The organism is Streptomyces sp. CA-243310, from assembly GCF_050936775.1.
Taxonomy (GTDB): Bacteria; Actinomycetota; Actinomycetes; order Streptomycetales; family Streptomycetaceae; genus Streptomyces.
In genome coordinates this window covers 2,154,030-3,073,819 of sequence record NZ_JBNJMF010000001.1, presented here as the reverse complement: position 1 = coordinate 3,073,819, position 919,790 = coordinate 2,154,030, and the positions used below count along the sequence as shown (strand labels likewise).

General features: G+C 72.6%; 760 protein-coding genes, 5 tRNA genes, 7 pseudogenes and 4 riboswitches (2 of these 776 cut by a window edge). Of the genes and pseudogenes, 376 read left to right on the top strand and 396 right to left on the bottom strand.

The features are described from left to right. Positions 1-1,035, bottom strand: the 5' portion of a protein-coding gene (locus ACQEVM_RS13745) for an ABC transporter permease/substrate binding protein (RefSeq protein WP_433078384.1). 762 nt of this gene lie to the left of the window's left edge; the window shows 1,035 of its 1,797 coding nt (coding positions 1-1,035); its start codon is at positions 1,033-1,035; its stop codon lies off the left edge, out of view. After that, positions 1,035-2,096, bottom strand: coding sequence for a quaternary amine ABC transporter ATP-binding protein (locus ACQEVM_RS13740; protein WP_433078382.1), 1,062 nt, complete (start codon positions 2,094-2,096; stop codon positions 1,035-1,037). The genes ACQEVM_RS13745 and ACQEVM_RS13740 overlap by 1 nt, the downstream gene beginning before the upstream one ends. Positions 2,097-2,393: 297 nt before the next feature. Between ACQEVM_RS13740 and ACQEVM_RS13735 the strand changes: the two genes are divergently transcribed. After that, the gene (locus ACQEVM_RS13735; protein ID WP_433078380.1) at positions 2,394-3,008 is read left to right on the top strand and encodes a VanZ family protein; all 615 of its coding nucleotides are present in this window, start codon (positions 2,394-2,396) and stop codon (positions 3,006-3,008) included. Between the two features lie 59 nt (positions 3,009-3,067). Here the strand turns inward: ACQEVM_RS13735 and ACQEVM_RS13730 are convergent, their stop codons facing one another. After that, positions 3,068-3,994: an RNA polymerase sigma factor SigF gene (locus tag ACQEVM_RS13730; RefSeq protein WP_433078378.1), complete on the bottom strand. Its 927-nt coding sequence runs from the start codon at positions 3,992-3,994 to the stop codon at positions 3,068-3,070. Between the two features lie 200 nt (positions 3,995-4,194). On the opposite strand from ACQEVM_RS13730, the gene ACQEVM_RS13725 reads away from it, so the two are divergent. After that, complete coding sequence (locus tag ACQEVM_RS13725) at positions 4,195-4,569, top strand: helix-turn-helix transcriptional regulator (protein WP_433078376.1); 375 nt, start codon at positions 4,195-4,197, stop codon at positions 4,567-4,569. Positions 4,570-4,647: 78 nt separating this feature from the next. Here the strand turns inward: ACQEVM_RS13725 and ACQEVM_RS13720 are convergent, their stop codons facing one another. Both ACQEVM_RS13720 and ACQEVM_RS13715 read right to left on the bottom strand, forming a co-directional pair. Beyond that, positions 4,648-5,388: a GntR family transcriptional regulator gene (locus ACQEVM_RS13720; protein ID WP_433078374.1), complete on the bottom strand. Its 741-nt coding sequence runs from the start codon at positions 5,386-5,388 to the stop codon at positions 4,648-4,650. 129 nt (positions 5,389-5,517) lie between these two features. Continuing rightward, positions 5,518-7,062, bottom strand: coding sequence for an IucA/IucC family protein (locus ACQEVM_RS13715; RefSeq protein WP_433078372.1), 1,545 nt, complete (start codon positions 7,060-7,062; stop codon positions 5,518-5,520). 134 nt (positions 7,063-7,196) lie between these two features. On the opposite strand from ACQEVM_RS13715, the gene ACQEVM_RS13710 reads away from it, so the two are divergent. From ACQEVM_RS13710 to ACQEVM_RS13695, 4 genes are all read left to right on the top strand, one after another. Next, positions 7,197-8,657: an IucA/IucC family protein gene (locus ACQEVM_RS13710; protein WP_433078371.1), complete on the top strand. Its 1,461-nt coding sequence runs from the start codon at positions 7,197-7,199 to the stop codon at positions 8,655-8,657. 33 nt (positions 8,658-8,690) lie between these two features. Beyond that, on the top strand, positions 8,691-9,368 hold the full coding sequence (locus ACQEVM_RS13705; protein ID WP_433078369.1) for a class I SAM-dependent DNA methyltransferase: 678 nt from the start codon (positions 8,691-8,693) through the stop codon (positions 9,366-9,368). Between the two features lie 123 nt (positions 9,369-9,491). Beyond that, a complete protein-coding gene (locus tag ACQEVM_RS13700) occupies positions 9,492-11,045 on the top strand; it encodes an FAD-binding oxidoreductase (protein WP_433078368.1) in 1,554 nt (517 codons plus the stop codon). 10 nt (positions 11,046-11,055) lie between these two features. Beyond that, the gene (locus ACQEVM_RS13695) at positions 11,056-12,090 is read left to right on the top strand and encodes a trypsin-like serine protease (protein WP_433078366.1); all 1,035 of its coding nucleotides are present in this window, start codon (positions 11,056-11,058) and stop codon (positions 12,088-12,090) included. Here the strand turns inward: ACQEVM_RS13695 and ACQEVM_RS13690 are convergent. From ACQEVM_RS13690 to ACQEVM_RS13680, 3 genes are read right to left on the bottom strand one after another with little or no spacing between them, the layout of a single operon-like run. Next, positions 12,027-12,440, bottom strand: coding sequence for a hypothetical protein (locus ACQEVM_RS13690; RefSeq protein WP_433078364.1), 414 nt, complete (start codon positions 12,438-12,440; stop codon positions 12,027-12,029). The two genes, ACQEVM_RS13695 and ACQEVM_RS13690, sit on opposite strands and share 64 nt — an antisense overlap. Continuing rightward, positions 12,400-13,032, bottom strand: coding sequence for an HXXEE domain-containing protein (locus ACQEVM_RS13685; protein WP_433078362.1), 633 nt, complete (start codon positions 13,030-13,032; stop codon positions 12,400-12,402). The genes ACQEVM_RS13690 and ACQEVM_RS13685 overlap by 41 nt, the downstream gene beginning before the upstream one ends. After that, a complete protein-coding gene (locus ACQEVM_RS13680) occupies positions 13,029-13,994 on the bottom strand; it encodes an AEC family transporter (protein ID WP_433078360.1) in 966 nt (321 codons plus the stop codon). Before ACQEVM_RS13680 ends, ACQEVM_RS13685 begins: the two co-directional genes overlap by 4 nt. A 125-nt stretch (positions 13,995-14,119) precedes the next feature. On the opposite strand from ACQEVM_RS13680, the gene ACQEVM_RS13675 reads away from it, so the two are divergent. The 6 genes from ACQEVM_RS13675 to ACQEVM_RS13650 all read left to right on the top strand — a co-directional run bounded on the left by ACQEVM_RS13675 (position 14,120) and on the right by ACQEVM_RS13650 (position 20,052). Beyond that, entirely contained in the window at positions 14,120-14,662 is a 543-nt protein-coding gene (locus ACQEVM_RS13675) for a hypothetical protein (RefSeq protein WP_433078358.1), read from the top strand. A 252-nt stretch (positions 14,663-14,914) separates the two neighbouring features. Beyond that, entirely contained in the window at positions 14,915-16,234 is a 1,320-nt protein-coding gene (locus ACQEVM_RS13670; protein ID WP_433078356.1) for a sensor histidine kinase, read from the top strand. Continuing rightward, positions 16,231-16,911 carry a response regulator gene (locus ACQEVM_RS13665; RefSeq protein WP_433078354.1) on the top strand — a complete coding sequence of 227 codons (681 nt, stop codon included), beginning with the start codon at positions 16,231-16,233 and terminating at the stop codon, positions 16,909-16,911. Before ACQEVM_RS13670 ends, ACQEVM_RS13665 begins: the two co-directional genes overlap by 4 nt. Before the next feature lie 124 nt (positions 16,912-17,035). After that, positions 17,036-18,079 (top strand): alpha/beta hydrolase, encoded by a 1,044-nt coding sequence (locus tag ACQEVM_RS13660; RefSeq protein ID WP_433078352.1) that lies wholly within the window; start codon positions 17,036-17,038, stop codon positions 18,077-18,079. Then, positions 18,076-19,287 (top strand): acyltransferase family protein, encoded by a 1,212-nt coding sequence (locus ACQEVM_RS13655; protein ID WP_433078350.1) that lies wholly within the window; start codon positions 18,076-18,078, stop codon positions 19,285-19,287. The genes ACQEVM_RS13660 and ACQEVM_RS13655 overlap by 4 nt, the downstream gene beginning before the upstream one ends. A gap of 129 nt (positions 19,288-19,416) precedes the next feature. After that, positions 19,417-20,052: a hypothetical protein gene (locus tag ACQEVM_RS13650; RefSeq protein ID WP_433078348.1), complete on the top strand. Its 636-nt coding sequence runs from the start codon at positions 19,417-19,419 to the stop codon at positions 20,050-20,052. A 58-nt stretch (positions 20,053-20,110) separates the two neighbouring features. Here the strand turns inward: ACQEVM_RS13650 and ACQEVM_RS13645 are convergent, their stop codons facing one another. After that, complete coding sequence (locus tag ACQEVM_RS13645; RefSeq protein ID WP_266953118.1) at positions 20,111-20,533, bottom strand: DUF350 domain-containing protein; 423 nt, start codon at positions 20,531-20,533, stop codon at positions 20,111-20,113. A gap of 104 nt (positions 20,534-20,637) precedes the next feature. Between ACQEVM_RS13645 and ACQEVM_RS13640 the strand changes: the two genes are divergently transcribed. Beyond that, a complete protein-coding gene (locus tag ACQEVM_RS13640; protein ID WP_433078345.1) occupies positions 20,638-22,521 on the top strand; it encodes a GNAT family N-acetyltransferase in 1,884 nt (627 codons plus the stop codon). Here the strand turns inward: ACQEVM_RS13640 and ACQEVM_RS13635 are convergent. After that, a complete protein-coding gene (locus ACQEVM_RS13635) occupies positions 22,481-24,520 on the bottom strand; it encodes an AMP-binding protein (RefSeq protein ID WP_433078343.1) in 2,040 nt (679 codons plus the stop codon). The two genes, ACQEVM_RS13640 and ACQEVM_RS13635, sit on opposite strands and share 41 nt — an antisense overlap. A gap of 140 nt (positions 24,521-24,660) precedes the next feature. Here ACQEVM_RS13635 and ACQEVM_RS13630 point away from each other — a divergent pair, with 140 nt between their 5' ends. The 3 genes from ACQEVM_RS13630 (at position 24,661) to ACQEVM_RS13620 (ending at position 28,245) form a co-directional block, all read left to right on the top strand. Continuing rightward, entirely contained in the window at positions 24,661-26,631 is a 1,971-nt protein-coding gene (locus ACQEVM_RS13630) for an ABC transporter ATP-binding protein (RefSeq protein ID WP_433078341.1), read from the top strand. A 48-nt stretch (positions 26,632-26,679) separates the two neighbouring features. Next, positions 26,680-27,057, top strand: coding sequence for a VOC family protein (locus ACQEVM_RS13625; protein ID WP_433078339.1), 378 nt, complete (start codon positions 26,680-26,682; stop codon positions 27,055-27,057). Positions 27,058-27,135: 78 nt separating this feature from the next. Next, positions 27,136-28,245, top strand: coding sequence for a MerR family transcriptional regulator (locus ACQEVM_RS13620; protein ID WP_433078337.1), 1,110 nt, complete (start codon positions 27,136-27,138; stop codon positions 28,243-28,245). A 94-nt stretch (positions 28,246-28,339) separates the two neighbouring features. Here ACQEVM_RS13620 and ACQEVM_RS13615 read toward each other — a convergent pair whose 3' ends face one another. Together ACQEVM_RS13615 and ACQEVM_RS13610 are read right to left on the bottom strand one after the other, a co-directional pair. Further along, the gene (locus ACQEVM_RS13615) at positions 28,340-30,427 is read right to left on the bottom strand and encodes an ATP-binding protein (RefSeq protein ID WP_433078335.1); all 2,088 of its coding nucleotides are present in this window, start codon (positions 30,425-30,427) and stop codon (positions 28,340-28,342) included. Positions 30,428-30,521: 94 nt separating this feature from the next. Further along, the gene (locus ACQEVM_RS13610) at positions 30,522-31,232 is read right to left on the bottom strand and encodes a FadR/GntR family transcriptional regulator (RefSeq protein WP_433078333.1); all 711 of its coding nucleotides are present in this window, start codon (positions 31,230-31,232) and stop codon (positions 30,522-30,524) included. 159 nt (positions 31,233-31,391) lie between these two features. Between ACQEVM_RS13610 and ACQEVM_RS13605 the strand changes: the two genes are divergently transcribed. Together ACQEVM_RS13605 and ACQEVM_RS13600 are read left to right on the top strand one after the other, a co-directional pair. Then, the gene (locus tag ACQEVM_RS13605) at positions 31,392-31,871 is read left to right on the top strand and encodes a gluconokinase (RefSeq protein ID WP_433079989.1); all 480 of its coding nucleotides are present in this window, start codon (positions 31,392-31,394) and stop codon (positions 31,869-31,871) included. 175 nt (positions 31,872-32,046) lie between these two features. Then, positions 32,047-33,444, top strand: a complete 1,398-nt coding sequence (locus ACQEVM_RS13600; protein WP_433078331.1) for a gluconate:H+ symporter — start codon at positions 32,047-32,049, stop codon at positions 33,442-33,444. Between the two features lie 27 nt (positions 33,445-33,471). Here ACQEVM_RS13600 and ACQEVM_RS13595 read toward each other — a convergent pair whose 3' ends face one another. The 5 genes from ACQEVM_RS13595 to ACQEVM_RS13575 form a co-directional block, all read right to left on the bottom strand. Further along, positions 33,472-33,681 carry a hypothetical protein gene (locus ACQEVM_RS13595; protein WP_433078329.1) on the bottom strand — a complete coding sequence of 70 codons (210 nt, stop codon included), beginning with the start codon at positions 33,679-33,681 and terminating at the stop codon, positions 33,472-33,474. Then, the gene (locus ACQEVM_RS13590; RefSeq protein WP_433078327.1) at positions 33,678-34,913 is read right to left on the bottom strand and encodes a hypothetical protein; all 1,236 of its coding nucleotides are present in this window, start codon (positions 34,911-34,913) and stop codon (positions 33,678-33,680) included. The genes ACQEVM_RS13595 and ACQEVM_RS13590 overlap by 4 nt, the downstream gene beginning before the upstream one ends. A gap of 115 nt (positions 34,914-35,028) precedes the next feature. Continuing rightward, positions 35,029-36,396, bottom strand: coding sequence for a cytochrome P450 (locus ACQEVM_RS13585; RefSeq protein WP_433078325.1), 1,368 nt, complete (start codon positions 36,394-36,396; stop codon positions 35,029-35,031). Between the two features lie 234 nt (positions 36,397-36,630). Next, a complete protein-coding gene (locus ACQEVM_RS13580) occupies positions 36,631-37,353 on the bottom strand; it encodes a hypothetical protein (protein ID WP_433078323.1) in 723 nt (240 codons plus the stop codon). A 224-nt stretch (positions 37,354-37,577) separates the two neighbouring features. After that, complete coding sequence (locus ACQEVM_RS13575; RefSeq protein WP_433078321.1) at positions 37,578-41,141, bottom strand: S8 family serine peptidase; 3,564 nt, start codon at positions 41,139-41,141, stop codon at positions 37,578-37,580. A gap of 186 nt (positions 41,142-41,327) precedes the next feature. Here ACQEVM_RS13575 and ACQEVM_RS13570 point away from each other — a divergent pair, with 186 nt between their 5' ends. After that, positions 41,328-42,824, top strand: coding sequence for an MFS transporter (locus ACQEVM_RS13570; protein WP_433078319.1), 1,497 nt, complete (start codon positions 41,328-41,330; stop codon positions 42,822-42,824). Positions 42,825-43,035: 211 nt separating this feature from the next. Next, entirely contained in the window at positions 43,036-44,166 is a 1,131-nt protein-coding gene (locus tag ACQEVM_RS13565; RefSeq protein ID WP_433078317.1) for an agmatine deiminase family protein, read from the top strand. Positions 44,167-44,317: 151 nt separating this feature from the next. Here ACQEVM_RS13565 and ACQEVM_RS13560 read toward each other — a convergent pair whose 3' ends face one another. The 3 genes from ACQEVM_RS13560 to ACQEVM_RS13550 form a co-directional block, all read right to left on the bottom strand. Then, positions 44,318-44,596: a DUF6126 family protein gene (locus tag ACQEVM_RS13560; protein ID WP_433078315.1), complete on the bottom strand. Its 279-nt coding sequence runs from the start codon at positions 44,594-44,596 to the stop codon at positions 44,318-44,320. 15 nt (positions 44,597-44,611) lie between these two features. Next, on the bottom strand, positions 44,612-45,256 hold the full coding sequence (locus tag ACQEVM_RS13555; protein ID WP_433078313.1) for a helix-turn-helix domain-containing protein: 645 nt from the start codon (positions 45,254-45,256) through the stop codon (positions 44,612-44,614). A gap of 72 nt (positions 45,257-45,328) precedes the next feature. Next, positions 45,329-46,867: an ATP-dependent DNA ligase gene (locus ACQEVM_RS13550; RefSeq protein WP_433078311.1), complete on the bottom strand. Its 1,539-nt coding sequence runs from the start codon at positions 46,865-46,867 to the stop codon at positions 45,329-45,331. A gap of 164 nt (positions 46,868-47,031) precedes the next feature. On the opposite strand from ACQEVM_RS13550, the gene ACQEVM_RS13545 reads away from it, so the two are divergent. Continuing rightward, complete coding sequence (locus ACQEVM_RS13545) at positions 47,032-49,794, top strand: alpha/beta fold hydrolase (protein ID WP_433078309.1); 2,763 nt, start codon at positions 47,032-47,034, stop codon at positions 49,792-49,794. After that, the gene (locus ACQEVM_RS13540) at positions 49,791-50,669 is read left to right on the top strand and encodes an ABC transporter permease (RefSeq protein ID WP_433078307.1); all 879 of its coding nucleotides are present in this window, start codon (positions 49,791-49,793) and stop codon (positions 50,667-50,669) included. The genes ACQEVM_RS13545 and ACQEVM_RS13540 overlap by 4 nt, the downstream gene beginning before the upstream one ends. 93 nt (positions 50,670-50,762) lie before the next feature. Here the strand turns inward: ACQEVM_RS13540 and ACQEVM_RS13535 are convergent, their stop codons facing one another. Together ACQEVM_RS13535 and ACQEVM_RS13530 are read right to left on the bottom strand one after the other, a co-directional pair. Beyond that, positions 50,763-51,731, bottom strand: a complete 969-nt coding sequence (locus ACQEVM_RS13535) for a D-2-hydroxyacid dehydrogenase family protein (protein ID WP_433078305.1) — start codon at positions 51,729-51,731, stop codon at positions 50,763-50,765. Continuing rightward, positions 51,728-52,693 carry an aldo/keto reductase gene (locus ACQEVM_RS13530; protein WP_433078303.1) on the bottom strand — a complete coding sequence of 322 codons (966 nt, stop codon included), beginning with the start codon at positions 52,691-52,693 and terminating at the stop codon, positions 51,728-51,730. The genes ACQEVM_RS13535 and ACQEVM_RS13530 overlap by 4 nt, the downstream gene beginning before the upstream one ends. Positions 52,694-52,995: 302 nt before the next feature. On the opposite strand from ACQEVM_RS13530, the gene ACQEVM_RS13525 reads away from it, so the two are divergent. Then, positions 52,996-54,633, top strand: coding sequence for a N,N-dimethylformamidase beta subunit family domain-containing protein (locus ACQEVM_RS13525; protein WP_433078301.1), 1,638 nt, complete (start codon positions 52,996-52,998; stop codon positions 54,631-54,633). A gap of 206 nt (positions 54,634-54,839) precedes the next feature. Beyond that, on the top strand, positions 54,840-55,229 hold the full coding sequence (locus tag ACQEVM_RS13520; protein WP_433078299.1) for a VOC family protein: 390 nt from the start codon (positions 54,840-54,842) through the stop codon (positions 55,227-55,229). A gap of 78 nt (positions 55,230-55,307) precedes the next feature. On the opposite strand, the gene ACQEVM_RS13515 is transcribed toward ACQEVM_RS13520, so the two are convergent. Genes ACQEVM_RS13515 through ACQEVM_RS13505 form a run of 3 tightly spaced genes read right to left on the bottom strand, consistent with a single transcriptional unit; the run spans position 55,308 to position 58,194 of the window. After that, positions 55,308-56,138 carry an ABC transporter ATP-binding protein gene (locus tag ACQEVM_RS13515; RefSeq protein ID WP_433078297.1) on the bottom strand — a complete coding sequence of 277 codons (831 nt, stop codon included), beginning with the start codon at positions 56,136-56,138 and terminating at the stop codon, positions 55,308-55,310. Continuing rightward, positions 56,135-57,202, bottom strand: a complete 1,068-nt coding sequence (locus ACQEVM_RS13510) for a FecCD family ABC transporter permease (protein WP_433078295.1) — start codon at positions 57,200-57,202, stop codon at positions 56,135-56,137. Before ACQEVM_RS13510 ends, ACQEVM_RS13515 begins: the two co-directional genes overlap by 4 nt. Further along, positions 57,199-58,194: an ABC transporter substrate-binding protein gene (locus tag ACQEVM_RS13505; protein WP_433078293.1), complete on the bottom strand. Its 996-nt coding sequence runs from the start codon at positions 58,192-58,194 to the stop codon at positions 57,199-57,201. The genes ACQEVM_RS13510 and ACQEVM_RS13505 overlap by 4 nt, the downstream gene beginning before the upstream one ends. A 35-nt stretch (positions 58,195-58,229) precedes the next feature. Then, positions 58,230-58,368, bottom strand: a riboswitch (cobalamin riboswitch). 65 nt (positions 58,369-58,433) lie between these two features. Here ACQEVM_RS13505 and ACQEVM_RS13500 point away from each other — a divergent pair. The 3 genes from ACQEVM_RS13500 (at position 58,434) to ACQEVM_RS13490 (ending at position 60,855) form a co-directional block, all read left to right on the top strand. Then, positions 58,434-58,844: a hypothetical protein gene (locus ACQEVM_RS13500; protein WP_433078291.1), complete on the top strand. Its 411-nt coding sequence runs from the start codon at positions 58,434-58,436 to the stop codon at positions 58,842-58,844. A 242-nt stretch (positions 58,845-59,086) separates the two neighbouring features. Next, positions 59,087-59,872: a tRNA(His) guanylyltransferase Thg1 family protein gene (locus tag ACQEVM_RS13495; protein ID WP_433078289.1), complete on the top strand. Its 786-nt coding sequence runs from the start codon at positions 59,087-59,089 to the stop codon at positions 59,870-59,872. A gap of 617 nt (positions 59,873-60,489) precedes the next feature. Continuing rightward, the gene (locus ACQEVM_RS13490) at positions 60,490-60,855 is read left to right on the top strand and encodes a restriction endonuclease (RefSeq protein WP_433078287.1); all 366 of its coding nucleotides are present in this window, start codon (positions 60,490-60,492) and stop codon (positions 60,853-60,855) included. A gap of 692 nt (positions 60,856-61,547) precedes the next feature. Here ACQEVM_RS13490 and ACQEVM_RS13485 read toward each other — a convergent pair. The 3 genes from ACQEVM_RS13485 to ACQEVM_RS13475 are packed head-to-tail and all read right to left on the bottom strand — an operon-like array spanning position 61,548 to position 63,187. After that, positions 61,548-62,405, bottom strand: a complete 858-nt coding sequence (locus ACQEVM_RS13485; RefSeq protein WP_433078285.1) for a helix-turn-helix domain-containing protein — start codon at positions 62,403-62,405, stop codon at positions 61,548-61,550. A gap of 22 nt (positions 62,406-62,427) precedes the next feature. Beyond that, complete coding sequence (locus ACQEVM_RS13480; RefSeq protein ID WP_433078283.1) at positions 62,428-62,955, bottom strand: DUF6879 family protein; 528 nt, start codon at positions 62,953-62,955, stop codon at positions 62,428-62,430. Next, on the bottom strand, positions 62,927-63,187 hold the full coding sequence (locus ACQEVM_RS13475) for a hypothetical protein (protein ID WP_433078281.1): 261 nt from the start codon (positions 63,185-63,187) through the stop codon (positions 62,927-62,929). The genes ACQEVM_RS13480 and ACQEVM_RS13475 overlap by 29 nt, the downstream gene beginning before the upstream one ends. Before the next feature lie 195 nt (positions 63,188-63,382). On the opposite strand from ACQEVM_RS13475, the gene ACQEVM_RS13470 reads away from it, so the two are divergent. From ACQEVM_RS13470 to ACQEVM_RS13460, 3 genes are all read left to right on the top strand, one after another. Next, positions 63,383-63,613, top strand: a complete 231-nt coding sequence (locus ACQEVM_RS13470; protein WP_433078279.1) for a hypothetical protein — start codon at positions 63,383-63,385, stop codon at positions 63,611-63,613. 25 nt (positions 63,614-63,638) lie between these two features. Continuing rightward, the gene (locus ACQEVM_RS13465; protein ID WP_433078277.1) at positions 63,639-63,854 is read left to right on the top strand and encodes a hypothetical protein; all 216 of its coding nucleotides are present in this window, start codon (positions 63,639-63,641) and stop codon (positions 63,852-63,854) included. Between the two features lie 71 nt (positions 63,855-63,925). Further along, complete coding sequence (locus ACQEVM_RS13460) at positions 63,926-64,231, top strand: hypothetical protein (RefSeq protein WP_433078275.1); 306 nt, start codon at positions 63,926-63,928, stop codon at positions 64,229-64,231. A gap of 148 nt (positions 64,232-64,379) precedes the next feature. Here ACQEVM_RS13460 and ACQEVM_RS13455 read toward each other — a convergent pair. Beyond that, positions 64,380-64,453 (bottom strand) — tRNA-Trp (locus ACQEVM_RS13455). Positions 64,454-64,681: 228 nt separating this feature from the next. On the opposite strand from ACQEVM_RS13455, the gene ACQEVM_RS13450 reads away from it, so the two are divergent. Next, positions 64,682-66,325: a GMC oxidoreductase gene (locus tag ACQEVM_RS13450; RefSeq protein WP_433078273.1), complete on the top strand. Its 1,644-nt coding sequence runs from the start codon at positions 64,682-64,684 to the stop codon at positions 66,323-66,325. Between the two features lie 58 nt (positions 66,326-66,383). Here ACQEVM_RS13450 and ACQEVM_RS13445 read toward each other — a convergent pair whose 3' ends face one another. Next, positions 66,384-66,863, bottom strand: a complete 480-nt coding sequence (locus tag ACQEVM_RS13445) for a carboxymuconolactone decarboxylase family protein (RefSeq protein WP_266952560.1) — start codon at positions 66,861-66,863, stop codon at positions 66,384-66,386. Then, positions 66,860-67,939: an NAD(P)H-dependent amine dehydrogenase family protein gene (locus tag ACQEVM_RS13440; protein WP_433078271.1), complete on the bottom strand. Its 1,080-nt coding sequence runs from the start codon at positions 67,937-67,939 to the stop codon at positions 66,860-66,862. Before ACQEVM_RS13440 ends, ACQEVM_RS13445 begins: the two co-directional genes overlap by 4 nt. 184 nt (positions 67,940-68,123) lie before the next feature. On the opposite strand from ACQEVM_RS13440, the gene ACQEVM_RS13435 reads away from it, so the two are divergent. Further along, positions 68,124-69,452, top strand: a complete 1,329-nt coding sequence (locus ACQEVM_RS13435) for a glycoside hydrolase family 18 protein (protein WP_433078269.1) — start codon at positions 68,124-68,126, stop codon at positions 69,450-69,452. Positions 69,453-69,606: 154 nt separating this feature from the next. Beyond that, a complete protein-coding gene (locus tag ACQEVM_RS13430; RefSeq protein ID WP_433078267.1) occupies positions 69,607-70,491 on the top strand; it encodes an aldo/keto reductase in 885 nt (294 codons plus the stop codon). 44 nt (positions 70,492-70,535) lie between these two features. Here the strand turns inward: ACQEVM_RS13430 and ACQEVM_RS13425 are convergent, their stop codons facing one another. Then, a complete protein-coding gene (locus tag ACQEVM_RS13425; protein WP_433078265.1) occupies positions 70,536-71,525 on the bottom strand; it encodes a PfkB family carbohydrate kinase in 990 nt (329 codons plus the stop codon). Between the two features lie 2 nt (positions 71,526-71,527). Next, a complete protein-coding gene (locus tag ACQEVM_RS13420; protein ID WP_433078263.1) occupies positions 71,528-72,220 on the bottom strand; it encodes a bifunctional 4-hydroxy-2-oxoglutarate aldolase/2-dehydro-3-deoxy-phosphogluconate aldolase in 693 nt (230 codons plus the stop codon). Between the two features lie 36 nt (positions 72,221-72,256). On the opposite strand from ACQEVM_RS13420, the gene ACQEVM_RS13415 reads away from it, so the two are divergent. Together ACQEVM_RS13415 and ACQEVM_RS13410 are read left to right on the top strand one after the other, a co-directional pair. Further along, positions 72,257-73,048 (top strand): IclR family transcriptional regulator, encoded by a 792-nt coding sequence (locus ACQEVM_RS13415; protein WP_433078261.1) that lies wholly within the window; start codon positions 72,257-72,259, stop codon positions 73,046-73,048. Between the two features lie 149 nt (positions 73,049-73,197). Beyond that, on the top strand, positions 73,198-75,006 hold the full coding sequence (locus ACQEVM_RS13410; protein ID WP_433078259.1) for a sigma-70 family RNA polymerase sigma factor: 1,809 nt from the start codon (positions 73,198-73,200) through the stop codon (positions 75,004-75,006). A 55-nt stretch (positions 75,007-75,061) separates the two neighbouring features. Here ACQEVM_RS13410 and ACQEVM_RS13405 read toward each other — a convergent pair whose 3' ends face one another. Then, on the bottom strand, positions 75,062-76,453 hold the full coding sequence (locus tag ACQEVM_RS13405) for a glutamate decarboxylase (protein WP_433078257.1): 1,392 nt from the start codon (positions 76,451-76,453) through the stop codon (positions 75,062-75,064). A 292-nt stretch (positions 76,454-76,745) separates the two neighbouring features. Between ACQEVM_RS13405 and melC1 the strand changes: the two genes are divergently transcribed. Together melC1 and melC2 are read left to right on the top strand one after the other, a co-directional pair. Beyond that, the gene (gene melC1 / locus ACQEVM_RS13400) at positions 76,746-77,126 is read left to right on the top strand and encodes an apotyrosinase chaperone MelC1 (RefSeq protein ID WP_433078255.1); all 381 of its coding nucleotides are present in this window, start codon (positions 76,746-76,748) and stop codon (positions 77,124-77,126) included. After that, positions 77,126-77,971, top strand: a complete 846-nt coding sequence (gene melC2 / locus ACQEVM_RS13395) for a tyrosinase MelC2 (protein ID WP_433078253.1) — start codon at positions 77,126-77,128, stop codon at positions 77,969-77,971. The genes melC1 and melC2 overlap by 1 nt, the downstream gene beginning before the upstream one ends. On the opposite strand, the gene ACQEVM_RS13390 is transcribed toward melC2, so the two are convergent. Both ACQEVM_RS13390 and ACQEVM_RS13385 read right to left on the bottom strand, forming a co-directional pair. Beyond that, positions 77,929-78,630, bottom strand: coding sequence for a response regulator (locus tag ACQEVM_RS13390; protein WP_433078251.1), 702 nt, complete (start codon positions 78,628-78,630; stop codon positions 77,929-77,931). The two genes, melC2 and ACQEVM_RS13390, sit on opposite strands and share 43 nt — an antisense overlap. Further along, positions 78,627-80,231: a sensor histidine kinase gene (locus tag ACQEVM_RS13385; protein ID WP_433078249.1), complete on the bottom strand. Its 1,605-nt coding sequence runs from the start codon at positions 80,229-80,231 to the stop codon at positions 78,627-78,629. Before ACQEVM_RS13385 ends, ACQEVM_RS13390 begins: the two co-directional genes overlap by 4 nt. A 104-nt stretch (positions 80,232-80,335) precedes the next feature. Here ACQEVM_RS13385 and ACQEVM_RS13380 point away from each other — a divergent pair, with 104 nt between their 5' ends. Beyond that, the gene (locus ACQEVM_RS13380) at positions 80,336-81,703 is read left to right on the top strand and encodes a cation:dicarboxylate symporter family transporter (protein WP_433078247.1); all 1,368 of its coding nucleotides are present in this window, start codon (positions 80,336-80,338) and stop codon (positions 81,701-81,703) included. 544 nt (positions 81,704-82,247) lie between these two features. Further along, the gene (locus ACQEVM_RS13375) at positions 82,248-84,014 is read left to right on the top strand and encodes a S8 family serine peptidase (protein ID WP_433079987.1); all 1,767 of its coding nucleotides are present in this window, start codon (positions 82,248-82,250) and stop codon (positions 84,012-84,014) included. Positions 84,015-84,088: 74 nt separating this feature from the next. Here the strand turns inward: ACQEVM_RS13375 and ACQEVM_RS13370 are convergent, their stop codons facing one another. Both ACQEVM_RS13370 and ACQEVM_RS13365 read right to left on the bottom strand, forming a co-directional pair. Next, positions 84,089-84,793, bottom strand: a complete 705-nt coding sequence (locus tag ACQEVM_RS13370; protein ID WP_433078245.1) for a (2Fe-2S)-binding protein — start codon at positions 84,791-84,793, stop codon at positions 84,089-84,091. Between the two features lie 42 nt (positions 84,794-84,835). Further along, positions 84,836-85,243: a VOC family protein gene (locus ACQEVM_RS13365; protein ID WP_433078243.1), complete on the bottom strand. Its 408-nt coding sequence runs from the start codon at positions 85,241-85,243 to the stop codon at positions 84,836-84,838. A gap of 628 nt (positions 85,244-85,871) precedes the next feature. Between ACQEVM_RS13365 and ACQEVM_RS13360 the strand changes: the two genes are divergently transcribed. Continuing rightward, positions 85,872-86,558 carry a GNAT family N-acetyltransferase gene (locus ACQEVM_RS13360; RefSeq protein ID WP_433078241.1) on the top strand — a complete coding sequence of 229 codons (687 nt, stop codon included), beginning with the start codon at positions 85,872-85,874 and terminating at the stop codon, positions 86,556-86,558. 73 nt (positions 86,559-86,631) lie between these two features. On the opposite strand, the gene ACQEVM_RS13355 is transcribed toward ACQEVM_RS13360, so the two are convergent. The 3 genes from ACQEVM_RS13355 to ACQEVM_RS13345 are packed head-to-tail and all read right to left on the bottom strand — an operon-like array spanning position 86,632 to position 89,832. Continuing rightward, positions 86,632-87,660 (bottom strand): TolB family protein, encoded by a 1,029-nt coding sequence (locus ACQEVM_RS13355; RefSeq protein WP_433078239.1) that lies wholly within the window; start codon positions 87,658-87,660, stop codon positions 86,632-86,634. A gap of 25 nt (positions 87,661-87,685) precedes the next feature. Next, on the bottom strand, positions 87,686-88,948 hold the full coding sequence (locus ACQEVM_RS13350; protein ID WP_433078237.1) for an MFS transporter: 1,263 nt from the start codon (positions 88,946-88,948) through the stop codon (positions 87,686-87,688). 2 nt (positions 88,949-88,950) lie between these two features. Continuing rightward, the gene (locus ACQEVM_RS13345; RefSeq protein ID WP_433078235.1) at positions 88,951-89,832 is read right to left on the bottom strand and encodes an alkaline phosphatase family protein; all 882 of its coding nucleotides are present in this window, start codon (positions 89,830-89,832) and stop codon (positions 88,951-88,953) included. A gap of 262 nt (positions 89,833-90,094) precedes the next feature. On the opposite strand from ACQEVM_RS13345, the gene ACQEVM_RS13340 reads away from it, so the two are divergent. Continuing rightward, complete coding sequence (locus ACQEVM_RS13340) at positions 90,095-91,504, top strand: alpha/beta hydrolase-fold protein (RefSeq protein ID WP_433078233.1); 1,410 nt, start codon at positions 90,095-90,097, stop codon at positions 91,502-91,504. 8 nt (positions 91,505-91,512) lie between these two features. Here the strand turns inward: ACQEVM_RS13340 and ACQEVM_RS13335 are convergent, their stop codons facing one another. Continuing rightward, positions 91,513-92,958 carry a carboxylesterase/lipase family protein gene (locus ACQEVM_RS13335; protein ID WP_433078231.1) on the bottom strand — a complete coding sequence of 482 codons (1,446 nt, stop codon included), beginning with the start codon at positions 92,956-92,958 and terminating at the stop codon, positions 91,513-91,515. Positions 92,959-93,311: 353 nt separating this feature from the next. Between ACQEVM_RS13335 and ACQEVM_RS13330 the strand changes: the two genes are divergently transcribed. Continuing rightward, complete coding sequence (locus ACQEVM_RS13330) at positions 93,312-93,599, top strand: chaplin (protein WP_433078229.1); 288 nt, start codon at positions 93,312-93,314, stop codon at positions 93,597-93,599. Between the two features lie 75 nt (positions 93,600-93,674). Here the strand turns inward: ACQEVM_RS13330 and ACQEVM_RS13325 are convergent, their stop codons facing one another. The 6 genes from ACQEVM_RS13325 to ACQEVM_RS13300 all read right to left on the bottom strand — a co-directional run bounded on the left by ACQEVM_RS13325 (position 93,675) and on the right by ACQEVM_RS13300 (position 98,654). Beyond that, a complete protein-coding gene (locus ACQEVM_RS13325) occupies positions 93,675-94,538 on the bottom strand; it encodes a tyrosinase family protein (RefSeq protein WP_433078227.1) in 864 nt (287 codons plus the stop codon). A 16-nt stretch (positions 94,539-94,554) separates the two neighbouring features. Continuing rightward, the gene (locus ACQEVM_RS13320; RefSeq protein WP_266952512.1) at positions 94,555-94,917 is read right to left on the bottom strand and encodes a tyrosinase family oxidase copper chaperone; all 363 of its coding nucleotides are present in this window, start codon (positions 94,915-94,917) and stop codon (positions 94,555-94,557) included. A 61-nt stretch (positions 94,918-94,978) separates the two neighbouring features. After that, a complete protein-coding gene (locus ACQEVM_RS13315; RefSeq protein ID WP_433078225.1) occupies positions 94,979-95,314 on the bottom strand; it encodes a hypothetical protein in 336 nt (111 codons plus the stop codon). 21 nt (positions 95,315-95,335) lie between these two features. After that, positions 95,336-96,496 carry an acyl-CoA dehydrogenase family protein gene (locus ACQEVM_RS13310; protein WP_433078223.1) on the bottom strand — a complete coding sequence of 387 codons (1,161 nt, stop codon included), beginning with the start codon at positions 96,494-96,496 and terminating at the stop codon, positions 95,336-95,338. Next, the gene (locus tag ACQEVM_RS13305; protein WP_433078221.1) at positions 96,493-97,680 is read right to left on the bottom strand and encodes an acyl-CoA dehydrogenase family protein; all 1,188 of its coding nucleotides are present in this window, start codon (positions 97,678-97,680) and stop codon (positions 96,493-96,495) included. The genes ACQEVM_RS13310 and ACQEVM_RS13305 overlap by 4 nt, the downstream gene beginning before the upstream one ends. Then, a complete protein-coding gene (locus tag ACQEVM_RS13300) occupies positions 97,677-98,654 on the bottom strand; it encodes an NADPH:quinone oxidoreductase family protein (RefSeq protein WP_433078219.1) in 978 nt (325 codons plus the stop codon). The genes ACQEVM_RS13305 and ACQEVM_RS13300 overlap by 4 nt, the downstream gene beginning before the upstream one ends. Before the next feature lie 264 nt (positions 98,655-98,918). Here ACQEVM_RS13300 and ACQEVM_RS13295 point away from each other — a divergent pair, with 264 nt between their 5' ends. Both ACQEVM_RS13295 and ACQEVM_RS13290 read left to right on the top strand, forming a co-directional pair. Beyond that, positions 98,919-100,052: a hypothetical protein gene (locus ACQEVM_RS13295; protein ID WP_433078217.1), complete on the top strand. Its 1,134-nt coding sequence runs from the start codon at positions 98,919-98,921 to the stop codon at positions 100,050-100,052. A 50-nt stretch (positions 100,053-100,102) separates the two neighbouring features. After that, positions 100,103-100,999, top strand: coding sequence for an SDR family oxidoreductase (locus ACQEVM_RS13290; RefSeq protein ID WP_433078215.1), 897 nt, complete (start codon positions 100,103-100,105; stop codon positions 100,997-100,999). Positions 101,000-101,066: 67 nt separating this feature from the next. Here the strand turns inward: ACQEVM_RS13290 and ACQEVM_RS13285 are convergent, their stop codons facing one another. From ACQEVM_RS13285 to ACQEVM_RS13270, 4 genes are all read right to left on the bottom strand, one after another. Then, positions 101,067-101,900 carry an enoyl-CoA hydratase/isomerase family protein gene (locus ACQEVM_RS13285; RefSeq protein WP_433078213.1) on the bottom strand — a complete coding sequence of 278 codons (834 nt, stop codon included), beginning with the start codon at positions 101,898-101,900 and terminating at the stop codon, positions 101,067-101,069. 47 nt (positions 101,901-101,947) lie between these two features. Continuing rightward, positions 101,948-102,712, bottom strand: a complete 765-nt coding sequence (locus tag ACQEVM_RS13280; RefSeq protein WP_433078211.1) for a PIG-L deacetylase family protein — start codon at positions 102,710-102,712, stop codon at positions 101,948-101,950. A 387-nt stretch (positions 102,713-103,099) separates the two neighbouring features. Then, a complete protein-coding gene (locus tag ACQEVM_RS13275; RefSeq protein WP_266952492.1) occupies positions 103,100-104,185 on the bottom strand; it encodes an S-(hydroxymethyl)mycothiol dehydrogenase in 1,086 nt (361 codons plus the stop codon). 73 nt (positions 104,186-104,258) lie between these two features. Next, positions 104,259-105,200, bottom strand: a complete 942-nt coding sequence (locus ACQEVM_RS13270) for a LysR family transcriptional regulator (protein WP_433078208.1) — start codon at positions 105,198-105,200, stop codon at positions 104,259-104,261. Positions 105,201-105,271: 71 nt separating this feature from the next. Here ACQEVM_RS13270 and ACQEVM_RS13265 point away from each other — a divergent pair, with 71 nt between their 5' ends. Together ACQEVM_RS13265 and ACQEVM_RS13260 are read left to right on the top strand one after the other, a co-directional pair. Beyond that, the gene (locus ACQEVM_RS13265) at positions 105,272-106,255 is read left to right on the top strand and encodes a dihydrodipicolinate synthase family protein (protein ID WP_433078206.1); all 984 of its coding nucleotides are present in this window, start codon (positions 105,272-105,274) and stop codon (positions 106,253-106,255) included. A 437-nt stretch (positions 106,256-106,692) separates the two neighbouring features. Further along, entirely contained in the window at positions 106,693-107,352 is a 660-nt protein-coding gene (locus ACQEVM_RS13260; protein WP_433078204.1) for a transglycosylase SLT domain-containing protein, read from the top strand. A gap of 175 nt (positions 107,353-107,527) precedes the next feature. Here the strand turns inward: ACQEVM_RS13260 and ACQEVM_RS13255 are convergent, their stop codons facing one another. The 8 genes from ACQEVM_RS13255 to ACQEVM_RS13220 form a co-directional block, all read right to left on the bottom strand. Continuing rightward, positions 107,528-108,436 carry a phytoene/squalene synthase family protein gene (locus ACQEVM_RS13255; RefSeq protein ID WP_433078202.1) on the bottom strand — a complete coding sequence of 303 codons (909 nt, stop codon included), beginning with the start codon at positions 108,434-108,436 and terminating at the stop codon, positions 107,528-107,530. A gap of 66 nt (positions 108,437-108,502) precedes the next feature. After that, the gene (locus tag ACQEVM_RS13250) at positions 108,503-110,200 is read right to left on the bottom strand and encodes a serine/threonine-protein kinase (protein WP_433078200.1); all 1,698 of its coding nucleotides are present in this window, start codon (positions 110,198-110,200) and stop codon (positions 108,503-108,505) included. Positions 110,201-110,227: 27 nt separating this feature from the next. Further along, positions 110,228-111,889: a peptide-N4-asparagine amidase gene (locus ACQEVM_RS13245; RefSeq protein ID WP_433078198.1), complete on the bottom strand. Its 1,662-nt coding sequence runs from the start codon at positions 111,887-111,889 to the stop codon at positions 110,228-110,230. 107 nt (positions 111,890-111,996) lie between these two features. Continuing rightward, a complete protein-coding gene (gene rraA / locus ACQEVM_RS13240; protein WP_433078196.1) occupies positions 111,997-112,491 on the bottom strand; it encodes a ribonuclease E activity regulator RraA in 495 nt (164 codons plus the stop codon). A gap of 72 nt (positions 112,492-112,563) precedes the next feature. Next, positions 112,564-112,830 (bottom strand): GlsB/YeaQ/YmgE family stress response membrane protein, encoded by a 267-nt coding sequence (locus ACQEVM_RS13235; protein ID WP_351377628.1) that lies wholly within the window; start codon positions 112,828-112,830, stop codon positions 112,564-112,566. A 92-nt stretch (positions 112,831-112,922) separates the two neighbouring features. After that, positions 112,923-113,252 carry a hypothetical protein gene (locus ACQEVM_RS13230; protein ID WP_433078194.1) on the bottom strand — a complete coding sequence of 110 codons (330 nt, stop codon included), beginning with the start codon at positions 113,250-113,252 and terminating at the stop codon, positions 112,923-112,925. Continuing rightward, positions 113,249-114,118: a hypothetical protein gene (locus tag ACQEVM_RS13225; protein ID WP_433078192.1), complete on the bottom strand. Its 870-nt coding sequence runs from the start codon at positions 114,116-114,118 to the stop codon at positions 113,249-113,251. Before ACQEVM_RS13225 ends, ACQEVM_RS13230 begins: the two co-directional genes overlap by 4 nt. Further along, positions 114,115-115,032 (bottom strand): phosphatase PAP2 family protein, encoded by a 918-nt coding sequence (locus ACQEVM_RS13220; RefSeq protein ID WP_433078191.1) that lies wholly within the window; start codon positions 115,030-115,032, stop codon positions 114,115-114,117. Before ACQEVM_RS13220 ends, ACQEVM_RS13225 begins: the two co-directional genes overlap by 4 nt. Before the next feature lie 213 nt (positions 115,033-115,245). On the opposite strand from ACQEVM_RS13220, the gene ACQEVM_RS13215 reads away from it, so the two are divergent. Next, complete coding sequence (locus ACQEVM_RS13215; protein WP_433078189.1) at positions 115,246-115,878, top strand: TetR/AcrR family transcriptional regulator; 633 nt, start codon at positions 115,246-115,248, stop codon at positions 115,876-115,878. Positions 115,879-116,021: 143 nt separating this feature from the next. Here ACQEVM_RS13215 and ACQEVM_RS13210 read toward each other — a convergent pair whose 3' ends face one another. Both ACQEVM_RS13210 and ACQEVM_RS13205 read right to left on the bottom strand, forming a co-directional pair. Beyond that, positions 116,022-116,564: a TerD family protein gene (locus ACQEVM_RS13210; protein WP_433078187.1), complete on the bottom strand. Its 543-nt coding sequence runs from the start codon at positions 116,562-116,564 to the stop codon at positions 116,022-116,024. Between the two features lie 153 nt (positions 116,565-116,717). After that, positions 116,718-117,770, bottom strand: a complete 1,053-nt coding sequence (locus ACQEVM_RS13205) for a hypothetical protein (RefSeq protein WP_433078185.1) — start codon at positions 117,768-117,770, stop codon at positions 116,718-116,720. 273 nt (positions 117,771-118,043) lie between these two features. Between ACQEVM_RS13205 and ACQEVM_RS13200 the strand changes: the two genes are divergently transcribed. Next, positions 118,044-118,856, top strand: a complete 813-nt coding sequence (locus tag ACQEVM_RS13200) for a glutamate ABC transporter substrate-binding protein (protein ID WP_433078183.1) — start codon at positions 118,044-118,046, stop codon at positions 118,854-118,856. Positions 118,857-118,992: 136 nt separating this feature from the next. Here the strand turns inward: ACQEVM_RS13200 and ACQEVM_RS13195 are convergent, their stop codons facing one another. Beyond that, entirely contained in the window at positions 118,993-119,559 is a 567-nt protein-coding gene (locus ACQEVM_RS13195) for a DJ-1/PfpI family protein (protein ID WP_433078181.1), read from the bottom strand. Positions 119,560-119,763: 204 nt separating this feature from the next. On the opposite strand from ACQEVM_RS13195, the gene ACQEVM_RS13190 reads away from it, so the two are divergent. Then, positions 119,764-120,591 carry an endonuclease I family protein gene (locus tag ACQEVM_RS13190; protein WP_433078179.1) on the top strand — a complete coding sequence of 276 codons (828 nt, stop codon included), beginning with the start codon at positions 119,764-119,766 and terminating at the stop codon, positions 120,589-120,591. 114 nt (positions 120,592-120,705) lie between these two features. Then, positions 120,706-121,050 (top strand): DUF3040 domain-containing protein, encoded by a 345-nt coding sequence (locus ACQEVM_RS13185; protein WP_433078177.1) that lies wholly within the window; start codon positions 120,706-120,708, stop codon positions 121,048-121,050. 41 nt (positions 121,051-121,091) lie between these two features. On the opposite strand, the gene ACQEVM_RS13180 is transcribed toward ACQEVM_RS13185, so the two are convergent. The 4 genes from ACQEVM_RS13180 to ACQEVM_RS13165 form a co-directional block, all read right to left on the bottom strand. Then, the gene (locus tag ACQEVM_RS13180) at positions 121,092-121,544 is read right to left on the bottom strand and encodes a GNAT family N-acetyltransferase (protein ID WP_433078175.1); all 453 of its coding nucleotides are present in this window, start codon (positions 121,542-121,544) and stop codon (positions 121,092-121,094) included. Positions 121,545-121,585: 41 nt separating this feature from the next. After that, positions 121,586-123,223 (bottom strand): beta-N-acetylhexosaminidase, encoded by a 1,638-nt coding sequence (locus ACQEVM_RS13175; RefSeq protein WP_433078173.1) that lies wholly within the window; start codon positions 123,221-123,223, stop codon positions 121,586-121,588. Between the two features lie 61 nt (positions 123,224-123,284). Then, positions 123,285-123,731: a GlcG/HbpS family heme-binding protein gene (locus ACQEVM_RS13170; protein WP_351381589.1), complete on the bottom strand. Its 447-nt coding sequence runs from the start codon at positions 123,729-123,731 to the stop codon at positions 123,285-123,287. Positions 123,732-123,811: 80 nt separating this feature from the next. Beyond that, positions 123,812-125,026: an MFS transporter gene (locus ACQEVM_RS13165; RefSeq protein WP_433078170.1), complete on the bottom strand. Its 1,215-nt coding sequence runs from the start codon at positions 125,024-125,026 to the stop codon at positions 123,812-123,814. A 162-nt stretch (positions 125,027-125,188) separates the two neighbouring features. Here ACQEVM_RS13165 and ACQEVM_RS13160 point away from each other — a divergent pair, with 162 nt between their 5' ends. Beyond that, positions 125,189-125,650: a MarR family winged helix-turn-helix transcriptional regulator gene (locus tag ACQEVM_RS13160; RefSeq protein ID WP_267829014.1), complete on the top strand. Its 462-nt coding sequence runs from the start codon at positions 125,189-125,191 to the stop codon at positions 125,648-125,650. 68 nt (positions 125,651-125,718) lie between these two features. On the opposite strand, the gene ACQEVM_RS13155 is transcribed toward ACQEVM_RS13160, so the two are convergent. The 5 genes from ACQEVM_RS13155 to ACQEVM_RS13135 form a co-directional block, all read right to left on the bottom strand. Continuing rightward, positions 125,719-126,261, bottom strand: a complete 543-nt coding sequence (locus ACQEVM_RS13155; protein ID WP_433078167.1) for a hypothetical protein — start codon at positions 126,259-126,261, stop codon at positions 125,719-125,721. Next, positions 126,258-126,914 carry an RNA polymerase sigma factor gene (locus ACQEVM_RS13150; protein ID WP_433078165.1) on the bottom strand — a complete coding sequence of 219 codons (657 nt, stop codon included), beginning with the start codon at positions 126,912-126,914 and terminating at the stop codon, positions 126,258-126,260. The genes ACQEVM_RS13155 and ACQEVM_RS13150 overlap by 4 nt, the downstream gene beginning before the upstream one ends. Positions 126,915-126,922: 8 nt before the next feature. Next, a complete protein-coding gene (locus tag ACQEVM_RS13145; protein WP_433078163.1) occupies positions 126,923-127,420 on the bottom strand; it encodes an LPXTG cell wall anchor domain-containing protein in 498 nt (165 codons plus the stop codon). 158 nt (positions 127,421-127,578) lie between these two features. Further along, positions 127,579-128,493 (bottom strand): nitroreductase/quinone reductase family protein, encoded by a 915-nt coding sequence (locus ACQEVM_RS13140; RefSeq protein WP_433078161.1) that lies wholly within the window; start codon positions 128,491-128,493, stop codon positions 127,579-127,581. A gap of 381 nt (positions 128,494-128,874) precedes the next feature. Then, the gene (locus ACQEVM_RS13135) at positions 128,875-129,246 is read right to left on the bottom strand and encodes a YbjQ family protein (RefSeq protein ID WP_267826701.1); all 372 of its coding nucleotides are present in this window, start codon (positions 129,244-129,246) and stop codon (positions 128,875-128,877) included. A gap of 588 nt (positions 129,247-129,834) precedes the next feature. On the opposite strand from ACQEVM_RS13135, the gene ACQEVM_RS13130 reads away from it, so the two are divergent. Further along, positions 129,835-130,320 (top strand): hypothetical protein, encoded by a 486-nt coding sequence (locus tag ACQEVM_RS13130; protein WP_433078159.1) that lies wholly within the window; start codon positions 129,835-129,837, stop codon positions 130,318-130,320. Between the two features lie 85 nt (positions 130,321-130,405). On the opposite strand, the gene ACQEVM_RS13125 is transcribed toward ACQEVM_RS13130, so the two are convergent. The 3 genes from ACQEVM_RS13125 to ACQEVM_RS13115 form a co-directional block, all read right to left on the bottom strand. Continuing rightward, positions 130,406-130,765, bottom strand: coding sequence for an NTP pyrophosphohydrolase (locus tag ACQEVM_RS13125; protein ID WP_433078157.1), 360 nt, complete (start codon positions 130,763-130,765; stop codon positions 130,406-130,408). A gap of 71 nt (positions 130,766-130,836) precedes the next feature. Further along, positions 130,837-133,218: an AAA family ATPase gene (locus tag ACQEVM_RS13120; protein WP_433078155.1), complete on the bottom strand. Its 2,382-nt coding sequence runs from the start codon at positions 133,216-133,218 to the stop codon at positions 130,837-130,839. 119 nt (positions 133,219-133,337) lie between these two features. Further along, the gene (locus ACQEVM_RS13115) at positions 133,338-133,769 is read right to left on the bottom strand and encodes a VOC family protein (RefSeq protein WP_433078153.1); all 432 of its coding nucleotides are present in this window, start codon (positions 133,767-133,769) and stop codon (positions 133,338-133,340) included. Positions 133,770-133,923: 154 nt separating this feature from the next. Here ACQEVM_RS13115 and ACQEVM_RS13110 point away from each other — a divergent pair, with 154 nt between their 5' ends. Continuing rightward, positions 133,924-134,661: a DUF1275 family protein gene (locus ACQEVM_RS13110; RefSeq protein WP_433078151.1), complete on the top strand. Its 738-nt coding sequence runs from the start codon at positions 133,924-133,926 to the stop codon at positions 134,659-134,661. A gap of 31 nt (positions 134,662-134,692) precedes the next feature. On the opposite strand, the gene ACQEVM_RS13105 is transcribed toward ACQEVM_RS13110, so the two are convergent. Continuing rightward, complete coding sequence (locus tag ACQEVM_RS13105; protein ID WP_433078149.1) at positions 134,693-135,664, bottom strand: tellurite resistance/C4-dicarboxylate transporter family protein; 972 nt, start codon at positions 135,662-135,664, stop codon at positions 134,693-134,695. 161 nt (positions 135,665-135,825) lie between these two features. On the opposite strand from ACQEVM_RS13105, the gene ACQEVM_RS13100 reads away from it, so the two are divergent. Next, complete coding sequence (locus ACQEVM_RS13100) at positions 135,826-136,500, top strand: hypothetical protein (RefSeq protein WP_433078147.1); 675 nt, start codon at positions 135,826-135,828, stop codon at positions 136,498-136,500. Positions 136,501-136,558: 58 nt separating this feature from the next. Here the strand turns inward: ACQEVM_RS13100 and ACQEVM_RS13095 are convergent, their stop codons facing one another. Next, the gene (locus ACQEVM_RS13095; RefSeq protein ID WP_433078145.1) at positions 136,559-137,185 is read right to left on the bottom strand and encodes an alpha-ketoglutarate-dependent dioxygenase AlkB; all 627 of its coding nucleotides are present in this window, start codon (positions 137,183-137,185) and stop codon (positions 136,559-136,561) included. Positions 137,186-137,341: 156 nt separating this feature from the next. Here ACQEVM_RS13095 and ACQEVM_RS13090 point away from each other — a divergent pair, with 156 nt between their 5' ends. Further along, positions 137,342-138,262 (top strand): cobalamin-binding protein, encoded by a 921-nt coding sequence (locus tag ACQEVM_RS13090; RefSeq protein ID WP_433078143.1) that lies wholly within the window; start codon positions 137,342-137,344, stop codon positions 138,260-138,262. 99 nt (positions 138,263-138,361) lie between these two features. On the opposite strand, the gene ACQEVM_RS13085 is transcribed toward ACQEVM_RS13090, so the two are convergent. Both ACQEVM_RS13085 and ACQEVM_RS13080 read right to left on the bottom strand, forming a co-directional pair. After that, a complete protein-coding gene (locus ACQEVM_RS13085) occupies positions 138,362-138,694 on the bottom strand; it encodes a YnfA family protein (protein WP_266952418.1) in 333 nt (110 codons plus the stop codon). 14 nt (positions 138,695-138,708) lie between these two features. Then, positions 138,709-139,491: a LysR family substrate-binding domain-containing protein gene (locus tag ACQEVM_RS13080; RefSeq protein WP_433078140.1), complete on the bottom strand. Its 783-nt coding sequence runs from the start codon at positions 139,489-139,491 to the stop codon at positions 138,709-138,711. 58 nt (positions 139,492-139,549) lie between these two features. Between ACQEVM_RS13080 and ACQEVM_RS13075 the strand changes: the two genes are divergently transcribed. Together ACQEVM_RS13075 and ACQEVM_RS13070 are read left to right on the top strand one after the other, a co-directional pair. Then, positions 139,550-139,954: a DUF5997 family protein gene (locus ACQEVM_RS13075; RefSeq protein ID WP_433078138.1), complete on the top strand. Its 405-nt coding sequence runs from the start codon at positions 139,550-139,552 to the stop codon at positions 139,952-139,954. A 216-nt stretch (positions 139,955-140,170) separates the two neighbouring features. Continuing rightward, on the top strand, positions 140,171-140,404 hold the full coding sequence (locus ACQEVM_RS13070; RefSeq protein ID WP_053678698.1) for a DUF6296 family protein: 234 nt from the start codon (positions 140,171-140,173) through the stop codon (positions 140,402-140,404). Between the two features lie 89 nt (positions 140,405-140,493). Here ACQEVM_RS13070 and ACQEVM_RS13065 read toward each other — a convergent pair whose 3' ends face one another. Both ACQEVM_RS13065 and ACQEVM_RS13060 read right to left on the bottom strand, forming a co-directional pair. Continuing rightward, a complete protein-coding gene (locus ACQEVM_RS13065; protein WP_433078136.1) occupies positions 140,494-140,853 on the bottom strand; it encodes a PRC-barrel domain-containing protein in 360 nt (119 codons plus the stop codon). Positions 140,854-140,976: 123 nt separating this feature from the next. Further along, complete coding sequence (locus tag ACQEVM_RS13060; RefSeq protein WP_433078134.1) at positions 140,977-143,058, bottom strand: SpoIIE family protein phosphatase; 2,082 nt, start codon at positions 143,056-143,058, stop codon at positions 140,977-140,979. Between the two features lie 227 nt (positions 143,059-143,285). Here ACQEVM_RS13060 and ACQEVM_RS13055 point away from each other — a divergent pair, with 227 nt between their 5' ends. Continuing rightward, the gene (locus ACQEVM_RS13055) at positions 143,286-144,026 is read left to right on the top strand and encodes an IclR family transcriptional regulator (protein WP_433078132.1); all 741 of its coding nucleotides are present in this window, start codon (positions 143,286-143,288) and stop codon (positions 144,024-144,026) included. A gap of 130 nt (positions 144,027-144,156) precedes the next feature. Beyond that, positions 144,157-144,483, top strand: a complete 327-nt coding sequence (locus ACQEVM_RS13050) for a putative quinol monooxygenase (RefSeq protein WP_433078130.1) — start codon at positions 144,157-144,159, stop codon at positions 144,481-144,483. A gap of 173 nt (positions 144,484-144,656) precedes the next feature. Here ACQEVM_RS13050 and ACQEVM_RS13045 read toward each other — a convergent pair whose 3' ends face one another. The 4 genes from ACQEVM_RS13045 to ACQEVM_RS13030 all read right to left on the bottom strand — a co-directional run bounded on the left by ACQEVM_RS13045 (position 144,657) and on the right by ACQEVM_RS13030 (position 148,541). Next, the gene (locus ACQEVM_RS13045; protein ID WP_433078128.1) at positions 144,657-145,361 is read right to left on the bottom strand and encodes a M24 family metallopeptidase; all 705 of its coding nucleotides are present in this window, start codon (positions 145,359-145,361) and stop codon (positions 144,657-144,659) included. Continuing rightward, positions 145,348-146,169, bottom strand: coding sequence for a class I SAM-dependent methyltransferase (locus tag ACQEVM_RS13040; RefSeq protein ID WP_433078126.1), 822 nt, complete (start codon positions 146,167-146,169; stop codon positions 145,348-145,350). The genes ACQEVM_RS13045 and ACQEVM_RS13040 overlap by 14 nt, the downstream gene beginning before the upstream one ends. A 142-nt stretch (positions 146,170-146,311) precedes the next feature. Continuing rightward, the gene (locus tag ACQEVM_RS13035) at positions 146,312-147,424 is read right to left on the bottom strand and encodes a MarR family transcriptional regulator (RefSeq protein ID WP_433078124.1); all 1,113 of its coding nucleotides are present in this window, start codon (positions 147,422-147,424) and stop codon (positions 146,312-146,314) included. A 169-nt stretch (positions 147,425-147,593) separates the two neighbouring features. Beyond that, positions 147,594-148,541 carry a methionyl-tRNA formyltransferase gene (locus tag ACQEVM_RS13030; protein WP_433078122.1) on the bottom strand — a complete coding sequence of 316 codons (948 nt, stop codon included), beginning with the start codon at positions 148,539-148,541 and terminating at the stop codon, positions 147,594-147,596. A gap of 247 nt (positions 148,542-148,788) precedes the next feature. On the opposite strand from ACQEVM_RS13030, the gene ACQEVM_RS13025 reads away from it, so the two are divergent. From ACQEVM_RS13025 to ACQEVM_RS13010, 4 genes are all read left to right on the top strand, one after another. Continuing rightward, the gene (locus ACQEVM_RS13025; protein WP_433078120.1) at positions 148,789-150,138 is read left to right on the top strand and encodes a lysine N(6)-hydroxylase/L-ornithine N(5)-oxygenase family protein; all 1,350 of its coding nucleotides are present in this window, start codon (positions 148,789-148,791) and stop codon (positions 150,136-150,138) included. A gap of 172 nt (positions 150,139-150,310) precedes the next feature. Next, the gene (locus ACQEVM_RS13020) at positions 150,311-151,351 is read left to right on the top strand and encodes an iron-siderophore ABC transporter substrate-binding protein (RefSeq protein WP_433078118.1); all 1,041 of its coding nucleotides are present in this window, start codon (positions 150,311-150,313) and stop codon (positions 151,349-151,351) included. Positions 151,352-151,397: 46 nt separating this feature from the next. After that, positions 151,398-167,015: an amino acid adenylation domain-containing protein gene (locus ACQEVM_RS13015; RefSeq protein ID WP_433078116.1), complete on the top strand. Its 15,618-nt coding sequence runs from the start codon at positions 151,398-151,400 to the stop codon at positions 167,013-167,015. Further along, positions 167,012-167,218: an MbtH family protein gene (locus ACQEVM_RS13010; RefSeq protein ID WP_433078113.1), complete on the top strand. Its 207-nt coding sequence runs from the start codon at positions 167,012-167,014 to the stop codon at positions 167,216-167,218. Before ACQEVM_RS13015 ends, ACQEVM_RS13010 begins: the two co-directional genes overlap by 4 nt. Before the next feature lie 108 nt (positions 167,219-167,326). Here ACQEVM_RS13010 and ACQEVM_RS13005 read toward each other — a convergent pair whose 3' ends face one another. Both ACQEVM_RS13005 and ACQEVM_RS13000 read right to left on the bottom strand, forming a co-directional pair. Next, positions 167,327-169,225 (bottom strand): ABC transporter ATP-binding protein, encoded by a 1,899-nt coding sequence (locus ACQEVM_RS13005; RefSeq protein WP_433078111.1) that lies wholly within the window; start codon positions 169,223-169,225, stop codon positions 167,327-167,329. Then, the gene (locus tag ACQEVM_RS13000) at positions 169,222-170,919 is read right to left on the bottom strand and encodes an ABC transporter ATP-binding protein (RefSeq protein ID WP_433078109.1); all 1,698 of its coding nucleotides are present in this window, start codon (positions 170,917-170,919) and stop codon (positions 169,222-169,224) included. The genes ACQEVM_RS13005 and ACQEVM_RS13000 overlap by 4 nt, the downstream gene beginning before the upstream one ends. A gap of 194 nt (positions 170,920-171,113) precedes the next feature. On the opposite strand from ACQEVM_RS13000, the gene ACQEVM_RS12995 reads away from it, so the two are divergent. The 5 genes from ACQEVM_RS12995 (at position 171,114) to ACQEVM_RS12975 (ending at position 178,008) form a co-directional block, all read left to right on the top strand. Further along, on the top strand, positions 171,114-172,184 hold the full coding sequence (locus ACQEVM_RS12995; RefSeq protein ID WP_433078107.1) for a FecCD family ABC transporter permease: 1,071 nt from the start codon (positions 171,114-171,116) through the stop codon (positions 172,182-172,184). 71 nt (positions 172,185-172,255) lie between these two features. Then, positions 172,256-173,296 (top strand): FecCD family ABC transporter permease, encoded by a 1,041-nt coding sequence (locus tag ACQEVM_RS12990; protein ID WP_433078105.1) that lies wholly within the window; start codon positions 172,256-172,258, stop codon positions 173,294-173,296. Further along, positions 173,293-174,150, top strand: a complete 858-nt coding sequence (locus ACQEVM_RS12985) for an ABC transporter ATP-binding protein (protein WP_433078103.1) — start codon at positions 173,293-173,295, stop codon at positions 174,148-174,150. The genes ACQEVM_RS12990 and ACQEVM_RS12985 overlap by 4 nt, the downstream gene beginning before the upstream one ends. 12 nt (positions 174,151-174,162) lie before the next feature. After that, on the top strand, positions 174,163-175,734 hold the full coding sequence (locus ACQEVM_RS12980; RefSeq protein ID WP_433078101.1) for an amidohydrolase: 1,572 nt from the start codon (positions 174,163-174,165) through the stop codon (positions 175,732-175,734). Positions 175,735-175,833: 99 nt separating this feature from the next. Continuing rightward, positions 175,834-178,008 (top strand): penicillin acylase family protein, encoded by a 2,175-nt coding sequence (locus ACQEVM_RS12975; protein ID WP_433078099.1) that lies wholly within the window; start codon positions 175,834-175,836, stop codon positions 178,006-178,008. Between the two features lie 47 nt (positions 178,009-178,055). On the opposite strand, the gene ACQEVM_RS12970 is transcribed toward ACQEVM_RS12975, so the two are convergent. The 3 genes from ACQEVM_RS12970 to ACQEVM_RS12960 all read right to left on the bottom strand — a co-directional run bounded on the left by ACQEVM_RS12970 (position 178,056) and on the right by ACQEVM_RS12960 (position 180,099). Continuing rightward, the gene (locus ACQEVM_RS12970; RefSeq protein WP_433078097.1) at positions 178,056-178,226 is read right to left on the bottom strand and encodes an MbtH family protein; all 171 of its coding nucleotides are present in this window, start codon (positions 178,224-178,226) and stop codon (positions 178,056-178,058) included. A gap of 80 nt (positions 178,227-178,306) precedes the next feature. Beyond that, a complete protein-coding gene (locus ACQEVM_RS12965) occupies positions 178,307-179,140 on the bottom strand; it encodes an ABC transporter permease (RefSeq protein WP_433078095.1) in 834 nt (277 codons plus the stop codon). Positions 179,141-179,187: 47 nt separating this feature from the next. Continuing rightward, positions 179,188-180,099, bottom strand: a complete 912-nt coding sequence (locus ACQEVM_RS12960; RefSeq protein WP_433078094.1) for an ABC transporter ATP-binding protein — start codon at positions 180,097-180,099, stop codon at positions 179,188-179,190. A gap of 432 nt (positions 180,100-180,531) precedes the next feature. On the opposite strand from ACQEVM_RS12960, the gene ACQEVM_RS12955 reads away from it, so the two are divergent. From ACQEVM_RS12955 to ACQEVM_RS12945, 3 genes are all read left to right on the top strand, one after another. Continuing rightward, positions 180,532-182,604, top strand: a complete 2,073-nt coding sequence (locus ACQEVM_RS12955) for a M20/M25/M40 family metallo-hydrolase (RefSeq protein ID WP_433078092.1) — start codon at positions 180,532-180,534, stop codon at positions 182,602-182,604. Positions 182,605-182,659: 55 nt separating this feature from the next. After that, positions 182,660-183,154, top strand: coding sequence for an N-acetyltransferase family protein (locus ACQEVM_RS12950; RefSeq protein WP_433078090.1), 495 nt, complete (start codon positions 182,660-182,662; stop codon positions 183,152-183,154). 71 nt (positions 183,155-183,225) lie between these two features. Next, on the top strand, positions 183,226-190,605 hold the full coding sequence (locus ACQEVM_RS12945; protein WP_433078088.1) for an amino acid adenylation domain-containing protein: 7,380 nt from the start codon (positions 183,226-183,228) through the stop codon (positions 190,603-190,605). Between the two features lie 155 nt (positions 190,606-190,760). On the opposite strand, the gene ACQEVM_RS12940 is transcribed toward ACQEVM_RS12945, so the two are convergent. Next, on the bottom strand, positions 190,761-191,567 hold the full coding sequence (locus ACQEVM_RS12940) for a thioesterase II family protein (protein WP_433078086.1): 807 nt from the start codon (positions 191,565-191,567) through the stop codon (positions 190,761-190,763). A gap of 273 nt (positions 191,568-191,840) precedes the next feature. On the opposite strand from ACQEVM_RS12940, the gene asnB reads away from it, so the two are divergent. The 12 genes from asnB to ACQEVM_RS12880 all read left to right on the top strand — a co-directional run bounded on the left by asnB (position 191,841) and on the right by ACQEVM_RS12880 (position 230,319). Further along, positions 191,841-193,724, top strand: a complete 1,884-nt coding sequence (asnB, locus tag ACQEVM_RS12935; protein ID WP_433078084.1) for an asparagine synthase (glutamine-hydrolyzing) — start codon at positions 191,841-191,843, stop codon at positions 193,722-193,724. After that, on the top strand, positions 193,721-194,479 hold the full coding sequence (locus ACQEVM_RS12930; RefSeq protein WP_433078082.1) for an aspartate/glutamate racemase family protein: 759 nt from the start codon (positions 193,721-193,723) through the stop codon (positions 194,477-194,479). The genes asnB and ACQEVM_RS12930 overlap by 4 nt, the downstream gene beginning before the upstream one ends. After that, on the top strand, positions 194,476-196,254 hold the full coding sequence (locus tag ACQEVM_RS12925) for a non-ribosomal peptide synthetase (protein ID WP_433078080.1): 1,779 nt from the start codon (positions 194,476-194,478) through the stop codon (positions 196,252-196,254). Before ACQEVM_RS12930 ends, ACQEVM_RS12925 begins: the two co-directional genes overlap by 4 nt. Beyond that, on the top strand, positions 196,251-202,739 hold the full coding sequence (locus ACQEVM_RS12920) for an amino acid adenylation domain-containing protein (RefSeq protein ID WP_433078078.1): 6,489 nt from the start codon (positions 196,251-196,253) through the stop codon (positions 202,737-202,739). Before ACQEVM_RS12925 ends, ACQEVM_RS12920 begins: the two co-directional genes overlap by 4 nt. 58 nt (positions 202,740-202,797) lie before the next feature. Beyond that, positions 202,798-203,535, top strand: a complete 738-nt coding sequence (locus ACQEVM_RS12915) for an aspartyl/asparaginyl beta-hydroxylase domain-containing protein (RefSeq protein ID WP_433078076.1) — start codon at positions 202,798-202,800, stop codon at positions 203,533-203,535. Positions 203,536-203,610: 75 nt separating this feature from the next. Next, positions 203,611-208,179, top strand: a complete 4,569-nt coding sequence (locus ACQEVM_RS12910; RefSeq protein WP_433078074.1) for an SDR family NAD(P)-dependent oxidoreductase — start codon at positions 203,611-203,613, stop codon at positions 208,177-208,179. Further along, the gene (locus ACQEVM_RS12905) at positions 208,176-216,971 is read left to right on the top strand and encodes an amino acid adenylation domain-containing protein (protein WP_433078072.1); all 8,796 of its coding nucleotides are present in this window, start codon (positions 208,176-208,178) and stop codon (positions 216,969-216,971) included. Before ACQEVM_RS12910 ends, ACQEVM_RS12905 begins: the two co-directional genes overlap by 4 nt. A gap of 66 nt (positions 216,972-217,037) precedes the next feature. Next, positions 217,038-222,725 (top strand): SDR family NAD(P)-dependent oxidoreductase, encoded by a 5,688-nt coding sequence (locus ACQEVM_RS12900; RefSeq protein WP_433078069.1) that lies wholly within the window; start codon positions 217,038-217,040, stop codon positions 222,723-222,725. Beyond that, a complete protein-coding gene (locus ACQEVM_RS12895) occupies positions 222,722-225,871 on the top strand; it encodes a non-ribosomal peptide synthetase (protein WP_433078067.1) in 3,150 nt (1,049 codons plus the stop codon). Before ACQEVM_RS12900 ends, ACQEVM_RS12895 begins: the two co-directional genes overlap by 4 nt. 82 nt (positions 225,872-225,953) lie before the next feature. Further along, positions 225,954-227,762: a non-ribosomal peptide synthetase gene (locus tag ACQEVM_RS12890; protein WP_433078065.1), complete on the top strand. Its 1,809-nt coding sequence runs from the start codon at positions 225,954-225,956 to the stop codon at positions 227,760-227,762. After that, positions 227,759-228,982 carry an argininosuccinate synthase-related protein gene (locus ACQEVM_RS12885; protein ID WP_433078063.1) on the top strand — a complete coding sequence of 408 codons (1,224 nt, stop codon included), beginning with the start codon at positions 227,759-227,761 and terminating at the stop codon, positions 228,980-228,982. The genes ACQEVM_RS12890 and ACQEVM_RS12885 overlap by 4 nt, the downstream gene beginning before the upstream one ends. After that, the gene (locus ACQEVM_RS12880) at positions 228,979-230,319 is read left to right on the top strand and encodes an ATP-grasp domain-containing protein (RefSeq protein ID WP_433078061.1); all 1,341 of its coding nucleotides are present in this window, start codon (positions 228,979-228,981) and stop codon (positions 230,317-230,319) included. Before ACQEVM_RS12885 ends, ACQEVM_RS12880 begins: the two co-directional genes overlap by 4 nt. 84 nt (positions 230,320-230,403) lie before the next feature. Here the strand turns inward: ACQEVM_RS12880 and ACQEVM_RS12875 are convergent, their stop codons facing one another. Further along, complete coding sequence (locus ACQEVM_RS12875; RefSeq protein ID WP_433078059.1) at positions 230,404-231,579, bottom strand: PP2C family protein-serine/threonine phosphatase; 1,176 nt, start codon at positions 231,577-231,579, stop codon at positions 230,404-230,406. A 221-nt stretch (positions 231,580-231,800) separates the two neighbouring features. Between ACQEVM_RS12875 and ACQEVM_RS12870 the strand changes: the two genes are divergently transcribed. From ACQEVM_RS12870 to ACQEVM_RS12830, 9 genes are all read left to right on the top strand, one after another. Continuing rightward, a complete protein-coding gene (locus tag ACQEVM_RS12870; protein ID WP_433078057.1) occupies positions 231,801-232,382 on the top strand; it encodes a MarR family winged helix-turn-helix transcriptional regulator in 582 nt (193 codons plus the stop codon). Positions 232,383-232,545: 163 nt separating this feature from the next. Further along, the gene (locus ACQEVM_RS12865) at positions 232,546-233,838 is read left to right on the top strand and encodes a PP2C family protein-serine/threonine phosphatase (protein ID WP_433078055.1); all 1,293 of its coding nucleotides are present in this window, start codon (positions 232,546-232,548) and stop codon (positions 233,836-233,838) included. Positions 233,839-233,918: 80 nt separating this feature from the next. Continuing rightward, on the top strand, positions 233,919-235,532 hold the full coding sequence (locus ACQEVM_RS12860) for a sensor histidine kinase (protein ID WP_433078053.1): 1,614 nt from the start codon (positions 233,919-233,921) through the stop codon (positions 235,530-235,532). After that, complete coding sequence (locus tag ACQEVM_RS12855) at positions 235,529-235,987, top strand: response regulator (protein ID WP_433078051.1); 459 nt, start codon at positions 235,529-235,531, stop codon at positions 235,985-235,987. Before ACQEVM_RS12860 ends, ACQEVM_RS12855 begins: the two co-directional genes overlap by 4 nt. Before the next feature lie 73 nt (positions 235,988-236,060). Beyond that, complete coding sequence (locus ACQEVM_RS12850; protein WP_433078049.1) at positions 236,061-236,441, top strand: STAS domain-containing protein; 381 nt, start codon at positions 236,061-236,063, stop codon at positions 236,439-236,441. Between the two features lie 98 nt (positions 236,442-236,539). Next, the gene (locus ACQEVM_RS12845) at positions 236,540-237,091 is read left to right on the top strand and encodes an ATP-binding protein (protein WP_433078047.1); all 552 of its coding nucleotides are present in this window, start codon (positions 236,540-236,542) and stop codon (positions 237,089-237,091) included. A gap of 392 nt (positions 237,092-237,483) precedes the next feature. After that, complete coding sequence (locus ACQEVM_RS12840; RefSeq protein WP_433078045.1) at positions 237,484-237,858, top strand: hypothetical protein; 375 nt, start codon at positions 237,484-237,486, stop codon at positions 237,856-237,858. A gap of 42 nt (positions 237,859-237,900) precedes the next feature. Further along, positions 237,901-238,731, top strand: a complete 831-nt coding sequence (gene nadE, locus ACQEVM_RS12835) for an ammonia-dependent NAD(+) synthetase (protein WP_433078043.1) — start codon at positions 237,901-237,903, stop codon at positions 238,729-238,731. A gap of 222 nt (positions 238,732-238,953) precedes the next feature. Beyond that, positions 238,954-239,304, top strand: a complete 351-nt coding sequence (locus ACQEVM_RS12830) for a hypothetical protein (protein WP_433078041.1) — start codon at positions 238,954-238,956, stop codon at positions 239,302-239,304. 42 nt (positions 239,305-239,346) lie between these two features. On the opposite strand, the gene ACQEVM_RS12825 is transcribed toward ACQEVM_RS12830, so the two are convergent. The 4 genes from ACQEVM_RS12825 to ACQEVM_RS12810 form a co-directional block, all read right to left on the bottom strand. Next, a complete protein-coding gene (locus ACQEVM_RS12825; RefSeq protein ID WP_433078039.1) occupies positions 239,347-239,907 on the bottom strand; it encodes a universal stress protein in 561 nt (186 codons plus the stop codon). Positions 239,908-240,265: 358 nt separating this feature from the next. Continuing rightward, positions 240,266-240,580: a GNAT family N-acetyltransferase gene (locus ACQEVM_RS12820; RefSeq protein WP_433078037.1), complete on the bottom strand. Its 315-nt coding sequence runs from the start codon at positions 240,578-240,580 to the stop codon at positions 240,266-240,268. A 181-nt stretch (positions 240,581-240,761) separates the two neighbouring features. After that, a complete protein-coding gene (locus ACQEVM_RS12815; RefSeq protein ID WP_433078035.1) occupies positions 240,762-241,871 on the bottom strand; it encodes a sensor histidine kinase in 1,110 nt (369 codons plus the stop codon). Next, the gene (locus ACQEVM_RS12810) at positions 241,864-242,709 is read right to left on the bottom strand and encodes a response regulator transcription factor (protein ID WP_433078033.1); all 846 of its coding nucleotides are present in this window, start codon (positions 242,707-242,709) and stop codon (positions 241,864-241,866) included. The genes ACQEVM_RS12815 and ACQEVM_RS12810 overlap by 8 nt, the downstream gene beginning before the upstream one ends. 123 nt (positions 242,710-242,832) lie before the next feature. Between ACQEVM_RS12810 and ACQEVM_RS12805 the strand changes: the two genes are divergently transcribed. The 3 genes from ACQEVM_RS12805 to ACQEVM_RS12795 are packed head-to-tail and all read left to right on the top strand — an operon-like array spanning position 242,833 to position 244,819. After that, positions 242,833-243,549 (top strand): glycosyltransferase family 2 protein, encoded by a 717-nt coding sequence (locus ACQEVM_RS12805; RefSeq protein WP_433078031.1) that lies wholly within the window; start codon positions 242,833-242,835, stop codon positions 243,547-243,549. Then, positions 243,546-244,166 (top strand): TIGR04282 family arsenosugar biosynthesis glycosyltransferase, encoded by a 621-nt coding sequence (locus ACQEVM_RS12800; protein WP_433078029.1) that lies wholly within the window; start codon positions 243,546-243,548, stop codon positions 244,164-244,166. Before ACQEVM_RS12805 ends, ACQEVM_RS12800 begins: the two co-directional genes overlap by 4 nt. Next, a complete protein-coding gene (locus tag ACQEVM_RS12795) occupies positions 244,163-244,819 on the top strand; it encodes a class I SAM-dependent methyltransferase (protein WP_433078027.1) in 657 nt (218 codons plus the stop codon). The genes ACQEVM_RS12800 and ACQEVM_RS12795 overlap by 4 nt, the downstream gene beginning before the upstream one ends. Before the next feature lie 67 nt (positions 244,820-244,886). Here the strand turns inward: ACQEVM_RS12795 and ACQEVM_RS12790 are convergent, their stop codons facing one another. Both ACQEVM_RS12790 and ACQEVM_RS12785 read right to left on the bottom strand, forming a co-directional pair. Then, a complete protein-coding gene (locus tag ACQEVM_RS12790; RefSeq protein ID WP_433078025.1) occupies positions 244,887-245,291 on the bottom strand; it encodes a hypothetical protein in 405 nt (134 codons plus the stop codon). Further along, a complete protein-coding gene (locus ACQEVM_RS12785) occupies positions 245,291-246,433 on the bottom strand; it encodes a molybdopterin-dependent oxidoreductase (protein ID WP_433078023.1) in 1,143 nt (380 codons plus the stop codon). Before ACQEVM_RS12785 ends, ACQEVM_RS12790 begins: the two co-directional genes overlap by 1 nt. 115 nt (positions 246,434-246,548) lie before the next feature. On the opposite strand from ACQEVM_RS12785, the gene ACQEVM_RS12780 reads away from it, so the two are divergent. The 8 genes from ACQEVM_RS12780 to ACQEVM_RS12745 all read left to right on the top strand — a co-directional run bounded on the left by ACQEVM_RS12780 (position 246,549) and on the right by ACQEVM_RS12745 (position 254,051). After that, entirely contained in the window at positions 246,549-247,973 is a 1,425-nt protein-coding gene (locus ACQEVM_RS12780; protein WP_433078021.1) for a glycosyltransferase 87 family protein, read from the top strand. A gap of 74 nt (positions 247,974-248,047) precedes the next feature. Beyond that, on the top strand, positions 248,048-248,308 hold the full coding sequence (locus tag ACQEVM_RS12775; RefSeq protein WP_433078019.1) for a hypothetical protein: 261 nt from the start codon (positions 248,048-248,050) through the stop codon (positions 248,306-248,308). Positions 248,309-248,777: 469 nt separating this feature from the next. Continuing rightward, complete coding sequence (locus ACQEVM_RS12770) at positions 248,778-249,959, top strand: ATP-binding protein (protein ID WP_433078017.1); 1,182 nt, start codon at positions 248,778-248,780, stop codon at positions 249,957-249,959. Beyond that, on the top strand, positions 249,956-250,357 hold the full coding sequence (locus ACQEVM_RS12765; protein ID WP_433078015.1) for a roadblock/LC7 domain-containing protein: 402 nt from the start codon (positions 249,956-249,958) through the stop codon (positions 250,355-250,357). Before ACQEVM_RS12770 ends, ACQEVM_RS12765 begins: the two co-directional genes overlap by 4 nt. Then, entirely contained in the window at positions 250,354-250,731 is a 378-nt protein-coding gene (locus tag ACQEVM_RS12760) for a DUF742 domain-containing protein (protein ID WP_433078013.1), read from the top strand. Before ACQEVM_RS12765 ends, ACQEVM_RS12760 begins: the two co-directional genes overlap by 4 nt. Beyond that, on the top strand, positions 250,706-251,299 hold the full coding sequence (locus tag ACQEVM_RS12755) for a GTP-binding protein (protein ID WP_433078011.1): 594 nt from the start codon (positions 250,706-250,708) through the stop codon (positions 251,297-251,299). The genes ACQEVM_RS12760 and ACQEVM_RS12755 overlap by 26 nt, the downstream gene beginning before the upstream one ends. A gap of 8 nt (positions 251,300-251,307) precedes the next feature. Then, positions 251,308-252,657, top strand: a complete 1,350-nt coding sequence (locus ACQEVM_RS12750) for a cytochrome P450 (RefSeq protein ID WP_433078009.1) — start codon at positions 251,308-251,310, stop codon at positions 252,655-252,657. A 323-nt stretch (positions 252,658-252,980) separates the two neighbouring features. Continuing rightward, positions 252,981-254,051 carry a tryptophan dimethylallyltransferase family protein gene (locus ACQEVM_RS12745; protein ID WP_433078007.1) on the top strand — a complete coding sequence of 357 codons (1,071 nt, stop codon included), beginning with the start codon at positions 252,981-252,983 and terminating at the stop codon, positions 254,049-254,051. Positions 254,052-254,213: 162 nt separating this feature from the next. Here ACQEVM_RS12745 and ACQEVM_RS12740 read toward each other — a convergent pair whose 3' ends face one another. Then, positions 254,214-255,563, bottom strand: a complete 1,350-nt coding sequence (locus ACQEVM_RS12740) for a flavin-containing monooxygenase (RefSeq protein ID WP_433078005.1) — start codon at positions 255,561-255,563, stop codon at positions 254,214-254,216. A gap of 397 nt (positions 255,564-255,960) precedes the next feature. On the opposite strand from ACQEVM_RS12740, the gene ACQEVM_RS12735 reads away from it, so the two are divergent. Together ACQEVM_RS12735 and ACQEVM_RS12730 are read left to right on the top strand one after the other, a co-directional pair. Next, positions 255,961-256,299 (top strand): SAV_915 family protein, encoded by a 339-nt coding sequence (locus ACQEVM_RS12735; protein WP_433078003.1) that lies wholly within the window; start codon positions 255,961-255,963, stop codon positions 256,297-256,299. Positions 256,300-256,304: 5 nt separating this feature from the next. Further along, a pseudogene (locus ACQEVM_RS12730) lies at positions 256,305-256,521 on the top strand (diaminopimelate decarboxylase); the annotation flags it as partial. Positions 256,522-256,691: 170 nt separating this feature from the next. Here ACQEVM_RS12730 and ACQEVM_RS12725 read toward each other — a convergent pair. The 3 genes from ACQEVM_RS12725 to ACQEVM_RS12715 all read right to left on the bottom strand — a co-directional run bounded on the left by ACQEVM_RS12725 (position 256,692) and on the right by ACQEVM_RS12715 (position 258,852). Next, positions 256,692-257,150, bottom strand: coding sequence for an SRPBCC family protein (locus ACQEVM_RS12725; protein ID WP_433078001.1), 459 nt, complete (start codon positions 257,148-257,150; stop codon positions 256,692-256,694). 175 nt (positions 257,151-257,325) lie between these two features. Beyond that, positions 257,326-257,967, bottom strand: a complete 642-nt coding sequence (locus ACQEVM_RS12720) for a HemK2/MTQ2 family protein methyltransferase (protein ID WP_433079985.1) — start codon at positions 257,965-257,967, stop codon at positions 257,326-257,328. Positions 257,968-258,585: 618 nt separating this feature from the next. Further along, the gene (locus ACQEVM_RS12715) at positions 258,586-258,852 is read right to left on the bottom strand and encodes a DUF4235 domain-containing protein (RefSeq protein ID WP_433077999.1); all 267 of its coding nucleotides are present in this window, start codon (positions 258,850-258,852) and stop codon (positions 258,586-258,588) included. A gap of 796 nt (positions 258,853-259,648) precedes the next feature. On the opposite strand from ACQEVM_RS12715, the gene ACQEVM_RS12710 reads away from it, so the two are divergent. From ACQEVM_RS12710 to ACQEVM_RS12690, 5 genes are read left to right on the top strand one after another with little or no spacing between them, the layout of a single operon-like run. Further along, positions 259,649-260,503, top strand: coding sequence for an STAS domain-containing protein (locus ACQEVM_RS12710; protein WP_433077997.1), 855 nt, complete (start codon positions 259,649-259,651; stop codon positions 260,501-260,503). Next, complete coding sequence (locus ACQEVM_RS12705) at positions 260,500-260,940, top strand: STAS domain-containing protein (RefSeq protein ID WP_433077995.1); 441 nt, start codon at positions 260,500-260,502, stop codon at positions 260,938-260,940. The genes ACQEVM_RS12710 and ACQEVM_RS12705 overlap by 4 nt, the downstream gene beginning before the upstream one ends. Continuing rightward, positions 260,937-261,350, top strand: coding sequence for an anti-sigma regulatory factor (locus tag ACQEVM_RS12700; protein WP_433077993.1), 414 nt, complete (start codon positions 260,937-260,939; stop codon positions 261,348-261,350). Before ACQEVM_RS12705 ends, ACQEVM_RS12700 begins: the two co-directional genes overlap by 4 nt. Further along, complete coding sequence (locus ACQEVM_RS12695) at positions 261,338-262,579, top strand: ATP-binding protein (RefSeq protein ID WP_433077991.1); 1,242 nt, start codon at positions 261,338-261,340, stop codon at positions 262,577-262,579. The genes ACQEVM_RS12700 and ACQEVM_RS12695 overlap by 13 nt, the downstream gene beginning before the upstream one ends. After that, positions 262,576-263,937, top strand: a complete 1,362-nt coding sequence (locus tag ACQEVM_RS12690; RefSeq protein WP_433077989.1) for a PP2C family protein-serine/threonine phosphatase — start codon at positions 262,576-262,578, stop codon at positions 263,935-263,937. The genes ACQEVM_RS12695 and ACQEVM_RS12690 overlap by 4 nt, the downstream gene beginning before the upstream one ends. Before the next feature lie 159 nt (positions 263,938-264,096). Here the strand turns inward: ACQEVM_RS12690 and ACQEVM_RS12685 are convergent, their stop codons facing one another. Further along, positions 264,097-265,377, bottom strand: coding sequence for a peptide ligase PGM1-related protein (locus ACQEVM_RS12685; protein WP_433077987.1), 1,281 nt, complete (start codon positions 265,375-265,377; stop codon positions 264,097-264,099). Positions 265,378-266,120: 743 nt separating this feature from the next. Between ACQEVM_RS12685 and ACQEVM_RS12680 the strand changes: the two genes are divergently transcribed. The 5 genes from ACQEVM_RS12680 to ACQEVM_RS12660 all read left to right on the top strand — a co-directional run bounded on the left by ACQEVM_RS12680 (position 266,121) and on the right by ACQEVM_RS12660 (position 270,370). Then, positions 266,121-267,323 (top strand): acyl-CoA dehydrogenase, encoded by a 1,203-nt coding sequence (locus ACQEVM_RS12680; protein WP_433077985.1) that lies wholly within the window; start codon positions 266,121-266,123, stop codon positions 267,321-267,323. 163 nt (positions 267,324-267,486) lie between these two features. After that, on the top strand, positions 267,487-267,945 hold the full coding sequence (locus ACQEVM_RS12675) for an RrF2 family transcriptional regulator (protein ID WP_433077983.1): 459 nt from the start codon (positions 267,487-267,489) through the stop codon (positions 267,943-267,945). A gap of 49 nt (positions 267,946-267,994) precedes the next feature. Next, complete coding sequence (locus ACQEVM_RS12670) at positions 267,995-268,180, top strand: putative leader peptide (RefSeq protein ID WP_433077981.1); 186 nt, start codon at positions 267,995-267,997, stop codon at positions 268,178-268,180. Positions 268,181-268,528: 348 nt separating this feature from the next. Then, the gene (locus ACQEVM_RS12665) at positions 268,529-269,644 is read left to right on the top strand and encodes an aliphatic sulfonate ABC transporter substrate-binding protein (protein ID WP_433077979.1); all 1,116 of its coding nucleotides are present in this window, start codon (positions 268,529-268,531) and stop codon (positions 269,642-269,644) included. Positions 269,645-269,797: 153 nt separating this feature from the next. Beyond that, entirely contained in the window at positions 269,798-270,370 is a 573-nt protein-coding gene (locus ACQEVM_RS12660) for a TetR/AcrR family transcriptional regulator (RefSeq protein ID WP_433077977.1), read from the top strand. Here the strand turns inward: ACQEVM_RS12660 and ACQEVM_RS12655 are convergent. Continuing rightward, a complete protein-coding gene (locus ACQEVM_RS12655; protein WP_433077975.1) occupies positions 270,348-272,279 on the bottom strand; it encodes a PAS domain S-box protein in 1,932 nt (643 codons plus the stop codon). The genes ACQEVM_RS12660 and ACQEVM_RS12655 overlap by 23 nt on opposite strands. Before the next feature lie 816 nt (positions 272,280-273,095). On the opposite strand from ACQEVM_RS12655, the gene ACQEVM_RS12650 reads away from it, so the two are divergent. The 3 genes from ACQEVM_RS12650 to xdhC are packed head-to-tail and all read left to right on the top strand — an operon-like array spanning position 273,096 to position 277,859. Then, positions 273,096-274,583, top strand: coding sequence for a xanthine dehydrogenase small subunit (locus tag ACQEVM_RS12650; protein WP_433077973.1), 1,488 nt, complete (start codon positions 273,096-273,098; stop codon positions 274,581-274,583). Next, positions 274,580-276,979, top strand: a complete 2,400-nt coding sequence (gene xdhB, locus ACQEVM_RS12645; RefSeq protein WP_433077971.1) for a xanthine dehydrogenase molybdopterin binding subunit — start codon at positions 274,580-274,582, stop codon at positions 276,977-276,979. The genes ACQEVM_RS12650 and xdhB overlap by 4 nt, the downstream gene beginning before the upstream one ends. A gap of 1 nt (position 276,980) precedes the next feature. Continuing rightward, the gene (xdhC, locus tag ACQEVM_RS12640) at positions 276,981-277,859 is read left to right on the top strand and encodes a xanthine dehydrogenase accessory protein XdhC (protein WP_433079983.1); all 879 of its coding nucleotides are present in this window, start codon (positions 276,981-276,983) and stop codon (positions 277,857-277,859) included. A gap of 10 nt (positions 277,860-277,869) precedes the next feature. Here the strand turns inward: xdhC and ACQEVM_RS12635 are convergent, their stop codons facing one another. The 7 genes from ACQEVM_RS12635 to ACQEVM_RS12605 all read right to left on the bottom strand — a co-directional run bounded on the left by ACQEVM_RS12635 (position 277,870) and on the right by ACQEVM_RS12605 (position 286,828). Further along, complete coding sequence (locus ACQEVM_RS12635; RefSeq protein WP_433079981.1) at positions 277,870-280,686, bottom strand: NHLP bacteriocin export ABC transporter permease/ATPase subunit; 2,817 nt, start codon at positions 280,684-280,686, stop codon at positions 277,870-277,872. A 100-nt stretch (positions 280,687-280,786) separates the two neighbouring features. Next, positions 280,787-282,904: an NHLP family bacteriocin export ABC transporter peptidase/permease/ATPase subunit gene (locus tag ACQEVM_RS12630; RefSeq protein ID WP_433079979.1), complete on the bottom strand. Its 2,118-nt coding sequence runs from the start codon at positions 282,902-282,904 to the stop codon at positions 280,787-280,789. 148 nt (positions 282,905-283,052) lie between these two features. After that, a complete protein-coding gene (locus ACQEVM_RS12625; protein ID WP_433077969.1) occupies positions 283,053-283,859 on the bottom strand; it encodes an HlyD family efflux transporter periplasmic adaptor subunit in 807 nt (268 codons plus the stop codon). 162 nt (positions 283,860-284,021) lie between these two features. Next, the gene (locus ACQEVM_RS12620; protein WP_053680387.1) at positions 284,022-284,252 is read right to left on the bottom strand and encodes a hypothetical protein; all 231 of its coding nucleotides are present in this window, start codon (positions 284,250-284,252) and stop codon (positions 284,022-284,024) included. Between the two features lie 590 nt (positions 284,253-284,842). Beyond that, on the bottom strand, positions 284,843-285,418 hold the full coding sequence (locus tag ACQEVM_RS12615) for a TetR/AcrR family transcriptional regulator (RefSeq protein WP_433077967.1): 576 nt from the start codon (positions 285,416-285,418) through the stop codon (positions 284,843-284,845). A 148-nt stretch (positions 285,419-285,566) separates the two neighbouring features. Further along, positions 285,567-286,406 (bottom strand): NAD(P)H-binding protein, encoded by an 840-nt coding sequence (locus ACQEVM_RS12610; protein ID WP_433077965.1) that lies wholly within the window; start codon positions 286,404-286,406, stop codon positions 285,567-285,569. Beyond that, on the bottom strand, positions 286,403-286,828 hold the full coding sequence (locus ACQEVM_RS12605; protein ID WP_433077963.1) for a nuclear transport factor 2 family protein: 426 nt from the start codon (positions 286,826-286,828) through the stop codon (positions 286,403-286,405). The genes ACQEVM_RS12610 and ACQEVM_RS12605 overlap by 4 nt, the downstream gene beginning before the upstream one ends. A 328-nt stretch (positions 286,829-287,156) precedes the next feature. Between ACQEVM_RS12605 and ACQEVM_RS12600 the strand changes: the two genes are divergently transcribed. Then, a complete protein-coding gene (locus tag ACQEVM_RS12600; RefSeq protein WP_433077961.1) occupies positions 287,157-288,470 on the top strand; it encodes a PP2C family protein-serine/threonine phosphatase in 1,314 nt (437 codons plus the stop codon). Between the two features lie 162 nt (positions 288,471-288,632). On the opposite strand, the gene ACQEVM_RS12595 is transcribed toward ACQEVM_RS12600, so the two are convergent. Continuing rightward, positions 288,633-289,973 (bottom strand): diacylglycerol/lipid kinase family protein, encoded by a 1,341-nt coding sequence (locus ACQEVM_RS12595; protein WP_433077959.1) that lies wholly within the window; start codon positions 289,971-289,973, stop codon positions 288,633-288,635. Positions 289,974-290,369: 396 nt separating this feature from the next. Here ACQEVM_RS12595 and kdpF point away from each other — a divergent pair, with 396 nt between their 5' ends. From kdpF to ACQEVM_RS12575, 4 genes are read left to right on the top strand one after another with little or no spacing between them, the layout of a single operon-like run. Continuing rightward, positions 290,370-290,459, top strand: a complete 90-nt coding sequence (kdpF, locus tag ACQEVM_RS12590; protein ID WP_037860493.1) for a K(+)-transporting ATPase subunit F — start codon at positions 290,370-290,372, stop codon at positions 290,457-290,459. 6 nt (positions 290,460-290,465) lie between these two features. After that, entirely contained in the window at positions 290,466-292,130 is a 1,665-nt protein-coding gene (kdpA, locus tag ACQEVM_RS12585) for a potassium-transporting ATPase subunit KdpA (protein WP_433077956.1), read from the top strand. Then, positions 292,127-294,226 carry a potassium-transporting ATPase subunit KdpB gene (kdpB, locus tag ACQEVM_RS12580; protein WP_433077954.1) on the top strand — a complete coding sequence of 700 codons (2,100 nt, stop codon included), beginning with the start codon at positions 292,127-292,129 and terminating at the stop codon, positions 294,224-294,226. Before kdpA ends, kdpB begins: the two co-directional genes overlap by 4 nt. Before the next feature lie 22 nt (positions 294,227-294,248). Next, positions 294,249-294,965, top strand: a complete 717-nt coding sequence (locus ACQEVM_RS12575) for a potassium-transporting ATPase subunit C (RefSeq protein WP_433077952.1) — start codon at positions 294,249-294,251, stop codon at positions 294,963-294,965. On the opposite strand, the gene ACQEVM_RS12570 is transcribed toward ACQEVM_RS12575, so the two are convergent. Next, entirely contained in the window at positions 294,943-295,296 is a 354-nt protein-coding gene (locus ACQEVM_RS12570; protein WP_433077950.1) for a hypothetical protein, read from the bottom strand. The genes ACQEVM_RS12575 and ACQEVM_RS12570 overlap by 23 nt on opposite strands. A gap of 320 nt (positions 295,297-295,616) precedes the next feature. Between ACQEVM_RS12570 and ACQEVM_RS12565 the strand changes: the two genes are divergently transcribed. Continuing rightward, the gene (locus tag ACQEVM_RS12565) at positions 295,617-297,125 is read left to right on the top strand and encodes a hypothetical protein (RefSeq protein ID WP_433077948.1); all 1,509 of its coding nucleotides are present in this window, start codon (positions 295,617-295,619) and stop codon (positions 297,123-297,125) included. 189 nt (positions 297,126-297,314) lie between these two features. Further along, positions 297,315-298,727: a hypothetical protein gene (locus ACQEVM_RS12560; protein ID WP_433077946.1), complete on the top strand. Its 1,413-nt coding sequence runs from the start codon at positions 297,315-297,317 to the stop codon at positions 298,725-298,727. Positions 298,728-298,800: 73 nt separating this feature from the next. Here ACQEVM_RS12560 and ACQEVM_RS12555 read toward each other — a convergent pair whose 3' ends face one another. From ACQEVM_RS12555 to ACQEVM_RS12545, 3 genes are all read right to left on the bottom strand, one after another. Then, positions 298,801-299,910: a hypothetical protein gene (locus ACQEVM_RS12555; protein WP_433077944.1), complete on the bottom strand. Its 1,110-nt coding sequence runs from the start codon at positions 299,908-299,910 to the stop codon at positions 298,801-298,803. Between the two features lie 41 nt (positions 299,911-299,951). Further along, the gene (locus ACQEVM_RS12550) at positions 299,952-300,152 is read right to left on the bottom strand and encodes a hypothetical protein (RefSeq protein WP_433077942.1); all 201 of its coding nucleotides are present in this window, start codon (positions 300,150-300,152) and stop codon (positions 299,952-299,954) included. Between the two features lie 718 nt (positions 300,153-300,870). Then, positions 300,871-301,488 (bottom strand): hypothetical protein, encoded by a 618-nt coding sequence (locus ACQEVM_RS12545; RefSeq protein WP_433077940.1) that lies wholly within the window; start codon positions 301,486-301,488, stop codon positions 300,871-300,873. A 393-nt stretch (positions 301,489-301,881) separates the two neighbouring features. On the opposite strand from ACQEVM_RS12545, the pseudogene ACQEVM_RS12540 reads away from it, so the two are divergent. From ACQEVM_RS12540 to ACQEVM_RS12520, 5 genes and pseudogenes are all read left to right on the top strand, one after another. Further along, a pseudogene (locus ACQEVM_RS12540) lies at positions 301,882-302,433 on the top strand (lanthionine synthetase LanC family protein); the annotation flags it as partial. 297 nt (positions 302,434-302,730) lie between these two features. After that, positions 302,731-304,158 (top strand): DUF7405 family protein, encoded by a 1,428-nt coding sequence (locus tag ACQEVM_RS12535; RefSeq protein ID WP_433077938.1) that lies wholly within the window; start codon positions 302,731-302,733, stop codon positions 304,156-304,158. A gap of 742 nt (positions 304,159-304,900) precedes the next feature. After that, the gene (locus ACQEVM_RS12530) at positions 304,901-305,350 is read left to right on the top strand and encodes a hypothetical protein (protein WP_433077936.1); all 450 of its coding nucleotides are present in this window, start codon (positions 304,901-304,903) and stop codon (positions 305,348-305,350) included. Positions 305,351-305,555: 205 nt separating this feature from the next. Continuing rightward, the gene (locus ACQEVM_RS12525; RefSeq protein ID WP_433077934.1) at positions 305,556-306,431 is read left to right on the top strand and encodes a glycine-rich protein; all 876 of its coding nucleotides are present in this window, start codon (positions 305,556-305,558) and stop codon (positions 306,429-306,431) included. 672 nt (positions 306,432-307,103) lie between these two features. Beyond that, positions 307,104-308,342 (top strand): cytochrome P450, encoded by a 1,239-nt coding sequence (locus ACQEVM_RS12520; RefSeq protein ID WP_433077932.1) that lies wholly within the window; start codon positions 307,104-307,106, stop codon positions 308,340-308,342. 922 nt (positions 308,343-309,264) lie between these two features. Here ACQEVM_RS12520 and ACQEVM_RS12515 read toward each other — a convergent pair. After that, positions 309,265-310,230: a pirin family protein gene (locus ACQEVM_RS12515; protein ID WP_433077930.1), complete on the bottom strand. Its 966-nt coding sequence runs from the start codon at positions 310,228-310,230 to the stop codon at positions 309,265-309,267. A gap of 106 nt (positions 310,231-310,336) precedes the next feature. On the opposite strand from ACQEVM_RS12515, the gene ACQEVM_RS12510 reads away from it, so the two are divergent. The 7 genes from ACQEVM_RS12510 (at position 310,337) to ACQEVM_RS12480 (ending at position 315,194) form a co-directional block, all read left to right on the top strand. Continuing rightward, the gene (locus ACQEVM_RS12510; RefSeq protein ID WP_433077928.1) at positions 310,337-310,687 is read left to right on the top strand and encodes a tetratricopeptide repeat protein; all 351 of its coding nucleotides are present in this window, start codon (positions 310,337-310,339) and stop codon (positions 310,685-310,687) included. Between the two features lie 61 nt (positions 310,688-310,748). Beyond that, positions 310,749-311,954: a methyltransferase gene (locus ACQEVM_RS12505; RefSeq protein WP_329440876.1), complete on the top strand. Its 1,206-nt coding sequence runs from the start codon at positions 310,749-310,751 to the stop codon at positions 311,952-311,954. A 39-nt stretch (positions 311,955-311,993) separates the two neighbouring features. Next, the gene (locus ACQEVM_RS12500; RefSeq protein ID WP_433077926.1) at positions 311,994-312,749 is read left to right on the top strand and encodes a MerR family transcriptional regulator; all 756 of its coding nucleotides are present in this window, start codon (positions 311,994-311,996) and stop codon (positions 312,747-312,749) included. 223 nt (positions 312,750-312,972) lie between these two features. After that, positions 312,973-313,530 carry a DUF6230 family protein gene (locus ACQEVM_RS12495; protein WP_433079977.1) on the top strand — a complete coding sequence of 186 codons (558 nt, stop codon included), beginning with the start codon at positions 312,973-312,975 and terminating at the stop codon, positions 313,528-313,530. Further along, on the top strand, positions 313,521-314,018 hold the full coding sequence (locus ACQEVM_RS12490; protein WP_433077924.1) for a DUF6114 domain-containing protein: 498 nt from the start codon (positions 313,521-313,523) through the stop codon (positions 314,016-314,018). The genes ACQEVM_RS12495 and ACQEVM_RS12490 overlap by 10 nt, the downstream gene beginning before the upstream one ends. After that, positions 314,015-314,665 carry a hypothetical protein gene (locus ACQEVM_RS12485; protein ID WP_433077922.1) on the top strand — a complete coding sequence of 217 codons (651 nt, stop codon included), beginning with the start codon at positions 314,015-314,017 and terminating at the stop codon, positions 314,663-314,665. Before ACQEVM_RS12490 ends, ACQEVM_RS12485 begins: the two co-directional genes overlap by 4 nt. Positions 314,666-314,882: 217 nt before the next feature. Next, the gene (locus ACQEVM_RS12480) at positions 314,883-315,194 is read left to right on the top strand and encodes a DUF2087 domain-containing protein (protein WP_433077920.1); all 312 of its coding nucleotides are present in this window, start codon (positions 314,883-314,885) and stop codon (positions 315,192-315,194) included. Here ACQEVM_RS12480 and ACQEVM_RS12475 read toward each other — a convergent pair. The 8 genes from ACQEVM_RS12475 to ACQEVM_RS12440 form a co-directional block, all read right to left on the bottom strand. Continuing rightward, positions 315,167-315,931 (bottom strand): metallophosphoesterase, encoded by a 765-nt coding sequence (locus ACQEVM_RS12475; protein WP_433077918.1) that lies wholly within the window; start codon positions 315,929-315,931, stop codon positions 315,167-315,169. The two genes, ACQEVM_RS12480 and ACQEVM_RS12475, sit on opposite strands and share 28 nt — an antisense overlap. Positions 315,932-315,988: 57 nt before the next feature. Further along, positions 315,989-317,482, bottom strand: a complete 1,494-nt coding sequence (locus ACQEVM_RS12470; RefSeq protein WP_433077916.1) for a hypothetical protein — start codon at positions 317,480-317,482, stop codon at positions 315,989-315,991. A 46-nt stretch (positions 317,483-317,528) separates the two neighbouring features. After that, on the bottom strand, positions 317,529-318,083 hold the full coding sequence (locus ACQEVM_RS12465) for a hypothetical protein (RefSeq protein ID WP_433077914.1): 555 nt from the start codon (positions 318,081-318,083) through the stop codon (positions 317,529-317,531). A gap of 181 nt (positions 318,084-318,264) precedes the next feature. Then, on the bottom strand, positions 318,265-319,695 hold the full coding sequence (locus ACQEVM_RS12460; RefSeq protein WP_433077912.1) for a dihydrolipoyl dehydrogenase family protein: 1,431 nt from the start codon (positions 319,693-319,695) through the stop codon (positions 318,265-318,267). Between the two features lie 42 nt (positions 319,696-319,737). Next, positions 319,738-320,133 (bottom strand): thioredoxin family protein, encoded by a 396-nt coding sequence (locus ACQEVM_RS12455; protein ID WP_433077910.1) that lies wholly within the window; start codon positions 320,131-320,133, stop codon positions 319,738-319,740. Between the two features lie 159 nt (positions 320,134-320,292). Beyond that, positions 320,293-321,732 carry an aldehyde dehydrogenase family protein gene (locus ACQEVM_RS12450; protein ID WP_433077908.1) on the bottom strand — a complete coding sequence of 480 codons (1,440 nt, stop codon included), beginning with the start codon at positions 321,730-321,732 and terminating at the stop codon, positions 320,293-320,295. Positions 321,733-321,978: 246 nt separating this feature from the next. Then, positions 321,979-323,178 carry a thiolase family protein gene (locus ACQEVM_RS12445; RefSeq protein ID WP_433077906.1) on the bottom strand — a complete coding sequence of 400 codons (1,200 nt, stop codon included), beginning with the start codon at positions 323,176-323,178 and terminating at the stop codon, positions 321,979-321,981. Positions 323,179-323,491: 313 nt separating this feature from the next. Beyond that, positions 323,492-324,469, bottom strand: a complete 978-nt coding sequence (locus tag ACQEVM_RS12440; RefSeq protein ID WP_433077904.1) for a LacI family DNA-binding transcriptional regulator — start codon at positions 324,467-324,469, stop codon at positions 323,492-323,494. Between the two features lie 387 nt (positions 324,470-324,856). On the opposite strand from ACQEVM_RS12440, the gene ACQEVM_RS12435 reads away from it, so the two are divergent. From ACQEVM_RS12435 to ACQEVM_RS12420, 4 genes are all read left to right on the top strand, one after another. After that, complete coding sequence (locus ACQEVM_RS12435; protein ID WP_433077902.1) at positions 324,857-325,099, top strand: hypothetical protein; 243 nt, start codon at positions 324,857-324,859, stop codon at positions 325,097-325,099. Continuing rightward, positions 325,096-325,956 carry an MFS transporter gene (locus ACQEVM_RS12430; protein ID WP_433077900.1) on the top strand — a complete coding sequence of 287 codons (861 nt, stop codon included), beginning with the start codon at positions 325,096-325,098 and terminating at the stop codon, positions 325,954-325,956. The genes ACQEVM_RS12435 and ACQEVM_RS12430 overlap by 4 nt, the downstream gene beginning before the upstream one ends. A 132-nt stretch (positions 325,957-326,088) precedes the next feature. Further along, a complete protein-coding gene (locus tag ACQEVM_RS12425; protein ID WP_433077898.1) occupies positions 326,089-327,531 on the top strand; it encodes an amidase in 1,443 nt (480 codons plus the stop codon). Beyond that, positions 327,528-328,004: a type II toxin-antitoxin system PemK/MazF family toxin gene (locus ACQEVM_RS12420; RefSeq protein ID WP_433077896.1), complete on the top strand. Its 477-nt coding sequence runs from the start codon at positions 327,528-327,530 to the stop codon at positions 328,002-328,004. The genes ACQEVM_RS12425 and ACQEVM_RS12420 overlap by 4 nt, the downstream gene beginning before the upstream one ends. A gap of 70 nt (positions 328,005-328,074) precedes the next feature. Here the strand turns inward: ACQEVM_RS12420 and ACQEVM_RS12415 are convergent, their stop codons facing one another. Then, on the bottom strand, positions 328,075-328,935 hold the full coding sequence (locus tag ACQEVM_RS12415; RefSeq protein ID WP_433077894.1) for a TIGR02452 family protein: 861 nt from the start codon (positions 328,933-328,935) through the stop codon (positions 328,075-328,077). A gap of 123 nt (positions 328,936-329,058) precedes the next feature. Between ACQEVM_RS12415 and egtA the strand changes: the two genes are divergently transcribed. From egtA to egtD, 4 genes are read left to right on the top strand one after another with little or no spacing between them, the layout of a single operon-like run. After that, on the top strand, positions 329,059-330,363 hold the full coding sequence (gene egtA, locus ACQEVM_RS12410) for an ergothioneine biosynthesis glutamate--cysteine ligase EgtA (protein WP_433077892.1): 1,305 nt from the start codon (positions 329,059-329,061) through the stop codon (positions 330,361-330,363). Next, the gene (gene egtB, locus ACQEVM_RS12405; protein ID WP_433077890.1) at positions 330,360-331,673 is read left to right on the top strand and encodes an ergothioneine biosynthesis protein EgtB; all 1,314 of its coding nucleotides are present in this window, start codon (positions 330,360-330,362) and stop codon (positions 331,671-331,673) included. The genes egtA and egtB overlap by 4 nt, the downstream gene beginning before the upstream one ends. Then, on the top strand, positions 331,673-332,431 hold the full coding sequence (gene egtC, locus ACQEVM_RS12400; RefSeq protein ID WP_433077888.1) for an ergothioneine biosynthesis protein EgtC: 759 nt from the start codon (positions 331,673-331,675) through the stop codon (positions 332,429-332,431). The genes egtB and egtC overlap by 1 nt, the downstream gene beginning before the upstream one ends. Beyond that, positions 332,428-333,402 (top strand): L-histidine N(alpha)-methyltransferase, encoded by a 975-nt coding sequence (egtD, locus tag ACQEVM_RS12395; RefSeq protein ID WP_433077886.1) that lies wholly within the window; start codon positions 332,428-332,430, stop codon positions 333,400-333,402. The genes egtC and egtD overlap by 4 nt, the downstream gene beginning before the upstream one ends. Here the strand turns inward: egtD and ACQEVM_RS12390 are convergent. The 3 genes from ACQEVM_RS12390 to ACQEVM_RS12380 form a co-directional block, all read right to left on the bottom strand. Further along, a complete protein-coding gene (locus ACQEVM_RS12390; protein WP_433077884.1) occupies positions 333,285-334,307 on the bottom strand; it encodes a lysophospholipid acyltransferase family protein in 1,023 nt (340 codons plus the stop codon). The two genes, egtD and ACQEVM_RS12390, sit on opposite strands and share 118 nt — an antisense overlap. Beyond that, the gene (locus ACQEVM_RS12385) at positions 334,304-335,131 is read right to left on the bottom strand and encodes a GNAT family N-acetyltransferase (RefSeq protein WP_433077882.1); all 828 of its coding nucleotides are present in this window, start codon (positions 335,129-335,131) and stop codon (positions 334,304-334,306) included. The genes ACQEVM_RS12390 and ACQEVM_RS12385 overlap by 4 nt, the downstream gene beginning before the upstream one ends. Positions 335,132-335,307: 176 nt before the next feature. Further along, positions 335,308-336,570: an extracellular solute-binding protein gene (locus ACQEVM_RS12380; protein WP_433077880.1), complete on the bottom strand. Its 1,263-nt coding sequence runs from the start codon at positions 336,568-336,570 to the stop codon at positions 335,308-335,310. Positions 336,571-336,732: 162 nt separating this feature from the next. Between ACQEVM_RS12380 and ACQEVM_RS12375 the strand changes: the two genes are divergently transcribed. Then, the gene (locus ACQEVM_RS12375) at positions 336,733-336,948 is read left to right on the top strand and encodes a dodecin (RefSeq protein WP_433077878.1); all 216 of its coding nucleotides are present in this window, start codon (positions 336,733-336,735) and stop codon (positions 336,946-336,948) included. 80 nt (positions 336,949-337,028) lie between these two features. Here ACQEVM_RS12375 and ACQEVM_RS12370 read toward each other — a convergent pair whose 3' ends face one another. Then, entirely contained in the window at positions 337,029-337,526 is a 498-nt protein-coding gene (locus tag ACQEVM_RS12370) for an LNS2 domain-containing protein (RefSeq protein ID WP_433077876.1), read from the bottom strand. Positions 337,527-337,721: 195 nt separating this feature from the next. Here ACQEVM_RS12370 and ACQEVM_RS12365 point away from each other — a divergent pair, with 195 nt between their 5' ends. Further along, positions 337,722-338,711: an LLM class flavin-dependent oxidoreductase gene (locus ACQEVM_RS12365; RefSeq protein ID WP_433077873.1), complete on the top strand. Its 990-nt coding sequence runs from the start codon at positions 337,722-337,724 to the stop codon at positions 338,709-338,711. Between the two features lie 80 nt (positions 338,712-338,791). After that, the gene (locus ACQEVM_RS12360) at positions 338,792-341,212 is read left to right on the top strand and encodes an ATP-binding cassette domain-containing protein (RefSeq protein ID WP_433077871.1); all 2,421 of its coding nucleotides are present in this window, start codon (positions 338,792-338,794) and stop codon (positions 341,210-341,212) included. A 31-nt stretch (positions 341,213-341,243) separates the two neighbouring features. On the opposite strand, the gene ACQEVM_RS12355 is transcribed toward ACQEVM_RS12360, so the two are convergent. From ACQEVM_RS12355 to ACQEVM_RS12340, 4 genes are all read right to left on the bottom strand, one after another. Next, a complete protein-coding gene (locus tag ACQEVM_RS12355) occupies positions 341,244-341,891 on the bottom strand; it encodes a histidine phosphatase family protein (protein ID WP_433077869.1) in 648 nt (215 codons plus the stop codon). A 227-nt stretch (positions 341,892-342,118) separates the two neighbouring features. Then, a complete protein-coding gene (locus tag ACQEVM_RS12350) occupies positions 342,119-342,859 on the bottom strand; it encodes a succinate dehydrogenase/fumarate reductase iron-sulfur subunit (protein ID WP_351913236.1) in 741 nt (246 codons plus the stop codon). Then, entirely contained in the window at positions 342,856-344,817 is a 1,962-nt protein-coding gene (locus tag ACQEVM_RS12345) for a fumarate reductase/succinate dehydrogenase flavoprotein subunit (protein WP_433077866.1), read from the bottom strand. Before ACQEVM_RS12345 ends, ACQEVM_RS12350 begins: the two co-directional genes overlap by 4 nt. Before the next feature lie 2 nt (positions 344,818-344,819). After that, positions 344,820-345,524, bottom strand: a complete 705-nt coding sequence (locus ACQEVM_RS12340) for a succinate dehydrogenase (RefSeq protein ID WP_433077864.1) — start codon at positions 345,522-345,524, stop codon at positions 344,820-344,822. 94 nt (positions 345,525-345,618) lie between these two features. Here ACQEVM_RS12340 and ACQEVM_RS12335 point away from each other — a divergent pair, with 94 nt between their 5' ends. After that, the gene (locus ACQEVM_RS12335) at positions 345,619-346,497 is read left to right on the top strand and encodes a LysR family transcriptional regulator (RefSeq protein WP_433077862.1); all 879 of its coding nucleotides are present in this window, start codon (positions 345,619-345,621) and stop codon (positions 346,495-346,497) included. A 505-nt stretch (positions 346,498-347,002) separates the two neighbouring features. On the opposite strand, the gene ACQEVM_RS12330 is transcribed toward ACQEVM_RS12335, so the two are convergent. Then, the gene (locus tag ACQEVM_RS12330) at positions 347,003-347,644 is read right to left on the bottom strand and encodes a TetR/AcrR family transcriptional regulator (protein WP_433077860.1); all 642 of its coding nucleotides are present in this window, start codon (positions 347,642-347,644) and stop codon (positions 347,003-347,005) included. A 116-nt stretch (positions 347,645-347,760) separates the two neighbouring features. On the opposite strand from ACQEVM_RS12330, the gene ACQEVM_RS12325 reads away from it, so the two are divergent. Beyond that, a complete protein-coding gene (locus ACQEVM_RS12325) occupies positions 347,761-348,837 on the top strand; it encodes an FAD-dependent monooxygenase (protein WP_433077858.1) in 1,077 nt (358 codons plus the stop codon). 277 nt (positions 348,838-349,114) lie between these two features. Here ACQEVM_RS12325 and ACQEVM_RS12320 read toward each other — a convergent pair whose 3' ends face one another. Further along, positions 349,115-351,265 carry a putative bifunctional diguanylate cyclase/phosphodiesterase gene (locus ACQEVM_RS12320; RefSeq protein WP_053676985.1) on the bottom strand — a complete coding sequence of 717 codons (2,151 nt, stop codon included), beginning with the start codon at positions 351,263-351,265 and terminating at the stop codon, positions 349,115-349,117. A 134-nt stretch (positions 351,266-351,399) separates the two neighbouring features. Next, a complete protein-coding gene (locus ACQEVM_RS12315) occupies positions 351,400-352,230 on the bottom strand; it encodes an SAM-dependent methyltransferase (RefSeq protein ID WP_433079975.1) in 831 nt (276 codons plus the stop codon). 865 nt (positions 352,231-353,095) lie between these two features. On the opposite strand from ACQEVM_RS12315, the gene ACQEVM_RS12310 reads away from it, so the two are divergent. The 3 genes from ACQEVM_RS12310 to ACQEVM_RS12300 all read left to right on the top strand — a co-directional run bounded on the left by ACQEVM_RS12310 (position 353,096) and on the right by ACQEVM_RS12300 (position 355,029). Then, positions 353,096-353,353 carry a hypothetical protein gene (locus tag ACQEVM_RS12310; RefSeq protein WP_433077856.1) on the top strand — a complete coding sequence of 86 codons (258 nt, stop codon included), beginning with the start codon at positions 353,096-353,098 and terminating at the stop codon, positions 353,351-353,353. Between the two features lie 42 nt (positions 353,354-353,395). Continuing rightward, positions 353,396-354,166: a DUF4239 domain-containing protein gene (locus tag ACQEVM_RS12305; protein ID WP_433077854.1), complete on the top strand. Its 771-nt coding sequence runs from the start codon at positions 353,396-353,398 to the stop codon at positions 354,164-354,166. A gap of 200 nt (positions 354,167-354,366) precedes the next feature. After that, positions 354,367-355,029, top strand: a complete 663-nt coding sequence (locus tag ACQEVM_RS12300) for a hypothetical protein (RefSeq protein WP_433077852.1) — start codon at positions 354,367-354,369, stop codon at positions 355,027-355,029. A 161-nt stretch (positions 355,030-355,190) separates the two neighbouring features. On the opposite strand, the gene ACQEVM_RS12295 is transcribed toward ACQEVM_RS12300, so the two are convergent. Then, a complete protein-coding gene (locus tag ACQEVM_RS12295; protein WP_351386199.1) occupies positions 355,191-355,703 on the bottom strand; it encodes a hypothetical protein in 513 nt (170 codons plus the stop codon). Between the two features lie 352 nt (positions 355,704-356,055). Between ACQEVM_RS12295 and ACQEVM_RS12290 the strand changes: the two genes are divergently transcribed. Continuing rightward, a complete protein-coding gene (locus tag ACQEVM_RS12290) occupies positions 356,056-356,721 on the top strand; it encodes a class F sortase (RefSeq protein ID WP_433077850.1) in 666 nt (221 codons plus the stop codon). Positions 356,722-356,764: 43 nt separating this feature from the next. Here ACQEVM_RS12290 and ACQEVM_RS12285 read toward each other — a convergent pair whose 3' ends face one another. Both ACQEVM_RS12285 and lysX read right to left on the bottom strand, forming a co-directional pair. After that, the gene (locus ACQEVM_RS12285) at positions 356,765-357,652 is read right to left on the bottom strand and encodes a polysaccharide deacetylase family protein (protein ID WP_433077848.1); all 888 of its coding nucleotides are present in this window, start codon (positions 357,650-357,652) and stop codon (positions 356,765-356,767) included. A 113-nt stretch (positions 357,653-357,765) separates the two neighbouring features. Next, a complete protein-coding gene (gene lysX, locus ACQEVM_RS12280; RefSeq protein ID WP_433077846.1) occupies positions 357,766-361,068 on the bottom strand; it encodes a bifunctional lysylphosphatidylglycerol synthetase/lysine--tRNA ligase LysX in 3,303 nt (1,100 codons plus the stop codon). A gap of 60 nt (positions 361,069-361,128) precedes the next feature. Here lysX and ACQEVM_RS12275 point away from each other — a divergent pair, with 60 nt between their 5' ends. Further along, entirely contained in the window at positions 361,129-361,590 is a 462-nt protein-coding gene (locus tag ACQEVM_RS12275) for a universal stress protein (RefSeq protein WP_053682435.1), read from the top strand. A gap of 68 nt (positions 361,591-361,658) precedes the next feature. Here ACQEVM_RS12275 and ACQEVM_RS12270 read toward each other — a convergent pair whose 3' ends face one another. Further along, a complete protein-coding gene (locus ACQEVM_RS12270) occupies positions 361,659-362,879 on the bottom strand; it encodes a CapA family protein (protein WP_433077843.1) in 1,221 nt (406 codons plus the stop codon). A gap of 288 nt (positions 362,880-363,167) precedes the next feature. Between ACQEVM_RS12270 and ACQEVM_RS12265 the strand changes: the two genes are divergently transcribed. Then, the gene (locus tag ACQEVM_RS12265; protein WP_433077841.1) at positions 363,168-363,701 is read left to right on the top strand and encodes a sigma-70 family RNA polymerase sigma factor; all 534 of its coding nucleotides are present in this window, start codon (positions 363,168-363,170) and stop codon (positions 363,699-363,701) included. 246 nt (positions 363,702-363,947) lie between these two features. Next, a complete protein-coding gene (locus tag ACQEVM_RS12260; protein ID WP_433077839.1) occupies positions 363,948-364,412 on the top strand; it encodes a hypothetical protein in 465 nt (154 codons plus the stop codon). Between the two features lie 29 nt (positions 364,413-364,441). Here ACQEVM_RS12260 and ACQEVM_RS12255 read toward each other — a convergent pair whose 3' ends face one another. The 4 genes from ACQEVM_RS12255 to ACQEVM_RS12240 form a co-directional block, all read right to left on the bottom strand. Further along, entirely contained in the window at positions 364,442-364,837 is a 396-nt protein-coding gene (locus ACQEVM_RS12255) for a hypothetical protein (RefSeq protein WP_433077837.1), read from the bottom strand. A gap of 39 nt (positions 364,838-364,876) precedes the next feature. Beyond that, positions 364,877-365,737, bottom strand: coding sequence for an Fpg/Nei family DNA glycosylase (locus tag ACQEVM_RS12250; RefSeq protein ID WP_433077835.1), 861 nt, complete (start codon positions 365,735-365,737; stop codon positions 364,877-364,879). A 61-nt stretch (positions 365,738-365,798) separates the two neighbouring features. Beyond that, positions 365,799-367,862 (bottom strand): SpoIIE family protein phosphatase, encoded by a 2,064-nt coding sequence (locus ACQEVM_RS12245; protein WP_433077833.1) that lies wholly within the window; start codon positions 367,860-367,862, stop codon positions 365,799-365,801. 7 nt (positions 367,863-367,869) lie between these two features. Continuing rightward, on the bottom strand, positions 367,870-369,114 hold the full coding sequence (locus ACQEVM_RS12240) for a DUF6777 domain-containing protein (RefSeq protein ID WP_433077831.1): 1,245 nt from the start codon (positions 369,112-369,114) through the stop codon (positions 367,870-367,872). Between the two features lie 166 nt (positions 369,115-369,280). On the opposite strand from ACQEVM_RS12240, the gene ACQEVM_RS12235 reads away from it, so the two are divergent. Then, on the top strand, positions 369,281-370,720 hold the full coding sequence (locus tag ACQEVM_RS12235) for a lipase maturation factor family protein (protein WP_433077829.1): 1,440 nt from the start codon (positions 369,281-369,283) through the stop codon (positions 370,718-370,720). Here ACQEVM_RS12235 and ACQEVM_RS12230 read toward each other — a convergent pair. The 3 genes from ACQEVM_RS12230 to ACQEVM_RS12220 all read right to left on the bottom strand — a co-directional run bounded on the left by ACQEVM_RS12230 (position 370,706) and on the right by ACQEVM_RS12220 (position 374,244). Beyond that, positions 370,706-371,689 (bottom strand): NAD-dependent epimerase/dehydratase family protein, encoded by a 984-nt coding sequence (locus ACQEVM_RS12230; RefSeq protein WP_433077827.1) that lies wholly within the window; start codon positions 371,687-371,689, stop codon positions 370,706-370,708. The genes ACQEVM_RS12235 and ACQEVM_RS12230 overlap by 15 nt on opposite strands. 234 nt (positions 371,690-371,923) lie before the next feature. Continuing rightward, positions 371,924-372,100, bottom strand: a complete 177-nt coding sequence (locus ACQEVM_RS12225) for a hypothetical protein (protein WP_159041562.1) — start codon at positions 372,098-372,100, stop codon at positions 371,924-371,926. A 680-nt stretch (positions 372,101-372,780) separates the two neighbouring features. Then, on the bottom strand, positions 372,781-374,244 hold the full coding sequence (locus ACQEVM_RS12220) for an SDR family NAD(P)-dependent oxidoreductase (RefSeq protein WP_433077824.1): 1,464 nt from the start codon (positions 374,242-374,244) through the stop codon (positions 372,781-372,783). 292 nt (positions 374,245-374,536) lie between these two features. On the opposite strand from ACQEVM_RS12220, the pseudogene ACQEVM_RS12215 reads away from it, so the two are divergent. Further along, positions 374,537-375,268 (top strand): annotated as a pseudogene (locus ACQEVM_RS12215) (DMT family transporter); the annotation flags it as partial. Positions 375,269-375,373: 105 nt separating this feature from the next. Here the strand turns inward: ACQEVM_RS12215 and ACQEVM_RS12210 are convergent. Next, the gene (locus ACQEVM_RS12210; protein WP_433077822.1) at positions 375,374-376,675 is read right to left on the bottom strand and encodes a transglycosylase family protein; all 1,302 of its coding nucleotides are present in this window, start codon (positions 376,673-376,675) and stop codon (positions 375,374-375,376) included. 183 nt (positions 376,676-376,858) lie between these two features. On the opposite strand from ACQEVM_RS12210, the gene gndA reads away from it, so the two are divergent. Next, the gene (gene gndA / locus ACQEVM_RS12205) at positions 376,859-378,304 is read left to right on the top strand and encodes an NADP-dependent phosphogluconate dehydrogenase (protein ID WP_433077820.1); all 1,446 of its coding nucleotides are present in this window, start codon (positions 376,859-376,861) and stop codon (positions 378,302-378,304) included. A gap of 425 nt (positions 378,305-378,729) precedes the next feature. Here gndA and ACQEVM_RS12200 read toward each other — a convergent pair. From ACQEVM_RS12200 to ACQEVM_RS12180, 5 genes and pseudogenes are all read right to left on the bottom strand, one after another. Beyond that, a pseudogene (locus tag ACQEVM_RS12200) lies at positions 378,730-379,332 on the bottom strand (arylsulfatase); the annotation flags it as partial. A 23-nt stretch (positions 379,333-379,355) separates the two neighbouring features. Continuing rightward, the gene (locus ACQEVM_RS12195; protein WP_433077818.1) at positions 379,356-379,709 is read right to left on the bottom strand and encodes a GNAT family N-acetyltransferase; all 354 of its coding nucleotides are present in this window, start codon (positions 379,707-379,709) and stop codon (positions 379,356-379,358) included. A 20-nt stretch (positions 379,710-379,729) separates the two neighbouring features. After that, positions 379,730-380,149, bottom strand: a complete 420-nt coding sequence (gene panD, locus ACQEVM_RS12190; protein WP_030870250.1) for an aspartate 1-decarboxylase — start codon at positions 380,147-380,149, stop codon at positions 379,730-379,732. Positions 380,150-380,698: 549 nt separating this feature from the next. Beyond that, positions 380,699-381,154 carry a hypothetical protein gene (locus ACQEVM_RS12185; protein WP_433077815.1) on the bottom strand — a complete coding sequence of 152 codons (456 nt, stop codon included), beginning with the start codon at positions 381,152-381,154 and terminating at the stop codon, positions 380,699-380,701. Between the two features lie 304 nt (positions 381,155-381,458). Next, complete coding sequence (locus ACQEVM_RS12180) at positions 381,459-381,836, bottom strand: YybH family protein (protein WP_433077813.1); 378 nt, start codon at positions 381,834-381,836, stop codon at positions 381,459-381,461. Between the two features lie 162 nt (positions 381,837-381,998). On the opposite strand from ACQEVM_RS12180, the gene ACQEVM_RS12175 reads away from it, so the two are divergent. Next, a complete protein-coding gene (locus ACQEVM_RS12175; protein WP_433077811.1) occupies positions 381,999-382,919 on the top strand; it encodes a LysR family transcriptional regulator in 921 nt (306 codons plus the stop codon). Positions 382,920-383,317: 398 nt separating this feature from the next. Here ACQEVM_RS12175 and ACQEVM_RS12170 read toward each other — a convergent pair whose 3' ends face one another. The 6 genes from ACQEVM_RS12170 to ACQEVM_RS12145 form a co-directional block, all read right to left on the bottom strand. Further along, complete coding sequence (locus ACQEVM_RS12170; RefSeq protein WP_433077808.1) at positions 383,318-383,950, bottom strand: uridine kinase family protein; 633 nt, start codon at positions 383,948-383,950, stop codon at positions 383,318-383,320. After that, positions 383,947-384,735, bottom strand: coding sequence for a metallophosphoesterase family protein (locus tag ACQEVM_RS12165; RefSeq protein WP_433077806.1), 789 nt, complete (start codon positions 384,733-384,735; stop codon positions 383,947-383,949). The genes ACQEVM_RS12170 and ACQEVM_RS12165 overlap by 4 nt, the downstream gene beginning before the upstream one ends. 235 nt (positions 384,736-384,970) lie before the next feature. Beyond that, positions 384,971-385,567, bottom strand: a complete 597-nt coding sequence (locus tag ACQEVM_RS12160) for a hypothetical protein (protein ID WP_433077804.1) — start codon at positions 385,565-385,567, stop codon at positions 384,971-384,973. Between the two features lie 64 nt (positions 385,568-385,631). Next, a complete protein-coding gene (locus ACQEVM_RS12155) occupies positions 385,632-386,708 on the bottom strand; it encodes an SCO0930 family lipoprotein (protein ID WP_433077802.1) in 1,077 nt (358 codons plus the stop codon). Positions 386,709-386,853: 145 nt separating this feature from the next. Further along, positions 386,854-388,263: an NADH-ubiquinone oxidoreductase-F iron-sulfur binding region domain-containing protein gene (locus ACQEVM_RS12150; protein WP_433077800.1), complete on the bottom strand. Its 1,410-nt coding sequence runs from the start codon at positions 388,261-388,263 to the stop codon at positions 386,854-386,856. A 35-nt stretch (positions 388,264-388,298) separates the two neighbouring features. Further along, a complete protein-coding gene (locus ACQEVM_RS12145) occupies positions 388,299-389,570 on the bottom strand; it encodes a hypothetical protein (RefSeq protein WP_433077798.1) in 1,272 nt (423 codons plus the stop codon). A 460-nt stretch (positions 389,571-390,030) separates the two neighbouring features. Here ACQEVM_RS12145 and ACQEVM_RS12140 point away from each other — a divergent pair, with 460 nt between their 5' ends. Then, on the top strand, positions 390,031-391,212 hold the full coding sequence (locus tag ACQEVM_RS12140; protein WP_433077796.1) for a PucR family transcriptional regulator: 1,182 nt from the start codon (positions 390,031-390,033) through the stop codon (positions 391,210-391,212). A 140-nt stretch (positions 391,213-391,352) separates the two neighbouring features. Here ACQEVM_RS12140 and ACQEVM_RS12135 read toward each other — a convergent pair whose 3' ends face one another. From ACQEVM_RS12135 to ACQEVM_RS12125, 3 genes are all read right to left on the bottom strand, one after another. Continuing rightward, positions 391,353-392,177, bottom strand: a complete 825-nt coding sequence (locus ACQEVM_RS12135; protein ID WP_433077794.1) for an RNA polymerase sigma factor — start codon at positions 392,175-392,177, stop codon at positions 391,353-391,355. Positions 392,178-392,318: 141 nt separating this feature from the next. Continuing rightward, positions 392,319-393,713, bottom strand: a complete 1,395-nt coding sequence (locus ACQEVM_RS12130; RefSeq protein ID WP_433077792.1) for a DUF1996 domain-containing protein — start codon at positions 393,711-393,713, stop codon at positions 392,319-392,321. A 9-nt stretch (positions 393,714-393,722) separates the two neighbouring features. Next, positions 393,723-394,391, bottom strand: coding sequence for a DUF4142 domain-containing protein (locus ACQEVM_RS12125; protein WP_433077790.1), 669 nt, complete (start codon positions 394,389-394,391; stop codon positions 393,723-393,725). Between the two features lie 422 nt (positions 394,392-394,813). Between ACQEVM_RS12125 and ACQEVM_RS12120 the strand changes: the two genes are divergently transcribed. Next, positions 394,814-396,376 carry an alpha/beta hydrolase gene (locus ACQEVM_RS12120; RefSeq protein WP_433077788.1) on the top strand — a complete coding sequence of 521 codons (1,563 nt, stop codon included), beginning with the start codon at positions 394,814-394,816 and terminating at the stop codon, positions 396,374-396,376. Positions 396,377-396,440: 64 nt separating this feature from the next. On the opposite strand, the gene ACQEVM_RS12115 is transcribed toward ACQEVM_RS12120, so the two are convergent. From ACQEVM_RS12115 to ACQEVM_RS12075, 9 genes are all read right to left on the bottom strand, one after another. After that, positions 396,441-396,893, bottom strand: coding sequence for an SRPBCC family protein (locus ACQEVM_RS12115; RefSeq protein WP_053682407.1), 453 nt, complete (start codon positions 396,891-396,893; stop codon positions 396,441-396,443). 75 nt (positions 396,894-396,968) lie between these two features. Then, positions 396,969-398,318 (bottom strand): MFS transporter, encoded by a 1,350-nt coding sequence (locus ACQEVM_RS12110; protein ID WP_433077785.1) that lies wholly within the window; start codon positions 398,316-398,318, stop codon positions 396,969-396,971. Then, on the bottom strand, positions 398,315-398,728 hold the full coding sequence (locus tag ACQEVM_RS12105; protein WP_433077783.1) for a PaaI family thioesterase: 414 nt from the start codon (positions 398,726-398,728) through the stop codon (positions 398,315-398,317). The genes ACQEVM_RS12110 and ACQEVM_RS12105 overlap by 4 nt, the downstream gene beginning before the upstream one ends. Positions 398,729-398,807: 79 nt before the next feature. After that, on the bottom strand, positions 398,808-400,841 hold the full coding sequence (locus ACQEVM_RS12100; RefSeq protein WP_433077781.1) for an FAD-dependent oxidoreductase: 2,034 nt from the start codon (positions 400,839-400,841) through the stop codon (positions 398,808-398,810). A gap of 210 nt (positions 400,842-401,051) precedes the next feature. Then, entirely contained in the window at positions 401,052-404,075 is a 3,024-nt protein-coding gene (locus tag ACQEVM_RS12095; protein ID WP_433077779.1) for an alpha-mannosidase, read from the bottom strand. A 48-nt stretch (positions 404,076-404,123) separates the two neighbouring features. After that, positions 404,124-405,005, bottom strand: a complete 882-nt coding sequence (locus ACQEVM_RS12090; RefSeq protein WP_433077777.1) for a carbohydrate ABC transporter permease — start codon at positions 405,003-405,005, stop codon at positions 404,124-404,126. Continuing rightward, complete coding sequence (locus ACQEVM_RS12085) at positions 405,002-405,823, bottom strand: carbohydrate ABC transporter permease (RefSeq protein ID WP_433079973.1); 822 nt, start codon at positions 405,821-405,823, stop codon at positions 405,002-405,004. Before ACQEVM_RS12085 ends, ACQEVM_RS12090 begins: the two co-directional genes overlap by 4 nt. An 80-nt stretch (positions 405,824-405,903) precedes the next feature. Beyond that, positions 405,904-407,238 carry an ABC transporter substrate-binding protein gene (locus ACQEVM_RS12080; protein ID WP_433077775.1) on the bottom strand — a complete coding sequence of 445 codons (1,335 nt, stop codon included), beginning with the start codon at positions 407,236-407,238 and terminating at the stop codon, positions 405,904-405,906. 314 nt (positions 407,239-407,552) lie between these two features. Continuing rightward, positions 407,553-407,912 (bottom strand): hypothetical protein, encoded by a 360-nt coding sequence (locus ACQEVM_RS12075; RefSeq protein WP_433077773.1) that lies wholly within the window; start codon positions 407,910-407,912, stop codon positions 407,553-407,555. 188 nt (positions 407,913-408,100) lie between these two features. Between ACQEVM_RS12075 and ACQEVM_RS12070 the strand changes: the two genes are divergently transcribed. Further along, complete coding sequence (locus tag ACQEVM_RS12070; protein ID WP_433077771.1) at positions 408,101-408,550, top strand: universal stress protein; 450 nt, start codon at positions 408,101-408,103, stop codon at positions 408,548-408,550. Positions 408,551-408,580: 30 nt separating this feature from the next. Here the strand turns inward: ACQEVM_RS12070 and ACQEVM_RS12065 are convergent, their stop codons facing one another. Continuing rightward, positions 408,581-409,534, bottom strand: a complete 954-nt coding sequence (locus ACQEVM_RS12065) for a serine/threonine dehydratase (RefSeq protein ID WP_433077769.1) — start codon at positions 409,532-409,534, stop codon at positions 408,581-408,583. Between the two features lie 46 nt (positions 409,535-409,580). Beyond that, positions 409,581-410,240, bottom strand: a complete 660-nt coding sequence (locus tag ACQEVM_RS12060) for a TetR/AcrR family transcriptional regulator (RefSeq protein WP_433077767.1) — start codon at positions 410,238-410,240, stop codon at positions 409,581-409,583. Positions 410,241-410,479: 239 nt separating this feature from the next. On the opposite strand from ACQEVM_RS12060, the gene ACQEVM_RS12055 reads away from it, so the two are divergent. From ACQEVM_RS12055 to ACQEVM_RS12030, 6 genes are all read left to right on the top strand, one after another. Beyond that, a complete protein-coding gene (locus ACQEVM_RS12055) occupies positions 410,480-412,162 on the top strand; it encodes a ricin-type beta-trefoil lectin domain protein (protein WP_433077765.1) in 1,683 nt (560 codons plus the stop codon). Positions 412,163-412,236: 74 nt separating this feature from the next. Then, positions 412,237-414,528 (top strand): alpha-N-acetylglucosaminidase, encoded by a 2,292-nt coding sequence (locus ACQEVM_RS12050; RefSeq protein WP_433077763.1) that lies wholly within the window; start codon positions 412,237-412,239, stop codon positions 414,526-414,528. A 206-nt stretch (positions 414,529-414,734) separates the two neighbouring features. Beyond that, positions 414,735-414,950 (top strand): hypothetical protein, encoded by a 216-nt coding sequence (locus tag ACQEVM_RS12045; RefSeq protein ID WP_433077761.1) that lies wholly within the window; start codon positions 414,735-414,737, stop codon positions 414,948-414,950. Between the two features lie 121 nt (positions 414,951-415,071). Next, positions 415,072-415,653, top strand: a complete 582-nt coding sequence (gene sigK / locus ACQEVM_RS12040; protein ID WP_266952095.1) for an ECF RNA polymerase sigma factor SigK — start codon at positions 415,072-415,074, stop codon at positions 415,651-415,653. After that, a complete protein-coding gene (locus ACQEVM_RS12035) occupies positions 415,650-416,435 on the top strand; it encodes an anti-sigma factor (RefSeq protein ID WP_433077758.1) in 786 nt (261 codons plus the stop codon). The genes sigK (ACQEVM_RS12040) and ACQEVM_RS12035 overlap by 4 nt, the downstream gene beginning before the upstream one ends. Before the next feature lie 174 nt (positions 416,436-416,609). Next, the gene (locus ACQEVM_RS12030; protein ID WP_433077756.1) at positions 416,610-417,197 is read left to right on the top strand and encodes a fasciclin domain-containing protein; all 588 of its coding nucleotides are present in this window, start codon (positions 416,610-416,612) and stop codon (positions 417,195-417,197) included. An 89-nt stretch (positions 417,198-417,286) separates the two neighbouring features. On the opposite strand, the gene ACQEVM_RS12025 is transcribed toward ACQEVM_RS12030, so the two are convergent. Next, a complete protein-coding gene (locus tag ACQEVM_RS12025; RefSeq protein WP_433077754.1) occupies positions 417,287-418,522 on the bottom strand; it encodes a cytochrome P450 family protein in 1,236 nt (411 codons plus the stop codon). Positions 418,523-420,299: 1,777 nt separating this feature from the next. Between ACQEVM_RS12025 and ACQEVM_RS12020 the strand changes: the two genes are divergently transcribed. The 8 genes from ACQEVM_RS12020 (at position 420,300) to ACQEVM_RS11985 (ending at position 438,608) form a co-directional block, all read left to right on the top strand. Beyond that, positions 420,300-427,619, top strand: coding sequence for an SDR family NAD(P)-dependent oxidoreductase (locus ACQEVM_RS12020; RefSeq protein WP_433077752.1), 7,320 nt, complete (start codon positions 420,300-420,302; stop codon positions 427,617-427,619). Next, a complete protein-coding gene (locus ACQEVM_RS12015) occupies positions 427,612-432,204 on the top strand; it encodes a beta-ketoacyl synthase N-terminal-like domain-containing protein (protein WP_433077750.1) in 4,593 nt (1,530 codons plus the stop codon). Before ACQEVM_RS12020 ends, ACQEVM_RS12015 begins: the two co-directional genes overlap by 8 nt. Further along, positions 432,194-432,517 carry an acyl carrier protein gene (locus ACQEVM_RS12010; RefSeq protein ID WP_433077748.1) on the top strand — a complete coding sequence of 108 codons (324 nt, stop codon included), beginning with the start codon at positions 432,194-432,196 and terminating at the stop codon, positions 432,515-432,517. The genes ACQEVM_RS12015 and ACQEVM_RS12010 overlap by 11 nt, the downstream gene beginning before the upstream one ends. A 6-nt stretch (positions 432,518-432,523) precedes the next feature. Next, positions 432,524-433,348 carry an alpha/beta fold hydrolase gene (locus ACQEVM_RS12005; protein ID WP_433077746.1) on the top strand — a complete coding sequence of 275 codons (825 nt, stop codon included), beginning with the start codon at positions 432,524-432,526 and terminating at the stop codon, positions 433,346-433,348. Next, positions 433,345-434,511, top strand: a complete 1,167-nt coding sequence (locus ACQEVM_RS12000) for a glycosyltransferase (protein ID WP_433077744.1) — start codon at positions 433,345-433,347, stop codon at positions 434,509-434,511. Before ACQEVM_RS12005 ends, ACQEVM_RS12000 begins: the two co-directional genes overlap by 4 nt. Continuing rightward, the gene (locus ACQEVM_RS11995; RefSeq protein ID WP_433077742.1) at positions 434,508-436,442 is read left to right on the top strand and encodes a methyltransferase domain-containing protein; all 1,935 of its coding nucleotides are present in this window, start codon (positions 434,508-434,510) and stop codon (positions 436,440-436,442) included. Before ACQEVM_RS12000 ends, ACQEVM_RS11995 begins: the two co-directional genes overlap by 4 nt. Beyond that, positions 436,439-437,392, top strand: a complete 954-nt coding sequence (locus tag ACQEVM_RS11990) for a galactokinase (RefSeq protein ID WP_433077740.1) — start codon at positions 436,439-436,441, stop codon at positions 437,390-437,392. Before ACQEVM_RS11995 ends, ACQEVM_RS11990 begins: the two co-directional genes overlap by 4 nt. Positions 437,393-437,684: 292 nt before the next feature. Then, on the top strand, positions 437,685-438,608 hold the full coding sequence (locus ACQEVM_RS11985; RefSeq protein ID WP_433077738.1) for an SDR family oxidoreductase: 924 nt from the start codon (positions 437,685-437,687) through the stop codon (positions 438,606-438,608). 13 nt (positions 438,609-438,621) lie between these two features. On the opposite strand, the gene ACQEVM_RS11980 is transcribed toward ACQEVM_RS11985, so the two are convergent. Beyond that, the gene (locus ACQEVM_RS11980) at positions 438,622-439,386 is read right to left on the bottom strand and encodes a TetR/AcrR family transcriptional regulator (RefSeq protein ID WP_433077736.1); all 765 of its coding nucleotides are present in this window, start codon (positions 439,384-439,386) and stop codon (positions 438,622-438,624) included. Between the two features lie 94 nt (positions 439,387-439,480). On the opposite strand from ACQEVM_RS11980, the gene ACQEVM_RS11975 reads away from it, so the two are divergent. Both ACQEVM_RS11975 and ACQEVM_RS11970 read left to right on the top strand, forming a co-directional pair. Next, on the top strand, positions 439,481-439,891 hold the full coding sequence (locus tag ACQEVM_RS11975; RefSeq protein WP_433077734.1) for a VOC family protein: 411 nt from the start codon (positions 439,481-439,483) through the stop codon (positions 439,889-439,891). Positions 439,892-439,900: 9 nt separating this feature from the next. Then, positions 439,901-442,174 carry an ATP-binding cassette domain-containing protein gene (locus ACQEVM_RS11970; protein WP_433077732.1) on the top strand — a complete coding sequence of 758 codons (2,274 nt, stop codon included), beginning with the start codon at positions 439,901-439,903 and terminating at the stop codon, positions 442,172-442,174. Between the two features lie 102 nt (positions 442,175-442,276). Here ACQEVM_RS11970 and ACQEVM_RS11965 read toward each other — a convergent pair. After that, a pseudogene (locus ACQEVM_RS11965) lies at positions 442,277-443,338 on the bottom strand (enoyl-CoA hydratase/isomerase family protein); the annotation flags it as partial. Between the two features lie 120 nt (positions 443,339-443,458). Between ACQEVM_RS11965 and ACQEVM_RS11960 the strand changes: the two are divergent. Then, complete coding sequence (locus ACQEVM_RS11960) at positions 443,459-444,112, top strand: ATP-binding protein (RefSeq protein WP_433077730.1); 654 nt, start codon at positions 443,459-443,461, stop codon at positions 444,110-444,112. A gap of 54 nt (positions 444,113-444,166) precedes the next feature. On the opposite strand, the pseudogene ACQEVM_RS11955 reads toward ACQEVM_RS11960, so the two are convergent. After that, positions 444,167-444,268 (bottom strand): annotated as a pseudogene (locus ACQEVM_RS11955) (AraC family transcriptional regulator); the annotation flags it as partial. A 14-nt stretch (positions 444,269-444,282) separates the two neighbouring features. On the opposite strand from ACQEVM_RS11955, the gene ACQEVM_RS11950 reads away from it, so the two are divergent. Genes ACQEVM_RS11950 through ACQEVM_RS11940 form a run of 3 tightly spaced genes read left to right on the top strand, consistent with a single transcriptional unit; the run spans position 444,283 to position 445,837 of the window. Next, positions 444,283-444,681 (top strand): hypothetical protein, encoded by a 399-nt coding sequence (locus ACQEVM_RS11950; protein ID WP_433077728.1) that lies wholly within the window; start codon positions 444,283-444,285, stop codon positions 444,679-444,681. Positions 444,682-444,704: 23 nt separating this feature from the next. Beyond that, complete coding sequence (locus ACQEVM_RS11945) at positions 444,705-445,166, top strand: MarR family winged helix-turn-helix transcriptional regulator (RefSeq protein ID WP_433077726.1); 462 nt, start codon at positions 444,705-444,707, stop codon at positions 445,164-445,166. A gap of 29 nt (positions 445,167-445,195) precedes the next feature. After that, positions 445,196-445,837 carry a hydrolase gene (locus tag ACQEVM_RS11940; RefSeq protein WP_433077724.1) on the top strand — a complete coding sequence of 214 codons (642 nt, stop codon included), beginning with the start codon at positions 445,196-445,198 and terminating at the stop codon, positions 445,835-445,837. Here the strand turns inward: ACQEVM_RS11940 and ACQEVM_RS11935 are convergent. The 3 genes from ACQEVM_RS11935 to ACQEVM_RS11925 form a co-directional block, all read right to left on the bottom strand. Further along, the gene (locus ACQEVM_RS11935; protein ID WP_433077722.1) at positions 445,821-446,264 is read right to left on the bottom strand and encodes an ATP-binding protein; all 444 of its coding nucleotides are present in this window, start codon (positions 446,262-446,264) and stop codon (positions 445,821-445,823) included. The genes ACQEVM_RS11940 and ACQEVM_RS11935 overlap by 17 nt on opposite strands. An 88-nt stretch (positions 446,265-446,352) precedes the next feature. Next, positions 446,353-446,718, bottom strand: coding sequence for an STAS domain-containing protein (locus tag ACQEVM_RS11930; RefSeq protein WP_433077720.1), 366 nt, complete (start codon positions 446,716-446,718; stop codon positions 446,353-446,355). Positions 446,719-447,053: 335 nt separating this feature from the next. Then, a tRNA-Pro gene (locus ACQEVM_RS11925) sits at positions 447,054-447,127 on the bottom strand. Between the two features lie 115 nt (positions 447,128-447,242). Between ACQEVM_RS11925 and ACQEVM_RS11920 the strand changes: the two genes are divergently transcribed. Then, complete coding sequence (locus ACQEVM_RS11920) at positions 447,243-447,731, top strand: DUF309 domain-containing protein (protein WP_433077718.1); 489 nt, start codon at positions 447,243-447,245, stop codon at positions 447,729-447,731. Between the two features lie 18 nt (positions 447,732-447,749). On the opposite strand, the gene ACQEVM_RS11915 is transcribed toward ACQEVM_RS11920, so the two are convergent. From ACQEVM_RS11915 to ACQEVM_RS11900, 4 genes are read right to left on the bottom strand one after another with little or no spacing between them, the layout of a single operon-like run. Continuing rightward, complete coding sequence (locus ACQEVM_RS11915) at positions 447,750-448,139, bottom strand: VOC family protein (protein WP_433077716.1); 390 nt, start codon at positions 448,137-448,139, stop codon at positions 447,750-447,752. A 5-nt stretch (positions 448,140-448,144) separates the two neighbouring features. Further along, a complete protein-coding gene (locus ACQEVM_RS11910) occupies positions 448,145-448,777 on the bottom strand; it encodes a LutC/YkgG family protein (protein WP_433077714.1) in 633 nt (210 codons plus the stop codon). Further along, a complete protein-coding gene (locus tag ACQEVM_RS11905) occupies positions 448,774-450,255 on the bottom strand; it encodes a lactate utilization protein B (protein WP_433077712.1) in 1,482 nt (493 codons plus the stop codon). The genes ACQEVM_RS11910 and ACQEVM_RS11905 overlap by 4 nt, the downstream gene beginning before the upstream one ends. After that, positions 450,252-451,007, bottom strand: coding sequence for a (Fe-S)-binding protein (locus ACQEVM_RS11900; RefSeq protein ID WP_433077710.1), 756 nt, complete (start codon positions 451,005-451,007; stop codon positions 450,252-450,254). Before ACQEVM_RS11900 ends, ACQEVM_RS11905 begins: the two co-directional genes overlap by 4 nt. 18 nt (positions 451,008-451,025) lie before the next feature. Between ACQEVM_RS11900 and cobF the strand changes: the two genes are divergently transcribed. Beyond that, positions 451,026-451,778: a precorrin-6A synthase (deacetylating) gene (gene cobF, locus ACQEVM_RS11895; protein ID WP_433077708.1), complete on the top strand. Its 753-nt coding sequence runs from the start codon at positions 451,026-451,028 to the stop codon at positions 451,776-451,778. Here cobF and ACQEVM_RS11890 read toward each other — a convergent pair. Continuing rightward, a complete protein-coding gene (locus tag ACQEVM_RS11890) occupies positions 451,765-452,913 on the bottom strand; it encodes an aminotransferase class V-fold PLP-dependent enzyme (protein WP_433077706.1) in 1,149 nt (382 codons plus the stop codon). The two genes, cobF and ACQEVM_RS11890, sit on opposite strands and share 14 nt — an antisense overlap. Before the next feature lie 122 nt (positions 452,914-453,035). Continuing rightward, complete coding sequence (locus tag ACQEVM_RS11885) at positions 453,036-454,739, bottom strand: glycoside hydrolase family 71 protein (RefSeq protein ID WP_433077704.1); 1,704 nt, start codon at positions 454,737-454,739, stop codon at positions 453,036-453,038. Positions 454,740-455,349: 610 nt separating this feature from the next. Here ACQEVM_RS11885 and ACQEVM_RS11880 point away from each other — a divergent pair. Both ACQEVM_RS11880 and ACQEVM_RS11875 read left to right on the top strand, forming a co-directional pair. Beyond that, positions 455,350-455,769, top strand: a complete 420-nt coding sequence (locus ACQEVM_RS11880) for a hypothetical protein (RefSeq protein WP_433077702.1) — start codon at positions 455,350-455,352, stop codon at positions 455,767-455,769. Between the two features lie 59 nt (positions 455,770-455,828). After that, positions 455,829-456,062, top strand: a complete 234-nt coding sequence (locus ACQEVM_RS11875) for an SUMF1/EgtB/PvdO family nonheme iron enzyme (protein ID WP_433077700.1) — start codon at positions 455,829-455,831, stop codon at positions 456,060-456,062. Here the strand turns inward: ACQEVM_RS11875 and ACQEVM_RS11870 are convergent. From ACQEVM_RS11870 to ACQEVM_RS11855, 4 genes are all read right to left on the bottom strand, one after another. Then, positions 456,030-456,836, bottom strand: a complete 807-nt coding sequence (locus ACQEVM_RS11870; RefSeq protein ID WP_433077698.1) for a hypothetical protein — start codon at positions 456,834-456,836, stop codon at positions 456,030-456,032. The genes ACQEVM_RS11875 and ACQEVM_RS11870 overlap by 33 nt on opposite strands. Positions 456,837-456,898: 62 nt before the next feature. After that, positions 456,899-457,447 carry a GNAT family N-acetyltransferase gene (locus ACQEVM_RS11865; RefSeq protein WP_433077696.1) on the bottom strand — a complete coding sequence of 183 codons (549 nt, stop codon included), beginning with the start codon at positions 457,445-457,447 and terminating at the stop codon, positions 456,899-456,901. Positions 457,448-457,559: 112 nt separating this feature from the next. Next, positions 457,560-459,779, bottom strand: a complete 2,220-nt coding sequence (locus ACQEVM_RS11860; protein WP_433077694.1) for an NADP-dependent isocitrate dehydrogenase — start codon at positions 459,777-459,779, stop codon at positions 457,560-457,562. Positions 459,780-460,004: 225 nt separating this feature from the next. Further along, positions 460,005-460,850 (bottom strand): chitosanase, encoded by an 846-nt coding sequence (locus ACQEVM_RS11855; protein WP_433077692.1) that lies wholly within the window; start codon positions 460,848-460,850, stop codon positions 460,005-460,007. 303 nt (positions 460,851-461,153) lie between these two features. On the opposite strand from ACQEVM_RS11855, the gene sigK (ACQEVM_RS11850) reads away from it, so the two are divergent. Further along, complete coding sequence (gene sigK, locus ACQEVM_RS11850) at positions 461,154-461,678, top strand: ECF RNA polymerase sigma factor SigK (RefSeq protein WP_433079971.1); 525 nt, start codon at positions 461,154-461,156, stop codon at positions 461,676-461,678. Continuing rightward, positions 461,675-462,394: an anti-sigma factor gene (locus tag ACQEVM_RS11845; RefSeq protein WP_433077690.1), complete on the top strand. Its 720-nt coding sequence runs from the start codon at positions 461,675-461,677 to the stop codon at positions 462,392-462,394. Before sigK (ACQEVM_RS11850) ends, ACQEVM_RS11845 begins: the two co-directional genes overlap by 4 nt. 278 nt (positions 462,395-462,672) lie before the next feature. On the opposite strand, the gene corA is transcribed toward ACQEVM_RS11845, so the two are convergent. Continuing rightward, on the bottom strand, positions 462,673-463,755 hold the full coding sequence (gene corA / locus ACQEVM_RS11840) for a magnesium/cobalt transporter CorA (protein WP_433079969.1): 1,083 nt from the start codon (positions 463,753-463,755) through the stop codon (positions 462,673-462,675). A gap of 254 nt (positions 463,756-464,009) precedes the next feature. Between corA and ACQEVM_RS11835 the strand changes: the two genes are divergently transcribed. Together ACQEVM_RS11835 and ACQEVM_RS11830 are read left to right on the top strand one after the other, a co-directional pair. Beyond that, positions 464,010-464,444, top strand: coding sequence for a BlaI/MecI/CopY family transcriptional regulator (locus tag ACQEVM_RS11835; protein WP_433077688.1), 435 nt, complete (start codon positions 464,010-464,012; stop codon positions 464,442-464,444). A 15-nt stretch (positions 464,445-464,459) separates the two neighbouring features. Beyond that, complete coding sequence (locus ACQEVM_RS11830) at positions 464,460-465,392, top strand: M56 family metallopeptidase (RefSeq protein ID WP_433077686.1); 933 nt, start codon at positions 464,460-464,462, stop codon at positions 465,390-465,392. 46 nt (positions 465,393-465,438) lie between these two features. Here the strand turns inward: ACQEVM_RS11830 and ACQEVM_RS11825 are convergent, their stop codons facing one another. From ACQEVM_RS11825 to ACQEVM_RS11815, 3 genes are all read right to left on the bottom strand, one after another. Continuing rightward, entirely contained in the window at positions 465,439-465,894 is a 456-nt protein-coding gene (locus ACQEVM_RS11825) for a tellurite resistance TerB family protein (RefSeq protein ID WP_351754776.1), read from the bottom strand. Positions 465,895-466,018: 124 nt separating this feature from the next. Further along, positions 466,019-466,408, bottom strand: coding sequence for a TOBE domain-containing protein (locus tag ACQEVM_RS11820; protein ID WP_433077684.1), 390 nt, complete (start codon positions 466,406-466,408; stop codon positions 466,019-466,021). Between the two features lie 26 nt (positions 466,409-466,434). Beyond that, positions 466,435-467,355, bottom strand: coding sequence for a LysR family transcriptional regulator ArgP (locus ACQEVM_RS11815; protein WP_433079967.1), 921 nt, complete (start codon positions 467,353-467,355; stop codon positions 466,435-466,437). 69 nt (positions 467,356-467,424) lie between these two features. Here ACQEVM_RS11815 and ACQEVM_RS11810 point away from each other — a divergent pair, with 69 nt between their 5' ends. Both ACQEVM_RS11810 and ACQEVM_RS11805 read left to right on the top strand, forming a co-directional pair. Further along, positions 467,425-468,048, top strand: a complete 624-nt coding sequence (locus tag ACQEVM_RS11810) for a LysE/ArgO family amino acid transporter (protein ID WP_433077682.1) — start codon at positions 467,425-467,427, stop codon at positions 468,046-468,048. Between the two features lie 110 nt (positions 468,049-468,158). Further along, positions 468,159-469,091, top strand: a complete 933-nt coding sequence (locus ACQEVM_RS11805; protein ID WP_433077680.1) for an ADP-ribosylglycohydrolase family protein — start codon at positions 468,159-468,161, stop codon at positions 469,089-469,091. Positions 469,092-469,164: 73 nt separating this feature from the next. Here the strand turns inward: ACQEVM_RS11805 and ACQEVM_RS11800 are convergent, their stop codons facing one another. Next, positions 469,165-470,481, bottom strand: a complete 1,317-nt coding sequence (locus ACQEVM_RS11800) for a DUF5933 domain-containing protein (RefSeq protein WP_433079965.1) — start codon at positions 470,479-470,481, stop codon at positions 469,165-469,167. Between the two features lie 628 nt (positions 470,482-471,109). Here ACQEVM_RS11800 and ACQEVM_RS11795 point away from each other — a divergent pair. Next, on the top strand, positions 471,110-471,802 hold the full coding sequence (locus ACQEVM_RS11795; protein ID WP_433077678.1) for a pentapeptide repeat-containing protein: 693 nt from the start codon (positions 471,110-471,112) through the stop codon (positions 471,800-471,802). 639 nt (positions 471,803-472,441) lie between these two features. On the opposite strand, the gene ACQEVM_RS11790 is transcribed toward ACQEVM_RS11795, so the two are convergent. Then, positions 472,442-472,515: transfer RNA gene (locus ACQEVM_RS11790), tRNA-Pro, on the bottom strand. Positions 472,516-472,719: 204 nt separating this feature from the next. On the opposite strand from ACQEVM_RS11790, the gene ACQEVM_RS11785 reads away from it, so the two are divergent. Together ACQEVM_RS11785 and ACQEVM_RS11780 are read left to right on the top strand one after the other, a co-directional pair. After that, positions 472,720-473,421 (top strand): thiamine pyrophosphate-dependent enzyme, encoded by a 702-nt coding sequence (locus ACQEVM_RS11785; RefSeq protein WP_351383328.1) that lies wholly within the window; start codon positions 472,720-472,722, stop codon positions 473,419-473,421. A 102-nt stretch (positions 473,422-473,523) separates the two neighbouring features. Continuing rightward, positions 473,524-474,429 carry a transketolase family protein gene (locus tag ACQEVM_RS11780; protein ID WP_433077676.1) on the top strand — a complete coding sequence of 302 codons (906 nt, stop codon included), beginning with the start codon at positions 473,524-473,526 and terminating at the stop codon, positions 474,427-474,429. A gap of 5 nt (positions 474,430-474,434) precedes the next feature. Here ACQEVM_RS11780 and ACQEVM_RS11775 read toward each other — a convergent pair whose 3' ends face one another. The 7 genes from ACQEVM_RS11775 to ACQEVM_RS11745 all read right to left on the bottom strand — a co-directional run bounded on the left by ACQEVM_RS11775 (position 474,435) and on the right by ACQEVM_RS11745 (position 481,412). Continuing rightward, positions 474,435-474,986, bottom strand: coding sequence for a GAF domain-containing protein (locus tag ACQEVM_RS11775; protein WP_433077674.1), 552 nt, complete (start codon positions 474,984-474,986; stop codon positions 474,435-474,437). 112 nt (positions 474,987-475,098) lie between these two features. After that, positions 475,099-475,518, bottom strand: a complete 420-nt coding sequence (locus ACQEVM_RS11770; protein ID WP_433077672.1) for a DUF742 domain-containing protein — start codon at positions 475,516-475,518, stop codon at positions 475,099-475,101. Continuing rightward, a complete protein-coding gene (locus tag ACQEVM_RS11765; RefSeq protein WP_433079963.1) occupies positions 475,515-475,949 on the bottom strand; it encodes a roadblock/LC7 domain-containing protein in 435 nt (144 codons plus the stop codon). The genes ACQEVM_RS11770 and ACQEVM_RS11765 overlap by 4 nt, the downstream gene beginning before the upstream one ends. A gap of 59 nt (positions 475,950-476,008) precedes the next feature. Beyond that, positions 476,009-477,706: an ATP-binding protein gene (locus tag ACQEVM_RS11760; protein ID WP_433077670.1), complete on the bottom strand. Its 1,698-nt coding sequence runs from the start codon at positions 477,704-477,706 to the stop codon at positions 476,009-476,011. Positions 477,707-478,002: 296 nt separating this feature from the next. Then, positions 478,003-479,217, bottom strand: coding sequence for an MBL fold metallo-hydrolase (locus ACQEVM_RS11755; RefSeq protein WP_433077668.1), 1,215 nt, complete (start codon positions 479,215-479,217; stop codon positions 478,003-478,005). Positions 479,218-479,416: 199 nt separating this feature from the next. Next, the gene (locus tag ACQEVM_RS11750) at positions 479,417-480,202 is read right to left on the bottom strand and encodes an SGNH/GDSL hydrolase family protein (protein ID WP_053677224.1); all 786 of its coding nucleotides are present in this window, start codon (positions 480,200-480,202) and stop codon (positions 479,417-479,419) included. Between the two features lie 163 nt (positions 480,203-480,365). Then, positions 480,366-481,412: a M23 family metallopeptidase gene (locus tag ACQEVM_RS11745; protein ID WP_433077665.1), complete on the bottom strand. Its 1,047-nt coding sequence runs from the start codon at positions 481,410-481,412 to the stop codon at positions 480,366-480,368. A gap of 4 nt (positions 481,413-481,416) precedes the next feature. Continuing rightward, positions 481,417-481,603: riboswitch (cyclic di-AMP (ydaO/yuaA leader) on the bottom strand. A 311-nt stretch (positions 481,604-481,914) separates the two neighbouring features. Between ACQEVM_RS11745 and ACQEVM_RS11740 the strand changes: the two genes are divergently transcribed. Beyond that, on the top strand, positions 481,915-482,730 hold the full coding sequence (locus ACQEVM_RS11740) for a tyrosine-protein phosphatase (protein WP_433077663.1): 816 nt from the start codon (positions 481,915-481,917) through the stop codon (positions 482,728-482,730). 39 nt (positions 482,731-482,769) lie between these two features. Here ACQEVM_RS11740 and ACQEVM_RS11735 read toward each other — a convergent pair whose 3' ends face one another. From ACQEVM_RS11735 to ACQEVM_RS11665, 15 genes are all read right to left on the bottom strand, one after another. Next, complete coding sequence (locus tag ACQEVM_RS11735) at positions 482,770-484,185, bottom strand: aspartate aminotransferase family protein (protein WP_433077661.1); 1,416 nt, start codon at positions 484,183-484,185, stop codon at positions 482,770-482,772. Then, positions 484,182-485,213, bottom strand: a complete 1,032-nt coding sequence (hpnH, locus tag ACQEVM_RS11730) for an adenosyl-hopene transferase HpnH (protein ID WP_433077659.1) — start codon at positions 485,211-485,213, stop codon at positions 484,182-484,184. Before hpnH ends, ACQEVM_RS11735 begins: the two co-directional genes overlap by 4 nt. Positions 485,214-485,218: 5 nt before the next feature. After that, entirely contained in the window at positions 485,219-485,887 is a 669-nt protein-coding gene (locus tag ACQEVM_RS11725) for a 1-hydroxy-2-methyl-2-butenyl 4-diphosphate reductase (protein WP_433077657.1), read from the bottom strand. Further along, positions 485,884-488,031, bottom strand: a complete 2,148-nt coding sequence (gene shc, locus ACQEVM_RS11720; protein WP_433077655.1) for a squalene--hopene cyclase — start codon at positions 488,029-488,031, stop codon at positions 485,884-485,886. Before shc ends, ACQEVM_RS11725 begins: the two co-directional genes overlap by 4 nt. 133 nt (positions 488,032-488,164) lie before the next feature. Further along, positions 488,165-489,259 (bottom strand): polyprenyl synthetase family protein, encoded by a 1,095-nt coding sequence (locus ACQEVM_RS11715; protein ID WP_371591480.1) that lies wholly within the window; start codon positions 489,257-489,259, stop codon positions 488,165-488,167. 65 nt (positions 489,260-489,324) lie between these two features. After that, complete coding sequence (hpnE, locus tag ACQEVM_RS11710; RefSeq protein WP_433077652.1) at positions 489,325-490,698, bottom strand: hydroxysqualene dehydroxylase HpnE; 1,374 nt, start codon at positions 490,696-490,698, stop codon at positions 489,325-489,327. A gap of 124 nt (positions 490,699-490,822) precedes the next feature. Beyond that, complete coding sequence (gene hpnD, locus ACQEVM_RS11705; protein ID WP_433077650.1) at positions 490,823-491,782, bottom strand: presqualene diphosphate synthase HpnD; 960 nt, start codon at positions 491,780-491,782, stop codon at positions 490,823-490,825. Continuing rightward, positions 491,779-492,708, bottom strand: a complete 930-nt coding sequence (gene hpnC / locus ACQEVM_RS11700; protein WP_433079961.1) for a squalene synthase HpnC — start codon at positions 492,706-492,708, stop codon at positions 491,779-491,781. The genes hpnD and hpnC overlap by 4 nt, the downstream gene beginning before the upstream one ends. A gap of 371 nt (positions 492,709-493,079) precedes the next feature. Continuing rightward, the gene (locus ACQEVM_RS11695) at positions 493,080-493,862 is read right to left on the bottom strand and encodes an ABC transporter ATP-binding protein (RefSeq protein ID WP_433077648.1); all 783 of its coding nucleotides are present in this window, start codon (positions 493,860-493,862) and stop codon (positions 493,080-493,082) included. Next, on the bottom strand, positions 493,855-494,784 hold the full coding sequence (locus ACQEVM_RS11690) for an ABC transporter permease (protein ID WP_433077646.1): 930 nt from the start codon (positions 494,782-494,784) through the stop codon (positions 493,855-493,857). The genes ACQEVM_RS11695 and ACQEVM_RS11690 overlap by 8 nt, the downstream gene beginning before the upstream one ends. A 98-nt stretch (positions 494,785-494,882) precedes the next feature. Continuing rightward, complete coding sequence (locus ACQEVM_RS11685; RefSeq protein WP_433079959.1) at positions 494,883-495,755, bottom strand: glycosyltransferase family 2 protein; 873 nt, start codon at positions 495,753-495,755, stop codon at positions 494,883-494,885. A gap of 8 nt (positions 495,756-495,763) precedes the next feature. Continuing rightward, positions 495,764-496,543, bottom strand: a complete 780-nt coding sequence (locus ACQEVM_RS11680; RefSeq protein WP_433077644.1) for a CDP-alcohol phosphatidyltransferase family protein — start codon at positions 496,541-496,543, stop codon at positions 495,764-495,766. Further along, positions 496,521-497,582 carry an iron-containing alcohol dehydrogenase family protein gene (locus ACQEVM_RS11675; RefSeq protein ID WP_053677248.1) on the bottom strand — a complete coding sequence of 354 codons (1,062 nt, stop codon included), beginning with the start codon at positions 497,580-497,582 and terminating at the stop codon, positions 496,521-496,523. Before ACQEVM_RS11675 ends, ACQEVM_RS11680 begins: the two co-directional genes overlap by 23 nt. Next, a complete protein-coding gene (locus ACQEVM_RS11670) occupies positions 497,570-498,322 on the bottom strand; it encodes a sugar phosphate nucleotidyltransferase (protein WP_433077641.1) in 753 nt (250 codons plus the stop codon). Before ACQEVM_RS11670 ends, ACQEVM_RS11675 begins: the two co-directional genes overlap by 13 nt. Then, positions 498,319-500,100, bottom strand: a complete 1,782-nt coding sequence (locus tag ACQEVM_RS11665; RefSeq protein ID WP_433079957.1) for a DUF5941 domain-containing protein — start codon at positions 500,098-500,100, stop codon at positions 498,319-498,321. The genes ACQEVM_RS11670 and ACQEVM_RS11665 overlap by 4 nt, the downstream gene beginning before the upstream one ends. A 506-nt stretch (positions 500,101-500,606) precedes the next feature. Between ACQEVM_RS11665 and ACQEVM_RS11660 the strand changes: the two genes are divergently transcribed. Both ACQEVM_RS11660 and idi read left to right on the top strand, forming a co-directional pair. Continuing rightward, the gene (locus tag ACQEVM_RS11660; RefSeq protein WP_433079955.1) at positions 500,607-501,821 is read left to right on the top strand and encodes a bifunctional class I SAM-dependent methyltransferase/N-acetyltransferase; all 1,215 of its coding nucleotides are present in this window, start codon (positions 500,607-500,609) and stop codon (positions 501,819-501,821) included. Between the two features lie 157 nt (positions 501,822-501,978). Then, complete coding sequence (gene idi / locus ACQEVM_RS11655) at positions 501,979-502,578, top strand: isopentenyl-diphosphate Delta-isomerase (RefSeq protein WP_351383287.1); 600 nt, start codon at positions 501,979-501,981, stop codon at positions 502,576-502,578. Positions 502,579-502,617: 39 nt separating this feature from the next. Here the strand turns inward: idi and ACQEVM_RS11650 are convergent, their stop codons facing one another. Then, a complete protein-coding gene (locus ACQEVM_RS11650) occupies positions 502,618-503,130 on the bottom strand; it encodes an ATP-binding protein (RefSeq protein WP_433079953.1) in 513 nt (170 codons plus the stop codon). Positions 503,131-503,428: 298 nt separating this feature from the next. On the opposite strand from ACQEVM_RS11650, the gene ACQEVM_RS11645 reads away from it, so the two are divergent. Continuing rightward, a complete protein-coding gene (locus ACQEVM_RS11645; protein WP_433077639.1) occupies positions 503,429-504,178 on the top strand; it encodes an enoyl-CoA hydratase/isomerase family protein in 750 nt (249 codons plus the stop codon). Here the strand turns inward: ACQEVM_RS11645 and ACQEVM_RS11640 are convergent. Beyond that, entirely contained in the window at positions 504,153-504,791 is a 639-nt protein-coding gene (locus ACQEVM_RS11640) for a DJ-1/PfpI family protein (protein ID WP_433077637.1), read from the bottom strand. The genes ACQEVM_RS11645 and ACQEVM_RS11640 overlap by 26 nt on opposite strands. Positions 504,792-504,869: 78 nt before the next feature. Then, a complete protein-coding gene (locus ACQEVM_RS11635) occupies positions 504,870-505,835 on the bottom strand; it encodes a GlxA family transcriptional regulator (RefSeq protein ID WP_433077635.1) in 966 nt (321 codons plus the stop codon). Between the two features lie 195 nt (positions 505,836-506,030). Here ACQEVM_RS11635 and ACQEVM_RS11630 point away from each other — a divergent pair, with 195 nt between their 5' ends. Next, positions 506,031-507,293: an ArsB/NhaD family transporter gene (locus ACQEVM_RS11630; RefSeq protein ID WP_433079951.1), complete on the top strand. Its 1,263-nt coding sequence runs from the start codon at positions 506,031-506,033 to the stop codon at positions 507,291-507,293. A 57-nt stretch (positions 507,294-507,350) separates the two neighbouring features. Beyond that, the gene (locus ACQEVM_RS11625) at positions 507,351-508,988 is read left to right on the top strand and encodes an ABC-F family ATP-binding cassette domain-containing protein (RefSeq protein ID WP_433077633.1); all 1,638 of its coding nucleotides are present in this window, start codon (positions 507,351-507,353) and stop codon (positions 508,986-508,988) included. A 66-nt stretch (positions 508,989-509,054) separates the two neighbouring features. On the opposite strand, the gene ACQEVM_RS11620 is transcribed toward ACQEVM_RS11625, so the two are convergent. The 5 genes from ACQEVM_RS11620 to ACQEVM_RS11600 all read right to left on the bottom strand — a co-directional run bounded on the left by ACQEVM_RS11620 (position 509,055) and on the right by ACQEVM_RS11600 (position 515,282). Further along, entirely contained in the window at positions 509,055-509,837 is a 783-nt protein-coding gene (locus tag ACQEVM_RS11620; protein ID WP_433077631.1) for an SDR family NAD(P)-dependent oxidoreductase, read from the bottom strand. A gap of 45 nt (positions 509,838-509,882) precedes the next feature. Then, positions 509,883-511,067, bottom strand: coding sequence for an MAB_1171c family putative transporter (locus ACQEVM_RS11615; protein WP_433077629.1), 1,185 nt, complete (start codon positions 511,065-511,067; stop codon positions 509,883-509,885). Beyond that, positions 511,057-511,560: a hypothetical protein gene (locus tag ACQEVM_RS11610; protein WP_433077627.1), complete on the bottom strand. Its 504-nt coding sequence runs from the start codon at positions 511,558-511,560 to the stop codon at positions 511,057-511,059. Before ACQEVM_RS11610 ends, ACQEVM_RS11615 begins: the two co-directional genes overlap by 11 nt. 244 nt (positions 511,561-511,804) lie before the next feature. Beyond that, a complete protein-coding gene (locus ACQEVM_RS11605) occupies positions 511,805-514,300 on the bottom strand; it encodes a Tex family protein (RefSeq protein ID WP_433079949.1) in 2,496 nt (831 codons plus the stop codon). A gap of 118 nt (positions 514,301-514,418) precedes the next feature. Further along, the gene (locus tag ACQEVM_RS11600; protein ID WP_433077625.1) at positions 514,419-515,282 is read right to left on the bottom strand and encodes an SCO6745 family protein; all 864 of its coding nucleotides are present in this window, start codon (positions 515,280-515,282) and stop codon (positions 514,419-514,421) included. A gap of 442 nt (positions 515,283-515,724) precedes the next feature. On the opposite strand from ACQEVM_RS11600, the gene ACQEVM_RS11595 reads away from it, so the two are divergent. After that, the gene (locus ACQEVM_RS11595; RefSeq protein ID WP_433077623.1) at positions 515,725-517,230 is read left to right on the top strand and encodes a M1 family metallopeptidase; all 1,506 of its coding nucleotides are present in this window, start codon (positions 515,725-515,727) and stop codon (positions 517,228-517,230) included. A gap of 202 nt (positions 517,231-517,432) precedes the next feature. On the opposite strand, the gene ACQEVM_RS11590 is transcribed toward ACQEVM_RS11595, so the two are convergent. Further along, positions 517,433-518,344 (bottom strand): oxygenase MpaB family protein, encoded by a 912-nt coding sequence (locus tag ACQEVM_RS11590; protein ID WP_433077621.1) that lies wholly within the window; start codon positions 518,342-518,344, stop codon positions 517,433-517,435. 130 nt (positions 518,345-518,474) lie between these two features. Between ACQEVM_RS11590 and sph the strand changes: the two genes are divergently transcribed. The 4 genes from sph to ACQEVM_RS11570 all read left to right on the top strand — a co-directional run bounded on the left by sph (position 518,475) and on the right by ACQEVM_RS11570 (position 522,703). After that, the gene (sph, locus tag ACQEVM_RS11585) at positions 518,475-519,464 is read left to right on the top strand and encodes a sphingomyelin phosphodiesterase (protein WP_433077619.1); all 990 of its coding nucleotides are present in this window, start codon (positions 518,475-518,477) and stop codon (positions 519,462-519,464) included. A 188-nt stretch (positions 519,465-519,652) separates the two neighbouring features. Then, positions 519,653-520,897, top strand: a complete 1,245-nt coding sequence (locus ACQEVM_RS11580; RefSeq protein WP_433077617.1) for a helix-turn-helix domain-containing protein — start codon at positions 519,653-519,655, stop codon at positions 520,895-520,897. An 88-nt stretch (positions 520,898-520,985) separates the two neighbouring features. Further along, positions 520,986-521,318: a hypothetical protein gene (locus tag ACQEVM_RS11575; RefSeq protein ID WP_433077615.1), complete on the top strand. Its 333-nt coding sequence runs from the start codon at positions 520,986-520,988 to the stop codon at positions 521,316-521,318. Between the two features lie 170 nt (positions 521,319-521,488). Beyond that, on the top strand, positions 521,489-522,703 hold the full coding sequence (locus ACQEVM_RS11570; RefSeq protein WP_433077613.1) for a protein-L-isoaspartate O-methyltransferase family protein: 1,215 nt from the start codon (positions 521,489-521,491) through the stop codon (positions 522,701-522,703). A 176-nt stretch (positions 522,704-522,879) separates the two neighbouring features. Here the strand turns inward: ACQEVM_RS11570 and ACQEVM_RS11565 are convergent, their stop codons facing one another. Then, positions 522,880-524,712 (bottom strand): AMP-dependent synthetase/ligase, encoded by a 1,833-nt coding sequence (locus ACQEVM_RS11565; protein WP_433077611.1) that lies wholly within the window; start codon positions 524,710-524,712, stop codon positions 522,880-522,882. Between the two features lie 143 nt (positions 524,713-524,855). Here ACQEVM_RS11565 and ACQEVM_RS11560 point away from each other — a divergent pair, with 143 nt between their 5' ends. Both ACQEVM_RS11560 and ACQEVM_RS11555 read left to right on the top strand, forming a co-directional pair. After that, positions 524,856-525,581 carry a MerR family transcriptional regulator gene (locus ACQEVM_RS11560; protein ID WP_433077609.1) on the top strand — a complete coding sequence of 242 codons (726 nt, stop codon included), beginning with the start codon at positions 524,856-524,858 and terminating at the stop codon, positions 525,579-525,581. Positions 525,582-525,591: 10 nt separating this feature from the next. Continuing rightward, positions 525,592-526,305: a maltokinase N-terminal cap-like domain-containing protein gene (locus ACQEVM_RS11555; protein ID WP_433077607.1), complete on the top strand. Its 714-nt coding sequence runs from the start codon at positions 525,592-525,594 to the stop codon at positions 526,303-526,305. Between the two features lie 95 nt (positions 526,306-526,400). Here the strand turns inward: ACQEVM_RS11555 and ACQEVM_RS11550 are convergent, their stop codons facing one another. The 6 genes from ACQEVM_RS11550 to ACQEVM_RS11525 form a co-directional block, all read right to left on the bottom strand. After that, the gene (locus ACQEVM_RS11550) at positions 526,401-528,572 is read right to left on the bottom strand and encodes a 3-hydroxyacyl-CoA dehydrogenase NAD-binding domain-containing protein (protein WP_433077605.1); all 2,172 of its coding nucleotides are present in this window, start codon (positions 528,570-528,572) and stop codon (positions 526,401-526,403) included. A 56-nt stretch (positions 528,573-528,628) separates the two neighbouring features. Continuing rightward, the gene (locus ACQEVM_RS11545) at positions 528,629-529,843 is read right to left on the bottom strand and encodes an acetyl-CoA C-acetyltransferase (RefSeq protein WP_433077603.1); all 1,215 of its coding nucleotides are present in this window, start codon (positions 529,841-529,843) and stop codon (positions 528,629-528,631) included. Between the two features lie 59 nt (positions 529,844-529,902). Continuing rightward, positions 529,903-531,045, bottom strand: a complete 1,143-nt coding sequence (locus ACQEVM_RS11540; RefSeq protein ID WP_433077601.1) for an acyl-CoA dehydrogenase family protein — start codon at positions 531,043-531,045, stop codon at positions 529,903-529,905. Positions 531,046-531,056: 11 nt separating this feature from the next. Then, a complete protein-coding gene (locus ACQEVM_RS11535; protein ID WP_433077599.1) occupies positions 531,057-532,082 on the bottom strand; it encodes an LLM class F420-dependent oxidoreductase in 1,026 nt (341 codons plus the stop codon). After that, a complete protein-coding gene (locus ACQEVM_RS11530) occupies positions 532,082-533,254 on the bottom strand; it encodes a CaiB/BaiF CoA transferase family protein (protein WP_433077597.1) in 1,173 nt (390 codons plus the stop codon). The genes ACQEVM_RS11535 and ACQEVM_RS11530 overlap by 1 nt, the downstream gene beginning before the upstream one ends. Before the next feature lie 92 nt (positions 533,255-533,346). Next, entirely contained in the window at positions 533,347-533,745 is a 399-nt protein-coding gene (locus tag ACQEVM_RS11525) for an MmcQ/YjbR family DNA-binding protein (RefSeq protein WP_053677298.1), read from the bottom strand. A gap of 114 nt (positions 533,746-533,859) precedes the next feature. Between ACQEVM_RS11525 and ACQEVM_RS11520 the strand changes: the two genes are divergently transcribed. Next, positions 533,860-535,059 carry a saccharopine dehydrogenase family protein gene (locus ACQEVM_RS11520; protein WP_433077594.1) on the top strand — a complete coding sequence of 400 codons (1,200 nt, stop codon included), beginning with the start codon at positions 533,860-533,862 and terminating at the stop codon, positions 535,057-535,059. A gap of 97 nt (positions 535,060-535,156) precedes the next feature. Here the strand turns inward: ACQEVM_RS11520 and ACQEVM_RS11515 are convergent, their stop codons facing one another. Then, the gene (locus ACQEVM_RS11515) at positions 535,157-535,840 is read right to left on the bottom strand and encodes an endonuclease V (RefSeq protein WP_433077592.1); all 684 of its coding nucleotides are present in this window, start codon (positions 535,838-535,840) and stop codon (positions 535,157-535,159) included. 26 nt (positions 535,841-535,866) lie between these two features. Here ACQEVM_RS11515 and ACQEVM_RS11510 point away from each other — a divergent pair, with 26 nt between their 5' ends. Both ACQEVM_RS11510 and ACQEVM_RS11505 read left to right on the top strand, forming a co-directional pair. Further along, positions 535,867-536,166 (top strand): YciI family protein, encoded by a 300-nt coding sequence (locus ACQEVM_RS11510; RefSeq protein ID WP_433077590.1) that lies wholly within the window; start codon positions 535,867-535,869, stop codon positions 536,164-536,166. 249 nt (positions 536,167-536,415) lie between these two features. After that, positions 536,416-537,078, top strand: a complete 663-nt coding sequence (locus tag ACQEVM_RS11505; protein WP_433077588.1) for an O-methyltransferase — start codon at positions 536,416-536,418, stop codon at positions 537,076-537,078. 114 nt (positions 537,079-537,192) lie between these two features. Here ACQEVM_RS11505 and ACQEVM_RS11500 read toward each other — a convergent pair whose 3' ends face one another. Continuing rightward, on the bottom strand, positions 537,193-538,236 hold the full coding sequence (locus tag ACQEVM_RS11500) for a WD40/YVTN/BNR-like repeat-containing protein (RefSeq protein ID WP_433077586.1): 1,044 nt from the start codon (positions 538,234-538,236) through the stop codon (positions 537,193-537,195). A gap of 494 nt (positions 538,237-538,730) precedes the next feature. On the opposite strand from ACQEVM_RS11500, the gene ACQEVM_RS11495 reads away from it, so the two are divergent. The 7 genes from ACQEVM_RS11495 (at position 538,731) to ACQEVM_RS11465 (ending at position 545,652) form a co-directional block, all read left to right on the top strand. Continuing rightward, positions 538,731-539,147: an SsgA family sporulation/cell division regulator gene (locus tag ACQEVM_RS11495; protein ID WP_433077584.1), complete on the top strand. Its 417-nt coding sequence runs from the start codon at positions 538,731-538,733 to the stop codon at positions 539,145-539,147. Positions 539,148-539,484: 337 nt separating this feature from the next. After that, positions 539,485-541,131 (top strand): ABC-F family ATP-binding cassette domain-containing protein, encoded by a 1,647-nt coding sequence (locus ACQEVM_RS11490; protein WP_433077582.1) that lies wholly within the window; start codon positions 539,485-539,487, stop codon positions 541,129-541,131. A gap of 877 nt (positions 541,132-542,008) precedes the next feature. Next, positions 542,009-542,980: an acyl-ACP desaturase gene (locus ACQEVM_RS11485; RefSeq protein WP_433077580.1), complete on the top strand. Its 972-nt coding sequence runs from the start codon at positions 542,009-542,011 to the stop codon at positions 542,978-542,980. A 72-nt stretch (positions 542,981-543,052) separates the two neighbouring features. After that, positions 543,053-543,352, top strand: a complete 300-nt coding sequence (locus ACQEVM_RS11480) for a hypothetical protein (protein WP_433077578.1) — start codon at positions 543,053-543,055, stop codon at positions 543,350-543,352. Further along, positions 543,345-544,478 (top strand): putative T7SS-secreted protein, encoded by a 1,134-nt coding sequence (locus tag ACQEVM_RS11475; protein ID WP_433077576.1) that lies wholly within the window; start codon positions 543,345-543,347, stop codon positions 544,476-544,478. Before ACQEVM_RS11480 ends, ACQEVM_RS11475 begins: the two co-directional genes overlap by 8 nt. Beyond that, positions 544,454-545,092 (top strand): hypothetical protein, encoded by a 639-nt coding sequence (locus ACQEVM_RS11470; RefSeq protein WP_433077574.1) that lies wholly within the window; start codon positions 544,454-544,456, stop codon positions 545,090-545,092. Before ACQEVM_RS11475 ends, ACQEVM_RS11470 begins: the two co-directional genes overlap by 25 nt. A 92-nt stretch (positions 545,093-545,184) precedes the next feature. Further along, positions 545,185-545,652: a hypothetical protein gene (locus tag ACQEVM_RS11465; protein ID WP_433077572.1), complete on the top strand. Its 468-nt coding sequence runs from the start codon at positions 545,185-545,187 to the stop codon at positions 545,650-545,652. Here the strand turns inward: ACQEVM_RS11465 and ACQEVM_RS11460 are convergent, their stop codons facing one another. The 3 genes from ACQEVM_RS11460 to ligD all read right to left on the bottom strand — a co-directional run bounded on the left by ACQEVM_RS11460 (position 545,653) and on the right by ligD (position 547,659). After that, positions 545,653-545,910 carry a WhiB family transcriptional regulator gene (locus ACQEVM_RS11460; RefSeq protein WP_433077570.1) on the bottom strand — a complete coding sequence of 86 codons (258 nt, stop codon included), beginning with the start codon at positions 545,908-545,910 and terminating at the stop codon, positions 545,653-545,655. Between the two features lie 71 nt (positions 545,911-545,981). Next, positions 545,982-546,509, bottom strand: a complete 528-nt coding sequence (locus ACQEVM_RS11455) for an HAD domain-containing protein (RefSeq protein ID WP_433077568.1) — start codon at positions 546,507-546,509, stop codon at positions 545,982-545,984. Positions 546,510-546,633: 124 nt separating this feature from the next. Beyond that, entirely contained in the window at positions 546,634-547,659 is a 1,026-nt protein-coding gene (ligD, locus tag ACQEVM_RS11450) for a non-homologous end-joining DNA ligase (RefSeq protein WP_433077566.1), read from the bottom strand. Between the two features lie 75 nt (positions 547,660-547,734). On the opposite strand from ligD, the gene ACQEVM_RS11445 reads away from it, so the two are divergent. Further along, complete coding sequence (locus ACQEVM_RS11445; RefSeq protein ID WP_433077564.1) at positions 547,735-548,925, top strand: ATP-dependent DNA ligase; 1,191 nt, start codon at positions 547,735-547,737, stop codon at positions 548,923-548,925. A 17-nt stretch (positions 548,926-548,942) separates the two neighbouring features. Here ACQEVM_RS11445 and ACQEVM_RS11440 read toward each other — a convergent pair whose 3' ends face one another. Together ACQEVM_RS11440 and ACQEVM_RS11435 are read right to left on the bottom strand one after the other, a co-directional pair. Further along, positions 548,943-550,334: an NAD(P)/FAD-dependent oxidoreductase gene (locus ACQEVM_RS11440; RefSeq protein ID WP_433077562.1), complete on the bottom strand. Its 1,392-nt coding sequence runs from the start codon at positions 550,332-550,334 to the stop codon at positions 548,943-548,945. Between the two features lie 208 nt (positions 550,335-550,542). Next, positions 550,543-551,631 carry an NAD(P)/FAD-dependent oxidoreductase gene (locus ACQEVM_RS11435; RefSeq protein ID WP_433077560.1) on the bottom strand — a complete coding sequence of 363 codons (1,089 nt, stop codon included), beginning with the start codon at positions 551,629-551,631 and terminating at the stop codon, positions 550,543-550,545. Positions 551,632-551,769: 138 nt separating this feature from the next. Between ACQEVM_RS11435 and ACQEVM_RS11430 the strand changes: the two genes are divergently transcribed. Beyond that, entirely contained in the window at positions 551,770-552,318 is a 549-nt protein-coding gene (locus ACQEVM_RS11430; RefSeq protein WP_433077558.1) for a nucleotide triphosphate diphosphatase NUDT15, read from the top strand. Positions 552,319-552,461: 143 nt separating this feature from the next. Here the strand turns inward: ACQEVM_RS11430 and ACQEVM_RS11425 are convergent, their stop codons facing one another. The 3 genes from ACQEVM_RS11425 to ACQEVM_RS11415 form a co-directional block, all read right to left on the bottom strand. After that, positions 552,462-554,570, bottom strand: a complete 2,109-nt coding sequence (locus ACQEVM_RS11425) for an MDR family MFS transporter (RefSeq protein ID WP_433079947.1) — start codon at positions 554,568-554,570, stop codon at positions 552,462-552,464. Between the two features lie 72 nt (positions 554,571-554,642). Then, positions 554,643-555,992 (bottom strand): 6-phospho-beta-glucosidase, encoded by a 1,350-nt coding sequence (locus ACQEVM_RS11420; protein WP_433079944.1) that lies wholly within the window; start codon positions 555,990-555,992, stop codon positions 554,643-554,645. A gap of 138 nt (positions 555,993-556,130) precedes the next feature. Continuing rightward, positions 556,131-557,030 (bottom strand): helix-turn-helix domain-containing protein, encoded by a 900-nt coding sequence (locus ACQEVM_RS11415; RefSeq protein WP_433079942.1) that lies wholly within the window; start codon positions 557,028-557,030, stop codon positions 556,131-556,133. A gap of 310 nt (positions 557,031-557,340) precedes the next feature. On the opposite strand from ACQEVM_RS11415, the gene ACQEVM_RS11410 reads away from it, so the two are divergent. From ACQEVM_RS11410 to ACQEVM_RS11400, 3 genes are all read left to right on the top strand, one after another. After that, on the top strand, positions 557,341-558,009 hold the full coding sequence (locus ACQEVM_RS11410) for a helix-turn-helix domain-containing protein (RefSeq protein WP_433077556.1): 669 nt from the start codon (positions 557,341-557,343) through the stop codon (positions 558,007-558,009). Between the two features lie 64 nt (positions 558,010-558,073). Further along, entirely contained in the window at positions 558,074-558,631 is a 558-nt protein-coding gene (locus ACQEVM_RS11405; RefSeq protein ID WP_433077554.1) for a toxin-antitoxin system, toxin component, read from the top strand. Next, positions 558,628-559,806 carry an MAB_1171c family putative transporter gene (locus tag ACQEVM_RS11400; RefSeq protein WP_433077552.1) on the top strand — a complete coding sequence of 393 codons (1,179 nt, stop codon included), beginning with the start codon at positions 558,628-558,630 and terminating at the stop codon, positions 559,804-559,806. The genes ACQEVM_RS11405 and ACQEVM_RS11400 overlap by 4 nt, the downstream gene beginning before the upstream one ends. A 50-nt stretch (positions 559,807-559,856) precedes the next feature. Here the strand turns inward: ACQEVM_RS11400 and ACQEVM_RS11395 are convergent, their stop codons facing one another. Both ACQEVM_RS11395 and ACQEVM_RS11390 read right to left on the bottom strand, forming a co-directional pair. Then, a complete protein-coding gene (locus ACQEVM_RS11395; protein WP_433077550.1) occupies positions 559,857-560,633 on the bottom strand; it encodes a hypothetical protein in 777 nt (258 codons plus the stop codon). 55 nt (positions 560,634-560,688) lie between these two features. Beyond that, a complete protein-coding gene (locus ACQEVM_RS11390; protein ID WP_433077548.1) occupies positions 560,689-561,300 on the bottom strand; it encodes a hypothetical protein in 612 nt (203 codons plus the stop codon). Between the two features lie 303 nt (positions 561,301-561,603). Between ACQEVM_RS11390 and ACQEVM_RS11385 the strand changes: the two genes are divergently transcribed. Both ACQEVM_RS11385 and ACQEVM_RS11380 read left to right on the top strand, forming a co-directional pair. Next, positions 561,604-562,914: a sensor domain-containing protein gene (locus ACQEVM_RS11385; RefSeq protein WP_433077546.1), complete on the top strand. Its 1,311-nt coding sequence runs from the start codon at positions 561,604-561,606 to the stop codon at positions 562,912-562,914. Beyond that, positions 562,902-563,570 (top strand): response regulator transcription factor, encoded by a 669-nt coding sequence (locus ACQEVM_RS11380; protein ID WP_433077544.1) that lies wholly within the window; start codon positions 562,902-562,904, stop codon positions 563,568-563,570. The genes ACQEVM_RS11385 and ACQEVM_RS11380 overlap by 13 nt, the downstream gene beginning before the upstream one ends. Here the strand turns inward: ACQEVM_RS11380 and ACQEVM_RS11375 are convergent. The 3 genes from ACQEVM_RS11375 to ACQEVM_RS11365 form a co-directional block, all read right to left on the bottom strand. Further along, positions 563,488-564,786 carry a glycosyltransferase 87 family protein gene (locus ACQEVM_RS11375; protein ID WP_433077542.1) on the bottom strand — a complete coding sequence of 433 codons (1,299 nt, stop codon included), beginning with the start codon at positions 564,784-564,786 and terminating at the stop codon, positions 563,488-563,490. The genes ACQEVM_RS11380 and ACQEVM_RS11375 overlap by 83 nt on opposite strands. A 152-nt stretch (positions 564,787-564,938) precedes the next feature. Beyond that, positions 564,939-566,654 carry a methionine--tRNA ligase gene (gene metG / locus ACQEVM_RS11370; RefSeq protein ID WP_433077540.1) on the bottom strand — a complete coding sequence of 572 codons (1,716 nt, stop codon included), beginning with the start codon at positions 566,652-566,654 and terminating at the stop codon, positions 564,939-564,941. 285 nt (positions 566,655-566,939) lie between these two features. After that, positions 566,940-568,913 carry a hypothetical protein gene (locus tag ACQEVM_RS11365; protein ID WP_433077538.1) on the bottom strand — a complete coding sequence of 658 codons (1,974 nt, stop codon included), beginning with the start codon at positions 568,911-568,913 and terminating at the stop codon, positions 566,940-566,942. Positions 568,914-569,239: 326 nt separating this feature from the next. Between ACQEVM_RS11365 and ACQEVM_RS11360 the strand changes: the two genes are divergently transcribed. Both ACQEVM_RS11360 and ACQEVM_RS11355 read left to right on the top strand, forming a co-directional pair. Continuing rightward, positions 569,240-569,761: a sigma-70 family RNA polymerase sigma factor gene (locus tag ACQEVM_RS11360; protein ID WP_433077536.1), complete on the top strand. Its 522-nt coding sequence runs from the start codon at positions 569,240-569,242 to the stop codon at positions 569,759-569,761. Further along, positions 569,758-571,578: a hypothetical protein gene (locus tag ACQEVM_RS11355; protein WP_433077534.1), complete on the top strand. Its 1,821-nt coding sequence runs from the start codon at positions 569,758-569,760 to the stop codon at positions 571,576-571,578. The genes ACQEVM_RS11360 and ACQEVM_RS11355 overlap by 4 nt, the downstream gene beginning before the upstream one ends. Before the next feature lie 6 nt (positions 571,579-571,584). Here ACQEVM_RS11355 and ACQEVM_RS11350 read toward each other — a convergent pair whose 3' ends face one another. From ACQEVM_RS11350 to ACQEVM_RS11340, 3 genes are all read right to left on the bottom strand, one after another. After that, complete coding sequence (locus ACQEVM_RS11350) at positions 571,585-573,141, bottom strand: protein kinase domain-containing protein (protein WP_433079940.1); 1,557 nt, start codon at positions 573,139-573,141, stop codon at positions 571,585-571,587. Positions 573,142-573,294: 153 nt separating this feature from the next. After that, positions 573,295-573,382, bottom strand: a tRNA-Leu gene (locus ACQEVM_RS11345). 208 nt (positions 573,383-573,590) lie between these two features. Then, on the bottom strand, positions 573,591-574,532 hold the full coding sequence (locus ACQEVM_RS11340; RefSeq protein WP_433077532.1) for a beta-ketoacyl-ACP synthase III: 942 nt from the start codon (positions 574,530-574,532) through the stop codon (positions 573,591-573,593). Positions 574,533-574,734: 202 nt separating this feature from the next. Between ACQEVM_RS11340 and fdhD the strand changes: the two genes are divergently transcribed. Beyond that, complete coding sequence (gene fdhD / locus ACQEVM_RS11335; protein ID WP_433077530.1) at positions 574,735-575,562, top strand: formate dehydrogenase accessory sulfurtransferase FdhD; 828 nt, start codon at positions 574,735-574,737, stop codon at positions 575,560-575,562. A gap of 89 nt (positions 575,563-575,651) precedes the next feature. Here fdhD and ACQEVM_RS11330 read toward each other — a convergent pair whose 3' ends face one another. Further along, positions 575,652-576,080 (bottom strand): (2Fe-2S) ferredoxin domain-containing protein, encoded by a 429-nt coding sequence (locus tag ACQEVM_RS11330; RefSeq protein ID WP_433077528.1) that lies wholly within the window; start codon positions 576,078-576,080, stop codon positions 575,652-575,654. A gap of 9 nt (positions 576,081-576,089) precedes the next feature. Next, complete coding sequence (locus ACQEVM_RS11325; protein ID WP_433077526.1) at positions 576,090-577,130, bottom strand: bile acid:sodium symporter family protein; 1,041 nt, start codon at positions 577,128-577,130, stop codon at positions 576,090-576,092. A 190-nt stretch (positions 577,131-577,320) separates the two neighbouring features. On the opposite strand from ACQEVM_RS11325, the gene ACQEVM_RS11320 reads away from it, so the two are divergent. The 7 genes from ACQEVM_RS11320 to ACQEVM_RS11290 all read left to right on the top strand — a co-directional run bounded on the left by ACQEVM_RS11320 (position 577,321) and on the right by ACQEVM_RS11290 (position 586,573). Continuing rightward, entirely contained in the window at positions 577,321-578,172 is an 852-nt protein-coding gene (locus ACQEVM_RS11320) for a LysR family transcriptional regulator (protein ID WP_433079938.1), read from the top strand. A 262-nt stretch (positions 578,173-578,434) separates the two neighbouring features. Continuing rightward, positions 578,435-580,258: an AMP-dependent synthetase/ligase gene (locus ACQEVM_RS11315; RefSeq protein ID WP_433077524.1), complete on the top strand. Its 1,824-nt coding sequence runs from the start codon at positions 578,435-578,437 to the stop codon at positions 580,256-580,258. A gap of 122 nt (positions 580,259-580,380) precedes the next feature. Continuing rightward, positions 580,381-581,649, top strand: a complete 1,269-nt coding sequence (locus tag ACQEVM_RS11310; protein WP_433077522.1) for an ABC transporter substrate-binding protein — start codon at positions 580,381-580,383, stop codon at positions 581,647-581,649. A gap of 9 nt (positions 581,650-581,658) precedes the next feature. After that, the gene (locus ACQEVM_RS11305) at positions 581,659-584,388 is read left to right on the top strand and encodes an ABC transporter permease subunit (protein WP_433077520.1); all 2,730 of its coding nucleotides are present in this window, start codon (positions 581,659-581,661) and stop codon (positions 584,386-584,388) included. Beyond that, complete coding sequence (locus tag ACQEVM_RS11300; protein WP_433077518.1) at positions 584,385-585,161, top strand: ABC transporter ATP-binding protein; 777 nt, start codon at positions 584,385-584,387, stop codon at positions 585,159-585,161. Before ACQEVM_RS11305 ends, ACQEVM_RS11300 begins: the two co-directional genes overlap by 4 nt. 118 nt (positions 585,162-585,279) lie before the next feature. After that, complete coding sequence (locus ACQEVM_RS11295; RefSeq protein WP_433077516.1) at positions 585,280-586,128, top strand: aldo/keto reductase; 849 nt, start codon at positions 585,280-585,282, stop codon at positions 586,126-586,128. 19 nt (positions 586,129-586,147) lie between these two features. Next, a complete protein-coding gene (locus ACQEVM_RS11290) occupies positions 586,148-586,573 on the top strand; it encodes an RICIN domain-containing protein (RefSeq protein ID WP_433077514.1) in 426 nt (141 codons plus the stop codon). A gap of 43 nt (positions 586,574-586,616) precedes the next feature. Here the strand turns inward: ACQEVM_RS11290 and ACQEVM_RS11285 are convergent, their stop codons facing one another. Further along, positions 586,617-587,369 (bottom strand): class I SAM-dependent methyltransferase, encoded by a 753-nt coding sequence (locus ACQEVM_RS11285; protein ID WP_433077512.1) that lies wholly within the window; start codon positions 587,367-587,369, stop codon positions 586,617-586,619. Beyond that, positions 587,369-587,674 carry a 4a-hydroxytetrahydrobiopterin dehydratase gene (locus ACQEVM_RS11280; RefSeq protein ID WP_433077510.1) on the bottom strand — a complete coding sequence of 102 codons (306 nt, stop codon included), beginning with the start codon at positions 587,672-587,674 and terminating at the stop codon, positions 587,369-587,371. The genes ACQEVM_RS11285 and ACQEVM_RS11280 overlap by 1 nt, the downstream gene beginning before the upstream one ends. Before the next feature lie 176 nt (positions 587,675-587,850). Between ACQEVM_RS11280 and ACQEVM_RS11275 the strand changes: the two genes are divergently transcribed. Further along, the gene (locus ACQEVM_RS11275) at positions 587,851-588,639 is read left to right on the top strand and encodes a helix-turn-helix domain-containing protein (protein WP_433077508.1); all 789 of its coding nucleotides are present in this window, start codon (positions 587,851-587,853) and stop codon (positions 588,637-588,639) included. On the opposite strand, the gene ACQEVM_RS11270 is transcribed toward ACQEVM_RS11275, so the two are convergent. From ACQEVM_RS11270 to ACQEVM_RS11260, 3 genes are all read right to left on the bottom strand, one after another. Further along, entirely contained in the window at positions 588,625-589,050 is a 426-nt protein-coding gene (locus ACQEVM_RS11270) for a hypothetical protein (RefSeq protein WP_433077504.1), read from the bottom strand. The two genes, ACQEVM_RS11275 and ACQEVM_RS11270, sit on opposite strands and share 15 nt — an antisense overlap. A 398-nt stretch (positions 589,051-589,448) precedes the next feature. Beyond that, a complete protein-coding gene (locus ACQEVM_RS11265; protein WP_433077502.1) occupies positions 589,449-591,080 on the bottom strand; it encodes an ATP-binding protein in 1,632 nt (543 codons plus the stop codon). A 3-nt stretch (positions 591,081-591,083) separates the two neighbouring features. After that, a complete protein-coding gene (locus tag ACQEVM_RS11260) occupies positions 591,084-592,109 on the bottom strand; it encodes a hypothetical protein (RefSeq protein ID WP_433077500.1) in 1,026 nt (341 codons plus the stop codon). A gap of 274 nt (positions 592,110-592,383) precedes the next feature. On the opposite strand from ACQEVM_RS11260, the gene ACQEVM_RS11255 reads away from it, so the two are divergent. From ACQEVM_RS11255 to ACQEVM_RS11240, 4 genes are all read left to right on the top strand, one after another. Next, positions 592,384-592,881 (top strand): GntR family transcriptional regulator, encoded by a 498-nt coding sequence (locus tag ACQEVM_RS11255; protein ID WP_433077498.1) that lies wholly within the window; start codon positions 592,384-592,386, stop codon positions 592,879-592,881. 33 nt (positions 592,882-592,914) lie between these two features. Beyond that, positions 592,915-593,550: a tyrosine-type recombinase/integrase gene (locus tag ACQEVM_RS11250; protein WP_433077496.1), complete on the top strand. Its 636-nt coding sequence runs from the start codon at positions 592,915-592,917 to the stop codon at positions 593,548-593,550. 292 nt (positions 593,551-593,842) lie between these two features. Beyond that, positions 593,843-594,874 carry a hypothetical protein gene (locus ACQEVM_RS11245; RefSeq protein WP_433077494.1) on the top strand — a complete coding sequence of 344 codons (1,032 nt, stop codon included), beginning with the start codon at positions 593,843-593,845 and terminating at the stop codon, positions 594,872-594,874. 342 nt (positions 594,875-595,216) lie between these two features. Then, on the top strand, positions 595,217-596,689 hold the full coding sequence (locus ACQEVM_RS11240) for an NAD(P)/FAD-dependent oxidoreductase (RefSeq protein ID WP_433077492.1): 1,473 nt from the start codon (positions 595,217-595,219) through the stop codon (positions 596,687-596,689). Between the two features lie 131 nt (positions 596,690-596,820). On the opposite strand, the gene ACQEVM_RS11235 is transcribed toward ACQEVM_RS11240, so the two are convergent. Continuing rightward, positions 596,821-597,693, bottom strand: coding sequence for a bifunctional 5,10-methylenetetrahydrofolate dehydrogenase/5,10-methenyltetrahydrofolate cyclohydrolase (locus tag ACQEVM_RS11235; RefSeq protein WP_433077490.1), 873 nt, complete (start codon positions 597,691-597,693; stop codon positions 596,821-596,823). A 28-nt stretch (positions 597,694-597,721) separates the two neighbouring features. After that, positions 597,722-597,817: riboswitch (ZMP/ZTP riboswitch) on the bottom strand. 79 nt (positions 597,818-597,896) lie between these two features. On the opposite strand from ACQEVM_RS11235, the gene ACQEVM_RS11230 reads away from it, so the two are divergent. Both ACQEVM_RS11230 and ACQEVM_RS11225 read left to right on the top strand, forming a co-directional pair. Next, positions 597,897-598,658 carry a methyltransferase domain-containing protein gene (locus tag ACQEVM_RS11230; protein ID WP_433077488.1) on the top strand — a complete coding sequence of 254 codons (762 nt, stop codon included), beginning with the start codon at positions 597,897-597,899 and terminating at the stop codon, positions 598,656-598,658. 226 nt (positions 598,659-598,884) lie between these two features. Next, positions 598,885-600,459, top strand: coding sequence for an RNA polymerase sigma factor (locus ACQEVM_RS11225; protein WP_433077486.1), 1,575 nt, complete (start codon positions 598,885-598,887; stop codon positions 600,457-600,459). A gap of 98 nt (positions 600,460-600,557) precedes the next feature. Here ACQEVM_RS11225 and ACQEVM_RS11220 read toward each other — a convergent pair whose 3' ends face one another. The 3 genes from ACQEVM_RS11220 to ACQEVM_RS11210 all read right to left on the bottom strand — a co-directional run bounded on the left by ACQEVM_RS11220 (position 600,558) and on the right by ACQEVM_RS11210 (position 604,631). After that, positions 600,558-601,925 carry an amino acid permease gene (locus tag ACQEVM_RS11220; RefSeq protein WP_433077484.1) on the bottom strand — a complete coding sequence of 456 codons (1,368 nt, stop codon included), beginning with the start codon at positions 601,923-601,925 and terminating at the stop codon, positions 600,558-600,560. 74 nt (positions 601,926-601,999) lie between these two features. Then, the gene (locus tag ACQEVM_RS11215; protein WP_433079936.1) at positions 602,000-604,120 is read right to left on the bottom strand and encodes a phage holin family protein; all 2,121 of its coding nucleotides are present in this window, start codon (positions 604,118-604,120) and stop codon (positions 602,000-602,002) included. A 106-nt stretch (positions 604,121-604,226) separates the two neighbouring features. Further along, positions 604,227-604,631: a hypothetical protein gene (locus tag ACQEVM_RS11210; RefSeq protein ID WP_433077482.1), complete on the bottom strand. Its 405-nt coding sequence runs from the start codon at positions 604,629-604,631 to the stop codon at positions 604,227-604,229. A gap of 119 nt (positions 604,632-604,750) precedes the next feature. On the opposite strand from ACQEVM_RS11210, the gene ACQEVM_RS11205 reads away from it, so the two are divergent. After that, positions 604,751-605,527, top strand: a complete 777-nt coding sequence (locus ACQEVM_RS11205) for an MBL fold metallo-hydrolase (RefSeq protein WP_433077480.1) — start codon at positions 604,751-604,753, stop codon at positions 605,525-605,527. Beyond that, positions 605,524-606,159, top strand: a complete 636-nt coding sequence (locus ACQEVM_RS11200; RefSeq protein ID WP_433077478.1) for a DedA family protein — start codon at positions 605,524-605,526, stop codon at positions 606,157-606,159. Before ACQEVM_RS11205 ends, ACQEVM_RS11200 begins: the two co-directional genes overlap by 4 nt. Positions 606,160-606,204: 45 nt before the next feature. Here the strand turns inward: ACQEVM_RS11200 and ACQEVM_RS11195 are convergent, their stop codons facing one another. Together ACQEVM_RS11195 and ACQEVM_RS11190 are read right to left on the bottom strand one after the other, a co-directional pair. Continuing rightward, the gene (locus ACQEVM_RS11195) at positions 606,205-607,284 is read right to left on the bottom strand and encodes an MBL fold metallo-hydrolase (RefSeq protein WP_433077476.1); all 1,080 of its coding nucleotides are present in this window, start codon (positions 607,282-607,284) and stop codon (positions 606,205-606,207) included. 28 nt (positions 607,285-607,312) lie between these two features. Next, complete coding sequence (locus tag ACQEVM_RS11190; RefSeq protein WP_433077474.1) at positions 607,313-608,551, bottom strand: aminotransferase class I/II-fold pyridoxal phosphate-dependent enzyme; 1,239 nt, start codon at positions 608,549-608,551, stop codon at positions 607,313-607,315. A gap of 290 nt (positions 608,552-608,841) precedes the next feature. Between ACQEVM_RS11190 and ACQEVM_RS11185 the strand changes: the two genes are divergently transcribed. Continuing rightward, positions 608,842-609,654, top strand: a complete 813-nt coding sequence (locus ACQEVM_RS11185) for a methyltransferase domain-containing protein (protein WP_433079934.1) — start codon at positions 608,842-608,844, stop codon at positions 609,652-609,654. A 132-nt stretch (positions 609,655-609,786) separates the two neighbouring features. After that, positions 609,787-610,983: a serine hydrolase domain-containing protein gene (locus tag ACQEVM_RS11180; protein ID WP_433077472.1), complete on the top strand. Its 1,197-nt coding sequence runs from the start codon at positions 609,787-609,789 to the stop codon at positions 610,981-610,983. Between the two features lie 45 nt (positions 610,984-611,028). Here the strand turns inward: ACQEVM_RS11180 and ACQEVM_RS11175 are convergent, their stop codons facing one another. From ACQEVM_RS11175 to ACQEVM_RS11145, 7 genes are all read right to left on the bottom strand, one after another. Beyond that, positions 611,029-613,005: a DUF5107 domain-containing protein gene (locus ACQEVM_RS11175; protein ID WP_433077470.1), complete on the bottom strand. Its 1,977-nt coding sequence runs from the start codon at positions 613,003-613,005 to the stop codon at positions 611,029-611,031. Between the two features lie 102 nt (positions 613,006-613,107). Then, a complete protein-coding gene (locus ACQEVM_RS11170; RefSeq protein WP_433077468.1) occupies positions 613,108-614,007 on the bottom strand; it encodes an arginase family protein in 900 nt (299 codons plus the stop codon). 4 nt (positions 614,008-614,011) lie between these two features. Beyond that, positions 614,012-614,587, bottom strand: a complete 576-nt coding sequence (locus ACQEVM_RS11165) for a GNAT family N-acetyltransferase (protein WP_433077466.1) — start codon at positions 614,585-614,587, stop codon at positions 614,012-614,014. A 34-nt stretch (positions 614,588-614,621) separates the two neighbouring features. Further along, complete coding sequence (locus tag ACQEVM_RS11160; RefSeq protein WP_433077464.1) at positions 614,622-616,613, bottom strand: prolyl oligopeptidase family serine peptidase; 1,992 nt, start codon at positions 616,611-616,613, stop codon at positions 614,622-614,624. Between the two features lie 13 nt (positions 616,614-616,626). Beyond that, positions 616,627-617,982 carry a M20/M25/M40 family metallo-hydrolase gene (locus ACQEVM_RS11155; protein WP_433077462.1) on the bottom strand — a complete coding sequence of 452 codons (1,356 nt, stop codon included), beginning with the start codon at positions 617,980-617,982 and terminating at the stop codon, positions 616,627-616,629. Next, a complete protein-coding gene (locus tag ACQEVM_RS11150) occupies positions 617,975-618,808 on the bottom strand; it encodes a M55 family metallopeptidase (RefSeq protein ID WP_433077460.1) in 834 nt (277 codons plus the stop codon). Before ACQEVM_RS11150 ends, ACQEVM_RS11155 begins: the two co-directional genes overlap by 8 nt. 178 nt (positions 618,809-618,986) lie before the next feature. After that, positions 618,987-619,430, bottom strand: coding sequence for an SRPBCC family protein (locus ACQEVM_RS11145; RefSeq protein ID WP_433077458.1), 444 nt, complete (start codon positions 619,428-619,430; stop codon positions 618,987-618,989). 333 nt (positions 619,431-619,763) lie between these two features. Here ACQEVM_RS11145 and ACQEVM_RS11140 point away from each other — a divergent pair, with 333 nt between their 5' ends. Further along, the gene (locus tag ACQEVM_RS11140; RefSeq protein ID WP_433077456.1) at positions 619,764-621,347 is read left to right on the top strand and encodes an alpha/beta hydrolase; all 1,584 of its coding nucleotides are present in this window, start codon (positions 619,764-619,766) and stop codon (positions 621,345-621,347) included. A 23-nt stretch (positions 621,348-621,370) separates the two neighbouring features. Continuing rightward, positions 621,371-621,784, top strand: coding sequence for a RidA family protein (locus tag ACQEVM_RS11135; RefSeq protein ID WP_433077454.1), 414 nt, complete (start codon positions 621,371-621,373; stop codon positions 621,782-621,784). Positions 621,785-621,945: 161 nt separating this feature from the next. Here ACQEVM_RS11135 and ACQEVM_RS11130 read toward each other — a convergent pair whose 3' ends face one another. Then, positions 621,946-622,527, bottom strand: coding sequence for a HEAT repeat domain-containing protein (locus ACQEVM_RS11130; RefSeq protein WP_433077452.1), 582 nt, complete (start codon positions 622,525-622,527; stop codon positions 621,946-621,948). Positions 622,528-622,901: 374 nt separating this feature from the next. On the opposite strand from ACQEVM_RS11130, the gene ACQEVM_RS11125 reads away from it, so the two are divergent. The 11 genes from ACQEVM_RS11125 (at position 622,902) to ACQEVM_RS11075 (ending at position 636,265) form a co-directional block, all read left to right on the top strand. Further along, positions 622,902-624,704, top strand: a complete 1,803-nt coding sequence (locus ACQEVM_RS11125) for a 3-hydroxyacyl-CoA dehydrogenase family protein (RefSeq protein WP_433077450.1) — start codon at positions 622,902-622,904, stop codon at positions 624,702-624,704. Between the two features lie 187 nt (positions 624,705-624,891). Further along, complete coding sequence (locus ACQEVM_RS11120) at positions 624,892-625,725, top strand: TetR family transcriptional regulator (protein WP_433077448.1); 834 nt, start codon at positions 624,892-624,894, stop codon at positions 625,723-625,725. Between the two features lie 400 nt (positions 625,726-626,125). Continuing rightward, positions 626,126-627,463 carry a crotonyl-CoA carboxylase/reductase gene (gene ccrA, locus ACQEVM_RS11115; protein WP_053681712.1) on the top strand — a complete coding sequence of 446 codons (1,338 nt, stop codon included), beginning with the start codon at positions 626,126-626,128 and terminating at the stop codon, positions 627,461-627,463. Positions 627,464-627,494: 31 nt separating this feature from the next. Beyond that, complete coding sequence (locus ACQEVM_RS11110) at positions 627,495-629,591, top strand: protein meaA (protein WP_433077446.1); 2,097 nt, start codon at positions 627,495-627,497, stop codon at positions 629,589-629,591. After that, the gene (locus ACQEVM_RS11105) at positions 629,588-630,562 is read left to right on the top strand and encodes an HpcH/HpaI aldolase/citrate lyase family protein (RefSeq protein WP_433077444.1); all 975 of its coding nucleotides are present in this window, start codon (positions 629,588-629,590) and stop codon (positions 630,560-630,562) included. The genes ACQEVM_RS11110 and ACQEVM_RS11105 overlap by 4 nt, the downstream gene beginning before the upstream one ends. A gap of 5 nt (positions 630,563-630,567) precedes the next feature. Further along, positions 630,568-631,080 carry a MaoC family dehydratase gene (locus tag ACQEVM_RS11100; protein ID WP_053681718.1) on the top strand — a complete coding sequence of 171 codons (513 nt, stop codon included), beginning with the start codon at positions 630,568-630,570 and terminating at the stop codon, positions 631,078-631,080. A gap of 4 nt (positions 631,081-631,084) precedes the next feature. Beyond that, entirely contained in the window at positions 631,085-632,290 is a 1,206-nt protein-coding gene (locus ACQEVM_RS11095) for an acyl-CoA dehydrogenase family protein (RefSeq protein ID WP_267796086.1), read from the top strand. Between the two features lie 186 nt (positions 632,291-632,476). Continuing rightward, complete coding sequence (locus tag ACQEVM_RS11090) at positions 632,477-633,133, top strand: phosphatidylserine decarboxylase (RefSeq protein ID WP_053681721.1); 657 nt, start codon at positions 632,477-632,479, stop codon at positions 633,131-633,133. A 61-nt stretch (positions 633,134-633,194) separates the two neighbouring features. Then, positions 633,195-633,977, top strand: a complete 783-nt coding sequence (gene pssA / locus ACQEVM_RS11085) for a CDP-diacylglycerol--serine O-phosphatidyltransferase (protein ID WP_371591609.1) — start codon at positions 633,195-633,197, stop codon at positions 633,975-633,977. A 281-nt stretch (positions 633,978-634,258) separates the two neighbouring features. Continuing rightward, a complete protein-coding gene (locus ACQEVM_RS11080; RefSeq protein WP_433077441.1) occupies positions 634,259-635,740 on the top strand; it encodes an AlkA N-terminal domain-containing protein in 1,482 nt (493 codons plus the stop codon). Positions 635,741-635,755: 15 nt separating this feature from the next. Continuing rightward, on the top strand, positions 635,756-636,265 hold the full coding sequence (locus ACQEVM_RS11075) for a methylated-DNA--[protein]-cysteine S-methyltransferase (RefSeq protein WP_433077439.1): 510 nt from the start codon (positions 635,756-635,758) through the stop codon (positions 636,263-636,265). 78 nt (positions 636,266-636,343) lie between these two features. Here the strand turns inward: ACQEVM_RS11075 and ACQEVM_RS11070 are convergent, their stop codons facing one another. Genes ACQEVM_RS11070 through ACQEVM_RS11060 form a run of 3 tightly spaced genes read right to left on the bottom strand, consistent with a single transcriptional unit; the run spans position 636,344 to position 639,080 of the window. Further along, positions 636,344-636,772, bottom strand: coding sequence for a hypothetical protein (locus ACQEVM_RS11070; RefSeq protein ID WP_433077437.1), 429 nt, complete (start codon positions 636,770-636,772; stop codon positions 636,344-636,346). Positions 636,773-636,817: 45 nt separating this feature from the next. Next, positions 636,818-637,318: an NUDIX domain-containing protein gene (locus ACQEVM_RS11065; protein ID WP_433077435.1), complete on the bottom strand. Its 501-nt coding sequence runs from the start codon at positions 637,316-637,318 to the stop codon at positions 636,818-636,820. Between the two features lie 37 nt (positions 637,319-637,355). Continuing rightward, a complete protein-coding gene (locus ACQEVM_RS11060) occupies positions 637,356-639,080 on the bottom strand; it encodes a BCCT family transporter (protein ID WP_433077433.1) in 1,725 nt (574 codons plus the stop codon). Between the two features lie 143 nt (positions 639,081-639,223). Between ACQEVM_RS11060 and ACQEVM_RS11055 the strand changes: the two genes are divergently transcribed. Both ACQEVM_RS11055 and ACQEVM_RS11050 read left to right on the top strand, forming a co-directional pair. Beyond that, positions 639,224-640,372 (top strand): glycerate kinase, encoded by a 1,149-nt coding sequence (locus ACQEVM_RS11055; RefSeq protein ID WP_433077431.1) that lies wholly within the window; start codon positions 639,224-639,226, stop codon positions 640,370-640,372. A gap of 124 nt (positions 640,373-640,496) precedes the next feature. Then, positions 640,497-640,859 carry a GNAT family N-acetyltransferase gene (locus ACQEVM_RS11050; protein WP_433077429.1) on the top strand — a complete coding sequence of 121 codons (363 nt, stop codon included), beginning with the start codon at positions 640,497-640,499 and terminating at the stop codon, positions 640,857-640,859. A 109-nt stretch (positions 640,860-640,968) separates the two neighbouring features. On the opposite strand, the gene ACQEVM_RS11045 is transcribed toward ACQEVM_RS11050, so the two are convergent. Further along, positions 640,969-641,598, bottom strand: a complete 630-nt coding sequence (locus tag ACQEVM_RS11045; protein ID WP_433077427.1) for an isochorismatase family protein — start codon at positions 641,596-641,598, stop codon at positions 640,969-640,971. Between the two features lie 73 nt (positions 641,599-641,671). On the opposite strand from ACQEVM_RS11045, the gene ACQEVM_RS11040 reads away from it, so the two are divergent. Both ACQEVM_RS11040 and ACQEVM_RS11035 read left to right on the top strand, forming a co-directional pair. Continuing rightward, positions 641,672-642,655 carry a GlxA family transcriptional regulator gene (locus ACQEVM_RS11040; protein WP_433077425.1) on the top strand — a complete coding sequence of 328 codons (984 nt, stop codon included), beginning with the start codon at positions 641,672-641,674 and terminating at the stop codon, positions 642,653-642,655. A gap of 9 nt (positions 642,656-642,664) precedes the next feature. Beyond that, a complete protein-coding gene (locus ACQEVM_RS11035; RefSeq protein ID WP_433077423.1) occupies positions 642,665-645,457 on the top strand; it encodes a SpoIIE family protein phosphatase in 2,793 nt (930 codons plus the stop codon). Between the two features lie 42 nt (positions 645,458-645,499). On the opposite strand, the gene ACQEVM_RS11030 is transcribed toward ACQEVM_RS11035, so the two are convergent. From ACQEVM_RS11030 to ACQEVM_RS10985, 10 genes are all read right to left on the bottom strand, one after another. Beyond that, complete coding sequence (locus tag ACQEVM_RS11030) at positions 645,500-647,569, bottom strand: SpoIIE family protein phosphatase (protein WP_433077421.1); 2,070 nt, start codon at positions 647,567-647,569, stop codon at positions 645,500-645,502. A 178-nt stretch (positions 647,570-647,747) separates the two neighbouring features. After that, positions 647,748-648,233 (bottom strand): DUF3574 domain-containing protein, encoded by a 486-nt coding sequence (locus ACQEVM_RS11025; RefSeq protein ID WP_433077419.1) that lies wholly within the window; start codon positions 648,231-648,233, stop codon positions 647,748-647,750. 71 nt (positions 648,234-648,304) lie between these two features. Continuing rightward, a complete protein-coding gene (locus ACQEVM_RS11020; RefSeq protein ID WP_433077417.1) occupies positions 648,305-649,234 on the bottom strand; it encodes a DNA-binding protein in 930 nt (309 codons plus the stop codon). Then, positions 649,204-650,418 carry an MAB_1171c family putative transporter gene (locus ACQEVM_RS11015; RefSeq protein WP_433077415.1) on the bottom strand — a complete coding sequence of 405 codons (1,215 nt, stop codon included), beginning with the start codon at positions 650,416-650,418 and terminating at the stop codon, positions 649,204-649,206. The genes ACQEVM_RS11020 and ACQEVM_RS11015 overlap by 31 nt, the downstream gene beginning before the upstream one ends. Then, on the bottom strand, positions 650,415-650,984 hold the full coding sequence (locus tag ACQEVM_RS11010; protein WP_433077413.1) for a toxin: 570 nt from the start codon (positions 650,982-650,984) through the stop codon (positions 650,415-650,417). Before ACQEVM_RS11010 ends, ACQEVM_RS11015 begins: the two co-directional genes overlap by 4 nt. A gap of 266 nt (positions 650,985-651,250) precedes the next feature. Further along, positions 651,251-653,308, bottom strand: coding sequence for a DNA helicase RecQ (gene recQ, locus ACQEVM_RS11005; protein ID WP_433077411.1), 2,058 nt, complete (start codon positions 653,306-653,308; stop codon positions 651,251-651,253). Between the two features lie 61 nt (positions 653,309-653,369). Continuing rightward, complete coding sequence (locus ACQEVM_RS11000) at positions 653,370-653,879, bottom strand: O-acetyl-ADP-ribose deacetylase (protein ID WP_433077409.1); 510 nt, start codon at positions 653,877-653,879, stop codon at positions 653,370-653,372. Then, positions 653,879-655,303 carry a phytoene desaturase family protein gene (locus ACQEVM_RS10995; protein ID WP_433079931.1) on the bottom strand — a complete coding sequence of 475 codons (1,425 nt, stop codon included), beginning with the start codon at positions 655,301-655,303 and terminating at the stop codon, positions 653,879-653,881. Before ACQEVM_RS10995 ends, ACQEVM_RS11000 begins: the two co-directional genes overlap by 1 nt. A 93-nt stretch (positions 655,304-655,396) precedes the next feature. Then, positions 655,397-656,221 carry an inositol monophosphatase family protein gene (locus ACQEVM_RS10990; protein ID WP_433077407.1) on the bottom strand — a complete coding sequence of 275 codons (825 nt, stop codon included), beginning with the start codon at positions 656,219-656,221 and terminating at the stop codon, positions 655,397-655,399. A gap of 266 nt (positions 656,222-656,487) precedes the next feature. After that, entirely contained in the window at positions 656,488-656,895 is a 408-nt protein-coding gene (locus tag ACQEVM_RS10985; RefSeq protein WP_433077405.1) for a hypothetical protein, read from the bottom strand. 134 nt (positions 656,896-657,029) lie between these two features. On the opposite strand from ACQEVM_RS10985, the gene ACQEVM_RS10980 reads away from it, so the two are divergent. Both ACQEVM_RS10980 and ACQEVM_RS10975 read left to right on the top strand, forming a co-directional pair. Beyond that, positions 657,030-658,052: a hypothetical protein gene (locus ACQEVM_RS10980; RefSeq protein WP_433077403.1), complete on the top strand. Its 1,023-nt coding sequence runs from the start codon at positions 657,030-657,032 to the stop codon at positions 658,050-658,052. 15 nt (positions 658,053-658,067) lie between these two features. Beyond that, positions 658,068-658,724 carry a hypothetical protein gene (locus tag ACQEVM_RS10975; RefSeq protein WP_433077401.1) on the top strand — a complete coding sequence of 219 codons (657 nt, stop codon included), beginning with the start codon at positions 658,068-658,070 and terminating at the stop codon, positions 658,722-658,724. Between the two features lie 144 nt (positions 658,725-658,868). Here ACQEVM_RS10975 and ACQEVM_RS10970 read toward each other — a convergent pair whose 3' ends face one another. The 8 genes from ACQEVM_RS10970 to ACQEVM_RS10935 all read right to left on the bottom strand — a co-directional run bounded on the left by ACQEVM_RS10970 (position 658,869) and on the right by ACQEVM_RS10935 (position 666,380). Continuing rightward, on the bottom strand, positions 658,869-659,870 hold the full coding sequence (locus ACQEVM_RS10970; protein WP_351758929.1) for a TIGR03842 family LLM class F420-dependent oxidoreductase: 1,002 nt from the start codon (positions 659,868-659,870) through the stop codon (positions 658,869-658,871). Positions 659,871-659,881: 11 nt separating this feature from the next. Then, a complete protein-coding gene (hydA, locus tag ACQEVM_RS10965; protein ID WP_433077398.1) occupies positions 659,882-661,300 on the bottom strand; it encodes a dihydropyrimidinase in 1,419 nt (472 codons plus the stop codon). A 19-nt stretch (positions 661,301-661,319) separates the two neighbouring features. Then, positions 661,320-662,573 (bottom strand): aspartate aminotransferase family protein, encoded by a 1,254-nt coding sequence (locus ACQEVM_RS10960; RefSeq protein WP_433079929.1) that lies wholly within the window; start codon positions 662,571-662,573, stop codon positions 661,320-661,322. A 38-nt stretch (positions 662,574-662,611) separates the two neighbouring features. After that, positions 662,612-663,454, bottom strand: a complete 843-nt coding sequence (locus ACQEVM_RS10955; RefSeq protein ID WP_433077396.1) for a nitrilase-related carbon-nitrogen hydrolase — start codon at positions 663,452-663,454, stop codon at positions 662,612-662,614. A gap of 183 nt (positions 663,455-663,637) precedes the next feature. Beyond that, positions 663,638-665,266 carry a hypothetical protein gene (locus tag ACQEVM_RS10950; protein ID WP_433077394.1) on the bottom strand — a complete coding sequence of 543 codons (1,629 nt, stop codon included), beginning with the start codon at positions 665,264-665,266 and terminating at the stop codon, positions 663,638-663,640. A gap of 45 nt (positions 665,267-665,311) precedes the next feature. After that, the gene (locus tag ACQEVM_RS10945) at positions 665,312-665,692 is read right to left on the bottom strand and encodes a PPOX class F420-dependent oxidoreductase (RefSeq protein ID WP_433077392.1); all 381 of its coding nucleotides are present in this window, start codon (positions 665,690-665,692) and stop codon (positions 665,312-665,314) included. 10 nt (positions 665,693-665,702) lie between these two features. Further along, positions 665,703-665,906 carry a hypothetical protein gene (locus tag ACQEVM_RS10940; RefSeq protein WP_433077390.1) on the bottom strand — a complete coding sequence of 68 codons (204 nt, stop codon included), beginning with the start codon at positions 665,904-665,906 and terminating at the stop codon, positions 665,703-665,705. Positions 665,907-666,128: 222 nt separating this feature from the next. Continuing rightward, positions 666,129-666,380 carry a helix-turn-helix domain-containing protein gene (locus ACQEVM_RS10935; RefSeq protein ID WP_053676826.1) on the bottom strand — a complete coding sequence of 84 codons (252 nt, stop codon included), beginning with the start codon at positions 666,378-666,380 and terminating at the stop codon, positions 666,129-666,131. 64 nt (positions 666,381-666,444) lie between these two features. Here ACQEVM_RS10935 and map point away from each other — a divergent pair, with 64 nt between their 5' ends. Then, positions 666,445-667,212 (top strand): type I methionyl aminopeptidase, encoded by a 768-nt coding sequence (map, locus tag ACQEVM_RS10930; RefSeq protein WP_351919807.1) that lies wholly within the window; start codon positions 666,445-666,447, stop codon positions 667,210-667,212. Positions 667,213-667,286: 74 nt separating this feature from the next. Here the strand turns inward: map and ggt are convergent, their stop codons facing one another. Continuing rightward, positions 667,287-669,092, bottom strand: a complete 1,806-nt coding sequence (ggt, locus tag ACQEVM_RS10925; protein ID WP_433077387.1) for a gamma-glutamyltransferase — start codon at positions 669,090-669,092, stop codon at positions 667,287-667,289. A 113-nt stretch (positions 669,093-669,205) separates the two neighbouring features. Between ggt and ACQEVM_RS10920 the strand changes: the two genes are divergently transcribed. Then, positions 669,206-669,931: a hypothetical protein gene (locus ACQEVM_RS10920; protein WP_433077385.1), complete on the top strand. Its 726-nt coding sequence runs from the start codon at positions 669,206-669,208 to the stop codon at positions 669,929-669,931. Here the strand turns inward: ACQEVM_RS10920 and ACQEVM_RS10915 are convergent. From ACQEVM_RS10915 to murJ, 5 genes are all read right to left on the bottom strand, one after another. Then, positions 669,891-671,165, bottom strand: a complete 1,275-nt coding sequence (locus tag ACQEVM_RS10915) for a cytochrome P450 (protein ID WP_433077383.1) — start codon at positions 671,163-671,165, stop codon at positions 669,891-669,893. The genes ACQEVM_RS10920 and ACQEVM_RS10915 overlap by 41 nt on opposite strands. 153 nt (positions 671,166-671,318) lie before the next feature. Then, the gene (locus tag ACQEVM_RS10910) at positions 671,319-671,825 is read right to left on the bottom strand and encodes a hypothetical protein (protein ID WP_433077381.1); all 507 of its coding nucleotides are present in this window, start codon (positions 671,823-671,825) and stop codon (positions 671,319-671,321) included. Then, the gene (locus tag ACQEVM_RS10905; RefSeq protein WP_433077379.1) at positions 671,822-673,273 is read right to left on the bottom strand and encodes an ATP-binding protein; all 1,452 of its coding nucleotides are present in this window, start codon (positions 673,271-673,273) and stop codon (positions 671,822-671,824) included. The genes ACQEVM_RS10910 and ACQEVM_RS10905 overlap by 4 nt, the downstream gene beginning before the upstream one ends. A gap of 8 nt (positions 673,274-673,281) precedes the next feature. Further along, positions 673,282-673,965 carry a response regulator gene (locus ACQEVM_RS10900; protein WP_433077377.1) on the bottom strand — a complete coding sequence of 228 codons (684 nt, stop codon included), beginning with the start codon at positions 673,963-673,965 and terminating at the stop codon, positions 673,282-673,284. Between the two features lie 39 nt (positions 673,966-674,004). Then, a complete protein-coding gene (gene murJ, locus ACQEVM_RS10895; protein ID WP_433077375.1) occupies positions 674,005-675,675 on the bottom strand; it encodes a murein biosynthesis integral membrane protein MurJ in 1,671 nt (556 codons plus the stop codon). A gap of 476 nt (positions 675,676-676,151) precedes the next feature. Between murJ and ACQEVM_RS10890 the strand changes: the two genes are divergently transcribed. Both ACQEVM_RS10890 and ACQEVM_RS10885 read left to right on the top strand, forming a co-directional pair. Beyond that, positions 676,152-677,396, top strand: coding sequence for an Ig-like domain-containing protein (locus ACQEVM_RS10890; protein ID WP_433077373.1), 1,245 nt, complete (start codon positions 676,152-676,154; stop codon positions 677,394-677,396). A gap of 144 nt (positions 677,397-677,540) precedes the next feature. Further along, positions 677,541-679,139 (top strand): CocE/NonD family hydrolase, encoded by a 1,599-nt coding sequence (locus ACQEVM_RS10885; protein ID WP_433077371.1) that lies wholly within the window; start codon positions 677,541-677,543, stop codon positions 679,137-679,139. 45 nt (positions 679,140-679,184) lie between these two features. Here the strand turns inward: ACQEVM_RS10885 and ACQEVM_RS10880 are convergent, their stop codons facing one another. The 12 genes from ACQEVM_RS10880 to ACQEVM_RS10825 form a co-directional block, all read right to left on the bottom strand. Further along, positions 679,185-680,069, bottom strand: coding sequence for an amino acid ABC transporter permease (locus ACQEVM_RS10880; protein ID WP_433077369.1), 885 nt, complete (start codon positions 680,067-680,069; stop codon positions 679,185-679,187). After that, positions 680,066-680,710, bottom strand: coding sequence for an amino acid ABC transporter permease (locus ACQEVM_RS10875; protein WP_351379135.1), 645 nt, complete (start codon positions 680,708-680,710; stop codon positions 680,066-680,068). The genes ACQEVM_RS10880 and ACQEVM_RS10875 overlap by 4 nt, the downstream gene beginning before the upstream one ends. 19 nt (positions 680,711-680,729) lie before the next feature. Continuing rightward, positions 680,730-681,647 (bottom strand): glutamate ABC transporter substrate-binding protein, encoded by a 918-nt coding sequence (locus tag ACQEVM_RS10870; RefSeq protein ID WP_433077367.1) that lies wholly within the window; start codon positions 681,645-681,647, stop codon positions 680,730-680,732. 13 nt (positions 681,648-681,660) lie between these two features. Further along, on the bottom strand, positions 681,661-682,404 hold the full coding sequence (locus ACQEVM_RS10865) for an amino acid ABC transporter ATP-binding protein (protein ID WP_433077365.1): 744 nt from the start codon (positions 682,402-682,404) through the stop codon (positions 681,661-681,663). 107 nt (positions 682,405-682,511) lie between these two features. After that, positions 682,512-682,952 carry a DUF6278 family protein gene (locus ACQEVM_RS10860; RefSeq protein WP_053676813.1) on the bottom strand — a complete coding sequence of 147 codons (441 nt, stop codon included), beginning with the start codon at positions 682,950-682,952 and terminating at the stop codon, positions 682,512-682,514. 51 nt (positions 682,953-683,003) lie between these two features. Then, positions 683,004-683,783, bottom strand: a complete 780-nt coding sequence (locus tag ACQEVM_RS10855) for an exodeoxyribonuclease III (protein WP_266969179.1) — start codon at positions 683,781-683,783, stop codon at positions 683,004-683,006. Between the two features lie 30 nt (positions 683,784-683,813). Continuing rightward, positions 683,814-684,446 carry an MBL fold metallo-hydrolase gene (locus ACQEVM_RS10850; protein WP_433077362.1) on the bottom strand — a complete coding sequence of 211 codons (633 nt, stop codon included), beginning with the start codon at positions 684,444-684,446 and terminating at the stop codon, positions 683,814-683,816. Between the two features lie 51 nt (positions 684,447-684,497). Next, positions 684,498-685,088, bottom strand: coding sequence for a hypothetical protein (locus ACQEVM_RS10845; protein ID WP_433077360.1), 591 nt, complete (start codon positions 685,086-685,088; stop codon positions 684,498-684,500). Then, on the bottom strand, positions 685,085-686,251 hold the full coding sequence (locus ACQEVM_RS10840; protein ID WP_433077358.1) for an ROK family glucokinase: 1,167 nt from the start codon (positions 686,249-686,251) through the stop codon (positions 685,085-685,087). Before ACQEVM_RS10840 ends, ACQEVM_RS10845 begins: the two co-directional genes overlap by 4 nt. Next, positions 686,248-687,144: an ATP-binding cassette domain-containing protein gene (locus tag ACQEVM_RS10835; RefSeq protein WP_433077356.1), complete on the bottom strand. Its 897-nt coding sequence runs from the start codon at positions 687,142-687,144 to the stop codon at positions 686,248-686,250. Before ACQEVM_RS10835 ends, ACQEVM_RS10840 begins: the two co-directional genes overlap by 4 nt. Then, complete coding sequence (locus ACQEVM_RS10830; protein WP_433077354.1) at positions 687,144-688,181, bottom strand: ABC transporter permease; 1,038 nt, start codon at positions 688,179-688,181, stop codon at positions 687,144-687,146. The genes ACQEVM_RS10835 and ACQEVM_RS10830 overlap by 1 nt, the downstream gene beginning before the upstream one ends. Then, positions 688,178-689,167, bottom strand: a complete 990-nt coding sequence (locus ACQEVM_RS10825) for a sugar ABC transporter substrate-binding protein (RefSeq protein WP_433077352.1) — start codon at positions 689,165-689,167, stop codon at positions 688,178-688,180. The genes ACQEVM_RS10830 and ACQEVM_RS10825 overlap by 4 nt, the downstream gene beginning before the upstream one ends. 201 nt (positions 689,168-689,368) lie before the next feature. Here ACQEVM_RS10825 and ACQEVM_RS10820 point away from each other — a divergent pair, with 201 nt between their 5' ends. Next, positions 689,369-690,373: a Gfo/Idh/MocA family protein gene (locus ACQEVM_RS10820; protein WP_433077350.1), complete on the top strand. Its 1,005-nt coding sequence runs from the start codon at positions 689,369-689,371 to the stop codon at positions 690,371-690,373. A gap of 29 nt (positions 690,374-690,402) precedes the next feature. Here ACQEVM_RS10820 and ACQEVM_RS10815 read toward each other — a convergent pair whose 3' ends face one another. From ACQEVM_RS10815 to ACQEVM_RS10805, 3 genes are all read right to left on the bottom strand, one after another. Continuing rightward, positions 690,403-691,590, bottom strand: a complete 1,188-nt coding sequence (locus tag ACQEVM_RS10815) for a cytochrome P450 family protein (RefSeq protein WP_433077348.1) — start codon at positions 691,588-691,590, stop codon at positions 690,403-690,405. 54 nt (positions 691,591-691,644) lie between these two features. Continuing rightward, complete coding sequence (locus ACQEVM_RS10810) at positions 691,645-692,559, bottom strand: DMT family transporter (RefSeq protein ID WP_433077346.1); 915 nt, start codon at positions 692,557-692,559, stop codon at positions 691,645-691,647. A 178-nt stretch (positions 692,560-692,737) separates the two neighbouring features. Further along, entirely contained in the window at positions 692,738-693,352 is a 615-nt protein-coding gene (locus ACQEVM_RS10805; protein ID WP_433077344.1) for a dihydrofolate reductase family protein, read from the bottom strand. A 225-nt stretch (positions 693,353-693,577) separates the two neighbouring features. On the opposite strand from ACQEVM_RS10805, the gene ACQEVM_RS10800 reads away from it, so the two are divergent. Next, positions 693,578-694,309, top strand: a complete 732-nt coding sequence (locus tag ACQEVM_RS10800; RefSeq protein ID WP_433077342.1) for an SDR family oxidoreductase — start codon at positions 693,578-693,580, stop codon at positions 694,307-694,309. A gap of 118 nt (positions 694,310-694,427) precedes the next feature. On the opposite strand, the gene alc is transcribed toward ACQEVM_RS10800, so the two are convergent. Together alc and allB are read right to left on the bottom strand one after the other, a co-directional pair. Next, positions 694,428-695,555, bottom strand: a complete 1,128-nt coding sequence (gene alc, locus ACQEVM_RS10795) for an allantoicase (protein WP_433077340.1) — start codon at positions 695,553-695,555, stop codon at positions 694,428-694,430. Between the two features lie 2 nt (positions 695,556-695,557). After that, positions 695,558-696,901: an allantoinase AllB gene (gene allB, locus ACQEVM_RS10790; protein WP_433077338.1), complete on the bottom strand. Its 1,344-nt coding sequence runs from the start codon at positions 696,899-696,901 to the stop codon at positions 695,558-695,560. Positions 696,902-697,228: 327 nt separating this feature from the next. On the opposite strand from allB, the gene ACQEVM_RS10785 reads away from it, so the two are divergent. Further along, complete coding sequence (locus ACQEVM_RS10785) at positions 697,229-698,032, top strand: IclR family transcriptional regulator (RefSeq protein ID WP_433077336.1); 804 nt, start codon at positions 697,229-697,231, stop codon at positions 698,030-698,032. A 134-nt stretch (positions 698,033-698,166) separates the two neighbouring features. Here ACQEVM_RS10785 and ACQEVM_RS10780 read toward each other — a convergent pair whose 3' ends face one another. Together ACQEVM_RS10780 and ACQEVM_RS10775 are read right to left on the bottom strand one after the other, a co-directional pair. After that, positions 698,167-698,850: an ABC transporter ATP-binding protein gene (locus ACQEVM_RS10780; RefSeq protein ID WP_433077334.1), complete on the bottom strand. Its 684-nt coding sequence runs from the start codon at positions 698,848-698,850 to the stop codon at positions 698,167-698,169. Beyond that, positions 698,847-699,932 carry an ABC transporter permease gene (locus ACQEVM_RS10775; protein ID WP_433077332.1) on the bottom strand — a complete coding sequence of 362 codons (1,086 nt, stop codon included), beginning with the start codon at positions 699,930-699,932 and terminating at the stop codon, positions 698,847-698,849. Before ACQEVM_RS10775 ends, ACQEVM_RS10780 begins: the two co-directional genes overlap by 4 nt. 134 nt (positions 699,933-700,066) lie before the next feature. Here ACQEVM_RS10775 and ACQEVM_RS10770 point away from each other — a divergent pair, with 134 nt between their 5' ends. The 3 genes from ACQEVM_RS10770 (at position 700,067) to ACQEVM_RS10760 (ending at position 702,505) form a co-directional block, all read left to right on the top strand. Next, complete coding sequence (locus ACQEVM_RS10770; RefSeq protein WP_433077330.1) at positions 700,067-701,251, top strand: sensor histidine kinase; 1,185 nt, start codon at positions 700,067-700,069, stop codon at positions 701,249-701,251. Then, positions 701,248-701,877: a response regulator gene (locus ACQEVM_RS10765; protein WP_433077328.1), complete on the top strand. Its 630-nt coding sequence runs from the start codon at positions 701,248-701,250 to the stop codon at positions 701,875-701,877. The genes ACQEVM_RS10770 and ACQEVM_RS10765 overlap by 4 nt, the downstream gene beginning before the upstream one ends. 154 nt (positions 701,878-702,031) lie before the next feature. Beyond that, positions 702,032-702,505 carry a hypothetical protein gene (locus tag ACQEVM_RS10760; protein ID WP_433077326.1) on the top strand — a complete coding sequence of 158 codons (474 nt, stop codon included), beginning with the start codon at positions 702,032-702,034 and terminating at the stop codon, positions 702,503-702,505. A gap of 24 nt (positions 702,506-702,529) precedes the next feature. Here ACQEVM_RS10760 and ACQEVM_RS10755 read toward each other — a convergent pair whose 3' ends face one another. Further along, a complete protein-coding gene (locus ACQEVM_RS10755; RefSeq protein WP_433077324.1) occupies positions 702,530-704,017 on the bottom strand; it encodes a PLP-dependent aminotransferase family protein in 1,488 nt (495 codons plus the stop codon). Positions 704,018-704,308: 291 nt separating this feature from the next. Here ACQEVM_RS10755 and ACQEVM_RS10750 point away from each other — a divergent pair, with 291 nt between their 5' ends. The 3 genes from ACQEVM_RS10750 (at position 704,309) to ACQEVM_RS10740 (ending at position 708,326) form a co-directional block, all read left to right on the top strand. Continuing rightward, positions 704,309-704,926 (top strand): nucleotidyltransferase family protein, encoded by a 618-nt coding sequence (locus ACQEVM_RS10750; protein ID WP_433077322.1) that lies wholly within the window; start codon positions 704,309-704,311, stop codon positions 704,924-704,926. A gap of 274 nt (positions 704,927-705,200) precedes the next feature. Continuing rightward, positions 705,201-706,820 (top strand): malate synthase A, encoded by a 1,620-nt coding sequence (gene aceB / locus ACQEVM_RS10745; RefSeq protein ID WP_433077320.1) that lies wholly within the window; start codon positions 705,201-705,203, stop codon positions 706,818-706,820. 315 nt (positions 706,821-707,135) lie between these two features. Then, the gene (locus tag ACQEVM_RS10740; RefSeq protein WP_433077318.1) at positions 707,136-708,326 is read left to right on the top strand and encodes a GDSL-type esterase/lipase family protein; all 1,191 of its coding nucleotides are present in this window, start codon (positions 707,136-707,138) and stop codon (positions 708,324-708,326) included. Positions 708,327-708,420: 94 nt separating this feature from the next. Here the strand turns inward: ACQEVM_RS10740 and ACQEVM_RS10735 are convergent, their stop codons facing one another. Further along, positions 708,421-708,954, bottom strand: coding sequence for a hypothetical protein (locus ACQEVM_RS10735; protein ID WP_433077316.1), 534 nt, complete (start codon positions 708,952-708,954; stop codon positions 708,421-708,423). A gap of 314 nt (positions 708,955-709,268) precedes the next feature. On the opposite strand from ACQEVM_RS10735, the gene ACQEVM_RS10730 reads away from it, so the two are divergent. After that, the gene (locus ACQEVM_RS10730) at positions 709,269-709,805 is read left to right on the top strand and encodes a hypothetical protein (RefSeq protein WP_433077314.1); all 537 of its coding nucleotides are present in this window, start codon (positions 709,269-709,271) and stop codon (positions 709,803-709,805) included. A gap of 47 nt (positions 709,806-709,852) precedes the next feature. Here the strand turns inward: ACQEVM_RS10730 and ACQEVM_RS10725 are convergent, their stop codons facing one another. Together ACQEVM_RS10725 and ACQEVM_RS10720 are read right to left on the bottom strand one after the other, a co-directional pair. Continuing rightward, positions 709,853-710,974 carry a saccharopine dehydrogenase gene (locus tag ACQEVM_RS10725; RefSeq protein ID WP_433077312.1) on the bottom strand — a complete coding sequence of 374 codons (1,122 nt, stop codon included), beginning with the start codon at positions 710,972-710,974 and terminating at the stop codon, positions 709,853-709,855. 121 nt (positions 710,975-711,095) lie between these two features. Beyond that, positions 711,096-713,117 carry an ATP-binding protein gene (locus tag ACQEVM_RS10720; RefSeq protein WP_433077310.1) on the bottom strand — a complete coding sequence of 674 codons (2,022 nt, stop codon included), beginning with the start codon at positions 713,115-713,117 and terminating at the stop codon, positions 711,096-711,098. Between the two features lie 128 nt (positions 713,118-713,245). Between ACQEVM_RS10720 and ACQEVM_RS10715 the strand changes: the two genes are divergently transcribed. Further along, complete coding sequence (locus ACQEVM_RS10715; RefSeq protein WP_433077308.1) at positions 713,246-714,301, top strand: Lrp/AsnC family transcriptional regulator; 1,056 nt, start codon at positions 713,246-713,248, stop codon at positions 714,299-714,301. A gap of 168 nt (positions 714,302-714,469) precedes the next feature. On the opposite strand, the gene ACQEVM_RS10710 is transcribed toward ACQEVM_RS10715, so the two are convergent. The 7 genes from ACQEVM_RS10710 to ACQEVM_RS10680 all read right to left on the bottom strand — a co-directional run bounded on the left by ACQEVM_RS10710 (position 714,470) and on the right by ACQEVM_RS10680 (position 720,464). Further along, the gene (locus ACQEVM_RS10710; protein ID WP_433077306.1) at positions 714,470-715,864 is read right to left on the bottom strand and encodes a nucleobase:cation symporter-2 family protein; all 1,395 of its coding nucleotides are present in this window, start codon (positions 715,862-715,864) and stop codon (positions 714,470-714,472) included. 372 nt (positions 715,865-716,236) lie between these two features. Beyond that, positions 716,237-717,640: an 8-oxoguanine deaminase gene (locus ACQEVM_RS10705; RefSeq protein WP_351919747.1), complete on the bottom strand. Its 1,404-nt coding sequence runs from the start codon at positions 717,638-717,640 to the stop codon at positions 716,237-716,239. Between the two features lie 191 nt (positions 717,641-717,831). Further along, positions 717,832-718,755, bottom strand: coding sequence for a factor-independent urate hydroxylase (gene pucL, locus ACQEVM_RS10700; RefSeq protein WP_433077303.1), 924 nt, complete (start codon positions 718,753-718,755; stop codon positions 717,832-717,834). A 5-nt stretch (positions 718,756-718,760) separates the two neighbouring features. After that, positions 718,761-719,165 carry a hydroxyisourate hydrolase gene (gene uraH / locus ACQEVM_RS10695; RefSeq protein WP_433077301.1) on the bottom strand — a complete coding sequence of 135 codons (405 nt, stop codon included), beginning with the start codon at positions 719,163-719,165 and terminating at the stop codon, positions 718,761-718,763. Positions 719,166-719,172: 7 nt separating this feature from the next. Next, on the bottom strand, positions 719,173-719,679 hold the full coding sequence (gene uraD, locus ACQEVM_RS10690; RefSeq protein WP_433077299.1) for a 2-oxo-4-hydroxy-4-carboxy-5-ureidoimidazoline decarboxylase: 507 nt from the start codon (positions 719,677-719,679) through the stop codon (positions 719,173-719,175). A 153-nt stretch (positions 719,680-719,832) separates the two neighbouring features. Next, positions 719,833-720,216, bottom strand: coding sequence for a helix-turn-helix domain-containing protein (locus ACQEVM_RS10685; RefSeq protein WP_329441366.1), 384 nt, complete (start codon positions 720,214-720,216; stop codon positions 719,833-719,835). Then, entirely contained in the window at positions 720,213-720,464 is a 252-nt protein-coding gene (locus ACQEVM_RS10680; protein WP_267796019.1) for a hypothetical protein, read from the bottom strand. Before ACQEVM_RS10680 ends, ACQEVM_RS10685 begins: the two co-directional genes overlap by 4 nt. A gap of 125 nt (positions 720,465-720,589) precedes the next feature. On the opposite strand from ACQEVM_RS10680, the gene ACQEVM_RS10675 reads away from it, so the two are divergent. The 3 genes from ACQEVM_RS10675 to ACQEVM_RS10665 all read left to right on the top strand — a co-directional run bounded on the left by ACQEVM_RS10675 (position 720,590) and on the right by ACQEVM_RS10665 (position 724,076). Further along, positions 720,590-721,423 carry a TIM barrel protein gene (locus tag ACQEVM_RS10675; RefSeq protein WP_433077297.1) on the top strand — a complete coding sequence of 278 codons (834 nt, stop codon included), beginning with the start codon at positions 720,590-720,592 and terminating at the stop codon, positions 721,421-721,423. Between the two features lie 75 nt (positions 721,424-721,498). Next, positions 721,499-722,398, top strand: coding sequence for a 2-hydroxy-3-oxopropionate reductase (locus ACQEVM_RS10670; RefSeq protein ID WP_433077295.1), 900 nt, complete (start codon positions 721,499-721,501; stop codon positions 722,396-722,398). A 220-nt stretch (positions 722,399-722,618) separates the two neighbouring features. After that, positions 722,619-724,076 carry a catalase gene (locus ACQEVM_RS10665; protein WP_433079927.1) on the top strand — a complete coding sequence of 486 codons (1,458 nt, stop codon included), beginning with the start codon at positions 722,619-722,621 and terminating at the stop codon, positions 724,074-724,076. Positions 724,077-724,514: 438 nt separating this feature from the next. Here the strand turns inward: ACQEVM_RS10665 and ACQEVM_RS10660 are convergent, their stop codons facing one another. From ACQEVM_RS10660 to ACQEVM_RS10630, 7 genes are read right to left on the bottom strand one after another with little or no spacing between them, the layout of a single operon-like run. Continuing rightward, positions 724,515-725,315 carry an ABC transporter ATP-binding protein gene (locus tag ACQEVM_RS10660; RefSeq protein WP_433077293.1) on the bottom strand — a complete coding sequence of 267 codons (801 nt, stop codon included), beginning with the start codon at positions 725,313-725,315 and terminating at the stop codon, positions 724,515-724,517. Next, positions 725,312-726,244, bottom strand: coding sequence for an ABC transporter ATP-binding protein (locus tag ACQEVM_RS10655; protein ID WP_433077291.1), 933 nt, complete (start codon positions 726,242-726,244; stop codon positions 725,312-725,314). The genes ACQEVM_RS10660 and ACQEVM_RS10655 overlap by 4 nt, the downstream gene beginning before the upstream one ends. Beyond that, entirely contained in the window at positions 726,241-727,104 is an 864-nt protein-coding gene (locus tag ACQEVM_RS10650; protein ID WP_433077289.1) for an ABC transporter permease, read from the bottom strand. Before ACQEVM_RS10650 ends, ACQEVM_RS10655 begins: the two co-directional genes overlap by 4 nt. Then, a complete protein-coding gene (locus ACQEVM_RS10645) occupies positions 727,101-728,066 on the bottom strand; it encodes an ABC transporter permease (protein ID WP_433077287.1) in 966 nt (321 codons plus the stop codon). The genes ACQEVM_RS10650 and ACQEVM_RS10645 overlap by 4 nt, the downstream gene beginning before the upstream one ends. Beyond that, the gene (locus ACQEVM_RS10640; protein WP_433077285.1) at positions 728,066-729,694 is read right to left on the bottom strand and encodes an ABC transporter substrate-binding protein; all 1,629 of its coding nucleotides are present in this window, start codon (positions 729,692-729,694) and stop codon (positions 728,066-728,068) included. Before ACQEVM_RS10640 ends, ACQEVM_RS10645 begins: the two co-directional genes overlap by 1 nt. 42 nt (positions 729,695-729,736) lie before the next feature. Continuing rightward, positions 729,737-730,720: a nitrilase-related carbon-nitrogen hydrolase gene (locus tag ACQEVM_RS10635; RefSeq protein ID WP_433077283.1), complete on the bottom strand. Its 984-nt coding sequence runs from the start codon at positions 730,718-730,720 to the stop codon at positions 729,737-729,739. After that, positions 730,717-731,748 carry an agmatine deiminase family protein gene (locus ACQEVM_RS10630; RefSeq protein ID WP_433077281.1) on the bottom strand — a complete coding sequence of 344 codons (1,032 nt, stop codon included), beginning with the start codon at positions 731,746-731,748 and terminating at the stop codon, positions 730,717-730,719. The genes ACQEVM_RS10635 and ACQEVM_RS10630 overlap by 4 nt, the downstream gene beginning before the upstream one ends. A gap of 227 nt (positions 731,749-731,975) precedes the next feature. Here ACQEVM_RS10630 and ACQEVM_RS10625 point away from each other — a divergent pair, with 227 nt between their 5' ends. After that, entirely contained in the window at positions 731,976-732,560 is a 585-nt protein-coding gene (locus ACQEVM_RS10625; RefSeq protein ID WP_433077279.1) for a TetR/AcrR family transcriptional regulator, read from the top strand. 261 nt (positions 732,561-732,821) lie between these two features. On the opposite strand, the gene gcl is transcribed toward ACQEVM_RS10625, so the two are convergent. Then, positions 732,822-734,609 (bottom strand): glyoxylate carboligase, encoded by a 1,788-nt coding sequence (gene gcl, locus ACQEVM_RS10620; RefSeq protein ID WP_433077277.1) that lies wholly within the window; start codon positions 734,607-734,609, stop codon positions 732,822-732,824. A 256-nt stretch (positions 734,610-734,865) separates the two neighbouring features. Between gcl and ACQEVM_RS10615 the strand changes: the two genes are divergently transcribed. Both ACQEVM_RS10615 and ACQEVM_RS10610 read left to right on the top strand, forming a co-directional pair. Continuing rightward, complete coding sequence (locus ACQEVM_RS10615) at positions 734,866-735,729, top strand: hypothetical protein (protein WP_433077275.1); 864 nt, start codon at positions 734,866-734,868, stop codon at positions 735,727-735,729. Positions 735,730-735,873: 144 nt separating this feature from the next. Beyond that, entirely contained in the window at positions 735,874-736,362 is a 489-nt protein-coding gene (locus tag ACQEVM_RS10610) for a glutathione peroxidase (protein WP_433077273.1), read from the top strand. A 112-nt stretch (positions 736,363-736,474) separates the two neighbouring features. On the opposite strand, the gene ACQEVM_RS10605 is transcribed toward ACQEVM_RS10610, so the two are convergent. Continuing rightward, positions 736,475-738,217: an AMP-binding protein gene (locus ACQEVM_RS10605; protein ID WP_433077271.1), complete on the bottom strand. Its 1,743-nt coding sequence runs from the start codon at positions 738,215-738,217 to the stop codon at positions 736,475-736,477. Positions 738,218-738,262: 45 nt separating this feature from the next. Beyond that, positions 738,263-739,465, bottom strand: coding sequence for a winged helix DNA-binding domain-containing protein (locus ACQEVM_RS10600; protein ID WP_433077269.1), 1,203 nt, complete (start codon positions 739,463-739,465; stop codon positions 738,263-738,265). Positions 739,466-739,585: 120 nt separating this feature from the next. Here ACQEVM_RS10600 and ACQEVM_RS10595 point away from each other — a divergent pair, with 120 nt between their 5' ends. The 3 genes from ACQEVM_RS10595 (at position 739,586) to ACQEVM_RS10585 (ending at position 742,757) form a co-directional block, all read left to right on the top strand. Further along, positions 739,586-740,857 (top strand): magnesium and cobalt transport protein CorA, encoded by a 1,272-nt coding sequence (locus tag ACQEVM_RS10595; protein ID WP_433077267.1) that lies wholly within the window; start codon positions 739,586-739,588, stop codon positions 740,855-740,857. Positions 740,858-741,143: 286 nt separating this feature from the next. Next, entirely contained in the window at positions 741,144-741,626 is a 483-nt protein-coding gene (locus tag ACQEVM_RS10590) for an SMI1/KNR4 family protein (protein ID WP_433079925.1), read from the top strand. 381 nt (positions 741,627-742,007) lie between these two features. Continuing rightward, positions 742,008-742,757 carry an alpha/beta hydrolase gene (locus ACQEVM_RS10585; RefSeq protein WP_433077265.1) on the top strand — a complete coding sequence of 250 codons (750 nt, stop codon included), beginning with the start codon at positions 742,008-742,010 and terminating at the stop codon, positions 742,755-742,757. A 94-nt stretch (positions 742,758-742,851) separates the two neighbouring features. Here the strand turns inward: ACQEVM_RS10585 and ACQEVM_RS10580 are convergent, their stop codons facing one another. Together ACQEVM_RS10580 and ACQEVM_RS10575 are read right to left on the bottom strand one after the other, a co-directional pair. Further along, a complete protein-coding gene (locus ACQEVM_RS10580) occupies positions 742,852-743,640 on the bottom strand; it encodes a tyrosine-protein phosphatase (protein ID WP_433077263.1) in 789 nt (262 codons plus the stop codon). A 159-nt stretch (positions 743,641-743,799) separates the two neighbouring features. Continuing rightward, the gene (locus ACQEVM_RS10575; protein WP_433077261.1) at positions 743,800-744,153 is read right to left on the bottom strand and encodes a nuclear transport factor 2 family protein; all 354 of its coding nucleotides are present in this window, start codon (positions 744,151-744,153) and stop codon (positions 743,800-743,802) included. Between the two features lie 196 nt (positions 744,154-744,349). Between ACQEVM_RS10575 and ACQEVM_RS10570 the strand changes: the two genes are divergently transcribed. Next, positions 744,350-747,817, top strand: coding sequence for an AfsR/SARP family transcriptional regulator (locus ACQEVM_RS10570; protein ID WP_433077259.1), 3,468 nt, complete (start codon positions 744,350-744,352; stop codon positions 747,815-747,817). Between the two features lie 28 nt (positions 747,818-747,845). Here ACQEVM_RS10570 and ACQEVM_RS10565 read toward each other — a convergent pair whose 3' ends face one another. Beyond that, a complete protein-coding gene (locus ACQEVM_RS10565) occupies positions 747,846-748,028 on the bottom strand; it encodes a hypothetical protein (protein ID WP_433077257.1) in 183 nt (60 codons plus the stop codon). A 270-nt stretch (positions 748,029-748,298) separates the two neighbouring features. On the opposite strand from ACQEVM_RS10565, the gene ACQEVM_RS10560 reads away from it, so the two are divergent. The 16 genes from ACQEVM_RS10560 to ACQEVM_RS10485 all read left to right on the top strand — a co-directional run bounded on the left by ACQEVM_RS10560 (position 748,299) and on the right by ACQEVM_RS10485 (position 780,016). Next, entirely contained in the window at positions 748,299-749,882 is a 1,584-nt protein-coding gene (locus ACQEVM_RS10560; RefSeq protein ID WP_433077255.1) for a helix-turn-helix domain-containing protein, read from the top strand. 220 nt (positions 749,883-750,102) lie between these two features. Next, positions 750,103-753,066, top strand: a complete 2,964-nt coding sequence (locus tag ACQEVM_RS10555; protein ID WP_433077253.1) for an amino acid adenylation domain-containing protein — start codon at positions 750,103-750,105, stop codon at positions 753,064-753,066. Positions 753,067-753,089: 23 nt separating this feature from the next. Then, positions 753,090-756,494: an amino acid adenylation domain-containing protein gene (locus ACQEVM_RS10550; protein ID WP_433077251.1), complete on the top strand. Its 3,405-nt coding sequence runs from the start codon at positions 753,090-753,092 to the stop codon at positions 756,492-756,494. Positions 756,495-756,526: 32 nt separating this feature from the next. After that, positions 756,527-757,336 carry a thioesterase II family protein gene (locus tag ACQEVM_RS10545; RefSeq protein ID WP_433079923.1) on the top strand — a complete coding sequence of 270 codons (810 nt, stop codon included), beginning with the start codon at positions 756,527-756,529 and terminating at the stop codon, positions 757,334-757,336. Positions 757,337-757,434: 98 nt separating this feature from the next. Beyond that, on the top strand, positions 757,435-758,490 hold the full coding sequence (locus tag ACQEVM_RS10540) for a TauD/TfdA family dioxygenase (protein WP_433077249.1): 1,056 nt from the start codon (positions 757,435-757,437) through the stop codon (positions 758,488-758,490). A 5-nt stretch (positions 758,491-758,495) separates the two neighbouring features. Beyond that, positions 758,496-760,325 (top strand): non-ribosomal peptide synthetase, encoded by a 1,830-nt coding sequence (locus tag ACQEVM_RS10535; RefSeq protein ID WP_433077247.1) that lies wholly within the window; start codon positions 758,496-758,498, stop codon positions 760,323-760,325. 4 nt (positions 760,326-760,329) lie between these two features. Beyond that, a complete protein-coding gene (locus ACQEVM_RS10530; RefSeq protein WP_433077245.1) occupies positions 760,330-765,612 on the top strand; it encodes a condensation domain-containing protein in 5,283 nt (1,760 codons plus the stop codon). A gap of 181 nt (positions 765,613-765,793) precedes the next feature. Next, the gene (locus ACQEVM_RS10525) at positions 765,794-772,918 is read left to right on the top strand and encodes an amino acid adenylation domain-containing protein (protein ID WP_433077243.1); all 7,125 of its coding nucleotides are present in this window, start codon (positions 765,794-765,796) and stop codon (positions 772,916-772,918) included. After that, the gene (locus ACQEVM_RS10520; protein WP_433077241.1) at positions 772,915-773,121 is read left to right on the top strand and encodes an MbtH family protein; all 207 of its coding nucleotides are present in this window, start codon (positions 772,915-772,917) and stop codon (positions 773,119-773,121) included. Before ACQEVM_RS10525 ends, ACQEVM_RS10520 begins: the two co-directional genes overlap by 4 nt. A 189-nt stretch (positions 773,122-773,310) precedes the next feature. Next, a complete protein-coding gene (locus tag ACQEVM_RS10515; RefSeq protein ID WP_433077239.1) occupies positions 773,311-773,754 on the top strand; it encodes a cobalamin B12-binding domain-containing protein in 444 nt (147 codons plus the stop codon). After that, positions 773,751-775,073 (top strand): methylaspartate mutase, encoded by a 1,323-nt coding sequence (locus tag ACQEVM_RS10510; RefSeq protein WP_433077237.1) that lies wholly within the window; start codon positions 773,751-773,753, stop codon positions 775,071-775,073. Before ACQEVM_RS10515 ends, ACQEVM_RS10510 begins: the two co-directional genes overlap by 4 nt. A 75-nt stretch (positions 775,074-775,148) precedes the next feature. Further along, complete coding sequence (locus tag ACQEVM_RS10505; RefSeq protein ID WP_433077235.1) at positions 775,149-776,210, top strand: asparagine synthetase A; 1,062 nt, start codon at positions 775,149-775,151, stop codon at positions 776,208-776,210. Next, the gene (locus ACQEVM_RS10500; RefSeq protein WP_433077233.1) at positions 776,207-777,517 is read left to right on the top strand and encodes a glutamate synthase-related protein; all 1,311 of its coding nucleotides are present in this window, start codon (positions 776,207-776,209) and stop codon (positions 777,515-777,517) included. Before ACQEVM_RS10505 ends, ACQEVM_RS10500 begins: the two co-directional genes overlap by 4 nt. Positions 777,518-777,621: 104 nt before the next feature. Next, a complete protein-coding gene (locus tag ACQEVM_RS10495) occupies positions 777,622-777,804 on the top strand; it encodes a hypothetical protein (RefSeq protein ID WP_433077231.1) in 183 nt (60 codons plus the stop codon). Between the two features lie 88 nt (positions 777,805-777,892). Beyond that, positions 777,893-779,164, top strand: a complete 1,272-nt coding sequence (locus tag ACQEVM_RS10490; RefSeq protein WP_433077229.1) for an MFS transporter — start codon at positions 777,893-777,895, stop codon at positions 779,162-779,164. 9 nt (positions 779,165-779,173) lie between these two features. Beyond that, positions 779,174-780,016 (top strand): 4'-phosphopantetheinyl transferase family protein, encoded by an 843-nt coding sequence (locus tag ACQEVM_RS10485; protein ID WP_433077227.1) that lies wholly within the window; start codon positions 779,174-779,176, stop codon positions 780,014-780,016. Here ACQEVM_RS10485 and tsaD read toward each other — a convergent pair. Beyond that, the gene (tsaD, locus tag ACQEVM_RS10480; protein ID WP_433077226.1) at positions 779,985-781,061 is read right to left on the bottom strand and encodes a tRNA (adenosine(37)-N6)-threonylcarbamoyltransferase complex transferase subunit TsaD; all 1,077 of its coding nucleotides are present in this window, start codon (positions 781,059-781,061) and stop codon (positions 779,985-779,987) included. The two genes, ACQEVM_RS10485 and tsaD, sit on opposite strands and share 32 nt — an antisense overlap. A 173-nt stretch (positions 781,062-781,234) precedes the next feature. Between tsaD and ACQEVM_RS10475 the strand changes: the two genes are divergently transcribed. Continuing rightward, positions 781,235-782,215 carry a trypsin-like serine peptidase gene (locus ACQEVM_RS10475; RefSeq protein ID WP_433077224.1) on the top strand — a complete coding sequence of 327 codons (981 nt, stop codon included), beginning with the start codon at positions 781,235-781,237 and terminating at the stop codon, positions 782,213-782,215. Between the two features lie 256 nt (positions 782,216-782,471). Here ACQEVM_RS10475 and ACQEVM_RS10470 read toward each other — a convergent pair whose 3' ends face one another. Further along, positions 782,472-783,428, bottom strand: coding sequence for an oxidoreductase (locus ACQEVM_RS10470; protein ID WP_433077222.1), 957 nt, complete (start codon positions 783,426-783,428; stop codon positions 782,472-782,474). A gap of 162 nt (positions 783,429-783,590) precedes the next feature. Between ACQEVM_RS10470 and cbiE the strand changes: the two genes are divergently transcribed. Genes cbiE through ACQEVM_RS10455 form a run of 3 tightly spaced genes read left to right on the top strand, consistent with a single transcriptional unit; the run spans position 783,591 to position 786,371 of the window. After that, positions 783,591-784,877 (top strand): precorrin-6y C5,15-methyltransferase (decarboxylating) subunit CbiE, encoded by a 1,287-nt coding sequence (cbiE, locus tag ACQEVM_RS10465; RefSeq protein WP_433077220.1) that lies wholly within the window; start codon positions 783,591-783,593, stop codon positions 784,875-784,877. Further along, entirely contained in the window at positions 784,874-785,623 is a 750-nt protein-coding gene (gene cobM, locus ACQEVM_RS10460; RefSeq protein WP_433077218.1) for a precorrin-4 C(11)-methyltransferase, read from the top strand. Before cbiE ends, cobM begins: the two co-directional genes overlap by 4 nt. Further along, a complete protein-coding gene (locus ACQEVM_RS10455; RefSeq protein WP_433077216.1) occupies positions 785,613-786,371 on the top strand; it encodes a cobalt-precorrin-6A reductase in 759 nt (252 codons plus the stop codon). The genes cobM and ACQEVM_RS10455 overlap by 11 nt, the downstream gene beginning before the upstream one ends. Positions 786,372-786,476: 105 nt before the next feature. On the opposite strand, the gene ACQEVM_RS10450 is transcribed toward ACQEVM_RS10455, so the two are convergent. Genes ACQEVM_RS10450 through ACQEVM_RS10440 form a run of 3 tightly spaced genes read right to left on the bottom strand, consistent with a single transcriptional unit; the run spans position 786,477 to position 789,945 of the window. Beyond that, positions 786,477-787,979, bottom strand: a complete 1,503-nt coding sequence (locus tag ACQEVM_RS10450; protein WP_433077214.1) for a precorrin-2 C(20)-methyltransferase — start codon at positions 787,977-787,979, stop codon at positions 786,477-786,479. After that, positions 787,976-788,623 carry a precorrin-8X methylmutase gene (locus ACQEVM_RS10445; protein WP_267795996.1) on the bottom strand — a complete coding sequence of 216 codons (648 nt, stop codon included), beginning with the start codon at positions 788,621-788,623 and terminating at the stop codon, positions 787,976-787,978. Before ACQEVM_RS10445 ends, ACQEVM_RS10450 begins: the two co-directional genes overlap by 4 nt. After that, the gene (locus ACQEVM_RS10440) at positions 788,620-789,945 is read right to left on the bottom strand and encodes a cobalamin biosynthesis protein CobG (RefSeq protein WP_433077211.1); all 1,326 of its coding nucleotides are present in this window, start codon (positions 789,943-789,945) and stop codon (positions 788,620-788,622) included. The genes ACQEVM_RS10445 and ACQEVM_RS10440 overlap by 4 nt, the downstream gene beginning before the upstream one ends. Positions 789,946-790,167: 222 nt before the next feature. Further along, positions 790,168-790,267: riboswitch (cobalamin riboswitch) on the top strand. A gap of 52 nt (positions 790,268-790,319) precedes the next feature. Between ACQEVM_RS10440 and cobN the strand changes: the two genes are divergently transcribed. After that, a complete protein-coding gene (cobN, locus tag ACQEVM_RS10435) occupies positions 790,320-793,928 on the top strand; it encodes a cobaltochelatase subunit CobN (protein WP_433077209.1) in 3,609 nt (1,202 codons plus the stop codon). 152 nt (positions 793,929-794,080) lie between these two features. Here cobN and ACQEVM_RS10430 read toward each other — a convergent pair whose 3' ends face one another. Continuing rightward, entirely contained in the window at positions 794,081-794,302 is a 222-nt protein-coding gene (locus ACQEVM_RS10430; RefSeq protein ID WP_433077207.1) for a hypothetical protein, read from the bottom strand. A gap of 254 nt (positions 794,303-794,556) precedes the next feature. Between ACQEVM_RS10430 and ACQEVM_RS10425 the strand changes: the two genes are divergently transcribed. After that, positions 794,557-796,773, top strand: a complete 2,217-nt coding sequence (locus ACQEVM_RS10425; protein WP_433077205.1) for a terpene synthase family protein — start codon at positions 794,557-794,559, stop codon at positions 796,771-796,773. A gap of 56 nt (positions 796,774-796,829) precedes the next feature. Here ACQEVM_RS10425 and ACQEVM_RS10420 read toward each other — a convergent pair whose 3' ends face one another. The 6 genes from ACQEVM_RS10420 to ACQEVM_RS10395 form a co-directional block, all read right to left on the bottom strand. Beyond that, positions 796,830-798,068: a GNAT family N-acetyltransferase gene (locus ACQEVM_RS10420; protein WP_433077203.1), complete on the bottom strand. Its 1,239-nt coding sequence runs from the start codon at positions 798,066-798,068 to the stop codon at positions 796,830-796,832. A 128-nt stretch (positions 798,069-798,196) separates the two neighbouring features. Next, entirely contained in the window at positions 798,197-799,360 is a 1,164-nt protein-coding gene (locus ACQEVM_RS10415) for an XdhC family protein (RefSeq protein WP_433077201.1), read from the bottom strand. An 80-nt stretch (positions 799,361-799,440) separates the two neighbouring features. Continuing rightward, positions 799,441-800,904 (bottom strand): NCS2 family permease, encoded by a 1,464-nt coding sequence (locus ACQEVM_RS10410; RefSeq protein ID WP_351760723.1) that lies wholly within the window; start codon positions 800,902-800,904, stop codon positions 799,441-799,443. A 359-nt stretch (positions 800,905-801,263) separates the two neighbouring features. Further along, complete coding sequence (locus ACQEVM_RS10405; protein ID WP_433077198.1) at positions 801,264-803,669, bottom strand: xanthine dehydrogenase family protein molybdopterin-binding subunit; 2,406 nt, start codon at positions 803,667-803,669, stop codon at positions 801,264-801,266. Between the two features lie 2 nt (positions 803,670-803,671). Continuing rightward, a complete protein-coding gene (locus ACQEVM_RS10400; RefSeq protein WP_433077196.1) occupies positions 803,672-804,280 on the bottom strand; it encodes a (2Fe-2S)-binding protein in 609 nt (202 codons plus the stop codon). A gap of 2 nt (positions 804,281-804,282) precedes the next feature. Then, entirely contained in the window at positions 804,283-805,179 is an 897-nt protein-coding gene (locus tag ACQEVM_RS10395) for an FAD binding domain-containing protein (RefSeq protein WP_433077194.1), read from the bottom strand. Between the two features lie 253 nt (positions 805,180-805,432). On the opposite strand from ACQEVM_RS10395, the gene ACQEVM_RS10390 reads away from it, so the two are divergent. Both ACQEVM_RS10390 and ACQEVM_RS10385 read left to right on the top strand, forming a co-directional pair. Further along, entirely contained in the window at positions 805,433-807,109 is a 1,677-nt protein-coding gene (locus ACQEVM_RS10390) for a PucR family transcriptional regulator (RefSeq protein ID WP_433077192.1), read from the top strand. 154 nt (positions 807,110-807,263) lie between these two features. Beyond that, entirely contained in the window at positions 807,264-808,040 is a 777-nt protein-coding gene (locus tag ACQEVM_RS10385; RefSeq protein ID WP_433077190.1) for a hypothetical protein, read from the top strand. Between the two features lie 88 nt (positions 808,041-808,128). On the opposite strand, the gene ACQEVM_RS10380 is transcribed toward ACQEVM_RS10385, so the two are convergent. Then, positions 808,129-808,806 carry a GntR family transcriptional regulator gene (locus ACQEVM_RS10380; protein WP_433077188.1) on the bottom strand — a complete coding sequence of 226 codons (678 nt, stop codon included), beginning with the start codon at positions 808,804-808,806 and terminating at the stop codon, positions 808,129-808,131. 131 nt (positions 808,807-808,937) lie between these two features. Here ACQEVM_RS10380 and ACQEVM_RS10375 point away from each other — a divergent pair, with 131 nt between their 5' ends. Beyond that, entirely contained in the window at positions 808,938-809,804 is an 867-nt protein-coding gene (locus ACQEVM_RS10375) for a (2Fe-2S)-binding protein (RefSeq protein WP_433077186.1), read from the top strand. Positions 809,805-809,996: 192 nt separating this feature from the next. After that, a complete protein-coding gene (locus ACQEVM_RS10370) occupies positions 809,997-811,055 on the top strand; it encodes a DUF2637 domain-containing protein (RefSeq protein WP_433077184.1) in 1,059 nt (352 codons plus the stop codon). 51 nt (positions 811,056-811,106) lie between these two features. Here ACQEVM_RS10370 and ACQEVM_RS10365 read toward each other — a convergent pair whose 3' ends face one another. The 3 genes from ACQEVM_RS10365 to ACQEVM_RS10355 all read right to left on the bottom strand — a co-directional run bounded on the left by ACQEVM_RS10365 (position 811,107) and on the right by ACQEVM_RS10355 (position 815,036). Next, positions 811,107-811,409 carry an ATP-binding protein gene (locus tag ACQEVM_RS10365; protein ID WP_433079921.1) on the bottom strand — a complete coding sequence of 101 codons (303 nt, stop codon included), beginning with the start codon at positions 811,407-811,409 and terminating at the stop codon, positions 811,107-811,109. 252 nt (positions 811,410-811,661) lie between these two features. Next, positions 811,662-813,404 (bottom strand): pyruvate dehydrogenase, encoded by a 1,743-nt coding sequence (locus ACQEVM_RS10360; protein WP_433077182.1) that lies wholly within the window; start codon positions 813,402-813,404, stop codon positions 811,662-811,664. Between the two features lie 66 nt (positions 813,405-813,470). Then, positions 813,471-815,036 carry a protein phosphatase 2C domain-containing protein gene (locus ACQEVM_RS10355; protein WP_433077180.1) on the bottom strand — a complete coding sequence of 522 codons (1,566 nt, stop codon included), beginning with the start codon at positions 815,034-815,036 and terminating at the stop codon, positions 813,471-813,473. 528 nt (positions 815,037-815,564) lie between these two features. Here ACQEVM_RS10355 and ACQEVM_RS10350 point away from each other — a divergent pair. The 3 genes from ACQEVM_RS10350 to ACQEVM_RS10340 all read left to right on the top strand — a co-directional run bounded on the left by ACQEVM_RS10350 (position 815,565) and on the right by ACQEVM_RS10340 (position 817,556). Then, on the top strand, positions 815,565-816,542 hold the full coding sequence (locus tag ACQEVM_RS10350; RefSeq protein ID WP_433079919.1) for a helix-turn-helix domain-containing protein: 978 nt from the start codon (positions 815,565-815,567) through the stop codon (positions 816,540-816,542). A gap of 24 nt (positions 816,543-816,566) precedes the next feature. Then, positions 816,567-817,049, top strand: a complete 483-nt coding sequence (locus ACQEVM_RS10345; protein WP_433077178.1) for a DUF456 domain-containing protein — start codon at positions 816,567-816,569, stop codon at positions 817,047-817,049. Positions 817,050-817,178: 129 nt separating this feature from the next. After that, positions 817,179-817,556 (top strand): PPOX class F420-dependent oxidoreductase, encoded by a 378-nt coding sequence (locus tag ACQEVM_RS10340; protein WP_433077176.1) that lies wholly within the window; start codon positions 817,179-817,181, stop codon positions 817,554-817,556. Between the two features lie 108 nt (positions 817,557-817,664). Here the strand turns inward: ACQEVM_RS10340 and rsgA are convergent, their stop codons facing one another. Continuing rightward, complete coding sequence (gene rsgA, locus ACQEVM_RS10335) at positions 817,665-818,786, bottom strand: ribosome small subunit-dependent GTPase A (protein ID WP_433077174.1); 1,122 nt, start codon at positions 818,784-818,786, stop codon at positions 817,665-817,667. Positions 818,787-819,288: 502 nt separating this feature from the next. On the opposite strand from rsgA, the gene ACQEVM_RS10330 reads away from it, so the two are divergent. After that, entirely contained in the window at positions 819,289-820,908 is a 1,620-nt protein-coding gene (locus ACQEVM_RS10330) for a sulfatase-like hydrolase/transferase (protein WP_433077172.1), read from the top strand. A 69-nt stretch (positions 820,909-820,977) separates the two neighbouring features. On the opposite strand, the gene ACQEVM_RS10325 is transcribed toward ACQEVM_RS10330, so the two are convergent. The 3 genes from ACQEVM_RS10325 to ACQEVM_RS10315 form a co-directional block, all read right to left on the bottom strand. Continuing rightward, positions 820,978-825,819, bottom strand: a complete 4,842-nt coding sequence (locus ACQEVM_RS10325; protein ID WP_433077170.1) for a DNA repair ATPase — start codon at positions 825,817-825,819, stop codon at positions 820,978-820,980. 108 nt (positions 825,820-825,927) lie between these two features. Further along, positions 825,928-828,021, bottom strand: a complete 2,094-nt coding sequence (locus tag ACQEVM_RS10320; protein WP_433077168.1) for a flotillin family protein — start codon at positions 828,019-828,021, stop codon at positions 825,928-825,930. A gap of 45 nt (positions 828,022-828,066) precedes the next feature. Beyond that, a complete protein-coding gene (locus ACQEVM_RS10315) occupies positions 828,067-828,663 on the bottom strand; it encodes a hypothetical protein (RefSeq protein WP_433077166.1) in 597 nt (198 codons plus the stop codon). A 207-nt stretch (positions 828,664-828,870) separates the two neighbouring features. On the opposite strand from ACQEVM_RS10315, the gene ACQEVM_RS10310 reads away from it, so the two are divergent. Further along, a complete protein-coding gene (locus ACQEVM_RS10310) occupies positions 828,871-829,284 on the top strand; it encodes a VOC family protein (RefSeq protein WP_433077164.1) in 414 nt (137 codons plus the stop codon). Here the strand turns inward: ACQEVM_RS10310 and ACQEVM_RS10305 are convergent. Together ACQEVM_RS10305 and ACQEVM_RS10300 are read right to left on the bottom strand one after the other, a co-directional pair. Next, the gene (locus tag ACQEVM_RS10305) at positions 829,203-829,997 is read right to left on the bottom strand and encodes a helix-turn-helix domain-containing protein (RefSeq protein ID WP_433077162.1); all 795 of its coding nucleotides are present in this window, start codon (positions 829,995-829,997) and stop codon (positions 829,203-829,205) included. The genes ACQEVM_RS10310 and ACQEVM_RS10305 overlap by 82 nt on opposite strands. A 71-nt stretch (positions 829,998-830,068) precedes the next feature. Next, the gene (locus tag ACQEVM_RS10300) at positions 830,069-831,184 is read right to left on the bottom strand and encodes a YihY/virulence factor BrkB family protein (RefSeq protein ID WP_433077160.1); all 1,116 of its coding nucleotides are present in this window, start codon (positions 831,182-831,184) and stop codon (positions 830,069-830,071) included. A gap of 17 nt (positions 831,185-831,201) precedes the next feature. On the opposite strand from ACQEVM_RS10300, the gene ACQEVM_RS10295 reads away from it, so the two are divergent. From ACQEVM_RS10295 to ACQEVM_RS10215, 17 genes are all read left to right on the top strand, one after another. After that, positions 831,202-832,845 (top strand): acyl-CoA dehydrogenase family protein, encoded by a 1,644-nt coding sequence (locus tag ACQEVM_RS10295; protein WP_433077158.1) that lies wholly within the window; start codon positions 831,202-831,204, stop codon positions 832,843-832,845. Positions 832,846-833,202: 357 nt separating this feature from the next. Further along, positions 833,203-834,495 (top strand): GAF domain-containing protein, encoded by a 1,293-nt coding sequence (locus ACQEVM_RS10290; protein WP_433079917.1) that lies wholly within the window; start codon positions 833,203-833,205, stop codon positions 834,493-834,495. Positions 834,496-834,500: 5 nt separating this feature from the next. Further along, positions 834,501-835,064 carry a GNAT family N-acetyltransferase gene (locus tag ACQEVM_RS10285; protein ID WP_433077156.1) on the top strand — a complete coding sequence of 188 codons (564 nt, stop codon included), beginning with the start codon at positions 834,501-834,503 and terminating at the stop codon, positions 835,062-835,064. Between the two features lie 151 nt (positions 835,065-835,215). Beyond that, positions 835,216-835,299, top strand: coding sequence for a putative leader peptide (locus tag ACQEVM_RS10280; protein ID WP_323178918.1), 84 nt, complete (start codon positions 835,216-835,218; stop codon positions 835,297-835,299). Between the two features lie 228 nt (positions 835,300-835,527). Next, a complete protein-coding gene (locus ACQEVM_RS10275; protein WP_433077154.1) occupies positions 835,528-837,240 on the top strand; it encodes a nitrite/sulfite reductase in 1,713 nt (570 codons plus the stop codon). Next, positions 837,237-837,416, top strand: coding sequence for a hypothetical protein (locus ACQEVM_RS10270; protein WP_433077152.1), 180 nt, complete (start codon positions 837,237-837,239; stop codon positions 837,414-837,416). The genes ACQEVM_RS10275 and ACQEVM_RS10270 overlap by 4 nt, the downstream gene beginning before the upstream one ends. Then, on the top strand, positions 837,413-838,114 hold the full coding sequence (locus tag ACQEVM_RS10265) for a phosphoadenylyl-sulfate reductase (protein WP_433077150.1): 702 nt from the start codon (positions 837,413-837,415) through the stop codon (positions 838,112-838,114). The genes ACQEVM_RS10270 and ACQEVM_RS10265 overlap by 4 nt, the downstream gene beginning before the upstream one ends. 44 nt (positions 838,115-838,158) lie before the next feature. Continuing rightward, a complete protein-coding gene (gene cysC / locus ACQEVM_RS10260) occupies positions 838,159-838,704 on the top strand; it encodes an adenylyl-sulfate kinase (RefSeq protein ID WP_053684816.1) in 546 nt (181 codons plus the stop codon). Then, positions 838,701-839,639, top strand: a complete 939-nt coding sequence (gene cysD, locus ACQEVM_RS10255) for a sulfate adenylyltransferase subunit CysD (protein ID WP_433077147.1) — start codon at positions 838,701-838,703, stop codon at positions 839,637-839,639. Before cysC ends, cysD begins: the two co-directional genes overlap by 4 nt. A gap of 2 nt (positions 839,640-839,641) precedes the next feature. Further along, on the top strand, positions 839,642-840,982 hold the full coding sequence (locus ACQEVM_RS10250; protein ID WP_433077145.1) for a sulfate adenylyltransferase subunit 1: 1,341 nt from the start codon (positions 839,642-839,644) through the stop codon (positions 840,980-840,982). 208 nt (positions 840,983-841,190) lie between these two features. Further along, positions 841,191-842,321 carry an aliphatic sulfonate ABC transporter substrate-binding protein gene (locus ACQEVM_RS10245; RefSeq protein ID WP_433077143.1) on the top strand — a complete coding sequence of 377 codons (1,131 nt, stop codon included), beginning with the start codon at positions 841,191-841,193 and terminating at the stop codon, positions 842,319-842,321. A gap of 37 nt (positions 842,322-842,358) precedes the next feature. Beyond that, positions 842,359-843,150 (top strand): ABC transporter ATP-binding protein, encoded by a 792-nt coding sequence (locus ACQEVM_RS10240; RefSeq protein WP_433077141.1) that lies wholly within the window; start codon positions 842,359-842,361, stop codon positions 843,148-843,150. Next, positions 843,137-844,036, top strand: a complete 900-nt coding sequence (locus ACQEVM_RS10235) for an ABC transporter permease (RefSeq protein ID WP_433077139.1) — start codon at positions 843,137-843,139, stop codon at positions 844,034-844,036. The genes ACQEVM_RS10240 and ACQEVM_RS10235 overlap by 14 nt, the downstream gene beginning before the upstream one ends. A gap of 5 nt (positions 844,037-844,041) precedes the next feature. Next, on the top strand, positions 844,042-844,803 hold the full coding sequence (locus ACQEVM_RS10230; protein WP_433077137.1) for a sirohydrochlorin chelatase: 762 nt from the start codon (positions 844,042-844,044) through the stop codon (positions 844,801-844,803). A gap of 251 nt (positions 844,804-845,054) precedes the next feature. Beyond that, a complete protein-coding gene (locus tag ACQEVM_RS10225) occupies positions 845,055-845,222 on the top strand; it encodes a hypothetical protein (protein ID WP_433077135.1) in 168 nt (55 codons plus the stop codon). Between the two features lie 180 nt (positions 845,223-845,402). Further along, positions 845,403-845,681, top strand: a complete 279-nt coding sequence (locus tag ACQEVM_RS10220) for a hypothetical protein (RefSeq protein WP_433077133.1) — start codon at positions 845,403-845,405, stop codon at positions 845,679-845,681. Positions 845,682-845,779: 98 nt separating this feature from the next. Beyond that, positions 845,780-846,712 (top strand): Crystal protein ET79, encoded by a 933-nt coding sequence (locus ACQEVM_RS10215; protein ID WP_433077131.1) that lies wholly within the window; start codon positions 845,780-845,782, stop codon positions 846,710-846,712. 146 nt (positions 846,713-846,858) lie between these two features. Here ACQEVM_RS10215 and ACQEVM_RS10210 read toward each other — a convergent pair whose 3' ends face one another. Further along, complete coding sequence (locus ACQEVM_RS10210; RefSeq protein ID WP_433077129.1) at positions 846,859-849,609, bottom strand: LuxR C-terminal-related transcriptional regulator; 2,751 nt, start codon at positions 849,607-849,609, stop codon at positions 846,859-846,861. Between the two features lie 360 nt (positions 849,610-849,969). On the opposite strand from ACQEVM_RS10210, the gene ACQEVM_RS10205 reads away from it, so the two are divergent. Next, positions 849,970-850,968, top strand: coding sequence for an alpha/beta fold hydrolase (locus ACQEVM_RS10205; protein WP_433077127.1), 999 nt, complete (start codon positions 849,970-849,972; stop codon positions 850,966-850,968). Positions 850,969-851,111: 143 nt separating this feature from the next. Here the strand turns inward: ACQEVM_RS10205 and ACQEVM_RS10200 are convergent, their stop codons facing one another. Then, complete coding sequence (locus ACQEVM_RS10200; protein WP_433077125.1) at positions 851,112-852,113, bottom strand: ketopantoate reductase family protein; 1,002 nt, start codon at positions 852,111-852,113, stop codon at positions 851,112-851,114. Positions 852,114-852,182: 69 nt separating this feature from the next. Between ACQEVM_RS10200 and ACQEVM_RS10195 the strand changes: the two genes are divergently transcribed. Then, a complete protein-coding gene (locus ACQEVM_RS10195) occupies positions 852,183-852,614 on the top strand; it encodes a hypothetical protein (protein WP_433077123.1) in 432 nt (143 codons plus the stop codon). On the opposite strand, the gene ACQEVM_RS10190 is transcribed toward ACQEVM_RS10195, so the two are convergent. Together ACQEVM_RS10190 and mgt are read right to left on the bottom strand one after the other, a co-directional pair. Then, positions 852,601-853,152 carry a DUF1697 domain-containing protein gene (locus tag ACQEVM_RS10190; protein ID WP_433077121.1) on the bottom strand — a complete coding sequence of 184 codons (552 nt, stop codon included), beginning with the start codon at positions 853,150-853,152 and terminating at the stop codon, positions 852,601-852,603. The two genes, ACQEVM_RS10195 and ACQEVM_RS10190, sit on opposite strands and share 14 nt — an antisense overlap. Continuing rightward, positions 853,149-854,410: pseudogene (gene mgt / locus ACQEVM_RS10185) on the bottom strand (macrolide-inactivating glycosyltransferase). Before mgt ends, ACQEVM_RS10190 begins: the two are co-directional and overlap by 4 nt. A gap of 151 nt (positions 854,411-854,561) precedes the next feature. On the opposite strand from mgt, the gene ACQEVM_RS10180 reads away from it, so the two are divergent. Further along, on the top strand, positions 854,562-855,416 hold the full coding sequence (locus tag ACQEVM_RS10180) for a phosphotransferase enzyme family protein (RefSeq protein WP_433077119.1): 855 nt from the start codon (positions 854,562-854,564) through the stop codon (positions 855,414-855,416). A gap of 90 nt (positions 855,417-855,506) precedes the next feature. Here the strand turns inward: ACQEVM_RS10180 and ACQEVM_RS10175 are convergent, their stop codons facing one another. The 3 genes from ACQEVM_RS10175 to ACQEVM_RS10165 form a co-directional block, all read right to left on the bottom strand. Next, the gene (locus ACQEVM_RS10175) at positions 855,507-856,220 is read right to left on the bottom strand and encodes a 3'-5' exonuclease (RefSeq protein ID WP_433077117.1); all 714 of its coding nucleotides are present in this window, start codon (positions 856,218-856,220) and stop codon (positions 855,507-855,509) included. Further along, positions 856,220-856,378 carry a hypothetical protein gene (locus ACQEVM_RS10170; RefSeq protein WP_433077115.1) on the bottom strand — a complete coding sequence of 53 codons (159 nt, stop codon included), beginning with the start codon at positions 856,376-856,378 and terminating at the stop codon, positions 856,220-856,222. Before ACQEVM_RS10170 ends, ACQEVM_RS10175 begins: the two co-directional genes overlap by 1 nt. Positions 856,379-856,482: 104 nt before the next feature. Further along, positions 856,483-857,742, bottom strand: a complete 1,260-nt coding sequence (locus ACQEVM_RS10165) for an SAV2148 family HEPN domain-containing protein (RefSeq protein WP_433077113.1) — start codon at positions 857,740-857,742, stop codon at positions 856,483-856,485. Positions 857,743-858,027: 285 nt separating this feature from the next. Between ACQEVM_RS10165 and glgX the strand changes: the two genes are divergently transcribed. Then, positions 858,028-860,142 carry a glycogen debranching protein GlgX gene (gene glgX, locus ACQEVM_RS10160; RefSeq protein ID WP_433077111.1) on the top strand — a complete coding sequence of 705 codons (2,115 nt, stop codon included), beginning with the start codon at positions 858,028-858,030 and terminating at the stop codon, positions 860,140-860,142. On the opposite strand, the gene ACQEVM_RS10155 is transcribed toward glgX, so the two are convergent. After that, positions 860,127-861,434, bottom strand: a complete 1,308-nt coding sequence (locus ACQEVM_RS10155) for an MFS transporter (protein ID WP_433077109.1) — start codon at positions 861,432-861,434, stop codon at positions 860,127-860,129. The genes glgX and ACQEVM_RS10155 overlap by 16 nt on opposite strands. Positions 861,435-861,516: 82 nt before the next feature. Here ACQEVM_RS10155 and treY point away from each other — a divergent pair, with 82 nt between their 5' ends. The 4 genes from treY (at position 861,517) to ACQEVM_RS10135 (ending at position 866,944) form a co-directional block, all read left to right on the top strand. Continuing rightward, positions 861,517-863,796 carry a malto-oligosyltrehalose synthase gene (gene treY, locus ACQEVM_RS10150; RefSeq protein WP_433077107.1) on the top strand — a complete coding sequence of 760 codons (2,280 nt, stop codon included), beginning with the start codon at positions 861,517-861,519 and terminating at the stop codon, positions 863,794-863,796. 184 nt (positions 863,797-863,980) lie between these two features. Then, on the top strand, positions 863,981-864,697 hold the full coding sequence (locus tag ACQEVM_RS10145; RefSeq protein ID WP_433077105.1) for an LppU/SCO3897 family protein: 717 nt from the start codon (positions 863,981-863,983) through the stop codon (positions 864,695-864,697). A 111-nt stretch (positions 864,698-864,808) separates the two neighbouring features. Then, the gene (locus ACQEVM_RS10140) at positions 864,809-866,080 is read left to right on the top strand and encodes a M14 family zinc carboxypeptidase (RefSeq protein ID WP_433077103.1); all 1,272 of its coding nucleotides are present in this window, start codon (positions 864,809-864,811) and stop codon (positions 866,078-866,080) included. Between the two features lie 351 nt (positions 866,081-866,431). Continuing rightward, positions 866,432-866,944, top strand: a complete 513-nt coding sequence (locus ACQEVM_RS10135; protein ID WP_433077101.1) for a hypothetical protein — start codon at positions 866,432-866,434, stop codon at positions 866,942-866,944. A 93-nt stretch (positions 866,945-867,037) separates the two neighbouring features. Here ACQEVM_RS10135 and ACQEVM_RS10130 read toward each other — a convergent pair whose 3' ends face one another. Both ACQEVM_RS10130 and ACQEVM_RS10125 read right to left on the bottom strand, forming a co-directional pair. Then, on the bottom strand, positions 867,038-867,409 hold the full coding sequence (locus ACQEVM_RS10130; protein WP_433077099.1) for a hypothetical protein: 372 nt from the start codon (positions 867,407-867,409) through the stop codon (positions 867,038-867,040). A 181-nt stretch (positions 867,410-867,590) separates the two neighbouring features. Then, a complete protein-coding gene (locus ACQEVM_RS10125) occupies positions 867,591-867,800 on the bottom strand; it encodes a hypothetical protein (RefSeq protein WP_433077097.1) in 210 nt (69 codons plus the stop codon). Positions 867,801-867,906: 106 nt separating this feature from the next. On the opposite strand from ACQEVM_RS10125, the gene ACQEVM_RS10120 reads away from it, so the two are divergent. Both ACQEVM_RS10120 and ACQEVM_RS10115 read left to right on the top strand, forming a co-directional pair. After that, on the top strand, positions 867,907-868,743 hold the full coding sequence (locus ACQEVM_RS10120) for a helix-turn-helix domain-containing protein (protein WP_433077095.1): 837 nt from the start codon (positions 867,907-867,909) through the stop codon (positions 868,741-868,743). After that, a complete protein-coding gene (locus tag ACQEVM_RS10115; protein ID WP_433077093.1) occupies positions 868,740-868,934 on the top strand; it encodes a DUF397 domain-containing protein in 195 nt (64 codons plus the stop codon). Before ACQEVM_RS10120 ends, ACQEVM_RS10115 begins: the two co-directional genes overlap by 4 nt. Positions 868,935-868,977: 43 nt before the next feature. Here the strand turns inward: ACQEVM_RS10115 and ACQEVM_RS10110 are convergent, their stop codons facing one another. After that, complete coding sequence (locus tag ACQEVM_RS10110) at positions 868,978-869,541, bottom strand: FHA domain-containing protein (protein WP_433077091.1); 564 nt, start codon at positions 869,539-869,541, stop codon at positions 868,978-868,980. Between the two features lie 110 nt (positions 869,542-869,651). Between ACQEVM_RS10110 and treZ the strand changes: the two genes are divergently transcribed. Beyond that, the gene (treZ, locus tag ACQEVM_RS10105) at positions 869,652-871,403 is read left to right on the top strand and encodes a malto-oligosyltrehalose trehalohydrolase (RefSeq protein WP_433077089.1); all 1,752 of its coding nucleotides are present in this window, start codon (positions 869,652-869,654) and stop codon (positions 871,401-871,403) included. Positions 871,404-871,427: 24 nt separating this feature from the next. Here the strand turns inward: treZ and ACQEVM_RS10100 are convergent, their stop codons facing one another. After that, complete coding sequence (locus ACQEVM_RS10100) at positions 871,428-872,564, bottom strand: M24 family metallopeptidase (protein ID WP_433077087.1); 1,137 nt, start codon at positions 872,562-872,564, stop codon at positions 871,428-871,430. 183 nt (positions 872,565-872,747) lie between these two features. Here ACQEVM_RS10100 and ACQEVM_RS10095 point away from each other — a divergent pair. After that, a tRNA-His gene (locus ACQEVM_RS10095) sits at positions 872,748-872,820 on the top strand. Positions 872,821-872,906: 86 nt separating this feature from the next. On the opposite strand, the gene ACQEVM_RS10090 is transcribed toward ACQEVM_RS10095, so the two are convergent. Further along, entirely contained in the window at positions 872,907-873,662 is a 756-nt protein-coding gene (locus ACQEVM_RS10090; RefSeq protein WP_433077085.1) for an alpha/beta fold hydrolase, read from the bottom strand. 141 nt (positions 873,663-873,803) lie between these two features. Continuing rightward, the gene (locus ACQEVM_RS10085) at positions 873,804-875,864 is read right to left on the bottom strand and encodes a phosphocholine-specific phospholipase C (protein ID WP_433077083.1); all 2,061 of its coding nucleotides are present in this window, start codon (positions 875,862-875,864) and stop codon (positions 873,804-873,806) included. A 158-nt stretch (positions 875,865-876,022) separates the two neighbouring features. Between ACQEVM_RS10085 and ACQEVM_RS10080 the strand changes: the two genes are divergently transcribed. Continuing rightward, positions 876,023-876,325: a hypothetical protein gene (locus ACQEVM_RS10080; protein WP_433077081.1), complete on the top strand. Its 303-nt coding sequence runs from the start codon at positions 876,023-876,025 to the stop codon at positions 876,323-876,325. Continuing rightward, entirely contained in the window at positions 876,322-878,853 is a 2,532-nt protein-coding gene (locus tag ACQEVM_RS10075) for a GTPase-associated protein 1-related protein (protein ID WP_433077079.1), read from the top strand. Before ACQEVM_RS10080 ends, ACQEVM_RS10075 begins: the two co-directional genes overlap by 4 nt. Positions 878,854-878,932: 79 nt before the next feature. On the opposite strand, the gene msrB is transcribed toward ACQEVM_RS10075, so the two are convergent. The 4 genes from msrB to ACQEVM_RS10055 form a co-directional block, all read right to left on the bottom strand. Then, positions 878,933-879,340 carry a peptide-methionine (R)-S-oxide reductase MsrB gene (msrB, locus tag ACQEVM_RS10070; protein ID WP_433077077.1) on the bottom strand — a complete coding sequence of 136 codons (408 nt, stop codon included), beginning with the start codon at positions 879,338-879,340 and terminating at the stop codon, positions 878,933-878,935. Positions 879,341-879,355: 15 nt separating this feature from the next. Further along, complete coding sequence (gene murC, locus ACQEVM_RS10065; protein WP_433077075.1) at positions 879,356-880,750, bottom strand: UDP-N-acetylmuramate--L-alanine ligase; 1,395 nt, start codon at positions 880,748-880,750, stop codon at positions 879,356-879,358. A gap of 46 nt (positions 880,751-880,796) precedes the next feature. After that, on the bottom strand, positions 880,797-881,264 hold the full coding sequence (locus ACQEVM_RS10060) for an indole-3-glycerol phosphate synthase (RefSeq protein WP_267796884.1): 468 nt from the start codon (positions 881,262-881,264) through the stop codon (positions 880,797-880,799). Between the two features lie 134 nt (positions 881,265-881,398). Further along, positions 881,399-882,172 (bottom strand): pyrimidine reductase family protein, encoded by a 774-nt coding sequence (locus ACQEVM_RS10055; RefSeq protein ID WP_433077073.1) that lies wholly within the window; start codon positions 882,170-882,172, stop codon positions 881,399-881,401. A 36-nt stretch (positions 882,173-882,208) separates the two neighbouring features. Between ACQEVM_RS10055 and zapE the strand changes: the two genes are divergently transcribed. The 5 genes from zapE to ACQEVM_RS10030 all read left to right on the top strand — a co-directional run bounded on the left by zapE (position 882,209) and on the right by ACQEVM_RS10030 (position 887,393). Then, the gene (zapE, locus tag ACQEVM_RS10050; protein ID WP_351373635.1) at positions 882,209-883,318 is read left to right on the top strand and encodes a cell division protein ZapE; all 1,110 of its coding nucleotides are present in this window, start codon (positions 882,209-882,211) and stop codon (positions 883,316-883,318) included. A 92-nt stretch (positions 883,319-883,410) separates the two neighbouring features. Continuing rightward, positions 883,411-883,836 carry an OsmC family protein gene (locus tag ACQEVM_RS10045; protein ID WP_267796881.1) on the top strand — a complete coding sequence of 142 codons (426 nt, stop codon included), beginning with the start codon at positions 883,411-883,413 and terminating at the stop codon, positions 883,834-883,836. A 227-nt stretch (positions 883,837-884,063) separates the two neighbouring features. Next, complete coding sequence (locus ACQEVM_RS10040) at positions 884,064-885,416, top strand: alkaline phosphatase PhoX (protein ID WP_433077070.1); 1,353 nt, start codon at positions 884,064-884,066, stop codon at positions 885,414-885,416. 223 nt (positions 885,417-885,639) lie between these two features. Beyond that, positions 885,640-886,470, top strand: a complete 831-nt coding sequence (locus ACQEVM_RS10035) for a PPK2 family polyphosphate kinase (protein ID WP_433079915.1) — start codon at positions 885,640-885,642, stop codon at positions 886,468-886,470. A 23-nt stretch (positions 886,471-886,493) separates the two neighbouring features. After that, positions 886,494-887,393, top strand: a complete 900-nt coding sequence (locus ACQEVM_RS10030; RefSeq protein WP_433079913.1) for a polysaccharide deacetylase family protein — start codon at positions 886,494-886,496, stop codon at positions 887,391-887,393. A 55-nt stretch (positions 887,394-887,448) separates the two neighbouring features. Here ACQEVM_RS10030 and ACQEVM_RS10025 read toward each other — a convergent pair whose 3' ends face one another. The 4 genes from ACQEVM_RS10025 to ACQEVM_RS10010 are packed head-to-tail and all read right to left on the bottom strand — an operon-like array spanning position 887,449 to position 889,785. Beyond that, positions 887,449-887,646: a hypothetical protein gene (locus tag ACQEVM_RS10025; RefSeq protein WP_433077068.1), complete on the bottom strand. Its 198-nt coding sequence runs from the start codon at positions 887,644-887,646 to the stop codon at positions 887,449-887,451. Positions 887,647-887,660: 14 nt separating this feature from the next. Beyond that, entirely contained in the window at positions 887,661-888,299 is a 639-nt protein-coding gene (locus ACQEVM_RS10020; RefSeq protein ID WP_433077066.1) for an ABC transporter, read from the bottom strand. Continuing rightward, the gene (locus tag ACQEVM_RS10015) at positions 888,296-889,114 is read right to left on the bottom strand and encodes an ATP-binding cassette domain-containing protein (protein WP_433077064.1); all 819 of its coding nucleotides are present in this window, start codon (positions 889,112-889,114) and stop codon (positions 888,296-888,298) included. The genes ACQEVM_RS10020 and ACQEVM_RS10015 overlap by 4 nt, the downstream gene beginning before the upstream one ends. After that, a complete protein-coding gene (locus ACQEVM_RS10010; protein ID WP_433077062.1) occupies positions 889,111-889,785 on the bottom strand; it encodes an AIM24 family protein in 675 nt (224 codons plus the stop codon). Before ACQEVM_RS10010 ends, ACQEVM_RS10015 begins: the two co-directional genes overlap by 4 nt. Positions 889,786-889,856: 71 nt before the next feature. Between ACQEVM_RS10010 and ACQEVM_RS10005 the strand changes: the two genes are divergently transcribed. From ACQEVM_RS10005 to ACQEVM_RS09995, 3 genes are all read left to right on the top strand, one after another. Next, the gene (locus ACQEVM_RS10005; protein WP_433077060.1) at positions 889,857-890,690 is read left to right on the top strand and encodes a peptidyl-tRNA hydrolase; all 834 of its coding nucleotides are present in this window, start codon (positions 889,857-889,859) and stop codon (positions 890,688-890,690) included. Between the two features lie 158 nt (positions 890,691-890,848). Continuing rightward, positions 890,849-892,144, top strand: a complete 1,296-nt coding sequence (locus ACQEVM_RS10000; RefSeq protein WP_433079911.1) for a DUF692 domain-containing protein — start codon at positions 890,849-890,851, stop codon at positions 892,142-892,144. Further along, positions 892,141-893,232 carry a TIGR04222 domain-containing membrane protein gene (locus ACQEVM_RS09995; RefSeq protein ID WP_433077058.1) on the top strand — a complete coding sequence of 364 codons (1,092 nt, stop codon included), beginning with the start codon at positions 892,141-892,143 and terminating at the stop codon, positions 893,230-893,232. The genes ACQEVM_RS10000 and ACQEVM_RS09995 overlap by 4 nt, the downstream gene beginning before the upstream one ends. An 805-nt stretch (positions 893,233-894,037) precedes the next feature. On the opposite strand, the gene hemQ is transcribed toward ACQEVM_RS09995, so the two are convergent. Both hemQ and hemG read right to left on the bottom strand, forming a co-directional pair. Further along, positions 894,038-894,751, bottom strand: coding sequence for a hydrogen peroxide-dependent heme synthase (gene hemQ, locus ACQEVM_RS09990; RefSeq protein WP_053684732.1), 714 nt, complete (start codon positions 894,749-894,751; stop codon positions 894,038-894,040). A gap of 4 nt (positions 894,752-894,755) precedes the next feature. Then, on the bottom strand, positions 894,756-896,234 hold the full coding sequence (gene hemG, locus ACQEVM_RS09985; protein ID WP_433077055.1) for a protoporphyrinogen oxidase: 1,479 nt from the start codon (positions 896,232-896,234) through the stop codon (positions 894,756-894,758). A gap of 138 nt (positions 896,235-896,372) precedes the next feature. Between hemG and ACQEVM_RS09980 the strand changes: the two genes are divergently transcribed. Next, positions 896,373-897,404, top strand: coding sequence for a DUF4349 domain-containing protein (locus ACQEVM_RS09980; protein WP_433077053.1), 1,032 nt, complete (start codon positions 896,373-896,375; stop codon positions 897,402-897,404). Positions 897,405-897,477: 73 nt separating this feature from the next. Further along, positions 897,478-898,860 carry an FAD-dependent oxidoreductase gene (locus tag ACQEVM_RS09975; protein WP_433077051.1) on the top strand — a complete coding sequence of 461 codons (1,383 nt, stop codon included), beginning with the start codon at positions 897,478-897,480 and terminating at the stop codon, positions 898,858-898,860. Positions 898,861-898,945: 85 nt separating this feature from the next. Here ACQEVM_RS09975 and hemE read toward each other — a convergent pair whose 3' ends face one another. Continuing rightward, positions 898,946-900,010 carry a uroporphyrinogen decarboxylase gene (hemE, locus tag ACQEVM_RS09970; protein ID WP_053684724.1) on the bottom strand — a complete coding sequence of 355 codons (1,065 nt, stop codon included), beginning with the start codon at positions 900,008-900,010 and terminating at the stop codon, positions 898,946-898,948. Positions 900,011-900,101: 91 nt separating this feature from the next. Between hemE and ACQEVM_RS09965 the strand changes: the two genes are divergently transcribed. The 11 genes from ACQEVM_RS09965 (at position 900,102) to ACQEVM_RS09915 (ending at position 914,991) form a co-directional block, all read left to right on the top strand. Continuing rightward, complete coding sequence (locus tag ACQEVM_RS09965) at positions 900,102-900,758, top strand: DUF3000 domain-containing protein (RefSeq protein WP_433077049.1); 657 nt, start codon at positions 900,102-900,104, stop codon at positions 900,756-900,758. 299 nt (positions 900,759-901,057) lie between these two features. Further along, complete coding sequence (locus ACQEVM_RS09960) at positions 901,058-901,720, top strand: helix-turn-helix transcriptional regulator (RefSeq protein WP_007267191.1); 663 nt, start codon at positions 901,058-901,060, stop codon at positions 901,718-901,720. Between the two features lie 183 nt (positions 901,721-901,903). Further along, positions 901,904-903,184: an HRDC domain-containing protein gene (locus ACQEVM_RS09955; protein WP_433077044.1), complete on the top strand. Its 1,281-nt coding sequence runs from the start codon at positions 901,904-901,906 to the stop codon at positions 903,182-903,184. Positions 903,185-903,412: 228 nt separating this feature from the next. Next, the gene (locus ACQEVM_RS09950; protein ID WP_433077041.1) at positions 903,413-904,639 is read left to right on the top strand and encodes a thiolase family protein; all 1,227 of its coding nucleotides are present in this window, start codon (positions 903,413-903,415) and stop codon (positions 904,637-904,639) included. Next, positions 904,636-906,774 carry a 3-hydroxyacyl-CoA dehydrogenase NAD-binding domain-containing protein gene (locus ACQEVM_RS09945; protein ID WP_433077039.1) on the top strand — a complete coding sequence of 713 codons (2,139 nt, stop codon included), beginning with the start codon at positions 904,636-904,638 and terminating at the stop codon, positions 906,772-906,774. The genes ACQEVM_RS09950 and ACQEVM_RS09945 overlap by 4 nt, the downstream gene beginning before the upstream one ends. Before the next feature lie 165 nt (positions 906,775-906,939). Further along, entirely contained in the window at positions 906,940-907,995 is a 1,056-nt protein-coding gene (locus ACQEVM_RS09940; RefSeq protein ID WP_433077037.1) for a signaling protein, read from the top strand. A gap of 159 nt (positions 907,996-908,154) precedes the next feature. Continuing rightward, complete coding sequence (locus tag ACQEVM_RS09935; protein ID WP_433077035.1) at positions 908,155-910,149, top strand: hypothetical protein; 1,995 nt, start codon at positions 908,155-908,157, stop codon at positions 910,147-910,149. A 76-nt stretch (positions 910,150-910,225) separates the two neighbouring features. Then, positions 910,226-911,731, top strand: a complete 1,506-nt coding sequence (locus ACQEVM_RS09930; RefSeq protein WP_433077033.1) for an SDR family NAD(P)-dependent oxidoreductase — start codon at positions 910,226-910,228, stop codon at positions 911,729-911,731. 2 nt (positions 911,732-911,733) lie between these two features. Continuing rightward, complete coding sequence (locus tag ACQEVM_RS09925) at positions 911,734-912,576, top strand: rhamnogalacturonan acetylesterase (protein WP_433077030.1); 843 nt, start codon at positions 911,734-911,736, stop codon at positions 912,574-912,576. Beyond that, entirely contained in the window at positions 912,573-913,385 is an 813-nt protein-coding gene (locus ACQEVM_RS09920; RefSeq protein ID WP_433077028.1) for an Ig-like domain-containing protein, read from the top strand. Before ACQEVM_RS09925 ends, ACQEVM_RS09920 begins: the two co-directional genes overlap by 4 nt. A 16-nt stretch (positions 913,386-913,401) precedes the next feature. Beyond that, positions 913,402-914,991 carry a glycosyltransferase family 2 protein gene (locus tag ACQEVM_RS09915; RefSeq protein WP_433077026.1) on the top strand — a complete coding sequence of 530 codons (1,590 nt, stop codon included), beginning with the start codon at positions 913,402-913,404 and terminating at the stop codon, positions 914,989-914,991. Here the strand turns inward: ACQEVM_RS09915 and ACQEVM_RS09910 are convergent. Next, positions 914,961-916,136: a hypothetical protein gene (locus ACQEVM_RS09910; protein WP_433077024.1), complete on the bottom strand. Its 1,176-nt coding sequence runs from the start codon at positions 916,134-916,136 to the stop codon at positions 914,961-914,963. The genes ACQEVM_RS09915 and ACQEVM_RS09910 overlap by 31 nt on opposite strands. A gap of 130 nt (positions 916,137-916,266) precedes the next feature. Between ACQEVM_RS09910 and ACQEVM_RS09905 the strand changes: the two genes are divergently transcribed. Next, a complete protein-coding gene (locus tag ACQEVM_RS09905) occupies positions 916,267-917,358 on the top strand; it encodes an LCP family protein (RefSeq protein WP_433077022.1) in 1,092 nt (363 codons plus the stop codon). A 71-nt stretch (positions 917,359-917,429) separates the two neighbouring features. Here ACQEVM_RS09905 and ACQEVM_RS09900 read toward each other — a convergent pair whose 3' ends face one another. The 3 genes from ACQEVM_RS09900 to dxs form a co-directional block, all read right to left on the bottom strand. Continuing rightward, positions 917,430-917,927 carry a GNAT family N-acetyltransferase gene (locus tag ACQEVM_RS09900; RefSeq protein WP_433077020.1) on the bottom strand — a complete coding sequence of 166 codons (498 nt, stop codon included), beginning with the start codon at positions 917,925-917,927 and terminating at the stop codon, positions 917,430-917,432. Between the two features lie 161 nt (positions 917,928-918,088). Beyond that, the gene (locus ACQEVM_RS09895; RefSeq protein ID WP_433077018.1) at positions 918,089-919,603 is read right to left on the bottom strand and encodes an amino acid permease; all 1,515 of its coding nucleotides are present in this window, start codon (positions 919,601-919,603) and stop codon (positions 918,089-918,091) included. Positions 919,604-919,717: 114 nt separating this feature from the next. After that, a protein-coding gene (dxs, locus tag ACQEVM_RS09890) for a 1-deoxy-D-xylulose-5-phosphate synthase (protein WP_433077015.1) crosses the window boundary here: on the bottom strand, positions 919,718-919,790 show its end. Its footprint extends 1,844 nt past the window's final position; only the last 73 of its 1,917 coding nucleotides appear in the window; its start codon lies off the right edge, out of view; it ends in the stop codon at positions 919,718-919,720.

The following is a 919,790-nucleotide window of genomic DNA, read 5'->3' as shown; positions in this document are numbered from 1 at the left end:
GAGGTTGATCTTGCGGCCCTTGCCGACGTTCTCGGCGCCGCTCGCCGTGGTCTTCGGCTGGTCCGAGCCGCCGAAGGCGCCGAGGCCACCCGCCACGAGGGCGAGGATCACGGCACCGGTGACCGCGTACGCGGGCTGGGGCCGGTGGTTCCACAGCTTGGCGGCGCCGCGCGCGGCGGCCTGGGTCTTGGCCAGGGCGCGCCGGCCGAGCGGGGAGACCTGGCGGCCGAGGGCCCCGGTCATCCGGTCCAGGTACATGGCGAGGATGACGATGGAGATGCCGGCCTCGAAGCCGAGGCCGATGTCGACGTTGCCGATGGCGCGGTAGACGGCTCCGCCGAGTCCGCCGCCGCCGACCATGCCGGCGATGACGACCATGGACAGGCCGAGCATGATGACCTGGTTGATGCCGGCCATGATGGTGGGCAGGGCCAGCGGGAGCTGGACCCGTACCAGGGTGTCGCGCGGAGTGGTGCCGAAGGCGTCGGCCGCCTCGACCAGTTCGCCGTCGACCTGCCGGATGCCGAGTTCGGTCATCCTGACGCCGGGCGGCAGCGAGAAGATGATCGTGGCGATGATGCCGGGCACCACTCCCACGCCGAAGAAGATGATGCCGGGGATCAGGTAGACCATGGCCGGCATGGTCTGCATGAAGTCCAGGACGGGCCGCAGGACGGCGCTGACCCGGTCGGAGCGGGAGGCCCAGATGCCCAGCGGGACCGCGAAGAACAGCGTGACCAGGGTGGCGACCAGCACGAGGGAGAGCGTGGACATGGCCTCGGACCACAGGCCGACGGAGTCGACGAGTGCGAAGCCGACGAAGGCCAGGAGCGCGGCGAGCAGGCCGCGCAACCACCAGGCGGCGACGGCGAGGATGCCGGCGAACAGCAGGGGCGCGGGGGCGTTCAGGACGGCGTCGATGCCGTCGTAGAGTCCGGTGACCACCGTGCTGATGGCGTCGAACAGCCAGGACAGGTGGCGCTGGAGGAAGTCGACACCGCTGTCGACCCAGGCGCCGAGGTGCAGGCGGGGCATCAGGCTGCCACCCCCGCGCAGTGCATCGGGGGCCGTTGTTCGTCGCCGATGAAGGCGATGAGACGGTCCTGCGGCACGGAGCCGACCACGGCGCCCTCCTTGTCGGTGACGGCGACCGGGTGCGGGACCCGGGCGCTGACGGCGCACAGTTCGGCGAGCGGGGTGTCGGTGCCGACCGTCGGACAGGCGCAGGCATCGGCGTCCGGGAGCGGGACGTCCATGACGGCGTCGGCCGTCAGGACGCGGGAACGGTCGACGTCCTGGATGAAGGAGGCCACGTAGTCGTCGGCCGGCCGCATCAGGATGTCCTCGGCGGTGCCCGACTGGACGATCCGGCCGTCGCGCATGACGGCGATGCCGTCGCCGAGGCGCATGGCCTCGTTGAGGTCGTGGGTGATGAAGACGATGGTCTTCTTCAGGCGCCGCTGGAGTTCGAGCAGCTGGTCCTGCATGTCGCGGCGGATCAGCGGGTCGAGGGCGCTGAAGGACTCGTCCATCAGCAACAGGTCGGCGTCGGTGGCGAGGGCGCGGGCGAGGCCCACGCGCTGCTGCATGCCGCCGGACAGCTCGTCGGGCCAGGAGTTCTCCCAACCGCCGAGCCCGCACAGCTCCAACGCCTCGGCGGCGCGCCGTTCGCGCTCGGCCCGGGGGACGCCCTGGACCTCCAGTCCGTACGCGGCGTTCGCCAGGACGTCGCGGTGCGGAAACAGCGCGAAGTGCTGGAACACCATGCTGATCTTGGTGGAGCGGACACGGCGCAGCTCGCGCGCGGTGAGCGCGGTGAGGTCCTCGCCGTCGAAGAGGATGCGTCCCGAGGTGGGCTCCAGCAGTCCGTTGAGCATGCGCAGCAGCGTGGACTTGCCGGATCCGGACAGCCCCATGACGACGAAGATCTGGCCGGGTTCGACGCTGAAGGACGCGTCGATCACGGCGGCCGTCGTTCCGTCGGCGCGGAGTTCGTCGCGGTCGGCGCCGCGTTCGAGAGCGCGGACGGCGTCGGCGGCGCCATCGGGGTGTCTGCCGAACACCTTGTAGACGTGCTCGGCCTGGAGCGTGGACACATACACCTCGCGGGTCGTGACGGGTACGGCGCACCGATGGGGTCGGCGGGCCGTGGAGCGATGCGGGATCCGCCCGCCCTCGCGCGCGCCGCGTCGACGGCAAGCGGAAGGTTCCGTTCCAGGGGCCCGGGTGCCCTCCCTCAACCACCGCAAACGCCAAGGTGATCCACCTCACGCCGGCGCGAGCGGCAACGTGATCCCCCTCACCCGCACCGGCGTTCGTCGACCCCGGAACACGGCAGGCGATCGGCCGGTTTTACCACGGGTCGGGCCGCGATGGCTGGGCATACGGTGCCCATGACTCCGATACGGCACAGGAATCCGGTACCCGGGACGGGGGCGCATCCGGCGCTGCGGGCACTCGCGATGGCGGCGGCGCTGGGCGCGACGGTGGCCTTCAGCGTGGTGCTCGCCCGACTGACGCTGGAGCCTTCCCCGGCGTCGGAGGCCCTGACCTACAGCAACGTCCACCCGGGGCAGTCGATCCGTGCCTACGTCAATCACGGCACGGCCCGCGAGGCCGCGCGTCAGATCGGCGGGAACCTGCTGCTGGGGGTGCCGTTCGGGGTGCTGCTGCCGGTGCTGGTGCCGCAGGTCCGCGGTCTCGCGCGGGTCGTGCTGTGCACGACGGTCGTGATGACCCTCGTCGAACTCGTCCAGGGGGCCCTGGTCACGGGGCGGGCCTTCGACGTCGACGACGTGATCCTGAACACGACGGGCGCCCTGCTCGGCTACCTGCTGTTGGGGCGGCGACTGGGGCGGGCCGTGCATCCGCGGCGTACGCACTGGTGGCACCGCTTCACCCGGCGACAGCCCGAGGCCGAGGTCGAGGTCGTGAAGCCGCGGCCCGCGCGCCCGTGGCACCGCTTCACCCGGCGGCACCCCGAGAGTGAGGGGGGTGCGGCCGGGTGAGGCGGCCCTGGCCGCGCGACGCGGGCCGGGCCGGGAGGTCGGGCGTGCCGGGCCGAAGGTCAGGCGGCGTGCGCGGCCGATCCACCGGTGTGGTCCGCGTCGGCCAGCATGGAGTCGCGCAGGTGGGCCAGGAGCCGGGTCAGCAGACGCGAGACCTGCATCTGGGAGATGCCGAGCGCGGCGCCGATCTGGGCCTGGGTCAGCTCCTCGCCGAAACGCATCTGGAGCATCCGGCGCTCACGGTCGGTGAGCTGCTCGAGGAGCGGGGCCAGGGACTGGATGTCCTCGACGAGCTCCATCGCTGGCTCGTCCTCGCCCATGACGTCGGCGAGGGTGTGGCCCTCGGTCGGGCCGTCGCTGTGCTCGGTGTGCGGGGCGTCGAGCGAGCCGGAGGTGTGGCCGTTGGCGGCCACCAGGCCCTCGACGACCTCGTCGGCGCTGAGGTCGAGGTGCTCGGCGAGATCGGCGACGGTCGGGGAGCGGTCCAGGCGGACGGTCAGCTCCTCCTTGGCCTTCGCGATCTCGATGCGCAGCTCCTGGAGCCGGCGCGGCACGTGCACGGCCCAGCTGGTGTCACGGAAGTGCCGCTTGATCTCGCCGGTGATGTACGGCATCGCGAGGGTGGAGAACTCGTTCTCGCGACTCGGGTCGAACCGGTCGATGGCCTTGATCAGGCCGATCGTGCCGACCTGGACGATGTCCTCCATGTCGCCGCCCTCGCCGCGGGTGCGGAAGCGGCGGACGGCGTACTGGACGAGTGAGGCGTTCATCTCGATCAGCGTGTTGCGGACGTACTGGTACTCCGCAGTGCCCTCGGTGAGCTCACGGAGCCGCTTGAAGAAGACCCGCGACAGTTCGCGGGCGTCCGCAGGGGCCATCTCCCGGGGGTCGTCGATCCGCGGCAGACCGGCGGCGGTGCTCCGGCGGGGCCGCGGGACGGCGGCGGTGGCGGTGTCGATCTGGGAGGACGGGGCAGGGACCGGCATGGGGGTTCGCTCCTTGGGCTGGTCGGCTTGCGGCGCGTGACCTTGACTGCCGTAGATGCTGGACCTCTTCGGCTCATACGTCAAGAATTACAGGAAATCGCTTTCACGTATTGCATCACCTGAATCAAGTAACGCATCATGAGCATATGGGGACCGCGTCTCAGCGACACAATTGGACTTTCCTCACGAACCACGCACGCGTGCTCGTGACCATCGCCCGGGACCCCGCCGTCCGCCTGCGCGACGTGGCCGCCACCTGCGGACTCACCGAGCGCACCGTGCAGACGATCGTCACCGACCTGGAGGCCGACGGATACCTCCAGCGCGTGCGTGACGGACGTCGCAATCGGTACGAGATCTCCGTGGGCGCCGTCTTCCGACACCCCGCCGAGGCGGGCGTGCAGGTGGCCGGGCTCCTCGCACTCCTCACCGGCGCCCCGGCCGCCCCCGACCGCCGCGCGACCGGGCACGAGACGGCTCGCGCGACCGACGACGGCGCCGCCCCGCCGGCCGACTCGCCGGCCGACCGGACGACACCGGAGCGGCCGACCTCGGAGCACTCGCGTCCCGAATGACGACCGCCCGCTCCGGGCGCCGGCCCACCCGCCGAGGTGGGATGTGTCACACGCCCCCGCCCCGCGGCGCCGCCGTCGTCAGCTGACGCGGAACCCGCCCGCGGCCCGGTCCCGGTGGAGGGTCAGCCGGTCCCAGGTCGGGAAGGCCAGGTCGGTGACGGCGAGCAGTCGGCCGGAGCCGTCGTGCAGGGTGCGGCGGACGCTCAGCCCGCAGGCGCCCGAGGAGGTCGACGGGTGGCTGGTGCGGGTCATGGTGATGGTCTCGGCGACCCGGCCGGTCGCCGTCGCGTGGTCGAGCCAGCGGTGCAGCGGCCCCAGGTCCTCGTCCCGGACCGCGGTGTGGTGACACAGCGCGGACAGTTCGGGGGTGGCGGCCACCACGACGGGGCTGAGGTAGGTGACCGCGTGCTGGACGGGCTCGCCCGCGGAGTGCCGTTCGCGGCGGTGGTGCACGAGGGTGCGCTCACCGGCCCTCATGCCGAGCAGTGCGGCGTGGGTCGGCGCCAGACTGACGAACGCGACCCAACACCGGACGGGCACGGAACCGACCGCCGGCGCCGAGGCCGGGACGGGCGCGGGCGCCGCGACGGGCCGGGTGCCGCGCCGGCCGGTGACGATCAGCCCGTCCGCCCGCAGGTGTTGGAGGGCGGCTCGAATGGTCTGCCGGTTGACCTGGTAGCGGGCGGCGAGGCTGCGCTCGGAGGGCAGTCTCGCGCCGGGGGTCTGCGCGGTGTGGTCGAGTTCCTGCCGCAGCGCTGCGGCGATCCGCTGGTACTTGGGCATGGCGGCCGGGGCGCCGCCCCGCGAAGGGGAGGGCATGGCTACTCCTCTGACGGGTGGTCAAGGACTGCGCGGTCTGCCCGACCAACGTAGCATTGGTCTATACCTTTCAGTACCGGGGGAAGGGTCGCCCGGCACCACCTTGGCCGGAATGCCACGCCCGGTCCGCTACCCCCTCAGCGGGTTCGGCAGCGGCAGGTAGCGCGCGTCCGCGCCGTCCGCCCCGGTCCACCTCAACAGCAGGTTCGTCTTGGCCGGCAGCGACGGGGCGGTCAGGAGTTCGTCGATCTCCGCGAGCCCGGTCGCGGCCCGGAGGCGCAGGAACTCCTCCCGGACGGCGGGCCACACCTGGCCGACCACGGCCGGGTGCGCCTCGGCCAGTGCCCCGCCGACCTCGGCCAGGTGGTTGACCACCAGGCAGTACAGAAGCCGCTGCCGGCCGGCCTCCGGCGACAGGTCGCCCGGGAGTTTCACGCCCTCCGCGTCGCGGAAGAGGGCCTGTACCGGCATGCCCCGGCCGTCGACCGCGACCAGGCAGTTCTGGAGGTGGGCCTCCAGGACGATCCCCCGCCGGGCGAACAACTCCAGCACGGGGGGCACGACATGGCGCAGATACGCCCGCCACCACCCGGCCGGGTCGGGCGTGGCGGCCAACGGGCTGCCCGGGAAGCCCTCCGCGAGCGCGGCGGCCAGCAGCGGATCGGTCCCCGGCAGGCCCTGTCCGCGCAGTCCGTCGCGGACCAGGACGGCCAGTTCCTCGAAGGCGAACCCGGCGGTGCGGTACCCCCGGTCGGCCAGCCAGACGGCCCGCGAGCCCTCGCGGCGCAGTTCGGCGAACCCCGCCTCGACGGCGGAGTCCGTGCGCCTCAGCCTCAGCAGGTCGTGCTTCCACAGTCGGCGGACGTCGTTGGTGACGCGGACGTCGAGGCTGAACTTGACGAACAGGTCGGCGCTCGGATCGGGCGCGTACAGGGTCCGGATCGAGGCGGTCGGCCAAACCGGGCGCCGGGTCGGTCCGAGGCGCAGCAGCCGCCCGTCGGCGAAGGCCTCGCGCACCGCGGGGAGGCCTCCGACCAGGTCCAGCTGCCAGGGGTGCGCCGGCAGCAGCCGGTACCCGGCGGGCGGGCGCGGGCCGTCGAGGAGGTCGGCGAGCGAGTCGATGGCCTCGGAGGCGGCCGGCGGGCCCTCCTCGACCACCTGGTCCTCCCGCAGGCCGAGCAGGACCAGCGGGAATCGGGCGTGGGCCTCGGGCGCGTACGGCAGCCAGCTCGCGGCGGGCGCGCCGCCCCGCGACTTGGGGGCCGGGTGGTGCGGATGGCCCATCACCAGTGCCTGTTCGGACCGGAGGTAGGGGTCCTGCGGGGCCGGGGCCGCGGCCCGGGCTGCCAGCAGCGCGGCGACGGCGTCCCGGCTGTCGGTGATCTCCGTCGGCAGTTCGTCGTTGGAGACGCCCGTGTAGAGGCGCAGCTCGTCCGAGGTGAGCTTGACCAGTTCCGCGAGGCCGAGCGGATGCCGGCCGTTCCCGAGGAGGAGTTCCGGCCGCTCGGGCCGGCGTCCGCCCGTCACCCGCAGCAGTCGCCCGCTGCCGCGCAGCCGGTGGAGGCCCTCCTCACCTGTGGGATCGGCGGCCTCCCGCAGCAGGCAGTTCAGCAGCGGAGCGGCTGCGAGGGCGTCGGCTGCGGCGTTGAGGTCCACTGGTTCCATTCGATCCATTCGGTGATCATCACCGATCATCAGGTGAACCCAATTATGAGAGGACCAGGACCCTGGACCGCAGCACGCACGTCCCCGTCCCCCCGGCCGAGGAGACCGTCGCCGCCGAGCTGGCCGACGTACGGCCCGACCTCGTGGCCGCGTACGCCGCCGAGCTGGAAGGAGCGCGGGCGGCCGTGCTGACCCGGCTCTGGCGGGCGCTGGCCTTCGAACCGCTGCCCTGGGTGGTGCGGCGGGAGTCCGGGCCGGACTCGCTGGTGCTCGTCACCGCCTCGGGTGGGCGGCTGGAGGGGCCGCTGTCCGACCCCTACGCCACCGGGTCCCACGTCACCGAGGTCCGGCTCGACGGCCGGGCGTACCGACACGCCGCACGTCTGGTGTCGGCGCTCGACGTGCCGCACGGGGCCGCGTTCGCCGCCGAGCTGGACGACAGCACGGCCTCGCTGGCGCTGTCCCGGGCGGGGCAGCCCGACCCCGCGACGGACGCCGCCCCGCGAGCGGGCTGGGAGTGGGAACAGCGCGTGGTCGACGGCCACCCCTACCACCCCAACTGTCGCTCCCGTCCCGGCTTCTCGGTGGCGGAGCAGCTGGCGTACGCACCCGAGCACCGGCCGCTCGTACCGCTCGGGACGGTCTCCGTCCGGGCCGAGGAGTGCCTGGTCACCGGGGACTGGCCGGCCGAGCTGCGGGACGGGGGGCACGTGCTGCTCCCGGTGCACCCGTGGCAGGCGGAGCACGTCCTGAAGCAGGGCGGCGGGCGCAGCGGGGGCGGCGGGGGCGGCCCCTTCCCGACCGCGCATCCGCTGATGTCGCTGCGGACCCTCGCCCCGGTCGGGGGCGGGCCCCACGTGAAGACCTCGCTGAGCACCCGGCTCACCTCCTCGGTGCGGGACATCTCCGGCTATTCGATCGAGACGGCCGCCGCCGTCTCCGCGTTCGCGCACTCCCTGTCGGAGCGGCTCGGCGGGCGCCTCCACGTCACCCGCACCCTGGCCGCCGCGACCGCGCACAGCCCGGACCTGGCGACGGTCTTCCGCGAACCCCCGGAGGCGTACGCGGGCCCCGGTGAGCGGGTCGTTCCGGTGGCGGCCCTCGCGGGCACCCCGCTCGCCGCCTCGCCGGCCTGGCGGGCGGACTTCGCCGGGCTGGCCCTGTCGGTGTGCCTGGAGGTGTTGGACCTCGGGGTGGCCCTGGAGGCCCACGGCCAGAACCTGCTGGTCGTCCTCTCCCCCACTGGGTCGCCGCTGCGGCTGGTCTACCGCGACCTCGCCGACATCCGGATCAGCCCGGCCCGGTTGGCCCGGCACGGGCTGGCGGTGCCGCCGGTGTCGGGACGGCTGGTCACCGACGACGAGACGGTGCTGCGGCGCAAGCTCTTCGGCTCTCTGGCGGCCGGGGCCCTCGCCGCCACGGCCGGGTCGGCGCCGGCCCTGGGCGAGGCCCTGGGGCGATCGGCGGACCTCCCCGCCACGGCGGACACCGAGGCCCTGCGGTCCGGGCCGCTCCCGGTCAAGGCACTCACGCTGATGCGGCTCAGCCCCGGCACGCCGGGCGACCAGTGGGCCGACCTTCCCAATCCGCTGTCCGGGGGGTGAGTCCGGCCTCCGCGCGGGCTACTGTGCAGGGGCATGAACGCCACCTCGAACCTGCATTCCGTGCGGGTGTCCTATGACGCCGTCGCCGTCGACTACGCCCGGCTCATGGAGTCGGAGCTGGCCCGCAGGCCGCTGGACCGCGCGATGTTGGCCGCCTTCGCCGAATGCGTGCGGGGCGGGGACGGCGGCCCGGGGCGCGCCGTCGCGGACCTCGGTTGCGGCCCCGGCCGGGTGACGGCGCACCTGAGCGGTCTCGGCGTGCGGGCCTTCGGCGTGGACCTGTCGCCCGCGATGGTGGCGGTGGCCCGTCGGTCCCATCCGGGACTGCGGTTCGAGGTGGGTTCCATGGCGGCCCTGGACGTGGCCGACGGGGTGCTGGGCGGGGTGGTGCTCTGGTACTCCACCGTGCACACCCCGCCGCAGGACCTGCCGCCGGTGTTCACGGAGTGCGCGCGGGTGCTCGCGCCGGGCGGCCACCTGCTGATCGCGTTCAAGGCCGGCGAGTACCGGACCCGGCTGGAGCGGGCGTACGGGCACCCCGTCGACCTCGACGTGTACGGGGTCCCGCCGGAGCGCGTGGCCGCGCTGCTGACCGGCGCCGGCCTGACCGAGGTGGCGCGCCTGGTCCGCGAACCCGACGACGGGGAACGGTCCCCCCAGGGCTTCCTGCTGGCCCGCACACCCGATCCGGACGCGCCCGGTTCCCCGTGATCCGGTGCGTCCGGCCGGGCGGGGGAACGGGGAGGAGCGGGTTCCTGGGCCGTTCGGGGGGCAACTCGGCCTTTGTGGTCCCGCCTTCGCCCCGAACCGGCCCGCCGATGGCAGGAAGGGGGCATGAGCCCGCATCGCCGTCAGGTCCTCACGAGCGCGGCCGCCGCAGTCCTGGCCACGGTCGGGGCGACCGCGCGGGGTCCCGCCGACCCCGTGCGCCGTCCCTCCCGGCGCCCTGCACGCGGCCCCGACTTCGCCGCGCTCGCCCGCTCCGTGGACGGGCGGATCGTCGTGCCGGGCGACCCGGACTACCCCGAGGCACGCCGGCTCTTCCAGCCCCGCTACGACACCCTCGCGCCGGTCGCGGTGGCGTATCCGGCGCACGCCTCGGACGTGGCCGTCTGTCTGGACTTCGCGCGTCGCTCCGCGGTGCCGGTGGTGCCGCGCGGTGGCGGCCACGGCTACGCGGGCTGGTCCGGCGGCGACGGCGGGCTCGTGGTCGACGTCGGGGCGATGGCCGAGGTGGCGGTCGAGGGGGACGGGGCACGGATCGGAGCCGGTGCCCGCCTCGGCGAGGTCAACGCCACGCTCGCCGCACGCGGTCGGGGCATCCCGACCGGGCTGTGTCCCTCGGTCGGGATCGCCGGGCTCACGCTCGGCGGGGGCATGGGGCTGGGCTCGCGGGTGCACGGCACCACCTCGGACGCGTTGACCGGCGCCCGGGTGGTCACTCCCGACGGCGTCGTCCGCGAGGTCGACGCGGGACACGATCCCGACCTCTTCTGGGCGCTGCGCGGCGGTGGGGGCGGCAACTTCGGCGTGGTGACGGAGTTCCGGTTCCGCACCCACCCGGTCGGGGACGTGGCCTTCGCCGAACTGCACTGGTCGGGCGCGGAGTCCGCGGCGGTGCTGAGCGGCTGGCAGCGCTGGTCGGGCGGGCTGCCGGACCCCTTCTGGAGCCACGTGGAGTTCGTGATCGAGTCCGGTCCGGAGCCCGTGCCGTCCGTCAAGGTGCTGTGCTTCGACGGGCGGGACGAGCTGGAACGGCAGTTGACCCGGCTGTCCGACCTGGTCGGCCGGGAACCGCGGGACCGTCACCTCGTCGTACGGGGGTACGCGGACACCCTGCGGGCCATGGCCGGCTGCGAGGAGCGGGCCGCCGCCCGGTGCCGCCTGCCGGGCGTCCTGCCCGGCCACGACCCGCGCGGGGTGATCGGCCGGTCCTCCTACGCGGCCCGCTCGGACTTCTGGACCGGCGCCGGGCTGCCGGAGGCGGCCGTCCGGGCGGTGTTGGCCGCCGTGCGCGGCTACGCGCGGGCGGCGCCGGCCGGTGGGCGGGGCGTGGTCCAGTTCCTCGGGGAGTGCGGCGGGGCCATGAACCGGCCGGCCCCCTCCGACACCGCCTTCGTCCACCGCGACAGCGCGTTCCTGTCCCAGTACCTCGCCTACTGGCCCGAGTCCGCGTCGGCCGACGAGGTGGCCCGGCACCAGGGCTGGCTCGACGGGCTCTGGCAGGACCTGCGCCCCTGGGCGAGCGGTCGCGCGTACCAGAACTACGTCGATCCGAAGCTCGTCGACTGGCGCACGGCCTACTACGGGGCGAACCTCGCCCGCCTCCAGGAGGTCCGACGCGCCCATGACCCGAACCGGTTGTTCCGCTTCCCCCAAGCGATCTAGGGAGCCCCGCATGAGACGCACCTTGACCATGGCGGCGGCAGCGACCGCGCTGGCGCTGCTCGGCGGCCCGCTGCCGGTCGCCGAGGCCGGCACCGCACGGGCCGTCGGCCGATGGTCGGTCCGGGAGGCACAGTCCTTCTGGACCGCCGAACGGATGGCCTCCGCGGCCCCGGCCCCGGCGCCACGCGCACCGGTCGCCGCCCCCGGCTCGGCCGCCGGCCCGGCCGTCACCCCGGTGACCGCGCCCGCGTCCACCACCGCGGCCGAACCGTCCGCCGAGTCCGACCGGGCCGGGGACACCATCGGCGCCGCTCTGGCGGGCCCCGGCATCGGCGCGAACTTCGACGGCATCCCGGTCGTCGGCAGGATGTTCGTCATGAAGGGCGCCGGCGCGTACTTCTGCACGGCGAGCGTGGTCGCCTCGCCCGGCCGCAACCTGGTGCTCAGCGCCGCGCACTGCCTGCTCGGCTCCGACACCCGGAAGGTGGCCTTCGTACCGCGCTACACGGCCCGGAACCCCCGGCCCCACGGCCTGTTCCCCGTGCTGCGCGACGCCAAGGGCCGCTCGAAGGTGTGGGTCCACCCGCGCTACCGCAGCCAGGGCGCCAACCGGGCGGCCACCCTCGACGTGGCCTTCGCGCAGGTCGGGCCGGGCCCCAAGGGGCGCCGGGTACAGGACGTGGTCGGCGGGAACCGGCTGCTCACCGGTGGCCCGTACGCACACCCCCGGGTCACGCTGATCGGCCATCCGTCGTCGGCCGCCCGCCCCCGGGTGTGCGTCAACCGGACCACGAAGTTCACCAGCAAGGACACGCGCATCCCCGGCTCCTTCCTGCGCATCGCCTGCACCGGATACCCCGGTGGGACCAGCGGCGGCCCGTTCCTGGCGCGTTACGACGCGAAGACCAGGACCGGGGACGTGATCGGGGTGATCGGCGGCTGGAAGACGGGCGGGGACACGCCCGACGTCTCGTACAGCTCCTACTTCGGCAAGGAGGTCAGGGCCCTGTTCGACACCGCCGTCGCCGGCGCCCGCGTCGGGTGAGGCACCCGCGCCCAGCGGGTCCGGCGCGGGTTGCCGACCGTACGCGGTGTGGCCGGAACCCCCTCGGCGGTCAACGGGTCGGGGGGCGACAGCTCCAGCCGGCGGCGCAGTTCCGCGAGGGCCGTGTGCACCGGCGCCAGGACGACGTCGGCGCCCGGACGGATGAACGCGAGGGCGTGTGCGGTGGTTTCGATGGCTTCCGCGGCGTCCTCGGCCGCGGTCCGGCTCCACCCGCCCGGTTCGCCGGCGCCCCGGGGCGCGACGGCGTCGTAGAGGTGGCAGGCGGCATCGGCCGCGGCGTCGGCGCGTTCAGCGACGCCCGGCGCCGCGGTGGTCGGCAGGGGCTCCATGCGGGGTGAACGAGCGGTACCCGCCCGGGGGAACGAGCGCGGGACGCCGGATCAGCCGGGCCGCGGCGTGCGCGGTGGCGGTGGCCGCGGCGGCCAGACCGAGGCCGAGCACCGCGTCGCGCGCCCGGGTCGGCCTGAGCACGCCGGCGCGACGCAGCCGGCCGCGGGCCCAGAGGGTGAAGGGGATCACGATCAGCGGGGAGGTGACGACGCCGGGGGTGTAGCCGCGGGTGGCGGCGGACTGGGCGAGGTGGACCAGCCCGTGCAGACCGAATCCGTCCAGGGCGGCCTGGTGGAAGGCGGAGCGCCCGCCGGTGCGCAGACCGTCCGCGGCCGCCGCCGCGACGATCAGGCCCATGAGGCCGACGGCCGTGGCGAACTCGCGCCCGTCCACGTCCGTCACGCTCCGCCACAGCCGTTCGGGCACCCGGGGGTGGCGTTCGCGCAGGACGGGCACCCGGGTGCGGGACCACCGGGCCATGGTGGCGACCTCTTCCAGGTCGTGCGCGACCCAGGCGGCCAACAGCCCGAGGGTGACCGATGCCGGCGCGGACCCCGTCGTGTTCGCGGCGTTCGCACGTTGTTCGATCATGAGACGACAGTCTGCAACCACAGGGGCAGCAGCAGGAGGGAAACCACCGAACTCTTGATCACGAGCGAGGCGGAGAGGTCGACACCCACGTCGTAGCGCTGCGCGAAGATGAACAGGTTCTGCGGGGTCGGCATCGCCGCGATCAGGACGAGGTACGCCAGCCAGTCGCCCCGTACGCCGAACAGCCACCCGCACACCGCCCAGGCCAGCAGCGGGAACGCCAGACACTTGAACCCGATCAGCAGCAGTTCCTCGCGCGTGGTGCCGCGGACGTCCAGCCCCGCTCCCCCGAGGTGCAGACCCAGCGCGAACAGGGCGACCGGGGAGGCGCTGTCGCCGACGAAGGCGGCCCCCTCCAACACCACTCCCGGCACCCGCACCGACAGCAGGTTCAAGACGATTCCGGCGTTGCAGGCCAGCACCAACGGGGTGGCGAGCGAGGCCGCGACGGCGCGCGCGAGCTTCGTCCCGGGACCGCCGGACCCCGATCCGGATCGGCCGAGTTCCATCGTGGCGATGACGACGAGGGACAGCACGCAGACCTGGAAGAGCAGTACCGGGAAGATCGGCGCCGCGGTCCCGAACACGGTGATGAAGACGGGCACCGCGAAGTACGCGGTGTTGACCTGGACGCCGGCCATCACACGCAGCGCCACCGCGCGCGGCTCGCGCGTCCCGCGGGCGACGGCGACGAGGGCCACGACCGCGACGGCGAGGGCGGCGGTGGCCGCGTAGCCGCCGATGGCACGCCAGTCGAACAGCGCACCGAGGTCGCTCGCGTAGATGTTGCCGAAGAGGTAGCAGGGCACCGCGAAGAGGAAGGCGTAGTCCGCGAAGGCCTTGGAGGCCTCCGCCGGGACGGTCTTGCGCCGGGCGAGGAACACCCCGCCACCGAAGGCGAGGAGCACCGGCAGCAGTTTCTCCCACGCGGCCGCGGCCCCCATGCGTACCGACTCCCCCATGCCGATGATCATCTGATCGGCGCCAGTCTATGCCGACCCCCAAGCGGCCCGAGGGGCCGGAACCGGCCGGTGTTCCCGGGGCCGGGCGTGGGCATCATGGCGCTACACGCGACAGGGGGGTGGGCATGAACGTACCCGCGGGGGGACGACCGTACGAGATCCACGAGGACGGCCGGGGGAGCATGATCCTCGCCTCGCTCCTCGCCGGGGCCTTGGGGGTGGGGACGTTCTGGGCCTGGCCGCCGTGGGAGATGGAGTCCCTCTTCGCCACCGTCTTCTTCTGGGGCTGGGCGATCCTGTGCCTGCTGTTCGGCGCGGTGGGTCTGGTGTTCAGCGTGCGCGCCGTGTTCGTTCCGGCCTTCCGCGCGGACGGCGAGGGGGTTGGCTTCGGCCGGTTCCGGGCGTCCTGGCCCGAGATCCGGGAGATCGTGGTGGGGACCGTGACCATCCACGTGACCAACTGGGAGGACATGCGCAAGTCCGGGGACAAACAGCGGCGGGTGGTGTGGGTGGTCCTGAACACGGATCTCCAGTACGAGTTCCAGCACCCGATGACCGACGAGCAGCCCGCCCTGGACGACATGCGCCGCGCGCTGGCCGCGCACGCCGGCGACACGCCCGTCTCCCGCTCGGACACCGTGGTGCGGCGCACGACCTGGCAGCGCTGAGGGCGCGATGCCCGGACGCGGCGGGCCTGCCCCCGGCGTGCGGGTCGGGGGTCGGCGTCGGCGCACCCGTGCGGAGGGCGCCTTCCGCGCGCCGCGACGCGCGAGCCGTCGGGAAACCGGCTCACTGCCCTCGACGCCCGACTCGACCGCCTCGCCCGCCTCCCTGGGCGGCTCGCACGTCGCGCCGGCGCCGGGACGCGGGCGGCCCGGGCTCCGGGGGCCCGGTGTCCTGACCCGTAGGGTGGGGCGATCATGAGCGAGACGACGCCCGGGGCGACGGCCCCCGAACCGGTCCCCGCCCCGTCCGGCCGCGCGGTGCCCCGATTCGCGGTGGTGTTGCGGACGCCCGCCCACGCGGGCGAACCGCTGTTCGCGCGGGCCCCCAAGGCCTGGCAGCGGATACTGCCCTTCGCCGTCGTGGCCGTCTTCGTGCTGACGTTGCTGCCGGTGACGATCGCCGTGTCGACCAACGTCTACGGGGCCGGCGGCGGCTGGGCCGGCGCCCTGGGCGTCGCGCAGACCGTGCCGCTGCTGCTCGCCGTGACCCGGCCGTTGGCCGCCTGGGGCATCGTGTTGACCGCCGACGTCGTGGGCGCGGTGGTGCTGGCCCATGCCGACGGGGTGACCGGGCACAGTTGGCCGTGGCCGCCGATGGTGATCGTCGGCTACCTCGTGGCCATGGTCTGTCTGGGGCTGCGCGAGTCGGTCCGCAACCTGGTCGCGGTGTGGCTGGTGACGGGTGCGGCCGGAGGGGCGCTCGAATTCCTGCGGCCCGACGGGGTGACCACCACCACCGCGCTCCTGTTCATCCTCGCCGGTGCCTTCCTCGCGCTGACGGGTGCCCTGCGTGGTCTCGGCGACGCGCAGCAGCGCATCGCCGAACAGCAGGGCATCAGCGAGGCCGAACGTGCGCGCCGCACCCTGCTGGAGGAACGGGCCCGGATCGCGCGGGAGTTGCACGACGTGGTGGCCCACCACATGTCGGTGATCACCGTGCAGGCCGACTCCGCCCCGTACCGGCTGCCCGGCATGGCCGATCCGGTGCGCGAGGAGTTCGAGATGATCGCGGCGAGCGCCCGCGAGTCGCTGGGCGAGATGCGCCGGCTGCTGACGGTGTTGCGGGGGAACGGCGACGGACCGGGCGGGGAGCGTGCCCCACAGCCCGGTATCGACCGGCTCCAGCAGTTGGTGGAGGCGACCGTGCGCGCCGGGCAGCCGGTGCGGTTGTCCCTGGCCGCCGGGGCCGCGGCGGCGGCGCCCGCGGCGGTGGACCTGTCGGCGTACCGGATCGTGCAGGAGGCGCTGGCGAACGTGGTGCGGCACGCTCCGGGCGCGCGGACGCACGTCTCGCTGACGCTCCACTCCGACGAGTTGCTCGTCCTGGTGGTCAACGGGCCGGCCCCCGACGCCGCACCGCCCCTGGAGACCTCGGGCACGGGGCACGGCCTGGTGGGGATGCGGGAGCGCGTACGGTTGACGGGCGGCACTCTGGACACCGGTCCGCTCCCGGACGGTGGCTTCCGGGTCGCCGCCCGTCTGCCCCTGAACGAAACAGCCGAGGAACCGAGTTGACCATCCGCGTGATCATCGTCGACGACCAGGCCATGGTGCGGGCGGGGTTCGCCGCGCTGCTCTCGGCGCAGGCCGACATCGACGTGGTGGGCGAGGCTCCCGACGGCCGGGAGGGGGTGCGCGTCTCCCGCACGACGCACCCCGACGTGGTGCTGATGGACGTGCGGATGCCGGAGATGGACGGATTGACGGCCGCCCGCGAGCTCCTCGATCCCCCGAGGGGCGTGGTGCACCGCCCGAAGGTGCTGATGCTGACCACCTTCGACATCGACGACTACGTGTACGAGGCGCTGCGCGCCGGCGCGTCCGGGTTCCTGTTGAAGGACGCTCCGCCGGCCGACCTGATCGCGGCGGTCCGGGTGGTCGCCTCGGGCGAGGCGCTGCTGGCGCCGTCGGTGACGCGGCGGCTGATCGCCGACTTCGTCCGGCAGCGGCCGGCGCCGCGCAGGGACCCGGCGCTGCGGCTGAAGGGGCTGACCCCGCGCGAGACCGAGGTGTTGGAGCTCATCGCGCGCGGGCTCTCGAACCAGGAGATCGCCGGGCATCTGGTGCTCGCCGAGCAGACGGTGAAGACGCACATCGGCAAGGTGTTGGCCAAATTGGACCTGCGGGACCGGGCCCAGGCGGTGATCTTCGCCTATGAGGCGGGGCTGGTGCGTCCCGGCGACGGCGCCTGATCCCGGGTACCGCTCTCCTCCACCCCCTACCGGGGTATGACATCGGGGTTGGCTCCCCGGTGGGACGTGCCGGCCGGTACCCCCTTCCTACCTTCCTCCTCGTCACGAGGAGAGGAGAAGGGGCATGCGCCGCTTCGGAAGGACACTGGTCACCGCCGCCGTCGCGGTGGCCGTGGTCGCGGGGACCGCGGGATGGGCTTCGGTTGACAGCCGGCGGGCGGTCACCGGCCCGCCGCCGGGCGCCGACGCCTGGCGGGCCGACAGCGTGTCCGGCCGGAGGCTGCCGGATCCGGAGAGCGCGCCGCCCCGGGAGGTCGCGGCGTTCTTCGCCGGGCTGGACGAGTCCGGGCGGCGCCGGCTGCTGCTCCGTCATCCCCTCGTGGTGGGCAATCTGGACGGGGCTCCGCTCCCTCTGAGGTACGAGGCCAACCGGCTGGCGGTCCTCGCGACGGGCGACGCCCGGTTCGATTCCCTCGCGGCCCCCGGTCGCCGGATCCTGGCCTTCGATCCGCGCGACGGGGGTCAGGTCGCGGAGGTGTTCGGGGATCCGGAGCGCGCGGCGCACGTCTCGGTGATCGTGCCCGGTTCCGACAACGACGCGAGCACCCACGACGCGCGGCGCACGCCGTACACCGGTCCCGCCGGGATGGCTCGGGCGCTGTGGTCGGCGACGTCGGGGGACACGGCCGTCGTGGCGTGGACCGGGTACACCACCCCGGTGGGGGTGGGGTTGGACGCGGCCGACGGGCGGCTGGCGCAGGCCGGGGCGGTCCGGCTGGCCCGGTTCACCGCGGGGTTGGACGCGGTGGGGGCGCCGGACCCGGTGTTGTTCTGCCACAGCTACGGCTCGGTGGTCTGTGGACTCGCGGCCCGGCACACGGACGCGAGCGACATCGTCGTGTTCGGTTCCCCGGGGATGCGGACGAGGACCGCCGCCGGTCTGGGCACGGCGGCGCGGGTGTGGGCGGCGCGTGGTCCCTCCGACTGGATCGCGGACGTACCGAACGTCGAGGTCGCGGGCATCGGGCACGGCGCCGATCCCACGTCCCCGGCGTTCGGTGCCCGCCGGATCCCCGCCGACGACGTACGGGGGCACACCGGCTACTTCGCACCGGGTACGCGGTCGTTGGCGGCCTTCGCCTCGATTGCGGACGGGGCGGCCCGATGAGCATGACGACCTCGCTGCGGGCAACGGCCGAGCGGATCGAGACGCGGACCCCCGCCCACCGTGACCGGGCGATCGACGGGCTGCGCGCCCTGGCCCTGCTCGCCGTGCCGATCGGGCACTGGATGTTGGGCGGTCTCACCCTCGACGACGAGGGCGCGCTGCACAACGCGAGCCCGCTGGCGTCGTTCGGCGGCCTGGCCCCGGCCAGTTGGGTGCTGCAGATGCTCGGCGTGTTCTTCCTGGTGGGCGGGTACGCGTCGGTGCTGTCCTTCCGCCGTCGTGACGGCTCGACGGCGGCGTGGCTGAGGGGCCGGATCGTCCGGCTGGGGCGGCCGGTGCTCGGGGTCACCGCGGTGTGGGCGCTGGCCGCGCCGGTGGCGTACGCGGCCGGGGTGCCGGAGACGACCCTGCGGACCGGGGCGACGTTGGTGATCCAGCCGCTGTGGTTCGTGGGGGTGTACGTGGTGGTCACGGCGCTGACCCCGTACTGCGTGCGGGCGGCGGGCCGGCTCGGAGGCTGGGCGGCGGCCCCGTTGCTCGGGTCGGTGGCGGTGGTGGACTTCCTGCGGTACGGGCCGTTCTCGGACTCGGTGCCGTCCTGGGTGGCCCTGCTGAACATCCTGCCGGGCTGGCTGTTCGCGTACCAGCTGGGTGTGTCCTGGGGGGAGCGGCGCGTCGACCGGCGCGGGGCGTGGCTGCTGCTCGTCGGCGGGTCCGTGTTGTTCGCGGCGCTGCTGACGGTGTTCCACTACCCGGCGTCGATGGTGGGCGTACCGGGCGAGGCGCGGACCAACTCGCACCCGCCGTCGCTGCTCGTGCTCGCCCTGGCGGCGGCCCAGTCGGGGGCGGCGATCCTGCTGCGGGACCGGCTGGCGCGGCTCCTCGCCCGGCCGGCGCTGTGGGCCCCGGTGGTCGTCGTCAACCTGTGTGCCATGACGGTCCTGTGCTGGCACCAGACGGCGATGCTGGCGGTGGCCGTGCCCGGATCCCTCCTCGGCGGGGCCGCCGGCCTGACGACCGCCCCGGACAGTGTGGGGTGGCTCCTGGCCCGGGCGGCGTGGCTGCCGGTCTTCGGGGCGCTGTTGGTGGGGATCGCCCGTTACGCCCGACGGTTCGAGGAGCCGTGGACCGGGGCGACGGCGGTGCGGCGGGCCGCGGCGGGACTGCTGGCGGCGGGCTTCGCGGTGTTCGCGTTGGGCCTTGCCTGAGGGCCCGCCGGGACCGCGAGGTCCGGCGCGGTCCCGGCGGGCCGGCGGGAGGGAACCGGTTCCGCACCCGGCACGTCCCTGTCGTGCCCGTCGTACCGACCGGCATCGTGACGCGAGGGGGACCCTGTGATGCGCCGGAGAGACACCGCCCGGTTCGCCCACGTCGGCGTGGTGGCGGTGAGCGTCGCCGCGCTGCTCACCGGGTGCGGCGCCACCGAACCTGCGGCGCCGGGAGCGCTGCCCGCCGCCGGCGGTGGGAAGTCCTGTCCCGCGCCGGGCCGGGACGAGCCCGAGGCCCCGCCCACGTCGATCGGGGGGACCCCGGCCAACACCCCCGAGGGTCTGCGCCTCTCACGGGCGGTCGGCGAACAGGGGCGGGGCGCCTTCGCGGACGTCTACGCGACGCACATCACCGACCTGCCCCCGGGTCGGGTGGCGCTGTGCGTCACGGACCTGGCCCGGGGCCGCCTGTTGGTGGAGGCGGCCCACCGGACGGATCCCGGCCTCGATCCGGGCCGGGTCGACCTCTACCCGAGTCCGTACAGTGGGCGGGCGCTCGGCGCGGTGAGCGGGGAGCTCTGCCGGATCGAGGACACGTTCCCGCTCTACGCGTGCGCCGCCGCACCGGGGGCGACCGGGGTGGAGGTGGACTCGGACGCCGCGGGCGCCGCCTCCGCCGAGTTCAGGGCGCGGCTGTCGAAGGCCGCGGGAGGCATCCCCGTGACGGTCCGGGAGGGCCGGCAGGCGCTGCCGGACGTCGGATAGCCGGGCGGCCCGGCCCGTGGGGCCGGGCCGGGCGTGTGCGCGTGCGTGCGCTTGTGCGTCAGGCGATCGAGGCGGCGACGATCGCGGCCACCGCGAGGTTGCAGGAGGCCGTGACCCAGACGGCCGGGTGCGGCTCGGGGTCGACGACGATGGCGCCGAGCTTGCCCGGGGTCACCAGGTCCAGCACCAGGAAGGCCACGGCCATCAGGACCAGCCCGAGGAGGCCGAACGCGGCGGTGGACAGCAGGCCCTTGCCGAAGTCGTCGTACGTCGTCCAGATCGAGGTGAAGACGATTCCGCCGATCCCGAGCAGCGCGGAGCTGAGCAGGAGCGCGGCGTTGCGGTTGCGCTCCTCCCAGATCTGCTTGGGGAGCTTCCCGGGCGTCAGCACGTCCACCAGGACGATGCCGAGGATCAGCAGGACCAGGCCGAGGGCGCCGAACGCACTGGTGCGACCAAGTCCATTGATGATGTCGCTCATTGAGAAGCCTGTCTCCGGTTGGGTAGGAAGGGGAGGGCGTGTCCGCCGTGTGGGTGGCCGAATCTATCGCACGGTCTTGCGGCGGACCATGGGGAGGTCAGGAAATGGCAAAGCTCAGGGCCGCGCGGGCCGACGAGGCCGGGGAGCTGTCCGCGCTGGTGCTGCGGTCCAAGGCGCACTGGGGGTACGACGAGCGGTTCCTGGCCGGCTGCGCCGAGGAACTGCGGGTGCGGGCGGACGAGGTCGCGGCCCGGCGGATCGTCGTCGCCGAGGACGCGGACGGGACGGTGCGGGGCCTCGCCTCGCTGGAGGGGGAACCCGCCGGATCCGCGGCGACGCTCGGCCTGCTCTTCGTGGACCCGGTGGCCATCGGGTCGGGCCTCGGGCGGCTGTTGTACCGGGACGTGCTGCGCCGGGCCGTCGGGCTGGGGGTGCGTCGGCTGCTGATCGACGCCGATCCGCACGCGGCGGGGTTCTACCGGGCGATGGGCGCGGTGGCCGGGCGGGGTGCCCCGGAGGGGCTGGTCCGCTTCGAGGTGGCGCCCGTCCCGCTCGCGGACTGGGCGCGGGCGTGGACCGGTGGCGGGCCTTCGGTCCACGTGGGCAATGTCGCCGAGTTCAACGCGCAGTTCGACGACCCGTCGCTGGACCGGGAACAGCGGGCCGCGCACCACTACGCCTGCCTGGCCGCCTTCTACGGTCCGGAGCCGGCCGCGCTGGTGCTGCCCCTCGCGGTGTCGCCGGGCTGGACGCGCCTGGTCGCCCGGCAGCTGGAATGGGGGGAGGTGGAGGTGTACGACGGGCTCGTGGTGGGGGGTCCCGGCCTGTCGGACGCCGTACGGTCCCGGCCGGCGCTGGCCGCGCGGCTGACGCAGGGCGCGCCGGCCCTCGTCCCGTGGGGGCTGACGGAACCCTTCGGGCGGCTGTCGGGGCGGCCGTGGCGAGCGCGCGACCTGCGCTACGAGTCCAAGTCCGCCGCGCACGCCCTGTTCGGCCGGATCCTGGCGGGCGGGGCCCATCCGGGGATCAGGTTGCCGGGGCAGTGGCGGGCGGCGGGCCGCCGGCAGGCGGTGCGGCTGCTGTCCGCCCGGGTGGCGCGCGGTGAGAGCAGCGTCCTGAAGTCGGAGCACGGGGTCGGGGGTTCGGGTACCACGCACGCGTCCGCGGAGCGGGTTCGGGCCGCCGGCGGGGCCCGCGCGCTGGTCCGGGGTCTGCCCCGCGGCCCGCTGCTGGTGGAGGAGTACGTGTCCGGTCCGGCGGGGGCCGGCGGCCCGGGTGATCTGACGTACGACGGGTTCGTGGACGGCTCGGGGCGGGTCCACACGGTCGGCGGGGCGGTGATGGACGTCGTCGACGGGGGCTACCGGGGCGCGACGGTCGGCCCCGGGGTGGTGCCCGCCGCGGCCGAGGGGCCCCTGTCGCGCTTCGGGGCGGCGGTGGGGCGGGAGTTGGCCGCGTCCGGCTATCGGGGCTGGTTCGACGTGGACTTCGTCGTCGACGGGGCGGGGCTCCTGGCGCCGACCGAGACGAACCTGCGGCTGACCGGGCCGTCGAGCGCCTTCATGGTGGCGGCCCGGCTCGACGCGCTGCGCGGCGCCGGACACCTGGTACGGATCGTGGACCGGGTGGAGTTGGGGGCGAGGCTGCCGCCGGCCCGGGTGGACGAGTGGTGCGCGGACCTGGCGCGGGAATGCGCCGGACTCGGGGCGGTCTTCGTTCCGGCGATCACGACCGGGGCCGACGATCCGTCGCCGTGGCTGGGCGTGTTGGTGGCGGCGCGCGACCGGGAGGTGTTGGACGGCGCGGAGGCCCTGGTACGGGCCGGGGCCCTCGGGGTGGGCGTCGCGCTGGGGTTCGACACTCCGGACGAGCCGCCGACGGGGCCCGGACGGGCGGCCGACGCGGACGCGGAGCAGTCCGGGCCGGCCGGACCGGTGGATCGGTGGATCAGTCGTCGAAGTCGAAGGCCGAGGCCGGTTTCCGGATGACGTAGGCGGCCACGACGGCGCCGGCGATCATCAGGGGGATGTTGAAGGCGTAGACCAGGGCGGCCTGGCGGGGCCAGTCGTGTTTGGCGGCCAGACGGTAGAGGTTGTCCTGGGGCCACCAGGCGACGAGCAGGTAGACCACGGCCAGGTGCGTGGCCGCGGTGAGGGCCGCACCGCGCCCCTGTTCCCGCATCCTCGGGCGGCCGGTGAACAGGAACATCAGGCCCGTGCCGAAGGCCAGGCACTCGCAGAGGTAGAGGACGAAGAACAGGGGCGCCCAGGGGGCCGGTATGCCCGCGAGTTCGGTCGAACCGGGCCAGAGCACGTCGGTGAAGATCAGCGCCATGAACCCGAAGACGATCGATCCGCAGCCGGTGGCGCAGCCGGTCGGGAACTCGGTGGCGCCTGCCGAGGCCGTGTACTTGCCGTACTTGCCGCCCGTCCTGCGGACCGGCGTCGCCGGATCGGTCAGCCGGGGCGGTCGTGGCAGGGCGGCCCGGTCCTCCTGGCCGGCCGGGTTGCGCGGCAGGGCCCGCAGCCTGACCACCGTGCGCGGGAGTCGTTCCTCGGGCACCTTCCCCCGCAGGTGGTCGCGGAGTTGGTCGGAGCCCGGCAGGTCATCGCCCGGGAGCCAGGTGCCCCCGCCGCCGGGCGGGGGGCAGATGTACGCGACGAGTCGTCGCGCGCCTCGGCCGACCTCGATCTCGGCGACGAGGGCGGCGCCGATGTGTTCGTGGGAGCGGATCAGGGCTTCCAGGGGGTGGGGGTCGAAGGGGTGGCCGTCGAGGGGGATGCGGTCCCGGATCCGGCCGCCGAACTCCCACAGCCCGTCGGGGCGTTTGCGGGCGAGGTCGCCGGTGGGGATCGCGTCGCCGCCGTCGGGCGGACCGAGGTACAGCTGCCCGTCCCGGAGTTCCGCCCGGCAGCCGGGGAACGGGGTGCCGATCAGGGAGAGTTCCTCGGGGGCGTCGAGCGGTCCGGGCAGTTGGGACAGTTCGAACCAGGTGCCGACGCCGGCGGTCTCGGTGGATCCGTAGACGTTGAGCACCCGAGCGCCGGTGCGCAACCGGGCTTGCAGGGCGGCCTGTTGGTCGAGGTGGAGCCGGTCGCCGGTGATGTGGAGGAGGCGCACCGACCGCACCGCGTCGTCGCCCTGCCGCGGAACCGGTGCTCCGGGACGGGCGTCGAGGGGGGTGTCGCGTTCGGGTACGAGCAGGCCGGCCGCACCGGCCGGGTCGGTGTGCACCACGGTGACCCGTTCGGCCCCGACGGCCGCGCGGAGGGTGTCGGGCGTCCACGGGCCCCGGTCGGGGAGGACGAGGGTGCCGCCCGAGCACAGGGCCCGGGTCCAGCCGGTGGTGAAGGCGGTGACGTCGGACCCGGCGGTGATCAGGTGCCGATCCTCGGGGGTCGGCCCGGCCACCGCCTCCCAGGCCTCGAGGGCGGCGAGCAGCAGGGCGTGGGTGACGGCCACGGCGCGGGGCTCCGCCGCCCCGGTGAACTGGAACAGCGCGTCCCGGGCGGCGGCGCGGGCGGGGGGCTGCGCGGGCCGTTCGCCGATCGCGCCGGTTTCCGCTCCGAGGCGCATGAACCGCAGGTCGCGGCCGTCGTCGAGACGGGCCTGGTGGGCGGCGTGGGTGAGGACGGCGAAGGGTTCCAGGGTGGCGAGCCGGCGCGGCCCGGAGCCCGAGGTCTCGACGTCGAGGACGACGTACGCGCCGCCGGCCTTCAGGGTCGCGAGCACCGCGACGACGATCTCGGCCTGCCGGGCCGTCCCGATGGCCACGAGCCCGCCGGGAGGGAGGCCGGCGGCCAGCAGGTGGTGGGCCAACCGGTTGGCCCGTACGTCGAGTTCCCCGTAGGTGAGACTGCCGGGGGCGGCGGTGACGGCGCGGGCCTTCGGGGTGTCCCGGGCCCATCGTTCGAAGCGGTCGAGGACGCTGTCTGCTGCCGGGCGGGAGGAGGGGGCGGACGGAACGGACTCTGATCCCTGCGTCATCCCCCGATGATGCCACCGGGTTCCGACATTGCACGAGAGTCCCCAATGTCCCTCGTGCGAGCGGGGGTTGGCAGCCATCCAGGGCATGTGAAGGCCGATGCCTTGACCTAAAGTTTGGTTGAGGTCCTACTGTCCGGTTCATGGACATGGAAGTCACCGCCTGGACCTCGCTCCACAGCGCGATCAACGCACAGCAGGATCGTCGCCCGCTTTCCCGGGCGAGCCTGCGGCGGGTCGCCGCCTTCGCCCTCCCGCACCGCCGCGGGCTGGCCCTCTTCCTGCTGCTCAGTGTCGTCACGGCGCTGCTCGCGGTCGCCACTCCCCTGCTCGCCAGTCGGGTCGTGGACACGATCGTCGGCGGCGGGGACGGTGCCCGCGTCACCCGGCTCGCCCTGTTGATCGCGGTGATCGCGGTCGTCGAGGCGGGGCTCGGGCTGTTGACCCGCAAGTTGTCGTCCACCCTGGGCGAGGGGTTGATCCTGGACCTGCGGACGGCGGTCTTCGACCACGTGCAGCGCATGCCGGTCGCCTTCTTCACCCGCACGCGGACCGGAGCCCTGGTCAGCCGCCTCAACAACGACGTGATCGGGGCCCAGCGGGCCTTCAGCAACACCCTCTCCGGCGTGGTCTCCAACACCGTCACCCTGCTGCTGACCCTCGTCGTGATGCTGAGCATCTCCTGGCAGATCACCCTGCTGGCGCTGGTGCTGCTGCCGGTGTTCGTACTGCCGGCGCGCCGGATGGGCACACGGATGGCGGCCATGCAGCGGGAGGCGTCGACGCTGAACGCCGCGATGGGCACACAGATGACGGAACGGTTCTCCGCCCCCGGTGCCACCCTCGTCAAACTGTTCGGCCGGCCCGCCGACGAATCCGCCGAGTTCGCCGCCCGCGCGGCCCGGGTGCGGGACATCGGCATCCGCACGGCGATGGCGCAGTCCGCCTTCATCACCGCCCTCACCCTGGTCTCCGCCCTGGCTCTCGCGCTGGTGTACGGGCTCGGCGGGTACTACGCGCTGCGCGGGACCCTGGAGGCCGGCTCCGTCGTCGCCCTCGCCCTGCTGCTCACCCGTCTCTACTCCCCGCTGACGGCGCTGGCCGGCGCCCGCGTCGAGGTGATGAGCGCCATGGTCAGCTTCGAGCGGGTCTTCGAGATCCTCGACCTGAAGCCCCTCATCGACGAGAAGCCGGACGCCGCGGTCGTGCCGGAGGGCCCGGTCGCGGTGGAGTTCGACCGGGTGTCCTTCGGGTACCCCTCCGCCGAGCGGGTCTCCCTGGCCTCCCTGGAGGAGGTCGCCACGCTGGATCCCCGGGGTGGCACCGAGGTGCTGCACGAGGTGTCCTTCCGGGCCGAGCCCGGGCAGATGATCGCCCTCGTCGGTTCCTCCGGCGCCGGCAAGTCGACCATCGCCCAGTTGCTGCCCCGGCTGTACGACGCCGACGCGGGCGCCGTGCGGATCGCCGGAATCGACGTACGGGACCTCACGGCCGACTCGATCCGCGCGACGCTCGGCATGGTCACCCAGGACGGCCACCTCTTCCACGAGTCGGTACGGGCCAACCTGCTGCTGGCCCGGCCCGAGGCCACCGAGGAGGAGATCTGGGAGGCGCTGCGCCGCTCCCGACTGGACGGGCTCGTCGCCTCGCTGCCCGACGGTCTCGACACCGTCGTCGGCGAACGCGGCTACCGGCTCTCGGGCGGCGAACGGCAGCGGCTGACGATCGCCCGGCTGCTGCTGGCCCGTCAACGGGTGGTGATCCTGGACGAGGCCACCGCCCATCTGGACTCCACCTCGGAGGCGGCGGTCCAGGAGGCCCTGGCCGAGGCCTTGGCCGGTCGGACCGCCGTGGTGATCGCGCACCGGCTGTCGACCGTGCAGGCCGCCGATCGGATCCTGGTCGTGGAGGAGGGCCGGATCGTGGAGCGGGGGACGCACGCCGAGCTGCTGGCGGTGGGCGGCCGGTACGAGGAGCTGTACCGGACCCAGTTCGCCTCCGAGGACGCCGGGCACGCCTCGGACACCGGGTCCGGCGAGCCCGGTGCGGCGGTCGGGGCCGACGTGGCGGTCGCGGTCGTGCCGGGCGGCGGGACGGGCGCCCCGGGCGCATGATGCCGAAAGGCCCGTACTCCGGGGCCGCTGCCGATCGTGGAGGTCGTGATGGACATCAAACTGGAGCTGGTCGCCGTCCCCGTCACCGATGTCGACCGGGCCAAGGCCTTCTACGAGAAGATCGGCTTCCACGCCGACCACGACGTCACGGTCAGCGAGGAGATCCGCTTCGTCCAGTTGACCCCGCCCGGATCGGCCTGCTCGATCGCACTGGGCAGGGGACTCACCCGAATGGCCCCCGGGTCGTTGGACAACATGCAGGTCGTGGTCACCGACATCGAGGCGGCCCACGCCGATCTTCGGGGGCGGGGCGTGGAGGTCACCGAGGTCCAGGACATGCCCTGGGGTTCCTTCGTGTACTTCTCGGACCCCGACGGGAACGGCTGGGCCGTCCAGCAGACGAAGCCCCGCCCGGCCGCGTCCTGACCGCTCCGCGACTCCCCCGGGCGCCGGCGCGTCGGATGAGTTGACCTTCAAGTGGGATGAACGTCGATGATCGCGGTCATGGACGACAGCACCTCCGATCTGATGGGCATCGGCGCGTTCGGCCGCCGTGTCGGGCTCGCGCCGAGCGCCCTGCGCTTCTACGACGACTGCCGCGTATTGCTCCCCGCCCACGTCGACCCGGTCACCGGCTACCGCTCCTACTCCCCCGACCAGCAGCCGCGCGCCACGCTCCTGCGCGGGTTGCGGGAGGCGGGGTTGGCGTTGACCGACGTGGTCGCCGTACTCGACGGGACGCCCGAGGAGGCACGGGCGGTGCTCGAACGCCACCACGTGGCCGTGCGGGAGGCCCGGCGCGCCACCGACGCCGCGCTCGGGGCGGCGCTGGAAGGGCTGCCGCCCGGACCGGGCGGCACCGAGTTCACCCTGGGCGGGGCCGAGCTGGCGAGCGCCGCCCGGCAGGTGGCCCCGGCCGCCGGGCGGGATCCGGCCCACCCCGTGCTCGGCCGCGTGCTCGTGGAGTTCGACCGGGACGAGGTCCGCTTCGTGGCCACCGACCGCTACCGGATCTCGCTGCGCACCCTGCGGCCCCGCGCGGCGACCGGGCCGCCGGGGCGGCTGCTGATCGACGCCGACACGCTGGTCGCACTCGGGACGTGGACCGCCCGGGCCGCCGAGGTGACCTTGGTGGCGCGACCCGGCGGCGCGACCCTGACCGTCCGCCATCCGGGCGGGACGCGCGAGGTGCCGGTGGCCGGGGGCACCTTCCCCGCCTATCGGGACGTGCTCGCGGGCCTCCCCGCCCCCGCGCACCGGGTGGTCGTGGAGCGGGTCCGGCTGATCGCGGCGCTCGACGCGTGCGGGGACTCCTCGGCCGTCGCCCTGGAACTCGGCCGCGACCGTCTCCTCGTCGCCCTGCCCGACGGGACCCCGGCGCCGATCGAGCCGGCGGCCGTACGGGAGGACCGGGAGCCGGTGCGGATCGGCTTCGACCCCGCCGTGCTGGGCGCGGCCCTGGAGGCCGGCGTGGGGCCCGACGTACTGCTGGAGTTCTCCGAGGTCACCGGTCCGGTCCTGGTGCGATCCGCCGACCAGGGCAGTTTCACCACCCTGGTGATGCCGGTCGCCCTCCCGCCCGGCCACCCGACACCGCCGAGGACGTCCGCGTGAACCCGGGGAACCCCGTCGTACGGCTCGGCGTCCACCGGATCCGTTCGCAGGGGGGCCGGATCCGATTTCGAGGGGGATCGGGCGCCGCGCGGTGTCAGCCGTCGTACGGGTGCGGCCGGGTCCGCAGGGCGTGCCCGTGGCGTACACCTTCCCGGAAGGCGGCCTCGTAGGCCTGGTCCCCCAGCGCGCTGCGGGCGGTGCGCTCGCATTCCTCGCGTACGGGGCCCAGTTCGGGGGTGCCGCGCTGCGGGTGGCCGACCGCCTGCCAGTACGCGTGGCCCGCGCCGTACGCGTGCGCCGCGCCCGCCTCGTCGCCCGAGGCGGCCCGGGCCGCCGCGAGCAGGTCCAGGCCGAGGGCGGTGCCGAAGCTGTCGCCCAGTTCCCGCTTGCTCTCCAGCATGGCGCGGGCGTGGCCCGCCGATTCGTCCGGCCGTCTCTCGAACAGGCAGATCAGGGCGAGTTGGTACTCGGCGTACGCCCGCGTCCAGTGCTCGTCGCGGGTGACACAGCCGGACCGCAGCCGCTCGGCTTCCGCGCGGGCGTCCGCGAACAGGCCCAGCCCGGTGAGGGCGAACACCCGTACCAGGTGGCAGCGCAGTCGTGGCGCCGAGTCGAAGGGCCGGCCGGGGATGGTCTCCAGGACGTTGTCGGAGACGATGCGCGCGGCCAGCGGCCTGCCGGCCAACAGGTGGCTCAGGCCCAGCAGGTAGGCGGCGTCCAGGGCGGGTCCGGGCGTGTGCTCGAACTCGCCGGCCAACGCCTCGCAGGCGAGCGCGAGTTGGTGCGCCTGCTCCTTCTCGCCCTGGAGCAACAGGGTGACCCCGAGGGCCCACAGGGAGCGGACCCGCCCCTCAGCGGGCACGTCTTGGGGTCGCGCGGTGGACAGCGCGCGCTCCAGGTAGCCGCGGGCCGCGTGCAGGTAGCCGCTACAGGCCCAGAAGAAGCCGACGCGCCCGGCCAGTTCCAGGGCCTGCTCGGGGGTGGTCGCCAGCGTGTGGTCGAGGGCGGCGCACACGTCGCCGTGCGCGAGGGCGATCCGCCGGTAGGCGTCGCGCTGGCCCGGCCCGAGCCAGTCCCGCTCGGCGGCGCGCACCAGTTCCAGGAAGTACCCCGCGTGCCGGGTCCGCAGGGCTTCGCGCTCCCCGACGGCGTCCAGCCACATGGCTCCGTACTCGCGGATCGTGTCGAGCATCCGGTACGTGGCACCTTCGGCGTCCGGGTCGACCGCGCCGTCGTCGGTTCGGCGTACGACGGACTTGGCAACCAGCGCCGCCAGCAGCGGCCCGGTGTCGGCCTCGGTGAGCGGGGCGGCGGAGCAGACGGCGCGCACGGCCGTCGCGTCGAAGGAGCCGCCGAACACGGACAGCCGCAGCCACAGCAGCCGTTCGCGTGGCTCGCACCATTCGTGGCTCCAACCGATGGCGGTGCGCAGGGCGCGGTGGCGGGCCGGCAGGGCGGATCCGTCGCCGGCGAGCGGGCCGATCCGACGGGCGAGCCGCTCGGCGAGTTCCTCGACGGTGTGGTCCGTCAACTGCGCGGCGGCGAGTTCCAGCGCGAGGGGGACTCCTTCGAGGCGGGTGCAGATGGCCCGGGCGGCCTCGGTCCGTTCCTCTCCCCAGGGCGGGGCCTGCGTGGGGTCGGCCTCGCCGGCGCGGTCGGTGAACAGGGCCAGCGCCTCCACGGCGTTCGCGTCGTGGGGCAACGATCCCAGTTCCAGGACGCGTTCCCGGTCCGATCCCAGTGATTGACGGCTGGTCAGGAGGATCACCAGGTGCGGGGCGGCGTCCAGGAGGTCCCGTACGAGGGAGCGCACGGCGACGATCAGGTGTTCGCAACAGTCCAACACGAGGAGGAGTCGACGCTCCCCGATCCACTGCCGGACCGCCTCACCCAGGGTGCGGGGGGTGTGGTCGGCGAGGTCGAGGGCGTCGGCGACGATGTCCACCAGCAGCCGGTCGTCGGGCAGGGGCGAGAGGTCCGCCCAGTGGATCCCGTCGGGGAAGGAGTCACCGGCTCCCGTCTCCAGCGCCTGCCGGACCAGGCGGCTCTTCCCGACGCCCCCCGGCCCGGTGAGGGTGATCAGTCGGCTCCCGGCCAAGGCCGCTTCCAGCGCGGCCAGTTCGCCGTCCCGCCCCACGAAGGAGGCGGGTCCGCCGTCACTTCTCTCGGTATGTCCCCACACGCGCCCAGTGTGGCGCACGGTGCGCGCTTCTCGGGCCCGTCGGGGAAAAACGGCCGGGACCTCGCGGGTGGCCGGCGGACGTCCGGCGGGTCGGTCAGGGGGCGAGCACGTCGAGTTCCTCCAGGGCGCCCACCGCGATCTGCCGGGTCAGTGCCTCGGCGCGGGCCGCGTCCCCCTCCCGAACCGCTTCCGCGACCCTCACGTGCAGGGTGACCGCGGCCGGGTCGGGGTCGTGGAACATCACCGCGTGCTCGGTGCGGCCGGTCAGCACCTCGGCGACGACGTCGCCCAGTCGGGCGAACATCTCGTTGCCGGAGGCGTTGAGGACGATCCGGTGGAAGGCGATGTCGTGCCGCAGGTATCCCTCCAACTGGTGACCGCGGGAGGTGCGGACCATGCCCAGGGCGGCCTCGGTGAGCCGGGCGCACTGTTCCGGGGTGGCCAGCGCCGCCGCAAGTCCGGCGGCGGCCGGTTCGACGGCCGAGCGCAGCACGGTGAGGGAGCGCAGTTGGCGGGGTCGGTCGGTGCCGGCGAGCCGCCAGCGGATGACGCGCGGGTCGTAGACGTTCCACTGGTCCGCCGGGCGCACGGTGACGCCGACCCTGCGACGCGACTCGACGAGTTGCATCGACTCCAGGACTCGGACGACCTCGCGGACGACGGTGCGGGAGGCGTCGAAGCGGTCGGCGATCTCGTCGGTGCGCAGGACGCTGCCGGGCGGGGATTCGCCGGCCGTGATCGCGAGACCGAGAGCGTCCAGGACACGGGAGTGAAGCCCCTGCACAGGACTGCCTTCAGTGGTCATGGCGTAAGCGTACGGTGACCGCCGATCGAACAATAGATGTGATGTATCCCCCCACCCTCTTGAATAAGTACTACTTAATGGGCTTCAGTGGTGCCGCACGAACCGATGTCGACGAGGACAGCGAGGTAGGACGTGAGCTCCCAGCGCGTCATTGTGGTGATGGGTGTGGCCGGCACGGGCAAGACGACCGTGGGCCGACTGCTCGCGGAGGCCCTCCGTGTCCCCTACGCCGAGGGCGACGTCTTCCATCCGGAAGCCAACGTCGCCAAGATGTCGGCGGGCACCCCGCTGGACGACGCGGACCGATGGCCCTGGCTGGACGCCATCGGCGAGTGGATCCGTCGCGGCGCGGACCTGGAGGGCGGGGTCGTCGCGGCCTCGTCCCTCAAGCGCTCCTACCGCGATCGGTTGCGGAGCTTCGCCCCCGGGGTGGTCTTCGTCCACCTCACCGGCGAACGCCCCCTGATCGAGCGACGGATGGCGGAGCGCAAGGGACATTTCATGCCCACCACCCTGCTCGACTCGCAGTTCGCCACGCTCGAACCCCTACAGCCGGACGAAGCCGGTGTCGCCGTCGACGTCCGCGGCACTCCCGAGGAGATCACCCACCGGGCACTGGAATCCCTGCGCCGGCTCTGATCCGCGAGGGATCCCGGAGCCACCGCACGGCCGGCCCGGGGCCCCGCACGCCCTCCCCCGGGCCGTCGCCTGCCCGCGAGCCGGCCACACGGCGCCCCGGGCCGCCCCGCCGTACCCGACATCACGCAACACCACTCACCGCCACCGAAGAGCCACGAGTTAAGGAACCGTCACCGTGACCGGTCTCAGCGTCGAGACGTTGGCAGCGGCCGCCCCCGGACCCATCACCTCGGCCGGGCACGCCCAGCTGGGCGTGGCCGTCCTCGCGGGCATCGCCGTCATCGTCCTGCTCATCACCCGCTTCAAGCTGCACGCCTTCCTCGCCCTCACCGTGGGCTCGCTCGCCCTCGGTTCGTTCGCGGGCGCACCGCCGGCGAAGACCATCGCGAGCTTCACCGCCGGCCTCGGCGCCACGGTCGCCGGTGTCGGCGTACTCATCGCGCTCGGCGCGATCCTCGGGAAACTGCTCGCCGACTCGGGCGGCGCCGACGAGATCGTGGACACGATCCTGGCCCGCGCCAAGGGCCGGGCGATGCCCTGGGCCATGGTGCTGATCGCCTCCGTGATCGGGCTTCCGCTCTTCTTCGAGGTCGGGATCGTGCTCCTGATCCCCGTGGTGCTGCTGGTCGCCAAGCGCGGCAACTACTCCCTGATGCGGATCGGCATCCCCGCCCTCGCCGGACTGTCCGTGATGCACGGGCTGATACCCCCGCACCCGGGCCCGCTCGTCGCCATCGACGCACTCCACGCGAACCTGGGCGTCACCCTCGCCCTCGGAGTGGTCGTCGCCATCCCGACAGTGATCATCGCCGGGCCGCTGTTCTCCCGGTACGCCGCCCGCTGGGTGGACATCCCCGCGCCGGAACACATGGTCCCGCAGCGCCAGTCGGCCGAGTTGGAACACCGCCCGCGGTTCGGGGCGACCGTGTTCACCGTGCTCCTCCCCGTGGCCCTGATGCTGGTCAAGGCGCTCGTCGACATCGTGGTCAACGACCCCGACAACGGTGTCCAGCGCGTCACGGACGTGGCCGGCTCACCGCTGATCGCACTCCTCGCGGCCGTGCTGGTCGGCATGTTCACCCTCGGCAGGGCGGCCGGGTTCACCAAGGAGCGACTCTCGTCCACGGTGGAGAAGTCCCTCGCCCCGATCGCGGGCATCCTGCTGATCGTGGGCGCGGGGGGCGGCTTCAAGCAGACGCTCATCGACGCCGGGGTCGGCCAGATGATCCTGGAACTCTCCGAGAGCTGGGCCGTGCCCACGCTGCTCCTGGCCTGGCTCATCGCGGTGATCATCCGCCTCGCCACCGGCTCGGCGACGGTGGCCACGATCTCCGCGGCCGGCCTGGTGGCCCCGATCGCCGCGGGCTCGTCGACCACGGAGACCGCCCTGCTGGTGCTGGCGATCGGGGCGGGCTCGCTGTTCTTCAGCCATGTCAACGACGCCGGGTTCTGGTTGGTCAAGGAGTACTTCGGGATGACCGTCGGGCAGACCGTCAAGACCTGGTCGGTGATGGAGACCATCATCTCGGTGGTCGGCCTGGGCTTCGTCCTGCTGCTGTCCCTCGTCCTCTGAACCGGGCGGGCGGTGGTCCCGTCCGGTTCAGGCGTGGGGTCGGCCGTCGAGCTGTGCGGCGGCCAGGGCGAATCCGCCCGCGGCGGTGGCACAGCGCTCCGCGAGGGCGGCGACCTCGGCGCGGAAGGCCTCGGCCGCCGGGCCCTGGTCGCGCAGGTCCTCGGCGGCGGCCCGCAACCGACGCGCGTGTGCGCGCAGAACCGCGCAGTGCGTGCGCAGGGTGGTGGTGTCGGTCATCGGGACCACTCCTCGCCGTCGTGGATCCGGATCAGGCGGCTGTCCGTGATCCGGGTCCGGAAACGGGTCGGTGCGGCGTACGCGGGGCGTCGTGAGCGCTGTCCGTACGCGCCGGTCAGCCGGAACACCCGGGTCCGGGGGTCCGCGGGGCGTCGTGCGGCGCCCCGGGAGTCCACGGCGAAGACGTGCGTGACCGGGTAGACGGTGGTGAAGTCCCGGCTCCCGGCGAGGTGCAGGGCGGTGCTCCCGCCCAGGCCCCTTCCGAACAGGGCGAGTTCGGTGCCGGAGGGCACGAGGGCGCGGACGGCTCGGGCGACCGCGTGCGCGTACGAGATCTCCGGTCCGTCGGCCACCGCGTGCGCATCCACACCGGCGGGCGTCGCGCCCGCCCCGGGCGTCCCCGGTGGTTCGGCGAGGTGGATGACGTACCGGAGGGCTCCGTCCGGGCCGACCACCTGCTGGACGAGGAGGGTTCCGTCGGCGCCGAGCGAGGCGAGGTTGCGCACGCATCCGGCGACGGTGCCGCTGGTGTCGAGCCGGTCGAGGAGCCCGTCGGGGCGCTCGGGCCCCCCGGCGGGGCGGGGGCTCCGGGCGAAGAGGGCGCGGGCGGCGGCGCCGAGACCGAGCAGGGGTTCGGCGGGCATCGCCCGTCCGATGGCGATCTGCCAACCGGCGTGGTCGTTGAAGGGGTTCTCGTCGGTCAGCGCGTGCCAGGCGAGGAGGTCCGCGAAGGACGGGGAGAGCAGCGTGAAGGCGCGTTCGGCGCCCTGGACCCGCATCAGCTCGCGGAACAGTCGGACGGCCTCCGCCTGCCGGCCCTCCTCGACCGCCTTGAGGATCCCCGCCGCGTCCGGATCCGTGAGCAGCTCCGGCCGGCCCGCGCCGGCCGCCCGGATGCGGGCCTTGAGACCGCAGACGGCGAGGCTGACGGCGAGGTTCTCCCGGCCGGTGAGGATCCCGGCGAGCCACCCGGCCCGGGCGACGCCCCGGCCGCGCGGCGCCCAGCCGAGTCCCGCCGGGTCGGTCAGGGTGCGCAGCAGGGTGCGCCAGCCGAGCCGGCGGGGGCCGGACCGGCCGAGCGCACTGACCGGCAGGCGCCCGCCGAGGGCCAGTTCGGAGGCGTGGCGGGCGGCTTCACCGACGGCGTCGGCGGCCTCCGCCAGCGCGCGGCACACGGCGTGGAGCAGCTCGGGATCCGGGTCGGTGGACGCGGTGGTCGCGGCGTCGGACATGGGTTCCTCGTGGGGTCGGTACGGCGGGCGGGCGAAGGGGCCGGGCGACCGCGGCACGGGTGGGCGTCGGCCGGGCGGGTCGGCTGCGGAGCAGGTGCCTGGGGCGCGGTCGGGGTCAGCGGCGGGTGATCGTGAGCCGGATCCGCCTCGGATCCAGCGCGGCGGGCAGCGGACCCACCGGATGCAGGGCCGGTCTGCCGTCCCGGACGCGGTGCCCGCGCAGCAGTTCGGCGCAGAACGCGGACACGACGAGCAGGCCCAGCCGGTCTCCGGGGCAGCGGCCGGCTCCGTGGCCGAAGGGGGCCATCCGGAGGTCCGCGCGGGATCCCGGGGAGGTCCATCTCCCGGGCACGAAGACGTCCGCGGCCGGCACGTGCTCGGGGTCGCGCTGGTGGAACAGCGCGGGCAGGAGCACGGGGGTGCCCGCCGGATGACGCACGCCCCGCCACTCGGTCTCGGTCCGGGTGACCCGGACCAGGTCCGGCACCACCGGGTAGAGGCGCAGCGTTTCCTGTACGCAGGCCCGCAGCCGGGGCAGTTCGCCCTTGGCGGCGTCGCCGGACCGTGCCTCGGTGGAGGCCGCCTCGTGTTCGGCCGGGTGGGCGGCGAGCAGCAGCAGGGTGCGCAGCAGGGTCGCGGGGACGGTGTCCAGGGCCCGCAGCCAGTGGAGGGCCTGGCCGATGGGGTCGAGGGTGCCGGCGGGGTCGGGGTGCCGGCGGGCCCGTCCGACGAGGGTGAAGGGCTCGGCGGCGGCGGCGTACCGGGCGATGCGCGCGGACGCCTTCTCGTGGAGGGTCTCGGCGGCGCGGTTCTTGCGGTGCGCCCCGCGGTCACCGCCGGCGTCGAGTCGGTCGAGCCAGCCGGCGAGTTCCTCGTCCCCGGCGGCCGTGTCGCCCAGCACCATGCGGCGGGCGGCCCGGGTCACGATGTGCCGGGCGCGGGCGAGTCCGAGCGTGGGGGAAGCGCCCAGCCGGCCCGCCTCGTCGGCGATGACGGCGAGGAACGGGCCGCAGGAGGGGTGTACGGGGCTGCCCGAGGCCAGCACGATCTCGTTGACCTCGCGGCGGTGTTCGCGGAGGTCGTCGTGGTCCTCGGGGCGGGTGGGACGGCCGGCCGCGGGCGCGCCGGGTGCCCGGCACTTGTCCGGCGGGCACGTCGCGAGTTCGCTCGGGGGCGCTTCGTGGAACCGGGGCAGGTCGAGTGGGTCCAGGAGGACCAGCGTGGGGCCGGTCGGGCCGCGCAGCAGGACGGGTGCGCCGCCGTGTCGGGCCCGCAGGGCGCGCAGGGTGGCGGCGGGCCAGCGGGGCCGGCCGGCGCCGGGCGCGGGGCGGAGCAGTCGCGCGGGCGGGCCCACCAGATCGCGTACGAGCACGGGCAGGGTGTGGGTCGCGGCGAAGCGTACGGCCTCGACCCGGCCGGCCCGTGCGGGGCGGCCACCCTCGGTCGGGGCCGCCTGGCCTCGGGTCGTGGTCGACTGGGTCATGCCGGGACCACCTTGCCTGGGTTGGACAGGCGCTTCGGGTGGGGAAAGCCGCCGAGGGGCGGGCGGCTCGCCGTACCTCCGCACAGCCGGAAAGCAACGGTCGGTGACGTCGGGATCACCGTACGTCGAGCACGGGGGGTGCGCGCTCCGAGTGCTCTGCGGGAGTGGACCGAGGGACCGGCGGCGGGTGCGCGGCCGTGCGGGTCGCGTTCATCCGGCCAGGCCGGCGCCGCCTCACTTCGCGGTGGGAGCGGTGGGCGCGGTGAACACGGCGTCCCGGAAGGCGGTGCGCAGTGGTCCCGTGCCGTGTGCGGGGAGGAGGGCGGCCCAGCGGTGGTGGCGGGGCGAGACCCAGACGGACGGTCCGTCGCCGTGGGCCCAGACCCCGCCCGCGACGGGGTGCCAGAGCAGGCCCCGGGCGGGGGTGAGTTCCCCGGTGCGGATGCGGAGGGACTCCGCGGTCCAGGAGCGGCTGACGGGGTGGTCGGCGGTGGAGAGCAGGTGGCCGAGGAAGCGGCCGAGGTCGCCCAGGGGTGCGTGCAGGGAGCCGCCGGCGAAGCGGGTCCGGCTCATGTGCAGGGGTTGCCAGACCCGGGCGGTGGCGCATTCGGCGAGCGGTTCGCCGCAGAGGTGTTCGGCGAGCCGGGTCAGTGCGGGCACCCCGTCGGGGTGGGTGAGCAGCTGGTGTGCGGTGGTCTTGCCGGAGGTTCCCGCGGCGGCCGGGCCGTAGGCGGCGAGCGGGGTGTGCAGGGCGAGTTCCCCTGCCGTGACGAGACTTCCGATGACGGGCCACAGCGCCAGCACGGCGGCGAGCCGGCCGACGTCGGACGGGGCGTCCCCGTCCCCGCCCGCGGCGTGGGTGCCGTCCGGGCCGCCGACCGCCCAACGGGCCTCGGGGTCGCCGACCCGTACGAGTTCGTGGATCCGCTGTTGCGTCTGGTCGTCCGGCACCGTCATGGTCGCCCACGCTAACGGCGCCGGCCCCCGGCCCTCCGTGCCCGCTCCGGCGCGGCCGTCGTCCGCCACCCGGATGCCGGTACGACAATCCGTGCGCGACGTCGCCGCGGGCGCGAAAGGGGGCGGGACACCCGTGGGTGTCCCGCCCCTTCGCGTGTCCGGCCGGCGAGGTGCGGGCCGTTCGGGTCGGGCCCGGGCCCGACCATCGGACCCGGGCCGGCCCGTCAGGTCCGGTCGGGCCGGTCCGTGACGCGCAGGGTGTTGAGCAGGGGCTTCCCGTAGCCGTTGTGCGTGATGAAGCGGACGTTGAGCACGCCGTCCGTGACCGTCACCGTGTAGGAACGGGTCAGGGCCGTGTAGGTGCCGGCCTCCAGGGAGACGTCCAGGGACGGCAGGACCTGGGTGCCCTCGGCGATGACGTCGAAGACGCGCTTGTTCGGCTTGGTGTTGGAGAGCTCCGCGAAGCCCAGCTCCACCGTGTAGGTGCCGTTCGGGACGTTGTCGAAGCGGTACTCGTACATGCCCTCGCGGGCGTTGCGGTACAGCCTCTGGTCGTCCGTTCCGGCGATGGTGCGGCCGGTGGACTGGACGGTGGCGTTGCCCTGGTAGCCGTACGACCCGGAGGTGTACTTGCGGTCGGGCGACCAGCTGTCACCGATGGCGTCCGTGCCCGCGTAGTCGGATCCCGCGTCCAGGGCGACCTGGTAGCGGGGGACGACGACCTTGACCGGGACGGTCAGGACCGGTGCCCGGCCGCTGGCCGACGTGATCTTGAGGTCCGCGGTGAGGACCGTCCCCGCCGTCAGGCCGGCCGTGTCCACCGTGAGGGTGAGCGGTGCCTTGCCGCCGGTGGGCAGGGTGCCCGCACCGGGAGTGGCGGTCAGCCAGGGCGCGTCCTCGGTCACCGTGAACGCGGTGCCCAGGCCCGGGTTGGTCAGGTCGAGTGTGCGGGTCCGCTTCTGGTTCGCGGGGAGCACGACCTCCACCGCCGACTTGGCGGCGGTGACCTTGCCGGTGCGCAGGGACTGGGTGACGGAGGTGACGTCGGCCGGCTTGACGTCGACCGTGGCGGTGGCGGACTCGTACGAAGGGGCCGACAGCGCGACGGTCCGTGCGCCCGAGGGGGTCTGGACGACGTAGCCGCCGTCCGCCGCCGTGGTGGCGGAGACCGCCGTGTCGCCGGTGCCGACGGTGACGGTGGCGCCCGCGACGCCGTTGCCGTCGTTGGCGTCGAGCACCCGACCGGCGACGACACCGCTCTTGGTGGTGCGGAAGGCGATGGACAGGCCGTCCGAGACGACCGCGGTGTTGAACGAGTACGTGAAGGCGTCGGTGCCGGTGGCGTTCTCCACGCCGATCGTGGCGGTGGAGCCGCCCTTGATGCCGGTGCCGCCCGTCCCCTTGTAGGCGTAGGAGACGGTGCCGTCCTCGCCGATGGAGGCCGAGAACGAGAACGTGTCGGCCTGGGCCGACCAGTGCGACACATTGCGCCACTCGATGACGTAGGTCCGGTGCGGAGCCGTGCCGGTCACGGCGGTGAAGACACCGGATCCGCTGCCGGCGGCGCCGACGACCAGGTCGTCCCAGAACGGGTAGAGGGCCGCGTTCGGGGTGGCCGTGCTCGGGAGGTCGCCGTTGATGTCGCCGGTGTTGTTGCCGCCGAAGCTGACGGTGCCGTTGGTGCCGATCCACGCCTGGCCGTACGTCTTGCCGTACAGCGGCAGCGGGAAGGGCAGGTCGACGCGCTCGGTGGTGTTGTCACCGGTCAGCGCGAGCTGTCGGTCCCCGGCCGCGTAGGGGCGACCGCTCGTGGTGGCGCAGGCGTAGCCGTAGGCGTCGGTCCGCTCGGGGAGGTCCACCGCGACGGTGGTGTCCCCGGCGACGGTGACGTGCGCGCTGCCACCGGTGACGCAGCGGGAGGCGTGGGTGGCGTTCACGTCGTACGTGCCGTGCGGCAGGGTGACCTCGAAGCGGCCCTGCGCGTCGGTGGTCGCGGTGACCGGGGTCTCGGCGACGGTGACGACGGCGCCCGCGACCGGACCGCCGGCGGCGGAGACCGTGCCGGCGAGCTTGGCGGAGGCGGCCTGGGTGAGGGTGAAGTCACCGGTGGCGGTGGCGTTCTCGGTCACGGTGGCCGTCGCGGTCTGTTGTCCGTAGCCGAACTTCGACGCGGTCAGGGTGTACGCGCCCACCGAGAGGGAGCCGAAGTTGTAGGTTCCGTCGGCGGCGGTGGTCGTCGTGCGGTCGATCGGACCGTCGGCGGTGATCTTCACGCCGGCGACGGGCGCGTCACCGGAGCGGACGGTGCCGCCGAGTGCGCCGATCGCTCCGCGCGGGGCGCCGTTGACCGCGGCGAGGGCGTCCAGCCTGCCTTCGCCGAAGACGTTGTTGTCGGCGGCGGTGCCACCGCACTGGCTGCTGTCGGTGTCCGCGGCGGTGCCGTCCAGCAGGGCCTCGGTCTGCGCGATGTCCCCTTCGAGGGCGGGCGCGGCGGACCAGAGGAGGGCCACGGTGGCCGCGGTGTGCGGGGAGGCCATCGAGGTGCCGGAGAAGGCCTCGTACCCGCCGCCGGGCACGGAGGAGCGCACGTTCACGCCGGGGGCCGCGATGTTGGGCTTGACGATGCCGCCGGGGCCCGCGCCGCGCGAGGAGAAGGAGGCGATGGCGCCGTTGATGTCGAAGGCGCCGGAGCTGTAGGAGCTCGCGTAGTCGCCGGGCGATCCGCTGGTGGCGCAGCTCGGGCCGGAGTTCCCGTTGGAGAAGGCCGGGAAGATGCCGGCGGCCCGCCAGGTGTCGACGATCTGCTGGTACCAGTCGTCGTGGGCGGCGCTGCCCCAGGAGTTGTTGACGACGTGCGGGGCCAGGTCCGGCCGCGGGTTCTGACCGTTCAGGTCGGTCGGCGCGACGATCCACTGGCCGGAGGCGAGCAGGGAGGCCTCGGAGCAGGAGTTGGTCTCGCAGCCCTTGGCGGCGATCCACTTGGCGCCGGGGGCGACGCCGATCTTGTTGGCGCCGCCGTCGTCGCCGACCATGGTGCCCATGGTGTGGGTGCCGTGGTCGTTGTTGTCGCAGGGCGCGGCGCCGGCGCAGACGCCGGCCGGGTCGAACCAGTTGTGGTTGTGGTCGTACGACCCGTCGGCGTTCTTGCCGCGGTACTGGTTGTTGACGGCCGGGTGGGTGTAGTCCACGCCGCTGTCGATGTTGGCGACGACGATGCCTTCGCCGCGCACGCCGAGCTGGTCCCAGACCTGGGGGGCCTTGATCCGGTCGATGTTCCATTCGACGGCGTCGGCTGCGGTCTTCTCCCGGCTGCCCTCGGCGGGCTTGGGGAGGGACACCTTGTCGTCGGCGTCGATCCGGGCGACCTCGGGGCGCTGCGCCAGGGTTCCGGCGAGCTTCTCGCTGCCGACGACCCGGACGGCGTTGACGATCCAGAACGAGGTGTACTCCGCCTTCGCGCCGTCCAGGGCCTTGATCACGGCGGCCTGGCTGCGCGCGGCATGGTCCTTCTTCACCCGCAGAACCGTTTCTGCCTTGGCGGCGCGGGTCTTCTGCTTTCCTGCGGCGGTGAGGTCGGCGGCGCTGTCGAGATACACCCAGAAGACGGCCTTCGCGGAGCCGTCGAGCTGGGTGCGGAGCTTGGGTTCGATCTTGCGCTCGGCGGCCCCGGGGGCGGGGCCGGGCTCCGGCGCGGCCGCGGCCACCCCGGCGCCGATGGGTAGGAGCAGGATCGAGGCGAGAGCGGCGAGCGCCGCGCGCAAGGATCGTCGTCTGTCGCGTTGTGCCACGTGTGGTCTCCTCGGACGCCGTGTGCAGGTTGTGCGGAAAGGGCGTGCGTGGTGCGGGGAAAAGGCGTGCGTGATGTGCGCGGGTCATGTTGATCGAGGGGTCATGTGCATTACAAGAGGGCCTATTGAGCCGAGTCGCGGGCCGGCCGGGTGGCCCATGTCGGTCGACCGCGCCAGCCTGGGGACATGACCACACCCGACCGACCGTCACCCGAGCCGCCCCGACCCGACGTCCCGCTCGCCTCGACCCGGGGCAGGTGGATCCTGCTGACCACCGTCCTCGGATCGGGCATGGCCCTGCTCGACTCGACCGTGGTCAACGTGGCCCTCCCCGCCATCGGGCGGGATCTGGACGCGGACCTCGCGGTGCTCCAGTGGACGGTCAACGCCTACCTGCTGACCCTGGCCGGCCTGATCCTGGTCGGCGGGGCGCTCGGCGACCGGTTCGGACGGCGCCGGATCTTCGTCGTCGGCGTGGTGTGGTTCGCGCTGGGCTCACTGCTCTGCGGCATCGCGCCGAACGCCGGCGTGCTCATCGCCGCCCGCGCCCTCCAGGGCGTCGGCGGCGCGTTGCTGACGCCCGGTTCGCTCGCTCTGATCCAGGGGTCGATCCACGCCGACGACCGGGCCCGGGCGGTCGGCCTGTGGTCGGGGTTCGGCGGAGTGGGCGCGGCCGTGGGCCCGTTCCTCGGCGGCTGGCTGGTGGACGGGCCGGGATGGCGCTGGGTGTTCCTCATCAACATCCCGGTGGCCGCGCTGTGCGTGCCGGTGGCCCTGCGGCACGTACCGGAATCCCGGGACCCACACGCGCACGGCACGTTCGACGTGGCCGGCGCCGCGCTCGGCGCCGGCTCGCTCGCCCTGGTCACCTACGCGCTGATCGAGGCCCGCAACGGCGGCGCGCTCGTCATCGCGGCGGCCGTCGGCGGAGTGCTGCTGGCCGGCGTGTTCGTGTACGTGGAACGACGGCGGGCCGACCCGATGCTGCCGCCGGACATCTTCGCCTCCCGACAGTTCACGGCGGTCAACCTGGTCACCCTGTGCGTGTACGCGGCCTTCGGCGGCTTCTTCTTCCTGGCCGTGCTCCAGCTCCAGGTGGTGGCCGGCTACTCCGCGCTGGCCGCCGGGGCCGCCCTGCTGCCCACCACCGTGCTGATGCTGCTGCTCTCCGCCCGGTCGGGGGCGTTGGCCGAACGGATCGGGCCGCGGATCCCGCTGACGGTGGGGCCGCTGCTCTGCGCGGCCGGAATGCTCATGATGCTGCGGGTCGGGCCGCACGCCTCGTACGTACAGGACGTGCTGCCCGCCCTGATCGTGATGGGGATGGGGATGGTGGCCCTGGTGGCCCCGCTGACGGCGACGGTACTGGCCTCGGTGGACCCGGGCCGGGCGGGCCTGGCCAGCGGCATCAACAACGCCGCCGCCCGCGTCGCCGGACTCCTCGCGGTGGCGGCGCTGCCGCTGCTGGCGGGGATGGGGCCCGACGCCTATCTCTCCGCCGACCTCTTCGACGCGGCGTTCGACCGCGCCATGCCCTGGTGCGCCGGGATCCTCGTCGTCGGCGCGGTTCTGGCGTGGGCGACCGTGCGCAAGCCCGCGCCCGACGCCCTCCAGCCGCAGTGTCGCACCCAGTGCGGGGTCACCGCCCCGGCGCTCGAATCACCGCGGGCGACGCGGGGATGACACCCCACCGGGGCGCCGCCGGAGGTCCGGCGGCGCCGCTGTCGTCACGACCCGGGCCGGTCAGGCCGAACTCGATCCGACTGCGGGGAAGTTGAAGGAACCGCGGTCGTCGACCCGGGACCAGGTGGACGCGTACCCAACTCCTTGACTGAAATTTCAGTTAGTGCCACAGTGCGGCTACCCCTCATCCCCCCTCCTCCGGAGGTTCGAAATGAATCCAAGCCGTAGAACCCTGTTGCGCTCGGCGGGAGTCGGCGCCGTCGGACTGGCCCTCGGCGGCCTCGTCCAGCAGTCCGCGCAGGCGGGCCAGACAGTCCGGGCCGGGGCCGCCGCCGGCCGGATGACCGTCCCGCTCGACGACGTCCGACACCTGCGCACCTGGATGGCCTGGCCCTCCAACCGCTCCATCTGGGGCTCCGACCTCGCCGGCGTACAACAGGACATCGCCCTCATCGCCCGCACCGTCGCCCGCTTCGAGCCCGTCGTGATGTGCGCGGCGGACGCGAGCGCGGCGGCGACCGCCCGCTCCCGCTGCGGTTCCACCGTCACCGTCATCTCCACCATCCCGGTCGACGACCTCTGGATGCGCGACACCGGCGCCGTCTTCCGCCGCGACGGCGCCGGCGCCGTGGACGCGATCGGCCTGGGCTTCAACGGGTGGGGCAACAAGCAGACCCATCGCAAGGACGAGAACGTGGCCCGGCTGATCGCCTCCCGCGAGTCACTGCCGTTCGCCGCGGCGACGTTCGTCGGCGAGGGCGGCTCCGTCGAGACCGACGGCGACGGCACCCTCATGGCGACCGAGAGCAGCCTCGTCAACAAGAACCGCAACCCGGGACTCAGCCGGGCCCAGGTGGAGGCCAAGGTCCTCGCCGCCTACGGCGCGGACAGGATGCTCTGGGTCCCGGGGATCAAGGGGCAGGACATCACGGACGACCACATCGACGTCACCTCCCGGTTCGTCCGACCCGGCGTCGTGATGGTCCAGGTACCGCCCGCCGACCGCACCGACATCTGGGCCAAGGACGCCCGGCAGCAATTCGCGATCCTGTCCGCCGCCACCGACGCCAAGGGCCGCCGGCTCCAGGTGATCAAGGTCGACGGCCCGGACACCCTGCGCTCCGACAACCCCGACTTCGTCGACTCCTACCTGAACTTCCACGTGGCCAACGGCGCGGTGATCACGTCGCAGTTCGGGGACCGGGCCAAGGACGCGGGCGCCCGCCAGGCGCTCGCGGCGGCCTTCCCCGGACGTGAGGTCGTCCAGCTCGACGTGGACCGGCTGATGGGCGGCGGCGGGGGCATCCACTGCTCCACGATGCAGCAACCCGCCGCGGGCTGAGCCCCGCGGCGGGACGGCGGTTCCGACGGCGGGCGTGCGCGCCGCCCCCGTCGGAACCGTGTGCGACGGGTGTGCGACGGGCCCGCGAACCGCCTCGCGCCCTCCCCCGGGGCCGCGGGCCCTACCGGTTCTCGTCCTACCGGTTCTCGTCCTACTGGTTCTCGGCGCCCAGCACGAAGAGCAGGTAGACGAAGAAGGCGAAGAGGTGGCCGACGAAGAGGTAGGCGATCAGGCGGATGATCAGGCCGCGCGGGAACTTGGACTCGAAACGCTTCAGCAGGGCGCCCGGCGCCGAGTCGGTCTCCTGCGAGTCGGCCGGGCCGCTCCGACCTGCCGGGCCGCTCTGATCGGCGGGACCGGCCGGGACGTCGTTCGCGGGAACACCGGGCGCCTCGTTCGCGGTGGCGGTCACGTTCTCTCCCTGGGTCATGGTGCGGCTCCTCGACTAGTGGTGGTGCTGGGTCGCGCCGCCGAGACACACCCCGGCGAGGCCGCTCTGCAGCAGCGTGTGGACGAACAGCAGGTCCGCGCCGGAGGCGTCGGCCGCGCCGATCCGGTGGGGCGTGAGCGAGTCGAAGTGCGCGCTGTCCCCCGGGTCGAGCAGGTGCTCGGCCTCCCCCAGGTGCAGCCGCAGCCGCCCGGTGAGGACGTACAGCCACTCCTCGCCGGGGTGGACCCTGACCAGTTCGCCCTTGACCTGGCCCTGCGGAACGTGCACGCGCAGGGCCTGCATCCCCCGTCCCGAACCACCGGCCGGCCAGTAGGTCCAGCCGTCGGCCTCGCGGGCCCCGGGTCCGCCGCCCCGTACGATGGGGTCGGCCGCGGCCGAGGTCTCGCCGAGCAGTTCGGAGACCGTCGTCCCATAGGTGCGGGCGAGTCCGAGCAGCAGCGGCAGCGAGGGTGTGCGGCGGCCCGTCTCCAGGCGCGACAGGTGGGCGGGCGACAGTCGGGCGCGTGCGGCGGCCGCCTCCAGGGTGAGCCCGGCACGGCGGCGCAGATCGCGCAGGCGCGGGGCCACGGTGGGGAGTTCCCCCGACGGATCGTCGGGGTCGGCCGCTTCTTCGGGGCCGGGGGCAGGACCGGTTGTCATACCTCGATTGAGCCAGATTCTTACCCCACTGGCAAACACTCTTGCCTCTGAGGCAAAGAAGCCGGTCCTCGCCTACGCGGGGCGTTCGCCCAGCACCCTCTCCACGGTATCCGCCTGTCCGGCCTCCTTGTCCGGGCGGTACCGCAGCACCCGCGCGAAACGCAGCGCGACCCCGGCCGGGTAGCGCGAGGAGCGTTGCAGACCGTCGTAGGCGATCTCCACCACCAGCTCCGGTCGGACCCGGACCGTGAAGCCGTCGTCCTCCACCGCCAGCTCCAACAGCCGCTCGGTCTGCCAACGCAGCATCACGTCGGTGAGGCCCTTGAAGGTCTTGCCGAGCATGGCGTGGGTGCCGTCGGCGGCGCGGGCTCCCAGATGCAGGTTCGACAGGAGGCCGGTGCGTCTCCCGTGCCCCCACTCGGCGGCCAGCACCACCAGGTCGAGGGTGTGCACGGGCTTGACCTTGAGCCAGTGCGTGCCGCGCCGGCCGGCCGCGTAGAGCGAGTCGAGGCCCTTGATCACCACCCCCTCGTGGCCCCGGCGCAGGGACTCGGCGGCGAACTCCTCGGCGGCGGCCGTCGCGCCCTCGGCCTCCGGGTCCTCCACCGCCAGCCTCCGTACGCGGGCGGACTCCGGGACCAGCCGGGCGAGCGCCGCGTACCTCTCGCGCACGGGCAGGTCGAGCAGTGCCTCCTCCCCCGCGGCCAGGACGTCGAAGAAGTGGACGCGGACGGGAAGGGCCTGCCGGGCGGCCGCCACGTCCACCCGGGAGCCCACCCGACTCGCGATCTCCTGGAAGGGGACCGGCCGGCCGTCGGGGCCCTGCCCGACGACCTCGCCGTCGAGGATGAACCGCTCGCCGGGCAGCGTCAGGGCCAGTTCGGCGACCTCCGGCAGCCGGTCGGTGATCTCGTCCAGGGAGCGCGTGTAGATCCGTACGTCCGGCCCGTCGCGGTGGACCTGGACGCGGATCCCGTCCAGCTTCTCCTCCACCGCGCAGGGCCCGAGCGCGGCCAGCGCCTGCGTCACCGATGCGGCGGTGCCGGCGAGCATCGGCTGAACCGGCCGACCGACCCGCAGGGTCACCCCCTCCAGTGCCTGCGCGCCGTCGGCCAGCACCGCCGCGGCCACCCGGGGCAGGGACCCGTCCACCATCACGGCGCGGCGCAGCGCAGCGGCCGGCACCCCGGTGGCCGCGGCCACCGCGTCCAGCGCGACGGCGTCGAGCGCGCCCTGGCGCACCTCTCCGAAGAGCAGACCGCGCAGGAAGCGTTGCTCGGCCTCGGTGGCCGCGCCGAACAGGGCGTCCACGATCCGGTGCCGCTCGACGCGGGAACCGGGGCCCGCGACGGCGGCGAGTTCGGTCACGGCCGCGTCGACCTCGCCGACGGTGAGGGTCGGCCCGGGCGCGGGGTCGATCTCCCGGCCGAGGGTGCGCCATCCGATGCCGGGGCGGCCCTGGGGCAGCCGCCCGGCGAGGTAGGAGACGACGACTGCGGCCTCCTCGGCGGGCGCGGAGGCGAACACCTCGGCGAGCAGGGCGGTCTTCGCGGAGCGGGCGGAGGTCTCGGAGACCTCCCGGGACACGCGCGCGACCTCGGCGAGCAGCATGCGGACCATCCTGCCGCCGCTCGCGCCCGCGCGCAGGTCGACCGCGCGCAGGAGCCGTGTACGGCAGGCGCGGTACGGGGGGCCGCCCGGGTAGTCCTTGAGAAGGTGCCGGGCTCACCCTGCGGGCTCTCCGGCGGCGGCCCCGGGACGTCTAGGCTTCCTGTATGAAGCTCCGACTGCCCCGGCGTCGCCGGGACCGCCTGTTGGCCGGCGGCGCCGCGCTGGTCGTCCTGGCGGGGGCCGGTACGTTGACGGCCACCGCCGCGGCGTCCGACCCGCCCGGCGTGCAACGCCAGGACCACGTATTGCAGATGCCCGACGCCGGGATCGACATCTCGTACTTCACGGCCGGCGAGGGCGGGGAGGCGACGCGGAAACGGCCCGCCGTGCTGCTCGGGCACGGCTTCGGCGGCAGCAAGGACGACGTCCGCGCGCAGGCGGAACGGCTTGCCCGGGACGGGTACGCGGTGCTGACCTGGTCGGCGCGCGGCTTCGGCCGCTCGGGCGGCCGGATCGGGCTGAACGATCCCGGGCTGGAGGGCAAGGACGTCTCCCGGCTCGTCGACTGGCTCGCGACCCGGCCCGAGGTGCGGCTCGACGCGCCCGGCGATCCGCGCGTGGGCGTGGCCGGGGCCTCGTACGGCGGTGCGGCGGCGCTCCTCGCGGCCGGGTACGACCACCGGGTGGACGCCATCGCCCCGCAGATCACGTACTGGAACCTCGCCGACTCGCTCTTCCCGAACGACGTGTTCAAGAAGCTGTGGACCGGCATCTTCTTCACCACCGGCGCGGCCGGCGGCGGTGCGACCGGTGGCGGCGCGGGGGGCGGCGCGACCGGCGGCGGCGCGGCTGCCCTCCAGCCGTCGGCGCCGTCCGCCGACCCCGCGGCCGTGCCCGGCTGCGGACGGTTCCAGCCGGAGCTGTGCGCGATGTACGAGAGGGTCGCGGTCGCCGGGAAGCCCGACGCCGAGGCACGTGCGCTGCTGGCCGCGCGCAGCCCCTCGGCGGTGGGCGACAAGATCAAGGTGCCCACCCTGATCGTGCAGGGCCAGGACGACTCGCTCTTCCCGCTGGACCAGGCCGACGCCATGGCCAGGGCCATCGCGGCGAACGGCGCGCCCGTGTCCGTGGACTGGGCGAGCGGCGGCCACGACGGCGGGATGCGCGAGGCCGGCCGGGTCGAGGCTCGGGTGACGGCCTGGTTCGACCGCTACCTCAAGGGCGACGAGCAGGTGGACACGGGTCCCGTGTTCCGGGTCTCGCGCACCGGCGGGATCGATTCCACGAACGGCACCGTGCAGGTCCGCGGCGCGAGTGACGACCGCTATCCCGGGCTCACGTCGACGCCCCGGGAGTTCGCGCTCACCGGCCGCGAGCAGACGTTCGCCAATCCGGCGGGCGGCACTCCGCCGTCGCTGTCCTCGCTGCCCGGGATCGGCGGCGGGCTCGCCGCCTTCGGGGCCGGGATCTCGCTGGACTTCCCCGGGCAGAACGCCCGCTTCGAATCGCGGCCGATGACCGAGGAGGTGCGGATCACCGGCACCCCGACCGTCACCCTGAACGTGAGGTCGACGGCTACCGACGGTTCGGCCGTGTTGTTCGGCAAGGTGTACGACGTCGGGCCCGACGGACGCGGGCAGGTGCTGCCCGGGCAACTGGTCGCCCCGATCCGGGTCACGGACGCCGGACAGGGCCGTGCCGTCCGGGTGAGGCTGCCGGCCGTCGACCACGCCGTCGAGGCCGGCCACCGGCTGCGCCTGGTGATGGCGGCCACCGATCTCGGGTACGCGTCGCCCGCCGCGCCCGCCACGTACACCGTCTCGGCGCGGGGACCGCTGTCGGTGCCCGTCGTCCCGGGGGTGCGCACCGCGGCCGCGAGCATGCCCGGCTGGACGTGGGGGCTGCCCCTGGGCGCCCTGGCCCTGGCCGCCGCGCTGTTGGGGATCCGGCGGAACGGCAGGGGCCGCGCCGGGGAACGGTCCGGGGCGACCCGGCCCGATCCCGCCTTGGCCGACGTGCCGCTGGAGATCACCGGGCTGACGAAGCGCTACGCGAAGGCCCGGGACCGCTACGCCGTACGGGACCTGTCGTTCCGGGTGGAGAAGGGGCAGGTGCTGGGTCTGCTCGGCCCCAACGGCGCGGGCAAGACCACCACGCTGCGGATGTTGATGGGGCTGATCTCGCCGGACGCCGGCGAGATCAGGGTGTTCGGGCACGCGGTACGGGCCGGGTCGCCGGTGCTGTCGCGGGTCGGTGCCTTCGTGGAGGGCGCGGGCTTCCTCCCGCACCTGACGGGCCGGGCGAACCTGGAGCTGTACTGGCAGGCCACGGGCCGTCCGGCGGCGGACTCCCACATGGCGGAGGCCCTGGAGATCGCCGGACTGGGCGACGCGCTGGAACGCGCCGTGCGGACCTACTCCCAGGGCATGCGGCAGCGGCTCGCCATCGCACAGGCCATGCTCGGCATGCCGGACCTGCTGATCCTGGACGAGCCGACGAACGGCCTGGACCCGCCACAGATCCGGGAGATGCGCGACGTCATGATCCGGTACGCGGCGGCCGGGCGGACGGTCATCGTCTCCAGCCACCTCCTCTCCGAGGTGGAGCAGACGTGCACGCACCTGGTCGTCATGGACCGCGGCCGGCTCGTGCAGGCGGGCGAGGTCGCGGAGATCACCGGCGGCGGGGACACCCTGCTGGTGACCCTGGCCGGGGCGGTGGACGAACTCCTCGTCGAGAAGGTGGCGGCGCTGGAGGGAGTCGGTTCGGTGGTGACCGCCGACGACGGACTGCTCGTACGGCTCGAAGGCGCGACGGCCGCCGAGCTGATCGCGGAACTCGTACGGCTGGAGGTGCCGGTCTCCGCCGTGGGACCGCACCGCCGGCTGGAGGACGCGTTCCTCACCCTGATCGGAGGTTCGGCGTGAGTGCCGTGACAGAGGTGGCCGTGACGGAGGTGGCCGACGGCTACCGCGCCGGCCGTACGCTGCCGTTGCGCGTGGAGGCGCTGCGCCAGTGGCGACGGCGGCGGACCCTGGTGATGGGCGGGATCCTCGCGGCGCTCCCCCTCGTCATGATCATTGCTTTCGCGGTGGGTGGCACGCCCGACGAACGCGGCGGCGGCAACGGCCGGATCACCCTGATCGACACGGCGACGGCCTCGGGTGCGAACTTCGCGGCCACCTGCCTGTTCGTGTCGGCCGGTTTCCTGCTGGTGGTGCCGGTCGCGCTGTTCTGCGGGGACACCGTCGCCTCGGAGGCGAGCTGGTCCTCGCTCCGCTACCTGCTGGCCTCGCCGGTGCCCCGGGCCCGGTTGCTGTGGAGCAAGCTGGTGGTGGCCCTCGGGTTCAGTCTCGCCGCGATGGTGCTGCTGCCGGTGGTGGCGTTGGCGGCGGGCACGGTCGCGTACGGCTGGGGGCCGCTGAAGCTGCCCACCGGCGGGACGTTGGCGGCCGGTGACACCCTGCCGAGGCTCGCGATCGCCGTCGCGTTCGTCTTCGTGTCGCAGTTGGTCACGGCCGGACTGGCGTTCTGGCTGTCGACGCGGACGGACGCGCCGCTCGGCGCGGTCGGCGGCGCGGTCGGGCTGACCATCGTCGGGAACGTCCTGGATGCGGTGACCGCGCTCGGATCGTGGCGCGAGTTCCTGCCCGCGCACTGGCAGTTCGCGTGGGCGGACGCCCTCCAGCCCCACCTGGAGTGGGGCGGGATGATCAAGGGCACGGTGGTGTCGGTGTCGTACGCGGTGGTGCTGTTCGCGCTCGCGTTCCGGGGCTTCTCCCGCAAGGACATCGTGTCCTGAACCTGCCGCCGTCCGGACGGACGGATCGAACGGCCCGGGCGGGCCCGCTCCTCGCGGGCCCGCCCGGGCCGTTCGCACGTGCCGGCGCAGGACCTAGCCGAGCACCCGGACGGGCGCGCCGTCGAGGTAGGCGCGGATGTCCTCGACGGCCTCTCCGTAGTACGTCGCGTAGTTGTCCCGCGTGACGTAGCCCAGGTGGGGCGTGGCCAACAGGTTCGGCGTCGTGCGCAGGGGATGGTCGCGCGGCAGCGGCTCGACGTCGAAGACGTCGAGACCGGCGCCCGCGATCCGCCCCTCGCGCAGGGCCTCGATCAGCGCGTCCTGGTCGACGATGGCCGCCCGCGAGGTGTTGACGAGGTACGCGGACGGGCGCATCAGTGCCAGTTCCGGCGCCCCGATCAGGCCGCGGGTGCGGTCGCCCAGCGCGAGGTGGACGGACACGAAGTCGCTCTCCGAGAGGAGTTCCTCCCGGGACGCGGCCAGGGTCACCCCCACCTCGTCGGCGCGTTCCCTGGTGAGGTTCCGGCTCCAGGCCGTGACCTCCATGCCGAAGGCGAGACCGATCCGGGCCACCCGACCGCCGATCTTCCCGAGGCCGAGCAGGCCGAGCCGGCGTCCGTGCAGATCGGCGCCGATGGTCTGCTGCCAGGGCCCTCCGGTGCGCAGGGCGGTGTTCTCGGGGACGATGCCGCGCGCCAGGGCCAGGAGGAGGGCCCAGGTGAGTTCGACGGGCGGGGTGGAGGAGCTGCCCGTGCCGCACACGGTCACGCCGCCTCGCGCGGCGGCGGCGTGGTCGATGACGGAGTTGCGCATGCCGCTCGCGACGAGCAGGGCGAGGCGGGGCAGCCGGTCGAGCAACGAGGCCGGGAAGCGGACGCGTTCGCGCAGGGTGACGACGATGTCGAAGTCGGCCAGGCGGGCCGCGAGCCGGTCCTCGTCGTCCAGGTGGTCGGAGTAGGTGACCACCTCCACCCGGTCCGCGATCGGGGACCAGTCGGCGGAGGTCGTCGCCGCGTTCTGGTGGTCGTCGAGAACGGCGCAGCGCAGCGCGGTCGCGGTCATCGCGCCCCCGCAGCGGCGCCGCCGATGGCCTCGATGGCGTCGATCTCGGCGAGCAGCGCGGCCTCCAGGGGCCGGTCGGCGACGGCCGCGTTGGCCCGCACCTGTTCGGCGGAGGTGGCGCCCGCGATGACGGAGGCGCAGCCCGGCTGTGCGGAGAGCCAGCCGATGGCGAGTTCCAGGACCGTGCGGTCGTACTTCTCGGCGAGGCCGGCCAGTGCCTCGACCGCGTCCAGGCGCTCGTCGGTGAGGTAGCCGTCACGGCCTTCGAGACGCGAACCGGGCGGGACGGGCGCGCCGCGTCGGATCTTGCCGGTGAGCAGGCCGTTGGCCAGGGGGAAGTACGGGAGCACGCCCACACCGTGGTGCAGCGCGGCCGGGACGAGTTCCCGTTCGGCGGAACGCTGGAGCAGCGACCATTCGTTCTGCGCCGACACGAAGGGCGCGGCGCCGATCTCCCGGGCGACGTGGGCGGCTTCGGTGAGCTGCCAACCGCTGAGGTTGGAGTGTCCGATGTAGCGGACCTTGCCCTCGGTGACGAGTTCGGTGAGCGCGGCGAGGGTTTCGGCGATGGGGACGTCCGGGTCGGGACTGTGCAACTGGTACAGGTCGATGTGGTCGGTCTCCAGCCGGCGCAGGGACTCCTCGACGGCGCGGCGGACGTAGGCGCGCCCGCCGCGGGACCCGGCCGCGGGTCCGAAGCCCATGTCGACGCCGTCGTAGCCGAACTTGGTGGCGAGGACGACCTGGTCGCGGCGGCCCTTGAGGGCCTGGCCGAGGTGGCTCTCGGAGCCGCCCCGGCCTCCGTAGATGTCCGCGGTGTCGAGGAGGGTGATGCCCGCGTCGAGGGCGGCGTCGACGACGGCGCGGGTGGCGCGGGCGTCGAGGCGGCCGCCGAAGTTGTTGCAGCCGAGGCCGACCGCGGAGACCCGCAGACCTGAACTGCCCAGGGAGACGTGACGCATGGATCCTTCTCCGCTCTCGCGATTGCACGTGATCCGAAGGAAGTTACCCCAGGAGCACCTTGCCGGGCAGTTGTGCTGAGGCGGGCCTGCCCGATGTCTGATCCGACGGGCGGCTCCCGTTCCGCCGTGCCCCGAGCCTCGGTGGACGGCCCTACGCCGTAGCGCACTTGCGCGGGGTCGCCTGAGACCCGGAGCGGGGCCGCGCGGGACAGGACCGACGGCACGGCCACGATCCGTGTGGCGGTCCGAGTCGGTCCGACCCGGCGAAAGGAGAGGGCGGAGCGTGTCATAGCGTGCCCTTCATGGATCAGGAACAGAGGGCCGGGGGGACCGGTTCCGCGGGCAGGCGGCGGTTCATCGCCATCGCGGCGACGGGAGCGGTCACGGCTGTCGGGATCGGTGCCGCCGCCGGCTGCGGGGGCGGCGACGCCGAGGAGGCCGGTGCGGGCGGGGATCCGAAGTCGGCAGGCTCCCCGTCGGGAGCACCGAACGCGTCCGAGTCCTCTCCCGGGGCCGGGTCCCGGGAGTTCGACGTCAAGGCCGAGAACGCCCGACCCGGAAACGCCGACTGGCACGTCACCAAGGCTGGACCCGCCCGCGCCATCGAGGGTTTCGCCGACCGGGTCAGTGTCCTTCCCGGTGAGTCGTTCGGACTGCACGTGTCCACGGCGGCGCCCCGGTTCACGGTCTCCGCGTACCGCATGGGGTGGTACGGCGGCGCGCGGGCCCGGCTGGTGTGGCGTTCGCAGGCGCTGCCCGGGGTCCGGCAGCCCGAGCACACGGTGGACGCGGGAACCAGGATGGTCCGCACCCGGTGGTCCCGTACCACCACGGTCGACACCGGTGGCTGGCCGGAGGGTTGCTACCTGCTCCGGCTCGACGCGCAGGGCGCCGAGGGGCAGCGTTTCGTCCCGCTCACCGTCCGCTCGGCGTCCACGAAGGGACGGACCGTCATCGTGAACGCGGTGGCGACCTGGCAGGCGTACAACAGGTGGGGCGGCTACGGCAGCTACGACGGACCCACCGGCGGATACGCCTCGCGTTCACTCGCCGTGACCTTCGACCGGCCGTACGAGTACGACGACGGGGCGGGCCTGTTCCTGGTGTACGAGGCACCGCTGATCGCCCTTGCCGAGCGGCTCGGCATACCGTCGGCGTACACGACGACCACCGACGTGGCACGGGAGAAGCGACTGCTGGAGGGGGCGGTCGCCGTACTCTCCTTGGGGCACGACGAGTACTGGTCCCCGGAGCAGCGGGCGCATGTCACCGCGGCCAGGGACGCCGGCACCAACATCGCGATACTCGGCGCGAACTGCTGTTACCGCCGGATCCGGCTGGAGCCGTCGGACCTGGGGCCGGACCGCACGGTGGTCTGTTACAAGTCGTCCTACGCCCAGGACCCGGGGTTCAAGAGGGGCCACCCCGCGACGGTCGACTTCCGCTCGGCTCCCGCCGCCGACCCGGAGAGTTCCCTGCTCGGTGTCATCTACGACGGCTACCCGGTGGACGCCCCCTACGTGGTGGCGCGGCCCGGGCACTGGCTGTTCGAGGGCACGGGGGTGAAGGCAGGCGACGGGTTCGCGCACCTGGTCGGCGTCGAGTACGACAAGGTGGACACCGGATTCCCGACACCCCGCCCGATCGAGATCATCGCCCACTCCCCCGTGGTCTGCGAGGGCAGGCCCAGCCATCAGGACACGGCCTATTACACCGTGGCGAGCGGCGCCGGGGTGTTTGCCACGGGGACGATGCGCTGGGTCGAGGCACTCGACGCGACGGGCGACGGGCGAGGCGGCGGCAATCACGGTCTGGACGCGCGTTCCGGGGCGCTGACCACACGGGTGACGGAGAACCTGCTGCGGGTCTTCGCCGCCGGGCCGGCAGGGCGGACGCGTCCCGCGCGGGACAACGTCGATTCGGTGTACGGACGTTCCTGATCGGGCGGACGTTCCCGACGGGGTCGTCGGCACCGTTCCCGACACCACCGTCCCCGGCACCCCGCTCCGCGGCGCCTCATTCGACCGAATACCGATGGACCCGGCCCGATCCGTGTGCTTAGGCTCGTGCGGACGGCGTCGCGTGTCGGTCACCGACCGGGTGAGGCATGGAGGCGCCGTGACATGCCTTTCGGAGGCATCCACCCATGTCAGTAGAGCTGAACCACACGATCGTCCACAGCCGTGACAACCGATGGTCCGCCGAGTACCTCGCCGACATCCTGGGTCTGGAGGTCGGGACCGAGTGGGGTCCCTTCATCCCCGTCGAGACCGGAAACGGCGTCACCCTGGACTTCGCGACCGCCGCCCCCGGCGAGTCCATCACTCCCCAGCACTACGCGTTCCTCGTCTCCCAGGACGTGTTCGACGCGGCCTACGAGAAGATCAAGGCGGCGGGAACCGAGTACTACGCAGATCCGCATCGCAGGCACCCGGGCGAGATCAACCACAACGACGGGGGCAGCGGCGTCTACTTCCCCGACCCGTCCGGCCACTGGTTGGAACTGATCACCCGCCCGTACGGCTTCCAGGGCTGAGCCAGGAAGGGCCGGGCGGTCGGTCGGGCAGGGCGGATCGGTCGGGGACACCCGCGTCCCCCGACCGGGCGCCTGCCGTCAGCGACGGCCGGCCGGCCGGCCGTCGCAGGTGCCGCGGGCGTCCGGCGGCAGGTACAGGATGCTCGGGCCGCCCGTCGTCGGGTGCGGTCCGACCCGGGTCCGTACCCCGTACACCCGTGCCAGCAGATCCTCGGTGAGCACCTCGCCCGGGGTCCCCGAGGCGACCACCCGGCCGGCTTCCAGCACGTACAGCCGGTCGCAGAAGGACGCGGCCAGGTTGAGGTCGTGCAGGACCAGCAGGCCGGTCGCCGGCAGGGCGCGGACCAGGGTCAGGATCTCCAACTGGTGTCGGATGTCCAGGTGGTTGGTCGGTTCGTCGAGGGCCAGCAGGCCGGGATCCTGGACGAGCGCGCGGGCCACCAGGGCGCGTTGGCGTTCGCCGCCGGAGAGTTCGTCGAACCGGCGGGCGGCGAAGCCGGCCGCCCCGACGGCCTCCAGGGCCTCCGCGACACGTCGGACGTCGTCGGGGCCGTCCTGCTCCCAGAACCGCTTGTGGGGGCTGCGCCCCATGGCGACGACCTCACGGACCGTCAACCCGAACGTTCCGGAGGCTTCCTGTGGCACCACCGCCACCCGTCGGGCCCGTTCCTTCACGCCCATGGACCCCGCGTCGGCGCCGTCCAGCAACACCCGGCCGGAGGTGGGCCGCAGGGCGCCGTGGACGCAGCGCAGCAGTGTGGTCTTGCCACTTCCGTTGGGGCCGACCACGCCGACGGTCTCGCCGGGGCGGGCGGTGAGGTCCACTCCGTGCAGCAGGGTCCGGCCGTGGATCTCGTAGCCCACGTCCTCGACGGCGAGTTCCACCGGTCGTCCTGTCGACGGGTTCATCCGGCCACCCCCTCGGTCCGGGTGGACCTGCGGAGCATCCACAGGAAGAACGGCCCGCCGACCAGCGCGGTGACCACGCCGACCGGTATCTCCTCGGGCGCCGCCGCGGTCCGCGCGACCAGGTCCGCCAGGGTCAGGAACACGGCCCCGCCCAGCGCGGCCACCGGCAGCAGCGCCCGGTGTCCGGCGCCCACCACCATGCGGGCGGCGTGCGGCACCATCAGGCCGACGAAGCCTATGGCCCCGCTGTAGGCGACCAGCACCCCGATGACGAGCGAGGCGAGGACGAAGACCGCCGCCCGGAACCGAGCGGTGTCCAGGCCCAGGGTGTGCGCGCCCTCCTCCCCCGCGAGCAGGAGGTCCAGGGGGCGTGCGAGGGCGATCAGCAGGCCGGTACCGAGGAGCAGCGCGACCGAGGGCAGGGCCAGTTCGTCCCAGCGGGCCCCGCCGAGACCGCCGAGGGTCCAGAAGAGGACGCTACGGATCTGGTCGGGGTGTGCGGCCAGGACCAGGACCAGGCTGGTGAGGGCGGACAGGACGTATTGGACGGCGACCCCGGCCAGGATCAGCCGGCCGGTGGTCATGGTGCCGCCCCGCCGGGCCATCGCGTAGACGGCGACGAGCGCGCCCATGGATCCCGCGAACGCGGCGACGGGTACCGCCGCCCCGCCCGCGGAGTCGAGGACTCCGGCGCCGAGGACGATGACCAGTACGGCTCCCGCCGACGCTCCGGAGGACGCGCCGAGCAGGAAGGGGTCGGCGAGTGGGTTGCGCACGAGGGCCTGCAACACGGTTCCGGCCACGGCGAGTCCGGCGCCGACGACGGCGCCGAGGAGGAGGCGGGGCATCCGTACGTCCCACACGATGGCACCGGCGGCTCCACCGCCGGCTCCCGCTCCGGGTCCTGGTCCTGGTCCTGGTCCTGGTCCTGGTCCTGCGAGGAGGACGTCGATCACCTGGCCCGGGGCCATCCGTACCGCGCCCAGCGCGAGGCCCGCGAGGGCGGAGACCACCAGGGCGGCGGCGAGCAGGACGAGGACGACCGGGGTACGGCGCGGGCTCACGCGGCGTCGGGGTGCAGTTGGCGCCCCAGGGACTCGGTGGCGTCGGCGACGCGCACGCCGAGGACGGCCGTGGACAGCGGGAGCACCACGAACCGCTTGTTCCTGATCGCGGGAACCTGCGCGAGAGCCGGGTCGTTCAACAGGCGCTGCTTCTTGGCCTCGACGGTGGTCCCCGCGTAGTCATAGATCAGGATGACCTCGGGCTTGCGTTCGATGACCTTCTCCCAGGACACGTCGCCGAAGGTGTCGTCGAGGTCGGCGAACACGTTCGTCCCGCCGGCCAGGGAGACGATCTCGTTGCCGATGCCGGTGCCCCCCGAGGTCGAGGCGGAGGCCTCGCCCGAGTCGTAGGCGAAGACGGCCGGCTCGGACTTGTCCTTGACGCGTGCGGTGACGGCGGCGATGCGCCGCTGCTGATCCTCGATCAGCGCCGCACCGCGCTCCGGCACTCCGAAGGTGCGTGCCACTTCGGTGATCTCGGTCTTGAGCTGCTCCAGTCCCACCGGACCGGTGCCGCAGTACTCCACGTTGAGACGGGAGTCGATGCCCGAGGCGGCCAGTCCCCCGCGGTCGCGTCCCTGCGCCTTGTCGAAGGCGCTGGAGTAGCCGCCGTACACGAAGTCGGGGTCGGCGTTGAGGAGGACCTCCTTGGAGGGGTACTCCTTGGCCAGCACCTTGATCCGGTCGTAGGCGGGTCGGTAGGCGGGCAGGATCGCGTCGTCCAGGTAGGCGGTGCCGACGATCCTCTGCTCCAGCCCCAGCGCCAGCATGATCTCGGTGGCGTGCTGGTTCATGGTGACCGCGCGACGGGGCGGAGCCTGATAGGTGGTGCTCACACCACAGTTGGTGACGGTGTACGGGAACCCGGGCGCCGTGCCGGAGGCCGCGTCCGACCCCGAGCCCTTCCCGCCCGGCGAGCCCCCGCAGGCGGCCAGGGGCGCCAGCAGCGCGAGGGGTATGAGGGAGCGCAGAACGGTGCGCGAGCGCGACATGGCGAAGCCTCTCCGGGGGATCCGCGTCCCCGGTCGAAGTGAAGAGGCGGTGCGTCAGTGTCTGACTCCCGGATCCCGCGGACGGGCTCCGGTCACAGTGGCGGGACCGCACCGGATTCGCACCGGTTTCCTGTCCTGCACCGCCTGGGAGAACGCTGCCCAGTCTGCCAGACACCCGGCGGCGAACCGGCCCGCGAGAACCCCTCACCCGCCGTCCCCGCACGGGCTACCCTCCCCGGATGGAGCGCGCGGAAATCATGAAGCGAGTCATCGGGATCCTCACGGAGTCCCAGGAAGTCCGCAGGTCTCACGAGGCCGGCGGCGAGGCCGGTCCCCCCTCGGAGCCGGGTGTCGTCACCCTGTTGCTGAGCGAGATGATGCCGCACTTCAGCGTGCCGGCCGACGCGACTCCCCTCCAGGTGGGTCGCATCGTCGGGGAGACGCTGGCTCCCGCCATGCACACGATCGTCGGATCCTTCGCCGCGGCGTTCAGTGCGCTGGCGGCGGTCCACGACTCCGGCCGGACGGACGTCAGCTCGATGGACGTACTGCGCGAGCTGGCGCTGCGCGTCGAGGCGGGAGCCTACGACCACGGCCTCGGCCACGACCTGCCCGACGAGGGTCTCGACGAGGGTGGCTCCGACGCCTAGGCCCCGTCGCCGCCATCCGGAATTCCCCTTGTCATATGCCTACCCGCGCCCGTACACGCGGGCATACGGTGTGCTCCCGGACCATCCCGGGCGCGCGTCCCTCCCGCTCTCCCCACGGGAGGGCCGCCGCGCGCCCGCGCGGACGAGGGGGCCGGCCACGGGGCCCGGTCGTCCCGATCGTCGTATTCCGGACCCGCGAGCCCGTGCGTGCCAGACTGGGGCAACACGGACGAAGGGACGACATGGCGGACGGCACGGCATTGGGTGACCGGATGAAGCGGTACGAGGCGGCGCACCGTGCGGTCCTGCCACGTCGCACCTACACATTGCTCCGGGTCGACGGCCGCGCGTTCCGCACCTACACACGGGGAGCGACCCGCCCCTTCGACGAGGCCTTCATGGCCGACATGGACGCGGTCGCCGAGGCCCTGTGCGCGGAGATCGCGGGGGCCCGGTTCTCGTACACGCAGTCCGACGAGATCAGTGTCCTGTACACCGACTTCGGCAGTGCGGGCACCGAGCCGTGGTTCGGCGGCGTGGTCGCGAAGCAGTTGTCCGTCGCGGCCTCGCTGGCCACGGCGGTGCTCAACGAGCGACGTCCGGGCGGGCGGGCCCTGTTCGACGCCCGCCTGTTCACCCTCTCCGACCCCGTCGAGGTCGCCCACTACTTCCGGTGGCGGCAGCGGGACGCGGTGCGCAACAGCATCGGCAGGGCCGCGCAGAACCATTTCCCCCACGAGCGGCTGCACGGCGTTTCGTCCGGCGGCATGCGCGAGTTGCTGCGGTCGGAGGCCGGGGTCGACTGGAACGACTACCCCGACGGCTGCAAACGAGGACGGATCGCGGTACGCAGGAGCGGTGAACGGGAAACGACCCACGTGGACCCGCGGACCGGGGCGGAGCACGTGACCGCGGCGGTCCGCTCCTGGTGGGAAACCGTGCCCGCTCCGCACTTCACCGCCGACATCGACGGTTGGCCGGTCGGCACGATCCCGGCGATGCCGGGCCTCGGCGACCGTCCCGCCTGACCGCTGCCGCCCGCCCGCCCGGCCGTTGTCAGTGACCGGCCCTAGGCTGGCCTGACACATTCGAGCGATTGACCGCGGGCTGCGGTGCTACTCGGATGCCGCCCGTCGGACCCCTCGGGGACAGCGACCGACGGGCGGACCCATGTCCGCCCGACATCGGCAGAACGCCTGTCTCCACGACCGTTCCCGTGGATCGACCACACGACTGTGAATTGCGAGATCCACGGCTGGTGAGGCCGGCCCCACACCCACTGAAGTCGACATCAACGGACCGTTCACTGATCACGCACGACGCAACTCGATCAACAGCGGGCTACCTACTCCAACAGCGGTTGCGGATCGATAGCCTCACCGAACCTCGACCGCCCGCCCCTCCCTGACGCACGGAGATCAGCTCCCACATGACATTAAAAGGATGCGCCGGCGCCACCCTCGTCGGACTGTCCGCCGTCGTAGCGCTCCTCATGTGGGCCGACGGACGCGTTGCAGCTGCGGCAGTCTTCCTCCTGCTACCTATCGCAGCGTGGATCAGCTCCATCAGGAGGCGACGGCGACGCGCCGCCGAGTACCGGCGAGTACGCGAGATCCAATCGACTGAGATCGTCCGCTACCACGCAATGAGCCCCCGCCAGTTCGAGCACGCCATAGCCTTCCTCTGCGAACGCGACGGCTGCCAAGGCGCCGGAGTCGTCGGCGGCGCGAACGACCTCGGGGCCGACGTAGTCGCCAACTGCCCCCAAGGCAGGCGCATCGTCATCCAGTGCAAGCGGTACGGGCCCACCACCAAGGTCGGCTCACCAGACATGCAGCGCTTCGGCGGTACCTGCTTCAGCATCCACGGCGCCGATGTCGCCGCAGTTGTCACCACATCAGCGTTCACCAAGCCCGCACGGGACTACGCACTCCGACAAGGCATCCGGATCTTCGACGAGAACGACCTCGCCGCCTGGGCGACGCGTACCGGGCCGGCTCCCTGGATGTAGCGGACATCATGAACACATGCCCGCACGGCTCCTCGTCGACCTGCACGCCGCCCACGCCGCCACCGGCCTCCCCGCCGAACCCAAGGGCACCGCACGAACAGACTTCCTCGCCGGCCTGAACGCCATCGACAGGGACATCGTCCACGGCAAGGACGACAAGGCCATCAGCTGTGGCATCGACACCTGCGGGCTGGTCAAGCGATTCCCCACGACCAGACCAAGCAGGTCGACCAGACCAACAAGCGGTGGATCAGCGCCACGCACCCGGATGGCCACGGCCTCACCAAGGCCGCCAAGATCGTTGAGGTGGCGCACAAGAACATCTGCCCCGACTTCTGACCCGCTCAGGGCCCGGTCAGGCACCCGCGCGGCCGGGCTCCGGCAGCCCGGGCGCAGGGCGGACCAACACCGATGCCACGTTTCGCGCGGCAGCCGCCGCGGCTGGTATCCCCTTCATCTCGGCTCCCAGCAGCTCGTGTCACGGCGCTGCCGGCACGCTCGTCGCCACGCATGGGCCGTTCATCACGGCCCCCCTGGTCGCCACGTACATCGGCGGCGACTCGGTCCACCCGACCGACGCGGGTCACGTCTACCTCGCCTGCCGGATCACCGCCGCGATCCGCGGGCTCATGCCCGCCTGATACCCACAGCGCCCCTTCTCGCCCGTGGGCGGAGGGGGCGATTTCGTGCGTTCAGGATCCGTCGAGCGCATTGATGGCCTTGAGGACCAAGGCTCGGGCCTCCGCGCCGTACACGGCTGATGAGCGCAACTGCTCGAAGGCCTTGAGGTATTGAGCGATCTCCGAGGGTTGTGTGATCTTGACCTGGGCTGAGAGGAGTTCCACTGAAACGAGCTTGTCGTCGTACACATGAAACGTCTCCACAGGCCATACAGCCCGGGCTTTCGTGCTTGATGGGATCACGCCCAGGGACACGCCGGGTAGTGCGCCGGCCGTCAGCAGGTAGCCGAGCTGGGCGGCCATCGCTTCCGCGTCCCCCATTCGGTAGTGCAGGGCCGCCTCCTCGACGATCAGGACTGCGCGCCTTCCCGGGTCGTGAATGACCTGGGACCGGCTCACGCGAGCCCGGGCTGCTTCCAGTCCGCCGCCGGGGACCTCACGGAAGCGCGCGACGACATCAAGGAGGCCGGCCGCGTACCCCTCGGTCTGCAGAAGTCCGGGGACGAGGGTGGAGGAGTAGATCCGGAACAGGCAGGTCTCTTGGAAGAACTGCACCCACGATTCCTGTAGCCGCTTCAAGCCGCCCTGCACCTGGTGGCGCCACTCGTTGTACATGGTCTCGGCATTGCGGGACTGCGCGAGAAGGTCAGCCGTTTCGGCCGCCGCGTCGCAGGCCCTGCACCAGCGGCGGATGTCGTCCGGTGACGGTGGCGTGCGCCCGTTCTCGATGCGGGAGGACTTCGAGTGTGTCCAACCGCAGCGCCGGGCCAGCTCGCTCCCGGTGATGCCCGCATCGGCGCGCAAGGCGCGCAGCCGGTCGGCTACGCGTTGACGCGCGGCCTGTGCCGACGAGGACGGGGAAGCGGGCATGAGCTGGCCTGTACGCCTTTGACTAGTAGATCTTGAACGACTCGTGGGGGTACGCTCTGGCCCACACTTCACGGAACGCCTCCGCGCACAGCAGGGCTGCGGCCGGGTCCTCGCTGACCTCTCCTGGTCCGGACGCGCCCTCGCCGGTGAAGTGGTTCCACCGGATCAGGCGATCGTCGAAGAGCCAGAAGTCGTTGCCAGGCAGCGGGATGTCCGACGCCTCGCGGCGGGGCAGCCAGCGGACTTCCTCGCCGGCCGCCACGTTGATGCCGGCCGCCTCGTGCTCGTAGCGGATGTAGTCGCTGGCCGGCATGGAGATGATGCGAGCCCGCTGGACACTCACGCCCCGCTGGACCGTGCGTCGGACGAGGTCGACCCATGGCCGCCAGTATGGCGAGTTCGGGTCCATGTCCCTCTCGCCGGTCGTCCGCCAGGTCGCGAAGTCGCCCGATTCCGAGGCCACTCCGTAGCTGTCGCGCATCTCCAGGTGCACGGCCGTGTGGACCGTCGTGTCGAAGAGCTCAGGAAACGTTGGCACGCTCTGCCGCATCGCAGGCCTCCCTCAGCATCGGCGCCATGCGGGCCGGGATTCGAATGACCGCCTCGTTCGGCGGGATGCCCTGGGCGTGGCCAGGTACCTGGAACGCGGCGCACCACGCTTGCAGTTCCGGGCCTGGCTTCCATCCCTGGATCACGAGTTCGCGTGTCTCCTCATCCACCCAGACGGTCGGACTCTCGGCGGTGCCCGTGTCGGGGTCGATACCGATGAACCGTAAGTTCATTGCGGCCTCCAGCGCTTCCGGTGTGCACGGATGTACAGCACGGTGCTGCGTCCGAGGGCCGCCGTCAAGGGTGCGTTGAGATCTTCACCTTGGGCAATGAGTCACCCTGAACATCGGTGCACATTGGTGGCGTTCATGCACAGCCGATCGTCACGCTCAGGGGCACCACCCGCTGACGACGGTAGGGAGGCGGACATGGAGGTCCGCGAGCACAGACCTGACGGCGCGTTCGGGCACGTCGATCACCCGCTGCTGTTCAAACAGGTCCGCGACACGAAGAGCGACCGCACGGGCCGGCTTCGCGCGGTGGTCCGGGAGTCGGCGGGCACCGTGGCCGGGCGGCCGACGTACACGCGGACCGCGTACATCCGGGCCGCAGACGGCCGCGAATTCACAGCGGCGCCCGACCGGCTGGAGCAGGCGTGAGCGCGGCCGGGCATATCTGCTGCCGGTGCGACCGCGTCATCCGGGCGGGCGGGCACGAGATCCCCCGGGACTCGACGTCCGGGGCCCGCCCGCCGAGCTGGGCGCACGACATCCGCGATCCGTCCTGTCGGCCCGTCACCGTCGGGGATCAGCGGTGAGCGACGAGCGCGCACGCCAACTCGCCTACGTCCTGGTCGTCCTCGGGATCCTCGCCGCGATCGTCATCGGCGCCGCCCACTGATCCCCCGCCCCGCGTCGCCTTGTCGCCCCCTGTCGGGCGGCCGGGGCGGGTCTACCCCGATCGGAAACCGTGTGATCACCACCGAGTTCGTGGCGACCGCCACCGACGTGACCACCTGCGAGGCCTGCTGGAAGCAGCCGGTCGAAGCGGCCCGCGTCGGTCAAGGCGTCCGAGATCTGCTGTGCCTGGACTGCGCGGTAGCCGGCTACCCCGCCCGCACCGACTTGTTCCCGCCGCTTGGCATCCGCGGCCTGACCCGCGCCAAGGTGGACATGGGCAAGCACAAGGCACCCGGACCGCCGAAGATGCCGCCGGACCCCGGGCCGCCACTCCCCAACCCGAAGCCCACACCGACGCCGAACAAGCCGCCCGTGTAGGCGTGCGGTCCCTGGCCCGAGTCGGCCGGCGCCTCGGGCCGGCAAGGGGCCGGCAGAACATGATCCAAACAGCAGAGCCCCGCCGGACCTCCGGCGGGGCTCTCACCTTTTCCCAGCACAGCAGGGCTATACCCTCCGTGCGGTCGTGCAGGGGCGGCAGGACTTGAACCTGCAGCCTACGGTTTTGGAGACCGTTGCTCTGGCCAGTTGAGCTACGCCCCTTCGGCAGGACCAACCATGGCACGGCGCGGCCGGAAGGGGCCATCGAATTTCGGTGGTCGACCGCACGGCGGCGGTCGGCGTGCTGGACGCGTCCGTCGACCGCGCGCCTCCCGCGTCCTGGGGCCATCAATGCGGAACCAGCCACAAATTACCTCGGCGTATGTAGTGACTTACCACGCCGACGACAGTAGAACTTGTTCTCACTCCATCGAGAGTGAGGAACGTCACATGAGCGACAAGTCCCTGCACAGCAAGGTTTCCAAGGGTGTCTCGCGCCGTGGTTTCATCGCTGGAACTGGTTCCATTCTGGGAGCCATGACCCTATCGGTCAACGCCGTTCCGGCTCATGCGAAAGCCGCCGCCGCGGCAGCGCCCATCGACAACGGGGCCCACGTCGCGGCCCTCGTCATCGGCACCGGGTACGGCGGCTCGGTCGCCGCGCTGCGCCTCGCCCAGGCCGGTGTCGACGTACACATGATCGAGATGGGCATGGCCTGGGACACCCCGGGGCCGGACGGGAAGATCTTCTGCAACACGCTCAACCCGGACAAGCGCTCGTACTGGCTGCGCACCCGGACGAAAGCACCGCTGAACTACTTCCTCGGCTTCCCCATCGACAAGGACATCCCCAAGTACACCGGCATCCTGGACGCCGAGGACTTCGCGGGGATCACCGTCTACCAGGGGCGCGGTGTCGGCGGCGGTTCCCTCGTCAACGGCGGCATGGCCGTCACGCCGAGGCGGGAGAACTTCAGCGCGATCCTGCCCACGGTGAACGCCGACGAGATGTACGACACCTACTATCCGCGCGCCAACTCCGGCCTCGGGGTGGGCCTCATCGACCCGGCCTGGTTCGACACGGTGAGCTGCTACCAGTTCGCCCGCGTGGGTCGCAAGCACGCGCAGCGCTCCAACTTCCCCTTCGTCTTCGTGCCGGACGTGTACGACTGGGACTACATGAAGCAGGAGGCGGCCGGCACGGCCACCAAGTCGGCGCTGGACGGCGAGATCCTCTACGGCAACAACAACGGCAAGAAGTCGCTCCAGAAGACCTACCTCGCGGCCGCCAGGGCGACCGGGAGGGTGAGCATCTCGCCGCTGCACAAGGTCACCACGGTCACCCCCACGACCGGCGGCGGCTACACGGTGGTCATCGAGCAGCTCAACACGACCGGTGACGCGGTGGCCACCAAGACCGTCACGGCCGACAAGGTGTTCTTCGCGGCCGGCAGCGTCGGCACGAGCAAGCTGCTCGTGCGGCTGAAGGCGACGGGCGCCCTGCCCGCCCTGAACGGCGAGATCGGCAAGGGCTGGGGGGACAACGGCAACGTCATGTGCGGGCGGGCCAACCACATGTGGGACCCCACGGGCAAGCTCCAGGCGACGATCCCCTGCGGTGGCATCGACAACTGGAACGCGGGCGGGGCCTTCGCCGAGGTGGCACCGCTGCCGACCGGGATCGAGACGTACGCGTCGTTCTACCTGTCGATCACCAAGAACCCCCACCGCGCCGAGTTCACCTGGAACGCAGCGACGGGGAAGGTCGACCTGAACTGGCAGACGGCCTGGAAGCAGCCGGCCATCGACATGGCCAAGACCATCTTCGACAAGATCAACTCGAAGGAGGGGACGATCTACCGCACCGACCTCTTCGGGACGTACAAGATCTGGGGCGACCACCTCACCTACCACCCTCTGGGCGGCGCGATCCTGGACAAGGCCACCGACAATCACGGCCGACTGCACGGGTACTCGGGCCTGTACGTGATCGACGGGGCCCTGATCCCCGGCAACGTCAGCGTCAATCCGTTCGTCACCATCACGGCGCTCGCGGAGCGCAACATAGAGAGGATCATCGCGACCGACCTGTAGCGGTGACGATGACCGAGGCCCGGGGCCGATCGGATCCTCCGACCGGCCCCGGACCATGTCAACTCCCCGGCAGCATGCAGACGCTGTCGAGGCCGAGCACGTGATTGAGCCGGCCGAACGCCAGCCAGGAGCCGATGCTCATGCTCAACTCCACGATCTCGACCTGGCTGTAGAGCGCGGTCATCCGCTCCCAGAACTCCTCGTCGAGGCCGTGGTGGTCCAGGGCGTACCGCTCGGCGTACTCGGCGGCGATCCGTGTGCGGTCGTCGAAGGCCTTCGTGGTCCGCCACTCGGTGACCGCGTCGGCGAACTCGTCCTCGACCTTCTCCCCGTCGCGGTCGGTGCGCCAGTCGAGGCAGAAGACGCACCCGTTGATCTGCGCGATGCGCAGCCGGGCGGCCTCGAACTCGCGCAGACCCAGGGTGGTGTGGGCGTACACGGACAGGGAGAAGTTCGCCGCCGCCATCCCGATGCCGGGGACCATGTCGCCCCAGACGTACTCGATGGGGTGTTGGCCCTCGGGGATGTCGATTCTCATGGCTGCTTCCTTCCGAGTTTGCCGACTGCGGGTCGCAGCGGGACGTCGAGCGCGTCGTAGATTCCCGGTTCGGCGGCCACGAGCCAGTCGATGGCGCCCACCAGCCGGCCGACCGCGGTGGCGTTGCCGCCCGCGGAGCGGTTCTCGCCCTCGTCGGTGGCCTCGATCGTGACCTCGATGCGGGGGCGGCCCTCGATGATCACCCGGTGGGCGCCTGCCCCGTCGGGCGGTGTCGGCCAGTCGGGGGCGCAGGAGGGGTGGATGCGGGTGACGTGTTCGATGACGATGCGGGGTTCGCCCTCGACGACGCCCTGGACCTCGAACCTGATGGCGCCCTGGGTGCCGGCCTCGAACTCGCCCATGGTGCGGGTGGTCACCGTGCTGTCGAGGGCGCGGCGCTCGGAGGTCTCGCGGATCTCGTCGAGTTCGACGCCCAGGGCCCGTGCCATCAAGCGGATCTGCCCGCCCCACACCATGGTGGGGACGGAGGGCATCAGCATCATCGGTGCGTGGTCCATGGGCTGTCCCATGCCGACCAGGAGGCGGACCGAGTCCGGTTGGTCGTAGGTGGAGTAGTCGAAGATCTCCTGGCAGCGGATCACGTCCACGGTCGTGCCGAGGCCGCTGATCAGGAGGGGGAGCACGTCGTTGCCCCAGCCCGGGTCGACGCCGGAGGCGAACAGCGAGCCGCCGCCCTCGGCTATCGCGGCCGACACCGGGTCGATGAACTCGGGTGGGGCGTTGCGGGGGTCGTAGAGCGGGTACAGGGCGGGGCTGACCACAGCCGCTCCGGCGGTGATCGCCCGGGTGATGTCGGCGAGGGCGTCGTCGGGTCGGATGTCGCCGGAGGCCGCGTAGACGAGGGCGGCGGGCCGGTCGGCCAGCACCGCGTCGATGTCGTCGGTCGCGGAGACCCCCAACACCCTGTCGAGTCCGGCCAGTTCGCCGGCGTCGCGGCCGACCTTCGCCGGGTCGTGGACGATCACTGCCGTGAGTGCGAGCGCCGGGTGGGCCTCGACGGCGCGGATCGCCGCGCGGCCGACGTTGCCGGTACCCCAGACCACCGTGGGAATCATGCGCGGAGGGTAGCGACGGCGCGCGAAGGTGCCCAGTGCCGTGAAGGATGTTTTTTCGGACGGGCCGGTGACGGCGGAGAACCCGAGGTGGACGCCCCCTTGACCGAGATGGTCCAGACCAATAGTTTCCGAGGTGCACAGCACAGCGCACGCGAATCCGCTCCCGCATCCGCAAAGGAAGCCCATGCGCTTCAGCACGCTCGGCAGGCTGACCGTCGCCGCCTGCTCCCTCTCCCTGCTGGCCGCCTTCGCGCCGTCCGCCGCCGCGCAGGCCGATGGCGGCGACCACGACCGCTCGTACCGGAAGGTCGGGTACTTCACCCAATGGGGCGTCTACGGGCGGGACTTCCAGGTCCAGGACCTTGAGGCCAACGGCACGGCCGGCAAGCTCACCCACATCAACTACGCCTTCGGCAACATCAGTCCCGAGGGCAAGTGCTTCACGGGCAACGTGCCCGGCGAGGCCGACGCGTGGGCCGACTACGCGCGCCCGCTCGACGCCGCGAACTCCGTCGACGGGGTGGCCGACGACGACCGCCAGCCGCTGGCCGGCAACTTCAACCAGCTGCGCGAGTTGAAGGCCCGGCACCCGGGACTCAAGGTGCTGATCTCCCTGGGTGGTTGGAGCTGGTCGACGAACTTCTCGGACGCCGCGCTCACCCCGGCCTCGCGCAGGGAGCTCGTCCGGTCCTGCATCGACCTCTACATCAAGGGGAACCTGCCGCAGGACGGCGTCCGAGGCGGCCAGGGCGCGGCCTCCGGGGTCTTCGACGGGATCGACCTCGACTGGGAGTGGCCCGGCTCGGCCGGTGACACCGACACGAAGTACCGGCCGCAGGACAAGCGCAACTTCACCGAACTGGTCAAGGAGTTCCGCACCCAGCTCGACGCGTACGGCCGGGGGCAGAAGCAGAAGCGGACGTACGAGCTGACGGCCTTCGTCCCGACCGCACCCGCCAAGATCGACGCGGGCTTCGACGTCCCCCGGATCATGCGCGACCTCGACTTCGTCACCCTCCAGGGCTACGACTTCCACGTGTCGGGCGAGAAGAACACCGCCCAGCAGTCCGCGCTGTACGCGCGGAACGACTTCAGCGTGGACGGCACCGTGGACGCCTGGCTGCGCCGCGGCGCGCCCGCGCGGAAGCTCGTGATGGGGATGCCGTTCTACGGGCAGGGCTGGACCGGCGTCAGCGGCGGCGGCGACGGCATGGGGCAGCCGGCGACGGGCCCCGCGCCGGCCGCCTGGGCGGCGGGATACGCGGACTACAAGGAACTGCGACAGCTGGCCGGCTCGGGGACGTACCGGCTCCACCGCGACCGACGCGGCGGCCACGCCTGGCTGTTCGACGGCACCACCCTGTGGACGTACGACGACCCGCAGGTGCTGCGCACCAAGTCGCGGTACGTACGGGACAACGGCCTGGGCGGCGCGATGTTCTGGTCACTGGACGCCGACACCGCCGACGGCGAGCTGATCACGGCCGTCGACCGGGGTCTGCGCGGCCGCTGACCACGGCTCCGACAGCCCCCTCCTGACCGGCGCCGCCGGGCCGCGAGACGACCCGGCCCGGCGGCGCCTCCATGCGCGACGCGGCGCGGTGTGAGTGCGCCGGGAGCGGCGCACCGCAGGTGGGAGGCCTGCGAGGGATGTGCGAGAGTGCCGCATGACCTCTGAAACGATCAATGCCGCCGCAGCCGGAACCTGGCGGCTGGGCGATCTGACCGTCAACCGGATCGGCTTCGGCGCGATGCGCCTCACCCACCTCGCCGACGGTTCCCCGAGCGACCGCGACCGGGTCACGGGCGTACTGCGCGAGGCCGTGCGGCTCGGGGTGAACCACATCGACACGGCGGCCTTCTACTTCTCCCCGCTGCGTTCCGCGAACGAGCTCATCAACCGGGCGCTCGCCCCGTACGGCGACGAGCTGGTCATCACCACCAAGGTCGGCCCCGGCCGCGACAGCGCCGGCAACTGGTGGTGGGCGGAGCCCGACCAGTTGCGCGGCCAGGTCGAGGAGAACCTGCGCCAGTTGGGCCGCGACCACCTCGACGTGGTCAATCTGCGGGTGCCCCGGCGCGAGAGCACCGGTTCGATCGCCGAGCACTTCGGGGCACTCGCCGAACTCCGCACGGCCGGGCTGATCCGTCACCTCGGGATCTCCAACGCGCGCCCCGACCACCTCGCGCAGGCGCGGGCCATCGCTCCCGTGGTCTGCGTACAGAACCCGTACGGGATCGGCTCCCCGGCCGAGGACCACGCCTTTCTCGACGCGTGCGGCGAGCAGGGGGTGGCCTTCGTGCCCTTCTTCGCCATCGCCGGCGCGGGCCGGGAGGCGGGGGTCGTCGAGACGGACGGGCCTCGGGTGCTCGCGCTCGCCGCGGAGCACGGGGTGTCCACGGCCCAGCTCCGCCTGGCCTGGACGCTGAGCCGGGGCCCGCACGTACTGGCGATCCCGGGTACGGGGAACCCGGATCACCTGGCCGAGAACGTCGCCGTCGGGTCGCTGCGCCTGTCGCCGGCTGAGATCGCCCTGCTCGAAGCACCGTAGCGGGCGCCGGCGACCGGACGTCCGGGTCCGCCGCCGGTCGGTGGTCAGTCGGAGCGGGCCCTCCCCCGGTGGGCCGCGGCCAGGGCCGCCGTCTCGGCGAAGGTCGGGACGCGGCCGGTGCCGCCGCGGCCGGACACGGACAGGGAGGCGGCGGCCAGCCCGTGGGACACGGCGTCCGCGAGGGTGTCGCCCAGCGCGAGCCGGGCGGTGACGGTACCGGTGAAGCAGTCGCCCGCGCCCGTCGCGTCGACGGGCGCGGCGTTGACGGGCACCGGGTGGAACACCGGCCCCGACCCGTCGTCCAGCAGCAGCCGGTCGGCGCCCCCGGTGACGGCGACGGCGCGGGCGCCGAGTGCGCGGTGGCGGGCGGCCGCGAGGAGCGGTTCGTCGGTGTCCACCAGCGCGAGCGCGTCGGCCGGGCAGGAGGTCTTGAGCAGCCCGGTCAGCGGGGCGATCAGGGCCAGCAGGGAGCGCGCCTCGTCCCGACCGGTCAGACGGGGGCGGTGGTTGGGGTCGTACGAGAGGTGTCCGCCGGCCTCGTGCACGATCCGGGCGGCGGCCACCACCGCCTCACGGCTGCTCGGTGACAGGGCGCCGGTGATGCCACTGGTGATCAGGGTCGGGGATCCGCTCAGCAGTCCCCGCCAGGAGGCGACGTGCCGGGGCGAGAGGGTGGAGCCGGCGCTGCCGGTGCGCCAGTAGACGAACTCCCGGTCGCCCTCGGTGTCCGCGGAGAGCAGGTAGGCGCCGTTGGGGCGCGGGGCGCGACGCACGTGGGAGACGTCCACGCCGAGGGCGGTGGCGCGGGCCAGCAGCGGCACGCTCAGCTCGTCCTCGCCGACCACGGCCAGCAGCGCGGTTCGGGCTCCGGCCGCCGCCGCCGCGGCGGCGGCGTTGAGTGCGTCGCCCGAGTAGGAGAGGCGGGCGGGGGTTCCGTCGGCGGCCTCGCGGAGGGCGGCGTCGGCGTGGATCTCGACGAGGACCTCGCCGAGGACGAGTACGTCGTAGTCGGTGGGGTGCGGCCGTCCGGGCACGGTCAGCGCTCCGGGGTGCAGCGCGGGCAGCACGGCCGGGCCAGTTCGGCGAAGACGGCGGCCAGTTCGCCGGGGTCGGCCGGGAGCCCGTCGCCGATCCCGACGGCGCCCGCCCCGGCGGCGAGCCAGTCGCGCACCTCGCCCGGCCGGATGCCGCCGGTCGGGATGATCAGGGCCTCGGGGAGGACGGCCTTGAGGGAGCGGACGAACCGGGGGCCGCCCACGTGGGCGGGGAAGACCTTCGCGGCGCCCGCGGCCCGGGCGGCCCCGGCGATCTCGCCGGGGGTGAACCCGCCTTCGATGAAGACCGCCCGGTGTCGACCGGCGAACTCGCGGACCTCGGGCGCCGGGTAGGGGGAGATCAGGAACCCGGCGCCGGCGTCGAGGGCCTGTTCGGCCTGGGCGGTGGTGGTGACGGTGCCGACGCCGATCAGCGCGGAGCGGCCGGTGGCGTCGGTGAGCGGCGCGGTGCGGGCCACGGCTTCGGCCCAACCGGGGGTGGAGGTGGTCAGTTCCACGGCACGGCAGCCCGCGGCGAGGAGGGCGGTGGTCCGGAGGACGGCCTCGTCGGCGTGGGCGTCGCGCAGCACGGGCAGCAGGCGCTGCGCCGCGATGACCGCGTAGGGATGACAGTTCGACAAGGAAGGAACCCCCAGTTGTTCCGCGTAGTGGAACGACGTATCGTGTACCGGCACTTGCTGTTTCGGACCCTACCCACGCCTGGAGCCCTCGTGTCAACGGACGCAGCACCCGGAGCCGACGGCGTCACGCGCGGCGGGCGGGCCTCGGCGGCGGGTTCCGCGTTGGAGAAGTCGCTGCGGATCCTGGAGGCGGTGGCCGCCCCGGGCGGCCCGCACCGACTGGCCGACCTGACGATCGCGGCGGCCGTGCCCAAGTCGAGCACCTTTCGGATCCTGGCCTCGCTGATCGAGCAGGGCTTCGTACGCCCCGAGGAGGGGAGCCGCTACGGCGTGGGGCCCCGGTTGCGGGGGCTGTCGGCGCTGGTCCGCGGCGGGGAGCCGGCGAGCGTCGAGGAGATCCTGCGCGAGCTGCGGCGGGCCACGGGCCAAACGGTGCATCTCGCCCTGCACAGCGGGGAGACGATCACCTACATCCGGAAGTTGGAGAGCGACCAGCCCTTCCGGACGGCGTCCCGGGTGGGCATGCGGATGCCGTTGCACACCACGGCGATCGGCAAGAGCGTCCTGGCCGGCCTGACGACCGAAGAGGTACGGGAGCTGATCGCCGCCACGGGACTGCCGGGGCGCACTCCCGGGTCCCTGACCACCGAGCGGGCGCTGCTGACGGAGCTGGACCTCGTCCGCGCCCGGGGGTTCGCGGTGGACGACGAGGAGAACGAGCCGACCATCCGCTGCGTCGGCGCGGCGATCGAGGGCCCGGACGGTCGCCCGATCGGCGGGGTCTCGGTCACCACCGTCACCTTCCTCGTGTCCCGCGAGGAGATCGAGGCGTACGCGCCCGCCCTGCGCGCGGCGACGGCGGCGCTGTCCCCGCTGTTGTGAGGGCCGCGCCGACCCGCCCGGGTGGCCGATGACACGGCCGCCGGGGGTGGCGGCGGATTCGTCTTCCGGATAAGTGTTATCGGGGCCCCTCTCGACGGTCTCCCAGGTATTGGGCATCACCGACCGCCGGTACGGACAGGGAACATCACATGAGTACAGAGCACACGGCAGCGCTGGTGGCAGCGGCCCGCGCGGGCGATCCCCGCGCGCAGGACGAGCTCGTCAGCACCTACTTGCCGCTCGTCTACAACATCGTCGGCCGGGCCCTGAACGGGTCCTGTGACGTGGACGACGTGGTGCAGGACACCATGCTGCGGGCGCTGGACGGGCTGGGCGGGCTGCGGACGGACGACAGCTTCCGGTCCTGGCTGGTCGCGATCACGATGAACCGGATACGGGCCCACTGGGCGGCCCGGCAGAACGGCCCGGGCGAAAGCGGCCTGGACGCCGCCTGGGACGTCGCGGACCCCGGCGCCGACTTCGTGGACCTGACCGTCGTACGGCTCAACCTGGAGGGGCAGCGTCGGGAGACGGCACGGGCGACGCGCTGGCTGGAGCCCGACGACCGGGCGTTGCTGTCGCTGTGGTGGCTGGAGTGCGCCGGTGAGCTGACGCGCGGCGAGATGGCGGCCGCCCTGGAGCTCTCCCCCCAGCACACGGCGGTCCGGGTCCAGCGGATGAAGGCCCAGTTGGAATCGGCCCGTGTGGTCGAGCGGGCACTGGACGCCCAACCTCCGTGCGAGGGGCTGCGGACGCTCGCGGCGGGCTGGGACGGGCTCCCCTCGACGCTGTGGCGCAAGCGAATAGCCCGGCACGCGCGGGAGTGCGTGCGCTGTTCGGGGCTGTGGAGCGGCCTGGTCCCGGCGGAGGGCCTGTTGGCCGGGCTGGCACTGGTGCCGGTCGGTGCGGCGCTGCTGGCCGGCGTCCGGTCGGCCGCGGCGGGTGCGGGCGGCATGGCCCCGGTGGGCGCGGCCTTCGCCGACTCCGGTCCCGCGTACGACGCGGGCGCCCCGTACGGCTCGGACGCCTCGTTCGGCTCGGTCGCCCCGCACGGCTCGGGGTCCTCGTACGATGCGGGCACCTCGTTCGCCGACGCGGCGACGCAGTTGTCCCCGGTGGTGTCCGGCCCGGGCCGGGCGGCCCGCCGCAAGGCGACCGAACAGGGCGAGGGCGCCGATGGACACGGCGCCGACGCCGCCGGACGCGGCGCGTTGCGCAGGCGGCGCCAGAACCGCCGCCGGGCGATCGGCGGCGCGGTCATCGCCGCGTGTGTCGCGGGCGGCGGCCTGGTGTACCTCGGCTCGCTTCCCGGCTCCGGTGAACCCGAGGCCTCCGGCAGCGCCTCCGCGTCCCCGCTGGCGGCGCTGTCCGCACCCGACGCGAGCACGGCCTCCCCGTCGACCTCCGCATCGCCTTCGCCGTCCCCGTCCGCGTCCGCCTCGCCCTCTCCCTCCGCGTCGGCCTCCGCCTCCCCTTCGCCGAGCCAGACCCCGAAGCCGAAGCCGACCCCGAAGCGGACCAAGAGCGACCCGCCGGCCCCGCGCCCGTCCGCGCCGGCGCCGGCGCCCGCCCCGCCGCAGGGTGTGGCCGCCCAGGTGGTGGCACTGGTCAACTCGGAGCGTGCGAAGGCAGGGTGTGGACCGCTCAAGGAGGACTCGCAACTGCGGTCGGCCGCCCAGGGGCACTCGGACGACATGGCCCGGCGTGACTTCTTCGCGCACACCAACCCCGACGGCGCGGACCCGGGCAAGCGGACCACCGCGGCCGGCTACGACTGGTCGACGTACGGGGAGAACATCGCGAGGGGGCAGCAATCGGCCCAGTCCGTGATGGACTCCTGGATGAAGAGCCCGGGCCACCGCGCCAACATCCTCAACTGCTCCTTCAAGGACATCGGCGTGGGGATCCACAACGGCTCCGGCGGCCCCTGGTGGACGCAGAACTTCGGAGCCCGCTGATCGACACCGGCCCCGGGCGTGGCCGCCGCGCGCGAGGTCGCGACGGCCTCCGCCGTCAGTGGTGGAACCCGGACCGGGGTTCGGTGGTGGGAACGGGCTGCGGGTGCCTGACCAGGTGGTCGACGGCCGCCTTCAGGTCGGTGACCAACAGGGCGATCTGATCCCGCGTCACCCCGTGCCGGATCAGCACGCGTTGGATCACGGTGTCGTCGCGGTCGGCGGGCAGCGGGTACGAGGGCACCTGCCAGCCGCGCATCCGCAGCCGGTCGGAGAGGTCGTAGAGGGTGAAGCCCGCGCCGGCCGGGTCGGCGAGGGTGTAGGAGACGGCGGGCAGCGCGCCGTGCCCGTCGTAGAGCAGCGTGAAGGGGCCCATTCCGGCGATCTCGCCGGCCAGGTACCGGGCGGTGTCGGCGCAGGCCTGTTGGACGCGCCGGTAGCCGCCCTTGCCCAGGCGCAGGAACAGGTAGTACTGGGCGATGATCTCGCCGCCCGGGCGGGAGAAGTTGAGGGCGAAGGTCGGCATGTCGCCGCCGAGGTAGTCCACGTCGAAGACGAGGTCGGCGGGAAGAAGGTCGGCGGTGCGCCAGACGATCCAGCCGACGCCGAGGGGCGCGAGCCCGTACTTGTGGCCCGAGGTGTTGATCGAGGCCACGCGCGGCAGCCTGAAGTCCCACACGACGTCGGGGTGGAGGAAGGGCGCGACGAAGCCGCCGCTGGCGGCGTCCACGTGGATGGGGATGTCCCAGCCGCTGGTCTGCAGGATCCGGTCGAGTTCGGCGGCGATCCCGGCGACGGGTTCGTAGTCGCAGGTGTAGGTGACGCCGAGGATGGCGACGACTCCGATGGTGTTCTCGTCGACGTGGTCGGCGAGCTGATGCGGCCGCAGGCCGGTGGCACCCGGCTCCAGGGGGATCTGGCGGAGTTCGACGTCGAAGTAGCGGGCGAACTTGTCCCAGCAGACCTGCACGGGTCCGCACACCAGGTTGGGTCGGTCGGCGGGCAGTCCGGCGGCCTTGCGGGCGGCGCGCCACCGCCACTTGAGGGCGAGTCCGCCGAGCATCGCGGCCTCGCTGGAGCCTGTGGTGGAGCAGCCGGTGCCGGTGGTCCCCTCCGGGGCGTTCCACAGGTCGGCGAGGATGTTGACGCAGCGGGCCTCGATCTCGGCCGTCTGCGGGTACTCGTCCTTGTCGATCATGTTCTTGTCGAGGCACTGGTTCATCAGGCGGTGGACGCCGTCGTCGGACCAGGTGGTGCAGAAGGTGGCCAGGTTCTGGGCCGCGTTGCCGTCGAGGAGCAGCTCGTTGCTGATCAGCTCGTAGACCACTTCGGTGGGTGAGTGGTCCTCGGGCATCCGGTACTTGGGGAGAACCTGCCCGCTCAGGACGGACGCGAACACGTCCGTGTCGGAGTCGGTGGCGGATGCGTCCTTCGTCTCATGCAGGGCCATGTCGGAACTATAGGTCGATATCGGTCATTTACCCCCCAAGGCGGCTTCGGACGAAGCGGAGGGCGGCGTTTCGCCGCACCTTCCGGCCGACTCTCCGATGTGATCCCGCTCATGGGAACCGCGTGACACCGAAAGAATTACTGGCTAGTAGACTTACTGACGCAGATCTTCCCGTACAGACCGTCGAACTCGACCAGAACGGGAAGATCGCCCCAATCGTTCGATGTGAAACTTATCCTTCGATGTCCGGATAACGGTCAACTGGCCCCGCCCGCCTGATAGTTCTTCGGCCATGAACAAGATCACCCGCAGGCAGGCCTTGGGCACCACTGCCGGCGCACTCTCCGTCATCGGCCTCGCGGGCGCCACCGCGTACGCGGCCGGCACCGACTCCCGCGCCGCGATACCCGCCGGCACGGTCGACGAGGTCTACCTGGGACGCCGCATACAGATCACCGCCGCCACCGGCGGCGGTCACCACGGCGGTCACCACTCACCCGGCCTGCCCACGGTCCGCATAGACGGCAGCGAACTCCACGTGATGCAGAACGCCGACGGCAGCTGGATCAGCGTGGTCAACCACTACGAGACCTTCGCCACCCCGATCTCGCTCGCCCGCGCCGCCGTGCGCGAGCTCCAGGGCGCGACCCTCGTCCCGATGGGCGGCATGTGATGACCGTGCGCAAGAACCAGGCCTCGCTCACCTCCGAGGAGAAGCGCGCCTTCACCAACGCGCTGCTCGAACTGAAGCGCACCGGCCGCTACGACCGCTTCGTGACCACGCACAACGGCTTCATCATGAGCGACACCGACTCCGGCGACCGGGTCGGCCACCGGTCCCCGTCCTTCCTCCCTTGGCACCGCCGGTTTCTCCTGGAGTTCGAAGCGGCTCTCCAGACCGTGGACAAGAACGTCACCCTCCCCTACTGGGACTGGACGACGGACCGCACCACCCGCTCCTCCCTCTGGGCCGCCGACTTCCTCGGCGGCACCGGTCGGGCCCGCGACGGTCAGGTCCTCGACGGGCCGTTCGCGTACGCGACGGGCAAGTGGAACGTAGACGTCCGAGTGGACGGCCGCTCCTACCTGCGGCGCGCCCTGGGCACCGGTGTCGCCGAGCTGCCCACCAAGGCCGAGGTGGAAGCCGTACTGGCCATGCCGGTGTACGACATGGCTCCCTGGAACAGCGCCTCGAACGGCTTCCGCAACAACCTGGAGGGCTGGCGCGGCGCCAACCTCCACAACCGGGTGCACGTGTGGGTCGGCGGGCAGATGGCCACCGGCGTCTCCCCGAACGACCCGGTGTTCTGGATGCACCACGCGTACATCGACAAGCTGTGGGCCGACTGGCAGGCCAGGCACCCGCAGTCCACGTACCTGCCGGTCGCCGGCACCACCAACGTCGTTGACCTCAACGACACGATGCGACCGTGGAACGACGTGACCCCGGCCGACATGCTGGACCACCGGAAGTTCTACACCTTCGACACCGAGCCGGTCTCCGCGAGCCAGCGGTAACGCAGTTCGGGGCGGCCCACCTGGCCGTACCGGGGTGTCCGGTCCGCGCGACCGGTGTCCACCAGGTGCTCCAGATAGCGGCGGGCGGTGATTCGGGAGATCCCGGCCGCCTCGGCCGCCCCGGCGGCGGTCAGCCCGTCGCCCGCCGTACGCAGCAGCGCCGCGACCCTGTCCAGGGTCGGGGCGCTGAGGCCTTTGGGGAGCTCCGCCGGGCGGGGCGCGCGCAAGGCGGCCATCGCCCGATCGACGTCGTCCTGGCCGGCGGCCTCCCCCGCCGTCGCACGGAACTCGGCGTAGCGCAGCAGGCGTTCGCGCAGGGTCGGGAACGCGAAGGGTTTCAGCACGTACTGCACGACACCCAGCGAGACGCTCTCGCGGACCACGGCCAGGTCCCGCGCCGAGGTCACCACGATCACGTCCACGGGGTGCCCCGCCGCCCGCAGGCCGCGCGCGAAGCGAAGGCCGTGGCCGTCGGGCAGGGTCAGGTCGAGCAGCAGCAGGTCGATCCGGGTCCGTTCCAGGACGCGGGTGGCCTCGGCCAGTGAGTGGACGGCGGCCACGGCGGTGAAGCCGGGCACCCGGTCGACGTAGAGCGCGTGCGCGTCGGCGGCCACCGGGTCGTCCTCGACCACCAGGACCCGCACCCCGGGGGCGCTCATGCCCGCACCGCTCGGCGCACGGGCAGCCGTACGGTGAACTCCGCGCCGCCGTCCTCGCCTCGGGCGGCGTCCGCGCTGCCCCCGTGCCGGTGGGCGACCTGACGGACCAGCGCGAGGCCGAGCCCGCGCCCCTCCCCCTTGCCGGACCAGCCGCGTCGGAAGACGTCGGCGCCGGCGCCCTCGGGCAGGCCGGGGCCGTTGTCCGCCACGCGGATGAGGATCCGGTCGCCGTCGGGCCGGACCGTGACGGCGACCCGCCCGCCCGGGGTGCCCGTGAGCGCCTCGACGGCGTTGTCGACGAGGTTGCCGAGCACCGTGACGAGGTCCCGCGCGGGCGGCGTCCCGGGGCCCGTGTCGACGGCGCTGCTGTCCCGGGTGACGATCAGCTCGACCCCGCGTTCGTGTGCCTGCGCGGCCTTGCCGAGCAGCAGGGCCACCAACACCGGTTCGCCGACGGCGGTGACCACCTCGTCGGTGAGGGCCTGGGCCAGTTCCAGTTCGGCGGTGGCGAACTCCACCGCCTCGTCCGCGCGCCCGAGTTCGATGAGGGAGACCACGGTGTGCAGCCGGTTGGCCGCCTCGTGGGCCTGCGAGCGCAGGGCCTCGGTGAACCCCCGCTCGTTGTCCAACTCTCCTGCCAGTGACTGGAGTTCGGTGTGGTCCCGCAGGGTGACCACGGTACCCCGGCGGCCACCGCCCGCCACGGGAGAGCTGTTGACCACCAGGACCCGGTCGGCGGTCAGGTGCACCTCGTCCACCCGGGGCCGGTCCGCGAGCAGGGCGCCGGTGAGGGGCGCGGGCAGCGCGAGGTCGGCGACACCGGTTCCCCTGACCTCACCGGACAGGCCGAGCAGTTCGCGGCCCGCGTCGTTGATGAGGGTGATCCGGCGCCGGCCGTCGAGCATCAGCAGGCCCTCCCGCACGCCGTGCAGGGCCGCCTGGTGGTAGTCGTACACACGACTCAGTTCGGCGGCGTTCATGCCGTGGGTGTGCCGGCGCAGTCGGGCGTTGACGACGTACGTGCCCACGCCGCCGAGGGCGAGGGCGCCGGCCGCGACCCAGACGAGGGCCGAGAGCTGCCCGGCCAGCCGGTCGCTGATCGCGCGGACCGTGATCCCCGCACTGACCATGCCCACGACGCGCCCGCCGTCCAGCAGCGGGGTGACCACGCGGATCGAGGGGCCGAGGGTGCCGGTGTAGGTCTCGCCGAAGGTCTCGCCCCGCAGTGCCGGGGCGGTGTTCCCGAGGAAGGGTTCGCCGATGCGGCGCGGGTCGCGGTGGGTCCAGCGCCGCCCCTCCGGGGACATGATCGTCACGAAGTCCACGCCCGAGTCGACCCGAACCCGTTCCGCGTAGGGCTGGAGCGCCGCCGACGGGTCGGTCCCGCGTCCGGCGCCCCGGACCGCCTCGACCACCGAGGGCGAGTCGGCGACCGCGCGGGCGACGGCCCCGGCCTGGAGGCGGGCGGCCTCCTCGGCCTGGCCGCGGGCGGTCGCGTAGGCGAAGACCGCGCACCCGGCGAGGACGACGGCGACCAGCAGCACCTGCATGGCGAAGAGCTGGCCGGCGAGGCTGCGCGGCGGTCGGGGGAAGCGGAACATGGCGCTCAGTCTGCACCCGGCCGTGAACTCAATGAACGCAAGGGTGACCGGGGTCACAGGGTGGGCGATGGTCTCCCGGAACGCAATCACCACCAGGAGGCATCGTGGCCGCCAGGCGCGACAAGACCCACTATCTCTACATCGCGGTGATCGCCGCGGTGCTGCTCGGCATCGCCGTGGGCTTCGCCGCCCCCGGCGTGGCCGTCGAGCTGAAGCCGCTGGGCACCGGCTTCGTCAACCTCATCAAGATGATGATCTCGCCCGTGATCTTCTGCACGATCGTGCTGGGCATCGGCTCGGTGCGCAAGGCCGCGAAGGTGGGCGCGGTCGGCGGTCTTGCCCTCGGCTACTTCATGGTCATGTCCACGGTGGCGCTGGCCATCGGCCTGCTGGTGGGGAACCTGCTGGAGCCGGGCAGCGGACTGCACCTGACCGAGGCGGCGCGCAGCGCCGGCGAGGCGCAGGCGAAAGCGGGCGGGGCGGAGAGCACCCAGGAGTTCCTGCTGGGGATCATCCCGACCACGATGGTGTCCGCCTTCACCGGGGGTGAGGTGCTCCAGACGCTGCTGGTGGCACTGCTCTGCGGTTTCGCCCTCCAGGCCATGGGGCGCTCGGGCGAGCCGGTGCTGCGCGGCATCGGGTACATCCAGAAGTTGGTCTTCCGGGTGCTGGCGATGATCATGTGGGCGGCCCCGGTGGGTGCCTTCGGGGCCATCGCGGCGGTGGTCGGCGCCACCGGCATCGACGCGCTGAAGTCCCTGGCCGTGATCATGATCGGCTTCTACACGACCTGTCTGCTGTTCGTGTTCGTGGTGCTGGGCACGCTGCTGCGGGTGTGTACGGGGATCAACGTGTTCTCCCTGCTGCGCTATCTGGGTCGGGAGTTCCTGCTGATCCTGTCGACGTCCTCGTCCGAGTCGGCGCTGCCGCGGCTGATCGCGAAGATGGAGCACGTCGGGGTGTCGCGACCGGTGGTCGGCATCACGGTGCCGACGGGCTACTCCTTCAATCTGGACGGGACGGCGATCTATCTGACGATGTCCTCGCTGTTCGTCGCGGAGGCGATGGGCAAGCCCCTCGCGCTGGGCGAGCAGATCTCGCTGCTGCTGTTCATGATCATCGCCTCGAAGGGCGCGGCCGGGGTGACCGGCGCGGGTCTGGCGACCCTGGCCGGCGGCCTCCAGTCCCACCGCCCCGAGCTGGTGGACGGTGTCGGACTGATCGTGGGCATCGACCGGTTCATGAGCGAGGCGCGGGCACTCACCAACTTCGCGGGCAACGCCGTCGCGACGGTGTTGATCGGGACGTGGACCAAGGAGTTCGACCGTGAGCGCGCGACCGAAGTCCTCGCGGGTCGCCTCCCCTTCGACGAGACCACGCTGGTCGACGACGTGCGCGCAACGGATCCCGACGGGGAACCGACCGCCGTGCCCGTCCAGTCGGCCGGCGACAAGGACGGCGTCCCGGTCTGACCGGAACGCCCGTGAGGGGGTGGGCCCGGCGCGACGCCGCCCCCTCCCCGGGGCCGGCCGGGCGGGGCTCGCCCCCACGGTGCCCGGCCCGGCCGGCCCGCATCCCCGACCGGACCCGCTGGTGTGCAGGGGCGAACCCCCGGCCCCGTTGACCGGATCCACCGACCTGCCGGCGCGTCCGCGCGGGGCTCGCCCCGACGAGCGGGGAGACCCACGAGGGGGCCGTACCGAAAGGGGGCGCGGGGCCACCGACCGGCAGGTCGCCGGCGCGGCCCGCACGCCGGGCAGGGCGAGATCCGGCCGCTCGCGAAGGAGTTCGCGGTTCGCTCCCGCACCGGACGACGAAATCCGGTACGGTACGGCGATTTTCAGCCACAAGATCATCAACTTGCCTGCGGTAAAAGGTACTTCCCTACCGGGCCAGGCGTCTGACATCTTGCGTCCACCACTCGTTTCGTACGACCCGGTAGGTGCCACCCGCACCACCGGGTCATCGGAGGACGCATTGATACCCCACATATCCAGCCGACCTCGACGTGCCTTGGTGCTGGCGGCCGCCCTCGGCGCCGCTCTCACCTTCGGGGCCCCCGCCGCGCTCGCCGGCACCGCCCCCGTCTCTCCGTCCGCCCCGGCCGCCAAGGCCGTGGCCCCGGCGGCGGCGCCGACTTCCCAGAGTGCGACCTGGGTTGCCGGCACCCGCGCCTACCTCGTGATCACCGCTCCCGGTGACACCTCGGCGGTCCGGTCGGCCGTCGCCTCCAACGGCGGCACGGTCTTCCAGTCCTACGACGCCATCGGCGTGATCGTCGCCCACTCCGCGTCCGGCACCTTCGCCTCGACGATGCGCGGCGTGAGCGGGGTCCAGCAGGTCGGCGCCACCCGCACGTCCGACGTGCCGGCCGACGCCTACAACCCGGCGCTGCCCGCCAACCCGGCGCAGTCCACGACCCCGGCGGGCGAGCCGGTCCGCGCGGACATGACGCAGATCAAGGCCGACCAGGCCTGGGCCGTCACCACCGGCTCCGCCTCGGTCAAGGTCGGCATCCTGGACACCGGTGTGGACGACCAGCACCAGGACCTGGCGCCGAACTTCAACGCGGCGGACTCCGCCTCCTGCGCCTACGGCAAGCCGGACACCCGTACCGGGGCCTGGCGCGACGTCGGCACCCACGGCACGCACGTGGCGGGCACCGTCGCGGCGGCCAAGAACGGCAAGGGTGTCATCGGTGTGGCCCCGGGAGTGAAGATCTCCTCGGTGCGCATCGCCGAGCCCGGCTCCTCGCTGTTCTTCGCCGAGAACACCGTCTGCGGGTTCATGTGGGCCGGTGACCACGGCTTCAAGGTCACCAACAACAGCTACTACACGGACCCCTGGCAGTTCAACTGCCCGGACAACGCCGACCAGGCCGCGATCATCGAGGGCGTCAAGCGCGCCCAGGAGTACGCGGAGGGCAAGGGTTCGCTCCAGGTCGCGGCCGCGGGCAACTCCAACATCGACCTGGCCAACAAGAAGACCGACACCGAGAGCCCGAACGACTCGACGCCGGTCACCCGCACCATCACCAACGCCTGCCTGGACATCCCGACCGAACTCCCCGGCGTGGTCACCGTGTCGGCGATGGGCACCACCGCGAAGGCCTCGTACTCCAACTACGGCCTGAACGTCATCGACGTCACGGCCCCGGGCGGCGACGCCACCGGCATCTACAGCACCCAGCCGGGCGGCAAGTACGGCACCATGAGCGGCACCTCGATGGCCTCCCCGCACGTCACGGGTGTGGCCGCGCTCATCGCGAGCGCCAACCCGGGCATCACCCCGGCGCAGATCCGCGACAAGCTGGCCACCCAGGCCAACGACGTCGCCTGCCCCTCGGACAGCCGCTGCACCGGCACCACCGCCAGGAACGGCTTCTTCGGCGAGGGTCAGGTCGACGCGCTGAAGGCGGTCGGCGGCTCCACTCCGCCCGCCGGCAAGTACTTCGAGAACCAGGCCGACTTCACGATCGCCGACAACGCGACCGTCGAGAGCCCGATCACCGTCAGCGGGGTCACGGGCAACGCCCCGGCCACCCTCAAGGTGGGCGTGGACGTCAAGCACACCTACATCGGTGACCTCAAGGTCGACCTGATCGCCCCGGACGGCACGGTCTACACCGTGCACAACCGGGCCGGCGGCAGCGCCGACAACATCGCGCAGACCTACACCGTCAACGCCTCCTCCGAGGTCGCGAACGGCACCTGGAAGCTGCGCGTGAACGACAACGCCGGGGGCGACACCGGCAAGATCGACGCCTGGAACCTGACCTTCTAGTCGGACTCCGCGTGACCGGCGCCGGTCACACACGGCCGGCGCGGTGTCGCCGGGGCCATCGGGGAGCGGTACGTCTACTCCCCGGTGGCCCCGGTGCGTTTCGGGCCGCGCGAGCGCAGCACGCAGTCCCCGCAGAGGCCCCCGCCGGGCACCTTGTAGTAGAGGCAGCAACTGCGGCGCAGGAAGGCCGGCCCGAGCCCCTCCTCGTACACGAAGGTGCCCGTTCCGCCGAGCGCCCCGTCCTCGGACAGCAGCTCGTCGACCAGGGCCACGGCCGGGCCGCCGGGCACCCGGTCGAGCAACACCCTCAGCGCCCCGACCAGCCCGGAGGCGGTGTTGCCCCGCAGCACCCTGGCGGACACCCCGAACCGGGCGCGCAGCGGGGCGTCCAGTGCCGCCAGGTTCCCGAGCACGGTGTCGCCGAGTCGCTCGGCGGGCCGGGCGCCCTCCCCGGGGCGGGGCAGCCACAGTTCCAGCGAGCCGCCCTCGGGCAGCCGCCACCAGACCCGGTCGGGGGCCAGGTCCGGCACCCGACCGGCCAGGGCGGCGCAGCCGAGGCCGAGCGACCAGAGCCGGGAGGCGATCCCGAACTGCGCGGTGGAGGCCGCCACCCGGCCGGGCCCGCTGCGGACGCGTCGCCCCACCTCGTTCACGTACGGGTCGAGGTGGTCCGTGTACAACGCGTCGACCGGGCGGAAACCGGGGCCGGGCGGCTCCGTCCCGAACGGCACGGTGAAGAAGGGGCCGACGGAGGCCAGCCGCCGCAGTACGTCGTCCATGCCCCGATGATCTCAGGCGGCGGTGCCGCCGCGCGAAGGGCCTCAGGCGGGCTCCGAGCCCTCGGTGATCTCCACGTAGTGCGGGTTGTACATGACGCCAAGCACGTTGCCGAAGGGGTCGATCACCGAGGCGGTCGCGAAGCCGGCCTCGCCCCACTCCGTGACCGGCTGGTACTCCGTGGCCCCCAGCTCCAGGAGCCTGCGGCGGGCCGCCGGCAGATCGTCCACGTGCCAGTACGCGACGACCCCGGAGGGGGTCCCGATGACCGCGCCGGGCGGGGCGTGCCGGGCATCGATGATCCCCAGTTCGTCCTGCCGGTCACCGATCCGGAACTCCACGTAGCCGGGGCGCTCGAAGTACGGCTCGATCCCCAGCAGCTCGGTGTACCAGCGCTTCGCGGCGTCCAGGTCGTGCGCCCAGAAACTGAGTGTGGCGAGACCTCGCAGCATGGGGTCCTCCCGATCTCCGACAGCGGTTCCCCCTGACGTTACGACGGCCCGCGCGGGCCCGCTCCCCTTCGCCCGGACGCGCTCGCCCGGTGACCACTCACCTCGCCGAGGCGCGCGTCCGAGGGGAGCGCGGGGCCTGATCGGGCCCGCCCGCGACCCGGGTGGCGCAACGCGTCGCCGCCGCGATGCGCGCGCCCGGGGACGCTCCGCCCACGACCGCCTGTTCGATGCCCTGAGGTGTCGGGGCGCGCGGCGTGATCGTCTGTGGGACAGGCCGTGTGAGCCTTCCCCGAGTGCGCCGAACCATCCCGGCGTCTTCGCAGCTCAGAGGCCCTGTCGCGGCCTCGGTTCGAGGCCGGTCCGGCCGTCTGTGCGGTCCGTGTCGGGCGGTGGAACGGTTGTCCGTGGATCAGGATTGCGGGCCCCGGACCCCGGGGACGGAAGTGATCGAAAAACATGGTCGCGACGTTGCCATTCAGGGGGTTCATGAGAGGACTTCGAGGGGCTACATTGAGCCACTCGCGTTCACCTGACAGCCCGTTGCCTTTCACTCGCGTTTTGCGCGGGGGGTGACGTCAGGAGCGCAGACTGTGCAACCACCCCACCGCCCAGAAGGACCGAAGGCTCCGTGCCCGTACCCGTACTCCTCGCCGGCCGCAGCGTGCGGCTTGAGCCCCTCGCCCCCCACCACACCGAGGCCTTGGCCATGGCCGGGGCCGAGGATCGTACGACTTACGCCTTCACTCCCGTACCGCACGGGTTGCAGGCGTCCCACGAGTACATCGACCGTGCCCTCGCCGATCAGGCGGCGGGTCGATCCCTCCCGTTCGCCGTGGTCAGAGCCGCGGACGGGCGGGTGGTCGGTTCGACCCGGTTCCTGGAACTCGACTACTGGCAGGGGCCGCTCGTGTGGCCCGCGGTGCCCGGGGTCCCGTTCGGCGACCCGGCGACGGCGATCCCCGACGCCGCCGAGATCGGCAACACCTGGCTGTCGCCGGGCGCCCAGGGCACCGGCATCAACACCGAGGCGAAGCTGCTCATGCTCCGCCACGCCTTCGAGACCTGGGGCGTGCGCCGCATCTCCCTGCGCGCGGACGCCCGCAACGGCCGCTCGCGGGCCGCGATGGAACGCCTCGGATTCACCTCGGAGGGGGTCCGACGGGCCCACTCACGGGGCCTCGACGGCGCGGTGCGCAGTACGGCCTTCTACTCGATCCTCGACGAGGAGTGGCCGGCCGTGCGGTCGATCATCGAGCTGAAGGTCTCGGGCGCGGCGCCCCGCAAGCGGCGCCGCAAGACGCTGATCCCGGCGTAGCGCCCCCGCGTTCGCTCCCGGCCCGGTCTCCCGCGCCTCCCCCCGGCCCCTCGTTCCCGACCCGTCCCGACCTTCAGTCGAGGAAGGCCGGGGCGAGGGCCGAGGCCATGAGGCGGGCCGGGGCCCCGGTGCCGTCGGCCGGCACCGTGTAGAGGTCGGCTCCGAAGTCCCCGGGCAGGGAGTAGACGACGGTCCGCCCGTCGCGCCACACCACCTGGTCGTCCACGCTGCGGTCCTCGGCGAGCGGGGTCTCCCGCATGGACGCGAGATCCAGGGAGTACAGCCGCCAGGGCGCGTCGGCCGACAGGCCGGGCACCCGCTTCTTGAACACGAGCCGGGTCCCGTCGGGCGACAGGGACGGGCATTCCGCGTTCTCCCGGAGCGTGGTCACGGTCCGCTCGGCCAGGTCCCCGCGGACCAGGTGGGTTCGTCCGCCCGTCGCGAGCGTCGCGTAGAAGGTCCGTTCGTCGGCGGCGAAGGTGACGCCCCAGAAATTGACGTCGGCGTTCCGGTAGGCCTTCCCGTCCTTGCGGATGGCGAAGTCCTCCAACGAGGCGTCGAACCGGCCGGTGCGCAGGTCGAGCAGCGAGGTCCGGGTGGAGAAGTTCGTACCGGCGTACGAGTCACCGCCGACGAAGACCGTCCAGGCGGCGAACCGGCCGCCGGGCGAGACCCGGGCCCGAGTGGGAATGCCCGCCAGTGGGCGGGCGGACACCTCGTGGAGTCGGGCGTCGAGGACGACGGCCCGGTAGGTGTCCTGGACCCCGCCCTTGACGGCCTGGAGGCAGATTCCGGTGCCCGCCGCGGAGTGGAAGCGCAGGCAGCTCACGCCGGACGCGGTGCGGGGGCCGTCGGGCGCGCCGGCGGCGGTGGTGGCGAGCTCGTCGCGGTGCGGGCCCCAGGCCATGTTCCGAAAGACGATCCGCGCCCCGCCCCGGCCCCGGTCGAGCGAAACCTCCCCCCGGTCGACCGGGGGGCCGCCCGCCTGCGTCCGGTTCTTCTCCTCGGCGCGCGAGGAGGCCCGTACGACGGCGAGCGCGCCCACGGCGGCGAGGAGCACGACGGCGCAGACGAGGATCAGGAGCCGGCGCTGGAGGGTCATGGGGGGCCTTTCGGGGGTGGGGGGATCAGCTGTTCGCCGGCCGCAGTCGGACGCAGCCGACGACGACCGCGGTCAGCAGGGCGGCCGCGACGAGGAGCGCCGGGCGGGCGCCCCACACGGTCCAGGCCGCGCCGAAGCCGAGCGAGGCGGCGAACCGGGCGAGTGCCTGTCCGGTCTGGACGAGGGCGAGCCCGCCGCCGCGGTGTTCCTCGGGGACCGCGTCGGCGGCGGCAGCCATCAGCACGCCGTCGGTCGCGGCGTAGAAGCCGCCGTGCAGCAGGAGCACCGCGTAGGGCAGGGCGGGGTGTCCGCCGCCGGTCAGCAGGAGCCCGTACACGGCGAGGAGCGCGAGGTGACCGCCGAGGAAGACGCGCCGGCGGCCGATGCGGTCGGCGAGTCGGCCGAGCGGCAGCGCCAGCAGGAAGAAGGCGGCCGCGGTGCCGAGCGGCAGCAGCGCGAACCAGCGGTCCGCGAGGCCGGTGGCCCGCTGGAGCAACAGGAACACGAAGGCGTCACTGACCGTGCACAGTCCGAGGAGCAGGGCGCAGAGGCCGATGCGGCGCAGGTCGCGGCGGCGCAGCAGTCCGAGGGCGGCGCGCAGCGAGACGGGTTCGGCGGCCGGGATCGGGACGGTGCGCCGGCCGGGCACGAAGAGCACCAGGACGAGCACGCCGAGCGCGGCCACGCAGGCGCTGACGGTGAACACGGCGTCGTAGCCCTCGGCGGCGCCACGCAGGACGAGGAAGGCGAGGATCGGTCCGATCAGCGCCCCGGCGGTGTCCATGGCCCGGTGGACACCGAAGGCCCGGCCGCGTTCCCCGGGCGCCGCGGAGAGGGAGATCAACGCGTCGCGCGGGGCGGTGCGCAGGCCCTTGCCGGTCCGGTCGACGGCGAGCACGGCGCCGATGGCCGGCAGGGTGTGCGCGAGCAGCAGCAGCGGTTTGCAGAGGGCGGAGAGACCGTAGCCGAGCCCGGCGAGGAGCTTGTGCCGGCCGAAGCGGTCGCCGAGGTGGCCCCCGGCGAGCCGGACCAGGGCGCTGACGCCGTTGTAGAGGCCGTCGAGCAGTCCGAAGCCGAGCGGGGAGAGGCCGAGTCCGGCGACGAGGTAGAGCGGCAGGACGGCCGTGACCATCTCGGAGGAGACGTCGGTGATCAGACTGACCGTGCCGAGGGCGAGCACCGTGGGGGCGAGCGCGGCGCGCCGCCCCGGGCGGGTGCCCGGGGCGGCGGCCGGTGACTCGGGGGGCACGGCGGGCGCGGGGGTTCCGCGACTGTCCGCGACGTACATGGTCAGGAGGCCCAGATCCCGGTGATGTCCTGGGCGCCGGCGGCGTTCCCGGCGTGGGTGGTCAGTCCGGCCAGGCCCTCCAGGGTCCGCAGCATGTCGTAGTGGTTGTGGGTGGTGGCGGAGGTGCTGCCCGGGGTGACGGGCTGGCCGTAGAGCACGGTCGGGATCTTGTTTCCGGCGAGCCTGTTGTCCTCGTCGAAGGTGACGACGAGGAGGCTGTTGTGGGTCTTGGCCCAGTCCGCGTAGGGCTTGAGCTTGTTCTTGAGCCAGGTGTCGCCGGTGCCGACGGAGCAGTCGTGCATGTCGTTGCAGAGGTTCGGGACGACGAAGGACACCTTGGGCAGGGTGGTGAAGTCCGTCGGGAACTGGGTCATGGTCTTGGCGGTGCCGGTCGGCACGTTGGAGAACGCGAACCAGGGGTTGTGCTTGCGGGCGTAGTCGCCGCTGCTGCACGTGGTGGAGCCCTGGGCGGGGAGGGTCTCGTTGTAGCTGGCCCAGCTCTTGCCGGCGGCGATCAGTTCGGAGGCCAGGTTGGGTGCGGAACTGAAGCCGGGGGTGTAGCAGCTGTCGCCGGTGACTCCCTGGTTCGAGCCCGAGAAGAGCTGGAGGTAGTTCGGTTGGCTGGGGTGCGTGATGCCGTAGGACTGGGTGAGGTTGGCGCCTCCTGTCTTCAGCGCGTTGATGTAGGGGGCGCTGGAACTGCCGATGACCTGGTTGTAGGCGTGGTTCTCGAAGACCACGACGACGACGTGGTCGGGGGCGGGGAGGGCGGCCGCGTGCGCGGGCTGGGCGGCTGCGATGCCCGCCCACGCGGCGGCGCCCGCGACGGTCACGCCGAAGGCGGAGGCCAGGGCGGTCTTGCGGCGAGGACGTGAAAGGGACATGCCAAACACGAGACATACCTCCGGACATGGGGGGCTGACGGCGGCGCGGACGCACCATACCCAGCGGCATGTGCATGGGCCAGGGATGGCCGGCGAACAGAACGGGAACTCCGCGCACCTTCCTGGAGAAGGGCAATGAGCGTCCCTACCGAGGGTCAAGAGAAGTAAAAATGCGGAACCTCGGAGCACTTTCGTTCATCATTCGAACGGAAGCAGTCAAACTTGCCCCGACGGGGCAGTAGCAGCCGGAGAGCCACCGCAGATGTCGTACGCACCCGACGGGCCGCAGTACCAGCCGCCGTATCGGCCTGAAGGGCAGCAGCCCCGGCCGTCCCGCGGCCAGCAGCAGGGCGGCGGTCCCGGCCGGCAGCCGCAGTACGGGCAGCCGTACGGGCAGCCGCAGTACGACGCCCAGGGCCGGCCTCAGGGCGGGCAGGGCGGCCCCTACGGCGGCCAGGGTGGCCCGTACGGTCAGCAGGGCGGCCCCTACGGCGACCAGGGCGGCGCTCCGCACCACGGTCAGTACGGTGCGCAGCAGCCTCCCTACGGCGGACCCGATCCGCAGTACGGGCAGCAGTACGGGGAGCAGTACGACGAGCCCCCGTACGACGAGCCGCCCCGGCGCAAATCCAAGGTCAAGCGCTGGCTGATCGCGGGGACCACGGTCCTCGCACTCGGCGGCGTCGCGGCGCTCGTGATGAGTCACTTCGACATACCGCCCTTCAGCGACAAGGGCAAGGACGTCTCCTTCGGAGGCGCTCCCGACGGCAAGAACGAGGAAGCCGCCAAGCCGCCGGCGACCTCGAAGATGTCCATGCCCACGGGCCCGAAGGCGCAGTTCAAGAACTCGATGACGCTGGCCGACGGCACGCACGTGGCCGTCACCACGCTGGACGGCAAGAAGTCCGGCTTCAAGGGCAAGGTGTGGGTCTGGGCTCCGAAGGAGTACAACGACCCCAAGTTCGCCAAGAGCGGCTTCCCCGTCATGATCGCCCTGCCCGGCGGCGCCGGCTACCCGACCAACTACTGGATGGGCACCGACCTCGGCCTCCAGAACAGCATCAGCAAGTGGTACAGCGAGGGGAAGAGCAAGCCCTTCATCCTCGCCATGCCCGTGCTGAACCCGGGTCCCGACGACAAGGGCATCTACTGGGACGGGTCGGACATCCCCGCCCAGCCCAAGATGGGCACCTGGCTCACCGACGACGTCCCGGACCTGATGCGGGAGAACTTCCGCACCGTCAAGTCGAGGGACGGCTGGGCCTACATGGGCTCCTCCACCGGCGGCTTCGCCAGCCTCAAGGCCGTGCTGAAGTACCCGGAGAAGTTCAAGGCCGCGATCTGCTCCGGCCCGGACATCGTTCCCGACTCCTCGCTGTGGAGGGGCCACGAGAAGGAGAAGGCGGAGAACAACCCGGAGCTGCTCGCCAAGCAGCTCATCGAGAAGAAGGGCCCGGACGTCTACCTGGCGTTCCAGGTCGGCGACAACGAGAACAACAAGAAGACCCTGCCGGACGTGAAGAAGTTCATCGCCACCTACGGCAAGGGTCCCGTCCACACCAGCCTGAGGGTCATCCCCAACGGTCAGCACAACGCCAAGACGTACGTCCCGAACATGGGCGAGGGACCGATCCAGTTCATCAGCAAGGTGATGGAGGGACCGGTCGAGTAACGACCTTCCTAGGGAGTGACGCCCACGGCACGCTCCGAGGCCCGCTCCTCGCGCTCCGGCCCGCCGAACACCTTCGGCGGGCCTTCGCCGTCCCACGGGGCCCAGCCCGGATCGCCCGTGACGGCGAAGCGGACCCAGGCCGCGTGCATCTCGTCCGCGAGGGCCTGGGGCGCGTCGGGCCCGGCCAGCCAGGAGGACTCCGGCTTGTGGAGGGTGTCGAACACGAAGCCCAGCTCCAGGGCGTGGCAGGCGCCGAGCCCGGGGACGCCACTGGGCCACCGGAACTCGTAGAGGTGGCTCGGGGCCTTCCGGCGGGATCCGGCGAGGCGCCGCAGCGGGTCCCGCAGGAGCCGGTCCGTGAGCAGGTGCCCGGCGAGGTCGGCGGGGCCGGCGTCGGGGCGTTCCGCGCGCAGGGCCCGTACCGCGTCCCGGCCCTTGCCGGCGCGGACGCGCGCCAGTTCCACGGCGAGCGGACCCATCCGCTCCAGGGCCCGCATGGCCCCGGTGGGCGCCAGCCAGAGCCGGTGCTCCTCCGCGGTCCAGCCCAACAGCAGCGGCACGTCGGGGGAAACGGCGGCCAGGGGGTCCTCGGGGAGCGTGTCCGGGTCGGCGACGAGCCCGAAGGCGGGGCCGCCGGTGACCGGGCTCGACCGGCGCGAGACCGCCTCCTGGGCGGCGAGCAGGTCGGGCAGGGCGACGTCGGTGAAGGCGCGCGCGGTGGCGGGCACCTTCAGCAGCGAGGCCATTCTGCGGACCATCGGACGTACCCGGTCCCGGGACATCGCCTCGGGTGCGCCGCTCTGCAGGACGGCCCGGGCGAACAGCCCCGCCGCCCGGGGCGCGGCGAGCAGGGCTCCGATGCTGATCGCCCCGGCGGACTCGCCGAACACCGTGACCCGGTCGGGGTCCCCGCCGAAGGCCGCGATGTTGTCCCGGACCCAGGTCAGGGCGGCGATCTGGTCGAGCAGGCCGCGGTTGGCGGGGGCGTCGGGGAAGAGCCCGTACCCGAGGACCCCGAGCCGGTAGTTGACCGAGACGAGCACGACGCCGTCCCGGGCGAAGGCCGCGCCGTCGTAGACGGGTACGGCGGTCGATCCCCGGGTGAGGGCGCCGCCGTGGATCCACACCATGACCGGCAGTCGGGCGCCGGCCGTCGGCTCGGGGGTCCACACGTTGAGGTTCAGGCAGTCGTCGCCGGGGACGTCCGGGTCGGGCAGCAGGACCGCGAACCGCTCCGGGTAGGGGACCTTCGGCGCGGTGGGTCCGAACGCGCCCGCGTCGCGGACGCCGGGCCGGCCGGCCGGGGGCGCGGGCGCCGCGAAGCGCAGGGCTCCCACCGGCGGCGCGGCATACGGGATGCCCCGGAAGACGGCGGTCCCGTCGGTCTCCGCACGGCCTTCGAGCACACCGCTCCCGATCGTGACCCGGGGTCGGGCACCGCCCGCTGAGCTCATCGTGTCCTCCTGGGGTGACGTGCGCACCGGCCACCTGCATCCGTTCTCCGGGGCACGGTCGCACAGCCTCGCGACGGGTGACAAGGCGTGACCCGGCCGGCACGGCCGGGCTCCACCGGCCGGCCGAACGGCTGCGCGCGCGGGGAGTGCGCGGGCGGCCGCGCGGGCGTGCGGACCGGGGCGCGGCCGGGGTCGGTTCGCCCCGGCGGCGAAGGGCCCGCACGGGTGCATCCGTGCGATGTTCGGCCACCGGGTGGGTGTCACGCCCGTGACCCCGCGGCCCTCTCCGCGTTGTACGCCATGTCAAAGGCCACGGATTCCGTGGCACCCCCATTTCCCACGAGGAGATCTTGATGTCGCGTATCGCGAAGGCATTCGCCATCACCGCTGTCGCCGGTAGCACCATCGCCGCCGGTGCGGGTCTGGCAGTCGCCGATGCCGGAGCGCAGGGTGCGGCTGTCGGCTCCCCCGGTGTCCTGTCGGGCAACCTGGTCCAGGTCCCGGTGCACGTCCCCGTCAACGTCTGCGGCAACACGATCAACGTGATCGGTCTGCTGAACCCGGCGTTCGGCAACACCTGCATCAACCAGTCGGGTGGCGGCGCCACCACCCAGCACCACACCGCGGGCTACGGCGGCTGATCGCCTGCCCTGACGGCCGAGTGACGAAGGGCCCCCGCCGTGTGGCGGGGGCCCTTCCCCGTGGGGCCGGGCGGGTCATTCGTAGCGGTACAGGCCCTGGTGGCCGAGCATCTCGCGCGGGGTGACGTCCCACGGGGGCATCGGCTCGTCCAGGGCGATCACCCGGCCGCGTTGGAGGTCGCCCAGGGCGAGCGGGGTGGCGGGCAGGTAGCCGGAGTTCGGGTGCCGCTGCTGCCAGCGGTCCCAGATGAGGTCCACGAAGGCGTGGTGGAGCCAGAACGCCGGATCGTTGGGGGCCGTGCCGCCGGTCATGTGGCCGCCGATCCACTGGTGGACCTTGTTGTGGTTGCGCCAGCGTTCGCTCTTCGGGGCGGCCCAGCCCTCCAGCTTGTTGCGGAAGCCGCCCGCGCTCGCCGTGGAGTCCCAGGGCGAGGTGTCGTAGGTGGGGTCGTCGATCGCCCACCGGAGTTCGGCGGGGGTGGGCAGGGCGATCGGGTTCTGCGGGCGTCCGAGGTTGCGGGTGAGGTAGGCGGCCTCGGTGATGCCGACGGTGACCGTCCAGTTCCCCTTGGCGTGGGCGAAGGGGCCGGTCATCACCTGCCGGTCGCCCTCGCGTCCGGTACCGCCGAGGAAGTCGTCGGCCCAGAGGGAGGACACGGGGCTCGAGTCGGTGGTCCAGTCCCAGTACGGGACGGACACGCCCGGGTCGACGGACCGCAGCTGTCGCTCGAATTCGAGGAGGTAGCGGCGGTGCCAGGGGAAGAACGACGGGGACATGTGGCCGACGCGGAGCTTTCGATCCCGGTCGGGCACGAAGTACGTCTCGTGGGTCCGTACGAACTGGTCGTAGGTGCCGTTGCGCTTGAGTTCCAGGACGGCCGCCGTGAACCGCTTCTTCTGGGCGCTGGTCAGGTTCTTCTGGTTCTGCCGGGTGTACAACGCGGGGCTCCTGCCGTCAGCCGTGGTGGGGGGCGGCCATCGCCAGCTGATTGGTGCCCAGTTCGTCGACGGCCGCGCGGGCCAGTTCCATGGGGGTCCCGTACGACTGGAAGTGGTTGACGCCGCTCAGGTAGCTGCCGTCCGCGCGGCGCATGACGTGGAGCGGGCGCCCGTCGATGCGGACGCCTGCGAGGTCCACGGCGATGTGCCGGCCCCGGTAGGTCTCCTCGGCGAGCGGGGCCGGGGTCACCGTCTGGCGGGGACGCCGGGCACGCAGTACGGGGGCCAGGGCCGCGGCGGTGCCGGCGAGCACGGCCGCGGTGAAGGCCGAGCGCAGGAGCGCGCGCCGGGTGAGTGGTGCGGGCGGTACGGCGTACATACGGTCTCCCTCGCTCGGTGGTCCCGCGGCTACGGGGACTAACGCGGCCCGAGGGGCGAGGTCACCCCTGTGGGTGCTTGCAGAAGAGGGTGGGGGGTGGAACCGGCCGTGCGGGTCGGTGGCGTGGTCGGGGATCGTGCCGACCTCGGTCCTTCGACTCCCGGTACCAGCCGACCGTGCCGTCGACGGGGCCGTCGGCGCCGTCGCGGAAGATCCACCGTGCGAGGGGGCCGTCCTCGACGGCGGGCAGCAGCCCGTCCCACCAGGCGGCGGCCCCGGCGCGGTCGCGTCCGGCGAGGAAGCCGAGGGAGGGTCCCCCGGCGACGACCGCGACGAGCGGATCGGCGAGCTCGTCGCGGTACGCGGCCGGGTCGGCGGGGGTGAGGGCGGCGGTCATGCCCCGAGGACGGTGATCACCTCACGGGGTCGCGCCGGCGACCGCCGTCCCGGGGCGGGGGCCGGGAGCCGGGAGTTCCGCGAACTCCGCGACCAGGCCGCGGTGGTGGCCCGCCGTGCCCAGGGCCAGGGAGTCCGCCTTGGCCCGCTTGAGGTAGAGGTGCGCGGGGTGCTCCCAGGTCATGCCGATGCCGCCGTGCAGTTGTACGCACTCCTCGGCCGCCCGGACGGCGACGCCCGAGCAGTACGCCTGGGCGACGGCCACGGTGAGCGGTGCGTCCGGGGCGCCCGTGGCGAGGGCGTCGGCGGCGGCGCGGGCCGCGGCGCGGGCGGAGGCCACGTCGAGCCAGAGGCGGGCGAGGCGGTGTTTGAGGGCCTGGAAGGACCCGATGGGACGGTTGAACTGGTGTCGGCCGCGGACGTGGGCGACGGTCTCCGTCAGGCACCATTCCGCGAGGCCGAGTTGCTCGGAGGCCAGCAGTCCGGCGCCGGCGAGCAGGGCGCCCGCGACGGCGGCCCGCGCGGTGGCGGCGTCGGCCAGGCGGGTGCCGGCGGCCCCGTCGAGGGTGATGCCGGCGAGCGGGCGGGTCAGGTCGAGCGGGACCAGCGGGGTCAGCGCGACCTCGGAGGCGGGGACGGCGTACAGCCCGGTGTCGGCGAGGACGAGCAGCACGTCGGCGGCGGCCGCGTCGGCGACGGAGGTCACGGAGCCGGTCAGGGTGCCCGCGCCGGTGTCACGCACACCGGTGGGCAGGGGCGCGCCGGGGGCCAGGGTCAGCGGCACGGCGGGGACGCAGAGCCGCTCGCCGGAGGCCACCTGGCGCAGCAGTTCGGCCACCTCGGCGGAGGAGGGGTCGCAGCCGAGCAGGATCTCCGCGGCCAGGACCCCGGCGGTCAGATAGGGGACGGGGGCGACGGCCCGGCCGAGTTCCTCCAGGACCACGGCCGCCTCGCGGTGGCTCGCGCCCTGACCGCCGAGTTTCTCCGGCACCAGCAGTCCGGCCGCGCCGATCCCGGCGGCGAGGGTCTGCCAGGTCCGCGGGTCGTGGGGGTGGTCCGTCTCGACGCGCGCGAGGATGCTCGCGGGGGCGCAGCGGTCGGCGAGCAGGGAGCGTACGGCGGACCTCAGCTCTTCCTCGGTCTCGGAGTAGAGCAGGTCGAAGGGGGCGCGCGGGCTGGTCATCGGGCCAGGTCCTTCCAGGCGAGGTCCTTGTCGTCGCGCGGTTCGGCGGGCAGGCCGAGGACGCGTTCGGCGACGATGTTGAGGAGGATTTCGCTGGTGCCGCCCTCGATGCTGTTGCCCTTGGCGCGCAGGTAGCGGTATCCGGCGTCACGGCCGGTGAAGTCGACGATCTCGGGCCGGCGCATGGTCCAGTCCTCGTACAACAGGCCTTCCTCGCCGAGGAGTTCCACTTCCAGGGCGCTGATCTCCTGGTTGAGGCGGGCGAAGGTGAGCTTCATGCCGCTGCCCTCGGGGCCCGGTTGGCCGGCGACGAGTTGTTGGCGCAGCCGCTCGCCGGTGAGGCGGGCGACCTCGGCCTCGACCCACAGCTCCAGGAGCCGCTGGTGGAGGTCGTGGGTGCGCAGGTCGGGACGTTCGCGCCAGGTGGCGGCGACCGGGGCGATCATGCCGCCCTCGCGCGGGATCCGCATGCCGCCGATGGAGACGCGTTCGTTCATGAGGGTGGTGCGGGCGACGGCCCATCCCTGGCCGACGGCGCCGAGGCGGTGGCCGTCGGGGATGCGGACGCCGGTCAGGAACACCTCGTTGAACTCGGCCTCGCCGGTGATCTGGCGCAGGGGGCGGACCTCGACGCCCGGGGCGTGCATGTCGCAGAGGAAGTAGGTGATGCCCTGGTGCTTGGGCAGGTCGGGGTCGGTGCGGGCGATCAGGATGGCCCAACGGGCGGTGTGGGCGCTGGAGGTCCACACCTTCTGGCCGTCGACCACCCATTCGCCGGCGGCCTCGTCGAGGACCGCCCGGGTCCCGAGCGCGGCGAGGTCGGAGCCGGCGCCGGGTTCGCTGAAGAGCTGGCACCAGACCTCCTCGCCCACCCACAGGGGGCGCAGGAAGCGGTCTTTCTGCTCCTCGGTGCCGTACGCGAGGATCGTGGGGGCGGCCATGCCGAGGCCGATGCCGATCCGGCGCGGGTCGTTGTCGGGGGCTCCGGCGGCTTCGAGTTCGTTGTCCACGAGCACTTGGAGGGAGCGGGCAGCTCCGAGGCCGCCGAGGCCCTCGGGGTAGTGGACCCAGGCCAGCCCGGCGTCGAAGCGGGCGCGCAGGAAGTCGGCCCGGGGGGTGTCCGCGGGCGGGTGGGCGGCGAGCAGATCGGCCACGCGTGCGCGCAGTTCGTCGGCGGTGGTCATCGGGAGGTCCCTCCGTCCAGGGCGGGCAGCACGACGATGCGACCGGTGGTGGCGCCGTCGGCGAGGCGTTGCACGGCGTCGGCGGCGTCGGCGAGCGGGACGCGTTCGCTGACGAGCGGGGCGATGGCGCCCTCGGCGGCCAGCCGGGTGAGTTCGGTGTGGCAGGCGAGGATGGAGGCGGGTTCCTTGATGGCGTAGAGCCCCCAGTGCAGGCCGAGGACCGCGTAGTTCTTCACCAGGGCGTGGTTGAGGGCGGGGGTGGGGATCGTGCCGCTCGCGAAGCCGACGACGACGATCCGGCCCTCGAAGGCCACGCACTTGGCGGAGGCGGTGTACGCGTCCCCGCCGACCGGGTCGTAGACGACGTCGGCGCCGCGCCCGCCGGTGAACTCCTTGACGCGGGAGACGAGGTCCTCGGCCGTGCGGTCGATCACGAGGTCGCAGCCCAGTTCCTCGGCGGTGCGGACCTTCGCCTTGCCGCCGACCACGCCGATGACGGTGGCCCCGGCGGCCTTGCCGAGTTGTACGGCGGCGCTGCCGACGCCGCCGGCGGCCGCGTGGACGAGCAGGGTCTCCCCCGCCTGGAGGCGGGCCCTGCGGTGCAGGCCGAACCAGCCGGTCTGGTAGCCGATGTGCAGGGCGGCGGCCTCGGCGTCGTCGAGCGTGTCCGGGGCGGGCAGCAGGGCGCGGGCGGGCGCGGTGACGTACTCGGCGAAGCCGCCGTGGGGCAGGCTCGGGTTGGCGATGACGCGGCGCCCGTCCTCGGTCTCGCCGCAGATCTCCACGCCCGGGGTGAAGGGCAGCGGCGGTGTGATCTGGTACTGCCCGCGGACGAGCAGGGCGTCGGGGAAGTTGACGTTGGCGGCGAGCACCCTGAGGCGCACCTCGCCCTCGCCGGGAATCGGTTCGGGAACCTCTTCGAGGCGCATGGCCTCGCGGGGCTCGCCGGGGGTATGTACTCGCCATGCCTGCATCCGGGGCCTCCAGCCGCCGTCGAGGAACCACGCTCCGCGGGCATACTAAGCGGTCGCTTCTGGATCTGGGAACCACTTCCGCCGGACTCTCCGCCGGGACCCGGGTCCCGTGCGGTCCGCGTCCCCGGATCCGTGCGCGCGAGGTCAGCCGGTGAACAGGCTCTCGGGGATAACATCAACAAGCAGGTGTCACAGGGGACATGACACCTGTCGCCGCCGTGTGCGCGGCGGCGCCACACCGTCATCACCAGGGGGATTCCACCGATGGACAACGTGCGCATCAGACGAGGTGCGGCGGCGGCAGCGGCGGCCATGGTCGTGGCCGGCCTCGTGACGGCCGCCGGACCGGCCGCCGCCGCCCCGTGCACGCCGAAGATCCGGGTCCTGGGCGCGCTGACGCCCGACACCTACTACCCGGACTCCGTTCAGACGCAGGGGGTGCTGGACTTCGGCGCGGGGAACCTCAGCGTCGGCGTGTCCGGTGGCAAGCCCGTGTACTGGACGGGCACCACCCTGCACAAGGTGCCGCTCGCCGACCCGAACGCCGACGGACGGGTGCTCGCCGTCAACCGGCACGGCCTGATGGTGGGCGTGCTCCACGACGCCGCGGGAACCTCGCTGTTCTCGTACCGGAAGGGTGCCGCGGCGGTCACCACGCTGCCCGGCGGCTACGGGTACGACATGGAGGCCGACGTCAACGACGCCGGGTACATCGTCTCGCGGGGCACGCCGGGTGGCGTCGTCTGGAAGGACGGCGTGAAGGTGCGGGACCTTCCCGTGCCGGCGGACGCGGGCCCGGGCACGCGCATCGAGATGGTCACCGGCATCAACGGCCGCGGGGACGTCCTCGGGATGTCCGAGCAGGACTACGAGGTGCCCGAGACCGGGCAGCACCTCCAGGGAAGCCACCCCGTGCTGTGGCCGGGGGACGGGAGCCCGGCGCGCACGCTGGCGCCCAGCGGCGGCGGCACGCCGGAGTCGAGCCACGTCCAGGACATCGACGAGAGCGGTCGGATCGTCGGCTACGACTGGCGGGGGCCCTGGCACGAGTACAGGCCGTTCGTCTGGACGCCCCCGCACACCGGTCCCGGTTCCTCCCCCGGCGTCCTGAGCACGCACCCGTACGGCACCTTCGAGGCGATCAGTGCGACGACGAACGTGAGCGTCGGCACGGCCAAGTTCCACCCGGAGTCGATGACCCTCCAGGACCAGGCGCAGTGGTGGCCCGGCTCCGGCCCGGTCCTCGCGCTGCCCCGGCTCGCCAAGGGCGCGCCGAGCACGGCCGACGCGGTCACCGACGACGACCGGGTCGGCGGAGCGGCCGTGAACGCGAAGGGCAGGCTCAAGCCGGTCATCTGGACCTGCGCGAGCAGGCAGGCGTACGCGCCCGGCCGGTAGGCCTGCCCCGGGCATGGCGATCTGGGCGTCCACACGCTATCGATGGGCGCATGGAGAACCCTCTGCGCGGTCTACCCGCGCCGCCGCCGCTCGGCGCCACCGCCCTGCCCCCCGGAACCTACGCGGGGCAGGTGGTCCTGGTGACCGGCGGCGGCACCGGGCTGGGCAAGGCCATCGCCGCCGAGTTCGCCCGGCTCGGCGCGGACGTGGTGATCGCCGGCCGGCGCGCCGCACCACTCGACTCGGCCTGCAAGGAGTTGGCGGCCGTCCCGGGTGCGGGCCGGGTGGCGGCCGCCGTCTGCGACATCCGGGACCCGGAGCGGGTCTCGGACGTCTTCGACGCGGCCGAGGCCGCGTTCGGTCCGCCGGACGTCCTGGTCAACAACGCCGCCGCCAACTTCCCCTGCCCGGCGGAGGACCTGTCGCCGAACGCGTGGCGGGCGGTGGTCGACATCACCCTGACGGGCACCTGGTTCATGACCCGCGAGTTCGGGCGCCGCCACCTGGCGGCGGGCACTCCCGGCTCGATCGTGAACATCGGCGCCTCGTACGCGTGGACCGGCGGCCCGGGCTTCGCCCACAGCGCCGCCGCCAAGGCAGGTGTGAAGAACCTCGTGGAGACGCTCGCCGTCGAGTGGGGTCCGTACGGCATCCAGATCAACGGGCTGGTCCCCGGGCTGTTCCCGCACGCGGACATGACCGAGGACATCCGGGGCGGCCAGGACACTGCCGCTCCGGACGACAGGGACGGCCGGCAGCCCGCGCTGCGGGTCGGCGCGCCGCGCGAGCTGGGCTGGGCGGCGACCTTCCTGGCCTCGCCCTACGCCCGCTTCGTCACCGGGCACACGCTGGTGGTCGACGGTGCGAACTGGCAGCGGCGCTCGCTGGTGAACCCCGAAGTGGCGCCGATCCGCACCCAGTTGGGGCGCGGGCCGTTCAGGCCGTGAACCGATCGGTTCACGACGGTCCCGGCGGCCGGTCGGGGCGCCGGGGCTCGCCGGCGGTGCCCACCCGTCACCCACCGGTGAAGTGCGGCGGGCGTCGGGCAGCCTTGGCCGCGTACCCCTCCCGGGCGTCCTCCGAGGTGAGGGTGAGTGCGGCGGTCATCGCGACACCGTCGAGGGCGGCCGGGAGGGCGGCGTCCGCATAGGCGTCGATCCCGCGCTTGATGCCCTGGACGGCGAGTGGCGCGTTGGCGGCGATCTCGGCCGCCAACGCGCGGGCGGATGCCGCCAACTCGTCCATAGGCAGCACTTGTTGGACCAGGTTGAGGCGTTCCGCCGTACGGGCGTCGATCCGCCGCCCGGTCAGGGCCAGGTACTTCGCCCAGCCGGCACCGGCCTCGCGGGCGATGCGCAGGTCCCCGCCGGCGTCCACCGCCACGCCCAGCCGGGCTTCCGGCAGGGCGAAGACGGCGTCCTCGGCCGCCAACCGCACGTCCGCCATCAGCGCGAGTTCGAAGCCGAAGCCGAGGCAGTATCCCTGGACGGCGGCCACGACGGGTTGTGGGAGCCGGGCGAGGACCGCGAAGCGCTCGTGCACCCAGCGGATGCCCTCGTGGTAGTTCCGGGTCCGCTCGGCGGGGGTGCGTCCGGTGATCGCGCCACCGGGGGCCGTGACGTCGATCCCGGCGCAGAAGGCGCGCCCGTCGGCCCTCAGCAGGACCACCCGCACCGCCGGGTCGAAGCGGATCCGGTCGGCCAGCAGACCCAGTTGGCGGGTGGACTCCCAACTCCAACCGTTGAGTCGGTCCGGACGACAGAGGGTGAGGAACGCGATCCCGTCCTCGACTTCGAGGCGGATGCGCTCCTCCCCCTCCTCGATCTCCGTGGTGATGGTGTCGATCACCCGATGCCCCCTCGCCACTGACGGATCGTCAGTTTAGGGGGGTCCGATCAGCGCGGGAAGAGCTCGAACGCAATCGCCGGGCGACCCCCGAAGCGTGCCGAGGCCTGCTGGGCGTTGCCGGTGAGGAAGGTCCGCACGTACTCCTCGGGGTCCTGGTCGGTGAGCACCTCGATGTAGGCCTTGTGCTCCAGCAGGGACGCGATGGACCGCTCCAGACCGGCGGTGGCGTCGACGGCGTGCGTCGGAGTGGCGGAACCGGCCACCGCGACCCAGCGCACCCCGTTCCAGGGCTCCAGGCCCTGCACGGAGATCAGCTCGGGGAAGATCCAACGGTTGCCCGCGTCGCCGGCCGCGTCCAGCACGGCGCGTCCGACGGCCTTGTGGTCGGGGGTGTTCCAGAAGCCGCCGCCGTCCGCGCCGCCCCAGGTGTCCCGGTGGTTGAGAGTGACGATCAGCTCGGGGCGGTGCCTGCGGATGGCGGCGGCGATGTCCCGGCGCAGGTCGAGGCCGTACTCGACGACCCCGTCTCGATGGTCGAGGAACTCCACCTCGGACACCCCGACGACGGCCGCGCTCGCGCGCTGCTCCGCCTCCCGCAGCGGTGCGCACTCGGCGGGGGCGAGGGTGTCGATGCCCGCCTCGCCGCGCGTCGCCAGCACGTAGACGACCTCCCGGTCACCGTCGGTCCATTCCGCGATGGCGGCGGCGCAGCCGTACTCCAGGTCGTCGGGGTGGGCGACCACCGCGAGGGCGCGCCGCCAATCGGTGGGCATCGGCTGCAACGGGGCGGGCTGTGCCTGTTGTTCGGTCATGCCTGGCACCCTAAGGGCTGTCGTCGAAGTGACGCCGGTACGGCCCGCGGGTGTCCGGGGGCGGGTGCCCGGAGTTCGTCGCGGACGAGGGCCGGCAGCCGGGCCGGGGCCCGCCCGCGGTCAGCCCGGGACGGATGGCCTCGCAGTCGGGGCTGACGGTGGCCGCGGTGCGGTCGCCCTGGCCGGATCGCGGTCGTGGGACGGGAGGATCGGTTTCCCGAACCCAAGCAGCGCCCATCGGGCCCCCCGGGCCGGGTGGCGGCGCGGCGGTACGGGTGCGGCCGGCGGGGCCCGGACGGGCCCGCCTCCCGCGCCCGTCCCGCCGCGTACCCGCGCCCGATCACCCCGTGTGGTCCGGGGCGTCGGGGCGCGGGAGGCGGAGCGGGATCAGAACTCGACCACCGACCGCAGCACCTCGCCGCGCTCCATGCGACCGAAGGCCTCCTCGACCCCGTCGAGCGCGATGGTCTCCGAGACGAAGGCGTCCAGGTCCAACCGGCCCTGGAGGTAGAGGTCGACGAGCAGCGGGAAGTCGCGTTCGGGCAGGCAGTCCCCGTACCAGGAGGACTTGAGGGCGCCGCCGCGTCCGAACACGTCGATGAGCGGGAGTTCCAGCTTCATGTCCGGCGTCGGCACGCCGACCAGGACGACCGTCCCGGCCAGGTCGCGGGCGTAGAAGGCCTGCCGATACGTCTCGGGCCGGCCGACGGCCTCGATGACCACGTCCGCGCCGTTGCCGTCGGTCAGCGCCCGGATGGCCTCGACCACGTCGTCCTTGCCCCCGTTGACGGTGTGGGTGGCGCCCAGGCCCCGCGCCCACTCCAGCTTCCGGTCGTCCAGGTCCACGGCGATGATCTTCGAGGCGCCGGCCAACCGGGCGCCCGCGACGGCCGCGTTGCCCACTCCCCCGCAGCCGATGACCGCGACGGAGTCCCCCCGTCCGACGTTGCCCGTGTTCAGGGCCGCGCCGAGGCCGGCCATCACGCCGCAGCCCAGCAGGCCGGCGGCGGCGGGCGAGGCGGCCGGGTCCACCTTCGTGCACTGGCCGGCGGCGACCAGCGTCTTCTCGGCGAACGCGCCGATGCCCAGGGCCGGGGAGAGCGGCGTGCCGTCCTCCAGGGTCATGGGCTGGGTGGCGTTGTGCGTGGCGAAGCAGTACCAGGGACGGCCGCGCTTGCAGGCCCGACAGGTCCCGCACACCGCACGCCAGTTGAGGACGACGAAGTCACCGGGCGCGACGGACGTCACGTCCGGTCCGACCGATTCGACGACGCCCGCCGCCTCGTGGCCGAGGAGGAAGGGGAACTCGTCGTTGATGCCGCCCTCGCGGTAGTGCAGGTCGGTGTGGCAGACCCCGCAGGCCTGGACCTTGACCAGGGCCTCGCCGGGCCCCGGGTCGGGCACGAGGATCGTCGTCGTCTCCACCGGTGCGCCCTTGCTCCGGGCGATGACCCCTCGTACGCGATGTGTCACGTCGTACCCCGCTCTGATCGGATCCGTCTGGATCATCGAACGTACACGGGCGGCACGCGGTGCGGGAGCCGTGTCACCCTTCGGCGCGCGGACTGGCCAGTTCCGGTGGACTGGCCAGTTCCGGTGGCACGGCGGCCCGCAGCGCCGCGCCGAACGCGGCCACCGCGGGGTGCCCGGCCGCACCGTCCCGGAAGGCGATCTCGGTTCGGCGCTGCATGAGGAGCCGGGTGAGGGAGACCCCCGGTTCGGCGCCGCGGATCCCGAGCTGGGGCACGACGGCCACTCCCTGTCCCGCCGCGACCAGGGCGAGGACGGTGGCGAACTCGTCCACCTGGTGCCGCACCCGGGGGGTGAACCCGGCCGCCTGGCAGGCGCGCACCGTCATGGCGTGGCAGAGGGTGCCCGGCGTGGCGGTGATCCAGGGGGCGTCGGCCCTCGTCCGCAGGACCGCGCCCTGGTCGGGCCCGGCCTCCACCTCGGCGCCCTCGGGGACGGCCAGGTACATCACCTCACCGAACAGGGGCTCGGTGGTGAGGCCGGGTTCCTCGGGCGTGGGAACGAAGTCGTACGCGTGGACCAGCGCCACGTCCAGGTCACCGGCGCGCAGTGCGTGCGCGACCGCCGCCGGGTCGGTCTCGGAGACCATCGGCTCCAGGCGCGGGTGGAGGCGGGCGAGGGCGACCAGGGCGGCCGGGACGATGGCGCGGGTCGCGGTGGGGAAGGACCCGACGCGCAGGACGCCGGCGAGGCCGCCGCGCGCCTCGGCGAGGTCGGCTTCGGCCCGCTCCAGCCGCTCCAGGACGGCCTCGGCGTGGCGGACGAGATCCTCGCCGGCGGGGGTGAGGCGAACCCGGCGGCCGGTCCGCTCCAGCAGGGGCAGGCCCGCCTCGCGTTCCAGGACGCCGAGCTGTTGGGAGACCGCCGAAGGGCTGAAGGCGAGGGCTTCCGCCACGGCGGCGATGGTGCCGCGGCGGGCCAGTTCGCGCAGCAGGCGCAGGCGTCGTACATCGAGCATCGGCTCAGCTTACGCTTCGAGTAAGAAATGCGAACTGGATTCGACGATCGGGGCGGGGCAGGCTGGTCGGCATGACACAGAACGCCTCGCAGGACACGGCGACGCCGCCGAACGCGGCTCAGAGCCGGGACCGGGACGCGCGCCCCTTCCCGGGCGGGATCCACGTCCCTCTCGTCACCCCCTTCACCGCTGCCGGGGAGGTCGCGGTCGACGCCCTGGAGGCCCTCGCCCACGAGGTGCTCGACGCGGGCGCCCGCGGGATCGTCGCCCTCGGCACCACCGGGGAGAGCTCCGGCCTCGACGCGGCGGAGCGCGATCTGGTCACCGACGTCTGCGCCCGGGTCTGTCGCGAGCGCGGGGCGCCGCTCACCGTCGGCGCGGGGGCGAGCGGGACCCGGGCGAGCGAGGCCGCACTGGCCCGGCTCGCGCGTCGGCAGCCGGTACGGGCGGCTCTGGTGACCGTCCCTTCGTTCGTGAGGCCCTCGGCGGCGGGGGTGCTGGCGCACTTCGAGCGCCTGGCCGAGGTGAGCCCCGTACCGCTGGTCGTCTATCACGTCCCCTACCGCACGGGGCAGCCCCTGGACGCCGCCGCGCTCCGCGGGCTCGGGGAGCTGCCCGGGGTGGTCGGGGTGAAGTACGCGGCCGGCGGCATCGACCAGGACGTCGTGGCGCTGCTCGGTGACCGGCCGGAGGGTTTCGCGGTGTTGGCGGGCGACGACGCCTACGTGTCACCCCTGTTGGCGGTCGGCGCGCAGGGAGCGATCCTCGCCTCGGCCCACCTGGCGACGGAGCGCTTCGTGGAGCTGGCGGCGGCCTGGGAGGCGGGCGAGGTGTCGCGCGCGCGGGCGCTGGGCCACGCGCTGGCCCGACTCTCGGCGGCGGTCTTCGCGGAGCCGAACCCGGCGGTGGTCAAGGGGGCGCTGCACGCCCTCGGCCGGATCCCGACCCCCGACGTACGGCTCCCCCTGCTGCCCGCGTCCGCGAGGTCGGTGGCCGTCGCCCTGGAGGCGTTGACGGAACTCGCGACCGACCCGGTGGGGGCCGGCGGGACGTGACCCGGGGGCACGCTCCGGGGAGCGGCTCCGCCTCGGCGGCGCCGGCGCCGGCCGGGCAGGAATTCACGCCGGAAAGGAACCTTGATGGGCGATTCGCCACCAACGGGTGGCTCGCCCGAATCCGGTAGACAGAAGGGCGACTTGCCCTGTTTTCCGCACGAGGCCGCCCGCCCGTGATGTGAGTCACTCGGGGCCCTTCAACATCAATTCCGCGAAAGAGTCGGATCCCCTTTCCCCGGAAAGGAAATCGACATTCCCCGCTTCCCATTCCCAAGGTCATTAACCGGAACGAATGCGGGATGTCGATCACCCGACGCAATTCCAGGCTTGTTCGGCCCCCACAGGCTGTCTTACGGTCACCTCGTTCCCGGTGGCCCGGCGTTCGATCCCCTCACCGCCAGGGACGCTCCCCGCACCCCCACGTGAGGAATTCCGCCATGCCCGCAAAGGGAAAGCACCGCCGCCCGAAGCAGCACTCGATCGTCCGCAGGCTGGCCATCGCCGGGACGGGCGGTGTCGCCCTGGCCCTCCCGCTGATCGGTGCGGGCACCGCCGGCGCGGCCGAGAGCATCGCTCCCACCACGTACTCGGTGGTCGCGGGCGACACGCTGTCCACGATCGCGGCCAAGCACGCGCTGAGCGGCGGATGGGCGCAGCTCTACGAGGCGAACCGCGGGGTCGTCGGCGCCGACCCGGCGGTCATCCGGCCCGGGCTGACGCTGTCCCTCGGCACGGCGGCGAAGACCGCGGCGGCGGCGAGACCGGCGACCGCGTACACGAACAACCTGGACGGCTGGATACGCGAGTCGCTGGACGTGATGGCCCTCCACGGAATTCCCGGAACCTACGAGGGAATTCACCGCAATGTGATGCGGGAGTCCTCGGGCAATCCGTTGGCGATCAACAACTGGGACTCCAACGCCGCCGCCGGCATTCCCTCCAAGGGTCTGCTCCAGGTCATCGATCCGACCTTCCGCGCCTACCACGTGCCGGGCACGTCCGAGGACTCCTACGACCCGGTCGCGAACATCACCGCCGCCTGCAACTACGCGGCCGCCCGCTACGGTTCGATCGACAACGTCAACGGGGCCTACTGAGCGGGCCGCCCGCCACCCGGGCACCGGCACCGGTCCGCGGTGCCGCCCGGTTCACGGCGGGCCCTGGCCGCGGGCCCGGAGGGTGACGCGGAGGGGTGGGCGCGGCGCCGGGAGCGCCCGGAGCGGGTGGACGGCGGGGCCGCCGCCGCCCACTGCGCCCGACGCCCGTCCCCGATCAGGCACGCGTACGCGCTCCGCGGGCTCGGAGCAGGGTGCGCAGCGGGGCAACGAGACCGTACCCGGTGTCCTCGCGCAGAGCCTTGACGCCGGCCCGCTCCACCGCGGCGAGTTGGTGTGCCATCAACTCGGCCATCGTGGCGATCATCGGGCGCAGGCCGGGAACCGCGAGGTCGACGAGTCCGTCGGTGGCGTCGAGGGCGGTGCGGGCGAGGCCGCGTTCCGCGTCGAGGAGCGCCCGTACCGCCGGGGTGTCGCGGGCCTGTTCGAGGTCGGCCCGGGTCACGCCGTGTTCGGCGAGGCGGGCACGCGGGATGCAGAGCCGGCCCTCGGCGAGGTCCGAGGCAAGGTCGGCCAGGAAGTCCACGCGCTGCGCCGCTTCGACGAACCTCCGCCAGCCGGCGGCCTGTTCCTCGTCCGGGCCGCCCTGGTACTGGAGGCCGACGAAGGCCAGTACCGCGGGCCAGGCGTACGCGTCGAGGTAGTCCTGGAAGTCCTCCTCGGCGGCGAAGCCGTCGAAGGCGGCCTCGAAGGTGACCGCGCCCTCGATGAAGCGGGACACCCAACGGACCGGCATGCCCCGGGTGTTCACGGCGTGGGCGTAGGCACGCACCAGCGGATCGGCGCCGGCGCCGGTCCGCACGGCGACCTCGAAGTCCTCCGCCAGCGCGGCGAGACCGGCGGTGCGCCGCCGCGCGGTTCCGGTCTCGGCCACGTCGTCGACCCGGTTCATGAAGGCGAGACCCGCCGCCAGCCAGGGCTGGAGCGGCGGCGCGGCGAGCAGGCGCAGCGCCGCGTAGGGGGCCGGTTCGCGGCGTGCCACCCGCCGGGCCGCGTGGGTGAAGTCGGCTCGTTGCCGGGATCCGGAGATCCCCGCCGCCGTGAGTGTGGTGCGCCAGCCGGGCATGGTGGGGCGGACCCTTCTCCGTGGTCGGCGCGCGCTGCCGCGCCCGCGCCTGCGGAGTACAGCATGTCAGCCGCCGACCACCTTCTTGATCATGCCGTCGACGCCCGCCAGGACGTAGCCGCCCTGGCCGTAGGGATCGCTGATGTAGGGGCGGATGGCCGGGGTGCCGTCCGACCACACGTCGAGGATGAGGTAGCGCTGGCTGGGCACGGCGACCGCGAGGCGTTCCCTGGACTCTTTCAGGAGGGTCGGCAGCACGTCCCACTTCACCGTCGACATGTCCATCAGCTGCCCACCGGCGGGGACGGTCCCGCCCGGGGCGAGGCGCCGTGCGGTGCCGTCACGGTACTGCCAGTTGTCGTACGTCTTCGCCCCGGGCGCGGTGGGGACGCCCGCCAGCATGTACTCCGGGTAGACCACCAGCCTCACGAACGTCGTGGTTCCGGCGCCCTGCTTCAGGGCCTCCAGACCGGCGCGGGCGCCGTCGGGGGTGAGCAGGTCGGCGCGGGAGGCGGCGGGCGGAGCGGAGTTGGTGCGTCCGGCGGGGGTGGAGGCGGACGGCTTGCCGGTGGCGGGCTTCGCGCCCGCCGGGCTCGCGGCGGGCGAGGGATCGACGGAACGGGAGGCCGCCGGGGCTCCCTTCGCGTCGTCGCGGGTGGCGTCGTCGCCGTCGCCCAGCAGGTTCACGGCCAGGGTCGCGCCACCCGCGAGGAGCAGCGCGACCAGCGCGGCGAGCAGTGCGGGCCGGCGGCGCGCCGTCCGGGCGGCGGGCACGGGGGTGGTCACCGCGTACGGGTTGCCGCCCGGCGGGCCGAAGGGCGCCCCGGGGGAGTTCACGGCCGTGGGAGGCGGGCCGTAGGGCCCGAATCCGGGCGAGGGCGACGGTGCGGGGGCCGGTGGGGGCGGCGTTCCCCGGAGAGCGCTGCTCGCGTCGCGGAGCAGTCGTTCCAACTGCTCGGCGTCGGGCCGCGCGGCCGGATCCCGCACCAACAGCCGTTCCAGTACGGGCCCCAGCGGTCCGGAACGCGTCGGCGCCGGGATCGGGTCCTCCAGCGTGGCGACCATGGTGGCCATGGTCGTGGCGCGGCGCAGCGGGTGGACCCCTTCGGAGGCCACGTACAGCGTCATGCCGAGCGACCACAGGTCGGAGGCGGCCAGGCCCTCCGCGCCGCGCACCCGCTCGGGCGCGATGTACTCGGGCGAGCCGATCAACGCGCCCGTCGAGGTGAGCGCGGTCGATCCGTGCAGCGCGGCGATGCCGAAGTCGGTGAGCACGGCCGAGCCCTCCGGCCGCAGGAGGACGTTGGCCGGTTTCACGTCACGGTGGAGCACCCCTTCGGCGTGCGCGGCCCGCAACGCCGACAGCACGTCGAGCCCGATGCGCAGGACGTCCGCGACGGGCATCGGGCCGGACTCCAGCCGGTCGTGCAGTGAGCCGCCCTTGACCAGCTCCATCACGATCCACGGATGCCCCTCGCCGTCCGGCGCGGGCTCCACGATGTGGTGGATCGTCACCACGTTCGGGTGGGTGAGCCGGGCGAGTGCCCGGGCCTCGCGCACGGCCCGTTCGCGCAGCTGGACGACGAGTCCGGGCTGCGCGGCGGCGGTCGCCGGGTCCGGCGGGCGCACCTCTTTCAGGGCGACGTCGCGGTGCAACGCGATGTCGCGGGCGCGCCACACCGTGCCCATGCCTCCGGCGCCCAGGGGGCCGATCAGTTCGAAGCGGCCGTCGACCAGCTGTCTGCCGGCCTCACTCGTGTCCATGGGCGGTCATCGTAGGCGGCGCCGCTGTCAGCAGCCCCGCCGGTCCACCGTCAGCACGCCCTGCACGGTCGTGAGGGTGCGGTCGTAGCACCCTCCCGGCTGCTGCGATCCGTGGAGCCGGTACCGCGCCGTGGTGGTGGCCACCGCGTGGCGCTGCTCGCGCGGGACGTTCGCCGTGTAGCTCGCGTCCCCTGTGTACCGGTCGTCGAGCCGTGAGCGGTCGATCTCCCGGCCGCCGCGCAGGACGACGGTGTCGGCGCGGTCGCCGAGGGAGAGGACGGTGCGCAGCCGGTCCCCGGCACCCAGGGTGGTCTCGCCGTCCATCGTGTACGTGCGTGACGTGCGGGTGGTCGTCGGGCCTCGGGTCACGCTCTCCCGGTCGGTCCACTCGGCGGTGAGGGCGTCACGGCTCTCCCCCTCGGTCCAGCGGTGCGTGGAGGCGTGCCGGACGGTGCGGGTGACGGTGGTGACGACCCGGCCGTGGGAGGTGTCGAGGTGCCCGGCGATGGTCAGGCCGTGGCCGCCGTCGGTGTCCAGGCGGTGTTCGGCGCCGGGGGTCCAGCGGGAGGAGCCCGTGGGTGCGACCTCCTCGTGCCGGGTGAGGGCGCCGGTGACGACGGCACGGCCGGCGTCCTGCCAGAGCAGCAGGTTGGTGGGGGTGCTCCAGCCGGCCTGCCCGGCCGGGACGCCCGCCACGGACACCTCGATCCGGTGCGGGCGACCGTCGTTGAGGAGCGCCGCGTAGGGCGTCAGGTCGTAGCGGATCGGCTGCACGTCGAAGGCGCGGGGGCCGGGGATCACGTACCAGAGGAAGGGGTTGGACCAGCCGCCGGTCCAGACGGTCGGGAAGGGGGCCGCGAGACCGGCGAGCTGTCCGTCGACGAGGACGCGGACCTCGCGGTGGGGGCCGCCGGCGGCCTTGCAGGAGTAGGGGGCCGCGTCCGGGACGGTCAGGTACCAGTACTCCTCGCAGCCCCCGCCCGAGCCGGTCGCGTACACCTCCGCCAGCAGGCGTTCGGTGTTGCGCGGGGTGGTGACCGCGGGGGTGGTGAGCGGGAGGACGCGGTCCGGGGTGTCGGGGGCGGGTCGGGTGCGGCCGTCGGAGGCGTGGAAGGTGAGGGTGACCTCGACGTCGATGACGCCGGTGTAGGTGTCGTCGACGACGTTGCCGATCAGCATCTCGACGGGCTGCGGACGGCTGAGGGTGTCCCGGTAGTGGGTGACGTCCTTCTCCACGGACCAGGTGATGCCGTCGGGCGAGGGTTCGGGGGTGGAGGTGCGCAGGATCTCCACCCCGCCGACGGTGAGGTTGCCCAGGCGGTCGTACTGGCGGCCCTTGACCTTGCCGTCGAGGCGGAGCACCACCTTGGCCCAGTCGCCGCGGCCACAGCCGCTCGGGGGTGCGTAGTCGCCCCGGTAGGGGGTGAAGTCGACGAACCGGGCCTGTGCCAGGGTCACCCGGCAGGACCGGGTCGGCGGCCGGGTCACGGGCGGGCCGGGGGTGAGCGGGTCGTGCCAGTCGGTCCCGAACTCGGCGGGGGGCTCGGCCCCCGCGGGTACGGGCGTGGAGGCGGGTGCGGCAAGGGGCGCGGGCGGGGCCGATGCCGCCGCCGGGACACCGGCGGCGGCCAGGGTGGCCGCCGCGAGCGCGAACGCGCCGAGCAGGCCCGTGATCCTGTGTCGTCTCATGGGCCCGAAGTGAAGCCCGGCCCGACCGGGCGCCGCCAGGGCCTCCGGCCCGACGGTGGCCGATTCTCGCCGCTGCCCCGCACGGCTCGGGAGCGGTCCGGGTGCGGTCAGGCCTCGTGCGGGCCGGCGGCCAGGAGGACCACGCCGTCGTCGTCGGCGTGGACGAGGTCGCCGGGGCGGAAGGTGACCCCGCCGATGACGACGGGCTCGTCGACGGCGCCCGCGCCCGTCTTGCCGCTCTTGCGCGGGACCGTGCCCAGCGCGAGGATCCCGAGGTCCAACCCGCCGAGCGCCACGCTGTCGCGCACGGCGCCGTTGACGATCATCCCGGCCCAGCCGTTGGCGTGCGCCGCTCCGGCGATGAGGTCGCCGGTGAGGGCGGTGCGCAGTGATCCGCCGCCGTCCACGACGAGGACCGCACCGTCGCCGGGCGTGTCGACCAGTTCGCGCACGAGGGCGTTGTCCTCGTGGCAGGTGACCGTGCGCACCGGCCCGGCGAAGAGCCCACGGCCGCCGAACCGGCGGAACTGCGTGGCACAGACGGCGAGGAACTCGCCGTGCTCGTCGTACAGGTCGGAGGTGGGGACGGGGGTGACGCTCATGTCGCTCTGGACTCCTCGCGGGTCGTACGTCGCGCCGTGCGGGGCCCAGCGTAGGCGGCGGCCGGAGGGGCGTCAGCGCCGGGAGTGCCCGAAGAGGATCCGGTAGGCGACGAGCAGCACGAACGAGCCCGCGATGGCGGAGCCCCAGGTGGCCGCGTCGAAGAACTCGTTCTGGATCGGCCGGTCAAGGAACCTCGCGGAGAGCCAGCCGCCGGTGAAGGCGCCCGCGATGCCGATGAGGGTGGTGATGACGAGGCCGCCGGGGTCGCGTCCTGGCAGCAGCAGCTTGGCGATGCCTCCGGCGAGCAGCCCCAGGATGATCCAGCCGACGATGCCCATGGTCGTTCACTCCGCTCCGGTCGCGCGATGACGCGTGTGTACGCGTTCTCACGAGGGAGGACGCCCCGCAGCCCGAAACGGTTCTCCGCGGGTCAGCCGCGCCGCACCCGGGCCGCGCACGCGACGGTGACGACGGCGGCCGCCATGGCGCCCAGCGTCATGAGGCCGCCGCGGGAGCGGTAGGAGAGGACGGAGAAGGTCGAGCACGCGGAGAGCGCCGATCCGGCGCTGAGCCAGGATCCCGACGAGCCCAGTGACAGGGCCGAGCCGATCGACGCGGCCGAGAGCGCCGAGCCGATCGAGGCGACCGACAGCACGCTGCCGACGGAGCCGATGGAGAGCACCGAGTTCACCGAACCGATGGACAGCACCGAGTCCTTGGACCACAGGGAGAGGAACGACCGCTCGATCATGCCGGTCATGCTGCCACATGCCGGCTCGGCAGGGCGGTGGGCGCGGAAGCCTGATCGCCCGGCGTCGTCCTGGTGAGCAGCATCACCCCGCGGCCCGCCGCGAAGGCGCCGGCCACGGCGAGGACGATGCCCGCGGCTCCGCCGTGGAGGCGCTCGCCGAGCAGGACCATGCCGATCGCGGCGGCCGCGAGCGGGTTGGCGAGGTTGACCACGGCCAGGGGCGCCCCGAGCCCGCCCCGGTAGGCGCGTTGGGACAGCAGCATCCCGCCGACCGCGAACACCACGACGAGCAGGGCGACCGCGATCACCCGGACGCTGAACAGGGCTCCCCCGCGGCCTCCCGCGACGGTGACCGTCTGGGTCAGGGCCGAGGCGGCTGCGGAGGCCAGCCCGGACGCCGTCGCGTGCCGCAGGCCCGAGCGCACGTCGCCGCGGACCGTCAGGAGCATGATCACGGCGGCGGTGGCGCCCGATACGGCCAGTGCCTCGGTCAGGGTGAGGGTGTCGTCGGGGGCCGGTCCGGAGGCCGGGAGGAGCAGCAGGCCGAGTCCCGCGACGGTGGCGAGGGTGCCCCGCCATTCGGTGGCCGCGACCCGCCGGCCGGCGCCGCGCGCCCCGAGCGGTACGGCGGCGACGAGGGTGAGGGCGCCGAGCGGCTGGACGAGGGTCAGCGGCCCGTACCGCAGCGCGGCGGCGTGCAGCAGCGCCGCGGCGGCGTTGAGTCCGGCCGACCACCACCAGGCGCCGTTGCCGAGGAGCGCGCCGGCGCTGCGGGCGACGGCGGCGCGGGCGAGGCGTTCCTGGGCGACCGCGGCCGCCGCGTAGGTCACGGCGGAGGCCAGGCAGAGCGCGACGGCGAGGGCGGTGGCGTTCATCGCCCGGCTCCCGCGGTCGCGGGGACGTTCACGGCCGGGTCCCCGTCCGCGCGGGCGGGGAGGTCCGGGCCGGCGGCTGCCCGGACTCCCGCCGCGGGGCTCCGGACGGGTCGCGGTACCGACGGGCCCACCGACGGCGGGGCCGCTTCCGGCGCCGGCTCCCTCTCGGCCCGGGCGTGCGGCTCGGGGACCGGTCGCGGGACGACCAGCAGCGCGGCCCCCAGCAGCAGGGTGGCGACGATCGCGTCGAGCCAGTAGTGGTTGGCCGTCCCGACGACCACGAGCAGGGTGGCCAGGGGGTGCAACAGCCACAGGATCCGCCACCGCGACCGGGTGGCGGCGATCATCCCGAGGGCGAGCATCAGCGCCCAGCCGAAGTGCAGTGAGGGCATGGCCGCGAACTGGTTGGCCATGGTGTCGGCGGCGGGCGCGGCCCGGTAGACGGTGGGCCCGTACACCTGCCCGGTGTCCACGAGGTGCGCGGCGTCGAGCATCCGCGGCGGCGCCAACGGGAAGCTCAGGTGGATCGCGAGGGCGGCCCCGGTGAGGACCGCGAGCACTCGGCGGGTCCACAGGTAGTGGCCGGGGCGGCGGAGGTAGAGCCAGCCGAGGAAGAGCGCGGTCGCCGGGAAGTGCACGGCGGCGTAGTAGGTGTTCGCGACGTGTATCAGGGATTCGCCGTGCAGGAGCAGCCGCTGTATCGCGCCCTCGCCGGGCAGGTGCAGGGCGCGTTCGGCGTCCCAGATCCACGTGGCGTTGCGGAAGGCCTCGTCCGTGCGGCCCGTCGAGAGCGTCCGGCCCGCCTTGTAGACGGCGAAGAGGCCCGCGACGAGCAGCAGCTCGCGTACGAGTCGGCGTCGTGCCGCTCTCGGACCTGCCGGTGGTGGGTCCGCGGGTGTGGTGTGGGAGGTCATCCCCCGGTCTCGCTTCCTGTCCTCGGCGCACGGCTGGGTTCGGGGCTCGTCCGGTCGGGGCCTCGCCGTACATCGACACGCCAGTGTATCGATACATTCGCGTATCGATACGCCGGTGTACCGATACGCCCGCGTAGCCGTACACTCGAACCACGCCGGACGGCAGAGCGAGCCGCCTGGGCCCGCAGCACGCCGCCGAGGAGGGCCGCATCCATGACGTCGACCCCGTCGACCACCGCGCGTCGTTCCAAGATCAGCCCGGAGCGGGTGCAGGAGTTCTACGACGCCGTGCTGGAGCAGTTGCGCGAGCACGGATACGAGGCCCTGACCATGGAGGGCGTCGCCGCGCGGGCCTGCTGTGGGAAGTCCACGCTCTACCGGCAGTGGAAGACCAAGCCGCGGCTCGTCGCCGCCGCGCTGCGCGCGAACCGGCAGGGCACCCTGGCGGCCGTGGACACCGGGACCCTCGCGGGCGACCTGCGCGAGGCCGCCCGGATCGCGGCCGGCACCTCCGGCCGGGACACCAGGCTCTCCCAGGCGCTCGGCCACGCCGTGCTCGGCGACGAGGAACTCCAGGCCGCGCTGCGCGAGGCCCTGGTGGAACCCGAACTCGCTGCGTTCGACGCGATGGTGGCGCGGGCGGTGGCGCGGGGCGAGGTCACCGCGAACCATCCGGCCGTGGAATTCCTGCCGGCGCAGCTGATGGGCGTCTTGCGGATCCGGCCGGTGCTGGAGGGGCGGTACGCCGACGCGGACTATCTGGTGCGCTTCGTGGACGCGTCCCTGCTGCCCGCGCTCGGCATCACCCCCGCCGACATGGCGACCGCGCCCGGCACCACCCCCTGAGACAGGCGGGCCGCCGTCCCCGATGACCGGGCGGCGACCCGCCCGCGCTGCCACGTGGGGACGGCGGCAGCGCGCCGGCCGGACCGGGCGGCGGGCACTCGCACGACGAGTGACCGCCGCCCGGTCTGAACGGCCGCGTCACGTCAGGAGCCGGCAGCGCCCATGATGCGGGTGTACTCCTCCGGCTCGGTGTCGAACCCCCGCTCCCGCGCGTTCAGCGACCAGCCGCCCGAGGCGTCCCGGACGAACTCCGCGACCGTGGCCGCGGTGGATCCGGCGACACCCTCGAAGTCGGACTCGGCGAGATCCGTGTAGCCCTCGCGGATCCGCAGTCCGGTACCGGCCACGGAGGCGAAGGTCTTCGTGCGGGCGCCCTGCGGGCCGGGGTCCTGGATCACCACCCCGACCACCACCCGGACCAACTCCGTCGACATGCGGTTCAGTTCGACGGTCATCACCTCGTCGAAGCCGAAGCCCTGCCCGGTCTCGCTGTCCCGGTCGAGGGTGATGGTGCCGTCGGGTGCGCGGCTGCCGAAGTGGACGAGGTAGACGGGGTCGCCGTACGGAGCCGCCGCCCCGTAGACCGCGGCCAGTATGTCGAGGTCGTGCGCGGGCGCACCGGTCGGGCTGGGGTCCCACCGCAACGCGATCTCCACCTTGGCCAGGCTCTTGCGTATTCCGCTCATCGAACTCCCCCTCCGCGCACCGGGCATTGCCCGGCCATGCTGTCACGCGACCGCGATCACCGTGTCGACGACCGAACGTTCCAGGCCAGTCGGGATCCGCCGCCACCGGGCGGTCGGGGCGGCCGGTCGGCCCCCGCCGCCCGTGCCGGCTCGCTACCAGTCCCCGTCCTGTACCGGCTTGCCCGGGCGGGGGGCGTTGCCCAGGGGACGGGTCTGGGACGGGGTCGGGGCAACCCACGGGGTGTGGTCGTCGCCGATCCAGTCGCCGACGGGCCTGACCGCGCCGAGGGCGTCGGTGGCCGGGAGGTCGGTGCCGCTCTCGTCGTAGTAGTCGAACCACGGCAGCCCGGCCCTGGTGTAGGCGGCCCGGTCGACCGGCGAGGGCGGGGCGGGCTCCCCGGTGATGCGCCGCCACTCGGGCGGGGTCACCAGGTGGACGAAGACGCGCGCGGCCGGCTCCTCGGCCCAGTCCGACAGGGGCCGCGTGTCCTCGTACACCTCCTGGCGCATGGAACCGCCCACCCCCAGGCCCATCGCGGGCGCCGACCGCGCCGGGGCCGCGGCGCGGGCGGCCATGGGCGCGCTTCCCGGGGCCGCCGGCGCGCCCGGAGCGCCCGCGTACCCGCCGAAGGAGGGCGGCATCGGCGGCGGAACGAGCCGGGCCCGCTCCTGCTCGCGCCAGCGCCGCAACGGATCGGGGCGGAGCGGGAACGCCTGGAGCTGCACACCGCCCGTGGTCTCCTCGCCGGTGACCTGCCCCTCGACCGTGGCGCCGAGGCCGAGCGGCACGGCGACGAACTGACGCACCGCCCCCTTGCCCGAGTTGATCCCGTCCAGCCACGGCTGGCGCGGGAGCAGGACGTAGTTCTGCGGGCGGCGCGCGAGCCGTCCCGTCCAGCGCTCGCCCGAGACGGCGCAGACCTTGCCGACGCCGACCTGGAGCGCCGCGGGCTCCCGGGTTCCCGCGAAGCTCAGCCACATCGCCTCGCGCAGGTGGACGGGCAGCATCACGCCGCCCTTGGCAAGCCACTCGGGCGGAACCGTGTCCGGGTGATCCTCGACCCGTCGCAGCGGGAACTCGCCGAGGCCCGGGGGGAGCCCGTGGGTACCCGACTCCGGGAGGCGCAGGGTTCGGATGAACCTGATCTGAGCGCCGTCGCCGAGCTGCAGCGCGTTCCCGTTGATCCTTGCCGAACCGTTCGCCACGCCGATCCCCCTTGTCCGGCTACGCCCCGGATCGACCGGTAAATCTTTGGCCGAACCGGATTGTTACCCTCAAGTTTTCCTCAGATGTAGTGACGGTGTGCCCGCCACCTTCCTAGCTTCCTCATACACGTGCGCGACGACCCCGCGGTTCCGCGCGTGCCCGGACCCTTACCGGCTCCGCTCCCCCCACCACCCCGTACCGACCCGGTACTCCGCACGACACATTTCGCCCCCGTTCCCGCGTGATCCGCGTTCCCGAGGAAAGAGTGCAGCATGAAGGTTCCCAAGGCCGGTGCGGTCGCCGCAGTGATCGCCCTCGCCGTCACCGCCTCCGGGTGTGGCGGTGACGACCCCAAGGAGCCCATCGGGATCGGGATCAAGTTCGACCAGCCCGGGATCGGCATGCGCGAGCCCGACGGCACCTTCACCGGTTTCGACGTCGACGTCGCCACGTACATAGCGAAGGAGCTCGGCTACAAGCCGAGCGAGATCGAGTTCAAGCAGGTCTTCAGCTCCGACCGGGAACTGCTGATCCAGTACAACGAGGTCCAGTTCGTCGCCGCGAGCTACTCGATCAGCGACAAGCGCAAGGAGAAGGTCGACTTCGCCGGCCCGTACTTCATCGCGCACCAGGACCTGATGGTCCGGGCCGACGACAACAGCATCACCAAGGCCGAGGACCTGAACTCCAAGAAGCTCTGTTCGGTCAGCGGCTCGACCTCCGCCGAGAACGTCAAGAAGAACCTCGCCCCGAAGGCGAGCCTGCTGGAACTCGGCAGCTACTCGGAGTGCGTCGTCGCCCTCCAGGCGCGCGAGGCCGACGCCATGACCACCGACAACTCCATCCTGGCCGGGTACGGGGCCCGGAAGGAGTACGCGGGCAAGTTCAAGCTGATCGGGTTGAACCTCAGCAACGAGAACTACGGCATCGGTATCAAGAAGGGCAACGCGGACCTCCAGCGCAAGATCAACAGCGCGCTGACGAAGATGGTCTCGGACGGCTCCTGGGACGCGGCCGTGAAGAAGAACTTCGGCCCCGCGAACTACAAGAACGAGCCCGCACCGCGGGTCACCTCGGGCAACTGACACGCGTCGGCGCCGGGCGGGACCCCGGCGCCGAAGCGCGTGGCCGACGCGGGGCCGGGCCGGCCCGAGCCGCCCCCGGCGGGCCGGGAACCGGGGGACGGCGCTCCCGCGCGTCGGGGCCGGGCGCTCCCGTGCCTCAGACCACCGGGGCCTTGCCGCGCAGCACGGTCAGGAACTCCCTCATCCAGGCCGAGTGGTCCGGCCAGGCGCGGGCCGACACCAGGGTGCCGTCCACCACCGCCTCGGAGTCCTCGAAGTGCGCGCCCGCCGCCTTCATGTCGATTTCCAGGGCCGGGTACGCGGTGACCCGGCGGCCCTCCAGGGTCCCGGCGGCGGCGGTGATCAGGGGGCCGTGGCAGATCTGCGCGATCGGCTTGTCCGCCTCGGCGAAGGCGGCCAGGATCCGTCGCACCTCGGGATCGTTGCGCAGGTACTCGGGCGCCCGCCCGCCCGGGACGACGACGGCCTCGTAGTCCTCCGTCACCACGTCGGCGAAGGCGATGTCGGCGGGCCAGGTGTAGCCGGGCTTCTCGGTGTAGGTGTCGAACCCGTCCTCGAAGTCGTGCACCACGAAACGGAGTTTCTTGACCTCCGGGGCCGCGATGTGGACCTCGTAGCCCTCCTCGCGCAGTCGCTGGTACGGGTAGAGGACCTCCAGCGACTCCGCGGCGTCGCCGGTGACGATGAGGATCTTCGTTGGCATGGGCTGCTCCCGGTGGGGATTTCGCACGGTTCGGGCCCTCGCTACCGTGCCCCTGCCCCACCGCGGACAAACACAGGATCCGCACGCCGGACACATCCTTTTTACCTGTTGGGCGCATGACAATGTCAGCCTCGCTCTGCCACCTGACACCCCGCCAACCGCCTTGGCGGGGACGGTGCGTGATGGAGAGGCATCCCCCACGTCATGAGAATCTCCCGACTCGCCCCCTGTGCGGCCGGCCTCGCGGCCGCCTCGCTGGTCCTCATACCGGCCACCGCTTCGGCCGGCTCGCAGCGGACGGCGGCCCCCCACGCCGACGCGCCCGCCGCGGTCGGCGCCGCCGCGGCCTACGACGACTACTACGCCCCGGCGCAGGGCAAGACCGGCGCCGCGCTGAAGACCGCGCTCCACGGCATCATCAAGACCCAGACCAAGGTGTCGTACGACGGTGTGTGGAACGCCCTGAAGGTCACCGACCAGGACCCCGCCAACCCGAACAACGTCATCCTCGTCTACTCGGGCCGCTCGCAGTCCAAGACCTCCAACGGGGGCGGCGCCAACGACTGGAACCGCGAGCACGTCTGGGCCAAGAGCCACGGCGATTTCGGCACCGCGACCGGCCCCGGCACGGACCTGCACCACCTGCGTCCCGAGGACGTGACGGTCAACAGCACCCGCGGCAACAAGGACTTCGACAAGGGGGGCAGCCCGGTCTCCGAGGCCTCCGGCAGCTTCACGGACTCCGACTCCTTCGAGCCGCGCGACGCGGTCAAGGGCGACGTGGCCCGGATGCTGCTCTACATGGCCGTGCGCTACGACGGCGAGGACGGCTTCGCGAACCTCGAACTCAACGACAAGGTCAACAACGGCTCCGCCCCGTCGATGGGCCGGATCAGCGTGCTGAAGGAGTGGAGCCGGCTCGACCCGCCGGACGCCTTCGAGCAGCGCCGCAACCAGGTCATCTTCGACACGTACCAGCACAACCGGAACCCGTTCATCGACCACCCGGAGTGGGTCGACTCCATCTGGTGACCGATCCCGGCAACCATGACGCCCTCCGGGGGTTGACGCCCGTCAGGCCGGGTATTCGCAGGCCACAGGCTGCGTTCCGCGCCCGACGGCGGCAGCCGACGGAGGTACGTCGTCATGAGTGGAGCCGGACTTTCCGATCACGAACAGCGCGCCCTCTCCGAGATCGAGGCCCAACTCAAGGGTGATCGGTCGCTGAACCGTCGACTGCGCTCCGCGAGCCTGAGGCAGCGGATCGTGGCCGCCTGCGGGCTGGGCGCGCTGACCGTGGCCCTCCTCGTCGCGGCGGCCATCACCGTGGCACAGCCGCTGATCTGGTCCTTCGCGGCCGCCTGGATACTCACCGTGGTCATGTCGCTGCCGCTGATCGGCCAGTGGGCCCGGCGGCGGTGGCAGCTGCGCGACCACTCGCCCCGGCGCGAGCCCCAGGACCCGCAGAGCCGCTCGGGCCCGGTCCACTGACCACCGGGTTCACTGACCGCCGGGTCCACCGACCGCCGGGTTCACTGGCTGCCGAGGGCCATCCACTTCTCCGGGTGGTCCAGGGGCGCGAAGCCGACCTTCGCGTAGACCTCGTGGGCATCCGCCGTGGCCAGCAGGATCCGCCGCAGGCCGTACGGCTCCAGGTGGTCCCGGACCGCGGCGGCCAGGGCGGTGCCCAGGCCCTTGCCCCGGGCGTCCGGGGCGATGTAGACGTCGCACAGCCAGCCGAAGGTGGCCCGGTCGGTGACCACGCGCGCGTAGCCGAGCTGAGCGTCCGAGGCGCTGTCGTACACGCCGAAGTTGAGTGAGCCGGCGATGGCCGCGTCGTGCTTCTCGCGGCTGCGGCCGAGCGCCCAGTAGGAGTCCTCGGACAGCCAGCGGTGGATGAGCGCGGCGTCGAGCCGGGCCGGGTCGGTGGATATCTCGAAGCCGCTCGCGAGCGCGTGGGTCGTGGTCCGGAGTTCGTCGTTCATGGACCGATCCAATCAACGCGGACCGGCGTTGGCCAACGGGTTCAGCGCAGCCCGTCGGCGAGCGAGCGGAACGCGGCCCAGTCGAGGCCCGGGGTCCGGGAGTCCCAGAGCTTCTGCGACACGGCGGCCAGCGGGAGCCGGATGCCGTCGGCCACCTGTGCCTGGGTCTGGGACCCGGCCAGGTCGGCCCAGACGGCGAGCCGGCCGCCGAGGATCTGGTCGTCGTACGAGGCGGGGACGGGCGTCGTGCCGCGCAGGACCAGCGGGGTCCACTGTTCGTAGATCCGCCGGCCGGTGGGGTAGGCGAAGTCGTTCGGCTGGCCCAGGACGTAGTACAGGTACTCGTCGTTGAGGTTGACGACCTTGCGGCCCTCCCGGAGGTACGCGAGGGGAGGTCGGGCGCCGAGCTCCTTGCCCGTCCAGTACTCGACCTGGAGGTCCTTGGCCGCGGGTACCACTCCCCCGGCGAAGAAGCCGTCGTTCCAGGCCTTGAGCGTCTTGCCCGAGGGGCGTACGACGGCGGCCCGGTCGTTGAGCCAGCCCGCGGCCAGGTCCTGCACCCGCGCGGACGGCCCGTACCGCTGACGGGCGGCGGCGGCGAGCTGGGGGAAGGAGGCCTGCGGGTCCTTGACCACGAGGGCCTGGTACTCGTCGGCGCCCAGGTGCCAGGCGCCGCCGGGGAAGAGGGGGATGTACTCGCGCAGGAGCTCGTCCACGAGCTTCGCCGACGCCGGGTTCGATATGTCCACGGCGCCCTTGACCGGGCGGCCCCGCACGTCGCGCAGCTGAAGGTCCGGGTGGGCGCGCAGTACGGCGCCGAGGTGTCCGGGCGAGTCGATCTCGGGGACGACGGTGATGTGCAGGCGGGCGGCGAGCGCGGTGATCCGGCGTACGTCGGCCTTCGTGAGGTGCGGGGTGGACACGATCTCCGGGTGGGATGTCGACTCGATCCGGAAGGCCTGGTCGTCGGAGAAGTGCAGACCGAGTTGGTTGAGCTTGAGGTCTCCCATCTCGCGCAGCCGGTCCTCGATCCAGTCGGGGGTGAAGTTCTTGCGCGCGATGTCGAGGTTGAGGCCGCGCTGCGGCTTGGCGGGGGCGTCGCGCACCGTGCCCTCGGGGGCCTTGCCGGCCGTGCGTATCTCCTGTTTCAGGGTGCGCGTGCCGTAGAAGACGCCGGCCTCGTCGGGCCCGGTGATGCGTACCCGGCCGTCCCCGACGGTGAGGGTGTACGACTCGGGCGCTCCGGAGTTCTTCGCGCCCAGCGCGAGTTCCACGTCGCCGGGGCGCGGGGCGGCCGTCTGCGCGAAGCCCATCTTGAGTTCGCCGGCGAGCAGCCGGCCCTCGTCGGACAGGGCCGCCGCGTCGGCGGGCGGTACGACGACCCGGGCGGCCGGCGCGGGCTTCCAGCCGGGGCCGCGGGCGGGCGCGTGTTCCCGGACCGCGGGGATGGTGCGGGGTGCCGTGGACAGCGGGTACGACGGCGTGGGGCTCGGTTCGGGGGCGGGTGGCGCCGACGGGGGCGGGGCGCCGGGTGTGGTGCCGGTGACCGGTGGGGTCTGCGCCCCGCGGGCGCTGTCGGAGCCGGCCGAGCATCCGGGCAGGACCAGCGAGACCACGGCGGCGACCGTTGCCGTCGCGATGGCCCGACCTTTCCTGTGCCTCGTCGTTTGACTCATCATGCGCTCGTGTCCCCCGTACCCAACCTGGCACGGGGGACACGGGCTCGCGACCCGGGAGGGCTCAGACCAGCGCGGCGAGGGTTTCCAGCGCGGCGACGGCGAAGCCGTGGTCCTGCTCGGGGGCCCCGCCGCCGACGCCGATGGCGCCGATCAGCCGGCCGTCGCGGTGGACCGGCAGGCCTCCCGCGATGAACAGCAGCGGCCGGTCGAGTGCGGTCGGCAGGGTGTGGAAGGGGGCACCGGGCCGGACGGCCTCGACGAGGTCGGCGGTCGGGGCGTTCAGTTGGAGGGCGGTGTACGCCTTGCGGGTGCTGGTCTCGCCGGAGATCAGGACGGCCCGGTCGTCGCGGCGGAAGGCCAGCGGGTGCCCGCCGGCGTCGAGAACGGTGACGCTGACGGTGACCCCGGCCTCCTCGGCCGCGGCGCGGGCGGCGCCGAGCAGCAGTTCGGCGTCCTCGGTGGTCAGCGGGGCGACGGCGGTACGGGTGGCGGTGGTGGTGCCGGACATGGGGTGCTCCCGGGTTGTCGGTGATCGGTGGGTGTCGGTGATCGGTGTGTGGGGACTCGGGGTGTCGGGGGAAGGGCGGGTCAGTGGTGTGCGGGGACGGCCGTCCCGGGGGTCGCGGTGGCGACGACCCGGCTGCCGGCCGCGCGGGCGGTCGTACGGCGTTCCAGCGCGCCGGAGACGACGGCGAGGACGAGCGCGGAGGCGGCGAGGGTGGCGCCGACCCAGTTCGGGGCGGTCCAGCCGAGGCCGGCGGCGAGGACGAGCCCGCCGAGCCAGGCGGCGAGGGCGTTGCCGAGGTTGAAGGCGCCGATGTTGACGGCGGAGGCCAGGGTGGGGGCGCCGGCGGCCTGGTCGAGGACGCGCTTTTGCAGCGGGGGCACGGTGGCGAAGCCGAGGGCGCCGATCAGGACGATGGTGACGGCGGCGCCGAACCTGTTGTGGGCGGTGACGGTGAACACGGCCAGCACCACGGCGAGCGCGCCCAGGGACACGTACAGCATCGGCATGAGGGCCCGGTCGGCGAACTTTCCGCCGATGAGGTTGCCCGCGACCATGCCGAGGCCGAAGAGGACGAGCAGCCAGGTCACGGAGGTGTCGGCGAATCCGGCGACGTTGGTCATCATCGGGGTGATGTAGGTGATGGCGGCGAAGACCCCGCCGAAGCCGAGCACGGTCATGGCCATCGCCAGGAGCACCTGCACGTTGCGGAAGGCGGCCAGCTCGTGGCGGATCCGGACGCCCTCGGGGCGGGGCAGTTCGGGGACCAGTTTGGCGATGCCGAGCAGACCGAGCACGCCGAGGCCGGCGACGAGCAGGAAGGTGACGCGCCAGCCGAGGGTCTGGCCGACGAGGGTGCCGAGCGGCACGCCGACCACGTTGGCGACGGTGAGGCCGGTGAACATCATGGCGATGGCGCCGGCCTTCTTCTCCGGGGCGACGAGACCGGCGGCGACCACCGAGCCGATCCCGAAGAAGGCGCCGTGGGCGAGTGAGGCGACGACGCGGCCGGCGAGCATGACGCCGAAGGCCGGGGCGAGGGCGGAGATGACGTTGCCGACGACGAACAGGCCCATGAGCAGCATCAGCATGCGCTTGCGGGGGATGCGGGTGCCGAGGATGGTCATCAGCGGGGCGCCGAGGACGACACCGAGCGCGTAGCCGGTGACCAGGAAGCCCGCGGTGGGGATCGAGACGCCGTAGTCGCCGGCGACCTCGGGGAGCAGGCCCATGATCACGAATTCGGTGGTGCCGATCCCGAAGGCGCCGATGGCGAGTGCCAGGAGTGCGAGAGGCATGAGGGGGTGCCCTTCAGGGGGAGGTTGCCTGTACTGCCGCTTCACTTGCTGTCGCGGCTTACGTGCGTCCACATTAATTGCAGACGCGGGATATTTGCAAGCGCGGGCTATTGCAGCCGTGTCCTATCCTGGGGGGATACGCTTCGAAGGAGGAGCCCGCCCATGACCGCAACGGACAGCGCACTCACCGCCCTCTCCCAGGGCTGGTGCGCCCTCTCCCTCCTCCACGGCCGGATCGAGGCCCACATCGAACGCGCCCTCCAGGCGGGCCACGAACTGAGCGTGCGGGAGTACTCGCTGCTGGACGTGCTCAGCCGCCAGCACAGCGGTCCGGGCGGACACCTGCGGATGCACCAGGTGGCCGACTCGGTCGTGCTCAGCCAGAGCGCGACGACCCGGCTGGTCAGCCGGCTGGAGGACCGCGGACTGCTGAACCGCTACATCTGCGACACCGACCGCCGGGGCATCTACACCGACGTGAGCGAAGCCGGCCTGAGCCTGCTGACGGCGGCCCGACCGACGAACGACACCGCCCTGCGTGAGGCCCTCGACGAGGCCGCGCGCAACCCGGAACTCGCCCCGCTGGTCGCGGCGGTGGAGAACATCCGCACGGTCTCCGCGTAACGCCCGGACGTGACAAGACCCGGGAGAGACGGCCCATGCCGTCTCTCCCGGGTCTTGTCGTTCAGGGCCTAGCCGCCCCGGTTCGGGCTGGCCGAGGGGAAGGGGGCGGACGGGGACGGGGCGGACGGGGACGCGGACGGCCGGGGCGCCGAGGCCGAACGGGACGGGGGCCTCGGGGACCCCGTCGGGCTGCTCGGTTTCGCCCTGGGGGCTCCCGACCGGCTCGCGGCGGGGGACGGGGGTCGCGACGCGGGGGGCTCCACGGTGCCGCCGGCGGGATCGGGCGTCCGGGGCGGGGCGGGGCTGGGCGAGTGCTGCGACGGGGACGGGGACGGGGTGAACTCGGGCGGCGCGGCCGGCGGGACCGGGCGCGGCGGCGCGGTGTCGGGGGTGAGCAGGACGTACGCGGTCACCGCCGCTGCGGCTGCCGCCAGGCCGGCCAGGGACCACGACAGCCGTCGCAGCCACAGCGCGGTCGGCGCGAGCCGTCGCAGGTGGGGGCCCGGAGGGGCGGCGGGGCTCAGTGCCACGACGGTCACCTCGTCCGCCCGCGCGGCCAGGGCCTGCCGCAGCCGCCGCTCGACCTGGCGTTCGTCGGCGTCGTACGTCATACCCGTCCCTCCAGAATCCGTTCCAGCGCGTCCAGGGCGCGGCTCGCGTTCGATTTGACTGCGCCCCGGCTGATCCCGAGGGTGCCGGCGATCTCCGCCTCGCTGAGGTCCTCCCAGTAGCGCAGTACCAGGACCTGCCGCCGCCGTGGGGTCAACCGCCCGAGTGCGGCCAGTACCTCGCGGTGCGACTCGTCGAGGACGACGGCCGCCTCTGCGGACGGCATGTCGGCCGTCACGGGTGGGTTCCAGGCGCGGGCGGTGCGTCGGCGGCGCAGTACGGAGCGGGAGGTGTTCACGACGGCGGTGCGCAGGTAACCGAGCGCGTTGTCCACCTCCTTGATCTCCTCCCCGTGCCGCCGGTAGAGGGCGGTGAAGGCGTCCTGCACCACGTCCTCGGCGGTGGCCAGGTCGTCGACGAGGAGCACCGCGAGGCGGACCATGCGCAGCCGGTGCGCGTGGTACAGCTCGCTGACGGTCGGCGGGTTCGGGGCGTCGCCGTACCCGGTGGTGTCCCGGGCGTCGGTGTACGCGTACCCGCGCCCGGGCGCCTCGGGGGCGGGCCGGTCGCGGCGGAGCAACAACGCCCACAGGCCCCGCCACGCCCGGCCGAAGCCGGGCGTGAGGGGGCCGACGGTTGGTGCGAGGTGGAGCACGGAGGTCCTCAGTTGGCGGCGCGGCGCCGTACGGCGTACAGGGCGCCGGCTCCGGCGGCCATGAGGCCGACGGCCCCGGCGCCCAGCGCCACGTTGGTCGAAGAGGAGCCAGTATGCGCGAGTTCGGCCCCGTCGGGCGAGGTCGAGGAACCGGGGGCGGCCGGGGCGGCGCTCGGCGTGGCGGTGGGCGGGGTCCCGCCCGGGCTCGCCGGGCGGGAGCTCGGCTTGGCGCTCGACGGAACGGAGGGCGAGACGGAGGGCTGCGGGGCACCCGGGACGGACGGCGACGCGCTCGGGGCGGTGCTGGGCCGGACGGTGGGCCGGGCGCTCGTCGAGGGGGTCGGCGACGCGGACGGTATCGCGCTGGCGGACGGTGCCGGGGCGGCGCTCGACCCGCCCTGAGCGGCGAAGGCCGGCCCGCCCAGGGCGATGGCCACCCCGGCGGCGACCGCGGTGACGGTCGCCGCCCGGCGGGCGGACAGGGTGACGCGCTTCAGGTTCTTCACGGTGGTACTCCACGCTCGTGCGGTCGGGACGAGGACGTGGAACCACGCCCTTCACCCCCGCACGACGCGCGACCGACCCGGAGGTTGCCGCCGTTTCCGAGAAACTTTTCCGCGTGCGCCGTGAGGTGTTCGCCGTCCGCCGGTTCCGGGGCCCGCCGTCAGGCTCCGCCGGGCGGTCCCGGAGGCCAGGGGACGTCGGCCAACAGCGGCAGCAGCACCTCCTCTTCGTGGTCGAGGTGCGCGTTCAGCGCGTCCGACATGTTCCGCAGCTCGCCGCGGAACCGCTCCGGTTCGGCGACGCCGAGATCGCCCAACAGGGCGACCAGCGCGCCCTGGAGAAGCGCGACCGTACGGTGCTCCGCGCGGAGCCGGTCGAACACGTCGGACAGGGCGGGATGGTGGACGGCCATCCCGGGGAAGAGGTGCGCGTCCTCGGCGGTGTGGTGGAACTCCAGGGACCGGCAGAAGGCCAGGCAGCGCTGTCGGATCTGGAGCCCGAGCGACGGCGGCGGCGGATCCCCGGGACCCGAGTGCGCGGCCCGTGCCTCGAAGTGGGCCTCGACCTCGGCGCCGACGTGCCGGAGCTGCGCCCGCAGCCAGGTGTGCGTCTCCAGCAGTTTGTCGGCCAGGGTGGCGATCTCGCGCGGCGCCGCCCAGCCGTCGGGTTCGGGGCGCCGCAGCTCGACGACGGGCAGGATCCGGGTGGTGCGGGCCTGGTAGTCGGCGTACCCGGGGGACCTGCTCTCCACGTACGCGAACAGTTCCGCGCGCCGGGGCTCTTCGGCGGGGACGGCGAGGGCCTCGAAGGTCTCGGTCCCGAGCTCCACACGGACCACGGGGTGGGCGAGCAGGTTGTGGTACCAGTCGGGGTGGCGGGGGCCGCCCAGGTCGGAGGCGACGAGCAACAGGGCGTCGTCGTGGCGGACGTATCCGAGCGGGGTGGTCCGCGCCGTCCCGGTGCGGGCGCCGGTGGTGGTCAGCAGCAGCAGGTCCGCCCCTTCGAAGGGGCCACCGACCTTGCCGTGGCGGGCGCGGAACTCCTCGATGACGGATCGGTTGAACGGTGTGGGCATGCGGTGTCTGTCTCCGGAACGTGGTGGAGGCGCGCACGGCGACGCGGGAGGAGCGTGAGCGGTGCGCGGCGCGTACGGCGTGAAGTGCGTGGCGGGAGGCCGGCCACGTGGTGCGGCTCGCGGGGCGGGACGCGAGGGAGGAACGACCGCCTCGGGCTGCTCGGCGTCAGATGCGGAGCGCGGAGTGCGAACTCATGGAGTGTCCCCTGAGTGAAGGGTGTTCGCCCGACTGCCGGCCGGCCCACTGCTCTTGGCCGGCGTCACGCGACACCGGCCCCCATTACACGCACGCGGCGCGCGTCTGTCAACGCCGAAGATCGTTTCCGAAAGCCACGCTCGCCGGGTTCGGCGCAGTGCCTCGACCCGAGGGGCGACGCCGGTTCAGCCGGCGGGTACCAGGACGACGGCCGTGCCGTACGCGCACACCTCGGTGCCGACGTCGGCGGCCTCGGTCACGTCGAACCGCATCATCAGGACCGCGTTGCCGCCCCGCGCCTTCGCCTGTTCGATGAGCCGCTCCATCGCCTGGTTCCGGGTCTCCACCAGGGTCTTGGTCAGCCCCTTCAGCTCGCCCCCGATCATGGACTTCAGGCCCGCGCCGATCTGGCTGCCCAGGTGTCGGGAGCGCACCGTGAGGCCGAAGACCTCGCCGATGACCCGCTCCACCCGGTAACCGGGGACGTCGTTGGTCGTCACCACCATGACACCGGTCTGCTCGGCGCCGGGGCCGCCGCCGTAGTCTTCGATTCCCATGCGTCCCACTCTGGATCCGCGGGCCGTGCCGCGCATCCCGGCGGCCGTCGGGCGGGCCGGCGCGTCCAGCGGTCGCCCGGCAGCGGAAACCTTCCCGAGGCGACCCCGTGGAAGGACAGTCCCTCCCCCGTGGACGTGCCGTTCGCGGGGGCTCGATGGCGTGCGTCTTCGACACGCCCTGGTACGTGGTCGTGCGCACCGCGGGCAGCAGATGGACCGCGTCGTGGGCCTCGGTCGCGTAGTGGGGCGGCCCGCGTCAGGCGTCGGGCCTGTTCGGCGTTGTGCGGGACGCGGGCCGGGCCGGATCCGGGGGGAAGGCGTAGGCCGTCGGCAGGGCGCCGGGGCCCGTGCCGGACGTGAAGGAGATCGTGCGGTGGGCGCGGGCGCGGGGTCGCGCCCGTACACGTCTCGCCGCCGGTGGGCACTCCGACGCGGCCCGGACGACACATTGGGCATTTCGGGCTAAACGGCGGTGCGCCGCCGGAGCCCGGGGGCGCCGCGTGGTCATAGTCGTCCCTGGCAGCCGCCAGGTTGCCGCCCGGTCCGCCCGTCGCGGTCGGGCGGATGTCTTTGCAGAGGAGCCGGCTCATGCTGAAGCCCACCAGGACCATCCTCGCTCTCGCCACCGGAGGCCTGGTGCTCGGCCTGGTCGGCGCGGGCACCGCCATCGCCGACGAGGGCCCGATGGACGACATGTCGGGACACGAGAAGGTCATCCTCGACGGTCACGACGACTACGACGACGGTGACTACGACCGGCCGCGCCACGCCTGGGGCAAGGTCGTCTCGCACGGCCCGCTGAAGGTCCGCAGCAAGCCGAGCACCCGCGCGTACGTCCTGGGCAAGGTCCAGCCGCACCAGAAGCTCGCCCTGGAGTGCAAGACCCGCGGCGAGCGGGTCGACGGCAACAACATCTGGTACCTGCTGGCCGAGCGGGACCGTGAGAACGGCAACGACGGCATGAACGGGGACGAGGACCGCACGGAGCGCATGAACCACAAGGACCGCAAGGACCGTTGGGTCTCCGCCCGCTACGTCGACAACCTCTCCCCCGTGAAGTGGTGCCGCAACTGATCGGTGACGTCCACGTCCTGACGGCCGAGGGTCCGGCCCCTGCTCACGGGGGCCGGACCCTCGGCCGTCGTACGGGCGGTCGCGGTCAGTCCGCCGGGCGCACGCTGCGCGGTCCCGCGCAGCGCGCGCCGTACGCCTCGACGCGCGAGCGCAGTTCCCGGTCGGCCGTGACCACGACGCGGTCGCGCCCCGCGTGGGCCGCGACGAGTTCCACGATCCGGTCGTCGCCGCTCCCGGGCGCGGAGTCCACGCGCACCCCGGACACGGACCCGACGCCCCGGGCGGCGCCTTCGACGACCAGGACGATCTCCTCGCCGGCGTCCCGTTGCGCGAGCCGGTCCCGCAGCCGCTCGGCGGCGCCCCGGCGGTCGCGCCACCAGCCGTCGGGGACGGACCCGACGACGTTCGCGCCGTCGACGATCAACAAGGTCCCGGTCGGGTTCACGATGGCGACCCTCCTTTGGGCTCTGTCGTCAAAGTTTCGCCTGGCCCGCGGCGCCACTTCGACGCCAGGGCCTAGAAGTCGCCGTAGTTGACCTGCCAGGTGGGCAGGCCCATCCGACGCCAGACCGCGACCACCCGGTCCCGGTCGTCCAGCGAGACGCGTACCGCGTAGCGGTGGCGCACGTGCGCGTCGAACAGCTCGGCCTTCACGACGTCGTCGCGGCGTGTGTCGCCCGCCGCGCGCATCCACAGCTCGTCGTACGGCACCTGGTGACGCCGCAGCCAGGACTCCGTCTGCGGGCGGTGTTCCTCGCCGCGTCCGGACAGCAGCACGATGACGTCCCCGTGGGCCCGCCGGAAGGCGTCGAGGGCGCCCCGCACGGAGTCGTTGAGCCGGTCGAGTTCGCAGCGCGTGAAGTCGTAGGGCCCCCGATCACCGATCAGGGCGAGCGTGCCGTCTATGTCGCACATCACCGCGGAGGGCAGCTCCGGGTCGGCCACGTACGGCTCGACGGGAGGCTGGTCGTTGAGCCACTCGGCGGTGAGCCTCCAGCCGCCCTTGCGGGACTTGGCGTGCTTGTCGGCCAGGATCCGGATGATCTCCTCGCCGACCTGCCGCTCGCGGGCCGCGTCCCGACGCAGGCACTCCTCCAGTGGCACGTCGGTGAAGTCGTGCACGACGAAGGTGGCACGGCCCCCGACGGCGGCCTTGAGGCGCTTGGGGATGTTCGGCGTGAGGTGGGTGTTGTCCACGACCACGTCGAAGCCCCCCTCGACCGCCGCGCGAAGCGCCGCGTCCTGGATCTCCAGGACGGTCTGCTCGTGCTTGTACGAGTGGCCGCGGCCGTGGTCGTGCCCGTCGAGCATGCCCCGGAGGTCGTCCAGGTTGACGCGTCGCATCCGGCCACCGGACTCCGCTTGCAGGGCGCGCGCGGCGGTGGTCTTGCCGGAGGCGGGCAGTCCCGTCATGACGTGGACGACGGGCAGGGGACGCAGGGGCGGCGCGTCGGCGGCCGGGGGTTCGCTCACCGCCGTGCCGGACCCGACGTCCGACGGCACACCGGCCGAGGGCCGGTTGGCCGGGGGCCCGGTGACGGAGGGACGCGCGGCCGACGAAGGGGTCGCCGACGACGCGGTGGCCGCACGCGCGGCGACCGGGGTGACCGGCTTGCCCGCCGCGGCCGACCTGGCCTGCGCGGGTACGGTCACCGCGGGCACGGCCCGCGCTCCGTCGCCGGGCCGGGGTGCGCTCTCCTCGTCCGTCAGGAAGGGAACGGAGGTGTCCGGGCGCAGGGAACGCCAGGTGACGAGTTCCGTCGACCTCCCGTCGAGCCGCAGGAACATGGTGGAGCGCAGGATGCCGGCCGGCAGTTGCTTGGCGGCGCGCGCGAAGGCGCCCCGGTCGGCCGTCAGGTGGGCGAGGCTCGCGAAGGCCTCGTCGATGGAACGCTCGCGCTCGGCGGCGGCCTCCTCCAGCCGGTCGATCACCTTGCGGACCCAGGCGTCGAACTCGTCCGGGACCTGCGCGAGCAGCGCGTCGAGCGGCTTCCCGCCCCAGGCCTGGAGGTCCGCGACGGTGCACTGCAGTCCCTGGGCCAGCTCCTTCGCGGACAGGCCGGCGAAGCGCTGGACGCCGTGGCTGCGCCAGATGTCCCGCTCGTTGACACCGGTGAGCACCCTGTGGAGGCGCACGTACTCGGCGATCTTGGCCTTGGCCCGGATGCCCGACGCGAAGCGCAGCACGTATCCCTCGGCGTCGGTGCCGGTGGACGTGCCGCCTCCGAGCAGCGTGTTGGCCTCGGTCAGTGCGACGAGTTCGGCGAGGGGCATGGCGGGCCACACCTTGACGACGGCGCCGACGGTCCCCCAGTGCGCCTTGGCCTCGGCGAGGGGCACCTCGGTGCCGTCCGCGCCGAACGCGGCGAGGAGCACGAGGTCGCGGCGCTCGCCGTAGTCGACGACGATCCGGTTCTGCGGGTACAGGATCTCGGCGAGGTAGGTCACGCCCGGCACGAGCGCCGAGGTGTCCAGGCCGTCGAGCCGGCGCTGCGCCCAGGTCGCCTGGTTGCTGATGAAGGAACCCTTGGACGCGACCCGCCAGCGGTCTGCGTAGTGGAAGACCACGGCCAGGCTGCCGTCGACCTTGTCGTAGACCTCGAACGGCTCGTCGGGCAGCGCGGGGGCGTACGGTTGGCCGGACTCGTGCTCGCCGACGTTGAAGAACTTCGGCAGCGGCAGGGCGACGATCCGCCCGGTGGTGTCGTCGACGACGAGACCGCGGCAACGCCTGGTGACCTGGTTCCAGACCTGCTCGTACTGCGCGGTGCGCGTGTACGTGTAGATGGACAGCGGCAGTTCGGGGTGCGACTTGCGCGTCACGTACCCGGCGTCGATGGCCGCCGCGAGATCCTGGGCGGGCAGCAGTGCGTGAAGAGTCAGGTGGTCCTGGCTCATGGGGTTCCTCCCGGTTCGAGATGCCGCATTCTCTCGCGCCGGGTACCTGCGCGGTAGTCAATTACGGCCGGATACCGGGGCTGATCAGGGATTCCCCGGTGGCGGGCCGGTTCCGCCCGCTATCGCGAGATGCAGAGTTCGTTGCCCTGCGGGTCGAGGAGGGTGGTCCAGACGCTCGGCCCCTGGCGGCCTTCGTGGAGGCGCTTGGCGCCCTTGGCGACGAGACGCTCGACCACGGCCTCGTGGTCGGGTCCGGTGCGCACGTCCAGGTGGACGCGGTTCTTGACCGTCTTGGCCTCGGGTACGCGCTGGAAGAGGATCCGGGGTGCGACCTCCAGCCCGTCCGGGTGGCGGATCCCGGCCCCCGCCTTCCAGACGAGGACGCCGCGGTGGGTGGTGGTGTCGTCGTCGGTGGCGTGTCCGGCCTCGATCATGCTGCGGATGAACGCCTCGTCGCTGGGCTCCACTTCCCATCCGAGGGCGTCGGCCCACCAGTCGGCGAGCGGGTGCGGGTCGGTCGAGTCGACGGTCACCTGGAACGTGTAGGCCATGCAGGGACCCTACTGAGCGGCGCGCGGGCGCGCCACAGGAACGTGACCCGCGTCGTTTCGCCTCGGCCGCCCCGGCGATCGGTACCGTTTCCGGCACGTGTTCGGGCTTCGTCCGCCGGACGTCATCGGCCACTGCGCCTCATGGGGGCATCGGATGGGATCCGACCACGCGGGGAACGACCGGGGCGGGATCCTGCGGGCGCTCGCCGACCGGCTGTTCCCGCCGACGGGCGGCGGGGCCGTCCGGCCGCACGGGCTGGTGCCGCCGCTGCTCGTCGTGCTGACCTTCGTGAGCGGTCTGGTGGACGCCGTGAGCTACCTCGGCCTCGACCACGTGTTCGTCGCCAACATGACGGGGAACGTGGCCCTGCTCGGTTTCGCCCTGGCCGGTGACCGGGAGCTGTCCGGCGCCGCGTCGATCCTGGCCCTCGCCGCGTTCCTGCTGGGAGCGTGGGCCGCCGGCCGGTTGCGCCGGTCCGGGGCCGGGAGCGGTAAGGGACTGTTCGGTCCGCTGGTGGCGGTACAGGCGGTGTTGGTGGCGGGGGCGCTGGCCGTGTCGGTGACCGGCGGTGGGCAACTGCCGCTGGTCGGACTGCTCGCGCTCGGCATGGGCCTGCAGAACGCCGTCGTCCACCGGCTGGCCGTCCCCGATCTCACCACCACGGTGGTCACCCGCACGCTGACCGGGCTGGCGGTCGACCCCTGGGGGCCGCCGTCGGTGCGGCGGGTGGTCTCGGTGGTGGCGTTGCTCTGCGGGGCGCTGTGCGGCGGGCTGCTCACCTTGAACCACGGCTCGCGGTGGGCGCTGCTGGCGGCGCTCGTCCTGCTGGCGTGGGTGGCCGCGCTGGGCCTGCGCGGCGCCGGTCCCGGTCCGGAGCCCGCCGGGCCGTAGCCGCGCGGACCGGCCGCCGCCGGCGCGTACGTCAGCCTCGGGGCGCCGGCGCGCCGGCGGTGCGCCGATCCAGGACGAACGCCGCACAGGTCATCACGCAGGCGGCCATGGCGATCCACAGCAGCGCCTCCCCCACCGGGCGCAGCCAGGCGACGCCCGTCGGGTCGGCGGCCGACAGGCAGGCGGTGGCCGTCATGCCGAGGGGGAAGACGGTGGACCAGCGCCGGATGTCGTAGCGGGGGCGCGGGCGGCGCAGCTCGGCGGTGAGCAGGACGACGTACCAGGCCAGTGAGAGGCCGAGGGCGACGAGGGTGGCCGTGCGCAGAGTCGTGTGCACCGCACTCGTCCAGACCGGCGCGGCGGTGAGCTTGGCGCCCGCGAGGGCGGTGATGGACAGCGCGCCGCCCGCCACCCAGTGGTCCCCCGCCCCGCAGCTCACCTCGTGGAGGTCGAAGCGGGCCAGGGCCAGGCCGTACAGGAGCACGCCCAGGCAGAAGCAGGCGAGTCCCGCCCGGGCGAGCCAGTCCTGGTGGAGGCCGACGCACAGCGTCGCCGCGAGGACGGCCAGGCCCTGGGTGGCCACGCAGACCAGGAAGACCGCTCCGGGCATCCGCCGCTTCCAGTGCCGCAGGACCTGGTACAGCAGCAACGGCCAGAGCGCCGCGGCGAGGGCGAGCAGGGCGGCGGCGACGGCCTCCAGTCCGGCCTGGGCGAGCCGGGCGCCGAGCACGCTGGTGGCGGCGACGGCCGTCAGGGCGGACGGGGTGTAGGCCTCGGACCGGAAGCGGCCCCGGTCGGTCACCATGCGGAGGCCGAAGTCGGCGGCCAGGACGCACCACAGCGCCCCGGCGACGGCGAGCGCGGCCAGCGACAGGATGTCGTGGCCGATCAGCTCCAGGCCGATGGAGAGGATCCCGGCGGCCATGACGGCGGAGCCGGCGGCGGGCGGGAGTCCGGTCCACCAGCGGTCTGCGCGCACGAGGCGCCCGGGGAGGAGGCTCACCCCTCCAGCGGACACCCGTCGGCGGCGAGCCGCCAGCCCACGTCCGTGCTCCCGCCGCGAGGCGCCGCCGGCGCGTCCTCGGCCGGGGAATGCGCCGGAGTGCCGTACCCGGGGCCGGGCGGGGTGCCAGGGTGGGAGGACCACAACCTTGGGGGCCGGCCATGGAACGTGAGGAACGACAGCGGGCACAGCACACCGGGCACGAGGTCCGACCTTCCGCGTCGGCGGGTGGGCACGGGTCGTACGGACCGCCCGCGCGGGGTCGGGCGATCCGGACCGCGACGTTCGCCCCGCACGACGAGGAGCGGCAGCGGCAGGAGTTCCTCACCGGGACCGTCCCGGCGGCGGGCGCGTGCGTGATCCTCCCGGTGGGCGTCGCGCCGGAGGCGGACGCGTTGCCCTCGTTGCTCGTCATCACCGTCCACGAGGACGAACGGACCTACGGGCCGGCGCCGGCGCTGCGCGAGGCGTTCGCGCTGCTCGACGCGCGGGGGGCGGTGGAGACGAGCCGGGGGCTGGACGTCGGGTGCGCGTGGTCCGGCTTCGGCGGGGTCAGACCGGTGGTCAAGCTGCGGCTGGACTTCCGGGTGCCGCGGACGGCCCCGACCCGGTCGTCGGTGTCGATCGTGGTGCCGGCGGATCCGTACGCCGAGGTCTGGCACCACGTCCTCGAGGGTGGCCTCCTCGGCATCAGCACGAAGGCGCGGCTGGACCGGGTCACGAGCCTGCCCCGCTCGTCGTTCGCCGCCGGACTGGAGGCCTGTCTGTTGCTCGGCACGGGGCCCTCGCCGGTGTTGGAGCGGCTGATCACGACGTACGAGTGGCCGCGCGGCTGAGTCGGGCGGCCGACCGGGCGACCGGGCCGGGGCCCCACCGGGCTGCGGGGCCCCGGCGTCAACTGACGCCGCGGGTACGGAACTGGACGCTGACGCGGGGGCCGACGGCGCGGGTGGACTTGGGCACCGCGTGCTCCATGGTGCGCTGGCAGGAACCGCCCATGACCACCAGGTCGCCGTGCCCCAGCGGCAGCCGCAGCAGGGTCGGGCCGCCGTCGCGCGGGCGCAGCACCAGGTCGCGGGGGTCTCCCACGGAGACGATGGCGACCATGGTGTCCTCGGTCGCGGAGCGGCCTGTCCGGTCGCCGTGCCAGGCGACGCTGTCCTTGCCGTCCCGGTAGAGGCACAGCCCGGCCGTCACGAACGGTTCCCCCAGTTCGGGGGTGTAGTGGCCGGTCAGCGCGGTGCGGGCGCCGGTGAGCGCGGGGTGCGGGAGTGGATCGCCGGGCCCGTAGAAGGCGAGCAGCCGGGGTACGTCCACGTCCCGTTCGTACATCCGGCGCCGCTCGGCGCGCCAGGGGACGTCGGCGGCGAGTCGCTCGAACAGCGCGTCGGAGCCGGACAGCCAGCCGGGCAGGTGATCGACCCAGGCGCCGGCCCCCAGCTCCGTGCGGCGCAGTTCCGTGAGCGGGCCGATCCGGATGTCGTCGGCCTGGTCGAAGAGGGAGCCCTGGAGCGCGTGCATGGTTCCCAGCGTACCCCCATAACCGAACATCTGCTCGAATAACCGCGTCGGTTGCGCAGCAGGGGTCGATCCACACCGCCTCCACGGCGGCGAGGTGCGCGAGGCCGCGGTCCGGTGCGTGGCGAGGCTCTCCCGGAGACGGCCTACGCTCGGCGGATGCGCATCGTTTCCCTGCTGCCCGCCGCCACCGACATCGTGGCCGAACTCGGACTGCTCGCCGATCTGGTGGGCCGTACCCACGAGTGCGACTGGCCGGCGGCGGTGGCCGGCGTGCCGGTGGTGACCTCTGCCGCGTTCTCGTCCGACGAACTCTCCAGTCGGGAGATCTCCGAGGCCGTCGGGGGCGCGGCGCACAGCGGCTCCTCGCTCTACGGCCTGGACGTGGAGGCGCTGGGCGCGCTCGCACCCGAGGTGGTCCTCACCCAGGACCTGTGCGACGTGTGCGCGGTGTCCTACGCGGGCGTGAGCCGGGCGGTGCGCGTGCTCGACGGAGGGCCGAGGGTGCTCAGTCTGGAGCCGCGCACCCTCGACGACGTGCTGGACTGTCTGGTCCGTGTGGGTGAGCTGCTGGGCGTACCCGAGGTGGGACGGGCCCGCCGGGCGCAGGCGCAGGCCCGGTTGGAGGCGGTGCGCGCCGCCGTGGCGGGCCGTCCCCGGCCCCGGGTGGTGGCCATCGAATGGCTGGATCCGCTCTGGCCCGCCGGGCACTGGGTGCCCGAGCAGATCACCGCGGCGGGCGGGGAACCGTTGATCGCGGCCCCGGGCGAGCACACCCGGCCGATGGACTGGGACACGGTGCGGGCCGCCCGACCGGACGTCCTGCTCCTGCTGCCGTGCGGGTTCAGCCCGGTGCGCACGCTGCGCGAGCGCGGGGCGCTCACCGCGCTGCCGGGTTGGTCGGAGCTGCCGGCGGTGCGGTCCGGCGAGGTGTGGGTGCTGGACGGTCCCGCGTACTTCAACCGGCCGGGCCCGCGGGTGGTGCGGGGCGCGGAGGTCTTGGCGCGGGTGCTGCACGGGGTCCGGATCGGTGACCCGGTGACGGAGGCGGAGGCCTTCCGGCTGCCCGGCCCCGCCTGACGTGGGCCGGCACCGGGCAGGCGCACCGTGACCGGACCGGGCGCGGCAGGCCGCACGGGGCCGTCGGCCCGCGTGGCGGCGAGCCGGCACCGATGCGGGTCAGCCCCGGGGGGCGTACATGATCACGGCGACGCCGGCGAGGCAGAGGCAGGCGCCGATCAGGTCCGCCCGGTCCGGCCGGTAGCCGTCGAGCACCATGCCCCAGATCAGCGAGCCGGCGACGAAGACCCCGCCGTACGCGGCGAGGATCCTGCCGAAGTTGGCGTCCTCCTGGAGGGTGGCGACGAAGCCGTAGACGCCGAGGGCGATGACGCCCGCGCCGATCCACGCCCAGCCCCGGTGCTCCCGGACGCCCTGCCACACCAGCCAGGCTCCGCCGATCTCGAAGAGGGCCGCCGCGAGGAACAGGCCGACCGAGCGGGCGACGAGCACGTCGACGTCCGTCTCTAGCGGCCGCGCGGCTTGCCGCGCTTGCCGCCGCCCTTGCCGCCCTTGGGGGCGCCGGCGCCCCCGCGCGGGTTCTTGCCGGCCGTCTTGCCGCCGGTGGGCTTGCGCGCTCCGCCGGGCGCCGGCCGCTTGCCCTTCGGCTGCGCCGGCGCGGGCGCGGGGGCCGCCAGGGAACGACCGCGGGAGCTGTTCACGGTCCGCCCGCGGACGATGCCGATGAACTCCTCCACCAGGTCGGTGGTCTCCTCCTCGAGCCAGGAGAGCGCCACCCGCGACTCCGGGGCGCCCGTCAGCGGCCGGTAGGTGAGGTCCTTGCGGTGGTAAAGGCGGGCGAGGGACTGCGGGACGACCAGTACGCCGATGCCCGCGGCCACCAGTTCGACGGCGTCCTCCGTCGTGGCGGGTCGCTCGATCGCGGGCCGCCCCGGCAGGGCGTCCCAGTCGAGGGTGTCGTCGAGGGGGTGCAGCACGATCTCGTCGGCCAGGTCCTCGGTGGACACCTCCTCGGCCGTCGCCACCAGGTGGTCCTTGGGGATCACGACGACCGTGGTCTCGGTGTAGAGCGGGATGGCGCTGAGGTCCGTGCGGTCGATCGGCAGCCGGACGAATCCGGCGTCCGCCTCGCCGGCGCGCAGCGCGTCGGCGGCTTCGGCGGGGGCGACCGCGACGAGGGTCAGCGGGATGCCGGGCAGGCGTTCGTTCCAGATCCGCACCCACTTGGTGGGTGTCACCCCCGGAACGTAGGCGAGCCGGAACGAGGGAGGTACTTCCGAGCCTGTCACCGGGCCAGGTTACCGGCCGTGGTCAGAGGTGGTGCACACGCTCGATACTCTTGACTCCATGACGTCGCACAAGACCGCCCAGACCATGAAGCCCGCGACCGCGGCGAAGAAGCTGGGTGTGTACCTCGAAGCCACCCCCGCCGAGTTCCAGGAGGGTGTCGTTTCGCGCAGCGAGTTGGGTGCCCTGCAGACCGATCCGCCCGAGTGGCTCCAGGAGCTGCGCCGCAACGGCCCGCACCCCCGGCCGGTGGTCGCGGCCAAGCTGGGCATCTCCATCGCCGGTCTCGCCCGGGGCGGGGTCACCGAGCCCCTCACCACGGAGCAGATCGAGGCGCTGAAGAACGAGGCCCCCGAGTGGCTCCAGAAGGAGCGTGCCACGCAGGCCGACGTCCGCAAGGAGACGGTCCGCATCAAGGAGAAGAACGCGCAGAAGCAGGCGCAGCAGGAGCAGCAGGAGGGCTGAGAGCCCCCGCACTGCTCGGCACCGCCTCGAACGGCCCCGGACCCCGGTCCGGGGCTGTTTCCGTGTCCGGACCGGTTCCGCGACCGGAGCCCCGGTCGCTACCCGGTCGGTGGGGGCGTCCCTCTGGGCCAATCGCCGCAGTGAAATGGACGCGACGGGGGCGAGGACTTCCCATGGAGGGACGGCCGACGGCGGCGGCACGGATCGGGAGGTGCGGTGGACGAGGACCGGTACGAGCTGGTGTTCCGGAGCGGCGAGGACGGGGGGCGGGCGCAGGACAAGGTCCTCGTCTCGCGGACCTCGCAGGCGGGACCGGGTGGTCATCCCGTGTACGCCGACGAGACCGGGATCATCCGCGCGGAGATCAGCGATCAGGGCGAGGTCAGGATGCTCGCCTCGGGCGGTCAGCAGGACCCCGAGTACCCCGTGGTGGCCCGCCGACCGGAGTGAGGGGCCGAGCCGGGCCCCGGTGAGGAGCCGTGCGGCCCGATTGAGGCTCCGTGCGGCCCGGGTGGGCGGCGGTGTGCCGCGCCGGCGGGTCAGGCCCGGTGTTCCGGGCCGCCGATGTAGTAGGCGCCGACCTGGCGGTGGTACTCCGCGTCGGTGAGGTGTCGTTCGCCGGCGAACTCGGGCGCGTCCTTGATCTGCGCCTTGGTGCGGTCCACGTGGATCCGCTGTTCCTCCTGGTCGATCCGCGTGACCGTGCCGGCGGGCAGCAGGACCTCCTTGCCGAAGATCCAGTGGCCGGTGTCGACGACGAGGTACGACGCGCCCACCACGTCGGAGTGCTTGTCGACCTTGCCGATGTGGCCGTCGGTCGCCTCGACCTTGAAGCCCGTGAGGTCGATGTCCCGCACCCGACCCGACGTCTCGCGGTATCCCCATACGTCGCCCGACATGGAAACCACTCCTTCGCTGTCGGTTTCGGTCCTCAGGCTGGCACCTGCCCGGTCCCGCGCGGCTCAAGCGGCGATACTCGCGCGATGAGGGCGCCTGCGCGCCGAGGCGGGGCGGGGAAGGGGTCAGCGCGGGCGGGTGCGGGCGATGAGGAGGGCCACGTCGTCGCGGTCGTCGGGGTGGCGCAGGGCGCCCAGGAGCACGTCGCAGGTCTCTTCGAGGGGGCGCTCCGGGTCGGCGAGGAGGGCCGTGAGGGCCCGCAGGCGCACGTCGATGTCCTCGTCGCGGGTCTCGACCAGCCCGTCGGTGTAGAAGACCAGCTCGTCGCCGACGCCCAGTTCGAACGTGGTGGCCTCGAACTGCACGCCGCCGACGCCCAGTGGCGCCCCGGTGGGCAGGTCGAGCAGTTCGGGCTCGCGGCCGGGGCGGACCAGGACGGGCGGCAGGTGACCGGCGGTGGCGATCCGGCAGCGGCTGGCGTGCGGGTCGTAGACCGCGAAGACGCAGGTGGCCATGGTGTGCCCGAGGCCGGTCGTGGTGTGGTCGAGTCGGGTCAGCACGGCGGCGGGGTCGAGGTCCAGCTCGGCCAGCGTCCGGGCCGCGGTGCGCAGCTGCCCCATGGTCGCGGCCGCGTTGATGCCGCTGCCCATGACGTCCCCGACCACGAGAGCGGTCTTGTCGTCGGGCAACGGGATGACGTCGAACCAGTCCCCGCCGACCTCGCCGACGGCCGCCGCGGGCTGGTAGCGGTAGGCGATCTCCAGGCCCGGGGTGACGGTGGGTTCCTGGGGCAGCAGGTGGCGCTGGAGCGTGAGGGCGGCCCGGCGCTGGCGCTGGTACCAGCGGGCGTTGTCGATGCACACGGCGGCCCGCGCGGCCAGTTCGGCGGCGAGCAGGACGTCGTCGTGGTCGAAGGGCATCGGATTGCTCGTGCGCTGGAGGCCGAGGACGCCGATGACCTCCCCGCGGGCGGTCAGGGGCACCGCCAGGTAGGAGTGCAGCCCGGCCTCGACGAGCAGGGCCGCGGCCTCGGGGTTCCGGGCGATCCCGACCAGTTCCTGGTCGGTGACCTGCCGCACGAGGATGGCCCGGCCGGTGAGCACGCACTGGGTGACCAGGCGGGTGGCGTCGTAACGGGCGAGTTCGCCGACCGGGTCGACGGCCAGTGTGGCCGGGCCGGGACGGGCGGCGGTGACGGCGAGGGCGCGGAACTGCACGGTGTCGGCGTGTGGGTCCTCCGGGGGTTTGTCGGTCCTGAGGATGCTGTCGAGCACGTCGACGGTGGCGAGGTCCGCGAGTTCCGGGACGGCGACGTCGCCCAGTTCGCGGGCCGTCACGTCGAGGTCGAGGGTGGTGCCGATGCGTACGGACGCGTCGGCGATCAGGGCGAGGCGTTGCCGGGCCAGGGCGACGGCCCGGGAGGTGCGGTGCTGCTCGGTGACGTCCACGACGGAGGCGGCCACCCCGATCGCCCTGCCCACCGAGTCGCCCAGCCGGTAGAGCGAGACCGACCAGGCGCGCTCGTCGCCGGGGTCGGCCGGGGTGTGGCCGGTGGTGAGCCGGTTGAGCTGGGGGATGCCGTCGTCGAGGACCTCGCGCATGGCCGCCTCCAGGGGGCCCGAGTCCAGGAGCGGGAGGGCCTCGTGGAGGTACCGGCCGAGGTGTTCCTCGGCCGGGATCCCGTTGATCCGCGCGAGCGCCGGGTTGACCAGGACGTAGCGCAGGTCCGTGTCCATGACGGCGAGGCCTATCGGGGACTGCTCGACCAGCCCCAGGGACAGCGCCAGACTGCGCTCCACGCGCCGCAGCACGGTCCGGTCGGAGGCGATGCCCAGGGCGTACGTCTTGCCCCGGGCGTCTTCCAGCCGCATGTTGCGGAACTCCGCCAACCGGGTGCTGCCGTCCTTGTGCGACACCGGGAACACACCGGCCCACGGGCCGCCGCCCGCCATCACCGCCGCGAACAGGGCCACGACGTGGTCGCGCTGTTCCTTGCCGACGAGCATCTGCGCGGCGAAGCGGCCCAGGGCCTCCTGGGCCGTGTAACCGAACAGTTCCTCGGCCTGTGGGCTCCACAGCGCGATGCGCCCGATGTCGTCGAGCAGGACCGCCGCGACGCCGAGGTCGTCCAGGAGCCCGCCCGGTTCCGCGAAGAACGCGTCGCCGGATTCGTCGGAACCGGGGGGAACGGCATCAGCACTGCTCATGCCGGCCGCTCCTTCCCACCACCTGGCCCGGAGGTCAGCGGTTGGGCCCGCTCCCTTCCCACGCACGCGTGCCGGGTGGGTTCCATCCTCCCTCCACCACGCGGAACCGGCAGCCGCTGGTCCGCCGATCCGGTGGCCGGGCACCCGACGGGGCGACGGGGGCGCGGACCCGCCGGCGTAGGGTCGGGAGGTCCCGTACGTCTCCATTCGCCCCCGGGGAACCCGTCATGCCGCAGCTCGGTCCGCAGTCCGTCGATCGGGCGCTGGCCCTCCTCGACGCGGTGGCCGACGCGGACGGGCCGGTCAGCGCCAAGGCACTGGCCCGCCGGACGGGCTGCTCCCTCTCCACCGTCTACCACCTCCTGGCGCCGCTCACGGAGCGCGGTCACCTCGTGCGGACGGCGCGGGGGTACGCGCTGGGGCCGCTGATTCCCCGGCTGCACCGCAGCTACCTGCGGCACCTGGAGCCGGCGCCGGGCGTCGGCGACGTGTTGGCGCGACTGCGCCGGGCCACCGGCGCGGAGGCGTACTACACCGCGTACCGCGGCGGGCTGATCACCGTGGTCGACACGACGGCTCCCGTGACGGACACCGAGAACCCCTTCGCGCCGGGGCGGGAGACGCGTGCGCACGCCACCGCGCACGGCAAGGCGCTGCTCGCCGAGATCCCCCGTCCGCTGCGCCGGCGCTACCTCGCGGAGCACGGCATGGCGCGCCTGACATCGGCCACCATCACCAGCGCGGAGTCCCTGGAGGCGGAGCTGTCCCGGGTGCGGGGGCAGGGGTACGCCGTCTCGGTCGGCGAGGCCGACCCGGCGTACACCTGTGTGGCCGTCGCCCTGCCGGCGGAGCGGCCCCGGGGTGACGACGCGGTGCACGCGCTGTCGGTGTCGCTGGCGACCCGGGAGTACCGGCGACGCCCCGAGGAGGTCCGCGGCGCGCTCGCCCACGCGGCGGGCCTGCTCTGAGGCTGCCGGGCGGGTCACGGGCGGCGCCGGGGTCTCGTTCCGCGGCCGTCGGGGCGCCGCTTTCCGAGCCTGTCGGAAAGCGGGCCGGTCCCGGGTGCGGTGGCGGGCATCGGGTGCCAGGCTGGTGCCCATGATCTTCATAGCCGTCAGGTTCGACGTCCGTCCGGAGCACAGCGACAACTGGCTCACGCTCGTCGACGACTTCACCCGAGCCACCCGCGCGGAGCCGGGCAATCTGTTCTACGACTGGTCGCGCAGCGTCGACGACCCCCACAAGTACACCCTGCTGGAGGCCTTCGCCGATGCCGAGGCGGGGGCCGCGCACGTGGCGTCGGAGCACTTCAAGGCCGGGATGGAGACGTTGGCCGGTGCCATCGCCTCGACCCCGGAGATCATCAACGTCGAGGTGCCCGGCCGGGGCTGGAGCGCCATGGCCGAACTCTCCCCGCGTCCCTGAGACCCCGGCTCGTCGCCGTGGACGGGACTCTGACCGTCAAGGGGTCGTGGCCGCCTCGACGTGGGCGACCATCCTGCGCGGCACCTTGAGCCCGGTCGGTGGCGGTACCCGTCCAGGGTTTCAGGATCACGACGCCACCCCGCCCGAGCCGGGCGGACACCGCGGGAGGGGGCCTACGCGAGGTCGAGGAGTTGTTCGTGGAAGCCTCCGAAGCCGCCCGGCCCGTGCACGAGGTGAACCTCCAGGATCCAGTGGCAGCGCCACCCGGCCCGGTCGGTGCGGCGCAGCGGATGGTCGTTGTCCGGGGTGACGTAGGACTCCACCTTGGCGCCGTCGATCAGCTCGTGCGGGAACTCCCCCACCAGGTGTCCCGCGTGCCAGCCGCCGAGCGTCCAGCCGGCCTCGGACGCCGAGTGCTCGACGGCCGCGTACAACTGCTTGCCGGTGATGTGGGGATCCTCGCGGAAGGCCTGCCGCCCCTCCGCGAACACCCGGGCGAGGTCGTCCCGGAGCCGGTGCTTGACCGGGTCGTCGCCGAAGACGAAGGTGCGGCCGAAGTCGGCCTCGTACTCCTCGAAGATCGGGCCGAAGTCCGCGAAGGCGATGTCGTCCTCCCCGATGATCCGGTCGGGCGGGTTCTCCCGGTAGGGGAACATCGTGTGCGGGCCGGAGCGGACGATCCGCTTGTGCCAGTGCTTCGTGGTTCCGAACATCTCGTTGGCCAGGTCCCGGATGCCGTCGCTGACCTCGCGTTCACCGGCGCCGGGCACGACCAGGCCTCGCGCCTCGACCTCCGCGAACAGATCCACCGCCTTGCGTTGCGCCTCCACCAGGCCCAGGGCGCGCAGTTGCTCGTCCATCCGATCAGGTACCGCCATGGAGCTGTTCCTCTTCCGCTTCCGGTGTCGCGCGCACGAGCACGAGCGATCCCTCGTAGAACGACCGATGCCGCAGATGACCGAACCGTTCGTCCCACACCCCCGAGTCCAGATCCGCCCGCAACCGTGTCGTGAAGCGTTCGCGCACCCCGTCGTCCACGAAGCTCCACGCCGAACACGCCTGCCGTGCCGCCGGGTCCAACAGCATCTCCGGACGCCCGAAGTACGCCTCGTTGAACCCGTCCGTGCAATCCAACGGAATCGGCACCGCCCGCACACTCCCACAACCGCCCAGAGCCGCGGCCATCATTCCGATGGAGGGATACCGGTGCGCCTCCGTGTCGAGGACCTCGGGCGCGTACTCGTACAACCAGAAGTCCCGCACCCGTTCCGGATCACAGGTCAGCACCACGACCGGGCCCCGGGTGACCCGCCGCATCTCGCGCAGACCCGCCCCCACGTCCGACCACTGGTGGACGCTGAACAGCGTCATCGCCCCGTCGAACTCCCCGTCGGCGAAGGGCAGGTGCTCGGCGACCGCGTCCACCGCCCGCGGCAGGCCCGCGGCGCGGCGTGCCCGCATCGACCGCGAGGGCTCGACCGGCGTCACGGTCGGCGCCGCCGACTCGTACGAACCGGCCCCCGCACCGACGTTGACCACCCTGCGCGCACCGCCGAGGGCGTCGGCCACGAAGTGCGCGATCCTCGGGTCCGGGCGCCGGTGAGGCGCGTGGCCCGCACCGATGTCGCCGCGGTCCACGTCCCCCGCACCGCCCTGCACGTCACGGACGTTCACCGCCACCGCCACCGCCTCCTCCTGTACCGGGAACCACGCCTCCCTTCATACTGCATGTGCAACCCTGCTTCGTACATCACGCCGCATATGCTTGTCGAAACAGCCAAGAGTCGCGCAGATGTGAACCTGTAGGTGCCTCCTGGTCCGGTGGGGTTCAACTCTCGGTCGTCAGTCCACCCGGCAGCGGATCGAAGTACTGGCTCGCCGACATCTCGGTGCCGTCCTCGGTCCGGACCCGCCGCAGCGCCAGCCCCCGCCCCGGCGCGGACCGCCCCTCCGATCCCGCCACGATCACCGGACCGTCGGAGGTCGAGCGCACCACGCGGCCGGGCGCGCCGTCGTACCGGTCCGGCGTCACGGTGGCGGACAGGATCTCCAGTCGGCGCCCGCCGTGGTGCGTGTAGGCGGCCGTGGAGGAGCGGGACTGGGCCCGGACGAGATCGCCGATCTCCTCGGCCGACCGGTTCCAGTCGATGCGCAGGGCCTCCACGGACCGGACGCCGGCCCGGTGCGGCGGCGCGGGGGGCGCGACCGGGCCGCCGGACTCCTCGTGGACGGTGTGGGACGGGGTGGTGTCGAAGTGCCGGTGCACGCGGCGCAGCAGGGAGCCGAGTTGGGCGCGCTCGGGAGCGCTCAAGGGGCTCAGGAACTCCTCGTCGGCGGACGCGATGTCCGCGTTGAGGCGACTCAGCGCGGCGCGGCCGTTCTCCGTGAGGTCCACGACGACCCGGCGGCGGTCCTCGGTGTCGCGGGTGCAGTCGACGTGACCGGCACGGCTCAGGTCGTTCACGATCTTGACGAGATCGCTGGCGTTCATGTCGAGACGGGTCGCGAGGGTGCCCTTGGACTGCGGGCCGAGGTCGGACAGCAGTGCCAGCACGGTCAGGTGCCACAGGCGCAGCCCGTGTTCGGTCAGTTTGGCCGTCAGTCTGCGTCGGGCGGCCTTGCCGATGGCGTAGACGAGGTAGGCGTTCAGGTCGAGGACGCTGGGCGGGGTCGCGCTCTTGGGTTCCGGCGCCGCGGTCGGTCTCCCGCAGTGTTCGGCCCCACCGGCGGCGGGTGCCGGGTTCGGCTCCGGTGCGGGTCTCTCCGGCGTGGCCCCCGGTGCCGCGGCCCCCGGCGCCGGTGGGGCGCCGATGGTCGGATCGGCGTTGGTGAGGGCGCCGAGCACCCGCGCCCAGTCCGCCCGGGTGTTCCCCACTCCGATGATGACGAACGGGGACCCGGCGGGGTCCCCGTTCGTACCGGTGGTCGTTTGTCGCTCCATCAGCTTTCCCTCATTCCCCGTTCATTCGGTGCCGAGTGCGTCGCCGACGGAATGACGTCGCCGCCCCACGGATCCGGTGATCCGCGCGGCGGCGAGGGGTCGGGTCGGCGCCCCGTGGTCGGTGCGGGGGGCCGTCCGGTCGATCGGTGGCGGCTTCGGCGTGCGGCCCTCAGGGCCGACTGGTCAGATATCCACCCATGGAGGTGAAGTACTCCGTCGCGGTCAGTTCCCGGCCGTCCTCGGTGCGGACCCGGGTGACGGCGAGTCCGCGGTTGCGGCCGGTGCGCGCGTCGGCGCCGGCCACGATGACGACCCCGTCGCCCTCGCGGTAGAAGATCCGGCCGGGGGTACCCCCGTACCTGGCCTCGGACACCACGGCGGCCAGGATCTCCAGGCGCTTGCCCCGGTGGTGGGTGAAGGCGCTCGGGTAGGGGTCGGACTGGGCCCGGACCAGGCGCGCGAGGTCTTCGGCGGGCCAGTTCCAGTCGATCCGGACGTCTTCCTCGGCGCGCTTGTGGAAGAAGCTCGCGAGCGAGCGGTCCTGCTTGGTGAACTCGGTCCGACCGGAGGCGATCAGGTCGAGCGCGCCCACGGTGACCGGGGCGATCAGGTCGACCGTCTTGTGGAACAGGTCGGTCGCGGTGTCGGTCGGTCCGACCGGGACCGCCTGCTGGAGCACGATGTCCCCGGCGTCGAGTTCCTCGTCCATCAGGTGGGCGGTGACGCCCACTTCGGACTCGTTGTTGATGAGGGCCCAGATCAGCGGGGAGAAGCCCGCGTACTTGGGGAGCAGCGAGTCGTGGACGTTCAGGGTGCCGTGGCGCGGCAGTTCGTAGATGCGCGGGGGGATCCAGGTGCGCCAGTTGTTGGCGACGATGATGTCCGGATCCGCTTCCTTGAGGCGGACGAACAGTTCCTCGTCGTCCGGGCGGTTGCGGATCTCGACGGGCACCGCGTGCTCGGCCGCGAGGTCGGCGACCGAATCGCTCCAGATCTTCTCGTAGGCGTGCTCGCTCTTGGGGTGCGTGACGACCAGCACCACGTCGTGCTCGGAGTCCAACAGCGCCTGCAGAGTGCGATGTCCCCAGGTCTGGTAACCGAACATGACGACCCGCATGCGGTCCTCCTCAGAAGAATGATGGATTGGCTCCAGTAAAGCAAGGCTTACCTAACTACGCAACGCCCCTATATCCTGGGTTGGTTGAACGTGAAATTCCCCGAGAAGGGGGCCCGTCGCCCCATCGACAGGGGGTTGAGGATCAGGTTAGGCTAACCTAAGTTCCACTGGCAGTCGCACGTCGGCATGCCTTGCTTCCGCTGTTCCCCTCACACCTGGCAAGCGGCCGCCCCCCGATGGGAGTGACATGTCACGAGCTCTTCCTGACGATGCGCCATTGATCCACGACCTGATTGGAATCGGCTTCGGACCGTCCAATGTGGCGATGGCCATCGCACTGAGCGAGCACAACGCGAGCGTCGGCAGGGAGGGGGCGGTCACGGCCCACTTCTTCGAGCAGCAGCCCCGCTTCGGCTGGCACCGCGGCATGCTGATCGACGACGCGACCATGCAGGTCTCCTTCCTGAAGGACCTGGTGACGCTGCGCAATCCGACGAGCGAGTTCAGCTTCCTCTGCTACCTGCAGAGCCGGGGGCGGCTGATCGACTTCGTCAACCACAAGAACCTCTTCCCGCTGCGCGTGGAGTTCCACGACTACTTCGAGTGGGCGGCGGCCAAGGTCGACGACATGGTGTCGTACGGCCACGAGGTCATCGCCGTACGACCCGTCGTGATCGACGGCGTGGTGCGGTACGTGGACGTGATCGCGCGTTCCGGCGCGGAACCGGTGGTCCACCGTGCCCGCAACCTCGTGATCGGCACCGGACTGCGACCGCAGATGCCGGAGGGCGTCGAGCGCACGGACCGCGTCTGGCACACCTCCGACCTGCTGACGCGGGTGGACGCGCTCAAGGACACCGCCCCGTCCCGGTTCGTCGTGGTCGGCGCCGGCCAGAGCGCCGCCGAGAACGTGGCCTTCCTGCACCGCACCTTCCCCGAGGCCGAGGTCTGCGCGGTCTTCTCCCGGTACGGCTACAGCCCCGCCGACGACAGCGGGTTCGCCAACCGGATCTTCGACCCGGACGCGGTCGACGAGTACTTCAAGGCGCCCGAGGACGTCAAGCGCAAGCTGATCGAGTACCACGCCAACACCAACTACTCCGTGGTGGACATCGACCTCATCGACGATCTCTACCGTCAGCAGTACCAGGAGAAGGTCCTGGGCACCGAACGGTTGCGCTTCCTGAAGGTCTCCCGCCTCACCGACGTGGTCGAGACGCCCCACAAGGTGCTCACCACGGTCGAGTCGCTGGTCACCGGCGAGCGGACCCATCTGGACGCCGACGTGCTGATCTACGCCACCGGCTACCGTTCGGCCGACGCGCTCGGCCTGCTCGGCGAGATCGGCCGGTACTGCCTGCTGGACGAGCAGGGTCGGGTCAGGGTCGAGCGGGACTACCGCCTGACCACCGACCCCGAACTGCGCTGCGGCATATACCTCCAGGGCGGCACCGAGCACACCCACGGCATCACCTCGTCCCTGCTGTCGAACACGGCGGTCCGGGTCGGGGACATCCTGCGGTCGATCGTGGACCGCGGCCCGGAGCCCGCCGGCGGACCCCGCCGCGCCGCCGACGAGATCGGCTCCCCGCTCTAATCGGCTCCCCGCTCTAGGCCCTGTCGTCGAAGTCTCGCCCGGCCCGCGGCGCCACTTCGACGACAGGACCCAGGCCCTGTCGTCACAGTCCCGCCCGGCGCGTGCACCACGCGCCGGGCCGGTGCGACGTACACCCGCCCGCAGTCCCGCAGTCCCGTGAAAGGAAACACCCGTGCCACTCGGTACCCGCTCCGCGTCCACGAGATTCGCCCGCCTCCTCCCCCGCGCGGCCGTGGCCGCGACGGCGGCACTCACGCTCGCCGCCTGCGGCGGCGGTGACTCCGACAAGACGGACACCGCCAAGTCCGGCGAGACCGGTGCGGCGGCCGGGGCCTTCCCCGTGACGCTGGAGCACAAGTACGGCAGCACGACGATCGCCGAGCAGCCGAAGAAGGTCGTCACGCTCGGCCTGTCCGACCAGGACGCCGTCCTGGCCCTCGGCGTGAAGCCCGTCGGCGCGGTCGACTGGTTCAAGGAGCAGCCGTACGGCAAGTGGCCCTGGGCCAAGGACCTGTGGGGCTCCACTCCCCCGCAGGTCGTCGGCGAGCGCGACGAGTACAACATGGAGAAGATCGCGGCGCTCAAGCCCGACCTGATCATCGCCCAGTACTCGGGCATGAAGAAGGAGCAGTACGACACCCTGTCCAAGATCGCCAAGGTGGTGGCCCAACCCAAGGGCGCCGAGGACTACCAGGCGACCTGGCAGGTCATGACGAAGCAGATCGGCAAGGCGCTGGGCAAGGACGCCGAGACCGGGAAGCTGATCGCGGGCATCGACGCGCGATTCAAGGCCGTCCGGGACAAGCACCCCGAGTGGAAGGGCAAGACCGTCTCGGTCGGGGAGCCCTACGAGCCCGGCAAGTTCTCGGCCTTCTCCCCGAAGGACCCGAAGGTCATCTTCCTGAGCGAGATGGGCTTCACCACCTCCGAGGCCTACCGCACGGCCCTCGGCAAGGAGAACGTCGCCGACCTCAGTTCCGAGCGCCTCGACGTCATGGAGGCCGACCGGACGGTCTGGCTGGGCACCGCGGAGACCGAGGCCGCGATGAAGGCGGACCCGCTCTACCAGAAGACCAGGGTCCACCAGGAGAAGCGCGACCTGTTCCTGCCGTACGACAGCCCGGACATCGGCGCCGCGCTGTCCTTCAACACGGTCCTGAGCATCCCGTACGCCATCGATCAGGTCGTACCGAAGCTCGAGGCCGTCAAGTAACGCAGGTCCCCGTCCCGCGCGAACCAGGGAAAGGCTGAACGAAACGATGTCTGACGCCGCCGAGCCGGACGACCCGGCATCCGACTCCGCAATACCCGTCACCGGCGGGCAGGCCGGGATCTGGCCGGCCCAGCGGATCGAGCCCGACAGCTCGGCCTACAACGTCACGTTCACCCTGGAGTTGCGCGGGCCGGTCGACCTCGACCGCCTGGGCGCCGCCGTGCGGCAGGTGGTCGAGGAGGCCGAGTGCCTCCACGTACGGTTCACGGCGGACGCCGACGGGCAACCCCGCCAGCACGCCGCGCGGTTCCCGGCGCACGTCCCCCTCGTCGACCTGCGGGACGCGCCGGACGCGGAGTTCGCGGCCTGGGACTGGATGGAGGCCGACCGCGCGCGGCCCTTGGACCTCGCGCGGGGCCCCCTCTTCCGGCACGCCCTGGTCCTGCTCGCCGACGATCACGTCCTGTGGTACCAGCTCTACCACCACATCGTCATCGACGGCCTGAGCGTGGGACTGCTCTCGCGGCGGGCCGGCGAACTCTACGGCGACGCGGGACCGGTCGGCGGGATCGACTGGACGTTCACCCGCCTCACGGACTCCGAGGCCGCCTACCGGGCCTCCGCGCGCTTCGCGGAGGATCGCGCCCACTGGCTGGAGCGGCTCGCGGACCGGCCCGAACCCGTGCGCCTCGTGCGGCGCGGGCCCGCCGTGATCGCCCGCCGGGTGCGCTGCACCGACGAGTACTCGGTGGAGGACACCACGCGCCTGCACGCCGGCGCCGAGCGGTCGGGCGTACGGCTCTCCCGACTGCTCGTCGCGGCCGTGGCCGCGCTCCTCCACCGGGTCACCGGCGCGCAGGACCTCGTCCTCGGGCTGCCCGTCACCACCCGGGTGGACCCGGGGACGCGGGAGGTCCCCGGCATGGTCTCCAACATCGTCCCGCTGCGGCTGGGCGTACGGCCGGACATGACCGGCACGGAGTTGCTGGCCGAGGTCGACCGGCGCGTCACCGAGGCCGTGGCACACGGCCGTTACCGCGCCGAGGAGCTGGCCAAGGACCTCGGGCTCGTGGAGGGCGTGGCCGAACTCGTCGGGCCCACCGTCAACGTGCTGCCCGGCACGGGTTGGCTGCGCTTCGGCGAGCACCCCGGCGACCTGCGCCCCCAGTGGATGGGCCCCGTCAGCGACCTGGCCGTCACGGTGGGCGAATCGCAGCGCGGCGCCGTCCGCTTCCACTTCGACGCCGACGCGGACGTGAGCGACGACGAGGAGGTGGGCGGCCACGCCCGGCGGCTGCGCAGGGTGCTCGATGCCCTCGTCGACAGGCCGGAACTCCCCCTCGGTCGCATCGAGTTGCTCGCGGACTCCGAGCGGGACCACCTGCTGGACTCGCTCGCCGTCAGCGCCCACCCCACCGAGGAGGTGTCCTGGCCGGCCGCCTTCGAGCGCCGGGTACGACTCTCCCCGGACCGCACGGCCCTCGTGTACGAGGACCGCACCCTGACCTACGGAGAGCTGAACTCCGCCGCCAACCGGCTGGCCCGGCTGCTCCTGGCCGACGGGGTGGGCGCCGAGGACATCGTCGCCGTGGCCGTTCCGCGCTCCCCCGAACTCGTGGTCGCCCTGCTCGCGGTGATGAAGGCCGGCGCGGCGTACCTGCCGCTGGACGCCGACCACCCCGGCGAGCGGATCGCGTACATGCTCGCCGACTCCGGCGCGCGGACCGTCGTCACCACCCGGGAGGCCGCCGACGGGCTCCCCGAGGACACGGCCGCCGGCCGGCTGGTGCTCGACGAGCCGGCGACCGTCGCGGAGCTGGCGGCGGCCGATCCCTCGGACCCCGGGATTCCGGTCGTCCTGGACCAGGCCGCGTACGTCATCTACACCTCCGGGTCCACCGGGCGCCCGAAGGGCGTGGTGGTCTCCCACGACGGCATCGGCAGCCTGATCGCCACCGCCACCGAGCGGATCGGCATCGACGAGGACAGCCGCGTCGTGCAGTTCGCCTCGGTCGGCTTCGACGTGACCGTCTGGGACCTGGTCATGTCGCTGTGCGTCGGCGGCCGGGTCGTTCTCGTGCCCGTCGAGCGGCGGGTCGCGGGCCCGGCCCTCACCGACTACATCCGCGCGCACGGCGCCACCCACATGATCCTGCCGCCGTCGCTGGTCTCGGCGCTCCCCCGGGAGTGCGAACTGCCCGAGGGCTCGGTGCTCGTCGTCGGCACGGAGGCCGTGCCGGGCGAGCTGATCGCCCGCTGGGCCGGGCGGGTCCGCGTCGTCGTCGCCTACGGGCTGACCGAGGCGACCGTCAACTCCACGCTGTGGTCGGCGGATCCCTCGCGTCCGGGGCCCGCGCCGATCGGCCGCCCCGACCCCAACACGCGCACGTACGTGCTCGACTCCGCGCTCCGCCCCGTCCCGGTGGGGGTGGAGGGCGAACTGTACGTCGCGGGTCGGGGTCTGGCCCGGGGCTACCTCGGCCGGGCCGCGCCGACCTCGGAGCGGTTCGTCGCGGACCCGTACGGGGACCCGGGTACGCGTATGTACCGCACGGGCGACCGGGTCCGCTGGGGCGCCGACGGGAACCTGGAGTTCCTGGGGCGGGCGGACGGTCAGGTCAAGATCCGGGGCCACCGGATCGAACCGGGCGAGATCGAGAGCGCGTTCATGGCCTGCCCGGGCATCGCGCAGGCCGCCGTCCTCGCCGTCAAGGACCACCGGGGAGCCGGGCGCCTGGTCGCCTACCTGGTCACCGGGTCCGGGGCGGACGGGGCGGATGGGGCGCACGCGGCCTCTGACGATCGCGGGGGCGACGGGCGCACCGCGGAAGGGCCCGCGGCGGACGCCGTCGTACGGGCCGCGCGGGCCCGGGTGACCGAGGTGTTGCCGGAGCACATGGTGCCGTCCGCGGTGCTGCGCCTGGACGGCCCCCTGCCGCTGACGCCCAACGGGAAGCTCGACGCGCGGGCGCTGCCCGCACCGCGCTGGACGGAACTCGCCGGGGACGCGGAGCCGACCACACCGGCCGAGGCACTGTACGCCGGACTGTTCGCGGAGGTGCTCGGACTGCCCTCGGTGGGCGTCCACGACAGCTTCTTCGAACTCGGCGGGGACAGCATCGTGGTGATCCGACTGGTCACCCGGGCCCGGGAGGCCGGTGTCGAGGTCGGCCCGCGCGAGGTGTTCCGGCTGCGCACCCCGGCCGCGCTCGCGCGGGCCACCGGCGCCGCGGCCCCCGGCGCACGGCCGGCCGGCCCGCTGCCCGAGCCGTTCTCGCTCGTCGCGTCGACGGCCGCCGAGCGCGCCGACTTCGTGGCCGCCGTCCCCGATCTGGTGGACATCGTGCCGGCCACGCCTCTCCAGGAAGGTTTCTTCTTCCACGCGCAGATGGACGGCGCCGAGGCCGACGGGTACGCCGTACAGGACACCCTCGACCTCGCGGGCGACGTGGACGCGGACGCGCTGCGCGTCTGTGTCCAGCACCTGCTGGACCGTCATCCGCTGTTGCGCGCGGCCTTCGTCCAGCAGCACGACGGCCGGATCCTCCAGCTCGTCGGCGAGCACGTCGAGCTGCCCTGGACCCGGGCGGACCTCTCGGGCCTGGCCCCGGACCGGCGGGACGCGGCGGTGGAGGAGGCGGCCGCGGCGGAACGGGCCGCCGGCTTCGACCCGGGACGGCCGCCGCTGCTGCGGGCGGCCCTGCTCAGGCTCGGCGCGGACCGGTCACTGCTGGTCCTGACCCTGCACCACATCATCGCCGACGGCTGGTCGATGTCCCTCCTGCTGCGTGACCTGCTGGCCGGGTACCGGCCCGGCGAGGCGCCGCCGCGCCCGGCGCCCGATCCGGGCTACCGGGCCTACGCGGGCTGGCTCGCGGGCCTGGACCGGGAACGGGCGCGCGCCGCGTGGCGCGGGGCGCTGGCCGGGCTCGACGCACCGGCCGCGCTGCCCGTGCGGCCGGTGGAAGCGGGAGCCGGCGGGCACGGTCGGATCACGCTGGACCTCACGGAGCGGGAGACGGCCGCGCTGACGGCGCGCGCCCGCGCACTCGGGCTGACCCTGGGCACGGTCACGCAGGGCGCCTTCGCCCTGGCCCTCGCGGACGTGCTCGACTCGTACGACCTGGTCGTCGGGGTCACGGTCTCGGGGCGGCAGGCCCCGGTCCCGGGGGTCGACACCCTGGTCGGCCTGCTGATCAACACCGTTCCGGCCCGGCTGGCCTGGCGTCCGGAGCAGCCGCTGGGCGAGGTTCTGGCCCGGTTCCAGGAGAGTCAGGCGGAGCTGCTGGACCATCAGCACCTCGGGCTGGCGGAGATCCGGCGGGCCGTGGGCCGGGGCGAGCTGTTCGACGCGCTGGTGGTGGTCGAGAACCTGCCGGACGGCGGGGAGCGCGGCGATCCCGCGGGACTGATCCGGATCACGGGCTCCCACGTCCGGGACTCCGTGCACTATCCGCTCGCGTTGACCGTCCTGCCGGGCGCGCGGCTGCGCCTCCGGCTCGACCACGACCGTTCCCGGCTGGACGACCGGGCCGCCGAGCTGTTCACCCGGCGACTGCGCGCACTGTGCGCGCAGTTGGTCGCCGATCCGGCCCTGCCGGTGGCCCGTGTCGGCCGCGGGGCCGCCGCGGGCGCCCTGGCCGGGGCGGTGCGTCCGCTGCCCGGCGCCACCGTGCACGCGGCGTTCGGCGTCCAGGCCCGTCGAACGCCGGACGCGACGGCTCTGCGGCACGACGGCCACGGCACCCGATACGCCGAACTGGAGTCTTTGGCACAGGCGTTGGCGCACCGGCTCGCCGCCGAGGGCGCGGGTCCCGAGGCCGTGGTCGCGGTCGCGGTGCCCCGTTCGGCCGGCGAGGTGGTCGCATGGCTCGGTGTGCTCAAGGCGGGCGCCGTGTGCCTGCCCGTCGATCCGGGGGCACCGGCCGAACGGGTCCGGCACATGCTGGCCGACTCGGGCGCGCGGATCCTGGTCACCACCGGGGAGACGCGGGACGCGCTGCCCGCCGCGGCCGGGGTGCGCACGGTGCTGGTCGACGTGGACGGCGCCGTCGTCGGGGCCCGCGTGCACGGTCCGCGCGCGCTGCCGGACTCGGATCCGGACTCCGCCGCCTACCTGATGTACACCTCGGGGTCCACGGGCCGGCCGAAGGGCGTGGTGGTGACGCACCGCGCGCTGGCCGGGCAGCTCGCCTGGACGGCCGAGCGGTTCGGCTTCGGTCCGGACGATCGGGTGCTGCACCAGTACGCGGCCGGCTTCGACCCGTCGCTCCAGGAGGTGTTCGTCCCGCTGCTGACCGGGGGGACGGTCGTGATCGCCCGGCCCGACGGGCACCGCGATCCGGCGTACCTGATCTCCCTGATCCGCTCCGAACGGGTCACGACCCTCGACCTGGTGCCCTCGCTGTACACGGCGTTGCTGGCCGAGGAGGTGACGCCGGGCGGCGACGGGCCCTGGTGGTCGGGCCTGCGCCGGGCGTTCAGCGGCGGCGACGCCCTGACGGTCCCGTCGGCCCGGCGCTGGCGCGAGCGCACCGGCGTCCCGCTGTTCAACGTGTACGGGCCGACCGAGGCGGTCATCCAGGTCACCGGCTGGGAGGTCGGCCCGGATCCGCTGCCCGACGGGGGCACGGCGGCCACGGTGCCCATCGGCCGTCCGGTGTGGAACACCCGGCTGTACGTCCTCGACCGGCACCTGCGGCACGTGGCCGCGGGTGAGGTGGGAGAGCTGTACATCGCCGGTGCCCAGCTCGCCCGCGGCTATCACGCGCGCCCCGCCCTCACGGCGGAGCGGTTCGTCGCCGATCCGTTCGGCGCTCCGGGCGAGCGGATGTACCGCACCGGGGACCTCGTGCGGTCCACGGCGGACGGTGTGCTCACCTGTCTGGGGCGCACCGACCACCAGGTCAAGATCAGGGGCAACCGGGTGGAACTCGGGGAAATCGAGGCACGCCTGCGTGCCGAGAACACGGTCGGCGAGGCGGTCGTGGTCGCCCGCGCCGACGAGCGCGGGGTCACCCGGCTGGTGGCCTACCTGGTCCCCGCCCGCGCGGACGTGGTGCCCGACCCGGAGGAGCTCCGCCGGTCCCTGGCCGAGGCGCTCCCCGAGCCCATGGTGCCGAGCCGCTTCGTCGTCCTCGACGCGCTGCCGTTGACCGCGGGCGGCAAGACCGATCAGGCTGCGCTGCCCGCGCCCGAGGTGCGGCGCGGCGCCCGACCGGCCCCGGCCGACTCACCGGGGGATCGCGAGCAGCGGTTGCGTGAGGTGTTCGCGCAGGTGCTGGGCCTCGACGAGGTCGGCGGCGACGAGGACTTCTTCGTGCTCGGCGGGGACAGCATCCTGTCCATGTCGGTGGCGGCGCGGGCCCGCAAGGCGGGGCTGACCGTCACCCCCCGGGCGGTGTTCGAGCACCGTACGCCCGCCGCGCTGGCGGCGGCGGTCACGCCCACCGGGGCGGCGCAGGACGGTCCGCGGGCCGCCGCCGACTCCGACGGGGTCGGCAACCTGCCGTTGCTGCCGATCGTCCACCAGCTGCGGGAGGACGGCGGTCCGATCGGCCGCTTCAACCTGTCGATGCTACTCCGGTCCCCCGCCGGGGCCGACCTCGCCTCCCTGGCCGGTGCGCTGCAGGCCGTGGTGGACCACCACGACGGCCTGCGCCCGGTGCTGTCCCGGATGGACCTGGGGCCGGCCCTGCCGGCGCTGTGGTCTGTCGTGATCCGGCCGCCCGGCGCGGTGGACGCGGCGGGCCTGTCGCGGCGCGTCGACGCCCGCGGTCTCGACGGGTCCGCGCTGCGGGCTCTGATCGCCGAGGAGTCCGACGCGGCGGCTTCGCGACTGGACCCCGACGCGGGGATCGTCGTGCAGGCCGTCTGGTTCGACGCGGGCGCGGGGACGCCGGGTCGGCTGCTGCTCGTCGTGCACCACCTGGCCGTCGACGGGGTGTCCTGGCGGGTGCTGCTCGATGACCTGGCGGTCGCGTGGGAGGCGGTGTCGCGCGGCGGGCGGCCCGTGCTGGAACCGGTGCCGACCTCGCTGCGGCGGTTCGCGCGGGAGGTCGTCGAGCAGGCGACCTCGCCGCGCCGGCAGGCCGAACTGCCCTACTGGGCGGGGGTGCTGGCCCCCGGTGCGGAGTTGCTGCCGGGCGCGGGTCGGACCGGTACCGTCGGGGCGGCGCGTGAGCACGAGGTCCGGTTGACGGGCGAGGAGACCAGGGCGCTGTTGACGGTCGTGCCCGCCGCGGCCGGGGCCGATGTGACCGAGGTGCTGCTCGCGGCGCTGCGGGTGGCGGTGGCCCGGCGCGGCGGCAAGCCCGAGGGCGACCTGCTGGTGGACCTGGAGCGGCACGGGCGCGAGGGCTTCGGGGACGGGCTGGACCTGTCCCGTACCGTCGGCTGGTTCACGGGGCTGCATCCGGTGCGGCTGCCGGCGGCGGGCGATCCGCGGGATGTTCTCGGGCGGGTGCGGGAGGCGGTGCGTTCGGCTCCGGACGCGGGCGCCGGGTACGGCATGCTGCGGTACCTCAATCCGCAGCTCGCCCCGGTCTTCGCCCGGCTCTCCGGTGCCCAGTTGCTGTTCAACTACTTCGGTCGGCTGCCTGCGGACCAGGATCGGGACTGGGCACCCGCCCTTGAGGCGGACGCGTTGCGCGTGGAGCCCGACGCCGGGCTGGCGATGCCCTACGCGCTCCAGGTCAACGCCGTCTGCGCGGACACCCCGGACGGTCCCGAGCTGCGTGCCACGTGGACCTGGCCGCAGGGCGAGGGCGGGGCGCTGACCGGGCAGGACGTGAGCGAACTCGCCGACGCCTGGACGGCGGCCCTGCGCGAGTTGATCGCCGGCGCCGGTACGGACGGCACGCGCGGGCTCCGGCCGGCGGACCTGTCGTTGGTGGACCTCGACCAGGGGGGCATCGACGTGGTGGAGCGGGCCGCCCCGGCGCCCGTCGCCGACGTGTGGCCGCTGTCGCCGCTCCAGGAGGGCATCCACTTCCACGCCAGTTACGACGCCTCCGCGCTGGACGTCTACACCGCCCAGGACTGCTTCGACTTCGACCGTCGCCTCGACGTCGACCGGTTGCGCGCGGCCTGCGCCACGCTGCTCGCCCGCCATCCGGCGCTGCGCACCGGCATCGTCGGCGACGGTCTGCCCGGCCCGGTGCAGTTCGTCTGTGCGCCGGACACGATCACGGCGCCGTTGGTCGAGACCGACCTGACGGGGCTCGACGAGGCGGGGCGGGAGGTACGGCTGGCGGAGATCTCCGAGGCGGACCGGTTGCTGCGGTTCGACCTGACGTCGCCTCCGTTGTTCCGGCTCCGGTTGATCCGGCTGACCCCGCACACCGACCGGCTGATGCTCAGCCATCACCTGGTGGCCTGGGACGGCTGGTCGCAGTCCCTCTTCCTGGAGGAGCTCCTCGGCCTGTACGAGTCGGCCGGCGACGCCGCGGGGAGGGGGACGCCGGGAAGCTACCGCGACTACCTGGCCTGGCTCGCCGGGCAGGACGTCGACGCGGCGCGGGAGGCCTGGCGCCGTGCCCTGTCCGGGCTCGCGGAACCCACACTCGTGGCGCGGGAGCGCGGCGGCGAGCCGACGATCCCGCGCCGTCGCTCCCTCGACCTCGGCGCGCAGTTGAGCGAGCGGCTGCGCCGGTGCGCCCGGGAGCAGGGGTTGACCGTCAACGCGGTGCTGTCCGCGGCGTGGGCCCTGGTGCTGTCGGCGGCGGTGGGTCGCGACGACGTGGTGTTCGGGGCCACGGTGGCGGGTCGCCCTGCGGAGGTGCCGGGCGTCGAGTCGGCGATCGGCATGTTCTTGAACACCGTGCCGCTGCGGGTGCGGCTGCGGCCCGAGGAGAGCGTCCTGGAGCTGCTGCACCGGGTGCGTTCGGAGCGGGTCGAGGTGATGGACCACGAGTACCTGGGGTTGGCGGAGCTCCAGCGGGCGGGCGGTCACGGGGTCCTGTTCGACACCCTGTACGTCTTGCAGAACTTCGCGGACGAGGACGGTTTCCGTCGGCTCACCGAACGGCACGGCATCACCGGTGTCGACAGTGTGGACGCCACCCACTATCCGATGACGCTGATCGTCAATCCGGCCTCGGTCGTCGGCGTGAAGCTGGAGTACCGCTGCGATCTGATCGACGACGAGCGGGCGGCGGCCACCCTGGAGCGCTTCCGGCTCGTGGTGGGCCGGCTGGTCGACGGCCTCGCGGAGCGGGTCGCGGCGCTCGATCTGCTGCTGCCCGCGGAACGGGCCGCCCTGGCCCGCGCGTCGGCGGCCGACCTGCCGGTGCCGAACGAGACGGTCGCCGACATGCTGGCGGACCAGGTCGGCCGTACTCCCGACGCGGTCGCGCTGGTCTTCGGCGCGCGGGAACTCACGTACGCGGAACTGGACGACCGGATCAACCGGTTGGCCCGGCTGCTGCTGGCGCGGGGCGCCGGACCCGAGCGGGTCGTCGCCCTGGCGCTGCCGCGTTCGATCGAGATGGTGGTGGCCCTCTTCGCGGTGCTGCGCACGGGGGCCGCGTACCTGCCGCTCGACCTCGACCATCCCGCCGACCGGCTGCGGCTGATGATCGAGGACACCGGACCGCTGTGCGTGGTGTCCACGGAGGCCGTCGCGCCGACCCTGCGCGGGAAGGCGGGTCCGCTCGCCGTCGAGCTGGCGTTGGACGATCCGGGGGTCGCGGCCGAGCTGGCCGCGCTGTCCGGCGGGGTGGTCACGGACGCCGAACGGCCGGCGTTCGCCCACACGGTCGCGGACCGGTTGGAGCACCCGGCGTACGTCATCTACACCTCCGGTTCCACCGGTCGTCCCAAGGGCGTCGTCACCCCGTACCGCGGGTTGACGAACATGCAGCTCAACCACCAGGTGGAGATCTTCGATCCGGCCATCGCCTCGGCGGGCGGGCGGCGGTTGCGGATCGCGCACACCGTCTCCTTCGCCTTCGACATGTCCTGGGAGGAGCTCCTCTGGCTCGTCGAGGGCCACGAGGTGCACGTGTGCGACGAGGAGCTGCGGCGCGACGCCGCGGCCCTGGTGGACTACTGCGACCGGCACCGGGTGGACGTGGTGAACGTGACCCCGACGTACGCGCAACTCCTCATCGAGGAAGGGTTGTTGGAGCGTGACGAGGCGGCGGGCAGACATCGTCCCGCGCTGGTCCTGCTCGGTGGCGAGGCCGTGTCCGACACGGTGTGGGACCGGCTGGCCCGTACGGAGGAGACGTACGGCTACAACCTGTACGGTCCGACCGAGTACACGATCAACACGCTCGGGGGGTCCACCGCCGAGAGTGCCCACCCGACCGTGGGCCGGCCGATCCGCAACACCCGAGGGCACGTGCTGGACGCGATGCTGCGGCCGGTCCCGCCGGGCAGCCCGGGTGAGTTGTACATCTCCGGCACCGGTCTGGCGCGGGGCTACCACGACCGGCCGGGGCTGACGGCGGAGCGGTTCGTGGCCGATCCGTTCGGGGCTCCGGGGTCGCGCATGTACCGGACGGGCGACCTGGTGCGACAGCGTCCCGACGGGTTGATCGACTTCCTCGGTCGGACCGACGACCAGGTCAAGATCCGCGGCTACCGGGTCGAGTTGGGCGAGATCGGGACGGCCCTGTCCGAGCATCCGCTGATCGCCCACGCGGCCGTCGTGGTGACGGAACACGCGGGGAACAAGCGGCTGGTCGGGTACGTGGTGCCCGAACCGGCGGCGGCCGGCGGCGACACGCTCCTCACGGAGGTCCGCGAGCACCTCAAGGCGGTCCTGCCCGGCTACATGGTCCCGGCCGCCCTGGTGGCCGTGGAGACCCTGCCGTTGACGGTGAACGGCAAGCTCGACGTACAGGCCCTGCCCGCACCCGACCTGGGAGGTTCCGGCATCCGCCGGCCGCCGCGCACCGCCCGGGAGGAGGTGCTCCGGGCACTGTTCGCGGAAGTGCTCGGGCTCCCGGAGACGGCCGTCGGGATCGACGACTCCTTCTTCGACCTCGGCGGCCACTCCCTGCTGGCGACCAGGCTCGTCGGCAGGGCGCGCACCGCCCTCGCGGTCGAGCTGGCGATCAGGGACCTGTTCGAGGCCCCGACCGTGGCCGAACTGGCCGGGCGCGCCGAAGGCGGCGGGTCGGCGGGTCGGCCCGCGCTGACGGCGGGTGAGCGTCCGGCGGAACTGCCGCTGTCGCACGCCCAGCAGCGCCTGTGGGTGATCCGGCAGATCGAGCCGGCGTCGGCCGCCTACAACTTCCCGCTCGTGATGCGGCTGCGCGGCCGGCTCGACGTGTCTGCCTGGCGGGCGGCGCTGGCCGACGTCACGGCCCGCCACGAGGCACTGCGCACGGTCTTCGTCACCCGGGAGGGCCTGGCCTTCCAGCGGGTGCTGCCCGAGGACGAGGCCCTGCCGGTGGTGGAGGTCGTCCCGGCGACCGAGGAGGAACTGCCCGCCCTGATCGACACGGCGGTGCGCCGCCCGTTCGACCTCGCGGGGGAACTGCCGCTGCGCGCGACGGTGCTCACGGTCGGCACCGAGGACCACGTGGTCGTCCTGCTGCTGCACCACATCACCACGGACGAGTGGTCGGACCGGCCCTTCCTGCGCGATCTGGGCACCGCCTACGCCGCCCGGCTGGGCGGGACGGCGCCGCACTGGGAGCCGTTGCCCGTGCAGTACGCGGACTACGCGCTGTGGCAGCGGGAACTGCTCGGTGACGCCGCCGATCCCGGCAGCCTCGCCGCGCGGCAGCTGGAGTTCTGGCGCGGCGCCCTGGAGGGGGCGCCGGAGGAGATCGAGCTGCCCGCCGACCGGCCCCGGCCCGCCCGGCCCGTCTTCACGGGTGGTGAGTTGGACGTCTCGTTCGACGCGCGGGCGCACCGGGGGCTGCGCCGGCTCGCGAAGGAGCACAACGCGAGCATGTTCATGGTGGTGCACGCGGCCGTCGCGGCGCTGTTGCACCGGATGGGCGCGGGAGCGGACCTGCCGATCGGCTCGCCCATCGCGGGGCGCGGCGACGAGGCCCTGGACGACCTGGTGGGCTTCTTCGTCAACACGCTGGTGCTCCGGACCGACCTGGGCGGGGACCCCGCCTTCGGTGAGCTGGTGGAGCGGGTGCGCGACACCGCGCTGGCGGCGTTCTCGCACGCCGACGTGCCGTTCGAGGCGGTGGTGGAGGAACTCAATCCGACCCGTTCGCTCGCCCGCAACCCGCTCTTCCAGGTCATGGTCGGCTACCACCAGCGCACCGGGGAGGACGCGGCCCTGCCCGGATTGGCGGTGGAGTACGTGCCGTTCCGGATCAGCTCGGCCAAGTTCGACCTCGTGTTCAGCTTCACCGAGCGCACGGGCTCCGACGATCCGGGTGCGGACGGTCTCGACTGCCGGCTGGAGTTCGCCACCGAGTTGTTCGACCGCGAGAGCGTGGAGCGACTGGGCGAGCGGCTGCGCCGGCTCGTCTCGGCCGTGGCCGCCGACCCGGCCCTTGCGGTGTCCCGCCTGGAGATCATGGACGCCGGGGAGCTGCGTCTGGTGCGGGAGGAGTTCAACGCCACCGACCGGGTGGTGGACGAGCTGTCCCTGCCCGCGCTGTTCGCGGCGCGGGTCGCGGAGCGGCCCGACGCCCCGGCGGTGGTCGAGCGGACCACGACACTGGGCTACGCGGCTCTCGCTGCCCGGTCCGACCGGATCGCCCGGCTGCTGGCCGCGCGCGGGGTGGGCGTCGAGAGCGTGGTCGGGGTGGCCGTGCCGCGCTCGACCGACATGGTCGCGACGGTCCTGGCGGTACTCAGGCTGGGTGCGGCGTTCCTGCCGCTCGACCTCGTCCATCCCGCCGACCGGCTCGCCTACATGGTCGAGGACTCGCGTGCCGTCCTGGTCGTCGGAACCGAGTCCGTCGCGGGGAAGATCCCCGCGGTCGAGGGGGTCTCGGTGGTCCTGCTGGACGCCCCGGGCACGGCGGCCGAGCTCGACGGACTGCCCGGCGGCGCCCCGGACCTGCCGGACGTGCCCCTGGACGGGGCCGCGTACGTGATCTACACATCGGGTTCGACGGGCCGTCCCAAGGGCGTGGTCGTCCCGCACGAGGGCATCTCCAGCCTGGTCGCCACCGCCGTGGACCGGATGGGGTTGCGCAGCGACAGCCGGGTCCTCCAGTTCGCGTCGATCGGCTTCGACGTGGCCGTGTTCGAGCTGGCGATGGCCCTGTGCCACGGCGGCCGGCTGGTGCTCGTCCCCGACGAGGCGCGGGTGGCGGGATCGGCGCTCACCGAGTTCCTCGCGGAACAGGGCGTCACGCACATGATCCTGCCGCCCTCGCTGGTCTCGGCGCTGCCGGCCGGCTGTGAGCTGCCGGAGGGCTCGACGATCCTGGTCGGCACCGAGACGGTGCCCCCGGACCTGTTCGAGCGCTGGGGCGCCACGGTGAACCTCATCGCGGCGTACGGACTGACCGAGGCCACCGTGAACTCGACGCTGTGGCCCGCGCGTCAGGCCGGCGGGCGTCCCGGTGGTCGGGTGCCGATCGGCCGTCCCGACCCCAACACCCGCTGTCACGTGCTGGACGCGACCCTCTCCCCCGTCCCGCCCGGGGTGACCGGCGAACTGTACGTCGCGGGTCGGGGTCTGGCCCGCGGCTACCTGGGCAGGCCGGGGCTGACCGCCGAGCGGTTCGTCGCCGACCCGTTCGGGGCGCCCGGCGACCGGATGTACCGCACCGGGGACCGGGCCCGTTGGCGGCGGGACGGCAATCTGGACTTCCTGGGCCGCGTCGACACGCAGGTGAAGATCCGCGGCTTCCGCATCGAGCTGGGCGAGATCGAGTCGGCCCTGGCCGCGCATCCCGACGTGGCGCAGGCCGCGGTGGTGGCCGAACGGGACGGTGACATCGTGCGTCTGGTGGGGTACGCCGTGGCGGAGCGCGGGGAACTCGACCCGCGGGCCCTGCGCGCGCACGCGGCCGGGCTGCTCCCCGAGTACATGGTGCCCGCCCTGGTGGTGCCGCTGGACGGGCCGCTGCCGCTCACCCCCAACGGGAAGCTGGACCACAAGGCGCTGCCCGCGCCCGACTGGTCGGGGATGACGGGCGACGCCCGCCCGGCCGATGCCACCGAGACGCGGTTGGCGCGGTTGTTCGGCGAGATCCTCAAGCTGGACGAGGTCGGTGTCCACGACGACTTCTTCGCCCTGGGCGGCCATTCCATGGCCTCCATGCGGCTGCTGGGCCTGATCAGGGCCGAGTTCGGGGTGGAGCTGGGCATCCGGGACGTCTTCGACGCCCTCACGGTCAGTGGCATCGCGGAGCGGCTGGCCGGCGCGCGGGCGGCCCGGCCGGCCCTGCGGGCGGGCGCCGGATCGGGGAGGCGGGAGCTTCCCGCAGCGCCGGTTCAGGGCGCGCAGTGGCGGGCGTACGGACCGCGGCCCGGCTTCGACAGCGCACTCGCGCTGCGCTCGCCGGGCGGGCTCGACCCCCGGGCGCTGGCCGACGCGCTGGCCGACGTGGTGGACCGGCACGCCCCGCTGCGCACCTCCTTCGGCGAGGAGGCGGGGGAGCTGCGGCTGCGTCCCGCCGTCGAACCACCGGTGCTGGCCGTCGAGGAGTGCGCGGACCTGGAGTCCCGCCTCGCCGAACTCGCGGGCGACACGGCGGACCTGACCTCGCAGGCGCCGCTGCGGGCACGGCTGCTGACGGCTCCCGACGGGGCCCAGGCCCTGTTGCTGGCCTCGCACCACCTGGCGGTGGACGAGTGGTCGGTGGTGCCGCTGTTCCGGGACCTGACGACGGCGTACGCGGCCCGGGTCGGCGGCGCCGCGCCCGACTGGGAGCCGTTGCCGGTGTCCTACGCGGACTACGCGCTCTGGGCGCGCGAGGTGCTCGGCGACCTCGACGACCCGGGCAGCGCGGGTGGGCGGCAGCTCGCCTACTGGCGCCGGACGCTGCGGGAGGCGCCGCGCGCCCTGGCCCTTCCGACGGACCGTCCGCGGCCCGCGGACGCCGGCCGGGCGGGGTACACGGCCGGACACGTGCCGTTCGTCCTCGACGAGGGCTTGCACGCCCGGGTGGACGCCCTGGCCCGGGCGAGCGGGACCAGCATGTTCATGGTGCTGCACGCGGCGCTGTCGGCACTGCTGACGGCGCACGGCGCGGGCACCGACCTGCCGATCGCGACGATGGTCGCGGGCCGGTCGGACGAGCGGCTCGCCCCGCTGGTCGGTTGCTTCCTCAACACGGTGGTGTTGCGTACCGACACCGGCGGCGACCCGACCTTCCTGGAGCTGTTGACGCGGGTGCGGGAGACGACGCTGAGCGCGCTGGAGCACCAGGAGGTGCCGTTCGACGCGGTGCTCCGCGCCTCGGGGTTGCCGGCGCGGGGGCCGCAGGTGACGGTGGTCCACCACGAGCAGGCGGACCTGGACGAGTTGGAGGGCGGCATGGGCACCTTCCAGGCCGTTCCCGTCGCCCGGACCACCGCGGAGCTGACGCTCGGGTTCTACGAACCGCGCGGCGAGGGACCGGTGTACGGCGAGCTGATCCACGCGATCGAGCTGCTGGGCCCTGCCAAGGCCCGGCGGCTCGCCGAGGAACTCCACGTGCTGATCGGGCACGTGGCCGACGACCCGCGGCAGCCGCTCTCGGAGCTGTTCGCGATCATGTCCACAAGGAGTGGGAGCGCATGACGACCAACCCGTTCGAGGACCCTCGGGGACGCTTCCTGGTCCTGGCCGACGACGAGGACCGACACTCGTTGTGGCCCGCCTTCGCCGAGGTGCCCGCCGGATGGCGGATCGTGTTCGGGGAGGACACCCGGGACGCCTGCCTGACGTACGTCGAGACCCACTGGACGGACCTGCGGCCCAAGAGCCTGGTCGGACGGGACTGACCCTCCGGGTCCCCCGAGGACGGGCAGAGCCCCGGACGTCGCTGCCGCGGCGTCCGGGGCTCTCGCGTGCGTGCCGGGGTCCGACCGGGCGGGGTCGTCCCGGGGTGCTCAGGCCTCGCGGGGCCGGGGCAGGGGCAGGGTGGCGTCCGTCGGACCGGAGCGCCGACTGTCGGACCAGGCCGCCCAGAGGCCGGCGTAGCGGCCGCCCGCGGCGACCAGTTCCGCGTGGGTGCCGCTCTCCACGACCCGGCCCCGGTCGAGGACGACGATCCGGTCCGCGCTCGCCGCCTGCGGCAGCCGGTGGGCGACCATGAGTCCGGTCCGGCCCTCCAGGGCGCGCAGCGCGGCGGCTTCCAGGGTGCGGGCGCCGGCGCTCCCGGCATCGGCGGTGGCCTCGTCGAGGATCGCCACGGGCGGATCGGCGAGCACGAGCCGGGCCAGGGCCAGTTGCTGGGCCTGCGTCACCGTCAGCCGGTGTCCGCCCTCCCCCACGACGGTGGCCACGCCCTCGGGCAGGGCCTCCACCCAGGTCAGGGCATCGACGCGGGCCAGCGCGGCGGTGATCTCCGCGTCGGTCGCCGCGGGCCGGGCCAGCCGCAGGTCGTCCGCGAGCGGTCCGGCGAAGACGTGCACCTCCTGGCTGATCAGGGTCACGGCGGCGCGTACGCCCGCCGGGCCGAGTTCGCGGGTGTCGGCGCCGCCGAGTTCGATCGAGCCGGAGGTCGGTCGGTGGACGCCGGCGATCAGCTTGGCGAGGGTGGTCTTGCCGGCGCCGCTGGCGCCGACGAGCGCCACGCGTTCCCCGGCCCGGACCTCCAGCTCCACCTCGGTCAGGACCGGGTGGCCGGCCTCGTACGCATGGCCGAGCGCCCGGACCCGTACGGAACCGTCGGCCGGTCGGGCCGCCCCCGCGGGCCCCTCCTCGGCCGGCAGGGAGGCGACGCCGACGAGCCGGGCGAGGCTCGCGCCGGCGGACTGGGCGTCGTCGATGAGGAACAGGGCCGTGTTGACGGGGTTGAACAGGCCGTGGAAGTAGAGCGCCGCGGCGGTGGCGGTGCCGATGCTCACGGAGCCGTTGCCGACCAGCAGGTAGCCGGTGACCAGTACGGCGGCGAGTCCGATGAACTCGGCGAGGTTGAGCCGGGAGAAGAAGCCGGAGACGAGCCTGATCCCGCGCAGGGCCAGGTCGACGGCCTCCCGCGAGCGCGCGTCCAGCAGTCGGGCGTGCTGCCCGGTCAGGCGGAACGCCCGTACCGTGCGCACGCCGCCCACACTGTCGAGGAGCTGGTGCTGGAGGGCGCCGTTGGCGACGCGGTGGGCGGCGTACACGGGGACCGCGCGCGGGATGTACCAGCGGACGGTCAGGACGTGGACCGGGACGGCGAGCAGTACGGCGAGCGGGAACCGCCAGTCGAGCACGGCGAGTCCGGCCAGGGTCAGCACGATGGTCAGGAGGGCGGTGGTGAACTCGGGGAGGGCTTGGCGCACGACCCGGGTGATGAGGGTGACGTCGCCGGTCACCCGTGAGGTGAGGTCGCCCGAGCCGGCCTGTTCGACGCGTTCCAGTGGGAGGTTCAGGGCCCGTTCGATGAACCGTTCGCGCACCCCGGCGAGGACGGTTTCGCCGAGCCGGGCGACGAGGGAGCTGCCGAGGGCGGTGGCGGCGCCCCGGCCGACGGCCACGGCGAGCAGGAGGATCATCGGGACGGTCAGCGAGCCGGTGCCCCGGTACGCGGCCACCAGGTCGACCATGCGGCCGAGGATCGGGGCGGTGAGCAGGCCGATGCCGGTGCCGAGGGTCAGGACGGTCGCGGCGGTGAGGGCCTGGAGGCGGCGTCCGCGCAGCAGTTCGGCGACGGCTGTGAGGGTCTGTTTGCTGGTGGCCACGGGCAGGATGGCGCGTGCGGCGGCGCTCGTCCCGCCCGGCGGCGGTGCGTCGGTCGACCCGGTCGACCCGGTCGGCTCGTTCCGCCCGGTCGGCTCTTCGGGCGTGTCGTCGGAACTCATACGAGCACCACCGATCGGTAGGACGCGTCGTCGGTCACGAGTTCCGGATGGCGGCCGTCGGCGGTGACGGCGCCGTCGCGGATGACCACGACGCGGTCGGTGACGGACAGCAGCGCGGGGCTGGTGGTGACGAGGAGCGTGGTGCGGCCCTTGCGCAGGTCGCGCAGGCGCGCCGCGATCAGCGACTCGGTGACGGTGTCCACGGCGGTGGTCGGGTCGTGGACGACCAGGACGTGCGGGTCGGCGGCCAGGGCCCGGGCCAGTGCGACCCGTTGGCGTTGGCCGCCGGACAGCGACCTGCCGCGTTCGCCGAGCGGGGTGTGCACGCCCCGGGGAAGCGCACGGGCGACGTCGTCGGTGGTGGAGGCGTTGAGCACCGGGGCGAGGTCGGCCACGGAGGTGTCGGACCCCGCCCGGATGTTGTCGAGCAGGCTGGCCTCGAAGAGGTCGGCGTCGTGGTGGGCGACGAGGACGGCGCGGCGTACGGCGTCGGGGTCGAGGGAGGACAGGGCGATCCCGCCCAGTTCGACCGTGCCGCGCTCCGGGTCGAACTCACGTCCGAGGCACAGCAGCAGGTCGGTGGCGGCGGCCGGGTCGGGGCAGACGACGCCGACCAGGCTGCCCTCCGCGATGTCCAGGTCGATGTCGCGCAGCGCCCCGTACGAGACTCCGCGCAGCCGCAGTCCGCCCGTGAACGGGTCGGGCGGGGTGGCGGTTCCGGCGGGCACGGCGTGCGAGGAGTCGAGCACCTCGCCGATCCGGGCGGCGGAGGCACGGCCCTGCGCGAACTCGGCGCTGACGTAGGTGAGGAGTTGGAAGGGGCCGAGGAGGAACTGCGCGAGGCCCACGGCCGCGACGAGTTCACCGACGCTGAGCGAGCCGTTCATGGCGAGGCGGGCTCCGACCAGCCCGATGACGGCGATGAAGACGCCGGTCAGGGAGAGGATCGCCCCGTCGTGCCAGGAGCGGCTGCGGGCGGCGCGCAGGGCTGCCGCGAGGGAGTCCCGGCTGGTGCGGCGGTACCGGTCCACTGCCGCGGGTTCGGCGCCGATGCCCTTGAGCACGCGCAGGCCGGCGACCAGGTCGGCGGCGACTCCGGAGGCGTGCGCGGCCTGTTCCTGTTCGGCCTCGCTGCGCCGTTCGAGGGGGCGGCTGATGAGGTGTCCGAGCCACAGCAGGGGCGGCACCCCGAGCAGGATGAGCAGGCCGAGGGGTACCGATACGCGCAGCAGGGCCACGGCGCTGACGGCGAGCCCGGCGACGGCGGCGATCCCGTACGGCAGGGCGGCGACCACGGCGCCCACCCGGGCCGCGTCGCCGGTGGCCATGGCGGTGAGCGCGCCGGGCAGCCGGCCGGAGTCGGCGCCGCCGCGCGGGTCGAGGACCCGGATGCCGAGTTCGGTGCGGATGCGGTGCGCGGCCAGTTCGCCGGAGCCGTCGGTGATGCGGGCCGCGGTGCGGTAGCAGGTGGACAACACGAGGAAGAGCACGGCGAGGACGAGCAGCCAGCGCAGGAGTGCCGCTCCGGATCCGGTGGCGACGGCCCGGTCGATGATGACGCCGATGACGACGGGGACCATGGCCTCGCAGGCCTGGTGGGTGGTTCCGAGGAGCGAGGCGGCGGCGACCCGGCGCCGCTGCGCGGTGATCGCGCGCCGGAGGACAGAGCCTCCGGGTGGGCTGCCGTCGAGCATGCGGGACCTCCGGAGGTCTCGGGTTAGGTGAGGCTACTCTAATGTTCGACCCTCCCCATCGGGTGCGAATTCCCGCGCCCGATGGACTGCCTTGCGGTACAAGCGCGTTGACCCCTCCGAGAACATTCGGTTAGCCTCACCTAAGTTGAACGTGCTTGGTCGCAGTGTGCGACCGGTCGCCGAGGGGAGCCGTGTTGTCGGTCGAGACCCGGGCGAAGGTCGGACGTGATGCCGAGGAGCTGCCGCCCCCTCGGGGACGCGGAGCCGCGATGGCCGCCGTGCGGAGCGTGGGGTTGCTGGTCGCGCTCGCCGCGCTCGTGGTGGTCTCCCTGCTGAGCGTGTGGTCGGGCACCCGCGACATCCCCTTCACCTCGACGTGGGGCGTGCTGTGGAACCCCGACGACTCGCAGACCTCCGTGATCATCCACAGCTACCGGATCCCCCGGACCGTGCTCGGGCTGCTGGTGGGCGTCGCCCTCGGGCTGTCCGGTGCCCTGATGCAGGCCCTCACCCGCAACCCGCTGGCCGACCCCGGCCTCCTCGGGGTGAGCCTGGGGGCCTCGACGGGGGTGGTGGTGGCCATCGCCTTCCTGGGCATCGGTTCGGCCCTCGGCTACGTCTGGTTCGCCTTCGTGGGAGCCGCCGTCGCCTCGGTCGTGGTCTTCCTGCTCGGCTCGGCCGGGCGGAGCCTGGCCACCCCGGACCGGCTGGTGGTGGCCGGTGCCTCCGTCACCGCCGTGTTGTACGCCTTCAACTCCGCGATCCTGCTGCTGAACCCGCGCGCCTTCAACCAGTTCCGCCACTGGACGGTGGGTGCGCTCGCCGGCCGCCGGATGGACGTGGTCTGGGTGATCCTGCCCTTCGTCGTCGCCGGACTGGTCCTCGCCCTGCTGCTGGCCCCCTCCCTCAACGCCCTCGCCATGGGCGACCAACTCGGCCGCGCCCTGGGGGTGAACGTCGGCCGCACCCGGATCCTCGGGGTGATCGCGGTGATGCTGTTGTGCGGGGCCGCGACCGCCGCCGCCGGCCCGATCGGGTTCGTCGGCCTGGTGGTCCCGCACGTGGCCCGCTTCCTGGTCGGCCCCGACCAGCGTTGGGTGATGGCCTATTCGGTGCTGCTGGCACCGATCCTGCTCGTCGGGTCCGACGTCCTGGGCCGGGTGGTCGGCGCGCCCGGCGAGATCCAGGTGGGCATTGTCACCGCGTTCGTCGGGGCGCCGCTCTTCCTCGTCCTCTGCCGCCGCCGAAAGCTGGTCATGCTGTGAGCCCCGCCCGGGGAACGGGGGCGCCCGCCGCGGCCGACCGCCCGAAGCCCCGTCCCACCGCCCCTTCGCGGGTGATCACCGGCCGGGTGGTGCGCGGGCGTCGAGGGGGCGTCTCGCTGCGCTTCCACGGCCGTACGCTCCTCGTCGGCGTCACGCTGGCCGTCGTGCTCGTCGCCGTCATGCTGGTCACCCTGGCGACCGGCGACTTCACCCTGTCCGTGCCCGAGGTCCTCCGGGCCCTCACGGGCCAGGGCTCCGGAGCGGCCGACTTCATCGTCAACACGCTGCGCATGCCCCGTCTGGTGACCGCCCTGTGCGTGGGCGCCGCCCTGTCGGTGAGCGGCGCCATCCTGCAGAGCCTGACCCGCAACGCCCTGGGCAGCCCCGACATCATCGGCTTCACCAACGGTTCGGCGACCGGGGCGCTGGTCGTGATCGTCACCCTGCACGGCAGCATGACCCAGATCGTGTTCGGCGCCCTGATCGGCGGGCTGGCCACGGCCCTCGCCGTGTACCTGCTGGTGTTCAGCGGGGGCGTGCAGGGGTTCCGTCTCGTCGTCGTCGGCATCGGGGTCAGCGCACTGCTGCTCGCCGTCAACGCGTACCTGATCACCCGCGCCAGTTGGCAGGAGGCGCTGGAGGCGCAGGCCTGGCTCGTCGGCACCCTCGGCAACCGGACCTGGGACCACGCGGCGGCCGTCGGGATCGCGGTGGCCGTCCTGCTGCCGCTCGCGTTCCTCCTCGGCGGCCGGCTGACCATGGTGGAGATGGGCGACGACACCGCGATGGCGCTCGGGGTGAACGTGGCGCGCACCCGGACGGCCCTGCTGATCGTCAGTGTCTCGCTGGCCGCCTTCGCCACGGCGGTCACGGGCCCGATCGTGTTCATCGCGCTGGCCGCGCCCCAGTTGGCCCGCAAGTTGATCCGCTCCTCGGGTTCCGGCCTGGTCCCGGCCGCCCTGATGGGCGCCGTCCTGCTGGCCGTGAGCGACCTCGCGGTCCAGCGCCTGTTCACCCACGCCCTCCTTCCGGTGGGCACCGCCACGGGAGTCATCGGCGGTCTCTACCTCATCTGGCTGCTGGTCACCGAGTCGCGAAAGAGCCGCGCATGACACGTACGAGCGCTCCGGACACCGTCCCGTCGGCCCGGCTGCGGGCCGAGGGCCTGACCCTCCGCTACGAGCAACGGACCGTGGCCACCGACCTCGGGGTGGTCGTCCCCGACCACTCCTTCACCGTGATCATCGGCCCCAACGCCTGCGGGAAGTCCACCCTGCTGAAGGCGCTCGCCCGGATGCTCAAGCCCGCGGCGGGCGAGGTCTACCTGGACGGGGCCGCCATCGCCTCGTACCGTTCGCGCGAGGTGGCCCGCCGACTCGGTCTGCTCCCGCAGTCCTCGACCGCCCCGGGCGGGATCACCGTCGGCGACCTGGTGGCCCGGGGGCGCTACCCGCACCAGCGGATGCTCAGGCAGTGGACCCCGGAGGACGAGGACGCGGTGGTCGAGGCGATGCGCCAGACCGGGGTGCTGGAGCTCTCCGACCGGCCGGTGGACGACCTCTCGGGCGGGCAGCGCCAACGCGTCTGGCTGTCCATGGTGCTCGCCCAGCAGACGTCGATCCTGCTGCTCGACGAGCCGACCACCTACCTCGACATCGCCCACCAGGTGGAGGTGCTGAACCTCTGCGCCGACCTGCACGAGCACAAGGGCCACACCATCGTCGCCGTGCTCCACGACCTCAACCAGGCCTGCCGGTACGCCAGTCACCTGGTGGTCATGAGGCCCGGCGGCACGATCGCCGCCGAGGGCGACCCTTCGACGGTGATGACGGCCGAACTGGTGCAGGACGTCTTCGGCCTGCCCTGCCGGATCATCGAGGACCCGGAGACCGGCACCCCGCTGATGGTCCCCACCGCCCGTACCCGCCACCCCCTGACGCCGGAACCGGTGGCTCCCACTTCCTGAGGACCGATGCCCATGCTCAGTACGCGGCTGACCAACGCGCACGTCGTCACCATGGACCCGGCGCATCCCGTCGCCCACGACATCGGGATCTGGCGCGGCCGGATCGTCGGCCTCGACGAGGCGGTGACGGGGCTGCCCGCCCGCGAGGTGGTGGACCTCCAGGGCGCCACCGTGCTGCCGGGGTTCATCGACAGCCACGTCCACCTGGCCTGGACGGGTCTGAAGGCCGCCACGCCGAGCGTGGCGCCGTGCGAGCGGGTCGAGGACGTGTTGGCGGTGGTGGCGCGGGCCGTCGCGGACAAGCCGGTCGGGGCCTGGGTGGACATCGTCGGATACGACCAGCGGGCCCTGGGGCGGCACCTGACGGCCGTCGAACTGGACAAGGTGAGTGCCGGCCGCAAGGTGTTCATGCTGCACGACTCCGGGCACGGCTGCGTGGTCGACAGCGCGGTCCTGGACCTGCTGCCCGCCTCGGCCGCGGCCGGCGGGGGCTTCCTCGCCGAGAGCGCCATGACCGCCGCCAGGCGATTGCGCCTTCCCTACTCCCAGGAGGAGTTGGCCGACGCCGTCGAACGCGCCGGCCGGCAGTGCCTGCGCGAGGGCATCACCGCGTGCGCGGAGGCCGGGATCGGTGGCGGGCTCCTCGGCCACAGCCCGGTCGAGGCCGGCGCCTACCAGTTGCTGCGCGACCGCGGTCGGCTCCCGCTGCGGGTCCAGTTGATGGCGGCCGGGGACACCCTGCATCCCGTCGCGGCCCATGCGGACGACGGCTTCCCGCGCGCGCTCGACCTGGGGCTGCGGACGGGGTTCGGGGACGACTGGCTGTCCGTCGGCGCGCTCAAGATCTACACCGACGGCGGCATGATGGCCCGTACGGCCGCGCTGACCGGCCCGTACGTCGGGACGGACGGCATCGGTGAACTCCAGGACTCCCCCGAGGCGATCACCGATTCGATCGTGGACGGCCACCTCGCCGGCTGGCAGCTCGCGGTGCACGCCATCGGCGACCGAGCCGCCGACCTCGCCCTGGACGCGCTGGAGCGGGCCCAGGCCCTGCGGCCCCGGCCGGACGCCCGGCACCGGATCGAACACGCCGGGCTGATCCGCCCGGACCAGTTGCCGCGGTTCGCCGCGCTGGGTCTCAGCGCGGTGGTCCAGCCGAACTTCCTGCGGTACTTCGGGGACGACTACGCGGCCGTCATGGGTCCCGAGCGGGCTCCGTGGATGTACCGGGGTCGCGGGTTCCTCGACCACGGGGTGAACCTGGTGGGCAGCTCCGACCGGCCCGTGACGGACGGTTCCCCCCTGCGGGGCGTCCAGTTCATGGTCGAGCGGACCTCGCTGTCGGGGCGCGCGATCGGCCCGGACGAGGCGATCGGGGTCCGGGAGGCCCTGTACGCGTACACGGTCGGCGGCGCCCACGCCTGCCGCCGGGAGGACCGCGCGGGCAGTCTGGCGCCGGGAAAGTGGGCCGATCTGGTGGTGCTCGCCGACGATCCCACGCGGGTCGAGACCTCGCGCATCGGCGACATCGAGGTGCTCGACACGTACGTGGACGGCGCGCCCACGGCGGGCCGGGTGTGACCGCGCCCGCCCGCTCGACACCCGAAGGTCCCGGACCGGAGCCAGTCGACTTAGGGTAGCCTAAGTTCGATCGCTGTCGGGTGGGAAGGTCGCAGACGAATGACGGTCAGCACGTACCGGGACGCGTGGGGCATCCCCCATCTGCAAGCGTCCGACCACCTCCGACTCGCCTACGGGCAAGGGGAGAACGCCGCACGGGACCGGGCCTGGCAGATCGAGGTCGAGCGGCATCGCTCGCAGGGCACCACGGCCTCGTTCCTCGGCCCGGAGGCCGTGGCCTGGGACCGGTTCGCCCGTCAGGCGCGGCTGGACGACACCGCGCGGCGCTGCTTCGCCGGTCTCGACGAGGAGACGGCCGCGTGGGTGGGCGCGTACGTCGACGGGGTCAACGCGGTCCTGGCCGACGGCGCGGCCGCGGCTCCCGAGTTCGCCGCGGTCGGTCTCGCACCCGGACGCTGGCAGCCGTGGACCCCGCTCGGGATCTGGCTGGCCCACCACATCCTGTTCGCGGGGTTCCCCACCAAGCTGTGGCGCGAGGAGGTGATCCGCCGGCTGGGCGAGGAGGCCGCCGAACTGTTCGCGACCGACGATCCGGGCACGGCGGGCTCCAACGGCTGGATGGTGTCGGGCGACCGGACCGCCACCGGCGCCCCGATCATCGCGGGAGACCCCCACCGCTTCATCCAGGATCCGGGCTTCTACCAGCAGGTCCACCTGTCGTGCCCCGAGTACGACGTCGTCGGCTTCGCCGTCGCCGGCGTGCCCGGCATCGCGCACTTCGGTCACACCGGCTCGGTGGCCTGGGCCATCACGAACGCGATGTCCGACTACCACGACCTCTACCGGGAACGGCTGCGCCCGGTGTCACCGACGGGGGACGACGGCGGGTTCGAGGCGCTCGGGCCGGACGGTTGGCGGCCGGCCCGTCATCACCGGGAGGTCGTCGAGGTCGCGGACGGCGCTCCCGTCGAGATCGACGTGATCGAGACGGACCGCGGCCCGATCGTCATCGGCGGGCGGGTTCCGGGCGGTCCGCGGGAGCCCGAGCCGACCGAAGGACCCGGCCGGGTCAGCCTGCGGTACCCGCCCAGGGTCACCGGGGACCTGGGCTTCGCGACCATCCCGGCCCTCATGCGGGCGCGTACCGTCGAGGACGTGGACCGGGCGCTCGACGGCTGGATCGAACCGGTCAACGTGGTCCACGCCGCCGACACGGCCGGGGGGCTGCTGCACCGGGTCGCGGGCTACGTGCCCGATCGCCATCGTGACAACGGGCTGCGGATCGTGCCGGCCTGGCACGCGGGGCACGACTGGCGGGGGCCGCTCGCGACGCCGCGGGAGGACGCCGGGGCGGAGGGCCTCGCCGTGATGGCCAACGCCCGCGGGATCGCGACCCCGCTCGGGGTGGAGTTCGCCCCGCCGTACCGGGCGCGGCGGATCGAGGCGCTGTTGCGGGAGTCCCGGGAGTGGACGGCACCGGCCATGTCCACCGTCCACATGGACACCCTGCTGGAGGCGGCCCGACCGCTGTTGGCGGCCGTCGGGCGCCTGAACGGTCTGGGCTCCGGGGCCGAACGGCTGCGTGAGCGGCTGCTGGCGTGGGACCTGCGCATGGACGCGGACAGTCGGACCGCCGGCGACTACGCGCGGCTGCGTTCGGCCGTCACCCGCCGGATCGCGTCCTCCCCGCAACTGAGGCCGCTGGCCGCGACCCTGCCGTATCCGTCGGTGTTCCGGCCGTGGCTGACGCTCACCGCGAAGGTCGCCTTCGCCCTGGAGAACCTGCTCACGACGGACCTGCTGCCCGGACTGCCGCTGACCGGCATTCTGCGGGCGTCCCTGGAGGAGGTCGCGCGGGAGGAGTCCCTCGCCTGGGGCGCGTCGCACCGACTGGCCCCGCTCCGCGCACTGCCGTCGGGCGGCCTGTCCGGGGACACGTCCGGGGACACCTTCGGGGAGGGAGGGGCAGGGCCCGGGCTGAGCGGCGACCACGACTGCGTCCTGGCGACCTCCAGCACCCCGGGTGTCACCGATCTCAGCTCGCGCGGTCCGTCCGCCCGTTACGTGTGGGACCTGTCCGACCGGGACCGCAGCCTCTGGGTGGTACCGCTGGGCGCCACGGGCTTTGCGGCCGGCGGACACCACCGCGACCAGCTGCCCCGATGGCTGCGCGGCGAACTCGTGCCCGTGCTGACGGACTTCGCCAGCCTCGTCCACGAGCGCACCAGTGCGCCGCGGACCCTGCCGGCGGCGGAAGCGGTCCGCTCCCGCTGAGGCGGGGGCCGGTATCGGACGGGGCGGGGCCGCCACCGGGCGGCTCCTCAGCGCCAGTTGTCCTCGATCCAGCTCTGACAGGCGGTGCGCGAGGCCTCGCCGTGGACGACCTGCCAGCCGGCGGGAACCTCGATGCCGTCCGGCCAGAGCGAGTGTTCGCCGCCGGTGTTGCGCAGCACGCGGAAGAGGCGGTCCGGATCGTCGAACGGGTTGGTCATGACGACCTCCCTTTCAGTCACATTAATGGAAGAATATACCGATACATGTATGTTCAAACATGTACTCGTGGTATCGGAAATCAGTCGATGAGGCGGCGGGTCATCCCGCGCAATGCCAGGAACCAACTGAGGGCCGTGAATCCGATCAGGACGAGCGCGTGGACGAGGTCGCCCATTCCCAGAGTCCCGAACGCCGAGTGACGCACCAATTCCATACAGTGGTAGATCGGATTCACGGTTGCGATGCCTCCGATCCACCCGGGCAGGCCGTCCAACGGGAAGAACACCCCCGCCGCCATGACCATCGGCGTGAGGACGCCCGACACCACCAACCGCAGCCAGTCGATCGCCGGCACCAGGCAGGAGACCCACATGCCGCACAGGGCGAAGCCGAACCCGGAGAAGAGCGCGATGAACGGCACCAGCAGCAGTCCGGGAGTCGCGGGCAGGCCCGCGGCGAGCGTGATGAGCAGCGGGGCGGAGCTGTAGATCGACGACTTGACCGCGATCCAGGAGGCCTCGGCCGTGATCAGTTCCCAGACGTCGACCGGCCGGCTGAGCATGTCGTCGTAGAGCTTCTGGTAGCACCGGCGGTTGAAGGTCTCGAACATCCCGGCGAACGCCGAGGCGAAGAGGACCGACGTGACCACCATGCCGGTGCCGATGAACTGGATGTAGGGGCGCCCCTCCGCCGTGCTGATCAACCGGCTGAACCCCAGCCCGAATCCAGCCATGTACACCAGCGGCTCCACCAGGGAACCGAAGGTCACGGCGGGCCAGTAGCGGCGGAAGAGCAGGAGTTCCCGCAGCCAGACGGCCCGCAGGGTGGGCCAGAGCACCGGGGTCGCCCTCCGCGAGTCCTCCGGGGCGCGTACCCGCGTCTGCGCGGGGCGTGCGGGAGCTGCCCTCGTCATGGGAAGGGTCCTTTCTGGAACGGCGGAGCCGTCGCGGGCGGGGCGAGTCAGCTGAAGAGTGCCCCGGTCAGGACGACGAAGACGTCCTCCAACGTGGTGGGGCGCAGGACGTCCGGTGCGCCCAGGAGTTCGTGGACCGAGGCCGTCATGGTCTCGGCGCGCAGCACGGAGACGGAGAGTCCGGTCCGTCGGCTGGGCAGGCCCGCCTCGGTCGCGACCCGCTCCACGCGGGCGCGGCGCGCCGCGTCGCCCCGGTACTCGGCGGCCTGCGCCCCGGCATGCGCGCGCAGCAGTTCCGCAGGGGTGTCCTGGGCGACGAGCCTGCCGCCGAAGACCACGGCCACGCTGTCGGCGAGGCGCTCGGCCTCCTCGATGTAGTGGGTGGACATCACCACGGTGGTGCCGCCCGCCCGCAGTTCCTCGATGACGTCCCAGAGGTCCTGGCGGATCTGCGGATCGAGGCCGACGGTGGGTTCGTCGAGCAGCAGCAGCCGGGGGGACAGCAGGGTCCCCCGGGCCAGGAGCAGTCGTCTGCGCATGCCGCCGGAGAGGGCGTCGACGCGGTGGCCGGCTCGATCGGTGAGGCGTGCGTCGGCCAGTGCCCGGTCCACCCGGGCCCGGCATTCGCGCGCGGGCACGGCGCCCAGCCGGGCGAAGACGTCGAGGTTCTGTCGGACCGACAGCTCGGAGTCGAGGTTGTCGTGCTGCGGCACGACCCCGATCAGGGACCGGACGCGACGGGACTCCTCGGGCAGTCGGTGCCCGAAGACCTCGACGGTACCGCTGTCCGCCCTGCTCTGCCCGGTGAGCATGCGCATGGTGGTGGACTTGCCCGCTCCGTTCGGACCGAGCAGGCCGAGGAACATCCCGGCCGGCACCTCCAGGTCCAATCCGTCGACGGCCCTGGTCGACCCGTAGCTCTTGACCGCGCCGCTCATGCGGACAGCGGGGACGTTCACCCTTGAATCCCCCTCAAAGCCGTTGACATCGCGGGGCAACTGGTCATGGCCGTCCTGCGGCTGCCCATCCAAACACCATGGGGCCGGACCCGGCAAGATCTATCAACGATTGCCCGGTGCTGTTACGTTGCTTCGGTGAACGAACCCGCCTGGTGGTTCGCCAAGTGCCGGGGGACACGAATGAGAACGCGCATGCCTGCGCTGTCGGCGGTCGCGCTGCTCGCCCTGACGGCGGCCTTCTGCGGATTGTCGGTGCAGTCAACTTCCTTGCCTATGGGCAAAGATGAGGCGCCGAGTTCCTTTTCCGCAGGGCGTGCGAAAGAGCACATCGAGCAGATCGCGACCACCCCCCATCCCTCCGGATCTGCGGCGTCGGACCGGGTGCGCGGCTACGTGGAAGGCCAGTTGCGGAAACTTGGCCTGAATCCATCGGTGCAGGAGGCGACGGAGGTGCTTCCCGGCTCCTCCGCCTCACACTTGGCGGGGCGGGTCCACAACATCACGGCGACCGTCCCCGGACGTTCGTCGACCGGAAGGATCCTGCTCGTCGCCCACACCGACTCCACGTCCTCCGGTCCCGGCGCGTCCGACGACGGACTCGGCGTGGGCGCGGTGTTGGAGATCGCCCGCGTCCTCAAGGCCGGGGAGCGCACGCGCAACGACGTCGTCCTGCTCTTCACCGACGCGGAGGAGATCGGGCAGCTCGGGGCCCGGGCGTACGTGCGGAACACGCCGTCCCTCGACCCGCGACGGGACGTCGTGATCAACTTCGATGCCCGCGGCACCACGGGGCCGGCCGTCATGTTCCAGACGGGCGAGCGCAGCGCGGGCGTGGTCGGTGCGTTGGGCGACCGACCGCCGGTCACCACCTCCCTGGCCGACGAGGTCTACCGGCTGCTCCCCAACGAGACCGACTTCACGCACTTTCGCGACGCGGGCCTGACCGGTCTGAACTTCGCCGTGATCGGTGGCAGTTCGCGCTACCACTCCACCGAGGACGACATCGAGCACGTCGACTCCGGCAGCCTCCAGGACCTGGGCGCCACCGCGCTCTCCGCCACCCGGAGCCTCGCGGGCGCGAACCTGGAGCGGATCGCCGGGGCTTCGGACGCGACCTGGTTCAACGTGGGCCCGGTACTGGTGCGTTACCCGGCCGGAGCGGTGCTGCCCCTGGCGGGAGCGGCTCTTCTCGCCGCCGTCGCGGCCGGCTGGTACGCCCGCCGGCGGCGGGCGTTGCGCCTGCGGAGGGTGGCGGTGGCGGCGGCCGCGTTCCCGGTGGTCCTGGTGGCGGCGGGGGCGGTCGGCTGGGCTTCCTGGCAGGCCCTCCTGCTGGTCAAGCCCGCCTACGGCCGGTTCACGCACGGGGATCCGTACCGGACGGAACTCATCGTCGCCGGGCTGGTGTTGCTCGTCGTGGCGGTCGCCTGGGGTTGGACGCGGTGGGGCCGCACCCGTACGACGCAGCCGGAGTCCCTGGCGGCGGTGCTGGCGTGGCTGGTGGCGCTCGCCCTGGCCACCGCCCTGGCGTTGCCCGGCGCGTGCTACCTGTTCACGTGGACCGCGCTCGCGGGCGCGGCGGCGTTGGCCCTGACGGCGCGGCTCGCCGAGGAGTCGCCCTGGCGTCCCGTGGCCCTCGCCCTGCCGGGCCTGCCGGCCGCGGTCCTGATCGTCCCGCTGGTCGTCCTGCTGTTCCCGGCGGTCCAACTCGGCGCGGCGGCGGCTCCCTTGGTTTTCGTGGCGCTGGTCGCGGTGTTGCTGCTGCTGCCGTCGGCCCACCTCGCGGGTCGGCCGCGCGCCGGGCTCGCCGGTGGTCTCGCCCTCGCCCTGTCGGGAGTCACCCTACTGGGCGTCGGCGCGGCGGTCGACGGCACGGACCGCGGCCACCCGCTGCCCGTGAGCCTGATGTACGCCCGGGACCTGGACCGCGCACGCGCGTACTGGGTGTCGGAGAACGCCGACCCGGACTCGTGGGTGGCCCACTACACCGACGGGGAACGCACATCGGAGCTGGAGAACAGCATCCCGGCCCTGCCGGCGCCTCCCGGCGGTCACCTCGTCGGTGACGCCCCGGCGGTGGCGGTCGCGGAACCGGTGGTGAGAACCGTCTCCGACGAACGCGTCGCGGAAGGACGCCGGTTGACCCTGTCCGTGTCCGCCGAGCGGGGCCGCTCCGTCCTGACCGCGCTCTACGTGGACACCTCGTCCACCGAGGTGGTCAAGGCGAACCTGGCCGGCGCCCCCGGCGGTTCGGGCGAGATGCCCGGCGGGGAGAACCGCTCGTACACCGCGACCCCCTGGAAGTGGGGGTTCGTCCACGCCGCGCCGCCGGCGGAGGGGTTCACGCTCACCCTGACCGTGCGGGGCGACGGTCCGGTGCGACTGCTCGCCATGACCGAGGAGGCGGGGCTGCCCGCCTCCGCCCTGGACCGACCGCTCCCCGGGGACCGGGCGTACTTCGCCGACGAGGCGGGCCTGTCCCTGGCGAGCCGCACCTACACCTTCTGACCACGGGTCGTGCCCGCCGGGCGGGCACGACCACACCGACAGCTTGGAGAGACGGATGACAGTGAACGAGCCCGCCCAGCAGGGACAGGACCGGGGCACGGTGCGACTGCGCGACGCCACGGCCGAGGACGCGCAGGCCGTCACGGGGGTCTTCCTGGCCTCGCGCGCCGCCGCGATGCCCTACCTCCCCCGGGTCCACAGCGACGAGGACACCCTCGCCTGGATCACGCACGTCGTCCTCCCCGACAGCACCGTCTGGGTCGCCGAGGACGAGCACGGCGAGCTGCTGGGCTTCGCCTCGCTGGAGGGCACCGAACTCGACCACCTCTACCTGCGGCCCGACGCCCTGCGCCGCGGCATCGGCTCGCGGCTGCTGGAGCTGGTCCGCGGGGCGAGCCCCGCGGAGCTGACGCTGCACGTGTTCCAGCGCAACACCGGCGCCCGCGCCTTCTACGAGCGACACGGATTCGTCGCCGTGGACTTCAACGACGGCAGCCGCAACGAGGAGAAGGAGCCGGACGCCACGTACCGCTGGACCGCCGGGGACTGACCATCCCCCGGCTTCGACGGGTAGTTGTCGCGATTCGGACCACAGGTCCACACGGGGAAGAAGGAAGACACGTGCAGGGTGAAGCCGACCGGTCGACGGAGATTCCGCTGTCGTACGCACAGTTGGCCCTCTGGTTCAACGACCGGCTGCAGGACGGCGACGCGTCGTACCACATGCCGGTGGCCATGCGACTCACCGGAATCGTCGACGTCGACGCCCTCCGGGCGGCGCTGGACGACGTGATCGGACGCCATGCCGCGCTGCGCACGGTCTTCCCCGAGCGGGACGGGACCCCGTACCAGCACGTGCTGGATCCGGCCGAGGTGGCCACGCCGCTCACGGTGGCCGAGGCGAGCGAGGAAGAGCTGCCGGGGTTGATCGCCGCCGCCTGCCGGGTCCTCTTCGACCTGACGGCGGACCCGCTGCTGCGCCTGCACGTCTTCGTGCTCGGTCCCCGGGAGCACGTGGTGCTGATGGTGCAGCACCACATCGCGGGTGACGGATGGTCCATGGCTCCGCTGGCCCGCGACCTGAGCGCCGCGTATCTCGCCCGGAGTCAGGGCCGGGAGCCGATCTGGGCCCCGCTCCAGGCGAGTTACGCCGACTACGCCCTCGAACAGCGCGAGTCGCTCGGCGACCTGGAGGACCCCGACAGCGGGATCAGCGGCCGGCTCGGCTACTGGAGCAAGGCCCTGGACGGCATCCCGGACTGCCTCGAACTGCCCACCGACCACCCCCGGCCGGCGGTCAAGACCTTCGAGGGCGACTACTTCCCCTGGGAGATCTCCGCCGAGCTGCACCGTGAACTGCTGGCGCTGACGCGCACGTGTCGGGTGAGCCTGTTCATGCTGGTCCAGGCCGCGCTCGCCACGGTGCTGACCCGTTCCGGATCCGGGACGGACATCCCGATCGCGAGTCCCACCGCCGGGCGGATGGACGAGCGCTTCGACGACGTCGTCGGGTACTTCGTGAACCCGCTCGTGCTGCGTGTGGACACCTCGGGCGATCCGACCTTCCGGGAGCTGCTCAAGCGGGTCCGGCGGGTCGATCTCCAGGGCTTCTCCCACCAGGAGATGCCCATCGAGCGTTTGATCACCGCGCTCAACCCGCCGCGTTCGCTCGGCTGGCATCCCCTGTTCCAGGTGATGCTCGCCTTCCAGAACCTGCCCAAGGCCGAACTCGTCTTCCCCGGAGTGGACATCGAGTTCGTGGAGGCCGACCCGGGCGGCGCCCGGTTCGACCTGTCGTTCAACGTCATGGAACGCCGTGACGACGACGGCGGACCGGGCGGGCTGACCTGTTTCGTCGAGTACAGCAGCGACCTCTTCGACCTGGCGGGCGCCGAGGCCCTGATGAGCCGGCTCACCCTGCTGCTGGAGGCGGTGGCCGATGACCCCGATCAGCGCATCGGCTCCATCGACCTGTTGACCCCCGAGGACCGGGCGGCCCTGCCCGCCGCCTGGGACGGCCCCGCGCTCCCCTCGGGTGCGGGGGCTCCCTCGGACGTCACCTTCCACCGTGCCTTCGAGGAGCGCGCGGCGGCCGACCCCGACCGGATCGCGGTGGTCGCCGGCGCGACCCGGTCGACCTTCGCCGAGGTCAACGCGCGGGCGAACCGGCTGGCCCGGGAACTCGTGCGGCGCGGCGCCGGCCCCGAGCGGTACGTGGTGGTCATGGCGACCCGGGACGCCGATGTCCTCGTGAGCCTCCTCGCCGTCCTGAAGTCCGGGGCCGCCTACGTGCCCGTCGCGGTGGACACGCCGGGGGAACGGCTCGCCGGGCTCCTCGACACCGTCCGGCCCGTGTGCGTGATCGTGTCCGGGGCGGCCGTCGAGGGACCGTTCGATCATCCGGCGGCCTGCGTGATCGACGACCCGCTGGTGACGGCCGCGGTCGCCGCGCACCCGTCGCACGACCTGACGGACGCCGACCGCACCGGGCCCACGGGTCCCGGCGACGCCGCCTACGTCATCCACACCTCGGGCTCGACCGGCACCCCCAAGGGCGTCGTCGTCGAGCACCGGTCCCTGACCAACCTGATGCGGCACCACCGGGCCCGTCTGGTGCGCCCGGGGACCCCGGACGGCCTGGACGTCGCCCTGGTGGCCTCCCTGACCTTCGACACCTCGTGGGAGCCGCTGTTCTGGATGCTGGAGGGCCACCGGCTGCACCTGCTCTCCGACGAGGTCCGGCTCGACCCGGCGGCGCTGGTGGCGTACGTACGGCGCGAGCGGGTGGCCTTCCTCGACCTCACCCCCACCTACGTGGCGCCGCTGATCGCCGCCGGGCTGCTGGACGAGGACGCGCACCGGCCCGAGGTCCTGATGCTCGGCGGCGAGGCCGTGGGGCCCGACCTGTGGACCCGGCTCGCGGCCGTGCCGGACGTGGCCGTGCACAACTACTACGGGCCGACGGAGACCACCGTCGACGCGCTGTCGTGCGCGCTGGGCGACAGCGCCACCCCGGTCATCGGCCGGCCCATCGACGGCGTGCGCGCCTACGTGCTGGACGGGTTCCTGCGCCCGGCCCCCGTCGGCGTCCGCGGCGAGCTGTACCTCGCCGGGGTGCAGGTGGCCCGCGGCTACCTCGGCCGTGCCGCGCTCACCGCGGAGCGGTTCGTGGCCGACCCGTACGGTCCGCCCGGTTCCCGGATGTACCGCACCGGGGACCTGGCGCGGTTGCGTCGCGACGGCCGGGTCGAGTACCTCGGTCGCGCGGACGAGCAGGTGAAGATCCGCGGCTTCCGGATCGAGCCGGGCGAGATCGAGGCGGTCCTGGAGCAGTACCCGGGCATCGTCCAGGCCGCCGTCGTGGTCCGGGGCGACTCCCCCGACGACCGGTTCCTGGCCGGCTACCTCGCGCTCGCGCCCGGCGCCGCCCCCGACCCGGCGGAGCTGCGCGCGCACCTCGCGCGGCGACTGCCCGACTACATGATCCCCGCGGCGTACTCCCACCTCGACGCGCTGCCGCTCACCAGCAGCGGCAAGCTGGACCGGGCGGCGCTGCCCGAACCGGAGGTACGGATCTCCGAGGGTCCCGGGCGCGCGCCCGAGGGCCCCGCGGAGACCGCCCTGTGCGCGCTGTTCGCCGAGGTGCTGAGGATGCCCGAGGTCGGGCCCGACCAGGACTTCTTCACCCTGGGCGGCCACTCGCTGCTCGCGATGCGGCTGATCAGTCGCATCCGCACGGAGACCGGGGCCGACCTCACGGTCCGGTCCGTGTTCGAGGCCCGTACCCCGGCCGGCCTGGCCCGGCTCGTGGGGGCCGACGGGGTGGGGGGCGGTGAGCGTCCCCGTCCCGCGCTGCTGCCGGCGGAGCGCCCCGACCGGATCCCCCTGTCGTACGCGCAGCGCAGGCTCTGGTTCCTCCAGCGCCTGGACCGGGAGAGCCCGGCCTATCACATCCCGCTCCCCCTGCGGCTCGACGGGCCGATCGACATCGGGGCCCTGGCGGCCGCCCTCGGAGACGTCGTCGAACGGCACGAGTCGTTGCGCACGGTCTTCCCCGACGACGGCGGTGCGCCCCGTCAGCTGGTCCTCGATCCGCGCCGGCTGCCGGCGCTGCTCGACGTGCTGCCGCTGGACCCGGACGACGCCGACGGCGCCGCGCTCGACGCGGTACTGGCGGCGGCCGCCTCGGAGCCCTTCGACCTGGCCCACCGACCGCCCGTCCGGGCAAGGGTGTTCAGGATCGCGCCCGAGCGACACGTGCTGCTGTTGACCATCCATCACATCGCCTGCGACGCCTGGTCCCTGGGGCCGCTCGCCCGCGACCTGGGCGCCGCGTACCGGGCCCGGTTGGCCGGTCGGGAGCCCGACCGCGGCGCGCCGCTCGCGGTGCAGTACGCCGACTACACCCTCTGGCAGCACGCCCTGCTCGGGGACGACCGGGATCCGCGCTCCCTGGCCGCCGAGCAGTGGGCCCACTGGAGCGAGGCCCTGCGGGGGCTGCCGGAGGAGATCGCGCTGCCGGTGGACCGGCGTCGTAGCGCCGCGACGGGACACGCGGGCGGGGTCGTGCCGCTGCGGGTCGACGCCTCGGTGCACCGCGCCCTGGTGCAGCTCGCGGGCGGCGAGGGCGCGAGCCTCTTCATGGCCGTCCAGGCGGGCCTCGCGGGCCTGTTGACCCGGCTGGGAGCCGGTACCGACATCCCGCTGGGCACGCCGGTGGCCGGGCGGCTCGACGAGGGGCTGGGCGAGCTCGTCGGCTTCTTCGTGAACACCCTGGTCCTGCGCACCCGGACCGAGGGCAACCCGACGTTCCGGGAGTTGCTGCGGCGCGTGCGGGAGACCGACCTCGCCGCGTACGCGCACCAGGACCTGCCCTTCGAGCGGCTGGTGGACCTCGTCAACCCGGCCCGCTCGCCCGGCCGTCATCCGCTCTTCCAGGTCGCTCTGGTGATGAACCAGGCGGTGGAGACCTCCCTCGACATTCCCGGCGTCTCCACGCGGGGCATGCAAGTGGGTCTCGCCCCGGCCAAGTTCGACCTGACGTTCACGCTCGGCGCGGAGTCGGCCACGGACGGCGCGACGGGCGCGCTGGTCGGTTCCGTCGAGTACCGGGCCGACCTCTTCGACGAGTCCACGGCCGCCGCCCTCGCCGACCGGCTGGCCCGGCTGCTCACCGCCGTCGCGGCCGATCCGGACCTGCCGCTGAGCCGGGTCGGGCTGCTCGCCGACGACGAGCGGACCCGGATCCTGGAGGAGTGGAACGACACCCGGCGGGACCTGCCGCCGACCACCCTCGCCGACGCGGTCGCCGAGCAGATCGCCCGGACCCCCGAGGCCACCGCCGTGGTCTTCGAGGGCGCCGCGGTGAGCTACGCCGAACTGGACGGCAGGGTGGAGGCGCTCGCCCGGCGGCTGACGGCCGCCGGGGTCGGCCCCGGGAGCCGGGTCGCGGTGGCGTTGCCGCGCTCGGTCGAACTGGTCGCCGCCCTGTGCGCCGTCCACCGGGCGGGCGGCGCGCACGTGCCGCTCGACCCGGACTACCCGGCGGAGCGGCTGGCGTTCATGCTGGCCGACGCCCGGCCGGCCGCGCTCGTCGCGGCGGGGCGGACCGCCGACGCCCTGGGGGTGCCCGAGGGCCTCACCGTGGTGGACCCGTGGGCCGGGGCGACGGACCAGCCGTCCGGCGACGGGGCCGCCGCACTCGAACCGGTCGGCCCGTCCCCCTCCGATCCCGCGTACGTGATCTACACCTCCGGCTCCACCGGGCGCCCCAAGGGGGTCGTCGTCCCGCACGAGGGCGTCGCCAACCGGCTGCGTTGGGGGCAGGAGGAGTACCGGCTGACGGCCGCCGACCGGGTGTTGCAGAAGACACCGTCCAGCTTCGACGTGTCGGTCTGGGAGTTCTTCTGGCCGCTGACCACGGGTGCCACGCTGGTCGTCGCCAAGCCCGAGGGGCACCGTGATCCCGCCTACCTGTCCCGGCTGATCCGCGAGGAGCGGATCACCGTGGCTCAGTTCGTCCCCTCCATGCTGGACGCCTTCCTCCGGGATCCCGACGCCGGTCGCTGCCGGTCGCTGCGCCTGGTCGTCGCCAGTGGCGAGGCGCTGGGGTCGGCGACCGCGCGCCGGTTCCGCGAGGTGCTGCCCGACGTGCTGCTGGTGGACCTGTACGGCCCGACCGAGGCATCGATCGAGGTGACCGCGTGGGCCTGCGGCCCGCAGGACGATCCGAGCCGGCCCGTTCCGATCGGGCGGCCGGTGTGGAACACCCGTGTGTACGTCCTGGACGCCGAACTCCAGCCGGTGCCGCCGGGGGTCACCGGTGACCTCTACCTGGCGGGCGTGCAGTTGGCCCGCGGCTACCTGGACCGGCCCGCGTTGACCGCCGAGCGGTTCGTCGCGGACCCGCACGGCGCCCCCGGCACCCGCATGTACCGCACCGGTGACCTCGCGCGGCTGCGGGCCGACGGTGTCATCGAGTATCAGGGGCGGGTCGACGGACAGGTCAAGGTCCGGGGCTTCCGGATCGAGTTGGGGGAGATCGAGGCCGTGCTCCGCGAGCACCCGGCGGTCGGCTCCTGCGCCGTGGTCGTGCGCGAGGACCCGCGCGCCGCGTCCCGGATCGTCGCCTACCTCGTGCCCGCCCCGGGCGGCGCGGCACCGGGCGCCGAGGAGCTGCGCACGCATCTGCGGGGCCGGTTGCCCGAGCACATGGTGCCGACGGCGTACGTGCCCCTGGACGCGATCCCGGTGACGGCCAACGGCAAGCTGGACCGGGCCGCGCTGCCCGATCCGGCGGTGGTCGTCGGGGACTCGGCCGCCCAGGAGCCGCGGACCCCGTTGGAGAAGACCCTCACCACGCTCTTCGCCGATCTGCTCGACGTGCCCGCGGTCCGGCCGGACGACGACTTCTTCCTGCTGGGCGGACACTCGTTGCTGATGGTGCGGTTGGCGGAGGGGATCCGGGCCGAGCTGGGCGTGGACCTGCCGATCCGGGCCCTGTTCGACTGTCCCACCCCCCGGTTGATAGCCGAGCGGCTGTCGGGGGCGACCGGCCCCTCGACCGGCCCGGCGTCCACGGCGCCCGCAGCGATCGAACCGGTGCCGGGGCCGCCGCTGCCCGCCGATGCGCCGTCGGCCGACCGGGAGGTGGCGCTCCCGGTGTGGGAGCCGCTGCTGGCACTGCGGGCGCAGGGTTCGCGGCCCCCGCTGTTCTGCGTGCATCCGGTGGTGGGTGACGGGTTCGGGTACGCGGGGTTGCTGCGCGGCCTCGGCCCCGATCAGCCCGTGTACGCGTTGCAGGGCATCGGCCCGGCGGGCGGCGGGGAACGTCCGGCCGACCTGGGCGCGCTCGCGGCGGAGTACGCGCGGCGCATCCGCGAGGTGCGGCCCCACGGCCCGTACCGGTTGCTGGGATGGTCGTTCGGCGGGGTGCTCGTGCACGAGATCGCGGTCCAGCTGAAGGAGAGCGGCGAGACGGTCGACCTGGTCGCGCTGATGGACAGCACGGCCCCCACGGCGGCCGATGTGCGGCAGGGAACCGTCACCGAGGGCGAGGTCCTGCTGCGGCTCCTCGACGCGGTGCGTGCCCCTCGGGAGCGCATGGAGGCGGCGGCCGACGGGAGTTGGACCCCGGACGCGGAGGAGTTGCTGAGGCTGCTGGCACCCGCGCTGGGCGCGTCGGCACCGCGCGACGCGGCCCAGTTGGCGGTGATGCTGGACACCTGCCGCTACCACGGCGAGTTGATGGCCCGCTGGTTCCCGAGGGTGCTCGACGGCGGGCTGTTGACGTTCACCGCCACCGCCGAGTTCGCCTACGACGGCCCCGGGGCGGGTGCGGGGCAGTCCGTGGCGGGTCCGCAGAGCTGGGTGAACCACGTCGTGGGACGCATCGAGGACCATCCGATCGACGCCCGGCACCTGGAGCTGGCCGATCCCGGCCCGATCGACGAGATCGGGCGGATCCTCGCCGCCGCGCTGGACCGGAGGGAGAGCCGATGAGCACGATCTCGGGAGCGGTGTTCGCCCCGGGGCAGGCACGGTGCACGGCCGTCCGCGAGGGCTGCCGGCCCGCGGACCGGCCGTCCGGGTACCCGGAAGGGGTCCGGACGGCCGGTGGCCGGAACTCGACCGCGCCTTCCCGCGGTGGGCGACGGTCAGCCGTGGCCCGGGGCGTCCCGGTCGGCGGCCTCGGCGGCCAGTTCGGCCATCACCTCGGCGCGGTGCGTGTGCAGGAAGAAGTGGTCGCCGGGCAGGATCCGGTGGCGGAAGCGGGCGGCCGTCGTCGAACGCCAGCCGCTGATCCACTCCGGGCCGGCCAGTTTGTCGTCCGCACCACCCAGCGCCACGACCGGGCAGGGCAGGACGGTGGGGCGCACCCGCGTCGTGTAGTCGGCGAGCAGTGTCAGATCGGCGCGGATCACCGGCAGGAGCAGGTCCACCAGGTCTTGGTGCTCCAACACCTCGGCCGGTGTGCCGCCGAGTTCGACGATCCCCTTCATCAGCCGGTCGTCGCCGAGGTCGTGGAGCGTCGCCACGGCCGGCGCGCCCGGGGGCCTGCCGCCGGAGACGATCACGGAGAGCGGCATGGGCAGTTCCTCGGAGGCGAGTCGGCGGGCCGTCTCGTAGGCGATCTGCGAACCCATGCTGTGGCCGAAGAGCATGAACCGCTCGTCCGCCGGCCGGTGGGCGAGTACGTCGAGCAGTCCGTCGACGACCCGGTCCATGGAGCGCAACGGTTCCTCGGCGAGTCGGGTGCCTCGGCCGGGCAGCTCCACCGGAACGAACCGTAGGCCGGGCTGGTGTTGACCACGTGCCCACGGCAGGTAGGAGCCGGCCGAACCTCCCGCGTGGGGCAGACAGTAGACGCGGACGGGTCCGGCGGCGCCGTCCGGATCCGGCGCGGAGTCCCACGGCGTCCATCGGCTCCGGTCGGACCTGGGGGCGTTCAGATGGCCGATCACGGCGCACCGTCCTTCATGTTCGAGGTGATGTCGACAGGCTTGACGGCCCGTCTTCCGAGCTTATTGCCGGATGAGTTGGCAGGCCAGTGAGTGCGTTCTCACAATTTGCAAAGAAGATGCCTGGTGGTCTTGCGGAGGGATGGTGCTCCCCTGGTAGCGTGCGGGTCGGGGAATAAGGTTTCATGAAATTTCATTCATGGACCAAGCTCATCTGGCAAAACAGCTTGACCTGCCGTTTTGTTGACTGGGCAGGTGTGAACGGGGACTATCGAAGTGTGTGGAATCGCGGGTATATTTTGCCTGGATCGGGCGAAAGCAGCCAGCGGGCAAATCGTTGGCGACATGGCCGCATGCCTGACTCACCGCGGTCCGGATGACTCCGGATTTCACGTCCGTGACGGAATTGCGCTCGGCTTTCGCAGACTGGCGCTGAACGACCTCGAACGAGGCAATCAGCCACATTCATCGGAAGACGGGAACATCGTTTCCGTCTGCAATGGCGAAATCTACAATCACCGCGCATTGCGCTCCGTGCTGCACGCCCGCGGGCACCGCTTCCGCTCCGAGTGCGACACCGAGGTCCTGGTCCACCTGTACCGCGAGTACGGGGACGATCTGACCGCCCACCTCGACGGGCAGTTCGCGTTCGCGCTCCACGACGCGGTCGCCGGGCGGCTGTTGCTGGCGCGCGACCATGCCGGCATCGTGCCGCTCTTCTACACGGTCGTGGACGGCCTTCTCGTCTTCGGCTCGGAAATCAAGGCGATTCTGCGCCATCCCGCCGTACGCCCCGAGGTGGATCTGCGCGGCCTGGACCAGGTGATGACCCTGCCGGGCCTGGTCAGCCCGCGGACCATGTTCGAGGGGATCCACGCCCTGCGCCCCGGTGAACGGCTCGTCGCCGACTCCGCCGGCATCACCGTCGAACGGTACTGGGACCTGGACTTCCCGCAGGCCGGCGATCTGGAGCCGGTTCCGGCCGACGCGCTCGACCGGCGACTGGACGAATCCGCGCGGCACCTGGAGACGTTGCTGGAGGAATCGGTCGGCACCCGGCTGGCGGCCGACGTCCCGGTCGGGCTGTACCTGAGCGGCGGCCTGGACTCCAGCCTCATCGGCGCCTTCGCGGCCTCCGCACGCCCCGGGCACCGTTGGCCCAGCTACTCCGCCGTCTTCCCCGACCACGACTTCGACGAGAGCCCGCACCAGCGGCTCGTCGCCGGCCGGCTGGGCACCGACCACCACGAGGTGCCGATCCGACACGAGGATCTGGCCCGGCGGTTCACCGCCATGGTCCGGCACAGCGAGACACCGGTCCGCGAGTCGTACAACGTCAGTTCCATGCTCCTCTCGGCGGCGGTGCGGGACGACGGCACGGTCGCCGTCCTGACGGGCGAGGGCGCCGACGAACTCTTCGGCGGCTACCCCGGATACCGTTTCGACGCCGCGGGCCTCGGCGGCAGTCGTCTCAGCGGCCTGGACGCCGAGTTGGAGCGGGAGATCCGGCATCGGATGTGGGGACTCGACATCGGCTACGAGCAGGATCAGCTGCCCGCCCACGAGTTCCGCCGCGACCTGTACGCCGACGACCTCGCCGACGCCTTCGACGGGTTCTCCGTCACCACGCAACGCCTGGTCGAACCCGACATGTTGAGGGGACGTCACCCGCTGCACCAGCGGTCGTACCTGGACTTCCACCTGCGGCTCGCCGATCACCTCCTGGGCGACCACGGTGACCGGATGTCCCTCGCCAACAGCGTCGAGCTGCGGTTCCCGTTCCTGGGTCGGGCCGTGGTCGACCAGGCCACCGCGCTGCCGCCCGAACTGCTGGTCGCCCACGGCCGGGAGAAGGCCGTCCTGCGCCGGGTGGCCCGGGGCCGTGTCCCGGACGAGGTCCTGGCACGACCCAAGTTCGGCTTCCGCGGCCAGACCAGCAGCCACCTCCTCGGGGGCGAGGCCGACTGGTTCGAGGAGCTGCTGTCACCGGCGGTCGTCCGCAAGCAGGGGTACTTCAACCCGGACACGGTCGCCGCTCTCGTACGCCGACAGCGCGACCAGAGCCGGCAGGTGCACGCGCACCTCGACACCGACTACCTGATGCTCGTCGCGACGTTCGCGCTTTTCGTCGAGGAGTTCGATCTGCCGTGTCTCGGATGACCCGCTCCACCTCCGACGACGGGGGTGGCTGTCCGCCCTCCCCCGCTCCGGACCTCCCCTCCCATCCGCTCGTCGGCGTCGTCGGCGGCATGGGGCCGCTGGCCTCCACGGAACTGCTGCGGACCGTGTACCGGTCCTGCGTCGGGCAGGCCGAACAGGACACGCCCCGGATTCTGCTCTGGTCGGACCCGGCCGTGGTCGACCGCACCGAGGCCATCGGCCGGGGCGAACTGGGAACGCTGCTGCGAGCCGTGGAGACGGCGGTGCGCGGACTGGTCGGCGCCGGGGCCGAACGCGTCGTCATCGCCTGTGTGACCGCGCATCACGTACTGGACCACCTGCCGCCCGAACTCGCCAAGCGGTGCATCTCGCTCGTCGAGATCATCCACGAGGAACTGGCGCGCGCGGACGAGCCGCACCTGCTGCTCTGCACCCGCGGGACCGCCCAGGCCGGCATCCTCACCTCCGGTCCTCGCGCGGCCGAGTCGGCGCACCGGCTGGTGCTGCTGGATCCGGACGATCAGGAGGCCCTCCACCGGGAGGTGTACCGGATCAAGCGCGGCGCCGATCCGGCGACGACGGTGGACTTCCTGCGCGCCACCCTGTCGCGCTACGGCGTGCACGCGTACGTCGCCGCCTGCACCGAACTCCACCTGGTCACCCGGGCGATCGAGGAGTCGGGCCGAGCGCACGAATTCCCTGCCATCGACCCCCTGTCGGTCGTGGCGCGACGGATCACGAACGGAGAGCTGTGAGCCACACGAAGATCCTGGACCGCTGGGCCGGACAGGTGGAGGGCGACGGCCGGGCCCCGGCCGTCACCACCCCCGACCGCGTCTGGAGCCGTCGGGAACTCGCCGAGTTCGCGTCCGGTCTGCGGGCCGCCCTCGCGGCCGGCGACGGGCCGGCGCGTCGCGGCCCGGTGCTGGTGGCCTGCGCCGACCCCGTGGCCGTCATGGCGACCATCCTGGCCTGCGCCGCCGCCGGCAGGGCGTTCGCCCCGGTGGACGTGCGCCAGCCCGCCGCCCGCTGGACGGCGATCGTTCAGGACCTGGGACCCGACCACGTCGTCTGCGACGCCGCGGGGCGCGCCGCCCTCGAAGGCTGCGACACGGGCGCGGCCGTACGGATCGACGCCGAGACGGTGGCCGCCGAGGCGCGGGCCGCGCGGGCGTGGCACGTCGACGACTGGCGCGCCCTCGACGTCCCCGACGGCGGGTACGTCTACTTCACCTCGGGGACCACCGGCCGTCCCAAGGGCATCCGGGGCAGCCTCACCGCCGTCGCCCACTTCCTCGACTGGGAGAACGAGGAGCTGCGGGTCGGCCCCGGCACCCGGGTCTCCCTGCTCACCTCGCCCGGCTTCGACGCGTTCCTGCGCGACGCGCTGCTCCCGCTGTGCGTGGGCGGGACCGTCGAGGTGCCCGGATCCGGCGGGGTGCCGGTCGGCGCCGCGCTCGCCGCGTGGTTGGAGGAGCGCGCCGTCGAGGTGTTGCACTGTGTGCCGACCGTCTTCCGCACGCTGCGGTCCGCCGGACTCACCGCGGGCTCGCTGCCCGGTCTGCGGGCCGTGCTGCTGGCCGGCGAACCGGTGCGCGCCGCGGACGTCGCCTGGTGGCGCGGGCTCTTCGCCGACACCAAGGAACTCGTCAACCTGTACGGGCCGTCCGAGACGACCATGACCAAGGTGTTCCACCGGCTGACCGCCGAGGACGCGGTCGCCGAGACCGTACCGGTGGGCCGCCCCATGCCGGGCGTGGAGATCCGCGTACTGCTCGCCGGGAAGCCCGTCACGGGCGCGATCGGCGAGGTCGAGCTGCGGACCCCGTTCCCGCTCGGCGGGTACCTCGACGGTTCCGCCGGCGGGTTCCGCGAGGGCGACCGCTTCCGTACCGGCGACCTGGGCAGACTGCGCGAGGACGGCGTCCTGGAGGTGCTCGGCCGGCGGGACCAGCAGGTGAAGGTCAACGGCGTGCGGATCGAACTCGGCGAGGTCGAGGACGTGCTCCGCCGCCACCCCGGGGTGCGGGACGCCTGCGCGGCCGCCGTGGAGGAACCGGGCGCCGAGGCCGTGCTCTGCGCGTACGTCGTCGCCGACGGGGTGACGGACGAGGACCTGCGGGCCCACACCGCCGCCGGTCTGGCCCCCGGGAGCCGGCCCTCGGTGTACGTACGGCTCGCCTCGGTTCCCCGCACCCTCAACGGCAAGACCGACCGCCGGGCGCTGCCGCTGCCTTCCGCCGCCTACGCCGGGGACGCCGGACAGGCCCCCCTGGACGGCCTGGAGAGCGAGATCGCGGCCATCTGGAGCGAACTGCTGCACCTGCCCGGGATCGGCCGCGACGACGACTTCACGCTGCTCGGCGGCGACTCGCTGGCCATCGCCCGGCTGCTTGACCGGCTGCGCTCCCGCTTCGCCGTGGACGTCCCCGTCGGCGCCTTCGTGAAGCGACCCACCGTCGCCGGACTCGCCGCCGTGATCACCGACGGCCGCGACGGGCACCCCGACGCGGCGAGGAGCACCCGATGAGCCCCGCCGCACCCCTGCCCCCGCGCCCGGACCGCCGCACGGCTCCGCTCTCCTACGCCCAGCGGGCCATCTGGCGGGCCGAGCAGGTGCTGCCGGGCACCGCGCTGCACAACGAGACGGCGGCGTTCCGGCTGACCGGGCCGGTGGACGCCGACGCCCTGGAACGCGCCCTGGCCGAACTCGCCACCCGTCACGAGGTGATGCGCTGCGCCGTCGTCGCCGACGAGGACGGCGCGGCGGTACAGCGGTTCGAGGACCTCACGCGTCCGACCGTGGAGCGGGTCGACCTGAGCGGGCACCCGGCGGACGATCGTGAGCGTCGTCTCGACGAGCTGGTCGCCCGTGCGGCGGCCGTCCCGTTCGACCTGTCGGGGCGCCCGCCGTTGATGCGCACCCACCTCTTCCGGTTGGCCGAGCGGGAGCACCTGTTGTTGTTCACCGCCCACCACATCGTGGTGGACGCCTGGGCGTTCGGGGTCTTCCTGGAGGAACTGGCGGACCGGTACGTGGTGGAGACGGGCGGTCCGGAGACCGCCACGGAGGAACTCCCCCGGCCCGCGCTCGACTTCGGCGACTACGCGGCCTGGCAGCGCACCGACCCGGACGCGGGTCGCGGCCTGGATCACTGGCGCGACCGGCTCGGGGACGATCCGGAGCCGGTGCGGCTGCCGTCGGACGGGCGGCGCGTCGGCGCCGTCGACGAGGCGCCGGGCACGGCGCGGGTGGCGGGCGCGCTGCACGGGTTCACCCTTCCCGCGGATCTGGTCGCACGGCTCTCGGCTCTCGGCCGCGCCGAGCTCACCAGTGTCTCGGCCGTCGTCCTCACGGCGTACTGCGTCGTCCTCCAGCGGTACGCGGGGCAGGACGACCTCGTCGTCGGCATGCCCGTCGCCACCCGCAACCGCCCCGCCCTCGGCGGCATGATCGGCCCGCTGCTCAACGTGATGGCGCACCGGGTGGACCTGAGCGGCACGCCCACCTTCCGGGAGGCGCTGTACCGCACCCGGCAGGCGCTCAAGGCGGACCTCCGGCACCGGGACACCCCCTTCGACCTGGTGGTCGAGGACCTCGGCCCCGGGACCGGCGCCGGTCGTACGCCCCTGTTCCAGCTGATGTACGCCTTCCACAGCGGCCCCACCACGACCCTGCGGCTGCCGGGTGTCGAGACCACCCCGGCGCCGTCGCACAGCGGCACCGCCAAGTACGACCTGTCGCTGTTCCTGCGGCCCCGGCCGTCCGGTGACCTGGACGCCTCGCTGGAGTACCGCACCGCGCTGCTCGCCCCGCGGACCGTCGCCGGGTTCGCCGACGCGCTGTCGTGCCTGCTGGCCGCCGCCGCGGACGACCCGGGCCGGCCGATCGCCGAACTGCCGGTCACCACGCCGGACGAGACCCGCAGGATCGTGCGGGAATTCAACACGAGCGATCCGTCGTCGCCGGTCTGGGGCGCCGTCCCCGAGGCGCTGCGCGTCCTCGCCCTGCGCGACGGGGACGCCCCCGCCGTCGGCTCCGTCGACGGGGCCCTCACCCGGGCCGACGTGGCCGGCGCCGCCGACCGGGTGGCCGGCGTGCTCGCCGGCCGGTGCGGGGTGCGGCCGGGCGACCGGGTGGCCCTGCGGGTCCGGCGCGGCGCGGAACTGATCCCGCTGATCGTCGGGTTGTGGCGGGCCGGCGCCGTGCTGGTGCCGCTCGACGCGGCGATGCCCGACGAGCGGGCCGCGCACGTGCTCAAGGACAGTGGCGCGCGGCTGCTGGTCACCGACGAACCGCTCGGCGCCGCCCTGGCGGACGCCGCGGGCGAGGGGACGCCCCGGCTCGACCCGCGGGAGCTGCTCGACACCCCGGCGCCCGCCGCCGGGGACGTGCCGTTCCCCGACGGTCCGGCCCCCGACGCGCTGGCCTACCTGATGTACACCTCGGGTTCCACCGGGACGCCCAAGGGTGTGGCGGTGCCGCACGGCTGCGTGGCGAACCTCCTGCACAGCGTGGTGCGGGAGCCGGGCATCGAGGAGCACGACGTGCTCGTCGCCGTCACCTCGCTCACCTTCGACATCAGTGTCCTGGAACTGTTCGCCCCGCTGGTCGCGGGCGCCCGGGTCGTGGTCGCGCCGCGCGAGACGGTCCGCGACGCCGAGGCCCTGGGGACGTTGTTGGAGAAGTCCGGGGCCACGCTGATGCAGGCCACGCCGTCGCTGTGGCGGGGCCTGCTGGACGGCGGCTGGCCGGGCCGGGCCGGCCTTCGGGCGTTCAGCGGCGGCGAGGCCCTCGACGAGGTGCTGGCCGGGCGGCTCCTGGAGCGCTGCGCCGAGGTGTGGAACCTGTACGGGCCCACCGAGACGACGATCTGGTCCACCGTCGGGCGCGTCCTGCCGGGCGAGCCGGTGACCGTGGGGCGTCCGGTCGCCCGCACCGTCTGCCACGTCCTGGACGCGGCCGGCCGGCCCGTTCCCGTCGGGGCCGTCGGCGAGCTGGTCATCGGCGGCGCGGGCGTGACGGCCGGCTACTGGAACCGGCCCGAGCTGACCTCGACCGTCTTCGTGCCGGACCCGGTCACCGCGACCGGTGGGACCGTCTACCGCACCGGTGACCTGGCCCGGTACCTGCCGGACGGCCGGCTGGTCGTGCTGGGCCGGGTGGACCAACAGGTCAAGATCCTCGGCCATCGCGTCGAACCGGGCGAGGTCGAGGCCCTGTCGGGTTCCCACGAGGACGTACGGCAGGTCGCCGTGGTCATCGATCGGGCGGGAGCCTCGGGCCCGCGCCTGGTCGCGTTCGTCGTCCCGGAGCGGACCGGCGGGGTGTCGACCGAGGCGTTGCGCCGGCATCTGCGCGAGCGGCTGCCCGCGGCGGCCGTCCCGGCCGTGTTCGAGGAGGTCGCCGAACTGCCGTTGAACACCAGCGGCAAGATCGACCGGCCCGCGTTGACCCGCATGGCGCGCACCCTGCGGTCCGGGGCGGGGCGGACCGCCCCGGTCACCTCCGTCGAACGGTCCGTCGTACGGCACTGGGCGGCGGTGCTGGGGCTCGCCCCCGACGCGGTCGGAACCGACGACGACTTCCTCGCGGCGGGCGGCAACTCGATCGCCGCCGGCCGTCTGATCGGGCTGGTGCGCGCGGAGTTCGGGCAGGCCCCCTCGCTGGCCGCCTTCTACGCGGACCCGACGCCGGCCACCCTGGCCCGCTCGGCCGCCGGTGCGCCCGCCGGTCGGGACGCCGAGCCGGTGCCCGGTCCCGCCGCCGGGCCCGCGCGCGGATCCGGCGATCCGGTGCCGCTCACGGACCAGCAGCGGCAGCTGTGGCTGGCGGGGCGGCTCGCCCCCGAGTCGGCGGCCTACAACCTGGCGGGCGCGGTCCGACTGGACGGCGACGTCGACGCCGACGCCCTGGCGGCTGCGCTGCGCGACCTGGTGACCCGTCACCCGGTCCTGGCGGCCCGTGTCGGCTGGGAGAACGAGCGCCCCGCCCTGGTCCCGCTGCCCGCGGACGCGGTACGGCTCGCCGTCGTCGACCTGCCGGACTCCCCCGGCACGGACACCGAGGACGCGTGGGAGACGGTCGCCGCCGCGGAGGCGGCCCGGCCCTTCGACCTGGCGGTGGGACCGCTGCTGCGCCTCACCCTGGTCAGGGGACGGGGTCGTACGGAACTGCTGTGCACCGCCCACCACCTCGCGGTGGACGGCTGGTCCGTCTCCGTGGCCTTGCGCGAACTGGCCGCGCTGTACGGCGTGCACGCCAATGGTGCCCGACGACTCCCGCTACCCGAGGCCGAGTTCATCGGGTACGCCGCCGCGGCCGACGCCCCCGCCGGTCGCGCCGTGCGGGCCGGGCACCTGGGGTACTGGCGCGAGCGCCTCGCCGGCCACCCCGGGGTGCTCGCCCTGCCCACCGATCCGCAGGCCCTCGCCGACGCCCCCGGGGCCGGTCGGACGCTGCCGGTGGAGCTGTCCCCGGCGCTCACCGCGCGGCTGCGCGGGACGGCCGCCCGGCTGCGGGTCACGCCGTTCACCGTGCTGCTCACCGTGTTCGGCTCCCTGCTGGGCCGTTACGCGGCGTCCGACGACGTCGTCGTCGCCGTACCGGTCGCCAACCGCGAGGCGCCCGGACTGGAGGGTCTGGTCGGCAACCTCGTCAACACCCTGCCGGTGCGCGTGGACCTCTCCGGTACGCCCGGCTTCGCCGAACTCGCCTCCCGCACCGGTCGGCTGCTCGCCGCGGACCTGGACCGGCCGCTGGTCCCCTTCGACCGGCTCGTCGCGGAACTGGGCCTGGCGGGCGACCCGGGCCGACCGGCGCTCGCCCAGGCCTCGCTGGTGTGGCAGGACGCGGCGCCCGACCTGGTCCGGCTGGGCGACGTCACCGGCGAGCTGCGGCCGGTGCGCACCGCGACCGCGAAGTACGACCTGACGCTCGCCCTGGACGAGCACGCCGACCGGATCGACGGGGTGCTGGAGTACGCCGTCTCCCGCTTCGGCGAGGAGTCGGCGGCCCGGTTCGTCCGCCGACTGGAGGCACTCCTGCACGCCGCGCTCGACGACCCCGACGCCGACCTGGACGACGTCGACCTGGGCCGGGGGGAGACCCCCTCGCCCCGTCCCGCGGCGGACCCGGGCGCGTACCGGGCCGCCCACCGCGTGCCGGTGCACGATCTGTTCCGGGCGGTGGCGGCCGGGCGTCCCGACGCGCCGGCCGTACGGTGCGCCGGGGTGGAGGTCACCTACGCGGAACTGGACCGTTGGAGCGACGACATCGCGGTCCGGCTGCTGGCGCGCGGCGCCGGCCCCGGGTGCTTCGTGTCGGTGCTGCTGCCCACCGGGCCCGCGCAGACCGCCGCCGTCCTCGGCGTGGCCAAGACCGGCGCGGCCTTCGCGGTCCTCGACGGGGTCGGCCCCGAACTGCGGCTGCGCGCCGTGCTCGCCGACGCGGACCCGGTCGCCCTGCTGGCCACCGAGGCCTCCCTGGCGGCGTACCCGGCGCTGTGGGACCGGGAGGCGGTGCGGTTCGGCGGCGTCCCGGTGGAGTGGTGCGACACGCGGGCACCGGCCGGCGACGCCGCCACCTCGCGGCCGACGGCGCCGGCGACGACCGGTGACGACGCGCTGTGCCTGGTGTACACCTCCGGTTCGACCGGCACCCCCAAGGGCATCGTGCTCCCGCACGCGACGCTCGCCCAGTTCGCGCACTGGCAGGGGGCCCGCTTCTCGGTGCGGCCGGGGAGCCGTGTGGCCCAGTGGGCGCCGTTCACCTACGACGCCGCCTACACGGAGGTCTTCGCGGCCCTGTGCCACGGTGCGACGCTGTGCGTGCCGCCCGACGGCACCCGCCACGACCCGGTGGCGCTGGCCGGCTGGCTGCGCGCCGAACGGATCACGCAGATCCAGACGGTGCCCGGTTTCCTCACCGTGCTGACCGAGGCGTTGGACCGTTCCGGCGAGGGGCTGCCGGACCTGGAGCACCTGCTGCTCGCGGGCGAGGCGCTGCCCCCGTCCCTGGCCGCGGCCTGGGCGGAGCGGCCCGACCGGCCGGCCCTGCACAACCTGTACGGGCCGACCGAATGCGTGTTGGCCACGCACCGGGAGCTGGCGCCCGGCGAGGCGTTCCCCCACTCGGTGCCGATCGGCGTGCCGATCCCGGGCCGGGAAGCGCTGGTCCTGGACCACCGGGGCCGGCCCTGCCCGGTCGGGGTCGTGGGCGAGATCCACCTGCGCAGCGACCTGTTGGCCGGCTCGTACCGCAACAGGCCCGAGGAGAGCGCCAAGGCGTACGTCCCGGACCCGTGGCGGCCCGGCGGCACCCTGTACCGCACCGGAGACCTGGGCCGTTTCCTGCCGAACGGCGAACTCGCCTTCACCGGCCGTACCGGCAGCCTCGTGAAGATCCGCGGCAACCGGGTGGAACTGGAGCAGATCGAGGCGCTGTTGGAGTCCCATCCGGCCGTACGGGAGGCCGCCGCGGCCCTCCACGACCGGGCGGGCGCGCCCCGTCTGATCGGGTACGCCGTGGCGGCGGACGGGGTGAGCGCCGCCGAACTGCGGGCCCACCTCGCCGAACGGCTGCCGGCCGCGGTGGTCCCGGAGACGGTGGTGCTGCTGGACGCACTGCCCCGTACCCGCACCAACAAGCGCGACCGTGCCCGGCTCCCCGTGCCGGCGGCGACGGTGGTCGGTGGCGGGGAGCCGCCGTCGGCCGGAGCCGAGCAGGTGGTCGCCGACGCCTGGCGACGGGTGCTCGGCGGCGACTCCTTCGGGCGGCACACCAACTTCTTCGAGGCGGGCGGCGATTCGCTGCTCGCCGCCCGCCTCCAGATGGAACTGGGCGAACGGCTCGGCCGGGAGATCCGCCTGGTCGACGTGTTCGCCCGCCCCACCGTCGCCGGGTTCGTCGCCGGACTGGGCGAGGAGGCGGGCGCCGCCGCGGCGGCCGGCTCCGACGAGGCCGCCTCGCGCGGCGAGCGGCGCCGGGCCGCCCTGCGGTCCCGCCGCAGGTGACACGCCTGCCCGAGTGACACGCGTACCCAACAGAGCAGAAGACGAGAGAGGTTGAGACATGGACGTCGCCGACGTGATGGCGGAGTTGCGCAATTCGGTCGGTTCCCGCGGGCTGGAGCGCGTCGAGGAGTGCCTGTGCATCCTCGTGGGCGAGCGGGCCCCGGAGTACCTGCACGAGGACCAGGAGCCGACCCGGCTGTTCTTCCCCGGCATCAGCGCCCTGCCGTGGCACGACGCCGCGGCCCAGCCGTGGACGGCGGGGATGGAGGCCTCGTACGACGCGATCAAGGAGGAGTTCCTGGCGCTCCGTTCGGAGCAGGCCAAGTTCGCGCCGTACGAGGACATGTACACGAAGGAACTGGGCTGGCAGGGCTGGGACACCTACCAGCTCTACCGCAACGGCACCTGGCGGGACGAGGTCCTCGAACGCTGTCCCGAGACCGCGAAGGCCGTGCAGTCGACGCCTCACGGGCCGCGCGACGGCATGTTCACCATCCTCAACCCGGGCGTCCACATCACCCCGCACACGGGCGGGGTCAACCTGCTGCTCACCGCCCACCTCCCGCTGATCGTCCCGGACGGCTGTGTGATCACGGTCGGCGACGACGAGCGGGGCTGGGAGGAGGGCAAGGTCATCCTCTTCGACGACAGCTTCATCCACGAGGCGGAGAACCGCGGCACGCAGCAGCGCGCGGTCCTGCTCTGGGACGTGTGGCACCCGGAACTCACCGAGGCCGAGGTGCGGGCGCTGGAGTTCCTGATGCCCCGGTTCCAGAGCTACCTGATGGCGGTCTGACACCGGCAGATCCCGACCGTCCCACCGAACCCACGCACCGGCGTGGCGCCGCACCCACCCCTGACGGAGAACACCTTGAACGCACAGCAGCTTCTGCCGGAACCCGATGACCGGGCCGACGTCGAAGGCCGGATCGCCGTCGTCGGCATGGCGGGCCGGTTCCCCCAAGCCGATTCCGTCGACGCGCTCTGGGAGCTGCTGGCGGCGGGCACCGAGGCGGTCAGTCGGTTCTCCGTCGAGGAGCTGCGCGCCGACGGGGTCGCCGAGGCCGAGTACGCCCACCCGCGTTACGTGCCCGCGAAGGGCGTCCTCGACGACGTCGCCGGCTTCGACTCGACGCTGTTCGGCTACGGCGCCCTGGAGGCCTCGGTCATCGACCCCCAGCAGCGCGTCTTCCTGGAGACGGCCTGGGCCGCCCTGGAGGACGCCGGGTGCGACCCCGACCGGGCCGCCGGGCCGATCGGGGTGTACGCGGGTTCGCTGCTGAGCACCTACCTCATCCACAACCTGCTCCCCCGCACCGATCTGCGGGAGAAGCTGGGTGTGCCGCTGCTGTTCCAGGGCAACCAGCCCGACCAGTTGGCGGCCCGGGCCGCGTACAAGCTCAATCTGCGCGGTCCGGCGGTGAGCGTGCAGACCGCGTGCTCCACCTCGCTGGTCGCGGTGCACCTCGCCGTGCAGAGCCTGCTCTCCCAGGAGTGCGACATGGCGCTCGCGGGCGGTGTGACGGTCACCGTGCCGAACCGCTCCGGCTACCTGCCGGTGGAGGGCGGCATCGAGTCGGCCGACGGCCACTGCAAGCCGTACGGGGCGGACGCGGCCGGCACGGTCTTCGGCAACGGCGCGGGCGTCGTCGTCCTCAAGCGGCTGGCCGACGCGCTGGCCGACGGGGACCGCGTGCACGCGGTGATCCTCGGTTCGGCCGTGAACAACGACGGCGCCGACAAGGCCGGTTACACGGCGCCGAGCGTGAGGGGGCAGAGCGCCGTGATCCGCGAGGCGCTGTCCGTCGCGGACGTGGCCCCGCGCAGCATCGGCTACGTCGAGGGCCACGGCACGGCCACGCCCATCGGGGACCCCATCGAGATCGAGGCCCTCACCGCCGCCTACCGGGCTGCCGACGACCGGCCGGACGCCGCGCCCGGGGCCTGGTGCGGGCTCGGTTCGGTCAAGTCGAACCTGGGCCACCTGGACACCGCGGCCGGGATCACCGGCTTCATCAAGGCCGTACAGGCACTGCGCCACGGCCGGATCCCGGCCAGCCTGCACGTCGACGCCGCGGCACCCGGCGCGGGGCTGTCGGACAGTCCGTTCTTCGTGCCCACCGACCTCGCCGACTGGCCCGTCACCGACGGTCCGCGGCGGGCCGCCGTCAGCGCCTTCGGGATCGGCGGCACCAACGCCCACGTCATCCTGGAGCAGGCGCCCGCGACGGCCGGCGACGCGCCGGCCGGGGCGCGGGCCGACGTACCGGTCGCGCTGCCGCTGTCGGCACGCACCTCCACCGCGCTCGACAGTGTCGCCGCCCGGCTCGCCGACCACCTCGCCGCGCACCCCGAACTCGCCCTCGCCGACGTCGCGCGCACCCTGCGCGACGGCCGGCGCCGGCTCTCGCACCGCCGGGTCGTCCTCGCCCGTGACACCGCCGGGGCCGTCGCGGCCCTGCGCGGCGGCGACCGCCGCGACCGCGTGGGCGCCCGCACCGGGCGCAGCGACGCGCCCGTGGCCTTCCTGCTGCCGGGGCAGGCCGCCCTCGTACCGGGCCTCGCCGACGGCCTGTACCGCGCGCACCCGGTGTTCCGCGAGGCGCTCGACGAGTGCGCGCGGATCCTGCGCCCGCACCTCGGCGCCGACCTGACGGAGCTGCTGCGGGACGGTGACGCGGATCAACTGCGCCGCACCTCGATCGTGCAGCCCGCCGTGGTCGCCCTGGGGTACGCCCTGTCCCGGCTGTGGGCGCACTGGGGCGTCCGCCCGACCGCGCTGCTCGGTCACAGCCTCGGCGAGTTCACCGCCGCCCTGCTCTCGGGGGTCGTCGCGCTGCCGGACGCGCTCGCGCTGGTCGCGACCCGGGGCCGGTTGATGGAGGAGATGCCGCCGGGCGCCATGCTCGCGCTGCCCCTGGGCGAGGCGGAAGCGGCGGGGATCGCCGCCGCCCACGGGCTGGACCTCGCCGCCGTCAACGGCCCGGCCGCCACCGTCCTGTCCGGAACGCCGGACGCCGTCGAGCGGGCCGCCGCCGCGCTCGCCGAGCGGGACGTGCGCGCGCTGCGCCTGCCCGTCGACCGGGCGTTCCACGGCGCCCCGTGCGGGCCGGCCGCCGCCCGGTTCGCCGAGGAGCTGGCCGCCGTGCCGTTGCACGCACCGGGCATCCCCTTCCTCTCCGGGGTCACCGGCGACTGGATCACCGCGGAGCAGGCCGGCGACCCGGCCTACTGGGCCCGGCAGATGCTCTCCCCCGTGCGGTTCCACGAGGGTCTGGGCCGGCTCCTCGCCCTGGACGAGGACCTGGTGCTGGTGGAGAGCGGCCCCGGCAGCGTGCTCACCGACCTGGTCCGCTCCGCGGGCGCGGGCCCCGTCGAGGGCGCCGCCGCGGCCCGGACCGGAGCACCCCGGATCGCACCGGCGCCGCTGCCCTCGCGGGGGCGCCGCTCGGCCGACGACGAACCGGCGAGCGCGGTCCTCTCCCTCGCCGGGCTGTGGGCCCACGGCGCCCCCGTCGTCTGGGAGCCCGCCGGAGTCGACGCGCACCTCACGGGCCTGCCCGGCTACCCCTTCGAGCGGCTGCCGCACTGGATCGAGCCCGGCCCGGCCGCCCCGACGGCGAGCGCAGCGTCCCCGGCCACCGCGCCGGCCACGGCCGGGGCATCGGAGGCCGACGCGGTGCACGCCCGCATCGCGTGGCGTCCGCTGGGCGCCGGGGTCGAGGTGCCGGCCGACCCGTTCGCGCGCCGCCAGACCTGGCTGGTCCTGTGCGACGCCGAGGGCGCCACGCAGCCGGTGATCGACCTGATCGCGGCGCGGGGACAGATCGTCACCGTCGTGCGGCCCGGCCCCGAGTACCGTCGGGTGCGCCGCGGCGTGTACGAGATCGACCCGGGCGACCCGAGCCAGTACGCGAAGCTGCTGGCCGACCTGCGCGGGCTGGTCCGCACCCCCACCGCGATCGTCCACGGCTGGGGCCTCGCGCCCGCCGCCGACGACCACGGGACACAGGGGTACTTCGGGCTGGTCCGGCTGGCCCGCGCCATGACCGAGGCGAGTGTCGTCAACGACGTGCGCCTCGGGGTCCTCACGGCCGGCGCGTTCCGCGTCCTCGACGGCGAGCGCCCCGACCCCGCGGCGGCCCTGCTCAGCGGCCCGGTGCAGGTGCTGCCCGAGGAGTACGCCAACCTCCGGTGCGCCCAGGTGGACCTCGCCCCGGGCGCCAAGCTCGACGCCGACTCGGCCCTCGACGTGCTCCGCGCGGTCGTCGCCGCCCCGGCCCGACTGCTCGCGCTGCGCGGCGCCGACCTGCTCACCCGCGCCGTCGAGCCCGCCCGGCCGGCCGGCCCGACGCCGTCCGCCGGGTCCGCGCCCGGCGCGGTCTGGGTCGTCACCGGCGGCTTCGGCGGCATCGGTCGTACGCTGGCCGGCCATCTGGCCCGTACGGCCGGAGCGCGGATCGCCCTGTTGGGCCGCCACCCGGTCACCGACGAGGACGGGGGGCCCGCCGCGGAGTTCGTCGGGGACCTGCGGGCGAGGGGCACCGAGGTGCTCTGCCTGCGGGCGGACGTCGCCGACGCGCACTCCCTCGCCGAGGCGCTGGACCGTGTGCGCGAGACCTTCGGCGGCATCGACGGCGTCGTGCACGCGGCCGGCGTCCCCGGCGGCGGTTCCGTGGAACTGCGCGACGACGACGAGGCCCGTGCGGTGTTCGCCCCCAAGACCGCGGGCATCCGCAACCTGCTCGCCGCCCTGCGGCCCGGCGAGGCGGGCACGCTGCTGCTCTGCTCCTCGCTGGCCACCCTCGTGCCCACGTACGGGCAGGCCGACTACGCGGCGGCCAACGCCTACCTCGCGGCGGCCGGCGAAGCCGAGGACGCGCGCGGCGAACGGCGCGTCATCACGGTGAACTGGGACATGTGGGCCTCGGTCGGCATGGCGAGCGAAGCCGAGGTCCCGGCCGACCTGCGCGCCCTCCAGGAGCGCATGCTCGCGGGCGCCCTCACCCCCGCCCAGGGGACACGCGCGTTCGCGGCGCTGCTCGAAGGCCCCGGCGGGCAGGGCGTGGTGGCCCGCGCCGGCGCGGAGGTCACGGACGACGGGACGCTGCGGCTGACCGCCGAACCGGCCGTCGCCCGCCCCTCGACCACCCTGCTGCCGCGCCCGGAACTGGCCACCGCCTACACCGCGCCGGGCACACCGACCGAGGAACGCCTCGCCGAGATCTACGGCGAGATGCTCGGCATCGACCGGGTGGGCATCCACGACGACTTCCTGGACCTCGGCGGTCATTCGCTGCTCGCCGCGCAGGTCGTGGCGCGGTTGCGCGCCGAGTTCGGGGTGGACGTGCCCGCCCGGGCCTTCTTCGAGGGCGGCCGTGTGGCCGATCTCGCCGTGGACATCGAAGACCGTATTCTCGCCGATCTGGAGAACCAGTGACCGACTCAGCAGGCCGCCCCCCGGCAGACGCCGGACGCGCGGAGCGCCTGGCCCGGCTCACTCCGGAACAGCGCGCCAGGTTCGAGGCGCGCACCCGGGGCAACACCGCCGGACAGAGCGCCCCGGTCGCCGTGCCGGTGACGCCGCGACGGGACGCGGACGCTCCCGCGCCGCTCTCCTTCGGCCAGGAACGACTGTGGTTCCTCGATCAACTCACTCCGGGACTCGGGGTGTTCAACGAGTACGTGGCGCTGAGGCTGACCGGTCCACTGGACCGGGCGGCGCTGGACGCGGCGCTCAACGGCCTCGTGGTCCGACACGAGGCGCTGCGCACCGTCGTCGACCCCTCGGGCGAACGGCCGGTACAGCGGGTCCTGGACCCGGCGCCGGTCTCGGGGCCCGGGTCGGAACCGGTGCTGACGGTGGTGGACCTCGATCCCGGTGCCGCAGGCGGAACGGACGCCGCCGAGCGGGAGTCGGCCGAGCGGGAGGCCCGCCGGCCCTTCGACCTGGAGGGCGAGCGGCTCTTCCGGGCGGTGCTGATCCGCTCCGCCCCCGACCGCGCCCTGCTGGTCGTGGTCAACCACCACATGGTGGGCGACGCCTGGTCCCGCGCCGTCCTGGTGGAGGAGTTGTGCGCGGGCTACCGCGCGTTCCGCGACGCCCTGTCCGGTGGCGCCGGCGGCCCGCAGGGCGGGGCCGGGCCGCTGCCCGTCCAGTACGGCGACTGGGCGGCGCGGCAGCGCGTCGAGCTCACCGACGAGGCGCTGGCGCGACCGCTCGACTACTGGCGCGAGCGGCTCGCCGACGCCCCTCCGCTGCTCTCCCTGGCCACCGACCGTCCGCGCCCCGCCACACCCACGCACCGCGGCGGTCGGGTGCACCTCACCCTGGACCGGGAGCTGACGGAGGGCATCGAGGAGGCCGCCCGACAGGCTCGGGCCACGCCCTTCATGGTGACGCTCGCCGCCTGGCAGGCGGTGCTGATGAGGCACTCCGGGCAGCAGGACGTCGTCGTCGGCGTGCCCACGGCCGGTCGGGACCGTCCCGAACTGGGCGGCATGGTCGGAATGTTCATCAACACCCTGGTGATGCGCACCGACCTGGCCGGGGATCCCACGTTCGGTGAGCTCGTCGGCCGGGCCCGGGAGACCGCGCTGGGCGCCCTCGCCCACGCCGAGGTGCCCTTCGAGCGGCTGGTCCGCGACCTCAGCCCTGACCGTGACCTGAGCCACGCGCCGCTCTACCAGGTGCAGTTCGGCTATCGCAACGTGCCCGAGCCCGTGATCTCGCTGCCCGACGTGGCCGTCGAACTCGTCGACCTGGACAACGGGCTGTGTCGCACCGACCTCAGTCTCGAACTCGCCCGCGCGGCGGACGTCACCACCGGCGTGTGCGAGTTCAGCGCCGACCTGTTCGACGCGGACACCGTGCGGTCCTGGACCGAGACCCTGGAGCGCGTTCTGCGCCGCGGTACGGCCGACCCCTCGCTGCGGCTCTCGGAGCTGCTGGCGCTCACTCCCGCCGAGGAGGCGCTGTCGGCGCTCGCCGGCGACGGCGGACCGCTGCCCGCGGACGCCGAGGACGTGCTCGTGTCCCTCGCCCGCGCCGTGCGCGAACGGCCGGACGCCCCGGCCCTGTCGGCGGGTTCGGACCCCGACGGGCCGGTGCTCGCCTACGGCGCGCTCGACGCGCGGATCGAGGAGATCCGGGCCCGGCTGTCGGCCGCGGGCGTCCGACCCGGGGACCGGGTCGGCGTCTGTCTGCGGCGCGGCGCCGATCTCGTCGCCGCGCTGTTCGCCGTGCTCCGGGCCGGTGCCGCGTACCTGCCGCTCGACCCGGGCTATCCGGCGGAGCGGATCCGCTTCGTCCTGGAGGACGCCTCCCCCTCGGCCGTGCTGGTGCACGCCGGGACCCGGGACGCCGTGCCCTCCGGGGCGCCGCTGCTCGACCTCGACGCGGCCGACACGGACACCGGGCCGCCCGCGCCCGCCGCCGACGGCGGGTCGCACGACCCGGAGGCCCCCGCGTACGTCATCCACACCTCGGGCTCCACCGGCAGGCCCAAGGGCGTGGTGGTGCTCCGGCGCAACCTCACGGCGTTCCTCGCGGCGATGGACCGGATCGTCACGGGCCGGGACGACGCGCCCGGTGCGGTCGGGGCGGACGCCGAGCCGATCACCTGGCTCGCCGTCACCAGCGTCTCCTTCGACATCTCCGTGCTGGAACTGCTGTGGACGATCAGTCGCGGTCACCGGGTGGTGGTGAGCCCCGACGCGGCGACCTCCGGGGTCGTCGCGCGCCGGGCCGAGGGGCCGGCGCAGACCGCGGTCGCGCCCGCCGTCGTACCGGAGTTCAGCCTCTTCTACTTCTCCAGCGACTCCGAGGCGCACGCCCCGGGGCCGGCCCAGTACCGGCTCCTCATGGAGGGCGCCCGGTTCGCCGACACGCACGGCTTCAGCTCCGTGTGGCTTCCGGAGCGGCATTTCCACGCGTTCGGCGGGTCCTATCCCGCGCCGTCGGTGCTGGCCGCCGCCCTGGCGCAGAGCACCGAACGGATCGGGATCCGGGCCGGCAGCGTGGTGCTGCCGCTGCACCATCCCGTCCGGGTCGCGGAGGAGTGGTCGGTCGTCGACAACCTGTCCGGGGGCCGGGTCGGTCTGTCCTTCGCCTCCGGCTGGCACGTGGACGACTTCGTCCTCGCCAAGGACGCGTACGAGGACCGGCAGAAGCTCATGGTCGAGGGCATCGACGAGGTGCGGCGGCTGTGGCGCGGTGACCGGGTCGCCTTCGAGGGGCCCTCGGGTCGGAGCGTGGACGTGGCGGTCATGCCGCGTCCGGTCCAGCCCGAACTGCCCTTCTGGCTCACCTCGTCCGGCAATCCCGAGACCTGCCGCAAGGCCGGGGAGATCGGCGCGCGGCTGCTCACGCACCTGCTCGGCCAGAGCGTCGAGGAACTGACCGAGCGGATCGCGATCTACCGCGAGGCCTGGCGGAGCGCCGGTCACGCGGGCGAGCCGCACGTGACGCTGATGCTGCACACGTTCATCGGGGACGACGCGCAGGACGTCCGGGCCCACGCCCGGCAGCCGTTCCGCGACTACCTGCGGTCCTCCGTCGGACTGATCGAGAAGATGGCGGCCACCCTCGGCATCGACGTACGCGCCGACGACTTCAGCGCCGATGACCAGGAGGCCCTGCTCGACCACGCGGCGGCCCGCTACCTCACCGACGGCTCCTTCATCGGAACCGTCGAGGACCGGCTGCCCCTCCTGGGGCGGCTCGCGGGCGCGGGCGTCGACGAGGTCGCCTGCCTCGTCGACTTCGGCGTCGAGCCGGACGCGGCGCTCCGCGCGCTCACCGGCCTGGCCGCGCTGCGTTCGGCGGCGCTGCACCGGTCCGACCCGGCGTCCCTCGCAACGGGGTCCGGGGACCCGGGCCCCGCGGAGGCCGAAGAGGTCCCGCTGACCTCGCTGATCCGCGCCCACGGCGTGACCCACCTCCAGTGCACCCCGTCCCTGGCACGCGTCCTGTTGGACGAGCCGGACGCCGGGGCGCTCGGCGGGCTGCGTCGACTCCTCCTCGGCGGGGAGGCCTTGGACGCGGACCTCGCGCGCCGGCTGCACGAGCACCTCACCGGCACGCTGCTGAACATGTACGGGCCGACCGAGACCACCGTGTGGTCCACCAGCGACACCGTGGACCCGGTGCGGGGCGCCGTCACCATCGGCCGCCCGATCGCCGGGACGACCGTACGGGTCCTGGACGAACACGGCCGCCGCACGCCCGTCGGCGTGCCCGGCGAGCTGTACATCGGCGGCGCGGGCGTGACCGCGGGCTACCTCGGGCGTCCGGAACTCACGGCCGAGCGCTTCGTGCCGGACCCCGCCGCGGCATCCCGCCCCGACGGCACGGGAACGGACGACGCCCGCCTGTACCGCACGGGTGACGTCGTCCGGGTGCGGCCCGACGGCCGGTTGGAGTACCTGGCCCGCAACGACGACCAGCTCAAGATCCGCGGATTCCGGATCGAGGCCGGCGAGGTCGAGGCCGCGCTGACCGCCGTGCCCGGCGTCCGCCAGAGCGTGGTGACCGCGCACGGGCTCGGCACGGCCCGGGCGTCCCTGATCGGGTACGTGGTGCCCGACTCCCCGGACTCCCCTCCGGCGACGGCCGACCTGCGCGCCGCACTGGCCGCCCGGCTGCCCGGCTTCCTCGTGCCCTCGCGGTTCGTCGTGCTGGACGCGCTGCCGTTGACGAGCAACGGGAAGGTGGACCGGGGAGCGCTGCCGGCGCCCGACACGGACCGCTCCGCCGGCGGCGCGTACGTCGCGCCCTCCACCCCCACCGAGGAGCGGATCGCGGCCATCTGGCAGCAGGCCCTCGGCATCGAACGGGTGGGCGTCCACGACGACTTCTTCGAGCTGGGCGGGCACTCGCTGCTCGCCACCCAGGTCGTCGCCGGGATCAGGCGCGCGTTCTCGACCCGGCTCCCGCTGCGCACCCTGTTCGAGGCGCCGACCGTCTCGGCCCTGGCCCGCGGCGTGGACGCGCAGGTGGACGGCACGGCCGACCCCGCCGACGACACGGAGCGGTCGGAGCGACCGGCGGCGCTGCTGCCGGATCCGGCGACCCGGCACGAACCGTTCCCCCTCACCGAGGTGCAGCGCGCCTATTGGATCGGCCGCAGCGGCGCCGTCGGCGGAGACGTGTCCTGCCACCTGTTCGTCGAGCTCGATGTCGACGACGTGGACCTGGACCGTCTCGAAGGCGCCTGGCGGTCCCTCGTCCGACGCCACGACGCCCTGCGCCTGGTCGTCGACACGGACGGCACCCAACGCATCCTCCCCGAGGTGCCCGACTACCGCATCGAGCGCGCCGACCTGCGGGCGCTGCCGGCCGCCGAGCGCGAGGCGCGGTTGCTGGCGATCCGCGACACGATGTCCCACCACGTGCTGCCCGCCGAGACCTGGCCGCTGTTCCAGATCCGGGCGAGCCACACCGACGGCGGCGGGGCCCGGCTGCACTTCAGCATCGACACGCTCATCGCGGACGGCGGCAGCGTACAGATCCTGCTGCGCGAGCTGCTCGCCGTCTACCGGGGCGAACTCGCTCCGCGCCCCATGGAGTTGTCCTTCCGCGACTACGTCATGGCCGAGCAGGCCCGACGCGCCGGGCCCGGGCACGAGCGGGACCTCGCCTACTGGCGCGAGCGGCTGGACACCCTGCCGCCCGCGCCGCCGCTGCCGCTCGTCAAGCAGCTCGGGGAGCTGGCCGAGACCCGCTTCCGGCGGCGCGAGGCGCACCTCCCGGCCGAGCTGTGGTCCCGGCTCAAGGCGCGGGCCGCCGCCGCCCGGATCACGCCGTCGGCGCTCGCCCTCGCCGCGTACGCCACGGTGCTCGGCACCTGGTCGTCCAGCGACCGCTTCACGCTCAACCTGACGCTCTTCAACCGGGTCGGCGACCATCCCGAACTGAACACGCTCGTCGGCGACTTCACCGCGCTCAGCCTGCTGGAGGTGGACCGCGCGACGGGCGGCTCCTTCGAGGAGCGGGCCCGCGCCGTGCAGGAGCGGCTCTGGGAGGACCTGGACCACCAGCTCGTCAGCGGCGTGCGCGTGGCCGGCGAACTGGCCCGCCGGCGCGGGGTGGCCGCGGCGGCCATGCCCGTCGTGTTCACCAGCGAACTCGGCGCGGCCGACGCGGGCGGCACCCCGCCGGCCGGGCTCGGAGCCCGGGTCGCGCACACCATCACCCAGACGCCGCAGGTCTGGCTCGACCACCAGATCAGCGAGGACGAGGGTCGGCTGCGGCTCACCTGGGACGCGGTGGAGGCGCTGTTCGCGCCGGGGACGCTGGACGACATGTTCGGCGCGTACACCGGGCTGCTGACCGCGCTCGCGACGGACGCCGACGCCTGGATCGACCCGCACCGCGAGGTGCTCCCCGACGACCAGGTCGCCCGGTACCGGGTGCTCAACGCCACCGACGGGCCGCTCCCGGAAGGCCTGTTGCACGAGCCGTTCCTCGACCGGGCCCGCCGCTCGCCCGGCCGTACCGCCGTGATCGCCGCCAACGGCACCGTCACCTACGGCGGGTTGGAGGAGGCCTCCCGGGCCGTCGCCCATGCCCTTCGCGCGGCCGGGGTCCGCCCCGGCGACGTGGTCGGGGTGATCGCGGACCGGGGTTGGGAGCAGATCGCCTCGGCCATCGGCGTGCTCCGGATCGGGGCGGCCTACCTCCCGTTGGACGACGGTCTGCCGGCGGCCCGCATCGCCGGTTCGCTGCGGCACGCGGGGGCCTTGGCCCTGCTCGTGCCCCCGGCCGCGTCCGTCCACGAGCGCGTCCCGGACGGCGTCGCCGTCGTCCGCTTCGACGAGGCCCTCGCGTCCGCCGGCCGCGACGCGGCGCTCGAACCGGTGGCGACGGATCCCCGCGACCTCGCGTACGTGATCTACACCTCGGGTTCGACCGGGGACCCCAAGGGCGTGATGACCGATCACCGGGGCGCCCTGAACACCGTCGTCGACATCAACGAGCGCTTCGGGGTGACCTCCGAGGACCGGGTGTTCGGGTTGTCCTCGCTCGGCTTCGACCTGTCCGTGTACGACCTGTTCGGCACGTTCGCGGCCGGCGCCACCCTGGTGCTGGCGGGACCCGGGGAGGACCGCGACCCGGTGCGCTGGAACCGGCTCGTCGGCGAACACGGCGTCACCGTCTGGAACTCCGTGCCCGCGCTCATGGAGATGCTGCTCGCCCACACGGCGGGCAACGGCGCGGCCACCGCGGAGAGCCTGCGCCTGGTCATGCTCAGCGGGGACTGGATCCCGGTGGGCATGCCCGACCAGGTCCGGGAGGTCGCCCCGAAGGCGCGGGTCGTCAGTCTCGGCGGCGCCACCGAGGCGTCCATCTGGTCGGTGCTGCATCCGATCGACCGCGTCGACCCGGACCGGTCGAGCATCCCGTACGGGCGGCCGATGCGGAACCAGACCATGTACGTCCTGGACGACGCGTTCCGGCTGCGTCCGACCGGACTGCCCGGCGCCCTGTTCATCGGCGGCGTGGGTCTGGCGGCGGGCTACCGCAACGCGCCGGAGACGACGGCGCGGGCGTTCCCCACGCACCCCGTGACCGGGGAGCGGCTCTACCGCACGGGCGATCTGGCCCGTCTGCTGCCGGACGGCGACCTGGAGTTCCTCGGCCGGCAGGACTCGCAGGTGAAGGTGCGCGGCATGCGCATCGAACTGGGCGAGATCGAGGCGGCCCTGGTGCGCACCGAGGGGGTGCGCGAGGCCGCGGCACTGGTCGAGGGCCACGGCACGGCCGCCCGCCTCGCGGCCTACGTGGTCCTCGACGCGGCCCGACCGTCGGACACCGCGGTCGGAGCGGGCGTGGAGGCGGGCGCGTCGGGTGTCTTCGGAGCCGAGCAGGCCCGGCTGCTGGAGCGGCGATTGAGCCAGCCCGGCCGTCGAGCCGACCTCGCGGGCCGTGAGATCCTCCCGTTCGTCCTGCCCGCCGACACCCTCGCCCTGCGGGCGTCGGCCGCCGGTCGGGGCGCGGCCGGTTCCTTCGGCGCCGGCCCCGTGCCCGCGGCCGACGTGTACGCGCTGCTGACGGCGCTCGCCCGGCAGGACGACGACGGCGTGCCCCGGTACGCCTTCGGCTCGGCGGGCGGGCTGTACCCCGTGCAGACCTACCTCGCGGTGGCGCCGGGCGGGGTCACCGGGATCCCGGCGGGCGTGTACTACCTCGACCCCGCGGGCCCGGCCCTGGTCTCGCTGGACGCTCCGGACGCCGGTCGGGCGCTGGCCCCGGAACTGTTCTCCGAGGCCAACCGGGCGCTCGTGGCGGGCGCCGGGTTCGGGATCTACCTGGTCGCCCGCGACCGCGCGGTGACACCCGTGTACGGCGAGCTGTCCGAAGGGTTCTGCCTGCTGGAGGCGGGTGCGATGGCGCAAGTGCTGCGTCAGCGGGCCGCCGACTGTCGCGTCGGGCTCTGTCCGATCGGTGACGTGCACGCGGAGCCGTTGCGCGCTCTGTTGCGGTTGGAGGAGGACCAGAGCGTGCTGCACACCCTGGTGGGTGGCCTGCCCTCGGGCGCCCCGGCCTCCGGGGCGGCGGACGACGCGCAGGACCGGGCGTCGGCGCTGCGCGCCGAACTGGCCGCGCGGCTGCCCGGGTACATGGTGCCGCAGCGGGTCGGCGTGATCGACGCGCTGCCGCTGTCGGCGAACGGGAAGGTGGACCGCAAGGCGCTGGCCGCGCGGGCGTCCGCCCCGGCGCCGACCGCGCCGGAGGTGGCCGTACGGGTCCCGGCCGCACGGGTCCCGGCCGCGGTGGCCCCGGCCCCCGTCGAGCGGGCCGTGTTGGTGGCACGTCCGACGGGCAACACCGTCGACCGGCTCGTCGCGTTGTGGCAGGAGGTTCTGGAGGGGCAGGAGTTGGGCATCGACACGAACTTCTTCGAGTCGGGCGCCACGTCCATCCACCTCGTCCGCGTCCAGCGCCGGGTCACCGAGGAGTTCGGGCGGGAGGTGTCGGTGGTCGAGATGTTCGACCGGCCGACGATCCGCCACCTCGCCGACCTGCTCGACCGGCCGGAGGCCGATCCGGCACCGGTGCGTCCCGCGACGCGTCCGGCCGATCCGGAGGCCGTCACCGAACCGCCCACCGGTACCACCAGTACCACCGGCACCACCGCCGACGAGTCGGTCACCGACCGCAGGCAGCACCACGAGAGGCGCCGCGCCGCCCGCCGGCGAGGCGGCTCCGGCACCTCGCCGGCCAACTGAGACCGACCGGCACCTCGCCGGTCGGTCCGATCCGCGGCCGAGAACGCCCGAAGGAGAAGACACCGCATGACCATTCAGGACACCAGGGAACCGGGACCCGCCGATGCGGCGGACCTGCCGGACGCGGTCGCCGTCATCGGCCTCGCCTGCCGGTTCCCCGGCGCGCGCGACGCCGACGCCTTCTGGGCGAACCTCGTGGACGGCCGGGAGACCGTCGGTTTCCGCACGCCCGGGGAACTCGCGGCCCTCGGGGTCCCGGCCGAGCGCCTGGCCGACCCCAGGTTCGTGCCGGCGGGCGGTGTCCTGGACGGCATCGACGAGTTCGACGCCGAGTACTTCGGGATCCCGCCCCGCGAGGCGGCGCTCATGGACCCGCAGCACCGGCTGTTCCTCCAGTGCGCGGTGACCGCGCTGGAGGACGCCGGCCTGCGGGCCGAGGGCTTCGACGGTTCGATCGGCGTGTACGCGTCGGCGGGCTTCAACTCCTACCTCACACACCATCTGTTGCCCCACGCCGGGGAACTGGGCGACCGCGCGGACGTCCAGTGGCTCGCCTCCGGCGACAAGGACTACCTGGCCACCCAGACCTCGTACCGGCTCGGGCTCACCGGGCCGAGCATGAGCGTGCAGAGCGCCTGCTCCTCCGCGCTCGTCGCCGTGCACCTGGCGAGCGAGGCGCTGCTCAGCGGCGAGTGCGACGTGGCCCTGGCCGGCGCGGTGTCGGCGGGGGTGGCGCAGGGACACGGTTACCTGCACTCCGAGGGCGGCATCCTGTCGGCCGACGGACACTGCAGGCCCTTCGACAAGGCCGCCACCGGCACCGTGTTCGGCAGCGGCGTGGGCACGGTCGTCCTCAAGCGGCTCGCCGACGCGGTGGCCGACGGCGACACGGTGCGGGCGCTGCTGCTGGGCTCCGCCGTGAACAACGACGGTTCCCGCAAGGTCGGGTTCACCGCCCCCGGCATGGACGGTCAGGTCCGGGTGATCTCGGCCGCGCAGGCAGTCGCCGGGGTCACCCCCGACGAGGTCTCCTACGTCGAGGCGCACGGCACCGCCACCGCGCTCGGAGACCGCATCGAACTGGCCGCCCTGGCCAAGGTCTTCGGATCCGACCCCGACGCGGAGCGGGTGCTCGGCGCGGTCAAGTCGAACGTGGGGCACCTGGACACCTGCGCCGGCATGGCCGGATTGATCAAGACGGTGCTCTGTCTGCACCACCGCACCCTCGTCCCCACCGCCCACTTCGAGCGGCCGACCGACGGCCTGGCCGAGACCGGGTTCCGCGTCCTGACGACGGCCGAGGACTGGTCCCGCCCGGACGGGTCGCGGATCGCGGGCGTCAGCTCCTTCGGGATCGGCGGCACCAACGCGCACGTGATCCTCCAGGACCCGCCGCCGCTGCCGCGCCCCGCCCGGCCCGCGCCGCGGGCCGCCGAGTGGGAGGTGCTCCCGCTGTCGGCGCGCACGCCCGAGGCGCTGGAGCGGGCCGCGGCCCGGTTGGACGTCGCGCTCGCCGCACCCGACGCGCCGGACCCGTCCGACGCCGCGCACACCCTCCAGATCGGGCGCACCGCCCACGCCTGGCGCGCCGCGGTCCCCGTGCCGCGCAGCGGATCCGCCACACCGTTCGCCGCGGTCCGGCCCGTCCGGGCCGCCGACCGCGAGCCGGACGTCGTCCTGCTGTACCCCGGCCAGGGTGCCGGGGCGCCCGGCCTGGCCGCCGAGATGTACGAGACGGAACCCGCCTTCCGCGAGTCCCTGGACCGTGCGCTGGAGGCCCTGGAGCCCTGGACGGGGGCGACGCCCCGGGCGCTGCTCCTGGACCCCGCGCACCCGGACCTGTTCGACCGCACCGAGGTGGCGCAGCCGGCGCTCTTCGCCGTCGAGTACGCGCTGACCGCGTGGTGGACGGCCGCGGGGATCCGCCCCGTCGCGCTGGTCGGGCACAGCGTCGGGGAGTTCGCCGCGGCGTGCGCCGCCGGGGTGTTCACCCTCCCGGACGCGGCCCGGCTGGTCGCCGAACGCGGTCGGCTGATGGCGGGCATGGCCCCGGGCTCCATGCTCGCGGTACCGCTCCCCGAACGGGAGACACGGGCGCACCTGGAGCGGCTCGGCCGGGAACTCGGCTCCGAGTCGGGGACCTTGCCGGAGATCGCCGCCGTCAACGCGCCCGACCGCTGTGTGGTGGCGGGTGATCCGGGCGCGGTGGACCGCTTCGCCGCGCTGCTGGCCGACCAGGGGGTGACGGGCCGCCCGCTCGGCGTCCGGCACGCCTTCCACAGCCGGCACGCCGACCCGCTGGTGGAGGAGTTCACGAAGCTGGTGGCCTCGGTGCCCGCCCAGGCGCCCGCCGTCACCGTGGTGTCGACCCTGACGGGGCGCGCCCTGACACCGCAGGAGGCCCGGTCGCCCGAGTACTGGGCGCGGCAGATGCGGCGGACCGTGCGCTTCGCGGACGCGCTCGCCGCCCTGCCGGAGGGGGCCGTGCTCGTCGAGGCGGGCCCCGGGCAGGCCCTGTCGGGGTTCGCCCGGCGGAGCCCGGCGGCCGAGCGGCTCGTCCTGCCGTCCCTGTACGCCCCGGACTCCGGCGCGGCGCAGGACCGCCCGCCGGCCCGGTTGACCGCCCTCGCCGGGCTGTGGGAGCGGGGGGTGGTCGTCGACTGGTCCGCCCTCGGGGAGCGGGCGGGACGACGGCGCGTGCCGCTGCCCGGCTACCCGTTCGAGCCGGCCCGCCACTGGTTCACGCCGACGGGCGCTCCCGTGGCCGGCCGGTCGCGCCCCGAGGCACCGGAGCCCGCCGGGACCACTTCCGTCGGGGCCGCGGGCGGCGCCGGGGGTGTAGATGGCTCCGCGTCCGCGGGTTCGGTCGACGAGTGGCTCCGCGTGCCGTCCTGGTCGCAGGCGGCGCCGCCCGTCGCCGACCCGCACGGCGCTCCCGGGGCGGTCCTGCTCCTGGCCGACGAGGCCGGGTTGGCCGACCGGATCGCCGCGCGGCTGGTCCGGGCGGGCGCCGAGGTCCACACCGTACGGGCCCTCCCCCGCACCCCCGCCTCCCCGGTTGGCGCCGACGGCGCCGGGACGGGTCCGACGGCGGTGCGGACGGTCGACCCCGAGGACCCCCATGCCTTCACCACGCTCGTCGGTGAGCTGGCCGACCGGGGCCACGTGATCGACGCGGTCGTCTCCTGCTGGGCGGTCGACGCCCTCGACGCGCGGCGGGCCGACCCCGACGAGGTGGCGCGCGGCGCCCTGCTCGCCCTCACGGTGCCCGCCGAGCTGGCGCAGGCCCTGAGCGGCGCCTTCCCCGGCCGGCCCGTACGGACGCTGCTGGTCAGCGACGGAGCCCACGGCGTACACGGCCGTGCACCCCGCAGCCCGCAGGCGGCCACGGCCATGGGAGCCGTGCGCGCGCTGCCCGGCGAACTGCCCGGGTTCACCGTGGGCGCCCTCGATCTCGACTGCGCGCCCCACGACGCCCCGGCGCTGGAACGCGCCGCCGACGCGGTCCTCGTCGAGCTGCGCGCGGCGGGGCCGGTGGCGCCGCTGATCGCCGTCCGGGGGCGGGCTCGTCTCGTGCCCGGCTGGGAGCGGCCCGCACTGCTCCCCGGGGACGAGGCGTCGACGTCGTCCACCACGGCCCTTCCGGGCGGCGGTTGGCTGGTCACCGGCGGCCTCGGCGGCATCGGTCTGGCCGTCGCCGGGCGCCTCGCCCGGGACGGCGGTCGCACGCTGCTGCTGATGGGCCGGCGCCCGGTGCCGGACGGTCCGGGCTGGACCACGATCCGCCCCGCGGGCGCCGCGCCGGCCCCCGACTGCCCGCCGGAGCAGGCCCGTGCCCTGGCCGAACTGACCGGACACGGGACGGCCGTCTGCCTCGTCCAGTGCGATGTCACCGACGCCGGGGAGCTGGAGTCCACCCTCGGGCGGATCCGCGCCGCGCACGGCCCGATCGCCGGGATCGTGCACGCGGCGGGCCTGCCCGGGGGCGGCACGATGGCGTTGCGGACCCGGCGGGACGTGGCCGGGGTCCTGGCTCCCAAGGTGCGCGGAACCCTCCTGCTGCACCGGTTGACGGCCGACGACCGCCCGACCGTCGTGCTCTGTTCCTCGGTCCTGTCGGTCACCGACGCCGCCGGGCAGGCCGACTACAGCGGCGCGAACGCCTTCCTCGACAGCTACGCGCACACCGACGACACCCTGGTGTCCATCGGCTGGGACCGCTGGTCGCAGACCGGCATGGCGGTGCGCCACGCCCTCGGGAACACCCCGGGCGAGGCGGGCGACCCGCTGGACCACCCGCTGTTCGAGGCCCGTCACACCGGCGGGGACGGTTGGACAGCGCTGAGGCTGCGCACCGGCCCGGACACCGACTGGCTGTCCGCGGAACACCGGTTGTCGGACGAGCCCGTGCTGCCCGGCACGGCGCTCCTCGACCTCGTGGTCGCGGCGCACGCCCTGGTGGCGGGTCCGGGGGCGGTCGAGCTGGACGCCGTGTTCACCCGGCCGCTGTGGCTGCCGGAGGCCGACCCCGCGGTGGTGACCGTACGGCTGCGTCCCGCGGCGGGAGGCGGGCACGACTGGGAGGTGTGCTCGTCCGCGTCCGCCCGACCGCACGGCCAGGGCCGGATCGCCGCGTACGACGGCCCCGCCCCCGGGCCGACGGCCCCCGACGGGGCGACCCTCGACACCGAGGTCACGGCCGGTGGGGTCCGGCGCCCGGACGCCCCGGCCGGGGACCGCGTCCCGACGGGCGCCGTGGGACTGACCACCGGCCCCCGCTGGGACTGCCTCGACGGGATCCGTCGGGGCGACGCGGAGGCGGTGCTGACACTGCGCCTGCCCGAGGCGTTCCACGGCGACCTCTCGGCGCATCCGCTGCACCCCGCGCTGCTGGACGTGGCGACGGGCGCCGCGGCCGGCGTGTCGGGACGTCATCTGCCGGTCGCCTACCGGCGCATGATCGTCCACCGGCGGCTCGGCGCGGCGCTGCGCGCCCACGTGGTGATGCGGTCCGGCGACCCCGCCGCCGACGACACCCTGGTCGCGGACGTGTTGCTCACCGCCCCGGACGGTTCCCCGCTCGTGACGGTCGAGGGGTTCGTGCTGCGCGCGGTCACCGCGCCCGCCGGCGCGGACCTCCCGGGTGCGCCCGGCAGGCCTGCGGACACCGACGGCATTCCCACCGGGCGGGGTCTGCTCGCCCTCGAACGGATCCTCGCCAACCGCCACCTGCCGCACGTCCTGGTGAGCCCGCGCGCCGGCCTCGCGCACCCACTGCCCGGCACGGCCGGCGGACCGGCGGTCGGCGCGGAGGCCGCACGCCGCACCGACGCCCCGGACGACACGGCGCGGCCCGTGGACCCCGACGACGTCGGGCAGCGGATCGCCGAGGTGTGGTCCCGGATGCTGGGCGTGCCCCGGATCGGCGCCGACGACAGCGTCTTCGAGCTGGGCGCGGACTCCCTGACCATCGTGCAGATCACCGCCGAACTCCAGCGCATCGGCCTGGCCGTGGCGCCGAGCGACCTGTTCGCCCACCCGACCGCGGGCGGCCTCGCCGCCCACCTCCGCGACGCGGCCGAGGCCGCGTCCGGGGGACGCGCGGTGTCCGGGACACCCGGGGCCGGCCGACCGGCCCCCGCCGTCGACACACCGCCCCGCGCGGACACCGGCGCCTTCCCGGACGCCGATCTCAGCACCGAGGACCTGGCACAGGTCATGAACCTGTTCGGGTTCGGAGAGGACAAGAAATGAACAACATCGAGGACATCTACCCGCTGTCGCCCGCACAGGAGGGCATGCTCTTCCACAGCACGACCTCTCCGGAGCACGGCCTCTACCTGGAGCTCACCACCTTCCGCGTCAGCGGGGACCTCGACGTCCAGGGCCTCACGGCGGCCTGGCAGGCCGCCGCCGCCCGGCATCCCGTCCTGCGCACCGCCTTCGTCCACGAGCGGATCAGCGCACCGCGGCAGGTGGTCCTGCCGTCCGCCGAGGTGCCCGTCGACTTCCGTGACCTGTCGCACCTCGACGGCACCGCGCGGGACACGGAGATCGCGGGTGAGCTCGACCGCAGGCGCCGCGAGCCCTTCGACCTGACCCGCCCCCCGCTGATGCGGCTGCTCGTCCTGCGCCTCCCGGACGAGCACCTCCTCGTGTGGACCTATCACCACCTGCTGCTCGACGGTTGGTCGGCCGCCCTGCTGATGGCCGAGGTCACCGCGACGCTCGGCGGCGCGGACCCGGGTCGCCCGGCGCCCCCGCCGTTCCGCGACCACATCGCCTGGCTGCGCGATCAGGACGCCGACCGGGACCGGGAGTTCTGGACCGATCACCTCGCCGGGTACCGGGAACCGGCCACCCTCACGCTCCCGGGGACCCGCCCCGGGGCCCGCCCCTCGGGCGACTACCGCAGGGTGTCCGCGACCCTGTCGGCCGGGACCACCGACCGGCTGCGGGCCCTCGCGGCGTCCCGCTCGACCACGCTCGGCAGCGTGGTGGAGGCCGCCTGGGCCGGGACCCTGGCCCGGTACAGCGGCAAGCAGGACGTGGTGTTCGGCGTCACCGTCTCCGGCCGCCCCACCGGCCTGGACCGGGCCGCCGAGATGATCGGCATGTTCATCAACACCGTCGCGACGCGCGCCCGCATCGATCCGGAACTGCCCGCCGACGCCTGGCTGTCACGGTACGCACAGGCCCGGCACCCCATCCTGGAGCACCAGCACACCCCGCTGACCGACGTGCAGCGGTGGGCCGGGCTCCAGCCGGGCGTCGCGCTCTTCGACTCCGTGGTCGTGTTCGAGAACTACCCGGACGAGTCGCGGGCCGTGCTCTCCGGCGGGGCGGTCATCACCGACGTCCGCTACGAGACCCGCACGAACTACGCGGTGACCCTCGTCGTGCGGACCGGTGGGGAGACCCACCTCCAGGCGATCGTGGACTCGGCCCGCTTCGACGAGGGCGAGGCCGAGGCCCTGCTCGCCCACGTCGCGGCCGTCCTCACCCGGTTCGCCGAGCGCCCGCAGACGCCGGTGAGCGAACTCCTCGCCGTCCCCGAGCCGGTCCGCGCGCTCCAGCTCGACCGCTGGAACGGCGCCGACATCGACCGGACCCCGCCGCGCGCGTTCCTGGCCGACCTGATCGGCGCGGCCGTCCGCGACCGCCCCGACCACCCGGCCGTGGTCGCCGGATCGACCACGTACGACTACCGCGCACTGGACGCGCGGGCCACGGCGCTGGCCCTGCGGCTGGTCGACCTCGGGGTGCGCGCCGGCGACCGGGTGGCGGTCTGCCTCGGTCGCGGCGCCGACCTGGTCACCGCGCTGCTCGGCGTCGCGCGGGCGGGCGCCGCCTTCGTGCCGCTCGACCCCGCGCACCCGGCGGACCGGATCGCGTACGTACTGAAGGACGCCGCGCCGGCGCTGGTGCTCACCGACGGCACACCGCTGCCCGGTCCGGAGTCCTGGAACGGCGCCGTGCTCGACCTGTCCCGGGAGACGCTCCCGCACGGGGCGGGCGAGGACGGCACCCGACCCGACCCGGCGGCCCTGCCCGACGCGGACCCGGACGGGCTCGCCTACCTCATCTACACCTCGGGCTCCACCGGCAACCCCAAGGGCGTCGCGGTCGGCCACCGGGCGCTCGCGAACCTCGTGGACAGTCTCGCCTTCCGGCACCCCGGTCTCACCGCCGAGGACCGTTTCCTGGCCCTCACCACGCTGACCTTCGACACCTCGCTGGCCGAGCTGCTCGTACCGCTGGCCGTCGGCGCGACCGTCCACGTCGGCCACCGTTCGCTGGGACTGAGCGGCACCGAGCTGGACCGGTACGTCGAACGGCACGGCATCACGGCCCTCCAGGCGACCCCCTCCCGGTACCGGGCGCTGCTCGACTCCGGGTGGCAGGGCGTGGGCCGGCCGCGGCTCTACAGCTGCGGCGAGGCGTTCCCGCCGGACCTGACGGCCCCGTTGACCGAGCGCGGGTCGAGCGTGTGGAACATGTACGGGCCCACCGAGACCACCGTCTACTCCAGCGTGGAGGAGATCCGCAAGGACACCGTGCGGGTCACCGTGGGGCGCCCCCTGTCCAACACCGTGCTGCGCGTCCTCGACCCGGCCGACGGGCTGCTGCCGATCGGCTGCGTGGGCGAGCTGTGCATCGGTGGCGACGGGGTCGCCGAGGGCTACTGGAACCTGCCCGAACTCACGGCGGAGCGCTTCGTCGGCGACCCGTTCACCGAGGGCCGGACCCGGATGTTCCGCACCGGTGACCACGCCCGGGTGCTGCCCGACGGACGGGTGGAGGTCCTGGGCCGGATCGACCGGCAGCTGAAGCTGCGCGGGTACCGGATCGAGCCGAGCGAGATCGAGGCGGTGCTCCTGGACCTGACCGAGGTCGCGGGGGCCGCCGTGGCCGTGCGGGACGGCCGGCTGGTCGCGTGGACCGTGCCGGCGGACCGCTCCGCCGTGCTCGAACCCGACTGGTTGGCGGGTGAGTTGCGACGTCGGCTGCCGTCGTACATGATTCCGGAAACCTTCGTGGGGCTGGCCGAGCTGCCGATGACGCCGGCGGGCAAGACGGACCTCCTCGCGTTGCGGGCGCCGCTGCCCGCGCCGGAGGGGACGCCCGACGCCCCCGCGCCGGAGGTCGCCGGCACCGAGGAGGCACGGGGGCGGGAGGAACTGGTCGCGAAGCTGTTCCGGGACGTGCTCTCCCTGCCCGAGGTCGGGCTCGACGACGACTTCTTCGAACTCGGCGGCGACTCGCTGCGGGCGATGCGACTGGCGTCCAAGCTCCAGGCCGAACTCGGCGCCGAGTTGGACATCGAGCTGTTCTTCGACGCCTCCACGGTCCGGGAACTGACGGCCGCCCTCGCCGAGGCCCTCCCGGAATCCGGCTGACGGCACCCGGAGACGGCCCAGGGCGCGCCGACCGGGCCGGCAGAGCAGACACACACCACACACACCGATGGGAACACGCGTGATGGCCACCCTTCTCGAACCGGCCGACGACCGGCTCGACACCCTGCTGTTGAGACGGTGGGACGGCGCCCCCGAGCGGGTCGCCGTCGTCGACGGCGACCGCGAGATCACCGCGGGCGAACTCCGGGACCGTTGCCTGCGGGTCGCCTCGCTGCTGCGGCGGCGGGGGGCGCGTCCCGGAGACCGGGTGGCGGTCTACGTGGAGCGCTCCGCGGAGTTCGTGGTGGGCGTGAGCGGTGTGGTCCTCGCCGGCGCCGCCCAGGTGGCGTTCGACGCGAACGACCCGGTGGAACGCACCCTCGACATGCTGGCCGACTGCCGGCCCCGGCTGCTGATCACCACCGAGGCCCTCCGGTCCCGGCTCCCCGCCGGGCTCGACGTCGAGGTGGTGACGGTCGAGGAGTGCGCGGCCGAGGCGCCGGTCGGCGCGTTCGAGACCGCCGCCGACCTGGCCGAGCAGCCCGCCGTGGCCATCTACACCTCCGGCTCCACCGGCCGCCCCAAGGCGTCCCTCATCCCGCACCGGGCGGTCGCCAGTCGCCTGAAGGCGCTCCAGCGCGCCCACGGGCTGGGCGAGGACGACCGGATGCTGCACCACACCGCGTGCAGCTTCGACATGTTCCTCATCGAGGTGTACTGGCCGCTGATCACCGGTGCCACGATCGTGATCGCCGCGCCGGGACGCCAACGCGACGCCGACTACCTCGCGCGGACGATCCGCGAGGCGGACATCACCACCTTCTACTGCGTGGTCTCCCTGCTCGACCTGTTCCTGTCGGCCCGCGGCCCGGAGGAACGCCTCGACGGGCTGCGCCGGGTCCTCACCGGCGGGGAACCGCTCGGCCCCGAGCTGGTCCGCCGCTTCCACGCGCGGTCCACCGCGCCGCTCACCAACCTGTACGGGCCGAGCGAGTGCACGATCTACTGCACGGCGTGGGTCCCGCCCCGGGACACGGAGCTGGACACGGTGTACATCGGCCCGGCCATCGAGGACACCACGTTGCGGATCCTCGACGAGGACGGCCGTCCGGTGGCCGACGGGGAGCCGGGCGAGCTGTACATAGGCGGTGCCGGTCTCGCCCTGGGCTACCTCGACCGGCCCGAGCTGACGGCCGAGCGGTTCGTCCCGGACCACCTCGGCGATCCCGGCGACCTCCTCTACCGTTCCGGGGACCTCGTGCGGAGCCACCCGGTGGGCGGGCTGGAGTTCCTCGGCCGGGTGGACCTCCAGGTGAAGGTGCGGGGCTACCGCATCGAGCTCGGCGAGATCGAGGCCGCGGCCCTGCGCGTCCCCGGGGTCCGCCAGGCCGCCGCGGTCGCGTGCGGATCCGGCGGCGAGGCGCGCCTGGTCGGCTTCCTGGTCGTCGAGCCGGGATCCGACCCGCGGGCCGTGACCGCGGCCGTCCACGCGGCCCTGCGCTCCGCGCTCCCCGGGTACATGGTTCCCGCCGCCCTCACCGTGCTGCCGGAGCTGCCGCTGACCGCCAACGGCAAGCTCGACCGGACCCTGCTGGCGGAGCGGGCCGTCACGGCGCTGCCCGCCACCACCGCGCTGGAGATGCCCGCCGGGGAGGCGGGCGAAGTGGAGAAGCTCGTCGCCGACGTCTGGTGCGAGGTGCTCGGCCTGCCGGCGATCGGCCTGCACGACGACTTCTTCGACATCGGCGGGGACTCCTTCAAGGTGATCCGGGTGACCCGGAAACTGGAGAAGCTGCTCGGCTTCGAGGTGCCGATGCACCTGGTGTTCGACGAGCCCACCGTCGCGGAGTTCAGCGCCGCCCTCGCCGAGCGGCACGAGGAGGAACAGTGAGACCCCGGACCCCGATCCGCTCGTTCGACGACCTCCGCCTCCACGCGCCGGACCTGTCCTCCCCCGTCGTCACGCTCTTCAGCGGGGGCCTGGACAGCACGTACCTGCTGCTGCGGCTGGTGCGGGCCGGCGTGCGGGACGTCCACGCGCTCAGCGTCGACCTCGGCGAGGACGAGAGCAGCGCGCACAAGCAGGCGCTGGCCGACCAACTCGGCATCCGGCTGCACCTGGTGGACGCCCGCGCGAGGTTCGCGGAGGAGTACGTCCGCCCCGCGATAGCCGCGCACGCGGTGTACCTCGACACCCACCCGATCAGCAGTTCCCTGAGCCGGCCGCTGATCGCCGAGATAGCCGTGGACACGGCGCGAGAGCTCGGCGCCGGCACGGTGCTGCACACCGCGAACCGCTCGCAGAACACCCTGCGCCGGCTCAACGGGGCCCTGGACCTGCTCGGGTTCGCCGGGCGCCACGGCAGCCCGTACGACCTGACACCCGTCGACCGGGGTCGCAAGATGCACGAGTTGAAGGAGGCCGGGCTCGACCAGCTGAACGAGCGGCTGGTCAGCGGCGACTCCAATCTGTGGTGTCGGGAGTTCGAGTCGGGGATCCTCGACGACCCCGAGGACCACGCCGTGCCGGAGGAGCTGTACCGGTGGAGCGTTTCCCGGCCCGGTACGGGACCGGAGGAGATCGAGATCGGGTTCGACCGGGGCCGGCCCGACTCGGTGGACGGTCGTGCCCTGCCGCTGACGGAGCTCGTCGAGACGCTCAACCGACGGGTCGGCGCCCACGGCATCGGTCGGTACTCCGGGCTGGAGCACCTGGCCGGGGGACAGAAGGTCCTGGAGGTCAGGGAGATGCCGGCGGCGACGCTGCTGCTGCGTTCCCACCGTCACCTGGAGACGGCGACGCTGCCCGCGGAGACGATCAGGGAGAAGATGCACCAGGAGCAGATCTGGGTGCGCGAGGCGCTGGAGGGCCGTTGGTTCGACGGTCTGCGGCGGGCGAGCCAGGCCTTCGTGGACGTCTGCTCGCAGGGCGTCACCGGCACGGTCCGTTGGCGGCTCGGTGCGGGGACCGCCGTGACGCGGGCCATCGTCGCCGAGGAACCGCTCTACCTCCGGGACCGCGAGGCGTGGGAACACTCCTCCGTCGCCGCCGAGCGGGGCTCCTTCGATCCGGCTCGCGTACCGGACCCGGAAAGGGCGTACCGCGCGTGACGCGCGCCGACGGCCCCGGGGGCGCGGCGCGGGACCTGCCCGTGTTGGTCGTCGTCTACGGGCGCGGGGCGGCCACCCCGCTGGGGATCCTGGACACGGCGCGGGGGCGTTGCACGGTGGTGTTCCTCGGCGACCTGGGCGATCCCCTGGTCGCCGCGGACCTGGCCCCGGTGTCGAGGAGAACGCGGGTGATGGACACCGGCGGGTTGACCGAGGGGCAACTGTGCGCGCTCGTGCTCGGGTTGGAGCCCGACGGTGTGCTGACGTTCAGCGACGCGCTGCTGCGGGCGACCGCGGTGGTGGCGAAGGCCTGCGGTCTGCCGTTCCACGAACCGGACACCGCGCAGGTGTTGGTGGACAAGTTCCGCCAGCGCGAGGCCCTGGCGTCGGCCGGGGTCCAGAGCACCGTGTGCCGGCTGATCCGCTCCGCCGGGGACCTCGCCCCGGCGCTGGCGGCGACCGGGCTGCCGGCGGTCATCAAGCCGCGGGCCGGGTGCAGCAGCACGGACACCTGCCGGGTGGACAGTGCGGAGGAACTCGAGGCGCGGTACGAGGAGTTCACCGCAGGGGTGGCGGAGCCCCGCACGTACGTGCTGGAGGAGTACCTGGTCGGCGACCCCTCGGCGGTGGGGGACTTCTGGGGCGACTACGTCTCGGTCGAGTCGGTGACCAGGGAGGGTGACACCAGGACGGCGGGAGTCACGGGCAAGTTGCCGACGGCGTACCCCTTCCGGGAGACCGGCCTGTTCGTTCCGGCCGAACTCCCCGAGGACCTCGTCGAGCAGGTGGTCCGGCTGGAGCGGCGGGCGTTGCGGGCACTGGGCGTCCGTGAGGGGGTGACCCACACGGAGATCAAGTTCACGCCGGAGGGCCCCCGGGTGATCGAGGTCAACGGACGCATCGGCGGCGGCATCTCCGACATCCTGAAGCGGTCGTCGGGAGTCGACCTGCTGGCCCATGCCGTCGAGTCGGCGCTGGGCGCCTTCGACCCGCCCGAGCCGGTGCTCGGGCTCGACGGACCCGACCGCAGGGTCGCCTTCCAGTACCTCGTGTCCCCGCCGTCGGACGCCTGCGTCCCGGGCGGGGAGGAGCTCCTCGACGACCTCTATGACATTCCCGGCGTCGATCTGGTGGACGTCGCCATCGACCCGGGATGGCGGGCCGACTGGCGGGCGGGGACGGAGTGGATGCTGGGGACGGTCTACGGCTCGGCCCCCGGGTTCGCCGAACTCCGGGTCACCCTGGAGGCCGTCCAGGACCGCATGGGCGCCTTCTGGTCCGAGGTCGAGGGCAGGCCCCGCTCCGCACGAGGGAGTCACACGGACCCGGCCGGCTGAGTCGGCCGGTGCGGCCCGCTCGGCCGCCGGGCCGCCGGGCCGGACGATCGGGGGCCGGCCCTTCCCGCGGCCGGCCCCCGGCGATCAGGCGCCCCGTGCCGGGCGCCCCGCCCAGTCCAGGCACACCACCGTGGCGTCGTCGGTGGACTCGATGCCGGCGCCGCGGTGGCCCGCGAGGTGTTCCAGGATCGCCCCCGGCACCTGGGAGGGCGGCAGGAGGCGGGTGCTGGTGATGGCCCGGGCGAGTGCGCGCAGGCTGTAGCCCTCACCGGCCGGCGAGGCCACGTCGTAGACCCCGTCGCTCGCGAAGAGGAGCCGGTCCCCCGGCTCGACCCGGAAGTCCTGGCAGGTGTAGACGGTGTCCTCGAACATCCCGAGGGGCAGCTGCGCCTCCAGCTCGACGGCCTCGACGTTCCCGTCGCGCAACCGCCAGACCTTCGGCGACCCCGCGTCGACGATCTCGACGCGCCCCGTGTCCAGGTGGAAGTCGAGCAGCAGCATCGCCAGATGGCGCTCGCCGCGGTACTGCCCGTAGACCGCCTGGTCCGCGAGGGAGGCCTGGTCCACCAGGCCCAGCCCCGCGCGGCGCGCGTTGCGCACGGCGTTGACCGCCAGGTTCGTCAACAGCGCGGCGTCGATCCCGTCACCCATGCCGTTGTTCACGCCGAGGAACAGGCGATCGGCCGAGGTCGACCAGTCGAAGCTGTCGCCGTAGATGGCGTAGGCGGGCTCCAGCTGCGCGCCGAGGCTGTACTCGGGACGGGCGCAGGAGCGGCCCGGGAGCAACTGCCACTGCATCTCGGCGGCGAGGGTCAGCCGGTCCGTGCGCCGCGCCTGACGGAAGAGGTCGGTGTCCCGTTCGGCCACGAGGAGCTCGTGGCCGAACGCGTCGGCCACGAGCCCCAGCTCGTCCCTGACCTCGGGCGTACCCGCACCCTCGGGCAACGTGACGCTCAGCACTCCGAGCCGGTCTCCGCGCACGCTCACCGGCAGGTGGACGACGACCCGCTCGTCGCCGTGCACGAGGTACGGCTCCTGGGCGCCGAAGGCCCGGCCGGGAGCCGTGGAGTACACCGACACCGGCTCGGCGCCGTGCGGCGGCGTGGTCAAGGGTTGCAACCGGGTCATGGAGTAGTCGGCCAACAGCAGCTCGACGGACAGCGCTCCGTGGCGTGCGACCAGCAGCGCGCGGATCTCGTCGAGCAGCTCGTGGGGTGCCGCGGCGCGCAGGATGCGCTCCACCGAATCACTTGGGGGCACGGGGTGCGGCCTGCCTCTCCTCTTCGTGGGTGTGGACGCGATGTGTGCATCCGGTAGAGGAGTGTCACACGCGTCGCGGGCCCGGGCGTACCGGTGTGCCGCCAACCCCGCCCGGGGCGCCTGGTTCCGGGCCGGGCGGGCGTGGCGCGCCGATCTTCGACCGCGTCGGGCACCACCGGGCGGAAGCGACATCCGGGGCGCGGCGGTGGCAGAGTGGCCTCATGCCCCCTCTCGACGACCTCCCCGTCACGGAAGCCCACCCTTCCGTCACGACCGGCGCGGTCGCGGAGCTGCTCGAAGTACTGCTGGCACGCGGCCAGGACACCACGACCCCGGCGATATCGCCCTCGCAGCTGCGTGCGCTGCTCGTCGTGGAGCAGTCCGAGGGCATCAACCTGCGCACCCTGGGCGCCATGCTCGGCTCCCGACCGCCGTCGGTGACGCGTCTGTGCGACCGGATGGAGGCCATGGGGCTGCTGACCCGCTCGCGCAGCCGGACCAGCGGGCGCGAGGTCGAGCTGTACCCGACCCGGCAGGGCCGGGCGCTGCTGGACGAGTACCGGGCGATCCGGCTGCGGGAGCTGGCCGCCGTGCTCGACCTGATGGAGCCGGCCGCGATCGAGGCGCTGATCGTGGGCCTGACGGGGTTGCGGCAGGCGGCCGAGAACCTCTTCGCCGCAGGGGCGCCGGCGGCGGGACCCGAGGCGACGGTGGCCCCGCACGGGGCCGCGGCCCGGGAGTCGACCACCAGGGGCGCCGGCGTCGGACCGCTGCGGACCAGCCGGCTGTCCGACACGGCCTGACGTGCTCGGGGCGAGCGCGACGGATCCCGGCCGCTGGTCAAACCCTGATGATTGACCAGTTAAAATATTGCCTGATGGCAAATGATCGCTCTAGTCTCGCTCCGGACGCACCAGGCGCCCGTCGGGCCTGCGCGCTGTGTGGCGAGAGGGGAAAAGCAACGCCATGGGGAGCGCTCTCGGCCTGGGGTCCTCGCACCCTGCCGACAACCCGGCACCGCTGTCACGCGCGGTGGTGAGCCCGCCTCGGCAGGCCACGTCGATCGACGAGGACCGCTCCCGTGCGCTGTGGAGCGGCCTTCCCCCGCGCGTCCTGCTCATCGAGGACGACGAGGGTGACGCCCTCCTCGTCGAGGAGCTGGTCGCGGACAGCGGAGTCGACGTCCGGCTCGGTCGCGCGGGCTCCCTCGCCGAGGCCCTGCCCCGGCTGAAGGGCGAGGCGCCGCAGTGCGTCCTGCTCGACCTGCATCTGCCCGACGCCCACGGGCTCGACGCCCTCAACAAGGTGCTGGCGAACGCCGCCGAGGCCGCCGTGGTCGTCCTCACCGGTCTCTCGGAGGAGCAGGCGGGTCTCGCCGCCGTCGCGGCCGGGGCACAGGACTACCTGGTCAAGGGCCGCCTGGAGGCAGACGTCTTCATGCGCGCCATCCGCTACGCGATCCAGCGAAAGCACACGGAACTCGCGGCGGCCTCCCTCCAGGCGAGCAGGCTGCGCGCGGAGGAGAACTCCCGACTGGAACGCGGCCTGCTGCCCACGCCGCTCCTGCTGGACGACACCGTCGCGGTCTGTGCCCGGTACCAGCCCGGTCGGGCCCAGGCACTCCTCGGCGGTGACTTCTACGACGTCGTCCAGACACCGGACGGGGCGACGCACGCCGTCGTCGGTGACGTCTCGGGGCACGGCCCGGACGAGGCGGCGCTCGGCGTGTGCCTGCGCGTGGCGTGGCGGGCGTTCGTGATGGCCGGCGCCCGCGGTCAGGACCTCCTGGAACTGTTGGAGAAGATCCTGGTCGCCGAACGTTCCGGGCCCGAGATCTTCGCCACGCTCATCGCGGTCACGCGCCCGCCGGGCTCGCCGCACATCAGCGTGCAGCGGGCCGGGCACCCCGGCTTCCTGGTGCGCTCCTCGGCGGGCGTGCGCCTGGAAGAGGTGCCCGGCGGCCCCGCCCTGGGCATCGTGCCCGACTGGGACACCCGGTGGCCCGTCGTCCAGGTACCCGTCGAGAACAAGGGGGCCGTGATGCTCTTCACCGACGGCCTGATCGAGGGCAGGATCGGCTCCGGCTCGGACCGCCTCGACGAGGACGGCCTGTTGGACATCGCACGCCGCCACAACGACCTGCCCGCCGACGCTTTCGTCGACACCCTGATCCACACCGCCCAGACCCTCGCCGCGGACAGCGGGGGGCTGGCCGACGACGTCGCCGTACTCCACCTCGAATGGAACACCTCCTTGTGAGTGCCCCGGACCCGACAGCCCCCCCGACCCCCCGTACCCGGCGTACCCGGCGTACCCGGCTGAGCCTGCGCGCGTGGTTCATGGCCGTGCTGGCACTGCTCGGGGTGATGGTCGTCGCCACGGCCGTGGTCGGCGCCGCCCTGCTGTCGAAGACGACGGCGGCCGGTGACCGACTCGTCGACCGGATCGCGCCGGCCCAGCGGGAGGCCCTGCGCCTGGAGTCCGCCCTGCTGGACCAGGAGACCGGAGTCCGCGGCTACCTGCTGACGCGCGACCCGAAGCTGCTGGAGCCCTACGAGCGCGGCCTGGAGAACGAGCGCGCCTCGTCCCGGAGGCTGGAGACGCTGCTCGACGACGAGAGCGGCGCCCGGACCGAACTGGCGGCCGTCGAGGAGGCCGCGCGCGCCTGGCAGGACTCCTTCGCCTCGCCGAGCCTCGCGTCGGCGAAGGCCGGGACGACCGGGCCGTCGGTCCAATTGGGCAAGGACCGCTTCGACGAGGTCCGCGACCGCGTCAAGACCCAGCAGACCCGACTCGACACCGTGCAGGCCGACGCCCGCACCACCTTCGCCCAGGCCCGCTCCGAACGCGACCACGTCCTGCTGGCGATCGTCGTGGCCTTCCTCGTGACCGGCCTCAGCCTCGCCGTGCTCCTCCAGATGAGCGTCGTCCGGCCGCTGGCCGAGGTCCGGGCCGCGTCCCGGCGGGTGGCGGCGGGCGCGTTCGACGAGGAGATCCCCGAGACGGGACCCTCCGACCTGCGCTCCCTCGCCCGTGCGGTGGAGGCCATGCGCCGCCGGACCGTCGCCGAACTGACGGCCTCCCGCAGCAACGCGGAGCAGCTCAAGCAAACCGCCGCGGACCTCGACGCCCAGGCGGTGGAACTGCGCCGCTCCAACGCCGAGCTGGAACAGTTCGCGTACGTCGCCTCGCACGACCTCCAGGAACCGCTGCGCAAGGTCGCCTCGTTCTGCCAGCTCCTGGAGAAGCGCTACGGGGACCGGCTCGACGAGCGGGGCAGCCAGTACATCGGCTTCGCCGTCGACGGCGCCAAGCGCATGCAGGTCCTGATCAACGACCTGCTCACGTTCTCCCGGGTGGGCCGGGTCCAGGACGCCCGGGAGACCGTCGCCCTGGACGGCACCGTCGACCGGGCCCTGCGCAACCTCGCCACCGCCATCGAGGAGAGCGGGGCCGAGATCGTGCGGCCGGAACGCCTGCCCTCGGTGTCGGGCGATCCCACCCTGCTCACCATGCTCTGGCAGAACCTCGTGGCCAACGCCGTGAAGTTCCGCTCCCCCGACCGCCCCGCGCGCGTCGAGATCGCCCTGTGCGACGACGAGGAGGGAACCGGGGCCGAACCCGGCTTCCACACGTTCACCGTCACGGACAACGGAATCGGGATCCCGGCCGAGTTCGCCGACAAGGTGTTCGTGATCTTCCAGCGCCTGCACGGCCGGGAATCCTACGGCGGCACGGGGATCGGCCTGTCGCTCTGCAAGAAGATCGTCGAGCACGCGGGCGGTCGTATCCGGATCGACACCGCCCACACCGGCGGAACGCGGATGGTCTTCACCCTGCCCGTACTCACCGACGACGGGCCCGTGGCAGGATCCGGCTCCGTGGCAGGATCCGATTCCACCTCCGTGGACGCGAACGCGACCGTACCGACCATCGAAGGAAGTACCGCATGAGCACCCCCCTCCCCAGGCCGCAGAGCCAGCCGGCGGAAGTCCTGCTCGTCGAGGACGACGCGGGTGACGAGCTCATGACCCGCGAGGCCTTCGAGGACAACAAGATCGGCAACACGCTGCACGTCGTCCGGGACGGCCTGGAGGCCCTGGACTTCCTGTACCGCAGGGGCGACCACACGAACGCCCCGCGCCCCGACCTGATCCTCCTCGACCTGAACCTTCCCAAGTACGACGGTCGGCAGGTCCTCGAACAGATCAAGAACGACCCCGATCTGAGTCACATTCCGGTGGTCGTCCTCACCACGTCGGCGGCGGAGGAGGACATCCTGCGCAGCTACAAGCTGCACGCCAACGCCTACGTGACCAAGCCGGTGGACCTCGACCAGTTCATCCGGGCCATCCAGCAGATCGACGACTTCTTCGTCACCGTGGTGAAACTGCCGCGGTCCGTCTGATTCGCGCACCACGACCGGGTGTGACCGGTCGGACCGGATCAACCGACATCGAAGAGAGAGAAAGGTGGAGCACATGGACGCTCACACGTTCCCGGGTGGCGATGACGCGCGGTGCCGCGTCGAGACGCGTTCCGAGGGCGACGTCCGCGTCGTCGTGATGGCGGGCGAGTTCGACATGGACAACGTGGACGAGCTGCGCAGCGCCCTGGACCCCGAGGCCGCCGGCATCGCCCGGTACGTCCTGGACGTGGCGGGGGTCACCTTCGCGGACTCGACGACGCTGAGCGTCATGCTCCAGCCGGCCCTGAACCGACCCGTGATCCTGGCCGGGGTGGTGCCGCCCCGCCTGGGCCGGCTCCTCGACATCACGGGTGCCTCCCAGGTCTTCGCCGCGGCCCCGACGCTGTCCGAAGCCATGATCATGACCGTGCCTTCCCAGCGTCATCGACCGTGATCCACGGGCCGGGCAGGGCACCGATGTTTGCCGCTGCGATTGCCGGCGCGGCTACAGGGCAGTCGAGTAGCGTCCGCGTCTGACGGGAGCGATGAGAGGTGAACGTGCGATACGACGTGAACGGACCGGCGCAGCCCGTTCCGCACACCGCCATGGAGGCGAGGGACCGCGTGCGGTTCCTGCTGGGCTCGGCGGGACTCGTCGGTGTCGGCCCGGACGGGGAGGACGTCCTGACCGACGCGCTCCTGGTGACGTCGGAATTGGCGACGAACGCCATCCGGCACGGCGGCGGGATCACCGGATTCAACGCCTCGGTGTCGGAGAACGGTCTGCGCCTGAGCATCAGCGACCCCAGCGGCGACCGCCCCGTCACCCTGCCCCGCCAGGCCGGCACGTTCCTCGCCGGCGGCTTCGGCTGGCCCCTGATCCAGCGCCTCTCGCACAGTGTGACCGTCACCCTCCTGCCGGCGGGCGGCAAGCGCGTCACGGTGCTCGTACCGCTCGCCGTGCACTCCGTGGCGACCCACCGGACCGGTAACCTCGACCCCCGCCTGGACCTGGACCTGGACCCCGGTCTCGGCCTGGACTCGGTCCCCGGCCACGATCGGGACCGCGACCGTGTGTCCCCTCGGAGTGACGCCGCGTCCTGATCGGTCGCCGGGCGATCCCGAACGGTCACGACCAGCCACGACCGGTCTCAGGCAGGCGCGCTCATCCGCATGCTGAGATGCGACGCCACGACCCGGGACTCTCGTGGCAGACTCCCCGCCATGCCGCACCAGTTGATTATTGGCGCCGGCGTGCGGGCCCCGGACTGACCGAGCGATTCGCCCTCGGTCCCACCGCCCGCACGCAGACCTCTCGCATCCGCGAGGGGTCTTTTTGTTTTCCACCCCGCCTGCCGACCCTCCCCGACCCCTCTCCGACCTCGCCTCCGACCCCGACCGCCGACCCCGACCACGGTCCCGACCGCCGCCCGCGGCCGGGCGCGCGCCCGGGTCTGCCTCGGCCCGTTCCGCCTCCCAGGACAGGAGCCCGCCCCATGACCGTCAGCGACACCCTCCCCACCGTCGACATCGCCGCACGCCGGTCCGCTTCCCGCGCCGTGCCGCCCGCCCCGCAGGACGCGGAGGAGGACTCGTACGCGCTGACCCTCACGCTCCGGGACGGCGGGCACGCCCTCTCCCGCATCGTGACCGTGCTGAACAGCCTGTGTGTCACGGAGCTGACCTTCCGGGCGTCCGACGAGGCCCCCGCACGCTGCGAGATCGTCGTTCCGGCCGCGGACGCCCCCCGCGCCCGGGCCAGGCTGCTGCGTTGCGTCCACGTACTGGACGTCACGGCCCGGCGCGTGCGGCGCCGAGCGCCGTGGAGCGACCGGGACCACGCCGAAGACCTGCCCGGACGTCCTGGGTAGGGTGACGCGACAGCACATCGCGAACAGCATCGAGGAGCAGACGTGAGCGAGCCGGCGTCCATCGCCCTGCAGCAGGAGATCGCCCGGGACCTGCAGGTCGCCGAGACATTCGACGCCGAGCGGGAGATCGAGCGTCGGGTCGCCTTCCTCACCGAGCGACTGACCTCCACCGGTCTGCGCTCCCTCGTGCTCGGCATCAGCGGCGGCGTGGACTCGACCACCGCCGGCCGGCTGTGCCAACTCGCCGTGGAGCGGGCCCGGGCGGCCGGACACGAGGCGCGGTTCCACGCGATGCGGCTGCCCTACGGGGTGCAGGCCGACGAGCACGACGCCCGGCTCGCGCTCTCCTTCATCCGGGCCGACCACGTGCTGACCGTGGACGTCAAGCCCGCGAGCGACGCGGCCCTGGAGGCCTCGCTGGCCGCCGGCGTGGACTTCCGCGACGCCCGTCACCAGGACTTCGTGCACGGCAACATCAAGGCCCGGCAGCGCATGATCGCCCAGTACGCGGTGGCCGGGACGCACGACGGTCTGGTCGTCGGCACCGACCACGCCGCGGAGGCCGTGTCGGGGTTCTTCACCAAGTTCGGTGACGGCGCCGCGGACCTGGTCCCGCTGACCGGGCTGACCAAGCGCCGGGTGCGCGCCGTCGCGGACGCGCTGGGCGCGCCCGCCGAGCTGGTGTGGAAGGTCCCGACGGCCGACCTGGAGACCCTCGACCCGGGCAAGGCCGACGAGGACGCCCTCGGTGTCACCTACGACGACATCGACGACTTCCTGGAGGGCAAGCCGGTGGACGAGCCGACCTTCGCCACCATCGTCGGGCGCTACCGACTGACGGACCACAAGCGCCGACTGCCCGTGGCTCCCTGACGCTCCGGCCCCGGGCGCCGGGTGACGGATCGGTGAAAGCGGTGGGCGTGGCCGCCCGGCCCCGGGGCGACCGCCCCGGGGCCGGGCGGCCGTCGTCGGGGCTCGTCGCCGGGGCCGGTGGCTTCGGGTTCATCCGGCCGGCGGAACAGCGGATGCCGTCCGCCCCCCGCCGGGGCAGGCTGTGCGCAAGGACCCCATCACCGCACAGACGAGGACCGCGCCATGTCCCACAGTCGGCGTATCGGCGTCATCACCGGGGCCGCAGCACTGTTGCTGACCGCCACCGCCTGCTCGGGCCTGGGCCGGAGCACCGTCGGCATGCTCACCTTCCGCGGCCACGAGTCGCCGGTCGAGTTGAGCTACTCGAACACCCCGGTCAGGGGCTGCCACAAGATCGCCATTCCCAGGGGCGCCACCCACGTCGAGAACAACACCCTCGTCGACATCGTCCTGTACCGGACGCCCAACTGCGAGAAGACCGATCGGGCCGACGGGATCTACGTCGCGACCACCCTGTCGAACGTGACGGCTCCCCGCACCCTCCCCTGGCGCAGTTTCAGCGTCATCCACTGATCCGAACGGCCGGACCGCCCCACCCGGCCTCGCGGGGCCGGGTCACGGGCATCCCGTCAGCTCGCGGGCGTCCATCGGCATCCGCCACCTGCGCCGCCGGCGTACGGACTCCAGGTCGGCGCGGAGCGGGCCGGGCGGCACCACCAGGACCGGGCAGGACGCGTGCGCCAGGCAGTACCGGGCCACCGACGGCCTCAGCGCGCGGAGCACGGGAGCACGGCTGCCGGTTCCGACGACGAGCAGGTCCCCCGGATCCGCCACCGCGTCCACCAATGCCGCGCCGGGCGTGCCGCGCACGGTCAGTCCGGCCAGGGTGACCCCCGGCGGGCGCGCCCCGAACGCGCGGTCGAGGATCTCCCGCAGCCGCTCGACCGCAGCGGACCGGCAGCCGTCGATCACCGACGGGCCCCCGGAGCAGCACCCGGCCGGCCCGCCGCCCGGCGGCTGCCAGGCCAGTACGACCCACAGCTCCGCATCCCGTTCCCGGGCCTCCGTCGCCGCCCGGTGCAGCGCGGTCATGCTCCCGAGGGATCCACTGGTCCCCACCACGACGCGTCCTCGCACAGTCCCGCCCGCCCTTTCACGTGGTCCGACGCGCTCCATGGAACGGCCGCGAGGGGGTGCCTGGCGGGCGCCCTGACGGTTTCCGAACGCAGGACCCGGACTTCTTGACGCGCCCCTCGCACCGCGCCCGCCGCCGATCACGCTCCGCGCCCCGCCCGATCGGTCACCCCACACGGCCGACGTGGGGCAACGACGGAGCCGACGCGGGGCCGGAGCGGGAGGAAGGCGGCCCGAAACGGAGCCGATGCCGGGCGGCCGGTGTGGTGCCGACGGGCACCGGGTGGCGGCCCGCTCGTCACGGCGCGCCACCGACGCGGCGGATCGGCCGCGCACCGCTCCCTGAGCACCGCGGGGCGGCAGGCGGCGGGCTGTGGCGGCTCGGGTGGCAGGCGGTCGCTCAGAGGCCGAACCGTGCCCGGCGCCCCTCGGGAACGAGGTCCGTGTACTCCGGGTGCTTTCCGATCCACCCCCGGATGAAGGGGCAGTACGGCAGGACGTCCAGCTCGCGGGCCCGGACGTCGTCGAGGGCCCCGCGGGCGAGCAGGCCGCCCAGACCCTGACCGGCGAAGCGGGGCTCCGTCTCGGTGTGGATGAAGGCGATCTCGCCCTCCGAGAGGAAGTACTCGGCGAAGCCGGCCGTCTCGGTCCCGTCCGCTCCGGCGAGGATCTCGTACCGGGACTTCTCGGGGCGGTCCACCACTCGTGGTTCCATGCTGCTTCCTCCTGCGCGGTGATCATCCGGTTGTCCCGTCAGATGATCCACTGTCCGCGCATCCGGCCGACGGGCGGGACACCCGCTCTGCCTCGTCCGCGACTGACGGGAGCCGCCGGGGGCTGCGGCGACGAGGGTGCCCCGGTCCGCCGCCCCGCACGGGTCGGGACGGCGGACGGGTTTACACCGGGGCCGGAAGGGTCAGTTCGAAGCGGCAGCCGCCGGGCACGTTGTGGACGTCGGCCCGTCCCGCGTGCGCCTCGACGATGCCCCGGACGATCGCGAGGCCCAGCCCCGCCCCCGACGGAGGGGTGCGGGCCGGGGCACCGCGCCACCCGGTGTCGAAGACGCGCGGGAGGTCCTCCTCCGGGATGCCGCCACAGGCGTCGGTGACCGACACCACCACCGCGCCGGCGCGGCGTTCGGCGGCAATCGCCACCGTGCCGTCGGCCGGGGTGTGCCGGATGGCGTTCACCAGCAGGTTGGACAGCACCCGGGTCATCTCCTTGCCGTCGACCTCCACCGGCAGCGGGGCCACGCCCTCGCCGGCCAGGTGAACCCCGTGCCGGCGGGCGAGGGCGTCGGCGCCCGCCAGCGCGTCGCCCACCAGGTCGTAGACGGAGAGTCGGGTGGGGCTGAGGCTGAGGGCACCCGCGTGGATGCGGGACAGCTCGAACAGGTCCGTGACCATCGAGTTGAGGCGTTCCACCTCGGCGCGCATCTGCCGGTGGTAGCGGGCCGGATCGGCCACGAGGCCGTCCTCCAGCGCCTCCGACATCGCGCGCAGGCCGGCGAGGGGGGTGCGCAGGTCGTGCGAGATCCAGGCGACGAGTTCGCGCCGTGAGGTCTCCAGGGCGCGTTCCCGTTCGCGGGAGGCGGCCAGGCGCGCGCCGGTCCGGTCCAGTTCCCGGCTCAGCGCGGTGAGTTCGGCGGGGGCGGGCACGGTGGGCGCCGTGAAGGTGCCCACCTCTCCGAACTCGCCGGCCGCGCGGACGAGTTCCCGGCAGCGCAGCACCACCTGACGGCCCAGCAGCAGGGCGGTGACGAGCGACACGGCGGCGGCCACCGCGACGACGGTGGTCACCACGGCCAGGTCGTGGGAGGACAGGAACATCGCCCATGCCACCGTGAGCGTGCCGGCGAGCATCGCCGAGACCGCGACGGCCGCCACGACCGCGAGGGAGACGGCGATGCTGCGCCGGCGCAGTATCCGCAGGGCCACCGCTCCGAGGAGTCCGGCGGCGCCCGCGCCGAGGAGCGCGTACAGGGCGATGAGCAGCAGGTCACGCATGGCCGTCCTCCGTCCGGACGCTCATGGCACCCGACCCACCCGGGGCACCCGCCGTGTCCCGGGCGGCGTCCGGGCCGGTTTCGAAGCGGTATCCGGCGCCCCACACGGTCCTGATCAGTGTCGGATTCGCCGGGTCGTCCTCGATCTTGCCGCGCAGTCGGCGGACGTGGACGGTGACCGTGGACAGGTCGCCGAAGTCCCATCCCCAGACCTCGCGCATCAGCCGCTCGCGGTCGCAGACCTGCCCCTGGTGCCCGAGGAAGTAGGCGAGCAGGTCGAACTCCCTGAGGGTGAGAGCCAGTTCCGCGCCGTTCTTGGTGACCCGGCGGGCGGCCGGGTCCATGGCGATGCCGGCCGCGGCGAGCACGGGGCCGGTGTTCGGGGTGGCGGTCGAGGCCGCCCGGCGCAGCACCGACCGTACGCGCAGGACGAGCTCGCGCGGGCTGAAGGGCTTCGTGACGTAGTCGTCGGCGCCGACCTCCAGGCCCAGGATCCGGTCGTCCTCGTCTCCGCGCGCGGTGAGCATGACCACCGGGACGGGAGGGGCCCCGTCCCGGTGGGCGCGCAGTCGACGGCAGACTTCGAGTCCGTCCATGCCGGGGAGCATCAGGTCGAGGACGACCAGGTCGGGTCGGTGCTCCTGCGCGGCGCGCAGCGCGGCCGGGCCGTCGGCCGCCCGCTCGACGCGGTATCCGGCCCGTTCCAGGTAGCCGGCCACCACCTCCGAGACGGTCGGGTCGTCGTCCACGACCAGGACGAGGCCGGGGGTCTCGGCGGGCACGGGTTCCCGCTCGGGGTGCGGGCCCGTGTCCGGATGCCGCTCGATGCTCGATGCCATGCCTCAAGGGTGACACCGCGCGCCGCGGCCGGGGCCCTCGGATGCCCGTACGCGGCACGGCGTCCGCGTTTCGTAAGGTCTTGAATCGCCTTTCCGGGCTGTCCGGTTCCTACGGTGTGGAGGGTGACTGAATCTGCCTGTGCACCGCCCCGCGCGGACCTCGTACTGCCGTGCCTCGACGAAGCGGAGGCACTGCCCTGGGTGCTGGCCCGCGTGCCCGCCGGCTGGCGGGCCATCGTCGTCGACAACGGTTCCACCGATGGCTCCCCCGACATCGCCCGCGCCCTCGGTGCCACGGTCGTCCACGAGCCCCGACGCGGGTTCGGGGCCGCCTGCCACGCCGGACTGATGGCCGCGAGCAGCGACCTGGTCTGCTTCTGTGACTGCGACGGCTCCCTCGATCCCGGGCTGCTCGCCCCCATGGCGGCCCGGATCGCCGCCGGCGAGACGGACCTGCTGCTCGGCCGACGCCGACCGCAGGGCCGCGGTGCGTGGCCGGTCCACGCCAGGGCCGGCAATCTCGCGCTCGCCCGGATGGTGCGCCGCCGCACCGGCCTGCGGCTGCACGACCTCGGTCCGATGCGGGTCGCGCGCCGCGAGGCCCTGCTCGACCTGGCCCTGACCGACCGCCGCAGCGGTTATCCGCTCCAGATGGTCGTACGGGCCGCCGATGCAGGGTGGCGGGTGGGCGAGACGGACGTGCCCTACCTGCCCCGCTCGGGGAAGTCCAAGGTCACCGGGACCTGGCGGGGCACCTGGCAGGCCGTGCGCGACATGCGCCGGGTCCTGGGCGAAGCCCCCGGCACCCACCGCGCACCGGGTGAGGGGGTCGCCGCGTGAGCACGCTCCTCGTCATCGCGAAAGCGCCCGTCGCCGGGCGGGTGAAGACCCGACTGACCTCGTACTTCACCCCTGCTCAGGCCGCCGAGCTGGCGTGCGCCGCGCTCCGTGACACTCTCGCCGCCGTCCTCGCCACCCCGGCCCGACGGCGGATCCTGGTCCTGGACGGGGAAGCCGGCCCCTGGCTGCCGGAGGGCATCGAGGTACGGCCGCAGTGCGCGGGGACCCTGGACGCCCGCCTCGCCGCGGCTTTCGCCCTGGCGGGCGGACCGGCCCTGCTCATCGGGATGGACACCCCCCAGGTCACTCCGGAGCTGCTCGGGCAGGGGCTCGACTTCGCGGACACGGACGCCTGGTTCGGGCCGGCGGACGACGGTGGTTTCTGGGCCCTGGGGCTCGCCGACCCGGACCCGGACCTGTTGCGCGGCGTCCCGATGTCCGTACCGGACACCGGCGCGGTGCAACGGCGGCGGTTGATCGCCGCGGGACTGGCCGTGCGGGACCTGCCCGAGCTGTGTGACGTGGACACCCCGAACGACGCGGCGCGTGTCGCGGCCGCCGCGCCGGGCACCCGGTTCGCGGCCCTGCACGCCGACCTGTGCGCGGTGACCCGATGACCGTTCACCTCCTGGAACCCGCCCGCACCTGGCAGGCCGACCCGTACGCCGACGCGCTGCGCTCCGGTCAGGGGCCCCTGTTCCTGCGGCGCGGCGACGGTTGGCTGCTGCCCCTGGACGTCGAACGCTGGTGCGCGGAACCGGACATCGCCGACGACACCGTGCTGGACCGCTGCCGGGGCCCCGTCCTCGACGTGGGCTGCGGGCCGGGCCGGCTGGTCGCCGCGCTGGCCCGCAGGGGTCACACGGCGCTCGGCGTGGACGTGACGCCGGCCGCCGTGGAGCGCACCGTGCGGGCGGGCGGCAGCGCCCTGTGCCGGTCGGTGTTCGATCCGCTGCCCCGCGAGGGGCGCTGGGGCGCGGTCCTGCTCATCGACGGCAACATCGGGATCGGCGGCGACCCCTCGGCCCTGTTGCGCCGCGCGGCCGAACTCACGGCTCCCGACGGGGCCCTGTTCGTCGAGGTGGTCGGCGCCGACGTGGACGAACGCGTCGAGGTCCACGTCGACGACGGACACGGCGGGCGGGGGGCGCCCTTCCGGTGGGCCAGGCTCGGTACCCGCGCCCTGTGCGCGGCGGCGGAGGGCGCGGGCTGGAGCCCGGCGGGCACCTGGCAGGCGGCGGGCCGGCACTTCGTGCACCTGGGCCGCTGACCGCACCCACCGGACAGCCGCCCTCCGGCCGGAACGTTCTTCCGGCCGGAGGGCGGCTTCCGTGCGTTCAGTGCCGGCGGGCCGCCCGGCGCAGGGCGGCGCGCGTGCCCGTGTAGAGGAGGGTGAGCACGGTGATCGCCGCGATGGTCAGCAGCCAGTTGCGCAGGTAGTCCAGTGGCAGGACGGTCGCGTTGGCGACGGCGCCGGGGCGCAGCAGCGGGGGCAGGGCGATGGCGGTGAGGGAGCCCGCGACGATCAGGGCGGCGCGCGGGACGCCCCGCAGACGGAGTCCGGCCGCCGCGGTCAGGGCGGCGACCGCCGCCACGAGCGGGGCGACGAACCCGTCGTGCACCACGACCGCCCCGGCGAGCCACAGTGCGATGCGCCAGGGTTCGGGTTGCCGGACCAGGAGCAGCCCGCCCCAGGCCATCAGCGCGAGTCCGAGGGTGCCCAGGACGTATCGGGACCTCATCACACGACCTCCAGTCGGCCGACCCACTTGGTCTGCAGGACGCCCGGCCGGTTGGGGGCGATGATCCGGGCGGGGTAGCCGTGGTCCAGGGACAGCACCTCACCTCCCAGCCGCAGGGCGAGCAGGGTGAGGGGGTCCTGCGCGTACAGGCGTCCCATGTCCATGACCCGGTAGGCGCCGGCCGCCTCCAGCGACACCACCCGGGCCCGCGAGCCGGGGCCGCCTCCCGCCCGCTCCAGCAGGTCGCGGACCCGTACCCCGGTCCAGCGGGCCGACTTGCTCCAGCCCTCGACGCACGCGATGGGCAGTGTCACCTCGTGCTGGGGCAGGGCGTTGAGTTCCTCCAGGGTCAGGGTGAACGGGCGGGGTCCGTGGACGGTCAGGCGCCAGTCGACGAGCGAGGCCTCGGTGACGCGCGCGGCGGCGGCCGTACGGTTCACCGGCAGTCCCTGGACTCCGTGCGCCGGGCTGCGCGGGGCGAACAGCACCAGGCGGCCGAGCGCGGTGACCGACTGCCCGGCGGTGGTCACCGTGACCGCTCCCACCGCGGCTGCCACCCCGACCAGCAGTTGCCGCCGGTTCGGTCCGTCGGCCTCGGGCAGGGACAGGGTGCCGGGGGAATCGAGGGTGAAGTGGTCCCGGATCCGCGGCCATTGCACCGCGATGTGCAGCAGCAGGGCGCCCATGACGACCCAGGCGACGGCGTAGTGGACGGGCACGAAGTTGAACGGCCACGGGTACCACTGGAACGTGTTCAGCAGTCCGGTGAAGAGCTGGAACAGGGCGGCCGCGACCAGTACCGCCACCGACAGGCGCTCCAGCGCGTGCAGGACGGACCGCACCGGCGGCCACGCGAACAGGCGCGGGTAGACCGTCCACAGTTTCGCGAGCAGCAGCGGGATCGCGGCGATGCCCGAGACCACGTGCAGGCCCTGGGTGAGTCGGTAGCCCCAGTACGGGCGGCTCGGCAGATGGTCCGCGAGCCATCCCGGCGGGTGTTGGAGGAAGTGGCTCAGCACACCGGTCGCGAAGCAGACGACGAAGGCCAGGGCCAGCCAACGGCCGATCGCGGTCGCGGTGCGGGCGTCGTGGAGCCGTGCCTTGAAGGTGATCGGCGGGCCCGGGGGCAGAGTGAAACGCATGTCTCCATCACACCCCCGCGTTGATGCGCGCGAGGGGCTTCGACACCTTACGAAACGCGGACGTCGGGGGCGTCGGGCCCCGCTTGAGGGGTGCTTCCTGGAACGCTTGCGCCTTGTGAACCCGCGTACCGCCCTCGCCTCCGCCGTCCTCGCCGCCCTCGTGGCGGCGCTCGTCCTCGCCGTGCGGTACGACGGTGTCTTCACCGACCCGGTCGGCCTGTTCGCCCGGTACGCCGTCTGCTGGCTGCTGTTCGGCCTCGCCCTGGCGGCGCTGCGCCGCGTCCCGGCCGAGCGCGTGGTGCCGCTGGTCCTCGCCGGGGCGGTCGCCGTCACCGTGGCCGGGCTGGTCGCGCCGCCCCGGACGAGCACCGACTCGTACCGGTACGCGTGGGACGGCCGGGTCCAGTCCGCCGGGATCTCGCCGTACGACCACGCGCCGCGCGATGCGGCGCTCGCGCGGCTGCGCGATCCGTGGCTCTTCCCCACGGGGGCCGCCTGCACCGGCCCGGACCTCGTCTCCCTTCCCCACGCGGGCGCCGTGCCCCACTGCACGCGCATCAACCGGCCCGGCGTCCACACCATCTACCCGCCCGTCGCCGAGGCGTACTTCCTGGCCGTCGACCGGTTGTCGCCGCAGGGGGCCCGACACAAGGCCTTCCAGGTCGGCGGCGCCCTGATCTCCCTGGGCGTGACCGGCGCGCTGCTCGCGCTCCTGCGGCGCCGGGGCCGTGACCTCCGTCGGGTCGCGTACTGGGCCTGGTGTCCGGCCGTGGCCATCGAGGCCGTGAACAACGCGCACGTCGACGTGCTGGGCGCGCTCCTCGCGGTCGTCGGCCTCGGCCTCGTCGCCTCCCGGGCCACGGGGCGGCGGGCCGGCGGCGGGCTGTTGCTGGGCGCGGCCGTCGCCACCAAGTTGCTGCCCGCGATCGTTCTGCCCGGCGCGCTGTCGGGCGTCCGCCGGGTCCGGGACGCGGCCGTGGTGCTCCTGCCCGCGGCGGCCTTCACCGCCCTCTCCTACCTGCCGTACGTCCTCCTCTCGCAGGGCTCCGTCCTCGGCTACCTGGGCGGCTACGTGCAGGAGGAGGGGTACGAGGACCCGGCGTCCGGGTCCCGCTACTCGCTGCTGCGTCTGGTGCTGCCCGACGACTGGGCGTTGCCCGTGCTGCTCGTCGTCGTGGCGGGTGTGTGCGTCCACGTGATGTGGCGCGGGGACCCTCGGCGGCCGTGGAGCGGGGCACTGACGGTCGTCGGCTGGTCCTTCGCGCTCCTCACTCCCGGGTACTCCTGGTACGCCCTGCTGCTGATCGCCCTCGTGGCCCTGGACGGTCGCTGGGAATGGCTCGGTGTGGCGCTCGCGGGCGCCGCCGTCTACGTACTGGCCCCGGCCTTCGACCACGCGGCGGCGCTGAGCAACATCGCCTACGGTGCGGCGGTCGCCCTGGTCCTCGTCGTCACCCTGCTGCGGCGCCGTGCTTCTGCCGCGACGGGACAGGGTCTACCGTCACCTGTACGAGGAGGAGACGGTCGGCGCCGACCGTGACGGAACCCCTGGCCTCCATCGGCGCGTCCGGCCCCCGGCCGGCCGGCGGGGCGGAACCGACTTCGGGAGCCTGAGTGGAGACAACCCTCGTGGTGGCCGCGATCGTGGTGGCCGCACTCGTCGTCAAGACCGCCGTCGCCGAGCTGAGGGAGCCGGGGGCCGGACGCGTCCAGTGGGCCTTCCTCCGTGATGCCCGGGCCCTCGCGGCGGGGGTGTGCACCGCGGTCCTCCTCGGCCTCGTCGGCTGGATCCAGGCGGGCGGTGAGGGCGTCGTGTGGGCCGCCCTGGCCGGGGTGCTCGTCGCCTTCGCCGTCGGCCGGGGCCGCCGAACCTGAGTCCCGGGGCGCTGTCGCGGTCGAGGGGCGATCCGGTGGCGAGGACCGCCCGCGCGGGAGCCCCCGGTCGGCTCGGAATTCCCGTTCTCCGAAGATCCTCGGCGCCGTGGAGAACGCGACACCGATGCCGCGACCGGAAAAGCCGCCACATCGTGAGCGGAAGAATCCGGAATAGTTGATTCCGGCCCGAACTCACGCCCGTCGGTCCGTGCGCTCGCCACCCTTCACCAAGGTGCGACGAGACCGACCGAATCGAGCCAATGGGCATCAAGAAGGCGCTTGTTGACGGTCGATCACCTGTTCACGCCCAGTGATACGATCATCGCACTTGCGGGCGGTAGATGGCCATAAAGCGACATCTCCGAGCACGGCGACCATCCGGGCAGAACCCCCGGCACGGGCGGTCCGCCGGTCCACCCGCATTTGACGGAATTCAGCAACTGGCCGTCAGTCGCCTGAAGAGAGTCTTATGACGTATTACATACAGACCCCAGTGCTCTGGGCCCTTTTCGTCGTCATCGTCGGCGGCGCCGCCGGCGCCGCCGCCGTCATCGTTCGCCAACGCAGAACGACCCGGGCCCTGAGGCACGAGTTCGAGGAACTCACACACCATTACGCCGCACTGGAGAACAGTTTCTCCACATCCGTCGAGGCCGAGAAAGAACAGGCCCAGGACGCGACGAAATCCGTTCTCAAGTCCGCCATGCGGACACTTCAGGGTCTTGCCGCCGAGCAGCAATCGGTCCTCTCCGGACTCCAGAGCAAGTACGGCGAGTCCGTCATTCTCCAGGACCTCCTGGAGATCGACCACACGAACTCGCAGTTCGGACGGCGTGCGCAATCCATCGCCGTGCTGTGCGACGGCTGGCTGGGACGCCGGCGCGACGTCGCCTCGGTCTACGACGTGGTCCGCAGCGCACAGGGTCGCATCCGCCATTTCCGGCGGGTGGAGATCCTTTCGCAGGTCGACTTCGGCATCACCCACCGGGCCGTCGAACCCGTGGCACTGGCCCTCGCCGAGATGCTCGACAACGCCACCAGCTATTCCAGCCCGGACACCGTCGTCGAAATCAACATCCGTACCGTGCCCAAGGGCATTTGCATCGTCGTCGACGATGCCGGCGTCGGCATGAACGAGGAGGAGCGCGCCAGGGCCGTGAGACTCCTGACGACCGAACGGGTCTCCGGCGTCTCGGGACTCGGCAGCCCCCCACAGTTCGGCTTCGCCGTGATCGGCGTGCTCTGCGAGCGATTCGGCTTCGAGGTGTCCGTGGACTCCAGCTCACCGTACGGCGGCGTCCGCGCCGTTCTCCTGCTGCCGCACGAACTGCTCACCGGCATGCCGGAGCGCAAGGCCCCGGCTCCGACAGGCGCCGCGTCCGCCGCCCACCCGAGCGGCCCCGAGTACGCGGTGGCCACGTCCTCGACCGTCGACGGCCTGCCCAAGCGCAGCCGCAAGCGGCCGATGGCGATCGTTCCCGGCAACACCCAGGGGGCACCGTCGGCGAGCCGCTCCGACGCGGAAGCCGCAGCGATCATGGGCGCGTTCCAGCGGGGCACGCTCCACGGACGAGCCACCCCCTCGGGCTCGTCGGCGGGCCAGACGAGCAGCACACGTGATGCGAGCAGCGAAGGACATGAGGTCCCGTGAACAACGATCTGTCATGGATGCTGGACAGCGCCCTGGAGATACCCGGGGCGCTGCATGCGGTCCTGGTCTCCGCCGACGGCCTGCTGATGGCCCGGACGAAGGACTTCCACAAGGACAACGCGGACACGGTCGCCGCCGCGATGAGCGGTGTGCAGTCCCTCAGCCGCTCGCTCGGGTTCTTCGTCGACGGCGGCCACCTCCAGTGGCGCCAGACCCTGGTCGAGTTCGACGGCGGCTGGGTCTTCCTGATCTCCGCCGGGGAGGGCGCCTACCTCGGCGTCTCGGCCTCGCCGGACGTCGACATGCAGGACATCACCTTCCGGATGCAGCAGCTCGTCGGCCAGTTGGGCAAGGCCTTGACGACACCGCCGCGCGAGAACCTCGGCGTCCACTCGTGAACGGCTTCGACGAGCTGGAGCCGGAGGCCGCGGCATTAGTGCGTCCGTACGTCATCACCAAGGGGCGCGGCCTGCCCGACGAGGAGCACCTGTCCCTCATCACCCTGGTCACCGCCGCGGGTGACCGGCAGCAGCGTCCGACCCAGCTGTCTCCCGAGGAGCAGGGCCTGTTGGACCTGTGCACGGCGGGCTACCTCTCGGTCGCCGAGATCGCGGGGCACACACGGCTGCCCATGGGTGTGGTGAAGATCGTCCTCGCCGCGCTCGCCGAGGGCGGCTACCTGATCACCCGTCCTCCCGTGCAGCGGGCCACGCTCACGGACCGCCACATCCTCGAGGAGGTGCTGAATGGTCTCCGCACCAAGTTTGGCTGAGCAGGCGTACGTCCGCGACGGAGCGACGCAGACGGCCGTGAAGATCCTCGTCGTCGGTCACTTCGCCGTGGGCAAGACCACCTTCATCGGCGCGATATCGGAGATCCCTCCGCTGACGACCGAGGAGACGATGACCCGCGCCGGCGAGTCGTTCGACGACCTCAAGGGAGTGCGAACCAAGACCACCACCACGGTGGCCATGGACTTCGGCCGGCTGACGATCAGCGAACGCGTGGTGCTGTACCTGTTCGGGACCCCCGGCCAGCTGCGGTTCGTACAGATGTGGGAGGACATGGCACGTGGCGCGCTCGGCGCGCTGGTGCTGGTGGACCCCGAGAGACTGGCGGACTCCTTCGCCGTGATCGACCTGATCGAGCAGTACGGCCTCGACTACGCGATCGCCGTCAACCGCTTCGACGGAACGCCCGATCGCGCGGAACGGGCCCTGCGCGAGGCGCTGGACCTGCTCGACGACACCCCGGTCGTCACGTGCGACGCGCGCGACCCCAAGTCGTCGGCCGACGCATTGATCACACTCGTCCGCTATTTGCTGGACCGCGCTCGCTAGGAGCAGACATGGACGCTCAACACACCGCACCCGTTCCCCCGCCCGGGTGCCCCGCTCACCAGGTCGGCGGCCGAGTGCCGCTGCACGGTCCGGGGTTCGCGGCAGATCCCCAGGCGTACTACACCTATCTGCGCCACTACGGGCCCACCGCTCCCGTGGAGCTCGCTCCCGGGGTGGAGGCCACCCTCGTCACCGACTACTCGACGGCCCTGCAACTGCTCCAGGACTCCGGTTCCTTCCGCAAGGACGCCCGCCGCTGGCGGGAGCTGAACGAGGGCCGGATCAGCCCGGACAACCCGGTCGCGGCCGTGCTCTCGTACCGCCCCAACTGCATGTTCAGCGACGGCGTCGAGCACCTGCGGCTGCGTCAGGCCATCACGGACAGCATGGGGCGCGTCGACTCGCGCAGACTGGCGCGCAGCACGGAACAGGTGTCCAACTACCTGGTCTCGCAGTTCGGTTCGCGTGGCTCGGCCGACCTGCTCGGCGACTACGCCAAGCAGCTTCCGCTGTTCGTGTTCAACGAACTCTTCGGCTGCCCGGCCGACATCGGCGACCGCGTGCTGTTCGGAATCACCGGCATGTTCGACGGCGTCAACGCCGAGCGGGCCGCGGAGGTGCTGTACGGGGCCGTCGGTGAACTGGTGGCGCTCAAGCGTGCCAAGCCGGGCGAGGACGTCACCTCGTGGCTGATGCAGCACGAGGCCAAGCTGACGGACGAGGAGATGGTCCATCAGCTCGCCCTGCTGTTGGTGGCGGGCAACGAACCGCTGCGGAACCTGATCGGCAACACCCTGCACCGGCTGCTCACCCACGACGCGTACGCCCACAAGGGCGGCCTGATCGACGAGGCCATCGACGACACGTTGTGGGAGAACCCTCCCATGCAGAACCTCGCGCCCCACTACCCCGCCTCCGACATGGAGTTCGCCGGGCAGAAGGTGCAGGCGGGCGATCTGATGCTGGTCAGTTTCGCGGCAGCCAACACCGGGCCGGCGCTGACGTCCGCACGTCAGGCCGGCAGCAACCGGGCCCACCTGGCCTGGAGCGCGGGCCCGCACGCCTGCCCGTCGAAGGAGCCCGCCCGGCAGATCACCGTCACCGCCATCGAGAACCTCCTCAACCGGCTCCCGGACGTCGAACTCTCCGTGCCGGAGGACAGCCTGGTGTGGCGCCCGGGTCCGTTCAACCGCGGCCTCGCCACGCTGCCCACCAGGTTCACGCCGTTCGAGACGGTCCGCGAGAGCGCGCCGCAGGCGCGCGCCGGGGCGTCGACGAGCCACGACCCGGGCGTGACGAGCCACCGGCGTGAACACAGCGGCAAGTGGAGCCAGTTCCTCAACTGGCTTACCAGGTGATCAAGTCCACTCCTGCCGGTCCTCCCGCCGCCGCATGAGCGTTCCTCCTCAAGGGTAGTGAGCATCGCGTTACTCGATGTCACTTACGAGGCAAGGGAGGTGTCGTGGACCAGATATCCGACGACGCCGCGGTGCTGCAACACCTCACCGGACAGGGAACCCTCGATACCCGCCCCTCAAGGCGGGTATCTTCTTGGGCGCTCCCGTCGGTGGGGGGCGGGTCGGTGACCGCCCCAGGGCCTGTTCCCCCGAGGGCCCCCCTCGGGGGAACGCTCGGCACCCATGCGACGAGACAGGCCCTGCGGCTCTGCGAGGCCGCGGGGTTGAACGGCGCCGACTCCGCGTCCTACGCGCGGACGCTGCTCGCGGCGCTCGGCCCCGTCGCGGAGCGGTCACTCGACCTGCCGCCTCCCGAGCGCTCGTTCCTCTCCGACGACCACTCGCCGGTGGAGTTCTCGCTGTCCTTCGTGGCGCACGGCGAACCGACCCTGCGCGTGCTGCTGGAGCCCGGTTACGGCGCCGGCAGTCTGGCGGAGAACGGGCGGACCGGGTTGCGGGTGGTCCGCGAGATGGCGCAGCGGTGGGGATTCGACACGAAGCGGCTGGACGAACTGGAGGACCTGTTCTTCCCGCCGAACCCGCAGGGTCCTCTGGCGCTCTGGTGCGCGCTGGAACTCCTCCCCGGTGGAATCCCCAGGATCAAGGTGTATCTGAACCCGGCGGCCTCCGGGCAGGAACGTTCCGCCGAGACGGTGCGCGAGGCCCTGCGCCGCCTCGGCCACCGGAAGGCGTTCACGGCGTTGCCGGAGGGCGACCGTCACCTCTTCTTCGCCTTGGACCTGGGCTCCTGGGAGGAACCCCGGGTCAAGGTCTACCTCGCGCACCACGACCTGACGGCCGCGGAGGCGGCCGGGCTGTCGCGCGTGGCCGGCGGACCCGACGAGACCGAGGTCACGACCTTCTTCCGGACGGCGGCCGGTCACGTCCCCGACCTCGACGACCTCGATGACCTCGACGTCGAGGACGGGCGGATCGGACGCCCGCGGCGGCGGCCCGTCCAGTCCTGCCACGCCTTCACCGAGACGGCGACCGGACGACCGAGCGGCTTCACGCTCTACGTCCCGATCCGCGACTACGCCCGACACGACGGCGAGGCCCTCGATCGGGCGCTGGCCGTGCTCGGCCGCCACGACATGGACACCGCCCCGCTCGTCCGGTCGCTGTCCGCCGCCACCTCCCGGGATCTGCGCGACGGGGTGGGGCTCATCGCCTACGTCGGGCTCGTCCACCAGCTCGGTCGTCCGCCGCGCGTGACCGTCTACGTCTCCTCGGAGGCGTACGAGGTCAGGCCGCCGGTCGTCACGCCGCCCGTGTGGGCCGCGGTCGCCGGCTGAGCCCGCTCGCCGGCGGCGCTCCCCCTGGGTCACCGACCGGATCCCGCGGATCGGCGTCGTGGGACGCCGTGCGGGGAGCCGTGCGGGGAGGCCGTGCGGGGGACGCCGTGTCGTGGGGATCGGCCGCCGTGTCGTGGGGATCGACCCGGCCCGGCTCCCCGGTCAGGCGTCCTGCAACGCGTCCAGTTCGCGCAGGTAGGAACCGACGTCCACCTGGATGGAGGCGCTCTCGGTCCGCCCGTAGCGCGCCTCGATGGCCTTCAGGTACGTACCGATCTCCTCGCGCATGGCGTCCGTCGACGGCAGGGGGGCCTCGCCGTCGACGATCCGGGCCACCCAGCGCGCCTGGGCTTCCACGAGGCGCGTGATCGAGCCCACGGGGCGGATCAACCCGACGAAGTACAGGCCGGGGTGGTCGGGCGCGACGACCCGCTCGTACAGCTCCACCGCTTCCTGCCGGGGGCCCGCCGGACACCCGGCGGGCAGGAACGGGAACGCCATGCGGAACCCCGTGCAGTAGACGATCGCGTCCGCCGCCACCTCGGTTCCGTCGGTGAAAGTGACCCTGTCGCCGTCCAGGGAGCCGATCGCGGGCCGGGGTATCACGCCGCCGTGCCGGATGCGGCTGAGTATCTCGTCCGAGATGGTCACGGCCGAGGAGAAGACCGGGTGGTCGGGCTCGGGCAGACCGTAGTCCGACAGCTTCCCCCGCGCCACGCGCAGCGCCTGCTCGACGAAGCGCCGCTGCTCGGGGAACGACATCTCGCTCCACCACGGAGCGTCGGCGATCAGGTCGACCGACATGCCGAAGAGCTGCTTGGGCACGACGTGCAGTCCCCGGCGGACGGACAGGTCGGTCCGCTCGGCGTGCCGGGAGAGGTCCGCGGCGATGTCCACCCCGGATGCGCCCATCCCCACGACGACGACCCGCTGCCCGGCGAAGTCGCCGCCGTCGTGGTAGTCCATCGAGTGGAGGATCCGACCGGTGAAGGACTCGGAGCCGGCCGGCAGCGGATCCGGCAACACCGCCTCCGTGTTGTGGCCCGAGCCTACGATCACGTGCGTGAAGCGCCGTCGCGTCGTCTCACCGTCCGCGTCCCGACTGACGACCGTCCAGGCACCGTCGTCGTCCTGCCGCACGGACACGACCTCGGTCCGCAGCTCGACGCGGGGCAACAGACCGGCCCACTCGGCGAACGACCGCAAGTAGTCGGCGACATCGCGGTGTCCGGGGTAGAGCGGCAGTTCGGCCGGCATCGGGAAGTCGGAGTAGCCGGTGAGCTGTTTGGCACTGTTCAGGTGCAGCGACATGTAGGCCGGTCCCCGCTCGCCGGCTCCCGGCTGCCGCCAGATCCCTCCGACGTCCGGCGCCTTCTCCAGGCAGACGAAGTCCACTCCCCTGGCGGAGAGGGCGTGTGCGGCCGCCAGCCCCGACAGTCCCGCACCGATGACGCACACCGTCGCGGCGGTGGGAACCCCGCCGACACGCGCCCCGCCCCAGGAACTCTCCACAGAACACCATCCGTCCTTGTACCGGGCGTTGGCTTCCCCGCCGCTGCGCGCCCCGCTCGGGCACGGGGGAACACGGCAGCTCACGGGGGCCCGGGAACCTCACCCTATCGACCGGTCAAGGGAGTTGAGGGTTCAAGATCGTCCCAATCCGGTCGCGGTCCGCGCACCGGTTCGCGCCGGCCCGGGCCCCTCCCCGGTGTGCGGCGGCGTCCGCCGCGCCCCGTCGGCCGTCAGTGACGTGTATGGAGTGGGCCGACTCCCGTCAAGGTGGCGTCAGGGGACCGGACGGACGCGGCGCGGGCGGGGATGGTTTCCATGACGCGTCCCGAGCGGTCGCACCTCACGGCGAGCCGCCCGGGGCGTCATCCATCGTTCGCGGTTCCCCAGGGAGAGCCCCATGTGTCTGTTCCGGTACGACGACGATCCCGAGCCCGAGGAACGGGTCCCGGCCGGGCTGCTGTACGTGCCCGTCCGGCCGGGAGGCGGGGCGGGGGTGGCCATCCGGCTGTTCCACACTCCGCTGGGCGCGCGCACCGCCGTCGGTTTCACCGCTGTGGAGCGGTTGGCCGCGACCCTCGGCGAGAACCAGGCGTACGTCCCGCTGTCGGAGTCCCTGCTGCGCGAGCTGTGCGCGCCGCTCGGAGCGCGACTGATCACCATCGATCCGACGCTGTCGGCTCCCTCGGCCGTCGCGACGACCCACCGACCGGACCGGCTCGCCGTCCGCGGCGCCTGAGGGGCACCGGCACCGAAGGTCAGAAGTTCGGCCTGTCCCCCGCCGACGGCTCGGCGCAACGTGTCGTCGCCCGCATCCTGGGCCAACCGCAGCTCGAACTGACCGGCCTGCACTGCCACATCGGCTCGCAGATCACCGAAGTCGGGCCGTACGTGACGGCCGTACGCCGCATGGTGGACCTGATGGCCCTTCCGCGACGCGCACGGCGTGGTGCTGCCCGAAAGGCGAAGACCCCCGGTGTGGTGGAGGAGGGTCCGTGCCGCGTGCGGGCGCGGGGCCGCTTCGGCGTCGACCGGGAGGTTCGCGGTCGCGACCCCGTCGGGCCCGTGTCGGGCACCGCCGCGTCAGGCACCGGGGGTCTTCGGCCGGGGCTGTTCGGCGACGTGGTCCTGTCAGGCGACGGGGCCCTGTTCGGCGACGGGATCCTGTTCCACGAGCCTGGCCAGGCGGGCCAGCATCCCTCGGTGGCGGAGCTGGATCAGGGCTTCGACGGCGGGGTTGTGCAGGGTGCCGCCCAGGCCGCGCAGGGGATGCTCATCGCAGATGACCAGTGTCTCCTCGCCCCACGGCCTGAGTTGCAGGAAGATCCTCGCCGTGCCGAGAGGATCGAACGAGGCTTCCAGTTCCAGTTCCCTGCCGGGCTCGGCGTTCCGGACGGTGGTGACGCCTTGGGTCGACCAGGGGCCGAGCCGGAGGGTGTAGCGCAGGCGGGAGCCCACCTCGGGCCAGGTCCGGTCGAGGGGCGTGGACTGCGACGGGCCCACCACCCAGTCCTCGTAGCGGCTCGGGTCGGCGAGTACCGCCCACACCGCGTGCGGGGGGCGATGGATCAGTTGACTGCGTACGGCCATGGGTGGAGCCCCTCTGCCGGAACGGATGGTGCGTCTACACCGTGATGGCTGCTTCTTCCCGGCCTGGCCCGCCGCCCGCCTCCGGAAGGCGCTCGCGCCGCCCGCGGGCGCGGCGCTCGTGCCGGCGCCCCCGCTCACGCCCATCGTCCCACCGTTCGCGCCGGCGGTCGCGTCGTCACCGGGCCCGGGCGCGGATGACCACCAGTTCCTCCCGCTCCTCGGTTTCGGCCGCCAGGCCCTGTCGCTCCAGCCAGGAGCGCCGCGAGCGCAGGACGGGGCCCCAGGGCACGGAGGCCCGGGCCGTGGCCTCGGCGGCGAGCCCCACGCCGGTCAGTCGGGAGAGGGTCTCCTCGGTCCCGCACATGCCCGAGTGCACCATCAGCAGGACGCCGCCGGGACGCAGCAGGGCCGGGGCGCCGGCGCAGATCCGGTCGATGACGCGGCGGCCGTCGGGCCCGGCGTCCCAGGCCCGCTCCGGGCCGCGCGTGGGGAGCCGGTCGCCCGGGGCCGGGACGTACGGCGGGTTCGTGACGACCAGGTCGAAGCGGCTCCCGGCCGTTCTGGCCTGGAAGTCGCCGTGCAGGACGCGCAGCGGGAGCCGGTGGCGCCACGCGTTCAGCCGTGCCGTGGTCACGGCGGCCCGGGAGACGTCGACCGCCGTGACCCGGGCTCCTCTGGACGCGGCGTGCAACGCCAGCATCCCGGTGCCCGTGCCGATCTCCAGAACCTCCGTGCGGGGCCCGACGTCCTCGCGGGCAAGTGCGTCGACGAGCAGCCCGGTGTCCGCCTGCGGTGCGTAGACACCGGGCAGGGCCATCAGCCCGGCGGGCAGCGAAACCAAGGACAGGGCGGTACTGGGCACCGCTTACCTCCGGGTTCGAATGCGGCCCGGGAGTGGGCCGCCGGAATGCACGACATGGTGCGGCTTCCCTGGTTCGGGTCCTTCATCCGAATTGCGTCCATCTTCAGAGGATCAGACGGACATTCGGCCGACGGGTCGTCCCGATCCCCGGGGTTTCGGTGTTCCCCGGGTTTCGGTGTTTCGGGCGCGTCGGGGCTCTCGGTACGAAAGCGCGGGAATAGCGCCGGGCACGATGCACAGGGGCTTTCGCGCCCGGTTCGTCATGCGCGACCGGGCTCCTCGGGAGAGGACGTCCTGCGAGGCCTGTTCCGTGCGTGCTCGATCATCGCCGCGATATCCAAGTGGTCGGGTCCGGCGGCCTGCTGATCGGGCCGTTCTCTCGGTATGGGAAGGGGGGAGGTGAGAGTCGGGCGGGCTGTGCGGCCGCTGGTCACCGGAAACTCCTTTTCTCGAAGGTTTCGGAAGAATCGGGCGCCGCCGTGCGGCGGCACGGCGCCCTGGGTGGGCGCGATCCGTGTCAGGCCATGTCGACCGGTCGTCCGGGACCCGGGACCCGGGACGGGGAGGCACCGCTCAGCCCGGCCACGTTCCCGTGAAGCGTCGGGCCGCCACGGCTCCCGAGCGGTCGACCGCGGCCTTGACCACGGCGAAGATGGCGCCCTGGATGGCGGCGGCGATCAGGATCTGCCGCCAGGTCCGGTCCTCGTCCGTGGCGTTGGGAGCGTCTCCCTCACCTTCGACGAGCTTCCAGATCTGCCGGAACACGGCGCCCGCGATCATGCCGCCGGCAGCGCCGAGAGCGAGCCCGACCGGCTTGTAGGCGAGGGTGGCCGCCTTCATCGCCGGTGCCCCCGGCCACGGCACACCAGCAGGAGGGCCAACGGGGCCGCCCCGCCGACGGCGAGCAGTGGCGTCCGGCCGGCGGGCGCCGCGGGCGGGCGCTCGACCGGCTCGCGCGGCGGCACCGGCGTGGGCGTACCGCAATCGGTTCGGCGGTCGTTCGTCATCGGTGGACCCTCTTCTTGATCTCGACCGGTTCGGTCTTGGCCCGGTCCTGACTCTGTCGATGGTCTGCTCGGAAGGAGGACGGACCTTGCGTCCGCCTCTTTCCGGCGGGCGACGATCGGCGGGAATTCACGGCCGAAGCGAGAAGTCCGCCGGTGGCGGCCTCTCCCTTTCGAAAGCCTTCTTCCCGGAAGACGCGCACGATGTCGTCATGCCGCGCCTACCCGACAAGCGTCCGGGCACCCGCCCCGAGGGCAGAAAATCCGGTACGGGAAACTCATCGGCCCGGCGGCGAATGGAGTTCCGTCCGGCCACGGGCGGTGACGATACCGAGGTGGGCCGGGGAAGGATCCCCGACGACGGTGAGGCGGATCCACATCCGACGGTCGCAGATTTTCGGTTTCCGGGAGGAGCGGGTGTCTCGCGGGAAGGGCTCGGGTTCCGCGTGCGGAGTGCGTTTGCCGATGTTCGCCCCAGGGTTCCCTTACACCAGGATCCGCTGCCGCGTCGGTGAATCAGCTCACGTTCAAAACACTCTGGGGCGGACCGAATTGGCCGGTGTTCCACAGCTCTCGGGATGGCCTAGAGTTCCGTGGGGACCGCTCGGTCTCCTTTACGAGGGGTGTGCGCCGTGGCTGATGAGAACGTTTCGGATCGTTTGATCGGCCTGTTGTCCGTCCGGGGGGAGAACCTCGACGCCGAGTGGGCGGACAAGGTGAACGATTCGCTGGGTGGGCGGGTGAGTCGCGCGGAGGTTCAGCGCGAACTCCAGGAGCTGTACGCCGCACTGGTGGCCGCGTTGAGCAGCGGCAGCATGGACGGGCGCGGCGAGGCCTTCGGCGAGGTCCGCGCCCTGCTCACGGAGTTGTCGCGGGCTCGGGCCCGGCAGGGATTCAGCCCCACCGAGACCGCCGTCAGCGTGTTCGCGCTCAAGGAGGCCCTGGAACCGTCCCTGACCGGCGAGGGCAGCGACGTACAGGCGTACCTGAGGTTCTCCTCCCTCCTGGACACCCTGGGCCTGTACACCATCGAGGTCTACACGCGCACCCGCGAGGAGTTGATCTCGGCGCAGGCCGAGCAGCTGATGGAGCTGTCCACGCCGGTGGTGAAGCTGTGGGACGGGGTCATCGGTGTTCCGCTGGTCGGCACCCTGGACTCGGCACGCACCATGGTGGTGATGGAGAAGATGCTCCAGGCGCTGATCGACACCGGCTCCGAGCAGGCCATCATCGACATCACCGGCGTCCCGGCCGTGGACACCGAGGTGGCCCAGCACCTGCTGAAGACGGTGGTGGCCGCACGCCTGATGGGTGCAGAATGCACCATTTCCGGCATTCGTCCGCAGATCGCTCAGACGATCGTGGCCCTGGGCATCGACTTCGGCGACATCGTCACCAAGGCCACGCTCGCCGATGCCCTGCGGCACGCGCTGCGACGCTCCGGCGTCTCCTTCTCGCGCACGACGCCGCAGGCCGGTGGCCGGTGAGCGAGCAGGTCCCGGTCCTGCGGATCGGACAAGTGCTGTTGGTGTCCATCCAGACGGATCTGGACGACCAGGCGGTGATGCTGCTTCAGGACGACCTCGCGGCCGCGGTGGTGGAGTCGGGCGCGCACGGGGTGGTCATCGACATCACCGCCGTGGAGATCGTCGATTCGTTCGTGGGTCGGATGCTCTCCACCATCGCGTCGATATCCGGCCTACTGGACGCGCAGACCGTCGTGGTCGGGATGCGTCCCGCGGTCGCCATCACCCTGGTCGAACTCGGCCTTTCGCTCGGCGGCGTGCGAACCGCCCTGACCCTGGACAAGGGGCTGCGGATGCTGGAACAGGCACGCGCGGTCGCGATGGGCGAGAACACGTCCGCCCATCCGGCCGAACGAGGCCGTGACGGCGTTGCGCCGGATGCTGCGGCCGGTCTGTGAACGGGCCTTCCCACGGCCCGCAGGTACTGGAGATCACCGCCAACGCCGGGGTGGTCCAGGCCCGTCAACTCGTCCGCGCCCTGGCGCAGGAATGCAGGCTCTCCCTGGTGGAGCAGACCAAGCTGATCACGGCCGCGAGTGAGTTGGCGCGCAACACCCTCATCTACGGCGGCGGGGGCACCATGACCGCCGTCGTGGTCGACGAGCGGGGCCGGCGGGGAGTGCGTTTGAACTTCGTGGACCAGGGGCCCGGCATTCCCGACGTGGAGCTGGCCCTGACCGACGGCTGGACCTCGGGCAACGGCATGGGCCTCGGCCTGTCAGGATCCAGGCGGCTGGTCGACGACTTCGTCCTGGACACCGCACCGGGGCGCGGCACCACGGTCACCATCACCAAGTGGGCCCGGTGACGGGCCTCGACGGGCCGCTGCTGCTCGACTGCGAGGACTCCGCCTGGTTCCGTGACCAGCCGGAGGCCGCGCGCGGTGCGGCGGCGGCCCTGGGCCGACGGATCGGGCTGGGCGAACACCGCACCGCCCAACTGGTGTTGGCCGTCGCGGAACTGGCGACCAACGTCACCAAGCACTCCGCCGACGGCTCCATGCTGCTGCGCGTGCTGCGCAACGATGCCGTGGCGGGGGTCGAGGTGGTGGTCGTCGACGGCGGTCCCGGCATGGCGGACGTCGCGGCGGCGCTGCGGGACGGGGTGTCGACCATCGGCACCCTGGGGATCGGCCTGGGCGCCGTGCAGCGCCTGGCGGACAGGTTCGACGTCCAGTCCGTGCCGGGAATCGGGACCGTCCAGCTGGCCCGCTTCTGGCCGCACCCCCCGCACCCGTCGGTGACGGGCGAGGCCGTCGTGGGAGGGATCACCCGACCGATGGGCGGCGAGGAGGTGTGCGGCGATGCCTGGGCCGCACGCGTCGACACCGGCGAACGTACCGCGCGGGACAGCGGGGCACGGGACGAACGGGCCGGCCGCCCGAGCGCGTCCGGTACCTCGCTCGACTGGACGGCGATGACCGCGACCCGGAGACCGGTCGAGCGCCCGCACGGCCCCTCCTACGGGTCCGACCACTCCCCGCGGCCGGGGGCCGGGGGCCGTTCGGCCCTCGTCCACGGTGCCGCCGCGGGCCCGGGCCGGGCCGTGCTGGTGATGTCCTGCGACGGACTCGGGCACGGACCGATGGCCGCCATCGCCTCGCAGGCGGCCGTGCAGGCCTTCCGTTCCGGGACGGCGCGCACTCCGGAGCAGGTCGTGGAGGAGGTGCACCGGGCCCTGCGCGGGACGCGTGGCGCCGCGGTCGCGGTCGCCCGTCTGGAGCCCGACGGCCGATTGCTGTTCTGCGGGATCGGGAACATCGCCGCGGCGGTGGTCACCGCCGATTCCCGCGCCGGCCTGCTCTCCCACCCCGGGATCGTCGGCAACCAGATGCGCCAACTGCGCACGTACGAGCACCACATACCCCCTCACGGGGTCCTGATCATGCACTCCGACGGACTCAACGAACGCTGGAGGCCCGCCGACGTGGCCCCCCTGCTGCATCACCCGCCCGCCCTGATCGCCACCGGCCTGTTGCGCCATGCCGGGACCCGCCGCGACGACGCCAGCGTGGTGGTCGCCAAGGGAGCCTGGTGAACGCGCCCGTCCCCCGCACCCGCGGCCACGCTCCCGCGCTGGTCACCTCGGTCGGCACCGAGAAGGACGTCTTCGACCTGCGCCGCCGCGCGAAGGCCATCGCCCAGGCCGTCGGTCTCGACAACCGCGACCAGGTGCGCCTGGCCACGGCGTTGAGCGAACTGGGACGCGATCTCCTGCGTCCCGCCCCCATGACCGCGACCTTCGACGTGCTGCGGGAGCCGGCCGCGCTCAAGGCCTCCCTGCGGTGGCGCGACGACCGTGTCCCCGGCGACGAGTCGCTGGCGGCCGTCACCCGGCTGCTGCCACAGACCCGCTACGAACCCGCGCCCGACACCGCCGACCGGCCCGCGACCGCGGCGGTACTCTCCTGCGGCGGCCGGATCGACATCGTCTGCCCGATCCCCGAACTCGCCGCCAGGACACTGGAGATGACACAGCTCCGGGCCGTCGTGGAGGCGGACGCCCCCGCGAGCGCGATCGACGACCTACAGGCCCAGACCCGCGACCTGATCGCCGCGCTGGAGGAGGCCCACGCCCAACGGGACGAGTTGGAACGCCTCAACGAGGAGCTCACCGAGACCAACGCCGGGGTCATGGCCCTGTACGCGGAGCTGACGGTCGAGCACAAGGACGTCGTCGAGCGCTTCGGGCGGGAACACGAACTCGCCCTGACCCTTCAGCGCACCTTCCTCCCCGCCACCCTGCCCGACTCCCCCGGCGTGGAACTCGCCGTGCGCTACCTGCCCGCCGCGACCACGGCCGAGATCGGCGGCGACTTCTACGAAGCCGTCGACACCCCTCACGGTCTGTTGGTGGCAGTGGGCGACGTCGTCGGCCACTCCCTTCAGGCAGCCGTGGTCATGGGCCAGTTGCGACACGCGCTGCGCGCCTACGCAGCGCAGGGCCACCCGCCGCACGTCCTGCTGCAACACCTCGACCACCTGCTGGGCCTGCATCAGCCCGGGTGGACCACCAGCGTGTGCATCGTGCTGATCGAACCGGGCAACGCCCGTCTGCACGTCGCCAACGCCGGCCATCTGCCCCCGCTGCTCCTGTCCCCCGGCGACCCCCCGCGCTACCTGCGCGAACACGGGCCTCTCCTGGGACTGGGGCTGCCGCACCCCCGCGCCGTCAGCCACCGGATCGAGCCGAACAGTCTGCTCCTGATGGTCACCGACGGACTCGTCGAGACCCGTGACAGTGACATCCACGACCGGCTGCGGCTCCTCAGCAGCACCGCCGCGGCAGGCCCCGCCGACCCGGAGGGCCTGTGCACGCGGCTGGTGGACGTGTTCGCGGCCGAGCCCGAGGACGACATCATCGTCTTCGCCGCCCGCCTCAACCCTCCCGGGTAGCCCTCGGGGTGGCCGTCAGGCGGTGCGGGCCACTCGGAGGGAAGCCCGCGTGGCGAACCGCATGCGTGGAGTTGCCGTGCGGATTCCGGCACGGAAGGCGACGCCCGGGATCTCGCGACCCTCCGGATCAGCGACCCTCCGGATCAGCGACCCTCCGGATCAGCGACCCTCGAAGTCGAGGGCCTCGGACAGCGCGGCTTCCCGTTCCGCCACGTCCCCCGCGCTTGCGGCGATCACCGCGTACCGCCAGGAGCGGCCGTCGGGCGGAGCATCCGCGTAGAGGACGACACCCTCGCCGCTCGCCGGGTCGAAGGCGAGGTGGTGTTCGCGCACCCGGTCGAGGGCCGCCCCGAAGCCGAAGGGGCGCCGCGTCCATCCCGTGGCCACCGACCAGGCCGGACGGGTGACGGGCGAGGCCGCCGTCAGGCGGGTGACCATGGCGTGCGGGGTGGTGGTGGCGGTACGGCGGATGTTGCTCTCGCTCGCGTACGCCTCTCCGTCCGCGTTCACCAGCGCGTCGACTCCGAACGGCCCGGCGTAGCCGTGGTCGGCGAGATGGCGGCCCAGGGCCGCCCCCCACTTCTCCAGTTCCTCGGCCGGATGCGCCATGGACGGCGGCAGCGGGGAAAGGTACCCCGTGAAGGACCCGTCGGTGGTACGCATCGCGCCGCTGAACAGGGCGTGAGTTCCGGAGGCCGTGGTCTCCAGTTGGATGCTCGGCGACTCGATCACGTCGAGGCATTCCTCCACCACCCACGTGCCCTCGGGGCCGCCCACGGTGTCGAGTTCCAGGGCCGCGCCGCCCCGCAGGTCCTCGCGGGACACGAAGCGCAGACCGTGGCCTCCCGCGGACCGGTCGGGCTTGACCACGACACGTTCGTGGTTCTCCAGGAGCTCGCGGACGACGCCCTCCGTCTCGGCGCGTCGGCACACCCGTCCCGTCGGCAGCCGCATGCCCAGGCGCCCGGCCACTTCGCGGAAGCCGGCCTTCGTGTTGAGCAGCATGGCCGTGTGCAGGGCGCCCGCCGCGGCGTCGACCGTCGGGTAGGGGTGCACCGTGAGGCCGAGATCCCGGGCGAACGCGATGGCCGACGCGTCGAGCGCCGTCGGCAACAACGCCGCCCCGCGGTCGGCGGCGAGAGCCCGGACGTGCTCGGCGAGTCCGGCCTCGCGCACCGCCCGCGCCAGGGGGACGGCGCCGGACGGGGGCACCTCGACGACCGTGACCGTCTCCGGCGGCACCCCCGTGAGGTCGCCCACGTACCGCAGGAACTCCCCGCTCAGGGGCACCGGGGTGACGAGTACGTCCCCTGGCCGCAGCAACCACGCCTTGCGCGGCGCCTGCTGTGCCCACCGCGTCAGCACCTGCCCCTCGCCGAGGTCCACCGCCAGGTCCGAGAGGAAGTTCGCGAAGACGACGAACGGACCCGTCTCACTCATCCGGACCCGTCTCATTCATCGCTGCTCCTCTGTCGCCTGTTCCACTGCTACCCGCGCCGGCCGGTCCGAGACGCGTGTTCGCGTTCCGTCACCCTTGCGCCCCACACCCCGACCTCGACGGGATCTCGACCTCCCCGTACATCCGTTCGGCCCCTCTCGTGCGGAGGGATCCGCGTTCCGGCGGGGGGACTACCGGTGAGCGGGTGCGTACCTGTAGCCCGCACGGCGCACCGCGGGTCACCAGGTGGGCCAGGCGGGCGAACCAGGGTTCCCGGCCGGCGGGGCTGCGCGGGCACCGGGCCCGGGCCGCCCCGGACACCGGTGCGACACGCTCGCACCGTCTTTCCATCCGAGACGACGCTGTCCGTCATTCGGTCAAGCCTTGCCTGGAAGGCCACTTCGGGCAAGTATCCCTATCAATCCGATGGGAAAGGTGGGAATTTCGGTGCTCTGCCGCCCGTCCACCCGCCGGTGCCGGCGCTCACCGGGCCCGGCACCCCGCATCCGACGGCCGCCCCGGGTGACCCCCGCGAGGCCGGAGCGCGACTGAACCACCAGCCGCCCCGACGCGACCGACTCCCGCCCGCGCCCCACCCCTTGCGCCTCTCCCCCGCCTTCCCCGCCCCACCCGCCGACGCCACCCGACAACGCTCCGGAGTAGCCGACATGACCACTGCCGTCCCCCATGGCACCGCCGTCCGCCCAGCGCCACGCGGCGGCGACCGGGCCTGTCGGTGACGCCCGTGCCGACGACACCGAGCACCCTCGACCGCACCACCGCCGCCGAGCGGCGTCGGACACTTGTACGCACCACCCGCGACGTGGCGGAGGACCTCGCCGCGGACGCCCTCGCCCGCGACCAGGCGGGCAGACCGCCGACCGACGAGGTGGCCCGACTGCGCGAGGCCGGCCTGCTCGCGGCCCTCACCCCGCCGGCGCCGGAGCGCGGGACGGACTGGCGCACGGGGTGCGCCGTCGTCCGGAGGGTCGCCTCGGCGGACAGCTCCGTCGGCGAGGTGCTCGCCCGCCACTACGTCCACGCGTGGAGCGGACGCTTCCATGCGAGTCGCCACCACGCGGACGCGCTCGAAGAGGAGTCGGTGCGGGCGCAGTGGCTGTGGACCGGCGCGTCCCGCGGTACCGCGCCCGACGACGACAGCGACGGACAGGACCTCACGTTGAGGCCGCGGGACAGCGGCCACGTCCTGAACGGGTGCCGGTTCGTGGACACGGCGGTCGCCGTCGCCGACCGGATCGTGGTCGACGCCCGCTGCGCCGTGACCGGTGACATCCTGACCGTACTGATCCCGCCCGACGCGCGGGGCGTGACCGTCGAACCCGCCCACGACCGCCTCGGGCAGCGCGTCGCCGGCGCGGGCACGGTGGTCCTCGACCGGGTCACCGTCCCGCCCGGCCAGGTACTCGGCCGCCGGCCGGACGACGAGGAGTCGACCGCGCCGTTCACCGCGCTCGCCGAGCCTGCGCTCCGGCTCGCCCTGTGCCACGTGGGCCTGGGAATCGTCGAGGGCGCGCTCAGCGAGGCACGCGACCTCAGCAGGGGCGGCCGTGCCTACCGTCTGCCCGGTACGGACCCGGACCTCTTCCTGACGTACGGGGAACTCGCCTCCGCCGCCCAGACCGCCATCGCCGTGGTCGACCGGGCGACGGAGACGATGGCGCAGGCCCTCGACACCGGCGCGCGGCTCGACGACGAGGAAGCCGCGGGCGTCTCGGCCCTGGTCGCCACGGCCGAGACGGTGACGTCGAAGGCAGCCCTGCACATCACCGCTCGGGTGCTGGAACTCGCCGACGCGCCCGGCCTGGACCGCTTCTGGCGCAACGCGCGCGTCCTGACCGCCCACCACCCCGCCGCGCACCGCCTGCGCTCGATCGGGGAGCACTACCTCAACGGCTCCCACCGCGCGGTGGCGGCGACCTTCCACTGACCGCGGCCCCCGCGCGGGGCGCGCGTCCACCACCGCCCGACGTGGACACGCGCCCCGGCCGGCGGCCCGCCGCGCCGGACCTCACGCCGGGACCTCACGCGGGGACCTCACCCCGGGACATCGGCCGGGGACGTCGGCCGGCGCCGTACGGGATAATGCCGGTATGCGGATCTCAGCCAGGGCGGACTACGCGGTACGTGCCGCACTACAGCTCGCCGGGTCACTGGATGACGGGCCACTGAAAGCGGAGGCCATCGCCGAAGCCCAGGACATCCCGCACAAGTTCCTCGAAGGCATCCTGAACGACATGCGCCGGGGTGGCCTCGTGGTCAGCCGGCGCGGCGGCAACGGCGGATACCGCCTGGCCAAGCCCGCCGAGTCCATCAGCATCGCCGATGTCATCCGCGTCGTGGACGGACCACTCGTCTCGGTGCGCGGGGTCCGCCCGCCGGACCTGTCCTACACCGGCCCGGCCGAGGCACTCCTGCCCCTGTGGATCGCGCTGCGGGCCAACGTGCGGGAGATCCTCGACGGCGTGTCGCTCGCCGACGTCGCGTCGTCCCAACTGCCCGCCGACGTCTCCGCGCTGGCCCGCACCCCCGAGGCCTGGACCAATCCCTGACCCTCGCCCCACCTGCGCCTTCTCGGATCGCGAGATTGAGGCGTCCAGTATGCGGTCAGCCTCTTGGGGCGGGTGTCGCCGTCTGCCAATATGCCTACCAACCCGGTGGGAAAAGCAGGAAATCAGGGAGGTGGCCGTGCGAACACCGCATCACGCACGCCGTGGCTCGCCCCTGACCTCCCGTCGACACATCGACCTGGTCCGTACCTCCAGCGCCATCTGTCAGACGGCCTGACACCCTCCGCGGGACTCGACGATCCGGCAAGCCCGGTCCACGGGCCCGCCCCCACCCGCGGATCGGCTCGCCGCCGGCCGCGCGGCCCCGCCCGGTCGATCTCCGTGCTCGGGCGGCTTCGCCCCCACGGGTGCGACACGTGGGCCGCGCCTTCGCCCCCGGGCATCGCACCGCTCTCGTCCGCGGCCCGTCCGCTGCCCGTCCCCGACCGCGACCCGCCTCCGAGGCCGGGAGCGGTGCGATGCCGTGCGTGCCGACGGCTCGCGCCGCCCGGCTCAGCCCCCGCCCTTGCCCGTACGTCCGTACGTCCCCACCGCTCCGAACTCCATGACGTGAAAGGACACTTCCGTGTCTGTTGCAAGACCGCTCACCGCCCTGCGTGCCATCGCCGTCACGGCCGCGCTGCCCCTGCTGCTCGCCTCTTGCGGTTACGGCTCGGATGCCGAGAAGGGCAAGTCCGCCGACAAGCCCGCACCCGCCGGCGCCGAGGGCAAGAAGCTCTCCGCCCCCGAGGTCCGCATCGGCTACTTCCCCAACCTCACCCACGCCACCGCCCTGGTCGGCATCCAGGAAGGCCTCATCGCCAAGGAACTGGGCGCCACCACCATCAAGCCCCTGACCTTCAACGCCGGCCCCTCCGAAATCGAAGCCCTCAACGGCGGCTCCCTCGACATCGGCTTCATCGGCCCCTCCCCCTCCATCAACGGCTACGTCAAATCCAAGAGCACCAACCTGCGCATCATCTCCGGCTCCGCCTCCGGCGGCGTCAAGCTCGTCGTCAACCCCGACAAGATCAAAACCCTCGACGACATCAAGGGCAAGAAGATCGCCACCCCCCAAAAGGGCAACACCCAGGACGTCGCCTTCCTCAACTGGATCGCCACCAAGGGCTGGAACGTCGACCCCGAATCCGGCAAGGGCGACGTCTCCGTCGTCCGCACCGACAACAAGGTCACCCCCGACGCCTACAAACAAGGCTCCATCGACGGCGCCTGGGTCCCCGAACCCACCGCCTCCAAACTCGTCTCCGAAGGCGCCAAGGTCCTCCTCGACGAAACCGAACTCTGGCCCGACAAGAAGTTCGTCATCACCAACGTCATCGTGTCCCAGAAGTTCCTCAAGAAGCACCCCGACGTCGTCGAAGCCGTCCTGACCGGCACCGTCAAGACCAACGACTGGATCAACACCAACCCCGACAAGGCCAAGGCCTCCGCCAACGCCGCCCTCAAGACCCTCGGCGGCAAAGCCCTCGACCCCAAGGTCATCGACCCCGCCTGGCCGAGCATCCTCGTCACCGACGACCCCCTCGCAAGCACCCTCAAGACCGAATCCGACTGGGCCGTCAAGGCCAACCTCATCCAGGAACCCGACCTCACCGGCATCTACGACCTGAAACTCCTCAACAAGGTCCTCAAGACCGCCGGCAAGCCCGAGGTCTCCGACGCCGGCCTCGGCGCCAAGTAACCCCCGGGGCGAAAGGGCGAGGGGAGGACGTGGTCGGCCCCTGACCGCTCGGTCAGGGCCGCACGGACGCGTCCTTCACGTCACCTGGGCCCCCGGCCCGCCGTCCGGACCGCCGTCCGGCCGCCGGGCCGCCCGATGCGGCAGAATGTCGACATGCCCCGTGCTTCCGACACCCGCCAGAGCATCATCGACGCCGTACTGCGGATCATCGGGCAGGACGGCATCGCCGCCGTCACCAACCGGCGGATCGCCAGGGAGGCCGGGGTCTCCCTCGGTTCGGTCACCTACCACTTCGCCACCCAGCACGAGCTGTTGCGCGAGAGCCTGTTGCACTTCGTGGCCGAGGAGACCCGGCACTTCACGGCGCTCGCCGACTCGTGCTCCGACGAGTCCTTCGACATCGGACGGGCGGCCGAGGTCGTCGCGCAGGTCGCGGGCGGCAACGCCTTCGACAGTCGGCACATCGCGCCCTTCGAGCTGTACGTACAGGCCGGCCGCGACGAACGGCTGCGAGCCGCGGCGACCGAGTGCTTCGCCGCCTACGACCTCCTGGCCACCCGCATCCTGACCCTCCTCGGTGTACCGGACGCCGAACGCCTGGCGGGCGTGGCCGTCGCCCTGGTCTTCGGGCAGCAGTTGCGCCGTCTGGCCACCGGCGCCCCGGCCGCCGACCTCGTCGACGCGCTGCTGGTCCTCACGAAGCTCACCCCGACGCAGGCTCCGTAGGCTCTGTCGTCAGAGTTCGCCCGGCAGGCGTTCGGCGACGCGGGCCCGGGAGCGGCAGGGAGAACCAGACGGCCTTCCCCTCGGCCGTCGGGAGCGTGCCCCAGGCCTCGGCGAGCGAGTCCACGAGGAGCAGGCCCCGTCCGGACTCCGCGTCGGACGAAGCGAACCGTGCCTGTGGAAGGACGGGGCTGCCGTCGCACACCTCGACGCTGAGTTCCCGGCCCGCGTGACGCAGTCTCAGCCGGACCGGGCCGCAACCGTGGTTCACCGCGTTGGAGAGGAGTTCGGACGCGAGCAGGCAGGCCGTGTCGCACAGTTGGTCGTCCACGTTCCCCCACCGGGCGAGGGTGGCACGCAGGAAGCGCCGACCTTCGCCGACGCTGCTCGGCCGGGGGTCCAGTACCACGCTCTGTGAGGTCACCGGCAGGTCGGGGATGTGCACGAGGAGCAGGGTGACGTCGTCCGTGTTGTCGTCGGCGTCCGGCAGCATCTCGCCCAGGAGGGAGTCGGCCATTGTTTCGAGGTCATCGGTGTCGGCGAAGGTCTTTCCCAATGCCGTTGCCAGACAGTCGAGTTGCTCCTCGATGTCGCTGCCCGGCGTTTCGACGAGCCCGTCGGTGTAGAGGGCGAGCACCGATCCGGGTTCCACGGTGTGGCGGCTCTCGTGGTGCGGGACCTCGCCGACACCGAGCGGCACGCTGACGTCCACGGCGAGCCGGCTCACCCCGCCGTCCGGCGCGGCCAGGAGCAGCGGCAGGTGTCCGGCCGAGCACACGGTCAGTTCCGCGGCGTCCGCGTCGACGACCAGGTAGCAGCAGGTGACGAACTGGTCCGGGAGTTCGCTCACCACGGCGTCGAGGGCTCGCATCAACTGCCAGGGCGGCATGCCGGTCTTCGCCAGCGCGTGCGAAGCGGAGCGCAACTGCCCCATGACGGCGGCGGCTTCCAGTCCGCGCCCCATGACGTCACCGATCATGACGCCCACGCGGCCGCCGCCCAGGGGGATCAGGTCGAACCAGTCGCCACCCACGCCCGCGCCCTGGCGCGCCGGGGAGTACCGGCTCGCCGTCGGCATGCCCGGTACGTCGGCGGGCGAGCCCATGAGGCTGCGTTGCAGGGTCAGGGCCACGTGGCGCTGCTGTTCGTAGAGTTCGGCGAGCTTCTCCTCGGCGGCCTTGCGGTCGCTGACGTCGCGGATGGCCGCCGACACGAGGGTTCCGTCGGGGGTCTCCAGGGGGCTGAGGCTGATCTCGACGGGGAACTCGCGCCCGTCCCTGCAGAGTCCGTGCAGTTCCAGCCCGGCGCCCATGGGTCTGACCTGGCGGTTGACGAAGTAGCCCTGCCGGAAGCCGGAGTGATGGCCCCGGAAGCGCTCCGGTACGAGCACCTCCACGGGGTGGCCCAGGAGGTCGGCCCTGGTGTGGCCGAAGAGCGCCTCGGTCTGGGCGTTGACGAGTTGGATCGTGCCGCGGTCGTCGACGATCACCATCGCGTCGGGGGCGGCCTCCAGGAGCGCGCGGAACAGCTCTTCGGCGGCCCTGCGTTCGCTGACGTCGCGCACGGCTGCCGAGATGAGCAGGCCGTCGGTGGTCTGGAGGGGGCTGAGGCTGATCTCCACGGGGAACTCGCGCCCGTCCCTGCGCAGTCCGTACAACTCCAGTCCCGCGCCCATGGGCCGTACCTGTCGGCTGGCCGCGTATCCCCGGCGGTGCCCGGGGTGGTGCCCCCTGAAGCGCTCGGGCACCAGGACGTCGATGGGCCGGCCGAGCAGTTCGTGCCGGGGGTAGCCGAACAGCGCTTCCGTCTGCGCGTTCACCAGCCGGATCACTCCGGCGTCGTCCACGATCACCATCGCGTCCGGTGCCGCCTCCAGAAGGGCCCGGAACGGCTCTTCGGTCGTCGTCGTCATGTTGCGCCTCGCACTCGCCGGACACCGGTCACCACCGAAGCGAACATCCGACCACGCATCCCCCCACCACTTCGCGGGTTGACCGGAACACACGCGCAATTGACCGGGTATGAGCGCCGGCCGGGGCGGTCGCCCCGGGCATCCGTCGACGGGCCGGGCGCGGACCGTCACCGCCCGGTGCCATGACCACGGCCGTCCTCGCGAAGTCCGCGCCGGCGGTCGTGCCCGGGCAGCCGCCCGGCCGGGGAACAGGCCCGTGAGCGGAGCCGGCAAGGTCCTGCGCCGTGCCGCCCGCAAGGCCCGCTTCCACGCCCCGATCCGTTTCAGCCCTCAGAGCCCTCCGGGCGCACCACCCGCACGGGTGTGAGGGGCGGAGTGTCACCGGCCGCGCATCCGGCGAGGAACGCGTCTGGAGTCGCGTACGAGAACCTCCCGCGCGCGGTGGCCGAGCTTCGTGCGATCCACCGGGATCGGGCTTGACCGGTGAACCCGCGGCAACGTAACTTCGACCGCACCCGCTCACGAGCCACTGGAAGGAGGCGAAGTCGGATGTCGACCATCTCCGCGATACTTCGCCTCGCGCACCAGATCGCCTGGGCTCCGGGTCGCGTGGCACACGGCTGCTGAACGGCCCCTTCTTGCCGGCGTGCCCGATCGCGGCCCCGGCACCTTCTCCTGCCCTTCACCCTTCACGGCACCCCGCTGCGTGCCGATGCGTCGCGCTCGGGTTCATCGAGCCGCGCCACTGAACGAGAGAGCACCCCACATGGCGACCAGGACCATCAGATCGACCGTGCGCCGGAACGAGGACGTGGCATGGTAGCGGCGCGCATCACGGTCAACGGAAAAGAAGCGACGATCGCGCCGTGCGCACCCCACGCCACGGTGCTGGACTTCCTGCGCGAACGCGGTCTCACCGGCACCAAGGAGGGCTGCGCCGAGGGCGAATGCGGCGCCTGTTCGGTCCTCGTGGCGCGGCCCGGGGTGAACATGCCGACGGACTGGGTGGCGGTCAACGCCTGCCTGGTCCCGGTCGCGGCGCTCGACGGCCAGGAGGTCGTCACCTCAGAGGGCCTCGCCACCGCCGGCGCACCCGGCACGCCGGCCGCGTTGCACCCCGTACAGGAGGAGATGGCCGTCCGCGGCGGCTCCCAATGCGGTTACTGCACACCGGGGTTCATCTGCAGCATGGCCTCCGAGTACTACCGTCCCGACCGCTGCGCGCGCCCGGACACGGAGACGCACACGAACACGGGCTCGGGCGGCGAGGCCGACCCCGAGCACGGTCCGAACGGCTTCGATCTGCACGCGCTGAGCGGGAACCTGTGCCGCTGCACCGGCTACCGTCCCATCCGCGACGCCGCGTTCGCCGTCGGATCCCCCACCGAGGACGACGTGTTGGCGCGGCGTCGCGAGCAGTCCCCGCCCGAACCGGTCGCCACCGCGTACGCGCACGGCGACAGCGTGTTCCTGCGGCCGGGCACCCTGGCCGAAGCGCTGCGGCTGCTGCGCGAGCGACCCGAGGCCGTGGTCGTCGCCGGCAGCACCGACTGGGGCGTGGAGGTGAACATCCGCTCGCGGCGCGCGACTTGCGTGGTGGCCGTCGACCGGCTGCCCGAACTGAGGGGTCTGCGCGTCGAATCCGATCACGTCGAGATCGGGGCGGCGCAGACGCTCACGGAGATAGAACGGCGCCTCGACGGCACCGTCCCGCTGCTGGCGGAGCTGTTCCCGCAGTTCGCGTCCCGGCTCATTCGCAACAGCGCCACCCTCGGCGGCAACCTCGGTACCGGCTCCCCCATCGGTGACAGCCCGCCGGTCCTGCTCGCGCTGGAGGCGTCGCTGGTGCTCGCCGGCGTCGACGGTGAGCGCGAGGTCCCCCTCGCCGACTACTTCACCGGCTACCGGCAGAGCGTGCGCCGCCCCGACGAGCTGATCCGCGCGGTGCGCATCCCGCTGCCGCTGTCACGGGTCACGGCCTTCCACAAGATCGCCAAGCGGCGTTTCGACGACATCTCCAGCGTGGCGGTCGCCTTCGCGCTCGACATCGAGGGCGGGATCGTCCGCAAGGCGCGCATCGGCCTGGGTGGCGTGGCCGCCACCCCGATCCGCGCGTTGGCCGCGGAGGCCGCCCTGGAGGGCAGGCCGTGGGTGACGGAGACCGTCGAGGCCGCGTCCCGGGTGCTGCGCGCCCAGGGCACCCCGATGGACGATCACCGCGCCAGCGCCGGCTATCGCTCCGCGATGCTCGGCCAGAGCCTGTTGAAGCTGTACGCGCGAACCACCGAGGCGGTGTCGTCATGAGCCAGTTGTCCCAGCGTCCCGAGAAGTCCGTCGTCGGCGTCTCCATGCCGCACGAGAGCGCCAACCTGCACGTCACGGGAGCCGCGCTCTACACCGACGACCTGGTCCATCGGACCAAGGACGTCCTGCACGCCCACCCCGTCCAGGTCATGAAGGCCCACGGCAGGATCATCGCGCTGCACACCGGGCCCGCGCTCGCCGTGCCCGGTGTGGTCCGCGTGCTGACCGTCGCCGACGTACCCGGCGTCAACGATGCCGGGATGAAGCACGACGAACCCCTCTTCCCCGACGAGGTCATGTTCCACGGTCACGCGGTCGCCTGGGTGCTCGGTGAGACCCTGGAGGCGGCCCGGCTCGGTGCGGCGGCCGTCGAGGTGGAACTCGACGAGAAGCCCTCCGTGATCTCGCTGCGGGAGGCGATCGAGGCCGGCAGTTTCCACGGCGCCCGACCCGTGATGACGACCGGGGACGTCGACGCGGGATTCGCCGACTCCGCCCATGTGTTCACCGGGGAGTTCGGGTTCTCCGATCAGGAACACTTCTATCTGGAGACGCACGCGGCGCTGGCCCATGTCGACGAGAACGGGCAGATGTTCGTCCAGAGCAGCACCCAACATCCCTCGGAGACGCAGGAGATCGTCGCGCACGTGCTCGGCCTGCACAGCCACGAGGTGACCGTGCAGTGCCTGCGGATGGGTGGCGGCTTCGGCGGCAAGGAGATGCAGCCGCACGGGTTCGCGGCGGTCGCCGCGCTCGGCGCCCTGCTGACCGGTCGCCCGGTGCGGGTGCGGCTCAACCGGACCCAGGACCTGACCATGTCCGGCAAGCGCCACGGGTTCCACGCCGAGTGGAAGATCGGATTCGACGCCGAGGGCCGCATCCAGGCCCTGGACGCCACCCTGACCGCGGACGGCGGCTGGAGCCTGGACCTGTCCGAGCCGGTGGTGGCCCGCGCCCTGTGCCACATCGACAACACCTACTGGATCCCCCACGCACGCGTCGCCGGTCGCATCGCCAAGACCAACAAGGTCTCGAACACCGCCTTCCGCGGCTTCGGCGGACCGCAGGGCATGCTGGTGATCGAGGACATCATGGGCCGGTGCGCGCCGCTGCTCGGCCTGGATCCGATGGAGTTGCGCGAACGCAACTTCTACCGGCAGGGCCATTCGACGCCGTACGGGCAGCCCGTCCCCCACCCCGAACGCATCTCGATCGTCTGGCAGCAGGTCAAGGCCGATGCGAAGATCGACGATCGCAGGCGGGAGATCGAGGCCTTCAACGCCGCGCACCCGCACACCAAGCGGGCGCTCGCGCTCACCGGGATCAAGTTCGGGATCTCGTTCAACCTCACGGCCTTCAACCAGGCCGGGGCGCTGGTGCTGGTCTACAAGGACGGCTCGGTCCTGATCAACCACGGCGGGACCGAGATGGGGCAGGGCCTGCACACCAAGATGTTGCAGGTCGCCGCGACCACGCTGGGCATTCCCCTGCACAAGGTCCGGCTGGCCCCCACGCGCACCGACAAGGTGCCCAACACCTCCGCCACGGCCGCCAGCGCCGGGGCGGACCTCAACGGTGCGGCGGTGAAGAACGCCTGCGAGCAGATCCGCGAGCGGCTGCTCCAGGTCGCCGGCACCCGACTCGGGGCGAACGCCTCGGACGTGCGCCTCGTCGAGGGCGTCGCGCGCGCCCTCGGCAACGACAAGGAGCTGGCCTGGGACGATCTGGTGCGCACCGCGTACTTCCAGCGGGTGCAGTTGTCGGCGGCCGGGTTCTACCGGACCGAGGGGCTGCACTGGGACGCGAAGGCGTTCCAGGGCTCGCCGTTCAAGTACTTCTCCTACGGCGCCGCCGCGGCCGAGGTGGAGGTGGACGGCTTCACGGGCGGGTACCGGATCCGGCGCGTGGACATCGTGCACGATGTCGGCGACAGTCTCTCCCCGATGATCGACATCGGTCAGGTCGAGGGTGGTTTCGTGCAGGGCGCGGGCTGGCTGACGCTCGAGGACATGCGGTGGGACACGGGTGACGGGCCGAACCGCGGCCGGCTGCTGACCCAGGCGGCGAGCACCTACAAGCTGCCGAGCTTCTCGGAGATGCCCGAGGAGTTCAACGTCAGGCTGCTGGAGAACGCCACCGAGGAGGGCGCGGTCTACGGGTCCAAGGCGGTGGGTGAGCCCCCGCTGATGCTGGCCTTCTCGGTACGGGAGGCGCTGCGGCAGGCCGCGGCGGCGTTCGGACCCGCCGGAGTCGGTGTGGAGCTCGCCTCGCCCGCGACACCCGAGGCGGTGTACTGGGCGATCGAGGCGGCCCGCGGGGGCGGCGCGGGGCAGGACGGTCAACCGGCTGTCGGCAGCGAGGTCCCCGCCGACGCGGACGCTTTGAGCCATGCCTGACATGAGCTGGGTGGCCGCGGTCGCGCGGTTGCGGGCACGCCGGGAGCCCGGCGTGCTCGTGACCGTCGCGACCGTGCGCGGCCACGCGCCCCGCCGGCCCGGTGCCAAACTCGTCGTGGGCCGGACCGAGACGTGGGGTTCGATCGGTGGCGGCAACATCGAGGCCGTCGCCATCGACCGCGCCCGCGAGCTGTGCGGCACGGCCGATCCGGAGCCCGAGCTGATGGAGTTCGCCCTCAACGACAAGGTCACCGGCCCGCACGGCGTGCAGTGCTGCGGCGGAGCCGTCACCGTACTGCTCGAACCGCTGCCGGTGGTCCGGGCGGTGGCGGTCTTCGGTGTCGGGCACGTGGGCCTGGAGCTGGCCCGCATCCTGGCCCGCCAGAACCTCGATCTGTACCTGATCGACACCCGGCCCGACATGCTCACCGACGAACGGCTCGGCGTGCTCGCCGACGCGATGGCGCAGATCCACGTGCGTCACACACCGCTCCTTCCGGAAGAGGTGCTCGCGGAGCTGCCGGCCGGCACCCACGTCCTGATCATGACCCACGATCACGCGGAGGACGCCGCACTGTGCGACGCGGCCCTGCGCACCGCCGGCCTCGGCTCGATCGGCCTGATCGGCTCGTCCGCGAAGTGGGCGCGGTTCCGGCAGCGCCTGGCCGACGAGGGCGGCCACGAAGCCGCCGGAATCGACCGGATCAAGACCCCGATCGGGATCACCGGAATCACCGGGAAGGAGCCGGCGACGATCGCGGTGAGCGTCGCGGCGGACCTGCTCCGCGCCTTCGAACAGGACCGCGAACGGGACCGTGAGAAGGGCCCTGAACAGGGCCGCGGGCCGGCGGTGCCGTACGCCGTCGCCGGCAGCGCCTGAAGGGGGCCCGTCACCGCAGCTGGCGGCGGACCAGGTCGTGGAAGAGGCCGGAGGTGTCGGCGAGCAGTTCCGCGGGCGGGCCCTGCTGGACGATGCGGCCGTCCGCCATGGCGATCACCCGGTCGGCTCCCATGATCGTGGAGAGCCGGTGGGCGATCACGACGCGGGTGGCGCGCAGGGCGCGGGTGGATTCGACGACCACGCGCTGGGCCTCGTTGTCCAGCGCGCTGGTGGCCTCGTCGAAGAACAGGACGCGCGGCTTGCGGATGAGGGCCTGGGCGATCATCAGTCGTTGGCGCTGGCCTCCCGAGACGGTGCCGCCACCGTCGGACAGCATGGTGTGCATGCCCATCGGCATGGCCTTGACGTCCTGCGCCAGGCCCGCCATGGCGGCTGCCTCCCACGCCTCTTCGAGGGAGAACGTCCCGGCGCCGCGGATGCAGTCGAGGATCGATCCGGTGAAGGGCTGGGCGTTCTGCAACACGACGCCGCACTGCCGGCGCACGGCCGCCTGGTCGAGCGCCGCCAGGTCCTGGCCGTCGTACATGACGCTGCCGGAGTCGGGCTTGTCGAAGCCGATGAGCAGCCGCAGCAGGGTCGACTTGCCGCAACCGCTGGCTCCGACGATCGCGACGAACTCTCCCTCCCTGATGCGCAGGTTCACGTCGTCGAGGACGAGCGGGCCGTCGTCGGCGTAGCGGTACGACAGGTCCTTGGCCTCGATGGCACCGGTCAGCTCACCCGGTCGGGTACTGGACCGGACCGCCTCGGGGGTCTCCCGCAGGAGCGGCTTGACCTGCTCGAACATCGGCAGCACGGCAGCGGCCGAGATGAGCGCACCGGTCAGCTGCGTCACCGAGGACAGCAGCATCGTCAGCGCGGTGCTGAAGGTGAGGAACTCGCCGGCCGACATGGCACCGCGGGCCGGTCCGGCCAGCAACATGAACATCACCAGCGTGCACAGCGGCAGGTAGACGGCGCCCAGGACCGTGATGACGTTCTGGATCCGGCCGATGCGCTGCTGGAGGTCGCGGGTTCGGGCGAACTCCCGCGCCCAGGCGGCGTACGCGAAGCTCTCGGCCGCGGCGACGCGGAGCTTGGGCAGGCCGCGCAGGGTCTGGAAGGCCTGGTTGTTGAGCCGGTACCCGAGGGCGATCAGCCGGCGCTGGTAGCGCAACTGCCACAGCCCCAGGCCCAGGAAGACCCCGGCGACGACGACCAGCATGGCGAGGGCCACCAACGCCAGCGGCACGCTGTAGACGAGCAGCAGGACGAGGTTCATCGCGCCGACGGCGCCCGCCTGTACGCAGACCGGCCCGATGCCCGACAGCACGCGGCGGATGGCGCTGATGCCCATCGCCGCTCCGGCCAGTTCGCCCGTGGAACGGCCGGCGAAGAACTTCGTCGGCAGCCGCAACAGCCGGTCCCACACCGCCGGCTGCAAGGTGGCCTCGACACGGCCCTCCATGCGCAGGAGGGAGGTGTTCTGCAGCAGCATGAAGGCGGCCGAGACGATGCCGGTGGCGATCAGCGCCAGCCCCGTCTGCACGATGAGGCCGCTCTCGCCCTGCGGGACGTAGCGGCCGAGGACCCGGCCGGTGGCGATCGGCACCAGTGCGCCCAGGGCCACCGCGACCAGCCCGCCCAGCATGAGGCTGCGCAGCTCCGGGAGGGTGCCGCGCACGCTGAACCGGAGCAGTGCCGGCAGGCCCACCCGCCCGTCGGGCAGCGGGCGGTACAACATGACGGCGCGCGGCTCGAAGACGGCCTCGTTCGTCCTGCCGACGCGCTCGCGCGTACCGGTGGCGGGGTCGACGGCCTCGTAGCCGCCGCGTCGCCACAGCAGCGCGACCGGCGTTCCGTCCTTCTCCCGCCGGCCCACCAGCGGCCCGGTGTTCTCGCGCCACCAGCGCCCACCGAGCCGGACCACGCGGGTACGGATCCGGGAGGCGAGCGCGATGCTCTCGACGGGATCGACCTGCCCGGCGGTGCTGTCCGCCTCGCCCGGTTCGGCCAGGGTGATGCGGGCCGCGTCGGCGACGAGCCCGCACACGGCGAAGGTGGCGTCGACGCCCGCGCTGCGGTGGGAATCCCGGCCGGAGCGGACGATGGACGCCAGCAGGGTCCGGTCCGCGTGGGTGCGGGCTGCCCGGCCCGCCTCGATTCCGGCCGCCGCACGGTCCTCGTGGGCGCGCTCCAGCTCTTCGATCCAGCCGTCGAGGGCGTAGAGCAGCCGGTGCTGCTGGTCGACCATGCCCTGCCACATCGCCGCGTCGACGAGGAGGGTGCCCACCGCCTCCGTCTCGTACACGGCCCCGTACTGGACGCTGCCCGGGGCGATCTGCATCCACAGGATGTCGTCGTCGGCCCCGCCGTGTTCGGCGGGGGCGCCGCCGTCCAACGGCGCCTGGTAGAGCACGCGCAGGCCGCGCCCGATGCCGCGCGCGAAGGCGTCCTCCAGGGGGCTCGGTCGCCCTGGGGCGGGCCCGCCGTACTGCCCTTGATCGGCGTGCCACGGTCCGCCGTGGAACCCGGGCACCGGGAACTGGTCGCCGTACTCGGGTCGGTACAGCTCCCGCAGCTCGATGCGCCGCAGCCGACACCCTTGCAGGGGCCGGCCGACCAGGGTGTGCTCCGGTCCCTCGGCCGGGCCCAGCAACAGTGTGCCCGGCTCCAGCCGGCCCAGGAAGTGCCAGTGTCCGGCCTGCGAGGCGTCGACGGCGAACAGGTCCAACGCGCCCCGCACCACCAGCCACAGGACGAGCGGGCCCTCCAGGGACAGGCTGCGCAGGCCCGTGCAGTCGACCGCCGCGCCCAGGGCGCCCAGTGCCGCGACGACCGGGTCCGGGGGGCCGCCCGGTTGACCGGCGGCGACGGGGGGCGTGGTGGCGTCCGTGGTGGTGGCGGTGTGGTGGGCGTGCGTCACCTCAGTGCTCCTTGACCAGTTCGGCGTACGGGCCCCGCGCGGCGACCAGGTGCTCGTGCCGGCCGCGTTCCACGATCGCGCCCCGGTCGAGCACGACGATCTCGTCGCTGTCGCGGACCGTGCTCAGCCGGTGGGCGATGACCACACAGGCGCAGCCGCGTCGGCGCAGGTTGTCGATGATGACCTGCTCGGTCACCGCGTCCAGGGCGCTGGTCACCTCGTCGAGCACCATCACGCTGGGGCGGCGCACCAGTGCCCGGGCGATCTCCAGGCGCTGTCGCTGACCGCCGGAGAAGTTGCGACCGTCCTGCTCGACCCGGCTGCGGATGCCGCCGGGGCGGCGGGCGACCACGCCGTGCACGGCGGCGTCCTGAAGGGCCGCGACGACGGCCTCGTCCGGGATGGAGGGGTCCCACAGCGTGACGTTGTCGCGGACGGTGCCTTCGAAGAGGAAGACGTCCTGGTCGACGAAGGAGACGGAGGCGGCCAGCGCGCCGCGCGGGATGTCCTCCAGCCGCATGCCGTCGATGCGGATGGCCCCCTCCCAGGGGGTGTGGAGGCCGGAGAGCAGCCGGGAGACGGTGGACTTGCCACTGCCGGATCCGCCGACGAGCGCGACCTGTTGCCCGGGGCCGACGGAGAGCGAGAAGTCCGTGAGCAGCGGGGCGTCCAGCGGGCTGTAGCCGAAGGTGACGTGCTCCAGCTCCACGTGGCCTTTGAGGCGTCGGGTGCCGGCGGCGGGCTCGCGCCGCGAGTGGACCGGGTCGACGGGGAAGTTCTCGACGTCCTTGAGACGGGCTACGTCGGCCGCGAAGTCCTGGATCCTTCCGGCGACGCCGCCCAGCCGGGAGATCGGCGCGGTGAAGCTGGTCACCAGGGCCTGGAAGGCGACGAGGAGACCCACGGTGAGATGCCCCTCCACCGCCCGCAGTCCGCCCATCATGAGGATCAGCGCGCTGTTGAGCGCCGCGAGCGTGGGTGCGACGATCGCGAGCCAGGCGCTGGGCACGCCGAGCCGCTGCTGCACGTCGAGGGTGACGGCGTGCTGTCCGGCCCAGCGCCGGAAGAAGCCGTTCTCGCCGCCCGTGGCCTTCATGGTCTCGATGAGTTGGAGACCGCTGTACGAGGTGTTGGTCAGCCGGGCGCTCTCCGCGCGCAGCTTCTGGGTGTCGGTGGCCCTCAGCCGGATCACGATCCGCAGGGCCACCACGTTGAGCAGCGCCACGGCCACGCCGACGAGGGTGAGCTGCGGATCGTACGTCCACAGCAGCACCGCGTAGATCACGACCACCACGGCGTCCACGCCCGCGGCGGCCAGGTCCCTGGCGAGGGTCTCGGCGACCGTGTCGTTGGATTGCAGGCGCTGGACCAGGTCCGCCGGGTTGCGCTGGGAGTAGAAGGTGACCGGAAGCCTCAGGAGGTGCCGGAAGAAGCGGGCACCGCCCAGGGTGGAGGAGATGATGCGCCCGCGCAGCAGATTGGCCTGTTGCAGCGCGGTGAGTGTCGCGGTGAGCACGAGGGCGACGGCCATCGAGGCGAAGAGCACGCCCAGCAGCGACGTCTGCTCCCCGATCAGGAACATGTCGATGTAGGTGCGGCTCAGCGCCGGCACCGAGGCGCCGACGGCCACCAGGAGGAGGCTGGAGAGCACGGCGGCGGCCATGGTTCCCGAAGTGCCCCGCAGACGGGCCGGCATGGCGCCCAGGACGCCCGGCTTGCGGCCGCCGCGGCGGAAGCCGTCGCCGGGCTCGAAGGTGAGCACGACACCGGTGAAGCTGGTGTCGAACTCGTCCAGGGGGACGAACCGGCGTCCCTTGCCCGGATCGTTGACGTACACGCCCTTGCGGCCGAGCCGGCGGCTCATCCCGTCGTAGACGACGTAGTGGTTGAACTCCCAGAAGAGGATGGCCGGGCCGCTCACCTCGGCCAGCGCGTCCAGGCCCATCTGCATGCCCTTGGCCGTCAGCCCGTAACCGCGTGCGGCCTTGAGGAGGTTGCCGGCGCGGGAGCCGTCGCGGGAGACGCCGCACGCGATGCGCAGTTCCTCCAGGGGGACGAAGCGGCCGTGGTGTCCGAGCACCATGGCCAGCGCGGCGGCGCCGCACTCCACCGCCTCCATCTGCAGCACGGTGGGGGTGCGTACCGGGCGGGGCGTCCTGCCCGGGGTGCGGGTGCGGGCCTGCGGCGGGTGCCGCCCTTGGAGTCGGGGCGGTGCCGTCGGTGTCCGGACGAAGGGAGCTGCGGCGGCGTGCCGGTTCGCGGCGCGGTCACGGCAGCAGCCAGTCGACGGGGCGTTGCACGGCGAGGTGGACGGCGCCGCTGACCGGTGTCCTCGACGGGACCTCGTCCGGGGGGCCGTCGCCGGAGGACCAGCGGTAGCCGGACCCGGTCGAGGTGGAGGGGTCCAGCTGTACGAGTACCGCGACCGGGTTTCCGGCGCGGGTGAACTGTGCCGCGAGCCCGCCGTCGCCCAGGAAGCCGCCGATCTGCGCCGTGGTCTGCGGCGTGCGGCCGACCGCCTTGACACGGCCGCGCAGCGTGCCGAACCGCTGTTGCGGGACCGACTGGACGGTCAGGTCCACGGTCGCGCCGACCGGGATCGTCGAGGCGTTGCCGCCGGGCACGTACAGCACGGCCACCAGCGGGTCCTGCGGGTTCTTCACGCGTTCCACGGTGGCCACGTCCGCACCGGTGGAGACGACCGAACCCACCTTGGCCACGAGTGTCGCCAGCCGGCCGCCGGTCACCACGCGCACGGGGCGGTCCCCCTGGGGCGTACGAACGGTGAGCAGGGGCGCGCCGGCGGTCAACAGCCGGCCCTCCTCGGCGAGGACCGCGGTGACCTGTCCCGCGACCGGGGTCTGCAGTACGTAGCTGCCTTCGGCGTGGGTGAGGATGCCGGGGGCGCTCAGCTTGGAGGACACGGTGCCGGTGAAGGCCCAGAAACTCGCGGCGGCCATGACGATGACCGTGACGACCAGGACGAGCCGGCCCTGCGGGCGCGCGAAGCGTACGGGCAGGTCGAGTTCTTCGGGCGATTGCAGCTTGGAAAGAGCCTTTTGGCGAAACTGCACGGACCATTCCTTTGACTGCATTCGTATCGGCCGGGCGTATCGGTCATACGGTCTTGCGCGGACATACGGCCTTGCACGGGCATGCGGTCTTGCACGGACATGCGGACAGCCAGGAACCCCGGAGCCGTGGGGGACGCTCCGGGGTTCATGGGGATATCCCGATCAGAGACCGGCGATACCGGTGTTCACCGAAACGCCGGTGACGCCCGTGACGACGCCGGGGACCTGCGAGACGATGCCCGTGGCGGCCTGGACGGTGTTCAGGGAGCCCAGGACGTTGCTGACATCGCTGGTCACGGCGCCGACGAGGCCACCGGACACGCCGATGATGCCGCCGGAGACGGCGTCCAGCTCGGTGTCGGCGATCTCACGGGTCTCGATGTCGTTACGCATGGCGCGCACCTTTCATTGGGGGGAGGTATTCATTCACGCGACGGTGGAGCGGCCTGAAATCGGGCCACCCATTTCGACTGCCGCAATACGCAAGATGTAAGCACGCGAACGGGTCGGCGGACCAATCCCGTTGACACCCCATCACGGTCGGACGGGCATCCCCGACGACTGAAGTGCAGCTTGATTCACCGAATGGTGACGGCTTCTCCACAAGAACGAGTAACAGATGTGGGGCCTCCCTTCCTTACACGGAACCAACCGACACGAAACCACCACAAACGGGCGGAGCATTCCGGTCATATCGCCGGACGAGGAGGTGAGTTGGCACAGTCGCGGACACGATGTGCAGGTTTCCGTAAGGCGCGTGGGGTGACGGGACCGTCACACCCGGTGTGCGTGCGGGAGGAGCCGGGCCCTGCGCGCCGACCCCGAGTCGGTGCCCGGTGGCGCACCGGGCCGACGCGGGACGGACTCGGGCGGGGTGCACCGCGACGTACGGCGCATGCACTGGGGGGCGCGGGGGTCCTGCGGTGCTCGGGGGTGGCGCGATGTCCGGGGTGCGGGAGGCGTCCGACCCCGGTCGGGCGGGCTCAGCCTGCTCCGAGGACCTTGTCGATGTAGCCCGCGAGCGAGGACCGCAGGCCCTCCGCGTCCACCCCCCGCTCGTCGATCAGGTGGGCCACGAGGTCGGCGCGGATGGCGGCCAGCAGTGCGTGGGCGGTGAAATCCGCGTCGTGAACGCCGGGCACCTCGTCGAGGGCCGCGCGGAGGACCTCGTGCCACCAGCCGTAGTGCTCGGCCCGGTAGGGGCTGCTGAGGCCGGCGTCCTCCGCGGCCGTCATGAGGTTCCGGTTCTCGATCTTGAAGCGCAGCGAGGCGTCCAGAAGGTCCGCCACCCGCTGTCGCGGCGAGGACCCCGTCGTGTCCTGCGCCTCCCGCACGGCGCGCCGGAGGGGTTCGAGGCGAGAGGCGATCACCGCGCCGATCAGGCCCGCGCGGTCGCCGAAGCGGCGGAAGAGGGTGCCCTTGCCGACGCCCGCGGCCGCGGCGATGTCGTCCATCGACACGCTCTGCGGGCTGCCACTGGCGGCGAAGAGGGCGTCCGCTGCCGCCAGTACGGCTTCTCGGTTGCGCAGGGCGTCCGCGCGTTCCGTGCGCTGGGCCACGGGTCCTCCTTGGTCTTCGCCCGTCACCGACGGTCCGCCCGCCCGGGATGCGGCGGGCCGGTTCGTGACGTCGTCGAGCCAGTCGACGATACGCGTTCCCGCGCGCCGGCGCCGATCCCGCCGGGGCGGCACGGGAACGACTCCCCCGTCAGGCGATCTCCCTTGCGACGAAGGCGCGGAAGGTGCCCGGAGGTCGACCGGTGAGGCGTTCCACGGTGTCCGTGGTGCGGTCCTCCGCACCGCCGGCGATGGCGCGGTCCATGGCGGCCAGCATGGTGGCGAATTCCGGCGGGATCTCGGCCGCCCAGCGGTCGCGCAGTTGCTCGAACGTCAGATGTCGGTGCACGACGCTGCGGCCGGTGGACTCGGTGAGGATCGCGGCGACGTCGTCGTGGCTGAACGTCTGCGGACCGGTCAGGATCAGATCGGTGTCGGGGGACTTCTCGTCGAGCAGGGCCCGTACGGCGACGGCGGCGATGTCCTGCGCGTCGACGAAACCGATGCGGCCGTCACCCGAGGCCGTCAGGATGACGCCTCCCTCACGGATGCTGCGGGCGTGCGGGGTGGATCCGGTGAAGTTCTGCATGAACCAGGAGGGCCGCAGCACCGCCCATTCGTCGAACAGGCCGGGCAGCGCCTGGTGGACCTGACCCACCGCGGGGCCGCCCGCCGGGATCGCCGACGCCCCGAGCAGCACCGCGCGTCGCACGCCGGCCGCTCGGGCCTCGTGGAGGAAGGGCAGCATCACCGCGGCCGGGTCGGAGGAGCCGACGGGCGGGACGAGGTAGGCGCGGTCGACCCCGCTCAGGGCCTCGCCCCAGGTCGCGGGCTCGTTCCAGTCGAAGCGGACCGCCTGCGCGGCGCCCACCGGGGCGGCGGTGCGTCCGCCCGCCTTGACGTGGTGGCCTTCGGCGAGGAGACCGGCGGTGACCCGGCGACCGGTGGTGCCGGTGGCGCCGATGACCAGGGTGGCGGCGGGGTCGCTCATCGCTCGGCTCCCGTGAAGTCGGCGCCGGACTCCTGCACGGCGAGGGGGTTCCAGTAGTCGCGGTAGGAGGTCATGAGGCCGTTCCTGACCGTGACGACCGCGATGTAGGTCATGTCGAAGGGTCCTCCTGTCTTCACCAGGCGGCCCACGCCGCGCATCTCGACCACGATCGTCTCGGGGACGGAGGTCCGGTGGACCGTCACCTCGGGGAAGTCGTGCAGGTCGATGTGGTCCGGGTAGGGGCGCATGTAGTCCGCGATGGCCCGGCGACCTTCCAGCCGCGCGGGCCACCCCGGAGGCGCGAAGGGGAACTCCAGGATCCCGTCGTCGTCCCACAGGTCCATCCATGCGGGGACGTCCTTCTCCAGCAGCAACCGCAGACCGTGGCGGTAGAGCTCCTCAGGAGTCATGGGGATGGTCATGTTCGAGGTTTCCATTCCGCTCGGAAGCGAGGCGTCACGCACGGCGACACGCACGGCGTCACGCACGGCGACGCCCGTCGGTGCAGACGTCGGCCGGGGGTGGAAGCTGTCGGGCCACCCAAAGCGGACCGGCGGTCCGCATGAGGCAAACATACGGACCGCCGGTCCGCTTAGCAAGACGGACGAGCGCCGCGGCCCGCCCGGGTCCGGGTTGGTTGGCGGGATGCGGCGTGGTTGGCTGTCGTCCGGACAGACTCCAAGACCGCGGCTCGGCCGGTTCGGGCGCGGTCGGAGAGGCGGGGCCGGGACGAGGGGTGCGGGAGTACTGGTGCGGGAGAAGACGGACGGACTGCCGAGACAGCTGTGGGACCGGGCCCGGCTCGGGGCGGTCTCCGCCACGGAACTGCTCGACACCGGGCCGGAGCAGGTCTTCGAGGACCTCGCGGGCCTCGCCGCCCGGGTCACCGGCTCGGGGCGGGCGTTCATCACGCTGGTGGACGACCGGCGCTCGTTCTGGAAGGCCTGCGTCGGGGTCGACGCGACCGCGATCGAGGACCGACAGAATCCGGTGGAGGAGAGCTTCTGCTTCTTCCTGATCGGTCTCGACGGGGAGCCGTTCATCGTGGACGACGCCGCCGACGACCCCCGCACCCGTGACCATCCCTCGGTCGGACCGATGCGCATCGGCGCCTGGGCCGGATACCCCCTCCTGGGAGCAGGCGGCGAGGTGCTGGGCAGCTTCTGCGTCATCGACGACAGCCCCCGCGTCTGGACGCCCGCCGATCTGACCACGCTGGAGACGCTCGCCCGCTCGGTCGGCGCGGAGATCGGCCTGCGCCGGTCGCTGACCGCCGCCCGGAAGGCGCACACCCTGTCGGCGGACCTCGCCCACTCGCTCCAGCAGGGCCTGCTGCCGCCGGCCCTGCCCCTGGTACCGGGCGTGGAGGTGGCGGCCTCCTACCTTCCCGCGTCCCGCGCCGGCCGTTCCGACATCGAGGTCGGCGGCGACTTCTACGACCTGTTCCGCACCCGCGGCTCCTCCTGGGCCGCCGTCCTGGGCGACGTGTGCGGCAAAGGCGTACAGGCCGCCCAGGTGTCCTCGATGGCCCGCTACACGATTCGCGCCGAGGCCGGCGAGAACCGTTCCCCCGCAGGACTCCTCGACCGCCTCAACACCGCGATGCTCGCCCAGCACGCTCCACGCTTCCTCACCGCCGTCTACGCCCGCTTCCGGACCACCCGCGGGGGCCTCGCGGGGACGCTCGCCCTGGCCGGCCACCCGCCCGCCCTCGTCCGCCGGGCCGACGGCACCGTCCGTGAGATCGGCAGGCCCGGACAGCTCCTCGGCGTCTTCGACCCCATCCGGCTGGCCGACACCAGGTTCCGTCTCGCCCCGGGGGACCTGCTCCTCCTCTACACCGACGGCGCGACCGAGGCACGCGCCCGCCCCGGGGCCCCCGACCGGGAGCACGACGTCTTCGACGACGCCGACCTGGCCCGCGCCCTCGCCGACACGGCCGGCATGAACGCCACCGACACCATCAGCCACATCAACGACACCCTGGCTGCCCGGCACGAGGGATGGACCAGCGACGACACGGCCCTCCTGGCCCTGCGCGTCCCCGAGCAGCACCCCGGCTGAAAGCCCCGCCACGGAAACCGTCCTGCGCGGCACCGTCGGCTGCGGGGACGAGGCGGAACTGCGCCCGGCCTTCAGCCGTGTCCTCACCGCGGACCGCCTCCCGCTGATCGTCGACCTCGGGGCCCTCCTGTACTGATCAGGCGGTTACCGCGTCCGTACTGATCAGGCGGTACCGCGTCCGGCCGCCGCCCGTCCCATCGACAGCGCCAGAGTCCGTACCCGGCGCCAGTCCATCGGCGGTGCGACGCGCGGCACGCCGGGCCGGTGACGGGGCACGCGTACGCGCAGGGCGCCGGGCGAGAGGCGGCAGCGCACCGGAGTGGGCAGCGTCAAGGCCTCGCCGTCGACACCGACCGGTATGACCGGGGCGTCGGCGTCGACGACGACCTCTCGGGCGGTGGTCGCGGTCAGCCCGCGGCCCTGTCCGCCCCGCAGCAGGAGTTCCGTGGCCTCGGCGGCGTTGGCGACGCCGACACACAGCACCCCGAGCTCGCCCGAGTCCAGTCTCTGCCGGCGCCCCAGTCCCGCCGAGTCGCCCCTCGCATAGGGGTTGTTGCTCACCAGTACGGCCTGGGGCCCCTCCACGGCCAGGGCGTCGGCACGGACACTCAACACCGCGCCGCTCCGGTGGGTCAGCAGGTCCGGCAGCATCTCCAGAATGGTGCGGGCCTTGTCGTCGCGGTAGGCGGGACTCTGGACGACTTCCGCGTACACGCCGAACGAGGCGTTGTTGATGAAGACGCGCTCCGCGTTCCGGTCCCCGGGCGGTCCCCCCTGGAGGTAGCCGATGTCGATGCGCAGTTCGACCGCGTCGTCCAGTGCGTCCAGACACCTGGAGGGGTCCTCCCGGTCCAGGCCCAGGTCCATGGCGAAGTGGTTGCGGGTGCCGGCGCCGATCACCATGAACGGTATGTCGTGCTCCGCGGCCACGCCAGCGACCAGGGCCTGTGTCCCGTCGCCACCCGCGACGCCGAGCAGATCGGCCCCGCCGCGGACGGCCCGCCGCGCCAGCTCGGCCACGTCCTGCCGTTCGGCCGGGTCCAGTACGACGACCTCGGCGCCCTTGGCCCTGGCCCGTTCCGCCAGGCGGAACTTGCCGACCTTTCCGCCGCCCGAGCGCGGATTCATGATCAGGAACGGGTGCTCGGCCCGGCCGGCGGACCGCTCCGGCATGCCCGGCGGGGCGTCGTCGGCAAGCGCCGCCCTGCCGGCGGAAACGGCCAGTGCCCACAGGCCGAGCGAGACCAGCACGACCCACAACAGTCCGGCGGACGCGTACAGGAACAGGACACCGAGCGGCGCGGCGATCACCAGCATCACGGCCGGCACCCGGAGCCAGCCGGTGTGGGTGAGCATCCACCAGCCACCGGCCGCCGTGAGCACCAGACCCGCCCACCCCACCCCCATGAGCACGAGGCTGCCGAATCCGGCGAAGACCACCAGTACCAAGAGCGCGGCCACGCCCGCCGCGAGGGCCAGACGCGCGGTCCAACGCCTGCTCATGGGGCGGCCTCCCACCCAGGTCCGGAGGTATCCCCTCAAGCCTATGGGCGCTCCTGCCGCGCGGCACGTTCCGGCTTCCTCACCAGGCCCGACAACTTCCGGGCCTCCGCGTCGCGTCGCGCGCGGAACCCACCTGCGGTTCCCCTCCCCCCTCCTCGACATCCGCCGCGCAGCCTCCCGTAAGAGTGGCGTCAAGGGTTGCGGGGCTGCCGTATGGACCCCGTCAAGGCGGCTTAACACCCGGGTCGGGACGCGGTTGTCTCGTCATCAGCCAACTGGCTGATTCATTTCTTCCCACTTCACTCAGGAGCTCGCGATGGCCGATCTGGCCTTCGTCGTCACCACGATCGCGGTGTTCGCGATGGTGGCCCTCATCGCCCGGGGGGTGACCAGGCTGTGACCGTCGAGAACGTCGTCGGCCTCGTCGTGGCCGTGTCACTGCTCGGTTACCTCGTCCTCGCCCTCGTGTATCCGGAGAGGTTCTGAGCAGACATGAGCCCCGTAACCGCCGGCGTGCTCCAGTTCCTCGCGCTGATCGCCGCGCTCGCGCTGGCCTACCGCCCACTCGGCGACCACATGGCCCGGGTCTACTCCTCCGAGAAGCACCACAAACCGGAGAAGTGGATCTACAAGGCCATCGGCGCCGACCCGAACGTCGAGATGCACTGGCCCGCCTACCTGCGCGGCGTCCTCGCCTTCTCGGCGGTGGGCGTCCTGTTCCTCTACGCCCTTCAGCGCCTGCAGGGCAGCCTGCCGGGTTCGCTCGGCTTCGTGTCGATCGATCCGGATCAGGCCTTCAACACCGCCGCGTCCTTCGTGGCGAACACCAACTGGCAGTCGTACTCCGGCGAACAGGCCATGGGTCACGTCGTACAGACCGGCGGCCTCGCGGTGCAGAACTTCGTCTCCGCCGCCGTCGGCATGGCCGTGGCGGTGGCGCTCGTACGGGGCTTCGCCCGCTCCCGCACCGGTGAACTCGGCAACTTCTGGTCCGACCTGGTGCGCGGCACCGTCCGCGTCCTGCTCCCGATCTCCGTGATCGGCGCGGTCGTCCTGGTCGCCTGCGGAGTCATCCAGAACTTCGCCGGGATCCACGAGGTCGGCCAGTTCACGGGCGGCTCGCAGCAGTGGAACGGCGGGGCGGTCGCCTCGCAGGAGGTCATCAAGGAGCTGGGGACGAACGGCGGCGGCTACTTCAACGCCAACTCGGCCCACCCCTTCGAGAACCCGACCCCCTTCTCGAACCTGTTCGAGATCTTCCTGATCCTGCTCATCCCCTTCGCGCTGACCCGGACCTTCGGCCGGATGGTGGGCAACCTGCGCCAGGGCTACGCGATCCTCGCGACGATGGGCATCATCTGGATCGCGTTCACCGGTCTGATGATGTGGACCGAGTTCGCCCACCACGGCCCGGCCCTCGACGTCGCCGGCGGCGCCATGGAGGGCAAGGAGACCCGCTTCGGAATCGGCGGCTCGTCGATCTTCGCCGTGGCCACGACGCTGACGTCGACCGGTGCGGTCAACTCCTTCCACTCCTCCTACACCGGCTTCGGCGGCGGCATCACCCTGCTGGGCATGCAACTCGGCGAGATCGCCCCCGGCGGGGTCGGATCCGGCCTCTACGGCATGCTGATCATGGCGATCATCGCGGTGTTCATCGCCGGCCTGATGGTCGGCCGCACCCCCGAGTACCTCGGCAAGAAGATCGGCATCCGCGAGATCAAGCTGGCCGCCTGCTACATCCTCGTCACCCCGGCCCTGGTGCTGTGCTTCACCGCCGCCGCGATGGCCCTGCCCACCCCGGGCAACTCCATGACGAACTCCGGCGCGCACGGCTTCTCCGAGATCCTCTACGCCTACACCTCGGGTGCCAACAACAACGGCTCCGCCTTCGCCGGACTCAACGCCGACACCCAGTGGTTCAACAGCACCATCGGCATCGCCATGTTGCTCGGCCGGTTCCTGCCCATGGTGTTCGTCCTCGCACTGGCCGGCTCGCTCGCCGAGCAGAAGCCCGTACCGGAGACCGCGGGCACGCTCCGCACCGACAAGCCGCTCTACGCGGGCCTGCTCGTCGGCACGATCGTCATCATCACCGGCCTGACCTACTTCCCCGCCCTCGCGCTGGGGCCGCTCGCCGAAGGGCTCGCCTCATGAGCACCATCACTCCCACCCGTGCCCCGCACGAGGACGTTCCCACCGGGCACACGCCTGCGGCACACCGTGTCGGCGGGGGGCTGTTCGATCCCAAGGCACTGCTGAAGTCCTTCCCGGACGCGGTGCGCAAGCTCGACCCCCGCGTGATGATCAAGTCGCCCGTCATGTTCGTGGTCCTGATCGGCTCGGTCGTCACGACCGTGCTGGCGGCCAAGGACCCGACCGACTGGTTCGGTTGGGCGATCACCGCCTGGCTGTGGCTGACCACGATCTTCGCGAACCTCGCCGAGGCCGTCGCCGAGGGCCGCGGCAAGGCCCAGGCCGACACGCTCCGCAAAGCGAAGACGGACACGGTCGCCCGCCGCCTCGACGGCTCGCTGGAGGAACGGGTCCCCGGCGCGGAACTCCGCATCGGCGACCTGGTGATCTGCGAGGCGGGCGACATCATCCCCGGTGACGGTGACGTCGTCGAGGGCGTCGCGTCGGTGGACGAGTCGGCCATCACCGGTGAATCCGCGCCCGTCATCCGCGAGTCGGGCGGCGACCGCAGCGCGGTCACGGGTGGCACGAAGGTGTTGTCCGACCGGATCGTCGTCAAGATCACGACGAAGCCCGGCGAGACCTTCATCGACCGCATGATCGCCCTCGTCGAGGGCGCGGCCCGGCAGAAGACGCCCAACGAGATCGCGCTGAACATCCTCCTCGCGTCCCTCACCATCGTCTTCCTGCTCGCGGTCGTCACCCTCCAGCCCTTCGCCATCCACGCGGGCGCCGAGCAGTCGATGATCGTGCTCACCGCCCTGCTGGTCTGCCTGATCCCCACCACCATCGGCGCCCTGCTCTCCGCCATCGGCATCGCCGGCATGGACCGCCTGGTCCAGCGCAACGTCCTCGCCATGTCGGGCCGGGCCGTGGAGGCCGCGGGCGACGTGTCGACGCTCCTGCTCGACAAGACCGGCACCATCACCCTCGGCAACCGCCAAGCCTGCGAGTTCGTGCCGGTCAAGGGCATCACGGACGCCGAACTGGCGGACGCCGCGCAGCTTTCGTCGCTGGCGGACGAGACTCCCGAGGGCCGCTCGATCGTGGTCCTGGCGAAGGAGAGGTACGGGCTGCGCGAACGCGGTCGGAGCGAGCTCGCCGGCGCCGAGTGGATCGCCTTCACCGCCCGGACCCGGATGTCCGGCGTGGACGTGGACGGCCGCAAGACCCGCAAGGGGGCGGCCGGTTCGGTCATCACCTGGGTGAAGGAGCAGGGCGGTCAGGTCTCCGACGATGCCGACACCCTGACCGACCGGATCTCCGAGGCCGGCGGAACCCCTCTCCTCGTGGCCGTCGATGACGAGCGCGGGGCCCGTGTCCTCGGCGTCATCCACCTCAAGGACGTCGTCAAGGAAGGCATGCGCGAACGGTTCGACGAACTGCGTCGCATGGGCATCAAGACCGTCATGATCACGGGCGACAATCCGCTCACCGCGAAGGCCATAGCCGAAGAGGCCGGCGTGGACGACTTCCTCGCGGAAGCCACGCCCGAGGACAAGATGGCCCTCATCAAGCGGGAGCAGGCGGGCGGCAAGCTGGTCGCGATGACCGGCGACGGCACGAATGACGCACCCGCACTCGCCCAGGCCGACGTCGGCGTCGCGATGAACACCGGCACCTCGGCCGCCAAGGAGGCCGGGAACATGGTGGACCTGGACTCCAACCCCACCAAGCTCATCGAGATCGTGGAAATCCCCAAGCAGTTGCTGATCACGCGCGGTGCGCTGACGACGTTCTCCATCGCCAACGACGTCGCCAAGTACTTCGCGATCATCCCGGCGATGTTCGCCGTGGTCTACCCGGGCCTCGACAAGCTCAACATCATGGGCCTGGCCTCACCCGAGTCCGCGATCCTCTCCGCGGTCGTCTTCAACGCGCTGATCATCATCGCGCTCGTGCCGCTCGCCCTCAAGGGCGTGCGGTACAAGCCGACCAGCGCCGACAAGATGCTCCGGCGCAACCTCGGCCTGTATGGCGTGGGCGGCCTGATCGCCCCCTTCATCGGCATCAAGGTCATCGACCTCCTCGTCTCCCTCGTCCCCGGGCTCGCCTGAATTAGGAACGTGCTGATCTGTGATGAACAACTCTGTGGGCAACACCGCGCGTCTGCTCGGCGCGGGTCTGCGGGCCCTGCTGGTCCTGACGGTCATCTGCGGCGTCATCTACCCGCTCGCCGTCACGGGCATCGCCCAAGCCCTGTTCAACGACAAGGCCGACGGCTCCGAGATCAAGGACAAGAGCGGCCAGGTCGTCGGCTCCTCCCTCATCGGGCAGAGCTACAACCTGCCGAAACAGAATCCCGACGACACCGAGGAAGCCGCCAAACCGGACCTGAAGTGGTTCCAGCCGCGCCCCTCCAACGGCCTGGGCTCCAACAGCGTGAACACCCGGTACTCGCTGATCCTCTCCGGCGCCACCAACCGGTCCGCCGACAACGGCGCCGTCAACGGCCTCTGCACGGCGGGCGCGGAGCAAGGCACCCTGTGCGCCCAGGTCGTCGCCGCCAAGGACGCCGTCGTCACCGACAACTCCACGGCCGCCCACACGGTCGAACCCGAGGACGTGCCGGCCGACGCCGTCACCTCCTCCGGCTCGGGCCTCGACCCGCACATCTCCCCCGAGTACGCCAAGCTCCAGGTCCACCGGGTCGCCGAGCGGAACGGCCTCGACGTCGAGCAGGTCGAGAAGCTCGTCGCCGACCACACCACCGGCCGCACCCTCGGCTTCATGGGCGAACCACGCGTGAACGTCCCCGAACTCAACACCGCGCTCAGGGCACTGACCCGGGGCTGATGTTCCACGACGCGCGGACCGGGAGCCGGCCGGGAGCGGGTTCCTTCGTGGTCCACCGCCCGTTCGGTGCGCTCAGGCGCAGACTCGCCCGTCGTGTCCGGCCGTGGACCGCGGCGTCAACGGCGGCCTCCCGCACCTCCCGCAGCACGTCGTGGAACGGCTCGCGAGTGGGTTGTCCGGCGGTGCCCGGCACCTTCTTCCGCCCGGTCACCGCGGCCAACTGACCGACCATCGCCTCCAGGAAGAGGTCGGCGCGGTTGTTGCCGATCCGGGTGGCGATGGAGTACCCGACCACGTCCACGTCGGCCGGCCCATCCTGCTCGTTTTGCACGAACCAGGACATGGGCGCGGTCGCCCGGTCCCCGAGTGGACGGGCGGGCGGAACGCCGCGGCGTGCGTCCGAACCCTCGACAGCCCGTGGGCTCTGACGCATCATCATTATTGCACTACCAGTGCAAGAACACCGAAGGGCTCGTGCTGCCCACGTGCCCGTCGACCGCCCGCTCGTACCGCCGCACGCACCACCGCACGTGTCCCGCCGCGTTCCACCACCCCCTTCCCCGCCCCTCCACGTCCTCACTCGGTCAACGGATGAAAGGCCTCCGCATGCGCAGGTTCCTCCGCGCCCTGGCCGTCCTGGTGGCAGCCGCCGTGTTATCGCCCCTCAGCGCCGCCCACCCGGCCGGTGCGCTGACCCCGCGCGCCCTGCCCATACCCGGAGATCCTCGCGGGGCCGCGCTGCCCCCGTTCACCGGTCACGCCGTCGTACCGCGACCGGTCTCCGTCCCCGCGGTCCCGCAGCACCCGTTCATGGCCGCCAACGGCTCCAGCAACCTCCACGGCGACGCCTACCAGAGCGACGCGTACGACGGCCCCGGCCCCACCGGCCGCGGTCTCGCCGTACGCGGCAGGCTCCAGGGCGGCCTCTGCGGCTCGGTCACCTTCGACTCCAGGGGCCGGATCGTCACCGTGTGCATGACTCCCGGACACGCTCCCCGGCTCATGCTGCTCGATCCGGACGACCTCGGGGCGGTCGCCTCCCTCACGCTGCCCGGGACGGCGGGCACCAGCCCGACGGAAGTCTCCGGAGGCGGCTACTTCTACCTCGATCAGCTCGACCGGGCCGTCGTCCCCACGAAGGACGGCACCATCGAGGTCGTGGCCGTCCGGCACGACACGCTCGTGACGGAGGCACGCCACGACCTCAAGGCGGTGATCGGCACCGGCGGCATCGTGTCCGTGCTCCCCGACTGGTCGGGGAGGATGTGGTTCGTGACCGACAGCGGTGTGGTCGGCGTCCTCGATCCGGCCACCGGCGCGGTCTCCACCCACGTGTTGCACGGGGAGACGATCGCCAACAGCATCGCGGTCGACGAGTCCGGCGGCGTCTTCGTCGTCAGCGACCACGCCCTCTACCGGTTCGACGCGCCCGCCGCGGGCCGGCCCGTCGTCACCTGGCGGGCCGCGTACGACCGGGGTTCGCGGCACAAGCCCGGCCAGCTCAGCCGGGGCAGCGGCACCACGCCCACGCTCATCGGCTCGGCGTCCGGCCCGGGCGGAGGATACGTGGCCATCACCGACAACGCCGATCCGCGGATGAACGTACTCGTGATGGCGCGCGGGAAGGCCGGCCCCGCGAAGGTGTGCGAACAGCCGGTCTTCGCCCCGGGAAAGGGCGCCGACGAGAACAGCCTCGTCGCCGTGGGCGGTGACCTCGTCGTGGAGAACAACTACGGCTACGTCGTCGAGGACCACGCGCTCTTGAAGGGCATGCTCGGAGGGCGTCAGGTCGACACCGAGCCCGGCCTGGCCCGGGTGCACGTCGACTACGCCACCCGTACCTGTTCCCTCGCCTGGTCCGACAGCGGCGAACGGGTTCCCAGCGTCGTCAGCAAGGTCTCCCTCGCGACGGGTCTCCTGTACACCTTCACGCACCCGACCGCCGACGAACTGCGGTCCGCCGGCGGGAAGGGCGCCCCCGCGATGCCCGACGCCTGGTACCTGACGGCGCTGGACGTACGGACCGGCAAGCGGGTGTGGAGCCGGCTGGTCGGCTCCGGACCCCTGTTCAACAACCACTACGCGCCGGTGACCCTGGGCAGGGACGGCTCCGCCTATGTCGGCGTGGTCGGCGGCCTCGTCAGGATCACCGACTCCTGACCCGTACGGCCGGACCGTCCGACCCGCGCCCGACCCGCCGTCCGGGTCTCCCGCTGGACCCGGACGTGTGACAGACACGAACCCCGCCGCGGTACGGGGCATGAACCGCGCCTCTCACGGTTACCCCTTCCCCGGGGCTCGTACGGCACCACGGACGGCCCCGCGAATGGCTTCACGAAAGGTACGCCGATGAGACGGCGCAGCATGCGTCCCCGGGGACTGAGCTCCCTTGTCACCCTTGTCCTGACCGGCGTGGCGGCCACCACCGCCGCGGTCCCCGCGCACGCGGTCACCGTGCCGTGCGACACCGCGGCCCTGATCGCCGCGATCAACAACGCGAACACGAACGTGGCCCCCGTCATCGACCTGGAGCCGTACTGCCTCTACGAGGTCACGGCTCCCTACATTCCGGGCGCCGACGACGGGCTCCCGCCCATCACCAACAACAATCCGGGCGGCGTGACCATCAACGGCCACAACGCGACCATCAAGCGTGTCGGAAACACCTCCTTCCGCTTGTTCGAAGTCGGCACCCTCACGCCCGTCCCCACCCCGGGCAGGCTGACACTCAACGACCTGACCGTCATGAACGGGCAGCCCGGCTCGAACATCGGTGGCGGCGCCGTGCTGGTCCGGAACAACAGCACGTTCGCGGGCACCCACGTGGCCTTCCAGGGGGGCACGGCGAACATCGGCGGCGGCGCCCGGTTCATGCCCGGCAGCACGGCGACCCTGACCGACAGCCGCATCTCGGACAACCGCACCACCGGCGGGGCGAGCACCGCGGGCGGACTGGAGTCGGAGGGACAGCTCACCCTCGTCGACACGCACATCACGAGCAACCGTGCGCGCGTCGGCGGCGGCATCGGGCACCCTTCCGGGACGCTCACCATCAACGGCGGCAGCGTCAAGCACAACACCGCCTTCGACAACGGCGGGGGCATCTTCTCCCAAGCGAGCGGTGTCCTGAACGTGCTGGGGGCCTCCGTCACCGACAACCGCGTCACCACCGGCGGTCTGGCGGCGGGCAACGGGGGCGGGGTGTACGTCAGCGGCGGTACCAAGACCTTCACCAACTCCACCATCGAGGGGAACACGGTGACGGGCCAGACGGTGGAGGACGGTGGAGGCGGCATCTTCATGCTCGACGGAACGCTCACGCTGGACAACACCAAGGTGAAGGGGAACAAGCTGATCGGGGAGGGCGGCCTCGGGGCCGGAATCAGCGTGTTCGGCGGCACCGTGAGCCTGATGAACGCCTCGGACGTCACCGGGAACCTGGCCGCCGGCCGCTACTCGCTGGGCGGCGGGATCTACACGACCAACCTCGCCAACACCCCGACGGTGAAGGTGAACCGCTCCGCCATCGACCGCAACAAGGTCTCCGGCACCGGCTCCCGAGGCGCCGGCATCTACAACGCGGGCGGCACCTACGAACTGACCGACGCCTCGGTGCAGTTCAACGTCGCGCCGGACGCCCCCGCACCCGGCGGCATCTGGACGAGCACCGCGATCACCTCCGTCACGAACACCACGATCGCCAACAACGCGCCGACGAACTGCCTCTACAGCCTGGCGCCCGTCACGTCCTGCGTCGGCTGACCCCTCCCCCGCCGACGCCCCGCGGCCCCGTCCCCCGGCAGGGGGACGGGGCCGCGGGCCATGCGGCCGGCTATCAGGTGGTACTCACGAAGGTGATGTAGACCGCGCCGTTCAGACCGACGTTGCCGTTGGAGATCACCGGAACGCTCACGACCGTGTCGGTGTTGGCCGCCGCCCAGCTGCCGCCGCCACCACCACCGCCACCGGTGATGGCCTCGCCACCGCCGCCGCCACCGCCGCCACCGCCCCAGCCGCCACCGCCACCGCCACCGCTGCCGTAGTTGGTGCCGTTGGTCCGCCACTCACCCTCGCCGCCCTGCCCGGCATTGGCGAAGAACAGGGAGGAGTTGTTCGTCCAGCTCGCGCCGGCGTTGGGACCGTTACTGGTGTGGACCGGCCCGCCGAGACCGCCGATGCCGTCGATGCCCGGGGTCCCGTACTTGCTGTCCACGCCGGATCCGCCGCGGCCGCCGTCGCCGCCGTCACCGTTGCTGGCACCCTTCCCGCCCGCACCGGTACGGGTGAGGCCGGTGGTCGCCTTGCCGTCACCGCCCGTGGACCCGGCCGAGATGATCTGACCCGAGACCGCGGTGCCGCCGTTTCCGCCGGCGCCGCCGTTCCCGTTGGCGTTGCCCTGTCCGCCGCCGCCACCACCGGCGGCATCGGCGAGCACCGTGGTCGTGGTGCATGTGCCGTAGCCCGCGATGCACGGGTTCTGCGTGGTCAGGTCCACGCCGGAGACCAGGGTCGAGGCACCGCCTCGACCGCCGGCGGACGTCGCGCCGAGTTGACCCACGTAGTAGTAGAGGGTCTGCCCGTACGCGGCCTGGAAGCTGGCGATCGACGTCACGGTCTGCGCCTTGCCGCCGTAACCGCCGTTACCGCCGGTGTAGAGGCCACCGCCGTTGCTTCCGTACCGGCCGGCACCGCCGTAGGCCGTGACGACCATGGGAGTGGCCGCCGTCAGCGAGGTCTGCGTCGCGGCCTGCGCGGCCGTCAGCAGGGCCGTGGTGCCGTACGAGGAGAGGCCGTCCGGCAGGAGGCAGGACACCACGCCGGTCTGGACCTCGCCGCACGAGATGTCGGTCGTCGTGGCCGAGGCGGCCGGTGCGGAGAGCGCCAAGATGGAGGCCAGGCATGCGCCGGTCCCCAGGATCTTGACGGCCCTTTCCGATCTGAGCATGAAATTCCCTTCAGGGGCGGGCAGTTGTGCCCGGCGTTCGATCACGGCGCGCATTGTGCGACGGCCGTCACGGTGGCGTTCATTGGCGAGGCGTTCAGGACGGTGACGGTCCAGGTGTCGGGGGTGGCCGCCCGGGAGTTCAGCAGGACCTGCAGCACGCCGCTCATCAGGTAGCCGCCGCTGACGAGGGTGCTCCCGGCCGGGCAGGTGGCGAACACGGTGGCCTCTTCGCCGGGGACCACCGTGATGGGGTCACCGACGATCTCGCTGGTGGACGCGGGCCCGACGGGCCCGCTGGGCCCGGGAGGACCGCTCGGCCCCGGAGCACCACTGGGGCCCGGGGAGCCACTGGCCCCCGGAGGACCGCTCGGGCCCGGGGAACCGCTGGGACCGGGAGGACCGCTCGGGCCCGGGGAGCCACTGGCCCCCGGAGGACCGCTCGGGCCCGGAGGACCGCTCGGGCCCGGCGGGCCGCTCGGGCCCGCAGGCTTGTGCCCGTCGTGGTCTTCGTGCCGCGGCGGCCCGTCCTCGTCGTCGTGGTGCGGTGGCCGCCAGTCGTCCGAAGGGTCCGACTGATGGGGACCGCATTCCACCCAGGGGGGACAGAACGCCTTCGGGCTGGGGTCCGCCCGCACCACGACCGGGGAGGCCGACGGCCCCACCGGGGCCGAGGCCGCGGTGCCCGCGAGCCCGGCCGCGGCCACGGTGAGCACGACGAGAGCCCCGCAGACCTGGGGGATCCGCCGACCGGGCAACGGCCCCCAACGGCCGCGCCGAGGGAGATCAGAGCGCATCAAAGTGCTTCTGCTTTCTAGGGGAAAGGGAGAGCGGGTCGCGGCATCGTTACCCTCTGGGGGCTCCTCCGCGTCCGCTCAGCTCCCTTTTGAGTGACTGTCATACGACGCCCGGCGTACGGCGGCCCAAGACAGCGGGCCGCTCCGTGGCGACGTCGTACCGCGGTCAGCCCTCGGGGGACTGCTCCGGCGCGTCCTCGGGCGCGTCCTCGGGCCCGTCCTGGTGGGGCTTCGCGCCCGGCTCCCCGTGGGGGTCCTGACCGGGCTTCTCGGCCTGGCCGGGGCCGGGCTTGTGGTGCCCGCCGCCCTCGGCCGCGACCACCCGGAAGGGGATCGACTGCCACAGCTGGGAGCCGTGCCCGGCGAGCTCCAGGCGGTACTCGCCCAGGATGCGGTGGTGACGGCCGTACCGCGCGGGCACCGTGACCGTGCCGGAGACCTCTCCGTTGGCGTTCGCGAGGAGGATGGCGAGGGTGACGATGCGCCTGCCTCGGCGCAGGTCGCCGTTCCCGTCGAGGTCCCCGTCGATTCCCGCCACGGCACGGGTGTCATCGGCCCGGCCTTCCGGGATCAGCCGTACGTACACCTCCTCGTTCGGCCGGTAGCGGCTCGCGGACACGGTGAAGCTCTCTCCGTGCGCGACGGTGCTGCGGTCGACGATGACGGTGGAGAAGGGAGCCGGGTTGACCGCGGCCGGCGGCGCTGCCGACGCCGCGGCCGGGCCCGCGCTCAGTACTGCGGCTCCGGCCGCCAGGGCGACGAGCCATCGCGGGTTTCTGGGCATGGTGGGGAGGTCTCCTTCGGATACGGAGGGACACCGGCCCGTTCTTCGAGCGCCGGCCCGCGATTCGTAGACACGTACGCGCGTCACCAAACAGGCGCGCCACGCGGCTCCCCGGGACGGTCGCGGTCTGCCACCCGTACGGTCGGCACCGGGGCGGCGAGGACGGTCGCGCCGACGCGGCCCCCTTCCCGTTCGCTTGCGACGATGGCACCAAGCGAGGTGGGGAGGGGTGTCGTGAACCGGCCGGCCCACAACCGCGGTCCGAGGACCGCGCTACGGACGGCCGGGCGCCGGACGGCCGGGCCGAGCGCGGCCGCCAGTCCCGGCTGAAGATCGCCCGCCCTCGGCGCGGGCGACACGCTCGTCAGGGCCGCCCGCGTCGAGGACGGCCGGGCCGCGTGGCCCGCCGAGGTGGGGGGCGAGCCGCAGCCGCGGCCGAGCACCCGGTGGTGCAACGGCCCGGCGGGCATCGGCGGCTTCCTCGTCCGTCTGGGGTCGGCCACCGGTCTGCGGCGCTTCGTGGACCTCGCCGAGCAGGCCGCGGCGGCAGCCGTCGGCAATCCGTGGCGTGCGATCCCGGGTGCCTGCTGCGGAATCGCGGGGACCGGCCACTTCCTCCTGGACATGGCCGACATCACGGGAGAGGCCCGCTACCGCACCCAGGCCGAGGGCATCGCCGCGGTCATCGACGCCCAGCGCTGCGAGAGCGACGGGCTGCTCCTCGTCGCCGATGCCACGAGCGGCTCCGAGTACGCCAACGGGGCGGCGGGGATCCTTGACTTCCTGCTGCGCCTGCGGCACGGCGGCACCCGCCCGTGGACGGGGCGTGGGCGCCCGCGTCGTCCGAGCCGGCCACGCCGTCCCCTCCACCGGACCCGAACCCCTGACAGCACGCTCGCGCCGTGCGTATGCTGGACGCGTTGTTTGCACCTTGAGTGCAATTAATGCCCGTCAAGGCTGCCCTTCCCGCTCGCGGACCTGCACCTCCCGTGCGGGAAGGGCGTCGCGCTCGACCCCACGGCCCGGCCGGCCGCCGGGACCGCCCCGCATCCAGGAGTGGAAGACATGACGGACGACGCCCCAGAGTCAGAAGCCGGAACCGGAACCGTGCCGCGGCCCCCGACAGCCGCGCCTCCCGCCTCCCCCGCCTGCCCCGCCCCTCCCCGCGATCCTCACGATCCCCGCAGCGCCACGGGACGCACCCGCCGTAACGTCCTGCGGGGCGGCGTACTGGCCGCCGCCGTGGCCGGTCTGGAGCTGCTCGGACAGTCCTCGGTCGTTCCGTCGAGGAACACCGCCCGCGCGGCGACGGGCGGGGGCGACCAGGCACCCGTCCTGCCCGACGTCCAGTTCGACATCGCGGACTTCATCGCACCGGTCACCGACGTCGACGGCGTCGAAGTCCAGTTCGGCCCCGTGCACACCCTCTTCGTGACCGCCCGCCTGCTGCGGCCGCCCACCCGTGTCGACCAGGTCAAACTGGCCGGCGCGCTGGCCGCCGTCGAGCGCGCGTATCCCTTCAGCCCCTCGGGTGTGTTCACGTTCCTCTCGTACGGCCTTCCGTACTTCAGACGATTACCGGGAGGGCTGCAGGGCCATCTGGTCTCCGCGCACATGCCGCGCCTGCGCTCGACGGCACACCGGTACGTCCTGGAGGAAGCGGTGCCCGGCCCCACGGACGTGTCCCCCGCCAACAGCGGCATCGTCAAACGCCGGTTCCACGTGCCCGTGTCGATCGAGGGCAACGACCTGCTGCTCACGCTGCGCAGCGATCACGCGGCCAACATCCAGGACGTGCTCCGGTGGCTCGGCGGGAGCCAGACCCTCGCCGGCCGCCCCCAGCCCTCGCCGCCCCTCTCCGACCTGCTGTCCTTCACCTCCACCCGGGCGATGTTCACCCAGATCGGACTGCCCAGGAAGCTGGCGGACAGCACGTCGCTGCCCTACGCCTTCATGGTCAATCCGCGTTCGCCGATGTGGATGGGCTTCGCCGACCAGCAGACCGCCGGGACCGCGGACGCCGACGCGGTCACCTTCCGGGCGAGCGGCCTCACCACGGCCGAGCCGGGCTCGTACTTCGACCAGGGCGCCGTCCAGCACCTGTCGCACGTCCTCATGGATCTCCAGCAGTTCTACGACGTCGACGACGCCGGTGTGCCGGGAGACGACGCCTCGTTCACGGAACGCGTCCAGTACATGTTCCGTTCCACGCCGCCGCCTTCGCCGGGGAACGCCGACCAGATCACCGACGGCGGAGGCCCCGCGTTCCTGCCGAACACCTTCCGGGGCACGGACGACGCCCTGCTGAGCGCCCAGGGCAGGGGCACCCCGGACGGGGAGCGCCGGATCGGCCACCTGTCCTGTCTCCAGAGGTCGTCGCGCACGGCCGACGGCAAGCCGCTGCACGTACGCATGGACGGCCCCGGTTACAGCTCCATGGACGTGCCGGACGGGTCCGTCCAGCCCAAGCTGGAGTTCACGGTGTTCGTCCCGACGGCTGACTTCTTCGCCACGATGCGTACGAATCAGGCCTCGCTCGATCTGACGGCGGCGTACGGCGTGCCCGAGGAAGAGAACGGGCTGGAGCGGTTCCTGACGGCGACACGGCGACAGAACTTCCTCACGCCGCCACGGCGCCACCGGGCGTTTCCCCTCGTCGAATTCCTCTGAGGCCCCCGGCCCGCAGTCCGTGTCGACGTCCCTCCCCGAAAGACGTCGGCACGGAGCGGCCGGGGCGACCGCGTACGGCCGGGGCCGCGCTACTCGTGCGCCGCTCCGGACGGCCCCACGGGATCGCCCTGCCCGGAGGCCCGCGCTCCGCGCCCCGCGGCACCGGCACGAGCCCGTTGCCCTTCCTGCGCGTGCGGAAGCAGTTCGGCGTGCGACACGTTCTTCTCGCGATGGTGTGGTCGTTGCACCGGTTTGGCTGCCCACGTAGCTTCTACCTGCGCTCTCTCGTGCTTGAGGCGGAGAAGCGGGAAGCCTCTCATGGGTCACAGGCGACGGTAGGTGGCTGCGCTGGCAACGATGGCTCTCTCCGGAACGGGACTCTTCACCCGGTTCCCCATGACCGCTGCGGCGGCGGATACAACGACCTTCTCCACGAGGGAACGGCCGGTGTCACCACAGGTACCACCCTCACCTTCGAGGCGTACGGAGGGCGGGGCCGTAACGGGATGACCGTGATGACCGGCAGCTGGGCCGTCTTCTACGGACCTTGCCTGCCGAGCCCGCGGTGTTCGAAAGAGACGGCCGAGCGGCCGGTCCCGGCCGGCCCTCCCGACCCGGCCGCCGGGGGCGAGCACCCGGGGGCCCGGACGGCGCCGACCCGGTCCAGCACTTCGAAGGGCCCCGCGCCGGCTCTCCCGGTCCGTTCTGTCAAGAGCCAAGTCGAAAAAGGAGCTTACCTTCCATGCGCGTGAGCAATCTCGTCGCGGCGGCGGTCATTGCCGGCCTCGCCCTCTCCCCCGCCACCGCCCTCGCCGTCCCGGCCCGGCAGACAACCCAGGCTGCTGCCGTCTCCGGAGCGGCGGCCGACAACGGTGAGCGTTGTGTCACCGAGACACACCGGCTCTCTCCGTTCCTCACCGTCGAACTGGGCGCGGACCAGGGTGGCCCCTTCGCGCGCATCACGCTCCTGACGATCGCTGCGGACGGGACGCCGGTGTACTCCGTCCTGGCCGTGCTGACCAGGGACAACCCGCACGTCATCCATGAGCGCCGCTGGATGCGGATCTTCGAGGGCGCCTTCGAGACGGGATTCACGAACTCGTCGGCCATCATGCGCATCGACTTCCCGGCCGGCTGCCACTCCCACCAGGGCGACCCGGGTGAGCATGGTCGCCCGCGGCCCACGGCATAACTGCGCTACGAGGAACGGGGCCTGACGGTGCTGCCCGACGGGCCCGTTCCCCGACACCGGCCGATGGCAGTCGGCATGCCCTCCCGACGCTCCCGGCGCGACCACCGGCCCGGCGCGAATCCCATTCGCGGATCACATGTGAAAGCGAGCAATCCCCATGAAACGAACACGGCGATGCGCAACCGGTCTCGCAGTGATGACTCTGATGGCGACCGGACTCGGCACCGCCTTCTCCGCACCTGCCGTCGCCGCGACGACGACCACCTTCACGACCCCGGGCACCTACACCGTCTCCGTCGAGGCAGGCAGCACCGTCACCTTCGAGGCGTACGGAGCGCAGGGCGGTGACTGCGGATCGCCGGCCGGAGACGGAACCACCACCGGCGGCACCGGCGGCAGGGGCGGCAAGACGACGGCGACCCTCACCGTGGACTCGCCGACGCTCATGCAGGTGCGTGTGGGTGGAGCCGGCACGTGCGCCACGGCGGGCCTCAACGGCGGCGGCGCGGGCAGTGCCAAGTACTCCTACTCCGCTTCCGGCGGCGGGGGCGGTGCCTCCGACATCCGCGTCGGCTCCTTCAACCTGGACGACCGCATCCTCGTCGCCGGAGGCGGCGGCGGAAGCGGAGCCTCGGGGCAGTACGTAACCGGCGGCATCGGCGGCAGCGGCGGCAATGCCGTCATCGAGAGCGACGGACACCGCAACACCATCGCCGGCAGTGGGGGTGGCGGATACGGCGGAAAGGGCGGAGTCAACGGCGGATCGGGCGGCGCCCGGGGAACCACCCGCAGCGCCAACGGCCACGCCGGCGCAGACGCGAGCGAGGACGAGGGCGGCAACGGCGGGCACGCCGGCACCACCGACTACGTCTGGGGCGGTGCCGGCGGCGGCGGAGGCGGCGGCTACCAGGGCGGCGGTGGCGGCGGCGGCGCCGGTGTCTCCGGCAACGGCCGCGGCACCCATTACGGCGACGCCGGCGGCGGCGGAGGCGGCGGAAGCAGCTACGCCTCGACCACCGACGCCTCCTTCGAAGACGGCGTCCAGACCGGTAACGGCATGGTCGTGATGACGGTCAACTGAGTCGAACGCCCGCGGGCGTCGGGGACCGGACCGACCCGTGGGTCGGGTCGGCCCCCGACGCCGGGCAGGTGCCACTCGCAGGAGACCCGAGTCTCGGGTACGCCGCGCCCGGCATGTCACCGCCGAGGTGGCGCCCTTCGCGGCTTCCCTGTCCTCCCCCGCGCCGGTGGTGCGCCACACCTTGCCGGTGTTGCCGGTGTTGGCTTCCACGGTCACGTTGCCCCCGATGAAGGTGCCGCCGTTCTGGACGTTGATCCCGTACACCGCGGGCTGCTTCCACGGCACCAACGCCCCCCGTCCGGCCCGCCGCCGGCCAAGAAGGCTCCCGTCGCCGCCCCGACGTCCTCCCGGTAGAGGATCTGGCGGGCGTTCACGCCGGCCCGCACCCCTCCGTTGCTCCAACGGCCCACCCGGCGGGCCTTCCGGCCCCCGGCGCCGCAGGCTGGTCTCGGAAGCCGAGCGATGACCTGAAGGAACGGATCTCGTGGAGTTTGTCGCCGACCCCAGGCCACGCCGGGCGCGCCTTCCGCGCGTCCCGCATCTTCGCGGAGCACGCCGCCGAGGCACTGACCCGGGACCCCCAGGCCCGAGACACCGGACATTCGCCGGCCGACCGGCGGATGGCGCTCACCCCCGCCGGGCACTGCCCAGCACGTCCCCGGAGGACCCCTCATGAAGCAAGGCATTCTGAGCGAGATCCTGGACTACTCCAACCGTGCGAACCCGTACCCGCTGTACGAGGAGCTGCGCAAGACCCCGGTCTTCCACGACGGGACCGGCCCGTACGTCATCAGCACCTACCACGAGATCCAGGGCCTGCTGCACGACCCGCGGCTCAGCTCCGACGCCCGCAACCTGGCCGCCACGGCCGTGGATCCGCTGGCCGAGGAAGCGGACGAGGAGGCCTCCGCCCTCCCGCCGGTCTTCCTCAGGATGGACCCGCCGGAGCACGACCGGCTGCGTCGGATGACCAACAGGCCGTTCGGGCCGCCGCACTCCCCGTACCGCATCGACGGGATGCGCGGAGACCTGAAGGGCATCGTCACCGGCCTCATCGACGACTTCGCCGATCCCGGCCGCATCGACATCGTGGAGCAGTTCTCGTACCCGTTCCCCGTCACCGCGATCTGCCGGCTTTTGGGCGTACCGCGCGAGGACGAACCACGCTTCCAGGTCTGGGCCGGCATCATCGCCAAGAGCCTGGACCCCGACCCGAACGTCGATCCCCGGGATCGACTCAAGGGCGGGCACGACGCCCAGATGGAACTGGGCATGTACCTGGCAGGGCTGATCCAGGAGCGGGGCAAGAAGCCCGGCGACGACATGCTCTCCCAGTTGGCCGTCGGGCACGGCCAGGACGGCACGATGAGCACGATCGAGTTGATCAGCACCGCCGCTCTGATGCTGGTCGCGGGCCACGAGACCACGGTGAACCTCATCACCAACGGAATGCTCACCCTGCTGCGGAACCCGGACGTGCTCCACCAACTGCGCCGGGAGCCCGGTCTCGCCGCGCCCCTGGTGGAGGAGCTGCTGCGCTTCGAGCCACCGGTCCAACTGCTGCCCCAGCGCACACCGCTCGTCGACCTTGAGGTGTGCGGGGTCACGATCCCCAAGGGCTCCGCGATGTGGCTGGTCCTCGCCTCCGGTAACCGCGATCCGCTGCGCTTCGAGAACCCGGACCGCTTCGACCCGTACCGCAAGGACATCCAGCACCTGGGCCTGGGCAGCGGCATCCACAGCTGCTTCGGCGCCCCGCTGGCCCGCTTGGAGGCGCAGCTCGCGCTGAGCGAGCTGGCTCGCCGCCTGGAGAATCCCCGGCTGATCGAGGACCCGCCGCCCTACCGGCAGAACGTGGCGCTGCGCGGGCCCCGCCACCTGTACGTGACCTGCGACGGAATCAGACCCTGAGTTCGACGTTCGCCGTTCGCCGTTCGCCGTTCGCCGTTCGGCCACACCGGAGTGCGGCGCGGGCCCGCACTCCGGCGAGAGAGGCGTGGCCGGCGGGGCCTCCCGGCACTCAGTGCGGCAAACGGGTTTCGAGCAGCACGAGACAGGGGGTGGGGTCGATGCTGATGTCTCCCAGGAAGGGATGACTCAGAGCTGCGACAGTGAAGAGGATCAGGCTGGCGGGGACGGAGATGGCTCCTGCGATCAGCCAGTGCGCCAATCGCGTGCGCACGGGAACCACGTGAGGGCAATCGTCACCAGTACGCCGACCGTGAGGACGGCCGACAGGAGTCCGGGGAGGGCTTCACCGGTTGCCGAGATCCCTTCACGCCGAGCCCTGATGAGGTCGTGGAACGCCGAAACGGCACTGGCGAGAACGATCTCTTCCCTGGGGTGCCCGGCTCGAAGGCGAAGATGGTCTGCTCCATGCCCGACACGATGTCCACGGCGCCGGTCGGAGTGCCGCCCCGGCGCTGCTGCGACCAGGATTCGTGAACCACGTACGTGGTGTAAGAGGTGATTTCCTCCTCCAGTTTCCCGCGAAGGGGCGAGGGAATTCCGATACTCCCCGAATGAGCTCGGACAGGAGATGGCGGCGAGGAGACAGGCGCCGGCAGGGGAAGCCCAGGGCCTGATGAGCTCGGAAGGTCCGGGGGTGGTGAGACGTCTGCACCTGCCCGAAGCCCCACCTGATGCAGCGTCAGAAGAGCCGGTTCGGGTCAGCGTTCGTAGACACACGCCCACCCACGGACGCCCACAGAAGGGGAAGGCCCCGCACCATCGAAGGGCAAGCGCGGGGCGTGATCGGAAGCGCCGAGGCTTTGGCAACCAGAAGGTGCGCGACCCGCACCCTGCGGGACCGCATCTCTCCAACTACCGCAGGTCAGCGCACTCGGCCGCGTGGTTTGAGGTGGGCCGGAGGCAGGTCGGGAGCCGGAAGCGGAGGGCCCTCAAACCCCTTCACCTCGCCGAATCTCGTCCCGTTCATCCAGTCTTCGCGGGCCTTCGCGACATCCTCGTGGGACCGTCCGATCCAGTTCCAGAACATGACGATCTCCTCCTCGAACGGCTCGCCGCCCAGCAGCATCAGGCCCGCGTCCGAGGCCGCCCGCAGGGGGAGTTCCGTGCGTCCGCAGCCCAGGTAGAGCATGGCGCCCGGCAGGACCGGGACGCCGTCTACGGTGGCCTCGCCGGACATCGACAGGACCGCGTACTCGAAGTCCGGGTCGAGCGGGAGCCGGGTTTCGGTGCCCGCCGCCAGGGCGAGGTCGGCGCCGACGATCGGGCTGTAGGTGCTGCCGGGCGAGGTGGCGCCGTCCAGGGTGCCGAGGATCACGGTCGCGGTCAGGCCGGGGGCGGTGACCTGCGGGAGTTCGGCGTGGTGCTGGAAGTGCGGGGCGACGTCGCGGTGGGCGTCGGGGAGGGCCACCCACAGTTGCGCGCCGTGCAGGAGGCGGGCGTGCGGGCGCGGGCTCTCCTCGGAGTGGCTGATGCCGCGGCCGGAGGTCATCAGGCCGAGTTCGCGCGGGCGGATGGTTTCCAGGCTGCCGACGCTGTCGCGGTGCAGCACCTCGCCCTCGTGGAGCCAGCTCACGGTCTGGAGCCCGGAGTGCGGGTGCGGGGCCACCTGCATGCCGGGCTCGTCGGCGATGTCGTCCGGGCCGTAGTGGTCGACGAAGCACCAGGCGCCCACCATGCGGCGGCCCAGGTTGGGCAGCAGGCGGCGGACCTCGGTGGACTCCCCGAGCTTGACGGTGCGCGGGCTCAGGAGTTCGCGCACGGGCTCGGCCACGACGAAACCGCGGCCGCCGCAGGCGGAGAGAGCGGGCTGGCGATCGAGATTGCTCATGGGGCACAACTTAGCCCCGTGCCGGGTCCGGCGTTCCATGGAATGTTCGGTGGATCCCCCGTGTTGGGGAGGTCGGACAGAGCATCGGAACGGCGGAAGGAACGCGATGAACACGCCGGTGGAGTACCTGGAGCACGGGACGCCGGCCGAGCGCTGGGCGCGCGCCGGGCTCTTCTTCGAGGCGAAGGAGTACGCCACCGCCGCCCGCGTCCTGGGCTCGCTGACCGCCGAGGCCCCCGAGCAGCTGGCTCCCCGCCTGCTGCTGGCCCGCGCCTACTACCACTCCGCCCAGCTCTCCCGCGCCGAGCTGGAGCTGCGCGCCATCCTGGAGCGCTGGCCGGTGGAGGACTACGCGCAGCTGCTCCTCGGTCGCACACTGGAGCGACAGGGCAGGGCCGCCGAGGCGGCCCCCCACCTGCGGATCGCCGCCGCGATGGCGGGCGAGTTTCCCGAGTAGCGAGCCGCCCGGCCCCGCCCATGCGGGGCCGGGCTGTCGTCTCGGATAGCCTGGGTCGAATATGAACCGTCTGACCACGCCTTTCGGCTCCTACGAACTCACCCGCTTCCCCCAGGACCCGCGCGATCGTCTCCGCGCCTGGGATGCCGCCGATGAGTACCTGCTGCGGCACCTCGAATCCGGTACCGGGGAACGGGGCCCGGTGGATCTCACCGGCGATCGGCAGATCACCGTGATCGGGGACCGTTGGGGCACGCTGACGACGGCCCTGGCCGCGTTCCACCCGACGCAGATCACCGACTCCTCGCTGACGCGCTCGGCCACCATGGCGAACCTGGATCGTGCCGGGATCGGGACGGCCAAGGACACGGTGCGGCTGCTGACCACGCAGGACGCGCCGCCGGAGCGGATCGACGTGCTCCTGGTCCGTGTCCCGAAGAGCCTGGCGCTGCTGGAGGACCAGCTGCACCGGCTGGCTCCGCACGTCCACGCGGGCACGGTCGTGGTCGGCACGGGCATGGTCAAGGAGATCCACACCTCCACGCTGCGGCTCTTCGAGCGGATCCTCGGGCCGACGAAGACCTCGCTCGCGGAGAAGAAGGCCCGGCTGATCTTCTGTACGCCGGGCACCCCCGGGGCCACGCACGCCGTGACCCCCGGCCCGTGGCCGCTGACGTACGTCGTGGACGAGGACGGGGGCTCGGGCGCCGGGCTGACCGTGGTCAACCACGCCGGCATCTTCTGCGCCGACCGGCTCGACGTCGGCACGCGTTTCTTCCTCCAGAACATCCCGACCAACACGGACGGGGCCCGCGTCGTGGACCTCGGCTGCGGCAACGGGGTCGTCGGCACGGCGGTCGCGGTCGCGGACCCGCGGGCCGAGATCGTGTTCACGGACGAGTCGTACCAGGCGGTGGCCTCCGCGAAGGCCACGTTCCGCGCCAATGTGACGCACGAGCGGGAGCGGGCCGACTTCCTCGTCGGTGACGGGGTGGCGATGCTGGACCCGGGTTCGGTGGACCTGATCCTGTGCAATCCGCCGTTCCACTCCCACCAGGCGACGACGGACGCCACGGCGCTGCGCATGTTCGCGCAGTCGCGCAAGGCGCTGCGGCCGGGTGGCGAGCTGTGGGTCGTCGCCAACCGCCACATGGGCTATCACACGCACCTGAAGCGGCTGTTCGGCAACAGCGAGGTCACCGCGAGCGAGCCGAAATTCGTGGTGCTGCGGGCGGTCAAGCGGATGGAGCGCGACCAACGCCCGTAAGGGCCATGTGACCTGCCGGTACGTCCTACACTCTGCCGCGTGGACAGCCAGGGGGAACAGGACGGACGCGCCGGTGGGCGCTATCGCCGGGAGGACGTGGCGCGGGCGGCGGGCGTCAAGGTGCGCAACCTGCGCTACTACCAGGAGCGCGGGTTGTTGCCGCCGCCGCGCCGTGAGGGCCGGGTCGCCTGGTACTCCGACAACCACCTGACCCGGCTGCGCCTGATCAACGACCTGCTGGGGCGCGGCTACACCGTGAACGGCATCGCCGAGCTGCTCGACGCGTGGGAGCGCGGCGGCGGGCTGTCCCAACTCCTCGGCCTGGAGCGGGCCATGACCCGTGACTGGGTGCAAGAGGTGCCCGTCACGATGACGTTGGCCGAGTTGCGCGCGCTGTTCGGGCCGACCGCGAACGCCGAAGACACCCGGCGCGCGGTCGAGTTGGGGTACGTACGGATCGACGGGGACCGGGTCACGCACCTGAGCGGGCGGCTGCTGGAGGCGACCCTGACGCTGGTGCGGCAGGGCGTGCCGCTGGCGGAGATCCTGGACGCGGCCGACTTCGTCCAGACACAGGCGGCCGCGCTCGCGGACCGGTTCGTCGGACTGTTCCGCCGGCATGTGATCGGCCCGGACGGGCTGGAGCGCCTTTCGGCCGGCCAACTCGATCACGTGTCCGATGCGGTGTCCGCGTTGCGCCCGGTGGCGGGTGAGGTCGTGGCCTCGGAATTCGCCCGGGCCATGGAGCGGAGGGTGGCCGCGGAGGTTGCCGAACTCCTGCGCGCGGAGCAGTGACCGGCCAGTAGGAGTCGGCCGAAACGGTACGCTCCGGCAACCTTGCCAACCTCCATTGGCACTCTTACATTCAACTCGTCGGTAACAAAGGTGCACAGCCGAGATAAGGGACGATCTCATGGCAGTCTCACCGAACTTGCCCGAACCGCCCGGCACCGAGGGCGACGCGGGCGGCGACGCCGGCAGAGGTGACGGGCGCGTCCGCTGGCGCAAGTTCGCACTTCTGACCGTGCCCGCCATCGCCGTGACCGCGGGACTCGGGATAGCCCTGGCACAGGGGGCGCTCGCCGCCTCCTTCGCCGTTTCCGGGCAGCAGTTCAAGGTGTCGGCGGCGAGTCTGGAGGGCGAGGGATTCGCCCAGTACGGCAGCGTCGACGTGAACGCCCGCAACGAGCTCATCCCGGTGGCGGTCACCGCCATCAAGGAGGCCAAGCTGCACAGCCTCTGCCAGTCGGTGGTCACCACCCTCCCGATGATCGGGGACATCTCGCTCAACCTCACCGCGGGCAAGAAGAACCCCGTCGAGGCGAGCAACCTCTTCGTCGACGCGACACAGCTCTCCGGCGACGCGGTCTTCAGCAACATCGAGATCGGACGCGACGCGTCCACCCTCGACAAGGGGCCGGCGGAAGCGGTCGGCATGCAGGACCTGTTCGCGCAGCAGGCGGACACGGTCAACATCACCGATCTGCACCAGACGGCGTGGGCCACCAACGCCGGGACCTTCAAGCTCTCCGGGCTGAGCATGAACATCAGCAAGGGGAAGAAGGAATGCTTCTGAGCCGCTGGCGGCGGTGGCGACGCAGCAGGCCCTTCTGGGGCGGCCTCTTCGCCATCCTCACCGGGGTGTGGATCAGCGTCCTGCCACTGGCTCCGTTGAAGATCATGCTCCAGCAGGGAGTGGCGGGCATCCCGTCCGTCCTGATGGGCATCATCTTGATCGTGCTCGGGCTCACCGCCTGGTTCTCGCCCCAACAGCGCACCCTGGCAGGGATCCTCACCACCCTGATCGCGACCGCCACGCTGGTCCTGTCGAACCTCGGCGGGTTCCTGATCGGCACCCTGCTGGGCATCGTCGGCGGCGGGATGATCTTCGCCTGGCAGCCGAACACCACACCACGTGCCGGGGGCTCCGCCGCTCCCGGCACGAAGCCGCAGGCCGGCCCGGAAACGGAGCCGGAGGCAGGCACGGAAGCGGGCCCCGATCCCCACGGGGACCGCAGTCACTCCCCCACCCCGCACCACGATCCCCAAGGAGCACAGCCATGAGCCGCAAGCGCACCGCTCTCGCCCTCGGGATGGCCGCGGCCGCGGCGCTGACGGTGGCCTCCGCCACCGCCACCGCCGCGCCCTTACCGCTGGCGGGTTCGACCACCGTCACCCCGGCCGGGCACGCCTTCAAGGCCACCCTCAGCGGGAAGGCCACGCTCAAGGCCGGTTCGGTCACCGTGACGTGCACGGTCTCGGTCGCCACCGGTACGGTCCCGGCCGCGCCGGGCAACAACAACCCGGCCGGTGCGGTCACTTCGCCGATCACTGCGCCGACGTACTCCTCCTGTTCCGCCAGCCTGCCGGGCGTGACGCCGACGGTCACCACCAGCGGTGCCTGGACGGTGTCGATGCAGAACGGCTCGCCGATCACCGCAACCTTGAAGGTGCCGGTCGGCGGACTCGTCGTGACGACGTCCGGCCTGGCCAACTGCACCGTCACGGCCGCTCCGAGCGCACCGGCGAACGTCGGCGGCACCTGGACCAACGGTGCCCCGTCCAGCCTGACCTTCACCAACGCCTCGGTGCCGGTCACGGTCACCGGCGGATTCGGGTGCCCGACGAGCGCGACGTCCTCGACGTTCAACGCGGTCTACAAGGTCACCGACACGACCAACCCGGCGCAGCAGATCACCGTCGGCCCCTGAACCACTCACGCGTGCACCATCCGCGCGTGCACCATCCGCGCGTGAGGCACCCGTACGAGCGGGCCCGCCGGTACCGGAGCGATTCCGGCGTCGGCGGGCCTTCGACGTGTCCGGGCCGGCCGACCCGCAGCGGGGCGTCGCGGCCGATGCGGGCGTGCGGGCGGTGCGGGCGGAAATCCCGTTGCCCGGGGGCTCCTTGCCGGGTGATGCTGCCGGCATGTCAGACACCACCGCACCGCCGCCCCACACCGACCAACCCCCGCGTACCCCCCGTGGCGTATCCGACCTCTTCTCCGACGGCCGCCTCATCGCGATCCCCCGCAAGGTCGCCCGCCGCGAGCAACTGCTGGTCCACCTCACGGAGACCCTGTTCGCCCCGGACCGGGACTACACCGAGCCCGAGGTGAACGACGCGCTGCGCACGGTGCACGAGGACTGCTCCGCCCTGCGGAGGTACCTGATCACCTCGGGCCGCCTCACGCGCACCCGCGACGGCAGCAGCTACCGGCGGGTGACGACCACCCGGTAGTGGGTCGTCAGCCGCCCGTCGTCACCGATCACGTGGAAGGCGACGACCGGCGGCTCGTCGAGGTGGACGTACTCGTTCTCCCCGCTGCGGGCCTCCCAGGGGAGCCGGGTCGTGGACACCACGCCCGGCGCGACCAGCAGCGGGCGGCCGGCGAAGGTGGTCGCGGCCCCCGTGTGGGCGTGCCCGCACAGGAACGCCGTGAGGTGCGGGTGCCGTTCGGCGAGGTCCGCCAACCGCTCCTCGCCGAACTGCCGGATCCCGTCGACGTAGGGGATGTGCAGGGGAACGGGCGGGTGGTGGAAGGCCACCAGCACGGGGACCTCGCGCGGGGTCCCCTCCAGTACGCCGTCCAGCCAGGCCACCGTGGAGTCCTCCAGGAAGCCCTGGTGCTCGCCGGGCACCGACGAATCGCACGCAGCGAGCACGAACCCCGCACCCCGCAGGACCTGGTCGACGGGCGCCCCGGTGGGGTCCGCCTCGCCGAGCAGGTCCCGCCGGAAGGCCACGCGTTCGTCGTGGTTGCCGGGGCAGACCACCAGCGGATGGCGCGAGGCCAGTTCCTTGCGGGCCTCCGCGTACTCGGCGGGGCTGCCGTGGTCGGCTATGTCGCCGCTCACCAGGACGGCGTCCAGGTCGTACGGCAGTTCTTCCAGGTACCTCATGACGGCGCGGGTGCGATCCGCGGCGCGCGTGTCGCCGTCGAAGTGCACGTCGCTGAGGTGGGCGATGACTGTCACGGACGGTGGCTCCTTCACTCGGGTGCCACCATTCAACAGGCCCGCCCGCGCGGCGGGTCAGCCAGGTTCGACCGTCCCCCGTCGGGTCCTGACGAGCACCCAGCCGGCGGCGACCAGAGCGGCGGCGGTCCCCGCGAGGGCGAGGGCGGCAACCCCGGAGGCGGCCAGCGAGCCGTGCGCCGAGGCGCCGGGCGGCAGTGCCCCGGGCCCGTCCGCGGCCGGCCCCCCGCCACCCGGGGCGGGCCCGCCGGCCGGCCCGGGCGCGGGTCCGGACGTACTGCCCGCCGGAACGGGTGAGAGGGACGACTCCGCGGGCTCGGGCCGTCGGGAGGGGGCCGGCGAGGAGCCGGGGGTGGGGCCGGCCGAGGAGCCCGTGGAGGGCGCCGTGGACGGATCGGGCGAGGGGCGCTGGGACGGATCGGTGGAAGGGGCCGTGGAGGGGGCCGGTGAAGGATCGGCCGGCGCGGACCGCTCCAGCCGGGTGATCGTCCCCTGCGCCGGGCCGCCCACCCACACGACGTCGCCCCCGGGCTGCACCGCCAGTGACGCGGCCCCCAACTGGGCGTGGTTGCCCGGCAGTACGGTGGGCTTCGCCGCCTCCGTCAGATCGGCGGTGCGGTACACGGCGAGGGATCCGTCCCCGTCGCCGCCCGCCTGCGCGGGGTCCCCGGAGTCCTGCCAGACCACGAAGGCCTGCCCGGTGGCCTCGTCGAACCGCGCGGCGCGCGGCAGGTCCGGCCCGCTCAGGGCGCCGATCCGGCGTCCGGCCGCGTCGTGGACGACCACGGAGTTGTCGAGGCCGACCCAGACCGAGCCGGTTCGCGGATCCACTTCCACGAATCCGGCGAACCCGTCTCCCGCGGGGAGTTCCACGGTCGCGGCGACCGTCAGGGTCACGGCGTCCACCTTGTACAGGCGACGGCCGGCCGTGTCCGCGAACCACACCGCCTTGCGCACCGGGTCCACCGCGAAGGAGTCGCCGCCCTCCAGGGTCAGGGACCGTCCGAGAACCGCGCCGTCGACGGTCGCTTCCGAGAGGACGGGGCCCTGGGCGGCCAGTACCGTCCCCGGTGCGAGTCCCGGGCCGAGGTCGGTGACGGTGGCTCCCGTGATCCAGGCCCCGCTCGCCGCGGCGTCGCCCTCTCTGGCCGTGCCGATGCCGCGCAGCGGATAGCCGAAGACCACTCCGTCGTCGGGCAGCGGGGCGACGATCCGATGGGCGGCGCGGGGGCTCGACGCGCCGGTGGGGCCGGGCATCCGGCTCACGGTGCCGCGTACCGTGCCGGTCTTCGGATCGAGGACGTGCAGTCCGCTCTCGTTGACCTCGGTGGTCTCCGGCCGGTCGTCCGAGGCGACGTACAGCTTCTTCGAGTCCGGGTGCAGCAACAGGTCGCGGGGCTTGCCCGCTGAGGTGAAGACGCCCGCTTCCCGATAGCCGGCGGCGGTCTCGTGCGCGGGGTGCGTCGCCTCGCGCGACCCGCCGGCGGCGAGGGCGACCGGGGCGCAGACGAGCACGAGCGCACTCGCGAGTACCGGGACTTGGGGTTTCATGGCGTCCTCGTGGCGTGCGTCGTCCTGAGTGGTGGCCGGACGGCCCTTAGTTGAAGGTCACCGGGACGTGCACGTCGTACGCGCGGTTGCCCGGGTTGAAGTGGTCGGCGCGGGTCACGACGGCGCACTCGACGGTCTCGCCGCAGATCTGGCCGTTGCCGAGGTCCGCCTTGACGTGGATCGTCACGGTGAAGGTGCCGCCCGCGCCGAACCGTGAGGTGTTGGGCAGGGTGCCGCCGAGGGTGTCGGACACCCAGTGGGAGGCGCCGGTCGTGCCCGACTGGTCGGAACCGCCCAGACAGGGCGTCGGCTTGGAGGCTCCCTGCGGACCACTCACCGCGCACAGTCCCACGTACACGCCCCGGCCGGTGTTGTACCCGGTGCCGGAGACCGTGATGTTCTGCCCGCCGGCGGCGGCGGTGCCGGGCGAGGTGAGGGCGAGGTGGTAGGTCGTACCGCCGTCGGTGACCGTACGGGAGGAGCCGGCCGCGGCGGCGGACCCGGCACTCACGCCGAGCGCGAGGGCCACGGCGGCGGTGGCGGCGAAGGCCGCGCGGGCGGCGAGACGTACGGCGGTGCGGGGCAGGCGGGCAGCGCGCATGGGAGAACACCTTTCCGACAAGCGAGGGGAACCGACCGGAAGATCGACTTAGGTAAGGCTAACCTCATCCGACCGGGGGTAGAACCCCTCCCCGACAGTGCGGCCGAATACCGCTCGCATGACCGAAACGCGTGAGGGCCCCGCCACCGGACACGGTGGCGGGGCCCTCGACGGCGGTGACTCAGCCCCGGTACGTCTCCAACAGGCGCAGCCAGATCTCGCTGATGGTCGGGAACGCCGGGACCGCGTGCCACAGGCGGTCGATCGGAACCTCGCCCGCGACCGCGATGGTGGCCGCGTGCAGCAGCTCGGCCGCGCCCGGCCCCACGAAGGTGGCTCCGACCAGGACTTCTCGGTCGAGGTCCACCACCATCCGGGCCCGGCCCCGGTAGCCGTCGGCGTAGAGCCCGGCGCCGGATACCTTGCCGAGGTCGTAGTCCACGGCACGGACCCGCAGTCCGGCGCGTTCCGCCTCCGCGAGGGTCTGACCGACCGCCGCCGCCTCGGGCTCGGTGAACACCGCCTGCGGCAGGGCCCGCGTGTCGGCGGTGGCCGTGTGCGCGCCCCACGGCGCGGTGTCGAGGGGCCCGGTCCCGGCCGCGCGCGCGGCGATGGCGGCACCCGCGATCCGGGCCTGGTACTTGCCCTGATGGGTCAGCAGCGCACGATGGTTGACGTCTCCGACGGCGTACAACCAGTCGTGGCCGGGGACCCGGCAACCGTCGTCCACCTCGATCCAGTCGCCGGGGGTCAACCCGACGGTGTCGAGGCCGATGTCCTCGGTACGCGGCGCGCGACCGGTCGCCATCAGCAACTCGTCGCCCTCCAGGGTCTCGCCGCCCTCCAACACCACCGTGACCGGCCCGGTGGAACCGTCGCGGACGACCGCCTCGACGGCGACCTCCGTACGAACCACCGCACCCGCCTCGCGCAGCGCCTGCGCGACCAGCTCCCCGGCGAACGGCTCCATCCTCGGCAGCAGCCGCGAGCCGCGCACCAGCACGGTGACCCGGGAACCCAGCGCTTGCCAGGCGGTGGCCATCTCGGCGGCGACGACACCGCCACCGACGATCAGCAACCGGCCCGGGGCCTGCCGGGCGGAGGTCGCCTCGCGGCTCGTCCAGGGCCGGGCGCCGGCGATGCCCGGCAGCTCGGGGATCACGGCCCGGGTTCCGGTGGCCACGACCACCGCGTGCCGGGCGGCGAGCACGTGGTGCTCTCCCTCGGGGCTGGTGACGGCGACCTTGCGGATCCCGTAGAGCCGCCCGTGCCCCCGGTAGACGTCCGCCCCGATGGAGTCCAGCCAGTCGACCTGGCCGTCGTCCTTCCAGTTCCCGGTCCAATAGTCGCGGTGCGCGAACACCGCCTCCGCGTCCAGGGGGCCCTGGACCGCGCCCGCCAGGCCTGGCACCCGGCGCGCGTCCGCCCGGGCCAGCGCCGGACGCAACAGCGCCTTGCTCGGCACGCAGGCCCAGTACGAGCACTCGCCGCCCACCAGCTCGCTCTCCACCACGGCCGTGCTCAACCCGGCGGCGCGGGTCCGGTCGGCGATGTTCTCCCCGACCGGGCCCGCGCCCAGCACCACAACGTCGTACTCCACCGCTTCAGTCATACGGACCAGTGTCACCGCAGGCCGGGGGCGGTGGTGACAATCTCAGGACTCCGGCGTGCCGGAGTCCCCCGCGCCCTTGGCCTGCTCAGCCGCGATCTTCGCCCTGACCTCGTCCATGTCGAGGGCGCGGGCCTGCGCGATGAGGTCGGTCAGCGCCGCCTCCGGCAGCGCGCCGGGCTGGGCGAAGATCGCCACCTGGTCCCGGACGATCATCAGCGTCGGGATCGAGCTGATCTCGAAGGCTCCGGCCAGCTCCTGCTGCGCCTCGGTGTCCACCTTGGCGAAGACGAGGTCCGGGTTCGCCTCGGAGGCCTTCTCGTAGACCGGCGCGAACTGGAGGCAGGGTCGGCACCAGCCCGCCCAGAAGTCGATCAGCACGAACGGGTTGTCGCTGACCGTCCGGTCGAAGTTTTCCTTGGTCAGCTCCACGGTTGCCACGGTGTTCAAACCTCCTGATTGGTGCGTGTGCTGCTTGAACGAATGGCCCGCCCCATGAATTCCTCCCCGCCCCCGCACCACGCTGATCTGCGAGGACGCTCCCCCGAGCCGGCGGGCGACCATCGCGCCCGCTTCACGACGGCGACGGTCGGACCGGCCTCAGAACGGATGGCCCGCCGGTGTGGCGCGCACCGTGGTCCAGCGGAGTTCGGTGAAGGCGTCCAGGTTCGCCTCCCCGCCGAACCTGGCTCCCGTGCCCGAGGCGCCGACTCCTCCGAAGGGCGCCACGGCCTCGTCGTTCACCGTCTGGTCGTTGACGTGCGCGATGCCGGTCGGGATGCGGTCGGCCAGCTCCAGCCCGTGCGCGGCGTCACGGGTGACGATGCCCAGGGAGAGCCCGTACGGGCCGGCCGAGGCCAGAGCCACCGCCTCCTCCTCCGTCGCGAAGGACCGTACGGGCGCCACCGGGCCGAAGACCTCCTCCGCGTAGGCGGGCGAGTCGTCCGCGACGCCCGCCAGGACGGTCGGCCGGTAGAAGAGCCCCTGGTGGGTGCCGCCCGCGACGAGCTTGGCGCCCTGGGCGGTACTCGCCTCGACCAGCGCGTGGACGCGCCGGACCTGGTCCTCGTCGATCAGCGGGCCCAGGTGGACCCGGTCCCGGTACGGGTCGCCGACCGCCAGCTCCTCCGCCCGTACGGCGAGCCGCTCGACGTACTCGTCGTACAGCGAGGCGTGGACGAGGTGCCGTCCGGCGGTCATGCAGATCTGGCCCTGGTGGAAGAAGGAGCCCCAGGAGGCCTGCGCGACGGCCGCCTCGACATCGGCGTCCTCCAGCACGACGAGCGCCGAATTGCCGCCCAACTCCAGGTGGGCGCGCTTGAGGTGACGACCCGCCAGTTCTCCGACGGTGCGGCCGGCGGCGGTGGAGCCGGTGAACGACACCACCCGGACGCGGGGGTCCTCGACCACCGCGGCGCCGGTCCGGGCGTCCCCGGGCAGTACGTGCAGCAGCCCGGCGGGCAGGCCCGCGGCGGCGAAGACCGCGGCGAGGGCGAGGCCTCCGCAGACGGCGGTGCGCCGGTCCGGCTTCAGCAGGACCGCGTTGCCGAGGGCGAGCGCCGGCGCGACCGAGCGGATCGACAGGATCAGCGGCGCGTTGAACGGGGCGATGACCCCGACCACCCCCGCCGGCACCCGTCGGGTGAAGGAGAGCCGGGGCGCCTCGCTCGGCAGCACCTGGCCGGCCGGCCGGGAGGCCAGCGCGGCGGCCTCGTAGCACTCCTGGGCGGCGACGTGCAGCTCGAACTCCGCCTTGCCCGGAATCGAACCGGACTCCCGCACCAGCCAGTCCCTCAGCTCCTGCGCGTGGGTCGTGAACAGGTCCCCGGCGCGGCGCAATACCGCCGACCGCTCCAGGTGGGTGGCCCGCGCCCAATCGGACTGCGCGGCCCGGGCACGCACGGCGGCCTCCGCGACGTCGGCGGGCGCGGCGAGGTCCAGCGTGGCGAGGGTACGTCCGGTCGCGGGTTCGACGATCGGGGCGGTTCCGCCGGTCAGGGTGGGTCCGTCCTGCCAGAGCGTCGGATCGAGGAGCGGCATGGCGCGGGGCCTCCGGGTGGGGAAGGAACGGGGCGGGGGGCGGCAGCACGGGCCATCGTGTCAGAACGGGAGTCCCAATTCTGTTCAGTTATTGGGCAGTTGACGGGCCGGGTGACCGGAAATGATCGAGATGGCGGCGGACCCCGCTCGCCTTCCCGGCGCCACCGCTTCCGACCACCCACCCGCTTCCGACGACCCACCCGGCTTCCGACCACCCGCTCACGGTCGCCGCCCACGACCGCCGGTTCAGCGCTCCAGGACCAGCGCGATGCCCTGTCCGACGCCGATGCACAGTGCCGCCATGCCGGTTCCCGAGCCGGCCGCCGCGAGTTGGTGGGCGACCGAGCCCGCCAGTCGCGCCCCCGAGGCCCCGAGCGGGTGGCCGATCGCGATGGCTCCGCCGCGCGGGTTGACCTTCGTCGGGTCCAGTTCCGGCCAGGCCGCCAGGCAGCCCAACGCCTGTGCGGCGAAAGCCTCGTTCAGCTCCAGGACGGTGAGGTCGGACAGGTCGCGACCGGCCTTCGACAGCGCCCGCGCCACCGCGTCCACCGGCCCCAGGCCGAACAGTTGGGGCTCGATGCCGGTGACGGCGGACGCGCTGATCCGGGCCAGTGGCTCCCTGCCGGTGGCCGCCAGCCCTTCCTCGTCGGTCAGCAGCAGCGCGGCGGCGCCGTCGTTCAGGGGAGAGGCGTTCGCGGCGGTGACGGTCCCGGAGCCGTCCGAGCGGAACGCCGGCTTCAGCCGGGCGAGCGCCTCGGGCGTGGAGCCCTCCCGGATCGACTCGTCCCTGGCCAGATCGGCGCCCGGGTACGGCACGACCTCGTCGGCGTAGAGCCCCGAGGCCCAGGCGGCGGCGGCCTTGCGGTGGCTGTCCAGGGCGAAGAGGTCCTGTGCCTCGCGCGTGATCCCGTGCTTCTCGGCGACGAGTTCGGCGCCCTCGCCGAGCGAGCCGGTCCACTCGGCGGGCATGCGCGGGTTCGTCATCCGCCAGCCGAGGGTGGTGGACCACATCTGCTGGTGTCCGGCGGGGAAGGCCCGCTCCGGCTTCTGCACCACCCAGGGGGCGCGGCTCATCGACTCCACGCCGCCGGCGATGGCGACGGACGCGTCCCCGAGCGCGATGGCCCGGGCGGCCTGGATCACGGCTTCGAGACCGGAGCCGCACAGTCGGTTGACCGTCACACCGGGAACGGTGACGGGCAGCCCGGCGAGGAGCACCGCCATCCGTGCGACGTCCCGGTTGTCCTCGCCCGCGCCGTTGGCGTCGCCGAACACGACGTCGTCGATGCGGGCCGGGTCGAGGTCGGGCGTGCGGTCCACCAGGGCGCGCACCACGTGGGCGGCCAGGTCGTCCGGCCGGACCCCGGCCAGGGCCCCGCCGAACTTGCCGATCGGCGTGCGGACGGCGTCGACGACGTACACGTCGCGGACGGTGCGGATGCTCATGGGGTCTCTCCTGGGCGGATCCGTACGGGCGGCGCCGCGACGGCGCCGGTGTGGGCACCGGCCCGCGACGCCGGGTGCGCCCGGTGGGGCGCGCCCGCAGTCTCCGTCCGGCGATCACCGCCTGTCAACGGTTCCCCGGGTCCGCGCGCCCGCGCCGGGGCCCGCGCCGGCTCGATCACGGGCCGGGCCGCGTCGGCCGGCCTGGGCCGGCCGACCCACTGACCACGGGTCCCCCGGCCTGCGGACCCGTGGCGCGGAAGGAGTGCGGGGCCGCCGTGTCGGGGATGCGGCCGTCGCCCGCGGGGCCTGCGTGTCAGGTGGACTCGCGGTGGACGGCCGTCGCCGCCATCAGGTCGTGCCGCTCGGAGATCTCGGCCGGTTTCCGTACCGCCGCGTCCACCAGGGAGGCCAGGTGGTCCCCCGTCGGCAGTTCGAGGGCCACGGTGCTCAGCCTCGGCCGCAGCAGTCGCCCGATCAGCAGGTCGTCGGCGCCCATGACGGCCACGTCCTCGGGGACGCGCAGCCCCGCGTCCTGCAAGGCCCGCATCAGCAACATCGCGTACTCGTCGTTGTAAGCGAAGACCGCGTCCAGCCCGAGCGTCGCCCAGCGGGCGGCGAGCGCCCCGGCCGACTCCTCGGTGTAGGCCATCGTCAGCGCCTCGACCTCGGCGCCGGCCACCGAGCGGGCCCCGGCAAGTCGGGGCGTGGAGAAGAGTTCCAGGCCGCCCTCCTCGGGGACGATCACACCGATCCGGCGCCGGCCCCGCTCCACCAGGTGGGAGGCGGCCCGGACGCCGACCTCCGCCTGGTCCATCACCAGCGCGTGCGCGCCGGGCACACCGACCGGCCCGAGCGTGATCACCGCGCGGGCGCCGGCCCGCTTGAGGGTGGCGACGTTGCGCGCGGACAGGGTGATCTCCCCGAGCGAGATCACCGCGACGGGTCGCAGCTCGGCCCAGGCGCGGGCGGCCTCGTCCCCGCCGAGACCGAGGCTGCCGTATTGGACGACGGTGTAGTCGAGGCGGCGCAGGGCCCACTGGAGTTCGTTGAGGAAGGTGCTGTACAGCGGGCCGATCGGCACGTGGGACGTGGGCAGCAGGACGATCCGGGTGTGCCCGGCGCGCAGACTGCGGGCGGCGGCGTGCGGGACGTACCCGAGTTCCTCGGCGGCCGCGCGGACCTTGCGCCGGGTGGGCTCGCTGATGCGCACGGCTTCCGCGTTGTTCAGCACGTACGAGACCGTCGCGCGAGAGACGCCCGCGAGGCGGGCGACATCGGCGCTGGTCGGCACGGGTTCCGGTACGGGCCCGGGGAGGGGCGCCGGCGCGGGGGGCGGCGTGGAGGACGAGGGGGCCGCGGGCGCCGGGTTCGGCGACTTCGGCGACCTCGCCGGCTTCGATGACTGAGACATTGCCATCGCATCTTTCCAGACCGGTTGCGTCCGAGGGCTGGCGGATGGCCGGAAACGGGTGCTACACAGTGGTTACACGATTCATTGACACGTGTAACCGACTGCCACGGCCCGCCCCACAAAGGTCGGGCCCGTGTGGCCGGCCGTGCCGCCGCCCTGCCGCGACCCTTCGCACCCCGCCACCGCGACAGGGCGGCGCGCACCCCCTCACCCTCCACCCCCCGCATCCTCCGTCAGCCGCACGCAGACACCGCCCAGGATGGCACCGTGGCCCTTTCCTCCCCCGGCACCGGCACCGCCGGCGCCGCCCCCGACGCGTCCGGGAGACCCGCGAAGTCCGGCCCCGGACGCGGCCTGCTCCCGCTCCTGCTCGTCGGCAACACCGCCATGTACTCCCTGTACATCGGCGTGGCCGGCATCCTGCTCGCCCTCCAGGTCGAGCACATCGACCCCGTGCACAAGGTCGCAAACTTCGGCCTGATCGCGGGGGTCTCGGCCAGGCCGTCATGAACGTCTACCAGGCGGCGATCACCTCCGTGGTCCCCGACCGGGTCCCCGTGAGCGCCCGCGGCAGGGCCTCCGCCGCCGTCGGCCTCGGGCTGCCCTTCGGGTCCACCCTGGGTGCCCTGCTCGGCGCCACCTTCTCCGAGGACTACCGCACCGGATACCTCGTGTTCGGCGCGATCGTCGCGGGGGCCGCGGTGCTGTTCACGGCCTGCGCCCGGGAGGAGCGACTGCCGGCCCGCGCGCCCCTGCCGGTCCGGGCCCAGCTCGGCGCCTTCGCGAGCGCGCTCGGCAACCACGACTTCCGATGGGCGTTCATCGGACGGGCGCTGCTCGTGCTCGGCTACTTCGCCGTGAGCGGCTACCAGTTGTACATCCTCCAGGACCACACCGTGCTGCCCGACGGGATGAGGCCGGAGGCGGCGGTGGCCGTGATGATGCCGTTGACCAGCGTGGCCATGGTCGTCTCGACGGTGCTCGGCGGTTGGCTGTCCGACCGGTTCGACCGCCGCAAGCTCTTCGTCGGCGCGTCCGCGCTGCTGTCCGCGCTCGCCCTGGTGATTCCGGCCCTCTCCACGAGTTGGACGGCGATGCTGGTCTTCTCCGCGGTCAACGGGCTCGCCTTCGGCTGTTACATGGCCGTGGACACGGCACTGGTGACCATGGTGCTCCCCAAGGCCGAGGACGCGGCCCGGGACATGGGTGTGCTCAACATCGCCAACGCGGGGCCGCAGATCATCGCACCCTTCATCGCCTCGGTGATCGTGTCGGTCAGCGGGGGCTACACCGCGCTGTTCGTCGTCGCCGCCGTCCTGGCCGTGGCGGGCGCCCTCGCGGTGAGGCCCATCCGCGGAGTCCGTTGACGACGGCTCTGCCGGGCCCCGCCCAGTGTGCACACGACCCGCGGTTCACCAGTTCCCCGGAGGACCGGCTCTGGCGACGCTCCGGTCCTCCCCGTTACCGTCGTTCCTACCGATCGGTAAGGGGGAGGTCCGATGTCGGCGTCATCGCTGGATTCGGTTGGCTCGGCCCCGCGGGTCTCCGCGGGGTTGTCGGACATGGTGAGCGCGCTCGCCGAAGGCAGCGTCACCGCACGCGTGTTGACGGAGCAGACCCTGGAGCGGATCGCGGCCGCCCAGCCCGCGCTCAACGCGTTCCGTGTCGTACGGGTCGAGGCCGCGCTCGCGGAGGCGGACGACGCGGACCGGCGACTGGTGGCCAGCGAGCGGCTCCCGCTTCTCGGGGTGCCGATCGCCGTCAAGGACGACATGGACGTCGCCGGGGAGCCGACCGCCTTCGGCAGCGCGGGGACCTTCCCGCCGAAGCGCGCCGACAGCGAGGCCGTGCGCAGGCTGCGCGCGGCCGGCGCGATCATCGTCGGCAAGACCCAGACCCCGGAGTTGGGCCAGTGGCCGTTCACCGAGGGGCCCGCCTTCGGCGACACCCGCAACCCGTGGAACACCGCCTACACGCCCGGTGGTTCCTCGGGCGGCTCGGCGGCGGCGGTCGCCGCGGGGCTCGTCCCGGCGGCGCTCGGCTCCGACGGGGCGGGCTCGGTCCGCATCCCTGCGGCGTGGACCCACCTGGTGGGCGTGAAGCCGCAACGGGGGCGCATCTCCACCTGGCCGGAACCCGAGTCCTTCAACGGGCTGACGGTCAACGGCGTGTTGGCCCGCACCGTCGCGGACGCGGCGCTGCTCCTCGACGCGGCGAGCGGGCAGCACGCCGGGGACCTGCACAACCCGGCGCGCATCTCGGCGGTCGACGCCGCCCGGCGCGCGCCGCGCCGCCTGCGGGTCGCCCTGTCGTTCGCCATGGCGTTCACCGCCACGGCGAAGTCCCTGGACCCCGTGGTGCGTGCGGCGGTGGAACGGCTGGCCGCACGGCTGGAGTCGCTGGGGCACGAGGTGGTCGAGGAGGATCCCCGCTACGGCCCGATCGGTCTGACCTTCGCGCCCCGCGCGACCGGCGGAGTGCGGGATCTGGCGGCCCGCGTACCGGATTCCTCGCTGCTGGACCCCCGCACCCACGAGGCCGTCCGTACGGGGCGGATCCTGGGCGGGGTGCCCCTGCGCGTCTCGCGCCGGGCGGAAGCCGTGCTGCAACGGCGGGTCGGGGAGATCTTCCACCGCTTCGACGTCGTGCTCACCCCGACCACGGCCACCCCGCCGCTGCGGATCGGCGCCCTCGCGGGCCTGGGGGCGCTGGCGACGGACCGGGCGATGATCGCGGCGTGCCCGTACGCCTGGACGTGGAACGTCCTCGGCTGGCCGGGTGTCAACATCCCGGCCGGATTCACCGCGGACGGTCTCCCCCTGGGCGCCCAACTCCTGGGTCCCGCCGACGCGGAGCCCCTGCTGCTCTCCCTGGCGGCCCAGGTCGAGGCGGCCGAGGACTGGTCCTCGATGTGGCCGGAACCAGTAACCTCACCGGAATGACGGCACTTTCCCACCAGAGCAACGACCACGGCGACGGTCACGTCGAGCAGCCCGGGCGTGACGGCGATACCGCGACACGCGAGGCGGATCCGCGCGCCATCGGCCCGGTGCGCACCGAGTACGCGCCGGACAAGGACGGCGATCCGGATCCCGGCGAGATCGTGTGGACCTGGGTTCCGTACGAGGAGAACGACGGGCGGGGCAAGGACCGGCCGGTGTTGGTGGTCGCCCGGGAGGCGGGCGGGAGCACGCTGCTGGCCGTGCAGTTGTCCAGCAAGCGGCACGATCACGACCGGGAGTGGGTGCCGATCGGGACCGGGCCGTGGGACGGCGCGGGGCGGGAGTCCTGGGTGGCGGTGGACCGGGTGCTGAGGGTGCACGAGTCGGGCATGCGGCGCGAGGCGTGTGCGTTGGACCGGGGCCGCTTCCAGCTGGTCGTGGAGCGGCTGCGGGAGCGGTACGGCTGGCAGTAGCCGGACGCCCGTGAGCCGCCCGCCCCTCGGCATCGACGGACCGGGCCCCGGGGCGGGCACCGGCCGGGGGTCAGCGCCCGGGGTCCGGGCTTCCCGGCCGGGCACACAGCCCCGCGAACGCGCGTTCGAATGCCTGGCGGGGGCCGGGCTCGCGGTCCAGCACCGCGAACACGACCCGTTCGAAGACGCCCTCGAAGCGGCCGGTGAGCAGTTCCCGGAAGGCCTCGGCCACCACCGTCGGCTCGTTCCGGAAGACCCCGCACCCCCAGGCTCCCAGCACCAGCCGCCGGTGGCCGTGGAGCGCCGCCACCTCCAGGACCAGCTCGGCCCTTCGCGCCAGGGCACCCGGGATCTCGTGGGCGCGCTCCGGTTCCTGGCGGCGGATGGTGCCCGCGTTGGGGGCCGGGGAGGTGAGGAAGGCGGCGGGGAAGGGGGTTTCCAGGAGACGGCCCCGGTCGTCGCGGAAAACGGGGACCGCGGGCGAGTGAATCACCCGGTCGGTGTAGAAGGTGCTCTTTCCCGCGCGGTGGACGTCGTAGTACTCCGGGGCCTCCAACAGGGTCTCGTACAGGGCCGAGGCGCGGCACAGCACCTCCTCCTGCGCCTTGGCGCCGCGGACGTAGCCGCCCCCGGGATTGCGGGCCGAGGCGAAGTTCAGGACGGCGACCCGGACCCCCTGCGGAGCGTCCGTCGCGAGCCGGCGGGCGGCGACGGTGCTGCTCTCGCCCGTGACCTCGAAGGCGGTCTCCCCTTCCCTTGCGAGGGGGTCTTCATATGGAATGACACGGTTTGGTCCATATATTCTGGTTCCTGCCTTGGCTTCCGCCAGGGCGGCGGCCAGGGAGATCTGCCGTCCCGTCCGCGTCCGGTACCCGCCGGCCGCAAGGATCGTCGCGTTCTCCCGCGCGATTTCACGCAGTCTGCTGCTCACCCCGCAATCCTCCGGTCGGTCCCCTCGAACGGCAATGGAATTTGTGGCTCGCAGACGGGTAGGCACGGGTGACATCACGGCCGACGAAAGCGCCGGCCGCCGACAGGAGACGAGGATCCGGTCATGCGCCAGGACTCACCTGCTCCGCCTGTGCACCACCCCCCGCCCGAGCCCCTCACCGAGGCCTCGGCCGAGGCGCTCCTCCACGGCATCTGTTTCAAGACGGGTCCACCTCGTGTGCTCGGGGCCGAACTCGAATGGCTGGTGCTGGACGCCGAGCGGCCCGAGCTCGCGCTGTCCGCCGACCGGCTCGCCGCCGCGCACGACGCGGCCCGCGCGCTGCCCCTGCACTCCGGGTTCACCGTCGAGCCCGGCGGCCAGCTGGAACTCAGTTCGGCTCCGGCCGATTCCCTGACGGAGTGCGTGGACGACCTTCAGGCCGACCTCGCGGCCGTACGGGGCGTCCTGCACCGGCAGGGCCTGGTGCTGCGGGGCCTCGGGCAGGACGCACGGCGCCCCCTGCGCCGGATGCTGGACAGCCCTCGCTACCAGGCGATGGAGACGTACTTCGACCGTACGGGTCCCGCCGGACGGGCCATGATGCGCTCCTCCGCGTCCGTACAGGTCTGCGTGGACGCGGGCCACGAGGAGCCGGGCCCGCTCGGGTACGGACGGCGCTGGCGGCTCGCGCACCTGCTGGGCGCGGTCCTGGTGGCGGCGTTCGCCAACTCCCCCGGCACGGAGGGCCCGTACGCCGGCTGGCGGTGTGCCCGCCAGGGCATCTGGAACGACATCGACACGCGGCGCGCCCTGGCCCCACCGCTGGAGGAGGAGCCCCGCGAGGCGTGGACCCGGCACGCGTTGGACACCGAGGTGATGTGCGTCCGGTCCGTCGGGGGCGGGGCGCCGTGGGTGATCCCGCGCGGCCTGACATTCCGGGACTGGCTGACGTCGGACACGGGCCCGCGGCCTCCCACCGCCGAGGACCTGGAGTACCACCTGACCACGCTGTTCCCGCCGATCCGACCGCGCGGCCACCTGGAACTGCGGATGATCGACGCGCAGCCCGGCGAGCACGGCTGGATGGTGCCGGTGGCCGTGGTGCACGCGCTGTTCGACGACCCGGAGGCCGCGGAGACCGCGTACCGGGTGTCGAAGGCGCTGTCGGACGCGTACGGATCCCGGAGCGCGCCCCGCAACCCGCTGTGGCGGTCCGCCGCCCGCGCGGGGCTCGCCGATCCGGAGCTGCGGTCGGCCGCCGTCGCCTGTTTCCTGGCGGCGGGCGAGGCGCTCCCCCGACTCGGGGCGAGCACCCACGTCCGGGACGAGGTCGGCGCCTTCACCGAGCGCTACGTACTGCGCGGCCGCTGCCCCGCGGACGACGAAGAGGAACAGCGGCAGCCCGCCGGGAAGGACGCACGCCCGTGACCACCGACATACACCCCGAGATACTCCGCGAGCGGGCCGTGGCGGCCCTGACCGCCGCCCGGGCCCGTACCGCCGGGCTGACCGAGACCGTGAGCGACGGGGACCTGACCGCGCAGCACTCTCCCCTGATGTCCCCGCTCGTCTGGGACCTGGCGCACATCGGGAACATGGAGGAACTCTGGCTGCTGCGCAACGTCGCCGGCCGCGAGTCGATGCGTCCCGAGATCGACCCGCTGTACGACGCGTTCGAGCATCCGCGATCCGAGCGGCCCAAGTTGCCGCTGCTGGGGCCCGAGGAGGCCCGCCGGTACGCGGCGGAGGTTCGCGGACGGGTCTTCGACCTGCTGGAGCGCACCCCGTTGGAGGGCACGGACCTGCTGTCCGGCGGCTATGTCTTCGGAATGATCGCCCAGCACGAACAGCAGCACGACGAAACGATGTTGATCACTCATCAGCTGAGGCAGGGACCAGCGGTGTTGACCGCCCCGGACCCGGATCCGCCGCAGGGTCCGCCCCTGTCCGCGAGTGAAGTGCGGCTGCCCGGCGGGCCGTTCACGATGGGGACGTCCGCCGAACCCTGGTCGCTCGACAACGAGCGTCCGGCGCACACCCGGGACACCGCGCCGTACTGGATCGACACGGCGCCGGTGACCAATGCCGACTACCAGGCGTTCATGGCGGACGGCGGCTACCGCGAGTCCCGCTGGTGGGCGGCCGAGGGCTGGGAGCAGATCCGCGCGCACGGGATCGAGGCCCCGCTGTTCTGGCACCGGGAGGGCGACGCGTGGTCGCGCCGCCGCTTCGGCGTCACCGAGGCGGTGCCGGGCGACGAGCCCGTGCTGCACGTCAGTTGGTACGAGGCGGACGCGTACGCCCGCTGGGCGGGGCGCCGGCTGCCCACCGAGACCGAGTGGGAGAAGGCCGCCCGGTACGACCCGGGCACGGGCCGTTCCACCCGGTACCCGTGGGGCGACGCCGACCCGACCCCGGCGCACGCGAACCTGGGGCAGCGGCACCTGCGCCCGGCCCCCGCCGGCAGCTATCCGGCCGGGGCCTCCCCCCTCGGCGTGCGCCAGTTGATCGGCGACGTGTGGGAGTGGACGGCGTCGGAGTTCCTCCCCTACCCGGGGTTCCGCGCCTTCCCCTACCGGGAGTACTCGGAGGTGTTCTTCGGCCCCGGGCACAAGGTGCTCAGGGGTGGGTCCTTCGCGGTGGACCAGGTGGCCTGCCGGGGCACGTTCCGCAACTGGGACCTGCCGGTGCGCCGGCAGATCTTCTCCGGGTTCCGCACCGCTCGGGATGATGCCTGATGTGTCGCCACCTCGCCTACCTCGGACCGGTGGTGAGCCTCGGGAGGCTGTTGAGCGAACCGGAGCACTCCCTCGTGCGGCAGTCGTGGGCGCCGCGCCGGCAGCGCAACGGCACGGTGAACGCCGACGGCTTCGGCATCGGCTGGTACGCGGAGGGCGACCCGGTGCCGGCCCGCTACCGACGGGCCGGCCCGATCTGGGGCGACCTCACGTTCGCCGACCTCACCCGCGTGGTGCGCAGTGGCGGCGTGCTGGCCGCCGTACGGGACGCCACGGTGGCGGGGGCCGACGGGGAGGCCGCCGCCGCACCGTTCTCGGACGGGCGGTGGCTCTTCAGCCACAACGGCTCGGTGCGGGACTGGCCGGAGTCGGCGGCCCCGGTCGCCGCCGGACTGCCGGTGGAGGAGCTGCTGCAACTCTCCGCGCGGACGGACTCGGCGCTGATCTGGGCGCTGGTCCTGCACCGCCTGCGCGCCGGGGACGACCTCGGCGCCGCCCTCGCCGGTCCCGTCCGGGACCTGGCCTCGGCCGCCCCCGCCTCACGGCTCAACCTGTTGTTGACCGACGGCTCCACGATCGCCGCGACCGCCTGGGGCGATTCCCTCTGGTATCTGGCGGATCCGCGCGCCGGGCGCGTGGTCGTGGCGTCCGAGCCGCACGACGACGACCCCCGCTGGTGCGAAGTACCCGACCGGACCCTGCTGACCACAACCCGCACGAGGGTCGATCTGACCCCGCTCAAGGAGAGCCGACCGTGAGTGATTTCCAGTTGACCCGGACCCTCGACGAGAACGCCGCGGAGAAGGCGCTGCGCACCGATGTGCGCGGCGGACTGACCGGATCCCCCAAGAAGTTGCCGCCCAAGTGGTTCTACGACGCCCTCGGCAGTGAACTCTTCGAGGACATCACCCGGTTGCCCGAGTACTATCCGACGCGCGCCGAGCGGGAGATCCTGCTGGAACGGGCCCGGGAGATCGCGACGGAGAGCGGCGCCCGCACGCTGGTGGAGTTGGGTTCCGGTTCCTCCGAGAAGACCCGGCACCTGATCGAGGCGATGCCCGCGTTGGAGACGTACATCCCGGTGGACGTCAGCGAGAGCGCCCTGCGGGGCGCGGCGGACACCCTGCTGGCCGAGCATCCCGGCTTGAAGGTCCACGCGTTGGTGGCGGACTTCACGCGGCCACTGCGGCTGCCCGACTCCCCCGGGCCTCGCCTGGTGGTGTTCCTCGGCGGCACGATCGGGAACCTGCTGCCGCCGGAGCGGGCCGCGTTCCTGGCGTCGGTACGGGCGATGCTGTCGCCCGGTGACGCGCTGCTGATGGGTACCGACCTGGTGAAGGACGAGGCCGTCCTGGTCGCGGCGTACGACGACGCGCAGGGAGTGACGGCGGAGTTCAACAAGAACGTACTGGCCGTGATCGACCGCGAGTTGGGCGCGGACTTCCACACCGCCGAGTTCACGCACGTGGCGGTGTGGAACAAGGAACACGAGTGGATCGAGATGCGGTTGCGGGCCCGTTCGGAGGCGGTGGTGAAGATCCGGGCCCTGGACATGGTGGTGCCCTTCCGGGCGGGCGAGGAGATCCTGACGGAGATCTCCGCGAAGTTCCGTCAGGAGGGGGTGCGCAAGGAACTGGCTTCCGCCGGGCTGGAGTTGACCCGGTGGTGGACGGACTCGGAGGGTCGCTTCGCGCTGTCCCTGTCGGTGGCGGAGGACCCGGTGGGCTGAGTGGGAATGCCCGGCAGGAAGGGTGCGGTCCGCTGGGGCCGTGCCCCCTGTGCGGGCTCCGCGGGATGAGCGGGCCGCGCGGCCGGTACCGGTCGCGCGGCCCGCGCCCGTACGGCCTCCTGCGCCGCCGCCGCGAGGTCCCGTCGGCCCTCGTGCCGGCCCGGCGGGATCCGCGGCAGCAACCACACGTCGGCCCGCACGCCCCGTGCGCGGGCGATGCGCCACAGGGAGGCCGTCAGCGGGTCGTCCCCGACGAAGGCGGGCGCCCCGGCGAGGGTCCCGGCGGGTTGCCCGCCTCCCGACAGCCGGTACGCGAGCCGGATCGGCTGGACGGGCACGCCCGCGTCCAGCGCCGACTGGAACGCGGCCCGCCGGAACGGCCCTTGGGCCCGCCCGCACCAGGTGGAGCCCTCGGGGAAGACGGTGACCCGGTCCCCGGCGAGCAGCGCGCGGGTGAGGGTCGCGACGGTGTCGGGGAGGGCCCTGATCCGGTCCCGTTCGATGAACAGGGTTCCGGCCCGGGCGGCGAGCCGGCCGAGCACGGGCCAGGCGCCGATCTCGCTCTTGGCGAGCATCCGGCAGGGCAGCACGGCGGACACGAGCGGGACGTCGAGCCAGGAGATGTGGTTGGCGACGATCAGTCGGGCGCCGCTCGCGCCGGGGCTTCCGTGCACGGTCGTCCGTACGCCCAGGGAGGCGACCAGCGCCGCCGACCAGCCCCGCACCAGGGCGTGTCGGGGACGGGCCGGGAGCAGCCGTACGGGAGCGGCGGTCAGGACGGCGAGGAGGACGAGGGCCGCGGCGCCGGCGAGGCGGAGCACCGCGTGCGGGACGCTCGCCGTTCGCCCCTCGTGGCCGGCGCAGGCCTCGGGGGTACAGGGAGCCGTGGGCAGCCAGGCGTTCATGCGCCCGGGGTGAGCGAGAGGAAGTGGTTGAGGTAGCGCGGGTTGGTCCGGCGCAGGGAGAGCAGTACGTACAGGTCGGCGCAGCCGAACTCGGCGTCCAGCGCCGGCTCTCCGCAGACCCAGGCGCCCAGGCGCAGGTAGCCGCGCAGCAGCGGGGGCAGCTCCTGCCGGCCGGGGACGGTGACGCCCTCGGGGCTCCAGGGCAGGTGCGGGGTGACGCGGTACTCCTCGGGGGCGAGGTTGCGGCGCAGGACCGTCTCCCGGGTGGCGGCGGCCAGCACCCCGCCGTCGGCGAGCGGGACGGAGCAGCAGCCGGCGAGCCAGTTGTGGCCGGAACGGTCCATGTAGCGGGCGAGGCCGGCCCAGATCAGGGCGATGACGGCGCCGTTGCGGTGGTCGGGGTGGACGCAGGACCGGCCGACTTCGACGAGGTCGTGTCGGATGGGCGCCAGCGCGCCGAGGTCGAACTCCGCCTCGGAGTAGAGGCGGCCCGCGACGGCGGCGCGTTCCGGGGGGAGCAGCCGGTAGGTGCCGACGACCTGCTCGCTCTCCTCGTCGACGACGAGGAGGTGGTCGCAGTAGGCGTCGAAGGCGTCGATGTCCAGGCCGGGCTCGGTGCGGTCGAGGCGCGCGCCGAGTTCCCCGGCGAAGACCTGGTGGCGCAGCCGCTGGGCGGCCCGTACCTCGTCCTCGTCGCGGGCGAGCCGGACGGCGTACCGGGGGCCGGCGGGCGCGGTGCGGTCGGCCGGGAGCGTCGGGGTGAGGGGGGTGGCGGGGAGCGCGGGGGACGCGAGGGGGGACGGGGACAGGGGTGCGATGGTCATGGCTGCTCCTGATCCGGGCACGGAGAGCCAGGCCGGCAGGTGGGCCTGGCTCCTCTACTTCTTCCGTGACCGGCTGGATTCGACATGACCGCTCAGCGGCGGCCGGATGTGCGGACGCTGAACTCGGCGAACCCCTGCGGGCGGGCCCGTGGGACGGGGGCCGCGTCGGGGTCGCCTCAGTGGTCGGAGCCGAGGATCCGGCTGATGGACTCCGAGGCGGTCTTCGCGGCCCGCTTGGGGTCCTGGCCGGTGAGCGCGGCCGTCATGTACGGCTTGATGGGGTTCTCGGCCTCGACCTCGGCCCATCGGGCGGACTGCGGGGTGGCTCGTCCCTGGGCGGCGCCGACGGCCATGGTGGCGGCGCCCTCGTTGCCCTCGACCACGTGGGCGAGGGTGGTCTTGTTGGGGACGTAGCTCATGGTGGTGGCGAGTTCGGTCTGCCACTTCTCGCTGACGAGCGCCGTGATCAGGTCGACGGCGTGCTCGCGGTTCCCCGCCTTCTCCGAGATGATCAGGTCGGATCCGCCGGTGAAGACGGCGCCGGGCTTCTCGGCGCTCTTGCCGGGGATCGGGAAGAAGCCGAGCTTGTCCTTCAGGGCCGGATTGGCGGCCTCTATCGCCGCCGCCTGACTCGGCGGGCCGATGATCTGGGCGATCCGGCCGCGGGCGAAGGCCTCGGACTGCGGGGGCGTCTCCTCGTCGGCGTCCTTGGGGCCGTCGCCGAGTCCCTGGAGTTGCCCGTAGAACTCCATGGCGTTCAGGGCCTTCTCGTCGTCGAGGGCGCCGGCCCACTCTCCGTTGGTCTGCACCGCGAGTTCGCCGCCCTCGTCCCAGATGAAGCCGGCGAGGACGTACCAGTTCTGGCCGGGCAGGTAGATGCCCTGCTGTTCGCCCTTGTCGAGCCGTCGGGTCGCCTGGATCCAGTCCTGACGGGTCTTCGGCGGGGTGGTGATCCCGGCGTTCGCGAAGAGTTCCTTGTTGTAGATCACCACCCGATTGGCGGCGTACCAGGGAACTCCGTACTGGGCGCCGTCGACGCTTCCCGGGTCGGAGAGGCCCTTGAGCCAGTGCCTGCTGTCCCAGTCGCGCAGCCCGTCCATGGTCACTTCGGAGATGCCGCCGGTCTCGACGTACTGGGCCACCTGGGTGTTGCCGACCTCGATGACGTCGGCGCTCTCCTTGCTCGTGCCTTTGAGGACGGCGTTGACCTTGTCGCCGATGCCCGTCCACTCCTGGATCCTGACCTCCAGGTCGATGCCGGCGTGCTCCTTCTCGAAGTCGGCGGTGAACTTCGCGATGAAGTCGTCCGAGGCGCTGCCCTTCATCAACCAGAGCGTCACCTTCTCGGGTCCGCCGTCGGATCCGGCCACCTGGCTGCAGCCGGTGAGGGCGGTCGCGGCCGCGAGAACGGTGCACACGGCGAGGAAGCGCATCTTCACGAGGGTCACCTTCTGGGGATGGATCTCAGATGGCTTGAAATTGGCATAGACCAATAGGTTGGTCAAGACCTTTCCCTCGGGATTTTTCACGCAAAGTTCGCGGACCCGGACTTACTGGGGCACCTTGGAACAAGGCAACAGTGACCACCATCGGGAGACCCCATGTCCAATCACACGTACCGGGTGACCGAGATCGTCGGCACCTCCTCGGAGGGCATCGATCAGGCCATCAAGAACGGAATCGCCCGAGCGGGGCAGACGATCCGCAACCTCGACTGGTTCGAGGTCACCCAGGTGCGCGGACACATCGAGAACGGCGAGATCGGCCACTACCAGGTCGGCCTCAAGGTGGGCTTCCGCATCGACGGCGAGGACTGAAGCCGTCGGCGAGAGCCGCGACCCCGATCGACGACGAGCGGAACGGGCCCCGCCCCCGGGCGGCAGGCGGGGCCCGCCGCTCAGGTGCGGCCCTCGCCCTCCTGGGCGGACTCGAGTTCCGGTGCGTCCGCCGCCCAGTCCGCGAACACCACCCGGAAGCCGGCCGCCCGGGCCGCCTGACAGACCAGCTCGTCGTCGTCCACGAGCATCCGCACCTCCCGACCCCCGGCGAGGCGCCGCAGCACCTCCAGCTTCGTCGTCCGGGCCGGCCGACGGTCCTGATTGCCGCGCATCCACAGCCGCCCCTCCGGCAGACCGTGCCGGTTCAGCCACTCGACGGTGTCCGCGCGGCACCGCTCGGGGCGCCCGGTGAGGTACACGACCTCACAGTCGGCCGCGCTCTCCACCGCCAGCGCCACCCCGCGCGCGAGCGGCGGATCGGCCGGGGCCGCGCCGAAGAAACCCGCCCAGTCCCGGGGGCGCCGCTCCAGGAAGTGCTGCCGGTGGTCGGTGTCGGCCAGGGTGTTGTCGATGTCGAAGACGGCCAGCGGGCGGCGGTTGTCGGTCTCACGCGTCATACGACCAGCCTAGGTTCCGCCGTCGAAGCGGCGCCGGTCAGGCCCGCGCCGACCCGCGGGCGCCGGGCCGGCTGGTCTTCCAGCGGGCCCTGGCCGGGGTTGTACCTCCTCGCCTTCATCTCGATCCGCGGCGCAATCCCCCTCGCGCCCACCCGGACCCGGGAATCCTCCTCGCTCCACGACGTTGACACCGGTGTGATCCGAAAAATCTCGATACTCGACCGGTCCCGGACCCGCGAGGGCCACAGCGCCCCACAGGCGCTGCGCGACACCGTGGCGCTGGCGCGCGCCGCGGAGGAACTCGGCTACCACCGCTTCTGGGTGTCGGAGCACCACAGCGTGCCCGGCGTCGCCGGCTCCGCACCGACCGTGCTCGCCGCGGCCGTGGCCGCCTCCACCCAAAGGATCCGGGTGGGTACGGGCGGGGTCATGCTGCCCAACCACCAACCGCTGGTGGTCGCCGAACAGTTCGGGGTCCTGGAATCGCTGTTCCCCGGCCGCGTCGACATGGGCCTCGGCCGCTCGGTCGGCTTCACGGACGGGATCCGCCGGGCACTGGGACGGGACACCAAGGACGCCGACCTGTTCGAGGAGCAACTGACCGAGCTAATGGGCTGGCTGGACGGAACCCAGCGCGCCCACCCCCAGGTCCACGCCCTACCGGCGGAGGGCCTGCCGATCGCCCCGTACGTGCTGGCGACCGGCGAGGGCGCGGGCACAGCGGCGCGGGCCGGACTGCCGATGGTGGTCGGGGACCTGCGGGGCCGGGCGAAGGTGGCCGAGGTCGTGGAGCGCTACCGCGAGGAGTTCCGGGCGTCCGCCTGGGGCGCGGAGCCGTACGTGATGGTCTCCGGGACCGTGGCGGTCGCCGAGACGCGGGAGGCCGCCCGCAGGATCCTGATCCCCGAGGCCTGGTCCCTCGCGTACTCCCGCACCCGGGGCAGCTTCCCGCCGCTGCGGCCGGCGGAGGAGATCGAGGCACTGGAGATGACCCCGAAGGAGCGTGAGCTGTACGAGGGCGCGCTGGTCGGGCACATCCACGGGACTCCGGAGCACGTCGCGGCGGAGCTGGCCGAGGTCGCGCGGACGACGGAGGCGGACGAGTTGCTGGTCACGACCTCCACCTATGACCGGACGGCCCTGCTGGACTCCTTCGCGGGGCTGGCCCGGCTCGCGGGGCTCTGAGCGGACGCCGCACGCGACGGTGCCCGTCGAGGGCGGGCGGGAGCGGGCCGCCGCCGCCCCGCCGCACTAAAGTGGGGCGAATGCACCACTCCCCCGCCCCGGCCCCGTACGCCCCCGCCCCTCCGAGCCACGACCCCTGCGTACGGGTCCGGGGCGCCCGGGAGCACAATCTGCGCGGCGTCGACGTGGACATCCCGCGCGACGCGCTCACCGTCTTCACCGGGGTCTCCGGCTCCGGGAAGAGCTCCCTGGCGTTCGGGACGCTCTACGCCGAGGCCCAACGTCGGTACTTCGAGTCCGTGGCCCCGTACGCCCGCCGACTGATCCACCAGATCGGCGCCCCGAAGGTCGACTCCGTCACGGGTCTGCCGCCCGCCGTCTCGTTGGAGCAACGGCGCTCCTCGCCCGGCTCGCGTTCCTCGGTGGGAACGGTGACCCTGCTGTCGAACTCCCTGCGGATGCTGTACTCGCGGGCGGGCACCTACCCCGTCGGCGCCGAACGGCTCGACTCCGACGCCTTCTCCCCCAACACGACCGCGGGCGCCTGCCCTTCCCGTCAGGGACTGGGGCGGGTCCACCACACCGACGAGCAACTCCTCGTACCGGAGCCCGACCTGTCGATCCGTCAAGGCGCCATCGCCGCGTGGCCGGGCGCCTGGCAGGGCAAGAACCTGCGGGACGTCCTGGACGCGCTCGGGTACGACGTCGACCGCCCTTGGCGGGAGTTGGCCGCCGAGGACCGCGAGTGGATCCTGTTCACGCCGGAACAGCCCGTGGTGACCGTGCACCCGGTGCGTGACGCGGACCGCATTCAACGGCCTTACCAGGGCACGTACATGAGCGCGCACCGGTATGTGATGCGGACCTTCTCCGACAGCAAGAGCGCCACCCTCAGGGCCCGGGCGGAGCGATTCCTCACCGATGCGCCCTGCCCGGTGTGCGAGGGGCGCCGGCTTCGCCCCGAGGCCCTCGCGGTGACCTTCGCCGGCCGCACGATCGCCGAGGCGGCGGCGCTCGCACTGACGGACCTGGACGAGGTGCTGGCGTCGACGCCTTCGGAGGGGGAGGCCGCCCGGGTCCTGGTCGAGGACCTGCGGTCGCGCATCGACCCCGTCACCGAGCTGGGACTCGGCTACCTGAGCCTGGACCGCACCGCACCGAGCCTGTCGGCGGGCGAACTCCAACGGCTGCGGCTGGCGACGCAGCTGAGGTCGGGCCTGTTCGGAGTGGTGTACGTCCTGGACGAGCCGTCGGCGGGGCTGCACCCGGCGGACACCGAAGCCCTGTTGAGCGTGTTGGACCGACTGAAAGCCGCCGGGAACACCGTCTTCGTCGTCGAACACCATCTGGACGTGGTGCGCCACGCGGACTGGCTGGTGGACGTCGGGCCGGCGGCCGGCGAGCACGGTGGGCGGGTACTGCACAGCGGACCGCCGGCCGCACTGGCCGACGTGCCCGAATCGGCGACCGCGCGGGCACTGTTCGGGACGCGGGAGCCCGTCGCGCCCCGGCCGCCGCGCACCGCGGGCGCGACGATCAGACTCAGCGGGGTGCGGCGCCACAACCTGCGCGGTGTGGACGCCGAGTTCCCGCTGGGGGTGTTCACCGCCGTCACCGGCGTGTCCGGATCCGGGAAGTCCACGCTCGTGGGGCAGGCGCTCGCCGGGGAGGTCTCCGGGCGACTCGCCGATCCCGACTTCCCCGTACGCCGCCTCGTGGAGGTGGACCAGAAGCCGATCGGCCGGACCCCGCGGTCCAACCTGGCCACGTACACGGGACTGTTCGACGTGGTGCGCCGGCTCTTCACGGCCACCGAGGAGGCGAAGGCGCGCGGCTGGAAGGCCGGCCGGTTCTCGTTCAACGTGCCGGGCGGGCGCTGCGAGACCTGCCAGGGCGAGGGCTTCGTGTCCGTGGAACTGCTGTTCCTTCCGAGTACGTACGCCCCGTGCCCACAGTGCGCGGGCGGCCGCTACAACTCCGAGACGCTGGAGGTCCGCTACCGGGGCCTGGACATCGCGGGGGTGCTCGGCCTGACGGTGGAGGCCGCGGCGGACTTCTTCGCGGAGGTCCCGGCGGCGGCCCGCAGCCTGCGGGCACTGGAGGAGATCGGACTGGGCTACCTGCGGTTGGGCCAGCCCGCGACCGAACTGTCCGGCGGGGAGGCGCAGCGCGTCAAACTGGCGTCGGAGCTCCAGCGCTCGCGCCGTGACCACACCCTGTACCTGTTGGACGAGCCGACCACGGGACTGCACCCCGCCGATGTGCGGGTGCTGATGCGGCAGTTGCACGGCCTGGTGGACGCCGGGCACTCGGTGGTGGTCGTGGAGCACGACATGGCGGTGGTGGCCGGCGCGGACTGGGTCCTCGACATGGGCCCGGGCGGTGGCGCGGCGGGCGGCCGCGTGATCGCGTCGGGAACCCCGCACGAGGTGGCCCGTACGCCCGGCAGCGTCACGGCGGCCTACCTGGCGCGGGCACTCGGCTCCGGGGGCGGGAGCTGACAGCCGCCTCCCGGACGGGCACCGGTACGGCTCAGGCGTCGCCCGGCAGCAGTTGCTGCGGGAGTTCCCGGAAGCTCCACTCGCCCCGACGGCGGGTGAAGATCCAGACGAGGTCGTAACGGTCGGGCCAGAGCGCGGGGACCCCGAGGACGTGGTGCGCGCCGAGGGCGCGGACCAGGCGGGACATGCCCGCGTACTCCCAGCAGACGAGCACGGGCATCCGCGCGGCCAGGGCGGCGCGGGCCAGGCCGGCTTCGGCGCCGATGCCGAACTCGGTGCGGACGGGAGTCTTCAGCGCGGTGGCCAGCGCCTCGACGGTCTGCTTGCAGCGGGCCGGGGCGGGCGGTTTGCCGCCGGTGGCGAAGACGGCCGCCGGCCGGGGCAGCACCGAGCCGCGACTCGGCGGGAAGAGCCGGTGCAGTTCCTCGGCGCGGCGCCATCCCCGGCCGGCCAGGAATCCGGGGTCCTCGTTGCCGTCCTCGTCCTCGCCGACGTCCCCGGCGTACGGCTTCTCCCCGTGCCGGATCACCATCACGACGGCGTCCTCGGCGAGGGCCTGGGGGCCCGGCGCCGGGCCGGTGGGCTCCTCGGAGGCGCAGCCGGCCACCGCGAGCGGGGCGAGGGCGGCGGCCAACAGGGTGCGGCGGCGCGGTCCGGTCCCGACGGGGGCTTCTGGCATGGGGCCCACTGTCCCCCACGCGCCGCGCGCCGCCGGAGCGCGGCGCGACGTACGGCCCGTACGAGCGCCCGGTCGGCGGATCGGCTCAGCCGATCGGCTCAGGCGAATCGGCCAGGCGGATCGGCTCAGGCGGATCGGCTCAGACGGATCGGCTGAGGCCGGGGGAACCGGGGCCGGTCGGCGCGGACCGGCCGGGGGCGCTCGTACGGGGGCTCACACGGACCGGTTCAGCCCTTGCGGACCGCCCGCAGCCACTCCTTGTTCATCGCGGCGATCGACGGCAGCGGGATGCCCTTCGGGCAGGCCGTGGCGCACTCGCCGGTCAGGGTGCAGCCGCCGAATCCCTCGTCGTCCATCCGGGCCACCATGTCGAGGACGCGGGTCTCGCGTTCGGGCGAGCCCTGCGGCAGCACGTTGAGGTGGTTGACCTTGGCCGAGGTGAACAGCATGGCCGAGCCGTTGGGGCAGGCGGCCACGCACGCCCCGCATCCGATGCACTCCGCGTGCTCGAAGGCGTGGTCGGCGGCCGGCTTGGGCACGGCGGTGGCGTGCGCCTCGGGTGCGGCTCCGGTGGGGGCGGTGATGTAGCCGCCGGCCTGGATGATCCGGTCGAAGGCGCTGCGGTCGACGACGAGGTCCTTGACGACCGGGAAGGCCGAGGCCCGCCAGGGCTCGACGTCGATGGTGTCCCCGTCGGCGAAGGAACGCATGTGGAGCTGACAGGTCGTGGTGCGCTCGGGTCCGTGGGCGTCACCGTTGATGACGAGGCTGCAGGCTCCGCAGATGCCCTCGCGACAGTCGTGGTCGAAGGCGACCGGGTCCTCACCGCGCAGGATGAGGTCCTCGTTGAGGGTGTCGAGCATCTCCAGGAACGACATGTCCCGGGAGATCCCGTCGACCTCGTAGGAGGCCATGGCGCCCGGGGTCTCGGGGTTGCGCTGGCGCCAGACGCGCAGGGTGAGCCTCATGCGTAGCTCCGCTGGGTGGGGTGGACGTACTGGAAGACGAGGTCTTCCTTGTGCAGGACGGGTGCGGCGCCGGTGCCCTGGTACTGCCAGGCGGCCACGTATCCGAACTCCTCGTCACGGCGGGCGGCTTCGCCGTCCGGGGTCTGGGACTCCTCGCGGAAGTGCCCGCCGCAGGACTCGGCTCGGTGGAGGGCGTCGAGACACATCAACTCGGCGAGCTCCAGGTAGTCGACGATGCGATTGGCCTTCTCCAGCGACTGGTTGAACTCGGCGCCGCTGCCCGGGACCTTGATCCGCCTCCAGAACTCCTCGCGGATCTCCGGGATGCGGGCCAGCGCCTTGCGCAGACCGGCTTCGGTGCGGGCCATTCCGCAGTACTCCCACATGAGTTCACCGATCTCCCGGTGGAAGGAGTCGGGGGTCCGGTCGCCGTCGACGGCGAGGAGTTTGGCCAGGCAGTCGCGGGTCTCGCGCAGCACCGCGGCGACCTCGGGGTGGTGGTCGTCCAACACGTCGGCGTCGACCTCGGCGTGCCGGCGGGCCAGGTAGTCGTTGATGGTCGAGGGGAGGACGAAGTAGCCGTCGCCCAAACCCTGCATCAGCGCGGAGGCGCCGAGGCGGTTGGCCCCGTGGTCGGAGAAGTTGGCCTCGCCGATCGCGAACAGGCCGGGGACGGTCGTCTGGAGGTCGTAGTCGACCCAGAGTCCGCCCATCGTGTAGTGCACGGCCGGGTAGATCCGCATGGGCACCTCGTACGGGTCCTCCGCGGTGATCCGCTCGTACATGTCGAAGAGGTTGCCGTACTTCTCCGCGACCTTGTCCTTGCCCATGCGGCGGATCGCGTCGGCGAAGTCGAGGTACACGCCCTGTCCGCCGGGGCCGACACCGCGTCCCTCGTCGCAGACGTTCTTCGCGGCGCGGGAGGCGATGTCGCGGGGCACGAGGTTGCCGAAGGAGGGGTAGATCCGCTCCAGGTAGTAGTCGCGCTCCTCCTCGGGGATGTCGGCGGCGGGCCGGTTGTCGCCCTCGGCCGTGGGAACCCAGATCCGTCCGTCGTTGCGCAGCGACTCGCTCATGAGGGTCAGCTTCGACTGGTGGTCGCCGGTGCGCGGGATGCAGGTGGGGTGGATCTGCGTGAAGCAGGGGTTGGCGAAGTGGGCGCCGCGCCGGTGCGCCCGCCAGACGGCCGTCGCATTGGAGTTCATGGCATTGGTGGACAGGTAGAAGACGTTGCCGTAGCCCCCGCTCGCCAGGACCACCGCGTCGGCGTAGTGGGCCTCGATCGCGCCGGTGACCAGGTCGCGGGCCACGATGCCCCGGGCCACGCCGTCGATCGTGATCAGGTCGAGCATCTCGGTGCGGGCGTGCATCTCGACGTTCCCGGCGGCGATCTGCCGGGACAGCGCCTGGTAGGCGCCGAGCAGCAGTTGCTGTCCGGTCTGACCCCGGGCGTAGAAGGTGCGGGAGACCTGGACGCCGCCGAAGGAACGGGTGTCGAGGAGGCCGCCGTACTCGCGGGCGAAGGGAACGCCCTGGGCGACGCACTGGTCGATGATCTCGACGGAGATCTGGGCGAGGCGGTGGACGTTGGACTCCCGGGCGCGGAAGTCGCCGCCCTTGACGGTGTCGTAGAAGAGGCGGTGCACGGAGTCGCCGTCGTTGCGGTAGTTCTTGGCGGCGTTGATGCCGCCCTGCGCGGCGATGGAGTGGGCGCGGCGCGGGGAGTCGGAGAAGCAGAACTGGACGACGTGGTAACCCTGCTCGGCGAGGGTGGCGCCCGCTGCTCCGCCGGCGAGACCGGTACCGACGACGATGACGGTGTGCTTGCGGCGGTTCGCCGGGTTGACGAGTTTGGCCTCGAAGCGGCGGCGGTCCCAGCGTTCGGCGATGGGGCCTTCGGGGGCCTTGGTGTCGGCGATCGGGTCGCCGAGGGTGTAGTCGGCGTAGGGGGTGCTCATGGTCAGCTCACCACTCCGGTCATGACGGCGACGGGGACGGACACGAAGCCCGCGAAGAGGACGAGGGCCAGGGCGTCGGCCAGGAACTTCAGGGCCCGGTCGCGCCGGGCGTTGCCGGCGCCGAGGGTCTGGGCGGCGCTCCAGAAGCCGTGGCGGACGTGCAGACCGAGGGCCGCCATCGCCACGATGTAGATGGTGTTGCCGTACCAGGTGGAGAAGGTGGACAGCACGTTCTCGTAGGGGTGGCCGGCCCAGGCGCGCTCGTTGACGGTGAGCGTGGTGAGGTCGAGGAGGTGCCAGACGATGAACAGGGCGAGGATGATTCCGCCCCATCGCATGGTGCGGGTGGCATAGCTCGCGCGCCGGCGCTTGTGGGCGTACTTGACGGGGCGCGCCTTGATGTCGCGGCGGCTGAGCTGGTACGCGCAGACCGCGTGGGCGACGACGGCGGCGACCAGTACGAGGCGGACGATCCACAGGGCCCACTCGTGGTGGAGGAACGGGGAGCCGAGCGTGCGCAGCCAGTGGGCGTAGCCGTTGAACTCGTCCGCACCGAAGAAGATCTTGAGGTTGCCGAGCATGTGGACGACGAGGTAGCCGAGCATGATCAGCCCGGAGACCGCCATCACGGACTTCTTGCCGACGGTGGAGTCCCAGAGCGTGCGCGGGGTGGACGGCCGTCGATCCGTCCGGGTTGCCAATGCCATGACATCGACGGTAGGGACGAAGGTCCCGAAAGGTCCAAGACATGGTGAAGCTGATGTCGATAGGGATTGTCTATGTGGGGGCTACCCTGGGGCGATGCAGTTCCAGCAGCTCGTGTACTTCGTGGCCGTTGCCGAGACCCGGCATTTCACCCGCGCGGCAGAGCGTGAACACGTGGCGCAGCCTTCGCTCTCCCAGCAGATCAAAGCGTTGGAAAGGGAGCTGGGGGCCGAACTCTTCAGCAGGGCGCGCGGCAACATCGCGCTCACCGACGCGGGCGAGGCCCTGTTGCCGCTGGCCCGACGCATCCTCGCGGACGCCGACACGGCACGGCTGGAGGTGCAGGAACTGGCGCAGCTGCGGCGCGGGCGGGTGCGCCTCGGGGCCACGCCGAGCGTGTGCACGGGGCTGCTGCCGGGCGTACTGCGGGCCTTCCACTCCGCCCATCCCGGGATCGAGTTGCTGATCGAGGAGAGCGGCTCGCTGGACCTCGTACGGGAGTTGGCGCGAGGGGTCTTGGACCTGGCTCTCGTCTCGCTGCCGCTGCCGCCGTCGGCGCCTGCCCTGACCACGATGGAGTTGTTGACGGAGGACCTGGTCGTGGTCTCCTCGGCCGACCTTCCGCCGCCGGCGGGAGGCGGCCCGCTGACGATCTCCGCGTTGCGGGACGAGCCGATGGTGATGTTCCGACACGGCTACGACCTGCGCGACCTGACGGTGGCGGCCTGCCGGGCGGCGGGCTTCGAGCCGGTGTTCACGGTGGAGGGCGGCGAGATGGACGCGGTGCTCGGCTTCGTCCGCGCGGGTCTGGGGCTCGCGGTGGTACCGGCCATGGTGGTCGCCCACGGCGGCCCCGGATTGCGTGCCACCCCTCTGGCGGGCTCCCCCCTGCGCCGCACGATCGCCCTGGCCCACCGCACGGACGTCGCCCCACCCCGCGCGGCCCGGGAACTCAAGCGCATGCTGCTGAACTGACCGGCTCACCCGGGGCGCGGAGGCGGTCGCCTGTCGGGGTCCGGAAGAGGGCGGCCGGGGGTCGGAGGCGGGTCCGGGGGCTGGGGGCCCGGAAGGGGGCGGCCGGGGGTCGGGGCCGGGGGCCGGGGCTGGGCGGCTGGGGCCGGGGTCGGAGGCGGGTCCGGGGGCCGAGGGTGGGGGCGGGTCCGGGGGCCGGGGGCGGAGGCGGCTCGGGCTCGTGGCCGGCCCCATGCGGGCCGGGGAGGGCGGCCGGGCACGAGCGCCCTCGAACCCAGACGACCGACAGCGACGGCATACGGACCGGGGCAGCGGGGCTCGACCGGGGTATGCGGGCGGCGACACACGGGCCGGGGGCGAGACGCACGACCGAGAGCGACGGGCGCGGCGGCCCGGGACGCTGGGGTACGACTGAGAGCGACGGCACACGGACCGGGGGGCCAAGGCGCACAGTCGGGGCGGCGACACACAGGCCGGAGGCGGACGCGCGGCCGGGGCGACGGTGCGCTCAGACGCGTCTGGACAGGGTGGCGTCGAGGCCCTCGGCCAGCATCCCGAAGGCCTGGTCGGCATCGGCGACGGCAGCCGGGTAGGCGTCGTCCGCAGTCACGCCCGAGGCGATACGGGCCCAGTTCGCCCGCCCCAGCCCTTGACGCACCGCCACCAGATGGGTGGCCGCCATCCGGGCGGCGAGCGGCGCGACGGACTCCCCCTCCAGGACTTCCGCGAGCAGTTCCACCTCACGGGCCGTGTAGTGGGCCATGCGGCCCTCCAGGCTCGCCGTGGAATACAGCAGCCCCTGGAACGCGAGGACGTCCGGATGGTCACAGAGGCCGGTGATCGGATCTCGCTCCGCGAGACCCGCCAGGAAGTGCGCGTGCAGGGCGCCCGCCGGGGTCCGGTCTCCCTCCCGATCGCGCACGATGCGAGCCGCCTCGTCCTGGTGGTCCGCGAAGCGGTCGAGGATCAGATCCTCCTTGCTCGGGAAGTACCGGAACAGCGTGGGTTTGGAGACCTCGGCCGCGGCGGCCACATCCGCCACCGAAACGGCGTCGAAGCCTCGTTCCAGGAAGAGTTCCAGCGCCGTGGCCGCCAGCCTCTGACGCGTACGCAGTTTCTTGCTCTCACGGAGACCTGTCGTGTTTTCCATGTCACACACCGTACACACGAGACGTAACCGAGTCAAATCTTTGACTGGGTTGCTTTTTTGCCCGGGAGCCGCTTTCCTTGAGTCATCGACGACAAGCGGCGACGAGAGGGCCTCCGATGACCGACGTTCTGATTGCGGGTTCCGGCCCGACCGGCTTGACGCTCGCCTGCGACCTGGCGCGCCGCGGCGTTGCCGTGCGGGTCATCGACCAGCGCACTTCACCGCACCACGAGTCTCGCGGCAAGTCCCTGAACCAGGACGGCCTCAAGGTCCTGACGGACCTCGGCGTCGCCGGGCGACTGGCGGCCGTCGGCATTCCGAACCTGACCTTCCGCAAGTACTTCGACGGCGCCCATGTCAATGACACCCCCGTCCCCGAGTTCCTGTTCATGGGTCAGTGGCAGATCGAGACGGTGCTGCGCGAGCGGCTCGCCGAGTTCGGCGTGCACGTCGAGTACGGCGCCGGGCTCACGGCCGTGCGTCAGGACACCGCCGGGGTCGAGGCGGAACTGGCCGACGGACGGGTGATTCGGGCCGGTCATCTCGCGGGGTGTGACGGCGGACGCAGCACGACCCGCACCCTCCTCGGGATCCCCTTCGAGGGCACGAGCGAGGAGGAACAGGCGATGGTGATCGGCGACGTGACGGCACCGGGGCTCGGTCGGGACGTCTGGCACCAGTGGTTCACCTCGGACGGCGGGGTCATGATGCTCTGCCCGATACCGGAGACGGACACCTTCCAGCTTCAGGCCTCCCGGGAGCGCGACGAGCACGGCCGGCCGCTGCCACCCTCGTTGGAGAGCTTCCAGCGGCTCTTCGACCGGCACGCCCGGATGCCGGGGATACGACTCGGGGAAGCCACCTGGCTGTCGACCTGGCGGGTCAACGTTCGCATGGCAACCCGGATACGCCAGGGCCGCGTCTTCCTCGCGGGGGACGCGGCGCACGTCCAACCGATCGCCGGGGGGCTGGGCATGAACACCGGGATCCAAGACGCGGCGGCGCTGGCCCGCACACTGGCCGCGGCCCTCGGCGAAGAGCCCGGACCCGCCCGGGAGGCGGCTTTCGGCGCATACGAGGCGGAGCGACTTCCGGCGGCGGCCGAGGTCTTGACCGAGACCGTCCGACGACACCGGCGGGTGCTGGCCGCCGTGCGCACGGCGGGCAACGGTACGGAGTCCGGCCGGGGCTGACCTTCCCCGCGAACCGCCAGGGGCGCCCCGGCGGTCGCGTCCCGCCCACACCCACGCCCACACCCCCGGACCCGGCCCCAGACCCGCACCCGCACCCGCACCCGCACCCGCACCCGCACCCGCACCCCGAACGACGGCCCCGCGGCGCCCGCCCCCGCACTGCTGAACACGGGCGCAAGAGGCCGCACGACCGACACCGCCGACACCGCCACGGGGAAGCCCGGGTGGGGCGTCGGATGGGATCCCACCGGGCCTGCGGCGCCCGGCGGCGCGGGTGTCAGGGAGTGGGGACCGCGTCCGAGAGGGAGAGCGTGTGGATGCGATCGGGGGCGCCGGGGCGGGCGTAGTACCAGCCCTGCGCGGTGTCGCAGCCGAGGTCCCGCAGTTGGGCGGCCTGGGCCCCGGTCTCCACGCCCTCGACGGTCACGGCGAGTTCGAGACTGTGGGCCAGGGCCACGATCCCCTCGACGATCTTGACGTCGACGGGGTTGGCCGGTTGGTGCTGCATCCCCTGGGTGAAGGAGCGGTCCAGCTTCAGGACGCTGACCGGGAGGCGGCGCAGGTTGGCCAGGTTGGAGTAGCCGGTGCCGAAGTCGTCGAGGGCGATGTCCACGCCGAGTGCCGCGAGCCGGCGCAGCGGTTCGAGGAGTTCGTCGTCGGCTCCGATCAACGCCGACTCGGTGACCTCCAGGCACAGCGCGCCCGGGGCCAGTCCGGAGGCCTCCAGCACCCGGACGGTGTCGGCGACCAGGCCGGGGTGGTGGAGCTGGGTCGGCGACAGGTTGACGTTGATCCGCAGGGCCGAGCCGCCGTACTGGCGCTGCCAGTTGCAGGCTTGTCGGACGGACTCCTCCAGGACCCAGCGGCCGAGGGGCACGATCAGTCCGGTGCGCTCGGCCAGCGGGATGAAGCGGTCCGGGCCGAGCACTCCGTACTGCGGGTGCGACCAGCGCACCAGGGCCTCCGCGCCGTGGACGCTGCCGTCGTGCATGTGCACCAGCGGCTGGTACTCGATGAAGAACTCGCCGCGTTCCAGCGCCGCCGGGAGGGCGTTGGTCAGTCCGTGGCGGGTGATGGCGCGGGCGTCGGCCTCCTCGTCGGCGAACTCGAAGCGGTTCCCGCCGGCCGCCTTGGCCCGGTACATCGTGATGTCGGCGCTGCGCAGCACCTCCGCCGGGGTGCGTTCGCCCGCCGGTCCCTCGACGATGCCGATGCTGCCCCGGACGGTCAGCTCCCGGCCCTCCAGCCGGATCGGGGTGGAGAGTGCGGAGAGGATGCGGACCGCCAGTTCCGTCACCTTCTCCTCGGTGTCGGACCCGGTGGTCAGCGCGACGAACTCGTCGCCGCCGAGACGCGCGACGACCTCGCCGGGCCCGGTCGCACAGCTCTCCAGCCGGTCGGCGACCTCCACCAGCAGTCGGTCACCGGCCGAGTGTCCGAGACTGTCGTTGACCGCCTTGAAGCCGTCGAGGTCCAGGTAGCACAGGCCGAAGCGGCTGCCACCGGCCCCGTTGAGGGCCTTCTCCAGGCGCTCGAAGAAGAGCGTCCGGTTGGGCAGGCCGGTCAGGGCGTCGTGGGTGGCCTCGTAGCGCAGCCGCAGGTTGAGCAGCCGGCGCTCGGTGGTGTCCTCCATGAGGGCCAGTTGGTACTGCGGCCGTCCCTCGGCGTCGCGCAACAGCGACACCGTCAGGTTGGTCCACAGCACCGTTCCGTCGTGCCGGTAGTAGGGCTTCTCCACCCGGTAGTGCTCGCGCTCCCCGCGCACCAGCTCGCCGTACATCCGCCAGACGTGCGGGGTGTCGTCGGGGTGACCCCAATCGCTGACGTTGCGGCCCCGGACGTGTCCTTCGAGGCCGCCGAACATCTGCAGCAGGGTGTCGTTGACCTCCAGCACGTTGCCCTGGAGGTCCGCGATGCCGATGCCGATCGCGGCGCCCTCGAAGACGGCCCGGAAGCGGGCCTCGCTCGCGTGCAGTGCCTTCTGGGCGTCGATGCGGGCGGTGAGGGCGGAGCGGGCGATGGCCTCCTGCTCCTTGAGGGTGCGTTCGCGCAGCGCCCGGGCGAATCCGGCCGCGATGCCGTGCTGGAGCCTGGCGCAGCGGGCCCGGTACTCCTCGGTACCCTCGACTCCGGCGCCGTCCGGGCCGCAGTAGAGGACGAGGTACGACTCGACCACGCCGAGGGTCCCGGCCAGGGCCTCCGGGTCGGTGCAGTGCACGGCGACGAGTTCGGCGCCGACCCGCTGGGCGATGGCCGCGTCGAAAGGGCGCGCGTGGAGTGCCTCGGTGAGGGTACGGGTGAGCGGGACGAGGTGTCGTTCGAACTCCGGCCGGGTCAGCGACGTGGCGGTGACCGGGAAGATGGCGCGTCCCCAGATCGTCGCGAAGCGCGCGATCCGGTCCTCCAACCCGCTGCGCAGTTCTCCCACGGGCGCCCGGCCCGCGCGCGGACCGGGCGGCGGCTTGTCCTCGCTCGGGGGTTCCTTCGGATGCTTCCCGGCTCCGGCGCCCGGCTGGAGGGCCGGGGCCGGGGTGGCGGAGTGCGGAGTGGGAGCCGGGAGTCTCACGCCTTGCGTCCCACGCCGCCGAAGCCCGAGAAGGCGTACGGGTCCTCCGGTGTCTCGCCGTCGGCCGGCGAGTCGGCGCGGTCGGGGCGCCAGTCCGGCATGGAGACCAGGCCGGGTTCGACCCATTCGAAGCCGTCGAAGAAGCGGCTGACCTCCTGGTGGTCGCGCATCACGAGCGGGTTGCGGATGTCCCGGTAGACACCGACCGCCCCGCCCGCGACCTCCTGCGACAGCGGAATGCCCTCGTAAGAGGCGTGGGTGAGGATCAGCAGGCTGCCCGGGGCCAGCGCGTCGCGCAGTTGCGCGACGGCGGCGTACGGGTCGTCCGAGTCCTCGAGGAAGTGCAGGACGGCGACGAGCAGCAGCGCCACCGGGCGTTCGAAGTCGATCAGTCGGCCGACCTCGGGGGCGGCGAGGATCTCCTGCGGTTTGCGCAGGTCGGCTGCGAGGACTCCGGTGAGTTCGTCCCCGGCCAGGACGGCCTGGCTGTGCGCGACGGCCACCGGGTCGTGGTCGACGTAGACGACGCGCGCCTCGGGGCTGGCGGCTCGGGCGATCTCGTGGACGTTGCCGAAGGTCGGGATGCCGGAGCCGATGTCGAGGAACTGGGTGACGCCCTCGGAGACGGCGTGTCGGACGGCCCGCCGCATGAATGCCCGGTTGGCCTGCATGATCTTGGGGAGACCCGGCAGGAATTCCATGGCGCGCCGGGCGGCCTGGCGGTCGACCTCGAAATTGTGCGAGCCGCCCAGGTAGTAATCGTAGATGCGGGACACGCTCGGCACCGATATGTCGATGCCTGGCGGGGCCCAGGCGGGGCGCTCCATCGGGGTCTCCAAGCGGTAGTCGTGCCGTGGTCCGTCGAGGGTCCGCCCGGGGGTCGGACTCCTGTCCGAGCCGAATGTACTGATCATTGCCCAACGGAGCGAGCAAAAGCGGAAATTGGCGATCCGTTCTTGGTCACACACCAAAGCCAGGAACGGGTCCCTCCGGGGGCTTTGAGCGAAACCGACAAATACCTTTTGGGAATTGACCGATCGGTAACCTGACACGACCGAAGACTGGCTCAAACCTCTATGCTCTGAACTCCGCCCGTTCAGGCGAACCAGAGCCGACCTTCACGTGCGCGGGCGCGCGCGGGCCCATGCTCCCGGGGTGAACAGAGCCTGTGCCCGGCGCCTGCTGGCGGTCCCGGTCCTGCTGTGGGCGGCCTTGTCCGCCACGCCGGCCGTGGCTGATAGCCGCGCCTACGCGACGATCGACACCGGGGACGGCGCGACCGCCGTCAGGGCGTTCGTGGCCTCCGACAAGGGCGGGGGCGGGGCCGGCCGAGGTGGCGCACATCACGAAAACAGCCACGCCGCCGGCCGTGGAAACGACCGGGGGAACAGCGAGGGACCCGACCGCGGGAACGAACGCGGGAACGAACGCGGAAACGGTCGCGGTCATGGTCACGACGGGCACCACGGCGGAGGCCATCACGGGGGCCATCACGGTGGGTACCACTGCCCGCCCCCACCTCCCCCGCCCTGCCCGCCGAAGCCGACGCCCACACCGACCCCCACTCCGACACCCACGCCCACCCCGCCACCGCCGAAGCCCACCCCGCCGCCGAAGCCCAAGCCCACCCCGCCGCCTCCCGCACCGCCCGAGCCGGCCCCCGAGCCGCCCCCGAAGCCCGCCCCCGAACCGGTGCCCAAGCCGGCGGCACCCGCGCCTCCGGTCCTCGTGGTCCACAAGCCGGCGGCCCCGCCGCCGCCGAAACCCGCACCGGAGCCGGCGCCCACCCCCGTGGTGACCCCGCCGCCCGCACAGCCCAAGGTCGTCGCCCGGCCGACCTACCACGCCATGACCCGCAAGCCGGTCGAGCACCACATCTCGCCGGTCACCTTCACCCTCATGACCGCGGCTCCCGCGGTGCTCGCGATCGTCGCGCTGCGCCCGCGCTGACCCGCCCTCGGTCCTTTCCCTACCCCTTGTCTTGGAGTCATCTTGTCGGAATGGCTCGTCCTGTCCCTCGCGATGGCAGCGGCCTGCGCCGTGGTGCTGTCCATCGCCTTCTTCAATCACCGGCGGATCGGCGACGACGACGATCCGAACGAGACCCCGGACGTCATCGAGTACATGACGATGATGATCGGGGTGATCTACGCGATCGTCCTGGGCCTGGCCATCGCGGGCGTCTGGGAGGGCCGCGGGGCCGCCCAGGAATACGTGCGCCAGGAATCGCAGGCCCTGCACGAGATCAGCGTCCGATCCGAGGTGTATCCGCCTGACGTCCGCAAGAAGATCCGCTCCGACGTCGACGCGTATGTGACGCACGTGGTCGACACGGAGTGGACGCGGATGGCGGAGAACGGTGAACTCACCGATCAGAGCGCACAGTTGTTGGAGCGCATTCGCCGGGACGTGACCGACTACGAGCCGCGGACCGACCACGAGGGGCAGGCCTACCAGCCTCTGGTCGACCAGGTCGCGCTGGTGGACGACGCCCGCAACGCCCGCGGCCAGAGCGCCGGGGCCACCATGCCCGGTGTGGTGTGGTTCGGGCTGATCGCCGGCGCCCTGGTGACGGTCGGGTTGATCTTCACCCTCCAGATCCGGCGCTCGTTCCGCGAGATGCTGCTGGCGGGGCTCTTCAGCGCCCTGATCGCCTTCCTGCTCTTCCTGATCTGGGACTTCGACGCACCGTTCGGGCGGGGCATCGCGGCGACCGCGGAACCCTTCCTCGCCCAGTTCCCGCATCTGGGCCTGGAGAACTGACGGGGCACCGCAGCCCGGCGTCCGTCGGCAAACCGGGGACGGGCCTCCCGTCCCCGGTTCGGCCTACCGGCATGCCCCATTCGCCCGTTCCTGATCGCGGGTCACCGCCCCCGCACCTAGCGTGGCGAGCATCGAGGCGCACGACCCCCCACGTGCGGAAACCGTTCCGCGGCTGCTCCTCGGGGATCCGGAGAAACTCCATGGGTGCGATACGCAGCTCCGCCACTGCCCTGCTGAGCGCCGGTGCCACGGGTACCGCTCTCGCGCTCGGCGCCCTGGGCGCGCCCGCCGCCTCCGCGGCCGAGGCCGCGCCCATCACCTCGTTCGGCTTCGCCATCACCCCCTCGACCGTCACGCCCGGCGGTCAGGCGGTGCTCTCCGTCAGCGGCTGCGATTCGGCGTTCGCCACCGCCTCCTCCGGCGTCTTCGACACCGTCAGCATCGCCCGCGGCCAGACCGCGCGGGTCACCGTGGACCGGGACGCGCGGGTCGGGGCCCTGTACTCCGTCTCCTTCACCTGCAACGGGGAGACCGGGTCCGCCGACCTGACGATCGCCGGTGGCACGGCCCGGCCCACCACCAGTTCCACCGTGGGCGTCCGCCGCACGCCGGCCCCGATCCCGCCCCCGCCGCCCGCCGTCGCTCCCACCCGGACGCCGACCCGGACGTCCGGCGTCACGCCCACCCGGTCCGTGTCCCGCCCCGCCTCCAGCTCCCCCGGACTCGGTGTCCGAGGCGGACTCGGCGGCAGCGTGGCCGGCATGGACCCCGTGGAGTTGGGCCTGGGCGCGGCCCTGGTGCTCGCCGGCGCGGCCGGTACCACGTACGCCCTGCGCCGGCGCCGCTCGGCCCGCGGCCACTGACCCACTCGCAACGGACTCCGTCCCGCCCGGCCCGTGCGCACCACCCGTACCGCCCGTACACACCTCCCGTTCCACGTACCCGACAACCGCCGGTCGCCCCGAGTCCTGGTCAGGACTTCGGGGCGACCGGCGGTTCCGGGACGACCGGGGAGCGGGGCCGGTCAGACCCGGCCGGCGAGCGGACGGCGACGGCGCAGCACGTGGACGCCGGCCCCGAGGGCGGCGGCGCTGATGAGCCCCGCACCGATGGCGGTCTCGGTGGCGGACGGGCCGAAGGAGCCGCCCAGGCCGCCCTGCGCACCGCGCCCGTCGAGGATCGTGAAGCGGTGCGTGGCCACGAGGCTGTTGTCGTGGCACTTGACGGACAGCGTCTGGTGGCCGGGAGACGCGTGGTTGAAGATGCGGACGGTCGCGAACCCGATGGAACCGGCCGACAGGTTCGTCTGCGGAAAGTTGCCGTGCGACCAGACCGTGCCACCGTGGCCGCAGCCGGCCGCGCTGACCTGCATCGTGGCGCCCTGGTGGACGGAGTACGGGTTGACCGTGACGTTGCTTGGGCCGTTGCCGCCGCCTGATGGCGGCCCGCCGGCCGGGTTCGCCGAGGCGAACGGAATCCCGAGACCGACGACGGCGAACGCCGCGGCGGTCACGGCAAGAGCGCGAGAAGCACGCATGGTGGAACCTCCAGCGGAAAGCGCCCCGGAGCGGTCGCCCGGGAAGATCGACGAGAACGCCTCCCATCACGAACCCTCGGGTCGGCTCGCAACCAGCGCATTTCCGGCTTTGGGCCGCCCGGTTGAGCGACACGCCGAAGCGCGGACATCTCATCTGACGGATCCGCAGGTCACGACCCGTCAGGCATTTATGTGACGATTACCTGGATGGCCGCACCCCGTCCGGCGGCACCACCCGTTCGCCCCTCCCCGATCGCCGTCTCGCGCATGCACCCTTAGCGTGCGTGAAGTAGGGCGTACCGGGGAGGGACTGGAACGCGGGTCGGGACCCCCGCGTCGGGAAGGGAGAGCCATGACCGAGGACGAAAGTGAGCAGCGACCGAGGAGGTACTCCCCCTGGGGTGCGCTCGCGCTGGTCCTGCTCACCGGCCTCGCCATGATGCGCAACGGCGTGGACTTCGAGGGCGGGCCGCCACAGCCCGCCGCCGCGGCGGCGGTCGGGGCGCATACCGACCGACTGCCGGCAGCACCGCCCGCGCCGCCCGCGGACATGGAGGTGTTGGAGCACTCGTCGGTCCAGCGCATCCGGATTCCCGGGATCAGCGTGGACGCGCCGGTGATGACGGTCGGGCTGGACGCGACGGGCTGGATCGACGCCCCGCCGCCGGCGGATCCGAACCTGGCCGGCTGGTACCTCAACGGGATCTCGCCGGGTCAGCGCGGGTCCGCCGTGATCGTGGGTCACGTGGACAACGCGCAGGGTCCGGCCGTCTTCTACGGTCTGGGGTCGGTCCGCAAGGGCAGCCGCATCGAGGTGGAGCGGTACGACGGGCGCACGGCCGTGTTCGAGGTGTACGGCGTGGAGGTCTTCTCCAAGGACGCCTTCCCCGGAGCCCGGGTGTACGGGGACACCGGGCACGCGGAACTCCGGGTGATCACCTGTGGCGGCGGCTACTCGAAGGCCCGGGGCTACGACGGCAACGTGGTCGTCTTCGCCCGGATGGTGGAGGCCCGCTGAGCAGTCGATCGACGTCGACGCGTCGACGCCGCGCGGGGCATCCTCAGCGCGGCGGCGACGCGGGCAGCGTCGGCAGGGTCATCCGGTAGCCCCGCGCGAGCAGTTGGGGCAGGTAGGTGGCGAGTGCCTGGACGCTCTGCGCGCGGTTTCCGCCCGCGTCGTGGTTCAGCACGATCACCCCGGGTCCGGCGCCCTTGAGGACGCGCGAGACGATGGTCGTGGTGCCGGGTTCCGTCCAGTCCAGGGAGTCCACGGTCCAGGCCAGCGGCTCCATGCCCAGGTCGGCCCCGATCTCGAACGCGGCCCTGTTCCAGGCCCCGTACGGCGCCCGGAACCACTTGGGTGCCTCGCCCACCGCTTGGTGGACGACCTCGCTCGTGCGTCCGATCTCGGAAGTGAGGGCGGGGCGGGTGAGTTGGGGGATCAGCGGGTGGGTCCAGGTGTGGTTGCCGATGACGTGCCCCTCGGCAACCATGCGACGCAGCAGGTCGCGGTTGTCGGTGGCCATCTCCCCGCAGACGAAGAACATGGCGCGGACCTGGTACCGGGCGAGGGTGTCGAGGATCCCGGGGGTGTAGCGGGGGTCGGGGCCGTCGTCGAAGGTGAGCACCATGGCGGCGGCCGTGCCCGGGTCGGCCGGCAGTCCCTCGATGGGGCGGGTGCGGACGGCGGGCTTCGCGACGGCCGGACGCACGGGTGAGTCGGAGGTCATGGGGGCCAGCCGGTACGAGGTGGGGGGCGGGCCCTGGGGCAGGCGGGCGGGCGGGCCTGCGGCGGGTCCGGGGCCGGCGGCCGGGGCCGGGCCGGCGGTTCTCGGGACCTGTGTGTCGGTCTCGCCCCCGGTCAGCAGCCCGGAGGCGGCGGCGACTCCGAGGAAGACGGCGCTGCGCAGGAGCACGCGTCGCCCTACTGTCGGTTCGTCATTTTTCATTCTTACTACGTATCAACGACATCGTCGAAGATGTCGAGAGGCGCGGGAGCGCTTCCTCCCCCTCACCCGCACGGACCAGCCGAGGCCGGACGGGTCAGCCGCGTCCGGCCCCGTCAGCCGCGGCGCACCAGCGGGAACGGGAGCGTCTCGCGGATCGTCAGACCCGTGAGGAACATGACGAGTCGGTCGACGCCGATGCCCAGCCCCCCGGTCGGCGGCATCGCGTACTCCAACGCGTCCAGGAAGTCGTTGTCGAGTTCCATCGCCTCCGGGTCGCCGCCCGCCGCCAACAGCGACTGCGCGGTGAGTCGGCGGCGCTGTTCCACGGGGTCGGTGAGTTCCGAGTAGGCGGTGCCCAGTTCGGTGCCGAAGGCCACCAGGTCCCAGCGTTCGGCGAGTCTGGGGTCCTTGCGGTGCTGTCGGGTCAGTGGGGAGACGTCGGTGGGGAAGTCCTTGTAGAAGGTGGGGAGCTTGGTCCGCTCCTCCACCAGCCGCTCGTACATCTCCAGCACCACGTCGCCGCGGGTGTTCTCGGGGGTGTGCGGGACCGACGCGCGGTCGCACAGCCGGCGCAGCACGTGTTCCTCGGTGTCGGCGTCGACCTCCTCGCCGAGTGCCTCGCTGATCGCCCCGTACATCGTCTTGACCGGCCAGGTCCCGGAGATGTCGTGGACGACGAGCTTGCCGTCGGCGTCCGCCTTGTGGGCGATGGGAGAGCCGTAGGCGGCGGTGGCGGCGCCCTGGATGAGTTCGCGGGTGAGGTCGAGCATCACGTCGTAGTCGGCGAACGCCTGGTACGCCTCCAACATCGTGAACTCGGGGTTGTGTTTGTAGGAGACGCCCTCGTTGCGGAAGGTGCGGCCCATCTCGAAGACCTTCTCCATGCCGCCGACGCAGAGCCGCTTCAGGTACAGCTCGGGTGCGATGCGCAGGTACAGGTCGAGGTCGTAGGCGTTGATGTGGGTGCGGAACGGCCGGGCGTTCGCCCCGCCGTGGATCTGCTGGAGCATCGGGGTCTCGACCTCCAGGTAGCCGCGGTCCAGCAGTCCCTGACGCAGGGCCTGGACGGCGCTGGAGCGGGCGCGTACGACGTCCCGGGCCTCCGGGCCGGCGATGAGGTCGAGGTAGCGCCGGCGCACGCGCGCCTCGGGGTCGGCGAGACCCTTGCGCTTGTCGGGCAGCGGTCGCAGGCATTTTCCGGTGAGCTGCCAGGAGGTGACCACGACGGACAGCTCGCCGGTCCTGCTGGTGCCGACCTCCCCGGAGACCACGACCTGGTCGCCGAAGTCGACCTGGGAGGTGAAGGAGTCCAGTACCTCCGCTCCGGCCTCGTCCCGTGTGAACATCAGCTGGGTGTCGCCGGTCCAGTCGCGCAGCACGGCGAAGACCACGCCGCCGAGGTCGCGTACCACCATGAGGCGGCCGGCGAGGGTCACCTCCTCGCCGGTCCGGGCTCCGGGCGGGTAGCCGGGGTGGGCGGCCTTCAGCTGTGCGACGGTGTGGGTGCGCTGTCGGATGCCGACCGGGTAGGGGTCGGTGCCGGCGGCCCGGATCCGGTCCAGCTTGGCGTGGCGGACCCGCACCTGCTCGGGCAGTCGTTCGGCGGGGGCGCCCTGGCCGGGCTCCCCCGCCGATTCCAGTCCCAGGGAGTCGATGGAGGGCAGACCCACGGTGCTGGACGGGGCGGTGAGGCCCTTGGGGTGGCCGTTGCCCCACAGGGTGCGCATGCGCGGTACGGAGACGAAGCCCTCGGCGATGCCGGAGGCGAGGCTGACCCGGGCGAGCGAGCCGGCGTCCTGGTAGCAGAGGAATCGGGGGTACCACTCGGGGCCGTACTTGACGTTGGAGCGGTAGAGGGCCTCCAGCTGCCACCAGCGGGAGAAGAACAGCAGCAGTCTGCGCCACAGCCGCAGGATCGGGCCGGCGCCGATCCGGCCGCCCTCCTCGAACGCGGACCGGAAGACGGCGAAGTTCAGGGAGATCCGGCGTACTCCCAGGCCGGGCGCGGCGGCGCACAGCTGGGCGACCATGAACTCCATGACCCCGTTGGGCGCGGAGCGGTCGCGGCGCATCAGGTCGAGGGAGATGCCGTCCTTGCCCCAGGGGACGAAGGACAGCAGGGCGATCAGCTCGCCCTTGTCGTCGAGGGCCTCGACCAGCAGGCAGTCTCCGTCGGCGGCGTCGCCGAGCCGGTCCAGGGCCATCGAGAAGCCTCGTTCGGTCTCGGTGTCGCGCCATGTGTCGGCCCGATCCACGATCATCTGCATCTCGTCCTCGGAGAGGGCGGAGTGGCGTCGGATGATCGTGGTGGCGCCCGCGCGGCGGACCCGGTTGACGGCCTGCCGGGTGACGCGCATGTCGCGGCCGTCGAGGTCGAAGTGGGCGACTTGCAGGATGGCCTCGTCGCCGAGTTGCAGGGCGCCGAGCCCGGAGCGGGCGTACGCGGTCGCCCCGTCCTCGGAGGCGCCCATGACGGCGGGCTGCCAGCCGTAGCGGCCGGCGACCGCCAGCCAGGCGTTGATGGCCGGGGTCCAGGCCGCCGGGTCGCCGACCGGGTCGCCGCTGGCGAGGCAGACGCCCGCCTCCACGCGGTAGGTCACGGCGGCCTTGCCGCTGGGGGCGAACACGACGGCCTTGTCCCGGCGGGTGGCGAAGTAGCCGAGGGAGTCGGCGCGTCCGTACGCGCCGAGGAGGGCGCGGATGCGGGCCTCCTCGTCGCCGTGGAGGGCGGCGGTCAGCCGCTGGGAGCGGAAGAGGGTGGCGGCCGCGTTCAGCAGGGCGAGGGCGCCGAACAGGCCGAGCAGGAAGTAGAGGGGGCGGGGCGGGCGGCCGTCGAACTGGCGGGCGGAGAAGAGTCCGCCGAACACCTGCTTGGCGGCCCAGTCGAGCCACTGCCCCTTGGGCAGGGTGCCGGGGAACAGTGCGACCAGGCCCCAGCCGAGGAGGACGGCGGCGAGCAGTCCGAGGCCCAGCACGAGCAGGGCCCGCCACAGGGCGCCGGGGCGGGAGGCGGCGTAGAACTCCTGGCGGGCGGCGATCAGGACGACGAGGGCCGCGACGGAGATGCCCATCGAGATCCCGCCGACCCCGTAGTCCCCGTCCGCGATGATCAGGACGTCGACGAGGATCAGCAGGGCCAGATAGGTGACGACGATCCACCACGCGACCCGCTTGCGCATGCCGAGGGCGGCGGCCAGCAGGAAGAGGAAGACGGCGTACGCGAGGTTCTCGCTGACGGGCACCACGTACTCGTCGAGGAAGCGCACGATGTGCCGCAGGAGTCTGCGCAGCGTCGGGGAGAGCGCCAGCAGGGCGCAGAACAGGCCGAGCGCCCCGAAGAACGCTCCGAACGCGTCGGGAACCCGGTTGAGGAAGCGGTTCCGGGTTCCGCGTGTCTCCTCCACGGTGGCACTCATGGTTCGCACTGTAGGGAGGCCGGTGCCGCTCCGCGCGGCGAGGCGGCTAGCCTCGGAGGCGTGACAGAGCACGTGAACACGGGATTCGAGCGCGGTACGGACGGTCCGAAGGTGATCCTGGCCGGGGTCGACGGGTCGGAGTCCTCGCTCCGGGCGGCGGCCTACGCGGCGGGGCTGGCCCGGCGGCAGAACGCGCTGCTGGCGTTGGTGTACGTCCAGCCGGTGATGCAGGCGGGTGCCTCGTTGGGCGCGCCGGTGGCGGATGCGACCGGGGAGATCGCCGAGGGCATCGTCGCGGAGATCCGCGCCTCGGCGGAACGGCTCAAGGGCATCTTCGAGGTGCGCTGGCAGTTCCACACGTTCCGCGGGGACCCGTACGCGGGCCTGGTGAGCGCCGCGGAGGAGCTGACGGCGGACGCGGTGGTGGTGGGCGCCTCCGAGCAGGCCGGACACCGGATCATCGGCTCGGTGGCGGTCCGGTTGGTCAAGGCGGGCCGTTGGCCCGTCACCGTCGTGCCGTAGCCCGACCGCTGCGACCCGGCCCGGTCCGGGTCACCCGGTCCACCGCGCGTCACCCGGTCCACCGCGCGTCAGCGGGTCGGCCGGGTGACCGCTTTCAGGCCGTCCTTGGCGGCGCCCCGGCTGAGGACGGCCTCGGTGATGGCCTCGTGCGCGGTGCGGTGGTCGTCCCGGTCCGACTGTCCGGCCAGGGCGTCGACGAGGTTGACGACCCTGCCTTCGTCGTTGTCCATGAGCTGCGGGATGAACTCGGCTTTCGTGACCTGCCAGCGCTGCCCGGCCGCGGCCGGCGGGGCGAAGGTGAAGCGGCCGATGGAGCTGTAGCTGCCGCGCAGGTCGCGGTCTCCCTCGTGGTTGTACATCTCGCCCGCCACCTGGTCGCCCATGCCGTAGACGATCCAGGTCCCGTTGACCTTTTCGTAGGCCTGTGGGATGTGCGCGTGGGTGCCGAGAACGAGGTCGATGTCCGGCCGTCCGGCCGTCTGCGACGCCGTGAGTTCCCTGCCCAGGGACACTTGCTTCTCGTCGGGCTCGGTCTGCCATTCCGTGCCCCAGTGCGTACTGACCAGCACCACGTCCGCGCCCGCCTTCCGGGCCGCCCGCGCGTCCGCGACGATCTTCTTGGATTCGAGCAGGTTGACCGACCACGGCTTGCCCTCGGGCATCGGATAGCCGTTGGTGTCGAAGGTGTACGCCAGGTGGGCGACCTTGGCGGTGCCCGCGGTGTACAGCCTGGTCCTGGCGGCCTCGGCGGCGGTCCGGGCCGAACCGGCGTGTCCCAGGCCGACCTTGTCGAAGCGGTCGAGGGTGCGTTCCAGCCCTTCCTCCCCGTCGTCCAGGGTGTGGTTCGACGCGGTGGAGCAGCCGTCGTAGCCCGCGTCCTTCAGTGCGTCGGCGATCTCGGGGGGCGACTTGAAGGCGGGGTAGCCGCTGAAGGGCCCGCCCTCCTCGCCGTAGATCGTCTCCATGTGGCAGAGGGCCAGGTCGGCTGCCGAGACGACCGGTTTGACGCCTGCGAACAACGGCTTGAAGTCGTGGCCGTCGCCGGCCGCGTCCACCGCCCCCTGCCGGATGACGGAGGTGTGGGGCAGTACGTCGCCGGTCGCCACCAGGGTGAACCCCCTCGCGGGGGCCCCGGCCGCGGGGGCGCCGGCGGCCTTGGACGGTGGGGGGCTCTGGGGCGGCACCAGAGCGGCGGGGGCGGTTCGGTCGGAGGTGGAGCAGCCCGCGACGGCGGCCGACAGCAGGACCGCGGACAGCAGCGCGAGGGCCCGGCGGGTGCGCGTGGTCATCTGCCCCAACTCTCATTAGTAGGACTATCCGATGATCTGAATTCATAGAAGAAGGCGTCCCCTGTCAAGGAGCGGGGCCGCCCGTCGCCCGCCGGCTCACCCCGATGGCCGTTCGCCGCGCCGTTCGACCGTTCACCGTCCGGCGGGGCCGCCCACCGGACGACCCGGGTGCTTGGGCGCACCGGCGGCGCAGGACGGTTCCGGGGTGGCTCCGCGCAGGTCAGGGTGAGTGCGTCGACCCGGGCGGGCTCCCCAGCGGACGCCGGCGAACCTCGGAAGGAGCCACTCGTGCCAACCTCTCCCACCCTGCGGCGCACGGATCCCGAGGCGCTTGCCGAACTCCAGCGCGACCACGGGCGGGCTCTGTTCGGTTTCCTGCTCGGCCTCACGGCAGGGGACGCGCAACGCGCCGAGGACCTGGTGCAGGAGACCCTCGTACGGGTCTGGCAGCACCCCGAGGTGCTGGCGAGCAGCCACGACTCCATGCGGCCCTGGCTCTTCACCGTCGCCCGGCGACTGGCGATCGACGCGCGCCGGGCCAGGCTGTCCCGGCCGCAGGAGGTGGAGCCGGACGGCCTGGAGCAGGCACCGGCGCCCGTGGACGCGGTGGCCGGCTCGGTCACGGCGATCGACGTGCGGCGCGCCGTCGGCACCCTGGGGCCGGAGCACCGCGAGGTCTTGATGCAGGTCTACTTCCAGGACCGGTCGGTGGCCGAGGCCGCGGCGGAACTCGGCATTCCGGCCGGCACCGTCAAATCCCGCACGTACTACGCCCTGCGCGCCCTGAGGAAGGGGCTCCAGGGGTACGGACTCGGCGCCTGAGCGACCCCGACCGGGTGGAGAACCGTCCATGGGTCCGCTCAAAGAATGTCTCCAATGCGCACGGATCGGACATGAAGCGCATCGAAATCGGCATCAGAGCGTTCAAGTTGAGTAAACATCCCCCGCTCCGCGAGTCGCTCGGTGAAGGCTCAGGGCTGACGACGGGACGCTCGACACGCGGGAGAGGGTGGAACGGTGCAGCCCGAGGGTTTGAACGGCACCAGTGGCGGTGGGCTGGCGGTGCCCATGGCATGGCTCTACGCGGAGTACATCGCGGACGAGCTGCTGCGCACGGGCCGGCTGATCCCGGCCGGAACACAGGAGTTCCGCGCGGGACGCGACACGCTCGCGCTGACCATCTACCTCTCGGACGCCGCCGGCGAGCTGTCCGGGATCCGCGTGGTGTCCCAACTCGACGAGTGGATGTCGCTGACGGCGTACGGACACCCGTGGCGCGACTGGGTGGAGACCCGCTTCCTGCAACTCGGCGAGGAGGACCGGACACACGACGGCGGCGCGAACGCCGACCTGGAGCTGGCCCGCGCCGCCTGGCGGTGGCTGGACCGCACCGAGCTGTTCGCCACCAACCTCGAACCCGAGCGGAGCGAGCCCGAGGAGATGCCTCCGGGGCTGGACGAGAACGCCCGCATCTGGACCCCGGCCTGGCAACTGGGCCTTCCGTTGGGGCACTTGGCGATGCAGCTGTTCTGAGGTGCGACGGGGAGCCCGCGCCTCGGGGACTATCCCGGGCGGCGTGACCCCGGGGCCTCCGCGGGATCCGCGACCAGCCCGGTGAAGTCGGCCTCGTTCCGCTCGGCCCGTGTCACGTACCACCGGGCGATCAGCCACATCACCGGGTACACGAGCAGGCCGAGCACGACCCGGACCAGCGGCCCCGAGCCCACGTGCGGCAGCAGGAACAGCAGCGGCAGCGTCGCCACCAGCAGCAGGAGCGCAGCCAACGCGCCAATTCCCGCCCGGAGTTGACTGCGCATCAGGGCGCGTACGTAGGTGGCCCCGAGGGTGGTCTGCTCCGAGATCTCGGATCGCGCCGGCGTGTGTGGCGGCCTGCGGCGGGCACCGCGCGGCACCCCCGTGACGGTCTCCCGCCGGGGCGGCGGCTGATGCTCGGCCATGGTGGCGGATTCTACGCAGCCGGTCGCGGCGGGAGAAGGCTATTTCAGGAGCCGGGACAGCCTCCGGTCCGCGAGTGGCTTGCCGCCGGTCTGGCAGGTGGGGCAGTACTCGAGCGAGGAATCGGCGAAGGACACCGAGCGCACGGTGTCGCCGCACACCGGACAGGGCTCCCCCGTCCGGCCGTGCACGCGCAGGCCGCTCTTCTTCTCGGCCTTCAGCCGCCCGGCGGCGACCCCGTGGGCCCGGGCCACCGCCTCGCGCAAGGTGCTCTGGAGGGCCTCGTACAGGGAGGCCACCTGCGGCTCGTCGAAGGAGGCGGCCAGTTTGAAGGGCGAGACGCGGGCCGCGTGGAGGATCTCGTCGCTGTACGCGTTTCCGATGCCGGCGATGACGCCCTGGTCGCGCAGCACCCCCTTGATCTGCCGCCGCTCCCCCGCCAGCAGCGCCGCGAAGGCGTCCCGGTCGAAGTCCTCGGCCAGCGGGTCCGGCCCGAGCCGGGCGATGCCGGGAACCTCCTGCGGATCGCGGACCACGTACACCGCGAGCCGCTTCTGCGTGCCCGCCTCCGTGAGGTCGAAGCCGCCGCCGCCCTCCAGCACGAGACGCAGGGCGAGCGGACCCTTCCCGGGGCGCGGCGGCTGCTCGGGCATGGCGTCCTGCCAGCGCAGCCAGCCGGCCCGGGCCAGATGGGTGACGAGGTGGAGTTCGCCGACGCTCAGGGCCAGGAACTTCCCGTACCGCACGGTGGGCCCGATCGAGTGGCCTTCGAGGGCGGTGAGCGGGGGATCGTACGTCTTGAGCACGCTGACGGCGAGCGGCAGGACGCGTTCGACGACCCGTCCGTCGAGGTGTTCGTCGAGGAACTCCCGCAGAGCCTCGACCTCGGGCAGTTCAGGCATCCTCCCAGCCTGCCGCCGGCTCCCCGACCGCGCGACTCGGCATGCGCACCGGGCGCCTCACCTACCCCATGACGAACTCGCACCACACGCATTTGCCGCTCCCCCGCGGCTCCACGCCCCACACGTCCGCGAGCCGGTCCACCAGCATCAGACCTCGCCCCGACACCCCGGAGTCGCCCGCCTCCCGACGCCTCGGCAACGCGCTGGAGCGGTCCTCGACCTCCACCCGCAGCCTTCGTTGCGAACCGGCCAGGATCCGCAGCGTCACGATCGCCGGTCCGTCCGTGTGCATCAGGGCGTTGACGATCAGCTCGTCCGCGACCAGTTCGATCTCGTCGGACCGGCCCCGGGCTCCCCAGGCCCGCACCGCCGCGCCGATCATGTGGCGGGCGGCGACCAGCGCCTCGGGGTCGCCGGGGGCCACGTGCTGCTGGAGGCGTCCGCCGGCCTGTGGGGTCTCGTCCGGTTGGCGTCGCAGCAGCAGCAGGGCCATGTCGTCGTTGCCGCCCCGCTCGTCGACGACCTCGCAGAGCCGGTCGGCCAGCTCCCCCAGGTCGGCCGGTCCTTTGCGGATCAGGGTGGTGAGGAGTCGGATGCCGTCGTCGAGGTCGGCGCCGGGTTGTTCGACGAGCCCGTCGGTGCAGAGCAGAAGCGTTTCCCCGGGATCGAGTTCGACCGTGGTGACGCCGTACTCCAGACTGCCGAACTCCGCCGACAGCCCGAGCGGCATCCCGCCCTCCACCGGCAGCCGCAGGCAGTCCCCGTCCCGGGTGCGCAGCAGGGGGTCGATGTGGCCGGCCCGGACCAGTTGGAGCACGCCCGTGGCCAGGTCGACCTCGGCGTACAGACAGGTGGCGAACCGGTCGGTGTCCAGTTCGTGGAGGAAGACGGACGCCCGGGCCATCACCGTGGCCGGCGAGTGCCCCTCGGCCGCGTACGCGCGCAGCACGATCCGCAGCTGCCCCATGACCGCCGCCGCGTGGGTGTCGTGGCCCTGCACGTCCCCGATGACCGCGCCCACCTTGCCGCCCGGCAGCGGAATGACGTCGTACCAGTCGCCGCCGATGTCCTGGCCCATCCGGGCGGAGCGGTAGCGGACCTCGATGTCGACGCCGGGGACGGACGGGATGCGGCGCGGGAGCATGGCCTGCTGGAGGCCCTCCGCAAGGTCGTGTTCCTGTTCGAGCAGCATGGCCCGCTGGAGGCTCTGCGCGATGCTGCTGCCCAGGGCGACCAGCAGATTGCGTTCGTCCTGGGTGAAGCCGTCCTTGTCCTGGTAGAGGAGTCCGATGGCGCCGATCGGGCGGGCCTGGGCGATCAGCGGCAGGTACGCGGCGGCCGAGATGTCCATGTACGAGATCTTGGCCCAGAGCTCCGGATAGCCCTCGGCGAATTCCTCCGCGGAATCGAGGAAGCAGGGTTCGAGCGAGCGGACGACCTCGCTCATCGGGTACGCCTCGTCGATGCGGGTGTAGCGGGTGCCCGGCAGGAAACTGCCCACGGGTCCTTCGGCCACCAGGTGGATGCGGCCGGCCTCGACGAGGCCCATCACCATGCCCATGGAGCCGAGCCGCTCCAGGCCGTGGGCGTCGCCGATGACGTCGATGACGTCCCGAACGGTGCGCGCGTGGGCGAGGGCGGCCGTGGTGCTCTCCACCACGGAGGTCTGGCGGCGGCGTTCCTCGTCCAGACCGAGGCGCTCGGCCGAGTGGCTGAGCTCCTCGGTCGCGTCGCGGACGATGCCGATGATCCGGTGCGGCCGCCCGTCCGTGCCGCGCATGACCCGGCCCTGGGTGTGCGTCCAGCGCAGTCGGCCGTCGCGGCAGCGGATGCGGAAGTAGGCGCCGTAGCTGTCCACCCCGCTCTTGAGCGCGCCGGAGACGAGGGCGTCGAGCCGGGTCGCCTCCGCGGCCGGAACGCGTGGCGACAGGGACGCGGGGCGTCCGTCGTACGTGGCGGGGTCCGTGTCGAAGACGTCGAGGGCCGCTGCGTCCAGATGCATGAGCCCGGTGACCAGGTCCCAGTCGAAACTGCCCATGCGGTTCAGCGAGAGCGACCGGTCCGGGTGTGCGGGCCAGTCGTCCGGCAGCGATACGGTGGTCGGCACCGATCCACCATGACACACCGGCGGGTCAGGCGCTCTCCAATTGCCCGCCCGGGTCCGAGGGCTGCCGTCCGACGTCGGGGACGTTGCCCGGGCCGTACGGATCCCCCTGGTCCGGCACCGCGTCCGGTCCGGTCGGCAACCCGGGGTCACCGTTCGGCGACCCGGGGTCGACGGGCATCGGCTCCGTGAAGAGGTCCGGGGGGACGTCCGACGGCTGACCGGGCGGTACGCCGGGCGGGACCTCGGAGGGCACCCCGGCCGCCGGGCCGGACGGCACCTCCTGCGGCTGCCCGTTCGGGACGCCGGGGGGAAGGCCGCCGGGAACGTCCGCGGGCGGGCCGGAGGGGCCGTCGGACGGCGCCCCGGAGGGTGCCGACTCCCCGGGGGACGACTCGGCGGTGGTGGCGGGACCGTTCGGGATGCCGTCCGACGGATCGTAGGGGGGCACCACCTGCGGAGTCCTGTCCTGGGCTCCGTCGTCGCCGCTCGTCCGCTCGATCCAGGTGTTGTTGGCGATGTTGACGATGGTGAGTCGGCCCAGCACCTGGGCGGTGGGCTCGATGACGATCACCTGGTTCGCCTGGTAGCCGTTCCACGCGTCGCCCTTGAGCACCGGGCTCCCCTTGGGGGCGCGCGGCGCGCCCAGGGGATTGCCGCCGGCGCAGCGCACGCGGGGCATGCCGTGGTTGTCCACGAGGACGGCCGTCCCGGCCTGGAGCACGGACTGGAAGCTCGTCTCACGGCCGTCGCGCAGGCCGTGGCTGGTCATGCGGGCGTCGGCGCGCAGCACCACCGGGGTGAGGCCGCGCAGGTACTCGGGGAGCTTCGCCTGTTCGATGCCCGAGGCGCGGGCGAAGGCGCCGGCCTTGGCGTCGTCCCCGGTGAGGAAGCCGACCTGCTGTTCGACGTCGCAACTGCCGAGCCGCTGGGTTCCGCCGTACAGGCCCGGGGTGGCGGCGTTGACGGTGCGGATGCCCTGGCCGGACGCGTTGGGGAGCGGCGGCTGGACGGGGGCGGATTCGGCGGTGGCGGAGGAGTTGGTGAACGGGTCGGGGCCGGCCGTGCCGACCGACTGGAGGTGGACCTCCTGGCTCTCGGGGCCGGCTGTCGCGGCCCGGGGTTCCTCGGTCGTGCCGCAGGCCGTGGCGAGCAGCCCGAGCAGGCCGACGAGCGCGAAGAGCGGCGCCCTGGCCGGTGTGTGACGGCGTGGTGTGTGACGGTGTGGATTCTGACGGTCTGTCGATGCGTGCACGTCGGGCCCGTCGCTCACGTGTTTCTTCCTTTCGCCCCGGTTGCTCCTCCTTGTCTGCCGCATCTCCCCCGGAGCCGCATCTTGAACGCGTTCAAGGAACTTGTGTGGTCACAGCCCCCTTCGAGAGCGCGTACGCCTCCCCACGAACCGGCGCCGTCCGCCCCGGCGCCCGATACTGGAGGGGATGGACTGGTTCACGGCGCCCGACTACTGGCTGGGCCGGCTGGTCTTCCAGCGGGCCCTGGCCGGGGTGTACCTGCTCGCCTTCATCGGGGCGGCCCTGCAGTTCCGGGCGCTGATCGGGACGCACGGCATGCTGCCCGTGCCGCGCCACGTGCGGCACGTGCCCTTCCGGCGCGCCCCGAGCCTGTTCCAACTGCGCTACTCCGACGGCCTGTTCGCCGGTTGCGCGTGGACGGGGGCGGTGTTCGCGGCCGCGCTCGCCGCCGGCGTCGGGGACCTGGTGCCGCTGGCGGCGGCGATGGCCATGTGGGCCGTTCCCTGGCTGCTGTACCTGTCGATCGTGAACGTGGGACAGACCTGGTACGCCTTCGGCTGGGAGTCGCTGCTTCTGGAGGTGGGCTTCCTCGCGGTCTTTCTCGGCAACGCCCGGATCGGGCCGCCGGTGCTGGTGCTGTGGCTGCTGAGGTGGGTCCTCTTCCGGGTGGAATTCGGGGCCGGGCTGATCAAGATGCGGGGCGACCCCTGCTGGCGCAAACTCACCTGCCTCTACCACCACCACGAGACCCAGCCGATGCCCGGGCCGCTGAGCTGGTTCTTCCACCACCTTCCGAAGCCGCTGCACCGCGTGGAATGCGCCGCGAACCACGTGACCCAGCTCGTGGTGCCGGTGCTGCTCTTCACTCCGCAGCCGGTGGCCTCGTACGCCGCCGCGATCGTCGTGGCCACCCAGGCGTGGTTGGTCCTGTCGGGCAACTTCGCGTGGCTGAACTGGATCACGATCACGATCGCGCTGTCGGCGATCGACTTCACGGGGCTCGCGGGTCCGCCGCCGGAGGCCGCCTCGCGCGGGGCTCCCCTCTGGTTCGTGGCGCTGGTGTGCGCGGTGAGCGCCCTGCTGCTCTGGCTCAGCCGGCACCCGGTGGCCAACATGGCCTCCCGCCGCCAGGCGATGAACCGCTCCTTCGACTCCCTGCACCTGGTCAACACCTACGGGGCGTTCGGCACGGTGGGGCGCGTCCGGGACGAGGTGGTGGTGGAGGGGAGCGCGGACCGGGTGCCGCGCGAGGACGGCGACTGGCGCGCCTACGAGTTCAGGGGCAAGCCGGGCGCACCGGGCCGGATGCCCCGCCAGTTCGCCCCGTACCATCTGCGCCTGGACTGGCTGATGTGGTTCGCGGCGCTCTCCCCCGGCTACGCGCGGGACTGGTTCGGGCCGTTCGTCGAACGCCTGCTGGCCGGAGACCGGGACACCCTGCGGCTGCTGCGGCACAACCCCTTCCCGGACGCCCCACCGGCGCATGTGCGGGCCAGGCTCTACCGCTACCGGTTCACGACCTGGCGGGAGCTCCGTGAGACGGGCGCGTGGTGGCACCGCACCTTGCTGCGCGAGTACCTGCCACCCACCCGCCTCGCGGAGACCTCCCGGTCAGAGCCCGAGTAGCGCCGCCTCCCGCTCCGGGGAGATCCCCTTGGCCGAGCGGTCGGGGCGTAGCGGGGCGTCGCCGTCGAGGGATCGGAGCCAGGTCCAGGTGTCGGCGACGGTCTCGACGACGGGGCGGCACACGAGGCCCGCCTCCACCGCCTTGGTCACGTCGCCGCTCATGTACGCGTGCAGTTCGCCGCCCTCGGGAAGCCAGATCGGCAGTTCGGTCCACGGCTGGACGCCCGCCGCCTCGATCGCGGCCGGGTCGATCCAGCGCAGTTCCGCGTTCCCGCCGGTGGCGGCGAGGCACGCTTCCAGGAGCTCCTCCATCGTGGCGTGACCGACCGGGGAAACCAGGTTGTAGGGGCCGCCGCGCCCGGCCTCGGCGGCGTCCAGGGTCCAGGCCGCGAGGTCGCGCACATCGATGTACTGGAGCCGGTGCCCACGCGGCCCGGGGGCCACCATCGGGCCGCCGCGGGCGGCGCGGTCGAGCCACCAGGGCAGTCGGCCGACGTTCTCGTACGGACCGATGATGAGCCCGGCGCGCACCAGCAGGGCGCGGTCGCCGAAGGCGTCGAGGGCGGCGAGTTCACCGCCGCGCTTGTCCTCGGCGTAGGCGACGGACTCGGCGTCGGCCGAGCCCTCGACGAGCGGGCCGTCCTCGTCGAGGCCGGCCGGCGCCGGGTAGGCGTACACCGAGCGGCTGGATATGTACACGTACCGCCCGACGCGGTCGGCCAGCAGGCGGGCGACGTCACGCACGGCGGTGGGCGCGCCGCTCCACGTGTCGACGACGAGGTCCCACTCACCGTCGGCGAGGCCGGCCAGGCCCTCGGCGGAGGTGCGGTCCCCGTGCACGGCGAGGACGTTGGGCGGGGGCGCATGGTGGCCGCGGTGGAATACGGTCACCTCCCAGCCCCGGGCGAGGGCGTCCTCGGTGATCGCGCGGCCGACGAATTCGGTACCACCCAGCATCAGCAGTTTCATGGGATGAGCCTGCCCGGCAGGTGACCGGCGCGGAACCCGTGATCGCTCTCGGCGATGACGCCCAGGGCGTACGCGAATCGGGAACTCCGGCCGTACGGCCCGGTGTCGCAGTCGCGTCGGGTCCTGTCGGGTGTCGCGGTCGCGTCGGGTCCCGTCGGGGCCGAGGGGCACATGCCTCGCCCCCGTCGCCGTGGTGGCGCGGGGGCGCAGGTCGGGGCCGTGGGGCCGGTGGCTCTAGTCGATGCCGGGGAGAATGTGCGGTTCGGCCAGGTCGTCCTCGTAACCCGCCAGCCGGATGGGGGCGGACCGCGCCCACACTTCGAGGCTTCCGAGTTCGTCGGACCGGGTCTTCCCCTTCACCGCTCGGACGGTGCGCTCCAGCGATGGGTCGGGCTTGGTCATTTCAGTCACCGCGAACTCCCTTGTGTCGCGTAACCCAGCGGGCTGATCGCGCGCCGGAGATAGGGAAATAAAGGTTTTCCGGACGCGGTGGCGCCTTGGTGGAGCGGGGCCCGGGTGAGGCCTCCATGCCGATCAGAGTACACATATGAGCGGGGCCCCGCTCGATGGAACGGTAAAATCCACGCCGGATCACTCGTTTTCGCCCCGAGTTCAGCACGTCGGACGCCGGCGGTTCACCGGAGTGGACTGTTCGACGTGCGCGAAGACACGAAGCGGGGCGGTCAGTTGGGCCTGCCGGGGTGCCGGCGGCAATCCCGACCGTAGCGGCGACCGGGTCCACCCGCGCGGGTTCCGCCGGCAACACGACGGCCGCGTCCCGGCGGAACGGGACGACCGGCGCGGGCCGCACAGGGCAGGACGGGACGCGGCGGGCGCATGAGGGGCGGGCCCGGGCGTTGGGCCGGGCGGGTGACGGCCGGGCGGCGGCCCGCGTCATCGAGACGGGCCCGTACGCGGCAGCCCGCGGGAGGTCGCCGCGCGCTCGCGGCCTCACCCGAAAGGAGGACGCGGGGACCTCGCGCTCGGGAGCGTCGTACGCACGGTCCGGTGCTTCGGGGCCGCGCCCCGGGGAGGAAACGCCGCTCGCCCGGCCGAAGTCGGCACGGGCGAGCGGGTGCGGAGGGGAAGGCCTACCAGTTGGCGGGGGCGTAGTCCTTCAGGAAGACGCCGAACAGGTCCTCGCCCGCCTCGCCGCGCACGATCGGGTCGTAAACGCGGGCCGCGCCGTCCACCAGGTCGAGCGGGGCGTGGAAGCCCTCCTCGGCGAGCCGGACCTTGTCCGGGTGGGGCCGCTCGTCGGTGATCCAGCCGGTGTCCACCGCGGTCATCAGGATCTGGTCCTTCTGGAACATCTCCTGCGCGCTGGTCCGCGTCAGCATGTTCAGCGCGGCCTTGGCCATGTTGGTGTGCGGGTGGCCGGCGCCCTTGTAGCCGCGGCTGAACACGCCCTCCATCGCGGAGACGTTGACGACGTACCCGCGGCCGGCCTCGGCGGCGGCCATCGCCGGCCGGAGCTTGCTGATCAGGATGAACGGCGCGGTGGAGTTGCACAGCTGCACTTCGAGCAGCTCGATCGGGTCCACCTCGGACACCGTCTGGATCCAGCTGTTGGTGTCGTGCAGGTCGGGGACCAGGCCACCGGCGTCGATGGCCGTGCCGGCGGCGATCCGCTCCAGGGAGGCGGAGCCGGAGACCAGCGCCAGCTCGGTGACGTCCTGCGCGCTGAGCTTCTCGCCCTTGCCGGTGGGCAGGGCGGCGACCCGGTCGACCGTGCCGCTGCCGAAGGTGCCGATGACCTCGGCGGCGGGCAGCTCGCCGGCCGGCAGCGGAGCGTTCTCGGCGGCGACGAGTTCGCTGTAGGCGCCCGGGGAGCGGCGCACGGTCTGCGCGGCGTTGTTGATCAGGATGTCGAGCGGGCCCTCGGCGGCGACCGAGTCGGCGAGCGCGACGACCTGGGCCGGGTCGCGCAGGTCGATGCCGACGACCTTCAGGCGGTGCAGCCACTCGGAGCTGTCGGGCATGGCCTTGAAGCGGCGGATCGCGTCGTTGGGGAAGCGGGTGGTGATGGTGGTGTGCGCGCCGTCGCGCAGCAGCCGCAGCGCGATGTACATGCCGATCTTGGCGCGGCCACCGGTGAGCAGGGCGCGGCGGCCGGTCAGGTCGGTGCGCGCGTCGCGGCGGGCGCGGTTGAAGGCGGCGCAGTCCTGGCAGAGCTGGTGGTAGAAGGCGTCGACCTCGACGTAGCGGGTCTTGCAGATGTAGCACGAGCGGGGACGCTGGAGTATTCCGGCGATCGGCCCCTTGGTGGCGGCGGTCAGGGCGTTGCCCTGGGTCTCGTCGTCGATGCGCTCGGCGGAGCCGGTCGCGGTCGCCTCGGTGACGGCCTTGTCGTTGGCGGTCTTGGCGGCGCGGCGGTCCTGGCGGCGACGCTGCTTGACCGTGCGGTAGAGGCCGGCAGTGGCACGGCGTACGGTGATGGCGTCGGGGTGGTCGACGTCGAGCTTGTCGAGTTCACCGAGCACGTTGAGGACGAGGGCCAGCCGCTCGGGGTCGATGCCCGGCCCGTATGCGTGGTTGTCTTCGGTCACCGTCATGGCCGCTGCCGTTCCTTGATCACTCGTCCGCGTCCGCCTGCTGCGGAGGTCCCAAAAGGGCCACTGTACGGAGGCGACGCGCCCGGGGACAAACCCGCGCCCGGACACCTCACGCACCGCGAGTGGCCCGTCACGGTGGGGAGGGGCCGACGTTGATCGACGACGTGGCCGGAATCCGTCTGTCCGGCCGTCCCGTAGTCCCACCGGAGTATGCCGAGAGGATGACACGAAGCCCTCCGGAGGCTCCTTTGGGGGGAGGAATAGGGCGCCCGGGTCGGGCATTGTGGAATTCATGAGTGCCTTCGCGGTGTCCGTTCTGCTCTGCCTGGTGTCCGCCGTCGCGTATGCGGGCGGCGCCATCCTCCAGGAGCAGGTGGCGGCGGGCTCGCCGAACCGGTCCTACGCGCCCCTGCGCCGGGCCGGTTGGTGGTTCGCGGTCGGGCTGAACGCGCTCGGCGCGCTGTTGCACGTGGTGGCGTTGGCGTACGGACCGCTCAGCCTGGTGCAGCCGCTCGGAGCCCTGACCATCGTCTTCGCGCTCCCGATGGCGGCCGTCCTCGTCCATCGCAGGGCGGGCGCGGCGGCGTGGCGCGGGGCGGTGCTGGCCACGGTGGGCCTGGCGGGGCTGTTGGCCCTGACCGGCGGCGAGGGCCGGGCGGAGCAGTCGTTGACGCACGGGGGTCGGACCCTGCTGCTGGTGGTCGCGGGCGCGTCCATGGCGGTGCTGTTCCTGACGGCGCACCGCACGCGGCGGGCGGTACGGCGCAGTGTGCTGCTGGCCGGGGCGGCCGGTACGGCCTTCGGCATGGCCTCGGTGTTCACGAAGTCGGTGGCGGAGGGCTTCTCCCTGGACGCGCCGACCGCGATGTGGCGCGACCTGGCGGCCATCGCCACGCTGGCGGCGGGCGGACTGCTGCTGTCGCAGGCCGCCTACCGGGGGGCGGGGCTGACGGCGCCGCTGGCGACGGTGACCGTGGTCAACCCGGTGGTAGCGGCGGCCGTGGGAATCTCGGTCTTCGGCGAGGGCTTCCGCCACGGGTCGCTGGGCGCGGTGGCGGCGGCGGTGTGCGCCGCGGTGGCGGCGGCCGGCCTCCTCCTGCTCATGGCCGTGCCGCCGCACGTGCGCGGGTCAGATGCTGACGCCGTGCCCGCGGAGGTACCGCAGCGGGTCGATGTCGGAGCCGTAGCCGGGTCCGGTGCGCATCTCGAAGTGCAGGTGGGGGCCGCTGCTGTTGCCGGTCGAGCCGGAGCGGCCGATCCGCTGACCGCCGGAGACCTGCTGTCCGCCCCTGACCCCGAGCGCCGAAAGGTGCGCGTACTGGGAGTACCGGCCGTCGGCGTGCCGGATGACGACCTCGTACCCGTAGGCCCCGGACCAGCCGGCCGAGACCACGGTGCCGGAACCGACCGCCTTGACGCCGGTACCGGTGGGCACCGGGAAGTCGACGCCCGTGTGGTAGCCGCTGGACCAGGAGGAGCCCGCGACGTGGTAGGCGGTGCCGAGTCCGGCGTCGACGGGCGCGAAGAAGCCGCCCGGGGAGGTCTGCTGCTTCGCTGAAGCCGCCTCGGTCTTCGGCTTCGCCTGCGGGGCCGGCTTGCTCTGCTCCGGCGTGGGCTTGGGCTTCGGGGCGGGCTTGCTCTGCTCGGGCTTCGGCGCGGCCGGCGCCACCGGCTTGACCGGCTTCGCGGTGCGCGGCGGCTTCTCCGGGTTCTGCGCCGGCGGTGCGGCCGTGATCCGCAGGGTGAGGCGCTGGCCGGGCAGGATCAGGTTCGGGTCGGCGCCGACGGTGGCCCGGTTGGTCTCGTACAGCGCCTGCCAGCCGCCCTCGACGTGCTGGTCGGTGGCGATGGCCGACAGGGAGTCCCCGGGGGCGACGACGTACGGGTTCGGGAGCACGGAGGTGCCGGTCGGACGCGGCGCGGTCTTGGTCGTCGCGGCCCCGTCCTGCGGGAGCTTGGCGGTGACCTGCACCTTCATGGGCTGGGGCGCGGGGGTCCGGGCCTTCGCCGGCTGCGGCTTCGTCGACTGCGGGGTGACGGCGGGCGCCGGGCCGCTGCGGCTGAGCCCCGCGGCCGGTCCGCACGAGGGCCAGGCCTGCGGCCCCTGCCCCTTGAGGACCTTCTCGGCGACCGCGATCTGCTGGGCCTTGGTGGCCAGGTCGGCGCGGGGGGCGTAGGCGGTCCCGCCGAAGGCCCGCCAGGTGCTCTGGCTGAACTGGAGCCCGCCGTAGTACCCGTTGCCGGTGTTGATCTGCCAGTTGTTGGTCGATTCGCAGGTGGCGACCTTGTTCCAGGTCTCCACCGAGGCGGCATGGGCGGACCCGGCCCCGACGAGAGGGAGCGCGATCCCGGCGCCACCGGCGGTGACGACGAGCGAGGCCCGGTTGATGCTGCTCGGCTGGTACCGGCGGTGCCGGCCCCGTACGCCCATGGGAGCCCCCTTGAAGACATCAGGAAGGGCACAAGGTAGCGGCGACACGAGCCGCCCGGCAAGTATCACAACCAGCCTGCCTCAAGGCGAAGTTGAGAATCAGTGCACAACGGACGAGCTCTCACATCCCGGTCGATGTAGCGTCGGGGGTCCCCGCACATCGAGGCACGCAGGAGCGCACGCATGAGCAGCAGCACCGCCCAGATCGGTGTCACCGGGCTCGCGGTGATGGGCAGCAACCTGGCCCGGAACTTCGCCCGCAACGGCTTCACCGTCGCCGTCCACAACCGCACCGCCGCGAAGACCCACGCCCTGGTGGAGGAGTTCGGGCACGAGGGCTCCTTCGTCGCGGCCGAGTCCGCGAAGGAGTTCGTCGACGCGCTGGAACGACCCCGCCGCCTGATCGTCATGGTGAAGGCCGGCGAGCCCACCGACGCCGTGATCCGCGAGTTCGCCGAGCTCCTGGAGGAGGGCGACGTCATCATCGACGGCGGCAACGCCCACTTCGAGGACACGCGCCGCCGCGAACGCGAGCTGCGCGAGCAGGGCATCCACTTCGTGGGCGCCGGCATCTCGGGTGGCGAGGAGGGCGCGCTGCTCGGCCCGAGCATCATGCCCGGCGGGCCGGCCGAGTCGTACACCTCCCTCGGCCCGCTGCTGGAGAAGATCTCGGCGAAGGCCGCCGACGGCACCCCGTGCGTCTCGCACATCGGCCCCGACGGCGCCGGCCACTTCGTGAAGATGGTGCACAACGGCATCGAGTACGCCGACATGCAGCTCATCGCCGAGGCCTACCACCTGCTGCGCGAGGTCGCCGGCTACTCCCCCGCGAAGATCGCGGAGACCTTCCGGACCTGGAACACGGGCCGGTTGGACTCGTACCTCATCGAGATCACGGCGGAGGTCCTCGCGCACACCGATGCCGCGACCGGCCGGCCGTTCGTGGACGTCGTGGCCGACGCCGCCGAGCAGAAGGGCACGGGGCGCTGGACCGTACAGATCGCCCTCGACCTGGGCGTGCCGGTCTCGGGGATCGCCGAGGCGGTCTTCGCCCGCGCCGTGTCCGGTCACGGCGACCTGCGCGAGGCCTCGCGCGACCTGGCGGGCCCGTCGGCCACGCCGCTCTCCGGGGCCGCCGCCGACGCCTTCGCGTCCCAGGTCGAGCAGGCCCTGTACGCCTCGAAGATCGTCTCGTACACGCAGGGCTTCCACCAGATCCAGGCGGGCAGCGCCGAGTACGACTGGAACGTGGACCTGGGCGCGGTCGCCTCGCTGTGGCGCGGCGGCTGCATCATCCGGGCGGCGTTCCTGGACCGGATCCGCGCCGCGTACGACGCCGAACCCACGCTGCCGAGCCTGCTCGCGAACCCGGAGTTCGCCCAGGAGATCGGCGCGGCGCAGGACGACTGGCGCGAGGTGCTGGTCGCGGCGGTCCGCCAGGGCATCCCGGCGCCGGCGTTCGCGGCCTCGCTGGCGTACTACGACGCCCTGCGGGCGGAGCGGCTGCCCGCCGCCCTGACCCAGGGCCAGCGGGACTTCTTCGGGGCGCACACCTACCGGCGCACCGACCGGGAGGGCTCGTTCCACACCCTCTGGAGCGGCGACCGCTCAGAGGTCCGCACGGACTGACGCGCGGCGCGCGCACCGACGCGCCTCGGCCCGGGGCTCCGAGTGGGCCCGGGGCGGCCCGGCCCCGGTCGAGCGAACCTCGACCGGGCCGGGTTCGGGCCTCAGGCCCCGATCGAGCCCAGCGGGCCGGGCTGCGGCACGGGGGCCGGTCCGGGCGGCGCCGGGATCGGGTCGGGCTCGGGCACCGGTCCGGGTACGGGCGGCGCAGGCCGCGGCGTGGGCGGTTCGGGGTCCGGGAAGGGTCGGGGCCCCGGCGTCGGATCGGGTCCCGGCACCGGGGGCTGCGGGTCGGGGACCGGAGGCTGGGTCTGCTCTTCGATTCGCACCATGTGTCCCACCTTCCCCGGAACCCCTGCGGTACGCCCGCCGGAGGGCGGCCGACCGGAGGGCGGCCGACCGGAGGACGCCCGTACCGGCTGACGGCCGAGCGCGGCGGCCAGGCCGCGGGCGGGGCCCGTCAGGACCGGGATCAGGGTCGTGGTCGATGCCGCGGCGCCGGCCATCGAGCCCTGGGCGAGGAGGATGACGTCCGTGTCCGTGACGGCGTCGATCGCCTCGGCCACCAGGGCGAGGGAGCCGGCTTCGTCACCCGCCGCGAAGCGGTCCCAGGCCCCGGCGACCACCCGCGTCCGAAGGGACACCTCACGCGTCCCCGCCTCCTCGGCCGGCAGGCCCGCGGTCGGAGCCGGCGTGGACTCCAACGAGGCCAGTACGGTGATCCGGCCGCCGATCCGGACCGCCTCGGCGGCCATCGGCCGGTCCACCCGGAACAACGACAGTCCCAGCGCGCCGGCCTGCGCCTCCACGACCGCACCGATCGTCGAACAGGTGACCAGAACGGGGCCGGAGCACCCGCCGAGCAGCTCCCGGACCGCCGGCGCCACCGCCTCCGGTCCCTCCGCACGGGCCCGGTCCGGCAACTCCGGGACCACCAGGTGCCGCAGGGCGGCGCCCGGGTGATCCCGGTCGCGCAGCGCGTCGAAGACCGGGACGTGCGCCGCGGACGTGTGCAGCAGCGTCAGGGACACGCGGGCCCCCGCGGCGGCGTCCGTCACCACAGGTCGGAGTCCGAGGCGAGCTGCGCCTCGGCCGCCGCCACGACCTCCGCCGGGGCCACGGGCGCCAGGTCGGGGTGTTGGGCGGCCCAACTCGCGGCATACGGACAGAGCGGCACCACGGGCACCCTCTCGGCCGCGGCGATCGTGTAGAAGGTCTCCACCAGACGCCCCGCGATGCCCCGCCCCTCGTGCCCGGGCTCGACGATCGTGTGGACCGCCACCAGGGCGTGGGGTTCCTCCGCGAGGACGAAGTAGGCGATGAGGCCGACCGCGCCCCCGTCCTCGACGGCGAGCAACCGCCCGGCCCCTCGGTCGTCCTCGAACACGATCGTCGGCTCGTCCGCCATGTTCCCGACTCCCGACCTCGTCAGACGGCAACCGCGTGGGGGCTGCGCTCCTGGTCCGTTCCCGGTACCGGCGCGGAGGGATCCGCACCCAGCTCGATGATGCGGTTGTCCGCGTCCACGTGCACGACGCGGGGCTTCAACACCCGGGCCTCGGCGTCCTCGACCTGCGCGTAGCTGATGAGGATGACCAGGTCCCCGGGGTGCACGAGGTGGGCGGCGGCGCCGTTGATCCCGATGACACCGGACCCGCGCTCGCCTTCGATGACGTACGTCTCCAACCGGGCCCCGTTGGTTATGTCCACGATGTGGACCAACTCCCCGGGCAGCAGGTCGGCCGCGTCCAACAGGTCGGCGTCGACGGTGACCGACCCGACGTAGTGCAGGTCGGCCTGGGTGACGGTGGCCCGGTGGATCTTGGACTTGAACATGGTGCGCAGCACTTTGAGCTCCCAAACGACGGCTCCCTGCCTGCTTTCTGCAGGTCAAGGGCGCTATGGACTCTACACGGACGCTCGTCAAGACGGAGATGAAAAGGAACATCGACCCCCTCCGCCGAGAAGGCTCGAAGCCTGCGCTTCTGCGCGAACCGGGCTGTTGCCACACCGCCGACCAGGCGTCACATCGGACAGCACCCGTCGTACCTCTCGCCATCCGCCCTCTCATGGAGAGGGGCGACCACCGTCAGGCCCACGGCCAGAGTCACGCCGAGGGCGACGCGGATCTTCGACTGGTGCTTCCCGTACCAGTTCTTCGTCTTCTCGACGAAGGAGGTGGGCTCGCCCCCTCGGGGGACACGGAGTCGGTCACCCGCACAGAGCTACCCGACCCATCCCCCACCTGTCAGCCAATCACCCGACATCGCCCGATCAAGCTCAGTGCCGTGTTCGGCTCCGGCCCGCGCCGGTGGAGCGAGTGTCCGAAGTTGCGGTGGTCGGCGAGCGATGCATCCTCACCGCCGAGCCACCCGGGTCGCCACCGGCGCGGGCGGCTCAGGAGGTCGGGCGCGCCCCGAGGGACTCGCGGGTTCCGGCCAGCGGGTCGCGACCGTGCTCCCTGGCGTACTCATGGCGGCGAGAGTCGGCTTTGGAGGGATTCGCCAGGCAGCAGTAGTCCCAGAAGTCGACCAGCACCCGGAACGCGTCGTCGAGCGTGCATTCACCCTGAACGTGCTCGACGAAACAGTTCTGCACCCTCACGCCTTGAGGGCTGATGGTGACGGTATGCGCGTTCCCGTCCAGGTCCTCCGGTGCGAAGCCCGGATTGGCCTTGGCCTCGGCAACCAGATCGATCGCTTCCAGGACGGACAGCGGCGAGAGCTGGATGTCGGCCGTAACCCACTGTCCCAGGATGTTCAGCTCGGCAGGCCCCGAGAAGGACGGCACCCCGAAGGCGTCCTCAACGTAGTACCTGGTGCGGATCACTGCCCTGTCCTCCTTCTTGCCCACTTCGGCATGAGCGGGTAAATCGTCTTCGCGTCACCGCCGATCGGATCGAAATGGCCTCCGAGCGTGATGCCCTTCCAGTCTCCACGCCACGTGTTGGTGGCGGGGTCGACCACCCGGGCTCGTGCCGACCGGTTGCCCGCTCCTCTGACGCGTCGTGAGGTGAACTGTGGTGGTTCATCAGGTCCCGTCGCGCGGTGGACGGCGGCATTCACCGAGAGCCTCTCCACGGCCAGGCGCGCCGAGTCGGGGACCCCTCTCGACCGGGAGGCCCTGAAGTGGCCGACCATGGCCCCGGCCGGGTGGGTCAGTCGGTCGGGGGGACGAACTCGGGCTGGTCCAGGAGGCGGAGCCAGCTGCCGTCCGGTTGGCGGCGGACGACCTGTGCGCGGGCGCCCGCGCCGTCCTTCGGCGGGGTGGAGGTGAGGGCGATGTCTGCGCTGATCAGCGTCGGCAGCGGTTGCTCCGGTTCGAAGCGGGGGCCGCCGGCCAGCACCTTCTCCCACAGTGCGCGGATCGCCTCCCGGCCCACGGTCCGGGAGCCCGGCGGATAGGCCATCACCGCGTCCTCCTCGTAGAGAGCGGCGACCCCGGCCGCGTCACCGGCGTTGGATCGTTCGACGAACAGACGGGTGATGTCCTCGGGGCGCATGGCCTTCTCGTACTCCGGCGTGTGCTGCGACATGACGTCCTCACTCCTCGATGCCTGATGCGCTCTGCTCAAGCGCTCGACGGTCGAGCGCTCGACGGTCAAGCGCTCGGTGTCGAACCTCGACACCTCCCAGCCTGAGCGATGCCGATCCAGTAGTCCAACAGCTGGATCCACTGAGAGCTAGAATTGACAGTCATGGACCTGAGGCAGTTGGAATACTTCGTCGCGGTCGCCGATGAGCGGAACTTCACGCGGGCGGCCGAGCGGGTGCACATCAGTCAGTCGGGCGTCAGCGCGCAGATCCGCCGGCTGGAGCGGGAGCTCGGCGCCGAACTGTTCGACCGGTCGGCCCGTACGACGACCCTCACGGACGCGGGCCGGGCCGCTCTCGATCACGCCCGGGCCGCGCTGTCCGCCGCGGCGGCCGTCAGTCAGGCGGTGGGCGAGGTGACCGAGCTGATCCGGGGTCGGCTCACCGTCGGGATGGTCATCGGCTGCACCGTCACGCCCCTGTTCGACGCGCTCGCCGCGTTCCACCGGGCCCATCCCGGGGTGGAGATCTCCCTGCGGGAGGAGAACTCCGACCGGCTGATCGACGGGGTGCGCGGCGGCACTCTCGACATGGCTCTCGTCGGGTCCTCCACCGCCACCCACGACGGGCTGGATGCCTTCACCATCATCAGCGAGCGGCTCGTGGCGGCCGTGCCCTTCGATCACCCCCTGGCCCGGCGGGACCGGGTCACCCTGCACGACCTGGGTGCTCATCCGATCGTGTGCATGCCCCGGGGCACGGGTCTGCGCACGGTGTTCGACCAGGCGTGCGCCGCGCAGGACCTCCGGATCGGGATCGCGTTGCAGGCCGGGGCCGCCGACGCCGTCGTCGACCTCGCCGTCCGCGGTCTCGGCGTCGCCGTCCTCAGCGAGTCGATGGCCGCCGGCCACGCCGACCGGCTCACCGCCCGCACGATCGACGACGTCACCTCACCGGCCCTGCTGTCGCTGGTCTGGAAGACCCCGCACGCCCCCGCGACCCGCGAACTGCTCGCGCACGCCCGCCGCGCGTTCCTCCGGTCCGACGCCGGCCGGGAACCACCCGGCGGGGACACCGTCCGGTGATCGCCCCCGCTCGGGCCGCGGGGCGTCCGACGGCTGCGCTCGACCGCTGCAACAGCTTTGCGGCACAGGCTTGTTGGGGACAACGGGAGGTCAGAGGGGTGGCCGGGGCGCTGGTGCCGTACCGGACACTCGGTCGGTTTCGGTGCGGGTGGCGGGTGGAGCCCCGCCGCGGACGCCGACGAGCCGTGCACACAGGAGGCGTGAAGTGGCCAGGCAGGAGCGCGCGGTCCGGACGCGCGGATCATCGTCGAGGCCGCGGCCGAGATGCTCAATGAACTCGGATACGACGCGACGACGATCGGCCCCCCGTACCGCGCCGAACGCCTCCTCGGCACGGCCGCTCCGGCGGAGCCGGCCCGATCCGCCTGATCCTGCCCGCCGATGGGGTGCGCCGGAGATCAGTGGGGCACCACCGCGTACGCGGGAGCGCCGGCCCCCTTCGTGTGGACCGAACTGTTCAGCACGACATCGGCCCGCAGGTGCGGTCGGTGGGTGGCCAGGTAGCGGTCCTCGGCCGGCATCCAGTCGTCCTCCCACAGGTGGCGCGCCGACTCCCCGTCCCGTGCCAGGCCACGGCTCAGCCGTACCTCGCGGCGGGCGTCGCAGAACACCCGGTAGGTGTACACGTGGCGCAGCCGCAGGTGGAGTGCGTGGACGCCCTCCACGATCAGCGGGGTGCCGGGCGGGAGTTCGGTCCACTCCGCGAGGCGGTCCAGGTCCCAGTCGTAGCGTCGGTACCGGACGGTGCCCCCGGTGGCCGCCGGTCGCAGCACCTGCGTTTCGAGTCGGGCCAGGTCGACGTCGGCGGCGATGGCGCCGACGTCGCGGGGGCGCTCCGCGGAGGGGAGGTGGAAGTCGTCGACGTGGATGACGACCGCGGACTCCAGCCGCTCGGCCAACAGGTCGGCGAGCGTGCTCTTGCCGGACGCGCCCGGTCCGTCGATGCCCAGCAGGATCGGCCGGTCCCGCAGCGCGGCGGCCCGGGTGGCGTCCTCGGCCAGTGCGTCGATGTCGCAGATGAGCTCGCTCACGGTGCCTCCTGCTGCTGGTCGGGGGATCGGCCGTCTCGGGGGGCGAACGCGTCGAGGGCTTCGGTGTCGGTCGCGCGGGCGCGGAGGAAGCAGTCGGCCCAGTCGGCGGCTTCGGGGTAGGCGGAGTCCCGGGTGACATCGGCGATGGCGGACTCGATGTCGAAGTCGGTGGTGCGCAGTTCCACTCCGGGGCCGAGCAGCGCCCAGTGGGCGCCCGAGCGCCCGTAGGGCATTCCGACGCTGCCCGGGTTGACGACGAGTCGGCCGTGGGCGAGGCGCACGAAGGGCATGTGGGTGTGTCCGCAGACCACGGTGCGAACGGTGGGATCGAGGCCCGTGAACACCTCGCGCCAACGATCGGGCGGGGAGTCGACCAGCACCACCTCCTCGTCGTCCCGGGGGGTGGCGTGGCAGAACAGGGTGTTCCCCAGGCCGCGCAGGGAGAGGGAGAGGGTGCCCGGGAGGCGGGCGAGCAGATCGAGGTGTTCCGGCCCCAGTTGCTCCGCGGCCCATTGCGCGACGGGGTCGTGGAGGGCGTCGCGCTCACCGCGGCGGTATTCGAGGAGTTCCCGGTCGGCGTTGCCGCCGACCCAGGCGACGCGTTCGCCGAGGCCTTCGAGGAGGTCAAGTACCCGGATGGGTTGTGGCCCCGCCGCGATGTCTCCGGTGAGCACGACGAGATCCGCGGCCCGCACGTCGGGTTCGGCGAGGACCGCTTCCAGGGCGGGCAGGACTCCGTGGATGTCCGAGAGGACGGCGACGCGGGTGCCGATGTCGTCGGCCATGGCCGTCCTCCCCGAGTTCACGTGCGCGTGACGCCGATCCCGCCGATCGTTCCCGACGATAGATCAACAGGAGTCGCGGGAGAAGCGGTCGGCGCATCATGAACCCGTGCGGCGGGACGGAGCGCCGCGGGCCCGGCACGATCCGGGGAGGTCGGCCGGGGCCTGGCGGGGCGGCCGCCGGGTTCCGGCCCCTTGGGGGCGACGGATCCCGGCGGTCGCCCGGGAAGGCGGGGCCTCAGGAACCCGCGCCGCTCATGGCCTCGTGGCCCGGGGGGTGTTCCGCGCCCTGCGAGGGGCCCTGTGAGGCGCCGTGCTCCGTTCCGTGCGAGGCGCCGTGACCGGAGCCGGTCTCGACGGTGCCGCCGAGTCGCTCCCGGAGGGGTGCCAGGGCCTCGGCGGAGGCGGCGGTCACGACCCAGCGTTCTCCGACCAGGTACACGCCTCCGTACATCCGGGATTCGTCGAGCCACGCCCGCTGACCCTGGTCCGCGGCGAAGGTGGCCATCCGGAATCCCTCCTTGCCCGCTCCGCACGCTCCTTCCTTCAGTTCCTCCGCGTCGACGGTGATCTCGGGTCGGCAGTCGAGGGCGGCGGCGATCTGGTCGAGGGAAGCGGGGCGGGCGGTGGACGACGGGGCCGGGGTGGCCGGGGTCGCCGAGGGTGCCGGGGCGGTCGGGGTGGACGACACGGCCGCGGTGGCGGCGCCGGCCGGGCGGGCGTCGGCCGCTCCCGCCTTCCCTTGTCCCGCGCAGCCGCCACACATCATCGAGGCGATCAGCACGGCGACACAGGGCACCAGGTGGCGGGCGGTGATCCGGGATGAAGCTGACACGTCTCCCTCACAGGGGTCGGGGCGGGCACGAGGACGGGGCGCGGACGCCGGTTCCGGCTTCGGATCAGCCGGTGGTCGTGGTGACCTTCTTGCCGGCGTCGTTGACCGCGAACCAGAGGCCCTGCTTGCCCTGTCCGTTGGTCTCGCCGGGCTCCTTGTCACCCGTGAACAGGTAGACCGGCCAGCAGTCGATCGTCAACTGCTCGCTCCCGTCGGGTCGCTTGACCTTGCCGACGAGCCCGGCGGGAATTCCGGAGGCCTTGGCCTTGTCCACGGGAGGGGCCGGCTTCCATGTGTTCAGGCAGGCGTCGAGGCAGCCGAATTTCATGGGCCACGCACTGTCCTTGTTGAATCGGTAGAGCGTACGTCCCTCGGCATCCACGAGAATCTTTCCGAGCTTCTCGTTGGCGGCCACGGCGAGTTCGATTCGCTCATTGGAATTCATGTCCCCCATTCCACCGTTGCCGCCGGTCTTGGGGGGCTCGACATCCTTCTTCGGCGGCTCGGCGTCCTTCTTGTCGATCGCCTTCTTGCCGTCCGCGGCGAGCGCGTGCCAGGTGCCGCCGACGCCCTCGCCCTTCGCCTCGCCCGCCTTGCCCTCCTTCGAGTACCGGTACACGGGCCAGCCGCCGAGGGTCAGCTGCTTGGAGCCGTCGGCCCGTTCGACCGACCCGAGCATGCTCGGGTCGATGCCGGCGGAGGCCTGGGCGTCGTCGGCCGACACCACGGGCCAGGTGGCGGCGCAGCCGCCCTCGCAGTTGGATTTGGGGGGCTTGGGCGTGTCCTTGTCGAAGCGGTAGAGGGTGGCGCCGGCGCTGTCGGTGACCACCTTGCCGACCTCCGGGATGTCCCGCAGGGCCAGTTGTCCCGCCGGGGCGGCCTTGGCCGCGGCCGCCGGCTCGTCGCCGTACCCGGATCCCGCGCCGGCCGCCGGATTCGCGCCCGTTCCGGGCGCCCCGTATCCGGCTCCGGATCCCGATCCGGCTCCCGTGTCATATCCCTTGCCGATGGCCTGACCGGCGCCCGCCGGCTGTACGGAATCCACTGCGCGGTCGGAATCCCCGCCGCTGCAGCCCGCCGCCAGCATCAGTACCGCCATCACCGATCCGGCGGCTGCCGTCCCACGATGCCTGTTGTTCACGATCACTCCTTCGGGTCCAGCCCGGCGTTTTCGCTTACAGGCTTATTCATAAGGCCTGCGGGGCCAACTGAATTCAGAATCAAAGGATTTTGTCAGATCGCGCCAAACGTTGAACTCGTTTTCCGGGCGGTTGTCCACCGCGTGCTCATTCCTGAATGCGGAGGGCGAGCGCGGGGCAACGGCGTACGGCGCGGAGCGCCTTCGGGCGCAGCCGTGCGGGCACCTCCATGACCGCCAGCGCGGGGAAGCCGTCGTCGTCCAGGCGGACGACGTCGGGCAGCAGGTCCACGCAGAGGCCGTGCCCCTTGCACAGCGTCCAGTCCACGACGAGGCGTTCGGGGCTCTCGTCCTCGGGCAGGGGCAGCGCTCCGAGGACGCGCCGTCCGCAACCGCTGCCGAGCGCGTGGTCCCGGAACTCGTCGGGGAAGACCGCGAGCGCGGAGGCGACGAATCCGGCGGTTCCGTCGGGGTGGCTGCACGCGCCGCGGCGGCGTACGCCGCGCATCCGGGCCTGTACGGCGTCGAGGGCGGCCCCGCCGCCACCGGCCACGAGGGCGTCCACGGCGTCGGCCAGCGACGGCAGGCCCCGGGCACAGGGGCCGCACTGGCCCGCGGACTCGCCGGCCATCCAGCGGGCCACTCGGGCCACTTCGCCGGCCGGGCAGGTGTCCTCGGGCAGGGGCAGGACCGCGCCGGCTCCGAGCACCCCGTCGTACGAGGTCAGGGACTCACGGGAGAGCGCGGCCACGCGCGCCGACGCCGGCGGCAGCCAGCGGCCGTGGTAGCCGCCGATGAGGACGCCCTGGCCGGGGGCGGTGCCGCACAGTTCCAGGACGTACGCGAGCGAGGTGCCGAGCGGGACCTCGACGGCGGTGGTGCCGGCGACGGTGAGCATGACGGTGCCCGGTTCCTTCTCGGTGCCGACCGAGCGGTAGTCCTCGACGCCGAGCCGGGCGGCGACGGCTATCTGGGCGTACGTCTCCGTGTTGGACAGCAGGGTGGGCATGCCGCTCAGCCCACGTTCGCTGGTCCGTACCTTCTTCCCGTTGGGCAGTGCGGGGCCGCCGTCGATGCCGTTGATGAGGGAGGTGCCCTCGCCGGTGACGAAGCGCTCGGGAAGTCGGGACACCCGCACCCGCCTGCCGGCCGGGCCCCGTTCGGCGACGGCCTCGCGCAGGGACTGCTCGACGTCGTCGCGGGTCACCCCGATGACGACCTCCTCCGCGCCGAGCGCGCCCGCGGACAGCAGGGCCCCGTCGAGCACCAGGTGCGGCACGTGCAGCAGCACGGCGGTGTCCTTGAGGCAGCTGGGTTCGCCCTCACTGGCGTTGACGACGACGGCGCAGCGCCCGTCGCCCGATCGGGCGGACCGGGCGACGGCGCGGAGCTTGCGGGCGAAGGGGAATCCCGCGCCACCGCGGCCCCGCAGGTCGATGCCCTCGGCGAGCTGCACGAGGTCTTCGAGCCCGTACCGGGGCAGGTCGCCGTGGACGGAGAGGTGGGCGGCGCGATCGAGCCGCGCCATGACGTCGAGTCCCGCCAGCAGTCTGGGCATGCCCACACAGCCGAGTGCCGGGCGCGGCAGATCGGTCACTGCCGCCCCCGGATACCGTCGAAGGGCCCGCCGGGCCTCTCGGTGGTGACTTGGGCCTGACTGGGGATGAACACGGTTCCGTACTGCGGATACTCGGGCTCGGGTGGGGATTCCGGTCGGGCCGCCGTCACCGGGCCGGCCATCCCCCGCTGGATCAGGAGGGTGTCCGGCACCGGACCCGGGCGTGGGTCACGGCCGGCTCCCTGGCCGGCGTACGAGCGCTGGCCGTACGACTGCTCGGCGTACGGCGGGGGGTAGGAGGGCTGCTGGGCGTACGGCTGCGCATACGGCTGTGCGGGCGCCTGTTCGGCGCCGCGCGGTGCGGGTTCCTGGTCCCAGTCGGGACGGGCCTCGAACTCCGGGAGTTCGTCCGACTGCCGGGCCAGGCGGGCGGTCAGTCGGGACGCCGCCCACTCCGCGGGGCGGCTCACGAAGGGCCGCGGATTCCGCGGCGGCGCCTGCTCGGGAGCTTTGGGACCTTTGGCGCCTTTGGGACTCGGGGGCGTTCCGCCCGGCGGCCGGGCAGGGAGGGAGCGCAGTCGCCGACGGAGCCTGATGACGAGTACGGCCGCGACACCGAGCAGGCACAGGCCGTACGCCACGGTCACCCAGCCGCTGGCGGGGCGGCCGGCTTTGAGCCCGTGCACCAGTGAGGCGCCCCACGCCGGGTACGCGCCCATGTGCAGGGCCCGCCACCAGATGGAGCGTCCCTTGGTCGCGAAGGCGCTGCGGACCGCGCCGGAGACCGCCACGGAGACGAAGAGGTATCCGGCGAGGGTGCCGAGCCCGACGCGCAGGGGCTGGACCGGGTCCGCGAAGGGGACGACCGCGGCGGCGGCCACCGTCTGCGACTTGGCGATCTTGACCCAGATGTGCAGGCCGAGGAAGCCGAGTCCCGCCACGGCGAGGCCGCGGTGCACGCCCTGGGCGACGAGACGGTGCCCGGACGAGAACAGTGTCCGGTCGGTGGCCGCCAGGCCCCACAGCACGGTGGAACTCAGCGAGACGAGCGAGAGCACGCCCGCACCGAAGTCGAGGAAGTTCCAGAAGTCGGTCAGGGCACCCGCCTGCGCCATCACGACCAGGGCGGCCAGGGCCGCCAGCGCCGCGAGGGTGATGGCACCGGGGTGCGGGCCGCCGGCGGCGGACAGCAGGGGCGGTCGCCGTAGGGCTCGCTTCCCGGCGGCCGCGGCGGCGACCATGCCGGCGTGCCGTCTGGTGTTGCGTGCCCGGTGTGAGCTCGGCGTACGAGGCGTGGACAAGGGCATGTAGTTCTCCCATACGCCCGGGCTCCGAGCACTCCACCTCGCGCTCGGCGCCCGGGGACTGTCGTCGGAACTGCTCCGCGGCAGGCAGGAGATGGTGCCTCGCCGGCCGGGAGCGGGGGCCGGAGTGCAGAAGCATCGTGGACCTTCGCAGCACCTCCACGGGATTTATCGAAACGTGATAATTTCTGGCCCCCGCGCAGTCATCGACTCGAACATCCCCGGAAGATTCCCTTCCAGTGGTGCGGTGGCAACGAGGTTCACGCCTTGTCCGCCGCCACACCTCCCCGTTGGCAAAATCTAGGCAAGGTCGCGGGACTGCAAGTGGTTGGCATGCTCCTGGAGGGAGTACGAGGCGCTCAACTCCCCCGTCGGCACTGACGTCGACGGGGAGGAGGACAGCCCCTACAGGCTTGTCACCCTCCCACGGGGCAGGCCATACCCCGGCATGAACGAGGTAACAATGTGCGAACTTCTGAACCGCATCTGGTCCCGCCCGCGCGGCGAATGGACCCGGGTCCTGCGAAAGGAACTACCCGCGCTGGCCGCGGGGATCGTGGAGGAACTGCGGAGCGACATCCCCGGTTTCTCCACTCTCATCGAGGACATCGACGACGAGGTCGTCAGAGAGCACGTGGAGTCGGCCCTGCTCACGGTCCTCGGTTACCCCGAACCGTCGGTAACACCGCAGGATGATGCAGCAGATCAGATTCAGCCGGCCCGGCAGGCAGAGCCGGCCCGAAACCCTCGGCAGCAGGACGCGGACGCGCTCTTCCCTCAGGACGTGCACGGCGGCGGCTCGTTGCCCACCCTCAAGGCGGTCCCCTCCCAGGGATTCAGCACGGGGCCCGAACGTGCTCGGCGAGAGCTCTTCGCCGTTCTCACGTCTGACATGCCCATGTCCGAAATAGCCCTGGCCGAACTGGCCGTCGCCGCCCGCTGGCCGCTGCCCTCCTCCGTCCGGGCCATCGCCCTGGTCTCCCCCGGCGAAACCCAGCAACTCGCGGCCGTCCTCGACGACGCACTGGCCGGACTGGTCAACGGCCAACCCTGCCTCCTGGTCCCCGCCCCCGACCCGGACGCCCGCACCACACTCGAGGGCTCCCTGCGCGGCCGATTCGCCGCCGTCGGACACCCCGTCCCACCCCGCGACACCGCCTCCTCCCTCCGCTGGGCCGTACGCCTGCTCAACCTCACCCCCACCCGCTCCGGCCCCGAAGCACGCGCCGTCTTCGTCGACGACCACCTCTCCACCCTCATGCTCCTCCAGGACGAACCCCTGGCCCACGCACTCGCCGCCCGCTGGCTGCGCCCCCTCGCCGACCTCACACCCCGCCAGAGCGAACGACTCGAAGTCACACTCCTCGCCTGGCTGGAAGGAGGCGGCGCCCCCGAAGCCGCGAAAGCCCTCAGCGTGCACCCCCAGACCGTCCGCTACCGCATGCGCCAACTCGAGAAGCTCTTCGGCCCCGGCCTCCGCGACCCCCGCACCCGCTTCGAACTCGAAATGGCCCTGCGCAGCCGGCGCCTCATGGCCCAGGTCAGGCGCCAACACTCCCGAGTGACCCGCAGAGCCCGCGTCGTCACCGCCGACTTCCGCCCCCCACTGGGCGCCGGCCGCATGGCCCGAGTCAACGGCCTCTGACACCACGAACAACACCCCCGACGAATGGAGCCGGCCCTCCCCCCGCAGATGCGGGGGGAGGGCCGGCTCCATTGGCTTTCGCCTCTGTTCCTTTCCCGTCGGTTTCTTTCGTGATGGCGCCTTTCCCGTTCACCACCGGGTCACAGGCGTGCGGCCATCCCCGGGGCTCCGGCGCGCAGCGCGGTGTTGAGGTCGGTCAGCTCCCGATAGGCCCGCGAGCAGGAGCGGCAGGCCGAGAGGTGGCGGGCGAGGCGGCGGGAAACCCCGCGCCGCCTGACCGCGGCGCCGAGCAGGCTGACGAAGTGGCGGCAGCGCGCGTCGTCGGCCGGGTCCACGTGGGCGCCCAGGTACGCCTCGCGCAGCCCCTCGCGAGCGCGAAAGGCCAGCGAGGTGACGGCGCTCTGGGTGATGCCCAGCAGTACGGGAACCTGGTGCGGGCAGTCGTCCTCGACGAGGGTGTGCCACAGGACGGCTTTCCAGCGTTCGGGCAGGTTGCGGAAGGAACGTGCGGCGAGCCGGCGGTTCTCGCCGTCCACCAGTCGGCGTTGCGGGTCGTCACCCGAGGGGCCGGGGCGGCACCAGGACTCGACGTCCGGCGTGAGGATCACGCGTTCGTCCCCGGCCCGCCACTCGACCGCCGTGTGCCGGACGACGGTGAGAAGGTACGGGCGCCAGTGGTCCCTGGGGCCGGAGCCGGAGCGAACGGCCTGGAGGGTGCGCAGGAAGGCCTCGGAGACGAGGTCCTCGGCGTCCTGCGGGGCCCGGCTGCAGGCTCGGGCGCAGACGAGGGCCGCGGGGCGGTGGCGTCGATAGAGGAGCTCGAAGGCCTCGGTGTCCAGGGCCCCGCGGGCACAGGACCGTCTGATCCGCCGGATGAGTTCCCGATCGGACTCGCCGACGCGGCCTGACGTGCCGATCCGGCCGGGCGCACGGGACCGGCCGGATGTGTCTGAGGGGACGGACATGTCGCTCCTCACGTGCTCCGGGGCCCGCGGGCCCCGTTCGGGACGGCAAAAAGGGCGGTGCCGGTCCGAAGTCGGCTTCGGACCGGCACCGCTCTCGGGGCGACGCGGGAGAGGTGGGAGGAGGGCGACGCCCCGAGAGTCTCAGCGGCAGGCGCGCCCGCCGTTGATGCACTGCACGGCCTTGTTCATCAGGCTTTTGTTCATGACGTTGATGAAGTCGCCGTGGTCGGTGACCGGCTTGTGCAACTGCTCGGGGAAGCTGTCGACGGCGAACTTCGCGCCGGGGGCAACTCCGTACACGATGCGCTGGACCAGCTGCGGGATGGCCTTCATCCCGGCCGGGCAGGCGCCGTTGGCGGCGGCGAAGGCCACGTGGGTGCGGTGGTTGGCGCTGTCGGTGTTCTTGCCGTCCCAGCAGCTCTGGAACTTGAAGGTGCGCACCACGTCACTGCCCTTGGGGCAGATCGGGTACTTGTCCTTCAGCTGGCGGTTCTCGAAGCCCGTGCAGCTCCACGACGCGTTCGCGTTGGCGTTGCCGTTGGTGAAGGCCTTGGCGTCACCGGTGATGATGCGCAGGAAGCGCGGCATGGCGGTGACCTTGGCGACGGGGCTGCCCTTGAAGTCGATGGTCACCTGCTTCGGCTGGAGGATGGTGCCGATGTTGGCGTCCTGGCCGCCGCCGGGGGCGTTGGCGTCCTTCTCGGCGCGTCCGTCGCGAAGGCGCAGGACCGGCCAGTAGTAGGTGGACTGGTCGCCGTTGGTGCACGTGGTGCCGGAGGCGGCCAGGCTGTTGTTGGTGGAGAAGGCGTCCGTGGTCTTGTTGCCGACGTAGTCGTGCATGTGGTGCGCGCCGTTGCTCACACCGGGGGCGACGATGACGTTGTCGGGGTTGAAGTGCTTCTCCTGGTTGCGTCCGCACTGCACGGACAACTGGCCCCGGGAGGCGCCGGCCCTCGCGCCGGGGTTGGCCACGTTCGGCCTCACCGTGTTGATGGCGACGAAGTCGCTACGTGCCGGCCCGCCGCCGTTCTTGCCCTTGGCGGCCTGGTTCTGGGGGGCTGCCGCCTGGGCGTCGACCTGGGCTCCGGGGGCGTCCGGGATGTCGGCGGCCGCGGCCTCCTTCATCTCGCAGCCGCCGAGGGCCTTCAACTGCCCTGCGTTGCCGCCGGACTGGCCGATTGCCTGCGACATGTCGGCGATGGTCTTGTCGCGCTTCTGCTTCAACTCGCCGAGGAGGTCGCCGCCCTTGGCCTTGCCGGTGGCGAGGCGCTTGTAGGAGTCGGCGATCTGCGTGTCCAACTGCGCCAGTTTGGCGTCGACTTCGGGCTTGGCCTGGTCGGGCACCGCGCGAAGTTTGTCGCCCACGTCGGGACAGTCGATGGTGGCCGTCACCGGCGCCGTCCGCGCGGAGTCCTGCCCGGCGGATGCCCCCTGCGCGACGATCACGACCCCGCCGCCGCCCAGGACCAGGGCGGACACGATGGCGAGGGCCTTGTGCGTCGGCCGCAAGCGGCGTTTGTGGCCCTTTTGACTCATGCGATCACTTCACTTCGTCGGGGGTCGGGAAACAGTGGAGGGGGCGGGAGTGGCGTCCACCAGGCCGTCGAAGTCGACCAGCCCGGTGGCCTCGAGGACCGAGATGTGGTCCAGGACCGTGGTGTTGGCGTCATTGGCCAACTCGCGGACCATGGAGTTGCGGGTCTGGGCCCGGATCTGGGCGACCAGCGCGAACACCTTGCCGTGGGCACGCCGCAGCAGTTGGGTGAACACGCGTTCGTACTCGTCGCCCTGAGCCGCGGTCATCTGGTTGAGCCAGCCCTGCTGCTGATCGCTCGGCCGGTCCGGCAGTTGGACGCCGAGGGCGCCTCCCACCTCTATGACGCGCCGGTCGAGCTCGGTATGGCCCTCGACGAGGTGCTCGCCGGCGGTCCGCACCGTGGGGCGCGCACCGCGTTCCTGGGCCTGGCGCCCGGCGGGCAGCTCCCAGAGTCCGGCGAGGCGCACCTTGCGGATGAAGTCTCGGTCCTGGGGGGTCAGTGGACCGAAGGCGGTACTCAGCACCCCGGCGCCGTCGTCGTCGCCCGCCGGGGCCGAGGCGGCCGCGGAGGCTCTGCCACCGAAGCTCTGCACGGGAATCAGCAGCGCGATCAACGTGAAGGCGAGGGCTCCGATGACCATGCCCGTTCCCATCACGTGTTTCGACGCGACCGACATGCTGCCGACGGAAGACCGGCGGATTGACGGCACTGTGCCTCCTTGCTGCGTGGACCGGGAGGGACTCAAGGCCGGAGGGGCCGTGGGCGGCGGCTGACGCGCCGCCCAGGACCACAACCGTCCGAACTCCCGGGTGGCTAGGGACGCTAGCGCCAGTTGTGGTGCTCTTTTGGAAGGGCCATCACGAATGGACAAACATCCGGGCAACGCCTCGAAAGGCTGGTACGGTTCGGGCGCCCGGGGCACTGGTGACTGCGACCCTCGCCACCACCCGGGCCAATGTCGCCTGCGTTTCGGCCAGTTGTCCGGAATTGCAGTCATTCGCGAGGAGCATGGAAGCCGCCCTTCGGGATGATTCGCCCGCGGCGCGGTGTGCCACATGGTGAGCGGGAACCGTCCCTCACCGAAAGGAACGGCACTTCGTGCACATGAAGCGATTCGCACCCCTGCTCGCCGTCGGTCTCCTCGCCTCCGGCGTCCCGCTGTTGTCCGCGACCGGGGCGTCCGCCGCTCCCGCGGACCTCGACTCGGCACGCGGGCCCTCCTGGCACCGGTGCAGCCCGGACCAGCCGGCCTCGTACCAATGCGCGACCATCAAGGTTCCGCTCGACTACCAGCACCCCCGCGGGCGCACGATCGACCTCGCCATATCCCGCGTCAAGAGCGAGAACCCGGCCAAGCGACACGGGGTCATGCTGTTGAACCCCGGTGGACCGGGCGGCAGCGGCCTCGACCTGCCGTTGATGATGAAGGAGTCGATGCCCGACGAGGTTCGTGAGAAGTACGACCTCATCGGCTTCGATCCGCGCGGTGTCGGCTCCAGCAGTCCCATCACCTGCGGTCTGAACGACGCCGAGCAGAGCATCGACCGGCCGTACCGGCCGGGGACCTTCCCCTCGGACGTGGCGTGGGCGCGCACCGTCGCGGACAAGTGCCGGCAGAAGGCCGGTGCGGTCCTCCCCCACATCAGTACCCGCAACACCGCCCGTGACATGGACGCGATCCGCGCCGCCCTGGGCGAGCGCAAGATCTCGTACGTGGGCTACTCGTACGGCACGTATCTGGGCGCCGTGTACACACAGATGTTCCCGCAGCGTACGGACCGCTTCGTCCTGGACAGTGGTGTCGACCCGCAGCGGATCTGGCGGGGCATGATCCAGGTCTGGGCATCAGAGGCCGAACCCGCGTTCAAGCGGTGGACGGAGTGGACCGCCGAGCGCGCGGGCGAGTTCCGGCTCGGGAACACCCCGAAGGCGGTGTCCGACACGTTCTGGGCACTGGTGGCGCGGGCCGACGCGGACCCGATCGTCCTCGAAGGCCAGAAGATCACGGGGGACGACATCCGCGCCGCGCGCGGGCTGTTCTTCTACCCGGCGCAGGCCGCTCCGCTCGTCAGGGACCTCAAGGACGCGGCCGAGGGTCGGCCGGCGGCTGCCGGCGCCGCGAACCGTTGGCGGTCCGTGCGGGCCGGCGCCGAGGAGCCCGCGTCGGACAACGGCAGCGCCGTCTTCTGGTCCGTGGTGTGCGCGGACACGGACAACTGGCCGCGCGACCCCGAGCGTTACCGTCGGGACGCGGCCAGGGACAAGGTCGCGTACCCGCTGTACGGGGACATGGCGTCCAACATCAAGCCCTGCGCGTTCTGGCAGCGACCGTTGGAGGCGCCCACCCCGATGCGGACCCGCGCGAACGTGCTGACCGTGCAGAACGAGTGGGACTCCCAGACTCCCCTCGTCAGCGGCCAGGGCCTGCACCGCGCGCTGAAGGGCTCCCGGATGGTGCTGGCGGCGGGCGGCGAGGGGCACGGCGTGTACCTCGTCGACCCGGCCTCCTGCGCGAACGCGCCGGTCAACGCCTACCTGGCCACGGGCCGGCTGCCCGCCGGGGACGTGACGTGCCGGACCGCGCCCGGTGACGGCGACCGCCGCGAGGCGTCGCCGCGGCGCGGCCCGCTGCCGTTCCCGATCGGACCGCAGCGGTTCTGACGCGCGGCCCGACCGTGAGGGGCGGGCCGGCGTACCGGCCCGTCCGTCACGGGGCGCCCCTCCGTCACCGGGGGGAGGACGCCTCCACGGCCGCCTTGATCCGGCGACCGAAGTCGGGGGCGTCCTTGCGGGCCGCCCCCAGGGCGAGCCCGACGAGCAGCTTGCCGACGCCGTGTCCTTCGAGGGTGTTGAAGATCCGTACCCGGGTACGACCTCCGGGCAGGGGTTCGAAGTCGTAGCCGCCGTTTGCGGTGACCAGGTTCCGGCTCAGCTCGGTCCAGCGGATCGAGCGGGGCGGGTCGAAGCCGTCGATCCGGAACTCCCGTCCCGTCTTCATCCCCGCGTCCTTGACGGTGCTGCGGAAGACCGTGCCGACGGCCGTCGGACCCTCGGGACTGCGGGTGATCTCCTGGACGCGCGGACTGAACTGGGGGTCGTTTCGGCCGTCCGCCAGGTAGGCGAAGACCACCTCGACGGGGCGGTCGATCTCGACGCTCGCCTCGAACTCTCCGGACATGCGCACTCCTCGGTGGATGATCCCCGGGACATGATCGCAGGCCGCCGACGCCCGCGCGCGTCGGCGGCCGGGGACTCAACGGCGTCGGCCCGGCCGTGCGCGTCGCGAGGGGATCCGGGCCGGGCCGCGGCCGGGTGATCCGGTGACGGGCTCCTTCGGGAGGCCGGTCCCTCCGGCGCGCAGCGGGGTGAACAGTCCGGCCCCGACCAGCAGGAGGCAGAAGGCGCCGGCGGCCAGGCTGATCACCGGGACTCCGTGCGTCTGGGCCAGAAGGGTGAGGACGGCCGCCCCCACCGGGCCCGAGGCGTTGTGGACGGTCCAGAACACGGAGGTGACCCGGCCCAGCAACGGGTCAGGCGTCACCTCCTGGCGCAGGGTCATGGAGCAGACCCCGGCTACGGTGAGCCCGAACATGAACACGGCGGCCAGTGCGGCGATGGTCGGCACGTCGCGGCTCACGCCGATGCCCGCGACGGAGAGGCCGACCAGGGCGACGGAGCCCAGCCAGCACGCGCCGAACCCGAGGAGGCGGCGCAGCCTCCCGGCGCAGAGGGCGCCGACGAGCGTGCCGAGACCACTGACCGCGACGACGTAGCCGAGGGTGGCGGCGCTCTGGTCAAGGTCGTTCCTGACCCGGAAGATCAGCAGGTCGGTGGCGCCGACGGTGACGAAGGTCAGCAGGGTGAGGAGCACCGTCAGCGGGCGCAGCAGCGCGTGGGACCACAGGAAGCGGAAGCCGACGAGGAACATCTCGCGCGCCTTGCGGGCCCCGCTGACGGGCAGGTGCTCCGCCTCCGTCCCGTCCGGGGTGGGGCGCGGGGTGAGCCGTACCCACCGGAGGGTCACGGCGGACACCAGGAAGGTGGCGCCGTCGACCCCCAGGGCCCAGTCCGGGCCGATCCACACGGCGATGGCTCCGGCGGCCACCGGCCCGACCAGGGTGCCCACGGCGAAGGTGCTCATCAGCCGCCCGTTGGCTGCGGTGAGGTCCTCGGCGGGGACCAGGTTGGGGACGGCCGTCACGTACGCCACGTCGAACAGCGTCTTCAGCACGCCGACCAAGGCGGTCATCAGGTACAGCAGCCAGATCCGGGGGCCGGCGAGCCACAGGAACGGCAAGGCGCCCAGCAGGGCCGCGCGCGCCAGATCGCAGACGATCATCAACCGGCGCCGGTCGACCCGGTCGACCACGTGGCCCGCGAACAGTCCCGTGACGATGCCGGTCGCCGCCGCGACGGCGGTCATCAGGCCCATCTGGGCGAGGGAGTCGGTGGCGTCGAGCACCAGCAGGGGCAATGCGAAGAACGAGATCGACCCGCCGATCACGGACAACGCCTGGCCGAGCCAGAAGACGTTGAAGTCCTTGTTGCGGGAAAGGCGGGAGACGTTCGAGGGCCGGGTGGGCCCGGGCGCTCCCCCGCTCACCCGAGCAGCGCGTACACGGTGGAGGCCTTGGCTGCCGGCTCCGCGGAGCCGTCGGGCGTCATGGTGATGTCCGCGAAGGCCATCCGCTTGCCGAGTTTGGTGATCCGTACGTCGATCAGCACGTCGGTCCCGACCACGGGGCGTTGGAAGCTGGTCGACTGCTGGACGGTGGTCATGGGTCCGTACGCGCCGCGCGCGGCGGAGATCGCGATGACGGTGGCCGTGTCGGCGGCGGCCATCAGGGCCTGCCCGCTGAGCCCGCCGCCGTCCCGGGCCAGGTCGTCGGACCACGGCAGCCGCAGGACGGCGTGCCGTTCACCGGTTTCCATGACGGTGAGGCCGAGGGCGAGTACCCACGGGGCGAAGTTGTCGGCGAGGATCTTGTCGGCGTCTGCGGGTGTCAGCGTCACCCGAGGCATTGTGGCGGCCCGGCCGGGCCGCCACAACACCGTTGATCCGTGCGGGATCCGCGTCGTCAGGGGGGCGTCGTCACAGGCTCGCGGCCAACTCCGTGCCCTGGCGGATGGCCCGCTTGGCGTCCAGTTCGGCGGCCACGTCGGCGCCGCCGATCAGGTGCGCGTCGACGCCGGCCGCGCGCAGCGCCTCGTACAGGTCGCGGCGCGGCTCCTGTCCGGTGCACAGGACGACCGTGTCGGCGGGTACCAGGCGCTGTTCGCCCTCGACGGTGATGTGCAGGCCCTCGTCGTCGATCCGGTCGTACGTCGCGCCGGCCACCGAGACGACGCCCCGGTGCTTGAGTTCCGCGCGGTGGATCCAGCCGGTGGTGGTGCCGAGGTTGGCGCCGACCTTGGTGGCCTTGCGCTGGAGCAGGTGCACGCGGCGCGGGGACGCGGGGCGCTCGGCGGCGGTGAGACCGCCCGGGCCGGTGTAGGCGGTGTCGACGCCCCAGTGACGGAAGTACACCTCGGGGTCCTGGGAGGCTCCCTCGCCGCTGTCGGTGAGGAACTCGGCGACGTCGAAGCCGATGCCGCCGGCGCCGACCACGGCCACCCGCTCGCCGACGGGGGCTCCGTCGCGCAGGACGTCGAGGTAGTTCACGACGTTGGGGTGGTCCACGCCCTCGATGGCGGGGGTCCGGGGGGTCACGCCGGTGGCGACGACGACCTCGTCGTAGCCCTGGAGGGTGTCCACGTCGGCGCGGGTGTTGAGGCGTACGTCGATCTCGCGGGCGGCGAGCTGCGTGCCGAAGTAGCGGATGGTCTCCTCGAACTCCTCCTTGCCCGGGATGCGGCGGGCGACGTCGAGTTGACCGCCGATGTGCCCGGAGGCCTCGTAGAGGGTGACGGCGTGGCCGCGCTCGGCGGCCGAGACGGCGCAGGCCAGGCCGGCGGGGCCGGCGCCGACGATGGCGACGCTCTTCTTCAACTGGGTGGGCGAGAGCACGAGTTCGGTCTCGTGACAGGCGCGCGGGTTGACCAGGCAGCTGGTTATCTTGCCGCTGAAGGTGTGGTCGAGACAGGCCTGGTTGCAGCCGATGCAGGTGTTGATGGTCTCGGGGGCGCCGGCGCGGGCCTTGTTCACGAACTCCGCGTCCGCCAGGAAGGGGCGGGCCAGCGACACCAGGTCGGCGCGCCCGTCGGCCAGCAACTCCTCGGCGATCTCCGGGGTGTTGATCCGGTTGCTGGTGACGAGCGGCACGGAGACCGCGCCCATCAGCCGCTTGGTCACCCAGGTGTAGGCGCCGCGCGGGACGGAGGTCGCGATGGTGGGGATGCGGGCCTCGTGCCAGCCGATGCCGGTGTTGATGATGGTCGCGCCGGCCGCCTCGATCTCCTTGGCGAGGTGGACGACCTCATCGAGGGTGGAGCCGCCGGGGATCAGGTCGAGCATGGAGAGCCGGTAGATGAGGATGAAGTCCTCGCCGACGGCCGCGCGGGTGCGGCGGACGATCTCCAGCGGGAAGCGCACCCGGTTCTCGTACGCACCGCCCCAGCGGTCGGTGCGCCGGTTGGTGGCGGCGGCGATGAACTCGTTGACCAGGTATCCCTCGGATCCCATGATCTCGACGCCGTCGTAGCCCGCGAGCTTGGCGAGCCGGGCGGCGCGGACGAAGTCCTCGATGGTCCGCTCGACCTCGATGTCCGTCAGCTCGTTCGGGACGAAGGGGCTGATGGGGGCCTGAAGCGGGCTGGGGGCGACCAGGTCCTTGTGGTAGGCGTAGCGGCCGAAGTGGAGGATCTGCATCGCGATCTTCCCGCCCTCGGCGTGCACCGCCTCGGTGATCACCCGGTGCTCGGCGGCCTCGTCCTCGGTGGTGAGGCGGGAGCCGCCCTCGAAGGGGCGACCGGCGTCGTTGGGGGCGATGCCGCCCGTGACGATCAGGCCGGCGCCGCCGCGGGCGCGCTCGGCGTAGAAGGCGGCGAGGCGCTCGAAGCCGCCGGCGTGCTCTTCGAGGCCGGTGTGCATCGAGCCCATGATCACGCGGTTCGGCAGGGTGGTGAAGCCGAGGTTCAGGGGGCTCAGCAGGTGCGGGTACCGGCTCTGGGAACTCTGCGGGTTCATCGGGGTGTGCCTCCTCGCGCGGGGTGATGAACCTGTTCTAGCGAGGCGCGGAGTCTTTTGCAACTAGGTGCATAACCGATACCGGGGCAGTTCCTGGCAATTCGGCTCGGGAATCACGTACCGCACGGCCCGTGTGAGCCGGGGTGTGGCGCAGCTCACCAGGCCGGGACCGGCCCCGGCCCGGGGATCGCACCGGGCCGGGGCCGGGGCTCAGGCCCGGCGCAGGCGGATCGTGACGATCTGGAACGGGCGCAGGGTCAGTCGCACCGTGCCGTCCGCCGCCGGGGCGTCGACGGCCGTGCCCTCCAGCGGCCGTTCCAACAGGTCGCTCTCGATGGCAGCCGAGATCGGGAAGCCCGCCGTCAGCCGGGCGCCCGCCCGGCCGCCCCGGGACTCGTAGAGACGGACGATCACGTCCCCGCCGCGGTCCTCCGCGAGCTTGACCGCCTCGACGACCACCGCGTCGTCGTCGACCGCGACGAGGGGGGCGACCGGGCCTGCGCCGGTGACGACCCGTTCCGGCAGGTTCAGCGCGTGTCCCTCCCGTACGGCGTCCCCGAGGCTCGCGCCGGGCGCGAGGGAGTGGCGCAGGGTGTGGGCGCCTTGGTCCGTCTCCGGGTCGGGGTAGCGCGGCGCCCTCAACAGGGACAGCCGGACCGTGGTGGTCTGGCCGCCGTCGGGCCGCACGTCACGGGTCACGTCGTGCCCGTAGGTGGACTCGTTGAGCAGCGCGACCCCCCAGCCGGGTTCCTCCACGTGGATCCACCGGTGGGCACAGATCTCGAACTTGGCCGCCTCCCAAGAGGTGTTGGTGTGGGTGGGCCGGTGGACGTGCCCGAACTGGGTCTCCGATGCCGAGCGTTCGGCCTTCACGTCGAGCGGGAATGCGGCCTTGAGGAACTTCTCCGTCTCGTGCCAGTCCACCTCGGTGACCAGGTCCACCGTCCTGGACTCCGATCGCAGGGTGATCGACTGCGTCGCCCGGGAGGAGCCAAAGGAGCGGGTGACCCGCACCGTCGCAGCCTGCGGATCGCTCTCCGTGACCTCCAGGGCGTCCCACTCCACGAGGTCGGTGACCCGGTGGCGGTAGAAGGCCTCGATGTCCCAGGCGTCCCACATGTTGGGGAAGTCGGGGTGGATCTGGAGCAGGTTGGCCGCGCCTCCCGGCGCGAGCGACTCCCGGTCCGTCTCCAGGTCGTACGCCGACACGATCAGGCCCCGGCCGTCGATCTCCACGCGCAGCCGCCCGTTGACGAGGACGTGCCCACCGCCCGGCCGCTCCCCCACCGTCACCGACCGACCGACGGGCGCGGGCGGAGCCGCGCCCCCCGCTGGGACGCCGCGTCGGGCGTGCGGGGCGCAGTTGAAGACCAGGCGCTCCGTACCCTCGCCCGCCAGCGCGAGCTGCGCGGCGCGGGTGATCGCCGTGAGCTCCTCCCGGACCCTCGCGTACGTCTCGCGCGCCTCGCGGTGCACCCAGGCGATGGAGGATCCGGGCAGGATGTCGTGGAACTGGTGCAGCAGCACGGTCTTCCAGATCCGCTCCAGGTCCTCGTACGGGTAGCTGTGCCCCGGCACCCGCACCGCTGCGGTCGCCGCCCACAACTCGGCTTCACGCAGGAGGGATTCACTGTGTCGGTTGCCCTGTTTGGTCTTGGCCTGGGAGGTGTAGGTGCCGCGGTGGAGCTCCAGGTACAGCTCGCCGGCCCAGACGGGGGCGTCCTCGTACTCGGCGTGGGCCTTCTCGAAGAAGGTGTCGGGCCGTTCGATCTCGACGCGCGGTGATCCCTCCAGGTTCCGCTGTCGGCGGGCGCGGGCCAGGTGTTCGCGGGTGGGTCCGCCGCCGCCGTCGCCCCAGCCGAAGGGGGCGAGGGAGCGTGAACCACGGCCCTTCTCGCGGTAGTTGCGTGCCGCGTGGGCGAGCTGCGCCCCGCCGAGATCGCAGTTGTAGGTGTCGACGGGCGGGAAGTGGGTGAAGACGCGACTGCCGTCGATGCCCTCCCACCAGAAGGTGTGGTGCGGGAACGCGTTGACCTGGGACCAGGAGATCTTCTGGGTGAGGAACCAGCGGGCGCCGGACAGTTTGACGATCTGGGGCATGGCTGCGGTGTAGCCGAAGGAGTCGGGCAGCCAGACGTTGTGGGTCTCGATGCCGAACTCTTCGAGGAAGAACTTCTTGCCGTAGAGGAACTGGCGGGCCATGGCCTCGCCGCCGACCATGTTGGTGTCGGACTCGACCCACATGCCGCCCACCGGCACGAACTGCCCGTCCGCGATCTTCTTCTTGATCCGCTCGAAGAGTTCGGGACGGTGGGTCTTGATCCAGTCGAACTGTTGGGCCTGGGACATGGCGAAGACGAACTCGGGGTGCTCGTCCATCAGGTTGACCATGTTGGACGTGGTGCGGGACACCTTCCGGACCGTCTCGCGCAGCGGCCACAGCCAGGCCGAGTCGATGTGGGCGTGGCCGACCGCGCTGATCCGGTGCGCGGAGGCGTGGGCGGGTGCGGCGAGGACGGCGGCGAGCCGCGCGCGGGCCTCACCGGCGGTTCCGGGGATGTCGCCGAGGTCCACCGCGTCCAGCGACGCGTCGACGGCGCGCAGGATCTCGTACCGTCTGGCATCCTGCGCGCCGAGCTGCGCCATCAGGTCGTGGAGGACTTCGAGGTCCTGGACGAGTTCCCACACCTCGGTCTCGAAGACCACCAGGTCCATCCGGGCGAGCCGGTAGAGGGGTTGGTCTCCGCTGGTCAGTCGGTCGCCCTCGTGGGTGGCGCGGTGATCGACGAGCACGGGGTTGGCGGCGGCCTCCACGTACCACTCGATGCGCTCGCCGGCCTCGGCGAGATCGGTGACGCGAACCCAGTCGTTGTGGGGGTTGAGTGCCTTGATCTCGGTGCCGTCGGCGCGGTGGACCAGGCCCTCGCACTGGAAGCCGGGCATCATCCGGTCGAAACCGAGGTCGAGGACGGCCTCGACGACGCGGCCGGCGTGGCCGGCCGGGACCACGCCGGTGACCTTGAACCAGGTGGTGCCCCAGGCCGGACCCCACGGTTCACCGACGGCGCAGGGCGCGTACGGCGCGGCGAGGCCTTCGGCCACGGGGACGGGCTCGCCCGGGGCGTCCCAGCGCTCGACGGTGAGCGGGACCGGGCGGGAGCGTACGGCGGGTTTGATCCGTTCAGCGAGGACCCGGCGGAGGCGGAGTTCGGTGACGCTGCGGTCGTCGTGCATGACGGCTGCTCCAGGAGGGAGAGGTCGTGTGGTGGGTGGGTGCGGCGCTCAGGTCTTGACGGCTCCGTCGCCCACGCCCTTGAAGAAGAAGCGCTGGAGGGCGAGGAAGAGGAGCAGCATGGGCAGGAGCGCCGTCATCGCGCCGGCGGCGATGAGCCGCTGGTCGTTGACGGTGGTGGCGCCGGCCAGGGTCTTCAGGCCGAGTTGCAGGGTGTAGTGGTCGCTGTCGGTGAGGACGAGCAGGGGCCACAGGAAGTCGTCCCAGGCGCCCATGAAGCTGGTGATGCACACGACGGCCAGGGCGCCCTTGGCGGTGGGCAGGAACACCCGGGTGAAGCGGGCCCATTCGTCTGCTCCGTCCAGTACCGCGGCTTCCTCCACCTCCCGGGGCACGGCGAGGAAGGCCGCACGCATGACCATGATGTTCAGGACGGAGACGGCGCCGGGCAGCCACACGCCGACGAGGGTGTCGACCAGGCCCATGTCGCGGATCGTCAGGAACATCGAGATCATCACGGATTCGAAGGGGAACATCAGGGTCGCCACGAGCACCGTGAAGACGGTTCGGCGGCCCTTCCAGCCGGCGCGGGAGAGCGCGTAGCCGCCCATCGCGGCGAAAGCCGTGTTCGAGGTGATCGCGAGGACCGCCACGACGAGGGTGTTGCCGACGTACTGGAGCAGGGGAAACGATTCGGCGACCCGGACGTAGTGGTCCAGGGTGGGTTGTGCGGGCAGCACCCCGTCGTACACGTTCTCGGTGCGACCGCGGATCGAGGTGAGGAACTGCCAGACGATCGGCCCGAGCATGACCACGAGCACGACGATCAGCGTCGCGTACCGGCCGGCGAGGCACAGCAGTCGACGCCGCCGCCCGCCCCCGCCCCCGGCGCTGCGGGACGGCTCCGCGGCGAGGGAGATCCGCGTGCTCAACTCTCGTCCCCCTTGGAGAAGCGGCGGCCCAGCAGGCTGAACACCAGCGTCAGCAGGAACAGCAGGATGGAGATGGCCGAGGCGTAGCCGGTCTCGCCGGAGAAGCCGAGGCCGACCTGCCGGATGAGGAACGGCAGGGTGCGGGCGCCGCCGCCGGGTCCCCCGCTCTCGCCGCCGAGGATGTAGATCTCGGTGAACACGCGCAGCGCGGAGATGGCGGAGAGGGTGCCGACCAGCAGCATCATCGGTTTCACCTGCGGGACGGTGATGCTGAAGAAGCGCCGGACCGCGCCCGCACCGTCCAGGGCCGCCGCCTCGTGCAGGGCGGCGGGCACGTTCCCGAGGGAGGCCAGGTAGAAGACCATGTAGTAGCCGAGGCCCTTCCACACCGTCACGATCATCGCGGAGACCAGCAGCATGGTGCTGTCGGTGAGGAACGGGATCGGTTCGGAGACGATGCTCAGCTTCCGGAAGACCGTGTTGACGAGCCCGTCGCTGCGCAGCAACCACTGCCAGATCAGGCCGACGACCACGGCGGAGGCGATCACCGGGGTGTAGAAGGCGGTCCGGAAGAAGCCGATGCCGGGAACCCTGGTCTGGACGAGGACGGCGAGGGCCAGCGGCAGGAGGACCAGGCACGGCACGACGACGAGCAGGTACACCACGCTGTTGCCGGTCGCGACCCAGAAGTCGGGGTCGGCCAAGGCGCGCCGGTAGTTGTCGAGGCCGACGAACTCTCCGCCGCGCAGGATCCGGGCGTCGGTGAAGGAGAGCAGGACGGTGTTGACGAACGGCCAGAGGCTGAACAGGGTCACCATCAGAAGTCCGGGGGCCAGGAAGAGGTAGGGCGTCCACCAGGTGCGGTGCGGAAGTCCCGTCTCGGCCGCGGCGCGGCCCCTCACCGGTTCGCCGCGTCGGCGAGCAGCTTGTTCGCCTCCTCCTGTGCCTTCCTCACCGCCGCCTTGGGGTCCAGCTCGCCCTGGATGGCCCGCTGCATCTCGCGGACCACCGCGTCACCGACCTGGTTGGTCCACTGCACGGGGGTGTTGGCGTCGAGGTCCGCGCTCCTCAGCTGCTCGGCGCCGATCGCGCGGGCCACGGTCTCGGCGTCCTTGCCGTCTCCCCGGTCCGCGAAGTAGGGGTCGGTCAGTCCCCGGGCGTTGGAGGGGTAGATGGTGGCCTTCTTGGCGAACTCGACCTGGTTGGGTCCGTTGGTCACCCACTTCGCCAACTCGGCTGCTGCGTCCGGGTGTTCGGTGTCCTTCCTGATGCCGAGCGACTGTGCGTAGATGCCGATGTGGCCGAGCGTTCCGGTGACGGCGCCCGCGACCCGGGTGTGGGCGTAGACCTGCGGGGCGTTGCGCTTGATGTCCTTGACGAAGCCCGGGGAGCCCGGCCCGAAGACCAGCTTCCCGCCGCCGTACAACTGGTTGACGTCGTCCGCCTTGAGGAGGGACTCCTTCGGCATCGCGCCCTTGGCGTACAGGTCCCTCATGCGTACCACCCACTCGACCGCCTTGTCGGTGTCGAAGGTGAACGCGCTCCCGCTCGCGTCGAGGATCGGGACGCCCATCTTCTGCCAGTCACCGGGCAGTCGCCCCTTGGGGTCGGCCATGAAGGCGGCGTAGCGACCGCCGGAGCGTGCGGCTATCCGCTCGGCACAGTCGAAGAACTGCTCGACGGTGGTGGGCGGTCGGGCCGGGTCCAGGCCGGCCCGCTCGAAGAGTTCCTCGTTGTAGGTGAGGATCTCGGGGGTCACGTACCAGGGATAGGCGAACACGCCGTTGCCCTTGCCGGGGAGTTTGAACTGCTCCCAGGAGCCCGGGACGTAGTCCTCGGCGACCTCTGCGTCGAGGGCGGCCACATCGGCGAGCATGCCCCGGTCGCCGAGGAGCTGGAAGGAGTCGGTGGAGAGGTTGACCACGTCCGGGAGAGCCCCGGCGCCGGCGTCGGCGACGAGCTTCTCGTTGTAGCCGTCGCCCGGAACGTCCTCCCATCTCACCTTCACCTCGGGGTACTTCGCCTCGAAGGCGTCGATCACGCCCTGGACGTACGAGGTGTACGCGGGTTTCAGCTGGAGGGTGCGGAAGGTGATCGCGCCCGCCACCCGGCCGGTCCTCCTCGCCTCCTTCACGTCGTCCGGGGCGGCGTTCATGCCGCATGCCGCGGTGGACAGGAGTGCTCCGGCCACGAGTGTGGCGAGGGCCGTGCGGAGCGCGGGGGAACGGGTCATCGTCGCCGCCTTCGGAAGGGTTCCGGCGGTTCCGGCCTCGCTGCCGGAGCGCGGCGCCCACGCTGGCTCGAAGGGGCGGGCCCGTCAACGTGCCCGAGGTCCCGCCGGCCGGGTATCCCCGCATCCCGCATCGCGCCGGCGGACCCGCACGCAGACCCGGGCGTCCCGGTCAACACCACCGCCACCTGGACTGATGCGCTTTACCTCGGGCGCCGCGAGGGATCGCGCGCGGGTGCGGCCCCGGGCGTCGATGGCCGGGATGGTGCCGGGCCCCGGCGGTGGGAACATCCGCTGGGTGGCGGGCGGGGCGGCGCCTACTTCATGCGGTACTCGACCTTCTCCGCGAGCTTTCCGTCCTTGAAGCAGAAGCGGAACACGTCGTTGCCGTCGGAGTCCGCCGCGGAGACGTACCAGGAGCAGACGCTGCCCGCCGGTTCGGCCGGACCACCCTCCTTGAGGGCCCCCTTCACGAAGGTCTCGCCCGAGGGCAGCTTGGCGCGGACCGCGTCCTCGGCGTCCCCGACCTTCACCGAGCGGTAGACCTCGGGTTCCACGAAGGTCTTCTCGGCCACGTCCATGACCTTGCCGACGCCGAGGAACAGTGCCACGAGGGCGCCGATGCCCAGCACGAGCACCACCCCGCAGCCGATCAGACAACCCTTGCGCTGTGCCACGCCCGTTCCTCCATGCCTCGACGCACCGCGTTGATCGTGGTGACGATCGGACTCTCGCAGGGCGGTGGGGCGGGAGGCTGTCCTCCAAAGTCTTCGGCTGCGGCAACCATCGTCGTTCGAGGTCGACACCCCCTCCCCGTGTATACAGGGAGGGAATGCGAATACGGACGAACCGAGAGGAACCCACCGTGAGTGAGACCGCCGAGCCCCTGATCGTCGTCGGCGTGGACGGTTCGAGCCACTCCAAGGAAGCGCTGCGCTGGGCCGTCGCCCAGGCCAAGGCCATCGGCGGCCGGGTACACGCCGTGATGAGTTGGGACTGGAACACCAACCCCTTCGCGGTGGGCCCGACATCGCAGGAGGACCTCGCCGGCATCGAGGAGTCGGCCCGTCTCAAGCTCGCCGACACCGTCGCCGAGGCCGTCGGCACCTCACCCGGCGTCCCGGTCTTCCGCCGCGTCGAACAGGGCGCGCCGGCGAAGGTGTTGGTCGAGGCGTCGCGGGAGGCCGAGCTGACGGTGGTCGGCACGCGGGGGTACGGCGGCTTCAAGGGTGCCCTGTTGGGCTCGGTGAGCCAGCAGGTGGTCCAGTACGCACGGAGCACCGTGGTCGTGGTCCGGGACGAGAACGAGGACTGACGCGAGGACTGACGCGGGGAGTCCCGCCTCCTACCGCTCCGCTTGTCGGGCGGGCACCGGAGCCGTCAGGTCCGAGGGGTCCGTGTTGGCTCCGCACAGGATCACCGCGACCCGCTCCCCCAGTGGCTCCGGGGCCCCGCGGAGGGCGGCGAGGGCGGTGGCCGCCGCCGCCTCGACCACGATCCGGTGCTCCTCCCAGAGTCCCCGGCGGGCGGCGACGATGGCCGCGTCGGGGACGAGCACCGAATCCACGTGCCCCTGCCGCGCCGCGGCCAGGGCGTCGGCGCAGACGCGGGTGGCGCCGAGCGAGTCGGCGGCGACGGAATCCACCGGGACGTCCACCGGCCGACCGGCCTCCAGGGCGGCGTTCAGCGCCCGGCAGTTCTCGGGTTCGGCCGCCACGACCCGGACGCCGTGCTCGCGCGCGGCGGTGGCCACGCCGGCGAACAGTCCGCCGCCGCCGACCGCGACGACCACCGTGTCCAGGCCGGGAAGCCCCGCCCGGATCTCGTCGAGCAGGGTGCCGGCGCCCGCGGCGATCAGCGGGTGGTCGTACGCGTGGCTGCTCAGGGCGCCGCTCTCTTCGGCGAACTCCCGGCAGGCGGACTGCGCTTCGGCGTACCGGTCGCCGACGAGCCGCACGTCGGCCCCGTACCCGCGCAGCCGCTCGACCTTCACACGGGGCGCGTTCACGGGCAGGAACACGGTCGCGGCCACCCCCTGCGCGCGCGCCGCCCAGGCGCAGGCGAGACCCGCGTTGCCGCCGGAGGCGATGGTCACCCCGGCGACGGGGAGGGTGCCCGCCTCGCGGTGGGCGACGAGGAAGTTCCGGGCCCCGCGCGCCTTGAAGGAGCCGGTGTGCTGGAGGTGTTCCAGGGCGTACCAGACGCCCCGGTCGGCGGGCACCACGGCGACGGGACGGATCACGTCGGCCATCCGGCCGGCGGCGGCGCGCACGGCCGCGTAGTCGAGCTGCTGCTCCATGAACGGTCTCCTCTTGGGACGGTGGCGGGTTCGAACGGCGGCGGGTTCAGGCGCTGCCGCGTCGGTCGGGGGCGGGCCGGGCGGCCTCGATCAGCTGGCGCAGGGCGCCGTGGTACACCTCGTGGTCGGTCAGTGGGGGCAGTACGTCGGCCAGGCCTCCGCAGAGCACGGGGAACTCGGCCGGGTCCAGCGCGGCCAGGGCGGCCCGGGACGCGGCGGTGGCGCCGGCGGGGTCACGGTGGTCCACGAAGGCGGCGCTGCCGAGGGTGAGCAGGTACATCCGGCGGTAGACGGTCATCGCCTCGGCCGCGGCCATCCCGGCGGCGACGCTGTCGGCCAGCGCGGGTTCCACGAGTCGGGCGAGCAGTCGGCGGCCCAACCAGGGCCGGCCACCGCGCAGTACGAGCAGGCCGGGGTGTGCGGTGAGCAGTCGGTAGAACGCGGAGAACCGCTGCTCGGTGGCCTCGGCCCAGTCGGTGCCGGCGGCGATCTCGGGCAGTTGGCCGGCGAGGTGCTCCGTGCACAGGTCCAACAATCCGGCCAGATCGGCGCAGCGGCGCTGGACGGTGGCGTGCGAGACGTCGAGCCGGTCGGCGAGGGCGCGGAAGCTGAGCGCGGCCGGCCCTTCCTCGTCGAGGATCCGCAGGGCCTCGACGGCGATGGCCTCGGGGGTGGCGCGGTCCAGGGCGGCTGATCTTCTCGGCATGGGATACACCGTAACAGACAGTGTCACGTACGCCGTATCTCACCCGTTCCGTCGAGACGGGCGACCGCGGGGCCGGTCAAGCGGGCGCCCGTGACGTCGACCCTTCGTGTGATGTCGACTGCACCCATATTGCTGGTCATCAGGGCACAATCAGCGACTTGTGTTGACAGTGGGTAGTCGCACCGCTGCACTGGGCGCTCGACAGACCCTCGGTACGTCCCCCACGTCAAGGAGACCCCGTGCCGCCTCGCCCGCGTGCGTCGCTCCCCTGTCTGACCGCGGCCGCCCTGCTCGCCCTGCTGCTGTCCCCCGCGACGGCGGCGGCCGAGCCCACCGCCACGTCGGACACCCCGCTCGCCCTCACCCCTCCCATGGGTTGGAACAACTGGGCGCACTACATGTGCGACATCGACGAGGCCAAGGTGGTCGCGAACGCCGACGCGCTCGTCTCCACCGGTCTCGCCGCCAAGGGCTACGACACGGTGACCGTCGACGACTGCTGGATGACGAAGAGCCGTGACGCCGACGGCGACCTGGTGGCCGACCCGGAGAGGTTCCCGCACGGGATGGCCTGGCTCGGCGCGTACCTGCACGCCAAGGGGCTCAAGTTCGGCATCTACCAGGACGCCGGCGCGCTGACCTGCGGACGCTACCCGGGCAGCGGCGCTCCGGCGGGCGGGGGCGCCGACCACTACGCGCGCGACGCCCGGCTCTTCGCGTCCTGGAAGGCGGACTTCGTCAAGATGGACGGCTGCAACCTGTACGTGCCGCCCGGCAAGACGAAGGAACAGGCCTACCGCGACGCGTACCGCGGCGTGGCCCGGGCCCTGCGCGACAGCGGTCGCGACATGGTCCTGTCCGCGTCCGCGCCCGCCTACTTCCAGCAGGGCGAATGGGGCGGCGCCGACTGGCACAAGGTGATCGACTGGGTGGGCGAGACCGGCCAGTTGTGGCGCGAGGGCCGTGACGTCAAGGTGTACGCCCCGGCCGCGCCCACGACCTCGCGGTGGAGTTCGGTCCTCGGCAACTACGGCTACAACCGTTGGCTCGGCCGGTACGCGGGCCCCGGCAACTGGAACGACCCGGACTTCCTCATCGCCGGCGCCCCCGGACTCACCGAGGCGGAGAGCCGGAGTCAGGTCGGGCTGTGGGCCATGATGGCCGCCCCCTTCATCCTCTCGTCCGAGGTTTCCGCGCTCACCCCGGCCGGGATCGCCGCGCTCGGCAACACCGACCTGATCGCACTCGACCAGGACCCGTTGGGCCGGCAGGGCGCGGTGGTCTCCTCGAACGGCACCTCCGACGTCCTGGTACGGCCGCTCGCGAACGGCGACCGCGCGGTGGCCGTCCTCAACCGGACCGGCGCCGCCATGGACGTCGAGGTGCCGCTGGAGGACATCGGTCTTGCCCCGTCGTGCGCCGTCGACGTCAAGGACCTGTGGAGCGGGGCACGTCGTGAGGCGACCGTCTCGCTGACCGGCAGGGTCGCCGCCCACGACACCGCGGTGTGGCGGCTCACCCCGCGCGGCTGCGGCAAGGCCGTACCGACCGGGCAGATCGCCGGCAACGCGGCCAAGTGCGCCGACGGGGCCAACACCAGCGGTGTCGGCGCGGTGGTCATGGCGGCCTGCACGGGCGCTTCCGACCAGCGGTGGACCGTGGGCCCCGACTCCCGACTGCGTTCGGCCGACCAGTGCCTCACGGCCGGGGCCGGCGACCTGGTGGAACTGGCCGACTGCGCACCCGGGCGATCCCGGCAGAGCTGGGCGCACGACCGTCCCGGCGCCCTGATCGAGAAGAGCAGCGGGCTGTGCCTGACCGCACCCGCGGCCGCGGCGACCCCGGACGCGCCGGCCGAGCGGCTGCGCCTGACCCCTTGCGGCGACCACCGGATCGACCAGAACTGGGCCCTGCCGGTCTGACGGATCCGGCCCGACGGCTCTGGTCCGATGGCTCTGGTCCGACGGCTCCGATCGACGGAATGAGGTACGACTCGATGGCACGCAGCGGGCGCCCGCGTGGGCGCCGTACGGCCGCGGGGGCGGCGCTTCCCGCGGCACTGCTCGTCCTGCTCCTGGCGGGGGCGGCGCCCGGGGCGGTCGCCTCGGGCGCGGGATCGCCCACCGCGCCGGGTACGCGGCAGGCCGACGCGCGGCAGAAGGGGGCCCGGCAGGCCCCGGCGACCCGGGACTTCGACGCGCGTCCGGCACGGGAGGCTCTGGAACGGCTGCTGCCCCGGCACGCCGGCCAGTTCACGCTGGTGCCCGACCCGGGCGCCGCGGCGGACACCTTCACGGTGTCCGGAACGGCGGGCGCCCTCACGGTGCGCGGCACCAGCGGCGCGACCCTGCTCACCGGGGTCGGCTGGTACCTCCGGCACGTCGCGGGCGCCGACATCGGTTGGCCCGGCGACAGCCTGGGGATGCTGCCGGAGCGCCTGCCGGCCGTGCCGGAGCCGGTGACCCGGAGCGCGCTGGTCGCCCACCGGTACGCGCTCAACGACACGGACGACGGCTACTCGGGCCCGTACCGCACCTTCGAGGAGCACCGACGGCAGGTCGACCTGCTGGCCCTGCACGGCGTCAACGAGGTGTTCGTGCAGGTCGGCGCCGAGTATCCGTACTACAGGGCGCTCCAGGGGTTCGGATACTCGGCGGCGGAGCTGAGGGCGTGGATCCCCGGTCCCGCGCACCAGAGTTGGTGGCTGCTGCAGAACATGAGCGGCTTCGGCGGGCCGGTCTCGGAACGGCTGATGCGCGAGCGGGCCGGAATCGGCGGCCGGATCGCCGAGCAGTTGCGCGGACTGGGCATGACCCCGGTGTTGCCGGGCTTCTTCGGCACGGTGCCGCCGGCGTTCGCCGCGCGCAACGCCGGCGCCACGACCGTGCCGCAGGGTGACTGGGCGGGCTTCGACCGCCCGGACTGGTTGGACCCGAACTCGGCCGCGTTCGGGAAGCTGGCCGCCGCGTACTACGCGGAACAGCGGACGGTGTTCGGGGACAGTTCCATGTACCGGATGAGTCCGTTGCACGAAGGCGGAAAGACGGGTTCGGTGAACGTGGCGGCGGCGGCCGGGGCGGTGCAGAAGGCGCTGTGGGCTGCCCATCCCGGCGCGCTGTGGGCGGTGTTGGGCTGGCAGGAGGATCCGAGGAGGGAACTCCTGGCCGGGGTGGACACCTCGAAGCTGTTGATCCTGGACGGCCTGTCCGACCGGTACGACGGGTTGGACCGGGAGGCCCGGTGGGGCGGGGCGCCCTACGCGCTGGGCACGATCCCCAACTTCGGCGGGCACACCACGATCGGCGCCAACACCGCGGTGTGGAGCGACCGGTTCGGCGCCTGGCGGTCCAAGCCGGACAGCGCGCTCTCGGGCATCGCGTACATGCCGGAGGCCACCGGGACCGATCCCGCCGCCTTCGACCTCTTCACGGATCTGGCCTGGGAATCCGGGCCGATCGACCAGAGGAAGTGGTTCGCGGCGTACTCCGCCCGCCGGTACGGGCGCTCCGACACCGAGGCGGCGGCCGCGTGGGAAGAACTGCGCAAGGGCCCGTACAGCACCCCCTCGGGGCTGTGGTCGGAGTCCCAGGACAGCCTGTTCACGGCCCGACCGAGCCTGAGCGCTGCGGGATCCGCCCGCTGGAGCCCCAAGTCGATGCGCTATTCGGCCGGTTCGGTGCGCCGCGCCCTGGACCACCTGCTGAAGGTGGCCCCGCCGCTGCGGGCTTCCAGCGCCTTCCGGTACGACCTGGTGGACACGGCCCGGCAGGCGTTGGCGAACCACTCGCGGGGGCTGCTGCCGAAGATCAAGGCGGCGTACGAGGCGAAGGACGTGCGCCTGTTCCGTGAGTTGACCGCGCAGTGGCGTGACGGCGAGAGGCGGTTGGACGCCGTCACGAGCGCCGATCCGAACCTCCTGCTGGGGCCCCGCCTCTCGGCCGCACGCTCCCGGGGCGCCGACACGGCGGAGGCGGACCGGTACGAGTACGACACGCGTTCGCTCCTGAGCGTGTGGGGCCCGCGCGCCGCCTCCGAGGGAGGCTCGCTGCACGACTACGCGAACCGCGAGTGGGGCGGTCTCGTCTCGGAGCTCTACGCACCGCGTTGGGACGCGTACTTCGCCACGCTGGAGGAGGCTCTGGTCCGGCGGGCGGTGCCCCGGCAGATCGACTGGTACGCCTTCGAGGAGAAATGGGCGCGGCAGACCACCCGGCACGCCCAGGCGCCGGTCGGGGATCCGTACGCCCTGGCGGCGGGGATCGCAGCCGCGCTTCCCGCCGCGAAATGACCTACACCATCGACCGTGGCGCCGTCCGGGGCTTCCCGTGACCGTCACCCTCAGGTGGGTAATTCCACACTCGTGAGAGGGAGAGCGCATACGGCTGATCACCGCACTGGACGGGGGGTCGGTTCACTGGCCCGGACACGAACAGGGGCGGCTGTCGGAGCGATCCGGTGGCCGCCCCTTCCGACGCCCCCAGGAGCGCACCGAGCATGTCCGAGACCGAGCCGGAGCGGCCCTCCCCGGCGCCGCAACCGCCGTCCGACCTCGCGACCGCGTCGATCCGGGCCGGCGGGGACCCCGACCAGGCCGTCCCCCCGCCGCCGCGGGTCGGTGACCCGGGGCGGGAACCGTCGCCGTGCTCCGAGACGTGGGACCTGATCACCGACGGGGTGGTCGAATTGCGCAAGCGCAGGCCCCGCGGATGACGGGTGCGGTGCCGGCCGGCACCGCCCGGGGGCGGGGCCAATCCAGTGGCTCGGCGGCTACGAATGGCTCACGAGGCGCGCGGATGCCGACGAACGACCGGGAATCCCGGAGGATCTTCCCGTGAACGACGTGACACGAGCGGACCGCGCCGAGGACGGCATGCCCGCCCTCCTCGGCCGGGTCGCCGAAGGGGACGAGGACGCCTTCGTCTCGGTGTACGAGGCGGTGAGCGGATCCGTGCTGGGCCTGGCGTACACGGTGCTGCGCGATCGGGCCCAGGCCGAGGAGGTGGCGCAGGAAGTGCTCGTCGAGGTGTGGCGCACCGCCGGGCGCTACCGCGCCGACCGGGGCAGCGTGCGGACCTGGGTGCTGACGATGGCGCACCGCCGCGCGGTCGACCGGGTGCGTTCCGCGCAGGCCTCGACCGAGCGCGAGCGGCGCGCGGCGCGGCTGGAGGCCGCCCTCCCGGAGTTCGACGAGGTGAGCGAGGCGGTGGAGCACCACGAGGAGCGTGACCGGGTACGGCGCTGCCTGGGTTCGCTGACCGAGATCCAGCGCCAGTCGGTGACCCTGGCCTACTACCGGGGTCTGACCTGCCGCGAGGTGTCCGAGGAACTGTCGGTTCCGCTGGGTACCGTCAAGACGCGCCTGCGCGACGGACTGCTGCGGCTGCGCGACTGTCTCGGGGTGAGCGGCGGATGAGCACAGAGGACACGGAAGGCACGGAGGGCACGACGGGCATGCACGAGGGCACGGGTGCCTACGTCACGCACGCGCTGCCCCCGGCGGAGCGGGCGGCCTTCGAGGCGCATCTGGAGACCTGCGAGGCGTGCCTGCGGGAGGTCGCGGAACTCGCGGCCACGGCGGCCCTGCTGGGCCGGGCGGTGGCGGTGGAGCCGCCGCCGGCGCTCCGGGAGTCGGTGCTGCGCGAGATCCGGGCGGCGCCCGCGCGGCCGGAGCCCGTACGGGTTCCCGCACACCACGCGCGGCCCGCGCGGCCCCGGCTGCGCTGGGCCCTGGCGGCCTGCCTCGCGGCGGCGGTCGGTTTCGGCGGGGTGGCGGCCTGGCAGTACCAGCGGGCCGAGACGGCCCGGCAGGACGCCCGACGGGTCGAGGCGCGGGCGGAGGCCCTCACCGGGGTGCTCGCGGCGCCCGACGCGCGGCTGGCCACGGGCCGCATGGCCGACGGCGGCACGGGCACGGTGGTGCTCTCCCGGGACCGGGACCGGGCCGTGTTCGTGGCCGACGGTCTCGCGGCGCCGCCCCAGGGGCGGGTGTACCAGCTGTGGTACGCCGACCCGAAGGGCGTCATGCGTCCGGCCGGGCTGATGGACCCGGCGCGACCCGACGCCCCCGCGCTGTTGAAGGGCGAGGTGGGTCCCGCCACCGGGGTCGGGGTCACGGAGGAACCGGCGGGCGGTTCGGCCGCACCGACCACGGATCCGCTGGTGGTGCTCGCGTTCCCGGCGGCGGGCGCCGCGTAGGACCGGAACCGGGGGGGTGCCCCCGGACGGAACACAACGGGCACGTCCCACCAAACCGGTTGCCGGGCCGCTCCGAATGACCCGCGTGAAGGAAGACCCGGGAGGCCCGCGACCCACAGTGTCGGGCGCGGCGCCCGAGGGCGGGGGGAACGACCCGACCCGAGGAGTCACGTGATGACAGCACGTCGCAACACAGGCATACGCAGGGCGGCGTTCGCCGCGTCGGCCGTGGCCGCACTGGCCCTGGGGCCGGCTCTCGCCGCGGGTTCCGCGATGGCGGCGGACGGCGAACCGTTCGGACCGGGCTGCGCCTCGGTACCGAAGGACGGCTCGGGCTCCTTCGCCGGCATGGCCAAGGACCCCGTGGCCACGGCCGCGTCGAACAACCCGGCCCTGTCGACCCTGGTCACCGCCGTCAAGAAGGCCGGCCTGGTCGACACCCTGAACAGCGCGAAGGACATCACGGTGTTCGCGCCGACCAACGCGGCCTTCGCCAAGGTACCGAAGGCCGACCTGGACAAGCTGCTGGCCGACAAGGCGCAGCTCACCAAGGTCCTCACCTACCACGTGGTGGGCCAGGAGCTGACACCGAAGCAGTTGGAGCAGGGCTCGTTCGACACCCTGTCCAAGCAGAGGCTGACCACCTCCGGTTCCGGCGAGTCCTTCAAGGTGAACGGCAACGCCTCGGTGGTCTGCGGTGACGTCCACACCGCCAACGCGACGGTCTACCTGGTGGACTCCGTCCTGATGCCGAAGTCCTGACACCCCGGACCCGCCCCTGCCCCGCCCCCTCCGGCGTCCGTCGGACCGCGCCCGCCCCGGGCACGGTCCGACGGACGCCGCACTCCGGATCACCCCAGGCGGATCGGGAGCGTCTGCACGCTGTTGCCGATGAAACTGCGCTGGTAGGGCAGTTCCGCGTCGGGCACCGCGAGGTCGAGGTCCGGAAACCGGTCGAAGAGCCGCTCCAGGGCGATGCAGGCCTCCAGCCGGGCGAGCGGTGCGCCCACGCAGTAATGGGCGCCGTGCCCAAAGGAGAGGTTGCGACTGTTCTCCCGGGTGAGGTCGAAACGGTCCGCCCCGGGACCGTACGCGGCCTCGTCACGGCCGGCCGCGGTGTAGCCCGCGAGAACCGGGGTGCCGCGCGGGATCACGGACCCGCCGACGGTCACGTCACGGGTGGGGTAGCGGAACGGGAACCAACTGACGGGGCCGTCCCAGCGCAGGGTCTCGTCGACCACGTCGGACCAGCTCGCCTTTCCCTCGCGGACCAGCGCGAGTTGATCGCGGTGGGTACACAGGGCGCGCACGGCATTGCTGATCAGGTTGAGCGTGGTCTCGTGGCCGGCGACGAGCATCAGACGCATCGTGCCGATGAGTTCGGCCTCGCTGAGCCGGTCACCGTCCCCGTCGCGGGCCGCGATCAGGGCGCTGGTGAGGTCGTCGCCCGGTGCGGCCCGGCGGGCGGCGGCGATGGCGCCCATGAGTTCGACGAGTTCGCGTACGGCGGCCATCACCTCGGCCGGGGTCGTGTCGGTGGAGACGATCACCGTGTTGGACAGGTGGTGCAGCCGCCCCCGGTGCTCCTCGTCGACGCCGAGCAGTTCGCAGATGACGCTCATCGGCAGGGGCAGCGCGAAGTGGGTCCTGAGGTCCGCGACGCCGTCCGGGGAGGAGGCCGCCGCCGCGGCGAGGTCGTCGAGCAGCCCGGCGGTCAACTCCTCGATGCGCGGCCGCAGTCGCTCCACCTGCCGGGCCGTGAAGGCGTTGCCGACCAGGGAGCGCAGCCGGCGGTGGTCGGCGGCGTCGGCGGTGTGCATGCCCTGGGCGTTGGCGAAGACCCGCAGGGGCCAGTCCCGGGGGACGCTGCCGTCATGCAGGCCGGGGAAGTGTCGGGCGTCCTTGGCGACATCGGGGTGGGCCAGGAACTCCTTCAGTGCGTCGTGGCCCAGGACGACCGCGCCGGGCACTCCGCCGGGGAGGACGACCTCCGCCACGGCGCCCCGGGACCGCAGGCGGGCGTTGAGGGCGTGCGGGCACCCCCCGGCGGGATCGATGACGTGCGCGTCTGCAGTGTGGGACGACAAGCCGATTCTCCTGACCGTGTGGAAGAGACCCGGCCAACAGTGAGGCCTGGAGGCGGGGTTGTTCAAGCCCGACTCCGCGCCGTCCCGAAACGAGCCGAGGGTGAGGGTGAGGGTGATGCGGGTGGTGCCTCCGGTGAAGTCGGTGGCGGTGGCGGTGGCGGTGGCGGTGGCGGTGGCGGTGGCGGTGGCGGGCCGGGGTGCCGGACGCGTCGGCGAGCATGTCCGGTTCGACGAAGGCGTGCACGGCGCTCTCGGCGCGGCCGACGACGTCGTCCCCGATGTCGCCGACGCAGACCACGGGACCACGGGACCACGGGGGATCCTCGGGCGTCCTTGCCGATGGCGGGGCCTTCCCGGTCGGTCGTGCCGGCCCCGGTGACGGTGCGGGTCGCCACGAGTCGGCCGGATGTGGTGTTGTCGTCGACGGCGAAGACCTGGTCGGTATTGCCGCTGTCGTCGACGGCGCGGAGGACGCCGGACGCCTGCGGCTCATGGCGAGGACGCCGAGTCCGGCCAGACCGCCGGGCGGGGACGGCGGTGGCCAGGGCCGCCACCCATGGTGTTCTGCGGGTGGGCGACATGCGCACCGCGGGAGGGGCATCGGTTGCCGACTCCAGGACCAACTCCTTCCCGTTTGAACATGGTTCAATGCCAAACCGGCAGGCCTCGCGGTCCGCAAGGCCTGTTCCGGTCAGGGTGCGGGCTCACTCGCGGATGCCTCGTGCGGGGCATGCGCGACGAAGGCAGGGCCTCGCCACCCAAGGGGTGTCGGGTGTGGGCGACACCCACCGGGGCGCGGCGGCGGCGGGGTGGACGAGCGGATCTCGGCGCCACTGCCGAAGGCCCTGGACACCGCGTCCCGGTGCCGGATGAGCGCGCCGCACCCGTCCGCGACCCGGTGACCCTGGCGAGTCGTTCGTCGACTTCCGGCCGGGGCCCGGGGCGCACGCCGGAGCAGCCGGACACGGCCCCCCTCCCGGTCCGTCGGCCCGCGCCCGCGCACGGCAGCGCCATGGGCAGCCCATCGAACACCCGTAACGGCGCCGGGTGGCCGCGCCCGTGACGGAACGGCGGTCCGCGACGGCGACGAGGGGGCGAAGCTGCGCGAGAGCGGGGGTCATGACCGGACGGTAACCGGGCGATGCCTTACCCGTGAGGGGCGCCATGTTGAACAACTCCCGCGCCGCGATGAGTCGTTCATGCCCGGGTGGCGAGAAGACGCACCGACACGGCGTGACCTGCGCCCGACCCTCCCCCCACGTGCTCCCCGGACCCGGTCCGCGGAGCGGGGATCTCCGCAGGCCACCGGGGCGACGGGGCTGCGGGGCGGACCGCGCCCGGACGGTCGCGAACCGGCCGGCGGGTCTGGAGGGAGCGAGAGAACCCACTCCGCATACCGGTTGACAGTGCACGGTCATCACCGCACGATGCATCGCGGCGCCGGGGAGTTTGACCACCGCTCAACCCCGTCCGAACCGTCGACGGGTCACCCGGCCACCGCACGCACCGCGCCGGCGGAGTCGTCGACCGGCGTGTTCCCCCGTCCTGCCCGCACGGCCCGCACCCCCACAGCACGGCCCGTACGGCCCACGCGTCGCCCCGCACGACACCGCCCCGCAAGGCCTCGCGCGCCCCCTCGCGAGGCGCCCCGGGCGCGACGCGCACCGCGCGACGTGACACGGAACGGCACGGCACCACGCGCCTCGCACCACCCCGCGCGACCACCCGCACCGGAACACACCGCACCGCACCGGAACCCACCGGAGAAGGAGCGCCCGTGACCCCCCACCCCGAGCAGCCCCCCGCCACCCGCGACCTGGTCGTCGCGGTCTGCCCCTTCGAGGAACCGCACCCTCGGATCGTCACCGCCGCCGAGCGCGCCGGGGCCCTCGGGCTGCTCGACCTCGGCCGGGACCCCGTACCGGCGCGGGCCGCCTTCGCGGAGCTCGGGCGGCGGCTCGACGGCCGTCCGTACGGGGTGCGGATACCGGTGGGCTGTCCGCTGGGCCCCGGGGAACTTCCGGCCCAGGTGGACACGGTGCTGCTCGCCGATGTCGCGGAGCACACCCCGGGTCGGGTGGCCGCCTGGGCTGCGGCCCCCGGATCCCCCCGGGTCTGGGCCGAGATCACCGGCCCCGGGGAGGCACGGGCGGCGGTGGCGGCCGGGGTCGGGGCGATCGTGGCCAAGGGACACGAGGCCGGCGGCCGGGTGGGCCCGACCACCACCTTCGTCCTCCTCCAACGGCTGCTGGCCGGCTCCGGACCGGGAGTGCCCGTCATCGCGTGCGGGGGCATCGGCCCGCACACGGCGGCGGCCGCCGTCGCGGGCGGGGCCGCCGGCGTGCTGATGGACGTACAACTGGCCCTGACGGTCGAGGGGGTGGCCGGCCTGCCCGCAGAAGTCGTGGCCGCGCTGCGGGCGATGGACGGTTCCGAGAGCCGGCTGGTCGACGGGCACCGGGTGTTCGCCCGGCCCGACCTGCCGCCGCCCGACGGACCGGCTGCGCGCCTGCTCGGGGCCCGTGACCTGCGGACGCAGTTGCTGCCCGTCGGCCAGGACGGGGGCATGGCCGACCGGCTGGCCCGAAGGCACCGCACCGCGGGCGGGGTGCTCCAGGCCGTCCGGGCCGCCGTCGCCGGACACATCGGGGTCGCCACCCGAACGAGACCGCTGCTCGGGTCCCGGGTGGTGGCGCAGGGCCCGATGACCCGGGTCAGCGACCAGGCGGCGTTCGCCGAGGCGGTGGCCGAGGCGGACGGAGTCCCCTACCTCGCCCTCGCCCTGACCCGGGGCCCGCAGGTACTCCGACTGCTGGCCGAGACCGCGGAGCGGCTCGGGGACCGGCCGTGGGGCGTGGGCCTGCTCGGCTTCGCCCCGCCCGAGCTGCGCCGGGAGCAGCTCGCGGCCGTGGCGCGGGTGCGCCCCCCGTACGCGATCATCGCCGGCGGCACCCCGGCGCAGGCGGCCCCGCTGGAGGCGGCGGGAACGGTGACGCACCTGCACGTCCCCTCACCCGGCCTGTTGGAGCGGTATCTCGCCGAGGGGGCGCGGCGGTTCGTCTTCGAGGGATCGGAGTGCGGCGGGCACGTGGGGCCGCGCGCCTCGTTCCCGCTGTGGGAGGAGCAGGTCGAACGGCTGCTGTCCTGCGCCGAACCGGCCCGGCTGGACGTCCTGTTCGCAGGCGGCATCCACGACGAGCGGTCCGCCGCGATGGCGGTGACGGCCGCCGCCCCGCTGGTCGCCCGGGGCGCCCGCGTCGGCGTACTGATGGGCACCGCCTACCTGTTCACACGGGAGGCGGTCGCGGCGGGCGCGATCCTGCCGGGCTTCCAGCGGACGGCGGTGGAGTGCGAGGAGACCGTCCTGTTGCACACCGGACCGGGCCACGCCACCCGTTGCGCGGAGACCCCGTACGCGGTGACGTTCGAGGAGACCAGACGGCGACTCGCCGAGGACGGGACCGAACCGCGCCAGATGTGGGAGGAGTTGGAGCGGCTGAATCTGGGCCGGCTCCGGATCGCCGGCAAGGGGGTGCGTCGGGGTGCGGGCGGCCTGGAACCGGTGAGCGAGCCGGAGCAGTTGACGGACGGGCTGTTCATGCTCGGGCAGGCCGCCACCCTGCGGTCCGCGACCACGACGGTGGCCGCGCTGCACGCCCAGGTCACCCGGGGGGCGACGGAGTTCCTGGACCGGCGGGCAGCCGAGACCACCGGAGCGGCCGGCGAGGAGACCGGCCCCGTCGCCGAACCGCTCGACGTCGCCATCGTCGGAATGGCCTGTGCCTACCCGGGGGCACCGGGTCTCGACGCGTACTGGTCGCAGATCCTGGCCGGCCGGGACGCCGTCACCGAGGTACCGGCCGAGCGGTGGGACCCGGGGCTCTACTACGATCCCGACCCGGCCCGCGCCGGGGAGCGCACCCCTTCCCGCTGGGGCGGCTTCCTGGCGCCGGTGCCGTTCGACGCCCTCGCCCACGGCATTCCGCCGACCTCGCTGGCCGGGATCGAACCGGTACAGCTCCTGGCCCTGGAGATCTCGGCGCGGGCGCTCGGGGACGCCGGGTACGGTCGGGACAGGGAGTTCGACCGTACGCGGACCTCGGTGGTCTTCGGCGCGGAGGCGGGCACCGAGCTGGCGGGCGCGTACGGGTTGCGCGCACTGTATCCGGCCTATCTGGGCGAGCTGCCGCCCGCGCTGGACGAGCAGTTGCCCCGGCTGACGGAGGACTCCTTCCCGGGCATCCTCGCCAACGTGATCGCGGGACGCGTCGCGAACCGTCTCGACCTGGGCGGCGCCAACTGCACCGTGGACGCGGCCTGCGCCTCCTCGTTGGCCGCCCTCGACCTGGCCTGTCGGCAACTGCGCGACGGTGACAGCGACATGGTGGTGTGCGGTGGCGCCGACGTGCACAACGGCATCAACGACTACCTGATGTTCGCCTCCGTACGGGCCCTGTCGCCCGGCGGACGCTGCCGGCCCTTCGACGCCGCCGCGGACGGGATAGCGCTCGGCGAGGGGGTGGGCGCCCTGGTGCTGAAGCGGCTGTCGGACGCGGAGCGCGACGGTGACCGGGTGTACGCGGTGATCAAGGCGGTCGGCGCGTCGAGCGACGGCCGATCGCTGGGGCTGACCGCGCCCCGACCGGAGGGACAACGACGGGCCCTGGAACGGGCGTACGCGCGAGCCGGCGTCACCCCGGCCGACGTGGGGCTCATCGAGGCCCACGGCACCGGGACCGTGGTCGGCGACAGCACCGAACTGGCCGTGCTGAGCGCGCTGTTCACCGCCTCGGGAGCCGCGCCGGGATCCTGCGCCCTGGGGTCGGTCAAATCGCAGATCGGCCACACCAAGTGTGCGGCCGGGCTCGCCGGCCTGATCAAGGCCGCGTGGGCCGTGCACACGGGCATCCGGCCCCCGACCGCACATCTGAGCACGCCGAACGCGGCCTGGAGTCCCGAGGACGGCCCGTTCGTCTTCGACACCGAGGCCCGGCCGTGGGCGGTGCCGGTGGAGCGGCGGATCGCGGGCGTCAGCGCGTTCGGCTTCGGAGGCACCAACTACCACGCCGTGTTGGCCGGTTACGGCGGTGCGGAGGAACCGGACCACGGGCTGGAGGAGTGGCCGGCGGAACTTTTCTGCTTCCGGGGCGAGGACCGGCGGGCCGCGGGGCGGGCCATGGCACGGCTCGCCGCCCGACTGGAGGAGAACGACGCGGCCGGCCGGCCCTGGGCCCTGCGGGACCTCGCGGCGGAGGCCTGCGCGTCCGGCAGCGGGCCGGTGCGGGTGGCCGTGGTCGCCACCGACGCGGACGAACTCGCGGTCCGGCTGGAGCAGGCCCGCGGCTTCACCCCTGGCACGGGGGTCCACGTACGGGAGGAGGCGGCCGACCCGGGCGGGGTGGCGTTCCTCTTTCCCGGACAGGGCAGCCAACGCGTCGGAATGCTCGGGGACTTGTTCATGGCGTTCCCCGCCTTGCGCGGGCTCCTGGACGAGGCACCGGGCGGGGTGGCGCGCGCGGTGTTCCCGCCGGCCGCGTTCACCGCGCCGGCCCGGTCCGCTCAACGGGCGGCCGTCACCGACACCCGGGTGGCCCAGCCCGCCCTCGGGCTGGCCGGCGCCGCGGCGCACCTGCTGCTCGGCAGGTTCGGTGTGGTGCCCGACTGTGTCGCCGGGCACTCCTACGGGGAACTGACCGCGCTGTGGGCGGCGGGCGCGTACGACACGGCGAGCCTGTCGCGGCTGAGCACGCGCCGGGCCGAGGCGATCCTGGCGGCGGCCGGGGCGGATCCCGGGGCCATGGCGGCGGTGTCCGCGGCCCCGGAGGAGGTCCGGGACCTCGCGGCGCGGGCCGGGTGCGTGGTGGCGAACCACAACGCGCCCCGCCAGTGCGTGATCTCCGGCCGGACGGAGGCCGTGGCCGAGGCGGTTGCGGCACTTCGGGCATCCGGACTCGCGGCCGAACTCCTGCCGGTGGCCTGTGCGTTCCACAGCGAGGTGGTGGCCGGGGCCGAGTCCGCGCTCGCCGCGGAACTGGCGGCGACGGAGGTGTCCGGGCCGACCGTGCCGGTGTGGTCGAACACCACGGCGGCCCCGTACCCGGCCGACGCCGAGGGCGTACGCGGCCTCCTGGCGGGTCAGGTGGCACGGCCGGTCCGGTTCGTCGACGAGGTGGAGGCCATGTACGCGGCCGGCGTCCGGACGTTCGTGGAAGCGGGGCCGGGTCGGGTGCTGTCCGGTCTGACGGCCCGGATCCTGGGCGATCGTCCCCACACGGTGGTGCCGTTGGACGTGCCCGGCGAGCACGGTCTGATCCGGCTGGTCACCGCCCTGGCCGAGCTGGCCGCGGCCGGTGTCCCGATCGCCCCCGAAGCCCTGTTCCGCGGCCGGACCGCCGCGCTGCCGGACCGGGCGCCGCGACGCCCGGGCTGGCTGGTGGACGGCCACCTGGTCCGCACCTCGGCCGGCACCCCGATCCCGGGCGGCCTCCGCCCCGCCCACCGCATCCCCCGACCGGAGGCACCGATGAGCCCGCAGAGCGCCGCCGAACAGGACGGCTCCCCCCTTCCTCCCCTTCACCCCCGCCCCGTCGCGACCCCGGCTCCCCCGACGCGGCCCGGCCCCCCGGCCGGAAACGGCCGCGGGCCGACCGCGGCCCCCGGGCCCCGTGACGAGGCCGTGCTGGAGTACCTCCGCGGCTCGCGCCTGCTGATCGAGGCCCAACGCGAGGTCCTCCTCGGCTACCTGGGCCTGCCCGGCGCGGGCACGCCGGCCGACCGGGCGCCGGGCGCCCCCGCCCGGCCCGAACCGGACGCGGCGTGGGACGACGGCTCCGCGTGGACCGACGACCCGGCGTGGACCGACGGCCCGGCGTGGGTCGGGGCGGGGCCCGACGGACACGTGCCGGTTGCCGGGAGCCCGGGCCGTTCCCCCGACCCGTGGCGGTCGGCGCCGGTCAACGGCCGGGAGCCGGCGCGCGCGGCCACGGCGCCCGGCGGCGGGGTGGCGATCGAGGCGGCGGCGCACCCCGATCCGTGGCGGCCGGCCGACCCCCACCCCGTCGACGGCCCGGTGGGCCGGCCGGGTGCCCCGGCGACCGCCGCCGCCGCGCCGCTGACCGCGGGCGAGGTGATGGACGTCGTCCTCGACATCGTGCACACACGAACCGGCTATCCCCTGGACATGCTCGACCCCGCGCTGGACCTGGAGGCCGACCTGTCCATCGACTCCATCAAGCGGGTCGAGATCATCGGCGCCCTCGCCGACCGGATCGGACTGCCCCGGGAACCGGACGGATCCACCGAGTCGGCCGTCGAGGAACTCTCCCGCCTGAAGTCCCTGCGCGGCGTGGTCGACTGGGTCGTGTCCCACACCGCGTCGTCCGCCGACGGGTACGACACCACGACCACCGGCACCGCGACCCCCGACGCCCCGGCCGCCGGCGCCGCGCTCCACGACGCCCCGGCCGTCGCCTCACTGTCGACCGGCGCCCGGTCCGAGGGGCGCACGCCCCGCACCGCCGGGCCGCGACCGCGCCGCATGCGCGTGGACCTCGTACCCGTCGCACCGCCCGGCGGGGATCCGGCCGGACTGCGCGGGCTGCGGGTCGGGATCGTCGAGGACGGGCAGGGGGTGGCGCTCGCGCTGGGCGGGGCCCTGGAGTCCTGCGGGGTCGAGGTGCGGTTGCTGTCCGCGCCCGAGGCCGGCCACGACGGGCTCGTCGACCTGTCCGCACTGCGGGCCGGGCAGGGCGCGGGGCAGGAACCCGTCCTGCCCGGCGCCTTCGCCGGGCTCAAGCGGGCCCTCGTAGGCGGTGTGGGTCGGCTGATCCTCGCCGCGACCCCCGAATCGGGCCTGCACGGCTTCGCCCGCAGCGCCGCCCTCGAGTTCCCCGGCGCCCTGGTCCGGGCGGTCGGAGTACACCCGAAGGAGGACCCGGCTCGCGTCGCCGCGCAGCTCGTCGCCGAGTTGAGCGACACCGCCGGGGTCCGGGACCGGCACGAAGCCGATGCGTACGCCGACGCCGAGAGTGACGGCGAGCACGACGGTCGCGCCCCGGGCGCAGGCCCGGCCGCCGCCCCGCACTCCGTCGTCTACACCGCCGACGGAGCCCGCGTCACCGCCCGTCCCGTGCCGGCCGACCTCACTCCCTCCGGGTCGCCGCCGCCCCTCGACCGCGACTCCGTCGTCCTTCTCACCGGCGGCGCCCGGGGGATCACCGCCCGGACGGCGCTCGCCCTCGCCCGGGCCACCGGTTGCCACGTCGAACTCGTCGGGCGCACTCCCGAGCCGACGGCCGCCGAGGACGAGCGGTACGGGCAGGCCACGGACCGGGTGGCGCTGCGCGCCGCGCTGGTGGCGGCGGGGTTGCGCACGCCCGCCGAGATCGAGGCCGCCGCCTCCCGGATCCTCGCCGAGCGCGAGGTGCGGGCCACCCTGGCGGCCCTCGCCGGCGTCGCCGCCTCCGTGCGCTACCACCGCGCCGACGTCACCGACGAGCGGGCGGTGCGGGCGGTCGTGGCGGCCGTACGGGCCCGGCACGGCCGGCTCGACGGCATCGTGCACGGCGCCGGCACCCTCCGGGACGGACTGCTGCGGGACAAGCGTCCCGAGTCCTTCGCCGAGGTGTTCACCACCAAGGTGGCCGGCGCCCGGCACCTCGCCGCGGCCGCCGCCGACCACGGCGACACGCCCGCCCCCGCCTTCCTGGCCCTCTTCGCCAGCGTGTCCGGGGTGTACGGCAACCGCGGCCAATGCGACTACGCCGCCGCCAACGACGCCCTCGACGGTCTCGCCCACACCTGGGCCGCCGGCTTCCCCGGCCGGGTGCTGTCCGTCGACTGGGGTCCCTGGGCGGCCGAGGCGGGCGGCATGGTCACTCCCGAGTTGGAGCGCACGTACGACCGCCGGGGCATCGCGGTGATCGGCCCCGAGGCGGGTACCGCCGCCTTCCTCGCCGAACTCGCGGACGGCCACGACGTACAGGTCGTCCTGACGGCGGCGCGGGACGACGGGCACGGCCGGACCCCGGGCAGAGCGGGAACCGTGCACGAAGCCGGCACCGGCCACGGCGACGGGACCGGGGAGCGCCGTGACTGACGGGCCGCGGCGCGGGCCTCGACCCACCGACGCGGCCATCGTGGGGATGGGCGCGGTCTTCCCCGGGGCCCCGGACCTGGCCGCCTACCGCCGCAATCTGCTCGCCGGAACGGATTCCATCGGGGAGGTTCCGCCCGGCCGCTGGGATCCCGAGGTCTACTACGACCCCGCCGGGGGCACCGGGCCGGCGCGCGGGGATCGTTTCTACTGCCGGCGGGGCGGCTTCATCGACGGGCCGGCCGCCTTCGATCCGACACGTTTCGGGATCATGCCGTCGGCGGTCGAGGGGGCCGAACCGGACCAGCTCCTGGCCTTGCACGTCACGGCCGAGGCGGTCGCCGACGCGGGCGGCGAGGAACGGCTGCCGGCCGACCGGTCGCGGATCGGGGTGGTGTTGGGGCGCGGCGGGTTCATGGGTGTGGCCACCGCCCGCCTGGACCAACGGGTGCGCACGGCGCACCAGTTGGCGCAGACGTTGCGGGAGGTGGCGCCCGAGCTGGGGGAGCGGCGCATCGCCGAGGTGCGCTCCGCGTTCCAGGACGCTCTGGGGCCGGATCGACCCGACGCCTCGATCGGGCTCGTGCCGAGCTTCACCGCCGCCCGGACGGCGAACCGGTTGGACTTCCGGGGCCCGGCCTACACCCTGGACGCGGCCTGCGCCTCCTCGCTCCTCGCGGTGGACCAGGCGGTGGGGCTGCTGGCGGGCGGGCGCTGTGACGTGGTGGTCGCCGGGGCGGTGCACCACTGCCACATCGCCACGCTGTGGAGCGTGTTCACCCAGTTGCGGGCGTTGAGTCCGACCGAGCGGATCCGCCCCTTCGACCGGCGGGCCGACGGGACGCTGCTCTCGGAGGGCACCGGGGTGGTGCTGCTGAAACGGCTCGCCGACGCGGAGCGGGACGGGGACCGGATCTACGCGGTGATCCGTGGTACGGGGGTCGCCGGGGACGGGCGGGCGGCGAGCCTGATGAGCCCGCTCGTGTCGGGGCAGGTACAGGCGCTCGAACGGGCCTGGCGGGAAGCCGACTTGGACCCTCGCTCCCCCGGGGCGCTGGGGCTCCTGGAGGCGCACGGCACGGGAACCCCGATCGGGGACGCGGCCGAACTGGACACACTGGGGCGGGTGTTCGGGTCACCCCGCGACGGGGCGGGACGGGTCGGCTTCGGGTCGGTCAAGTCGATGCTGGGGCACACCATGCAGGCGTCGGGCATCGCCGGTTTGATCAAGGCGGCGCTGGCGGTGCACGAGGGGGTCCTGCCGCCCACCCTGCACCTGGACGAGCCGCACCCGGACCTGGCCCGTACGCGGATGCGGCCGGTCACGGTGGCAGAACCGTGGGAACGCGGCCCCGAGCCCCGGCGGGCCGGCGTCAACGCGTTCGGGTTCGGCGGGATCAACGCGCACGTGGTGCTGGAGGAGGCCCCGGGTGCCTCCGCGAATCCCGGCGGCGCAGCGCCGAGACCCGCGCCGCCGGTGCGCCGCTTTCTTCCGGTGGGCTCGCCGCCCCCGACTCCGACCGCGACGGGGGCAGGGGGGCGGGAGGATGTCCTCCTGTTCGCCGGGGAGAGCACGGCCGACGTGGTCGCGCTCCTGGCCGCCGGCGCGCCCTCGGCCCCGTTGGGGTCGGCGCCCGGGGACGGCCCGTGCCGGCTCGCGGTGGTCGGGCCCACACCGCAGCGGCTCGCGCTGGCCGCGAAGGTGCTGGCGCGCGGGCGGACGTGGCACGGCCGGGGAGACGTGTGGTTCACGCCCGAACCTCTGGGCGGCCGGCTCGCGTTCCTCTACCCGGGCCTGGAACCGGAGTTCGCGCCGGTCGCCGACGACGTCGCGGACCTGCTCGGCCTGGATCGCCCCCGGCTCGGACGGGGCGGGGAGTTGATGGAACGGGCGCTGGACGCCATCGAAGCGGGCCGGTTCTTCGGCCGCGCCCTCGGTGAACTGGGCATCGAGGCGGACGTGTCGGCCGGTCACAGCCTGGGTGAATGGGCCGCGATGGTGGCGGCCGGGATGTACCCGCGGGAGGCCGTCGACACCTTCCTCGCCTCGCTGCGGCCGGGCTCGCTGAAGGTACCGGACCTCGTGTACGCGGCACTGGGTTGTGGGGCGCGGCGGGCCGAGGCGGCGATTCACGGCGAGGGCGGGGTGGTGGTCAGCCACGACAACTGCCCGCACCAGTCGGTGGTGTGCGGGGATCCCGCCGGGGTCGCCCGGGTCGTCGCGCGGCTGCGGGCCGAAGGGGTGATGGGCCGGGAGCTCCCGTTCCGCTCGGGTTTCCACACGCCGATGTGGGAGCCGTACCTGGGGCAGGTACGGGCGGCGTTCGACCGGCTGCCGCTGCGGCCGGCCGCGGCGGGGCGGGTCTGGTCGGCGACGACGGTGTCCCCGTTCCCGGCGGCGGCCGAGGAGGTGCGGGAGTTGGTGGTGCGGCACCTGCTGGAGCCGGTGCGTTTCCGTGAGTTGACCCTGCGGATGTACGAGGACGCCGGGGTACGGCACTTCGTGACGCTGGGACCGGGGAGCCTGCCGGGGTTCGTCGAGGACACCCTGCGCGACCGGCCACACCTGTCGGTGTCCGTGTCCTCGCCCCGTCTTGCGGGCGTGGCGGCGCTGCGACGTGCGTGCGCGGCGCTGTGGACGCAGGGGCAGGCGCCGAAGTGGGACCGGCTGTCGCAGGACACCCCGCCGGACCCGCGCACGACGCCGGACCCGAACGCGACGCCCGCGGCCGTCGCCCCGACCGTGGCCGCGGGCCCGGTCGAGCCGGTGGGCAGGCCGGTGGTGTCCCGCGCGATGCCGTTGGACCTGGGCTCCCCGCTGGTCCGCCTCTCCCCCGCCGCCCTGGCCCGGCTGCGCGCCTGCGACCCGGCCGGGGCCGGGGTGGCGCCGGTGATCACGACCCCGGCCGGGAGCACGACCCGGGCGGGAACCCCGTCCGGCCTTCCGGCCGGAGCCGCGGCCGTCACGACCGCCACCGGCCGCCCGGCGGGAACCCCGCATCACCATGGGGCGGGAGGCGGCGGTGGGGCCGGGGCGGGGCCGGCCCCGGGCAGGGCGGTCCTGCGGCTCGGCCTCGACACGCTGCCCTACGTGCGGGACCACCGGGTCTACCTCCAGCCTGCGGGCTGGCCGGAGGAGTCCGACTGGTTCCCCGTCGTGCCCATGACCACCATGCTGGAACTGGCCTCGCAGGCCGCGCTGGCCCACATCGCCCGCTCCGACCACGACCGGGACGGTGTCGAGGTCGTCGGGTACGAGGACGTCCGCGCCCTGCGCTGGCTGCCCGTCGAGCCCGCCCACGACATCGAGGTCAGCACGCGCGCGGACGGTCCCGGACGCGTCCACGTCGCCCTGGGCGAGTACGCCACCGTCGTCGTGCTGCTCGGCCGGTCCTTCGATCCGGCGCCCGCGCCCGACCCCAGGCCGCTGCGCGACCCGGGCCCCGCCCCCGTCAGCGCGGACGCGCTCTACCGTGACCGGTGGATGTTCCACGGCCCCCGCTTCGCCGGCGTGCACGAGGTCCGCACCGTGGCCGCCGACGGCATCCGGGGCGTGCTGCGCGCCCTCCCGGACCCCGGGGCGCTGCTCGACGCCGCCGGGCAGTTGTTCGGGCACTGGATGCAGTTGCGACTTCCGGTGGACCGGCTCGTGTTCCCCGCCACCGTCGACCGGGTCCGCTTCCACGGGCCGCCGCCCCCGCCGCACGCGCTGGTGGCGGCCACCGCCCGGATCCGGGAGGTCCGCGGGACCACCGTTCGGGGCGATCTCGAACTGTGCCGTCCCGACGGCCGGGTCTGGGCGCGGATCGACGGCTGGACGTACCGGCGCTTCGGTGCCGACGAGCGGGTGTGGCCGATGAAGTTCACCCCGGAGGTCTGCGGGATCGGTGAGCCGCAGCCCGCCGGGTGGTGCCTGGCCCGCCGCCGGTGGACGGATCCCGCGTCGCAGGAGCTGGTGATGCGCCGCTATCTCGGGGCGGCCGAGCGGGCCGTGTACGAGCGGCGTTCACCGCGGGAGCGGCCCGGCTGGCTGCTCGGCCGGATCGCGGCCAAGGACGCGCTGCGGGGCCTGCTGTGGGACGGCGGCGCCGGCGCCGTGTTCCCGGTGGAGGTACCGGTCGGCAACGATCCGTCGGGCCGTCCCGTACCGGAGGGGCCGCTGGTCGCGGGGGTTCACCTCTCGATCGCGCACAAGGACCGGCTCGCGGTCGCGCTGGCCCACCGCACCCGGCCCGTCGGGGTGGACGTGGAGACGGCGACCACCGATCCCGACGCCCTGACCCGGATCGCCCTGGGCACGGGCGAACGGGCCCTGGCCGAAGGGCTGGCGGCCCTCGACGGGAGCACTCTGCCGGCCGCGCTCACCACGCTCTGGTGTGCCAAGGAGGCCGCCGCGAAGGCGGAGGGCACCGGTCTCGCCGGACGCCCCCGCGACTGGCGGGTGTCGGGCGATCCCGGATCCGGCGTCCTGCGCGTGGTGTCCCCCGCGCGCGTCGTCCACACGGTCCGCCACGACACGATTCCAGCGAGTCACCCCACCCCCCTCGATCACCTCGTCGCCTGGACGGAGCCCCACCATGACCGCTGACATCCTCGCCGAGATCACCGACATGCTCGTGGAGATCGTCGGCGACGAGTTCCTCGTCGCCCAGGAGGTCACGATGCGCACCACCTTCAACGAGGATCTCGCCCTGGAGAGCATCGAGTTCGTCGCGCTCGCCGAGTCGCTGCACCACCGCTACGGCGCCGAGGTCGACCTGATGGGGTTCCTCGCGGAGAAGGACATGGACGGCATCCTCGCCATGTCGGTGGGCGAGATCGTCGAGCACATCGCCCGGGTCACGCACGGTTCCCTCGCGCGGACGACCGGCTCTCCCGCCACCGCCGCCTCGGCCGGCTGAGCCGCCGTGTCCTTCGTGCGCGCGAACGGCCTGCGCTTCCACGTCCAGCGGCTCCCGGCCGACGCCGGCGCCGGAGCCGACCGCCGACCGGTGGTGGTCTTCCTGCACGGTCTCGTCGTCGACAACCTGTCCTCCTTCTACTGCCCGCTGGCCGTCCCGGTGGCCCGGTCCGGGTTCGAGACCGTGCTGTACGACCTGCGCGGGCACGGCCGCTCGGAGCGGCCGGCGACCGGTTATGACAGCGACACGGCCGTACGCGATCTCGTGGCCCTGCTCGACGTCCTGGGCCTCGGGAACCGGCCGACGCACCTCGTCGGCAACAGTTACGGCGCGACCCTCGCCGTGCACGCCGCGCTGGCCCGCCCCGACCTGGTCGTCGGGCTGACCCTGCTCGAACCTCCGCTCGCCGGGGCCTGGGTGGAGAACATGGTGGACACCCTGTCGGCCGCCGCGTTGAGCCTGGAGGACAGCCCGGTGCCGGCCGAGCTGCTCACCCTTCGGTTGCGCAAGGCCGCGAACCTCACCTCGATCGCGGACGACCTGCTCAACCGGACCAGCCTGATCGACGACATCGCGGCCAGTCGCGTCTTCACCCCGACCGACTACGCCCGGTTGGCCTGCCCGACCTCGACGCTGTGCGGGGAGCACTCGGAACTGCTGCCGGGCGGCCGGACCTTGGCCCGACACGCCCCTCGGGCGACGCTGACGGTGCTGCCGGGCCTGGGGCACGACGTACTCAAGGAGAGCAGTGGTGTCCTGCGGGAGACCGTGCTCGCCCACCTCCGGACGACGGCCGCGTCGCGGGCGCGGACGGGAGCTCTGATCCGATGAAAGTACTCTTCGTGGTTCCGCCGCTCGCGGGACACGTCAATCCGACCGCGGCCGTCGGGGCGGAACTCGCCTCGCGGGGACACGAGGTCGCCTGGACGGGGCCGCCCGCGGAACTCGCCCGGCTGCTCCCCCCGCACGCACGGATCCTCCCCGCCGGCGAGCACCTCGCGGGCGGCTACGCCGGGCTGCACGAGCGGTGGCGCGACCTGCGCGGGGTGGCCGCGCTGCGCTTCCTGTGGCAGGAGGCGCTGATACCGCTGGCCCGGGCGATGGAACCGGGGGTGAGCGCAGCGGCCGCGGAGTTCGCTCCGGATGTACTGGTCGCCGACCAACAGACCCTGGCCGGACCGCTCGTGGCACGTCGGCTCGGGATTCCCTGGGTGACGTCGGCCAGCACCTCCGCCGAACTCACCCGGCCCTTCGCCGATTTCCCGAAGGTCGGCGACTGGGTGTCGGAGCGGATCGGCGCGCTGCTGAGCGAGTACGGCTCGGACGACGGCGGCTGGGATCCGCGGTTCTCCGATCGGCTGGTGTGGGTGTTCTCCACACCCGAGTTGGTGGGCACCGGCGTCGAGGTTCCTCCGCACCACGCCTATGTGGGGCCGGCCTTCGGGGCCCGGCCGGTGGCGCCCGACTTCCCCTGGCGGCGACTGGACCCGGCGCGCCGGCGGGTCCTGGTGTCGTTGGGCACGCTCAACCAGGAGGCCGGGATCCGATTCTACCGCTCGATGCTCGGAGCCGCCGAACTCCTGCACGACGAAGTCCAGTTGGTGGTGTCCGCGCCCGCTTCCGCGCTCGGGGGCCGAACGCCGGCGAATGTGCTGGTCCAGGACGGCGTTCCACAACTGGAGCTGCTGCCGCACCTGGACGCGGTGGTCGGCCACGGCGGTCACAACACCGTCTGCGAGGCACTCGCGCACGGGCTGCCGCTGGTGGTCGCGCCCATCCGGGACGACCAGCCGATCGTGGCCCGTCAGGTCGTCGAGGCGGGCGCCGGCGTCCGGGTGCGGTTCAGTCGGACGGGGCCCGAGGAACTGCGCGACGCGCTCACGGCCGTGCTGGACGATCCCGGCCCCCGCCGGGCCGCCCGCCGCATCCAGGCCTCTTTCGCCGCGGCCGGCGGGGCCGCCGCCGCGGCCGACCGGTTGGAGAAGTTGTCATGACACCACGCCCTTCACGCCGGATCCGGTGGACCTCCGCCGCCGTCCTGGTCGCTCTCGGCGCGGGCACGGTCCGCTCCCACCGCAGGCTGCGTGCCATCCCGGTGCTGCCCACGATCCCGCCGGCCGCGTCGACCGGAGCGCCGCGCACAGCCGGATGGCACCTGCTGACGGCGCGGGGGGTCGAGCCCGATCCGGCGACCTTCCTGCCGGCATGCGCGCACGCCGACCGGGAGGGCCTGCGGGTGCTCGACCTGCTGCCCGGCGATCTGGCCGTCGAGCGCGCCCTCGGGCTGCTGCGGCTGGCCGATCCGGCCCGGTACCGGGCCGACCGGCTGGCCGAGGGCCGCGGGGCCGGGTTCGCCGTGCTGGTCGCGGAGGAGGTGCTGACCCGGGCCGGGGTGGAGCCGGCCGGCGCGCCCCCGGAGCCGACGGAACTCCTCGCCCTGGTGCGTCGCTTGAAGGAGTACGCGCCCGCCGCGACCGGCCTGGCCGTCGCACCGGCGCTCCGCGCGGGCCGCCGGCCGGAGCCGACGGGTGCGGTACGGGCCGCCGAGCTGCGGGCGCAGGGCCTGCCGGCGGGGACGGTCGTCGCGGCGCAGCTCGCCGGGCTGGCCCTGCTCGCGGCCGTCGCCGCACGGCAGGGCCGGTGGGGCGCCGCCGCTGCCGGGCTGTACTGGCTCCAGCCGTACCTGGTCCTCACCGGCCCGGGCACGCCCCTGCGTCCCGCCGACCTCGCCGTCGCCGGCGCCGTCCGACCGGCGCACGCGCTCGGCGCGGCCCTGCGCACGGCCGCCGACCTCGCCGGGACGTCCCCGCCGGCCGCCGACAAGGAACGGGCCGTCGTCTACCGGGCCGAACTGGCCGCGGGCACCGACCGGTTCCTCGAAGCGCGCCGGCCGGACTGTCCGTGGTGCGGCTCCGGGCGGCTCGCGGTGCGGGTGCGGGTACCGGACCTGCTCCAGGGCAAACCGGGTCGCTTCATCCTGGAGGAGTGCGGGGACTGCGGGCACGTCTTCCAGAACCCCCGACTGACCCCGGAGGGGCTGGAGTTCTACTACCGGGACTTCTACGACGGTCGCGGGGGCGAGAACGCGGGTTCCGTGTTCGGCCGGCTCGGCGACTCGTACCGCAAGCGCGCCGGGATGCTCGAACCGTACGGCGAGCCGGCGTCCTGGTTGGACGTGGGCACCGGGCACGGGCATTTCTGCAACGCGGCGCGGGCCGTGTGGCCGCACACCCGCTTCGACGGGCTGGACATGGGCGACGGGGTCCGGGACGCGGAGCGGCGCGGCTGGGTGGATTCCGGGTTCCAGGGCCAGTTCCCCGAGTTCGCCGCGAAGCTCGCCGGCCAGTACGAGGTGCTGAGCATGTACCACTACCTGGAGCACACCCGGGATCCGCTCGCGGAGCTGGACGCCGCGGCCGCCGTGCTGGCGCCCGGCGGATTCCTCGCGATCGAACTCCCCGATCCGCGGTCGCGGATGGCCCGCCTCTTGGGGTCGGCCTGGCTGCCCTGGTTCCAGCCCCAGCACCAGCACCTGATCCCGGCCGGGAACCTGCGGGAGGCGCTGATCGGCCGCGGCTTCACGGTCCTGGCCGAGGAACACGGTCCGGCCCACCAGGGCAACGACTTCGTCGGCGCGGTGGCCCTGACCACGACCCGGCTGGCGCCCGACCCGGACCGCCCGTGGGCGCCTCCGGCGGGACCCGGGCGGCGGGCCGTGGCCCGCGCGGTCCGCGCGGCCGCGCTGCCGTGCCTCGCGGGCGCGGTGGTGCTCGACGCGATCCGCACGGTCGCGGCCCGCCGCACGGACGGCGGCAACGCGTACCGGATGCTGGCCCGCAAGGGCGGCGGCGACCCGGACCCGAAGCCGACCCGCGCGGACGGCGACACCGCGTACCCGAAGCCGGCCCGCCGGGACGAGCGGTGACGGCGGGCGAGGTGGGCACGGTCGGGCCGGACCTGGCTCGCCGGGCCACCGCCGACCCCCTGTTCCGGTTGGTGGCGTACGCGCTGGAGGCGGCGCACGGTCTGCGGCCGACCGCCGTCTGGAGCGCCCCGTACGCCTTCCACCTGGATCGCGACGTGTGGCCGGCGGGCTCCGCGGGCGGCCCGCACCCCGGTCCCGGGTCGGTCGCGGGCGCCGGCTGGCCGGTCGCGGCGGCCGCCGCGCCGCGCGACGACGGGCTGGTGCGGCTCAGCTCGCTCGCCCACCCGGCCGACGGGTGCGATCTGCCGCTCACACCGTCGGGGCCCGCGCCGGCCCCGCCCGCCTGGGCGGTCCGGCCCTACGAGGTACTGCGGGCACTGGCCCGCGCCGGATACGGGCGCGGCGGCTCCGACCTGCATGTCCAGGGCTCGCTGACGGAGGCCTCCGGGCTGGACACGGCGGAGCCGGCGGACTGCGCGGTGGCGCTCGCGGTGGCCGACGCGCACACGCCGCCGGGCGTGGATCCGGACCGGGCGGAGCTGGCCGGGCTGCTGGCCGAGGCGCTGCCGGACGGGGACCCGGCCCTGCGCCGCGCGGCCCTGTTCACCCGCCCCGGGCAGGCCCTGCTGCCGGGGGGCGCCGACGCCCACCGGTACGCGCCCTTCGACCCGGCGGCCCGGGGCGCGCGGCTGGTGCTCCTGGTCGTGCGCGGCGACCCGGACGAATGGGCGACGGGGTCGGCACGGGCCGTGGCCCGGGCCCGCGAGGCCGGGGCGTTGCGGGCCTGGTCGCCCGGGAGGCTTCCGGGACGGAGCGTGCTGATGCTGCTGCCCGAGGAACGCAACACGGACGTCCGGGCCGCCGTGGCCCGGGAGTTCCGCGATCGGGCGCGCCCGGCGCCCCGGTTCCTGAACATCGCCGTGGCCGGAGCGGCCCGGCGCGAGCAGTGACGACCGGCACCCCTGCCGGCGTCCCGCCGCATCGAGGGGAGACGTCCGTGCCCCTCACCGCGTGGCAGCGGACCCGAAGGTCCACCACCGGCCGCATCACCGGAAAGCCCAGGGCCACCGGGACCCACACCGTGACCGCCACCGCCACCGACTCCACCGGAGCCACCATCCACGTCAACCTTCACCCTCGCCCTCCGCTGGTTCTGATGCCCTCACCGGGCAAGCGCCCCGGCCCGCCACCACGTCCGCCGAACGGCGCGCCCCGCTCCACACGGCGTCGTAGGCTCGGTGCATGGCGGACGCAGAGCAGACCCTCCGGGGCAAGGTCGCACTGGTGGCGGGTGGAACACGGGGCGCCGGCCGGGGCATCGCGGTGCAACTGGGAGCGCGGGGCGCGACCGTGTACGTGTCGGGGCGCAGCACGACCGGCAAGCGGTCGGAGTACGACCGGCCGGAGACGATCGAGGAGACGGCCGCGCTCGTGACGTCCGCCGGCGGTCACGGGATCGCGGTGGTGGCGGACCATCTGGTGTCCGAGGAGGTCGAGGCGCTGGTCCGGCGGATCGACTCCGAGCAGGGCCGGTTGGACGTCCTGGTCAACGACATCTGGGGTGGCGAGCTGCTCTTCGAGTGGGAGAGCACGGTCTGGGAGCACGACCTCGACAAGGGGCTGCGCCTGATGCGCCTCGCGGTGGACACCCACGCCATCACCAGCCATCACGCGCTGCCACTGCTGCTGCGGGCTCCGGGCGGTCTGGTGGTGGAGATGACGGACGGGACGGCCGAGTACAACGCGAGTCGCTATCGGGTGTCGTTCTTCTACGACATCGCGAAGTCGGCCGTGTTGCGGATGGCGTTCGCCCTCGGCCACGAGCTGGGGCCGCGCGGCGCGACGGCGGTGGCGTTGACCCCGGGTTGGCTGCGGTCGGAGATGATGCTGGAGCACTTCGGCGTGACCGAGGCTAACTGGCGGGACGCGCTGGAGAGGGTCCCGCACTTCGGGATCTCCGAGACCCCCGCCTACGTCGGCCGCGCGGTCGCCGCGCTCGCCGCCGACCCCGAGGTGTCGCGCTGGAACGGGCAGTCCCTCTCCAGCGGGCAACTGGCCCGGGATTACGGTTTCACGGACCTGGACGGCAGCCGGCCGGACGCCTGGCGGTACATGGTCGAGGTGCAGGACCCGGACCGCCCGGCGGACACCACCGGCTACCGCTGAGCGCCGGCCCGCCTCACTCCGGGTCCCGCCGCCCCTCCACCCGACGGGCGAGCCCGTCGAGGACGCAGCGCAGCCCGAAGTCCCACACGCCCTCGGGTCGGTAGCCGCCGACGGCGCTGCCGACGCGGCCCGCGAGCGGGTAGCGCTCGGCGTCCATGGCCCGCTCCAACAGCGGGGCACTGACGGCCCACCACTCGTCGTCGCTCTGCCGTTCGTTGTGGGCCGCGGCGTCGGCGGCGGCCAGGGCGTTGGCGTGGACGAAGCCCAGCAGGTGGGTGAGGGCGGCGTCCATCTCGACGTCGGTCAGGCCGATGCCGTCGAACGCCGCCAGTTCCTGCTCGTACTTGCCGATCACTCCGGGGCCCAGCGGGGGCCGGGTGACCGGGAGGTCGGCGATCCACGGGTGGCGCAGGAACAGGTCCCGGTTGTCGTCGGCCACCCGTTCGACCCGGGCCCGCCAGGAGTCGTCGGGGCGCGTGTCACGGCGCGCCATGCGCCGGTACGCCTCGTCGAGCATCAGGTCGAGCAGTTCCGCCTTGCCCGGTACGTACGTGTAGAGGGTCATCGGGGTCACTCCCAGCCGGCCGGCCAGGGCCCGCATGGTGAGGGCCGCCAGGCCCTCCTCGTCCGCGAGCGCGAGCGCGGCCTCGATGACGGCGTCCACGGTGAGCCCCTGGCGGGGGCCGCGCCGTCCGCTCGGCGCCCCCTGCCCGGGCTCCCTCCACAGCAGTTCCAGGGTGCGGACGGGGTCGCCCGCACCGCTCCGGTCCTTCGCCATGCCCGGCTCCTTCCAGCCCTCGTCAGAATTCTTCTACGCCGTACAGAATACTATGTACAATGTTGAGCAGAGCCACCGAGCCGCGAGGAGTTCCGTGCAGATCGCCAATTCCGCCACATCCCTCAACGTCGACGACGTCCACGCCTCCGCAACCTTCCTGACCAGCCATTTCGGCTTCCAGGAGGCCATGTCCGCCGACGGCTTCATCTCACTCTCCCACCCGGACGGCCCCCAGGTGATCTTCCTGCGCCGGGGACTCGAACTCCTCCCCGAGGGCTTCCGGGACCAGCACGCGGCCGGCCTGATCCTGGTGTTCACCGTCACCGATCTGCCGGGCGAGCACGAACGACTGCGCGCGGCGGGCGTCCCCATCACCATGGCGCCGCGCGAAGAGCCCTGGGGCGAACGACTGTTCCAGGTCACCGACCCGAACGGCGTGATCATCGAACTCGTCGACCGGGTCACCGTCCCCGGCGCCGACGAGCCGGCCGACGACCACCAGTAGGGAGCCCTCGTGACCTCTCAGCCCATCGCGGCCGCCGACGCCCACCAGGTCATCCAGGTCCGGGGCGCGCGGGAGAACAACCTCGCGGACGTCTCCCTCGACATCCCCAAGCGCCGCCTCACCGTCTTCACCGGGGTCTCCGGCTCCGGCAAGTCCTCCCTGGTCTTCGGCACCATAGCCGCCGAGTCCCAGCGCATGATCAACGAAACGTACACCGCCTTCATCCAGTCGTTCATGCCGAGCCTGGGCCGCCCCGACGTGGACGGACTGCACAACCTCAGCGCCGCGATCGTGGTCGACCAGGAGCGGATGGGAGCCAACTCCCGCTCCACCGTGGGCACCGCCACCGACGCCTACACGATGCTGCGGATCGTCTTCTCCCGGCTCGGCGTCCCGCACATCGGGACGTCCGCCGCCTTCAGCTTCAACACCCCCGACGGCATGTGCGCCCGCTGCGAGGGCATCGGCCAGGTCTCCGACATCGCGGTCGACCAGCTCGTCGACCGCGAACTCTCCCTCAACGAGGGCGCGATCACCGTCCCCGGCTTCGCCGTGGACTCGTGGTACTGGCAGGTCATGGCGAACTGCGGCCTCTACTCCCCCGACACCAAGCTCAAGGACTTCACCGAACGGGAGTGGGCCGACTTCCTGCACAAACCGTCGGTGAAGGTGAAGGTCGGCTCCAACAACGTCACCTACGAGGGCCTGATCACCAAGATCCAGCGCACCTACCTCGCCAAGGACCGCGAGGCCATGCAGTCCCACATCCGGGCCTTCGTGGACCGGGCCGTGGTCTTCGCCGACTGCCCCGACTGCGGGGGCACCCGGCTCTCCGCCGCCGCACTGTCCTCGCGTATCGACGGGGCGAACATCGCGGACTGCTCGGCCATGCAGATCAGCGATCTGGCCGCGTTCGTCCGCCGGGTCGACGATCCGGCCGTCGCCCCCATGATCGCCAACCTGCGGGACCTGCTGGACTCCCTCGTCGAGATCGGCCTCGGCTACCTGAGCCTGGACCGACCCTCCGGCACCCTGTCGGGCGGCGAGGCCCAACGCGTCAAGATGGTCCGCCACCTCGGATCCTCACTGACGGACATCACCTACGTCTTCGACGAGCCGACCACCGGCCTGCACCCGCACGACATCCGACGCATGAACGACCTGCTCCTGCGGCTGCGCGACAAGGGCAACACCGTCCTGGTCGTGGAGCACAAGCCGGAGGTCATCGCCATCGCCGACCACGTCGTGGACCTCGGCCCGGGGGCGGGCACCGCCGGCGGGCGGCTCTGCTACAGCGGGGACGTGGCCGGACTGCGCGCCTCCGACACCCTCACCGGCCGGCACCTCGAACACCGGGCCGCCCTGCGCGAACCCGTGCGCACCCCGCGCGGACACCTGTCCGTCAAGGACGCCCGCCTGCACAACCTCAAGGACGTCAGTGTGGACGTCCCCCTGGGCGTCCTGACGGTGGTGACCGGTGTCGCGGGCTCCGGCAAGAGTTCCCTGATCCACGGCCACCTCTCCGGACGGGACGGGGTGGTGGTCGCCGACCAGTCCCCGATCCGGGGCTCGCGCCGCTCCAACCCGGCCACGTACACGGGCCTGCTCAACCCGATCCGCACCGCCTTCGCCAAGGCGAACGGGGTCAAGGCGGCGCTGTTCAGCGCCAACTCCGAGGGTGCCTGCCCCAAGTGCACCGGTCTCGGTCTCGTCTACACCGACCTGGCGATGATGGCCGGGGTGGCCTCGGTCTGCGAACAGTGCGAGGGCAGGCGCTTCACGCCCGAGGTGCTCACGTACCGGCTGCGCGGCAAGAACATCAGCGAGGTGCTCGACATGCCGGTGACGGAGGCGCACGCGTTCTTCACCACCGGCCAGGCCGGGGCGATCCTGGGCCGGCTCGCGGACGTGGGGCTGGGCTACCTGCGGCTCGGGCAGCCGCTGAACACCCTGTCGGGAGGCGAGCGCCAGCGGCTCAAGCTCGCCATCAACATGGCGGAGAAGTCCTCGACGTACATCCTGGACGAGCCGACGACCGGCCTGCACATGGCCGACGTCGACAAGCTCCTCGCCCTGCTGGACCGCCTCGTGGACGACGGCAACTCGGTCATCGTCATCGAGCACCATCAGGCGGTGATGGCCCACGCGGACTGGCTCATCGACATCGGTCCGGGCGGCGGCCACGCGGGCGGCAGCGTGGTCTTCGAGGGCACTCCCGCCCAACTGGTCTCTGATGCCGACACATTGACGGCACGTCACCTGCGGGAGTACATCGGCTCCTGACGGCGGGACGGGATGTCGGGCCGCCGCCGCACGCGGGGGGCGGCCCGGCACTCCCCGGGCGATGACGCGCCGGGCGGTGACGCTCAGCCGGCGACGATCTCGTCCCGCGCCTCCGGGAAGATCGGCTCGTGGTCCCCTCCGAGGGGCGAAGAAGCGGGCCACGTCCTCCTCGGTGACCGCTTCGAGGGTGGCGGGCGACCAACGGGGCCTGCGGTCCTTGTCGATCACCTGGGCCCGGACGCCCTCCACCAGGTCGGGCGACGTCAAGGCGTTGCAGGAGACCCGGTACTCCTGCTCCAACACCCATTCGAGGGGCCCGAGTTCGCGTGCCCGACGTACGGCGGCCAGGGTGACCTTGAGGGCGGTGGGTGACTTGGCCAGGATGGTCTCGGCCGCGTCCTTGGCCTCGGGTTCGCCGCTCGCGAGGAGCCGTTCGACGATCTCCTCGACGGTGTCGGCGGCGTAGCAGGAGTCGATCCACCGCCGGCGCTCCGCCAGTTCGGCGTGTCCGGGCGTGCCGACGTGGTGCGGCAGCACCTCGTGGACCGGGGCGAGGAGGAGTTCGGCGGTCAGATCCGGTAGTCGCCCGGCGGGGACGAAGTGACCGGCGAGCCCGCACAGCAGCGCGTCGGCGGCCCCGACGGCCGTTCCGGTCAGGGCCAGGTGGAGGCCCAACTCTCCCGGGGCTCGCCCCAGGAGGTAGGTGCCGCCGACGTCCGGGACGAAGCCGATGCCGGTCTCGGGCATCGCCACGCGGGAGCGTTCGGTGACGATGCGGACGTTGCCGTGGGCCGAGATGCCGACCCCGCCACCCATCACGATGCCGTCCATCAACGCCACGTACGGCTTGGGATAGCGGGCGATGAGCGCGTTCAGCCGGTACTCGTCCCGCCAGAAGTCCGCCGAGGCCCCGCCGCCGGCCTTGGCATCGTCGTGGATGGCCCGGATGTCACCACCCGCGCACAGCCCCCGCTCGCCGGCGCCACGCAGGAGGACCTGGGTCACACCGGGATCCCGCTCCCAGTCCGTCAGCGCCTCGGTGATCCTCAGCACCATGGGGTGGGTGAGCGCGTTGAGGGCCGCGGGCCGGTTGAGGGTGATCATCCCGGTGTGGCCGTCGATCTCGATCAGGACCGTCTCGTCTGTGGCGCCTTCGCTCTTCATACCGGTCAGTATGGAGTGTGGTCCGCCCGGCGGAGGAGCATCGCGGTGGTGTCGGTCACCCCGGACGCCGCCGTGAGGGGGGCGCCCCCACGTCCACGACCCGGTCGGCATACTTCCGTGATGGATGATTCGAGCGCGTCCTGGCGCAACACCACGCACGACTGGGTGAGATCCGTGGACCCGGAGCACCTCGCCCTCATCCGCCGGGACCCGGCGGGCCTCGCTCCCGGCGGGGTACGGCACCTGGTCCTGGAGGTCCTCGCCTACGCGGCGGACGAGGCGCAGTACGGGGGCGCGGGCCGCTGTACCGTGACGCTTCACCCGGACGGGTCGGTGTCCGTCGCGGACGACGGGCGGGGCACCGACACCCGCTTCGACGAGCACGGCCGGGCGGTGCGGAAGCCGGTCATGGCGACGAAGGACCTGCGGTTCTTCGACCACCCCGACGCCGAGTCGCTGCCCGACGGGCATCCCCGCCGGGGCATGTCCGTCGTCGCGGCGCTCAGCGAGTGGCTCGTCCACACCAACCGTCGTGCGGGCGGCGCCTGGAGCCAACGCTACGAGTACGGCGTGCCGGCGACCGCGCTGACGCCGGTCACGGACGACGGCACCACGGGCACGGCCGTCCACTTCCGCCCCACCGGCCCGGCGGCGACGACCGACTCCGCGGCCTTGACCGACGCCGCATGCGACCTGGTCGTCGAGCAGCTCGCCGGCTTCGCCTCCGCCTGGCCCTTCCTGTCCGTCCACTTCGACGACCGCCGCGCCGACTGACCACACGGTCGCCGAGACCCGCCGACTCGACCGGCGGGCGACCCGGCGGGCGGACTACAGGTGCGTCCCCGGCATGTGCCCGAAGGCACGTCGGAACACGTCGATGAACGCGCTCGCGCACGACCACCCGCAGCGGTGCGCACGCCGCGCGCTGGGGCCGGGTGCCCACCGTGCGCCGGGCCTACGCCGCCGCCGTCCCCGTCGTGGCGGGGATCCTGTTCCTGCCGCTGCCCCTCGTGTACGGATGCGCCGCGCTGGCCGCCACCGCGCTGTACGTACCGTTCTCGCTCCAGGTCACCCTGGGCCAGGACTACCTGCCGACCCGCATGGGTACCGCGAGCGGGGTCACCCTGGGCCTGACGGTGAGCATCGGCGGCGTGGCGAGCCCGCTGATCGGCGCCCTCGCCGACGCCTCGTCGCTGCGCACCGCGCTACTGCCGCTGATCGCGCTGCCGCTCCTGGCGTGGGCCCTGGCCCGGCGCCTGCCGGAGCCGGCCGCGACCGGGCGGCGGCGACGGGTGCCGCGGGCGTTCCGACCGGAAAGTCATAAGGTCACCTTGCAAGTTTGACTGTATGTCCCTACCGTGGCGACATGCCCTCCGCGCCCTCCGATCCCTCCACGACGTCCCGAGGCCCTCGGCCCCGCGACACGGCGGAGGAACTGCAACTCGCGCTCGGCCTGCTGGTGCGGCAGATGCGGGCCGCCGCCGGTGGCGGGATCACCCTGTCGCAGATGTCCGTGCTCAAGCGGCTCGACCGGCTCGGCCCGCACACCGCCTCGGAGCTGGCCCGGGCCGAGAAGATCCGCCCCCAGTCCGTCATCGCCACCGTGAACGCCCTCGAGGCCGAGGGCCTCGTCGTCCGCACCCCGCACCCCACCGACGGGCGCAGGCTGCCGATCTCCCTCACCCCCGAGGGCCGGTCCCTCGTGAGCGAGCGCCGCGAGGCGGGCCACGGCCGGCTCGCCGAGCTGATCGCCGAGCGGCTGAGTCCCTCGGAGCAGCGGATGGTGGCCGAGGTCGTACCGCTGCTGCGGCGGTTGGCCGAGGACTGAACACCCGACGACCCGAGGAGAGCGACCCCATGACCGCGCCCACGTCCCCCGCACGCCCCGCGTCCGACCTGACCCTTGATTCCGCCACGGCGCTGGTCCTCATCGACCTCCAGAACGGAATCCTGGCCCTGCCCACGACCAGGCCCGCCCCCGAGGTCCTGAAGAACGGCATCGCCCTCGCCGAGGCCTTCCGCGCTCGGGGGCTGCCGGTGGTGCTGGTGCGGGTCGCCTGGTCCCCCGACGGCGGTGACCTGCCCGTTCGCCGGGTCGACCGGCCCGGACCCGCCTCGGCCCCGCCCGCTTCCTTCTCGGAGATCCCGGCCGAGCTGGCGGCGCTGGGGAGCGTGATCGTCACCAAGCGGCACTGGGGCGCGTTCACCGGCACCGAACTCGATCTCCAGCTGCGCCGCCGCGGCGTGCGCCGCATCGTGCTCGCCGGCATCTCCACCAGCATCGGCGTGGAGTCCACGGCCCGCACGGCCTGGGAGCACAGTTACGAGCTGGTCTTCGCCGAGGACGCCACCGCCGACACGGACCCCGACGCGCACGCCCACACCTTCGGCAAGATCTTCCCTCGGATCGGCCGGGTGAGCGGGACCGGCGAGGTCATCGCGGCCCTGGACGACCTCGGGCCGAACGGGGCCCCGGACGCCGTCACTCCGCGCGACTGACCGGCCCGCCGGGCCCGTCCGTGCCGTCGGGCCCGACCTCAAGCCAGACGCACTTTCCGTCCGGGCCCGGTCGGGAACCCCAGGACCGGGCGAGCCGTTCCACGATGAGCATCCCGTGCCCGCCGGGCCGCCCGGGTGCCGCCGAGCCCGCCGGCACCGGGACCGGTGGGGCCGGATTGCCGTCGGTCACCTCTATCCGCAGCCGCTCCGGCGTGCGGTCGAGGACGAGCACGCCCGGCCCTCCGCCGTGCAAACAGGCGTTCGAAACGACCTCGGACACCAGGAGCAGTACGTCGTCGGTCGCCTCCTCGGACCACCGCCAGGTGTCGAGCGCCATGCGGGTGAAGTCCCGGCTGCGCGTGACCGGGTTCCGGGCGCCCGCCAGCTCCAGGAGCCAGGTCCGGTCGGACGACCCACGCTGCTCCATGGCGCTCAGACTCCTCGTGTTCGTGCTCGTGTCCGTGTCTCTGTTCCCGTGCGACCGTCGGCCGTCCGGCCCGTCGGGAGTCGACGGCCTAGCCGGGCTGCCGGCCGCCGAGCGCCTGTTCCACATCGGCGTGCACGGGGAAGACCCCGTCCGCGCCGGTGATGCGGAACATCCGTGCGACGGGTCCGGTCAGACCCGCCAGCTCCAGGGTGCCCTCGGCCTCCTGGGCCGTGATCCTGCTGTGCAGCAGCACGTTCAGACCGGTGGAGTCGCAGAACTCCAGCTTCGAGAGATCCACCAGCAGGCGGACACCCGGGGTGATCGCCGCGTCGAGGGCATCCCGCAGGGGCTGGGCCGTGTCGTGGTCCAGCTCCCCGGTGAGAGCCAGGATCACGGCGCCGTCCGCGGTCCGCTCCGCCACGGTGAACCGCTCTTTCTCCGCTCCCGGCACCATCCGCCATCATCCTTCCGTCCTGCTGCCGATGCGCCTGCCCCGATACCGCCGGGATACGCGCCAAGGCATGAAGTCTGTCGGACCGGGCGGGCACATCCCCGCAACCGGTCGGGAACCACACCGTACGTGGATGAGGACACCGCCCCGTCGGCGCCCGCGCCGAACGACCGGCACGCCCCCCGTGCCACCTGAACGGCCGCCCGCGTCAGGGCACTTGACCGGGCACGGAACGAGAGGCGCAGGGAGTGCGGCGGACCGGGGACGGCCGGCGGAGAACGAAAGAGAGGCCGTATCGGATGAATCCGATACGGCCTCTGCTTCACGACTCTTTCGAGTCGGGACGACAGGATTTGAACCTGCGACCCCTTGACCCCCAGTCAAGTGCGCTACCAAGCTGCGCCACGTCCCGTTCTGCTTTGCGCCTTCCACCTGGGGTTTCCCCCTCGTGCCGGGCACATGCAGAACATTACCCCACGCCGAGGGGTACGCGTGCACCGGTGATCGGCGGGAGAGAGGATGTCCGGGTGAACGCACGGGATCGGGATGGCGAGGGGCGGGCGCGGAGCGCGCGTCCGCGGGACGGACTCGGACGGCCGTTGCCGTACGGCACGCCGGGTGTCGAGCGGCAGCCCGAGGGGGTGGTGCGAACGCCCGCCGCGACGGTCGCGGAGGCGCAGCGGCTGCTGGACGCCGGGATGCCCTTCCACGCGCACGAGGTGTTCGAGGACGCCTGGAAGTCGGGTCCGCCGGCGGAGGCGGCGTTGTGGCGGGGGCTCGCCCAGTTGGCGGTGGGACTCACGCACGCGGCGCGGGGGAACGCCACCGGCGGGGCCCGGTTGTTGCGGCGCGGCGCCGGCGTCGTGGCCGGACTGGACGCCCCGTACGGGATCGACCTGCCGGGGCTGGCGGGGTGGGCGCGGGCGCTGGCCGGCCGCGTCGAGGCCGGCGCGGTGGTGGACGCGGCGGCCGAGGCGCCCCGGCTCTCCGCGACCCCGGACGGACCGGCGGCCTGACCATCCCGCGCCCGACCGCTACGCGGGTTGGAGCAGGTCCCAGCGGTTGCCGTACAGGTCCTCGAAGACCGCGACGGAGCCGTACGTCTCGTGGCGCGGTTCCTCCAGGAAGCGGACCCCCTCGGCGGTCATCCGGGCGTGGTCGCCCGCGAAGTCGTCGGTGTGGAGGAAGAACCCGACGCGCCCGCCGGTCTGGTCGCCGACCCGGGAGCGCTGGGTCTCGTTCTTGGCGCGGGCGAGCAGCAGGGCCGCTTCGGTGGCGCCGCGCGGGCGGACCACGACCCAGCGGGAGCCGTCCGGGCGGGCGGTGTCCTCGACGAGGGTGAAGCCGAGGGCGCGGGTGTAGAAGTCGACGGCCTCGTCGTAGTCGTGGACGACGAGGGCGGTGAGGGCGATGTGTGCGGACATGGGTCCTATTGTGCGGACCCGCCGAGCAGGACGACCTCCAGGGTCCGGGGGCCGTGTACGCCCTCCACCCGGTCGAGCTCGATGTCGCTGGTCGCCGAGGGCCCGGAGATCCAGGTCAGCGGACGGGTGGGGTCCAGCCGGTCCAGGGCCTGCGGGATCGAGTCCACCAGTCGGTCGGGGATCCGCACGACGCAGACGTGGTGGTCGGGGATCAGGGTGATCCGGCGCCGGCCCTGCTCGGGGCCCGCGTCGAGGACGAGGGTGCCGGTCTCCGCGACGGCCAGGGCGCAGCCGGTCACGACGCTGTCCACGCCGTCGAGTTCGAGGGGGGTGGACGCGGCCAGGTCGTGGACGAGGGTCACGTCGGCGTCGGCGAGCCAGTGCGGGGGCAGGTCGGGCGGCACGAGCACGGTGGCGGATCCCCGTCGGGCGAGGAGTCGCGCCAGGAGCGGCGGCAGGCCGTCCTCGTCGGCGCGGTGGACCGTCGCCCGGTACTCGGTGAGGTGGGCGGCGAGCAGGTCGGCGCTCTGCTCGGGGGTGCGGGCGCCGTGGTGGCGGAGGTAGTCCCGGGGCACGTCCGTGTCGGGGCCGTCGACGGCGCGTCGGATGCGGCCCAGGATGAGATCCCTGGTGCTCATCGGTGTTCCTCTCCCCGGTCGCCGCGTTCCCGCGCCCACCAGTCGCGGAACGACTCGGCGGGCGGGCGTGGCAGCTCGCGGCTGTCGGTCCAGGCCCGGCCGGGCCCGGGCAGTCGACGCGGTCGCAGGCGGCGGGCGCGGGACAGCAGCCGCTCCCCCGCGCGGAGGGCGCCCGGGCGGTCGAGGAGGAGGCGGGCGGCGCGCATGGCGGCGCGTTCGGCGGTGTGGCCGCGAGCGGGACGGATGTGTACGCGGATGCCCTCGCGGGTCACGGGGCCGCCTTGGGCGACGCGTTCGCGGAGGTGGACGAGTACCTCGGGGATGTCGATGGCGACGGGGCAGACCTCGTAGCAGGCGCCGCACAGGGTGGAGGCGTAGGGCAGCGAGGCGTCGATCTCGCTCGCGGTGCCGCGGAGTTGTGGGCTGAGGATGGCGCCGATCGGGCCGGGGTAGACGGAGCCGTAGGCGTGACCGCCGGCGCGTTCGTAGACGGGGCAGACATTCAGGCAGGCGGAGCAGCGGATGCAGCGCAGGGCTTGGCGGCCGACGGTGTCGGCGAGGGTGTCGGTGCGGCCGTTGTCGAGGAGGACGAGGTGGAAGGCGGTGGGGCCGTCGCCGTCGGTGGTGCCGGTCCACATGGTGGTGTAGGGGTTCATCCGCTCGGCCGTGGAGGAGCGCGGCAGCGTCTGGAGGAAGATCTCCAGGTCCCGGAAGGTCGGCACCACCTTTTCGATGCCCACGACCGAGATGAGGGTCTCGGGGAGGGTCAGGCACATCCGGCCGTTGCCCTCGGACTCGAGGACGACCATGGTGCCGGTCTCGGCGACCATGAAGTTGGCTCCGGAGACGGCGACTTTGGCGCGCAGGAACTTCTCCCGCAGGTGCAGGCGGGCCGCTTCGGCGAGTTCGCGCGGGTCGTCGCCGAGATCGTCCGGTGCGGGCCTGCCCCAACGGGCCATCTCGGTACGGAAGATGTCCCGGATCTCGGCCCGGTTGCGGTGGATGGCGGGGACCAGGATGTGCGAGGGCCGGTCGTGGCCGAGTTGCACGATGAGTTCGGCCAGGTCGGTTTCGTACGCGGCGATCCCGGCGGCTTCCAGGGCCTCGTTGAGGCCGATCTCCTGGGTGGCCATCGACTTGACCTTGACCACCTCGCGCTCGCCGGTGGCCAGTACCAGTGCGGTGACGATCCGGTTGGCCTCGTCGGCGTCGGCGGCCCAGTGGACGGTGCCGCCGGCCGCCGTGACGGACTCCTCCAACTCCACCAGGTAGCGGTCGAGCCGGCGGAGCGTGTGGTCCTTGACCGCCTTGCCGGCCGCGCGGAGTCGGTCCCAGTCCGTCAACTCCGCCACGGCGCGGGCCCGTTTGTCGCGGATGGTGTGCGTGGCGTGCCGGAGGTTGGCGCGCAGGACCTCGTCGTGCACGCCGTCGCGCGCCGCGGTGGGGAAGGCGGGCATGCCGAGCGGGATGGCGGTCATCGCAGGGGGTCCTCCTCGGTCGCGGCGAGGATCTCCGCGAGGTGCAGGGCGCGCGGCGGGCCGCCGCGGCGACGGAGCATCCCGTCGAGGTGGGCGAGGCAGGAGTTGTCGGCGCCGCAGAGCACCTCGGCGCCGGTGGAGGCGGCGCTGCGGATCTTGTCGGCGCCCATCGCGACGGAGACGTCCGGGTTCTTGACGGCGAAGGTGCCGCCGAAGCCGCAGCATTCCTCGGCCCCGGGGAGTTCGACCAGGTCGAGGCCCTTGACGGCGGCCAGCAGCCGCCGGGGGCGGTCCCCGAGTCCGAGGGTCCGCAGGCCGTGACAGGAGGGGTGGTAGGTGACGGTGTGCGGGAAGTACGCGCCGACGTCGGTCACCCCGAGGACGTCGACGAGGAACTCGGTCAGCTCGTACACGCGGGGTGCGAGAGCGTCGGCGAGCCGGGCCAGTTCCGGACCGCGTCCCTCGTCCCGTGCTCTGCGGCCGATCCGGGGGTAGTGCTCGCGGATCATGGCGGCGCAGGACGCGGAGGGGGTGACCACGTACGCGTGGCCCGCGAAGGCCTCGGCGGTGCGCCGCATCAGCGGTTCGCTCTCGTGCCGGTAGCCGGTGTTGTACTGCGGTTGTCCGCAGCAGCTCTGGGCGGCGGGGAAGTCCACGTGGACGCCGAGCCGCTCCAGCAGACGGACCACGGCGATGCCGGTTCGGGGGTACAGCGCGTCGTTGACGCAGGTGACGAACAGGGCGGCGCGCATGACGGGCAGAATAGCCGGGTGAAGAAGTTCTACGTGATCGGCATCGGCGCGGGCGACCCGGACCACCTGACCCTCCAGGCGGTCAAGGCGATCGGCGCTTCGGACGCATTCCTCATCCTGGAGAAGGGCGAGGAGAAGTCGGACCTGACCGGGCTCCGGCGGGCGATGTTGGACGAGTACGCCCGGCCCGGCCATCGGCTGGTGGAGGGCCGCGACCCGGACCGGGACCGCACGCCGGCGCAGTACGCCCCGACCGTGGACGGGTGGCGCAGCGCCCGGGCGGAGATCTTCGAGCGGTTCATCGCCGAGGACCTGGCGGACGGCGAGACCGGGGCGTTCCTGGTGTGGGGCGATCCCTCGTTGTACGACTCCACGCTCGCGATCCTCGACGAGGTGCTGGAGAAGGGTCGGGTCGCCTTCGACCACGAGGTGGTCCCCGGCATCAGCAGCATCTCCTCCCTGCTCGCCCGGCACCGGACCACCTTGAACCGGGTGGGTCGCCCGGTGCAGATCACCACCGGGCGGCGGCTCGCGGAGGGCTGGCCGCAGGACGTGGACGACGTGGTGGTGATGTTGGACGCGCGGCACGCCTTCACGGCCCACCTCGACCAGGACCTCTACATCCATTGGGGCGCATATGTCGGCACGCCCGACGAGATCCTGGTCTCGGGCAGGCTGGCGGAGGTGGCCGGGCGGATCGAGGAGCTGCGGACCGAGGCCCGCGCCCGCAAGGGTTGGATCATGGACACGTACCTGCTCAGGCGTCCTTGAGGTAGTCGGGCAGGGCGGCGGCCAGGCGTTCGTACTCCTCGGGCCGGTTGTAGATCTGGCCGCAGACCCGGATGCCGCCGCCGCCCGGCCAGGGCCAGATCAGTACGCGTACGCGCAGCTCGGCGGCGATCCGTTCGCGCAGGGCGCGGGCGCTCTCCTGGGTTTCGGCGATGCCCGGCGGCAGGCGCAGGGCGCGCATGGCGAGGCCGTCGGTGTGCGGGAGCGGGGTGAGTCCGGGGAGTTCGGCGAGCAGGGCGGCGCCGTGGGCGGCGAGCGCGGCGTTGTGGGCCCGTACCGCGGTCGCGTCGAGGCGTTCGAGGAGGTCCAGGCCCTCGGGTGCGGCCAGCCAGCCGGTGTAGTCGATGGTGGCCCGGTTCTCGACGGAGCGGGGGAAGCCGTGCCGGTCCTCCCACGAGGGGACCAGGGCCCGGATGCCGGACCGGTGGCGCGGGGCGACGGCGAAGACGGCGCTGCCGGAGGGCGCGTACCCCCATTTGTGCAGGTTCCCGAACCAGAAGTCGGCGCCGCCGGCCAGCGGGTCGGCGAGCATGCCGGGGGCGTGGGCGCCGTCGACGATGGTGGTGACGCCGCGGGCGGCCAGGTCGGCGAGGAGCGCGGGACCGGCGATGAGCCGGGCGGTCGGCGAGCTGACGTGGTCGAGGACCGCCACCTTGGTGCGGGGGGTGAGTGCGGCGAGTACGGTCTCCCGTACGGCGTCCTCGTCGGGGAGGTACGGGTCGAGGGCGACCGTGGTGAGGGGTGCGCGGCGGGCCGCCGCCTCGACGACCGTGCCGTAGCCGTGGTCGGTGACCAGGATCTCGTCGCCGTCGGCGAGGGGGACGGCGTCGAGGGCGAGGTTCGCCCCCTCGGTGGCGTTGGCGATGAAGCCGATGCCGTCGGTCTCGGTGCCGAGGTGGGCCGCGACCCGGGCGCGGGCCTCGGCGATGCGTTCCGGCACGCCGATGAAGAACACGTCGGGGTCGTGGTGGACCTCTGCCTGCAGTGCGGCGTGCGCCTGCTGCACGGGGACCGGCACGGCTCCGAAGGATCCGTGGTTGAGGTGCGCGACGTCGGGGTCGAGCCGGAACAGGGCGCGCCCGCCGGGGAACTCCGCCGGGCGTTGCGGCTCGGTCACTGGGCCTCCGTGAGTGGGGTCGGCTGGTGTGCCGATCCTCTCCCGGGGCGGGTCCGGACCGGAAGACCGCACCCGGCGGCCGGAAGCCCCCGGGTCGCAGGACCACCACCGCCGCTGCCGGGCTACTCCCGGCCGCTCGTCGCCGCGTAGTACTGGAGGTCCTGGACTTCCACCCTGTGGTCGGCGGGGTAGGGGAGCTCGACCTCCGTCACGGTCCGGCCGGCCCGCACCACCTCCGCCGAGCTGACGCCCGTCTTCAGCGGCAGCAGTTCGGTGTGGAGTCCGGCCGGGGCCTCGTGGGAGTCGTTGGCGGCGCCGACGGTCGTACGGATCTGTGCCGACCCCGTCAGGAAGCTCAGCACCTCCACGGTGTCCCGGGAGGCCGCGCTGCCCCTGCGCAGCGACATCACCAGCGACTGGTCGCCCGTCGGGTCGGCGGAGGCGAACTGGGTGCGGGCCGTGAGGTACAGGGTGTCTCGGACGATCCGCGGCCAACTGCCCGTCTTGAACCGGGTCAGGTAGTACGAGGTGAGGTCGAGGTAGGCGTACCCGTTGTGCAGGGACGGTGCGAACTGGCTGCCCTCGGAGTAGTCGTTCCAGGTGGTCAGCTGCACCCAGTCGGCCCCGTCATCGATGGCGTGCGTCCATGTGGACCGGAGCGTGGCGGTGTTGCCGGCTTCGTCGTAGATGCCCTGGTTGGGGCGGGCGTCCTGGACGGAGACGGGCTGCATCCAGATCTTGCCCATCTCGTGGGCCCGTCGCGCGTCGCGCGTCGAGCTGTCCTGGCCGACGTAACTGCGGCTGCCCCACTCGGAGAAGCCGTGGCTGATCGGCGCGAAGGCCGCTCCATTGGCGCCGAAGTCGAGGAAGAGGGGGACGAAGGCGGTGCGGATGCCGTGCTTCGAGTTCAGGTCGTCGATCATCCGGGTCCACCAGGCGACGTTCTTGGCCTCGGCCTTGAAGGGCGACACTACGAGGCGCCCGTCGCCGAGCCGGTGGGCGGCCGGGCTCTTGCCCAGGGCGGCGATGGCGTCGGCGAGTACGCCCGGGTCGTCGGTCTTCAGCGAGGTCATGTCCGGCATCAGCATGATCTTGAAGTCGGGGTCGACCGAACGGGCTGCCTCCATCAGGAGGTTGGAGCGCTCCCAGTTCTTGCCGGAGAGGGAGAGCATGTCGAGGGTGAATCCGTCGATGCCGGCGGCGCGGGCGGTGCGCACCTCCTGCTGGAGGTTGGCGTACTCCCAGTTGCCGCCCTTGGGCGGGACGGGCAGCGGGCGGTCGCGCAGCAGGCCGCCGTAGCGCTCGTGCTTGCCGCGCTCGCCGTCGGGTTCGAGGTAGTTGCGGGTGTAGTAGTCGACGTCCGCACTCGCGTTGTCGAGGGACAGCGGGTACGGGGTGAAGTAGTGGGCGAACACCAGCTTCTTGCCGGCGGAGCCCGAGCGCAGTGCGGCCGGTCGGGGCATGTCGAAGGGCAGGGCTCCTGCGGCGCGGGTGCCTCCGGTGTCAGCCTGTCCCCGGGGGGTCGGCCGTTCGGTTTCCGCGGGCGATCCGGTCGGGCTCGGTGTGGCCCCGGGCGTGCGGGACGCCTCGGGCGAGGGATCGCCGCCGGGGGCGATGGTCCGGGGCGCGTCGATCTCGGGCGTCGCGCGGTTCTGGTGGGCGTCGGCGGTGAAGGGATCCCAGGCGATGCCCGTCGCGGCGCTGACGCCGACGAGCAGGAAGGCCGCCATCAGGAACGCCAGCAGGGGTCTGCGCCCCCGGAAGCGGGGACGGCGTCGGTGCGACGCGGGTCGTGCCTCCCGCTCTGCCCGCCGGTCCGCTCTCATGTGTGCCCCTCCCCGGAATATGCCCCGGCTGCGGGGCTGCACAGCAGTAGAGCCGATTCCCGGCTGCCAAACAACCGTTCCAAGGAGGCGGGGGTCCGGCACGTACGTCACGGGGACCACGGGAACTACGCCGGACCGCTTTGCCTTGGCCAACACGGCGTCCGCTTCAGGGGCCTTGGCGCACGGCGGCCCCGGGCGGGTTTCGTGGCCGCGCGGACGCGTCCGCAACGTTCCGCGCCCGCCCGCGGGCCGGCAGGCGCGCCCCGGGACGGCGGACGCGAGCGTTCCCCACCTGGGGCCTTGACCGCTGTGTTCCCCTCGCCGGGCTTCGCGCCGCGCGCGTCGTCTACCGGCCCTCCACCATCCGGGCGACGCTCGTCACGCACGTCGTGGACCGCTCCGAGGGCCGGTGTCGGTCAGCCGTGCGGGGACGGACCCCGGCCGGTGCGCGAACCCCTCGGCGGAATAAGACATTCCCCTGGTCTTGCCATGAAACTGGCGCATAATCGTCGGCATGCGGTCTGAAGCACGCCTCTTGCCGCGCCTGGTCACGCATGCAATGGGGGGCATCGTGCCGATGGGGGAATCTCGACCGGCCGGGACACTGCCGATGACGTCGACGGAGCTGTCATGGCTGCTCACCGCCGTCCGACGGGGCCGCGTACTGACCGTGACCGGCCGGTTCCGCGCGCCGCGCAGCCTGTTGGTGCGCGACGTCGCACGGCGGCTCTCGTCCAACTTCTGCGACGGCGTGGCCGTGGTCACCGTCGCGGAGGCCGGTGGCGTCCCCGAACTCGTGGCCGCACTGGGCTGCGTACCCGGCATGCCCTTCCTGCCCTGCGGCACGCGCGACGCCGTCTCCTGGCTCGCGGAACGGGACATGCTCCTCGTCCTGGACGGCGTCGACCACCTGACGGCCGACACCCTGCGCTGGCTGCGCGAGCTGCTCGCCGTCGCGCCGGGACTGCGGATCCTGGCCGCCGGGCGCCATCCGCTGGCCGTCGGACAGGGCGGGGTCCACCGGCTCTGAGGCCCGTACGGACACGCCCGGCCCCATGGCTGCCGCGCCGGCCCGTCGCGGTCGGCAACGTGTGGGAGTGGTCCGCGGACCGCTTCGCGGCGGACGGCCCCGAGCGCGCGATGCGCGGCGGCTCGCACCTGTGCCACGACTCGTACGGCAACCGCCACCACGTCGCGGCCCGGACCCGCACCCGCAGCACCCCGAACAGCTCCGCGGGCGACATCGGCTTCCGCGTGGCGGCCGACGTCCACACCGCGATCCAGGGCCGGTCAGATCCGGCGGATCCGGGCCCACATCCGTGACCCGGGCACCGAGGGGGGTGCCGACACCGTTCGACGGGACCGGAGTTGGGACCAGACGACGTCCGGGCACCGGCCCTGCGGCCGGGACGCGAGGAACTTCCGGTAGGGCACGACCCGGGGTTCGTGGCCGATCTCCACCCAGTGGGGGCGGCCGGAGACCTCGTCCCAGCCGTCGTTGGGGAGCGGGACGTGGTCACGTCGGCCGTCCTTGTCCTTGGTGGTGATCTGCGCGACCTCGGCGCCGCCGCGTCCGGTGGCCAGGACCACGCAGTAGTGCCGCAGGTGCCGCGACGGGTCCTCCCGCAGCGGCACCATGGCCAGCCAGATCTCCCCGGCCCGGGGCCGCGCGCCGCGCGTGCGGTCCCAGCGGCGTATCCCCAGGTACACGGCGAGGGCGACCAGCCCGGCGGCGCCGCTCGTCAGGGCGCCCCGTGCGTTCCACGACCGGATGCCCTCCACCAGGTGCCCGGTGTAGAGCACGGCGCCCGCGACGGCCGCCAGGAGCAGGGCCGCCCGGGCCAGGAGACGCCGCCACGCGAAGGGCGCGCCCCGACCGGCGAGGGCCGTGACGGCGAGCGCGACCACGACCGGTATGCCGTACAGGATCGCCCAGGCCCCGGGTCCCTCCGCCCGTACCGGCGGGTCCTGCAGGGCCATCAGGTCGGGGATCAGCACCGGCGTGGCGAGCAGCCCTCCGACGATGACCACCAGGTTGAGCAGCAGATACCCCACGCACCCGATTCCGGCGCAGGACGTGTTGTCTCGACGAGCCACCAGTTCTCCCCCCAGCTCACCGGCGGCAGGCTAACGCACCCGGCGGGTTCGTGTGGGGCGAATCAGCTCTGCCAGGAGGGGCGTTCCCACTCGTCGGCGGGCAGTCCGAGGATCACCTCGTCGACGAAGGCCCCGTACACCCACGCGGAGCGCCTCAGGGTGCCCTCGACCTGGAAGCCCGCGCTCCGCGCGGCCCGGATCATCGCCGGGTTGTCGGCGAGGGTCTCCAGTTGGAGCCGGTGCAGCCCGCGCACGGTGAACCCGTAGTGACACAGGAGCTGTACGGTCTCCGCGCCGATCCCGCGACCGCGGGCACCGGGGAGGAGGGACATCCCGAGGTGGGCGCCCCGGTTGTGCAGGTCGATGCCCCACAACAGGGCCTCGCCGGCGAGTTCGCCGGTGGCCAGGTCGACCACGGAGAAGGCGGCCTTGCCGTCGTCGGAGGGCCCGTCGGGCTCGTAGGGGGAATGTCCGCCCGCCAGGGTCAGCGGGCGCCAGGGACGCGAGTCCGACCGGGCGTGGTTCGGAACGTCGTCGTGGAGTCCGGCGTGCAGGATCGCCACGTCGTCGGGGTGGCGGGCGCGCAGCCCGGCCAGCTGTCCAGTGATCACCCCGTATTACTAGCCGTGTGCGGACCCCTTCACAACCGGAATACGGCCGCAGACGCGCCGACGCCCCGGCCGGGAGGTCCCGGTCGGGGCGTCGGCGGACACGCCGTGGGCGTCAGCCCAGGATCGCGAGCGCCTGGTTCAGGGTCTCGGACGGGCGCATGATCTTCGAGGCCTTGGCGGCGTCGGGCTGGTAGTACCCGCCGATGTCGGCCGGGGAGCCCTGCACCGCGATGAGCTCGGAGACGATGGTCTCCTCCTGCTCGCCCAGCGTCTTGGCGAGCGCCTCGAACGCGGTCGCCAGCTCGGCGTCGTCGGTCTGCTTGGCCAGCTCCTGCGCCCAGTACAGGGCGAGGTAGAAGTGGCTGCCGCGGTTGTCGATGCCGCCCAGCTTGCGGCTCGGCGACTTGTCCTCGTTGAGGAAGGTGCCGGTAGCGCGGTCCAGGGTGTCGGCCAGCACCTGGGCGCGGGCGTTGCCGGTGGTGGTCGCGAGGTGCTCGAAGGAGACGGCCAGCGCGAGGAACTCACCGAGGGAGTCCCAGCGCAGGTAGTTCTCCTTGACGAGCTGCTGCACGTGCTTCGGGGCGGAGCCGCCGGCGCCGGTCTCGAAGAGGCCGCCGCCGTTCATCAGCGGGACGACCGACAGCATCTTGGCGCTGGTGCCCAGCTCCAGGATCGGGAAGAGGTCGGTCAGGTAGTCGCGCAGCACGTTGCCGGTCACCGAGATGGTGTCCTCGCCGCGGCGGATGCGCTCCAGGGAGAAGGCGGTGGCCTCGACCGGGGAGAGGATCTTGATGGTCAGACCCTCGGTGTCGTGCTCGGCGAGGTAGGTCTTGACCTTGGCGATCAGCTGCGCGTCGTGCGCGCGGCCCTCGTCCAGCCAGAAGACGGCCGGGTCGCCGGTGGCGCGGGCGCGGGTGACGGCGAGCTTGACCCAGTCCTGGATCGGCGCGTCCTTGGTCTGGCAGGCGCGGAAGACGTCGCCCTTGGCGACCTTCTGCTCCAGGACCACGTTGCCCTCGGCGTCGACGAGGCGGACGGTGCCCGCGGCGGCGATCTCGAAGGTCTTGTCGTGGCTGCCGTACTCCTCGGCCTTCTGGGCCATGAGGCCGACGTTCGGCACCGAGCCCATCGTGGACGGGTCGAAGGCGCCGTGCGCGCGGCAGTCGTCGATGACGGCCTGGTAGACACCGGCGTAGCTGCTGTCCGGGAGGACGGCGAGGGTGTCGGCCTCGGCGCCGTCGGGACCCCACATGTGGCCGGAGGTGCGGATCATCGCCGGCATGGAGGCGTCGACGATCACGTCGGAGGGGACGTGCAGGTTGGTGATGCCCTTGTCCGAGTCGACCATGGCGAGGGCGGGGCCCTCGGCGAGCTCGGCGTCGAACGAGGCCTTGATCGCGGCGGCGTCGGGCAGCGCGCCCAGGCCGTTCAGGATGGTGCCGAGGCCGTCGTTGGGGGACAGACCGGCGGCGGCCAGGGTCTCGCCGTGGCGGGCGAAGGTCTTCGGGAAGAAGGCGCGGACCACGTGGCCGAAGACGATGGGGTCGGAGACCTTCATCATCGTGGCCTTGAGGTGCACGGAGAACAGCACGTCCTCGTTCTTGGCGCGCTCGATCTGGGCGTTGAGGAAGGTGCGCAGCGCGTCGACGTGCATGACGGACGCGTCCACGACCTCACCGGCGAGGACCGGTACGGACTCGCGCAGGACGGTGGTGGTGCCGTCGGCGGCCACGTGCTCGATGCGGAGCGTGCCGGCCTCGGTGATCACGGTGGACTTCTCGGTGGAGCGGAAGTCGTCGGCGCCCATGGTGGCGACGTTCGTCTTCGACTCGGAGGTCCAGGCGCCCATGCGGTGGGGGTGGGCCTTGGCGTAGTTCTTGACCGAGGCGGGGGCGCGGCGGTCGGAGTTGCCCTCGCGCAGGACCGGGTTGACGGCGCTGCCCTTGATCTTGTCGTAGCGGGCGCGGATCTCGCGCTCATCGTCGCTCTTCGGGTCGTCCGGGTAGTCCGGGAGCGCGTAGCCCTGGCCCTGGAGTTCGACGACCGCGGCCTTGAGCTGCGGGATCGAGGCCGAGACGTTGGGCAGCTTGATGATGTTGGCGCCCGGGGTCTTCGCCAGTTCGCCCAGCTCGGCGAGGGCGTCCGCGATGCGCTGGCCCTCTTCCAGGTGCTCGGGGAAGCTGGCGATGATCCGACCGGCCAGGGAGATGTCACGGGTCTCGACATTCACACCGGCCGTCGACGCGTACGCCTGGATCACAGGCAGGAAGGAATACGTCGCGAGGGCCGGGGCCTCGTCAGTGTGCGTGTAGATGATGGTCGAGTCAGTCACCGGATGCTCCGCTCCACAGTCTGCGTCTCTCGTCTGCAACATTGCTCGACATCAAGATATCTCGTGATCGGACCGGTCTGGACAGCCCCCTGCCGGAACCCGGGGGAGACACGCGTCACCCGGCCCCGCCCGCCCGGTCACACGGCCGCGGCCCGGGACGGGGAGGGGACCGTCCCGGGCCGCGGGGTGCGGGCGCCGGATGGGTGGCGCGGGGTGCGTGGGGGGTCAGCCGATGTGGAAGGGGTCCCCGTAGACCTTCCAGTCGAGCGGGGTGTCGAGGTTCAGGTTCCCCTTCTTGACCCACGCCCGCTGGGCGGTGTCCACGCGGCTGGTGTCGCTGTGGGCCTCCTCCTGCTTCATCGCCCAGACGCGGGCGTCGAGGAAGGCGTTCAGCCAGGTGGTCTCGTTGCCGCCCTGGGCCGGGGGCTTGGCCTTGGTCAGGGCGCGCTTGCGGATGTTGCGGAAGCTGGTGGAGTCGCTGCCGTCGCCGTGCATGACGATGGCGTCGTAGTAGGCGAACTGGCCGAGGGTGCCGACACCGTCGCTCTTGCCCTGCTTGACGGCGGGGTTGAAGTAGACCCGGTCGCGCTCGTGGTCCTGGGCCTTCTTGAACTCCGTGTCCTGGGCCGCCTTGGCCCAGTCCTTGGTGAAGTTCGGGTCGAGGCCGGCGTGCGAGTCGCCGCCGTCGACCTTGCGCAGCGCCGGGAGGTACTTCGCGAGCACGTTCGCGGGCTTGACCTGCGTGTAGTACTCGACGAGGTCCAGCATGTCGCCGGTGCCGGAACAGAATCCGATGATCCCGGCGGTGTAGCCGCGGCCGTCGTCGATGTCCTCTATGTACTTGTACTGGGCCTTCCAGTCCAGCGAGGAGTTCTCCGCGCTGGAGACGATCTGCATGGCGATGTCCTTCTTCGCCGGGTCGTCGAGTCCGGTCGCCGCCGCCGCGGTGGAGGCGGCGGGTGCGGCGGCCGGGGCCGCCGTGGCGTGGGCCGCGACGGGGGCGGCGAGCAGGGCGGCGCCGAGCAGGGCGCCGAGCGCGACGGTCCTGTTCTTGCGTTGGGGGGTGAACACAAGGCCTCCATGCGGTGGTTGAGGCTTCCCGATTCGGTTAGGAAACTTTCCTACCAGATAATCGAGGCGCGGAGAACCCTTGGCGAGCCCTTGTTGTCAGTTCCGGAGCAAACCAATCCATGAGGGCTTCGGCTACGAAACCCTCCATGTGTCACCCCTGCCAGCAGTCGCCGCTCCCGAAGGAACCCCTGCCATGACCAGTACTCGAAACGGCCGGCTCCTGGGGCGAAGGGGGCTCTCGTGCGGCAACCGGTGACCTTCGGCGCGGCATGGGAGAAGCCCGGCCCCGACCTGCCCACCCTCATGGACCTGATCGCCCGCGGCGACCAGGACGCCTTCGCCACGCTCTACGACGTGGTCGCGGGTCCCGTCTACGGCATCGTCGTCAAGGTCCTGCGGGACCGGGCGCAGTCCGAGGAAGTGGCGCAGGAGGTCCTGATCGACGTCTGGCGGCAGGCCGCGCGCTACCGCTCCGACAAGGGCAGTGTCATGACCTGGGTGATGACGATCGCGCACCGGCGCGCGGTGGACCGGGTCCGCTCCGCGCAGGCGGCGGCGGCCCGCGAGCAGGACAACGCGGCGCGGGAGCACACCCGCCCCTACGACGAGGTGAGCGAGCAGGTGGAGGTGCGGCTGGAGAGCGAGCAGGTGCGCCGCTGCGTGCGCGGTCTCACCGAACTGCAACGGCAGGCCGTCAGCCTCGCCTACTACGGCGGGCTGACGTACCGAGAGGTGGCGGAGACCCTCGGCACCCCGCTGCCCACGGTCAAGACACGGTTGCGCGACGGTCTGATCCGCCTGCGCGACTGCATGGGGGTCAACGCATGAGCACCGGGACCGACCACATGCACGCCCTCGCCGGCGCCTACGCGCTGAACGCCCTGGACTCCGAGGAACGGACGGCCTTCGAGCACCACCTGGCCCGGTGCGCGCTGTGCCCCCAGGACGTACGGGAGTTCACGGCGACGGCGGCCCGGCTCGGCTCGGCGACCGCCCTGCCTCCGCCACCCGCGATGCGCGCGCACGTACTGGACCGGATCGACACGGTGCGGCAGCTGCCTCCGGCCCGCCGGGGCATCCCGAGCCTGCGCAGGCGCGCCCTGCCGATGGCACTCGCGGCCTGTCTGGCCGGGGCGCTCGCCCTGGGTGGCACGGCGGTGTGGCAGCGGGACCAGGCCGTCCAGGCCGGCCGCGAGCTGCGCGAACTGCAGAACCTGACGGACGTGATCACCGCCCCGGACGCCCGGACGGTGGTGGGCAGCACCCCGTCCGGCGCGAAGGGCACGGTGGTGGTGAGCACGGCGCGGAACCGGGCCGCGTTCGTCGGCTCCGGGATGGCACCCGCCCCGGCGGGCAAGACGTACCAGCTGTGGTTCGCGGACGGCCCGGAGATGCGACCGGCGGGCCTGCTCGGCGGCGACGGAAGCACCCTGATGACCGGGCCGGTCGGCCGGGCCACCGCCGTCGGGGTCACCCTGGAGCCCGCGGGCGGATCGCCCCGGCCGACGTCCGATCCGGTGATGCTGATGAGCCTGGCCGGTTGACGCCGGGCGCGCGGCCGGCCGGTTCGGATCATCGACCAGGCCGCACGCACTCAAGCGGCGGCATTTCCGTGTCGGGCACCAGTCGTGGCGACCCCGGCCGGCTTGGTTGACTGGCCGGACACCACGGGGTCCGGCCCGGTGTCTGCGGCTCTTTCGCCGCGCCGGGCCCCGAGGGGTCGGGAGGAGTCCCCGCACGCCGATCGCGGTGTTCGGCGCGCGGGGTCCTGCCCTGCGGGGCCGTGGCCGCACGCGCGCGGCCGTGGCGCCCTCCCGCCGGGTCAGAGCCAGCCGTTGCGCCGGAACCCCCGGTGGATCACGAGGCAGGCAGTCGCCATGACCGCGATCACCAGCGGGTATCCGTACGTCCAGTGCAGTTCCGGCATGTGGTCGAAGTTCATGCCGTACACCCCGCAGACCATGGTCGGCACGGCGACGATCGCCGCCCAGGCCGTGATCTTGCGCATGTCCTCGTTCTGGGCCACGGTCACCTGCGCGAGGTGGGCCTGGAGGATGGAGTCGAGGAGTCCGTCGTAGGCGCCGATCTGTTCGGTGGCGCGGGTGAGGTGATCGGCCACGTCGCGGAAGTACGCGCGGACGTCCGGCGGGATGAGCGGTATCGGCTCCGTGGCCAGCAGGTGCAGCGGTCGACCGAGGGGCGCCACCGCCCGCCGCAGTTCGAGGAGTTCGCGCTTCAGCTGGTAGATCCGTCCGGCGTCGCCACGACCGCCGTACTCGCTGAACACCGCGGTCTCGACGGCGTCCATGTCGTTCTGCACGGCGTCGGTGACGGCCACGTAGTCGTCGACCACGTGGTCGGCGATGGCGTGCAGAACGGCCGCCGGCCCCTTGGCGAGTTGATCCGGAGCGGCTTCCAGGGCTTCCCGGACGGGGCCGAGGGTGCCGCGGCCGCCGTGCCGGATCGTGAGGACGAAGTCCTCGCCGACGAAGGCCATCAACTCGCCGGTCTCCACGACCTCGCTGGTCGCGGTCAGCTCCTCGTGTTCGACGTAGCGCACGGTCTTGAACACGGCGAAGAGGGTGTCGTCGTACCGTTCCACCTTGGGCCGTTGGTGGGCGTTGACGGCGTCCTCGACGGCGAGCGGGTGCAGGTCGAACAGCCCGGCGAGGCCGGTGATCTCCTCCTGGCTCGGCTCGTGCAGGCCGACCCATACGAAGCCCTCGCCGTTCTTGCGGACCCTGCGCAGCGCCTCTTCGACCTCCCCGCAGTCCTCTTGGCGGAGGCCGTCGCGGTAGACGAGGCAGTTGACGACCGCGCTGCCGAGAGGGGAACGGGCCGGGTGGCTGAGGTCGACGGCCCGCCGGTAGCCGCGGCGCACGGCCCGGCGCAGGTTGCTGAACATGGACAAGGACGTACTCCCCTTCGGCGGATCAGCCGCCAGTCTGCCACCGCCGCGCCGGTGCCCGACCCGGGACACCACCGCACCGGGACAGCACCCGCGCCGGAGGCCGGTGGACCGGGTCGGCGACGCCGTGTGACACCGCGCGTGCCCCGGCGCGGCACGGCGAACCCCGCCGGGGCGACGGTGGCCGTCGCGGGGCGTCAGTACGATGGCCTCCCCGCGACAGTCGGGACGCGGACCGGAAGGCGGAGGGCATGAACGACCACGACGAGGGTGGCTCCGCCGGCCCGCACCCCTCCCGGCGTCGGGCCCAGGGGCAGTTGGAGGCGCAGGTGCTGGCCGCGCTCGGCGAGTCCCCGGATGCCGCCACCGCGGGCTGGGTGCAGGAGCGGATCGGCGGCGGCATCGCCTACACCACGGTGATCACCATCCTGACCCGACTGCACGACAAGGGCGCGGTCGAGCGGGAGCGGTCCGGCCGGTCGTTCCGTTGGACGCCCGTCGCGGACGGCGCCGGACTGGCCGCGCTGCGCATGCGCAAGGTCCTGGACGGCGAAGCGGACCGTGACGCGGTGCTGGCCAGTTTCGTCACCGCGCTGTCGCCCCACGACGAACGGCTGCTGCGCGAGTTGCTCGGGGGCGAGGTGCCGGGCGGCGGATCCCCCGGCTCCGGCCCGACCCGGGCTTGACGGGACGGGACACCGATGGGCCTGCTCGTCTTCCTTCCCCTGGTCCTGCCCCTGACCGCCTGGCCGCTCGCCCGGCCGGCCGCGCAGCACCTGCACCCGCGCACCGCCACCTGGCTGCTGACCGGCGTGGCCGCCGCGCTGGCCCTGTGCAGCACCCTGTGTCTGGGCCTGCTCATGGTGGTGGGGACCGCTCAACTGCCGGGCAATCCGCTCCCCGACGCCTGGTCGGACCCCGAGGTGCGTGCGGCGCTCCCCTACGACGAGGTGGCCGGCCCCGCGGCGATCCCCGCGCTGGCCGCCGTGCTCGGCTCCGCCGCGACCGCCGTGTGGCGCGCTCGGCGGGTCCGGCGCGACTGCCGGCGCGCACTCGCGGGACTGACCGACGGGCCGGTGGTGGTGCTGCCGGCCGCCGAACCGTACGCCTACGCGTTGCCCGGCCCGGGCCGGCACGGTGGCCGCGTCGTGGTGACGACGGGCCTGCTGTCCGCACTCGACCCGGCGGAGCGGCGGGCGCTGTTCGCCCACGAGCGGGCGCACCTCGCCGGTCGTCACCACCGGTTCCTGACGGTGGTGCGGCTGGCCGCCTGCGCCAACCCCTTCCTGCGACCGCTCCGTTCGGCCGTGTCGTACACGGCCGAACGATGGGCGGACGAGGCCGCGGCGGCCCGGGTCGGCAATCGGCGTACGGTCGCCACGGCCATCGGCAAGGCCGCCCTGCTCTCCCGCGCCACTCCCCCGGGGCTCCCCGCCGCGACGGCCGGGCCGGTGCCGCGCCGTGTGGCGGCCCTGCTGTCCCCGGCCCCGCCGGCGCTCGTGTGGCCCCCGTTGCGCACGGCGGCCGGGCTGGCCACCTGGAGCGCGGCGGCGGGCACGACGGTATCGGCGCTCTCCTCCGCGAACTCGGCGGTGACCCTGATCTGCGTCCTGCGCACCGCCACGGCGCTGTGAGGTCACCGGCGGGGCGCGGGGGCGCCGGTCGGGGGCGCGGGGCGACTCAGAGGTCGAACTCGTGCGGGGGCAGGTCCAGCGCGTAGCAGGCCTCGCGCACCACGGCCTGCTCGGTCTTGTCGAAGTCCCCGTCGGCCCCGCCGATGACGATGCCGATCTGCACCACGGCGCGCGCCTCGGTCGGCTTCTTCTTCGCCTTGGCGATCTCCTGGAGCACGCTGACCTTGCCGAAGTCGAAGTCGGTGGTGAGCTTGGTCAGGTTCGCCTCGAACCGGCGGCGCAGGTCTTCGGCGTCGAAGTTCCGCAGCACCTCGTTGCCGGCGATCAGCTGCGCCACGCGCCTGCGTTCGTCGGGATCGATGGTCCCGTCGGCGGCGGCGACCAACGCGCACATCGCCATGCTCGCGTCGCGGAACGCGCCGCTCTTGAGGTCGTTCTTGGTCGCCACGAGCTGGGTCTGCATCGTCGATGCGGACTCCTTGATGCGGTCCCACAGGGCCATGAGAGCTCCATACGTCGGCTTGCTTCTACAACACTGTAGAAGTTACCAGGCGCCGGTGACACACCCTCACCCCGGCGCCCCGCCGACCGACCACCGGGGCACGCCCCCGACCCGGCCGCGCGGTTCAACCCCGGTCGACGAACACGCTGGTCGACTTCACCCGGGCGACCGCCCGGGCACCGACCTCAAGTCCCAGTTCCTCCACCGCCTCCCGCGTCAGCAGGGACACCACCCGGTGCGGTCCGGCCTGGATCTCCACCTGGGCGTCGACCGCGCCGAGCTTCACGGCCGTGACGATGCCCGGGAAGGCGTTGCGCGCCGAGGTGTACGGGGCTTCCCCGTCGTCGTCCTCCTGCGCCACCTGAACGCAGAACGCCGCCAGGTCCGGGCCCTCGACCATGCGCCGCGAGCCTTCCCGGCGGGTGGGGAAACGTTCGGCGTCGGCCCAGCGGCGCGCCGTGTCGACGCTCACCCCGAGCAGTCGCGCCGCCTGGCCGATCGTGTAGGACTCCATGTCCGACAGCGTAGGACCTGCTCGCCTCAGCGCGCCGGAGGCAACAACGCCTCCCCCGCGGCCTGCGCGATCACCTCCGCGACCACCGCGAGCGCGGGCGAGTCCAGCTTCCACTGCTGCCAGTACAACGGCACGTCCATGGTGCGCTTCGACGTCAACAGCACCAGTTCGCCGGACCGCAGGAGCGGGTCGGCCTGCGCCTGCGGCACCAGCCCCCACCCCAGGCCGGCGGCCACGGCGTCGCGGAACCCCTCCGAGGTCGGCACGTGGTGCCGGATCGCACTCGCCCCCGCGCCCGAGCCGGCGCCGCGCGCCAGGCTCCGCACGAACCGGTCCTGGAGCTCGTCGCGCCGGTCGAAGACGATCACCGGCGCCTCCCGCAGGTCCCGCTCCAACGGCCCGGTCAGGTAACGGGCGGCGAAATCGGGCCGTGCCACCGGCAGGTAGCGCGCCAGCCCGAGCGCCCGGACCGTGCACCCGGCCACCGGGTCCGGCGTGGAGGTGACCGCAGCCATCACCTGGCCCTCCCGGAGCAGCGCCGTGGTGTGGCCCTCGTCCTCGCGGTGCAGCTCGAAGCAGACGGGCGGATCCCGGGGCACGCGGGTCAGTGCGGGCAGCAGCCAGGTGGCCAGCGAGTCGGCGTTGACCGCCATCGGCAGGCGGACCGGCTCCCGCTCCTCGTCGGCGCCCAGACCGAGTTCGGCGCGGGCATCCCGTTCCAGCCGGGCGAGTTGGCGGGCGAACCGGATCACCACCTGCCCGGACTCCGTCGCCCGTACGGGTTTGGTGCGCATCAGCAACACCCGGCCCGTGCGCTGTTCCAGGGCCTTCACGCGCTGGCTGATCGCGGAGGGGGTCACGTGCAGGGCGGCGGCCGCGGCGTCGAAGGTGCCCTCGTCGACCACGGCGAGCAGGGTCCGCACCTGCTCCAGGGGAAGTTCTTCCATCACGAGCGCTAAGGGTACGTAAAAAACTTTAGCTGTACTGAACCGGAGCGCCTGCATACGGTCGAAGCCATGACACACGGCATCACCACGGCGGGTCTCGCGGGCTTCGGCACCGGTCTCTCCCTCATCGTCGCCATCGGCGCCCAGAACGCGTTCGTCCTGCGCCAGGGAGCGCGCCGCCAGTCGGTGCTCCCGGTGGTGGCCATCTGTGCCGTGTCCGACGCGCTCCTCATCCTGCTCGGCGTCGCGGGGGTCGGAGCCTTCGTCAACGCCTGGCCGGCCGCGCTGACCGCCGTCGGGATCGCCGGTGGCACCTTCCTGATCTGCTACGGGGCCCTCGCGGCCCGCCGGGTGCTGCGACCCGATCCGGGGGCGGCGCTCACCACTTCGGGCACGGCCCCCGGGTCCGCCCGCACGGCCGTGTTGACCTGCCTGGCGATGACCTGGCTCAACCCGCACGTCTACCTGGACACCGTCCTGCTCGTGGGCTCCCTCGCGGCGGACCGGGGCGATCTGCGCTGGGCGTTCGGCGGCGGCGCCGTCCTGGCCAGCCTGGCCTGGTTCAGCGCGCTCGGCTACGGATCACGGCTGCTCAGCGGTCTCCTCGCCCGACCTTCGGCCTGGCGGGTCCTGGACGGCCTGGTCGCGGCGACGATGGTCACCATGGGCGGGCTCCTCCTGGCCGGCACCTGAGCCCCGGGGAGCCCCGGGCGGGCGGCGGGGAACACGGTCCGGGCGGGCGGCGGGGCCCGGGCGGGTAAAACCCCTGCGCGCGGGGCGGTCGTACCGGCAGCATGCACGTCATGACGACACCCGCGGACGCCGCTCGTGACGCCCTCGACGGCCTGGCCCTCGGTGATGCCTTCGGGGAACTGTGGTTTCCGTGGTTCCGGCCCGGCGACTCGGCGATCGAGGGAATCCGGGCGCGCCGCACCCCGCAGGAGTCGACCTGGCGCTGGACCGACGACACGGCGATGGCGGTGTCGGTGCTCCGGGTCCTGAGGGAGCACGGCACGGTGCGGCAGGACCGGCTGGCGGAGGCGTTCGGCGCGGCCTACGTGACCGACGCCCATCGCGGCTACGGCAACGGCATGCGCCGGCTCCTCCCGGAACTCGCGAAGCGGCCGGCGAGTTGGCGCACCGAGGCGAGGAACCTCTTCAACGGTCAGGGCAGCCTCGGCAACGGCGCGGCGATGCGGGTGGCGCCCCTGGGCGCGTGGTTCCACGAGGACCTGGACGAGGTGGCGGATCAGGCCGTTCTGTCGGCCGAGGTCACCCATGCCCACCCGGAGGCGATCGCGGGCGCCGTGGCGGTGGCCGTGGCAGCCGCCCTGGCCGCGCGCAGCCGGGAGCGGCCCGCTCCCGAGGCGTCGGCCTTCCTCCGTGAGGTGGCCGCGCTGACACCCGCCGGGCAGGTGGCCGGGGGCCTGCGCCGAGCCGCCGACCTGCCCGCCGGCACCACACCGGACGAGGCCGCCGACGTGCTCGGAAACGGCCGGTTGATCCGCGCGAGCGACACGGTGCCCTTCGCCCTGTGGTCCGCGGCCCGGCACCTGGACAGCCTCCTCGACGCGCTGTGGACCACGGCGGAGGGTCTCGGCGACATCGACACCAACTGCGCGATCAGCGGCGGCACGGTCGCCGCGCGCACCGGTACCGCCGGCGTCCCCGAGACCTGGTGGGCGCGGCGCGAACCCCTGCCCGGTGGCCCCGTCACCGCCCGAACCGGTACCTGAACGGGCGCGCGCGGCCGGGGGCACCGCGGGATCCGGACGGGCCCGGGCATCGGCGGGCCCGCCCCGAGACCCGTCAGACCAGTTCGGGCTGGGGCTCGCGTCGCTGTTCCGGAATGCGCGCCGACGGGGTCGTCCGATCCCACGACCGGGTGGTGCGCACGTAGGCGTAGACCACCGAGCCCGTCGCGAGGAGGAGCAGCGGTCCGAACACCCAGGGGTGTCCGGCCATCTCCGTCGACAGGTAGCGGTACGACACCAGGAGCGCGACGAACACCGCGCCACCGTGGGCGACCAGGAGGGCTCCGGACCGGTCCCAGCCGCGGGCGAGCGAGCGCAGCCCCGCCTCGATCGTGAGCGTGAACACGACGCCGGCGATGATGTCCGCGCCGTAGTGGTATCCGAAGCCCAGCGTGGCGCCGAGCGTCGCGATCAGCCAGAACGTGCCCGCGAACCGCAGGGCTCGCGGGGCCTTGCGGGAATGAATGAAGATCGCGGTGGCCCATGCCGTGTGCAGGCTGGGCATGCAGTTGCGGGGGGTGAACTCGTCGAAGGGCATCGCCTGCGGGACGCCCGGCGGCGGCGGGGTGTTCGGCCACAGGTCGGCCAGGGCCCACTGCCCGCCGTCGGCGCCGTAGGCGAAGATCGGCCCGACCACCGGGAAGATCATGTAGATGCCCGGCCCGAGCAGGCCGATGACCAGGAACGTGCGCACCAGGTGGTGGCTCGGGAAGCGGCGCTCGATCCGCACGTTGCGCAGTTGGTACAGGGCGACGGCGACCGCGGCGACCGCGAGCTGGATGTAGACCCAGTCGAGGACATGGGCGCCGACGGCACCGGTGGCATCGACCAGGCGACCCACGACCCACGACGGGTTGCCCAGCGCGTGATCGGCGGTCGCCACGTACTGGTCGAGGACCATCGGGCGGCTCTTGGACGTGATCAGCAGCCAGGTGTAGCCGGTCTTGCGACCGGCCACGAGCAGCAGGGCCAGCCCGACGCCCTTCAGCAGCAGGGCGCGCTCCGCGCCGGTGCGGCGCGTGACGGCGATGACGGCGCAGCCGAGGGTCACCCACAACGCGCCGTTGCCGACCATCATCTGGGCGCCGACCAGCCACCGCACGAACCAGAACACGAGGTCGATGCCGACCGCCGCGCCGACCGCGATGAACCGCTCCCGCCAGGTGAGCACCACCATCACCAGGGCCATGCTGGCGTACAGCACCGTCCCCGACTGGGGCGCGAAGATCACCTCGCGCGCCTGAACGGTGACCGGACCGGGCACGCCGTAGTGGCGCGCGGCGATCTCCAGCGCCACGAGGAAACCGAGGGCGATCACACTCACCGCGGTCCACAACAGGACCCGCGGCCGCCGCCACCCGGAGAACCCGATTCCGTCACCTCTTCGCGAAACGGATCGCGACACCCTAGATATCAATTTTCAGCCGACTTATATAAATGAAACCTGTGATCATTGTCTGCTCGAACATGTTAACGGAGCTGGTACACATCACCGATGGCAGGTGGCTCGAATGTGGCGAGCGCCTCGCCCGTCGCCCGTCATCACCCACGGCGTAACCATGGCCGCCGCACGCCGCGCCCTCGGGCGAGGTGCTGGGCCCATCAGCCGGTGAGCGCCGCCGCCACCGACCGGTGACCGTGAGTGGTGGGCGTGCGCGAGGGCCCTGCCCCGTGCCGATCACCACGCGAGGTCACCCGGCACCTCAGAGGGGCAGCGCCTGCCCCAGGCCCATCCAAGGGGTGATGTGGCAGCCCCGACCCGTTCCGGACGGCCCGCCGCTGTTTCGTGAAGCGCGGCGCTGCGACCCCGTTTTGCCCATTCGGTCCGGCACGAGACGGCAGTCATTTAACTACCGTCTTCAACCATTCCCGTCGCGTGGATAAACCAGGGAGATTCAAAGCTCGCCCCACTCGGCGCGTAGCGTTTGCGATCACTCGGGAGTAGGGGTACAGAGGAAGTGAGGCATTTTCGCCCGATCCATCGTATTGGGGATGACCTCATGCCTGTCATAGCATGGGCTCTGCTCGGATTTCTGATTCTGCTCGGCATCCTCGGCGCGACGGGTGCGGCATTTGCGTGGCGGATGGCCGTCAGGGAGCCGGAGCGCGAACCCCGGATTGAAGTGCTGGCCGGCATAGGGGGCGGGTTGATCACCGGCATCGCGATAGGGGTTTCGGCCCTCTTCCTGGACAAGCAAATCGAAGAGAGTCAGAAGTATGCGGCATGGCGCGCGAACGTTGAAATCGTCGAGGCCATGCCAGGATTCACGCCCGGCAATCGCGATATCGACGGAATCAATTTCAGCGGCAAGCTGATGCGCAACGCGGACTTCATGGGAGTCAAGGTCCGGAACGGCCGATTTCAGGATACAAACCTGGAGCGGTCTCACTTCGAGGACGCCAAAATGCAGAAAGCGAACCTACTCGGGGCCAACCTCTACGAAGCGAGCCTGATAGGCACAAACCTCGACGGGGCCGATCTGAGGAGCGCCAATCTCACCCTCGCAGCCGTCAACGGCGACAAGACCTCGTTCAAGGGAGCGAAGGTGGACGCGCACACGTGCTGGCCCGAAGGCGTTGACGAGAAGAAGCTCGCCACGGTCATCGTCGTGAATGACGGGCCCGACAAATTCCGAGGTGGCGAAAAGGCTCCCTGCTGCACTCTGTGGAAGGGAGGGGAGCGAACCAGGTGACGAGCACGAGCAGGATACGAATGGCGACCGAGTGGCGAAGGCCAGCTCGCCATCGTTGGTGATCTACCCATGGGGCCACAACCCCGGATATGGACAAGCATTCACCGGTAGCCATTCGATGCTTGGCGCCCTTACGGCAACTCCAGGAGGAAGAAATGGGACTCAGGGACCTACTCCTCGGCAAGAGGCCTCCTCCGCCAGACGTCGACAGTGCACCGGTGGAGCGAAGTCCTTTTGAAACCGTACCCAAGGCCCAGCGAAAAGCGGGACAATCACTCAAGGAGCTCTTTGGCGTGCTCCACGGGACGAGTTCGGGTCGCGTCAAAATATGCCCGACATGCAACCGCTCCATGGGTCCCGATGAAACCCATTGCCCTATCGGACACTACGTCGGGTAGGGCGCCACCCCATCCGGCCCTGACGCCGGAAATGAAGCGGGAGGTTACCCCTCTCCCCTCCCGAACGCACATGTGCGTGGCGCGCCATGCCTACGCCGCTCGAATGCGAGTCCGGACGAGATCGAGGAGCCACTCCCCGCCATGCGCCGACATGTGACGCCACCCCCAGGGAACGACAAGAGCCCTGCCTCACCGAAGTGAGACAGGGCTCCGATCTGCGACTACGAGGCGAACCCCTTAGTCGGGACGACAGGATTTGAACCTGCGACCCCTTGACCCCCAGTCAAGTGCGCTACCAAGCTGCGCCACGTCCCGATGCCCGCTGACCTGGGAGTTTCCCCTGGTTGAACTGGCACGAGAACAATACCGCACTTCGGAGGGTGGTCGCGCGCACCTTTCCCGGACCCGATCCCCGGACACTGCACGGACACCCGACAGCCGACACCCGACAGCCGGGCCCGACGGCCGCGCCGGCAGCCGCTTGACCTCAAGTCGACTTGAGGTTGCACGGTTGGACGCATGACACAGGCAACAGCGGACACCGGACTCCGCCACGAAGACCTGGGCCGGCTCATCGCCCTCATGACCGGGGCCGAGAAGCACGGGCCCGCCGCCACGTCCACGCTCGACGTGTTGTGGGTGCTCTACGACCGGGTGTTGCGGGTGGGGCCCGAATCCGCCCGGGATCCCGAGCGGGACCGCTTCCTGCTCTCCAAGGGACACGGGCCCATGGCCTACTACGCGGTGCTCGCCGCCAAGGGGTTCTTCCCCGTGGAGTGGCTGAGCGGATTCGGCTCGTACGACTCCCCGCTCGGCCACCACCCGGACCGCACCCTGATCCCCGGCGTGGAGATCGGCAGCGGTTCGCTCGGGCACGGCTTGCCGCTGGCGGTCGGCAGCGCGCTCGGGCTGCGGGCGCAGGGCTTGGACGAACAGGCGGTGTGGGTGCTGATCGGGGACGCCGAGCTCGACGAGGGCAGCAACCACGAGGCACTCGCGCACGCCGGTTCGGCCGGTCTGGACCGGCTGCACACGGTGGTGATCGACAACGACTCCGCGACCCACGGATGGCCGGGCGGGATCGCCTCCCGCTTCGAGGCGGCGGGTTGGTCGGCGGTCACCGTCGACGGACGGGACCACGAGGCGCTGCACGCGGCCTTCACACTGCCGCATCCGGGTCGACCGCACGCCGTCGTCGCCCGCGTCGAGAAGAAGTTCTGATCAGACGTCCGGGTCACCGACGTCCGGATCACCGACGTCCGAATCACCGACGTCCGGATCGGGCGTCCTGAGAGAAGCAGAAACCAAGGGGCAGGGAAGAACATGGACACCATGCGGGAACGGTTCATCGCGGTCACGTCACGGCTGCTCGACGACGATCCCCGGCTGGCACTCGTACTCGCCGAGATCACCATGGACGGATTCCGTCCGGCCCAGGCACGTCACCCGGACCGGGTCCTCAACGTGGGGATCCGTGAGCAGTTGCTCGTGGGCGTCGGCGGGGGCCTGGCCCTCACCGGCATGCGACCGATCATGCACACCTTCGCGAGCTTCCTCGTGGAGCGGCCGTTCGAGCAGGTCAAGTTGGACTTCGGCCATCAGGACACCGGTGGTGTGCTGGTCAGCGCGAGTGCGAGCTACGACTGGCCCGCCGGCGGCTTCACCCACATGTCGCCGGGCGACGTCGCCCTGATGGACACCCTCGAAGGCTGGACGATCCACGTGCCCGGCCATCCCGACGAGGCCGAGGAACTCCTGCGCCACGCCTACGCCGCCGGCGACGACCGGGTCTACGTCCGCCTCTCCGCACAGCAGAACCACCGCCCGCGCCCCTTCGCCGGCCTGGGCTTCCAGACGGTCCGGCAGGGCCGCGGCGGCGTGGTGCTCGCCGTCGGACCGCTGTTGGACAACGTGCTGGCCGCGACGCGGGACATGGACGTCACGGTCCTCTACGCGACGACCGTGCGCCCCTTCGACGACGCGGCGCTGCGCGCGGCCGTCGGCTCCGGTCCGGCCGACGTCGTACTCGTCGAGCCGTACCTGGCCGGCACGTCCACGGCCGCCGCCAACGACGCCCTCGCCGACCTCCCCCACCGCGTCCTCGGCCTCGGCGTCTCGCGGGCCGAACTCCGCCGCTACGGCACGATCGACGAACACACCGCGGCCCACGGGCTGGATCCCGCCGGACTGCGGCAGCGCATCTCGGCCTTCCTGGACCCCCGCGCCTGAGGCCGTCAGCCTGGGCCCTGTCGGTCCTCGCGCGTGTGCACCAGGTCGACCAGTTCCGCCGCGAGGCCCTTCAGCGTCGCCAGTCCCTCCAGTCCCCAGCCTCTCGGCACCAGGTCCACGGCGCACACCGTGCCCAGGACGAACCCCCGACGGTCCGTCAGCGGGGCTCCCAGGTAGGACCGCACGCCGCTGCCGTCCACGACGGCGTTCCCGGCGAAGCGCGCGAAGTCCCGGACGTCCTCCAGGGCCAGCGCCCGCCGCCGGACGACCACGTGGGGGCAGTAGCCGTGGTCCCGGGGCAGGGAGCGCGCCGGATAGCCGCGCCGCGGGGCGTCGGGCCGGTGGTGCAGTCCTCCGAAGAACTGCCGCTCCTCCCCCATGAAGTTGACGCCCGCGTAGGGCGTCTCCAGTGTCTCGGCGACGCGTTGCGCGAAGGCGTCCAGTTCCGGGTCCGCCCTTTCCCCCAGGCCCAGTTCGCGCAGGCGCGGGGTGCGCGCGGGCGCTTCCCGATCCACGGGGGTGAGGAGCAGCCGGCGGGTCGATGCGTTCAGGGTCATGCGGTTCCCCCGGATCCGAGAGCGTGAGGGGTGGGGCGGCGCGGGCGGCGCTGCCCGCGCCGGCCCCGCCCGTGACCGCCTGGCGGCGGAGCGGGCGGGGCCGGGGCGGTCGTCACAGGCACCGGTGCAGGCCTTCGAGGACCGCCCGCAGCAGGGTCTGGTCGTCGGCGATCAGTGCGGCGCCGCCCAGGTGTCGCGGCGCCTGCGCCGTGACGGCCCCGTGTTCGAGGAGGTCGCCGAGCAGTACCTTCACCACCGCCGTCGGGAGCCGCAGGTGTCCCGCCAGCTCGGCGACCGTGACGGCCGCCACGCCCGCGCACAGGCGCAGGACGAGGGTGTGTTCGGGTCCGAGCGGCGCACGCGGGCGTACGCCGGTCGCCGTCACCAGCGAGAGCAGATCGAGTGCGACGGCCGGTCGGGTCCGCCCGCCGCTCGCGGTGTACGGGCGCGTCACCCGACCCGCCGTGTCGTCGAGCCACGGGGTGTCCCGTCCCGCGCCGATGGTGCGCGTCCCCCCGATGCGGGTCCTCATCGCTCCGCGTCGGCGGCGACGGGCCGCCTCGGCGGCGCCGACAGGTACGGACGGACGCTCTTGACCATCATCGCCATCTCGTAGCCGAGGACCCCGGCGTCGGCCTCCCCGTCCGCGAGGACCGCCAGACAGGTTCCGGAGCCGGCCGCCGACACGAAGACGAGGGCCGTGTCCAGTTCGACCACCACCTGCCGGACCTCCGCGCCGCCCGCGAACCGGGCACCGGCCCCGCGCCCGAGGGAGTAGAGCCCGCAGGCCAGCGCCGCCATGTGGTCGGCGTCGTCGGCGTCCAGTCCGTACGCGCAGGTGACGAGTCCGTCCGCGGTGAGCAGGACGGCGCCGCGGGTGTACGGCACCCGCTGGACCAGCCCGCTGAGCAGCCAGTCGAGATCGGAGAGCCTGACTGTCTTCGTCGCCGCTTCGCCGCCCATGGGGGTGTGCTCCTTGCCGAGGTGTGGGGTGGGGGTGGTGCGAGGGGTGGGGATCGCGGTCATGAGGGCCCCTCCGATCGGGCGAGACCGAAGCCCCGCTGGAAGGCCGCCATCAGCCCGGGGTCGTGAACGGGTGGTTCGGCATCCGGCGCACGATCGGGTCCGGCGGCCCCGCCGGGCTCGGGGACGGGATGGGGGCGGGCGTGACGTCGGGGCAGTGGTGGCGGATCCGTGTCCGCACCGACCCCGGGCCCACCGGCCGGGACGACGGTGCCGAGGACCACCCCGGCGGCCTCCGCCGCGTACCCGGGCGGGGACGGGTCCCACGTCGACGCGGCCGGACGCGGGCCGACCGGCTCGGGCCCGTGGCCCTCGGACGTGTACCCCTCGGACCCGTGGCCCTCGAACGAGAGGTGCTCGGTGCCGTGCCCCTCGGACGGGCGCACCTGGGCGGACACCCGTACGGGCGCCAGGGTCGGCATCGGCATCGGGTCCATGTCGCCGGACCCCCACGAGCCGGCCCGGGAGCCACCCCCCAGCACGTCGGCGACGCTCGGGGCCTCCGCGCCCAACAGTTCCTGCGGCAACACGAGCACGGCGAGCACCCCGCCGTAGATGTTGGACTTGAGCTCGACGGCGATCCCGTGCCGCCGGGCCAGCGCCGCGACCACGAACAGGCCGATCCGACCATCCGCCAGCAGGTGCCGGACGTTGACCTGGTCGGGATTGCCCAGCAGGGCGTTCATCCGGTGCTGTTCCTCGACCGGCATGCCCAGCCCCCGGTCCTCCACCTCGACCGCGACCCCGGCGGTCACGCGCTCGGCGCGCACCGTCACGTCGGTGTCGGGGGCGGAGAAGACGGTGGCGTTCTCGACGAGTTCGGCCAGCAGGTGCACCACGTCGGCGACGGCGTGCCCCCGGACGGTGCCGCCCGCCGGGGGCACCACCTTCACCCGCGTGTACTGCTCGACCTCCGCGACGGAGGAGCGCAGCACCTCGCCGAGATCGATGGGGCGGGTCCACTGGCGCCGGGAGGGGGCGCCGCCGAGCACGGCGAGGTTCTCGGCGTGACGGCGGATCCGGGTGGCGAGGTGATCGACGTGGAAGAGCTCCTTGAGGAGGTCGGGGTCCTCGACGGTGTCCTCCAGGCCGTCGAGGAGGGCGATCTCTCGGTGCACCAGGGACTGGAGGCGGCGCGCGAGGTTGACGAAGACCTCGACCTTGCGGTCGCTGTCGGACGGGGTGACCGGGCCGGCCAGCCGGACGAGGGTCTTGTGCGCCTGTTCCCGGGCGCCCCGGAGTTCCTGGGAGAGCAGCCAGAACTCGTCCACTCCCGCCGGATCGGTGTGCGGCGGCGGCCCGTTCGGTCCGCCGCGTACCGGGCGGCCCGCGGCCTCGCCCCGTTCCAGCCGTTCGGCGGCCGTCCGCAGTTCCTCCCGGCCGCGCACGCTGGAGCGGCGCAGGGCCTCGCACCGGTCGCGGACGGCTTTCGCCGCGCGTTGCCCGCCCAGGAGCGCCGCGGCGAGGGCGCCGAGCACGAGCAGGGCGCAGCCGCCGAGCACCGGCCACAGGCGTGCGTCCCGGTCGCCGGCGCCTCCGCCGAGCTGGAGCGTGAAGATCACCGCGGCCGCGCCGCTGAGTCCTGCGGCGAGAGTGGGCAGGACGGTGGCGCGGAGCATCTGGGGGCGTATCTGCCGGCCGGGACCGGTGGCGGCGTGTCTCGACGGGGAGTGGCGGGCGGCGCGGAGTGCGGACATCGGCGTCCTCGGTACGTGGGGCCCGGGCCCCACGTACCGAGGCCCGGCGTTGATCACCGGATACCCACGCTAGACCGCACTCTCCCGCCCGGGACCGTCAGTCGGGAACTTGGCGGGGGTGCTTCCCGCTTGCGACGGAGCGCTCGTACGACAGCCCGAATCCGCCGGGAGCGCGTACGGCCGGGCAGGTGCGGGCGTACGCCGTCCCAGCGCGCGCCCGCGCTCCCGGCGAGGACCGGAGCCGCCCCCGGGGCCCCGAGCCCCTTCGTGACCCGGGGCCCCGGGTCGCGAAGGGGCTACGACCCGACGGCCTCCGACTCCTCCCGGCCGGTGACGGCCGGGGCCGACGCGGTCCTTACGGGGGCCGCCGGCGCGGCCGTCGCCGTACGGGCGGGGACGGGTTCGGCGGCGACGAAGGGCCGCCACCACGGTTCGACCGGCGCGTCGGAGGAGCCCGGTTCGAACGGCTGGCCCGGCACCGGCAGGGCGATGGCGGAGCCGGTCTCCCGGGAGGCGGTCACCGTGCCCTCGCCGGGTTCGTCCCAGGGGTGCAGGGCCAGGTTGAACGTGCCCCAGTGGATGGGCAGCATCGTGCCGTGCGGGATGCCGCCCTGGAGGTCCAGGTGGGCCTGCATGCCCTCCTGCGGCGTCATGTGGATCTCGCTCCAGTATTCGGAGTACGCGCCGATCTGGATCATCGTGGCGTCGAAGGGACCGTACGTCGCGCCGATCTCCTTGAAGCCGGGGAAGTAGCCGGTGTCACCGCTGTGGTAGATCCGGTGCCGCTCCCCCGCGACGACCCAGGAGGCCCACAGGGTGAACTGCTGGTTGCGCAGCCCCCGACCGCAGAAGTGCCGGGCCGGGGTGGCCGTCAGCGAGAGCCCGGCGACCTCGGTGGTCTCGTTCCAGTCGAGTTCGCGGATCCGGTCGGCGGGGACCCCCCAGCGCTCCAGGTGGGCACCGACGCCCAGCGGGACGGCGAAGACGATGTCCCGACCGGCCAGGGCCTTGATCGTCGGGAGGTCGAGGTGGTCGTAGTGGTCGTGCGAGATCACGACCACGTCCACCTCGCCCAGGGAGGCCAGCGGTACGGGCACCGGGTGCAGCCGCTTGGGTCCGGCGAAGGGGAAGGGGGAGCACCGCTCGCCCCACACCGGGTCGAAGAGCACCCTGCGGCCGTCGATCTCGGCGAGCACGCTGGAGTGCCCCATCCAGGTCAGGCGCAACCCGCTGACCGGCGGCTTCGCCAGTTCGGCGAGGGTCGTGGGATACACCGGGATGGCGCCCGAGGGGCTGCGCCTGACCCGCTGTTCCTTGTGGAAGTAGATCTTGGCGAACTCCGCCATCGAGCCGGAGGGCCTGGTCCGGGCGCCGACCGGGTTCTGGAAGACGCCGTCGGCGAAGTTCGGCGAGCGGCGGATCCGCTCCAGGCGCGCGCCTGACGGATCCGCGCCGAAGGCTTCGGGCCGCAGGGCACGCAGCCGGGGACGCAGGGGACGGGAGCCGGTCAAGGCGCCTCCAGGGTGGATCGGGGCGGGACGGTCGTACGTCTACGACCATCCCAACGCACACCGGCCCCGAAGGATTCCTCGCGGCACCGACCGACTCCCCGGGCCCGCCGTCCCGCGACCCGGCCGGCGGATCCCCCTGGGTCCTGAACGCCTGCCCCGAGGGCTCGGCCTGCGGGCTCGGGTCCTGCCGCCTCGGGTCCTACAGGGGCAGCAGGTCGGGGCGCTTGGCCTCGACGTGGTCCCCGGAGGACTCGCCGCGCAGCCTTCGGCCGATCCAGGGGACCAGGTGCTCGCGCGCCCACTGGATGTTGTCCCGGGTCACGTCCACCGATCCGCGCGGTCGCTCCGGCGGCCACGGCTGGTCCGGGTCGGTCGGCACGTCCAGGCCGAGCACCTGCGCGGCGCGCAGCGCGACGCGGGTGTGGCCCTCGGGCGAGAGGTGCAGTCGGTCTCCGTCCCAGGCCCGTCGGTCCTGTACGGACTTCAGGGACCACAGGTCGAGGACCGGGCAGTCGTACTTGTCCGCCACGGCGCGCACGTGTGCGTTGTACGTGGCGATCTTGCCCCGCATGTACCGCAGGACCGGTACGCCCCGGGTGTCGAATCCGGTCGTGATCATGACCTGCCCGACGGAGCCCACGAGATCGGCCACGGCCGCCTCGAACCGCTCCGCCGTCGCGTCCGGGTCGCTGCCCGGCCGGATGATGTCGTTGCCGCCCGCGCAGAAGGTGACCAGGTCCGGCGCGAGGGCCTTGGCCCTGGGTACCTGGTCGGCCACGATCTGGTCGAGGAGCTTTCCGCGCACGGCCAGGTTGGCGTACCGGAAATCGTGTTCTTCGCGCCGATCGGCCAGGAGTACGGCCAGCCGGTCCGCCCAGCCGAGATGTGAATCCCCGGGTCCCGGGTCCCCCACGCCCTCGGTGAAGCTGTCCCCGATCGCCGCGTACGAGCCGATGGTCTTGAGTGTCGTCTTCGTCGCTGCCACAGTTCGACATCCTTCACCCCCGCGGCCGACCTACGCCAACGTAATGAGGGGTTGACGGACCGTGATCTATCCCACCATGCATACGCGGAATAAGAATCGCGTGAGGCCGGGCCCCTCCTCGGGTCCCGGCCTCACGCGTGTCCGTGCTCCTGCGAGCGGTGCGTCAGATGCTGACGCCCTTCGAGCGGAGGTAGGCCAGCGGGTCGACGTCCGAGCCGTAGGACGGGCCGGTGCGGATCTCGAAGTGGAGGTGCGGGCCGGAGGAGTTGCCGGTGGAGCCGGAGAGCCCGATCCGCTGTCCGGGCGTGACGCTCTGGCCGGTCGAGACGGACAGCGAGGACATGTGGCCGTACTGCGAGTACTTGCCGTCCGCGTGCCGGATCACGACCTCGTTGCCGTACGCGCCGCCCCATCCGGCGGAGACCACGGTGCCCGCGCCGACGGCCTTGACGGTGGTGCCGGAGCTCGCGATGAAGTCGACGCCGGTGTGGTAACCGGAGGACCACATGGCGCCGGAGGCACGGTACTGGGTGGAGATCCCGCCGCCGACCGGGGCGACGAAACCGGTGCCCGTACCGGCGCTCGCGGAGGTGTCGCCGGAGGTTTCACCGCCCTGACCGCCGGAGGCCGCGGGCCGCTTGGCGGGGGCCTTGGTGGCGGAGTCGTCGTCGGAGCCGGCCTGAGCGGCGCCGGAGGACCGCTCGGGCGACTTCGGAGCGGGGGTGGCGGCCTTGCCGGAGCGCGACTGCGACTGCGACGGGCGGGCCGGGGCGGGGGCCGACTCGGTGGCGGGTGCGGCCGAGCCGAGGGTCAGCCTCAGGCCGGGGTGGATCATCGAGGGGTCGGAACCGACGGCCTGCCGGTTGTCGGCGTACAGCCGCTCCCAGCCGCCGGAGAGCCGGCGGTCGGCGGCGATCTTCGAGAGGTAGTCGCCCGACACGACGGTGTAGACGGTCGGGGCGGCCTTCGCGGCGACGGGAGCGGCCTGGGTGGCCTGGACGGACACCGGGGACTGCGGGACCGACACGGGCGCCGCGTCCGGGGCCGACACGGGCGCGGCGACGGGGGCCGCCGCGGGAGCGCCGGCCGCGTGGGCGCCGGCGGCTCCGATCAGCGGCAGGGCGAGAGCCGCACCACCGGTTCCCGCGACGGCGAACCCGCGGGACAGGGAACTGGTCTTCGGACGGCGGTGCTTACCCTTTGCGGGCATGGCGGATTCCTCTCCGACGCCTGCGAGGTGAGCTGTCGGGTTCGGACTGGAGATGTCCGGCCGCGCATCGGCGTCGGTGACGACGGCCGAGGTGCGGCTTCACCCCTAGCCGTCCCGGAGACGAGGCCCGGAACGGCGGCTTACCTGGTTCCCCCGCTCCTGCCGCGCGCGTGAATAGTCGGGTGGGGTTCCCGGGCGGCGGCAGGATTAGGCGGTCCACCCGGATCGATCGCGAAGGTAATCGAGTCCTGCCGCGCACAACAAGCCATGAATTTCCTGACGGAATCCCAGACATGGGGGGACGACGGAATTCCCGTCACCCTCTGTCCATTCCGAGTCATCAACAACCCTCGCCACATGGCAATTCGGGATTCGTGATCAGGCACGCACGGTCACCGTATGATCTGGCTCACGGAGCCTGGCGCGATCTCGCCTCCGCTGATGGCAAGTTGTTCCCAAGTAGTGTAATTCGGACACCTCACGACGACGCGGAGGAACCCTCTTGACCCGGCAGATACCCCGAACCCCGTCCACGGCGCCCGAACTGTCCGGAGTGCGCAACTTCCGTGACGTGGGCGGGATGACGACCGCCGACGGACGGAGGGTCAGGACAGGACGACTCTTCCGAAGCGGACATCTCGCACATGCCACCGAAACCGACGCACAGTTCCTCGTATCGCTCGGGCTGCACACGGTCTTCGACTTCCGCAACGACGCCGATCACGCGCTGGAAGGGCAGGACGTGGAACTGCCCGGCGTCCGGAACGTGAACATCCCCCTCTCGGATCCCGCCGACGGTCGGGAGTTCTGGACGATGGTCCGCGACGGCGACCTCGACCGGCTGCGTGCCGTACTGGGTGACGGAAAGGCCTCCGCCCGGATGGAGAACTCCTACCGCGGCATCATCCGGAACCGGACCGTCGAACACGGTCGGGTCGTCCGCTCCCTCGCCGAGGAGAGCCTCCCCGCCCTGATGCACTGCGCGGCGGGCAAGGACCGGGCCGGCCTGTCGATCGCCGTCACCCTGCTCGCGCTCGGGGTGGAACGCGAGGTGATCGTGGCGGACTACCTGGAGTCGAACGCCCCGCACAACCGCTACCGGGTCCGCCGCGGCAGCGACGCCCCCGAGGCCCGCTCGCCCGAGGTCATGGCCCTGCTCGCCCCGCTCTTCGACGCCCGCGCCGAGTACCTGGGCGCCGCGTTCGAGGTCGTCGACGAGACCTGGGGCGGGGTGGACGGCTACCTGACGGAGGGTCTCGGGCTGACGCCCGAGACCCTCGACCGGCTGCGGGACCGGCTCCTCGAGGAAGCGGTCTGATTCCGTCGACGGTGGACACCGCCGGGTGGAAGCAGGCCTTCAGCGGTTGCCGACGGCCTGCTTCACCAGCGTCCGACCGAACTCCCACATCAGCCCGCCCCCGCCGTGCGCCTCGTCCATGACCTCGCGGAAGGCGCCGACGAACCGGTCGACGTCCCGCTCGTCCACGATCAGCGGCGGAATGAGCTTGATGACCTCCAGGTGATCCCCGGAGACCTGGGTGAGGATCCGGTGCTTCTGGAGCAGCGGTACCACGACCATCTGCGCGAAGAGCCCCTTGCGGGCCGCCTGGAGCATCGTCCAGCGGCTGCGCAGCCCCAGCGAGGACGGTCGGCCGAACTCGATGCCGATCATCAGGCCGCGACCGCGCACCTCGTGCAGCAGCTCGTACTCGTCCACGAGCGCGGCGAGCCGCCCGCGCAGCAGGTCGCCCGTCGATCGCGCACGGGCCACCAGCGCCTCGTCGTCCATGACCGAGAGCACCGCCAGTCCGGCCGCCATCGCCTGTGCGTTGGATCCGAAGCTGGCGGAGTGCACCAGGACCCGGTCCATCGAGGAGTAGACCTTCTTGAAGATCCAGTCCTTGCCGAGGGTGGCGCCCACGGGCACGTACCCCCCGGAGAGGGCCTTGGCGACGCACACCAGGTCCGGTTCCACGCCGGGTTCGTGCTGATAGGCGTAGAAGTCACCGGTACGTCCGAGGCCGGTCTGCACCTCGTCCGCGATCAGCAGCGCCTTGTGCCGGTGCAGCAGTTCCTGCGCGGCGAGCAGGAACCCGGGCGGGGCGGCCAGCACGCCCTTGCCCTGGATCGGTTCGACGACGAGCGCGGCCACGTCGCCGCGCCGCAACTCGCGCTCCAGGGCTCCCAGGTCTCCCAGCGCGATCTTCGTGTCGGGCAGCAGCGGGGCGAAGCCGTCCCGGAAGCCGTCCTCCCCGTTGACCGAGAGCGACCCGGTGGTGAGGCCGTGGAAGGCGTGGTCGCAGTAGAGGACCCTGGGACGCCCGGTGGCGTACCGGGCGAACTTCAGGGCCGTCTCCACCGCCTCGGTGCCGCTGTTGCCGAAGAAGACCCGGTCCAGGTGCGGACTGTACGACAGCAGTTTCTCCGCGAGCAGTCCGGGCAGCGGCTGGCAGTCGAAGCGGGTGAGGTCGGCGAGCTGCGCGTCCAGGACGTCGTGCAGGGCCCGCCGGACCACGGGGTGGTGGCGGCCCAGTCCCATCACCCCGAAGCCGGCGAGCATGTCCAGGTAGTCGTTGCCCTCGGCGTCGAAGAAGTGGGCTCCCTCGGCCCGCTCGTAGACCTTGTCGAAGCCGATGGTGCGCAGCATCCGGGGCAACTGGTGGTTGAGGTGGCGGCTGTGCAGCTCGTACCGCTCTCCCCCGCGTTCGGCCAGCAGGGCGCCGAGGTCGAAGCCCTTGCCCCGGCCGCCCTCCCCCACGTGGCCGGCGCTCATGCCGACGTGCCCCGGTTGCCGCCGATGGTCTCCCGGGCCGCGCGCAGGGACTCCTTGAGGGAGCCCATGGTGGCGAGGACGGCGGTGGGTTCGTAGCCGCAGTGCGCCATGCAGTTGGCGCAGCGCGGGTCCTTGCCCCGGCCGTACTTGCTCCAGTCGGTGTCCTCGATCAGCTCCCGGTACGTGGGGACGTATCCGTCGCTCATCAGGTAGCAGGGGCGCTGCCAACCGAAGAGCGAGTAATTCGGAATGGCCCACGCGGTGCAGGGGAAATCGGCCTTGCCTTCCAGGAAGTCCAGGAAGAGCGGTGAGTGGTTGAGTCGCCAGCGACGCCGATTGCCGCCCGCGAAGGCCTTCCTGAAGAGTTCGCGGGTCTGTTCCACTCCGAGGAAGTGTTCCTGGTCGGGCGCCTTTTCGTACGCGTAGGCGGGCGAGATCATCATCTCGTCCACCTCCAGGTCGTCATTGAGGTAGTTCAACACCTCGATGATGGTCTGGGGGGTGTCGGTGTTGAAGAACGTGGAGTTCGTGGTGACCCGGAATCCACGCTTCTTCGCCTCCTTGATGGCCGCCACGGCCTCGTCGAAGACGCCTTCCTTGGCCACCGACTCGTCGTGCCGTTCGCGCAGGCCGTCGATGTGCACGGCGAACGCGAAATAGGGGGACGGGGTGAACTTCTCGATCTTCTTGCGGAGGAGCATCGCGTTGGTGCAGAGGAAGACGTACTTCCTCTTGGCCACCAATTGACGGACGATCTCGTCGATCTGCGGGTGCATCAAGGGCTCGCCACCGGCGATGGAGACCATGGGCGCCCCGGACTCCAGGACGGCGCCCACCGCCTGGGCGACCGGCATGCGCTGCTTGAGGACGCCGGCCGGGTGCTGGATCTTCCCGCACCCCTCGCAGGCCAGGTTGCAGGCGTAGAGCGGCTCCAGTTCGACGATCAAAGGGAACTTCTCGACCTTGCGGAGCTTCTGTTCGAGAAGATAGGTCCCGACCCTGATGGACTGTCGCAACGGCATGGCCATCTGGCTCACCTCCTGGGGAGCGGCAAAGAACGGTGCCAGTCATGAAACGCGGGCAGTACGGCGCGCAACACACGGAAAGCCGATATTCCTCCGCGCACCGTGCCGATACGGACGAGCTCGTGCTCCGGAGCGTCCACGATCACCCGGACGGCCGCAACCGGGCGGTTCGCGCCGGGTTCCGCGGCGGGTCCGCCGACGGCGGTCCACAGCGTGGCCGCGGATTCCATGTCGACCGCGACGGCGCCGGTGGCGCGCAGGTGCGCGCGCTCCTGGCCGCGGACCACGTGGTCGGATCCGGTCAACGCGCCGAGGTGCACGGTCCGGCCGGGTACGGCCCGGGCCAGTGCCTCGGCGAGCAGGGCGGTGCCGTCGCAGGCGACGGTGCCGCGGGGGTCCCGGGTCTCCTCGGCGACGACGAGGTCGCCCGGGTTCATGCCGGGTACCAGGCCGGCGCAGAAGCCGGTGGCGAGCACGGCGGCCCGCTCCATCCCCGGGGTGGTGAGCGCCCGGCCGACGGCGGCGTCGGCGGCGCGCGGGCCCATGCCGGTCCGCAGGACGGTGTGCGGGGGGGCCGAGCCGCGGTCGCCGCCGCCGCGCAGGGCCAGGCGTTCGATGCGCAGGGCGCAGGCGATCAGCAGCGCGGGATCGGCCCGGGGCGACCGGGCCGCGGTCATCGGGCCTCCCGCGCGAGGGCCCCGGTCGATCGGCCCGACCAACCGTCGGGGCCGAAGGGTTCGCCGTACAGGTAGCGTCCGAGGGCGGTGAGCGGGAAGACCTGCCGGTACAGGTGGTAGTTGATGGAGAAGTCCCAGGGGAAGCCGGTGCCGGTGAAGTACGGCTCGTCCCAGGAGCCGTCCTCCTCCTGAGTCCGGACCAGGTAGGCGATGCCCCGCTCCACGGCCGCGCCGTCGCGTTCGCCGGCCGACAGCAGCGCCATGAGCGCCCAGGCGGTCTGGGAGGGAGTGGAGGCGCCCTTCCCGGCCCATGACGGGTCGTGGTAGGACCGCTGGTCCTCGCCCCAGCCGCCGTCCTCGTTCTGTACGGTCTCCAGCCAGCCCGCCGCCCGCCTGATCGCGGGGTGCGAGAGGGGCATCCCGGCGGCCGTCAGGGCGGGTACCACCGATCCGGTGCCGTACACGTAGTTGGTGCCCCAGCGGCCGAACCACCCTCCCTCCGGCTCCTGTTCGGCCAGCAGCCAGGCGATTCCGCGAAGGGTCCGCGGCTCGGCGGACCTCCCCTCGACGGCGAGCATCTCCACGACGTGGGCCGTGACGTCGGCCGACGGGGGGTCGATCACCTCGCCGAAGTCGCAGAAGGGCAACTTGTTCGGGTACGGGCTGGTGTTGTCGGCGTCGAAGGCGCCCCAGGCCCCGTTGCGGGACTGCATGCCGAGCGTCCAGGCCACTCCCCGGGCGATGGCGGCCTCGACGCGCTCGGGTTCGGGGTGGCGGATCCGGCGCAGGGCCAGGACCACCTCGGCCGTGTCGTCGATGTCGGGGTAGTTGTCGTTGTGGAACTCGAACGCCCAGCCGCCGGGGGCGAGTCCGGGGCGTCGGACCGCCCAGTCACCGGTCCGGGTGATCTCCTCGCCGAGCATCCAGTCGGCCGCCTTGACGAGGGCCGGATGGTCGGGTGCGACGCCCGCGTCGGCCAGCGCGATGGCGGCGAGGCAGGTGTCCCAGACAGGTGACTGGCAGGCCTCGATCATCCTGGCGCCGTCCTCGCGCCACACGGCGAACCGGTCGAGGGACTCCAGCCCCGCCCGCATCACCGGGTGCCGGAGGTCGTGGCCGAGCAGGTGCAGGGCGATCACGGAGTACACGGCGGGCGGCTGGATGCCGCCCCAACAGCCGTCGCTCTCCTGACGGTCGAGGATCCACCGGCCCGCGGCGGCCATCGCCGCCTCGCGCAACCGGCGCGGTGCGAAGCGCCGGTAGACGTGCAGGGCCTTGTCCATCCGCTGGAACAGCCCGTCCCAACTCGCCAACGGGGCGAGCTTCACAGCGGGGAAGGGCGCCCGCGGATCGGCGTGCAGTTCGTCCAACGCGAACGGCGCCGGGCTCACCGGCCGCAGTGCGGAGACCACGGTGAGCGGAACGATGGTCTGGCGGGCCCAGCAGCCGAAGTCGTAGATGTTCAGCGGCATCCAGGACGGGAGGAAGACCAGCTCCGGAGGGAGTTCGGGGAGGTGGTCCCAGCTCCACCAGCCGAAGAGCGCCAGCCAGATCCGGGTGAAGACCCGGGCGGCCGCGATGCCTCCGTGGCCCCGGATCCAGGCGGAGGCGCGGGCCATGTGCGGGGCGTCCGGGTCGTCCCCCGCGAGGCGCAGGGCCACGTACGCCTCGATGGTGGCGGAGAGGTCGGACGGGCCCCCGTGGAAGGTGGCCCAGGTGCCGTCGCTCTCCTGTTCGCCGCGGATGAAGAGGGCCGCGGCCCGGGTGGTGGCCTCGTCCCGGATGCCGAGGAACTGCCGTAGCAGCAGGTCCTCCGCGTCCATGGTGACGTTGGTCTCCAGGTCGCCCTTCCACCAGCCGGCCGGGTCCTGGCGGCCCAGCAGGTGGTGGACGGCGCGCGCCACGGCCTCCCGGGCGTCCTCGGCCCCACCCGGCTTCGGGGACCCGGTCGTTGGCGCGGATCCGGTCGAGGTCGCGGATCCGGTCGGTGTCGGGCCGGGGTGTGTCCCGGGGCCCGGCCGTTCCCGGACCCCGGCCGGTGCAGGGCCAGGCGGCCCCGTGGTGGCGGCCGCGGTGTGCGTCGCGGTGCCGTGGTCCGGTTCGGTGCCGCGGAAACCCGCACCACCGTCGGTCGTCGCTGTCATGGCTTCCCCTTACGTTGCAGTGTCCTCTGCTGTGCTGGGGTCTGCCGTCGGCCGGTGCGCGCCCGGGCGTGATGCCCGTCAGACGGCGGCGCCGGCCGGCGACTCGCGATTCATATCCACGTACGGGTGGCGATCACCTCTTGCGCACGACGACGAAGTCGGCGAGGGCGACGAGCTGTTCGCGCACCCGCTGCGGCATGTCGACGTCATCGAGCGCGCGGATGGCGATCGTGTGCTGGCGGCGCGCCTCCTCGGCGGTCCACTCTCGGCCGCCGGCGGCGTCGATCAGGGCGGCGCGCGCCGCGAACTCCTCCTCCGAGAAGTTCTCGAAGTCGTTGCTCTTGGCGTCGGCGGCGAGCAGCTCGCCGAGTTCCTCGGCCGCCGGACCACCGGCCGCGAGGGCGGCGACGACCGGCAGGGACTTCTTGCGCTGGCGCAGGTCGCTCCACGTCTGCTTGCCGGTGGTCTCCGGGTCTCCCCAGATGCCGAGCAGGTCGTCGACGGCCTGGAAGGCGAGGCCGAGGTGGTAGCCGTACTCCTCCAGCTTGTCGGCGGTGCGGTCGTCCGCGCCGCCGAGCACCGCGCCGATCGACACCGCGCAGGCGAGCAGGGCGCCGGTCTTGTTGCCCTCCATCTCCAGGCACTCCTCGACGCTGACGCGCTCGCGGTGCTCGTACGAGATGTCCTGGGCCTGGCCGTCGATGAGCTTGCGGCTGGCTGTGGTCAGCCGGCGGGTGGCGCGCCCGGCCTCGACGGTGCCCAGTTCCAGCAGGACCTCGTTGGCGAGGGCGAAGAGGGCATCGCCGACCAGGATCGCGAGGGCCGGGCCGTGCACCTTCCACACGGTGTCGCGGTGGCGGCGCTGCTCGTCGCCGTCCATCAGGTCGTCGTGCAGCAGCGAGAAGTTGTGGACGAGTTCGACGGCCACGGCTCCCGGGACGCCCACCTCGGGCGCGGCGCCCGCGGCCTCCGCGGAGAGCAGGGCGAGGGCGGGGCGGATCGCCTTGCCCCCGTCGCCGTCCGCCGGGTTGCCGTGTGCGTCGATCCAGCCGAAGTGGTAGGCGGCGACGGTGTCCATGGGCGATGCGAGCCGTTCCACGGCGGCGCGGAGCACGGGCGTGGACAGTGCGCGGCCACGCTCCAGCAGGGCGACGGTGTCCGCCTTCTCCCCACCGGCCGTGCCCACACTGGCATCCGCGTTCTCGACAGCCGGATTCCCCGGGTTCACTGGCTCTCCTCTGGTTCCTGTACGTGTACGTGCTGCGCGCGCTGCGGCGGTGGTGTCGATGCTCGTCATACCGCCTCCCGCAGCGGGTGTTCACGCCGGCGGTCGAGACCGGCGAGCGCGGCGTGTGCCGCGGCCAGTCCGCTTCGGACGGCGCTCTCCATGGTCGCGGGCCAACCGGTGGCGGTCCACGCACCGGCGAGAAAGAGTCCCGGCGTGTCGGTCCGGGCACCGGGTCGCAGTCGGCCGACTCCGGGGGTGGGGGCGAAGGTCGCGGTCCGCTCCCGGGTGATGAAGAAGTCCCGTACCTTCGCACCGCGTGCGGCGGGCAGCAGTCGCTCCAACTCGGGCAGGTACTTGGCCCGCAGGACCGAGACGGGTTCGTCGATGTCGTCCTGGGCCACCGACTGGGACAGGGCGAGGTACTGGCCGCCGTCGGTGAGCCCGGAGGCGTCGGTGCGGTCGAAGACCCATTGGACCGGGGTGCCGAGTGCGGCGAAGAAGGGCTGCCTGAGGACCTTGCGGTCGTAGACGACGTGGACGTTGAGGATGGGGGCCGTGGCGATGTCGAGGAGCTTGTCCGGGTCGGCGAGGGCGCCGGGCGGCAACAGCGCGTGTGCCTCGCGTTGGGGGACGGCCAGGACCACGGTGTCCGCGTCGAGCGATTCGCTCTCGGTGTCGACCCGCCAACTGCCGGACTCCAGCCGCGACAGGCAGGTGACGCGGGTCCGCAGCTCGGTGCGCACGCCGGCCGCGTCGAGCGCCTTGCGGGCGAGGACGTCGTGGAGGTCGCCGAGCGGGACGTGGGCCCAGCCGATGTCGGCGGCGCCGTTCTCGGACAGCAGGCCGGTCTTGAAGACCTTGGCGGCCAGCCCCAACGAGGACTGGTCGGCGGTGGCGTTGAGGGTGGCGATGCCGACGAGGTCCCACAACGCCTCGATGGTGCGCGGGGATTGGCCGTGGCGGCCGAGCCAGGTCGCGAAGTCCACGCCGTCGAGCGCCGGGTCGGCGGGGTCGAGGCGGCGCAGCGCGAGGGCGGCGCGTCCGACGCTCGCCCGTTCGGCGAGGGTGAGGTGCGGGTAGCGGGCCAGGGAGGAGGCCAGGTGCAGGGGCACGGGCAGGGCGCTGCGGCGCAGCCGGCCCAGGCGCGGTCCCCGGGGGTGCGCCACGTCCAGTACGGGGACGTCGAGCCGGTTCTGGAGGGGGGCGAGGGCGGCGCCGTCGACGCGGTCGAGGAACCACCGGTAGGCGGTGCAGCAACGCAGGTAGACGTGCTGGCCGTTGTCCACGGTCAGCTCGCCGCGCTTGAAGGAGAAGGCGAGTCCGCCGAGTCGGGGGCGGCTTTCCAGGAGGGTCACCCGCATGCCGGCGTCGGCGAGTTCGAGGGCGGTGGTGACACCGGCCAGGCCTCCGCCGACGACCACCGCGTGGTTGGCGGTCATGCGTCCTCCTCGTCGACCTTCGGGTCCCCATTGGTCCGGTCCATTACCTCGTCAGACGCCCCGGCGAGCGGCGGGGTTGCCCCGGTCCGGGCGTCGCGGTCGCGGTCGAGGGTGGCCCGCGCCGTCAAAACCGCCTCCTGGTGCTCTGCCGGGAGATGGTCCGGGCGTCGAGGCCGGAGAGGCCGCGCACGGCGACGTACGCCTTCTCGTGCGTGGGCAGCGAGACGCGTCCGCGCAGCACGGCGTCGGGTTCGCGCTCGATGCGGTCGAGGAGGCGGCGGTAGATGCCGGCCATGGCGGCGACGCAGGCACCGCTGCGCCGGTCGAGCATGGGCAGCAGTCGGTAGCCCTCGACGAACAGGGCGCGGGCGCGCCGGACTTCGTGGTGGACGAGGCCGGCGAAGTCGGCGCCGGCCGACATCCGCTCGCTGCGGAAGCCCTCGGAGCAGCCGAACTTGGCGAGGTCCTCGGCCGGAAGGTAGGTGCGTCCGTTGCCGGCGTCCTCGCGAACGTCCCTGAGGATGTTGGTGAGTTGCAGGGCGAGGCCGAGGGTGTCGGCGTACTCGCCGGCCCGCTCGGCGTCGTGCGCGCCGGGGGCGGTGCCGAACACACCGAGGGAGAGGCGCCCGATGGCACCCGCGACGCAGCGGCAGTAGACCTTGAGGTCGTCCCAGGTCTCGTAGCTCTCACCGCGCACGTCCATCAGGACGCCGTCGATGAGTTCGTCGAGTCCGCCCAGGGGGATCGGGAAGCGGCGCGCGGCGTGGGCGAGGGCGACGGCGACGGGGTCGGTGTCGTCCTCGTCGATCTCCTCGGCGCGGATCCGGCCCAGGAGGGCGCGGGTCTCCTCCAACCGGACGAACTTGACGTCGGGCGCCAGCGTGCCGTCGCCGATGTCGTCGACGCGGCGCGAGAACGCGTAGAGCGCGGACATCGCCTGCCGCTTGTCGTTGGGCAGCAGCCTGATGCCGTACGCGAAGTTGCGGGCCTGCGAGCCGGTGACGGCCTCGCAGTAGCCGTAGGCGGCCTGGACCGGCGCGGACGGTGTGGACGCGTGTGTGGGGCCCTCCACGTTGGGGCTCACCCCTTTCTCGGCGCTGTGCGCAGGACGGCGGCCACCTCGCGGAGCAGGCCGCTCCCGGTGGGCTTGGGCGGGCCGGGAAGTACGTCGAAACCGGCGTCGGTGACGGCTCGCAGGGCGGCGCGCCCGCCCCCCACGAACCCCGCGAGCAGTAGTCGGAGCCTGCCGTGGACGCTACCCACGAGAGGGATGCCTTCATTCAGGAGGTCCCGGGCGCGCACGGTTTCGAATGCGATGAGGGAGCGTACGGACGCTCTCGCGGTCGGGGCCTTGAGGTCGACCTCGGACACGTGGAAGCGGCGCATGTCCTGCGCCGGGAGGTAGATCCGGTCGCGGCCGAGGTCCTCGGCGACGTCCTGGAGGTGCTCGGCGATCTGGAGTGCGGTGCAGACGGCGTCGGAGCGTCGGATCCGCTCGGGGGTCGCCGTCCCGGTGAGGGCGAGCACGAGGCGGCCGACGGGGTTCGCGGACAGCTCGCAGTAGGCGAGGAGGTCCTCGTACGTCTCGTAGCGGGCGACCCGCTGGTCCTGACGGTTGGCCTCGATCAGACCGAGGAAGGGCTCGGGGGTGAGGTCGTGTGCACGGACCACGGGCCGCAGGGCCCGCAACAGGGGGTGCCGCGGGGAGCCGTCGGCGCCCGCGAAGACGCGCTTCAGGTCGGCCTCGAAGGCGTCCAGCATGGCGAGCCGGTCGTCCGAGGCCTCCGGGTCGAGGCCGAGCAGGACGGCGTCGTGGCCACCGGGGGCGAGGTCGCCGTCGCCGATGTCGTCGACGAGCCGGGCGTAGCCGTACACCGCCGTCAGCCCGTCGCGCCAGGCGCGGGGCAGGAAGACGGGGGCGACGGGGAAGTTCTCCGTCCGGGCCTTGTCGAGGGTGAGGCTCGTGTGGGCGTCGGACGTCGCGGGGACCGGGTGCCGTCGACCACGGATACCGTGCCCGGGGCTCACCGCCCGCCGCCCGGGGCGGGGACGGCCACAGTGTTTGGGGGCCGGAGAATTCCCGTAGCCATTGCCGTCACATCTCCCGTTCTACACTGCCGACCCAAGGCATCCTATTTCGGACACGCCGCCGGACTTTACCCGGGGTACCCCCGGCCATTCGACTGTGGGGAAACGTCCCCTCTTGATGTGATGGAGAACTGCCCCAGCTTACGCTGTACAACGTCGCGAAGGCCTATCGGGTATTCGCTTCGCGAGCGAATGTCGGAGGGCGGAGATAATCACCGTCACACCAAGGCCCCCGCCGCACGGAGCGGCAGGGGCCTGAAGTATTACCGGGCAATGACAGGCGCCTCGTCCTGTCAGTGACTGGTGGCCTTCTCATATGCCGAGACGACTTCCTCGGTGGGCCCGTCCATCAGCAGCTCACCCTTCTCCAACCACAGCACGCGGTCGCAGGTGTCCCGGATGGACTTGTTGTTGTGACTCACCAGGAACACCGTTCCGGCCGTCTCGCGCAGCTCGCGAATACGGGCTTCCGAGCGGACCTGGAACTTGCGGTCACCGGTCGCCAGCGCCTCGTCGATCATCAGGACGTCGTGGTCCTTGGCCGCGGCGATGGAGAAACGCAGGCGCGCCGCCATGCCCGAGGAGTACGTGCGCATCGGCAGGGAGATGAAGTCGCCCTTCTCGTTGATGCCCGAGAAGTCGACGATGTCGTCGTAGCGCTCCCTGATCTGCTCGCGCGTCATGCCCATCGCCAGACCGCCGAGGACGACGTTGCGCTCGCCGGTCAGGTCGTTCATGAGTGCGGCGTTGACGCCCAGCAGCGAGGGCTGGCCGTCCGTGTAGACCTTGCCGGACTCGCAGGGCAGCAGCCCCGCGATGGCGCGCAGCAGGGTGGACTTGCCGGAACCGTTGGAGCCGATGACCCCGATGGCCTCGCCGCGGTACGCGGTGAAGGAGACGCCGCGCACGGCGTGGACCCGGCGCACGCCCGGGGAGTCGCCCTTGCCCCGGCGGACTATCTTGCTCAGCGCCGCCGTGGCGCTGCCCCTGCCGGAGCTGCCGGTGTTGACCCGGTAGACGATGTGGACGTCGTCGGCGATGACGGTGGGGACGTGCCCCTTCTTGATCTCAGCCACGGCCGTAACGCTCCTCAGCCTTCCAGAAGTACACGAAGCCGCCGATGCCGATGAGGACGGCCCAGCCGACCGCGAAGCCCCAGACGTGCGGCGGCAGGTTTTCCGGTCCGTAGCCGTCGATCAGCGCGAAGCGGATCAGGTCCATGTAGATGGCCGCGGGGTTCCACTGGAGGACGTCCGCGATCCAGGCCGGCTTGTCCTTCAGCATCTCGTTGATCGAGAACATGACACCCGAGGCGTACATCCACGTGCGCGTGATGAACGGCATCAGCTGCGCGAGGTCGGGGGTCTTGGACCCCATCCGCGCGAAGACCAGTGCCAGCCCGGTGTTGAAGACGAACTGCAGCGCCAGCGCCGGGATGACCAGCAGCCACGACAACTGCGGGTAGTTGCCGAAGGCCACCGCGACGATGACCACCACGATCATCGAGTACATCAGCTGCTGGAGCTGCTGCATCGAGAAGGAGATGGGGAGCGAGGCGCGCGGGAAGTGCAGGGCGCGGACCAGCCCGAGGTTGCCGGGGATCGCGCGGACGCCCGCCATCACCGAGTTCTGGGTGAAGGTGAAGACGAAGATGCCCATCACCAGGAAGGGGATGTAGACGCCCTTCTCCATGCCCCGGCCCGCGTTCAGGATCAGGCCGAAGATCAGGTAGTAGACCAGGGCGTTCAGCAGCGGGGTCGCCACCTGCCAGATCTGCCCGAGCTTCGCCTGGCTGTACTGCGCCACCAGCTTGGCCCGGGAGAAGGCCATGATGAAGTGACGTCGGCCCCAGAGCTGCCGCACGTACTCGCCCAGGCCGGGCCGGGCGCCGCTGACGGACAGGCCGTACTTCCCGGCGAGCTCCGCGGGGGCGAGCCCCGCGTCTTCGGACGGCGGCTTGCTCGTGGCGAGGGCGCCGTCGTGGGTTGTGTCACTCACAAGTTGAAACTTTCCGTCTTCAAGATGCGGCAGAAGGGGGGATCGGACCCGGAGTACGGGGCCCTTGATCAGGCCCCATGCTCCCAGACGCGAGCTTGTCAGATGACAGGTGGTCGGCCGAGCCGGGTCAGCCGCCAGACCGTACGCCACTTCATGGGGCGTCTGGGACCACACGGGGTGGTCCAACCCTCCTTGAACCCGCCGAACCAGGCCTTGAGGGCCGGTCCCGACGGCTTGCGCAGGAGCGTCAGGGCCATCCAGACGCCCAGGTAGAGCGGTACCAGGAGGGCGGGCAGGTTCCGGCGGGCCAGCCACACCCGGTTACGAGCCACCATACGGTGGTAGACCGCGTGCCGGGACGGGGCCGTCGTCGGGTGCAGCAGCACCATGTCCGCGCGGTAGTCGATCCGCCACCCGGCGTCGAGTGCCCGCCAGGCCAGGTCGGTCTCCTCGTGTGCGTAGAAGAACTCCCCCGGCAGCGCTCCGACCTGCTCGAACACCCTCGTACGGACGGCGTTGGCGCCGCCCAGGAAGGTGGTCACGCGGGAGGAACGCAGGGGGTCGGAGGCGCGCAGCCGCGGCACGTGACGCCGCTGGGTCTCGCCGGTGTCCGGATCGGCGATCCGGAAGCTGACGATCCCGAGCGAGGGGTCCTCGGCGAAGGCCTGCCGGCACAGTTCGGCGGTGTCGTTGCGTTCCAGCAATCCGTCGTCGTCCAGGAAGAGCAGGGCGTCCACGTCGGTGCCGCCGGGGCCGAAGGCCTCGATGCCGACGTTGCGGCCGCCGGGGATGCCCAGGTTCTCGGGCAGATCGACCGTACGGACCCCCTCGGGCAGGCCGGTGACCTTGACGCCCTGGCCGACGACGACGACCTCGACGGGGGCGCCGTCCTGGCGCGCCACCGAGTCGAGGAGCGCCTTGAGCTCGTCGGGACGGTTGCCCATGGTGATGATCACGGCGCCCAGCCGCATCGGCGTCGTCACTTGAGCCTGCTGGAGGCCAGGACCGACACCAGGTGCAGCAGGGTCTGCAGCAGGGCGATGCCGGCCAGCACGGCGACACCGAGCCGGGTGTAGAACAGGTCACCCCTGATCTGGTCGACGACGGCCAGCAGCAGGATGAGCAGGGAGGCCTCGATGCCCAGGATCAGCCGGTGGAACTTGAGCGCGGCGGCGGCCCGGCGCGCGAGCGCCATGCCGGACGAGCGCGGTTCCGACGCCTCTTCCTTGACGGGCGCCTTGCCGACCTGGTGCCGGGCGACGCCGACCAGGTCGGTCTCGGCCTTGATCAGGATCGCGCCGAGCGCCGCCAGGGTGCCCAGGAAGGCCCACAGCCAGTCGATCCGCCCGCTGCCCCACAGATCCGAGGCGCGCAGGCCGAAGCCGACCAGGACCGCGGCGTCGCACAGGTAGGCGCCGACGCGGTCCAGGTACACCCCGGAGAGCGAGAACTGCTTCTTCCAGCGGGCGACCTCGCCGTCGACGCAGTCGAGCAGCAGGTAGAGCTGGACCATGATCACGCCGAGGACGGCGCCCCAGATGCCCGGGATCAGCAGGGCGGGGGCCGCGAGGACTCCGGCCACGGTCATCACGTAGGTCAGCTGGTTGGGCGTGACCTTGGTGGAGACCAGGACGCGGGTGATGCGCAGGGAGATCTCGCGCATGTACAGGCGTCCGCCCCAGTGCTCGCCGCTGCGTCGGTCCTTGACGCCCGGCGGGTGAACGACGGGCCGGAGTTCAGCTACGGATGGTCTGGACATAGTCGGCGTAAGCGTCCCTGATCTCGGCTGCGGACAGGTTGAGGTGCTCCAGGATGGTGAAGCGTCCCGGTCGGGTCTGGGGGGCGTACTCGACGGCCGCGACGAACTCGTCCACGCTGAACCCGATCTCCTCGGGCAGCACGGGCAGCTCGTGGCGGCGCAGCACCTCGACGAAGAGCGCGGAGTGCTCCTTGGCTCCCCGCAGGTGCATGGCGAAGGCCGCACCGATGCCGACCTGCTCGCCGTGGAGCGCGGAACGTCCCGGGTAGAGCAGGTCGAAGGCGTGGCTGATCTCGTGGCAGGCGCCGGACGACGGGCGGGTGTCCCCGCTGATCGACATGGCGATGCCGGAGAGCACGAGGGCCTCCGAGAGCACGGTCAGGAACTCGTCGTCGCCCACCGTGCCGGGGTGGCGCAGGACGGACTCGCCGGCGGTGCGGGCCATGGCGGCGGCCAGGCCGTCGACGGGCTCGCCGTTGAGGCGGTGCGAGAGCTCCCAGTCGGCGACGGCCGAGATGTTGGAGATCGCGTCGCCGATGCCCGCGCGGACGAAGCGGGCCGGGGCGTCCTTGATCACGTCGAGGTCGATGACCATCGCGATCGGCATGGGGACGCCGTAGGAGCCGCGGCCGTTGTCGTTGTCCAGGATGGACACCGGCGAGCAGATGCCGTCGTGGGAGAGGTTGGTGGCGACGGCCACCATGGGTAGCCCGACCCGCGCCGCGGCGTACTTCGCCACGTCGATGATCTTGCCGCCGCCCAGCCCGACGACCGCGTCGTAGCGGCGGCCCTTTATGTCGTCGGCCAGCTTGACCGCCGAGTCGATGGTGCCGTCGACGACCGGGTACCAGTCGGCGTGCGGCAGGACGGGCTCCAGCTTGGCGCGCAGCACCTGGCCGGATCCCCCGCTGATCGCGATGGCGAGCTTGCCGGACGCGGAGACGCGCTGGTCGGCCAGGAGGCCGGCCAGGTCGTCCATCGCGCCGCAGCTGATGTCGACGACGACGGGCGAAGGGATCAGCCGCGTCAGTACTGGCATGCGATGGTCCGGCCCTTGGCGAGGTCGTCGTGGTTGTCGATCTCGACCCACTTGACGTCACCGATGGGGGCCACGTCGATGGTGAAACCGTCGTTGACGAGCTGCTGGTAGCCGTCCTCGTAGTAGAGGTCGGGGTCGCGCTCGAAGGTGGTCTGGAGCGCGAGCGCCAGTTCCTCGGCGGCCTCCGGCTCGATCAGGGTGACCCCGATGTACTCGCCGGTCGCGGTGGCCGGGTCCATCAGCTTGGTGATCCGCTGAACGCCCTTCTCGCCGTCGGTGATGACCTTCATCTCCTCGTCGGCCAGGCTCTTGACCGTGTCGAGGGCGAGGATGATCTTCCGACCCTGGCCGCGGGCGGCCAGCAGGGTCTTCTCGACGGAGACCGGGTGGACGGTGTCGCCGTTGGCGAGGATCACGCCGCGCTTGAGGACCTCACGCGCGCACCACAGGGAGTAGGCGTTGTTCCACTCCTCGGCCTTGTCGTTGTCGATCAGCGTGATCTTGACGCCGTACTTGGCCTCCAGGGCCTCGCGGCGCTCGTACACGGCTTCCTTGCGGTAGCCGACGACGATCGCGACCTCGGTCAGTCCGACCTCGGCGAAGTTGCCGAGGGTGAGGTCGAGGACGGTCAGGCTCTCCTCGTCCCCCTCGGGACCGACGGGCACGAGGGCCTTGGGCAGGGTGTCGGTGTAGGGACGCAGACGGCGTCCGGCACCGGCAGCGAGTACAAGGCCGATCATGCTGGTTCTCCTTCGTCATGTACGGCGGGTGCTCCGGAGGAGACCCAGAACCGGATGCTCTCCGAGAGCACCACGAGTGCCACGAACACGGCCGTGACCGTGAGCGCGACGGGGAAGTCCGCGGGGCGCTCGGCCAGGACGGCGGCCAGCGCCGCGGTGAGCAGCACCCGGCCCTCGTGCCCGCCGATCGTCCGCACCAGCCAGTGCGGGGGCGCCCCGGTGCCACCGCGGATGCGGTAGACCGTGTCGTAGTGATGGTAGGCGACCGCCGCGACCAGTCCGAATGCCGCCGGGAGGGCTCCCGGGACATCCGCCTTGACCGCGAGGATCAGGACGGTGGTGTACTCGGCGGCCCGGAAGACGGGCGGGACGAGCCAGTCGAGGGCTCCCTTGAGGGGGCGGGCGACGGCGGCGCCGGCGAGGACCGCGTAGAAGACGGCGGCGACGACGACCTGGCGGGCACCGAACTCGTACGCCCAGGCCGCCCACAGCAGCGCGACCGAGCCGACGACGGCGGCGGCGATGCCGGCGCCGGGCGCCATCCGGCCGACGATCCGGCCGGTGAGGGTCGCGATCGGGCCCGAGTCGGCGAGGTCGGCCAGCGCCTGCGCGGCGCGGTCGGTGCGCTTCGCCTTGCGGGTCAGCGAGCGCAGCACGCGGCCCGCGGTGGTGTAGAGCGCGCCGAAGGCGCAGCCGACGAGCAGGGCGTAGAAGACGATCCGGGGGGTGGTGACGGCGGTCAGGACCGCGATCATCGCCCAGCGTTCGCCGATCGGCAGGATGATCATCCGGCGGACCCAGACCGTCCAGCCGACGCTGTCGAGCCGGTCGGAGAGGGCGGCGGTGGGGCTCGTGTTCGCCGTGGCGTCGTGGTTCGCCTCGTTGAAGGAGAAGTCGACGATGTGCCGGCAGGTCATGAGGATCATCGCGCCGAGGGCCAGGGCCCAGACGTCGTCGCCGTTCCTGGCCGCGCCGAGCGCGAGGCCCGCGTAGAAGGAGTACTCCTTCGCGCGGTCGAAGGTCGCGTCGAGCCAGGCGCCCAGCGTCGAGTACTGGAGCGAGTAGCGGGCGAGCTGCCCGTCCGCGCAGTCCAGTACGAAGGAGACGAGGAGCAGGACACCGGCCGCGACGTAGCCCCAGCGGTCGCCGGTGGCCGCGCAGCCGGCCGCGACGAGCGCGGTGAGCAGCGAGGCGGTGGTGACCTGGTTGGGGGTCAGGCCGCGGCGCGCGCACCAGCGGGCGACGTGGCGCGAGTACGGGCTGATGAAGAAGGTGGTGAAGAACCCGTCGCGGGATTTCACGGCGGTCCGCAGTCGCACGGCCTCGTCGTCCACGGCGGCGACGGCGGCGACGGCGCTCGCGCGTTCCGGGCCGGCGGCGGGGACGGCGGCGACCAGGGTGCCCAGCTCGGGGCGCTGCACGGGGATCCCGGCGGCCTCGACCGCGGCGGCGAGCCGGTCGGGGTAGGGGCCGGCGCCGTCCTCGGGAAGGGCCGCGGCGAGGTCGAGCGCGGCGCGGGCACCGGGCTGGACGGCGAAGGCGCCGGTCACGGCGCAGGCGTCGAAGCGCGGGTCGGTGAGCGCGAGCCGCAGGGCGTGCACGTGGCCGACGAACGCGCTGTCGACGACGGCGACGCGCTGCTCGGCCGGTACGTCGGCCAGCGCGGTGGCGGTGTCCTCGGGCCTGGTGACGGAGCGGACGTCGAAGCCCAACGTGCGCAGTTCGTCGGCGAGCGGCGATCCGGGGACCGGCAGGCCGGTGAGGATGACGGTCGGCAGTCGAACCCACTCCTTGCAGCGAACACGGGACGGCCGCCGCGTGGGGCGGCGGCACGTCGGGCAGAGGCTATCGGATGAATGGAAGCGGGGGTTCACCACCCGTTTGCGCTCCGACAAGCCGAATGTTCCCGGGCTGGGAGGCCCTGTGGCGATCATCATCGACGAGAACGCTCGGGGATCACAAACCGTGTGACTGTTAGGCTTCTCGCAGACGTGTACGACTTTCGCGTACATGTCCCGAACCGGAACCGGACGAGAAAGAGGTGGGTTGATGACCGTCGCAGAGGTCGCCGCCAAGGGCAGCGACGCGCTCCGACACATCCCCGTCTCCCTCCGGGCGTCCGGCCGGGCCTGATCACTCCGATCGGCCCCGTCGGCCGGAGCCCCCGTTCCAAGGGTTCACGTTGACCGACCACACCGGTTCCGTTCCTTCCGACCCCTCCTCTTCCACGCCCGATTTCGGCGACCCCGATTTCCGTGAGGCGTTCCTCACGCTCCACCGCGGCCTGCCCCGCCAGTCCCCCGGTTCCGACGCGACCACCCGGCACCTGCTGTCCCTGTGCGGGCCGCTGCCCGAACGCCCCCGGGTCCTGGACCTGGGCTGCGGTCCGGGCCGCGGCGCGCTGCTGCTCGCAGCCGAGGCGGGTGCCGAGGTGACCGCGGTCGATCTGCACGAGGGCTTCCTCGACGAGCTCCGCGAGGCGGCCGAGGCCCGCGGGCTCGGCGACCGCATCCACGCCGTCAACGCGGACATGGGCGCGCTGATCTGCGAGGACGGCTCCTTCGACCTCGTCTGGGCCGAGGGTTCGGCCTACATCCTCGGCTTCGACCGCGCGCTCGCGTCGTGGAAGCGCCTGCTCGCACCCGGCGGCGCCCTCGTGGTGACGGAGTGCGAGTGGACCGTCGAGGAGCCGTCCGCGGGAGCCCGCGCCTTCTGGGACCCCCGGTGCCCGCTGCGTTCCACCGCCCGCAACCTCGCGGCCGTCCAGCTCGCCGGGTACCGGGTGTCGGGCGTCCACCACCAGCCCGACTCCGACTGGGACGAGTACTACGGGCCGCTCGGCGACCGGGTGCGCGCCTGCGCCGATCCGGCCGCCGGCGCCCCGGCCCGTGCCGCCGTGGCCGCCGTGCGCGAGGAGCTCGACGTACGGGACCGGCACGGGCACGAGTACGGGTACACGGGCTACGTCCTGCGCCCGGTGACCGCCGGGGACGGCGACGCCTGGCCGGCCCGCCCGGAGACCGCCGCCGATGTCCCGGGAGTGCGCGAAGTCAACCTGGCGGCGTTCGAGACTCCCCTGGAGGCGGATCTGGTGGACGCCCTCCGCGCGGACGCCTCCTGGCTGCCGGGGTTGTCGTACGTGGCCGAGCGCCCGGACGGATCGGTGGCGGCGCACGCCCTGCTGACCCGCTGCGAGGTGTCCGGCGCGCCGGCACTCGCGCTCGCACCCGTGGCGGCCGACCCCGCGATCCACCGCTCGGGCGCGGGCAGCGCGGTCGTACGGGCGCTCCTCGCGGACGCCCGCGGGCGCGGGGAGTCGTTGGTGCTCGTCCTCGGGCATCCGGCGTACTACGCGCGCTTCGGTTTCGTGCCGGCGTCCCGGTTCGGGATCCGGGCGCCTTTCGAGGTGCCCGACGAGGCGATGATGGCGCTCGTACTGGACGACACCGTGGCCATCCCCGCGGGCACGATCGCCTATCCGGCGCCGTTCGGCGTCTGACGCGGCGGCCCGGCCCGGTCGCCGGCGCCCGCGTGATCCGCCCCCCGTCGCCCGCCCGGCGGGCGACGGGGGGCGGACATGCGCTGATGTTCGAAGTGGGGACAAGCCGCTTTTGTACGGCAGACTTGAGGGCCGAAGTCCGAAGCGAAGGATGGGTATGCCGACCACACCAGCCACCGCCGCGAACAGCGCGTCCACCGGCACCGGGATCCAAGAAGCGATCATGCTCGAACTGGTCGACGAGTCCGGCAACACCATCGGCACGGCGGAGAAGCTCTCCGCCCACCAGGCCCCCGGTCTGTTGCACCGCGCGTTCTCGGTGTTCCTCTTCGACGAGCAGGGTCGGCTGCTGCTACAGCAGCGGGCCCTGGGGAAGTACCACTCCCCCGGCGTCTGGTCGAACACCTGCTGCGGTCACCCCTACCCCGGGGAGTCGCCGTTCGCGGCCGCCGCCCGGCGCACCCACGAGGAGTTGGGGCTCTCGCCCTCGCTGCTCGCCGAGGCGGGAACGGTGCGCTACAACCACCCCGACCCCGCGTCGGGTCTGGTGGAGCAGGAGTACAACCACCTGTTCGTGGGACTCGCCCAGGCTGAACTGCGGCCCGATCCGGAAGAGGTCGGGGAGACGGCGTTCGTCACCGCCGACGAGCTGGTGAAGCGGCATGCCGAGGCACCGTTCTCGGCGTGGTTCATGACCGTGCTCGACGCTGCCCGGCCCGCGATCCGCGAACTGACCGGGGACGCCGCGGGCTGGTAGTCCCCGCGCAGGGGCGCGGGCGCCTGCCGCGCACGTGGCTCACACGTGCGGGGCGGGGGTCGACGGCCCGGTGGGGACGGTCAGCGGCAGCGCCGCCCAGATCACCTTGCCGCCCGTCGCGGTGTGCTCGACGTCGCAGACGCCGCCGGCCTCCAGCGTGATCTCCCGGACGAGCAGCAGACCCCGTCCGCCGGTCTGGCCGAAATCGGCCTCGAGGGCTTTGGGGCGGTACGGGTGGTTGTCCTCGACGGCCACCCGTACCCATGCACGGCCCACAGCGACCTCGACCGCGACCTCGGGCGAGAGCAGGGCCGCATGCCGGACGGAGTTCGTCACCAGTTCGGAGACGATCAGCAGCAGGGAGTACACCAGGTCCTGATGGGCCGGCACCCCCTGCCGGCCGAGCAGGTCACGAACCGCCCGGCGGGCCTGAGGAACGGATTCTTCCACCGCGGGAGCGGTGAATCGCCACACGCCCTCGTACGCGAGGGGGTCGGCCGGAGCCTCCGGCTCACCCCCCTGCGCCGGCGGGGTGTTCCCGCTGTCGTCCATCTTCCGACCCCCGTCTTCGCGCTCGATCGTCTCCACGCGTCAAGAGTGGGCACCGGCCTGGTCCGGACCGCGTCGCTGACCATAAGTCAGCGCCAATCGGACGCTTTCTGACCAATGGCGTATGACGGAGTCGGTTGTCCGACCGTTCCTGATCCCGCGATGCGCTCTTCTCGGACGTCTCGCGCGTCCCGCCCGCAGCAAGCGGCCCCGCTGCCGGCCCGCCCTCCCCGACCACGCCGGCCGGCCCCGACCGACTCCCCCGATCATCGGATCGACGGCCCGGGATAGCATCCGGCGCATGGACGCAGCCCTCCTTCACCGCGTGGCCGGCGGGGTCGCCACCGTCGTCGTCTCCCATCCCGCGAAGCGCAACGCCATGACGGCCGACATGTGGCGGACCCTGCCGGGCCTGCTGTCCGGCCTGGCGGCCGACCCGGCCGTACGGGTCCTCGTGCTGACCGGAGCCGGGGCCACCTTCTGCGCGGGCGCCGACATCTCCTCGCTGACGGGATCCGACGATCCGCAGGCGCTGGCCGTCGCGGCCGAGGAGGCCCTGGCCGCCTTCCCCAAACCCACGCTCGCCGCCATCCGGGGCTTCTGCGTGGGCGGCGGCAGCCAACTGGCGGCAGCCTGCGACCTGCGGTTCGCCGAGGAGGGTTCCTCGTTCGGGGTGACCCCGGCGAAGCTCGGCATCGTCTACCCGGCCTCCTCGACACGGAGGTTGACCGCTCTCGTGGGACCGGCGACGGCCAAGTACCTGCTCTTCTCGGCGGAGTTGATCGACGCCGATCGGGCGCTGCGCACCGGCTTCCTCGACGAGCTGCTGCCTGCCGGTGAACTGGACAAGCGGGTGGCCGAGTTCACCCGGATCCTGACGGCACGCTCGCCGCTCACCCAGGGCGCCGCGAAGGAGTTCGCGAACGGCCGCGAGGACCGGGACGCCCACTGGTCGGCGCAGGCCGCCGGCAGCGGGGACACCGCGGAGGGAGTGGCCGCGTTCCTGGAACGCCGGACCCCCGTCTTCACCTGGACGCCTCCGCCGCGTTGAGCCCGCGCAGCATCGCGACGATCTCGGCCGGGGCCTTCTCGGGGGACCCCGCGTCGTAGGGCGGCTGCGGATCGTACTCGGTCATCAGCTGGACGATCTGCGCGAACTCGTCGCCCGCGATCCGGCCGAGCAGCGTGAGCCCCATGTCGATGCCGGAGGACACCCCGGCGGCCGTCACGTACTTGCCGTCGAAGACCACCCGCTCCCCGGTGGGTTCGGCGCCGAACGCCGGCAGCCGGTCCAGCCACAGCCAGTGGCCGGTGGCCCGTCGCCCGTCGAGCAGGCCGGCGGCGGCCAGCAGGAGCGAGCCCGTGCACACGGAAGTGGTCCACGTGGTGGTGGCGTCGACCTCGCGCAGCCAGTCGAGCACGGCGGGATTCTCCATCTGCGTCTCGGGGTGCGGCCCGCCGGGCACGACGACGACGTCCGGGCGGGTCACCTCGCCCAGCGACTTGTCGGCGACGAGCGCGAGGCTCCCGTTGTCGGTGCGCACGGGCCCCGGGCGCTCGGAGACGAAGACGGTCTCGGCGCCCTGGAGGCGACCGAGGGTGTCGAAGGGGCCGATGGCGTCGAGGGCGGTGAACCCGTCGTAGAGCAGTACGGCGATCTGCATGGCTCCTCCTGAGCGGTGATCGTCCGGGGGCGGGAGCCCGCACCCGGCAAACTCGTGGGGCACCCCGGGTGCACGTGGTCACGCCGGGGCTGCGCCGAAGCGGCGCCGGTACTCGGCCGGGGACTGGCCCAGGGTCTTCACGAAGGCTCTGCGCAGCGCCTCCGGCGTTCCGTACCCGCAGGCACGCGAGATCTGCGCCACGCCCTCCGCGCCCTCCTCCAGCAAACGCCGCGCGTGCTCCACCCGCACCCGCTCGACGTACCGGCCGGGCGTCACCCCGGTCTCGGCCCGGAAGGCCCGTGCGAAGTGCCGCGGCGACAGGGCCGCGCGGGCCGCGAGCGCCTCCACGCCGAGGTCCTCGCCCGGGTGCTCGGTGATCCACTGCTGTACGTCCCGCAACGGCTCCCGGCGCGCGGTCTGCGCCGCGAGTTGGGCGCTGAACTGGGCCTGGTTGCCGGGTCGGCGCAGGAACACCACCAGGTGCCGGGCGATCACCAGCGCCGTGTCCCGCCCGTGGTCCTCCTCGACCAGCGCGAGCGCGAGGTCGATCCCGGCGGTGACCCCGGCCGAGGTGGTGACCCGCCCGTCCCGCACGTAGATCGGGTCCGGCTCGACCGTGACGGCCGGATGGTCCCTGGCCAGCTGTTCGCACACCATCCAGTGCGTGGTCGCGCGGCGCCCGTCCAGCAGGCCCGCCTCGGCCAGCAGCAGTCCCCCCGTGCACACCGACACCAGGCGCCCCGCGTGACCCCCGTACACGCGCAGCCAATCGGTGATCCGGGGCTCGAAGTCACCCGTGTACCGCCCTCCGGGCACCAGCAGCGTGGTCTCCTCGTCGGGCCGGGCGCTCTCCAGGTCCCCGTCCGGCACGAGCGTCAGACCGCTGCTCGTGCGGACCGCCGCCCCGCCCGGGGAGACCGTGCGGATGGCGTACCCGCGACGGCCCGGGAAGCGGGCGACGGCGGCGAAGACCTCCACGGGACCGGTCACGTCCAGGCTCTGCACACCGTCGTAGAGGACGACCAGCACGTTTCGCGACGACATGGCTCCATGGTGTGACCCCGGGAGTCATGGCCGCAATGACGGGCATCCCACTTATCCGGACACCGCCGGCGATGCTGCGATCCTGTCGGGGGCGTCATGGCCGGCCCGCGCCCGCCGACCCGAGGCGTCCGCAGCACCCGAACCGTCCTGACCGTCCGAACCGTCCTGACCACCCGAACCGCCCGGAGCAGTCCCCTGAACACCGTCCTCGCCGAGTCCCTCTCGATCGCGCTGCTGCTCGCCGTGCTGGCCTTCGCCGTGGTCCGTCCCCGCGGGCTGCCCGAGGCCGCGGCCGCGGTGCCGGCGGCCGGCCTGCTCATCGCCCTCGGGGTGGTGTCGCCCGCGGACGCGTGGACCCAGGTCCGGGAACTGCTGCCCGTGGTCGGATTCCTCGCCGTGATCCTGGCCCTCGCGCAGTTGTGCGCCGACGAGGGCCTCTTCCGGGCCGCCGGGGCGGCCGTGGCCCGCCGGTCCGCCGGGCGCGGGCCGGTGACCCTGCTGGGCGGGGTCTTCGTCATCGCCTCGGTGGTCACGGCCTCGCTGAGCCTGGACGCGACGGTGGTGCTGCTGACCCCGGTGGTGCTGGCGACGGCGGCCCGGCTCGGTGCCCGGCCGCGGCCCCACGTCTTCGCGACCGCGCACCTCGCGAACACGGCGTCCCTGCTGCTGCCCGTGTCGAACCTGACCAATCTGCTCGCCTTCGCGGCGAGCGGCCTCAGCTTCACCCGGTTCGCCGCGTTGATGACGCTGCCGTGGCTGGTGGCCATCGCCGTGGAGTACGCGGTGTTCCGGCGCTACTTCCGCGCCGACCTGAGCGCCCCGCCGGAGCACGTGCCGGAGGCGGCCGAGGAGGCGCCGATGCCCCGCTTCGCGCTGGTGGTGCTCGCGCTGACCCTGGCCGGCTTCGCCGTGGCCTCCTTCGCGGGGGCGAGCCCGGTCTGGGCCGCGCTGGCCGGCACGCTGGTCCTGGCCGTACGGGCCCTGTGGCGCCGGGAGACCACCCCGCGACGGGTCGTGGCCTCCGCGGCGCCCGCGTTCTGCCTGTTCGTCCTCGCGCTGGGCGTGGTGGTCGTGGGGGTGGTGGACCACGGGCTCGGCGACGGCCTGGCCGCGGTGCTGCCGGCCGGCGACTCCCTGGCGGCCCTGCTCGCGGTCGCGGCCGTGGCCGCGGTGCTGGCGAACCTGATCAACAACCTGCCCGCCGTGCTGGCCCTGCTCCCGTTGGCCGCCCCGGGCGGGGCGGGCCCGGTGCTGGCGGTCCTGATCGGCGTCAACATCGGCCCGAACCTGACCTACGCGGGCTCGCTGGCCACCCTGCTGTGGCGACGCCTGCTGCACGTGCACGGGGACCGGGTGGCCCTGGGCGACTTCACCCGCCTGGGCCTGCTGACCACCCCGACGGCGATCGTGGCGGCGGTGACCGCGCTGTGGGCGGGCCTGCGGGTCCTGGGCACCTGACCCGGCGGGCCACCGGCCGGCCGGCCGGGGTGCGTGCGCCGATAGGATCGGCAGATCATGACTGCAACCCTCGTCGCCAAGAAGCTCACCGCCGCGCACGGTGAGCGCACGCTGTTCGCCGATCTCGACCTCGTCGTCGCCCCCGGGGACGTCATCGGCCTCGTCGGCGTCAACGGCGCCGGAAAGTCCACCCTGCTGCGCCTGCTCGCCGGGCTGGACACCCCCGAGACGGGCGAGCTGCGGCTGTCGCCGCCCACCGCCGCCGTGGGGCACCTCCCGCAGGAGCCCGAGCGTCGCGACGGCGAGTCGATCCGGGAGTTCCTCGCCCGCCGCACCGGTGTCTCCGACGCGCAGACCGAGCTGGACGCGGCCACGCAGGGGCTCGTGGACGGCACGCCCGGCGCGGACGACGCGTACGCGGAGGCCCTCGACCGGTGGCTGAACCTCGGCGGCGCCGACCTGGACGAGCGGGCCCAGGAGGTGGCCGACGACCTCGGTCTGGCCGTCGGCCTGGACCTTCCGATGACGGCGTTGTCCGGCGGGCAGGCGGCCCGCGCCGGCCTGGCGTCCCTGCTCCTCTCCCGCTACGACCTGTTCCTGCTGGACGAGCCCACCAACGACCTGGACCTCGACGGCCTGGAGCGGCTGGAGCGGTTCGTGAAGGGCCTGCGCGCGGGCACCGTCGTCATCAGCCACGACCGCGAGTTCCTCACCCGCACCGTCACCAAGGTGCTGGAGCTCGACCTGGCACAGCAGGAGGTCAACCTGTACGGCGGCGGCTACGACGCCTACCTGGAGGAGCGCGAGCGGGCCCGCAGCCACGCCCGCGAGGAGTTCGACGAGTACGCCGACAAGCGCTCCGCGCTGGAGGGCCGGGCCGCGATGCAGCGCGGCTGGATGGACAAGGGCGTCAAGAACGCCCGCCGCAAGGCCACGGACAACGACAAGATCGGCAAGAAGTTCCGCAGCGAGGCCAGCGAGAAGCAGGCCTCCAAGGCCCGCCAGACCCAGCGCGCGATCGAGCGGCTGGAGGTGGTGGACGAGCCCCGCAAGGAGTGGGAACTGCGGATGGAGATCGCCGCGGCGCCGCGCTCCGGCTCGGTGGTCGCCACCCTGCGCGAGGCGAGCGTCCGGCGGGGGGACTTCACCTTCGGCCCCGCGCACCTGCAGATCGACTGGGCGGACCGGGTCGCGATCACGGGGGCCAACGGCGCCGGGAAGTCCACCCTGCTCGCCCTGCTGCTGGGCCGGCTCACCCCCGACTCCGGTTCGGCCACGCTCGGTTCGGGTGTCCTGGTCGGCGAGGTCGATCAGGCCCGCGGACTGTTCCTCGGGGAAGAGCCGCTGTTGGAGGCCTTCTGCGCGGCGGTCCCGGAGACGGAGCCCGCCGAAGTCCGCACCCTGCTCGCCAAGTTCGGGCTGAAGGCCGTGCACGTGCTGCGCCCGGCCGCCACCCTCTCCCCCGGTGAGCGGACCCGGGCGGCCCTGGCACTGCTCCAGGGTCGCGGGGTGAACCTGCTGGTGCTCGACGAGCCGACCAACCACCTCGACCTCGCGGCCATCGAGCAGTTGGAGGCCGCCCTGGAGTCGTACGAGGGAACGCTGCTGCTGGTCACCCACGACCGGCGGATGCTGGAGGCGGTCCAGGTGACCCGCCGCCTGGAGGTCGCGGACGGCAGGGTCACCGAGCTGTAGTCCGCCGGGCCGTGCCGGTGGTGGGGCCGGGCGCCCGGAGGCGGCCCCGCTCCCCGGCCGCAGGCCTCAGCGCGTGGCGCCCTGTCCGGGGGCGCGCCGTTCGCGGGCCATCTTCCGCGCGACGAAACCGCGTGGGAGGTGGCGTACGGCGAGCGCGTACGCCTGGTAGCGGCGGCCCGTGATGCTGATCGGCCGGCTGCGGGCCAGGTCCCTCAGGGCCTTGGCGACCACCGCGTCGGGCTCCAGCCAGACGGCCTCGCGCAGGGCGCTGACGTCCATTCCGGCGCGCTGTTGGAACTCGGTGCGGGTGAAGCCCGGGACCACCGCCAGCACCCGGACCCCGTACGGCTCCATGTCGACGCGCAGGGACTCGCTGAACGCTGTGACCCAGGCCTTGGCCGCGCCGTACGTCCCCGTCGGCAGCAGTCCGGCGACGGAGGAGACGTTGAGGACCGCGCCCCGGCGGCGTTCGCGCAGCCCGGGCAGGAGGGCGTGGGTGAGGCGCAGCGGAACCTTGACGAGGAGGTCCAGCATCCGTTCCTCGTCCGCGAGGGGGCTGTGGGGGAAGGGCGCGGGCAGCCCGAAGCCGGCGTTGTTGACCAGGATGTCGACGGGGTGGGCCCGGTCCGCGAGGCGGTCCTCGACCGTCGCGCGTTCCTCCGCGTCGAGCAGGTCGGCGGGCAGCACCTCGCAGGTCACGCCGAACTCCCGGCCGAGTGCCGCGGCGACGGCGTCGAGCCTGTCCTTGTCGCGGGCCACGAGCACCAGGCCGCAGCCCTTGGCGGCGAATCCGCGCGCGAAGGCAGCGCCGAGGCCGGCGTTGGCCCCGGTGATCAGAACGGTGGTCAAGAGAGCGTCACTTCCGTGTCGTCGAACGGTCGGGGGCGGTACGGGTCAGGGGGTGAAGCCGGTGGTCGAGGGTGAGGCGTAGGCCTCCGCGACGTCCACGAGGAAGCGGGCCTCCTCCTCCAGGTCGCCCGCCTCCGCGGAGGTCTGGATCGCGGGCGGCAGTTCCAGGACCGCGGTGTCCCCCGGCTGCCGGCCGGGCAGTCCCGCGAGTTTGGTCTGTCGGGCTTCCTTGAGTACGCACGCCAACGCGGCTGCGGTGCGCCGCTGTTCGGGGATACCGCTCCCGGCGACGTGGCTGCGGGCGAGTTCCGGTACGCCCGGGGCCACGTACTCCCCCAGGATCAGGATGGCGTCGCGCGTCTCGATGACCTTCCGGTACACGAGCAGGTGGCGCGGCATGGGCGGCCACAGCAGCTCCATGATCCGCCCGGCCCGCGAGGCCGAGAGCACCACGTGCGGCACGGCCTGGACCAGGTCCCGCCACAGGGGCCACAGGCGCCAGGCGGTGGCGATGTCGGCGGTGGTGCGGCGCAGCGCGAAGAGGGTCGGCACCAGGATCGCGGCGGCGCGCAGCAGTCCGTGCAGGTTCATCATGAGCGGCAGGGCGGGCATCGCCCAGGTGTTGGCGAACAGGGCCTTGAGGAGGTACGCGAACCAGAACAGGCCGGCCAGTGCGGTGCCGAGGCCGAACAGCCGCAGACCCAGGGCGAGTCCCCGGCTCTCGGTCCGGCGGCTGTAGCGCCGGCAGACGTACACGCAGACCGTGTTGGCGACGAGGTGGGCCGAGATCAGCACCAGCCAGTAGGCGAGGGACGGCACGGGGTCCCCGACCGGCGGCATGGCGTGGGTGCCGTGTTCGGGCGCGGCGACGTCGAGTGCGACCAGGGTGGCGAGCCAGGCCGACGTGCCTATCCAGGCGGCGAGTTGGAGCCTGCGACCGCGGGTGGCGGCGGCCACGAAGTACAGGACCGCTCCTGCGGAGAGGACGCCGATGAGGTTGCGCACCAGGCCGATGGTGTGGGCGTACGCGGTGTCGCGGCTCGTCGCGTAGGCGACGACGGCGGGGAGGTTCAGGGTCATCGCCGCGGCGGCGGTGGCGACGGCGAGCCACAGGCCGCGCTGTTGCGGGGAGCGCAGGGCGCCGGGGGCTCGCAGCAGGACGGCGAGCCACAGGATCACCACGCTGGGGACGGCGAGCCAGTCGCCGATGGCGGTCAGTTCAGCCGCCATCGCGCACACCCTGTTCGTAGCCCATGGCGGACTCCAGCCGGGCGAGGGCGCCGCGGTGGGCCGTTCCGGGCCGGGGGCCGGGGCCGACGGCACGCATGCGGATCATGCTCGCGAGCATCTCGGCCTCCCGCTCCTGGCGCGTGGTGTAGTTGGTGCGGCCCAGGACCACGGGGGCGTGCCCGTCGGTCTCCTCGCCCTCCAGCGAGTGGTGCCCGAAGAGGATGTGGCCCAGTTCGTGGAGCACGATGTGCTCGCGGTGCAGGGGGGTGGTCTGGGCCTCGTAGAAGACGTAGTCGACGCGGGCGGTACCCACCCACAGTCCGCAGACCCCGGACTCGGCGGCTTCCTTGGGCAGCGGGTGCAGCCGGATCGGGCGGCCGCGCTGCTCCGCCATCCGGGCGCACAGGCTGTCGAGTGAAAAAGGATGCGTCAGGTCCAGATGGCCGAGAATGTTCTCGCACCGTTTGCGCAGGCTGAGATTCCGATAGGGCATGTCTTCCCTCTTCGGACCCTTTCTCGGGCAGCGTTCATAGGTGTGCGTGGGCATGGGCATTACATCCTGTGCCATGAGACGGCCCCGAGGAGTTCGGCCCCTGAGGGAAATGCGGAAGCCCGTCCGCGCGTCACGAACGGGCGTTCCACCATCCCTACAGATCACTTGAGGTGCTTGGCAAGGTATGTCCCCGTGTGGAGAACCTATTCGGCCATCCTCGGCGTGATCTCACGCGCCACCCCCGTCAGCGGCCTCGGCGCTCCTCCTTGCCGGTGAGGCCGGCACGGCGCAGGGCGTCGGCCATCGCGCTGTTGGCGGGCGCCGGGGCTCCGGATCCCTGCCCGCCTCCCTGGCGCTGACCGCCCTGACCGCCCCGGCCCTGACCGCCGCCTTGGCGCGGACCGCCCTGACCCGCCTGACCCGCCTGACCGCTCTGACCGCCCTGGCCCCGTCGGCCCTGGCCTCCCTGGCCGCCCTGTGGGGCCGCGCCGCGCTGCTGCGGGGGTCGGCCGCCGCCCCGGCGCTCCTCCCGGTCCCGGGGCGCCCCGGCGGAACGGTCCGCCCCGGCCTCGTCCTCCAGTCGCAGCGTCAGCGAGATCCGCTTGCGCGGGATGTCCACCTCCATGACCTTCACGCGGACGATGTCGCCCGGCTTCACCACGTCCCGCGGGTCCTTGACGAAGGTCTTCGACAACGCGGAGACGTGCGCCAACCCGTCCTGGTGGACGCCGATGTCGATGAACGCCCCGAAGGCGGCCACGTTGGTGACCACACCCTCCAGGATCATCCCGGGGGCCAGGTCGCCGATCTTCTCGACGCCCTCCTTGAAGGTTGCCGTCTTGAAGGCGGGCCGGGGGTCGCGACCGGGCTTCTCCAGCTCGCGCAGGATGTCCGTGACGGTCGGCAGCCCGAAGGTCTCGGTGACGAACTGCTCCGGCCGCAGCGACCGCAGGACCGCGCCGTTGCCGATCAGGGACGCCACCTCGCCGCCCGCCGTCTTGCCCATCGCCCGGACCACCGGGTAGGCCTCGGGGTGCACGCTGGAGGAGTCCAGCGGGTCGTCCCCGTCGCGGATCCGCAGGAAGCCCGCGCACTGCTCGTAGGCCTTGGGGCCCAGCCGGGCCACGCCCTTGAGGCCCTTGCGGTTGCGGAAGGGGCCGTTGGCGTCGCGGTGGGCCACGATGTTCTCGGCGAGGCCGCCGCTGATGCCGGAGACCCGTGAGAGCAGCGGCGCGGAGGCGGTGTTGACGTCGACGCCGACACCGTTCACACAGTCCTCGACCACCGCGTCGAGGGACCGGGAGAGTTTCATCTCGGACAGGTCGTGCTGGTACTGGCCGACGCCGATCGACTTCGGGTCGATCTTGACGAGTTCGGCCAGCGGGTCCTGAAGGCGGCGGGCGATGGAGACCGCGCCGCGCAACGACACGTCCATGTCCGGGAGTTCCTGCGAGGCGAACGCGGACGCGGAGTACACGGACGCGCCGGCCTCCGAGACCATCACCTTCGTCAGCCCCAACCCGGGGTGGCGGGTGATGAGGTCGCCCGCAAGCTTGTCGGTCTCGCGGGAGGCGGTGCCGTTGCCGATGGCGATCAGGTCGACCGCGTGCTCCTCGGCCAGCCGCGCCAGCTTCGCCACGGACTCGTCCCACCTGTTGGCGGGGACGTGCGGGTGGATCACGTCGGTGGCCACGACCTTGCCGGTCGCGTCCACGACGGCCACCTTGACGCCGGTACGGAAGCCCGGGTCCAGGCCGAGCGTCGCGCGGGTGCCGGCGGGTGCGGCGAGCAGCAGGTCGCGCAGGTTGGCCGCGAAGACCCGTACGGCCTCGTCCTCGGCGGCGGCCCGCAGGCGGGTCCGCAGGTCGATGCCCAGGTGCACCTGGATCTTCGTGCGCCAGGCCCAGCGGACCGTGTCGGCGAGCCACTTGTCGCCCGGGCGGCCCCGGTCGCCCACGCCGAAGCGGCGCGCGACCATGCCCTCGTACGTGGAGGGGCCGGGCGTGTCGCTCGGCTCCTCCGGCTCCAGGTCGAGGCTGAGGACGTCCTCCTTCTCGCCGCGGAGCATGGCCAGGACCCGGTGCGAGGGCAGCGCGGTGAGGGGTTCCGCGAAGTCGAAGTAGTCGGCGAACTTGGCGCCCGCCTCCTCCTTGCCCTCGCGGACCTTCGCGGCGAGCCGGCCGCGTCCCCACATGCGTTCGCGCAGCTCGCCGATGAGGTCGGCGTCCTCGGCGAACGTCTCGGTGAGGATGGCGCGGGCGCCCTCCAGGGCGGCGGCCGGGTCGGCGACGCCCTTGTCGGCGTCCACGAACGCGGCGGCGGCGACGGCCGGTTCGACGGAGGGGTCGGCCAGCAGCCCCGCGGCGAGCGGGGCCAGGCCGGCCTCGCGGGCGATCTGCGCCTTGGTGCGCCGCTTGGGCTTGAAGGGCAGGTAGATGTCCTCCAGCCGGGCCTTGGTGTCGGCCGCGTTGATCCGGGTCTCCAGCTCCGCGTCGAGCTTGCCCTGTTCCCGCACGGAATCGAGGATGGCCGCGCGGCGGTCCTCCAGCTCGCGCAGGTACCGCAGTCGCTCCTCCAGGGTGCGCAACTGGGCATCGTCGAGCATCTCGGTCGCCTCCTTGCGGTAGCGAGCGATGAACGGCACGGTCGAGCCGCCGTCGAGCAGCTCGACGGCGGCCTTGACCTGCCGCTCCCGTACGCCGAGCTCCTCGGCGATCCTGCCTTCGATGGACATCGTCACGGTGCGGTCCTGCCTGCCTTCGTACGTCTGCATGGGATGCGTGGAAGGCTGCCAATTGTGGCAGGTGCCGGTGACGGACGCCGGGAGCCGTGTCCCGCGCCGGTCGCCGCCCCTCCTCTCAGGCCTTGCCGATGAGGTCCGGGGGGAAGGCGCCGGCCGCGAAGGCCTTCGCGGTGAGGGCTCCGCCGAGTTCGCCCAGGCGGGCCAGGCCGCTCGCGCCGAGGTGTTCGTACGGGGCGGCGTCGAGTCGGTCGGTGTCGGCCTCCAGTGCCTCCCGTACGGCCTTGCCGTGTGCGGTGAGTTCGTTGTCCGCGTCGAGGATGTCGCGGGCCCGCAGCCGGTCGGCCGCGGCTTCCAGGTCGGCGGGTTCCCAGCCGCGCGTGGCCCTGAGCCACTTCGGGGCCATGCCCCGGCCGGTCGCGGTGTGGCTGATCAGCGCCTCGACGGGGTCGAGGCCGGCGAGCAGCAGGGCGGCGAGGTGACCGTCGCCGCGGTGTTCGCGCAGCAGGGTCACCGCGTGCCACAGGCGCAGGTGCGGTTCCTCGGGGACGGGGAGGTCGGCGTGGGCGGAGTACAGGACGCGCGCGTGTCGGGTACAGCCCTCGGCGGCGTGCTCGGCGAGGTCGGCGGTCTCCGCGAGTTCCGCGGACTCGATGGTCTCGGTGCCGAGGAGGCGGCGCAGGGTGGAGTCGGCGGCGCGGAGCCGGGCGGCGAGGGCCTGCTCGGGGGTGAGGGTGTCCCAGACGGCGGGCAGGTGCCGGGCGACGAGGTCGTGGCGGTAGTTGTAGAAGGTGGCGGTCACGGTGCCGGGGCCCACGGTGCCCATGGCGGCCGACCGGGAGGCGAGGTTGACCGCGACGCGGTCGGTGACCCCCAGGGCGGCGAACTCCTTCGCGAGGTCCGGGGAGAAGTAGAGGAAGGCGTGCAGCGGGTTGATCACCGCGTGCCAGCAGTGCCGGGCGGCGCGTGGGGGAAGAGTCATACCCGGCAGATTACCGACTGCTTAGTATGGTGCAAGGTGGCGGGCGGGACACCCGACACCGGATTCCTCACGGGTTCCCCCCCGCCCCGTGGCGCCCCGACCCTTTCCGGACTTTCTCGCGCGGCGGGCCGGCGTGGGCGCGGGCCGAGGCGCTCGTACCGCCCCGGCGGGGTGAGCGGGCCGAGCCGGGCCGGGCGCCGCCGGGTGGACGCCGTCGGAGCTCGGCGAGGACGTCCGTCGCGTGGACGCCGCGCCGCAACCCGGACTTCGTCCGGCGGGCGGCGCCCGACACGCCGGAGTCCGTGATCGACGGCCTGTGACGGCCGAATGGCGATCATGTGACAGCAGGGGCCATGGACATGACGTGGGGCACCGCGCGTGAATACGGTCGAACGACGAGACCCCTGAACGGAACTGTCTCCCCTACCCCTTGGAGCTCTTCGTGCATCGGAAAGTCATCGCCCCGAGCGTGCTCGCCGCCTCCCTCCTGCTGGTGATCCCGGCATCCGCGGCGAGTTCCGTCCCGGGCGCCGCGGGTATCGGCGACACCTACTACCCGGCGAGCGGCAACGGCGGGTACGACATCTCGCACTACGACCTGCGCCTGCAGTACCAGCCGAAGACGGACCTCCTGGAGGGCACCGCCACCCTCCTGGCGACCGCCCGGCAGGACCTGTCCCGCTTCAACCTCGACTTCGGCCTCAAGGTGAGCGAGATCCGGGTCAACGGGGTGAAGGCGAAGTTCGCCACCTCCGGCACCCAGGAGCTGGAAGTGACGCCGGCCCAGCCGCTCCAGCGGAACAAGCAGGCCAGCGTCGTCGTCAAGTACGCCGGAAAGCCCTCGGAGTTCAAGGTCGACGGCTGGTCGGCGTGGCAGCGCACCCCGGACGGCGGCGTGGCGGCGCAGGAGCCCGACTCGGCGATCTGGTGGTTCCCGAGCAACGACCACCCGCTCGACAAGGCCACCTTCGACGTCTCCGTGAACGTCCCGGACGGCACCCAGGCCATCAGCAACGGCGTGCTCCAGTCGCAGACGTCGAAGCTGGGCTGGACCCGCTACAACTGGCGCTCGAACAAGCCGCAGGCCACCTACCTCGCCACCCTCGCCATCGGCAAGTTCGACATCACCACCGACAAGACGGCGAGCGGCCTGCCGATCCTCAACGCGTACAGCAAGGACCTCGGCGACAACGACGGTGCGGCGCGCGCCAGCGTGGAGCGGACCGGCGAGGTCGCGGAGTGGCTGGAGGGCGTCTTCGGCCCGTACCCCTTCAACGCGCTGGGCGGCTACGTCCCGAACGTTCCCAGCGGGTTCGCGCTGGAGACCCAGACCCGGCCGTTCTACAGCCCGAGGCAGTTCGCCAACGGCTCGAACGTCTCCGTGGTCGTCCACGAGCTGGCGCACCAGTGGTACGGCGACAGCGTGTCCGTGGACAACTGGAAGGACATCTGGGTCAACGAGGGCTTCGCCCGGTACAGCCAGTGGCTGTGGTCGGAGAAGGAGGGCGAGGGCACGGCGCAGGAGCTGGCCGAGTGGACGTATGCCTCCCGCGCCGCCGAGGACCCGTTCTGGCAGGTCAAGCCGGGTGACCCGGGTGCGGAGAACCAGTTCCACGGCGCCGTGTACGACCGTGGCGCGATTGCCATCCAGGCGCTGCGCAACGAGATCGGCGACGAGAAGTTCTTCCAGATCCTCAAGGGCTGGCCGACCGAGCGCGCCTACGGCAACGCGAAGGTCGGGGACTTCGTCCGCTACGCGGAGAAGATCTCCAAGAAGCCCCTCGCACAGCTCTTCGAGACCTGGCTCTACACCCCCGGCAAGCCGGCCTTCGCGCCGCCGGCCGCCGCCTCCCCGTCGGCCCGGTCGCTCAAGGCGCCGGCCGTCAAGCCGGTGGAGCCGAAGTCCTGGAAGAAGATCGCGGCGACGAACTCGATCCACGAGCACTGAGTCGGCGGCCGTCCGGACCGGTCGCCGCTCCCGGCGGCCGGTCCGGTCCCGGACCGCGGCCCTGCCGGCCGGTCACCGTCCGGAGGCGCCGCCGTCGGGGAGGTGGCGGCCGGCGGCGCACGCAACCACGGCGTGACCATGGGCTCGACGCTCGGACGCCAAGCGGCGTGATCGCGGGCGGGCGCCGGTTCGACGACGGTACTCAAGGGTGCGTCGGCGCCGCCGGGGAACCCCGCCACCGGGCCCGGGCCTCCCGGGCGAGGGGCAGGTAGCGCAGCCGTTCCGGGAGCAGCGGTACGAGGATCCGCACGGCCGTGCTGAACCGCCGGAGCCGGCGCTCCTGGGCCGGAGTCCACTCCAGCCCGACGGCCGCGCGGGCCTCGGGCGGCATGTAGCCGGCGGTGACGAAGGCCCGGAAGCGCAGGAACACCGCCCGCAGGACCGGCCAGGTCAGGCGCAGCAGGAGCCGGACCGCCGGCGAGCCGCCCTCGGGGCGGGGCAGCGGCACGTCGGTGGCGACCAGCTCGCGGGCGACCGGGGTGGACTCGATCTCCTCGGCCAGCATCCGGTGGTAGTAGACCCAGTACTCCTCGATGGTCTGCGGCATGTCCCGGTCGTGGATGCCGAGGATCCGGCCGACCTGGAGCCACTCGCGGTAGAGCTGCCGCTCCTGGGCGGGGGTGAAGCGGCGCAGCAGGTACCGCCCGGCATACAGGTACACCGGGAAGCCGGTCGCGTGGACCCAGGAGTAGCAGGCCGGGTCGAGCGAGTGGTAGCGCCGGCCCCGGGTGTCGGTGCCCTGGATCTCCTTGTGGAGGCGGCGCACCCGACGGCCCTCGGCGGCGGCCTCGTCGCCCCCGTACACCCAGAGCTGGACCGAGCGCAGCGAGCGTTCGCCCCGCCCCCAGGGGTCGGTACGGAAGACGGAGTACTGGTCGACGCCGGCGCCGATGGCGGGGTGGGCGACCTGCATCGTGAAGGCGGCGGGCAGCATGAGCAGCGCGCGGACGTCGCCGGCGATGGTCCACAGCACTCCGCCGGGCGCGGGCGGCTCGGGGTCGGGGCGGCGCGCGGCCGTCGGTCCGATGGGGGATGCGGGGTCCGTCTGCTTCATGACACAAGTATGCGAGCACCGGACGGTCGTCCCCCGGACAGAAAGTCTCTGCATGGGTGTTACCCAGAGGTAACTGGTGCTGCTTGTATGACGGCGTCGATCTTCCCCCGCAGGAATGATGGAGACCTCCATGCTGCAGATCTCGCCCCGCTCTCGTCGCGCCGTCGCCACGGCCGTCGCCGCGGTCGCCGCCGGCGCGCTGGCCGTCACCACCGCGCCGGCCGCCACGGCCGCGGAGAGCGCCGCGACCCCCCGGCTCAGCGTTCTGACGTACAACGTGTTCCTGATGAGCAAGAACCTGTACCCGAACTGGGGCCAGGACCACCGGGCGACGGAGATCCCCAAGGCGTCCTTCTACCAGGGCCACGACGTGGTCGTGCTCCAGGAGGCCTTCGACAACGGCGCCTCGGACGCGCTGAAGGCCAACTCGGCCGCGCGGTACCCCTACCAGACCCCCGTCGTGGGCCGGAGCAAGAGCGGCTGGGACGCCACGGGCGGTGCCTACTCCGCCACCACTCCGGAGGACGGGGGCGTCACGATCCTGAGCAAGTGGCCGATCGTCCGCAAGGAGCAGGTCGTCTACAAGGACGCCTGCGGCGCCGACTGGTGGTCCAACAAGGGCTTCGCGTACGTCGTGCTGAACGTGAACGGCGCGAAGGTGCACGTGATAGGCACCCACGCCCAGTCCACCGACCCGGGGTGCGGCGCGGGCGAGGCGGCGCAGATGCGCAGCCGCCAGTTCAAGACCATCGACGCGTTCCTGGACGGCAAGAACATCCCGGCGAACGAACAGGTCATCGTCGCGGGCGACATGAACGTCGACTCCCACACCCCGGAGTACGCCTCCATGCTCGCGGACGCGGACCTGGCCGGCGCCGACGCGCGCACGGGCCACCCGTACTCCTTCGACACGGCGCAGAACTCGATCGCGAACTACCGCTACCCGACGGACCCCCGCGAGGACCTGGACTACGTCCTCTACCGCAAGGGCAACGCCCGCCCGGCGGGCTGGGAGAACAACGTGGTGAAGGAGCAGTCGGCGCCCTGGACCGTATCCAGCTGGGGCACGTCGTACACCTACGACAACCTCTCGGACCACTACCCGACGATCGGCCGCTAGGGCCGGGGCCCGAAGCTCCGGTCTGGCGATGCGGGCTCTCCGGCACACGCCAACCGAGCTTTCAGGGCCCGGCGATGCGCCCTCCCGCCTTCGGGCGGGCTGGGCGCTTTCGTGCCTCATGGATCACACGAGAGCTGCCCTGCCCCCTACCCTGTCAGTGTCGAGCTGCAAGGAGAGGGGCAAGGCCCATGTCTACCGATGCTACCCCGGACCCGTACCGCGAACAGCTGGCCTTCGGCCAGAGACTGCAGATCCTCCGCAACCGCCGTGGGCTCACCCGCGATCAACTCGGCGGCCTCGTCGGCCGGTCCGGCTCGTGGGTCAAGGCCCTTGAGACCGGCCGACTGAAGACTCCGGCCCTGCCGATGATCCTTCGCGTCGCCGAAGTACTCCGTGTCGGAAACCTCTCCGATCTCACGGGGGATCAGTCCATGCACATCGCCCTGTTCACCGGGCCCGGACACGCGCGGTTCGCCGCCGTCCGCGAGGCCCTCAACACACTCCAGCTCGGCGGTACTCGCGAGGCTCCGTCCGCCGAGCACCTGTCCGCGCGCCTGTCCCGAGCATGGCGGGCCCGGCACTCCGCACCGAACCACCGCGACGTCATCGGATCCCTGCTGCCGGACCTGATCCAGGACGCACAGGCCACGGTCCGAGCAGCGGACACGGTCGCCGACAGAAAGGCCGCTCAGGCTTCGCTGGCGCAGGTCTACTTCCTTGCACAGTTCTTCTGCGCGTACCAGCCCGATGCCCCCCTCGTCTGGCGTGTGGCCGAGCGCGGCATGATGGCCGCCCAGGACTCCGAGGACCCGCACGCCATCGGTCTCGCCGCGTGGCTGACCACGCAGGCCCACCGCGAGAGCACGCACCTGGACGCTGCGGACGCCGTCACCCTGGAGACGCTTCGCTACCTGACGCCCCTCCTCCCCGACGCCGGCGCGGACGTGCGGGCCGTGGCGGGGGCGCTGACCGTCGAGGCCGGCATCACTGCCGCGCGCCGGGGCGAGACGGGCACGGCATGGAGGTACTGGGACAGTGCGCGCGCCCTTGCCGAGGCCCTGCCCGTCGACTACTTCCACCCCGTGACGAGCTTCTCCCGGTCGGTCATCGGCGCTCACGCGGTGACCGTGGCGGTCGAGTTGCACGCGGGCAGGGAGTCGGCACGGCAGGCTGCTCGCGCGGAGGCGGAGGCCATCCCGTCCCGACCGCGCCGAGCCCGGCACCGGATCGAGCAGGCACGCGCCTACCACCTTGACGGCCAGCCCGATGTGGCGCTGGCCACGCTCGCACAGGCCCACGAGGCCGCGCCCGAGACGCTTCGGTACAACGGGCATGCTCGCCGCATCATCCTGGAAGAGGCCGAGGCGAAGTCTCCGCAGCGCCGTCGACGGGCCTCCGAACTCGCCGTTCGATTGGGTGTGTTGACCGCGTAATCAAGGGGGCACAATCTGTGTCCCTGTTCTCTCGGTGCCGGCCCTACCGTCGTCCTACCACCCACTGACGACGGCAGGGAGCACCCACATGACACCCGACGACATAGCGCACTTCGAGGAACTCGTGTCGCGGGCCCTGGCCTCTTACGAGCAACGACCCGACGCCGTGGGCGTGGCCCGTCTGATCGATGACCTGATCACCGCGGGACAGTCCCTCCACGCCGCGGTGACGGCGTTGCCCGCCGGTCAGCGCACGGAGCGCGAGGGAGCGGCCCTGGTCGAGTGGACGTACTTCATCGACGTCGGCCCGCTCGGCGCCGGCGGCGACCACGCGAACTGGAACCATGCCCGGAACCTGGCCCGCATCGCGCGCGTCCTCGCCGCGGCGCTCGCCGTGCGGCGATCGAGCGCGGTCCGGTGACGGAGCGGCTGCGGCAGGTCGCGTCCGTCGCGATCGTCGCCGGTCTCCTCGCCGCGATCTTTCTCGGTACCCGCTGAATCCCGCCCGACCGGGCGGGCGCCCTCGCACCGTTCACCCCACGACGGGAGTAGATCCATGGGCAAGCACAACGGTCCGCCGGCGGACAAGCCGTGGACCCCGCCGCCCACTCCGGCGAGTCCGGACGGTGGCCGCCCCTCGCCTCGACCTTCCTCTCCCCCGCCGGCCAAGAAGTGAACCGGGCGATCTGTCGCGAGGCCCTGGCGACCGTCGGGTTGCTGGGTGAGCCCTGGCCGGCGCGGGCCTTCGACACCGTGGACCGGGAGGCCTTCGTCCCCTCGGCCGTGTGGCTTCCCGTGCGGGACGCCGAGGGGCTCTGGCAGTTCGTCGACCGCGACGAGGATCCGGCGGCCTGGCGTCGCGCGGTCTGGGACCCGTACCGGTCGGTGGTCACGCAACTGGACGACGGCGCACGCCCGCCGGGGCCGGCCGACGGCGATCTCACCTCTTCCGTGTCGGCCCTGGACATCGTCATGCGCAAGCTCTGCCACCTGGAACTGACGTCCACATCGAGGGTGTTGGAGATCGGTTACGGCTCCGGCTATCACACGGCCCTGCTGTGCGAGCGGGTCGGATCGGACCGGGTGGTCGCCATCGAGGTCGACGAGGGACTCGCCCGTACGGGCGCCTCCAACCTGGAGGCGTCCGGGTACGGGCCGCAGCTGATCGTCGGGGACGGTCTGAAGGGCGCCCCCGGCGGGGAGCCGTTCGATCGAATCGTCAGCACGGCGGCGGTGCGGCGGGTACCGTACGCCTGGGTCGAGCAGTCGGGGCCCGACGGGGTGATCCTGACGCCGTTCGGTACGGCCTACAGCAACGCGGGGCTTCTGCGGCTCCGCGTGGACGGCACGGGCACGCGGGCGCAGGGCGCGTTCGTCGGCGAGGCCGCGTACATGTGGATCCGCTCCGAACGACCCGCGGTCGTCCTCCGCGTCCCCGAGGGGTCGACGAGGCGGCGGTCCCCGATCGACCCCGCGCAGGCCATGACGGGCGGGTACCTCCAGGACTTCGCCATGGGTCTCCTCGTCCCGGACGTCTCCTCCTCGCACCGCGGCGACGGCGACGAGCGGCGGGTCCAGTTCGTCGACGAGGCGGGCACGTCGGCCACCATCGTCCGGTACGGCGACTGGTGGGAGGACGACGCGGTCACCTCGTGGGGGCCGCGCGATCTGTGGGCGGAGGTGACGGCGGCGTACACCTGGTACGAGGTCAGGGGCCGGCCGCACATCACACGCTTCGGGATCACCGTGGACGGCGACGGCCAGCGTGCGTGGCTGGACGAACCGCGGCAGTCGGTCCGCCGCTGACCGCGGCTCCGGCCGGCGATGCCCACCGGCCCGGGCTCCGCTGCCGGGACACTCGGCCGTCCCCCTCGCGCGTTCCGGCCGGATGCCCGCGCCCTCGGCTCGAACGGGTCGAGCCGGTTCCTCGCCCTGTCCGGTGGGCACGGGGTCGCCCGCCGGACAGGGTGAGGCCCTCCGGGTCAGGGCGTGTCGTACGGGTCCTCGTACAGCCCCTCGATCAGCTCTCCGTACTTCTCGCGGATCACCCGGCGGCGCAGTTTCAGGGAGGGCGTGAGTTCTCCGGTCTCGGGGCCCCACTCCCCGGTCAGCAGCCGGTAGCGCTTGATCTGCTCGGTGCGGTTGAGCCGGGCGTTGGCCGCCGTCACCGCGCGGGCGATCTCCTCGACGACGGCGGGGTGCTCGGCGAGCTCGTCGAGCGTGGGGGCCTCGATGCCGCGGGTCGCCGCCCAGACGGGTGCCAGCTCGGGGTCCAGGACCAGCAGGGCGACCAGGTAGGAGCGGCCGTCGCCGTGGACCAGGGCCTGGCCGATCAACGGGTGCTCCTTGACGGTGTTCTCCACCAGGGCGGGCGAGACGTTCTTGCCGTTCGAGGTGATGATCAGTTCCTTCTTGCGGTCGGTCAGCCAGAGGAACCCGTCCTCGTCGAGCCGGCCGATGTCCCCCGTCGGGAACCAGCCCTCGGGGTCGGCGGCGCTCTCCACCGTGCCGTCGGGCCGCAGGTAGCCGTCGAAGACCGTGGCGCCGCGGGTGTGGATCTCGCCGTCCTCGGCGAGCCTGAGTTCCAGGCCGTCGATCGGGCGGCCCACGGAGCCGAGCCGGAAGTGGTCCGGGCGGTTGACGGTGCACACGCCGGAGGTCTCGGTCAGTCCCCAGGCGTCCATGATGGTGATGCCCCAGCCGGCCCAGAAGCGGACGACGTCGATCGGCATCGGCGCCGTGGCGCTGGCCGTCCAGACGAGCCGGTCCATCCCGGCCAGCACCAGCAGCGGGTCCAGGACCCGTTCCTTCGCGGCGGCGTACGAGGCTTCGAGCGCCGCCGGCACCTCCTCGCCGCGCTCCCGGTGGCCGGCGCGCTCCCGGGCCAGGTCGTTGGCGGACTCGATGGCGCGGCGCTGCTCCTCGGGGAGCCGTGCGAGGACGGCCCGTACGGAGGCGGCGAGCTTCTCCCACACCCGGGGCACCCCGAAGAACTGCACGGGCCGCAGCTCGCGCACGGCCGTCGCGACGGCGGTGGGGTCGGCGCAGAGTCGCACGTGTGCGGCGCGCAGGAGGGGGAGGTAGATGCCGAGGACCCGTTCGGCGATGTGCGCGAAGGGGAGGTAGCAGATGTGCTCGGCGTGTTCGGGCAGGTCCACGTCGCCGTCCAGGCGCACGGCCTGGAGCACGATGTTGCGGTGGGTGAGGCGGACCCCCTTGGGGTCGCCCGTGGTGCCCGAGGTGTAGACGACGGTAAGCGGGTCCTCGGGGCGGGTCTCCTGCCAGGCCTTCTCGAAGGCGTCGGCGCGGTGCAGCCGGGTGCCGTCCGCGTACAGGGAGGCGTAGGTGTGGTGGGGGCCGGCGTCCGCGGCCTCGGCGACGACGAGCCGTTCCAGGGGGACGGTGTCGTCGGCGAGGAGCGGTTCCCAGCGGGCGAGTTCGCGGGCGCCCTCGACGACGGCGATCCTCGCCCGGCTGTGGCGGGCCATGTAGGCGATCTGCTCGGGCGCGGAGGTGCCGTACACGGTCACGGGTATCGCGCCGAGGTGGACGAGCGCAAGGTCGGTGAGCCAGTGCTCGGGGCGGTTGCCCATCATGAGCAGGACGTGTTCGCCGCGCCCGACGCCGAGGGCGGCGTAGCCGGCGGCGAGGACGGCGACCTCGCGGCGGACCTCGCCCCAGTCGAGGGTCTTCCAGCCGGCGCCCTCGCGCCACGAGAGGGCGGGCAGGTCGCCCAGCTCGGCCGCGTTGCGGGCCAGCAGGGCGGGGAGGGTGAGTTCCTCGGGTCGTCCGGGCAGTCGCAGGTTCGTGGTCATGGGCAGCTCCTGGCCGTTTCACATCGTTGGTGCGACAGCAATACTGTTGAACCTCGGTACCGAAAGGGCTGTGCCGAAAGCAGGCTGTGCATGAACGGGTCGTGCCGAACAGGCCGTGCTGATCAGAGAGCGAGGCGGCGACCATGACCACCCAGGCACCGGAACCCACGCTCACCGTCGACGAGCTGGCCGCCCGGGCGGGTGTGACCGTCCGCACCGTACGTTTCTACAGCACGCGCGGGCTTTTGCCCCCTCCCGTGATCGGTCCCCGTCGGGTGGGCCACTACGGGCCGGAACACCTGTCCCGGTTGGCCCTGATCGAGGAGTTGCAGCACCAGGGCATGACCCTGTCTGCCATCGAGCGGTACCTGGACGCGCTGCCGGACGACCTCAGCGCCCACGACCTGGCGATCCACCGGGCGTTGGTGGCCACCTGGGCGCCCGACGCGCCGCTGGAGTCCTCGCGTGAGGAGTTGGAGAAGCGGGCCGGGAGGCCGCTGACGGACGGCGACCTGCGCCGGTTGACCGCCATGAACGTGCTGGCGCCGACCGCGGCGGGCTTCCGGGTGGACGTGGGGCTGTTGCGGCTCGGGGTGGCGCTGCTGGACGTGCCGATCGCGTACGAGACGATCCTGGCCGCCCGCACCGTGTTGCTGGAGCACGCGCGGACCGCGGCGCACGAGTTGACGGCGTTGTTCCGGGACGAGGTGTGGGGTCCGTTCACCGAGGGCGAGAACGACCCGGAGCGGGTGGAGTCCATGAAGGCGCTGTCCGCGCACATGCAACCCATGGTCGTCCAGGCACTGGTGACGGCCTTCCAACGCTCACTGAAGCAAGAACTTCGGACGGCGTTCGTACCGGAGGGGTAGGTTCGGGCGCATGGCGATCATCCACAAGACCACGATGAGCCCCGGCAAGCTGGAGCTCCTGGGTGCCTGGCTGCCGGACCGACCGTGGTACCTCCCCACCGGCGCCGCACCCGACCTGGCACGGGCCGGCGGTTTTCGACTCGACGACCCGGCGGGCGAGGTGGGCATCGAGTTCATGGTGGTCACCGACGACTCGGGCGAGCGCCCGATCGCGTACCACGTGCCCCTCACCTACCGGGGAGCGCCGCTCGACGGCGCCGACGCGGCCCTGATCGGCACCTCCGAGCACGGTGTGCTCGGAACCCGCTGGGTGTACGACGGAGCACACGACCCGGTGCTCGTCGCCGAGTTGCTGGCGCTGTTCCAGGGCCGCGCGGTACCGCAGCGGCAGAGCGAGTCCGGTACTCCCGACCCGTCCGTCACCGCCCGGTTCGACGGTCCGGGGCTGCCGGCGCTGCTCCCGGCGGAGGAACCCGAGATCCGCGACTGCGCGCGGGCCACGGAGGTACGGGTCGCGGGCCCCGGGCGTACCCGGCTCGACGTCACGCGGGTCCTGACGCCACTGGCCCCGGACGCCGGCCCGGTCGAGGCCGCCGGCGGGGTCACCGCGGGGTGGACCGCGCCGGACGGCGCCGCGCACCGCGGCGTGTTCGCCTCCCTGCACTCCCCCGCACACGAGGACGCACGCGAGGACGCCCACGGGAATGCTCACGGGGACGCCTGACGCGAGCGGCGCCCGGAGCCGATGCCCGACGCGCCGCCGCCGACGTCCGCGCCGCGCGGCCCCGGGATGTCGCCCCGGGGCCGCGCGGCGGCCGATCAGTCGGCGTACGTCTCGCCCCGCTCGGCCTTCGCCACCAGCGACGCCGGCGGGGTGAAGCGCTCGCCGTACTTCTCGGCCAGCTCCCGCGCGCGGGCGACGAAGCCCGGCAGCCCGCCCTCGTAACCGTTGACGTACTGGATCACGCCGCCGGTCCAGGCCGGGAAGCCGATGCCCATGATGGAGCCGATGTTGGCGTCCGCGACGGAGGTCAGCACGCCCTCGTCGAGGCAGCGGACGGTGTCCAGCGCCTCGGAGAAGAGCATCCGCTCCTTCATGTCCTCGAAGGGGATCTCCGCGCCGGGCTTGGTGAAGTGCTCGCGCAGGCCGGGCCAGATGCGGGCCCGCTTGCCGGCCTCGTCGTACTCGTAGAAGCCGCCGCCACCGCTGCGCCCGGGGCGGTCGAACTCGTCGACCATCCGGTCGATGACCGTGTCCGCCGGGTGCTCGGCCCAGGCGCGGCCCTCGGCCTCGAAGGCCTTGCGGGTCTCGTTGCGGATCTTGCGGGGCAGGGTCAGGGTCAGCTCGTCCATGAGGGAGAGCACCTTGGCCGGGTAACCGGCCTGGGCGGCGGCCTGTTCGACGGAGGCGGGCTCGATGCCCTCGCCGACCATCGCCACGCCCTCGTTGATGAACTGGCCGATGACGCGCGAGGTGAAGAAGCCGCGCGAGTCGTTGACCACGATCGGGGTCTTGTTGATCTGGCGGACCAGGTCGAAGGCGCGGGCGATGGCCTCGTCTCCGGTGCGCTCGCCCTTGATGATCTCGACCAGCGGCATCTTGTCGACGGGCGAGAAGAAGTGCAGGCCGATGAAGTCGACGGGGCGCGAGACCCCTTCCGCCAGGCCCGTGATGGGCAGGGTGGAGGTGTTGGAGCAGAGCAGCGCGTCGGGTTCGACGACGTCCTGGATCTCCTGGAACACCTTGTGCTTCAGGGAGGTGTCCTCGAAGACGGCCTCGATCACGGCGTCACAGCCGGCGAGATCGGCGGCGTCGCCGGTCGGGGTGATCCGGGCCAGCAGCTCGGCCCGCTGGTCCTCGGTGGTCCGGCCCCGGGAGACCGCCTTGTCCAGCAGCTTGCGCGCGTACTCCTTGCCCTTGGCGGCGGCCTCGACGGTGACGTCCTTGAGGACCACGTCGATGCCCGCGCGCGCGCAGGAGTAGGCGATGCCCGCGCCCATCATCCCCGCTCCGAGGACGGCGACCTTGCGGACCGTGCGCGGACCGACGCCCTGCGGGCGGCTGCGGCCCGCGTTGACGGCCTGGAGGTCGAAGAAGAACGCCTGGATCATGTTCTTGGCGGTCTGTCCGGTGACCAGCTCGGTGAAGTAGCGGGCCTCGATGGTCAGCGCGGTGTCGAAGTCGACCTGGGAGCCCTCGACGGCGCAGGCCAGGATGTTGCGCGGCGCCGGGTAGGGGGCGCCGCCCAGTTGCTTCTTGAGGTTCGCGGGGAACGCCGGGAGGTTGGCGGCGAAACGCGGGTTGGACGGCGTGCCGCCCGGGATCTTGTAGCCGGGTACGTCCCAGGGCTGCTTCGACTCGGGGTTCGCGTCGATGAAGGCGCGCGCCTTGGTCAGCATCTCCTCGGGGGTGGCGGCCAGTTCGTGGACGAGGCCGTTCTCCAGGGCGCGCCGCGGGTTGTACTGGGTGCCCTGGAGCAGCACCTTGAGGAGCGCGTCGGCGATGCCCATCAGCCGCACGGTGCGGGTCACGCCGCCGCCGGCGGGCAGCAGGCCGAGGGTGACCTCGGGCAGGCCGATCTTCGAGCCGGGCGCGTCCAGGGCGATGCGGTGGTGGGAGGCCAGACAGATCTCGTAACCGCCGCCCAGGGCGGCGCCGTTGATGGCGGCGACGACGGGCTTGCCGAGGGTCTCGATGCGGCGCAGCGAGCGCTTGATCTCGGTGCCGGTGTCGAAGGCCAGGCCGGCGTCCTCGGGGCGGAGCCGGATCATGTCCTTGAGGTCGCCGCCGGCGAAGAAGGTCTTCTTGGCGGAGGTGAAGACGATGCCGCGGATGGAGTCCTTCTCGGCCTCGGCGCGGTCGGCGATGGCCGCGATGGAGTCCTTGAAGGCCTGGTTCATCGTGTTGGCGGACTGGTCGGGGTCGTCGAGGACGAGGGTGACGACGCCGGTCTCGTCCTGTTCCCAGCGGATCGTGGTGGACTCGCTCATGTTCGCTACTTCCGTGTCGGCCGTGTCAGGGGCGGGGTCTGGGATACAGGGACGGTTCAGAGACGTTCGACGATGGTGGCGACGCCCATGCCGCCGCCCACGCAGAGGGTCACGAGGCCGTAGCGCTTGTCCTGGCGCTCCAGCTCGTCGACGATCGTGCCGAGGATCATCGCGCCGGTGGCGCCCAGCGGGTGGCCGAGCGCGATGGCGCCGCCGTTGACGTTGACCTTGTCGAGGGAGACGCCCATGTCCTTGACGAAGCGCAGGACGACGCCGGCGAAGGCCTCGTTGATCTCGATGAGGTCGATGTCGTCGATGCTCAGACCGGCCTTGGCGAGGGCCTTGCGGGTGGCCGGGGCGGGGCCCGTGAGCATGATGGTGGGCTCGGATCCGGACACGGCCGCGGAGACGATCCGGGCGCGGGGGGCGAGTCCGTTGCGCTCGCCGGCCTCGCGGGAGCCGATGGCGACGAGGGAGGCGCCGTCGACGATGCCGGAGGAGTTGCCTGCGTGGTGGACGTGGTCGATCTTCTCGACCCAGTGGTACTTCTGCAGGGCCACGGCGTCGAAGCCGCCGAGGTCGCCGATGTCCGCGAAGGACGGCTTCAGCCTGGCGAGGGTGTCGGCCGTGGTGCCCGGGCGGACGAACTCGTCGTGGTCCAGGACGACCAGGCCGTTGCGGTCGGTGACGGGCACGACCGACTTGGCGAAGCGGCCGTCCTTGATGGCGGCGGCGGCGCGCTCCTGGGACAGGGCCGCGTACTCGTCGACGTCGCGGCGGGAGAAGCCCTCGATGGTGGCGATCAGGTCGGCGCCGATGCCCTGCGGGACGAAGCCGGTGTCCCAGTTGGTCATCGGGTCGGCGAACCAGGCGCCGCCGTCGGAGGCCATCGGGACGCGGGACATGGACTCCACGCCGCCGGCGAGGACCAGGTCCTCCCAGCCGGAACGGACCTTGGCGGCAGCCATGTTGACGGCTTCGAGACCCGAGGCGCAGAAGCGGTTCTCCTGGACGCCCGCGACGGTGTCCGGCAGCCCGGCGGCGATGGCCGCGATGCGGGCGATGTCGGATCCCTGGTCGCCGACCGGGCCGACGACACCGAGGACGATGTCGTCGATGGTGCCCGGGTCCAGGCCGGGGTTGCGCTCGCGCAGGGCGTGGATGAGGCCGACGACCAGGTCGATCGGCTTGGTGCCGTGCAGGGAGCCGTTGGCCTTGCCGCGGCCGCGCGGCGTGCGGATCGCGTCGTATACGTACGCTTCGGTGCTCACTGGTCAAGCCTTTCGAGGGTCCGGAGGGGTGGATCGGGGAGGTCGGTCGGAAGGGGGCGTCAGCTCAGCAGCGAGCGGCCGATGATCTCCTTCATGATCTCGGTCGTGCCGCCGTAGATGGTCTGGATGCGGCCGTCGACGAAGGCTCGCGCCACCCGGTACTCGGTCATGTACCCGTAGCCGCCGTGCAGTTGCAGGCAGCGGTCGGCGACCCGCTTCTGCAGTTCGGTGGCCCACCACTTGGCCATCGATGCGTGGACGTGGTCCAGTTCCCCGTTGGCGTGGTCGGTGATGCAGCGGTCGAGGAAGGTACGGGTGACGGCGCACTCGGTGGCCATCTCGGCGATCTCGAACCGGATGTGCTGGAGCTTGGACAGCGGCCGGCCGAAGGCCTCGCGCTCCTTGACGTACGCGGTGGTGATCTCCAGCAGGTACTCGGCGGCGGCCATCCCGGCCATCGCGATGCCCATCCGCTCCTGCGCGAGGTTGGTCATCAGGTGGACGAACGCGCCGTTGAGCTCCCCGAGGAGGTTCTCCTTCGGGACCCGGACGTCGTGGAAGAACAGTTCGGCGGTGTCCTGGGCCTTCTGGCCGATCTTGTCGAGGTTGCGGCCCCGCTCGAAGCCCTCCGCGCCCCGTTCGACGACCAGCAGCGACATGCCGTGCGCCCCGCCCTCGGGGGTGGTCTTGGCGACCACGATCACCAGGTCGGCGAGGATCCCGTTGGAGATGAACGTCTTGGATCCGTTGAGCACCCAGTGGTCGCCGGCGTCCTCGGCCGTGGTCCGGATCCCCTGGAGGTCGGAGCCCGCCCCCGGTTCGGTCATCGCGACGGCGGTGATGATCTCGCCGCTGCAGAAGCCCGGCAGCCACCGGCGTTTCTGCTCCTCGGTGGCCAGCGAGGTCAGGTACGGGCCGATGATGTCGTTGTGCAGGCCGATCGCGAGTCCGGCGGCGCCCGCCCGGGAGAACTCCTCGGCGATCACGGCGGCGTAGCGGAAGTCGGTGTTCCCGCCGCCGCCGTACTCCTCGGGGACGGCGAGGCCCAGCAGTCCCTGCCGGCCGGCCGCGAGCCAGGCCTCCCGGCTGACGATGCCGTCCTTCTCCCATGCGTCGTAGTGCGGCAGCACCTCCTTGTTCAGGAAGGTGCGCACGGTGTCGCGGAACGCCTCGTGGTCGGCGTCGAAGATCCGGCGCTTCATGGATGGGCTCCTCACAGCCAGTTCTTGACGGTCTCGATGAGCCGGGCCGGCTCGGGTCCGACGGGCGTCACGTTGAGCATGGTGACCCCGGCGGCACGGAAGGCCTCGACGCGCTCGCGCACGTACCCCTCGGGGCCGCACAGCGTCATCAGTTCGCAGAACTCGTCGGGCACGGCCGCCGCGGCGTCGCGCTTGCGCCCGGAGAGGTACAGCTCCTGGATCTTCCGGGCCTCCTCCTCGTACCCGTAGGCGACGGCCAGGTCGTTGTAGAAGTTCTTGCCGGGCGCGCCCATCCCGCCGACGTACAGGGCGATCTGCGGGCGCGCCAGGTCGCGTACGGCGGCGGCGTCCTCGCCGATGGCGAGCAGGCCGCCCGCGACGATCTGCATCGGGCCGAGGTCCGGGGAGCGCTTGGCCGTGCCCCGGGCGAGGGCGCCGCCCCACACGTCCGCGGCCTTCTCGGGGAGGAAGAGGGTGGGGAGCCAGCCGTCGGCGATCTCGGCGGTCATCGTCACGTTGGCGGGGCCGAGGGAGGCCACGTAGACGGGGACGGTGTCGCGGACCGGTCGGGTGAGGATCTTCAGGGGTTTGCCGTGCCGGCCGCCCTTCTCGGGCGGCAGCGGCATGTCGGTGATCCCGTGGTGGTCGATCGTCTCGCGGCGCCAGATGCGGCGGCACAGTTCGACGGTCTCGCGGGTCCGGCCGATCGGCTTGTCGTACGGCTTCCCGTGCCATCCCTCGACCACCTGCGGGCCCGAGGCGCCGAGGCCCAACAGGGCCCGACCGCCGGAGAGCGCGTCGAGACCGGCCGCGGTCTGGGCGATGAGGGCGGGGGTGCGGGAGTAGACGTTGATGATCGCCGAGCCGATCCTCATCCGTTCGGTGCGGGCGGCCAGGTATCCCATGATCGTGGCCGCGTCGAAGCCCCAGGCCTCCGCGACCCAGACGGCGTCGAGTCCGGCCGCCTCCAGCGCCGCCGCCTCGTCGGCGGCCCGGCGCGGGTCGCCCGCGTAGTCGAGCATCATGGACAGTTCCATCAGGCGTCCTTCCCGAGCAGGGCCGGCAGGTCCCAGTCCGCGGCCACGGACGCGGTGTGCGCGCCGGGCAGGGCGGGCCCGCCGGTGACGGCCGTGCCGGTGGCGGAGAAGCGGGGTGCGGGCGCGGGCTGGGTGATCCCGCCGACGTCGGTGAAGGTGCCGCGGGCGGCGAGGTGCGGGTGCGCGGGGGCCTCGCGCAGGGACAGGACCGGCGCCACGCAGGCGTCGCTGCCCTCGAAGACGGCCGTCCACTCCTGCCGGGTACGGGCCTTGAAGCGGGCGGCGACCGTCTCGCGGAGTTCGCCCCAGCGGGCCAGGTCCTTGCGGGCCGGGGCCCGGTCCTCGATGCCGAGCAGTTCGACGAAGGTGTCGTAGAACTGCTGCTCCAACGCGCCGACGGCCATGTACTGCCCGTCGGAGGTCTCGTAGGTGCCGTAGAAGGGGCAGCCTCCGTCGAGCAGGTTGGCCCCGCGCCGGTCCTGCCAGCCGCCTGCGGCCATCATCCCGTGGATCATCGAGGTGAGGTGGGCGGTGCCGTCCACGATGGCCGCGTCGACGACCTGTCCGGTGCCGTCGGGGGTGCCCGCGTGGCGGAGCGCGGCGAGGATCCCGATGACCAGGTACAGGGAGCCTCCGGCGTAGTCCCCGACCAGGTTGGCGGGGACGGCCGGGGGCTCGCCCGGGTTCCCGATCATGCCGAGCGCGCCGGTGACGGCGATGTACGCGATGTCGTGCCCGGCCGTGTGCGCGAGCGGCCCGTCCTGGCCCCAGCCGGTCATCCGGCCGTAGACCAGCCTCGGGTTGCGGGCGAGGCACGCGTCGGGGCCGACGCCGAGGCGCTCGGCGACCCCGGGACGGAACCCCTCGATGAGCACGTCGGCCCGCTCGACCAGGTCCAGGACACGGGCCGGGCCCTCGGTGGACTTCAGGTCGAGCAGGACGGAGCGCTTGTTGCGGTTGGTGATGTCGTACGCCGGGTCGACGGCGAGCCCGCCGCCTCCGGGCCGGTCCACCCGAACGACGTCCGCCCCGAGGTCCGCGAGGACCATCGCGGCGAACGGCCCCGGCCCGATGCCGGCGAGCTCGACGACGCGCACGCCCGCGAGCGGGCCGTTCCGGCCACCGTCGCCGGTCCCCTCGGCGCTCCCGTGCCCGGTACCTGTCGCTGCCATCGAGCCCCCAGCATCCTGGTGCGTGGTGTGACACAACTGATGTAACACCAGCGATGCTAGGAACGCGTTCCCCTCAGCACAAGAGCAAGCGCTTAGCCATCTGCCTCGATTCGCGCGTCCAGCTCCTTCACGTGGCGCTTGAGGGCGACGGTGCGGTAGCTCTCCTCCACCCACTCGCACAGCACCTCCACCGAGGGCGCGCCCTTCTCCCCCAACGGCACGGAGACCCATCCCGACCGGCCGAGGCCGTACCCGGTCGGCTCGGCCCCGGGAGCGGTCATCGCGTGCCCGTGAAGCGCCTCGTCCTTCAGTTTCACGGAGATGCCCGGCGGACCGTCCGTGTTCCCCATGAAGACGAAGATCTTCTTGTTGACCTTCAGCACGGCGTCCTCGGGTCCCCACGGGAACTCCTCGACGGCCTCCGGCAACCCGAGGGCGAACCCTCGCACCGCCTCCCACTTGCGCACCGCAGCCTTCACCGATACCTCCACTCACCGCAGGCGGCCCCGGTACCGCGCGATGCGCGTCCGGCGCGTACCTGCCCGTACGGACAGCCGTCCCTCACGCTAGCCTCAGCCACCGACACCAGCTGGGAGGAGCGATCCATGAACGAGCGGGTTCGGCACCACGATCCGGAACGGGCTTACGACGTCGTGCTTTTCGGGGCCACCGGGTTCGTCGGGGCACTCACCGCCGAGTACCTGGCGGCGAACGCCCCGGCCGACTGCCGGTGGGCCCTGGCGGGGCGGGACCTCGGCAAACTGGAGCGGCTGCGCGAGCGCCTCGCCGCACTCGACCCGGCCTGCGCGGCCCTGCCGCTGATCCGCGCCGACTCGGGGGACCCCGACACCCTGCGGGAGTTGGCGTCCTCCACCCGGGTCCTGGCCAGCACCGTCGGGCCGTACGTCTGGTACGGGGCGGAACTGGTCGCGGCGTGCGCCGAGGCGGGCACCGACTACGCCGACCTCACGGGCGAGCCGGAGTTCGTCGACCGGATGTACGTCGAGCACGACGCGCGGGCCCGCGAGACGGGCGCCCGGCTGGTGCACGCGTGCGGCTTCGACTCGATCCCGGCCGACCTCGGCGCGTACTTCACGGTGGGCCGGCTGCCGGCCGGGGTGCCGCTGCGCGTGGACGGGTTCATGCGCTCCAACGCCATGCTGTCCGGCGGCACCCTGGCCTCCGCGCTCACCGCCATGAGCCGGGGCCCGCAGACCCTGGCCGCGGCCCGCGAGCGGCGCCTGCACGAACCGCGACGGCCCGAGCGCCGGGTACGGGGCACGGGCGGCCACCCGCACTACAGTCGCGAGACCGGCACCTGGGCGCTGCCCCTGCCGACCCTGGACGTGGCGATCGTGGCCCGGTCGGCGGCAGCGCTGGAACGGTACGGGCCCGACTTCCGCTACCGGCACCACGCCTCGGTCAGGCATCTGCCCGTCGCGGTGGGCGGATCGGTCGCGGTGGGCGCGACGGCGGCCCTGGCCCAGGTGCCGGCGGCCCGACGGTGGCTGATGAGCCGCTGGGAACCGGGCCGCGGCCCCGACGCCGAACGACGCGCCCGCAGTTGGTTCACGGTGCGCTTCGTCGGTACGGGCGGTGGCCGCCGGGTGTTCACGGAGGTCTCGGGCGGCGACCCCGGCTACGGGGAAACGGCGAAGATGCTCGCGGAGTCCGCGCTCTGCCTGGCCCACGACGCCCTCCCGGACACCGCCGGCCAGCTCACCACGGCGGTGGCCATGGGCGACGCCCTCCTTGACCGGCTCCAGAAGGCGGGCATCCGCTTCCGGGTCGCGGCCGAGGACTGAGAAACCGGGTCGGGCGGCGGGCGGAGGGCTCGGGCGGGGTGGCGTCGGCGGGCGGGCTCGGGCGGCGTGGCGCCGGGGGCGCTCCGGCCCCGCCCGCCTACTCCGCGACGGCTTCGCGCAGGGCGCGCCGGCACAGGGAGTCGGCGCGTCGGGTCGTCTCCGGAATCCGGTAGCGGGGGCCCAGCGCGAGCGTGTGCGCGCAGGCGTTGTCCAGCGAGACCCGGTGCCCCACCGAGACGTACACCGGCTTGATCCCGTCCTGCGTACGCAGTGCCCGGCCGACGACGGCCCCGTCGGGCGCGAGCAGCGGGGAGGCGTCGCCCCGGCGGGCGCCCGGTTCCTCGTACGTGAAGGTGAACGGGTTCTTCGCGACTCCGATGCTGGGCAGCCCGGTGACCACCCCGAGATGGCAGGCGAGGCCGAAGCCGCGCGGGTGTGCCAGTCCGTAGCCATCGCAGACGACCAGCCCCGGGGTGACGGTCAGCGACTCCAACGCGGCCAGCACGGTCGGCAGTTCACGGAACGCCAGCAGCCCCGGCACGTAGGGGAAGCTGACGTGCCCCACGGCCGTGGCCTCCTCGACCACGTCCAGGGTGGCGGCGTCCAGGACCACGGCGGCGGCCGCCACGAGGTCGCGCTCGTCGTCGTAGGCGACGTCCACGCCCGCGACGAGCCCGCTCCCGACCGGCGGCCCCATCTCGTCCAGCACCACGCTCTTGCGCAGTTCGTCCTGTATCGCCCGGGCCTCGGCCTCGTCGACGGGGGTCTTCGCACTCGTCATGATGGTCCGAGAGTAGCCTGGCGATCATGTTCGTCATGGAGCTCACCTACACCGCGCCCGTCGAATCCGTCGAAGAGGAAATGGACGCGCACATCGCCTGGCTGGACGGCCACTACGCCTCCGGCGTCTTCCTCGCCTCGGGCCGCAAGGTCCCGCGCGAGGGCGGGATCATCCTGGCCGCCGGGATCTCCCGCGCGGAGATCGAGAAGATCGCCACCGAGGACCCCTTCACGGTGGCGGGTGTGTGCGAGTACCGGATCACCGAGTTCATCGCCACCAAGACCTCGGCGGACCTCGCGACGGTCCGCGAGAACCCGGCGGCATAGCGGGCCTGTCGACGAGACGGCCCGACCGCCGGCGATCCCGACCGGGCGACGATCCGGCAGGACCGCGACTGCGGCCGAAGCAGGCCCGGCGGACACGGGCCGACCGGCGGCGCACGCCCATCCCACGGCGCGCGCCGACCGGATGGCGGGACGGCTCGCGCCGCGGCGGGACCGCGCCGCGCACTGCCGCTGACGACCACCCTGAGGTAAGTTCCCTTGAGGAACTCACCAATTCCGGGGGGAAGACCCATGCCTCAGCAGACGTGGACCGCCGTCGACGACTACTTCGACGGCCTCCTGGTCGAGGAGGACGCGGCGCTCATCGCCGCCACCGCCGACACCCTGGCGGCCGACCTGCCCGCCCACGCGGTGGCCCCCAACCAGGGCAAGTTGCTCCACCTCCTCGCCCGGATCCGCGGCGCCCGCACCATCCTGGAGATCGGGACGCTCGGCGGCTACAGCACCATCTGGCTCGCCCGCGCCCTCCCGGAGGGCGGCCGACTGGTCACCCTGGAGGCCGACGAGCGGTGCGCGGACGTGTCCACCGCCAACATCGCCCGCGCGGGCCTCGCCGACGTCGTCGACATCCGCCGCGGCAAGGCCGTCGACCTGCTCCCGGGGCTCGCCGACGGCGAACCGTTCGACCTGGTGTTCATCGACGCCGACAAACCCTCCAACCCCGTGTACCTGGAGTGGGCGCTCAAGCTGACCCGGCCCGGCAGCATCATCATCGGCGACAACGTCGTCCGGGACGGCGCCGTCATCGACGGCGCCGACACGGACCCCCGGGTCCAGGGCGTCCGACGGTTCACCGAACTCATCGCCGAGCACCCGAGGCTGAGCGCCACCGCCCTGCAGACGGTGGGCTCCAAGGGCTACGACGGGTTCATCATGGCGCTCGTCACGTCCTGATCACCGCGGCGCCCCGGAGTCGCGACATCGGGAGACCCGAGGCCTCGGCCGGGCGCCACCGCCCCGGCGGGCGCGGGGACCGGGCGCCGGGGCCGGGGGCGCACCCGAGGTGCGTCACCGCCGCTCCAGCCGCGCCACCCGCCCCTTCTCACCCGACGCCCAGCAGCCACCGTCCGCCGCGCAGTCGACCGTGTCGTACGAGCCCTCCTCCAGCGGCCGCCAGGTGCGACCTCCGTCGAGCGTCACGTCCGTACCCGTCGGCCCCACCGCCAGCGCGGCCGAACGCAGGTACGGATGCCAGGCCACACCCGAACGGTAGGCGGGCGGCGGAGTGGCCGACGGACGCCAGGTGCGACCCCCGTCGACGGACACCGCCGCGGCCTTCGGCGAGGCCTCGCCCGTGCGGTAGTCGCCGCCGACCGCGAGTCCCGTCGCACGGTCGCGGAAGGCCAGGGCGAAGACCCCTCGGGCCGGATCGCCGGCCGGTACGGGGGATTCCGCGACCCGCCAGGTGCGTCCGCGGTCCGCCGAGTGCAGGACGCGGGCCGTCGCGCTCCCGCCCGTGGCCAGCCAGACGTCGCGCGACCCGGCGGTGACCAGGCATTGGCCGCTCGCCGCGAAGCCCGCCTCGCCGGGCAGGGCCGCCGGCATCCCGGCGTCCGGCAGCACACGCCAGTTCCGCCCGCCGTCATCCGTGGACAGGACACGGAACTTCCCGTCCACCGGGTCGCTCACGGCCAATCCGTGCCGGGCGTCGAAGAAGGTGAGGCAGTCGTAGAAGGCGCGCGGGTCGGGATTGCGGAAGGTCTCGATCCAGGTCGCACCGCCATCCTCGGTCCGCAGCACCCGGGACGCCTCACCCTCACCGATGGACAGGGCCACCGCCCGCCGCGCGTCGAAGCCCTCGATGTCGCGCAGCTCCAACCCCTCGGCGACCGCCCCCGGTGGCGAGACGTCCCGCCAGGCGCGCCCACCGTCCACGGTGCGCAGGATCGTTCCCTTGGAACCGGCCAACCAGGCCGTGGAGCGATTGACGGCCGCCAGCCCGCGGAAGCGGACCGCATCCTTGCCGGTCGCCTTCAACGCCCAGCCCACACCACGCGGAACCCGTAAGTCCGCGGCCGAGGCAACGTCCGACCTCGCGGACGCAGTCGACATTGCGGACCCGGCCGACGTCGCAGACCCGGTCGACGTCGCAGCCGGCGCCGGTGCGGCCGCGACACCCACCAGAAGAGCCGCCGCGCACATGCCAATTCCCAGAAGTCTCATGGCGCCGGAAGCTAACGCACCCCCGATTCTCCGTCCAGGGCGCGTCCGACCGATCGCGCCCCGTTCCGGGCGGGCGGGGCGGGGCGGCGGGCGGGGCGGGCGGACCTTCCCCTCCCGCGACGCACCGGGGCCCGCACTTTGCGCCTGCGGAGTGAGCGGGAACCGGACTTACTGCGACCACCTGGACGACCTCACAGCAGACCGAGTTCCTTGCCCCACACCCGCCATCCGGTCACCCTGTGCGATCACACAGGTGTCATCAAGCCAATCGGTGACGCAGCTCACGCAATCCGGCGTGCACGGAACTGTCGATTCAGGCGTCTACCCCGTTGCCGGGAGCCACGCCACGACCCGGCGACAGATCCGCCGCAAGGGAGCGAGCCTTGATCACTGTCATCGAGCAGGCCGTGCAGGCCCGACTGGTCGCCACCGCACCGAAGGTCGAGACGGTGCCCGTCACGCTCTGCTATGACCGGGCGGACCCCTTCGCCGTCCGGATGGCCTTCCCCGCCCCGGCCACCCTGGAGGGCATCGAGATCTCCTGGACGTTCGCGCGCGAACTGCTGGAGTGCGGTCTGCAGCGCCCGTCCGGCCACGGCGACGTGCGCGTACGCCCGTACGACGCCGAGCGCACCACGGTCGAGTTCCACGCCCCCGAGGGAGTGGCGATCGTCCTGATGACCACGGCCGACCTCCAGCATTTCCTGGAGCGCGCCTCCACGGTCGTCCCGCCGGGCCTGGAGCACCTCTACCTCGATGTGGACCACAGCCTGGCCGAGCTCTTGCGCGGATCCCGCTGAAACGCCGGATCCGGGCCACGCCCCGCCCACACCCTCCGCCCGCGCTGCTGCGACCCCGATCGGCCGGAAGGGCGTAAATCGTTTGCGGACGGCTCCGGCCATCCGTAGCTTCGTGTACGCCCCAATGCCGTCGAAACGGAGCAGGACGTTGCTCTTCTGAGGTCCGAGACACCGACCACCGTCGCCCCGGTCACCACCGGCGCCGCCGTCACCGCTCTCCTCGCGAGACCCCGTGACCGCGCGTTCCCGTGACCGCGCGACCCCGTGACCAGTCGTCCCGACCTGTCGGTCGTCTCCCCCGTGTTGCACACGATCACCACGCAACCTGGAGGCCTCCATGAGCCACGCCCCCGCCTTTCTCACCTGCACCGACCTGTCCTTCGCCTGGCCTGACGGGACCCCGGTCCTCGACGACTTCCAACTGACCGTCGGCCCCGGCCGAACCGGTCTGATCGGCGTCAACGGCTGCGGCAAATCCACCCTGTTGAAACTCCTCGCGGGCGAACTCCGGCCGACGGACGGCCGGTTGTCCGTCACCGGAACCGTCGGCCACCTCCCGCAGGACGTCACGCTCGACACCACCCTGCGCGTGGACGAGGCACTCGGCATCCGCGAGACCCGCACCGCACTCCACGCCATCGAGGCGGGCAAGGCCACCGAGGAGAACTTCACCGCCGTCGGCGACGACTGGGACGTCGAGGAGCGGGCCCTCGCCACCCTCGACCAGCTCGGCCTCGCCCGGATCGGACTCGACCGGACCGTGGGCGAGCTGTCGGGAGGCGAGTGCGTCCTGCTACGGCTGGCGGCCCTGCTGCTGGCCCGCCCGGACGTCCTGCTGCTCGACGAACCCACCAACAACCTCGACCTGCGCGCCCGCCGCCGCCTCTACGCGGCGGTGGAATCCTGGTCGGGGGTGATGGTCCTGGTCAGCCACGACCGGGAACTGCTGGAGCGGGTCGACCAGATCGCCGACCTGCGCGACGGGGAAGTCCGTTGGTACGGAGGGAACTTCACCGAGTACGAGGAACTCCTCGCCGCCGAGCAGGAGGCGGCCGAGCGGATGGTCCGGGTCGCGGAGGCCGACGTCCAACGACAGAAGCGCGAACTGTCGGAAGCCCGGATCAAGTTGGCCCGGCGCAAGCGCTACGGCCAGAAGATGTACGACACCAAGCGCGAGCCGAAGATCGTCATGAACGCGCGCAAGCGCGCCGCCCAGGAATCGGCGGGCAAGCACCACACCATGCACGCCGAGAAACTGGCGGGCGCCCGCGAACGGTTGGACCAGGCCGCGGAGGCGGTCCGGGACGACGACGAGATCCGGATCAAGCTGCCCACGACACAGGTGCCGCCGGGCCGGCGCGTGCTGACCCTGAGCGACCTGCGCCTCGTCCACGGGGCATCGGTCACGGGTGAATGGGAGCTGCGCGGACCGGAACGGATCGCGCTCGTCGGCGGCAACGGGTCCGGCAAGACCACCTTGCTGCGGACGATCGTCGGACAGGTGGCACCGGTGTCCGGGGAGGCGTTGACGCACGTGCCGACGCGCTTCCTGCCCCAACGGTTGGACGCGGCGGTACTGGACGACGAGCGTTCGGTGGTGGAGAACGTGGCGCGGTTCGCCCCGCACGCCACGAACAACCTGATCCGAGCGCGACTGGCGCACTTCCTGTTCCGGGGCGCGCGGGCGGAGCGGGCGGTGGGCACCCTGTCGGGAGGCGAACGGTTCCGTGCGGCCTTGGCGGCCCTGCTGCTGGCCGAGCCGGCCCCGCAGTTGCTGATGCTGGACGAGCCGACCAACAACCTGGACCTGGCGAGCGTGCGGCAACTCACGGACGCCCTGGCGTCCTACGAAGGCGCGCTGCTGGTGGCCTCGCACGACGTGCCGTTCCTGGAGTCGATCGGCATCACGCGCTGGCTGCTGCTCGACGGCGCGTTGCGGCCGACGACCGCCGAGGAGGTCAGGGAGTCGCTGTGGCACACCTGACGGATGCCCCGGGACCGGCGCCTTCGGCGATCGGGACGACCGGGACGACCGGGGGGCCAAGCCGGCGCGACCCTCGGGCTGCCGGACCCGAGGGCGCCGCCCCCGAAGCCACCCGCCCCCGAGGGCGCCGGGCCTGAGGGCGCCGGACCCGAGGGCGCCGGGTCCGACATGGTGGACGGCGCGACGCCTCCCGCCCGTTCCGCCATTCCGTTCACGTCGGCCGCCCCCGGGGCCGGACGGCACCGTACGCGCGCGACGGCCGGGTCGGGTCGCCCCGCCCCCTCGGCGACCCGACGGCGGACGGCGGCTCGCCGCCCCCGGTGTGGATTCCCGATTCGCACATGAACCCGTTCCAGACCCGGCCCGCCCGAGGCGCACCCGACCCGACCACGCCCCTGACCCCCTCACCGCCCCGCCCCGACGCCCCCGGCGCCCTGCGGCCCCCTTCCCCCGCCCCGCCGTCCGGGCGCCGCCGGGGCGGGGAGACGCCTCGCCCCCGACACCGGCCGCCACCCGAGGGCGCCGGGGCACGCGCGCACCCGCGAGCTTCGACGCGTACCCACACGTACCGACACCCACCGAAACGTGCGCACGAGCCCACTCGACGGCACCCGGCACCGGCCCTTCCAGGGCGAGCGCGTGCGCCGCGCACGCGCCTTCGGTGTCGATCCGAGGGCGCCGAGACACCGAGTGGCGTGATTTGCCTCCCCCATTTCGCCCCTCAGGGGCCTTCCGACACCCCCCAGAACTGCATAGATAACGGGATGCAATCGGGCATATAACCGCCTGGGGCTTGGCTGGCCTTGATGTCGCGCTTAACCTACGACTCCGTAGGCTACGGAACCGTAGGTAATCCGCTGTCCCCCCAGGAGCACCCGTGACAATCACCTCTCCCCACCTCGGCAGCTCGGAGGCGTGGACGGACGCCAAGCTGCTGTTCGCGCTGGAAGAGGTGGTCGAAAAGGAACTCAACCGCCACCTGAAGGTCACCAAGGACTGGATGCCCCACGACTACGTTCCGTGGAGCGACGGCCGAAACTTCCCCGCCCTCTTCGAGGACGGCGAGGCCTGGAACCCCGAGCAGTCCAAGGTCACCGACATCGGCAAGATCGCCCTCGTCGTCAACCTGCTGACCGAGGACAACCTCCCCAGCTACCACCACGAGATCGCGTCGCTTTTCGGCCGCAACGGCGCCTGGGGCACCTGGGTACACCGCTGGACCGCCGAGGAGGGTCGCCACGGCATCGTGATGCGCGACTACCTGCTGGCCTCGCGCGCCGTGGACCCGGACAAGCTCGAGGCATTCCGGATGCAGCACATGTCCGAGGGCTTCGAGTCCGACAACCGGCACTCCATGCTGCACTCCGTGGCGTACGTCGCCTTCCAGGAACTCGCGACCCGCATCTCGCACCGCAACACCGGCCACCAGTCCGGCGACCCGGTCTGTGACCGGATGCTGGCCCGGATCGCGCAGGACGAGAACCTGCACATGATCTTCTACCGCAACCTGCTCGGCGCCGCCTTCGAGCTGGCCCCGGACCTGACGATGCAGGCCGTACGGGACGTCGTGGTCGGCTTCCGGATGCCCGGACACGGCATGCCCGGCTTCGAGCGGATGGCCGCGCAGATGGCGATCGGCGGGGTCTACAACATGCGGATCCACCACGACGACGTCCTGAGCCCCGTGATCCGATTCCTGAAGATCATGGACATCGACGGTCTCGGCCCGGACGGACAGAAGGCGCAGGAGGAGCTCGGGCTCTTCATGGGCGGCCTGGACGGCGAGGCCCGCAAGTTCGACGAGCGCCTGGCCGCCCGCGCGGCGCGCATCGCGGCCCGCAAGGGCTGACCGATTTCCGCTCGCTCGGGCGAGTGATGCCGATTGCCCTGGCAGAGCACCGCTCTGCCAGGGTTTCGCGTCATGACCTTGCTCCAGGTGGAAATCGACCAGCTGACCCGTCTGACCCGGGCACTCGACTCCTCGCTGGTCTCCCTGCGGGAGGCGCGGAAAGCGCTGGACCACGTCCGGGCGGACCAACTGGGCACCCGCGACCTCGACGCCGCCTGCGACGACTTCCAGGAGAAATGGGCGTACGGCACGCGCGAGCTCACCAAACGCGTCAAGAACGTACGGGCGGGCGTGGACCGCAGCGCCGCCGAGTACGCGGAGTTGGACAAGGCCATCCGCGACGCCTTCCGCCAGGCCGCGGCCCATGGCTGACCACCCCGCGCTGGGCTTCGACCCCGCCCCCGGACATCCCGCCTCCGTCCTGGCCCTGGCCAAGAAGCTCACCACCTCCGCGACCTCCCTCGGGGAAGCCGGGCGGGTCGTCGGAGCCCTCGTCTCGCACAGCGCGGGCTGGCAGGGCGAGGCCGCCACCGCGTTCCGCGCCTCCCTGTCGAGCGAACTCCCCCGCTACCTCAACGCGGCCCACACCTCCCTGACGGATGCAGCCCGACAGCTCAACTCCTGGCACGAGACCCTGGTCGCCCACCGCGCCCTGGCGGCCCGTTACGAATCCCAGGCCGCCGCCGCCACGACCGACGAGGCCCGCGCCGACGCCCGCCGCCTGGCCCACGAACTGGCCTCCGACCACACGGCATCGGCCCGCGCCATCGCCAAGACCCTGAACTCGGCAGCCGCGAAACTGGCCCCGAAGGAACCGGGCATGTTGGCGTCACTGTGGAACAAGATCACGGAAGACCCGGGCGACGCCCTGTCGAACGCGTCGGCCATCCTGGGCGCGGTGGGGGCGCTCGTTTCTCTCGCCTGCCCCCCGGCCGGCTTGGCGATCATGCTGGTCGGAAGCGGTCTGTCCCTGGCCGCGCTCGCGACGCACGTCTCCGATCCGAAGTTCAGAAGGTCCCTGACGGACGGCATCACAAAGGGGCAGTTCGATGCAGACTTCTGGAAAAGCAGCGTGACCCTACTGGGCGACACGCTGGGAAGCGTCCCGGGGCTGGCCTCAGTGGCGTCGGGCGCCAAGGCGGGAACGGCTGCTGCCCGCACCGCAATGGCCGTTCCCGAGGCCAGCGCCTTGTCGGGCCTTTCACCAGGCGCAGGAGCATTTGCGCGCGATGCGTGGTCTACGGGTCGGAGCCTCCAGGAGGTCGAGAATCCTCTATCGACGTGGGCATTGCGAAGTACGGATCCGGCCGTACCGAAGGCAGTCGGGGTGGCTCTACCCGTAGCCGGTGGAGTCACGGCAACCAGCGGATACCTCTCTGACAGCGAATCGGTCGAGCAAACGACCACTGCGGCAGACGGTGCACGAGTGATCATGGATGACGCGCCGAGCAACGGGGCCAAGGCGGCGCAGGCATGGACAGCCCTGAGGACCCGATGAAGACCATCACGATGCCCCCCGTCTGGTTCCGGCTCCCTCCCGGGTTCCATCACATCAGCCCCGAGGATCGCGCGTCAGTGGACTTCGTGGCCGACGCACTAGGCAGTCCAGATGCGCGGCAACAGCTCTCTCAGATCATGGACAAGCTCGACGAGCTGACCCACCACGATGTGGTCCACACATCGGTTGGCTTGCACCCCGGCGAATCCGATGATCTCTGCACGTCTCTCTTTTCGTTGACCGGGCGCCTGTCCCCGTACTCGGATCCACGCCTGGGGGTGGCACGCACCGCCCTCGCCATCGCCGGATCAACCCTGTGGAACAGCTCTGCGTGCAGGTTCATCGACCTCCCTTCGCAACAGCCGTGCGCCATGGTCGCCGGATCCATCAAGCTCCCCGAACAGAAGCAAGAAATGTTTCAGGCCAGGGTTTCGATGCAGCACCCGACCGATCCATACCTGCTCATCCTGGATCTGACCAGCGCGGCAACCGTCCATGCGGATGCGTACACCGACATCATCGAGGCAGTCGCATACACGGTGAGTGCCATCGACCCGACGCCAACTGCCCCCGATGGACCCAACACGTCTCGGATCCTGGAGGTGCTCCTGTGACGTTCTTGGCCGGCAAGGTTGCTTGGCACCATCCACGAACAGCAGCGGGGTACAGGAGGCTCGCTCGCTCTCGCTGCGTGTGGTTGGGCTGTTTGATCAGTGCGGTACTCGCCCCCTTGTTGTGCATCTCGCTCGCCTTGTCCTCCACGCTGCCCGCTGTCAGTTGGGTCGTCACCATCCCCTTGCTGCCGGTGGTGGTCCTCGCCTTCTGCCGGCGGCAACGCATCGCAGCCGTGCTCCAGGCTTACCCATGGCAGGAAGTGACTGCTCACCACGTCATCCAGCGCCCGTCGATCATCGAAATCCACTTCACTGAGGATCTCGTCCCGGCATATCGCATGATCCCCTTCCCCGTCCGAGTCACGAGTGACGCCCATCCCGAGCTGATCTGGTTCGCGGGCGATCCACGGTTTGGCGGAGTCGTGTCGCCGGTCGGGGGACATAACCTCGTGCGAGTCGTACCCGACAAGGTGCCGGCCGAGGGCCGGCAGGGTGGGGATGACGTGCTGGCTTCGCGGGTGGGGTTGCGGCGACGGAGTGGCAAGGGGACGCAGACCTGATCAGTGGCGGGGGCGGAGGGCGAGGCGTTCGGTTTCCGAGAGGCCGCCCCAGACTCCGAAGCGTTCGTCGTTCGCCAGGGCGTACTCCAGGCAGGCGACACGTCCCTCGCACGCCCCGCACAGCCGCTTCGCGTCGCGCAGCGAGGAGCCCGGCTCCGGGAAGAAGAAGCCGGGGCCCGTCTGGGCGCACAGGGCGAGTTCGTACCAGGCGGGGGCGGCCACTGCGTTGGTCGGCCGTTCACTCGTGTTCATCGACATGACGGAGATACTCATCGCCGGCGATGGACGTCCGATCAACGCCTGATCAACACCGGTGCATCGTGCACGATCTACCGGTGGTCGCGCAGCCATCGCGCAAGCGCGGCGAAGTCCCGGTCGGTCAGCCCCGTACGGGGGTCTACGCGGTGCAGCAGGGCCGGGGCCGGGTGGTGTGCGGCCACCCACGCCCGGTCTGCGGGGGTGATCTCGTCGTCGACCCAGAGGAAGGGGCGTCCGGTCGCCCATTCCACCAGGGTGCGGGTCTTCCAGTGGAGCCCGGCCCGCTCGTCCTCGGCGGCCCGCTCGCCCTCCTCGGCCGGTTCCGGCCAGGCCACGACCGGCAGTTCCGGGAGGCCGATGCGGGGCGCGACGTACTCGTTCGCTTCGCCCATCCACGTCGTCGCCCACACCAAGTCGCACCGCAGCGCCGCGAGTCGCGCCCCGTGCCCGGGGTCGAGCCTGGCCAGGAGGGGGTTGCCTCCGGGTTGGCCTTCGTTCCCCCGCGGCGCGGGCGCCTCGCGGTATCCGGTGCCGCCGAACGGGATGAGTGGGCCGTCGACATCGAGGAAGAGCAGGGCGCGCCGCGTGGTGCCGGTCATCGTCGTACCGTATCCGGCGGCCCGGCACCGAGCGGTCAGACTCCTGGCGGTCAGACGGCAAGCGATCAGACGCCTGGCGGTCAGACGGCGAGTGGTCAGATGTCTGGCGGAGCCACGGCAGTCGTCACTGTCCGTCCTCGTGCCTGGCCCGGCTCGGCTGGACGCGCTTGGGCTCGCCCGGCATCTTCGGGTAGTCGGGCGGGTAGGGCATGTCACCCATCCCGTGATCGTGTTCCTGCCGGTCCGCGAGTTCCAGTACGGCGTCCAGCACGAAGGCGTGTTCGTCCATGTCGGCGTGGAGATCGCCGAGTTCGGCGAAGCGTGCCGGCATGGTGACGATGTCGAAGTCGCGCGGCTCGGCGTCGTCCACCTCGTCCCAGCGCAGCGGGGCCGAGACCGGGGCGTGCGGGCGTGGACGGACGGAGTAGGCGGAGGCGATGGTCCGGTCGCGGGCGGTCTGGTTGTAGTCGACGAAGATCCGCTCGCCGCGTTCCTCCTTCCACCAGGCCGTGGTGACCTTGCCCGGCATCCGTCGCTCCAGTTCCCGTCCGAGCGCGATGGCGCTGCGCCGAACCTCCGTGAACGTCCAGCGCGGTGCGATCGGCACGAAGACGTGCAGCCCGCGCCCGCCCGAGGTCTTGGGCCAGCCCCGCAGGCCCAGTTCCTCCAGGAGCGCGCGCAACTCGTGGGCGGCGGCGACCGCGTGATGGTAGTCCGTGCCCGGTTGGGGATCCAGGTCGATGCGCAGTTCGTCCGGCCGGTCGGTGTCCTCGCGGCGCACCGGCCAGGGGTGGAACGTGAGGCAGCCCAGATTGGCGGCCCACAGGACGGCGGCCGGCTCGGTCGGGCAGATCTCGTCGGCCGTGCGGCCGCTGGGGAAGGCGATGTGGGCCGTCGGGATCCAGTCGGGCAGGTTCTTCGGGGCCCGTTTCTGGAAGAAGGACTCTCCGTCCACCCCATCCGGGAACCGCTCCAACGTGGTGGGGCGGTCGCGCAGGGCCCGGGTGATACCGGACGCGACGGAGAGGTAGTACTCGGCGACGTCCCGCTTGGTGAGGCCGCGCTCCGGAAAGTAGACCTTGTCGGGGCTGGACAGTCGGACCGTCCGCCCTCCCGCTTCCAGCTCGATGGCATTGCCCGCAGCACCCATGTGCGCCACGTTAGGCGGGCCCGACCGGGTGCGCATACCGGGCGGGGCCGGACGTACCACCGCAGAATCGAAGACATGGATCTGCCGGTGATGCCCCCTGTGAAGCCGATGCTCGCCAAGTCCGTGGGCAAGATCCCTCCCGGCATGCAGTACGAGGCCAAGTGGGACGGCTTCCGCGCGATCGTGCACCGCGACGGTGACGAGGTCGAGATCGGCAGCCGTACCGGAAAGAGCCTGACCAGGTACTTCCCCGAGCTGGTGACGGCTCTCAGGGAGAACCTGCCGGAGCGCTGCGTCGTGGACGGCGAGATCGTGATCATCCATGACGCGCGGCTCGACTTCGACCGGTTGACGGAGCGCATCCATCCGGCCGCGTCCCGCGTGAAGCTCCTCGCGGAGACCACCCCGGCCGGCTTCGTCGCCTTCGATCTGCTGGCACTCGACGACCGGGCCCTTCTGGACGCCCCGCTCTCCGAGCGCCGCGAGATCCTCGCCCGTGTCCTTTCCACCGCCCGGCCCCCCGTCCACCTCGCGCCCGCGACCACCGACCCTGCGCGCGCGCAGGAGTGGTTCGAGCTGTTCGAGGGCGCCGGGCTCGACGGGGTGATCGCCAAACCGCTCGATCTCCCCTACCGGCCGGACGCCCGCCTCATGTTCAAGATCAAGCACGAGCGTACGGCCGACGTCGTCCTCGCGGGCTTCCGTTTCCACAAGAGCGGTCCGATTGTCGGATCGCTGCTCCTGGGCCTGTACGACGACCAGGGCGCCCTCCAGCACGTCGGCGTGTGCGCCGCCTTCCCCATGAAGCGCCGCGCCGAGCTCATCGATGAACTCGAACCGCTGCGCATGCCGGACCCCGAAGGCCACCCGTGGGCGGCATGGGCCGAGGAGTCCGCGCACGAGAGCGCCCGGTTGCCCGGCGCGCAGAGCCGGTGGACCGGCAAGAAGGACCTGTCCTGGGTGCCGCTGCGCCCGGAACGCGTCTGCGAGGTCAAGTACGACCACATGGAGGGCGACCGGTTCCGGCACACCGCGCAGTTCCGCCGGTGGCGGCCCGACCGGACCCCGCAGAGCTGTACGTACGCCCAGTTGGAGGAGGTCGTCCGCTACGACCTCGCCGAGGTGCTGGGAACCGAGACGCCGGACACGGGGAGCGAAACGGGCCGGGGCCGGCGCACGGACACGGGCACCGCCACCGGCACGGACACCGCCACGGGCACCGGCACCGGCACCGGCACCGGCACCGGCACCGGCACCGGAGGCTGACCGGCACCGCCTCCCCCTCACCCGGCCGTCAGCTTCTCCCATGCGGCGCGATCCGGTCCGACCTCGTTCGGCGCGTAGTCCGGCCGTTCCGCGAGCCAGCGCGCCACCCGCGCCCTGATCTCCGGGTCCGCGTAGGCCCGTTCCGGCGGGTCGGCCAGGTGGCGCACGCGGGCCCGGGCCCGCATCACCTCCGGGTCCTCCAGCGCGCAGTCGAACAGCGCGGCCACCTCACGTGCCGTCCCGGTACGAGCCGCCCTGGTCGCGAACCGCTCCCCGATGGCCGCGTCGGCCACGACCTGGAAGTCGAACCACGGTTTCAGCGTCCGCAGCGCCCAGGCGTGGTACTCGGCGGCGAACCGGTACGAGCCCGGGTCCTGGTGCGCCGTGCGCGCCACCCGGCTCGCGGCCCACAGGGCGAGCGAGGTTCCCTGGCCCAGGGTCGGGTTGGTGTGGGTGATGGCGTCCCCGACGGGCACCAGCCCGCTCACCACCGGACCCTGCTCGTCGGCCGGCGCGGACCAGCGATTGTCCAGGCTCGCGGCGACCAGTACGTCGGACAGCGGTTCGCCGCCCAGGCCCAGCCACGCGGAGCCGGGAGGAAAGGCGCGCGCGGCGGCCTCGAACACCTCGGGATCGCGCAGCGCGGCGCGCGTGGGGTCCCCCGTGTGCACGAACAGCGTGACGGCGAAGACCCTGTTGTCGGCGGGGAAGACGGCGCACCCGGCGAACGCTCCGCCGGTGACCGCCCAGGGGCGGCGCGGGCCTTCGTCCATGCCGTCGGGCAACCGGTACCAGCGGCAGAAGTACGCCAACCCCGTACGGTGCCGCTCCACGGGTACGGGGCGGCAGCCCGCCTCGGCCAGGAGGCGTTCGACGCCGCCCCGCCGCCCGCCGGCGTCGACCACGAGGTCCCCGGAGAACGTCCCGGTCGGCGCGGTCACCCCCGTGACCCGAATCCCCTCGGGCCCGGTCACCGTGGTCAGCCCGATGACCGGCTCTCCGTGACGGGCGACCACCCCGGTCTCGGCACGCAGGGCCGTGGCGAGCGCGCTCTCCAGAACGATGCGCCGAGCCTGGAGCATGACGAGGTCCTCGTCGCCGGGGCGGGTGGGCGGGCGGGCGTCGAACCAGTCGAGCTCGTGTCGCTCACGGGCCCCGAGCCGCAACATCTCCGCGTGGACGTCGGGCAGTTCGACGCGCAGTACGTTCCGTGCGGCGCCGAGCAACGCGTGCGGTTGGGTCGCCTGGGGCACGGCCGGGCGGCGCCAGCCGAAGAAGTCGCGGTCGAGCGCGGTACCGGGGGCGCGGGTGTCCCGTTCGAAGAGTTCCACGGTGTGGCCGCGCCGGGCGGCGAGCAGCGCGGTCGCCTGCCCTCCGATGCCTCCGCCGATGATCAGGACATGTGCCATTGCGCCCCCCTGAGCCAAGGAACCGTACGACGATCACACGGATCAGAGCCTGCACGGCCGGCAGGTGCCCGAAACCCGCACACATGTCCCCATCGCATCGCACGATCACACGACCGATCGGAACGGACGCGCGTGGAACAGGTGCGCGTGGAACAGGTGCGCGGAACAGGCCGGCCGTCGGACGGTGGTGGCCACAGCCGGGCGAAGGTCAGCCGGTGTCCCCTCGCGCCGCCCTCAGAGCACGGCGGGTCTCCTCCTCGATCAGGTCGGTGTTGATGGCGACGGCCGCCCGAACCCCTTGCGCGGCGGCGCCCACCAGTTGCTCCATCGGGGCCGTCACATTGCCCGCCGCCCATACACCGGGCAGCGCCGTCGCCCCGGTCTGCGGATCCGAGTCCACACAGGTGCCGATCACCCGGCCGTCCCGCTCGACCGTGGCCGCCGGCAGCCCCAGGCCGGTCAACACCCCGGACCGGGCGGTGAACCGCGGCGCCACCACCAGCGCCCGACAGGCAACCGACCGGCCGTCGGCCAGCACGACTGCGGCGAGCCGGTCGTCCGGACCCACGTCCAGGCCCGCCACCTCGCCCTCGATCACCTCGACCCCCCGGGCCGCAAGCAGTTCACGCTCCTCCGGTCCCGGTGCCCAGGTGTGGGACAGCAGCGTCACCCGGTCGCTCCACTGGCGCCAGAGCCCCGCCTGGTGCACGGCGAGGGGGCCGGTGGCCAGCACCGCGAGGGGCAGGTCCCGTACCTCCCATCCGTGGCAGTACGGGCAGTGCAGCACGTCCCGCCCCCAGCGGTCCCGCAGCCCCGGCAAGGGCGGCAGCTCGTCCAGCCGCCCGGTCGCGACCAGGAGCCGGCCCGCCCGTACGACCGAGCCGTCCCCGCACCGGACCAGGAATCCCCCGCCCGGTACACGGTCGGCGGCGACGACGGTACCGGCGACCCCGGACCGGATCCGGGCCCCGTACCCGAGCACCTCCGCCCGCCCGCGGGCCAACAGCTCGGCGGGGCTCGCGCCGTCGTGGCCGAGGTACCCGTGCAAGTGCGCGGCGGGGGCGTTGCGCGGACTTCCGGAGTCGAGCACCAGCACCGACCGCCGGGTCCTGGCCAGGGTCAGCGCCCCGGCGAGCCCGGCGGCCCCACCACCCACGACCACGACGTCCGCGACCTCCGCGCCGTCCGCCACACCAAGCCCACTCGTCGCACTCACTGCACCCACCACACCCATGTCACCCATCGCACCCACCACGCCCATGTCACCCATCACGCCCACCTCACCCGTCGTGCTCACGGCACCCACCACACCCACCGCAATCCGATGCACCCGCCACGCCCGTCTCGCGGACTCGTATCCGTCCTCTGGCGGCCCGAGCGTCGCCCCGACGCACCCCGCTTGACAAATGTCCTTGCCGAATCGGCAAATGGAGACATGGCCTCCGCACCCGCCGAATCCAACGGACCCGCCGAATCCACCGGACCCACCGGACCCACCGTCCCCCCGACCTCCACCACCGAGTCCTGGGTACGCGCCGCTCCCCGACCGAACGCCGTCGTGGGCGTCGGCCTCGTCGTGGTCGACGCCGACGGCCGGATCCTGCTCGGCCTGGCCCATGACGGCCGCTGGGAACTCCCCGGCGGCAAGGTGGACCCCGGAGAGGGCTTCGAACAGGCCGCGGCGCGGGAACTCGCCGAGGAGACGAGCCTGCGCACAAGACTCGAAGACATCGACGTCCTGGCCGTCCACATCGACTCCGCGTCCGGCGTGACGCGGCTGACCGCCGCCGCCGTCACCCACACCGTCGAGGGCACACCGGCGGTCACCGAGCCCGACAAGATCGCCCGGTGGGCCTGGTTCGCCCCCACCGAGATCCCGAGGGACCTCTACGTCCCCTCGGTGACGGTTTTGCGCACCTGCCTCCCCGAAACCCGTGACCTGCCCGACGTCTCGACGTACGACTACGTGACGCACGACCGGTAGTGCCGCGACCGGGAGAGTTCACCGGAGAAGGACGGCCGACTCCCGCCCGGCGCAGCCGCTCCCGAGCCCGGCCCGGGGCGCTCGTCCCGACTCTGGTGTTCGGGCGACGGAGCGCCCACCCGGTTCGGCGACAGACCCGTCGTTCAGGTCGCCGCCCCCGCGGTCGGCCTCGGCCTCGGGGCGAAGTTGCCGTCGCGCAGGTCCTCCGCCAACAGCCGCTTGGCGATGGAGTCGGCGGCCGCACGCAGTTCCGCGCTGCGCGGCCGGCCCCGGTCCTTCTCCAACCGGTCGCCGAGCCAGTCGCCCCAGGCCCGCGAGATGACGCCCGCCTCCCGCTCTCCCGCCCGGGTCAGCGAGACGAAGTCGTTCTCGCGGGCCAGGTACCCCTCGTCCACCATCCGTTCGAAGACCGGAAGCAGCACTTCCGGCGGGATCGAGCGCCGCGCCGCGACCAGGCCGAGGCTCGCGTACCCGACCGTCCGGGTCAGCAGGTCCACCTGCATCACCGCCCACGCCCCCGCGATGTCCAGGCGGGTGTCCGAGGCGGCGACGATCCCGCGCGCCGTGTCCGCCCCCATGCCCCGTACGAGTTTGCCGACGGCCAGCTCCAGCAGCTTCGCCGAGTCACCGGAGGCCGTGGCGGGCGAGCCGAAGCCGTCGCCCATGTCGGTCGAACCGGCCCGGGCGCTGTCTCGCAGCCGTACCTGCTTGAGGAAGAGGGCGACGACGAACCCGAACAGCGCGACCGGCACGGTCCACAGGAACACCGTGTGCAGGGCCTGCGCGTACGCCTCGATGATCGGCGCGGCCGTCGCCGGGTCCAGCCCGTGCACCCCCTCGGGGCTCTGCGCGGCCTTGGCCACCTGCGCCGGGTCCTCTCCGGTGGCTCGCGCGGCCTCCGAGACCGCGGCCTCCAGCTCGGGTCCCAGGGTGTTCGCGTAGATGGTGCCGAAGACGGCGGTGCCGAAGGCGCTGCCGAGCGTACGGAAGAAGGTGACGCCGGAGGTGGCCGTGCCCAGGTCGGCGTAGTCGACGGTGTTCTGCACGGCGATCGTCAGGACCTGCATGGACAGGCCGATGCCGGTGCCGAGCACGAACATGTACAGCGATTCCAGCCAGGACGCGGTCCCCGGCTCCATCCGTGAGAGCAGGTACAGGCCCAGTGCCATGACGGCGCAGCCGACGATGGGGAAGATCCGGTATCGGCCGGTCTTGCTGACGGTGTTTCCGCTGAAGACGGAGGCGATCAGCAGGCCGATCACCAGGGGCAGGGTGCGGACACCCGAGACCATGGCGGAGTCCCCGTCCACGTACTGGAGGTACGTCGGCAGGAAGGTCATCGCGCCGAGCATCGCGAACCCGACGACGAAGCTCAGGATGGAACACACCGCGAAGACGGGGTTGTGGAAGAGCCGCATCGGGAGCATCGGCTCCGCGGCGCGCGTCTCGACCAGGCAGAAGAGGGCCAGCGCGACGAGACCGCCCGCGAACAGGCCGATGATGACACCAGAGGTCCAGGCGTACTCGTTGCCACCCCAGCTGGTGGCCAGGATCAGCGCGCTCGCCCCGATGGCGATCAGGGCGATGCCCAGGTAGTCGATGACGGGCTTGCCCTCCGCGCGCACCGACGGGATGGTGCGGGCGGCCGCGATGACGACGAGGATCGCGATGGGAACGTTGACGTAGAAGCACCAACGCCAGGTCAGCTGGTCGGTGAACAGTCCGCCGAGCAGCGGTCCGATGACGGTGGCGACACCGAAGACGGCGCCGATCATGCCCTGGTACTTGCCGCGCTCGCGCAGCGGGACCACGTCGGCGATCAGCGCCATGGCCGTGACCATCAGGCCGCCGGCGCCGATGCCCTGTACGCCGCGCCACACGATCAGCAGGGTCATGTTGCTCGCGAGACCGCACAGGAAGGAGCCGGTGATGAAGATGACGGCGGAGAGCTGGAAGATCAGTTTTCGGCCGAAGAGGTCGCCGAACTTGCCGACCAGCACGGTCGAGACCGTCTCCAGCAACAGGTACGAGGTGACCACCCACGACATGTGGTCGCCGCCGCCTAGGTCGCCCACGATCGTGGGCAGGGCGGTGCCCACGATCGTCTGGTCGAGCGCGGCCAGCAGCACGCCGAGCATGATCGTGCCGAAGACGACGTTGCGCTGCCGCCGGTCGAGCACGGGGGGCGCCGCGGCTACGGCGGGGGCGGTGGTCACATCTCGCACTCTCACAGCGCGCCCGGCGCGGCGCATGCGGCGCTGGGCCGTACGACTGACTCCCACGCGCCGGGTACGACCCTCCGCAAGCCTCCCTCCGGCGCCGCGTCAGCGCAGGTAGGACAATCCCGGGTGCTCCGCCGCGTACCCGTCGAGGAGGCGGCGGGCCACGCCCACCGAGTCCACGAGCGGGTGCAGGGCGAAGGCCTTGACGGCGCTCGCCCGCGAGCCGCTCGCCGCCGCGGCGAGGACCTCCCGCTCCACCGCCTTGACCGAGGTCACCAGCCCCACCGCGTGCAGCGGCAGGGGGGCCACGCCCACCGGGTGCGCCCCGTTGGCGTCGACCAGGCAGGGCACCTCGATGACGGCCTCGGCGTCGAGCACGGACAGGGTGGAGCCGTTGCGGACGTTCAGGATCAGGGTGGCGCGTTCGTCCCGGGCGATGGCCCGCATCAGTGCGAGCGCGACCTTCTCGTAGCCGCCGGACTCCAGGTCGCTCTCGTCGCGGTCGCCGACGCCCGCGGCCTCGCGATTCTCGGCCATGTAGGTGGCCTCGCGTTCGGCCCGGGTGCGGTCCCAGGCCGCGAGTGCCGCGCCGGCGGGTCGGCCGGGACGGGCCGCCTCGGCGTAGAAGCCGCGTTGCCGGTCGCGCAGGAAGGCTCCGCGGGTCTGCTCGACCTCCTGGTAGGCGCGCACGGTGTCGCGGTTGAAGTAGTAGTAGTGGAGGTACTCGTTCGGGATCGCGCCGAGCGAGCGCAGCCATGCGGCACCGAAGAGCCGGCCCTCCTCGAAGGACTCCAGGGCCGCCTCGTCCGCCAGCAGCCGGGGCAGTTCGTCGCGTCCGCCGACGCGCAGCCCGCGGACCCAGCCCAGGTGGTTGAGGCCCACGTAGTCGATCCAGGCCTCCTCTGGCCGGGCCCCCAACAGGCGCGCGATGCGCCGGCCGAGCCCCACCGGGGAGTCGCAGATGCCGATCACCCGGTGTCCGAGTTCCTCGGCCATCGCCTCGGTCACCACGCCGGCCGGATTGGTGAAGTTGATGACCCAGGCCTCGGGGGCGACCCGGGCGATCCTCCGCGCGATCTCGCGCACCACCGGAACGGTCCGCAGCCCGTACGCGATCCCGCCCGCGCCCACGGTCTCCTGGCCCAGGACTCCCTCGGCCAGGGCGATCCGCTCGTCGGCTGCACGGCCTTCGAGGCCTCCGACGCGAATGGCCGAGAAGACGAAATCGGCTCCGCGCAGGGCCTCGTCGAGGTCCGTGGTGGTGACGACGGTCGGCGCGTCCGGTACTCCGGCGGCCTGGTCCGCGAGCACCCGTGCCATGACGGTGAGCCGGCCGGCATCCTCGTCGTACAGGGTCACGCGGGTCACCCGGCCCTCGGCGTGGTCGCCGAGCAGGGCTCCGTGGACGAGCGGTACGCGGAATCCGCCCCCGCCGAGGATGGTCAGCCGCACGCTTCTACCGCCCTTCGCCAGTGCCACGATCGGCGACACGGATGCGGTGGCGCGTTCCGCGCGTTCCCGATCCGCGGCGCCCGGGACGCGGCACACGATCAAGGACCCCAGTCTCCCCCGCCGGCGTCCCGCCGGGGATCACCGCGTCGGCGACGGCACGGCGCGCAGGCGCGCCCCCGGCTGGTACGGGGACGTCGCCACGCCGCGGATCGGGCCGGTCGGCAGACCGTTGGGCGCCGACAGGACGAGGGTGATCCGGGCCAGGCCCATGCCCTCCAGCATGCGGCTCGATTCGGCCACCATCCGGCAACGCACCAGACCCCAGCCGGGGTCCGGGTGGCGCACGGTCCGTACGGCCCCGTCCAGTTCGGCGGCGGCGGCCCCGTGGGTGCTCAGCCAGTGGGGGACGCCGTACCGGTAGGCGGCCTCCATGAACGGGTCACGGGCCACCTCCTGGCGGATGCTGCGCAGCCCCTCGTCGTCAGGGGCGACGGCCAGGGCGTTGGCGAACTGGGCCAGGAGCGGCACGCACCAGGCCGGTTCGTGGTCCTCCAGAACGGCGGCCGCGTCCGGGTGGAACAGCACGAACCGCAGGAAGTTGTCGTCCGGCAGGGCCGTGGGGTGCGGGCGCACGGACTGGAAGAGCCGGTCGAAGGCGGAGTTGGTCAGGGCCACGTCCCAGCGGTGGTCCACCAGGAAACTCGGGTAGGGCACGGCTTCCATCAGGGCCGCGTAATCGCACAGGTAGTCGCGCTGGGCGGGGTCCTCGGGCAGCCGGTTCTCCTCGGCCGCGCGCCAGGTGGGCGGCGGGTCCCGGTCGACCATGACCCGGAACAACCAGAAGCACTGGCGCTCGCTCATCTCCAGGGACTCGGCCAGGGCGAGCAGCTTCCGGTCGGTCCATTCCTTGACCAGGCCGCGTTCCCAGTTTCCGTACGCGCGCACGCTGATGCCCAGCCGTGCGGCGATGTCCTCCTGGCTCAATCCGAGTTCTTCGCGGCGCCGGCGCAAAATCTCCTTGCGTCGCTCCGACCGCACTGCGCCACGGGCGGTGTCATCGTCCGCCAGGCGCTCCTCACCGGCTCGGGCGAGGCCATCGGACGGGCCCACCGCTGCGAGATGTAGCACCGAGAGCTCCCCCTCCTCACGGTCTGGATCTTCATTTCCGTGTGGCGATCCTGCTACCGACTTCATTCGAGTGTCAACTATTGTGGCAATTCCAGCCTCTTGGCAGCTCATTCCCGCCACAGCTGTGGCAAGTTCTGGCCCTGCCGCGCGAGACCGGATAGATTCCCTGAGGCCGACTCACGTGCCTGTACCGACCTCGCGCGATCTAGGAGAACCACTGGTGACAGACGGCTTCCCGGCTCCCGTCGCGGTGGCCAACGTGTCTCTGGCAGCCACCGTCACGCGGGTAGCCGAACTCGCGGGCAAGATGGGCCGCGACCTGAACCAGGTCTTCGACCTGCGCAAGCTCTCGGACGCCTCCGGCGTTCCCACGGACGTGGTCAAAACCCTCCTCGACGGCCGGCGGGCCGGCGAACCCGACCTCCAGACACGCTTCCTCCAGCGGCTGGACCTGCTGAGGCGCACCCGGGTGAAACCCAACGGCCGCCGCTACACTCAGCAGGAGATCGCGGACGGCGCGGGCATGTCCCGGCAGCAGGCGGGAGCCTTGATCAACGGCGACCGGCGGCCCACCATGGAGCACTGCGACGCCATCCAGCGCTTCTTCGGGGTACACGCGGGCTTCCTCACCGCCCACGACGCCGACGCCCTGACCGACGCGCTCCAGCGGACCGAACAGCAGTTGCTCCAGGACTTCGCCGGACGCGAGCGACAAACCGCACCGACCGAAACCGCTTCGGTGGGCGATCCGCTGGCAAGACTCCTGCAGGACCACGGAGTCCGGGGCATCGCCTGGCGCGCCGCCCAACTGCCCAGCGACAAGCACCGGGACAAAGTGACCGAATGGCTGGACATGCTCCTGGAAAGCGTCAAACCGAACGAATCATGACCCAGTCGAAAGTCTGGATCTGATCCTTGAGTCCTGATCCGGATCCGCGCCGACGGGGAGAACGGTGAGCATAGGCAGAGCGCAGCGGCGGTTGTGCGGGGAACTCGTGGCCGGCCTCAAGCTGACCACCCCCGTGGAACCCGTGGACCTCTACGCCGCCCTCTGTGAGGGCATGAGCAGACACCGCGGCCGGCCGGTGCAGTTCCGGATGGCACCGTTCCCCCAGGGAACGGCGAGCGGCCTGTGGCTCGACATGGCGGACCGCGATCTCGTGGTCATCGAGGAACGCACGGCGCCGGACCACCAGTTGGTGATCCTCGGCCACGAGCTGTGGCACATGAAGGCCGGTCACTGCAGTCACCACGTCGACGGAGCCGCCGTCGCCGCCCGGATGTTGACCGACGAAGCCGACCTCGGCGAGACGGTGCGCCGGGTCGCCGCGCGCACCCGCGCCGACGTCCGGGAAGAGACCGATGCGGAAACCTTCGGCCTCCTCCTCGGCAGCCGGTGCCGGACGTGGCTGGCCGGGTCCTCCGGCCAGCGCGCGCCCGCGCAGCGCGACCAGTTGGCGGGCCGCATCGAGACCTCCCTCGGCTACCGGGGGCACAGGAACGAGCATTGAACGGACAGGACTACTACATTCCGGCCGTCGCGATGGCGATCTCCCTCGTCTTCAAACTGCCGGCACTGCGGACCAACTGGCGTGACCCGCTGTTGCGCTCGGTCTGTTTCCTGCTGCTCCTGGCCGGATCCGTCTTCACCTTCGCCGCCCCGCCCACCATCGAGGCCGTCAACCGGTGGACGGGAATCACCAACTTCTCCGCCCCCTGGGTCTACTGCCTGATGACGGCGTTCAGCGCCTCCTGTCTGGTCCTCCTCCTCAACTGGAGGGGCGGACCCGCGGAGGACATCCGGCGCGTCTCCCGCCGGTGGATCACCGGCTACGCCGTCGTCATCGTCGTCATCATGAGCCTCTTCGCCCTCGGCTCGGCCCCCGTGGAACGGCTGCGGGACTTCGACACCCACTACGCGAACACCCCGTACATCGGCGCGATGATCGGCCTCTACCTGGTGGCGCACACCGTGGCGGCCATGACCATGGTGGCGATGTGCTGGCGCTGGTCCCTCCAGGTGAGCGGCTGGCTGCGCAGCGGCCTGGTCGTCATCGTCTGCGGATACGCCTTCAGCCTCACCTACGACGCCGCGAAGATCTCCGCGGTCGTGGCCCGCTGGACCGGGCACGACCTCGACGACCTGAGCACCTACGTGGCCCCGCCGCTCGCCGCCGTGGGCGCGCTCATCAGCGCCGTCGGTTTCGTGGTGCCGCTGCTCTGCCAACGGATGTCGGACAGCCTGCACGCCTGGTCCACGTACCGCCGCCTGGGCACGCTCTGGCACGAGGTCCAGCGCACCGCGCCCGCCGGCATCCCCGGCGTGCGGATGTCCTGGTGGTCCCCGGCCGAGATCCGGGTGATCCAGCGGGAGTCGGACATCCACGACGGTTTCCTGCGGCTCGGCCCCTGCTTCGACCGGCGGCACCGGGACCTCGCCTACGAACGGGCCCGCGCGGACGGCGAGGACGAGGTGACGGCGCGCGCCGTGGCCGACGCCGCGATGGTGGCGGCGGCCGTACGCGCCGACGCCGGAGACCCCGAGACCGCCGGGGACGAGGGCGAGCGGGTGCTGATCACCGCCGAAGGAGCGCGTGACCTCGTGCGGATCTCCCACGCCCTGCGGTACTCCCCCGTGGTGGCGGCGGCACGCCGGCAGGCCGCCCTGGCCGCGACCGGCCCGTAGGCCGGTCCCGGCCCGGAGACGACAGCCAGGCGAGACTTCGACGACAGGAGCTAGCGGGAAGCCGTCACCGACAGGCTGGGGAAGAGGTCCTGGAAGGGCCCGGCCGAGTCGACCCCGTCCCGGCCGTAGGGCGCGTCGAAGCTCCACACCATGAACAGCAGCATCACGATCAGCGCGCTGAACAGCCCCGCCAGCAGCAACTCCCGCCCGGAGCGGCGGATCTGGAGCGTGAAGATCAGCCCGACCGTGACCACCCCGCCGACCAGCAGACCGAACCACACCACGCCCGGCAGCGTGGACTCGTCGCTCTGCAACCGCGAGTGGCGGGCGTCGTCGGCGGTCGCGATGTGGTCGAGCAGCGGCTGGTAGGCCTGTGCCTGGAGTTCGGTGGTCGGGCTCTGGTGGGTGACGTCGCCGCGCAGCGTGCCGAGCAGCCGCGCGCCCTCGGTGGAGGCGGCCTCGCCCGAGGTGAGGAGCGGCCAGTCCACGGAGACGGTGTGGGCGACGTACGCGTTCACCTCGCCCCGGATCCGGTCGCGGACCGGGGTCGGGTAGACGTCGGCGCGCTGGGTCACCTCGTACAACGACTGGGCCTCGCGGCGCACGCTGTCCTCGGCGGTGCCGCGCGCCTCCCAGACGCCGGCGATGGCCAGGCCGAGGACGATCGCGTAGACCACGCCGACCATCATCGTCATGTACTCGATGACGTCGGGGGTCTCGCTGGTGTCCTCGTCGGCGGCGACCCGGCGGTGCCGGATCGTGGTGATGGTGAGGACGAGGGCGCAGACGAGCGCCATGGCGATGGCCAGGACCAGCCATTCGGACACGAGGGATCTCCCGTTCGGAGGTCGGTGGGGAAGGGACCGCGAAGCCGCCGGGCGGCTAGCCGCGGCCCTTGGAGCGGGGGCGCAGCGCGGCGGCGGCGAGCACCGCCGGGGTTCCGACGACGACCATGAGCATCATGGCGGACAGGCCGTCGGGGGCCCGGCGTTCGGACGCCGAGGGGTGGTACGGACGCATCCGGAAGGCACTGGTGAACTCCGTGGTCGTCCTCGCCCGGGCCGGCGCGGGCGCGGCCGACGGCGCGGGTTCGGCGGGGGTCGCGGGCGAGGCGGCGGCCGGTGCCCCCGGCCGGGCCGGGGCGGCCGGTGGCCGGCCGGGGAGTCCCGGTGCCGGGGCGGCGGCGGGCGTGCCCGCGGGGGCCGCGGGGAGCCCCGGGGCCCGACCCGGATGGTGCGCGGTCGGCCCGGCGCCGGGCAGGGTCACCCGTACGGGCGGCCGGAGGGCGGGTGGTACGACGGACGGTACGAACGGCGGCCGGACGGCGGCGAGTCCGCCGGCGGGCGGCCGGACGTGCACGGACCCGCCCGGTACGCACACGTCCACCCGGGCGCCCCGCCCGTGGCCGTCCCCGGCCACGGCCACGTGCCCGTGCAGTGGACAGAGGGCGCCCACCAGGCCCGCCCCGGCGACGTACTGCCATGCGGTCACCACGCGGCACGACCTCCCGATCCGTTCGTCAGCCGTGACCGGCGGCAGCGCGGGTCACGGCTGAAGAAACGATCAGGGCGCGGCTTCGACACGCGCCATACAGGTCAAGATCTTGTACGAAGGGTCACCTCGGGCCTTCGACGGGCCCGCTCCGCCCTCCCGACGCGTCCCGCCGCGGCGTCCGCGCCGCCGTGGACCGGTGATCGGGCGAACCGACTCTCGACGGCTCGGCGGGGCGGTCCGGGTGTCGGGCGCGGCCGGGTGACGGCCACGAGGACCGGCGGCGCAGTCACATAGGCTGCCTGTATGTCCGCTTCCGCCGCCCTCCCGGAGCCGCCCCGGGAACCACCCGTCGCCGCATGGGGCGTACTGCGGCGGCCGGGCCGGTTCCTCACCTCGTGGTGGCCCTGGCGCTGTTGGGGATACCTCGCCACCGGATCCGTCCTCGGCTACGCCGTGTTGCTCGCCCTGCTCGGGCTGGTCGGCCTCGGACTGCTGCTCGCCGTCGTCGGCGTCGGACTGCTGCTGCTGATCGCGGCCGCGACGCTGGGCGTGCCGCTCGGGCGGCTGGAGCGCCGGCGGCTGCGGTTCGTGGAACCGGCGCCGGTCGCCGATCCGCACGCCTCGCTCGCCGGGGCCCGGATGTCCGCCCGGCTGCGCACCCGACTGCGGGAACGGTCCACCTGGCGGGAGTTCGGGTACGCCGTGCTGCTCGGGCCCGTCTTCGGGGCGGCCGGCTTCGGGGTGCTGACCCTGCTCGCGTTCTCCCTGGTCCTCGTCGCGACCCCGGTGTTCGTGTGGGCCGTCGCCCCGGACCACGTCATGCTGATCCCCGGCCGGGCGGTGTCCGGCCCGCTGGAGGCCTTCTGCGGCACCGCCGTCGGACTGTTCGCACTGGCCGTGACGGGGTACGCCGGGGCGCTGCTCGCGGGGGCTCAGGTGAAGACCGTACGGCTGCTCCTCGGCCCGCGCGAGGAGGACGCCCGGGTGTGGGAACTGACCCGCTCACGGGTCCGCCTCGTCGACGCCTTCGAGGCCGAACGACGGCGCATCGAAAGGGACTTGCACGACGGGGCACAACAGCAGCTGGTGGCTCTCAGCATGACGCTGGGGCTCGCCGAGATGGAGCTGCGCGGGGTCCCGGGGTCCGCCGACGCCGCCGCGCTCGTGGCCCGGGGGCGCGGCGAGGCACGGCTGGCACTGGAGCAACTGCGCGACCTCGTAAGGGGAATCCACCCCCAGGTACTCACCGATCACGGTCTCGCGGCCGCCGTCGCCGAGGTCGCGCAGCGCCACCCGGTGCCGGTGACGGTGGACCTGGACCTGCCCCGGCTGCCCGACTCCGTGGAGATCACCGCGTACTTCACGGTCACCGAGGCCCTGGCGAACGCGGCCAAGCACAGCGGGGCGGCGCACATCGGCATCGCCGGTAGGGTCGAGACGGGCCGACTCACTCTCACCGTCACCGACGACGGCCGCGGCGGGGCCGATCCCGGCGCGGGAGCGGGTCTGGCGGGTCTCGCGGACAGGGTGGCGATGTTGCAGGGCAGGCTGGTGGTGTCCAGTCCGGTGGGCGGACCGACCGAACTCCGGGTGGAGGTGCCGTGCTCCGGCTGATCCTCGCGGAGGACTCCGTGCTCCTGCGGGCCGGTCTCACCGAGTTGTTGACCCGCGGCGGCCATCGCGTGATCGCCGCGGTCGGTGACGCCGATCAGCTGGTGCGGGCCGTGGAGGCGGAACGACCCGACGTGGTCGTCACGGACGTGCGGATGCCCCCCGACTTCCGCGACGAGGGGCTGCGGGCCGCACTCGAACTGCGTGCCCGGGACGTCTCGTTGCCGGTTCTGGTGCTGTCCCAGTACGTGGCCACCGCGTACGCGACCCGGCTCCTCACCGCCGGCGGGCGCGAGCGGGGCGCCGGCGGGCTGGGCTACCTGCTCAAGGACCGGGTCGGCGAGGTGGCCGAGTTCCTCGACGCGCTCGAACGGGTGGCCGGCGGGCAGACCGTCATCGACCCCGAGGTGGTGCGCGTCCTGCTGAGCGCCCGGACGACGGACCTGCCGCTGTCGCGGCTCACCCCGCGCGAGCGCGAGGTCCTCGCCCTGATGGCGGAAGGCCTCAACAACCAGGCCCTGGCGGCCCGTCTGTTCGTGACCGAGGCGGCCGTCGTCAAGCACGCGAGCAGCATCTTCACGAAGCTGGACCTGGACCCGACGGAGGGGAACCGTCGCGTCCTGGCCGTACTGGCCCACCTGCGGGGCGTACAGGCCTGACCGCGCCCGGCGCCCCTCCGCCCGGGGAACCGCCCGTACGGGTCGGGGGCGGCGCGCCCGGACCCGTCACCGACGGCCGCCCGGAGCCCGCGACGACGAGGGAGCGGGACGGGAGGTACATCGAGCGGGCCCACAGGGAGAGCACCAAGGGCAGCGCCAGGTAACCGAAGCGGCCCGCCGGGGCCAAGAGGAAGGCCAGGGTGAATCCGATCGCGAGGCGGTCGGCGGCGGCCCGCAGCGTCCGGGGCGGGCGCGACACCAGGAACGCGGCCACGCCGACAGCGCCCACCACGAGCAGACCCATCGTCAGATACCAGCCCCACGGCCCGAGTTCCGCCAGCAGATGCCCCGGCAGGGGGCTGCTCGCCGGGGTCGGCACCTCGGCCCGACCCGTGGGGAAGGCGAACACCTGCCCCCACATCTGCGCCGGCTGGAGCAGCGCGCTCGGCAACACCAGCGCGGCCGTCCCCGAGACCGCCACGACGGCGCAGCGCACCGCGGCCCGCCCGCCCCGAGCGGCCGCGAGGACGGCGACCGCCACCGCCACCGCGGGCAGCGCCGTCCACTTCAGCGCGCACGCCCCGGCGAGGGCCGCCCCGGCGAGAGCGGGCCGGCCGGCCACGGCAGCAGCCAGGGCCAGGCAGCACAGCCCGGTCAGCGGCAGGTCGACGCCGCTCACGACCAGCGGCAGCGCCAGGACCGGCGAGGCCACCAGGACGGGCAGCAGGCCCCCGGACTCCGCACCCATCACCCGGCGCCCCGCCCACAACCCGGCGAACAGGGCCGCAGCACACCACGGTCGGGCGTCGCCCGGCGGGCCCGGCAGCACGCTCGGGATGCCGAAGGCCGCCATGCCCGGCAGGTACGGGGTGTAGTCCTCGACCCGCGCCGGGCGGTCGACGTACATCCGCCCGGAGTCCAGGAGGAGGCGCCCGGACCGCTCGATGACCGCCACCTCGCTCTGCCCCTGCCCGGTCAGCACCAGCCACAGCAGCGGAACGGCCACGGCGCCCGCCAGGGCCACCGCGACGGCCGCCCCCGGCCGGCGGGCGGTGAGGCAGGCCGCTCCGAGGTAGCCGACGGCCGCGCACCAGCCCCAGAGCCGGTGCGGGGCGAGGGTGGAGAACAGCGGGAAGCACAGGGCCCACCCGGCCGCGAGCAGCCACAGGGCGGTCATTCGGGGGGCGGTCCACCAGGAGGCGGGGGAAGGGGTCATGGGTCCATTGCAGCCGTGCGCCCCCGCTGGGGTCTGCACGGCCAAGTGGACACTTCGGGGTGGGGTTTCCCCTACTCCCGGTCCGCGTCGGACACGGGTGAGGGGCGCGACCCGTGCGGGTCGCGCCCCTCATTCCGGTGAAGCGGTGGGCCTCAGGCCTCCGGAGAGCCGCCGAAACGCTCCCGGTACGACTCCAGGTCCTCTTCGGTGATCTTCGCGAAGAGCACCGGCGGCACGGTGAACGGCGTGCCGGCCGGAACCGCGTCCAGCGACCTGGCCTGCTCCGGGGTCACCCACGTCGCCGTGTCCTCGGCGAGCGTGAACGCGGAGCGCATGGCGCGCGCCGAGGACGGGATGAACGGCTCGGAGACCACCGAGTAGAGGTGGATGAGGTTCATCGCGGTCCGCAGGGTGAGCGCCGCACCCTCGGGGTCGGTCTTGATCTCCAGCCAGGGGGCCTTCTCCTCCAGGTAGGAGTTTCCGGCCGACCACAGGGCGCGCAGCGCCGCCGCCGCCTTGCGGTACTGGAGGGTCTCCATGTGGCCCTCGTACTCGGCGAGCAGCTCGGCGATCTGCTCGCCCAGCTTCGCCTCGGCCTCGCCGGCCGCGTTGCCCGCGGGGACGTCGTCGCCGAAGCGCTTGCGCGAGAAGGACAGCACGCGGTTGACGAAGTTGCCGAGGGTGTCGGCGAGGTCCTTGTTGACCGTGGCGGTGAAGTGCTCCCACGTGAAGGACGAGTCGTCCGACTCGGGTGCGTTGGCGATGAGGAAGTAGCGCCAGTAGTCGGCCGGGAGGATCTCCAGCGCGTGGTCGGTGAAGACGCCGCGCTTCTGCGAGGTGGAGAACTTGCCGCCGTAGTACGTCAGCCAGTTGAAGGCCTTGACGTAGTCGACCTTCTTCCACGGCTCGCGGGTGCCGAGTTCGGTGGCCGGGAACATCACCGTGTGGAACGGGACGTTGTCCTTGGCCATGAACTGGGTGTACCGGACGTCCTCGGCCTCGTACCACCACGCCTTGTAGTCGCGGTTCGCCGGGTCGGCGTCCGCCCACTCCTTGGTGGAGGCGATGTACTCGATCGGCGCGTCGAACCAGACGTAGAAGACCTTGCCCTCGGCGGCCAGCTCGGGCCAGGTGTCGGCGGGGACGGGAACGCCCCAGTCGAGGTCCCGGGTGATGGCGCGGTCGTGCAGGCCCTCGGTCAGCCACTTGCGGGCGATCGAGGAGGCCAGCTGCGGCCACTCCTCCTCGTGCTCCGCCACCCAGGCCTCGACCTCGACCTGGAGCTTGGACTGGAGGAGGAAGAGGTGCGTGGTCTCGCGGACCTCCAGCTCGGTGGAGCCGGAGATCGCGGAGCGGGGCTCGATCAGGTCCGTGGGGTCCAGGACGCGGGTGCAGTTCTCGCACTGGTCGCCGCGGGCCTTGTCGTAGCCGCAGTGGGGGCAGGTGCCCTCGACGTAGCGGTCCGGCAGGAACCTGCCGTCGACCGGCGAGTACACCTGCCGGATCGCCCGCTCCTCGATGAAGCCGTTCTCCTGGAGCCGCCGCGCGAAGTGCTGGGTGATCTCGGCGTTCTGCCGCGAGGAGCTGCGGCCGAAGTAGTCGAAGGACAGCTCGAAGCCGTCGTAGACCGCCTTCTGGGCGTCGTGCGCCTGCGCACAGAAATCGGAGACCGAGAGACCGGCCGCCTTGGCGGCGAGTTCGGCGGGGGTGCCGTGCTCGTCGGTGGCGCAGATGTAGAGGACGTCGTGGCCGCGCTGGCGGAGGTACCGGGAGTACACATCCGCCGGAAGCATCGACCCGACCATGTTGCCCAGGTGCTTGATCCCGTTGATGTAGGGAAGCGCGCTGGTGATCAGGTGTCGAGCCATCCTCGGATGCTCCATTCGTTTCATTTGTACGGATTTACGCGTGACGACCCGCCGTGACGGATCGTGATGCTGTTCATCGTATCGAACCGCCGAAAGGCGCCGTCCCGCAATTTCCACGGGTGGACCCGACGCAAAAGCGAGGACAGTGACCTCTGCGTCACGGCCCTCGCAATGGGGCCATGCTACAGCCGGGGGGCCGGGGCCCCGACCGGTGGTCGCGGGGTGGACGGCCGCGCCGGCGGGGGTCCCGTCCCGGGTCCGGCGCGGGCCTGCGGCGGCCGGGGTTCAGTCCCGGCCGCCGGTCGCGCCGTCGAGCGCGGTGATCCCGGCGCCGCTCGCCAGCCTTCCGGTCAGCGTGACCGCGCCGCCCCGGGCGCCGGCCGGGGCGGCGAGGCTGCGGCCCTTGCTCTCCGCGCGGACCGCGCCGGTCGCGGTGATCGCCGTGACCTCCCGGCTTCCGGCGGCGAGCTGGTACCAGCGGCCGGCCGGGGAACGCCAGCGGGTGCCCGCGAGCAGGTGTTGTCCGAAGCGTCCGCAGGCGGCGGTGGCCCGCGCCCGCGCCACGTCCTGCGGCGGCCCCGAGGGCGGGCGCAGTTGGACGAGCACGTCCCCGGGCCCGGCCCAACCCGAGGCCCGGGTGCAGGACCAGACGGCCCGACCTCCCCCATCGGGGAGTTCCGAGTCGGCGAAGTCCCAGATGTTGACGGCGCGCACACCGGCGCCGGGGAGTTCCCGCAACCGGCAGGCGACCGGCGCCCACGCGGCCCGGGCGGCCGTTCCGGTGGCCTCGCGCGGTTGCCGGGCGGGCACGGCGCCGGGACCGGTGGGCAGCGGTGTGTAGGTGAGGTGCACCGGGGTGAGCGCGCCCAGGTCGGCGAGGACGAAGGCGTGCTTCTCCACGATGCGGGCGGAGGAGGTCAGTTCCAGCGCGGGCCAGGTGTCGCAGGCGCCCGCGGCGCGGGGCACCGCGGTGGGCGCGGTGACCCCGTCGGCGGAGACGGCCAGGGGTTTCGCCGGGTCCCCGGCCCGCGTCAGGTCGCGGGTGCCGGCCTTGGCGATCCACGGTGCGAGCAGGTACCGGGCGGCCGTGCCGGTGCGGCCGAGGCTGAGCGCGGCGGCCGTGGTGACCCCGGACTCGTCGGTACGGGCGAATGCGAGCTCCCGGGCACCCGACCCGTCGGCGGCCTCGGTGTAGCGGACGACCCGGTCCGCGTCGAGCAGGAGCACCACGGCCCGGCCGTCGCCGTCCCCCGCGTACAGCAACTGGGGCGGGCGGCCCGGCGGGTCCGTGGGCGTCCCCGGCGCGGCCGTCACCGGCACCTCGCGCGATCGGGCCGCCCACGTGCCCAGGGCCCGGGCGAGCAGGGCCCGGTCGGCGGCGCGGGCGCCCCGGGCGGGCCAGGCGGTGAAGTCGACCCGGGCGGTGTCGGCCCAGGCCTCGGCCGGCACCCTGACCAGCCGGGCGGGGTCCAGTGCCCCGACGGCCACCGGCCCGGCGAGCGGCCGGGCGTCGGGCGCCCGCGACGCGGTGTGGGCGGCCAGGACCCCGCCTACGACGGCGAGCGCGGCCGTCGCGGCCCCTACGGCCCGGACCCGGCGACGGCGGCGCAGCAGGTCGGTGGGGCGGGCGCTGACCACGCTGGCGTCGAACTCCGGGTTCCCCAGGGCTCCCGGGAGCGCCTCCTCGGCGCGGGGCTCGCCGTCAGGGTCGGCGGTGTCCCCCACGGGCACCGCCAGCGCCTCCCGGACGGCGTCCGCCGGGTCGGCGGCGCCGGCCGCGCGGAGCAGTCGTACGACGCTCTCCTCGGGCAGGCCGTCCAGCCGGTGCAGCACGAAGGCGGCCCGCACCGGGGCGGACGCCCCGGCCAGCAGTCGGGCGACCTCGTCGATCCCGCCGGCCGGGGGCCACAGCCGCAGCCCCCACACGAAGGGCGGGGCGGGTGGCCAGGAGAGCCGGGCCAGGGCGGCGCGGGTCCGGCCGGCCCGGGCGAGGGAGGCGCGGAGCACGCGTACCCGCACGTCCTCCAGCGGGGCGCCGGGGCTGTCGGGACCGCCCGGCCCGTCGGCCCCGGGACCTCCTCCCCCGGTGTGCGGGAGCGCGCGCTGCACGGCTTTGTGCGCCAGCAGTACGCGGGTGTGCCGCCCCGATGTCCCGGGGAGCGTCACGTAGGCGAGCCGTACCAGTCGGGGGTACTGCTCGACGATGACCGCCTCGGCCTGCTCGACTGCGGTGGTGCCGAATCGCTGTGATGTGCCCACGCTCCGACAAACGAGTGAATCTTGGGATGGTCACACGCGGGGCGCGGCGGGCGCGGTGCCGGAGGCGCCGGCACGCGAACGGCATATGCGTATGCGCCGGTTGAGGGGCGGCTCGATCGAAGTTGGTCGCAAGTCGATCACCACTGTGCCGATTGCTTCCAGCTTTCTTCTATACGCCCTCCGAGTGCGCCCGCGCTGACACGCTGGCGGTGCGAGCGCCCAGGGGATGAGGGCTCAGGGGATGGGGTGGAGCGGTGAACGATGGCGGACCGGAGGAGCCCGGCGGTGCCGTGGGACTGCCGAGCCGGCGACGGCGGCCGACTCCGATGACCCAGTGGGATCCGCCCGCGCGCCTGTCGTACTGGGCCTTCCACACCAACCGGCGGCCCGCCTACATGCGGTTCGCCTACCTCCAGCTGGGCTCCGACGCCGCCGCCGAGGACGCCGTGGACGCCACCTTCGACGCGCTCATGAACGACTGGCTCCGCATGCTGCACATGGACCGCCTGGACGCCTACGCCTGGACCGTCCTCAAACAACGGATCGTCGATCGGCAGCACCGGCGCGTCCCGTGCCCCCCGCCGATGGACATCAGCGCCTTCGAGGCGGCGCTCAAGGAAGCCCACTGCGATCAGTACGAGGTGCTGACCGACACCATCCGCTTCTACTCGGCCGTCTCGCGGCTCGCCGAACGGCAGCGGGACACCGTGATCCTGCGCTACGGGCTCCAGTGCACCCCCGGGGAGGCCGCCTCGGTGATGGGTGTCGACGAGGCAACGGTCCGCTCGCAGCTCGGCCAGGCGCACCGTCGACTCGCCCGGCTGCTCGACGCGTCCGTCGAGTCATGAGGCCGGGCGAGAGCCGGGACCGCGACGGAACCCCTCGCTCCCTGGCCGAGTTCCTGGCCCGGGCGGGCGTCCGCGACCGCTACCCGCACTACGACCTCGGCGCGGCCGAGGCCCGACTGCTGCGCTCGCCTCGCACGCCCGCCGGCCACGCACGGCGCGGTTCCCCCCCGGGCTGGAGCGACCCGGCCCGCGACGTACCGCTCGACGCCGAGCGGGCACGGCGCGACCTGAAGTCGGTCTGCCTGGGCGCCGTGTGCGATCCGAACGCGGAGGCCCGGCTCGCCTCCTTCGCCCGCGGCGGGCACACCGACCTGGCCGGCGCGGTGGTCTTCGGCTGCCTGCTGCACCTGTCCGGTCTCCGCGAAGGAGCCCGGTTCTGGTGGCAGTTCGCGGCCGGCTCCGGACGGGCCCGGACCGCTGCGGCCGCCTACTGCCTCTTCCTCGACCACTCCCGGCGCGGCGAGCACCACGACGCCCGCCTCTGGGCCCGGGAGCTGGGCCGCCGCGGGTACCGGCCCGCCGGCCACCGGGAACTGCGCGAGGTCCGGCTGTGCGCGCAGGCGGCCGTCCTGCGCCACGTGGACCAGCTCGACGATCCCGACCTGGGGCCGGTGCCGCTGCCCAAGCCGGGGCTGACGGCCGTGCTGGCGGCGTTCCGCCCCGCGCCGGCGCCGCCCGCACCCGCCGCACCGGGCGCCGACCCGCCACGCCGGCCGCCCCTCACCGGAGCCTCCCGTACCGGCGGATCCCTCGGCGCGGCGGGCGAGGCCCTCGCGCAGGCCCGCCGCGCCCTGGCCGTCGTACGCGTACTGGAACGTCGCCCGCTGGGCGTGCGGGCCTGCCAACTGGGGCGTGAATCGGGCCTGGCCGAAGCGGAGCTCGCGCCACTGCTGTCGATGCTGTGCGAGGAGGGGTACGCCTGCCGGCCCGGCGCGGGGGTCTACGTCCGCGGACCGGCCCTGGACCGGCTCGCCGCCCCGGGCCTCGCGGGCCTCGCGGGGCAGCTCCGGCGTGCCCTGGCGCGGGACGGCGCGGGCGCCGCCGTCCACCTCCGCCGGCATCCCGACGAGGAGGCGCGGATCGCGCGGCCGGCGGACGGGACCGGCACCGCGACGGGGTGGCGGTGGCCGGACTTCCGCGCCGGCGCGCACGCGCCCGGCATCGGGGCGTGCCCGTTCACCCGGTTCGGCCACGGACTCGGCGCGCACCACGTGGCGCGGCTCCGCCCGGCCCGGCCGACGCCGCCGGCCGTCATCACCGACGGCCGCGTCCTGTTCCACGCCCTCGACTCGCCGGCGCCGGACATCCCGGTCCTCGACCTGCGCGCCTGCTCCCCCGGGGCCGTCTGCCCGGTCGCGTCGATCGCCGGCGGCTGCCTCGCGCTGTCGCTGCCCGCGTCGCCCGCGCACCGGCTGCGGCGCGCGGGCGACGCCCTGCGCCGTACGGCGGTCCCGGTGCTCCTGGCCCTCCTCCTGGCGGGCGCGATCCCGGTGGACGCGCCCGCCGTACGGGTGGACCTCACGGAGGCGGCGAACACGCCGAGCCCCCCGGTGCCGCCGGTCTCGCCCGCCGGGATCACCCCGGAGACCCTGCGGCACCTGCGCAAGCTGTTCCGTACCCCGGTCGGCGGTGGCGCCGGCGCGGACGGCCCCCACCTGGTCAGCGACCCGGCCGCGGCGGCCGCGTACCTCTTCGCCGCCGTGCCGGAGGGCACCGAACGACCGCGGCTGGCGCTCCCCCACACCTTCGCGCCGCTCACCCCCGGAAGCCTGACCGCGCCGGGAGGGCTGGTGGTGCTGGGGACGGACGAGACGTGACGGGCCTCAGGCCGGGGGGACGAAGGAGTCCAGGGCCGCGTCGAAGTGGCTCCGCGCCTCTCCGAGGCGTCCCACCGGGGCGGAGACCCAGACGTCGTACATGCTGCCGTTCTCGTCCCAGCAGAGGTCGAAGGTGTGCCGGGGGCCCTCCGCCGCGGTGAAGCCGTTCCAGGTGAACTCCCACAGCGCGGCGGGCAGTCCGTTGTGGGTGGTCCGCACGATCGTGTTGTCGCGGTAGCCGGGATTGGTGTCGGGGCCACCCGCGTCGGAGCCCTTCATCGCCGCGGGCGGCCCGCCGGCGACCGGCGGCGTCGACTTGATGCCGATGCGGAAGGCCCCGTCCGGGGAGATGTAGAAGACCCGCTGGTCATCGGTGGTGCGCCGGTACCCCTGGGGCACGGCGAGGCTGAACCCCTCCCGGTCGACGACCGTGCGGTAGCCGGCGGGCGCGGGCTTGGTGGGCGCGGACCGCTCGGGCCGCGGGGTCCGCGCGTCCACGGGGCTCGGGGAGGCCGGGATCCCGGCAGCGGATCCGGGCGCCCCGGCCGGGGCCGTGGCAGCGGGGCCGGCCGTGTCGGCCCGCCCCCGCGACCCGTCGTCGAGCAGCGAGGTCACGGTCATGGTGGCGACGACCGCCAGGACGACCAGGGCCACGACCAGCCCGATCCGCAGAGCCGGCCGGGCGGGAGCGACGGTGGGGCCCGCCGGTCGGGCGACGTGATCGGTCGGGGAGTACCCGGGCGGGGTGCCGGTGCCGGTCGCCGCCTTCCGACCGGAGGTCCCGGCGGGCGGGGTCGGGGCGGCGGCCCGGTCGAGCAGGGGCACCCTGCCGGTGGCCACGTACGCCGACAACAACCGCTGCGTCTCGGCGGCGTCCAACCGTCGCTCCGGATCCCGGTCCAGCAGCCCGCGGATGACCGGCAGCAGCGGCCCCGCCTTCGCCGGCGGGCGGATCTCGTCGTGGACGACGGCGTGCAGCACCCCGCCGAGGGAGTCCCGGTGGAAGGGCGATTCCCCGGTCAGGGCCGCGCACAGCAGGGCCCCCAGTGACCACAGGTCGGATTCGGGTCCCGCCGCGGCGCCCTGCATGCGTTCGGGCGAGGTGTACTCGGGTGAGCCGACGAAGGCCCCGGTCTCGCTGATGGTCGTGGCGCCGGCGAGGTGGGCGATGCCGAAGTCGGTCAGGACCACCCGGTCGGTGCCGGCCTCCATCAGGACGTTGGCGGGCTTGACGTCCCGGTGGAGCACCCCGCGCGCGTGGGCCGCGGTCAGGGCGCCGAGCAGGGCGAGTCCGGTGCGGGCGGTCTCGGCGGGGTCCAGCGGGCCCGCGGCGGTGAGTCGGTCCGCGAGGGACCCGCCGTCGACGAGTTCCATCACGATGTACGGCCGCCCGTCGTCCTCCACGACGTCGTGGACGACGACCACGTGCGGATGCCGGACCTGCGCCGCGGTGCGTGCCTCGCGCAGGGCTCCCGTGGCTTCCGTTCCGTCCCCGACGTGGAGTTCCTTGACGGCGACCGACCGTCCGAGCAGCTCGTCGGTCGCGCGCCAGACGGTCCCCATGCCGCCCCTGCCCAACCGCTCCTCCAGCCGGTAACGCCCGGCGACCACAACCCTGTTGCGCGGATCGTGCTGCGACACGTTTCCCCCCTCGCCCCGTTCAGGGCCATGATGCCGCACAACGCAAAAAGCCCCACCGAAGTGGGGCTTTCGTGCTGGTGTCCGAGGGGGGACTTGAACCCCCACGCCCGATAAAGGGCACTAGCACCTCAAGCTAGCGCGTCTGCCATTCCGCCACCCGGACCAGGTGGTCGGCCCCGGTTTCCCGCGGCGACATGGACAACAATAGCAGGGGATCGACGTGGTTCCGACCAGGTATTCGGCTCCCGTGGAATCCGACGCGCCGCGCTGACCTGCGGGCATGCCTCGCGGGTCCGGACGGGACGGATCGTCTCCCCGGTCGGCCCGGAGAGGGGCGGACCCGCGTTCCCGTACGGCGGTCCGGGGTCCGGCTACGGGCAGTGGATGACCTGACCCGCGTACGAGAGGTTGCCGCCGAAGCCGAAGAGCAGGACGGGGGCACCGGAGGGGATCTCGCCGCGCTGGACCAGCTTGGACAGGGCCATCGGGATGCTGGCGGCCGAGGTGTTGCCGGAGTCGACGACATCGCGCGCGACGACGGCGTTGACGGCTCCGATCTTCGCGGCGAGCGGTTCGATGATCCGCAGGTTCGCCTGGTGCAGGACGACGCCGGCCAGGTCCTCGGGGGTGATCCCGCTCTTCTCGCAGACCTTGCGGGCGAGCGCGGGCAGCCGGCTCGTGGTCCAGCGGTAGACGGCCTGGCCCTCCTGCGCGAAGACCGGGGGCGAGCCTTCGATCCGCACGGCGTGGCCCATCTCGGGCACCGAACCCCACAGCACCGGGCCGATGCCGGGCTGCTCGCTCGCCTCGACCACGGCGGCTCCGGCGCCATCGCCGGTCAGCACGCAGGTGGTGCGGTCGCTCCAGTCGGTGATCTCGGTCATCTTGTCGGCGCCGATGACCAGGGCGCGGGTGGCGGCGCCGGCGCGGATCGCGTGGTCGGCGGCGGCCAGGGTGTGGGTGAAACCGGAGCAGACGACGTTGATGTCCATGACGGCCGGGCCGCCGCCCATGCCCAGCTTGGCCGCGACACGGGCGGCCATGTTGGGGGAACGGTCGATCGCGGTGGACGTGGCCACGAGAACGAGGTCGATGTCGTCGGGGGTGAGTCCGGCGTTCGCGAGGGCCTTGCCCGCGGCCTGGAAGGCCAGCTCGTCGACCGGCTCATCGGGTCCCGCCATGTGGCGCGTCTTGATGCCGACCCGGGATCGAATCCACTCGTCGTTGGTGTCGACCATGGCCGCGAGGTCCTCGTTGGTGATCACTTTCGCGGGCTGGTAGTGCCCTAGCGCCACCACGCGTGAACCGGTCATGGGCGGGAATCCCCTCGTCGACAGTCAGGTTCACCCAGCTTTGCCTGCTACCGGTGGGTACGTGTGCGCGTGACCCGACAGGATTAAGGCACCTGAATTTGGAGAATTCCGAGGATCCTCCTGCCGGGGGCGTCCGCGACGGCGGATCCGCGAGAATGGGCCCGTCAGCTGCACGACGAGGAACGAACGGTGGACTGATCACATGGGACGGGTCACCGAACGCCGTCGCGTCGTCCGGATCCGCGGCGGCGTGGCGGGCGCCCGCCCGGACACGCTGGTGGCCGAGGAGCCGCTGGAGATCCGGCTGAACGGCAAACCACTGGCCATCACGATGCGCACGCCGGGCGACGACTTCGCGCTGGCGGTGGGCTTCCTGGTGAGCGAGGGCGTGTTGGCGCGCGACTCGGACGTCCAGGCCGTCACCTACTGCGAGGGGGCGACCGCGGACGGTTCCAACACGTACAACGTGGTGAACGTGCAGCTCGCGGCCGGGGTGCCGGTGCCGGACATCACACTGGAGCGCAACGTCTACACGACGTCCTCCTGCGGGCTGTGCGGGAAGGCGAGCCTGGACGCGGTGCGTACGGCGAGTCGGTTCCCGGGGATCGACGCCGACCCGGTCCGGGTGAGCGCGGAACTGCTGTCCCTGCTGCCGGACCGGCTTCGCGCGGCCCAGAAGGTCTTCGACCGTACGGGAGGGCTCCACGCGGCGGGCCTGTTCTCCGCGGAGGGCGAGCTGCTCGACCTCCGGGAGGACGTGGGGCGGCACAACGCCGTGGACAAGATCGTCGGTCGGGCATTGCAGGCCGGTCGGTTGCCGCTGTCCGGCTCGGTGCTGCTGGTGTCGGGGCGGGCCTCGTTCGAACTGGCGCAGAAGGCGGTGATGGCGGGGATACCGGTACTGGCGGCGGTCTCGGCGCCGTCCTCGCTGGCGGTGGACCTCGCGGTGGAGACGGGGCTGACGCTGGTGGGCTTCCTGCGCGGGCCGGACATGAACATCTACGCGGGCGAGCAGCGCGTGAGCCTGTAGCGGCCCGTCACCCGGCGTCGGCGACCGGTCCCCCGCCGCCGACGCCCCATCCCGTCGACGCCCTCACCCGTCGACGTCCTCGACGTCCCTCAACGTCCTCGGCCGCGGCCTCGGCGGGTCGGGGTCGGCTTCGGCTCCGGGGGGTCGATGCGGTGCAGGTCGAGCGTCGCCGGGAGCGGGGTGGCTCCGGGGCCGCCGGCCTGGGCCCACGCGATGATCTCGTCGGTCGCGGTGTCGTCCAGGGCCCAGCCGAACCAGGCCGCGCGGGCGCCCTTGCGGCGGGCCTCGCCGGCGGGTTGGACCACGATGACGTTGGCCTGGGCGCAGGGGCCGAGGCAGTCACTGGTACGGACGGCGAGGCGGCCCCCGGAGGCGGCGGCGGCCTCGCGCAGCCGGGCGAGTTGGCCCGCGTGGTCGGAGCCGGGGTTCTTGCGGGGGTCCCCGCAACAGCAGCCCCGGCAGACCACCAGGGTGCAGGGTCGTTCGGCGTGGGCGGCGAGCGGGCGTATCCAGGTCACCGCCGCACGCTACCGGGCCCGCGGCGCGGGGTGTCGGACCGGCCGGGAGACCTCCGCCACACGTTCGGCGGGGAGTTCGGGGTCGGTGTCACGGGCGCGCCGGCGGGCCAGTACCGCGCAGACCATCAGCTGCATCTGGTGGAACAGCATGAGCGGGAGCACCGCGAGGCTCGCGTGGGCGCCGAACAGCACGCCGGCCATGGGGAGTCCGGCGGCGAGGCTCTTCTTCGACCCGGCGAACTGGATGGCGATCCGGTCCTCCCGGTCGAATCCGAGGCGCTTCGCCCCGTACCAGGTGACCAGGAGCATCACCGCGAGGAGCACGGCCTCCACCGCCATCAGGGCGACCAGCCGCAGGGCGCTGACCTGGTGCCAGATGCCGGCGACCATGCCCGCGCCGAACGCCGTGTAGACGACGAGCAGGATCGAGCCCCGGTCCACGCGACCCAGCACCTTCTTGTGGCGCAGGAGAAACCCGCCGAGACGGGGCCGCAGCAGTTGTCCGAGGACGAAGGGCAGCAGGAGTTGGAGGGCGATCTTCCGCAGGGAGTCGAGGGAGAAGCCGCCCGCGCTGTTGCCCAACAGTGCGGCGGCGAGCAGGGGGGTCAGGAAGATGCCGGCGAGGCTGGAGAAGGTTCCGGCGCAGATCGCGGCGGGCACGTTGCCCCGGGCGAGCGAGGTGAGGGCGATGGAGGACTGGATGGTGGAGGGGACCAGGCAGAGGAACAGCAGGCCGCTGTACAGCGGGGGCGTCAGGATGGTCGGGACGAGGGCGCGGGCGGCCAGGCCGAGCAGCGGGAAGAGCACGAAGGTGCAGGCGAGCACGGTCAGGTGGAGCCGCCAGTGGCGCAGCCCGTCGAAGGCCTCGCGGGTGGAGAGCCGGGCTCCGTAGAGGAAGAAGAGCAGGGCCACGGCCGCGGTGGTGGCGCCCTGCGCGACGGCGGCGGCCGGCCCGCGGGCGGGCAGCAGGGTGGCGAGGCCGACGGTGCCCAGCAGGGCCAGGACGTACGGGTCCGGGCGGAGCCAGGAGGGTGGGTGGGGGCGTCGCATCGGCGCGGTGCTCATTCGTTCTCGGGGCCTGACCGCCTCGGGGCTCGGCGGGTCACGGCGGGACGTCGGGAGGGGGCCGTGCGCGGGACGCCTGGCCTCCTTCATCGTCGGGCACCGGGCGGTGATCGGGAATCCCGTATACCGAACTGACTGTCATCGCGAACAGCGATAGCGTGGGGCCATGAACGGCATGTACGACCCGGTTCAGCTGCGCACGTTCCTCACGGTGGCCCAGACGCTCAGCTTCACGCAGGCGGCGGGGCGGCTGGGCGTACGGCAGTCGACGGTCAGCCAGCACGTGCGGCGGCTGGAGGACGCCACCGGCAGGCCTCTGTTCGTCCGGGACACGCACAGTGTGGAGCTGACGGAGGACGGTGAGGCGCTGCTGGGGTTCGCGCGCACGATCCTGGAGGCGCACGAGCGGGCGGCGGCCTTCTTCTCCGGGACCCGGCTGCGGGGGCGGCTGCGGTTCGGGGCGTCGGAGGACTTCGTGCTGACCCGGCTGCCGGAGGTGCTGGAGGGGTTCCGGCACGAGCACCCCGAGGTGGACCTGGAGCTGTCGGTCGAGCTGTCGGGCACCTTGCACGAGCGGCTGGACGCGGGGCGACTGGACCTCGTGCTGGCCAAGCGGCGTGGCCGGGGGGACGAGCGGGGTCGGCTGGTGTGGCGGGACCGGATGGTGTGGATCGGCGTGGAGGGGCTGCGGGTGGACCCCGAGCGCCCTGTTCCGCTGATCGTCTTCCCGCCGCCGGGCATCACCCGGGCGCGGGCCCTGGAGGTCCTGGAGCGGGACGGGCGGGCCTGGCGGATCGCGTGTACGAGCGGCAGCCTGAGCGGCCTGATCGCGGCGGCCCGGGCGGGGCTCGGCGTGATGGCGCACACCCGCGGGCTGATCCCGCCGGGCCTGGTCCGGGTGGGCGGGCTGCCGGAACTGGGGCCGGTCGAGTTCGCGTTGCTCCAGGGACACCGGTCGACGCCGGCAGCGGAGGCCCTGGCGGCCGCGATCCTCTCGGGCGGCGACCGGCTGAGCCGGCCTGCCTGACCCGCCGCGGACACGAGTCGGGGACGGGCGGTCGGGGTGTGTTGCTCGCGCAGATGTCGTGGAGATCCGGGCCCGTTCCTCCGTCGATCACCCATCGATCTCCCATCGATCTCCCGTCGATCTCCACGGGCCCCGTGCCCACGGCGCTGACCAGTGGTGATGGCTTCGCATCGGTTGTTCGGACCTCCTCCCCTCGGGCCCCCGCGTGGGGTACCGTCACCGGCGCCGTGCGGAGCGAAACTGCGCGGAGAGGAGCGGGCCCTTGCGCGAATTCACCGTCCCACCCGTGGTCACGGACGTACCGGTCGGCGGTCTGGCCGACGTCGTCTTCCAACATGCCCGGCAGGATCCGGACCGGGTGGTGCTCGGCCGCAAGACGGACGGGGTCTGGGGGGACGTCACCTCCGGGGAACTCGCCGATGAGGTGCTGGCGCTCGCGAAGGGGTTGCTGGCCCAGGGCATCCGGTTCGGGGATCGGGTGGGCGTGATGTCCCGGACCCGGTACGAGTGGACGCTGTTCGACTTCGCGCTGTGGGCGATCGGGGCCCAGCCGGTGCCGGTCTACCCGAGCGCGTCGGCCGAGCAGGTGCACTGGATCCTGTACGACTCCTCGTGCACCGGCTGCGTCGTGGAGAACGAGGACCAGGCCATGACGGTGGGCTCCGTCATCGAGCGTCTCCCCGAGCTGCGCAGGCTCTGGCAGCTCGACGCGGGTGCGGTGGCGGAGTTGGTCGAGGGCGGGCGCGGGGTCGCGGAGGACGTGGTGCACCGCCACCGTCGCGCGGTGACGCCCGACGCGACCGCCACGGTCATCTACACCTCGGGGACCACGGGTCGTCCCAAGGGCTGCGTGTTGACGCACGCGAACTTCATGTTCGAGGCGGACACCATGGTCGACCGCTGGGAATCGGTCTTCCGCGCCGGCCCGGGCGAGCAGCCCTCGACGCTGCTGTTCCTGCCCCTCGCGCACGTCTTCGGTCGGATGGTGGAGGTCGCCGCCGTCCGGGCCCGGGTGAAGCTCGGTCACCAGCCGGTGCTGGCGGCGGCCGAACTGCTGCCGGACCTGGCCGCGTTCCGGCCGACCTTCGTGCTGGGGGTGCCGTACGTCTTCGAGAAGGTGTTCGCGGCGGCCCGCCGCAAGGCGGAGGCGGAGGGGCGCACGGGCCCCTTCGACCGGGCGGTGGAGACGGCGGTGCGCTACGCCGAGGCCCGTGAACAGAAGGCCTTCGGCAGTGGGCCGGGGCCCTCGGCCGCGCTGCGCGTGGAGCACCAGGTCTTCGAGAAACTGGTGTACGGGAAGGTCCGCGAGGCGATGGGCGGGCGGGTGCGGCACGCGATGTCGGGCGGGTCGGCGATGTCGCGCCGGCTGGGGCTGTTCTTCGACGGCGCCGGGATCACCGTGTACGAGGGGTACGGGCTGACGGAGTCCTCCGCCGCCGCCACGGCGAATCCGCCGGGGGCGACGAAGTACGGGACGGTGGGCCCGCCCATCCCGGGCGGTTCGGTGCACATCGCGGACGACGGGGAGGTCTGGCTGCACGGGGGGCACGTCTTCTCCGGGTACCTCAACGATCCGCACGGTACGCAGGAGGTGCTGCGCGGCGGCTGGTTGGCGACCGGGGACCTGGGCCGGCTCGACGCGGACGGGTACCTGACCATCACCGGGCGCAAGAAGGAGATCCTGGTGACGTCGAACGGGAAGAGCGTCTCCCCGACGGCGCTGGAGGAGCGGGTGCGCTCGCATCCCCTGGTGTCGCAGTGTGTCCTGGTCGGCAACGACCGGCCCTACATCGCGGCTCTGGTGACCCTGGACATGGAGGGGGTCGCGCACTGGCTGTCGATGCGGGGGTTGCCCCAGCAGGCGGCGGCGCGGGTGATACACGACCCGGAGCTGTCGGCGGAGGTGCGCCGTGCGGTGGTGGCCGCCAACACCCTGGTGTCACAGGCGGAGGCGATCCGTACGTTCCGGGTGCTGGCCGAGCAGTTCACCGAGGAGCGGGGTTTGTTGACGCCGTCGTTGAAGTTGAAGCGGCGGGCGATCGAGCAGGCCTACGCGACGGAGGTGGCGGCCCTGTACCAGGGCTGACGGGTCGGGGCGGCTCCGGCAAGCATCATCTGACGATCCGTCATTTCACCTGGTCGACGATATTGACGGTGCGTCAGCTCGCGCACAGAATGCGGGGATTCCAACCGGAGGGGATTCCACACATGCCGCGACCCATCCACGCCCTCGCCGCCGCGGCGGCGGCCCTCGCGCTCCTCACCGCCTGCAACTCGGCCTCCACCAACGGCACCTCGGCGGGCGGGCCCGGGAACACGCAGGGCACCACGCGCGGAGTGTCCGCCGACTCGATCAAGGTCGGTGGCATCGTGTCGATGACCAGCGCCAGTGGGTACAGCAAGAAGGACACCGACCTCGGGGCGAAGGCCCGTTACCTGCGCGCCAACGCGGAGGGCGGTGTCAACGGCCGCACGATCGACTACATCGGCGCCGAGGACGATGGCCAGGACCCCGGCAAGAACACGGCCGCCGCCCGCAAGCTCGTCCAGCAGGACAAGGTCTTCGCGGTCTCCCCGATGAGCTCCGTCACCTTCTCCGGCGCGGACTTCCTCCAGAGCGAGAAGGTGCCGACCTTCGGCTGGGGCACCCTCCCGTCCTTCTGCGGACCGGAGTACATCTACGGGTTCAACGGATGTCTGGTCCCCACCCCCGGCGGAACGATCAACCAGACCTGGCCCGAGGGCATCGGCCGGATCCTCGGCGGGGCGGCCGGCAAGTCCGTCGCGATCATCGCCAACGACAGTGACGCCGGGAAGTTCGGCGTGGCCACCTTCCGACAGGGATTCGGCAGCGCCGGATTCACGGTGTCGTACGCGAAGGCGTCGGTGCCCGGCACCGCCGTGCCGAGCGACTGGTCGGCGTACGTGAAGGAGATCCTGGCGAGCAACGGCGGCAGGGCCCCCGACGCCGTCGTCTCCGTCATGCAGACCCCCAACAACATCGGCCTGTTCACCGCGCTCAAGCGCGCCGGCTACCGGGGCGTGCTCACCGACCCTACCGATTACGACCCGGGGCTGCTCGCGAAGGACGCCACCCGGCAGGCGCTGGACGGGGTGTACGTACTCCTCCAGTTCGAGCCGTTCGAGTCGCAGAACCCGGCGATGGCCCGGTTCAAGGCCGACATCAAGGCGGCGGCCGGCGGGCGGGAGGTGCCGCTGAGCATGCACATGATGACCGGGTACATGTCCGCGGACCTGTTCCTCTCCATCGCGGGCAAGGCCGGCAGGAACCTGACCGCGGAGACCTTCCAGAGCGCCGCCCGGACCTTCTCCGACACCGGCACGCTGGTCGGCGACCGGGCGGAGCCCAAGGGGCAGAAGGACAGTTTCGGCTGCGGGGCGCTCGTCCGGCTCAAGGACGGCGCGTACGAGGTCGCCGTCCCGTTCGCGTGCCACGAACCCATCCCCTTCACGTAGGCCCGCGGCATGGGTGACCTGCTCGTCTTCGTGCTGAGCGGCCTGGTCTCCGGCGCCCTGTACGCGCTGCTGGCCACCGGGCTGGTGCTGTCGTACTCGGCGTCCGGGCTCTTCAACTTCGCGCACGGGGCCACCGCCTACCTGTGCGCGCTCACCTACTACGAGCTGCACTCCGGGCTGGGTTGGCCGGCCGTCCCCGCGGCGCTCCTGGTGGTGCTCGGCGTGGCGCCCGGGATCGGCTGGGGGCTGGACCGGCTGATGTTCCGGCGGCTCGCACGGGTCGGGGAGACCGCGCAGATCGTGGCGACCATCGGGCTGCTGGTGGCGCTGCCGGCGGCCGGACTGTGGGCGGTGGAGCTGCTCGGTGACGCGGGGGCGCCGGTGAAGCCCGCCGAGAACCAGTTCGGGCTTCCCGGAGTGGGGCCGAGCCCCGCGCGGTCCTGGCAGCTCGCCGAGGGCGTCGGCATCGACTCCGATCAGCTGATCACCTGGGTGGTGACGGCCGTGGTGGCGGTGGCCCTGTGGGTGCTGATGCGACACACCCGGCTGGGGCTGACGCTGCGGGCCGCCGTCGACAACCGCTCCCTGACCGAACTGCGCGGGATCAGCGCCGACCGGCTGTCCTCGGTCGCGTGGATGATCGCCTCCGGGCTGGCGGGGCTCGCAGGGGTGCTGGCGACCCCGCTCCTGGGGCTTTCCGCGCACGACTTCACCCTGTTCCTGTTCGTGTCGGCGACGGCCGCCGTGATCGGGCGGTTCGCTTCGGTCCCCCTGGCGTTCGCGGGCGGGCTGGGGCTGGGGGTGCTGCAGAACCTGGTCGCCGGCTACGCCTCCTTCGCCGAGCGGATCACCGGGTTCCGGACGGCCGTGCCGTTCCTGATCCTGTTCGGCGGGCTGCTGGTGCTGACCCGGCGGGCGCGGACCGCCGCGACGATCGCCTCGGACGCCCCGCCGGTGGACCATCTGGCCGGGGCCTCGTGGGCGCGGCGGTGGGGGGTGTGGGCGGCGGCCGCGGGGCTGCTGTGCGTGGCCTTCTACACCGTGACGACCCCGTTCTGGAGCGGGCTCCTCGCCCAGGGGTTGGCCATCGCCCTGGTGTTCATGTCCTTCACCGTGGTCACCGGGCTCGGCGCGATGGTGTCGTTGGCGCAGGCGACCTTCGTGACCGGGGCGGCGTTGGTGGCCGGGCTGCTGATGAGCCGGGGGTGGCCGTTCGTGGCGGCGTTGGCGGTGGGCACGTGCGTGGCCGCGGTCCTGGGCGCCCTGGTCGCGCTGCCGGCGCTGCGGCTGGGGGGACGATCCCTGGCCCTGGCGACACTGGCGCTGGCGTTCCTCGCCGACCAGGTGCTGTTCCAGTCGCGGTGGTTGCGCAACGGGGACTCCGGCTGGTCGATCCCGCGGCCGGTCGTCGGCCCGGTGGACCTGTCCGACGACCGGGCGATGGGGGTGGCCCTGGTGGTGCTGGTCGCCGTCGTGGCCGCCGCACTGGGCGCGCTGCGCGACTCCCCCTCGGGCCGGGCGATGCTGGCCGTGCGGTCGGCCCCGGCGGCGGCCATGGCGTCCGGGGTGTCCGTGCTGCGGACGAAGCTGCTGCTGTTCACGCTGTCGGCCGGACTCGCGGGGTTCGGGGGTGTCATGTACGCCTCGTACAACACCCGGGTCACGGCAACGGACTTCACGGCGATGACCGGGTTGGTGTGGCTGGCCGTCGTGGTGGCGGCGGGGGTGCGTCGGCCGCAGTACGCGGTGGTGGCGGGGCTGGTGTTCGCGGTCGCCCCGCAGGTGATGGCGCAGTACGTGACGACGTCGGCGCACCTGCCGGTGATCCTTTTCGGGTTGGCGGGCCTGGCCCTGGCCAATGACCCGGACGGCTACTGCGCCGCCGTGCCCGTACAGCTGGCCAGACGGCGCGCCGGACGCGCCGCCGGGGCGGGAGCCCGCGCCGAGGTCGAGGTCGGGGCGGAGGCCGCGTCCCGGTCCGCTTCGGGGGCCCCGCGCCCGGGCCCCCGCGCCGCGCGCGGCGGCGGGGCCGAACGGGAGGGGCCGCCCGTCGCCCTGGAGTTGCGGGGGGTACGGGCCGGGTACGACGGCGGGGAGGTGTTGCACGGCGTGGACCTCGTCGTGCGGCGGGGCGAGATCCTGGCCCTGCTCGGGCCCAACGGGGCCGGCAAGAGCACCGCGTGCCGGGTCGCGGCCGGGATGCTGACCGCCGGCGACGGCCGGGTCCTCGTGGCCGGGCGGGACGTGACGCGGGAGGGGGCCGTGCGGCGTTCGCGGGGCGGGGTGCTGCTCGCTCCCGAGGGGCGGGGGATCTTCCCCTCGCTCGACGTGGAGGAGAACCTGGCGATCCATCTGAGGGATCCGGCCGAGCGGGACGCCGTGTTCGGGCGGTTCCCCCGGCTGCGGGAGCGGCGCCGGGTGCCCGCCGGCGCGTTGTCGGGCGGGGAGCAGCAGTTGCTGGCGCTGGCTCCGCTGTTGCAGCGCCCACCGGGGGTGTTGATCGCCGACGAGCCCTCGCTGGGACTCGCGCCGCGCGTGGTGGACGAGGTGTACGAGTTGCTCGTCGAACTCCGGGCCGCCGGGACCGCGCTGCTGTTGGTGGAGGAGAAGGCGGCCGAGATCCTCGGGATCGCGGACACGGTCGCCTACCTGTCCCAGGGACGGGTGTCCTGGTGCGGCCCGCGCGCCGAGGTGGAGACCGACCGGCTGACCGAGGCCTACCTGGGGATGGTCCGATGACGGCGCCGTACGTGTTGGAGGCGGTCGGGGTCGGTGTGCGATTCGGCGGGGTCCGGGCGCTGACCGGGGTGGACCTCGGGGTCCGGGCCGGGGAGGTGTGCGGTCTGATCGGCCCGAACGGGGCCGGCAAGACCACGCTGTTCGACGTGCTGTCCGGGATCCGCCGCCCCGATCGGGGGCGGATGCTCCTCGACGGGGTGGACGTGACCCGCCGTTCCCCTGTCTGGCGGGCCAGGCACGGGGTGCGCCGGACCTTCCAGCGGCAGCAGCTCTTCGGGCAGCTCAGCGTGGCCGACAACGTGCTCGTCGCCCAGGAGTGGCGCGGTGGCGGGGGCGGTCCGGTCGCGGACCTGGTCGCCGCGCCGGCCCGCCGCCGCCGGGAGCGGGAGCGCCGCGAGCGGGCCGCGCGGGTGCTTGAGGGCTGCGGGATCGGCGAGCTGGGGGACGTGTACGCGGGCGGGCTGCCCGTGGGGCGGGCCCGCATGGTGGAGCTGGCCCGCGCGGTGGCCGACCGGCCGAGGGTGCTGTTGTTGGACGAGCCCGCGTCGGGGATGTCGGCGCCCGAGCGGGAGCGGCTCGCGGCGGTCGTCCGGCGGCTCGCCGAGGAGGAGGGGTGCGCGGTGCTGCTGGTCGAGCACAACGTGGCCTTCGTGATGGAGCTCTGTGCGCGGGTCGTCGTACTGGACCTCGGGACCGTGCTCGCCCAGGGGGCGGCGGCCGAGGTGCGGGCGGACCCGCGGGTGCGGCAGGCCTATCTGGGAGCCCCTGAATAACCACCCATTTGGCGGGAATGCGGGCCCCGAGTGGCTGGTTATGGCCCCTCGCAGGACACGGTGGTACCGCCGTGTCCGCATCCGCACACCTGTACCCGACGACGAGGAACGACCCGACGTGAACCAGGTCCCCGGCATCAAGCTCAACAACGGCACCCTCATGCCCCAGCTCGGCTACGGCGTCTGGCAGGTCCCCGACGACGAGGCGGAACAAGCCGTCACCACCGCCCTGGAGGCCGGCTACCGCAGCATCGACACGGCCGCGATCTACGGCAACGAGGAGGGCACCGGCCGGGCCATCGCGGGCGCCGGGGTGCCGCGTGAGGAGCTCTTCGTCACCACCAAGCTGTGGAACTCCCCGGACCGGGTCTGGGGCCGCGACGAGGTCCTGCGCGCCTTCGACGCATCGCTCTCCAGGCTGGGCCTCGACCACGTCGACCTGTACCTGATCCACTGGCCGCGCCCCATGCGGGACGACGTCCTCGCCACCTGGAAGACCTTCGAGGAGATCGCCGCGAGCGGCCGCGCCAAGGCGGTCGGCGTGTCGAACTTCCGCCCCGAGGACCTGGAGCGGATCCGGACCGTGAGCGACCTGGTCCCGGCCGTCAACCAGATCGAACTGCACCCGCTCTTCCCGCAGGGCGCGCTGCGCGCCGTGCACGCCGACCTCGGCATCGCCACCGAAGCATGGTCCCCGCTCGGCCAGGGCAAGGAACTGCTCACGCTTCCCGCCGTCACCGCCATCGCCGCCAAGCACGGTCGCACCGCCGCGCAGGTGGTGCTGCGCTGGCACCTCCAGCTCGGCAACGTCGTGATCCCCAAGTCCGTGACCCCCGCGCGCATCCGCGAGAATCTGGATGTCCTCGGCTTCGAACTCGACGCCGACGACATCGCCGCGCTGGACGCCCTGGGCGCCGGCACGGCGGGCCGGCGGCTCGGGCCCGACCCGGCCGTCTTCGACATGTGAGCGAGCCGAGGGTGTGCGGGTGAACGTTCCTGACGGGGTCTGCCGACTCCGCAACGTGGGCAGCGGTCTGCTGCTCCAGGTGGAGAGCGGGAACCGGGTGCGGGTGGGGCCGGACGGCCCGCCCGCGCCCGCGTCCGCAGACCAGTGGGAGATCTCGCCGGTGTACGGCGGCGGTGGGATCTTCCACGTGGTGAGCGTGCTCAACGGCAAACGGCTGGACGTCGCGAACGCGTCCGTGGACAGCGGGACCCGGGTCCAGGTGTGGAAGGCCAACGCGTTCGGCGCCCAGGAGTGGATCGTCGAGGAACACCTGGACGATCCCGGCGTGGTCTCCCTGATCGCCGTCATCAGCGGGCTGCCGCTGGAGGCCGACGAGGAGGGGCGGGCCCGCCAGTGCGAGGACACCGACTCGCCGTCCCAGTGGTGGCGCCTGGAACCCGCCTGACCCGCTCCTCCGTCGCCGCCGATCCGCCGCCGATCCGCCGCCGTCAGTCGCGTACGAAGACGGCCAGGCGGTACGTCGGGGCCGCGCGCGGGACCTCCCGGTCGGGCAGCTCCTCCAGCCGGGTCGCGACCTCCTCGACGGTGGCGCCCCGGGGCGCGACGCGGGAGGCGTACCGTCCCGCGCGCAGCGCCTCGGCCGCGCCGCGCGGGGTGACGCCCTGGCCGAAGCCCGTGAACAGGGCCTCCCCGCACGGCCGCAGACCCGCCCGCGCGGCGTACGCCGTCACCTCGGCCGAGGCGTCCGCCGGGGTCGACGTGAGGTGCGGTGCGAGCACCTCGTCGATGTCGCCGCCGACGTCGTGGGCGGCGTCCTTGTCCACGGTGGTGACGAACACCCCGCCCGGCCGCAGCGTCCGCCCCACCTCCGCGATCAGTCGCGGCACCGCCCCGGGCTCCCGCAGCAGGTGCAGGAGCCACACCGCGCTCACCGCGTCCAACGAGCCGGACCGCACGGGCAGCCCGGTCCCGGAGGCGATCACCACCGGGATCCCGCGCCGCGCCGCCGTCGCCGCCATCCCGTACGAGGCGTCCGCGCCCAGCACCCGCAGTCCGGGGCGCCGCAGTCGGGCGGTGACGATGCCGGTACCGCAGCCCAGGTCGAGCAGGGTGCGCGCGGGGGCCGGGACGAGGTCGAGGACCGCGGCCGCCGCGGCCTCGGCGCGCGGGACGCCGCCCCGGGTGGCGTCGTAGGCCTCGGCCTCGGCGTCGTAGTCGAGGAGGGAACGCGATATCGGCATCAGTTCGCCCCGTGGGCGGGTGCCAGGGCCTCCAGTCGTTCGGCGAGGGCGAAGTCGGTCTCGGTGACGGAGTCGCCCGCGCTGTGGGTGTTCACGGACACGCGGACCGTGTCATAGCCCAGGGTGAGGTCCGAATGGTGGTTCAACTCGTCCTGCACCGCGGCGATGTGGGAGACGAGGGCGCTCGCCGCGAAGTGGCTGCCCAGCCGGTAGGTGCGCAGGATCCGGTCGTCCTCGAAGGCCCAGCCCGGGAGTTCCCGCAACCGGTCCTCGATCTCCTTCTGGGAAAGCGGCTCACCCGACATCCGCACACTCCTTCACGACTCGGTCGGCTCCATCGCCTGACGTGGGGTCAAGGTTCCCACAGCGCGGGCCCGCGGGAAGGTCTCGCGCGGCGGTCCGTGCCGGCGCGTCCGCGCGTCGTCGCCGCGGCACGCCGGCCCCACGCGGCGGCCCGGAGCCCCTGGGCTACCGTCGGGACATGACGACGGTGAGTGTGGGCGCGATGCTGCGCACCTGGCGGGAGCGGCGCGGGATCAGTCAGTTGGAGCTGGCGGGCCGCGCCGACTCCTCGTCGCGGCACATCAGTTTCGTGGAGACCGGCCGGTCCCGGCCGAGCGAGGAGATGGTGCTGCGGCTCGCGGAACACCTGAACGTCCCGGTACGGGAGCGCAACGCCCTGTTGCTGGCGGCCGGCTATGCACCCCGCTACCCGCACACCCCGCTCGACGACCCGTCGATGGAGGTCCTCCGGGACTCCCTGGAGCGGCTGCTGGCGGGCTACGAGCCGTATCCGGCGCTGGTCGTGGACGCCACGTACCAGGTGATCGCCGCGAACCGGGGCATCGCGCTGCTGCTGGACGGAGTGCCCGAGCACCTGCTGGCGCCGCCACTGAACGCGATGCGGCTGACCCTGCACCCGCAGGGCCTGGCCGCGCGGATCCTCAACCTGCGGGAATGGCGCGGGCACCTGCTGGAACAGATGGAGCGGCAGATCGCCCTGTCGCGCTCGGAGCCGCTGCGCGCGCTGTACGAGGAGGTGGCGGCCTACCCCGTGGCGGAACGGGCCGATCACGGAGAGCCGCAGCAGGCCGTGGCGAACATCGCGCTGCCGCTGCGGATCGAACACGACGGGCACGTCCTGTCCTTCGTGTCGTCCATCTCCACCTTCAACACGCCGATGGACGTGACCGTCGCCGAGCTGGCCATCGAGACCCTGCTGCCCGCCGACCCGGCGACGGTGAAGTACCTGCGTTCAGTGGTTCCCTGAGGGCACACCACGCAGCGCGAGCCCCTGGGCGAGCGCGAACCCGGCGACGACGAGGGCCTGTGCCGGGATCCACACCGCGCCCGCGACGGTCGGGGTGAACCAGAGGAGCGCCGAGGCCAGGCTCAGGGCCGCCCAGAGGCAGTTGATCTCGATGACGAGGCGGACGGGGAACACCGGCGGCCGTCGGCGGGAGGCCAGCCATCCGACGCCCGCCCCGTACAGGGCGAGGAGCGCGCCGAGGGCGAGCAGGGTCGTCGAGCCGACGCCCAGGAGTCGGCCGAGCGGCGCGGAGAAGGCCAGGTAGGCGAGCCCGTTGCCGGTGGTGACCAGTGAGTCGAGCGCGAGGAACCGGCGCAGCACGACCTGGGGCCCGGTGGTGCGGGCGACGCCGGTGAAGGGGGTTGCGGACATGGTGGATCGACCTCCGTCGAGGATCGGACGTGCGGGGTGGTGGGACACCGGGTCCCGGAGCCGAGTGCGCGGCCCCGGGACCCGATGCGTCCCACTGTGCCGACGGGCCGGGTCGGGGTCGATTACGTCGGGGGTAATCAGTGCCCCTCACGGACGTGTCAGGAAGGGAGCGACTCCCACCAGCTCCGGCCTTCGGCTGTCCATGCCAGTCCGCAGAGATCCGCCCTGGGCCGCCTCCGGTGGCTCCCCGATTGGCTCCCCCTAACGCATCCCTGACCGAGAGGCCTCGCGCCCTTCCACACGTCGATGCATGAAGGCACTCCGGGCGAAGGCAACGCTGACACGTGAAGTCCTCTGCTGGCCCCCATCGCTCACGCCTCGCGAACCTGCATCGAGGCTCAACGTTCCCAATCCTCAACAATCGGCCGGAAGAGCACGTCATGCCAGGGTCGTACCCATTCTTGAAGATACGGCACATCACTTGAAGAAGGCACAGGAGACGCCTCTTCCAAGCGCACCAAAGACGGCATTACCGCAGCATCGCCAATCAATAGCGCCTCTCCCGAAGAGAGCATTGAAAGTGAATCAGTGAGCAGCCCGAGAGAATCGGGAATCAGGCGCTTTACATAGTTTTGATCTTCGGGATTGGTCAAGCGCATAGCAAGAAAATTGCTGCACTGCGAGAAGATTGTTTCGGAGATCTCTGAGGGCCTTTGACTCACGATGGCCGCGGTGATGCCATACTTGCGCCCCTCTTTCGCGATTCGTTCGATTGCAACTCGCGCAGCATTGTACTTGGCAGGGCCACCTTTCGGTACGTATTTGTGAGCCTCCTCATAAACCACGAGAAGTGGCGTCTCAGTTCGCATCTCAGGGTGCGTCTTCTTGTAGTAATAGGCGTAGTCAAATAGAAGTCTCGAAATCAGAGACACTGTAATGCTCAGCACTTCAAACGGCACGCCACTCAGGTCAATGACAGTAATATTTGAAGTAGCGCCGGCGGTGTAGCCCGTGAACTGCCTCAAAGTATCTTCCAGCGTCGTCTTCTTCGTGCGCTCCCCCATCAGGAAGTCAAGTCGACGGTCGTGACAACGATTCTCTAGGCGCGTAATAAAGTTATCCAACTTACCATGCAGTGGGCCTTGTTTTGCGCCGCGAGAGCCGTCGATCATTTCTTCATTCTTGCTGCGAGCTGCAGTGAGAATATCCTCAATTTCGAAGAACACCGGCGAGTCGTAGTGGATCCGCTCGCGCATTTCATCATCACCGACATAATGGGCACGCCTACTGGTCGTGACTGCACGCTTCAGAACCGCAACCTGGTTATGCGATTGCTCCTCGCGGCTCTCAATAAGCAAGTCCTGCAACTCCTCAGAGCTGAGCATCCAGTACGGGAGCGTCAGATCTTCAACATTGAGGAAATTAGCACCAGGAAATGCTGTTTGATACTCGCAGTGGATGTCAAAGATCACGATATGCGTATTATTCAGTCGATACCCTCCCTGACTTTCCTTACGCATGCCAATGGCCGTCTGAATGATCCTGGCCATGGCATGTGATTTTCCCGAGCCGGTTGACCCTACGATCGCAAGGTGACGATTGAAGAACTTATCCCCATCGACGGGCACATCAACATGCCGCTCCCGGGCCAAATGGGCAAACAGAAACTTCTTCCCGGCCGGCACGGATTCATACACTTTTTGGACTTCACTCCGCGAGGCAACCTCTACCGACTTCGGCGGAATAGCGATGCTTCCCCCACCGCGCTCAAAATTTCCATCAGCGTCGATAAATCCGAGCGGGAGAGCCTCCAAAATGTACACCCGCTGGTGACCCTGCCCTCCACCCGGAACAGGCTTCAGCTCGATTGAGAAGCTTTCGATGATGGCGATAATCGAACAATCGGCACTGTCGAAAACGCGCAGGTACGAGCCAACCTTGAGGGGGTCGCCGGAAGAAAGCTCAGTAATGTCATTGACGGCAATCTTAATTCGCTCTGGGTATACTCCGATGACTTCCGCGCTTGACATATCCTAGCTCCGCCCTCGAAAGATTTCGGTAAGTTCCACAGGTTTTTCGATGACCGCATGTCGAGTTCTGGCTTCACTGAACGGATTACTAGCTGGATCGGTGAGATAGAAGTCATGAACCTCGCGCATATTCACACGATTGACTATTTCACCCAGTCGCGCGAAATCGAGTAGTTTGATTCCATAACCGGGCATCGGTGGTTCGATGATACTCAGGGCACTAAAGTCCGCCCCGCCATAATCGAATCCATCATGAAAATAGATCCGCTCTCGCCAGAGAGCGTGTTTCAATTCTGTGAGCTCGACAGGACCGCGGAAAGTAACGTAGGGAGCAGGCGACTCGCCTACATAATAGCGACGCTGAAGACATTCGACGATGTCAACCAAATCTGTACTGTGAGTGGTGTCGTCACACTCCACAATTACTAGACGTTCACGCGGTGGTATGTGGGCGGACTTAGCCCGGTACTCGTCGCGCAACAGTCGCAGATACTTCGCCTGTCCGCAGATTTGCGCATAGCTCGCTTCAAATACTGCTGCACGCGCATGATGCACCAGGTCTCGCAGGTCTTTCATGGAGATCATTCGGGTCCCAGGGGGGCGCTTAATGATCACATCACGTAGGTAGCCGTGAATGACGGCGTGCCAGCACATCGCTTCGGATTCGCTTCGTGCTCGTAGAACCCTTTTCAGGTGGTCAAGCACGGTGCCGAACTGCGCCTCGAAGTCAGGCGCGAAGATCACTTCGAAGGACTTGGTGAACCATTCCTTGGTCTCCGCATCATATTTCCCAGAGTGCTCGCCAAGCATCGCCTCTAGTTCATCTTCGCTGAGCCGCAGAGTTTCACCCTGCAGTCTGTCAACGAAGTAACAGTACAGGGCGAATTTCACGCTCCGATCAGCAGCAAATTGTTGCATCATTTGCCGCACGGCCTTCGCGATTCGGGATGGGCTGTACTTGCCGCTCCGATGCTTAACCTGAATATGAAACGATTGCACCCCAATGTCCTGAGCGCCTTCGATCTCCACGCTTATGTTTGGGTTGGAAAGCACCTGCAGCAACGAGGCGTCGAACTGGAATGCAAATCCCTTGATGGCGTCATGCCCACCGTCACGCGATGATGTAAGAGCGTTCAGAGCTGCGCACCCCAGCTTCCACGACCTGGTCCGGAGGCAACCGCAAGCTCGACGCGAGCCACCGTGACATGGTGTTACCAACTCGCACCCATGTTAGGACCGGTAGAGCCTTTGAGGTGGGGGTTCGTTCCAACTGCTTCACTTCTCAAGGGCCGCTTCGACACCCATGCCGTGGTGGCTGGCCCTCAACTCGTCGACAGCGATCGCGGGCCGCCGCTACACGGCCCCCTGGCGGCCCCAAGCTCGACCCTCTTTCGCCAGCGCGACGACGTGCGAGGCTGGAGCGCGCCGCCAGACGTCATCGCGCACGCGGTGGAAGAAGGAGGAACGCGTGACGAACCCCAGCCCTCGCGGGACGTACTTGACAATCTCAGAGGCCCTGCGGGCAAGGATCGCAGAGGGGACCTACCCCGATGGCCTTCCGTCCGAAGCGGAGATCGGGCGCGAGTTCGGCGTGGCGCGCACGACGGTCCGTCGTGCGCTTCGCGCGCTGGAGGAAGCCGGCGACGTGACCACGGTCGCCGGGGTGGCTTGTGAGCAGGGCTGGAGCCTTGGGGGACGAAGCCTTGAAGAAGGTCCGCTCGATCCTGAACCGCTCCGTGAATCACGCGAGGAAGCGCGGGCGCGCCAACAGCAACGTGGTCGAGCTCGTCGACCTCCCTGAGGGCCGCCCTGGACGACCGAGCACTCCCTCGCCATGGTCGAGGCGGAGGCGGTCCTGCGCGCCCGTGAGGGTACGTGGATTCACGCGTACGTGGTTCTCGCGTTGCTCGTCGGTGTCCGCACCGAGGAGGAGCGCCCTCTCACCTGGGCCCACGTGCATACGGAGGTGCAGGGAGATACAAGGCCGCACGTCGACGTCTGGCGCTCCGTTCGCCGCAAGGGAGAGACCAAGACCATGCAGAGCCGACGGTCACTGGCCATGCCCCTTCAGGTCGCTCAGGTCATGAGTGACTACCGCCGGACCCAGCAGGAGGAGTTCAAGGCCGCGGGGAAGGTCTGGAGCGCCGACGGACTCGTCTTCCCCGACGACAGCGGGAAGCAGCGAACCTCGACCAGCGTCCTGCGCAACTTCCGCTCGCTGCTTCGCGAGGCCGGCGTGAAGAGTCCCGAGAAGTGGACGACCCGGATGCTCCGCACGAGCTGCGTCTCGCTGCTCTCCGCTCACGGAATCCCGATCGACGTGATCGTCCTCGTGGTGGGGCACAGCGGGACGCACACGACGGAGCGGGTGTACCGCAAGCAGCTTCAGCCGGTCATCAGGGAAGGCGCTCAGGCCATGGACGAGATCTTCGGGCTGAGAAGTCCGGAGGACACAGCCGGCGGCCGGTAGTCCTGAACCGCCGGCGTGGCTCCCTGGTTGGCTCCCTGGGCCCAGTTCTCTACCGGGCCCAGGGGCCTCACCTGCCTGAACGTGGCGTTCACGCCCCGGATCCGGTTACGTCGGGGGTAAGGGCCCTTCCCCGAGGTCGTGCGCGGGCCGCGAGTGCCCGAATCCCTTGAGCGGGTGCCCAACTTCTTTGAGGTGGAGCGAAGGAAAGGTGGGGGTTGCGCTGGTTCGGCGCGGGGGTGCGGGCTAGGCTTCGGGCAGCCCGAACGCCCGAGCGACATACGGAGAGTTTCCGGTGCGAGCCGCCGCCCGACCCGACCTGATCACGCTCCGGGACCGTGTCGACAGGCTGGCGCGGCAGCGCGGACAGGACCCGGCCGACGTGCTGTCCGTCGAGCGGCTCAGCCACCTCTCCGGCGTCGATCCGGAGCGGATCCCGCGGGTCTTGGCCGGCGAAGCGCCCGAAGTCCCCCTGATCCGGCGGGTGCACCGTCGTTTCCTGCGGCTGCGCGAGACCCGGCGTGACAAGCACGGCCGGGAGTGGTCGCTCGCCGCCGTGGCCGATGACTTCGGGGCGCCCGGCGCCTCCCTGGGTCCCCTCAACGCGGGCACGGGCCTGCCCGGGTTGGGGCACGCGGCCGGGATCCAGCGGTTCTTCGGGGTCTTCGCGGGCTTCCTGCTGGCCGACAACAAGAGCGCGGTGGAACGGGCCCTGGCCACCGCCCCCGCGGGGCGGGGCGCCCCCGACGACCTGGACCGGCTGTCTTTCGTCACCGGCATCACCCCCGAGGCCATCCGCCTCACCCTCGACGGCCGGCCGGCGCGGCTTCCGCTCCGGCAGCAGGTCCGGGAGCGTTTCGAGCACCTGCGCCGCACCCGGCCCCGGGAGGACGGGCGGCCGTACTCCCTGACGGCCATCGCGCGTTCCTTCGACGCGTCGGGGCAGTCGCTGACCCGCCTCGCCCAGGGCGAGGGCCTGCCCAGTCTGGCCGCGGCGGCCGGGATCCAGCGGTTCTACGGGGTGGAGGGCGGATTCCTGCTGGCCGATGACACCGAGGCGCTGGCCGCGGCCCTGGTCGGGATCGAGCACGAGTTGGAGTCGGCCGCGCACGAGGCGGAGAACCCGATGCTCGCGGTCCTGCGGGCGCACGACGTACGCAGCATCGTCACCCGCGCCGGCCTGCTCTCCCCCGCGGGCTGGAAGTCCCTGGCCGACCACCTGGACGATCTGCTCGCCCGGGAGGGCCGTCTCGACGTCCGCCCCACCGGGGACCCGGGACCTGCCGGCCGGGGCCCGGTGCCGGGCCCCGAGGGGGGCGCGCCATGAGGGCCACCCGGGCTCCGCGCTGTGGCGACTCCGGCTCCGACTCCGACCCGGGCTCCGACCCGGGCTCCGACCGGCCCGCCCGAGCGGCCCTCGGGACGCGTGCCGCGGCGCCCCGCGCCCCGGCCCCACGCCGACCCCCCGCCCCGCCCCCTTCCCGGCTCGACGCACGAACCCCGCCCCGCTCCCGGGCGGTTCGACCGTCCACGGCGATCGGACCGGTCAAGTCCCCCATCGACAGGGCCCGTTGACCGGGCGCCGGCCCCACCCGCCCCGGTGGCCCGAGCACACCACTTCACTTGTGTCGCCGTCTCCCGTGCGGCCCCGACAGAGAGCCACCACACGATGCCCCAGCCTTCCGCACCCCGTCATGTCGTCGTCATCGGCGGCAGCATGTCCGGCCTCCTGACGGCAGCCGTCCTCGCCGAACACGCCACGGTCACGATCATCGACGCCGACACGCTGCCGGACGGCCCCGCTCCGCGCCGCGGCCTGCCGCAGGCCCGCCACGTGCACGTCCTGTGGTCGGGCGGGGCGCGCGCCATCGAGGAGATACTGCCGGGCGTCATCGGGGAATGGACGGCCGCGGGCGCCCTGCGTCGCAGCCTGCCCGTCGAACTCGTCACCAAGGCGGCCGAGGGCTGGTTGCCGCGGTGCGGGGAGAAGCAGTTCAGCATCTCGTGCAGCCGCGACCTCCTCGACTCGGTGGTTCGCGAGAAGGTCCTCGGCCTCAAGGAGGTGCGCACCCTCCAGCAGAGCCGGGTACGGGGCCTGGAGGGCACGGCGGCCCGGATCACCGGGGTCCGCGTCGACACCCCCGAGGAGGAGGACCGGCTGATCACCGCGGACCTCGTCGTCGACGCGAGCGGTCGCGGCTCCCGGAGCCGGACCTGGCTCCAGGAACTGGGGGTGGGTGAGATCGAGCAGGCGGAGGTCGACTCCGGTCTGGTCTACGCGACCCGGATCTTCGAGGCGCCCGCCGGAAGCCACGCGATGGGCTTCCCCATCGTCAACGTGCAGTCCGATCCGCGGGTGCCCGTGCCCGGTCGTACCGCGACGATCGTCCCGATCGAGAACGGCCGGTGGCAGGCCACCCTCTCGGGCACCCGCGGCGGCCAGCCGACCGCCGACCCGGACGCGTTCATCCCGTTCGCCATGGAAGCGCGGGACCCGGTCGTCGGCGAGTTGCTGAAGGGAAAGAAGCCGCTCACCGAGGTGTCCGTGACCCAGGGCACCGCCAATCGCCGCGTCTTCTTCGAGAAGGCCGACCTGCCCGAGGGCTTCTTCGCCGTCGGGGACTCCGTCGCCACCTTCAACCCGTTGTACGGGCAGGGCATGTCCGTCGCCGCCCGCGGGTTGCTGGCCGTACGCGACCTGCTGCGCGCCCGGGGGCTCGCCACGCCCTCCGTGGGACGTGCGGCGCAGCGCGCGCTCGCCCCGCAGGTCTCCACCGCCTGGGAGCTCGCCACCTCGCAGGACATCCTCTACCCGGAGGCGACGGCGACCGGCATGAAGTCCAGGCCGGGCTCCGCGCTGGTCACGCGGTACGTGAGCCGGCTGATGACCGGCGCCACCACGCAGGAGCAGCTCACGGGCGCCTTCCTCCAGGTCATCACCATGACCAGCCCGCCGACCCACTGGTTCCGCCCGGACGTGCTCTGGCGCGTGCTGCGGGCCTCCGGGGAGGGCGCCCACAAGGCGGCGCCGCTCACCGCGGCCGAGCGGACCATCGGCGGGCTGGACCGGCCCGGGAACCCGGGCGCCGAGGACGGCCGGACCGGGGGCGGCACCCCCGCCGACCCGGTCGGCCGCCCCTGAGGCCTGCCGGGTCGCACGGGACCGGGCAGGACCGTACGGGACCGGCAACGGCCGCGGGCCGGGGAAAACGGGACGCCCCGGACCGAAGGGGGCCGGGGCGGTCGTCGTACGGGATCGGGCGCGCGGCCGGGTCAGAGCCCGGCGAGGTCCAGCCCGGCCTGCGCGGCGGCGGCCCGCACGGTCTGCTCCAGGAGCACGGCGATGGTCATCGGGCCGACGCCGCCGGGGACCGGGGTGATCAGGGAGGCCCGGGTGGCGGCCGACTCGATGTGGACGTCGCCGACGTTGCCCGCGTTGTAGCCGGCGTCCAGGACGACCGCGCCCGGCTTGATGTCCTCGCCCCGGATGAACTCGGCCTTGCCGACGGCGGCGACCAGCACGTCGGCCTGGCGCACGATCGAGGGCAGGTCCACGGTGCGGGAGTGACAGTAGGTGACGGTGGCGTTGCGCTCCAACAGCAGCATCCCGGCGGGCTTGCCCAGGATCGCGCTGCGGCCGACGACCACGGCGTGCTTGCCGGTCAGGTCCACGTCGTACTCCTCCAGGAGGCGCATGATGCCGCCGGGGGTGCAGGAGACGAAGCCGGGCAGGCCGAAGCCCATGGCGGCGAAGGAGTGCATCGTCACACCGTCGACGTCCTTGCCGGGTGCGATGGCCTCGAAGGCGGCCCGCTCGTCGATGTGGTGCGGCACCGGGTGCTGGAGGAGGATGCCGCTGACCTCCGGGTCCTCGGAGAGCGCGGTGAGGGCGGCCACCAGTTCCGCGGTGGTGGTCTCGGCGGGGAGCTCGACGTGGCGGGAGGTGATCCCGGCCTTGGCGCAGCGGTTCTGCTTCATCTGTACGTAGGTCACGGACGCGGGGTCCTCGCCGACGAGCACGGTCGCCAGACAGGGGGCGGTGCCGGTGCGCTCGGTGATCTTCGCGGCGTGCGCGGCGGTCTGTTCGGAGATGCGGCGGGCGACGGCGGTGCCGTCCATGAGCCGGGCGGTCTGGGCAGTGGTCACGGGGTCTCCTGGGCGTCGCAGCGGAATCGCGGTTCGCCCAGGCGCGCGGCAGTCGACGTACCCACCGGTACGCCGGGCCGCTCCCCGGTGGTGATCCACCCGAACGCCAGTCACGGCCCGCGGGCCACTCTAGTCGACGCCCGCGCACGGCGGGCCGGCGATACCCGCTGGAGGACCGGCTCGCGGCCTGCGACGATCGGGGGATGACGCGTACTTTCGACCATCTTGTCGCCGAGGCCGAGTCCGTCTCCGTGGACGGCTGGGACTTCTCCTGGCTCGACGGCCGCGCCACCGAACAGCGCCCCTCGTGGGGCTACCAGAAGCTCCTCGGCGAACGCCTGTCCCGGGTCTCCTCCGTCCTCGACGTCCAGACCGGTGGCGGCGAGGTGCTCGCCGGGGCCGGCGCGCTGCCGCCGCTGACGGTGGCGACCGAGTCCTGGCCGCCGAACGTCGCCAAGGCGACCCGGCTCCTGCACCCGCTGGGCGCGGTGGTGGTCGCCGACTCCGACGAGCCGCCGCTGCCCTTCGCGGACGAGGCCTTCGAGCTGGTCGGCAGCCGGCATCCGGTGACCGTCTGGTGGGACGAGATCGCCCGCGTGCTGACGCCGGGCGGCACGTACTTCTCGCAGCAGGTCGGTCCGGCCAGCGTCTTCGAGCTGGTGGAGTACTTCCTGGGCCCGCAGCCGGAGGAGGTCCGGCGCGACCGGCACCCCGACGACGCGGTCGCCGCCGCCCGGAAGGCGGGCCTGGAGATCGTCGATCTGCGCTCCGAACGACTGCGGACGGAGTTCAACGACATCGGAGCCGTGATCTACTTTCTACGGAAGGTGATCTGGATGGTGCCGGGCTTCACGGTCGGGCACCACCGGGACCGGTTGCGCGAGCTCCACGAACGGATCGAACGCGAAGGTCCGTTCGTCGCGCACACCGCCCGTTTTCTCGTCGAGGCCCGCAAAAAGGGCTGAGCCGGGAGGGCGCGGGAGCGCGGACGGATCCACGTCGGATCGGTTGCGTCGCCACAGCGTGGCGCAGGTCACTCAATTCAGCGCGTAACGAATCGACTCGGGCATGCGATGAACCGACAGGTGTCCTCGCGCGGCCCCGGAATACAGACCCCCCTCGGGTCTGTTTCCCGAAGTCGCGCGATGATGTCCCGCTCACCCCTTATCTGTTCGCAACGAGAGGCTCCTTGTGTCGCTCAGCCCGTCCCGTACGTTCCCTCCGGAGATCGCCGAATCGGAGGCCCTCGTCGCGCTCGTCGAGCGCGGCCGCGAGCAGGGTCACATCAACGGTGATGACGTGCGCCAGGCCTTCGAGGCCGGCCGCATCCCGGTGGACCAGTGGAAGCGGGTCCTGCGCAGCCTGAACCAGGTCCTGGACGAGGAGGGTGTCGCCCTCCACGTCAGCGCCGCCCCCGCCACCAAGGCCGCTGCGAAGAAGCCGCGCAAGGCTGCCGCCCCGGCCCGCACCGTGACCAAGAAGGCCGCCGCCGCGCCGCGCCCCATCGGCGCGCGCAAGACGGCGGTCCCCGCCACCGCCGCGGCGATATCCGCACCGTCGGCCTCCGGGACCGAGGAGGAGGTGGCGGCCGAGGCCGCCGCCGAGCCGAAGAAGCGGACGGTCAAGAAGACCGCCGCGAAGAAGGCGACGGCCACCAAGAAGACCGCCGCCACGAAGAAGGGCGCCAAGGACGGCGACGAGGGCGAGACCCCCGCGGCCGAGGGCGAGGACTGGGCGGCCGAGGACCCGGCCGACGAGGCCGAGGAGGAGACTCCGAAGGTCGGCGGAACCCAGGGCTTCGTGCTGTCCGACGACGACGAGGACGACGCCCCGGCGCAGACCGTCATGGTCGCCGGTGCCACCGCGGACCCCGTCAAGGACTACCTCAAGCTGATCGGCAAGGTGCCGCTGCTCAACGCCGAGCAGGAGGTCGAGCTCGCCAAGCGCATCGAGGCGGGTCTCTTCTCCGAGTACAAGCTCGAAGAGGAGGAGGACCACAAGGCCACGTTCAAGCGTGAGCTGGAGATCCTCGTCGAGGACGGTCGCCGGGCCAAGAACCACCTGCTGGAGGCCAACCTCCGTCTCGTGGTCTCCCTCGCCAAGCGCTACACGGGCCGCGGCATGCTCTTCCTGGACCTGATCCAGGAGGGCAACGTCGGTCTGATCCGCGCGGTGGAGAAGTTCGACTACACCAAGGGCTTCAAGTTCTCCACGTACGCGACCTGGTGGATCCGGCAGGCGATCACGCGCGCCATGGCCGACCAGTCGCGCACGATCCGCATCCCCGTCCACATGGTCGAGATCATCAACAAGCTGGCCCGTGTCCAGCGGCAGATGCTCCAGGACCTCGGTCGGGAGCCCACTCCGGAGGAGCTGGGCAAGGAACTCGACATGACCCCCGAGAAGGTCATCGAGGTCCAGAAGTACGGCCGTGAGCCGATCTCCCTGCACACCCCCCTGGGTGAGGAGGGCGACAGCGAGTTCGGTGACCTCATCGAGGACTCCGAGGCGGTCGTACCGGCGGACGCGGTGTCCTTCACCTTCCTCCAGGAGCAGCTGCAGTCGATCCTGGGGACGCTCTCCGAGCGTGAGGCGGGCGTGGTCTCCATGCGGTACGGCCTCAACGACGGCCAGCCGAAGACCCTGGACGAGATCGGCCGCGTGTACGGGGTCACCCGTGAGCGCATCCGTCAGATCGAGTCGAAGACCATGTCGAAGCTGCGTCACCCGTCGCGTTCGCAGGTGCTGCGCGACTACCTCGACTAGAAGCGGGGACGGGGGCCCGGGACGGTCGGCAGACCGCCCCGGGCCCCCGTGGCGTGTGCGGCTCGGGCGTGCGCGGCCCGCTCGGGGCCGCCCGCCGGTCAGGCGGCCGCGGCGCGCTGCCTGCGGGCGGACATCACGGCGTACACGACCACGCCCACGAAGAGGAACAGCACGCCCTGGTAGACGGCGGCGTACCCGGAGCCGGCCACGAGCCACATCGAGAAGGCGAAGGCGGCGCAGGCCAGGACGGTGTCACGGACCAGCCGGCCGCGGTGGACGCGTGCGGACTGCCCCGAGACCAGGAAGTAGATCTGGGCGGCGCTGGAGAGCAGGTACGGGACGGTCGCCGTGAAGGTGGTGACCAGCACCAGGATCTCGAAGACCCCCTCGGTGCCCGCGGTGTAGTTGTAGACGGTCAGGGCCGAGGCCAGGACGACGGTGACGAGGACCCCGACGATCGGGACCCCGCGCCTCTTGGTCTCGAAGGCCTTCGGGAAGAGCCCGTCCTTGGCCGCGGCGTACGGGGTCTGCGCGCTGAGCAGGGTCCAGCCGTTGAGGGCGCCGACCATCGAGATCACCGCGGCGCAGGCGACGAGGGTGCCGCCCCAGGTCCCGCCGAACATCGCGTCGACGGCGTCGCTGAAGGGGGCCTCGGAGGTGACGAGCGTGGCGTGCGCGACCAGGCCGAAGACGGACAGGGTGCCGAGCAGGTAGACGGTGGCGGCGCCGGTGGTGCCCAGGATGGTGGCGCGGCCGACGTTGCGGGCCGGGTCGCGTACCTCGCCTGCGCTGACGGCGGCGGACTCGACCCCGAGGTAGCTGAAGAGCAGGATCGCGGCGGCGGCGGAGATCGCGCCGACGGCGCTCTGGTCGGTGGCCTGGAAGGGTCCGAGGTTGGCCGGGTCGAAGAAGAACAGCCCGCCGACGGCCACCAGCAGCAGCGGGGCGAACTTCAGTACGGTGGAGACCAGTTGGACGACGCCCACGTAGCGGGTGCCCGCGAGGTTGGCGAGCGCGGGCAGCCACTGGACGGCGAGCGCGCCCAGGCACATGGACCACTTGTGCTCGCCCACGGCGGGGAAGAGGACCGTGAGGTAGCCCACGGCGGCGACCGCGAGGGCGGCGTTGGAGACCCAGGTGGTGATCCAGTAGCTCCAGGCCGCGAGGAAGCCGGCGAAGTCCCCGAAGGCCGCGCGGGCGTAGACGTACGGGCCACCGGTCTGCGGGTTGCGTTCGGCGAGCCGGCCGAAGACGAGCGCGAGGGCGATGGCGCCGACGGTGAGCACGGCGAAGGCGACGAGGCTGATCGTGCCGAAGGGGGCCACCGCCGCGGGGAGGAGGAAGATCCCGCCGCCGATGATGTTGCCCATGACCAGGCAGGTCGCGATCGGCAGGCCGAAGCGGCGGGCGTGCGGGCTCGCTTGTTCGTCGGTGGGGACGGGGGCGGGGAAGGGGGTGGTGCTCACGGGTGACGCGCCTCTGGTGTTTCACATGCTGGACAGGTCGACACATCGTCGGGCACCGTCAAGGCCGCACCAAATCAGCGGGTTTCGTCCTGTACGGACACCTCTACGGAAGGAAGGGTTCCGCTCACCTCGGGTTTCGGCCGGTGATCCTGCGGTGCGGCGGCCGTGGACGGCGCGACCAACGGGACCTGCGGGCCGTCCGCCTCGCGCAGCCACCGGCGCAACACCTCGTGCACCGCTTCGGCGCCGACCAGCCCGGTCCCCGGGTCCGACAGTTCGGTGGGCCACATCAGGAACGGGTGCCCCTGCTCACCGCCCAGGCCGCCGTGCGAGCCGATCTGCTCCTCGAAGGCGTGCACGGTCCCGTCGGCCGGGTCGAACGCCGAGTTGACCATGATGTCCGCCACGTGCGGGAAGGAGTCGGTCCGCCGGACGGCGTCGGCCGCGCCCGGCCCGAAGTCCGCCAGCAGCCGCTCCGCCGCTCCCGGCTCGTCCAGCCGGGCCACCGCGCCGCCGGGGCCCAGCACCTCCCCGTCGACCAGCAGGAACCCGACCCCCGGATGGTTGGCCAGCGTCGCCAGCAGCGCCGGGTGGGTCCGCTCGATCCACGCCCGGTCGGCCCGCCCGGGCAGGTCCGGGAAGGAGACCAGCCCGAGGTTCCCCGACGCCAGGACCACCGGGTCCGAGCCACCCGTCGGATCGGCCTCCTCGCTTTCCTCCACCGGCCTGTTCAGGGCCGCGCGGACCGCCGCGCGCGCCTCGGCGCCGCTGCGGGTGCCGCCGGCCCGGCGGGAGACCGGGAGCCCGCATCCCGCCCGGACGAGGTCCTTGAGGGTGAGTCCGTACCGGCCCAGGAAGGTTTCCCCCGGACTCTGCCCGTGGTCCGAGAGCAGCACGATCCGGTAGGCGCGGGGGGCGTGCTCGGCGACCCGGGCGATCAGCGCGAGGCTCCGGTCGAGGCGGGCCAGCACCCGGTCGGTGTCCCGGCCGTGCGGGCCGGAGTGGTGCGCGACCTCGTCGTAGGCCACGAGGTCCGCGTAGACGCAGGCACGGCCGGCGAGCATGTCCCCGATCACCGCCGCGACGACCACGTCCCGCTCGACGACGGTGGCGAAGGCCCTGATCATCGGGTAGAGCCCGCCGCGGCCCACGCGCGGCACCTCGTGCCGGATCCGGGCGCGGACCGACTGGCCGATCTCGCGGCCCACCTCGGCGACGAAGGACAGGGCGGTGCGGACGGCGTTGGCCGGGTCCGAGAAGTACGCGAAGTAGCCCGCCCGGGAGCGGTTGGCCCGGCCTCGCCGCGCGGACACCGACAGCACCAGGGCGAGCTGGTCGGCGCCGCCGCTGAACAGGTTGCCGCGGCTGGCCCCGTCCAGGGAGAGCAGTCCCCCGTCGCCGGTCCGCTCGATGGCGCGGCGCTGGAGTTCGGCGGCGCTGGTGGGCCGGTTGCACACCACGATCTCGCCGGTGTCCTTCTCGTACCAGCGGAAGGCGGGCACGTCGAAGTTCGAGCCGTGCAGGATGCCGAGCTGGCTGGCACCCGTCTGGCTGGACCAGTCCGTGCGCCAGGACATGACGCGGTGGCTGCGCTCCAGCCAGTCGCCGACGGTGGGCATCGCCTCGGACCCCGCGGCCCGGCGCAGCACCTCGTACCCGACCCCGTCGAGCTGGAGGAAGACCAGCCCGGGAGGACTCTCGCCCGCGCCGGGGGCGCCCGTGCGCAGCTGCCGGCGCCGGCGCCGGTCGGCGAGCCGGTAGAGCCGGCGGCGGTACGCCTCGTCGTCGCGGACGGCCAGGGCCGTGGACGTGGCCGACGCCACCGCGGACATGACGGCGGCGACGACCACGGCCGTTTCGGGGGCCACCTCGCCGCGGCCGTCGGGGATCAGGTCGAGCGCCATCAGCAGCAGCGAGCCGTTGAGGAAGAAGACGAGCAGCCCCAGCAGCAGGGCCGGCACCAACAGCAGGGCCCGGACCAGCAACGGCCACACCAGCGCGCTCAACAGGCCGAAGGCCCCGGCGCCCCAGACTGCGGTCAGCGCGATGCGGGTGAGGCTGTCACCGTCGTCGGACTGGAGCCGGAAGTCCGGCAGGATCCCGGCCAGGGCGAGCATGGTGAGCGTGGACACCGCCCACACGAGGATCACCCTCACCAGCGCGCCGCCCGCCGTGCGCCACCGTCCTCGCCACACTCCGTACCCCCGTTCGTGGTCCACTGCCAGCGTCGCACAGCGCCGCGAACGCGGCCGGGCGACACAGGTGGCGCACGAACGTACGGAAGCCGCCGGTCAGGTCGTGTTACGTACCGTCGTAGCCCGCCGTCGGCATGGACAGTCGGCGGTGCACTTCCGCCTTCATCGCGGAGGTGTACGTCGGCTCCTCCAGCCCGGCGGTCTCCAGCCGGACCCCGCGCCGTTCGCACTCGGCGGTGAAGTCCTCGACGGAGCGCAGCGCCCGGGCCAGCACCCGGTGGTTGGCGGCGACGAACAGGTCGACCCGTCCCGCGTCGACGTCGGACCACAGTCCGCAGTGGTCGTGGCGCAGGCCGTAGACCAGCAGGTGCCGGGTGACGACGTAACCGCGGTCCGCGGCCCAGCGGGCGCACATCGCGTGCTGGCTGCGGGTGTCCACGGCGAAGGGGTCGACGTCGAGTTCCTCCAGCGGGGCCATGCCGGCGATCACGGCCACGCGCAACTCATCCATGGCGCCCGACCCTACTCCGATCCGCGGCCGTCGAGGAGAGGGCTGTGGGATTCCGATTGCGCGCGGTTCGACGGGACAGGATCTAAGGTCGACAGGACCGATCGAGGGAGGGAGCACCGGTGCCGGTGGAGATCACCTGGTGGGGGCATGCCACGTGCACGGTGGAGGACTCCGGACTCCGGTTCCTGACGGACCCGCTGTTCGCACGTCGGTTCGCACACCTGCGGCGACGCCGCGGGGCGGTGCCGCCGCAGCATGCCGCCGAGGCGGACGTGGCGGTGGTCTCGCACCTGCACTCCGATCATCTGCACCTGCCCTCCCTGGCCCGGCTCGCGCCGGGGACCCGTCTGTTGGTGCCCCGGGGCGCCCGCCGGGCCGTGCCGGGGCTGGCCCGGGTGGCGGTGGCCCGGGGGCTGGCGGTCACGGAGGTGGCGCCGGGCGACGTGGTCCCCGTACGGGACGGCGTACGGGTCCGGGCGGTCAGCGCGCGCCACGACGGCCGGCGGCTGCCGTACGGACCGCGGCTCGCACCGGCGCTCGGGTACGTGATCGAGGGCGCGGCACGGACGTACTTCGCCGGGGACACCGGGCTGTTCGACACGATGGTCGACGAGGTCGGCCCGGTGGACGTGGCGCTGCTCCCGGTCGGCGGCTGGGGGCCGTACCTGGGGGCGGGGCACCTGGACGCGGGTCGGGCGGCGCGGGCGCTGGCGGACCTCGCGCCCGCGGCGGCGGTTCCGGTGCACTACGGGACGTACTGGCCCATCGCCATGGACGCGGTGCGGCCGCACGAGTTCCACGCGCCGGGCGAGGAGTTCGCCCGGTTCGCGGGGCGGCTCGCGCCGAAGGTGACGGTCCGGGTGCCCGACCACGGCGAGCGGGTGCGGCTTCCGTGACCTGGCGCGACCTCCTCGCGACAGCGGTCGGGCAGGTCCCGCCGGACGGCACTCGGCAGGCGGTCGGGTACCCGGCGCTGTTCCTGCTCGTGGCGCTCGGAGCACTGCTGCCGGTGATCCCGACGGGGGCGTTGGTGAGTTCGGCCTCGGTGGTGGCCTTCCATCAGGACACCCTGCCGTTCGGACTGCTGTCGGTGTTCGCCGTCTCGGCGTTCGCGGCGTTCGTCGGGGACCTCGCCCTGTACTGGCTCGGGCGGCGCGGGGTGCACTCGCGGGGCGGCTCGCGGTGGCTGGAGCGGCTGCGGGGGCGGGCCACCCCGGAGCGGCTGGAACAGGCTCAGACGAAGCTCGACGAGCACGGCGTGCTGGTGCTGGTCGTCTCGCGGCTGGTGCCGGCGGGCCGCATCCCGGTCATGTTGGCCTGCCTGCTGGCCGAGATGCCGCTGCGCCGGTTCGCGCGCGGCGACGCGCCGGCGTGCCTGGCGTGGGCGGCGACCTACGGCCTGATCGGGATCCTGGGCGGTTCGCTCTTCTCGGAACCCTGGAAGGGCGTGGCCCTCGCGGTCGGTCTGACGCTGTTGATCAGCGCGGCGCCGGCGCTCTGGCGCCGCGTCCGACGCGGTGCTGCCTGAGAGCACGGGTCGGCGCACACGGGTTCCGGTTCCCGGGGCGGTGCGTCAGAACGTGCGCGAGGCGCCGATCGGCAGGTCCCACAGTCGCTCGCGGTCCAGTCCGGCCCGCTCCCAGGCCGCGCGCACCCGGTACAGGGGCTCCATGACCGGCTCGGCGGACAGCACGAAGGTGGCCCAGTGCATCGGTGCCATCCGCCGGGCCCCGAGGTCGAGGCAGGCGCGCACCGCCTCCTCCGGGTCGGTGTGCACGTCGCGGAGCCACCATCTCGGGGCGTACGCGCCGATGGGCAGCAGCGCCAGGTCGATTCCGGGGTGGCGGCGGCCGATCTCCGCGAACCAGTGCCCGTAGCCGGTGTCCCCGGCGAAGTAGACCTTCTTGCCGTGCTCCGTGTCGGTGAGCATCCACCCGCCCCACAGGGTCCGGCAGCTGTCGAGCGGCGACCGCTTCGACCAGTGGTGCGCGGGGACGAACTCGAAGCGGACGCCGCCCAGTTCGGCGCACTCCCACCAGTCGAGTTCCGTGACCCGCTCGAAGCCACGGCGGCGGAACCAGCGTCCGAGACCGGCGGGGACGAAGCAGGCCGTGTGGCGGGGCAGCCTTCTGAGGGTGGGGGCGTCGAGGTGGTCGTAGTGGTTGTGGCTGATCACCACCGCGTCGACGGGCGGCAGGTCCTCCCAGCGCACGCCGACGGGGGTCAGCCGGGCGGGGGTGCCCAGGATGCGCCGGGACCAGACGGGGTCGGTGAGCACGGTCAGCCCGCCGGTCCGCAGGACCCAGCCGGCGTGGCCGACCCAGGTGACGGACACCGTCCCGGGCCGGGCCTCGGGCACGGGGGCCGGGGCGCAGGGCAGGTCGGGGATGCCTCGCAGCCCTTCCGGACCGGGTCGCAGGGCTCCTTCGCGGGCCAGTCGGGCGAGCGCGCGGACGCCGGGCAGGGGGGTCGTCAGCCGGTGCGCGAAGGAGCGCGGCCACCGGCGGACCTCGCCGAGCGGCCGGGGCACGGCCGCCTCGGGCGGGGCGGTGGGCGCGGCCGGGCCGAAGGGGACGGTGCGGTCGGGCCGCACCGGTGTCCGCCGGGTCACGCCCGATCCCCCGGCCGCACCGGCGTCCGTGCGGTCCGTCATCGGGGGGTTTCCGTTCGGCGGCGGGGGTTCACTCGGCCAACCCGGCCAGCACCGACCGCAGCCGGTCCAACGCGTCCCGGACGTGGGGCAGTTCCAGGGGGTCGGGGGCCGTGAGCGCGGCGAGCCGTTCCTGCGGGCTGGCCCCGAGCAGCGGGCCCGTCGACAACCGGACGCGCAGCCCGACGGGTTCGTCCGCGAACCGCTGTCCGCCGGGCGTCGGCGAACCCAACCGGCCGCCCAACCAGTCCTCCAGTTCCATCGCGTCGCCCACGCCCTGTCGGGCCAGGCCCGCCCGCAGCGGGGTCAGGTCGGCGTAGAGGTGCCGGCCGGCCTGCGGAGGGCGGGCGAGCGCCCCGACGGCGAGGATCTCCCGGTGCGCGGCGGCGGCCACGGCGCCGTGCAGGGCCGCCGCCGCGTAGGCGCGGGCGGCGACGGCGTCGGGCTCGTCGAGGGCGTGCGCGGCGGCTCCGGCGACCGGACCGGCGACCAGGGCGCCGGTGGCGGTCAGCACGTCGAGGGTGCGGGCCCGCAGCCAGGTGCCGCGGGCGGTGGCGGGGAAGCGGATCACGGCGGCGGGCCAGCCGGCGGGCAACAGCGCCCCCGACAGGTCGACGAGGACGGCGGCCTGGTCGGGGAGCATCTCGGCGGGGCTGAGGACGAGCGTGTGGTGCGGCCGGTGGACGGTGTCGCGCCAGCTCTCGTCGCTGACGACGAACAATCCCGCCTCCTCGGCCGCCTCGCAGGCCTCGCGCAGCATCTCGGGCGGCGGCACGGTCGCGGTCGGGTCGTCGGCGACGGAGAGCAGCAGGACGCGCGGGTCGCCGCCCTCGGCGCGGACCCTCCGTACCGTCTCCAGCAGGGCGTAGGGGTCGGGTACGCCGCCGCACTCGGCGGGGGTCGGCACGTGGAAGGCCCGCCGTCCCAGCAGGCGGACCTGTGGGGTCCACCAGGCGGGACAGGGTCGGGGCAGCATCACGTCGCCGCCGTAGGCGCCGAGCAGCGCGAGCAGCAGCGCGGCGGCGCCGGGTCCGGCGGCCACGTTCTCGGGCTCGGTGGGCAGGCCGCGTCGGGCCCAGTGCCGGCACGCGGCCTCGCGCACGGTCGGGCCGCCGCCCGGCGGTTCCGGCGCGGAGCGGTCCGCGGCCCCGGCGAGCACGGCGGTCAGTTCGGGCAGGACGGGCAGACCGGGCGGGGGCGCGGGCGGCACGTACCGGACGGGGCCGCGCCCCTCCGCCGTCGTGCGCTGCCACCCCGCCGTCCCCGCCATTCCCGCAGTCCTTCCCGTGCACGCCACCGACCGACCGACCATGACCTTTATACGGTTATTCGACCTGTTTCGCCCGTCAACCCCCACACCTGAGGCGCACCGGCGGGCGATCCCTCGCCCGCAGACCCGGCGGCGCGGCTGAAGCGACCGCCTCGGCGCCCGACCCCTTGAGCCACAAGGCCGATGTCCACATGGCGAAACGCGCATCCCATATGACGGGCGAGGGATTACGGTGATCACAGCGCTTCCCGGAGACGCGCTCGACGAGGAGGAGTCACGCCGTGAACGCCATGAGGGAGACCGCCGTCTACACGCACGGCCACCACGAGTCGGTGCTCCGGTCGCACCGTTGGCGCACCGCCGAGAACTCGGCGGCCTACCTGATCGGCGAGCTGCGACCGGGCATGGCGGTCCTGGACGTGGGGTGCGGTCCGGGCACCATCACGGCGGACCTCGCGGCGCTGGTGGCCCCCGGCGGGCGGGTGACGGCCGTGGACGCGGCGCCGGACGTACTGGCCCGGGCCCGGGCCCACGTCGCGGAGCGCGGACTGTCCGGCTCGGTCGAGTTCGCCACGGCGGACGTCCACGCACTGGACTTCCCCGACGACTCCTTCGACGTGGTCCACGCCCACCAGGTGCTCCAGCACGTCGGGGACCCGGTGCGCGCCCTGTGCGAGATGCGGCGGGTGTGCCGGCCGGGCGGGATCGTCGCGGCCCGGGACGCCGACTACGCGGCGATGACCTGGTTCCCCCGGACGCCCGGCCTGGAGGAGTGGCTGAGCCTGTACCGCGCGGTCGCGCGGGCGAACGGCGGCGAGCCGGACGCCGGGCGGAGACTGCTGTCGTGGGCGCGGGAGGCGGGCTTCACCGAGGTGTCCGCCTCGGCCGGCGCCTGGTGTTACGCCACGCCGCAGGAGGTCGCGTGGTGGTCCTCCCTGTGGGCGGACCGTACGACGGCGTCGACGTACGCATCGATCGCCACGCGCGGCGGCCACGCGACACCGGCCGAGCTGACGACGATCGCGGAGGCCTGGCACGCGTGGGGCGCCGCGTCGGACGCCTGGTTCTCCGTCCTGAACGGGGAGATCCTGGCCCGCGTCTGACCCGTCGGTCGGGGACGCCCCGTAGGGGAGGGACGCGGCGGCCTCCTCCCCGGTCACGAGGCCGACTCCCCCCATTCCGGCCTACGTTGGGGCGGCACCTCACCCGCAGCCGACGAAGGGCAGTCCCCGCTCATGCGCCGCCTCACCACCACCGCCACCCTGCTCCTCGCCCTCGGCCTGGCCGGCTCCGGCACCGCGCCGGCCGTGGCCGCGCCCACCGCCGGCGCCCCGCGGCCGGCCGCCGCCGGCCACCCCGACGGCGCCGCCTTGAGCCGCGCCCTGGACGCGGTGATCGCCCAGGGCGTGCCCGGTGCGGTGGCCGAGGTGCGCGAGGACGGGCGGGTGTGGCGCGGGGCGAGCGGTGTCGCCGACCTGTCGGGCCGGCCCGCGCGGGCGGACGACCGGTTCCGGGCGGGCAGTGTCACCAAGACCTTCGTGGCCACGGTGGTCCTGCAACTGGTCGCGGAGGGCCGGATCGCGCTGGACGACCCCATCGGCCGCCACCTCCCGGGGCTGATACCCGCCGGGGCCGACGGCGCCGAGGTCACGGTGCGCCAACTGTTGGGCCACACCAGCGGCATACCGAACTACACGGACGTGCTGCGTCGACAGCCCGACCCGATCAGAGCCCTCCAGCACAGCGCGTACACGCCCCGGGACCTGGTCGCGATGGCCCTGCGGGAGCCGCGGGCGTTCGATCCGGGCGCCCCGGGCCACTGGCAGTACTCCAACACCAACTACGTCGTCCTGGGCCTGCTCATCGAACGGGCCGGCGGCCACTCCCTCGGCCGGGAGATCGAGCGGCGCGTCATCCGCCCGCTGCGGCTGGCCGACACCCTGGTCCCGGCCGGCTCGGACCTGCCCGGACGGCACCTGAACGGTTACGAGTGGCTCGACGGCCCCGGCGCCGCCCCCACGGACCTCACCGAGTTCAGCGCCGGCGCCTTCTGGGGACCGGGCAACATGATCTCCACCGCGGCCGACCTCAACCGCTTCCAACAGGCCCTGTCCGACGGCCGGCTGCTTCCGCCCCGACTGCTGCGGGAGATGCGGGAGATGCGGGACACCGATCGCGCGGGACGCTCGTACGGACTCGGTGTGGAGGCGAACACCACCGTCTGCGGCATGACCGAGGGGCCGGTCCGGGGACACAGCGGCAGCGTGCCCGGCTACAACACCTACAGCTTCGCCTCGGCCGACGGGCGGCGGCAGATCGCCCTCGCGGTGAACGTCGACCTCACCAAGACCGGGGGCGCGGACGAGGCCATCGGCCGCGTCCTGGCCACCGCGCTCTGCCGGCCGGCCCCGCCCGCGCACCCCGCTCCGTAGCCACCCCGTCACCCCCTCGTACCGCCGCCGGGGCGGGGCGCCGTCTCAGGGGGTCGGTTTCGGCGGGCGCATGCGGAAGTCGTACGCGGGGGGCAGCGGGCGGTCGGTGAGCGTGGCCCACACCTCGGTGAGGGTTTCCTCGCCTTCCCGGAGATCGGCGAGTTCGAGGCCCTCCTCGAAGACGCGGCGGGCCGCGGCCACATGACCCTCCGCAGCGAGGAGCCGCGCCGCGAGGAGCCGGAAGCGGCCCTCCTCGCGACGCGCCGGTCGCAGTCGCTCCCACACCGCGCGGGCCCGGTCCGGCCGGCCGGCCGCCAGCAGGGCGGTCATGGCCTCCCGCCCGAGCGCGGACTCGGCGGCCGGCCAACCGGCCTCTCCATCGCTCTCGTCCGCCAGGCCCGCGAACGCCTCCGTGTAACGGTCGGCCGCCCGGTCGAGGTCGCCGGCCAGCGCGTCGGCCTCCGCCAGACACCTCAGCAGCGGCCACCGCGACGACGCCGGCGCGAGCCCGCGCTCCCAACTGCGCACGGCCTGGGCGATGTCCCCGGCGTGCCACTGGGCCACGCCCAGGTGATACTCGGTCAGCGGGTCGGCGGGCGCGGTCTCCAGCATGTCCCGCCAGTGCGGGGCGACCAGGCTGGGGCCGGGCGGGGCGGCCCGCTTGGGCCGGGGGAAGGCCCCGGAGCGCCACAACTCCAGCCAGGGGGTCTGCTCCTCCCCCAGGGTCGACTCCTCGAAGGGGGTGCCGGGCAGCTTGAAGCCCGCGCGCAGCACCTCCAGCGCGCCCCAGCCGGAGCCCGTGGCGAGCCGCTCGCCCGGTTCGGTGTCCGCGGAGCCCCGCCAGGCCTCGTACGCCGCGTCCAGCCGTTCCCGGGGCAGCGCCGCCTCCAGGGCCGCCCCGGCAGCGGCGCGGGCGGCGTTCCAGTCGCTCCCGTGCACCGTCGGGGCGTCCGCCGACAGGGCTCCGTACGCCTCCAGCCAGCTGAACTCCGCGCCGCCGTCGAGGCGTACGTGTTCGAGTTGGGTGCGGGCCAGGCCCGCCTGGATCTCGGCGTAGCCGATCGTGCCCGGCTCCGTGAGCCACTCCTGCCAGCGCCGTCCGCCGGTGCCCGCGCCCCACGCGAAGAGCTTGCGGCCACGCAACCGCCCGGTCGAACTCTGGACGATTCCCCGCCCGTCGGCGTCGAGCGAGGCGATCCAGGGCCGGTCCGTTTCCCGGACCTCGTAGAAGTAGTCGGCCGGGTACGTGCCGCGCAGCGGGTACGTGCGGTCGACGCCCTCCCACTCCGGTACGGGGACGCGGCGCAGCTCGCGTTCGTACCCGAAGTGCCAGGCCTCCTCCGCGGGGGCGAGCACACGGGTGCCGGCGTCCTCGGGGACGGCGATGTTGGACCACCAGTAGACGGGTGCGGGCCGCTCGTGCGGGTTGCGCACCCGGACCCCGACGTACAGGAACTCCGAGTCCTCGGGCAGCCACAGGTCCACCTGGAAGGGGGTGTCGCGCAGCCGCTCCCATTCCCACATCCGCAGCATCGTGGCGCCGTCGGGCCCGGGGACGAGCGCGGCGTGCAGCGGGGCGCAGGCGAGGGCGCCGTGCCCGGTGGCTCCGATGTTCCATTCGACGCCGCCGGAGAACCAGGCGCCGTTGAGGGCGAAGTGGGCGGGTTGGAACACCGGGTTGCGGTAGAGGAGTTCGCGTCCGGTCGACAGGTGGACGAGGGAGTGGATCCGGCCGCCGAGCCCCGGCAGCACGGTGACGCGCAGGTGCGCGTTCTCGATGACGATCGCCTCGTACTCGCGCCGCGCCCGCTCCCGTCCGTAGCCGTCGCGGATCCGGACGGGCAGCAGCGAGCGCAGCGGCTCGTACCCGATCTGTCGCGCCGTGTCGCGGGGCAGTCCCCGGCGCGACCGCTCGTCCAATTCGTGCGTCCCGTCGGGCGCGCGCAGGGCGGGCAGGGGATTCTCGGGGCCCAACGGGGCTCCGGAGAGGGTCAGTACGGCACGTCGGACGGTGGTGGCCATGAAGGAATGGAACACGCCACGGGGGCCGGTGCACAGGGGTTCCGCAGATCACCACCGGTCAGGATTACGCAAAGCCCTGGCCTGCGGGTGACGCGATCGGTGTCAGGCGAACGACCCCGCCACCAGGTCGGCGAGCAGGGCCCCCGCGCGCCCGTCGGGGTCCAGGTCCGGGTCGTAGATCGTGACGTTGAGTCCGACACAGCGCGGGGAGCGGGCCAACACGCCGAGCAGTTCGACGAGTTCGTCGGCAGTCAGTCCGTCCGGGTCGGGACTGTCGACGGCCGGCATCACGCTCGGGTCCAGGACGTCGGCGTCCAGGTGCACCCAGAAACCGGCGGTGTCCGGCGGGTGGAGTCCTTCCAGGGCGTCCCGGGCGACGGGACCGGCGCCGCGTTCGCGGATCTCCCCGACGGTGGCAGCCCGGATCCCGGCGGCGCGCAGCTCCGGGAGGTCGCCGTCGCCGTCGCGGATGCCGAAGAGACGTACGTCCTCGTCGCGCAGGTACGGGCGGAGCCCTTCGAGGTCGGTGAGGTCGGCCTGGCCGCGCCCGGTGGACAGGGCCAGTTCCTCGCCGCCCGCGGCGCCGACGGGTCCGTTGACCGCGGTGTTCCCGGGGTGACGGAAGTCCGCGGAGCCGTCGATGGCGGCCAGTCCGTACCGGCCGAGGCGCCGCATGGCCAGTGCGGCGCCGAGCTGGATCGAGCAGTCCCCGCCGAGCACGACGGGGAACTCCCCGTCCCGCAGGTGTGCCTCGATGCGGTCGGCGAGGGTGACGGTGTAGCGGGCGAGGGCGGCGGCGTGGAAGACCCCGTCGCCCTCCTTCCAGTCGCCCCGGTCGTAACGCGGCGGGACCGCGACCCCGCCCTCGCGCGCGCCGAGTCGGGCGAGGAGCCCCTGTTCGCGCAGGGCTCCCGCCAGCTTGTAGACCCCGGGTACGGTGCCGGGTGCGGGCGGGCGCAGGCCCAGGTTCGAGGGGGCGTCGAGCAACACGATGGTTCGCATGCCCTCATCCTGGGCGACGCGTGGCCCCGGGGCCGGGCATTTCGGCGGTCAGGGCCCAGCGCTCGTGGTCGCGCCAGGCCCCGTCGATGTGCAGGAAGTCCGGGGAGAGGCCCTCCAGCCGGAAGCCGCGGCCTCGGACGAGGGCGAGGGAGGCGGTGTTGCCGGGCTGGACGTTCGCCTCCAGTCGGTGCAGCCCGAGGCCCTGGCCGGCGGGTGCGAAGGCGTACCCGATCACGAGGTCGAGGGCCTCGCCGAGGAGTCCCCGGCCGGCGGCGTGGGCGAAGGCGGCGTAGCCGAGGGCTCCGCATTGGAAGCCCCCGCGGACGATGTTGTTGACGTTGACGAATCCGGCGATGGCCCCGCCGGCGCGCTCGCAGACGAGGACTCCGAACCGGCTGTCGCCGTCGCCGAGCCGGGCCGCCCAGGGCTCGTACGCCTCGACGGTGTCGGGCGGGAACATCCAGGGGCGGTGCAGGGCGCGGCTTTCGTGGACGCGTGTGACGAACTCGGGTCCGTCGGCCGGCCGAAAGGGCCTGATCCCGACCCTGGCCCCCTCGTCGAGGTAGGTGACATGAGACATCGGCCCAGGGTAGAGGAGCGGGGGCGGGGGGCCGTCACGGCTCCAGCGGCAGCCGCGGCACGTCCGTCCGCTCGATCCCGAACACCTGCGCGTAGAGCGAGAGCTCCGCTTCCAGGGCCCGGACCATGGTGTCCGCGCGGCGGAAGCCGTGGCCCTCGCCCGCGAAGGTCACGTAGGCGTGCGGGACGGCCCGGCCTCGCAGGGCGGCGAGGAGCCGTTCGGCCTGGGCCGGCGGGCAGATCGGGTCGTCCAGGCCCTGGAGCAGGACGAAGGGCGCGGTGATCCGGTCGGCGCGGGCCACCGGGGAGCGTTCGCGGCAGATCAGGTCGAGGGTCCGGGGCGGCCCGGCGAGGCCGTCGATGTAGCGGGATTCCAGGTCGTGCGTCTCGGCCGCGAAGCCGCGCAGGTCCAGCACGGGGTAGATGATCGCCGCGCAGGCGTACAGGTCGGTGGCGGCCAGGGAGGCCGCGGCGGTCCAGCCTCCGGCGCTGCCGCCGCGGATCGCGAGCCGGTCCGGGTCGGCGGTGCCCTCGGCGGCCAGGGCGCGGGCCACGGCCGCGCAGTCCTCCACGTCCACCACGCCCCACTGCTCGCGCAGCCGCTCCCGGTAGGCGCGGCCGTAGCCGGAGGAGCCGCCGTAATTGACCTCGACGACGCCGATGCCGCGCGAGGTGAAGTAGGCGATGTGCAGGTCCAGTACGGGTGGCACGTGATCGGTGGGTCCGCCGTGCACCCACACCACGTACGGGGGCAGTTCGTCGGCGGGGGCCGGTCGGTCCGGGTGGTGCGGCGGGTAGACGTGGGCGTGGATCTCGCGGTCGTCCGGGCCGGTGAAGGTCCGGCTCTGCGGCTCGGGGTAGTAGGACGGGTCGACGGGGTCGGACGCCCGGGCGCCGATCACGCGGGCGTGGCCGGTGGCGGTGTCGAGTTCCACCACCTCGTATCCGCTGCGCGGGCTGGCGGCGACCCCGAAGACCCGGGAGTCGCTGACGGCCAGGGTGGGTTGCCAGGACGTCCAGGGCCCGGCGGCGTCCACGAGGTCCCCGCTCTCGGGGTCGAGTACGCCGAGCACCGAGGAGCCCTGGCCGTGCAGGACGGCGACGAGCCCGTCAGGCAGCGGGGCGAGCCAGCTCAGTCCGGGCTTCCACAGCGGGCCGCCGAACTCCTCTTCGCGGGGGCACAGGTTGACGGCCTCGCCGCTGTGCGGGTCCACGCGGTACGGGTTCCACCAGCCGCTCCGGTCGCTCACCGCGAGAAGGGTCCCGTCGGGCGCCCACTCCACCTGGGCCACGGCCTCGTCGGGTCCGCCGAGCACGGTGCGGGGGGCGCCGATCTCGCCGGCCCCGGTGACCTCGGCGAGCAGCAACTCGGTTCCGTCCCAGGGCATCCGGGGATGGTCCCAGACCAGTCGGGCCAGGGTGCGCCCGTCGGGGGACAGTCGGGGCCCGGTGGTGAACCGGTGCCGATCGCCGGTCAACTCCCGCACGGCGTCACGGTCTTCGGCGGCCGATCCGTCCAGGGGGACGGCGGCCAGGACGCGCCGCACATCGGTGGGCGCGGGTCCGGTGAACTCCTCCAGCACGCACCAGACCTCGTCGCCGCGCAGCACCGGGTCGGCCCAGCGCAGTCCGCCGCCGACCGTGCCCACGGGGGTGAGCGGTCGGGGGGCCGGAGCGCCGGACGCGTCCGGTTCGTACGCGTACAGCCTCTGGTCGGCGAAGTGCACGAACACCAACAGCGGCCCGCCGGAGTCCCGTTCGACGCCGGCCCAGGGGCGTCCCCCGTACTCGGTGACCCTGCTGCGGACGTTCCAGGGCGCGGGCAGCACGGGCCGTTCGGGGCGGCCGTCGGTGGGGCGCCGCACGAGGGTCCGGCGACCTCCCTCCTCCGGCCGGGGCTCGGTCCACCACACCTCGGGGCCGATGGTGCCCACGTACTCGGGCCGCCCGTCGAGTGCGGCGGCGAGCGCGGCGTCGATGGGCGAGGGCCAGCCGCCGTAGGGCCGGGGCGGGGTGAGCGGCGCCATCACCGGGTCCCCGTCACAGCGCGCGCAGGGCGCGGTCGAGGACGCGGACGCCGAAGTGCAGGGCGTCGACCGGGACCCGCTCGTCCACGCCGTGGAAGAGGGACCAGTAGTCGAAGCCGGGTGGCAGCTTGAGCGGGGAGTAGCCGTAGCCGGTGATGCCGAGCCGGGAGAACTGCTTGGCGTCGGTGCCGCCCGCCATGCAGAACGGGACCACGTGCCCTTCGGGGTCGAAGTGCTCCACGGCCTCGCGCAGGATCCCGAAGGTCCGTCCGTCAACGGGTGCTTCGAGCGCCACCTCGCGGTGGTGGAACTCCCAGCGCACGTCGGGGCCGGTGAGCGCGTCGAGGGTGGCGATGAACTCCGCCTCCCCGCCGGGGAGCGTGCGGCCGTCCACGTAGGCGGTGGCCTGGCCCGGGATCACGTTCACTTTGTAACCGGCGCTGAGCATGGTCGGGTTGGCGCTCTGCCGCACGGTGGGCCGCACGAGGGCGGCGGCCGGTCCGAGCGCGGCGAGCAGTTCCGTCAGGTCGAGGTCCTCGCCGCGCGGGTCCACCGACAGGCCTTCCAGGGCGGCGAGTTCGGTGATGCAGGCGGTCACGGTGTCGGTGAGGCGCACCGGCCACTCGTACTCGCCGATCCTGGTGACGGCGGCGGCGAGCCGGCTGACGGCGTTGGCCCGGTTGGGCTTGGATCCGTGCCCGGCGGTGCCGTGCGCGGTCAGCTTCAGCCACGCGGTGCCCCGCTCGCCGGCGGCGATCGGGTAGAGGGAACGGCCCGGGGCGGGGTGGACGGTGAAGGCTCCGGACTCGCTCAGCCCCTCGGTGCAGCCCTCGAAGAGTTCCGGGTGGTGGTCGGCGAGGAAGCCCGCCCCGTCGATCGCGCTGTCCTCCTCGTCGGCGGTGTACGCGATCACGATGTCGCGGCGCGGCTTCACGCCCGCCCGTGCCCAGGCCCGTACGACGGCCAGCACCATCGCGTCCGTGTTCTTCATGTCGACGGCGCCGCGGCCCCAGACGACGCCGTCGCGGATCTCGCCGGAGAAGGGGTGCACGCTCCAGTCGGCGGCCTCGGCGGGCACCACGTCGAGGTGGCCGTGGACCAGGAGGGCGTCGGCTCCGGGGTCGCTGCCCTCGATCCGGGCCACCACGTTGGTGCGGCCCGGGGTGCGTTCCAGCAGGATCGGGTCCAGGCCGGCGCCGGCGAGCCGTTCGGCGACGTACTCGGCGGCCGGTCGCTCGCGGCAGTCGCCGCCGCCGCGGTTGGTGGTGTCGATGCGGATGAGGCCGGAGGTGTAGTCGACCACCTCGTCGAGGGCCGTCGGGTCCACGGCTTCGCAGGGGCGGGTCTCCGTTGCGTGCATGTCAGCCATACTGCTCCTCCACAGCCGCCGAGACGACCGTCGTGACCGTCTTGAAGGTCCGGATCCCCTCGTACATCGTCTCGTTGGTGTACGCGACCCTGCGTTCGCCCGAGCGTTCGACGCCGGGGACCACGGTGGCGGCCAGGCCCAGGTGCTCCGCGTCGAACTCCAGTTCCACCCTGAACGGTCCTCCCACCACGGGCTCGTGGCGGACCGCGAGGGCGACGGCCTCCGTCGCGGCGGCCCGGATGTCGGCGGCCGTGCGGGCGGGCGTGCGACAGACGGCCGCGTACCGCGAGACGTGGTCCTTGACCGCGACGGTCACCGCGTCCGGGGCGTATCCGGCGGCGTCGACACAGGTCAGGTCGTCGCCGGTGACGAGGATGACCGGGACTCCGTACTCGGCGACGACGTGGGCGTTGAGCAGCCCCTCGCTGGCGCGCACACCGTTGACCCACACGCCGGTGATCGAGTTCGCGAGGTAGGTGTGGGCGAGGACGCCTTCCGTGCCGGCCCCGGTGTGGTAGCCGACGAAGGCGATGCCGTCCACGTCGCCGTACTGGACGCCCTCGACCATGGACAGCGACTTGTGCCGGCCGGTGAGCATCTCGACGCGGGCGTCGAGCTTCTCCAGGAGCAGGTTCCGCATGGTCCAGTGGGCCTCGTTGACGAGGACCCGGTCGGCGCCGCCGTCGTAGAAACCGAGCACCGCGGCGTTCACGTCGGAGGTGAACATGGCCCGGCAGCGCTCCCACTGGGGGGTGCCGGGCAGCACGTCGGCGGGCCAGGTGACGCCGGTGGCGCCTTCCATGTCGGCGGAGACGAGGATCTTCATCGGGTCCCCCGGTGGGTCGGGTCGCGGCCCCGGTGGGCCGGGCCGCGGACCCCTCACCCTAGCCGCCCGGGCCTCTCCCGCCCCGGGGGCCACGCCCGGGCTCCGGCGACTCGCCCCCGGACGGAAGACCACCCGAACCGGTGAGCCGCCCGGCGCAGCCGGCGGGCAACGGCCTTGCTCAGCCCTCGACTTCACCGGCCAGGTTGGCGAGCAGGGTGTCGTGGATGCGGGCGAGGCCCTTCGGGGCGAAGGTGCGCTCGAAGAAGCCGCCGATGCCGCCCGCGCCGTTCCAGACGGTGCTGACGACCACCTTCGACCTGCCTTCGCCGGCCGGGGTCACCGTCCAGGTGGTGACCATGGAGGAGTTGCGGTCCTTCTCCACGAGCCGGCCCTCGGTGGGCTCGGCGACCTCCAGCAGGCAGTCGCGCACGCGCTTGCTGGTCGCCTGGAGCTTCCAGTGGACCAGGGTGCCGGCGCCGTCGCCGCCCTCGCGCACCTCGTACTCGCTGTAGTGCTCGGGGAGCAGCTTGCCCCGGGTCCCCGAGTAGTCCGCCAGCGCGTCGAACACGGTCTCCGCGTCAGCCGCGATGATCCGCTCCGTGGTGGCCTCGACCTGCGCCATAGCTGTTCCTCCAGCAGTTGTGTCCGCTCGTCGCGGCTAGACAACCACCTCCGGGGCGGGGGCCCAAATCCGGGGGCGGACGGGACATCGACCTCGGTGGGCGAGGGGTTCCCGCCGGCCGGCCGGATTCCGCCCCGCCGGGGCGGCCCCGCCGGAACCCGAGGTCCGAACGACCCGCCGAGGCTGCGCACGCCGGTCCGACCCGGCTCACCCTCCTGTGGTCCCGGACGGCCCCTGAAAGCTCATCACATCGGACCAATCGGCAGCCCAATCCCGGATTCCGGCCTTGGTTTCCGGGACGATTCCGCCCAGAACCCTCGGCTGGGAGGCCCCATGCTGCACCCCGTGACCAAGCGCGGCCCGCTGAAGAAGCGCGCCGCCGTCCTGCTGTCGATCTCCACCGTGGCCGCCGCCCTCGCGAGCCCCGTCACCGCCGCCCCGGCGGCCGCCACGGCCCCGACGGCCCCGGCCCTGCGCTGGACCGACTGCAAGACGCCCCGCCACCCCACGCTCCAATGCGCCTCCCTGAAGGTCCCGCTCGACCACGACCGGCCCGCCGGCCGGCAGATCGCCCTCGCGCTGACCCGCGTCCCGCACACCTCCGCGAAGTCCCGGGGACCCCTGCTGGTCAACCCCGGTGGCCCCGGCGGCAGCGGGCGCGCCCTCGCCGGGTACATCGCCTCCGCGCTGCCCAAGGACGTGGCCGGCTCGTTCGACGTGATCGGCTTCGACCCGCGCGGCGTGGGCAAGAGCGAGCCCGCCCTGGACTGCGGCGCCGGGCACTTCACCCCGGTGCGCCCCGACTCCGTGCCCCTGGACCGGGCGACCGAGCAGGCCAACCTGGAGCGGGTCAAGACCTTCGCCGAGTCCTGCCAGACCAAGCACGCGGACGTGCTCCCGTACATCGGCACCGTCTCGGCCGCCCGCGACCTGGAGGTGCTGCGCACGGCGCTCGGCGCACCGAAGCTCAGCTATCTGGGGTACTCCTACGGGACCTACCTGGGCGCCGTGTACGCCCGGCTCCACCCGGACCGGGTGGACCGGCTGGTGCTGGACTCCGTCGTGGACCCGGCCGGCGTCTGGTACGAGGACAACCTCGCCCAGGACCAGGCCTTCGACGCCCGCCACAAGGCCTTCCTCGCCTGGGTGGCCCGGTACGACGAGAAGTACCGGCTCGGCACCGACCCGGCCCGGATCGAGGCGCGCTGGTACGAGATGCGCGACGCGCTGCGCGCGGCGCCGGCGGGCGGCAAGGTGGGCCCCTCCGAACTGGAGGACACCTTCATGCCCGGCGGCTACTACAACGGCTACTGGCCCCACCTCGCCGAGGCCTTCTCCGCGTACGCGGTGGACAAGGACCCCAAGCCGCTGGTGTCGGCCTACGAACGGTTCGGCGCGGTGGAGCCCTCGGCGGGCAACAGCTACAGCGTCTACACCGCGGTGCAGTGCCGGGACTCGGCCTGGCCGCGGAACTGGAACCAGTGGCGCGCCGACATGTGGCGCACACACGCCAAGGCACCCTTCATGACCTGGAACAACGCCTGGTACAACGCCCCCTGCGCGTTCTGGCCGACGGAACCCCTGCAGGCCCCGGACGTGACCAACACCGAGCTTCCGCAGGCCCTGCTGTTCCAGGCGACGGAGGACGCGGCGACCCCGTACGAGGGCGCGGTCAGCATGAAGGGCAAGCTCAAGGGCGCGGCCCTGGTGGTGGAGCAGGGCGGCGGCAACCACGGGATCGCCCTGAGCGGCAACAAGTGCCTGGACGAGAAGCTGTCCGCGTACCTGCGCACCGGCAAGGCCGCCGACGCCACCTGCCCCGCGCAGCCCGCCCCGACGCCGGCCGCCGCGACGCGCGCGGTCCCGCCCTCGGCCGGCGGGGCCGCCCTGCACGGCCTGCTGGGCTTCCGCGGCTGAGCCCGGGAGGGCAGGATCGGCGCATGACCACGCCCCGCACCGACCACCTCACCCGCATCGCCGCGCCCGAGGGCGTCGGCCCGAGCCCCCAGTACAGCCATGTCGTCTGGGGCACCGGCCGGTTCGTCGCGATCTCGGGGCAGTGCGCCTTCGACGAGGAGGGCGGGGTGGTCGGCGTCGGCGACGCCGCGGCGCAGGCCCGTCAGGTGTTCGAGAACCTGCGCTGCTGTCTGGAGGCCGCCGGCGCGACCTTCGCGGACGTGGTGAAGCTGACGTACTTCGTGACGGACGTGGCCCACCTGCCGGCGGTACGGGACGCCCGGGCCGCCGTCATCCCGGCAGACCGCCTCCCGGCCTCCTCGGCGGTCCAGGTCGCCGCCCTGGTCCACCCGGAACTCCTCCTGGAGGTCGAGGCCTTCGCGGTGGTCCCGCTCTAGGCCCCGTCGTCGAAGTCTCGCCTGGCCCGCGGCGCCCGATACCGCACCTCGCCGCGTTGTCGGGGCACCCCAGTACGTCCAGTACACGGACGCCCCTCCGCCTCGCGATGCACGGCACCGAACACCGCGGGCCCTACCGGCGCCACTTCGACGACAGGACCCTAGGCCCTGTCGGACGGCTCCCGGTCGGCCGGGGCCAGTCGGCGCAGTGCCTCCGTCGCGGCCACCGCCAGGCGGGGGTGGGACTGGGCGCGGGTGAGGACCTCGCGGGCCCGGGGGTCGGCGAGTGCGCCCAGTCCCTCCACGCACGCCAGGGCGACCCTCCAGTAGGGGTCGTGGGGCGAGAGGAGTCGGGACAGCGTGCCGATCAGCGCCGGCGCCGACTCGGGGGCCCGCAGCGCCGCCAACAGCCGGACCGGGTGGAGGGCGTAGGCGGTGCGGAGCTCGTTCGTGGCCAGGGCGGCCGCCGCCCGGGCCGTGCGCGGGTCCCCGAGGACGGCCAGCGCCCGCGCGGCGGCCTCGCAGCGCGGCGGGTCGCGGTGGTTGAGGAGCAGCACCAGCGATTCGAAGGCCCGCCGGTCCCCGGCCAGCCCCAGCCGGTAGGCGGCCAGCTCGCGGGCCCACAACGGCAGGCCGGCGCGGGTCAGGGAGGCCGCCAGCGCGTCGGGGTCCGCCGCGAGCAGTTCCTCGTACTCCGCCGACTGCCCCGACTCGGTCCGCAGGCGCTCCAGCACGTCGTTCACGCGGCCAACCCTAGGGGGGCGGGGCCGCCGCCACGCCGGGTTCCCCGAGATGTGCGCACCCCTGATGATCGATGATCGATGATCGGTACATTTGGGCGTTACAGGTCACATCTCCGCGCTATGGCGCGCCAGTTACCGGCGAGTTACTCTCGCTTCAACACGTACGGGGCAGGCCTGGTGACGCAGCCGCCTCGTACCAGTCGGTTCACCACCCCGGTACCCCCGGGTACCGCATGTTCGTGATCGGCGTGACCCTCGGGACAGGGTCCGCCGCTCCGCCCCCTCTTCGGGCATCTCTGCGGAATTTCCGGTCCGCGTGCCGTGCGGCCGCGCGCCTTCCCTCAGTCGTCACCCTCTTCCACTGGAGTCCCGCGATGGACCTTCCGTCCACGTCCAGTCAATCCACCCTCCAGACCATCGCCGTCGTCGGCCTCGGCACGATGGGCACCGGCATCGCCGAGATCCTCGCCCGGGCCGGCCGCGAGGTCATCGGCATCGACATCAGCGACGCCGCCACCCGTCGGGCCGGTGCCGCCCTCGCGGCCGCCACAGCCCGCTCCGTCGCCAAGGAGCGGCTGACCGAGGCCGAGCGCGACGGCGTGCTCGCCCGCTTCCGCACCTTCACCGAGTTGAGCGCGGCCGCCGACGCCGACCTGGTGATCGAGGTCGTCCCGGAGGACTACGCGCTCAAGCAGCGGCTGTTCCGCGAACTCGACGCGGTCGTCCGCCCGGACACGATCCTGGCCACCGGCACCAACGCCCTGTCGGTGACCCGGATGGCGGCCGAGTCCCAGCGCCCCGAGCGGGTCCTGGGCCTGCACTTCTTCAACCCGGCGCCGGCGATGAAGCTCGTCGAGGTCGTCTCGTGCGTGCTCACCTCCCCGACCGCCGTCGAGGCCGTCACCGAGCTGGCCCGCGAGCTGGGCAAGCAGCCCGTCGCGGTCGGCGACCGGCCCGGCTTCGTGGCCGACGGCCTGCTCTTCGGCTACCTCAACCAGGCCGCCGCGATGTACGAGTCGAAGTACGCCTCCCGCGAGGACATCGATGCGGCGATGCGGCTCGGCTGCGGCCTGCCCATGGGGCCGCTGGCCCTTCTCGACCTGATCGGCGTGGACACGGCCCGGACCGTCCTGGAGGCCATGTACGCCTCCTCCGGCGACCGGCTGCACGCCCCGGCCCCGATCCTCGGCCACCTGGCCGAGGCCGGCCTGACCGGGCAGAAGTCCGGGCGCGGTTTCTACACGTACGAGGCCCCGGGCAGCCAGGTCGTCGTCCGTGACCTCCAGACCCCGCCGGACGGCTCCCTGCTCGGCTCGGGTCGTCCGGTCTTCTCGGTCGGCGTGGCCGGTTCCGGGACCATGGCGAGCGGTATCGCGCAGGTCTTCGCGCAGGCCGGGTACGCGGTCGTGCTGGCGGCCCGCAGCCAGGAGAAGGCGGTGGCCGCCAAGGCCGCGATCGGCAAGTCCCTGGGCCGTGCGGTGTCCAAGGGCAGGCTGACCGAGGCGGCCGCCGCCGAGACCATGGAGCGGATCACGCCGGCCGGCTCCCTGGACGCCTTCGCCGAGGTGGACCTTGCGGTGGAGGCGGTCGCGGAGGACCTGGCCGTCAAGCAGGAGCTGTTCGCCGGTCTGGACAAGGTCTGCAAGCCGGGCGCGGTCCTGGCGACCACCACCTCCTCGCTCCCGGTGATCGCGGTGGCGCGGGCGACCTCGCGTCCGCAGGACGTGATCGGCATGCACTTCTTCAACCCGGCTCCCGCGATGAAGCTGGTCGAGGTGGTCCGGACCGTCCTGACCGCCGACGACGTGCACGCCACGGTCCGGGAGGTCTGCGCGAAGGTGCGCAAGCACCCGGTGGACTGCGGGGACCGGGCCGGGTTCATCGTGAACGCGCTGCTGTTCCCGTACCTGAACAACGCGATCAAGATGGTCGAACAGCACTACGCGAGCCTGGACGACATCGACGCCGCGATGAAGCTGGGCGGCGGCTACCCGATGGGGCCCTTCGAACTCCTCGACGTGGTCGGCCTGGACGTGTCGCTGGCCATCGAGAAGGTCCTGCACAAGGAGTTCCGCGACCCGGGCCTGGCCCCGTCCCCGCTGCTGGAGCACCTGGTGGCGGCGGGCTGCCTGGGCCGGAAGACCGGCCGCGGTTTCCGTGAGTACGCCCGCCGGTAAGCCGAGCCGGGACCGGCGGACACCCGAGCCGGATGCGTGGGGAGGGCTGCTCGGGCCTGCCGGACCCTCACGGCAGGCGAGCCCTCCCGACGAGCACTGTGTGCGCAGTGCGGGCTCTCCCCCGCATCCCTCCCCGTCCCACCCCCCTCAGGAGCGCCCTCCTGCGCGAATGAAGTACTTTCGCTCTATGTCCCAGCCCGCCAAGACCTCGCCCCGTGCCGCCGCGACCTCCGACGCCCCGGAGGGCACGGCCGGCACCAAGGCGGCCGCGCAGCGGCTCAAGATGCGCCGCGAGCTGGCCGCGGCCGCCATGGAGCTGTTCGCCACCAAGGGGTACGAGGCCACGACGGTCGACGAGATCGCCGCGACCGCCGGGGTGGCGCGCCGGACCTTCTTCCGGCACTTCCGCTCCAAGGAAGAGGCGATCTTCCCGGACCACGACGACACCCTGACCCGCGCCGAGGCCGTGCTGGACGTGGCCCCGGCGCACGAGCACCCGCTCGACACGGTGTGCCGCGGGATCAAGGAAGTCATGAAGATGTACGCCGCCTCGCCGGCGGTGTCGGTGGAGCGCTACCGGCTCACCCGCGAGGTGCCGGCGCTGCGGGAGCGGGAGATCGCCTCGGTCGCCCGGTACGAGCGGCTGTTCACGCGCTACCTGCTCGCCCACTTCGACGAGCAGGACCACCACGACGGCAATGACGATCCGCTGCTGGCGGAGGTGGCCGCCTCGGCGGTGGTCACGGCCCACAACCACGTGCTGCGGCGCTGGCTGCGGGCGGGCGGGCAGGGGGACGTGGAGGCGCAGCTGGACCACGCCTTCTCGATCGTGCGCAAGACCTTCGGATCGGGGATCGGCGCGGGCCGCACCGCGGCGGGCCCGCCCGCCGCGCCGGCCGCGGCCGTTCGCGCGCAGGGCGAGGTGCTGGTGGCGGTGGCCCGTACGGACGCACCGCTCGACGAGGTCATGCGGACCATCGAAGAGGCGCTCAGGAACAAGCAGGACAGCAAGCAGCAGTAGCACACGTCGTTCACGCGGGTTACCCGCGTCACAGTGGCCGCTCCCGTTCCGGGGGCGGCCATTTGCGTTTGTCCGGGTTGTCCCTACTCGCGGGTAACCCTGATCGATCATCGCTCATCTGCGCAGGTCAAATAGCAAATGAGAGAAAGTTTTGGCACGCGGTGCCTTGCTGAGTGACACGGGGTGCCATACGTTGAATCTCGTCCGGATGTCCCCGCGGTCCTCGCCCACTCGGCACGAACCGCGCCCCGGATGCCTGCGTCACCAGGCACCAGCACGCCTCACCACGGGCGTCGCAGCACCACCGCTTCGCCGAACCGACGGCACACACCACACCCGTTCCACGCGCACCCGCGTATCCCTCAGCGCACCCTCATCAGCGCTCGCCGGAGGCAACACCGTGAAGGACATCCTGGAAGCCATCCAGTCGCAGGCCGCCACGCCCGCCGACTTCGCGGCCCTGCCGCTCCCCGACTCGTACCGCGCGATCACCGTGCACAAGGACGAGGCGGGGATGTTCGAGGGGCTCACGACCCGTGAGAAGGACCCCCGCAAGTCCCTGCACCTGGACAACGTCCCGGTGCCGGAGCTCGGCCCGGGCGAGGCCCTGGTCGCCGTCATGGCCTCCTCGGTCAACTACAACTCCGTGTGGACCTCGATCTTCGAGCCGGTGTCCACCTTCAGCTTCCTGGAGCGCTACGGGCGCCTGTCGGACCTCAGCAAGCGCCACGACCTGCCGTACCACGTCATCGGCTCCGACCTCGCGGGCGTCGTCCTGCGCACCGGTCCCGGCGTGAACTCCTGGCAGCCGGGCGACGAGGTCGTCGCACACTGCCTCTCGGTGGAGCTGGAGTCCTCCGACGGCCACAACGACACGATGCTCGACCCCGAGCAGCGCATCTGGGGCTTCGAGACCAACTTCGGCGGCCTGGCGGAGATCGCCCTCGTCAAGTCCAACCAGCTGATGCCCAAGCCCGACCACCTCAGCTGGGAGGAGGCCGCCTCCCCCGGCCTGGTCAACTCCACCGCCTACCGCCAGCTGGTCTCCCGCAACGGCGCCGGCATGAAGCAGGGCGACAACGTCCTGATCTGGGGCGCCAGCGGCGGTCTCGGCTCCTACGCCACCCAGTTCGCGCTGGCCGGCGGGGCCAACCCGATCTGTGTCGTCTCCAGCGACCAGAAGGCGGACATCTGCCGGTCGATGGGCGCGACCGCGATCATCGACCGCAACGCCGAGGGCTACAAGTTCTGGAAGGACGAGCACACCCAGGACCCCAAGGAGTGGAAGCGCTTCGGCAAGCGCATCCGCGAGCTGACCGGCGGCGAGGACATCGACATCGTCTTCGAGCACCCCGGTCGCGAGACCTTCGGCGCGAGCGTCTACGTCACCCGCAAGGGCGGCACCATCACCACCTGCGCCTCGACCTCGGGCTACATGCACGAGTACGACAACCGCTACCTGTGGATGTCGCTCAAGCGCATCATCGGCTCGCACTTCGCGAACTACCGCGAGGCGTGGGAGGCCAACCGCCTGATCTCGAAGGGCAAGATCCACCCCACCCTCTCGAAGGTCTACTCCCTGGAGGAGACCGGCCAGGCCGCCTACGACGTCCACCGCAACCTCCACCAGGGCAAGGTCGGCGTCCTCGCGCTCGCCCCCGAGGAGGGCCTGGGCGTCCGCGACCACGAGTTGCGCGCGACGCACCTCGACGCGATCAACCGCTTCCGTAACGTCTGAGATCGTTCAAGGGCCAAAGGGACAGCCTGAGATGACAGAGCGCCAGAAGGACCGTCCGTGGCTCATGCGGACGTACGCCGGCCACTCCACGGCCGAGGCGTCCAACGAGCTGTACCGCCGCAACCTCGCCAAGGGACAGACCGGCCTGTCGGTCGCGTTCGACCTGCCGACGCAGACCGGCTACGACCCCGACCACATCCTCGCCCGCGGCGAGGTGGGCCGGGTCGGGGTCCCGGTCTCCCACCTGGGCGACATGCGGCGGCTGTTCCAGGACATCCCCCTGGAACAGATGAACACCTCGATGACGATCAACGCCACCGCCATGTGGCTGCTGGCGCTCTACCAGGTGGCCGCCGAGGAGCAGGGCGCGGACATCGCCCTGCTCCAGGGCACCACCCAGAACGACATCGTCAAGGAGTACCTCTCGCGCGGGACGCACGTCTTCCCGCCGGGACCGTCCCTCCGCCTGACGACGGACATGATCGCGTACACGGTCAACCACATCCCGAAGTGGAACCCGATCAACATCTGCTCGTACCACCTCCAGGAGGCCGGGGCCACCCCGGTCCAGGAGATCTCGTACGCGATGTCGACCGCCATCGCCGTGCTGGACTCGGTCCGCGACTCGGGCCAGGTGCCCGAGGAACGCTTCGGCGAGGTGGTCGCCCGCATCTCCTTCTTCGTGAACGCGGGGGTCCGCTTCATCGAGGAGATGTGCAAGATGCGCGCCTTCGGCCGCATCTGGGACAAGGTCACCCTGGAGCGCTACGGCATCGACAACGCGAAGCAGCGCCGCTTCCGGTACGGCGTCCAGGTCAACTCGCTGGGGCTGACCGAGGCCCAGCCGGAGAACAACGTCCAGCGCATCGTGTTGGAGATGCTGGCGGTCACCCTCTCCAAGGACGCCCGCGCCCGCGCCGTGCAGCTGCCCGCCTGGAACGAGGCGCTGGGCCTGCCCCGGCCCTGGGACCAGCAGTGGTCTCTGCGCATCCAGCAGGTCCTCGCGCACGAGAGCGACCTGCTGGAGTACGAGGACATCTTCGCCGGCTCGACCGTCATCGAGGCCAAGGTGGACTCGCTGGTGACGGAGTGCCTGGCCGAGATCGACCGGATCGAGGAGATGGGCGGCGCCATGGCGGCCGTCGAGTCGGGCTACCTCAAGTCCCAGCTGGTCTCCTCGCACGCCGAGCGGCGGGCCCGGATCGAGGACGGCGAGGACAAGATCGTCGGCGTCAACTGCTTCCAGCAGACCGAGGAGAACCCGCTCACCGCCGACCTGGACGGCGCCATCATGACGGTGGACGGGGCGCTGGAGGCGCAGACCGTCGAGCGCATCGGCCGCTGGAAGGCCGAGCGTCAGGAGTCCTCCGACCGGCAGGGCGGCGGCGACCCGTTCGTCTTCCCGACGGTGCGGCAGTCCCTGGACCGGCTGAAGGACGCCGCGGCCGGGACCGAGAACCTGATGGAGGCCACCCTGGAGTGCGCCCGGGCGGGCGTGACCACCGGGGAGTGGGCCGGCGCGCTGCGCGAGGTGTTCGGTGAGTTCCGCGCCCCGACCGGGGTCTCCTCGGCCCCGGTGGCGGTCGCCGCGGAGGCGGGCTCCCCGATGGCCCTGGTCCGCGCGAAGGTCTCCCGTACGGCCGACGATCTCGGCTCCGGCCGGCTGCGGCTGCTGGTCGGCAAGCCGGGCCTGGACGGTCACTCCAACGGCGCCGAGCAGATCGCCGTCCGGGCCCGTGACGCCGGCTTCGAGGTGGTCTACCAGGGCATCCGGCTGACACCCGAGGAGATCTCCTCGGCGGCGCTGGCCGAGGACGTGCACTGCGTGGGACTGTCCATCCTGTCCGGTTCGCACAGTGCCCTCGTCCCCGACGTGCTGGAACGCCTGCGTCTGGCGGGGGCGGGCGACATCCCCGTCATCGTGGGCGGCATCATTCCGAATGCCGACGCGGTGACACTCAAGGCGGCCGGCGTGGCCGCCGTGTTCACCCCCAAGGACTTCGGCATCACGGAGATCATCGGACGTATCGTCGACGAGATCCGCAAGGCCAACAAGCTCCACCCCCTTGACGAAGCCGACATCGTCGACACAGCTGACATCGCCGAAAGCACGGAGGTCCCCGCATGACCACGCCCACTTCCCCGGTCAACCGACTCCGGCCGCGCCGCTCCTGCCTCGCGGTGCCGGGCTCCAACCCCCGGTTCCTGGAGAAGGCCCAGGGCCTGCCGGCCGACCAGGTCTTCCTCGACCTGGAGGACGCCTGCGCCCCCCTCGCCAAGGAAGGCGCCCGCCACACCATCGTGGAGGCGCTGAACCAGGGCGACTGGACGGGCAAGACCCGGGTCGTGCGTGTCAACGACTGGACCACGCACTGGACGTACCGCGACGTCATCACGGTCGTCGAGGGCGCGGGCCAGAACCTCGACTGCATCATGCTGCCGAAGGTCCAGGACGCGCAGCAGGTCGTGGCGCTGGACCTGCTGCTGACCCAGATCGAGAAGACCATGGGCTTCGAGGTCGGCAAGATCGGCATCGAGGCGCAGATCGAGAACGCCAAGGGCCTGGTGAACGTCGACGAGATCGCCGGCGCCTCCCCCCGGCTGGAGACCATCATCTTCGGCCCGGCCGACTTCATGGCCTCGATCAACATGAAGTCCCTGGTCGTGGGCATGCAGCCGCCCGGGTACGGCGCGGACGCCTACCACTACATCCTGATGCGGATCCTGATGGCGGCCCGCATGCACGACCTCCAGGCGATCGACGGCCCCTTCCTCCAGATCAAGAACGTGGACGGGTACCGCGAGGTCGCCGGCCGCGCCGCCGCCCTCGGCTTCGACGGCAAGTGGGTGCTCCACCCCGGCCAGGTCGACGCCGCCAACGAGGTCTTCTCCCCCTCGCAGGAGGACTACGACCACGCCGAGCTGATCCTCGACGCGTACGACTGGTGCACCTCCGAGGCCGGCGGCAAGAAGGGGTCGGCGATGCTCGGCGACGAGATGATCGACGAGGCCAGCCGCAAGATGGCCCTGGTCATCGCGGGCAAGGGCCGCGCCGCCGGGATGCGTCGCACCACCAAGTTCGAGATCCCGGAGGCCTGATCCCCATGCAGTTCGGACGCACGTACGAAGAGTTCGAGATCGGTGCCGTCTACAAGCACTGGCCCGGGAAAACCGTCACCGAATACGACGACCACCTCTTCTGTCTGCTGACCATGAACCACCACCCGCTCCACATGGACAGCAACTACGCGGAGAACACGACCGACTTCGGCAAGAACGTCGTCGTGGGCAACTACATCTACTCCCTGCTGCTGGGCATGTCGGTCCCCGACGTCTCGGGCAAGGCCATCGCCAACCTGGAGATCGAGTCGCTGCGCCACGTGGCGCCGACCTTCCACGGCGACACCATCTACGGCGAGACCACGGTCCTCGACAAGACCCCGTCGAAGTCGAAGAACGACCGCGGGATCGTCTACGTCGAGACCAAGGGTTACAAGCAGGACGGCACCCTCGTCTGCGTCTTCCGGCGCAAGGTGATGGTTCCGACGGAGACCTACATCAAGGAACGCGGCGGCGAGCAGCCCGGCCGCCCCACGCTGAAGGAACAGGGGAAGTAGAACCATGAGCCGACTTGCCCAGACCGCCGGCCTGACGGACGACCAGAGGGACATCCTCAAGACCGTCCGGGAGTTCGTCGACAAGGAGATCATCCCGGTCGCGACCGAGCTGGAGCACCGCGACGAGTACCCGCAGCAGATCGTCGACGGTCTCAAGGAACTCGGCCTCTTCGGCCTGATGATCCCCGAGGAGTACGGCGGCCTGGGTGAGTCGTTGCTCACCTACGCGCTGTGCGTCGAGGAGATAGCGCGTGGCTGGATGTCCGTCTCGGGCATCATCAACACCCACTTCATCGTGGCGTACATGCTCAAGCAGCACGGCACGCAGGAGCAGAAGGACCACTTCCTCCCCCGCATGGCGCTGGGTGAGGTGCGCGGCGCGTTCTCGATGTCCGAGCCCGGGCTCGGCTCGGACGTGTCGGCCATCACCTCGAAGGCGGTGAAGGACGGCGACGAGTACGTCCTGAACGGCCAGAAGATGTGGCTGACGAACGGTGGCACCTCGACGCTGGTGGCCGTTCTGGTCCGAAGTGACGAAGGACACCCCGAAGGCACCGCCCCGCACAAGTCCATGACGACCTTCCTGGTCGAGAAGGAGCCGGGCTTCGGCGAGGTCCGTCCGGGCCTGACCATCCCGGGCAAGATCGACAAGATGGGCTACAAGGGCGTCGACACGACCGAGCTCATCATGGACGGACTGCGCATTCCGGCCAATCGGGTACTGGGCGGCCAGACCGGCCGAGGGTTTTACCAAATGATGGACGGGGTCGAGGTCGGCCGCGTCAACGTGGCGGCGCGTGGTTGCGGTGTCGCCCAGCGTGCGTTCGAGCTGGGTGTCTCCTATGCCCAGCAACGTCACACTTTCGGCAAGGCCATCGCCGAACACCAGGCCATCCAGTTCAAGCTCGCCGAGATGGCTACCAAGGTCGAAGCCGCCCATGCGATGATGGTCAATGCAGCACGCAAAAAGGACTCCGGGGAACGAAACGACCTCGAAGCAGGGATGGCGAAGTACCTCGCCTCCGAGTACTGCAAGGAGGTGGTGGAGGACGCCTTCCGCATCCACGGTGGGTACGGCTTCTCGAAGGAGTACGAGATCGAGCGCCTCTACCGCGAAGCCCCGATGCTCCTCATCGGCGAAGGTACGGCCGAGATCCAGAAAATGATCATCGGGCGACGCCTGCTGGAGGAGTACCGGCTCCAGGGCTGAAAGTCCCTTTCGTGGGGAATCGCGCAAAGGTTCCTCACGAAAGAGTCACTACCAGTGACCGACTTACGGCCATCGACTCGGCTTCTGGCTTGCCCAGTTGTTGCGCGCAACCGATAGCATTCCAGTAAAGCCGCCGTCCCGTCCCCCCGTTTGCGGCGCGGCAATCACCCGCTACGAAGGTCATCCATGCCCCACAGCCAAACCTCTGCACCTCGCGTCGGCCTCCTCGGTGGACGTCTCGCACGCGGAGCATCGCCGTGGCTTCTGCCGACCGTCGCCACCGCGGCGCTCAGCCTCACCCGGGCGCGCAAGTCCGGGCGCTGGGCCGCGGCGGCCGTGCCCGCCACCGCGCTCGCCGCGGGCATGCTGTGGTTCTTCCGCGACCCCGAGCGTGAGATCACGCAGGGTCGGGTCATCTCCCCCGCCGACGGTGTGGTGCAGAGCATCATGCCGTGGAAGGACGGACGGACCCGTGTCGCGATCTTCATGAGCCCGCTGAACGTCCACGTCAACCGTGCGCCCCTGGCGGGCACGGTGACGTCCGTGGAGCACATCCCCGGCGGGTTCGTCCCGGCGTTCAACAAGGAGAGCGAGAACAACGAGCGCGTCGTCTGGCACTTCGACACCGAGCTCGGCGACATCGAGATGGTGCAGATCGCCGGCGCGGTCGCGCGTCGGATCGTCCCGTACCTGCCGGCCGGCACCAAGGTGGAGCAGGGCGAACGCATCGGTCTGATCCGCTTCGGATCCCGCGTCGACATCTACCTCCCCGAGGGTGTCGAGGTCGCGGTCGAGGTCGGACAGGCCACCACCGCGGGGGTGACCCGAATTGACCGTGACTGACCCTGAGACTCCTGCCACAGGCTGGGTGCCGGAGGCCAAGGACGAGGACGACGCCGAGGACATGCCGCTCTCCCTGCGGCTGTCGATAGCGGACACCCTCACCCTCGGCAACGCGACCTGCGGCTTCATGGCGGTGTACTTCACCACCACCGGCATCCTGATCCCGCACCTCACCGGCAGCGGCGAGTCGGGCATGGCCCGCAGCAGCGCCGCCACGGCGGTGATACTGATGCTGCTCGCGGCGGTCTTCGACCTCTTCGACGGGATCGTGGCCCGCAAGCTGCGCAGCTCGCCGATGGGCGCGGAGCTGGACAACCTCTCCGACCTGATCAGCTTCGGGCTGGCACCGGCGTACTTCGTCCTCGTCTACGGCATGGTCGCCGACGACGCGGTCCAGAAGATGTCGGCGCTGGCGGCGATCGTGGTGCTGCTGGCCGTGGTGCTGCGCCTCGCGAGATTCAGCTGCGTGACGATGAAGGACGGCATGTTCCAGGGCATGCCGAGCCCCTTCGGCGCGCTGACGGTCGTCTCGATCGTTCTGCTGGAGCTGCCGTTCGTCCCGACGCTGCTGGCGATCGTCGGCGTGGCGTGGCTGATGGTGAGCCGGGTCGAGTACCCCAAGCCGCGAGGAGTCCTCGCGGTGGCGATGCTGAGTTGGATCGTCGCGGCGATGGGCCTGTTGGCCGCCTGGGCGTTCGACGCCCCCGGTGGTCAGCTGCTGCTCCAGACCGGCTGCGCGCTGCAGATCGCCATGGCGGCGACGATCCCGCTGTTCGCGACGACCCGTCGCGCGAACACGTTCCGCCACAACCGGCGCGAGGCCAGGGCCACCCAGGCCCCGTAGGCTCCACGCCGTGAAGCTGTCCGAGAGGGCCCCCGATGCCACCGAGGCGCCGGGGGCCCTTTCCGTTGCCCCGGCGCCCTGGCGGGGCCACGGGAGGCCTTCCCGGGGCCACCCCGCTCGGAGCGCCCCGTCCGGGGTGCCGCCTTCGCCGGTCCGGACGCTCCGAGCCGAGCCCGGGGCGGCTCGGAATTCCGCGCAGGGGCCTCCCGGGCGGGGGCGGGCGTAACCTAGATGTCGGAAAACCGCCAGCCCCGCCCCGTACACATCGGGATCCTGGAGCCATGTACACCGACACCGACCGCTGTGTCAGGGCCGTGCAGTCGAAGGACGCCCGCTTCGACGGCTGGTTCTTCACCGCCGTCCTGACCACCCGGATCTACTGCCGCCCCAGTTGCCCGGCCGTGCCGCCCAAGGTCGGCAACATGTCGTTCCTGCCCAGCGCGGCCGCCTGCCAGCAGGCCGGATTCCGGGCGTGCAAGCGGTGCCGGCCCGACACCTCCCCCGGGTCCCCCGAGTGGAACGCCCGCGCCGACGCCGTCGCCCGCGCCATGCGGCTCATCCAGGACGGGGTCGTCGACCGCGAGGGCGTGCCGGGGCTCGCCACCCGCCTCGGCTACTCGACCCGGCAGGTGGAACGACAGCTGAACGCCGAGCTGGGAGCGGGGCCGCTCGCCCTGGCCCGGGCCCAGCGGGCACAGACCGCGCGGCTGCTGATCGAGACCTCCGAGCTGCCCATGGCCGACGTCGCCTTCGCCGCCGGGTTCTCCTCGATCCGGACCTTCAACGACACCGTCCGCGAGGTCTTCGCCCTCTCCCCCAGCGAGCTGCGGGCCCGCGGCGAGAAGGCCCACCGCAACCAGCCCCGGATCCCGGGAACCATAAGCCTGCGGCTGCCGTACCGGTCCCCGCTCAACCCCGACAACCTCTTCGGCCACCTCGCCGCGACCGCCGTGCCCGGGGTCGAGGAGTGGCGGGCCGGCGCCTACCGCCGAACCCTGCGCCTGCCCTACGGCACCGGCGTGGTCGCCCTCACCCCGCAGCCCGACCACATCGGCTGCCAGCTGGCCCTGACCGACCTGCGCGACCTCACCCTCGCGATCAGCCGCTGCCGCCGACTGCTCGACCTGGACGCCGACCCCGAGGCCATCGACGAGCAGCTGCGCGCCGATCCGCTGCTGGCCCCGCTCGTGGACAAGGCTCCCGGGCGCCGGGTGCCCCGTACCGTCGACGCGGCCGAGTTCGCCGTACGGGCGGTCCTCGGGCAGCAGGTGTCCACCGCGGCGGCCCGTACGCACGCGGCCCGGCTGGTCGTCGCGCACGGCGAGCCGGTTGCCGATCCCGACCCGGCGGGCGGGCTGACGCACCTGTTCCCCTCCCCGCAGGCGCTGGCCGGGCTGGACCCGGAGTCCCTCGCCCTGCCGCGCAGCCGCCGCACGACGCTGACCACGCTCGTGGCGGCGCTGGCGGACGGCTCGCTGCCGCTCGGCATCGACAGCGACTGGGAACTCGCCCGGTCACGGCTCGGCGCACTGCCCGGGTTCGGCCCGTGGACCACCGAGGTCATCGCGATGCGGGCGCTCGGCGACCCGGACGCGTTCCTGCCGTCGGACCTGGGGGTCCGGCGGGCGGCGCGGGGGCTCGGTCTGCCGTCGACGCCCGCGGCGCTGACGGCCCGGGCGGGCGGCTGGCGGCCCTGGCGCGCGTACGCCGTGCAGTACCTGTGGGCCACCGAGGACCACGCCATCAACCACCTGCCCGTCTGAAGGAGCCCGACCGTCATGACCAGCAAGCAGCACACCGTCGTCGCGAGCCCCTACGGCCCGCTGACGCTCGTCGCCACCGACGGCGTCCTGAGCGGCCTGTACATGGTCGGGCAGCGGCACCGACCGGCCGAGGAGTCCTTCGGCGAGCGGATCGCGCCGACCGAGGCACCGTTCCCCGAGGTGGTGCGGCAGTTGACCGCGTACTTCGCCGGGGAGCTGAGCGAGTTCACCCTGCCGCTGCGCATGGAGGGGACCGAGTTCCAGCGCAGCGTGTGGGAGCAGCTGGTGCGCATCCCGTACGGCGAGACCTGGTCGTACGGGCAGCTCGCGGACAAGCTGGGCAAGCCGGGCGCCTCGCGCGCGGTGGGCCTGGCGAACGGCAAGAACCCCATCGGCATCATCGTCCCCTGCCACCGCGTCATCGGGGCCTCGGGCGGCATGACGGGCTACGGCGGCGGGGTCGAACGCAAGGTGCGGCTGCTGGCCTTCGAGTCCGGCGCCCCCACCCAGGAGGAACTGGGCTGACCCGCCCCCACCTGCGGCGGCCCGGGCCCTGTCGTCGACGTCTCGCCTGGCCCCACTTCGACACTTCGACGAGGGAGCCTAGATGACGGCCAGGGGCACCAGCAGGGCGAAGCCCGCGCCGGCCTCCACCGCGTAGGCGTACAGCGAGGGGTGCTGGACGGGGGCGGCGAGGAGCACCACGCTCTGCTGCTCTCCGGCCGCGGTCACCCAGGCGGCGTCGGCGCCGAGCTTGCCCTGGTACCAGCCTTCGCAGGCGCCGGGGCCGGTGACGGCGAGGAGGTCGTCCTCGCGGCGGTAGAAGGCCTGCCAGCCCTCGGCCGGCGTCGACCAGCCCTCGAAGTCGCTGAACTCGGCCCACCCGCCGTCGCGTATCGCGCCGTCGAACATCCAGACCGGGGTCCCCTCGGGGGTGAACTCGCCGCTGGACTGGTCGTCGGTGGTGAAGTGGACCATCGGGAGGGCATCGGGACCGTCGGCCGTGCTGGGCCAGGCGTACATCGTGATCATTCGCTGAATTCTGTCCTGGTCGAAGTAGGCCTGAGGTAACGGTGGCTACGCGGACGCCGGGCGGCGGCCGTTCTCAAGCTCGGCGGTGCTCTCGCCCGACTCCCTTACGCGGTAAGCCTCTTGGGTGCGCAGGCCGAGCGATCCGAGCAGGTGGGAGGTGAGTTCGGCGGGCTCGACCAGCTTCCAGGAGATCAGTTCCTCCTCCTGGAGCCTGATCGAGGCCAACTGTCCGGCGTCCAGCACGCCTCCGTCGTAGACGTAGGCGACGATCGGCGGGCGACCCGGGCCCACGCTCCAGTCGACGGCGAGCAGCCTGCCGAGCGGGAGGTCCAGTCCGATCTCCTCGGCGCTCTCGCGGCGGGCCGCCGTGCGCGGGGACTCGCCGGTGTCCGACTCGATGGTGCCGCCCGGCAGGGCCCAGCCCGCGCGGTAGTTCGGCTCCACGATCAGCACCCGTCCCTCGGCGTCCCGGAAGAGCGCGGCGGCGGCGGCCAGCACCCGGGGCAGGCTCGCGATGTAGGTGGCGTAGGCATCGGTGGTGGTCACGCCCGCAACCCTACCCAGCCGCCGCCCGGTGTGTGGATCACGTCCCGGAGGCGCCGCCCTCGCCGTCCGTACGGTCCCGCCCCTTGGACTCGGCGACCCGCTTGAGCCGGTGGTGGCCCGCCCGGCCCTGTTCGGTGACGGCGTCGCCGACCATCGCCTTCACGGCGTCGCGCATCCCGTGGAGCGCGTGCGTGCGGGCGGGGCCCGCGCCGGGGTCCTCGCGCAGCTCCCTCACCAGGGCCCAGCAGAGCAGCAACATGACGATGACGAAGGGCAGCGCGACCAGGATGGTCGCGGTCTGAAGGGACTTCAGACCGCCCGCGAGGAGCAGCGCGGCGGCCACACCGGCCATCAGGATGCCCCAGGTGACGACCAGCCAGGTGGGCGGGTTCAAGGAGCCTCGGCTGGTGAGCGAGCCCATGACCAGGGAGGCGGAGTCGGCGCTGGTGACGAAGTAGGTCATGACCAGGACCATCGCCACCCAGGAGGTGACGGTGCCCAGCGGCAGCGCGTCGAGCATCGCGAAGAGCGACGCCTCCACGCCCTCCCGGACCTTGCCCGCGAGGTCGGCGGCGCCGGTGGATTCGAGCCGGATGGCGGTGCCGCCCATCACGCAGAACCAGACGACGGTGGCGCCGCTGGGCACCAGCAGGACGCCGACGAGGAACTCGCGGATGGTGCGGCCGCGCGAGATGCGGGCGATGAAGGTGCCGACGAACGGGGCCCAGGAGAGCCACCACGCCCAGTAGAAGATGGTCCACGCGCCGAGCCACGAGCTGTCGGTGAAGGCACCGGTCCCGGTCGCCAGGGGCAGCAGTTCGTGCAGGTAGCTGCCGACGCTCGCCGGGATGACGTCGAGGATGTAGACGGTCGGGCCGAGGACGAAGACGAAGAGCATGAGGACGGCGGCGAGCACGAGGTTGATGGTGCTCAGCCACTTCACTCCCTTGTGCAGGCCGGAGAAGGCCGAGAGCACGAAGGCGGCCGACAGCGAGCCGATGATGACCAGTTGGACGGTGATCGTGTCCTCGACGCCTGCGGTGAGGTCGAGCCCCTTGGCCACCTGGAGCGCGCCGAGGCCGAGGCTGGTCGCGGTGCCGAAGACCGTGGCGAAGACGGCGAGCAGGTCGATGGTCCTGCCGAGCGGTCCGTCGGCCCGCCGCTCGCCGATCAGCGGGACGAAGGCGGAGCTGAGCCGGTTGCCGCGGCCCTTGCGGAAGGTCGCGTAGGCGAGGGCGAGGCCCGCGATGCCGTAGATGGCCCAGGGGGTGAGGGTCCAGTGGAAGAAGGAGTAGTCGAGGGCCGCGCGGGCGGCGGCGCCGGTGCCGGGGGCCGCCCCGGAGGCGGGTGGCGGGTGCAGGAAGTGGGTGAGCGGCTCTCCCACGCCGTAGAACATCAGCCCGATGCCCATGCCGGCGCTGAACATCATCGCGATCCAGGAGAGGTTCGTGAACTCGGGCTCGGAGTCGTCGGCGCCGAGCCTGATCCGGCCGAACCGGCCGAGGGCGAGGACGACGCACATGACGAGGAAGACGTCGGCGGCGATCACGAACAGCCAGGCGAAGTTGCCCAGGACCCACGCGAGCGCCGTGCTCGACGCGGCGTCGAAGGAGTCCTCGCCGAGCGCCGCCCACGCCACGACGGCGAGCACGGCGAGCACTCCGATCGCGACCACCTGGAGGTCGGGAGTACCGCCTCCCCGGTCGTCCGGACCCGCGCCCGAGGGCTCGGGACGTGGCTGTTCCAGTGAATCGGCGCTCATGCGGCCACACTATGCAGACCTATATACCGATTTAGGGTCATGGCGCGCCGGGTGTGGCCCAGGCCACCCATGGGCATAGGAGGATCCTCCGGATACGCTCATGGGGGCGCGACTGCACTGTTCGATAGCAAGGGATTAGCAAGGTGACGGACGGAGCAGTAACTGAGACCGCGCGCGTGCTCATCGCCGCGGACAAATTCAAGGGCTCGCTCACGGCCGTTCAGGTCGCTGAGCGGGTGACGGCGGGCCTTCGCGCCGCCGTCCCGGGCGTGGAGATCGAGACCCTCCCCGTCGCGGACGGCGGCGACGGTACGGTCGCGGCCGCCGTGGCCGCCGGTTTCGAACGCCGGGAGGTACGGGTCACCGGACCCCTCGGCGACCAGGTCACGGCCGCGTTCGCGCTGCGCGACGGCACCGCGGTGGTCGAGATGGCGGAGGCCTCCGGGCTCCAGCTGCTGCCCCCGGGCGTGTTCGCCGCGCTGACGGCGACCACGTACGGATCGGGTGAGCTGCTGAAGGCCGCGCTGGACGCGGGCGCCCGCTCGATCGTGTTCGGCGTGGGCGGCAGTGCCACCACCGACGGCGGCGCCGGCATGCTCGCGGCGCTGGGCGCGGTGTTCCTGGACGCGAACGGCGAACCCGTCGGTCCGGGCGGCGGAGCACTGGCGTCACTGGCGTCTGCGGACCTGTCCGGCGTCGACCCGCGCTTCGCCGAGGTCGACTTCGTCCTCGCAAGCGACGTGGACAACCCGCTGACGGGCCCGAAGGGCGCGCCCGCGGTCTACGGCCCGCAGAAGGGCGCCTCGCCCGAGGACGTGGCGACGCTCGACGCGGCGCTGGCCCACTTCGCGGTCGTGCTGGAGAAGTCGATCGGCCCGAAGGCCGCCGAGTGCGCGGCGCTGCCGGGCGCGGGCGGCGCGGGCGGCATCGGCTACGGCGCACTGCTGCTCGGTGCGACGTTCCGTCCCGGCATCGAGCTGATGTTGGAGGTGCTCGGCTTCGCGCCGGCCCTGGAGCGGGCCACGCTGGTCATCACCGGTGAGGGTTCGCTGGACGAGCAGACCCTGCACGGCAAGGCCCCGGCCGGGGTGGCGGCGGCGGCGCGCGCGGCGGGCAAGGAGGTCGTCGCGGTCTGCGGGCGGCTGCTGCTGGAGCCGGAAGCCCTCCAGGCCGCCGGCATCCGGCGGGCGTACCCGCTGACGGAGATCGAGCCGGACCCCGCGAAGTGCATCGCGAACGCCGGTCCCCTGCTGGAGCGGGTCGCGGCCACCATCGCCGCCGACGTGCTCTGACGCCTTCGAGGGCACGAGAGGCCCGGCCCCCGACGCTGCTCGGGGTCCGGGCCTGCGGCGTACGCGCGCACCGTCGCGAACAATGCGGTACCGGTCGGTCGGGCCCGACCGGTAGACAGGGATCGTGACCACGCTGCTGACCGAGCGACTGCTGCTCGCACCCCTGGACCGGGCCTCGGCCGAACACCTCGTGTCCGGGGCACCCCGGACGGACGATCGTTGGGGGCCCGGGTACCCGGACGCCGCAGACCGGGCGGGGGCGGAGCGGTTCCTGCGACTGCTCGCCGAACGCGGCGGTCCGGGGGCGTTCGGCGCGTACGAGATCCGGCGCCGCGAGGACGGCGTCGCGATCGGCGGGGCCGGGTTCCACGGGCCGGTGAACGCCACCGGACGGGTCACCGTCGGCTTCGGGCTGATCCCCGCGCGCACGGCGCCCGCGGGGTGGACGGGGACACCGACCGGGAGAACGCGGCCTCCGGGCGGGTGATGGCCGCCGCCGGGATGCGGTTCCTGCGGGAGGAGGGCCGGCTGCTTCACTACGCGGTGACCTGGGCCGATCGCTGAACCCACCGACCCGGGACCCGCCCATGCCCGGGCTACGCGGTGACCGCGCCCCGGACCGCGGAGAGGAGCCGGGCGGTGGTGGTCACGCGGGCGAATCCGCCGCCGTGGAGGTTGACGGCCGTGGCGGTGGCCAACGCGTCGGCGGTCAGGGCCAGGCCGTCCGGGCCCTCGAGATCGAAGGTGTGCGTGGCGTCGAGGGGGACGAGTACCTCGTAGCCGAGGTTGCCGCCCACCCGGGCGGTGGTCTCGACGCACATGTTGGTCTGGATCCCGACGACGACGATCCCGCCGATGCCCTGGGCCCCGAGCCAGCGCGCCAGGTCCGGGGTGCCGTGGAACGAGGAGTTCACCGTCTTGGTGACCAGCAGGGCTGCCGTGTCCCGGCGGTCCCGGACGAAGTCCTTGAACGCGTGGCCGGGGTGGTCCTCGGCCAGGACGGAACCGGGGACGACCGAGGTGTGCCGGACCAGGACCAGGGGGCGGCCCGTCTCCTGCCAGGCGTCCATCAGGGCGGCGATGTTGGCCTCGGCCTCCGGGTTGTTCCGCGGGCCCCAGAAGGACGCGTCGTCGAAACCGCGCTGGACGTCGACGACCACCAGGGCGGTGTTGTCGGCGATCTCGATCGCGGGGTCGTTCGGGTTCGGGTTCTCGTGCGTCGTCATGGCCCCATCCTGTGCGGCGGGGACCGGACCCGACAGGAGCACCGCGGACCCGAACCGATGGGATCCTGCCACCATGGCAGTCATGCACCGGATCGCGATCGTCTGTCAGCCCGGCATCCGCGCCTTCGACCTGGCCGTCATCACCGAGGTCTGGGGTCCCGACCGCAGCCGCGCCGGCGTCCCGCACTTCGAGCTGCGGCGCTGCGCCCTGGACACCGGGCCGATCACCCTGCCCGGCGGGCTGACGCTGACGCCCGACCGGGGACTGGATTGGCTGGCCCGCGCCGACCTGGTCGTCGTACCGGCGCTGTCCGAGCCCTGCGACCCGACCCCCGAGCCCGTGTTGGCGGCCCTGCGGGAGGCCCACGCGCGGGGTGTGCCGGTGGCCTCGCTCTGTGCCGGTGCGTTCATCCTCGCCGAGGCCGGACTGTTGGAGGGGCGCAGGGCCGTGACCCACTGGTGGCTCGCCCCCCGGTTGGCCGAGCGCCATCCCGGGGTGCTGGTCGAGGACGCCCCCCTCTTCGTGGAGGACTCGGGCATCTGGACGTCCGCCGGGGTGGCCTCCGGCATCGACCTGTGCCTGCACCTGGTCCGGGAGGCGCACGGTTCGGAGGTCGCCGCGGCCATCGCCCGGTCCATGGTGACGGGGCCCTTCCGCACCGGGGACCACGCCCAGTACCTGGACCGGCCCACGCCCGCGGGGGACCGTACCGCCGAGGCGCTGGCCGCCGTGCGGGAACGGGCCCTGCGCCATCTGCACGAGCCCCTGGACGTCGCCACGCTGGCGCGCTGGGCCGGCATGTCTCCCCGCTCCTTCGCCCGGCACTTCGCGGCAGGCACGGGCACCACCCCGCACAAGTGGCTCCTCCACCACCGCCTGGACGAGGCCCGCAAACTGCTGGAACGCACCGACCACCCGGTGTCCGAGGTGGCCCGGCGCGCCGGGTTCTCCGGCGAGGTGAACTTCCGCCAACGGTTCACGGCGCACGTCGGCATGAGTCCGCGTGCGTACCGCGCGGAGGCCGCCGCCACTCCCAAACCGCGGCGACAGTGTTAGAAATGGCTCATGACCGGACGTTCGGGTCGATCCCGGGGATCACCGCCGGCGGGCCACCCACCAGGCCTGCTCGCGCGTCTCTCCCTGGCCCCGGGCAGCGTCGCCGGTCAGGTGTTCGCTTTGCAGGCCGTGATCGTGCTGATGGTGATCGCCGCGGCGGCACTGGCGCTGGTGTTCCAGGCCCGGTACGACAGCGGGCAGGACGCCCGCAACCGCTCGCTGGCGGCCGCCGAGTCCTTCGCGCGCGCGCCCGGCCTGCCCGCAGCGCTCAAGAGTTCCGATCCGACCGCCGTGCTCCAGCCTCTCGCGGAGGGCGCCCGCAAGGCCTCCGGGCTGGACTTCATCTCCGTGCTGAAGACCGACGGGGTGCGCTACACCGACTCCCGGCCCGAGCTGATCGGCCGGCGGGCCACCGGCGACCTCGATCGCGCCGTCCGGGGCGAGTCCTTCACCGAGACCTTCAAGGGCGCCCCGAGCAACGCGGTGCGCGCCGTGGTCCCGGTGCGGGACGCGAGCGGCACCGTCGTCGCCCTCGTCGCCACCGGCATCGAGGTCCAGAACGTCGGTGACGCGGTCGAGAACCAGCTCCCGCTGCTGCTCGGCGCAGCCGCGGGCGCGCTGCTGCTCGGCACCGGCGGAGCCGCTCTCGTCAGCCGCCGACTGCGGCGCCAGACCAGCGGCCTGGGCCCCGCCGACATGGCGCGGATGAACGAGCACCACGAGGCGGTGCTGCACGCCGTGCGCGAGGGCGTGCTGATCATCGGCGCCGACCACCGGCTGCAGCTCGCCAACGACGAGGCCCGCCGGCTGTTGGGCCTGCCCGCCGATGCCGAGCAACAGCATGTGGAAGACCTCGGGCTGGACCCCCGTACCTCGGCCCTGCTGACATCGGGGCGGGTGGTGACGGACGAGGTCCACCCGGCGGGTGACCGTCTGCTCGCGGTGAACGTCCGGCGCACCAGGCCGGACGCGGGGCGTCCCTCGGGCAGCGTGGTGACCCTGCGGGACTCCACCGAACTCGCCGCGCTCTCCGGCCGGGCGGAGGTGGCCCGGGACCGGCTGCAGATGCTGTACGACGCCGGGGTGCGGATCGGTACGACCCTGGACGTGACGCGGACCGCGGAGGAACTGTCGGAGGTGGCCGTCCCCCGGTTCGCGGACTTCGTGACCGTCGAGCTGTTGGAACCGGTACTGCACGGCGAGGAGCCCTCGGTCCCCACCGGGACGTACACCGAGATGCGTCGGGCGGCCATGTCGGGGGTCCGCACGGACCAGCCCCTCCAGCCGGTCGGGGAGGTCATCCGGTTCGTCGTGCCCACGGCGCCGATGGCGGCGGCCCTGGCGGCGGGGAGCGCGGTGCTCGCCTCCGATCTGCGCACCGCCTTCGGCTGGCGGGCCCAGGACGCCGAGGGGACCCGGATCGCGCTGGAGTACGGGCTGCACTCGCTGATCTCCGTACCGCTCCAGGCCCGCGGGGTGGTCCTCGGAATGGCCAATTTCTGGCGGGCCGACACCCCCGATGCCTTCGACGAGGAGGACCTCTCGTTCGCCGAGGAACTCGGCGCACGGGCCGCGGTGTCCATCGACAACGCCCGCCGCTACACGCGCGAGCACGCCACCGCCGTGACGCTCCAGCGCAGCCTGCTCCCCCGGGTGCTGCCCGACCTGACCGCCGTGGACGTCGCGTTCCGCTACCTGCCCGCGAAGGCCGGGGTGGGCGGGGACTGGTTCGACGTGATCCCGCTGGCGGGGACTCGGGTGGCCCTGGTCGTGGGCGACGTGGTCGGGCACGGGGTGCACGCGGCGGCGACCATGGGACGCCTGCGCACCGCGGTCCACAACTTCTCCACCCTGGACATGCCGCCCGACGAGCTGCTCGGACACCTCGACGAGCTGATCGACCGGATCGACCGCCACGAGAGCGACCTCGACGCGGAGGACGGCGAGCCCGTCGACGAGGCGGCCGGGGTCACCGGCGCCACCTGCCTGTACGCGGTCTACGACCCGGTGTCGGGGCGCTGCACGTTGGCGAGCGCCGGGCATCCCGGGCCGGCGCTGGTCCACCCCGACGGCCGCGTGGAGTTCCCGGAGCTGCCGACCGGGCTGCCACTGGGCGTGGGCGGGATGCCCTTCGAGACCACCGAGCTGATGCTGCCCGAGGGAAGCCGGCTGGCGCTCTTCACCGACGGCCTGCTGGAGGACCGCGACCGGGACTTCGACACCGGTCTGGGGCTGCTCGGCGAAACCCTGGCACGGCCCGGACGCACTCCCGACCAGGCGTGCGCCGACGTGCTGGCGGCGCTGCTGTTCCCGGCGCCGAACGACGACATCGCCCTCCTGATCGCCGACACCAGGCGGCTGGACGCCGGGCGGATCGCGGAATGGGACGTGCCCGACGACACGGCGGCGGTCTCGCGGGTGCGCAACGCGGGCTCGGCGCAGATCGCCGCCTGGGGCCTGGAGGAGATCGCCTTCACGGCGGAGCTGATCCTCAGCGAGCTGATCACCAACGCCATCCGCTACGGGAGCGCGCCCGTCGGGGTGCGGCTGCTCCGCGACCGGACTCTGATCATCGAGGTGTCCGACGGCAGCAGCACGTCCCCGCACCTGCGGTACGCGGCCACCACCGACGAGGGCGGTCGGGGGCTGTTCCTCGTCGCGCAGTACGCCGAGCGGTGGGGCACGCGGTACACCGAGCGGGGAAAGGTGATCTGGGCGGAACTCCCGCTGACCGGGAACCCGGCGGAGCCGCTGGCGGCCCTCACGCTGGACCTGGACGAGCTGGAGGGCCTGGCCTGGTGACGGTGTCGCGCCGGCCCGGCCTGGTGACGGTGTCGCGCCCGGTCAGGCCGGCGGGGTGCGCACCGTACGGGCCAGCAGGACGGCCACGTCGTCCTGCGGGGCGTCGGGCAGCAGGTCCAGGATGCCGTCGCAGAGCTGTTCCAGGGGCCGTGCCGCCTGCCCCAGGGCGCGGGCGAGCCTTTCCATGCCGTGGTCGAGGTCGCGGTCCCGGGACTCGATGAGCCCGTCGGTGTACAGCGCCAGCAGGGTCCCCGGGGGCAACGACACCTCCTCGGTGCGGAAGTCCTGCCCGCCCGTGCCCAGCGGGGTTCCGGGCGGTCCGTCGAGGAAGGTGACCGTACCGTCGGCGGTGACGACGGCGGGCGGCGGGTGGCCGGCGCGGGCGATCACGCAGCCGCCGGTGGCCGGGTCGTGGACGGCGTACACGCAGGTGGCCATCTCGTCCTCGCCCAGGTCGGCGACCACCGCGTCGAGGGAGCGGAGCATCAGGGCGGGCGGCACGTCGTGTCGTGCGAGGGTGCGCACCGAGGTGCGGAGCTGGCCCATGACGGCCGCGGCGTGGATCCCGTGGCCCATCACGTCGCCGATGACCAGGCCGGTCCGTCCGCTGGGCAGCTGGATGACGTCGTACCAGTCACCGCCCACGTCGTGGTCGCTGGCGGGCAGATAGCGGCCGGTGAGTTCGAGGCCGGTGACCTCGGGGAGGGCGCTGTTGGTGAGGCTGCGCTGGAGCGTGAGCGCCGCCTGGCGCTGTGTGGTGTACATGCGGGCGTTGTCGATGTTGAGGGCGGCGCGGGCCACCAGCTCGTCGACGAGCACGCAGTCCTGTTCGTCGAAGGGCTCGCGCTCGCGCAGCCGGGTCACGGCCACGGCGCCGAGCACCTTGCCGCGCGCGACCAGCGGGACCAGCCGCGCCGACCCGAGGGTGGAGAGGTAGGCGCGCAGGGGCTCGGCGCGGGGGTCGGTGATCAGCGCCGGGATGTCGGAGAGGTAGAGGTTCATGGGCCGGCCGTCGGAGATGACCCGCTCGTAGACCGTCCCGACCGGGATCTGGAAGGTCTGCCCGGCGACGAGTTTCGCGGTGGGCGCGGTCGGGTCGGGGAAGGTGGCGGCCAGTCTGCGCAGGAGTCCGCGCGTGGAGGTCCCGCCGGTCATCTCGTCGGGGTCGAGGACGGCTTCCAGGAGCTGTACGTCGGCCGAGTCGGCGAGCTGGGGCACGAGCAGCTCGACGATCTCCCGGGCGGTCTGGTTGAGGTCGAGGGTGGTGCCGATGCGGGTGCCGGCCTCGGCGAGGAGGGCGAAGCGGGTCCGCGCCCGTTCGGCCTCCAGTTGGGCCCGCTGGCCCTCGGTGATGTCGATGAGGGAGGCGATCAGGCCGAGCCTGCGACCGCTCCCGTCGAGCAGCGGGGCGTACGAGCAGGACCACGTCCGGTCGTGGTCCGGGTCGGCGGGGGTGCGGCCGGTGCGCCGGACGTCGACGACGGCCGTGCCCCCGTCCAGGACCTGCCGCATCGTGGCTTCCAGGGCGACCGCGTTGACCCCGGGGACCACCTCGGTGAGGCGGCGGCCGAGGTGCGCCGCCGCGGAGACCCCGTTCATGCGGGCCAGGGCGTCGTTGACGCGCAGGAACCGCAGGTCGGGGCCGAGCGTGGCGAGGCCTATCGGGGACTGGGTGAAGAGGCTCTGGAGGGCGACGAGGGAGTCCCGCATGTGCAGGACCTCGGAGGTCTCCACGGCGATGAGCATGGCGCCCGTGCGGCCCTGCGGGTCGGCGGCGGGCACGATCCACATCTCCATCGTCACGCGGTGCCCGTCCCGGTGGCGCACGGGAAGGGTTCCGACGACGGTCTCGCCCGCCTGCACCCGCCGGGTCAGGTCGTCGGCCAGCTCCCGGTTGGCGTCCGGGACCAGGACCGCGGTGCCGGGCCGGCCGAGGATGTCCTCGGGGCGGTGGCCGAGCAGGTCCTGCGCGGCCAGCGACCACTCCACGACGCGGCCGTCGGCGTCCTCCCGCCACAGGGCGATCGGCAGCAGCTCGCGGAGCACTCCCGCATAGCCGACCGTCGCCACCGGCGGGTCCGGCACCTCGCTCGCCGACCGGTATGTGTCCAACGCACCGACCTCGTCGCTGGTGGGCCTGTTTCCTTCCGAATCACCCTAGCCGAGGGCTCGCCCCGGGGCGCTGCGGTCGCGCCGGCCCGGGGCGCCCCGACCGGGCGTCCGGGGCAGGCGGCGACGGCCGGGACCCGGGATGAGACCCGGGTCGAGGCCCGTCGGGCGGCCGGGCCCGTCAGAAGTCGGCGCGGACCAGGGCGTCGGCGCGGCCGACGGACTCCAGCTCCCAGGTCTTGCAGTAGAGGCGGCGGATGTACTCGATGTCGGCGTCCCGCGCCCGGGCCTCGCCCACCGGGTAGAGGACCGTCAGCTCGTAGGACTTCTCCCGGTTGATGTCGCCCTCCTTGTCCCTCCACTGGCCGCGCGCCTCCTGGAGGGTGAGGCCGGACGGGAAGCGGGGGGTGATCACGTCGGTGACGAACTTGTCGAACTGCGCCTCGGTGATCGGCGGGTTGCCGTTGTGCCGGCCGGTGCCGAAGTAGAGGTGGGTGGACACGTAGGCGCTGCCCCGGCTGCCGGGCGCCGGTTCCTGGTTCGCCACCGAGGCGGCGGCGGGCGACTGCGGGGCCGTGTCGAGCGCGGGGCTGCCGGCGGCGAAGAAGAGCACGGCCGCCGTGAGCACGGCCGCCGCCGCGGGCATGGATATTCGGATGTGACGCATGGGATCCCTGTCTGTGAGTGGGTCGCGTCGATGCCCGGGCAGAGTCCCGGTGACGCGGTGGAGGAGGGGTCTCAGGCCCGGCGGTCGCTCCGCGTCACCGGTGCGGGCAGGCACTCCAGGAGGTGGGTCGCCGCGTCCTTGAGCGACGCGGGGACGCGCGGTCCTCGGCGCAGCCCCGTCGCGGCGCCCGCGAGGGTCCGGGTGGTGCGTACGGAACCGATGGCGGCGGCGCGCGGGGCCAGGTCCGCGATGAGGTCCAGCGCGTCCGTCCAGGCCCCGGCGCGGGCCAGGGCCGCGAGGAGCTCCGCGCGGAAGAGGTGCCGGTAGGACGGCCCGGGGGCGGTGGCCGCCCGGTGCAGCAGGGGCAGGGCCCGGTCCCAGTCGCCCAGCCGGGCCAGGACCCAGCCCTCGTGGCCGAGCAGTTCGCTCTCGTCGATCCACCAGGCCCAGTGCGGGTCGTGCCGGGACAGGCCGTCGAGGAACCGGCCGCGGGCCCGCGAGATCAGCCGGCGGGACTCGCGCCGGCCGCCCAGCAGGGCGGTCGCGTGGGCCTGCCGGATCAGGACGAGGCTGTCCACCCGGGCGGGCAGCGGGCGCGGACCGGTCACCCGGGCCGCCGTCTCCAGGGCGCCCCGGGGGTCTCCGGCGGCCGTCTGGAGCATGCTGTGGTTCAGCAGGGTGAGCCGTTCGGTCCAGCGGTCCCCGCAGAGCCCCGCGAGGGTGAGGGCCCGCGTGTTGGCGCGGTGCGCCTGCCGGTGGAGCCCCGCGTCGAAGAGGATCCAGCCGACGACCTCGCTCAGTTCGGCCACGGCGGCGACCCGATCGAGGTCCCGGCGGCGGGCGGGCGCGGGATCGCCCGAGAGTTCGGGGAAGTCCCGCAGGGCCCGGCGTACGGCGGGCAGCGCGGCCGTCGCGCCGTGCGCGGCGTCCAGGGCCACGAGGCGTTCCACGGTGCGGGCGGCGGGCGGGGTCACGACGCGCCGGTCCGGGCGGCGGGCCACCGGCCGTCCTGGCCCAGGGCGGTGAACGACGAGGCGACCTCGGTCAGCCACTGCACCTCGTCGCGGAAGTCCTCGTACGGCGGGCGCGCGGGGATCCCGGACGCGTCGTCCTGTTCCGTCCTCTCCTCGGGGGAACGGCTCAGGGCGGCCCGGACCTGGAGGGCTTCGCCCAGGGGCGAGGTCGGGTCGTCCGGGAGGTCCAGGGAGCGGGCGACCCGGGAGAACTCGTCGTAGGACAGCGAGGTGCGCAGCATCAGTTGTCCGTCGCGTATCTCGATGACGCGCCGGTAGAGGCTGTAGTGCAGGTCCCTGGGCGGGAGGAGGTCGCGCGCCCAGGACCGGGGCGGGGCCAACGCGATGTCGGGCAGGGCCTGGTGGAGCGCGCCCCACAGGGGGCGCAGGCACAGGTACGCGCGATAGCTGCGGACCCAGGCCCGTACGCGGGTGAGGTGGATCCCCCAGGAGGGGATGGTCCATCCGGTGACCTGGAGCAGGGCCCCGACGCTGCCGCACGTCCACTGGACGGGGTCGAGTGCCGCTCCGTCGAAGTCCAGTCGGGTGCCGGCGATCTGGATGCTCCGGGTGACGCAGTAGACCAGGATGAGGCTCGCGCCGAGGGTGACGGTGCGCATGCCGGCCGCGAGCCACTGCCGGTTGGCGACCTTGGTGAACCGCAGCGAGAGCCGCACGGTCTCCGCCTGCCCCACCGCGCAGATCAGCAGGTAGAAGAACATGTACAGGGCGTATCGGCCGTCCTGGATGCTCAGCAGGATCGTCGACGTCGCCGTCTCGGACTGTGCCACGGGGCCGACCGCGAAGGAGGCGACGACGAGCACGGCGAGCGCCGCGCCGAAGAACAGGACCCGCTGTCGGGCCATCCGTCGGGCCTGGTCGGGGGGCGCCGACCAGTGGACGAGCACCACCTGTTGCGCGGCGGTGAGGACGACCACCGCGACCTGCGTGATGAGCGAGGTGACGTTGGGCAGGCCGAAGAAGCCGGAGATGTGCAGGCGGAGTTGGTCCAGGTCGACGAGGAAGCTGATGCCGGAGCACAGGAAGTACACGCACAGCGCCCACAGCGCGACGTCGTGCCGTCGGCGCAGCAGGTCCGGGAGCCGGTAGCCGAACGCGGCGAGCCCGACGAAGGCACAGACCCAGGCGAGGACGGTGTAGAGGGTGGTCACTGCTGGTCCGGCTTCCCGAGGCCGCGTTCGATGCGGGCGAGGACGTCGGCGGCCTCCTCCGGGACGGCCCAGGCCTGTTCGACCCACCTTTTCGTGGCCCGGGCCAGGATGAGGGAGGCCATGGTCTCGGCCTCCTGCTCCTCGCCGTCGCTGTAGCGGGAGCGCATGAGCGCGCCCTGGACGGCCGCGGGGTCGACGTCCGCGAACAGCGGACCGGATGCGACACCGTCCAGCCGCACGGACCCCCGGTGCGCGAAGGCGATGTGGGCCAGCTCGTGGGCGATGATGTGTTCCTTGTGGGCGGGCGAGGCCGACTTCTCGAAGGCGACGACGTCGAAGTCGTCCAACTTCAGCCAGATGCCGAGGAGATGGCGTTCGGGGAAGGTCGTCGGAACCAGGTGGATGGGGCGCCCGCGCTGTTCGCTGAGGTACCCGTGGAGTTCCTCGATCCCGCAGCCGTGCCCCATGCCCCACTCCGCGAGCATCTCCTCGCAGGCGCGGCGGACCTTCTTGAGTCGCCGTCTGAGTCGCCTGTCCTCCGAGTTCGGTAACGCAGAGCCAGGCACCTTCATCCTCAGTCCTCCGGCGAAACTCGGCGGCCGCCCTCGCGGCCCGAGGTTCGTGATCCCCGGGCAGACAACGCGGACATGATGCCACACGCACAACTCACCGCCGCGTGGCGTGGGTTCCATCCGGCCACGCGCGACCGCGGCCCGCCGTCGAGTGGCGACGGCGGGCCGGGCGGCCGTTCAGGGGAGCCGACGCTCCGCCGCGTCCTGGGTCCCGTCGTCGAAGTGGCGCCGCGGGCCAGGCGAGACTTCGACGACCGGGCCTAGTGCCAGTCGTCCCAGGGTGCGTCGGCCTCGTCCATGTCGGAGGGCGGCTCGTCCTCGTCGCGCGGCGGCTCCGACCCGTCCCGAGCCGAAGCCGGGGCGTGGGCGGACGCGGGGGCTCCGGTGGTCGGGGCTCCGGTGGTGGGGGCTCCGGTGGTGGGGGCTCCGGGGGTCGGGGCGTCCCGCACCGCCGGCGGGGCACCGCCCGATTCGGCCAGGGTGGCCAGGATGCCCTCGGCGTACTTGGTGAGCTTCGCCTCGCCGATGCCGTTGATCTCCCCCAGCTCGCCGGCGGTGCCGGGCAGCCGGGTCGCGATCTCCCGCAGCGTCGCGTCGTGGAAGACGACGTACGCCGGCACGCCCTGCTCCCGCGCGGTCTCGGCCCGCCACGCGCGGAGCGCCTCGAAGACCGGTACGGCGGTCGCGGGCAGGTCGACGGGCACGCGCGCGCCCTTCCCGGAACGGGACCCGGACTCCTTGCGGCCCGCGCCGGCCGGCGCGGCCTTCTCCTTGCGCAACGGGACGGTGCGCCGGCCGCCCAGCACCTCGCCGCTGGCCTCGGTGAGGACCAGCGTGCCGTACTCGCCCTCCACGGCCAGCAGTCCCATCGCGAGCAGTTGCCGTACGACCCCGCGCCACTCGGCGGTGCCGAGATCCGCGCCGACCCCGAACACGGAGAGGCCGTCGTGGTCGAACTGGATGACCTTCGCGGTCTTCTTGCCCTGGAGGATGTCGATGATCTGGCCGGCGCCGAACTTCTGCCGTCGCTCGTTGGCCAGCCGCCACACCGTGGACAGCAGCTTCTGCGAGGCGACCGTCCCGTCCCACGACTCGGCCGGTGTCAGACAGGTGTCGCAGTTGCCGCAGGGCTCGCCGGACTGACCGAAGTACGCCAGGAGCCGCACGCGCCGGCAGTCGACGGTCTCGCACAACGCCAGCATCGCGTCCAGATGGGCGGCCAGCGAACGGCGCCGCGTGTCGTCGCCCTCGGAGCCCTCGATCAGCTTCCGCTGCTGGACCACGTCCTGGAGGCCGTACGCCAGCCAGGCCGTGGCCGGCTCGCCGTCGCGTCCGGCGCGGCCGGTCTCCTGGTAGTAGCCCTCGACGGACTTCGGCAGGTCCAGGTGCGCCACGAACCGCACGTCCGGCTTGTCGATGCCCATGCCGAAGGCGATGGTGGCGACGACCACGACCCCGTCCTCCCGCAGGAACCGCGACTGGTTCGCCGCACGGGTGCGGGCGTCCATGCCCGCGTGGTAGGCCACGGCGTCGATGCCGTTCTCCACCAGGGCCGCCGCCGTCTTCTCCACGGAGGCGCGCGACAGGCAGTAGACGACCCCCGCGTCCCCGGGGTGCTCGGCGCGGATCAGGTCCAGCAGCTGCCGGAGCGGGTTGTTCTTGGGGACGATCCGGTACTGGATGTTCGGCCGGTCGAAGCTCGCGACGAAGTGCCGGCCCTCCTCCAGCCCCAGCCGCGACGCGATCTCGCCGTGCGTCGCCTCGGTGGCCGTCGCGGTCAGCGCGATCCGCGGCACCTTGGGCCAGCGCTCGTGCAGCATCGACAGGGCGAGGTAGTCGGGGCGGAAGTCGTGCCCCCACTGGGCCACGCAGTGCGCCTCGTCGATCGCGAAGAGCGACACCCTGCCCTGGTCGAGGAGCCGCTGCGTCCCCTCGGTGCGCAGCCGCTCGGGTGCCAGGTAGAGCAGGTCCAGCTCGTCGGCGAGGAAGGCCCGCTCGACGCCGCGGCGCTCGTCCGCGTCCTGGGTGGAGTTGAGGAACCCGGCCCGCACCCCGAGGGCCCGGAGGGCGTCGACCTGGTCCTGCATGAGCGCGATCAGGGGCGAGACCACCACGCCCGTGCCCTCTCTGACCAGCGCCGGGATCTGGTAGCAGAGCGATTTGCCGCCGCCGGTGGGCATCAGCACGAGCGCGTCGCCGCCTTCGACGACGTGCTGGATGATCTGCTGCTGCTCGCCGCGGAAGGAGTCGTAACCGAAGACCCGGTGGAGCACCTGCAAGGCGTCGGGGATCTCAGTGGGCGCGTCCGAAAGGGTCATACCGGAAGCCTAGCGACCGTCTCCGACACCGGGGTCCATGATCGGCCGGCCCGGACAAGGATCACAGGGCCGCGGCGAAGGTCTCGTACGCCTCGGTCCCGAAGAGCACGAACCGGACCTCCTCCACCGAGGTCCCGGACGCCCGCACCGTCTCGATCGCGATCCGCGCCCCGTCGTCCATCGGCCAGCCGTAGATCCCGGTGGAGATGGCCGGGAAGGCGACCGTACGGGCGCCCAGCTCGTCCGCGACGCGCAGCGACTCGCGGTAGCAGGACGCCAACAGCTCCGACCGGTCGTCGTCCGGGGACCAGACCGGTCCCACGGTGTGGATCACGTGCCGGGCCGGGAGTCGGCCCGCCGTCGTGGCGACGGCCCGGCCCGTCGGGAGGCCCTTGCCGTAGTGGGAGCGCCGCAGGTCCTCGCAGGCGGCAAGGATCTCCGGGCCGCCCCGCCGGTGGATCGCGCCGTCCACTCCCCCGCCGCCGAGCAGCGAGGAATTGGCCGCGTTGACGACCGCGTCCACCTCCTCGGTGGTGATGTCCCCCCGCACCAGGGTGATGCGCGCGGGCATCAGGTCGCCTTCCGCAGGTGGCGCCAGACGGCCTTGGCGGCGTTGTGCCCCGACATCCCGTGCACCCCGGGCCCCGGCGGCGTGGCGGCCGAGCACAGGAACACCGCCGGGTGGGCGGTGGTGTACGGGAAGAGGCTGATCTTGGGGCGGAGCAGCAGTTGCAGGCCCGAGGCGGCGCCGCAGGCGATGTCCCCGCCGACGTAGTTGGCGTTGCGGGCGGCGATCCGGGGCGGGCCGGCGGTGGCACGGGCCAGCACCAGGTCGCGGAACCCCGGTGCGAAACGCTCCAGTTGGCGCTCGACGGCGTCGGTGAGGTCGCCCTCCCAACCCGCCGGCACGTGCCCGTACGCCCAGAAGGTGTGCTTGCCCTCGGGGGCCCGGCCGGGATCGACGAGGCTGGGCTGGGCGGTGATCAGGAAGGGGGTGCGGGGCGCCCGCCCGCCCGAGGCCAGTTGCAGGGCGGCGTCGATGTCGCGGGTGCGCGGGCCGATCTGCACGGTGCCGGCCCGGCGGGGCTCCTCGGCGGTCCAGGGCACCGGACCGTCCAGCGCGTAGTCGATCTTGAACACGGAGGCCCCGTACCGGTAGCCGTCGTAGACGCGCCCCAGGCCTGCGATGCGGGCCAGAGCGGTCGGCGAGGTGTCGAAGACGTACGCGCGGGCCGGCGGCAGGTCGTCGAGCCGTTTGACCTCGAAGTCCGTGTGGACGCTTCCCCCGAGGTCGCGCAGGTACGCGGCGAGGGCGTCCGAGATGGCCTGCGAACCGCCACGCGGCATCGGCCAGCCGCCCGCGTGCGCGGCGAGGGCGAAGACCAGGCCGATCGCACCCGTTCCGATGCCGCCGAGCGGGGCGATGGCATGGGCCACGAGCCCGGCGAACAGGGCGCGGGCCCGGTCGTCCCGGAAGCGGCGCAGCAGCCAGGTGGAGGGCGGCAGTCCGTCCAGCCCGAACCGGGCCAGGGTGAGCGGGTCGCGGGGCAGCGCGGTGGAGGGCAGCGACATGAAGTCCCGTGCCAGGGTGTCCCACTTGCCGAGGTACGGCTGGACGAGCCGGCGGTACGTGCCCGCGTCGCGGGGCCCGAAGGAAGCGGCCGTCTCCGCGACCGAGCGGGACAGCACCGCGGCCGTGCCGTCGTCGAAGGGGTGCGCCATCGGCAGCGGGGCGTGCAGCCACTCCAGGCCGTGGCGCTTGAGCGGCATCGTCGCGAACACCGGGGAACCGGCGCCGAGCGGATGCACGGCCGAGCAGGGGTCGTGTCGGAAGCCGGGGAGGGTGAGTTCCTCCGTCCGGGCTCCCCCGCCGACGGTCCCCTTCGCCTCGAACACGGCCACCGAGAAGCCACGCCGGGCCAGTTCGACGGCGGCCGTCAGGCCGTTGGGCCCCGCCCCCACCACGACTGCGTCGAGAATCGACGACACTGACAGCTCCTTCGTCCGGCGGCGGCTCCGCCCACAGGATGCGGCATCACGTCCAGGATATGGGTCTCGCCCGCACGGATCCGGGGTGGGGCGGCGCGGTCACGCTCCGCGCAGGAGGTCGCGGACCCGGACGGCGGTGGCCTCGTCGCGGCCCACCGCGAACGGCAGCGCGTTGTCCCGGTCCACTCGGAAGGGGACCCCGTCGACCGTGGTCTGGGCGCCACCGGCCTCCGCGACGAGCAGCAGGCCCGCCGCGTGGTCCCAAGCCGAGGGCCAGGTGAAGGCCAGGGCGTCCATCTCGCCGCGCGCCACCTTCAGGTACTCCAGGCCCGCCGAACCGCACGGCCGGGCCGCGACCCCGGGGACGTCGAGCCGGGCGAGCCGCCGCTTGTCCTCCTCCGAGGTGTACAGCGGGTGCGCGATGGCGATCCGCAGGTCGGCGCCCGGTTCCGGCGAACCGCTGCGGATGCGCGTCCCGTTGACGTGCGCGCCCTGTCCGCGCACGGCGGTGGCCAGCTCGTCCAGGGCCGGGGCGAAGGTCCAGGAGGCGAGGATCTCCCCGCGCACGGCCAGCGCCACCAGGGTGCAGAAGTTGGGGTCGCCGGCGACGAACTGCCGGGTGCCGTCGACGGGGTCCACGATCCACACGGGCGCGTCGGCGCGCAGCGCCTCGTACACGGTGGGGTCGGCGTGCACCGCTTCCTCGCCGACCACCGCCGAGCCGGGCAGCAGCTTCGTCAGGGCGAGCGTCAGGTGCTCCTCGGCCCTGCGGTCGGCGACGGTCACGAGGTCGTGCGGGCCGCTCTTCTGGTCCACCTCGTGGTCCGCGAGCTGCCGGAACCTCGGCATGATCTCGACCGCGGCCGCCTCGCGGACGGCCTCCTCGACGGCGGACAGGTCACGGGCCAGGAATTCATCGATCATGTGTCCAGCAAAGCACGACCGTCCGACAATCCCCACCGACGGTCCCCCACGGCCGCCCGGACACGAGGTGACGCCCGGGTGAACCGGCCCGGGGCGCGCCCCGGGATCGCACGGCAGGCGGAGCCCCCGGTGCGCGTGGCCGCCGCTTCCCCGCGGGGCATCCCCGCGGACGGGATCGGCCTTCCTCGACCGCGCCGCGCTCCGCTCCCGCTCCGGGCCGACCCCGCTCCGGTTCCGGCCGGCCTTCCCCGGGATCCGGCTTCCGGTCAGGGGGTGTCGTCGCCTCCGGTCTGCCGGATCCGGGAGCTGCCGGTGCCCTTCGCCCGCTGCCTGAACCGATCCGCGGGCGAGGCCGACCCGGCCCCACCGCGTCGAGGCACCCGGTTGCCGACGACCTGCTCGACGACCGCCCGGTCGCCGGCCTCGGCGATCTGCTCCACCGACCGGCCCCCGCCCGGCGTCGGCGAGGGCGGGGCCGTCCGCGAACTCCACCGCGTCAGGCCGAACAGCAACGCCGCGGCGACGACGGTGCCGGTCGTGGCGGCCAGGGCCCAGCGATCTCCGCTGTCACCGGGCAGCCACCCCCAGGAGGCCGCTCGGACGAGCCACACCACGCAGGCGAACGCGGCCACGGACGAAACCGCCGCCACCGTCCGCCGCAAGGGATCCGACATCGCCCACCACCCTCTCCGACAGCCTCCCGCGAGCGGTCGACCGACACCGGCACTGCGACCAACATGGCACAGCCGGCGGCCTCTTGTACGGATCCGGCTGCACTCGATCATGTTCACCGCACAGACTGGCGAGCATGAGCGCACGCTTCCCGGCAGACGGCACCGAACCCTCCGAGGGGATCCACGTCGAAGCCCGGGTGCAGGGGCAGGGGCAGGCCTACCAGGTCGTCCAGGGCACCCAGAAGATCGTCCACCACCATCATTACCCGGGCAGCGAGCCCGCCCCGCCGCTCGGCCTCCCGGAGCTGCGGCTGTGGATCAAACGGCTCGCATCCGACTACCGCACGCTCGTCGCCGACGGGACCGTGACACCGGGGCGGCGCCAGGCGGTGGCCCACCGCCGACAACTCGACTGCCTGTCGGACGAGTTGGCCGGAACGGCCGGCCATCGGGAGGGCCGGGAGCAACTGCGCCGTCTCCTGGCGGCGGGCGCCGCCCAATACCTCGACCGGGCCACGCCGGTACCGGACGGCGCGCTCCCGGAAACGGTCATGGTCGACCTCGTGGTCTTCGCGCTCTGGCCGGTGGTCCAGACACCGCGGCCGGCCGATGGCTGGCAGGACCACCTGGCGGAACTCACCACCCCGCGGCTGGCCGCCTTCGTCGCCGGAGCCCGGGACGCGGCCGGGCGCGGGCGACCGATCGCCCCGGAGGCGTTCGGCCGCGCACTCGCCGGCAAGCCGTTCGCCCCTGGAATCCTGGCCCTGTTGGACGACCTGGACGACCCACGCGGGGGCGGTGCCAGTCTCACGGCCCTCGCACTGGCCGGCCGATACGCCCGACCGCCGCAAAAGGCCGGCGCCAAGGCGCTGCTGGCATGGCTCCTGGGTGCGGGCGCGGTGGGCGCGGTGGGCGGCGCCGGCGCGGCCTCCGCCGGGGACTTCGCGGATCGGGCGTGGCAGTGGCTCCACGACGCGGGGCGCGGGAGCACTCACCAGGGTTCCGGCGGCCCGGACATGGGCGACGACGAGGATATCGACCAGCACCGCGGAGGGGGACGGGCTTCGCACGGCGCGGGTCACCCTCACGGCGCGGTTCCCTCTCACGGCTCCGGTCACGACGCCGTCGGCGACTTCATCGACGATCTCTTCTCCTGAGAGCAGGTGGCCCCGGTGAGTCCGATGGAGTTCATCCAACAGGCCCTGATCACCGTATTGATCACCAGTGCCGGATGGATCGGATCGACTTTGCTGCTGTACCTGATGAGCTTCGGGCACATCAAGACGATCCGTCTGCTCCTGAAGGTGCGTCGCTCGCTCGCGCATGTCCCTGCGGGCAGCGTCTTCCACTGTCGGTCCGGGGAGGTGACGGTCACCCGTTACGACCAGACCCTCGACGAGGACGTCACCCTGTCCTTCGTCCGCTTCTCGTGGCCCACGCTCCTGAGGTGGAAGACGGGTACCGGGAAGTCGAAGGCGCGCTTCCACAGGCGGTTGCGGGGGGAGCTGTTCTGGCGCACCGCGCTGCTCGTCCTCGTCACCGTGCCCCTCTTCGCCGGGGTCCTCTGGCTCACCCTCGTGTCCGATCCGCTCTGGGGGTACCTCCTGATCTTCCTGGTGGCACACCAGACCCTGCTTGCCGTCATCAGCCGCGTCTTCTTCTTCAAGTTCTGGGCCCTCGGCATGGTGACGACCTATCTCTTCCTGCACAAGGTCAGCCTGTGGCACCCCTCCCCGGAGGTCGCCGCTCCCCTGTTCTGCGGGTTCATGCTCCTCTCGATGGGCGTGCTCGCCCTGATCTTCCGGCAAGAACGGAAGCCGGCCACGTAGGGCACCGCCCCGTCCGACCCGGGCGCCCAGGCCGTCTCTTCCGGATCTTGCCTGACCCGCGCCGCCCGGCACGATCCGAAAGAGACGACCCAGCCGTCTGCCCGGGCCCGTACACGGTGCCCCTGCCCGTCGGTCGGTACCGGCTCAGCCGGCGAGTACCGGGATGACGTGCTCGCCGTAGGCGTCGATCACCGCCTCGCGGGCGTCGTGCATGGCGTACACGGCGAACTGGTCCACGCCCAGGTCGCGCAGGGTGCGCAGCTTCTCGATGTGGGCCTCGGGCGGGCCCAGGAGACAGAACCGGTCCACGATCTCGTCGGGGACGAAGTCGGCGGAGGGGTTCCCCGCGCGGCCGTGGTGGCTGTAGTCGTAGCCCTGGCGGGCCTTGACGTACTCGGTGAGGGCGTCCGGGACCATCGCGGAGTGCTCGCCGTAGCGGGAGACGAGGTCGGCGACGTGGTTGCCGACCATGCCGCCGAACCAGCGGCACTGGTCGCGCGCGTGGTCCAGGTCGTCCCCGACGTAGGCCGGGGCCGCCACGCAGATGGTGATCGCGTTCGGGTCGCGGCCGGCCGCCGTGGCGGCCTCGCGGACCGACCTGACCATCCACTCGGTGAGGTAGGGGTCGGCGAGCTGGAGGATGAACCCGTCGGCCTTCTGGCCGGCGAGGGCCAGTGCCTTGGGTCCGTAGGCGGCCATCCACACGGGAAGTTCGCCGTCCCGGATCCACGGGATGCGCAGGCGCTGCCCGTCGACCTCGGCCTCACGGCCCTCGGCCAGGTCCCTGATGACGTCGATGGCCTCGCCCAGGCGGGCCAGGGTGTTGGGCTTGCGTCCGGCGACCCTCATCGCGGAGTCCCCGCGGCCGATCCCGCAGACGGTGCGGTTGCCGTACATGTCGTTGAGGGTGGCGAAGGTGGAGGCGGTGACCTCCCACGTGCGGGTTCCGGGGTTGGTGACCATCGGTCCGACGCGCATCAGCCGGGTGTGTTCCAGGATCTGGCTGTAGATGACGAACGGCTCCTGCCACAGCACGGCGGAGTCGAAGGTCCAGCCGTAGCGGAAGCCGTTGCGTTCGCCGCGGCGCATGAGGCTGACGACCCCGGAGGCGGGCGGGTCGGTCTGGAGGACGAGGCCGAAGTCCATGGGGCGGCTCCTTACAGGTACTGGCAGGTGGAGCGGGGGACGAAGGCCCCGTGGCCGGCTCGTCCCGTGTACTCGCGCCGGTCGATGACGAGTTCGCCGCGCGAGAGCACGGTGTCGACGCGTCCGGTGATCCGCTTGCCCTCGTACGCCGAGTAGTCCACGTTCATGTGGTGCGTCTCGGCGGAGATGACCTGCTCGGCGTGCGGATCGTAGAGGACGATGTCGGCGTCGGCGCCGGGCGCGATGGTGCCCTTCCGGGGGTAGAGGCCGAACATCCGGGCCGGGTTCGCGCAGGCGATCTCGATCCAGCGGCGGCGGCTGATGTGTCCGTCGAGGACGGCCTGGTGGAGGAGGTCCATGCGGTTCTCCACGCCGGGCAGCCCGTTGGGGATCTTCGAGAAGTCCCCGCGGCCCAGTTCCTTCTGGCCCTGGAAGCAGAACGGACAGTGGTCGGTGGAGACCACCTGGAGGTCGTCGGTCCGCAGGCCCCGCCACAGCGCCGCCTGGTGCTCGCGGGGCCTCAGCGGGGTGGAACAGACGTACTTGGCGCCCTGGAAGTCCGGCTCCGCCAGGTTGTCGGTTGACAGGAACAGGTACTGCGGGCAGGTCTCCCCGAAGACCGGCAGGCCCTTGTCGCGGGCGACGGCGAGTTCCGCCACCGCCTCCTCGGCCGACACGTGGACCACGTACAGGGGGGAGCCGGCGACCCGGGCGAGCTGGATGGCCCGGTGGGTGGCCTCGGCTTCGAGGAGGACCTTGCGGACCTCGCCGTGGTGGCGGGGATCGGTCTCCCCTCGGGCGAGGGCCTGTTCGACGAGGACGTCGATGGCGATGCCGTTCTCGGCGTGCATCATGATCAGTCCGCCGTTGCCGGAGGCCCGCTGCATGGCGCGCAGGATCTGACCGTCGTCGCTGTAGAACACCCCGGGGTAGGCCATGAAGAGCTTGAAGGAGGTGACCCCCTCCCCCACCAGGAGGTCCATCTCCTTGAGGGTGCCCTCGTTGACGTCGGACAGGATCATGTGGAAGCCGTAGTCGACGGCGCAGTTGCCGTCGGCCTTGTCGTACCAGGTGTCGAGGCCCTGGCGAAGGGACTGGCCCATCGTCTGCACCGCGAAGTCGACGATGGTGGTGGTGCCGCCCCACGCGGCGGCCCGGGTGCCCGTCTCGAAGGTGTCGGACGCGGCGGTCCCGCCGAAGGGCAGTTCCATGTGGGTGTGCGCGTCGACGCCGCCGGGGATGACGTACTTCCCGCTCGCGTCGATGGTGCGGTCCACCGTCGTGCGGTCGGATGAGGCCCAGGCCTCGGCGGTGGCCGAGCCGTGGGCCGCGAGCGCCGCCACCCGGCCGTCCTCGATGAGGACGTCCGCGTGGAGCTCGTCGGCGGCCGTGACGACGAGGCCGTCACGGATCAGGGTGCGGGTGGTCATGTACGTCTCCCCCGGAGGGCTAGAGGGCGGTGCGCAGGGCCTGTTCGAGGATGTCGGCGCCCTCTTCCGCCTCGGCGACGGTGAGGGACAGCGGCGGCGCGATGCGCAGCACGCTGGTGTCGTGCCCGCCTCCCTTGCCGAGCAGCAGGCCGCGTTCGCGGGCGGCTTCCAGTACGGCTGCGGCCGCTTCGGGGTCGGCGCGGTCGGTGCCGGGCCTCGTCAGCTCCAGGCCGGCCATCAGGCCCCGGCCGCGCACCTCGCGGACGGCGGGCACGCCGGCGGTGACGGCGCGCAGTCGTTCCAGGAGGAGGCCCCCGACGCGGCGGGCGTTGCCCTGGAGGTCGTGTTCCAGGAGGTACGAGAGGTTGGCGACGCCGGCCGCCATGGTGACCGGGGAGCCGCCGAAGGTGGAGATGGAGTTGGAGTCGACGCAGTTCATGACCTCGGCGCGGGCCACGACACCGCCGATGGACATGCCGTTGCCGATGCCCTTGGCGAAGGTGAGGATGTCCGGCGGGCCGTTCTGGGCGTGCGCCTGCCAGCCCCAGAAGTGTTCGCCGGTGCGGCCCCAGCCTGTCTGTACCTCGTCGCTGATCCAGAGGATGCCGTGTCGGTCGAGGACCTCGCGGAAGGCCCCGTACAGGCCGTCGGGCGGGGAGGTGAAACCGCCGACGCCCTGGATGGGTTCCGCGATGAGCGCGGCGACTCCGCCGCGCGCCTGGCCGAGCACGTCTTCGAGGTCCGCGACGGCGGCGGCGGTGAACTCGGCGTCGGGCAGTGCCGCGAAGGGGCCCCGGGTGCGCACCGCGCCCTGGACGTAGTACGTCTGGAGCGGCGAGAGGCTGGTCGGGGACCAGCCCCGGTTGCCGGTGATCGAGACGGTGGAGAAGGACCGGCCGTGGTAGCTGTTGCGCATCGCCAGGATCTGGTTGGAGCGGCGGTACGACGTGGCGAGCAGCAGGGCGGTGTCGTTGGCCTCGGTGCCGGAGGTCGTGAAGAAGACCCGTGCGTCCGGGATGCCGGACAGGGCGGCGACGCGTTCGGCCAGTTCGACCATGGGCCGGTTCAGGTACAGGGTGGAGGAGTGGATGATCCGCCCGGCCTGTTCGGAGACGGCCTTGGTGACCTCGGGCAGGGCGTGGGCGGTCATCGTGGTGAGGATGCCGCCGAAGAAGTCGAGGTAGCGGTTGCCGTCGGCGTCCCAGACGTGGCGGCCCTCGCCGTGCGTCAGCTCGATGGGGCGGTCGTAGTAGAGGGCGAGCCACTCGGGCATGACGGTGCGGTGGCGACTGTGCAGGGGGATCGGGTTGGTCACGGCTGTACGAGCCCTCCGTAGGCGTCGGGACGGCGGTCGCGGTAGAAGGCCCACTGGTTGCGGACCTCCTCGATGAGGCCGAAGTCGAGGTCGCGGACGAGGAGTTCCTCTTCCTTGTCGCCGGCGACCTCCCCGACGAACTGACCGCGCGGGTCCACGAAGTAGCTGGTGCCGTAGAACTCGTTGTCCCCGTACTCCTCCTGGCCGACCCGGTTGATGGCGGCGACGAAGTACTCGTTGGCGACGGCCGAGGCGGGTTGTTCCAGCTGCCACAGGTAGGCGGACAGGCCTCGGGAGGTGGCGGACGGGTTGTAGACGAGCTGGGCACCGGCCAGGCCCAGCGCACGCCATCCCTCGGGGAAGTGGCGGTCGTAGCAGATGTACACGCCGACCCGGCCGACGGCCGTGTCGAAGACGGGCCAGCCGAGGTTTCCGGGGCGGAAGTAGAACTTCTCCCAAAAGCCCTTGACCTGCGGGATGTGGTGTTTGCGGTACTTGCCGAGGTAGCTTCCGTCGGCGTCGATGACGGCGGCGGTGTTGTAGTAGAACCCCTCGGACTCCACCTCGAAGACCGGTACGACGATCACCATGCCGGTCTCGCGGGCGAGGTCCTGCATGCGGCGGACGGTCGGGCCGTCGGGGACGGCCTCGGCCCAGCGGTAGTGCTCCGCATCCTGCACCTGGCAGAAGTACGGGGCGTTGAACACCTCCTGGAAGCCGATGATCTGCGCGCCTTGGGCAGCCGCCGCGCGGGCGTGCTCCTCGTGTTTGGCGATCATCGACTCGGTGTCTCCGGTCCAGGTGGCCTGGACGAGCGCGGCGCGGACGACTTGGGCCATGAGCTGCTCCTCGCGACGGGAACGCCGACTTCTACGCACGTAGATGGTGGTGCGTAGGGAGTAGAACGTAGGCCTCGTCACAGCGTGGGGCAAGAGCGCCTTGCGCGGTTGGAGTAGTCGATCGCACTACGTTGGCATGCGGTCATTTCCTGTCATCAGGCGGGCAAATTGATACTCAAGTGGTTACGGAGCAGCGATACCGGCCACCCGCAGGGCATGTGTCAGGTCCCGGTGTCGGGTCCCCGGGAGGGCGCCCGCGGCCCGGAGCAACCTCGGGGCGAACCAGTACGGATCCCGTCGCGCCAGAGCGGCCGCCTCCTCGGCCGTGCGCAGCCGCACGAAGGCGCCGAGCAGGGCGTCGGCCTCCCGTTCCCGACCGGCCGCGCCGAGCGCGAGGGCGGCCTCCGCGATCTCGGCGGCGGGCCGGGCCACCCCCTGGCGCAGCAGCGCGTCGCAGTCGGCGTCCCGACCGGCCACCGCGAGGGCCGCCGCCGCGGCGGCGAGCCGTTCGGGCGGGAGCGAGGCGGCCTCCCAGAGCAGGGTGGCCCAGTCGGCGGTGAGCCCGGCGCGGGTCAACGCGGCGGCGAGCCCGGGCAGTAGTTCGGCCGGCCAGGCCGCCGCCTCGCACAGCAGGGCGTGCGCCTCGCCGGTGCGGCCCCGTGCCCGGAGGTCCGCCAGTGCGGCGGCGAACGCGGCGGTGCGGCGGGGGCCGACGGGGCCGGGCGGGCGCGGCTCCGGACCGGGTGGTGCGGGCTCCGGGGCCGGGGGGCGGGGCCGTCTCGGTTCCGGGTGGCCGAACCGGGCCCCGCGCGGGGCGACGGCCGCCGCGTCGTCCGGGCCGCCCGGCGGCGCGGTGTCGGCGGCCGGGGCGGGCTCCGCCGCCCCGGCGTACCGGGCACCGCCTCCGGAGCGCCGGCCACCGCGCAACCACCGCCCCTCGGCCCGACCGACCGGGGGCTCGGCGGGGGCGGGGGCGGGCGGGGCGTCGACAGCCGGATCGTCATACGGATCGCGAACCGGATCGTCATACGGCTTGTGGGCCGGATCGTCATACGGCTTGTGGGCCGGATCGTCATACGGCTTGCGGGCCGGGGCGCCGGACGGATCGGCGGCCGGGTCCTCAGCCGGGTCGACGGCCACCGCCGCGGCCGGGAGGGGACTCGTGCCGGTTCCGAAGGTGGTGGGTTCCGCAGGGGTGCCGCCGCCCGGGGGCGCCGGGGCATGGGCCTGGGTGTGTGGGGGGCGCCGCCGCGGCACACCGGGCAGGGGGTCGCCGGCCGCGGCGGGGGCGGTGTCCGACCGCGTCCACTCCCGCACCTCGGCCGGATTCATCGGCAGCGCGGCGAGCCGGGCCGTGAGGTCCTCGTGCCGTCCGGCCGCCCGGGCGGCGTCGTCCCGGGTCCAGGCCACCTCCCGCGCCAACGCGGCGGCCTCCACCGGGTCCGGCGTGCCGCCCAGCCGGGCCGTCAGGCTGCGCAGCGCCGCCTCCGAGGCCTCCCGCTGCGCGACGGCCGTCCGGAGGTGGGTCCGCAGTTCGCCCGCGCCGCCCGGGGCCCGGTCCCAGGCCCCGGCGGCGGCGGCGCGCAGCCGGGCCGCGTACTCCACCTCACCGGCCGCAGCCCGGGCGTCGCCCAGCAGGGACGCCACCACGTCCCACGGGGGAATCGCGGCTCCGTCCAGACAGGCCCGCATCCCGTCGGGGTCCCGGCGCAGGAACTCCCCGTACCAGCCCGCCTCGGGATCCAGTCTCCGCGTCAACCCACGCAAATATTCGGCAAGTTGAGCGATCAGCAGCGAAGTCGCCGTCTCCATGGGCGCATTGGATCCCACCCGTGTTACAGGTGGACTACGGGAGCCTCAAAGCTTGACGGCAATCGCGGTGTGCGGGCGCTTGCCGCGACGCACCACGGTGGCGGGCACGTCCACCAACCAGAACTGCCAGGTGTACTTGCGCATCATCAGCCCGCGCACCCGCTTGAGGCCCGCCTCGTCGAGCAACCGCGCCTCGCCCGGCAGTGCGGGAGCCCCCTCCGGGACACGTCCGCGCACGTCGCAGGGGCCGACGGTGACCCGGCCGCTGTTGCGGATCCGCTTGACCTTCCAGGAGTCGCTGCGCGTCCACACGTACAGCTCACCCCCGTCCGCCACCGCCCAGACGGGGGTGGCGACGGGAGTGCCGTCCTTACGGAAGGTGGTGAGGCTGACGTACTTGCCCCGGCCTAGCTCCTCAAGGTCCATGCCCCCGAGCTTAGGGGGTTCCCCGCCGATCGGCCCGGGCCGGGAGCGGGGTGTGCCCGGCGACGGCGCCCGGGCGGCGGGAGACCGCCTCCCCCGAATCCCCGACACGGGCTCGACCCTGGGGTACGGCGCAGGCCGCGAGCAGCAGGCCGCTCGCGAGGACGGCGCCGAGCAGTCCGAATCCGAGTCGCTTCGATGCGTTCGTGGCTGACACGCCCTCACGCTTGCCCCGCGCCCGGCGGGCCCCACCGCCTGTTGGGCCGTTCGGCCGACCGCCCCGCTCGAACGACAGGCCTGCGGGGCCGATCAGGCGTACCTTCGCCGCTCCTCCGACCGCACCCGACGGCACCCGCCGACACCCGCTCGACCAGGCCGCCGACCCCGACAGAGGCGAACCCGACGGAGGCGAACCGGACGGGCGGGAACTCACGGGAACTCAGACGGGCACGAAGGCGCAGCGCCGCATCACGTCGTCGAGGGAGAGGCCGAGGGCGCCGGCGAGGGCCGCCACGGTGAAGAAGGCGGGCGTCGGCGCACGACCCGTCTCGATCTTGCGGAGCGTCTCGGCGGAGAGGCCGGCGCTCGCGGCGATCTCGACCATGCTGCGCGGGCCTCGCGCCTCGCGGAGCAGCGCGCCCAGCCGCTCGCCGCGCTCGCGCTCTTCGGGGGTGAGGGGGGTTCGGACCATGCGGCCATCCTACCCCGGGACCCAATTTTCATCCCGTTAAAGTTATACCGGTATAGTTATTGGCATGGTGAAACTGAAGACGGACCGAGACATCGAGGAAATGCGGGCTCCCGGCCGTGTCGTGGGAAGGGCCCTGGCGGCGGCGCGGGAGGCCGCCGACGTCGGGGTCTCCTTGCTGGAGCTGGACGCGGTGGCCCGTGAGGTGCTGCGGGAGGCCGGAGCGACCTCCCCCTTCCTGGGGTACCGGCCCCAGTTCGCGCCCGTGCCCTTCCCCGCCGTGCTGTGCGTCTCGGTCAACGACGCGATCGTGCACGGCGTCCCGACCGGATACCGGCTGTGCGACGGGGACCTGGTCAGCGTCGACTTCGGCGCGAAGCTGGGCGGCTGGGCCGGGGACGCCGCGGTGAGCTTCACGGTCGGCCGGGCGCGCCCGGCCGACCTGCGACTGATCGAGACCGCCGAGGCCGCCCTGGCCGCCGGCATCGCCGCCGCCGTGCCCGGCAACAGGATCGGCGACATCGCCCATGCCGTCGGCACGGTCTGCCGCGGCGCCGGGTACGGCATACCCGACGGGTTCGGCGGGCACGGCATCGGCCGCTCCATGCACGAGGACCCCGGCGTGCCCAACGAGGGTCCCGCCGGGCGCGGCATGAGGCTGCGCGCCGGCATGGTCCTCGCGATCGAACCGATGGTGATCGCGGGAGGCACCGACGACTACACCTGCGACGCCGACGGCTGGACCCTGCGGACCGTGGACGGCAGTCGCGCCGCGCACGCGGAGCACACGGTCGCGATCACCGCCGACGGCCCCAGGATCCTCACCACCCCGTGACGTGCCGGCCCGCCGCCTGCGGCCCGGCACGGTCCGCGGGGGCTGCGGGCCCGGCACGGTCCGCGGGAGACGGCCTACGGGCGGCCGCGCGGGGCGACCACCATCGCCGAGCCGCCGCCCCGCCTGCTGGTCTCGGCCGCGGCCAGCCAGCGCCCGTCCGGCAGCCGCTGCACGCCGGTGGCGGCGCCGATCTCCGGGTTCTGCCGGAATCCCTGCCCGATCGCCTCCAGTTCGGCGCGCACCGGACTGTTCCACAGGCCCGGTTCCAGCTCGGTCGTCGTCTGGTTGCGCTGGCTGGCCCGCGGCGCCGCGATGGCGTCGACCAGCGGGAGGCCCCGGTCGAGGTGTCCGAGCAGGGTCTGCAGCACGGTGGTGATGATGGTCGCGCCGCCCGGGGAGCCCACGGCCAGCACCGGGCGGCCGTGCTCCAGCACGATGGTCGGGGCCATCGACGAACGCGGTCGCTTGCCGGGGCCGGGCAGGTTCGGGTCGGGGACGCCGGGGGCGGCCGGGGCGAAGGAGAAGTCGGTCAGCTCGTTGTTGAGCAGGAAGCCCCGGCCCGGGACGGTGATCCCGCTGCCGCCCGTGGACTCGATGGTCAGCGTGTACGACACCACGTTGCCCCAGCGGTCGGCGACCGTCAGGTGCGTGGTGTTCTCCCCTTCGTACGTGGTCGGGGCGGCCTTGCCCGTGGTGGCGCAGGGCACCGGATTGCGCGGGTCACCGGGGGCCAGCGGGCTGGTCAGCGTCTGGCCGGGCTTGACGAGGCAGGCGCGGCTGTCGGCGAACCGCTGCGAGAGCAGTTCCCGCGTCGGCACGTCCTCGGCGGCCGGATCGCCGACCCAGCGCCCCCGGTCGGCGAAGGAGATCCGGGACGCCTCGATGAACCGGTGCAGGTACTGCGCCTCGGAGAGCGAGCCCAGGTCGGTGCGCTCCAGGATGTTGAGCGCCTCGCCGACGGTGGTGCCGCCCGAGGAGGACGGGGCCATGCTGTAGACGTCCAGGCCCCGGTAGCCGACCCGGGTCGGGGCCTGCCGCTTGGTGGCGTACGCGCGCAGGTCGCCGGTGGTCAGGTCGCCCGGGCGGACCACGCGGGTGGCGGCGGGGTCCACCGGGGGCTTGCGGACGGCCCGCACGATGTCCTCGGCGATCGGGCCCCGGTAGAGCGCCCCGGTGCCCTTGCTGCCGAGTTCGCCGTAGGTGGCGGCGAGGTCGGGGTTCTTGAAGGTGGAGCCGACCACCGGCAGGGCTCCGCCGGGCAGGAAGAGCTTCGCGGTGGCCGGGAAGTCCTTGAAGCGGTCCTGGTTCAGTTCGGTCTGGGCCCGGAAGGTGGCGTCCACGACGAATCCGTCGCGGGCCAACTTCTCGGCCGGGCGAAGCAGTTGCCCAAGGGGCCGCGAACCCCAGGCGTCGAGCGCGCTCTTCCAGGTCGCCGGGGTGCCGGGGACGCCGACCCCGCGCCCGCTGGTCTGGCCCTCGGCGAAGGGGATGGGGACGCCGTTCTCCTGGAACAGGCCGGCGTCCGCCGTCGCCGGGGCGGTCTCGCGACCGTCGATGGTGTGCACCCGACGGGTCTTGGCGTCGTAGTACACGAGGTACCCGCCGCCGCCGATCCCGGCGGAGTACGGCTCGGTGACGCCGAGCGCGGCTGCGGTGGCGACCGCCGCGTCCACCGCGTTGCCGCCGGAGCGCAGGACGGCGATGCCCGCGGCGCTGGCGTCGGCATCGACGCTGGCCACCGCACCGCCGTGACCGACGGCCACCGGGACCTTCGCGGGGGCACCGACCGCCGGCGCCGACGGTGGCGCCGCCGCCCCGGTGGACACCAGTGCTCCGACGAGGGCGACCAGCGCCCATTGACGTGCGGCGGGACGACGCATCCGTACCTCCAGTCGACGGCCTGTCAGAGCCCGTGCCACAGGCCCAGGCCGGCACTCTAACTTCACCGCACCCCCCGCGTCAGGACGGCCTCGCGCGGGTTAACATCCGCGCCATGAACGACGACGTGCGCAACATCGTGCTCGGCGTGGTGGCCACGGCCATCAGCGGCGGCTTCGGCTGGTTCGCCCGTACCTACCTGTGGCGCCGCACGCTCCGCCGCAAGCAGGCCTTCTTCGGCCTGCCGTCCGGCTCCGACTGCCTGTTCGTGGTCAACCGGCAGATGGGCGGCACGGAGGGGTCGGTGCACCGCAACGACGCCTTCGCGTTGCTGGAGATATCCGCCCTGATCAAGGACTGCGGCGCGAACCTGCAGATCGTCTCCCAGGACACCGTGCGCCAAGGGTTCGGCGAGCGCGCCGAGTTCTGCGTGGGCGGTCCCGTCTCCAACGCGCGGACGGCCGCCCACCTGGGGTCGATGCTGCCGGGCATCCGGGTGGACGTCAGCACGGCGGCGGGCCCCGACCGGGGCGCCATCATCGTCGGCGAGGAGACGTACCGCTGGAACAAGGGCCTGGTGGACCACGTGGTGCTGGCCCGGCTGACGACGGGCCCCGGGAGCAGGCCCGTGTTCCTGATCTCCGGGCAGACCGCGATCAGCAACCAGGCCGGCGCCCGCTATCTGGCGCGCAATCACCGCGAGTTGGCCCGCAAGTACGGCAACGACTCCTTCTGCGTCGTGCTGAAGGTGGTCAACTCCGACGCCTACGGGCCGGACGTGGCGGAGCTGTTGGCCGATGTCACCCGGCCGGCCCGGACACCCGCATCGGCAGCCGCGTGATCCCGTTGATGAAGTTCGAGACCAGCCGGCGCGGCGGGCCCGTCGACTCGGGCGCCGGCATCAGCGTGCGCCACTCCTCGTAGAGGGTGCGCAGTTGGAGCCGGGCGAAGTGGGCGCCCAGGCAGACGTGCGGTCCGTCGCCGAAGGAGACGTGCGGGTTGTGCGCGCGGCCGAGGTCGAGCCGGTCGGGTGCGGTGAAGACCCGCTCGTCGTGGTTGGCGGAGGCGTGGAAGACCACCACCTTGTCCCCGGCTCGGATCCGCTGCCCGCCGAGTTCGGTGTCCACGGAGGCGGTGCGGCGGAAGCTGAGCACGGGCGGGTGGACGCGCAGGAGTTCGTCCACGGCCCGGTGCATGGGCACGTCGCCCGCGGCGAGCCGGCGATAGCCGTCCGGGTCGCGGGCCAGGGCGAGCAGGCCGCCGGGCGCGGCGCTGCGTACGGTGTCGTTGCCCGCGACGGTCAACAGGAAGAAGAACATCTCCAGTTCGGCCGGATCCAGTTCGGCTTCCGCGAGGGCGGTCATCACGTCGTCGCCCGGATGTGCCCGCTTGTGGGCGGCCAGTTCGCGGGCGTATCCGAACATCTCGCCCAGCAGCGCCGGGGAGCGGGGGTTGAGGGGTTTCCCGTCCGGGCCGAGCAGCGGTGCGGGGGCGTCGTCGGGGTCCTGGTAGCCGATGACCCGTACGGTCCACTCCAGGAGCAGCCCCCGGTCGGCGGCCGGGATTCCCATCAGGTCGGTCAGGTTGAGCAGCGCGTACTCGTCCGTCACCGCGGACACCAGGTCGGTGGTCCCGCCCTCGGCGCCGTCGCGGGCGGCGCACAGCAGTGTGCGGGCCCGCTCGCGGACCCGGCCCGCGAAGGCGTCGACGCGGGCGGGGGTGAAGGCGCGGGCGACGAGCCGCCGCAGCCGGCCGTGCCCGGGAGGGTCCTGGTTGAGCATGGTGCGGCGCAGGAAGGGCAGGTCGGCGGGGTCGGGGTCGCGGATCTGGGTGGCGCCGAGCCACGAGGAGTAGGTGGTGTGTTCGCGCAGGACCCGTACGACGTCGGCGTGTCGGGTGACGGCCCAGAAGCCGGGCCCCGCGGGCCAGCCGAGGACCTCCGGTTCGGCCTGCCGGGCGACGGGGTGCCGGTCGCGGAGCAGCCGGTAGCGCCGGTGGGGGATGTCTTCGGCGTACAGGCGGGGGTCGAAGACGTCGGGGACGTCCGCGTCGCCGTGCGTGGGGGCGGGGGCCATGGGGTCACGGTGCCGGTCGGGGCGCGTGCCTCGCAAGAGGACCGAACCCGACGGCCCGACACGATGCGAGGGGGATCTCCCGGGCTCTGTCGTCAAGGGTTCGCCCGGCCCGCGGCGCCCGGTACCGCACGTCGCCGCGTTGACGACAGCGTCCTAGAAACCGCAGTGGTCGGGTGCCAGGACGCTGTCGGGGCCGGCCAGGGTGACCTCGGCGTCCGCCGGGATCCCGGCGGAGGAGACGACGGTGCACATCACCTGCCGGCGGGCCGACTCGGACAGGGGTCGCACCGGGAAGGGCAGTCGGACCCGGACGGACCCCTCCCCCGTCATCTGCGTCAGCGGGCGGCCGTCGAGTGTGCCGGGCGCGGTCGACGAGGGCAGTTCGGTGCGCAGCCCGGCCGCTTTCGCCGCGGGGTCGGGACCGTTCATCAGCAGGGCGATCATGGCGCCCGGCCCGTACGCGGGCCCGTCGGTGATCGGGACCGGCGCGAGGCGCCCGTCGGGCAGGACGAAGTACAGCAGGCCGGCGTCGGGCGGGGCGGCGACCGTCAGCACCCCGGGCCGGCCGATCTCGACGACGGGGGTGTCCTTGATCCCGCACGCGGTGAGCAGGGTGAGGGGGGCGACCAGAGCGGCGACGGCCCTGCGTACGGGGGTCACGCGCGGGCCTCCAGGGGCATGTCGAGGGTGAAGACGGCCCCGCCGTCGGCGGCGTTGGCGGCGTGCAGGGTGCCGCCGTGCAGACGGACGTTCTCCAGGGTGATGGCGAGTCCGAGGCCGCTGCCGGCGGACCGGGTCCGGGCCGCGTCGGCCTTGAAGAACCGGTCGAAGATGTGCGGCAGCACCTCGGGGGCGATGCCGGGCCCGCTGTCGGCCACCTCGATCACCAGGCGGTCGCCGTCGGGGCGGGGCGGGGAGGTGACGGTGATCCGGACCGGGGCGCCGCCGTGTCGCAGGGCGTTGCCGACGAGGTTGGCGAGGATCACGTCGAACCGGCGCGGGTCGAGCCGGGCGCGGACTCGCGGGGGCAGCTCGGCGCTCACCCGGTCGTCGTCCCAGTGGCGTCGTTCCAGGGACTTGCCCACGGCCTCGGCGACGTCGACGTCGTCGAGGTTCAGCTCGGCCGCGCGGGCGTCGAAGCGGGAGATCTCCATGAGGTCCTCGACGAGCACGGCGAGTTTGCCGGTCTCGGCGCTGATCAGCCGCAGGGCCTTGGCCGTGTCGGGGTCGAGGCTCTCGGCGTCCTCGTCGAGCACCTCGGTGACGGCGAGCATCCCGGCGAGGGGGGTGCGCAGTTCGTGGGAGACGTCGGAGGCGAACCGGCGGGCGCGTACCTCGGCCTGCCGCAGTTCCTCCACGGAGCGTTCCAGCGCGCCGGCCGTCTCGTTGAAGGTCCGGGCCAGTCCGGCGAGTTCGTCCGCTCCCCTGACCTCGATGCGGGTGTCCAGTTGTCCCCGGCCCATCTGCTGGGCCGCGGTGCGCAGTCGGCGTACGGGGCGCAGAACGCTGCGGGCGGCGAGCAGGGCGGGGACGACGGCGATGGCGAGGCCGGGAACGGCGCCCTGTTGTGCGGCGTCGACCATCGCGCTGACGGTCTGTTCCTCGGTGTTCAGGGGCATCACGGCGTAGAAGACGGCGCCGGTGGGTCGGTTGGACCCGTCGTGGACGAAGACGGCGGGCATCCCGACGGCGAGCATGGCGTTGCCGTCGCCGTCCCGGACCCGTTGGAAGGCGCCCGACCGGGTGTGGCGTATCTGTTCGCGGAACCCCTCGCCGACGATGGGTGACACGAGGGGGCCGCCCGGGTTGTTCGAGGTCGCCTTCAGGTCGCCGTACTCGCCGTACACCACCCAGGAGTGGGGTTTGCCGCGCCGACCCAGTTCGGTGACCATGCTCTGGAGCTGCCGCCGGTCGAGGGGCAGTTGGACCGCCTGGCTGTCGATCTGGTCGCGCAGGGTGCTGACGGCGGTGTCCTGGGTCTGCTTGAGGATCGCGGTGCGGGCCTGTTGGTACGTCAGCGCGGCCGTGGTCACCGCGCAGATCGCGGCGACCAGCAGGAAGGCGGCGATCAGCCGGGTCCGCAGGCCGAGCGGGGCGATGCGTCCCACCGCGCGCCCTAGAGGGGACCGAAGCGGTAGCCGAAGCCCCGCACGGTCTGTATGTAGCGGGGGGCGGCGTCCGGGTCCTCGATCTTGTGGCGCAGGCGCCGGACGCAGGCGTCGACGAGGCGGGCGTCACCGTGGTAGCTGTGCTCCCACACGTACTCCAGCAGTTGCCGGCGGGAGAAGACCTGCGCGGGGGCGGCGGACAGGTGCAGCAGCAGTTTGAGTTCGCTGGGGGCCAGCGGGACGTGCGTGCCGTTCTTCGCGACGGTCAGACCGGCGCGGTCCACGGCGAGCGCGCCGTGCAGCTCGATCCCGGCGCGGCCGTCGGTCGGGGCGGCCAGGCGTCGCAACACGGCGCGGACCCGGGCCTCGATGATCTCGGTGCGGACGGGTTTGACCACGTAGTCGTCGGCGCCCGCCTCCAGGCCGACGACGATGTCGAAGTCGTCGCCGCGCGCGGTGAGCATGATGACGGGGACCTGGCTGGTCTCGCGAATGCGGCGGCAGACCTGGACGCCGTTGATGCCCGGCAGCATGAGGTCGAGGAGCACCAGTTCGGGGCGGAAGCCGGCCATCAGGGCCAGGCCGTCCTCCCCCGTCTCGGCGGTGCTCACCTCGTGGCCTCTGCGGCGAAGGCCGAGGGCGACCCCTTCCCGGATGGAAGGGTCGTCCTCGATCAGCAGTACGCGTGGCATCCGGTCAGTATCCAGTGCGGTTCGGGTGCCTTCCTCCCCCTACCGGCCCGTTCTCCGGCGGAGGGAGGCCGACAGGTCGGTGATCTCCGTGAGGCGCAGCGGCCTTGCGAGGAGGATGACGACCAGGGCGAGCGCCGCGGTTCCCGCTCCGACCGCGGCGAATCTGCCGAACCCGTCACACGCGAGGGCCGCCCCGTGTCCGACCGCCGCCGCCGGCAGGCAGGCCAGGAGCAGCCGCAGGTGGGTGCGCAGCGCCGTGCTCCGGGCCCCGGCGGGGGTCTGCGCGCGCGGGCCCAGCCGGCGGGCGAGGGCGTACGCGGTGACCGCGGCGCCCGCCAGGTAGGCGAGGGAGGTGGCGCCGGCGATGCCGGTGACGACCCAACGCGGCGGGAGCAGGGCGTGGGCGGTGTAGGCCAGTGACGCGGTGAGCACGACGATGACCAGGTTCAGGAAGAACGGGGTCCGGGTGTCGGAGAGGGCGTAGAAGCCGCGGGCGAGCACGTACTGGGCCGAGAAGGCGACCAGGCCGGGCGCGAAGGCCATGAGGATGCCGGCGATGACCTCGCTGTCGGCGGGCCCCACCTGCCCGTACTGGAGGACGCTCGCCGTCACCCAGGGGGCGAGGGCGGCGAAGATCGCGGCGGCGGGCACGACGAGGGCGGCGCTGGAGCGCAGTGCGTACGAGACGTCGCGGCGGACGGCGGCGTGGTCCCCGTCGGAGGCCGAGGCGCTCATCCGGGGCATCAGGGCGGTGACCAGCGAGACGGTGACGATGCCCTGCGGCACCACCCACAGCTGGTAGGCGTTGCTGTAGGCGACGTAGCCGGCGCCGCCCGCGATCCCGGAGTCGTCGGCCAGTTGGCCGGCGGTGGTGGAGAGCAGGGTGACGACCCAGTAGGCGAACTGGTTGGTGAGGACCAGGGCGACGAGCCAGCCCGCGTTGCGCAGCGGGCGGGTGAGGCCGCTGCCGCGCCAGTCGAAGCGGGGACGCCAGCGGAAGCCGGCTGCGCGCAGCGACGGGATCAGGGCGAGGGCCTGGACGACGATGCCGGCGGTGGTGCCGATGCCGAGCAGTCGGGTCTCGGACGCGCTCAGCACCTCGTCCCCACCGACGGACACGTACAGGTGGAAGCCGAAGACGGCGATGAGGACGAGGTTGTTGAGGATCGGGGTCCACATCATCGCCCCGAACCGGCCGCGGGCGTTCAGCACCTGCCCGAGCAGGGTGAACAGCCCGTAGAAGAGGATCTGCGGGAGGCAGAACCGGGCCAGGGCCACAATGGTGTCCAGTTGGGCCGCGCTGTAGCCGGCGGGTGCGTAGGCCCGGACGATCCACGGCGTGGCGAGCACCGCGGCGGCGGTGAGCGCGAGGAGGGCGAGGACGCAGACGGTCAGCAGTCGGTCCGTGTAGGCGACGCCGCCGTCCTCGTGGCGTTTGGCCGCCTTGATCAGTTCGGGGACGAAGACGGCGTTGAGCGCGCCGCCGATCAGCAGGATGTACACGATGTTGGGGAGGGTGTTGGCGACGGCGTAGCCGTCACCGAGGAAGTGCGTTCCGAGCGCGGCGGCGACGACGGCGGAACGGACGAAGCCGGTGGCGCGCGAGACGATCGAACCGGCGGCCATCAGCGCACCGCTGCGCAGCACGGAGCTCTTGGCGACCGCCGGGGCGCCGCCCGGCGCCGGTCTCGTCTCGGTGGGGGCGCTCACCTGTGGGCACGGGGGGCCGCGGTGGCCCGGTCGCGCGCGGTGCTGTCGTGTCCGTTCAAGGGTCTCTCCCGCTTGCCTGGTGCTTCGGCGATCCGGCCGGCGGTGAACGCGTGTTCGCCGGGGCCGAGGGGGGAGGGTACCCCGCGGACGCCGTGGCCATCGGATCAGGCCGTGGGGCGACGGGGGCGCGGGCGCCGCGGACGCGGCCGGAATCGGGCCACCGCGTCGACGGCGCATTTCGCCGTCCGCCGGATCAGGGGCCCCTGAGGTGAGGGCCGAAAGTCCTTTCACCCGGCCCGGAGGGACGTCCGCTCATTTCACCGCGCGGGCCTCGAACGGGAACCGGCATTCGGTTGCCGGATTCGCTGCGGTCCATGTCACATCCCCGCGGCCGATCTTTCTCGCGAAATCCGCAACCCGGGACCCCCGGCCGCCCTCTCTCTTTACGGACGATCATTACTTCGGAGGGGTTTCCGTTGAGCCGCACACGCCGTATCGACCTGTCGCGCCGTCACCTCACCCGGGCGCGCAGTCGAACCGCCGCACTGGCCGGCGCCGCCGCGCTGGCGGCCCTCGCACTGACCGCGTGCGGCAGCGGTTCCGGTTCCGCCGGGGCCGACGACGGCAAGCCGGGCAAGGGCGAGAAGGCCGCCATGGCGATCTCGGTCAACCTGACGGGCGGCGAGGTCAAGGCGGGTCAACCGGTCACGGTGACCGTCGCGGACGGCAGACTCGCCCGGGTCAAGATGACGGACGGCAAGGGCGGCGAACTGGCCGGCCGGATAGCCGCCGACGGCAGGACCTGGACGTCGGAGCGCAACGCGTCTCCGGGGGCCGAGTACCGGGTCGAGGCGCAGAACGCGGAGAGCCAGAGCGCGGAGGCCCGTTTCAAGACGTCCGCGGCCGACAAGGTGAACAAGGTCACGATCAATCCGGGCAGGGTCACCCCGGTCGTGGGCGTGGCGCAGCCCGTCTCGATCGTGTTCGACAACCCGGTGAAGAACAAGGCCGAGGTGGAGAAGCACCTGAAGGTCACCACGTCGAACAACACCGAGGGTTCCTGGGGTTGGTTCAAGGACTATTCCGGCAATGACCGGGTGGACTGGCGCCCGAAGGAGTTCTGGAAGTCCGGCACCGACGTGAAGGTCGAGATGAACCTGAACGGCGTCGACTCCGGAACGGGCGGCGGACTGTTCGCCAAGGACTACTCCACCGAGTTCAAGATCGGCAAGGACCGTCGGATCAAGGTGGATCTCGACACCCACAAGCTGGCGGTCACCGAGGGCGGCCAGGTCGTGAAGACCATTCCGATCTCGGCCGGCACCCCGGGCGGTCAGAAGGCCTCCTGGTCCGGGACCATGGTGCTGATGGCGAAGGAGGGCACCATCCGGATGGATTCCCAGACGGTGGGCCTGGGCGACTCCTACGACAAGATGGTCGACTACTCGATGCGGTTGACCTGGTCGGGCATGTACGCGCACGCCGCCCCGTGGAACAGCGCCAACTTCGGCAGGGCCAACTCCAGTTCCGGCTGCGTGGGCATGAGCGACGCCAACGCGGCGGCGTTCTACGAGCAGGTGCAGGTCGGGGATCCCTTCGAGGTCGTCGGCAGCGGCTCCAAGGGGCGTGCGGACATCGGCAACGGTTACGGCGAGTGGAACCTGACCTTTGACGAGTGGAAGGCCAAGAGCGCGCTGAACGGCGCGCCGCAGAACGGCTGACCACATGACACCCTCCGCCGCGGGCCGATGCGTTGAACTTCAGTCAATCGTTACTCGTACGTAACTTACTCACGGGTTACCTACGGTAAGTCCCTCCCGTTACCGTCGGGTCACTTTGACACCGGCGCACGCGAGGAGCGACAGATGGTCCGCACCACCAGCACCGCAGCGGCCGCAGCGACCGTGGCGGCCGTGCTCGCGGCGACCGCCCTGGGCCTGGCCCCCCACCAGGCCCAGGCGGCGCCCGTCACCGGGCCCACCGCCGCCTCCGGCACCTCGCCGGAACTGCGCTTCCACGACATCCCCGGCTCCGGCGGCATCACCCTCAAGGGCAACGTCTTCACCCCCGCGGGCGCCGGGGCCGGCGCGAGGTACCCGCTGATCGTGCTGCCCACCAGCTGGGGCCTGCCGCAGATCGAGTACGCCGCCCAGGCCAAGAAGCTCGCCGACTCCGGTTACGTCGTGGTCAGTTACACCTCCCGCGGCTTCTGGCTCTCCGGCGGACAGATCGAGACGGCCGGCCCGGCCGACACCGCCGACGTCTCCGCCGTCATCGACTGGGCCCTCGCCAACACCCCGGCCGACGCCGCCCGCGTCGGGCTCGGCGGGGTCTCCTACGGCGCGGGCATCAGCCTGCTCGCCTCGGCCCGCGACCCCCGGATCAAGGCGGTGGTCGCGCTCAGCGGCTGGGCCGACCTCATCGAGTCGATCTACTCCGGCCGCACCCAGCACCGGCAGGCGGCCGGGATGCTCGGCGTCGCCGGGCGGATCACCGGCCGCCCCGGACCCGAACTCCAGCAGATCCTGGACGACTTCCTCGGCTCCCGGCTGGATCGCGAACAGCAGATGATCGACTGGGGCAAGAAGCGCTCCGCCGCCTACGAGGTGGACCGCATCAACGCCAACGGCGCCGCGGTCATGCTGGGCAACGCCTGGGGGGACACCATCTTCCCGCCCAACCAGTACGCGGACTTCTTCGAGAAGCTGACCGGACCCAAGCGCCTGGAATTCCGTCCCGGCGACCACGCCACCGCCGAGGCCACCGGCCTGCTCGGACTGCCCAACGACACCTGGACCAACGCCCACCGCTGGTTCGACCGCTACCTCAAGGGCGAGCGCAACGGCGTGGACTCCGAGGCCCCGGTGCAGATCAAGTCCCGCAGCACCGAAGGCTACGAGGGCTACGCCGACTGGAAGTCGGTCGGCTCGGGCGGAACGCAGCGGCTGGCGCTCTCCGACAGCGAGCACGTGTTCGCCAACGTCGACTCCGGCGCCAACGGCGGCACCCTCTTCCTGTCCAGCATCCTCGACCAGTTCGTCAAGGCACCCCCGGTCGCCTCCATCCCGCTCCTGCCCCGCGCCTTCGCCGCCGTCTGGCAGTCGGACCGCCAGGACGAGGTCCGCAGGGTCCGCGGCACGGTCAAGGTGCACACCACCGTCACGCCCACCAAGGCGGACGGCACCTTCGTCGCCTACCTCTACGACGTCGGCCCTCTCGGCCTCGGCAAGCTGGTCAGCAACGCCCCGTACACCTTCCACGGGAAGACGCCGAACCAGGCCTTCGGGGTGGACCTCGACCTCTTCTCCACCGCCTACGACGTCCCGGCCGGCCATCGGCTCGCCCTGGTCGTGGACACCGTCGACCCGCTCTACATCGAGCACAACCCCACCGGCGCGCAGCTGACCTTCTCCTCGCCGCGCACCGATCCCTCGTACGTCTCGGTGCCGCTGCGCGAGCAGTGACCGCGGCTGCCGCCGGGCGGGTTGGCCCTTCGGGCCGCGGGCGGACTACGTGCGTCCGCCCGGCAGCGCCGTTCCCGGTTCGGCCGGGGCGACGGTGACCGCCTCGGTCTTCGGATTGTGCCGCTGCCGTCGCGCCACCCAGGTGGCGAACCAGGACAGCAGCATGCACATGCCGATGTAGATGGGAGAGATGATCATGACGACCGGGATGAACGGCAGGTCGTAGTCCAGGTTCGAGGCGATCAGCTTGCCCGCGTGCAGGAACTCCTCGTAGGTGATCAGATAGCCCAGCGAGGTGTCCTTCAGGGCCACCACGAGCTGGCTGATGATCGTGGGCAGCATCGCCCGGACCGCCTGCGGGGCCAGGACGAAGGTCATCACCTGGGTCTTGCGCATGCCCAGGGCGTACGCGGCCTCGCGCTGGCCCTTCTCGACCGAGTTGATCCCCGTGCGGAAGACCTCCGCCAGCACCGAGCCGTTGTAGAGGGTCAGCCCCGCCACCAGCGCCGGCAGCGGCTGGACCTTCAGCGCGACGAAGATGAAGAAGATCATCACCAGGACGGGCATCGCCCGGAAGAACTCCACGCACAGCGTGGCGAGCCAGCGCACCGGACGGTGGATCGACATCCGTCCGGTGGCCAGCACCGCGCCCAGCGCGAGCGAGAGCACGGAGGCGTACGCGAAGGCCTTGAGGGTGTTGCCCAGCCCCCTGAGCAACAGTTCCTGGATGCCCTTGTACTCGAAGGGGGTCCACTTGGCGGCGGTGAACTGGTCGGTGTCGAAGAGCAGGTAGAGGATCCAGGCCAGCACCAGCAGGATCAGCGCCGTGGAGACGATCCCGTAGAGGAAGTGCCGGCGCCGGGCCCGAGGACCGGGGATGTCGTAGAGGGCACTGGACTCCGGGTCCCCGTGGAGCGTGTGCGCGGTCATCGGGCGACTCCGAACCGCTTCTCGAGCACGTGGAAGAGGAGGCTGATGGACAGGGTGATGATCAGGTAGCCGACGGCGATCCAGACGAAGGTCCAGATGATGCTGTAGCCCAGCTCGTTGAGGGTCTTGTAGGTGCCCAGCAGCTCGTTGACGCTGAAGGCGCCCGCGATGGCCGAGTTCTTGGCGAGGGCGATCAGCGTGGAGCCGATGGGTGGGATCACGGAGCGGAAGGCCTGGGGCAGCACCACCGTGCCGAGGGTCTGGTCGAAGGACATCCCCAGGCTGCGGGCCGCCTCGCCCTGTCCCTTGGGCACGGTGTTGATGCCGGAGCGCAGCACCTCGCAGATGAACGCGGAGGTGTAGCAGCCGAGCGCGAGGATCGCGAAGAGCTGGAAGGGCAGCACGATGCCGAAGCGGGGCAGGCCCAGCAGCACCGCGAAGAACAGCAGGGTGAGCGGGGTGTTGCGCAGCACGGTGACCCAGACCGTGCCGAAGACCCGGAAGGATCCGACGGGTGCGACCCGGAAGGAGCACATCACGAAGCCCAGGACCAGGGCGAGCAGGGAGGCGTAGAAGGTGAGTTGCAGGGTCCCGAGGAATCCCTTGCCGTAGATCGCGAAGTTCTCGGTGAGTACGTCCATGGAGGTGGCTCCGCTCCTCTCAGCTCGCCGGGTAGCGGTCGATGGGTGGTGGGGTCGGGGCGGGCTCGCCGGACAGGCCGAGCGTGGCCTCGTACGCCTTCTTCCAGTTGCCGTTCTTCTCGTTCTCCGCCAGGGCGTCGTCGAGGGCGAAGCGCAGGGCGTTGTCGCCACGCGGGACACCGATCCCGTAGGGCTCCTCGGAGAAGGGCTCGCCGACGACCTTCAGTTCGTCGGGGACCTTGGCGGCGTAGCCGAGGAGGATCGAGTCGTCGGTGGAGACGGCGTCGACCTGGTAGGTGAGCAGGTTGTCCACACAGACGGAGTAGGTGTCGTAGGAGACCAGCACGGCCTCGGGGTGTTCCTTCTGGAGGCGCTGGTAGGGGGTGGAGCCCGCCGCGGAGCAGACCTTCTTGCCGGCGAGGTCCTCGGGGCCCTTGATGTCCTTCTCGTCCTTGCGCACGAGGAGGGACTGGCCGGCCATGAAGTAGGGGCCGGCGAAGCCGACCTGCTTCTTGCGGTTGTCGTTGATCGTGTAGGTGCCGACGTAGTAGTCGATCTGCCCGTTCTGCAGGGCGGTCTCGCGGTTGGCGGAGGCGATCGTCTTGAACTCGATCGTCTTGGGGTCGAAGCCGAGGGAGGCGGACATCATCTTGGCGATCTCGATGTCGAAGCCGGAGTAGCGGCCACTGGCGGGGTCCTTCTCCCCCATGTACGGCTGGTCCTCCTTGGCGCCGACGACGAGGTGGCCGCGCTTCTTGGCCCGCTGCCAGGTCGGGGACTCGGGCAGCGTGAAGTCGGTGGCGACCTTGTAGGTGGGCAGGTCCTCCGGCTGGGGCCCCTTGACGGGTGGGCTGCCGTCCTTGCCGCAGCCGACCGCGGAGGCGAGCAGGGCGAGGGCGAGGAGGACCCCGGGCAGGCGGGATCGACGGGAGAGCATCACGGCCGGCCCCTCAGTGCTTGAGGATCTTGGAGAGGAAGTCCCGGGCCCGGTCGCTCTCGGGCGCGGTGAAGAAAGCCTCCGGGGTGCGGTCCTCGATGATCTTCCCGTCGGCCATGAACACCACGCGGTTGGCGGCGGAGCGGGCGAAGCCCATCTCGTGGGTGACCACGACCATGGTCATGCCCTCCGCGGCCAGCTGCTGCATGACCTCCAGCACCTCGTTGATCATCTCCGGGTCGAGCGCCGACGTGGGCTCGTCGAAGAGCAGGGCCTTGGGGCTCATGGCGAGGGCGCGGGCGATGGCCACGCGCTGTTGTTGGCCGCCGGAGAGCTGGGCGGGGTACTTCTCGGCCTGGTCGGCGAGGCCCACCCGCTCCAGCAGTTCGCGGGAGCGCTTGTCCGCCTCGTCCTTCTTGCGCTTCCTGACCTTGACCTGCGCGAGCGAGACGTTGGCGAGGACGGTCTTGTGCGCGAAGAGGTTGAAGGACTGGAAGACCATGCCCACCTCGGCGCGCAGTCCCGCCAGCTCCTTGCCTTCGGCCGGCAGCGGCTTCCCGTCGAGCGTGATCGCTCCCGACTCGATGGTCTCCAGCCGGTTGATGGCCCGACACAGGGTCGATTTGCCGGAACCGGAGGGGCCGATGATCACCACCACCTCCCCGCGGCCGACGGTGAGGTTGATGCCTTGGAGCACGTGCAACTGCCCGAAGTGCTTGTTGACGTCCCGCAGCTCGATCAACGGATCGACGGCCATACGCTGCCCTGCCCACTTGTCGGTGTGTCGAGGTCAGCGCAAACTATCCAGCCGTGGAAAGGCACTTCGCCTCGACACGCCTAAATGCCGCATAAAGGCACCGGAGATCAGCCCTCCGAGGCCTCGGCGTACGCCTGGGACAACTCGGGGGATCCGGTCATCGCCCACGACACCCCGGACTCGACCACGTTCAGCTCCCGGCCCGAGGCCAGCCGGATCACCGGTTGCCCGTTCGGCCACACCTGCCAGACGGTGCCCGGGATGGTGCGGATGATCACGGTCCCGAGGTAGAAGCCGGCGTCGTTGCCCAGCCACGGCACGGCCTCGGGATCCCGTCGCCAGCGGGGCATCAGCTGGTCGAGCGCCTCCAACGAAGCCGGGCTCCCGTCGAGTTCGAGCCCTGCCGAGCGGGCCTGGGCGCGCAGCATCTCGCACTCCGAGAACAACTCGGCGACGCCCTCGGGATCATCCACGAGGGCGGCCGCGAGTCCCGCACCCCGTTCCTTCTCGTTCCGGTTCAGCCAGTTGTCCAGGAAGGGGATGTTCATGCGAACCAGCCTGGCACCCGGATCCGCCGCCGGCCACAGGGCGCGCAGGGATCAGAGGTCGAGGTCCACCACGACCGGGGCGTGGTCGGACGCGCCCTTGCCCTTGCGCTCCTCGCGGTCCACGTAGGCGTCGGTGACGGCCTTGACGAAGGGGGCGTTCCCGTAGGCCAGGTCGATGCGCATGCCCCTGTTCTTGGGGAAGGCGAGCATCCGGTAGTCCCAGAACGTGTACGGACGGTCGTACTTGAGCGCGCGCGGGAAGACGTCCGAGAGGCCGGCCTCGCGCAGCGCCTCCAGGGCGGCGCGCTCGGCGGGGGTGACGTGCGTGAGCCCCGCGAAGACCGCCGGGTCGTACACGTCCTCGTCGGTCGGCGCCACGTTGAAGTCGCCGAGCACCGCGAACGGACGGGGGCCGGCCGCGTCTTCGGCGACGGCGGCGGCCAGGGCCCGGAACCAGTCCAGCTTGTAGCCGTAGTGGTCGTGCTCGACCTCGCGGCCGTTCGGCACGTAGACCGACCAGACGCGCACCCCGCCGCAGGTGGCGGAGATGGCGCGGGGCTCCTGGACACCCTCGTAGTCGGGCCCGCCGGGCAGGCCCGTCACCACGTCGTCGAGACCCACCTTGGAGAGCAGGGCCACGCCGTTCCACCGGCCGGTGGCGTTGACCGCGGCCTCGTAACCCGCCTCGCGGAGCTCCGCGTGCGGGAACTGCTCGGCGGAGCACTTGGTCTCCTGGACGCACAGGACGTCCGTGCCGGAGGACTCCAACCAGGCCAGCAGGCGCGGCAGCCGGGCGGTGATCGAATTGACGTTGTACGTGGCGATACGCATGCCACCCAACCTACCGCCCGGCACCGACGGTCACAGGTCCGTGGCGTCCCCGGCGGTGAGCCTGCCGTGGTCGGTGCGGCCCAGGTTGTCCAGGGCCAGGTCGTAGATCGGCCGGGCCAGGTCCGCGAGGTAGGCGTCGTGGATGTCGATGGCGCGCCGGGGCTTGACCTCGCGGAGGTAGTCGATCACCTCGGAGACCTTGTTCCAGGGCGCGTGCACCGGCAGCATCAGGGTGTCCACGGGGGCGTCGGGCACGGTCAGCGCGTCGCCCGGGTGGAAGAGCGAACCATCGACCAGGAACCCGACATTCGTGACCCGGGGGATGTCCGGGTGGATCACGGCGTGCAGCTCGCCGTGGACCCGCACCTCGAAACCGCCCGCGGTGAAGGCGTCCCCGTGCCCCACCGTGTGCACCCGGCCGGGATGGGCCGGGGCCAGCTTCTCGGCGACGCTGCGCAAGGTCCACAACTCGGCGGCGGGGTTCGCTTCGAGGGCGGCGCGCAGCCGGCCCTCCTCGAAGTGGTCGGGATGCTCGTGCGTGACCAGCAGGACGTCGGCCCCCAGGCCGGCGTCGGGTTCGCTGAAGGCGCCCGGGTCGATGACGAGCACGCGCCCGTCCTTCTCCAGCTGGACGCAGGAGTGGAGCCGCTTGGTGAGCTTCATGATCCCAGGCTAGGCCCTGTCGTCGAAGTCTCGCCTGGCCCGCGGACACGGCTACGGGATGGCGGTGGAGACCACGTACACCCTGGGGGCCGCGGGGTCGCTCATGTCGACCGTGATGTCCCTGGTGGGGCGGGGTTCCTTGGCGTCCAGGGTGATGCCGAACCACGCATGGTCCGGTTTCCAGTTCCAGCCGGCGATCCGGGCGTCGTGACCGGAGATCGACACCCCCCGGGTCAACGCCTCCCGACGGGTGCCCGCGTCGGCCAGGAAGGTGTCCAACTGCGCGGGGGTGAGGGCGAACTCGGTGTAGAGCCGGCTGGTGTGCCAGTTGTTGGTCTCCAGGTAGCCGACGGCCGAGGCCTGATCGGGGATCGGCACCTCGTAGATGCTGCGCTGGACCTTGGAGGGCCAGGCCGGGCGCACGTGGACCGCACCGACCTTGGCGGCCTTGTCGCGGCCGCTCTGGCGGCTCTGCTGGGCCGACACCGCGAGGTAGCCCGCGGGGACCCCGATGAGCAGCACGATGATGATCGCGGTGATCCAGCGGCGCCGGACCACGTGGCGGCGGTCCTCGGCCGGGGGCCGCGGTCTGCCTTCCTCGTCGGGAGCGGGAGCCTGGTGGGGCAGGGTGGGCGGGTTCACTGCTGTTCCTGCTCCCGGTCCTTGGCGGCGCCGAGGTCGCGGCGGCCCAGCTGCGCGTAGCGCTCGTACCGCTCCACGCGGCGGCGGGTGGCCCGGCGGAAACGTCGGGCGACGAGTCGGGCGAGGTCGGCGGCGCCGACCATGCCGGCTTCCGGGCCGAGCTGGGCCTTCGCGATCCGGGCCTCGGGGCGGTAGCCGCGGCCGGTGAGGTGGCGCCGGAAGGCGTCCCGGGCGGGTCCGATGAGCAGGTCGTCGGCGGCGCTGACGCCGCCGCCGATGACGAAGCAGGAGGGGTCGAGGGCGGCGGCGAGGTTGGCGATGCCGACGCCCAGCCACTGGCCGATGTCCTGGAGGAGCTCGATGCACATGGCATCGCCCTCGCGGGCCAGCTCGGTGATGAGCGGGCCGGTGATCTCGTGGACGTTGCCGCCGACCTTGGCGATGATGTTGTAGGCGACCGGGGAGTCGGCCGCGGCCAGCTCGCGCGCCTCGCGGACCAGGGCGTTGCCGGAGCTGTACTGCTCCCAGCAGCCGCGGTTGCCGCAGGGGCAGCGGTGTCCGCCGGGGACGACCTGCATGTGGCCGAACTCGCCGGCCACTCCGTAGCGGCCGCGCTTGACCTGGCCGCCTTCGAGGATGGCGCCGCCGATGCCGGTGCCCAGCGTGATCATGACGAGGTGGTCCTCGCCGCGTCCGGCGCCGAAGCGCCATTCGGCCCAGGCCGCGGTGTTGGCATCGTTGTCGACCATGACCGGGACGGCGAGCCGGGACTGGAGGGCGTCGCGCAGCGGCTCGTCGCGCCAGGCGAGGTGCGGGGCGAACAGGACGCGGGAGCGGTCGGCGTCCACCCAGCCGGCCGCGCCGATGCCCACCGCGTGGACGTCGTGCCGGTCGGAGAGGTCCAGGACCAGCTCGACGATGGTGTCCTCGACGACCTTGGGGCTCTTGGACTTGTCGGGGGTCTCGGCGCGGATCTTCTCCAGGATGACCCCGTCCGCGTCCACCACCCCGGCCATGACCTTGGTGCCGCCGATGTCGATGCCGACGGTGGGGACCCGCGGGGCGGTCAGCAGCGACCGGCGCTCACGGGTCCCGACGGTCCGCAGGACGGTGCCCCGCGCCGACCCCCGATGGGCGAGCGAGAAGTCCCGGTACGTGCTCATCGAGTCGTGTCGTCCCTCGTGGTCCGCGGGGTGGGGGGAGCCGGGTCGGCTGCGTCGGACGGCGGTCCGTCCGCTCCCGATTCTGCCACTCGCTCCAGTTCGTGGCTCAGTTCGTCGAGCTCGGACCCGCCCGCCATCTGTCGGGTGAGCTCGTCGAGGGTGATCGAGTCGCGGGTGTGGCTGCCCGCCATGGTGCCCCGCTTCAGGAGCACGAAACGGTCGCCGACCAGGTAGGCGTGGTGCGGGTTGTGCGTGATCAACACCACCCCGAGGCCCGCGTCGCGGGCGGCGGCGACGTACTTCAGGACCACGCCGGACTGCTTGACGCCGAGGGCCGCCGTGGGCTCGTCGAGGACGAGGACCTTCGCGCCGAAGTACACCGCGCGGGCGATGGCCACGCACTGGCGCTCGCCGCCGGACAGGGTGCCGATGGGCTGGTCCACGTCCCGCAGGTCGATGCCCATCCGGAGCAGCTCGGCCCGGGTGGTCGCGCGCATGAGGTCCACGTCGAGGCGGCGGAAGGGGCCCCGGCCCCTGGTGGGCTCGGATCCGAGGAAGAAGTTCCGCCAGACCGGCATCAGCGGGACCACGGCGAGGTCCTGGTAGACGGTGGCGATGCCGTGGTCGAGGGCCGCGCGCGGGTTGGCCAGCACGGTCTCCTCGCCCTCGATCTCGAAGGTGCCGGCGTCGTGCCGGTGCAACCCCGCGATGATCTTGATGAGGGTGGACTTGCCGGCGCCGTTGTCGCCGAGGACACAGGTGATCTCGCCGGCGGACACCTCCAGGGAGACCCCCTGGAGGGCCTTGATGTGGCCGTAGAACTTGCTGACGTCCGTCAGCCTGACGAGGGCGGTCGCGCCGTCGGGCACGGCCTTGGTCGCGCTGTCGGTCATCACTTCGCCTCCGCCCGCTTGCGGACCCATGCGTTGAGCAGCGTGGCGAGCAGCAGCATGGCGCCGAGGAAGAACTTGAACCAGTCCGGGTTCCACTGGGCGTACACGATGCCGTTGCTGGTCATGCCGAAGATGAAGGCGCCGACCGCCGAGCCGATGGCCGAGCCGTAGCCGCCGGTCATCAGACAGCCTCCGATGACGGCCGCGATGATGTAGAGGAACTCGTTGCCGACGCCCTCGCCGGACTGCACCACGTCGAACGAGAAGAGGATGTGCTGCCCGGAGATCCAGGCGCAGAGCGCGACGCCCATGTAGAGCCCGATGCGGGTCTTCACGACGGGTACGCCGGTCGCGCGGGCCGCGTCGGCCCCGCCGCCCACCGCGAAGATCCAGTTCCCGGCGCGGGTGCGCAGCAGGATCCAGGTCGCGACGGCGACCAGGGCGAACCACCAGAGGATGGTGACCTTGAGGGTGACCGAGCCGATGTTCCACTCGGAGGCGAACAGGGCCCGCGCGGAGGAGAAGCCCTCCATGTCGGCGATGCTCTTGGTGGAGACGGAGCCGCTGATGAGCTTGGTGAAGCCGAGGTTCAGGCCGGTCAGCATCAGGAAGGTGCCGAGCGTGATGATGAAGCTCGGCAGCTTGGTGCGGGTCAGCATGAACCCGTTGAAGAAGCCGATGGCGAGGGTGACCAGCAGGGACACCAGGACGCCGACCCAGACGTTCGCGGTCATCTGGTAGCTGAACATCGAGCTGACCAGCGCCGAGGTGGTGACCATGACGCCGGCCGACAGGTCGAACTCGCCGCCGATCATCAGCAGGGCCACCGGCACCGCCATGATCCCGATGGTGGAGGCCGAGTACAGGACGGTGCTCAGGCTGGAGGCCCGCAGGAAGCTGTCCGCGGCGAAGGAGAAGAACACGAAGACGGCGACCGCGCCGACGACCGCGCCCAGCTCGGGGCGGGCCAGCAGACGGCGCACGAGCGAGGTGGGGGCCGCCCGCTCGTCGACCGTCGCACCGGCGGTCGCGCTCATCGGCTGCCCCGCTTGATGTACTTCTCCAGCTCGGCGGCCTGTGCGCCGGTGACGATCGCCGGTCCGGTGAGGACCGGGCGGCCGCCGCCGAGGACGTTCGCGTTGTAGAGGTTGAGCCAGAGCAGGTCGACGGCCTCGTACCCCTGGAGGTAGGGCTGTTGGTCGACGGCGAAGCCGAGGGCGCCCGACTTGAGGTCCCTCGCCACTGACTCATTGAGGTCGAAGGTGTCCACCTCGGCCTTGCTGCCGGCCGCGCCCTTCGCCTTGACGGCGGTCGCGGCGAAGGGCGCGCCGAGGGTGACGATCGCGTCGACGGAGGGGTCCGCTTGCAGCTTCGCCTGGAGGGACGACTGGACGGAGGGCATGTTGGTGCCCTCGACGTAGAGGTTCTCCATGACCCCGCCGGACTCGCCGAAGGTCTTCTTCGCCCCGGCGCAGCGCTGCTCGTGGCCGACGTTGCCCTGTTCGTGCAGGACGCAGACGGCCTTCTTCTTCCCGCGCTTGGCCAGCTCGGTGCCGACCGCCTCGCCGGCGATCTCCTCGTCCTGGCCGATGTGGGTCAGGGCCCCGTACTCGGCGGACTGGGCGGATCCCGAGTTGACCGTGACGACCGGGATGCCGGCCTTGACGGCCTTGGCGACGACGTCCTTGAGGGCGTCGGGCTTGGCCAGGCTCACGATGATCCCGTCGACCTTCTGGTCGATGGCGTTCTGCACGAACTGCGCCTGCTGTTGTGCCTGGTCGTCGTGGGCGTAGACGAACTTGATGTTGTCCTTTGCCGCGGCCTCCTTGGCGCCCTTCTGCACGATGTCCCAGAAGGTGTCGCCGTCACCCGCGTGGGTGACCATCGCGAAGGTCCAGCGCGGGGTGGACACGGCGGGCCGGCCGGCCTCGGCGGCCTTCGCCCGCTCCTCGGCTCGTTTGCCGCCCGTACTGCTGCACCCCGCGAGGGAGGCACCCAGTACCGCCGCGAGCACGACGCCCATGACGCGCACCCCTGTCCGAACCCTAGCCACGTCGCCGCGCCCTTCCCTTGTCCTGCACTTCTCGGATGTCGAAGCGGATCGATGTCAAAGCGGTCCATTCCGGTTCCAGCCGCCCAGTATCCGCCACAGTGGACCACGGGAGCCCATCGGGGCGGCGTCGGGCGGATTGACAGGTCCCCCATACGGGGTCACGTTGAGTGCATGCGCATCGGGCTCATCGGAACCGGCCGGATCGGCTCGTTCCACGCGGCGGCCCTGGCCCGCCACCCGGACGCCGGCTCGCTGCTGCTCGCCGACGTCGACCCCGCGCGGGCCGCGCGGCTCGCGGATCGGTTGGGGGCCACGGCCGCGCCCACCGTGGAGCAGATCTTCACCTGGGGCGTGGACGCGGTCGTCGTGTGCTGCTCCACCGACGGGCACGCCGAGCTGATCGTCCGGGCGGTGCGCGGCGGGCTGCCGGTGTTCTGCGAGAAGCCGGTGGCACCGGACCTGACCCGCACCCTGAGCGTGCTGCGCGAGGTGACGGCGCTGGGCGGGGTGCTCCAGTCGGGGTTCATGCGCCGCTTCGACGAGGGCTACGCCGCCGCGCGGGAGCTGGTCCGTTCGGGCGCGCTGGGGCGGCTGCACACCGTACGGACGACGACGGCCGATCCGTCGCCGCCGACCGCGGCCTATCTGGCGGGCTCCGGCGGGCTGTACCGGGACTGCCTGGTGCACGACTTCGACATGGTCCGCTGGGTGACCGGGCACGAGGTGAGCGAGGTGTACGCGGCCGGGTCGGACGCGGGGCCGTCCGTGTTCCGGGAGACGGGTGACGTCGACACGGCGGTGGCCGTCCTCACCCTGGACGACGGGACGCTGGTCAGCAGCACCGGCACCCGGTGCAACGGCGCCGGGTACGACGTGCGGATGGAACTCGCCGGGGAGCGGGACCAGGTCTCCACGGGGCTGGACGACCGTACGCCGATCGCCTCGACGGAGCCGCACGGCCCGCCCGCGGCGAGCAAGCCGTGGACGGGCTTCCTGGAACGGTTCGCCCCCGCGTACGAGGCGGAGCTGGCGGCCTTCGTGCGGCTGGTGCGCGGCGACGGACCCAATCCGTGCGACGGCCGCGAGGCGCTCGCCGCGCTGCGGATCGCGGAGGCGTGCGAGTTGTCCCGGCGGGAGCGGCGCCGGGTGCGCTTGGAGGAGCTGCCGGACCTGTGAGCCGCGGGACATCGCGGGCGCCCGGCCGGCTACCAGCGCACCGGGTGGCCGAGGACGCCGCGGACGAGGATGCCGGGTACCCACGCGTGCTCGATCGGCTCCTCCTCCAGGGCGGGGAAGCGCTCCAGGATCGAGCGGATCGCGATCCGACCCTCCAGGCGGCCGAGGGGGGCGCCGACGCAGTGGTGGATGCCGTGGCCGAAGGCGATGTGGCCGCCGCCGCGTCCGGGGCGGCGGATGTCGAAGGTGTCGGGATGCGCGAAGCGGGCGGGGTCCCGGTCGGCTCCGGCGAGGGAGACCAGGACGGGCGAGCCGGCCTCGATCAGGGCGCCGCCGATCTCCAGGTCCGCGCGGGCGAAGCGGAAGGTGGCCGTCTCCACCGGCCCGTCGTAGCGCAGGGCCTCTTCCACGGCGCTGTCGGTGAGCCCGTCGAGGTCGGCGCGCAGGGCCGCGAGCTGGGCGGGGTGGGCGAAGAGGGCCCGCATCGCGTTGGAGATCAGGTGCACGGTGGTCTCGTGGCCGCCGATCATCATCAGGAAGGCCATGGCGACCAGTTCCTGCCGCGAGAGCCGGTCCCCGTCCTCGCCGCGGCTGGTGGTCCAGTCGCTGAGCAGGTCGTCGCCCGGTTCGGCGAGCTTGGCGTCGGTCAGTTCGGCCAGGTACGCCGTCATCGCGCGCAGGGCGGTGTTCTCGGCCTCCACCCCGGTCGGCGAGACGATCTCGGTGACCCACTCGTGGAAGGGGCCCCGGGCGTCCTCCGGTATCCCGAGGAGTTCGCAGATCACCGTCATGGGCAGCGGCCGGGCGAAGGCGTCGATCAGGTCGGCGCGACGTTCGGGCAGGGCGGCCATGTCGTCGAGGAGCCCGTCGACGATCTGCTGGATGCGGGGCCGCAGGGTCTCGATCCGGCCGGGGGCGAAGGACCGCGAGACCAGCCGGCGCAGCCGGGTGTGGTGGGGCGGGTCGGCGCGCATCATGTTGGCGCTGGCGTCCGTTTTCTCGCGGTCGGTGTAGAGCCCGGACGTCAGCCAGTTCTTGGACACGTCGGGGTGGGTCAGGGCTTGGCGCGCCTCGTCGTGACCGACGACGAGCCAGACTTCCTGCCCGTCCACCGCCTTGACGCGGTGGACGGGGGCGATCTCCCGCAGCCGCGCGTAGTGGGGGTACGGGTTTTCGTTGAAGTCTTCGGCGATCGTACTGAGGTCCAGAACCGGCATGTCGTCAGCCTAGACGTGTAGTTGACATCGAAGGAGCGGCTTTCGGCCATTCGTTCAGGCTGCGGCGCGCCGACCCCAGGCCGTGCCGCCGAGCACCAGCGCGACCCCGACGAGGCCCACGGCGCCGAGCCGCTCGCCGGCCATCACGATGCCGGCGGCGGCCGCCCACAGGGGTTCGGTGCCCAGCAACAGGCTGACGCGGGAGGGCGAGGTGCGGCGCACGGCCCACATCTGCACGAAGAAGGCGAAGAGGGTGCAGAAGACGGCCAGGAAGACGAGCCCCGCCCACTGGCGGGAATCGAATGCGGCGGCGGCCTCCCAGGGGCTCGCCCCGCTGCCGGGAAGCAGGGCCAGGACGGCGAACACGGCTACGGCGCAGCCGAGTTGGACCGTGGTGAGGGAGAGCGGGTCGGCGTCCTGGACGGCCTTGATCCGGGCCATCAGCAGGACGTGCAGGGTCCGGGCGAGGGCGGCGCCGAGGATGAGCAGGTCGCCGAGGCCGGGGACGGTGAAGCCCGCTCCCTGGGTGAGCAGCACCACGCCCGCGACGGACACGGCGGCGGCGCCGAGGAATCCGGGCGAGGGCCGCACGCGCCGGACGGCGGCCTCGGCGAGCGGGGTGAAGATCATGGTCAGACTGATGATCAGCCCGGCGTTCGTGGCGGAGGTGTGGACGACCCCGTGGGTCTCCAGGAGGAAGATCCCGCCGAGCACCAGGCCCAGCAGCCCGGCGCCGCGCAGTTGGGCGGCGTTCAGTGCGCGCAGCCGCCGCAGACCGACGCCGACGAGGACGGGCAGGACGAGCGCGAAGCGCAGCACGAGCACCGCGATCACGGTGTGGGTGGTGGTGATCCCCTTCGCGGCGAGGTAGCTGCACCCCCAGACGACGGCGACGAGCAGGACCGGCAGATCGGCGAGCCAGGCTCTGCCGGGGGCGGCGACGGGGGCGGGGGCGGCGAGGGTGGACACCGGTTCTCCAACGGCAGCAGGCGGGTGGAGACTTCGGTGGCTCGCACGGGGCGTGACCACGCTACCCGAGCGCGATCACGCCGGTCGAGCGGTTTGCCGGGCACCGGCCGTGGGATTCGCCCCGCCGGTCGCACCCGGCGGGAACCCGGCCCGCCATCCCACCGGCCCGCCCCGACCGTCAGGCGAAGGAGCCGAAGCGGGCCCGACCCACCGGGCGGTAGGTGTGGATGGACGTGCCCTTCGAGGTGGTGCGGGAGTCGAGCACCTCGCAGGCGGTCGGCAGGCCGCCGGTGGGGAACAGTCGGCGCCCGGCGCCCAGGAACACCGGGAAGACCAGCAGGTTCAGCTCGTCGACCAGATCGCGCGCCAGCAGCCACTGGGCGAGGGCGCCGCTGCCGTGCACCTGGAGTTCCCCCTCCAGCTTGTCCTTGACCCGCGTGATCTCGGCTTGGAGGTGCTCGCCGTCGAGCACCGTGGTCCCGGCCCAGGCGGGCTCCTTGAGGGTGGTCGAGGGCACGTACTTGGGCAGTCCGTTCAGTCGGCTCGCGATCGGGTCGGTCGGATCGGTGTACCGCGGCCAGTGTCCCGCGAAGACCTCGTACGTCCGGCGCCCGAGCAGGAACGCCCCGGCGCGGTCGAAGACCTGCGTGACGAACTCGCCCATGCCCTCGTCGGCGAACGGCACGATCCAGCCGCCGTACCGGAAGCCGTCACTGGTGTCCTCCTCCGGTCCTCCGGGGGCCTGCATCACGCCGTCGAGGCTGAGGAAGGTGGTGAGGGTCAGCTTGCCCATGGGTCCGCGCTCCTTGTCGGTGGTCCGTCCGGCCTTGTCGGCGGTTCGTCCGGCTGTACGGGTTCAGACTTCCCGGCCGCCCGGAACTCATCGGTGCGGCGCGCGTGAACGCGAGGTCCGATTCCCGCCGGCCCGGTTCCCCCCGCGACCGTTTCATTGAACCCGCAACCACTTGTGAGCGAGACGGCCGGACGGGCACGGCCGGACACCAACGGGAGGACACACATGAACGGCACAGTGGCACTGGTCACGGGCGGCAGCCGGGGCATCGGGGCCGCCACGGCCCTGCGCCTGGCGCGGGACGGCGCCGACGTGGCGATCACGTACGTCGACGACGCGACCTCGGCGGCGAAGGTCGTCGGCGAGATAGAGGCCCTCGGTCGACGCGGCCTGGCCGTACGGGCCGACTCGGGCGACGCCGCGGACGCCGCCGGGGCGGTGGAGCAGACCGTACGGGGCCTCGGACGGCTCGACGTACTCGTCAACAACGCCGGCGTCGGCGTGCTCGGCCCGCTCGACGGGCTCGCCCTCGCGGACGTGGACCGCGTCCTCGCGGTGAACGTCCGCGGGGTCTTCCTGGCCTCCCAGGCGGCGGCGGGCCACATGGGCCCCGGCGGGCGCATCATCACGATCGGCAGCTGCATGACCCGGCGGGTCCCGGGCCCGGGCGGCGCCCTGTACGCGATGAGCAAGGCCGCGCTGACCGGTCTGACCAAGGCGCTCGCCAGGGAACTCGGCGAGCGCGGGATCACCGCGAACCTGGTCCACCCGGGCCCGGTGGACACCGACATGAACCCGGCCGACGGCCCCTACGCGGCCCCGCAGGCGTCGATGACGGCCCTCGGCCGCTTCGGCACCACGGCGGAGGTGGCCGCCATGGTGTCCTTCCTCGCGGGGACGGACGCCGCGTACGTCACGGGCGCCGAGTTCTCGGTGGACGGCGGCCACGCGGCGTAGAGGCTCCACTGACCGCACCGGTGAACGCCGGCGGGGCGCACCCGAAAGTGGTGCGCCCCGCCGGGCGGTCGACCGGGCCCCGGGGGTGTCGGCCCCCGGGGTGGTCACGGGTTCGGCGTCAGCCGCCCAGCTCCTGGTGGCGGGCGGCGTGCGCGGCCGCGCCGGCCTCCGTCAGCGAGCCGTACAGGCGCAGACGGGAGAAGCCGCCGTCCGGGAAGATGTCGATCCGGACGTGGGTGCCGACCGCCGGGGCGTCGAGCACGAAGCGGTGGTTGGTGTCGGGCTGCAGGCGGGTGCGCGGCAGGAACTCCGCCCACTCGCCCTCCTCGCCCGACTTGATCGAGAGCGAGGCCCAGCCGGCCGAGTTGCCCTTGAGGTAGGCGGTGTCGATCTCGACGGCGCGGATCTCGGAGTCGGCGACGAGCTGGTAGCGGATCCAGTCGTTGCCGTTGTCACGGCGACGGGCGGTCTCCCAGCCGTCGTCCATCTTGCGGGAGCGGCCCGGGTTGATGGTGTTGGTCGGCGGGGAGTAGAAGCGGTTGGACGCGTCCTCCACCGAGCCGCCGTTCTCCAGGGCGACCACGTCGAAGGTGCCCAGCGCGGCGAGCCACTTCGGGTCGGTGACGACCTCGCCGTGGACGCGCAGGCGGGCGATGCCGCCGTCGGGGTGCTGGTTGACGCGCAGGTGCGTGAAGCGCTGCTCGACGTTCACCTCGAAGCCGTTGGCGGCGTGGCCGCCGACCGGCGTGCGCTCGACGAGGGTCGTCCACTTGACGTCGTCGGAGAGCAGTTCCTCGGCCGTCGGTGAGCCCGCGACGGAGGCGCCCTGCACCGACACGGCCTGCGGCATGTTGCCGCGGAAGTGGGCGGTGTCGACGATGATGCCGCGGATGACGCCGGGGGCGCCCAGGCGTACGAGCGCCCAGTCGTGGTCCTCGGCCGTGGGCCAGGGCTGCGTCGCGCAGACGCCGCGGCGGCGGCGGGTCTCCCAGCCGTCCATGACCTTGCCCTTGTGCCCGAAGTCCTCGGGGTCGAAGTGGGCGGCCTCGGAGATCAGCAGGTTCTCGCGCTGGGCGAAGAACTCGTCGTTGGCTTCGATGACACCGGCGCCCAGCTCACGGGCCGCGAGGTTCGCGTACCGCGTGAAGGGGAAGTCCGCGGTGCGGTAGTCCGCGTACGGGTCGCCGCCTCCGTACGGGTTCGCGTTGCCGGTGAAGGAAGCCGGTCCAGTTGAACGCTGTGCCACTGTCAGTTCTGCCTTTCGAGGAGTCGGCCCGTGGGCTCGTTCGGGGTGCCGTGGTCGGCGATCCGCGTGCCGCGCAGCCAGGTGGACTTCACGACGCCGTGCAGGGTCTTGCCCGCGTACGCCGTGACCCGGTTGCGGTGGTGCAGTTCCGCGGGATCCACGGTGAAGGTCTCTTCGGGTGCCAGGACGGCGAAGTCCGCGTCGCGGCCGACCTCGATCGCGCCCTTGTCGGCCAGTCCGGCGAGGGCGGCGGGGGCGGCGGACATCCAGCGGACGACGTCCTCCAGGGTGTGTCCGCGCCGGCGCGCCTCGGTCCAGATCGCCGGGAGTCCCAGCTGGAGTGAGGAGATGCCGCCCCACGCGGTGGCGAAGTCGTTCGTCTTCAAATCCGCGGTGGAGGGCGAGTGGTCGGAGACGACGCAGTCGATGGTGCCGGCGGCGAGCGCGTCCCACAGGAGGTCCTGGTTGGCGGCCTCGCGGATGGGCGGGCAGCACTTGAACTCGCTGGCGCCGTCGGGGACTTCCTCCGCCGTCAGGGTGAGGTAGTGCGGGCAGGACTCCACGGTGACGCGCACGCCCTCGGCCTTGGCGGCGGCGATGAGCGGCAGCGCGTCGGAGGAGGACAGGTGCAGGACGTGCACGCGGGCGTTCAGCCGCTTCGCCTGGGCGATCAGGTTGCCGATGGCGGTGTTCTCCGCGTCGCGCGGACGGGAGGCGAGGAAGTCGGCGTACTTCGGGCCGGGGGTCTGCGGCGCGGAGTCCAGGTGGTGGGGGTCCTCGGCGTGCACGATCATCAGGCCGCCGAAGCCGGTGATCTCCGCGAGGGACGTGGCCAGTTGCTCCTGGTCGAGCTCGGGGAACTCGTCCACGCCGGAGGGCGACAGGAAGCACTTGAAGCCGTAGACGCCGGCGTCGTGCAGGGGGCGCAGGTCCTTGACGTTGTCGGGCAGCGCGCCGCCCCAGAAGCCGATGTCCACGTGCGCCTTGGCGCGGGCGACCTCCTGCTTGACGCGGAGGTTGTCGACCGTGGTGGTCGGCGGCAGGGAGTTCAGCGGCATGTCGAGGAGGGTGGTGATGCCTCCGGCCGCGGCGGCGCGGGTGGCGGTCCAGAAGCCCTCCCACTCGGTGCGGCCCGGGTCGTTCACGTGGACGTGGGTGTCGACCAGGCCGGGGAGCAGGACGTCGTCGCCGAAGTCCTCCAGCCGGGCTCCGGCCGGTACCTCGGCCTCGTACTCCGACACGGCCGTGATCTTCCCGCCGGCGACGGCCACCGAGGCGGCGCGCGTCCCCTCGGGGGTGATGACGCGCGTCGAGCGCAGTACCAGTTCCACAGCCGCGTCGGCCACCGGAACCTCCCCATCTACTTCCACAGAGCGAAATTCAACGTTCTGTTGACGGAGTCTTCACCCCGATCCGGGGCCAGTCAAGAGCGCCCGGACGGACCACCCAGCCACGGACGGCACAATTGGATGTTTCCACAGGATGGAATTAAGATTTCACTATCCAGAATGTAGCTACCGCCATCGGGAGCCGCGCGGTTGACTTCCGAGTACGTCCACCACCAGGACAAACCCCCTCTGACCGGCGGGGACGGCAGTGCCCCGACTCTAGGGCCGACGCCGACCGACCGGTAGGCTGATTCCTTGCCTGCCAGCACCGAAAGGACCGCGCCCGTGCCGACGTCCAGCGCCAGCACCACCGACGCTTCCGCCAAGCCCACCGCCGCCGGGGGTGGCGTCCAGTCCCTTGAGCGCGCCTTCGATCTGCTCGAACGCATGGCCGATGCCGGGGGCGAGGTCGGCCTCAGCGAGCTCTCCGCCGCGAGCGGTCTTCCGCTGCCCACCATCCATCGCCTCATGCGCACCCTCGTGGCGTGCGGTTACGTCCGGCAGCAGCCCAACCGACGGTACGCCCTCGGCCCCCGGCTGATCCGTCTCGGCGAATCCGCCTCGCGCCTCCTGGGCACGTGGGCCCGTCCCTACCTCGCACGGCTCGTCGAGGAGACCGGCGAGACCGCGAACATGGCGCTGCTCGACGGCGACGAGATCGTCTACGTCGCCCAGGTGCCGTCCAAGCACTCCATGCGCATGTTCACGGAGGTGGGCCGCCGGGTGCTGCCGCACTCCACGGGCGTGGGCAAGGCGCTGCTCGCGTACACCCCCGCGGACGAGGTGCGCGCGCTGCTGGCGCGCACCGGGATGCCGGCCGCGACCGAGAAGACCATCACCACGCCCGACGGCTTCCTGGAAGCCCTGGAGCAGGTCCGCAAGGTGGGCTACGCGGTCGACGACAACGAGCAGGAGATAGGAGTCCGCTGCCTGGCCGTGTCGGTGCCGAACTCGCCGACCGCCGCCGCGATCTCCATCTCGGGCCCCGCGGGCCGGGTGACCGAGGCGCTGACGGACTCGATCGTGCCGATCCTCCAGGGGATCGCCGCCGAGCTGTCGGTGGCCCTGCAGAGCCAGAATCCCGCGTAGGGCGTAGGGTCCCGTACGCGAAGGCCCCGGACCGCCCTTCTCGAAGGGGGCGGGCCGGGGCCTTCGCGTGTCGGGGCGGTCCCTCGTACCCGGCGGGGCCGGGACCCTCGCGTCCCGGGCGGGGCTTTCGCGTGTCAGCGGGCCGGGGCCGTCTCCGTGAGCCGGCCGTCCGTCATCGTCATCGTGCGGTCCACGCGCTCCAGGTGGGCGTGGTCGTGGGTGACCAGCACCGTGGCGGTGGACCGTTCGCGGGTGAGGGTGACCAGGAGGTCCAGCACGGCCGCCCCCCGCTCGTGGTCCAGGGCGCTGGTGGGCTCGTCCACCAGCAACACGGCGGGCTCGTTCATCAGGGCGCGGGCGATGTTGACGCGCTGGCGCTGCCCGCCCGAGAGCTGGTGGGGGCGCTTGTCGGCCTTGTCGGCCATTCCCACGGCGTCCAGCAGGTCCAGGGCCCGGCGGCGCAGCCGCTTGGCCGGCCGGCCCGACAGGTGGGCCATCACCTGGAGCTGCTCGGCGGCGGTGAGCGAGGCCAGCAGGTTGGGCTGCTGGAAGACGATGCCGATCTCCTCGCGGCGCAGCGCGGACTTCTCCGCGGCGCCGAGCCGGGCCGTGTCCCGGCCCGCGACGACCACGCTGCCCGCGTCGGGGGTGACCAGGGTGGCGGCGACCGCGAGCAGGCTGGACTTGCCGGAGCCCGAGGGACCGATCACGGCGGTCAGGGTGCCGGCCGGCGCCTCCAGGCTGACCGTGTCGAGGGCGGTGAGCCGGCTGTCGCCGTCCGGGTAGGTGAGGGTCACGTCGTGGACGAGCAGGGTCATCGGGCGCTCCCGAGTGCGGTCAGCGGGTCTACGGCGGTGATCCGCCGGATGGACAGGGCGGCCCCGAGCGCGCCGAGCGCGATCATCACGGCTGCGGGGACCAGCACGGTGGCCGCGTCGAGCACGAAGGGCACGTCGCCGCCGCTGATCAGCGCGCCGAGGACGGCGGCGAGGGCCGTACCGAGTCCCGTCCCGACGGTGAGCATCACCACGGCCTGACCGAGGGCGTCCCGCAGCAGGTACGCGGTGGAGGCACCCAGTGCCTTCAGCACGGCGACGTCCCCGCTGCGCTGGATCGTCCACACCGTGAAGAAGGCGCCTATGACGAGGGCGGAGATCGCGAAGAGGAAGCCGCGCATCAGCTGGAGCGAGCCGTTCTCCGAGGTGTAGGAGCCGATCGCGGACAGCGCGTCGTCGACGGTCGCGGTCCGGGTGTCGGCGCTCGCGTCGCCGGCGGCGAGGTCCGCCCCGGACGCGTCGAGGGCGATGACGGTGGCGACGGTGTCGATGGAGGTGCCGGGGTTGCCGACGCGCTGCCAGTCGTTCAGGTCCATCCAGACGACCGGGGTGTGGCTGAAGGCGGCGGTGCCGGAGACGACCGCGACGGACAGTTCGAGCGCGCCGATCCTGAGCTTCCCGCCGGCCGAGAGCCCGCCGAGTTCCTCGGCGGCCTTCACGGTCAGGACCACCTGCCCCTGGGTGAGTCCGGATCCGCGGGGGGCGAGGCGGCCCGCCGGATCGACGCCGAAGACCGAGACGGCCGCGGTGCGCTCACCCGAGACGGCGTTGGTGGTGCGGATGCCGATCGGCTCCGCCGATGTGACGCCGGGTCGCTCGCGCCAGGCCAGCCAGGCCTTCTCGGGTATCCGGGAACTGGTGAAGGACAGCTCCTGGTCCCCGGCGGGCGCCGCGAACGACAGGTGTGAGGCGGGCAGTCCCGTGATCGCCGAGATGTTCTCCCGGGCCAGTCCCGAGGTGAGTCCGGACAACAGGCCGACCAGCAGGGTGATGAGCACGACGACCGAGCCCATGAGGGCGAAGCGGCCCTTGGCGAACCGTAGATCTCTCCATGCGACGAACATGTCCCCCACCCTGGTGTTCCCCGTGGACACACGGCATCGCGCCACGGTAGGGATCCTCGCGTCGAAGGGACGCCCCGTACATCAATCTTTTGGTTGACCGGGGTCGGCGGACCCCCACTTACGCTGGTCGGGCCATGGTTGCTCCGGAATCCCGCCCCCTGACCCCCGTCTCCCGCGTCCTGCGGCTGTGCCTGCACGCGCTGCTGCTCGGCCTGCTCGCGCTGGCCGCGGGACGCGCCGTCGCCGACGACGTGCCCCGCGCCGGGTGGGCGGTCGCCGCGTGCGCGCTGTTCGCCGCCGTGTACGTGGCGGGCGCCGTCGCTCCCGTGGTGGACCGCTCGCCGCGCGCCGGAGCGGTGTGGCTGGCCCTGCTCGGCGCGCTGTGGGCCGCGCTGCTCGTGGTCTCCCCGGACGGGCTGTGGATCGCCTTCCCGCTGTACTTCCTCGAACTGCACCTGCTGCGGCTGCGCTGGGGGGTCGCGGCCGTCGCCGTCACGGCCTGCGCGGCGATCGGCGGGTTCCTCGCCCACAGCAGCACCCCCACCCCGGGGGCCTTCCTCGGCCCGCTGCTCGGCGGGGCCGTCGCCGTGGCGACGGTCCTCGGCTACCAGGCCCTGTACCGGGAGAGCGAACGCCGCCGGGAGCTGATCGAGGAACTCATCACCACCCGGGCCGAGCTGGCCGCCGCCGAGCGGGGCGCGGGGATCCTCGCCGAACGGGAACGCCTCGCCCGGGAGATCCACGACACCCTCGCCCAGGGTCTCAGCTCGATCCAGCTGCTGCTGCGGGCCGCCGAGCGCTCGCTCCCCGCCGAAGCGCCCGCGCTGGAGCACATCGGCCGGGCCCGGGAGGCCGCGCAGGAGAACCTCGCCGAGGCGCGCCGGTTCGTCCGCGCCCTGACACCCCCCGACCTGGAGCACGGCTCGCTCGCCGCGGCGCTGGAACGGCTCTGCTCCGCGGCTCCCGGGCCGCGCGTGCGGTTCTCGCTGACCGGCGCCCCCCGGATCCTGCCGACCCCGTACGAGGTGGCCCTGCTGCGGATCGCGCAGTCGGCGCTGGCCAATGTGGTCCGGCACGCCCGCGCGGGCCGCGCGGAGATCACCCTGACGTTCATGGACACCTCGGTCACCCTGGACGTCGTGGACGACGGCCTGGGCTTCGACCCGTCGTCGGCGCCGTCGGGCGAGGGCGGCTTCGGTCTGCCGGCGATGCGCTCGCGGGCCGAGACACTGGGCGGACTGTTCACCGTCGAGTCCGCCCCGGGCCAGGGCACCGCCGTGGCCGTCACCCTGCCGTTGCCCGCGGAGGCCCTGTCATGACCATCCGGCTGCTGCTCGCCGACGACCACCCGGTGGTCCGCGCGGGGCTGCGCGCGGTGCTGGACACCGAGGCGGACTTCGCGGTCGTCGCGGAGGCCGCCACGGCCGAGCGGGCGGTGGAGCTGGCCGCCTCGGCGGGGGTGGACGTGGTCCTGATGGACCTCCAGTTCGGGTCCGGCATGCACGGTTCGCAGGCCACCGCCCTGATCACGGCCCGGCCGGACGCCCCCAGGGTGCTGGTGCTGACCACGTACGACACGGACGCGGACATCCTGGCCGCCGTGGAGGCGGGCGCCTCGGGCTACCTGCTCAAGGACGCCCCTCCGGAGGAACTGGCGGCGGCGGTCCGCACCGCGGCGGCCGGTCAGTCGGCGCTGGCCCCGGCGGTGGCGCTGCGGCTGATGGACCGGATGCGGATGCCGGCGGAGGCGCTGACGAAGCGGGAGCTGGAGGTGCTCCAGCTGGTCGCGGACGGACTGTCGAACCAGCAGATCTCGAAGCGGCTCTTCCTCAGCCAGGCCACCGTCAAGTCCCACCTGGTGCACGTCTACGCGAAGCTCGGCGTGGACTCCCGCACGGCGGCGGTCGCCACGGCCGCCACCCGCCGACTGATCCGCACCCCCTAGGGCGGGGTACGGGACCGGGCGCGGGGGTGGCGGTGGGGGTGGACACACCCCCGGTGGGGACAACCCCCCGGTGGGGACACCGGCACGCAGGCGGGTCCGGCGGGCCGGCCCCCGGGAGCATTCGGGGAAAGAGACCCGACCGAGGGAGAGCCCCGTGTCACCCGTCGCGCCGCCCACCACCGTCCGCACCGCCCACGCCCTCTGGATGACCGCGGTCGCCGCCGGCGTCTTCGAGACGGTCCTGTCGATCAGCCGGATGACGGGCGACGGCAGCGCCGCCGACGGAATCGGGGCGGGGTTGGCCTTCCGCCTCGCCGTCTTCACCGCCGTCGTCCTGACCGCCCTGCGCATGCGGGCCGGCGCCCGCTGGGCCCGGCTCGCCCTCGCGCTCGGCCTCGGGATCCTCGGCACCGCCTCGCTGGTCGTCGAGCCGCTCGGGTACCTCCTCGACGGGGGTTCGATCGCCTCCGCCGCCGAGCGGGCGGACGCCGGTGCCTGGATCTTCGCGGCGAGCCGGGCCGTGCACGTGGCGGCCGTCCTCACGGCCGTGTTCCTGATGTTCCGCCCGGCCTCCAACGCGTGGTTCCGCGAGCGGGGCCGGGCCCTGTCCCGGAGCGCGGCGACCTGACCGACACGATCCGGGCGGGACGTCTCACGCGACCCAGTACGGCCGTTCCACCGACGGGGGCAGCGGCACCCCGTCGTGGAAGGCGGCCGCGAGCCGGCGGACGCCCTCGTCGAGGCGGTCCGCCGGGAGCGTGTAAGGGATGCGCAGGCGGTGTTCGAAGGTTCCCGGGTCCACGCCGAAGCGGGCGCCGCGCCCGATGTGGACTCCGGCGGCCGCGGCCCGTTCGGAGAGCGCGGAGCTGACCGGTTCTCCGAGGTCCACCCAGAGCGAGAGGCCCCCCGGCGGCAACTCCCAGGACCATTCCGGGGTGTGCCGTTCGAGGGAGCGCACCAGGGCCTCGCGTTGCTCGCGCAGGTGCCCGAGCCGGGTCGGGAGCGAGGCGTCGAGCCCTTCCAGCAGCGGCAGCGCGACGAGTTGGTCCAGGACCGAGCCGGTCATGTCGGCCGCGACCCGCACGGCCGTCAGCTCGGCGATCATCCTGGCGGAGGCGCGGATCCAGCCGACGCGCAGCCCGCCCCAGTGGGTCTTGCTCAGCGAACCGATGGTCACGACGTGGTCCGCTCCCCCGCGCGGAGCGAGGGAGGCCAGCGGGGCGGGTGCGGGCACGTCGAGGGCGATGTCCGCGATGGTCTCGTCGACCACCAGCCAGGTGCCGGTGCGCCGGGTGGCCTCCAGCAGGCGCTGCCGGTCCTCCTCGGGCATCAGCGCGCCCGTCGGATTGTGGAAGTCGGGGATCACGTACGCCAGTCTCGGCACGGTCTGACGCAGTGTGGACTCCGCGATCTCCATGTCCCAGCCCGCTTCGGAGACGGCGATCGGCGCGGTGCGCAGTCGGGCGTGCCGCAACGCGTCGAGCGCGTTGGCGTAGGTCGGGTTCTCGGTGACGACCCGGTCCCCCGCCCCGCACAGCAGGCTCACCACCAGGGCGAAGGCCTGCTGGGCGCCCGCCGTGACGAGGATCTGCTCGGGGCGGGTGGGCAGTCCGCGGCGGGTGAAGCGTTCCGCCACGGCCGTGCGCAGGTCGGGCAGGCCGAAGGGGTGGTAGCCGGGGTGCCGGGCCACCGAGGGCAGGCGGGGCGCCGCCCAGGCCAGGGCCGCTTCCAGGCTGCCCTCGGGGGCGCCCATCGCGGCGATGGCCAGGTCGATGCCGGGATCGCCGTCCGGGCGGTACCCGCCGGCGCCGGCGAGCGGGTGGGTGCCGACGGGCCCGTGGCCCTCGGGGAGCTCGGTCCAGGTCCCGGAGCCGCGCCGGCTGCGTGCGTAGCCGCTCTCGCGCAGCAGGTCGTAGGCGCCGGTGACGGTGGCCCGGCTGGCGCCGACCGCCGCGGCGAGTTCGCGTTCGGCGGGCAGCCGGACGCGCAGGGCGATGCGGCCGTCGAGGATCAGGGTGCGCAGGGCGTCGGCGAGGGAACGGTAACCGGGGCGTTCCCGGACCTCTGCGGGCAGCAGCGCGGCGAGCCGTCGGCTGCCGATGGTTCTGTCCGCCGTGTGGACCACTGGACCGTTCGCCATGCCAACCTCCCCCGATTGGCTCTGCCCGCCAGGCCAATCGAGGACCAGACTCGCCGTATTGGCCCCCGATTGGCAAGGAGACGCCGACATGCTGACCGATCGCGAGGAACGAGCCCGGGTGAGCGCCGTCGAGCAACGGATCTCGGAGCCGCTGCGCTTCCCGGCCCCGTCCGCCGCCCTGTCCGCCGCCGTGCGGGTCGTTTCGGCGGCCGTGCCGGCCGTGGCCGCCGCCGTGCGCGGGATCCTGGCCCGGCGCCCGCGCGGTGCGGTCCGGGGGCGAGAATCGCTGCCATGTCAGCCAACACCCTCCCCGGTCTCCCCGCCCCCGTGATCGCGGGCCTGCTGCTCGCCGCCGGGGGCGGTCGACGCCTCGGCGGCCGCCCCAAGGCGCTGCTCTCCCACCACGGCCGCCCGCTCGTGGAGAACGCCGTCCGAGTGCTGCGCGAGGCGGGCTGCGGCCCGCTGCACGTGGTGCTGGGGGCCTCGGCGGCCGAGGTGCGCGAGCGCGCCGACCTGACCGGTTGCGTGGTGGTGGACAACCCGGCCTGGGCCGAGGGCATGGGGTCCTCGTTGCGGGTCGGGCTCGCCTCGCTGGCCGGCGTGGGGGCGGACGCGGCGCTGGTCTCCCTGGTGGACCAGCCGGGCATCGGGGCGGCGGCGGTGGCCCGGGTGCTGGCGGCGTACCGTTCGCCCGCGAGTCTGGCCGCCGCGGCGTACGACGGCGAGCGGGGGCACCCGGTGCTGTTCGGGGCGGACCGCTGGGCGGACATCGCCGAGACCGCGACCGGCGACCAGGGGGCTCGGGTCCACCTGAAACGGCACGCCGGGGAGCTCACCCTGGTGGAGTGCGGGGACATCGCGGAGGCCTGGGACATCGACACGCCGCCGGACCTGGCCCGACTCGCATGAATCGGCCGGGCGGCGGGAAGCAGCGGGGCGTGACCACCATGGCACCCAGGGCCACCGATCGGCGGAATCTGTCGACCCGGAGAATCTCGACATCAACAAACCATTGAACTTCCACCATGAGGAAATTACTATCCACTGGTCAGAAGCGCCCTGAACCCACAGACGGCGCCCGCGACCGTATCCCGGAACTCTCCACACCCGACGGCACTGCGTGCCGTCTCGCGCGAGCATTCCCCCGCGGCCGCCAGGCACCGCCGCTGAAGGAGTGACAGATATGTCCGCACCAGCGCCGTCCCCGCTGGCCATCGTCGACGCCGAGCCCCTGCCCCGGCAGGACGAAGTCCTCACCGAAGCGGCCCTCGCCTTCGTGGCCGAGCTCCACCGGCGGTTCGCCCCACGCCGCGCCGAGCTCCTCGCCCGACGCGGCGAGCGGCGCGCCGAGATCGCCCGGACCTCCACCCTCGACTTCCTCCCGGACACCGCACAGGTCCGCGAGGGAGACTGGAAGGTCGCGCCGGCCCCGGCCGCGCTGAACGACCGCCGCGTGGAGATCACCGGTCCGACGGACCGCAAGATGACCATCAACGCCCTGAACTCGGGCGCCAAGGTCTGGCTCGCCGACTTCGAGGACGCCTCGGCTCCCACCTGGGAGAACGTCGTCCTCGGCCAGCTGAACCTGATCGACGCCTACGAGCGTCGCATCGACTTCACCGACCCCCGCACCGGCAAGGCGTACGCGCTGAAGTCCGCCGACCAGCTCGCCACCGTCGTGATGCGGCCGCGCGGCTGGCACCTCCAGGAGCGCCACCTGCGCTTCGAGGGCGGCCCGGCCTCCGGCTCGCTCGTCGACTTCGGCCTGTACTTCTTCCACAACGCCCAGCGGCTGATCGATCTCGGCAAGGGCCCGTACTTCTACCTGCCGAAGACGGAGTCGCACCTCGAGGCCCGCCTCTGGAACGACATCTTCGCCTTCGCCCAGGACTACGTCGGGATCCCGCAGGGCACCGTCCGCGCGACCGTCCTGATCGAGACGATCACCGCGGCCTACGAGATGGAAGAGATCCTCTTCGAGCTCAAGGACCACGCGGCCGGCCTCAACGCGGGCCGTTGGGACTACCTCTTCTCCATCGTGAAGAACTTCCGTGACGGCGGCGAGAAGTTCGTCCTGCCGGACCGCAACGCGGTGACGATGACCGCCCCCTTCATGCGGGCGTACACCGAACTGCTGGTGCGGACCTGCCACAAGCGCGGCGCGCACGCCATCGGCGGCATGGCGGCCTTCATCCCGTCCCGCAAGGACGCCGAGGTCAACAAGGTCGCGTTCGAGAAGGTCAAGGCCGACAAGGACCGCGAGGCCGGCGACGGCTTCGACGGCTCCTGGGTCGCCCACCCCGACCTGGTCCCGATCGCGATGGCCTCCTTCGACGCGGTGCTCGGCGACAAGCCCAACCAGAAGGACCGGCTGCGCGAGGACGTCTCGGTGGCCGCGGGCGAGCTGATCGCCATCGACTCGCTGGACGCGAAGCCGACCTACGAGGGTCTGCGCAACGCCGTCCAGGTCGGCATCCGTTACATCGAGGCGTGGCTGCGCGGCCTGGGTGCCGTCGGCATCTTCGGCCTGATGGAGGACGCGGCCACCGCAGAGATCTCCCGCTCGCAGATCTGGCAGTGGATCAACGCCGGGGTCGTCTTCGAGAACGGCGAGACGGCCACGGCCGACCTGACCCGCACGATCGCGACCGAGGAACTGGCCGCCATCCGCGCCGAGGTCGGCGAGGACGCCTTCACCACCGGCAAGTGGCAGCAGGCCCACGACCTCCTGCTCCAGGTCTCCCTCGACGCCGACTACGCGGACTTCCTCACCCTCCCCGCGTACGACCAGCTCACCGGCTGACCCACGCGCGTCTTCGGCTGACACGCACAGCAGCCGAGTACGAAGCCCCGCCCCCGCCGCCTTCAGGGCCCGGGGGCGGGGCTTTTTCGCGTCCCTCGTCCGTGATCGCGCACGCTCGGGCGGGGTCCGGCAGGAAGAACGCGGGCCGACCGAACGATCGGACGTTACCTCATCGTGATATGCGCGTACCTAGCGGTAACATGCGGCCGCGTGTCACCTTTCCGATGCCACCGGCGCCGGCGGTAGTCCCCACTTCCCCAGCCGTACACCGGAGTTCCTCCGGGCATCGGCGTGGCAGACCGCAGGAGTTCCGCAGTGATCGGATTCCGCAACGTCAGCAAGGGCCGGACCGGCAGTCGTGTGCGACGACTGGCCGGGGCCGCACTGGTCCTCCCCCTCACCGCCGCCGCGCTCGTGACCGGCGGGGCCGGAACGTCCGCGGCGAGCCCGGGCAACGGGCCGACCGCGGTGGTCTCCCTGGGCGACAGCTACATCTCCGGCGAGGCCGGCCGGTGGAAGGGCAACAGCCTGACCAACGGCGGCAGCCGCAACGGCACCGACCGGGCCTGGATCAGCGGCAGTTCCTACGATCCCTCCAGGGTGTACGGCACCACCGTCGGCGGGTGCCACCGGTCGGACTCGGCCGAGGTGCGCAGCGCCGGGCCGATCGCCGACGTGGCCGTGAACCTGGCGTGTTCCGGCGCGGTGTCGGAGAACGTCTTCCGGGCGTCCAACGGCGGGGTTCCCTTCAAGGGCGAGGCCCCGCAGGCCGACCAGCTGGCCGCCGTGGCCGCGAGCCACGACGTCAAGGTCATCGCGCTGTCCATCGGCGGGAACGACCTCGGCTTCGCCGACATCATCGTGGACTGCGCCCTCGACTTCGTGCTCTGGGGTTCCTACTGCAACGACGACCAACAGGAGGTCGTCGACGGGAAGATGGACGCGGTGATGGCCAAGGTGGGCAAGTCCGTCGACGAGATCCGGGCGGTGATGCGCGGAGCAGGCTACGCGGACTCCTCGTACCGCGTCGTCCTGCAGTCCTACCCCTCGCCGATCCCGCGGGGCGCCGAGAACCGGTACCCGCAGAGCGACTGGAGCCGGTTGAACTCCGGCGGCTGCCCCTTCTGGAACCGGGACTCCGACTGGGCGCGGGACGCCCTGGTGCCGCAGATCTCCGATCGCCTGCGCGCGGTGGCCACCGCCAAGGGCGTGCAGTTCCTGGACCTGCGGGACATGATGCAGGGGCGCGAGGTGTGCGCGAAGGCCAGCCGGCAGGTCACCTCGTCGTCGGCCGCCTCCGCCCGGACGAGCGAGTGGGCGCGATGGATCGACAGCAGTGAGACGCAGAGCCTGATCCAGGAGTCCATGCACCCGAACCACTTCGGGCAACTGGCCCTCGGGCGCTGCCTGGCCCTGGCCGCGGCCCGACCGGCGACGTCCCGGGACAGTTGCAGGAACACGGCCGGGGGCGACCAGAGCGGGATGTACCTGACGCTCGCCCCGTAGCCGCCGCTCGGTGTGTGGGCGGCGCGGAACCCGTGGCCGAAAGGGCCCGGGTTCCGTGGGGGTGTGCCTGCCCGTGAATGCCGTCGCGGGCCGTTCAGTTGTCGGTACAGCCCTTGCTGTTGATCGCCGTCGCGGCGCCCTTGTCGTAGCCGGACTGCCAGTTCGGGTCGGGGGCGAGGTTCTTCGGCGGGTTCTTCTCGCAGGTCGCCAGGGTGTCCTTGAGACCCTGCTGGTACCCCGTCCGGAACTGCTCCTGTGCCTTCGCCTGGTCCCCCTCGCCTTCGGCTTCGGCCGCGGCGCCGTTCCCGGTGCACGCCACGGACGGGCCCCCGGTCGGGGTTGCCGTGTAGACGCCGGGACTCTCGCCGCCGGAGTAGCTGAGATCGCTGCCGTCACTGCTCAACGTCTTGGTTGTCCCGGCGTCTTTGTTCAGGAGCACGAAACTTCCGTTGAATCCCTGGAAGTTGAAGATGACCGTACCGGGCATCGCCTTGTTCGGCGCAACCTGGCAGGACGCCGCCGGCACGGCGCCGGGGAGGGTTCCCGCGAAGGCGGCCGGTCCGATGGCGAGCGAGGAGACGACCAAGGGAGGAGCCGCCATCAGGCACCTGAGTCGGTAGCTGCGCATGTTCGTTCCTTCCGGGAGCGGCCCGAGTCGGGAGCGCGGGGAGTCGGGAGCGCGGGAAACGTGCGGAGAGGACCGCCCCCGCGTGCCGGAACGCCCGCGCCGCCCCGGTCCCCGGACCGTCGGCGCGGCGGGTGCCCCGCCTCCCTTCCATCGTCATGCCACCCGGGGAAGCTGTCGACCGCAGTCCGGCGCCGGTCGACACCCGGGGCGAGCGGCGCGATCGTGGGAGGGGGACCGTTCGCGGACGTGACGGAGGGGGGAACCGGCGCTCCGCTCAGCTCTCTCCCCCGCCGGGGAGGGGACGGGAGAACACGATGAACCGAGGCTCATCCCTCGTCCTGACCGTGACCGTGACCGCCGCCTGTACGGCCTCTCTGGGGTCGGTCGCCGCGGCACGCACCGCCGTGGTGCCCGCGGCGTCGTGCTCGGTCGCGGTCGACCGGGAGAATCCGAACCAGGTCGTCGTCAGCGGCGAAGGCTTCAAGGGCACGAGCGTGACGCTCACCGCGGCCGGAGGCGACGGGACGATCCCCGACATCCCGGTGACCAACGGCTCGTTCACCAGCCCCTCCGTGCGCAGCCACGTGTACACGGCGGAGTCGCCGAAGGACCCCGCCGTGGGATGCGGTATCGCCCCGGCGAGTCCACAGAGCCCCCCGCCCAGCCCCCCGACAAGCCCCCCGCCCGCGAACGAGCAGTATCGGACGGGGTACCAGCAGGGCCTCAAGGACACCCTGGCGACCTGCGAGAAGAACCCGCCGAAGAACCTCGCCCCCGACCCGAACTGGCAGTCCGGCTACGACAAGGGCGCCGAGACCGCGATCAACAGCAAGCGCTGCGCGGCATCCTGAAGGCGCCCTCGCCGCGAGCACGGGGCGAGGGCTGCGTCCAACCCTTCCTACACGGCGGGTTGCCCGTCTTCGTCGCGGACGGAGGCCGGTCGCAGTGTGGTCATGGCTTCGGTGAAGGCATCCCGGCAGCGCAGCCAATCGGGGTCCGGGATGCCGGTCCCCAGGGCCAGCAGTTTGGGCAGCAGGTCCGCCGAGAACGCCTGGGCGGCTTCGGCCGGAAGCAGGGACGGCAGGTTGTCGATGGCGATGACGTCGAGCGGTCGCAGGCCCTCGACCAGCCGGCGGGCCGGGGTCTCCCAGTCGGTGAGCCGGTCGTAGACGGGCAGCAGGTGCAGGGGCGAACCCGTGTCGCAGGTGATGTCGGCGATCACCGAGAGGCGGCGCCCGTCGCGGCCCGGCTCGCCGTCCAGGTCGGCGGCGGTGAGGAAGGGCGGCACGGGACGGGTGGTGAGCACGGCATTGACGAGCACGTCGCAGCCGAGCAGGGCGGCCCGGTCCAGGCGGGCGGTGTCGGTGCGGTCCCACCGGGTGACCCGTACGCCGGCGGTGGCCAGGGCGTCGCAGGCGCCGCGACCGCTGCGCCCGTACCCTCCGATCACGATGGACCGCAGCTGCACCCCGTCGGGTGGGGGAACGGCTCGCGAGGCGCGTAATCGGCGGTCGAGTTCGGCCCGGGGCATCGGGGTCAGCGGGCCTTCGAGCAGGCCCCGCGCCTGGAGCACGGCCAGCGCCGCGCCCACGTAGCCCGCCCAGTACCCGAAGGCGGCGAGCCTGCGGCCCCGGGCGTCGGCCAGGTACTCCAGGTCGAGCAGGGTCCCGCCGCCCGCCGCGAACCGCTCCAGCAGGGCCGGGGCCTCGGCCTGGCCCTTGTACGCGTGCCCGAAGTACACGTGTCGGTGGTGCAACCGCTCGGGTGTCGGCGGGAGTTCCTTCAGGCCCAGGACGTACGCGGACCGGGGTGCGGCTCCGTCCGCCCAGGATCCGGCGGGTGCGGCGCGGCAGCCGGCGTCCACGTACGCGGCGAGGGGGAAGACGCGGTGGTCGGAGTCCTCCACGGTGAGTCGTACGCCGTGCCGGACGAGCCGTCCGGCGTCCTGGGGGGTGAGCGGCGCCCTTCGTTCGGTGAGGCGTGTCTCGTTGCGCATCCACAACTGCGGCACATCTGCCATCGGCGGTACCACCTGTCTGCTCAGGACGCCTCGACGGACGTCCGCGTGCAACATGTGACCGACCATCAGAGTCCGTTCGCCGGTGCCGTTCGGCAAGGAGCGCGGCAGCGGGAACGGGGGCTCAGAATTCAGGCAGCAGCGCTCGCGGTCCGATCCGTGCGCCCTCCGCGTACGCCGCCCGGAGTTGCTCCTCGGGCATCCGGTCCCCCAGGACGTCCAGGGCGCGCGGCGCACGGGCGGCCGCCGGACGGGCCCCGGAGACGGAACCGAGGAGCCGGGCGGATCGCGTGTACCGGCCCTGGCCCGCCTCCAGCTCGGCCAACAGCTCCGCCGAGAGGGCCCGGCCGGTCCGGTCGCCCAGGGCCGACTGCGTCTCCAGCGCGCGCAGCACCTCGGTACGGGCCGCATCGGTACGACCCTGGCGGGCCAGGCGCACGGCCGAGGCGTGGCTCGCCCAGGAGCGGGCCCACGGGTCGCGACGCCCGCCGGGCGGATCGACGTCCGGGGCGGTGAGGGCGTCCGGGGCGGTGTACCGATCGAGGCCCGGGGCGGCGGTCTCGGGAGCGGTGTCCGGATCCGCGTGCGCGAGGGCCAGTGCGAGGGCGGCCCGGAACACCTCCCGGCCGGGGCCGGACACGGTCGCGGCGGGCAGCAGTTCCAGCGCCTCCCGGTACTCGGCGACAGCGCTCTCGTGGCGGCGTTCCCACAGCGCGATCGTGCCGCGCACGTGCGCGAGGTGGGCGAGGCAGGCGTCCTCCCCTTCCTGCACCGCGGCGCTCCACGCCTCCACCAGCAGCGGGTCCGTACCGTCCGTACCGTCGAGGATCGCCGTCAGCCAGGCGGTCAGCCACAGGGCGCGGGCCGGCCGGGGCCGCGGGTGCAGGGCGAGGGCGCGCTCCAGGTGACACCGGCCCTCCGCCGGAAGCCCGCAGGCCGACCAGAGGAACCACAGGGTGACGGCCAGTTCCAGGGCGGCGCCCGAACCCGCGGCGAGCGGGTTCATCGCGGCCCGCAGCTCGGGCAGTTCGGCCAGGGCCAAGGCCCGGGCCTCGCTCTGCGCGCCACCCCGCCACAGTCGCGCGGCGCGCTCCGCGAGCGCGCGACACCGCTCCTGGTGGCGCAGGGCGACGGTGGTCCCGTCGCCGCCGGGGCGTCGGGCCAGACGCATGGCCGCGTGGGCGCGCACGGACAGGGGCAGTCGGTGCCGGCCGGGGCGTTCCTCGTCCGCGAGCAGGGCGGGGGCGAGCCGGGCCAGGGCTTCCACGGCCGTGTCCGGGGTGAGTTCCCCGAACCCGCACACCTCGGCGACGGCCGCCGCGTCGAAGGGGCCCGCGAAGACGGAGAGCCGTTCCCACAGGAGGCGTTCGGCCGGCGAGGCGAGTCGGTGGGTGCGCTCGGCGTCGACGCGGGTGGCGCGACCGGCGCCGCCCGCGAGGAAGGTCAACGGGTCGGCGGTCAGGCGGCGCAGGGCTTCCAGGGGCGGGTACCGGTGCGCGCGACCGGCGGCGAGTTCCAGTGCGCCGGGGATGCCGTCGAGGGCCCGGCACAGGGCGGCGACGGCGGCGGCGTTGGCGTCGGTGAGCTGGAAGAAGGGGTCGGCGCCGCGCGCGCGTTCCTCGTACAGCCGCACCGCGGCGGAGCCGACGATCGCGGCGGCCGGTTGCCGCGCGGCGGGGTCCCGGGGTTCGGCGGGCAGCGACAGCGGCGGTACGGCCAGTTCGGCTTCGCCCGGCAGGTCGAGGCGTCGTTGGGAGGTCGCCAGGATGCGGGCCCGGGGCAACCAGGCCATCAGGTCCGCGACCACCCGTGCGGCCTGCGTGCCCAGTTGTTCGCAGCCGTCGAGCACCAGCAACACCTCACGGCCGTCGAGCCCGTGGACCAACTCGTGTGCCATCACCGCCCAACGGGATTCGGGGAGCGCGGACAGCTCCACCCACACGGTGTCGGCGCCGTCGGCCGCGGTCAGGGCGCGTACGGTGCGCACGGCGAGGCGGGTCTTGCCGATGCCGGCGGGTCCGGTGAGGGTCACCAGCCGTCCGGTGGCGAGCAGTTCGGCGGTGGCGGCCGTCTCCCGGTCCCGCCCGACGACATCGGACAGCTCCGCGGGCACCGCGCGGCGCGCGCACGCTTCGGGGTCCCCCACGCGTCCTCCCGCGACGTCCTGTACTCGCGCACCACCGTCGGATTCATCGGTTCGGTGCACAAAGAGAGATGATCTGCGGAAAGTCCGGTCTTCCGACCCGCGACCGGGAGAACCACCAGGGGGAGGGTATGCACACGGCCATTTCCGCCGTGGACGACACCGACCGGGCGCTCGTCCACGCACTCCAGCTCGCGCCCCGGGCGAGCTGGGAGCGGTTGGGGCCGGTGCTCGGCGCCCGCCCCGACACGCTGGCCCGCCGCTGGGAGCGCATGACGGGGGCCGGCGAGGCCTGGATATCGGGGCTGGGGCTGCGTACGGGCAACCAGTCGCCCTGCATGGCCTGGGTGGAGGTGACCTGCGCCGCCGGCACCGCCCCGGCGGTCGGCGCGGCGCTGGTCGGCGACCCGCACACGCTCGGCGTGCAGCACACCACGGGCGCGCGTGACCTGTTGGCGTTCGTGGCCGTCCCGAACCTGCACACGCTGTACCGCTACCTGTCCTTCCGCGTCCAGCGGATCCCCGGGGTGGGCGCGACCCGGTCGTCGATGGTGACGGCGGTGCACAGCGCCCCCGACCGGTGGCGCCTGGATCAACTGACGCCCCTCCAGATCGATCTGCTGACCGGTCGGACCCGCCGCTCCACGTCGTCGGCGGCCCCCGCCGGCCCGGCGCCGTCGAGCATGACCGAGGAGGACCGGCCGCTGGTGCTGGCGCTGGCCTCGGACGCGCGACGCAGCGTGGCCTCGCTGGCGCGGGAGACCGGCATGAGCGAGTCCACGGTGCGTCGCCGGCTGGGCCGGCTGGAGGCGGGGCAGGGCCTGCGCTACAGCTGCGCGATGGCCTCGGGGGTCTCGGGGTGGCCGGTGTCGGCGACCCTGTGGGCGGAGGTGCCCGAGCACGAGGTGGCCGACTGCGCGGCGGCGGCGATCGGCTTACGCGAGACCCGGACCTGCATGTCCGTCAGCGGCCCCTGGAACTTCATGATCAGTGCGCGGCTGCGCACCATCGCGGAGCTGTCCCGCTACACCTCGGACCTCTCGCGCCGGTTGCCGGCCATGCGGGTCACCGACTCGGCGGTGGCGCTCCACGTGCGCAAGTCGGAGGCGCAGGAGTTGGACCAGGAGGGGCGCCGCGTGCGCACGGTGCTCCCGGACATCTGGACGGAGCCCACGCGCGCGGCCTGATGCCGGCGGGGAACGGGCGGGCGGTCCCGGGGACCGGACGCGCGACGGGACGCGGGCGCGGGAAGACGGGCGCGCGGGACGCGGGGGAAGACGGGCGCGCGGCGGTGCGTACGCCACACCCGCAGTGGGTGGCGTACGCACCGCCGCGCGCCGGCCGGGGACCCGGTCTCAGTGCACGAACGCCGGTTCCGACGTGGCCTGTGCGGCCTCGTCCGTCTTCTTGGCGCCGAGGTGGTTGAAGGCCAGGTTGAGCAGGATCGCCACGACGCAGCCGGTGCTGATGCCGGAGTCGAGGACGACCAACAGGTCCTTCGGGAAGGCGTGGTAGAAGCCGGGGGCGGCGATCGGTATCAGGCCGATGCCGACCGAGGCGGCCACGATCAGGGCGTTCTCGCCCTTCTCCATGGCGGCGCCCGCCAGGGTCTGGATGCCGCTGGCGGCGACCGAGCCGAAGAGGACGATGCCGGCGCCACCGAGTACGGGCAGCGGCACCACGCCGATCACGGAGGCCGCCACCGGACACAGGCCGAGCAGGATCAGGATGCCGCCGCCGGCCGCGACGACGAACCGGCTGCGCACCTTGGTCATCGCGACGAGTCCGATGTTCTGGGCGAAGGCGCTGCACATGAAGCCGTTGAACAGCGGGCTGATGGCACTGCCGAGGGTGTCGGCGCGCAGGCCGCCCTCGATGGTCTTCGCGTCCGCCGGACGGCCCACGATCTTTCCGAGGGCCAGGATGTCGGCGGTGGACTCAGTCATGCAGACCAGCATCACGATGCACATGGAGATGATGGCCGCGACCTGGAACTGCGGGGCGCCGAAGTGGAACGGGGTGGGGAAGCCGACGATGTCCGCGTTGCGGATGGCGTCGAAGTTCGTCATGTGCAGCGGGATCGCAATGAGGGTGCCCGCGACCAGGCCGAGCAGGATGGATATCTGCTGGAGGAAGCCCCGCAGGAACTTCCGCATGACCAGCACGATCGCCAGGGTGAGGGCGGCCATGCCGATGTTCTGCATCGACCCGTAGTCGGAGGCGGTGCTGTTGCCGCCCTGCGACCAGTTGAAGGCCACCGGGAGCAGTGAGACGCCGATCAGGGTGATGACCGTGCCGGTGACGACGGGTGGGAAGAAGCGGACGAGCTTCCCGAAGTAGGGGGCGGCCAGGAAGCCGAGGAGTCCGGCGACGATGATCGCGCCGAAGATGACGGGGATGGCGTCGACCCCCTCCCCCTTGCCGATGGCGATCATCGGGGTGACACCGGCGAAGGAGACGCCGTTGACGAAGGGGAGTTTGGCGCCGATCTTCCAGACCCCGAGGGTCTGGAGCAGGGTGGCGAGGCCGGCGGTGAAGAGCGAGGCGCCCATCAGGAAGGCCGTCTCGGTGGCGGAGAGACCGACGGCGGGTCCGACGATCATGGGCGGGGCGACGACACCCGCGTACATGGCGGCCACGTGTTGGAGGCCGCTCGTGAACATTTTCAGCGGAGGCAAGGTCTCGTCGACCGGGTGCTTCTCCTCCGGTGTTGCGACTGCGTCTTTGCGAAACCTGGGCGTTGCGGCCACGGCTTCCTCCGGTCGGGTAACACGTCGGCAGGGACGTGGGTGTCTTGGAGGTGGTGCGAAGGCTGTGCGAGTCGAGCCGTTGTGAAGTTGTGGGTGTGCCGTCCCGAGGGGTGTGCGGGACGCACGGGGGTGCGGAAACGATTCGCCCGAGTCGTTCCCACGGGTGCTGTGATGCCTTGGAGCCGGCGTGGCCGTGGCGTGACGCAGCGGCGTGTCGATGGTGGTGCGCGCCGCGGGAGTGTCACGAGTCACCGCCCCCGGGAGCGCCCTCGGTGTTGACCTCGGGCGCTTCCCGGGAACGGCTGCCGCGGACCCCGCTCGGGTCCGCGGCCGCCGGTCGAGGGCCGTCCCCCCCGACCGGACTCCGGGGGATCAGGCCTGCGCGGAGAGCCGCGCGAGGCGCTGGGCCTCTTCCCGCGTGGACACGGCGATGGCGTCCTCGTCGGCGAAGAGCAGTCGGTTGTTCTCGACGATCTGCTTGCCGTTGACCAGCGAGAGGGTGACCGGCGCGGCCGCGCCGAAGACGAGCGCGGTGACCGGGTCCGCGATGGAGGAGTGCGCCAGCGTGCTGACGTTCCACATCACCAGGTCGGCGAGCTTGCCCACCTCCAGCGAACCGATGTTGTCGGCGCGGCCGAGGACCTGGGCGCCACCGTACGTACCCAGGCGCAGGGCCTGGCGCGCGTTCAGGGCGCGCTCGCGGTGTACGGGGTTCAGACGGTTGATGAGCAGCGCGTTGCGCAGCTCGGTGTGCAGCTCACCGGACTCGTTGGAGGCGGTGCCGTCCACGCCGAGGCCGACCGGCACGCCGGCGGCCAGCATGTCGGGTACGCGGGCGATGCCTGCGGCCAGACGGGCGTTGGAGGACGGGCAGTGCGCGACACCGGTCTTGGTGCGGGCGAACGCGGCGATGTCGGAGTCGTTCATGTGGACGCTGTGCGCCATCCACACGTCCTCGCCGAGCCAGCCGGTCGACTCGAAGTAGTCGGTCGGGCCCATGCCGAACAGTTCCTTGCAGAACTGCTCCTCCTCGACGGTCTCCGAGCCGTGCGTGTGCAGGCGCACGTTCAGCCGGCGGGCCAGCTCGGCGCCCTGCTTCAGCAGCTCGGTGGAGACCGAGAAGGGGGAGCACGGGGCGACGGCGACCTGGGTCATCGCGTCGAAGGAGTGGTCGTGGTGCTTCTTGACGGTCGCCTCGGTGTCGGCGAGCGCGCCTTCGAGGGTCTCGACGGCGTGGTCCGGCGGCAGGCCGCCGTCCTTCACGCTGCGGTCCATCGATCCGCGGGCCAGGGTGAAGCGGACGCCCATCTCGGACGCGGCACGGATGATCGAGCCGGAGAGGTCGCCGGAGCCCTTGGGGAAGACGTAGTGGTGGTCCATGGCGGTGGTGACGCCGCCCTTGGCCATCATCGCCAGGGAGCCCTGGGCGGCCGTGTACGTCATCTGCTCGTCGATGCGCGCCCACGTCGGGTACAGCGCGACGAGCCAGTTGAAGAGGTTGTGGTCGGTGGCCAGACCACGGGTGATCCACTGGTAGAAGTGGTGGTGCGTGTTGACCAGGCCCGGGGTGACGAGGTGACCCGTGCCGTCGATGCGGCGGACCACGTTGGCGAGGTTCTCGGGGGCTTTGCCCGCACCGATCGACTCGATCTTGTTGCCGGCGACGACCACGTGACCCGAGGCGTACTCGGTGTCGTTCGCGTCCACGGTCGCGATGGCACAGTTCTCGATGACGATGCGCCGGACGGCGCTGTCCTGGGCTGCCGATGCTGCCATGGGACTTCCTCGTGCTTTCAGTGGCGGTACGGGCACGGCAAAACCCAGGGGATTTGAGTGCCGGAGCCGGGGGCCTTGACAGCTGACAGTACTGCCGCCCCGTGTGTTGCGTCCGGGTGCCGATTAAGGAAGTTGAAGAGTGTCGCGCCGGTCCCGGGGCCACTGCGGAGCCCCGGGGACGCGTGTGCTCGTCAGAGGTTGGTCATGTCCACGGGGATACGGGCGTCGACGCCGTCGCGGAGGACCGTCGCCTCGATCAGACCGTAGGGACGGTCCGCGGCGAAGTAGACCTCGTTGTCGTTCTTGAGCCCGAAGGGCTCCAGGTCGACGAGGAAGTGGTGCTTGTTCGGGAGCGAGAAGCGGACCTCGTCGATCTCCGAACGGTGGTTGATGATGCGCGAACCCATCTGGTACAGGGTCTGCTGGAGCGACAGGGAGTAGGTCTCCGCGAAGGCCTGCAGCATGTGCTTGCGGGTCTCGGCGTAGGACTTCTCCCAGTTGGGCATCCGCTGCTCGTCGTCCGACCAGTTGAAGCGCCAGCGCGCCGACACCTGGGTGGCCAGGATGCGGTCGTAGGCCTCCTTCAGGGTCGTGTACTTGTCCTTCACGTAACCCCAGAACTCGGAGTTCGTGGAGTTCATGACGACGAGGTCCTTGAGGCCGGAGATGACCTCCCAGTTGGTGCCGTCGTACGTGATCTGGGTGACGCGGGTCTCCATGCCCTCGCGGACGAACGAGTGGTTGACCTCGTCCGACCCGATGAACTTGGAGTTGGCGTCGGAGGTGGCGATCCGGGACCAGGAGTACTCCTCGATCCGGATGCGCGCGCGCTGGATCGGCTCCTGGCTGTTGACGAACCAACGCGCCAGGTGGATGCCGAACTGCTCGGCGGACTCGATGCCGTGCTCCTTGGCGAACGCGTACACCGTGTTCTTGGTGGTGTCCGTCGGCAGGACGTTGGCGTTCGAGCCGGAGTAGTGGACGTCGTCCATGTCGCCGGAGAGGGCGACCGAGACGTTGAGGTCCTTGATGTGGTGGGTGTCGCCGTCCCGCGTGATCTTGACTACGCGGTTCTCTGCTTTCCCGTACTGATTCTGGCCGAGAATCGTGGGCATGTCTGCTAGCTCCCTCGGTAAACGGAGTAGCCGAACGGGTTGAGCAGCAGCGGTACGTGGTAATGCTCGCCCGGGTTCACCGCAAAGGTGATGGTGACCTCCGGGAAGAACGCACCGCTGTCCCTTACGCGGGGGGCGTCCTGCTGCGCCTCGGCTTGCTTGTTCGAACTGTGCTTGTTCAGGAAGTACGTCTCGGTCTCGAAGTCGAGACGCACGTGTGTGGTGCCCTCCGGCAGGGCCGGCAGGTCCTTGCAGCGCCCGTCCGCATCGGTGGCGGAGCCGCCCAGGGCCGCCCACTCGCCGTGAAGCCCCGTACGGGCCGACAGGGAGATGGCGACGCCCTCGGCGGGCTTGCCGATGCTGGTGTCCAGGATGTGCGTGGACACCGACGCGGTGGTCTCGGTGCTCATGGCGTGCTCACTCTCCTTCTGCGAGGCGGGTCAGGCGGATCCGGTTGATCTTGACGAGCTCGCCGCGGGCGATTTCCCGCTCCGCTTCCGGCGAGTTGTCGATCCGGACCTTGACCGCGTCCCGCATGAACGCACCGGTTGCACCGGTGGCACAGATGAGGAAGACGTGGCCGAACTTCTCCTGGTACGCCAGGTTCAGTTCGAGGAGCTCGTTCTTGAGGTCCTCCGAGGCACCGGCCATGCCGCGCTGCTCGCGGGCGGAGGTCGGGTCTCCCGGCTTCGGCCGGCCGATCGGCGCGTGGCCCCCCATCGCCTCGGCCAGGTCCTCGGCGGTGAGCTCCGCCATGGCGGACTCGTTGGCCGAGAACAGGGCGTCGGCGGTGGTGAAGGGGCGCTGGGCGAGCAGCTTGCTCCCCCATGCCGAGCTGGCGCAGACCTCGTGCAGTTCGGCCGTGGCCGCGCTGTCGTCCAAGGCGTTGAACCGGGTGAGACCCGGGGTCGGACTCGAAGTCACGGTAGGCCTCCGTGGCCTGTTGTTGCTTGACGGGCTGCGCATAGCTAACGCCCTCGACAACACCGCGTCAACACTTTGTTGAAACTTCGCGTACACAAAAGCCGCCGCCCGGATCAATCGGGCGGCGGCTCGTCACCGTGCGTCAGTTGCTGTTCACGCTTGGCTGTTCTTGTTCGGGTTTTCCCTGTTCAGGTAGTTGTAGACCGTGAAGCGGCTGACCCCCAGGGCCCCCGCGACCGTTTCCACCCCGTGCCGCACGGAGAAGGCGCCACGCGCCTCCAGTATGCGCACCACGTCCTGTTTGGACTTCCGGTCGAGCCGGGCCAGGGGCACTCCGTGGCGGCGCTCCAGCGCCGCCAGGATGTGGTCCAGCGAGTCGGACAGCTGGGGCAGGCGCACGGCCAGCAGGTCCTGGCCCTCCCAGGTGAGCACGACGTCGTCGGGCTGCGCCAGGGAGGGGTCCATCAGCTCGCCGCCGATGGCGTCGACCAGCGGCTTGACCGCGGTGACGAACGGGTGGTCGCGGGGCTCGGTCACGGGGTCTCCTCCCGGATCACGTTCACCTGGAGCGAGACGCGCGTGGCTCCGGCCTCCAGCGAGTCGCGCAGGAGCGCGGAAACGGCGGTGAGCACCTCGTCGGATCCGCCCTCGGCCGTGTTGCCGAACGGGCCGACGTCCACCGCGTCGAGCTGCGCCTTCTGGATGACCTCGCGAGCGGCCACGGCATGGGCGGGGGCCTCTTCGAGATCGAAGGGCTCGGTCGTGAATTCCACTCTCAATCGCACGCGGTCAAGCTACCCCGCGCTCCCGAGGTTTCGGCAGTCCGCACTTGACAGCCACGCAAACCTCGATGCAGTCTTCCATCAAGCAGAAACTAACTTCCGCAATACGGAAGGAGCGCACACCCCTCATGGGATACACGGACCAGCGCTTCGATGTAAACCTTTCGATCCTCTACACGGAACTCCCGCTCCTGGAGCGACCCGCGGCCGCCGCCGCGGCGGGCTTCACCGCGGTCGAGCTGTGGTGGCCCTGGATCGAGACCCCCACCCCCGACCAGGCGGAGCTCGACGCCCTCAAGAAGGCTCTCGAGGACGCCGGCACCCAGCTGGTGGGCCTGAACTTCTACGCCGGCCGACTGCCGGGTCCGGACCGCGGCGCGGTCTCGGTCCCCGGTGAGGAGTCGGAGCGCTTCAACGCCAACATCAACGTGGCCGCCGACTTCGCGGCCTCGGTCGGCTGCAAGGCGCTGAACGCCCTCTACGGCAACCGCGTGGAAGGCGTCGACCCGGCCGTCCAGGACGAGCTCGCCCTGGAGAACCTGGTCGTGGCCGCCCGCGCCGCGGACCGTGTGGGCGCGATCCTCCTGATCGAGACCCTCAACAAGCCCGAGTCGCCGCTCTACCCCCTGGTGAGCGCGCCGGCCGGCATCGAGGTCGTGGACAAGGTGAACGAGGCCACCGGTCTCGGCAACGCCAAGTTCCTCCTCGACCTGTACCACCTGGCGATGAACGATGAGGACCTCTCCGAGGTCATCGAAAAGTACGCCGCCAAGACCGGACACGTCCAGATCGCGGACAAGCCCGGACGCGGTGCCCCCGGCACCGGCGAGCTGCCCCTGGAGGAGCTGCTCGACCAGCTGAGGAAGGCCGGATACGAGGGCCACGTGGGCCTGGAGTACAAGGCCGCCGACGCTGCCGCATCCTTCGCCTGGCTGCCGGCCGAGGCCCGCGCCGCGAAGTAGGCGGACCAAGTCCGGGCGACCAGCCAGGCACCTCACGAACTTTTCGTACGAAGCATGAAGAGAAGGACCCTCATCATGAGCAACCCCACCGCGCTCCCCTCGATCGCCTGGGTCGGTCTCGGCATCATGGGCTCCCCCATGGCCGAGAACCTCCTGAAGGCCGGTTACTCGGTCACCGGCTTCACCCTGGAGCAGGACAAGCTGGAGCGCCTCGCCGCCGCCGGCGGCACCGCGGCCGGCTCGATCGCCGAGGCCGTCAAGGACGCCGACGTCGTCATCACGATGGTGCCCGCCTCCCCGCAGGTCGAGGCCATCGCCTACGGCGAGAACGGCATCCTGGAGAACGCGAAGTCCGGCGCGCTGATCATCGACATGTCGTCGATCACCCCGCAGACCTCGATCGACCTCGCCAAGAACGCCGCCGAGAAGGGCATCCGCGTCATCGACGCCCCGGTGTCCGGCGGCGAGGCCGGCGCCATCGAGGCCGTACTGTCGATCATGGTGGGTGGCGAGCAGGCCGACTTCGACGAGGCCCTGCCGATCCTGGAAGCCCTCGGCAAGACCATCGTCCTGTGCGGCCCGCACGGCTCCGGCCAGACGGTGAAGGCCGCCAACCAGCTCATCGTCGCGGTGAACATCCAGGCGTGCGCCGAGGCCGTGGTCTTCCTGGAGAAGTCGGGCGTGAACCTCACCGCCGCCCTGGACGTCCTCAACGGCGGTCTGGCCGGCTCCACGGTGCTGACGCGCAAGAAGGACAACTTCCTGAACCGCGACTTCAAGCCCGGCTTCCGGATCGACCTGCACCACAAGGACATGGGCATCGTCACCGACGCCGCCCGCAACGTGGGTGCGGCCCTCCCGGTCGGCGCGGTCGTCGCCCAGCTCGTCGCCTCGCTGCGCGCCCAGGGTGACGGTGGCCTGGACCACTCCGCCCTGCTGCGCGCGGTCGAGCGCCTCTCCGGCGCCCAGATCTGATCACGGGTCTGAACGCCCCTCCCCCCAGGGGGACCTGAGTTTCCGGATGGTGCCGGCGCTGACACCTGTCCTGTCGCGCCCAGGCGCCGGCACCGTCCGGATTTCCTCTCCTACATTCTTTCTTTCAACAAACTGTTGACGTCGAGTTCACGCCGAAATTAGGCTGTTCCGCATGACGGAAGATGCATTCCGTCAGCAGTTTCCCGTACGGAAGGTCACCATGTCGAAGCGCACGCTGACGACCGAGTCCGGCGCCCCGGTCGCCGACAACCAGAACTCCGCCACCGCCGGCGTCGGTGGCCCGCTCCTGGTCCAGGACCAGCAGCTCCTTGAGAAGCTTGCCCGCTTCAACCGGGAGCGCATCCCGGAGCGCGTGGTGCACGCCCGCGGCTCGGCCGCGTACGGCCACTTCGAGGTGACCGACGACGTCACCGCCTACACCAGCGCCGCGTTCCTGAACACGGTCGGCAAGAAGACCGAGACCTTCCTGCGGTTCTCCACCGTCGCGGACTCCCTCGGTGGCGCGGACGCCGTCCGCGACCCGCGCGGCTTCGCGCTGAAGTTCTACACCGAAGAGGGCAACTACGACCTCGTCGGCAACAACACCCCGGTGTTCTTCATCAAGGACCCCATCAAGTTCCCCGACTTCATCCACTCGCAGAAGCGCGACCCCTTTACGGGCAAGCAGGAGCCGGACAACGTCTGGGACTTCTGGGCGCACGCCCCCGAGGCCACGCACCAGATCACCTGGCTGATGGGTGACCGCGGCATCCCCGCGTCCTACCGCCACATGAACGGCTACGGCTCCCACACCTACCAGTGGACCAACGCCCAGGGCGAGGCCTTCTTCGTCAAGTACCACTTCAAGACGAACCAGGGCGTCCGCAGCCTCTCCGGCGACCAGGCCGCCGAGCTCGTCGGCAAGGACGCGAACTCGCACCAGACCGACCTGCTCCAGGCGATCGAGCGCGGCGTGAACCCGAGCTGGACCCTCTACGTCCAGGTCATGCCGGCCTCCGAGGCCGCGGACTACCGCTTCAACCCGTTCGACCTCACCAAGGTGTGGCCGCACGGCGACTACCCGCTGCAGCGCGTGGGCCGTCTGGTCCTCGACCGCAACCCGGACAACGTCTTCGCCGAGGTCGAGCAGTCCGCGTTCTCCCCGAACAACTTCGTCCCGGGCATCACCGCCTCGCCGGACAAGATGCTCCAGGGCCGCCTCTTCGCGTACGCCGATGCCCAGCGCTACCGCCTCGGTGTGAACCACACGCTGCTGCCGGTCAACGCCCCGAAGGCGACCACGGCCGACAACTACGGCCGCGACGGCGTCATGGCGCTGCGCAACGGTTCGCGCCACGACAAGAACTACGAGCCCAACTCGTACCGGGGCCCGGCCGAGACCGGTCTGGCGCTCGGCGCCCCGAAGGCCGTCTCCGGCTACACGGGCACCCACGAGGCCCCGGCCCACACCAAGGACGACGACTTCTTCCAGGCCGGTGAGCTCTACCGCCTGATGTCGGAGGCCGAGAAGCAGCGTCTGGTGGCGAACATCGCCGGCGGCCTGTCCCAGGTCACCATCGAGGACGTCGTCGAGAAGAACCTGGCTCACTTCCACGCCGCGGACGCCGACTACGGCAAGCGCGTCGAGGAGGCCGTCCGCGCCCTGCGCGACGCCTGAGCCGCTCAACTGTACCGGGGGCCTGACGGGAGGTCATGCCCCTGGTGCTGAGCCCGCACCGCGGACCCGGATGAGGGGTGGTACGCGGTGGGGGCAGGACGAGGACCGCGGCGGGCGTGCGAGCCAGTGCGGTGGTAATGGGTTCCGAGGCCCGTCTCTCGACCTGAGGGAGACGGTGCCGGAGTTCTCGTCGCCGCCCGCCGCGGTCCCAGCCTCTTCCTTCCGTACGGGGGCCGCGCACAAGGTCCCCCGTACCCGAGGAGGAACACCCTCCCCCAATACTCCGCCCGGCGGTGCGAACGTCCTGTCGCGCCAGCCTCGCACCGTCGGGCGGTCACCATCGAAGCGCCGGGTCACGGACGGTCCCGTGACCCGGCGCTTTGTCGTGCGCGGCGTGCGTCACCGCCCCGACCGCCCCCCGGCGACCGGGGCGGGCACTCAGTGGCCCGCGTGCCTCCGTCGGGCCGCGATGGCGGCCGGGTCCCAGCCGGGCCGGGGCACGGAATCCAGCAGCAGCCGGGTGTACGCGTGCTCGGGGGCGGACAGCAGCGTGGCCGTCGCGCCCTGTTCGACGATCCGGCCGGACCGCATGACGACCAGCGAGTCGGTCACCGCCCGTACGACGCCGAGGTCGTGGGTGATGAACAGGTACGCGATGTCCGTGCGGGCGCGGATCTCCGCGAGCAGGTTGAGGATCTGCGCCTGCACGGAGACGTCCAGGGCCGCCACGGCCTCGTCCAGCACCAGAACCGCCGGTTCCACCGCGAGCGCCCGCGCCATCGCGACCCGCTGGCGTTGGCCGCCCGACAGCTCGCGCGGTCGGGCCGCCGCCTCCCGGTCGCCGAGGCCCACCTGTTCCATGAGTTCCGCGACCCGGGGTCCGGGATCGCGGTCGGGGAAGTGCAGCCGCAGGGTCTCGCGCACCGCCTCGCCCGCCGGGACCCGCGGGTCCAGCGACAGCAGCGGGTCCTGGAAGACCATTTGTACCTCGCGGGCACGGTGCAGCCGGGCGGCCCGGCCGCGCACCGACGGGGCCCGCAGCCTTCCCCGTACGAGGACCTCGCCCGTGTCGGCCCGCTCCAGGCCGGTCACGATCCGGGCCGTGGTGGTCTTGCCCGAACCGGACTCGCCGACGATGCCGAGCGAGCCGCCCGCCGGGACGCGGAAGGAGACGTCGTCGACGGCGCTCACGGCGCCGTAGGCGCGACCCAGGCCGCGGACTTCCAGTACCGCGCTCACGAGAGCACCTCCGCGTGGTGACAGGCCACGCCCGAGCGCGGGGTCGGGATCTCGTCGCCGCACAGATCGGTGGCGCGGGCGCAGCGCGGGGCGAAGGCGCAGCCGGTGACGGTCGTGCGGAGGTCCGGCGGCCGGCCGGCTATCGCGGCGAGGGGCCCGGGCGGCGCGTCGAGGCGGGGGGTCGCCGCGAGGAGCGCCCTCGTGTAGGGGTGCCGGGGGTGTTCGAAGAGGGCTGCGGCGGGGCCGGTCTCCACGATGCGGCCCGCGTACATGACGTGGACCCGGTCGCTGATCGCGGCGGCGAGTTCCAGGTCGTGGGTGACGAACAGGAGCCCGCAGCCCTCGCGTTCCCGCAGCCGGGCCAAGAGGGCGATGGTCTCGGCCTGGGTGGTGGTGTCGAGGGCGGTGGTGGGTTCGTCCGCGAGCAGCAGCCGGGGTCCGGGCAGCAGCGCGGCGGCGATCATGACGCGTTGGAGCATGCCTCCGGACAGCTCGTGCGGGTACTGGCGCAGGACCCGGTCGGGCAGACCCACCGCGTCGAGGAGTTCGGCGAGCCGCCCGTCGGGGACCTTGACGCCCGCGTGCCGCAGCCCCTCGGTGAGGAAGTCGCCGAGGCGGCGCAACGGGTTCATCGCCGCGCGCGGGTCCTGGAAGATCATCGAGGCGGTGTGGGAGCGGAGTTCGCGGAGCGCGGCGGGGGCCATCGTCAGCACGTCCCGGCCGGCGACGCGCACCGATCCGCAGACCTCCGCGCCGGGCGGCAGCAGCCCCAGCGCGGAGCGGGAGGTGAGGGACTTGCCCGAGCCCGACTCGCCGACGAGGGCGACGGTCTCGCCGGCCTCGACGGTCAGGTCCACCCCGGCGAGCACGGGGCGCGGGAAGCCGGGCAGCGTCAGGCGCAGCCCTTCCACTTCGAGTACGGGGCTCATGCGGCGCGCCCCGAGACCCGGTCGGCGAAGCGCTCGCCGACGACGTTGAAGGCGACGACGGTGAGGATCACCGCGAGGCAGGGGGCGAGCGCGGAGAGCGGCGCCCCGTCGAGGATGGCGGACTGGCCGTCGTTGATCATGGCTCCCCAGTCGGGGGTGAGGGGCGGCACGCCGAGGCCGAGGAAGGACAGGGCGGCCAGGTCGAGGAGGGCGTAGCCGAAGTTGACGGTGGACTGGGCGAGGACGACGGGCGCGATGTTCGGCACGAGGTGGCGTACGCAGATCCACGCCCCGGAGAAGCCCTGCACCCGGTACGCCGCGAGGTACGGCTTTCCGACCTCGGAGAGCGCGAGGCCGCGGGCGAGCCGGCTGACGAACGGCGTGTACGCGAGGGACAGTGCGACCATCGGGGCGATCAGCCCGCGCCCGTACAGCGAGACGAGCAGCATGGCGAGGAGCAGCCCGGGAAAGGCGAGCAGCAGTTCGCTGGTCCGGGAGAGCAGGGCGTCGACCCAGCCGCCGCGCCAGGCGGCGGTGACGCCGATGACCACCCCGAGGAGGGTCGACAGGACGACGACGCCGAGCGGGCCGAGGAGCGAGGTGCGGGCGCCGACGATCAGGCGGGAGAGGGTGTCGCGGCCGCTGATGTCGCCGCCGAGCGGCAGGTGGGGCGTGGGGTTGGCGAGCGAGGCCCCGAAGTCGACGGCGTTCGGGTCGTGCGGCGCCAGCCAGGGTGCGGCCAGCGCGACCAGGACCACGAGGACGGCGAAGCCGAGGCAGATCCGGTGGAGCCCGGCACCGCCGCCGGCCTTGCCGATCTTGGTGCGCGAGGCCGCGGGCCGGAGCAGGAGTGCGGTCATTCGGAGCTCCTGGTGCCGAGCCGGACCCGGGGGTCGATGAGCGGGTGGACGAGGTCGACGGCGAGGTTGACCAGCACGAACAGCGCGATGGTCAGCAGGGAGATCGCCTGGACGACGGGGAAGTCCTTGACGGTCACGGACTTCGCGAGGAACTCGCCGAGCCCGCCGAGGCCGAAGGCGGATTCCACGAGGATCGTGCAGACCATCAGCCCGGAGAGGGCCAGCCCGGCCTGGGTGACGACGGTGCCCAGCGCTCCGCGCAGTACGTGGCGGCGTACGACGGTGCGCTCCGGCACTCCGCGGCTGCGGGCGACGGTGACGTGGTCCTGCGCGAACTGCTCCAGCAGGGAGGCCCTGGTGACGCGGGCGAGCACCCCGACGAAGGGCAGGGCCAGGGCCACGGCGGGCAGGACGAGGTGGTGGAGGGTGTCGAGGAAGCCGTCTCCGCTGCCGAGTACGGGGAACCAGCCGAGCCGGACCGAGAACAGCGACAGGAGCAGGATCGCGGCGATGAAGGACGGGGTGGCGACGGCGACCGAGGTGGTGATCAGGACGGCCTGGTCGGTGCGGCGCCCGCGCACGGCGCCCAACAGGCCGAGCAGCAGTCCGCCCACGATGACGAGGAGGGCCGACATCCCGATCAGGGCGAGGGTGACGGGCATGCGGGAGGCGACCAGGTCGACGACGTCGGAGCGGTACTGGACGGAGGTGCCCAGGTCTCCCGTGACGACACCGCCGAGCCACTTCCCGTACTGGACGAGGAACGGGTCGTCGAGGTGGTAGTGGGAGCGGATCGCCTCCAGCGCCTGGGGGCTCGCGCCGCGACCACCGAGCAGGAAGGTCTCGGGCCTGCCCGGGGCGAGGCGGATGGAGGCGTGCACGAGGAACGAGGCGACGAGGAGGGTGGCGAGGAGTTCGCCGATCCTTCGCGACAGGAAGCGGACGAGATCGGGTCTCGGCATCACGGGGCCCCCACTTCGGCCGCCCAGGGGGCGTACATGTACGAGATGCCGGTCGGCGCTCCGGTGATCCTCTTGTTGAGGAACATCGGGCCGGGGTACTCCGCCACCGGCAGGCACAGGGCCGCGTCGGCGGCCATCCTGGCGAGCCTGGCGGTCAGCACCCCGCGTGTGGCGGGGTCGTACTCGGCCGTCGCCCGGTCGACGAGGGCGTCGTACTCCGGTGAGCTGTAGCCGGCGTAGTTCTCGAACTGGCCGGTGCGGAAGTTGCTGTACATGGCGAGCGGGTCGCTGAGCGACAGGTAGTAGGTGAAGGGGAAGAGGTCGAGTCCCTTGCGCGCCTCGGGGTCGGAGAACAGTGCGGTGAAGGCGTCGGGGGCGATGGTGCGGATCTCCATGTCGAGGCCGATGCGGCGGCCCGCGTCCTGGACGGCGGTGGCGAGCAGGGCGACGTCCGGACCGAGCGGGCTGGAGGCGACGGTCACCTTCCTCCCGCGCGCGCCGGCCTCGTCGACGAGACGTTTCGCCTCGGTCAGGTCCCGCTCGACGGGAGGCAGCCCGACCAGTTCCCGGGCGACGGGTTCCTCGGGTGTCCCGCGCCAGACGTCCTTGACCACCAGGGAACTGGTGGGGGTGGCGGCGCCGCGCATCGCGCCCTTGGCGAAGCCCTCGCGGTCGAGGGCCAGCATCAGGGCGCGGCGCACCCGTACGTCGGAGAGGGTGCCGCCGAGGTCGGACACGGCGAGGTTGACGGTGGTGAGGCTCTGCCCCTGGTACACGGAGCCGTTGTCGGCCGCGCGGAACCGGGAGAGGGACTCCGGGGGCACGGCGAAGGAGCCGTCCACCTCGCCGGTGAGCAGGGCGTTGGTGCGGGCGGCGGAGTCGGGCAGGAAGACGAAGTCGACGTGGCCGGCCTTGGCCCGCTTGCCCCGGTAGCCGTCGAAGCGGTCCAGGCGCAGCGAGGCACCCTGTTCCCACTCGCCCAGTTTGAACGGGCCGGTGCAGTCGAGGCCGCCGTCGGCGGTGCCGAACTTCCGGCCCTGTTCCCGCATGGTGGCGGCGTTGGCGACCGTGCCGGCGGAGTTCGCCATGGCCTGTGGGAACAGCGCGTCCGGGGTCTTGAGGTGCACGGTGACCTGGAGCGGGCCGGTCTTCTCGACGGAGGCGACGTTCTTGAAGTCCTCCACCCAGTACGAGCCGAGTTCGGGGTCGAGGTGCCGGTTCAGGCTGGCCACCGCGTCGTCGGCGGTCAGGATGGCGCCGGAGTGGAAGCGCACGTTCGGGCGGAGGTCGTAGACCCAGGTGGTGGGGTCGGGGTTGGACGCCTTCTCGGCGAGGCCGGGTTCCACGGTGAGCTGGGGAGTCCAGCGCATCAGGGACTCGCAGACGTTGGCGAGGACGGTGTTCTGCGGGTAGTCGAAGGCGTAGAGGTAGTCGAGCACGGGCGGCTCGGCGTACAGCGCCCAGGTGAACCCGTCGATGTCGCCGCGAGCGGCGGGTGTGGCGGTGGAGAGGTGTATCGCGGTGGTACCGGCGTCGCCGGCCGGGGCCGCGCAGCCCGCGCCCGTGAGGATCAGGGCGAGGACCGCGGCGGCGGGACCGGCCAGGCGGCGCCGTGAGGGGATCGGCATGCACGCTCCTTGGCGGAGTTTGGCGCTGGGAGGACCTGCTGGTCAGCGGGCCTGCGCGTCGAGTGGCTCGGTGAGCCGGCCGTACAGCTCGGGGCGGCGGGTCTGCATCAGTCCGAAGTCGAGCCAGTCGCGACGCTGGTCGAGGTCGAGGTCGGCGACGAGCACGGCGGGCCGGTCGCGTGGGGCACGCAGCATGACACGGCCGTAGGGGTCGGAGATGAAGGAGGACCCGTAGAAGGTGGAGCGGCCCTCGGTGCCGACACGATTGGGGACGATCATGAAGAGCGCGTTGGCGAGGCCGTTGGCGCTGATCGCGTGCTCCCACATCGGCCGGGTGTCGAAGTCGGGGAGGTCCACCTCGGAGCCGATGGCGGTCGGGTGGACGAGGATCTCGGCCCCGTGCAGGCCGTAGGCGCGCGCGAGTTCCGGGAACCACTCGTCCCAGCAGGTCGGGAAGCCGAAGCGGGCCCCTTCGAGGAAGGTCACGGGGAAGCCGCTGTCGCCGGGGCGGAAGCAGAGGTCCTCGCGGTAGCCGGGGAAGGCGGGGATGTGGTTCTTGCGGGTGCGGGCGACGAGCTTGCCGGCCGCGTCCACGCAGACCGCCGTGTTGTAGCCGAGCCCGCCGTCCTCGGCGCGCTCGTAGAGGGAGGCGTGCACCGTGATGCCGAGTTCCCCGGCGAGTTCGGCGGCCAGGGCGACGGTGGGGCCGTCCTCCAGGTCTTCGAGGTGACGGGCGGCGCCGTCACCCATGGGGTCGTCGGTGTTGCAGAAGTAGGGGCTGCGGGTGAGTTCGGGCAGGCAGACGACCTTGGCACCCTCGGCTGCGGCGATCCGCACGCCCTCGCGCAGGCGCTCGTCGTGCTCGTCCGCGTCCGCGTACCAGCGCATCTGAACGAGGCCGACGCGCAGTGGGACGCGCTCGGCGGACTCCGTCCGGGCCGGGGAGCCGAGCGGTGAACCGTCGCTGACGAGGAGTTCGTACCCGGCGCCGGCATGCGCGGTGGTGCGGGTGGTGGGGGTGTTCACGCGTTCAGGTCCTTCGGGAGCTGCTGGGTGATGCAGTGGACGCCGCCGCCGCCGAACGCGAGGACCGGTGCGGGGACCCCGACCACCTTGCGGCCGGGCAGGGCCTCGGCGAGGACGGCGAGGGCCGCCTCGTCCTCGGGGGTACCTCCCACGGGCACCACACAGCCGCCGTTGGCGAGGTAGAAGTTGAGGTAGCAGACCTCGACCGGGGTGCCCTCGACCTCGCCGTGGGTGGTCTGCGGGACCGCGACGACCCGCAGGGCGCGACCGCGGGCGTCGGTGGAGGCCTCCAGGACGGCGAGGTTGGCGCGCATCCGGGCGTGGTCGGGGTGGGCGGGGTCCTCGGGAAGGGAGACGACCACGGTGCCGGGGGCGACGAAGGCGGCGACGCCGTCGACGTGGCCGTCGGTCTCGGTGTCCTCCAGACCGCCGTACGGCAGCCAGATGATCTTCTCGACGCCGAGCCGGCGCTTGATCTCGTCCTCGATCTCCGTGCGGCTCATGCGCGGGTTGCGGTTGGGGTGCAACAGGCACTGCTCGGTGGTGATCAGGGTGCCCTCGCCGTCGACGGTGATGGCACCGCCTTCGAGGATCATCGAGGAGTGCGCGCGAGGGATGCCGAGTCGGTCCAGGAGGAGCGCGGCGAGCTTGTCGTCGGCGGCCCAGGGGTAGTGCTTTTCGCCCCAGGCGTTGAAGCGGAAGTCGACGCCCACCCGGTCGCCCTGGTCGTCGTAGGCGAAGATCGGGCCGGAGTCGCGCAGCCAGGAGTCGTCGATCGGCAGCTCGATCACCTCGATGCCGGGATCGTCGCCGAAGGCGACACGGGCCTCGTCCACCGCGTCGGCCGCGGCGATCATGATGACCGGCTCGAAGTCGGCGATGGCACGGGCCACCGCCGCGTACTCGCGCCGCGCCGCCTCGAAGGCCGGCCCCCACAGTGCGGGCCGGGTGGGCCACGCCATCAGGCAGGCCTCGTGCTCGGCCCACTCGGCGGGCATGCGGGGGTACGTCGGACTCAGCGGACTCATGGGAGAGCTCCTTTGGTGCGGGTCGGGCTGGGTGGGGCAGCTTCTGGCGGGGGGTTTGGGGAGGTATGGGGCACTTTGGCCACCCCGTCATCCACCTCGACATCCTGACTGAAATTTCAGTCAGGTGAACAGTGACTGAAAATCCAGTCAGCAACCCCGGTGGGAGCTATCGTGGGACCTGACTGAAAGGTCAGTCAAGAGGTAGGGACCGAAAGGTGCGAACAAGAGTGGCCGATCGCCAATCGTTGATCTTGGAAGCTGCCGTGCGCGTGATCGCCCGCAACGGCGTCAGGGGGCTGCGCGTCGAGGAGCTGGCGTCCGAGGCGGGGGTGTCCACCGCGCTGATCTACTACCACTTCAAGGACCGGGCCGGCTTGATCCAGCGGACGCTCGCCTTCATCAGCGACCGCGCCACCGTCTACACCGACGAGGCGCTCGACGACTCCGAGGACGCCCGGGGCGTACTGCTCCAACTGCTGCTGAGCGAACTCCAGGACACCACCCGGGTTCGCGAGAACAGCATCGCCTGGGGTGAGCTGCGGGCGAGCGCGATCTTCGAAACCGACCTGCGCGAGACGCTGGCGGACTCCACCCGCACCTGGAACCGGGACACCGCCGATTCGATCATGGACGCCCAGGTGGCGGGCCTCGCCGATCCCCGGGCCATCCCGCTGGACGTCGCCGAGCGGCTGACCGCACTGGTGGAGGGCTTGAGCGAGCGCTGGCTCAGCGGTTCACTGACCCTGGACCGCGCCCGCGACCTGATCACGGGCGCACTGGACGCGGAACTGGGCCCGCACCCCGGGAAGTGACGCGCCGCGCCGGGTCGCTCGGGCAGCCACCGGACCACCCCGGCGACCCCGACCACCCCGGCGACACCGGCGGCACGGGCGACACGGGCGACACCGCCCGACCCGGCGACGCCGGCCACCCGAACAACGCGAACGACCCGAACGACCCGGCGACGGAACGCGAAACGGCCCCCGCCCCTCCGGCAGGAGGGACGGGGGCCGTCGGGGTCGCGGCGGGGACGACCCGCCGCCTCACGCTCAGACGGTCAGGCGGTCAGACGGTCAGACGGTCAGCGGGCGGATCGCGGTCGGGGCGTGGCCCGGCTCGGTCGCGAGCTCCTCGAACTCGGTGACGTCGCTCATGTCGACCGTCTTGCTCATCGAGATGTTGGTGACACGCTCCAGGATGGCCTCGACGACCACCGGGACGCTGTACTCCGCGGCGAGCTTCTTGGCCTCCTCCAGGGCGGCACCCAGCTCGTTCGGGTCGGTGACCCGGATCGCCTTGCAGCCGAGGCCCTCGACGACCTTGACGTGGTCGACGCCGTAGACACCCAGCTCGGGGGCGTTGATGTTCTCGAATTCGAGGTTGACCTCGAAGTTGATGCCCAGACCGCCCTGCGCCTGACGAATCAGGCCCAGGTAGGCGTTGTTCACCAGGACGTGCACGTACGGGATCTTGTGCTGCGCACCGACCGCCAGCTCCTCCAGCATGAACTGGAAGTCGTAGTCGCCGGAGAGGGCGACGACGGGGGTCTGCGGGTCGGCGGTGGCGACACCCAGCGCGGCCGGGATCGTCCAGCCGAGCGGGCCGGCCTGGCCGCAGTTGATCCAGTGGCGCGGCTTGAAGACGTGCAGCATCTGCGCGCCGGCGATCTGGGAAAGACCGATGGTGGTGACGTAGCGGGTCTCCGGGCCGAAGGCCTTGTTCATCTCCTCGTAGACGCGCTGCGGCTTCATGGGGATGTTGTCGAAGTGCGTACGGCGCTGGAGCGTGCCCTTGCGCTCCAGGTGCGAGGCGACCCAGGCGCTGAAGTCGGGGAGCTTGCCCTCGGCCTTGAGCTCCTTGGCGACCTCGATGAAGAGCTCCAGCGCGGCCTTGGCGTCGGAGGCGATGCCGAGGTCGGGGGCGAAGATCTTGCCGATCTGGGTGGGCTCGATGTCGACGTGGACGAACTTGCGGTCGCCGAGGTACGCGTCCAGGTTGTAACCGGTGTGACGGTTGGCCCAGCGGTTGCCGATGCCCAGGACGAAGTCCGACTCCAGGAACGTGGCGTTGCCGTAGCGGTGCGAGGTCTGCACACCGACCATGCCGGCGGCCAGCTCGTGGTCGTCGGGAATGACGCCCCAGCCCATGAGCGTGGAGATGACCGGGACACCGGTCAGCTCGGCGAACTCGACCAGCAGGTCGGAGGCGTCGGCGTTGATGATGCCGCCGCCGGCGACGATCAGCGGGCGCTCGGACTCCAGCAGGAGCCGGATGGCCTTCTCGGCCTGCTTGCGGGTCGCGGCCGGCTTGTGCACGGCCAGCGGCTCGTACAGGTCGGGGTCGAACTCGATCTCGGTCAGCTGGACGTCGATGGGCAGGTCGATGAGGACCGGGCCCGGACGGCCGGAGCGCATCAGGTGGAAGGCCTGCTGGAAGACACCGGGGACCTGCGCGGCCTCCAGGACCGTGGTCGCGGCCTTGGTGACGGGCTTGGCGATCGAGGCGATGTCGACGGCCTGGAAGTCTTCCTTGTGCAGCTTCGCGACAGGGGCCTGACCGGTGATGCACAGGATCGGGATCGAGTCCGCGATGGCCGAGTAGAGGCCGGTGATCATGTCGGTGCCGGCGGGGCCGGACGTACCGATGCAGACACCGATGTTGCCCGGGGTCGTGCGGGTGTAGCCCTCGGCCATGTGCGAGGCGCCCTCGACGTGCCGGGCGAGGGTGTGGTTGATGCCACCGACGTTCTTGAGCTCGCGGTAGAACGGGTTGATCGCAGCGCCGGGCACGCCGAACGCTTGCGAAACGCCCTCGCGCTTGAGGATCTCCACTGCAGCGGCGGCGGCTGTCATACGAGGCATCGAGTTCTCCTGCGGGTCTGGCGGTCAGGCTTTTCCGTAATCCGGAAGTTTTGTTCTGCTATACGGAACAAGCTAAGCGGCCACTCCGGGGCGCGTCAAGGCGCTTCGGCACCCCGGAACCCACCAAAAGCCGCTTCTCGCTCGGTGACTTGTACGAATGACCATGACGCGACGGAAAATCGAGGACGCGCCCGCGCCGACCGTCGCCCGTGGTGGACCATGGACCCACGCACAGCGACGAAGGGGGTCCGGTCTCATGGCGGGAGCGGTACCGGTGCGCTGTCCGACCTGCCGGCGCGAGAACTCCTACAGCGCGCCGGTCTTCCCCTGCGTCTGCGGGAGCCCGGTCGTGCCTCCGCTGAACCTGGCGGCGCCGGCCGTGCCGCTGACCCACCGCACCTGGTCGGACAGTTGGGTGGCGGTCCGCTGCGAGGCCTGCGGGCGGGAGGGTGAGTGGCCGCGCCCCGAGGTGGGATGCGGCTCGTGCGGGACCGTGGCCCTGGTCCCGGTCCATTCGCCGGAATCCGTGGATCCCGACGCGCCCGGGCGGGGGCCCGGCCGCGGGACGCCGGGCGACCGTTCGGCGACGTCCGAAACGGATCGCCCCCCGGGGGCCCGCGGGGCGGCGGAGCACCCCCCGGCGGCGGCCTCCCCGGCACGGGCGGGCCTTCCGACACCGACGGACCTCCCGGCACCGGACCTCCCGACGCCGGCGGATTCCCCGGCGGCCGAGCGGGCGCCGTTCCGGCCGGTGACCATCCGGACGGGCCGGGACGCGGTGGTCACGGCCGCCCTGTACCTGCGCTGGCTCGGCTTCCGTGACGTACCCCGGCCCGACGGGTCGGCGATCCCCTCCGCGGCGGTGGACCTGCGGGCTCCCGGGGTGATCGCGCAGGTGGACCCGACGACCGCGCCGGCCGGACTGCGGGCGGTGGAGTGCGTGTGGCTGAACGGGCTCACGGCCTCGGCGGCGAGCGTCTACTTCTCCCTCGCCGGCTACACGACGCAGGCCCGGGAGCGCGCGGACCACCTGGGGATACCGCTGTTCATCATGGACCTGACGGGCACCCCGCAGCCGGTCAACGACCCGGCGGACCGGTTGATCGCCTCGGGAGCCTGAGCCGCCGGGTTGCGGGAACGCCCCTCGCCGGGTCACGGGCCAGGTGGGCGATTCGACCGGAGCCATTCGACCGGGAAGACGATGATCGACGGCGTGGTACTAGGCTCGGAGACCTTGACCGCCCTTCCCGTCGAGGAGAGCCCGATGAGCCTGTACGACATTCCGCTGACCACCCTGAACGATGAGCCCACCAGCCTCGCGGCGCACAAGGGCAAGGCGATCCTGCTGGTGAACACGGCCTCGCAGTGCGGCCTCACCCCGCAGTACTCGGGTCTGGCCCGGCTGCAGTTCGCGTACGAGAAGAAGGGGTTCACGGTGATCGGCGTACCGTGCAACCAGTTCGGTGGCCAGGAGCCCGGCACCGCGGACGACATCCAGACCTTCTGCGCGGCCGGTTTCGGGGTCACCTTCCCCATGCTGGAGAAGTCCGAGGTCAACGGCGAGAACCGGCACCCGCTGTACGCGGAGCTGGTGAAGACGCCGGACGCCGAGGGTGAGGCGGGGGACATCCAGTGGAACTTCGAGAAGTTCCTCATCTCCCCCGCCGGCGAGGTCGTCGGCCGCTTCCGGCCGCGCACCGAGCCCGAGGCCCCCGAGGTCGTCGCCGCGATCGAGGCGCAGCTGCCCGCGTAGCACTCGTCACGGGGCGCAGGCGAGGGACACGGGGCGCGGGCCGGGGGCGAGGGACGCGGGGCGCGGGGGCGCGGGCCGGGGTGGGACGTACCGGCCGGCGCCCCGGCTCGGCTCAGTCCAGGTCGGCCTCGTCGTACTCCGCCCCGGACCCGGCCTCGGTGAGTTCGCGCAGCTCGACCCGGCGGATCTTGCCGGACACCGTCTTCGGCAGCTCACCGAACTCGATGCGTCGAACCCTCTTGTACGGGGAGAGCACCGCCCGCGAGTGCGCGAACAGCACCCGGGCCGTCTCCTTCCCCGGCTCCCATCCGGCGGCGAGGGTGACGTACGCCTTCGGAACCGCCAGCCGGAGCGGGTCCGGGGCGGGGACCACGGCGGCCTCGGCCACGGCCTCGTGCTCCAGCAGCGCGCTCTCCAGCTCGAACGGGCTGATCTTGTAGTCCGAGGCCTTGAACACGTCGTCGGCCCGCCCCACGTAGGTGAGATGGCCGTCGGCGTCACGCGAGGCGATGTCCCCCGTGCGGTAGAGCCCGTCCGCCATGGCCTCCGCGGTGCGCTCCGGGTCGTCGCGGTAGCCCGTCATCACCCCGGCGGGACGGGTCCGCAGGTCCACGCAGACCTCGCCCTCCCGCTCGGACTCCTTGCCGGTGACGGAGTCCAGCAGCACGATCTCGTAGCCGGGCGCCGGACGTCCCATGGAGCCGGGCTTGACGGGCACCCCCGGGAAGTTGCCCACCTGGAGGGTCGTCTCGGTCTGGCCGAAGCCGTCGCGGATGGTCACGCCCCAGGCCTCGTGGATCCTTTCGATGACCTCCGGGTTGAGCGGTTCACCCGCGGCGACCGCCTCGCGCGGGGGGTTCCGGAGCTTGGTGAGGTCGGACTGGATCAGCATCCGCCAGACGGTGGGCGGGGCACAGAAGGTGGTCACGCCTCCCCGGTCCATCTCGGCCATCAGCCGCTCGGCGTCGAAGCGCGTGTAGTTGTGGACGAAGACGGTCGCACCGGCGTTCCAGGGCGCGAAGAGGTTCGACCACGCGTGCTTGGCCCAGCCGGGCGAGGCGATGTTGAGGTGGACGTCGCCGGGGCGCAGCCCGAGCCAGTACATGGTGGAGAGGTGCCCGATCGGGTACGAGGCGTGGGTGTGCTCGACGAGCTTGGGCCGGGCGGTGGTCCCCGAGGTGAAGTACAGCATCAGCGGGTCGCCGGCCAGGGTCTCCGCGTCCGGGCTGAAACTCCGGTCGGCGGCGTGGAAGTCGGCCAGGCGCAGCCAGCCGGCGGGGACCTCGGATCCGGCGGGGGCGGCCCCGGGGCGTGTGCCGGGGTCCGTGCCGGGGCGTGTGGTGACGCGCGGTCCGGCGGCGATCCGGGTGTAGGTACCGGGCACCTCGTCGAACTTGCCGGTGTCCTCGGCGCGCGTGATGACGTGCCGTACCCGGCCCCGTTCGACCCGGTCGCGGAGGTCGGCGGCACCGAGCAGCGGGGTGGCGGGGATGACCACGGCCCGGAGCTTCATCGCGGCGAGCATGACGTCCCACAGTTCACGCTGGTTGCCGAGCATGACCAGGATCCGGTCCCCCGCCGCGACGCCCTGGGCGCGCAGCCAGTTCGCCGCGGCTCCCGAACTCGCGCTCAGTTCCTCGAAGGACACGCCCTCGCTCGTTCCGTCCTCCTCGACGATGCGCAGGGCGTCGGCCGGGTTCCCCCGGGCGATGTGGTCGAACCAGTCGAGGGCCCAGTTGAACCGCTCGGGACGCGGCCAGGTGAACCCGGCGTGGGCGGCCTCGTAGTCCCCGCGGCGATCGAGCAGGAAGTCCCGAGCGGCCAGGAAGGTGTGGGTGGCGCTGTTCTCCGTCATGAGAGGCATCGTGCCGCGCCGGACGCGGACACCACCAGGCCGCCGTCAGCCCCGGATTGACCCGAAGCGCACGGCGCCCGTACTCGTACCCGTACCCGTACCCGTACCGGCGGGCGTGTCGGCCATGTCGGCGAGCAGTGCCTCGCCCTCGGCGACGATCTCCTCCTTCCGCGCCCGTGACGCCGGGCCGAAGAGTTCCACGGTGAGCACCCCGGCGTCCGCCTTCCACAGCCCGCCGAGGAAACCGTCGAGGAGCAACACGCGGTGGGCCTGGTTGCCGCTCCACGTACGGCCCTTCAACTCCGGGGTGATCACCCGGGACCGGTCGGCGTGGGAGAGCAGCAGGTTGTCGAACTCGGGAAGGAACCGCGGCGGGGCCGGCGTCCCGGCATCGGGCCTCGGCGCGTCGGGCAGGTCGAACAGCTCGACACCGTTCTCGTCGCGGAAGGTGAGCAACCGCGGCCGCAACCGCTCGAACGACTCCTTCAGCCGGGTCAGCCCGGCCCAGGTCTGCATGTCCTTCACCGAGGCGGGTCCGAAGGCGCCGAGGTACCGGAGCACCACGCCGTCGACGCTCTGCGCCTCGCCCACGCCTTGCACCTCCGCCACGTCGCTCCGTCCCGCGCCCACGCTCTGCGCCTTCCCCACGCTCTGCGCCTTCTCGATCGGCCGCTGGAGCCAGTTCTCCACGGTCGTGAGTCGTACCTGCCCGCTGCGCCCCCACACCCCGCGCGGGGTGACCTGTACGAGCGGCAACAGACAGCGCGCGGCGACGGACAGGGACTGCGGATCGGCTTCGGGCCACTCCTTGAGGAGCTGCTCCCTGATCTCCCCCATGGTGCGCGGCTCGGCCTCCACGAAGGCGCGCGCTTCGAGGGCCAGCCGGTCCAGGTCCACCCCGACGAGACCCTTGCGGAACTGGTTGACCTCGCGGTCGCGCGCCGCCTGGACCAGCGGCCGGAGGATCAACGCGTCGTCTGCGGTGTGGGTGTGGATGGTCGAGCGCATGGTGACCATCCGGACCACCTCGCGGGATTCCATCAGCCCGGCCAACTCGGCGGGCCTGAAGCCGGCGAGCCGGGCGTGCAGCTGGAAGTACGGCGGTTTGACGTTCTGCGCCTGGAGCCCGAGGAGATGCGCGACGGCGTCCAACGCGGACATCTCGGCGCGGCTCAGCAACAGCTGCCGGGCCAGCGTGGCACGGTTCAGTGCGCGGGTGTCGAGTACGGGAGCGGTTCTGGAAGCCATGGCAGCACGCTAGCCCTGCTTGCGGACAGGAACAGTCCTCAATGTCATGGACCATTCCGCCCTATATCCTTCCCCTCGCCCCCAAACACGCGTCCGACCGACCACGGGAGCTGAGCTGCGATGCCGGAGCGCCCACACCGCCGTCCCTCCACACCGTCGGACCCCTCGTCCTCGCCGCCGAACCCCGCATCCTCCCCGTCGGACCCCTCCCGGTCACCCGGCTCACCCGGCTCGTCGGGCTCGTCGGGCTCGTCGTCGAGGCGTACGGGATGGCTGCGCCCCTCCTCCCCGGCCGGCCCGCCGCCCACCACTCCCCCGGCATCGGGATCCGCCCCGGCCCCCGGGCCACCGGAACCGACACCCCCGAACCACCACAGCGTGATCGACTCCGCCGTCTACCGCGACGGCCGCCGGGCCGCGTCCCCCGCCTCCCTCGCCGACACCTTCCGGCAACTGCGCGAACAGCCCGACGGTATGGCCTGGATCGGCCTGCACCGCCCGACGGAGGCCGAACTCCACTCGCTCGCTGCCGAGTTCAACCTCCACCCGCTGTCCATCGAGGACGCGCTGGAGGCGCACCAACGGCCCAAGCTGGAACGCTACGGCGACACCCTCTTCGTCGTCCTGCGCGCCGCCCGCTACCTGGACGCCCTGGAGGAGGTCGACTTCGGCGAGCTTCACGTCTTCGTCGGCCCGGACTTCCTCATCACGGTCCGCCACGGCGCGGCCCCCGACCTCTCCGCCGTCCGCCGCCGCATGGAGGAGACCCCCGACCTCCTCTCCCTCGGCCCGGAAGCCGCCCTGTACGCCATCCTCGACGCGGTCGTCGACGGGTACGCCCCGGTCGTCGAGGGCGTACAGAACGACATGGACGAGATCGAGACCGAGGTCTTCCGCGGCGACCCCGAGGTCTCCCGCCGCATCTACGCGCTCTCCCGCGAAATGGTCGAGTTCCAGCGCGCCACCCGCCCGCTGGTCGGCATGCTCCACAGCCTGATGGCCGGCTTCGCCAAGTACGGCACCGACGAGGAACTCCAGCGCTACCTCCGCGACGTCGCCGACCACGTCACCCACACCAGCGAACGCGTCGACGGCTTCCGCCAAGCCCTCACCGAGATCCTGACGGTCAACGCCACCCTGGTCTCCCAACAACAGAACGCCGAGATGCGCGCCCTGGCCGAAGCCGGCTTCGAACAGAACGAAGAGATCAAGAAGATCTCCGCCTGGGCCGCCATCCTCTTCGCCCCCACCCTGGTCGGCACCATCTACGGCATGAACTTCGAGACGATGCCGGAACTCCAGTGGGCGGCCGGCTACCCCTTCGCGGTCCTGCTGATGGCAGTGGTCTGCGTCAGCCTGTACCTCATCTTCAAGAAGCGCGACTGGCTGTAGGCCGCACACCGCAACCGTTGATCAACCTGGTATCGACAACGGGTGACACAGCATCTGCCGGGCCACCCGTTGCCACGACGAGGTCTGTCCCGGATCCCCCGGCGATCGCGAACAGGAAGTCGTCCAACAACCCGGCCCGTGGAGCGCCGCCCTGCGGAGCGCCGGCCCGTGGAGCGCCGCCCTGCGGAGCGCCGGCCTGTGGAGCGTCGATGTCCGACCCCCTGGCTAGCCTGTCTCCGTGACGCCCACCGATGACCGACAGTTCCCCGCCGCGCTGGCCACTGCGATGGCGGTTCCCTTCGACTACGCCGACGGGAGGACCGGGGTCGACTTCGAGCCCTTCCCGGCCTTCCTGTCCGCTGCCGAGACCACCGACTGGTTCCAGGCGTGGACGGGGAACTGCGAGCTGGACGGCAGCGAGTTCCACGTGTTCGGGCAGGACGGCACGGGCGGGTACGCGGCGTTCTGGCTCGTCCGCCCGAGCCGGCCTGTGGCCGAGCAGCCCGTGGTCTTCCTCGGATCCGAGGGGGAGACCGGTGTCGTCGCCCGCGACCTGGGCGACTTCCTGTGGCTGCTGGCCGACGGCTTCGGCCCCTGGGAAGCCGCCACCTCCTACGAGCCCGACTGGAAGGCGCGCCCCAATCCGGAGTTGGCGGCCATCGCCGAAGGGTTCGCACCGCACCAGCGCCGGTCGGCGGCAGCCGTGATCGAGCTGGCGGCCCAAGAGTTCCCCGACTTCGACGACACCATCATGGGGCTCTGCCCCTGAACCCGGCGTCGCCACCCGCGCGACCGGCCGGAATCACTGGTCGCGTCGGCCGTGGCCGGCGTGTGGTTGGGTTCGGCGTATGGGATTCGGGTGGGTGTGGTCCGGGGGTGGGTCGTGAGGGGGCGCCCGGGAGTGGAGGGGGCCGGGCGGGGGCCGGGAGCGGATGCGGCTCCGCCGTTCGATCCCGAGCTGGCGCCGGCACTGGCCGCCTTGGGAGGGGAGGCGCGGGCGCCGCTCACACCGGGCAACCTCGCGGCGCGACAGGCGCGGGACGCCGCGGGCCGGCCCCGGCCGACGGTGGAGGAGCTTCGGGGTGACGGGCGGTTCGAAGTGACGGAGTTGCGGGTTCCGGGGCCGCCGGGCGGACCGGAGGTCACGCTCGTGAGCGCGCGGCCGGCCGGGCTCGCGGGGCCGCTGCCCCTGCTGTACTACATGCACGGCGGCGCGATGGTCATGGGCAACGCGTGGTCCGTGCTTCCGCGGATCCTTCGTGAGTGGGCGCTGCCGCTGGGACTGGCCGTCGTCTCGGTCGAGTACCGGTTGGCGCCACGGGCGCGGTATCCGCAGCCGCTGGAGGACTGTTACGCGGGACTCGTCTGGGTGGCCGGGCACGCGGCCGAACTGGGCGTCGACGCGGAGCGGATCGTCGTCGGGGGGAAGAGCGCCGGCGGCGGGCTCGCCGCGGCCCTCGCCCTGTTGGCCCGTGACCGGGGCGGGCCCGCGGCTCTCGGTCAGTTGCTGCTGTCCCCGATGCTGGACGACCGGGGCGACACGTTCTCGGACCGGCAGCTCTCGGGGCTCGGCGTGTGGGACCTCACCTCCCACGCGACGGCCTGGCAGGCCCTGTTGGGCGACCGGTACGGCGACGCGGATCTGTCGCCCTACGCGGCCCCCGCCCGGGCCACGGACCTGTCCGGGCTCCCTTCCGCCTATGTCGACGTGGGGTCGGCCGACATGTTCCGGGACGAGGACGTGGCGTACGCGAACGCGATCTGGCAGGCGGGCGGTCGGGCCGAACTCCATGTCTGGCCGGGCGCGTACCACGGCTTCGACGGCATGGCACCGAAGGCGGCTCTCACCCGGGACGCCCGGGACGCCCGCACCCGCTGGCTCCGGCGCCTCCTCGCCTGATCCGCCGGGGAGGTCCTCCGGGGATGGGCACGGCGACCGCGCCGCCGCCCCCTTCCGCGAGGACGCACGGCTGGTCACCTCGTCCCGGAACCCGTCAGGCGGTCGCGGGGGCCGTGGGAGCGGTGGGAGCTGTGGGAGCTGTGGGATCCGTGGGCGTCAGCAGCCGGGCTCGCAGCCGGGTCACGGTCTCGGCGGTGATGCCGACGTGGCCGGTGAGGTAGGCGGTCGGGGACCCGTGGCGGGCCTTCAGGTCCGCGAGGACGAGTTCCATGACGGTGGCCGGGGCGCGCCCGTACGCGGGCCAGCGCATGGTGCGGCCGGGGTGTGCGGTGTGCCAGTCGGCCGTGAGGCGTTCGGTCGCCAGCTCGGTGAGGGCGAAGTCGGCCAGGATCTCTTCCTCGGGCACGTCGAGGAGAGTCAGCACGAAGGCCGCGATCAGGCCGGTGCGGTCCTTGCCGGACGTGCAGTGGAAGACGGTCGGTCCCGGTGCGGCGTCGGCGATCAGCTCGACGGCCTGCCGGATCTCCTCGACGCCGTCCTCGGCCACCTCGGCGAAGCGGTCGGCGAGGTAACGCCAGGGGTCGATGTCGGGGTCGATCTCCGCCTGGTCGTAGGGGCGGTGCTCGATGCTGAGGTTGGCGTACGTGAAGCGGTGCGGCTCGGGCACCCGGCCCTTGGCGTCTGCTTCCCAGGGGTAGCGGAGGTCGATGACGGTACGGATGTCCAGGGCGAGGAAGCGGTCCCAGTCGGCGTCCCGGAGTTTGCCGAGCGAGTCGGACCGGTACAGGGCGCCCGGGATGACGGTGCGGCCGTCGCCGGAGCGGTAGCCGCCCAGGTCACGGAAGTTGTGCAGGCGCTCGAACTCGATGTGGCGGACGGTCATTCGGCTGCTCCCTCGGGTGCGGTGGTCTTCCGGCCGCCAGCATGCCCCAGGTGATCGACTCGGGGTCGTGGGAGTGCCGGGGACGCCGCCTGAGTGGACGAGCCGGGGCGCGTCGGGGCGCCCGGGGGCAGCACGTGCTGTTCTCGGGAGGAACCGTGTTCAGCGCCCTGCCAGGCCCTGGCGCGGCGGGCTGCCGTAGTAGCGGCGGCAGGCGCGCAGCATGCCCTCGGCCGAGAGGGTGAACACGTCGACGAAGTCCCACTGTTGGGGGGCGAGTCGGCCCATCGCGACCACGCAGTCCCCGTCGGCGACGATCCTCGTGATGTCGTGACGGGCGCCCGGCACGGGCGGGCATTCCAGATCGGCGCCCAGGGCTCCCGCGTGCAGCAGCGATCCGTAGCCGTCGAGGTCTCCGGTGTCGAGGTAGTGGTAGGCCAGGCGTACGTGGTCGATCCCGGAGTCGGTGACGACGCGGCTGGGCGGCGGGACCCGCCCGGCGTGCCGACTGTTCATGGGAAGTCCTTTCGTACGGCCGCACCCCGACCGGTGCCGCAGGTCCACGGTGCCCCGGGGTCATAACCCGGTGCTATCCCCGCCCTATCACGGTTCACGCGCACGAAACCCCCACACCATGGACACCGGAGGGGTGTTCGGGGAGACTTGCCCAGCGCTCCACCCGTTCTCAGGCGTTGCCCCAGCTGGGAGACTCATGACTGTTTCGTCCGGCGGGGTGTTCCACACCCCGGACGCGGTGGTTTTCCGGATCCTCGGACCGTTACAGGTGACCGGCCGTGACGGGCCGGTGAGGATTCCCCCCGGGCGGCAGGAAGTCATTCTGGCCGCCCTGCTCCTTGAGGCGAACCGGGTGGTCAGCACCGACTACCTGGTCGATCTGATCTGGGACGACGAACCGCCGGACACGGCGCGCACCCAGGTGCAGATCTGCGTCTCGCGGCTGCGGAAGCTGTTCACGAAGGCGGCCATCGCCGCCGCGATCACCACACGACCGCCGGGGTACGTGCTCAAGACGGAGGGGGACCTCGTCGACGCGGCGCTGTTCGCCCGCAGGGTCGCGGACGCGCGGACCGCCGCGCGGCAGGGCGCCGTGGCCGAGTCGGTCGAACTCCTGCGCTTGGCAGGTGAGTTGTGGCAGGGCGACTGCCTGAGCGGGGTGTCGAGCGAGACGTTGCGCAGCAAGGCGCTCCAGTTGGACGAGGAGCGGTTGACGGCCGTGGAGACCCGGATCGAGTGGGATCTGGACCTGGGGCGGCACCATCAGCTCGTGGGCGAGATCCAGTTGTTGGTACGGGTTCATCCGCTGCGGGAGCGACTGCGCGGGCAGTTGATGCTGGCCTTGTACCGTTCGGGTCGGCAGGCGGAGGCGTTGGAGAGCTACCGCGTAGGGCGCGATCTGCTGGTGGAGGAACTGGGCCTGGAGCCCGGTGGGGCGCTGCGTCGGCTGGAGCGGGACATCTTGTCGGGTGCCGTACCCCCGCTGCCGTCGGAGGCCGGGCCGGGCATCCCCGCCTCGGCGGCGGCGGGGTTCGACAGACCCGGGACCGGCCGTGCGCCGGATGCCGGCACCCAACCCGATGCGCGAGCAGGCGGATACCCCGATGGGCGCCGGGACCGCGCCGACGACGCCGGGGCGACGACGGCCACGGCCGTGACCGCGCCCTCGACTCCCCCGCCCCTCGCCCCGACCGGCCTGATCCCGACCGGCCCCGTCCCGACCGGCCCCGTCCCGACCGACCTGATCCCGACCGGCCTGATCCCGACCGGCCCCGTCCCGACCGGGCGGAGCCTCGCCGAGGCCGAGTCGACCGGAGCCGCTGGGTTCCGCACGGCCATCGGGGCCCGCGAGGAGGTTCCGCGTCAACTCCCGGCCGACACCTCGGACTTCGTGGGCGACGAGGAGCAGATAGCCCTGATCGAGGGGACGTTGCTCGGCGACGGGGATCGGCGGGCGGTGGGGCTCGCGGTGATCGTGGGCAAGCCCGGCACCGGAAAGTCCACGCTCGCCACGCACATCGCACACCGACTGGGCGAAACCTCCTTCCCCGACGGGCAGTTGTACTGCGACCTGCGCGGCACGGGAACCCCGGCCACGTCCGGTGAGGTGCTGGGCCGGTTCCTGCGCGCGCTCGGCATCCCCGGGCCGGTGATCCCCGAGTCGCAGGACGAGCGGGCCGAGATGTACCGGACCCTGCTGGCCGCGCGCCGGGTCCTGGTCGTCCTCGACGACGCGGCGTCCGAAAGCCAGATCCGCCCCCTGCTGCCCGGCAGCAACCGGTGTGCGGTACTCGTCACCAGCCGGGTCCGCCTGACCGGACTGCCCGGCGCGCACCGGGTGGAGCTCGACGTGATGGACACCGAGCGGGCGTTGGAACTGTTGGCGCGGGTCGTCGGCGGCGACCGCGTCGGCCGCGAGGCGGCGGCGGCGGAGGCGCTCGTACGGACCGTCGGCGGACTGCCCTTGGCCCTGCGGATCGTCGCGGCCCGGCTCGCGGCCCGACCGCACTGGCCGCTGTCCTCGATGGTGCACCGGCTGGCCAATGAACGGCATCGTCTGGACGAGCTGACCCACGGCGAGATGACCATGCGGGCCAGCCTCTGCCTCACCCACGACGGGCTGGCGGCGGAGGACCGCCGGCTGCTGCGCCTGCTGAGCCTGGCGCAGGGGCCCACCCTGCCGGGTTGGCTGGCGGGGGCGCTGCTGGACGATCGGAGCCCGTTCCCCTCGGACCTCCTCGAACCCCTGGTCGACGTACAGATGCTGGACGTCGTCGGTGTGGACTCCACCGGCGGCTTCCGCTACCGCTTCCACGAGATCATCCGGGTCTTCGCGCGGGAGCAGTTGGCCACGCACGACGATCCGGACGCCCAGAGGACGGCCGTCACCAGGATGCTCGGTGGCTGGCTGTCGCTTGCGGAGCAGGCCCATCGCCGCATCTACGGCGGTGACTTCACGGTGCTGCACGGCACCGCGCCCCGCTGGGAGCCGCCGGCCGTGTGCGTGGACGAGTTGCTGGTCGATCCGCTGGAATGGCTCGACAGTGAGCACGCGAACCTGGTGCAGGCCGTCGAGCACGCCGCCCGCGAGCAGCAGGACGAGCTGTGCTGGGACCTGGCGACCACCCTGGCCACCCTCTTCGAGGGCCGAGGCTACTTCGACGACTGGGAGCGCACGCACCAACTCGCCCTGGAATCAGTCCGGTCCGCCGGGAACACGCGCGGCACGGCGGCCCTGCTCGGCTCGCTCGGGGTGCTGTACCTGGGTCGCAGCCAGAACGAGGAGTCCCGCACCGCCTTGACGACCGCGCTCGGACTGTTCCGGGAGCTCGACGACCGGCAGGGGCTGGCGCTGTGCCACCGCGATCTGGCCCTGCTGGAGCGGATGCGGGGCGACGACGACCGCGCGCTCGGTCTGTACGACCGGGCGCTGCGGGATTTCGACCGGGTCGGTGACGTGGTGGGCCGGGCCATCGTCCTGACGCAGAGCGCGCACATCTGGATGCGGCGCGGGCAGGACTCGGCGGCGCAGAGCCGGCTGGACGAGGCACTCGGGATCTACCGGTCCGTGGGCTACACGGGAGGTGAGGCGCGGACCCTGCGCAGGGCGGGTCAGTTGTCGCAGAGCCGGGGTGAACACGAGGGCGCGGTAAGGACGTTCACGCAGGTGCTGGAACTGTGCCGGTCGAGCGGGGACCTGATCGGCGAGGGGCACCTGTTGCGCGACCTGGGACACGCGCACGTGGAGATGGGCCGGGGTGAGGCGGCCAGGGGCTTTTACGCGCAGGCGCTCTCCGTGCGGGACCAGATGATGGACCACGGCGGGGCGGCGCTGGTGCGGCTCGACCTGGCGCGGCTGCTGGCCGCGAGCGGGAGCTCCGGGGAACGGTCACGTTCCCGCGAACTGCTGGAGACGGCGGTACGGGCCTTCCGCGAACGCCGGATGACGGTGGAACTCGCGGAGGCGGAAGGGATGCTGGGAATCGGGGCGGCTGCCGGCGGGGGTGCGGTCGCCGTCACCGTCACCGGTACGGCGGGCGCCACGGCTTCGGGTCCCGGCCTCGGGGGCGGTTCCTCGGCGGGCGTGGTGCACGGGCCGGCGATCACGGCCCTGACGGCTCGGGCGGTGCACGCGCCGGCGGCGGAGTCCGCCGCCGGGGTCTGACCGGCCGTCGTTGCCGAGCGGCGGGGCGTCAGTCCCACGGGTTGGTGTTGGTGGAGGCACCCGCCACCGCCGCGGCGTACGAGGAGCCGGCGCCGGTCACCGCGGTGGGGCCGGCCGGGTCGGCGGCGTGGGCGGCCTGCGCCCCGAGGGTGGCGACTCCGGCGATGGCGACGGTGACGAGGGCGGCGCGGAAGGCATGGGTGACGCTCATGTCGGGGTCCTTTCATCGGTGCGCTCCGGTGGTTCCGGGGCGCTTCCTGCTTTCTGGACCTCACGTTAGGAACGGCCGGAATCCCCGGACCGGCCCCGCTCCTATCGCCGCGCTATCACCGTTGACCCGCGCTTTCCCGGCCCCGCGATAGCGGAGCCGGGCCGTCGGACGATGCCCGCGCGATAGCGCGCTGCCGACGATGGGAACAGGAACCGGGCGCTTCGTCCCAGGCCCGCCCGTTCCCCCACCACCGCAGCCGGGAGCGCCCACATGACAGCTCACACGACCGCTCGCAGCGCCGCCCACACGAACCCGCACGACACCCCGTACGACACCCCGTACGGGACGCACGGCGCACGGGACCCGTTCAGCCCACTCGGCACGCACGAAACCCACGGCACGTACGAAACCCACGGCACCCACGGCACCCACCACACCGGCGGCACTTCCGACGCACGGGAAACCGAGGACGGAGCGGTGCGGGAGGCCTCCCGGGTGGGAGCCCTGATCAGAGGGCACCGGCTGCGCATCGGCATGACCCAGCGGGAGCTGGCCGACCTGTCGACGATCAGCGTGCGGGCCATCCGCGATCTGGAGCAGGGCAAGGCGAGACGGCCGCGCCCCGACACGGTGCGGCTGATGGCGGACGCGCTGCGGCTGGGCCCGCGGGCCCGGGCGGCGCTGGAGACGGCCGCGCAGCGGGGTCGACCGGGCGGGCAGGGGTGGGCGGAGCCGCCCGCGCCGCCGACGGCGCTGCACGCGATCCTGGGTCGGGACGACGAGGCGGGGCTGCTGGAAAAGGAGTTGGGTTCGGGCGCGGAGCGGCTGGCGCACGTGGTGGGGCTCGCCGGGGTGGGCAAGACACGGTTGGCGCTGGAGGTGGCGGATCGGTTGCACCGGGCCGGGACGCCGGTGCTGTGGCACGCCTTCCCCGGTGCCACGGCGGACTACCTGACGTGCGGGGAGGGCGCGGTGGGGGCCCGGGTGGCGGCCACCGCGGCCCGACTGTGGGCCATCGCGGGTCCGGCGTCCGCCGTGCCCACAGCGCCCGGTCCCGGGGGCGGGGTCGGGGTCGGGGTCGGCGATCCGGAGGGTGCGGAGGCCGTGTCAGCGTTCGCGGAACTCCTGGGTGACGGGGCCGCGTTGCTGGTCCTCGACGGCGCCCCCGCCGAACCGCCCCGGTTCGGCCTGTTGACGGCGCTGTTGCGGGCCTGTCCCGGCCTGCGGCTGCTGGTCACCTCGGACCGGCCGTGGGAGATACCGGGCGAGCGGATCTTCCTGCTCTCCCCTCCGGCGGTACCGGCCGAGGGAACCGTCGATCGCGCCGCCCCGGCCGTGCGGGTGTTCCTGGACCACGTCCGGCGGGTTCGGCCGGGGTTCGGTGCGACATCGGCGGATCTGGAGCGGGCGACGTGGATCTGCCGCCGGCTGGACGGCCATCCGGGAGCGCTCGCCGCAGCCGCGTCCTGGCTGGTGCTGTGCGATCTCGACGCCCTGTGCCGGAGCCTGGACGCCGACCCCGCGGCCCTCCTGGACCACCTCGGCGGCGGGGAGGGCACGGGGCGCCTGCGGGCGGCGCTGCATGCACTGACGGACCGGCTCACGCCCGGCGCGCGGGATCTGTTGGAGGCGCTGTGCGCGGGCGGCGGTCCCGCCGGCGAGTTCACACTGACCGGCATCACCGCGCTGACCGGCCGCGACCTGCCGGGCTCCGGGCGACTGCTGCGGGAGCTGCTGATCAGCGGGGCAGTACGGGCCGCGCACGAGGGCGACGGTTCCCGCTTCCGGGTGCTGGGCCTGGTCCGGACCGCCTGCCGGGCGCGGGCGGGCGCCTCCGTCTCCGCCACTTCCTGACTCCCTGCTGGCGCACCGGAGTACCGGAGCAACTGCTGCCGGGGCAACTGCTGCCGGAGTGCCGGGGCAACTGCCGCCCGGGCCGGCGCGCCGCAGGTTGGATGACGTACGGCCGGACGACCACCCGACGACAGCCGACGAGTCCCGACGACCACCCGACAGACCCGGCGCGTGTCGGTGCCCCCGGTCCGCCACGGCAACGATTCCTAGGAGCATCCGCATGTCCCCGAAGGCCTCTGAACAGGGCACCGCGCACGGGCCCGCCGCTGTGCGGCTGCCCCTGTCGGCGGCGCAGCGCGACATCTGGATGGCCCATGGGCTGGACGCCACGGGCTGCCGCTACAACATCGGGGAGTACCGGGAGATCCTGGGCGCCCTGGATCCCGAGGCGCTCGCCGGTGCCTGGTACCAACTCGCCCGAGAGGCCGACGTCCTGCGGATCCGGGGGACGGGTTCGGACGAGCAGGGCCGTCTGTGGCAACTCGTCCACCCCGAACCGGTGGGTCGGCGGCTGGAGTTCGTGGATCTCGGTGGGGAACCGGATCCCGCCGCGGCGGCCCGCGTGTGGATGGCGGCGGAACTGGCCAGGCCCTTCGACCTGGCCGAGGACTGGTTGACCCGGCACACCCTCATCCGATTGGGCGGGGAGCGGTGGTTCTACTTCCACGCCTTCCACCACCTCGCGATCGACGGCATGGGCGTGGCCCTGCTCGACCAGCGCCTGGTGGACCTGTACGCGGCGGTTTCCGCCGGGGAACCCCGGGGCCCGAGCCCCTTCGGAACGCTGTCGGACGTACTGGCCGAGGACGCGGCGTACCGGGCCTCCACAGAGGGGGTGGCCGACCGGGCGCACTGGGCCGCGCACCTCGCCGACCTGCCGGCGACCCCGCGGCTCGGGGAGGGGCACACCGGCCGTACGGTGCCGGGCGCACTGCCGTTCGTCCGTCGGACCGTGGTGCTGTCGCCCGATCGGGCCGCACGGCTGCGCGAGGTGGCCCGGGAGCACCGGGCGCCGTGGACGATGCTGGTGATCTCGCTGGTGGCGGGGTACACGCATCGGGTGAGCGGGAGTCCGGAGACGGTGTTGGGGCTGCCGGTCACGGGCCGGCGGACCGAACTCGCGCGGCGCACACCGGGGATGCTGTCGAACGTGGTCCCGCTGCGGGTGCGGGTCGCGGCCGACGGGACACTCGCCGAGCTGTTGGCCTCCGTCGTCGCGGAGACCCGGCAGGGTCTGCGGCACCAGCGCACCCGGTACGAGGACATGTGTCGCGACCTGGGTGTGGGCGAGACGGAGCGGCGGATCACGGCCCCGCTCGTCAACATCATGGCGTTCACGCCGGGGATGCGCTTCTGCGGGTTCCCCACCACTCAGCACAACCTGGGCAACGGGCCCGTCGAGGACCTGGCGGTCGGCGTGTACGACCTCGGTCCGGAGGGCGGGTTGCGCATCGACTTCGACGCGGCGCCCGAGGTGTGCGACATCGAGGCGGTGGCCGGCCATCAGGACCGGTTCCTGCACTTCGTGGAGCAGGCTCTGGACGGCTTCCGACTCCCTTTGTCTCGCGTCGAGTTGTTGGGTGGGGTGGAGCGGCGGCAGGTGGTGGAGGAGTGGACGGGCGCCCGTGCGGAGATCGGCGAGGCGACCCTCACGGACCGCTTCGAGGAACAGGCACGACTGCGACCCGGGGCCCCGGCCGTGCTCTTCGGCGGCCGAACACTCACCTACGGCGAACTCGACACCCGCGCCAACCAACTCGCCCACCACCTCACCGCACACGGCCTGGGCCGCGGCGACCTGGCCGGCATCCTCCTCGACCGCGGACTCGACTTCGCCATCGCCGTTCTCGCCGTCGTCAAAACCGGCGCCGGCTACGCACTCCTGGACCCCGAGTTCCCCGACGAACGCCTCACCCGCACCGCACACGACGCCACCATCCGCGTCCTCCTCACCGACACCCGACAGGGCCCACGCATCAACGGCCCCTGGACCACCGTGCGAACCGACGCCGACCACGCCGCCATCACCGCGCGGAACTCCGACAACCTCGGCGTGCCCCTGAGCCCCGCCGACACCGCCTGCGTGATGTTCACCTCGGGATCCACCGGACGCCCCAAGGGCATCCTGTCCACCCACCGCAACCTGGTCTCCACCCTCACCGCCCAGACCTACGCCCACTTCGGCCCCGCCGAAGTCTTCCTCCAATGCTCACCCGTCTCCTGGGACGCCTTCAGCCTCGAATTCTGGGGAGCACTGCTCCACGGCGGAAGCACCGTCCTCCAACCCGGCCAACGCCCCGACCCCGCCGTCATCTCGGCACTCTCCCGGCAACACGCCGTCACCATGCTCCAACTCTCCTCCAGCCTCTTCAACCACCTCACCGACGAACACCCGGACACGTTCGCGAAGGCCCGGATCGTCTACACGGGCGGCGAGCCCGCCTCCCCCACCCACGTCCACCGACTCCAGCTGCTGCACCCCCACCTCACGATCACCAACGGCTACGGCCCCGCCGAGTCGATGGGGTTCACCACCACCCACACCATCGAACCCAGCGTCGAACCCACCGGCACGATCCCGATCGGCCGCCCGCTCACCAACAAGCACGCCTACGTGCTGGACGCGCGGCTGCGTCCGGTCCCGCACGGCACCACGGGCGAGCTGTACCTGACGGGCGACGGCCTCGCCCACGGCTATCTCGCCCAACCCGCGACCACGGCGGACCGGTTCGTCCCCCACCCCTTCGGGCCGCCCGGCTCCCGCCTCTACCGCACCGGCGACCAGGCCCACTGGGACACCGACGGGAACCTGCACTACACGGGTCGCACCGACACCCAGATCAAGATCCGCGGCTTCCGCATCGAACCCACCGAGATCGAGACGGTCCTCACCACCCACCCCCTCGTCAATCAGGCCACGCTGGTCCACTCCGACGACCGGCTGACGGCGTACGTGACGCTCACGTCCGGGACACGGCCCGCGCCGAGCCCGGGTGACCTCAAGGCCTGGTTGCGCGAGCGACTGCCCGACCACATGGTCCCCGCACGGTTCGCCGTCCTCGACCGGCTGCCGCTCACCCCCAACGGGAAGATCGACCGGCGGGCGCTGCCGGCCGTGGAGGCACTGCCGGCCGTCGGGGGCGGGCGCCGCGCAGTGAGCTGGAGGAGGTCGTCAGGACGCTGATCGGCGAGGTCCTCGGTTCGTCCGTGCCGCTGTCCATGGACGACGACTTCTTCGACCACGGCGGCCACTCGCTCCTCGCCGCCCGCCTCACCAACCGGATCGGCGCCACCCTCGGCGTCACCCTCACCCTGCGGGACGTCTTCCGTCACCCGACCCCGGCCGCTCTGGCCCGGCGGATCGAGGACGCCGGACTGCGGCCCGCCCTGCCGCCGCTGACCCGCGTCGAGGAACGTCCGGAGCGGCTGCCGCTGTCCTTCGCCCAGCAGCGGCTCTGGCTGGTGGAGGCGCTGGGCGGGCGGGGAACCTCGTACAACGTTCCGTTGGCGGTCCGGCTGGAGGGCCGGCCGGATTCCGACGCGTTGCGGGAGGCCTTCGGGGACCTCGTCGCCCGCCACGAGCCGCTGCGGACCCGGTTCGCCACCGCGGAGGGACATCCGTACCAGGTCATCGATCCGCTTCCCGTCGCACCCGTCTTCGAGGTGCGCGACATCCCCGCGGAGCGTCTGGACGCCGAACTCCTCGCGGCGGCCCGTCATTCCTTCGACCTGACGGCCGAACACCCCTTGCGCGTCACGCTCTTGCGGACGGACGGCGGGGACTGCGCCCTTCTCGTACTGCTGCACCACATCGCCACCGACGGCCAGTCACTCGGGCCGCTCTTCGCCGACCTCTCCACCGCCTACGCGGCCCGGCTCGAAGGCCGGGCGCCCGACCGGGATCCGCTGCCCGTCACCTACACCGACTACGCCCTCTGGCAGCGTGCCGCGCTCACCGGACGGCCGCTTCATGAACAACTCGCCTACTGGAAGACCTCGCTGGCGGGGCTCCCGGAGGAACTCGCACTGCTCCACGACCGCCCCGCGCCGGCGACCGCCGCGCAGCGCGGGGGCGTCGTCCGAGTGGACTTCGGGGCCGAACTCCACCAAGACATCGTGGCGTTGGCGCGTGCTGAACGCTGCACCCCGTTCATGGTCGTACAGGCCGCGCTGGCCGCGACCCTGACCCGCTCGGGCGCCGGCACCGACATCCCGATCGGGTCGCCGGTCGCCGGTCGGTCGGACGAGGCGCTGTCGGCGCTGGTGGGATTCTTCGTCAACACCCTCGTGCTGCGCACCGACACTTCCGGCGATCCGGAGTTCCGTGAGTTGCTGGCCCGGGTCCGCGGCGCCGACCTGGATGCCTTCGCCCATCAGGACGCCCCCTTCGACCTGGTGCTGGAGGCCGTGAACCCGGCGCGCTCCCTGGCCCGGCACCCGCTGTTCCAGGTCTGTCTGGCGTTGGAGTGCGGTCCGTCGGTCGTGCCGAAGCTGCCGGGGCTGCACGCCGGGCCGGTCGAGCCGCTGGCCACCGGTGCGGTCAAGTTCGACCTGGAGTTCCTGCTGCGGGCCGACGAGGAGCGGGGTCTGACGGGGGCCGTGCTCTACCGCTGCGACCTGTACGAGCGGGAGACCGTCGAACGGCTCGTCGCGAGGGTGCGCCGTGCGCTGGAGCAGGCGACGGCCGGACCGCGCACGCGGTTGTCGGAGCTGGAGCTGCTCGGGGAGGTGGAGCGGCGGCAGGTGGTGGAGGAGTGGACGGGCACCCGTGCGGAGATCGGCGAGGCGACCCTCACGGACCGCTTCGAGGAACAGGCACGACTACGACCCGGGGCGCCCGCCGTGCTCTTCGGCGGCCGAACACTCACCTACGGCGAACTCGACACCCGCGCCAACCAACTCGCCCACCACCTCACCGCACACGGCCTGGGCCGCGGCGACCTGGCCGGCATCCTCCTCGACCGCGGACTCGACTTCGCCATCGCCGTACTCGCCGTCGTCAAAACCGGCGCCGGCTACGCACTCCTGGACCCCGAGTTCCCCGACGAACGCCTCACCCGCACCGCACACGACGCCACCATCCGCGTACTCCTCACCGACACCCGACAGGGCCCACGCATCAACGGCCCCTGGACCACCGTGCGAACCGACGCCGACCACACCGCCATCACCGCGCGGAACTCCGACAACCTCGGCGTGCCCCTGACCCCCGCCGACACCGCCTGCGTGATGTTCACCTCGGGATCCACCGGACACCCCAAGGGCATCCTGTCCACCCACCGCAACCTGGTCTCCACCCTCACCGCCCAGACCTACGCCCACTTCGGCCCCGCCGAAGTCTTCCTCCAATGCTCACCCGTCTCCTGGGACGCCTTCAGCCTCGAATTCTGGGGAGCACTGCTCCACGGCGGGAGCACCGTCCTCCAACCCGGCCAACGCCCCGACCCCGCCGTCATCTCGGCACTCTCCCGGCAACACGCCGTCACCATGCTCCAACTCTCCTCCAGCCTCTTCAACCACCTCACCGACGAACACCCCGAGACCTTCACCACCACGCGGATCGTCTACACCGGAGGCGAGCCCGCCTCCCCCACCCACGTCCACCGACTCCACCTCGCCCAACCGGGCATCACCATCACCAACGGCTACGGCCCCGCCGAGTCGATGGGCTTCACCACCACCCACACCATCGAACCCACCGCCGAACCCACCGTCACCGTCTCGATCGGCCGCCCGCTCACCAACAAGCACGCCTACGTCCTCGACGCCCACCTCAGGCCGACCCCGGCCGGCACCGTCGGCGAGCTGTACCTGACGGGCGACGGCCTCGCCCACGGCTACCTCGCCCAACCGGCCACGACCGCGTCGCACTTCGTGCCGCACCCCTTCGGTCCGCCCGGCTCGCGCCTCTACCGCACCGGCGACCAGGCCCACTGGGACACCGACGGGAACCTGCACTACATGGGCCGCACCGACACACAGATCAAGATCCGCGGCTTCCGCATCGAACCCACCGAGATCGAGACGGTCCTCACCACCCACCCCCTCATCGCGCAGGCGACCCTCGCGACCCACCCGGACCACCGCAACACCCCTCAGTTGACGGCCTACGTGGTGACGACCGGGGAGCTGACCGCGCAGGACGTACGTCTGTGGCTGCGCACGCTCCTGCCCGACCACATGGTCCCGGCCTTCGTCGTCCCGCTCGACCGGCTGCCGCTGACCCCCAACGGGAAGATCGACAAGACCGCGCTGCCCAAGCCCCAGGCCGTGACCACGCCGGGTGGTCGGGCCCCGCGCACACCGCTCGAGGAGTCCGTGCGGGACTGGTTCGGCGAGGCCCTCGGCACTCCCTCCCCGCTGTCCATCGACGACAACTTCTTCGACCACGGCGGCCACTCGCTCCTCGCCGCCCGCCTCACCAACCGGATCGGCGCAGCCCACGGGGTCACCCTCACGCTGCGCGACATCTTCCAGCACCCCACTCCCGCAGCCCTCGCCCAGCACGTCGAGGCCCTGACGGCCCCGGCGGGGCCCGCAGCAGCCGCGCCGCGGCGAGACCGGCCCGCCCTGCGGCGGCGCACCCCCGATCAGGAACGGACTTCCTCATGAACGGCGTGAACGACATGAACGAGGTGGACGACATGCACGGCACGTACGACGACGACCGGTCGCCGGCCTTCACCCCCGCACCCGACGACGTGGTCTGGGACCTGCCGGGCGAGGGCGAGCGGCGGACCTCGCTGCTGGTGCTCCCGCACGCCGGCGGCAACGCGCACGCGTACGCCCAGTGGCGCGCGTACCTGCCGGCCGACGTGCGTCTGCTGATCGGCCAGTACCCGGGGCGCGGCGCCCGCTTCGCGGAGGACCTGCCGCGCGACGTCGCCGATCTCGCCGGCCCGGTGGTGGCGGCCCTGCCGGCCGGGACCGCCGACGACCTGGTGGTGTTGGGCCACAGCATGGGGTCGCTCGTCGCCTTCGAGGTGGTACGCGCCCTCCAGGCGACCGGCCGCACCCCGCGTGCGCTGGTCGCGTCGGCCTGTCGGGCGCCGTTCCTCGCGAACCCGGCCGCCGTCCACCCCGAACTCCTGGACGACGACGCATTGGTGGCCGCCATCAAGCAGCGCGGTGGCACCGACGACGGAATCCTCGACGAGCCGGAACTCCGGGAGATCATCCTGCCGGCCATCCGGGCCGACTTCGCGATCGACGACGTGTACCGCTGCGAGGAGGCGACGGCCCGGGTGGACTGCCCGGTGACGGTGATCGGCGGTGACGCCGACCCGGTCGCGCCGGCCGCGTCGTTGGGCAACTGGGCCCGGATCACCGACCGGGGTTTCACCTCACACGTGTTGCCGGGCGGCCACTTCTACTTCCAGCGGCGGTTGCCGGAGTTCTTCGCCGTGCTGGCCTCGGTCGTCGGCGGGCACGTGCAGGCCCCGACCTCCGTCTGACCCGCGCCCCGCCACCGCGCCGGCCCCTGGCCCGACCGTGGCCCGCCCGTCGCCCGCCCTTCCCCGTTCTTTCGTTCCGCACCCTCGAAGGACCCCTCATGACCCTGACCACCGTGGCCCACACACAGGCATCCGCCGGGATCACCCCGGTCCGCGAAGCCGGGAAGCCCGTCGTCGTCCACACCCCCGCCGGCGCCGACCTGGACACCTCCGTCGCCTGGCTGACCGCCCACCGGGAGGCGATCCAGGCCGAGTTGCACCGCTCGGGCGCCGTCCTGCTGCGCGGGTTGCCCGTCACCGACGCGGCCTCGTTCGCCGTCGCGCGGGACGCCCTGATCCGGCAGCGGGCCGGCTACAAGGAGAAGGCCACCCCGCGCACCGACTTCGGCGAGGGCGTGTTCTCGTCCACCGATCTGCCGGCGGTACAGCCGATCCGGCTGCACAACGAGAACAGCTACACCCTCGACTTCCCCGGCGTGCTGCTGTTCGGCTGTGTGATCGCCCCCGAGGAGGGCGGCGCGACCACGGTCGGGGACATGCGCGAGGCGCTGCGCCTGCTGCCGCCGGAGCTGGTCGAGCGGTTCGAGCGGGCCGGCTGGCTGCTGGTGCGCAACTACTCCGAACTGGCCGGCCTGCCCTGGTACAAGACCTTCGCGACCGAGGACAAGGCCGTGGCGCAGGCGTACTGCGAGGAGAACACGGTCGGCTACGAGTGGGTCGACGACGGGGATTCGATGATCACCCGGCAGCGGCGTTCGGCGATCGTCACGCACCCGGTGACCGGTGAGCGCACCTGGTTCAACCACTTCGCGTTCTGGAACAGCCGGACCCTGGACCCCGATGTCCGCGAGGTGCTGGTGGAGACGTACGGCGAGGACGGGCTGCCCTTCAACACCTATCTGGGGGACGGGTCCCGACTGACCGACGCCGAGGTGGACGCCGTCAACGCCGTCTACGACCGGGTGACCGTACGGGAGACCTGGCAGGCGGGCGATCTGATGATCGTCGACAACATCCTGTGTGCTCACGGCCGCGAGGCGTTCAAGGGCGACCGGAAGATCCTCGTCGCGATGGGCGAGCCGGTCGCCCTCGCCGACTGCGCCCCGGCCACCGAGCCGTCCACCACCGTCCACAGCGCGCCCACCGGGGAGTGATCGCCGTGACCGCAGTCCTTCCCGAGCGCCCGAGCACCCTCGCGGCGCGTCCCGAGCCGCTTGCCGCCACCGACCTGCTGAACCGGCTCGCCCTGGTGCCCGCCGCGCGGACCGCCGTCGTCGCGGGCGACCGCGCGCTGAGCTTCGGCACCCTGCGGGCCCAGGCCATGCGGGTCGCCGGCCGGCTCGCCGAGCGGGGCATCGGCCCGGAGAGCGTGGTCGCCCTGTGCCTGCCGCGCGGCACGGAGCTGGTCGCCGCGCTGCTCGGCGCCCTGTGCGCGGGGGCCGCGTACCTTCCCGTGGACCCGAGGCTGCCCGCCGAGCGGCGACGGTACCTCGTCGAGGACGCGGGGGCCGACCTGGTGGTCACCGCGTCCGACCTGGAGCCGCTCGTCGAGGGGACGCCGCACCTCGCGGTGGCCGCCCTGACGGCGCCCGGCCCCCGGGACCGGCCCTTCGCGCCGGTCTCCGTGTCCCCCGACACCCTCGCCTACGTCATCTACACCTCGGGTTCCACGGGCCGGCCCAAGGGCGTCGAGGTCGTCCGGGGCGCCGCGTCCGCGCTGCTGGCCGAGTTGGAGGACGCGGGCATCGCGGTCACCGAGGGCGGGCGGGTCGGCTGGAACGCCTCGCCGTCCTTCGACGCCTCCGTGCAGCAGTGGGTGCGGGTCTGCCGCGGCGACACCCTGGTCATGATCGACGAGGAGACGCGTGCGGACCCGGCGTTGCTGGCCCGGCTGATCGACGAGCAGGCCCTGACCGATCTCGACATCACGCCCTCGCACGCCGATCCGTTGCTGGACCTGCTCACCGCGGACGGCGGACCGCGCCCGTTGACCCTGCTCGTGGGCGGCGAGGCGATCGGCCCCGCGCTGTGGCACCGGCTCGGCGAGCGCGGCGCGGCCGGGGTGCTGCGGACGGTGAACCTGTACGGGCCCACCGAGTGCACGGTGGACGCCACGGCGGGTTGGGTGGACGCGGCGGACGAGCCGCACATCGGGGCCGTCCTGCCCGGCCTGCGGATGCGGGTCCTCGACGGGCGCCTGGAGCCGGTGGCGGAGGGCGAGAGCGGCGAGCTGTACCTGGCGGGCCCCCGGGTGGGGCGCGGCTACCGGCGCCGCCCGGGGTTGACGGCGGAGCGGTTCGTCGCCGACCCGGGTGGCTCGGGTGAGCGGATGTACCGCACGGGCGACCTGGTGCGGCTGCTGCCCGACGGCCGGCTGGGTTACCTCGGCCGGGCCGACGGGCAGGTCAAGCTGCGCGGTCACCGGATCGAACTCCGCGAGGTGGAAGCGGTGTTGTCCTCCGTGCCGGGGATCGCGGAGGCCGTGGTGGTGCTGCAGGACGAGGTGCACGGGGCGCCCGGGTTGGTGGCCTACCACCGGGACGTGGAGCCGGTCGCCGAGGCGGCCCTGCGTTCGGCGCTGGCCGCCGCGCTGCCCGCGTACATGGTTCCGTCGGCCTTCGTGGCCGTGGACCGCTTCCCGACCACGCCCAACGGGAAGGTCGACCGGGCCGCGCTGCCGGCGCCCGCCGCCGCCTCCCCGCAGTCGCCGCCGGCCGCCGTCGGGCTGACCCGTTCGCAGGAGCTGATCGCGGGCGTCTGGGCGGCCGTGCTGGGCGCCTCGCGCATCGGCCCGGACGACAACTTCTTCAAGCTGGGCGGACATTCGCTGCTCGCGATCAAGCTCGTGTCGCGGGTCCGCGCGGAGCTGGGCGTCTCCCTCCCGGTGAAGGCCGTGTACGCCAACCCGCGCCTGCGGGACCTGGCCTCCCACATCGACACGCTCGTCGCGGCCGCCGCAGGTCCGGCCCCGTCGGGCCAGGACGGCTGAGGACATGACCGAGATCCCGTTGTCGTTCGCGCAGCGCCGGCTGTGGTTCCTGGGCCGGTTGCACGGACCGTCCGCCACCTACAACGCTCCGGTGGTGCTGCACCTGGACGCCGAGCCCGACGCCGAGGCGCTCGGCCTGGCGCTGGTCGACGTGGTGGAGCGGCACGAGGTGCTGCGCACGGTGCTGCCGGCCGACGCCGACGCCGGGCCGCACCAGGTCGTGCGGGAGGCGGCGGCCGTGCCCCGACTCACCGTCCGGGCCTGCGCGCCGGGCGGGGTGGAGGCGGCCGTGGCCGCGTTCGTCCGGCAGCCCATCGACATCACCCGTGAACCGCCGCTGCGGGCTCGGCTGCTGCGCCCCGGCGACGGGACCTCGGTCCTGGTCCTGCTGATCCATCACGTGGCGACCGACGGGTGGTCCGTACGCCCCCTGCTGCGCGACCTGTCGGTGGCGTACGGTGCGCGCCTCGCGGGGCGGGGACCGGGCTGGGAGCCGCTGCCCGTGCAGTACGCGGACTACAGCGCCTGGCAGCACGAGCTGCTCGGGGATCCGGCCGACCCGGACAGTCTGGCGGCCGAGCAGCTGGCCCACTGGCGGACCGTGCTGGACGGCGCCCCGCCGGTGATCGCGCTGCCGGCGGACCGGCCGCGTCCCGCCGAGCCGTCGGGACGGGGGGCCATGGTGACGGCCCGGCTGGACGCGGCGTCGCACGAGGGGCTGCTCGCCCTGGCCCGTGCGCACCAGGCGAGTCTGACGATGGCGGCCGGTGCGGCGCTCGCGGCGGCCTTGGGCGCCGCCGGCGCGGGCGAGGACGTGGTGATCGGCACCCCGGTCGCGGGCCGGCCCGAGGAGGACCTGTACGAACTCGTGGGGTTCTTCGTGAACTCCCTCGCGCTGCGCACGGACCTGTCCGGGGATCCGACCGTCGGTGAACTGCTGGACCGGTCCCGGGACGCGAGCCTGGCGGCGTACGCGCACCAGGACCTGCCCTTCGACCTGCTGGTGGAGCGGCTCGCCCCGGAGCGGGCGCTGGGACACCACCCGTTCTTCCAGGTGATGCTGACCGTGGACACCGGCGGTGAGGCGGTGGGGCCGGTGGAGTGGGCCGGCGGGATCCGCGGGCGGCTCGCGGACGTCGCGTTGGACGCGGCCAAGTTCGACCTGACCTGGTACTGCGTGGAGCGGCGGACCTCCGAGGGGCGGCCCGGGGGGCTGGAGGTGGCCCTCCAGTACGCGACGGACCTGTTCGACGAGGACACGGCCCGGCTGCTGCTGGACGTGTACGTACGGGCGCTGGCGGGCTTCGCGGCCCGGCCGGCGACCCGGTGGGGCGCGCTGGGGCTGGTGTCGCCGGAGGAGGCGGGCGGGTTGGCCGCCCGGAACGCGCGGCGCACGGTCGACGCGGCGCCGCCGCCGGCCCCCGGGACGGGCCGGCGGGACGTGCTGTCCCCGCGCGAGGAGATCCTGTGCGGGCTGTTCGCGGAGGTGCTCGGCCGGGAGGCGGTCGCCGTCGACGCGAACTTCTTCCGCACCGGCGGGCATTCGCTGCTGGCGAGCAAGCTCGTCAACCGGATCCGGGGCGCGCTCGGCGTCGACGCGGGCATCCGCGACCTGTTCCTGGCGCCGACGCCGGGCGCCCTGCACCGCCGGCTGGCCGAGCGGGGCGACGCGGCGGCGGCCCGGCCGGCGCCGGTGCCCGTCGCGGGCCGGCCGGAGCGGGTCCCGCTGTCGGCGGCGCAGCGGGCCCTGTGGCTGGTGGGCCGGATCGAGGGCCCGTCGGCGACGTACAACGCGCCGCTGGTGATCCGCTGGGACGGGGTCCCGGAGCGGGCCGCGCTCGCGGACGCGCTGGGGGACGTGCTGGAGCGGCACGAGGTGCTGCGCACGGTGTACGGATCCGAGGGCGGGGAGCCGTACCAGCGGGTCCTGACCGCCCGGGAGGCCCCGGTGGAGGTGGTGGCCTGCCCGCCCGGCGAGCTGGAGGCGCTCGTGGACCGCTTCGGGCGCGAGGTCTTCGACCTGGGGAACGAACTCCCCGTGCGGGCGGCCCTGTTCGTGCCGGGTGACGGTACGTCGGTGCTGGTGCTGCTCGTCCACCACATCGCCACCGACGGGTGGTCGATCGCGCCGCTGCTGCGGGATCTGGGAGAGGCCTACGAGGCCCGGCGCGCGGGTGGGGCGCCGCGGTGGACCCCGCTGCCGGTGCAGTACGCCGACTACGCGCTCTGGCAGCGGGCGTTGACGGCGGAGCCGGGTCGGCTCCTCGACTTCTGGCGGGAGACCCTGGACGGGATGCCGGCCCGCACCGCGCTGCCGGCCGACCGGCCGCGCCCCGTCGAACCGTCCGGTCGGGGGGCCACGCTCTCCGCGACCCTGACGGCCCCGGAGCACCGGGCGCTGGCCGGGCTGGCCCGCTCCGGCCGGGCGAGCCTGTTCATGGTGGCCCGCTCCGCGTTGGCGGTGGCCCTGTCGGCCACCGGGGCCGGACAGGACGTGGCGATCGGCACCCCCGTGGCGGGGCGCGCGGACCAGAACCTGCACGAGCTGGTCGGCTGCTTCGTCAACTCCCTGGTACTGCGCACCGATCTGTCCGGTGCGCCGACGGTCGCCGAGCTGGTGGAACGGGTACGTGACGCCGACCTGGCCGCCTTCGACCACCAGGACCTGCCGTTCGACGTACTGGTTGAGCAACTCGCCTCGCCGGCACGCGGCTTGGGCGAGCATCCGTTCTTCCAGGTGATGCTGACCGTGCGGGAAGCGGCCGACGACCGGGTGCGGCTGGGTGGGATCGAGGGCCGGGTCGGCAGCACCGACCTGGGTGCGGCGAAGTTCGACCTGAGTTTCCACTGCGCCGAGCGGCGGGACCCGCAGGGCGGCCCCGACGGGCTGGACGTGCACGTGCAGTACGCCGAGGACCTGTTCGACGAGGACACGGCGCGGCTGCTGCTGGAGTTGTACGTACGGGCGTTGCGCGCGTTCGCGGCGGATCCCGGGGCGCCGACGGCCGGACTGGATCTGCTGTCGGCGCCCGAGCGGCGGGCGCTGCGGGAGCGGCGGGACGGGCTGGAGCGGGCCGTCGCCGCGGCGGCGGCCGTACGGGAGTCGGCGCCGGTCGCCGCCGGGGCGCTCTCGCCCCGCGAGGAGATCCTGTGCGGACTGTTCGCGGAGGTCCTGGGCCGCGACGGCCTCGCGGCGGACGCCAACTTCTTCAAGTCGGGCGGGCACTCGCTGCTCGCGAGCCGGCTGGTCAACCGGATCCGGGCCGTGCTGGGCGTGGAGGCGGGCATCCGCGACCTGTTCCTGGCCCCGACGGCGAGCGCCCTGCACCGGCGGCTGGGCACGGCCGCGGGGGTGACGCGACCCGCGCTGCTGCCCGTACCTGACGCGGAGCGGCCCGCGCGGCTGCCGCTGTCGTACGCCCAACGCCGGCTGTGGTTCATCGACCAGTTGGAGGGCCCCTCGGCCGCGTACAACATCGCGCTGGTGCGACGCCTGGACCGGCCGCTGGACCCGGCGGCGCTCGCCGAGGCGCTGGCCGACGTCGCCGAGCGGCACGAGGTGCTGCGCACGGTGTACGGGATCGAGGACGGGGAGCCGTACCAGCGGGTGCTGGAGGGGGCGAGGCCGCCGCTGGTGCTCGGCCGGCCGGTCGACGTGGCGGCGGCGGTGGACGAGGCCGCCGGGCACGTCTTCGACCTGACGCGCGACCTGCCGTTGCGTGCCTGGCTGTTCCTGCCGGACGGGGACGGTCCGCAGACCCTGGTGCTGTTGCTGCACCACATCGCGGCCGACGGCCGGTCGACGGGTCCGCTGCTCGCGGACCTGTCCGCGGCCTACGAGACCCGGTGCGCGGGCGGCGCGCCGCGGCGGGAGCCGCTGCCGGTGCAGTACGCGGACTACACGCTGTGGCAGCGGGCCCTGTCGGCGGGCGCGGACGCCGAGGTGGAGCACTGGCGGGCCGCGCTGGCGGGCCTGGCGCCGCTGATCGACCTGCCGACGGACCGGCGACGGCCGGTCGAGCCTTCGGGGCGCGGGGCGGTCGCCGGTTTCGCGGTGTCCGCCGCGACGCACCGGAGGCTGACCCGGATCGCGCACTGCGGCGGGGCCACGTTGTTCATGGTGGTGCAGGCCGCGCTCGCGGCGGCCCTGTCCCGGTGCGGCGCGGGAACGGACCTGGCGCTCGGCACCTCGGTGGCGGGGCGCTCCGACGAGGCCCTGTCGGGGCTGGTCGGCTTCTTCGTGAACACGCTGGTGCTGCGGACGGACACGTCCGGGGACCCGACGTTCGAGGAGCTGCTGACCCGGGTGCGGGAGGCCGACCTGGCGGCGTACGAGCACCAGGACCTGCCGTTCGACCGGCTGGTCGAGGCCCTGAACCCGCACCGTTCGTCGGCGCACCATCCGCTGGTGCAGGTGATGCTCCAGGTGAACCCGGCGGAGTCCGACGCCGCCGACGGCGGCCCGCTCGCCGGCGTCTCCTTGCCGTTCGGGGCCGGGTCGGCGAAGGCGGACCTCACCTTCGCGTTGACGGAGAACACGGGCGGCGGGATGAGCGGGGTGTTGGAGTACGCGAGCGACCTGTACGGCCCCTCGGGGGCGGCGCGGCTCGCGTCGCTGCTGGTGGAGGCGTTGGAGTTGTTCGCCGCCGGTCCCGGGAGGCGGATCGGCGAGCTGCCGGCGCCGCCGGACCGGCGCCCCGAGCGGGTCCTGGTCGGCGGCTACCGGGTCGACACGGCGCACGTCGGGGCCGTCCTGGCGGAGCATCCGTCGGTGGTCCGGGCGGAGGTGCGCGTGGAGGACGGCCGGCTGGTCGCGTACGCGTCGGGCGGCGTGACGGAGGGCGAACTCCAGGCGTGGGCGGCGGAGCGGCTGCCGGAGTACGAGGTCCCGTCGGCGGTGTTCCCGCCGGCGAACCCCGCGAACCCGGCGGGGCCCGCGTCCGCCCGGACGCCGTCGCCGTCCGAAGCCCGCGACCCGGACGCGGAAGCGGGGGACGGACCGGTGGCGGCGCTGGTGAGGCTCTTCGGGGAGGTGTTGGAACGCGAGCGGATCGGCGCGCGGGACAACTTCTTCAAGTCCGGCGGACACTCGCTGCTCGCGGTGCGGCTGGTGAACCGGGTCCGTGCGGAGCTGGGCCGTGAGCTCACCCTGCGCGAGGTGTTCCGGCATCCGACGCCGGCCGGCCTGGCAGCCCTGCTGGCCGCCGGCCCCCTCGGCGGCGGCTCCGGCCCGGCGCCGACGTTGCGCCGCCGCACCCGGGGTGGCTCCCGCGTCCCGCAGGCGTAGCGGGCGGTCGTCGAACCCCGGGGGCCCTGCCCCGGGGTTCGACGGCAGTGCGGCGGCAGTCCGGGGCGGCAGCGCCCGGCCCGAGCTGCCCCGGGGACTGCCCGCCGGGGCCGGGGGCGGTGCCTAGCGTGGTGGTCACGGACTCCGCTCCGCATCCCACCCCTCGCCTGGAGGCCCCGCGATGCCCTCGACCGCCCCCACCGCCTCCGCCGTCCTGGACGGCGGCCCGGCGATCACCCCGGCGCCCGGAGTGCTCGACCGGATCGCCGCCCAGAGCCCCGAACGGGTGGCGCTGGTGCACGGCGAGCGCCGGATGACCTACGGGCAACTGGCCCTCGCGGTGGCGTTCCGCGCCGACGAACTGGCCGGCTCCGGGGCGGGCCCGGGGCGCCTGGTGGCCGTCCACCGGCCCCGGGGCGTCGACGCCGTGGTGGGCCTGCTGGCCGCCCTGCGGACCGGGGCCGCCTACCTGCCGCTGGATCCCGGGGCGCCCGCCGCCCGCAACGCCGCGATCCTCGCCGACTGCGCGGGTGTCGACGTCCCCCTGGTCGAGGGCGAGTTCCCGCTGCCGGGCCCCGGGGTTCCCGAGGGTTCCGCGTACGTGATCTACACCTCCGGCTCCACGGGCACGCCCAACGGCGTCGTCGTCGGGCACGGGGCGTTGGCCCGGTTCGTGGCCGGCGCGGGCGCCCGGTACGCGATCACCGCCGAGGACAGGGTCGTGCAGTTCGCCCCGCTGCACTTCGACGCCAGCGTGGAGGAGATCTTCCTGACCCTGGGTGCGGGCGCCACGCTCGTGCTGCGGGACGAGGAGATGCTCGACGTGCCGGGGCTGCTGGCCGGGTGCGCGGCGCACGGCGTCACGGTGCTCGACCTGCCCACCGCCTACTGGCACGAGCTGGCCCACGCCCTGGCCTGCGGGGTCGCCCGCCTGCCGGACACCCTGCGCACGGTCGTCATCGGCGGTGAGGCCGCGCTGCCCGAGCGGGTCGCCCAGTGGTGCCGGAGCGTGGACCCGGAGCGGGTACGGCTGTTGAACACGTACGGGCCCACCGAGGCGACCGTCGTGGCCACCGTCGCCGACCTGTCGCGGTACACGGGCGGGCCGGTGCCCATCGGGCAGCCGCTGCCGGGCGTCCGGGCGGCCGTGGTGGATGGTGAACTGTGGCTGCTCGGCGATGCGTTGGCCACCGGCTACCTCGGCCGGCCCGAGCTGACGGCGGCCCGGTTCGCCATGCTGGGCGAGGACCGCGCGTACCGCACCGGCGACCTGGTGTTCGTTCGGCCGGACGGGCAGTTGGGCTTCCGGGGCCGGGCCGACGACGAGGTGAAGATCAACGGGCACCGGGTGGACCCCGCCTCCGTGGAGGCCGTGTTGACCGCGCACCCCGGGGTGCGGGAGGCCGCCGTGGTGCCTCGGGAGACGGCCGACGGGGTCCGCCGGTTGGCCGCGTTCGTGGTCGCGGACGAGGGGGTGGACGCCGCCGCGCTGCGGGACCGGGTCGCGGCGGAGCTGCCGGCCGCCGCGGTGCCCGGCACGGTGACGTTCGCGGAGCGCCTGCCGCGGACCTCCTCCGGGAAGATCGACCGCAAGGCGCTGCGCGACCCGGCGGCCGGCCACGGCGCCGAGCCCCCCGCCGGTTCCCCCGCCGGTTCCCCCGCCGAGGTCGTGTTCGACGGGAAGGTGCTGCCCCCCGAGGAGCGGGTCCCGTTGTCCTTCGCGCAGCGCCGGCTGTGGTTCCTGGCCGGGCTGGAGGGGCCGTCGGCGACCTACAACCTGCCCGTGGTGCTGCGGCTGGACTCCGTGCCCGACACGGCGGCGCTGGCGGCGGCGCTGGCCGATGTGGTGGAGCGGCACGAGGTGCTGCGCACCGTCTGCCCGGCGGTGGACTCCGAGCCGTACCAGCACGTGCTCCAGGCACCGCCGGTGCATTTCGAGGTGACCGGGTGCGCGCTGCCCGAGGTGGCCGCGCTCGTGGCCCGGTTCACCGCCGGGACCTTCGATCCCGGCACCCAACTCCCTTTCAGGGCAGCACTGTTCGTGCCCGACGACGGATCGGCGACGCTGGCGCTGCTGATGCACCACATCGCGGCCGACGGCTGGTCGGTCGGACCGCTGCTGCGCGACCTCGGCGAGGCGTACGCGGCCCGGACCGCCGGGCGGGCACCCGCCCGGGAGCCGCTGGCCTTGCAGTACGCGGACTACACGCTGTGGCAGCACGAGCTGCTGGAGCGGCCCGCGCGGGCACTGGACCACTGGCGGGCCGCCCTGGACGGCATGCCGACGCTGCTGGACCTGCCGCTGGACCGGCCCCGGCCCGCCGAGCCGACCGGCGCCGCCGCCACGCTGGTGGCCCGCCTCGACGCCGACACGCACCACCGGCTGGCCGCGATCGGCACGGAACGCGGGGCGAGCCTGCTGATGGTGCTCCAGCCCGCGTTGGCGCTGGCGCTGGCCGCGGTCGGGGCGGGGACGGACATCGCGATCGGCACCCCGGTCGCGGGGCGGGACGACGAGGCCCTGGACGAACTGGTCGGGCTCTTCGTGAACACGCTGGTGCTGCGCACCGACGTCTCGGGCGACGCCCCGTACGGCGAGTTGGTCGAACGGGCCCGGGACGCGGACCTGGCCGCGTACGCCCGCCAGGAACTCCCCTTCGACCTGCTGGTGGAAGCCCTGAACCCGCGGCGGGAGTTCGCCGTCAACCCCTTCTTCCAGGTGATGCTGACCTCGCAGGCACAGGACGGGGAGCGGGTCTCACTCGGCGACGGCGCGCTGACCGGGCAGTACGTCGAACCGGGGCTGGAAGTCGCCAAGTTCGACCTCAGCGCCTCCTGCGTCGAGCTGCCGGGCGGCGGCCTGGAGGTGTGGTGGCAGTACGCGACGGACCTGTTCGAGCCGCGGACGGCCCGGTTGCTGCTGGACGTGTTCACCCGGGCCCTCGCGCACGCGGCGGCCGACCCCGACGCGCGGCCCTCCGCGTGGCCGCTGCTCGACGAGGAGGAGCGTCGGGGGATCGTGGAACGCCGGACGCGGGCGGCCGGGGCGCGGGCGGCCCTCGACGCGTCGGCCGGCGGGACGGCCGTACCCGCCGGCCGCCGGTCCCCCGCCGAACAGGTGCTGTGCGCGCTGTTCGGCGAGGTGATCGGCCTCGACGGGCCGGTGGCCCCCGACGCCAACTTCTTCTCGGAGGGCGGCCATTCGATGATGGGGGTGCGGCTCGTCAACCGGATCCGGGCCACGCTCGGGGTGGAGGCGCGCATCCGGGACCTGTTCCTCGCGCCGACCCCCGCCGAGCTGGCGGTCCGCCTGGTGCGGGAGGCCGCGCCGGCCGGGCGGCCCGCGCTGGTCCCCGTGCCGCCGGCTGACCGGCCGGAGCGGATCCCGCTGTCCTCGGCGCAGCGCCGGCTGTGGTTCGTGGACCAGTTGGAGGGGCCGAGCTCCTCGTACAACATCCCGTTCGCGCTGCGCCTGGACCGGCCGCTGGACCCGGCCGTGCTGGCCTCGGCGCTCGCCGACGTGTCGGACCGCCACGAGGTGCTGCGGACCGTGTACCCGGCGGTGGACGGGGAGCCGTACCAGCGGATCCTGGAGGCGGTTCGACCCGAACCGGTACGGGTGACCGTGCCGGAGGGACACGGCGGGGCGGCGGTCGACGCCGCCGCGGGCCACGTCTTCGACCTCGCGACGGAGCCTGCGCTGCGGGCGACGCTGATCGACGCCGGAACCGAACGGTTGCTGGTGCTGGTGGTGCACCACATCGCCGCCGACGGCTGGTCCGCCGGACCGCTCCTCGCCGACCTGGCGCGGGCGTACGAGGCCCGGGAGGCGGGCCGGGCTCCCGATGTGGAGCCCCTTCCGGTGCAGTACGCGGACTACACGCTGTGGGAGCGCGCGGCCCTGGAGGAAGGCGGCGCGGCGGACGGGGACACCGCGTTCGCGCGGCAGGCCGCGTACTGGCGGCGGACCCTGGCCGGCGCCCCGCCCGTACTGGAGCTGACCGCGGCCCGCACCCGGCCCGCGGAGGCCTCGCACCGGGGGGCCGCCACACCGGTCGCGCTGGACGCCGACACGCACGCCCGGCTGGAGCGGCTCGCGCTGGACCGCGGCACCACCGTCCTGACCGTGGTGCAGGCGGCCCTGGCCGCCACCTTGACCCGGCACGGGGCGGGCACCGACCTGCCGCTGGGGACGGTGACCGCGGGCCGGGACGACGAGGCCCTGGACGATCTGGTGGGCTTCTTCGTCAACACCCTCGTCCTGCGCTGCGACACCTCCGGCGACCCGTCCTTCGCCGAGCTGCTGGAGCGGGTCCGGGACACCGCGCTCGGCGCCTACGCCCACCAGGAACTCCCCTTCGACCTGGTCGTCGAGCAACTGAACCCGGTGCGCTCCACCGCCCACCACCCCCTGACGCAGGTGATCGTGCAGGTGCAGCCGGACGAGCCGCGGACGGCGCCGGACGGGGCGCTGACCGGGGTCCCGCTGGGATCGGAGTCGGGGTTCACCAAGTTCGACCTCACGCTGTCGCTGCGCGAACTTCGTGGCGAGCAGGGGGCTCCGGGCGGGCTCAGCGGTGTACTGGAGTACGCGACGGACCTCTTCGACGAGCCGACCGCCGCAGTACTGGCGGAGCATCTGACGCGGACCCTGCGGGCGGTGGCCGAGGATCCGGGGCAGCGCATCGGGGACGTCCCGCTCCTGTCGGGGCGGGAGGAGTCCCGGTTGGCCCGGTACAACGACACGGCCGCGCCGAGCGTCGCGGGCGGGCTGATCCACGAGGGGTTCGCGGAGCAGGCCCGCAGGACGCCGGACCGGATCGCCGTCTCGTACGAGGAGGAGGAGCTGTCGTACGCGGCGCTGGACGCGCGGGCCGGCGCCCTCGCTCACCGGCTCGTCGCCGCGGGCGTGCCCCGTGACGGGGCGGTCGGGGTCCTGCTGGACCGCACGCCCGGCCTCCTGGTCGCCGTGCTGGCCGTGCTCAAGTGCGGGGCGGCGTACGTCCCGCTGGACCCGCGGCTGCCGGAGGCCCGGATCCGCATGATCATGGAGGACGTGTCGGCGCGGGTCCTGGTGACGGGGTCGGCGCACCTCGACGGGACGTCGGTCGGACGGGAGCGGGCGGCCGGCGTGCGCGTCCTGTCCGTGGACGACACCGACGGCCAGGGGTCGGACGCGGTCGCCTCGGGTCCCGGCGTGGTCGTGGGCGAGGACGCGACGGCGTACGTGATGTTCACCTCGGGCTCCACGGGCCGGCCCAAGGGGGTCGCGGTCACCCACCGCAACGTGGTCGAGCTGGCCGGGGACCGCTGCTGGGACCGGGCCAACCACCGGCGGATGCTGGTCCACTCGGCCATTGGCTTCGACGCCTCGACCTACGAGCTGTGGGTGCCGCTGCTGAACGGCGGGCAGTTGGTCATCGCCCCCGGCGACGGCACCGACGTCGCGGAACTCGACCACACCATCCGCACCCACGACGTCACCGCCGCCTACTTCACGATGGGGCTGTTCCACATCATGGCGGACGAGGGCCTCGACACCCTGAAGCTGCTGGACGAGGTGTGGACCGGCGGCGACGTCGCCTCCCCCAGCGCCCTCCAGCGGGTCCTGGACCAGTGCCCGGACACCGTCCTCGTCCACTCGTACGGGCCGACCGAGACCACCTTCGCCTCCCATCACCAGCGCCTCCCCCTCACCGTGCGCACCCTGCCGGGCGTGTACCTGGGGGCCGCGCTCGACAACACCCGCGTGCACGTCCTGGACGCGCGGCTGCGGCCGGTCCCGGTGGGAGTGCCCGGCGAGATGTACATCGCCGGCACGCAGGTGGCGCGCGGGTACGTCGGCCGGCCGGGTCTGACGGCCGAACGGTTCGTCCCCGACCCGTTCGGCGGCGACGGCGGGCGGATGTACCGCACCGGGGACCTGGCGCACTGGACGCCCGACGGGGAGCTGCGGTTCATCGGACGGGCCGACGGCCAGATCAAACTGCGCGGCTTCCGCATCGAGCCGGGCGAGATCGAGGAGACCCTGGCCCGGCATCCCGGCGTGGGGCAGGTCGCGGTGGTGGTCTTCGAGGACGGACCGGGCGGCAAGCGCCTCGTCGCGTACGTCGTGCCGCGCGCCGGCCACACCCTCACCGACGCCGAGCTGCTGCGCTGGGCCGGCGGCGAACTGCCCGAGCACATGGTCCCCGCCGCGGCGGTGGTGGTCGAGGGCATTCCCCTCACCGTCAACGGCAAGCCGGACCGGGCGGCCCTGCCGGCGCCCGCGCCCGCGGTGCGCGGTACGTGCCGGGTACCGCGCACCCCGCGCGAGGAGGTGCTCTGCGGGCTCTTCGCGGAGGTGCTGGGGGTCCCGGACGTCGGCATCGACGACAACTTCTTCGGCCTGGGCGGGCATTCGCTGCTCGGGGTACGTCTGATCAGCCGGATGCGGACCGTGCTGGGGCTGGAACTCGGGGTCCGCGACCTGTTCCGCACCCCGACCGTGGCGGGCCTGCTGGGCGACGAGCCGACCGGTTTCGACCCGATGGGGGTGATGCTGCCCCTGGCCACCCGGGGTGCGCAACGGCCGTTGTTCTGCGTCCACCCCGGTACCGGGGTGGGGTGGCCGTACGCGGGGCTCGCCCGGCACCTGGGGCCCGACCAGCCGCTGTACGCGATCCAGGCGCGGGCGTTGAGCGAGCTGGGCCACTCCCCCGGGACGGTCGAGGAGATGGTGGCGGACTACCTCCCGCTGATCCGGGAGGTCCAACCGCACGGCCCGTACCGCTTCCTGGGCTGGTCCTTCGGCGGCACGGTCGCGCACGCCCTCGCCGTCGCGCTGGCCGAACTCGGCGAACGCACCGAGCTGCTGGCCATGATGGACGTCCACCTGTTGCCGACCGAGCCGGAGCGGCGCGCGATGACCCCCGCCCAGAAGCGGGACATGCTCGTCGGCGACGCCGCGGACGAGCCGGCGGACGCCCCCTTCGACGTGGACGCCCTCATCGGCCTGGTCCGCCTGAAGGACCCGGTGCTCGGCGCGTTCTCCGACGAGGAGATCCGCTCGGTGATCGGGGCGTCCATCAACCACGCGGAAATCATGAACCTGTACGCGCCGCGCCCGGTGGCCACCGACCTGTTGTTCCTGGCGGCCCTTGAGGACGGCGAGACGGAGAACACTCTCGCACGGCACTGGATTCCCTACATCGAGGGCCGCGTCGAGAATCACGACATCGGGGTCCCGCACACCCGCATGGGAGAGCCGACCCCGCTCGCCCTGATCGGCCGCATCCTTTCCGAGAAATTGAGGAGTCTGTCATGACCAATCCTTTCGACGACACCGAGGGCACGTTCCACGTCGTGGTGAACGCCGAGGGCCAACACGCCCTGTGGCCGGCGTTCGCCGCCGTACCCGACGGTTGGGATTCGGCCTGGGGCGCGGGGACCAGGGCCGACGCCCTGGCGTACGTGGAGGAGAACTGGACGGACATCCGCCCGAAGAGCCTGATCGCCCAGTACGCGTGAACCAGCCCGCGCCCCACGCCTGAATTCTTGCCGAATTCGGGGAGAGCCGTGACCCGCAACCGCGGGTCACGGCTTTCCGTATGCCCTTTTCCACACACAGGCGTTCCGGACGGAAGAGCGGATCGAATTCCCCGATACTGCCGCCCGGACTTCCCCTTGCCGGGGACTTCCGTTCCTATATTTGTCGGCATGCGACGACGGAATGTGAACATCCTTCTGACGGGCACGGCATCGGATTCCCATACCTGGAATCTCGTCTATCTCCAGCTCTTCCTGGAGGAGCAGGGCCACCGGGTGCGCAATCTGGGGCCCTGTGTGACCGACGACCTGCTGACCGCCGCGTGCGCGGCCGACGCGCCCGACCTCGTGGTCATCAGCAGTGTGAACGGCCACGGTTACCGCGACGGCCTGAGCGCCGTCCGGGCCGTGCGGCGCGCCGGCCTGACCCTTCCCGTGGTGATCGGCGGCAAGCTGGGGGTCGCGGGCCGGGCCGATCCGCACGCCCGGGGCCTGCTCCTCGACGCGGGCTGTGACGCCGTGTTCGACGACGGGGACGTCGAGGCCCTGCGCCGCTACCTGAGCCCCTCTCCCACCGTCGACGCCACCGCCGCCGCCGCGCGGGCCGTGGCATGACCGCCGCCACGCTCGCCGCACCGACCGTGGCCCGACCCACCACCACGGCCCCCTCGTTCGGGGCCTTCGTCGCGCGGGCGGCGGCCTCCGGGCAGCTCGTCGTCCAGCCCCGGATGGGGTTCGGCGCGCCGCGCCGGATGCGGTACGGCCTGGAGCGCACCAAGTCCGCCGTCGCCACCACCGCGGGCACGCTCACCATCGACAGCTACACCCGGGTCGGCGATCAGGACGCCGTCCGGGCCGCGCTCGCCGGGGGGCTCGCGCTCAACGGCTATCCGATCGCCACGCACTCCGCCGACCTGACCCGCGCCCTGCTCGACGGGGTGCTGGACCCGGGGTTCCCGGTCCAGGTGCGGCACGGCTCCTCCCGGCCCGAGTCGATCGTGCGGGCCCTCGCCGCCGCCGGGCTCGACGCCACGGAGGGCGGGCCCGTCTCGTACTGCCTGCCCTACGGGCGGACCCCGCTGTCGGAGTCCGTGGAGAACTGGGCCCGCTGCTGCGAGTTGCTGTCCGAGTTGGTCCCGGCGCCGCGGGTGCCGCACCTGGAGAGCTTCGGCGGCTGCATGCTCGGCCAGCTCTGCCCTCCCGGGCTGCTGGTGGCGCTCAGCCTGCTGGAGGGGCTGTTCTTCGCCCGGCACGGCATCGGCAGCGTCTCCCTCAGCTACGCCCAGCAGAGCGACCCCGGCCAGGACACCGAGGCGATACGGGCGTTGCACCGGCTCGCCGGGGAGTTCCTGCCGGCCGGCGTGGACCGGCACGTCGTCCTCTACACCTACATGGGGGTGTTCCCCCGTACCGAGCCGGGCGCGACCCGGCTGCTGGAGGCCTCGGCCCGGCTGGCCGTGCGGGCCGGGGCGCAGCGGCTGATCGTGAAGACCGCGGCCGAGGCGCACCGCATCCCGACGGTGACGGAGAACGTGCGCGCCCTGGAGACGGCCGCGGCGAGCGCGGCCCTGGCCGAGGCGGAGGCGGGGCCGGCCGGCGGCTCCGCCGACAGTGAGGTGTACCGGGAGGCCCTGGCCTTCGTGGAGGCCGTGCTGGACCTCGACGAGGACCTCGGGCGGGCGCTGTGGAAGGCCTTCGCACGGGGCGTGTTGGACGTCCCGTACTGCCTGCACCCGGACAACGCGGGCCGCTCGCGCAGCGTCGTGGACGGGGCCGGCCGGTTGCGCTGGTCCGAGGTCGGGGCGATGCCGGTCGCGCCGTACGCGGCCCGGGCCGGCCGTAGGCGCCCCATGACCTCTGACGGGCTGCTGGTGGCCCTGGGGGCGGTGGCCCGGAGGTACGACGGCGCCGGCGAGGAGGACCGACCCGGCTGACCGGGACCCGCGCGCGGCCGGTTCGAGCACGCGGCCGGTTCGAGCAGACACGGACACGAGACAGGAGTCGACACCATGGAAACCACGCACGGAACGGAACCCGCGAAAGACACCGCGGAGACGACGGGGACGTTGCCCCCGACCCCGACCCCGACCCCGACCCCGGCCCCGCCGCCGCTCGGCGAGCACCTGCGCTCCCCCGAGCTGCGGTCGGCGATGCTGGTGCAACAGGAAGTCCTCTTCGCGGCCCGGGAGTTCCTGCGCGGCAGAGGGTTCGTCGAGCTGCTCCCGCCGCTGGTGGGTCCGGTGACGGACCCGGGCGGTCGGGGCGCGAAGGCGCTGGACGTGGACTACTACGGCCGGCCGTACAAGCTCATGACGAGCGCGATCCTCTACAAGCAGGCCTCGCTGAAGGGCTTCCCCCGGCTGTTCTACATCGCTCCGAACGTCCGCGTGGAGCCTCCGGAGACGGCGTCCACCGGCCGACACCTGGTGGAGTTCCACCAGATCGACGTGGAGTTGGCGGGCGGTACGCGCCGCGACGCGCAGGAGCTCGCCGCCGGGCTGCTGACGCACGTGGTGGAGCACGTGTGGACGGCCGTACCGCAGGTGCTGCGCGAACTGGGCCGGGACGAGCTGGACTTCGCCGAGCTGCGGCAGGGAAAGTTCGACACCCGTACCCACGAGGAGGCGGTGGCCGCGCTGATCGGGCGGGGCCACCCGCAGAGCCCGGACGCCGAGATCGACTGGGCGGGCGAGAAGGTGCTCTCGCTGGAGGCCGACCGCCCGTTCTTCGTCGACGACTACCCCAAGGGTTCGCGCGGGTTCTACGATCGCGAGGACCCCGAACGGCCCGGTGTGCTCCGCAACTTCGACCTGATCGCGCACGGCGGCTTCGGCGAGCTGGTCAGCGGCAGCGAGCGCGAGTCCGCGTACGCGACGATCGTGACCCGGATGCGGGAGAGCGGGGAGAACCCCGCCAAGTACGCCTGGTACCTGGACCTGGCCCGCGAGGGCATCGAGCCGAGCGCCGGTTTCGGAATGGGGCTGCAACGCCTGGTCCGGTTCCTGACCGGACTGGACGCGCTGTGGCAGGTCAGCGCGTACCCGAAGCTGCCCGGGGTGATCGCGCCGTGAGCGGGCTGAGCGCCCCCGGGTTCCCCGAGGAGGCGGTACGGGCCCGGGCGCGGGCCGGGACGGCCGAGGTGTTCCCGGCGGCGGACGGGTACGGGTCCCGGCTCTTCGGAGCCGCCTCCCCCGTCGAGCGGGACGGCCTGGACGCCTTGCGGCTCGTTCCGCCGGTGTTCATGCCGAGGCGGCTGGAGAAGCTGATCGACCTGGGCAGGGAGCCTTCGTACGAGGACGTGGACCTGCGCACCCGGGTCGGCGGGTTCGCCTCGCGGCTCCCGCTCTACCTCTCGGCGTTCGGTTCGACCCGGGCGGGCAACGGGGACCTCGGCGTGGCCGCGGGCCGGCAGGCCGCGCGGCTCGGCATCCCCATGGTGATCGGGGAGAACATGGTGCCGGTCCACGGCTACGGCACGCGTTCGGCGCTGCTGGAGCGGGTGGCGGCGTACGCCGAGGCGGTCGCCGACGGGGTCGGCGGGGTGGTGGTGCAGCAGTCGACCGAGGACGCCGACTCCGAGGTGTGGAACCTGCTGTACAGCGACCCGGGTACGCGCGCCCTGCGGGACTCCGGCCGGCTCGGGTTCGAGCTGAAGGTGGGCCAGGGCGCGAAGCCGGGGCTCGGCGGGATGACCGTGGTCGGGGCGGCCGATGCCGAGCGGCTGGCCGAACAGTTCGCGGTGCGGGATCTGTTGGGCGATCCCGGCCGGCGGCTGCGCTGCGCGACCCCCGGCACGTTCACCGAGGAGATCGTCCTGCGGCAACTGAGGTTCATGCGGAACAACTTCCCGCTGGCCCGGACCTGGGTGAAGTTCCACCCGGGCCGGGACGTGGGCCGGGCCGCCGCCGTCGCCTGGACGGCGGGCGCCGACGCCGTCACGGTGGACGGCGCGGAGGGCGGCACCGGCTGGGCGCCGCGAGCCTTCCTGGACGGCGTCGGCCTGCCCCTCGAAGAGTGCCTGCGCCGCGTCGGTCCCCCGGCCGGGGACCTGCTCGCCTCGGGCCGGATCTGGGAGGGCGGTCGCGCGGTGCGGGTGCTCGCCCTGGGCGCGAGGGCGGTGGGCCTGGGCCGCGCGGCGCTGCTCGCCGTGGACGAGGACCCCCGCGCGGGCCTGGTCCGGCTGGTCGAGGCGCTGGCCCTGGAGACGCGGCTGCTGGTCAGCGCACTCGGCAAGTACCACGTCGGCGACCTCGACCCGGCCGACCTGTGGGCTCCGGACGGTCCCGGCGCGCCCGCGCCCGCCACGCCGTTCCCCGACCGGGCCGCGTCCGCCACGACGCATCCGGCCGCGTCGGCCGCGGTGGGTGGGCCGTCGTGAGGCGGGGCCGGCGCGGCGGCCGGTCCGCGCCGCCCGGTTGTCCGGGCCGCCGACGTCGGCCCGGCTTCGCCCGGGCCCGGTTCCGGCTCTCCGAGCTGCCCGGGGTGACGGTCACCCCCACCGCCGGCGGTGGCGCGGCCGGGGCCGCCGCCTCCCGGGTCCTGACCGGGGCCGGCCTCGGCCACCTCGGCGGGCACCTGGAACTGCGGAGCTTCGGCTCGCCCGGCCCGTCCGCCCGGGCCCGCGCGGCGGAGCACGCCGTCCGGGCCGCGCTGCGCACGGTCTGACCCCCGCCCCCGTCCGCCCCTCCCCGTCGCTCGCCGCGTCCCCGCCCTCCCCGCTCTCCTCGCCTTCCACACGGAACAGGTGCACCTGATGGACACCCCCGCACGCCCCGACACCGAACGACCCGACCCCGCGAAGGTCCAGTGGGGTCGCGTCGGCAGCCTCGTCGGCGGCCAGGCCGCCGTCCAACTGGGCAGCTTCGCCCTGCTGATCGCCATGAACTGGACCGCCGTACAGATCGGCGGGACCCGCGCCGTGACGCAGTTGATGCTCGCCGCGACCGTGCCCCGCGCCCTCATGCTGATCTTCGGCGGGGCGGTCGCCGACACCCTCGGTCCGCGCTTCGTCCTGCTGCGCACCACCGCCGCCCGGGTCGTGTTGCTCGGCGTCGGCGCCGTGGTCACCGCGAACACCGGACAGCTGTGGCCCCTGGTGGTGATCGCCCTGGTCGAGGGCGTGCTGCTCGGGCTGGCCGGACCGGCGTCCGGGGTGCTGCTGCCCCTGTTCGCCCGCGGCGACCAACTGGCCCGCGCCAACTCCCTGTACGCCATGGTCCTGCGGGTCGCACCGATCCTCGGCGCCCCGGCCGGCGCGTTCCTGATCACCGTCGGGGAGCTGTGGGTGGCGATGCTGGTCGGGGCGCTCACCGGCGCGATCTGGCTCGGCTGCCTGCTGCACGTCACCCACGGGTTCGTCCGGCCGGAGCCGGAGCCCGGGGTCTCCCTGGTGAAGCGGTCCGGGGACGGTTTCCGGCTGCTGGCCCGGCATCCGAGGCTGCGCTGGATGTTCGTCGCGGCGCTGTGCCTGGACATGGCGTTCAGTTGGCCGGCAGAGGTGGCGCTGCCCCTGCTGGTGTCCGAGCGGGGCTGGGGCGTCGGCGCGGTCGGCGTGGTCCTGGCGGCGTTCAGCGTGGGGGCCCTCGGCTCCAGCGCGGTGGGGGCGGCGTTCGCGCACCGCATCCCGATGTTCGTGCGGCTCGTCGTGACGGGCGCCGGCCTGGCCGCCGGCATCCTCGTCATGGCGCTGATGCCGTCGGTGGTCTCGCTGACCGCCGTCGCCGCCGGGGTCGGGCTGCTGTCCGGGCTGAACGGCCCGGCCATCGTCACCCTGTACCAACAGTCCGCCCCCGAGGACCGGATGGGCGCCGCGATGTCCACGCTCTCGCTCGCCGGGATCGGCACCGCGCCCGTCTCCATCGCCGTCTTCAGCTCGCTCTCGCTGGTCCTCGGTGTCCAGAGCACCTGGCTGCTGTGCGGCGCCATCGCGTTCGTCTCCCCCTTCGCGGCGGTGATGGCCCTGCGCCAACCGTCCCGGGCCGAGGAGCCGGCGCCGGTGGAGCCGCCCGTACCGGCCGCGGTGTGAGGGGGGCCCGTGACATCCCTCGCCATCCCGGCCCGCGGCCGGGCCCCCGGGCGGCTCCTGGTCCCGGAGGCGCTGTCGGACCCGGGGCCGGGGCGGGCCGCGCTGGTGGCCGCGACCCCGCAGCTGTGGCTCGTGGACACCACCGCGTACCGGGCGCACGCGGCCCGGCACGCCCCGGGGACCCTGGACGCCCAGGAGTTGGCGCGGGCCGCGGAGTTCGCGCGGGCCGCCGACCGGGACGCGTACGTCTGCGCGCACGTGGCGTTGCGCCGACTGCTCGGCGCCTACCTGGGGGCGGCCCCGCGCGAGGTGGTCGTCGAGCGGGCGCCCTGCTCGCACTGCGCGGAGCCGCACGGGCGTCCCGTGCTCCCGGGCGGGACTCTGCACTTCTCGCTCTCGCACTGCACCGGCATCAGCCTGTTGGCCTTCGCCTCCGCGCCCGTCGGCGTGGACGTGGAGGAGGTGGTGCGGCCCGACGTGATCGCCGACACGGCGGACGTGCTGCATCCGAGGGAGGCGGCGGAGCTGGCCGCCCTCCCGGCCGCTGAACGCGCCCGCGCCTTCACCCGGGTGTGGACCCGCAAGGAGGCCTACCTCAAGGGCCTCGGGGTGGGGTTGTCGGAGAACCCGGCCGCGGACTACGTGGGGTCGGGGCCGGAGCCGGCGCGGCTGCCGGGGTGGACGTTGACCGACGTACGGGTCCCCGAGGGCCACCGGGCGGCGCTGGCGCTGAACACGGGGCGCGCGGAGCCGGCGGGGGACCCGGCCCGGGCGGGCGGGGTCGGCGCGGCGACGTCCCGGCCGGTCGCCGGTGCGACGCTCACGCCGCCCCGACGGCCGCCCGCGGGTTGAGTGCGGCGAACTCCAGCGGCGCCGACGGGTCGATCGTCAACTCGTACGGCGCCGGCTCCGTGCCCGCGCGGACCAGCAGGTCTCCGATGGCCGCGATCATCGCGCCGTTGTCGGTGCACAGGGTCATCGGTGGAACCCGCAGTTCGATCCCGGCGGAGGCGCAGCGTCGCTCCGCGAGGTCGCGCACGCGGGAGTTGGCGGCCACTCCGCCGACCACCACCAGGGTTCGGACCCCGTACTCCTTGCAGGCCGCGACCGCCTTGCGGGTCAGCACGTCGGCAACCGCCTCCTGGAGCGAGGCCGCGCCGTCGGCGACCGGCGGCTCCTGGCCGCGCAGCCGATGGCCCTCGGCCCAGCGGGCGGCGGCGGTCTTGAGCCCCGAGAAGGAGAAGGAGTAGGCGTACGGGTCTCCGGCGCGGGGTCCGCCGGTGAGCGGGCGGGGGAAGGCGACGGCCTTCGGGTCGCCGCCCCGTGCGGCCCGGTCGATGGCCGGTCCGCCCGGGTAGGGCAGGCCGAGGACTCGTGCGACCTTGTCGAAGCACTCGCCGGCCGCGTCGTCGAGGGTGTCCCCGAGGTGCAGGATCGGTTCGCGCACGAGGTCGCGGACCAGCAGCAGCGAGGTGTGGCCGCCCGAGACGATCAGGACCATGCAGGGTTCGGGCAGCGGCCCGTGCTCCAGGGTGTCGGCGGCGACGTGTCCGGCCAGGTGGTGGACCCCGTACAGCGGCAGGTCGAGGGCGTAGGCGAGGGTCTTGGCGCCGGCGAGCCCGACCTGGAGCGCGCCGGAGAGGCCGGGCCCGGTGGTGACGGCGATGGCGTCGAGCTGCGACATCCGCAGGCCGGCCTGGTCGAGGGCCTGGCGGACGACCGGGTTGAAGGCGTGCAGGTGGGCGCGGGCCGCGATCTCGGGCACCACTCCGCCGAAGCGGGCGTGTTCGTCCATGCTGGAGGCGACGACGTGCGCGAGGAGCTTTCCGTCGCGCACGATTCCCGCGCCCGTCTCGTCGCAGGACGATTCGATGCCGAGCACCAGCGGAGATCCCACGACGACACCTTCAACCCTTGTTGCGAATGGTTCGCAACAAGGGTAGCGGGGCCGTCACCCCGACCGTGCACGGGCTGTGAGGACGGACACGTGCCCTCTCGGGAACCCTCGCCAGCTCGCACCCGTCGGACGGGACGTCGAAGGATCTTCGGGAACGGGAGCGGGAGCGCCACATGGTCGGCAAGACGGGGGGCGGGCGGAGACGCGTCCGCGTCGTGCTGCTCGGGATCGTTCTCGCCCTGCTGGGAGCCGGTTCCTGGGTCGTGTGGGAACTGCGCGCCGCCGCCGCGCACCTCGCGGACGGGGACCCGGCACAGGGCACCTACCTCCAGGATCCGGAGCGCGCCGACCGGACGGCCTCGGCGGTCCTGGACGGCCTCGTGGTGGAGGTCGAGGCACCGCGCGACGACACCCCGGACCCCGCCGGTTCCGGGGCGACCGCCGAGCCCGCCGGGTCCACGACGGCGGTGCGGTCGCGGCGGGAGGGCGACTGGCGCCCCTCCTCGCCCCTGGAGGCCCGGAGCACGGCGCCCGAGCCCGCGATCGGCGCGCTGTTCTCCCCCGGCGGCGACTGGGACGGCGACCACCACTGCTCCGCCGGCGTGGTGCACTCCCCCGACGGGGATCTCCTCGTCACCGCCGCCCACTGCGTGTACCAGGGCGGCTTCCGCACCAACCTCGCCTTCGTTCCGGGCTACCGGGACGGCGTGGCCCCGTACGGCGTCTGGGTGCCCACCCGGATCGACGTGGACTCCCGCTGGACGGAGTCCGCCGATCCCGATCACGACGTGGCCTTCGTCCGGGTGCGCCGCCCCGGACACCCCGGGGAGCGGCTGGAGGACGTCACCGGCGCGCCCGCGATCCGGTTCCGGCCCGAACTGCCCCTGCCCGCACGGGTGGTGGGCTATCCGAATGACGCCGAACGGCCGGTGGAGTGCTACAACACGGCCCGCGCGGAAGGGCCCGCGCAGTTGCGGCTGGACTGCGCGGGCGTACCGAACGGAACCAGCGGCGGCCCGATCCTGGCCGAAGGCCCCACCCTGATCGGGGTGGTCGGCGGCCGTGACGGCGGCGGCGACGAGAGGACCTCGTACAGCAGTCGGTTCGACGACGGCACCCGCGCCCTCTACGCGCGGGCGACCGGATCCCCCTGAGGCGGCTCCCGGGATCCGCTCCGGGTGCGCCTGCGCCTCGGGGGGAGCCCGGGTCCTGGGTGGTTGTCCGCAGCGTCGTCGTCCATGCCGCCGAGTGTCCGGGACGGCGGGGCCCCGTTCGGTGCCCGCCCGGGGCGCCCGGAGGCGTCCCGGGGGCGGACGGGCTCACTTCCGGGTGCCCGTGACGGCGGATCCGGCGGGCGTCAAGAGCCCGAGGGGGCGAGTGTCCGCCCTCCGCCCCCGAGGCATCGGCCGTTCAGCGCGCCGGCACCGGACAGGGCACCCCGGTCAGCTTCTCGGAGGCGCTCCACAGCCGCTCCCCCGACGCGTCGTCGAGGGTCCACTTGGCCCGCCAGGACCGGACGGGCGCCCCGCGCCAGCCGAGCCGCGGTCCGATGAACGCGTCGGGCCGGACCCCGGGGGCGGTGGCCGCGTACAGGGTGGGCAGCGCGCCGGCCTCGGCGGACTGCGCGACGACGGCGATGCCGACGGCGTTGACGGCGGCGTTCGCGGCGACGGCGATCCGTGACGTGACGGTGCGCCCGGCCCGGGGGGCCGCCCCGACGTGCAGGTTGGTGGAGGCGTAGCCGGGGTGGGCGGCGGCCACGACGATCCCGGAGCCGGCGGCCGCGAGGCGCCGGGACAGTTCGTGGGTGAAGAGCAGGTTGGCGGTCTTCGAGCGGCCGTAGGCGATCCACCGCCGGTATCCGCGTTCGGCGTTCAGATCGTCGTGGTCGAGGTCGCCGAGGACGTGGAACGCGCTGGAGAGGTTGACGATCCTGGCCCCGTCGCCGGCGGCGAGGACTCGGGGCAGGAGCAGCCCGGTCAGGGCGAAGTGACCGAGGTGGTTGATCCCGAACTGAGCCTCGAACCCGTCAGCGGTGCGACCGTACGGCAGGGCCATCACGCCGGCGTTGTTGACGAGCAGGTCCAGGGTGTCGTGGCGCCGCGACCAGGCTCGGGCGAACTCCCGCACGGAGCCGAGGTCGGCGAGGTCCAGCGGCATGAACTCCACGTCCGCGCCGGGCACCTCGGTCCGCAGCCGTACCGCTGCGGCCCGGCCCCGGGCCGCGCTGCGGCAGGCCAGGACGACCCCGGCCCCGGCGCGGGCCAACTCGCGGGCGGTGACCAGCCCGATCCCGCTGTTGGCGCCGGTCACGACGGCGGTACGGCCACTCTGGTCGGGGATGTTCCTGACGTTCCAGCCGGGCATCTCGACTCCCTCACGACGAAGTGGTTACTGAGGGTAACATCCCGCGTTCCGGGCGGTCGGCTCGGGGGCCCGCACGTGGGCCCCGTCACCCCGGGGACCGGGCACAGCCGCAGGCCAGTAGGCTGCGGGTCCATCCGCTTCCCCTCCCGCGAGGTCCACGCAGTGAGCTCCGCACCTCCCACCCTCCCCGTGACGGTCGTCGGCCTCGGCGCCGACGGCTGGGCCGGACTCACCGCCGCCGCCCGGACCGCGCTGACCTCCGCCGAGGTCCTGATCGGCGGGCCCCGCCAGCTGGACCTGCTGCCCGCCGACTCCTGCCCCGGCCAACGGGTCGCCTGGCCCAGCCCACTGCGCCCCGCGGTGCCGAAACTGACCGCCGAGCACGCGGGCCGCCGGATCGCGGTGCTGGCCAGCGGCGACCCCATGTTCTACGGGATCGGCCGCGCCCTCTGCGAGGAACTCGGCCCGCACGCCCTGCACGTCCTCCCGCACCCCTCCTCGGTGTCCTACGCCTGCGCCCGGCTCGGCTGGCCGGTGGAGGACACCGAGGTCGTCACCGTCGTCGGCCGCCCCGTGGCCCGGCTCGCCGCCGCCCTGCACGAGGGCCGGCGGGTGCTCGTGCTCAGCGCGGGCGCGGGCTCGCCGGGCGAGATCGCCGCACTGCTGAGGGAGCGGGGCTTCGGCCCGAGCCGCATGCGGGTGCTGGAGCGGCTCGGCTCCGAACACGAGGACGCGTACGAGGGCCACGCGGACGGCTGGGACCGGGCGCCGGGCGACCCGTTGAACGTGGTGGCCGTGGACTGCCGCCGCGACCCGGACTCCCCGACACCCCGACTCGGCACCACCCCCGGCCTGCCCGACACCGCGTACGAGCACGACGGCCAGCTCACCAAGCGGCACGTGCGGGCCGCGACCCTGTGCGCCCTCGCCCCGGCCCCGGGCGAGCTGCTGTGGGACATCGGCGGCGGTTCCGGTTCCATCGGCATCGAGTGGATGCGCAGCCATCCCACCTGCCGGGCGGTGACCGTGGAACGCGTCCCCGAGCGGGCCGAACGGATCACCCGCAACGCCGCCGCGCTCGGCGTGCCCGGCCTGCGGGTCGTCCTCGGAGCGGCCCCCGACGCGCTGATCGGACTGCCCGCCCCCGACGCGGTGTTCATCGGTGGCGGCCTCACCGCGCCCGGCCTCCTCGACGCGGCGTGGACGGCGCTGGCACCCGGCGGGCGACTGGTGGTCAACACGGTCACCCTGGAATCGGAGGCCGTGCTCGGCGACCACCACCGGCGCCGCGGTGGCGAGCTGGTCAAGCTGGCCGTCGCCCACGCGGTGCCGGTCGGCGGCTTCACGGGCTGGCGGCAGGCCATGGCGGTCACCCAGTGGTCGGTCACCAAGCCGCACCCGACGACGGACCGGACGACCGAGAACGAGAACGACAAGGACCAGACATGACCGTGTACTTCATCGGCGCGGGCCCCGGCGCCGCCGACCTGATCACCGTGCGCGGTGCCCGGACACTGGCCGCCGCCCCCGTCTGCCTGTACGCGGGCAGCCTGGTGCCGCGCGAGCTGCTGGCCGAATGCCCGGCCGACGCCCGCCTGATCGACACCTCCCGGCTCAACCTGGACGAGATCGTCGCGGAGTTCACCCGGGCGCACGAGGCGGGTCTGGACGTGGCGCGGCTGCACTCCGGCGACCCGTCGATCTTCAGCGCGGTCGCCGAGCAGATGCGGCGCCTCGACGCGGTCGGCATTGCCTACGAGGTGGTCCCGGGCGTGCCGGCGTTCGCCGCCGCGGCCGCCGCGCTGAAGCGGGAGTTGACCGTGCCCACCGTCGGGCAGACCGTGATCCTGACCCGGATCGCCCAGCAGGCCACGCCGATGCCGCCCGGGGAGGACCTGGCCACGCTCGGCCGCAGCGGCGCGCTGCTGGTCCTGCACCTGGCGACGCGGTACGTCGACCGGGTCGTCGAGGAACTGCTGCCGCACTACGGGGCCGAGTGCCCCGTCGCGGTGGTCGCGATGGCCAGCCGCCCCGACGAGCTGATCCTGCGCGGCACGCTGACCGACATCGCGGAACAGGTGAAGGCGGCCGGGCTGGTACGCACCGCGGTGATCGTGGTGGGTCGCACGCTGGGCGCGGAGCAGTTCCGCGACAGCCACCTGTACTCCGCCGACCGCGACCGGCATGTCTGCTGACGGGGACTGCGGTCACCTGCTGATCCTGGGCGGTACGACGGAGGCCCGCCGGCTCGCGGAGGCGCTGGAGCGGACCCCGCTCCGGGTGACGACCTCCCTGGCCGGCCGGGTCGGCGCGCCGGTGCTGCCGCCGGGCGGGACCCGGATCGGCGGCTTCGGCGGCGCCGAGGGCCTGGCGGCCTGGATGACCGCCCACCGGGTCACGCACCTGGTGGACGCCACCCACCCCTTCGCGGAGCGGATGAGTTTCCACGCGGCGCGGGCCGCGGAACTCACCGGCGTACCGCTGCTCGCGTTGCGCCGTCCCGGCTGGGTCCCGGGGCCCGGCGACGACTGGACGTTCGTCGAATCCCTCGACGCGGCGGCCGCCCTGCTCCCGGAGCGGGGCCGCCGGGTGTTCCTGACCACGGGCCGGATGGGCCTGCACCGCTTCGCACACCTCACCGAGCCCTGGTTCCTGGTGCGTTCGGTGGACCCGCCGGCCGGGGAGCGACCGCCGCGCCTCGAAGTGCTGCTCGCGAGGGGGCCGTTCGGCCTCGCCGACGAGCGGGAGCTGCTGGCCCGGCACCGGATCGACGTCCTGGTGACCAAGGACAGCGGCGGCGACGCCACCGCGCCCAAGCTCGTCGCGGCCCGGGAGGCGGGGATCGCGGTGCTGGTCGTACGGCGACCGCCGGTGCCCGAGGGGGTGCCGGAGGCGGACTCCGTCGAGGCGGCGCTGGCCCGCCTGACCGACTTCCGGGCCTGAACCGCCCGCCCGGCCACGGCTGAACCGCCCGAGCGGCCGGGTCCCGGGGCCGTCACCGCCCCGGGGCCCGGCTCTCGCGTCGACCGGTCCGACCGGTCCGACCGGTCAGGCGTAGCGGCGCGGGGTCCAGGTGACCCGCGACCCGTCGGCCCGCTCGGTGACCCGGGTCTGCGAGGAACCGATCAGCAGGATCGTGCGCATGTCCACCTCGGCCGGCTCCAGTTCGGCGAGGGTCACGATCCGCACCGACTGCTCCGGGCCGCCGACGTCCCGCGCGACGACCACCGGGGTCTGCGGGGAGCGCAGTTCCAGCAGGAGTTCCCTGGCCCGCGCGACCTGCCAGGTACGGCTGCGCGAGCCCGGGTTGTACAGGGCGAGCACCAGATCGGCCGCGGCGGCGGCGCGCAGCCGCTCGGCGATGACCTCCCACGGCTTGAGCCGGTCGGAGAGCGACACGGTGGCGTAGTCGTGGCCGAGCGGCGCCCCGGCCGCCGCGGCAGCGGCGTTGGCGGCGGTCACGCCCGGCAGGACCCGTACCGGCACGTCCTTGTAGGCGTCCTGACCGGCGACCTCCAGGACGGCCGTGGCCATCGCGAAGACGCCGGGGTCGCCGCCGGAGACCACGACGACCCGCTTGCCGCGGCGGGCGAGGTCCAGGGCGAACTCGGCGCGCTCCGACTCCACCTTGTTGTCGGAGCCGTGCCGGACCTGTCCGGGCTTCACCGGGACGCGGTCCAGGTAGGTCGTGTACCCGACCAGCACCTCGGCGTCGGCGAGCACCCGCCGGGTCTCGGCGGTCAGCCACAGCGGGCCGGCCGGTCCGGTGCCGACCACGACGACCTCGCCGGGGCCGGACGGCACGCTGCCCGGGTTGCCGATCCGGCTGGGCACCACGGCGACGGCGAAGTACGGGACGCTGTCGGGGTCGGTGTCGGCGAGCAGGCCCGTGCGCTCCCCCGCCATGGTGGCGCGCTCGACGTAGCGGGCCTCGGCGAGCCGGCCGCTGCTCTCCATGGCGCGGCGCACCGCGGGGAAGGTGCGGCCGAGCTTCATCACGACCGCCGAGTCGGTGGCGGCGAGCCGGGCGGTCAGCTCTTCCTCGGGCAGGGTGCCGGGCAGGATCGTCAGCACCTCCTCGCCCTCCACGAGCGGGGTCCCCAGGCGGGCGGCGGCGGCGCTCACCGAGGTCACGCCGGGGATCACCTCGGCCGGGTAGCGGTCCGCGAGGCGCTTGTGCATGTGCATGTACGAGCCGTAGAAGAGCGGGTCGCCCTCGGCGAGCACGGCGACGGTCCGGCCGGCGTCGAGGTGTGCGGCCAGGCGGGCGGCGGACGCCTCGTAGAACTCCTCCATCGCGCCCTGATAGCCGCCGGGGTGGTCGGTGGTCTCGGTGGTGACCGGGTAGACCAGCGGTTCCTCGACGTGGTCGGCGCGCAGGTGCTTCGCGGCGATCGAGCGGGCGATCGAGCGGCCGTGGCGGGCGGAGTGGTAAGCGACGACGTCCGCCTCCGCGATCACCTCGACGGCGCGCAGGGTCATCAGGGAGGGGTCGCCGGGGCCGAGGCCCACGCCGTAGAGCCGTCCGGGGGTCACGTCGGCGGCGCTCATTCGGCCACGCTCGCGATGGCGTTGACGGCCGCGGCGGCGATGGCGCTGCCGCCCCGCCGGCCCCGCACGATGAGGTGGTCGAGGCCCGAGGGGTGGGCGGCGAGCGCGTCCTTGGACTCGGCCGCGCCGATGAAGCCGACGGGGACGCCGATGACGGCGGCCGGGCGCGGCGCGCCCTCCTCGATCATCTCCAGCAGGCGGAAGAGGGCGGTCGGGGCGTTGCCGACGGCGATCACCGAGCCCTCCAACAGGCCCCGGTCACGCCAGACTTCGAGGGCGGCGGCGCTGCGCGTGGTACCCATCCGCGCGGCGAGTTCCGGGACGGCCGGGTCGGAGAGGGTACAGATCACCTCGTTGTCGGCGGGCAGCCGCTTGCGGGTGACCCCGCTCGCGACCATCTGTACGTCGCACAGGATCGGCGCGCCGGCCTCCAGCGCGGCGCGCGCCCGCAGGACGACGTCCGGGGTGTACCCGAGGTCCTGGGGCAAGTCGGTCATCCCGCAGGCGTGGATCATGCGCACCGCGACCTGGGCGACCGAGGCGGGCAGCCCGGAGAGGTCCGCCTCGGCGCGGATCGTGGCAAAGGACTGGCGGTAGATCGCCGCGCCGTCCTTCTCGTACTCGAACACGGGGCACTCGCTCATTTCTTCACTGCGGGGTCGGGGGCCGGTGGGGTGGTGCGGGCGTCCGCGAGGGCCGCGGCAAGTTCGGTGGGGGCGCCCGGCACATGGTGCCGTGCGGGGCGGCCCGGCGCGGAGAGCCGGTAGCCGGTCGGGCCGGCGACCAGGTCCACCCAGGCGGTGCCGCGCGGGTGCCCGCAGCGGCGCTCGCAGCCCGACCAGTGCACGGGCAGCGGGCCGCGCGCGCGGTCCACGACGGCCCGCGCGTCGGCGCGCACGTCCGCGAGGGATTTCGCGCAACCCGGCCGTCCGGTACAGGCGGTGACGGACTGCCAGGGACCGTCGGGGGCGAGGACCAGTCCGGCGCCCTCGATGCGGTCCGTGACGGAGGCGGCGGGCCAGGGGATCTCGCCCGGGGGCAGCACGACGCCGCGCCACGGGGTGACGCGCAGCTCTCCGCGCCCCTGTTCGGCGACCTCGACCAGGACCCGCCACTGCGCGGTGGTCGCCCGGCCCAGCGGGGGCAGGACGCACAGGGCGCCTCGGCCGTCGGCGTCCGGCCCCGCGGGCGCGGGCGGCGCCGCGTACGGCCAGGTCGGCGCGCCCGCGTCCACCGCCTCGATCCCGGCGGCCGTCAGACGTCGGGCCAACTCGGATGCCCGCAGGGGGTGTTCGGGGGGCAGTTCGGACACGCGCCAGGCGCGGGTGCCGGCCGCGGCGGCGGTGTCGAGGAAGTACGCGGCGGCCAGCAGCGCCGCCCGGGGAGCGTCCGGCGCGGCCACGTCGACGGCGTCGGCGGCAACGCCGAGCCTGATCAGCGCCCGTCCGTCGGGCCGGCCGAGCACGGTCACGTCGGGGCCGAGGGCGGCGACGTCCCCGCGTCCGTCGTCGAAGGCGAACAGGAACCGCCCGGACAGGGCGGTGGCCCCGGCGCTCGCGCAGAGCAGCCGGTCGAAGGCCAGGGCCCAGGCGAGCGCGTCGGGCCGGTGCGGCCCCTCCAGCCCCGACATGGGGGTCGCCACGATGTTCCGTACCCGCTCGTGGGCCGGCGCCGGCAGCAGCCCGGCGGCGTCCAGCAGCTCGGCGGGGCCCGCCCCGCAGTCCTCGGCCAGGCCGCGGAGCTGCACGTTCCCGCGCGAGGTGATCTCCAGGTGGCCGTCCCCGAAGCGGTCCGCGGCGAGCGCCAGGGCCTCGGCCTGCGGGGCCGTGAGCAGCCCCGCAGGGATCCGCACCCGGGCCAGGAAGCCGTCGTCCGCCGCGTGCAGCCGCAGCGCGCCGGGGCAGGCGTCACCGCGGTCCCGTATGACGGGTTTCTCCCGCGATGCGGCGGAGGGGGGCGTGGGCATGGCCGCGAGCATACCCAGGATTGCCGCGCCCCGACCTGTGTCCGTCGCCACCCCCGGGGCCGGGGCCGTCCCGCCCCGGGGGCACCGTCCTCTCCGCCCCCACCAGCCACTTTCCGACCTGCGGGGGTTTGGGACACCCGGGCCCCGGGGCAGGGCCCCCGGCAACGGAGCCGCGCACGCCGCCCCCCTAAGATGACCACCGGCGGACCGCACGGCCCGCCGTCGCCGAGGACGGCGACATGGGAGGAAGCCCGGTGAGATTCCGGCGCGGTCCCGCCACTGTGAACCCCGGGGAGCGATCCGCGGGGTGAGTCAGGAACTCCCGCTGTCCTCACTGCCCGGGGCGCGGAAACCCCGAGGAAGGCTGCCGCCGCATGATCCTGCTGCTGTCGACGTCCGACACCGATCTGCTCAGCGCCCGCGCCGCGGACGGCCCCGTCCCGTACCGGTTCGCGAACCCCTCCCGCCTCCCCCTGGACGACCTGCCGGGCCTCCTCGACGGCGCCGACCTGGTCGTCGTACGCCTGCTCGGCGGTCTGCGGGCCTGGCAGGACGGCCTCGATCTGCTGCTGGCCCCGGACCAGACCCGTCCCGTGGTGGTGCTGACCGGCGAACAGGCCCCGGACGCCCAGCTGATGGAGGCCTCCACGGTCCCGATCGGCATCGCCGCCGAGGCGCACGGTTACCTCGCGCACGGCGGCCCCGCCAACCTGGACCAGCTCGCCCGCTTCCTCTCCGACACCGTGCTGCTCACCGGTCACGGCTTCGAGCCCCCGGCCGCGGCGCCCACCTGGGGGCCGCTGGAGCGCACCCCGCAGCGCACCGAGGGCCCGAGGATCGCGGTGCTCTACTACCGCGCCCACCAGATGAGCGGCAACACCTCCTTCGTGCACGCCCTGTGCGAGGCCGTCGAGGCGCAGGGCGCCCAGGCGCTCCCGCTGTACGTCTCCTCGCTGCGCACGCCCGAGCCGGGCCTGATCGCCGAGCTGGAGTCCGTCGACGCGGTCGTCACCACCGTCCTCGCGGCGGGTGGCACCAAGCCCGCCACCGCCTCGGCGGGCGGTGACGACGAGTCCTGGGACGCGGGCGCGCTGGCCGGGCTCGGCGTGCCGATCCTCCAGGCCCTGTGCCTGACCGGATCGCGCAGCGCCTGGGAGGAGAACGACGAGGGCCTGTCCCCGCTCGACGCGGCGACGCAGGTCGCGGTGCCGGAGTTCGACGGCCGTCTGATCACCGTCCCGTTCTCCTTCAAGGAGCTCGACGAGGACGGGCTGCCCGCCTACGTGGCCGACCCCGAACGGGCCGCCCGGGTCGCGGGGATCGCCGTGCGCCACGCCCGGCTGCGGCACATCGAGCGCCGTGACAAGAAGATCGCGCTGGTGTTGTCGGCGTACCCGACGAAGCACTCCCGCATCGGCAACGCGGTCGGCCTGGACACCCCGGCGAGCGCCGTGGAACTGCTCCGCACGCTGATCGCGGGCGGCTACGACTTCGGCCCCGTCGAGGAGGTCCCGGGCCTGGTCTCGGGTGACGGCGACGAGCTGATCCGCGCCCTGATCGAGGCCGGCGGCCACGACCAGGACTGGCTCACCGAGGAGCAGTTGGCCCGCAACCCCGTCCGCATCCCGGCCGCCGACTACAAGCGGTGGTTCGCGGACCTCCCGGCCGATCTGCGCGCGAGCGTCGAGGAACACTGGGGCGAGGCGCCCGGCAACATGTTCGTGGACCGCTCGGCCAACCCGGAGGGCGACATCGTCCTCGCGGCCCTGCGCCGCGGGAACCTGCTGATCCTGATCCAGCCGCCGCGCGGTTTCGGCGAGAACCCGATCGCGATCTACCACGACCCGGACCTGCCGCCCTCGCACCACTACCTGGCCGCGTACCGCTGGATCCAGGCGCGCGCCGAGGACGGCGGCTTCGGCGCCGACGCCATGATCCACCTGGGCAAGCACGGCAACCTGGAGTGGCTGCCGGGCAAGAACGCGGGCCTGTCCGCGTCCTGCGCCCCGGACGCCGCCCTCGGCGACCTGCCGCTGATCTACCCGTTCCTGGTCAACGACCCGGGCGAGGGAACCCAGGCCAAGCGCCGGGTGCACGCCACCCTCGTCGACCACCTGGTGCCGCCGATGGCCCGCGCGGAGTCCTACGGCGACATCGCGCGCCTGGAACAGCACCTGGACGAGTACGCGCAGATCTCGGCGATGGACCCGGCGAAGCTCCCGGCGATCCGCGCGCAGATCTGGACCCTGATCCAGGCCGCGAAGCTGGACCACGACCTGGGGTTGGAGGCGCGCCCCGACGACGACGGCTTCGACGACTTCCTGCTGCACGTCGACGGCTGGCTGTGCGAGGTCAAGGACGCCCAGATCCGCGACGGTCTGCACGTCCTGGGCGGCGCCCCGACCGGTACGGCCCGGGTCAACCTGGTGCTCGCCATCCTGCGCGCCCGCCAGATCTGGGGCGGTACGACGGCCCTTCCGGGCCTGCGCGAGGCGCTCGGCCTGGACGAGTCCGCGGCCACCCGCACCTCCGCCGACGAGGCGGAGGAGACGGCCCGCGCGCTGGTCCAGGCGATGGAGGACGCCGGCTGGGCCCCGGAGGCGGTGGCCTCGGTGGCCGCCGCCCACTCGGCCGACGTGGCGGCGGTGCTGGACTTCGCGGCCCGCGAGGTCGTCCCGCGGCTGGCCGGCACCACCGACGAGATCGCCCACGTGGTCAGCGCCCTGGACGGCTCCTTCGTCCCGGCGGGCCCCTCCGGCTCGCCGCTGCGCGGCCTGGTCAACGTGCTGCCGACCGGTCGGAACTTCTACTCCGTCGACCCGAAGGCCGTCCCGTCGCGGCTGGCGTGGGAGACGGGTCAGGCGCTCGCCGACTCCCTCCTGAACCGCTACCGCACGGACAACGGCGAGTGGCCGCCGTCCGTCGGCCTGTCGCTGTGGGGCACGAGCGCGATGCGCACCTCCGGGGACGACGTGGCGGAGGCCATGGCGCTGCTGGGCGTGCGTCCGGTCTGGGACGAGGCCTCGCGCCGGGTCACCGGCCTGGAGCCGATCCCGCTCGACGAGCTGGGCCGGCCGCGCATCGATGTCACCCTGCGCATCTCGGGCTTCTTCCGGGACGCGTTCCCGCACGTCATCGGACTGCTGGACGACGCGGTGCGGCTCGCGGCCTCGCTGGACGAGCCGGCCGACCGGAACTTCGTCCGGGCCCACGCCCAGGCCGACCTGGCCGAGCACGGCGACGAGCGGCGCGCGACGACCCGTATCTTCGGCTCGCGCCCGGGCACGTACGGCGCCGGCATCCTCCAGCTGATCGACTCGCGCGACTGGCGCACGGACGCCGACCTCGCCGAGGTCTACACGGTGTGGGGCGGATACGCGTACGGTCGCGGCCTGGAGGGCCGTCCGGCGCGCGCCGAGATGGAGACGGCGTACAAGCGGATCACCGTCGCCGCGAAGAACACCGATACGCGCGAGCACGACATCGCGGACTCGGACGACTACTTCCAGTACCACGGCGGCATGGTCGCCACCGTGCGCGCCCTGCGGGGCACGGCGCCCGAGGCGTACATCGGGGACTCCACCCGCCCGGAGACAGTCAAGACCCGCACGCTGGTGGAGGAGACCTCCCGGGTCTTCCGCGCCCGGGTGGTCAACCCGAAGTGGATCGAGGCGATGCGTCGCCACGGCTACAAGGGTGCCTTCGAGCTGGCGGCGACGGTGGACTACCTCTTCGGGTACGACGCCACGACGGGCGTCGTCGCGGACTGGATGTACGACAAGCTGACCGAGACGTACGTCCTGGACCCGGAGAACCGCGCCTTCCTGGAGGAGGCCAACCCCTGGGCCCTGCACGGCATCGCCGAACGCCTCCTGGAGGCGGAGTCGCGCGGCATGTGGGAGAAGCCCGACGCGCGGATCCTCGAGGAGTTGCGCCAGGTGTACCTGGACACCGAGGGCAACCTGGAGGGCGACGCCGAGTAGGGCCGGGCGGTCGCCGGGAAGCCCCGGCCCGCCCTCGTGCCACCGGAGCGACGCGCGTCCTCCCCGCCCGTCGTCGGGGCGGGGAGGACGCGCTCTTTTCCGGCCCGCCCCGACGCCCGCCCGATGCCCGGCCGGACCCGCGGACCGGCCGCCTACTTGGTCGTGGTGTTCAGCGCGACGAGCGCCGCCGCCCACCGGGCGTACTTCAGTTGACCGAGGTCGGCGACGGTCTTGACCCCGAACGCCTCCTGGAGCAGTTCGCCGTCCCGGTCGGTGACGCCCTTCAGGGCCGCCACCGGCGCCGCGAGGACGTCCGCGAGCGGCTTGTCCTCCCACGCCTTGTCCAGCACCTTGCTCAGATCGATCGCAGACATCGCCGTTTCCTCCCGTATGGGATTTACATAGGGGAGGAAATCTAGATGAACAGGACATCGGTCCGGAGGTTCGACACGACGGACCGGATCGCTATCCCCCGTCGGGCCTCCATGTCGCGGAACGTCACTTCCGTCACCTGAAGCAGTGAACTCCCCCTTGTCCCTCCCGCACCAGGGGTAGAGGCCTGCTGATCTCGTGCGGGGGGCCGCTGCCGAAGGCCTCCGCACCCTCGGACCGAAAGGCCTGCCCCGCCGTGACACAGCCGTTCCAACTCCCGGACTTCTATGTGCCGTATCCGGCACGACTGAACCCCCATCTGGAAGCCGCGCGCGCCCACACCAGGCAGTGGGCCCGCGACTTCGAGATGCTGGAGGGGTCCGGCGTCTGGGAGGAGAGCGACCTCGAATCGCACGACTACGCCCTGCTGTGTTCCTACACGCACCCCGACTGCGACGTCGACGCGCTGAACCTGGTCACCGACTGGTACGTGTGGGTCTTCTTCTTCGACGACCACTTCCTGGAGATGTACAAGCGCTCCCAGGACCGGGACGGCGCCCAGGCCTACCTCGACCGGCTCGCCGCCTTCATGCCGATGGACCTCTCCGACGGATTCCCCGAGGCGACGAACCCGGTGGAGGCGGGCCTGAAGGACCTGTGGCTGCGGACGGTCCCCGCCATGTCGGCGGACTGGCGGGAACGGTTCTCCGAGTCGACCCGCAACCTCCTCAACGAGTCGATGTGGGAACTCGCCAACATCAACATCGGGCGGGTGGCGAACCCCCTCGAGTACATCGAGATGCGCCGCAAGGTGGGTGGCGCGCCCTGGTCGGCCGGCCTCATCGAGTACGTCTCCGCGGAGGTCCCGGCGCGCGTCGCGCACTCGCGGCCGCTCGCGGTGCTGCGCGACGCCTTCTCCGACGCCGTGCACATCAGGAACGACATCTTCTCCTACGAGCGCGAAGTCGCCGACGAGGGCGAACTCTCCAACGCCATCCTCGTGTTGGAGACCTTCCTCGGATGCTCCACCCAGGAGGCCGCCGAGGCATCGAACGACCTGCTGACCTCCCGCCTCCACCAGTTCGAGCAGACCGCCCTGTCCGAGCTGCCCCAGCTCTTCGTCGACCGGGCGATGAACCCGGCGGAGGTCGCGGCCGTCCTCGCCTACGCGAAGGGCCTGCAGGACTGGCAGTCCGGGGGCCACGAGTGGCACATGGTCTCCAGCCGCTACATGAACAAGGAGGCGCGGGCCACCACCCCGCTCAGCCTGCCCTTCATGCCCGACGGGCTCGGCACCACCGCGCTCGACGTCCGGTCCCTGTTCACCCGGCGCTCGATGGACCTGCGCCGCCGCTCCTTCACCCACGTGCCCTTCGAGAAGACCGGACCGTCGGTCATCCCCGACATCTACATGCCGCACCGGCTGTCGTTGAGCCCGCACCTGTCACACGCCCGCGAGGAGTCGGTCGCCTGGTGCAAGGCGATGGGGATGTTGGACCCGCAGCCGGGCGATCCCGGTTCGGCGATCTGGTCCGAACGCAAGCTGCGCGGCTACGACTTCGCCGTCTGCTCGGCCGGGATCGACCCCGACGCCACCCCGGAGGCCCTGGCCCTCAACGCGTGCTGGCTGAGCTGGGGCACGTACGGGGACGACTACTACCCGGTGGTGTTCGCCCAGGCGAAGAACCTCAGCGCGGCCAAGGCCACCACGACCCGGCTGATCGCCATGATCCCCGTCGACCACGCGGAGCAGGCGGAGCCGGTGACGGCGATGGAGCGCGGGCTCGGCGACCTGTGGGTGCGCACCAGCGCGGGCATGTCGCGCGAGCAGCGCACGGAGTTCCGGGCGACGCTGGTGAGCATGTTGGAGAGCTGGCTGTGGGAGGTGGAGAACCAGATCCTGAACCGCATCCCCGACCCGGTGGACTACGCGGAGATGCGCCGTCACACCTTCGGCTCCCACCTCACCATGTACCTGTGCCGGCTCGGCCACCAGAACCGCGGCATCCCCGACGAGATCTACGCCTCGGGCACCATCCGGTCGCTGGAGAACGCCGTCGCCGACGCCGCCTGCATGATCAACGACGTCTACTCCTACCAGAAGGAGGTGGAGGTCGAGGGCGAGGTGCACAACCACATCCTCGTCACCCGGAACTTCTTCGACATCGGCTACCCGGAGGCCCTGCACATCTGCCACGCGCTGATGACGCAGCGGACCGAGGAGTTCGAGCACATCGTCGCGACCCGGCTGCCGCTGCTCTACGACGACTGGAAGTTGGGCGAGGAGGCGCGGGCCGCGCTCGACGCGTACGTCGCCGAGCTCAAGGACTGGCACGCGGGCATCCTCAACTGGCACGAGAAGATCGCCCGTTACCGGCCGGAGGATCTGTACGAGCTGCCGGTCGGCCTGGGTGCGGGCGCCTGGAGCGACGGCTTCGGGATGTCCGCCGCCCGGATCTCGCTGCCCCGCTGACAAGGCGGGCGGGGGCGGTCCGCTCGCCCGCCCCCACCCGCCGCCGGCGCGCCCGCTCAGAACTCGTCGGCGGTGTGCGCAAGCAGCCCGGTCCGCAGCGCCGCGTCCAGTGCGGCAGCCGCGCCCGGGACCCGTTCCTCCACCAGCCCGGCGGCGACCAGCTCGGCGACCCGGGTCCCGCCCAGGTAGCAGGCGGCCAGCTCGCGCACGTCCAGTACCAGGTCGGGTGCGGCCCGGGCGGGCTCGCAGGCGGCTCCGTCCGGTCCCGCCTTGAGCCGGTACCGACCCGCGTTGGCGGGCAGACGCGCGTCGGACAGCTCCAGGACCAGTTCCACCGGCGCGGCCCACGACCGGGCGGTCAGCGCCGCCGGGACGTCCACCAGGCGCAGCCACAGCGCCGGGAACTGGGCGGTGACCCGTACCTGGTCCCGGTCGGCGGCGAAGTGCAGCAGCGGGTCGTCGACCGGGCGGCCCCAGGCGGTGACCTTTCCGGTCAGGTCGAGGGAGGACACGCACTCCCACAGGGCCGCGGCGACCGCCGGGGTGTCGGCCTCCAGTTCGTCCACGCGCACCAGGCCCACGCCGTGGGGCCGGCCGTCGCCCGCCGCCGGGGCGGACTTGGTGCGGTAGAGCACGTACCCGGCGATCGGCTCGCCGGGCGCGCCCAGGACGATGGTCCGGGGCGGGCTCAACTCCTCGTCCTCCTCGTCGTGTTCGCCAAGCCATTCGTCGGCCCAGCGCTCCGCGCTGCGGCGCGGCCGGCCGGCCCGGGCGGCGCGGGCGGCCTCGTGGTACGGGCCGACCAGGTCCGGTACGTCGGCGGGTTCGACCAGGCGCAGCGGGCGTCGGTCCGGGGCGATGCGCAGGGCCAGGGGGCGGGTGGAGTCGATCTCGATGGTGACGCCCTGGGTGGCGGCGCCGTAGCCGAAGCGGCCGTAGATGACGGCCTCGGAGGCCCACAGGGCGGCGATCGGGTCGCCGGCGGCGGTGGTCCGGCGCAGTTGCTCGTGCATCAGGGCGGTGAGGACGCCCCGGCGGCGGTGCGTGGGGGCGACGCAGACGAAGGTGACACCGGGGCAGGCGAGATCGGCCCCGGGCACCGAGAGCCGGAAGGCGTGCGCGGCCATGAAGCCGACCAGTGCGTCCCCGTCGTAGGCGCCGATGCGGGCGCACCGGGTCAGCAGGGCGTGGTGGAGTGCCCGGCGGTCGTGGTCGGGGCGGTCGTGGAAGACCAGGTAGGCGAGCTCCAGAGCGCGGTCGATCTCGGCCTCGGGTACCTCGCGGATGTCCACCATGATCGGGAGACTAATCGGTCATCGCGGACCGGTCACCCCATAGTGGCCGGATCCGTACGGCCTCCCGGGGGCACGCCCGGCGTGCGGGGCGGTGGTGCGGCTGCCCGCCGCGAGGAGGGGCCCGCTCTTCAAGCGACGGAGCCTATCCGTCCGACCACGGTGTTCGATCCGTCGTGGTGGATCGGGATGCGCGCGCCGGTCAGGGCGGCGCCGGTGCCGCCGCGCCGGTTCGCGACGATCTCGGCGGCGATGGACAGCGCGGTCTCCTCCGGGGAGCGGGCGCCGAGGTCCAGGCCGATCGGGGAGCGCAGGCGGGCGAGTTCGAGTTCGCTCACGCCGACCTCGCGGAGCCGCTTGTTGCGGTCCTCGTGGGTGCGGCGGGAGCCCATGGCGCCGACGTAGGCGACGGGAAGTCGCAGGGCCAGTTCGAGGAGCGGGACGTCGAACTTGGCGTCGTGGGTGAGCACGCACAGGACGGTCCGGGCGTCGACGGTTCCGGCGTCGACCTGGGCCTCCAGGTAGCGGTGCGGCCAGTCGACCACGATGTCGTCCGCCTCGGGGAAACGGTTCTTCGTGGCGAACACGGGACGGGCGTCACACAGGGTGACGTGGTAGCCGAGGAACTTGCCGATGCGCACGAGGGCGGAGGCGAAGTCGATGGCACCGAAGACGATCATCCGCGGGGGCGGGACGCTGGACTCGACCAGCACCTTGAGCGGCTCCCCGCACAGCCGGCCGTCCGCGCCGACCTCCAGCACGCCGGTCCGGCCGGCGTCCAGCATGGCGCGGGCCTCCTCGGCGAGGGTGCGGTCGAGCTCGGGGTGTCCCCCGAAGCCGCCCTCGTGCGAGCCGTCGGCCCGGACGACCACCGCGCGACCCATCAACTCGGCCGGGCCCTGGGCGATCCGGGCCACCGCAGCCGCCTCCCCGCGGGCGGCGGCGGCCAGCGCGGCCGCGAACACCTCCCGCACGGGAGAGTCCGCGGCGACCGGGGTGACGAGGATGTCGATGATTCCACCGCAGGTCAGACCCACGGCGAAGGCATCGTCGTCGCTGTACCCGAAGCGCTCCAGGACGGGCTCCCCGTCCTCCAGCGCCTGCCGGCACAGTTCGTACACCGCACCCTCCACGCATCCGCCGGAGACCGAACCGATGGCCGTCCCCTCGCCGTCGACGGCGAGGGCGGCTCCGGGCTGCCGGGGCGCGCTCCCGCCGACCGCCACGACCGTGGCGACGGCGAAGTCACGTCCCTGCTCGACCCACCGGTTCAATTCCTCGGCGATGTCCAGCATGCGGGCCTCCTCGGAGAGGTTCGGTTTCCAGTATCGGATGACGTGGAGAATGCGGCTTGGTGCGCGGGCGTCCGGGTCGGCTAGCCGACGCCGAGCCAGCCCTCGATCGGGTGGAGCGCGAAGTAGACCAGGAAGATGCCGGTCAGCGCCCACATGAAGGCACCGATCTCGCGGGCCTTGCCCTGGGCGACCTTGATGGCCACGTAGGAGATGACGCCCGCGGCGACACCGGCGGTGATCTGGTAGGTGAACGGCATGATCACGACGGTCAGGAAGACCGGGATCGCGGTGGCCGTGTCGGCCCAGTCCACGTGGCGGGCGTTCTGCATCATCATCGCGCCGATGACGACCAGGGCCGCGGAGGCGACCTCGCCGGGCACGATCTGCGTGATCGGGGTGAAGAAGAGGCAGGCGGCGAAGAAGAGGCCGGTGACGACGGAGGCGAGGCCCGTACGGGCACCCTCACCGACGCCGGTGGCGGACTCGACGAAGACGGTCTGGCCGGAGCCGCCCGCGATGCCACCGATGGCGCCACCGGCGCCGTCGATGAACAGCGCCTTCGACAGGCCCGGCATGCGGCCCTGGTCGTCGGCGAGCTTGGCCTCGGTGCCGACGCCGATGATGGTGGCCATCGCGTCGAAGAAGCCGGCGAGCACGAGGGTGAAGACGATCATGCCGATCGTCATGACGCCGACGTCGCCCCAGCCACCGAACTCGACCTTGCCGAACAGCGAGAAGTCGGGCATCGAGACCGCGGAGCCGGAGAGCTCCGGGGGGCCGTTCTTCCAGGCCTTGGGGTCGATGTCCACGATGGCGTTCAGGATCGCGGCGAGGACGGTGCCGCCCACGATGCCGATCAGGATGGCGCCGGGGATCTTGCGGGCCTGCAGCATGAAGATGGCGAGCAGGGTGACGCAGAAGAGCAGGACGGGCCAGCCCGCGAGCTCACCGACGGCGCCGAGCTGGACCGGGGGGCCGAACTGCGGACCCGCGCCGACGAAGCCGGCCTTCACGAGCCCGATCAGGGCGACGAAGAGGCCGATGCCCATGGTGATGGCGTGCTTGAGCGCGAGGGGGATCGCGTTCATGATCATCTCTCGGAGGCCGGTGACGACCAGGAGACAGATCACCACGCCGTACATCACGCACATGCCCATGGCCTGCGGCCAGGTCATCTGCGGCGCGACCTGCGAGGCGAGGACGCCGGAGACGGAGAGCCCCGCCGCGAGGGCGAGCGGCACCTTTCCGACGAAGCCCATGAGCAGCGTGGTCAGGGCCGCCGCGAAGGCGGTGGCCGTGATCAGGGCCGCGGGGGCCATGGTGTTTCCGGCGACGTCCTTGCCGGAGAGGATCAGGGGGTTGAGCAGGAGGATGTACGCCATGGCCATGAAGGTCGTGATACCGCCACGGACCTCGTTGCCGACGTTGGATCCTCTGTGCGTTATGTGAAAGTACCGATCGAGCCAAGAACGCCCGGCGGGGGTGCGAGAGCCGTCGCCGGCCTCTTCCGCGGTGGTCTTGGGCTCCACAGACGATTGGGTCATGGTGCCTAACTCCCAAGGTTCAAAGGGGCACCCGCTTGGAGATTGGAGATGCGGGATTTGGGATGGTGCGTTTGGCTGCACGACCCGGGGTGACGGCCCGAGGCGACGCGAAATGTGCACTGCGTGTACTGCGGGTACTGCGGGGTTTCGCGGTACTGCCGGTGGCTCCGGGGTGGTGGTGCCTTCCGGGTGGGTGGTGCGTGGGGGTACTGCCGGTGGAACGGGCCGCGAGCGGTGCGGCTTTGCGTATTCCGGACTTCGGGCTCCGGGCGGTGCGGTCGGCAAGTGTGACGTTCCCGTGTCACACCGCCCGGAGAGCTGGGGGTCCGGGGGCCTCGCGGCCCCCGGAGCACGCCGTCCTAGAGGGTGCCGGTGAGGGCTTCCGGACGGATCGGCGTCTTGTTGAGCTCCAGACCGGTCGCCGCCCGGATCGCCGCGAGGACGGCCGGGGTGGACGACAGGGTGGGGGCCTCGCCCATGCCGCGCAGCCCGTAGGGCGCGTTCGGGTCGGCGAGTTCCAGGACGTCGACCGGGATGGTCGGGGTGTCGAGGATGGTCGGGATCAGGTAGTCCGTGAAGGAGGGGTTGCGCACCTTCGCGGTCTTCGGGTCGACGATGATCTCTTCCATGATCGCCACGCCGAGGCCCTGGGTGGTGCCGCCCTGGATCTGGCCGACGACGGAGAGCATGTTCAGCGCCTTGCCGACGTCCTGGGCGGTGGCGAGCTCGACGACCTTGACGAGGCCGAGTTCGGTGTCCACCTCGACCACCGCGCGGTGCGCGGCGAACGTGTACTGGACGTGGCCGTCGCCCTGGCCGGTCTTCAGGTCGAAGGCGACGGTCGGCCGGTGCCGGAACTCCAGCTCCAGGTCGATCGCGTCCTCGCCCTCCAGGATGTCCGCCAGTTCGGCGAGCACCTCCCCGCCGTCGGTGACGACCTTGCCGCCCTCCAGGAGCAGTTCGGCGGTCGCCCACGCGGGGTGGTACGAGCCGTTCTTGCGGCGGCCGATCTCCAGAACGGCCTCGCGGACGGCCTCGCAGGTGTTCTTCACGGCGCCACCGGTCATGTACGTCTGCCGCGAGGCGGACGTGGAACCGGCGGAGCCGACCTGCGTGTCGGCCGGGTGGATGGTCACCTGCGTGACACCCAGTTCCGTGCGGGCGATCTGGGCGTGCACGGTGACACCGCCCTGGCCGACCTCCGCCATGGCCGTGTGGACCATCGCGACGGGCTCGCCGTTGATGACCTCCAGGCGCACGCGGGCGGTGGAGTAGTCGTCGAAGCCCTCGGAGAAGCCGACGTTCTTGATGCCGACCGCGTAGCCGACACCGCGGACGACGCCCTCGCCGTGGGTGGTGTTGGACAGGCCGCCGGGCAGCGCGCGGACGTCCGCGCCCTCGCCGGCGGTCTCCCACTGGCGCTCCGGCGGGAGCGGGCGGGCCTTGACCCGGCGCAGCAGTTCGGCGACGGGCGCCGGGGAGTCCACGACCTGGCCGGTGGGCATGATCGTGCCCATCTCCATGGCGTTCAGCTGGCGGAACTCGACCGGGTCCATGCCCAGCTTCGCCGCGAGCTTGTCCATCTGGGCCTCGTAGGCGAAGCAGGCCTGGACGGCGCCGAAGCCGCGCATCGCTCCACAGGGCGGGTTGTTCGAGTAGAGGGCGATGGCCTCGATCTCGACGTCGTCGATCACGTACGGGCCGACGGACAGCGAGGAGGCGTTGCCCACGACCGCCGGGGAGGCCGACGCGTACGCGCCGCCGTCCAGGACGATCTTGCACTTCATGTGCGTGAGCTTGCCGTCCTTGGTGGCGCCGTGCTCGTAGTAGAGCTTCGCCGGGTGGCGGTGCACGTGGCCGAAGAAGGACTCGAACCGGTTGTAGACGATCTTGACCGGCTTGTTCGTGGCCAGGGCCAGGAGGCAGGCGTGGATCTGCATCGAGATGTCCTCGCGGCCACCGAAGGCACCGCCGACGCCGGAGAGCGTCATGCGGATCTTCTCGGGCGGCAGGCCCAGGACCGGGGCGATCTGCTGGAGGTCGGAGTGCAGCCACTGGGTGGCGACGTACAGGTCGACGCCGCCGTCCTCGGACGGCACGGCCAGACCGGACTCCGGGCCGAGGAAGGCCTGGTCCTGCATGCCGAAGGTGTACTCGCCCTTGACGATGACGTCGGCGCGCTTGGCGGCCTCGTCCGCGTTGCCGCGGATGATCGGCTGGCGGTGCACGATGTTCGGGTGCGGGACGTGACCGGAGTGGTGGTCGTCGCGGCCCGGGTGGATCAGCGGCGCGTCGGGGGCGATGGCCGAGGCCTCGTCCGTGACGAGCGGCAGCTCCTTGTAGTCGATCTTGATCTTGGCGGCCGCGCGTCGGGCGGTCTCCGGGTGGTCGGCGGCCACGAGGGCGACCGGCTCACCGTGGTGGCGTACCCGACCGTTGGCGAGCACCGGGGTGTCCTGGATCTCCAGGCCGTAGTTCTTCATCTCGGCCGGCAGGTCGTCGTACGTGAGCACCGAGTACACGCCGGGCAGCGCGAGGGCCTCGGAGATGTCGATCGAGACGATCTCGGCGTGGGCCACGGTGCTGCGGAGCGTCTGGCCCCACAGCATGTCCTCGTGCCACATGTCGGAGGAGTACGCGAACTCACCGGTCACCTTGAGGGTGCCGTCGGGGCGCAGCGTGGACTCGCCGATGCCGCCCTTGGTGTGGTTCTGCGTGACGTTGGTCGGCGTGCCCGCCGGAACCGTGCGCGTGTTCTGAGCCATGGTCAGACCGCCTCTCCCTGACGGGCGGCCGCGAGGCGGACCGCGTCGAGGATCTTCTCGTAGCCCGTGCAGCGGCAGAGGTTGCCGGACAGGGCCTCACGGATGTCCTGGTCGGACGGGGAGGAGTTCTCCTCCAGCAGCGCGTCGGCCTGGACCAGCAGACCCGGGGTGCAGAAACCGCACTGCACGGCGCCGGCGTCGATGAACGCCTGCTGGATGTTGGAGAGCTCGACGCCCTCGCCGGTCTGCGAGTCGCCGGGCTTGGACTGCCACCGCCTGGCCGCGTCCAGGGAGACGCCGCCCTTGGTGCCGCAGCCGCCGCCGGTGCCGCAGGCACCGCCGTGACCGTGCTCCTCGCGCTGCTTGGCGAACTCCGCCAGGCCCTCGACGGTCACGACGTCGCGACCCTCGACCTGGCCGGCGGCCACGAGGCAGGAACACACGGGCACGCCGTCGAGGCGGACGGTGCAGGAACCGCACTCGCCCTGCTCGCAGGCGTTCTTCGAACCGGGCAGGCCCATGCGCTCGCGCAGGACGTAGAGGAGGGACTCGCCCTCCCAGACGTCGTCGGCTTCCTGCTGACGGCCGTTGACAGTGAAATTGACGCGCATGATTACGCAGCCCCTTCAAGCGAGCGGCCGTTTTCGGTGCCGCGGTACTGCTCCCAGGTCCAGACGAGCTGGCGGCGAGCCATGATGCCGACCGCGTGACGGCGGTACTTCGCCGTGCCGCGGACGTCGTCGATCGGGTTGGCCGCGCCGGAGGCGAGGTCACCGAACTGCTTGGCGATCGACGGGGTGATGACCTTGCCGGACTCCCAGAACCCGCCGTCTTCGAGCGCGGCGTTCAGGAACTCCTCGGCGGCCTTCGCACGGATCGGGGTCGGCGCGGCCGACCCGATGCCGGTGCGGACCGTGCGGGTCTCGGGGTGCAGCGCCAGGCCGAACGCGCAGACCGCGATGACCATCGCGTTGCGGGAGCCGACCTTGGAGTACTGCTGGGGGCCGTCCGCCTTCTTGACGTGGACGGTCTTGATGAGTTCGTCGGCGGCCAGCGCGTTGCGCTTCACACCCGTGTAGAACTCGTCGATCGGGATGAGGCGGGAACCGCGTACGGACTCCACCTCGACCTCGGCGCCCGCCGCGAGCAGCGCGGGGTGGGAGTCACCGGCCGGCGAGGCGCAACCGAGGTTGCCGCCGACGCCGCCGCGGTTGCGGATCTGCGGGGACGCGACCGTGTGCGAGGCGAGCGCGAGACCGGGCAGCTCCGTGCGGAGGTTCTCCATGATCTGCGTGTACGGAACGGAGGCGCCGAGCCGGACAACATCCTCGCCGACCTCCCACTCCCGCAGGAGACCGATGCGGTTCAGGTCCAGGAGGTACTCCGGCCGACGGTGGTCGAAGTTGATCTCGACCATCACATCGGTGCCACCCGCAATCGGCACAGCTGTGGGGAACTCGGCCTTAGCGGCGAGCGCCTCCTCCCAGCTGGCGGGGCGAAGGAAGTCCATGTGCGGCTCTCTTCTTCTTCATCGTGTCGTTCACTTCAAGCCAGGAGGCCCCATGGCCCTCGACTGGTCGTTCACGTGCTGTTAACGCGGTGTGGAGCCAGTACACAAGCCGCGCGTCCCCCGGGTGCAGTCACCGAAACCATGAAGGAGTTGGCTGGGGACCTCCCTCGTCTTGTAGATTCGTATGAAAGGCAGGATGCGACGACCTGCCCGATTTCCAACGGCAACATCGAGACAGATCGGCGGCGACATCATGCGGCTGCGCGCACTGCTGGAAACCGAGGCGCTGGGGCTGCGGCTGCTGGGCGGCGAGGAGGAGCTGGACCGGACGGTCCGCGGGGTCATGACGACCGACCTGCGCGATCCCAGCCGGTACCTCTCCGGAGGGGAACTCGTCCTCACTGGCCTGGCATGGCGAAGGAATTCGGCCGACTCCGAGCCGTTCGTACGAATCCTCGCGAGCGCGGGGGTCGCCGGGCTGGCGGCGGGCGAGGCGGAACTCGGCGACATCCCCGACGATCTGGTCTCGGCCTGTCTGCGCAACCGGCTGCCCCTGTTCGCCGTGAACGAGGACGTTGCATTCGCCACCATCACGGAGTACGTGGTGCGGCAGGTCTCCGGGGAGCGCGCGGGCGACCTCGCGGCCGTGGTCGACCGCCACCGACGGCTCATGACGTCCGGGCCTGCCGGCGGCGGTCCCGACGTGGTCCTGGATCTGCTCACCACCGACCTCGATCTCCGGGCCTGGGTGCTCTCGCCCACGGGCCGACAGATCGCCGGCGCGGGCGAACCGCTGGCACCGGGCGTCTGCGCGGCACTGGCCGGCGAGCACCTCGCGGCGGTCCGGACGGGCCGCAGGGGACCGCACCGGATCTCGATTCAGGGTATTACGTACTCGCTCTTCCCGATCAGGGGACACGGCCGGGGCGCCGGACCCGCGGCCCGTGACGTACGCGAGAGCGTGCTCTCCGACTGGCTGCTGGCCGTCGAGGCCGACGCGGGCGACTGGCCGGCCGAGCGCCTGGACCTGCTCCAGGGCGTCACCCAGCTCATCGCCGTCGAGCGGGACCGCCGGGACGCGGCCCGCACGGTGCGCCGCCGGCTGGCCCAGGAGGTGCTGGAGCTGGTGCAGACGGGCGCCCCGCCGGCGGAGATCGCCGCCCGCCTGCGGGTGGCCGCCCCGGTGCTGCTGCCCGGGCTGGGCGCGGCCCCGCACTGGCAGGTCGTGGTGGCCCGGGTGGACTGGGAGGGCGGCGACGTCGCCGGCGGGCCGGTGGCCCAGTCGCTGCTGGAGGAGATCCTGGTCGACCCGTCGCTGTCGGGGCCCGAGCCCTCCGACCGGATCGCGGTCGCCCACGCGGGCGACGAGGCCATCGCGCTGGTACCGCTGCCCGCGCTCTCCGGGGACACGGGCGAGGACAAGGGCCCCGACCCGGCCCTGCACGCCGACGTGCTCCTGAAGACCGTACGGGAGCCCCTGGCGGCCGGCCTCGCCGACGACGGACGGCTCACCCTGGGCGTCAGCGCCGCCGTGCACTCCGCCGAGGGCCTGCGCGGGGCGCTGGAGGAGGCCCGGCACGCCCGCCGGGTCGCCGCCGCCCGCCCCGGCCGGGTGTGCGCCGCCGGGCACCACGAGCTGGCCTCGCACGTCCTGCTGCTGCCGTTCGTGCCGGACGACGTGCGTCGCGCCTTCACGGCCCGGCTGCTCGACCCGCTGCGGGACTACGACCGGCGCCACCGGGCGGAGCTGATCCCGACCCTGGAGGCGTTCCTGGACTGCGACGGGTCGTGGACGCGCTGCGCGACGCGATTGCACCTGCACGTCAACACGCTGCGGTACCGGGTCGGGCGAATCGAGCAGTTGACGGGACGGGACTTGTCGCGGCTGGAGGACAAGCTCGATTTCTTCCTCGCACTGCGCATGAGCTGAGGAATCGCGCCAAGGGGTCGTCGCGGGCCACTGACGAGCCGTCCGGACTTTGTGAAAGAGTTCACCCGACCCCTTGGCCGAAGCCGCCGATCCGTGCTCTCATTTCGCCCCAGGGCTCAAAGACGTGCTGCTTGGTTGCTTTGGGGAGGGCAATGTGGCGGATACCGCCATGTCCGGTGCCGGTTCTACAGGGGGGGACGACCCTCTCCAGCGGGCGATATGGCGGCTGCGCTCGCGCGGCTGTTGGACCGACGCGGCGGCCCTGCTGACACCACACGTACACGACGCGGGCGCCGCCGTTCAGCGCACCGCGCTCCTCGTCGAGCGCTGCCTGTTCACCGGCCAGGGCTGGGCGGAGGCCGAGGACGCCCTGCGGGTCGCGGAGGCCGTGGCGCACGACGACGGCGAACGGGGCGCCGCCGCCTGCGAGCGGGGCCACCTGGCCTACGCCGCGACGGTGTTGGGGGTGCGCGACCGGGCCGACGAGGCCCGTTCCGCCCTGGGGCGCGCGGCGGCCCTGCTCTCGCCGGGATCCCGCGCCCGGCCGCTCCTGGACTTCCGCCGGGGGCTGGTCGCGGAGCACCTGGCGGACGCCCCGCAGGCGGCCCTGCCGGCGTACCGGCGGGCGCACGCCGGCGCCGTGGCCCACGACGACACCCTGCTGCTGTCGTTCACGTGGCGCCACCTGGCCGCGCTGGCCCTGCGCGACGGCGAGATCGCCGAGGCGCGCAAGGGGTTCGCGGAGTCCCTGCGGATCCGGGAGGACCTGGGCTTCCTGATCGGCACCGCTCCCGCGCTGGCCGCCCTGGCGGAGGCGGAACCCGAACCGGAGGCGGCCCGTCTGCGGGCGGAGGCCCGCCGCCTGTTCCACCTGTTGGGCGGCATCCCCACCTGGTTGGCGGACCAGCTCCACCCGAGTCCCGCCGCCTGACCCCGACCCGGCCCCGTCCGCCCGGACCGGCGGCGGGGACCGGGACGCCGTGAGGTGACGCCCCGCCCTCCGGCGCGCGGCCGGGACGTCAGCCCGCGGCGCCCGCGAAGTGTTCCCGTACGAGTGACTCGACCACGGCCAGGTCCCCCGCGATCAGGGCCTCCAGCAGCGCCACGTGCTCCGCCGCGTCCGCGACCAGGTCCGCGCGGCGCACCCGGGGGGCGCCGGGCAGGGGCCACTGGGATCGGCGGTGGAGGTCCTCCGCCACCTGGAGCAACTGCTCGTTGCCGGCGAGGGACAGCACCGCCCGGTGGAAGGCCCGATCGGCGTCGGCATAGCGGGGCAGGTCGCCGGCCACGGCCGCGTCCGCGGTGGCCGCCGCGGCCGGCCGCAGGGAGTCCCAGACCGAGGCCGGCAGGGTCCTGGCCAACCTCGACATCACCGGGACCTCCAGCAGGGCGCGCACCTCGGCCAGCTCCGCCAGCGCCCGCGGGGTACGGGTGAGCACGCGGAAGCCCCGGTTCGGGAGGCACTCCACCGCCCCCTCCAACGCCAACTGCTGCATCGCCTCGCGCACCGGGGTCGCCGAGACCCCGAACCGCTCGCCGAGCGCCGGGCCCGAGTAGATCTCCCCCGGCGCCAGTTCCCCGTCGATCAGTGCCGCGCGCAGGGCGTCCAGGATCTGACCGCGCACCGAATGGCGCAGTACCTTCTGTGGCGCGAGGGTGGGCTTCTCCGCCACCCCCGTGTGGGCCGCCTCCTGCACTCGGTCCCTCCCGGGGTGTCGACGTGCTCCGAGAATAGGCGACACGGCGGGGGGCGCCGATGATACGGACCTCGATCGATCGGGTAAGGTAAGGCTAACCTTCTGACGATCGCTCGATTCGGTGGTCCACGATGCCCGTCCAGACCTTGGCACCCGCCCCGGCCGGCTCTCCGGTGGCGGACGCCTACCAACGCCTGGCCGAGGTGTACGACGGCCTGCGGATCACGGAGCTCGCCGCGCACGAACCCGGACCTCGCGGTGTGGGATGGGTCGGCGCCGACGAGCTCGCGGCGGGCGGGGCGCCTCTCGACGCCTTCCTCGCCTGGGACAACGCCCAGGTGCTCCGGGACTACGGCCACCAGGCCCGGCCCGACGTCGTCGCGGGCTTCGGCCTGCACCGGTACGCCTGGCCGGCCTGTCTGCTGATCACCGTTCCGTGGCTGCTGCACCGGCGGGTCCCCCGGCCGGCCCCCGACCAGGTGGCCTTCCACCGGGCCACGGGCCGGATGGCGGTGCGCGTCGACGGTTTCGCCTGCCTGCCGGACGATCCGGCGGCCGCTCTCCCCGGGGCCCGGGTGGTGCCCGACGAGGAGGCGCTGCGCGTGGAGGTCCGGGCCGCGGTGGCCCGACACCTCGAACCGGTGCTGGAAGGTTTCGGCCCGCGCATGCGGCGCGGCCGGCGCGCCCTGTGGGGCATGGTGACGGACGACGTGGTCGAGAGCCTCTGGTACATCGGGGGGCTGCTCGGCGAGGAGTCGCGGGTCATGGCGGAGCTGGAGGCGCTGCTGCCCGGTTCCACGGCCCCGTACACGGGTGGCGCGGGCTTCCGCACCCTGGCGGGCCCCGACGGCGAGGAGCTCACCACCCGGGACCGGGCCGGCTGCTGCTTCTTCTACACGATCCGCCCGGAGGACACCTGCGTGACCTGCCCCCGCACCTGCGACAGCGAGCGCGTGGCCAGGATGACGGCGACGGTCGAGGCACCCCCGGCGGACTGAACCCACCCGCGTGGGTGAACGCGATTCGAACCCAAACCCATCCGCGCGCACAGGCGTTCGAGCCACAACACCCTATCCGACGGGCCCGGCCCCCCGTTGGCGTCCACTTGCCCCGAAACCCGCGTGTGCGGCGGACCGACTGCGCCACTATGGCGCCCGGAAAGCCGCATACGCGAGGCAAGGGACATCCGCATGAGACTGACCGACATATCGCTGGACTGGCTGCTGCCCGGCAGCCTCCTGATCCTGGGCGTACTTGCGGCAGTGGCGGTACTGGCCCGGGGCAAGCGGGAGAGCGAGAAGGCGGCGGCCGACGACAGCTGGGAGCGCAGCGAGGAACGGCGCCGACGCAAGGAGGCCGTGTACGGAACCGCCTCGTACGTCCTGCTCTTCTGCTGCGCGGCGGTGGCCGCCGCCCTCTCCTTCCACGGGCTGGTCGGCTTCGGCCGGCAGAACCTGAACCTCTCCGGCGGCTGGGAGTACCTGGTCCCGTTCGGTCTCGACGGCGCCGCGATGTTCTGTTCGGTGCTCGCCGTCCGCGAGGCCAGCCACGGCGACGCCGCCCTCGGCTCCCGCATGCTGGTCTGGCTGTTCGCGGGCGCGGCCGCCTGGTTCAACTGGGTGCACGCTCCGCGCGGCATGGGCCACGACGGCGCGCCGCAGTTCTTCTCGGGGATGTCTCTCTCCGCGGCGGTGCTCTTCGACCGGGCCCTGAAGCAGACCCGCCGGGCGGCGCTGCGCGAACAGGGCCTGATCCCCAGGCCGTTGCCGCAGATCCGGATGGTCCGCTGGCTGCGGGCTCCCCGCGAGACGTTCGGTGCCTGGTCGCTGATGCTGCTGGAGGGCGTACGCACCCTCGACGAGGCGGTGGACGAGGTGCGCGAGGACAAGAAGGAGAAGGAGCAGGACCGGCACCGCAGGCGGGAGCAACACCGCCTGGACCGCGCCCACATCAAGGCGTTGGGCCGGCAGAACCGGGCGTTCGGACGGACCCGCGCCCGCCAGGTGGACGTTCCGGGGCTCGCTCCCGGAACGGGCTCCGCGCCGGTCGGCGCGGAGCCGGCCATACCGGAAGCGGGACAGCTGCCCCTGCGCCGCCGGCCCTCCCTGCAGGCCGTGAACGGAACCGACTCCCTTGAGGTGACCGGCCCCCGGACGGTGGACCTGACCGCCGAGGACGACACCCAGACCATTCCCCGCCTCGACTCACTGGAGCGCAAACTCAAGGATCTGGAGCAGCAGTTCGGCTGATCCAGCGCACCCCCGAGGGCCGTTCCGAGCGCCGCGCGCCCGGAGCGGCTCTCACGCTTCCAGCTCGAACCAGACGACCTTGCCGGCGCCGCGCGCCAGGGTGTCCACGCCCCACTCGTCGGCCAGTTCCTGCACCAGCACCAGCCCTCTGCCGTGCGTACCGTCGTCGGCGGACGGTACGTACGGTCGGGGCCGGCGGGAGGCGTAGTCGCGGACCTCGACCCGCAGGCGGGTGGCGGCGAGGCTCGCGGACACCTCCGCGCCCTGTTCGGTGTGGACCAGGGCGTTGGTCACCAGTTCGGTGATGAGCAGCTCCGCCACGTCGGCGGCGTCGGATCGACACCGGTGGCGCATCAACTCCCGTAAGGAACGGCGTATTTCGCCCACTGCCTTGAGGTCGGCCCGGCGCACGCTGCGGGTGATTCCCGACGTGTCCGCCGCGCCCCCGTCCTCGGCGGACGGTTCACGCGGCTCCGGCCGCCCTCTCTTCCACGGCTTTCCGATCTTCGCCCCCACCCGCACGGCGATGTACCTCCCCCGTGTCCATGTCTCTCGAACAGGCCTACGGGATGCATGCCCCTCAGGGGAATCCGCACTCCTTCGGGCTTACGGGCGCGGTACGTTGCGGAGATTGGATCGAGCCATCTGGATCATGCGGCCCACTCCGCCGTCCAGCACGATCTTGCCGGCGGAAAGTGCGAAACCGGTCACCATGTCGGCGCTGATCTTCGGCGGAATCGACAGGGCGTTGGGATCGGTCACCACGTCCACCAAAGCGGGTCCCTTGTGCCGGAACGCGTCCTTCAAAGCACCCGTGAGCTGCTTGGGCTTCTCCACCCGCACGCCGAAGGCGCCGGCCGCGCGGGCGATGGCCGCGAAGTCGGGATTGCGGTTCGTGGTTCCGTACGAGGGCAGGCCGGAAACCAACATCTCCAACTCCACCATTCCGAGGGCAGAGTTGTTGAAGAGGACCACTTTGACGGGTAGGTCGTACTGCACCAGGGTGAGGAAATCTCCCATCAGCATCGAGAAACCGCCATCACCCGACATGGAGACCACTTGACGGTTGCGATCGGTGAACTGTGCGCCGATGGCCTGGGGCAGTGCGTTGGCCATGGAGCCGTGGCTGAAGGAGCCGATGATGCGCCGCTTGCCGTTCGGGGAAAGATAGCGCGCGGCCCACACATTGCACATGCCCGTATCCACGGTGAACACCGCGTCTTCGTCAGCGAGTTCGTCGAGGACCGCGGCGACGTACTCGGGATGGATGGGGGTGTGCTTCTCCACCTTCCGGGTGTACGCCTTGACGACGCCCTCCAGCGCGTCCGCGTGCTTCTTGAGCATCCGATCGAGGAAACGACGGTCGGTCTTGACCTTCACCCGACTGTTCAGGGCCCGCAGGGTCTCGCGGGCGTCCCCCCAGACGGCGAGGTCCAACTTGGAGCGGCGACCGAGGTGTTCGGGGCGGATGTCCACCTGGACGATCTTCACGTCGTCGGGGAGGAAGGCGTTGTAGGGGAAGTCCGTGCCGAGCAGGATCAGCAGGTCGCACTCGTGAGTGGCCTCGTAGGCCGCGCCGTAGCCGAGCAGCCCGCTCATGCCGACGTCGTACGGGTTGTCGTACTGGATCCATTCCTTGCCGCGCAGCGCGTGGCCGACGGGGGCCTTGACCCGGCCGGCGAACTCCATGACCTCGGCGTGCGCGCCGGCCGTGCCGCTCCCGCAGAAGAGCGTCACCTTGTCGGACTCGTCGATCAGCCGGACCAGCTTCTCGATCTCCCCGTCACCGGGCCGCACGGTCGGCCGCGCGGTCATCAGCGCGTGCTCGACGCTCTTCTCCGGTGCGGGGAGGGAGGCGATGTCCCCGGGCAGCGCGATCACCCCGACGCCACTGCGGCCGATGGCGTGCTGGATGGCGCTCTGGAGCACCCGGGGCATCTGCTGCGGGTTGGAGATCAGCTCGCTGTAGTGGCTGCATTCGGTGAACAGCCGGTCGGGGTGGGTCTCCTGGAAGAAGCCGAGGCCGATCTCGCCGGAGGGGATGTGCGAGGCGAGCGCGAGCACCGGGGCCATCGAACGGTGGGCGTCGTAGAGCCCGTTGATCAGGTGGAGGTTGCCGGGGCCGCAGGAACCGGCGCAGGCGGCCAGCCTGCCGGTGATCTGGGCCTCGGCTCCGGCCGCGAAGGCGGCCGTCTCCTCGTGTCGTACCTGGATCCACTCGATGCCGTCCGTCCGGCGGATGGCGTCGACGACGGGGTTCAGACTGTCACCGACGACTCCGTACATCCGTTGCACGCCCGCGCGCACGAGGATGTCGACGAACTGCTCCGCCACGTTCTGCTTGGCCATGGAAGGGGCGCCCTCTCCGGATCGGCACTGCCGTGTGCGCCTTCCATCCACGCACGTTCCGCGCCGTTACGCCTCCCAGACCGCGGCGGCCGTCCGGTCGTCGGCGTATCCCTTGAGGCGGAGCTGGGCGTCCGCGAGGAAGGCGGCCAGGCCGGGCGGCTCCTCCTCGGACCAGCGGGCGGCGAGTTCGGCCGAGAGGAGCCCCTCCTCCCGCATCGGGTCCGCGAGTCCGCCGGAGCAGAGCAGCAGGGTGTCCCCCGGCCGGGCCACGGACGCGCGGAACAGGAACCCGTTGCCCACGCCCCCTTCGGGGTGCGCCTCGGACGGTGTGCTCCGCCCCGGGGCCGGGTCCCGGCCCGGCTCCAGGTCCTGCCACCGGCCTTCGCGGAGCCGGAAGACGCCGCCCGCGCCCGCACCGAAGCACACCCGGTTGCGGCACCGCGGGTCCACCGGCAGCAGGACCCCGCGCAGCCCGGCCGTGTAGGACTCCTCGGCGTGGCCCAGTTCCGCGGCCCGGACCCGCAGGCGCCCGTATCCCCGGTCGGTCAGCCGTTGGAGGCCGGAGCGCAGGGCTTCGCGCCGCCCGGCCCGGACGTCGTCGGACAGCCGCTCGTGGCTGCGCCCGACGGCGGCCGCGACCGCGTGGCACAGTTCGGCGGCGGCCTCCTTGGCCCCGGGGGCGGCCCGGTCCCCGCCGGCCAGCACCACCAGCACGAGGGCGGCGTCGCCGGCTCCGAAGCGGGCGGTGAGCAGCGAGTCCCGCCGGGCCTCGCCCCGGAACCGGGCGGAGTCCCCGCGCACGGACGCGGCGCGCAGGGTGTACGTGCCGTGGCGGGCGCCCTCCAGCACGGTGTCGGGCGTCAACGCGTCGAGCGCGCCGGGATCGGCCGGGGGCAGCGCTCCCGGTTCGGCGTTGTAGGTGGGGGCCCGGTCCCCGAGGTGGCGCACCTCGGGCCGTTCGGCGGGGGCGCCCCGGGGCGGCCCCGCCTCCCGGGGCGGCTCCGGCGCGGGTTCCGCCTCGGGTACGGTCCCGTGCCGCGACGAGGCGTCCCGTAAGGGAGCGGCGGCCGGGGTGGGCGCGGCGGGGGGTGCCTCCTCGCGGGGCGCCCCCCGGCCGCGTACGGGCAGCTCGGGCGGCTCCGGCGACCGCGCCGGGGGACCCTGTTCCGGGGCCCACGCAGCCGGTTCGGGCTCGGCGGGCGGGACGACCACGTCGCCCAGGGCATAGCCGGTGGCCCCGGCCGTCCGCGGGTCCCTCGGCGCGGGCGGCGGCGGGTACGCCGGGAGCGGAGGCGGCGGGGGCGGGGCCACGTACGCGGGGGGCCGGGGTGGCGGCGGGGCCGGCACCGGGGGTTCCGCGCCCCGGGACCCGTCCTCTTCCGGCTTCCGCTCCGGCTCGGCCTCCCGCCGCTGGGCGGGCAGTACCGCGCCGGCCGGCCCGGTCGGAGCGCCCGTGTCCACCGGTCCCGGACCGGATGCCGTGCCCGCTCCCGTGCCTGCCTCCGGCTCCTTGACCAGGACCACCGCCGAGCGGTACCGCTGGTCCAGCGTGTCGCCCGGATCGGGTTCGGGTACCGCGTCCGGGTCCTCGTAGAGCTTCTGCCACCAGTCGTCCGCGCCCCGCTGACTCATGCCCCTATTGTCGGCCGTCGAGGGCGGCGAAAAACGCCGAACACACGAAAAGGGCCCACCGGGCCGCCGCCCGGTGAACCCTCCCCGCTTCAGTCGTACGGGCTGACGAACGTCGTAGGCACGCGCGACCGTCCGGGTGACGGACACGCCGTTCGCGTCCGCCGGTTCGCCCCTCGGCGCCACCGGCCGGCTTCGCCCGCGGGGACCCCGAAGACCCCGGACGGGCACGGACTGTCCCCGACGCGCTCGCCCCCGCGCCCGAACACCGTGCCCGTCGCGGGGGCGGCGCTCCGGTCGCTCCCGGCGCCGTGCGCGAGATCGGGCACATCGCGCTCCCCGGGCGAATTCCGACCAACTGCCTCATCGAACCGCAAAGTTGCCGTGCGCGTGACGATCGACCGGCGCATGGTGGTGCCGCGGTGGCGCCACCCTTACAGAGAGCCGGGTGGTACGGCGATGATGTCGGCGGCGGGTTTGCGCCGTGGCCGCTTCCCGCCAGGAACGGTGCCGAGAGAAGGGGTGGACGTGTTGCTGGGTGCGATAGGCCTGGACGAGGGACAGGAGTCGGCGTACCGCGCGCTGGTGGCGTTGGGGGCCGCGGAAGTGCCCGACCTGGCACATCGGCTGACGCTGCCCGTGCCACAGACCGAACGGGCCCTGCGGCACCTGGAGCGACACGGCCTGGCGGCCCAGTCCTCGGCCCGGCCCGGCCGTTGGGTGGCGGCCCCTCCCGGGGTGGCGCTGGGGGCGCTGCTCACCCGGCAGCGGCACGAGCTGGAGCAGGCGGAGTCTGCGGCGGCGCTGCTGGCGCGGGAGTACCGGGCGGAGGCCGCCGAGCCGGCGGTCCACGACCTGGTGGAGGTCGTGACGGGGGCGAGCGCGGTCGCGCACCGCTTCGTACAGCTCCGGCTGGGCGCGGCGGAGGAGGTGTGCACGCTCGTGAGCGGGCGGCCCCAGGTGACGACGGGGATGGACGACGAGCCGGAGGAGCGGGTCTCCGTGCGCGGCGTGGAGTACCGGGTGGTCATCGAGCGGGAGGTGCTGACCCTGCCGAACGGCATCCGCGAGGCGTCCACGGCCCTGGCGCGCGGCGAACGGATCCGGGTGACGGGGCAGGTCCCGACGAAGCTCGTCATCGCGGACCGCAGTCTGGCGATGGTGCCGTTGACGGCCCGGGGCGCCGAGCCGGCGGCGCTGGTGGTGCACGCGTCGGGCCTGCTGGAGTCCCTGATGGGCCTCTTCGAGGCGGTGTGGCGGGAGGCGCTGCCGCTGCGACTGGGTTCCACCGGTTCCCCGGAGGAGTCGGGTGGCGGCCCGGACACCGTCGACCTGGAGATCCTCTCCCTGCTGCTGGCCGGCATGACGGACGCGAGCGTGGCGAAGCATCTGGAGCTGGGGCTGCGAACGGTGCAGCGGCGGGTCAAGGGGCTGATGGAGATGTCCGGGGTCACCACGCGGCTCCAGCTGGGTTGGCACGCGTACGAGCGGGGCTGGGTGGCCCGATAGCCCCTGGTCGGTCAGGCTGGGCAGATGGATCTGCCTCAGCTGCTCCTGGTGGGGCTGGTGCTGCTGCTCGGGGTGCTGGGGGTGCTGGTCCCCGGCGTTCCGGGAACCTGGCTGGTCTGGGCGGGGGTGCTGTGGTGGGCGCTGCACATGCGGTCCTCGCTCGCCTGGGCGCTGCTCGTCGCCACGACCGGCCTGCTGTTGGTGGTGCAGGTGGTGAAGTGGCAGTTGCCGCCCCGGCGGCTGCGGGGCGTGGGGGTCACCCCCCGGATGGCGGTGTTCGCGGGCGCGGGCGCGCTGCTGGGTTTCGTGCTGCTGCCGGTGGTGGGTGCGATCCCCGGGTTCGTGGGCGGGATCTACCTGTGCGAGCGGCTGCGGCTGGGCACGCGCGGGGAGGCCTGGACGTCCGTCCGGGCGGTGATGCGGGCGGTGGGTACGAGCGTGCTGGTGGAACTGTTCGCGTGCCTGCTGGTGGTGGCGGCCTGGCTGGGCGCGGTCCTCGCGTCGTAGGCCCTGTTGCCCAGTCGTCAGGGTCTCGCCTGGCCCGGCCGCCTCGGGGACAGGGTCTAGGTCCGGGGACCGATGCGCGGGGGCCCGTGGGCCGATGCGCGGGGCGGCCGGGACTGTGAGAGTGGGGGCATGACGATGTTCGAGGGCTTCAGCGAGGCGGAACGGTCCTACCTGGGGTCGCAACACCTGGGACGGTTGGCCACGGTGGACGCGGCCGGGCAGCCGCAGGCGAATCCGGTGGGGTTCTTCCCGCAGGACGACGGGACGATCCTCGTGGGCGGCCTGGCCATGGGCACGACGAAGAAGTGGCGCAACCTCACCACCAACCCGAGGCTGTCGCTGGTGGTGGACGACCTGGTGTCCACCCGGCCGTGGCGCGTCCGCGGGATCGAGATCCGCGGGACGGCCACGCTGGAGGTGGGCCCCCACGCGCTGGGAGCCCACTTCAGTCCCGAGGTCATCCGCATCCATCCGGAGCGCGTCCACGCGTGGGGTCTGGACGACTGAACCCGAACGACCGGCCGGCGCCCCGGGCACCGGGGCCCGGGGTGGTGGACGGCGTCCGGGTGGTGGACGGCGTCCGGGGCCGGTCCCCGGGAGCCCGACCCGGGCGGGTCAGACGCGCCCGCCCCGCTTGGCCGCGTGGTTGGCCCGGCCCACCGCCGACTTCAACCGCCAGTCCCGGCGGATCTCGGACCGCAGGCGCGCGTCCGTCTTGGCGACGATCCGCTGGTTCTCCCGCAGCAACTTGCGGTAGCTGTCGAGCCGCCGTTCCGGCAGTTCGCCCGACTCCACGGCCGCCAGCACCGCGCATCCGGGCTCGGCCTCGTGCCCGCAGTCGTGGAAGCGGCACTGTCGCGCGTATTCCTCGATCTCCGAGAAGACCTGCCCGACGCCCACCTCGGCGTCCCACAGTCCGACGCCGCGCAGACCGGGGGTGTCGATCAGGACGCCGCCGCCCGGAAGGGCGAGGAGGTTGCGGGTGGTCGTCGTGTGGCGGCCCTTGCCGTCGACCTCGCGGGCCTCCTGGACCGCCATGACATCCACACCGAGCAGGGTGTTGGCCAGCGTGGACTTGCCGGCTCCGGAGGTGCCGAGGAGCACGCTCGTACCGCCCGCGACGACCGCCGCGAGGACGTCCGTGCCCTCGCCCGTCACGGAGGAGACGGTCAGCACCTGCACGCCCGGCGCGGCGGTCTCCACGTCCTGCACCAGGTAGGACTGCGTGGTCGGGTCGGGGACCAGGTCCGCCTTGGTCAGGACGACCAGCGGCTGGGCCCCCGACTCCCAGGCCAGGGCCAGGAAGCGTTCGATGCGCCCGAGATCGAGTTCGACGGCGAGCGAGACCGCGATGACGGCGTGGTCCACGTTGGCGGCGAGGATCTGTCCCTCGGAGCGCTGCGAGGAGGTGGACCGCACGAAGGCGGTCCGGCGCGGGAGGTAGGTCTTGACGTACCGGGGGTTGCCGGCCGCCTCGACGGCGGCCCAGTCACCGGTGCAGATGACCCGGAGCGGGTCGTGCGGGGTGACGAAGGCGGTGTCGGCGCGGACGATCCCGTCCGCGGTCATGACGTCGCACTGGCCCCGGTCGACCCGCACGACCCGGCCGGGCACGAGGCCCTGCGCGAGGTACGGGGCGAACTCGGCCGCCCACGCCTCGTCCCAACCGAAGGGGGTGAGGGCGTGCGCGAGCGAAGCATCAGAAGTGGAAGACGTGTTGAGCGAAGCGTTGAACAAGGGGAACCCTTCGAAGGGTGGCCCCGGCGGCGCGCTCTGCGCGCGGAAGTCGAGTGGGTGTCAGCCGGAGACCACAGGGGTGGAAACGATGAACTCCTGAATGCGGGCAGCGCCCGTCACCATGACAGTCATCAATGTCCTCACCCCCTGCTTCTCTTCAACGAACCGACACCGTGCCCTCGGCAACGACACACGGTCGCGCCTCGGAACGACCTGAACCATAGCCCCGCCCCGGGGCACGGTGCCACCGATTAAATTCCGGGGCTTCACCCGCGCGACACGACAGTCGGCGGACCAGCGTCACGCCGCGCGGACGTCGCCGCCCACCTGGACCCGTTCCCTTTCCGCTTCCCTTTCCGCGCGGGTCGCCGTGCCTCCCGAAACCGCGCGGGTCACGGCCGTAGGGTCGTCCGGTCAGCAAGCAGCACATCAGGACCCGCACCGCCGGCCGGCCGTACGCGTGGTCGCGCGTCCGCGGGGTCTCCCGGAGGACATGGTGGCCATGACGCGTCGTCCCAACATCCTGCTGATCGTCACCGACGAGGAGCGTTTCGCCCTTCCCCGCCCGGACGGCTTCTCGTTGCCGGGGCGCGAGCGGCTGGCGGCCCGCGGTGTCGGTTTCGACCGCTACTACGCGGCCTCGGCGATGTGCAGCTCCTCCCGCTCGGTGATCTACACGGGGCAACACCTGCCGATCACGCGGATCTACGACAACGACAACATGCCCTACATCGCCCCGCTCGACCCCGCGCTCGGGACCGTCGCAACGATGCTCCGCTCGACCGGCTACCACTGCGCTTACCAGGGCAAATGGCACCTGTCGAACGCCTACGTCACCCCCGGGAACCCCGGCCCGACCACCGACGCACTGGAGCCCTACGGCTTCTCGGAGTTCAACGACTGGGGCGACATCGACGGGGGCGCCTGGGCCGGTCTCAAGCTGGACCCGGTGATCGCCGGGCAGGCGGTGCGCTGGCTGCGGAACCGCGCCCCGGTCGTCGCCGAAGAACAGCCCTGGTTCATGGCGGTCAACTTCGTGAACCCGCACGACATCATGAGCTTCGACTACGGCGGCACACCGCGGGTGAGCCTCCCGATGGGCCTCGCGCACGCCGTCGTCGCCAAGGCCCCGGCGCCGATCCCGGTGTACGGCAGGCGTTGGGACTTCGAGCTGCCCGCGAGCCTGCGCGACGACCTGTCGGGCGCCGCGCCGGCGGTCGTCGAGTACGCGCGCATGCTGGAGAACGTCTTCGGGCCGGTCGCCGACGACGCCCACTGGTACGACGGTCTGAACTTCTACCTCAACTGCCTGCGGGACGTGGACCGCGCTGTGGAGAGCGTGCTCGACGCCCTGGAGGCCTCCGGCCAGGCCGACCACACGGTCGTGGTGTTCACCTCGGACCACGGTGAGATGGCCGGATCGCACGGCCTGCGGCAGAAGGGCAACCTCGTCTACGACGAGAACTTCCACGTCCCGCTGATCATCAGCCATCCCGACCTCGCCGGCGGTACGCGGACCGACGCGCTCGCCTCCGCCGTGGACCTCGCCCCCACCCTCCTCGCCTTCGCCGGGTTGGACCCGGCCGAGGTGGCTGACCGGTTCCACGCGCTCAGGGGGCACTCCCTGACTCCCGTCCTGGAGGGCGGTTCCGTTCGCGACGGGGTGCTCACCGCCGTCGAGTCGATCGTGACCCTCGACGCCTCGTTCTGGACCGCGTTCACGGACCCCGAGGCCCCGCGGCGCGTCGCCTCGGGCGAGCTGCGCCCCGACTGGGACAAGCGCGGCTTCCTGCGCGGCTACACCGACGCCCGTCACACCTTCGGCCGCTACTTCTCGCCCGTCCACCCCAACCGTCCGCGCAACCTGTCGACGCTGTTCGCGGACAACGACGTCGTGCTGTACGACCGCGCCGAGGATCCCGCCGAGCTGCGCAACCTCGCGCTCGAGCCGTCCGGTCGGGAGCTGGTCGCCCGTTACAGCGCGCTTCTCGAATCCCTCATCGACGCCGAGGTCGGCGCGGACGACCACGCGTGGGTCGCCGAACGCCCCCGGCTGCTCGGCTGGCCCACCTGGCGCGGGGACCGCGTGCCGATGTCCGACGCGGGCCGCGGCGCGCGGTGACCCTGGGCTCTGTCGTCGAAGTGGCCCCGGCCAGGCGAGACTTCGACGACAGACCCTGCGGGCGGCGACTCAGCCGCCGGCCCCGTCCCGGCCCCGGATCGCCGTCTCCACCGCCGTGAGGCGGTCGGCCAGCAGGCCGAGGGCGGCGACCGCCCGGGTGACCGGGTCGCTCTCGGGGCCGCCGAGTGCCTGTTCGCGCACGTACGAGGCCTTGAGCGCGGCCCAGCGCCGCGCTTGACCAGCCGTCAGGGAGTGCCGCAGTTCGGCGAGTTTGAGCAGGTTGGCCTCGGCTCCCGTGGTCAGGGTCTGCGCCTGCGCACGGTAGTGGTCGTCGATCAGCGCGGACAGTTCGACCGCGTTCATCACCGGGTCGATCCTCGTCGCGATCTTGTTCATGTCGCGGTAGGAACCCTGGAGCCGGAAGGGGGGTTCCGTGCGGGTGGCGTCCGTCCGGGCGGCCGAGGCGATGTAGGCCGCGTTGACGGCGACGACCACGTCCCGCGCGGCCAGCAGGTGCCGCAGCACCGCCACGATCCGCTCGCGTTCCGCCGGGGCGTACGGGTGGACCAGGCGGTCGGCGTGCGCCGCCGCGTCCCCCGAGGCGAGCCGGACGAGCAGGTCGAGGTCGGCCCGGTCCCGTGCGGCCAGGGGTGCGAGGACGGGGTGCGAGGTGAGGGCGTTCTCGACGAAGCTGAGGGCGAAGGCGTCCTCCTTGCCGGTCAGCACGTCGCCCAGGTTCCGGACGTCGGCGCGGTTGGCGAGCATGTCGGGGATCTTGAACCGCTCCCCGCTCTCCGTGTACGGGTTGCCGGCCATGCACACCGCGAACCGTTTGCCCCGCAGGTCGTAGCTGCGCGCCACCCCGTCGTGGACCCCCTCGATGCGGCGGGTGCCGTCACAGAGAGAGATGAACTTCTGGAGCAGTTCGGGCGAGGTGTGTTGGATGTCGTCGAGGTGGAGCAGGGTGTTGTTGCCCGAGGCCAGCGCGAAGTTGATCTTCTCCACCTCCCGGCGGGCGCTCGCGTCGGGCGCCCGCGCGGGGTCGAGCGAGGTCACCGCGTGCCCCAGCGCCGGCCCGCTGACCTTCACCAGCACCATGCCGAGCCGGTCCGCGACGTACTCCACCAGCGTGGTCTTGCCGTAGCCGGGGGGCGAGACGAGCAGCAGCAGGCCGCTGTTGTCGGTGCGTTTCGCGGCGCCCGCGGTGCCGATCTGTCGGGCGAGGTTGTCCCCGATCAGCGGCAGGTACACCTCGTCGACGAGACGCCCTCGGACGAAGCCCGACAGCACCCGGGGGCGATGCTCGTCCAGCCGCAGCCGCTGCCGCTCGGCGGCGACCAGTTCGGTGCGCCGCTGCTGGTAGGCGCGGAAGGACGGCACCACCGACGTCTCGAACTCGCCCACCCTCGAAAGGAGTTCCGGCAGGTCGAGCAGGATGCGTCCGCCGTCGCCCACCCGCGGGTGGGAGCCGAGCAGCCCGGTGACCGTCTCGGTGGTGGCGCATCCCTCGCCGGGGTCGTGGTGTGGCAGTGCGCCGCACAGTTCCACGGCGACGGCCTCCGCCAACTCCCCGCGCGTGAGCGTCTCCCCGCGCGAGGCGGCGAACCCGGACAGCCAGCTCTCGGCCAGTTGGCGACGGGCGGGCAGGTCGTCGTCGAGCGCGGCCAGATCGGCCCGGTAGGCGGCGATCCCGTCCAGCGCGGCGAACTTGGCCAACAGGGCCCGTACGGGCGGGGCGACCACGAAGGCCGCCCCGCCCGCCAGCTCCTCGAAGAGGTATTCGGCGACACCCCCGTGTCCGCCGAACTCCCGCATCGAGAAGGCCAGTTCCGCCAGGAAGTCGTCGATGGCCGGGGCCGGGCCGAAGGTCTCCCGGGCCCTGGCCATCGACCGGGCCCGCCGGGTCCAGGTCGCCCGGGCCTCCTCGGTGACCCCGTACGCCCAGAACAGTTGGGCCGCGGCCCGGTCCGCGGCCGGGTGGCGCAGCAGCCCCGCCGAGGCGTGCAGCCTCAGCAGGGCCGCCAGGATCAGCGTGGCGTCGTGGTCGTGGACCCCGCGCTGGTGCCCCTCGTCATACGCGGCATCGGCGGCCTCCCGTACGAGGGCGGGCAGGTCCGCGCCCGCGAGCGCGGCCGGTCCCCGCGCGCGCAGCAGCCGGACGGCCAGGTACTCGGCGCGGTACACGGCCGGGTTCTCCGAGGGGAGCGTCTGCTCCCAGAAGGGCCGGGTCGCGGCGAAGTCCGGGTCGGTGACCGGGGAGCGGTAGTCGGTGCCGGCGAGGGCGAAGCCGATACCGTCCCCGTGGGGCACCAGGGCGAGTTCGGGCGGCTGGGCGTTGACGGCGAAGGCGTGTTGCCCGAGCCGGATGACGGATCCGCCGTCGGTGTAGAGGTCGGTGCGGTCGCGCAGGGCCCGGCCGGCCGCCTCGCGGGCGGCACCCAGCCGTCCGTCGAGTTCCTCGGCCCGGACCCGGTCGTCGAGGGCGCGCAGTTCCTCGGCGGTGCGCCGGATCCTGGCCACCATCGGGTCCGAGGCGAAGTAGGTGTGGACGGCGTCGATGTCGTCCAGCGCGGCGATCCGCCGGGTGATGGTGTCGAGGATGCGGCCCGCGGAGGCGGCGAGCCGTTCGGCGCGCCGGGCACGGGTGTCCTGGAGGGTCTGCTTGCGGGCCGAGAAGGCGTCGTAGACCTCGGTGCGGCGCGCTTCGAGGCGGCCCAGGAACTCCTCGGACTCGCTGAACCGGGCTTCGAGGTCCTCGACGCGCAGCAGGAGTCGGGCCAGTTGTTCATCGCACGCGGGCGGGGTGTCGGCGGCGGCGAGGGCGCCGGTGACGGCCTGCCCGAGCAGGGCGTACTCGGCGGCGAACTCGGCCCGCCCCTCCGCACCGACCAACTCCCTGCGGCGCGCGTCGAGGACGGCACGGGCTCGGTTGGCGCCGCCCAGCACGTCCGCGATCCGTTCCAGGATGGAGGTGCGCACGGTGGCGTCGCCGATGTCCAGGGCGGCGACGACGTCGGTGACCGTCCCGAGCCCCTCGGAGTGTTCCGCGAGCCGGCGTGCGAGGGGCTCGGCCTCGGCTGCGACGGCGATCGTCGCCGCTTCCGCCGCCAGGGCGTCGATCGCGGCCCGGTAGTCGGTGAACGCGTCCTCGCCGCGCAGGAACTCCACCGCCCGGCGACCGGCCGCGTCGATGTCGGCGGACACCTCGGCGGCCAGCGACTCGATCCGTCCGGTGTCGACGTACCGCATCCCGGTCAGCGAGACCAGCCGGCCCTGGGCGCGGCGCAGGCCGGTGAGTTGTTCCACCCAGGCGCTCGCGGTGCGCGGGGCGGAGCCGCGGACCCGGCGGACCAGGCCCGCCAGGGAGGCGGCGGCCTCCTCCAGGGCCTCGGCGGCCTGTCGGGTCAGGTTCCGTACGGTCTCGAACTCGACGAGGACCTGTTCGGCGGTGTCCCGCAGGTCGCCCAACGGGGCCGCCAGGTCGCCGACTTCGGGGTCGCCGAGCCAGTGGTACTGGTCGGCGGCGCGCACGGAGGCCGCGGTGAGGGCCTCGTACAGTTCGGCGGTCGGCTCGCCGGCGTCGCGCACGGCGCCGGCGAGTTCGAGGCAGTCCGCGATGGCGCGCACCAGGTCGGCGTTGCCGATCCGGGCGAGGGGCCCGGCGCCGGCGGGGCGGGCGGCGGCGTGGGTGTCGGAGACGTACGGGGACTGCCACACCTGGACGGGGTGGACGCGTGTGGCGCCGCCCGCGTCCCGGTCTGCGGGGCCGCGCAGCACCGTGAGGGTGCCGTCCTCGAAGAGGGCGTGGCCGTGGCAGGGGATGGGGGTCGCGGCGGCCTTGCGGATGACGTTGTACGGCATCAGCAGGGTCCGGCCCTCGTCCCCGGCGAAGACGTGGAGCACGTCCTCGCCGTTGGGCGAGCGCACGGTCCGCTCGTACGTCAGACCGTCGGTGTCCACGTCGAAGGTCTTGTGGGCTCCGCCGGCCAGGCAGTAGCCGCCGGGGAAGACGATGCCCTGGTCCTCGGGCAGTCGCCGGCAGCCCCGGCCGATGCCGTCGAGGCGGACGACGTCCCGGGTGACGGTGTTGAAGACGAGGTGGCGGCGGGTGTCCTCCTTGTAGGGGCGTACGCGCAGCAGGATCAGCGGCCCCACCCGGGCGTGCGCGACCTCGGCGTCGGCGAGGGCCTGGAGCGGCTCGTCGACCGGTTCGGTGAAGACGCCCTCGCCGCTCTCGGTGTCGTTCCCGGTCTTGACGGTGAGGTGGCCGCCGACCGTGGAGACGTACAGGTCCCCGCCGACGGACAGGTGCGGGTGGCGGCCGAGGATCTGGTCCTCGCGGGTGGCGGCCGTCCACTCGACGTCGTGTGCGGCGGGCCGTACGTGGTCCCGTTCGCCGCGCGCGTCGAGGAAGCGGACGCCGCCGCCGGCGAGCCGCCAGCGCAGCACCCGGATGTCGGCGGCCGTCTCGCCGGTCCGGAAGACGGCCAGCAGCCCGCCCTCGACGTGGCGCAGTCGCAGCAGCCGGGCCTGGCGGTAGTAGCGGAAGAGGGCGGCGAACTCGCGCAGGAACCCGGGGTCGTCGAGCAGGCCGGGGACGGCGTCCTCGGGGGCCGGGTTCAGGCCCCGGTCGTACAGCCCGAACACCTCCCCGGGGCGGACGTCCCCGGTGTGCCCGATCGGCACCCCGTGGCCGAGCAGCAGCCACTCGCCCACGGCGACGAGGTCGCGGGCCACACAGGGTTCGGTGGTGTGCACGGGGGCGGTGCCGGTGAGGGTCAGCCCGGTGGAGCCGAACACCTCGACGCGCCGCGCGTTGAGTGCCTCGGCCCGTCGGGCCAGCTCGGCGGCCCGCGCGCCGAGGCGGTCGCGCAGGACCTCGTACGTTCCGGCGTCGATGTCCGTACCCATGGGTCGTCTTCACTCCTGACGCGAGGGGAGAGGGGCCGGGGCCGCCGGTCACGACCGGCCGGCGGCCCCGTGTGTGTCACCGGCGGCCGATGCCGCCGGGGGTGCTGCCTATGCCTGCCGGCCGGCTGCGGCCGAGCCGTTCGCCCGGGCGGCGGGGGCGCCGGTCGCGGCGCCCGCGAGGGCCGTGAGCGGCAGGTCCGAGAGGCCCAACCGGTCGGCCTGGGAGAGCAGTTCGGCCAGTGGTCCGGCGCTCGCGCCGCCGCCCTGCATCAGTTTCATCAGCAGCGCGGACACCGTCAGGTCCCGTACGTCGGCCGCGGCGACGCTGCCGAGCATCCGGGTCAGGTCGGCGGTGAAGTCGGACGAGCCGTCCAGCCACGGCTTCGCGAGGGTCCGCGCGGTGGCCGAGTTCTCGACGAAGGCGTCCATGCCCTTGCCCAGCGAGATCGAGGAGACGAGCCGGTCGAAGAAGACCGAGTCCCCGCCGACGATGTTGATGTCGGCCTTCTCCAGCCCGGCCGCGACCACCATGGCCTGGGCCTCGGCGACCTGCCGCTGTACGTCCAGTCCGGCGAGCCGGACCTCCTTCTCCGCCTGGAGGCGGAGCCGGTACTCCTCGTGGCCCCGCGAGGCGTCGTCCAGTGCGGCCATCGCCGCGGCCTTCTCGGTGAGGCCGGCGGCCTCCGCCTTCAGCTTTCCGCCGATGGCCTCGGCGTCCGCCAGGGCCTGCGCCCTGGTGCCCTCGGCCTGCGCCCGCAGTCGTGCCTCGGTGGCGTGCGCCTCCGCGAGACCCGACTTCTCGATCGCGTCGGCCTCCTTCTCGCGGACCTGTACGGCGGCCAGCCCGGGCGCGGCGGCCTCGGCCTGCACGCCCTCCGCGAGGCGCAGTTTGGCCCGTGCGTCGAGGTCGGCCGTCTTGACCCGGGCCTCGGCCAACGTGACCTGTTCGGCGGCGTGGTGGACGGCAGACGCCTCGGCCGCCTCGGCCGCCTTGATGTCCTTGACCAGTTGTTCCTGGGCCTCCGCCTCGGCGGCGATGACCACGGCCTGCCGGGTCCGCTCGGCCTCCTCGACCATGCGGAGCCGCTTGATCGACTCCTCCTGCTCGGCGACGGTGCGGTCCACCGCGACGCGCTCGCGCACGACCTCGGCGATGTCGCGCTTCTCGGTCTCCACTTCCTTGTCGGCGGCGATCCGACTCAGCTGGGTCTCGCGCTCGCGGGCGATGACCTCCAGCTGGCGGTCCTTCTCGATGCGCTCGGTCTCCACCGCGATGACCCGCTCGCGGTTCTTCGCGGCGACGGCCACCTCGCGGGCCTGGTTCTCGCGTTGCACGCCGAGTTGTTCCTCGGTGCGCAGGAAGGCGCCCTGGGCGCGCAGCCGCTCCTCCTCGACGACCTTGGCGGTCTCCGCCTCCTCCTTGGCGCGCACGGTCTCGATCTCGCGGCGCTGCTTGATCTCGGCGTCGGCCTGCCGGCGTTCGAGTTCGAGGATGGCTTCGCGGGCGTCGACGTTCTGCCGGGTGATCTCCTTCTCCTCCGTGCGCTGGAACTCGTTGGTGCGCACGTGCTCGATGGCGGTCAGCTCGGTGATCTTCCGGATGCCCTGCGCGTCGAGGATGTTGGAGGCGTCGAGCTGGGTGAGCGGGGTCTGCTCCAGGTAGTCGATCGCCGCGTCCTCCAGGCTGTAGCCGTTGAGGTCGGTGCCGATGACGGCGATGATCCGGTCCCGGAACTCGTCGCGCTTGGTGTAGAGGTCGGTGAAGTCGAGTTGCTTTCCGACGGTCTTGAGGGCCTCGGAGAACTTCGCGTTGAACAGTTCCTGGAGGGTGGCCTTGTCGCTGGCCCGCGCGGTGCCGATCGCCTGGGCGACCTTGATGACGTCCTCGGTGGTCTTGTTGACGCGTACGAAGAACGAGATGCGGATGTCCGCGCGGATGTTGTCCTGGCAGATCAGGCCGTCGCGGCCGGTTCGGGAGATCTCGATGGTCTTCACCGAGATGTCCATGATCTCGGCCTTGTGCAGGACGGGCAGGACGACCTGCCCGGTGAAGGTCACGTCGACCTTGCGCATCCGCGACACGATCAGCGCCTTGCCCTGTTCGACCTTCCGGAACAGCCGGCTGAGGACGAACAACAGCACGAAGACGACGAGGAGGATGACGCCGACGAGCACGCCGACGCCCAAGGAGATGGCATCCATGCAGGGGCCCCTTCGAATGGAGCGGTAAGGGAGGTTCCGTGGGGTTCAGGCGCGGGGGTCGAGCGCGCTGTCGTACGGGGCGACCCAGAAGAACTCGCCGGGTTCGTCGTACGCGTAGAGCAGGCCGGTGCTCCCGTGGGAGAGCGGATCGTCCCCGGTCTGGCGGACCTGCACGATCGCGGTCGAGCCGTCGTCGGCGGCCACCTCGGCCTGGCCGAAGCGGTCGTCGACCCGACCCGTGCGGATGACGCAGACGAGGCCGATGAAGTCCTGTCGCGAGGGCGGCGGTTCGTCGGGTCGGAAGAACCCGCGCAGCGGTGCCACGCAGATCCTGGTGGCCACCCTGGCCACGATCAACGCGGCGAGCAGGACGGGGACGGAGGTTCCGCCGCCGAGGCCGGCCCGGTCGAGGTAGACGGTCCCGGCGAGGCTGGTGAACCAGGCGAACGCGGTGAACATCGAGACGGAGACGGAGAACGGGACCCCGAGCGTGCCCAGGGCGGCGGATCCGGAGTCGGTGTCGAGGGTGTCGTGTTCGGCGGCGCCGAGCAGGACGAGCAGCCAGTAGGCGACGACCACGCCGAGGGCGAACGTGAACACCACGGCGGGAAACGCGAACGCGGCGGCGATGAACTCTTCCACCGGTAGCCCCCCTTCCTCTTCCGTGCCTCGGCACCGGGCCGGTACGAGCACCCCGGCAAGCCCAAGTCTGCCGCAACCCCACCTTCGGGTTCATTGCCGGTTCCCGGCAGTCTTTACGCGTTCTTGATGCCGGGCGATGGTGGAACCATTCGGCGCGTGTCCGATTCGTTCAAGACCCTCGGCCGGCGCGCACCCGACACTGGGCGCATGACTCCCCGACTCGACATGATCGGCCTCGTCGTCACCGACATGGCCGCCTCGCTCGCCTTCTACCGCCGCCTGGGCCTGGACCTCCCGCCCGAGGCGGACACCCGGCCGCACGTGGAGACCGTCCTGCCGGGCGGCACGCGGATCGGCTGGGACACCGAGGAGGTCATCCGCTCCTTCGACCCGTCCTGGACGCGGCCCTCCGGCGAGGGCCGGGTCGGCCTCGCCTTCCTGTGCGACTCCCCCGACGAGGTGGACGCCCTCTACGCCGAGCTGACCGGGGCGGGACACCCGGGGCACCTGAAGCCGTGGGACGCGTTCTGGGGGCAGCGCTACGCCGTGGTGCTCGACCCTGACGGATCCGGGGTCTCGCTGTTCGCCCCCGCCTCCGGGGACGAGCAGCCCGGCGCCTGACCCGCGCCCGGCCCGCCCGCGCCCGGCCCGTGGGCCCCGGGCGTGCGCCCGGTCAGGGCGCGGACCTCCCGGCCCAGGTGGGCCTGGTCGGCGTACCCGACCGCGTACGCGACCTCCGCCTGCGGGGTGCCGAGGCGGAGCAGGGCCAGCGCCCGCTGGAGCCGCAGGATCCGCCCCAGGGTGCGGGGGCCGTACCCGAACGCGTCGAGGGAGCGCCGGTGGAGCTGTCGTTCCCCGAGACCGACCTCCCGGGCGATGGCGGCCACCGACCGGCCGCGCCGCACTCCGGCCCGTACCGCGAAGGCGACCGGGTCGGGCGTCGGCCCGCCGGCGGCGGCGCGGGTCCGGGCCAGTTCCTCCAGGCCGTCGCGGGGGTCCGCGTACGCGCCCGTCCGCTCGGCGAGGCGGCGCACCTCGGCGCCGGGCCACAGTCCGGCCAGGTCCACCCGTCGGTCGCGCAGCTCGTGCGCCGGTACGCCGAGGAGCGCGGGCGCCGTGCCGGGGGCGAGCCGCAGCCCCCAGAAGGTTCCGCCGGGGGCCTCGCCCGGGATCTCGCCGGCGGGGTGCGGGCCGGTGTCCGGGCCGGCCACCAGCAGCCGCCCGCCGGTCCACAGCAGGTCCATGCAACCGTCGGGCAGCACCATGGCGCCGGGCCCGTCGGAGCGCCACAGCACGGCGCCGGGCACCAGCGGGGAAGGTCGCTCCTCGTACACGGGGCCAGGCTACGTCCGCGCCCGGCGCCGGCGCGGCCGGGAACCGGGGCCCGCGCCGCCGGGGCGGCTCGTCAGTGCTTGCGCAGCCGGGAGTGGTAGTCCTCGGGCGGCAGGAACCGCGACCAGCGCTCGGGGAACTCCGAGGGCATCCCCGCGTCCTCGTCGTCCTCGGACTCCCCCTCGGCCAGCGCCCGCCAGGCGGCGGCGCGGGCGATCAACCGGGCCGCCTCCGCCTCCCGTACCCGCTCGTTGGCCTCGCGGGCCGCGGCGGTGGCCACCGACGGCCAGACCCGGTCGATGGCGGCGTTGACGGCGGCGCCGACGAGCACGGCGAAGGCCGAGATGCCGATCCACAGCAGGATCGCGACCGGCGCGGCCAGCGAACCGTAGATCGTCGGCCCCTCCACGGTGTTGGTGAGGTAGATCCGCAGCAGGAACGAGCCGAGCACCCACATCGCCAGGGCCACCAGGGCGCCCGGCACGTCCTCGATCCACGGCGAGCGCACGGGCACGGACACGTGGTAGAGCGTGGTCAGGAAGGCGATGGAGAGGAGGGTGACCGTGGGCCAGTAGAGCACCGCGATCACCTCCGTGCTCCAGGGCAGCAGGCTCACCACGGCGTCCGGGCCGGCGACCATCAGCGGCAGCACGATCGCACCGATCAGCAGCGCGATCACGTAGAGCAGGAAGGACAGCAGCCGGGTCTTGACGATGCCGCGCTGACCGTCGAGGCCGTACATGACGGTGATGGTGTCGATGAAGACGTTGACCGCCCGGGAACCGGACCACAGGGCGAAGGCGAAACCGAGGGAGATCAGGTCCGGTCGGCCGCGGCTGGTCACGTCGTCCAGCATGGGTTTGGCGATGTCGTTGACGCCCCGGTCGGAGAGCACCGTGCCGACCGCGCGCAGGATGTTCTCCTCGATGCTGGCGACGAACGTGCCGCCCGTCCAGCCGTCCACGTACCCGAGCAGGCCCAGCAGGCCCAGGAAGAGCGGCGGGAGCGAGAGGAGGGTGAAGAACGCCGCCTCGGCCGCGAGACCCAGGATCCGGTACTCGATGCACGAGTTGACGGTGTCCTTGAGCAGCAGCCAGCCCATTTTGCGCTTGGAGACGTTGCGGTAGAGGGCGCGGGCCCGGTGGAGCCGCCCTGGGATCCGCTGGGGTGTTTCTTTTGCTGGCTGCACGTCCTTACGGTATCCGCATGGCAGCCACCACCCACACAGTCAGCAACCAGGCCCCGCCCCTTGTGGGCTACGAGGCGTTCACCGGCGACCGGGCCCTCACCGAGGGGGTGGAGCGGCACCTCGTCGACGCCTCCCCCGAACTGCGCGACGAGGTGACGCGGGAGCTCACCACGCTCGGCCGGGCCGCGGGTTCGGGCCAGGCCCAGGACTGGGGTGCGCAGGCGAACGAGAATCCGCCCAGGTTGCGTACGCACGACCGGTACGGGCACCGCGTCGACGAGGTGGAGTTCCACCCGGCCTGGCACCGGCTGCTCGGGCACGCGGTGACCTCCGGGCTGACCGACGCCTGGGGCCGACCGGCCGGGCACCTGCGCCGGGCGGCCGGGTTCTTCCTGTGGTCGCAGGCCGAGGCCGGGCACGGCTGCCCGGTGTCGATGACGCACGCCGCAGTGCCGGCGCTGCGCACCGATCCGGAACTGGCCGCCGAGTGGGAGCCGCGGCTGACCTCGCACGTGTACGAGCAGGGCCTGCGGCCCGCCGCGGAGAAGGGCGGCGTGCTCTTCGGGATGGGGATGACGGAGAAGCAGGGGGGCAGTGACGTACGGGCGAACACGACGGCGGCGGTGCCGCTGGATGCCTCCGGCGAGTACCTGCTGACCGGGCACAAGTGGTTCTGCTCCGCTCCCATGTGCGACGGGTTCCTGGTGCTGGCGCAGGCCCCGGGCGGGCTGACCTGCTTCCTGGTGCCGCGGGTGCTGCCGGACGGGACCCGCAACGTCTTCGCGATCCAGCGGCTGAAGGACAAGCTGGGGAACAGGTCGAACGCGTCGAGCGAGGTCGAGTTCGACGGCACCTGGGCCCGCCGGGTGGGCGAGGAGGGCCGGGGGGTGCGGACCATCATCGAGATGGTCGCGGCGACCCGGCTGGACTGCGTGATCGGCTCGGCCTCGCTGATGCGTCAGGCGTTGACCCAGGCCCTCCACCACACGGAGCACCGCTCCGCTTTCGGAGCGCCGCTCACCAAGCAGCCGTTGATGCGCAACGTGCTGGCCGACCTGGCCCTGGAATCGGAGGCCGCCACCGTCCTCACCCTGCGCCTCGCCGCCGCGTACGACGCCGGCACCGACGAGGAGAAGGCCTTCCTGCGGCTCGCGGTGCCCGCGGCGAAGTACTGGGTGACCAAGCGGTGTACGCCGATGGTCGCCGAGGCCCTCGAATGTCTGGGGGGCAACGGCTACGTCGAGGAGTCCGGACTGCCGCGACTGTTGCGCGAATCCCCGCTGAACTCCATCTGGGAGGGCTCGGGCAACGTCCAGGCCCTGGACGTGCTGCGGGCGCTCCAACGCGAACCGCAGGCGCTGAACGCCTTCCTGCGGGAGGTCGGGCTGGCCCGGGGCGCGGACCACCGGCTGGACGCCGCCGTCAAGGACCTGTTGACCGACCTCGCGGACCTGGAGGGCATCGAGGCCCGGGCCCGCCGGGTCGTGGAGCGCATGGCACTGGTGTTGCAGGGGTCACTGCTGGTGCGGTGGGCCCCGCCGGAGGTGGCGGACGCGTTCTGCGCCTCGCGGCTCGGCGGCGACTGGGGCACGGCGTTCGGCACGCTGCCGCACAGTTTGGACCTGGGTTCGATCGTGGCACGGGCACGGATCGCGGGCTAGGAGAGGTCCCCAAACCGCTCACTGCCGTGATCCGGGCCCGTCGGCCGGAAGACCGGGAATGGCGCCGCGCCGACTCGGCACCACCCCGGATCCGATAAGCCCCGAGGAAGGAGCTGTCACGCCGCTCGGCGACGTCCCGATAGTTTCGGTCGGGCGACCGGGGATTGGCGAGAGTTGCATACCGTTGCAACCCTGCACCCCAGTCGTCCCATCGAGTCGGGGACCGCCCGCCGCGCGCCACGGGGAGTTCGGCGGCGCGGACCGCCGGGCGGCTTCCCTCGCACGTCCGTTCCGCACGGGGAGGTTCCGGTGACCCACACCGCAGGCAGCGCGGTCGACGCGGCACGCGTCTCGGCCATGGACGCGCGGCAGGCCGCGCGTCTGCTCAAGGGGGTACGGGCGGCCGCGCTGGCCGGCGACCGTCCCCCGGCCGCCCCCCGGCCCGAGATCGCCGAGTCCTGGCGCCGGATGCTGGCCTGCGGGGTGCACCCGGACCGGGACGCGCGCTCGCGGCTGCTGTCGGCCGCCGAGACCGAGGAACGACGCCAGGTCTCGCCCCTGCGGGAGGTCCTGCCGGTGCTCCGCGAGGGCCTGCTGCCCGCCCTGGACGAGTCCCTGCACATCATGGTCGTCGCCGACGCGGACGGGCGGCTGCTGTGGCGGGAGGGCCACGCCTCGATCCTGCGCAAGGCGGACCGGCTGGGCTTCGCGGTGGGCGCCGACTGGACGGAGGCCGTGGTCGGCACGAACGGGGTCGGCACGACCCTGGTGGCCCGCAGGCCGATCCAGGTGTTCTCGGCGGAACACTTCGTCTCCACCCATCACGACTGGACCTGCGCCGGGGCTCCCGTGTGCGACCCCCGCGACGGGCGGCTGCTGGGCGTGGTCGACGTCAGCGGGCCGCTGGCCACGATGCACCCGGCCACGCTGACGTGGGTCGGCGCGGTGGCCCGGCTGGCCGAGCGGGAGCTGCGGGTCCGCCACCTGGAGTCCCTGGAGCGGCTGCGGGCGGTGGCGGCCCCGCTGCTGGCCCGCCTGACGGACCGGGCGGTGGCCGTCGACCCCCACGGCTGGACGGCGGCCGTGACGGGACTGGCGCCCGCCGACCGGATCCCGCTGCCCAAGGGGCTCGGCCCGGGGCACGTGTGGCTGCCGCAGCTCGGCGACTGCGTGGCGGAGCCGCTGCCCGGCGGCTGGCTGCTGCGGATCACCGCGTCCGGTCCCGCGTCGACGGCCGCGAGCCGGGTGGTCCTCGACCTGAGCCGGGCCGGGTCCTGGACGGTGACGGTGTACGGGGCCGCGGGCAGCTGGTCTCAGGAGCTGAGCCCGCGCCACGCGGAGCTGCTGTTCCTGCTGGCCGAGTCCCCGAGGGGCCGCTCGGCGGCGGAGCTGTCCGCCGAACTGTTCGGGGACCCGACCCGTACGGTCACCGTCCGCGCGGAGCTGTCCCGGGTGCGGCGCCGGCTCGCGGGGGTCCTGACCCACCGCCCGTACCGTTTCGCGCAGGACGTGGAGGTGGAACTGATCCGCCCGGAGCGCCCCGGGGAGCTGCTGCCGCACTCCACGGCGCCGGCGGTGATCAGGGCCCGCCTGGACGACGCGGGGTCCTGGGGGTCGCCCCGGAGCCTGTCGGGCGATGTGATTCCCTGACGTCCATGAGCACCATCACACTCACCACCTGGTCCCTGGAAATGACCTCGCCCGAGGAACTGGTCGCCGCGGCCGTCCCCGGCCCCGAGATCACCGTCTCGCGGGCGGAGGTGCCGTCCCCCGAGTTCAGCCGGTTCCTCTACGCCTCGGTGGGCGGGGACATCCACTGGACGGACCGGCTCGCGCTGACCCGCGCGCAGTGGGTGGAGCAGTTGGGCCGGCCGGGCGTGGAGACGTGGGTCGCGTACGACCGGGGCACCCCGGCGGGGTACTGCGAGCTCGACCCCCAGGACGACGGTGTCGTGGAGATCATGTACTTCGGGCTGCTGCCGGACTTCCGCGGCCGGCGCATCGGCGGTCACCTGCTGTCGGTGGGCGTGGCCGCCGCCTGGTCCCTGGCCGACCGCTGGCCGGGCCGTGAGGGGACCCGGCGGGTCTGGGTCCACACGTGCAGCCAGGACGGGCCGACGGCCATGGCCAACTACGAGCGGCGCGGCTTCAAGGTCTTCCGGACGGAGACGGAGCCCAAGGAGGAGACCGCGACCCCCGGCCCCTGGCCGGGCGCCTGACCGTCCCCCGGGATCACCCCGGTCCCACCCGGCCCCCGGTGGTGGCCGGACCGGGGTGATCCGGATCACGCCATCCCATGATTCGAGACGAGTTCGTCCGCATGATGGACAGTAGTGGACTCCTCCAATCGGCCCGTGCCACGCTTCCGCCATGGATGCAGCTGGAATTGCCTTGGTGAGTCGGCGGCACGTCGACCTCGGCCGCATGTCCAGCGCCATCTGTCCGGCGCGCTGACGGAACCAGCCACCGCCGCACGTCGACGCCGTCCCCGCCGCCGCGGACCCGTCGACGCTCCGTAGCACCGCCCGCCCCCTGAAGGCCGAACACCGCTCCGACCACCGGCAATCCCGGTGAGGAGCGGCACTGTGCCGCACCCGCTCATCGGCGGGCGCACCGTCGGGGCGCACCTACCTGCCGCGCCCCCTGCCCCTGCCCCGAGCCGCCCGAGAAGGACGTACCGCCATGGCCGCCACCCCCGAAACGCCCGCAGCCGCAGCCCCCGCGGCCGCAGCCGCGCGCCGCAAGACCGGCCGTCACCGCGGCGAGGGTCAGTGGGCCGTCGGACACCACACTCCCCTCAACGGCAACGAGCAGTTCAAGAAGGACGACGACGGTCTCAACGTGCGGACACGCATTGAGACGATCTACTCCAAGGCGGGCTTCGACTCGATCGACCCCAACGACCTGCGCGGCCGCATGCGCTGGTGGGGCCTCTACACCCAGCGCAAGCCCGGGATCGACGGCGGCAAGACCGCGATCCTGGAGCCGGAGGAGCTGGACGACAAGTACTTCATGCTGCGCGTCCGCATCGACGGCGGCCGGCTGACCACCGAGCAGCTGCGCGTCATCGGCGAGATCTCCGAGGAGTTCGCCCGCGGCACCGCCGACCTCACGGACCGGCAGAACGTGCAGTACCACTGGATCCGGATCGAGGACGTCCCGGAGATCTGGCGCCGCCTGGAGGCCGTCGGCCTCTCGACCACCGAGGCCTGCGGTGACACGCCCCGCGTGATCCTCGGTTCTCCCGTCGCCGGCATCGCCCGGGACGAGATCATCGACGGCAGCCCCGCGATCGACGAGATCTACCGCCGGATCGTCGGCAACCCGGACTTCTCCAACCTGCCCCGCAAGTTCAAGTCCGCGGTCTCCGGCTCGCCGCTGCTCGACGTGGCGCACGAGATCAACGACATCGCCTTCGTCGGCGTGAACCACCCCGAGCACGGCCCCGGTTTCGACGTGTGGGTCGGCGGCGGCCTCTCCACCAACCCCAAGCTGGGCGTGCGCCTGGGCACCTGGGTCTCGCTCGACGAGGTCCCGGACGTCTACGAGGGCGTCATCTCGATCTTCCGCGACTACGGCTACCGCCGGCTGCGCAACCGCGCGCGCCTGAAGTTCCTCGTCGCCGACTGGGGCCCGGCCAGGTTCCGCCAGGTCCTGGAGGACGAGTACCTGGGGCGCAAGCTGACGGACGGTCCCGCGCCCGAGCAGCCCTCGGGCGAGTGGCGCGACCACGTCGGCGTGCACGAGCAGCAGGACGGCCGCTTCTACGTCGGCTTCGCGCCCCGCGTGGGACGCGTGGACGGGGCCACCCTGACCAAGATCGCGGACGTGGCCCGGCAGCACGGCTCCGACCGGCTGCGCACCACCGCCGAGCAGAAGATGATCGTCCTCGACATCGAGGCCGACCAGGTCGACTCGGTCGTGGCCGCCCTGGAGGCGCTGGACCTGCGGGTCAAGCCCTCGCCGTTCCGCCGCGGCACCATGGCCTGCACCGGCATCGAGTTCTGCAAGCTGGCCATCGTCGAGACCAAGGCGCGCGGCGCCTCGCTGATCGACGAACTGGAGCGGCGCCTGCCGGACTTCGCCGAACCGCTGACCATCAACATCAACGGCTGCCCGAACGCCTGCGCCCGCATCCAGGTCGCGGACATCGGTCTCAAGGGCCAACTGGTCCTGGACGACGACGGCAACCAGGTGGAGGGCTACCAGGTCCACCTCGGCGGCGCGCTCGGCCTGGAGGCCGGCTTCGGCCGCAAGGTCCGCGGTCTGAAGGTCACCTCGGCCGGTCTGCCGGACTACGTCGAGCGGGTCGTCACGCGCTTCCAGGAGCAGCGCGAGGAGGGCGAGCGCTTCGCCGCCTGGGTGACCCGAGCGAGCGACGAGGCCCTGTCGTGAGCGAGCGAGCCGCCCCCTTCTACTGCCCGTACTGCGGCGACGAGGACCTGTTCCCCAACGAGACGGGTCACGGCGCCTGGGAATGCAGGGCCTGTAACCGAGCCTTCCAGCTGAAGTACCTCGGGCTGCTGTCCCGAGGTGTTCAGCCCAACTCCGTTGGAGGCGAAGAGACATGACGACCACTCAGGAGACGCGCGATCTCAAGGCGCTGGCCGAGCAGGCGGGCCGCGACCTGGAGGACGCCTCCGCGCTGGAGATCCTGCGCTGGGCGACCGAGACCTTCGGCGAGAGGTTCGCGGTGACCTCCTCCATGGAGGACGCCGTCGTGGCCCACCTCGCCTCCCGGGTCTCCCCCGGCCTGGACGTGGTCTTCCTCGACACGGGCTACCACTTCGAGGAGACCATCGGCACCCGGGACGCGGTCGAGGCCGTGATGGACGTCAACGTCATCACCCTCACCCCGCGGCGGACGGTCGCCGAGCAGGACGCCGAGCACGGCCCCCGGCTGCACGACCGGGACCCCGACCTGTGCTGCGCGCTGCGCAAGGTCAAGCCCCTCGAAGAGGGCCTGGTCGCGTACGAGGCCTGGGCGACGGGCCTGCGCCGCGACGAGTCCCCGACCCGGGCGAACACCCCGGTCGTCGGCTGGGACGAGAAGCGCCGCAAGGTGAAGGTCTCCCCGATCGCCCGCTGGACCCAGGACGACGTGGACGCGTACGTCACCGAACACGGCGTGCTCACCAACCCGCTGCTGACGGACGGCTACGCCTCCGTCGGCTGCGCCCCCTGCACCCGTCGGGTGGTCGAGGGCGAGGACGCGAGGGCCGGCCGGTGGGCCGGGCGCGCCAAGACCGAGTGCGGGCTGCACGGCTGATGACCGACCGCCAAGCGAACGAAGAACCGACGGAGACGAGAACGATGAGCGTGAGCGACCAGGGCGCCACCGTGTGGCTGACCGGGCTGCCGAGCGCGGGCAAGACCACGATCGCGTACGCGCTGGCCGAGCGGCTGCGCGCCGACGGCCACCGGGTGGAGGTGCTCGACGGTGACGAGATCCGCGAGTTCCTCTCCGCCGGCCTCGGCTTCGGCCGCGAGGACCGGCACACCAACGTGCAGCGCATCGGGTTCGTCGCCGAACTCCTCGCGAGCAACGGCGTCAAGGCGCTCGTGCCGGTGATCGCGCCGTTCGCGGACAGCCGGGAGGCCGTCCGCAAGCGGCACGCCGCCGAGGGCACCACGTACCTGGAGGTCCATGTGGCCACCCCGGTCGAGGTCTGCTCCGAGCGCGACGTGAAGGGCCTGTACGCCAAGCAGGCGGCGGGCGAGATATCCGGTCTGACCGGCGTCGACGACCCGTACGAGGCGCCGGAGTCCCCGGACCTCCGCATCGAGTCGCACACGCAGTCCGTGCACGAGTCGGCCTCGGCCCTGCACGCACTGCTCACCGAGAGGGGTCTGGCATGACGGCCACCGTCGCACACGTCCACGAAGGGACGGACGCGCCCTACGCGCTGTCGCACCTCGACGCCCTCGAATCGGAGGCCGTGCACATCTTCCGCGAGGTGGCGGGCGAGTTCGAGAAGCCGGTGGTGCTGTTCTCCGGCGGCAAGGACTCCATCGTCATGCTGCACCTGGCGCTGAAGGCCTTCGCCCCGGCGCCGGTCCCCTTCACGCTGCTGCACGTGGACACCGGCCACAACTTCCCCGAGGTCCTCGCGTACCGCGACCGGGCCGTGGAGAAGCACAACCTGCGGCTGCACGTGGCCTCCGTCCAGGAGTACATCGACGCGGGCAAGCTCCGCGAGCGCCCGGACGGCGTCCGCAACCCGCTGCAGACCGTCCCCCTCACGGAGGCGATCCAGCGGCTGAGGTTCGACGCGGTCTTCGGCGGCGGTCGCCGTGACGAGGAGAAGGCCCGCGCCAAGGAGCGGGTGTTCTCCCTGCGCGACGAGTTCTCTCAGTGGGACCCGCGCCGCCAGCGCCCCGAACTGTGGCAGCTCTACAACGGCCGCCACGCCCCCGGCGAGCACGTGCGCGTCTTCCCGCTCTCCAACTGGACCGAGCTGGACGTGTGGCAGTACATCGCCCGCGAGGGCATCGAGCTCCCGGAGATCTACTTCGCCCACGAGCGCGAGGTGTTCCGTCGCAACGGCATGTGGTTGACGGCCGGCGAATGGGGCGGTCCGAAGCAGGACGAGTCCACCGAGACGCGTCTCATCCGCTACCGCACCGTCGGTGACATGTCCTGCACGGGCGCCGTCGACTCGGACGCCACCACGCTGGACGCCGTGATCACCGAGATCGCCGCCTCCCGTCTCACCGAGCGGGGCGCGACCCGCGCCGACGACAAGATGTCCGAGGCCGCGATGGAAGACCGCAAGCGCGAAGGGTACTTCTAGACATGACCTCCACCACCGAGCAGTTCGCCGATGTCTCGGCGACCACGCTGCTGCGCTTCGCGACCGCCGGTTCCGTCGACGACGGCAAGTCCACCCTGGTCGGGCGGCTGTTGCACGACTCCAAGTCGATCCTGACCGACCAGTTGGAGGCCGTCGAGGCCGTGTCCGCCCAGCGCGGCCAGGACACCCCCGACCTCGCGCTGCTGACCGACGGCCTGCGGGCCGAGCGGGAGCAGGGCATCACGATCGACGTGGCGTACCGCTACTTCGCGACGTCCCGGCGCCGGTTCATCCTCGCGGACACCCCCGGGCACGTGCAGTACACCCGCAACATGGTCACCGGTGCCTCCACCGCCGACCTCGCGGTCGTCCTGGTCGACGCCCGCAACGGCGTGATCGAGCAGACCCGGCGGCACGCGGCCGTCGCGGCCCTGCTGCGGGTCCCGCACGTGGTCCTGGCCGTCAACAAGATGGACCTGGTGGGCTACGAGGAGAAGGCCTTCGCGAAGATCGCCGAGGAGTTCACCGCGTACGCCTCCGACCTGGGCGTCCTGGAGATCACCGCCATTCCGATCTCGGCGCTGGCCGGCGACAACGTGGTGGAGCCCTCCGCGAACATGGACTGGTACGGCGGCCCGACGGTGCTGGAGCACCTGGAGACGGTTCCGGTCAGCCACGACCTGACCGCCTGCCCGGCCCGCTTCCCCGTGCAGTACGTGATCCGCCCCCAGTCGGCGGAGCACCCCGACTACCGCGGCTACGCGGGTCAGATCGCCTCCGGCGTGCTCCGCGTCGGCGAGGCCGTCACGGTCCTGCCGTCGGGTCGCACCTCGGTGATCGAGGGGATCGACGCGCTCGGCGAGAGCGTGGACATCGCCTGGGCGCCGCAGTCGGTGACCCTGCGGCTGCGGGACGACATCGACATCTCGCGCGGCGATCTGATCGCGCCGTCCGCGAGCGCGCCGGCCACGACCCGGGACGTCGAGGCGACGGTCTGCCACGTGGCCGACCAGCCGCTGGCCGTGGGCGCCCGGGTGCTGCTCAAGCACACGACGCGCACGGTGAAGGCGATCGTCAAGGAGATCCCCTCGCGGCTCACCCTGGACGACCTGTCCCAGCACCCGAACCCGGGGCAGCTCGTCGCGAACGACATCGGCCGGGTGGTCGTGCGCACGGCCGAGCCGCTGGCGCTCGACGCGTACGCGGCCTCGCGCCGTACCGGGTCCTTCCTCCTGATCGACCCGGCCGACGGGACCACCCTGGCCGCGGGCATGGCGGGCGAGTCCTTCGCCTCCCAGGCCCACACCACCGTGCAGGCGGATGAGGAAGGGTGGGACTTCTGACCGTGCTCGACATCTACGCGACCTTCGCGAAGGAGGGCGGCCGCGTCGGCAGCGGCTCCCTCGGCAGCGGCCAGGGAGGCGTGGCGCGATGTGCGTGATGACGTACGCGCACCGCTCGCGCGCCCTCGCCCCCCACGCGTCGTACCCGCCCCCGCTCCGTAGACGAAGACGTGCGTCGTGAATCGACGCCACGAGAGGAAGCTCTCCCGTGCCTGCCACCGGTACCGCCCGTAAGACCCTGCGCCGCGGCGTTGTCGCCGCCGCCGCCCTGCCGCTGCTGATCGGCGCGCTCGCCTCTTGCGGTTACGGCTCGGATGCCGAGAAGGACAAGTCCGCCGACAAGCCCGCACCCGCCGGCGCCGAGGGCAAGAAGCTCTCCGCCCCCGAGGTCCGCATCGGCTACTTCCCCAACCTCACCCACGCCACCGCCCTGGTCGGCATCCAGGAAGGCCTCATCGCCAAGGAACTGGGCGCCACCACCATCAAGCCCCAGACCTTCAACGCCGGCCCCTCCGAAATCGAAGCCCTCAACGGCGGCTCCCTCGACATCGGCTTCATCGGCCCCTCCCCCTCCATCAACGGCTACGTCAAATCCAAGAGCACCAACCTGCGCATCATCTCCGGCTCCGCCTCCGGCGGCGTCAAGCTCGTCGTCAACCCCGACAAGATCAAAACCCTCGACGACATCAAGGGCAAGAAGATCGCCACCCCCCAAAAGGGCAACACCCAGGACGTCGCCTTCCTCAACTGGATCGCCACCAAGGGCTGGAACGTCGACCCCGAATCCGGCAAGGGCGACGTCTCCGTCGTCCGCACCGACAACAAGGTCACCCCCGACGCCTACAAACAAGGCTCCATCGACGGCGCCTGGGTCCCCGAACCCACCGCCTCCAAACTCGTCTCCGAAGGCGCCAAGGTCCTCCTCGACGAAACCGAACTCTGGCCCGACAAGAAGTTCGTCATCACCAACGTCATCGTGTCCCAGAAGTTCCTCAAGAAGCACCCCGACGTCGTCGAAGCCGTCCTGACCGGCACCGTCAAGACCAACGACTGGATCAACGCCAACCCCGACAAGGCCAAGGCCTCCGCCAACGCCGCCCTCAAGACCCTCGGCGGCAAAGCCCTCGACCCCAAGGTCATCGACCCCGCCTGGCCGAGCATCCTCGTCACCGACGACCCCCTCGCAAGCACCCTCAAGACCGAATCCGACTGGGCCGTCAAGGCCAACCTCATCCAGGAACCCGACCTCACCGGCATCTACGACCTGAAACTCCTCAACAAGGTCCTCAAGACCGCCGGCAAGCCCGAGGTCTCCGACGCCGGCCTCGGCGCCAAGTAACCCCCGGTCAGCAGAGAATCCCCAGGAGGTGACGACCATGGCCACCACACTTGCCAAGGCTGCCGAGGACACCGCGGCCGAGCACGGGCACGCCGCCCGCATCGAACACGTTTCGAAGTCCTTCCCCGGCCGGGCCGGATCGCAGCTCGTCCTGGACGACATCAGTCTCGATGTCGCTCCAGGGGAGTTCGTCACCATCCTGGGGGCCTCGGGGTGTGGCAAGTCCACCCTGCTCAACCTCGTCGCCGGTCTCGACAAGCCCAGCGTGGGCACCATCGAGACCTCCGGCCGCCCGGCCCTGATGTTCCAGGAGCATGCGCTCTTCCCGTGGTTGACGGCGGGCAAGAACATCGAACTCGCCCTGCGTCTGCGCGGGGTGGCGAAGGCGGAGCGCCGCCCGGAGGCCGAGCGGCTGCTGGAACTGGTGCGGCTCGGCGGCGCGTACGGCAAGCGCGTCCACGAACTGTCGGGTGGCATGCGCCAGCGCGTGGCGCTCGCCCGGGCCCTGGCGCAGGACAGTGAACTCCTTCTGATGGACGAGCCGTTCGCGGCCCTCGATGCCATCACCCGGGACGTCCTGCACGGCGAACTCACCCGCATCTGGGAGGAGACCAACGTCTCCGTCCTGTTCGTCACGCACAACGTGCGCGAGGCCGTCCGTCTTGCCCAGCGCGTGGTCCTGCTCTCCTCGCGTCCCGGACGGATCGCGAAGGAATGGACCGTGGACATCCCGCAGCCGCGTCGCATCGAGGACGCGGACGTCGCGGAGCTGTCCGTCGAGATCACTGAACACCTGCGTGGGGAGATCCGCCGCCATGGCCAGCACTGACACGAAGCTCAAGGGCGCGGCCAAGGGCACTGACGATCTGGCGGGCCTGGAGGCCGGCCTGGACGCCCTCGACGCGGTCCAGACCCACCGCACCCCGATCGGTGAGGTCCTCGTCAAGAAGGTCCTGCCGCCGGTCATCGCCGTCGGTCTGGTCCTCGTCGTCTGGCAGGTCCTCGTCGCGACGAAGATCACCGACGAGACGAAGCTCCCGTCCCTGTCCGCGGTGTGGGACAGCCTGTCCGCCATGTGGCTCCAGGGCACGCTGCTGGAGGTCGTCTGGACCAGCGTCTCCCGCGGTCTGCTCGGCTTCCTGCTGGCCCTGGCCATCGGCACCCCGCTCGGCCTGCTCGTCGCCCGGGTGAAGTTCGTCCGCGCCGCGATAGGCCCGATCCTCCAGGGCCTCCAGTCCCTGCCGTCGGTGGCCTGGGTGCCCCCGGCCGTCCTCTGGTTCGGCCTCAACGACGCCATGATGTACACCGTGATCCTGCTCGGCGCGGTCCCCTCCATCGCCAACGGACTGGTGTCCGGCATCGATCAGGTCCCGCCGCTGTACCTGCGGGCCGGCCGCACCCTCGGAGCCACCGGCCTGCGCGGGGCCCGGCACATCGTCATGCCGGCCGCACTGCCCGGCTACCTGGCCGGCCTCAAGCAGGGCTGGGCCTTCTCCTGGCGCTCTCTGATGGCCGCCGAGATCATCGCCAGCTCGCCCGACCTGGGCCTCGGGCTCGGCCAACTGTTGGAGAACGGCCGCAACAACATCGACCTGCCGGGCGTGTTCCTCGCGATCATCCTGATCCTGGTCGTCGGCATCGCGATCGACCTGCTGATCTTCAGCCCCGTCGAGCGGTACGTGCTGCGCAGTCGCGGCCTGCTGGTCAAGAGCTGAGTCCCGTGCACGCCGCCCCCGCCCTCCTCGTCATCGCCCACGGCAGCCGTGATCCGCGGCACGCGGCGACCGTGCACGCCCTCACCCGGTGTGCGCGGGCGCTGCGGCCCGGACTGCGGGTGGAGACGGCGTACCTGGACTTCAACGCCCCCCGGGTGGACCAGGTGCTGTCCTCCCTGTACGCGTCCGGCGTCCGGGACGTGGTGGCCCTCCCGCTGCTGCTGACCCGCGCCTTCCACGCCAAGACCGACATCCCGGCCGTGTTGTCGGAGGCCTGCGTGCGCCTCCCGGGCCTCGCGGTCCGGGTCGCGGACGTACTCGGGCCGTCGCCCCTGCTGACGGCGGCCCTGGAGCGCCGGCTCCTCGAAGCCGGCCTCACCCCGGCGGATCGCGCCGGCACCGGTGTGGTGCTCGCGTCCGCCGGTTCCTCGGACCCGGAGGCGAGCGCGGTGATCGCTGCAATCGCGCGGGAGTGGCGGCACACCGGTTGGTGCGCCGTGCGACCCGCGTTCGCCTCCGCGGCACTGCCCCGTACGGAGGACGCCGTACGGGCGCTGCGCGCCGAGGGCGTGCGGCGGGTGGCCGTCGCCCCGTACGTCATCGCCCCCGGCCGGCTCCCGGACCGGATCGCGGCGGGCGCCGAGGCCGCGGGCGCGGACGTGCTCGCCGACGTCCTGGGCGCGGCCCCCGAGTTGGCCCGGCTGCTGCTGCGCCGCTACGACGCGGCCGCCCTGGCCCCCGCCCGCCTCTCGGCGCTGTCGGCCTAGGCCCTGTCGTCGAAGTCTCGCCCGGCCCGCGGCGCCACTTCGACGCCACGACCCAGCGCTGCTCCGCGGAAGTTCGCGGAGGGGTGTGCAGGCTGCTGTGAGTGGGGTGCCCTCGTAGGTCCAGCGGTCGGGTCCGGCTGTTTCGTCGTGCTGGAGCACGCGGGTATCCGGCTTGTCGATCAAATCGTCGCGGCCGTGGAAGTCGCCCACCGGTCTCGGTGTACGTGCGCGTACTCACACGACCTGCGCTCGTGGCCGCCCTGCCGGTCGACGCCGCGGCGGGCAGGCTCGCCCGCCTGGACGGCGCCCGCCACCCCGCCTCCGCGATCCGGGCCGCGACGCCCTTCGCCACGGTCCTCACCCCGGCCGTGACCCTGGTCGCGACCGTGACCGCGGCCTTCGCCGCGCTGCTGCGCTGAGGAGGTCTCCGCGTTCGAGGCCGGCGCCACCGGCTAAGTTCGCGGTTTTCCACGATGCCTGAGCATGACGGCGCCGTGACAGTCTGGCGCCACGCCGAGCCCCACCGCATGGCTGCGTCGGCAGCCGACTCATATCGGGGGAACGGCTGTTGGCGTCAGTGATACAGAAGGGACGTTGTCATGCGCAGGACACTTCGTACAGCTTCGTTGTGCGCCGTGCTCGCCGCCGCAGTTCTCGCCGGCGGGGGCGCCCAGGCGTACGCCGCCCAGGAACAGGCATCGGTGGCGCCCGCCGCCCCCACGGCGGCCTCGGCGTCCGGAATCTGGATATGGACCGGTGAATTCGCCTCGCACCTGGAGGCGGAAACCAACTACTGGGTGCTGTACGGCCTCGGTGCGGCCACCAAGATGCTGATCGAGTACAGCGGCCACAGCACGTGGGTCCTCTACGTCCAGTGACGCGCACGGCGCCGGTACGGCCTGTGGCACCCGTGTGTGAACCAGGCGAACAGGGCCCGCTCCCGTTCGCCGCTACCTCGAAGAGAGATGGCTGACCCATGCAGCTCAAGACCTCGACCACCCGCCTCGGACGCACGGCCGCGGGTGCTCTCACCGCCGTGCTCATGACCGCGGGCGCGCTCGCCCTGGCCCCCGCCGCGCAGGCCTCGACGGGGCAGAGCGCACCGCAGGCGTCCGCGGAGCAGAGCCCGGTCACCGACGGCGGAACGAAGATCTTGCCCGGGACCACCGCACAGCGTTCCACGAGCGTCACCCTGATCAACAAGACCGGGCAGAACCTGATCAAGACGTGGGAGAAGCTCGATCACGGTTGTTGGACGACGGACATGCTGCCGCCCGACAACATCCCCAACGACAAGTCCCCGCGCTGGGCGAGCGAGTCCTGCGGCGCCGCCACCGGAACCGAGGGACGTGCCACGTACGCGCTCTCGAGCGGCGAGGTCCAGCTGCACTGGAACAACCCCTACGTGGGCAGCAACAGTTACGAGTGCCACGTCCCGTCCGGGTACAGCTGCTACAAGAGCGGCGGCGGGGGCAACAACGCCGCGGTCACGTTCACGGTCCAGCCCTCATGGGCGGCGAAGGCGCAGTCCCCGACGAGTGCGGTGCCCGGAGCCACCGCGGCCCGGAGCACGACCGTGACCCTGACCAACAACTCGGGCAAGCTGCTGGCCCGCGATGGTTCGCAGCTGAAGTGGGGGATCTGGTCGGACGGCATGCTGCCTCCCTCCATGGTGCAGCCCGGCATCACCGCGAAGTGGGCGAGCGAGTCGGAGGGCGTCATGACCGGCACGGAGGGCTCGGTCACCTTCAGCATGGCCGGCGAGAGCAACAAGGTGACGGTGTACTGGAACAACCCCTACGTGGGCGGCAACGGGTACGACTGCTCCGTCCCGAGCGGATACACCTGCAGCCGGAGCGGCGGCGGGGGCAACAACGCCTCGGCCTCCTTCACCGTGTCGAAGTCCTGACGCTCCCCCGGCGGTGACGGGAGACCGTCACCGCCGGAGAGGACGCGCGTTCCCCGGCCCCTGCCGAACCGTCCCTTCCGGGATCCGGCAGGGGCCGTCGGGATGAACCCCGCCCCTTCGTCCGGTCTCCGGTCGGCTGGACGCTCCTACGCTCCGCCCTGGCTCCCCGGATCCCCCGCGCCGGTCCCCGGGTCCGCCGCCGGCTCCTCGCGTCCCATTGCGGAGGCCAGTTGGGCACGCCGGGCGATGCGCAGCTTCCGGTAGGCGTGGGTGAGGTGCGTCTCCACGGTGCGGCGGGTGAGGCACAGCGCCGCGGAGATCTGGACATTGGTCCGGCCCCCGGCCGCCAGCTCGGCCACCCGTCGTTCGGCGAGGGTCAGTGTGTGGCCACTGCTCCTCTTCCGCGCTCCGGCTGCGCGCAGCGCGTCGTCCACCATCACGAGGAGACGCGCGGCACCGCCCGGCTCCCCGCTCTCGGCGGTGGGCGCGGACAGCCGCAGGGCCACGGCGTGCGCCTCGCGCAGTGCCTCGCGGCCCTTGCGCCGGTTGCCCGCTTCGATGTGGGCGGCTCCCAGATCGACCAGGGTCTCCACGAGTTCCACGGGTGCGGGACTCGGTCTGAGCAGCTCGGCGCCCTCGGTCAGCGAACACAGGGCCATCCTGCCGCCCACGGCAGCGGCGACCGCCCGCAGTGCCCGGCCGACGGTACGGGCGGTGCCCCAGGTCCGGGCATGGCGCACCTCTTCCTCGGCGAGTTCGCGGGCCGCCTCCCGCTGCCCGAGCCGCACCAGGGCGATAGCCGCTCCGGAACGCCACGGCGTGGCGACGGGGCTGACGAAGTCATGAGCGCGCTGACCCGCCCCGCAGGCCAGGTAGTCGTCGAGGGCCGCCCCCCAGTCGTGGTTCGCCGCGTGCAGCAGGGCCCGTGCGTAACGGACCTCGTTCCACTCCCAGGAACTGTCGTGCACGGGCGGGGCGCCGACCAGGTTCACGGTCCTCCACGCCTCGCGGCGCCCGCCCGTCTCGTACCGTGCGATCGCCACCATGGCCGTCAGATGCGGAAGTCGGACCCCCTGCCCGGCGGTCGCCTCCACCAAGGGCCCGTTCTCGGCTATGACGCGGTCGAACGCTCCGGCCCAGAGGGCCGCTTCGGCTCGGACGCTGAGCAGGCACTGCGTGCCCGCGTTCGTGAGATCCGGGGGAACGGGCGTGGCCGGTAGGCACGAGCCCGTCAACTCGACCGCCTCTTCCAGGCGGTCCGCCCACTGGAGCAGGGTGGCGGCGCTGCCGAGCCAGGCGGTGCGCAGTTGGGGGTCCACGGGCAGGGCCAGCCGCGGGCGGACCCTGGCGACCGCCTCGGCCGCCGAGCAGAGGCCCGCTCCGGCTTCGTACTCGGTGATCAGTCCGCATACGAGCGGCTCGATGGAGGGGGCCGCCGTCGGGGCGAGGGCACGCAGACCGGCGATGGCGGTGCGCCAGGCATCGTTGTCGTGCGAGGAGATGAGGGCACCGAGTGTCTGCACCATCTGGACCAGCTCGGCGTCGCCGGCGCGACCGGCCTGGTGCAGGACCCGTAACGCGGAGCCGGTGTCCCGCCTCGCGACGAGCGCCGCACTGAGCGCGGTCGCCGTCGTCGCCCGCTCCCGAAGGTCGGAATGCAGTTCCAGTCCGCTGCGCAGCCTGCGGATGGCGGCGGTCGCGTTGTGCGGAAGCTCCAGCGAGGCGAGACGTACCGTGAGGTCGGCGCGCCGCTCCGGATCGAGCGGACCGTTCAGCGCATGGCGCAGGTACTCGGCCGACTGGGCCACGTGACCGGTGCGGACCGCGTCCTGCGCCGCTTCGTCCAGAGCACGGACCATCCACGTCTCGCCCGGCCGGTCCAGGCGCAGGAGCCCCGCCGCCACGGCCGCCGCGGGTGCGCCGCCCTCGTCCAGCAGTTCCGCGACCCGGATGCGGAGCGCGGTGATCTCTGCCGGCTCCGCCGCGGCGAGAACGGCCTCCCTCGCCAGGGGATGACTCAGCAACCTGCCGAGACGGCGCACCGACCGCTCGCACGACGAACGGTCGGACGCGCAGAGGCCGGAGAGCCTGCGCAGGAGCGCGGGGTCGGTGTGGAACCCTCCCTCGGCCGCGACGGCGAGGGCCAGGCAGGCGTGGCGCGAACACGGATCGGCCTTCCGCCTCAGCCACTCGGCGATCGTGTCGCGGTACCGGCTGTGCGACGGTGCGGAGTGCGGGCGGGAGACCCGACCCTCCGCGAGGTCGGAGACGAGCGCCCGCACCAGGGCCGCGTTCCCGCCACCCGCCTCGACGCAGGTCGCCGTGTCCTGGTGATCAAGGCCGGCTTCCCGGGCCATGAGGCCGACGGCGGACTCGCTGAGGGGGTGGAGGACGACGGACGTACCGGAGGAGGGCGGGAACGGCACCACTGCCGACGGCGTGGCGCACTCGGTGACCACCAGCAGAACCGGGAGGTCGGCGATGCGGCGCGCGAGGTAGCCGATCCAGCGCCGGGAGACCTCGTCGGCGTGATGGAGGTCGTCCACCGCGACGAGTACGGGCCGCTCGGCCGCGGCTCGGCCCAGCCGGGTCACCAGCATGTGGCACAGCCGCTGTTCATCCGGTCCGCTCAGTCCCGTGAAGGGAAGCACCTCGTCGTCCGAGAGGAACTGTCGGACGAGCCCGAAGGGGAAGTCGGCCTCCTCGGGGACGCCGCGCGCACGCTTGACCTGCATGGCGCCGCCATCGGTCTGCCGCCGTACGGCCTCCTCCAGCAGCGCGGTCCGCCCGCTACCGGCCACCGGTGCCGAGAGCAGGACCCAGCGACCACTGCCCGCGCGCGCGGCCGCCGCCGCTGCCGAGACCGCGCCCAGTGCCCCATCTCGCTCCAAGAGCATGCGTCCCCACCCCTTTCGCCCCCTTCGTCCTGCCCTCCGGGGTTTCCGATCTTCACCCTTGGGCGACGCCAGTCGACTGATCACCCGGGAAACGGCGTGATCTCCGGTGTGAAAGAGCTTGATCTCGCCGTTTTCGTCACGGATCTGCACACACCGCCCGGCACACCAGAACCCGGCCGACCACCCGCCCGCGCCGGCGCGTCCACCGGACACCCCCACACGCCTGCCGGCTCAACCGGATCGGGTCCGCGGAGCAGCACTGGACGCGTCGTCAACGTGGCGCCCGGACCGGGCGAAACGTTGACGCCAGGGCCCGGGATCGGGGTCGCACGGCTTTCCCGCGGGTGCGAAAATGGATGAATGCCCTCGGATCGCCGGGGTCGGGCGTCGGGGGCCGCGGCGTCGCGTCGTCCACCGGTCGTCGTCTCGACCCTCCTCGGGCTCACGGTGTCCGCGCTCGTCGCCGCGGGCCCCGCGGTCTCTCCGGGCGGCGGGCTCGCCGCCGGGGCGGGCGGCGATGTCCGTCTGGAGTGCCGTGGGGCCGGGTCCCCCACCGTGGTGCTCGTGTCCGGGGCCGGAGGGGCGTCGGACGAGTGGACGCACCTCTCGCGCCCGGCCGGGACCACCCCGGAACCGAGCCCCTCGGCGGTGCTCCCGACAGTCGCCTCCTTCACCCGCGTGTGTGCCTACGACCGCCCCGGCACGACCCGTTTCGACGGCAGCCCGGGGCGCTCGACGACCGTTCCCCAGCCCACGACCGCGGCTGAGGGCGTCGCCGACCTGCGGACCGCGCTCTCCGCCGCCGGTGAACGCCCGCCGTACGTTCTGGTCGGCGCCTCCTGGGGAGGCATGATCGCCGCGCTGTTCGCACGGACCGAGCCGTCCCGAACGGTCGGGCTGGTGACGGTCGACGGAGCGTCCCCGTTCCTGCGGGCCGCCCTGACCCCGGCCCAGTGGTCGGCCTGGATGGACAAGATCCGGGCCACGGACACGGGCAAGGGCCTCGAAGTGCCGGACTATCCCGCCTCCCTGCGGGAGCTGGCCGACGCACCGGCGCTCCCGCGGGGCCTGCCCGCCGTCGTCCTCACGTCCGACCACCCTTGGGACCTCCGGCTCGGAGTCGGGGGGTCGACCTGGCCGGCGTGGCTGGCCGCGCAGGACCGGCTGGCCCGCGACCTGCACGCACGGCACGTCACCCACACCGACAGCGGACACGGCATCGCCGTCGAACAGCCCGGCCTTGTCACGGACGCCGTACGCGAGGTGGTCGACCAGGTCCGACACACCGGTACACCGGCACCCGGGCGCGGGTCTGATCGACCCTCGCCACGGACGGGCCGGGCCCCCGGCGCAGACTGAGACAGCCGGCCGTCCCGAACCTCTCGCGCCTCTCGCGCCTCTTGCCCGGGCGGCCGGTGGCCGTACGTGATCCGCCGGACGGCCTCCAGGCCCTGTCGTCGGAGTCTCGCCTGGCCCGCGCGGCGCCACTTCGACGACAGACCCTAGGCGCGGGCCGCCGCCTCGTCGGCGAGGGCCGTCAGGTCCGTGATGGACATGGCGCCGGGCGGCAGTCCCTCCCTGGCGAAGATGTTCGCCGCGTGCCGCAGGGTGTCGTTCACCGGGGTGGCCACGCCGTGCAGCCGGCCCAGCAGGGAGATCTCGCCGTTGAGGTAGTCCGCCTCGACCGATCCCGTGCCGCGCGCCAGGCTCTGCCAGGACGACCCGCCCCGCACCCCCGCCGGCTGGTCGACCTTCCCCGCGCGCGCCGCCGTCTGCTCGGCCTCGGACGCGTACGCGATCCCGGCGGCCTCGAAGGCCGCCTTCGCCTCGCGGATCGCCCGGAGCAGCAACGCCGCCTTCGCGGGATCCGGTTCGGGGCCGGTCGTCGCCTGGATCGCGTTGCCGAGGTTGCCGAGCAGCTTCGCGTACTTCCACCGCGTCACGTCATCGACGACGGGCGCCTCGAACCCGGACTCCTCCAGGTCGGCGGCGACGGCCCGGATCCGTGCGTCGCTGCCGCCGGCCGCCCGGCCCAGGTGCAGGATCCCGGTCAGCGGCGCGCACAGCGCGGAGACCACGCCCGGCTCCAGGAAGGTCGCGGGCAGCCAGACGCACACCCCGTACACCCGGGCGAAGCGGCGCAGCGCCAGTCGTTCGCTCTCCACGCCGTTCTGCAGACAGAGCACGGGAAGCCGCTGCGCCGCCGTGCCTCCGCCCGCGACCTCCGCGTCGCCCCACTCGTCCAGCGCCGCGATGGCGTCCTGCGTCTTCACGGCGAGCAGCAGCACGTCGTCCGGGCGCAGCTCGCCGAGTTCGGCCGGGCCGGTGACGACGGGCAGCCGGTGTACCTGCGTCCCGTCGGTGGTCGTGAGCCGCAGCCCGTCGGCCCGCAGCGCCTCGGCGTGCGCGCCGCGTGCGCACAGGACGACGTCCCGGCCCGTCCGTGCGAGCCGGCCGCCGATGGTCGCGCCGATCGCCCCGGCGCCGATGATGATGTAACGCATCCGCAGAGCCTGGCACATCCGCCGTCCCCGGTTGCCGTCGGGCCATGACGGACCCGATGTGCGGACGCGGTGGGGACCTGCCCGTGCGCCGCCTCGGGCTCGGTACGGGTGCTCTGGTCGGCCCCCGGCACTCGGGCTCCGCGCGGGAACCCGGCCGAGGCCCTGTCCCCGTACGTCGAGCGGCTCGTGATCGCCACCCGGGGCGGGATGGTGCGCACCGGTCCGGACCTCCGGCACGTGTCGGGCCGCCCGGAGCGGCTGCGGGAGCCGTGCGGGGTGAGCCCGCGCGGGCTCGGACCGGAGCGGATCGACCTGTACCGGTCGCACCGCCGGGAAGCTCGGTCTGCCGGCCGGCCGCAGGCCGAGGACAAGGGCGGCGGCGCCCTCACCCCCGAGCGCGCGGCGGCGGTCACCGCGGTCGCGGACGGGCACGGGGCGGGCCCGGGCCGGATCGCGCCGGCCGGCCGTGCGGCGGGTCCGCTCCGGCTCAGTCCCGGGTGAGTTCGACGAGCTTGACGACCGTGTTCCAGTTCCGGGTGGTCACGTCGAGCCCCTTCACGACGGCGGGCCTGGCCAAGACGTCGGCCAGCTTCGATCGGCCGAGGCCGTCCGGGGTGTGGAGGTAGACGACCCGGTCGCCGACCCTGAACTCCTCGGGCAGGTAGGCGGGTGCGTCGATGGCGGAGAAGCGCTCCTCGCCGGGTTGCTCGGAGCAGAAGGTGGCGTGCAGTTGCCTGCCCTCCAACTCGGCGGCGGGGAAGGGGCAGGCGTCGACGACGGCCCGCAGGTGGTCGCCGTCGACCACCAGGCAGGGCACCCTGAAGCCGAAGTGGGCCTCGATGGCCGCCTCCAGTGCGCGGGCGAGTGCGGTGGTGTCCCGTTCCGCGCTGCCGAAGACGGCGTTGCCGCTCTGCAGGTACGTCCGTACGTCTTGGTGGCCGAGGTCCTCCAGGACCTGGCGCAGTTCGGCCATGGGGACCTTCTTGTTCCCGCCGACGTTGATCCCGCGCAGCAGTGCGGCGTACTTCCGAGGAGTCATGCCCGAACGATAGGACGGGGCTGTGACAGTTCGGCCTCGATGAGGTCGGCGGCCCGGGGCGTGCCTCCCTCCGCGGCCGTCGAGGCGCGGACGGCCTCGGCGCGGGCGGCGACCTCGGGGTCGGCGACGAGTGCGAGGACCGCCTCGCGCAGGGTCGTGGCGTCGGCCTCCTCCATCGGGACGTGGCGGGCGATGCCGAGCGCCCGGAGCATGTCGGCGTTGCCGAACTGGTCCACGGCCTGCGGGACCGCGACCATCGGGGTGGCGGTGGCCATGCCTTCCTGGCTGCCGCCGGCGCCCGCGTGGGTGATGAAGGCGTCGGCCTGGCGCAGGACGTCGAGTTGGGGCACCCAGCGGTGCACCTCGACGTGGTCGGGGATCGCGCCGAGTGCGGCGATGTCGGTCTTCTTGCCGATCTGGAGGACGACGTGCCAGTCGGGCAGGTCACGGAAGGCCTCGACGCACGCCCGGTAGAAGTCGGGCCGGTCCGTGAAGGCGGATCCGAGCGACACCAGGAGCACCTTCTTCCCGGCGGCGTCGGCGGGGCGGGTCCAGGTGCCCTGGTCGGCGGCCCGGTCGCCCTGGCAGGCGCCGACGAAGGTGTACACGGACTCGTCGACCCGGTCCGCGTGCGGTTGCAGCGCCTTGGGGATGAGCACGATGCTGCGCCGGGGGCGGCCGATCAGGTGGTCGGAGTCCTCGGCGATGCCGTTCTCGTCGAGCCAGGCGCGGAAGCGGGCGTGGTAGGCCCTGCCGCGTTCGGAGGCGCGCAGTTGCGCGGTCATGGGGGCGGCGACCTCTTCCTCGTAGCCGGTCCAGGCGACCAGGTTCGGGGAGAGGGAGACGTCGGGGACGCCCCAGCGGCGGGCCAGGACGATCGCCGGGTAGGAGGTGATGTCGTGGATGACGAGGTCGGGCTCGTCCCCTTCGAAGGCGGCGGCCAGTCGGGGCAGCGCCTGGATGGCGTCGTCGAGGAAGGGCTCGATGTTGTCGATGAGTTCGGTGCCCCAGGCCTCGGGGTTGTCCTCGGTGGGGAGGGTGGATTCCCAGATCACCGGGGTGGCGCCGGTCGCCGCGACCTTCTCGGCGAAGGAGGCGGGAATGGCGTAGCTGACGCGGTGGCCGCGGGCGACGAGCTCCCGGATCACCTCGATGCTCGGGTTCACGTGTCCGTGGGCGGCGATGGAGAACATGGCGATGTGCGCGGGCTTGACTGGGGTCATGCTCCGACCATAACGAGACGAGACGTCTCGTGCAACGGGTTTCACCCCGCGCTCCCCGGATCGCCGGGTGCCGGGATGCCGCGTGTGGGGGTGCCGCGTGCCGGGTCCCGGGGTACCGGCCCGATCGCGCGGGGATGACAGACTTGGCGGATTCACCACGATCCGGAGAGACGGCGGACAGCAGGCATGGACGAGGCTCGGGCCAGGGACGTACTCACAGCGGCGGGCCTCACGGGTGGGGTCGAGTTGCTGACCTTCGGCGAGAACGCCGTCTTCGCGGTGGGTGACGACCTGGTCGCCAAGGTGGGCCGCGAGGCGGCGCTGTTGGAGCGCGCCGAGCGAGAGTTGGCCGTGGCGGGGTGGCTCGCGGAGGCCGGGGTCCCCGCCGTGCGCGCCGCCGAACCGTCGGCCAGGCTGGTCGCCGGACACCCCGTGACCCTGTGGCACCGACTGCCCGCCGCGGTCCGGCCGGCGGGTCCCGAGGACCTCGCGGCCCTGCTGCGCCTGATCCACGTGCTGCCCGCACCGCCGTTCACCCTGCCGGCGCGCGACCTGCTGGGTGGGGTGGAACGCTGGCTGCGGTTCGCCGGCGAGGCCGTCGACCCGGCGGACGCCGCGTACCTGAGGGCCCGCCGCGACGCGTACGCGGGCGAGGTCGCCGCTCTGACCCCGCGCCTCCCCCTCGGCCCGATCCACGGCGACGCCCTGCCCCGCAACGTCCACGTGGGGCCGGACGGGCCGGTGCTGGTGGACCTGGAGACCGTGTCGAGCGACCTGCGCGAGCACGACCTGGTGGTGATGGCCCTGTCCCGCGACCGCTACGGGCTGCCCGCCGCCTCGTACGAGGCGTTCGTGACGGCGTACGGATGGGACGTGCGCGAGTGGGAGGGCTGCGCGGTCCTGCGCGGGGCCCGGGAGACGGCGAGTTGCGCCTGGGTCTCCCAGCACGCGCCGGACAACCCGAAGGCGCTGGCGGAGTTCCGCCGCCGGGTGGCCTCTCTGCGGGACGGCGACACCGAGACGCGCTGGCATCCCTTCTGAACCGCGGGGACCGGAAGTCCCGGGCCCGGCGCGGCCCGATGCGGCACGGTGTCCCGCTCGCGGAAGGCCGGGGAGTGCCGACCGGCGCGGTCATCGCCTCCGGGGGACGAGCGGCCAGGCCGGCTCGACGACTGCCGTCGGATCAGCGGTACGCCGCAAGTACGCCTGCAAAGAGACCGACTGCTCGGCCGCCGCACGCACCTGGAGGTCATGCAGATCCGCCAACGGCATCGCGGCGACGGGCCGGTGCTTCTCGCCCATGCGCCGCACCACGCGGGCGGCGGCCACGGCATCGGCCCTCGCGTCGTGCGCGTCTTCGAGCGACACCCCGTAGTGGGCGCACAACGCGTGGAGGGCCCGTTTGCCCTTCCGGTACTTGTCGACGTGCTTGTCGATCACCAGCGGATCGATGACGGGCGAAGGCACACTGCCCAGCCGCTCGCTGATCGACTCGACCTCGTGCCGCCGACACTCGCGGTCCAGCAGGGACAGGTCGTAGCGTGCGTTCATCACCACCAGCGGCGTCCCGAGCCGCAGCCCCTCGGCGACGGCCTGCGCGATCTCCTCTATGGCGGAAGCGGCCGGCGCCCCGTGCTCGCGGGCGTGTTCCGTCGAGATGCCGTGGATCGCCGATGCCTGCTCCGGTATCGCCACCCCTGGATTCAGCAACCAGGTCCGCTCGGCCGAGACGGCCCCCGTCGAATCCAGCCGCACGACCGCCGCTGTGACGATGCGGTCGGTCTCGACGTCGGTGCCCGTGGTCTCCAGGTCGAAGGCCACCAACGGCCCACTGATCCAGCTCATCACGCGGCCCTCGTTCCGCCGTGGGCCGCCGACCGGCTCCGCGCTTCGCCGTCGCGCACCGCGACCACCGCGGCGGTCACGATCCGCGACTCCCCCGGATCCGTGCCGGTCATCTCCACGTCGAACCCGACCAACGTTCCCCCGTGCCACGCCACCATGACGCGCCCCTCCCCCGTACAAACTTCCGGTCAACGACTTTCAGCCTGCCACGGGGTACTGACAGCCCGGCCGCCGGGTCGGGTCCGGTCCGGCGGCGCGGGGGTCACGACACCGGCCGCGAGTCCTCCCACACCGATTCGAATTCCTCCCGGTATGTCGTGAACAGGCCGTGGTCGGCGTCCTTGGGCACGCCCCGCCCGCCCCCGCGCAGCACGAGCACGGGGGCCTCCATGCCCCGGGCCCGGCGCAGGTACGACTGGACCACGGCGATCCCCGCGGACTCGCCCTCCACCAGGTACGCGGTGAAGCGGGGGGTCTCGTCGAAGACGTGGATGTCGAAGCGCGAGGGGTCGCGCAGGCCGGCCCGGACCCGCCGCACGTGCAGGATGTTCATCTCGACCGACCGGCTGAGCTCCCCCTTGCGCAGCCCCAGTTCCCGTTCCCGGCGTTTGACGGCGCTGCTGGCCGGGTTCAGGAACAGCAGTCGGACCCGGCAGCCCGCCTCGGTGAGCCGTACGAGTCTTCGCCCGGAGAAGTTCTGGACCAGCAGGTTGAGGCCTATGCCGATGGCGTCGAGCCGGCGCGCTCCGCCGAACAGGTCTTCCGCCGGCAGTTGCCGCTGGAGCCGTACCCGGTCCGGGTGGACCGAGATGACGTCCGCGTACCGGTCGCCGACCAGGTCCTCGACGGCGTCGATCGGCAGCCGGTCGGCCGACGGGGAGCCCGAGCCGCCGCCGAGCACCTCCAGCAGTCGCGCCGAGGCCCGCTCGGCCTGCTCCAGCACCGCCCGCGACAGGGCCCGGTTGCGGGAGACGACGTTCCGGGTGACCTCCAGCTCGTCGAGGGCCAGCTCGATCTCCCGCCGGTCGTCGAAGTACGGCTCGAAGCAGGGCCAGTGCTGGACCATCAGCTCCCGCAACTGCGGCAGCGTCAGGAAGCTGAGGACGTTGTCGTCGGCGGAGTCCAGGAGGTAGCCCTTGCGCCGGCTGACCTCGCGCACGGCCACCGCCCGCTGCACCCACTCCTGGCCCGCCGGCCCGGCGGCGGCGACCACCCAGTCGTCCCCGCCGTGCGCCGGCTCGTAGATCGGCCGCAGCACCGCCCCGACCACCGAGCGCAGCCGCTGTTCGATGAGGTTCAGCCAGATGTATGCGCGTCCCGCCCGCTGGGCCCGGGTCCGGACCTCGCTCCAGGCTTCCGTGCTCCAGTCCAGTTCGGCTCCGGCCCGGGTTCCTCCGGTCTCCGGCGGGGCCAGCGAGACCGCCCCGGCCGGCGCTCCCGCGGGCCCGCCCCCCGCGGTGTCCGCCGGGCCACCCTCGTGACCGCTGTCACCAGGGGGCAGCTCCAGACCTCCCGAGCTCACCCGTGCACCGCCTTCTGCGTCTGGACGCCCGTCTCCAGTGATCACGGAAGGGTACTCCGCGCGCGCGGCCGGATGCAGCCCGATGGCCCTTACACCGGCTGCCCGTTGACCCATTATCCGATGCCCACACAGTCCACTGACCCGCATATCAGCTCTCCGGGTCACCCGGTAGGAGCATCCCAAGTCCCCGCTTGGGGGCGCTCTTTCGGGGAAGATCTGGCAGTGACGTGGTGTACGCCGGATCGCCAGGGGCATCCACCGACATCGAGGGAAGAGTCGTTATCCATGCAGATCTGGCCGGGACAGGCGTATCCGCTGGGTGCCACGTACGACGGCGCCGGCACCAATTTCGCGGTCTACTCCGAGGCCGCCCGACGGATCGAGCTGTGTCTGTTGCACGACGACGGCTCGGAGACCGCCGTCGAACTGCGCGAGACGGACGCATTCGTCCGACACGCCTACCTGCCCGGTGTGATGCCGGGGCAGCGCTACGGCTTCCGGGTCCACGGCCCGTACGAACCCGAGCACGGCCTGCGCTGCAACGCGGCGAAACTGCTGCTCGACCCGTACGCGCGCGCCATCAGCGGCAGCGTCGACTGGGGCGAACAGGTGTACGGCTACCACTTCGGTCGGCCGGACTCCCGCAACGACCTGGACTCGGCTCCCCGCACGATGAGTTCGGTCGTGGTGAACCCGTACTTCGACTGGGCCAACGACCGACCGCCGCGCCACGAGTACCACCACACGGTCCTGTACGAGGCGCACGTCAAAGGTCTGACGATGCGACACCCGGACCTCCCGGAGGAGCTCCGCGGCACCTACGGCGCCCTCGCGCACCCGGCGGTCATCGGGCACCTGACCAAGCTCGGGGTGACCGCGCTGGAGCTGATGCCGGTGCACCAGTACGTCAACGACCACCGGCTGGTGGACGACGGGCTCAGCAACTACTGGGGCTACAACACCATCGGCTTCTTCGCCCCGCACAACGGCTACGCCTCCGGTGATCGCGGCCAGCAGGTGCTGGAGTTCAAGTCCGCGGTGCGGGCCCTGCACGAGGCCGGGATCGAGGTGATCCTGGACGTGGTCTACAACCACACGGCCGAGGGGAACCACCTGGGGCCGACGCTGTCCTTCCGGGGGCTGGACAACGCCTCGTACTACCGGCTGGCGGAGGATCCCCGGCACTACATGGACACCACCGGCACCGGGAACTCCCTGCTGATGCGGTCCCCCCACGTGCTCCAACTGATCATGGACTCGTTGCGCTACTGGGTGACGGAGATGCACGTCGACGGTTTCCGCTTCGACCTCGCGGCCACCCTGGCCCGGCAGTTCCACGAGGTGGACCGGCTGTCGTCGTTCTTCGACCTGGTCCAGCAGGACCCGGTGGTCAGCCAGGTGAAGCTGATCGCCGAGCCCTGGGACCTGGGCGAGGGCGGCTACCAGGTGGGCAACTTCCCGCCCCTGTGGACGGAATGGAACGGCAAGTACCGCGACACCGTGCGGGACATGTGGCGCGGGCAGCCGCGCACGCTGGCGGAGTTCGCGGGACGGCTGACGGGCTCCTCCGACCTCTACCAGGACGACGGTCGGCGCCCGCTGGCCTCCATCAACTTCACCACGTGCCACGACGGTTTCACCCTGAACGACCTGGTCTCCTACAACGACAAGCACAACGAGGCGAACCGGGAGGGCAATCGGGACGGGGAGACCCACAACCGGTCCTGGAACTGCGGGGTGGAGGGTCCGACGGAGGACCCGGAGGTACGGGAACTGCGCGCGCGTCAGATGCGCAACTTCACCGCCACGTTGATGCTGTCGCAGGGCGTGCCGATGCTGAGCCACGGCGACGAGTTCGCCCGCACCCAGGGCGGCAACAACAACGCCTACTGCCAGGACAACGCGGTGTCCTGGGTGGACTGGCCGGAGCCGGGCAAACCGGCGCCCGGGTTGCTGGAGTTCACTCGGCAGATGGTGTGGTTGCGCCGGGACCACCCGGTCTTCCGGCGGCGCCGGTTCTTCCACGGCCGGCCGGTGGAGGGCACCCACGACGAACTCTCGGACATCGCGTGGTTCACCCCGCAGGGCGAGGAGATGCGGGCCCGTGACTGGCAGGCACAGCACGCCCGGGCGCTGACGGTGTTCCTCAACGGCGAGGCGATCTCCGAACCGGGCACGCGGGGCGAGCGGATCACCGACGATTCGTTCCTGCTCATGTTCAACGCGGGTGCCGAGGCACAGGACTTCACCATCCCGGCCGGGCACGGCGCCCAGTGGCGCCTGATCGTGGACACGGCCCGGTCGGACGTGCTGCCACCCGGCACCGGACCGCAGTTCGCGGCCGGCGACCGGGTGGCGTTGACGGGTCGGTGCATGGTGGTGCTTCAGCGCCCTGCGTAGGAGGTCCGCTCGACGGCGGTCGGCCGCTCCTCGCCGGCCGCCGCGATCCGCGGGGCCGTCGCCTGCGCGGGGATGACGGCCCCGGGGTGCGGGCGGCCCGCGGGCTCCAGGGTGGCCAGGGCCATGACCAGGCACAGCGCCGCGGCGCCCACGGCGAGCGCGAAGGGGCCCGCGGCCCCGTACGACTCGGCGAGTTGGCCGCTGATCCCCAGAGCGAGGGCCTGGCCGGCGACGAGCGATCCGGCGGCGAAGGCCATCGCCTCGGCGAGTCGGGCGGGTTCCACGTGCCGCTCGGTGAGCGCGAACGCGGTGATCAGGTGCGGTGCGCAGGCGGCGCCGAGCACGGTGACGACCGCGTACAGCGGCAGCAGGCCGTCGGTGAACACCAACGGCACCGAGAAGGCCAGCCCCGCGGCGGTGGCCAGCCTCCAGCGCAGCCGCAGTCCGAAGCGGGCCGGCAGCCCGCCCATGGCCAGGCCCACGACGGCGCTGACCACGCCCATGGAGGCGTAGACGATGCCGGCCTGCCCCGGGACGCCCAGGCGCAGGGTCAGGGCCGCGATGCCGGCCTGGCAGGCGCCGAACACGGCTCCCTGGAGGGCGAGGGAGGCCCTCACGGAGTACACGATGCCCGGCGGCCGGGACCGGCCGCCCTCGGGGCGGACCGGGGCGGGCGAACCGGCGGTGACGGAGGCCGTCGGGTGGAGGGCGTAGACGCTGCCGAAGACGGCGACGAGGCAGGCGGCGCCGGCGAGGGCCGCGGCGGGGTGCGCGACGAGCGCTGCCGTGCCGACGAGGGCCGGTCCGATGACGAACGACACCTCGTCCAGGGTGCCTTCGAGCGAGTGGACGGCGCCCACCACGCTCTCGTCGGCGTCGGCGCGGCGGGCCAGGGCCACGGTGCGGCTGCGGGCGAGGGGCCCGATCAACGGGATGGAGGCGCCTGCGACCACCGCGATCGAGGCGAGCGGAACCGTGTCGAGGTGTCCGAGCGCCCCGGCGACCAGGGCGCCGGTGGCGACCGCGTTGACGGCGACGGCGCCGAGGACGACGGGGCGCTGCCCGCGGCGGTCGGCGAGCCGGCCCAGGACGGGCCCGAAGGCCACCTGTCCGGCGGAGAGGGCGAACCCGACGATCCCGGCGGTGGCGAGGGAGCCGGTGGTCTTCGCGATCAGCAGCACGCTGCCGAACTGGCACATCGCGACGGGAAGTCGGGCGAGGAAGGAGACGAGCGGCAGAAGGGGCCCGGTCAGGGCGATGACTTTGCGATAGGTGTCGACGGTTCCAAACACCCGAGGAACGTTAACCCGGTGCAGTCACCCGGATGCATTGGGTCATGGCACGGAATCCCGCAGGCTGGGTACGTACGTTCTCATGACCCAGGAGTACTTGAGCAGCCAAGCGGAAACCGATGTTCCGACATCCGTCACTCCGGCGTCCACCTACCGTCTCCAGCTGTGCCCCGAGTACCCGTTCGCGGCGGCCGGGGCGGTGGTTCCGTACCTCGCCTCGCTCGGCGTGTCCCACCTGCACCTGTCGCCGGTACTGGAGGCCGTGCCGGGTTCCACGCACGGGTACGACGTCACCGACCACACCCGGGTGCGGGCCGAGCTCGGCGGGGAGCGGGGGCTGCGGGCCCTCGCCGCGACCGCGCGGGAACACGGGCTGGGCATGGTGCTCGACATCGTGCCGAACCACATGGCGGTGCCGTCGCCGCTGCGGCTGAACCGGCCGCTGTGGGAGGTGCTGCGGGAGGGGCCGCAGTCGTCGTACGCGGCCTGGTTCGACATCGACTGGGAGGCCGGCGACGGGCAGGTGCTGCTGCCGGTGCTCGCCGAACCGCTCGACCCGGGCGAGGTGAAGGTCGTCGGCGGGGTGCTGCGCTGCGGGGAGCACGAGTTCCCGCTGCGGGAGGGAACGGCCGCACTGCCGACGACGGAGCTCCTCGCCGCACAGTGGTATCGGCCGGCGTGCTGGCGCGAGGCCCGGACCGCCCTGAACTACCGCCGCTTCTTCACCATTTCGGATCTGATCGGGGTGCGGGTGGAGGACCCGGAGGTGTTCGCGGCCACGCACGCCAAGGTGCTGGAGCTGGTCCGCGACGGGGTGGTGTCGGGGCTGCGGATCGACCACGTGGACGGGCTGGCGGATCCGCGGGAGTACCTGCGGCGGCTGCGCGCGGAGGTCGGCGAGGAGTGCTGGATCGTGGTGGAGAAGATCCTGGCCCCCCGGGAGCGGCTGCCCGCCGGCTGGCCGGTCGCCGGCACCACGGGGTACGACGCGCTGCACCGGGTGGACGGGGTCTTCGCCGATCCGGCCGGGGTGGACGAACTGGCGCGCCTGTACCGGGAGTCCACCGGGGCACCCTCCTGGGAGGAGACCGCGGCAGCGGCGACGCGTGAGGTGCTGACCGGCGATCTGGCGGCCGAGCTGGCGACGCTCCAGCGACTCGCCGGCGCCGATCTGGGTGCAGCGGTGAGGGAGTTGCTGATCGAGTACCCGGTGTACCGGCCGTACCCCGGCGAGCCGGACATGCCCCCGGAGGCGCTGGAGCGGGCCGGTTCCCGGGTCGGGGCCCACGCGGTGGCCGGCGTGCGGGACCTGGTGGCGCGGGACCCCGCCTTCGCCGCCCGCTTCGCCCAGACCTCGGCCGCCCTGCGGGCGAAGTCGCTGGAGGACCGGGCCTTCTACCGCTGGGCCCCGCTGCTGTCGGCCACGGAGGTCGGCGGGGAGCCCGGCCGGCCGGCGGTGTCCGTGGCCGGGTTCCACGCGTACTGCGCCGACCTGGAACGGGACTGGCCCGCCTCGGGCACGGTGCTGTCCACCCACGACACCAAGCGGAGCGCGGACGTCCGGGCGCGCATCTCGACCCTCTCGCAGGCTCCGGGGCACATGGCCGGACCGGCCGACGGCGGCCCGGACCCCCGGGCCGCGTGGGTGGCGCGGCAGACCGCCCTGGGCCTCGGGGAGGTCCCGGAACGCGGGCCCCGCCTGTCGGCGGCCCTGCTGAAGGGGGCCCGTGAGGCCGGGCTGCACACCAGTTGGACGGAACCGGACGAGCGGTACGAGGCGGGGATCACCGGGGCGGCGTCCCGGCCCGGAGCGCTCCCCGCGGACCTCCCGCCGGAACTGCGGGAGGCCGCCCGGGCCAACCTCCTCGGGATGACCCTGCTCCACCTGGCGATGCCCGGGGTTCCGGAGGTGTACCAGGGCGAGGAGAGCGAGTACCGGGCCCTGGTCGACCCCGACAACCGGCGGCCCTCCGTCCACCCGCGCGAGGCCGCGGCCCTGCTCGACGCGGGCGGGACCCCGCGGGGCGTGGCCCAGGAGAAGCTCGCCCTGACCACCACGCTGCTGCGGCTGCGGCGTTCCCGCCCCGGCCTGTTCACCGGGTACACGCCGTTGGCCGCCCGGGGGCCGGCCGCGGACCACTGCGTGGCCTTCGCCCGGTCGTCCGGTCTGATCGCGGTGGCCACCCGGCTCTCGCACCGGCTCGCGGGCGCGGGCGGCTGGCGCGGCACCGCGCTGACCCTGCCGGCGGGGCGGTGGACGTCCCTGCCGTACGGGGACGTGCACGAGGGCGAGGTCGCCCTGTCGGTGCTGCTGGCGGACCGCCCGGCGGTGGTGCTGCTCCGGTCGCAGTCGGCCGGGTAGCACGGCCGCACCCCCTCCCGGGCGCCTCCGGGAGGGGGGGCCGGCGGGCACCCGGGAGTCCGGTCAACGGACGTACGTTCGGGGGGACTTCAGCCGGAATGCCTGCGTCACCGTGCGCGGGGTGGGCAGAATCCCACGGGTTCGTCGGACAGCGTCCGCACCACCACCACTCTGGGAGCAGCCGGTGTCGCCTCAGGAGATCCCCCTCACGATCACCCCGCAGCAGGCCGCCCACGGCGTGATCCTCACGGTGGCTCTGGCGTCGGGGCCCGCCCGCCTGCGGATCCCCTCCTGCACGGACGGGCAACTCGTCCGGGCCCGCGTGGGCGACACCGACGTACTGCTGCGCATCCGGGTGGGCCAGGTCGCCGGCGCGGCCCCGGGACAGCCCGCGGCCTCGGCCAAGTCGGGCGCCAAGGGGTGCCTGGTGGCGGTCGGGGTCCTCGCCGCCGTGATCGTCGGCGTGGTCCTGCTGAACAGCGGGGACGACGACAAGGGCGAGGCTTCCCCGACGCCCACCGCCACGCCCACGGTCAGCGTCTGGTCCCCCGCGCCGGCCCCGCCCCCCGTGGCCCTCCCCACGTCGACCACGTCGACCGGCGCGTCCGTACCCGACCCCGCGCCGTCGCCGTCGGAGGCCGCCCCGAGCCCGTTCGACCGGGGCACCTGCCTCAACGGGACGCTGCCGGACTCGACGACCGCCCAGCGGGTCACCGGGGTCCGGGAGGTCCCCTGCTCGGCGTCCGACGCGCACTACCGGGTGATCGAGAGCATCCCGATGACCTCCGACCTGAACCGCTGCAACGACAACCCGAAGACGGAGTACGCCTTCTCCTACAGCTACACCCGCAACGGGATCCCCCTCAACGAGTACGTCTACTGCCTGGTCGGAATGGACTGACCGACGCGAGCACGCCGAAGGCGAGGCGTTGGCCAGGGGTTTCCCCGGGATTGGGGGAAGTGCGGGGCGCCCGGAGCAGTAGCGGGTGTGCGCGACGGGCATGGCAGACATGTGACCCTCCTACGAGACATGTGCTACCCCACTCCGCACGAACTCGCCCTGGCCGCACGCGCCCTGGCGGACGAACATCCCGCCCTGGTGCGGTTGCGCCAAGTCGGCGCTTCCCGGGCCGGCCGGCCGCTGTGGCTGCTCTCCGTCGGCGGGGAGCCCGCCGGGGCGGGCGCGCCGGGCCGCAACGTCCTCGTCGTCGCCGGGGCGCACGCCAACGAACCCGTCGGCGGCCCGACGGCCCTCTCCCTGGCCCGGCGCGTCATCCGCGACCTCGCCCCCCGGGCAGGTTGCGGCTGGCACTTCCTGCTCTGCGCGGACCCCGACGGGGCGGCCCTGCACCTCACTCCCCGCCCGTACTCCCTCCTCGACTACCACCGGAACTTCTTCCGGCCCCCCGGGCCCGAACAGCCCGAGTGGGCACCGTCCTTACTGCCCCCGGACCGGCTGCCGCCCGAGACCCTGGCCCTGACCGCGCTCATCGACGAGCTGCGCCCCGTACTCCAGATCTCCCTGCACGGCACCGACCTGGGCGGCTCCTGGGTCCAGCTCACGCAGGACATACCCGGGCTCTCGGAGCCCTTCGCCAAGTCGGCGGCCGAGCTGCGGATCCCGGTGGAGACGGGTGCCTCCGACGCCACCGGGTGGCCCTCTCCCGGGCCCGGGATCTTCGTGATGCCCGAGCCGGGCACCGAGGCGGCCGGGGCTTTCCACCCGGAGGACACCCGGCTGAGCACCTGGTACCACGCCCACCGGTACGCGGGTACCACCGCGATCGTCGAAGTGCCCATGTGGGCCTCCGACCTGGTGGACGACCCGGCCCCGCACCCGGACCCGCGACGCGCGCTGCGCATGCTGGCCGGGCGGCTCAGCGGGGACGCCGACCGGGTGGCCGCCGTGCGCGAGGGGGTGTACGCGGTGGACCCGGACACCGCGCCGCTGCTGCGGGCGGTGGACTGGACGCTCGCCCTGATCCCCCGGATCACGGTCGAGTGGACCGGCCCCGGGGCGCCCGCCGAGGCCACGACGGCGCACATCGGCAGCATCGACGCGTTCGGGCGGCGGCTGTCGCTGCGCGCCGCCGCGATGCTGCTGCGCGTGCTGCGGGCGCAGGGGCATCCGGCGGCGCCGGGGCTGGATCGCCTGGTGACGGGGTGGTGCGAGGAGTTCGCGGCCCGTTTCCAGGCGCGCTGGATCCCGGTGGCCACGCAGGTGGAACACCAGTCCCGCACGGTGCTGGCCACCTACGAACGGCTCACGGCGGTCAACCGGTAGCGGGCCGCACCGGGCCGCACGCCCGCTCCCACCCGGCACGGACCCGAGGGTCGGGTTCGCAGCGCCCTCGGGCCCGCGCGTCGTCCGGCCGGAAGGGCTCTCGTGACATGCCGGTCGCCGAGCCGGCGAGCGACGTACCGGTCCCCGGCCCCGGCGCCGTCGCGCCGCATCCGACCGTGCGGCCCGGTCGTCGAACTCCCGCCGGGGAAGGCTGGTTCACGCACACAATAGACCCGGTCCGTCCGGCGACGGAGTCCTCCTCAGGTCTCCTCCGGCGGGCGGACCATCCCCCGCGGGACGGATACGGTCCGCCGTGACGATTGACGTGCGACTGCCCCGTCCGGGACCAGGATGCATGTCATGACCACAGCGCCCCCTTCGCTTCCCGTCTCAGCGCCCGCCCCCCTCTGGGCTCGTCGTGCCGCCCACGCCATCGCCCTGTGCGCGGTTCCATCCGGCCTGTGGCGCATCGCCATGGCATCCGGTGTCCACGTGGGCTACAGCGAACAGGTACTGCGCGATGTCTTCGACATACCGGGCTGGGGCATCGCCTACGTCGTCGGCCTCTCCGTCCTTGCCGAACTGGGCTCCCTGTTCCCTCTCTTACTCGTCAGCGACCGGTGGCGGCCACTGCGCCCCCGGGCGATGACCAGGGTGGCCTGGACCGCCTCGGCGGCCCTGGTCCTGGTGGCGCTGTGGCAACTCGTGGTCGCCTTCACGGTCGAGAGTCAGACGTACATGTCGAGTGACACGGCACAGACCGTGTGGGCCTTCCTCTTCGCTCCGCTGTTCGCCATCCCGGCCCTGATGACCTCGGTGACCTGGTCGTACGCCAAGCGGCACCGGGAACCGGGGCGGGCGTAGTCCCACCGCCCGGACACCTTCCACCGCTTCACGACCGGGGAGGAACCCGCCCGATGGTCGGGCGAGCCGCGGCGGCCCGTGGACCGGAACCGGTCAGGGGACAGGTGGCCACTCGTGGCCGAACGTCAGCGCCTCCAGCGCGGAAACGACCGCCCGATACCGCTCCAGTTCGGGGTCGATGACTTCCCAGGTGTGGCCCCCCTGGTGGCCGAGGAACCGGCAACAACCGTCGCCCGCCCCGCCGGGGGTGTCGTCACCGGCGGGGCAGTCCGGCAGCCACATCAACTCGTCCAGCGGGCCCTGACCCGTCCACCGCGCCCAGAGGGCCGACCCCTCTTCGTCGTTCTCGCACAGAATCTCGGCATGGGGACCTTCATGCGTCTCCAACGCGCACCGCAGATCACCGCCGTGCGATGCCGCGTCTCGGACGGTGTCGCCGTCGGCGCCGATCCGAAGCAGGAGCATCAGCAGTCCCGGAACGCTCACCCGGATTCGCGCGTCACAGACGTACCGCCCGGGTGTCACGCGCCCCACCCCCGGGCGACGATCCACGCCACGGCGACAATCCAGGCGGCGGCCCCGAGGGTGACGGCGAGCGCACCTCTCCTGGTCCTTCGCACGTGGTCCCTGTGCTCGTCGTCGCCGGTCACCGCTCACGCTCCCCCGCACGCCTGCGCATCACCGCGGTGGCCAGGGCGAGTGCTTCCGGGCAGCAGTGGATGAGGGGCATGTCCCCCCAGTCCGGCCGCGGTTCGTCACGTTCGATGGCCGCAGCCAGCTCTGCCAACGCGTCCCCCATGACCACCACGGCGCGCGCACGCCGTTCCGGCGACTCCGGCTCCGGGCACTCGGACATCGCGACTCCTCTCCGTAGCCGTTCCACTACCAAGGCGATTCAGCGTGACCTAGAGTCTGGGATCTATCAACTGTCCAGGCTATGACTGAAAGTTAATGAGGCACCCGTGAACAGGAATGAGTTGACTCCCGACGCCAGTCCTCGTGCCGCCTTTGGCGCACGTTTACGCAGGTTGCGGGAGGCACGCGGATGGACGCTCGATGACCTCAGCGAGCGAATGGAATATTCGGCATCACATATTTCCGGGGTTGAGAACGCGAACCGCGCTCCAACTGTCAAGTTCGCGCAACGTGCCGATCGCGCGCTGGAACTCGCGGGTACAGGCGAGACGCTGGCCAACGACGTGTTCCGCATCAAGAGCGGATCACTCCTTGAAGGCTTCCCCGAGTACGTGCTGTCCGAAGGACGTGCGGCAGAGGTCCGCTACTTCGAGACCGGCATCATCCCAGGGCTGCTTCAAACCGAGGCGTACGCGGAAGCTCTGACCCAGAGCGCAGTCAAGCGCGGCACCATCACCGCGGAGCAAGCACGCGAGCGGGTCGACGTGGTGATCGAACGTCAGCACGCGCTACGGCGGACGCCGGCGCCACTCGTCATGGCCGTGCTGGACGAAAGCTGCGTCCGTCGACCGATCGGCTCGGTTGCCGAGTGGGACACACAGCTATCACGGCTGATGGAGTTCGCCGAGCAGCCGGACACCGTGTTCCAACTGGCTCCGTTCAGCATGGGAGTACGGCGCGCCTTCAACCTGCCCCTCTACATTCTGACAATGCCCGACCGCTCGATCGTGGCCTATGCCGAGTCCGCCACCCGAGGGCACCTGGAGCGTGACGGCAAGTTCGTGGCGCCCATACTGAGTACCTACCATCAGTTGCAGGCCCATGCATTGTCGCAACCGGATTCCGTGGCCATGATCAGGCAGATACGAGAGGGCACGTCGTGACCGAGACCCCCCGTTGGTTCAAGTCCAGCTACAGCGACAACGGCGGCGCTTGCGTGGAAGTCGCCGACACGCTCGACAGCACTCTCGGTGCCGTACTGGTTCGCGACAGCAAGAACCCGGGCGGCTCGCACCTGTCCTTGACTCGCGAGGGGTTTGCCGGCCTGGTGGTGCTCGCCACGCGCCGGCGCTGACCCCGCGCACCCCGACCCCGCCGCTCCGGCCCGTCCGCGCGAATCAGTCGAGGGAGAGGCGGAAGGTCATCCGGCCGAAGCCGATCTCGTCACCCTCCCGAACCACCGCCGAGCCCGTCACCCGGCGGCCGTTGACGGTGGTGCCGTTGGCGGAGCCGAGGTCCTTGAGCACCCACAGGCCGTCGCGCAGGCTCAGCTCGGCATGCGCCCGGGACACCGTCTCGTGGGTGAGCCGCAGCCCGTTGCCGGGGTCGCGCCCGATCGCGAGGGGCAGGGCGCTGGGATGCGGCAGCAGGAGCTTGGGCAGGCGCTCGGCGTGCCAGGCCTTGCGGACGCCGACGCTCACGGCCGAGGCCCGGCCCACCCAGCCGAACAACCGACGGGTCCAGGCGCTTTCGGTGCCCCGCCGGCTCTGGAGGTCGGCGGTGAGCACCGCGAGATCCTCGGCGCGGCGGGCCACCAGGGCCAGTTCCATCCGCCGCAGGAACGTGTCGTGGGACAACTTTCCCAGGGCCGCGCCCTCCCTGAGCCGGCCCAGCGCCTGGTCGCGCTCGGCGTCGGACAGACGGGGCGCGGGAAAGCCGGGGTACTCGAAACTCGACGTCACAGGGTGATTGTCGGCCCGTCGGGGACGAAGTGTCCAGAACTCCCCCGCCGGGGCCGGGATGATGGGCGCACAACGCAGGCTGGGTACCGCCGGAGACGAGGGGACCGTCCGTGCAGTTCGAGGTGTGGGCACCGCTGACAGGTCGGGTCGCCATGCGACTGAACGACACCGCCTACGAGATGACACCCGACCCGGAACCGGGCCGGGACGGCTGGTGGCTGGTCGACGCGCCGGCCGCCGACGGGGACGAGTACGGGTTCCTGCTGGGTGACGATCCGGTGGTCCGCCCGGACCCGCGCGGGCGCCGGCTGCCCCACGGCCCGGACGGCCACAGCGCGGTGGTCGACGTCGCCGCGCTGCACCCGACCGCTCCGGCGCCCCGCGTCCCGCTCCAGGACGCGGTCCTGTACGAGCTGCACGTCGGAACGTTCACCCCGGAGGGCACCTTCGACGCCGCCGCGGGGCGCCTGCCGTACCTGGCGGGGCTGGGCGTCACGCACGTCGAGCTGATGCCGGTGTGCCCGTTCCCGGGCCGGCACGGCTGGGGGTACGACGGGGTGGCCCCCTGGGCGGTGCACGAGCCGTACGGCGGGCCGGCGGGCCTGTCCCGGTTCGTGGACGCGGCGCACACCGCCGGGCTGGGCGTGGTGCTGGACGTGGTCCACAACCACCTCGGGCCCTCCGGGAACCACCTCCCCGTCTTCGGCCCGTACTTCACGGAGTCCCACCACACGCCCTGGGGCGCCGCGGTGAACCTGGACGCTCCCGGCTCCGACGAGGTCCGCGCGTACTTCATCGGCAGCGCCCTGGCCTGGCTGCGGGACTACCGGATCGACGGTCTGCGCCTGGACGCCGTGCACGCGCTGGCCGACGGGCGGGCCCTCACCTTCCTGGAGGAGCTGGCGGCGGCCGTGGACGAGCTGGCGGCCGAGACCGCCCGCCCGCTGTTCCTGATCGCCGAGACCGACCAGTGCGACCCGCGCGTCACGACCACGCGGTCCATCGGCGGGCTGGGGCTGCACGCCCAGTGGAACGACGACTTCCACCACGCCCTGCACTGCACCCTGACCGGCGAGTCCCAGGGGTACTACGCCGACTTCGCCGCGGCCCCGATCGGCGCCCTCGCCAAGACGCTGACGCGGGCCTTCTTCCACGACGGCACGTGGTCCTCCTTCCGGGGCCGCACGCACGGCCGGCCCGTGGACCGCCGCCGCACGCCGGCGCACCGCTTCCTGGGCTACACCCAGACCCACGACCAGATCGGCAACCGGGCGCTGGGCGACCGGCTGTCGGCCTCCCTGTCACCGGGCCTGCTCGCGTGCGCCGCGACGGTGGCGCTGACCGGCCCCTTCGTCCCGATGCTGTTCATGGGCGAGGAGTGGGGCGCGGGCACGCCGTGGCAGTACTTCACCGACCATCCCGACCCGGAGCTCGCGGAGGCCGTGCGGACGGGCCGGCGGCGGGAGTTCGCGGCGCACGGCTGGAAGGCGGAGGAGATCCCGGACCCGCAGGACCCGGCGACCCGTGACCGGTCCTGCCTGAACTGGCAGGAGCCCGAACAGCCCTCGCACACGCGCCTGTTGGACTGGTACCGGACCCTGATCGCACTGCGCCGCACCCATCCGGACCTGCGCGACCCGGATCTCGCGGCGGTGCGGGTCGCCCACGACGAGGAGCGCCGCTGGGTGACGTTCCGGCGCGGTGAGGTCCGGGTGGCGGTGAACTTCTCGCGGGAGCCGGTGACCATCGCGCTGGGCCGCAACGGGGTGCGGGTGCTGGCCGCCTGGGAGCCCGTCGACCACCCGGGCCCCGACGGCCGGATCCACGTGCCGGGCGAGTCGGCGGTGGTGCTGGGCCCGTAGGGCCCGGCTCGCGGCGGCGGCCGGCTACTCGACGATCGCCATCTCCCGCGGGGCGTTGTTGAGGCGGCGGACGCCGTCGTCGGTCACCGTCACGATGTCCTCGATGCGGACGCCGAAGCGACCGGGCAGGTAGACCCCCGGCTCGACGGAGAAGCACATGCCGGGCAGCAGCGGCTGCTCCTCGCCCTCGATCATGTAGGGCGGTTCGTGGGTGGTGACGCCGATGCCGTGGCCGGTGCGGTGGATGAAGCGGTCCCCGTAGCCGAACTCGGTGATCACCGCGCGGGCCGCCCGGTCCACGTCCTGGCAGGCGATCCCGGGCCGGACCGCCGCCACGCCCGCCCGCTGCGCCTCGCGGACGACGTCGTGGACCCGCCGCTCCTCGGCGGTGGGCTCGCCGACGTGCACGGTGCGGGAGATGTCGGAACCGTACCCGTGCAGGAGGCCGCCGAAGTCGAGGACGACCATGTCCCCGTGCCGGATGACGCGCTCTCCTGCCTCGTGGTGCGGGTTGGCGCCGTTCGGGCCGGAGCCGACGACGGTGAAGTCCACCTGCGAGTGACCGTGCACGCGCAGCAGCGCCGCCAGGTCGGCGGCCACGTCGCTCTCCCTGCGGTCGGCGAAGGGGACGTGCAGGATCTGCGCGTACGCGGCGTCGGCCGCGGCCCCCGCCGACGCCAGGCGGGCCAGTTCCCGCCGGTCCTTCACGGCGCGGAGCATCGGCAGGGCGTCGGTGAGCGGGGCGTAGGCGGTCCCGGGCAACTCGCGTTGCAGGCCGAGCAGGTGCAGGGCCCAGGTGTTGTCGCTCACACCGAAGCGGCCCGTCGCGTCGAGCAGGGGCGCGGTGGCGTCGTACGGGTTCTTCCCGTCGGCCCAGTCGCGCAGGGTCAGGGCTCCCGCGCCGGGGGCCTTCACCGCGTCGGGGGCCTCCAGGGCGGGCACGACGAGCACCGGTTCCCGATCGGCGGCGAGCACGAGCAGGGTCAGCCGCTCGGTGTCGACGGGCCGGTACCCGGTGAGGTGGGTGAGGTCGGGCCCGGGGGCGATCAGCAACCCGGCCAGCCCCGCCTCGGCGGCGGCCCGCGCGGCGGCGGCCATCCGGGCGGCGTAGTCGGCGGCGGTGAAGGGCTCGGTGTCGGCGAGGAGCGGGTCGAGGTCCATACGGGGATCCTGCCGTGCGGCACGCGACGGCGGCAGGGGCCGCGCCGCACGAAATCCGCCGGGGCGGAGTCGGAACGTGCGGGGCGCGGAGGCCGGGAGGCGGGGAAACGGAGTCGCGGGAGCACCCCGCTGATCGGCTATGCTGTGCTTGCACGTCGAACGGGTGGTCCGCCGCCCTTCGTGGTGGGTGTAGCTCAGTTGGTAGAGCACCTGGTTGTGGTCCAGGTGGCCGCGGGTTCAAGTCCCGTCACTCACCCTGTCCGGTCCCGTGAGGGGTACGAGGTTTCCTCGTACCCCTCACAGGCGTTTCCGGGGTCGCGGACGGCCGCCGACCGCCCCGCCTCAGCCGCGCAGGAAGGCCTCGATCGCGGCGGTGAACGCGACCGGTGTCTCGTGCGGCGGGTAGTGGCCGGCGCCCGGGAGCGGTTGGATCCGACAGTGCGGGTACCAGGCCTGCCAGGTGGCGCGCATCACCTCGACGCTCAGTGCCGGGTCGTACTCCCCGACGAGGACCAGCACGGGGACGGTGTTGCCCTTGACCGCCGCGGACAGGTCGAGGGACTCCCAGCTCGCGAGGTAGGCGGCGAAGGCCTCGGGCAGCGAGACGGCCATCGAGTGGGCGGCCATCCGGTCGATCCAGTGGCGGGTCGCGCGGTTGCCGGTCACGAGGTCGAGGATGGCGCGCCGGTTGTCCTCGTCGGCGGCGGCGCCGTGGAAGAGCGCGTGGGTGGCGTCGTCCATCGGGTAGGGGCCGGCCGGGACCGGATTGACGCCGATCAGCTTCTCGATCCGCTCGGGCGCCCGGACCAGCACCTGCTGGGCGGCCTTGCCGCCCATGGAGTGGCCGAGCAGGGAGAAGGTGTCCCAGCCGAGCTGATCGGCCAGTTCCAGGACGTCGTCGGCGATCTCCGGGAGGTGGTACCGGCCGACGACGTCCCGGCGGTCGCCGTAGCCGCGGTAGTCGAGGAAGGCGTAGCTGAACTCCGCCGGGTCCAAGTGGTCCAGTACCGAGCCCCAGTTGGCGGACGTGCCGAACCAGTCGTGCAGCACGATCGCGCGGACGGGTCCGGTGCCGATCCTGCGGTGGGCGATGGCCATGCGTTCTCCTTCGGTGACGGAAAGTGAGGGCGTCGACGCCCTACGTTCTGCCCACCGGGCCTACCATCACACCGTGACGTCGACATCCCGCCCCCGGGAGGTCCCGGGGGCGGCGGATTCCGCGCGTACCGGACGACCGCGTCACACGGTCTTGATCGCCGGGTCGGAGACGCCCGGGGCTCCCGTCTCGACGTGGCCCGCGAAGCGGCGCAGGAAGCCGGCGTCGGCGTCCGAGACGACCTTCACGTCGTACCAGCGGCCCGTGGCGCGCAGGTCGACCGGGTGGGTCACCGTCGTGCCGGGGTTGACCTTGAAGGTCTGTGGCGCGCCGCCGTAGGTGTTGGTCACGGTGAGGTTCACGGCCGCCGTGCCCGCGTTGGCGAGGGTCAGCACGAGGTTCCCGGCGGTCGCGTCGTGGCGGGCCGTGGCCTCGGGGCCGGCCTTCTTGGCGGGGCCCTTCCAGGTGCGCAGGAAGCCGTTCGGGCCCCAGACCGTGAGGTTGACCTGGTTCCCGGTGGAGGCGCTGGTGCTCCAGGTGTCCGAGAGGGTCCTGCCCGCCTCGACCGTGTAGGGCCAGGGCCCGTCCGTGCGGTTGCCGGAGGTGGTGTGGAAGTGGGCGCCCAGGGTGGGCCCGGAGGCGAAGGTCAGGGTGAACTTCCCCGTGGAGACGGTGGCCTTGCCGTCCACGTACGGCTGGTAGCCCAGTGCGCGCGTCGGCTTGGAGCCCGCCTCCTGCTTCGGCAGGGCGCCGGTGGCCGGCGGTACCGGGTGGTAGGACGGGTGGGCGTCGTGGTCCGGCGGGAGGTAGCCGGCCGTGGGGGGCAGGGCCGCCGGGGAGGCGTCCGCCTTGGTGAAGTCGAAGGCCGAGGTGAGGTCCCCGCAGACGGCGCGGCGCCACGGCGAGATGTTGGGCTCCCGGACCCCGAAGCGCTGCTCCATGAAGCGGATCACCGAGGTGTGGTCGAAGGTCTCGGAGCAGACGTAGCCGCCCTTGCTCCACGGGGAGACGACGATCATCGGGACGCGGGGGCCCAGCCCGTAGGGGCCGGCGGCATAGCCCCCGCCGCCCGCGTACAGGTCCTTCGTGACGTCCGCGGTGGACAGGCCCCAGGCGGCCGAGGTGGGCGGGTACGGGGGCACCACGTGGTCGAAGAAGCCGTCGTTCTCGTCGTACGTGATGAAGAAGGCCGTCTTCGCCCACACCGCCGGGTTCGCGGTCAGCGCGTCGAGCACCTGCGCGATGTACCAGGCGCCGAAGTTGACCGGCCAGTTCGGGTGCTCGCTGAAGGCCTCGGGCGCGGCGATCCAGGAGACCTGGGGCAGGGTGCCGTTCACGACGTCGGCGCGCAGTCGGTCGAAGTACCCTTCGCCGGACTTGGCGTCGGTGCCGGTGCGGGCCTTCTCGTACAGGGCGCTGCCGGGCTGGGCGTTGCGGTAGGAGTTGAAGTACAGCAGCGAGTTGTCGCCGTAGTTGCCGCGGAAGGCGTCGCCGATCCAGCCCCAGTGGCCCGCGGCGTTCAGGCCGTCGCCGACGTCCTGGTAGATCTTCCAGGAGACCCCGGCCGCCTCCAGCCGCTCGGGGTAGGTCTTCCAGCCGTAACCGGCCTCCTGATTGCCGAGGACCGGTCCGCCTCCGGTGCCGTCGTTGCCCGTGTGGCCCGACCACAGGTAGTAGCGGTTCGGGTCGGTGGCTCCGATGAAGGAGCAGTGGTAGGCGTCGCAGACGGTGAACGCGTCGGCGAGGGCGTAGTGGAACGGGATGTCGTTCCGCGTCATGTACGACATGGTCGTGGCCGTCTTGGCGGGGACCCACTTGTCGTACTTGCCGTTGTTGTAGGCCGCGTGGCCGCCGGCCCAGTCGTGGTTGAGGCCCTCGACGAACCGCATGCCCAGGTCGTCCACCTGCGGGTTGAAGGGGAGGATGTCCTTCGTCCCGTTGGACTGGTGGAAGACCGACTTCCCGTTGTCCTGGAGGACGGGGCGCGGGTCGCCGAAGCCCCGGACGCCCTTCATCGAACCGAAGTACTGGTCGAAGGAACGGTTCTCCTGCATGAGGACGACGATGTGCTCGATGTCCCGGATCGTTCCGGTGCCGCCCTGCGCCGGAATGGCGGCGGCGCGGGCGATGCTCTCGTTCAGCATCGTGGCGGCGGCCGTACCGCCCGCGATCTGCAGGAACCTGCGACGGTTGAGTTCAGCCATGGGGTGAGGTCCTCTGGGGGTGAGGGGGAAGTCGAGGGGCGCCCCAAGAACAGCGGTCCCGGGGTACCGGACGGAGATCCCTGTCTGACCTTGCGCCGTACAACCGGCGAACGGGAAACCCTGCGGAAAGCTCCCGAAGCAGCCGTACATCTGCTGAAATGACCTCCACACACTGCACGGGGGGACGCGGACTGATGGCGGGGACCGAGTTCTGGCACGCCCGCGGGCCCTCCCCCACCCTGCTCGACGTCCCACCGGATCCCCTGGTGGCACGCTACGGGGAACCGCTCGCCGCGCAACAGGGCCCGGACGTACGGCACCCGGGCGGATTACCGACCCCGCCCGGCGGCCCGCGCCGGGTCCGCGGCCCGGTCCGCACCCGCCGGTCGACCGGGGCGCCGACCCCGGGTGGTCCGACCGCCCCGGCGGGCCCGTCGGCCGGCTCGGAGGCGGGCGCGTGAAGCTCGTACAGCTCCACTACACCTGCGCCCCGCCCGGGCCCGACGGCTCCGGCTTCCGCTTCACCGCGGTCAGTCCGGGAGCGCCCGCGTCCCTGTTGCGCGAAGCCGGGCAGTTGATCGGGTACGAGCCGCCCCGGGACGCGCCCGACCAGCCGACCGGCGATCAACCGGCCTCCTTCCCCGAGTCGTTGAGCCTGAGCGTGCTGTCGGACGGCAGCCGACTGTTGGCCCGCTCGGTGTACACGGGCGCGGACCACGACGGCCGGTGGGGCAACTTCCACACGCACGCGGTGCACCTGCCACAGCCCGCCGGTTCCGGTCCGACGAAGGGCGCGCTGCCGATCACCTCCTGGGGTTCGTCGCAGTGGGCCTCGAACACCCCGCCGGGCGGCCCGCCCGCGCCACTGGACCGGGTTCCCGCGCCGGGCCGCCACGACGCGGCCGGGCTGGCGGAGTTCGTCGCCGCCCGCAGGCCCTGGCTGGCCGGCTTCTTCGCCGACGTGCGGCGGCTCGCGGAGGACCCGGCGGCCCCGCAGGTGGTGCTGGTGGAACGGGACAGCACGGCCGTGGCCCGTTGGATCATGCTGGCGTGCAGCGTGCTGCCGCATCAGCGGGGACAGTGGCTGACCTTCACCACGTACACCCGGCGGCCCCTGCTCGCCCGGCAACGGATCATCGGCGTGCTGCCGGAGGGCGCCACCGGCCTGGACGGGCAGGACCACCGGTACCGGCTGTACGACGCCACGCGCGCACTCGGCACGGACACGGAGCAGGGCATCGGCGCGGACGCGGGCACCGGTTCGGGGGACGTGTGGGCCGACACCGCCGCACGGGTGTGGCCGGCGGGCCGCCACGCGCTGTTGGCGGAGGTACGCCCGCTGCCGCCGGGCCGGCCCTACGACGCGGGCCCGCTGGCAGCCCTGGCCCTGGCCGCCGGGATCACCCTGGACTCCGCGGGCAGGACGGCGGCGGCCGAGTGGGCGGCGGAGCACGGGGCGGCGCTGGACGAGCAACGCCTGCACGCGCTGACCGAGGCCCTGGCGCGCCCGCTCGGGGACCGGGCGCCCGCCGAGACCGCCGCCCGCGGACGGCTGCCGGCGGCGCCGGCCGCCTGGGGTCGACCCGCCGCGTACGAATCGCTGGTGGCCCTGGCACTGACCGAGGCGGTTCGCGGCGCCGGTACCCCGCCGCCGGTCGGCGCGCTGGGCGCGGCCACGCGTGGCCGGCTCGCGGCGGAACTCGGACCGGAACTGCGGGCGGCACTGGCCGACCCGGAGCGCGAACCGGGCGAGCGGGCCGGACTGTTGCGGGTGGCCGCCGTGCTCGGGGTGGACGCCACCGAGCTGGTGCCCGAGGTGGCGCGCGGGCTGGCGGCGGGCCTGCTCGCCGAGCCGGAACGGGCGTACGGGGAGGGTGCGCGGGCCGCGCTGACGGAGCTGCCCGCGCTGCGGCACCTGCTCCTCAACCGGCTGAACGCCTTGGTGTTGGGCGATCCGGCGGCGGGGGTGCGGGTGTTCGCCCGGACCCGGTTGCGTCTACGGGCCGCGGACCCGGTGCGGTACCTGCACATGTGCGCGGCGGCCCCCGAGGTGCTGGCCGCGGTGCCGGACCGGGTCGCGGCCCTGTCGGCCCTGGTGGAACGGAGCGGATCCACCGTCCACGCCGACCCGTTGGTGCTGCGGACGGCGATGCGGCTGGTGTGGGACGGGGAGCCGCCGAGCGCGGCCGAGGCTGCGCTGCTGCTGTCGACGACCGGGGCCGCGCCGCACGTGGAGGCCGGCACCGTCGAAACGCTGGCGCAGGCCGCGGTGCGGGCGCCGGCCGACGACGCGGACGCGGCGGTACTGGCGCCGAGACTGCTGGAGGAGTTCCGGGCGGAGCTGCCCGAGCCGCTGCGGCCGTCGCTGCTGCTGTTGGAGCTGGCCCGGAACCTGCGGGCGGGCACGGCCGGGCCCGGCTGGGTCCGGACGGCACTGGCCCTGCGGAGCCTGGACCCGGAACCGGGGCCGAGGGACCACGCGTACGCGGCGGTGGCGGTGCGGCTGCTCGGCGACGACCGGACCGAGGGCGAGCTGCGGGCACTGATCGAGAGCAACGACGTCGAGCTGCTGGCCGCGTACCGGAGGATGGCCGGCGATCCGGCGCTGCCGGACCGGTTGCGGCGCTCCCCGCGCCGGCTCGCGGGCTGCTTCGCCGCCTGGTCCTCCCAGCCGCAGGCGGGCCCGGTCTGGCAGGAGACCCGTACGGACCTGCTCGATCGGGTGCTGCGGCCCGTCGTGCGGGGGCTGACGCCCGCGGAGTCGGCCGCGGTCGAGGAGGAGCTGGACCGGCTGGGTGGCCGCTGGGTCGAGGAGTTCCGCGCCTGGCAGCGCCCGGGCGCGTTCGGCCGGCTCCGCGACCGGCTGAGGACGTCGTCCCGGCGGCAGCCGCCGCCCGGGTCGCCCGTCCCGGTCCCGTCGCCCCCGCCCGACGTCCCCGCCCGCCACGACGACCGCGTGGACGGAACGGCGGCGAGCGGGCCGGCGTGACGGATCCGTTCGGTCGTCCCCGCGTGCCGGTGCCCGTGCCGTCACCGGGGTGTCGACACGGGCACGGGGACGCGGTGCGTCAGGACGCGTCGGGGGCCAGCCGCAAGGAGATGCTGTTGATGCAGTACCGCTGGTCGGTCGGGGTGGGGTACCCCTCGCCCTCGAAGACGTGGCCCAGGTGCGAGCCGCACTTCGCGCAGCGGACCTCGGTGCGGACCATGCCGTGCGAGGTGTCGGCGATCAGCTCGACCGCGTCGGTGTCCTTCGGGTCGAAGAAGGACGGCCAGCCGCAGTGCGACTCGAACTTCTCCGACGAGCGGAACAGCTCGGAACCGCAGCCCCGGCAGGAGTAGACGCCTTCCGTCTTGGTGTCGGTGTACTCACCGCGGAAGGCGGGCTCGGTGCCGGCGAGGCGCAGCACCTGGTACTCGGACGGGGTCAGCTCCGCCTGCCACTGCTCGTCCGTCTTCTCGACCTCGTACGCCATGACGTTCCCGCTCCCTCAGTTCGACAGCCGGGCGAGGATCTGGGGACCCAGGTCCGTGACGTCGCCCGCGCCCATGGTGAGAACGAGATCACCGGGCTTCGCCATTCCCGCGATGACGTCGGCGACGGCGGCCTTGTCGTGCTCGGCGCTGACGTCGGCGCCCGCGGTGCGGGCGGCGGCGATGATCAGCTCGCTGGTGATGCCGGGGATCGGGTCCTCGCGGGCCGGGTAGATGTCCAGGACCACGGAGGCGTCGGCGAGGGCCAGGGCCCGGCCCATCTCCTTGCCGAGTTCCTGGGTGCGGGAGAACAGGTGGGGCTGGAAGACCACCAGGATGCGGGAGTCCCCGGCGGCGCCGCGGATGGCCTCCAGGTCCGCGGTCATCTCCGTGGGGTGGTGCGCGTAGGAGTCGATGACCTGGACGCCGGCCTCCTCGCCCTTGAGCTGGAGGCGGCGCTTGACCCCGGTGTACTTGCCGAGGGCGGAGGCCAGGTTGTGGGCGGGGATGCCGAGCGCGACACCGGCGGCGAGGGCCGCGACGGCGTTGTGCGCGTAGTGGCGGCCGGGCACGGAGACGGTGAAGGTGAGCATCCGGCCGCCGATGACGACGGTGACCTCGCTCGTCAGGCCGCGCGGGGTGATCTTCGTGATCCGGACGTCGGCCTCGGGCTCCTCGCCGTAGGTGACGACGGTCAGGCCGTCCCGGTCGGCGACCCGGCGGGCGATCTCGGCGGCGCCCTCCTGACCGTGGGCGATGACGAGGGTGCCACCGGGGACGATCTTGCCGACGAAGGTCTCGAAGGACTCGTGGATCTCCTCCATCGACGCGTAGTTCGCGTGGTGGTCGAGTTCCGCGTTGAGGATGATCGCGACCTGCGGGGTGTACTTGTGGAAGCTGCGGTCGCTCTCGTCCGCCTCGGCCACGAAGATGTCACCCGCGCCGTGGTGGGCGTTGGAACCGGGGACGTCGAGGTCGCCGCCGATGGCGTACGAGGGGTCCAGGCCCAGTGCCGAGAGGGACACCGCCAGCATCGAGGTGGTGGTGGTCTTGCCGTGCGTGCCGGCGACGGCGATGGCGCGCGGGCCGTCCATCAGGCCGGCGAGGGCGTCGGAGCGGTGCACGACGGGGATGCCCAGTTCGGCGGCGCGGACCAGCTCCGGGTTGTCGGCCCGGATGGCGCTGGAGACGACCACGCAGGTGGAGTCGTCGGCGAGGTGCTCGGCCGCGTGCCCGATGTGGACCGTGGCGCCGTGGGCGCGCAGCGCCCGGGCGGTCTCGGAGTCACGGGAGTCGCTCCCGGCCACCTCGGCCCCGCGCTGGGCGAGGATCTTCGCGATGCCGGACATGCCGGCGCCGCCGATGCCGATGAAGTGGGGCCGTTCCATGGCGGTCGGCAGGCCGGGCTTCATTCAGGTCGCTCCAGGAATCGAGTACGAGAGGTGAACCGGACCCAGCCTATTCGTTGTGGGCGAAGAGCTTGAGCACCGGAACGCCGACCTTGTGCCGGGCACGGGAGGCCCAGTCCCGGTGGAAGAACTCCTCGACGAAGTGCGGCGCGGTCAAGACGATCACCTCGTCGGCGTTCGTCTCCTCCACGACGGCCTTCAGCTTGTCCAGGGGGTGGGCCCCGATGATCTGCCCGGTGGCGTTGGCGCCCTTGTGGCGCAGGGCGTTCAGGGAGTGCGCCAGGGCCTGCGCGGCGGGACCCTGGGCGGCCTCCCCCTCGGGTTCCTCACCCTCGTGGACGGCCTCGGGGAGTTCGCCGAGCGCGACGTCGTCGATGGCGCGGAGCAGCCGGTCCTGGTCACCCCGGGGTTGCATGAGGACGACGAAGGAGACCTGGTCGTCTCCGTGCAGGGTGGTGACGAAGTCCACGTCCACCGTGGTCAGCGGCTGCTCGATCATCAATACGCTCGTGAACACGGACGCCCTCTCCTTCATGGGCCGAGGCCGGTCGGGCCGGCCCCTGCGGAAACCATCCTGCCCCGCTGTCACACGGGGCCGCGCAGGTAGTGTGCCCAGCGGAAGCTAAGCGGAACGACAAATTCCGCCCCTTGTCAGATCCGACGGTAACTGGTGAAGAGGAACCCGGCCTCTTCCAGTACGCACGCGGGCGCGAGCCGGTGCGGAACCGTGACGGAAGGCCCTCCGGAGATCCGCTGGGCACCCCCCGCGGTCATCGTCGGGGAGATCGTCAGGCACAGCTCGTCCAGCACGTCGGCGGCCACGAACTGGCCCAGCAGCCTCGGCCCGCCCTCGGTCAGCTGACGGCGCAGCCCCCGGTCCGCCAGCTCCCGTACCGCCCGGGCGGGGTCCACGGCGCTCCCGTCGCCCGCCACCACGACCTCGGCCCCGGCCTCCACGGCCGCCGCCACCCGCTCCGAGGGCGCCCCGGCGCCGGTCAGGACCAGCGTGGGCACCAGCGGGGAGGTGAAGAGCGGCAGCGAGAAGTCCAGGTCCATGGAGGCGGTGATCACCGCGATGGCGGCGGCCGGGCCCTGACCGGCGGCGCTGCGGCGGGCCGCGAACGCCTCGCGGGCACGGGCGGGCCGGTACCCCTCCTGGCGAACCGTTTCCGCGCCCACGACCACCACGTCCGCCAAAGCCCGCAGGGTGCCGAAGATCCGCATGTCGGTCTCGCCCGAGATGGGCTGCGAACGGCCGTCGTGCTGGGCGGCCCCGTCCAGCGTGGAGACCATGTTGGCCCGCAGCCAGTGGGCATCGACGTCGAGCGCGGGGTACGCGTACGCCTCCGCGAGCTCGTCGAACGACCATGCGCGGTCACCGCGGGCTGCTGATGTCTGATCGGTCACAGGGAACAGGCGTCGCATCGGTGCAGTGTGGCACGCCCCGTAGAGTTAAGGGCTGTGTCCACCTCTGTCTCGACCTCTGGTTCCGCCGCCGCCGGGCAGCCGCCGATAGCCGACGAGGGCCCCCAGGCGCTGTGCGCCCGCGCCCCGCACGTGCCCGCCGAACGGCTCGTCGCCGAGATGGTGCCGCCGCCGCGCTTCGACTCGGTGCGCTTCGAGACGTACGACCCGGACCCGACGCAGCCGAGCCAGTCCGAGGCCGTCACCGTCCTCGCCGGCTTCGCGGCCGGTCTGGGCGGGGCCCACGCGAGCGGCTCCGGCAAGCGGCGCTGGTTCGCGAAGAAGCCCGCCGCGCCCGCCGCCGCCCCGCGCGGGGTGTACCTCGACGGCGGCTACGGCGTCGGCAAGACCCACCTCCTCGCCTCCCTGTGGCACGCCACCCCCGCGGAACCGGCGCTGAAGGCCTTCGGCACGTTCGTGGAGCTGACCAACCTGGTCGGCGCCCTGGGCTTCCAGCAGACCGTGCGGACACTGGGCGGGCACCGGCTCCTGTGCATCGACGAGTTCGAGCTCGACGACCCGGGCGACACCGTGCTGGTGTCCTCGCTGCTGAGCCGCCTGGTGGAGCAGGGCGTGGCGCTGGCCGCCACCTCCAACACGCTGCCCGGCAAGCTCGGCGAGGGCCGGTTCGCCGCCGCCGACTTCCTGCGGGAGATCCAGGGCCTGTCCTCGCACTTCCGGCCGCTGCGCATCGACGGCCAGGACTACCGGCACCGCGGCCTGCCCGAGGCGCCCGCGCCGTTCTCGGACGAGCAGGTGACCAAGGCGGCGTACGCGACGCCGGGCGCGAGCCTCGACGACTTCCCGGGGCTGCTGGAACACCTGGCTAAGGTGCACCCCAGCCGCTACGGGGCGCTCACGGACGGGGTGTCGGCCGTCTGCCTGACCGATGTCGGCCCGATCCCCGACCAGTCGACGGCCCTGCGCCTGGTCGTCCTGGCGGACCGGCTGTACGACCGGGAGATCCCGGTCCTCGCCTCGGGACTGCCCTTCGACCGGCTGTTCAGTGAAGAAATGCTCAACGGCGGCTATCGGAAGAAGTACTTCCGGGCCATATCCCGGCTCACCGCCCTGGCGCGCGACGCGAAGCCGCTGGTGGCCCAGTAGGTTGGGGAACGCCGGGCCCCTCCCGCACGGATCCGTCCCGGATTCCCCTGCGGGTCGGCCCGGTCGTTGCCACCTCTGCGAAGGGATCCATCATGGCCACCACGCGTACCGCCCACACCGACTGGCAGGGCAGCCTCCTCAAGGGCGCCGGCGTCGTCACCCTCGACTCCTCCGGCCAGGGCTCGTTCGACGTCTCCTGGCCCTCGCGCGCCGAGGCCGCGAACGGCAAGACCAGCCCGGAGGAGCTGATCGCGGCCGCGCACTCCAGCTGCTACTCGATGGCGCTCTCGCACGGCCTGGACGGCGCGGGCACTCCCCCCACCCGGGTGGAGACCAAGGCCGATGTGACGTTCCAGCCCGGTGAGGGCATCACCGGCATCCACCTGACGGTGCGGGCCGAGGTCCCGGGTCTGGACGCCGAGGGCTTCGCCGCCGCGGCCGAGGACGCCAAGAAGAACTGCCCGGTGAGCCAGGCCCTGTCGGGCACGACGATCACCCTCTCCGCCGAGCTGCTCTGACCCCGGCGCCCCGGGGCGCGGCCCGAGCGGGCCGCACCCGGATCCCTCCGGCCGGCGCGCGCCGGCCGACGCCGGTGACCGGGATGCGGTGGGGGCGTCGGCGGGATGGCGGCGGGCACCCGGTGGGGTGACACCCCGCCGGTCGGGGCCGCGTCGGGCGGACGCGGGGCGGGGCGCGTGGTAACACGGCCCGGTCACATGTCAGACGCCACCGCCGGGAGTTGCCGATGTCCGTCACCCGCCGCAGCCTGCTCACCGCCGGCGGCATCGGCATCGCCTTCGGCGGTTCCCTCGGCGCGCTGTTCGCCGGGGCGGCCGACGCGGAGCCGGTGACCCGGGGGTACGGGCCGCTGGTACCCGACCCCCGCCGGTTGCTCGACCTGCCCGCCGGATTCTCGTACCGGGTCCTCTCGCGCGCCGGCGACCCCCTCCGTTCCGGCGAGGGACCCGTTCCCGCGAACTGCGACGGCATGGCCGCCTTCGCGGCGGGCCCCGGCGGAGCCGTCCGCCTGGTGCGCAACCACGAGAACCGGACCACGGCCGCACTCCGGGTCCCCGCCGTCGAGGGGCTGACCTACGACCCCCGGGCGCTCGGCGGCTGCACCGTCCTGGAGCTCGACCGCACCGGCCGGGTGACCGCCGAACGCGTCGCCCTCGCCGGCACCGCCGTCAACTGCGCGGGAGGCCGGACCCCCTGGAACACCTGGCTCAGCTGCGAGGAGACCGAGGACAGGGCCGGGACCTCCGGGTACACCGAGGACCACGGGTTCGTCTTCGAGGTGGACCCCGTCGACCCGCTCCGCTCGGGAGCCGTCCCCCTGACCGCGATGGGCCGCTTCGCGCACGAGGCCGTCGCCGTGGACCCCTCCACCGGAGTGGTCTACGAGACCGAGGACGCCTTCGTCCGACCCTTCGGGCTGTTCTACCGCTTCCTGCCCGCCCGCCCCCTCGCCGGCCCCGGGTCCCTGCGGGCCGGCGGGACCCTGGAGGCGCTGCGGGTCCGGGGGCTCCCGGACCTGGCCGTGGTGGACGAGCCCGGGGCCGAGTTCCCCGTCGAGTGGGTGCCCGTACCGGACCCTTCGGCAGCCGACACCCCGATCCGCCTCCAGGACTTCGGCCGGGGCGCGATCACCCACGCCCAGAAGCTGGAGGGCTGTTACTGGGGCGGCAGCGGAGTCCACTTCGTGTCCAGCTACGCCCGCACCGGGGAGGGCGCCGGCGCCGACCACCACGGGCAGGTCTGGTTCTACGACCCGGTGCGCGCCCGGCTCCGGCTCGACGTGCTCTTCGGACCGGCCTCCGACGTGGAACTGCCCGGGGACTCCCCCGACAACATCTGTCTGGCGCCGGACGGCGGTCTGATGGTGTGCGAGGACGGCGGCGGCGCCCAGTACGTGTTCGGCGTGACCCTCGGCGGGGAGGTCTACCCGGTGGCCCGCAACGCCGACGACATCGGCGGGCCCGGCGCCCCGGCGTGGGGGGAGTTCGCCGGGGTCACGTTCTCGCCCGATCGGCGGACGATGTACGTCAACGCCTATGCCCCGGGGACCACGTTCGCGGTGACCGGCCCCTGGCACTGAGCCACCGACCTCGCATCGCGAGCACGTTCGATGTGTTGCACCATCGGACGCAGCCGACGCGATTGGGGTAGAGGTGGCCAGGAAGCACAGCACGCCCGAAGCCGAGGACGAGAGCGGGACCAAGGGCAGGAAGAAGGAGAAGGACAAGGAAAGGAACGGGAAGGGGAAGGGGAAGGGGAAGGCCGGGCGCGGGGACGGGAACAAGGCCGGGAGCGTCCCACCTCTGCGGGAGGTGCTGCGGGTCCCCGCGGGTGAGCGGCTCGACCTCCGCCGATTCGACCCCTCCGGCACCCCGGCCGGTCCCGCCGGCAAGGCGGCCGGTCGGGAGGCCATCGCCCGGATGGCCGAGCCGCTGGCCTCCCTGCAGGAGCGGCTGTACGCGTCGTCGACCGCCGGGGACCGCCGGCGGGTGTTGCTCGTGCTCCAGGGCATGGACACCAGCGGCAAGGGCGGCACGGTCAAGCACGTGATCGGCCAGTTCAACCCGTCCGGCTGCCGGATCAGGGCGTTCAAGGCGCCGACTCCCGAGGAGCTGAGCCACCCGTTCCTGTGGCGCGTCACGAAGGCCCTCCCGCTGCCGGGCGAGATCGGCATCTTCGACCGCTCGCACTACGAGGACGTCCTGATCGCCCGGGTTCGCGAGCTGGTGCCGCGCAGCCAACTGGGTCGCCGGTACTCCCAGATCAACCGGTTCGAACAGTCCCTCGCGGAGGACGGGGTGACGGTGGTGAAGGTGTTCCTCCACATCGGCTACGAGGAGCAGCGCAGCCGGCTCCTGGCGCGTCTCGACAACCCCGACAAGCACTGGAAGTTCAACCTGGGCGACATCGAGGAGCGCGCACTGTGGCGCGAGTACCGGCACGCCTACGAGCTGGCCCTGGAGCGCTGCGCCGGCGACGCCGCGCCGTGGTTCGTGGTCCCCGCCGACCGCAAGTGGTACCGCGACTGGGCGATCAGCACCCTGCTGCTGGAGCATCTGGAGGGCTTGGCGCCCCGGTACCCGAAGGGTGACTTCGACGTGGACGAGTGCCGCAAACGACTACTTGCCACATAGTCATATATTTTGCTCATGTGACCATTTCAGTCTCAGTGCGCAACGTCGCGGTCGTGACCGCCCTCGGTGCCGCCCTCGCAGGATGCGCGGGCGGCACCGGCACGTCGAAGGCCGGCGGCGAGGCCCGTATGGGCACCCCTGCGGCATCGACCCCCGCGTCCCCCTCCCCCTCCCCCGGCACCCCGGGCTCCTCGGCGGCCCCGCGACCCGGCGCGCCCGGCAAGGCCCCCACCATCGCCCCCGGCCCGAACGGCCTGACCCCGGTCTTCGAACGCGCGAAGCGGCCGGCCGACAAGACGGTGGCGTTGACGTTCGACGCCGACATGACCTCCGATCAGGGGCCGCGCGCCGCCTCGGGGGAACGCTTCGACAACCCCGAGCTGATCTCCACCCTGCGCACCCTCAAGGTGCCCTCGACGATCTTCATGACGGGGCGCTGGGCCGAGGAGTACCCGGACCAGGCGAAGGCGATCGGCACCGACCCCAACTTCGAGATCGCGAACCACTCGTACAGCCACCACGCCTTCAAGTCCCCCTGCTACGGACTGCCCACCCTCGACGGCGCCGCGGCCCGCGCCGACGTGGACCGGGCCTTCGCCGCCTTCCGCACGGCGGGCGCCGTCAACACCGTCCCGTACTTCCGCTTCCCCGGCGGCTGTTACGACGACCAGGCGCTGCGGGCCATCGCCTCGGCCAAGGTGACGGCCGTCCAGTGGGACGTGGTCAGCGGCGACGCCTTCGCCAAGGACCCCGACGCGGTGGCCGAGCAGGTGCTCGCCGGGGTCAAGCCCGGCTCCGTGGTCGTCATGCACTGCACACGCAGCGCCGCACCGGTCACCGAGGAGGCCATCCACACGATCGTCCCGGAGCTGCGCAAGCGCGGCTACCGCTTCGTGAAGGTGTCCGAACTCATCGGGAAGTGAGCGGGCCACGAGCCGACAGCGGGTCCGGGGCCCGGCATGCGGGCCGGGTCCGGGGTCAGCCCGAGCAGGCAGTGCGCTGCGCTTCCTGCCACTCGCACACCGGGCACAGCACCACGCCCGGGGTCGCGACCCCGTACTCGGTGGGCTTGCCGCACTCCAAGCAGTCCGCGTAGGGCGGTCCGGGCACCACGACGGACTCGGCGGGTGCGGTCGGAGCGGGGCAGTACGAGGTCTCCTGCCGGTTCTGGTCCATGCCTTCGAGCGTACTCAGCCTCGCCGCGCGGCGAGGCGGCAGGCCACCGCACCCGCCGCGCCGGCCGCGACCGCCGCCACCGCGAGGGCGCCGACCGGGACCGCCGGCGATCCGGTGACCAGCCCGGTCACCGCGGTGCGAGCCGGGGAACCGGCCGTGACCAGGGCGAGGAGGCTGCCGAGCCCGGCCGCGGCGACGGAGAGACCGGGGCCGCGCAGCAGCGGCCGGCCAGTCAGCGCCCCGACGGCCGTGCCGGTCAGCGCGCACACCAGCACGGCGCCGGCTCCGGCGAGGGCGGCCGGCCCCCGGCCCGCCGCGGCCGGCGCGCACACCGCCAGGACGACCGCGCCCCCCGCGCACCCGATGATCGTGGCCCCGCCGAGGGCGGTGAGCAGGACGGCCGCGTGGACCCGCACGGGTCCCCGCGCGGCGGCGGCGCAGTCACGGGCCGCGTCGGGCTCGCCCGTCACGCAGACCCGTACGAGCCAGGCCGCCACCGGGACCAGCGCGGCCGACGCGAGGCCGAGCGAGTCGGCCATCGGGTCCCCGGGCCGGACCCCGATCGCGAGCAGGGCGGCGTACAGCAGGACGGGCGCGAGCCAGCGCTGGGAGCGCAGCAGCAGCTCCGCCTGGTAGCGGAGCAGGGCGGTCACGGCAGCTCCCGCACGCCGCGGACGTGCCAGGGCGGATCCGCGGTGAGCAGGGCGCGCAGCGCGGCGTCGGACCGCGCGGCGGGCACCGTGAGCAGCAGGCCCCCGTCCGGGGCGGGTTCGGTCGACAGCCCGGGAGGGGGCACGGCGCCGGGCGGTCCCGTCACGTGGACGCGCACGTACGGTCCCGCGTCGCCGGCCTCCGGCGACGCGGGCACCAACGCGGCGTCCTCGATCCGGTGGCGCGCGTCGGCGGCGCCCGCGAGCCGGCGCGGGTCGTGGTCGACGAAGAGCACGGTGCCTCCGCCGGCGGTTCGTTCCAGCACGGCCCGGTCGAGCTCGCTGCGGGCGGCGGTGTCCAGGCCCGTCCAGGCCTCGTCGAGGACGAGCAGGGCGGGATCGGCGAGCAGCGCCTGGGCGACGGCCACCTTCTGCGCGGATCCCTTGGACAGTTCGGCGAGCGGGGTGCGGGCGTGGTCGGCCGCCCCGAACCGCTCCAGCCAGCCGGTGGCCCGGTCGGCCGCGGTGGCGCGCGGCAGGCCGTGGACCCTGCCCATGCGGGTCAGGTAGGCGGCGGCCGTGAGCGGCAGCGCGGCCGGGAAGCGCTCGGGTACGTACGCGGTGCGGCCCGGTCGGCCGGTGATCCGGCCCTCGGTCGGGGTGTCGATGCCGGCGACGAGCCTCAGCAGGGTGGACTTGCCGTCCCCGTTGCGGCCCTCGACGCGTATCAGGGCGCCCGGCGGCAGCTCCATCGAGACGCCCCGCAGCACCCAGGGCCGCCGCCGGCCGTGGCGGCGGCCCACCTTCGTCAGCCTCAATGTCCCGGGGTCGCCTCGGTGACCTCGCTCGGGCGGACGATGACGAAGCCCTCGCCGCTGAGCTTGAGTTGGACGGCCTCGCCGGAGCCGCCGCGGATCATCGAGCCGACGGACTGGGAACGGTGCAGTCCGGTGTCCAGGGAGGCGCTCCAGCCGACGACCGCGTCCGTGTCGACGAACACCGGGGACTGGGCGGTGACCGGGATGATGATCGGGTTGCCGTCGCATGTGACGGCGAGCTTGCCGACGCCGGTGAAGAGGCTGTTGAAGAGGCCGCCGCCGGTCATGCCGGCGCCCTTGACCATCTTGATCTCGTAGGACAGGCCGGAGTCGAAGCACAGGACGTTGCGACCGTTGATGGTGAGCGCGTCGCCCGGCTCGAAGTCGATGATGAAGCAGTTGCCGGCCTGGTGGGCGAACCAGGCCTCGCCCTGGCCGCGCACGGACATCAACGCGAGGCCCTCGCCGGTCACGGCGCGCTTGAGCATGCCGCCTATGCCCTGGCCCTTGCGCTCGAACTGGAGGTTGCCGCGGAAGGCGACCATCGAGCCCTGACGGGCGAGCATCTCGCCGTTGACGGCGTACTTGACGGATTTGGCGTTCTGCAGGGTCATGCCGGGGGCGGCTGCGGGCTGGACCAGGTTCTCGGACGCGAAAAGATCACTCTTCATGCGCCCGATCCTCGCCCGCCGGGGACCCCTGCGACATCATCCTGGAGTCGGAGGCCGGCAAACTTGGCCGGATGAGCACCGACGACACCCAGGCCGCGCGCGGACCCGCGCGGGACGCCCTCCGGGACCCCGCCCCCACCCCCGTGCCCGCGGTCGGGGCCGACAGTCCCTTCCGGCGGGAGCACGCCGCCCGTGACGAGGCCCCGCAGTTCGTGCTGCCGTTGGTCGTACGGATCGAGAAGGCGGCGCCGCCGGCCCGCACCGCCGCCCTGGAGACGGCGGCCCGCGCGGTGCTGGTGCTGCTGACGGACGAACGGGCCCACGGCGAGGGCGAATGGGCCGAGGCCGTACGGGACTGGCAGGACGCCCGGATCCGCAAGGTGGTCCGACGGGCGCGCGGGGCTGAGTGGCGCAAGGCGGGGACGCTGCCGGGCGTGACGGTTCGCGGCGAGGCCGCGCCGCGCACCTCCGCACCGGCCTCGCCCGAAGTCGAGGCCGAGGCCGAGGTGCGCGTCTTCCCGCCCGTGCCGCTCGACGGCTGGCCGAAGGAACTGGCCAAGCTCCAGGTGTCGGGCACCGACCTGGACGACCCGGAGCCGGTCCCCCCTGCCGCGCCCGGCGTACCGGTGCTGTGGCTCAACCCGGACCTCGACATGTCGGCCGGCAAGGCGATGGCCCAGACCGGGCACGCCGCCCAGCTGGCGTGGTGGGAGTTGGAGCCCGCCGAACGCGCGGCGTGGCGCGACTCCGGTTTCCGGCTGGCCGTACGGACCGCCCCGCGCGAGCGGTGGGCCGAGCTGAGCGGCAGCGGGCTGCCGGTGGTCCGGGACGCCGGTTTCACCGAGATCGCGCCGGGATCCTGCACGGTGGTCTCCGACCACCCGGCCCTGCGGGCGCGGCTGTAAGGCCCCCGGGGGCGGGCGCCCCGGCATCCGGACTCCCGCCGTCCGCGAGGAACCTCAAATGTTGCTCTGAACGTCCCCTCCTGCGGATTGGCGCGACTGCGTCGGGGCCATGACACGGGCAGAGGGACCGAGGAAAGGGGGCGGGGGACATGAAGCCCATGGCACACCTGGGAGTGGGCATCGGCTGGCGGCCGGAGATCGCGGACGCGGTGGAACGGCTGCCGGGCCTGGACTGGGTCGAGGTGGTGGCCGAGAACATCTGCCCGGGCCATCTGCCCGCGTCGCTCAGCCGACTGCTCGAACGGGGCGTCCGCGTGGTCCCGCACGGCGTCTCGTTGGGGCTCGGCGGTGCCGAGCGCCCCGACGCCGGGAAGCTCGCCGCGCTCGGGGAGCGGGCGGTGGCCCTGGGGGCACCACTGGTGACCGAGCACATAGCCTTCGTACGGACCTCCTCGCCCGCCTTGGAGGCCGGACACCTGCTGCCCGTGCCGCGCACCCGCGACGCCCTGGACGTGCTGTGCGAGAACGTCCGGATCGCCCAGGACGCGCTGCCGGTGCCGCTGGCGCTGGAGAACATAGCCGCGCTGTTCTCGTGGCCCGGGGAGGAGCTGACGGAGGCCCGGTTCCTGACGGAGTTGGTGGAGCGCACCGGCGTACGGCTGCTCATCGACGTCGCGAACCTGCACACGAACCGGGTGAACCGCGGCGAGGACCCTGCGGCGGTGCTGGACGCGATCCCGCCGGAGGCCCTGGCGTACGTGCACGTCGCCGGCGGCGTGGAGCGGGGCGGTGTGTGGCACGACACGCACGCGCACCCCGTGCCGCCGGTGGTGCTGGACGTGCTGGCGGAACTCCGCCGGCGGTTCGAGCCGGCCGGCGTGCTGCTGGAGCGGGACGACGACTTCCCGCCCGAGGGCGAGCTGGAGGGCGAACTCGCCGCGATCCGGGCCGTCCTGGACGCCGGCCACGCCGCCGCGCGCCCCGCCGGTCCGCGCACCCCCTCCACCCCCTCCACCCGACACGTGCCGCGTCAGGGCCCGTCGGAGCGGGCGCGGACCCGGCTCGGGTTGCAGCAGGCCGCGCTGTTGTCGGCGCTGGTGGCCGGCACCCCGGTGCCCGAGGGGTTCGACCGGCAGCGGATCCGGGTGCAGGCGCGGGCGCTGGCCGCCAAGCGGGCGTCGGTCGTGGCGAACGTGGCGCCCGAACTGCCCGCGATCCTGGGCGGGGAGGAGGCGTACCGCACCGCCTTCCTCGGGTACGCGCGCCACCGCCCCATGACGGACGGGTACCGCCGGGACGCCCTGGACTTCGCCGAACACCTGCTGATCCAGGACCTTCCGGCCGACCCGGCCGCCCGCCGGCGGCTGACCCTCTGGTGGCGGGACCGGGCCGGGGCGCGGCCACCGCGCCGCATCGTGCGCTGGGCACGGACCCTGGTGGGGAGAGCAGCGTGAACATCCTCGCCGTCGCCGTCTGGATCGGCGTCCTCGTCTCCACCGTCCTGCTCCTGCGGGGGCTGCGGGCCTCGCGGCCCCCGGCCGCCCCGTCCGAGCGGCTGCACGACCTCTCGGAGGCCGCGTTCATGGCGGGCGGACCCGGCGCGGTCGTGGACAGCGCCCTCGTCTCGCTGCTCGGCGACGGCCGTCTGGTCGTCGGCGGACCGGGCATCGTCCAGGCCCGGCCCGGCGCCCGCGCCAACGACGCCGCCGAGCGCGCGGTCCTGCTGGCGCTGCGGCTGGCTCCCTCCGGATGGCTGTACCAGGTGCGGTACGCCGCCATGTCGGACCCTGCCGTGCAGGAGATCGGGGACGCCCTGGCCCACCGGGGGCTGCTCTCCCCACCCGGCACGGGACGCACCTGGCGGCGCCGGGGCATCCTTCAGGTCGCGGTGTGCGGTCTGCTGCTGGTGCTGTCGCTGCCCCTCACCATCGTTTCCTGGGCCCTGGCGACCGACCCCCGGGTCCCGTTCATCGTGCTGGTGTTCCCGGCCCTGTTGGGCGGGATCGTGATCGGCGGCGTGGCGGCCAAGCGGGCCGGGCGGCGGATCACGCCCTCGGGGCGGGCCGCGCTCGGCGAGTTCCGGGCCCATTACCTCAACGACCACACCCCGCACGTCCAGACCGCCCTGTTCGGGCTGCGGGGCCTGCGCGACCCGCTCCTGCGCCAACAACTGGTCCCGGCGGCCCGCAGCACCCGGTTGGCCGCCGCCCAGTCCCGGGCCGGGACGGGCCCGCACCGGTCGCGCTCCTCGTCCGGGTCGGGGGACGACGTGCTGCCCGTCCTCGTGTGGTGCGCGAGCAGCGCCACCGGCACCTCGGGGTGTGGGTCCTCCGGGTCCGGGTCCGGTTGTGGCGGCGGCGGGGCGAGTTGCTCCGGCGGCGGGTCCGGCTGCGGATCCTCCGGGTCCGGCTGCGGTGGGGGCGGGGGCGGTTCGAGCTGTTCCTCGTCGGGTTCGAGCTGCTCGTCGTCGAGTTCGAGCTGTTCCTCGTCGAGTTCCAGTTGCGGCGGCTCCTCCGGGTCCAGTTGCTCCAGCAGCTCCTGACGAGCCGATCGACACCGGCGGGTGATCCTTCACAGGGGGCCCGCGGCGGCATCTGACCGGACCGGCCGATGAGATGAAGGGGCCGCCATGCGGGCGCCGCGCTCGTCGCGGGGCGGGGACGGGCCGCCCGCGGCCCCCTCGTCTTCCGCGCCTGCCCCGACGTCGAGGACCTGCCCGAGCCGGTCCGCTGCGCCGCCCTGCGGGTGCCGCTCGACTACGCCCGCCCCGACGGCCCCGGGACATCCATCGCGCTCGTCGCCGCACTGCCCGCCTGGAGGGAACTCCCTGGGTGGCCCGCCACCACGGCACCTACCGGCTGGGCGCCACCCCCGAGGCGGTGCGGGCGAGTGGGGAGCGGGTACGGGGCGCGGTGGCCCGGGTGCCCGTCGGCGGGGTGGTCGGGACCGGCGAGTTGCAGTCCGCCTTCCTGCGGGCCCCGTACCACGACGACGTCTGGCCGGGGCGGAGAACGCGACGGCCGTGTACACGGCGGTGTTGTGCAACGACGCCGCCGGCGGTCGCGACGACTGCGTCGACGCCCATGTGGCGCGGTACTTGCCGCGGGGTGACACCGGCGGACGGCGTCTGACGTGCGCGCCGCATCCGGAGCCCGCACCGGTGTCGCTGGACGACGGGGCAACACGCGCCCCGGGGAATGCTCCCAGGGCCCTGCTGCCGCCTGTCGTCTGAACTTCCGGGCGGATCTCCGGCTGCGTCGTTTCGGGGGCAGGGCCTCCCGATCCACCGGAGGCCCGCCCCTGTGTCAGGGGTGCGCTCCTCCGGTTCCTTCCCCCCAGGGGAGGTCTCAGGCGAGCCCGGCCACCAGATCGGCGACGGACTTGCGGCGTCCGGTGTAGAAGGGGACTTCCTCACGGACGTGCATGCGGGCCTCGGAGGCACGCAGGTGACGCATGAGGTCGACGATGCGGTACAGCTCGTCGGCCTCGAAGGCCAGCATCCACTCGTAGTCGCCGAGGGAGAAGGACGCGACGGTGTTGGCGCGCACGTCGGGGTAGCCGCGCGCCATCATGCCGTGGTCCTTGAGCATGCGGCGACGGTCCTCGTCGGGCAGCAGGTACCAGTCGTACGAGCGCACGAACGGGTACACGCTGACGTAGTCGCGCGGGTTCTCGTCGGCCAGGAAGGCCGGGATGTGCGACTTGTTGAACTCGGCCGGGCGGTGCAGGGCCATGTTCGACCAGACCGGCTCCAGGGCGCGGCCCAGTCGGGTGCGGCGGAACAGGTTGTAGGCGGTCTGCAGCTCGTCGGAGGTCTCCGCGTGCCACCAGATCATGACGTCAGCGTCGGCGCGCAGGCCGGAGACGTCATAGGTGCCGCGGACGGTGATGTCCTTGGCGGCCAGCTGGTCGAACAGCTCCTGGACCTCGTCGGCGAAACCGGCGCGGTTCTCGGGCAGGACGTCCTTCAGCTTGAAGACGGACCACAGGGTGTAGCGAATGACCTCGTTCAGGTCCTTCGCCTTCTTCCCCGCGTTGGGAATCTTCTCTGGTGCAGTCATGTGCCTATTGTCCCGTGTGCTGATCAGTGGTCGTGGCCAGGGGTCCCGAACGCGTTCGAAGTCCCGCGCGCACCGTGTCCGCGGCCTTGCCGGCGCTCGCGACACAGGCCGGGATGCCGACCCCGTCGTACAGCGCCCCGCACACCGCGAGACCCGGCAGGGCGCCGACGGCGGCCCGGATCCGGGCGACGCGGTCGAGGTGGCCCACCGGGTACTGCGGCAGTCCCGCGTTCCAACGGGTGACGGTGGAGGCGACGGGCCGGGCCGCGAGGCCCACGGCGGCGCCGAGGTCCCCCAGCGAGATCTCCACCAGGTCGGCGTCGTCGCGCGTCAGGTCGCCCTCGTCGCCGTGCCGGCCGACGGAGGTCCGCAGCAGGAACAGGTCGGGGTCGGCGCCGGCCCACGCCCACTTGTTGGAGGAGAAGGTGGAGGCCTTGATGGTCCGGCCGTCCACGGGTGGTACGAGGAATCCGCTGGCGCCGCCGTCGGCGATGGCGGCGGGCAGGTCGGAGCGCCGGAAGGCCATGGTGACCAGGGCCATGGAGGCGTATTCGACGTCGCGCAGTTCGACGGCCGCGGTGGGCGCGAGGTCGTCGAGCAGTCGGGCCGCGGCCCCGGCCGGGACGGCCAGGACCACCCCGTCGGCCTCGATGACCTCGGACCCGGCGATCACCCGCCAGCCTTCGGGCGTACGGATGATCTCGCGCACGGGGGTGTCGGTCGAGATCCGCGCCCCGGCGGCGCGGCACGCGTCGGCCACGGCGATCGGGAGCCGCCCGATGCCGCCGGCGATGCCGGCGAAGACCGGTCCGGCGGGGCCGGGTTGTGCCGCCGCCCGGCGCTGGATCTCCCGCACCCCGTCGCCGAGCAGCGGGTGGGCGCGGGCCGCCTCGAAGAGCTGGGGGACGGCGGCGCGCATCGAGATGCGGTAGGCGTCGCCCGCGTAGACCCCGCCCAGCAGCGGTTCCACCAGACGGTCGACGACCTCGCGGCCCAGCCGTGCGGCGACGTACTCGCCGACGGCGACGTCCTCGCCGATCTCGGCGGGCGGCAGCGCGTGTTCGGCCTCGATCCGGGCCAGGCCCTCGGCGGACAGCACACCGGAGGCGGCGAGCGGGCCCACGTCGCCGGGCACGCCCATGACGTGGCCGCGCGGCATGGGGCGCAGCGCGCCCCGGGTCCACAGGTGGGCGGTGGCGGTGGCGGGCGGCTGGAGGGCGTCCCCGAGCCCGACGGCCTTGGCGAGGGCGACCGCCTCGGGGCGGCGGGCGAGCACCGATTCGGCGCCGAGGTCGACGGGCAGGCCGGCGAGTTCGCCGGCGCGCAGTTTGCCGCCGAGGCGCGGGCCGGCCTCCAGGAGGGTGACGCGGAGCCCGTCGGCGAGGAGTCGGTGGGCCGCCGCGAGACCCGCGATACCGCCGCCGATGACGACGACGTGACCGGTGGGGGCCGGTCGATCCGTACGCGTGTCCGCTTCGTGCATGGACACATCGTCTCAGATCGATCAACGAGGCCGGACCGTGACCGCATCGGGATCACCTCGGGACCGCGGAAGCGAAACCCGCGGCCGGACCCTGGACGTCGAACGGGCAACGACGGCCGAACCTCGGGGGTATCACTGATGGGCATCACACGCGGGAACACCCGTGCACACCGTACGGCGGCGGCCCTGGCCGCCCTCTCCCTGGCCGGGGCCCTCGCGCTCACCGGCTGCTCGGCCTCCTCCGGCGACGAGGCCCGGTCGTCGTCCGCCGACAAGGCCGCGGCCGGACCGCGCGAGGCCGCCCCGCAGCAGGGCGCCGCCCAGGGCAAGCCCGGGGCGGCGGCCCCCTCGGCGGGGGCGGACGCGGGCCAGAAGCCGGTGACGGTCCGCCCGCACGTCATCCGTACGGCGACCCTGGCGATCGAGACGACGAACGCGCAGAAGGCGCTCTCCGCCGCCCGTACGGCGGCCGAGAACGCGGGCGGGTACGTCGGCAACGAGTCCACCCGGCGCGACGACGACGGCCGGATGACCTCGACGGTGACCCTGCGGGTGCCGGGCGAGCGCTTCGACTCCGTCCTGGGCGCGATGGAGGGCGGCGGGAAGCTGCTGAACCGCAAGGTCGAGGCGCAGGACGTGACGGAGAAGGTCGCCGACGTCGACAGCCGGGTCCGGTCGCAGCAGGCCAGTGTGGCGCGGGTGCGGGAGATGATGGACAAGGCCTCGGCGCTCTCCGACGTGGTCATGCTGGAGAGCGAGTTGAGCCGGCGTCAATCCGACCTGGAGTCGCTGCTGGCCCAGCAGACGGCGCTGAAGGACCAGACCGCGCTCGGCACGATCACCCTGGAGGTCTCGGAGCCGGCCCCGAAGCGGGCGGCCCCCGAGAAGAAGGAGAAGGACGAGCCGGCGTTCATGGACGCCCTGCGCGGCGGCTGGGACGTCTTCACGACCCTGGTGCGGTACCTGGCCCTGGCGGTGGGCGCCGTGCTGCCGTTCGCGCTGGCGGCAGCGCTGGTGGCGGTGGGCGTCCGGGTGTACCGCAGGTTCCGCCCGGCGACGCCGAAGACGGGCCTGTCCCGCAAGTGGGTGACGGTGCCGGCGCAGCAGTCGCGGGCCGCGGACTCCCCCGAGGCGGCCGACATCGACGCCGGGGCCGACTCCGACCGCTGAGGGAACACCCTTTCGGGCGAGGGCCCGTAGCGTGTCCCCCACGTGACGGCGGCGGTGGAGGACGGTGCGGACGATGGCGGCGGAACGACTGGTGGTGATCGGCGGTGACGCGGCGGGCATGTCCGCCGCGTCACAGGCCCGGCGGCTGAAGGGCCCGGCGGAGCTGGAGATCATCGCTTTCGAGCGGGGGCACTTCACCTCGTACTCCGCGTGCGGGATCCCGTACTGGATCGGCGGGCAGGTCGCCGGCCGGGACGAGTTGATCGCCCGCACGCCCGAGGAGCACCGCGCCCGGGACATCGACCTGCGCACCCGGACCGAGGTCGTGGAGCTGGACCTCGCGGGCCGGCGCGTCCGCGCCCGGGACCTGGATTCGGGCTCCGAGTCCTGGACGGCGTACGACAAGCTCGTCCTGGCCACGGGCGCCCGCCCGATCCGCCCCCGGCTGCCCGGCATCGGCGCGCACGGGGTCCACGGGGTCCAGTCCCTGGACGACGGGCAGCGCCTGATGGACGGCCTGGAGCGTGCGGGGGGCCGCCGGGCGGTCGTGGTCGGCGCGGGCTACATCGGCGTGGAGATGGCGGAGGCGCTGGTCGGCCGGGGCTTCGAGGTCACCGTCCTGCACCGGGGCGAGCAGCCGATGGCCACCTTGGACCCGGACATGGGCGGCCTCGTGCACACGGCGATGAACGGCATGGGCATCCGTACGGTGTCCCGCGCCGAGGTGACGAGGATCCTCACGGACGAGGACGGCCGCGCGTGCGCGGTGGCCACGGCGGCGGGGAACGAGTACCCGGCCGACGTGGTGGTGCTGGGCATGGGGGTGGAGCCCCGGACGGCCCTGGCCCGCGCGGCGGGTCTCCCCCTGGGCGACTCGGGCGGGCTGCTGACGGACCTCTCGATGCGGGTCCGGGGCCACGAGGACATCTGGGCGGGCGGCGACTGCGTGGAGGTCCTGGACCTGGTGGCGGGACGCTCGCGGCACATCCCCCTGGGCACGCACGCCAACAAGCACGGCCAGGTCATCGGCTCGAACGTGGGGGGCGGTTACGCGACCTTCCCCGGAGTGGTCGGCACGGCGGTGAGCAAGGTGTGCGACCTGGAGATCGCCCGCACGGGGCTGCGCGAACGCGACGCGCGGGAGGCGGGCCTGCGCTTCGTGACGGCGACGATCCGTTCGACGAACACGGCGGGCTACTACCCGGGCGCGACCGAGATGACGGTGAAGATGCTGGCGGAACGCCGCACGGGCCGGCTGCTGGGCGTCCAACTCGTGGGTGGGGCCGGCGCCGCCAAGCGCGTCGACATCGCGGCGGTCGCCCTCACGGCCGGCATGACGGTGGACCAGGTCGTCTCCCTGGACCTGGGCTACGCCCCGCCGTTCTCCCCGGTCTGGGACCCGATCCTGGTCGCGGCCCGCAAGGCGGTCGCCGCGGTCCGCTCGGCCGGCGTCTGAGCCCGGACGCGGCGGAGTCCCGCCCGTCGTCGACGGGTGGGGCTCCGCCGGTCACGAACGACGCGGCCCGGGGAAGGGCCCCGCGTCAGCGCCGGGTGCTGGTGTGGACGTGCTCCACCAGGCGGGTCAGGGCGTCGGGGTCGGTGGTCGGCAGGACGCCGTGCCCGAGGTTGAAGATGTGGCCCTCCAGGCCGGCGGCGGCGTCCAGGACCTCGCGGGTCTTGGCCTCCACGGCCTCCGTGGTGGAGAAGAGGACCGCCGGGTCCAGGTTGCCCTGGAGCGCCTTGCCGGGGCCGACGCGGCGCACGGCCTCGTCCAGCGGGACCCGGTAGTCGACGCCCATGACGTCCGCGCCGGCCTCGCCCATCAGGCCGAGCAGCTCGCCCGTGCCCACGCCGAAGTGGATGCGCGGGACGCCGTACGAGGCCACGGACTCCAGGACCTTCGCCGACGCCGGCATCACCGAGCGGCGGTAGTCCGCGGGGGCGAGCGCGCCGACCCAGGAGTCGAAGAGCTGGATCGCCGAGGCGCCGGCCTCGATCTGGACCTTGAGGAAGGCCGAGGTGATCTCGGCGAGGCGGTCCAGCAGGTCGGCCCAGAGCTGCGGGTCCCCGTACATGAGGGCCTTGGTGTGCTCGTGGTTCTTCGAGGGGCCGCCCTCGACGAGGTAGCTCGCGAGGGTGAAAGGCGCGCCGGCGAAGCCGATCAACGGCGTGGAGCCCAATTCACCCGTGAGCATGCCGATCGCCTCGGTGACGTACGAGACGTCCTCCGGAGTGAGGTCGCGCAGTTGTGCGAGGTCCTCGCGGCGGCGGATCGGCTGGGCCACGACGGGGCCGATGCCCGGCTTGATGTCGAGGTCGACGCCGATCGCCTTGAGGGGGACCACGATGTCGGAGAAGAAGATCGCGGCGTCCACGCCGTGCCGCCGCACGGGCTGCATGGTGATCTCGGTGACCAGGTCGGGCCGCATGCAGGACTCCAGCATCTGCGTGCCCTCGCGCAGCTTCCGGTACTCCGGGAGTGAGCGTCCCGCCTGCCTCATGAACCACACCGGGGTGTGGGGAACCGGCTCCCGCCGGCACGCCTTCAGGAAGGCGGAATCGTACGTCTGACTCGGCTGGCCCTTGGGGCGGTCGTTGGCGCTCACGACCCAAATCTTCGCACGTACGAAGAAGTGCCCGACCCGGCGCGGGTGTCCCTGCGCCGTCCGGCCGCTCGTTCCGCCTAGTCTTCCCCGCATGGCTGCGGCTCAGGGACGATTTTCAGATGGCGCTGACGGTGTGGACAGCGCGAAGGAGAGCTCCGTCCCGCTCCCGTTCCGGCGGGCGGTCGACGGCTTGAAGAAGGCGCGGCTGCGGCAGGGGATCGAGATCGACCCCACCAAGCCGCCGCAGAGGCTTGCCCCGTACGCCTACGCGCTGGAGGCGGCGGTCGTCGACGGCGAGGACGACCTGGCCGACGGCCGGCTGATCCTGCTGCACGATCCGTCCGGGCACGACGCCTGGCAGGGCACCTTTCGCCTGGTGACGCTGGTACGGGCGGAACTGGAGCCGGAGATGGCCGCGGACCCGCTCCTCCCCGAGGTGTGCTGGTCCTGGCTGACGGGGGCGCTGGAGGCGCGCGGGCTGGCGTACGGCGAGCCCAGCGGGACGGTGACCATGGCGAGCTCGCACTATTTCGGCGGGCTCTCGGAGCGACGGCCGGCCACCCAGATCGAGATCAGGGCCTCGTGGACGCCGCGCGAGGGGGTGGGCGGGGTGCCGGACACCTCGGCCCATCTGTCGGCCTGGTGCGAGCTGCTGTGTCAAATCGCGGGGCTGCCGCCGGTCGGCCCCACGGACACCGTCACCGGTGTGGTGTCCCTGCCACAGCGGCGCGGTCCTCACCACCCGTAGTCGAGGGGCCGCTCGGCCGCACCGCGGGTCCCGTCCGGGGGCTCCCCGGGGCGGCGCCCCGGGTCGGGTCGACCGATCGAGCCCGCATCGGAGTGCCAGAACGTGCATTCGCTGCGGGCTTCTGATCATCCATTGATCGATCGTGCGTCCGAATTGCCCGAATTGTTACTCACCAAATCGTGATCATTCCCTAAAGCCGGGCGGGTGACGTGCCGAAGGAGTCAATGACCATCAGCACGGAGCGCACCGGCTTTCCTTCCCCCGGCCGAGACGTTCCGCCACTCCCCCAGGAGGCCTAGGTGTCCGTTCTTCTCGAGCAGCCCGCAAGCCTGGTCGCCTACCGCCCGAACAAGCCGACGGCCATGGTCGTCGTGGCCGACCCGCGCGTCCGTTCCACCGTGACCCGCCATCTGTGGGCCCTCGGAGTACGTGATGTGATCGAGGCGTCGTCCATCGCGGAGGCCCGCCCCCGCGTCGGCAGCCCGCGCGACATCTGCGTGGCCGACGTACACCTGCCCGACGGTTCCGGTCTCACCCTGCTCTCCGAGACCCGTGCCGCCGGCTGGCCGAACGGCCTGGCCCTGTCCGCCGCCGATGACATCGGCGCCGTCCGCAACGCCCTCGCGGGCGGAGTGAAGGGCTACGTCGTCACCGGCACCCGGACCAACATCGGGCTCCCCACCCGGCCCGGCGCCGCCCCCATCGGTGCCGCCGCCGCCCGCATGCACCGCCGCCCCCCGGGTGCCCCGAGCCACCCGGGCGGCTACCGAGAGCTCTCCGGCCGCGAGGTCGAGGTCCTGCGCCTCGTCGCGGAGGGCCAGTCCAACAAGGCCATCGGCGTCTCGATGGGCCTGTCGGCACTGACCGTGAAGTCCCACCTCGCCCGGATCGCCCGCAAGCTGGGCACCGGCGACCGGGCCGGGATGGTCGCCGTCGCCCTGCGGACCGGAATCATCCACTGACCCCGCCCGGTGGCTCCCGGGGGACGTCCCGGGAAAACCCCCGGGACACGTTCGAATCCACCCCCTCCTCCCCCTCCCGCCGCACCCCGGCCCCACCCCCGCGCTTCACCACGTCTGGCCCTCGCGCCCGTCGCCGGAACGTTCCGGCGACGGGCGCGCCACATCCACGGATACCCTTGACCGGTGACCGACGCCCAAGAGACCGCAGCACACCTGCGCACCACCACCGGGGGCGGCCCCCCGGACGAAGAGGTTTCGTCCGATGGGTTGCCCGTTCCCTTGCTGGAGCCCCGCGAGGGCATCCCCCCGGTGGTCGCCGACGCGGAGTCCCTCGCCGAGGTGGTCGCGGCCTTCGCCGCGGGCACCGGCCCCGTCGCCGTGGACGCCGAGCGCGCCTCCGGCTACCGCTACGGGCAACGCGCCTACCTGGTGCAGTTGCGCCGCGAAGGCGCGGGATCGGCGCTGATCGACCCGGTCGGCTGCCCCGACCTCTCCAGCCTGGGCGAGGCGCTGTCCGGGACCGAGTGGATCCTGCACGCCGCCACCCAGGACCTGCCGTGCCTGCGCGAAATAGGCATGGCCCCCACCTCCTTGTTCGACACCGAACTGGCGGGCCGCCTGGCGGGCTTCCCGCGGGTCGGACTCGGCGCGATGGTCGAGAGCGTGCTCGGCTACACGCTGGAGAAGGGCCACTCCGCCGTCGACTGGTCCACCCGCCCCCTCCCGGAGCCGTGGCTGCGCTACGCCGCTCTGGACGTGGAACTGCTGGTGGACCTGCGGGACGCGCTGGAGAAGGAACTGGACCGGCAGGGCAAGCTGGACTGGGCCCACCAGGAGTTCGACGCCATCGCCGCGGCCCCGCCCGCGCCCCCGCGCAAGGACCCGTGGCGCCGCACCTCCGGCATGCACAAGGTGCGCCGCCGCCGGCAGATGGCCGTCGTGCGCGAGCTGTGGGAGTCCCGCGACCGGATCGCGCAGCGGCGGGACGTGTCGCCCGGCAAGGTGCTGGGGGACGCGGCGATCGTCGAGGCCGCGCTGGCCATGCCGCTCAACGCGAGCGCGCTGTCCGCCCTTCCCGGCTACGGGCAGCGGATGGGCCGGCGTCAGCTGGAGCAGTGGATGGCCGCCGTGGACCGGGCCAAGGCGCTGCCCGAGAACGAACTGCCGCAGCCGGGCGCGACCCCGGCCGGGCCGCCGCCGCCCCGTTCCTGGGCGGACAAGGACCCGGCCGCCGCCGCCAGGCTCTCGGCGGCCCGGGCCGCCGTCATGGCGCTGGCCGAGGGGCTGAACCTGCCCCAGGAGAACCTGATCACCCCCGACACGGTCCGCAGGCTGTGCTGGGAGCCGCCGCAGCGCCTGGACGCGGACTCGGTGTCCGCGGCCCTGGCGGCCCACGGAGCCCGCACCTGGCAGATCGAGCAGGTGACCCCGGCGCTGGTCGAGGCGCTCGCCGCCACCGACTGACCCCCTCGACGACGAAGGAAGCCCCCCGGCCCCCGGCCGGGGGGCTTCCTTCGTCTCGGCCGTCGACGAGCGCCGGCGGCGGGAGTGTGACCTTCGCCGCTCCTCCCGGAGAGGGTGTGCACATTGGTTACCCGCAAGTAGCATGGGGCAGGTGAGCGGGCGCTCAGCAAACAACGCCGACCGCGCCCCCGCGCAGCAGTGCACACCCGCACCTGGAGGAGAGCCAACGTGCCTCGTACCGTCAGGGACGTCGTCTTCGTCGACGGCGTCCGCACCCCGTTCGGCAAGGCGGGCCCCAAGGGCATCTACAACGGGACCCGCGCCGACGATCTCGTCGTCAAGGCGATCCGGGAGCTGCTGCGCCGCAACCCGGACCTGGACCCCGCGAAGATCGACGAGGTCGCCATCGCCGCGACCACGCAGATCGGTGACCAGGGTCTGACCCTGGGTCGCACCGCCGGCATCCTGGCGGGCCTCCCGCAGTCCGTGCCCGGCTACTCCATCGACCGCATGTGCGCCGGCGCGCTGACCGCCGTGACCGCCGTCGCGGGCGGCGTGGCCTTCGGCGCGTACGACGTCGCCCTCGCGGGCGGTGTCGAGCACATGGGCCGCCACCCCATGGGTGAGGGCGTCGACCCGAACCCGCGCTTCGTCTCCGAGAAGCTGGTCGACGAGTCCGCCCTGTTCATGGGCATGACCGCCGAGAACCTGCACGACCGGTACCCGACGATCACCAAGCTCCGCGCCGACGAGTACGCCGTGCGCTCGCAGGAGAAGGCCGCCAAGGCGTACGCCGACGGCAAGATCCAGCAGGACCTGGTCCCGATCTCGGTGCGCAACACCAACGAGGCCGCCGGCGAGACGGGCTGGGGCCTGGTCACCACCGACGAGCCGATGCGCCCGGGCACCACTCTGGACAACCTGGCCGGCCTGAAGACCCCGTTCCGGGTGCACGGCAACGTCACCGCGGGCAACGCCGCCGGTCTCAACGACGGTGCCACCGCCGCGATCATCGCGTCCGAGGACTTCGCCCGGGAGAACAACCTCCCGGTCAAGATGCGCCTGGTCGCGTACTCCTTCGCCGGTGTCGAGCCGGAGGTCATGGGCTACGGCCCGATCCCCGCCACCGAGAAGGCCCTGGCCCAGGCCGGTCTGACGATCGACGACATCGGTCTCTTCGAGGTCAACGAGGCGTTCGCGGTCCAGGTCCTCGCGTTCCTGGAGCACTACGGCATCGCCGACGACGACTCGCGCGTGAACCAGTACGGCGGCGCCATCGCCTTCGGTCACCCGCTCGCCTCCTCCGGCGTCCGTCTGATGACGCAGCTGGCCCGTCAGTTCGAGGAGCAGCCGCACGTCCGCTACGGCCTGACCACCATGTGCGTCGGCTTCGGCATGGGCGCCACGGTCATCTGGGAGAACCCGAACTTCAACGCCGAGGGAGACTCCAAGTGAGCACCACCGCTGAGCTCCTGAAGGGTGCGGCCGAGCTGTTCCCGGACGAGGTCGTCACGTCCGCGCACGTCCGCCACCTGGACCTGCCGTTCGGCGCCGGGCGCTTCGCGCTCATCACGCTGGACAACGGCTTCGACCACACCAAGCCGACCACCTTCGGCCCCCAGTCCCTCGCCAACCTGAACGCGGCGATCGACCAGGTCGAGCAGGAGGCCCTCGCGGGCTCCATCGTCGGCGCGGGCATCACCGGCAAGCCGTTCATCTTCGCGGTCGGCGCCGACCTCAAGGGTGTCGAGCTGCTGAAGAAGCACGACGAGGCGCTCGCCATCGGCAAGGGCGGCCACGACGTGTTCAAGCGCCTGTCGGCGCTGGCCGTCCCGTCCTTCGCGTACTACAACGGCGCGGCCATGGGCGGCGGTGTCGAGGTCGGTCTGCACTGCACCTACCGCACCGTCTCGAAGGCCATCCCCGCCTTCTCGCTGCCCGAGGTCTTCCTCGGTCTGGTACCGGGCTGGGGCGGCTGCGCCCTGCTGCCGAACCTGATCGGCGCGGACCGCGCGGTCTCGGTGATCATCGAGAACTCGCTGAACCAGAACCGCCAGCTCAAGGGCAAGCAGGTCTTCGAACTGGGCATCGCCGACGCCCTGTTCGAGGGTGCCGACTTCCTGGAGCAGTCGCTGATCTGGACGGCGAACGTCCTGAACGGCGCCACCGAGGTCGTACGGGCCGACGTGGACCGCGCCGAGGGCTGGGACGCGGCCATCGCCCGCGGCCGTGCCATCGCGGACTCCAAGGTGCACGGCGCGGCCCCGGCCGCCTACCGGGCGCTGGAGATCATCGAGGCGGCCAAGGACGGCGACCTGCAGAAGGGCTTCGACGCCGAGGACGCGGCCCTGGCCGACCTCATCATGGGCGGCGAACTGCGCTCCGGCATCTACGCCTTCAACCTGGTCCAGAAGCGCGCCAAGCGCCCGGCCGGCGCCCCGGACAAGTCCCTGGCCCGTCCGGTCACCAAGGTCGGCGTCGTCGGCGCGGGCCTGATGGCCTCGCAGCTGGCGCTGCTCTTCCTGCGCCGCCTGGAAGTGCCGGTGGTCCTCACCGACATCGACCAGGAGCGCGTGGACAAGGGTGTGGGCTACGTCCACGCCGAGATCCAGAAGCTGCTCGGCAAGGGCCGCATCAACCAGGACAAGGCCAACCGCCTGACCGCCCTGGTGAGCGGTGTCCTGGACAAGGCCGAGGGCTTCGCGGACGCGGACTTCATCATCGAGGCCGTGTTCGAGGAGATGTCCGTCAAGCAGAAGGTGTTCGCGGAGGTCGAGGCGGTCGCCCCGGCGCACGCGGTCCTCGCCACCAACACCTCCTCGCTGTCGGTCTCCGAGATGGCCTCGAAGCTCCGGAACCCGGAGCGCGTGGTCGGCTTCCACTTCTTCAACCCGGTCGCGATCCTCCCGCTGCTGGAGATCGTCCGCGGTGAGCAGACCGACGACGCCTCCCTGGCCACGGCCTTCGGTGTCGCGCGGAAGCTGAAGAAGACCGCGGTCCTCACCAAGGACGCCCCGGCGTTCGTGGTGAACCGCATCCTGACCCGCTTCATGGGCGAGATCCAGAACGTCATCGACGAGGGCACCCCGGTGGTCACCGCCGAGAAGGCGATCGAGCCGCTCGGCCTGCCCATGTCCCCGCTGGTGCTCCTGGAGCTCGTGGGTCCGGCGATCGGTCTGCACGTCTCCGAGACCCTGAACCGCTCCTTCCCGGAGCGCTTCACCGTCTCCCCCAACCTCAAGCGGGTCGTCGAGGCGGGCAAGCGCGGGTTCTACGTCTACAACGCGGAGAACGGCTTCAAGCCGGAGCTCGACCCCGAGGTCGCCGCGCTCCTCGTCCAGGGCGACAGCGTCCTGACCGAGGAGCAGGTCCGTGACCGCGTCCTGGACGCGGTGGCGCAGGAGATCGGTCTGATGCTGGAGGAGGGTGTCGTGGCCGAGGCCCAGGACATCGACCTCTGCCTCATCACCGGCGCCGGCTGGCCCTTCCACCTGGGTGGCGTGACGCCGTACCTGGACCGTGAGGGCGTCTCGGAGCGGGTGAACGGCAAGAAGTTCCTCGCCCCGGGTCTGGCGAGCGTCCCGGTCTGACCCTTCGCGTCCCCGACGCGTCGAAACGGACGCCCGTCCCCCGAGCGGGGGCGGGCGTCCGCCGTTCGTGCCGGTGGCGGCGCCCTGCGGGGTCTCGCGGCGCCTCTCGGGGTCTCGCGCGGGGGCGGCGACGTCGGCCCGTACGGGGGCCGGCAGAATGTCTGCATGGCGGATGACACGACACTTTTCAGCCGCCGGACCCTGATGTTCGGCGGCGGCGCGGTCGCCGCCGGGTTGGCCGCGAGCGGTCTGACGTGGGCGCTCTCGTCGGAACCGGACGACGAGCCCGACCCGGCGGAACCCGACCCTCAGCCGACGGCCGGGGACTTCGACATGCGGACGGGCGCGGAACTGCTCGCACCGACGCCGCTATTCAATACGACGGGTCCGCAGTCGTTCGCCTTCGACGATGCCAACGGTTTGGTCTACACCCTTCAGACCGTGGAAAGCGGCATTCAACTGAAGGACGAGTCCGAGCCGTTGACTTCCGGCGACCGAAAGACCGCCGGCGACATGTGCCTGACCCGGATGAGCAGTACGGGAATATCTCTCGGGCACATGTATCTCCGCGGCTTCGGGCATGGAATCTCCTTCGGTGTCGAGCCCGTCGGGAAGCACACCTACATATGGGTGGAGAGCAGGCCCGACGCGGACAGCGGCTACGGCACCCAGATCGCCCGTGTGCTGTTCGACGACGGTGGCGTGGTCGACGGGTCCGACCGGCGGGTCCCGCACTACGATCCGGTCCCGGGCGCGTCCGACGTGTCCCCCGCGCTCGACCTGGCGGGTGGGCGGGTGCTGGTGAGTCACGAGACGGATGGGGAACACCGGCTGTCCGTGTACGGGATGGCGGACTTCCTCGCCGGTCGCTTCGACCCGTTGCACGCCGTGCGGGCCGGTGTCCAGGTGAAGGAAGAGGAGTGGTTCCAGGGCTGCGCCCTGCACGGGAACTTCGTCTACATCCTCACCGGCCGCCCGTACACGACCAAGGACGGGAACAATCCGCGGAAGTCCGGCGGAAACACGCACGTCTCGGCGATCGACATCCGTACGGGACGCGCCCAGGGCCGGCACAAGGTCACCGTGGCACCGGATCTGCCCTTCCGGGAGCCGGAGGGAATGGCGATCGGTTCCGCGGATTCCCGCCCCGCATTGTGCGTGGGCTTTTCCATCAAGGCCGAGGACCACCGAGAGCTGACGGTGTATCGCTTTACGGGGTGAAGAATCGGACCTTGAGGGACGAACGGCACACGTGCACACACAAGGGCCACCAACCATTGGCCCGAGCGTCACCTCGCGTTCTTAACTCGTCCATACGGCTGCTTATACTACTGCGACACTTCCGCCGAATCTCAAACCTCCACGGGGAGGCCTCCCACGATGGGCCCCAAACGACTGCACGCCGTCACCGGCGTTCTGATCAGCGCCGGGCTCATCCTCAGCTTCCTCGGGATGATGGCGGCGGTCGCCACGACCTCGTTGCCGATGTTCGCCTACTGCGCGGCCCTCAGCTACGCGGCCGACCTGATGCTCCACACCACCGAGTCGAGCACCCTGGAGCGGCTGCGCGACTCACGCTTCGGCCTGACCATGCGCTTCCTGATCCGGCAGTTCCTGCTGCTGGGCCTGTGCGGAGCCATCGCCGACATCGAGTCGTTCGTAGCGCAGATGACGACCATCGGCCTGCTCCTCCTGTTCATCCTGCAACTCGCGTACGGCGCGCTCCTCAAGCACGTGCGCAAGCAGCGCAACGAACTGCCCTTCACCACCCGCGGGCTGGACCTGGACGCGCTGGGCATCCGTCGCATGCCGCACCCGTTCCTGGTGGACAAGCACGTCCGCAAGACGCTGCACCTGGACATCCCCCTGGTGGCCGGCGCCCTCGCCACCATCGCGACCGACAACTGGCGCTGGGTCACGTACGGGATGATCATCACGGTCTTCCTCGCCTACCTGTCCCTCCTGGTGCTGCTGCCCGACGCGCGCAACGCGCTCAAGCTGCCCACCACCGACGAGGCCATCGACGAGCTGAACCACCAGCTGGCCGAATACCGCCCCCAGGTCGCCCTCTACTTCACCTTCGCCGCCATCTCCAAAGACTTCATGTACCAGGTGAACATGTGGTTGGAGGCCCTGGAGGCGTTGGACCTGCGGCCCCTCATCGTGCTGCGCGAGCGGGCCACCCTGCGGTACCTGGACGCCACGTCGGTTCCCGTCATCTGCGTGCCCAAGGCCGACAACCTCGCGCGCATCGAGATGCACGAACTCCGCGTCGCCCTCTACCCCGGCAACGCGGGCAAGAACGTGCACATGCTCCAGCGCGCCGAGGTCAAGCACGTCTTCATCGGCCACGGCGACAGCGACAAGCTCGCCAGCAGCAACCGCGTCAGCAAGGTCTTCGACGAGATCTGGGTGGCCGGCCGGGCAGGCCGCGACCGCTACGAGCGCATCAAGCACGCGGTGACCCACAACCAGATCGTCGAGGTCGGCCGGCCCCAGCTGATGCCCCTGCACAGTTGGACGGGCCGGGCCGTGAACCCCGTACCCACCGTCATCTACGCCCCCACCTGGGAGGGCTGGACCGACGACGCCTGCTACACCTCGGTGCTGCCGGCCGGCGAGAAGCTGATCCAGGCGCTGCTCGACCACAAGCTCGACATCCGTGTGATCTACAAGCCGCACCCGCTGACCGGTTCCCGCTCCCCGCAGGCCGCCGCCGCGCACCGACGCGTCATCGCCCTCCTGGAGGAGGACAACGCCCGACGCTTCGGCCGCAACGTGAGCGACTCCAAGGCCGCGAGCCGCAAGCTGGCCCGCCTCGACCAGCGCATCGCCGACCTCTCCGAGCGCGGTGTCCGTTCCCCGTACCCCGACCTCACCGAAGAGGAGCGGACCGCCCGCATCCGGCGCACCCGCAACCAGGCCGGGACCCTGTACTGGAGCGCGATGCCCGACGCCGCGCACCACGTGGTGACGAACCGGATCCCCGCGCTGTACGACTGCTTCAACCATTCCGACCTGCTCATCGGCGACATGTCGAGCGTGGTGTCCGACTTCGTCGCCACCCTCAAGCCGTACGCGATCTTCAACCTCGACGGGCTGCCGGACCAGGAGTTCCGCAACGAGCAGCGCACGGCGTACGCCTCGTACCTGCTCGACGCCGACTGCAACGGGCTGTCCGAGGCGATCGAGGCGATGCTCAACCCGGCCGAGGACCACATGGCCGCCTACCGGGAGCAGCTCAAGGAGTACCTCCTCGGCGCGGAGTACCCGCCGTCGGTCGTTCGCTTCAACGATGCCGCGAACGATCTCTACCGTCGTGGAGTCGCCGACTTCCCGATCGAGTACCCGGAGCCGGCGCCCTTCCCCGCCTAGCCGGCGCACCCTTCCACGGCCGATCCACACCCGCCCGGCCGTGGCCCCCAACCCAGCTCAGAGGAAGAAGGAGACCGTGCCGTCCAGTACCGCCCCCCGCCGTACCATCGCCGTTGTTCTCGCAGGGGGGACCGGCCAACGCATCGGGCTCGAAATACCGAAGCAGCTCCTCAAGATCGCCGGTAAGCCGATCCTGGAGCACACGCTGCACATCTTCGAGTCCGCGGCCGACGTGGACGAGGTCCTCCTCCTCATGACGCCCGACCATCTGGAGGAAGCCCGCCGGATCGTCGAGAACGCGGGCCTGACGAAGGTCTCCCGGGTGCTGGCCGGCGGGACGACGCGGAGCGAGACCACCCGCATCGCCATCGCCGCCGCCTCGCAGGGGCGGGAGGCCGACGAGAACATCAACCTGCTCTTCCACGACGCCGTGCGCCCGCTGCTCTCGCAGCGCGTGGTCCGTGAGTGCGTCGAGTCCCTGGAGCGCTACCAGGCCGTCGACGTGGCCATCCCGTCGTCCGACACCGTGATCGTGACGCGCACCCACGGGGACGACGGCGAGTTCATCACCGAGGTCCCGGACCGCTCCCGGCTGCGCCGGGGCCAGACCCCCCAGGGCTTCCGGCTGTCCACGATCCGCAACGCCTACGAGCGGGCCGCCGCCGACCCGTTCTTCCAGGCCACCGACGACTGCTCCGTGGTCGTCAAGTACCTGCCCGACGTGCCGGTCCACGTGGTCACGGGCGACGAGTACAACATGAAGGTCACCCAGCCGGTCGACGTGTTCATCGCCGACAAGCTGTTCCAGCTCGCCTCGCACGCCGCGCCCGCCCACGCCGACGAGGCCGCCTACCGCGAGCAGTTGTCCGGCAAGACGATGGTGGTCTTCGGCGGCTCGTACGGGATCGGCGCCGACATCGCGCGCATCGCCGAGAGCTTCGGTGCCCGGGTCTTCGCACTGGGGCGTTCCACCACCGGCACCCACGTGGAGAACCCCGACCACGTCGAGGCGGCGCTGGCCGAGGCGTACGCGCAGACCGGCCGGATCGACCACGTCGTGAACACCGCCGGCGTGCTGCGGGTCGGCCGCCTCGACGAGACGGACGACGACACGATCCGGCAGGCGCTGGAGGTCAACTACCTGGCGCCCGTGCAGATCGCGCGAGCCGCCCACAAGTACCTCGGCAAGACCGAGGGACAGCTGCTGCTCTTCACCTCCAGCAGCTACACCCGGGGCCGCGCGAACTACAGCCTGTACTCGTCGGCGAAGGCCGCCATGGTCAATCTGACGCAGGCGCTGGCCGACGAGTGGGCCGAGGACCACATCCGCGTGAACTGCGTGAACCCGGAGCGCACCGCCACCCCGATGCGCGTCAAGGCCTTCGGCGAGGAGCCGACCGGTTCCCTGCTCAGCTCCGAGGCGGTGGCCCTGACCTCGCTGGACGTCCTGCTGTCCACGATGACCGGACACGTCGTCGACGTGCGCCGGCAGGACCCGACGACGAACGCGGCGCAGCGATCCGCCTTCGAGGCGGCGCTCGCGGCGGTGCTGGTGCAGACGGCCGGGGACGAGGGAGTCTAGGCGTGACGTACGCACCCGGACCACGCCAGGAGGACCGCCCGAGGATCTTCGTGGCGGGCGGATCGAACTCGGTCCACCGGCCCTACAGCTTCCTGCCGATGGCGGGCTGGACCCAGGCGCTGCCGCTGTTCCTGAACGAGGCGGTGGAGGTGGTGAACTGCTCCCGGGCACGAGCCAGCTCCAAGAGCTTCCGCGAGCGCGGCCGGCTCCAGTGGATCCTGGACACCATGCGGCCGGGTGACTACCTGCTCTTCGGTTTCGGGCAGACGGACTGGAAGCCGGACCCCGGGCTGCACACCGAGCCGTTTTCCACCTTCCTGGAGCACATGACGGCGTACGTCCACGGGACCCGCGAACGCGGTGCGCACCCGGTGATCCTGCTGCCGTACGAGCGGCGGCGGATCGACCGGCACGGCAACGTCGCGCGCTTCCTCGGGGACTATCCGGTGGCCGCGCGGCAGTTGGCCGAGGACGAGCACGTTCCGGTCGTCGACCTGTACGAGCAGAGCCTCCAGTGGTGGGAGGAGCTCGGGCCGGAGGCCTCCAAGGCCGTCTTCACCTACCTGCGGCCGGGCGAACCCCTCCAGGAGCACGTGCTGGACGGGGACAACGTGCACCTGCGGGCCGAGGGCGCGATCGAGTGCGCGCGCTTCATCGCCCGCAGCATGCTGGAGCAGGGCGTGATCCCCGCGCACTGGGGCCGCGACCTCGACCGGACCCGTTTCTCGTACGAGGAACTGGGCTGGCTGGACGAGGAGACCTTCTGGCACCGCACCAAGACCCGTGTGTCGAAGATGCCGGCGGCCCCGGCCGGCGCCCCCGCGAACAAGGAGTCCGGCGCGTGAACCACCTCCTCGGCCGGGGCCGGGCCCTCGGCTCGGATCCCTCCCAGGGCGCCGCCTACGCGGGCCTGTACTCCTCGGCGGACCCGCGACACGGCGTGGCCCCCGGCGAGGTCGTCCAGTTCGGTCTCTCGGTCGCCGTGGACCGGACGGGCTCGCGCGGCTGCGCGTACCTCCTGGCCGCCCCGCTGACCGCCGCCGGCGAGATCGTCGGCGTCCAGGGGCTGGAGTACTTCCCCCGGCAGCGCTGGTTCCGGGTGCGCGCGGAGGCGGGTGATACCGGTACCGGTGTCCTGCAGCTGCGGGCCGCCGAGAACGCCAAGGCCCCCCGGATCCGTCCCCAGATCATGGTGGGCGTCCCGGACGCGACCGGACGCAAGATGGTCCGCACCGCCCGACTCGACACCCAGGCACTGCCGTTGCGCCGGCCCGCCGCGCGCGGTCTGCGCATCGCGACCGAGCCCAACACGCCCGGCGCGGTACACGTGCTGTCGGGCGCGCCCACCGGGTCCGCGGCGATCTCGGTGACCCGGCCGGGCAACGGAGACGCGCAACTGTCCTACGACGGGTGGGTGACCTACACGCCCGACCCGGGCTTCGTCGGGTACGACCGCTTCGCGTACGTGGTGGGCATCCCCGGGGCGGGCGAGCAGACCTCGCACGTCAACGTCTTCGTCGGCGCGCTCGCCGCCACGCCGGGCGCGTTCCCGGAACACACGACGGACGTCGCCTTCCGCCCCTGGCAGTGGCCCGAGCTGACCGGCGAGATGCCGTGGCCCGCCCCCGCGCCCCAGCGGTCCGCGCAGAACTGAAGAGGATCACTCGACCATGAACACAGCCGTCGTGAACGTCATGGACGTGACGGTCGCCGTCCGGGTCCGCGATCAGGCCGCCGAACTCGACGCCTGTCTGGCCTCCCTCGTCGGCCAGTCGATCGGCACGGACCGGCTGGAGATCATCGCCGTCGACGACGGCTCCACGGACGACAGCGGATCGGTCCTGGCCAGGGCCGCGCACCAGTACCCCTTCCTGCGCATGGGCATGGTGACCCACGGGCAGAGCCCGGCGGCGGCCCGCAACTGGGCGCTGAGTCAGGTGCGCGGACGGTACGTGATCTTCCTGGAGGCCTGCGACCGGCTGGCGCCCGACGCGTTGGAACGGATGGTCGCGGCGGCGGACACCAACGAGGCCGACGTGGTGCTCGGCAGGTTGGAGAGTTCGGGCCGGCACACCGTCGCGACGTCGATGTTCCGCAAGAACCAGCCCTACACGGACGTGGACACCTCCCGCGTCTACTGGTCGCTGACCCCGGACAAGCTGTTCCGCACCAGCATGCTCCAGCGGCGCGGGCTGGCGTTCCCCACCGACATGCTGATCGGCGACGACCAGGCGTTCACCGCCGCCGCGTTCATCGGGGCGGACAACGTCTCGGTCGTCGGCGACGCGACCTGTGTGGTCAAGGGAGCCCCGCCCGCGTCCCCGGCCGGGCTCGCGGACCGGGTGGCGCTGGTCTCGCGCATGCTGGCGCTGGTCGACGCGCAGGTGCCCGAGGGGCCGCGCCGGGACCGCCTGCACTCGCGCCACCTGGAGGTGGAGCTCGGCAAGGCGACCGCGGCCGCGCTGTTGTCCGCGACGGACCCGACGGAGGCCGAGCAGGCCCTGTGGGCGGCGGCCGAGGTGTTGCGGACCCAGGCCCGCGCGGGGGCGCTCGCGCTGCTGCCGCGCATGCTCGCGGTGCGGTTCGCGCTGCTGGCGCAGGGCAGGATCGCCGAGGCCCGGTCGATGGCCGCCTTCGAGGCGGACAAGAACCGGCCGGGCGTCCGCAAGACGGTGGAGGGCGGCCGGGTGTACACCGGGCTGCCGTTCTTCCGTGATCCGCAGGTCGGCCTGCCGGACGAACTCTTCGACATCACCGACGACATGACGGTCAGTCACGAGTTGCAGAAGCTCCGCTGGGACGGGGCGATGCTGCTGCTCGACGGGTACGGGTTCTTCGAGCAGTTGTCGACGAAGGAGCGGGCCACCCGCGTCGTGCTGAGGGAGCGGACCACCGGCGCCCAGGAGACGCACGCCGTGACCGCGCGGCGGGACGACACCCTCACCAACGCCAAGGGCAACGCGCGGGCGATGGGTCGTTTCTCGGCCCGGATCAACCTGGCGCAGACCGCGATCGGCCGGCCGCTCCCGCCGGGCGTCTGGGAGGTCCACCTCGCCGTGAGTTTCGAGGGCGTGTCCCAAGAGGTACGGCTCGGCCCGAAGCGGGCGGCCGAGGTGGACACGACGGCCCGGATGCCGGTCCGTATCGCACCCTCGCCCGACGCCCCGGAGACGGAGCTGGTCGCGACGCCCTTCTACACCGAGTCGGGCGGTTTGTGCGTCGAGGTGTCTCAGCGGTTCCCGGTGCCGGGTCGCGCCTGAGGGGATCCGACGGCGTCCCAGGGGCCGAAGACCAGCCCCTGGGCGGGGTCCTGTCGCGTGAGGACGAGCGCGCCCTCGCGGTCGAAGGCGGCCACCACGATCCGCCCGGCCGCGTCGACGGCGGGCTGCGGGGACAGCACGCCGTGACCGCCCAGGGAGGCCCGCCAGGTGCCGTAGGCCTCGTTCTCGGTGACGTAGGCGGTGAGTTCGACGCCGCCGTCCGCGCCGACGTGCGTGAGGACCGTGCAGTCGTAGCCGCCGAGCATCGTGCGGACCACGCCCGGCGCGCCCCGGCCACCCGCGTCGCCGAGGCCCACCAGGGTTCCCTGAAGACCCTGTTCGCCGGCGCGCCAGGCGACCAACGAGCCGTCGCCCGGGTAGCGCCAGAAGTACGTCGCCCGGCGGGGGCCCGTCTCGCACACCGCGATCGTGCCGGGGACCACGGGGGACGGCACCCGGTCGGCGTGCCGGAACCGGCCCTGCCCGGCGCCCGCCCAGCGGTCGGCGCCGGCGGCGCCGACGGCGAGCAGTTCCAGCGGGCCGCCCGCGGGCATCAGCGGGGTGACCTCGCCCTCGTAGGGATCCGGGGACAGCTGCTTCCAACCACCCCACACGCCCTCGGCGTTGCGGCTGCACCGCAGGATGCCGCCGTGGCGCAGGGACACGAGCACGTGCACGGAACCGGAGCGCTGGTTGACGGCGATGCGGGGCGGGCCGGTCGGCACATCGCCGGTGGGGCCGCCACGGACCTGGGGAACACCGAGGCCACGCCAATCGGTGAGGGCGCGGCCTGACTGGAACTGGGTGGAGACGGCAATCTCCGGTCTGCCCGAACCGTCCCGGGCGGCGACCGGGGCGGCGAAGTGGACATATCCCTCGCGGCTTCGGGCCATGGCCGCGGACCCGGTCCACCCGGGAACCTCGAACCGCTCGGGGCCCGTCCACCCGGAGGCGGGGGCGGCGGCCTCGGTCCAGCGCAGCAGTCCGTCCGGCCCGCAGGCGTAGGCCGTCAGGCGGCCGTCGCCGCCCGTGAACAACCATGTTCCGGCCGGGGGTCGGACCGGCGGTCGGGCCGGTCCGCCCGGGTCGGCGGACGCCGCCCCACGGGCGGAGAAAGCCGTCCGACCGGCGCTGTTGCCTCGCATCACGCCGTCCATCCGCCCTTCCGTCGAGTGCTGTCCGTCGTTCCTCCGACGGCCTTTCACCGAAAAGGACCAGCCACTCGAAAGCGTGTCCTATGATTCACCCCATCTATAATAGAAGGGCTCCGCCTCCATGATTGACCGGCCCTCGGCACCGGCCCCGGCCTCCTCCCCTGTCTCCCGGCGAAAGCCGCGGCGTGGCAGGCGCGTTCTGTGGATCGTGCTCTCGGTGGCGGCCTTGCTCGTCCTCGCGGTCGGCGGTGCCGGCTGGTGGACCTACAGCCACCTCAACTCGAACATCTCCAGCGTCGACCTGAACCAGGCGATCGGCGACAACCGCCCGAAGAAGGTCGTCGAGAACGCCCAGAACGTCCTGGTCCTCGGGTCCGATTCACGGGCCGGGGCCAACGGCGACCTCGACCACGGCGACGTCAGCGGCGCCCGCTCCGACACCGCCATGCTGGTGCACATACCCGAGGGCCGCTCCAGGGCCACCGCGGTGAGCATCCCCCGCGACACCCTGATCAGCCGGCCCGAGTGCAAGGACAACGACGGCGGCACCGCGCCCGCCGCGAAGCGGGTCATGTTCAACTCGGTCTACTCCCTCGGCGGCCCCGCCTGCGTCGTGAAGACCGTGGAGCAGCTGTCCGGAGTCCGCGTGGACCACTTCGTCGAGGTGGACTTCGCCGGCTTCAAGGGTCTGGTCGACGCCCTCGGTGGGGTCACCGTCACCCTCGACCAGCCGATGAGCGGCGCCAAGGGCGGCCTCAAGCTCGACGCGGGCACCCACCGCCTGAACGGCACCGACTCGCTGAAGTTCGTACGGACCCGCTACGGCTACGGCGACGGCAGCGACCTCGGGCGCATCGGCCTCCAGCAGCAGTTCATGCTCGCCATGCTGTCGGAGATCAAGAAGCAGGACGCCCTCGGCAACCCGGCCCGGCTGTACAAGCTGGCCGACGCGGGGACCAAGTCGCTGACCACCGACTCCGATCTGGCGTCCCTCACCGCGCTGTCCGACTTCGCGCGGAGCATGAAGGCCGTGGACCCGGCGACGATGGAGACCATCATGCTGCCGGTGGCCTACGACAAGGTCGACCCGAACCGCGTGGTCGTCGCCGAGCCGCAGGCCGGCCAACTGTGGGAGGCCCTGCGCACCGACCAGAAGGTCCCCGCCTCGGCGAAGAAGTCACCCGCCAAGGGTGGCACGACCGCCAAGCCGTAGGGCCGCGTCGCTGGGCCAGGCCCTGTCGTCGAAGTCTCGCCTGGCCCGCGGCGCCACTTCGACGACAGGGCCTAGCGCAGCACCGTGCGCCAGTCGTTGCTCGTCTCCCAGTTGCCCGGGGGGTACTCGAACGGGACCTCGCCGAGCAGGACGAAGCCGGCCTTGCGGCAGACGGCGTTCGACGCCCCGTGGTCGACGGGCGGGAAGGCGTGCAGGTGGCGGCGCGTGCCGTGCTCGGCCGCGTGAAGGACGAGGGCGCGGGCCGCCGCGGCGGCGAGGCCGCGGCCCTGGTGTTCGGGCAGGATGCCCCAGCCCGTCTCGTAGACCTCCTCGTCCTTCCAGGTGCGCTCCCAGAAGCCGATGCTGCCCACGCTCTCCCCGTCGGCGACGACGCGGAACATCCGGCCGGCCGCTGGCTCCCGGGCGCTGAGAGCGAGGTACCGGCCGTGCCGGTTCCGGAGCTTCTCCTCCGTCTCCGGGCCGCCGAGATGGGCGGTCATGACCGGTTCGTTCTTGCGGAGCAGCAGCCAGTGGTCGTCTTCCGCCCAGGCTTCCAACGTGATCTCCATGGCGCCCAGGCTAGTCGCGGGGCGCGCCGCCGGACAGGTGCGGGTGCGAACGGACGACCGGGCCCCGGCGGGTCGCTGCCCGCCGGGGCCCGGTCGTGGATGCCTCTGGGTCCTGTCGTCGAAGTCTCGCCTGGCCCGCGGCGCCACTTCGACGACAGGGCCTAGCGTGCCTCGTGGTGCGGGTCGAGGCCCACGCCCTCGCCCCGGCCCAGTCGGCTGTGCTTGCGCCCGTACAGGAAGTACACGCCGATGCCGATGACCATCCAGACGACGAACCGCAGCCAGGTCTCGGCCGGCAGGTTGAGCATCAACCACACCGAGGCGGCGATCGACACGATCGGCACGAACGGCACCCACGGGGTCCGGAAGGCCCGGTGCAGGTCCGGTCGGGTCCGACGCAGGATGATCACACCGAGGGCGACGACCACGAAGGCGAACAGCGTGCCGATGTTCACCAGGGTGGCGAGTTCGTTGATGCTGGTGAACCCGGCGACGATGGCGATGATCACGCCGAGCAGGATCGTCGGCCGGTACGGGGTGCGGAACCTCGGGTGCGTGCGCGAGAAGAAGCGCGGCAGCAGGCCGTCGCGGCTCATCGCGAAGAACACGCGGGTCTGGCCCAGCAACAGGATCATGCAGACCGTGGTCAGACCCACCGCGGCGCCGAAGCTGATGATGCCTCCGTACACCGGATGGCCGGCGGATTTGAAGGCGTCGGCCAGCGGCGCGCTCACCGACAGTTCGGTGTAGTGCTGCATGCCGGTCACCACGAGGGAGACCGCCACGTACAGCACCGTGCAGATCAGCAGCGAGCCGAGGATGCCGCGCGGCATGTCGCGCTGCGGCATCTTGGTCTCCTCGGCGGCGGTGGCGACCACGTCGAAGCCGATGAAGGCGAAGAACACGACGGAGGCCGCGGTGAAGATGCCCATGACGCCGAAGTTGGTCGGCTCGTAGCCGAAGATCAGCTGGACCAGTGGCGCGTCGAATCCCGCGCCGCCCTCCTGGGGCACCGCCTCGGGGATGAACGGCTTGTAGTTGCTGCCCGTGATGAAGAACAGGCCCGCGATGATCACGATGAGCACCACCGTGACCTTGATCGCGACGACGATCGCCGTGATGCGCGCCGACAGCTTCACGCCGATGACGAGGACCACGGTCAGGACCAGGACCAGCAGGAAGGCGAGCAGGTCGAAGGTGCCGCCCGGCACGTCCGGCCCCTCCAGGGCCGCGGGTAGATGGATGCCCGCGTTGTCCAACAACGAACGGACGTACCCGGACCAGCCGACCGCGACGACCGCGGTGCCGAGTGCGAATTCCAGCACCAGGTCCCAGCCGATGATCCAGGCGGGAAGCTCGCCGATCGAGGCGTAGGAGAAGGTGTACGCCGAACCGGCGACCGGGACGGTCGAGGCGAACTCGGCGTAGCACAGGGCGGCGAGCCCACACACGATGCCGGCGGCCACGAACGCCAGGGCGGTGGCCGGGCCTGCGTTCTCCTTGGCGACCTTGCCGGTGAGGACGAAGATGCCGGTGCCGATGATGACACCGACGCCGAAGACCATCAGGTCCCAGGAGGAGAGCGACTTGCGGAGGGCGTGTTCGGGCTCCTCCGTGTCGCGGATGGACTGTTCCACCGACTTGGTACGGAAAGGACTGTTGCGATCCGTGCTCACCGACGCCTCCGAAAGGTGACGCGTACGAGAAACGGGCCGGGAGGCCCACCCTCCAAGGGTGATCTCCCGGCCCGTGGGACGCAACCGCGCGTCGGGGGCCCGATGCCCCGTCGACTAGTCGACGGTGGCGGCCGGCTCGTTGTCGTAGCGCCCGTCCAGCTTGGCGACCAGGCCCGTCACCTGACGG

Coding starts and splice junctions, on each gene's coding strand:
- ACQEVM_RS13735 (WP_433078380.1), top strand. CDS start 2,394: ATGACTCCGATACGGCACAGGAATCCGGTACCCGGGACGGGGGCGCAT.
- ACQEVM_RS13730 (WP_433078378.1), bottom strand. CDS start 3,994: ATGCCGGTCCCTGCCCCGTCCTCCCAGATCGACACCGCCACCGCCGCC.
- ACQEVM_RS13720 (WP_433078374.1), bottom strand. CDS start 5,388: ATGCCCTCCCCTTCGCGGGGCGGCGCCCCGGCCGCCATGCCCAAGTAC.
- ACQEVM_RS13715 (WP_433078372.1), bottom strand. CDS start 7,062: ATGGATCGAATGGAACCAGTGGACCTCAACGCCGCAGCCGACGCCCTC.
- ACQEVM_RS13705 (WP_433078369.1), top strand. CDS start 8,691: ATGAACGCCACCTCGAACCTGCATTCCGTGCGGGTGTCCTATGACGCC.
- ACQEVM_RS13700 (WP_433078368.1), top strand. CDS start 9,492: ATGAGCCCGCATCGCCGTCAGGTCCTCACGAGCGCGGCCGCCGCAGTC.
- ACQEVM_RS13695 (WP_433078366.1), top strand. CDS start 11,056: ATGAGACGCACCTTGACCATGGCGGCGGCAGCGACCGCGCTGGCGCTG.
- ACQEVM_RS13690 (WP_433078364.1), bottom strand. CDS start 12,440: ATGGAGCCCCTGCCGACCACCGCGGCGCCGGGCGTCGCTGAACGCGCC.
- ACQEVM_RS13685 (WP_433078362.1), bottom strand. CDS start 13,032: ATGATCGAACAACGTGCGAACGCCGCGAACACGACGGGGTCCGCGCCG.
- ACQEVM_RS13680 (WP_433078360.1), bottom strand. CDS start 13,994: ATGGGGGAGTCGGTACGCATGGGGGCCGCGGCCGCGTGGGAGAAACTG.
- ACQEVM_RS13675 (WP_433078358.1), top strand. CDS start 14,120: ATGAACGTACCCGCGGGGGGACGACCGTACGAGATCCACGAGGACGGC.
- ACQEVM_RS13670 (WP_433078356.1), top strand. CDS start 14,915: ATGAGCGAGACGACGCCCGGGGCGACGGCCCCCGAACCGGTCCCCGCC.
- ACQEVM_RS13660 (WP_433078352.1), top strand. CDS start 17,036: ATGCGCCGCTTCGGAAGGACACTGGTCACCGCCGCCGTCGCGGTGGCC.
- ACQEVM_RS13655 (WP_433078350.1), top strand. CDS start 18,076: ATGAGCATGACGACCTCGCTGCGGGCAACGGCCGAGCGGATCGAGACG.
- ACQEVM_RS13650 (WP_433078348.1), top strand. CDS start 19,417: ATGCGCCGGAGAGACACCGCCCGGTTCGCCCACGTCGGCGTGGTGGCG.
- ACQEVM_RS13645 (WP_266953118.1), bottom strand. CDS start 20,533: ATGAGCGACATCATCAATGGACTTGGTCGCACCAGTGCGTTCGGCGCC.
- ACQEVM_RS13640 (WP_433078345.1), top strand. CDS start 20,638: ATGGCAAAGCTCAGGGCCGCGCGGGCCGACGAGGCCGGGGAGCTGTCC.
- ACQEVM_RS13635 (WP_433078343.1), bottom strand. CDS start 24,520: ATGACGCAGGGATCAGAGTCCGTTCCGTCCGCCCCCTCCTCCCGCCCG.
- ACQEVM_RS13630 (WP_433078341.1), top strand. CDS start 24,661: ATGGACATGGAAGTCACCGCCTGGACCTCGCTCCACAGCGCGATCAAC.
- ACQEVM_RS13625 (WP_433078339.1), top strand. CDS start 26,680: ATGGACATCAAACTGGAGCTGGTCGCCGTCCCCGTCACCGATGTCGAC.
- ACQEVM_RS13620 (WP_433078337.1), top strand. CDS start 27,136: ATGGACGACAGCACCTCCGATCTGATGGGCATCGGCGCGTTCGGCCGC.
- ACQEVM_RS13610 (WP_433078333.1), bottom strand. CDS start 31,232: ATGACCACTGAAGGCAGTCCTGTGCAGGGGCTTCACTCCCGTGTCCTG.
- ACQEVM_RS13605 (WP_433079989.1), top strand. CDS start 31,392: ATGGGTGTGGCCGGCACGGGCAAGACGACCGTGGGCCGACTGCTCGCG.
- ACQEVM_RS13595 (WP_433078329.1), bottom strand. CDS start 33,681: ATGACCGACACCACCACCCTGCGCACGCACTGCGCGGTTCTGCGCGCA.
- ACQEVM_RS13590 (WP_433078327.1), bottom strand. CDS start 34,913: ATGTCCGACGCCGCGACCACCGCGTCCACCGACCCGGATCCCGAGCTG.
- ACQEVM_RS13585 (WP_433078325.1), bottom strand. CDS start 36,396: ATGACCCAGTCGACCACGACCCGAGGCCAGGCGGCCCCGACCGAGGGT.
- ACQEVM_RS13580 (WP_433078323.1), bottom strand. CDS start 37,353: ATGACGGTGCCGGACGACCAGACGCAACAGCGGATCCACGAACTCGTA.
- ACQEVM_RS13570 (WP_433078319.1), top strand. CDS start 41,328: ATGACCACACCCGACCGACCGTCACCCGAGCCGCCCCGACCCGACGTC.
- ACQEVM_RS13565 (WP_433078317.1), top strand. CDS start 43,036: ATGAATCCAAGCCGTAGAACCCTGTTGCGCTCGGCGGGAGTCGGCGCC.
- ACQEVM_RS13560 (WP_433078315.1), bottom strand. CDS start 44,596: ATGACCCAGGGAGAGAACGTGACCGCCACCGCGAACGAGGCGCCCGGT.
- ACQEVM_RS13555 (WP_433078313.1), bottom strand. CDS start 45,256: ATGACAACCGGTCCTGCCCCCGGCCCCGAAGAAGCGGCCGACCCCGAC.
- ACQEVM_RS13550 (WP_433078311.1), bottom strand. CDS start 46,867: ATGCTGCTCGCCGAGGTCGCGCGCGTGTCCCGGGAGGTCTCCGAGACC.
- ACQEVM_RS13545 (WP_433078309.1), top strand. CDS start 47,032: ATGAAGCTCCGACTGCCCCGGCGTCGCCGGGACCGCCTGTTGGCCGGC.
- ACQEVM_RS13535 (WP_433078305.1), bottom strand. CDS start 51,731: ATGACCGCGACCGCGCTGCGCTGCGCCGTTCTCGACGACCACCAGAAC.
- ACQEVM_RS13530 (WP_433078303.1), bottom strand. CDS start 52,693: ATGCGTCACGTCTCCCTGGGCAGTTCAGGTCTGCGGGTCTCCGCGGTC.
- ACQEVM_RS13525 (WP_433078301.1), top strand. CDS start 52,996: ATGGATCAGGAACAGAGGGCCGGGGGGACCGGTTCCGCGGGCAGGCGG.
- ACQEVM_RS13520 (WP_433078299.1), top strand. CDS start 54,840: ATGTCAGTAGAGCTGAACCACACGATCGTCCACAGCCGTGACAACCGA.
- ACQEVM_RS13515 (WP_433078297.1), bottom strand. CDS start 56,138: ATGAACCCGTCGACAGGACGACCGGTGGAACTCGCCGTCGAGGACGTG.
- ACQEVM_RS13505 (WP_433078293.1), bottom strand. CDS start 58,194: ATGTCGCGCTCGCGCACCGTTCTGCGCTCCCTCATACCCCTCGCGCTG.
- ACQEVM_RS13500 (WP_433078291.1), top strand. CDS start 58,434: ATGGAGCGCGCGGAAATCATGAAGCGAGTCATCGGGATCCTCACGGAG.
- ACQEVM_RS13495 (WP_433078289.1), top strand. CDS start 59,087: ATGGCGGACGGCACGGCATTGGGTGACCGGATGAAGCGGTACGAGGCG.
- ACQEVM_RS13490 (WP_433078287.1), top strand. CDS start 60,490: ATGAGCCCCCGCCAGTTCGAGCACGCCATAGCCTTCCTCTGCGAACGC.
- ACQEVM_RS13485 (WP_433078285.1), bottom strand. CDS start 62,405: ATGCCCGCTTCCCCGTCCTCGTCGGCACAGGCCGCGCGTCAACGCGTA.
- ACQEVM_RS13480 (WP_433078283.1), bottom strand. CDS start 62,955: ATGCGGCAGAGCGTGCCAACGTTTCCTGAGCTCTTCGACACGACGGTC.
- ACQEVM_RS13475 (WP_433078281.1), bottom strand. CDS start 63,187: ATGAACTTACGGTTCATCGGTATCGACCCCGACACGGGCACCGCCGAG.
- ACQEVM_RS13470 (WP_433078279.1), top strand. CDS start 63,383: ATGGAGGTCCGCGAGCACAGACCTGACGGCGCGTTCGGGCACGTCGAT.
- ACQEVM_RS13450 (WP_433078273.1), top strand. CDS start 64,682: ATGAGCGACAAGTCCCTGCACAGCAAGGTTTCCAAGGGTGTCTCGCGC.
- ACQEVM_RS13445 (WP_266952560.1), bottom strand. CDS start 66,863: ATGAGAATCGACATCCCCGAGGGCCAACACCCCATCGAGTACGTCTGG.
- ACQEVM_RS13440 (WP_433078271.1), bottom strand. CDS start 67,939: ATGATTCCCACGGTGGTCTGGGGTACCGGCAACGTCGGCCGCGCGGCG.
- ACQEVM_RS13435 (WP_433078269.1), top strand. CDS start 68,124: ATGCGCTTCAGCACGCTCGGCAGGCTGACCGTCGCCGCCTGCTCCCTC.
- ACQEVM_RS13430 (WP_433078267.1), top strand. CDS start 69,607: ATGACCTCTGAAACGATCAATGCCGCCGCAGCCGGAACCTGGCGGCTG.
- ACQEVM_RS13410 (WP_433078259.1), top strand. CDS start 73,198: ATGAGTACAGAGCACACGGCAGCGCTGGTGGCAGCGGCCCGCGCGGGC.
- ACQEVM_RS13405 (WP_433078257.1), bottom strand. CDS start 76,453: ATGGCCCTGCATGAGACGAAGGACGCATCCGCCACCGACTCCGACACG.
- melC1 (WP_433078255.1), top strand. CDS start 76,746: ATGAACAAGATCACCCGCAGGCAGGCCTTGGGCACCACTGCCGGCGCA.
- melC2 (WP_433078253.1), top strand. CDS start 77,126: ATGACCGTGCGCAAGAACCAGGCCTCGCTCACCTCCGAGGAGAAGCGC.
- ACQEVM_RS13390 (WP_433078251.1), bottom strand. CDS start 78,630: ATGAGCGCCCCCGGGGTGCGGGTCCTGGTGGTCGAGGACGACCCGGTG.
- ACQEVM_RS13385 (WP_433078249.1), bottom strand. CDS start 80,231: ATGTTCCGCTTCCCCCGACCGCCGCGCAGCCTCGCCGGCCAGCTCTTC.
- ACQEVM_RS13370 (WP_433078245.1), bottom strand. CDS start 84,793: ATGGACGACGTACTGCGGCGGCTGGCCTCCGTCGGCCCCTTCTTCACC.
- ACQEVM_RS13365 (WP_433078243.1), bottom strand. CDS start 85,243: ATGCTGCGAGGTCTCGCCACACTCAGTTTCTGGGCGCACGACCTGGAC.
- ACQEVM_RS13355 (WP_433078239.1), bottom strand. CDS start 87,660: ATGACCCTCCAGCGCCGGCTCCTGATCCTCGTCTGCGCCGTCGTGCTC.
- ACQEVM_RS13350 (WP_433078237.1), bottom strand. CDS start 88,948: ATGTACGTCGCGGACAGTCGCGGAACCCCCGCGCCCGCCGTGCCCCCC.
- ACQEVM_RS13345 (WP_433078235.1), bottom strand. CDS start 89,832: ATGTCCCTTTCACGTCCTCGCCGCAAGACCGCCCTGGCCTCCGCCTTC.
- ACQEVM_RS13340 (WP_433078233.1), top strand. CDS start 90,095: ATGTCGTACGCACCCGACGGGCCGCAGTACCAGCCGCCGTATCGGCCT.
- ACQEVM_RS13335 (WP_433078231.1), bottom strand. CDS start 92,958: ATGAGCTCAGCGGGCGGTGCCCGACCCCGGGTCACGATCGGGAGCGGT.
- ACQEVM_RS13330 (WP_433078229.1), top strand. CDS start 93,312: ATGTCGCGTATCGCGAAGGCATTCGCCATCACCGCTGTCGCCGGTAGC.
- ACQEVM_RS13320 (WP_266952512.1), bottom strand. CDS start 94,917: ATGTACGCCGTACCGCCCGCACCACTCACCCGGCGCGCGCTCCTGCGC.
- ACQEVM_RS13315 (WP_433078225.1), bottom strand. CDS start 95,314: ATGACCGCCGCCCTCACCCCCGCCGACCCGGCCGCGTACCGCGACGAG.
- ACQEVM_RS13310 (WP_433078223.1), bottom strand. CDS start 96,496: ATGACCAGCCCGCGCGCCCCCTTCGACCTGCTCTACTCCGAGACCGAG.
- ACQEVM_RS13305 (WP_433078221.1), bottom strand. CDS start 97,680: ATGACCACCGCCGACGAACTGCGCGCACGCGTGGCCGATCTGCTCGCC.
- ACQEVM_RS13300 (WP_433078219.1), bottom strand. CDS start 98,654: ATGCAGGCATGGCGAGTACATACCCCCGGCGAGCCCCGCGAGGCCATG.
- ACQEVM_RS13295 (WP_433078217.1), top strand. CDS start 98,919: ATGGACAACGTGCGCATCAGACGAGGTGCGGCGGCGGCAGCGGCGGCC.
- ACQEVM_RS13290 (WP_433078215.1), top strand. CDS start 100,103: ATGGAGAACCCTCTGCGCGGTCTACCCGCGCCGCCGCCGCTCGGCGCC.
- ACQEVM_RS13280 (WP_433078211.1), bottom strand. CDS start 102,712: ATGACCGAACAACAGGCACAGCCCGCCCCGTTGCAGCCGATGCCCACC.
- ACQEVM_RS13270 (WP_433078208.1), bottom strand. CDS start 105,200: ATGCTCGATGTACGACGCCTGCGCCTGCTGCGCGAACTGGCCCGCCGC.
- ACQEVM_RS13265 (WP_433078206.1), top strand. CDS start 105,272: ATGACACAGAACGCCTCGCAGGACACGGCGACGCCGCCGAACGCGGCT.
- ACQEVM_RS13260 (WP_433078204.1), top strand. CDS start 106,693: ATGCCCGCAAAGGGAAAGCACCGCCGCCCGAAGCAGCACTCGATCGTC.
- ACQEVM_RS13255 (WP_433078202.1), bottom strand. CDS start 108,436: ATGCCCGGCTGGCGCACCACACTCACGGCGGCGGGGATCTCCGGATCC.
- ACQEVM_RS13250 (WP_433078200.1), bottom strand. CDS start 110,200: ATGGACACGAGTGAGGCCGGCAGACAGCTGGTCGACGGCCGCTTCGAA.
- ACQEVM_RS13245 (WP_433078198.1), bottom strand. CDS start 111,889: ATGAGACGACACAGGATCACGGGCCTGCTCGGCGCGTTCGCGCTCGCG.
- rraA (WP_433078196.1), bottom strand. CDS start 112,491: ATGAGCGTCACCCCCGTCCCCACCTCCGACCTGTACGACGAGCACGGC.
- ACQEVM_RS13235 (WP_351377628.1), bottom strand. CDS start 112,830: ATGGGCATCGTCGGCTGGATCATCCTGGGGCTGCTCGCCGGAGGCATC.
- ACQEVM_RS13230 (WP_433078194.1), bottom strand. CDS start 113,252: ATGACCGGCATGATCGAGCGGTCGTTCCTCTCCCTGTGGTCCAAGGAC.
- ACQEVM_RS13225 (WP_433078192.1), bottom strand. CDS start 114,118: ATGAACGCCACCGCCCTCGCCGTCGCGCTCTGCCTGGCCTCCGCCGTG.
- ACQEVM_RS13220 (WP_433078191.1), bottom strand. CDS start 115,032: ATGACCTCCCACACCACACCCGCGGACCCACCACCGGCAGGTCCGAGA.
- ACQEVM_RS13215 (WP_433078189.1), top strand. CDS start 115,246: ATGACGTCGACCCCGTCGACCACCGCGCGTCGTTCCAAGATCAGCCCG.
- ACQEVM_RS13210 (WP_433078187.1), bottom strand. CDS start 116,564: ATGAGCGGAATACGCAAGAGCCTGGCCAAGGTGGAGATCGCGTTGCGG.
- ACQEVM_RS13200 (WP_433078183.1), top strand. CDS start 118,044: ATGAAGGTTCCCAAGGCCGGTGCGGTCGCCGCAGTGATCGCCCTCGCC.
- ACQEVM_RS13195 (WP_433078181.1), bottom strand. CDS start 119,559: ATGCCAACGAAGATCCTCATCGTCACCGGCGACGCCGCGGAGTCGCTG.
- ACQEVM_RS13190 (WP_433078179.1), top strand. CDS start 119,764: ATGAGAATCTCCCGACTCGCCCCCTGTGCGGCCGGCCTCGCGGCCGCC.
- ACQEVM_RS13185 (WP_433078177.1), top strand. CDS start 120,706: ATGAGTGGAGCCGGACTTTCCGATCACGAACAGCGCGCCCTCTCCGAG.
- ACQEVM_RS13180 (WP_433078175.1), bottom strand. CDS start 121,544: ATGAACGACGAACTCCGGACCACGACCCACGCGCTCGCGAGCGGCTTC.
- ACQEVM_RS13175 (WP_433078173.1), bottom strand. CDS start 123,223: ATGATGAGTCAAACGACGAGGCACAGGAAAGGTCGGGCCATCGCGACG.
- ACQEVM_RS13170 (WP_351381589.1), bottom strand. CDS start 123,731: ATGTCCGGCACCACCACCGCCACCCGTACCGCCGTCGCCCCGCTGACC.
- ACQEVM_RS13165 (WP_433078170.1), bottom strand. CDS start 125,026: ATGCCTCTCGCACTCCTGGCACTCGCCATCGGCGCCTTCGGGATCGGC.
- ACQEVM_RS13160 (WP_267829014.1), top strand. CDS start 125,189: ATGACCGCAACGGACAGCGCACTCACCGCCCTCTCCCAGGGCTGGTGC.
- ACQEVM_RS13155 (WP_433078167.1), bottom strand. CDS start 126,261: ATGACGTACGACGCCGACGAACGCCAGGTCGAGCGGCGGCTGCGGCAG.
- ACQEVM_RS13140 (WP_433078161.1), bottom strand. CDS start 128,493: ATGCCCACACCGTTCAACCGATCCGTCATCGAGGAGTTCCGCGCCCGC.
- ACQEVM_RS13135 (WP_267826701.1), bottom strand. CDS start 129,246: ATGGGAATCGAAGACTACGGCGGCGGCCCCGGCGCCGAGCAGACCGGT.
- ACQEVM_RS13130 (WP_433078159.1), top strand. CDS start 129,835: ATGCTGAAGCCCACCAGGACCATCCTCGCTCTCGCCACCGGAGGCCTG.
- ACQEVM_RS13120 (WP_433078155.1), bottom strand. CDS start 133,218: ATGAGCCAGGACCACCTGACTCTTCACGCACTGCTGCCCGCCCAGGAT.
- ACQEVM_RS13115 (WP_433078153.1), bottom strand. CDS start 133,769: ATGGCCTACACGTTCCAGGTGACCGTCGACTCGACCGACCCGCACCCG.
- ACQEVM_RS13110 (WP_433078151.1), top strand. CDS start 133,924: ATGGGATCCGACCACGCGGGGAACGACCGGGGCGGGATCCTGCGGGCG.
- ACQEVM_RS13100 (WP_433078147.1), top strand. CDS start 135,826: ATGGAACGTGAGGAACGACAGCGGGCACAGCACACCGGGCACGAGGTC.
- ACQEVM_RS13095 (WP_433078145.1), bottom strand. CDS start 137,185: ATGCACGCGCTCCAGGGCTCCCTCTTCGACCAGGCCGACGACATCCGG.
- ACQEVM_RS13090 (WP_433078143.1), top strand. CDS start 137,342: ATGCGCATCGTTTCCCTGCTGCCCGCCGCCACCGACATCGTGGCCGAA.
- ACQEVM_RS13075 (WP_433078138.1), top strand. CDS start 139,550: ATGACGTCGCACAAGACCGCCCAGACCATGAAGCCCGCGACCGCGGCG.
- ACQEVM_RS13065 (WP_433078136.1), bottom strand. CDS start 140,853: ATGTCGGGCGACGTATGGGGATACCGCGAGACGTCGGGTCGGGTGCGG.
- ACQEVM_RS13060 (WP_433078134.1), bottom strand. CDS start 143,058: ATGAGCAGTGCTGATGCCGTTCCCCCCGGTTCCGACGAATCCGGCGAC.
- ACQEVM_RS13055 (WP_433078132.1), top strand. CDS start 143,286: ATGCCGCAGCTCGGTCCGCAGTCCGTCGATCGGGCGCTGGCCCTCCTC.
- ACQEVM_RS13050 (WP_433078130.1), top strand. CDS start 144,157: ATGATCTTCATAGCCGTCAGGTTCGACGTCCGTCCGGAGCACAGCGAC.
- ACQEVM_RS13045 (WP_433078128.1), bottom strand. CDS start 145,361: ATGGCGGTACCTGATCGGATGGACGAGCAACTGCGCGCCCTGGGCCTG.
- ACQEVM_RS13035 (WP_433078124.1), bottom strand. CDS start 147,424: ATGGAGCGACAAACGACCACCGGTACGAACGGGGACCCCGCCGGGTCC.
- ACQEVM_RS13030 (WP_433078122.1), bottom strand. CDS start 148,541: ATGCGGGTCGTCATGTTCGGTTACCAGACCTGGGGACATCGCACTCTG.
- ACQEVM_RS13025 (WP_433078120.1), top strand. CDS start 148,789: ATGTCACGAGCTCTTCCTGACGATGCGCCATTGATCCACGACCTGATT.
- ACQEVM_RS13015 (WP_433078116.1), top strand. CDS start 151,398: ATGTCTGACGCCGCCGAGCCGGACGACCCGGCATCCGACTCCGCAATA.
- ACQEVM_RS13010 (WP_433078113.1), top strand. CDS start 167,012: ATGACGACCAACCCGTTCGAGGACCCTCGGGGACGCTTCCTGGTCCTG.
- ACQEVM_RS13005 (WP_433078111.1), bottom strand. CDS start 169,225: ATGAGTTCCGACGACACGCCCGAAGAGCCGACCGGGCGGAACGAGCCG.
- ACQEVM_RS13000 (WP_433078109.1), bottom strand. CDS start 170,919: ATGCTCGACGGCAGCCCACCCGGAGGCTCTGTCCTCCGGCGCGCGATC.
- ACQEVM_RS12985 (WP_433078103.1), top strand. CDS start 173,293: ATGACACGTACGAGCGCTCCGGACACCGTCCCGTCGGCCCGGCTGCGG.
- ACQEVM_RS12980 (WP_433078101.1), top strand. CDS start 174,163: ATGCTCAGTACGCGGCTGACCAACGCGCACGTCGTCACCATGGACCCG.
- ACQEVM_RS12975 (WP_433078099.1), top strand. CDS start 175,834: ATGACGGTCAGCACGTACCGGGACGCGTGGGGCATCCCCCATCTGCAA.
- ACQEVM_RS12970 (WP_433078097.1), bottom strand. CDS start 178,226: ATGACCAACCCGTTCGACGATCCGGACCGCCTCTTCCGCGTGCTGCGC.
- ACQEVM_RS12965 (WP_433078095.1), bottom strand. CDS start 179,140: ATGACGAGGGCAGCTCCCGCACGCCCCGCGCAGACGCGGGTACGCGCC.
- ACQEVM_RS12950 (WP_433078090.1), top strand. CDS start 182,660: ATGACAGTGAACGAGCCCGCCCAGCAGGGACAGGACCGGGGCACGGTG.
- ACQEVM_RS12930 (WP_433078082.1), top strand. CDS start 193,721: ATGACCCGCTCCACCTCCGACGACGGGGGTGGCTGTCCGCCCTCCCCC.
- ACQEVM_RS12920 (WP_433078078.1), top strand. CDS start 196,251: ATGAGCCCCGCCGCACCCCTGCCCCCGCGCCCGGACCGCCGCACGGCT.
- ACQEVM_RS12915 (WP_433078076.1), top strand. CDS start 202,798: ATGGACGTCGCCGACGTGATGGCGGAGTTGCGCAATTCGGTCGGTTCC.
- ACQEVM_RS12900 (WP_433078069.1), top strand. CDS start 217,038: ATGACCATTCAGGACACCAGGGAACCGGGACCCGCCGATGCGGCGGAC.
- ACQEVM_RS12895 (WP_433078067.1), top strand. CDS start 222,722: ATGAACAACATCGAGGACATCTACCCGCTGTCGCCCGCACAGGAGGGC.
- ACQEVM_RS12890 (WP_433078065.1), top strand. CDS start 225,954: ATGGCCACCCTTCTCGAACCGGCCGACGACCGGCTCGACACCCTGCTG.
- ACQEVM_RS12870 (WP_433078057.1), top strand. CDS start 231,801: ATGCCCCCTCTCGACGACCTCCCCGTCACGGAAGCCCACCCTTCCGTC.
- ACQEVM_RS12865 (WP_433078055.1), top strand. CDS start 232,546: ATGGGGAGCGCTCTCGGCCTGGGGTCCTCGCACCCTGCCGACAACCCG.
- ACQEVM_RS12860 (WP_433078053.1), top strand. CDS start 233,919: ATGGCCGTGCTGGCACTGCTCGGGGTGATGGTCGTCGCCACGGCCGTG.
- ACQEVM_RS12855 (WP_433078051.1), top strand. CDS start 235,529: ATGAGCACCCCCCTCCCCAGGCCGCAGAGCCAGCCGGCGGAAGTCCTG.
- ACQEVM_RS12850 (WP_433078049.1), top strand. CDS start 236,061: ATGGACGCTCACACGTTCCCGGGTGGCGATGACGCGCGGTGCCGCGTC.
- ACQEVM_RS12840 (WP_433078045.1), top strand. CDS start 237,484: ATGACCGTCAGCGACACCCTCCCCACCGTCGACATCGCCGCACGCCGG.
- ACQEVM_RS12830 (WP_433078041.1), top strand. CDS start 238,954: ATGTCCCACAGTCGGCGTATCGGCGTCATCACCGGGGCCGCAGCACTG.
- ACQEVM_RS12825 (WP_433078039.1), bottom strand. CDS start 239,907: ATGGAGCGCGTCGGACCACGTGAAAGGGCGGGCGGGACTGTGCGAGGA.
- ACQEVM_RS12820 (WP_433078037.1), bottom strand. CDS start 240,580: ATGGAACCACGAGTGGTGGACCGCCCCGAGAAGTCCCGGTACGAGATC.
- ACQEVM_RS12815 (WP_433078035.1), bottom strand. CDS start 241,871: ATGCGTGACCTGCTGCTCATCGCCCTGTACGCGCTCCTCGGCGCGGGC.
- ACQEVM_RS12810 (WP_433078033.1), bottom strand. CDS start 242,709: ATGGCATCGAGCATCGAGCGGCATCCGGACACGGGCCCGCACCCCGAG.
- ACQEVM_RS12795 (WP_433078027.1), top strand. CDS start 244,163: ATGACCGTTCACCTCCTGGAACCCGCCCGCACCTGGCAGGCCGACCCG.
- ACQEVM_RS12790 (WP_433078025.1), bottom strand. CDS start 245,291: ATGAGGTCCCGATACGTCCTGGGCACCCTCGGACTCGCGCTGATGGCC.
- ACQEVM_RS12785 (WP_433078023.1), bottom strand. CDS start 246,433: ATGCGTTTCACTCTGCCCCCGGGCCCGCCGATCACCTTCAAGGCACGG.
- ACQEVM_RS12770 (WP_433078017.1), top strand. CDS start 248,778: ATGACGTATTACATACAGACCCCAGTGCTCTGGGCCCTTTTCGTCGTC.
- ACQEVM_RS12755 (WP_433078011.1), top strand. CDS start 250,706: ATGGTCTCCGCACCAAGTTTGGCTGAGCAGGCGTACGTCCGCGACGGA.
- ACQEVM_RS12750 (WP_433078009.1), top strand. CDS start 251,308: ATGGACGCTCAACACACCGCACCCGTTCCCCCGCCCGGGTGCCCCGCT.
- ACQEVM_RS12735 (WP_433078003.1), top strand. CDS start 255,961: ATGTGTCTGTTCCGGTACGACGACGATCCCGAGCCCGAGGAACGGGTC.
- ACQEVM_RS12725 (WP_433078001.1), bottom strand. CDS start 257,150: ATGGCCGTACGCAGTCAACTGATCCATCGCCCCCCGCACGCGGTGTGG.
- ACQEVM_RS12720 (WP_433079985.1), bottom strand. CDS start 257,967: ATGGCCCTGCCCGGTGTCTACGCACCGCAGGCGGACACCGGGCTGCTC.
- ACQEVM_RS12715 (WP_433077999.1), bottom strand. CDS start 258,852: ATGAAGGCGGCCACCCTCGCCTACAAGCCGGTCGGGCTCGCTCTCGGC.
- ACQEVM_RS12685 (WP_433077987.1), bottom strand. CDS start 265,377: ATGAGTGAGACGGGTCCGTTCGTCGTCTTCGCGAACTTCCTCTCGGAC.
- ACQEVM_RS12675 (WP_433077983.1), top strand. CDS start 267,487: ATGCGGATCTCAGCCAGGGCGGACTACGCGGTACGTGCCGCACTACAG.
- ACQEVM_RS12670 (WP_433077981.1), top strand. CDS start 267,995: ATGCGGTCAGCCTCTTGGGGCGGGTGTCGCCGTCTGCCAATATGCCTA.
- ACQEVM_RS12660 (WP_433077977.1), top strand. CDS start 269,798: ATGCCCCGTGCTTCCGACACCCGCCAGAGCATCATCGACGCCGTACTG.
- ACQEVM_RS12655 (WP_433077975.1), bottom strand. CDS start 272,279: ATGACGACGACGACCGAAGAGCCGTTCCGGGCCCTTCTGGAGGCGGCA.
- ACQEVM_RS12650 (WP_433077973.1), top strand. CDS start 273,096: ATGGTAGCGGCGCGCATCACGGTCAACGGAAAAGAAGCGACGATCGCG.
- xdhB (WP_433077971.1), top strand. CDS start 274,580: ATGAGCCAGTTGTCCCAGCGTCCCGAGAAGTCCGTCGTCGGCGTCTCC.
- xdhC (WP_433079983.1), top strand. CDS start 276,981: ATGAGCTGGGTGGCCGCGGTCGCGCGGTTGCGGGCACGCCGGGAGCCC.
- ACQEVM_RS12630 (WP_433079979.1), bottom strand. CDS start 282,904: ATGGAGGCGGTGGAGTGCGGCGCCGCCGCGCTGGCCATGGTGCTCGGA.
- ACQEVM_RS12620 (WP_053680387.1), bottom strand. CDS start 284,252: ATGCGTAACGACATCGAGACCCGTGAGATCGCCGACACCGAGCTGGAC.
- ACQEVM_RS12610 (WP_433077965.1), bottom strand. CDS start 286,406: ATGAGCGACCCCGCCGCCACCCTGGTCATCGGCGCCACCGGCACCACC.
- ACQEVM_RS12605 (WP_433077963.1), bottom strand. CDS start 286,828: ATGACCATCCCCATGACTCCTGAGGAGCTCTACCGCCACGGTCTGCGG.
- ACQEVM_RS12595 (WP_433077959.1), bottom strand. CDS start 289,973: ATGAGCAGGCGTTGGACCGCGCGTCTGGCCCTCGCGGCGGGCGTGGCC.
- kdpA (WP_433077956.1), top strand. CDS start 290,466: ATGAGCCCCGTAACCGCCGGCGTGCTCCAGTTCCTCGCGCTGATCGCC.
- kdpB (WP_433077954.1), top strand. CDS start 292,127: ATGAGCACCATCACTCCCACCCGTGCCCCGCACGAGGACGTTCCCACC.
- ACQEVM_RS12575 (WP_433077952.1), top strand. CDS start 294,249: ATGAACAACTCTGTGGGCAACACCGCGCGTCTGCTCGGCGCGGGTCTG.
- ACQEVM_RS12560 (WP_433077946.1), top strand. CDS start 297,315: ATGAGACGGCGCAGCATGCGTCCCCGGGGACTGAGCTCCCTTGTCACC.
- ACQEVM_RS12555 (WP_433077944.1), bottom strand. CDS start 299,910: ATGCTCAGATCGGAAAGGGCCGTCAAGATCCTGGGGACCGGCGCATGC.
- ACQEVM_RS12545 (WP_433077940.1), bottom strand. CDS start 301,488: ATGCCCAGAAACCCGCGATGGCTCGTCGCCCTGGCGGCCGGAGCCGCA.
- ACQEVM_RS12530 (WP_433077936.1), top strand. CDS start 304,901: ATGCGCGTGAGCAATCTCGTCGCGGCGGCGGTCATTGCCGGCCTCGCC.
- ACQEVM_RS12525 (WP_433077934.1), top strand. CDS start 305,556: ATGGCGACCGGACTCGGCACCGCCTTCTCCGCACCTGCCGTCGCCGCG.
- ACQEVM_RS12520 (WP_433077932.1), top strand. CDS start 307,104: ATGAAGCAAGGCATTCTGAGCGAGATCCTGGACTACTCCAACCGTGCG.
- ACQEVM_RS12515 (WP_433077930.1), bottom strand. CDS start 310,230: ATGAGCAATCTCGATCGCCAGCCCGCTCTCTCCGCCTGCGGCGGCCGC.
- ACQEVM_RS12510 (WP_433077928.1), top strand. CDS start 310,337: ATGAACACGCCGGTGGAGTACCTGGAGCACGGGACGCCGGCCGAGCGC.
- ACQEVM_RS12505 (WP_329440876.1), top strand. CDS start 310,749: ATGAACCGTCTGACCACGCCTTTCGGCTCCTACGAACTCACCCGCTTC.
- ACQEVM_RS12490 (WP_433077924.1), top strand. CDS start 313,521: ATGCTTCTGAGCCGCTGGCGGCGGTGGCGACGCAGCAGGCCCTTCTGG.
- ACQEVM_RS12485 (WP_433077922.1), top strand. CDS start 314,015: ATGAGCCGCAAGCGCACCGCTCTCGCCCTCGGGATGGCCGCGGCCGCG.
- ACQEVM_RS12480 (WP_433077920.1), top strand. CDS start 314,883: ATGTCAGACACCACCGCACCGCCGCCCCACACCGACCAACCCCCGCGT.
- ACQEVM_RS12470 (WP_433077916.1), bottom strand. CDS start 317,482: ATGAAACCCCAAGTCCCGGTACTCGCGAGTGCGCTCGTGCTCGTCTGC.
- ACQEVM_RS12465 (WP_433077914.1), bottom strand. CDS start 318,083: ATGCGCGCTGCCCGCCTGCCCCGCACCGCCGTACGTCTCGCCGCCCGC.
- ACQEVM_RS12460 (WP_433077912.1), bottom strand. CDS start 319,695: ATGACTGAAGCGGTGGAGTACGACGTTGTGGTGCTGGGCGCGGGCCCG.
- ACQEVM_RS12450 (WP_433077908.1), bottom strand. CDS start 321,732: ATGCCGCTCCTCGATCCGACGCTCTGGCAGGACGGACCCACCCTGACC.
- ACQEVM_RS12445 (WP_433077906.1), bottom strand. CDS start 323,178: ATGAGCATCCGCACCGTCCGCGACGTGTACGTCGTCGACGCCGTCCGC.
- ACQEVM_RS12430 (WP_433077900.1), top strand. CDS start 325,096: ATGAACGTCTACCAGGCGGCGATCACCTCCGTGGTCCCCGACCGGGTC.
- ACQEVM_RS12425 (WP_433077898.1), top strand. CDS start 326,089: ATGTCGGCGTCATCGCTGGATTCGGTTGGCTCGGCCCCGCGGGTCTCC.
- ACQEVM_RS12420 (WP_433077896.1), top strand. CDS start 327,528: ATGACGGCACTTTCCCACCAGAGCAACGACCACGGCGACGGTCACGTC.
- egtA (WP_433077892.1), top strand. CDS start 329,059: ATGCGCCAGGACTCACCTGCTCCGCCTGTGCACCACCCCCCGCCCGAG.
- egtC (WP_433077888.1), top strand. CDS start 331,673: ATGTGTCGCCACCTCGCCTACCTCGGACCGGTGGTGAGCCTCGGGAGG.
- ACQEVM_RS12390 (WP_433077884.1), bottom strand. CDS start 334,307: ATGAACGCCTGGCTGCCCACGGCTCCCTGTACCCCCGAGGCCTGCGCC.
- ACQEVM_RS12385 (WP_433077882.1), bottom strand. CDS start 335,131: ATGACCATCGCACCCCTGTCCCCGTCCCCCCTCGCGTCCCCCGCGCTC.
- ACQEVM_RS12375 (WP_433077878.1), top strand. CDS start 336,733: ATGTCCAATCACACGTACCGGGTGACCGAGATCGTCGGCACCTCCTCG.
- ACQEVM_RS12370 (WP_433077876.1), bottom strand. CDS start 337,526: ATGACGCGTGAGACCGACAACCGCCGCCCGCTGGCCGTCTTCGACATC.
- ACQEVM_RS12360 (WP_433077871.1), top strand. CDS start 338,792: ATGCACCACTCCCCCGCCCCGGCCCCGTACGCCCCCGCCCCTCCGAGC.
- ACQEVM_RS12355 (WP_433077869.1), bottom strand. CDS start 341,891: ATGCCAGAAGCCCCCGTCGGGACCGGACCGCGCCGCCGCACCCTGTTG.
- ACQEVM_RS12350 (WP_351913236.1), bottom strand. CDS start 342,859: ATGAGGCTCACCCTGCGCGTCTGGCGCCAGCGCAACCCCGAGACCCCG.
- ACQEVM_RS12345 (WP_433077866.1), bottom strand. CDS start 344,817: ATGAGCACCCCCTACGCCGACTACACCCTCGGCGACCCGATCGCCGAC.
- ACQEVM_RS12340 (WP_433077864.1), bottom strand. CDS start 345,524: ATGGCATTGGCAACCCGGACGGATCGACGGCCGTCCACCCCGCGCACG.
- ACQEVM_RS12335 (WP_433077862.1), top strand. CDS start 345,619: ATGCAGTTCCAGCAGCTCGTGTACTTCGTGGCCGTTGCCGAGACCCGG.
- ACQEVM_RS12330 (WP_433077860.1), bottom strand. CDS start 347,644: ATGGAAAACACGACAGGTCTCCGTGAGAGCAAGAAACTGCGTACGCGT.
- ACQEVM_RS12325 (WP_433077858.1), top strand. CDS start 347,761: ATGACCGACGTTCTGATTGCGGGTTCCGGCCCGACCGGCTTGACGCTC.
- ACQEVM_RS12315 (WP_433079975.1), bottom strand. CDS start 352,230: ATGGAGCGCCCCGCCTGGGCCCCGCCAGGCATCGACATATCGGTGCCG.
- ACQEVM_RS12300 (WP_433077852.1), top strand. CDS start 354,367: ATGGGTGCGATACGCAGCTCCGCCACTGCCCTGCTGAGCGCCGGTGCC.
- ACQEVM_RS12295 (WP_351386199.1), bottom strand. CDS start 355,703: ATGCGTGCTTCTCGCGCTCTTGCCGTGACCGCCGCGGCGTTCGCCGTC.
- ACQEVM_RS12290 (WP_433077850.1), top strand. CDS start 356,056: ATGACCGAGGACGAAAGTGAGCAGCGACCGAGGAGGTACTCCCCCTGG.
- ACQEVM_RS12285 (WP_433077848.1), bottom strand. CDS start 357,652: ATGAAAAATGACGAACCGACAGTAGGGCGACGCGTGCTCCTGCGCAGC.
- lysX (WP_433077846.1), bottom strand. CDS start 361,068: ATGAGTGCCACCGTGGAGGAGACACGCGGAACCCGGAACCGCTTCCTC.
- ACQEVM_RS12270 (WP_433077843.1), bottom strand. CDS start 362,879: ATGACCACGCGCACCCGCCGGGCCCTCGCGCTGCTGTCCGCGGTCCTG.
- ACQEVM_RS12260 (WP_433077839.1), top strand. CDS start 363,948: ATGGCATGGCTCTACGCGGAGTACATCGCGGACGAGCTGCTGCGCACG.
- ACQEVM_RS12255 (WP_433077837.1), bottom strand. CDS start 364,837: ATGGCCGAGCATCAGCCGCCGCCCCGGCGGGAGACCGTCACGGGGGTG.
- ACQEVM_RS12250 (WP_433077835.1), bottom strand. CDS start 365,737: ATGCCTGAACTGCCCGAGGTCGAGGCTCTGCGGGAGTTCCTCGACGAA.
- ACQEVM_RS12235 (WP_433077829.1), top strand. CDS start 369,281: ATGGACTGGTTCACGGCGCCCGACTACTGGCTGGGCCGGCTGGTCTTC.
- ACQEVM_RS12230 (WP_433077827.1), bottom strand. CDS start 371,689: ATGAAACTGCTGATGCTGGGTGGTACCGAATTCGTCGGCCGCGCGATC.
- ACQEVM_RS12220 (WP_433077824.1), bottom strand. CDS start 374,244: ATGACGGTGACCGAAGACAACCACGCATACGGGCCGGGCATCGACCCC.
- ACQEVM_RS12210 (WP_433077822.1), bottom strand. CDS start 376,675: ATGGGCGTACGGGGCCGGCACCGCCGGTACCAGCCGAGCAGCATCAAC.
- gndA (WP_433077820.1), top strand. CDS start 376,859: ATGAGCAGCAGCACCGCCCAGATCGGTGTCACCGGGCTCGCGGTGATG.
- ACQEVM_RS12195 (WP_433077818.1), bottom strand. CDS start 379,709: ATGGCGGACGAGCCGACGATCGTGTTCGAGGACGACCGAGGGGCCGGG.
- ACQEVM_RS12180 (WP_433077813.1), bottom strand. CDS start 381,836: ATGTCGCAGCACACGCCGGAGTACGAGAAGGCCATGCGCCCCGAGGAC.
- ACQEVM_RS12175 (WP_433077811.1), top strand. CDS start 381,999: ATGGACCTGAGGCAGTTGGAATACTTCGTCGCGGTCGCCGATGAGCGG.
- ACQEVM_RS12165 (WP_433077806.1), bottom strand. CDS start 384,735: ATGGCCGACGACATCGGCACCCGCGTCGCCGTCCTCTCGGACATCCAC.
- ACQEVM_RS12150 (WP_433077800.1), bottom strand. CDS start 388,263: ATGCCCAGACTGCTGGCGGGACTCGACGTCATGGCGCGGCTCGATCGC.
- ACQEVM_RS12145 (WP_433077798.1), bottom strand. CDS start 389,570: ATGCCCTTGTCCACGCCTCGTACGCCGAGCTCACACCGGGCACGCAAC.
- ACQEVM_RS12140 (WP_433077796.1), top strand. CDS start 390,031: ATGTGCGAACTTCTGAACCGCATCTGGTCCCGCCCGCGCGGCGAATGG.
- ACQEVM_RS12135 (WP_433077794.1), bottom strand. CDS start 392,177: ATGTCCGTCCCCTCAGACACATCCGGCCGGTCCCGTGCGCCCGGCCGG.
- ACQEVM_RS12130 (WP_433077792.1), bottom strand. CDS start 393,713: ATGAGTCAAAAGGGCCACAAACGCCGCTTGCGGCCGACGCACAAGGCC.
- ACQEVM_RS12125 (WP_433077790.1), bottom strand. CDS start 394,391: ATGTCGGTCGCGTCGAAACACGTGATGGGAACGGGCATGGTCATCGGA.
- ACQEVM_RS12115 (WP_053682407.1), bottom strand. CDS start 396,893: ATGTCCGGAGAGTTCGAGGCGAGCGTCGAGATCGACCGCCCCGTCGAG.
- ACQEVM_RS12100 (WP_433077781.1), bottom strand. CDS start 400,841: ATGAACCCGCAGAGTTCCCAGAGCCGGTACCCGCACCTGCTGAGCCCC.
- ACQEVM_RS12095 (WP_433077779.1), bottom strand. CDS start 404,075: ATGCACGACGACCGCAGCGTCACCGAACTCCGCCTCCGCCGGGTCCTC.
- ACQEVM_RS12085 (WP_433079973.1), bottom strand. CDS start 405,823: ATGGTGACCCTGTTCAGCCTCTGGCCGTTCGTCAACACCGTCCTGCTC.
- ACQEVM_RS12080 (WP_433077775.1), bottom strand. CDS start 407,238: ATGACCCGTTCCCCCGCGCTCCGCACGGCCCTCGCCACACTCGTGGCC.
- ACQEVM_RS12065 (WP_433077769.1), bottom strand. CDS start 409,534: ATGGAGCAGCAGCTCGACTACGCGGCCGTGCGCGCCGCCGCCGGCCGG.
- ACQEVM_RS12060 (WP_433077767.1), bottom strand. CDS start 410,240: ATGCCGAGAAGATCAGCCGCCCTGGACCGCGCCACCCCCGAGGCCATC.
- ACQEVM_RS12050 (WP_433077763.1), top strand. CDS start 412,237: ATGGCACGCAGCGGGCGCCCGCGTGGGCGCCGTACGGCCGCGGGGGCG.
- ACQEVM_RS12045 (WP_433077761.1), top strand. CDS start 414,735: ATGTCCGAGACCGAGCCGGAGCGGCCCTCCCCGGCGCCGCAACCGCCG.
- ACQEVM_RS12035 (WP_433077758.1), top strand. CDS start 415,650: ATGAGCACAGAGGACACGGAAGGCACGGAGGGCACGACGGGCATGCAC.
- ACQEVM_RS12030 (WP_433077756.1), top strand. CDS start 416,610: ATGACAGCACGTCGCAACACAGGCATACGCAGGGCGGCGTTCGCCGCG.
- ACQEVM_RS12010 (WP_433077748.1), top strand. CDS start 432,194: ATGACCGCTGACATCCTCGCCGAGATCACCGACATGCTCGTGGAGATC.
- ACQEVM_RS12000 (WP_433077744.1), top strand. CDS start 433,345: ATGAAAGTACTCTTCGTGGTTCCGCCGCTCGCGGGACACGTCAATCCG.
- ACQEVM_RS11995 (WP_433077742.1), top strand. CDS start 434,508: ATGACACCACGCCCTTCACGCCGGATCCGGTGGACCTCCGCCGCCGTC.
- ACQEVM_RS11985 (WP_433077738.1), top strand. CDS start 437,685: ATGGCGGACGCAGAGCAGACCCTCCGGGGCAAGGTCGCACTGGTGGCG.
- ACQEVM_RS11980 (WP_433077736.1), bottom strand. CDS start 439,386: ATGGCGAAGGACCGGAGCGGTGCGGGCGACCCCGTCCGCACCCTGGAA.
- ACQEVM_RS11960 (WP_433077730.1), top strand. CDS start 443,459: ATGGATGATTCGAGCGCGTCCTGGCGCAACACCACGCACGACTGGGTG.
- ACQEVM_RS11945 (WP_433077726.1), top strand. CDS start 444,705: ATGCCCTCCGCGCCCTCCGATCCCTCCACGACGTCCCGAGGCCCTCGG.
- ACQEVM_RS11940 (WP_433077724.1), top strand. CDS start 445,196: ATGACCGCGCCCACGTCCCCCGCACGCCCCGCGTCCGACCTGACCCTT.
- ACQEVM_RS11935 (WP_433077722.1), bottom strand. CDS start 446,264: ATGGAGCAGCGTGGGTCGTCCGACCGGACCTGGCTCCTGGAGCTGGCG.
- ACQEVM_RS11930 (WP_433077720.1), bottom strand. CDS start 446,718: ATGGTGCCGGGAGCGGAGAAAGAGCGGTTCACCGTGGCGGAGCGGACC.
- ACQEVM_RS11915 (WP_433077716.1), bottom strand. CDS start 448,139: ATGTCCGCACACATCGCCCTCACCGCCCTCGTCGTCCACGACTACGAC.
- ACQEVM_RS11910 (WP_433077714.1), bottom strand. CDS start 448,777: ATGAGCACCAGGGATCTCATCCTGGGCCGCATCCGACGCGCCGTCGAC.
- ACQEVM_RS11905 (WP_433077712.1), bottom strand. CDS start 450,255: ATGACCGCCATCCCGCTCGGCATGCCCGCCTTCCCCACCGCGGCGCGC.
- ACQEVM_RS11900 (WP_433077710.1), bottom strand. CDS start 451,007: ATGCGCGCCGCCCTGTTCGTCACCTGCGTCAACGACGCGCTGTACCCC.
- ACQEVM_RS11885 (WP_433077704.1), bottom strand. CDS start 454,739: ATGAGAGCGGACCGGCGGGCAGAGCGGGAGGCACGACCCGCGTCGCAC.
- ACQEVM_RS11880 (WP_433077702.1), top strand. CDS start 455,350: ATGACGTCGACGGAGCTGTCATGGCTGCTCACCGCCGTCCGACGGGGC.
- sigK (WP_433079971.1), top strand. CDS start 461,154: ATGGACCTGATCGCCCGCGGCGACCAGGACGCCTTCGCCACGCTCTAC.
- ACQEVM_RS11845 (WP_433077690.1), top strand. CDS start 461,675: ATGAGCACCGGGACCGACCACATGCACGCCCTCGCCGGCGCCTACGCG.
- corA (WP_433079969.1), bottom strand. CDS start 463,755: ATGTTCAGCAACCTGCGCCGGGCCGTGCGCCGCGGCTACCGGCGGGCC.
- ACQEVM_RS11835 (WP_433077688.1), top strand. CDS start 464,010: ATGAACGACCACGACGAGGGTGGCTCCGCCGGCCCGCACCCCTCCCGG.
- ACQEVM_RS11830 (WP_433077686.1), top strand. CDS start 464,460: ATGGGCCTGCTCGTCTTCCTTCCCCTGGTCCTGCCCCTGACCGCCTGG.
- ACQEVM_RS11825 (WP_351754776.1), bottom strand. CDS start 465,894: ATGGCCCTGTGGGACCGCATCAAGGAGTCCGCATCGACGATGCAGACC.
- ACQEVM_RS11820 (WP_433077684.1), bottom strand. CDS start 466,408: ATGGAGTCCTACACGATCGGCCAGGCGGCGCGACTGCTCGGGGTGAGC.
- ACQEVM_RS11815 (WP_433079967.1), bottom strand. CDS start 467,355: ATGGAAGAACTTCCCCTGGAGCAGGTGCGGACCCTGCTCGCCGTGGTC.
- ACQEVM_RS11810 (WP_433077682.1), top strand. CDS start 467,425: ATGACACACGGCATCACCACGGCGGGTCTCGCGGGCTTCGGCACCGGT.
- ACQEVM_RS11805 (WP_433077680.1), top strand. CDS start 468,159: ATGACGACACCCGCGGACGCCGCTCGTGACGCCCTCGACGGCCTGGCC.
- ACQEVM_RS11795 (WP_433077678.1), top strand. CDS start 471,110: ATGCCTGTCATAGCATGGGCTCTGCTCGGATTTCTGATTCTGCTCGGC.
- ACQEVM_RS11785 (WP_351383328.1), top strand. CDS start 472,720: ATGACACAGGCAACAGCGGACACCGGACTCCGCCACGAAGACCTGGGC.
- ACQEVM_RS11780 (WP_433077676.1), top strand. CDS start 473,524: ATGGACACCATGCGGGAACGGTTCATCGCGGTCACGTCACGGCTGCTC.
- ACQEVM_RS11775 (WP_433077674.1), bottom strand. CDS start 474,986: ATGACCCTGAACGCATCGACCCGCCGGCTGCTCCTCACCCCCGTGGAT.
- ACQEVM_RS11770 (WP_433077672.1), bottom strand. CDS start 475,518: ATGAGGACCCGCATCGGGGGGACGCGCACCATCGGCGCGGGACGGGAC.
- ACQEVM_RS11765 (WP_433079963.1), bottom strand. CDS start 475,949: ATGGGCGGCGAAGCGGCGACGAAGACAGTCAGGCTCTCCGATCTCGAC.
- ACQEVM_RS11760 (WP_433077670.1), bottom strand. CDS start 477,706: ATGTCCGCACTCCGCGCCGCCCGCCACTCCCCGTCGAGACACGCCGCC.
- ACQEVM_RS11745 (WP_433077665.1), bottom strand. CDS start 481,412: ATGCCCGCAAAGGGTAAGCACCGCCGTCCGAAGACCAGTTCCCTGTCC.
- ACQEVM_RS11735 (WP_433077661.1), bottom strand. CDS start 484,185: ATGAGCGCCGGCCACGTGGGGGAGGGCGGCCGGGGCAAGGGCTTCGAC.
- hpnH (WP_433077659.1), bottom strand. CDS start 485,213: ATGGCCATGCCGTTGCGACAGTCCATCAGGGTCGGGACCTATCTTCTC.
- ACQEVM_RS11725 (WP_433077657.1), bottom strand. CDS start 485,887: ATGACCGCGGCCCGGTCGCCCCGGGCCGATCCCGCGCTGCTGATCGCC.
- shc (WP_433077655.1), bottom strand. CDS start 488,031: ATGACAGCGACGACCGACGGTGGTGCGGGTTTCCGCGGCACCGAACCG.
- hpnE (WP_433077652.1), bottom strand. CDS start 490,698: ATGACCGCCAACCACGCGGTGGTCGTCGGCGGAGGCCTGGCCGGTGTC.
- ACQEVM_RS11685 (WP_433079959.1), bottom strand. CDS start 495,755: ATGCGGCTGGGCGCCGTGATCATCACCATGGGCAACCGTCCCGACGAG.
- ACQEVM_RS11680 (WP_433077644.1), bottom strand. CDS start 496,543: ATGTCCAGACCATCCGTAGCTGAACTCCGGCCCGTCGTTCACCCGCCG.
- ACQEVM_RS11675 (WP_053677248.1), bottom strand. CDS start 497,582: ATGCCAGTACTGACGCGGCTGATCCCTTCGCCCGTCGTCGTCGACATC.
- ACQEVM_RS11670 (WP_433077641.1), bottom strand. CDS start 498,322: ATGATCGGCCTTGTACTCGCTGCCGGTGCCGGACGCCGTCTGCGTCCC.
- idi (WP_351383287.1), top strand. CDS start 501,979: ATGCCGACCACACCAGCCACCGCCGCGAACAGCGCGTCCACCGGCACC.
- ACQEVM_RS11650 (WP_433079953.1), bottom strand. CDS start 503,130: ATGGACGACAGCGGGAACACCCCGCCGGCGCAGGGGGGTGAGCCGGAG.
- ACQEVM_RS11645 (WP_433077639.1), top strand. CDS start 503,429: ATGGACGCAGCCCTCCTTCACCGCGTGGCCGGCGGGGTCGCCACCGTC.
- ACQEVM_RS11640 (WP_433077637.1), bottom strand. CDS start 504,791: ATGCAGATCGCCGTACTGCTCTACGACGGGTTCACCGCCCTCGACGCC.
- ACQEVM_RS11635 (WP_433077635.1), bottom strand. CDS start 505,835: ATGTCGTCGCGAAACGTGCTGGTCGTCCTCTACGACGGTGTGCAGAGC.
- ACQEVM_RS11625 (WP_433077633.1), top strand. CDS start 507,351: ATGACTGCAACCCTCGTCGCCAAGAAGCTCACCGCCGCGCACGGTGAG.
- ACQEVM_RS11615 (WP_433077629.1), bottom strand. CDS start 511,067: ATGGCGGCTGAACTGACCGCCATCGGCGACTGGCTCGCCGTCCCCAGC.
- ACQEVM_RS11610 (WP_433077627.1), bottom strand. CDS start 511,560: ATGCCCTATCGGAATCTCAGCCTGCGCAAACGGTGCGAGAACATTCTC.
- ACQEVM_RS11600 (WP_433077625.1), bottom strand. CDS start 515,282: ATGACTCTTCCCCCACGCGCCGCCCGGCACTGCTGGCACGCGGTGATC.
- ACQEVM_RS11590 (WP_433077621.1), bottom strand. CDS start 518,344: ATGAAGCAGACGGACCCCGCATCCCCCATCGGACCGACGGCCGCGCGC.
- sph (WP_433077619.1), top strand. CDS start 518,475: ATGCTGCAGATCTCGCCCCGCTCTCGTCGCGCCGTCGCCACGGCCGTC.
- ACQEVM_RS11580 (WP_433077617.1), top strand. CDS start 519,653: ATGTCTACCGATGCTACCCCGGACCCGTACCGCGAACAGCTGGCCTTC.
- ACQEVM_RS11575 (WP_433077615.1), top strand. CDS start 520,986: ATGACACCCGACGACATAGCGCACTTCGAGGAACTCGTGTCGCGGGCC.
- ACQEVM_RS11565 (WP_433077611.1), bottom strand. CDS start 524,712: ATGACCACGAACCTGCGACTGCCCGGACGACCCGAGGAACTCACCCTC.
- ACQEVM_RS11560 (WP_433077609.1), top strand. CDS start 524,856: ATGACCACCCAGGCACCGGAACCCACGCTCACCGTCGACGAGCTGGCC.
- ACQEVM_RS11555 (WP_433077607.1), top strand. CDS start 525,592: ATGGCGATCATCCACAAGACCACGATGAGCCCCGGCAAGCTGGAGCTC.
- ACQEVM_RS11550 (WP_433077605.1), bottom strand. CDS start 528,572: ATGAGCGAGTCCACCACGATCCGCTGGGAACAGGACGAGACCGGCGTC.
- ACQEVM_RS11540 (WP_433077601.1), bottom strand. CDS start 531,045: ATGAAGCGCCGGATCTTCGACGCCGACCACGAGGCGTTCCGCGACACC.
- ACQEVM_RS11535 (WP_433077599.1), bottom strand. CDS start 532,082: ATGGAACTGTCCATGATGCTCGACTACGCGGGCGACCCGCGCCGGGCC.
- ACQEVM_RS11530 (WP_433077597.1), bottom strand. CDS start 533,254: ATGGCAGCGACAGGTACCGGGCACGGGAGCGCCGAGGGGACCGGCGAC.
- ACQEVM_RS11520 (WP_433077594.1), top strand. CDS start 533,860: ATGAACGAGCGGGTTCGGCACCACGATCCGGAACGGGCTTACGACGTC.
- ACQEVM_RS11515 (WP_433077592.1), bottom strand. CDS start 535,840: ATGACGAGTGCGAAGACCCCCGTCGACGAGGCCGAGGCCCGGGCGATA.
- ACQEVM_RS11510 (WP_433077590.1), top strand. CDS start 535,867: ATGTTCGTCATGGAGCTCACCTACACCGCGCCCGTCGAATCCGTCGAA.
- ACQEVM_RS11505 (WP_433077588.1), top strand. CDS start 536,416: ATGCCTCAGCAGACGTGGACCGCCGTCGACGACTACTTCGACGGCCTC.
- ACQEVM_RS11500 (WP_433077586.1), bottom strand. CDS start 538,236: ATGTCGACTGCGTCCGCGAGGTCGGACGTTGCCTCGGCCGCGGACTTA.
- ACQEVM_RS11490 (WP_433077582.1), top strand. CDS start 539,485: ATGAGCCACGCCCCCGCCTTTCTCACCTGCACCGACCTGTCCTTCGCC.
- ACQEVM_RS11480 (WP_433077578.1), top strand. CDS start 543,053: ATGACCTTGCTCCAGGTGGAAATCGACCAGCTGACCCGTCTGACCCGG.
- ACQEVM_RS11475 (WP_433077576.1), top strand. CDS start 543,345: ATGGCTGACCACCCCGCGCTGGGCTTCGACCCCGCCCCCGGACATCCC.
- ACQEVM_RS11470 (WP_433077574.1), top strand. CDS start 544,454: ATGGACAGCCCTGAGGACCCGATGAAGACCATCACGATGCCCCCCGTC.
- ACQEVM_RS11460 (WP_433077570.1), bottom strand. CDS start 545,910: ATGTCGATGAACACGAGTGAACGGCCGACCAACGCAGTGGCCGCCCCC.
- ACQEVM_RS11455 (WP_433077568.1), bottom strand. CDS start 546,509: ATGACCGGCACCACGCGGCGCGCCCTGCTCTTCCTCGATGTCGACGGC.
- ligD (WP_433077566.1), bottom strand. CDS start 547,659: ATGGGTGCTGCGGGCAATGCCATCGAGCTGGAAGCGGGAGGGCGGACG.
- ACQEVM_RS11445 (WP_433077564.1), top strand. CDS start 547,735: ATGGATCTGCCGGTGATGCCCCCTGTGAAGCCGATGCTCGCCAAGTCC.
- ACQEVM_RS11440 (WP_433077562.1), bottom strand. CDS start 550,334: ATGGCACATGTCCTGATCATCGGCGGAGGCATCGGAGGGCAGGCGACC.
- ACQEVM_RS11430 (WP_433077558.1), top strand. CDS start 551,770: ATGGCCTCCGCACCCGCCGAATCCAACGGACCCGCCGAATCCACCGGA.
- ACQEVM_RS11425 (WP_433079947.1), bottom strand. CDS start 554,570: ATGCGCCGCGCCGGGCGCGCTGTGAGAGTGCGAGATGTGACCACCGCC.
- ACQEVM_RS11385 (WP_433077546.1), top strand. CDS start 561,604: ATGTCCGCTTCCGCCGCCCTCCCGGAGCCGCCCCGGGAACCACCCGTC.
- ACQEVM_RS11375 (WP_433077542.1), bottom strand. CDS start 564,786: ATGACCCCTTCCCCCGCCTCCTGGTGGACCGCCCCCCGAATGACCGCC.
- metG (WP_433077540.1), bottom strand. CDS start 566,654: ATGGCTCGACACCTGATCACCAGCGCGCTTCCCTACATCAACGGGATC.
- ACQEVM_RS11360 (WP_433077536.1), top strand. CDS start 569,240: ATGACCCAGTGGGATCCGCCCGCGCGCCTGTCGTACTGGGCCTTCCAC.
- ACQEVM_RS11355 (WP_433077534.1), top strand. CDS start 569,758: ATGAGGCCGGGCGAGAGCCGGGACCGCGACGGAACCCCTCGCTCCCTG.
- ACQEVM_RS11350 (WP_433079940.1), bottom strand. CDS start 573,141: ATGGGGACCGTCTGGCGCGCGACCGACGAGCTGCTCGGACGGTCGGTC.
- ACQEVM_RS11340 (WP_433077532.1), bottom strand. CDS start 574,532: ATGACCGGTTCACGCGTGGTGGCGCTAGGGCACTACCAGCCCGCGAAA.
- fdhD (WP_433077530.1), top strand. CDS start 574,735: ATGGGACGGGTCACCGAACGCCGTCGCGTCGTCCGGATCCGCGGCGGC.
- ACQEVM_RS11325 (WP_433077526.1), bottom strand. CDS start 577,130: ATGCGACGCCCCCACCCACCCTCCTGGCTCCGCCCGGACCCGTACGTC.
- ACQEVM_RS11320 (WP_433079938.1), top strand. CDS start 577,321: ATGTACGACCCGGTTCAGCTGCGCACGTTCCTCACGGTGGCCCAGACG.
- ACQEVM_RS11310 (WP_433077522.1), top strand. CDS start 580,381: ATGCCGCGACCCATCCACGCCCTCGCCGCCGCGGCGGCGGCCCTCGCG.
- ACQEVM_RS11305 (WP_433077520.1), top strand. CDS start 581,659: ATGGGTGACCTGCTCGTCTTCGTGCTGAGCGGCCTGGTCTCCGGCGCC.
- ACQEVM_RS11300 (WP_433077518.1), top strand. CDS start 584,385: ATGACGGCGCCGTACGTGTTGGAGGCGGTCGGGGTCGGTGTGCGATTC.
- ACQEVM_RS11285 (WP_433077512.1), bottom strand. CDS start 587,369: ATGCCGATATCGCGTTCCCTCCTCGACTACGACGCCGAGGCCGAGGCC.
- ACQEVM_RS11280 (WP_433077510.1), bottom strand. CDS start 587,674: ATGTCGGGTGAGCCGCTTTCCCAGAAGGAGATCGAGGACCGGTTGCGG.
- ACQEVM_RS11275 (WP_433077508.1), top strand. CDS start 587,851: ATGACGACGGTGAGTGTGGGCGCGATGCTGCGCACCTGGCGGGAGCGG.
- ACQEVM_RS11270 (WP_433077504.1), bottom strand. CDS start 589,050: ATGTCCGCAACCCCCTTCACCGGCGTCGCCCGCACCACCGGGCCCCAG.
- ACQEVM_RS11265 (WP_433077502.1), bottom strand. CDS start 591,080: ATGTCAAGCGCGGAAGTCATCGGAGTATACCCAGAGCGAATTAAGATT.
- ACQEVM_RS11255 (WP_433077498.1), top strand. CDS start 592,384: ATGCCGTGGTGGCTGGCCCTCAACTCGTCGACAGCGATCGCGGGCCGC.
- ACQEVM_RS11250 (WP_433077496.1), top strand. CDS start 592,915: ATGGTCGAGGCGGAGGCGGTCCTGCGCGCCCGTGAGGGTACGTGGATT.
- ACQEVM_RS11240 (WP_433077492.1), top strand. CDS start 595,217: ATGCCCCAGCCTTCCGCACCCCGTCATGTCGTCGTCATCGGCGGCAGC.
- ACQEVM_RS11230 (WP_433077488.1), top strand. CDS start 597,897: ATGACGCGTACTTTCGACCATCTTGTCGCCGAGGCCGAGTCCGTCTCC.
- ACQEVM_RS11210 (WP_433077482.1), bottom strand. CDS start 604,631: ATGGATGAGTTGCGCGTGGCCGTGATCGCCGGCATGGCCCCGCTGGAG.
- ACQEVM_RS11195 (WP_433077476.1), bottom strand. CDS start 607,284: ATGACGGACCGCACGGACGCCGGTGCGGCCGGGGGATCGGGCGTGACC.
- ACQEVM_RS11190 (WP_433077474.1), bottom strand. CDS start 608,551: ATGGCGGGGACGGCGGGGTGGCAGCGCACGACGGCGGAGGGGCGCGGC.
- ACQEVM_RS11185 (WP_433079934.1), top strand. CDS start 608,842: ATGAGGGAGACCGCCGTCTACACGCACGGCCACCACGAGTCGGTGCTC.
- ACQEVM_RS11180 (WP_433077472.1), top strand. CDS start 609,787: ATGCGCCGCCTCACCACCACCGCCACCCTGCTCCTCGCCCTCGGCCTG.
- ACQEVM_RS11175 (WP_433077470.1), bottom strand. CDS start 613,005: ATGGCCACCACCGTCCGACGTGCCGTACTGACCCTCTCCGGAGCCCCG.
- ACQEVM_RS11170 (WP_433077468.1), bottom strand. CDS start 614,007: ATGCGAACCATCGTGTTGCTCGACGCCCCCTCGAACCTGGGCCTGCGC.
- ACQEVM_RS11165 (WP_433077466.1), bottom strand. CDS start 614,587: ATGTCTCATGTCACCTACCTCGACGAGGGGGCCAGGGTCGGGATCAGG.
- ACQEVM_RS11160 (WP_433077464.1), bottom strand. CDS start 616,613: ATGGCGCCGCTCACCCCGCCCCGGCCCTACGGCGGCTGGCCCTCGCCC.
- ACQEVM_RS11155 (WP_433077462.1), bottom strand. CDS start 617,982: ATGGCTGACATGCACGCAACGGAGACCCGCCCCTGCGAAGCCGTGGAC.
- ACQEVM_RS11150 (WP_433077460.1), bottom strand. CDS start 618,808: ATGAAGATCCTCGTCTCCGCCGACATGGAAGGCGCCACCGGCGTCACC.
- ACQEVM_RS11145 (WP_433077458.1), bottom strand. CDS start 619,430: ATGGCGCAGGTCGAGGCCACCACGGAGCGGATCATCGCGGCTGACGCG.
- ACQEVM_RS11140 (WP_433077456.1), top strand. CDS start 619,764: ATGCTGCACCCCGTGACCAAGCGCGGCCCGCTGAAGAAGCGCGCCGCC.
- ACQEVM_RS11135 (WP_433077454.1), top strand. CDS start 621,371: ATGACCACGCCCCGCACCGACCACCTCACCCGCATCGCCGCGCCCGAG.
- ACQEVM_RS11125 (WP_433077450.1), top strand. CDS start 622,902: ATGGACCTTCCGTCCACGTCCAGTCAATCCACCCTCCAGACCATCGCC.
- ACQEVM_RS11120 (WP_433077448.1), top strand. CDS start 624,892: ATGTCCCAGCCCGCCAAGACCTCGCCCCGTGCCGCCGCGACCTCCGAC.
- ACQEVM_RS11110 (WP_433077446.1), top strand. CDS start 627,495: ATGACAGAGCGCCAGAAGGACCGTCCGTGGCTCATGCGGACGTACGCC.
- ACQEVM_RS11105 (WP_433077444.1), top strand. CDS start 629,588: ATGACCACGCCCACTTCCCCGGTCAACCGACTCCGGCCGCGCCGCTCC.
- ACQEVM_RS11100 (WP_053681718.1), top strand. CDS start 630,568: ATGCAGTTCGGACGCACGTACGAAGAGTTCGAGATCGGTGCCGTCTAC.
- ACQEVM_RS11095 (WP_267796086.1), top strand. CDS start 631,085: ATGAGCCGACTTGCCCAGACCGCCGGCCTGACGGACGACCAGAGGGAC.
- ACQEVM_RS11090 (WP_053681721.1), top strand. CDS start 632,477: ATGCCCCACAGCCAAACCTCTGCACCTCGCGTCGGCCTCCTCGGTGGA.
- pssA (WP_371591609.1), top strand. CDS start 633,195: ATGCCGCTCTCCCTGCGGCTGTCGATAGCGGACACCCTCACCCTCGGC.
- ACQEVM_RS11080 (WP_433077441.1), top strand. CDS start 634,259: ATGTACACCGACACCGACCGCTGTGTCAGGGCCGTGCAGTCGAAGGAC.
- ACQEVM_RS11075 (WP_433077439.1), top strand. CDS start 635,756: ATGACCAGCAAGCAGCACACCGTCGTCGCGAGCCCCTACGGCCCGCTG.
- ACQEVM_RS11070 (WP_433077437.1), bottom strand. CDS start 636,772: ATGATCACGATGTACGCCTGGCCCAGCACGGCCGACGGTCCCGATGCC.
- ACQEVM_RS11060 (WP_433077433.1), bottom strand. CDS start 639,080: ATGAGCGCCGATTCACTGGAACAGCCACGTCCCGAGCCCTCGGGCGCG.
- ACQEVM_RS11045 (WP_433077427.1), bottom strand. CDS start 641,598: ATGACGACGCACGAGAACCCGAACCCGAACGACCCCGCGATCGAGATC.
- ACQEVM_RS11040 (WP_433077425.1), top strand. CDS start 641,672: ATGGCAGTCATGCACCGGATCGCGATCGTCTGTCAGCCCGGCATCCGC.
- ACQEVM_RS11035 (WP_433077423.1), top strand. CDS start 642,665: ATGACCGGACGTTCGGGTCGATCCCGGGGATCACCGCCGGCGGGCCAC.
- ACQEVM_RS11025 (WP_433077419.1), bottom strand. CDS start 648,233: ATGCGTCACATCCGAATATCCATGCCCGCGGCGGCGGCCGTGCTCACG.
- recQ (WP_433077411.1), bottom strand. CDS start 653,308: ATGACCCTTTCGGACGCGCCCACTGAGATCCCCGACGCCTTGCAGGTG.
- ACQEVM_RS11000 (WP_433077409.1), bottom strand. CDS start 653,879: ATGCCCGCGCGCATCACCCTGGTGCGGGGGGACATCACCACCGAGGAG.
- ACQEVM_RS10990 (WP_433077407.1), bottom strand. CDS start 656,221: ATGATCGATGAATTCCTGGCCCGTGACCTGTCCGCCGTCGAGGAGGCC.
- ACQEVM_RS10985 (WP_433077405.1), bottom strand. CDS start 656,895: ATGTCGGATCCCTTGCGGCGGACGGTGGCGGCGGTTTCGTCCGTGGCC.
- ACQEVM_RS10980 (WP_433077403.1), top strand. CDS start 657,030: ATGAGCGCACGCTTCCCGGCAGACGGCACCGAACCCTCCGAGGGGATC.
- ACQEVM_RS10970 (WP_351758929.1), bottom strand. CDS start 659,870: ATGGACTTCGGCCTCGTCCTCCAGACCGACCCGCCCGCCTCCGGGGTC.
- hydA (WP_433077398.1), bottom strand. CDS start 661,300: ATGACCACCCGCACCCTGATCCGTGACGGCCTCGTCGTCACGGCCGCC.
- ACQEVM_RS10960 (WP_433079929.1), bottom strand. CDS start 662,573: ATGCCCGAGTGGCTCGCCCTCTACTACGACCGCCCCATCGAGCTGACG.
- ACQEVM_RS10955 (WP_433077396.1), bottom strand. CDS start 663,454: ATGGCCCAAGTCGTCCGCGCCGCGCTCGTCCAGGCCACCTGGACCGGA.
- ACQEVM_RS10950 (WP_433077394.1), bottom strand. CDS start 665,266: ATGGAGACGGCGACTTCGCTGCTGATCGCTCAACTTGCCGAATATTTG.
- ACQEVM_RS10945 (WP_433077392.1), bottom strand. CDS start 665,692: ATGGACCTTGAGGAGCTAGGCCGGGGCAAGTACGTCAGCCTCACCACC.
- ACQEVM_RS10935 (WP_053676826.1), bottom strand. CDS start 666,380: ATGGTCCGAACCCCCCTCACCCCCGAAGAGCGCGAGCGCGGCGAGCGG.
- map (WP_351919807.1), top strand. CDS start 666,445: ATGGTGAAACTGAAGACGGACCGAGACATCGAGGAAATGCGGGCTCCC.
- ggt (WP_433077387.1), bottom strand. CDS start 669,092: ATGCGTCGTCCCGCCGCACGTCAATGGGCGCTGGTCGCCCTCGTCGGA.
- ACQEVM_RS10920 (WP_433077385.1), top strand. CDS start 669,206: ATGAACGACGACGTGCGCAACATCGTGCTCGGCGTGGTGGCCACGGCC.
- ACQEVM_RS10915 (WP_433077383.1), bottom strand. CDS start 671,165: ATGGCCCCCGCCCCCACGCACGGCGACGCGGACGTCCCCGACGTCTTC.
- ACQEVM_RS10900 (WP_433077377.1), bottom strand. CDS start 673,965: ATGCCACGCGTACTGCTGATCGAGGACGACCCTTCCATCCGGGAAGGG.
- ACQEVM_RS10885 (WP_433077371.1), top strand. CDS start 677,541: ATGGTCCGCACCACCAGCACCGCAGCGGCCGCAGCGACCGTGGCGGCC.
- ACQEVM_RS10880 (WP_433077369.1), bottom strand. CDS start 680,069: ATGACCGCGCACACGCTCCACGGGGACCCGGAGTCCAGTGCCCTCTAC.
- ACQEVM_RS10875 (WP_351379135.1), bottom strand. CDS start 680,710: ATGGACGTACTCACCGAGAACTTCGCGATCTACGGCAAGGGATTCCTC.
- ACQEVM_RS10870 (WP_433077367.1), bottom strand. CDS start 681,647: ATGCTCTCCCGTCGATCCCGCCTGCCCGGGGTCCTCCTCGCCCTCGCC.
- ACQEVM_RS10865 (WP_433077365.1), bottom strand. CDS start 682,404: ATGGCCGTCGATCCGTTGATCGAGCTGCGGGACGTCAACAAGCACTTC.
- ACQEVM_RS10860 (WP_053676813.1), bottom strand. CDS start 682,952: ATGAACATCCCCTTCCTGGACAACTGGCTGAACCGGAACGAGAAGGAA.
- ACQEVM_RS10855 (WP_266969179.1), bottom strand. CDS start 683,783: ATGCGTATCGCCACGTACAACGTCAATTCGATCACCGCCCGGCTGCCG.
- ACQEVM_RS10850 (WP_433077362.1), bottom strand. CDS start 684,446: ATGAAGCTCACCAAGCGGCTCCACTCCTGCGTCCAGCTGGAGAAGGAC.
- ACQEVM_RS10840 (WP_433077358.1), bottom strand. CDS start 686,251: ATGAGCACGTACCGGGACTTCTCGCTCGCCCATCGGGGGTCGGCGCGG.
- ACQEVM_RS10835 (WP_433077356.1), bottom strand. CDS start 687,144: ATGACCGACAGCGCGACCAAGGCCGTGCCCGACGGCGCGACCGCCCTC.
- ACQEVM_RS10830 (WP_433077354.1), bottom strand. CDS start 688,181: ATGAGCGCGACCGCCGGTGCGACGGTCGACGAGCGGGCGGCCCCCACC.
- ACQEVM_RS10825 (WP_433077352.1), bottom strand. CDS start 689,167: ATGGGCGTCGTGCTCGCGGCGGTACTGGGTGCCTCCCTCGCGGGGTGC.
- ACQEVM_RS10820 (WP_433077350.1), top strand. CDS start 689,369: ATGCGCATCGGGCTCATCGGAACCGGCCGGATCGGCTCGTTCCACGCG.
- ACQEVM_RS10815 (WP_433077348.1), bottom strand. CDS start 691,590: ATGCCGGTTCTGGACCTCAGTACGATCGCCGAAGACTTCAACGAAAAC.
- ACQEVM_RS10805 (WP_433077344.1), bottom strand. CDS start 693,352: ATGGGCAAGCTGACCCTCACCACCTTCCTCAGCCTCGACGGCGTGATG.
- ACQEVM_RS10800 (WP_433077342.1), top strand. CDS start 693,578: ATGAACGGCACAGTGGCACTGGTCACGGGCGGCAGCCGGGGCATCGGG.
- ACQEVM_RS10780 (WP_433077334.1), bottom strand. CDS start 698,850: ATGACCCTGCTCGTCCACGACGTGACCCTCACCTACCCGGACGGCGAC.
- ACQEVM_RS10775 (WP_433077332.1), bottom strand. CDS start 699,932: ATGTTCGTCGCATGGAGAGATCTACGGTTCGCCAAGGGCCGCTTCGCC.
- ACQEVM_RS10770 (WP_433077330.1), top strand. CDS start 700,067: ATGGTTGCTCCGGAATCCCGCCCCCTGACCCCCGTCTCCCGCGTCCTG.
- ACQEVM_RS10765 (WP_433077328.1), top strand. CDS start 701,248: ATGACCATCCGGCTGCTGCTCGCCGACGACCACCCGGTGGTCCGCGCG.
- ACQEVM_RS10755 (WP_433077324.1), bottom strand. CDS start 704,017: ATGGCGAACGGTCCAGTGGTCCACACGGCGGACAGAACCATCGGCAGC.
- ACQEVM_RS10750 (WP_433077322.1), top strand. CDS start 704,309: ATGTCAGCCAACACCCTCCCCGGTCTCCCCGCCCCCGTGATCGCGGGC.
- aceB (WP_433077320.1), top strand. CDS start 705,201: ATGTCCGCACCAGCGCCGTCCCCGCTGGCCATCGTCGACGCCGAGCCC.
- ACQEVM_RS10735 (WP_433077316.1), bottom strand. CDS start 708,954: ATGCGCAGCTACCGACTCAGGTGCCTGATGGCGGCTCCTCCCTTGGTC.
- ACQEVM_RS10730 (WP_433077314.1), top strand. CDS start 709,269: ATGAACCGAGGCTCATCCCTCGTCCTGACCGTGACCGTGACCGCCGCC.
- ACQEVM_RS10725 (WP_433077312.1), bottom strand. CDS start 710,974: ATGGCAGATGTGCCGCAGTTGTGGATGCGCAACGAGACACGCCTCACC.
- ACQEVM_RS10715 (WP_433077308.1), top strand. CDS start 713,246: ATGCACACGGCCATTTCCGCCGTGGACGACACCGACCGGGCGCTCGTC.
- ACQEVM_RS10705 (WP_351919747.1), bottom strand. CDS start 717,640: ATGGCAGCATCGGCAGCCCAGGACAGCGCCGTCCGGCGCATCGTCATC.
- pucL (WP_433077303.1), bottom strand. CDS start 718,755: ATGCCCACGATTCTCGGCCAGAATCAGTACGGGAAAGCAGAGAACCGC.
- uraH (WP_433077301.1), bottom strand. CDS start 719,165: ATGAGCACCGAGACCACCGCGTCGGTGTCCACGCACATCCTGGACACC.
- ACQEVM_RS10675 (WP_433077297.1), top strand. CDS start 720,590: ATGGGATACACGGACCAGCGCTTCGATGTAAACCTTTCGATCCTCTAC.
- ACQEVM_RS10670 (WP_433077295.1), top strand. CDS start 721,499: ATGAGCAACCCCACCGCGCTCCCCTCGATCGCCTGGGTCGGTCTCGGC.
- ACQEVM_RS10665 (WP_433079927.1), top strand. CDS start 722,619: ATGTCGAAGCGCACGCTGACGACCGAGTCCGGCGCCCCGGTCGCCGAC.
- ACQEVM_RS10655 (WP_433077291.1), bottom strand. CDS start 726,244: ATGAGCCCCGTACTCGAAGTGGAAGGGCTGCGCCTGACGCTGCCCGGC.
- ACQEVM_RS10650 (WP_433077289.1), bottom strand. CDS start 727,104: ATGACCGCACTCCTGCTCCGGCCCGCGGCCTCGCGCACCAAGATCGGC.
- ACQEVM_RS10645 (WP_433077287.1), bottom strand. CDS start 728,066: ATGCCGAGACCCGATCTCGTCCGCTTCCTGTCGCGAAGGATCGGCGAA.
- ACQEVM_RS10640 (WP_433077285.1), bottom strand. CDS start 729,694: ATGCCGATCCCCTCACGGCGCCGCCTGGCCGGTCCCGCCGCCGCGGTC.
- ACQEVM_RS10630 (WP_433077281.1), bottom strand. CDS start 731,748: ATGAGTCCGCTGAGTCCGACGTACCCCCGCATGCCCGCCGAGTGGGCC.
- gcl (WP_433077277.1), bottom strand. CDS start 734,609: ATGCCTCGTATGACAGCCGCCGCCGCTGCAGTGGAGATCCTCAAGCGC.
- ACQEVM_RS10615 (WP_433077275.1), top strand. CDS start 734,866: ATGGCGGGAGCGGTACCGGTGCGCTGTCCGACCTGCCGGCGCGAGAAC.
- ACQEVM_RS10610 (WP_433077273.1), top strand. CDS start 735,874: ATGAGCCTGTACGACATTCCGCTGACCACCCTGAACGATGAGCCCACC.
- ACQEVM_RS10605 (WP_433077271.1), bottom strand. CDS start 738,217: ATGACGGAGAACAGCGCCACCCACACCTTCCTGGCCGCTCGGGACTTC.
- ACQEVM_RS10600 (WP_433077269.1), bottom strand. CDS start 739,465: ATGGCTTCCAGAACCGCTCCCGTACTCGACACCCGCGCACTGAACCGT.
- ACQEVM_RS10595 (WP_433077267.1), top strand. CDS start 739,586: ATGCCGGAGCGCCCACACCGCCGTCCCTCCACACCGTCGGACCCCTCG.
- ACQEVM_RS10590 (WP_433079925.1), top strand. CDS start 741,144: ATGGCGGTTCCCTTCGACTACGCCGACGGGAGGACCGGGGTCGACTTC.
- ACQEVM_RS10580 (WP_433077263.1), bottom strand. CDS start 743,640: ATGACCGTCCGCCACATCGAGTTCGAGCGCCTGCACAACTTCCGTGAC.
- ACQEVM_RS10575 (WP_433077261.1), bottom strand. CDS start 744,153: ATGAACAGTCGGCACGCCGGGCGGGTCCCGCCGCCCAGCCGCGTCGTC.
- ACQEVM_RS10570 (WP_433077259.1), top strand. CDS start 744,350: ATGACTGTTTCGTCCGGCGGGGTGTTCCACACCCCGGACGCGGTGGTT.
- ACQEVM_RS10565 (WP_433077257.1), bottom strand. CDS start 748,028: ATGAGCGTCACCCATGCCTTCCGCGCCGCCCTCGTCACCGTCGCCATC.
- ACQEVM_RS10560 (WP_433077255.1), top strand. CDS start 748,299: ATGACAGCTCACACGACCGCTCGCAGCGCCGCCCACACGAACCCGCAC.
- ACQEVM_RS10555 (WP_433077253.1), top strand. CDS start 750,103: ATGTCCCCGAAGGCCTCTGAACAGGGCACCGCGCACGGGCCCGCCGCT.
- ACQEVM_RS10545 (WP_433079923.1), top strand. CDS start 756,527: ATGCACGGCACGTACGACGACGACCGGTCGCCGGCCTTCACCCCCGCA.
- ACQEVM_RS10540 (WP_433077249.1), top strand. CDS start 757,435: ATGACCCTGACCACCGTGGCCCACACACAGGCATCCGCCGGGATCACC.
- ACQEVM_RS10530 (WP_433077245.1), top strand. CDS start 760,330: ATGACCGAGATCCCGTTGTCGTTCGCGCAGCGCCGGCTGTGGTTCCTG.
- ACQEVM_RS10525 (WP_433077243.1), top strand. CDS start 765,794: ATGCCCTCGACCGCCCCCACCGCCTCCGCCGTCCTGGACGGCGGCCCG.
- ACQEVM_RS10520 (WP_433077241.1), top strand. CDS start 772,915: ATGACCAATCCTTTCGACGACACCGAGGGCACGTTCCACGTCGTGGTG.
- ACQEVM_RS10515 (WP_433077239.1), top strand. CDS start 773,311: ATGCGACGACGGAATGTGAACATCCTTCTGACGGGCACGGCATCGGAT.
- ACQEVM_RS10510 (WP_433077237.1), top strand. CDS start 773,751: ATGACCGCCGCCACGCTCGCCGCACCGACCGTGGCCCGACCCACCACC.
- ACQEVM_RS10505 (WP_433077235.1), top strand. CDS start 775,149: ATGGAAACCACGCACGGAACGGAACCCGCGAAAGACACCGCGGAGACG.
- ACQEVM_RS10490 (WP_433077229.1), top strand. CDS start 777,893: ATGGACACCCCCGCACGCCCCGACACCGAACGACCCGACCCCGCGAAG.
- ACQEVM_RS10475 (WP_433077224.1), top strand. CDS start 781,235: ATGGTCGGCAAGACGGGGGGCGGGCGGAGACGCGTCCGCGTCGTGCTG.
- ACQEVM_RS10470 (WP_433077222.1), bottom strand. CDS start 783,428: ATGCCCGGCTGGAACGTCAGGAACATCCCCGACCAGAGTGGCCGTACC.
- cobM (WP_433077218.1), top strand. CDS start 784,874: ATGACCGTGTACTTCATCGGCGCGGGCCCCGGCGCCGCCGACCTGATC.
- ACQEVM_RS10455 (WP_433077216.1), top strand. CDS start 785,613: ATGTCTGCTGACGGGGACTGCGGTCACCTGCTGATCCTGGGCGGTACG.
- ACQEVM_RS10450 (WP_433077214.1), bottom strand. CDS start 787,979: ATGAGCGCCGCCGACGTGACCCCCGGACGGCTCTACGGCGTGGGCCTC.
- ACQEVM_RS10445 (WP_267795996.1), bottom strand. CDS start 788,623: ATGAGCGAGTGCCCCGTGTTCGAGTACGAGAAGGACGGCGCGGCGATC.
- ACQEVM_RS10440 (WP_433077211.1), bottom strand. CDS start 789,945: ATGCCCACGCCCCCCTCCGCCGCATCGCGGGAGAAACCCGTCATACGG.
- cobN (WP_433077209.1), top strand. CDS start 790,320: ATGATCCTGCTGCTGTCGACGTCCGACACCGATCTGCTCAGCGCCCGC.
- ACQEVM_RS10430 (WP_433077207.1), bottom strand. CDS start 794,302: ATGTCTGCGATCGATCTGAGCAAGGTGCTGGACAAGGCGTGGGAGGAC.
- ACQEVM_RS10420 (WP_433077203.1), bottom strand. CDS start 798,068: ATGGTGGACATCCGCGAGGTACCCGAGGCCGAGATCGACCGCGCTCTG.
- ACQEVM_RS10415 (WP_433077201.1), bottom strand. CDS start 799,360: ATGCTGGACATCGCCGAGGAATTGAACCGGTGGGTCGAGCAGGGACGT.
- ACQEVM_RS10410 (WP_351760723.1), bottom strand. CDS start 800,904: ATGACCCAATCGTCTGTGGAGCCCAAGACCACCGCGGAAGAGGCCGGC.
- ACQEVM_RS10405 (WP_433077198.1), bottom strand. CDS start 803,669: ATGGCTCAGAACACGCGCACGGTTCCGGCGGGCACGCCGACCAACGTC.
- ACQEVM_RS10400 (WP_433077196.1), bottom strand. CDS start 804,280: ATGCGCGTCAATTTCACTGTCAACGGCCGTCAGCAGGAAGCCGACGAC.
- ACQEVM_RS10395 (WP_433077194.1), bottom strand. CDS start 805,179: ATGGACTTCCTTCGCCCCGCCAGCTGGGAGGAGGCGCTCGCCGCTAAG.
- ACQEVM_RS10390 (WP_433077192.1), top strand. CDS start 805,433: ATGCGGCTGCGCGCACTGCTGGAAACCGAGGCGCTGGGGCTGCGGCTG.
- ACQEVM_RS10375 (WP_433077186.1), top strand. CDS start 808,938: ATGCCCGTCCAGACCTTGGCACCCGCCCCGGCCGGCTCTCCGGTGGCG.
- ACQEVM_RS10370 (WP_433077184.1), top strand. CDS start 809,997: ATGAGACTGACCGACATATCGCTGGACTGGCTGCTGCCCGGCAGCCTC.
- ACQEVM_RS10365 (WP_433079921.1), bottom strand. CDS start 811,409: ATGCGCCACCGGTGTCGATCCGACGCCGCCGACGTGGCGGAGCTGCTC.
- ACQEVM_RS10360 (WP_433077182.1), bottom strand. CDS start 813,404: ATGGCCAAGCAGAACGTGGCGGAGCAGTTCGTCGACATCCTCGTGCGC.
- ACQEVM_RS10355 (WP_433077180.1), bottom strand. CDS start 815,036: ATGAGTCAGCGGGGCGCGGACGACTGGTGGCAGAAGCTCTACGAGGAC.
- ACQEVM_RS10345 (WP_433077178.1), top strand. CDS start 816,567: ATGGATCTGCCTCAGCTGCTCCTGGTGGGGCTGGTGCTGCTGCTCGGG.
- ACQEVM_RS10340 (WP_433077176.1), top strand. CDS start 817,179: ATGACGATGTTCGAGGGCTTCAGCGAGGCGGAACGGTCCTACCTGGGG.
- ACQEVM_RS10330 (WP_433077172.1), top strand. CDS start 819,289: ATGACGCGTCGTCCCAACATCCTGCTGATCGTCACCGACGAGGAGCGT.
- ACQEVM_RS10325 (WP_433077170.1), bottom strand. CDS start 825,819: ATGGGTACGGACATCGACGCCGGAACGTACGAGGTCCTGCGCGACCGC.
- ACQEVM_RS10320 (WP_433077168.1), bottom strand. CDS start 828,021: ATGGATGCCATCTCCTTGGGCGTCGGCGTGCTCGTCGGCGTCATCCTC.
- ACQEVM_RS10310 (WP_433077164.1), top strand. CDS start 828,871: ATGACTCCCCGACTCGACATGATCGGCCTCGTCGTCACCGACATGGCC.
- ACQEVM_RS10295 (WP_433077158.1), top strand. CDS start 831,202: ATGGCAGCCACCACCCACACAGTCAGCAACCAGGCCCCGCCCCTTGTG.
- ACQEVM_RS10290 (WP_433079917.1), top strand. CDS start 833,203: ATGGACGCGCGGCAGGCCGCGCGTCTGCTCAAGGGGGTACGGGCGGCC.
- ACQEVM_RS10285 (WP_433077156.1), top strand. CDS start 834,501: ATGAGCACCATCACACTCACCACCTGGTCCCTGGAAATGACCTCGCCC.
- ACQEVM_RS10280 (WP_323178918.1), top strand. CDS start 835,216: ATGGATGCAGCTGGAATTGCCTTGGTGAGTCGGCGGCACGTCGACCTC.
- ACQEVM_RS10275 (WP_433077154.1), top strand. CDS start 835,528: ATGGCCGCCACCCCCGAAACGCCCGCAGCCGCAGCCCCCGCGGCCGCA.
- ACQEVM_RS10265 (WP_433077150.1), top strand. CDS start 837,413: ATGACGACCACTCAGGAGACGCGCGATCTCAAGGCGCTGGCCGAGCAG.
- cysC (WP_053684816.1), top strand. CDS start 838,159: ATGAGCGTGAGCGACCAGGGCGCCACCGTGTGGCTGACCGGGCTGCCG.
- cysD (WP_433077147.1), top strand. CDS start 838,701: ATGACGGCCACCGTCGCACACGTCCACGAAGGGACGGACGCGCCCTAC.
- ACQEVM_RS10250 (WP_433077145.1), top strand. CDS start 839,642: ATGACCTCCACCACCGAGCAGTTCGCCGATGTCTCGGCGACCACGCTG.
- ACQEVM_RS10240 (WP_433077141.1), top strand. CDS start 842,359: ATGGCCACCACACTTGCCAAGGCTGCCGAGGACACCGCGGCCGAGCAC.
- ACQEVM_RS10235 (WP_433077139.1), top strand. CDS start 843,137: ATGGCCAGCACTGACACGAAGCTCAAGGGCGCGGCCAAGGGCACTGAC.
- ACQEVM_RS10220 (WP_433077133.1), top strand. CDS start 845,403: ATGCGCAGGACACTTCGTACAGCTTCGTTGTGCGCCGTGCTCGCCGCC.
- ACQEVM_RS10215 (WP_433077131.1), top strand. CDS start 845,780: ATGCAGCTCAAGACCTCGACCACCCGCCTCGGACGCACGGCCGCGGGT.
- ACQEVM_RS10210 (WP_433077129.1), bottom strand. CDS start 849,609: ATGCTCTTGGAGCGAGATGGGGCACTGGGCGCGGTCTCGGCAGCGGCG.
- ACQEVM_RS10205 (WP_433077127.1), top strand. CDS start 849,970: ATGCCCTCGGATCGCCGGGGTCGGGCGTCGGGGGCCGCGGCGTCGCGT.
- ACQEVM_RS10200 (WP_433077125.1), bottom strand. CDS start 852,113: ATGCGTTACATCATCATCGGCGCCGGGGCGATCGGCGCGACCATCGGC.
- ACQEVM_RS10190 (WP_433077121.1), bottom strand. CDS start 853,152: ATGACTCCTCGGAAGTACGCCGCACTGCTGCGCGGGATCAACGTCGGC.
- ACQEVM_RS10180 (WP_433077119.1), top strand. CDS start 854,562: ATGGACGAGGCTCGGGCCAGGGACGTACTCACAGCGGCGGGCCTCACG.
- ACQEVM_RS10175 (WP_433077117.1), bottom strand. CDS start 856,220: ATGAGCTGGATCAGTGGGCCGTTGGTGGCCTTCGACCTGGAGACCACG.
- ACQEVM_RS10170 (WP_433077115.1), bottom strand. CDS start 856,378: ATGGTGGCGTGGCACGGGGGAACGTTGGTCGGGTTCGACGTGGAGATG.
- glgX (WP_433077111.1), top strand. CDS start 858,028: ATGCAGATCTGGCCGGGACAGGCGTATCCGCTGGGTGCCACGTACGAC.
- treY (WP_433077107.1), top strand. CDS start 861,517: ATGACCCAGGAGTACTTGAGCAGCCAAGCGGAAACCGATGTTCCGACA.
- ACQEVM_RS10135 (WP_433077101.1), top strand. CDS start 866,432: ATGCATGTCATGACCACAGCGCCCCCTTCGCTTCCCGTCTCAGCGCCC.
- ACQEVM_RS10130 (WP_433077099.1), bottom strand. CDS start 867,409: ATGCTCCTGCTTCGGATCGGCGCCGACGGCGACACCGTCCGAGACGCG.
- ACQEVM_RS10125 (WP_433077097.1), bottom strand. CDS start 867,800: ATGTCCGAGTGCCCGGAGCCGGAGTCGCCGGAACGGCGTGCGCGCGCC.
- ACQEVM_RS10100 (WP_433077087.1), bottom strand. CDS start 872,564: ATGGACCTCGACCCGCTCCTCGCCGACACCGAGCCCTTCACCGCCGCC.
- ACQEVM_RS10090 (WP_433077085.1), bottom strand. CDS start 873,662: ATGGCCATCGCCCACCGCAGGATCGGCACCGGACCCGTCCGCGCGATC.
- ACQEVM_RS10085 (WP_433077083.1), bottom strand. CDS start 875,864: ATGGCTGAACTCAACCGTCGCAGGTTCCTGCAGATCGCGGGCGGTACG.
- ACQEVM_RS10080 (WP_433077081.1), top strand. CDS start 876,023: ATGACCTCCACACACTGCACGGGGGGACGCGGACTGATGGCGGGGACC.
- msrB (WP_433077077.1), bottom strand. CDS start 879,340: ATGGCGTACGAGGTCGAGAAGACGGACGAGCAGTGGCAGGCGGAGCTG.
- murC (WP_433077075.1), bottom strand. CDS start 880,750: ATGAAGCCCGGCCTGCCGACCGCCATGGAACGGCCCCACTTCATCGGC.
- ACQEVM_RS10055 (WP_433077073.1), bottom strand. CDS start 882,172: ATGCGACGCCTGTTCCCTGTGACCGATCAGACATCAGCAGCCCGCGGT.
- ACQEVM_RS10045 (WP_267796881.1), top strand. CDS start 883,411: ATGGCCACCACGCGTACCGCCCACACCGACTGGCAGGGCAGCCTCCTC.
- ACQEVM_RS10040 (WP_433077070.1), top strand. CDS start 884,064: ATGTCCGTCACCCGCCGCAGCCTGCTCACCGCCGGCGGCATCGGCATC.
- ACQEVM_RS10025 (WP_433077068.1), bottom strand. CDS start 887,646: ATGGACCAGAACCGGCAGGAGACCTCGTACTGCCCCGCTCCGACCGCA.
- ACQEVM_RS10010 (WP_433077062.1), bottom strand. CDS start 889,785: ATGAAGAGTGATCTTTTCGCGTCCGAGAACCTGGTCCAGCCCGCAGCC.
- ACQEVM_RS10005 (WP_433077060.1), top strand. CDS start 889,857: ATGAGCACCGACGACACCCAGGCCGCGCGCGGACCCGCGCGGGACGCC.
- ACQEVM_RS10000 (WP_433079911.1), top strand. CDS start 890,849: ATGGCACACCTGGGAGTGGGCATCGGCTGGCGGCCGGAGATCGCGGAC.
- hemQ (WP_053684732.1), bottom strand. CDS start 894,751: ATGACTGCACCAGAGAAGATTCCCAACGCGGGGAAGAAGGCGAAGGAC.
- hemG (WP_433077055.1), bottom strand. CDS start 896,234: ATGCACGAAGCGGACACGCGTACGGATCGACCGGCCCCCACCGGTCAC.
- ACQEVM_RS09980 (WP_433077053.1), top strand. CDS start 896,373: ATGGGCATCACACGCGGGAACACCCGTGCACACCGTACGGCGGCGGCC.
- ACQEVM_RS09975 (WP_433077051.1), top strand. CDS start 897,478: ATGGCGGCGGAACGACTGGTGGTGATCGGCGGTGACGCGGCGGGCATG.
- ACQEVM_RS09965 (WP_433077049.1), top strand. CDS start 900,102: ATGGCTGCGGCTCAGGGACGATTTTCAGATGGCGCTGACGGTGTGGAC.
- ACQEVM_RS09940 (WP_433077037.1), top strand. CDS start 906,940: ATGGCGGATGACACGACACTTTTCAGCCGCCGGACCCTGATGTTCGGC.
- ACQEVM_RS09935 (WP_433077035.1), top strand. CDS start 908,155: ATGGGCCCCAAACGACTGCACGCCGTCACCGGCGTTCTGATCAGCGCC.
- ACQEVM_RS09915 (WP_433077026.1), top strand. CDS start 913,402: ATGAACACAGCCGTCGTGAACGTCATGGACGTGACGGTCGCCGTCCGG.
- ACQEVM_RS09910 (WP_433077024.1), bottom strand. CDS start 916,136: ATGCGAGGCAACAGCGCCGGTCGGACGGCTTTCTCCGCCCGTGGGGCG.
- ACQEVM_RS09905 (WP_433077022.1), top strand. CDS start 916,267: ATGATTGACCGGCCCTCGGCACCGGCCCCGGCCTCCTCCCCTGTCTCC.
- ACQEVM_RS09900 (WP_433077020.1), bottom strand. CDS start 917,927: ATGGAGATCACGTTGGAAGCCTGGGCGGAAGACGACCACTGGCTGCTG.